The organism is Streptomyces sp. LaPpAH-108, from assembly GCF_000373625.1.
Classification (GTDB): domain Bacteria; phylum Actinomycetota; class Actinomycetes; order Streptomycetales; family Streptomycetaceae; genus Streptomyces.
Window position 1 is genome coordinate 458,752 of record NZ_KB891987.1, and the last position, 665,310, is coordinate 1,124,061.

General features: G+C 71.2%; 586 protein-coding genes, 3 tRNA genes, 5 pseudogenes and 2 riboswitches (1 of these 596 only partly in view). Of the genes and pseudogenes, 355 read left to right on the forward strand and 239 right to left on the reverse strand.

Annotation, left to right across the window (positions count from 1 at the left end; genetic code table 11):
- Both B079_RS0102135 and deoC read right to left on the reverse strand, forming a co-directional pair.
- Positions 1-707 carry the start of an aldehyde dehydrogenase family protein gene (locus B079_RS0102135; protein WP_018544118.1) on the reverse strand. It extends 733 nt beyond the left edge of the window, so only the first 707 of its 1,440 coding nucleotides appear in the window; it begins with the start codon at positions 705-707; the stop codon falls past the left edge of the window.
- A 5-nt stretch (positions 708-712) separates the two neighbouring features.
- Positions 713-1,678: a deoxyribose-phosphate aldolase gene (gene deoC / locus B079_RS0102140; protein ID WP_026248265.1), complete on the reverse strand. Its 966-nt coding sequence runs from the start codon at positions 1,676-1,678 to the stop codon at positions 713-715.
- A gap of 136 nt (positions 1,679-1,814) precedes the next feature.
- On the opposite strand from deoC, the gene B079_RS0102145 reads away from it, so the two are divergent.
- Positions 1,815-2,519 (forward strand): PH domain-containing protein, encoded by a 705-nt coding sequence (locus tag B079_RS0102145; RefSeq protein ID WP_018544120.1) that lies wholly within the window; start codon positions 1,815-1,817, stop codon positions 2,517-2,519.
- 18 nt (positions 2,520-2,537) lie between these two features.
- Here B079_RS0102145 and B079_RS0102150 read toward each other — a convergent pair whose 3' ends face one another.
- The 5 genes from B079_RS0102150 to B079_RS0102170 all read right to left on the reverse strand — a co-directional run bounded on the left by B079_RS0102150 (position 2,538) and on the right by B079_RS0102170 (position 6,461).
- On the reverse strand, positions 2,538-2,942 hold the full coding sequence (locus tag B079_RS0102150; RefSeq protein ID WP_018544121.1) for a type II toxin-antitoxin system VapC family toxin: 405 nt from the start codon (positions 2,940-2,942) through the stop codon (positions 2,538-2,540).
- Positions 2,943-2,953: 11 nt separating this feature from the next.
- The gene (locus tag B079_RS0102155) at positions 2,954-3,148 is read right to left on the reverse strand and encodes a hypothetical protein (RefSeq protein ID WP_018544122.1); all 195 of its coding nucleotides are present in this window, start codon (positions 3,146-3,148) and stop codon (positions 2,954-2,956) included.
- Positions 3,149-3,358: 210 nt separating this feature from the next.
- Positions 3,359-4,990: a phospho-sugar mutase gene (locus B079_RS0102160; RefSeq protein WP_026248266.1), complete on the reverse strand. Its 1,632-nt coding sequence runs from the start codon at positions 4,988-4,990 to the stop codon at positions 3,359-3,361.
- Between the two features lie 52 nt (positions 4,991-5,042).
- Positions 5,043-5,855 carry a purine-nucleoside phosphorylase gene (locus tag B079_RS0102165; protein WP_018544124.1) on the reverse strand — a complete coding sequence of 271 codons (813 nt, stop codon included), beginning with the start codon at positions 5,853-5,855 and terminating at the stop codon, positions 5,043-5,045.
- Positions 5,856-6,023: 168 nt separating this feature from the next.
- Entirely contained in the window at positions 6,024-6,461 is a 438-nt protein-coding gene (locus tag B079_RS0102170; protein ID WP_018544125.1) for a gamma-glutamylcyclotransferase, read from the reverse strand.
- A 954-nt stretch (positions 6,462-7,415) separates the two neighbouring features.
- Here B079_RS0102170 and B079_RS0102175 point away from each other — a divergent pair.
- Entirely contained in the window at positions 7,416-8,864 is a 1,449-nt protein-coding gene (locus B079_RS0102175; RefSeq protein ID WP_018544126.1) for an NAD(P)H-quinone dehydrogenase, read from the forward strand.
- A 195-nt stretch (positions 8,865-9,059) separates the two neighbouring features.
- A complete protein-coding gene (locus B079_RS0102180) occupies positions 9,060-9,986 on the forward strand; it encodes a DeoR/GlpR family DNA-binding transcription regulator (protein ID WP_078495798.1) in 927 nt (308 codons plus the stop codon).
- 242 nt (positions 9,987-10,228) lie between these two features.
- Here B079_RS0102180 and B079_RS0102185 read toward each other — a convergent pair whose 3' ends face one another.
- A complete protein-coding gene (locus B079_RS0102185) occupies positions 10,229-12,001 on the reverse strand; it encodes an acetyl/propionyl/methylcrotonyl-CoA carboxylase subunit alpha (protein WP_018544128.1) in 1,773 nt (590 codons plus the stop codon).
- 421 nt (positions 12,002-12,422) lie between these two features.
- On the opposite strand from B079_RS0102185, the gene B079_RS31175 reads away from it, so the two are divergent.
- Positions 12,423-12,965: a hypothetical protein gene (locus tag B079_RS31175; RefSeq protein ID WP_018544129.1), complete on the forward strand. Its 543-nt coding sequence runs from the start codon at positions 12,423-12,425 to the stop codon at positions 12,963-12,965.
- Here B079_RS31175 and B079_RS0102195 read toward each other — a convergent pair.
- From B079_RS0102195 to B079_RS31180, 5 genes and pseudogenes are all read right to left on the reverse strand, one after another.
- Positions 12,937-13,551, reverse strand: coding sequence for a Maf family protein (locus tag B079_RS0102195; protein ID WP_018544130.1), 615 nt, complete (start codon positions 13,549-13,551; stop codon positions 12,937-12,939). The two genes, B079_RS31175 and B079_RS0102195, sit on opposite strands and share 29 nt — an antisense overlap.
- A 27-nt stretch (positions 13,552-13,578) precedes the next feature.
- Positions 13,579-13,707, reverse strand: a complete 129-nt coding sequence (gene mmpB, locus B079_RS36265; RefSeq protein ID WP_018544131.1) for a morphogenic membrane protein MmpB — start codon at positions 13,705-13,707, stop codon at positions 13,579-13,581.
- Between the two features lie 100 nt (positions 13,708-13,807).
- The gene (locus B079_RS0102205; protein ID WP_018544132.1) at positions 13,808-14,017 is read right to left on the reverse strand and encodes an acyl-CoA carboxylase epsilon subunit; all 210 of its coding nucleotides are present in this window, start codon (positions 14,015-14,017) and stop codon (positions 13,808-13,810) included.
- Between the two features lie 36 nt (positions 14,018-14,053).
- Complete coding sequence (locus tag B079_RS0102210) at positions 14,054-15,655, reverse strand: acyl-CoA carboxylase subunit beta (protein ID WP_018544133.1); 1,602 nt, start codon at positions 15,653-15,655, stop codon at positions 14,054-14,056.
- Positions 15,656-15,757: 102 nt separating this feature from the next.
- Positions 15,758-16,872, reverse strand: a pseudogene (locus tag B079_RS31180) (RNA-guided endonuclease InsQ/TnpB family protein).
- Positions 16,873-16,977: 105 nt separating this feature from the next.
- Between B079_RS31180 and B079_RS0102220 the strand changes: the two are divergent.
- Together B079_RS0102220 and B079_RS0102225 are read left to right on the forward strand one after the other, a co-directional pair.
- Positions 16,978-17,838: a biotin--[acetyl-CoA-carboxylase] ligase gene (locus B079_RS0102220; protein WP_026248267.1), complete on the forward strand. Its 861-nt coding sequence runs from the start codon at positions 16,978-16,980 to the stop codon at positions 17,836-17,838.
- 891 nt (positions 17,839-18,729) lie between these two features.
- On the forward strand, positions 18,730-19,848 hold the full coding sequence (locus B079_RS0102225) for an adenylate/guanylate cyclase domain-containing protein (RefSeq protein WP_018544135.1): 1,119 nt from the start codon (positions 18,730-18,732) through the stop codon (positions 19,846-19,848).
- 34 nt (positions 19,849-19,882) lie between these two features.
- Here the strand turns inward: B079_RS0102225 and B079_RS31185 are convergent, their stop codons facing one another.
- Positions 19,883-20,656: a hypothetical protein gene (locus B079_RS31185; protein WP_078495800.1), complete on the reverse strand. Its 774-nt coding sequence runs from the start codon at positions 20,654-20,656 to the stop codon at positions 19,883-19,885.
- 199 nt (positions 20,657-20,855) lie between these two features.
- On the opposite strand from B079_RS31185, the gene B079_RS0102235 reads away from it, so the two are divergent.
- From B079_RS0102235 to hutH, 3 genes are all read left to right on the forward strand, one after another.
- Positions 20,856-21,650, forward strand: coding sequence for an enoyl-CoA hydratase/isomerase family protein (locus B079_RS0102235; RefSeq protein ID WP_018544136.1), 795 nt, complete (start codon positions 20,856-20,858; stop codon positions 21,648-21,650).
- Positions 21,651-22,004: 354 nt separating this feature from the next.
- A complete protein-coding gene (locus tag B079_RS0102240; protein WP_018544137.1) occupies positions 22,005-23,147 on the forward strand; it encodes a GGDEF domain-containing protein in 1,143 nt (380 codons plus the stop codon).
- Between the two features lie 106 nt (positions 23,148-23,253).
- Complete coding sequence (hutH, locus tag B079_RS0102245) at positions 23,254-24,792, forward strand: histidine ammonia-lyase (RefSeq protein ID WP_018544138.1); 1,539 nt, start codon at positions 23,254-23,256, stop codon at positions 24,790-24,792.
- Between the two features lie 48 nt (positions 24,793-24,840).
- Here the strand turns inward: hutH and B079_RS0102250 are convergent, their stop codons facing one another.
- The gene (locus B079_RS0102250) at positions 24,841-25,623 is read right to left on the reverse strand and encodes a hypothetical protein (protein ID WP_234016729.1); all 783 of its coding nucleotides are present in this window, start codon (positions 25,621-25,623) and stop codon (positions 24,841-24,843) included.
- Between the two features lie 55 nt (positions 25,624-25,678).
- Positions 25,679-26,437, reverse strand: a complete 759-nt coding sequence (locus tag B079_RS0102255; protein ID WP_018544140.1) for a TetR/AcrR family transcriptional regulator — start codon at positions 26,435-26,437, stop codon at positions 25,679-25,681.
- A gap of 94 nt (positions 26,438-26,531) precedes the next feature.
- Here B079_RS0102255 and B079_RS0102260 point away from each other — a divergent pair, with 94 nt between their 5' ends.
- Positions 26,532-27,977 carry an MFS transporter gene (locus B079_RS0102260; protein ID WP_018544141.1) on the forward strand — a complete coding sequence of 482 codons (1,446 nt, stop codon included), beginning with the start codon at positions 26,532-26,534 and terminating at the stop codon, positions 27,975-27,977.
- Between the two features lie 184 nt (positions 27,978-28,161).
- Here the strand turns inward: B079_RS0102260 and B079_RS0102265 are convergent, their stop codons facing one another.
- Entirely contained in the window at positions 28,162-28,491 is a 330-nt protein-coding gene (locus tag B079_RS0102265; protein ID WP_018544142.1) for a hypothetical protein, read from the reverse strand.
- Between the two features lie 110 nt (positions 28,492-28,601).
- Here B079_RS0102265 and B079_RS0102270 point away from each other — a divergent pair, with 110 nt between their 5' ends.
- The 5 genes from B079_RS0102270 (at position 28,602) to B079_RS0102290 (ending at position 36,242) form a co-directional block, all read left to right on the forward strand.
- On the forward strand, positions 28,602-28,946 hold the full coding sequence (locus B079_RS0102270) for a hypothetical protein (protein WP_037801065.1): 345 nt from the start codon (positions 28,602-28,604) through the stop codon (positions 28,944-28,946).
- 213 nt (positions 28,947-29,159) lie between these two features.
- Positions 29,160-30,407, forward strand: a complete 1,248-nt coding sequence (locus B079_RS0102275) for a L,D-transpeptidase (protein ID WP_018544144.1) — start codon at positions 29,160-29,162, stop codon at positions 30,405-30,407.
- Positions 30,408-30,543: 136 nt separating this feature from the next.
- Positions 30,544-31,998: an ABC transporter permease gene (locus B079_RS0102280; protein ID WP_018544145.1), complete on the forward strand. Its 1,455-nt coding sequence runs from the start codon at positions 30,544-30,546 to the stop codon at positions 31,996-31,998.
- 45 nt (positions 31,999-32,043) lie between these two features.
- Positions 32,044-32,727 (forward strand): ABC transporter ATP-binding protein, encoded by a 684-nt coding sequence (locus tag B079_RS0102285; RefSeq protein WP_018544146.1) that lies wholly within the window; start codon positions 32,044-32,046, stop codon positions 32,725-32,727.
- A gap of 209 nt (positions 32,728-32,936) precedes the next feature.
- On the forward strand, positions 32,937-36,242 hold the full coding sequence (locus B079_RS0102290) for a S8 family serine peptidase (protein WP_018544147.1): 3,306 nt from the start codon (positions 32,937-32,939) through the stop codon (positions 36,240-36,242).
- Positions 36,243-36,305: 63 nt separating this feature from the next.
- Here the strand turns inward: B079_RS0102290 and B079_RS0102295 are convergent, their stop codons facing one another.
- Entirely contained in the window at positions 36,306-37,196 is an 891-nt protein-coding gene (locus tag B079_RS0102295) for a helix-turn-helix transcriptional regulator (protein WP_018544148.1), read from the reverse strand.
- Between the two features lie 186 nt (positions 37,197-37,382).
- Here B079_RS0102295 and B079_RS0102300 point away from each other — a divergent pair, with 186 nt between their 5' ends.
- Positions 37,383-38,426 (forward strand): NAD(P)-dependent alcohol dehydrogenase, encoded by a 1,044-nt coding sequence (locus tag B079_RS0102300; RefSeq protein ID WP_018544149.1) that lies wholly within the window; start codon positions 37,383-37,385, stop codon positions 38,424-38,426.
- A gap of 22 nt (positions 38,427-38,448) precedes the next feature.
- Here B079_RS0102300 and B079_RS31190 read toward each other — a convergent pair whose 3' ends face one another.
- The 6 genes from B079_RS31190 to B079_RS0102330 all read right to left on the reverse strand — a co-directional run bounded on the left by B079_RS31190 (position 38,449) and on the right by B079_RS0102330 (position 45,285).
- On the reverse strand, positions 38,449-38,889 hold the full coding sequence (locus B079_RS31190; RefSeq protein WP_018544150.1) for a hypothetical protein: 441 nt from the start codon (positions 38,887-38,889) through the stop codon (positions 38,449-38,451).
- Between the two features lie 117 nt (positions 38,890-39,006).
- Positions 39,007-40,215, reverse strand: a complete 1,209-nt coding sequence (locus B079_RS0102310) for a Shedu anti-phage system protein SduA domain-containing protein (protein WP_234016731.1) — start codon at positions 40,213-40,215, stop codon at positions 39,007-39,009.
- Between the two features lie 48 nt (positions 40,216-40,263).
- Positions 40,264-40,929: a peptide-methionine (S)-S-oxide reductase MsrA gene (msrA, locus tag B079_RS0102315; RefSeq protein ID WP_018544153.1), complete on the reverse strand. Its 666-nt coding sequence runs from the start codon at positions 40,927-40,929 to the stop codon at positions 40,264-40,266.
- A gap of 204 nt (positions 40,930-41,133) precedes the next feature.
- Positions 41,134-42,249, reverse strand: a complete 1,116-nt coding sequence (locus B079_RS0102320) for a hypothetical protein (RefSeq protein ID WP_018544154.1) — start codon at positions 42,247-42,249, stop codon at positions 41,134-41,136.
- 67 nt (positions 42,250-42,316) lie between these two features.
- Positions 42,317-43,948 (reverse strand): M48 family metalloprotease, encoded by a 1,632-nt coding sequence (locus B079_RS0102325; RefSeq protein ID WP_018544155.1) that lies wholly within the window; start codon positions 43,946-43,948, stop codon positions 42,317-42,319.
- A 221-nt stretch (positions 43,949-44,169) separates the two neighbouring features.
- Entirely contained in the window at positions 44,170-45,285 is a 1,116-nt protein-coding gene (locus tag B079_RS0102330) for a hypothetical protein (RefSeq protein WP_018544156.1), read from the reverse strand.
- Positions 45,286-45,439: 154 nt separating this feature from the next.
- On the opposite strand from B079_RS0102330, the gene B079_RS0102335 reads away from it, so the two are divergent.
- Positions 45,440-46,597, forward strand: coding sequence for a cystathionine gamma-synthase (locus tag B079_RS0102335; RefSeq protein ID WP_018544157.1), 1,158 nt, complete (start codon positions 45,440-45,442; stop codon positions 46,595-46,597).
- A gap of 29 nt (positions 46,598-46,626) precedes the next feature.
- On the opposite strand, the gene B079_RS0102340 is transcribed toward B079_RS0102335, so the two are convergent.
- From B079_RS0102340 to B079_RS0102350, 3 genes are all read right to left on the reverse strand, one after another.
- A complete protein-coding gene (locus tag B079_RS0102340; protein ID WP_026248270.1) occupies positions 46,627-46,872 on the reverse strand; it encodes a hypothetical protein in 246 nt (81 codons plus the stop codon).
- Positions 46,869-47,384 carry a sigma factor-like helix-turn-helix DNA-binding protein gene (locus tag B079_RS0102345; protein ID WP_018544159.1) on the reverse strand — a complete coding sequence of 172 codons (516 nt, stop codon included), beginning with the start codon at positions 47,382-47,384 and terminating at the stop codon, positions 46,869-46,871. The genes B079_RS0102340 and B079_RS0102345 overlap by 4 nt, the downstream gene beginning before the upstream one ends.
- Positions 47,385-47,509: 125 nt before the next feature.
- Complete coding sequence (locus B079_RS0102350; protein ID WP_018544160.1) at positions 47,510-48,004, reverse strand: MarR family winged helix-turn-helix transcriptional regulator; 495 nt, start codon at positions 48,002-48,004, stop codon at positions 47,510-47,512.
- Positions 48,005-48,166: 162 nt separating this feature from the next.
- Here B079_RS0102350 and ilvA point away from each other — a divergent pair, with 162 nt between their 5' ends.
- Positions 48,167-49,417: a threonine ammonia-lyase gene (gene ilvA / locus B079_RS0102355; RefSeq protein ID WP_018544161.1), complete on the forward strand. Its 1,251-nt coding sequence runs from the start codon at positions 48,167-48,169 to the stop codon at positions 49,415-49,417.
- Positions 49,418-49,536: 119 nt separating this feature from the next.
- Here ilvA and greA read toward each other — a convergent pair whose 3' ends face one another.
- Together greA and B079_RS0102365 are read right to left on the reverse strand one after the other, a co-directional pair.
- On the reverse strand, positions 49,537-50,037 hold the full coding sequence (gene greA, locus B079_RS0102360) for a transcription elongation factor GreA (protein WP_018544162.1): 501 nt from the start codon (positions 50,035-50,037) through the stop codon (positions 49,537-49,539).
- Positions 50,038-50,244: 207 nt separating this feature from the next.
- A complete protein-coding gene (locus tag B079_RS0102365) occupies positions 50,245-50,643 on the reverse strand; it encodes a DUF4307 domain-containing protein (protein ID WP_018544163.1) in 399 nt (132 codons plus the stop codon).
- Positions 50,644-50,798: 155 nt separating this feature from the next.
- On the opposite strand from B079_RS0102365, the gene mca reads away from it, so the two are divergent.
- Positions 50,799-51,680: a mycothiol conjugate amidase Mca gene (gene mca, locus B079_RS0102370; RefSeq protein WP_026248271.1), complete on the forward strand. Its 882-nt coding sequence runs from the start codon at positions 50,799-50,801 to the stop codon at positions 51,678-51,680.
- Positions 51,673-51,936 (forward strand): hypothetical protein, encoded by a 264-nt coding sequence (locus B079_RS0102375; RefSeq protein WP_078495802.1) that lies wholly within the window; start codon positions 51,673-51,675, stop codon positions 51,934-51,936. The genes mca and B079_RS0102375 overlap by 8 nt, the downstream gene beginning before the upstream one ends.
- On the opposite strand, the gene B079_RS0102380 is transcribed toward B079_RS0102375, so the two are convergent.
- Entirely contained in the window at positions 51,933-55,139 is a 3,207-nt protein-coding gene (locus tag B079_RS0102380) for a tetratricopeptide repeat protein (RefSeq protein WP_026248272.1), read from the reverse strand. The genes B079_RS0102375 and B079_RS0102380 overlap by 4 nt on opposite strands.
- Positions 55,140-55,316: 177 nt before the next feature.
- Between B079_RS0102380 and B079_RS34810 the strand changes: the two genes are divergently transcribed.
- The 7 genes from B079_RS34810 (at position 55,317) to B079_RS0102415 (ending at position 62,963) form a co-directional block, all read left to right on the forward strand.
- A complete protein-coding gene (locus tag B079_RS34810; RefSeq protein WP_018544167.1) occupies positions 55,317-55,694 on the forward strand; it encodes a hypothetical protein in 378 nt (125 codons plus the stop codon).
- 83 nt (positions 55,695-55,777) lie between these two features.
- Positions 55,778-56,383 (forward strand): TetR/AcrR family transcriptional regulator, encoded by a 606-nt coding sequence (locus B079_RS0102390; protein ID WP_234016732.1) that lies wholly within the window; start codon positions 55,778-55,780, stop codon positions 56,381-56,383.
- 77 nt (positions 56,384-56,460) lie between these two features.
- Positions 56,461-56,661 (forward strand): ferredoxin, encoded by a 201-nt coding sequence (locus B079_RS0102395; protein ID WP_018544169.1) that lies wholly within the window; start codon positions 56,461-56,463, stop codon positions 56,659-56,661.
- Entirely contained in the window at positions 56,658-57,881 is a 1,224-nt protein-coding gene (locus tag B079_RS0102400; RefSeq protein WP_018544170.1) for an NAD(P)/FAD-dependent oxidoreductase, read from the forward strand. Before B079_RS0102395 ends, B079_RS0102400 begins: the two co-directional genes overlap by 4 nt.
- Positions 57,882-57,995: 114 nt before the next feature.
- Positions 57,996-59,213, forward strand: coding sequence for a cytochrome P450 (locus B079_RS0102405; RefSeq protein WP_026248274.1), 1,218 nt, complete (start codon positions 57,996-57,998; stop codon positions 59,211-59,213).
- A gap of 105 nt (positions 59,214-59,318) precedes the next feature.
- Entirely contained in the window at positions 59,319-60,791 is a 1,473-nt protein-coding gene (locus B079_RS31195; RefSeq protein ID WP_051094935.1) for an MFS transporter, read from the forward strand.
- 138 nt (positions 60,792-60,929) lie between these two features.
- Positions 60,930-62,963, forward strand: a complete 2,034-nt coding sequence (locus B079_RS0102415) for a thioredoxin domain-containing protein (protein ID WP_026248275.1) — start codon at positions 60,930-60,932, stop codon at positions 62,961-62,963.
- A gap of 116 nt (positions 62,964-63,079) precedes the next feature.
- Here the strand turns inward: B079_RS0102415 and B079_RS0102420 are convergent, their stop codons facing one another.
- Together B079_RS0102420 and trhA are read right to left on the reverse strand one after the other, a co-directional pair.
- Positions 63,080-63,808: a Mut7-C RNAse domain-containing protein gene (locus B079_RS0102420; protein WP_018544174.1), complete on the reverse strand. Its 729-nt coding sequence runs from the start codon at positions 63,806-63,808 to the stop codon at positions 63,080-63,082.
- 142 nt (positions 63,809-63,950) lie between these two features.
- Positions 63,951-64,634, reverse strand: a complete 684-nt coding sequence (gene trhA / locus B079_RS0102425) for a PAQR family membrane homeostasis protein TrhA (RefSeq protein WP_018544175.1) — start codon at positions 64,632-64,634, stop codon at positions 63,951-63,953.
- A gap of 383 nt (positions 64,635-65,017) precedes the next feature.
- On the opposite strand from trhA, the gene B079_RS0102430 reads away from it, so the two are divergent.
- The gene (locus B079_RS0102430) at positions 65,018-66,850 is read left to right on the forward strand and encodes a phosphoenolpyruvate carboxykinase (GTP) (RefSeq protein ID WP_018544176.1); all 1,833 of its coding nucleotides are present in this window, start codon (positions 65,018-65,020) and stop codon (positions 66,848-66,850) included.
- 6 nt (positions 66,851-66,856) lie between these two features.
- Here B079_RS0102430 and B079_RS0102435 read toward each other — a convergent pair whose 3' ends face one another.
- Both B079_RS0102435 and B079_RS0102440 read right to left on the reverse strand, forming a co-directional pair.
- Entirely contained in the window at positions 66,857-67,270 is a 414-nt protein-coding gene (locus B079_RS0102435) for a hypothetical protein (protein WP_018544177.1), read from the reverse strand.
- A 114-nt stretch (positions 67,271-67,384) separates the two neighbouring features.
- Positions 67,385-68,596 carry a pyridoxal phosphate-dependent aminotransferase gene (locus B079_RS0102440; RefSeq protein ID WP_018544178.1) on the reverse strand — a complete coding sequence of 404 codons (1,212 nt, stop codon included), beginning with the start codon at positions 68,594-68,596 and terminating at the stop codon, positions 67,385-67,387.
- Between the two features lie 137 nt (positions 68,597-68,733).
- On the opposite strand from B079_RS0102440, the gene B079_RS34815 reads away from it, so the two are divergent.
- Positions 68,734-69,429 carry a hypothetical protein gene (locus tag B079_RS34815; protein ID WP_018544179.1) on the forward strand — a complete coding sequence of 232 codons (696 nt, stop codon included), beginning with the start codon at positions 68,734-68,736 and terminating at the stop codon, positions 69,427-69,429.
- A 26-nt stretch (positions 69,430-69,455) separates the two neighbouring features.
- Here B079_RS34815 and B079_RS0102450 read toward each other — a convergent pair whose 3' ends face one another.
- The gene (locus B079_RS0102450; protein WP_018544180.1) at positions 69,456-70,286 is read right to left on the reverse strand and encodes an aldo/keto reductase; all 831 of its coding nucleotides are present in this window, start codon (positions 70,284-70,286) and stop codon (positions 69,456-69,458) included.
- Positions 70,287-70,600: 314 nt separating this feature from the next.
- Positions 70,601-70,963, reverse strand: a complete 363-nt coding sequence (locus B079_RS34560) for an Arc family DNA-binding protein (protein WP_078495849.1) — start codon at positions 70,961-70,963, stop codon at positions 70,601-70,603.
- Here B079_RS34560 and B079_RS31205 point away from each other — a divergent pair.
- Positions 70,912-72,010 (forward strand): annotated as a pseudogene (locus B079_RS31205) (RNA-guided endonuclease InsQ/TnpB family protein); the annotation flags it as partial. The gene B079_RS34560 and the pseudogene B079_RS31205 overlap by 52 nt on opposite strands.
- 20 nt (positions 72,011-72,030) lie before the next feature.
- Here B079_RS31205 and B079_RS0102460 read toward each other — a convergent pair.
- Entirely contained in the window at positions 72,031-72,429 is a 399-nt protein-coding gene (locus B079_RS0102460; RefSeq protein ID WP_018544183.1) for a hypothetical protein, read from the reverse strand.
- Positions 72,430-72,664: 235 nt separating this feature from the next.
- On the opposite strand from B079_RS0102460, the gene B079_RS0102465 reads away from it, so the two are divergent.
- On the forward strand, positions 72,665-73,498 hold the full coding sequence (locus B079_RS0102465) for a trypsin-like serine peptidase (protein ID WP_018544184.1): 834 nt from the start codon (positions 72,665-72,667) through the stop codon (positions 73,496-73,498).
- 28 nt (positions 73,499-73,526) lie between these two features.
- On the opposite strand, the gene B079_RS0102470 is transcribed toward B079_RS0102465, so the two are convergent.
- The gene (locus B079_RS0102470) at positions 73,527-75,137 is read right to left on the reverse strand and encodes an N-acyl-D-amino-acid deacylase family protein (RefSeq protein WP_018544185.1); all 1,611 of its coding nucleotides are present in this window, start codon (positions 75,135-75,137) and stop codon (positions 73,527-73,529) included.
- Between the two features lie 12 nt (positions 75,138-75,149).
- Positions 75,150-76,427: an amino acid deaminase gene (locus B079_RS0102475; RefSeq protein WP_018544186.1), complete on the reverse strand. Its 1,278-nt coding sequence runs from the start codon at positions 76,425-76,427 to the stop codon at positions 75,150-75,152.
- A 136-nt stretch (positions 76,428-76,563) separates the two neighbouring features.
- Between B079_RS0102475 and B079_RS0102480 the strand changes: the two genes are divergently transcribed.
- The 5 genes from B079_RS0102480 (at position 76,564) to B079_RS0102500 (ending at position 81,186) form a co-directional block, all read left to right on the forward strand.
- The gene (locus B079_RS0102480) at positions 76,564-77,664 is read left to right on the forward strand and encodes a sugar kinase (RefSeq protein WP_018544187.1); all 1,101 of its coding nucleotides are present in this window, start codon (positions 76,564-76,566) and stop codon (positions 77,662-77,664) included.
- Positions 77,661-78,425: an IclR family transcriptional regulator gene (locus B079_RS0102485; protein ID WP_018544188.1), complete on the forward strand. Its 765-nt coding sequence runs from the start codon at positions 77,661-77,663 to the stop codon at positions 78,423-78,425. The genes B079_RS0102480 and B079_RS0102485 overlap by 4 nt, the downstream gene beginning before the upstream one ends.
- A complete protein-coding gene (locus tag B079_RS0102490; RefSeq protein WP_018544189.1) occupies positions 78,422-78,832 on the forward strand; it encodes a RidA family protein in 411 nt (136 codons plus the stop codon). The genes B079_RS0102485 and B079_RS0102490 overlap by 4 nt, the downstream gene beginning before the upstream one ends.
- 160 nt (positions 78,833-78,992) lie before the next feature.
- Positions 78,993-80,540, forward strand: coding sequence for a GntP family permease (locus B079_RS0102495; protein WP_018544190.1), 1,548 nt, complete (start codon positions 78,993-78,995; stop codon positions 80,538-80,540).
- Between the two features lie 76 nt (positions 80,541-80,616).
- Positions 80,617-81,186 carry a hypothetical protein gene (locus tag B079_RS0102500; protein ID WP_026248276.1) on the forward strand — a complete coding sequence of 190 codons (570 nt, stop codon included), beginning with the start codon at positions 80,617-80,619 and terminating at the stop codon, positions 81,184-81,186.
- 51 nt (positions 81,187-81,237) lie between these two features.
- Here B079_RS0102500 and B079_RS35115 read toward each other — a convergent pair whose 3' ends face one another.
- Complete coding sequence (locus tag B079_RS35115) at positions 81,238-81,375, reverse strand: hypothetical protein (RefSeq protein ID WP_018544192.1); 138 nt, start codon at positions 81,373-81,375, stop codon at positions 81,238-81,240.
- A 53-nt stretch (positions 81,376-81,428) separates the two neighbouring features.
- Between B079_RS35115 and B079_RS0102510 the strand changes: the two genes are divergently transcribed.
- Complete coding sequence (locus B079_RS0102510) at positions 81,429-82,307, forward strand: hypothetical protein (RefSeq protein WP_018544193.1); 879 nt, start codon at positions 81,429-81,431, stop codon at positions 82,305-82,307.
- Between the two features lie 74 nt (positions 82,308-82,381).
- On the opposite strand, the gene B079_RS0102515 is transcribed toward B079_RS0102510, so the two are convergent.
- The gene (locus B079_RS0102515) at positions 82,382-84,085 is read right to left on the reverse strand and encodes a chitinase (protein WP_018544194.1); all 1,704 of its coding nucleotides are present in this window, start codon (positions 84,083-84,085) and stop codon (positions 82,382-82,384) included.
- Positions 84,086-84,412: 327 nt separating this feature from the next.
- Here B079_RS0102515 and B079_RS0102520 point away from each other — a divergent pair, with 327 nt between their 5' ends.
- The 14 genes from B079_RS0102520 (at position 84,413) to B079_RS0102585 (ending at position 96,373) form a co-directional block, all read left to right on the forward strand.
- Entirely contained in the window at positions 84,413-85,276 is an 864-nt protein-coding gene (locus tag B079_RS0102520; protein WP_234016733.1) for a hypothetical protein, read from the forward strand.
- 65 nt (positions 85,277-85,341) lie between these two features.
- Positions 85,342-86,043, forward strand: a complete 702-nt coding sequence (gene cpaB, locus B079_RS0102525; protein WP_018544196.1) for a Flp pilus assembly protein CpaB — start codon at positions 85,342-85,344, stop codon at positions 86,041-86,043.
- 12 nt (positions 86,044-86,055) lie between these two features.
- Positions 86,056-87,297: an AAA family ATPase gene (locus B079_RS0102530; RefSeq protein WP_018544197.1), complete on the forward strand. Its 1,242-nt coding sequence runs from the start codon at positions 86,056-86,058 to the stop codon at positions 87,295-87,297.
- Positions 87,298-87,303: 6 nt separating this feature from the next.
- Positions 87,304-87,732 carry a TadE family protein gene (locus B079_RS0102535; protein WP_018544198.1) on the forward strand — a complete coding sequence of 143 codons (429 nt, stop codon included), beginning with the start codon at positions 87,304-87,306 and terminating at the stop codon, positions 87,730-87,732.
- A gap of 1 nt (position 87,733) precedes the next feature.
- Positions 87,734-88,090: a TadE/TadG family type IV pilus assembly protein gene (locus B079_RS0102540; protein ID WP_026248278.1), complete on the forward strand. Its 357-nt coding sequence runs from the start codon at positions 87,734-87,736 to the stop codon at positions 88,088-88,090.
- 95 nt (positions 88,091-88,185) lie between these two features.
- Positions 88,186-89,523 carry a CpaF family protein gene (locus tag B079_RS0102545; protein ID WP_018544200.1) on the forward strand — a complete coding sequence of 446 codons (1,338 nt, stop codon included), beginning with the start codon at positions 88,186-88,188 and terminating at the stop codon, positions 89,521-89,523.
- Between the two features lie 7 nt (positions 89,524-89,530).
- Entirely contained in the window at positions 89,531-90,475 is a 945-nt protein-coding gene (locus B079_RS0102550; protein WP_018544201.1) for a type II secretion system F family protein, read from the forward strand.
- 16 nt (positions 90,476-90,491) lie between these two features.
- Positions 90,492-91,379, forward strand: coding sequence for a DUF5936 domain-containing protein (locus B079_RS0102555; protein ID WP_018544202.1), 888 nt, complete (start codon positions 90,492-90,494; stop codon positions 91,377-91,379).
- 718 nt (positions 91,380-92,097) lie between these two features.
- Positions 92,098-93,480 (forward strand): sensor histidine kinase, encoded by a 1,383-nt coding sequence (locus B079_RS31215; RefSeq protein ID WP_420705753.1) that lies wholly within the window; start codon positions 92,098-92,100, stop codon positions 93,478-93,480.
- Positions 93,480-94,238 carry a response regulator gene (locus tag B079_RS0102565; RefSeq protein WP_018544205.1) on the forward strand — a complete coding sequence of 253 codons (759 nt, stop codon included), beginning with the start codon at positions 93,480-93,482 and terminating at the stop codon, positions 94,236-94,238. Before B079_RS31215 ends, B079_RS0102565 begins: the two co-directional genes overlap by 1 nt.
- Positions 94,239-94,351: 113 nt before the next feature.
- Positions 94,352-94,537 (forward strand): membrane protein, encoded by a 186-nt coding sequence (locus B079_RS0102570; RefSeq protein ID WP_018544206.1) that lies wholly within the window; start codon positions 94,352-94,354, stop codon positions 94,535-94,537.
- A complete protein-coding gene (locus B079_RS0102575; protein ID WP_018544207.1) occupies positions 94,534-95,118 on the forward strand; it encodes a pilus assembly protein TadG-related protein in 585 nt (194 codons plus the stop codon). The genes B079_RS0102570 and B079_RS0102575 overlap by 4 nt, the downstream gene beginning before the upstream one ends.
- A gap of 35 nt (positions 95,119-95,153) precedes the next feature.
- The gene (locus tag B079_RS0102580) at positions 95,154-95,729 is read left to right on the forward strand and encodes a hypothetical protein (RefSeq protein ID WP_018544208.1); all 576 of its coding nucleotides are present in this window, start codon (positions 95,154-95,156) and stop codon (positions 95,727-95,729) included.
- Positions 95,729-96,373, forward strand: coding sequence for an OmpA family protein (locus B079_RS0102585; RefSeq protein ID WP_037801071.1), 645 nt, complete (start codon positions 95,729-95,731; stop codon positions 96,371-96,373). The genes B079_RS0102580 and B079_RS0102585 overlap by 1 nt, the downstream gene beginning before the upstream one ends.
- On the opposite strand, the gene B079_RS0102590 is transcribed toward B079_RS0102585, so the two are convergent.
- On the reverse strand, positions 96,339-96,737 hold the full coding sequence (locus B079_RS0102590; protein ID WP_018544210.1) for a DUF192 domain-containing protein: 399 nt from the start codon (positions 96,735-96,737) through the stop codon (positions 96,339-96,341). The genes B079_RS0102585 and B079_RS0102590 overlap by 35 nt on opposite strands.
- Before the next feature lie 104 nt (positions 96,738-96,841).
- Between B079_RS0102590 and B079_RS0102595 the strand changes: the two genes are divergently transcribed.
- From B079_RS0102595 to B079_RS31220, 5 genes are all read left to right on the forward strand, one after another.
- Positions 96,842-97,690 (forward strand): methyltransferase domain-containing protein, encoded by an 849-nt coding sequence (locus B079_RS0102595; protein ID WP_018544211.1) that lies wholly within the window; start codon positions 96,842-96,844, stop codon positions 97,688-97,690.
- Between the two features lie 556 nt (positions 97,691-98,246).
- On the forward strand, positions 98,247-99,020 hold the full coding sequence (locus tag B079_RS0102600; protein WP_018544212.1) for an isoprenyl transferase: 774 nt from the start codon (positions 98,247-98,249) through the stop codon (positions 99,018-99,020).
- Positions 99,021-99,378: 358 nt separating this feature from the next.
- Positions 99,379-100,704, forward strand: coding sequence for a PhoH family protein (locus B079_RS0102605; RefSeq protein WP_018544213.1), 1,326 nt, complete (start codon positions 99,379-99,381; stop codon positions 100,702-100,704).
- Between the two features lie 407 nt (positions 100,705-101,111).
- The gene (locus tag B079_RS0102610; protein WP_078495804.1) at positions 101,112-101,831 is read left to right on the forward strand and encodes a transglycosylase SLT domain-containing protein; all 720 of its coding nucleotides are present in this window, start codon (positions 101,112-101,114) and stop codon (positions 101,829-101,831) included.
- Between the two features lie 120 nt (positions 101,832-101,951).
- Positions 101,952-103,337: an AI-2E family transporter gene (locus B079_RS31220; protein ID WP_078495850.1), complete on the forward strand. Its 1,386-nt coding sequence runs from the start codon at positions 101,952-101,954 to the stop codon at positions 103,335-103,337.
- 28 nt (positions 103,338-103,365) lie between these two features.
- Here the strand turns inward: B079_RS31220 and B079_RS0102620 are convergent, their stop codons facing one another.
- Positions 103,366-103,899, reverse strand: coding sequence for an alkyl hydroperoxide reductase (locus tag B079_RS0102620; RefSeq protein ID WP_018544216.1), 534 nt, complete (start codon positions 103,897-103,899; stop codon positions 103,366-103,368).
- A gap of 3 nt (positions 103,900-103,902) precedes the next feature.
- A complete protein-coding gene (locus B079_RS0102625; protein ID WP_018544217.1) occupies positions 103,903-104,457 on the reverse strand; it encodes a peroxiredoxin in 555 nt (184 codons plus the stop codon).
- 135 nt (positions 104,458-104,592) lie between these two features.
- Between B079_RS0102625 and B079_RS0102630 the strand changes: the two genes are divergently transcribed.
- Positions 104,593-105,579, forward strand: coding sequence for a LysR substrate-binding domain-containing protein (locus B079_RS0102630; RefSeq protein WP_018544218.1), 987 nt, complete (start codon positions 104,593-104,595; stop codon positions 105,577-105,579).
- A gap of 73 nt (positions 105,580-105,652) precedes the next feature.
- Here the strand turns inward: B079_RS0102630 and B079_RS0102635 are convergent, their stop codons facing one another.
- Genes B079_RS0102635 through B079_RS0102645 form a run of 3 tightly spaced genes read right to left on the reverse strand, consistent with a single transcriptional unit; the run spans position 105,653 to position 109,205 of the window.
- Entirely contained in the window at positions 105,653-107,998 is a 2,346-nt protein-coding gene (locus B079_RS0102635) for an FtsX-like permease family protein (RefSeq protein ID WP_018544219.1), read from the reverse strand.
- A complete protein-coding gene (locus B079_RS0102640) occupies positions 107,995-108,684 on the reverse strand; it encodes an ABC transporter ATP-binding protein (protein WP_018544220.1) in 690 nt (229 codons plus the stop codon). Before B079_RS0102640 ends, B079_RS0102635 begins: the two co-directional genes overlap by 4 nt.
- Positions 108,681-109,205, reverse strand: coding sequence for a PadR family transcriptional regulator (locus B079_RS0102645; RefSeq protein WP_026248280.1), 525 nt, complete (start codon positions 109,203-109,205; stop codon positions 108,681-108,683). Before B079_RS0102645 ends, B079_RS0102640 begins: the two co-directional genes overlap by 4 nt.
- Positions 109,206-109,438: 233 nt before the next feature.
- Here B079_RS0102645 and B079_RS0102650 point away from each other — a divergent pair, with 233 nt between their 5' ends.
- The gene (locus tag B079_RS0102650; RefSeq protein WP_026248281.1) at positions 109,439-111,745 is read left to right on the forward strand and encodes a transglycosylase domain-containing protein; all 2,307 of its coding nucleotides are present in this window, start codon (positions 109,439-109,441) and stop codon (positions 111,743-111,745) included.
- Positions 111,746-111,823: 78 nt separating this feature from the next.
- On the opposite strand, the gene B079_RS0102655 is transcribed toward B079_RS0102650, so the two are convergent.
- The 5 genes from B079_RS0102655 to B079_RS0102675 all read right to left on the reverse strand — a co-directional run bounded on the left by B079_RS0102655 (position 111,824) and on the right by B079_RS0102675 (position 120,067).
- Positions 111,824-113,941, reverse strand: coding sequence for a SpoIIE family protein phosphatase (locus B079_RS0102655; RefSeq protein ID WP_018544223.1), 2,118 nt, complete (start codon positions 113,939-113,941; stop codon positions 111,824-111,826).
- Positions 113,942-114,233: 292 nt separating this feature from the next.
- Positions 114,234-114,923, reverse strand: coding sequence for a DUF402 domain-containing protein (locus B079_RS0102660; RefSeq protein ID WP_018544224.1), 690 nt, complete (start codon positions 114,921-114,923; stop codon positions 114,234-114,236).
- Positions 114,924-115,007: 84 nt separating this feature from the next.
- A complete protein-coding gene (locus tag B079_RS0102665) occupies positions 115,008-116,396 on the reverse strand; it encodes a class II fumarate hydratase (protein WP_018544225.1) in 1,389 nt (462 codons plus the stop codon).
- Between the two features lie 832 nt (positions 116,397-117,228).
- Positions 117,229-118,008, reverse strand: coding sequence for an SDR family NAD(P)-dependent oxidoreductase (locus B079_RS0102670; protein WP_018544226.1), 780 nt, complete (start codon positions 118,006-118,008; stop codon positions 117,229-117,231).
- Between the two features lie 388 nt (positions 118,009-118,396).
- On the reverse strand, positions 118,397-120,067 hold the full coding sequence (locus B079_RS0102675) for a fumarate hydratase (RefSeq protein WP_018544227.1): 1,671 nt from the start codon (positions 120,065-120,067) through the stop codon (positions 118,397-118,399).
- 187 nt (positions 120,068-120,254) lie between these two features.
- Here B079_RS0102675 and B079_RS0102680 point away from each other — a divergent pair, with 187 nt between their 5' ends.
- Positions 120,255-120,947 (forward strand): DUF1707 SHOCT-like domain-containing protein, encoded by a 693-nt coding sequence (locus B079_RS0102680; protein ID WP_026248283.1) that lies wholly within the window; start codon positions 120,255-120,257, stop codon positions 120,945-120,947.
- Between the two features lie 176 nt (positions 120,948-121,123).
- Positions 121,124-121,489 (forward strand): WhiB family transcriptional regulator, encoded by a 366-nt coding sequence (locus B079_RS0102685; RefSeq protein ID WP_018544229.1) that lies wholly within the window; start codon positions 121,124-121,126, stop codon positions 121,487-121,489.
- Positions 121,490-121,613: 124 nt separating this feature from the next.
- Here the strand turns inward: B079_RS0102685 and glpX are convergent, their stop codons facing one another.
- Entirely contained in the window at positions 121,614-122,645 is a 1,032-nt protein-coding gene (gene glpX, locus B079_RS0102690) for a class II fructose-bisphosphatase (RefSeq protein WP_018544230.1), read from the reverse strand.
- A 127-nt stretch (positions 122,646-122,772) separates the two neighbouring features.
- Between glpX and B079_RS0102695 the strand changes: the two genes are divergently transcribed.
- On the forward strand, positions 122,773-123,306 hold the full coding sequence (locus B079_RS0102695) for a DUF4245 domain-containing protein (RefSeq protein ID WP_018544231.1): 534 nt from the start codon (positions 122,773-122,775) through the stop codon (positions 123,304-123,306).
- 62 nt (positions 123,307-123,368) lie between these two features.
- Here the strand turns inward: B079_RS0102695 and B079_RS0102700 are convergent, their stop codons facing one another.
- The 3 genes from B079_RS0102700 to xseA all read right to left on the reverse strand — a co-directional run bounded on the left by B079_RS0102700 (position 123,369) and on the right by xseA (position 125,577).
- Complete coding sequence (locus B079_RS0102700; RefSeq protein WP_018544232.1) at positions 123,369-123,959, reverse strand: malonic semialdehyde reductase; 591 nt, start codon at positions 123,957-123,959, stop codon at positions 123,369-123,371.
- 145 nt (positions 123,960-124,104) lie between these two features.
- Positions 124,105-124,329: an exodeoxyribonuclease VII small subunit gene (locus B079_RS0102705; protein ID WP_018544233.1), complete on the reverse strand. Its 225-nt coding sequence runs from the start codon at positions 124,327-124,329 to the stop codon at positions 124,105-124,107.
- A 9-nt stretch (positions 124,330-124,338) separates the two neighbouring features.
- Entirely contained in the window at positions 124,339-125,577 is a 1,239-nt protein-coding gene (gene xseA, locus B079_RS0102710) for an exodeoxyribonuclease VII large subunit (protein WP_026248284.1), read from the reverse strand.
- A gap of 91 nt (positions 125,578-125,668) precedes the next feature.
- On the opposite strand from xseA, the gene B079_RS0102715 reads away from it, so the two are divergent.
- Together B079_RS0102715 and ppgK are read left to right on the forward strand one after the other, a co-directional pair.
- Entirely contained in the window at positions 125,669-126,685 is a 1,017-nt protein-coding gene (locus tag B079_RS0102715; RefSeq protein WP_086022311.1) for a 4-hydroxy-3-methylbut-2-enyl diphosphate reductase, read from the forward strand.
- A gap of 100 nt (positions 126,686-126,785) precedes the next feature.
- Positions 126,786-127,535: a polyphosphate--glucose phosphotransferase gene (ppgK, locus tag B079_RS0102720; protein ID WP_018544236.1), complete on the forward strand. Its 750-nt coding sequence runs from the start codon at positions 126,786-126,788 to the stop codon at positions 127,533-127,535.
- Positions 127,536-127,566: 31 nt separating this feature from the next.
- Here the strand turns inward: ppgK and B079_RS0102725 are convergent, their stop codons facing one another.
- The gene (locus tag B079_RS0102725; RefSeq protein ID WP_018544237.1) at positions 127,567-128,160 is read right to left on the reverse strand and encodes a DUF6542 domain-containing protein; all 594 of its coding nucleotides are present in this window, start codon (positions 128,158-128,160) and stop codon (positions 127,567-127,569) included.
- Positions 128,161-128,509: 349 nt separating this feature from the next.
- On the opposite strand from B079_RS0102725, the gene ychF reads away from it, so the two are divergent.
- From ychF to B079_RS0102740, 3 genes are all read left to right on the forward strand, one after another.
- Positions 128,510-129,598 carry a redox-regulated ATPase YchF gene (gene ychF, locus B079_RS0102730; RefSeq protein WP_018544238.1) on the forward strand — a complete coding sequence of 363 codons (1,089 nt, stop codon included), beginning with the start codon at positions 128,510-128,512 and terminating at the stop codon, positions 129,596-129,598.
- Positions 129,599-129,876: 278 nt separating this feature from the next.
- Positions 129,877-130,161, forward strand: a complete 285-nt coding sequence (locus tag B079_RS0102735) for a hypothetical protein (RefSeq protein ID WP_018544239.1) — start codon at positions 129,877-129,879, stop codon at positions 130,159-130,161.
- Positions 130,143-130,556, forward strand: a complete 414-nt coding sequence (locus B079_RS0102740) for a hypothetical protein (protein ID WP_018544240.1) — start codon at positions 130,143-130,145, stop codon at positions 130,554-130,556. The genes B079_RS0102735 and B079_RS0102740 overlap by 19 nt, the downstream gene beginning before the upstream one ends.
- A gap of 16 nt (positions 130,557-130,572) precedes the next feature.
- Here B079_RS0102740 and B079_RS35695 read toward each other — a convergent pair whose 3' ends face one another.
- Positions 130,573-131,964: a hypothetical protein gene (locus B079_RS35695; RefSeq protein ID WP_018544241.1), complete on the reverse strand. Its 1,392-nt coding sequence runs from the start codon at positions 131,962-131,964 to the stop codon at positions 130,573-130,575.
- Positions 131,965-132,654: 690 nt separating this feature from the next.
- Here B079_RS35695 and B079_RS0102750 point away from each other — a divergent pair.
- Positions 132,655-134,703 carry a hypothetical protein gene (locus tag B079_RS0102750; protein WP_018544242.1) on the forward strand — a complete coding sequence of 683 codons (2,049 nt, stop codon included), beginning with the start codon at positions 132,655-132,657 and terminating at the stop codon, positions 134,701-134,703.
- A gap of 366 nt (positions 134,704-135,069) precedes the next feature.
- Positions 135,070-136,047: a hypothetical protein gene (locus tag B079_RS33155; protein ID WP_018544243.1), complete on the forward strand. Its 978-nt coding sequence runs from the start codon at positions 135,070-135,072 to the stop codon at positions 136,045-136,047.
- A gap of 912 nt (positions 136,048-136,959) precedes the next feature.
- On the opposite strand, the gene B079_RS0102760 is transcribed toward B079_RS33155, so the two are convergent.
- The gene (locus B079_RS0102760; protein ID WP_199779851.1) at positions 136,960-138,567 is read right to left on the reverse strand and encodes a helix-turn-helix domain-containing protein; all 1,608 of its coding nucleotides are present in this window, start codon (positions 138,565-138,567) and stop codon (positions 136,960-136,962) included.
- Positions 138,568-138,695: 128 nt separating this feature from the next.
- On the opposite strand from B079_RS0102760, the gene B079_RS0102765 reads away from it, so the two are divergent.
- From B079_RS0102765 to B079_RS0102805, 8 genes and pseudogenes are all read left to right on the forward strand, one after another.
- Complete coding sequence (locus B079_RS0102765) at positions 138,696-140,561, forward strand: siderophore-interacting protein (RefSeq protein WP_018544245.1); 1,866 nt, start codon at positions 138,696-138,698, stop codon at positions 140,559-140,561.
- Positions 140,562-140,617: 56 nt separating this feature from the next.
- A complete protein-coding gene (locus B079_RS0102770) occupies positions 140,618-141,595 on the forward strand; it encodes an ABC transporter substrate-binding protein (RefSeq protein WP_026248285.1) in 978 nt (325 codons plus the stop codon).
- A gap of 195 nt (positions 141,596-141,790) precedes the next feature.
- Entirely contained in the window at positions 141,791-142,846 is a 1,056-nt protein-coding gene (locus B079_RS0102780; protein ID WP_018544248.1) for an iron chelate uptake ABC transporter family permease subunit, read from the forward strand.
- 17 nt (positions 142,847-142,863) lie between these two features.
- A complete protein-coding gene (locus B079_RS0102785; RefSeq protein ID WP_018544249.1) occupies positions 142,864-143,901 on the forward strand; it encodes a FecCD family ABC transporter permease in 1,038 nt (345 codons plus the stop codon).
- Positions 143,898-144,218 (forward strand): annotated as a pseudogene (locus tag B079_RS33565) (ATP-binding cassette domain-containing protein); the annotation flags it as partial. The gene B079_RS0102785 and the pseudogene B079_RS33565, both read left to right, overlap by 4 nt.
- Positions 144,219-144,348: 130 nt before the next feature.
- Positions 144,349-145,545 (forward strand): alpha/beta hydrolase, encoded by a 1,197-nt coding sequence (locus tag B079_RS33160; protein WP_158684934.1) that lies wholly within the window; start codon positions 144,349-144,351, stop codon positions 145,543-145,545.
- Positions 145,542-147,302, forward strand: a complete 1,761-nt coding sequence (locus B079_RS0102800) for an ABC transporter ATP-binding protein (RefSeq protein WP_199779852.1) — start codon at positions 145,542-145,544, stop codon at positions 147,300-147,302. The genes B079_RS33160 and B079_RS0102800 overlap by 4 nt, the downstream gene beginning before the upstream one ends.
- Positions 147,299-149,071, forward strand: coding sequence for an ABC transporter ATP-binding protein (locus tag B079_RS0102805; protein WP_018544253.1), 1,773 nt, complete (start codon positions 147,299-147,301; stop codon positions 149,069-149,071). The genes B079_RS0102800 and B079_RS0102805 overlap by 4 nt, the downstream gene beginning before the upstream one ends.
- Positions 149,072-149,146: 75 nt before the next feature.
- Here B079_RS0102805 and B079_RS0102810 read toward each other — a convergent pair whose 3' ends face one another.
- The 5 genes from B079_RS0102810 to B079_RS0102830 all read right to left on the reverse strand — a co-directional run bounded on the left by B079_RS0102810 (position 149,147) and on the right by B079_RS0102830 (position 156,078).
- Complete coding sequence (locus B079_RS0102810; RefSeq protein ID WP_018544254.1) at positions 149,147-150,313, reverse strand: hypothetical protein; 1,167 nt, start codon at positions 150,311-150,313, stop codon at positions 149,147-149,149.
- Positions 150,310-152,289 (reverse strand): hypothetical protein, encoded by a 1,980-nt coding sequence (locus tag B079_RS0102815; RefSeq protein ID WP_018544255.1) that lies wholly within the window; start codon positions 152,287-152,289, stop codon positions 150,310-150,312. The genes B079_RS0102810 and B079_RS0102815 overlap by 4 nt, the downstream gene beginning before the upstream one ends.
- The gene (locus B079_RS0102820) at positions 152,286-153,074 is read right to left on the reverse strand and encodes a toll/interleukin-1 receptor domain-containing protein (RefSeq protein WP_018544256.1); all 789 of its coding nucleotides are present in this window, start codon (positions 153,072-153,074) and stop codon (positions 152,286-152,288) included. Before B079_RS0102820 ends, B079_RS0102815 begins: the two co-directional genes overlap by 4 nt.
- A 165-nt stretch (positions 153,075-153,239) precedes the next feature.
- Complete coding sequence (locus B079_RS0102825) at positions 153,240-154,439, reverse strand: helix-turn-helix domain-containing protein (RefSeq protein WP_018544257.1); 1,200 nt, start codon at positions 154,437-154,439, stop codon at positions 153,240-153,242.
- A 385-nt stretch (positions 154,440-154,824) separates the two neighbouring features.
- Positions 154,825-156,078, reverse strand: coding sequence for an ATP-grasp domain-containing protein (locus B079_RS0102830; protein ID WP_018544258.1), 1,254 nt, complete (start codon positions 156,076-156,078; stop codon positions 154,825-154,827).
- Positions 156,079-156,511: 433 nt separating this feature from the next.
- Between B079_RS0102830 and B079_RS0102835 the strand changes: the two genes are divergently transcribed.
- The 14 genes from B079_RS0102835 (at position 156,512) to B079_RS0102900 (ending at position 171,639) form a co-directional block, all read left to right on the forward strand.
- Positions 156,512-156,691, forward strand: a complete 180-nt coding sequence (locus B079_RS0102835; RefSeq protein WP_018544259.1) for a hypothetical protein — start codon at positions 156,512-156,514, stop codon at positions 156,689-156,691.
- 60 nt (positions 156,692-156,751) lie between these two features.
- Positions 156,752-158,098: a lysine N(6)-hydroxylase/L-ornithine N(5)-oxygenase family protein gene (locus tag B079_RS0102840; protein WP_018544260.1), complete on the forward strand. Its 1,347-nt coding sequence runs from the start codon at positions 156,752-156,754 to the stop codon at positions 158,096-158,098.
- A gap of 311 nt (positions 158,099-158,409) precedes the next feature.
- Positions 158,410-158,772, forward strand: coding sequence for a cupin domain-containing protein (locus B079_RS0102845; protein WP_018544261.1), 363 nt, complete (start codon positions 158,410-158,412; stop codon positions 158,770-158,772).
- Between the two features lie 2 nt (positions 158,773-158,774).
- Entirely contained in the window at positions 158,775-160,412 is a 1,638-nt protein-coding gene (locus B079_RS0102850; RefSeq protein WP_018544262.1) for a class I tRNA ligase family protein, read from the forward strand.
- A gap of 4 nt (positions 160,413-160,416) precedes the next feature.
- Complete coding sequence (locus B079_RS31245) at positions 160,417-161,586, forward strand: FAD-dependent oxidoreductase (protein ID WP_018544263.1); 1,170 nt, start codon at positions 160,417-160,419, stop codon at positions 161,584-161,586.
- The gene (locus tag B079_RS31250; protein WP_018544264.1) at positions 161,583-162,944 is read left to right on the forward strand and encodes an MFS transporter; all 1,362 of its coding nucleotides are present in this window, start codon (positions 161,583-161,585) and stop codon (positions 162,942-162,944) included. Before B079_RS31245 ends, B079_RS31250 begins: the two co-directional genes overlap by 4 nt.
- A gap of 17 nt (positions 162,945-162,961) precedes the next feature.
- Complete coding sequence (locus B079_RS0102865) at positions 162,962-164,206, forward strand: ATP-grasp domain-containing protein (RefSeq protein WP_018544265.1); 1,245 nt, start codon at positions 162,962-162,964, stop codon at positions 164,204-164,206.
- A gap of 47 nt (positions 164,207-164,253) precedes the next feature.
- A complete protein-coding gene (ddaH, locus tag B079_RS0102870) occupies positions 164,254-165,117 on the forward strand; it encodes a dimethylargininase (RefSeq protein WP_018544266.1) in 864 nt (287 codons plus the stop codon).
- A gap of 27 nt (positions 165,118-165,144) precedes the next feature.
- A complete protein-coding gene (locus B079_RS0102875) occupies positions 165,145-165,504 on the forward strand; it encodes a hypothetical protein (protein WP_018544267.1) in 360 nt (119 codons plus the stop codon).
- Positions 165,501-167,285, forward strand: a complete 1,785-nt coding sequence (locus tag B079_RS0102880) for an ABC transporter substrate-binding protein (protein ID WP_018544268.1) — start codon at positions 165,501-165,503, stop codon at positions 167,283-167,285. The genes B079_RS0102875 and B079_RS0102880 overlap by 4 nt, the downstream gene beginning before the upstream one ends.
- On the forward strand, positions 167,275-168,561 hold the full coding sequence (locus tag B079_RS0102885) for a cation:proton antiporter (RefSeq protein WP_018544269.1): 1,287 nt from the start codon (positions 167,275-167,277) through the stop codon (positions 168,559-168,561). Before B079_RS0102880 ends, B079_RS0102885 begins: the two co-directional genes overlap by 11 nt.
- Positions 168,558-169,547 carry a clavaminate synthase family protein gene (locus B079_RS0102890; RefSeq protein WP_018544270.1) on the forward strand — a complete coding sequence of 330 codons (990 nt, stop codon included), beginning with the start codon at positions 168,558-168,560 and terminating at the stop codon, positions 169,545-169,547. The genes B079_RS0102885 and B079_RS0102890 overlap by 4 nt, the downstream gene beginning before the upstream one ends.
- A gap of 31 nt (positions 169,548-169,578) precedes the next feature.
- Positions 169,579-170,259 carry a hypothetical protein gene (locus B079_RS0102895; protein WP_026248290.1) on the forward strand — a complete coding sequence of 227 codons (681 nt, stop codon included), beginning with the start codon at positions 169,579-169,581 and terminating at the stop codon, positions 170,257-170,259.
- A gap of 36 nt (positions 170,260-170,295) precedes the next feature.
- The gene (locus B079_RS0102900) at positions 170,296-171,639 is read left to right on the forward strand and encodes a hypothetical protein (RefSeq protein WP_018544272.1); all 1,344 of its coding nucleotides are present in this window, start codon (positions 170,296-170,298) and stop codon (positions 171,637-171,639) included.
- Between the two features lie 114 nt (positions 171,640-171,753).
- Here B079_RS0102900 and B079_RS0102905 read toward each other — a convergent pair whose 3' ends face one another.
- The gene (locus tag B079_RS0102905; RefSeq protein ID WP_199779853.1) at positions 171,754-172,842 is read right to left on the reverse strand and encodes a helix-turn-helix transcriptional regulator; all 1,089 of its coding nucleotides are present in this window, start codon (positions 172,840-172,842) and stop codon (positions 171,754-171,756) included.
- A gap of 523 nt (positions 172,843-173,365) precedes the next feature.
- Between B079_RS0102905 and B079_RS0102910 the strand changes: the two genes are divergently transcribed.
- Positions 173,366-173,707 carry a MerR family transcriptional regulator gene (locus B079_RS0102910; RefSeq protein WP_018544274.1) on the forward strand — a complete coding sequence of 114 codons (342 nt, stop codon included), beginning with the start codon at positions 173,366-173,368 and terminating at the stop codon, positions 173,705-173,707.
- 15 nt (positions 173,708-173,722) lie between these two features.
- Here the strand turns inward: B079_RS0102910 and B079_RS0102915 are convergent, their stop codons facing one another.
- The 4 genes from B079_RS0102915 to B079_RS0102930 form a co-directional block, all read right to left on the reverse strand.
- The gene (locus tag B079_RS0102915) at positions 173,723-174,046 is read right to left on the reverse strand and encodes an SCO5918 family protein (RefSeq protein ID WP_018544275.1); all 324 of its coding nucleotides are present in this window, start codon (positions 174,044-174,046) and stop codon (positions 173,723-173,725) included.
- Positions 174,047-174,111: 65 nt separating this feature from the next.
- On the reverse strand, positions 174,112-174,438 hold the full coding sequence (locus B079_RS0102920) for a CBS domain-containing protein (protein ID WP_018544276.1): 327 nt from the start codon (positions 174,436-174,438) through the stop codon (positions 174,112-174,114).
- Positions 174,439-174,484: 46 nt separating this feature from the next.
- Entirely contained in the window at positions 174,485-175,909 is a 1,425-nt protein-coding gene (locus B079_RS0102925; protein ID WP_026248291.1) for a DEAD/DEAH box helicase, read from the reverse strand.
- A 188-nt stretch (positions 175,910-176,097) separates the two neighbouring features.
- Positions 176,098-176,301 (reverse strand): cold-shock protein, encoded by a 204-nt coding sequence (locus B079_RS0102930; protein WP_018544278.1) that lies wholly within the window; start codon positions 176,299-176,301, stop codon positions 176,098-176,100.
- 340 nt (positions 176,302-176,641) lie between these two features.
- On the opposite strand from B079_RS0102930, the gene B079_RS0102935 reads away from it, so the two are divergent.
- Together B079_RS0102935 and B079_RS0102940 are read left to right on the forward strand one after the other, a co-directional pair.
- Positions 176,642-177,109 carry an SPW repeat protein gene (locus B079_RS0102935; protein ID WP_026248292.1) on the forward strand — a complete coding sequence of 156 codons (468 nt, stop codon included), beginning with the start codon at positions 176,642-176,644 and terminating at the stop codon, positions 177,107-177,109.
- 141 nt (positions 177,110-177,250) lie between these two features.
- Entirely contained in the window at positions 177,251-178,009 is a 759-nt protein-coding gene (locus tag B079_RS0102940) for a hypothetical protein (RefSeq protein ID WP_158684935.1), read from the forward strand.
- A 34-nt stretch (positions 178,010-178,043) separates the two neighbouring features.
- Here B079_RS0102940 and B079_RS0102945 read toward each other — a convergent pair whose 3' ends face one another.
- Positions 178,044-179,279, reverse strand: coding sequence for a serpin family protein (locus tag B079_RS0102945; protein WP_018544281.1), 1,236 nt, complete (start codon positions 179,277-179,279; stop codon positions 178,044-178,046).
- A 382-nt stretch (positions 179,280-179,661) separates the two neighbouring features.
- Between B079_RS0102945 and B079_RS0102950 the strand changes: the two genes are divergently transcribed.
- From B079_RS0102950 to B079_RS0102970, 5 genes are all read left to right on the forward strand, one after another.
- The gene (locus B079_RS0102950) at positions 179,662-180,414 is read left to right on the forward strand and encodes a GntR family transcriptional regulator (RefSeq protein ID WP_018544282.1); all 753 of its coding nucleotides are present in this window, start codon (positions 179,662-179,664) and stop codon (positions 180,412-180,414) included.
- Between the two features lie 338 nt (positions 180,415-180,752).
- Positions 180,753-180,944, forward strand: coding sequence for a hypothetical protein (locus B079_RS0102955; RefSeq protein WP_018544283.1), 192 nt, complete (start codon positions 180,753-180,755; stop codon positions 180,942-180,944).
- Between the two features lie 18 nt (positions 180,945-180,962).
- A complete protein-coding gene (locus tag B079_RS0102960; RefSeq protein WP_018544284.1) occupies positions 180,963-181,397 on the forward strand; it encodes a (deoxy)nucleoside triphosphate pyrophosphohydrolase in 435 nt (144 codons plus the stop codon).
- Positions 181,398-181,552: 155 nt separating this feature from the next.
- Entirely contained in the window at positions 181,553-181,951 is a 399-nt protein-coding gene (locus tag B079_RS0102965; protein ID WP_018544285.1) for an ATP-binding protein, read from the forward strand.
- A gap of 250 nt (positions 181,952-182,201) precedes the next feature.
- Positions 182,202-184,799, forward strand: coding sequence for a SpoIIE family protein phosphatase (locus B079_RS0102970; protein ID WP_018544286.1), 2,598 nt, complete (start codon positions 182,202-182,204; stop codon positions 184,797-184,799).
- A 6-nt stretch (positions 184,800-184,805) separates the two neighbouring features.
- On the opposite strand, the gene B079_RS0102975 is transcribed toward B079_RS0102970, so the two are convergent.
- Positions 184,806-186,335, reverse strand: a complete 1,530-nt coding sequence (locus B079_RS0102975) for a hypothetical protein (protein WP_026248294.1) — start codon at positions 186,333-186,335, stop codon at positions 184,806-184,808.
- A gap of 237 nt (positions 186,336-186,572) precedes the next feature.
- On the opposite strand from B079_RS0102975, the gene B079_RS0102980 reads away from it, so the two are divergent.
- The 7 genes from B079_RS0102980 to B079_RS0103010 all read left to right on the forward strand — a co-directional run bounded on the left by B079_RS0102980 (position 186,573) and on the right by B079_RS0103010 (position 197,495).
- A complete protein-coding gene (locus tag B079_RS0102980; RefSeq protein WP_018544288.1) occupies positions 186,573-188,780 on the forward strand; it encodes an ABC transporter substrate-binding protein in 2,208 nt (735 codons plus the stop codon).
- Between the two features lie 152 nt (positions 188,781-188,932).
- Positions 188,933-190,840 carry a translational GTPase TypA gene (gene typA, locus B079_RS0102985; protein WP_018544289.1) on the forward strand — a complete coding sequence of 636 codons (1,908 nt, stop codon included), beginning with the start codon at positions 188,933-188,935 and terminating at the stop codon, positions 190,838-190,840.
- Positions 190,841-191,250: 410 nt separating this feature from the next.
- Positions 191,251-192,282, forward strand: coding sequence for an ABC transporter permease (locus B079_RS0102990; protein WP_018544290.1), 1,032 nt, complete (start codon positions 191,251-191,253; stop codon positions 192,280-192,282).
- 108 nt (positions 192,283-192,390) lie between these two features.
- A complete protein-coding gene (locus B079_RS0102995; protein ID WP_026248295.1) occupies positions 192,391-194,187 on the forward strand; it encodes an ABC transporter substrate-binding protein in 1,797 nt (598 codons plus the stop codon).
- Between the two features lie 103 nt (positions 194,188-194,290).
- Entirely contained in the window at positions 194,291-195,268 is a 978-nt protein-coding gene (locus B079_RS0103000; protein ID WP_018544292.1) for an ABC transporter permease, read from the forward strand.
- A gap of 10 nt (positions 195,269-195,278) precedes the next feature.
- A complete protein-coding gene (locus B079_RS0103005) occupies positions 195,279-196,340 on the forward strand; it encodes an ABC transporter ATP-binding protein (protein WP_018544293.1) in 1,062 nt (353 codons plus the stop codon).
- Positions 196,341-196,376: 36 nt separating this feature from the next.
- Entirely contained in the window at positions 196,377-197,495 is a 1,119-nt protein-coding gene (locus B079_RS0103010; protein WP_026248296.1) for an ABC transporter ATP-binding protein, read from the forward strand.
- Between the two features lie 131 nt (positions 197,496-197,626).
- On the opposite strand, the gene B079_RS0103015 is transcribed toward B079_RS0103010, so the two are convergent.
- The 5 genes from B079_RS0103015 to B079_RS0103035 are packed head-to-tail and all read right to left on the reverse strand — an operon-like array spanning position 197,627 to position 203,588.
- Positions 197,627-198,622, reverse strand: coding sequence for an ABC transporter ATP-binding protein (locus B079_RS0103015; protein ID WP_018544295.1), 996 nt, complete (start codon positions 198,620-198,622; stop codon positions 197,627-197,629).
- A 17-nt stretch (positions 198,623-198,639) separates the two neighbouring features.
- On the reverse strand, positions 198,640-199,656 hold the full coding sequence (locus tag B079_RS0103020) for an ABC transporter ATP-binding protein (RefSeq protein WP_051094936.1): 1,017 nt from the start codon (positions 199,654-199,656) through the stop codon (positions 198,640-198,642).
- Positions 199,653-200,612 (reverse strand): ABC transporter permease, encoded by a 960-nt coding sequence (locus tag B079_RS0103025; protein WP_018544297.1) that lies wholly within the window; start codon positions 200,610-200,612, stop codon positions 199,653-199,655. The genes B079_RS0103020 and B079_RS0103025 overlap by 4 nt, the downstream gene beginning before the upstream one ends.
- On the reverse strand, positions 200,609-201,673 hold the full coding sequence (locus tag B079_RS0103030) for an ABC transporter permease (RefSeq protein WP_018544298.1): 1,065 nt from the start codon (positions 201,671-201,673) through the stop codon (positions 200,609-200,611). The genes B079_RS0103025 and B079_RS0103030 overlap by 4 nt, the downstream gene beginning before the upstream one ends.
- A 46-nt stretch (positions 201,674-201,719) precedes the next feature.
- Positions 201,720-203,588, reverse strand: a complete 1,869-nt coding sequence (locus B079_RS0103035; RefSeq protein WP_037801076.1) for an ABC transporter substrate-binding protein — start codon at positions 203,586-203,588, stop codon at positions 201,720-201,722.
- A gap of 430 nt (positions 203,589-204,018) precedes the next feature.
- Here B079_RS0103035 and B079_RS0103040 point away from each other — a divergent pair, with 430 nt between their 5' ends.
- The 5 genes from B079_RS0103040 to B079_RS0103060 are packed head-to-tail and all read left to right on the forward strand — an operon-like array spanning position 204,019 to position 209,565.
- Positions 204,019-205,638, forward strand: a complete 1,620-nt coding sequence (locus B079_RS0103040) for a peptide ABC transporter substrate-binding protein (protein WP_018544300.1) — start codon at positions 204,019-204,021, stop codon at positions 205,636-205,638.
- Between the two features lie 6 nt (positions 205,639-205,644).
- On the forward strand, positions 205,645-206,568 hold the full coding sequence (locus B079_RS0103045) for an ABC transporter permease (protein WP_018544301.1): 924 nt from the start codon (positions 205,645-205,647) through the stop codon (positions 206,566-206,568).
- Positions 206,561-207,544: an ABC transporter permease gene (locus B079_RS0103050; RefSeq protein WP_018544302.1), complete on the forward strand. Its 984-nt coding sequence runs from the start codon at positions 206,561-206,563 to the stop codon at positions 207,542-207,544. The genes B079_RS0103045 and B079_RS0103050 overlap by 8 nt, the downstream gene beginning before the upstream one ends.
- A gap of 7 nt (positions 207,545-207,551) precedes the next feature.
- A complete protein-coding gene (locus B079_RS0103055) occupies positions 207,552-208,526 on the forward strand; it encodes an ABC transporter ATP-binding protein (RefSeq protein ID WP_018544303.1) in 975 nt (324 codons plus the stop codon).
- Positions 208,519-209,565, forward strand: coding sequence for an ABC transporter ATP-binding protein (locus tag B079_RS0103060; protein ID WP_018544304.1), 1,047 nt, complete (start codon positions 208,519-208,521; stop codon positions 209,563-209,565). Before B079_RS0103055 ends, B079_RS0103060 begins: the two co-directional genes overlap by 8 nt.
- A 110-nt stretch (positions 209,566-209,675) precedes the next feature.
- Here the strand turns inward: B079_RS0103060 and B079_RS0103065 are convergent, their stop codons facing one another.
- Complete coding sequence (locus B079_RS0103065) at positions 209,676-211,802, reverse strand: S9 family peptidase (RefSeq protein WP_018544305.1); 2,127 nt, start codon at positions 211,800-211,802, stop codon at positions 209,676-209,678.
- A 203-nt stretch (positions 211,803-212,005) separates the two neighbouring features.
- On the opposite strand from B079_RS0103065, the gene B079_RS0103070 reads away from it, so the two are divergent.
- Positions 212,006-212,200, forward strand: a complete 195-nt coding sequence (locus tag B079_RS0103070; protein WP_018544306.1) for a hypothetical protein — start codon at positions 212,006-212,008, stop codon at positions 212,198-212,200.
- Here B079_RS0103070 and B079_RS31255 read toward each other — a convergent pair.
- Positions 212,190-212,567: a MerR family transcriptional regulator gene (locus B079_RS31255; protein WP_037801215.1), complete on the reverse strand. Its 378-nt coding sequence runs from the start codon at positions 212,565-212,567 to the stop codon at positions 212,190-212,192. The two genes, B079_RS0103070 and B079_RS31255, sit on opposite strands and share 11 nt — an antisense overlap.
- A 59-nt stretch (positions 212,568-212,626) precedes the next feature.
- On the opposite strand from B079_RS31255, the gene B079_RS0103080 reads away from it, so the two are divergent.
- Entirely contained in the window at positions 212,627-213,541 is a 915-nt protein-coding gene (locus B079_RS0103080) for an NAD(P)-dependent oxidoreductase (RefSeq protein WP_051094937.1), read from the forward strand.
- Here the strand turns inward: B079_RS0103080 and B079_RS0103085 are convergent.
- The 4 genes from B079_RS0103085 to B079_RS0103100 are packed head-to-tail and all read right to left on the reverse strand — an operon-like array spanning position 213,522 to position 215,022.
- Positions 213,522-213,713, reverse strand: coding sequence for a DUF397 domain-containing protein (locus B079_RS0103085; protein ID WP_018544309.1), 192 nt, complete (start codon positions 213,711-213,713; stop codon positions 213,522-213,524). The two genes, B079_RS0103080 and B079_RS0103085, sit on opposite strands and share 20 nt — an antisense overlap.
- A 19-nt stretch (positions 213,714-213,732) precedes the next feature.
- Positions 213,733-213,924: a DUF397 domain-containing protein gene (locus B079_RS0103090; RefSeq protein ID WP_018544310.1), complete on the reverse strand. Its 192-nt coding sequence runs from the start codon at positions 213,922-213,924 to the stop codon at positions 213,733-213,735.
- A 19-nt stretch (positions 213,925-213,943) separates the two neighbouring features.
- On the reverse strand, positions 213,944-214,150 hold the full coding sequence (locus B079_RS0103095) for a DUF397 domain-containing protein (RefSeq protein WP_018544311.1): 207 nt from the start codon (positions 214,148-214,150) through the stop codon (positions 213,944-213,946).
- On the reverse strand, positions 214,147-215,022 hold the full coding sequence (locus B079_RS0103100; protein WP_018544312.1) for a helix-turn-helix domain-containing protein: 876 nt from the start codon (positions 215,020-215,022) through the stop codon (positions 214,147-214,149). Before B079_RS0103100 ends, B079_RS0103095 begins: the two co-directional genes overlap by 4 nt.
- A gap of 140 nt (positions 215,023-215,162) precedes the next feature.
- On the opposite strand from B079_RS0103100, the gene B079_RS0103105 reads away from it, so the two are divergent.
- The 8 genes from B079_RS0103105 (at position 215,163) to B079_RS0103140 (ending at position 223,167) form a co-directional block, all read left to right on the forward strand.
- A complete protein-coding gene (locus tag B079_RS0103105) occupies positions 215,163-215,645 on the forward strand; it encodes an ATP-binding protein (RefSeq protein WP_026248299.1) in 483 nt (160 codons plus the stop codon).
- 55 nt (positions 215,646-215,700) lie between these two features.
- Positions 215,701-216,543 (forward strand): N-acetyl-1-D-myo-inositol-2-amino-2-deoxy-alpha-D-glucopyranoside deacetylase, encoded by an 843-nt coding sequence (gene mshB, locus B079_RS0103110; protein ID WP_018544314.1) that lies wholly within the window; start codon positions 215,701-215,703, stop codon positions 216,541-216,543.
- On the forward strand, positions 216,540-216,956 hold the full coding sequence (locus B079_RS0103115) for a DUF6113 family protein (RefSeq protein WP_018544315.1): 417 nt from the start codon (positions 216,540-216,542) through the stop codon (positions 216,954-216,956). Before mshB ends, B079_RS0103115 begins: the two co-directional genes overlap by 4 nt.
- Before the next feature lie 152 nt (positions 216,957-217,108).
- Positions 217,109-219,442, forward strand: a complete 2,334-nt coding sequence (locus tag B079_RS0103120; RefSeq protein WP_018544316.1) for a hypothetical protein — start codon at positions 217,109-217,111, stop codon at positions 219,440-219,442.
- Positions 219,443-219,690: 248 nt separating this feature from the next.
- Positions 219,691-220,626: an ABC transporter ATP-binding protein gene (locus B079_RS0103125; protein WP_026248300.1), complete on the forward strand. Its 936-nt coding sequence runs from the start codon at positions 219,691-219,693 to the stop codon at positions 220,624-220,626.
- Positions 220,623-221,366: an ABC transporter permease gene (locus B079_RS0103130; RefSeq protein ID WP_018544318.1), complete on the forward strand. Its 744-nt coding sequence runs from the start codon at positions 220,623-220,625 to the stop codon at positions 221,364-221,366. The genes B079_RS0103125 and B079_RS0103130 overlap by 4 nt, the downstream gene beginning before the upstream one ends.
- Before the next feature lie 5 nt (positions 221,367-221,371).
- The gene (locus B079_RS0103135; protein WP_051094988.1) at positions 221,372-222,556 is read left to right on the forward strand and encodes a sensor histidine kinase; all 1,185 of its coding nucleotides are present in this window, start codon (positions 221,372-221,374) and stop codon (positions 222,554-222,556) included.
- Positions 222,553-223,167: a response regulator transcription factor gene (locus B079_RS0103140; protein ID WP_018544320.1), complete on the forward strand. Its 615-nt coding sequence runs from the start codon at positions 222,553-222,555 to the stop codon at positions 223,165-223,167. Before B079_RS0103135 ends, B079_RS0103140 begins: the two co-directional genes overlap by 4 nt.
- A gap of 125 nt (positions 223,168-223,292) precedes the next feature.
- Here B079_RS0103140 and B079_RS0103145 read toward each other — a convergent pair whose 3' ends face one another.
- Positions 223,293-224,183: a transglutaminase-like domain-containing protein gene (locus B079_RS0103145; protein WP_018544321.1), complete on the reverse strand. Its 891-nt coding sequence runs from the start codon at positions 224,181-224,183 to the stop codon at positions 223,293-223,295.
- A gap of 8 nt (positions 224,184-224,191) precedes the next feature.
- Positions 224,192-225,208, reverse strand: a complete 1,017-nt coding sequence (locus B079_RS0103150) for a GNAT family N-acetyltransferase (protein WP_037801079.1) — start codon at positions 225,206-225,208, stop codon at positions 224,192-224,194.
- 140 nt (positions 225,209-225,348) lie between these two features.
- Between B079_RS0103150 and fdxA the strand changes: the two genes are divergently transcribed.
- Together fdxA and dapC are read left to right on the forward strand one after the other, a co-directional pair.
- The gene (fdxA, locus tag B079_RS0103155; RefSeq protein WP_018544323.1) at positions 225,349-225,669 is read left to right on the forward strand and encodes a ferredoxin; all 321 of its coding nucleotides are present in this window, start codon (positions 225,349-225,351) and stop codon (positions 225,667-225,669) included.
- A 119-nt stretch (positions 225,670-225,788) separates the two neighbouring features.
- Positions 225,789-226,886, forward strand: a complete 1,098-nt coding sequence (gene dapC, locus B079_RS0103160; RefSeq protein ID WP_018544324.1) for a succinyldiaminopimelate transaminase — start codon at positions 225,789-225,791, stop codon at positions 226,884-226,886.
- A gap of 85 nt (positions 226,887-226,971) precedes the next feature.
- On the opposite strand, the gene B079_RS31260 is transcribed toward dapC, so the two are convergent.
- Together B079_RS31260 and B079_RS0103170 are read right to left on the reverse strand one after the other, a co-directional pair.
- Positions 226,972-227,274 carry a hypothetical protein gene (locus B079_RS31260; protein WP_018544325.1) on the reverse strand — a complete coding sequence of 101 codons (303 nt, stop codon included), beginning with the start codon at positions 227,272-227,274 and terminating at the stop codon, positions 226,972-226,974.
- Positions 227,275-227,361: 87 nt separating this feature from the next.
- A complete protein-coding gene (locus B079_RS0103170; RefSeq protein WP_018544326.1) occupies positions 227,362-228,354 on the reverse strand; it encodes a hypothetical protein in 993 nt (330 codons plus the stop codon).
- A gap of 73 nt (positions 228,355-228,427) precedes the next feature.
- Here B079_RS0103170 and dapE point away from each other — a divergent pair, with 73 nt between their 5' ends.
- Complete coding sequence (dapE, locus tag B079_RS0103175; protein WP_018544327.1) at positions 228,428-229,507, forward strand: succinyl-diaminopimelate desuccinylase; 1,080 nt, start codon at positions 228,428-228,430, stop codon at positions 229,505-229,507.
- Between the two features lie 128 nt (positions 229,508-229,635).
- Entirely contained in the window at positions 229,636-230,394 is a 759-nt protein-coding gene (locus B079_RS0103180; RefSeq protein ID WP_018544328.1) for a TIGR00730 family Rossman fold protein, read from the forward strand.
- A 44-nt stretch (positions 230,395-230,438) separates the two neighbouring features.
- Here B079_RS0103180 and folP read toward each other — a convergent pair whose 3' ends face one another.
- A complete protein-coding gene (gene folP / locus B079_RS0103185; protein WP_018544329.1) occupies positions 230,439-231,299 on the reverse strand; it encodes a dihydropteroate synthase in 861 nt (286 codons plus the stop codon).
- 139 nt (positions 231,300-231,438) lie between these two features.
- On the opposite strand from folP, the gene B079_RS0103190 reads away from it, so the two are divergent.
- Together B079_RS0103190 and B079_RS0103195 are read left to right on the forward strand one after the other, a co-directional pair.
- The gene (locus B079_RS0103190; RefSeq protein WP_018544330.1) at positions 231,439-231,786 is read left to right on the forward strand and encodes a DivIVA domain-containing protein; all 348 of its coding nucleotides are present in this window, start codon (positions 231,439-231,441) and stop codon (positions 231,784-231,786) included.
- The gene (locus B079_RS0103195; RefSeq protein WP_018544331.1) at positions 231,786-232,382 is read left to right on the forward strand and encodes a DNA-3-methyladenine glycosylase I; all 597 of its coding nucleotides are present in this window, start codon (positions 231,786-231,788) and stop codon (positions 232,380-232,382) included. Before B079_RS0103190 ends, B079_RS0103195 begins: the two co-directional genes overlap by 1 nt.
- A 31-nt stretch (positions 232,383-232,413) precedes the next feature.
- Here B079_RS0103195 and B079_RS0103200 read toward each other — a convergent pair whose 3' ends face one another.
- Positions 232,414-233,217, reverse strand: a complete 804-nt coding sequence (locus tag B079_RS0103200; RefSeq protein WP_018544332.1) for an enoyl-CoA hydratase/isomerase family protein — start codon at positions 233,215-233,217, stop codon at positions 232,414-232,416.
- 376 nt (positions 233,218-233,593) lie between these two features.
- Between B079_RS0103200 and B079_RS33575 the strand changes: the two genes are divergently transcribed.
- Positions 233,594-233,761 (forward strand): DUF3117 domain-containing protein, encoded by a 168-nt coding sequence (locus B079_RS33575; RefSeq protein WP_018544333.1) that lies wholly within the window; start codon positions 233,594-233,596, stop codon positions 233,759-233,761.
- A 102-nt stretch (positions 233,762-233,863) separates the two neighbouring features.
- Here the strand turns inward: B079_RS33575 and B079_RS0103210 are convergent, their stop codons facing one another.
- Positions 233,864-234,562, reverse strand: coding sequence for an O-methyltransferase (locus B079_RS0103210; protein WP_078495816.1), 699 nt, complete (start codon positions 234,560-234,562; stop codon positions 233,864-233,866).
- 172 nt (positions 234,563-234,734) lie between these two features.
- On the opposite strand from B079_RS0103210, the gene sigE reads away from it, so the two are divergent.
- The 6 genes from sigE to B079_RS0103235 all read left to right on the forward strand — a co-directional run bounded on the left by sigE (position 234,735) and on the right by B079_RS0103235 (position 239,933).
- Positions 234,735-235,514, forward strand: a complete 780-nt coding sequence (gene sigE, locus B079_RS0103215) for an RNA polymerase sigma factor SigE (RefSeq protein WP_199779854.1) — start codon at positions 234,735-234,737, stop codon at positions 235,512-235,514.
- The gene (locus B079_RS31265; protein ID WP_018544336.1) at positions 235,511-236,461 is read left to right on the forward strand and encodes an anti-sigma factor family protein; all 951 of its coding nucleotides are present in this window, start codon (positions 235,511-235,513) and stop codon (positions 236,459-236,461) included. The genes sigE and B079_RS31265 overlap by 4 nt, the downstream gene beginning before the upstream one ends.
- 112 nt (positions 236,462-236,573) lie before the next feature.
- A complete protein-coding gene (locus B079_RS35120) occupies positions 236,574-236,738 on the forward strand; it encodes a hypothetical protein (protein ID WP_018544337.1) in 165 nt (54 codons plus the stop codon).
- A complete protein-coding gene (locus B079_RS31270; protein ID WP_018544338.1) occupies positions 236,735-238,471 on the forward strand; it encodes a trypsin-like peptidase domain-containing protein in 1,737 nt (578 codons plus the stop codon). Before B079_RS35120 ends, B079_RS31270 begins: the two co-directional genes overlap by 4 nt.
- An 84-nt stretch (positions 238,472-238,555) precedes the next feature.
- The gene (locus tag B079_RS0103230) at positions 238,556-239,017 is read left to right on the forward strand and encodes a sec-independent translocase (RefSeq protein WP_018544339.1); all 462 of its coding nucleotides are present in this window, start codon (positions 238,556-238,558) and stop codon (positions 239,015-239,017) included.
- Positions 239,018-239,261: 244 nt separating this feature from the next.
- Positions 239,262-239,933, forward strand: a complete 672-nt coding sequence (locus tag B079_RS0103235) for a hypothetical protein (RefSeq protein WP_026248301.1) — start codon at positions 239,262-239,264, stop codon at positions 239,931-239,933.
- 57 nt (positions 239,934-239,990) lie between these two features.
- On the opposite strand, the gene B079_RS0103240 is transcribed toward B079_RS0103235, so the two are convergent.
- From B079_RS0103240 to B079_RS0103250, 3 genes are read right to left on the reverse strand one after another with little or no spacing between them, the layout of a single operon-like run.
- Positions 239,991-241,124 carry an Mrp/NBP35 family ATP-binding protein gene (locus B079_RS0103240; protein ID WP_026248302.1) on the reverse strand — a complete coding sequence of 378 codons (1,134 nt, stop codon included), beginning with the start codon at positions 241,122-241,124 and terminating at the stop codon, positions 239,991-239,993.
- A 43-nt stretch (positions 241,125-241,167) separates the two neighbouring features.
- Positions 241,168-241,791: a DUF1003 domain-containing protein gene (locus tag B079_RS0103245; protein WP_018544342.1), complete on the reverse strand. Its 624-nt coding sequence runs from the start codon at positions 241,789-241,791 to the stop codon at positions 241,168-241,170.
- Complete coding sequence (locus B079_RS0103250; RefSeq protein WP_018544343.1) at positions 241,781-243,076, reverse strand: magnesium transporter MgtE N-terminal domain-containing protein; 1,296 nt, start codon at positions 243,074-243,076, stop codon at positions 241,781-241,783. Before B079_RS0103250 ends, B079_RS0103245 begins: the two co-directional genes overlap by 11 nt.
- Before the next feature lie 206 nt (positions 243,077-243,282).
- Here B079_RS0103250 and B079_RS0103255 point away from each other — a divergent pair, with 206 nt between their 5' ends.
- On the forward strand, positions 243,283-244,014 hold the full coding sequence (locus B079_RS0103255; RefSeq protein WP_018544344.1) for a hypothetical protein: 732 nt from the start codon (positions 243,283-243,285) through the stop codon (positions 244,012-244,014).
- A 248-nt stretch (positions 244,015-244,262) separates the two neighbouring features.
- Here B079_RS0103255 and B079_RS0103260 read toward each other — a convergent pair whose 3' ends face one another.
- Positions 244,263-244,793: a hypothetical protein gene (locus B079_RS0103260; protein ID WP_018544345.1), complete on the reverse strand. Its 531-nt coding sequence runs from the start codon at positions 244,791-244,793 to the stop codon at positions 244,263-244,265.
- A 23-nt stretch (positions 244,794-244,816) separates the two neighbouring features.
- A complete protein-coding gene (locus B079_RS0103265; RefSeq protein ID WP_018544346.1) occupies positions 244,817-245,938 on the reverse strand; it encodes a magnesium and cobalt transport protein CorA in 1,122 nt (373 codons plus the stop codon).
- A 459-nt stretch (positions 245,939-246,397) separates the two neighbouring features.
- Between B079_RS0103265 and B079_RS0103270 the strand changes: the two genes are divergently transcribed.
- The 4 genes from B079_RS0103270 (at position 246,398) to B079_RS0103285 (ending at position 249,572) form a co-directional block, all read left to right on the forward strand.
- Positions 246,398-246,982: a suppressor of fused domain protein gene (locus B079_RS0103270; protein WP_051094938.1), complete on the forward strand. Its 585-nt coding sequence runs from the start codon at positions 246,398-246,400 to the stop codon at positions 246,980-246,982.
- Between the two features lie 157 nt (positions 246,983-247,139).
- The gene (locus B079_RS0103275; protein WP_037801081.1) at positions 247,140-247,781 is read left to right on the forward strand and encodes a DUF6758 family protein; all 642 of its coding nucleotides are present in this window, start codon (positions 247,140-247,142) and stop codon (positions 247,779-247,781) included.
- 179 nt (positions 247,782-247,960) lie between these two features.
- A complete protein-coding gene (locus tag B079_RS0103280) occupies positions 247,961-248,818 on the forward strand; it encodes a PHP domain-containing protein (RefSeq protein WP_018544349.1) in 858 nt (285 codons plus the stop codon).
- 148 nt (positions 248,819-248,966) lie between these two features.
- Positions 248,967-249,572, forward strand: a complete 606-nt coding sequence (locus B079_RS0103285) for a MarC family protein (RefSeq protein ID WP_018544350.1) — start codon at positions 248,967-248,969, stop codon at positions 249,570-249,572.
- Positions 249,573-249,619: 47 nt separating this feature from the next.
- On the opposite strand, the gene B079_RS34565 is transcribed toward B079_RS0103285, so the two are convergent.
- Positions 249,620-249,772 carry a hypothetical protein gene (locus tag B079_RS34565; RefSeq protein ID WP_018544351.1) on the reverse strand — a complete coding sequence of 51 codons (153 nt, stop codon included), beginning with the start codon at positions 249,770-249,772 and terminating at the stop codon, positions 249,620-249,622.
- Between the two features lie 231 nt (positions 249,773-250,003).
- On the opposite strand from B079_RS34565, the gene B079_RS0103295 reads away from it, so the two are divergent.
- Entirely contained in the window at positions 250,004-250,897 is an 894-nt protein-coding gene (locus B079_RS0103295; protein WP_026248303.1) for an NYN domain-containing protein, read from the forward strand.
- A gap of 64 nt (positions 250,898-250,961) precedes the next feature.
- On the opposite strand, the gene B079_RS0103300 is transcribed toward B079_RS0103295, so the two are convergent.
- Positions 250,962-253,340, reverse strand: coding sequence for a DEAD/DEAH box helicase (locus B079_RS0103300; RefSeq protein ID WP_018544353.1), 2,379 nt, complete (start codon positions 253,338-253,340; stop codon positions 250,962-250,964).
- 402 nt (positions 253,341-253,742) lie between these two features.
- Between B079_RS0103300 and B079_RS0103305 the strand changes: the two genes are divergently transcribed.
- Positions 253,743-254,507 (forward strand): ferritin-like fold-containing protein, encoded by a 765-nt coding sequence (locus B079_RS0103305; RefSeq protein ID WP_018544354.1) that lies wholly within the window; start codon positions 253,743-253,745, stop codon positions 254,505-254,507.
- A gap of 59 nt (positions 254,508-254,566) precedes the next feature.
- On the opposite strand, the gene B079_RS0103310 is transcribed toward B079_RS0103305, so the two are convergent.
- The 4 genes from B079_RS0103310 to B079_RS0103325 all read right to left on the reverse strand — a co-directional run bounded on the left by B079_RS0103310 (position 254,567) and on the right by B079_RS0103325 (position 256,531).
- Positions 254,567-254,836, reverse strand: a complete 270-nt coding sequence (locus tag B079_RS0103310; protein WP_018544355.1) for a hypothetical protein — start codon at positions 254,834-254,836, stop codon at positions 254,567-254,569.
- A gap of 226 nt (positions 254,837-255,062) precedes the next feature.
- Positions 255,063-255,290 (reverse strand): DUF3107 domain-containing protein, encoded by a 228-nt coding sequence (locus B079_RS0103315; protein WP_018544356.1) that lies wholly within the window; start codon positions 255,288-255,290, stop codon positions 255,063-255,065.
- A gap of 131 nt (positions 255,291-255,421) precedes the next feature.
- Entirely contained in the window at positions 255,422-256,063 is a 642-nt protein-coding gene (locus tag B079_RS0103320) for a TetR/AcrR family transcriptional regulator (protein ID WP_018544357.1), read from the reverse strand.
- Between the two features lie 237 nt (positions 256,064-256,300).
- Positions 256,301-256,531: a hypothetical protein gene (locus B079_RS0103325; RefSeq protein WP_018544358.1), complete on the reverse strand. Its 231-nt coding sequence runs from the start codon at positions 256,529-256,531 to the stop codon at positions 256,301-256,303.
- A 227-nt stretch (positions 256,532-256,758) separates the two neighbouring features.
- Here B079_RS0103325 and B079_RS0103330 point away from each other — a divergent pair, with 227 nt between their 5' ends.
- The 13 genes from B079_RS0103330 to B079_RS0103390 all read left to right on the forward strand — a co-directional run bounded on the left by B079_RS0103330 (position 256,759) and on the right by B079_RS0103390 (position 272,015).
- Positions 256,759-257,772, forward strand: coding sequence for an alpha/beta fold hydrolase (locus B079_RS0103330; RefSeq protein WP_018544359.1), 1,014 nt, complete (start codon positions 256,759-256,761; stop codon positions 257,770-257,772).
- A 287-nt stretch (positions 257,773-258,059) separates the two neighbouring features.
- A complete protein-coding gene (locus B079_RS0103335) occupies positions 258,060-259,304 on the forward strand; it encodes a DUF3152 domain-containing protein (RefSeq protein WP_018544360.1) in 1,245 nt (414 codons plus the stop codon).
- A 56-nt stretch (positions 259,305-259,360) separates the two neighbouring features.
- Positions 259,361-259,456, forward strand: a complete 96-nt coding sequence (locus tag B079_RS36395) for an Ms4533A family Cys-rich leader peptide (protein ID WP_018544361.1) — start codon at positions 259,361-259,363, stop codon at positions 259,454-259,456.
- 184 nt (positions 259,457-259,640) lie between these two features.
- Positions 259,641-261,353, forward strand: a complete 1,713-nt coding sequence (locus B079_RS0103345; RefSeq protein WP_018544362.1) for an ABC transporter substrate-binding protein — start codon at positions 259,641-259,643, stop codon at positions 261,351-261,353.
- A gap of 4 nt (positions 261,354-261,357) precedes the next feature.
- Complete coding sequence (locus B079_RS0103350; protein WP_018544363.1) at positions 261,358-262,419, forward strand: ABC transporter permease; 1,062 nt, start codon at positions 261,358-261,360, stop codon at positions 262,417-262,419.
- Positions 262,416-263,414: an ABC transporter permease gene (locus B079_RS0103355; RefSeq protein WP_018544364.1), complete on the forward strand. Its 999-nt coding sequence runs from the start codon at positions 262,416-262,418 to the stop codon at positions 263,412-263,414. The genes B079_RS0103350 and B079_RS0103355 overlap by 4 nt, the downstream gene beginning before the upstream one ends.
- The gene (locus tag B079_RS0103360; RefSeq protein WP_037801083.1) at positions 263,411-265,021 is read left to right on the forward strand and encodes a dipeptide ABC transporter ATP-binding protein; all 1,611 of its coding nucleotides are present in this window, start codon (positions 263,411-263,413) and stop codon (positions 265,019-265,021) included. The genes B079_RS0103355 and B079_RS0103360 overlap by 4 nt, the downstream gene beginning before the upstream one ends.
- A gap of 208 nt (positions 265,022-265,229) precedes the next feature.
- Positions 265,230-266,912 carry a DUF3492 domain-containing protein gene (locus tag B079_RS0103365; protein WP_018544366.1) on the forward strand — a complete coding sequence of 561 codons (1,683 nt, stop codon included), beginning with the start codon at positions 265,230-265,232 and terminating at the stop codon, positions 266,910-266,912.
- Positions 266,909-268,171 carry a hypothetical protein gene (locus B079_RS0103370; protein ID WP_234016736.1) on the forward strand — a complete coding sequence of 421 codons (1,263 nt, stop codon included), beginning with the start codon at positions 266,909-266,911 and terminating at the stop codon, positions 268,169-268,171. Before B079_RS0103365 ends, B079_RS0103370 begins: the two co-directional genes overlap by 4 nt.
- Before the next feature lie 208 nt (positions 268,172-268,379).
- A complete protein-coding gene (locus B079_RS0103375; RefSeq protein WP_018544368.1) occupies positions 268,380-269,339 on the forward strand; it encodes an NAD-dependent epimerase/dehydratase family protein in 960 nt (319 codons plus the stop codon).
- Positions 269,340-269,380: 41 nt separating this feature from the next.
- A complete protein-coding gene (locus B079_RS0103380) occupies positions 269,381-270,133 on the forward strand; it encodes a spherulation-specific family 4 protein (RefSeq protein ID WP_420705754.1) in 753 nt (250 codons plus the stop codon).
- Positions 270,134-270,196: 63 nt separating this feature from the next.
- Positions 270,197-271,375 carry an adenylyltransferase/sulfurtransferase MoeZ gene (gene moeZ / locus B079_RS0103385; protein WP_018544370.1) on the forward strand — a complete coding sequence of 393 codons (1,179 nt, stop codon included), beginning with the start codon at positions 270,197-270,199 and terminating at the stop codon, positions 271,373-271,375.
- Between the two features lie 283 nt (positions 271,376-271,658).
- A complete protein-coding gene (locus B079_RS0103390) occupies positions 271,659-272,015 on the forward strand; it encodes a hypothetical protein (protein ID WP_018544371.1) in 357 nt (118 codons plus the stop codon).
- 10 nt (positions 272,016-272,025) lie between these two features.
- Here the strand turns inward: B079_RS0103390 and B079_RS0103395 are convergent, their stop codons facing one another.
- On the reverse strand, positions 272,026-273,573 hold the full coding sequence (locus tag B079_RS0103395) for an alpha/beta hydrolase (RefSeq protein WP_018544372.1): 1,548 nt from the start codon (positions 273,571-273,573) through the stop codon (positions 272,026-272,028).
- A 441-nt stretch (positions 273,574-274,014) separates the two neighbouring features.
- On the reverse strand, positions 274,015-276,834 hold the full coding sequence (locus B079_RS0103400) for a lysylphosphatidylglycerol synthase transmembrane domain-containing protein (RefSeq protein ID WP_018544373.1): 2,820 nt from the start codon (positions 276,832-276,834) through the stop codon (positions 274,015-274,017).
- A gap of 143 nt (positions 276,835-276,977) precedes the next feature.
- Here B079_RS0103400 and B079_RS0103405 point away from each other — a divergent pair, with 143 nt between their 5' ends.
- From B079_RS0103405 to nudC, 5 genes are all read left to right on the forward strand, one after another.
- Complete coding sequence (locus B079_RS0103405; protein WP_018544374.1) at positions 276,978-277,424, forward strand: MGMT family protein; 447 nt, start codon at positions 276,978-276,980, stop codon at positions 277,422-277,424.
- A 318-nt stretch (positions 277,425-277,742) separates the two neighbouring features.
- Complete coding sequence (locus tag B079_RS0103410) at positions 277,743-281,465, forward strand: ATP-dependent DNA helicase (RefSeq protein ID WP_078495820.1); 3,723 nt, start codon at positions 277,743-277,745, stop codon at positions 281,463-281,465.
- A 115-nt stretch (positions 281,466-281,580) separates the two neighbouring features.
- Positions 281,581-285,129 (forward strand): ATP-dependent DNA helicase, encoded by a 3,549-nt coding sequence (locus tag B079_RS0103415; protein WP_018544376.1) that lies wholly within the window; start codon positions 281,581-281,583, stop codon positions 285,127-285,129.
- Positions 285,130-285,139: 10 nt separating this feature from the next.
- Entirely contained in the window at positions 285,140-286,549 is a 1,410-nt protein-coding gene (locus B079_RS0103420) for a dipeptidase (RefSeq protein WP_018544377.1), read from the forward strand.
- A 154-nt stretch (positions 286,550-286,703) separates the two neighbouring features.
- Positions 286,704-287,648, forward strand: a complete 945-nt coding sequence (gene nudC, locus B079_RS0103425) for an NAD(+) diphosphatase (protein ID WP_018544378.1) — start codon at positions 286,704-286,706, stop codon at positions 287,646-287,648.
- A gap of 103 nt (positions 287,649-287,751) precedes the next feature.
- Here nudC and B079_RS0103430 read toward each other — a convergent pair whose 3' ends face one another.
- On the reverse strand, positions 287,752-288,009 hold the full coding sequence (locus B079_RS0103430) for a mycoredoxin (RefSeq protein ID WP_018544379.1): 258 nt from the start codon (positions 288,007-288,009) through the stop codon (positions 287,752-287,754).
- 238 nt (positions 288,010-288,247) lie between these two features.
- Between B079_RS0103430 and B079_RS31275 the strand changes: the two genes are divergently transcribed.
- The 4 genes from B079_RS31275 to B079_RS0103450 all read left to right on the forward strand — a co-directional run bounded on the left by B079_RS31275 (position 288,248) and on the right by B079_RS0103450 (position 291,816).
- Positions 288,248-290,461, forward strand: a complete 2,214-nt coding sequence (locus B079_RS31275; protein ID WP_018544380.1) for an ATP-dependent DNA helicase UvrD2 — start codon at positions 288,248-288,250, stop codon at positions 290,459-290,461.
- A gap of 169 nt (positions 290,462-290,630) precedes the next feature.
- Positions 290,631-290,951 (forward strand): hypothetical protein, encoded by a 321-nt coding sequence (locus B079_RS0103440; protein WP_018544381.1) that lies wholly within the window; start codon positions 290,631-290,633, stop codon positions 290,949-290,951.
- A gap of 173 nt (positions 290,952-291,124) precedes the next feature.
- Entirely contained in the window at positions 291,125-291,493 is a 369-nt protein-coding gene (locus B079_RS0103445; protein ID WP_026248308.1) for a WhiB family transcriptional regulator, read from the forward strand.
- Positions 291,490-291,816: a hypothetical protein gene (locus B079_RS0103450; RefSeq protein WP_026248309.1), complete on the forward strand. Its 327-nt coding sequence runs from the start codon at positions 291,490-291,492 to the stop codon at positions 291,814-291,816. The genes B079_RS0103445 and B079_RS0103450 overlap by 4 nt, the downstream gene beginning before the upstream one ends.
- A gap of 114 nt (positions 291,817-291,930) precedes the next feature.
- Here the strand turns inward: B079_RS0103450 and B079_RS0103455 are convergent, their stop codons facing one another.
- Both B079_RS0103455 and B079_RS0103460 read right to left on the reverse strand, forming a co-directional pair.
- On the reverse strand, positions 291,931-293,337 hold the full coding sequence (locus tag B079_RS0103455; protein WP_018544384.1) for an ABC1 kinase family protein: 1,407 nt from the start codon (positions 293,335-293,337) through the stop codon (positions 291,931-291,933).
- Positions 293,330-294,598 (reverse strand): ThiF family adenylyltransferase, encoded by a 1,269-nt coding sequence (locus B079_RS0103460; RefSeq protein ID WP_018544385.1) that lies wholly within the window; start codon positions 294,596-294,598, stop codon positions 293,330-293,332. The genes B079_RS0103455 and B079_RS0103460 overlap by 8 nt, the downstream gene beginning before the upstream one ends.
- 270 nt (positions 294,599-294,868) lie before the next feature.
- On the opposite strand from B079_RS0103460, the gene B079_RS0103465 reads away from it, so the two are divergent.
- The 4 genes from B079_RS0103465 to B079_RS0103480 all read left to right on the forward strand — a co-directional run bounded on the left by B079_RS0103465 (position 294,869) and on the right by B079_RS0103480 (position 298,708).
- A complete protein-coding gene (locus B079_RS0103465; RefSeq protein WP_018544386.1) occupies positions 294,869-295,465 on the forward strand; it encodes a M48 family metallopeptidase in 597 nt (198 codons plus the stop codon).
- A gap of 124 nt (positions 295,466-295,589) precedes the next feature.
- A complete protein-coding gene (locus tag B079_RS0103470) occupies positions 295,590-297,245 on the forward strand; it encodes a TerD family protein (protein WP_018544387.1) in 1,656 nt (551 codons plus the stop codon).
- Positions 297,246-297,256: 11 nt separating this feature from the next.
- On the forward strand, positions 297,257-297,937 hold the full coding sequence (locus tag B079_RS0103475) for an AIM24 family protein (protein ID WP_018544388.1): 681 nt from the start codon (positions 297,257-297,259) through the stop codon (positions 297,935-297,937).
- Positions 297,938-297,952: 15 nt separating this feature from the next.
- Positions 297,953-298,708, forward strand: a complete 756-nt coding sequence (locus tag B079_RS0103480; RefSeq protein WP_018544389.1) for an AIM24 family protein — start codon at positions 297,953-297,955, stop codon at positions 298,706-298,708.
- A 65-nt stretch (positions 298,709-298,773) separates the two neighbouring features.
- Here B079_RS0103480 and B079_RS0103485 read toward each other — a convergent pair whose 3' ends face one another.
- Positions 298,774-299,295 carry an NUDIX hydrolase gene (locus B079_RS0103485; protein WP_018544390.1) on the reverse strand — a complete coding sequence of 174 codons (522 nt, stop codon included), beginning with the start codon at positions 299,293-299,295 and terminating at the stop codon, positions 298,774-298,776.
- Positions 299,292-300,743 (reverse strand): zinc-dependent metalloprotease, encoded by a 1,452-nt coding sequence (locus tag B079_RS0103490; RefSeq protein WP_018544391.1) that lies wholly within the window; start codon positions 300,741-300,743, stop codon positions 299,292-299,294. The genes B079_RS0103485 and B079_RS0103490 overlap by 4 nt, the downstream gene beginning before the upstream one ends.
- Before the next feature lie 191 nt (positions 300,744-300,934).
- Here B079_RS0103490 and B079_RS0103495 point away from each other — a divergent pair, with 191 nt between their 5' ends.
- The 4 genes from B079_RS0103495 (at position 300,935) to B079_RS0103510 (ending at position 304,134) form a co-directional block, all read left to right on the forward strand.
- A complete protein-coding gene (locus B079_RS0103495; protein ID WP_026248310.1) occupies positions 300,935-302,047 on the forward strand; it encodes an SDR family oxidoreductase in 1,113 nt (370 codons plus the stop codon).
- Between the two features lie 153 nt (positions 302,048-302,200).
- Positions 302,201-302,662: a molybdenum cofactor biosynthesis protein MoaE gene (locus tag B079_RS0103500; protein ID WP_018544393.1), complete on the forward strand. Its 462-nt coding sequence runs from the start codon at positions 302,201-302,203 to the stop codon at positions 302,660-302,662.
- Positions 302,663-302,857: 195 nt separating this feature from the next.
- Positions 302,858-302,986 (forward strand): hypothetical protein, encoded by a 129-nt coding sequence (locus B079_RS36270; protein WP_267880467.1) that lies wholly within the window; start codon positions 302,858-302,860, stop codon positions 302,984-302,986.
- 50 nt (positions 302,987-303,036) lie between these two features.
- Positions 303,037-304,134 carry a PDZ domain-containing protein gene (locus B079_RS0103510; RefSeq protein ID WP_018544395.1) on the forward strand — a complete coding sequence of 366 codons (1,098 nt, stop codon included), beginning with the start codon at positions 303,037-303,039 and terminating at the stop codon, positions 304,132-304,134.
- 84 nt (positions 304,135-304,218) lie between these two features.
- Here B079_RS0103510 and B079_RS0103515 read toward each other — a convergent pair whose 3' ends face one another.
- Positions 304,219-304,761, reverse strand: a complete 543-nt coding sequence (locus tag B079_RS0103515) for a PPA1309 family protein (RefSeq protein WP_018544396.1) — start codon at positions 304,759-304,761, stop codon at positions 304,219-304,221.
- A gap of 163 nt (positions 304,762-304,924) precedes the next feature.
- Between B079_RS0103515 and B079_RS0103520 the strand changes: the two genes are divergently transcribed.
- The 4 genes from B079_RS0103520 to B079_RS0103535 all read left to right on the forward strand — a co-directional run bounded on the left by B079_RS0103520 (position 304,925) and on the right by B079_RS0103535 (position 310,104).
- Positions 304,925-307,804 carry a UPF0182 family protein gene (locus B079_RS0103520; protein ID WP_086022335.1) on the forward strand — a complete coding sequence of 960 codons (2,880 nt, stop codon included), beginning with the start codon at positions 304,925-304,927 and terminating at the stop codon, positions 307,802-307,804.
- Between the two features lie 41 nt (positions 307,805-307,845).
- Positions 307,846-307,919 (forward strand) — tRNA-Met (locus B079_RS0103525).
- Positions 307,920-308,125: 206 nt separating this feature from the next.
- Positions 308,126-309,943 carry a tetratricopeptide repeat protein gene (locus tag B079_RS0103530; protein ID WP_051094940.1) on the forward strand — a complete coding sequence of 606 codons (1,818 nt, stop codon included), beginning with the start codon at positions 308,126-308,128 and terminating at the stop codon, positions 309,941-309,943.
- A gap of 87 nt (positions 309,944-310,030) precedes the next feature.
- Positions 310,031-310,104: transfer RNA gene (locus B079_RS0103535), tRNA-Met, on the forward strand.
- Between the two features lie 124 nt (positions 310,105-310,228).
- On the opposite strand, the gene B079_RS0103540 is transcribed toward B079_RS0103535, so the two are convergent.
- The 3 genes from B079_RS0103540 to hisN all read right to left on the reverse strand — a co-directional run bounded on the left by B079_RS0103540 (position 310,229) and on the right by hisN (position 312,186).
- A complete protein-coding gene (locus B079_RS0103540) occupies positions 310,229-310,645 on the reverse strand; it encodes a Fur family transcriptional regulator (RefSeq protein ID WP_026248312.1) in 417 nt (138 codons plus the stop codon).
- Positions 310,646-310,775: 130 nt separating this feature from the next.
- A complete protein-coding gene (locus B079_RS0103545) occupies positions 310,776-311,180 on the reverse strand; it encodes a cyclic nucleotide-binding/CBS domain-containing protein (RefSeq protein ID WP_018544400.1) in 405 nt (134 codons plus the stop codon).
- A 205-nt stretch (positions 311,181-311,385) separates the two neighbouring features.
- The gene (gene hisN, locus B079_RS0103550) at positions 311,386-312,186 is read right to left on the reverse strand and encodes a histidinol-phosphatase (RefSeq protein ID WP_018544401.1); all 801 of its coding nucleotides are present in this window, start codon (positions 312,184-312,186) and stop codon (positions 311,386-311,388) included.
- A gap of 185 nt (positions 312,187-312,371) precedes the next feature.
- On the opposite strand from hisN, the gene B079_RS0103555 reads away from it, so the two are divergent.
- On the forward strand, positions 312,372-312,980 hold the full coding sequence (locus tag B079_RS0103555) for a TetR/AcrR family transcriptional regulator (RefSeq protein WP_026248313.1): 609 nt from the start codon (positions 312,372-312,374) through the stop codon (positions 312,978-312,980).
- Position 312,981: 1 nt separating this feature from the next.
- On the opposite strand, the gene B079_RS0103560 is transcribed toward B079_RS0103555, so the two are convergent.
- Positions 312,982-314,679: an ABC transporter family substrate-binding protein gene (locus B079_RS0103560; RefSeq protein WP_018544403.1), complete on the reverse strand. Its 1,698-nt coding sequence runs from the start codon at positions 314,677-314,679 to the stop codon at positions 312,982-312,984.
- Positions 314,680-314,857: 178 nt separating this feature from the next.
- Between B079_RS0103560 and B079_RS0103565 the strand changes: the two genes are divergently transcribed.
- Genes B079_RS0103565 through B079_RS0103575 form a run of 3 tightly spaced genes read left to right on the forward strand, consistent with a single transcriptional unit; the run spans position 314,858 to position 318,545 of the window.
- Positions 314,858-315,841, forward strand: coding sequence for an ABC transporter permease (locus B079_RS0103565; protein WP_018544404.1), 984 nt, complete (start codon positions 314,858-314,860; stop codon positions 315,839-315,841).
- Entirely contained in the window at positions 315,838-316,743 is a 906-nt protein-coding gene (locus B079_RS0103570) for an ABC transporter permease (RefSeq protein WP_026248314.1), read from the forward strand. Before B079_RS0103565 ends, B079_RS0103570 begins: the two co-directional genes overlap by 4 nt.
- Positions 316,740-318,545, forward strand: a complete 1,806-nt coding sequence (locus B079_RS0103575; protein WP_018544406.1) for an ABC transporter ATP-binding protein — start codon at positions 316,740-316,742, stop codon at positions 318,543-318,545. Before B079_RS0103570 ends, B079_RS0103575 begins: the two co-directional genes overlap by 4 nt.
- A 43-nt stretch (positions 318,546-318,588) precedes the next feature.
- Here the strand turns inward: B079_RS0103575 and B079_RS0103580 are convergent, their stop codons facing one another.
- From B079_RS0103580 to B079_RS0103595, 4 genes are all read right to left on the reverse strand, one after another.
- Entirely contained in the window at positions 318,589-318,912 is a 324-nt protein-coding gene (locus B079_RS0103580; RefSeq protein WP_018544407.1) for a DMT family transporter, read from the reverse strand.
- A gap of 84 nt (positions 318,913-318,996) precedes the next feature.
- A complete protein-coding gene (rsgA, locus tag B079_RS0103585; protein ID WP_018544408.1) occupies positions 318,997-320,007 on the reverse strand; it encodes a ribosome small subunit-dependent GTPase A in 1,011 nt (336 codons plus the stop codon).
- A gap of 16 nt (positions 320,008-320,023) precedes the next feature.
- The gene (gene aroA / locus B079_RS0103590) at positions 320,024-321,331 is read right to left on the reverse strand and encodes a 3-phosphoshikimate 1-carboxyvinyltransferase (RefSeq protein ID WP_018544409.1); all 1,308 of its coding nucleotides are present in this window, start codon (positions 321,329-321,331) and stop codon (positions 320,024-320,026) included.
- A gap of 112 nt (positions 321,332-321,443) precedes the next feature.
- Positions 321,444-322,160, reverse strand: a complete 717-nt coding sequence (locus B079_RS0103595) for a M50 family metallopeptidase (RefSeq protein ID WP_018544410.1) — start codon at positions 322,158-322,160, stop codon at positions 321,444-321,446.
- 86 nt (positions 322,161-322,246) lie between these two features.
- Here B079_RS0103595 and B079_RS0103600 point away from each other — a divergent pair, with 86 nt between their 5' ends.
- Positions 322,247-323,062 carry an SOS response-associated peptidase gene (locus B079_RS0103600; protein ID WP_026248315.1) on the forward strand — a complete coding sequence of 272 codons (816 nt, stop codon included), beginning with the start codon at positions 322,247-322,249 and terminating at the stop codon, positions 323,060-323,062.
- Between the two features lie 39 nt (positions 323,063-323,101).
- Here the strand turns inward: B079_RS0103600 and B079_RS0103605 are convergent, their stop codons facing one another.
- Positions 323,102-324,184: an RNA-guided endonuclease InsQ/TnpB family protein gene (locus B079_RS0103605; protein ID WP_051094942.1), complete on the reverse strand. Its 1,083-nt coding sequence runs from the start codon at positions 324,182-324,184 to the stop codon at positions 323,102-323,104.
- 50 nt (positions 324,185-324,234) lie between these two features.
- On the opposite strand from B079_RS0103605, the gene B079_RS33585 reads away from it, so the two are divergent.
- The 10 genes from B079_RS33585 to B079_RS0103655 all read left to right on the forward strand — a co-directional run bounded on the left by B079_RS33585 (position 324,235) and on the right by B079_RS0103655 (position 333,619).
- Positions 324,235-324,393, forward strand: coding sequence for an Arc family DNA-binding protein (locus B079_RS33585; protein ID WP_018544413.1), 159 nt, complete (start codon positions 324,235-324,237; stop codon positions 324,391-324,393).
- A 15-nt stretch (positions 324,394-324,408) separates the two neighbouring features.
- A complete protein-coding gene (locus tag B079_RS0103615; RefSeq protein ID WP_018544414.1) occupies positions 324,409-325,035 on the forward strand; it encodes an alpha/beta family hydrolase in 627 nt (208 codons plus the stop codon).
- 252 nt (positions 325,036-325,287) lie between these two features.
- Positions 325,288-325,992, forward strand: coding sequence for a sigma-70 family RNA polymerase sigma factor (locus B079_RS0103620; protein WP_018544415.1), 705 nt, complete (start codon positions 325,288-325,290; stop codon positions 325,990-325,992).
- On the forward strand, positions 325,989-326,291 hold the full coding sequence (rsrA, locus tag B079_RS0103625; protein ID WP_018544416.1) for a mycothiol system anti-sigma-R factor: 303 nt from the start codon (positions 325,989-325,991) through the stop codon (positions 326,289-326,291). The genes B079_RS0103620 and rsrA overlap by 4 nt, the downstream gene beginning before the upstream one ends.
- A gap of 119 nt (positions 326,292-326,410) precedes the next feature.
- On the forward strand, positions 326,411-327,781 hold the full coding sequence (locus tag B079_RS0103630; RefSeq protein WP_026248317.1) for an HD-GYP domain-containing protein: 1,371 nt from the start codon (positions 326,411-326,413) through the stop codon (positions 327,779-327,781).
- Positions 327,782-327,824: 43 nt separating this feature from the next.
- Positions 327,825-329,054 (forward strand): HD-GYP domain-containing protein, encoded by a 1,230-nt coding sequence (locus B079_RS0103635; protein WP_018544418.1) that lies wholly within the window; start codon positions 327,825-327,827, stop codon positions 329,052-329,054.
- 111 nt (positions 329,055-329,165) lie between these two features.
- Complete coding sequence (locus tag B079_RS0103640; protein ID WP_026248318.1) at positions 329,166-330,146, forward strand: hypothetical protein; 981 nt, start codon at positions 329,166-329,168, stop codon at positions 330,144-330,146.
- A 126-nt stretch (positions 330,147-330,272) separates the two neighbouring features.
- Positions 330,273-330,923 (forward strand): peptide deformylase, encoded by a 651-nt coding sequence (def, locus tag B079_RS0103645; RefSeq protein WP_018544420.1) that lies wholly within the window; start codon positions 330,273-330,275, stop codon positions 330,921-330,923.
- Between the two features lie 246 nt (positions 330,924-331,169).
- A complete protein-coding gene (gene cyc1, locus B079_RS0103650; RefSeq protein ID WP_026248319.1) occupies positions 331,170-332,252 on the forward strand; it encodes an epi-isozizaene synthase in 1,083 nt (360 codons plus the stop codon).
- Positions 332,249-333,619, forward strand: a complete 1,371-nt coding sequence (locus tag B079_RS0103655; protein WP_018544422.1) for a cytochrome P450 — start codon at positions 332,249-332,251, stop codon at positions 333,617-333,619. The genes cyc1 and B079_RS0103655 overlap by 4 nt, the downstream gene beginning before the upstream one ends.
- 28 nt (positions 333,620-333,647) lie before the next feature.
- Here the strand turns inward: B079_RS0103655 and B079_RS0103660 are convergent, their stop codons facing one another.
- Positions 333,648-334,610 (reverse strand): GlxA family transcriptional regulator, encoded by a 963-nt coding sequence (locus tag B079_RS0103660; RefSeq protein WP_018544423.1) that lies wholly within the window; start codon positions 334,608-334,610, stop codon positions 333,648-333,650.
- Positions 334,611-334,703: 93 nt separating this feature from the next.
- On the opposite strand from B079_RS0103660, the gene B079_RS0103665 reads away from it, so the two are divergent.
- Positions 334,704-334,964, forward strand: a complete 261-nt coding sequence (locus B079_RS0103665; RefSeq protein ID WP_026248320.1) for a hypothetical protein — start codon at positions 334,704-334,706, stop codon at positions 334,962-334,964.
- On the opposite strand, the gene B079_RS0103670 is transcribed toward B079_RS0103665, so the two are convergent.
- The 6 genes from B079_RS0103670 to B079_RS0103695 all read right to left on the reverse strand — a co-directional run bounded on the left by B079_RS0103670 (position 334,877) and on the right by B079_RS0103695 (position 341,946).
- A complete protein-coding gene (locus tag B079_RS0103670) occupies positions 334,877-335,890 on the reverse strand; it encodes a ribonucleotide-diphosphate reductase subunit beta (RefSeq protein ID WP_018544424.1) in 1,014 nt (337 codons plus the stop codon). The genes B079_RS0103665 and B079_RS0103670 overlap by 88 nt on opposite strands.
- Positions 335,890-338,268, reverse strand: a complete 2,379-nt coding sequence (locus B079_RS0103675; RefSeq protein WP_018544425.1) for a ribonucleoside-diphosphate reductase subunit alpha — start codon at positions 338,266-338,268, stop codon at positions 335,890-335,892. Before B079_RS0103675 ends, B079_RS0103670 begins: the two co-directional genes overlap by 1 nt.
- 145 nt (positions 338,269-338,413) lie before the next feature.
- Positions 338,414-338,493: riboswitch (cobalamin riboswitch) on the reverse strand.
- A gap of 88 nt (positions 338,494-338,581) precedes the next feature.
- Positions 338,582-339,088, reverse strand: coding sequence for a GNAT family N-acetyltransferase (locus tag B079_RS0103680; protein ID WP_018544426.1), 507 nt, complete (start codon positions 339,086-339,088; stop codon positions 338,582-338,584).
- Between the two features lie 78 nt (positions 339,089-339,166).
- Positions 339,167-340,777 (reverse strand): monocarboxylate uptake permease MctP, encoded by a 1,611-nt coding sequence (gene mctP, locus B079_RS0103685; protein WP_018544427.1) that lies wholly within the window; start codon positions 340,775-340,777, stop codon positions 339,167-339,169.
- Complete coding sequence (locus B079_RS0103690; RefSeq protein WP_078495825.1) at positions 340,774-341,037, reverse strand: DUF3311 domain-containing protein; 264 nt, start codon at positions 341,035-341,037, stop codon at positions 340,774-340,776. The genes mctP and B079_RS0103690 overlap by 4 nt, the downstream gene beginning before the upstream one ends.
- 144 nt (positions 341,038-341,181) lie before the next feature.
- Positions 341,182-341,946: a GntR family transcriptional regulator gene (locus B079_RS0103695; protein WP_018544429.1), complete on the reverse strand. Its 765-nt coding sequence runs from the start codon at positions 341,944-341,946 to the stop codon at positions 341,182-341,184.
- Between the two features lie 409 nt (positions 341,947-342,355).
- On the opposite strand from B079_RS0103695, the gene B079_RS0103700 reads away from it, so the two are divergent.
- From B079_RS0103700 to B079_RS0103715, 4 genes are all read left to right on the forward strand, one after another.
- On the forward strand, positions 342,356-343,636 hold the full coding sequence (locus tag B079_RS0103700; protein WP_018544430.1) for an extracellular solute-binding protein: 1,281 nt from the start codon (positions 342,356-342,358) through the stop codon (positions 343,634-343,636).
- 137 nt (positions 343,637-343,773) lie between these two features.
- Complete coding sequence (locus B079_RS0103705; protein WP_018544431.1) at positions 343,774-344,760, forward strand: carbohydrate ABC transporter permease; 987 nt, start codon at positions 343,774-343,776, stop codon at positions 344,758-344,760.
- Positions 344,757-345,605 (forward strand): carbohydrate ABC transporter permease, encoded by an 849-nt coding sequence (locus tag B079_RS0103710; protein WP_018544432.1) that lies wholly within the window; start codon positions 344,757-344,759, stop codon positions 345,603-345,605. Before B079_RS0103705 ends, B079_RS0103710 begins: the two co-directional genes overlap by 4 nt.
- Before the next feature lie 8 nt (positions 345,606-345,613).
- Positions 345,614-347,098 (forward strand): glycoside hydrolase family 3 protein, encoded by a 1,485-nt coding sequence (locus tag B079_RS0103715; protein WP_018544433.1) that lies wholly within the window; start codon positions 345,614-345,616, stop codon positions 347,096-347,098.
- 74 nt (positions 347,099-347,172) lie between these two features.
- Here B079_RS0103715 and nagB read toward each other — a convergent pair whose 3' ends face one another.
- Positions 347,173-347,958, reverse strand: a complete 786-nt coding sequence (gene nagB / locus B079_RS0103720) for a glucosamine-6-phosphate deaminase (protein WP_026248321.1) — start codon at positions 347,956-347,958, stop codon at positions 347,173-347,175.
- A gap of 646 nt (positions 347,959-348,604) precedes the next feature.
- On the opposite strand from nagB, the gene B079_RS0103725 reads away from it, so the two are divergent.
- Positions 348,605-350,080 (forward strand): sensor histidine kinase, encoded by a 1,476-nt coding sequence (locus tag B079_RS0103725; RefSeq protein WP_199779856.1) that lies wholly within the window; start codon positions 348,605-348,607, stop codon positions 350,078-350,080.
- A 278-nt stretch (positions 350,081-350,358) separates the two neighbouring features.
- Here the strand turns inward: B079_RS0103725 and B079_RS0103730 are convergent, their stop codons facing one another.
- Both B079_RS0103730 and B079_RS0103735 read right to left on the reverse strand, forming a co-directional pair.
- Positions 350,359-350,616 carry a WhiB family transcriptional regulator gene (locus tag B079_RS0103730; RefSeq protein ID WP_016639615.1) on the reverse strand — a complete coding sequence of 86 codons (258 nt, stop codon included), beginning with the start codon at positions 350,614-350,616 and terminating at the stop codon, positions 350,359-350,361.
- A gap of 328 nt (positions 350,617-350,944) precedes the next feature.
- A complete protein-coding gene (locus B079_RS0103735) occupies positions 350,945-351,913 on the reverse strand; it encodes a diacylglycerol/lipid kinase family protein (protein WP_026248323.1) in 969 nt (322 codons plus the stop codon).
- A 125-nt stretch (positions 351,914-352,038) separates the two neighbouring features.
- On the opposite strand from B079_RS0103735, the gene B079_RS0103740 reads away from it, so the two are divergent.
- On the forward strand, positions 352,039-352,491 hold the full coding sequence (locus B079_RS0103740; RefSeq protein WP_018544437.1) for a hypothetical protein: 453 nt from the start codon (positions 352,039-352,041) through the stop codon (positions 352,489-352,491).
- 54 nt (positions 352,492-352,545) lie between these two features.
- Here the strand turns inward: B079_RS0103740 and B079_RS0103745 are convergent, their stop codons facing one another.
- From B079_RS0103745 to B079_RS0103755, 3 genes are all read right to left on the reverse strand, one after another.
- On the reverse strand, positions 352,546-353,685 hold the full coding sequence (locus B079_RS0103745; protein ID WP_086022314.1) for an RNA polymerase sigma factor SigF: 1,140 nt from the start codon (positions 353,683-353,685) through the stop codon (positions 352,546-352,548).
- Positions 353,682-354,098, reverse strand: coding sequence for an anti-sigma regulatory factor (locus B079_RS0103750; protein ID WP_018544439.1), 417 nt, complete (start codon positions 354,096-354,098; stop codon positions 353,682-353,684). The genes B079_RS0103745 and B079_RS0103750 overlap by 4 nt, the downstream gene beginning before the upstream one ends.
- Before the next feature lie 285 nt (positions 354,099-354,383).
- On the reverse strand, positions 354,384-354,644 hold the full coding sequence (locus B079_RS0103755; RefSeq protein ID WP_018544440.1) for a UBP-type zinc finger domain-containing protein: 261 nt from the start codon (positions 354,642-354,644) through the stop codon (positions 354,384-354,386).
- Between the two features lie 62 nt (positions 354,645-354,706).
- Between B079_RS0103755 and B079_RS0103760 the strand changes: the two genes are divergently transcribed.
- Positions 354,707-356,302: a Na+/H+ antiporter gene (locus tag B079_RS0103760; RefSeq protein WP_018544441.1), complete on the forward strand. Its 1,596-nt coding sequence runs from the start codon at positions 354,707-354,709 to the stop codon at positions 356,300-356,302.
- 1 nt (position 356,303) lies between these two features.
- On the opposite strand, the gene B079_RS0103765 is transcribed toward B079_RS0103760, so the two are convergent.
- Together B079_RS0103765 and B079_RS0103770 are read right to left on the reverse strand one after the other, a co-directional pair.
- Positions 356,304-357,191, reverse strand: a complete 888-nt coding sequence (locus B079_RS0103765) for a 1-aminocyclopropane-1-carboxylate deaminase/D-cysteine desulfhydrase (RefSeq protein ID WP_018544442.1) — start codon at positions 357,189-357,191, stop codon at positions 356,304-356,306.
- Between the two features lie 44 nt (positions 357,192-357,235).
- On the reverse strand, positions 357,236-357,829 hold the full coding sequence (locus B079_RS0103770; protein WP_026248325.1) for an N-acetylmuramoyl-L-alanine amidase: 594 nt from the start codon (positions 357,827-357,829) through the stop codon (positions 357,236-357,238).
- Between the two features lie 340 nt (positions 357,830-358,169).
- On the opposite strand from B079_RS0103770, the gene B079_RS0103775 reads away from it, so the two are divergent.
- Complete coding sequence (locus B079_RS0103775) at positions 358,170-359,576, forward strand: family 2B encapsulin nanocompartment shell protein (protein WP_018544444.1); 1,407 nt, start codon at positions 358,170-358,172, stop codon at positions 359,574-359,576.
- A gap of 289 nt (positions 359,577-359,865) precedes the next feature.
- Complete coding sequence (locus tag B079_RS0103780; RefSeq protein WP_018544445.1) at positions 359,866-361,038, forward strand: family 2 encapsulin nanocompartment cargo protein polyprenyl transferase; 1,173 nt, start codon at positions 359,866-359,868, stop codon at positions 361,036-361,038.
- 119 nt (positions 361,039-361,157) lie between these two features.
- Here the strand turns inward: B079_RS0103780 and B079_RS0103785 are convergent, their stop codons facing one another.
- Positions 361,158-362,117 carry a beta-ketoacyl-ACP synthase III gene (locus B079_RS0103785; protein ID WP_018544446.1) on the reverse strand — a complete coding sequence of 320 codons (960 nt, stop codon included), beginning with the start codon at positions 362,115-362,117 and terminating at the stop codon, positions 361,158-361,160.
- A gap of 92 nt (positions 362,118-362,209) precedes the next feature.
- Between B079_RS0103785 and B079_RS0103790 the strand changes: the two genes are divergently transcribed.
- Positions 362,210-362,839: a TetR/AcrR family transcriptional regulator gene (locus B079_RS0103790; protein WP_018544447.1), complete on the forward strand. Its 630-nt coding sequence runs from the start codon at positions 362,210-362,212 to the stop codon at positions 362,837-362,839.
- Positions 362,840-362,874: 35 nt separating this feature from the next.
- On the opposite strand, the gene B079_RS35420 is transcribed toward B079_RS0103790, so the two are convergent.
- From B079_RS35420 to sodN, 5 genes and pseudogenes are all read right to left on the reverse strand, one after another.
- On the reverse strand, positions 362,875-363,876 hold the full coding sequence (locus B079_RS35420; protein WP_018544448.1) for a hypothetical protein: 1,002 nt from the start codon (positions 363,874-363,876) through the stop codon (positions 362,875-362,877).
- Positions 363,877-364,070: 194 nt separating this feature from the next.
- A pseudogene (locus tag B079_RS31290) lies at positions 364,071-364,505 on the reverse strand (NUDIX domain-containing protein).
- A gap of 91 nt (positions 364,506-364,596) precedes the next feature.
- Positions 364,597-364,807: pseudogene (locus B079_RS34570) on the reverse strand (ASCH domain-containing protein); the annotation flags it as partial.
- Complete coding sequence (locus B079_RS36510; RefSeq protein WP_420705746.1) at positions 364,804-364,974, reverse strand: hypothetical protein; 171 nt, start codon at positions 364,972-364,974, stop codon at positions 364,804-364,806. The pseudogene B079_RS34570 and the gene B079_RS36510, both read right to left, overlap by 4 nt.
- Before the next feature lie 477 nt (positions 364,975-365,451).
- Entirely contained in the window at positions 365,452-365,847 is a 396-nt protein-coding gene (sodN, locus tag B079_RS0103815; protein ID WP_018544452.1) for a superoxide dismutase, Ni, read from the reverse strand.
- Positions 365,848-366,114: 267 nt separating this feature from the next.
- On the opposite strand from sodN, the gene B079_RS0103820 reads away from it, so the two are divergent.
- Positions 366,115-367,749, forward strand: a complete 1,635-nt coding sequence (locus tag B079_RS0103820) for an IS200/IS605 family element transposase accessory protein TnpB (protein WP_037801234.1) — start codon at positions 366,115-366,117, stop codon at positions 367,747-367,749.
- A 34-nt stretch (positions 367,750-367,783) separates the two neighbouring features.
- Positions 367,784-368,215 carry a nickel-type superoxide dismutase maturation protease gene (gene sodX, locus B079_RS0103825; RefSeq protein ID WP_037801236.1) on the forward strand — a complete coding sequence of 144 codons (432 nt, stop codon included), beginning with the start codon at positions 367,784-367,786 and terminating at the stop codon, positions 368,213-368,215.
- Here the strand turns inward: sodX and B079_RS0103830 are convergent.
- Positions 368,119-368,748 (reverse strand): CGNR zinc finger domain-containing protein, encoded by a 630-nt coding sequence (locus B079_RS0103830; protein ID WP_018544456.1) that lies wholly within the window; start codon positions 368,746-368,748, stop codon positions 368,119-368,121. The genes sodX and B079_RS0103830 overlap by 97 nt on opposite strands.
- Before the next feature lie 101 nt (positions 368,749-368,849).
- Between B079_RS0103830 and B079_RS0103835 the strand changes: the two genes are divergently transcribed.
- Positions 368,850-369,608, forward strand: a complete 759-nt coding sequence (locus B079_RS0103835; RefSeq protein ID WP_018544457.1) for a class I SAM-dependent methyltransferase — start codon at positions 368,850-368,852, stop codon at positions 369,606-369,608.
- A 124-nt stretch (positions 369,609-369,732) separates the two neighbouring features.
- On the opposite strand, the gene B079_RS0103840 is transcribed toward B079_RS0103835, so the two are convergent.
- The 3 genes from B079_RS0103840 to B079_RS0103850 are packed head-to-tail and all read right to left on the reverse strand — an operon-like array spanning position 369,733 to position 372,441.
- Positions 369,733-370,533: an amino acid ABC transporter ATP-binding protein gene (locus B079_RS0103840; RefSeq protein WP_018544458.1), complete on the reverse strand. Its 801-nt coding sequence runs from the start codon at positions 370,531-370,533 to the stop codon at positions 369,733-369,735.
- Complete coding sequence (locus B079_RS0103845; protein WP_018544459.1) at positions 370,530-371,459, reverse strand: amino acid ABC transporter permease; 930 nt, start codon at positions 371,457-371,459, stop codon at positions 370,530-370,532. Before B079_RS0103845 ends, B079_RS0103840 begins: the two co-directional genes overlap by 4 nt.
- A gap of 28 nt (positions 371,460-371,487) precedes the next feature.
- On the reverse strand, positions 371,488-372,441 hold the full coding sequence (locus B079_RS0103850) for an ABC transporter substrate-binding protein (RefSeq protein ID WP_018544460.1): 954 nt from the start codon (positions 372,439-372,441) through the stop codon (positions 371,488-371,490).
- A gap of 646 nt (positions 372,442-373,087) precedes the next feature.
- Between B079_RS0103850 and B079_RS0103855 the strand changes: the two genes are divergently transcribed.
- From B079_RS0103855 to B079_RS0103870, 4 genes are all read left to right on the forward strand, one after another.
- Complete coding sequence (locus tag B079_RS0103855) at positions 373,088-374,311, forward strand: NAD(P)-dependent malic enzyme (protein WP_018544461.1); 1,224 nt, start codon at positions 373,088-373,090, stop codon at positions 374,309-374,311.
- Between the two features lie 288 nt (positions 374,312-374,599).
- Positions 374,600-375,565, forward strand: coding sequence for a zinc-binding dehydrogenase (locus tag B079_RS0103860; protein ID WP_018544462.1), 966 nt, complete (start codon positions 374,600-374,602; stop codon positions 375,563-375,565).
- An 81-nt stretch (positions 375,566-375,646) separates the two neighbouring features.
- The gene (locus B079_RS0103865) at positions 375,647-375,856 is read left to right on the forward strand and encodes a helix-turn-helix domain-containing protein (protein WP_018544463.1); all 210 of its coding nucleotides are present in this window, start codon (positions 375,647-375,649) and stop codon (positions 375,854-375,856) included.
- Complete coding sequence (locus tag B079_RS0103870; RefSeq protein WP_018544464.1) at positions 375,856-376,419, forward strand: Clp protease N-terminal domain-containing protein; 564 nt, start codon at positions 375,856-375,858, stop codon at positions 376,417-376,419. Before B079_RS0103865 ends, B079_RS0103870 begins: the two co-directional genes overlap by 1 nt.
- A gap of 93 nt (positions 376,420-376,512) precedes the next feature.
- Here the strand turns inward: B079_RS0103870 and B079_RS0103875 are convergent, their stop codons facing one another.
- The 7 genes from B079_RS0103875 to B079_RS0103905 form a co-directional block, all read right to left on the reverse strand.
- Entirely contained in the window at positions 376,513-377,553 is a 1,041-nt protein-coding gene (locus B079_RS0103875; RefSeq protein ID WP_018544465.1) for a PadR family transcriptional regulator, read from the reverse strand.
- 1 nt (position 377,554) lies between these two features.
- Positions 377,555-378,439, reverse strand: a complete 885-nt coding sequence (locus tag B079_RS0103880) for a DUF4097 family beta strand repeat-containing protein (protein ID WP_018544466.1) — start codon at positions 378,437-378,439, stop codon at positions 377,555-377,557.
- A gap of 241 nt (positions 378,440-378,680) precedes the next feature.
- Positions 378,681-378,860 carry a DUF6104 family protein gene (locus B079_RS0103885; RefSeq protein WP_018544467.1) on the reverse strand — a complete coding sequence of 60 codons (180 nt, stop codon included), beginning with the start codon at positions 378,858-378,860 and terminating at the stop codon, positions 378,681-378,683.
- A gap of 138 nt (positions 378,861-378,998) precedes the next feature.
- Positions 378,999-382,778, reverse strand: a complete 3,780-nt coding sequence (locus B079_RS0103890; protein ID WP_018544468.1) for a multifunctional oxoglutarate decarboxylase/oxoglutarate dehydrogenase thiamine pyrophosphate-binding subunit/dihydrolipoyllysine-residue succinyltransferase subunit — start codon at positions 382,776-382,778, stop codon at positions 378,999-379,001.
- A gap of 312 nt (positions 382,779-383,090) precedes the next feature.
- Positions 383,091-384,194 carry a sensor histidine kinase gene (locus tag B079_RS0103895; RefSeq protein ID WP_018544469.1) on the reverse strand — a complete coding sequence of 368 codons (1,104 nt, stop codon included), beginning with the start codon at positions 384,192-384,194 and terminating at the stop codon, positions 383,091-383,093.
- Positions 384,191-384,931 carry a response regulator transcription factor gene (locus B079_RS0103900; RefSeq protein ID WP_018544470.1) on the reverse strand — a complete coding sequence of 247 codons (741 nt, stop codon included), beginning with the start codon at positions 384,929-384,931 and terminating at the stop codon, positions 384,191-384,193. The genes B079_RS0103895 and B079_RS0103900 overlap by 4 nt, the downstream gene beginning before the upstream one ends.
- A 108-nt stretch (positions 384,932-385,039) precedes the next feature.
- Complete coding sequence (locus B079_RS0103905; protein WP_018544471.1) at positions 385,040-385,717, reverse strand: spermidine synthase; 678 nt, start codon at positions 385,715-385,717, stop codon at positions 385,040-385,042.
- A 187-nt stretch (positions 385,718-385,904) separates the two neighbouring features.
- Here B079_RS0103905 and lon point away from each other — a divergent pair, with 187 nt between their 5' ends.
- Positions 385,905-388,337: an endopeptidase La gene (gene lon, locus B079_RS0103910; RefSeq protein ID WP_018544472.1), complete on the forward strand. Its 2,433-nt coding sequence runs from the start codon at positions 385,905-385,907 to the stop codon at positions 388,335-388,337.
- Positions 388,338-388,445: 108 nt separating this feature from the next.
- Here the strand turns inward: lon and B079_RS0103915 are convergent, their stop codons facing one another.
- Complete coding sequence (locus B079_RS0103915) at positions 388,446-389,288, reverse strand: lysozyme (RefSeq protein ID WP_018544473.1); 843 nt, start codon at positions 389,286-389,288, stop codon at positions 388,446-388,448.
- Positions 389,289-389,525: 237 nt separating this feature from the next.
- On the opposite strand from B079_RS0103915, the gene B079_RS0103920 reads away from it, so the two are divergent.
- Positions 389,526-390,017, forward strand: coding sequence for a MarR family transcriptional regulator (locus B079_RS0103920; protein ID WP_018544474.1), 492 nt, complete (start codon positions 389,526-389,528; stop codon positions 390,015-390,017).
- 18 nt (positions 390,018-390,035) lie between these two features.
- On the opposite strand, the gene B079_RS0103925 is transcribed toward B079_RS0103920, so the two are convergent.
- Positions 390,036-390,824: a protein phosphatase 2C domain-containing protein gene (locus B079_RS0103925; protein WP_026248329.1), complete on the reverse strand. Its 789-nt coding sequence runs from the start codon at positions 390,822-390,824 to the stop codon at positions 390,036-390,038.
- Between the two features lie 384 nt (positions 390,825-391,208).
- On the opposite strand from B079_RS0103925, the gene B079_RS35700 reads away from it, so the two are divergent.
- From B079_RS35700 to B079_RS0103950, 5 genes are read left to right on the forward strand one after another with little or no spacing between them, the layout of a single operon-like run.
- Entirely contained in the window at positions 391,209-394,778 is a 3,570-nt protein-coding gene (locus tag B079_RS35700) for a nitrate- and nitrite sensing domain-containing protein (RefSeq protein ID WP_324604033.1), read from the forward strand.
- On the forward strand, positions 394,775-395,272 hold the full coding sequence (locus B079_RS0103935; protein WP_018544477.1) for a roadblock/LC7 domain-containing protein: 498 nt from the start codon (positions 394,775-394,777) through the stop codon (positions 395,270-395,272). The genes B079_RS35700 and B079_RS0103935 overlap by 4 nt, the downstream gene beginning before the upstream one ends.
- Positions 395,269-395,709 (forward strand): DUF742 domain-containing protein, encoded by a 441-nt coding sequence (locus B079_RS0103940; protein ID WP_018544478.1) that lies wholly within the window; start codon positions 395,269-395,271, stop codon positions 395,707-395,709. Before B079_RS0103935 ends, B079_RS0103940 begins: the two co-directional genes overlap by 4 nt.
- Complete coding sequence (locus B079_RS0103945) at positions 395,690-396,355, forward strand: ATP/GTP-binding protein (protein ID WP_018544479.1); 666 nt, start codon at positions 395,690-395,692, stop codon at positions 396,353-396,355. Before B079_RS0103940 ends, B079_RS0103945 begins: the two co-directional genes overlap by 20 nt.
- Before the next feature lie 28 nt (positions 396,356-396,383).
- A complete protein-coding gene (locus B079_RS0103950; RefSeq protein ID WP_018544480.1) occupies positions 396,384-397,637 on the forward strand; it encodes a styrene monooxygenase/indole monooxygenase family protein in 1,254 nt (417 codons plus the stop codon).
- Positions 397,638-397,694: 57 nt separating this feature from the next.
- On the opposite strand, the gene B079_RS0103955 is transcribed toward B079_RS0103950, so the two are convergent.
- From B079_RS0103955 to B079_RS0103970, 4 genes are all read right to left on the reverse strand, one after another.
- Entirely contained in the window at positions 397,695-398,738 is a 1,044-nt protein-coding gene (locus B079_RS0103955) for a C40 family peptidase (RefSeq protein WP_026248330.1), read from the reverse strand.
- A gap of 111 nt (positions 398,739-398,849) precedes the next feature.
- Positions 398,850-399,185: a hypothetical protein gene (locus B079_RS0103960; RefSeq protein ID WP_018544482.1), complete on the reverse strand. Its 336-nt coding sequence runs from the start codon at positions 399,183-399,185 to the stop codon at positions 398,850-398,852.
- Positions 399,182-399,850, reverse strand: a complete 669-nt coding sequence (locus B079_RS0103965) for a TetR/AcrR family transcriptional regulator (RefSeq protein WP_026248331.1) — start codon at positions 399,848-399,850, stop codon at positions 399,182-399,184. The genes B079_RS0103960 and B079_RS0103965 overlap by 4 nt, the downstream gene beginning before the upstream one ends.
- Before the next feature lie 393 nt (positions 399,851-400,243).
- The gene (locus B079_RS0103970) at positions 400,244-401,182 is read right to left on the reverse strand and encodes an AurF N-oxygenase family protein (protein ID WP_018544484.1); all 939 of its coding nucleotides are present in this window, start codon (positions 401,180-401,182) and stop codon (positions 400,244-400,246) included.
- Between the two features lie 175 nt (positions 401,183-401,357).
- Between B079_RS0103970 and B079_RS36400 the strand changes: the two genes are divergently transcribed.
- The gene (locus B079_RS36400; RefSeq protein ID WP_324604039.1) at positions 401,358-402,212 is read left to right on the forward strand and encodes a hypothetical protein; all 855 of its coding nucleotides are present in this window, start codon (positions 401,358-401,360) and stop codon (positions 402,210-402,212) included.
- A gap of 6 nt (positions 402,213-402,218) precedes the next feature.
- On the opposite strand, the gene B079_RS0103980 is transcribed toward B079_RS36400, so the two are convergent.
- The 5 genes from B079_RS0103980 to B079_RS0104000 form a co-directional block, all read right to left on the reverse strand.
- A complete protein-coding gene (locus B079_RS0103980; RefSeq protein WP_026248333.1) occupies positions 402,219-403,676 on the reverse strand; it encodes a penicillin-binding transpeptidase domain-containing protein in 1,458 nt (485 codons plus the stop codon).
- Positions 403,677-403,711: 35 nt separating this feature from the next.
- Positions 403,712-405,073 (reverse strand): FtsW/RodA/SpoVE family cell cycle protein, encoded by a 1,362-nt coding sequence (locus tag B079_RS0103985; protein ID WP_018544487.1) that lies wholly within the window; start codon positions 405,071-405,073, stop codon positions 403,712-403,714.
- Positions 405,074-405,122: 49 nt separating this feature from the next.
- On the reverse strand, positions 405,123-405,539 hold the full coding sequence (locus tag B079_RS0103990) for an SH3 domain-containing protein (protein WP_018544488.1): 417 nt from the start codon (positions 405,537-405,539) through the stop codon (positions 405,123-405,125).
- Between the two features lie 180 nt (positions 405,540-405,719).
- On the reverse strand, positions 405,720-406,967 hold the full coding sequence (locus B079_RS0103995; RefSeq protein WP_018544489.1) for an ATP-binding protein: 1,248 nt from the start codon (positions 406,965-406,967) through the stop codon (positions 405,720-405,722).
- Positions 406,964-407,716: a hypothetical protein gene (locus B079_RS0104000; protein ID WP_026248334.1), complete on the reverse strand. Its 753-nt coding sequence runs from the start codon at positions 407,714-407,716 to the stop codon at positions 406,964-406,966. The genes B079_RS0103995 and B079_RS0104000 overlap by 4 nt, the downstream gene beginning before the upstream one ends.
- A gap of 205 nt (positions 407,717-407,921) precedes the next feature.
- Between B079_RS0104000 and B079_RS0104005 the strand changes: the two genes are divergently transcribed.
- The gene (locus B079_RS0104005; RefSeq protein ID WP_018544491.1) at positions 407,922-408,725 is read left to right on the forward strand and encodes a nuclease-related domain-containing protein; all 804 of its coding nucleotides are present in this window, start codon (positions 407,922-407,924) and stop codon (positions 408,723-408,725) included.
- 11 nt (positions 408,726-408,736) lie between these two features.
- On the opposite strand, the gene ligD is transcribed toward B079_RS0104005, so the two are convergent.
- Positions 408,737-409,618, reverse strand: coding sequence for a non-homologous end-joining DNA ligase (ligD, locus tag B079_RS0104010; protein ID WP_018544492.1), 882 nt, complete (start codon positions 409,616-409,618; stop codon positions 408,737-408,739).
- 65 nt (positions 409,619-409,683) lie between these two features.
- Here ligD and B079_RS0104015 point away from each other — a divergent pair, with 65 nt between their 5' ends.
- From B079_RS0104015 to B079_RS35710, 6 genes are all read left to right on the forward strand, one after another.
- Positions 409,684-410,727: a Ku protein gene (locus B079_RS0104015; RefSeq protein WP_018544493.1), complete on the forward strand. Its 1,044-nt coding sequence runs from the start codon at positions 409,684-409,686 to the stop codon at positions 410,725-410,727.
- Positions 410,728-410,859: 132 nt separating this feature from the next.
- Entirely contained in the window at positions 410,860-412,350 is a 1,491-nt protein-coding gene (locus tag B079_RS33180; protein ID WP_158684937.1) for a hypothetical protein, read from the forward strand.
- Between the two features lie 72 nt (positions 412,351-412,422).
- Complete coding sequence (locus B079_RS0104025) at positions 412,423-412,830, forward strand: hypothetical protein (RefSeq protein WP_018544495.1); 408 nt, start codon at positions 412,423-412,425, stop codon at positions 412,828-412,830.
- Positions 412,827-414,674: a CHAT domain-containing protein gene (locus B079_RS0104030; protein ID WP_026248335.1), complete on the forward strand. Its 1,848-nt coding sequence runs from the start codon at positions 412,827-412,829 to the stop codon at positions 414,672-414,674. The genes B079_RS0104025 and B079_RS0104030 overlap by 4 nt, the downstream gene beginning before the upstream one ends.
- Before the next feature lie 379 nt (positions 414,675-415,053).
- Positions 415,054-415,677, forward strand: coding sequence for a hypothetical protein (locus B079_RS0104040; protein WP_018544496.1), 624 nt, complete (start codon positions 415,054-415,056; stop codon positions 415,675-415,677).
- Between the two features lie 227 nt (positions 415,678-415,904).
- Positions 415,905-417,563 carry an HNH endonuclease gene (locus B079_RS35710; RefSeq protein WP_234016738.1) on the forward strand — a complete coding sequence of 553 codons (1,659 nt, stop codon included), beginning with the start codon at positions 415,905-415,907 and terminating at the stop codon, positions 417,561-417,563.
- Positions 417,564-417,745: 182 nt separating this feature from the next.
- Here B079_RS35710 and B079_RS0104050 read toward each other — a convergent pair.
- Positions 417,746-417,817: transfer RNA gene (locus B079_RS0104050), tRNA-Arg, on the reverse strand.
- A 151-nt stretch (positions 417,818-417,968) separates the two neighbouring features.
- On the opposite strand from B079_RS0104050, the gene B079_RS31320 reads away from it, so the two are divergent.
- The 25 genes from B079_RS31320 (at position 417,969) to B079_RS0104175 (ending at position 444,178) form a co-directional block, all read left to right on the forward strand.
- Complete coding sequence (locus B079_RS31320) at positions 417,969-418,436, forward strand: response regulator (protein ID WP_018544497.1); 468 nt, start codon at positions 417,969-417,971, stop codon at positions 418,434-418,436.
- A gap of 120 nt (positions 418,437-418,556) precedes the next feature.
- A complete protein-coding gene (gene nrtL, locus B079_RS0104060; protein WP_018544498.1) occupies positions 418,557-419,597 on the forward strand; it encodes an ArgS-related anticodon-binding protein NrtL in 1,041 nt (346 codons plus the stop codon).
- A gap of 43 nt (positions 419,598-419,640) precedes the next feature.
- On the forward strand, positions 419,641-421,032 hold the full coding sequence (lysA, locus tag B079_RS0104065; protein WP_018544499.1) for a diaminopimelate decarboxylase: 1,392 nt from the start codon (positions 419,641-419,643) through the stop codon (positions 421,030-421,032).
- Positions 421,033-421,196: 164 nt separating this feature from the next.
- Complete coding sequence (locus tag B079_RS0104070; RefSeq protein ID WP_026248337.1) at positions 421,197-422,486, forward strand: homoserine dehydrogenase; 1,290 nt, start codon at positions 421,197-421,199, stop codon at positions 422,484-422,486.
- A 6-nt stretch (positions 422,487-422,492) separates the two neighbouring features.
- Positions 422,493-423,551: a threonine synthase gene (gene thrC, locus B079_RS0104075; RefSeq protein WP_018544501.1), complete on the forward strand. Its 1,059-nt coding sequence runs from the start codon at positions 422,493-422,495 to the stop codon at positions 423,549-423,551.
- Positions 423,552-423,838: 287 nt separating this feature from the next.
- Positions 423,839-424,756 (forward strand): homoserine kinase, encoded by a 918-nt coding sequence (gene thrB, locus B079_RS0104080; protein WP_018544502.1) that lies wholly within the window; start codon positions 423,839-423,841, stop codon positions 424,754-424,756.
- A gap of 407 nt (positions 424,757-425,163) precedes the next feature.
- The gene (gene rho / locus B079_RS0104085) at positions 425,164-427,134 is read left to right on the forward strand and encodes a transcription termination factor Rho (RefSeq protein ID WP_018544503.1); all 1,971 of its coding nucleotides are present in this window, start codon (positions 425,164-425,166) and stop codon (positions 427,132-427,134) included.
- Between the two features lie 397 nt (positions 427,135-427,531).
- Positions 427,532-428,644, forward strand: coding sequence for an LCP family protein (locus tag B079_RS0104090; protein ID WP_018544504.1), 1,113 nt, complete (start codon positions 427,532-427,534; stop codon positions 428,642-428,644).
- Positions 428,645-428,872: 228 nt separating this feature from the next.
- On the forward strand, positions 428,873-429,097 hold the full coding sequence (gene rpmE, locus B079_RS0104095) for a 50S ribosomal protein L31 (protein ID WP_018544505.1): 225 nt from the start codon (positions 428,873-428,875) through the stop codon (positions 429,095-429,097).
- A gap of 106 nt (positions 429,098-429,203) precedes the next feature.
- The gene (prfA, locus tag B079_RS0104100) at positions 429,204-430,280 is read left to right on the forward strand and encodes a peptide chain release factor 1 (RefSeq protein WP_018544506.1); all 1,077 of its coding nucleotides are present in this window, start codon (positions 429,204-429,206) and stop codon (positions 430,278-430,280) included.
- 98 nt (positions 430,281-430,378) lie between these two features.
- Entirely contained in the window at positions 430,379-431,218 is an 840-nt protein-coding gene (gene prmC / locus B079_RS0104105) for a peptide chain release factor N(5)-glutamine methyltransferase (protein WP_018544507.1), read from the forward strand.
- Positions 431,219-431,265: 47 nt separating this feature from the next.
- Positions 431,266-431,913 (forward strand): L-threonylcarbamoyladenylate synthase, encoded by a 648-nt coding sequence (locus B079_RS0104110; protein ID WP_018544508.1) that lies wholly within the window; start codon positions 431,266-431,268, stop codon positions 431,911-431,913.
- A 52-nt stretch (positions 431,914-431,965) separates the two neighbouring features.
- Positions 431,966-432,625, forward strand: coding sequence for a low molecular weight phosphatase family protein (locus B079_RS0104115; RefSeq protein ID WP_018544509.1), 660 nt, complete (start codon positions 431,966-431,968; stop codon positions 432,623-432,625).
- A gap of 104 nt (positions 432,626-432,729) precedes the next feature.
- Positions 432,730-433,968, forward strand: coding sequence for a serine hydroxymethyltransferase (gene glyA, locus B079_RS0104120; RefSeq protein ID WP_018544510.1), 1,239 nt, complete (start codon positions 432,730-432,732; stop codon positions 433,966-433,968).
- A gap of 150 nt (positions 433,969-434,118) precedes the next feature.
- Entirely contained in the window at positions 434,119-435,453 is a 1,335-nt protein-coding gene (locus B079_RS0104125) for an MraY family glycosyltransferase (protein ID WP_018544511.1), read from the forward strand.
- 279 nt (positions 435,454-435,732) lie between these two features.
- Positions 435,733-436,173: a hypothetical protein gene (locus tag B079_RS0104130; RefSeq protein ID WP_018544512.1), complete on the forward strand. Its 441-nt coding sequence runs from the start codon at positions 435,733-435,735 to the stop codon at positions 436,171-436,173.
- Between the two features lie 210 nt (positions 436,174-436,383).
- Positions 436,384-437,220: a F0F1 ATP synthase subunit A gene (atpB, locus tag B079_RS0104135; RefSeq protein ID WP_018544513.1), complete on the forward strand. Its 837-nt coding sequence runs from the start codon at positions 436,384-436,386 to the stop codon at positions 437,218-437,220.
- 80 nt (positions 437,221-437,300) lie between these two features.
- Positions 437,301-437,549, forward strand: coding sequence for an ATP synthase subunit C (locus B079_RS0104140; RefSeq protein WP_018544514.1), 249 nt, complete (start codon positions 437,301-437,303; stop codon positions 437,547-437,549).
- A gap of 38 nt (positions 437,550-437,587) precedes the next feature.
- Positions 437,588-438,133 (forward strand): F0F1 ATP synthase subunit B, encoded by a 546-nt coding sequence (locus tag B079_RS0104145; protein WP_018544515.1) that lies wholly within the window; start codon positions 437,588-437,590, stop codon positions 438,131-438,133.
- Complete coding sequence (locus B079_RS0104150) at positions 438,130-438,945, forward strand: F0F1 ATP synthase subunit delta (protein WP_018544516.1); 816 nt, start codon at positions 438,130-438,132, stop codon at positions 438,943-438,945. Before B079_RS0104145 ends, B079_RS0104150 begins: the two co-directional genes overlap by 4 nt.
- Positions 438,946-439,070: 125 nt before the next feature.
- Complete coding sequence (gene atpA, locus B079_RS0104155; protein ID WP_018544517.1) at positions 439,071-440,663, forward strand: F0F1 ATP synthase subunit alpha; 1,593 nt, start codon at positions 439,071-439,073, stop codon at positions 440,661-440,663.
- 21 nt (positions 440,664-440,684) lie between these two features.
- Positions 440,685-441,602: a F0F1 ATP synthase subunit gamma gene (locus B079_RS0104160; protein ID WP_018544518.1), complete on the forward strand. Its 918-nt coding sequence runs from the start codon at positions 440,685-440,687 to the stop codon at positions 441,600-441,602.
- Positions 441,603-443,039 (forward strand): F0F1 ATP synthase subunit beta, encoded by a 1,437-nt coding sequence (gene atpD / locus B079_RS0104165; protein WP_018544519.1) that lies wholly within the window; start codon positions 441,603-441,605, stop codon positions 443,037-443,039.
- A 140-nt stretch (positions 443,040-443,179) separates the two neighbouring features.
- A complete protein-coding gene (locus B079_RS0104170; RefSeq protein ID WP_018544520.1) occupies positions 443,180-443,557 on the forward strand; it encodes a F0F1 ATP synthase subunit epsilon in 378 nt (125 codons plus the stop codon).
- Between the two features lie 174 nt (positions 443,558-443,731).
- Positions 443,732-444,178: a DUF2550 domain-containing protein gene (locus tag B079_RS0104175; protein ID WP_018544521.1), complete on the forward strand. Its 447-nt coding sequence runs from the start codon at positions 443,732-443,734 to the stop codon at positions 444,176-444,178.
- Between the two features lie 24 nt (positions 444,179-444,202).
- Here B079_RS0104175 and B079_RS0104180 read toward each other — a convergent pair whose 3' ends face one another.
- Entirely contained in the window at positions 444,203-446,029 is a 1,827-nt protein-coding gene (locus B079_RS0104180; RefSeq protein WP_018544522.1) for a glycoside hydrolase family 18 chitinase, read from the reverse strand.
- 185 nt (positions 446,030-446,214) lie between these two features.
- Between B079_RS0104180 and B079_RS0104185 the strand changes: the two genes are divergently transcribed.
- The 4 genes from B079_RS0104185 to B079_RS0104200 are packed head-to-tail and all read left to right on the forward strand — an operon-like array spanning position 446,215 to position 449,098.
- Positions 446,215-446,910 (forward strand): response regulator transcription factor, encoded by a 696-nt coding sequence (locus B079_RS0104185; RefSeq protein WP_018544523.1) that lies wholly within the window; start codon positions 446,215-446,217, stop codon positions 446,908-446,910.
- A complete protein-coding gene (locus B079_RS0104190) occupies positions 446,907-448,385 on the forward strand; it encodes a sensor histidine kinase (protein ID WP_018544524.1) in 1,479 nt (492 codons plus the stop codon). Before B079_RS0104185 ends, B079_RS0104190 begins: the two co-directional genes overlap by 4 nt.
- A 54-nt stretch (positions 448,386-448,439) precedes the next feature.
- Positions 448,440-448,853, forward strand: a complete 414-nt coding sequence (locus B079_RS0104195) for a hypothetical protein (RefSeq protein WP_018544525.1) — start codon at positions 448,440-448,442, stop codon at positions 448,851-448,853.
- A complete protein-coding gene (locus tag B079_RS0104200) occupies positions 448,853-449,098 on the forward strand; it encodes a hypothetical protein (RefSeq protein WP_018544526.1) in 246 nt (81 codons plus the stop codon). The genes B079_RS0104195 and B079_RS0104200 overlap by 1 nt, the downstream gene beginning before the upstream one ends.
- A gap of 52 nt (positions 449,099-449,150) precedes the next feature.
- Here the strand turns inward: B079_RS0104200 and B079_RS0104205 are convergent, their stop codons facing one another.
- From B079_RS0104205 to B079_RS0104215, 3 genes are read right to left on the reverse strand one after another with little or no spacing between them, the layout of a single operon-like run.
- Complete coding sequence (locus B079_RS0104205) at positions 449,151-449,723, reverse strand: cob(I)yrinic acid a,c-diamide adenosyltransferase (protein WP_018544527.1); 573 nt, start codon at positions 449,721-449,723, stop codon at positions 449,151-449,153.
- Between the two features lie 13 nt (positions 449,724-449,736).
- Positions 449,737-450,486: an ABC transporter permease gene (locus tag B079_RS0104210; protein ID WP_018544528.1), complete on the reverse strand. Its 750-nt coding sequence runs from the start codon at positions 450,484-450,486 to the stop codon at positions 449,737-449,739.
- A gap of 17 nt (positions 450,487-450,503) precedes the next feature.
- Complete coding sequence (locus B079_RS0104215; RefSeq protein WP_037801245.1) at positions 450,504-451,289, reverse strand: ABC transporter ATP-binding protein; 786 nt, start codon at positions 451,287-451,289, stop codon at positions 450,504-450,506.
- A gap of 90 nt (positions 451,290-451,379) precedes the next feature.
- On the opposite strand from B079_RS0104215, the gene B079_RS0104220 reads away from it, so the two are divergent.
- The 4 genes from B079_RS0104220 to B079_RS0104235 all read left to right on the forward strand — a co-directional run bounded on the left by B079_RS0104220 (position 451,380) and on the right by B079_RS0104235 (position 456,337).
- Entirely contained in the window at positions 451,380-452,021 is a 642-nt protein-coding gene (locus tag B079_RS0104220; protein ID WP_018544530.1) for a TetR/AcrR family transcriptional regulator, read from the forward strand.
- Positions 452,022-452,226: 205 nt separating this feature from the next.
- Entirely contained in the window at positions 452,227-453,075 is an 849-nt protein-coding gene (locus B079_RS0104225) for a 3-hydroxyacyl-CoA dehydrogenase family protein (protein WP_018544531.1), read from the forward strand.
- Between the two features lie 157 nt (positions 453,076-453,232).
- Complete coding sequence (locus tag B079_RS0104230) at positions 453,233-453,556, forward strand: STAS domain-containing protein (protein WP_018544532.1); 324 nt, start codon at positions 453,233-453,235, stop codon at positions 453,554-453,556.
- A gap of 282 nt (positions 453,557-453,838) precedes the next feature.
- Complete coding sequence (locus B079_RS0104235) at positions 453,839-456,337, forward strand: ATP-binding protein (protein WP_018544533.1); 2,499 nt, start codon at positions 453,839-453,841, stop codon at positions 456,335-456,337.
- 37 nt (positions 456,338-456,374) lie between these two features.
- Here B079_RS0104235 and nucS read toward each other — a convergent pair whose 3' ends face one another.
- Entirely contained in the window at positions 456,375-457,046 is a 672-nt protein-coding gene (nucS, locus tag B079_RS0104240) for an endonuclease NucS (RefSeq protein WP_018544534.1), read from the reverse strand.
- Between the two features lie 297 nt (positions 457,047-457,343).
- On the opposite strand from nucS, the gene B079_RS0104245 reads away from it, so the two are divergent.
- Positions 457,344-457,736, forward strand: a complete 393-nt coding sequence (locus B079_RS0104245) for an SCO5389 family protein (protein ID WP_018544535.1) — start codon at positions 457,344-457,346, stop codon at positions 457,734-457,736.
- An 87-nt stretch (positions 457,737-457,823) separates the two neighbouring features.
- Here the strand turns inward: B079_RS0104245 and B079_RS0104250 are convergent, their stop codons facing one another.
- Entirely contained in the window at positions 457,824-458,852 is a 1,029-nt protein-coding gene (locus tag B079_RS0104250) for an LLM class flavin-dependent oxidoreductase (protein ID WP_018544536.1), read from the reverse strand.
- Positions 458,853-459,095: 243 nt separating this feature from the next.
- Between B079_RS0104250 and B079_RS0104255 the strand changes: the two genes are divergently transcribed.
- Entirely contained in the window at positions 459,096-459,428 is a 333-nt protein-coding gene (locus tag B079_RS0104255) for a hypothetical protein (RefSeq protein WP_018544537.1), read from the forward strand.
- A 53-nt stretch (positions 459,429-459,481) separates the two neighbouring features.
- Here the strand turns inward: B079_RS0104255 and B079_RS0104260 are convergent, their stop codons facing one another.
- From B079_RS0104260 to mce, 5 genes are all read right to left on the reverse strand, one after another.
- Entirely contained in the window at positions 459,482-460,345 is an 864-nt protein-coding gene (locus B079_RS0104260; protein ID WP_018544538.1) for an ABC transporter permease, read from the reverse strand.
- Positions 460,342-461,610 carry an ABC transporter ATP-binding protein gene (locus tag B079_RS0104265; protein ID WP_018544539.1) on the reverse strand — a complete coding sequence of 423 codons (1,269 nt, stop codon included), beginning with the start codon at positions 461,608-461,610 and terminating at the stop codon, positions 460,342-460,344. The genes B079_RS0104260 and B079_RS0104265 overlap by 4 nt, the downstream gene beginning before the upstream one ends.
- A gap of 267 nt (positions 461,611-461,877) precedes the next feature.
- Positions 461,878-462,813, reverse strand: a complete 936-nt coding sequence (locus B079_RS0104270; protein ID WP_018544540.1) for a cellulose-binding protein — start codon at positions 462,811-462,813, stop codon at positions 461,878-461,880.
- A 183-nt stretch (positions 462,814-462,996) separates the two neighbouring features.
- Positions 462,997-466,842 (reverse strand): polarized growth protein Scy, encoded by a 3,846-nt coding sequence (gene scy, locus B079_RS0104275; protein ID WP_018544541.1) that lies wholly within the window; start codon positions 466,840-466,842, stop codon positions 462,997-462,999.
- A 205-nt stretch (positions 466,843-467,047) separates the two neighbouring features.
- A complete protein-coding gene (gene mce / locus B079_RS0104280; protein ID WP_018544542.1) occupies positions 467,048-467,488 on the reverse strand; it encodes a methylmalonyl-CoA epimerase in 441 nt (146 codons plus the stop codon).
- Positions 467,489-467,637: 149 nt separating this feature from the next.
- Between mce and B079_RS0104285 the strand changes: the two genes are divergently transcribed.
- The 3 genes from B079_RS0104285 (at position 467,638) to B079_RS0104295 (ending at position 471,936) form a co-directional block, all read left to right on the forward strand.
- A complete protein-coding gene (locus B079_RS0104285; protein WP_199779857.1) occupies positions 467,638-468,837 on the forward strand; it encodes an acetyl-CoA C-acetyltransferase in 1,200 nt (399 codons plus the stop codon).
- 154 nt (positions 468,838-468,991) lie between these two features.
- Positions 468,992-469,960, forward strand: coding sequence for a methylmalonyl Co-A mutase-associated GTPase MeaB (gene meaB / locus B079_RS0104290; RefSeq protein ID WP_018544544.1), 969 nt, complete (start codon positions 468,992-468,994; stop codon positions 469,958-469,960).
- 542 nt (positions 469,961-470,502) lie between these two features.
- Positions 470,503-471,936 (forward strand): MFS transporter, encoded by a 1,434-nt coding sequence (locus B079_RS0104295; RefSeq protein ID WP_018544545.1) that lies wholly within the window; start codon positions 470,503-470,505, stop codon positions 471,934-471,936.
- A gap of 74 nt (positions 471,937-472,010) precedes the next feature.
- On the opposite strand, the gene B079_RS0104300 is transcribed toward B079_RS0104295, so the two are convergent.
- The 4 genes from B079_RS0104300 to B079_RS0104315 form a co-directional block, all read right to left on the reverse strand.
- Positions 472,011-472,487, reverse strand: coding sequence for a MarR family winged helix-turn-helix transcriptional regulator (locus tag B079_RS0104300; RefSeq protein WP_018544546.1), 477 nt, complete (start codon positions 472,485-472,487; stop codon positions 472,011-472,013).
- 92 nt (positions 472,488-472,579) lie between these two features.
- Positions 472,580-473,386, reverse strand: coding sequence for an AIM24 family protein (locus B079_RS0104305; RefSeq protein ID WP_018544547.1), 807 nt, complete (start codon positions 473,384-473,386; stop codon positions 472,580-472,582).
- Entirely contained in the window at positions 473,383-474,033 is a 651-nt protein-coding gene (locus B079_RS0104310) for an AIM24 family protein (protein ID WP_018544548.1), read from the reverse strand. The genes B079_RS0104305 and B079_RS0104310 overlap by 4 nt, the downstream gene beginning before the upstream one ends.
- 1 nt (position 474,034) lies before the next feature.
- Positions 474,035-474,673: an AIM24 family protein gene (locus B079_RS0104315; RefSeq protein ID WP_026248340.1), complete on the reverse strand. Its 639-nt coding sequence runs from the start codon at positions 474,671-474,673 to the stop codon at positions 474,035-474,037.
- A gap of 189 nt (positions 474,674-474,862) precedes the next feature.
- Here B079_RS0104315 and B079_RS0104320 point away from each other — a divergent pair, with 189 nt between their 5' ends.
- The 3 genes from B079_RS0104320 (at position 474,863) to B079_RS0104330 (ending at position 476,424) form a co-directional block, all read left to right on the forward strand.
- Positions 474,863-475,207: a DUF3817 domain-containing protein gene (locus B079_RS0104320; protein ID WP_018544550.1), complete on the forward strand. Its 345-nt coding sequence runs from the start codon at positions 474,863-474,865 to the stop codon at positions 475,205-475,207.
- The gene (locus B079_RS0104325) at positions 475,204-475,497 is read left to right on the forward strand and encodes an MTH1187 family thiamine-binding protein (protein WP_018544551.1); all 294 of its coding nucleotides are present in this window, start codon (positions 475,204-475,206) and stop codon (positions 475,495-475,497) included. Before B079_RS0104320 ends, B079_RS0104325 begins: the two co-directional genes overlap by 4 nt.
- Positions 475,498-475,650: 153 nt before the next feature.
- A complete protein-coding gene (locus tag B079_RS0104330; protein ID WP_018544552.1) occupies positions 475,651-476,424 on the forward strand; it encodes a hypothetical protein in 774 nt (257 codons plus the stop codon).
- Between the two features lies 1 nt (position 476,425).
- Here the strand turns inward: B079_RS0104330 and B079_RS0104335 are convergent, their stop codons facing one another.
- Positions 476,426-477,406, reverse strand: coding sequence for an ArsR/SmtB family transcription factor (locus B079_RS0104335; protein WP_018544553.1), 981 nt, complete (start codon positions 477,404-477,406; stop codon positions 476,426-476,428).
- A 122-nt stretch (positions 477,407-477,528) separates the two neighbouring features.
- On the opposite strand from B079_RS0104335, the gene B079_RS0104340 reads away from it, so the two are divergent.
- The 4 genes from B079_RS0104340 to B079_RS0104355 all read left to right on the forward strand — a co-directional run bounded on the left by B079_RS0104340 (position 477,529) and on the right by B079_RS0104355 (position 481,503).
- On the forward strand, positions 477,529-478,758 hold the full coding sequence (locus B079_RS0104340) for an MFS transporter (protein WP_018544554.1): 1,230 nt from the start codon (positions 477,529-477,531) through the stop codon (positions 478,756-478,758).
- A 33-nt stretch (positions 478,759-478,791) separates the two neighbouring features.
- Positions 478,792-479,301, forward strand: a complete 510-nt coding sequence (locus B079_RS0104345; RefSeq protein WP_018544555.1) for a MarR family winged helix-turn-helix transcriptional regulator — start codon at positions 478,792-478,794, stop codon at positions 479,299-479,301.
- Positions 479,302-479,388: 87 nt separating this feature from the next.
- Positions 479,389-479,727: a DUF3817 domain-containing protein gene (locus tag B079_RS0104350; RefSeq protein ID WP_026248341.1), complete on the forward strand. Its 339-nt coding sequence runs from the start codon at positions 479,389-479,391 to the stop codon at positions 479,725-479,727.
- A gap of 75 nt (positions 479,728-479,802) precedes the next feature.
- Complete coding sequence (locus tag B079_RS0104355; protein ID WP_018544557.1) at positions 479,803-481,503, forward strand: acyl-CoA mutase large subunit family protein; 1,701 nt, start codon at positions 479,803-479,805, stop codon at positions 481,501-481,503.
- 84 nt (positions 481,504-481,587) lie between these two features.
- Here B079_RS0104355 and B079_RS0104360 read toward each other — a convergent pair whose 3' ends face one another.
- The gene (locus tag B079_RS0104360) at positions 481,588-482,760 is read right to left on the reverse strand and encodes a DUF3103 family protein (protein WP_018544558.1); all 1,173 of its coding nucleotides are present in this window, start codon (positions 482,758-482,760) and stop codon (positions 481,588-481,590) included.
- 208 nt (positions 482,761-482,968) lie between these two features.
- Positions 482,969-483,589, reverse strand: coding sequence for a TetR/AcrR family transcriptional regulator (locus tag B079_RS0104365; protein WP_026248343.1), 621 nt, complete (start codon positions 483,587-483,589; stop codon positions 482,969-482,971).
- Between the two features lie 213 nt (positions 483,590-483,802).
- On the opposite strand from B079_RS0104365, the gene B079_RS0104370 reads away from it, so the two are divergent.
- The 4 genes from B079_RS0104370 to B079_RS0104385 all read left to right on the forward strand — a co-directional run bounded on the left by B079_RS0104370 (position 483,803) and on the right by B079_RS0104385 (position 488,103).
- Entirely contained in the window at positions 483,803-484,771 is a 969-nt protein-coding gene (locus tag B079_RS0104370) for a tetratricopeptide repeat protein (protein ID WP_037801092.1), read from the forward strand.
- Between the two features lie 608 nt (positions 484,772-485,379).
- Entirely contained in the window at positions 485,380-486,012 is a 633-nt protein-coding gene (locus B079_RS0104375; protein ID WP_018544561.1) for a DUF6230 family protein, read from the forward strand.
- A gap of 116 nt (positions 486,013-486,128) precedes the next feature.
- The gene (locus B079_RS0104380; protein ID WP_018544562.1) at positions 486,129-486,722 is read left to right on the forward strand and encodes a DUF6114 domain-containing protein; all 594 of its coding nucleotides are present in this window, start codon (positions 486,129-486,131) and stop codon (positions 486,720-486,722) included.
- Complete coding sequence (locus tag B079_RS0104385; protein ID WP_018544563.1) at positions 486,712-488,103, forward strand: hypothetical protein; 1,392 nt, start codon at positions 486,712-486,714, stop codon at positions 488,101-488,103. Before B079_RS0104380 ends, B079_RS0104385 begins: the two co-directional genes overlap by 11 nt.
- A gap of 94 nt (positions 488,104-488,197) precedes the next feature.
- Here B079_RS0104385 and pyk read toward each other — a convergent pair whose 3' ends face one another.
- The 3 genes from pyk to pta form a co-directional block, all read right to left on the reverse strand.
- A complete protein-coding gene (gene pyk / locus B079_RS0104390; RefSeq protein ID WP_018544564.1) occupies positions 488,198-489,628 on the reverse strand; it encodes a pyruvate kinase in 1,431 nt (476 codons plus the stop codon).
- 99 nt (positions 489,629-489,727) lie between these two features.
- Entirely contained in the window at positions 489,728-490,936 is a 1,209-nt protein-coding gene (locus B079_RS0104395) for an acetate kinase (protein ID WP_018544565.1), read from the reverse strand.
- Positions 490,933-493,029 carry a phosphate acetyltransferase gene (gene pta, locus B079_RS0104400; protein WP_018544566.1) on the reverse strand — a complete coding sequence of 699 codons (2,097 nt, stop codon included), beginning with the start codon at positions 493,027-493,029 and terminating at the stop codon, positions 490,933-490,935. Before pta ends, B079_RS0104395 begins: the two co-directional genes overlap by 4 nt.
- 288 nt (positions 493,030-493,317) lie before the next feature.
- Between pta and B079_RS0104405 the strand changes: the two genes are divergently transcribed.
- Positions 493,318-494,343 carry an ATP-dependent 6-phosphofructokinase gene (locus B079_RS0104405; RefSeq protein ID WP_018544567.1) on the forward strand — a complete coding sequence of 342 codons (1,026 nt, stop codon included), beginning with the start codon at positions 493,318-493,320 and terminating at the stop codon, positions 494,341-494,343.
- A 45-nt stretch (positions 494,344-494,388) separates the two neighbouring features.
- Here B079_RS0104405 and B079_RS0104410 read toward each other — a convergent pair whose 3' ends face one another.
- Positions 494,389-495,087 carry a response regulator gene (locus B079_RS0104410; protein ID WP_018544568.1) on the reverse strand — a complete coding sequence of 233 codons (699 nt, stop codon included), beginning with the start codon at positions 495,085-495,087 and terminating at the stop codon, positions 494,389-494,391.
- A complete protein-coding gene (locus B079_RS0104415; protein ID WP_018544569.1) occupies positions 495,084-496,715 on the reverse strand; it encodes a sensor histidine kinase in 1,632 nt (543 codons plus the stop codon). Before B079_RS0104415 ends, B079_RS0104410 begins: the two co-directional genes overlap by 4 nt.
- A gap of 152 nt (positions 496,716-496,867) precedes the next feature.
- On the opposite strand from B079_RS0104415, the gene B079_RS0104420 reads away from it, so the two are divergent.
- A complete protein-coding gene (locus tag B079_RS0104420) occupies positions 496,868-498,253 on the forward strand; it encodes a C4-dicarboxylate transporter DctA (RefSeq protein WP_018544570.1) in 1,386 nt (461 codons plus the stop codon).
- A gap of 140 nt (positions 498,254-498,393) precedes the next feature.
- Here B079_RS0104420 and B079_RS0104425 read toward each other — a convergent pair whose 3' ends face one another.
- Positions 498,394-499,008: a TetR family transcriptional regulator gene (locus B079_RS0104425; RefSeq protein WP_018544571.1), complete on the reverse strand. Its 615-nt coding sequence runs from the start codon at positions 499,006-499,008 to the stop codon at positions 498,394-498,396.
- Between the two features lie 147 nt (positions 499,009-499,155).
- Here B079_RS0104425 and B079_RS0104430 point away from each other — a divergent pair, with 147 nt between their 5' ends.
- Entirely contained in the window at positions 499,156-500,961 is a 1,806-nt protein-coding gene (locus B079_RS0104430; protein WP_018544572.1) for an MFS transporter, read from the forward strand.
- 102 nt (positions 500,962-501,063) lie between these two features.
- The gene (locus B079_RS0104435) at positions 501,064-501,834 is read left to right on the forward strand and encodes a DUF2127 domain-containing protein (protein ID WP_018544573.1); all 771 of its coding nucleotides are present in this window, start codon (positions 501,064-501,066) and stop codon (positions 501,832-501,834) included.
- Between the two features lie 18 nt (positions 501,835-501,852).
- Here the strand turns inward: B079_RS0104435 and B079_RS0104440 are convergent, their stop codons facing one another.
- Both B079_RS0104440 and B079_RS0104445 read right to left on the reverse strand, forming a co-directional pair.
- Complete coding sequence (locus B079_RS0104440; protein ID WP_018544574.1) at positions 501,853-503,991, reverse strand: tetratricopeptide repeat protein; 2,139 nt, start codon at positions 503,989-503,991, stop codon at positions 501,853-501,855.
- Entirely contained in the window at positions 503,988-504,398 is a 411-nt protein-coding gene (locus tag B079_RS0104445) for a hypothetical protein (protein WP_026248344.1), read from the reverse strand. The genes B079_RS0104440 and B079_RS0104445 overlap by 4 nt, the downstream gene beginning before the upstream one ends.
- A 169-nt stretch (positions 504,399-504,567) precedes the next feature.
- On the opposite strand from B079_RS0104445, the gene B079_RS0104450 reads away from it, so the two are divergent.
- From B079_RS0104450 to B079_RS0104460, 3 genes are all read left to right on the forward strand, one after another.
- Positions 504,568-504,993 (forward strand): MerR family transcriptional regulator, encoded by a 426-nt coding sequence (locus tag B079_RS0104450; protein ID WP_018544576.1) that lies wholly within the window; start codon positions 504,568-504,570, stop codon positions 504,991-504,993.
- A complete protein-coding gene (locus B079_RS0104455) occupies positions 504,990-505,322 on the forward strand; it encodes a thioredoxin family protein (protein WP_018544577.1) in 333 nt (110 codons plus the stop codon). The genes B079_RS0104450 and B079_RS0104455 overlap by 4 nt, the downstream gene beginning before the upstream one ends.
- 141 nt (positions 505,323-505,463) lie before the next feature.
- Positions 505,464-507,746 carry a HelD family protein gene (locus B079_RS0104460; protein ID WP_086022315.1) on the forward strand — a complete coding sequence of 761 codons (2,283 nt, stop codon included), beginning with the start codon at positions 505,464-505,466 and terminating at the stop codon, positions 507,744-507,746.
- Positions 507,747-507,804: 58 nt separating this feature from the next.
- On the opposite strand, the gene glgB is transcribed toward B079_RS0104460, so the two are convergent.
- The 4 genes from glgB to B079_RS0104480 form a co-directional block, all read right to left on the reverse strand.
- A complete protein-coding gene (glgB, locus tag B079_RS0104465; protein ID WP_018544579.1) occupies positions 507,805-510,267 on the reverse strand; it encodes a 1,4-alpha-glucan branching enzyme in 2,463 nt (820 codons plus the stop codon).
- A 46-nt stretch (positions 510,268-510,313) separates the two neighbouring features.
- A complete protein-coding gene (locus B079_RS0104470; protein WP_018544580.1) occupies positions 510,314-511,732 on the reverse strand; it encodes a maltokinase N-terminal cap-like domain-containing protein in 1,419 nt (472 codons plus the stop codon).
- A 94-nt stretch (positions 511,733-511,826) separates the two neighbouring features.
- Positions 511,827-513,527, reverse strand: coding sequence for a maltose alpha-D-glucosyltransferase (treS, locus tag B079_RS0104475; protein ID WP_018544581.1), 1,701 nt, complete (start codon positions 513,525-513,527; stop codon positions 511,827-511,829).
- Positions 513,524-515,542: an alpha-1,4-glucan--maltose-1-phosphate maltosyltransferase gene (locus B079_RS0104480; protein ID WP_078495856.1), complete on the reverse strand. Its 2,019-nt coding sequence runs from the start codon at positions 515,540-515,542 to the stop codon at positions 513,524-513,526. The genes treS and B079_RS0104480 overlap by 4 nt, the downstream gene beginning before the upstream one ends.
- Positions 515,543-517,373: 1,831 nt before the next feature.
- On the opposite strand from B079_RS0104480, the gene B079_RS0104485 reads away from it, so the two are divergent.
- Positions 517,374-519,992 carry a glycosyltransferase family 1 protein gene (locus tag B079_RS0104485; protein ID WP_018544583.1) on the forward strand — a complete coding sequence of 873 codons (2,619 nt, stop codon included), beginning with the start codon at positions 517,374-517,376 and terminating at the stop codon, positions 519,990-519,992.
- Positions 519,993-520,385: 393 nt separating this feature from the next.
- A complete protein-coding gene (locus B079_RS0104495; RefSeq protein ID WP_026248347.1) occupies positions 520,386-520,592 on the forward strand; it encodes a hypothetical protein in 207 nt (68 codons plus the stop codon).
- 3 nt (positions 520,593-520,595) lie between these two features.
- On the opposite strand, the gene B079_RS0104500 is transcribed toward B079_RS0104495, so the two are convergent.
- The 5 genes from B079_RS0104500 to B079_RS0104520 form a co-directional block, all read right to left on the reverse strand.
- Positions 520,596-521,117, reverse strand: coding sequence for a DUF1990 domain-containing protein (locus tag B079_RS0104500; protein WP_018544586.1), 522 nt, complete (start codon positions 521,115-521,117; stop codon positions 520,596-520,598).
- 70 nt (positions 521,118-521,187) lie between these two features.
- A complete protein-coding gene (locus B079_RS0104505; protein WP_018544587.1) occupies positions 521,188-522,849 on the reverse strand; it encodes a M4 family metallopeptidase in 1,662 nt (553 codons plus the stop codon).
- Positions 522,850-523,103: 254 nt separating this feature from the next.
- Positions 523,104-525,134, reverse strand: coding sequence for a M4 family metallopeptidase (locus B079_RS0104510; protein WP_018544588.1), 2,031 nt, complete (start codon positions 525,132-525,134; stop codon positions 523,104-523,106).
- Between the two features lie 357 nt (positions 525,135-525,491).
- Positions 525,492-527,372, reverse strand: a complete 1,881-nt coding sequence (locus B079_RS0104515) for an ABC transporter ATP-binding protein (RefSeq protein ID WP_018544589.1) — start codon at positions 527,370-527,372, stop codon at positions 525,492-525,494.
- Complete coding sequence (locus tag B079_RS0104520; protein ID WP_018544590.1) at positions 527,369-529,204, reverse strand: ABC transporter ATP-binding protein; 1,836 nt, start codon at positions 529,202-529,204, stop codon at positions 527,369-527,371. The genes B079_RS0104515 and B079_RS0104520 overlap by 4 nt, the downstream gene beginning before the upstream one ends.
- 195 nt (positions 529,205-529,399) lie before the next feature.
- On the opposite strand from B079_RS0104520, the gene B079_RS0104525 reads away from it, so the two are divergent.
- Genes B079_RS0104525 through B079_RS0104540 form a run of 4 tightly spaced genes read left to right on the forward strand, consistent with a single transcriptional unit; the run spans position 529,400 to position 532,997 of the window.
- A complete protein-coding gene (locus B079_RS0104525; protein WP_018544591.1) occupies positions 529,400-530,308 on the forward strand; it encodes an ABC transporter ATP-binding protein in 909 nt (302 codons plus the stop codon).
- A complete protein-coding gene (locus B079_RS0104530) occupies positions 530,305-531,054 on the forward strand; it encodes an ABC transporter permease (protein WP_018544592.1) in 750 nt (249 codons plus the stop codon). Before B079_RS0104525 ends, B079_RS0104530 begins: the two co-directional genes overlap by 4 nt.
- Before the next feature lie 43 nt (positions 531,055-531,097).
- On the forward strand, positions 531,098-532,348 hold the full coding sequence (locus B079_RS0104535) for a sensor histidine kinase (protein WP_078495857.1): 1,251 nt from the start codon (positions 531,098-531,100) through the stop codon (positions 532,346-532,348).
- Entirely contained in the window at positions 532,338-532,997 is a 660-nt protein-coding gene (locus B079_RS0104540; protein ID WP_018544594.1) for a response regulator, read from the forward strand. Before B079_RS0104535 ends, B079_RS0104540 begins: the two co-directional genes overlap by 11 nt.
- 19 nt (positions 532,998-533,016) lie before the next feature.
- Here the strand turns inward: B079_RS0104540 and glgX are convergent, their stop codons facing one another.
- On the reverse strand, positions 533,017-535,266 hold the full coding sequence (gene glgX, locus B079_RS0104545) for a glycogen debranching protein GlgX (RefSeq protein WP_026248349.1): 2,250 nt from the start codon (positions 535,264-535,266) through the stop codon (positions 533,017-533,019).
- Positions 535,267-535,535: 269 nt separating this feature from the next.
- On the opposite strand from glgX, the gene B079_RS0104550 reads away from it, so the two are divergent.
- From B079_RS0104550 to B079_RS0104565, 4 genes are all read left to right on the forward strand, one after another.
- The gene (locus B079_RS0104550) at positions 535,536-536,768 is read left to right on the forward strand and encodes a L,D-transpeptidase (protein WP_026248350.1); all 1,233 of its coding nucleotides are present in this window, start codon (positions 535,536-535,538) and stop codon (positions 536,766-536,768) included.
- Between the two features lie 169 nt (positions 536,769-536,937).
- A complete protein-coding gene (locus B079_RS0104555) occupies positions 536,938-538,176 on the forward strand; it encodes a L,D-transpeptidase (protein ID WP_199779858.1) in 1,239 nt (412 codons plus the stop codon).
- Positions 538,177-538,254: 78 nt separating this feature from the next.
- On the forward strand, positions 538,255-539,022 hold the full coding sequence (locus B079_RS0104560) for an enoyl-CoA hydratase/isomerase family protein (protein ID WP_018544598.1): 768 nt from the start codon (positions 538,255-538,257) through the stop codon (positions 539,020-539,022).
- Between the two features lie 210 nt (positions 539,023-539,232).
- The gene (locus tag B079_RS0104565; protein ID WP_078495828.1) at positions 539,233-539,841 is read left to right on the forward strand and encodes an ATP-binding protein; all 609 of its coding nucleotides are present in this window, start codon (positions 539,233-539,235) and stop codon (positions 539,839-539,841) included.
- A gap of 15 nt (positions 539,842-539,856) precedes the next feature.
- On the opposite strand, the gene B079_RS0104570 is transcribed toward B079_RS0104565, so the two are convergent.
- Positions 539,857-540,468, reverse strand: coding sequence for a DUF6461 domain-containing protein (locus B079_RS0104570; protein WP_018544600.1), 612 nt, complete (start codon positions 540,466-540,468; stop codon positions 539,857-539,859).
- Between the two features lie 66 nt (positions 540,469-540,534).
- On the opposite strand from B079_RS0104570, the gene B079_RS0104575 reads away from it, so the two are divergent.
- The 3 genes from B079_RS0104575 (at position 540,535) to B079_RS0104585 (ending at position 542,545) form a co-directional block, all read left to right on the forward strand.
- The gene (locus B079_RS0104575) at positions 540,535-541,446 is read left to right on the forward strand and encodes a MerR family transcriptional regulator (protein ID WP_018544601.1); all 912 of its coding nucleotides are present in this window, start codon (positions 540,535-540,537) and stop codon (positions 541,444-541,446) included.
- Between the two features lie 61 nt (positions 541,447-541,507).
- Positions 541,508-541,720: an EF-hand domain-containing protein gene (locus B079_RS0104580; protein ID WP_018544602.1), complete on the forward strand. Its 213-nt coding sequence runs from the start codon at positions 541,508-541,510 to the stop codon at positions 541,718-541,720.
- A 162-nt stretch (positions 541,721-541,882) separates the two neighbouring features.
- Positions 541,883-542,545, forward strand: a complete 663-nt coding sequence (locus B079_RS0104585; RefSeq protein WP_018544603.1) for an NADPH-dependent F420 reductase — start codon at positions 541,883-541,885, stop codon at positions 542,543-542,545.
- Between the two features lie 40 nt (positions 542,546-542,585).
- Here B079_RS0104585 and B079_RS0104590 read toward each other — a convergent pair whose 3' ends face one another.
- The 11 genes from B079_RS0104590 to B079_RS0104640 form a co-directional block, all read right to left on the reverse strand.
- Positions 542,586-543,146, reverse strand: a complete 561-nt coding sequence (locus tag B079_RS0104590; RefSeq protein WP_018544604.1) for a glycoside hydrolase family 25 protein — start codon at positions 543,144-543,146, stop codon at positions 542,586-542,588.
- 268 nt (positions 543,147-543,414) lie between these two features.
- On the reverse strand, positions 543,415-544,410 hold the full coding sequence (locus B079_RS0104595; protein ID WP_026248352.1) for an aldo/keto reductase: 996 nt from the start codon (positions 544,408-544,410) through the stop codon (positions 543,415-543,417).
- A 10-nt stretch (positions 544,411-544,420) separates the two neighbouring features.
- Positions 544,421-546,103: a DUF885 domain-containing protein gene (locus B079_RS0104600; RefSeq protein ID WP_018544606.1), complete on the reverse strand. Its 1,683-nt coding sequence runs from the start codon at positions 546,101-546,103 to the stop codon at positions 544,421-544,423.
- Between the two features lie 407 nt (positions 546,104-546,510).
- Entirely contained in the window at positions 546,511-546,738 is a 228-nt protein-coding gene (locus tag B079_RS33620) for an acyl carrier protein (protein WP_158684938.1), read from the reverse strand.
- A 45-nt stretch (positions 546,739-546,783) separates the two neighbouring features.
- The gene (locus B079_RS0104610; protein ID WP_026248353.1) at positions 546,784-548,343 is read right to left on the reverse strand and encodes an amino acid adenylation domain-containing protein; all 1,560 of its coding nucleotides are present in this window, start codon (positions 548,341-548,343) and stop codon (positions 546,784-546,786) included.
- A 37-nt stretch (positions 548,344-548,380) separates the two neighbouring features.
- Positions 548,381-550,069 carry a 2-isopropylmalate synthase gene (locus B079_RS0104615; protein ID WP_078495830.1) on the reverse strand — a complete coding sequence of 563 codons (1,689 nt, stop codon included), beginning with the start codon at positions 550,067-550,069 and terminating at the stop codon, positions 548,381-548,383.
- A gap of 101 nt (positions 550,070-550,170) precedes the next feature.
- On the reverse strand, positions 550,171-551,433 hold the full coding sequence (locus B079_RS31325) for an MFS transporter (RefSeq protein ID WP_051094997.1): 1,263 nt from the start codon (positions 551,431-551,433) through the stop codon (positions 550,171-550,173).
- A 237-nt stretch (positions 551,434-551,670) separates the two neighbouring features.
- Positions 551,671-552,261: a 2OG-Fe(II) oxygenase gene (locus B079_RS0104625; RefSeq protein WP_018544611.1), complete on the reverse strand. Its 591-nt coding sequence runs from the start codon at positions 552,259-552,261 to the stop codon at positions 551,671-551,673.
- Positions 552,258-556,184 carry a non-ribosomal peptide synthetase gene (locus B079_RS0104630; RefSeq protein ID WP_018544612.1) on the reverse strand — a complete coding sequence of 1,309 codons (3,927 nt, stop codon included), beginning with the start codon at positions 556,182-556,184 and terminating at the stop codon, positions 552,258-552,260. Before B079_RS0104630 ends, B079_RS0104625 begins: the two co-directional genes overlap by 4 nt.
- Complete coding sequence (locus B079_RS0104635; RefSeq protein ID WP_158684939.1) at positions 556,177-559,353, reverse strand: non-ribosomal peptide synthetase; 3,177 nt, start codon at positions 559,351-559,353, stop codon at positions 556,177-556,179. The genes B079_RS0104630 and B079_RS0104635 overlap by 8 nt, the downstream gene beginning before the upstream one ends.
- A 44-nt stretch (positions 559,354-559,397) precedes the next feature.
- Positions 559,398-559,577 carry an MbtH family NRPS accessory protein gene (locus B079_RS0104640; protein WP_018544614.1) on the reverse strand — a complete coding sequence of 60 codons (180 nt, stop codon included), beginning with the start codon at positions 559,575-559,577 and terminating at the stop codon, positions 559,398-559,400.
- A gap of 468 nt (positions 559,578-560,045) precedes the next feature.
- Between B079_RS0104640 and B079_RS0104645 the strand changes: the two genes are divergently transcribed.
- Positions 560,046-560,954, forward strand: coding sequence for a phytanoyl-CoA dioxygenase family protein (locus B079_RS0104645; protein ID WP_018544615.1), 909 nt, complete (start codon positions 560,046-560,048; stop codon positions 560,952-560,954).
- Between the two features lie 96 nt (positions 560,955-561,050).
- Here the strand turns inward: B079_RS0104645 and dmpI are convergent, their stop codons facing one another.
- From dmpI to B079_RS31340, 4 genes are all read right to left on the reverse strand, one after another.
- Complete coding sequence (gene dmpI, locus B079_RS0104650; protein ID WP_158684940.1) at positions 561,051-561,326, reverse strand: 4-oxalocrotonate tautomerase DmpI; 276 nt, start codon at positions 561,324-561,326, stop codon at positions 561,051-561,053.
- A gap of 156 nt (positions 561,327-561,482) precedes the next feature.
- On the reverse strand, positions 561,483-562,091 hold the full coding sequence (locus tag B079_RS35715; RefSeq protein ID WP_018544617.1) for a helix-turn-helix transcriptional regulator: 609 nt from the start codon (positions 562,089-562,091) through the stop codon (positions 561,483-561,485).
- Positions 562,092-562,305: 214 nt separating this feature from the next.
- On the reverse strand, positions 562,306-563,076 hold the full coding sequence (locus B079_RS31335) for an alpha/beta fold hydrolase (RefSeq protein ID WP_078495832.1): 771 nt from the start codon (positions 563,074-563,076) through the stop codon (positions 562,306-562,308).
- A gap of 170 nt (positions 563,077-563,246) precedes the next feature.
- Entirely contained in the window at positions 563,247-563,648 is a 402-nt protein-coding gene (locus B079_RS31340; RefSeq protein WP_158684941.1) for a nuclear transport factor 2 family protein, read from the reverse strand.
- Positions 563,649-563,919: 271 nt separating this feature from the next.
- Between B079_RS31340 and B079_RS0104670 the strand changes: the two genes are divergently transcribed.
- The 11 genes from B079_RS0104670 (at position 563,920) to B079_RS0104720 (ending at position 572,416) form a co-directional block, all read left to right on the forward strand.
- Entirely contained in the window at positions 563,920-564,624 is a 705-nt protein-coding gene (locus B079_RS0104670; RefSeq protein ID WP_018544620.1) for an HAD family hydrolase, read from the forward strand.
- A gap of 28 nt (positions 564,625-564,652) precedes the next feature.
- Positions 564,653-565,612, forward strand: coding sequence for a DMT family transporter (locus B079_RS0104675; RefSeq protein ID WP_018544621.1), 960 nt, complete (start codon positions 564,653-564,655; stop codon positions 565,610-565,612).
- A gap of 200 nt (positions 565,613-565,812) precedes the next feature.
- Entirely contained in the window at positions 565,813-567,156 is a 1,344-nt protein-coding gene (locus B079_RS0104680; protein ID WP_018544622.1) for a class I adenylate-forming enzyme family protein, read from the forward strand.
- The gene (locus B079_RS0104685; protein WP_037801101.1) at positions 567,153-567,911 is read left to right on the forward strand and encodes an SDR family NAD(P)-dependent oxidoreductase; all 759 of its coding nucleotides are present in this window, start codon (positions 567,153-567,155) and stop codon (positions 567,909-567,911) included. Before B079_RS0104680 ends, B079_RS0104685 begins: the two co-directional genes overlap by 4 nt.
- Positions 567,905-568,177, forward strand: coding sequence for an acyl carrier protein (locus tag B079_RS0104690; RefSeq protein WP_018544624.1), 273 nt, complete (start codon positions 567,905-567,907; stop codon positions 568,175-568,177). The genes B079_RS0104685 and B079_RS0104690 overlap by 7 nt, the downstream gene beginning before the upstream one ends.
- 37 nt (positions 568,178-568,214) lie before the next feature.
- A complete protein-coding gene (locus B079_RS0104695; protein ID WP_018544625.1) occupies positions 568,215-568,943 on the forward strand; it encodes an AfsA-related hotdog domain-containing protein in 729 nt (242 codons plus the stop codon).
- Positions 568,940-569,269 (forward strand): YciI family protein, encoded by a 330-nt coding sequence (locus tag B079_RS0104700; RefSeq protein ID WP_037801103.1) that lies wholly within the window; start codon positions 568,940-568,942, stop codon positions 569,267-569,269. The genes B079_RS0104695 and B079_RS0104700 overlap by 4 nt, the downstream gene beginning before the upstream one ends.
- A 104-nt stretch (positions 569,270-569,373) precedes the next feature.
- The gene (locus B079_RS0104705; protein WP_018544627.1) at positions 569,374-569,997 is read left to right on the forward strand and encodes a hypothetical protein; all 624 of its coding nucleotides are present in this window, start codon (positions 569,374-569,376) and stop codon (positions 569,995-569,997) included.
- Positions 569,998-570,001: 4 nt separating this feature from the next.
- The gene (locus B079_RS0104710) at positions 570,002-570,853 is read left to right on the forward strand and encodes a hypothetical protein (RefSeq protein ID WP_018544628.1); all 852 of its coding nucleotides are present in this window, start codon (positions 570,002-570,004) and stop codon (positions 570,851-570,853) included.
- A gap of 77 nt (positions 570,854-570,930) precedes the next feature.
- Entirely contained in the window at positions 570,931-571,950 is a 1,020-nt protein-coding gene (locus B079_RS0104715; RefSeq protein WP_018544629.1) for an aldo/keto reductase, read from the forward strand.
- Positions 571,951-571,996: 46 nt separating this feature from the next.
- Positions 571,997-572,416, forward strand: coding sequence for a carboxymuconolactone decarboxylase family protein (locus B079_RS0104720; protein ID WP_018544630.1), 420 nt, complete (start codon positions 571,997-571,999; stop codon positions 572,414-572,416).
- Between the two features lie 44 nt (positions 572,417-572,460).
- Here the strand turns inward: B079_RS0104720 and B079_RS31345 are convergent, their stop codons facing one another.
- A complete protein-coding gene (locus B079_RS31345; RefSeq protein WP_018544631.1) occupies positions 572,461-573,132 on the reverse strand; it encodes a LuxR C-terminal-related transcriptional regulator in 672 nt (223 codons plus the stop codon).
- A 312-nt stretch (positions 573,133-573,444) separates the two neighbouring features.
- On the opposite strand from B079_RS31345, the gene B079_RS31350 reads away from it, so the two are divergent.
- A complete protein-coding gene (locus B079_RS31350) occupies positions 573,445-577,488 on the forward strand; it encodes a type I polyketide synthase (RefSeq protein WP_051094948.1) in 4,044 nt (1,347 codons plus the stop codon).
- A gap of 87 nt (positions 577,489-577,575) precedes the next feature.
- Positions 577,576-578,229 carry a TetR/AcrR family transcriptional regulator gene (locus tag B079_RS0104735; RefSeq protein WP_018544632.1) on the forward strand — a complete coding sequence of 218 codons (654 nt, stop codon included), beginning with the start codon at positions 577,576-577,578 and terminating at the stop codon, positions 578,227-578,229.
- 386 nt (positions 578,230-578,615) lie between these two features.
- On the opposite strand, the gene B079_RS0104740 is transcribed toward B079_RS0104735, so the two are convergent.
- From B079_RS0104740 to gcvT, 4 genes are all read right to left on the reverse strand, one after another.
- A complete protein-coding gene (locus B079_RS0104740) occupies positions 578,616-579,983 on the reverse strand; it encodes an L-serine ammonia-lyase (RefSeq protein WP_018544633.1) in 1,368 nt (455 codons plus the stop codon).
- Between the two features lie 102 nt (positions 579,984-580,085).
- Positions 580,086-581,354, reverse strand: coding sequence for a serine hydroxymethyltransferase (gene glyA / locus B079_RS0104745; protein ID WP_018544634.1), 1,269 nt, complete (start codon positions 581,352-581,354; stop codon positions 580,086-580,088).
- A gap of 14 nt (positions 581,355-581,368) precedes the next feature.
- Positions 581,369-581,746 carry a glycine cleavage system protein GcvH gene (gcvH, locus tag B079_RS0104750; protein WP_018544635.1) on the reverse strand — a complete coding sequence of 126 codons (378 nt, stop codon included), beginning with the start codon at positions 581,744-581,746 and terminating at the stop codon, positions 581,369-581,371.
- A 125-nt stretch (positions 581,747-581,871) separates the two neighbouring features.
- Positions 581,872-583,005, reverse strand: a complete 1,134-nt coding sequence (gene gcvT / locus B079_RS0104755) for a glycine cleavage system aminomethyltransferase GcvT (RefSeq protein WP_018544636.1) — start codon at positions 583,003-583,005, stop codon at positions 581,872-581,874.
- Between the two features lie 153 nt (positions 583,006-583,158).
- A riboswitch (glycine riboswitch) is annotated at positions 583,159-583,258 on the reverse strand.
- A gap of 177 nt (positions 583,259-583,435) precedes the next feature.
- Between gcvT and B079_RS0104760 the strand changes: the two genes are divergently transcribed.
- The 10 genes from B079_RS0104760 (at position 583,436) to B079_RS0104805 (ending at position 594,173) form a co-directional block, all read left to right on the forward strand.
- Entirely contained in the window at positions 583,436-584,101 is a 666-nt protein-coding gene (locus B079_RS0104760; RefSeq protein ID WP_018544637.1) for an AAA family ATPase, read from the forward strand.
- A 66-nt stretch (positions 584,102-584,167) separates the two neighbouring features.
- Positions 584,168-584,959, forward strand: coding sequence for an enhanced serine sensitivity protein SseB (locus B079_RS0104765; RefSeq protein ID WP_018544638.1), 792 nt, complete (start codon positions 584,168-584,170; stop codon positions 584,957-584,959).
- A 78-nt stretch (positions 584,960-585,037) separates the two neighbouring features.
- Positions 585,038-585,856, forward strand: coding sequence for an enhanced serine sensitivity protein SseB C-terminal domain-containing protein (locus B079_RS0104770; RefSeq protein WP_018544639.1), 819 nt, complete (start codon positions 585,038-585,040; stop codon positions 585,854-585,856).
- 354 nt (positions 585,857-586,210) lie between these two features.
- A complete protein-coding gene (locus tag B079_RS0104775) occupies positions 586,211-587,209 on the forward strand; it encodes an ABC transporter permease (RefSeq protein WP_026248359.1) in 999 nt (332 codons plus the stop codon).
- A gap of 56 nt (positions 587,210-587,265) precedes the next feature.
- The gene (locus tag B079_RS0104780) at positions 587,266-589,011 is read left to right on the forward strand and encodes an ABC transporter substrate-binding protein (protein ID WP_018544641.1); all 1,746 of its coding nucleotides are present in this window, start codon (positions 587,266-587,268) and stop codon (positions 589,009-589,011) included.
- Positions 589,012-589,082: 71 nt separating this feature from the next.
- Positions 589,083-590,090, forward strand: a complete 1,008-nt coding sequence (locus B079_RS0104785) for an ABC transporter permease (protein WP_018544642.1) — start codon at positions 589,083-589,085, stop codon at positions 590,088-590,090.
- Positions 590,087-591,187, forward strand: a complete 1,101-nt coding sequence (locus tag B079_RS0104790; RefSeq protein ID WP_018544643.1) for an ABC transporter ATP-binding protein — start codon at positions 590,087-590,089, stop codon at positions 591,185-591,187. Before B079_RS0104785 ends, B079_RS0104790 begins: the two co-directional genes overlap by 4 nt.
- Entirely contained in the window at positions 591,184-592,449 is a 1,266-nt protein-coding gene (locus tag B079_RS0104795; RefSeq protein ID WP_018544644.1) for an ABC transporter ATP-binding protein, read from the forward strand. The genes B079_RS0104790 and B079_RS0104795 overlap by 4 nt, the downstream gene beginning before the upstream one ends.
- 119 nt (positions 592,450-592,568) lie before the next feature.
- Positions 592,569-593,228, forward strand: coding sequence for a TRIC cation channel family protein (locus tag B079_RS0104800; protein WP_018544645.1), 660 nt, complete (start codon positions 592,569-592,571; stop codon positions 593,226-593,228).
- Positions 593,229-593,312: 84 nt separating this feature from the next.
- Positions 593,313-594,173, forward strand: coding sequence for a thioesterase family protein (locus B079_RS0104805; RefSeq protein WP_018544646.1), 861 nt, complete (start codon positions 593,313-593,315; stop codon positions 594,171-594,173).
- Here the strand turns inward: B079_RS0104805 and B079_RS0104810 are convergent.
- Positions 594,160-594,756 (reverse strand): TIGR03086 family metal-binding protein, encoded by a 597-nt coding sequence (locus tag B079_RS0104810; RefSeq protein WP_018544647.1) that lies wholly within the window; start codon positions 594,754-594,756, stop codon positions 594,160-594,162. The genes B079_RS0104805 and B079_RS0104810 overlap by 14 nt on opposite strands.
- Before the next feature lie 101 nt (positions 594,757-594,857).
- Here B079_RS0104810 and B079_RS0104815 point away from each other — a divergent pair, with 101 nt between their 5' ends.
- Positions 594,858-595,826 (forward strand): helix-turn-helix transcriptional regulator, encoded by a 969-nt coding sequence (locus tag B079_RS0104815; protein WP_018544648.1) that lies wholly within the window; start codon positions 594,858-594,860, stop codon positions 595,824-595,826.
- A gap of 19 nt (positions 595,827-595,845) precedes the next feature.
- On the opposite strand, the gene B079_RS0104820 is transcribed toward B079_RS0104815, so the two are convergent.
- Positions 595,846-596,472 carry a TetR family transcriptional regulator gene (locus tag B079_RS0104820; RefSeq protein ID WP_026248361.1) on the reverse strand — a complete coding sequence of 209 codons (627 nt, stop codon included), beginning with the start codon at positions 596,470-596,472 and terminating at the stop codon, positions 595,846-595,848.
- Between the two features lie 119 nt (positions 596,473-596,591).
- Here B079_RS0104820 and B079_RS35430 point away from each other — a divergent pair, with 119 nt between their 5' ends.
- The 3 genes from B079_RS35430 to B079_RS0104835 all read left to right on the forward strand — a co-directional run bounded on the left by B079_RS35430 (position 596,592) and on the right by B079_RS0104835 (position 598,393).
- Complete coding sequence (locus tag B079_RS35430; RefSeq protein WP_018544650.1) at positions 596,592-596,759, forward strand: hypothetical protein; 168 nt, start codon at positions 596,592-596,594, stop codon at positions 596,757-596,759.
- 32 nt (positions 596,760-596,791) lie between these two features.
- A complete protein-coding gene (locus B079_RS0104830; protein WP_018544651.1) occupies positions 596,792-597,070 on the forward strand; it encodes a hypothetical protein in 279 nt (92 codons plus the stop codon).
- Positions 597,071-597,223: 153 nt separating this feature from the next.
- Entirely contained in the window at positions 597,224-598,393 is a 1,170-nt protein-coding gene (locus tag B079_RS0104835) for a cysteine desulfurase family protein (RefSeq protein ID WP_018544652.1), read from the forward strand.
- Between the two features lie 178 nt (positions 598,394-598,571).
- Here B079_RS0104835 and B079_RS0104840 read toward each other — a convergent pair whose 3' ends face one another.
- Entirely contained in the window at positions 598,572-599,231 is a 660-nt protein-coding gene (locus B079_RS0104840) for an N-acetylmuramoyl-L-alanine amidase (protein ID WP_018544653.1), read from the reverse strand.
- A gap of 92 nt (positions 599,232-599,323) precedes the next feature.
- On the opposite strand from B079_RS0104840, the gene mnmA reads away from it, so the two are divergent.
- Positions 599,324-600,448 (forward strand): tRNA 2-thiouridine(34) synthase MnmA, encoded by a 1,125-nt coding sequence (mnmA, locus tag B079_RS0104845; RefSeq protein WP_018544654.1) that lies wholly within the window; start codon positions 599,324-599,326, stop codon positions 600,446-600,448.
- A gap of 51 nt (positions 600,449-600,499) precedes the next feature.
- Here the strand turns inward: mnmA and B079_RS0104850 are convergent, their stop codons facing one another.
- Complete coding sequence (locus tag B079_RS0104850) at positions 600,500-601,282, reverse strand: alpha/beta fold hydrolase (protein WP_018544655.1); 783 nt, start codon at positions 601,280-601,282, stop codon at positions 600,500-600,502.
- Between the two features lie 63 nt (positions 601,283-601,345).
- Positions 601,346-601,669 carry a DUF427 domain-containing protein gene (locus tag B079_RS0104855; protein ID WP_018544656.1) on the reverse strand — a complete coding sequence of 108 codons (324 nt, stop codon included), beginning with the start codon at positions 601,667-601,669 and terminating at the stop codon, positions 601,346-601,348.
- A 51-nt stretch (positions 601,670-601,720) separates the two neighbouring features.
- Here B079_RS0104855 and B079_RS0104860 point away from each other — a divergent pair, with 51 nt between their 5' ends.
- From B079_RS0104860 to B079_RS0104880, 5 genes are read left to right on the forward strand one after another with little or no spacing between them, the layout of a single operon-like run.
- Positions 601,721-602,260, forward strand: a complete 540-nt coding sequence (locus B079_RS0104860) for a TIGR00730 family Rossman fold protein (protein ID WP_026248362.1) — start codon at positions 601,721-601,723, stop codon at positions 602,258-602,260.
- Positions 602,261-602,267: 7 nt separating this feature from the next.
- Positions 602,268-602,966, forward strand: a complete 699-nt coding sequence (locus tag B079_RS0104865; protein WP_078495833.1) for an SDR family oxidoreductase — start codon at positions 602,268-602,270, stop codon at positions 602,964-602,966.
- 37 nt (positions 602,967-603,003) lie between these two features.
- Positions 603,004-604,011 carry a methionine synthase gene (locus tag B079_RS0104870; protein WP_018544659.1) on the forward strand — a complete coding sequence of 336 codons (1,008 nt, stop codon included), beginning with the start codon at positions 603,004-603,006 and terminating at the stop codon, positions 604,009-604,011.
- A 15-nt stretch (positions 604,012-604,026) separates the two neighbouring features.
- Complete coding sequence (gene ligA / locus B079_RS0104875; RefSeq protein WP_018544660.1) at positions 604,027-606,222, forward strand: NAD-dependent DNA ligase LigA; 2,196 nt, start codon at positions 604,027-604,029, stop codon at positions 606,220-606,222.
- Positions 606,223-606,254: 32 nt separating this feature from the next.
- Positions 606,255-608,693, forward strand: coding sequence for an EAL domain-containing protein (locus B079_RS0104880; RefSeq protein WP_420705750.1), 2,439 nt, complete (start codon positions 606,255-606,257; stop codon positions 608,691-608,693).
- A 61-nt stretch (positions 608,694-608,754) separates the two neighbouring features.
- On the opposite strand, the gene B079_RS0104885 is transcribed toward B079_RS0104880, so the two are convergent.
- Positions 608,755-609,336: a TetR/AcrR family transcriptional regulator gene (locus tag B079_RS0104885; RefSeq protein WP_018544662.1), complete on the reverse strand. Its 582-nt coding sequence runs from the start codon at positions 609,334-609,336 to the stop codon at positions 608,755-608,757.
- Between the two features lie 91 nt (positions 609,337-609,427).
- Between B079_RS0104885 and B079_RS0104890 the strand changes: the two genes are divergently transcribed.
- The 10 genes from B079_RS0104890 to B079_RS0104935 all read left to right on the forward strand — a co-directional run bounded on the left by B079_RS0104890 (position 609,428) and on the right by B079_RS0104935 (position 619,062).
- Positions 609,428-609,799 (forward strand): DUF4267 domain-containing protein, encoded by a 372-nt coding sequence (locus B079_RS0104890; RefSeq protein WP_018544663.1) that lies wholly within the window; start codon positions 609,428-609,430, stop codon positions 609,797-609,799.
- A gap of 46 nt (positions 609,800-609,845) precedes the next feature.
- Complete coding sequence (locus B079_RS0104895) at positions 609,846-610,340, forward strand: cupin domain-containing protein (RefSeq protein ID WP_018544664.1); 495 nt, start codon at positions 609,846-609,848, stop codon at positions 610,338-610,340.
- 112 nt (positions 610,341-610,452) lie between these two features.
- The gene (gatC, locus tag B079_RS0104900; protein WP_018544665.1) at positions 610,453-610,749 is read left to right on the forward strand and encodes an Asp-tRNA(Asn)/Glu-tRNA(Gln) amidotransferase subunit GatC; all 297 of its coding nucleotides are present in this window, start codon (positions 610,453-610,455) and stop codon (positions 610,747-610,749) included.
- Positions 610,750-610,755: 6 nt separating this feature from the next.
- Complete coding sequence (gene gatA / locus B079_RS0104905; protein WP_018544666.1) at positions 610,756-612,249, forward strand: Asp-tRNA(Asn)/Glu-tRNA(Gln) amidotransferase subunit GatA; 1,494 nt, start codon at positions 610,756-610,758, stop codon at positions 612,247-612,249.
- Positions 612,246-612,485: a hypothetical protein gene (locus B079_RS0104910; RefSeq protein ID WP_018544667.1), complete on the forward strand. Its 240-nt coding sequence runs from the start codon at positions 612,246-612,248 to the stop codon at positions 612,483-612,485. The genes gatA and B079_RS0104910 overlap by 4 nt, the downstream gene beginning before the upstream one ends.
- Before the next feature lie 16 nt (positions 612,486-612,501).
- Positions 612,502-614,016: an Asp-tRNA(Asn)/Glu-tRNA(Gln) amidotransferase subunit GatB gene (gene gatB, locus B079_RS0104915; RefSeq protein ID WP_018544668.1), complete on the forward strand. Its 1,515-nt coding sequence runs from the start codon at positions 612,502-612,504 to the stop codon at positions 614,014-614,016.
- A gap of 188 nt (positions 614,017-614,204) precedes the next feature.
- Positions 614,205-614,684 (forward strand): hypothetical protein, encoded by a 480-nt coding sequence (locus B079_RS0104920; protein WP_026248365.1) that lies wholly within the window; start codon positions 614,205-614,207, stop codon positions 614,682-614,684.
- Between the two features lie 119 nt (positions 614,685-614,803).
- Positions 614,804-615,412 (forward strand): hypothetical protein, encoded by a 609-nt coding sequence (locus B079_RS35720; protein ID WP_018544670.1) that lies wholly within the window; start codon positions 614,804-614,806, stop codon positions 615,410-615,412.
- Positions 615,413-615,634: 222 nt separating this feature from the next.
- Positions 615,635-615,841: a hypothetical protein gene (locus B079_RS0104930; protein WP_018544671.1), complete on the forward strand. Its 207-nt coding sequence runs from the start codon at positions 615,635-615,637 to the stop codon at positions 615,839-615,841.
- Between the two features lie 122 nt (positions 615,842-615,963).
- Entirely contained in the window at positions 615,964-619,062 is a 3,099-nt protein-coding gene (locus tag B079_RS0104935; RefSeq protein ID WP_199779877.1) for a helix-turn-helix transcriptional regulator, read from the forward strand.
- 86 nt (positions 619,063-619,148) lie between these two features.
- On the opposite strand, the gene B079_RS0104940 is transcribed toward B079_RS0104935, so the two are convergent.
- Together B079_RS0104940 and B079_RS0104945 are read right to left on the reverse strand one after the other, a co-directional pair.
- A complete protein-coding gene (locus tag B079_RS0104940; protein ID WP_026248366.1) occupies positions 619,149-620,279 on the reverse strand; it encodes a PQQ-dependent sugar dehydrogenase in 1,131 nt (376 codons plus the stop codon).
- 146 nt (positions 620,280-620,425) lie between these two features.
- Entirely contained in the window at positions 620,426-621,436 is a 1,011-nt protein-coding gene (locus B079_RS0104945; protein WP_018544674.1) for an aldo/keto reductase, read from the reverse strand.
- Positions 621,437-621,565: 129 nt separating this feature from the next.
- Here B079_RS0104945 and B079_RS0104950 point away from each other — a divergent pair, with 129 nt between their 5' ends.
- The 6 genes from B079_RS0104950 (at position 621,566) to serA (ending at position 631,563) form a co-directional block, all read left to right on the forward strand.
- Positions 621,566-622,534, forward strand: a complete 969-nt coding sequence (locus tag B079_RS0104950) for a 2-hydroxyacid dehydrogenase (protein ID WP_018544675.1) — start codon at positions 621,566-621,568, stop codon at positions 622,532-622,534.
- Between the two features lie 405 nt (positions 622,535-622,939).
- Positions 622,940-625,972 (forward strand): putative bifunctional diguanylate cyclase/phosphodiesterase, encoded by a 3,033-nt coding sequence (locus tag B079_RS0104955; RefSeq protein ID WP_018544676.1) that lies wholly within the window; start codon positions 622,940-622,942, stop codon positions 625,970-625,972.
- Positions 625,973-626,216: 244 nt separating this feature from the next.
- Positions 626,217-628,067, forward strand: a complete 1,851-nt coding sequence (locus B079_RS0104960; protein WP_018544677.1) for an acetolactate synthase large subunit — start codon at positions 626,217-626,219, stop codon at positions 628,065-628,067.
- A gap of 22 nt (positions 628,068-628,089) precedes the next feature.
- A complete protein-coding gene (ilvN, locus tag B079_RS0104965) occupies positions 628,090-628,614 on the forward strand; it encodes an acetolactate synthase small subunit (protein WP_018544678.1) in 525 nt (174 codons plus the stop codon).
- A gap of 115 nt (positions 628,615-628,729) precedes the next feature.
- Positions 628,730-629,728, forward strand: a complete 999-nt coding sequence (ilvC, locus tag B079_RS0104970) for a ketol-acid reductoisomerase (protein ID WP_018544679.1) — start codon at positions 628,730-628,732, stop codon at positions 629,726-629,728.
- Between the two features lie 245 nt (positions 629,729-629,973).
- Positions 629,974-631,563: a phosphoglycerate dehydrogenase gene (gene serA / locus B079_RS0104975; RefSeq protein ID WP_018544680.1), complete on the forward strand. Its 1,590-nt coding sequence runs from the start codon at positions 629,974-629,976 to the stop codon at positions 631,561-631,563.
- Positions 631,564-631,642: 79 nt separating this feature from the next.
- Here serA and B079_RS31355 read toward each other — a convergent pair whose 3' ends face one another.
- A complete protein-coding gene (locus B079_RS31355) occupies positions 631,643-633,241 on the reverse strand; it encodes an MFS transporter (RefSeq protein WP_051094950.1) in 1,599 nt (532 codons plus the stop codon).
- A gap of 96 nt (positions 633,242-633,337) precedes the next feature.
- Here B079_RS31355 and B079_RS0104985 point away from each other — a divergent pair, with 96 nt between their 5' ends.
- Positions 633,338-633,907, forward strand: a complete 570-nt coding sequence (locus tag B079_RS0104985) for a TetR/AcrR family transcriptional regulator (protein WP_026248367.1) — start codon at positions 633,338-633,340, stop codon at positions 633,905-633,907.
- Between the two features lie 2 nt (positions 633,908-633,909).
- Here B079_RS0104985 and B079_RS0104990 read toward each other — a convergent pair whose 3' ends face one another.
- Complete coding sequence (locus B079_RS0104990) at positions 633,910-635,130, reverse strand: PucR family transcriptional regulator (protein ID WP_051094952.1); 1,221 nt, start codon at positions 635,128-635,130, stop codon at positions 633,910-633,912.
- 166 nt (positions 635,131-635,296) lie between these two features.
- Here B079_RS0104990 and B079_RS0104995 point away from each other — a divergent pair, with 166 nt between their 5' ends.
- From B079_RS0104995 to B079_RS0105005, 3 genes are all read left to right on the forward strand, one after another.
- Positions 635,297-636,223: a proline dehydrogenase family protein gene (locus B079_RS0104995; protein ID WP_018544684.1), complete on the forward strand. Its 927-nt coding sequence runs from the start codon at positions 635,297-635,299 to the stop codon at positions 636,221-636,223.
- A gap of 65 nt (positions 636,224-636,288) precedes the next feature.
- On the forward strand, positions 636,289-637,920 hold the full coding sequence (pruA, locus tag B079_RS0105000) for an L-glutamate gamma-semialdehyde dehydrogenase (RefSeq protein WP_018544685.1): 1,632 nt from the start codon (positions 636,289-636,291) through the stop codon (positions 637,918-637,920).
- A gap of 104 nt (positions 637,921-638,024) precedes the next feature.
- Complete coding sequence (locus B079_RS0105005; RefSeq protein WP_018544686.1) at positions 638,025-638,681, forward strand: maleylpyruvate isomerase N-terminal domain-containing protein; 657 nt, start codon at positions 638,025-638,027, stop codon at positions 638,679-638,681.
- Positions 638,682-638,692: 11 nt separating this feature from the next.
- On the opposite strand, the gene B079_RS0105010 is transcribed toward B079_RS0105005, so the two are convergent.
- On the reverse strand, positions 638,693-639,685 hold the full coding sequence (locus tag B079_RS0105010; RefSeq protein ID WP_018544687.1) for an NADP-dependent oxidoreductase: 993 nt from the start codon (positions 639,683-639,685) through the stop codon (positions 638,693-638,695).
- Between the two features lie 105 nt (positions 639,686-639,790).
- Between B079_RS0105010 and B079_RS0105015 the strand changes: the two genes are divergently transcribed.
- The 5 genes from B079_RS0105015 (at position 639,791) to cimA (ending at position 645,588) form a co-directional block, all read left to right on the forward strand.
- Entirely contained in the window at positions 639,791-640,672 is an 882-nt protein-coding gene (locus tag B079_RS0105015; RefSeq protein ID WP_018544688.1) for a LysR family transcriptional regulator, read from the forward strand.
- A 247-nt stretch (positions 640,673-640,919) separates the two neighbouring features.
- Complete coding sequence (locus B079_RS36275) at positions 640,920-641,051, forward strand: hypothetical protein (protein ID WP_018544689.1); 132 nt, start codon at positions 640,920-640,922, stop codon at positions 641,049-641,051.
- A gap of 76 nt (positions 641,052-641,127) precedes the next feature.
- Positions 641,128-642,171 (forward strand): 3-isopropylmalate dehydrogenase, encoded by a 1,044-nt coding sequence (locus B079_RS0105025; RefSeq protein WP_018544690.1) that lies wholly within the window; start codon positions 641,128-641,130, stop codon positions 642,169-642,171.
- Positions 642,172-642,487: 316 nt separating this feature from the next.
- Entirely contained in the window at positions 642,488-643,579 is a 1,092-nt protein-coding gene (locus B079_RS0105030) for a branched-chain amino acid aminotransferase (RefSeq protein ID WP_018544691.1), read from the forward strand.
- Between the two features lie 404 nt (positions 643,580-643,983).
- On the forward strand, positions 643,984-645,588 hold the full coding sequence (gene cimA, locus B079_RS0105035; protein ID WP_018544692.1) for a citramalate synthase: 1,605 nt from the start codon (positions 643,984-643,986) through the stop codon (positions 645,586-645,588).
- A gap of 55 nt (positions 645,589-645,643) precedes the next feature.
- Here the strand turns inward: cimA and B079_RS0105040 are convergent, their stop codons facing one another.
- Both B079_RS0105040 and B079_RS0105045 read right to left on the reverse strand, forming a co-directional pair.
- The gene (locus B079_RS0105040) at positions 645,644-646,231 is read right to left on the reverse strand and encodes a GOLPH3/VPS74 family protein (protein WP_018544693.1); all 588 of its coding nucleotides are present in this window, start codon (positions 646,229-646,231) and stop codon (positions 645,644-645,646) included.
- Positions 646,232-646,329: 98 nt separating this feature from the next.
- Positions 646,330-648,198 (reverse strand): ricin-type beta-trefoil lectin domain protein, encoded by a 1,869-nt coding sequence (locus B079_RS0105045; protein ID WP_018544694.1) that lies wholly within the window; start codon positions 648,196-648,198, stop codon positions 646,330-646,332.
- Between the two features lie 266 nt (positions 648,199-648,464).
- Here B079_RS0105045 and B079_RS0105050 point away from each other — a divergent pair, with 266 nt between their 5' ends.
- Positions 648,465-651,485, forward strand: a complete 3,021-nt coding sequence (locus B079_RS0105050) for a glycoside hydrolase family 3 protein (protein ID WP_018544695.1) — start codon at positions 648,465-648,467, stop codon at positions 651,483-651,485.
- A 63-nt stretch (positions 651,486-651,548) separates the two neighbouring features.
- On the forward strand, positions 651,549-652,916 hold the full coding sequence (locus tag B079_RS0105055) for a hypothetical protein (protein WP_018544696.1): 1,368 nt from the start codon (positions 651,549-651,551) through the stop codon (positions 652,914-652,916).
- A gap of 91 nt (positions 652,917-653,007) precedes the next feature.
- On the opposite strand, the gene B079_RS0105060 is transcribed toward B079_RS0105055, so the two are convergent.
- A complete protein-coding gene (locus tag B079_RS0105060; protein WP_018544697.1) occupies positions 653,008-653,610 on the reverse strand; it encodes a YceI family protein in 603 nt (200 codons plus the stop codon).
- A 225-nt stretch (positions 653,611-653,835) separates the two neighbouring features.
- Between B079_RS0105060 and B079_RS0105065 the strand changes: the two genes are divergently transcribed.
- The 3 genes from B079_RS0105065 (at position 653,836) to B079_RS0105075 (ending at position 656,437) form a co-directional block, all read left to right on the forward strand.
- A complete protein-coding gene (locus B079_RS0105065) occupies positions 653,836-654,333 on the forward strand; it encodes a hypothetical protein (RefSeq protein WP_018544698.1) in 498 nt (165 codons plus the stop codon).
- 308 nt (positions 654,334-654,641) lie between these two features.
- Entirely contained in the window at positions 654,642-656,225 is a 1,584-nt protein-coding gene (locus B079_RS0105070) for an acyl-CoA carboxylase subunit beta (RefSeq protein ID WP_026248369.1), read from the forward strand.
- Between the two features lie 23 nt (positions 656,226-656,248).
- Positions 656,249-656,437, forward strand: coding sequence for an acyl-CoA carboxylase subunit epsilon (locus B079_RS0105075; RefSeq protein ID WP_026248370.1), 189 nt, complete (start codon positions 656,249-656,251; stop codon positions 656,435-656,437).
- 53 nt (positions 656,438-656,490) lie between these two features.
- Here B079_RS0105075 and B079_RS0105080 read toward each other — a convergent pair whose 3' ends face one another.
- The 6 genes from B079_RS0105080 to B079_RS35725 form a co-directional block, all read right to left on the reverse strand.
- Positions 656,491-659,523, reverse strand: coding sequence for an NACHT domain-containing protein (locus tag B079_RS0105080; protein ID WP_324604036.1), 3,033 nt, complete (start codon positions 659,521-659,523; stop codon positions 656,491-656,493).
- Between the two features lie 80 nt (positions 659,524-659,603).
- Positions 659,604-660,185 carry a GTP-binding protein gene (locus B079_RS0105085; RefSeq protein WP_026248371.1) on the reverse strand — a complete coding sequence of 194 codons (582 nt, stop codon included), beginning with the start codon at positions 660,183-660,185 and terminating at the stop codon, positions 659,604-659,606.
- The gene (locus tag B079_RS0105090) at positions 660,166-660,732 is read right to left on the reverse strand and encodes a DUF742 domain-containing protein (protein WP_026248372.1); all 567 of its coding nucleotides are present in this window, start codon (positions 660,730-660,732) and stop codon (positions 660,166-660,168) included. The genes B079_RS0105085 and B079_RS0105090 overlap by 20 nt, the downstream gene beginning before the upstream one ends.
- A 96-nt stretch (positions 660,733-660,828) precedes the next feature.
- A complete protein-coding gene (locus B079_RS0105095) occupies positions 660,829-661,242 on the reverse strand; it encodes a roadblock/LC7 domain-containing protein (RefSeq protein WP_005479603.1) in 414 nt (137 codons plus the stop codon).
- Positions 661,243-661,252: 10 nt separating this feature from the next.
- The gene (locus tag B079_RS0105100; protein ID WP_026248373.1) at positions 661,253-664,552 is read right to left on the reverse strand and encodes a nitrate- and nitrite sensing domain-containing protein; all 3,300 of its coding nucleotides are present in this window, start codon (positions 664,550-664,552) and stop codon (positions 661,253-661,255) included.
- 401 nt (positions 664,553-664,953) lie between these two features.
- On the reverse strand, positions 664,954-665,310 hold a 357-nt coding region (locus tag B079_RS35725), incomplete at its 5' end, for a GTP-binding protein (protein ID WP_018544704.1).

Sequence of the window (665,310 nt, forward strand, 5' to 3'; positions counted from 1 at the left end):
CCGGTGAAGGCGACCTTGTTGACGTCGGGGTGTGCGACCAGCGCGGCGCCCGCGTCGCCGTACCCGGGAAGGATGTTGACGACACCCTTGGGCAGGCCCGCCTGGCGGCAGATGTCCGCGAAGAACAGGGCGGACAGCGGGGTGGTCTCGGCGGGCTTGAGGACGACCGTGTTACCGGCCGCGAGCGCCGGGGCGATCTTCCATGCCAGCATCAGCAGCGGGAAGTTCCAGGGGATGACCTGGCCCGCGACGCCCAGCGGACGGGGGTTCGCGCCGAAGCCCGCGTGCTCCAGCTTGTCGGCCCAGCCCGCGTAGTAGAAGAAGTGCGCGGCGACCAGGGGGAGGTCCGCGTCGCGGGTCTCCTTGATCGGCTTGCCGTTGTCCAGCGTCTCCAGGACGGCCAGCTCGCGGCTGCGCTCCTGGATGATCCGGGCGATGCGGAACAGGTACTTGGCGCGCTCGGAGCTGGGCAGCGCCGACCACTTCGCGAACGCCTTGCGGGCGGCCCTGACCGCGCGGTCCACGTCGGCCTCACCGGCCTGCGCGACCTCGGAGAGGACTTCCTCGGTGGAGGGGGAGACGGTCTTGAAGACCTTGCCGTCGGCCGCCTCGGTGAACTCGCCGTCGATGAACAGGCCGTAGGAGGGGGCGATGTCGACGACGGAGCGGGACTCGGGCGCCGGTGCGTACTCGAATGCGGATGCCATGGTGATCAGTCCACCGTCACGTAGTCGGGGCCGGAGTAGCGGCCGGTGGCCAGCTTCTGACGCTGCATCAGCAGATCGTTCAGGAGCGAGGAGGCGCCGAAGCGGAACCAGTGGTTGTCCAGCCAGTCCTCGCCCGCGGTCTCGTTGACCAGGACCAGGAACTTGATGGCGTCCTTGGTGGTGCGGATGCCGCCCGCGGGCTTCACGCCGACCTGCGTGCCGGTCTGGGCGCGGAAGTCGCGCACCGCCTCCAGCATGAGCAGGGTGTTGGCGGGGGTGGCGTTGACGGCCACCTTGCCGGTGGAGGTCTTGATGAAGTCCGCGCCCGCCATCATGCCGAGCCAGCTGGCGCGGCGGATGTTGTCGTACGTGGACAGCTCGCCGGTCTCGAAGATGACCTTCAGCCGGGCGCTGGTCCCGCAGGCCTCCTTCACGGCGGTGATCTCGTCGTACACCTTGAGATAGTCGCCCGCGAGGAACGCGCCCCGGTCGATGACCATGTCGATCTCGTCGGCGCCCGCGGCGACGGCGTCGCGCACGTCGGCCAGCTTCACGGCGAGCGCGGCGCGGCCGGCCGGGAAGGCGGTGGCGACCGAGGCGACCTTGACACCGGAACCGGCGACGGCCTCCTTGGCGACGGCCACCATGTCGGGATAGACGCAGACGGCGGCGGTCGTCGGGGTCGTCCGGTCCGTCGGGTCCGGGTGGACCGCCTTGGCGCCGAGCGCCCGGACCTTGCCGGGGGTGTCCGCGCCTTCCAGCGTCGTCAGGTCGACCATCGAGATGGCGAGGTCGATGGCGTACGCCTTCGCGGTGGTCTTGATGGATCGGGTACCGAGGGCGGCGGCGCGCGCCTCCAGGCCGACCGCGTCGACGCCGGGCAGCCCGTGGAGGAAGCGGCGCAGCGTGCTGTCGGACGCGGTGACGTCGGCGAAAGCTGTCGCAGGGGAAGATGTGGTGGGCATGGTCACCAGACGAGCATATCTACGCGCGTAGCGGCTGTATACCCCCGGAGCGGGACGTAAAGGGGCCGGTGCAGATCACGGTTGGGCGCCGGTTTCGGCAGCGGTCTCGGGCGTGGGGGACATCTCGTGCACAATCGGGGCCATGACGAGCCCGCAGCAGCAGTCGACGATGCCCGCGACGGAGGAGTCCGCCGCGAAGGACCGGATCTACCGGTCGCCCCTGGGGATGGTGGGCGGACTGCTGTTGTGCCTGGTCATCTGCTGGCTGGGCGGCGACGCGCTGTTCCAGGGGCACGGGCGCACCCCGTGGCTCGGGCTCGCCGGGATGGTCCTCCTCCTGCCGCTGGTGATCGCCTTCACCCTGCGCCCCGCCGTCTTCGCGAACGAGGACCGGCTGCGCGTGCGCAACCCGTTCCGCGTGATCACCCTGCCGTGGGGTCAGGTGGCGGCGCTGCGCTCCCGCTTCTCCAACGAGGTCGTCGCCGACTCCGGCACCACCTACCAGCTGTGGGCCGTCCCGGTCTCGCTGCGCGCCCGCAAGCGTGCGGCCCGGAAGCAGGCGCGGATGGAAACGGACGCGGCCAGGGGGCGCACCGGGCGGTCCGGGGGCCTGGGCGCCTTCGGCGGCTTCAGCGGTCTCGGCGGAGCGGGCCTCGGGGCCGTCGCCCCGGACCTCAGCGGCCCTGCCCGCGCCGAGACCGACAAGGTCATGGACGACCTCCGCGACCTCCACGACGGCCACTCCGGCACCGCCGAGGGAGAGATCACGATCCGCTGGGCCTACGAGATCCTGGCCCCGGCCCTGGTGGGCGCGATCACCCTGGCGATCCTGCTGGCGACGGGCTGAGCCGGTGCCGGGTTCGGCCTACTCGTTGCCGAGTATGCGCAGGCCATGGTGGAGGCGGAAGTCCTCGTAGTCCTTGACGTTGAGGGTGGCCAGCGGCAGGTCGTACGTGAGCGCGGTGGCGGCGATCCACATGTCGTTGGTGGGGCGAGGCCGACCCCGCTGTATCCCGGCCGCTGAGAGCTGTCCCCAGGTGGCCGCGACGGATTCGTCGCCGGGCAGAACGGGGAGGCCGGCAAGCCAGTCGGCGAGTTCCTGGCGGTTGTGGGCGCCCCAGCGGCGGATCTCCATCCACTTCGTGAGCTCGCCGTAGGTGACGAAGGTGATCAGGGGCTTGCGGCCGATGAGCCGGGTCGCGAGCGGGCCGGTCAGCTTGCGTTTGTGCAACAAGGACGCGACGTCGGTGTCCAGAATGACGGGTTGCATACGGGATGGCCTCAGGCCGCATCGCGGTGACGCTCGGCGTACGTGAAGGCGAGGAACTCCGCCAGTTCCTCGTCCGACTCGAACGTGTCGGCGGCGAGGTCGTCCAGGGAACGGATCGGCTGGGTGCCCTTCGCCGCCAGAAGCTCCTCGACCGACAGGCGCGGTCGGGGCCGCGGGTGGCTGAAGTCTTCGAGGGGCGTGCTCATCGGGACCTCCAGCAGGGTCGGACCGGCTTCATGGCCAGCATACGGTCGCTCTCAGCTGCTGACATCAGGGTTCGCTGCCAGGGGTGAGTCCTCGAACGTGCGTGTCATGCGGCCTTTCGATCGGGGTCACCACATGCCTTGAGGGTGCCCCCGGGCTCAAGTCCGGGGGCACCCTCAAGGGAGGTCAGGTGACGGCACTGACGCTCGGCGTCAGATCCCCGCCGCCTTCGACAGGTCATGCTTGAGCGCGGACAGTAGCTGCGTCGCCTGGGCTCGGGCCGACGGGAGGGCGGTGTGGGTGGGGACCGGGAGGACGACCTCCAGGTAGCACTTGAGCTTGGGTTCGGTGCCGCTGGGGCGGACGATGACGCGGGCGCCGTCCAGGGTGTAGCGCAGGCCGTCCGTGGGCGGGAGGGTGGCCGTGCCCCGGGTCAGGTCCTCCGCCGAGGTGACCGGGAGGCCGGCGAGCCGCGTCGGGGGGTGCTCGCGCAGGCGGCGCATCGCGGACGCGATGACCGACAGGTCCTCCACGCGGACCGAGAGCTGGTCGGTGGCGTGCAGGCCGTACGTCACCGCGATGTCGTCCAGGAGGTCGGTCAGGGTCCGCCCCTGTTCCTTCAGCTCCGACGCCAGCTCGGTGATCAGCAGCGCGGCTGTGATGCCGTCCTTGTCGCGCACGCCCTCGGGGTCGACGCAGTAGCCCAGCGCCTCCTCGTACCCGAAGCGCAACCCCTCCACGCGGGCGATCCACTTGAAGCCCGTCAGGGTCTCCTCGTAGGGGAGGCCCGCCCGCTCCGCGATCCGGCCGAGCAGCGAGGACGAGACGATGGACTCCGCGAACACGCCCCGCGCACCCCGGCGCACCAGGTGCTCGGCGAGCAGCGCGCCCACCTCGTCGCCGCGCAGCATCCGCCAGTCGGCGCCGTCGCGCACGGCCACCGCGCACCGGTCGGCATCGGGGTCGTTGGCGATCACGAGGTCCGGCGAGGACGCGCGGGCCGCCGCGAAGGCGAGGTCCATCGCGCCGGGCTCCTCCGGGTTGGGGAAGGCCACGGTCGGGAAGTCCGGGTCGGGCTCGGCCTGTTCGGCCACCAGCACCGGCTCGGGGAAGCCCGCCCGCGCGAACGCCGCGAGCAGCACGTCCTTGCCGACGCCGTGCATCGCCGTGTAGACGGTACGGGCCGTACGCGCCGAGTCCTTCGCGAGCACCGCGTCCGTACGGGCCAGATACGCGTCCAGGACCTCCTCGCCCAGGATCTCCCAGCCGGACTCCGGGCGCGGTACGTCGGCGAGCGCCACGACCGCGTCGATCTCGGCCGCGATCTCCGCGTCGGCGGGCGGGACGATCTGGGAGCCGTCGCCGAGGTACACCTTGTAGCCGTTGTCCCGGGGCGGGTTGTGGCTCGCGGTGACCTCCACGCCCGCGACCGCGCCGAGGTGCCGTATGGCGTAGGCGAGGACGGGCGTGGGCAGCGGACGGGGCAGTACGGCCGCGCGCAGCCCGGCGCCGGTGATCACCGCGGCGGTGTCCCGCGCGAAGTCGGCCGACTTGTGCCGGGCGTCGTAGCCGATGACGACCAGGCCGCCGGTCTGCCCCTTGGCCTTGAGATACGCGGCGAGACCGGCGGCGGCGCGGATCACGACCGCGCGGTTCATCCGCATCGGGCCCGCGCCCAGCTCGCCGCGCAGCCCGGCCGTACCGAACTGGAGCGTGCCGCTGAAGCGCGCGGCCAGCTCGTCGGTGTCCCCGGCGTCGAGCAGCGCGCTCAGCTCCGCACGGGTCTCGGGGTCGGGGTCCTCGGCCAGCCACGCCCGGGCTCGCGCGATGAGTTCGTCCTGCACGTCCTGCACCTCGGGTGAACCTCTCTCTCGATCTGTCCGCTGCCGCCCGGCGCTACAGCCGGTTCAGCACCTGTCCCAGCAGCTCGCCCATGTGCGCCGCCGAGTCGCGGCCCGCCTGGAGGACCTCCTCGTGGTTCAGGGGCTCGCCGGTCATGCCCGCGGCGAGGTTGGTGACCAGGGAGATGCCGAGGACCTCGGCGCCCGCCTCGCGCGCGGCGATGGCTTCGAGCACCGTGGACATGCCGACCAGGTCGGCGCCGATGGTACGAGCCATGCGGATCTCGGCCGGGGTCTCGTAGTGCGGGCCGGGGAACTGCGCGTAGACGCCCTCCTCCAGGGAGGGGTCGATCTCCTTGCACAGGGCGCGCAGACGCGGCGAGTACAGGTCGGTGAGGTCGACGAAGTTGGCGCCGACGATCGGGGAGGTGGCCGTCAGGTTCAGGTGGTCGCTGATCAGCACCGGCTGCCCGGGGCGCATGCCCTCGCGCAGGCCGCCGCAGCCGTTGGTCAGCACGATGGTCTTGCAGCCCGCGGCGACGGCGGTGCGTACGCCGTGCGCGACGGCGGCCACGCCACGGCCCTCGTAGTAGTGCGTGCGGCCCAGGAACACCAGGGCGCGCTTGGCCCCGAAGGTGTACGAGCGGATCTTGCCGCCGTGGCCCTGGACGGCGGGCGGCGGGAAGCCGGGCAGCTCGGTCACCGGGAATTCGGCGTCGGGCGCGCCCAGGGCGTCCACGGCCGGGGCCCAGCCGGAGCCCATCACGAGGGCGACGTCGTGGGTCTCGGCGCCCGTGAGTTCGCGCAGGCGCGCGGCGGCGGCGTCGGCGGCGGCGTGGGGGTCGTCCGGAAGGAGAGATGCGTTCACGGCACGAGGGTAGCCGGTCTTCGCCTACGCGCGTAGATGACGGAGCCCACGGGAATGCGATCGTTGTCAGGAAGATTTCGGCGAACAGTGGGCAAACCGTTGACGAAGGGGCGCAGGGCCCTTTGTGCGGCGGCTGGGAAACGGTTCGGTGGCGGGCCCGGGACCGGCTCAGCAGGGCCGCTTGCGCAGCTCCATCACATAGTCGTGCGGGGCGCCCGCGGACTCGGCCGCGTCCGCGATCTCGCCGAGGTAGCGGGCCGAGGGCAGGCCGCCCTCGTATCCGTTGAGGACGTACACCCAGGCGGGCTCCTCGCCGTCCAGGGTGTGCACGCGCACCTTCAGGCGCCGGTAGACGCCGAGGCCGACGCCCTCCCAGCGGTCCAGCGAGTCCTCGTCCATCGGCGCGAGGTCGTACAGCCCGACGAAGACCTGCGCCCCGGGCTCCTCCACCAGCGTCGCGAGCGCCCCCTCCCAGCCCAGCTGCTCACCCCCGAAGGTCAGCCGCCAGCCGTTCAGCCAGCCGGTCGCGCGCAGCGGGGAATGCGGGGCGCGGCGCGACATCAGCCGCGCGTCGAGGTTGCCGGCGTAGGCGGCGTAGAGCGACATGGACCGAGGGTACGGCAGGGGGAGCGGGGGCTTCTGATGTCGGTGGGGTGCCTTGGTGAGCGCCGGGCCTTGGTTGCTGGGGGGCCTGGGGTGTGCGGTTCTGGGCGGCTGGGACGGCTGGGGGCGCGTTCCTTTCGGGCTGCCGGGGATCGGCCCCGGGAGTCCCCCCGTCGGGCTGCCAGGGGTCGGTCCGAGGTGTGGCCGCCTGCCGAGCTTGGGGACGCCGGTGTCTCTTCCCGCCGGGCCTCGGCAGGCGGGGTGGCCGCCTGTGCGGAATCGCCGGGGAAACCGGCCCGACGTGCGGTGTGTGGCCCTGTGGGCTGGTCGGAACGCCGGGTGCGCGCTGCTGCGGGTCCGCCGGAGGCCGGGTGGGGTGGCCGCCTGCGCTGGAATGTCGGGGACGCCGCCCGTGCCCCTGTCGAACTACCGGCGGCGCGGTGTGCGGCCCTGCGGGCTGCACGGAACGCGCGGTGTGTGCCGCTGTGGGGTCTGTCGGGAGGCGGGGTGGCCTGTCGGGCCTCGGGCAGCCGGGTGACCGCCTGTGCGGAGTCGTCGGGGAAAGCCGTCCGTACCCTGCCGAGTTGTCGGAGACGTGGCGTGCGGCCCTGTGGGCTGCCCGGAACGCGTGGTGTGCGCCGCTGCGGGTCTGCCGGGAGGCCGGGTGGCCGCCTGTGTCGGATCGTCGGGGGAACGGCCCGTGCCCCTGCTGGACCGTCGGAGGCGCGGCGTGCGTCGCCGCAGACTGCGGGGAGGCCGTCTCCCCGGAATAGTCGGGGAAGTCGGCCCGTACCCCCGGCGGAACCATCGGAGACGTGACGTGCGGCTTTTCGCGCTGCTCGGAACATCCGGGTGCGCGTCCTCCCGGATGCGCGGGGGAAGCCGAGGGGTCGTCGTCGCCGAACCGTCGGAGACCACCCGCCCCCGCCGAACCGTCGGAGACCCGCGTGCGGGACAATGGGGTACGTGACTCGGATCGTGATCATCGGTGGTGGACCCGGCGGGTACGAGGCGGCGCTGACGGCGGCGCAGCTCGGCGCGGAGGTGACCGTCGTCGACTGCGACGGTCTGGGCGGGGCGTCGGTGCTGACCGACTGCGTCCCGTCGAAGACGCTCATCGCCACGGCGGAGGTGATGACCACGTTCGACTCCTCGTACGAGGAGCTGGGCATCATCGTCGCCGACGACACCCCGCACATCGAGCAGGCGGCCCGCGTGGTCGGCGTGGACCTCGGCAAGGTCAACCGCCGGGTGAAGCGGCTCGCGCTCGCGCAGTCGCACGACATCACCGCCTCCGTCACCCGCGCCGGGGCCCGGGTCATGCGCGGCCGGGGACGCCTGGAGGGCATGCAGGCGCTCGACGGCTCCCGCAAGGTCGTCGTCACCGCCGCCGACGGCTCCGAGGAGACCCTGACCGCCGACGCCGTCCTCATCGCGACCGGCGGCCACCCGCGCGAGGTCCCCGACGCGCAGCCCGACGGCGAGCGCATCCTGAACTGGACCCAGGTCTACGACCTCGACGAGCTGCCCGAAGAGCTGATCGTGGTCGGCTCCGGCGTCACCGGCGCCGAGTTCGCCGGTGCCTACCAGGCCCTCGGCTCCAAGGTCACCCTCGTCTCCTCCCGCGACCGCGTGCTGCCGGGCGAGGACCCGGACGCCGCCGCCGTCCTGGAGGACGTCTTCCGCCGCCGGGGCATGAACGTCATGGCCCGCTCCCGCGCCCAGTCCGCCAAGCGGGTCGGCGACCGGGTCGAGGTCACGCTCGCGGACGGCCGCGTGATCACCGGTACGCACTGTCTGATGGCGGTCGGCGCGATCCCGAACAGCGCCGGGCTCGGCCTGGAGGAGGCCGGGGTCAAGCTGCGCGAGTCCGGCCACATCTGGACCGACCGGGTCTCCCGTACGACCGCCCCGGGTGTGTATGCCGCCGGTGACGTCACCGGTGTCTTCGCGCTCGCCTCGGTGGCCGCGATGCAGGGCCGTATCGCGATGTACCACTTCCTGGGCGACTCGGTGGCCCCGCTGAACCTCAAGACGGTCTCCTCGAACGTCTTCACCGACCCCGAGATCGCCACCGTCGGCTACAGCCAGGCCGACGTGGACGCGGGCAAGATCGACGCGCGCGTGGTCAAGCTGCCGCTGCTGCGCAACCCGCGCGCCAAGATGCAGGGCATCCGGGACGGCTTCGTCAAGATCTTCTGCCGTCCGGGCACGGGGATCGTGGTCGGCGGTGTGGTCGTCGCGCCGCGCGCCTCGGAGCTGATCCACCCCATCTCGATCGCCGTGGACAACAATCTGACGGTCGAACAGATCGCGAAGGCGTTCACGGTCTACCCGTCCCTGTCGGGCTCGATCGCGGAGGTCGCGCGGCAGTTGCACACGCGGAAGGCGGGCGCGGAGGGCTGAGAAGGCTCCTCCGCGTCTTCCGCTGGACACGGACTCCCCGCCGGGCGCGGGGAGTTCTCGTGTTTCCGGGGGCTTCCGGCGGCACGGCGGTGTACGGCGGTTCCTATACCACCTCGGGCCCCACGGTGCGAACAACTTCTGCTATTCGGCGCAAACTGCTGAAAGCAGACGGTCGTTGGGGTTACTGTCAGTTTCGTGTTCGCTGCAGAACGTCGTCAATTGATCCTCGAAATGGTGCGAGCGAACGGGGCCGTGTCGCTCCGTGAACTCGCCCGTGTCGTCCAGACCTCCGAAGTGACCGTACGGCGGGACGTGCGCGCGCTGGAGGCAGAAGGACTCCTCGACCGCCGGCACGGCGGTGCGGTGTTGCCGGGCGGGTTCACGCGAGAGTCCGGCTTCCCGCAGAAGTCCCATCTCGCGACCGCCGAGAAGACGGCCATCGCCGATCTCGCGGCGGGGCTCGTCGAAGAGGGCGAGGCCATCGTGGTCGGCGCCGGTACGACCACGCAGGAGCTGGCCCGCAGACTGGCCCGGGTGCCCGGGCTGACCGTGGTCACCAACTCCCTGCTGGTGGCCCAGGCGTTGGCCCATGCCAACCGGGTGGAGGTCGTCATGACCGGCGGCACGCTGCGAGGGTCCAACTACGCCCTCGTCGGCTCCGGTGCCGAGCAGTCGCTCCAGGGGCTGCGGGTCTCCAAGGCGTTCCTCTCCGGGAGCGGTCTGACCGCCGAGCGCGGGCTGTCCACGTCCAACATGCTGTCGTCGTCCGTGGACCGGGCGCTGGTCCAGGCCGCTGCCGAGGTGGTGGTCCTCGCGGACCACACCAAGCTCGGCACCGACACCATGTTCCAGACCGTCCCGACCGAGCTGATCACCCGCCTGGTCACCGACGACCCGCCGCCGCACGACGACCGCGCCGCCACGGAGTTGCAGGCTCTCGCCGATCAGGGGGTGCAGATCGTCGTGGCGGGGGCGAACGGGGCGGCGGGGGGTGAGCCGGGGCCTGCGGCGGCACCCCGCCAGCGGGGCCTTCCCGGGCCGCGGCGGGGGCATCCTCCGGCGACGCTGCGGCCTGCGGCCGGGCATGGCGAGGGGCGGGTTGCCGATCTTCGGCGGCGGTAGGTTGTCGGCGGGGGGTGCGGTGCGGGGGGTTGCGGTGCGGGGGTGAGTGCGGGCGCGTGGTGGCTTGTCGCGCAGTTCCCCGCGCCCCTTGGGGGTGGTTTGCGTTCAGTTTCGTGCGCGGGTCCGGTTTGGGTTCTCGCGCAGTTCCCCGCGCCCCTTAGGGGTGGCTTGGTGGGGGGAACGGGGGACGCCCGGCCGGGGCCGGGCGTCCTTGGTGGGGCTGGGGAGTGGTTTCCGCGTGCTCAGTCCTTGATCTCGCAGATCGGGGCGCCTGAGGTGATCGAGGCGCCGACTTCTGCGGTGAGGCCCTTGATGGTGCCGGAGCGGTGGGCGTTGAGGGGCTGTTCCATCTTCATGGCCTCCAGGACGACGACGAGGTCGCCTTCCTTTACCTCCTGGCCTTCCTCGACGGCGATCTTGACGATCGTGCCCTGCATGGGGGAGGCGAGGGTGTCGCCGGAGGCGACGGGGCCGGACTTCTTGGCGGCGCGGCGCTTGGGCTTGGCGCCGGCGGCGAGGCCGGTGCGGGCCAGGGACATGCCGAGCGAGGTGGGGAGGGAGACCTCCAGGCGCTTGCCGCCGACCTCGACGACGACCGTCTCGCGGCCCAGCTCTTCTTCGGCCTCCGTGTCGGCGGCGGCGGTGAAGGGCTTGATGTCGTTGACGAACTCGGTCTCGATCCAGCGGGTGTGGACCTGGAAGGGGTCCGAGGAGCCCGTCAGCTCGGGGGCGAAGGCCGGGTCGCGGACGACCACGCGGTGGAACGGGATGGCCGTGGCCATGCCCTCGACCTGGAACTCGTCCAGCGCGCGGGCGGCCCGCTGCAGGGCCTCCTTGCGGGTGCGGCCGGTGACGATCAGCTTGGCCAGCAGGGAGTCCCAGGCCGGGCCGATCACGCTGCCGGACTCCACGCCCGCGTCCAGGCGGACACCGGGACCGGAGGGCGCGTCGAAGCGGGTGACCGTACCGGGGGCGGGGAGGAAGCCGCGGCCCGGGTCCTCGCCGTTGATGCGGAACTCGAAGGAATGGCCGCGCAGCTTCGGGTCGTCGTAGCCCAGCTCCTCGCCGTCGGCGATGCGGAACATCTCGCGCACCAGGTCGATGCCCGCGACCTCCTCGGTCACCGGGTGCTCGACCTGCAGGCGGGTGTTGACCTCCAGGAAGGAGATCGTGCCGTCCTGGCCGACCAGGAACTCACAGGTGCCCGCGCCCTCGTACCCGGCCTCCTTCAGGATGGCCTTGGAGGCGCGGTACAGCTCCGCGGTCTGCTTCTTGGACAGGAACGGCGCCGGGGCCTCCTCCACCAGCTTCTGGTGGCGGCGCTGGAGCGAGCAGTCACGGGTGGAGACGACGACCACGTTGCCGTGCTTGTCGGCCAGGCACTGGGTCTCCACGTGCCGCGGACGGTCCAGGTAGCGCTCGACGAAGCACTCGCCCCGGCCGAAGGCGGCAACCGCCTCACGGACCGCCGAGTCGTACAGCTCGGGGACCTCTTCGAGGGTGCGGGCGACCTTCAGACCACGGCCGCCACCGCCGAAGGCGGCCTTGATCGCGATCGGCAGCCCGTGCTCCTTGGCGAAGGCCACGACCTCGTCGGCCCCGGAGACCGGGTCCGGCGTACCGGCGACCAGCGGGGCACCGGCGCGCTGCGCGATGTGGCGGGCGGCGACCTTGTCACCCAGGTCCCGGATCGCCTGCGGCGGCGGGCCGATCCAGGTCAGGCCCGCGTCCAGCACGGCCTGCGCGAACTCGGCGTTCTCCGAGAGGAAGCCGTAGCCGGGGTGGATGGCGTCCGCGCCGGACTCCCGGGCGGCGTTCAGGACCTTCTCGATGTCCAGGTAACTGGTGGCCGGAGTGTCACCGCCCAGGGCGAACGCCTCATCCGCGGCCCGGACGTGCAGAGCGTCCCGGTCCGGGTCGGCGTATACGGCCACGCTCGCGATCCCGGCGTCCCGGCAGGCCCGGGCTACGCGGACAGCGATTTCGCCACGGTTGGCGATGAGCACCTTGCGCACGATTGAGGCTCCCTCCTTGAAACAAGCCGAGTTTAGGGACTGCCGACACGGCACTTCGACCCGTCCCCAATGGTGAGCTTGCCCACACGGAGCGTGATGCGAGGCCCACTCGTTCCACGAAAGCCCATGTCGCACCTCGGTACGCAGGACTCCACCGGAAAACCCTAGCCCTGCCATGTGGCCAAGGTCTCTGTGAAAGCGTGCTGCGGGCCACGCGGTTTCTTTGTCGAGTCCCTACGAATGGCCCAATGATTCTTTGCGGCCGCCCCGCCCCTTGTCCTCCGCTTTACCCTCCGCCGACCCCTCCCGGTCGGCCGGGACCGGCGGTAGCGTTCGCGGTTGACACGAACGTACTTCGGGTAACAGCAGAACTGTTCGGACTTGGGTCGAGAGTGGGTGGGGGCCGGTGGTGCGCAGACCGGTGGCATGGATCGTGGCGGTCGTCCTGCTGGCCGAGGGCTGCGTGATCGCGGCGTTCAACTGGTTCCTCGGCATGGTCGCCGACCGCCAGCACATGTCGCTCGCCGGAATCGACCCCGACCTGATGTCGGTGTCCTCGAAGATCGGCGGCGTGGTCTTCGGGCTCTACTTCGCGCTCTGCGCGCTCGTCGCCCTGCTCGTCGCGGTGCGCGACCGCGCCCCTGCCGGGTTCGGCCGCATCCTGCTGATCAGCGCCGCCGTGGTGCACGCCCTGCTGGGCGCCGCCGCCCTGGCCCTCACGGACCCCGCGGTCTTCGTGACGCTGATGGTGACCTTCGCCCTGCTCCTGCTGCTCCTGATGACCTACGACGCGGAGCCGGCGCCCGCCGCGCGCGCCACGGACGGCGGCGACAGCGGCAAGGGCGACGGTACGGCGACCGCCGAGGCCGCTCCGCAGACCCCGGCGCCCGTCATCCCGGCCCCCCGCACCGAGGACCGGCCGGGCCGCGCCCCCTTCACCCGGCCGGCGCCCACAACTCCGTGATGCCGACGCCCAGTTCGGCCAGCAGCTTGCGGACCAGGGGCAGGCTGATGCCGATCACGTTGCCGTGGTCGCCGTCGATGCCCTCGATGAACGGCGCCGAACGGCCGTCCAGCGTGAACGCCCCGGCCACGTGCAGCGGCTCGCCCGAGGCGACGTAGGCGGCGATCTCCGCGTCCGAGGGCTCACCGAAGCGGACCACCGTGGAGGCCGTCGCGGACACGTACCGCTTCGCCGTCGTGTCCCACACACAGTGCCCGGTCTGGAGCACCCCGGCCCGCCCGCGCATCGCCTTCCAGCGGGCGGTGGCCTCCTCGGCGTCGGCGGGCTTGCCCAGCGCCTGCCCGTCCAGCTCCAGGACCGAGTCGCAGCCGATCACCAGCGCCCCCTGCACCTCCGGCTTCGCCGCGACCACGGACGCCTTCGCCTCGGCCAGCGCGAGCGCCAGCTCGGCCGGGGTCGGCGCGGTGACGGCGTCCTCGTCGACCCCGCTGACGATCACCTCGGGGGCGAGCCCCGCCTGCCGCAGCAGGCCGAGCCGGGCGGGGGACTGGGAGGCGAGAATGAGACGGCGCTGCTGGTCGGTCATGCCGTCAGCGTAGCGCCGCCGCGCGGCTCACCTCAGGCCGATCACGATCATCGTCAGCACCATGGCCAGGGCCACGAACAGACCGAGCCGCCTGAGCTTCGCCTCCATCCGGCGAAGATCCTCGGGCGGCTCGTTCTCGGGGTCTGACCACAGCATGCTGTCCAGCGTGCGGCGGCGGCCGGGTCCGGCGCCTGAGTACGCGTACTCACCTGAGGCGGCTCTTCCGGATCCGGCCGGAACCGGTCGGTCCTGCGGCTCAGGACGGCCAGTAGGTACGGCTCCAGGACACCGGCCCCGGCTGCGGCAGCCGCCGCCCCGCGATCCGGGCCGGATCGGACCACGCGTCCCGCGCTCCCGCCGCGCCGGACGGCGTCTCGGCCACCGCCACGGCGCGGGCCCGGACCACCGCCAGTGCGGCGGCCAGCTCCTCCGGGGTCGGATTGCCTCGTACGACCTTGATGTTCATGACGGCTCCCGGTCTACGGCTGCGTGGTCCTCGGTCCTACAGGGGGATGTTGCCGTGCTTCTTCGGAGGCAGGGATTCCCGCTTCGTGCGCAGTTGACGCAGGCCCCGCACGATGTGCGAGCGGGTGTCGGACGGCATGATCACCGCGTCGACATAGCCGCGCTCGGCCGCGACGTACGGGTTGAGCAGCGTGTCCTCGTACTCCTGGATCAGCCGCGCCCGCGTGGCGTCGCCCTCTCCGGCCGCCTCCGCCTCCGCGATGGTGCGGCGGTGCAGGATGTTGACGGCGCCCTGCGCGCCCATGACCGCGATCTGCGCGGTGGGCCACGCCAGGTTGAGGTCCGCGCCCAGGTGCTTGGAGCCCATCACGTCGTACGCGCCGCCGAACGCCTTGCGGGTGATCACGGTGATCAGCGGGACGGTGGCCTCGGCGTAGGCGTAGATCAGCTTCGCGCCCCGGCGGATGATGCCGTCGTGCTCCTGGCCGACGCCGGGCAGGAAGCCGGGGACGTCCACGAAGGTGAGCACCGGGATGTTGAAGGCGTCGCAGGTGCGCACGAAGCGGGCGGCCTTCTCGCTCGCCTTGATGTCCAGGCACCCCGCGAACTGCATCGGCTGGTTGGCGACGAGCCCCACCGGGTGCCCCTCGACCCGCCCGAACCCGGTGACGATGTTCGGTGCGAACAGCGCCTGCGTCTCGAAGAACTCCCCGTCGTCCAGGACGTGTTCGAGCACGGTGTGCATGTCGTACGGCTGGTTCGCGCTGTCCGGCACCAGGGTGTCCAGCTCGCGGTCCTCGTCCGTGACGGCGAGGTCGGCCTCCTCGGCGAAGACCGGGGCCTCGCTGAGGTTGTTGGACGGCAGGTACGACAGCAGCTGCTTGATGTACTCGATCGCGTCCTTCTCGTCGCCCGCCATGTGGTGGGCCACGCCGGAGGCGGTGTTGTGCGTGCGGGCGCCGCCCAGCTCCTCGAAGCCGACGTCCTCACCGGTGACGGTCTTGATCACGTCAGGACCGGTGATGAACATGTGGCTGGTCTGGTCGACCATGACCGTGAAGTCGGTGATCGCGGGCGAGTAGACGGCGCCACCGGCACAGGGCCCGACGACCAGGCTGATCTGCGGGATCACGCCCGACGCGTGCGTGTTGCGCCGGAAGATCTCGCCGTACGCCCCCAGCGACGCGACCCCCTCCTGGATGCGCGCGCCACCGGAGTCGTTGATCCCGATGACCGGACAACCCGTCTTCAGCGCGAAGTCCATCACCTTGACGATCTTCTGCCCGTACACCTCGCCGAGCGCCCCGCCGAACACGGTGAAGTCCTGCGAGAACACGGCCACCGGACGCCCGTCCACCGTGCCGTACCCGGTCACGACCCCGTCGCCGTACGGCCGGTTCGCCTCCAGGCCGAAGTTGGTCGACCGGTGCCGGGCGAACTCGTCCAGCTCCACGAACGACCCCTCGTCCAGCAGGAGTTCCACCCGCTCACGAGCCGTCAGCTTTCCCTTGGCATGCTGCTTCTCGACGGCCCGCGCCGACCCGGCGTGCGTCGCCTCATCGATCCGCCGCGTGAGATCCGCGAGCTTCCCCGCGGTCGTGTGAATGTCGATCTCGTGACGCTCTTCCGGCTCGGACATCGGGATGCGGCTCCCTGCCTGCTCAAAAGGGGGGACGGTAAGTCATCCGTAGCGTAGTGGCGCACCTGCCGGTCGGCAGTGCGGTGTTTCCCACACCTAGGGTTACTTGCTTGGCCTCTTCCCCCGCTTTAAGGGCGGGAGTCCGGCGGTCGCCCGCCGGGTTTCCTGCTTCACCGGCGACCGCCCCGTCGGGGAGGACTCCCGTCGAGGTCTTACACCGCCTCCACAGGCAGTGGCCGCCGACCCGGCGGTCAGGATGTTGTGTGCCGCGTTCATGTCGCGGTCATGCACGGCGCCGCAGTGGTCGCACGTCCATTCGCGGGCGTTCAGCGGCAGCGTGTCGCGGACCGTGCCGCACTTTCCGCACAGCCTTGAGCTGGGGAAGAAGCGGTCGATCACGACGAGATCGCGCCCGTACCAGGCGCACTTGTACGCCAGCATCGACCGGAGTTCCGTCCAGGCCGCGTCCGAGATGGCGCGCGCCAGGGTGTGGTTCCTCAGCAGGCTGCGGACGGTGAGGTCCTCGATCACGACCGTTTGGTTCTCACGGACGAGCCGAGTGGTGAGCTTGTGCAGGAAGTCCCTGCGGCGGTCGGCGATCCGGGCATGTGCACGCGCGACCTTCCTGCGGGCACCAGAGAGGTGATCCCGGCGTCGATCCCGACCGCCGCTGTCGTGGCAGGGGCCGGGGCGATGGTGTCCTCGCAGAGCAGGGAAACGAACCAGCGTCCCGCGCTGTCGCGGGACACCGTCACCGTGGACGGTTCCGCTCCCTGCGGTAGGGGCCGGGACCAGCGGATGCCCAGTGGCTCGGCCATCTTCGCCAGCGTCAACAGACCGTCACGCCACTTGAACCCTGAGCGGGTGTACTCCGCCGATGCGCGGGACTTCTTCCGCGACTTGAACCGTGGGTACTTGGCACGCTTGGCGAAGAAGTTCCCGAACGCCGTCTGAAGATGCCGTAGCGCCTGCTGAAGCGGCACCGAGGAGACCTCGGCCAGGAAGGCGAGTTCCTCGGTCTTCTTCCACCGGGTCAGCGCGGCCGACGACTGCACGTACGAGATGCGCTGCTGTCCGCCGCGCCAGGCTCGGGTGCGTTCCTCCAGCGCCCGGTTGTAGACGAGGCGAACGCAGCCGAACGTGCGGGACAGCTCCGCCGCCTGCTCGTCCGTGGGGTAGAAACGGTATGTGAACGCCCGCTTCACCTGCCGCGCCATGCCTCGGATCCTAGTGACTCCTGAGTGCCTCACGGGAACGGTTGGTAGTGGCCGCACTCCGATTTCTCCCACCCCGAAGGCCGGGGTGTCTGCAAAGGAACCTTGATGACGCCCCGCGATGCAGCAGAGAACAGCCGTTGGTCCGATCTGGAACGGCCGCCCCTGAGTTCTGTCGGACTGCGGCGGGCGCTGGTGCGGGAGGGCGGGTTGTGGTCGCGGGTCGACGTGGTGCCGAGCACCGGGTCGACCAACTCCGATCTCGTCGCGCGGGCGAACGCGGGGGAGGCGGAGGAGGGGACGGTGCTGGTCGCCGAGGCGCAGACGGCGGCGCGGGGGCGGCTCGACCGGCGGTGGACGGCTCCGCCGCGCTCGGGGCTGTTCTTCTCCGTCCTGCTGCGGCCCGCCGAGGTCCCCATGGAGCGCTGGGGCTGGCTGCCGCTGCTGACCGGCGTGGCGGTGGCGACCGCGCTGTCCCGCACGGCGGGCGTCGACACGGCCCTGAAATGGCCCAACGATCTCCTGGTCACCGTCGACGGCGAGGAGCGCAAGGCCGGGGGCATCCTCGCCGAGCGGGCCGGTGCGGACGGCGTGGTCATCGGCGTCGGCCTCAACATCACCCTGCGCGCCGACGAACTCCCCGTCCCCCAGGCGGGCTCCCTCCTCCTCGCCGGTGCCGTGAACACCGACCGCGACCCCCTGCTCCGCGCGGTCCTCCGCTCCCTGGAGGACTGGTACGACCGCTGGCGCACGGCCTCCGGCGACCCCGCCACGAGCGGCCTCCAGGCGACCTACGTGGCAGGCTGCGCCACCCTCGGCCGCCAGGTCCGCGCGGAACTCCCCGGCGACCGGGTCCTACGGGGCGAGGCGACGGCCATCGACGGCGACGGACGCCTGGTCATCACGACGGTGGGCGGCGAGCGGGAGGCCGTGGGGGCGGGGGACGTCGTGCATCTGCGGCCGGAGTAGGTGCGGGCGGGGAGGGGCGGCTGTGGAGTGGTGCGTGGGGCTGTCCTAGCGGGGGCTCGGGCACGGTCTCGTCGGCAGGGGCGGGGTGGCTCGGCCGGTCCGCGGTGGAAGAGCCGGTGCCGTGGCCGCGCCCCGCTGCCGTACCCCCGCCCGTCCGGGCAGCTCGCGGGGCCGTCCTGAGTGGCCGATGCGGATGGGGGCGCCCCGGCGAAGGCGCGGTGGCTCGGAGGGCCCCCGGCAGAGGAGTCGGTTCGACTCGGGTGGACCCCGGCGAGGGGTCGGGCTGGGCCGGGTGGACCCGGGTCGGGGCGTCGGACCGGCTCGGAAGGTGCCCCGCAGCAGAAGAGTCGGGCCTGGTGGCTGTAACCCCGCTGCCGTACACCCGGCGCGCCCGTCCTGAGGGTCTTGGGGGGGCGCCTCGGGCGGGGGTGGCTCGGGGTGCCCTCGGCAAGGGGGTCGGTTCGACTCGGGCGGACCCCGGGCGAGGGGCCGGGCTGGAACGGGCGGACCGCGGCCGGGGCGTCGGACCGGCTCGGAGGGTGCCCTCAGTAGAAGAAGCCCGGACCTGGTGTGCCCCGCTGCCGTACCCCCGGGCGCCCCTCCTGAGAGGCCGAGGTGTCTCAGTACGCCCCAGCGAGGGCACGGTGGCTCGAAGCACTCGTCGGGGGTGGTCGGGCCGTCACAGGGGGGCGCGTGTCCCCGGGGAAGCGCCGGGCTGTGTACGACGGCTGCACCGCCGGAGGCAGCCCGCGCCCCCGTGCGACCCGGGTGCTCCGTCAGCGGGGGAGCGTTCGTCCGGTCGGACGGTCCCAGCGGAGTGAGCTGGCGCACACCTGCCGTAGAGTTGAGGCCGGTCGGACCTGACCGCGGCAGATCGGAAGGGCAGCAGGCGTGAGCGTCGACGACACGGGCTCCGGCGCGGGCGCGGAGGGCCGGGTGGACCCCGATGCCCCCGACCCCGGCGACGACCCGCTCGCCCTCCGCCTCGAACAGCTGATCCTCGGCGCCGAGCGCCGTTACACCCCCTTCCAGGCTGCCCGCAGCGCCGGTGTCTCCATGGAGCTGGCGTCCCGTTTCTGGCGGGCGATGGGCTTCGCGGACATAGGCCAGGCCAAGGCGTTGACCGAGGCCGACGTACTCGCCCTGCGGCGGCTCGCCGGTCTGGTGGAGGCGGGCCTGCTCAGCGAGGCGATGGCCGTACAGGTCGCCCGGTCCACCGGACAGACCACCGCCCGGCTGGCCGAGTGGCAGATCGACTCCTTCCTGGAGGGCCTGACCGAGCCCCCCGAGCCGGGCATGACCCGTACCGAGGTGACGTACCCGATCATCGAGCTGCTCCTGCCCGAGCTGGAGGAGTTCCTGGTCTACGTGTGGCGGCGCCAGCTCGCCGCGTCGGCCGGGCGCGTCATGCAGACCGTGGACGACGCGGAGATGGTCGACCGCCGCCTCGCCGTCGCCTTCGCGGACCTCGTCGGCTTCACCCGCCTGACCCGGCGGATGGAGGAGGAGGAGCTGGGCGAGCTGGTCGAGGCGTTCGAGACGACCGCCGCCGACCTGGTGGCCGCGCGCGGCGGACGGCTCATCAAGACCCTGGGCGACGAGGTGCTGTACGTCGCGGACGACGCCGCCCTCGCTGCCGACATCGCGCTGCGCCTGGTGGAGACGCTGGCCAACGACGAGACGATGCCCGAGCTGCGCGTCGGCATGGCGTTCGGCACGGTGACCACCCGGATGGGCGACGTGTTCGGTACGACCGTGAACCTCGCCTCCCGGCTGACCTCGATAGCCCCGCGCGACGCCGTACTGGTGGACAGCGCCTTCGCCGAGGAACTGATCCGGACCGGTGTCGCACCCGCCTCGGAGGCGGAGGCCGCGGAAGCAGTGGCCACCGCCGAGAAGGAGGGCGAGGAGCCGCCCGCCTACCGCTTCGCGCTCCAGCCGATGTGGCAGCGCCCGGTGCGTGGCCTCGGCGTCGTCGAGCCCTGGCTTCTCGCGCGCCGCCCTTCCTGACCGACGGCGCGGACGGTACGGACCGTACGGCCTCTCACGAGCCGCCCAGCCGCAGGCACAGCCCGAGCAGGCACACCCCGCTCTGCTGCGGCGGGGCCGCGCTGTGGGTCGGCTCCGGGGCGGGGGCCGCGGTGTGGGACGGCGCGGGGGCGGGGGCGGTCTTGGCAGGTTCGGGCTCGGACGCGGTCGCGGGGCCGGGGTCGGTGGTGTGCGGGGCGTCGTGCGACTGGCTGCCGGTGCCCGTATCCGGGTCGGGGTCCGCGTGCGGCGGTGTGTCCGCCGTGGTGGTGCCCTGGCCGACCGTTTCTGCAGTGTCCTTCCGCGCGGACGGCTTCTTGTCCTCGGCGGCGTCCGTACCGGTCGGCGCGGGGCGCGTACCGCCCAGGGCCGTGGCGGCCGACGGCAGTGCCGTGGGCGCGGCGGCGAGCGACGCGGACGCGTCGGGCGAGTCGCCGGTGCGCTCGGCTCCCCAGCCGTGCTGCGGCTCGGCCTCGGCGGTGGCGGGCCCGGCGAGGCCGGACTCCGGGGCGACGCGCACGAGGCTGAGGACCCCGGCGGCGAGCGCGAGCCCACCGGCGGCGAGGAGCACCTTGCGGGGGCGGGGACGACGGTGGCGGCCCCGGCGCGGCGGGGGTACGGCGGCGTCCTTCGCGGACTGCGGCAGAGCGGCCGTCGACTCGGGCAGGTCGGCCAGGGTGATCGCGATCGGCTTGGTGGGGGCGGGGGCGTTCGACGGTGTGCTGGACCGGCCGTCCCGCGCTGTCCCCGGGGGCTTCGGGCCCGGTGTCTTCGCATTGCTCGGCGTCATGTCATCCCTCCCCGCCGCGCACGCTATGCGTTGCTGTGGGCGGTGTGGGAGGAGTCGAACGGGATGTCACTCGAACGGGTGTAGGGCGGTCTCAGGGTCGAGTCAGGGCGGCGTCAGGGTCGGTCGGCCTTCCCCTGGGCCCGGCGGGGCTGCGATGATCGAGGCGGATTCAGTTAACCCGCGTTAACCGGAGGGTGTCATGAGCGAGGAGCGGTTCGGGGAGTTCGTGCTGGTGCGGCGGCACGGGCACGTGGCGGAGCTGGTGCTGGACCGGCCCAAGGCCATGAACGCGGTCTCCACGGAGATGGCCCGCTCGCTCACGGCGGCGTGCGCGGCGCTGGCCGCCGACCGGGAGGCGCGCGTGGTCGTCCTGACCTCCTCGCACGAACGGGCGTTCTGTGTCGGGGCGGACCTCAAGGAGCGGAACTCCTTCACCGACGCGGACCTGATGCGTCAGCGGCCGGTGGCGCGGGCGGCCTACATCGGGGTCCTTGAGCTGCCCATGCCGACCATCGCGGCGGTGCACGGCTTCGCCCTCGGCGGCGGCTTCGAGCTGGCGCTCGCCTGCGACCTGATCGTCGCGGACGGTACGGCGGTGGTGGGGCTGCCGGAGGTGTCGGTGGGCGTGATCCCGGGCGGCGGTGGTACGCAGCTGCTGCCCAGACGGGTCGGGGCGGCGCGCGCGGCCGAGCTGATCTTCACGGCGCGGCGCGTGGAGGCGGACGAGGCGGGGCGGCTGGGTCTGGTGGACCAGGTGGTGGCGGCGGGGCGGGACCGCGACGAGGCGTTGGCGCTGGCCGCGCGGATCGCTGGGAACTCGCCGGTGGGGCTGCGGGCGGCCAAGCGGGCGTTGCGGTTGGGGGTGGGGCTGGAGCTTCGGGCGGGGCTGGAGGTGGAGGACGCGGCGTGGCGGGCCACGGCGTTCTCGGGGGATCGGGCGGAGGGGGTGGCGGCGTTCAACGAGAAGCGGGTGCCTGCGTGGCCTGGCGAGTAGTTCGGGTGCGGGTTCGTTGTGGCTGGTCGCGCAGTTCCCCGCGCCCCTGGATCGGCTGAGGTGAGTGGTTCGGGTGCGGGTTCGTTGTGGCTTGTCGCGCAGTTCCCCGCGCCCCTGGGTGGGCTGGGCTGGGTGGTTCGGCTTTCGTGCCGTCGTGGCTTGGCGCGCAGTTCCCCGCGCCCCTTGGGGTGGTTGCGGTGTCGTGTCGGCTTTCGCGTCGTCGTGGCCTCTCGCGCAGTTCCCCGCGCCCCCAAAAGAAACTCACCGCGCTTTACAGGTCAGCCCACTCCGCACAGTCCACCTGAGTGCCCTGCCTGCGATACCGGCGGAGCAATTGGTGCCTAACCTGGAGTAATGGGTGAGGACAAGCGGCTTGCCGCTGTGGTGGCGCTGGCTCAGGGGATGGCGGCGGCGCGTACCGGGACGGAGTCGTGGCGGGCGGCGGCGGCCGGGGCGTGCCGGGCGCTGGACGGGAGTTTCGCCGCGCTGTCGGTGTGGGAGCGGGAGCTGGGGCGGCTGCGGGTGCTGGTGAACGTGGGGGAGCGGGCCGAGGGCGAGGAGGAGTTTCCGGAGGCGGAGGCGTATCCGGTGCATCAGTTCCCGGAGATCACCGAGTTCCTGCACGAGCGGTGGGCCGGGGGCGGGGAGCCGAACGCGTGGGTGGAGACCGCGTGGGGGCCCGCCGCGGGCACCCCGGGCTACTTCCATCAGCGGGTCGCCGCGCTGCGCCGCCGGGGCCGGGGCTGCTGTGTCGTGGCGCCGGTCGTGCTGCACGGCAGGGCGTGGGGCGAGCTGTATGTGGCGCGGGCGGACGGTGCGCCGGTGTTCGACCGGGGTGACGCCGACTTCGCCACCGTGCTCGCGGCGGTCGTGGCGGCGGGCATCGCGCAGACCGAGCGCCTGGAGGAGGCGAACCGGCTGGCGTTCACCGACGCGCTGACGGGGCTCGCCAACCGGCGCGCCGTGGACGTACGCCTTGAGGAGGCCATCGAGCGGCACCGCGCGGAGGGGGTGCCGGTCAGCCTCGTCGTCTGTGATCTGAACGGGCTCAAGCGGGTCAACGACACGCACGGGCACGCCGTCGGGGACCGGCTGCTGGAGCGGTTCGGGTCGGTGCTGTCGTTGTGCGGGGCGATGGTGCCGGGCGCGCTCGCGGCGCGGCTCGGTGGGGACGAGTTCTGTCTGCTCGCGGTGGGGCCGCCCGCCGACGACGTGGTGAAGGCGGCCGACGAGCTGTGCCGCAGGGCCGGGGAGCTGGAGCTGGGCGAGGGGGTGGCGTGCGGGGTGGCCTCGACGGAGGACCCGATCGGGCCGGTGCGGGACGCGCGGCGGCTGTTCCGGCTGGCCGACGCGGCGCAGTACCGGGCCAAGGCCGAGCGGGCCGACCGGCCGGTGGTGGCGGGGCGGGAGGGTCCTGACGACCCGGTGGTCCGGCTGGCCGACGAGGCGTCGCCCGCCCGGCCCGAGCGCCGTCGCTTCCGGGGGCGGCTGCCGTGAGGGCGGAGCCCGGTGCCGTGAGCGGGAGCACAGCAGAAGTAAGGGGTGAGACCGCAATCCACTGGTGACAGCGCGGAATTCAGTGCGTACGCTCCTGAATATGGATATGCACACTGTGGTGGTGGGGACCTCCGGCGTGACCGCGTCCGACGTGATTGCCGTGGCGCGCGGCGGCGCCCGCGTCGAGCTGTCGGCCGAGGCGGTGGCGGCCCTCGCGGCTGCCCGCGAGATCGTCGAGGCGCTGGCCGCGAAGCCCGACCCGGTCTACGGCGTCTCCACCGGCTTCGGCGCCCTGGCGACCCGGCACATCAGCCCGGAGCTGCGCGCCCAGCTCCAGCGCAACATCGTCCGCTCGCACGCCGCCGGTATGGGCCCGAGGGTCGAGCGGGAGGTCGTGCGGGCGCTGATGTTCCTGCGGCTGAAGACCGTCTGCTCCGGGCACACCGGCGTCCGCCCCGAGGTCGCGCAGACCATGGCCGACGTGCTGAACGCCGGGATCACGCCGGTCGTGCACGAGTACGGCTCGCTCGGCTGCTCCGGCGACCTCGCCCCGCTGTCCCACTGTGCGCTGACCCTCATGGGCGAGGGAGAGGCCGAGGGCCCCGACGGCACCGTGCGCCCGGCCGGTGAGCTGCTGCGCGAGCACGGCATCCAGCCCGTCGAGCTGCGCGAGAAGGAGGGGCTCGCCCTCCTCAACGGCACCGACGGCATGCTCGGCATGCTGATCATGGCGCTCGCGGACCTCGACACGCTCTACAAGTCCGCCGACGTCACCGCCGCCCTCAGCCTGGAGGCGCTGCTCGGCACGGACAAGGTGCTCGCCCCCGAGCTGCACGCCATCCGCCCGCATCCGGGCCAGGCCGACTCCGCCGCCAACATGCTCGCCGTCCTCAAGGGCTCCCAGCTCACCGGGCACCACCAGGACGACGCGCCCCGCGTCCAGGACGCCTACTCGGTGCGCTGCGCACCGCAGGTCGCCGGTGCCGGACGCGACACCATGGCGCACGCCCGCCTGGTGGCCGAGCGCGAGCTGGCCGCCGCCGTCGACAACCCCGTCGTCCTCCCCGACGGACGCGTGGAGTCCAACGGCAACTTCCACGGCGCCCCGGTCGCCTACGTCCTCGACTTCCTCGCCATCGCCGCCGCCGACCTCGGCTCCATCGCCGAGCGCCGTACCGACCGGCTGCTGGACAAGAACCGCAGCCATGGGCTTCCGCCCTTCCTCGCGGACGACGCGGGGGTGGACTCCGGGCTGATGATCGCCCAGTACACGCAGGCCGCGCTGGTCAGCGAGATGAAGCGGCTGGCCGTACCCGCCTCGGCCGACTCCATCCCGTCCTCCGCGATGCAGGAGGACCACGTCTCCATGGGCTGGTCGGCCGCGCGCAAGCTGCGGACCGCCGTGGACAACCTGACGCGGATCGTCGCCGTCGAGCTGTACGCCGCCACGCGCGCCGTCGAGCTGCGCGAGGGTCTGGAGGCGGCGCCCGCCTCGCGGGCCGTCATCGACGCCGCGCGTGCCGCCGGGGTCCAGGGTCCGGGTCCGGACCGCTTCCTCGCGCCCGACCTGGCCGCCGCCGAGGAGTTCGTCCGCACGGGCGGGGTCGTCGCCGCCGCCGAGACGGTCACCGGGCCGCTGCGGTAAGGCAGTCGGGAGACAGGGGCTCCGTCCGGACGGGCGGGGCCCTGTCCGTCAGCGCAGCTTGGCCGACTGTGCGCTGATCACCCGGGGCGGGACCGCGTACGCCCGACGCGCCATCATCGCGCCGACGTTCATCGTCATGTACGTCGCGAGGGTGCTGCCGTGGCGGACCACCTGGAAGTGGACCGAGCCGCCGCTCGCCGCACCGTCCCCCGCTCCGTCACCGCCCGCCGCGGCGAACGCCACCGACTCCTCGCCCGCGCCCGACGCGTGCTCCGGCGTGAACGCGGTGAACGTTCGCGCGCCGGGCCCGGTGCCGCCGAAGCCGTCCGCGCAGGCCCGTACCGCGCCGGAGACCGAGCGCAGCGCGCGATGGGCGCCGTTCCCAGCGTAGGAGGCGAGGGTGATCACGGTGACGTCCCGGTCCATGCTTTGGCGCACGGCGTTCTGCACCTCGCCCTCGGACAGGCCGTCCAGGGCCGTCGCGTGGGTCTCCGGGCCGTCCTTCTCCGCCGCCGTGCGGCTGACCTGGGCCGCCGGGGTGCCGGGTGCGGTACCGGCCAGGAGCGGGAGCAGGGGGCGGCACGCGGCCCCGGCGGAGGGCGGCGGGTCACCGGCGGTGGTGCCGGGGTCGGTGGGCCGTATCTCGTAGCCGGGCAGTTCGCCCTCGGCTATGACCAGCCGGTCCAGCGCGGCGGCGTTCAGTGCCCGGCCGCGCGGGCCGGAGCCGGAGGCCGATCCGGAGCCCGAGCCGGAGCAGCCCGTGACGAGGGCGACGGACAGGGTGCTCACGGCGGCGGTGGCGCACAGGCGCACGCCCGGTGATCTCCTCATGGGGCGGACTATGCGCGCTCGGTCAAAGGATCGTCAAACGGACGTCATGTCATATTCAGCGGTCCGCGGCCCCCAGTCCGTCGATCATCAGGCCGATGGTGAAGTCGAAGCGGTCGTGGACGGTTCCGGCGGTCAACTCGGTGGCGTAGCGCTTGGTCTGGGGGAAGGTGTCGGGCAACGCGGCGAAGCGGCGCAGCAGTTCGTCGCGGCCGACCACCCAGCCGTCCTCATCCGGCTCCGCACCCGGTTCCGCGTCGCGGCCGAGTCGGCTGTTCGCCAGGGAGACTTCGAGGCTGTAGGCGCTGACGTAGAGCATCAGGGAGTCGATGGCCCACGCGGCGGCCTGCGGTGCGATGCCCCCGGCGAGCAGGATGGCGAGCATGCCCTCGCCGACGCGCAGGGTGTCCAGGTGGGACGGGGCGGCGGCGAAGGCGGCCTGGGAGATGCCCGGGTAGCGCAGGTACTGGTCGCGCAGCCGGGTGCAGACGTCGGTGATCTGCCGCCGCCAGTGGGCCGGGTCCGGTTCGGGCAGCTCGATCTCGGCGCACAGGCGGCCGATCAGCAGCTCGTCCAGGTCCTCCTTGTTGACCACGTGGGCGTAGAGCGAGGACGGTCCCGTCTCCAGCGCGGTGGCCACGCGCCGCATCGTCAGGGCCGCGTAGCCCTCCCGCTCCACGATGCCGAATGCGGTGTCGATGATCGCGTCGACCGTGATCGGCTTCTTGCGCCCGCCGGACGGTCCGCGCCGCGTCGTGGAGGTGCCCGGGGCGGCGCCGTGCCGTGCTGCGCGCCGTTGCTGCGGAGTCGGTGACATGGGGGGAGTCTAACGAAGGGACGAACAGTGTTCTGTGTCACTCTGAACGGCGTTCGTTTTACTACGAACGCTGTTCCAGCGTAGAACAGCGTTCGTGTCCATCAATCAGCGCGCCTCCGAAGCGCCTCCCACCCCCACGCTGCCCCTGCGCACCGCGTGGCTCGTTCTCGTCGTCGTGGTCCTGGCCGATGTCATGGATCTGATCGACTCCAGCGTCGCCAACCTCGCCGGACCCGCCATCCGCGCCGACCTCGGCGCCGGTCAGGTCACCGTCCAATGGGTGCTGAGCGCCTATACCGCCGCCTTCGCGCTCGGCCTCGTCACCTCGGGGCGGCTCGGGGACCTGCTCGGCAGGCGGCGGCTGTTCCTGCTCGGCATGACCGGCTTCACGCTGGCCTCGCTGGCCTGCGGTCTCGCGCCGGACGCGGTCTTCCTGATCGTCGCCCGCACGCTCCAGGGCCTGTTCGGATCGGTGATGATCCCGCAGGGCCTCGCCCTGGTGAAGGTGGTCTTCCCGCCCCAGCAGCTGCGCCGGGCGCTCGCCCCGGTCGGCCCGCTGATGGGGCTGACCATGGTGGGCGGGCCCATCCTGGCGGGCTGGCTGCTGCACCTGGACCTGTTCGGCAGCCAGTGGCGCTCGATCTTCCTGATCAACGTGCCGTTCGGCCTCGCCGCCCTCGCCCTCGGCCACCGCGTGCTGCCCCGCCACGGCGGCGAGGACCGCACCGCCCGGCTCGACCTCACCGGCGTCGGCCTGCTCACCGCCGCCTCCGCCCTGCTGATCGTCCCGCTCATCCAGGGCCGCGACCTCGGCTGGCCCGCCTGGACCTACGGCATGCTCGCGGGCTCGGTCGTCCTGCTCGCCCTGTTCGTCGTCTCCCAGCGGCGCACCGGCCACCCGGTCATCACGCCGTCCCTGTTCCGCAAGCGCGGCTTCGTCGTCGGGCTCGCGGTCGTGGCCGGGTTCTACGCCTCGCTCAGCGCGTTCGTCCTCGTCGTCAACCTGCTGCTCCAGCAGGGCCTGGGCTGGAGTCCGCTGCGCACCGGGCTCACGCTGATCCCCTGGGCGCTCGGCACCGCCGTCGCCGTGCTGCTCGCGGGCGCCGTGCTGGCCGAGAAGCTGGGCCGTGCGAGCCTGCGTCTCGGGCTGTCGATCGCGGTGGTGGGCCTGCTGTCCCTGTGGTGGACCGTCGCCCGTCAAGGTGCGGACGTCACGGTCTGGACGCTGGCGCCCGCGCTGCTGGTCACGGGCTTCGGCTCGGGGCTGGTGTTCGTCCCGCTGGTCGACTTCATCATCGGCGACGCCACCCCCGAGGAGGTCGGCACCGGCGCGGGCCTGCTCAACGCCGTCCAGCAGTTCGCGGGCGCGCTCGGTGTCGCCGCCCTCGGTACGGTGTTCTTCGCCCGGGTCGGCAGCGGGTCGGTGTCGTCCTACCTGGGCGCGGCCGAGCTGGTCTTCGGCATCGCCGCCGCGCTGAACGTCGTCACCCTGCTGCTGGTGGGGCTGCTGCCCCGGCACGCGCAGCGGGCGCACGGCTGAGGGCGCGGGTATTTCCGCGCCGCGGAAAACGCGGGGCGCCTGAAATCACGCCCCGGAAAAAGGGGCCACGAAAGCCCCGGAAACCTCGCAAACCACGTAGGCCCCGGAAACCCCAACAAACCCCACACGCCCCGGAAAGCCCGGAAGCTCCGGAAACCCCCCGAGCCCCGGAACCCCGGAAACCTCAGAAACCCAGCCGTTCCCGGCGTACCGAATACACCACGAATCCGGCGCCCACGGCGAGCAGCAGCGTGCCGGTGACGACGTACGGCGTGGTGTCGAAGCTTCCGGTGTCGGCGAGTTCGGTCTCCTCCGTCACCTCCCGCCCGGTGTCACCGGACACCGTGGCGGTCTGCTGGGTGATCCGCGTCGAGGAGTCGGCCACGGCCGACTGCTCCACCACGTCTCTCGGGAGGCCGTCCTGGGACGCGTTCGCGGACGGGACGAACCACAGAGCGCACAGCAGCGTGCCCGCGGCGGTGGCGGTCAGCAGCGGACGGCGAGCGGATGACACGGAATATCGATCCCCCTTGTGGCACTGGCGAATTGGCCGTGTGGAGCGATGTTAGTGAAAATCGCGGGTCACAGGAAAGTCACGACAGGTTTCGGCTCTAGGCTCACGGCATGGACGCTGAAAAGACATCACGTTTTGTACGGCTTCAGGTGGAGCTGATCCTGGAGGTGACCGACGAGGACGAACTGACGCAGGCCGCGGTGAACCGGCTGGCCGGCGACCCGGAGGTCACGGAGGCCGAGCGGGCGCACGCCGAGTCCGCTGTGACGGAAGACACCGAAGAGGCGCTGGCGTCGCTCGTCGATCCGTTCAGCCTGGTCAGCGGGGTACCCGGAGTGGAGCTCCAGCAGGCTTCCTGGTCGAGCGAGCAGATCGACTACGACCCGGATTCGCCGGAGTGGGACCTGGGCGAGGATGATAGGTCGGACGACGACGAGGAAGACGGCATCGGCTGAGCGTCCTGGGGCATCCGTGAACCCGGACGGCAACCACCGTCCGGGTTCTCTCGTCTGTACAGGAGAGCACGGCCGATCCCGCCCCCTTCGCAGGGGCGTGGCGTGTCCCACACCTCCCCGGAACGGGGAACGGGACGGCGTGGCCGTGACGTTGAAACCTTCCAGCGGGGACTCTCGGGGTTTTCGGATTCGGCAACGATGGAGAAGCGTGTGATGACGGACAGTAAGCGGCGCAAGGGCCTCACGGTCGCGTCCGCACTGCTCGGCGGTGTGCTCGTACTGACGGGCTGTTCCGGTGGCGGTGACGCCAGCGCGGCGGACGGCGGCGACAACTCGGCGGCCAAGGCCGACGAGGCCGCGGCGGCGAAGTCGTCCGAGGCGCAGATCACGATCACGCCGAAGGACGGCTCGAACAACGCCTCCATCAACAACTCGGCGGCTGTCAAGGTCGCCAAGGGCAAGCTCACCGATGTGCGCATGACCACGTCGGACGGTCACGACGTCGCGGGTGCCCTCTCCGCCGACAAGCTGAGCTGGAAGCCGAGCGCCCAGCTCGAGCGCTCGACCACCTACAAGGTCTCGGCCGAGGCGAAGGACTCCAAGGGCCGTGTCGCCCACGAGAACGCGTCCTTCACCACGGTCGCCCCGGCGAACAGCTTCATAGGCAACTTCACCCCGGACAACGGCAGCACCGTCGGGGTCGGCATGCCCGTGTCGATCAACTTCGACAAGGCGATCACCAACAAGTCCGCCGTGCAGAAGGGGATCACGGTCACCTCCAGCAGCGGTCAGGAGGTCGTCGGCCACTGGTTCAACGCCAACCGCATCGACTTCCGTCCGGAGACGTACTGGAAGGAGAACTCCACCGTCACGCTGAAGCTGGCGCTCGACGGTGTCGAGGGCGCCAACGGCGTCTACGGCGTCCAGCAGAAGACGGTCACCTTCCACATCGGCCGCAACCAGGTCTCCTACATCGACGCGGCGACCAAGCAGATGAAGGTCACGCACGACGGCAAGGTGATCAAGCAGATCCCGATCTCCGCCGGTTCGCCCGAGAACAAGACCTACGCCGGCATCATGGTCATGTCCGAGAAGTTCCAGCAGACCCGCATGAACGGCGCGACGGTCGGCTTCACGGACGACGACGGCAAGGGCGAGTACGACATCAAGGACGTGCCGCACGCCATCCGTCTCACCAGCTCCGGCACCTTCCTGCACGGCAACTACTGGGGCGCGAAGTCCATCTTCGGCAGCGTGAACACCAGCCACGGCTGCGTCGGCCTGTCCGACACCAAGGGCGCGGGCGACCCGAACACCCCGGCCGCCTGGATGTTCGACCACTCCCTCGTCGGTGACGTCGTGGTCCTGAAGAACACCGGCGACAAGACGGTGGCCCCGGACAACGGCCTCAACGGCTGGAACATGGACTGGGCCCAGTGGAAGGCCGGTTCGGCGGTCTGACCCCACCGCCACCCGGCCCCCCCGAGCGCACCGGTGCCGCCCTCCACGAGGGCGGCACCGGCGTTTCCCGGCGCTTCTCATCCCGCTCTTATGACGGCCTCAGCAAGCCATCAGGCAACCTTCCTACCGTGCCGCCATGTTCTTCACCTACCTGAGGCGCGAACTGCGCCGCCGTAGAAAGGCGGCCCTCGTCGTCGCCTCCGGTCTCGCCCTGGGCATAGCCCTGGTCATCGTGGTCAACTCCGTCTCCAGCGGCATGAGCAGCGCCCAGGACAAGGTGCTCCAGTCGCTCTACGGCCTGGGCACGGACATGACCGTCACCAAGGCGACGACGCCGGACTCCAGCGGCTCGGGGCGCCCCCGCTTCAAGTTCGACGCGCGCGGCAGCGACGACTCCAAGCAGAGCAGCGACCGCGTCATGGTCCAGGGCTTCACCACCCTCTCCTCCTCGACCGTCTCCAAGGTCGCGGCGCAGCAGGGGGTTTCGGCGGCCACCGGCGGCCTCAGCCTCACCGTGTTCAAGGTGAACGGGCAGTTCACCCGGGGCCAGTTCCAGCAGGACGGCGGCTCCGGCGGCGGCCGTTCGCGCGGCTACGGCCAGCCGCAGGGCGAAGTCCGGGGCGGCGGCGCCGACTTCGACATCAACCAGTACACCGTCTTCGGCACCGACGTCACCCGCACCGCGCTCGGCCCGCTGTCCTCCTCCAAGCTGACCAGCGGCCGTACGTTCAAGGCGTCCGAGACCGACGCCAAGGTGGCCGTCGTCGACTCCGCCTACGCCAAGCAGAAGAAGTACAAGACCGGTTCGACCGTCACGGTCAAGGGCACCAAGTTCACGGTGATCGGCATCGCCACCGCCGACAGCGGCGACGCGGCGGCCAACCTCTACATCCCGCTCAAGCGCGCCCAGACCCTCGCGGACGAGAAGAACAAGGTCACCACGGTCTACGTCCGGGCGACCGACTCCCAGCAGATCTCCGCCGTCAAGAGCGCCATCCAGAAGAACGTCTCCGGTACGACGGTCACCACCTCCGCCGACCTCGCCAAGACGGTCTCCGGCTCGCTGTCCACCGCGTCCTCGCTCGCGACCAAGGTGGGCCGCTGGCTCTCCATCGCCGTGCTGATCGCCGCGTTCCTGGTCGCCGGGCTGCTCACCTCGGCCGCCGTCTCCCGCCGGGTGCGCGAGTTCGGCACGCTGAAGGCGCTCGGCTGGAAGTCGGGCCGGGTGGTGCGCCAGGTGGCCGGTGAGGCCATGGTCAACGGCCTGGTCGGCGGCGCCCTCGGCATCGCGCTCGGCCTGGCCGGTGCCTACGCGGTCACCGCGATCAGCCCCACCCTCCAGGCGCAGCTCGGCAGCACGGGCGGCTTCGGTGGCGGTGGCGGCGGCGGGTTCGGCGGCGGCGGTGGCTTCGGGGACCGCGGCCGGCAGGCGGCGAAGACCCTGGAGGTCGCCCTCACCGCCCCGGTCAGCGTCACCACGATCGCGCTCGCGGTGGGCCTCGCGGTGGCCGGCGGTCTGGTCGCCGGTGCCTTCGGCGGCTGGCGCGCCTCGCGGCTGCGCCCGGCGGACGCCCTGCGGCGCGTGGAGTAGCCGCCGCGTGCCCCGGCCCACCCCGAACCCCTCCCAGGAGCCCCCATGTACGAACTGAGAAACGTCACCAAGCGCTACACCCGCGGCAAGGACACCGTCCTGGCCCTCGACGGCGTCGACCTCACCATCGGCGCCGGTGACCGGCTGGTCATCCAGGGCCCGACCGGCGGCGGCAAGTCCACGCTGCTCCAGATGCTGGGCGCGCTCGACCGTCCCACCTCCGGCGAGGTCGTGCTCGACGGCACCGACCTGGCCAAGCTGTCGGAGGCCCGGCTGACGAAGGTGCGCAGCGAGAGCATCGGCTTCGTCTTCCAGTCCTTCAACCTCATCCCGACGCTCACCGCCCAGGAGAACGTCGAGACCGCCCTCGTCCCCCTCGGCATCAAGGCGAAGCAGCGGCGCGAACTGGCCGCCGAGGCACTGGAGTCGGTCGGTCTCGGAGAACGCCTCGGGCACCTCCCCTCGGAGATGTCCGGCGGCCAGCAGCAGCGCGTCGCCATCGCCCGCGCGCTGGTCAAGAAGCCCAAGGTGCTGCTCGCCGACGAGCCGACCGGCAACCTCGACGAGGGCATGCGCGACGAGATCATGGACGTGCTCGAACGGCTGTGGAAGGAACAGGGGCTGACCTTCGTCATGGTCACCCACGACTCCGCGATCGCCCGCAAGGCCCCGCGCCTGGCGACGATCCGCAAGGGAAAGATCACGGTGCGGGAGAACGCGGACGCCTGAGCGGCGGTGTCGCGGAGCTTCTGATTCCCTGTCACACGCGTGTCACAGAGGGCCGCTCGGCCCCCTGAGCCCTCTTGAGCCCCCTGACCACCCCCGGCATACTCCATGATCCGGGGGTGGTGGAGCATACGTGCGAACAATCCCCCGGGCGGATGAATCACAGATGCGTCCGTCACTTCATCTCCAGGGGGAGAGTCTTGCGCAGACAAGTGAAGAACGCGGCGGCGGCCACGGTGGCCACCGCCGCGGCCGTCGCCCTCGCAGCGGGAATGACCAGCCCCGCGTCGGCGAACCCCGTGCGGCCCGCGTCGTCGGCCGCACAGAACACGCCCGGCACCGCATCCGGCACCGGGCGCCACCACGTCACCCTGATCACCGGCGACCGCGTCGTCCTCGACGCCAAGGGCCGCGTCGTCGGGCTCGACCGGGCCAAGGGCCGCGCGCACATACCCGTCCAGGTCCGCAGGTCCGGCACGCACACGCTGGTCGTCCCGGCCGACGCGGCCCGGCTGCTGGCCTCCGGCACGCTCGACCAGCGGCTGTTCGACGTCACCGAGCTGAACAAGCCCGCCACCCGCGCGGCCCAGCGCGACGGCCTCAAGGTCATCGTCGGCTACCGGGGCGCCGCGGGCACCGCGCGCGGCGACGTCCGTGACGCGGGCACCCTGCGCCGCAGCCTCGGCGCCCTCGACGCCGACGCCGTACGCACCCCGGCGGGGGACACCGCCGCCCTGTGGCACGCGGTCACCGACGGGGACCGGGCCGCCTCCGGCATCGCCCACGTCTGGCTGGACGGCGTCCGCAAGGCCGCCCTCGACAAGTCCGTGCCGCAGATCGGCGCCCCCACCGCGTGGGCCGCCGGATACACCGGCAAGGGCGTCAAGGTCGCCGTGCTCGACACCGGCGTGGACGCGAGCCACCCGGACCTGAAGAACCAGGTGATCGCGGCCAAGAACTTCTCCGACGCCGCCACCGCCACCGACCACTTCGGCCACGGCACCCACGTCGCCTCCATCGTCGCGGGCACCGGCGCCAAGTCGGGCGGCACGTACAAGGGCGTCGCGCCCGACGCCCGGCTCCTGAACGGCAAGGTGCTCGACGACGACGGCTTCGGCGACGACTCCGGCATCCTCGCGGGCATGGAGTGGGCCGCCAAGCAGGGCGCCGACGTCGTCAACCTGAGCCTCGGCGGCGAGGACAGCCCCGGCATCGACCCGCTCGAGGCCGAGGTGAACAAGCTCTCCAAGGAGAAGGGCATCCTGTTCGCCATCGCGGCGGGCAACGAGGGCCCCCACTCCGTCGGTTCGCCCGGCAGCGCGGACGCCGCGCTCACCGTCGGCGCCGTGGACGGCAAGGACAAGCTGGCGGACTTCTCCTCCACCGGCCCCCGCAACGGCGACGGCGCCATCAAGCCCGACCTCACCGCGCCGGGCGTCGACATCACCGCCGCCGCAGCCAAGGGCAGCGTCATCGACGACGAGGTCGGCGAGAACCCGCCGGGCTACCTGACCATCTCCGGCACCTCCATGGCCACCCCGCACGTCGCGGGCGCCGCCGCGATCCTCAAGCAGGAGCACCCCGACTGGGGCTACACCGAGCTGAAGGGCGCGCTCACCGGCTCCACCAAGGGCGGCGACTACACGCCGTTCGAGCAGGGTTCGGGCCGCGTCCAGGTCGACAAGGCCATCGGGCAGTCCGTCATCGCCGACCCGGTCTCGGTCAGCTTCCCCGAGCAGCAGTGGCCGCACACCGACGACAAGCCGGTGACCCGGGAGCTGACCTACCGCAACCTCGGCGACCAGGACATCACGCTCGATCTCGCCACCACCGCCACCGGTCCCACCGGCAAGGCGGCCCCGGCCGGGTTCTTCACGCTCGCCGCCGACCACGTCACCGTCCCCGCGCACGGCAAGGCCGCCGTCGGCCTCACCGTCGACACCCGCCTCGGCGGCACCGCCGACGGCGCCTACTCCGCGTACGTCACGGCGACGGGCGGCGGCCAGAGCGTCCGCACCGCCGCCGCCGTCCAGCGCGAGGTCGAGTCGTACGACGTGACGCTGAAGTTCCTCGGCCGCGACGGCAAGGCGACGCCGGACTACGACGTGTCCCTCAACGCCCTCTCCGGGGCGGCCCAGGGCAGCATGATGATGCCGTACGACGCCTCCGGCACCACGAAGGTGCGGCTGCCCAAGGGCGCGTACGTGCTGGACAGTTCGATCGGCGCCGCCAAGGGCATGGACTGGATCGCCCAGCCGGACCTGACCGTCACCAAGAACACGACGATCACCGTCGACGCGCGCACCGCCCGGCCGGTGGACATCACCGTGCCCGCCAAGGGCGCCAAGGAGGCGGGCGGCTACAGCGAGTACGACATGTCGCTCGGTGAGTACGGCTTCGGCGCCGGCTGGTTCGTCGACAGCTTCAAGGGCCTGCGCGTCGCCCACCTCGGCCCGAAGGCCCCGGCCGGCACGCTGACCCAGCAGTGGAGCGGCAGCTGGACCAAGGGCAAGACGGAGGAGTACGACACCACCACCGGCGGGCCCGTCTCCCGCCTCGCCACCGGCTACACCAAGCACTACAAGGCGAGCGAACTGACCACCGTCAAGGCCGGGCTGGGCGCGAGCGCCGCGCACAAGACCGGCGCCGTGAGCGCGGTGGGCTGGCTGCCGGACGTCTCCGGCGCCTCCTCCATCGCCGTCACGCAGAAGCTGCCCGGCACCCGCACCCTGCACCTGTCCGCCACCGGCGGGGTGAAGTGGGAGCTGGACTTCGAGCAGTACGGCGGCAAGGACGAGGACGGCTTCCCGGTCACCGAGGCGGGCTACGTCAACGACCCGCGCGGCTACAAGGCGGGCAAGACCTACAACGTGAAGCTCAACACCGCCGTCTTCGCCCCGCGCGTCACCGACGTCTCCGGCGTCTTCCGCGAGGGCAACACCCTCTACGGCCGTCTCGCCCTCTTCGCGGACGGCGCGGGCGACCTCGGCGGCTCGGCGATCAGCGGGGCGCGGACGACCCTGTACCGCAACGGCAGCAAGGTCGGCTCCAACGACGACCCGCTCTACGGCGACGGGCTCTTCACGGTCCCCTCCGGCGACGCCGCCTACCTGCTGACCACCTCGGTCAAGCGCTCGGCCAAGGTCGCGGGGGCCACCTCGCGGGTCGACGCGTCCTGGACCTTCCGCTCGAAGAAGAAGTCCGCCGACCTCACCGTCCTGCCCGTCTCCACGATCCGCTTCGGCGCCTCGGTGGGCCTGGACGGCCGGGTCGCGGCGGGCAAGAAGGTCACCTTCCCGGTCACCGTGGAGGGCGCGGCGGCGGGCCGCAACCTCAAGTCCCTCACGGTGTACGTCTCCTACGACGGCACGACCTTCACGAAGGTCGCCGTGCACCAGGGGCGGATCACCGTGAAGAACCCGGCGAAGAACAAGACCGTCTCGTTCCGCGCCAAGATCAGTGACAAGAAGGGGAACACCGCGCGGATCACGGTGCACGATGCCTATCGGGGCAAGTGACCTGAGGATTTCGCGGGTTTGAGGAGCACCCGGGGCTGCGGCTCCGGGTGCTTTTCGCGTGTCCTACAGCGTGGCGCGCGCCGCGTCCGTGCCCCAACTCGACAGCAGGCGCAGGGACTCGGCCGAGGGGGAGCCCGGTTCGGCGTGGTAGGTGACCAGGGAGAGGTCCGGGTCACCGGCGGCGCGGAAGCTCTCGAAGCTGAGGGCGAGCGCGCCGACCAGCGGGTGGTGCAGCTGCTTGAGGCCGTGGCACTGTTCCTTGACGTCGTGGGTGGCCCAGAGCCTGCGGAACTCCTCGCTCTTCACCGACAGTTCGCCCACCAGCGCCGACAGCCGGGGATCGTCGGGGAAGCGGCCCGCGTCCATGCGCAGCGTGGACACGACGTCGATCGCCTTCTGCTCCCAGTTCACGAACAGCTCGCGGTAGGGCGGGTGCAGGAACACCAGGCGGGCCCAGGTGCGGTCCGCGGGGGACAGCCGGGACCAGTCGCCGAAGAGGGCCGCCGCCATCCGGTTCCAGGCAAGGATCTCCGAGCGGCGCCCCACGATGTACGCGGGCACCGAGTCCATCGTGTCAAGGAGCTCGCGCAGCGCGGGCCGTACCTGCGGCTGCCGGGCCGCCGGGCGCTTCTTGTGCGCCTTCGGCCGGGCCAGGTGGATCAGATGGGCGTGCTCGGCGTCGGTCAGCCGCAGCGCGCGGGCGATGGAGTCCAGCACCTCCGCCGAGACGTTGCGTCCGTTGCCCTGTTCCAGGCGGGTGTAGTACGCCACCGAGACCCCGGCCAGCTGGGCCAGCTCCTCGCGGCGCAGTCCCGGCACCCGGCGCTGCCTGCCGAAGCCGGACAGGCCCACGTCGTCCGGCTTCAGCCGGGCCCGCCTGCTGCGCAGGAACTCGCTCAGCTCGGCCCGCCGGTCCAGGGCCCGGCCGCCGCCCGCCTCCGGCTGTTCGTCCATGGAGCCAGTATCGGTGTTCGCGTCTGTGCGGGGGACCAGGAGCCTGACCTTGCCGGTGGTAGGCACGGCGGTCGTACGCAAAGGGGAGGACTGGGCGGGTGCGGGCGGACGGAGGCAGGCTGGAAGAGTGCCCGGACCGGACCCCGGCCGGGCCGGTACGACCACCCCCACCAGGAGAGTCCCGGCATGACCACTGTTGCCGCGTACGCCGCACCCGCCGCCAAGGCCCCGCTGGAGCGGACCACCATCGAGCGACGGCCGGTCGGCGATCACGACGTACTGATCGACATCCAGTTCACCGGCATCTGCCACTCCGACATCCACCAGGCCCGTGACGGCTGGCGCGAGGGCATCTTCCCGATGGTCCCCGGCCACGAGATCGCGGGCGTGGTCAGGGAGGTCGGCCCGGAGGTGACGACATTCGCGGTCGGCGACCGGGTCGGGGTCGGCTGCATGGTCGACTCCTGCCGCGTGTGCGAGAACTGCGTGGCGGGCCTTGAGCAGTACTGCACCGGCGGCGGGCCCGTCTGGACGTACAACGCCGTCGACAAGGACGGCGAGCCCACCTACGGCGGTTACTCCCAGAACATCGTCGTGAACGAGGACTTCGTGGTCCGCGTCCCCGACGGGCTGTCGCTCGACGTGGCCGCGCCGCTGCTGTGCGCGGGCATCACCACGTACTCGCCGCTGCGGCACTGGGGCGCGGGACCGGGCAAGAAGGTCGCGATCGTGGGCCTGGGCGGGCTCGGCCATGTCGCCGTCAAGATCGCCCACGCGCTGGGCGCCGAGGTCACCGTCCTCTCGCAGTCCCTGCGCAAACAGGACGACGGCCTTCGCCTCGGCGCCGACCACTACTACGCCACCGGTGACCCCAAGACCTTCGAGGAACTGGCCGGCACCTTCGACCTGATCCTCAACACGGTCTCCGCGCCGCTGGACTTCGCCGCCTACGCCTCCCTGCTGCGCACCGACGGCACCCTCGTCAACGTCGGCCTCCCCGAGGAGCCCGTCCAGATCACCCTCCAGTCCCTCTTCGGCCACCGCCGCAGCCTCTCCAGCTCCGGCATCGGCGGCATCGCCGAAACCCAGGAAATGCTCGACTTCTGCGCCGCGCACGGCATCGGCGCGGAGATCGAACTCATCGCCGCGGAGGAGATCAACGACGCCTACGAACGCGTCCTCGCCAGCGACGTCCGCTACCGCTTCGTGATCGACACGGCGACGATCTGACGGGCCCGGCCCCGGCCCGCCCTCACCCGAGAGGCACCAGGCCGGGGCCGACCCCCATCGCGGCGATGTCCTCCCGCACCCCGTCCACGAACCCCCGCACCGCTCTCACCAGCACGTCCCACTCCACCGGCGCGCTCCACACCCCCGGGTCGTACACACCCCCGACCCGCCACCCGTCGTCCCCGTGCACGATCCGCACCGCCCCGACCTCGTCGTACGACATCGAGTCGAACGCGAAGTCCCCGCACGCTTCCTCACCCGCCCGCAGCCAGAACACCAGCTCCCGAGCCAGCTCGGCCACCGGAAACAGCCCCTCCTCCATCACGACCCGCTCCCCGTCCAGCACGACGAAGTCGGCCTCCAGATCGACCAGCAGGACGTACGCGGGCGCGGTCCGGAGGGTGAGCCCCCGCCGGGGCAGATCCCGCGCCCCCAGGCCCCGGTAGGCGAACCCGACGGTCATACCCCTCCCCACCCCACTCCTGCCGACGGTCGGCAACGAACCGCAGAGCGTAGCAGCGGGGGCAGGGTCGGCCCGGCGCGGAACGTACGCACCTGACGAGCCTGTACCGCGCCCTCATCATTTCCAGCCGCTGAGAGCACGCTCCGCGTTGTCGACCAACTCCTTGTAAGTCATCACGTCAACACGGTTGATGTGAGTGTTGAGGGTGCGCAAGACGTCGTTGATGTCCTCTTCGGCCACGTCCGGCTGCAGAGACGGATGTCCGATCAGAACGAGAGCGCTTGCCCGCCGGGTCTCGATGCCCAGGTCCTTCTTGATCCGGATCCGGTGTTCGTCCAGGCCCACCAGGTAGTTCACCGCTTGGTTCACCGCATCGTGCACTTCGGCCGTCGGCACCCAGCGTCCTCGGTGCCTCTTGACGAGGGAGCCGTGCAGACTCATGGAGCGTTTCAACTCGACGACGTGAAGCGCGCCGTCTCCACGTATGAGGGGGATGTCGACCTCGTCGCCCGGAACGAGCCTGCGTTGCAGCGCCTGACTCGCGAACTGTCCGCCGAAGATCCAGTGCTGTCCGTCCAGCGCCCGTTGCAGGTCGTGTTCGCTCGCCCCCGGATCCTGCACCACTTTGCGCAGCGCCTTGAGATCTTGTCGGCGCCGGTGGACCTCTGCCGCTCGAAACAGCAGCTGTCCGTCCTGGTCCGTTGCCAGAACCGCCAGGGAGTCGGGAGACATCACAATTCGGCGGGCTGCTTGCTCCGGGTCCTCGATGTCGATCCGCTCACGGAAGACCTGCTCAAGCCACGCGGCCATCTCGGCAGTCCCGCGAAGGATCCGGTACCGGCCCGTGCGCTCGTGCGGCTGTTGCATGTACCGCGCGTCTCGGCCCAGCGCTTCGACATATGCCAGCACCTCGTCGACTTGAGCCTCAGGACGCTGATCAAGGTAGTCGGTACAGATCTGCACGAAGGATTGCAGAATCGTGGAAAACATCCGTGCCAGATGGTCCTGATGCAGGCTCGGCGGCTCACTCAAGCGCCGAAATCGCCGGTACCGCTCCTCGAAGTCAGGTCGAAGAATGCGTCCTTCGGCGTAGTCCAGAGAGTCTTGTACCAGCCGCACGACCTCCCACTCGTCCGCCGCTGCCGCTGCCGAGCGCAGTTTCGCGAGCAACGTGATGAGTGTTTTGCCCCCAAGGCGGTTGCGGCCTCGGCCGCCCTTCATGTGCGCGAAGACTGCTCCAAGTGCTTCTTTCACACACAGATCTTGGGCCCGTTCGCCGACGTGCCCCAGCTGTAGTTCCAGCGCAAAGTCAGACCTGACATCCACAGGGCTGATTGTGATGCCAGGCACTGACAACGGGCGGAGCTTGCTCCGTCAGCCCTCTGCCGGGGCTACGCCGATCGGGCAGGAGACGCCTGTGCCGCCGATGCCGCAGTAGCCTGCCGGGTTCTTGTCGAGGTACTGCTGGTGGTAGGGCTCGGCGGGGTAGAAGGGGCGGCCTTCGGCGGGGAGGATTTCTGTGGTGATCGTGCCGAGGCCGGAGGCGGTGAGGACCTTCTGGTAGGCCTCGCGGGACGCCTCGGCGGCGGCTGCCTGGGCGGGGGAGTGGGTGTAGATGGCGGAGCGGTACTGGGTGCCGACGTCGTTGCCCTGGCGGAAGCCCTGGGTGGGGTCGTGGGACTCCCAGAAGGTCTTCAGGAGGCGGTCGTAGGAGATCACCGCGGGGTCGTAGACCACGCGGACGGCCTCCGTGTGGCCGGTCAGGCCCGAGCAGACCTCTTCGTAGGTCGGGTTGTCGGTGTAGCCGCCCTCGTAGCCCACCAGCGTGGTGTAGACACCCGCCGGGAGCTGCCAGAACTTGCGCTCCGCGCCCCAGAAGCAGCCGAGGCCGAAGTCCGCGACCTCCAGGCCCTCGGGGTAGGGGCCGAGCAGCGGGGTGCCCAGGACGGTGTGGCGGTCGGGGACCTCGAAGGCGGGCGCGGTGCGGCCAGCCAGCGCCTGCTCAGGGGTGGGCAGCTGTGGTGTGCGGCCGAAGAGCATGGGGTCTCGTCTCCCTGTGGGTGGTTCGGGGGTGGCATAGGGGCCACCGGTTAGTGCAACGGCCCTGGACTCCCGCACATTCCGGCCACGGAACCGCCGAGCCCGCAGCCCCAGAACCGTTGAGCCTTCGGCCCTGGCCCGTCGAGCCTTCGGCCCTGGGGCCCGTCCCGCCTCCTGCTCCGGACCCGTCATGCCCCGGACCCCTCACGCCTCCGCCCCCACCCCCTCCGCCGCCCTCGCCGTCGCGTTCCGGAAGGCGCAGTACTCCGCCGCCGGGTTCACCCGGTAGCGCCACGGCAGGGCCTCCACGTACCCGTCCACCAGGCGGAACTGTTCCAGCGCCTCCTGGTCGCGGCCCTGGAGGCGGAGGAAGTAGGCGAGGAGGTGGCGGACCTCGGGCAGGCGGGGGTGGGACGGGTCGGCGGCGGCGACGTCCGCGAGGACCGCGTCCACGCGGGCGAACATCTCCGGGGTGTTCTCGGCCGCCGTGTCGTCCGACTCGTCGTGTTCCAGGTGCGCGATCAGCGGCAGGACCGACAGCAGGCTGCCCGCCGGGGCCGAGGCCGCCGCCCGCTCGGCGAAGCCCGCCGCCAGGCGCTCGGAGCCGCGCCACTTCGCGCACCAGTACTGGAGCGCCGAGAAGTGCGCCTCGTAGTGGTGCGGCGCGCGCTCGGTGAGCCGGGCCCACAGGGCATCCATCTCGGCGTTCGGACGGCCGAGGCCGAGCGCGATCCAGATCTCCTTGACGTACGGCGTCGGGTCGTCCGGGTTCAGCGCGGACGCGCGCGCCACGTCCTTGGTGGCGCCCTTCAGCGTCCGGTGGAAGCCCTCGAACTGCTCCCGCGTGGTGGACCCGGCCCGCTTCGCACCCCGCAGCTTCCAGGCCAGCGTCACCGTGGAACTCGCCCGGACCACCGCCGCGTCCGGGTCGTCGGGACGCGCGTCCTCCCAGCTCAGCAGCCACTCGTCGGCCTCGGCCGCCTTGTCCCCGAGCAGCGCCGTGAACGCCGAGCGCCGCTCCCAGTCCCGGCCGATGCCGCGCAGCACCTGCGCGGCGGGCTGCCACTCGCCCCGGCCGACCGAGGCGAGCGCGGCGGTCCACTCGGCGGGCAGCGGGGCGGCGAGTGCGGTGTTCTGCCGCTCGACGGGCAGCAGCCCCAGCCGCTCGGCCACCGCCGCCGCCTCGGCGGCCTCGTCGTCGGCAAGTGCGGCATCGGTGTCCGTGGAGAAGAACTCCTTCAGGAACACCCAGGCCAGCCACCCCCCGAGCAGCACGAGGGGGGTGGCCAGGACGGCCAGGATCCAGAGCAGGACGGTCATCGGGAGATGGGTTCCGTTCACGTGGGAAGAGTCGAAGGAGGGAGCGGTGCCGCGAAGCGCCCCGGGCTCACACCGGCTGCGTCGCCGCCCGCTCCAGCAGCGCCCGCAGCGGCGCCGTGTCCGGGCGGTCCGCGACCGCGGCCGACAGCGCCGCGTCCAGCACGGCCTCCGGGTCCGCGTCCGCGTCCGCCGTCAGCGCGGGCAGCCGTGCCTCCGCCGGGCGCGACCAGGAGAACTCCCACCGCAGCAGCGACCGCGCGCTCAGCTCGGCCAGCACCATCGTCCGCAGCGACTGGGTCAGCTGGGGACGGACGAACGCGTGGAACGCCCGCCCCGTCGCCGCCGACGCCTGCTCGGACAGTGGCAGCCGCTCGGCCACCTGCCACAGCCGCCCGTCGTCGACGGCCCCGAGCAGCGCCTCCAGCGTCGGCGGCTGCCCGGTGTACTCACCGAGCGCCCGCTCCAGCGGCGTCCACCCCGACGACAGCACCTGGGCCATCGCCACGTCCAGCAGCGCGGGCCAGTCCGCAGCGCGCGGCAGCGCCAGCGCCGACTCCGCCAGGGACGCGTCCTCCAGCAGGGTCAGCGTGCGCGCCGGGTCGGTCAGCAGGTCCAGCGCCGGACCGCCCGCCCCGGCCGCACGCCCGTCGGCGGGCAGCTCCTCGATGCGGCGCACGCGCTCGGCCATGGGCGGATGGGAGTCGTACGGCGACACCTCCCGCGACGGCAACTCGGCGCGCATGGCGGCCAGTTGCTCCTCGCGCGCGGCGAGCAGCCGCCCGAAGCCGCCGTAGAACTCGCCGCGCGGCGGCAGCGAACCGGCCGACAGACCGAGGGTGGCGTACGCCTCCAGATAGAACGCGTGACGGTCGGCGAGGACCGCCACCTCGCGCAGCGCCGAGGCGGTCGCGTCCCGCCCGGCGAGGCGCACGGCCGTACGGTCCGCCGCATACTCCTGCGCACGGGCCGTCGACAGTGAGGCGCGCAGATAGAGCTTGCCGTACTGCGTGTAGAGCCAGGCCATCGCGCGGTACGTCGCCCCGGCGCGCCCGGTGTCGATCTCGTGGGGCTGCTTGCCCTTGGCGATCCGCTTGGCCGCGGCCTTCTCCTGGCGGGCGTGTTCCTCCGCCGCCTTCTTGCGCGCGCCCGCGTGGAACCGTCCGATGACCCGGCCGATCTGCACCCGGCCACGCACCACGAGCACCGCCAGCCGGGTGTCGCCGCCGGTGAAGTGGCCGTACTCGTGGCCGAGCACCGCCCGCAGCTGTGCCGCGCTCAGCCCGGTCAGCAGCGGGACACCGAGGGTGAGCCGACGCGGTCCCGGGAGCAGGCCGAGCAGGCGCGGCTCCTCGCGCACCGAGGCGTTCACATCCGGGGTGAGCAGGACGCGGTCGGGGGCGCGGGTGCCCGCCTCGGCGGCCAGTTCACGCACCAGCGCCCACAGCCGGGGCTCGTCGGCCTCGGTCACCTCGAGGCCGGGCGGGTCCTCGCCCTTGGGAACGCGCAGCATGAACAGGCCGCGCACGACGGGAACGGCGAGCACCACCGAGAGGCCGACCAGCTTGAACGCGGCATAGCCGTGGACGTACTCCAGCAGGGAGATGTCGAGGCCGGCCAGCGCCGCCAGCACGAGAAGGCTCAGCAGATAGAAGCCGAGGAGCAGGACAAGGGCACGCAGTGCGCGCAGGGTTGCGAACATCGGGCAGAGATCCCCCCACAGGACCCGGAGAAGCCGGACACCAAGAGAACGCGGACAGGGCGGTGCCGGGTGAACAGCGCCGCCGGTGAGTGTGGGGGGACTCGGAGCGGCCCACGGCAAAGCGGGAGCAAAGGCCGGGGCAAGCGGAGTATGCCTTATCGCAGGTCAGCGCGGCAATCCTGATTCCGGGTCAGATCGACCCGGGCTGACCTGAGACGAGGTCAGCCCGGCAGGCTCGCCGGGCTCCCACCGTTGGCCTCGTACCCCGCGACCGCCACCGCGCGGTACAGCGCGAACTCCGCCGCCGGGTCGGCCGACAGGGTCCAGGGCAGCGCTCCGACATGGCCGTCCACGTGCACCAGCTGGTCCATGGCCTCCGCCCAGCGCTCGGCGCGCACCAGGAAGAACGCCAGCAGATGCCGGACGTGCGCCTGCACGGGGTCGTCCGCGCGGGCCCCGGCCACCGCGTGCAGCGCGCCGTGCATCGCCTTGGTGACGACCTCGCTCTGGTAGAAACCCGCGACCAGGTTCACCTCGGGCAGATGCTCGAAGACCGCGAAGAGCGGCAGCGCGGACAGCAGCGAACCCTGGGGCGCGCGGGCCGCCGCGGCCTCCGCGAACTCGTACGCCTCCTCGCGCGAGCCGTGCCACTTCTCGCACCAGTGGTGCAGCGCGGCCAGATGCGCGCCCATGTGATGCGGGGCGCGGTCCAGGATCTTCAGCCAGAGCTGGTCGAACTCCGCGCGCGGGTAGCCGAGGCCGCGCGCGACGGACAGCTCGACGATGTACGGCACCGGGTCGCCGGGGGCCAGCAGCGCCGCCTGCGCGCACGCGTCCCGGGCCTCCTCCATGATGATCCGGAAGTCGTCCGTGCCCGGCACCGACGTACGCCACGCCTGCTGCACCAGGAACTCCGCGTGCACCGCGGCGCCGCCCGCGTCCTTCGGCTGCTCGGTCCGCCAGACCCTGAGCCACTGGCCGCCCGGCGTCTCGTGTATCCCGCCAGGGCGCTGCCGCAGCTCCAGTGCCGCCGCGCCCGCGAACGCCTGCACCCGCTGCCAGCGCGTCTCGCTCTCCGCCTCGGTGCCCGCGAGGAGCTGGGCCGCCGCGCGGTAGTCACCCGTGCGCTGCACCAGGTCGAGCACTTCCAGCAGGTCCTCGTCCGGGCCCGGCAGCCGCACGTCCAGCTCCTCCTGGCGCACGAAGCCGTACCGCGCCGGGTCCGCGGCGTCCGGGTGCCCGGGGTGCACCTGCTCCAGGCCGCGCCTGCGCCGCCGGAAGGGGAGCAGCACGAAGCACAGCATGAGCAGCGCCATCAGCAGCCAGAGAATCGCCATGCCACAAGCGAACCAGACGAGCCCGACACTTGGCCAACCCCCCTCGGGCAGCCTGTGGAAAACCTCCCGCGCCAGCCTGTCGAAAGGTTCCCGTAACAGGGCACGGACGCTCGCGTCCGGCATCACCCCCGCGAGCGCATTACGCTCGGTGCACATGAGCGACAGGCACATCAGCGAGCACTTCGAGACTCTGGCGATCCACGCGGGCAACACCGCCGATCCCCTCACCGGCGCGGTCGTCCCGCCCATCTACCAGGTCTCGACCTACAAGCAGGACGGCGTCGGCGGGCTGCGCGGCGGCTACGAGTACAGCCGCAGCGCCAACCCGACCAGGACGGCACTGGAGGAGAACCTGGCCGCGCTGGAGGGCGGCCGGCGCGCCTTCGCGTTCGCCTCCGGCCTCGCGGCCGAGGACACCCTGCTGCGCACGCTGCTCACCCCCGGCGACCACGTGGTCATCCCGAACGACGCCTACGGCGGCACCTTCCGGCTGTTCGCCAAGGTCGCCGCCCGCTGGGGCGTGGAGTGGTCCGTCGCCGACACCAGCGACCCGGCCGCCGTGCGCGCCGCGATCACCCCGAAGACCAAGGCCGTCTGGGTGGAGACCCCCTCCAACCCGCTGCTCGGCATCACCGACATCGCCGCCGTCGCGCAGGTCGCGCACGCCGCCGGGGCCAAGCTGGTCGTCGACAACACCTTCGCCACGCCCTACCTCCAGCAGCCGCTGTCGCTGGGCGCGGACGTCGTCGTGCACTCCCTGACCAAGTACATGGGCGGTCACTCGGACGTGGTCGGCGGTGCGCTGATCGTCGCCGACGAGGGCCTGGGCGAGGAGATCGGCTTCCACCAGAACTCGATGGGCGCCGTCGCCGGTCCCTTCGACTCCTGGCTGGTGCTGCGCGGCACCAAGACCCTCGCCGTGCGCATGGACCGGCACAGCGAGAACGCCACGAAGATCGCCGACATGCTCTCCCGGCACCCGCGCGTGACCAGCGTGCTCTACCCGGGCCTGCCCGAGCACCCCGGCCACGAGGTCGCCGCCAAGCAGATGCGGGCGTTCGGCGGCATGATCTCCTTCCGCGTCGCGGGCGGCGAGGAGGCGGCGGTCGAGGTCTGCGACCGCACCAAGGTGTTCACCCTCGGCGAGTCCCTCGGCGGCGTCGAGTCCCTGATCGAGCACCCGGGCCGCATGACCCACGCCTCGGTGTCGGGCTCCGCCCTGGAGGTCCCCGCCGACCTGGTGCGCCTCTCCGTCGGCATCGAGAACGCCGACGACCTGCTGGAGGACCTGAAGCAGGCCCTCGGCAAGTAGGCGGGGCCGCCCGACCAGGGCACCCCGGCTCACCAGCCGTTCACGGGTGGAGTCGTCGACGGCGGCTCCACCCACGGCTGTGTCCGCGCCGCCCACACCACGAACGCCACCACCGCCGCGCACAGCAGCAGCCCCAGCACCCTGCGCGCCCGCCGCCCCCACCGCAGCGCCCGTCCCCCGCGCCGCATCGCCTCGGCGTACAGCCCCGGCGGCACGACGACCGGTGTGTGCTCCATGAGCCGTCGTACGGCGGCGGCCCGCTCGGCCCGGTTCACGAGGGCCGCCCGACGCCCCGCGCCCACGACGGCGCCCGGCGCACCACCGCGCGCCCCGGGGCCGGAGGCGGCGGACGCAGCACACGGACCACCGCGCGCTCGCAGATCAGGTGCACCCGCTCGGTCGGCAGCCCGAGCAGCGCCGCCGTCTGCTCCTCGCCGACCCCCTCGTACACCCGCAGCACCAGCACCGCCCGCTCCCGCGCGGTGAGCACGGCCAGCGGGCCCTGCGCGGGGACGGGGAACAGTCGGCGGTACCAGTTCCCGCGCGCGAAGCGCACCGCGAGATGCGCGCGGGTCCGCTCGTACGGGTCCTCACCGGGCGGCCGGTCCCAGTGGGCGTAGGTGTGGGCGAGGGCCAGCGTCAGCAGGCGCCGCGCCCGGGGGCCGGCGTCCGGCGGCTCGGCGGTGAGCAGGGTCGCCACGCGCAGCAGCCGTGTCCCCGTGCCCCGGGCGAACGCGGTGAACTCCGCGTCCCGGCGGGCGTCCCGCACCGGCTGCCGCTCGCGCACCGCGCCTCCCCCCCCCCGGCCGGTCCGGTACGGGGCCCGGTCCGGCCCGCCGTCATGGGCCCGTTCTCATCCGATGCCCGGGACGGCCCGGGGTCAAGAGCCCCGACAGCTCGAAGCCCGCGCGCTCAGGAGACGGCGGGCGGCTGCGCCGGAGGCGTCATCCGGGCGGACAGCGCGGTGTTGAAGCGCGTGAGCAGCGCGCAGAACTCCTCGCGCTCCCCGGCCGTCCAGTCCTGGGTCAGCTCGGCCATCAGCTGCCTGCGCGAGGTGCGGACCTCGGCGAGCCGGTGGGTGCCGCGCGGAGACAGCTGGAGCACCACCGCGCGCCCGTCCTCGGGGTGCGAGGTGCGCTTGACGAGCCCCGCCTCCACCAGCGGCGCCACCTGCCGGGTCACCGTCGAGGAGTCGATGCCCATGCTCGCGGCGAGCGCCTTGACCCCCATCGGGCCCTCGTTGTCGAGCCGGTTGAGCAGCAGATACGCGGCGCGGTCCATGGAGTTGCGGACCTGGCCGACCCCACCGAGCCGGGTCTGTTCGGCGCGCCGGGCGAAGACCGCCACCTCGTGCTGGAGCGTGTCGAGAAGGCCGGTGTCACCGACGGTCGTCATGTCCATCGACATATCAGGTGTTGTGGGCATGGCCGGAGGCTCGCTTCATGAAGGGCTGGCTGGGTTGGGGGACAGGGTACGCGGCCCGGCCCCGGCCCGTACGGGCCCTGGGGAAACCGGTTTTCGAGCCGGGCGGTGCCCTCGTGTGCGGACGTGAACTGCGAGACTGGAGTCATGAGCTACGGCACGGCCGGCTCCTTGCGCTCCGTCACCCTCGACGACGTGCGCGGAGCCCAGAAAATGCTCTCGGGCGTGGCCCGCGTGACCGCCATGGAGGGCAGCCGACATCTGTCCCGCCAGGTCGGCGCCCCGGTCCACCTCAAGTGCGAGAACCTTCAGCGCACCGGCTCGTTCAAGCTGCGCGGCGCCTACGTCCGGATCGCGGGCCTGCTCCCCGAGGAACGCGCCGCCGGAGTGGTGGCCGCGAGCGCGGGCAACCACGCCCAGGGCGTCGCGCTCGCCTCCTCGCTGCTCGGTGTGCACTCCACGGTCTTCATGCCGAAGGGCGCCCCGCTGCCCAAGATCAGCGCCACCCGGGAGTACGGCGCGGAGGTGCGGCTGCACGGCCAGGTCGTGGACGAGACGCTGGCCGCCGCGCAGGAGTACGCGGCCGAGACCGGCGCGGTGTTCATCCACCCCTTCGACCACCCGGACATCATCGCCGGGCAGGGCACGGTCGGCCTGGAGATCCTGGAGCAGTGCCCCGAGGTCGGCACCATCGTCGTCGGCATGGGCGGCGGCGGACTCGCGGCCGGGATCGCGGTCGCGGTGAAGTCGCTGCGGCCCGACGTCAGGATCATCGGCGTGCAGGCGGAGGGCGCGGCGGCCTATCCGCCCTCCCTGAGGGCCGGGCGCCCGGTGACCGTGCCGCACCCGGCCACCATGGCCGACGGCATCAAGGTGGGCACGCCGGGCGAGGTGCCGTTCGACATCGTCCGCGAGCTGGTCGACGAGGTGCGCACGGTCGGCGAGGACCAGCTCTCCGCCGCGCTGCTGCTGTGTCTGGAGCGCGCCAAGCTGGTCGTGGAACCGGCGGGCGCCAGCCCGGTCGCCGCGCTGCTCGGTGCGCCCGGCGGCTTCTCCGGGCCGGTCGTCGCGGTGCTCTCCGGCGGCAACGTGGACCCGGTGCTGATGCAGCGGGTGCTGCGGCACGGCATGGCCGCACAGGGCCGCTATCTCGCGGTCCGGCTGCGCCTCACCGACCGCCCCGGCGCCCTCGCCACCCTGCTCGCCGTCCTGTCCGAGGCCGACGCCAACGTGCTCGACGTGAGCCACATCCGCACCGACCCCCGGCTCGGCCTGACCGAGGCCGAGGTGGAACTCCACCTGGAGACGAAGGGCCCCGAGCACTGCGGGGAGGTCGTACGGGCGCTGGGGGCGGCGGGCCACCAGGTGGTGGAGCGGATGCCGGACGGGTTCGTGTGAGCGGCATACGACCCGCGCGTACGACCCGCGCGTACGGCCTGTCGGCGCCGGGCCGGGCATGACGGAGCCCCCGGCGTCCCAAGGGGCGGCGGGGGCTCGGTCTGGTCCTGGGGCGGTGGTCAGCCCGAGTACGGCTCGGCCTTGAGGATCTTCACCATGGCCTTCTTGCCGTTCGGCAGCTCGTACTCGGCGTTCTCGCCGACCTTGTGGCCGGTCACGGCGGAGCCCAGCGGGGACTGAGGGGAGTAGGTCTCGATCTCCGAGCTGGCGTACTCGCGGGAGGCGAGCAGGAACTCCAGCGTGTCGTCCTCGTCGCCGTCGAAGGCGATCGTGACGACCATGCCCGGCGCGACGGTACCGTCGGCGGAGGCGGGGGCCTCGCCCACCTGGGCGTTCTCCAGAAGCTGGGTCAGCTGGCGCACGCGCAGCTCCTGCTTGCCCTGTTCCTCCTTGGCCGCGTGGTACCCGCCGTTCTCGCGCAGGTCGCCCTCCTCGCGCGCGGCCGCGATCTTGGCCGCGATCTCCGTGCGCGCAGGACCAGTAAGGTACTCAAGCTCGTCCTTGAGCTTGTTGTACGCCTCCTGGGTCAGCCAGGTGACGTTCTCGCTGGTCTGGGTCACAGGGTGCTCCTCGTCGGTACTGGGAATACAAAGCATCGCCCTACCCAGAAGAATGTTCCCTCTTGGATGGGCGAAACCACGAGCCTAACAATTCAGGGGCGAAAGGGGGAGGACATAAGCCATCAGAATCGCGTCGTCCCAGCTCAGCCCGTACTCATTCCGGGTGAAGGCGGGGACGGGGGAACGGAAGGGACGGCAGGGGCCCGATCAGCGGGCGTGACAGCCCAGCAGCTCGGCCGTCGTGCCCTTCGCCGTCGTGCGCAGCGTGACGACCTTGTCCACGCGCGTGGCCGGACCCGTGAAGGGGAAGTCCGCCCGGCCCACCTCGGCGCCGTCCGCGGCCTGGGAGCGCAGGGTGCAGTAGCCGTCGACCCCGGAGTCCTTGCGGACCTCCAGATGCACCTTGACCGCGTCGCCCTCGGTCTCGAAGGTGATCACCTGGGCGCTGATCTCGTTCTGAGCGACGTAGTGGTAGGCGAAATAGCCCACCAGCGCGAGCACCAGTGCGCCGAGCACGGCGCCGACGACCTTGAGCGTGCGGTCGGTGCGCTCGTCCGAGGAGCGGCCGTAGCGGCCCTGGGGGAGCCCCGCGCTCGCCGTACCCATGATCGTCCTCTCCGCGGAATTATTCGTCCCCCGATTCGGTCACTATAGAAGCCGCCCGCACGCCGACCGACCGCCGCCCCCGGGCGTCGTCCCCCGGGACGGCACCTGTTGACAGCCCCCATGACGCGGGGCGCCGACTTAACAAGGAACGAGTCTTGACTGACCAGCTGCGACTGATGGCCGTTCACGCGCACCCCGACGACGAGTCGAGCAAGGGCGCGGCCACCATGGCGAAGTACGTGTCCGAGGGGGTGGACGTGCTGGTGGTGACCTGCACCGGTGGAGAGCGCGGCTCCATCCTCAACCCCAAGCTCCAGGGTGACGCGTACATCGAGGAGCACATCCACGAGGTCCGCAAGAAGGAGATGGACGAGGCCCGCGAGATCCTCGGCGTCGGCCAGGAATGGCTCGGCTTCGTCGACTCCGGCCTGCCCGAGGGCGACCCGCTGCCCCCGCTGCCGGAGGGCTGCTTCGCCCTGGAGGACGTCGACAAGGCGGCCGGCGAGCTGGTGCGCAAGATCCGCGCCTTCCGTCCGCAGGTGATCACCACCTACGACGAGAACGGCGGCTACCCGCACCCCGACCACATCATGACCCACAAGATCACCATGGTGGCGTTCGAGGGCGCGGCGGACACCGAGAAGTACCCCGAGGCCGAGTTCGGCCCGGCCTGGCAGCCGTTGAAGCTCTACTACAACCAGGGCTTCAACCGCCCCCGCACCGAGGCCCTGCACCAGGCCATGCTGGACCGCGGCCTGGAGTCGCCGTACGAGGACTGGCTCAAGCGCTGGAAGGAGTTCGAGCGGGTCGAGCGCACCCTGACCACGCATGTTCCGTGCGCGGACTTCTTCGAGACGCGCGACAAGGCGCTGATCGCCCACGCCACGCAGATCGACCCCGACGGCGGCTGGTTCAAGGTCCCGATGGAGCTCCAGAAGGAGGTCTGGCCGACGGAGGAGTACGAGCTGGCGAAGTCGCTCGTGGACACCTCCCTCCCCGAGGACGACCTCTTCGCGGGCATCCGCGACAATGCCTGACATGAGTGCAAGCGTGAGCCTGGCAGTGACGCATCTCGTCCCCCTCGCCAAGGAGGTCGACGAGAACAAGGTCACCCCCGGTGTCCTCGGCTTCATCGTGTTCGCGGTGATGGCCCTGGCCGTCTGGGGCCTGATGAAGTCGATGAGCAAGCACATGGGCAGGGTCGACTTCAAGGAGGCCCCCGCGCCGGAGGAATCCGGCGACGGCGGCGTCAAGGGCGGCACCGCCGCCCGGACCGAGCCGCAGCAGGGCTAGCTCTTCGTCGGCACCGCCACCCCCATCACCTCCCGGGCGTGGCGGTCCGGCGTCATGCGCAGCGGCCACGCCTGCCAGCCCGACTCCAGGGTGACCCCGCGCTCCAGCAGCAGGGCGTAGGCCGGGGCGCACTCGGCCAGCTTCCGGTCGCGCAGCGGATGCGCGGCACCGATCAGGCGGGCCAGCTCCTCCTGCGCCACCGCCGTACCCACCTCCACACCGCCCGGCGCCGCGTACGGCAGCAGGGTGCAGCGCAGGAAGCGCGCCCAGTCCTCGCCGCGCCGGTCGCCGTACGACGTGAACAGGGTCAGCGCCTCGTCGCACAGCGTCAGCGCCTGCTGGGTACGGCCGTTGCCCGCGTCCACCACCGCCAGCTCCAGGCACGTCCACGCCTCGCCGTGGGCGACCCCGATGCGCTGGAAGTCGGCGCGGGCGTCCATCAGCAGCTGACGGGCGAAACCGGAGTTGCGCAGCGAGCCGGTCTGCGCGGCGCGCTGGTCCCGGGTGACCCGGGCCGAGTGGTGCCGGGCGCAGGCCAGGCCGTACACGTCCCGCATCCGGGAGAACATCGTGCGCGAGCGCTCCAGCTCCCGCACCGCCCGGTCCAGGTCGCCGGTCTCCTCCAGGGCCTGGCCGAGGTGGAAGAGGGTCCACGCCTCGCCGCGCGCGTCCTCGTTCTCCACGTGCCGGGCGGCGGCCTGGCGCAGCGCCTCCACGGCGGCCGAGGCGTCGCCGTCGAACAGCCGGACCCGGCCCAGCTGGGTCAGCGCCCACGCCTCGCCGCGCGCGTCACGGGTGCGGCCGTAGCGCTCCAGGGCGGCCCGCAGCTCCCGCTCCGCGCGCGGTACGTCGCCGAGGCGCAGGGCGAGCTGGCCGAGCTGGTAGTGCGCCCATGCCTCGCCGTGCAGGGAGCCGCCCGCGCGGTGCAGCACCAGGGAGCGCTCCAGCAGGTCCAGGGCCTCCGGCAGCCGGGCGCGGTCGCGCTGGACGGCGCCGAGCGCGTGCATCGTCCAGGCGCGGTCCGTCGCCAGCTGCGGGGCCGCCTGGAGATCCAGGGCCTCCTGCAGCCGGGCCGCCGCCTCGGTGAGGTTGCCCTGGTGGTGCAGGGTGATGCCGAGCGAGCACAGGGCACGCGCGGCGCCCGCGTCGTGGTGGGCCTCCCGGTACAGGTCCACGACCGAGGCCAGCGTGGTGCGGGCCTTGTCCAGCTCGCCGAGCTGGCGGGCCGCGATACCGGTGCGCCACTGCACCGAGCGCACCAGCAGGCCCTCGTCGACGGCCTGCGCGAGGTCGTTGATCTCGCCCAGGCGGTAGAGGTCGCCGCGCAGCAGGCAGTAGTCGCACAGCGCGCCGAGCAGGTTCAGCACGGCGCCCTGGTCGACGCCCTCCGCACGGCGCAGCGTGGCCGTGATGAAGCTGGTCTCGTCGTCCAGCCAGCGCAGCGCCTCCTCCAGCGAGGTGAAGCCGTGCGAGCCGAAGCGGTCCGAGCGGGTCGACATGTTGCCGTCGACCAGACGCAGCACCGAGTCGGCCAGCTCCGCGTAGTTCACGATCAGCCGCTCCTGGGCCGCCGTACGCTCCGCCGGGTCCTCTTCGTCGAGCAGCCGGGCCTGGGCGAAGGCGCGCACCAGGTCGTGCAGCCGGTAGCGGCTGCCGCGCACATGGTCGATCAGGCCCGCGCGGGTGAGCGCCGAAAGCTGGCGTCCGGCCTCCTCCTCGTCGGTGGCGAGCAGCGCCGCCGCTGCCGCCGCGCCGAGCGAGGCCCGCCCGGCCAGCGCGAGACGGCGCAGCAGCTTGCGGGCGTCCTCGGACTGGTCGGCGTAGCGCAGCCACAGCGCCCGCTCCACCGGCTCGACCGGGCCGTACGCCCCCAGATCCGCGGCCAGTTGGTGCGGGGTGCGGGGGCCGAGGGCGGAGCCCGCGCAGCGCAGGGCCAGGGGGAGGCCGCCGCACAACTCCCCGATTTTTTCGATGGATTCGGCGTCGTAGGGCTGTGTGCTGTCCTGTGCGGCGGCGTTCAGCAGCTCTTCGGAGGCGGCTGTGTCCAGTGCCTGCACCGGCAACTGGTGGACCCAGGCGGGGAGTTCGTCCGGCAGTGCGAGCGGGGTGCGGGAGGTGACCAGGACCAGGCTGTCGGAGCGCTCCGGTAGCAGCGCGGCCACCTGCTCCGGGTCCGAGGCGTCGTCCAGGACGATCGTCACCGGCAGGCCGGTCAGATGCCGGTGGTACAACTCGGCCAGTCGTCTGACCTGTTGCTCCGTGGAGGCGTGCTCGCGGAACAGCAACTGCTCGCGGGGGGCGCCGAGTCGGTTGAGCAGATGCAGCAGCGCGTCCCGGGTGGACAGCGGGGGTGTCTCGCGGCCGTCGCCGCGCAGGTCCACCACGACCGCGCCCCGGAAGTGGTCGCGCAACTCGTGCGCCGCGCGCACCGCGAGCGCGCTGCGGCCCGAACCGGGCTCGCCGTGCAGCACGACCACCGTCGGGCGGGTCTCGGTGGCCGCGCGGGCCGCCTGCGCCCACTGCGCGATCCGCGCCAGCTCCTGCCGACGCCCCGCGAACACGCCTTCTTTCTCCGGGAGTTGCCCGAAGGACTGCTCAAGGACCGTACGCCGCCTGGCCGCCGCGCTCTTGTCCGCGCCGCGCAGTGAGGGGGCGCCCTTCTTCTGCTTCTGCGCGCCCTGGGCCGCGCTGAGCATCCGCTGCTGGTCCAGGAAGGGGCGGATGCCGCGCACCTCCAGCGCCGTCAGCCACTGCAACCGCAACTGCTCGGGACCGCCCGGCTGTCCGGCCGCGCCCTTGCGGTGATGCGCGGCGGGCAGATGCGCCCCGGCCACCTTCACGACGGTCGTGGCGGCCCCGGCCACCCCTACGACGACGCCCGCGCCGAGGGCCGTACCTGCGCCGGTGCCGAGGGACAGATCGGCGACGGCTGCCGCGACGGCGGCAACAGACGCCACGATCAAGGGAGTTCCGGCGCCCTCCTTCGCGTACCGCTCCCCGAAACTGAGCCCGGCCTTCGACGCGTCCAGCGCCCGCGTGTACGCCTGGTACTCCTCCGCCGCCGCGAGCGCCATCCCGTCCAGCCCGTCCCGCGCCCGCGCCAACAGCGCCTGCCCGTCGGCCCGTCCGCCCGACCGCCGCACCTCCTCCTCCACGGCCCGCACCACCAGCCGCTCGGCCTCCACCCGATGCCCGTCCCGCACGTCCCGTCCCCCTCCGGCGACAACTCCGTCGCGTACGAGTGTCCTTCTACGGGGGCGTCGGCGCGAGGGGGCGGGGCGGTTCGGCGCGAGAGAGGAGGCCGCACGGGCGCGCGCGGCGAGCGAACCCCGGGCGACGTTCAGCGCGCGCGGCGTCCACCTCTGCCCCGGTGGTGGGCGGTGCCCGACGTCAGCTGGTGGGAGACCGCGTACACGACGGCCTGGTCGCGGTCGCGCGGGCCGAGTTGGGCCAGGATGCGGGAGGCGCCGCCGCGAATCGGCCTCCCGCTGCGCGACGACCTTGCCGACAGCACGCCCGAACCACCCTTCGACATACCGCTGTTCGCGATCCTCGGCGTCGCCTCCCGCACCGTGTCGATGCCGGTCCAGGAGACCCTGCTCGGCGACCACCACCCCGTACGCCCGCTTCCCGCCCCGGCGACGCCACATACATCGGCTCCCGCCGGGCTCGTGGGCCAATTAAGTCAGTCGGTTGATTTAATTCTGGTGATCGGGTTCACTGGAGCACACGCGCCGCGAAAGAGCGGTGTGGTGTGAAGGGAGGCGGTGGGATGGAGGCCGGGGTTGATCAGGGCCGGGCGCGGAAGGGGGGCCGGGGGGCCGGGACGCGTGAGGTGATCATGGGGGCTGCCGAGCGGCTGTACGCGGAGCACGGGCTGTCCTCCGTGTCCAACCGGCAGATCGGGGAGGCGGCCGGGCAGGGCAATACGACGGCGGTCAGCTATCACTTCGGAAGCAAGACGGCCCTCGTGCAGGCGATCATGTCGCGGCACGGGGAGGCGGTCGAGGCGATCCGCCGGACGTATGTGGCCGAGGCCGAGGGCAGCGAGGACGTCAGGGACTGGGTCCGGTGTCTGGTCCGGCCGATCACCGATCATCTCGCGTCCCTGGGTGTCCCGTCCTGGCAGGCGCGGTTCGCGGGCCAGGTGCTCGCCGATCCGCAGATGCGGGAGCTGGTCGTCAAGGACGCGCTGACCCGCGACAGCCTGCAGCGGACGCTCGGCAGTCTGGGCCGGTGCCTGGAGCCGACGGTCTCCGCCGAGATACGGCGCGCACGCGGCGACATGACGCGGCAGCTGCTCATCCACACCTGCGCCGACCACGAGCGCGCGATCGCCGACGGCACGTCCCGTCCCGACGCCTCGTGGCAGCGCACGGCGACCGACCTCGAAGACGCGCTCGTCGGCCTGCTCGCCGCCCCCGCCACCCGCCAGGGCGAGGCGTGAACCCGCCCACCACCTAGGCCACCGAGCCCGCACGCGTCATGAACCTCTCCCCACCCCCACGGAATCCGAGGAACCTGATGAAGATCGCTGTCGAGGAAGACAAATGCTGCGGTGCCGGTCAGTGCGTGGTGCTCGCACCGGAGGTCTTCGACCAGCGCGACGACGACGGGATCGTGGTGCTGCTCGACGAGACGCCGCCCCAGGAGCTGCACGAGCAGGTGCGTGAAGCCGCGGGTGTGTGCCCGGGCGCGTGCATCCACCTGGACGAGACCGCGTGAGCCAGGTACGGAGCGTGCTCGTCGTCGGGGCCTCGGCCTCGGGGCTGGCGACGGCCGAGGCGCTGCGGCGCAAGGGCTTCGGCGGAACCCTCACGCTGGTGGGCGCCGAGGCCGAAACGCCGTACGACAGACCGCCGTTGTCGAAGCAGGTGCTCAGCGGCGCGTGGGAACCGCAGCGCGCTCAGCTGCGCTCCGCGGAGGCGCTGGCGCGGCTCGACGCCGAGTTCGTCCTCGGAGAACAGGCCGTCGCGCTCGACGCGGACCGTCTCCGGGTGACCACCGAGGCGGGCAGGACCCTCGCGGCCGACGCCGTCGTCATCGCCACCGGTGTCGGCGCACGGCTGCTGCCGGGTCAGCGCGGGGTGCGCGGCGTACACGCCATACGGACCCTCGCGGACTCCGTGGCCCTGCGCGCCGAACTCGTCGCGGCCCGGCGGGTCGTCGTCCTCGGCGACGGAGTGCTCGGAGCCGAGGCAGCCGCCACCGCCCGGCAGGGCGGAGCCGAGGTCACCCTGGCGGGCCCGCAGCCCGCGCCCCTGACCCGGCAGCTCGGCCATACGACCGCCCAGCACCTCGCCGCCCTGCACCGGGACCACGGGGTGAAGCTGCACGGCGGCGTCCTCCCCGAGGACCTGCACACACGGGACGGGCGCGTCACCGGAGTGCGGCTCAGCGACGGCACGGAGCTGGAGGCCGACGTCGTCATCACCGCGATCGGCAGCCTCCCGGCCACCGGCTGGCTGGACGGAAGCGGCCTCACCGTGGACGACGGTGTCGTCTGCGACGCCCACTGCCGCGCGGCTCCCGGCGTCTGGGCCGTGGGAGACGTGGCCCGCTGGCACCACCGGGGACTGGGACGGCCGCTGCGCCTGGAGAACCGGACGAACGCCTCCGAGCAGGCCCTCGCCGTCGCCGCCGACATCCTCGGCCAGGGCAGGCCGTACACCCCCGTGCCGTACTTCTGGACCGACCAGTTCGACACGAAGATCCAGGTCCACGGCCTCGTCCCACCCGAAGCCGAGGCCACGGTGGTGGACGGTGACGCGGGGACCGGGCGGTTCGTCGTACGGCTGGACGGCCCGGCGGGGCCCGAGTGCGTCCTCGGCTGGAACATGCCCAAGCAGGCGCGGCTCCGGCGCACGTCGCTGCTCGACCGCTACACGCACCAGCCGTCCACCGCGACCGCCCTCGGTACCGCCACCGCCACCGCCACCGCCTGACCCTCGCCCGCAGGCCCCTCCAGCCCCCGCCCCTGCAGCGGGCACCCACCCCCACCGCCCGTCCACGACCCCGCGGCCCCCACCCCGACGAGGAGACCCCGCCCCGTGAACGCCATGAGCGCATCGAAGGACACCCTCCCCGACTTCCCCCCGCCCCGCTCCGCCGCGTGTCCCTTCGCCCCTTCGCCCGAGATGCAGGCGCTGGCCGCGTACGGCCCCGTCAGCCAGGTGCGTTCGTGGGGCGGTTCGACGCCCTGGGTCGTCACCGGCCACGCCGAGCAGCGGCAGCTCCTGGGCGACCCCAGGCTGAGCGTCGACTTCGCCGCCCCCAACTTCCCGAGCCCCATCGACCCCCGGCACGGCCACGGAGCGGCCACCGACCTCAGCTTCGTCGGCATGGACGACCCCGAGCACCTGCGGCTGCGCCGCATGATCAGCGGCACGTTCACGATCAAACGGGTCGAAGCCATGCGCCCGGCCGTGCAGCGCATCACGGACGACTTCATCGACCGCATGCTGGCCGGTCTCAAACCGGTCGACCTCGTACAGGCGCTCGCGCTGCCGCTGCCCTCCCTGGTGATCTCCGACATGCTCGGAGTCCCCTACGAGGACCATGAGTTCTTCCAGGCCAACAGCAAGGTCATCGTGTCCGCCACGGCCGACCGGGACGACCGGACCGCGGCACACCGGGCGCTCGCCGACTACCTGGACGACCTGGTGGCCCGCAAGATCGCCGCCCCCGGGCCCGACCTGATCTCGAAGCTCGGCAGCCACGTCCAGGCGGGCGAACTCACCGCCCGCGAAGCGGCCACCATGGGCGTCCTCCTCCTGCTCGGCGGGCACGAGACCACCGCCAACATGATCAGCCTGGGCACCCTCGCGCTGCTCCAGCACCCCGAGCAGCTGAAGACGATCCGCGACACCGACGACCCCCAGGTCGTCGTCGACGCGGTCGAAGAACTCCTGAGGTTCCTCTCCATCGTGCACCTGGGACGACGGCGCACCGCACTGGAGGACATCAGCATCGCGGGCCGCACCATCCCCGCCGGGGACGGCGTCATCCTCCTCGGGGAGCTGGCCAACCGCGACCCCCTGGTCTTCGACGACCCGCACACCCTCGACATCACCCGCAACGCCCGCCAGCACCAGGCGTTCGGCGGCGGCACCCACCACTGCGTGGGCCAGCCGCTGGCCCGCCTGGAACTCCAGGTCCTCTACCCGACCCTGCTGCGCCGCATCCCCACCCTCCGCGCGGCCGTCCCCCTCGAAGACGTCAAGTTCAAGTACGACGCGGTGATCTACGGCCTGCACGAGCTGCCGGTCACCTGGTGACCCGCGCCGTCCGCTGGTGACCCGCGCCGTCCACGAAAACCCCGCCCCTGTCAGCCGGACGAGGGCTCGCCATGGCCGGCGAGCCCTCCACCTCCAGGAGAAGTGATGCGACAGCAGGAAGTGACGCCACGACAGGCGGAACCCGCCTCGGGCGCGACAGCGGTGATCGCCGTCCTCGCCCTCGCGGGAACCACCGCGGCGATCATGCAGACCCTGGTCACCCCGCTCCTGCCGCGCCTGCCGGACCTGCTGTCCACCACCCCGTCGAACGCCACCTGGGTCGTCACCGCCACCCTGCTGGTCTCCGCCGTCTGCGTACCGGTGACCGGACGGCTCGGCGACATGCTCGGCAAGCAGCGCATGCTCCTCGTCTGCTCCGTCCCCCTGATCGCCGGGTCGGTGCTGTGCGCGCTGTCCTCCTCCCTCGTGCCGATGGTCATCGGCAGAGGGCTCCAGGGCATGGGGATGGGCATGGTGCCGCTCGGCATCGCCCTCCTGCGTGACGTCGTCCCGGTGGAACGGCTCAGCTCCTCCATCGCCCTCGTCAGCGCCTCCATGGGCATCGGCGGCGCCCTCGGCCTGCCCCTGGCGGCGGCGGTCGCCCAGTACGCGAGCTGGCGGGCCCTCTTCTGGGGCTCGGCCGTCCTCGCCACCGTGATCGCCCTGCTCGTCCACTTCCTGATCCCCCAGGTGCCGCCCACCGCACGGAGGCAGCGCTTCGACCTGCCCGGTGCCCTCGGGCTCGGCGCCGGTCTGGTCTGCCTCCTGCTCGCCGTGTCCAAGGGGGCCGACTGGGGCTGGGGCTCCACCGAGACCATCGGCCTCTTCGCCGCCGCGGCCGTCCTCCTCACCGCCTGGGGCGCCTGGGAACTGCGGACCGAGGACCCCCTGGTCGACCTCCGCTCCACCGCCAGGCGACCGGTGCTCATCACCAACACCGCGTCGGTGTTCGCCAGCTTCGCGATGTACGCCAGCATGCTGGTCCTCCCGCAGCTCCTCCAGTTCCCCGCCGCCACCGGCTACGGACTCGGACAGTCGATGCTCGCCGCGGGCCTCTGGATGGCCCCGGGCGGCATCGTGATGATGCTCATCTCGCCCTACGGCGGAAAGCTCAGCGACGCCCGGGGCCCCAAGACCACGCTGATCTGCGGGGCGTTGGTCATCGCGCTCGGCTACGCCGCCTCCCTGGCCCTGATGGGCTCGACCTGGGGCATCATGATCGCCGTACTCGTCATCAACGGCGGCGTGGGCCTCGTCTACGGCGCCGTCCCCGCCCTGATCATGGGCGCCGTCCCCCTCTCGGAGACGGCCGCCGCCAACGGGTTCAACGCCCTCATGCGGTCCCTCGGCACCTCCGTGGGCGCGGCCGTCATCGGCGTCGTCCTCGCGCACATGACCACGACGAGCCAGGGCGCCGCGCTGACGTCCGAAAGCGGATTCCGCACCGCCCTGATCATCGGCCTGGCCGTGGCGGCCGTCGCCGCAGCGGTCGCCACCGCGATCCCCACGGCGCGCCCCGGCGAACCCGCCCCGGCCGACCGGAAGCCGGACGGCGAACGGCAGCCCGTCAGCCGCTGACCGGCCAGCTCCCCGCCCACCAGCCGTCCCGGCGTCCCCGGCCCCGGCCCACCGGCCACCCCCGGACGCCGGAACCGGGCGAGACAGGGCCTGTGCGGTCCCACCGGTGGCAGCGGCCCTTGTGAGAGGCTGGATCGCATGAACCGGCTGGCTGGTGTGACCTCGCCTTATCTGCTGCAGCACGCTGACAACCCGGTCGACTGGTGGCCGTGGACGCCGGAGGCGTTCGAGGAGGCGCGGCGGCGGGACGTGCCCGTGCTGCTGTCGGTCGGGTATTCCGCGTGCCACTGGTGTCATGTCATGGCGCACGAGTCCTTCGAGGACCAGGACACCGCCGACTTCCTCAACGAGAACTTCGTGAGTGTGAAGGTCGACCGCGAGGAGCGGCCCGACATCGACGCCGTCTACATGGAGGCGGTGCAGGCGGCGACCGGGCAGGGCGGGTGGCCGATGACCGTGTTCCTGACGCCGGACGCCGAGCCGTTCTACTTCGGTACGTACTTCCCGCCCCGGCCCCGCAGCGGGATGCCGTCGTTCCGGCAGGTGCTGGAAGGGGTGCGGCTCGCGTGGGAGGACCGGCGCGACGAGGTCGGCGAGGTCGCCGGGAAGATCGTGCGGGATCTCGCGCAGCGGGAGATCGCCCAGCAGGGCACCGAGCCGCCCGGGGACGCCGAGCAGGCGCAGGCGCTGCTCGGGCTCACCCGGGAGTACGACCCGCAGCGCGGCGGATTCGGCGGGGCGCCCAAGTTCCCGCCGTCCATGGTGCTGGAGTTCCTGCTGCGCCACCACGCCCGCACCGGCGCCGAGGGCGCCCTGCAGATGGCCCAGGACACCAGCGAGCGCATGGCACGCGGCGGCATCTACGACCAGCTCGGCGGCGGCTTCGCCCGCTACTCCGTCGACCGCGACTGGGTGGTGCCGCACTTCGAGAAGATGCTCTACGACAACGCGCTGCTCTGCCGGGTCTACGCCCATCTGTGGCGCACCACCGGCTCCTCCCTCGCCCGTCGTGTCGCGCTGGAGACCGCCGACTTCCTCGTCCGTGAACTGCGCACCGAGCAGGGCGGGTTCGCCTCCGCGCTGGACGCCGACAGCGACGACGGCACCGGCCGCTCCGTCGAGGGGGCGTACTACGTCTGGACCCCCGAGCAGCTGCGCGCGGTCCTCGGTGACAAGGACGGTGAACTCGCCGCCCGCTACTACGGCGTGACCGAGGAGGGCACCTTCGAGCACGGCCGGTCCGTCCTCCAACTCCCGCAGACGGAGGGCGTGTTCGACGCCGACCAGGTCGCCTCCGTCCGCGAACGGCTGCTCGCCGAGCGCGCGCTGCGTCCCGCTCCCGGCCGGGACGACAAGGTCGTCGCCGCCTGGAACGGCCTCGCCATCGCCGCGCTCGCCGAGACCGGCGCCTACTTCCGCCGCCCCGACCTGATCGAGGCCGCCGTGGCAGCCGCCGACCTGCTGGTCCGGGTGCACCTCGACGAGCACGGCCGCCTCGCCCGCACCAGCCGGGACGGCCGGGTCGGCACCAACGCCGGGGTCCTGGAGGACTACGCCGACGTGGCCGAGGGCTTCCTCGCGCTGGCCTCCGTCACCGGCGAGGGCGTCTGGCTGGACTTCGCCGGGCTGCTCCTCGACCAGGTGCTCGCCCGCTTCACCGACCCGGAGACCGGCGCGCTCTACGACACCGCCTCCGACGCCGAGCAGCTGATCCGCCGCCCGCAGGACCCCACCGACAACGCCACCCCCTCCGGCTGGACCGCCGCGGCCTCGGCCCTGCTGAGCTACGCCGCCCACACCGGCTCCGAGGTCCACCGCACCGCCGCCGAACGGGCGCTGGGCATCGTCGCGACCCTCGGCCCCCGCGTGCCGAGGTTCATCGGCTGGGGCCTGGCCGCCGCCGAGGCCCTCCTCGACGGCCCCCGCGAGATCGCCGTCGTCGGCCCCTCCCTCACCGACGCGAAAACGGCCGCCCTCCACCGCGCCGCCCTCCTGGGCACCGCCCCCGGCGCGGTGGTCGCGGCAGGCGACACGGACACGGAAGGCTTCCCCCTCCTCGCCGACCGCCCCTTGGTCTCCGGCGCCCCCGCCGCCTACGTCTGCCGCCACTTCACCTGCGACACCCCCACCACAGACCCGGAAACCCTGAGAACAACCCTGAACACCAACTGACAGCCCCAGATCTCACCGGGAAGGCGAGTCACCCGAAGGGGCGCGGGGAACTGCGCGACAAGCCACGACGAACCGGTACCCGCCAACGCTCCCCGCCCCCTCCCCAGTAGGCGCCCTCAAGACCGCCGGAAACTCACCGCCTGGGCCACGATCGCCTCCAACTGCGCATGATGCGCCCCCTTCCAATACGCCCGCCCACACTCCCCGCACACTGCGAAAACGTCGTACGACCTCCGCGTACCGTCCTCAAGACGATCCGCCACCTCCTCCGCCGAAGCCGAGCGCAGCGAACCACCGCAGGCGGTGCACCGCGTCCACGGCCGCAGCTCGGGCCCGAAGCGCTCCAGGACCTCCCGCAGCTGCTCCTCGGGCCGGGTGCTGTAGACGTACGCCCCCGCCCACAGCTCACGGCGCCGCAGCAGCCCCCGGTCGCGGCTGAGCAGGACCCGCCGCTCGGCCGCGGAGCGCGCCGCGAGGGCGGGGTCGCCGATGTCGAGCGATTCGTACGCCGTGTCCACCCCGAGCAGGCGCAGCCGACGCGCGAGGGTGCCGAGGTGGACGTCGAGCAGGAAGCGGAGCGGGGCGCCGGGGACGCGCTGGGGGCGGGCGACCGGGGAGACGGTCACCAACTCGCCCGGGGCGGGGAGGTGGGAGGGCGGTACCTCGCGGCCGTCGGCGGTCAGGGTGCCGATCTCGGTCAGCGGGATGCCGAGGGATTCGACGAGGTGGCCGAGGGTCGAGACGCCGTCGACGGCGACCTCGCACGCCCCCGCGCCGCGCCGTGCCGACGGGAGGAACAGGCGCAGGCCGGGGGCGACTTCGACGTGGATCGCGGGTGTGCTCACCCCGCCAGCATGGCACGGCACCGCGCGCCGTACGCAGCGGATTTCGCGGGGCTGGGGCTTGCCCGGCGGATCATGGCGCGGACGCGGGACGGCGTTGATCCGGCACCGCTACCCACCCGCGCCGTGATCCGCCGGACAGGCGCTACGCGTGCTGGTAGGCGACCAGCGAGATGCAGACGTAGTGGACGATGAACGCGGCCAGGGTGAAGGAGTGGAAGACCTCGTGGAAGCCGAACCAGCGCGGTGAGGGGTTCGGCCGCTTGATGCCGTAGATGACGCCCCCGGCGCTGTAGAGGACGCCGCCGGTGATCACCAGGATCAGGACGGCGATGCCGCCGGTGCGCAGGAAGTCGGGCAGGAAGAAGACGGCGGCCCAGCCCATGGCGATGTAGCACGGGGTGTAGAGCCAGCGCGGGGCGCCGACCCAGAAGACGCGGAAGATTATCCCGGCCGCCGCGGCCCCCCAGATTCCCCACAGCAGCCACTGGCCCTTGGCGCCGGGCAGCAGGAGCAGGGTGAGCGGGGTGTAGGTGCCCGCGATGATCAGGAAGATGTTGGCGTGGTCGAGGCGGCGCAGGATGCCGTCCATCCGGGGGCTCCAGTTGCCCCGGTGGTACAGCGCGCTGACCCCGAAGAGCAGGCATGCCGTCAGGACGTAGATGCCACAGGCGATCCGTCCTCGGGTGGAGTCGGCGAGGGCGGTGAGCACCAGGCCCGCGATGAGCACGGCCGGGAACATCCCGAGGTGCAGCCAGCCACGGAGCCGGGGCTTGACGGACTCTGGCAGCGAGAGCGCGGCGGGAGCGGACGCAGTCATGAGCCGCATCGTACCTACGGCACCGTAAGTTACGGATCAGACCCCCACGGTGCGCGCTGAAGGTCATCTTCTCACGCCGGGCGGCGCCCTTGTGTGTAAAGAATGCACCAGCAAAGTGTCATGCAAAAGCAAAGCGCATCCGGGCTGTCCAGCGGGAACACGGACGGCACGGCCGCGCTCACTCCGCTCACCTGTGATGCCCTATGGACAGATGGGCGGTCCCGTCGGATGATCAAATGAGTGCGATCGGCACCGGATGAGCGGCCACCCCACCGGGATGTCGCCGTGCGGCATCCGGGCCGCAGCCCCCGGGAGCGTGCGACGCCACCCTTGCGGGGCCGACGGAAGAAGACCCCCACCGGGGTCACGGACACCCTCACCTAGGAGCGATCGTGGCGCGCGACAACGCGGCTCCCACCGTCATCCCCACCACCCATCAGGAACTGATCTCGTGGGTCAACGAGATCGCCGAACTGACGCAGCCGGACAACGTGGTCTGGTGTGACGGCTCCGAGGCCGAGTACGAGCGCCTGTGTCGTGAGCTGGTCGACAAGGGCACCTTCACCGAGCTGGACCCCGTGAAGCGCCCGCACTCCTACCACGCCGCCTCCGACCCGACCGATGTCGCCCGGGTCGAGGACCGGACCTTCATCTGCTCCGAGAAGGAGGAGGACGCCGGTCCCACCAACCACTGGAAGTCCCCGGACGAGATGCGGGAGATCTTCCAGGGGAGCGGGGGAGAGGGCGGCCTGTTCCGCGGCTCGATGCGTGGTCGCACGATGTACGTCGTCCCCTTCTGCATGGGACCGCTCGGCTCCCCGCTCTCCGCGCTCGGCGTGGAGATCACCGACTCGCCGTACGTCGTCGTCTCGATGCGCACGATGACCCGCATGGGCAGCGCCGTGCTCGACGAGCTGGGCGAGGACGGCGACTTCGTGAAGGCCGTCCACTCGCTCGGCGCCCCGCTGGCGGAGGGGCAGGAGGACGTGCCCTGGCCGTGCAACCGGACCAAGTACATCTCGCACTTCCCCGAGGCCCGCGAGATCTGGTCCTACGGCTCCGGCTACGGCGGCAACGCCCTGCTCGGCAAGAAGTGCTACGCCCTGCGCATCGCCTCCGTCATGGCCCGCGACGAGGGCTGGCTGGCCGAGCACATGCTGATCCTCAAGCTCACGCCCCCGCACGGGGAGCCGAAGTACGTCGCCGCCGCCTTCCCCTCCGCCTGCGGCAAGACCAACCTCGCCATGCTGGAGCCCACCGTCTCCGGCTGGAGCGTGGAGACCATCGGCGACGACATCGCCTGGATGCGCTTCGGCGAGGACGGCCGGCTCTACGCGATCAACCCCGAGGCCGGTTTCTTCGGCGTCGCGCCCGGCACCGGCGAGCACACCAACGCCAACGCCATGAAGACCCTGTGGGGCAACGCGGTCTTCACCAACGTCGCCCTCACCGACGACGGCGACGTGTGGTGGGAGGGTATGACCGAGGAGCCGCCCGCGCACCTGACCGACTGGAAGGGCAACGACTGGACGCCCGGGTCCGAGACCCCCGCCGCCCATCCCAACGCCCGCTTCACGGTCCCCGCCGACCAGTGCCCGATCATCGCGCCCGAGTGGGAGGACCCGCGCGGTGTGCCGATCTCCGCGATCCTCTTCGGCGGGCGCCGCGCCACCGCCGTACCGCTGGTGACCGAGTCCTTCGACTGGGACCACGGTGTCTTCCTCGGCGCCAACGTGGCCAGCGAGAAGACCGCCGCGGCCGAGGGCAAGGTGGGCGAGCTGCGCCGCGACCCCTTCGCCATGCTGCCGTTCTGCGGCTACCACATGGGCGACTACATGGCCCACTGGATCGACGTGGCCAAGGACAAGGACCCGGCGAAGCTGCCGAGGATCTACTACGTCAACTGGTTCCGCAAGGACGGCGAGGGCCGGTTCGTGTGGCCCGGCTTCGGGGAGAACAGCCGCGTCCTGAAGTGGATCGTGGACCGGCTCGACGGGCGCGCCGAGGGCGTCGAGACCCCGATCGGCGTGCTGCCGACCCGGGAGTCCCTGGACACCGACGGACTCGCGCTGTCCGACGCCGAACTGGATCTGCTGCTCACGGTGGACCGGGACATCTGGCGCGAAGAGGCCGCACTCGTCCCCGACCATCTGAACACCTTCGGGGACCACACCCCGAGGGAGCTGTGGGACCAGTACCGCGCGCTGGTGCGGCGCCTGGGCTGAGCGGGGTCAGCGGGCCGCGCTGAGCTGCCTCGGCGCGGTCGGCGCCCCCGCGTGCGCGTCCATCCGCTCGGCGGCCAGGATCGCCGCGGCCGTGTCCGCACGGGAGGCGGCGACTACCAGGGCGCGCCCGGCGAGCGTGTGCGCCTGGCGGTGCAGCCGCGCGGGGTCGCCGGGCGCCGCCGGAACCGCCCGCATCGGGGGCCTGCCGTCGCGCAGCCGGGCCACCTGCTCGGCAAGCCGCTCGGCGGCGGTGTCCAGCTCGGGGTCCGGGACCGTCCCGCGCAGCTCGTCCGTGACGGCGAGCAGTGCGGCGAGGTGTCCGGCCAGCTGGATGTCCAGCTCCTCCTCGCGCGAGCGGTGCGGGAAGTCCGAGGCCGCCGGGGTGCTGTGGACCGACTTCGTGCGGATCGCTTCGTACATGGGACGGCCTCCTCTGCGCTGACAGGAAACCATCCTAGCTTGGATTCAGTCTAAAGTTGAGTCGAGTCACGGACGGCGGCCCGGCTGTCACGGCCGGTACCGCTTCCCGCGCGGCTACGGCTGTCCGTAGCCGTCCAGGAAGGTCCCGATCCGGGTCACCGCGTCCGTCAGGTCCGCCACGTTCGGCAGCGTCACGACCCGGAAGTGGTCCGGCTCGGGCCAGTTGAAGCCGGTGCCCTGGACGACCATGATCTTCTCCTCGCGCAGCAGGTCCAGGACCATCTGCCGGTCGTCCCTGATCTTGAAGACCTTGGGGTCCAGGCGCGGGAAGAGATAGAGGGCGCCCTTCGGCCGGACACAGCTCACGCCCGGGATCTGCGTCAGCAGCTCGTACGCCGTGTCCAGCTGCTCCTTCAGGCGCCCGCCCGGCAGCACCAGGTCGTTGATCGACTGGCGGCCACTGAGCGCGGCGGCGACCCCGTGCTGGCCCGGCATGTTGGCGCACAGCCGCATGTTGGCCAGGATCGTCAGGCCCTCGATGTAGGAGTCGGCGTGCGCGCGCGGTCCTGACAGGGACATCCAGCCGACCCGGTACCCGGCGACCCGGTACGCCTTCGACATGCCGTTGAAGGTGAGGGTGAGCAGATCGGGGGCGACCTTGGCGGTGGGGGTGTGGACGGCGTCGTCGTAGAGGATCTTGTCGTAGATCTCGTCGGAGCAGACCAGCAGGTTGTGCCGCCGGGCGAGGTCGGTGAGGCTCTTGAGCGTCGCCGGGTCGTAGACCGCGCCCGTGGGGTTGTTCGGGTTGATGATCACCAGGGCCTTGGTGCGGTCGGTGATCTTGCGCTCGATGTCGGCGAGGTCGGGCATCCAGTCGGACTGCTCGTCGCAGCGGTAGTGCACGGCGGTGCCGCCGGACAGGGAGACGGCCGCCGTCCACAGCGGGTAGTCCGGGGCGGGGACCAGGACCTCGTCGCCGTCGTCGAGCAGGGCCTGCATGGCCATCACGATCAGCTCGGAGACGCCGTTGCCGATGAAGACGTGCTCCACGTCGGTCTCGATGCCGAGGGTCTGGTTGTGCATCACCACCGCGCGGCGGGCGGCGAGCAGCCCCTTGGCGTCGCCGTACCCGTGGGCCGTGGAGACGTTGCGGAGGACGTCCTCCAGGATCTCCGGGGGGCACTCGAAGCCGAAGGCGGCCGGGTTGCCGGTGTTGAGCTTCAGGATGCGGTGACCGGCCGCCTCCAGACGCATCGCCTCTTCGAGCACCGGGCCCCGGATCTCGTAACAGACGTTGGCGAGCTTGGTCGACTGGATCACCTGCATGACGCGAGCTTACGGCCCCCCGGCGGGCGCCGCGTGGTGTTTTGCACCACGTGGGGTGCGCCGGTTTTGCGGCGGTATCGCCGAGGCCCGTCCCGGGGGTGTGCCGGAGACCGTCCACGTCTCTAGAATTCGCGATCATGTCTAGCGAACGCGAGTACGAGGCGGGGGCGTACGGCGCGCACGGGGCGGACGGAGCGGCCCCGGTCCCGCCCACCGTGTACCAGCCGCAGCCCGCCGCGGCCCCCTCGTACGACGAGTACGCCGACCCGGCCCTCGCCCACGGCTGGCAGAAGGCCTACGACGCGACCCGTGAACTCCCGGTCATCGCACCCCTGATGGAGCCGCCGCCCGCCCCGGCCGCCGCGGAGGGCGCCCGTGCGGCGGCGCGGCGACGGCGCAGCGGCGGGCGCCGCCGGGTGGCGGTGGCCGGTGCCGTGGTCGGCACGGTCGGGGCCGCCGCGGCGATCGCGGGCCTGGTCGCGTCCTCCTCCGGGGGCGACCGTCCGGCGACCTCCGACCGGGTCACCCCCGGCGTGTCCGAGGCGTCGGCCAAGGCGCCGGAGGCGGCCGAACCACAGACCTCGGCGTCCGCCGGTACTCCCGCCGCCGCCCCGTCCTCGGCCGCCCCGCTGCGGGCCACCACACCGGTGGCCGCGCCCTCGTCCGCCGCCCCGAGCGCCCCCGCGAGCACCGCCCCCGCCGAGAAGGCCCCGCCGACGGAGGTGCCCTCCGCGACGGTCACCTTCCCGACGGCCCTGCCGACCCCCGTCATGACCGGCGGCCGGCCCCCGTACGGTGGCGGCGGCGGAGGGCGGCACCGGCATCACTGGTGACGGGCGCTCCGGCCGGGCGGCTCTCCTCAGAACTCCTCGTGGGTCTCCGGGTCGCCCCCGGTGCGGCCCCGCTCCAGGGCGGAGAGCGCCGCGATCTCCTCCTCGGTCAGCGCGAAGCCGAAGAGGTCGAGATTGGCCCGACGGCGCTGTGCGGACCCGGACTTGGGGATCGGCAGGGCGCCGAGCTGCAGGTGCCAGCGCAGGACCACCTGGGCCGGGGTCACCCCGTGCCGGTCGGCCGCCGCCACGACGGCCGGTTCGGCGAGGAGTTCACTGCCCCGGCCCAGCGGGCTCCAGCTCTGGGTGGCGATGCCCCGGGCCGCATGGGCGGCGCGCAGCCGCGCCTGGGGGAAGCGGGGGTGCAGCTCGATCTGGTTGACCGAGGGCAGCACACCGGTCTCCTCGTGCAGCCGGTCGAGGTGCCGCTCGGTGAAATTGCTGACCCCGATGGAGCGCACCAGCCCCTCCGCACGGAGGTCGATCAGCGCGCGCCAGGAGTCGACGTACTTGTCCAGGCGGGGCAGCGGCCAGTGGATGAGATAGAGGTCGACGTGGTCCACGCCGAGGCGCCCGGCGGACTCGGTGAACGCCCGGCGCGTCTCGTCGTAACCATGGGCGCTCCCGCGCACCTTGGTGGTGAGGAACACCTCCTCGCGGGGCAGCCCGCCGGTGGCGATCGCCCGGCCCACGGCGGCCTCGTTGCCGTAGCTGGCGGCGGTGTCGAGCAGGCGGTAGCCCGCCGCGAAGGCGTCGCGTACGGCCTCTTCCGCCTCGGCTCCCTGCAGCGGATAGGTGCCGAATCCGACGACAGGGAGGGACACGCCGTCGTTGAGGACGTGGGTGGGGGCTGTGGTCATGGGGATCCTCGGTCTCACGGGGCGGGTGACGCGTCTGCCCGCCGCCGTGAGGACGGACGCCGGGCAGAAACGACGGGGAGTCAGGCGGCAGGCGCGGTCTCCGGAGTTTCCCGTACTGGTTCGTCCGTAGGCTCGCGCAGGGGCCGCAGCAGCGTCCACGCGGTGAGGAGGCCGCGAAGGCGAGCATCGCGCGGCCGCACCAGAGGTTGACCTGGTCTCCTTCGAGATGCCCCATCCTTCAGACCGGGGCGCCTCCCGCTTGCGGGAAGACCCCAAGCTCCGGCGTAGCGGCGCATGGAATAGGCCAATCGCTGTCAGGGCGATTGGTCGTCTCCACCCGCCGGGCCGAGGGCGGTCTCAAGCAGGTGGACGATCTCGGAGTTGAGGGACCGCCGGTCGGTACGGGCCGCTTCAACGAGGAGCGCGTGCAGGTTTGTTGGCAGGCGGAGAGAGATCCGCTTCTCGTCTTCCCCGCTAAAATCATGCCATGACGGCACCACGAAAGCGGTCGGGGGGCACCGGGCATGCTCGGTACACCTACCGCCTACGCGTGTCGTCGACCGCCCGCACCGGCCTTGAGGCCGAATGGGCACGCTGCCGGTGGGTCTGGAACGAATGCGTGGCCATGTCCCGCAAAGTCCACGCCCTGAACCGGGATGCCGCCGAGAAGACGACATGCGGCCCGGCGCAGCTCGACAAGATGCTGACCAAGGCCCGCACGGCCATGGGATGGCTGCGTGAGGGCTCGTCCGTGCCGCAGCAGCAGGCCATCCGTGACTTCAGCAGGTCCCGCGCCAAGGCGCTCAAGGACATCAAGGCGAACCTGCCGATGCGGTAGCGCGCCGGGATGCCCCGCATCAAGCGCAAGCGCGCGGCGCTCCCCACGCTGAACTACACACGGCGCGGTTTCCGTCTGAAGGACGGCCGCCTTCACCTGGCGGGCGGGATCGTACTGACGGTGGTGTGGTCCCGTGAACTGCCTTCCGATCCCACGTCGGTACGCGTGTACCGCGACAGCCTCGGACACTGGTACGCCTCGTTCGTCGTCGCCGGCGAGACCCAGCCGCTCCGCGCGACAGACGCCGTCCTCGGCGTGGACTGGGGCGTGCGGGAGACCGCCACCACCACGTCCGATGCCCATGACCTTCCCCACGCCCAGCACGGAAAGACCGCAGCGCAGAAGCTGGCCCGTTATCAGCGGATGATGGCCCGACGGAAGCCCGCCAAGGGGCAGCCTGCCTCGCGCGGCTACCGGCAGGCGCGGGCGCAGGCGGCGAAGGTGTACAAGAAGGTGGCGCGGCAGCGGCAGGACACCGCCCGTAAATGGGCCAAGCGCGTCGTCCGCGACCACGACGCGATTGCCGTCGAGGACTTCCGCCCGAGGTTCCTCTCGAAGACCACCATGATCCGCAAGGCCGCCGACGCGGCGATCGGCGCCACCAAGCGGGCCCTGATCGAGATGGGCCGCAAACACGGACGGGACATCCGCCTCGTCCACCCCGCGCACACCACCATGGACTGCGCAACGTGCGGAGCGAGAACCAAGCACGCACTCCCTCTCGCGGAACGTACCTACACCTGCACCGCGTGCGGAGCCATATCCCCCAGGGACAAGAACTCCGCCCGCGTGATGCTCGTCCGGGCTGGTCTCGACCCGGCTGGTGCCGAGGGCGTAGGACCTGCCGGACCGCTGGTCCGGGAGGCAGCCTGAGCCAGGAATCCCCTCCTCCGGGAGGGGGAGGAGTCAACAGAAGGCGATGTTCAGGGCGGTGGCGACGGCGAGCACCCCGAGAAAGCCGGCGCCCCGCCTTGAGGCGTGCAACACGCCGGTGAGGCTGAGCGGGTCGATGGTGACCGCTGAGGCGGTGCCCACGATAAGTCGGATGCTGTCGGCCGCCGGGCATGCGCGCTTCCAGAACATGCCCAGGGTGAACGTTGTGAACAGCGGCGCGATGAAGAACCCGAAGAGCGTCTGGAGGTAGCCCACGTCGGACGCGACCTTCCGGCGGGCGAGGACGCCGATGCCCAGCACGAAGGTGAAGTACACCGCGATCAGTGCGTAGTCGACGGGCTGCGCGTTCAGCCGGAGATCGGCCTCAGCGAATGCGTACACCGTTGCCGGGTCCGGCACGGCTTCGATCATGTTGGTAGTCCCTGCTGTCCGGGGCGCGGGTGGGCCGGGAGGTCTGTCGACCTGCCTTCCGACCTGGCGTTTTGTTGGTTGGGAAAGAGTCCTCACCAAATCCCTGGGGGTCCGTGCCGGGGCGGCTGTGAATGGACGCCTTCTTGTTCTCTGCTGTCCACCTCATGACAATGCGCATGACAAGACGGACGGCCGGAAGATCTCCGGCCGTCTGCTCCGCAGAGAGGACCCCCACATGAACAAGCCTCTCCTGGCCGCGCTGTCCGCCCTGGCACTCGCCGGGGTCGGCGCGGCTCCGGCGGCTGCCGCCCAGGCCGCGCCCCAAGCCAAGGCGGTCACCGTCGACTTCGCCGGGACGGTCTCGCTCAGCAACTGCTCCGGCTCCGTCGTCCGCCTCCCGAACTCCGCCGACTCCGACCCCGCGCTCGTGCTCACCAACGGGCACTGCCTGGAGACCGGCTTCCCCGAGCCCGGCGAGGTCGTCACAGGCCAGTCCTCCAGCCGCACCTTCGGCCTGCTCAACTCCGCCGGGACCAAGGTCGCCACGCTCCGCGCCAACCAGGTCGTCTACTCGACCATGACGGACACCGACGTCACCCTCTACCGGCTGACCACCACCTACGCGGCCATCAAGAGTGCGTACGGCATCAACGCGCTCACCCTGAACGACAGCCATCCGGTGGCCGGCAGCGCCATCAAGGTCGTCTCCGGGTACTGGAAGCGGATCTACAGCTGCAACGCCGACGGGTTCGTCTACCGGCTCAAGGAGGGCGACTGGACCTGGAAGGACTCGCTGCGCTACACCGCCGCCTGCGACACCATCGGCGGCACCTCCGGCTCGCCCGTGATCGACACCGCCACCGGCAAGGTCGTCGCGGTGAACAACACCGGCAACGAGGACGGCGGGCGCTGCACGGTCAACAACCCCTGTGAGGTGGACGAGAACGGCACGGTGACCGTCCGCAAGGGCATCAACTACGCCGAGGAGACCTACCAGATACCGGCCTGCTTCACGACGGGCAACAGGCTGGACCTGGGCGCGGCCGGGTGCGTGCTGCCCAAGCCGTAGGTTTCCCTGGGGTGTTGAGGCCGGGTGGTCACAGCGGAGTGCGCCGTACCGACCGGCCCGCCAGGACGTCCGTGCGCCTGCCGTCCTCGATGACGAAGCGGCCGTCGACCAGGACGTACGGAATCCCGGTCGGCAGTGTGCGCGGCGCGGCGAACGTGGAGCCCGCGCCGACCGTCTCCGGGTCGAAGAGCACCAGGTCGGCGCGGTAGCCCTCGCGCACCAGGCCCCGGTCCGGCAGCCGCAGCCGGGCCGCGGGCCGCGCGGTGAGACGGGCGACGCACTCCTCCAGGCTCAGCACGCCCAACTCCCTTACATAGTGGCCGAGATAGCGCGGGAAGGTGCCGTACGCGCGCGGGTGGGGCTTGGTGCCCTGGAGGATGCCGTCCGAGCCGCCGGTGTGGGCGCGGTGCCGCATGATCGCGCGGACGTTCTCCTCGTGGCCGACGTGCTGGAGGATCGTGGTGCCGAGCCGGTCCTCGACCAGCAGCCGGTGCGCGACGGTCCAGGGTTCCTCGCCGCGCTCGTCCGCCAACTCCCGTACGGTGTGGCCGACATGATGGGTGAGGGCCGGGTCGCTCACGCCCGAGATCTCGATCGTCTCCCACTCCACCGGCACCCCGTGGCAGCCGTCGGCGCCGGTGACCTCCAGGTCGTGCCGGACGCGTGCGGCCGTCGCCGGGTCGGTGAGGCGGGCGAGGATCGATGCCGGGCCGCCTTCGCTCGCCCAACTGGGCAGCAGGGCCGCGAGGGTGGTGGAGCCGGGGGTGTACGGATAGGTGTCCAGGGTGATGTCGGCGCCCGCGTCGAGCGCGTCGTCCAGCAGGGTCAGCAGCTCGGGCGCGCGGCCCTTGTTCACGCCGAAGTTCATCGTGGCGTGGGCGAGATGGAGCGGGCAGCCCGCTTCCCGGGTGAGGGCCACCATCTCGGCGTACGCCTCCAGGGCGCCCGCGCCGTAGGAGCGGTGGTGCGGGCAGTAGTAGCCGCCGTAGGAGGCCACCACCCGGCAGAGTTCGGTGAGTTCGGCGTTCTCGGCGTACATGCCGGGGGTGTAGGTGAGGCCCGAGGAGAGGCCGACGGCGCCCTGCTCCAGGCCCTTTGCGACCAGTCGACGCATCCGGTCCAGCTCGGCCGGGGTCGCCGGGCGGTCCTCCCAGCCGACGACCAGGGCGCGGACGGTGCCCTGCGGGATCAGATAGGCCGCGTTGACCGCGATGCCCCCGTCCAGCCGGTCCAGATACTCGCCGACCGAGCGCCAGTCGAAGTCGATGTCGTCGCCGTACCCGTTCCACCCGGTGATGGCCCGGCGCACCTCCTCAAGGGTGCGGTCGTCCACCGGGGCGTACGACAGGCCGTCCTGGCCCAGGACTTCGAGGGTGACGCCCTGCGCGGCCTTGGCGCTGTGGTCGGGGTCGCGCAGCAGGGCCAGGTCGGAGTGGGCGTGCATGTCGATGAAGCCGGGGGAGAGGACCAGCCCCTCGGCGTCCAGCTCGCGCATCGCGCGCGGGCGCTGGCAGCCCGAGGCCGCGGCCTCCTTGACGATCTGGACGATCCGGCCCTGATGGATCACCACATCGGCGCGGTAGGAGGGCGCACCGCTGCCGTCCACCACGTCGGCGTCCCGGATGACGAGCTGGTCCACGGCCCCGGCCTCCTAGAAGAACGTGCGGATGTATTCCACGACCGTGCCGTCCGCCTCCGCCACGGGGATCAGCGGCCACTTGTCGAAGGACGTACAGGGGTGGGACAGACCGAAGCCGATCCAGTCGCCCACCATGACATCGGCCTCAGCTGTGGTGCGCAGCCACATGTGCTGGTCCGACAGGGCGCTCACCTCGACCCCGGTGGCGGGTCGCTCCGCCCCGTCCCGGCGCACCACCTGGGCCTCGGGCAGATCGAGGTCGTACGCCGCGTCCCGCTTGCCCGCGTTGGCGAACGCCTGGCCGGGCTCGGGGCGGGAGACCACCTGGGCCCACAGCTGGAAGGCGGGCTCCAGGGCGCCCTCCTCGGGCACCCGGTTGAAGGGGGTGATCCTGCGGTAGTGCCCGTCGTCGTGCGAGAGGTACGCGCCCGAGCGCAGCAACTTCAGTACGGGGAGGGACAGTTCGGGGATCTCCGCGAACACCTCGGCCACCGCGTCGAACCAGGCGCTGCCGCCCGCGCTCACCACGATCTCGTCCGCCCCGGCGAAGCGGCCCTCCGCGTCCAGGGCGGTGGCGAGTGCGGTGAGCCGCTTCAGATAGGCGGCCACACGCTCCGGGTCGGCCTTCGGCACCTCGCCCTCGTAGCCCGCGACACCGACCAGGCGCAGGGTGTCCGTGGCCGACACCGCGGCGGCGACGGCCAGGCAGTCCGCCTCCGTCCGGGCGCCGGTCCGGGCGCCCTCGCCCGCGGCCAGCTCCACCACCACGTCCACCGGCCGGGCGGTGCCCGTGAGTGCCGCGTCCATCAGCTCGACCCCGCGCACGGAGTCGACGTAACAGACGAAGCGGAAGCCGGGGTCGGCGCTCAGCTCGGCGGCGATGCGGCGCAGCGCGGCCGGGTCCACCAGCTCGTTGGCCAGGAAGATCCGCTCGATCCCGAACTCCCGTGCCACCCACACCTGGTGGGGTACCGCGACCGTGATCCCCCAGGCGCCGCGCGCCACCTGGCGCGCGAAGAGCTGCGGGGCCATCGAGGTCTTCCCGTGCGGGGCGAAGGCGAGCCCGTGCCGCTCGGTGTACGCCTCCATCAGCGCGAGGTTGTGCTCCAGGCGCTCGGCGGACAGGGCGAGCAGGGGGGTGGAGAAGTCACCGGAGAAGAGGTTGCGCCGCTGCGCGGTCAGCTCGCCGACGGTCAGTCCGGCGGCGTCCGGCGGGAGGCCCTTGAAGCGGTGGTCGACCCGTTCCCCGGCGAGCCGGGACAGCGGGTCGGTGCCGGTCTCACGGGCCATGAAAGCCTCCTGATCTGCGGCGTTGCGATCTGTGCAACGTCCATTGCGTATGTCGCTGACTGCTGTCTAACATCTCGGCCAACACGGGGTCAACGAAGTCGTCACCCCGGGCCCACGGACAGGAGCCAGGACCATCGTGACCGCCGACGGACAGCCGAGCGCCGACCACGGCGCCGTGGATGTCGTCGCCCTCGGCGAGTCCATGGTCACCTTCCTGCCCACCCGTCCGGGGCGCCTCGCCGATGTGCCCGCCTTCGCACGCGGCATCGGCGGCGCCGAGTCCAACGTCGTCTGCGCCCTCGCCGCCGCCGGGCACTCCACCCGCTGGGTCGGCCGCGTCGGCGCCGACGGCTTCGGACGGCACCTGGTGGAGCGGATCGCCTCCCACGGCGTCGACACGAGCGCCGTACGCGTGGACCCCGACCGGCCCACCGGCATCTACTTCCGCACCGCCGCCGACCGCGCCACCGACGCCCACGAAGTCGCCTACTACCGGGCCGGATCGGCCGCCTCCGCGATGTCCGTCGACACCGTGGACCTCGCGGCGGTGGACGCGGGACGCGTGCTGCACCTGTCCGGGATCACGGCCGCGCTGTCGGACGGGTGCCTGGAGCTGATGCGCGCGCTCACCTCGCCCCGGTCCGGGCGCCCGGTGGTCTCCTTCGACGTGAACTTCCGGCCCGCGCTGTGGCGGGACGCCTCCGACGCCTCGGTGCTGCTGGAGCTGGCCCGGGGAGCCGACCTCGTCTTCGTCGGCGTGGACGAGGCGGAGGACGCCTGGGGTGTGCGGGGCGGGGCCGACGCCGTACGACGCCTGCTGCCCGAACCCCGGGTGCTGGTCGTCAAGGAGGGTTCGAGCGGGGCCACGGTGTACGAGCGCACGGAGGCCGGAGGGCGCACGGGTGCCGGTGCCGGTGAGCGTACGCATGCCGGTGAGCGCACCGCGCACGTCCCCGCCCTCGCCGTCGACGTGGTCGCCACCGTCGGCGCGGGCGACGCCTTCGCCGCCGGGTTCCTCTCCGCCACCCTGCGTGGCCTGCCCGCACGTGACCGGCTGCGCCACGGCCACCTCATGGCCGCCGCCGCCCTCACCGCCCCCGGCGACCTCGCCGCACCGCCCGCCCGCGACCACGCCGACCGGCTGGCCGCCCTCGACGACCACGCATGGGAGAGACTGCGACTCGGCCCCGGCTGGACCGGAACCGGCCAGGTCACCGAGGAGACGAGCACCCCATGAGCCAGACCGTGGACCGCGCCCTGAGCATCCTTCCGCTGCTCGCGGAGGGCCCCGCCGACCTCGGTCAGGTCGCGGGCCGGCTCGGCGTCCACAAGTCCACCGCGCTGCGCCTGCTGCGCACCCTGCACGAACACGGCCTGGTCTACCGCCAGTCCGACCAGCGCTACCGGCTCGGCGCCCGCCTCTTCGCCCTCGCCCAGGAGGCGATGGAGAGCCTGGACGTCCGCGAGATCGCCCACCCCCACCTCGTCCGCCTCAACGAGGCCGTCGGCCACACCGTGCACCTCGCCGTCCACGAGGAGAACGAGGTGCTGTACATCGACAAGGTCGACAGCCGCTACCCGGTGCGGATGTACTCCCGCGTCGGCAAGCCCGTCGCGATCACCGTCGCGGCCGTCGCCAAGCTGCTCCTGGCCGACCTGCCCGAACCCGAGCGCCGCGCCCTCGCGGAACGGCTCGACTACCCCCTCTACACGGCCCGTTCCACCCCCAACTCAGCCGCTTTCCTGCGCGAGTTGGAGAAGGTGCGCGAACAGGGCTGGGCCACCGACCTCGGCGGCCACGAGGAGTCCATCAACTGCGTCGCGGCTCCGATCCGCGGCGCCGACGGGCGTGTGGTCGCCGCGATGTCGGTCTCCGCGCCGAACGTCGTCGTCACCGCCGACGAACTCCTCGCCCTGCTCCCGCAGGTGCGCCGTACCGCGGACGCGATCAGCGGCGAGTACTCCGGACGAACCCCAGTGAAGGACCCCACCCCATGACCGACAAGATCGCGCTCACCCCGAAGACCCACACGACCCCGCCCGCGAAGTTCTCCCACGGGGTGAAGAAGGGCAACATTCTCCAGGTCGCGGGCCAGGTCGGCTTCCTGCCCGCCGAGGAGGGCAAGGCCCCCACCCCCGCCGGACCCACCCTGCGCGAGCAGACCCTCCAGACCCTCGCCAACGTCAAGGCGATCCTCGAGGAGGGCGGCGCGAGCTGGGACGACGTGATGATGATCCGCGTCTACCTCACCGACGTGGACCACTTCGCCGAGATGAACGCCCTCTACAACACCTACTTCGAGGAGCAGGGGCTCACCCAGCCGCCCGCCGCCCGTACGACGGTCTACGTCGGCCTTCCGGCGGGGCTCCTCATCGAGATCGACGCGCTGGCCGTACTCGGCTGAGGTCGCTCTCGTGACGTCCCGCCCCTAGACGGGCGTACGTCTCTCTCGCACCACCCGCACCAGGTACACGGCACGGCATCCCCCTCGGGGTGCCGTGCCGCGCCCCACCCTGCCCGAAAGCCCGATGCACGTACGGTACTCACGCAGAGGACCCCCTCCCATGTCCTTCTCCCTCGCCGCACCCGCCCCCGCGGCGCCACCCCACACCGGCGGACTGCTCCTGCTCCTCGACGGCACCCCCGGCCTGCTGACCGTCGCCGGAATCGGCATCGCCCTGCTGCTCTTCCTCATCATCAAGGTGCGACTGCAGCCGTTCGTCGCCCTGCTCGCGGTCTCCATAACCGTCGGCCTGCTGTCCGGCCTCTCGGTCACCGAACTCTTCGGCACCGTCCAGCGCTCCGACGCCGTCTCCACGCTGGAGTCCGGCATGGGCGGCATCCTCGGCCACGTCGCGATCATCATCGGCCTGGGCACCATGCTCGGCGCGATCCTGGAGGTCAGCGGGGGCGCGGAGGTGCTGGCGGCGCGGCTGCTGCGGCTGTTCGGCGAACGCCGGGCGCCGCTCGCCATGGGCCTGACCGGCCTGATCTTCGGCATCCCGGTCTTCTTCGACGTCGGCATCTTCGTACTTGCCCCGCTCGTCTACGCCGCCGCCAAGCGCGGCGGCAAGTCGATCCTGCTCTACTGCCTCCCCCTGCTCGCGGGCCTCTCCATGACCCACGCCTTCCTGCCCCCGCACCCCGGCCCGGTGGCCGCGGCGGGGCTGCTGCATGTGCAGCTCGGCTGGGTGGTGCTGATGGGCATCGTGTGCGGCATCCCCGCGGTGCTTGCCGCGTGGGCGTACTCCGCGTGGATCGGGCGGCGGATCTTCGTGCCCGTGCCGCAGGACATGGTGGAAGCGGCGGAGGAGGCGCGGCGGACGGTCGCGGCGGAGCGGGTGGCGGTGGCGCGGCCGGTGGCGGTGGGGGGTACGTCGGGCAGCGACGTACCGGCCCCCGACCGCGACGTACCGGTCTCCGCTGCCGAACCGCAGGAGAAGCCCGTCCCGTTGGGCGTGGTGCTCGGCATCATCGGCACCCCGCTGGTGCTGATCCTCGCCGCGACGTTCTCCTCGGTCGCGCTGGACCCGTCCACCGGGCGCTCGGTGATCGAGTTCTTCGGCCACCCCTTCGTGGCCCTCACGATCGCGCTGCTGCTCGCGTACTACCTGCTCGGCATCCGGCGCGGCTGGTCCCGCAAGTCCCTGGAGAACGTCTCCACCGCCTCCCTCAAGCCGGTCGGCAACATCCTGCTGGTGGTCGGCGCGGGCGGGATCTTCGGCGCGGTGCTGAAGGCGAGCGGGGTCGCGCAGGCGCTGTCGGACACGTTCCACGGCGTGGGGCTTCCGGTGATCGTCCTGGCGTATCTGATCTCGCTGGTGCTGCGGGTCGCGCAGGGCTCGGCGACGGTGGCGATCGTGACGACGGCGGGCATCGTGGCCCCGCTGCTCTCCGAGGGGCACCACTCGGCGGCGTTCGCGGCCCTGGTCATCATGTCCATCTCCGCGGGCTCGATCTTCGCCTCGCACGTCAACGACGGCGGCTTCTGGATGGTGGCCAAGTACTTCGGCATCAGCGAGCGGGACACCCTGAAGACGTGGACGGTCCTCGAATCGGTGCTGTCCGTCGCGGGGTTCGCGGTGGCGGCGGTGGTGAGTGTGTTCGTCTGAGGGTGCGTTGGGGACTTACCGGTGGGAAAGGAGCGTCGGGTGGTTCCGGCACAGGTAAGTCGTCCATACTGCCGCCGTGGACCAGCGCATAGGATCGAGCAGCAAGCCCGTGAAGGGCGAGCCCCTCACGGGCGCCGGATTCGACCCGGCCTTCATCCCCGGCCTCATGCCTCCGGCGAAGCCGGCGGCGGAGGCGGGTGGCCCGGAGCCGGAGGAAGAACCGAAGCCGAAGGCGGAGCGCGCGCCCGAGGCGGAGGCTGACACCGAGGCCGTGGCGGAGGCGGAGCCCGAGAGCGAGGCCGAAGCGGAACCGGAGGCCGAGGCGGCGGCGGGGGACGTCGACGACGATTCCCCGGAGCCCGCCGAGGGTCCGGTCTTCGAGGCGGCCGACCGGCGCGCCCGCATACTGGCGGACCGCACCGGCGTCCATCTCTCCCTGGACGAGGAGAACTGCGAGTTCTCCTGGCCCGAGATCGCCGCCGTCGAAACCGAGTCCCCCCGCTTCGGCAAACGCTTCACCATCACCGTCCACACCCCCGACCACCGCTGGTACCCCATCGAAATCGAAGCGAAGTCCCGCTCCGACTTCGCCCAGTGGGAATCGGAACTGGACGCGGTACTGGACGCGTACTTCGAGGAAGCCTGAGCGCTCAGCGCGCTCTATGAGCTCTGTGCGTGAAGGCCCCAGCCGGGGCCTTCACGGCAGCCCGGGGACCAGGGCCAGCCATTCCGACAGCTCCCGGTGGACCGTGTCGTCCACCGGGAGTACGTCATGCATCGGCCAGCAGCCGCAGCGCATCGCCGCCGTCCTTTGGTCGTCGTAGTACGCCGTCACGCTGACCTCCCGTCGACTCGCTCGTTGAGCAGGTCGTACGGAAAGGAGAGCTGATGGTCGGCTCGTCGCACGAGGCGCTGCACCGCATTTTCCAGAAGGACCCCGCACTGCTGACCCGCGCGTTGCAGCGTGTGCTGCACGTGCCGTTCCCCGAACCCCATGAGATCGCCGCGCTGAACGTGGATCTCACCGAGATCGAGCCGGTCGAGCGGCGTGTGGACACGCTGCTGCGGGCCGAGACGGACGACGGCACGTATCTGCTCGTGGTCGAGTCCCAGGGCAAGGTGGACGACCGCAAGCGGGGCAGCTGGCCGTACTACCTGTCCTACCTGTACGAGAAATACCGCTGCGAACCGGTCCTCATCGTCATCACTCAGAACAGCGCGACGGCCCAGTGGGCCTCGCGCCCCATCCGGCTCGGTTTCCCCGGCTGGCACTCGCTGACCGTACGGCCCCTCGTCCTGGGCCCGGACAACGTCCCGGTGATCACCGACGAGCGTGAGGCCGAACGCGACGTCCCCCTTGCGGTGCTTTCCGCGATGACACATGGGCGTGGACCGAAAGCCGCGCCCATACTGGAATCACTCGCCACCGCCCTGAAGACCATCGACGCCGACAGCGCCGCGGTCTTCGTCCAGTTCGTCGACTCCTGCCTGACCGACCCCCAGGCGAAACAGATGTGGAGGGACCTGATGACAGCCATCCAGTACTTCTGGCGCCATCCGCTGGCGGAACAGGTGCGCGAGGAGGGCCGGGTTCAGGCCAAGGCCGAGGTGGTGCTCCAGATTCTCGAATGGCGTGGAATCCCGGTCCCCGACGGCGTCCGTGAGCGCGTACTCGCGTGCACCGATCGGGGCCAGGTCGAGGTCTGGGCCGAGCGCGCCGTCCACGCGACCGACGCGGACGAGCTGTTCGCCCCTTCGGCCGAGTAGCCCGCGACCATATGACGGTGCCCCGGGCCGGTGTCGGTCCGGGGGCACCCTCGTGTGCGGGAGCGGTCAGGGTGTTACGGCAGGGCGTGGACGTGTGCCCCCACCGCACCCGACCACGCGTTGCCCGCCGTCGCGTCCCAGTTCGTGGACCAGGTCATCGCGCCGCGGAGGGCGGGGTAGGTGCGGGAGGGCTTGAAGGTGCCGCAGGACGTGGCCTGGGTGAGGCAGTCGAGGGCGTTGTTGACGATCGTGGGGGAGACGTAGCCGCTGCCGGCCGCGCGGGTAGAGGCGGGGAGGCCGAGGCCGACCTGGGAGGGGGCGAGGCCGCCTTCGAGCTGGATGCAGGCGAGGGCGGTGAGGAAGTCGACCGAGCCCTGGCTGTAGACCTTGCCGTCGCAGCCGAGCATGGAACCGCTGTTGTAGTACTGCATGTTGACGACCGTGAGGATGTCCTTGATGTTCAGGGCCGTCTGGAAGTAGGAGCCGGAGGTCGACTGCATGTCGATCGTCTGCGGGGCCATCGTGATGATCAGCGAGGAGCCCGCCTTCGACGACAGGGAGCGCAGCGCCTGCGTCATGTACGTCGGGTTGAGGCCGTTCTCCAGGTCGATGTCGACGCCGTCGAACCCGTAGGTCTGCATCAGGGAGTAGACCGAGTTGGCGAAGTTCGCCGCGGAGTTCGCGTCGTTGACGGACACCGTGCCCGTCTCGCCGCCGACCGAGATGATCACCTTCTTGCCCGCCGCCTGCTTGGCCCTGATGTCGGCCTTGAACTGGTCGACCGTGTAGCCGTTCAGGCCCGCCGAGTCCAGGTTGAAGGTGACCGCGCCCGGCGTGGAGGTGGCGTCCGCGAAGGCGACCGCGATGATGTCGTACGCGGACGGCACGTCGGACAGCTTCTGGACCTGCGCACCGTTGTTGAAGTTCTGCCAGTAGCCGGTCACGGCGTGCTTGGGCAGCGCGCCGCCCCCACCGCCCCCGCCGCCGGAGGCCGCCGTGGTCGCGGTCACCGTCTGCGACTTCACCGACTCACCGGCCGAGTTCACCGCCGTGACCTGGAAGGAGTACGAGGTGGAGGCGGACAGCCCGGACACCGTGGCCGACGTCCCGCTCGCCGACGCCACCTTCGCGCCGTCGCGGTAGACGTTGTAACTACTCGCCCCGGACACCGTGTTCCAGGACAGCGAGATGGAGGAGGAGGTCGTACCGGAGACGGCGAGGCCGCCCGGGGCCGCCGGGACCGTCGGGTTGTCGCCGCCGCCACCCCCGCCGTCGGGGCCGTAGACCTGGATGTCGTCGGCGTAGTAGGCGGCCTGGCCGTACCAGCCGTGGGTGTACACCGTGACGGACGTGGTGGCGGAGCCCGTGGTGAAGGTGGTCGTCAGCTGCTTCCAGGACGGGGAGTCCGGGGTCCAGGTCGACACGTCGGTGGTGCCGGTGCCGGTGACGCCGAGGTAGGCGTAGCCGCCCTGCACCCAACCGCTCAGCGTGTACGTCGAGTTGGGCTTCACCGCGACCGACTGCGTGCACTGGGCGTTGTCCTGCCCGGCCGGGGTCGCCTTGAGCGCGGCGGAGCCGCCGTGCACCGGGGACGAGACGGTCGTGCCGCTGCCCGCCGAGCAGGTCCAGCCGCTCAGACCGGATTCGAACCCGGCGTTCTTCGCGTTGTTGACGTCAGCCGCACTGGCCGGAGCCGCGGCGAGACCCGCGACCGCGAGCGCCAGCGCGGCAGCGGCCGACCAGGTACGGGCACGGACGCGTCCGCCGCGTCCGGGCATGACGGATACGAGGTCCAACTGGAGCCTCCAGTGGGGGAGTTCGCGGGGGAGAACGGAGTGGGAAAGAACCTCCACCCCATGAGTACAAGTTGGTCCAGACCAATCCACCTGTCAAGTCGTGGCGCGGGCAGGGAACTTCACCCACCTGATCAACCCGTCCCGGTTTGGCCCGGCTTGCGCCTGGCAAGTTCCCCACGAGCTACACAAACGCTGTTCTCCCGTGATCGAGCCGTGGATACAGTGCTCAGGTAGTCACGCAATGAAGTCGTCCCGCCCCGCAGGAGTGACGCCCGTGGGTCGGGTGATGTGAAGAGCGGGGAGCTGCGTGTGCCAACTGCCATTGCCGTGACCAGTGTCGACCTGGCGCTGCCGGCGCAGGACGAACGGACCATGCCCGCCGTGGTGCTGCGTGATCTGGACCGGCGTCCGCTGGAGCAGACGCTGCTGGAGGTCCAGGCGCTCGTCGAGCAGTTCGGGCACCTGGTCGTCGTCTGCTCGCAGGCCACCCCGCAGCCGGTGCTGCGCCGTCTGTACACCCTGCGCGCGCTGCTGGAGAGCGACCGGATCGCGCTGTTCGTGCCCGAGCTGCCGCCGCTCGGAGTCGCCGTGCTGGCGCGGCAGTTACGGCAGCTCGCCTCCTGCGACCTGAGCCCCGGGGTGCTCGCCTCGGCGGGGCGGCTGCTCACCCACTACCTCCACGCCGGAGCCGTCCTCGGCTCGGTCGCCCGGCTGGACCGCGTGCCGGTGGGGCTCAAGGCGCACGCCAAGTCCTGGGTGCCCGGCACCCAGTTCGCCGTCGTCGCCCACCCCGAGCCGCAGCTCGTCAAGGCCGTGCCCGGAGCCGCCCTCAAGGGACCGGAGTTCGGCACCTGGCTGCTGCTCGCCAAGGGGCAGCTCCAGTCCGACTGGACCGCCTCGCTCGTCAACTCCTGGGGCGCGCACGGGATGCGTGAGGCCCCGCTGCCCGCCGAGTCCGCCGCCTGGTGGGGCACCGGGCGGCTGGTCGAGTTCTGCGCCCATCTGGCCGACCTCTCCGTGCTGTACCAACTCGTCACCTCCGTACGGCAGTCCGTCTGTCACTGGTGCGGCGTCGACGTCATCGGCGACCGCTGCGTCTTCTGCTCCGCCACCCCGCCCACCCATCACCCGCCCGCACCCCGCGCCGCCCTGGAACGACGCGCCCCCGCCTGACCGGCCGCCCGGCCCCCGCGCTCATATCCCGCACGACCGATTCCCCCAATGAGGTTGCACGGTTCATGAACTCCCGTCAGCGCCGCGGCGTGATACTCCTGATCCTGTCGGTCCTGTGCGCGCTCGGCGCGTTCGCCGGCGTGCTCTCCGTCGTCCACGACGTGCAGTCCAAGGTCGGCCCCGAGGTGACCGCCTACCGGGTGCGGTCGGCGGTGAAGCCGTACACCGCCCTGAACGCCGGGCAGTTCGAGAAGATCCGGATGCCGAAGCGGTGGCTGTCCCAGAACGCGGTGACCGATCTCGCCCAGGTGCGCGGCAAGATCGCGGTGACCACGCTGCGCCCCGGCTCGCTGCTCCAGAGCGACATGATCGTGGCCCGGCCCGCGCTCCGCCCGGGGCAGCAGGAGGTCGCCATCATGATCGACGCGGCGACCGGTGTCGCGGGCAAGATCACGACCGGGGCCCGCGTCAACGTCTACGCCACCTTCGAGGGCCAGAAGGAAGGCGATCCCGACCAGTCGAAGATCATCGTGACGGACGCGCGCGTCATCGACGTCGGCCGGATCAAGGCCCTCGACCCGGACCAGGACAAGAACCAGCCGACCGACGCCGTCCCGATCACCTTCGCGCTCTCCACCCTGGACGCCCAGCGCGTCACCTACGCCGAGTCCTTCGCCAAGCGGGTCCGGCTCGCCCTGGTGGCCCCCGGCGGCGACCCCGCCGTACCCGACCGGGACCGCACCTACGAACTCGCGACGGACAAGTGAGAGGCCGCCCGGATGCCCACCAGGATTCTCCCGGCCGGCGCCGACCCGGACGCCGTCCGCACGCTCACCACCCTGCTCAGCCAGCTCCCCGACGCCGAACCCGTCCCGCCCGTCGGTGACTCGACCCAGCTGGTCGACACCCTCGCCCGGCTCGCCGCCGAGTCGGTGGACGAACTGCCCGAGGTCGTCGTCGTCCATGAACGCATCGGCCCCGTACCGGCGTTGGAGCTGATCCGGGAGATCGCCCTGCGCTTCCCGGCCGTCGGCGTCATCCTCGTCACCACCGACGCCGGACCCGCGCTGTTCGCCGCCGCGATGGACTCCGGCGCCCGGGGCCTGGTCGCGCTGCCGCTGTCGTACGAGGAACTGGCCCACCGCGTCCAGGCGGTGGCCCAGTGGTCCACCGGGGTACGGCGCCATCTCGGACACGGCGCCGTCGAGGGGCCCGGCGGCACCGTCGTCACCGTCAGCGGGGCCAAGGGCGGGGTCGGCGCGAGCCTGGTCGCCATCCAACTCGCCCTGGCCGCCCAGGCGTCGGGCCGCGGCACCGCGCTCGTGGACCTCGATCTCCAGACCGGCGACATCGCCTCGTACCTCGATGTGCAGTTCCGCCGCTCGGTGGTCGACCTCGCCGCGATCAGCGACATCTCGCCGCGCGTGCTCGCGGACGCCGTCTTCCGCCACGACTCCGGGCTCGCCCTGCTGCTCGCCCCCGGCGAGGGCGAGCGCGGCGAGGAGGTCACCGACCGCGCCGTACGGCACACCGTCGCCGCGCTGCGCTCGCGCTACGAGGTCGTCGTCCTGGACTGCGGCGCCCAGCTGACCGGCGCGACCGCCGCCGCCGTGGAGGGCGCCGACACCGCGCTCCTGGTCGCCACCCCGGACGTGATCGCCGTACGCGCCGCCAAACGGACCGTGCGGATGTGGGACCGGCTCCAGATCCGCAAGGCCGAGGAGACGACCGTCGTGCTCAACCGGTTCAGCCGGGCCACCGAGATCCAGCCCGCGCTCGTCCAGCGCATCACCGGTACCGCCCTGGCCCGTACGACCGTGCCCGCCGCCTTCAAGGAACTCCAGGGCGTCGTGGACTCCGGGCGGCTGCACGAACTCGACCACCGCAGCACCGTCAAGCAGGCCCTGTGGAGCCTCGCCGGTGAACTCGGCCTCGCCAAGCCCCCGGAGGGCCCCGCGCACCGGGGCGGACGGCAACGCGGCGACCGGGGCGCGGTCGGCTTCCGGCGGCGGAAGGAGTGAGGCGCGATGAGGACTGCGGCCGGGGACGCGAGGAGGGGCGCGGCCGGGGGCGCGACGCGCAGGGCGGCCGGGGACCGGGGACAGGTCGCCGTCGAACTCCTCGGGATGACCCCGCTGATCGTGCTGACCCTGGTGCTCATGTGGCAGTGCGTGCTCACGGGGTACGCCTTCACGCTCGCGGGGAATGCTGCGGACGAGGGCGTACGGGCGGGTACGGCGGCGGCGCCCGGCGGCGCGCGCGAGGCCGCCTGCCGTACGGCGGCCCTCGAGCACCTGTCGGGGGACTGGAGAGGGGGCGCGACGGTGGCGTGCGGCGGCTCCGGGTTCGTCACGGCCGACGTGTCCCTCAAGGTTCCCGTGCTCTTCCCCGGCTCGATCGACTTCCCGGTCACGGTGCACGGCCACGCCGGTGCCGTGGAGGAGGTGAAGCACTGAGATGCGGTACGGACGGGAGCGGAGACGTGATCGCGGCCAAGTGGCCATCGAGTACCTGGGGTTCATCCCCGTGCTGCTGATCGTCGGGCTCGCCGGGCTCCAGATCGGCGCCGTCGCCTACGCCGCGGAGCAGGCCAGTACGGCGGCCCGCGCCGGGGCCCGCGCGGCCTCCCTGGGGCAGGGCGCGCAGGCGGCGTGCGCGGGGGCGGTCAGCGGGGGCCTGAAGGTGAGCTGCACGGGCGGGGGCGGCGGCGGGGACTCGGTCACCGTCACGGCCTCCGTGGACATACCGCGGCTCGTGCCCGGGTGGAGCTTCGGCGCCGCCCACAAGACGGCGACGATGCCGCTCGACCACTGACCGCGCCAATCCGGCGCCCGCGCACGGGCGTTGGCGAGTTGTCGACCAGGACCGCTGACCGGTACCACCGACCAGGACCGAGGAGCAGCCGACCCATGAGTCTGCGGGCACGCATCAACTCCCCCGAGGAGCAGGGCAGCCGGGGCGAGGACGGCCATCTCGTCGCCTCCTACCGCGCCAAACTCCTGGAGGAGATCGACCTCGCGGAGATGAGCGCGCTCGCGCCCGCCGAGCGCCGGGCCCGCCTGGAGCGGGTGCTCGGGCACATCATCAGCCGTGAGGGGCCGGTCCTTTCCACGGTCGAGCGTGCCCAGCTGATCCGCCGGGTGGTGGACGAGGCCCTGGGCCTCGGCATCCTCGAACCCCTCCTGGAGGACGCCTCGGTCACCGAGATCATGGTCAACGGCCCCGACGCGGTCTTCGTGGAACGCGGCGGCCGGGTCGAACGCCTCCCGCTGCGCTTCGCCTCCGCCGACCAGCTGATGCAGACCATCGAGCGGATCGTCTCCACCGTCAACCGCCGTGTGGACGAGTCGAATCCGATGGTCGACGCGCGGCTGCCGTCCGGTGAGCGGGTGAACGTCATCATCCCGCCGCTGTCGCTGACCGGGCCCGTGCTCACCATCCGCCGCTTCCCGCGGTCCTTCACGCTCCAGGAGCTGATCGGCTTCGGCTCGCTGGACGAGCAGATGGTGTATCTCCTGGCGGGGCTCGTGCAGGCCAAGTTCAACATCATCGTCTCGGGCGCCACCGGCACCGGCAAGACCACCCTGCTCAACGCCCTGTCCGGGATGATCCCGGCGCACGAGCGGATCATCACCATCGAGGACTCCGCCGAACTCCAGCTCCAGCAGACCCATGTGGTCCGTCTGGAGTCCCGGCCGCCCAACGTCGAGGGCAGCGGGCAGATCACCATCCGCGACCTGGTGCGCAACTCGCTGCGGATGCGGCCCGACCGGATCGTGGTCGGCGAGGTGCGCGGGGGCGAGTCCCTGGACATGCTCCAGGCCATGTCCACCGGCCACGACGGCTCGCTGGCCACCGTGCACGCCAACAGCGCCGAGGACGCGCTGACCCGGCTGCAGACCCTCGCCTCCATGTCGGACGTGGAGGTGCCCTTCGCCGCGCTGCACGACCAGATCAACAGCGCGGTGGACGTCCTGGTCCAGCTCACCCGGTTCGCGGACGGCGCCCGGCGCATCACCGAGATCGCCCTCCTGGACAGCCACGGCGGCGAGCCGTACCGCCTGGCCACCGTCGCCCGCTTCGACGCCCGTCCGATGACCGCCGACGGCCGGGTGCCCGGCGCCTTCCAGTACTTCCCGCTGCCCCGCCGCACCGCCGACCGCCTCCACATGGCGAGCCAGCCCGTCCCGCAGGCGTTCGGCGTCGCCCACTCCGACGCCCAGCTCGCCACCCGAGAAGCCAGGTAGGCCACCCATGGATCTCTCCACGCTCGTCCGGTTCACCACCGGCATCACCCTGCTGACCTGCGTCCTGGCCGTGCTCGGCGTGCAGAGCTACGCGGCGGGGCGGGCCCGGCGCGCGGCCCTGGTCGACCGCCTCTCGCACACCGGCCGGCTTTCCTCCGGCGGGCGCAGGCGGCACTTCCGCGGCCTGGACCGCCGACTGCGCCGTACCGGGCTCGGCCGCAGACTCGAACTACGGCTCGCCGCCACCGGGTTGGACGTCAGCCCGGGCGAGTTCTTCGTCTACATGCTCGTGGTGGTCGCCGGGCTGTGGATCGTCGGGGAGGCCACCCTCGCGCCCTTCTTCGGGCCCATCGCCGGGCTCCTCGGCATCTGGGCGGCGGTCCAGTTCCTCAACTGGCAGCGGCAGAAACGCATCGAGCGGTTCATCGGCCAACTCCCGGAACTGGCCCGCATCCTGGCCAACGCCACCCAGGCGGGACTGGCCCTGCGCACCGCCATCGGCATGGCGGCCGAAGAGCTGGAAGCCCCGGCGGGCGAAGAACTCGCGCGCGTCTCCGACCAGTTGGCGATCGGCCAGTCCATGGACGACGCGCTCGGCGAACTCGCCGACCGGCTGCCCTCCCGTGAACTCGTCGTCCTCGTCACCACGTTGGTCCTCGCCAACCGCGCGGGCGGCCAGGTGGTGTCGGCGCTGCGCAACCTCACCGAGACCCTGGAGGAACGCAAGGAGACCCGGCGCGAGATCCGTACCCAGCTCTCCCAGGTGACCATGACCTCGTACGCCGTCCCCGTCCTCGGCATCGGCGCGCTCTTCCTGATGAACGGGGTCAAGGACGGCGCCCTGGAGCGCATGACCGGCTCACCGGTCGGCCAGGCGTGCGTGATCATCGCCTTCGCCCTGTACGCCCTCGGCTTCCTCCTCATCCGCCGGATGAGCCGGATCGACGTGTGAGGGGGTGACGGACCGCATGGCACTCCTTCTCGCACTCGTCGCCGCCCTCGGTGTCTGGGGCGCCTTCACCGGCCTGCGCCTGTACCGCGCCGACGCCAAGCTCCCCGGCGACCTCGCCGTCGCCCTGGAGATCGGCGCCACCCGCACCGGCGCGGTGGGCTCCGTGATCGACCGCATGGGCATGCGGTACGCCCCCTTCGTGCTGCGCCTGATGGGCCCCCGCCTGGTCGCCCGCTACCGGCGCCGCATCGACCTCGCGGGCAACCCCGGCGGCCTCACCATCGACCGCTACGCCGCCCGCCGCGCGGTCTACGGCGCGCTCGGCATCACCGGCTTCCTGGTCTTCCTGCTGCGCGGACAGTGGTTCGTCGCCCTGCTGCTGCTCGCCTTCGGCGCGCTGTGGACCGAGGTCGGGCTCTGGTCCGCCATGCGGGTCCGCAAGGACGTCATCGAACGCACCCTGCCCGACTTCCTCGACGTCCTCGCCGTCGTCGTCAGCGCGGGCCTCGGCTTCCGCCAGGCCCTCGACCGCGTCTCCACCCGCTACGAGGGCCCCTGGGCCGACGAACTCCGCATCACGCTCCGCCAGATGGACCTCGGCATGACCCGCCGCCAGGCCTTCGCGGAACTGCGCCGCCGCAACGACTCCGAACAGGTCGCCATGTTCGTCACCGCCCTCCAGCAGGGCGAGGAACTGGGCGCCCCCATCGTCGACACCCTGGTCTCCCTGGCCAAGGACATGCGCCGCACCGACGCCCAGAACGCCCGCCGCAAAGCCGCCCGCGCGGTCCCCAAGGCCACCCTCATGATCACCACCTTCATGGTCCCGGCCACGATGCTCCTCCTCGGCGCGGGCCTGATCCTGGGCTCGGGCGTGGACTTCGGATCACTGGCGGGGAAGTGAGGGGGTGATGAGCGGTCGGTTCGACGAGGGGGTGAGTGCGGGGGCGGCTGCGCGTGCGGTGAGCGGGGGCCGCGAGTCGGCGGTCGCGGGCGGGGGCGCTGAAGCGGTGGACACGAGCACGGCGGGTGACCCTGCTGAGCCCGCCGACCTGGGCCCACTGAGCCACGACCGTGAGGCGACGACCGCGGGCGGGGACTCCCTGCCGCCGGGCGACCGTCCGGGACGGCGCGAGTGCGCGGTACAGGCCGACGACGCCGCCCTGGCCGGGGGCGCGGCATCGGGCAAGTGCACGGTGCAGGGCGTGGCTTCGGCACCGTGTGAGGGCGTGGCTCTGGGCGGCGATACGGCGCCGAGCGGGGACACGGTCCCGGGTGACGGTGCGGCGCTGGGCAAGCATGCGACTCCGGGTGTGGGTTCTGCACGGGGGGAGGAGGTGGCCCCGGGCAGGATCGTGGCCCGCGACGACGCGGCTCCGGGCGACGACCCGGCCCCGGGCGACGACCCGGCGTCGGGCAAGCGCGCAGCCCTGGAGGGGGATTCGCCGCAGGGTGCGGGTATGGCACCGGGCGAGAGGACAGCTCCGGGCGTGGGGCCGGTGCCGGACGACAGCACGCCCTTGGGCCGGGGCACAGCGCCGAGCGGCCACGCGGTCCTGGACGAAGGCCCGGCCCACGGCGAGGGCACGGCGTCAGACGGGGGCGCTGCTACGGGCGGGGATGTGGACCCGGGCGAGCACACGGCACAGGCTGACGACACGGGGCCGGACGGGAATGCGGCACAGGCCGACGGCAAGGCGCCCGGCGCCTACCAAGCCGACGGCACAGCGCACGTGTCTCTCCCGGCCGCCGACCCCTCGGACGGTCCCCTCCTCGAACCCGAACCCCCCGAGCGTCTTCAAGTCCGGGCGCTCCAGGCCCTCTGTCGGCAGGTGTTCGGGTTTCGGCTGGCCATGATCGTGCTGGCCGCGCCGGCCGCGTTGCTCAATGCCGCTCCCGGGCTGGGGGCGCGGTTGGTGGGGGCGGCGGTGGTCGTCACGTTCATGGGGTCGTACGTGCTGTTCCGGGACTGGGAGCGGTTCGGGCCGCTGTTGCTGCGGCATCCCGCGCTGCTCGCCGCCGACACGCTCTTCGGGTCGCTGCTGCTCGTTTCGGCGGGTCCGGACACGACCCTCGCCTATGTCAGTGTCTGTACGCCGCTGCTGGCCGGGCTGGTCTACGGCTGGCGGGGGGCCGCGTGTTTCGCGTCGCTGCAGTCGCTGATCCTGCTGCTGGTGCACGCCACGCTGGAGGCAGGGCGGCACACCGGGCCCGCCGAGTCGCTGCTGCTGCCCGGGCTGTGTGTCGTCACCGGGGCGATGGGCTCCACCCTGCGCAACCTGATGCTCCGCTACGGCACCGCCACCCAGGCCCTGACCGCCGTACGCGCCCGTCTCGCGGCCACCGAGGCCGTCCACGCCGAACGCGCCCGTCTCGCCCGCGAGATGCACGACTCCCTGACCAAGACCCTCCACGGAGTGGCCCTCGCCGCCGACGCCCTCGCGGCCACCGCCGCCGCACCGGACCCCGACCCGGCCCTCCTGCGCGAGCAGGCGTCCCTGGTGTCCCGCTCGGCCCGCAGGGCGGCGGCGGAGTCGCGGGAGCTGCTGACGGACCTGCGGGAGGAGACGGTGCCGTCGCCGGATCTGGCGGCGGAACTCGGCCAACTGACAACGGAGTTCACGACCCGTACCGCGCTGCCCGCCACCTGCCGTACCCCCGCCCCCCTCCCACCGCTGCCCCCGCCCCTCACCCGCACTCTCCTCGCCATCACCACCGAGGCCCTGGACAACGCCCACCGCCACGCCCGTGCGACCCGTGTCGAGGTGACGGCCGCCGTCCACGGCGACCGGCTCCGGCTGACCGTCCGCGACGACGGCCGGGGCCTGCCCCCCGACACCACCCTCGAACGGCTGCGCGGCACCGGCCACTTCGGGCTCCTCGGCATGACCGAGCGGGCGGAGTCGGCGGGGGGCCGGGTCGTGGTGGGTCGGAGCGGGGGAGCCGGTGGCACGGAGGTGCGGGTGGACGTACCCCTGCCGCCGACGACGGAGAGGACCGGCTGATGCGCCCACGCACACCGTCGTACGAGAACTTCCCGTCCCCCGCCCCGCCGCCCTGTCTGCGGCTGCTGATCGCCGACGACAACCCCGTGATCCGCGCGGGACTCGCCGCGCTGCTCTCCGGGCGCCCCGACACCACGGTCGTCGCGGAGGCGGCGGACGGGCGCGAGGCGTACGAGGCGGCGCTGCGGCACCGGCCCGACGTGATCCTCCTCGACGTCCGCATGCCCGGCGTCGGCGGAATCCCGGCATTACCGCACCTGGTCCGGCTCGCCCCCGTCATGATGCTGACCTACAGCCACGAGACGGATACCGTGCGGGAGGCGATGCGGCTGGGGGCGGGGGGTTATCTGGTGCACGGGGAGTTCACGGCGGAGCAGTTGGTACGGGCCGTGCGGGATGTCAGTGAGGGACGGCCTCATGTGACGCCGGGAGCGGCGCGGGCGTTGCTGCCTTCCCCTTCGGTCGATGCAAATGCACACGCCGCTGACGAAAATCCTTCTGCTGCCGCTGACTTGTCTTCCAAAAGCCTTTCGCGACTGCAATCCCCTGTGGGACAGTCTTATCGGTCGCGCTTTCAACTGAGCACCCGAGAGGCGGAGATCATGGACCTCGTCGCGTCCGGCCTGACGAATCGGCAGATCGCCGCCGCGTGCTTCATCACCGAGAAGACGGTCAAGAACCACATCAACCACATCTTCGCCAAACTCCACGCCACCAGCCGGGGACAGGCCGTGGCGGTATGGCTGGGGGTGAACTGAAATGCCCCCCCACCCCCCGAACTGGGCCCACAAGTGGGCCCCCGGGCCCTCGGCCTCCCCCTCCCTCCCGCCCTACGGTGACCGGATCGGAGGCCGACCCGGAGGGAACCATCATGAGCGACCCGATCCTGAAGCTGCTGACCGCGATGCAGCGCCGCGTGGACGACAAGGGCCAGACCGCGGTGGAGTATCTGGGGATCATCGCGGTGGTGGTGGCGATCGTGCTGGCGGTGACGGGTACCAGCATCGGGTCCGCGATCCTCGACAAGATCATGGCGCAGATCAACAAGATCGTGTGAGGTTTCCTCTCCGACACGGCGACACCGGGCAGGCCTTTCCCATCTACATCACGGTGGTGGCGGGCCTGCTCTTTCTTGCGCTGGCGTACCTCGCCGTCGGCCAGGCCGCGGTGAACCGGTCCGGCGCCCAGACGGCCGCAGACGCCGCGGCCTTGGCCGCCGCACAGGACGTACGTGACCAGCTGGCGGGTGCGTGGGCGGACGACCTGCTCGACCCTACCCAGTGGTCGGAGATCTTCTCCGGCGGTGTGGACGTCGATGATCCGTGCGGGCGCGCGGCCGATCTCGCCGCTCAGAACGACGCACGTGTCGACAGCTGCGACTGGCCGCCCCTGCGCTACACGGTCGAGGTCACGACCAACAAGACGGTCGGCGACTCCATCGTGCCCGGAACGGAAGACCTCAAGGCGACAGCTTCCGCCACCGCTGTGATCGATTCTCGGTGCACTTTCCGACTTCCCGGCGATGGCGATGCCCTGCCACGCCTCACATGTGACGGGAAGGACTGGGACCTGAATCCGGACGACGAGGGAAGCCTTCCCCAGCCCGAAGACCTCTTCGACGTCCATTTGGCCGACTGACGGACCAGACGACTAGGAACGAAGGAAGCGGTGCGATGAACGGTGGGTTCACTGCCAGGGCGGGGAGGGGGATCGCCGCGTTGGCCGTTGCGACCGGTCTGGTCCTCGGCGCGGCTTCCTGCGGGGACGGCGGAGGTGAGAAGAAACCGGACTCCCGGGCTTCGGCTTCCCGGAGCGGGGCATCACGGCCCAGCCCCCAGGAAGGCGCGTCGCAGGAGCCGCTGGCCGAACTCAAGGGACAGGACGGCCTGCTTCTTCAGATCACGTCCGCCCAGCGGGATTCGGGTGGCTTCGTCACCGTGAACGGGAACTTCAAGAACGACGGAAGCCGGTCGATCGTGATCCCCTCCGCGCTGCGCGGCGACGAGACCGAGATCGTGCAGCACGGCACCTCGCTCGGCGGCGCCACTCTCGTGGATGCGAAGGGCAAGAAGCGCTACTACGTGCTGCGCGACACGGAGGGGCGCCCCCTGACGACCACCGGCCTGACGACGATCCAGTCGGGGCAGACCATCCCCGTCTTCATGCAGTTCCCGTCGCCGCCCTCCGGCACGGGGGAGCTGACCCTCCAACTGCCCACGTTCTCCAGCGCCCCCATCAAAATCTCCTGATGAGGCCCCCCGTGACCCCCATCCCCCGCCTCGCGCCCCCCCTCGCCCTCCTCACCACCCTCCTCCTCACCACCTCCACCCCCGCCCACGCCGACGACACCACCCCCAGCGACCCCCCAGGAACGGAACCCACCGCCACCGCCCCCGTGAAAGTCGACCCCACCGATCCGGATCTGAAGTTGCCGGAAGGGGGGACGTTGGCGGAGCCGAAGGTGTTGGACATCAAGTCGGTGGTGGAGGATCAGAGCGGGGACGAGCGGCGGGAGGACACGAACGCGGATGTGACGTTCGCGCTGCAGGCGGAGGTGCTGTTCGGGAAGGACAGCGCCAAGCTCGGGTCGGACGCGCGGGCGCGTATCGCGACCATCGCCGAGGAGATCAAGAAGCAGAACGCCACCCGGATCAGGGTGTTCGGGTTCACCGACGACCTCGGCTCGTCCGCCCACGGCGACGTCCTGTCCAAGCGCCGCGCCAACGCCGTACAGGCCGTGCTCGACCAGGACCTCAACGACCCGGACGTGACGTTCGAGGTACGCGGTTACGGCGAGCAGTACCCCATCGCCGACAACTCCACGGAGGCCGGACGGAAGAAGAACCGCCGGGTCGAGGTCAGCTTCCCCCGCACCGGGGAGAACGGCCAGTAGAGGCCGCCGCCACCGACACCCGTACGCCCACCCCCNCCCCCCACCCCGCCATCACCCCGGCCCCCGCCTCCAGCACATGCCGGGAGCGCGGCCGGGGCAGCCCCAGGCGCCCCGGCACCATCGTGCGGACCGCGATCACCGTGAGGTGCCGGTCGAGGTACGCCACGTCGATCGGGAACCGCATCCGGAAGGTGTGCACACTCCCGGCCGGAGTCAGCAGCAGCGCGCCGTCCACCGCGTCGCGCCCGAGCAGCCCCCGGGTCCGCGCCCGGTACGATGCCGCGACCTCCAGCGGGACCTCCACCGCACCCCCCGCCCCGTGCACGGCCAGCGTCCCCGGCCCGTCGTGCCACCGCCGCCCCATCCCCGCACCACCTCCGCCGCGACCGTACCCACCCGAGCGGCACCGAAAAAGCGGCACCGAAAAAGGGGACGGCCGCACCGGCGCCCCCCTGCCAGCATGGCCCCATGACCGCCGCCCACACCCCCTCCTACGACACCCTCGTCGCCGAAGCCGCCGCCGTCCCCACCGACGGCTGGGACTTCTCCTGGTTCGAGGGCCGCGCCAGCGAAGCCCGCCCCTCCTGGGGCTACGCCCGCTCCGCCGGAGAGCGCCTCGCCCGGGCCGGGGCCGCGCTGGACATCCAGACCGGCGGCGGCGAGGTGCTGGACGTCGCGCTGGGCGCGGCCGAGCCGGACCGCCCCGCGCTGACCGCCGCCACCGAGAGCTGGCGGCCGAACGCGGCGAAGGCCACCGCCCTGCTGCGCCCGCGCGGGGTCGTCGTGGTGGAGGTGCCGGACGGCGCCCCGCTGCCGTTCGCCGACGCCGCCTTCGACCTGGTCCTCAGCCGCCACCCGGTCTCCCCGGACTGGGCGGAGATCGCGCGGGTGCTGCGCCCGGGCGGCACGTACTTCGCCCAGCACGTCGGACCGGCCAGCGCCTTCGAGCTGGTCGAGCACTTCCTCGGCCCCCAGCCGGAGGAGACCCGCACCGGCCGCGACCCCGGCAGGGAGCGCGCCGGGGCAGAGGCGGCCGGGCTGGAAGTCGTCGAGCTGCGGGCCGAGCGGCTGCGGATGGAGTTCCACGACATCGGCGCCGTCGTGCACTTCCTGCGCAAGGTCGTCTGGATGGTCCCGGGGTTCACCGTCGAGCGGTACGAGCCGAGGCTGCGCGCGCTGCACGAGCGGATCACCGCGAAGGGGCCGTTCGTCGCCCACAGCACCCGGCACCTCTTCGACGCCCGTAAACCGACGCCCGTAAACCGGCCCGACCCGGACCGCGCTGACCGCACGGCCCCCTCGGCGGCGCCCCGGTGACCACATCGTTATCCACACCGCAGGCCCCCCGCCCCACCGCCCGCCGCTCCCCGTTCGCGGCAGCAAAAACAGCACTCCCCGCAGCACCCGCCACCCCGCCCCCGCACCCCCCTGAAGTCCGCCTGTGCCGGAGCGGAATCGTCAAGTCCGCCGTTCGCTGACGGGGTCGCTCGCAGGAGGGACCTCGGACAACTCGCCACGCGGTCACCGAGACGGCTCAAACCCTGGTGTTCGTTGCCTATCCGGCCGTTCCTCCTGTGATTCCGTCGCGAATCGGCCAGTCGATGCCCCTGAATCAAGCATTCCGCGCCCACCAGGGCGCTATCGGGTGACTCCGCAGAGTAGTTGTGGCGCGCTGATGCACGCACCATCCCTTACGAAGGGTTATGGTGGAACCCCCCCCCTCGGGCCGGTCCGTCTCCCCCCCACGGACCGGCCCGTTTTTCTTGGGGGACGGCTCCGGCACCGAAACCCCGGGCCACCGGCGCACCTTGGGCGGGGGTAGGCTCGGCCTCCGCGGGGACCGCAACCGCGGCCGTTTTGGAGGGGCTCACACGTGAACCTGCGCGACAAGCTGCGCGGCCTGCTCGTCAGGCTCTACGCGCGCCGGGTGGAAGGTCACCTGGACCACGCTCAGGTGCCCAAGCACATCGGCGTCATCATGGACGGCAACCGCCGCTGGGCGAAGGCCGCGGGCTCCAGCACCGTCCACGGGCACCGGGCCGGGGCGGAGAAGATCGAGGAATTCCTCGGCTGGTGCTCCGAGACCGATGTCGGGGTCGTCACCCTGTGGCTGCTGTCCACGGACAACTTCGACCGTCCGCAGGACGAGCTGGGCCCGCTGCTCGGCATCATCGAGGACGTCGTGCGCACCCTCGCCTCCGACGGCCGCTGGCGCGTGCACCACGTCGGCACCCTCGACCTGCTGCCCGCCGGGATGCAGCGCACCCTGAAGGAGGCCGAGGAGGCCACCCGCCAGGTCGACGGCATAGTGGTCAACGTCGCCATCGGCTACGGAGGCCGCCAGGAGATCGCCGACGCGGTGCGCTCCATGCTGCTCGACGCCCAGGACAAGGGCGTCACCATGGAGGAGCTGGCCGAGTCGGTCGACATCGACATGATCGGCCGCCACCTCTACACCGGCGCCCAGCCCGACCCCGACCTGGTCATCCGCACCAGCGGCGAGCAGCGTCTGTCCGGCTTCATGCTGTGGCAGACCGCCCACTCCGAGTACTACTTCTGCGACGTCTTCTGGCCGGCCTTCCGCAAGGTCGACTTCCTGCGGGCCCTGCGCGACTACGCCGCCCGCCACCGCCGCTTCGGCGGCTGACGGACCCCACCCGCCCGCAGGGCGAACGGCAGGACCGCGAGGACCGAGCGCCACGTATACCCCCCTCCACCCGGATGTAACAACGAGTTCACCGGCGTGCCAGAGGGGGGTTCGGCATGGTGGCGGGGGTTGCCGGGCATAACGAAGGCAGGTCGACGCCCGAACCACGGGTGTCGTATCTCAGCGGGCGGCTCGGGGCCGTCCGCCCGGGAGGCCCTTTGCACCAGCCCGACCGTGCGGTCCTCGCGCGGAAGCAGCCGCGGAGGGCCGGTGTCCGGCCCGCCGCACGCGGGGGCCAGAAACCGGCCCAGTTCCTTTTCGTCGCTCCCCGACCTCATCCGAGGGGGTACGTCCTTCCGTGGTGACCAGCACAAAGCGCCGCAAGCCCGACCGGCGCACCTATGTTCTCGACACCAGCGTCCTGCTGGCCGATCCCAATGCCCTGACCCGCTTCGAGGAACACGAGGTCGTGCTCCCGATCGTGGTGGTCACGGAACTGGAGGCCAAGCGGCACCATCCCGAACTGGGGTACTTCGCCCGCCAGGCCCTGCGCCTGCTGGACGACTACCGGGTCCGGCACGGCCGCCTCGACGCCCCGATCCCGATCGGCGACCTGGGCGGGACCGTTCGTGTCGAGCTCAACCACTCGGACCCCAGCGTGCTGCCCACCGGCTACCGCCTGGGGGACAACGACTCCCGGATCCTCGCGGTGGCCCGGAATCTGCAGGCCGAGGGATTCGACGTCACCGTGGTGTCGAAGGACCTGCCGCTGCGCATCAAGGCGTCCTCCGTCGGCCTGGAGGCCGAGGAGTACCGCGCGGAGCTGGCGATCACGGACGCCTCCGGCTGGACCGGCATGTCCGAGCTGACCCTGCCGGGCGACCAGGTCGACGTCCTCTTCGAGGAGGGCCATGTGTACGTCCCGGAGGCAGCCGACCTCCCCGTGCACACCGGTCTGACCATCCAGTCCGAGCGTGGCAAGGCGCTCGGCCGCGTCACCCCGGAGGGCAACGTCCGGCTGGTGCGCGGCGACCGTGAGGCGTTCGGCATCAAGGGCCGCAGCGCCGAGCAGCGCATCGCGCTCGACCTGCTGCTCGATCCGGACGTCGGCATCCTCTCCATGGGCGGGCGCGCGGGCACCGGCAAGTCGGCACTGGCGCTGTGCGCGGGCCTGGAAGCGGTCCTGGAGCGCCGTCAGCACCAGAAGGTGATGGTCTTCCGGCCGCTGTACGCGGTCGGCGGGCAGGAGCTGGGCTATCTGCCGGGCAGCGAGGCGGAGAAGATGGGCCCCTGGGCCCAGGCCGTCTTCGACACGCTCTCGGCGGTCACCAGCCGCGAGGTCATCGAGGAGATCACGGCGCGCGGGATGCTGGAGGTCCTTCCGCTCACCCACATCCGCGGGCGGTCCCTGCACGACGCCTTCGTGATCGTGGACGAGGCCCAGTCCCTGGAGCGGAACGTCCTGCTGACCGTGCTGTCCCGCATCGGCGCCAACTCGCGGGTGGTCCTCACCCATGACGTGGCCCAGCGCGACAACCTGCGTGTCGGGCGGTACGACGGTGTGGTGGCCGTGGTGGAGAAGCTGAAGGGACATCCGCTGTTCGCGCATGTCACCCTGAACCGTTCGGAAAGGTCCCAGATCGCGGCGCTTGTGACCGAAATGCTGGAGGACGGCCACATCTGACGCCCTCTCGAAACCCCCAGGTGCCGCCCGGAGAAGCTGAAGAGCTTAGCCGGGCGGCGTCTTCATGCGCGGGCGTTTCCTGAAATCCCCTGGGCCAAACGAGGTGTGAGCTTTCACACGCAACTCGGAATTGCCACCCGGCGTCCGGTTACGGCAGAGTCTCATTCCTGTCAGGCCCCGCATACGACACACCTGTACCCCCGGGTACCGCCCTCGCCCCTGGCAGGGAGGGTGCGGCACCACCGGGAGCACGATCCCAACTCCATACTTCCGTCGTATGCCGCCCGAGCACCACGCGGCGCTCCCGGAAAGGGAGTTGCCCACCGGGCCCGCGTCTCCCGTGACCCTCAGTTGGGAGGCCAGCGCCAGGGGCACGATTGCGTCCGCCAGGGTCACCGAAGCGGGCGATGCTGGAAGGAAACCGTGTGAGCCGGATTTCGGTCCGGGGGTTCGCAGTGGCCTCCGCCACCGCGGTCACCGCCGTAGGTAGCGTCGTCGGAGTTGCCTCGGGCAGCGTCGCGCAGCCCAACGACCCCGAGGCGACGGCAGCGGACGCCACGCTCCTCGCGGACATCCCCGCGGGTCAGCAGGCGCAGGTGCAGACCGCGTCCCTGACGCAGCAGGCTGACGCCCAGGCCATCGCGGCGGACGCGACCGCCAAGAAGGACGCCGAGGCCGCGGCCCGCAAGGCGGCTGCCGAGACGGCGATCGCGAAGAAGGAGGCCGCCGAGAAGGCGGCCAAGCTGGCCAAGGAGCGCGCCGAGACCAAGGCCGCCGCCGAGACCAGCCGCGACGACGTCCGCGACGCCTCCAGCTTCGCCCCGCAGAGCAACTACTCCGTGGCGCAGATCCAGGCGATGGCCCGTCAGATGGTCGCGGCCGACCAGTTCCAGTGCTTCAGCAACATCGTGGACCACGAGTCCAGCTGGAACTACCGCGCCGTCAACGCCTCCTCCGGCGCCTACGGCCTCTTCCAGGCGCTGCCCGGCACCAAGATGGCCTCGGCCGGTGCCGACTGGCAGACCAACCCGGCCACCCAGATCAAGTGGGGCCTCAGCTACATGAACGGCCGCTACCACAGCCCCTGTGAGGCGTGGTCGTTCTGGCAGGCCAACCACTGGTACTAGGCCGCCACCCGGCTCAACCCCGCACAGCCCCTCCCCGTCCTAGGGGGAGGGGCTGTCGCGTTGTACGGTCGTACCCGGACGGCTCGCAGTGCCCCGGGACGCGGGGAAGAGGGACGGATGATGTCGCGAATGCCAGGGTGGCTCGGCCGGCTCGGGGCCGGTCTGACCGAGATGAGCGAGCGTCTTGACGAGCTTCGCGCCGAGGTGGAGAAGGAACACGCCCCGCCGGCCGACCCGGTCCCCGAACCCGTGGACACCGTCAAGGCCGTGGTGCCCCATCAGGGGGGCGCCGACCGTCGCCCCGACCCCGCGCAGGCCGTGCCCTGGGGCGTACGGGTGGCCGCCGAGGCGGGCTGGCGGCTGCTGGTCCTCGCGGGCACCGTCTGGGTGCTCATGCGGGTCATCAGCGCGGTCCAGCTGGTGGTGTTCGCCTTCGTCATAGCGCTGCTCGTCACCGCGCTGCTCCAGCCGACGGTCGCCCGCCTGATGCGCTACGGCCTGCCCCGCGGCCCGGCCACCGCGCTCAGCGCCATATCGGGGTTCGTCATCATCGGCCTGATGGGCTGGTTCGTGACCTGGCAGGTCATGGAGAACATCGACACGCTCTCCGACCAGATCCAGAACGGCATCGACGACCTGCGCAACTGGCTGCTGAAGAGCCCGTTCCATGTGACGGACAAACAGATCAACCAGATCGCCAAGAGCCTGCGCGAGGCCATCGGGGCCAACACCGACCAGATCACGTCCGCCGGACTCGAAGGGGTCCAGGTCGTGGTCGAGGCCCTGACCGGCATCCTGCTGGTCTTCTTCTCGACCCTGTTCCTGCTCTACGACGGTCAGCGCATCTGGCAGTGGTTCCTGAAGCTGGTCCCCGCCGCCGCCCGTCCCGGTGTCGCCGGTGCCGGTCCGCGCGCCTGGCGCACCCTGACCGCCTACGTGCGGGGCACCGTCCTGGTCGCCCTGATCGACGCCATCTTCATCGGCCTCGGCATCTACTTCCTCAATGTGCCGATGGCCGTGCCGCTGGCCGTCTTCATCTTCCTGTTCTCCTTCATCCCCCTGGTCGGCGCGGTGGCCTCCGGCGCGCTCGCGATCGTCGTCGCGCTGGTGACCCAGGGCGTCTTCACGGCCGTCATGACCCTCGTGGTCGTCCTCGCCGTCCAGCAGATCGAGGGCCACGTCCTCCAGCCGTTCATCCTCGGCCGCGCGGTCCGCGTCCACCCGCTCGCGGTGGTGCTCACGGTCGCGGCGGGCGGCATGGTGGCGGGCATCGGCGGCGCGGTGGTGGCCGTACCGCTGGTGGCGGTGACGAACACGGTGGTGGGGTACTTGAGGCAGTACTCGATGGGGCAGGCGATGGCGGACGGGGTGGCGCTCGGTGCCGCCCGGCAGCAGCCCGCCCCTCCGTCGGCCGACGAGGCCGTGCCGGTCGGCGGGGCGCCGGAAGGCGAAGCCCCTGCGGACGCCACCCGGGAAAACACCGAGGGCCTCGCCCACAAGGAGTGAGCGAGGCCCCGGGGCCGTCAGGAGCCGATCACTCGGCCAGAACGGCTTCCGCCTCCAGCGTGACGCCGACCGCCTGGATCACGGAGGCGATCTTGAACGCCTCCTGGATCACGTCGCGCTCGACACCGGCCTTGCGCAGCACCTGCTCGTGCGAGTCCAGGCACAGGCCGCAGCCGTTGATCGCGGACACCGCGAAGGACCACAGCTCGAAGTCGACCTTGTCGACGCCGGGGTTGCCGATGACGTTCATCCGCAGACCGGCGCGCAGGGTGCCGTACTCGTGGTCCGACAGCAGGTGCCGGGTGCGGTAGAAGACGTTGTTCATCGCCATGATGGCGGCGGCGGCCTTGGCCGCGTCGTACGCCTCAGGGGTGAGGTTCGCCTTCGCCTCCGGCTCCAGCTCGCGCAGGACGATGGGGGAGCGCGAGGCGATGGCGGTCGCCAGCACGGTGCCCCACAGCTGCTGCGCGGGAAGGTCGGAGTTGCCGATGACCGAGCCCAGGTTGAGCTTCAGGTCCTTGGCGTAGTCCGGGACACGGGACTTCAGCGAGTCGAGCGACATGGGTCACTCACCGGCCAGCAGGGCGACCGGGTCCAGGGTGTTCTCGCCCTTGGTCCAGTTGCACGGGCACAGCTCGTCCGTCTGGAGGGCGTCGAGGACCCGCAGGACCTCCTTGGGGTTACGGCCGACGGAACCGGCGGTCACCATGGTGAACTGGATCTCGCGGTTGGGGTCCACGATGAAGACGGCGCGCTGCGCGAAGCCGTCCTCGCCCTCGATGCCCAGGTCGCGCATCAGCTCGTGCTTGGAGTCCGCCATCATCGGGAACGGCAGGTCGGTCAGGTCCGGGTGGTCCTTGCGCCAGGCGTGGTGCACGAACTCCGAGTCACCGGAGAAGCCGAGGATCTGCGCGTCACGGTCGGCGAACTCGTCGTTCAGCTTGCCGAACGCGGCGATCTCGGTCGGGCAGACGAAGGTGAAGTCCTTCGGCCACGCGAACACGACGAGCCACTTGCCCTCGTAGGACTTGTGGTGGATCTCCTCGAACTCCTTGCCCTTCTCCAGCGAGACGCAGGCGGTCAGTTCGAACTCGGGGAACTTGTCACCGACAGTGAGCACTTGCTCTCCTTGCAGCGAGGAAGCACCCCTGGTCGGGAGGCACTTTCCATGGGTTGGACTGGCCTGATGGTGGCACAGGGTGCATTGATTAGGGAAATAGCTACACTCGGTGTCATTGATCGGAGGAGGTTATCGGTGACCAGTGGTAGCGGCACCCGGAAGCAGCCGAGTCTGGCGCAGCTGCGGGCCTTCGCGGCGGTGGCGGAGCATCTGCACTTCCGGGACGCGGCGGCGGCCATCGGGATGAGCCAGCCCGCGCTGTCCGGCGCGGTCTCGGCCCTGGAGGACGCGCTCGGTGTGACCCTCGTCGAGCGTACGACCCGCAAGGTGCTGCTCTCGCCCGCCGGGGAACGGCTCGCGGTGCGGGCCAAGGCGGTGCTCGCGGAGGTCGGGGCGTTCCTGGAGGAGGCCGAGGCGGTGCGCGCGCCGTTCACCGGGATGCTGCGGCTCGGGGTCATCCCCACCGTCGCGCCGTATCTGCTGCCCACCGTGCTGCGGCTGGTGCACGAGCGCTATCCGCAGCTCGACCTACAGGTGCACGAGGAGCAGACCGCGAACCTGGTGGAGGGACTGCACTCCGGGCGCCTTGACCTGCTGCTGCTCGCGGTGCCGCTCGCCGTGCCCGGGGTGGTCGAACTCCCTTTGTTCGACGAGGACTTCGTGCTGGTCACCCCGCTGGACCATCCGCTGGGCGGCGGCGACGGCATCCCGCGCGAGGCGCTGAAGGAGCTGAACCTGCTGCTCCTTGACGAGGGGCACTGTCTGCGCGACCAGGCGCTGGAGATCTGCCGCGAGGCCGGGCGCGAGTTCCGGGGCGCGGGACGCGGCGGGCGTCCGGCGACCGCACCGGTCACCACCACGGCCGCCGGGCTGTCCACCCTCGTCCAGCTCGTCGCGGGCGGCCTCGGCTGCACCCTGCTGCCGCGTACCGCGATGGACCTGGAGACGGCCCGGGGTGACCGGCTGCGCACCGCGCGCTTCGCCGACCCGGCCCCCAGCCGCCGCGTCGGTCTCGCGATGCGCGCGGGCGCGGCCCGGGGCAGCGAGTACCAGCAACTGGCCGCCGCCCTGCGGGAGTCCCTGCGCCCGCTGCCGGTGCGGGTGCTGGACGCGGAGGCGTGAGAGGGCGGGGCTCCGTGAAGCACCGAGGAGCCCCGCCCGTCCCGTCCCTGAGGGATGCTCAGCCCCCGAGGGGCTACTCCGCGCGCAGCCCCTCGGGCCGCGTCAGCCGCAGCAGCGGCGGCAGGCTGAGCAGGGTCACCGCCGCGACCATCGCCGCGCCCACCCCCGTCAGGGACAGCACGCTCGGCCAGTCCACCCGTACCGGCGTCGCCGTCATGCGCAGCAGTACGGCGCCCAGGGCGAGGCCCACCACCGAGGCCAGCGCGACGCCCAGTGCGATCGGTACGGCCGCCTGCCACAGCACCGACAGGCCCAGGGTCCGGCGCCGGGTGCCGAAGGCGACCAGGACCGACAGCAGCCTGCGCCGCTCGCGCAACTGCTCCAGCTGGGCGACCAGCAGGCTCGCCCCGATCAGCGCCAGCACACAGGTCGCGCCGATGAACAGGCCGGTGCGCAGGGAGGCGAACCCGCCGTCGGTCGTGGTCGGCGCCCAGGCGAGGACGTCCGAGACCGGGTCCACCCGCGCGGCGGTGTTGCGCACGTACTCCCGTGCGTCCGGCACCGATGAATCCAGGCGCAGGAAGACCCGGCTGGACAGCGCCGGTCCGGCCGCGGCGGGCAGCGCGGACGGGGTGATCAGCAGGCCGTTGACGCTGTGCATCAGGGAGTCCGCGCGGAAGGCCGCGTGCGGCAGCGCGGCCGGGAGCCGCAGCGGGACCGCGAGACCGGGGCCGCCCACGAAGCGCGGGTCGATCCAGGCGGGTCGGCCGGGCCGCAGCAGGCTCTCGCGCATCCGCCGGTCGAACGCGCCGGAGTCGCCGGGGCTGTTCACGGTGAACATGTCGCCGTCGTGGCAGGACGGCAGCCGGGCCAGCTCCCGCAGGGCGGCGCAGTCGCCGACGACCAGGTCGAGATAGGAGGCCGGCTCCAGCGCCTTGTCACCGAGGTGCGTGGTGGCCAGCCCCACCGACGCCCGCACGCCCTCGGTCCGGGCGAACGCCTCGGTGGCCGAGGTGAGATCGGTGCGGTCGGTGAGGTCGACCTCGATCTGCGCACGGGTGGGATCGTGGCCGGTGTCCTTCACGTACTGGTCCTGCACGCCCGCGAACAGCATCTGGAGCGCGATCGCCCCGGCCACCGCCACCGCGATGCCGTTGACCGTGCGGGCCGCCATGTCGCCGCTCAACTGGAGCCTTCGCACGGCCAGTTGCCAGGAGAGCGGGCCGCTGCCGAGCCGGAGGACACCCCACTCCACGAGCCAGGGCAGCAGCGCGGTCACCCCGACGAGCAGCAGCAGGACGCCGCCGATGACGAGGAACTGGTTGAAGTCGCCGTGGACACGGCCTTGGTCCAGCATCGGCCAGAGCATCGCCAGCCCGGACAGCGGCAGGAGCAGCCGCCACCACAGCCGCCGTCTGCCGGTGGAGGCCGCGCGCACCACGCCGAGCGGTTCGACCACCACGGTGCGCATCGCGAACAGGGTGACCAGCACCGCGCACACCGGGACCGCCACCACGACCAGCGCGACGAGCACGGGGGAGGGCGTGACATAGCTCGGGAAGAAGCTCTCGCCCCGGATCTCCACCAGGGGCGCCAGGTGGCGTCCGGCCAGGAAGAGGACCGCGCCGACGAGGAGGCCGAGCACCGCACCGGCCAGCGCCTCGCCCGCCGCGATCCGCCGGGTCGTGCGGCCGTCGGCGCCCACCAGCCGCAGCGCGGCCAGCCTGCGGTCGCGCCGTTCGCCGCCGAACCGTACGGCCGCCGCGACGAACACGGCCACCGGCAGCAGCAGGGTCACGAAGACGACCGTCGTCAGCAGGAGCAGCACCGGGTCGTCCTTGCCCTGCCAGGGCTGGGTCTGCCCGAAGTGGGTCAGCCGGTTCGTGCGGGCGCCGCCCGCCCGGGGCTTCAGATCCTCGGCACCCGCGTAGTAGGAGAGTTCGCGCGGACCGACCAGACCGCTCTCGCCGATGGTCCCGGTGATCTTGTACGGCAGCCGCTCGCGCAGCAGCCGGGCGCCCGGGGAGGCGAGCAGGTCCCGCAGCGCGGGGGAGACCAGCATCTCGCCCTCGGCCGGGAAGCGGTTCAGCCCCGGCGGCAGCGGCGCCTTCGGGCCCTCCGGATCGAGGAGGCGGCCCCGGATGTTCTTGTCGTGCCACCAGGTGTCGGTGGCCGCGACGACCACCGTGTCGTCGGCCTTCGGCCGGTCCGTCGCGCTGAACGAGAAGTCCTGGCGGGCCAGTTCGCGGTCGCTGCGCGCGTCCAGCATGCGGGGTATCGCGGTCGTCAGCAGCAGCAACGCCACTCCGATACCGACACCGACCGCCGTCAGTGCCGTACGGACCCACCCCTCGCGCCCTCCGGTCATGGCGAACCGGACCCCCATCCCCAGGTCGCGGGCGTACTGCCGCAGGCTCATCCGGCCCGCTCCATGTCCCGGGTGCGGCCGTCGCGTACGACGATCTCGCGGTCCGACCAGGCGGCGACCCGGGCCTCGTGCGTGACGAGGACGACGGCCGCGTTCGTGGAGCGGGCGGCGTCGGTCAGCAGCTCCATCACGCGCTCGCCGTTGAGCGAGTCCAGCGCGCCGGTCGGCTCGTCCGCGAACAGCACCCGGGGCCCGGTGACCAGCGCCCGCGCCACCGCGACCCGCTGTCCCTGGCCGCCGGAGACCTCGCCGGGCCGTTTGCGCCTGAGGTCGTCCACCTCCAGGCGCTCCATCCACTCCAGCGCGGCCTTCTCGGCCTCCTTGCGCCCGGTGCCGTTCAGCCGCAGCGGCAGCGCCACGTTCTCCACGCAGGTCAGCTCCGGCACGAGCTGCCCGAACTGGAAGACGAACCCGAACTCGCCGCGCCGCAGGGCGCTGCGCCCGGCGTCGCTCAGCGCGGTCAGCTCGCGGCCGGAGTAGGTGATCGTGCCCGCGTCGGGCAGCACGATCCCGGCGAGACAGTGCAGCAGGGTCGACTTGCCGGAGCCGGAGGGGCCCATCACGGCGACGACCTCGCCGGGATGGATGGAGAAGTCGGCGCCGTCGAGTGCGGTGGTGGGGCCGTAGGTCTTGCGCAGGTCCCGGGCGTGGAGCAGGGAGCCTTCGGGGGGTATCACGAGGTCACCTCCGTGCGGAGCCGGTCCAGGCGCGCGGCGGTCAGCTCCAGCCAGCGCAGATCGGCCTCAAGATGGAACAGGGCGTGGTCACAGATCAGCTGGTCGGCGAGGTCGCCGCCGCGCTTGCGCTCGGTCAGCGCGCGCATGGCGCGCAGATGCTCGGAGCGCTGGCTGTCGAGCAGTCCGGCCGCGTCGCGCCGGGTCAGCAGCGCGAGGACGACCTTGGTGTAGAGGGTCGACTGGAGGTATTCGGCGGGCTTCTCGGGGGTGGCGAGCCAGCGTTCGACGTCGGTTATCCCGGCATCGGTGATGGCGTACCGTTTTCGTTCGGGTCCGCCGCCGGACTCGACGCCGTCGAGCTCCACCATCCCGTGCTTCAGCAGCCGGGACATGGTCGAGTAGACCTGGCCGTAGTGCAGGGGCCGGTCGTGGCCGAACTTCTCGTCGAAGGCCCGCTTCAGGTCGTAACCGTGCCGGGGGCCGGACTCCAGGAGTCCCAGGAGTGAGTGACCGATGGACATGGCGAGCACTCTACACACGGTGTATACGCCGGGTTCATAGTGGGTCCGGAATCGAATACGTGCTGCCGATCGCACCCCATGAGGCAACCTTCGGCCTCTTGATTCCGTCGGTTCCGATAGGGCGGGGTGCTCATTCTCACGTCCCCGAAGGAGCGGATCAGGCGCTCTTTGTCACATAGAGGGGTGTTAGCTTTCGGAGCTGACCCCGAGACGGAAGCGGAGCGAAGGGACCTATGGGACGAGCGGAAGAGAGACGAGCGCGTCAGCGCGGCGGTCGCCGCGCGGCACCCGGAGGCCGCTCGCCGTCCCCGGCGCCCGGTGGCGGCAAGCCCGCCAAGAGCTGGATACGCAGGCTCTTCACCTGGAAGAAGATCCTCGGGACATTCCTCGGCGCCTGTCTGCTGGGTATCGGCGCCTTTGTCGCGTTCTATTTGTCGGTGGACATCCCGGCGGGCAATGTGGCCGCCCAGCAGCAGAGCAACATCTACAAGTACAGCGACGGCAAGGTCATCGCCCGCTCCGGCAAGGTCAACCGCGAGATCGTCGACCTGTCGAAGGTGCCGCGGAAGGTCCAGCTCGACTTCGTCGCCGCCGAGAACAAGTCCTTCTACACGGACCCCGGCGTCGACCTGAAGGGCACCGCGCGCGGCATCCTCAACACGCTCGCGGGGCGCGGCAAGCAGGGTGGTTCGACCATCACCCAGCAGTACGTCAAGAACTACTACCTGAACCAGGACCAGACGGTCACCCGCAAGCTCAACGAGCTGGTCATCTCCCTCAAGGTGGAGCGCGAGAAGTCCAAGGACGAGATCCTCGCGGGCTACATCAACACCAGCTACTACGGACGCAACGCGTACGGCATCCAGGCCGCCGCCCAGGCGTACTACCACAAGGACGCCCAGAAGCTCTCGCCTGAGGAGGGCGCCTATCTGGCCGCTCTGCTCCAGGCGCCCAGCCAGTACGACTGGCAGGCCGCCACGCCCACCGGGCGGACGCTGGTGAAGCAGCGCTGGAACTACGTCCTGAACAACATGGTCAAGCAGGGCTGGCTGTCCAAGGCCGAGCGCGCCGGGATGACGTTCCCGACGCCCAAGGAGCCCAAGGCCGCCCCCGGTCTCGACGGGCAGACGGGCTATCTGGTCGACCTCGCCAACAAGCAGCTCGAGCAGCAGCTCATGAAGCAGCAGGGCCTGACCGCCTCACAGGCGGAGAACGCGGTCATCGGCAAGGGCTGGACCATCACCCTCAACGTCGACCGCAAGAAGCAGGCCGCGCTGGAGAAGGCCGTCAAGAGCCAGCTCACCTCCAAGCTCGACCCGAAGAAGCGCAAGGTCGACGGCGACATCCAGGCCGGTGCCGTCTCGGTCGACCCCAAGACGGGCCATGTCGTCGCCCTCTACGGCGGCCAGGACATCTTCAAGCACTGGACCAACAACGCCACCCGGCCCGACTACCAGCCCGCCTCCACCTTCAAGCCGGTCATCCTCGCCGCCGCGCTGGAACAGGGCGCCACCACGCAGGACGGCCGCCCCATCAACGCGAACACCGTCTACGACGGCACCAGCCGTCACCCGGTGACCGACCACGGCACCGAGGTCGGCTTCGCCCCGCCGAACGAGGACAACGCCAGCTACGGCAAGATCACCGTCCAGCAGGCCATGAACAAGTCCGTGAACTCCGTCTTCGCACAGATGGGCGTGGACGTCGGGATGCAGAAGGTCATGGACACGGCCAAGCAGCTCGGCATGGACACCAAGGGCATGCAGGCCGTCCCCGCGCAGACGCTCGGCTCCATGGGCGCCAGCCCGCTGGACATGGCCGGCATCTACGCCACCTTCGACAACCACGGCCGGAAGGTCACCCCGACCCTCATCAAGTCCGCGGAGAGCAAGGGCCGTTCGGTGCGGATGCCGGACCCGATCGGCCGTCAGGTGATCAGCCGCACCGCCGCCGACACTGTGACCTCCGTGCTCACCGGCGTGGTCGACGACGGCACCGCGCGGCAGTCGGTGGCGGCCAACCCGCTGCGCAACGGCCAGCAGGTGGCGGGCAAGACCGGTACCTCGGACGAGAACAAGTCCGCCTGGTTCACCGGCTACACGCCCGACCTGGTCACCTCGGTCGGCCTGTTCGGCGAACGGGGCAACGCGCACGTGTCGATGACGGGTGCGACCGGTCTCCTCCCGGCGCCCGGCCGTATCAACGGCGGTGGCTACCCGGCGCAGATCTGGGCCGCGTACACCTTCGGCGTGACCGACAAGGTCCCCTTCGACCTCGACACCACGCAGGGTGCCGCCGTCGCCCCGACGGACACCCCGACCGTCAGCGACAGCCCGTCCGAGTCCGCCTCGCAGTCGCCCTCCAGCTCGCCGACCGAGTCGGAGACGCCGTCCCAGCCGCCGACCACCGAGCCGCCCACGGAGAGCGAGACGCCGCCGACGGACCAGCCGACGACCCAGCCGCCGACCTCGGGACCGCCCACGGGGCAGTCCACCCCGCAGAACCCGTTCGACTTCCAGAACGGCAGGGACGACGGCTGAGGCCACAGGCCCTCGGCAGCGCGCAGGGCGCCCGGCGATTCGCCGGGCGCCCTGCGTCGTACCGCGAGCCGAGCGGGCTCAGCTTCCGCTCAGCTCGAACCACACCACCTTGCCCGCGCTCAGCCGGGTCGCGCCCCAGCGCCGGGCCAGCTTGTTGACCAGGTACAGCCCGCGCCCGCCCTCGTCCGTGGCGCGGGCCTGGCAGAGCCGGGGCAGCCGCGGGATGTCGTCGGACACCTCGCAGCGCAGCACGTCCGTGCGCAGCAGCCGCACGGACACCGGACGCGTGGTGTAGCGCACCGCGTTGGTGACGACCTCGCTGACCAGCAGCTCCAGCGAGTCCGTCAGGTCCTCCAGGCCCCACTCGGCCAGCGCGGCGCGGGCCAGCCTGCGGGCCTTGCCCGGGGTGGCGTCGTGCGCGTCCAGCGTCCAGTGCTTCACGTCGCTGGAGGTGATCCCGTCGAACCGGGCGGCGAGCAGCGCGATGTCGTCGTCCCGGTCGCCCGGGCCGAGCATGTCGAGCACCTCGTCGCACAGGGCCTCCAGCGGCGGCGGATGACCGGGACCGGTCAGCCGCGCGGTCGCTGTCAGCTTCTCGCGCAGCTGCTCTATGCCCGTCGCCACGTCCCGCAGCCGGGACTCCACCAGACCGTCGGTGTACAGCAGCAGCGTGGCCCCGGCGGGCGCCTCCAGCTCGACCGCCTCGAAGTCCACCCCGCCGACTCCGATGGGCGCGTTCGGCGGCACGCGCAGCACCTCGGCGTCGCCGCCCAGGTGCAGCAGCACCGGCGGCGGATGACCGGCGTTGGCGATGGTGATGCGCTGCGCTATCGGGTCGTAGACCGCGTACAGACACGTCGCCATGCGGTCGGTGCCCAGGCGCTGGGCCTGCTCGTCCAGATGGTGCAGCACCTCCTGCGGGGGCAGGTCGAGTCCGGCCAGGGTCTGCGCGGTCGTGCGCAGCTGGCCCATGATCGCCGCCGAGGTCATGGAGTGGCCCATGACGTCACCGACCACCAGCGCCACCCGGCTGCCCGGCAGCGGGATCGCGTCGTACCAGTCGCCGCCCACCCGCGCCGTCTCCGCCGCGGGCAGATAGCGCGAGGCCAGCCGCACACCGGTGGGGCGCGGCAGGGTCTCGGGCAGCATGGTGCGCTGGAGTTCGTCGGCGATGTACGCCTCGCGGCCGTACAGCACCGCCTTGTCGATGCCGAGCGCGCTGTGCGTGGCCAGTTGCGCCGCGACCAGCAGGTCCTCCGCCTCGAACGCCAGGCGCTCGGGGCGGCGCAGGAACAGCGCGGCGCCGATCACCCGGCGCCGTCCGCGCAGCGGCGCGAGGATCGCGTGCTGCCCGTCGGGGACCAGCGCCTCGCCCTCCTCGCCGAGCAGTTCGGGCAGCGCGGCGCGGGCGGCGGGCGAGTCCGCGAACACCGGACGCACCCCGCGCAGCACCTCGTTCAGCGCGCCGCCCGGGCGCACCTCGCACAGCTCGGCGGTCAGCGCGGAGGGCCCGGAGAACGCGGCGAGCCCCGGGGACTCCCCGTCCGGCTCCGGGTACGGCGCGGGCAGCAGCGCCTCGGTGTCCCGCTCGTCCGGGACACGGTCGCTGCGCCGCAGCCGCAGCACCACAGGACCGGTGGGCCGCTCGTCGCCGACGGGCAGCGGGTCGCGCAGATAGACCAGGATCGCGTCCGAGAACGTCGGCACCGTGGCCCGGCACAGCCCCATCACGATCTCGTCGAGATCGAGGCCGCGCGCGATCCGCCGGGTCGCCGCGCCCACGAACCGGAGCCGGTCCCCGTCGCGCCGCATGGGCATCGGCCGCCCCGGCGGCAGCCCGCGTCCGGTACGGCGCTCACGGGCGCCCGGTGTCCGGTCCTGCTCGGCGCCCGGCTGGGCCGGAATGCCCTCAGGGGCGGGCCGGGGGCGGTGGGTGCTGCCCTGCTCGGCGGCGGTGGCCGGCTGGGAGTGCTCGGGGCCGTTGACTGGGGGCTCCTTCCCCTTGTTCCCCTTGCCGCCGCCGCGCTTTCCGCGCGGCGGCGTGCCCGGGGAGGACGACGGGCCGTCCGCCCGGGACTGGGCCGGCAGCCCCGGCCCGCCGAGCGGCGCCGGGGTACGCAGACGCGCCCCGCGGGAGTCCGCGGGGTCCACGCCCGGCTGGGGGCGTTCGTAGGAGGAAGTGGGCTGCTCCGTCACGCGTGTCGAATCCGTCCGTCCGGGGCCGCGCGCCAGGCGCGCGTGTGGTGCCGCCGACATGCCGATACCCGCAATACGTGCCCCGGGAACGGATTTCCCGCGTGGTCAGGGGTCGTTCCGCCGCCCCGGGCGCTGTCCGCCCGGCCGGTGCCGCCGTTCCCGTACCCCTCGCTCACGTCCTGCCGCCCCTCGGTGACATATGGTCAAGCCCGGCGTGTGTTCCGGTAGTTGCAACTCGATGCCCTTGCGGAGGACGATCCTACGTTTGTGGTCCGGGGGCGCATCAAGGGTCTCATGAGGACACGTGCGCGGGCGTACGGTCCCAGTCCTCCGGCAGCGACGGTACCGCCCAGGCGGGGTCGGGCCGCCAGTGCTGCCAGCCGTCCGCGTACGGCGCTCCCCAGGACCGGATTCCCTCGACCGCCCGCCGGGACGCCTCCCGCACCCGCTCGGCCGTCTCGGCGTCCATCAGGCCGTCGCGCTGCGCCTGCGCGAACTCGTCCTCGTCGCGCCAGTGCCAACTGCGGTCCGGGTTCACGGAGATGTCCAGGAAGTGGTCCTCGGAGTCGACGCCGCCGCTCCAGCGGGCCAGCGGCTCCTCCAGGTTGACGTACCAGTTCTTGAACCGCCAGCCCGGCTCCCAGAACAGCCACACCGACCAGGGCTCGCCGGGCCGCGCCAGCTTCAGCACCCCGGTGCCGAACCAGCGGTCCCGGCGCACCCCGCGCGGCTTGGTGTAGCGGGACTCCAGCGGCTCCAGATGGACCGGGGTGCCGTCGGCCAGCACGGGTTTGACGCACTCGGTGCCGGGCGCCAGCCACACCGCGAGCAGGTCGGCGTCGTCCCGGACGACCGTGACGGGCCGGGCGATGTGGAAACCGGCACCGGCGTTCTCCCGGTACCGCCACAGGATCGGGGTGCCCGCGGCCCAGTACGTCGTCGTGTCCGTTTCCGCTCGTCTCACCGCTTCGTCGTCCGCCATGGACAGATATTAGGTGCCATGGGCACCCGATGCCGTGGCGTCGGCCACGACCGGGTGCCGGTGGCGGAAATCGGCGGACGCCCGTTACGGATGTGTCATCCGCAGGACATCCAGCGCCTCGTCGAGCTGGTCCCGCGTCAGCTCCCCGCGCTCCACGTAGCCGCCCTCCAGGACGACCTCCCGGATCGTCTTGCGCTCCGCCAGCGAGCGCTTGGCGATCCGCGCGGCCTCCTCGTACCCCAGGTACTTGTTCAGCGGGGTGACGACCGAGGGCGACGACTCGGCGTACTCGCGGGCGCGTTCGCGGTCGGCGGTGATGCCGTCGATCGTGCGGTCGGCGAGCAGCCGGGAGACGTTGGCGAGCAGCCGCACCGACTCCAGTACGTTCTTGGCCAGCACCGGGAGCATCACATTCAGCTCGAAGTTCCCGGCCGAGCCTGCCGTGGCGATGGTCGCGTCGTTGCCGATCACCTGGGCCGCGACCATCAGGACGGCCTCCGGGACGACCGGGTTGACCTTGCCCGGCATGATCGAGGAACCGGGCTGGAGATCGGGCAGCCGGATCTCGGCGAGGCCGGTGCGCGGGCCCGACGCCATCCAGCGCAGATCGTTGGCGATCTTCGTCAGTCCGACCGCGATGGTCCGCAACTGGCCGCTGGTCTCCACGATCCCGTCGCGCGCCCCCTGTGCCTCGAAGTGGTCGCGTGCCTCGGTGAGCGGCAGCCCGGTGGCCCGCGCGACCTCCTCGATCACGGCGGCGGAGAACCCGGGAGGCGTGTTGATCCCGGTCCCTACGGCCGTCCCGCCCAGCGGCAGCTCCGCGAGGCGGGGCAGGGAGGCACGCAGGCGCTCGACGCCGTAGCGCACCTGGGCCGCGTATCCGCCGAACTCCTGACCCAGGGTCACGGGGGTCGCGTCCATCAGGTGGGTGCGCCCCGACTTCACCACGTCGGCGAACTCCTCCGCCTTGCGGGTGAGGGCGTCGGCCAGGTGTTCCAGCGCGGGGATCAGATCGCGGGTGACGGCGGCGGTGGCGGCGATGTGGATCGAGGACGGGAAGACGTCGTTGGACGACTGCGAGGCGTTGACGTGGTCGTTCGGGTGCACGTCCCGGCCCAGGCGCTCGCTCGCCAGCGTCGCGATCACCTCGTTGGCGTTCATGTTGGACGAGGTGCCGGACCCGGTCTGGAACACGTCCACGGGGAACTGCTCGTCCCACTTTCCCTCGGCCACCTCCCCGGCGGCCTCCTCGATCGCCTCCGCGACCTCGGGCTCCAGCACCCCGAGCCCGGCGTTCACCTTCGCCGCCGCCCCCTTGATCCTGCCCAGCGCCTCGATGTGCGCCCGCTCCAGCCGCTGCCCGGACACCGGAAAATTCTCCACGGCCCGCTGCGTCTGCGCCCGCCACTTGGCGTCCGCCGGGACGCGGACCTCACCCATGGAGTCGTGCTCGATGCGGTAGTCGTCACTCATGCCTGGTACAGCGAACGGGGGGTGCGGGATGTTCCTCGCGGGGCGCTGCCGCGCGGGCGGGGCCGGGGGTGTCGTCGGCGGGGGTCGGCTGTGCCTGGTCCGCCTCGGCTTCGCCTTCGGCGGCGGTCTGTTTCCCACCCGCACCACCCGTGCGGCTTTCGTCGCCGGGTGCGGGTGGCCCCTGCGAGGCGTCCTCGCCGTCGGCGGCCTCGGGTTCGGCAGTGGCCTTGGCCTTGGCCTGCGGCGCTTCGGCGGGCTCGGGCTGTGGCTGCGAGGGCTCGGGTCTGTGGGCGGGGTGCAGCTGTGGTGGGGGCTTTCCCGGTGGGTCCGGCGGTGGGACTCGGCTCTGCGGCAGGGGTGCAGCGGTGCTGACGCTGGGCAGCGGGTGGGCTGGACGGTGGGGCCACGACCAGTGGGCGGGCTCATGGGCAGGAGTGGCCCGGCTCAACGGGTGGGGGCTCGGTGGTGGGAGTGGGGTCCGGGCGGTGGGGGCTTGGCTCGGTGGGCGGGGTCGGGGCGGCGGTGCCCGGCTCGGCTCGGGTGGGGGATTTGCCGATGAGGGCCGGCGGTGGGGGCTCGGGTCTGTGGGCGAGGTGCAGCTGCTGGCGCTGGGCAGGGGGTGAACTGGGCTTAGGGACAAGGGCAGTAGGCGGTTCAGGGGCTGGGGTGCCTGGTTCGATGGGGGGAGATCTGGTGGCGGGGTCCGGCGCCCATCACGCCAGGCGCGCTGCCCCGACTCTGCCCACCGGGCGTGACCCCAGCCCCCGGTTCTCCGCTGCCCCGCTCACGGAGCCGAGCCCTCAGCGGGGTGGGAGTGGGGGGCGGTGGGTGGTCAGTGGGAGGAGAAGCCGCCGTCTATGAAGAGGGACTGGCCGGTGATGTAGGCGGAGGAGCGGCTTGCGAGGAAGACGGCGGCGCCTGCGAAGTCCTCGGGCAGGCCGTTGCGGCCGATGAAGGTGCGGGCGGCCAGGGCTCGTACCGTGTCCGGGTCGGACGACAGGCGGGCGTTGAGCGGGGTCAGTACGAAGCCCGGGACCAGGGTGTTGCAGGTGACGCCGTACGGCGACCACTCCTCGGCCTGGGAGCGCGCGAGGGATTCCAGCGCGCCCTTGGAGACGCCGTACGCCCCGGAGTGGGCGAAGGCGCGGTGTGCCTGCTGGGAGCTGACGTGGATGATCCGTCCGAAGCCCCGCTCGGCCATGCCGGGTGCGAAGCGCTGGCTCAGCAGGTGGGGTGCCTGGAGATTCACGGCCAGGGTGAGGTCCCAGTCGTGCTCGGTCAGCTCGCTCATCGGGGGACGGAGGTTGATCCCGGCGCAGTTGACGAGGATGTCCGGCTCCCCGAACTCCTTCACGATCTCGTCGGCCGCCGCCCGTACTCCCGCACGGCTGCCGAGGTCGGCGCTCACCCAGGCCGCCCGGCAGCCGAGCGAGGTGAGCTGCGCGGTCGTCGCCTCCAGCGCCTCCTTGCCCCGCGCGACGACCACCACCGAGGCCCCGGCCCGCGCCAGCGCCTCGGCGATGCCCCGCCCGATCCCGGAACTCCCTCCGGTCACGACGGCGACGCGGTCGTCGAGGGAGAAGAGCCCGGAGAGGTACGCGGGGGAAGTCATGCCCCGCACCCTAGGGGCTGGTCCCAACTGCCGCCGCTTCGGGGGGCGTCAGCCGACACTCCTCCGGCCTCCGGCCGACGCTCCTCCGGTCGTCAGCCTCCGGCCGTCAGCCGCCACCCGCAGCCCGTCAGCCTCCAGCCTCCGGCCGTCAGCCGCCACACCCCCAGCTGTCAGCCGACCCCCCGCCCGTCCGGCGACACTCCCCAGCCCCTCTGCTGGGGGGCATCAGCCGCCCCCCTCCAGCCCGTCCGGCGTTTGAGGACGAGGCCGTTCAGGCCGAAGCGGGGTCTGGGGCGCGGCCCCAGCGGGGTCGAAGGGGCGGAGCCCCTGGGGACGGGACGGGTAGGGGCGGCGGGGGCGAGATCCACACCCCGCCGCCCCCGAGGCACTACGCCAGCCCAGGCCCCCGCACCGGAATGCTCGTGAACGTCGGCGCAGGCGCCGGGTCCTGGAAGAAGTCGTTCCCCTTGTCGTCCACGACGATGAACGCCGGGAAGTCCTCGACCTCGATCTTCCAGACCGCCTCCATGCCCAGCTCCTCGTACTCCAGGACCTCGACCTTCTTGATGCAGTCCTGCGCGAGCCGGGCGGCCGGACCGCCGATGGACCCGAGGTAGAAACCACCGTGCGCGTCACACGCGTCGGTGACCTGCTTGCTGCGATTCCCCTTCGCCAGCATCACCTTGGAGCCGCCCGCCGCCTGGAACTGCTCCACGTAGGAGTCCATGCGCCCGGCCGTGGTCGGACCGAAGGACCCGGACGCGTACCCCTCGGGCGTCTTCGCCGGACCCGCGTAGTACACCGAGTGGTCCTTCAGGTATTGCGGCATCTCCTCACCCGCGTCAAGGCGCTCCTTGATCTTGGCGTGCGCGATGTCACGGGCCACGACCAGCGGACCGGTGAGCGAGAGCCGGGTCTTGACCGGGTACTTGGTCAGCTCGGCGAGGATCGTGTCCATCGGCTGGTTGAGGTCGATCTTGACGACGTCACCCTCCGACTCCAGGTGCGCGTCCGTCGTCTCCGGCAGGAACCGCGCCGGGTCCGTCTCCAGCTGCTCCAGGAACACGCCCTCGGCGGTGATCTTGGCGACGGCCTGCCGGTCCGCCGAGCAGGAGACCGCGATGGCGACCGGGCAGGACGCGCCGTGCCGGGGCAGCCGCACCACGCGCACGTCGTGGCAGAAGTACTTGCCGCCGAACTGCGCGCCGATCCCGATCTTCTGCGTCAGCTCGAAGACCTTCTCCTCCAGCTCCTTGTCCCGGAAGCCGTGGCCCAGCTCCGAGCCCTCGGCCGGGATCTCGTCCAGGTAGTGCGCGGAGGCGTACTTCGCGGTCTTCAGCGCGAACTCGGCCGACGTACCGCCGACGACGATCGCCAGGTGGTACGGCGGGCAGGCGGCCGTACCCAGCGAACGGATCTTCTCCTCCAGGAACTTCATCATGGAGGACTCGTTGAGGACGGCCTTCGTCTCCTGGTACAGGAACGACTTGTTGGCCGAGCCGCCGCCCTTCGCCATGAAGAGGAACTTGTAGGCGCCGCCGTCGGTCGCGTACAGCTCGATCTGCGCGGGGAGGTTGGAGCCGGTGTTCTTCTCCTCCCACATGGTGAGCGGAGCCATCTGCGAGTAGCGCAGGTTGAGCTTGGTGTACGCGTCGTAGATGCCGTGCGAGAGGTGTTTCTCGTCCGTGCCCTCGGTGAGCACGTTCTGCCCGCGCTTGCCCATGACGATCGCGGTGCCGGTGTCCTGGCACATGGGCAGCACGCCCGCGGCGGCGATGTTCGCGTTCTTCAGCAGGTCGAGCGCGACGAACTTGTCGTTGCCGGAGGCTTCCGGGTCGTCGATGATCCGGCGGAGCTGGGCGAGGTGGGCCGGGCGCAGATAGTGCTGGATGTCGTGGATCGCCTCTTCGGCCAGCTTGCGCAGCGCCTCCGGCTCCACCTTGAGGAACGTCCGCCCGTCCGGCCCCTCGACGGTGGACACGCCCTCGGAGGTCACCAGCCGGTACGGGGTGGTGTCCTCTCCCTGGGGGAGCAGATCGGTGTACGCGAACTCAGGCATCTCAGCCCATTCCTCACTCGACGGACGGGGCCCGCCGACGCTGGCGAGCCTGTCCAGCGTAGAACCCCCGTCGAAGGGGGCTCTTGTGAGGTAAGGCTCACTTGCGACACGCCGGGAGCGCGCGGCGGGTGGGCGACTTATCCACACCCCCTAGTCGCGATCTATCGCGTTTGGGTACGCTGCCGTCGTGGACCTTCACAAGCACGCCCAGACCCCAGGCCCGGAGGCGCGCGTGTCCGAGCTGCGCGCCTCCGACGCCGACCGCGACCGCGTCACCGACATCCTCCGCGAGGCCCTGGCCGAGGGCCGGCTGACCGCCGAGGAGCACGCCGAGCGCGTCGAGGGGGTGCTGCACACCAAGACGGTCGGCGAGCTGGATGCCTACATACAGGACCTCCCGGCCGGTCACGAGCGGCGCGGGCCCGTCACCGCCCCGCCGCGCCCGATGCCGGGCGCGGTCCCGGCCGACGCCGACGCCAGCGTGGTCGCCGTCTTCAGCAGCGCCGTACGCCGGGGCCGCTGGCGCGCGGGGCGCCGGCTGCACGCGTTCGCGGTCTTCGGCAGCGTCGAGATCGACCTCAGCGAGGCCGTCTTCGAGTACCAGCAGGTGGTGATCAAGGCGATATCGGTCTTCGGGGACGTCCAGATCCGCGTCCCGGAGAACGTGTCGCTGCGCGGCACCGGCGGCGGTGTCATGGGCAACTTCGAGGTCAGCACCCGCGACTCGACCGACTCCCAGGCCCCCGTGATCTACGTGGACGGCTGGGCCGTCATGGGCAATGTCGAGGCCCGGCCCAAGCGTGGCCGCTTCGTGGCGGACATCCTCGACCGGGTCCAGGACAAGGTCGACCACAAGCTGCGCAAACACCTGGACCGTTGACGGTCGCGAATTCCGGCACGGTCCACGGAGTCGTCGTCCACCGGCGCCCGGGCGCGAGGGGGTGTGAACAAGCCGCCGTGCGCCCGGGGTTGGGGACGCAGTGCATAGGCGCGCGCACAGCGGGTAGGGCTTGCTGCATCGTCTCTCGCTCGCGAAGCCGTCGTCAGGAGTAGACCGTGCTGCAACCGCCGCGTTCGTCCCTGCAGGTCGCCGCCGTCCCGGCCCAGCGGTCACCGAAGCGGGACAGGGACCAGGACGCGCCCTGGCACACCGAGGCGGTGTGCCGGCGTGACGAGGCCACTCTGTTCTTCGCCCCGTCGAAGGAACCCACCGCCGCCCGGCTCTCCCGCGAGGAAGCGGCCAAGCGCGTCTGTGCCCGCTGCCCGGTCATGGTCGAATGCCGCGAACACGCCCTCCTCCAGCCCGAGCCCTACGGCGTCTGGGGCGGCCTGACAGCAGCCGAACGCCGAGTGGTCCTGGCCCGCCGCAGGCGCCGCGAGGTGGAACTGAAGAAGACCCCGGCACCGAGGATGGCGGGCTGAGCCGCAGGAGCTTTTCGCTTTTAGGGGCCTCAGCTGCAGGTCTTTTAGGGGCGCGGGGAACTGCGCGACCAGCCACCCGGGACCGGCACCCGCAAACGCTCCCCGCCCCCCACCTCAGTAGGCGCTACTTGGCCCGATCGAAGTCGATCGCGCTGTACGCCCGAAGCTTGCGCAGCCGATGCTCGGAGTCGATCCTCCGCACCGTCCCCGACTTGGACCGCATCACGATGGAATCGGTGGTCGCCGTCTCCGACCGATACCGCACCCCCCGCAGCAACTCCCCGTCCGTGATCCCGGTCGCCACGAAGAACACGTTCTCCCCGTTGACCAGATCCTCGGTCGTGAGCACCCGATCCAGATCGTGCCCCGCCGCGATCGCCCGCTCCCGCTCCGCCTCGTCCTTGGGCCACAGCTTGCCCTGGATGGTGCCGCCGAGACACTTGACCGCGCAGGCCGAGATGATGCCCTCGGGCGTCCCCCCGATGCCGAGCAGCAGATCGATGCCCGTGCCCTCGCGCAGCGCCAGGATCGAGCCCGCGACATCGCCGTCGGTGATCAGCTTGATGCGCGCCCCGGTCTCCCGGATCTCCTTGACCAGCTCCTCGTGCCGGGGCCGGTCGAGCACGACGACGGTGACGTCCTCGGGCGCGCACCCCTTGGCCTTGGCGACCCGGCGGATGTTGACCGCCACGGGCGCGTTGATGTCCACGAAGTCGGCGGCCTCGGGGCCGGTGACCAGCTTGTCCATGTAGAAGACGGCGGACGGGTCGAACATGGCGCCGCGCTCGGCGGCGGCCAGCACCGCGATCGCGTTCGGCATGCCCTTGGCGGTCAGCCGGGTGCCGTCGATCGGGTCGACGGCGATGTCGACCTCGGGCCCGGTGCCGTCACCCACCCGCTCCCCGTTGAACAGCATGGGCGCCTCGTCCTTCTCGCCCTCGCCGATGACGACGACGCCGTTCATCGACACGGTGGAGACGAGGGTCCGCATGGCACGTACCGCGGCACCGTCGGCGCCGTTCTTGTCGTCGCGCCCGACCCAGCGGCCCGCGGCCATCGCGGCGGCCTCGGTCACGCGGACCAGTTCCAGGGCGAGGTTGCGGTCGGGGGCCTCGGAGGGGACATCGAGTTCGGACGGCAGATGATGCTCGGTCATCGGAGCGCACCTTTCTGATACGACGACGGCCGGATGAGGGTTCGATTCCTGACTCTAGCGTCGCACCGACAAAATGAGCAGGGGGCCCCACGGATGAGCGCTCGGGGCACCTGCGACCATAGGGGACGTGGCAGGTACGAACGGCAAGCAGAAGACGGTCCGGGACATGATCCTTTCCCTGGCCCTCATCGGTATCGCGGCGGCGGTCATCTATGTCTTCGTCCCGCACGACGATCACGCCCCCGATCTCAAACGGGTCGACTACACGGTGGAGACGGCCGGTGCCCGCCGTGCGGCGAGCTACCCGGTGGCCGCCCCCGAGGGACTGCCGAGTACCTGGAAAGCGACCTCCGTACGCTTCCAGGGCGAGGATTCCGACCGCTGGCACCTCGGCTTCCAGGCCCCGGGCGGCCAGTACGTGCAGGTCGAGCAGTCCACGGGCAAGCGCGCCGACGTCATCGACGAGGCGACCCAGGGCGCCAAGGCGACCAAGCGCACCGAGGAGATCGACGGCCGCACCTGGACCCGGTACACCGGTGGCCGCTACGACGGGCTGGTCCTGGAGGACACCCCCGGCTCCACGACCGTGGTCGCGGGCACCGCGTCCTTCGACCGGCTGACCGCGATGGCGGCGGCGCTGAAGATGAAGAACGAGAAGTAACCGCACGCGAAAGGGGCCCCGGACGGCATCCGGGGCCCCTTCGCTGTGCGCCGTACGGCCGCTCAGACGGTCGTGACGACCTCGTCGTACGCCAGGCGCGGCGAGCGCGGGTACCAGGCGTCCGGGCCCGGGTGGCCGATGTTCACGACCATCAGCGGGGTGTGGTCGTCGTCCAGGAACTCCTTGCGGACCCCCTCGGAGTCGAAGCCGGTCATCGGGCCCGCTGCCAGGCCGGCCGCGCGGACGCCGACGAGGAAGTAGGCGGCCTGGAGCGCGGCGTTCATCGCGGCGGAGCGCTCACGGACCGGGCGCTCGGCGAAGAACAGGTCCTTGGCCTGCGGGAACGCCGGGAACAGGGTCGGCAGCTCCTCGTGGAACTCGTTGTCCGCCGACAGGATCGCGACCAGCGGCGCGGTGGCCGTCTTGGGCTTGTTGCCGTCGGCCATCAGGGCCACCAGGCGCTCGCGGGCCTCGGGGGAGCGGACCAGCGTGATGCGCAGCGGGGTCTGGTTGAAGGCGGTCGGGCCGAACTTGACCAGGTCGTAGATCGCCCGGACCTGCTCGTCGGTCACCGGCTCGTCGGTGAAGGTGTTCGCGGTGCGGGCCTCGCGGAACAGCAGGTCCTGGGCGGCCGGGTCGAGAACGAGAGACATGCGTGACTTCCTCGGATACGCGTCCGGCCCGAGGTGCCGGGCCGACTGAACGGGACGACCCTACGCGAGAGAAGTTAAAGCTTGAACGAAGGGTGCGCGCGCCTGCGAGACGAAGGGCGCGCGCCCGAGAGAGGGTGCGCCCCCGCTACTCGTCCCCCTCGGCCTCCGCCTCCTCCGCCAGCGCCGCGTCCAGCCGCGCCCGCGCCCCCTCCAGCCAGCGGCGGCACACCTTGGCCAGCTCCTCGCCGCGCTCCCACAGCGCCAGCGACTCCTCCAGCGTCGTACCACCCGCCTCCAGGCGCCGTACGACCTCGATCAACTCGTCCCGCGCCTGCTCGTACGACAGCGCCTCGTCCACCTTGCTGGTCATCCGCCCACCCTAAGCATCGCCACCGACATCCCCACCGCCATGGGTATCCACCCGCACCGCGAACTCGCCCGCCGAGACCCGGGCCCGCAGCGTCTCGCCGTCCGTCACCTCGTCCGGCGCGCGGACCACGTGGCCGTCGGCCCGCTGGAGCACCGCGTACCCCCGGCGGAGCGTCGCGGCGGGGGAGAGGGCCACCACGCGCGCGTGCGTGTGGGTCAGCTCGGAGTCGGCGCGGTCCAGGAGATGGCCGAGCGTGCGCCTGCCGCGCTCAAGGAGGGCGTCCACCTGCGCCGACCGCTCGTCCAGCATCCGGTGCGGCTGCTCCATCGAGGGCCGGGCCAGCGCATGCGCGAGCCCCCGCTCCTCGCGCTCCAGGACCGCGCGCACACAGCGCCGCCCCCGGTCGCGCAGCATCCGCACCCGCTCGGACTCCTCACCCACGTCCGGGACGACCTTCTTGGCCGCGTCCGTCGGCGTGGACGCCCGTAGATCGGCCACCAGGTCGAGCAGCGGGCTGTCCGGCTCGTGCCCGATGGCCGAGACGACCGGCGTACGGCACGCGGACACCGCCCGCACCAGCTCCTCGTCGGAGAACGGCAGCAGATCCTCCACGCTGCCGCCGCCCCGGGCCACCACGATGACGTCCACCTCGTCCATCGCGTCCAGCTCCTTGACCGCCTGGACGACCTGCGGCACCGCGTGCACCCCCTGCACCGGCACATTGCGCACCTCGAAGCGGACCGCGGGCCAGCGGTGCCGGGCGTTCTCCAGCACGTCCCGCTCCGCCGCCGAGGCCCGCCCGCACACCAGGCCGATCAGCTGGGGCAGGAACGGCAGCGGCTTCTTGCGGTCGGCCGCGAACAGCCCCTCGGCCGCCAGCGACTTCTTCAGCCGCTCAAGCCGGGCCAGCAGCTCCCCCACGCCCACGGGCCGTATCTCGGCGGCGCGCAGCGAGAGCTGCCCGCGCGGGGCGTACCACTCCGGCTTGGCCAGGACCACGACCCGCGCGCCCTCGCCGACCACGTCCGCGACCGCGTCGAACACCTGGCGGTAGCACGTCACGCTCACCGAGATGTCGTGCGAGGGGTCGCGCAGGGTCAGGAAGACCACCCCGGCCCCCGGACGCCGCGACAACTGCGTGATCTGCCCCTCGACCCACACCGCGCCGAGCCGGTCGATCCAGCCGCCGATCAGCCGGGAGACGTCACCGACGGGCAGCGGGGCTTCGGGGGACGTGTTCACAGCCATGCCGCGAGACTAACGGCCGCCACCGACAAAGGAGCTGTCCGCCGAACACCTCCCCCGGGGGGATCTACGGGGTGCCGTACCCGGCCTTACGATGGGACGCATGACCGCTTCGCCTGGCCGCCGTGTCCTGCTCGCCGCCCCCCGGGGCTACTGCGCCGGTGTGGACCGCGCCGTGATCGCCGTCGAGAAGGCCCTCGAACAGTACGGGGCCCCGATCTACGTCCGCCACGAGATCGTCCACAATAAGTACGTCGTCCAGACCCTGGAGAAGAAGGGCGCGATCTTCGTCGAGCGGACGGAGGAGGTGCCCCCGGGCAACATCGTGATGTTCTCCGCCCACGGCGTCGCCCCCACCGTGCACGAGGAGGCCCAGCGCGGACGCCTGGCCACCATCGACGCCACCTGCCCCCTGGTCACCAAGGTCCACAAGGAAGCCGTCCGCTACGCCAAGGACGACTACGACATCCTCCTGATCGGCCACGAGGGCCACGAGGAGGTCATCGGCACCTCCGGCGAGGCCCCCGAGCACATCCAGCTCGTCGACGGCCCCGAGGACGTCGCCAAGGTCGAGATCCGCGACCCGTCCAAGGTCGTCTGGCTCTCCCAGACCACGCTCTCCGTGGACGAGACCATGGAGACCGTCGACGCCCTGAAGGCCAAGTTCCCTGGCCTGGTCTCCCCGCCCAGCGACGACATCTGCTACGCCACGCAGAACCGTCAGCTCGCCGTGAAGCAGATGGGCGCCGAGGCCGAGCTGGTCATCGTGGTCGGCTCGCGCAACTCCTCCAACTCCGTGCGGCTCGTGGAGGTCGCCAAGCTCGCCGGTGCCCGCGCGGCGTACCTGGTGGACTTCGCCGCCGAGATCGACGAGGCGTGGCTGGAGGGCGTCACCACGGTCGGCGTCACCTCCGGCGCCTCCGTCCCCGAGGTCCTGGTCGAAGAGGTCCTGGAGTGGCTGTCCGAGCGCGGCTACGGCGACGTGGAGCTGGTCAAGGCCGCCGAGGAGTCCATCACCTTCTCGCTCCCCAAGGAGCTGCGCCGCGACCTGCGCGACGAGGCGGCGGCGCTGATGGCGGAGCGCGGGGGCAGCGGTACGCCGGAGGCGTGAGGGCGTGATGCCATCGGTGTACGGGGCGGCGCGTACCGGCTCGTACACCGATCGGGATGCCCGGGGCGTGACCGTCAGTCGTACGTCGTAACGTGTTGCCATGCAGATCTTCGGCGTGGACATCGGCGGTTCCGGGATCAAGGGTGCCCCGGTGGACCTGGACAAGGGCGATCTCGCCCAGGAGCGCTGCAAGGTGCTCACCCCGCACCCGGCGACCCCTGAGGGCGTGGCCGACGGCGTGAAGCAGGTGATCGACCACTTCGGGTGGACCGGCCCGGTCGGGCTGACCTTCCCCGGCGTGATCGCGGACGGCGCGACGGTCCTGACGGCGGCCAACGTCGACAAGAGCTGGATCGACACCGACGCCCGCGCCCTGTTCAGCGAGCGGCTGGGCGGCCTCCCGGTGACCCTGGTCAACGACGCGGACGCGGCGGGCCTCGCGGAGATGCAGTTCGGCGCCGGGCGCGGTCGCAAGGGCACGGTCATCGTCCTCACCTTCGGCACCGGCATCGGCAGCGCGGTCTTCACCGACGGCGTGCTGGTCGCCAACACCGAGCTGGGCCACCTGGAGCTGAACGGCCACGACGCCGAGAAGAGGGCGTCCAGCAAGGCCAAGGAGGACGGCGAGCTGAGCTGGGAGCACTGGGCGCGGCGGGTGCAGAAGTACCTGGCCCACCTGGAGATGCTGTTCTCGCCCGACCTGTTCATCATCGGCGGCGGCGTCAGCCGCAAGGCCGAGAAGTTCCTCCCGCACATCAAGGGCATCAAGGCCGAGATCGTCCCGGCCCAGCTGCAGAACAACGCGGGGATCGTGGGCGCGGCGATGCGGGCGGCGCAGTCGGAGCGGTAGCCGTACGGGCTGTACGGCTCGGGGTGCCGGGTCAGCGCGGCGGCTGGCCCGGTGCCGCCCCGGCGGCCCGGCGCCGCCGCTCCCGTACCCACCTCACCCGTCGTACGAGCACGATCACCCCGGCGATCAGCGTGCCGCCGTAGAGCCAGGCCGCCTGGGTGGCGAGGCCGGTGAACAGCCCCATCAGCCGGGCGAGCAGGCCCGCGCCGCCGTCGGTGAGCGGGACGAGCCCCACGCCGAAGGCGATCGGCACGACCACGGGGGCGGTCAGCAGATCGTTGTCGCGCACCCACAGCGCCGTCAGCGCGCACACCGGCAGGAACAGCAGGCCGTACCCGGTCAGGGACGCGTCGAACAGCAGCAGGTCCAGCCAGCCGAGCAGATACATCGCCAGCGCGCAGAAGAGGCCGCCGCCGAGCCCGGTGAGCCGGGGGCCCGGGAACCCGCGGCGGGCCGGGGCGGTCGGCTGGGGCGGCCGTACGCGGGGGGCGCGGGGTGCGGCGGACGGGCGCGGGCCCCGCTCGGCCCCGGCCGGAGGGCGCCGTGCCTGCGGCGGCAGCTGCGCGGGCGGCGGGGTGCCGCGTCGCGGTCCGTCCTGCGGGGATCGCGTTCTGTGTTGCTCCACTGGACCAACTTAGGTCTGTTTATGTGCCGAATCGCCCCTGGGACACGCCGAAGACGCCCGAGCGGGGTCGCTGGGGCGGGGGCGGAGGGGGGGGGTTGGACGGGGTGGACGGCGGGTCGGGCCGGACGGGGGTGAACGGGATCTGTGGCCGGGCGGGAGGGCGGTGAGCGGCGCGCTCCGCGGCCGGGCGGAGGGGTACCGCGCGGTACCGCGCCCGCGGGACAGGCACCTTCGTCGGGCACGCGGGCTCACGCGAGACGGCTGTCCCGGACGCCGTAGACTGGTGGATCGGCCGGTGTCACCTGGCCCCTGGCAGCCCCTGGCCCACTCATCAACGGGAAGTCGCAACGTGTCGCTCACGATCGGAATCGTCGGCCTGCCCAATGTCGGCAAGTCGACCCTTTTCAACGCCCTGACCAAGAACGACGTGCTGGCGGCCAACTACCCGTTCGCCACGATCGAGCCGAACGTCGGCGTGGTCGGCGTCCCCGACGGCCGTCTGGCGCAGCTCGCGTCGATCTTCGGCTCGGAGCGCATCCTCCCGGCGACGGTGGACTTCGTCGACATCGCGGGCATCGTGCGCGGCGCCTCCGAGGGCGAGGGCCTGGGCAACAAGTTCCTCGCGAACATCCGTGAGTCCGACGCGATCTGCCAGGTCATCCGGGCCTTCAAGGACGAGAACGTCGTCCACGTCGACGGCAAGGTCTCGCCGAAGGACGACATCGAGACGATCAACACCGAGCTGATCCTCGCCGACCTCCAGACCATCGAGAAGGTCCTGCCGCGTCTCCAGAAGGAGTCCCGGATCAAGAAGGACGTCGCGCCGAAGGTGAAGGCGGTCGAGGAGGCGAAGGAGATCCTGGAGAAGGGCGACACCCTCTTCTCCCAGGGCATCGTCCAGGGCAGCGAGCGCGCCGAGCTGCTGCACGACCTGCACCTCCTGACGGCCAAGCCGTTCCTCTACGTCTTCAACGTGGACGAGGACGAGCTGACGGACGAGGACTTCAAGAACGAGCAGCGCGCGCTGGTCGCCCCGGCCGAGGCGATCTTCCTCAACGCCAAGCTGGAGGCCGACCTCGCCGAGCTGGACGAGGAGGACGCCATCGAACTCCTGGAGTCCGTCGGCGCCGAGGAGCCCGGCCTCGCCACCCTGGCCCGCGTCGGCTTCAACACCCTCGGCCTCCAGACCTACCTCACCGCCGGCCCCAAGGAATCCCGCGCCTGGACCATCAAGAAGGGCGCCACCGCCCCCGAGGCCGCCGGAGTCATCCACACCGACTTCCAGAAGGGCTTCATCAAGGCGGAGGTCATCTCCTTCGAGGACCTGCTGGAAACGGGGTCGGTGGCCGAGGCCCGCGCGAAGGGGAAGGCGCGGATGGAGGGCAAGGAGTATGTGATGCGGGACGGGGATGTGGTGGAGTTCCGCTTCAATGTGTGACGGGTGACATAACGCCACGTCGCTGATCTGGCAAACGTGCAGGTCAGATGGGGTTCGACTCTTCGGAGTCGGGCCCTTTGTTTTTCCCGTGCTGGGATGGTGCTGGGGTAGCTGATCCCTCGTCACCTGTCGTCATCCCTGGTCATCCGTACCGTGCTGGGATCGTGTTGGGAAGGGATGGGGGTGCCCGTGCTGGGATTTGTGTGAGCGGGGCGCTGACCGAGCTGTGAAGGTAGTGCGACGTGGCGCTTTTCCTACTCGTTTGACACAATCGGGGTATGGCCGAGAAGACCTACAGCATTGGGGAAGGGCCGGCGACGCGGGTGAGCCTGTCGTTGCCGGAGGGGACCGCGGAGGCGATCCGGGCTCGGGTGGGTAAGCGGGAGTTCTCCGCGTTCATCGCCGAGGCGGTCGAGCGTGAGCTGCGCGGGCAGGTTCTGGACGAGTACCTGGCGGACTACGAGAGCCGCAAGGGGCCGGTTTCCGGGCAGGCTCGTCAGCGGGCGCGGCAGGTCTTCGACGAGGTGTTCGCCGAGGAGGGCGAGTGGCCCGCCGCAGGTTGAGTCACGAGGGGACACTGGTCCTGGACAGCGAAGGGCTCTCGAAGCTGCTCGCCGACGAAGAACAGGTGGTGGCTCTGATCGCTGAGGCGCGCTCGCGCGGCATGGAGGTCGTGATCAGTGCGCTCACCATCATCGAAGCCGTCCACGCCCGTACGAACAAGTCACGCCTGGACTGGGTGCTTTCCGGGCTGCGGGTCGTCCCGGTCGGTGACGAGGAGTCGAGGGCTGCTTCGAAGTTGCTGATGAATGCCGGGTTGCACGGACACAAGTACGCGATCGATGCGGCCGTCGCCGAGGCCGCGCTGCGACAGCACCGCCCCGTGGTCATGCTGACTTCCGATATTGACGACATGGCCAAGCTGTGCGGCGAGCGGGTCCGGCTCGTGGCGGTGTGATTTCCCTTGGTCCGGCTCAGTAGGAGCGGGGTCCGTAGGGGCTCCAGTGACCGAGGAAGGGCTTGAGGTCGTAGCCGCTGGGTTTCGGCGGCGTGGGCAGTTTCGGCGCTGAGGCCGATTCGGTGAGGTTTTGGAGGTGCGCGTCCGCGAACGCGAGCCACGCCTCGACCTCGGTCCGCTCCTGCCCGGGCGGAAGTGATGTGGCATGGACGCCTACTGCTGCGACGTATTCAGTCAGGCGCCTGGCCTGGTACCAGGTGTCTGCCTGTTCTCCGAACTGTTTGACGCGGTAGGCGTGGGCGTAGGCGGCGTGGGCTTCCTGCATGGCGGCTTCCCAGCGCTTTTGCTGTAGCTCTCTGGCCTGCTGGTCTGCAAGGCGTTTGCGTTCCGCGGCTTCACCGCGGAGGCCGACCTCTTGCGCGATCTCGGCGAGTTGGTCTTCCAGAGGCCGGTCGGGGAGGTCGGTCCATTCGCTGGCGCGGTGCGGGCTGCCGCCGCTGAGTAGGAAACGCAGGTGGTTGGAGGGGGTGTAGTCGAAGCGGGGGATGCGCATCCATGAGTGCTTCTTGGCGTCGGCGAGTTCTTTGTCGGTGGGGATGTGTTCGCTGCGGTCCTGTTCTTGAAGGACGAGGAATCCGATGCTTTCGCCTTGGGCGGTGATGGTGAAGTGCGGTGGTGCCTTGCGGCGTCGATGGGGCGGGGGTGCGCCTTTTGTGGTTCCGAGTGCTGCCTTGTGGCCTTGTGCTTCGGTGGCGGTGATGAGGGTGTGGATGATGCGCAGGGCTCGGCCCTGGAGGGGTTTGGTCAATCCCATGGGCTGCGGCTGCTTTTGGAGGGCGGCCACGACGGCGTGGGGTTTGGTGAGTCTGGCCGGCACGGGGAGTGGGGTGAGTTCGGCGAGGCGCCAGGCAGGGATGTCGACCAGCTTGATTTCGTAGCCGCGGTGGGTGCGGTAGGCGTGGAGTTCCTGCGTGTGGGGGATCTTGCCGGACTTGCGGGCGGCGTTGACCCGTGGCGCCCAATTCACCGCGTGCGGGCCGGATCCGATGGGCTTGATGAGACGGCCGTCGTTCGCAACGGCCAGTTCATCGAGAAGCTGGTCCGCGTAGTTCGCAAGGGCCTTCGGCACGGCTCGGGGGCGCGGCGGTGCCGATTTTCGGGCGGGGCGTTCCGGCGGTCGGGTGCTCTGCTCCACGGGGCGGATGCCGCGGTCGATGAGATGCTGCCGCCCCTTTTCGGTGAGGTGGGCGCTCCAGTGTCCACGGCGTTTGGTGATTCTGATGAACCCTCGGTTCTGCAGGGCCTGTCCGCTGGTCTTGTACGTGCTGTCCGGCCAGGCTCCTTCGGGACACCCCTGGCCCGCCCAGTCGAGCACGGCCTGCTGCCGCTCGTTGAGGGCCTGGTCCATGTAGCCTCCCGCCGTTCCTTGGGTGCGCTGACCCCGGAGACAATGCCCGTTGCCCCTGCGGGAAGTCGGGGCTGCCCAGAGGACCCCCCGTTCGGATGAGAGGTACCGGAGGGTGCGTTTGCGCCGAGAACAGTTCTTCCTGGTGTTGATGCGTAACGGCTTGGGTTCTGAGCCGTTGATGGGATCCTGAGTGAACTGGCTTGGGGGACGGGGTGCACAGCGCATTTCGTTGTCGGCGCAGGAGACTTTGCGAATTCGGGCGGCGCAGTGAGGGCTGCGGTGTCCGGCGGCTCTCCTGGTCGAAGAGGGGAAGACGTTTGGGCTGACGCTGTTCCGATGACGCATCATGTGGAGTGTGTCGCGATCCTTGAACCGGTCGCAAAGGGATCCTGACCTGCGGTTTTGTGTGTGCGCATTATGTGCGGTGTGGGCGTTACGGGCGATATCTTGACGCTGAAATGACGCTCGTTCTGATGGGGTCAGGCTGCCTGCCGGGCAGGTTAGGCGCTGCGAGTCGGCGGGACATCAAGCCAGGCAACTGGCAGCTTCAGCCGGCGCTGCGGGTGGCGGACTGCGGGTTCAGCAACGGGCCGCGGCGAGCAGGCCGCTTCGTAGGTACTTCGGCCGCCCAGCCCGCTTTGCTCCGGGCCCGCCGATAGGGTGGGCGGCCTGGGAGCGAGGAGGAAGACGATGGCGCTGACCACGTCGCTGGCCGGTCGGGTCCGGAACACGAGTCTGCCGAAAAGCCATGCCCTTCTGCCGCTCTTGGAGGCCGTGGTCAACGGCATCCAGGCGATCGACGCCCGGTTCGGCGACGACATGGAGCCCGGTCGTTTGAGCATCAGGATCCGGCGTAGTCAGCAGGAAGCATTCGACTTCAGCCATGTCGGCCCAGGGCGCGCGGCGTTGAAGCCCATCGTCGGCTTCAGCGTCGAGGACAACGGAGTGGGCTTCACTCCGGAGAACATGACATCGTTCGAGACGCTGGACAGCGACCACAAGGCCGATATGGGCTGCCGCGGTGTGGGGCGCCTGCTCTGGCTTAAGGCGTTCGACAGGGTTTCGGTCCGCAGCGCCTACGAGGACAAAGCCGGATGCCTTAACGGGCGGCAGTTCCGCTTCTCCGTCCAGGGAGAGGTCGAGCCGGACGGGCAAGCGGAGGCTCCAGCTGAGGTCGGCACGACCGTGAGCCTCGACGGGTTTAAAAGGCCCTTTCAGCAGAGCGCGCTGAAGAGCGTCGAGGCCATTGCCCGTGAGGTCTTCGAGCACTGCATCTGGTACTTCCTGCGCCCCGGCGGTGCGCCCGACATCACGGTGGCCGACGATGACGGGGCGGTCTCGCTCAATAGCCTGATGCATGACTTTGTGTACTCCGACATGCAAAGGACATCGATCGAGGTCAAGGAGGAGAGGTTTGAGATGGTGAGCCTCCGCCTGAAGTCCTCGCCGAGGAATCTCGCGCCGCGGTTGTACTGGTGCGCTGCGAACCGTGTGGTGGTGGAGGAAAACCTCACCAGCAAGGTGCCAGGGCTCTACGGAAGGCTCAAAGACGCGGAGTCCTCCCCGTTTACGTACGTCTGTTACCTGTCCTCCGACTTCCTGGACAGCCACGTCCGCGCCGACCGTACGGCCTTCGACATCAGCGAACGTGTGCCGGGCACCCCACTGATCGAAGACGTGTCGATGGACGACATCCGGGAGAGCGTGCTCAAGGAAGTCGAAAGCATCCTTGCCGGACCGCTCAGCGCAGCACGCGAGGAGGGCAAGGCCCGGGTCCACGAGTTCGTCAGCAACCGCGCTCCGAGGTACCGGCCCGTCCTGTCGCGACTCGAGCAGCTCGGCGTATCCGTGGATCCGTCCATGAAGGAGCAAGATCTCGAACTACTGCTGCACAGCAACCTCCAGAAGCTCGAAGCGTCCGCGCTCGCCGAGGGCCACGCCGTCCTGGGCGAAGCAGGCTCCGCCCAGCCGGAGGGCTACGACGAACGGCTCGCCCGGTACCTGAACACAGTGACCGACATCAACCAGTCCGACCTGGCCGCCTACGTGGCGCGCCGAAGAACGATCCTTGACGTACTCGCCAGGCAGATCAGGTCCGACGACCAGGGTAGGTACAGCAAGGAAGACGCGATCCACTCCCTGCTCATGCCGATGCGGACCGACTCGAACGAGATTGGCACCGATGCCTCCAACCTCTGGATCATCGACGAGCGGCTCGCATTCCACGACTACCTCGCCTCTGACAAGACGCTCAAGAGCATGCCGATCACGGGTTCCGATTCGACGCGGGAGCCCGACTTGCTCGCGACTCGGCTCGTCGGCTCGCCGGTGCTGGCGGCGGAAGGGGCAACGCTCCCGCTGCCGTCCATCGTCGTGATCGAGGTCAAACGGCCGATGCGCAATGACGCTTCGGAAGACAAGGACCCGATCCAGCAGTGCCTGGAGTACGTGAAGCGTGTACGCGCCGGCGGAGTGAAGACGGCGCTGGGGCGGCCGATCCCCCCGACGCGTGAGGCGCCTGCCTTCTGCTACGTCCTCGCGGACCTCACGAAGACTATGGTGGACAGATGCGAATACGCGGGCCTGCGGCCCACCCATGACGGCATGGGTTATTTCGGTTTCAACGAGCCGTGCAAGGCATACATCGAAGTGGTGAGCTTCGACCGTCTCGTCAACGCCGCCACCGAACGCAACCGGGCGTTCTTCGACAAACTCGGACTCCCCTCCAGCTGGCAATGAGTGGAGCTACTCCGTCCGGCCCCCGGAGGATCAGTAGGCGTCGATGCTCCGGCTGGCCCCAGAGAGCTCGGAAGGGGCCGCTCGTGCAGAGTCGAGGCCCGGTGCCCATCTGTCGGCTCAGGACTACTGTGCTGCCTCGCGTAGATGTCTGGCCAGCGTGGTCACCGCGATCAGGGGGGCGTGGTGGACAGGATGCAGGTGGACAGGTGGCGCATGAGGCGCTTGCAGGGTCCTTCGCTCATTCCCGACGTCTGCTGTCCCGGAGGTGGGGCAGCCCTTCGCCGGTACTCTTCCCGGAGAATCCGGCACCTGACGTAGGGGGAGGGCGATGAGGGTGAAAGACGACAAGGCGTACGGGGTTCGCTGGTGACCGGTACCGGGCCGCAACCGGCAGACCTCCACTTCCCTGCTCTGGTCAACGGCCTCGACTTCCTGGTGAGTGCGGTCGGCTCACTGTCTGGTGACGACGGGCAGCCGGGACCGCGCGACATGAAGTACGCGGTCCTGCACCTCCAGGCTGCGGCTGAGACGCTGCTGAAGGCCCGGCTGGAGATGCACGATCCGGCGCTGGTGTGGACAAAGGTGGAGCTGTTCGACCAGCGCAAGCACGAGGCCGGTGACTTCAAAAGCTGCGGCGTCAAAACAGCGATCGAACGTCTGCGTGACACTGTGCGGATCGAGAGCACGATCGATCCGGAGGACGCTGGCCTCAGGGCCCTGGGCAGCCTCCGCAACCGGATCATGCACTTCGGGTTGAAGGACACGGTCCTCGCCGTGCAGGCGCGCACCGTTCCCGTACTCGATTTGCTGGTCGGCTTCATCAACACCGACATCCTGCCCCAGGTCCACGAGACCGATGAGGCATGGTCGGTTGAGCAGCACATGGAGCAGGTACGCGACGGTTTCAAGCACCTCACGGACTTCCTCGCCCTGCGCATGGAGACCCTGCGCAGTCGGTTGGACGGCTATGAGAGCTCGACGGCCTCGTGCCGCTCCTGCGGTCAGTTCACCGTCGTACTCGACGCAGGAGCCCAGGATCTCGCCTGCCTCCTGTGCGCGAGGCAGTACGGCACCGGCGAGGACGCCTCGTGGGAGTTCGTCGGCTCCAGCAAGCACGTCAGCATCACCGACGGAGGCGGCGACCTCAACGGCTGTAGCAGCTGCGGCGCCTACTCCGTGATCAGCACTCCGTTGGCCAGCTCGCCCGAAGAGGACTCCTGGATTTGCTTCGACTGCGGATCCACATATGAAGGCGTCTGCACCTTCTGTGACCAGGCCGCCGAACTCGTCCCCGACATGGACATGTGTGGCGACTGCTACGAGATCCGCCTGGCCAACTTCTGAGGGTGAGTCGGAGGTCAGGGTACGGCGTATCTGTAAGGATGAGGTTCGGGCGCTCTGCCGACCGCCTCGACGCATGGGGGAGCGGCGGCCGTCTTTGTGTTGTTCGCCGCCCTGGTCCACCTGCTGACCTGCGCCCACGGCCATCTTCTGGCCGGCGGGCAACACTGACAGCATCGCATTGGCTGCCTGCCCTTCTTCTCAGCCGCCGGCGCGGCCCGGGAGGCATGCCGCAGGTCGGCGGGGAAGAGGTGCGGGATGCCTGGTGTAGCAGGTGCTTAGAAGACGCCTGCTCCATCCACTGGGGCTGTACAGGCTGAACTGCGAAGACGAAGGAGCTCATGGCTGTGTCCCGGCAGGCCGGGGGACGTATGTGGGATCCGTGGACACCCGCGCGGGCCCCGAGGTCCAGACGTAGATTCTGGGCTGTGGCCGGGCGTTGGGGCTGGCCGCCGGTGTCCCAGGAGACATTTAGCGAGCGTGGTGCTGTGCTGCCCGGCGGGGATTAGAGAGGCGGCACCGGTCTGATGTGGCGTGTGGGAGGTTCCGCAGACTTCGGAAACTGTGGGTCATGCCGGGTAGCGTTGGCGCTCCTGGGGCCTTCTTGTACTTTGTCGCGGGTTCCGGTGCTGGGATGGTGCTGGGATGCCCGTATTTCCGCAGGTCAGGTCCCTGTGGGGTAGTTCCGCTTCAACGTGTAGCGGCTGACGCATCACCACGTCGCTGATCTGGCGAACATGCAGGTCAGAGAGGGTCCGGCTCTTCGGGGTCGGGCCCTTGGTCTTTCCCGTGCCGGAGACGGCGTACGGCATCGGGGAAGGGTCGGCGAGGCGGTCGGGCGCGAGCTGTGCGGGCGGGTCCTGGACGAGTTCCTGCGGCTCCGAACGCCTGGGTGTAGCGGGCGCGGACGTCCTCTCAGCGGATGTCGGCCACCTCGCGTTCCTGGTATTCGCGTGGGGAGAGCCCGTGGAAGCGGGAGAAGGCGGCGCTGAACGTGGGGAGGTGGGCGTACCCGATCCGGCGCGCGACGGCACTGGGCGGGGCGCCCCCGGCGAGAAGGTCGCGGGCGATGCGCATGCGGGCGGCGTAACGCCAGCGGCCGAGTGTCATACCCGTCTCGTCGCGGAAGGCGCGGTGGATCTCGGCACGGACATCGGCATCATGCGTCCCGCCAGGCTCGCCGATACGACGCAGCCACTCCATCGCGACAGCACGCGCGCGCGGATCGGTGGGCATCGGCACCGACAGCGCTCGCTGCACGGCGACCTGTTCCGCGAACAGGCCGAGGATGTGGCGGGGATCGTGGTCGTCGGGACGCAGTCCGGACCGGGCGCTGATCGAGCAGAACATCAAGTAGTCGTCCCACGCGGGCGAGAACCGCACCTGCAGCGGCGCGGTCAGGTGGAGGTCGGCGGTACTCGCGTTGCCCAGCGGCAGGGAGACGGAGTTCTCGCGGAGGCCGGTGACGTGCTCCATGTCCGCCGGTATCCAGGTCGCCACGCCTCGCTCCCGCTCGTAGCGCCGGTCGGCGATGTCCAGGTACCCGCTGCCTCGGTACATCCAGCTGAGGACGTGGATGTCGTTGGTGTGTGACGGCGTGCTGGCCGCGGGCAAGGTCTCGGGCGCGGCGGGAGTGCCGGTCTCGCGCACCATCCGGATCAGGTCGTCGGTCTGCCGTGCCGCCGCCGCCCGTTGTGTCAGTCCACCGGCGCCGGGCCGGGCGAACAGTCCCCGGCCGAACTCGTGGGGGGTCAGTCCGAACTGTCCCTTGAAGGCCCGCGTGAGGCCGTTGCGGCTGGCGAAGCCCACCAGAGCGGCCACCTGGTCCACGTCGTAACCGGCGGCGAGGAACTCCACGGCGGCGCCCAGTCGGCAGAGCAGCCGCCACCGCTCGAACGTGAGTCCGGTGTCGGCGAGGAAGTCGCGGCGGAGGGTGCGCGCGCTGCAGAGCACCCGCGATGCCCACCTCTCGACCGTGAGGTCGAGCCCCGGGTCGCGCATCAGTTCCTCGGCGACCGCTCTGGCGCCGCGAGCTCGCGGCATCGCCGGCGGGACGAACCCCTCCGGGCTTGCCTCCCGCCCGGCCACGGCGGGCGCCGGCGGGTGCGAGCCGGGACGACGAAGAAGCTCCTCGATCGCCTCGGGGGAGTACCCGCGGTCGCTGAACGGAGTGACCTGGAGGTTGAAGAGCTGGATCAACCAGTCCTGCCAGCCGCTGGGAACCTCGAACCGCGTCAGTTCCGACCACCCCCGAGCGCCGACGCCTGCGTGGGGACACAGCGGGAAGGCGACCGTGCCCGGCTCGGTGGTGATCGCCCGCGTCGCGCGGCCGTCCGCGGGAATCCAGGCGCCTTCGCCGGTCCTGAGGCGGAGCTCCGGTCCGTCGTCGAGGCGCACGTGTGCCGTGCCGGTGCGCACCCACAGCAGCAGCGGTCGAACGGGCGTGTCCGCCGCGCTCCACTGCGCACCCGGAATCGGCGGAGGGCAGCCGGAACCCGCGGCGAACGATGAGGCCATGGCCATGTCCTAACCGTACGGCAGTCTGCGCACGCTATCTGAAGTAAGGTTCCCCTAACCTTACCTGTGCGCGCCCTCCTGGTTCCGGCGCGCGGCTCCTTCCCCCGAAGCCATGAGGAAGTCCGGTTTCCCGCATGCCCAAGACCTCGCGCCCGATCACCGTGCACCCGCCGACACTGCGTGAGGTCGAGGTGGTCCGGACCGTCGACATCACCCCGGGGATGCGGCGGGTCACACTGAGCGGCGAACAGCTGCGCGCCTTCACCACCGCGGCCGGCTTCGCGCGGCCGGCCTTCGAGTCCCAGGGCTTCGACGACGACCTCGGTCTCTACTTCCCGTACCCCGGCCATCGCGATCCGGTACTCCCGGTCCAGGGCGAGGCCAAGCTGACCGTGCCCAAGGATCCTCGACCGCTGTCGCGGGCCTACACGGTCCGCCGGTGGGACCTCGAGGCGGGCGAGCTGGACGTGGACTTCGTCCAGCACGGGGTGGGCGTGGGAACGACATGGGCCTACCGCACCCGGCCGGGGGAGCGGATCCACCTCAGCGGCCCGCGCATGTCGAAGGCGTTCCCGGTCGGCGCGGACTGGTGGCTCGTGGCGGGCGACGACACCGCGCTCCCCGCGATCGGCCGCCTGCTCGACGAGCTCCCCTCCGACGCCCGGGCGCAGGTGTTCATCGAGATCGCCGAGGAAGCCCACCGCCAGGAGCTGCGTGAGCTGCCAGGGGTGGACGTGACGTGGCTGGTCCGCTCCGGAGCGACCGCCGGGACCGCCTCGCCGCTCACCGAGGCCGTCCGCGGTACGCAGTGGTGGCCGGGCCAGGCGTTCGTGTGGCTGGCCGGCGAGCACACGGCCGTCCGGGACATCCGTCGGCACCTGGTCGAGGACCGGGGTGTGCCCAAGGAGGACATCGACTTCGCCGGGTACTGGCGTCGCTCCCCGGTCGTCGCCCTGGAGACCGACGGGGCGATACCCGACCCGGAGAGGACCGTCACCCCGTTCCAGAAGCTCCACGACCTGACCGAACTCGTCGCGCCGATCGCGATCCGCACCGCCGTCGAACTGGGCGTTCCCGAGCTGATCTCCCGCGGCGTGACCAGCGTGACCGAGCTGGCCGCCAAGACCGGCGCCGACGAGCGCGCTCTGGGCAAGCTGCTGCGCTACCTGCACACCCTGGACGTGCTGACAGCGACGGAACCGTGTCACTACGCCCTTACGCCGGTCGGCGATGTCCTCACCCTCGAGTTCATCGCCGACGGGCTCCACTCCACCGGGGTGGTCGGTCGCGAGATGCTCGGCATCCACGGACTCACGGAGTCGGTCCGCACCGGCCGGTCCTCCTACGCCTCGGTCACCGGCCAGACCTTCGCCGACGTACGGGCCGAGCAGGACTACGAGGACCGTCACCTGGAGCGCCTGGCGAAGTTCCAGCCCGCACTGGCCGGACCGATCGCCACGTCCGGCCTGCTCGCCGGAGTCCGGCACCTGGTGATCCACTCCGGTGGTGCCGGTGCTCACGCCCGCGAGTACGTCGCGGCCCACGAGACCCTGCGCGTGACGATCTGCGCCCTGCCCGCCCAGGCCGACTGGCTGCGCCGCGACCTGCCCGCCACGATTCCCGACGCGTCGCAGCGCACGCGGGTCGGCGTGCTGGAGCAGTCCGTCTTCGAGCCCGGCCCGGCAGCCGACGCCGTGCTCATCAGCCGCGCCTTCAAGACCTTGCCCGACGCCGACGCCGCTCACGCACTGCGCCGGGCGGCGGAGAACCTCACCCCCGGCGGACGCGTGCTGCTGATCGAGGAGGTCTTCGACACCGACGACCTCGACGAGCACGACGGCGAGGCAGACCTGATCGGCCTGGTCTGCCACGGCTCCGGCCTGCGCACCGCGGCGGAGCTGGACGCCGTCATCGCCCGGGCCGGTCTCACGCGCAGGTCGGCGCGCACCGTCGGTCTGGGCACCACCGTCCACGAACTCGTCCGCGCCACCGCTGACTGATCCCCTCCACCCGGGCACACCCCTCCACCCGGGCAAGAAGAGAAAGAAAAACCACCATGAGCAGCACGCCTGTGACGAGGCGCGGCACGGTCCTCGCCGCCGCCCTGTTGAGCACGTCGCTCGTCCTCACCGCCTGCGGCGGTGACGGCGACGACAAGGCCGCCGCTGAGACCCGCAGCGTCAAGGCCGAGAACGGCACCGTCAAGATTCCCGCCGACCCCCGGCGGATCGTCACGATCGGCAACACGAACCTCCCCTTCATCGATCTGGGTGGCAAGCCGGTGGGCGTCACCGAGGCGTCCGAGTCCGAACTCGATGTGCTCCCGAAGGAACAGAAGAACGCGTACGAGGCAGCCGAGGTCATCGGCACCAGCGGTGGTGAGGTGGACCTCGAGAAGCTCGCCGGCCTCAAGCCGGACCTCATCCTGGTCCAGTTCTCATCGAATGACTGGAAAAAGGTCGGCAAGCGGCTCGAGTCGATCGCCCCGACCGTGCTCTGGGGGCTCGACACCGAGTGGAAGACCTTCGCCGGCGAGATCGCGGAGGCCGGCAACGTCACGGACACGCTCAGCCGGCAGACGGCGGAGTTCAAGAAGAAGGTCGCCAAGATCCAGGAGACCTACCGCAAGACCATCGACGACACCTCGTTCGTCGACATCTCCCGCGGAGACTGGAGCGATCCCGGAACGTTCTACATCGCGGACATCGGCTGCTCCGAGATCGCCCGGGACGACATCGGCCTCGACCTGCCCGAGGCGGCCGAGGGCAAGGACCCCCTGGCCTACGCATCCCTGCCGTTCGAGCAGATCAGCGAGCTGTCCAAGTACGACGTGATCACCTACCCCGTCGACGCCGACGGCCGGCCGACAGCGCCCTTCAAGCCGGTGGTCGAGACCAACACCTGGAAGGCGCTGCCCGCCGTGAACTCCGGTCGAGCGCTGGGGGTCTTCTGCCCCGGCAACAACTCCTACGGGCCCGTCCTGCGGTACCTGGACTCGCTGGACCATGCTCTGGCGACGCTCTCCACGAAGTAAAAGCAGCAGCAAGTGACACAGCGGCCCACGCCGCGCCGAGCGTCCGTCGCACACCAACCGACCCTCACCCGCAACGACGAAGGAAAAGAAGAGCACGGCGATGACCTTGACACCCCTGAGACGGCGCGGCACGTATGAGAAGGTCCCGACGCTCAAGTCGCTCAAGGAGGCGCTCGCAGCGCTGCCCGAGGCCGGATGACGCTCGTGGACGCAATGGAAGCGGCGATCCTCACAGAAGGCCCGCCACCCGCGGTTTCGTATCGACGCCGCCGTGCCATCGGGCTGGTCGCAGCCCTCGCCGTGCTGATCGTGCTGATGGCGCTCAGCGTGATGGTCGGCTCCAAGGCCATCCCGGTCGCGGTGATCTGGGACGCACTGTTCCACCCGTCTGCCAGCCCTGACCAGTTCGCGATCCGCGACTTCCGGCTGCCGCGCACGATCGTGGGTCTGGTCGTCGGCGTCGCACTCGGTCTGTCGGGCGCGCTGATCCAGGCGCTCACCCGCAACCCGCTGGCCGATCCGGGTGTCCTCGGCGTCCACGCCGGTGCGTCCTTCGCGGTGACGGTCGCCGTGGGTCTGCTCGGCGTCCGCGAAGCGCGGGGCTACATGTGGTTCGCGTTCGTGGGGGCGCTGATCGTCACGCTCCTGGTGCTCGCCCTCGGGTCGACACGGAAGGCCTCCTCGCCGGTGGTCATGGTGCTCGCCGGGGTCTGCGTCGGCGCCGTGCTCGGCGGCGCCAGGGAAGCTCTCCAGCTGGCCGACCCGGACGCCTTCGACGCGATGCGGTACTGGAACGCCGGGTCGGTCGCGGGTCGCCCGCTCGAGGTCGTATGGCCGGTCCTGCCGTTCTTCGCGGTGGCGCTCGTCCTGGCCTTCGCGGTGTCGGGCCCGCTCAACGCTCTGGCTCTGGGTGACGAGCTGGCGGTCGCCCAAGGGGTCCGGTTGGCACGCACCCGTGTGCTCGCGGTGATCGCACTCACCCTCCTTGCCGGTGGCGCCACCGCGATCGCCGGACCCATCGGATTCGTCGGACTCATGGTGCCGCACGTGGCCCGCTGGACCGTCGGCCCGGACCAACGCTGGATCTTCGCCTACAGCATCCTCCTCGCCCCGAGCCTGCTGCTGATCTCCGACATCCTCGGCCGCGTCGTGATGAGGCCCGGTGAGATCCCCGTGGGCATCGTCACCGCCTTCGTGGGCGCTCCCGTCCTCGTCGCGCTGGTGCGGCGGAAGAAGGCGAGCGGACTGTGAACACACACCTTCCGCGGGTGGACTTCGGGCGTCGGGTGCTGGTGCTGCGGCACCGGCGGATCGCGGTCCGGCTCCAGTGGCGCTCGGTCGTCGTCTGCACGGTGCTCGCGGTCGCGGTCGCCGGTACGGCGGTGCTCGCGCTGATGACCGGCTCGTACGCGCTGAGTCCCGGGCAGGTGCTCTCCGCACTGACCGGCCGGGAATCCGGCTTCGTCCAGGAGATCGTGGTCGAATGGCGGCTGCCCCGGGTGGTCGCGGCGCTGGTGTTCGGCGCGGCTCTGGGCGTGAGCGGGGCGGTTTTCCAGTCACTGTTGCGCAACCCTCTCGCCGACCCCGGCATCATCGGGTTCTCCCAGGGCTCCTACACCGGCGCGCTGGTCGTGATCCTGGTCGTCAATGGCACCTACGCGCAGCTGGTCGGCGGGGCGTTGCTGGGCGGGATGGCCACCGCCCTGGCCGTGTACGTGCTCGCCTACCGGCGAGGGGTGCAGGGGTTCCGGCTGATCGTCGTCGGCATCGGCGTCTCGGCGATGCTCGGGTCGCTCAACACCTGGCTGATCCTCAAGGCCGACCTCGACCAGGCGATGTCCGCGGCTGCGTGGGGTGCCGGGTCGCTCAACGGCGTGGCCTGGAACCAGGTCGTCATCGGCGGCGCCTGCATCGCCGTACTCCTGCTGCCGGCCGGGATGCTGAGCCGGCCGATGCGGCAGATGCAGCTGGGGGACGACGTGGCCGCCTCGCAAGGGGTACGGGTCTCGCCCGCACGCCTCGGCCTGATCCTGGTGGGAGTGGCGCTGACGGCGACGGTCACGGCCGCGTCGGGGCCGATCGCGTTCATCTCCCTGGTCGCCCCCCAGATCGCACGCCGACTCGCCCGCACCGCCGGGATCACCCTCGTCCCCGCCGCCTTCGTCGGGGCGCTGCTGTGCCTGGCGTCGGACTACCTCGCCCAGCACATCGCCCCCACCCCACTGCCGGTCGGCATCGTCACCGTCGTGCTCGGCGGCGGATACCTCGGATTCCTGCTGTTCACCGAAGCAAGGAGACGCCTGTGAGCGCAGTCTCGACCGACACCGCGCGCCTGAGCGTGCGGTCGGCGACGGTCGGCTACGACAAGCGGATCATCTCCGACCACCTCTCGGTGGCGATCCCCGACGAGTCGTTCACGGTCATCGTCGGCCCGAACGCGTGCGGCAAGTCCACCCTGCTGCGCGGCCTGTCCCGGCTGCTGAAGCCGTCGGCCGGGCAGATCGTCCTCGACGGCGCCGACATCAACTCGTACAGGACCAAAGAGGTGGCGCGGCGGGTCGGACTGCTGCCGCAGACCTCGATCGCCCCGGACGGGATCACCGTCGTCACGGCCGAGCTGGTCGAGGAGGTGTTCGGTCTGCGCTGCCTGGTGCTGTCCGATCCGGTGACCGGCAGCCCCCAGGTGGTGCCGCTCGGCCGCGAACGAACCCGGCACAGGTCCGCCGACCCCACTGATGCGGAGAGCGCGATACATGTCTGATCCGTCTGTCGAGAAGCTGTCGACCGGTGAGTGGAGCACGGAGAGGTTCAGACGACATCTCCGGGAGACAGGGACACCGCTTGTCGAGCGGGTCTCCGCGGACGAGGTGGAGGTGACCTTCGTCGACGAGCCCGGAGACGACACGACGGTCACCCTCTCGGTGGTGATCGGCCCCAGAATCGGCTTCAACCCGGTCGGCACGGAGTTCGCCCCGGTCGCGGGGACGCCTTTCCGTGTTCTGACCCTGCGGACGCGCTCCGACCTGCGCTTCTCGTACGTGTTCGTACGACGTGGGCCGACGGGTGAGGGGGAACAGGTTCCGGACCCGTTCAACCCGCCGCCGAGGTTCTCGGAGTGCTCGGTGGAGCGGTTCTCCGGGGCTTCGGTGGCAGTGCTGCCCGACGCGGTGCCGTTGCCCTGGCTCGACCGGGCCGAAGCGCGTCCGGCCCCGGCCATGGATTCCGCCGTGCTGGCGAGTGAGTTCCTGGGAAACGAACGACGCGTCTGGGTCTCGATGCCCCCAGGCGAGTTCGCGGACGAGAGCGCACTGCCCTTCGTGATCCAGTTGGACGGGACACCGGATCACAGCGCGCCGAGCGTTCGTGATGCCCTCGTCGAGGCGGGACTGATCCGGCCCTGTGCGGTGGTCCTCGTCGATCAGCTCGGACCGCGGCGCTACGAAGAGCTGCTCTGCGACCCGGCGTTCTCCCGGATGCTGGTCGAAGAACTGCTGCCGTGGCTCCACCACCGGTATCCGCTCGCGCGCGACCCCGCCGACGTCGCGCTGGCCGGCGAGAGCTTCGGCGGTCTGTGCGCCGGGTGGACAGCGCTCCACCACCCGACGACGTTCGGCAACGCCATCCTCCAGTCCCCGTCGTGCGGGTACCACCCCGGCCTCACGTGGGGCACCGGGGCAGGCGAGCTGCTGCACCGCACCCCCGTACCGACACTGATCGCCGACTTCCTGGCCGCGGAGACGGCACCGATCCGCGTCTTCCACGACGTCGGTGAGCTGGAGAGGTCGCTCACGCACAGCCGCTGGCTCGACCACGTGCTCACCGGCAAGGGCTACGACACCCGCTACCGGGAGTTCGCCGGCGGACACGACTACGCATGGTGGCGAGGACTCTTCGCCGACGCCCTGCTCTGGTGCTTCCCGCTCAGGAGCGGGGACGGGAGCCGGGCGTGAGCGGCTCTTCGCGTTTCCCGGGCGCCGACACCGCAGGACTGGGGCGAGGACCTCTGACCCGTCGGCTGCCGGTGCTGCTGCAGGCGCCTCCCGAACCGACCGAGGCTCCCCCGTTCGAGGCCGGGGCGGGGGTCACGCCGGGGCGGTTCCTGCTGCGGGTGATCTTCTCGGTGAAGCGGGTCACTGTTCCCGGGATGCTGCTGGCGGTCGTGTGGCAGGTCGGCGAGTCGGCGGTCCCCGTGGTGATGGGGGTGGCCATCGACCGGGCGCTGGCGACCGGGAACACGGGGCAGCTGGTGCTGTGGCTCGGCGTGCTGGTGGCCCTGTACGCCGTATTGACGGTGGCGGCGAAGATGGCGAACCGGCTGACCTCGTATGCGGTGCAGCTGCTGCAGCACCGGCTCCGGAGCACCCTCTCGACCGCCGTGCTGCATCCGGTCGGCGGTGCGGACCGGGCGCCGGACGGGGGCGTCGTCTCGGTGATGACCAGCGACGTCGCCCGCTTGGCCAACGCGGTGATCCTGGTGATCCTGCCGGTCTCCAGGATCGCGGCCATCGGGTTCATCGCCGTATCGCTGCTGGCGACGCACTGGCTGCTCGGGCTTGTGGTGCTGCTGGGCGCACCTGCCGCGGTGTGGCTGATGGGCGTGCTCAGCGAGCGGCTCTCCCAGGACACCCGCGCGTACCAGGAGCTCCTGGCCTCCACCGTCGGGCGGGCCACCGATCTGGTCGCCGGTTACCGGGTGGTCAAGGGCATACGCGCCGAGGCCGAGGCGACCAGGAGGTACCGGCAGGCGAGCCAGGAGACCCTTGTCGGGGCCCAGCGCAATGCGGGGCTCCTTGGGAGGTTCCTCGCGGGCTCGGGTGCGGTCAGCGGCACGTTCGTCGCCGCGGTGATGGGGCTTGCGGGCTGGTTCGCCGTGGACGGGCGGCTGAGCATCGGCGAGCTGATCGCTGCCGTCGGCCTCACGCAGGCGCTGCTGCCGCAGATCCAGTCGATCGCGAGCGCCTCCATCCCCAACCTCGCCGGAGCCCGCGCCGCGTCCGCGCGCGTCATCGACGTGCTGCGCGGCAACGGCGGCGGGAGCCCCGGGCAGGACGACACGACGGGGGCCGAGGTCGCGCCGCTGCCGGTGCTGGAGGTGTCCGCGCCGACTGCGACGATCCGCGTGGACCCCGGAGAGCTCGTGGGCGTGCGCGCCGACGACCGGACCGCCGCCCGCATCGCCCGGGCGCTCCTCGACCCGCGCGCCGGGGGCGAGGTGGAGGCGCGGCTCGACGGGATCGCGGCGCGGGAGCTGACCGCCGAGGAGTACCGCTCCCGGGTCACGGTCGCGCCGCACCGGACCACACTGTTCAGCGGAACGATCCGCGACAACCTCACCGTCGGCGCCGGTGCGCCCGAGCTGATCGATGCCGCGGTGCGAGCCGCGGCGTGCGACGACTTCGCCGCCGAACTCGACCTCCCGGTCGGCGAGGACGGCAACCGCCTCTCCGGCGGCCAGCGCCAGCGGATCGCGCTCGCCCGAGCACTGGCGAGCGATGCGCCGGTACTCGTGCTGCACGACCCGACCACGGCGGTGGACCCGGTCACCGAGCACGCGATCGCGGTGCGTCTGCGCGGCGCCCGTGCGGGCCGGTCGACGCTGCTGATCGCCTCGTCCCCGGTGCTGCTCGGACGCTGCGACCGCGTTGTCGACCTGTCCGTCGTGGACCTGTCCGAGGACGCACCCCTGCACGGAAGGACGGTGGGATGAGCGTGGCATCCGCTACGACCGGGCACGCGCTGCCCGTCGCGGGCGGCCGGGCGACGGCCAGGGAGGTCCGGCGGCTCAGCCGGGGACACCGGCTCCGGCTCGCCGCCGTCGGCGTGGCCGGGATCGTCAGCACCGCCGTCGACCTGATCCCGCCGGTGGCGATCGGATACCTCGTCGACCGGGTGCAGACGGGCACCGCGGATCTCGGCACCGTCCTGACGGTCACGGTCGTCATGGCGCTCTCGGGCGCCCTCGGCGCCGCGGGCACCGCGGTGGCGATCGTGCTCGCCACCCGCATCTACCACACCGTCCTCGCCGCGCTGCGCGAGCGGCTGGTGAGCCGCGCCATGACGCTCCCGCAGCACCTCGTCGAGCGCGCCGGTACCGGGGACCTGATATCCCGGACCAGCGACGACGTCACCGCCGTCGCCGATGCCGCCCCCGCGGTGATCCCCGCGCTCACCGTCACCGCGTTCACCATCGTGGTGTCGCTGGGCGGGCTCGCGGCGCTGGAATGGCCCTATGCGGTCGCGTTCGCCGTCGTACTGCCCGTCTACGCGCTCGCCATGCGGTGGTACCTGCGCACCGGGCCCCGGGTGTACCGGGCCGAGCGCGCGGCGATGAGCGGGCGTGCCCAGCAGATCCTCGAGTCCCAGCGCGGGTACGCCACCGTGCTCGGCTTCGGGCTCGCCGAGCGACGCCATCGCGCCGTGATGTCGGACTCCTGGGGCGTCGCGGTGCGGTCGCTGCGGGCACGCACCGTGCAGAGCATGCTCAACGCCCGGCTCAACCTCGGCGAATGCCTGAGCCTGGCCGCCGTGCTCGTCGTCGGATTCGTCCTCGTCGACCGCGGAGCCTCAACCGTCGGCGGCGCCACCACCGCCATGCTGCTCGTGCTGCGCCTGCTGGGGCCGGTCAACCAACTGCTGTTCGTCATCGACACCCTCCAGTCGGCCCTCGCATCGCTGAGCCGCATGATCGGAGTCGTCACGATGCCGACCGTGGACGCGGCCGACGCGTCGACGAGGTCGGCGGACCCGGCGGACCCGGCGAAGACAGCCACCGCCGTCCGGCTCCGCGAGGTCGCGTTCCGCTACGCCGACGGTCCCCTCGTGCTCGACGGCATCGGCCTCGACATCCCGGCCGGTCAGCACCTCGCGATCGTCGGCCCGTCCGGGGCGGGGAAGACCACGCTCGCCGCCGTGATCGCGGGCGTTCACCGACCTGACGCAGGGACAGTGATCCGTCCCTCCGGCACTGCGGTGATCACCCAGGAAGTACATGTGTTCGCCGGGACACTGCGAGAGAACCTCACGCTCGCCGCCCCCGACGCCACCGACCCCGAGATCCGTGCCGCGCTCGAAACCACCGGCGCAGGCGGTCTCCTTGACCTGTCGGCGGATGCCCTCGACACGGTGGTCGGCATCGGCGGACACCCGCTCACCGAGGCGCAGGCGCAACAGCTCGCCCTCGCCCGGCTGCTCCTCGCCGACCCGGAACTGGCGATCCTCGACGAAGCCACCGCCGAGGCCGGTTCCGCCCACGCCGAGCGGCTCGACCGCGCTTCGGAGGCGGTCCTTGCCGGCCGGACCGGCATCGTGATCGCTCACCGGCTCTCCCAAGCCGCCACGTGCGACCGGATCGTGGTCATGGACGCCGGTCGCGTCACCGAGACCGGCACCCACGACGAACTCCTCGCCGCCGGCGGCACCTACGAACGGCTGTGGACGGTGTGGCAAGCCGGGCAGCACATCAGCGCGAACAGGTGAGGGTGGTGCCGGACCGCCTTCGGGCATGGGTGCGCAGCACCCCTGCCGCAGGTCAGAGCCTTGTGGTTGGTCGAGTCAGATGGGGTCCGGCTCTTCGGGGGCGGGCCCCTGTGCGTCCCAGGGGGACGGTGGGGGCATGTCGTCCGGAGGCTCATCCTCCGGGTTCTGTGGCCGCTCGGCCTCTGGATCGTCGCCGTCGTCCGCCGTCGGCGTCAGTAGGGTCCGCCTGATCTCCTCGGCCGCCTCCACGAGCCCTTCTGCTTCCAGGCTCCGTACCAAACGGTGCACGAACACCGTGTACGAGTCCATGTCCGGCTTCAGACCCAGTGCCGCGAGCAGTACGAGCAGCCGGTCCGTGACCCCCACTTCTTTCTCGCGGTCGAATGTCTCCCCTGTCCCGCCCCACAGCGGATCCCCGACGGTCGCCTCGCTCCGCGCGCCCATGGGAGGGACGAGCAGGTGGTGGAAGAGTTCGGGTACCTCCTCGTCGTTGGCCGCCGCCGAGATCTGGGCGAGCGGGCCGATCATGCCGACCGCCTTCTCGATCTCGTCCTCGTGGCGGGCGAGCCACCACACCACCGCGCTGCCCGCGCTCTTGAGCACGTCGTCACCGAGGTAGCGGCGCTTGTTGCGCTCGTGCTCACGCTCGTACTCCCAGATCTCCTCGTCCTTGCGGAGGTCGTTCAGCTTCCGCAGGCGCTCGCGGTCGGCGTGGGCGAGGGTCAGCGTGACGTCGGACGCGAGGGCTTCCACCCGTCCGCTCCGGTCCGGGAGCGAGACGGCCAGCTCGCCCTCCAGGAGGTACCGGGCGAAGCTCGCCCGGCCGGGTTCCTCGCCGTGGACGACCTTCAGGGCCCGGCTGACGATCGAGGACACGGAGAGGGCCTGGTAAGCGCCGTCGGACCGGTCGGGGTGGCCGGGAACCGGCCGCCACCACACGGTGGCGGAGAAGAGGAAGTCGTAGCCGTCCACGGCGCTCGGCAGGGCCGCTTCGACGACCCGCGTCTCCTGGTACGGCGGCTCCACCGGCGCGGCGGGCGTCTCGGAGTCCTCCGGCTCGTGCGGACGGGCCGATGCGCGGCCACCGCTGAGCACCGTCATCACGAGCAGCAGGGAACCCGACACCGTGACCATGGACAGGAAGCCCCACAGCCACGCCGACCAGTGCATGAAGTGCCCGAGCACTGCCGGTGCGAAGCCGCAGAGCGCGACGAACAGCAGGCTGGGGAAGCGGTGTCTCATCGTGCCTCTTCCGTGGTCCGTGGTCCGGCGCCCGCATGCTCCGTACCCTCGGCACGGGCGTACTGCGCGTGGTCGATGTGCTCCCAGAAGCGGGCGGCGACGGCTGCCCGGGACGGCTGGCGCCCGGGCCCCGACCAGTCGCAGGCGATGGCGTAGAGACGGTGGAGAGCGGCCGTGCGGCCGTGCGTCGCCGCGACCATCCCGCCCAGCGCCGCCTCCCGGGAAGGGTCGTTTGCCGCGGCGTCGAGCCAGCTCCGCACCAACGGGTTCCAGAGGGGTGTCGGCGGCTGGGAGAAAACCGTCTCCCAGCCCCGGAACAGGACCGGCCACGGGGGCGGGTCCGGTGCCCGGTCGCTCCTCGACACCTCGGTCAGCAGCCGGAGCTGGGGCTCCGACCGGTGCGGCTCCCGGCGCGCACGGTTCCGCAGGCTCTCCACCAGCAGCCGGTAGCGCCGATGGTCACGGCCGACGAGGCCGAGCAGTGCCTTCCGGGCCTCACGCGCCGCCTCCCCTTCCCGTACGGCGAGGTGACGGAGCCGCACCATCGCCTGATCCGGGTGTGTCGCGGCGAGACTCTGGAGGCATGCGGCGGTCAGGACGCGGATCAGGCTGTCCGGCAAGGTCCTGGAGGTCACGCAGTGGTACATCCAGCTGCGGAACCGCCCGCCGAACCCCTCGTGACCGAGGCCGAGTTCGAGGGCCGCCACGGCGCGGGGGTCACGGGGCGCCCCGGTCGCGCCGTCCGTCCAGCGGACCACCAGGTCGATCAGGTGGTCGGGCCGTCCGACGGCCAGGGAGTGCTCACCGAAGCGGACGACCACCTTCACCCGGTCGTCGGTGGTCAGACCGCGCAGTCCGGCGGCATGGCCGATCCAGTTCCTGAGGTCGTCGCGTATCCCGGGAAAGTTCGCCCAGAAGTACGTCCGCATCGCGTCGGCGTAGGCCAGCCGCGCGAAGCGGAGACGGCCGTCCGGGCCGCGCTCGATCCCGAGTTCCGCCAGCCGCGCCCCGAAATCCGTCCGCGCCAGCTCGGTCGTCGTCTCTTCCTCGTGCCGCACCGTCCTCATCAGGCCGTTCCATGCCGCGTAGACGGTGTCGGCGGGCATCTCCTCGAACACCGCCGTCGTGAGCAGCAGGGCCCGCTCGGGCGCGGTGAGGACCGTTCTCACCTGTTGGCTCACCTCACCGGCCCGGTCGGTCACCGCGTGTATGGCCTGGTCGAGCCAGCCCGCGAAGTCGGTGCCGAACCGGCCGCTGTCCCGAGCGGCCCTCACCAGCCCCGCGAGCCGCGCCAGTTCCCGCAGGGGGGAGCGGTCGCACAGACGCCGGAGGCCGTCGCCGCCCAGGTCCGCGGAGCGGAAGGCCAGCCCGTTCATGCGGAGGTGCCGGGTGACGACGGCGACGCCCCGGGGGCGCCCCAGCTTCACCGTGTGCGGTTCGAGGTCCGGCGCGTGGGCGTGCGCCAGGTCCCAGGGCAGGACGACGACCATGTGGGCCCCCGCCTCCTGGACCTGCGACCGGTGCACGGCCAGGCGGCGCTGGGCCTCCCCGTACTCCTCCGCGTCGGTGATCCGGGAGAGGTCGAGGAGGAAGCGGTCCCCCTCGGCGGGGGCGAGCGGGCTCTCCTCCTTCTCCGTGCCGGGAAGCTCGTCGAACCGGTCCCCCACCCCGTCGGCGCCCTCGTCCTCGCCGAGTTCGTGCAGCAGCATGATCGCCGCGGCACGGCGCCCGCTGCCGGGCGGAGCCTCCAGCAGCACCACCGATCCCGGCTTCTCCAGACGGTCGGCGGCGGCGCGGTAGCCCACCGGGGGAGCGAACCGGTCGGCCAGACGTACACGGTCCTGCATGCCGATCCGCAGGGACTCGACTCCCTTGCGGATCATCCAGTCCGCGCCGTAATAGACGTACTGGTGACCCTCGCCGCTGTTCACCGGGCCACGCGGATCGTTGACGGTGACGTGGTCCCGCTCGGTCATCGTTCGTCGTCCGAGCGTCGGCGCTCGCGCTCGAAGCGCTGGTGGACCGTGCCGCTGTTGTCCCCCGCCGTGTACTGGACCCCCGTGTTGTCGCCCTCGAAGTGGGGGGCGTTGTACTGGTGGCCGCGGCCGGTGTTCACGGGCCCCTGCGGCTTGTTGAGGAAGGTGCCGGACAGGTCTCCGTTGAGGTTTCCGATGCCCCCGCGCACCTTGCCCGTCCGCATCCTGGTCTGCCCGGCGTCGTCGCCCGACCGCTTCTTCTTGCGGGACTTCGCCTCCGCGCGCTCCCGTGCGGCACGCTCGTCGCGGTCCACCGCACCCAGCTCGGGCAGCTGCCGGGCGAGGGCGTCGCCGATCGCCGTCAGGTCCGCCTGGTCGTTGCGGTGGTCGAACCGCTTGTACTGGCAGTCCGCCAGCTCCCGCAGATCCTCGGGCAGGACGGCGGGGTCGATCCGCGTGGCCCGTCCGACGAGCACGGGGATCACCAGGACCCCGCGGTCGAGCGCGGTGCGGATCTCACGACGGGGCCAGTCCTGCTCGGACTGGAGAGCGGGGCGGTCGTCGGCCCCGCGCACCTCCGCCCAGCGCGGGCCGATGACGGCGACGAGCGCCGCGCACTCGTCCAGCGCCCTGACCAGTTCCCCCGGGAAGCGGTGTCCCGCCTCGATCGACTTGCTGGCGAAGAAGATCCGCTCTTGACCGAACCGCCGGACGAGTTCGCGGGCGATCATGGTTGCTGCGGATTCCTCGTCGCCCGTGCGGTAGTTGACGAAGACGTCGGTCATGGGGTTTCCCTTCGTGAGAGGAAGACGACGGAGGCCGAGGGGTACGGACCCGCAGCCTTTGCGCCCGGACACATGAGGTCCCGGCCGTGTGACGGCATGACGCGTCCACGGGAGGGCGTACGGCGGTTCGGGCGGCGCGCGGTGGTGTCGGTCGTGGGCTTCGGGTCAGCCGTGCGCGGGGGCGAGCACCCGGGCCAGCGTCGGCTGGAGATCGCGTACGGCCTTGCTGCTCCGGAACCTGGAGAGTTCGCGCGCCAGCCGCCGGATGTCGCTGTTCACCGTCGCCGAGGGGACGGCCGGCATCACCCCCAGGAGCTTCCCGGCGATCGCGCACGCGTGCTCGACCTCGCCGGAGGCGGCGTGGGCCAGGGACCTGCGAAAGCCGTAGCGGGTACGGGCGCGCAGCGCGTACGGCGACAGGCGGCGGTATTCCCGGTCGAGGACTTCGGCGGCGGCCTTGGGGTGACCGAGGTCGTACAGGCACCAGCCGGTCGTCATCGCCGCGGGATCGTTCACGTGGGTGGTGCCGATCACGGGCTCGGCGCCGCTGCGGGCGTCGTCGCTGTCCAGCAGCTCCCGTGCCTTGTCGAGACTGCGGAGGCAGGCGCGTTCGTCGCCGACCAGGGCGTGCCCCTGCGCCTCCCGCTGGGCCGCGAGTCCTCTGATGCGCGGCGGGAGTTCATCGCTCTGGGCGCTGCGGGCCAGGCCGATGGTGGCCGCGGCGTCCCCGTCGTAGAGGGTGACCAGGGCGCGTCTTACGAGCGCGTAGGAACCGAGGTGCGGATCACCACCGGCGCGCGCCAGTTCGGCGGCCTCGGCGGTCCAGTCGAGCGCCGCGCCGCTGTCCCCTGCCTCTTGGGCCATCCAGCCGGTGAACTCCGCGAACCGTGACGCGAGGACGAGTACGCGGGCCCGAGCGGCGGACGGGGCGTCGGCGGCCAGCTCGACGACCGTGCGCGTCTGTATCTCCAGCAGGGGAAGCAGGACCTTCGGCGCGGTGGACTGCCCGAGCTTCCGTAACTGGTCGAACTGGGCGCGGAAGGAGGGGAGGAGGGAGCCTGTGGCGGCGGAGGCCCGACCGCCGCCCTGGAGGTCGACGAGTGCCCCCGTTCCCGCTGCGAGGACCACCCGGCGTCTGACGGTCCCGGGGCCGGGGGAGCCGGAGGTCTCGGCGGCGTCCGAGCCGGTCCCGGGGGCGTCGACCAGGCGCCGCAGCTCGCCGTTCGCACCGAGGAAGGCGTCGCACCGGCGGGCCAGTTCGGGCGAGGCGGAACGTTTCCCGCGCTCGACCTTGCTGAGATGCCCCTTGTCGTAATTGAGCGCCACGGAGAACTGGGTCAGAGTCAGCCCCGCCACCTGCCGCAATCGGCGAAGTTCCGGGCCGAAACGTGAAGCCGTGCTCAATGCTGCCCTCCCCCTCGAACAGCGACCGCGAGAGCCGTGCACCCTCGCGGGGAACCTCCGCTCGACGTTCACCGACCGACGGGAAGCCCGACGGCAGGCACCCATCGTGACGGACCTGTCTCGCTTCGCATCCGAGAGCGAGTTTGACACGAGGCACACGTCGAGGATCGGGGTTCGCCCGTGTTGCCCGTTGCCTCTTCGCTCCCCGGCGCTCTCGACGACCGGACCGGCCGCCCTCCGGCCACGCCCTCGTCACCGGTCCGACGCTTTTCAGGGGCGTCAGTTCCCAGGTTTCTGCGGGGCGGTGGCTCATCCGGGCAGTCTCGTCGCCCCGGGGCACGTGGTTCTAGGGCAGGGGGGTGTGCGTCAAGCGGGTTGCCGCCGTCGCCTCCGTGAGGCGCTTCTCGCAGGTGGGGTGGTCCGGGGCCGTGCAGATGACGTAGGCGTAGCGGCTCAGGTAGCCGCTGGGGGGCAGGCGGAGTTCGGTGCCCTCCGGAGCGATCGGTTCGGCTTGGAGGAGGCCGGGGAGGGTGGTGGGGGAGGGGACCGACACCGACTGGACGCGGCAGTCGTGGGGCGGGTAGGCGAAGCGGATGCCCGCGGTGCGGTGTTCGGTGGGGGTGAGGTCGGGGTGGTGGCCGAGGGCGAGGTCCGCGGCGACGCGGCCGGGGCTGATGCCGGTGGCCAGTTCGCCGAGCCAGGGGATGAGGTCGCCGCCGAGACGGGCGTTGACCTCGACCACGACGGGGCCGCGCGCGGTGAACAGCACCTCGGTGTGGGTGATGCCGGTGGAGACGTGCAGTGCCTCGTGGGCCGACCTGAGGACGCGCAGCAGCTCCGGGTCGGTCAGCAACGGGTCGGCGGCGTCGACGACATGGCCGGTCTCCTCGAAGTACGGCGCGAAGCCGGTCTGCTTGTGGGCGAGGAACACCGGCTCGTACACCCCCTCCACGCTGACCCCGTCGACGCTGATCTCCGGGCCGGTCATGAACTCCTCCAGCAGGACACCGCCCTCGTAGTCCGGTGAACCGCCGTGCCCGGCCCGCTCGGCCATGGTGAAGGCGTCGTCGAACGCGGCCGGGTCGTCGACGCGTACGACGCCGATGCTGGCGCCCATCCCGCGCGGCTTGAGCACCATGGGGAAGCCGACCGAAGCCGCCGCCTCGCGCGCCTCGGCCAGGGTGTACGCGAGGGCGAAGCGGGGCTGCGGCAGCCCGGCCTGGGTGAGGGCGGCGCGCGTGCGGTGCTTGTTGCGGCAGCGGTCGGCGCCGTCCGCGGTGAGCCCCGGCAGGCCCAGCTTCTCGGCGATCAGCGCGGCGGTCGTCACCAGCGTCTCGTCGTAGGTGAAGACGCCCGCGATCCGGTGCGCGGCGGCGATCTCCTGGACCGTGGCGAGGATGCGCTCGCGGTCCGGGACGAGCCGGTCCCGGTCGAGCAGGGGCACCACGTTCCAGCCCGTCACATGGGGGCGCTGCCAGGTCGGCTCGGCCGCGTCGATCAGCCACACCGGGTGCCGTTCGGCGGCCGAGGCGAGCAGATATTCGCGGTAGCGCTGCTGGCCGCTGCCGATCACCAGCAGGACGTCGGTCTGTGCGGTCATGGGGCCGGCTCCTCAGCGTCGACGTGATCGGGGACCGCGGACCGGTCCCGTTCTCCACCATCGCCGTCCGCCCCCGGGCCGGTGGGGTGTGCGGGGGGCCGGAAATCCGCCAGGCGGGAACCTGCGGGCCGCGTGAATCAGATGAACAGCCGCAAAATACCAAGAAGATGATCAAAAGTGGATGAAGATCCACCCGCACTGTGCCGATTGCCGGACTTCGGGTGGTCGCTCACCGCCTCCGGAACGGTGCGTTCATCGCCTTTTGCCGGTGTATGGGCGGTATATCCATGTGTCGTATTCCTGCCAGGCGGTTTGACGGTCGGGAGGGAATCCCGCACTCCGCCCGACGGGCTGTCAGTGTGGCCGAGGCATCCCGGCGAGACCGCCGGTTGAGGCCCAGAGCCCCTTGAAACCAACGATCCGAGGAGCACCTATGTCCCGCGCCCGTGCAGCCGTGGTCGCCGCCGCGCTGTCGTTCACCGCCCTGGCGGCCCTGACCGGCGTCGTCCACGGGACCGACGACTCCGGCTGGGGTTCGGTCCGGGCGGCCGACTCCGGTACGAGCCACTCGTTCCCGCGGGCCGAGGGCGCGGCGGGCGAGCCGCGCGTCTGAGGCCGTTCCGCCGCTTTGGCCCACCGCAAGGAGTAACGCCACCGCACCGAGGGGAAGTTCATGTCCAACCACGACGTCGAAGTCCTGGCCATCGGAGCCGGTCCGGCCAACCTGGCCCTGGCCGTGGCGCTCGAGGAGCTGGCGCCCGCGAGCCTGGCGGACCGCACCCTCCTGCTCGAACAGGGTGACCAGGTCGCCTGGCAGCGCGGCATGCTGCTCCCCTGGTCGCAGAGCCAGGTCTCCTTCCTCAAGGACCTCGTGACCCTGCGCAACCCGAGGAGCAAGTTCTCCTTCGTCAACTACCTGCACGAGACGGGGCGGTTGGAGGACTTCATCAACCTCGGGACCTTCACCCCGTACCGCAGCGAGATATCCGACTACCAGCGCTGGGTGGCCGAGTCCCTGGACCACGTCAAGGTGCGCTACGGCTCCCGCGTCACCTCGCTTCACCCGCGCCGGGACGGAGGAGGCGCGGTGGACGGCTGGGTGGCGCACCTGGCGGACGGCACCACGGTCACGGGCCGTCAGCTGGTGGTGGGCGCCGGACGCGACGCCAACATCCCGGCGGTCTTCCAGGGCATCGGCGCGGACCGGGTCATCCACAGCACCGAGTACATGGACCGGATCGCCGCGCGACCACGCACCCCGGGACAGCGGGTCGTGGTGATCGGCGGGGCGCAGAGCGCGGCCGAGATGTACCACTCGGTGCAGCAGGACCTGCCCGGCTGCGAGCCGACGCTGGTCATGCGCTCGATCGGCTTCAACCACTACGAGACCAGCAAGTTCACCAACGAGCTGTTCTACTCGGGCTTCGTCGACGAGTTCTTCCAGGCCGAGCCGGAGGCGCGCGCCCGCATCCTCCAGGAGATGCACCGCACCAACTACGCCGGTCTCACCCCGCCCATGCTGGAGCAGCTGTACCGGCAGGTCTACCTGGACCGGATGCGCGGCCGGGACCGGCAGTCGATCCGGGTCATGACGCAGGTCACCGCGGCCCGGGACACCGGCGAGGAGCTGGTCCTGACCCTCGCCAACCAGCTGACCGGCGCCGAGGAGGAGATCTCCTGCGACGTCGTCCTGCTGGGCACCGGCTTCCGCTCCGAGCAGCCGGCCGTCATCCAGGGTCTGGCCGACGCGCTGGGGCTCAAGAGCGTCGAGGTCGGCCGGGACTACCGGCTGGACATCGGCGAGCAGCCCACCGCCACCGTCCATCTCCAGGGCGTCAACGAGGCCACGCACGGCATCGCCGACTCGCTGCTGAGCATCCTCGCCCGGCGCAGCGAGGAGATCGCCCGGAGCCTGATCCGCCATGCGGCACCGGGTACCGACGCGGACGCCGACGCCGACCCGGCCGAGCCCGCCGCCCCCGGCCGGAACCGCGAGCCGGTCGTGGCGGGCCGCCACTGACCCGTCTCCCGCCGTCGAGCGGCTCCGCCTCGCTCCACCGCCCCGCCGGACGGACGGCACCACGGTCCGTCTCGCGTCACCGGACGGGACGGCACCACGGTTCGTTTCGCCCCGCCGGACGGGACGGCGCCTCGATCCGCCCGCTCTCGCCGGACGGGCCGCGACTCCGGTCCGTCTCCCGCCGCCGGGGGACGGCATCGCGACCCACGGCCCCCGCCGGAGGGACGGCACCTCGATCCACCGCCCCCGCCGGACGGCCCCCGCCCCCTGTCCCGCTCACCCCCCCCGCCCCATCGGCCGAAGGAACTCCCTTGGACATCCGTCATTTCGACCGTGCCGCGCTGAGCACGGAGAACAGCTGGTCGCAGCGGCTGCTGCCGTGGCCCACGCTCAACGCGCCCTTCGAAGGGGCCCAGAGCGTCATCCGGGCCGGGTCCGCCTCCCCCCGGCACGCCCACCACGAGTACGAGATCTTCATCGCGGTCAAGGGCGAGGCGTGGATCGAGTCGCACGGCGAGCGGCTGCCGTTCGTCGCGGGCGACATCGTGCACTTCCCGCCGGGCAAGGAGCACCAGGTCATCAACGAGACCGACACCGACTTCGAGATGTTCAGCATCTGGTGGGACACCGACATGTCCCGGGTCTTCAGCGCCCGGCACGAGAGCGAGGCCTGACCATGGCCTCCTCCGACGAGCTGGGCGACCGCCGCGTCATCGTCATCGACACCCCGCCCACCCCCAACGGCAGCCTGCACATCGGCCACCTCGCGGGCCCGTTCATCGGCGCGGACGTCCACGCGCGCTATCTGCGGGCCACCGGCCGCAGCGTCCTGTACTCCTCGGGCACCGACGAGAGCCAGACGTACGTACTGGCCAGCGCCCGCAAGCTGGGCGTCGCCCCCGAGGAACTGGCCGGCCGCTCCTGGCAGGGCATCCGCGACACCCTGGCCACGATGGGCATGTCCGTCGACGGCTTCGCACCGTACGACGACGGCTACCGGGCCACGGTGCTGCGGTTCGTGCGGGAGCTGTACGACGCCGGGAAGTTCCGCACGCGTACGGTGCGGCTGCCGTACTCGGAGAAGTCCGGTGAGTTCCTGGTCGAGGGGCTGGTCTGCGGCGACTGTCCCGTCTGTCTCTCGGAGAGCCGGGGCGGCCTGTGCGAGACCTGCGGGCACCCCAACAACTTCGACGAGCTGATCGGCGCCCGCTCCACCGTCGACCCCACCGACGTGCTGACCACCCGTGAGGCCACGATCCTCGTCCTGCCCATGGAGGAGTACCGGGACCGGCTCACCACCTACTACGCCGAGAAGCTGCCCTACCTCCGGCCGCACATGGCCCAGCTCATCCGCGAGCTGCTGGACCGCCCGCTGCCCGACTTCGCGATCACGTACCCCATCGGCTGGGGCATCCCGGCGCCGTTCCCCGAGACGCCGGGGCAGGTGATCAACGCCTGGGTCGAAGGCATCCCGGCCGTCATGTACACCACCGACTACGCGGCCCGGCAGCTCGGCGAGGAGACCGAGTCCTCCGACGAGCTGTGGCGGACCCGGCGCGACCACGAGCTGGTCTACTTCATCGGCTTCGACAACATCTGGTTCTGGGGCCTGACCCATCTGGCGCTGATCATGGCGCACGAGGGCCGGTACATCGTGCCGGACGCCATGGTGGTCAACGAGTTCTACGAGCTGGAGAACGAGAAGTTCTCCACCAGCCGAGGCCACGTCCTGTACGCCGAGGAACTGCTCAAGGAGGTCCCCCGGGACCTCGTGCGCTTCTACCTCGCGCTGGCGAACCCGGAGAACCAGCGCACCAACTTCAGCCGGGCCGCCCTCGACAAGGTGACCGACGAGCGCCTGGTCGGGCCCTGGGAGCGGCTGCGCGCCCGGCTCGCCGAGGCGACCGAGCGGGCCGGGGACGGCGCGCTGCCCGTCTCCGACCGGGCCCGCAAGCACGCGGCGATCATGCTGGACCGCTTCGCCGGCTGCTACGAGCTGGAGAGCTACAGCCTCACCCGCGCCGCCGACCTGATCTGCGCCCAGCTGGAACGGCTGGACCGCTGGGCCGAACAACTCGACCTGACGGCAGGCGAGTTGGACCGTACGGCGCTGGGTGATCTGTTCGTCGAGGTCCGGGCGCTCATCGCCTGTGCCGCGCCGATCCTGATCGACCTGGCCGAGGCGGCGACGCTCACCGGCGGGTTCGACGGCTCCATCGGCTTCGAGGGCTTCGCGGTCTCCGAGGTCAAGCCGTTCGCGCTGCCCTCGTTCGCGCCGCCCTCGTCCGACACGCCCCCGGAAGAGGTCGGCTGACATCGTGCGGATCATCGTCGTGGGCGGCGGGGTCATCGGCCTCCTCACCGCGCTGGAGTGCTCCCTGGCCGGTGCCGAGGTCGACGTCGTGGAGCGGGGCACGATCCCCAACCCCGAGGCCACCTCCTACGACCGGCACCGGGTGCTGCGCGCCCTGCACCCGGGTCCGGCGGAGGCCGCCGCCGCCGTCGAGGCCCACCACCGGTGGGCCGAGGTGGAGTCCCGGCTGCGTACGGTCGTCTACCACCGGGTGGGCGCGCTCACCGTACGGGGGCCGGGCGAACCCGAGGCGTCGCAGGCCGCGTTCGCCGAACTGCCGGGCGCGCTCCGGCTGGACGAGGACGAGATCACCGCGCGGTACCCCCAGCTGCGGCTGCCGCGCGGCAGCCGGGCCGTCCTCGAACGCGACGGCGGCGTCCTGCTCGCCGACCGCATCCTGGCCGGTGCCGCCGAGGTACTGGCCGCCCGGCCGGGGGTGCGGCTGCTGCCGGGGCATCAAGTGACCGGCGTCGAGGCGCCGTTCGGCCTGGTGCGCCTCGCGGACGGCACCGTGCTGCGTGGCGACGCCGTGGTGGTGGCCGCCGGACCGTGGTCGCGCGAGCTGCTGGCCCCGGAGTTCTCCGGCGGTCTGACGCTGTACCGGCAGACCCAGCTGATGTGCGCGGTGCCGCCGTCCCTGCGCGGACTGTGGGAGCGGACCCCGGCCATCCCCTCGCTCGGCACGGCGGAGGGCGCCTGGCTGGTGCCGCCGGTGGGCGGTGCCCCGCTGAAGCTGAGCGCGGCGGTCGCCTGCCGTCCGGCCGAGCGCACCGGCGACCGCACCGCGCCCCGCGAGGTGCGCGCCCGTCTCGTACGGCACTTCGCCTCGCTGCTCAGCGGCTTCCGGGCCGAGTGGATCGAACGGGCCGAGGACAGCTACTACCTCGCCGACCGGGAGACCCACGGCCCGGTCCTCGGACAGCTGGGCGACGCCAACGCGTGGATCTACGCCGCCTGCGGCGGGTCCTCGTTCAAGTTCGCGCCGCTGATCGCCCGTTCCCTGGCCGGACGGGCCCTGGGCACGGGACCGCGCGTGCCCACCGGTCTGACCGCCGTCGACCATCCCGTCCGCATGCCCGGCGAACTCTCCCTCGCCGCTTCCCTCCACCACTCGACCACAGGAGTCGCACCATGACCGCCGCACTGCTCGCCGGGCCCGATCAGGCGGGAGGGCCGCCCAAGGCCGACCGTGCCGAGTGGCTGATCCTCCCGGCGAACTTCGTCACCTTCCTGGGCAACGGCATCCAGCTGCTCGGTGCCTCCCTGCTGGTGCTGGAGAAGCAGCAGACCACGCTGTCGGTGGGCTGGCTGTTCATCGTGCTGGCCATTCCCCAGGTACTGCTCTCGGTGCCCTTCGGGCGGCTCGTCGACCGGTTCGACCGGCGGGTGATGTGCCTGGTGTGCGACGTGGCGAGCGCGGTGGTCGCGCTGGCGCTGCCCCTCGCCATCGCGCTGGGGGCGTCGACGCAGTACACGGCCTACGCGGTCACCTTCGCCCTCTCGGTGATCGCGGCGGCGTTCAACCCCGCGAGCAACGCGCTGGTGCGCGAGCGGGTGCGCTACGAACGGCTCGGGCCGTTCAACGCCAACTTCTCGATGTCCACGCAGGCCGGTTCGCTGCTGTCGGCGGCGGCGGGCGGCTTCCTGATCCAGATCTTCGGCCTGATGCCGGTGTTCTATTTCAACGCCGTCACCTTCGCGTTCTCCGCGCTCTGCTGGATGCTGCTCGGCAACAAACCCGCGGTGAACGCCGCCGAGGCCACCGAGGAGGGGGCCGAGGCACCGGCGACCGGGGGACCGGTCAAGCGCCTGGGGCTGCTCCTGACGGTCGGCAGCGTCAACATCACGGTCAGCAATGTGCTGCTCGTCGTCCTCGTCATCCAGGTGTTCAAGGAGCGGGCGGGCGTCTTCGGCCTGGTCGACGCGCTGGCCGGAGCGGGGATGCTGGTCGGCGCGGCGGTCTACAAACGGGTCTCGCACCGGTTCTCCAACCTCACGCTGGCCGCCTTCGGCTTCTTCGGCAACGCGGCGCTGATCGCCGTGGAGCCGTTCCACATCGCCGGTCTGATGGCGGCGATCCCGTTCGCCGCGTTCTCCTTCGGCTTCGCGGCGATCTCCTCGCGGACCCTGCTGATGCGCGCCATCGAGGACAGCCGCTCGGGCCGGGTGTTCGGCACCGTCAACGCGGTGAGCCTGGCCAGCGGCCTCGTCGCCACGATCGCGCTGTCCTACCTCGCCGACCACCACTCGGTGGCCTCCGCCTTCTGGGCCCTGTCCGTGCTGATCGGTGTGGTCCCGCTGGTCACGATCGCCACCCTGCGGGGCTTCTACGCACAGCAGGCGCGGGAGCAGGAGCAGACGGCCCGGGCGAAGACCGCCGAGCCCGCCGCCACCCCTGCCCCCACCGCCGAGCCCGCCGCGTCCACCGCCCCCGACCTGCCCGGCGCGCCGGACGCGACCGAGGCCGCCGTGGCCCCGCCGCCCGCCCACTGACCGAAGGAGCACGAGCCATGAAGCTGCTCGCCGTCGAGGCTCTGCAGAACGCGCACTACTACCTGTCGCGGTACGGCCAGGTGGAGGAGTTCGGGGCTGACCTGTACGTATTGAACGGTGTGGGCGAGGAGGACTACTGGCCCGCCGACCGCTACCGCGTCGTCGGCTCCCAGCACATCGACGACATCGTCGCCGCCGCCCGCGCCTGGCACGAGGAGGAGGACTTCGAGGGCGTGCTGACGTTCTCGGAGGCCGGGGTCGTGGCCGTGGCCGCGGTCGCCGAGGCGCTGGGCCTGCCCGGCGTCGGCGTGGAGGCCGCCCGCACCAGCCGCAACAAGTACCTGATGCGCCAGGCCCACGAGAAGGGCGGCGCCCCCGTCCCGGGCTTCCGCCTCGTGCCCGAACTGGCCGACGCGCTCGCCGCGGCCGAGGAGTTCGGCTACCCGGTGATCCTCAAGCCGACCCTCGGCGCGGCCAGCAACTTCGTCTTCCGGATCGAGAACGCGGACGACATGGCCGAGCGCTTCCCGCAGGCGCTCGCGGGCATCGACGACATGTCCTGGTACCGGATGGAGGCCCAGGGCATCGACCTCGGCCCGCAGGGTCTGCTGGTGGAGTCCTTCCTGGACGGCCGGGAGTTCCTGTGCGAGGCGGTCGCCTGGGACGGCGAGGTGTACCTCGGCTCGATCGTGGACCGGGTCACCGTCGAGGGCGACACCTTCGACGACGACGTGCACGCCGCGCCGACCTCGCTCGCCCCCGACCAGATCGAGGCCCTGCACCAAGCGGTCCGCGCCGGGGTCCGCGCCCAGGGCGTCACCCACGGCACGCTGCACGCCGAGGTCCGCTACCACCAGGGCGTGCCGCACATCCTGGAGATCGCGATCCGGCCCGGCGGCGGCGGGCTCGACCACATCGCCCGGCTGACCGCGGACCACTGCCCGATCCGCACCCTCATGGACACCGCCCGCGGGGTCCACCCGAAGACCGGTCCGTACACCCCGACCGGTGTGCACATCGCCGGCATGGCGCTGCTGTGCGACTCGGGGCGGATCGCGGAGGTCGTCGTCCCGGACGAGGTCACCGGCTCCGACAAGGTGTTCTTCTTCAAGATCACGGCCCGGCCCGGGGACGTCATCCGCCGCCCCCCGGAGGGCAATTCCATCCTCGGCTTCCTCGGTGTCACCGGCACCTCGTTCGAGGACGCGATGAGCACGGCGACGGACCTCGCCCGCGCCATCGACGTACGGCTCACCCGCTGACCACCGTCACCCGGCCCGACTCCGTTCCCACCACCCCAGGGAGAGACATGCCGTACACCGAACCGATCCTGCCGCAGCACAGCGCCGAGGGGACCGGTGCCCGCACCGTGACCCCGCGCAGACTGCTGATGTGCCGTCCCAGCCACTTCGACGTGCACTACTCGATCAACCCGTGGATGCACCCGGAGAAGCCCGTCGACACCGAGCTGGCGCTCGCCCAGTGGAACACCCTGCGGGCGCTGTACGAGGAGCTGGGGCACACCGTCGAGGTGATCGAGCCGGTGGCCGGGCTGCCCGACATGGTGTTCGCCGCCAACGGCGCCACCGTCGTCGACGGCAAGGTGTTCGGCGCGCGTTTCCGGCACGCCGAGCGCACCGCCGAGGGGCCCGCCTATCTCGACTGGTTCCGCGCCCAGGGCTACACGGAGCTGCGGTGGCCGGAGTACATCAACGAGGGCGAGGGCGACTATCTGCTGGCCGGGCGCAGGCTGCTGGCCGGTACGGGCTTTCGCACCGACCCCCGCTCGCACGCCGAGGCGCAGGAGTTCTTCGGGGTGCCCGTCACCGGACTGACCCTGGTCGACCCGGAGTTCTACCACCTGGACACCGCGCTCGCGGTGCTGTCCGACACCGAGGTCATGTACTACCCGGCGGCGTTCACGCCGGGCAGCCGGGCCGTGCTGCGCGAGCTGTACCCGGACGCGATCCTCGCGACCGACGCGGACGCCGCGGTCTTCGGCCTCAACGCCTTCAGCGACGGCCGCAACGTCCTGCTGCCGCAGGCGGCGACCCACCTCATCGACGCACTGCGCGCCCGGGGCTTCGCGCCGCGCGGCGTGGACCTGTCCGAGCTGCTCAAGGCGGGCGGCAGCGTCAAGTGCTGCACGCTGGAGCTGCGCGACGCCGCCTGAGCCATCCCACCAGCCACGGAGCGCAAAGTGATCAACTACGACGGCAAGCGGTTCAGGAAGGTGACGGCAGGCCCCGAGGCCCCCGTCGCGCACTACCGCCAGGACGGCGACCTGGTCTGGGGCTCCTCCGCGGGCGCGGACGTGCGCCGCGGCTCCCTGACGGGTCTGGCCGCCCCCGACGGCACGCTCACCTTCGCCTACACGATGGTGCTCGCCAACGGCCGGACCGTCTCCGGCCGTTGCGAGAGCGTCCCCGAGGTCCTGCCCGACGGCCGGATCCGGCTGCACGAGACCTGGGAGCGGTACGGCCCCGACGCGGACAGCGGCACCTCCTGCATCGAAGAGCTTCCCCGTGACGTCACTTCCCCCGAGCGAGGACAGTCATGACCCGGACTCCGCGCAAGGGCGGCACCATCAGCTGGGCCTGCACCCCCGGCTTCCCGCCCGCCTGCATCTTCCCGCTGCTGCCCCCGGGCCGGTTCGGCGCCCGCAGCCTCTACGAGTTCCAGATGCTGATGTACCGGCCGCTGTACTGGTACGGCACCCAGGGCGACGCCCGCGTCGACCACGAGCTGAGCATGGCCGAGCCGCCCGAGTGGAGCGCGGACGGCCGCACCGCGACCCTCACCGTCAAGCCGTACCGGTGGTCGAACGGCGAGACGGTGAACGCGGACGGCGTCATGCTCTGGATGCATCTGCTGGAGGCGAAGAAGGAGGAGTACGGCGGCTATGTGCCGGGCTTCTTCCCGGACAACCTGACCTCCTACGAGAAGGTCGCCGAGGACAAGGTCCGCTTCACCTTCGACAGGGCGTACGCGCACAACTGGGTCCTGATGAACCAGTTCAGCCTGATCACGCCGCTGCCGAAAGCCTGGGACCGTACCGCCGAGGGCCCGGCCGACGCCACGCACCACAAGGAGCAGGCGTACGCCGTCTACGACTACCTGATGGCGCAGAACGGCGACGTGTACGCGGAGGACAACAGCGCCCGCACCCGCTGGCCGGACAGCCCCGTCTGGTCGGTCGTCAACGGCCCCTGGAAGCTGGCCGAGTACACGAGGGACGGCCTGGTCCGGATGGTGCCCAACCCGTCCTACTCCGGCCCGAACAAGCCGTACGCCGACGAGTTCCGCCTGGTGCCCACCGACACCGACGAGCAGCAGTACGGGTGGCTGGAGGAGGGCCCGCACGGTCCTGACGCCATCCACATGGGCTTCCTGCCCTTCGACCGGATCACCGAGCCCACCACCGACCCGACGACCGGCGGCCCCAACCCGCTGGCCGAGCACTACCGGATCGTCCCGCAGATCCTGTACTCCATCCACTACTTCCCGTTCAACTTCTCCAACCCGACGATCGCCGGGAAGATCTTCCGCCAGCTGTACTTCCGGCAGGCCCTGCAGACCTGTCTCGACCAGGACGGCTCCTTCCGGGAGATCTACCAGGGCTACGGCTATCCGACCTACGGCCCGGTCCCGGCCCTGCCGGTCACCGAACTGCTCTCCCCGGCCCAGAAGTCCAACCCGTTCCCCTTCGACGTGGACAAGGCCCGGCGGCTGCTCGCCGACAACGGCTGGGACACCTCGGTCACCCCGGCCATCTGCGTCAACGCCGGTACCGGCGCGGGCCAGGCGGGCGAGGGCATCCCCGAGGGCACCCGGCTGACCGTCACCCTGCGGTACGCCTCCGGGCACGAGAAGACCCTGGCCCGGCTCCTGCGCACATTCCGCGACGACGCCGCCCGGGCCGGCATCGAGCTGGTCCTCGAAGAGGTGCACCCCTCCGTCCTGGTCGGCCAGGACACCACCGGCACCACCACCTGGGAGCTGTCCTGCTGGAACGGCGGCTGGGTGTACGGGCCGAACTTCCACCCCACGGGCGAACTGCTCTACCGCACCGGCGCGGGCTGCAACTTCGGCAGCTACTCGGACCCGGTCGCCGACGAGCTGATCGAGAAGACGGTCACCAGCGACGACCTCGCCGACATGTACGCCTACCAGGACTACGTGGCCGAGCAGGTCCCGGTGATCTGGATGCCCAACTTCCCGCTGCGCGTCTTCGAGGTCGCGCACGGCCTCCAGGGCGTCGAACCGGTCAACCCGCTCGGCTTCATCAACCCCGAGAACTGGTACTTCACCGAGGATCCGGACAGCTCCGATGGGCACTGAGCTTGCCGTCGGGCTCCCGACGCTGGAGCCGACGGGGCATCTGCTGCTCGCCCTGCCGGTCATGATGATCTGCTGTCTGCTGGCGGGCCGCGTCTCCGTCCGGCTGGGCCAGCCCCCGGTCATCGGCGAGATCCTCACCGGCATCGCGCTGGGCCCCTCGCTGCTGGGCGCCGTGTGGCCCGAGGGCCAGCACTGGCTGCTCCCCGCGGACATGCTCCCGGTGATCAACGCGCTCGCCCAGCTCGGCCTGGTCATGTTCATGTTCCTGGTCGGCTACGAGCTCCACCTCGGCCATGTCCGCGACCGGGGGCGCACCGCGATCCTCGTCAGCAACGTCAGCATCGCCGTACCGCTGCTCGGCGGGGTGGCGCTCGCCTTCGCCATGTACCACCGCTTCGCCGCCAAGGACGTCGGCTTCCCGGCGTTCGCCCTGTTCATCGCGGTGTCCGTGAGCATCACCGCGTTCCCGGTGCTCGCCCGCATCCTCACCGACCGGGGGATCGACCGCACCCCGGTCGGGGCGCTCGCGCTGACCTGCGCGGCCGTCGACGACATCACGGCCTGGTGTCTGCTGGCCCTGGTGACCGCGCTGGCCAAGGGCGGCTCACCGCTGTCGGTCCTGCTCACCGCCGCGCTGACCCTGGCGTTCATCTGCGCCGTGTGGTTCGGGCTGCGACCGCTGCTGGCCCGCGCCGTCCACCGGCTGCCGAGCAGCCGGGGCACCCTGCCGCTGCTGCTTTCCGGGCTGCTGCTGGCCGCGTTCACGACCGACTGGATCGGCATCCACCCGATCTTCGGCGCCTTCCTGTTCGGGTCCGTGCTGCCCCGCGACAGCGCCGTCGTGGCGGGGGCCGTGGACAAGATGCGCTCGCTGACCCTGGTCATGCTGCTCCCGCTGTTCTTCGTCCAGTCCGGCCTGAACACCGAGTTCCGGCTGATCGGCGCCGACCCCGTGCTGTGGGGCTGGTGCGCGCTGATCACCGCCGTCGCCGTCCTCACCAAGTGGGCCGGCAGCGCGGGAGCCGCCAAGCTCACCGGGTTCGGCTGGCAGGACTCCGTCTCCCTCGGCGCCCTCATGAACTGCCGTGGCCTCACCGAGCTGGTGGTGCTCGGTGTCGGTCTCCAGCTCGGCGTCATCACCCCCACCGTCTTCACCATGCTCGTGGTGATGACGCTCGTCACCACCATGCTCACCGCTCCCGCCCTGACCCTGATCGACCGTGTGTCGGCACGCCGGACGCACGCCGCTCCACGTACGGAAATGGTGATGAAGTGACCGTGACAGCAGGCATCCCGACCGGGTCCGGCCCGGCGGAATTCGCCCTGACCCCCGACGACTCGGCCCGCATCGAGGCGGCGGCCCGCGACCTGTGCGGCACGCTGCTGGACGTGGACGACCCGCGCTGGGTGGCCGCCGCCCGCTCCGCGTGGGAGGAACTGCCCCCCGCGCTGCGCCGCGCGGCCCGCGCGTACCGCCGCGACTCCGGTCCCACCGGCGCGCTCCTGATCCGCGGGCTGCCGGTGGACGCCACCGCCCTGCCGCCCACCCCGACCGTGAAGGGGTCGGTCCAGCGCGAGGCCAGCGTGTCCGCCGCGGTGCTGCTGATGATGGCCTGCGGCCTGGGCGACCCGGCCGCGTTCCGCGCCGAGAAGTCCGGCGCCCTCGTCCAGGACGTCGTACCGGTGCCCGGCCAGGAGAGCTTCCAGGGCAACGCCGGTTCGGTGGCGCTGATGATGCACAACGAGAACGCCTTCCACGGGCACCGCCCCGACCATGTGATGCTGCTGTGCCTGCGCGCCGACCCCGAGAGCGAGGCGGGGCTGCGCACCGCGGGCATCCGCGAGGCGCTGCCGCTGCTGCCGCCGCCCGTCGTCGAGGCGCTGTCCAGGCCGGAGTTCTCCACCCAGCCGCCGCCCTCCTTCGGCGCGCGGAGCGAGGCCACCCCGCACCACCCGGCCCTGTTCGGCGACCCCCACGACCCGGACGTCCGCGTCGACTTCGCCGCCACCTCCGGGGTGACCCCGCGCGCCGAGGAGGCGCTGCACGCCCTGGAGAAGGCGCTCGACGACGTGTCGTACACCATCCCGCTGGCCGCCGGTGATCTGGCGATCGTCGACAACCGGGTGACGCTGCACGGCCGTACGGCGTTCTCCCCTCGCTACGACGGCAACGACCGCTGGCTGCAGCGCACCTTCGTGCTCACCGACCTGCGCCGCTCGCGCGGCTACCGGCCGCAGGACGGCTACATACTGTCCCGGTGATCACGCCCCCCTTCCCCTCCCAGGAGTAGTCGTGCCCCAACTCCCCATGAACCAGGACTTGTTGATCACCGCAGTGCGGCGGTTCGCCCAGTACAAGCGGGTCGACGAGATCTGGCACGACTACGTCTTCGCCACCGCAGGGCGGCCCGATCTCGCCGAGCCCGCGCACCGCAAGGCGCTGCTGCGCTGGCTCAACGCGGCGGGCTGCCGCATCCGGTATCCCAAGCCGGGCGAGCCGGACCCCTTCGACGAGGGTCTGGCCGCCTGGTGGCGGAGCCGGGGAGCGGACCTCCCGCACCGCGCGCTGGCCGAACTCACCGACGCCGACACCGACGCGCTCGGCGACTGCTTCACCGAACTCGCCGGGACGCCCGCCGCGCTGTCCCCGGCCACCGGCCGCGTCCGCGCGCTCGGTCCGACGGCCGCCGCGAAGGCCCTGCACGCCCTGCGCCCGCACACGCTGATGCCGTGGGACGAGGCGATCGCCGCCCATCTGCACGGCGCCCGCGACGGAGCGGCGTACGCGGCGCACCAGCGGCTCGGCCGCGACTGGGCGGCCCGGCTGCTGTCCGAGGCGCGCCTGGGCCCGCGGATCGAGGACGCGCTCGCCTTCGCCGAGGTGGTGGGCCGCCCCGCCCGCCCGCTGCCCAAGATGCTCGACGACTACTGCTACCTGGCCATCACCGCGGGCGCCGGGCCGACGCCGACGTAGGACGGCCGCCCGGCCCCCTCCCCGAGAGGTATTCACGTGACTCGCAACGCCCTCACCGCGCGGTTCCTGGCGGCCGTGCCCACCGCGGTCCCGGTGGAACCGCGGTCGGAGCTGGTGCGGACCTTCTACCAGGACGCGCTGCTGACCCGCCCGCTCTTCATCGAGGCGGACGAACGGCGGCAGCTGCTCGCCGACCTGGAGGTGCTGCGCGGCGCCCTGCTCAGCCTGCCCGACCGGCTCTTCGGCGGCGACCTGGAGGCGTTCGCCCGCGCGCTCGGCATGAACGACGACCAGATCCGCTGCGTACTGCGCGGGCGGGGGAGCGGGGTGACCCGGTTCAGCCGCTCCGACCTGTACGCGGACGCGGGCGGGTTCCGGCTGCTCGAGTACAACATGGGCAGCGCCCTGGCCGGTTCGGACATGGTCCACATCAGCCGCGCCCTCCTCAACGACGCGCGGATGAAGGCGTTCGTGGAGGAGAACGACCTGGATCACGTCGACACCACCCGCACGCACCTCGACACGATCCGCCTGGAGTGCGGGATCGAGCCCGGCGCCCGCCCGGTCGTCGCCATCACCGACTGGCCGGAGAGCTACCCGTCGCTCGCGCCGTACATGCGGGTGGTCGCCGCGCACTGGAGCACGCTCGGCGTGGAGGCGTACGCCTGCCACATCGGCGAGCTGACGGCCCGCGACGGCGGTCTCTGGCTCGGCGAGCACCGGGTGGACGTCGTCAACCGGCTGTTCATGCTGGAGGACGTCGCCTCCACGCCCGGCGCCGTGGCGCTGATGGACCCGGTCCTGGACGCGGCCGAGCGCGGCGAGGTGCGGATCTTCACGCCGATGGACGCCGAACTGTTCGGCTGCAAGGCGGCGTTGGCGATGCTCTCCGACGAGGCCAACCGCCCGCTGTTCGAGGAGGCCGAGCTGGCCGCCCTGGACCGCGTCCTGCCCTGGACCCGGATGGTGCGCGAGGGCGAGGTCACGCTGGAGGACGGCAGCCGCGCCGACCTTCTCGCCCACGCGGTCGGGCACCAGGAGGAGCTGGTGCTGAAGGCCACCCTGGCGCACGGGGGCCAGGCGGTGCTGCCCGGCTGGCAGGAGGGGCTGACGTCCGAGGAGTGGGCCGCGCGGGTGCGGGACGCCGTCGGCGGTCCGTACGTCCTGCAGCGGCGCATCCGCCCCGTCCCGGAGTACTTCGCCGACGAGGACGGCACCCTCGCGCCCTGGACGCCGGTGTGGGGGGTGTTCACCACCGCGACCGAAAGCGGCGGTGTCTTCGTCCGGGCGACCCGCACGGACTCCCGTGTGGACGTCGTCAACCTCGGTACCGGGGCCTCGGTCGGCGCCGTCTTCCACGAGCGCACGCCGGACGCCTGACGGCGGGACCTCGCGATACCAGCGGAGCCTCCGGGATACCAGCGGAACTTCCGGAACGTCGCGGCGCAAGGGGCCCGTTCATGACGCCGCGGGCCCCCTCCGCGCGGCCGTCCCTCACCTCTCGGAGAGCCCTTCGGCGTCGAACACCGAGGGCGGGACGCCCGCGGGCGCCGGTTCGCCCCCCTCCGTGTCCGCGTCGTCGAGAAGGTTGGCCCGGCCGATCAGATACCCGGCGTGCAGACGGCTGCGGGCGCCCAGCTGCTCCATGATCTCGGCGATGTGGCGCTGACAGCTGCGCAGGCCCATGCCCAGCCGGCGGGCGATGGCACGGTCGTCGAGGCCGGACACCAGCAGCCGGGCGATGTCCTGCTTCACCTCGGTCGACAGGGCGTGCACCTGCTCCTTCTGGTACCCGGCGGTGAAGGGGGCGGCGCTCGGCCAGGCCCGCTCGAAGGAGGCGACCGCGAAGTCCACGATGCTCCGGTCGTGCACCAGGACCCCGCCCTGCGGGCACCCGTGCAGCGTGATCACGGCGGCCTGCCGGTCGAAGACGATCAGACGCGGGAACCCGTCGCTGAGGGTGCGCACCTCGGCCCCGAGCCGGGCGACCCGTTCGACATAGGCGACGGTCGGCTGGTTGTAGCGCGCCGTGTGCTGGTAGAGCGTGCGCACCTTGATGCCCCGGCGCAGCATCGCCTCGTCCCGGCCGATCGCCTCTTCGAGCACGGGGGTGGGACGGCCGCCGCCGGGCTGCGAGGTCAGCATCTCGCTGGTGCAGGCCGCGCCGAGTTCACCGAGCACGCCCCGTACGGCGCGCAGGTTCGGCAGGATCTCGATCGCGTTGTTCTGGAGCCACTTGGCGCGCGCGGCGGCGTACAGCGGTCGCAGCCGCTCCATCTCGGCGCGGGCCTCGGCTATCTCGATCAGCTGCTCGCTCACCGCCTGCTCTCTCGGGAACAGGGTCTGCGCGGCGGCGCTGTCGGGGCTGACGGCCGTGAGCATCCCGGTCTCGTCATCGGTCGGGCATAACAGGCCCAGCGCCTGGAGGTCGGCGAGAGCCCTCTCGATCACGGCGGGCTCGCGGTCCAGCTGCCCGGGCAACGCGGAGGGCAGCAGACCGGTACCGGTCAGGGCCAACTCGTAGATCGCCCTGCCATCCGTGTCGAGCCGCGGCAGGTCTGACGCTCCCAATGTGATCGACATCCTTTCGGTTGATACGGAGAACCGACGGAGCGTCCCTTTTTCTACGTGGCTCATCGGCCACACACAAGGCGGTTTGAGTGTTGTTCATACGGCGTGTCGGCATCGGTCCCGGCCAACTGCGGCGCGGCGCTCCCCGAGAGCGTCCCTCGCGCACAGGGGTCACTCTTCCGGGGGCTGGGACGGCAGAATCACGCCGCCTGCAAATGGAGTAAATCTGTAGTGGCGACAGTAGACATGGGCGCGGACGAGGGCTAGCGTCGTACCCGTACCCCAGAAGTCGCACGACGAGAAAAGGAGCGGAACGCCATCAGGATCGCCCGGGCGGCAGCGCCCGGGTACCGCAGGCCCCGATTGGAAGGTGGTCCCCGGTCACGCATCCGCGATCCCCGCAGCCCCGCCCCATACGGCGGAACCTGCGGACACAGAAGATCGGCGAAATCAGCCGGTAGATGGTGTGATAGCTCGGGGCCCGGGCGCCACATGGCGCTCGGGCCCCCCGACGCGTCCCCGGAAGAAGAGGTCTATGCCCCCTCGCAGTACCCGTCCCCTCGTCCCCCTCGATGACGACGACTACCCCGCCTACACGATGGGCCGGGCCGCCGAGATGCTGGGCGCCACCCCGGCCTTCCTGCGCGCCCTGGGCGAGCACCGGCTGATCACCCCGCTGCGCTCCGAGGGCGGCCACCGCCGTTACTCGCGCTATCAGCTGCGCATCGCCGCCCGCGCGCGCGAACTCGTCGACCAGGGCACGCCCATAGAGGCCGCCTGCCGCATCATCATCCTGGAGGACCAGCTGGAGGAGGCGCAGCGCATCAACGAGGAACTGCGCGCCCGGCACACGAGCGGCCCGGCCCCGTCGGTCTGAGACCGCGGCCCGCGGCTACTCCGACCACTGAGGGGTGCCGAGCGCGGCGGAAGCCTGCTGGTACGGGTCGGCCGTCGGCGCGGGCGCGGGTACGGCATCGGCCTCGGCGCGGGTGCCGCAGGTGAAGCCGAGCTGGGTCATGGCCTTCAGGACCTCACCGGCGCTGAAGTCGCGGCGGTCCTGACGGGTGACGACCTGGCCGACCTGCTTGGCGGGGTAGTGGCGCCGTCCGACGATCACGAACTCGGCGGTGATCTCCTCGGGCTTGACGCCCTTCATGGATTCCAGCACCCCGTTCTTGGTCAGGTCGAACGGGAAACGGGCGATGACACAGCGCATGATGCCTCACAGAGAGAGGAGAGGACGGATCCTCGTGGGGTGGATGCGGTTCGGCGGGGCCGGGTTCAGCGGGAGTGCGGTTCGGCAGGAGTGACGAGGACGCCCGGAGCGGTGCCGTGTTCCCCGGTGATGTCGCGCAGGCGGACGCGGTCCGTGTAGCCGGAGCTGTCGCGGACGGTGGTGAGCAGGGCCAGGGTGACCAGGCCGGTGCGTCGGCCGTCCTCGTCGCAGACGACCAGACGCCCCGTACGGGCGGCGGCCATGACGGACAGCGCCACCTCCACGGTCATCGCGCCCCAGACCTGCGGCCCGGCCGCGTCCGAGGCGGCGATCGCCGTCCGGTGCGGGTGGCTCGTGTCCGTCGGCCCGGGATGTGTCTGGATCAGCGTCAAGAGATGCCTCCTGCAGTGATGGGTCAGTTTCCTGAGCACGGAACCCCTAGGCCGCCGCGTCGGTGACGGGCGGCCGGGCGGCCGGGCGCCGGCTCGCCGAAGGGGCGCGGCGCCGGCCGCGGACGGGGGCGCCGCGCCGCTTGGGGCGTTCGGTGACGGGCGCGGTGATCACGACCGGGATGCCCGACGGGGCCTGGGCGCCGGTGATGCGGTGCAGGGCCTCCTCACCGGAGCGGACCTGGGTGGTCTGCGGCACGATCCCGGCCGCTGCCATGAGGCGGGACATACCGCGCCGCTGGCTCGGGGTGACCAGGGTGACGACCCTGCCGGACCGCCCGGCACGGGCCGTACGGCCGCCGCGGTGGAGGTAGTCCTTGTGGTCGGTCGGCGGGTCGACGTTGACGACGAGGTCGAGGTCGTCGACGTGGATGCCGCGCGCCGCGACGTTCGTCGCCACCAGCACGCCGACATGCCCGGACTTGAACTGCGCCAGCGTGCGGGTGCGCTGGGGCTGCGACTTCCCGCCGTGCAGGGCGGCGGCCCGTACCCCGCTGCTCAGGAGGTGTTCGGTGAGACGGTCGACGGCGTGCTTGGTGTCGAGGAACATGATCAGGCGGCCCTCACGCGCGGCGATCTCGGTGGTGGCCGCGTGCTTGTCGGCGCCGTGGACGTGGAGCACATGGTGCTCCATCGTCGTGACCGCACCGGCCGACGGGTCGACGGAGTGCACGACGGGATCGTCGAGATAGCGGCGCACGAGCAGGTCGACGTTGCGGTCGAGGGTGGCGGAGAACAGCATCCGCTGACCTCCGGGGCGCACCAGGTCGAGCAGCGCGGTGACCTGGGGCATGAAGCCCATGTCGGCCATCTGGTCGGCCTCGTCGAGGACGGTGACGGCGACCTGGTCCAGGCGGCAGTCGCCTCGGTCGATGAGGTCCTTGAGCCGACCGGGGGTGGCGACGACGATCTCCGTGCCGCCACGCAGCGCGGCGGCCTGCCTGCCGATCGGCATCCCGCCCACGACCGTGGCCAGCCGCAGCCGCACGGAGCGCGCGTAGGGGGTGAGCGCATCGGTGACCTGCTGCGCCAGCTCACGCGTCGGTACGAGGATCAGCCCCAGCGGCTGCCCGGGCTCGGCACGCCGCCCGGCGGTGCGGGCCAGCAGCGCGAGGCCGAAAGCGAGGGTCTTGCCGGAGCCGGTACGCCCGCGGCCCAGTACGTCACGGCCCGCCAGGGAGTTCGGCAGGGTCGCGGCCTGGATCGGGAACGGCACGGTCACGCCCTGCGAGCCGAGCGCGGACAGCAGCTCCCTCGGCATGTCGAGATCGGCGAAGTTCTCCACGGCCGGAAGCGCGGGAGTGATGCTCCGGGGAAGCGCGAACTCGCCCTGCGGGGCGGGGCGACGGCTGCGACCACCGGAAGCTCCGCCACGGGGACGGGGGACGCGGTTGCTCATTCGTGTGCGGTTCATGCGGAACCTTCCTCGATGCGGCGCATATCAAGGAATTCCCGCAGCGATGAGCAGTGCCGAGAATTGCAAGAAACGGCCGAATGGAACGCGAGAGATGAAAGCTGCCGTGCGATGTATACGGCTGGGGTATGCAGCTGGGGCCCGCACCCCGAAGGATGCGGGCCCCAGCTGCACGTGCGTCAGCCGCGTCAGGCGGGAACGATGTTCTCGGCCGTCGGGCCCTTCTGGCCCTGCGCGATGTCGAAGGTCACCTTCTGGCCCTCGAGCAGCTCGCGGAAGCCCTGGGTGGCGATGTTCGAGTAGTGCGCGAACACATCGGCGCCGCCGCCGTCCTGCGCGATGAAGCCGAAGCCCTTTTCCGAGTTGAACCACTTCACAGTGCCAGAAGCCATGTCATTCTCCTTCGGGGCATTACGCCGCTGTCCACACCTTGCGGACAGGATGTCGCCGCGATGATTACCCCGCCCGGAAAAGACCGAATCGCTTTTGGGAACCACAACTGCAACCGAGATCGACAGTAGCACGTCGTAGCGGACCGTGTGCGGTGGATAATTGCGCTCGATTCGCGAGGGTAATAAATCTGCGGGCGGCCCTGATCGAAGCCTCATTCCGCGAACGCAGATATGGGTGGTGATCCGGTGGGTATGCGCATCAGGGTGGGTATCCGTATCAGGGGGTACTCGGGTCGCGCCGGAACCATGGACGTCGAGTCCTGACGCAGGAGGCGCGATCATGACGGAACGAATGCACACCACGATGGAGTCGCACCCGGACATCCTGGCGATGCGGGAGCGCTTCGTGCTGGCGGAGCGGGCGACCGCGACGCGACAGGGGCAGGCGGTCGAGGCGCTGGCGCTCGTCACGGGGCTGTACATGGCGGCGTCCCCGTGGATCGCCGGGTTCAACGGCTTCAGCACCCTCGCGGTGAACAACCTGATCGCGGGTATCGCCTACGCCCTGCTGATGAGCGGCTTCGGCCACGCCTACGAGCGCACCCACGCCCGGGCCTGGGGCGCCGCCCTGATCGGCGTCTGGATGATCATCTCGCCGTGGGTGGTCGCCGGGAACGTGGCCACCACGCGCACGATCGTCAGCAACGTCGTCGTCGGCGCCGTCGGACTGCTGCTCGCCCTCGCGGCCGGTGCCGCGGCCGAGCGGACCGGCGGCCGTAACCGCGCGGCCGGGATGATCGGCCGGTAAGGCCGCACGGCGGGCACGGCCGACCCTCGAGCGCAGACCCTCGGTCACCGGCCCCCGTCCGCCGGGCACCACCCCGCCCCCGTCCTGTCGGTCCCCCCTGCCACACTGTGCGGGCGACTTCACCGGGACGGGGGCGGATCCGTGAGCGACGGTCGGACCGGATACAGCCGGGTCGGCAGATACGGCAGCGTGGCGGTGGCCGTCATCACGCTGCTGTGCGCCGTCGTGGGGCTCGTCCTGCTCACGCTCGTCAGTCTCGAACTGCCCCGGGCCGTCGAGCGCGACCGGGCGCTCAAGGAGGCGGTGGCCTGCCGGTCGGTGCCGAGGGTGCCCGCGGACTGCCTGTGGCGTGCGCCGTTCACCGTCTCCGGCATCCACCTGTGGTCCGGCAGACGCGGCGACGGCATCCATGCCACGCTCACCTCGAAGGGCGGCACCGCGTGGCACACGGAGTTCCGTGACGACGGGCCGGTGCTGTCCGGGCTGCGCGACGGCGACCGGGTCACCGGCACGATCTGGCGCGGGCGACTGGTGCGGATATCCGCCGGTGGCGCCACCCAGGTCACCGAGGCGAGCCCGGACACGCTGCCCGAGAGCCATATCGCCATGATCCTGGTCTGCGGGCCGTCCTGTCTGCTGCTCGCGGTGGCCTGCGCCGCGCGGCTGCGGCGGCCGACGGAGCACAGATGGCGGCGCGGACCGAAGCTGACGGCCGCCCTGGCCGCCGGTCTCACCGTGGCCGGGGTGATCGCGGCTGTCGTCGCCATCGAGCTGGACCTGCCGCTGTGGGCGATGCCCGCGATCTGGTCGGCACCGGCGGCACTCGCCATCGCCCTGACGATCGCCATCTGGCGTCAGGAACCCGAGGGGGAGCAGCGGGCCGAACCGCTCGTCTTCTGACAAAAAACCTGACGGGTAAGGGAGTTCGGGAACCTCACAGCCCCGTCGGACCGCCGCCCAGCCCCATCGCCGGGTACGGCACCGGCTCCGTGACCCAGCCCGCCGTCAGGATCAGCCGGCTCTCGCGGTGGACGGCGAGGAAGGCGAAGGGGCGGTCGAAGACCGCGCGGACCACCGTCGTCTCGTAGCGGTACTCGGGTATCCCGCCCGGCCTCGCCAGCACCGCCGTCACCGCGCCCGCGCGGAAGCCGAGCGCGCCGAACTGGGCCACGGCCGACTGGCGGGCCGCGCCGATGGCGAGCGGGGCGGCGCTGATCCCGGGGAAGTGCGACCCCGGCACCGTCGTGGCCGAGGTGAGCCCGAACAGGCCGGGCTGGTCGAGGAGGTTGTGGTCGGTCCGCACCTCGTACGCCACCGTCCGCACGTCCAGCGCGATCGGCTCGGGCTCGCTCGCGGGCTGCGACTCCACGTGCAGCCCCGGACCCACGTGCCCGAACGGCAGCGCGCCCCCGGCCGTCACCGCGACCGTACGCTCCACCACGCCGACGCCCGCCGAGAGGACCTGGCCCGGCGTCATCCGCTCCTCGCCGAGCACCAGCTGGACGTCGATGCCGTTGTCGCCAGGCACCGTCAGCGTGGTGACGAAGCCCTCCGGGGCGCCCGCGACACCCACCCGGTCCGGGCGGACGCTCCTGCGGTGCAGCCCGCGCAGCCTGCGGCCCTGCCAGGGGCCGGACTCCGGGGCCAGCAGGGTGTCGGTGAACGGCTGCCGCCAGGTCGTCCGCAGCGCGAGCGCGCTCGCCAGGACCATCCGCGCGTCACGCGTCAGCGTCACCGGCATCCGCTCGACCAGACCGCCGGTCCGCTCGACCGCCCACGCGTCCAGCCGCTCCTGAGCCGTGATCAGGTCGTCCCCGAACACCCCGTGGCTGCCCACCGGCAGACCCCCGCGCCACTCCTCGCGGAAGCGCAGGCTCTGGTGCGCCCACAGGCCGAGGGCCGCGTCCAGTCCCGAGACCGAGTCCAGCGCCGCCAGCAGCCCGCGCGCGGCAGCCGCCGCGTGCTCGGCGGGCACCCCGAGGGCCTGGGCCAGTTCGGCCCGCGCCGGGCCGCCCGCGCCGTCCGCGAGGAAGGCCAGCAGGGGCCACGCCCCGGCCGCCGAGAACACCGTGCCGTCGGCCGGGGCCTCCCGCGCCCACCGCGCCGTCAGCCCGTTCACCGCGCGCACCGTGTCGTGCCCGGTCCAGGAGCCCACGCCGGTGCCCCCCACTGCCGCTCCGCCCACTGCCGTGCCCCCACTCCGCCCCTGCCGGTCAGGGTCCTCGCGCCGCGTTCCGGGGCGGTCCGCCCCAGGAGCACCGTACCTGTCCGGTCTGTGCACCGGACCGGAGTCCGGTACGTCCGCTTGCGCCCTCCCGGACACCCGCCGTGCACACCCCGACGCGCCCGGCACGCCGGTCCGGGTACGGCCCCGGAGGTGTGATCGCCGCCGGAGCGGGGAGTCATAGCGGGGGCCCTGGCGGGAAAGCCCCTGGGTGTGGCTCTCCCCGACGCCATGTCATCACTTCGAGTGATTCTCTGGCCTTTGCTTGCACGGCACAACCCAGGGTTGCCAGGCTGTTGCTGTCTGTACAACCTGATGGGAGCGGCCAGTGACTTTCGGTGAGCAGCCGGCGTATCTGCGCGTCGCGGGAGATCTCCGCAAGAAGATCGTCGACGGTTCACTGCCGCCCCACACCCGCCTCCCGTCCCAGGCCCGCATCCGCGAGGAGTACGGCGTCTCGGACACCGTCGCGCTCGAGGCCCGCAAGGTGCTCATGGCCGAGGGTCTGGTCGAGGGCCGCTCCGGGTCGGGCACCTATGTGCGCGAGCGCCCGGTGCCCCGGCGCGTGTCCCGCTCCGGGTACCGCCCGGCGGGCGGGGCCACGCCCTTCCGGCAGGAGCAGGCCGACGCGGCGGCGCGCGGCACCTGGGAGTCGAGCAGCGAGCAGTCCGAGGCCGACGCCGTCGTCGCCGAGCGGCTGGGCATCCCGTGCGGCGAGCGGGTCATGCGCACCAAGTACCTGTTCCGGGAGGCGGGGGAGGCGATGATGCTCTCCACCTCCTGGGAACCGCTCGCCCTCACCGGCCGCACCCCGGTGATGCTCCCCGAGGAGGGCCCGCTCGGCGGGATGGGCGTGGTCGAGCGGATGCGCGCCATCGACGTCATCGTGGACAACGTCACCGAGGAGGTCGGCGCCCGCCCCGGCCTCGCCGAGGAGCTGCAGCTGCTGGGCGGGGTGCCCGGCCATGTGGTCCTCGTCGTGCAGCGGACGTACTACGCCTCGGGCCGCCCGGTGGAGACGGCCGACGTGGTGATTCCGGCCGATCGGTACCAGGTCGCGTACCACCTCCCCGTGAGGTAGCGCACACTCCATGCGCCCCCCAGGGGCCGGCCCCCGTCGGCCGGCCCTTCGTCAGGTGTCCGCGTGCGCACCGCGATCCGGCCGTTTTCCCAGGTGATCGAAGGTCTGTTCGCCTGCCCCGCGTGCTGCGGCACTTCCGCGCCGACCGGGCGCGTTCGCTCGTGTGCGCCCCCCTGTGTTCTGGCCGGTTGCGTACCTCTTCGTGAAAAGCCGTATTCGCAGGGTGAAGGTTGGGCGTACGCTCGGGCATATGCGTATTGCGGTTTCCTTAGGCGGGGTGCGTCGGGAGCCCGGGACCGGAAGCGGGTGGGGCGGTGCGAAGGGGAGCGGTGGGGGCGATGAGTGAGGGTGCGATCGTCCTGCCCTGGATCGTGATACGGCAGGACGACAACGGCAACACCTACCGGGTCGGCCGGTACGCCACCCGGGCCGAGGCCGAGCGGATCGCCGACAGCCTCGACGGGGACGGCCGCAAACGGCTCTACTGGGTCGAGCACATCGGGCGCAGCGGGGAGACCACCCGCACCTGAGCCCGTAGGCTCCCCTTCATGAACGCACGGATCGTGGTGGGTGCCGCCCTGCTCGACGAGGGACGGCTGCTCGCCGCGCGCCGTAGCGCGCCCCCCGAACTGGCCGGGCGCTGGGAGCTGCCCGGCGGCAAGGTCGAGCCCGGCGAGCGGCCCGACGAGGCCCTGGTGCGCGAACTGCGCGAGGAGCTGGGCGTCGACGCCGACGCGGTCGAACGCGTCCCGGGGGACTGGCCCCTGAAACCCCCTTATGTCCTGCACGTGTGGACGGCGCGGCTGCGCCCCGGCTCGGCACGGCCGCGCCCGCTCCAGGACCACGACGAACTGCGCTGGCTCACCCCCGACCGGCTGTGGGAGGTGCCCTGGCTGGATCAGGACGTCCCGGCGGTCCGTGAGGTCGCCGCTCGGCTCGGCGCCCCGACCGCGCACGGAAGCACGGCGTCCACCGAGGGCTGAGGCGGAGCGGGGCTCCGGCGTGCGCCCCGCTCCGGATACGCCGTTCGTGCCACAGTGCGCCCGCTCCTGCGGTACCACCCCTCGAAATGCGGGTATATCGCCCTTGACCCCATGAAAACGGGCATGGGTGGGCTCGCCGGCCTGGGAAGTGATCCGTGAACGACACCGGAGCCGACCGCGCCGAGTGGACGTTCGCCGCGGAGCCGGGCGCGGTGCGCGCCGCCCGCGCCGCCGTCCGCGGCCAGTTGCGCCACTGGGACCTGGACTCTCTCGCCGAGCTGACGGCCCTGCTGGTCAGCGAGCTGGTGACCAACTCCCTGCGGCACGCCACCGGACCCATCGGTGTCCGCCTGGTGCGCCCGTCCGGACTCGACGGCTCCCTCCTGGTCGAGGTCTCCGACCCGCTGCCCGACCCGCCGCGCGAGCGGATCGCCCGCCCCGAGGACGAGAGCGGTCGCGGGCTGCAACTGGTCGCGGGCGCCTCGCACCGCTGGGGCACTCGTCCCGGTGAGACCGGAAAGACCGTGTGGTTCGAACTCGTGGTGCCGGGGTGAACCGGGGGCGCGTCGCACCGTGCGCCGGTGGCGCCGGACACCCCGCGGACGATGCTTGCCCGTGTGGGTGATTCGAGGACGTGTTCCCTGGTTAGAAGAGTGGAAGTGTTGTCGCGGCCCGGTCCGGAACTCACCCGCACCGAGCTGTGATCGTGAACACCGTGTCCTACGGCGCCGTAGTGCTGGATACTGCGGGCAGCCGCCCCCGGTGACCGGTGCCGGACGCGGTGAGCTGGAGGGGACGGTTCGCGTGAGCGAGATACCAGCGAAGGCCACGGAGTCCGAGGACCCGTCGGACGGCGCGAGGAGCGAGGTCGCGGCTGCCGCCACGCGCGGTGAGACACCGTCCGCCGACCTGTGGCAGAGCAGCCCGCCCGGCTCCATCTACGAGTACATCAAGGTGGCCTCCTTCTCCATCGGCCCCGGCGGACTGGTGGAGCAGTGGAGTCTGCGCGCCGAGCAGCTGCTCGGCGTCCCGGCCGGACGGGCCGTCGGCATGGACCCCATCGAGGCGTTCGTCGACCCCGACCTGCACGCCCGCGGCCACCGCAAGATGGCCGAGATCCTGGACGGCCGCGAGTGGACCGGTGTGGTCCCCTTCCGCATGCCGGACCGGGACGACGGCACGCGCGGCGAGGAGGGGCTTGCCGAGGTCTACGTCATGCCCACGAAGACCGCCGACGGGGAGAACGCCGCCGTCTGCATCGTCGTGGACATCCGCACCTTGCGCAGCATCGAGACCGATCTGGCCGCCTCGCAGGCGATTTTCGGTCAATCTCCCTTCGGCTTCCTGCTGATCGACGACGATCTGACGGTCCGCCGGGCCAACCAGCGGTTCGCGTCCATCTTCGGCGGGACACCGGACGACCACCGGGGCAAGGGGGTGCACGACTACCTCCCGCGCGCCGAGGCCGACCGGGTCGCCGCCACCCTGCGCCGGGTGATGGAGACCGGCGAGTCCATCACCGACATGCACGTCACCGGCTTCGTGCCCGGCTCCGACGAGCGGCGGCACTGGTCGATCAACCTCTACCGCGTCTACAGCGGCAGCGGACGCCCCATCGGCATCGCCTGGCTCGGCACCGACATCACCGCCCGCCGCGCCGCCGCCCGCGAGGCCGCCGCTGCCCGGCGCAACCTCGCCCTGCTCAACGAGGCCGGTGCCCGCATCGGCAACAGCCTCGACCTGGAGACCACCGCGCGCGAACTGCTCGACGTGGTCGTCCCCGGCTTCTGCGACCTGGCCACCGTCGACCTCTGCCAGGGCCTGCTCACCGGCGACGAGACCCCGCCGGGCCTCGCGGACGGCAGCGCCGAACTGCGCCGGGTCGCCTTTGCCAGCGCCGTCTCCGACGTGCCCTTCGGCGGCTCGGGCGAACCGGTCGAGGTCGGCGCGGTCCACCGCTTCCCCTTCAACTCGCCCTGCGCGGACGCCCTGCGCACCGCGCGCCCGCAGCGCGTGCCCGCCGAGGAGGGCGGGCTCGTGCAGTCCACGCTGGCCGTGCCGATGGTCGCGCACGACACCGTGGTCGGGATCGTGCAGTTCGCCCGCACCAAGGGCAGCGAGCCCTTCGGCGACCGCGACCGGGACCTCGCCGTCGAACTCGCCGCCCGCGCCGCCGTCTGCATGGACAACGCGCGCCTGTACCGCCGCGAGCACGAACGCGCCCTGATACTCCAGCGGTCCCTGCTCCCGCCCGACGACCCCGAGGCGTCAGGCCTGGACATCGCCTGCCGGTATCTGCCCGGCAACGCGGCCACCGAGGTCGGCGGCGACTGGTTCGACGTCATCGAACTGCCAGGACACCGCACCGCGTTGGTGGTCGGCGACGTGATGGGACGCGGTCTGCGCGCGGCCGTCGCGATGGGCGAACTGCGCACCGCGGTGCGCACCCTGGCCCTGCTCGACCTCGAACCGGCCGAAGTCCTCTCGGCGTTGGACGAGATCGCCCGCGGCCTCGGCACCTCGGGCAACGTCCAGCAGGCCACCCGCGCCGCCCGCCAGCCGCGCGACGCCGACCTGTGCGAGGTCTACCTCGCCACCTGTATCTACGCGGTCTACGACTCCGTCACCCGGCGCTGCACCTTCGCCAACGCGGGCCATCTGCCCCCGGTCCTGGTGGAGCCCGGCGAGAGCGCGCTGATGCTCGACGTGCCGCCCGGGATGCCGCTGGGCGTGGGCGGCGAGCCCTTCGAGGAGGTCGAGGTCGAACTCCCCGAGGGCGCCCTGCTCGCCCTCTACACCGACGGCCTGGTCGAGTCCCGAGACCACCCGCTGGACGAGGGGCTGCAGGCGTTCGTGGGCGCGCTCACCGACCCGGCACGTCCCCTGGAGGACGTGTGCGACCACGTCCTGAACAGCCTGGACACCCGGCACGGCGAGGACGACATCGCCCTCCTCCTGGCCCGCGTCCAGGGCCTGCCCGCCGAGTCCGTCGGCGACTGGACCCTGCCGCGCGAGCCGCGCAGCGTGGGCCGCGCCCGCGAGTACGCCCGCGCCCAGCTGCTCGCCTGGGACCTTGAGCCCCTGGTCGACACCACGGAACTCCTGGTCAGCGAGCTGGTCACCAACGCCCTGCGGTACGGCGAGGGCGAGATCAGACTCCGGCTGCTGCTCGACCGCACCCTGGTCTGCGAGGTGTGGGACGCGGGCCTCGTCCAGCCCCGCCGCAGGCGCGCCCGCGACACCGACGAGGGCGGCCGGGGGCTCCAGCTGGTCGGGCTGCTCAGCGCGGCCTGGGGCTCGCGCCGTACCCCGCGCGGCAAGACGGTGTGGTTCGAACTCCCGCTGCCGGGCGCCGAGAGCACGCTGACGGACCCGGCGGAGGCGCTGCTGAGCCTGTTCTGACCGGGCTCAGGGAAGTCCGCGGCGGTCCCGGGTCGCCGGGCCGCCGTAGCTCACCGGCGGCCCGCCGTCCGGCTCCGCGCCGAGCAGCACCCCGCCGAGCACGGCACCGGCGAGCCCTGCGGGATGCCCGGGTTCCTCGGCGTACGGGGCCGGATACGCCCCCACGTCCGCCTCCGCCGACTCCAGCGCGCGCCGGGCCAGGACGTCCGCCTCGGCGTCGTGCTCGCCCTCCCGGTCGCGCGCCGCGAGCGCCTGCCGGGCCGCCGCGAGCAGGGTGCGGGCGTCGACGCCGACCGCGCCCCTCCGTACGGCGATGTAGTCCGCCGCCTCGTCGACGGCGGACTCGGCCACCAGACGCGCGGCCTCGTGCAGCACCTCCGCGCGCGCCTGCCCCGGCCGCCGCACGGCCCCCGTGATCCGGCGCAGCGCCTCCAGCGGGTCGTACGGCCCCGGGACCTCGCGTACGGCGGCCAGCACCTCCTCGGCCCGGGCGGGGGCCGCCGGATCCTGTTCGGCGGCGGCGAGCGCGGCCGGGACCAGCCCGGCCGCCTCGGCCAGCCGGGCCGCGAGCCGTTCCACGCCGTCGACCTGGACGCCCGCCTGGGCTATCGCGCCCTCGGCGGCGCGGAGTTGACGGGCCGCCGCCCGCCCGTCGCCCGCATCGACCGCACGACGCGCCTCGTTGAGCCGGGCGGTCGCGAACACCAGCCGGTCCAAGGCCACTTCGGTACAGCGGTCGGCCCGCACGCCGTACCGCTCCCGCAGCGCCGCCACCGTGCCCTGTGCCGCCGCCGCCCGTGCCGTCAGCTCACGGAAGCGCCGCTCCGCGACCGCGAGGGGCGCGCCCGGCTCCAGCCCCCGCAGCCGGTCCAGCGCGGGCGCCTGCGCGTCCAGGCGCCGCCCGGCCTCCTCGCACCGGCCGATCACCCCGGCCAGGGCCTGGCGCCGGGCGTGCGCGTCCTCGGGGACGCCCTCCGCGCACCGGTGGAAGAGGGCGAACGCCGCCGCCAGCTCCGTCTCGGCGGCGCGCAGCGCCTCGCGCGCCGCCCCGCCCTCCGCCTCCGGGACGTACGACAGCTCCTCCGCCGAGGCCCGTACCCAGTCGTCGGCGTCCACCAGGGCCGCCCGCGCCCGCCGCTCCAGCTCCCCGGTGCCCGGCTCGGGCGGGGCCGAGGGCGGCACCGCCGGGGTCGTACGGGTCCGCAGCCGCCGGGTGCGCCGTACATAGCCGTACCCGGCGCCCAGCACGGCGGCGACGGCCACGACGAGCGGCAGGGCGAGGTCGACGGCCGCACCGTCCCGCTCCGCCGCGCCGAAGCCCACGGCCGTCCGGGTGGTCCCGGCGGGGGAGGTGTCCGCACGCGCCGGGACGGTCGCCGAGACCGTCGGCGGGGCAGCGACGGGATGCCCGGGGGCGTGCGCCGTCGCCGGGAGCAGGAGCCAGACCGCCGCAGCCGCCCCGCCCGTCAGGGCGTGCGCCACCCGCACGCGTCTGTGTGCCGTGGCGTGCCGGGGGCGCCCCAGGGTGCTGGTCACCTTTCGGAGCGTATGGGCGGCCGGGCGGCGCCGCGAGTGGGCGGGGAGCGGTGAATGCGGCGCGGTGCGCACGGGCGCCGGGGCCGGTTGCGCCGCACGGGTGGGCTTGTCGTACGCCCCCGCCGTGTCGCCCGCGATCAAACGACAAAGTCGTTTTCAGTGGATCCAAAGATCTGATCAGCTCCATATACCGCCACAAGTGATCTCCACGTCCGCGGCTTCCCGGAGGTAGCACAGATGTCCCACGACGGCGTCGGCCTGCGCGCGGTCATGCGCGCGGTCGCCTTCCTCACCGCGGGCGCCCTCGCGGTCCCCCTCCTGTCGGGATGCGGCTCCGACGACAAGGCCGACCGTCCCCTGGCCCCGCAGGACATCGCCCTCGCCGCCCGCACCCAGGTCGCCGAGGGCGGCACCCTGAAGTGGGCCGTGGACGCGGTGCCGGAGACCCTGAACGCCTACCAGGCCGACGCCGACGCGGGCACCACCCGCGTCGCCCAGGCCGTCCTGCCCTCGATGTTCCGCCTGGACGCCAACGGCGCCCCCGAGGCCAACCCGGCCTATCTGGAGTCGGCCAAGGTCATCGAGACCGAGCCCCGCCAGGTCGTGCTGTACAAGCTGAACCAGCAGGCGGTCTGGAGCGACGGCCGGGAGATCGGCGCCGCGGACTTCGTCGCCCAGTGGCGCGCCCTGTCCGGCAAGAACACCGCCTTCTGGACCGCCCGCAACGCCGGGTACGACCGCATCGAGAAGATCGAGCGCGGCGCCAGCGACCTCCAGGTCCGGGTCACCTTCTCCCGCCCCTACGCGGACTGGAAGTCGCTGTTCTCCCCGCTGTACCCGAAGGACGTCATGGGCACCCCGGACGCCTTCAACGACGGCGCGCGCCGCCAGCTCAAGACCACCGCGGGCCCCTTCAAGGTCGGCAAGGTCGACACCGCCGCCAAGGACGTGGTCCTCACCCGCAACCCGCGCTGGTGGGGCGAGCCCGCCAAGCTCGACCAGATCGTGCTGCACGCGGTGCCCCGCACCGACCGCACCACCGCGCTGGCCGACGGCACCGTCGACGTCGCGGACATCGACGCCTCCGACGCCCAGCGCATCGGCTCCGCCAGCGGCGGCAACGGCGCGGGCAGCCCGCTCCAGGGCGGCGGCAAGACCTCGGCGAAGAAGCTCCGCTCCTGGGCGCTCGCCCACGGCCTGGAGTCCGAGAAGGTCCACGCGGGCCAGAAGACGCTGCGCAAGGCGATCACCCGGTACCTGGACGAGCAGGAGGCGCTGCGCTCCTACGACGTCCGCAAGTCGCTGGAGCCCGCCTATACCCAGCTCGCCATGAACGGCGCGAGCGGCCTCCTCTCCGACGAGCGGGTCCGCCGGGCCGTGGCCCGCGCCCTGGACCGCACGGAGCTGGCCAAGCTCGTCCTCACCCCGCTCGGACTGCCCGCCGTACCGGTCGGCAGCCACCTCGCGCTCGCCGGACAGCCCGACTACGCCGACGGCAGCGACGCCCTCGGCGGCCAGGACACCAAGGAGGCCGAGGCGCTGCTCTCCGAGGCGGGCTGGGTGCCGGGCGGCCCGGTCAAGGAGAAGAAGCCGGACAAGGCGGCGGGCGCCGAGGCCACCAAGGCGGGCGAGGACGAGTCCGAGGGCGGCAAGGACGGCGAGTACGTCGTCGGCGAGGACAACAAGCACCCCGGGAAGTCCGACGGCAAGGGCGCCGACGACAAGTCCGACGGCAAGGGCTCCGACGGCAAGAACGGTCACGAGGACGGCGGCCGGGACCTCGCCCAGGACGGCAAGCAGTACTCAGGGCAGGGCGGCGCCCCGGGTGCCTACGCCCCGAAGGGCACCGCGGCCCCGGCCGGCGCCGTCACCGGACCGCTCGCCAAGGACGGCCAGGCGCTCAACCTGCGCTTCGTGCTCCCCTCGGGCGCGGGCTCGCAGACCCTGGACACCGTCGCCCGGAAGATCACCGCGATGCTGGAGAAGGTCGGCATCCGCACGACGATCACCAAGGTCCCGGACGAGAGCTACTTCAAGGACCACATCGCGGCCGGTGACTTCGACCTCGCCCTGTACTCCTGGCCCGGCACCGCCTTCCCGGCCACCGACGCCCGCCCGATCTACGCCAAGCCCGCCCCGGCCGCCGACGGCTCGGTGAACATCGAGCAGAACTACACCCGCATCGGCACCGACCAGGTCGACCAGCTCTTCGACCAGGCCGCCGCCACGCTCGACGCCGACCAGGCGCGCGACCTGCTCCGCAAGGCCGACTCCCGCATCTGGGCGACCGCCTCCTCCATCCCCCTCTACCAGCGCCCCCAGCTCGTCGGCGCGCGCAAGAACCTGGTCAACGCGGGCGCCTTCGGCTTCCGCACCCCGGTCTACGAGGACATGGGCTTCCTGAAGAAGGGCGCGGCGGTCTCCCCCAGCCCGACCAAGAGCTGAACCCCCTCCCACCTGCTGTTTGGCCCTGCGGAGGCCGTCCCCCGCAGGGCCACGTACCATGGGGTGAGGCCGTGGCGTGTCCAGCCCGGCAGGGCCCGCGCAACACAGACGTCCGCGCAGGGCATTCCTCAACTCCGGGAGTACGCCGCAATATGGCCACGCGCCACGACATCCGTAACGTCGCCATCGTCGCCCACGTCGACCACGGCAAGACCACCATCGTCGACGGCATGCTGAAGCAGGCCGGCGCGTTCGCCGCTCACCAGCTCGACTCCGTCGACGACCGGGTCATGGACTCGAACGACCTGGAGCGTGAAAAGGGCATCACGATCCTCGCCAAGAACACGGCGGTGAAGTACCACCCCAAGGACGGCGGCGAGCCGATCACCATCAACATCATCGACACCCCCGGCCACGCCGACTTCGGTGGCGAGGTCGAGCGCGGTCTGTCGATGGTCGACGGCGTCGTGCTGCTCGTCGACGCCTCCGAGGGCCCGCTGCCGCAGACCCGCTTCGTGCTGCGCAAGGCGCTCCAGCAGCGGCTGCCCGTCATCCTGTGCATCAACAAGACGGACCGCCCGGACTCCCGGATCGACGAGGTCGTCAACGAGACGTACGACCTGTTCCTGGACCTGGACGCGGACGAGGAGCAGATCGAGTTCCCGATCGTCTACGCCTGCGGCCGTGACGGCATCGCCTCGCTGACCAAGCCCGAGGACGGCACGGTCCCCGCGGACTCCACCAGCCTGGAGCCGTTCTTCTCCACGATCCTGGAGCACATCCCGGCCCCCACGTTCGAGGAGGACGCGCCGCTCCAGGCTCACGTCACCAACCTCGACGCGGACAACTTCCTCGGCCGTATCGCGCTGCTCCGCGTCGAGCAGGGCGAGCTGCGCAAGGGCCAGACCGTGGCGTGGATCAAGCGCGACGGCTCGATCCAGAACGTGCGCATCACCGAGCTGATGATGACCGAGGCGCTCACCCGCAAGCCCGCCGAGGTCGCGGGCCCCGGTGACATCTGCGCCGTCGCCGGTATCCCCGACATCATGATCGGCGAGACGCTGGCCGACCCGGAGAACCCGGTCGCGCTGCCGCTGATCACGGTCGACGAGCCCGCGATCTCCATGACCATCGGCACCAACACCTCGCCGCTGGTCGGCCGCGGCGGCACCGGCAAGGGCGCGGACGCCAAGTCCGCGGTCAAGGACCGCAAGGTCACCGCCCGCCAGGTCAAGGACCGCCTCGACCGCGAGCTGATCGGTAACGTCTCGTTGCGCGTCCTGGAGACCGAGCGTCCCGACGCCTGGGAGGTCCAGGGCCGTGGTGAGCTGGCGCTCGCCATCCTGGTCGAGCAGATGCGCCGCGAGGGCTACGAGCTGACCGTCGGCAAGCCGCAGGTCGTCACCCAGATGATCGACGGCAAGGTCCACGAGCCGGTCGAGCGCATGACGATCGACGTCCCCGAGGAGCACATGGGCGCCGTCACGCAGCTCATGGGCGTCCGCAAGGGCCGCATGGACAACATGTCGAACCACGGCTCCGGCTGGGTCCGCCTGGAGTTCGTCGTCCCGTCCCGCGGCCTCATCGGCTTCCGCACGGAGTTCCTGACCCAGACCCGCGGCACGGGCATCGCCCACTCCATCCACGAGGGCCACGAGCCGTGGTTCGGCAACCTGCAGACCCGTAACAACGGCTCGCTCGTCGCCGACCGCTCCGGCGCCGTCACCGCGTTCGCGATGACGAACCTCCAGGAGCGCGGTGTGCTGTTCACCGAGCCCGGCACCGAGGTGTACGAGGGCATGATCGTCGGCGAGAACTCGCGCTCCGACGACATGGACGTCAACATCACCAAGGAGAAGAAGCTCACGAACATGCGGTCCTCGTCGGCCGACTCGTTCGAGGCGATCGTCCCGCCGCGCAAGCTCTCCCTGGAGCAGTCCCTGGAGTTCTGCCGCGACGACGAGTGCGTCGAGGTGACCCCGGAGGCCGTGCGCATCCGCAAGGTCGTCCTGGACCAGAAGGAGCGCGGTCGCACCGCGAGCCGCGCCAAGCACGGCTGATCACCGCACAGACGCCCCTGAGGGGGCGAGGACCGGGCCCGGCTTCTCCCGTGAGGGAGGGGCCGGGCTTCGTCGTGCCCGCGCGCCGTGAGGGGGCGCTGTGAACGGCGGATGGACGTGCTGTGCCCGTTCAGGCCGCGTTCGAAAATCGGTGACTTGGTGATCAAGTTTCGGACATGTAAACAAAATTAAGGCCGCGCATATCCGGAATGACGGATTACCAAACTCGTTGTCAAGCGCGCCCAGGTGTCAATCCCTGCAATTTTTGCTCAAAATGTTGGAGTTAGGGATATCCCTATGTCTTCCTCCCTTGACGCGCGTTGAACGCGTTGGCGAAAGTTCCCTCAAACCGCAGAACCTGCCGGTATCAGCGCCACGCTCAACTCTCCATCCCCCGGGGGAAGACACACATGACCAGTCCAGTCAAGGCCGAGGGCTCCGGCTCGTCGGTCGCCTTGGACCCCGAGCCGGCTTCGGCCGTCGAGGCCGACGGGCCGAAGAAGCTTGAGGGCCGCTCCCCCGGCCAGCTGATGTGGCGCCGCTTCAAGCGGGACAAGACGGGCGTCGTGTCCGCCTGCGTCGTGATCTTCTTCTTCGTGATCGCGGCCCTCGCTCCGGTCCTCACCAAGCTGTACGGCAAGGACCCGTACACCTTCTACGGTCAGGACGACCCCACACTGCTCAACGAGTTCAACCTCCCGGCGGGCCCCAACGGCGGCATGTCGCCCGAGCACTGGTTCGGCATCGACCCGAACTACGGGCGGGACGTCCTCGCCTACCTGCTCTACGGCATGCGTACGTCGCTGTACACCGCCTTGCTCGCCTCGCTCGGCATGGTGCTCATCGGTGTCGTCGTCGGCCTGACGGCCGGCTACTTCGGCGGCAAGATCGACTACTGGCTGGGCCGGGTCATCGACTTCATGCTCGCCCTGCCCAGCCAGCTGTTCATGGTGGCGGTGATGCCCGTGGTCGTCACGGTGTTCGTCGCTCCCGACGAGGAGACGCCGACGTACGTCCGCTTCCTCGCCATCACCGGCGTGCTGTGGCTGCTGACCTGGATGACCCTGGCGCGACTGATCCGAGCCGTCACGCTCTCCCTGCGCGAGCGGGAGTTCGTGGAGGCGGCGAAGGTCGCGGGCGCCTCGCCCTGGCGGATCATCCGCAAGGAGCTGCTGCCCAACCTGGTCACGCCGATCATCGTGCAGGGCACGTATCTGCTCCCCAGCACCATCCTCTCGGTCGCCTTCCTCTCGTTCGTCGGTGTGGGGTACCAAGACCCCACGCCGGACTGGGGGCTGATGTTCGCCACGGCGGCGGGCATCTACGAGCAGGACCCGACCTACATGTTCTTCCCGGGTGTCGCCATGGTCGTCTTCGTCGTGGCGTTCAACCTCCTCGGTGACTCGGTACGGGACGCCTTCGATCCCAAGACCGGACGCTGACGCACCCGTCACCGCGGAGGCCGCTGCCACCCGGGCGCCGGACGACCGACCGGATGGGCCAGGCAGCACCAAAGGATCACTACTCACAGGCAGGTGGACTTCAACACCATGAGCATCCTTCGATCCCGCACGGCGCAGACGACGGTTGCCGCCGTGGCCGTCGGCGCTCTCGCGCTGACCGGTTGCAGCAGCGGCAGCGGCAGCAAGAGCGGCAGCAAGGGCAAGAGCCAGGCGGACGCCGCCGCGCAGTCCAAGCCGGTGGCCATGGGCACCGCGCAGGACTCCGTCGGCCCCGCCAAGGAGGTCCCGGGCGCTCGTCAGGGCGGCACCATCCAGGTCTACCAGGAGAGCGACTTCTCGCACCTGGACCCGGGTCAGATCTACGTCTCCGACGCCGGTCTGCTCTCCAAGCTCCTCTACCGCGGCCTGACCACGTACGTCGAGGACGACAAGGGCGACCAGACGGTCGTGGGCGACCTCGCCACCGACCCGGGCAAGTCCTCGGACGGCGGCAAGACCTGGACCTTCAAGCTGAAGGACGGGATCAAGGACCAGAACGGCCACGTCATCACCTCGGCCGACATCCGCCACTCCATCGAGCGGCTCTACGACCCGTTCCTGACGGACGGCCCGACGTACATCCAGCAGTGGCTGTCCGGCGCGGGCACCAAGTACCGCAAGGCGTACGCCGGTCCCTACAAGGGCAAGCACCTGCCCGCCTCGGTCCTGGACACGCCGGACGACAAGACGGTCATCTTCCACTTCCTGGAGCCGCACACCGACGCTCCGCAGGCGCTCGCCATGGCCGCCTACTCGGTCGTGCCGGAGAAGACCGACACCAAGCAGAAGTACGACCAGGCCCCGGTCGCCACCGGTCCGTACAAGGTCGCCTCCTACAAGTCGGGCAAGGACCTCGAGCTGGTGCGCAACCCCAGCTGGGACGCCAAGACCGACCCGCTGCGCCACCAGTACGTGGACGGCTTCAACATCGAGTTCAACCACGCCAAGGACGACCAGACCAAGACGATCCTGGCCGACCGCGGTGACGCCAAGAACGCGATCATGTTCACCGGTCAGATCGACGCCACGCAGCTGCAGAAGATCACGACCAACAAGTCGGTCATGAAGCGCACGGTCCAGGGCTACGCCCCGTACGTGTGGCAGCTGAACTTCAACATGGACCGCATCAAGGACAAGCGCATCCGTGACGCCATCGCCCTGGCGATCCCGGCCACCGCAGCCGCGCGCGCGGACGGCGGTATCTACGGCGGTGACCCCGCCACCTCCCTGATGTCGCCCACCACGCCGGGCTTCGACAAGAGCTTCGACCCGTTCAACCGGGTCAAGAAGCCCAACGGTGACATCGAGGCCGCGAAGAAGCTGATCAAGGAGGCGGGCGCCGAGAACAAGAAGCTCGTCTACGCCTACGCCAACACCCCGGTCCGTACCACCCAGGCCAACCTGATCATCAACAACCTGAAGAAGATCGGGCTCGACATCCAGAAGAAGGAAGTCGACAGCGCCACCTGGTACGAGCAGATGGGCAAGGTCAAGAACGGCTTCGACCTCTACATGACCGGCTGGGGCCAGGACTGGGCGGACGGCAACACCGTCTTCCCGCCGTCGTTCGACGGTGCGCAGATCCAGGACGGCGCGTCCAACTACTCGCACACCAACGACAAGCACGTGAACGAGGAGCTGGCCCGCATCCAGAAGATCGCGGACGCCAACACCCGCGCCAAGGAGTACGCGAAGCTCTCGGAGTACATCTCGGAGAAGATCAACCCGGCGGCGCCGATCTACTACACCAAGGTGTTCCAGATCGCCGGCTCCAACGTCGGCGGCCTGCGCTACTCGACGGTGACGAGCTACACCGACCCGACGGCGGTCTACCTCAAGAAGTAAGCAGTACGCAGTAATTTCCGGGGGCGCGGGCGCGGCGGCGCCCTCGCCCCCGGACCCCTCGTGGCCCCTCCCATCGCCGCCGTCCTGAGAGCAGCTTCCCGCCATGCTTCGATTTCTCCTACGCCGAACGTCCGGCGCAGTACTCATCCTCCTGCTGATCAGCGTCTTCACGTACTTCATGTACTTCGCCATCCCACAGGACCCGGCGACACTCGCGTGTGGCAAGAACTGCACCCCGGACGCGCTGGCGATCATCCACAAGAACCTCGGGCTCGACCAGCCGGTGACCGTCCAGTACTGGCACTATCTGGTCGGCATCTTCGCCGGACGCGACTTCGCGGTGGGCCACTGCGCGGCACCCTGCTTCGGCGTCTCGTTCCGCAACAACCAGATGGTGTGGGACACCATGATGGACCGGCTGCCGCTGACGCTCTCGCTGACCTTCGGCGGTCTCGTCGTCTTCCTGATCCTCGGCCTCGGCGCGGGCCTCATGGCCGCCCGTTTCCGCGGCACCTGGCTCGACAAGCTCTTCAGCGGCGGCTCGCTGGTCCTCAGCTCGTTCCAGATCTACTTCCTCGGCCCGATCATGCTGGGCCTCTTCGTCTACAGCACCGGCTGGCTGGACAAGCCCGAGTACGTGCCGATCTCCGAGAACCCGGCAGGCTGGTTCATGGGCCTGCTGATCCCGTGGGTCGTCATGGCGACGATCTTCACGGCCAACTACACCCGTATGTCCCGCTCCTCGATGATCGAGCAGCTCCAGGAAGAGCACGTACGCGCCGCCAAGGCCAAGGGCATGAGCAGCCGCTACGTCTTCTACCGCTACGCGTGGCGCGGCTCGATGATCCCGATCGTCACCATCCTCGGCATGGACATCGGCGGTCTGCTCAGCGGTGGCATGGTCACCGAACTCACCTTCAGCCTGGCCGGTATGGGCCGTCTCGCCCGTGACTCGGTCGTCGGCAAGGACCTGCCGGTCCTCATGGGCGTCATGATCCTGAGTGCCGCCTTCATCATCATCTGCAACATCGTCGTGGACGCCCTGTACGCCGTGATCGACCCGCGCGTGCGCCTGTCCTAGGAGAACCCCCGTGACCACACTCACCAAGACCGAGGACGCCCCGGTTCCGACCGGCTCCGAGGCGTTCTTGTCGGTACGCGACCTACGGGTGCAGTTCTCCACCGAGGACGGCGCCGTCAAGGCGGTGGACGGCCTCTCCTTCGACCTGGAGCGCGGCAAGACGCTCGGCATCGTCGGCGAGTCGGGTTCCGGCAAGTCGGTCACCAACCTGTCCGTGCTCGGCCTGCACAACCCGAAGACCACCACCATCGACGGCGAGATCGTCCTGGACGGCCAGGAACTGCTCACCGCCACCGAGTCCGAGCTGGAGAAGCTGCGCGGCAACAAGATGGCGATGATCTTCCAGGACTCGCTCACCGCGCTCTCGCCGTACTACACGGTGGGACGGCAGATCGCCGAACCCTTCCGCAAGCACACCGGTGCCAGCAAGAAGGAGGCCCGCGACCGGGCCGTCGAGATGCTGGAGAAGGTCGGCATCCCGCACCCCAAGCAGCGGGTCGACGACTACCCGCACCAGTTCTCGGGCGGTATGCGCCAGCGCGCCATGATCGCCATGTCGCTGGTCTGCAACCCCGATCTGCTGATCGCCGACGAGCCCACCACGGCGCTCGACGTGACGGTGCAGGCACAGATCCTCGACCTCCTGAAGGACCTGCAGCAGGAGTTCGGCTCCGCGATCATCATGATCACCCACGACCTGGGCGTCGTCGCCAACATGGCCGACGACCTGCTCGTGATGTACGCGGGACGCGCGGTGGAGCGCGGCTCCGTGCGCGAGGTCCTGAAGGCTCCCGAGCACCCCTACACCTGGGGGCTGCTCAGCTCGATGCCGCGCCTGTCGTCGGACGTCGACGAGCCGCTGGTGCCGATCCCGGGATCGCCGCCCTCGCTGCTCAACCCGCCCTCCGGCTGCCCCTTCCACCCCCGGTGCGCCTACACCGAGCTGGTGGACGGCGACCGCTGTGCGACGGAGCGGCCCGTACTGCCCGGGGGCAGGGGAGCCGCCTGCCATCTGGCGGCAGAGCGCAAGCAGCAGGTGTTCATCGAGACGATTCAGCCCCGGCTGGGCTGACCTACCCGGCAACGAGCGGCAACTGGGGCCATGACCATGAGCGACAACAACACCACCACGACGGCGACAGCGGTCGCCGACGCCACCCCGGAGCAGAGGGAGGCGGCTTCCGCGCCGCTGCTCCAGGTACGGGACCTCAAGAAACACTTCCCCATCAAGGGCGGCTTCCCGATCAAACGGACGGTCGGCGCGGTCAAGGCCGTCGACGGCGTCTCCTTCGACGTCTTCCCCGGCGAGAGCCTCGGCCTCGTCGGCGAGTCGGGCTGCGGCAAGTCCACCACCGGACGCATGCTCACCCGGCTGTACGAGCCCACGGACGGCACCATCACGTACCGGGGCAAGGACATCAGCCGGGCCAGCCGCAAGCAGCTGGCGCCGATCAGGTCCGAGATCCAGATGATCTTCCAGGACCCGTACGCCTCCCTGAACCCGCGGCAGACGGTCGGTTCGATCATCTCCGGCCCGATGGAGATCAACGGCATCAACCCGCCCGGCGGCCGTGAGGCCCGGGTGCGGGAGCTGCTGGAGATCGTCGGCCTCAACCCCGAGCACTACAACCGCTTCCCGCACGAGTTCTCCGGCGGTCAGCGCCAGCGCATCGGGGTGGCCCGGGCCGTGGCGCTGGAGCCGAAGCTGATCGTCGCGGACGAGCCGGTCTCGGCGCTTGACGTGTCGATCCAGGCCCAGGTGGTGAACCTCCTGCAGGAGGTGCAGCGGGAGATGGGCATCGCGTTCGTCTTCATCGCCCACGACCTGGCCGTCGTGCGCCACTTCTCGCAGCGCGTCGCCGTGATGTACCTCGGCAAGATCGTGGAGATCGCGGACCGCGACTCGCTCTACCTGCGACCGCGGCATCCGTACACCCACGCCCTGATGTCCGCGGTGCCCGACGCCGACATCGACGCGCCGAAGAAGGAGCGCATCCGGCTCGAAGGCGACGTGCCCTCGCCGATCGCCCCGCCGTCCGGCTGCCGGTTCCGCACCCGCTGCTGGAAGGCCGAGAGCAAGTGCGCCACGGAGGAGCCCCCGCTCGTCCAGCTCTCCGGCAACGGCCCGGGCCACCTGACGGCGTGCCACTTCCCGGAGGAGCCGACCACCGAGCGCGACCTGGAGATCGTCCTGGACCCGGCCCTGGAGGCCCTGGAAGAGAACTGATTCCCGCGCGCCCGCCCGGCGTGAGACGACGGCCCGCAGCCGGAAGCCCCGGCTGCGGGCCGTCGGCGTACCGTCAGCCGTGCGGACCGGCGCCCCTCGTCCGGGCGGCCTCCCCGAAGGACGTGGACCGCCTACGCCGTCACCTGTGCGTGCACCCAGTGACAGGCCGCCTGCGCGGTCGGGCCCGCGTCGAGCACCGCCGGGTCCTTGGTGCGGCAGGCGTCCGCCACGCCCGCGCGTTCCGCCTCGCCGCTCGCGAGGACCGGGCAGCGGGCGCGGAAGCGGCAGCCGGTGGGGATGCGGGAGGGGTCCGGGGGCTCGCCGGTGAGGATCACGGGGTCGCCGGGGGCGTCCGGGAGGACGGACAGCAGGGCGCGGGTGTACGGGTGCCGGGGCGCGGTGAGGACCTGTTCGACCCGGCCCGTCTCCACGATCCGGCCGAGGTACATCACCGCCACCCGGTCCGCGATGTTCCAGGCGAGGCCCAGGTCGTGGGTCACCACCAGGGCGGCCAGGCCCAGGTCGGTGCGCAGGCGCAGCAGCAGGTCCAGGATCTCGCCGCGCACCGAGGCGTCCAGGGAGGCCACCGGTTCGTCGGCGACGAGGAGTTCGGGCTCCAGGACCAGCGCGCCCGCGATGACCACGCGCTGGCGCTGGCCGCCGGACAGCTCGTGCGGGTAGCGCAGGAAGAACCGCTCCGGGGGCCGCAGCCCGGCCCGGGAGAGCGCGTCGGCCACCGCGGCCCGCTCGTCGCCCGCGTGCCCGTGGATGCGCAGCCCCTCGGCCACCGCGTCGTACACCGTGTGCCGGGGGTTGAGCGAGCCGATGGGGTCCTGGAGGACCAGCTGGGCGCGGCGGCGGTAGGCGCGCAGGGCGCGGGTGGAGTACGCCAGCGGGCGGCCGGCGAACGACACCTCTCCCGCCGTCGGCTTCACGAGGCCGAGCAGGGCGCGGGCCAGCGTGGACTTGCCGCAGCCGGACTCGCCGACCAGCGCGACGATCTCGCCCGGGCGGATCTCCAGCTCGACCTGGTCGACGGCGCGCGCGGGCGCGGCCCCGGACCGGCCGGGGAAGACCACCCGCAGATCGCGCGCGCTGAGCAGGGCGGGCTGTTCCGTTGTCGTCATGGGGCTCCCGGTCGTCGTCATGGGGTGCTCCCGGTGTTCTCCGGCTCCGTCGCGTCGTCCCGTGCCGCAGTGGCACCCCCGTCCGGCGCCCCCACGTGGACGCACGCCGCCACCCGGCCGGGCTCGGCCGCCCGCAGCGGCTGGTCCTCCGTCGCGCACTCGGGCAGCGACACCGGGCAGCGCGGATGGAAGGCGCACCCGGCGGGCAGCGCGAACGGGTCGGGCGGGTCGCCGGGCAGCCCGCGCGGGGCGAACCGGGAGGCCGGGTCGCCGATGCGCGGGAAGGCCCCCGACAGTGCCTGGGCGTAGGGGTGGCGGGCGTTCTCGTGGACGGCGCGGGCGGGGCCCTCCTCCACGACCCGGCCCGCGTACATCACCGCGAGCCGGTCGCAGGTGTCCGCGAGGACCGCGAGATCGTGGCTGATCATGACGAGGGCCACGTCCTGCTCGCTGACCAGCCGTTCGATCAGCCGCAGGATCTGGGCCTGGATCATCACGTCCAGGGCGGTGGTCGGCTCGTCCGCGACGACCAGTTGAGGGTCGCAGGCGAGCGCCATGGCGATCATGACGCGCTGGCGCTGGCCGCCGGAGAGTTCGTGCGGGTAGGCCGTCGCGCGGGCGGCGGGCAGGCCGACCTGTTCCAGGAGTTCACCGGTCCGCTTCCTCGCGGCTCCCGCCGTCGCCCGGCCGTGCAGCAGGATCGGCTCCGCGATCTGCTCGCCCACCCGGTGCACGGGGTTGAGGGAGTGCATGGCGCCCTGGAAGACGATGGACGCGCCCGCCCAGCGCACCGCGCGCACCCGGCCCCAGCGCATCGCCAGGATGTCCTCGCCGTCCAGCAGGATCTGCCCGCCCACCTTGGTGCCGACCGGCAGCAGCCGCAGCGCGGCGAGCGCCAGCGTGGACTTGCCGCAGCCGGACTCCCCGGCGATCCCGAGCTTCTCGCCCGCCGCCACCGACAGGTCCACCCCCCGGACGGCGGCGGCACCGCCCGGGTACGTCACGGTCAGGTTCCGTAGTTCGAGCAGGCTCAACGGGCCACCCCCAGCCGGGGATTGAGGACGGACTCCACGGCGCGCCCGCACAGCGTGAAGGCCAGCGCGACCAGGGCGATCGCGATGCCGGGCGGCACCAGGTACCACCAGTCGCCCGCGCTGACCGCGCCCGCCTCGCGCGCGTCCTGGAGCAGCCCGCCCCAGGAGACGACGGACGGGTCGCCGAGCCCGAGGAAGGCGAGCGTGGCCTCGGCGAGGATGGAGGAGGACACCATCAGCGTGGTCTGCGCGAGCACGAGCGGCATGACGTTGGGCAGCACGTGCCGGGTCATGACGTGCCAGTGGCCGCCGCCGAGCGCCCGGGCCCGCTCGATGTACGGGCGGGACTCCACGGCCAGCGTCTGCGCGCGCACCAGGCGGGCGGTGGTCGGCCAGGTGGTGACGCCGATGGCGAGGATCACCGTGCCGAGCGAGCGGGACATGACGGTGGCCAGCGCGATGGCGAGCACCAGCGTGGGCATCACCAGGAACCAGTCGGTGATCCGCATCAGCACGGTCGCCCACGCGCCCCGGAAGTGCCCGGCGACGATCCCGACGACCGCGCCGATCGCCACCGACAGCACGGCCGCGAGCAGCCCGACCAGGAGCGAGACCCGCGCGCCCCAGATCACCAGGCCCAGCAGGTTCCGCCCGAACCGGTCGGTGCCGAGCGGGAAGTGGCCGCTCGGCGCCTCCAGCGGGTTGCCGGGCGCGTCGGTCACCCGGGCCACGTCGGAGCCGACGGTCAGCGGCGCGGTGAGGGCGATCAGCGCGAACAGCACGAGGGCGGCGAGCCCGGCCAGCCCGGCGCGGTGGGTGCGGTACTGCTGCCAGAACCGCAGGGCCGAGCGGCGGCGGCGCTGCCAGGCGAGGGTGCGGGGGCCGGGTCCGGAGCCGGGGCCCGGTCCGGGTTCGGGGCCGGGTCCGGCTCCCGGCTCGGCGACGGTGGAGGTCATCGGCCCACCCGGGGGTCGAACAGCGGGTAGACCAGATCGGCCAGGGTGTTCATGACGATCACCGCCGAGGCGAAGAGGAGGAACAGCCCCTGCACCAGGGGCAGATCGGGCACGCTGAGGGCCTGGTAGAAGAGGCTGCCGAGGCCCGGCCAGGAGAAGACGGTCTCGACCAGGATCACGCCCGCGACGGTCCGGCCGAGGTTGACGAAGACCAGGGTGACGGTGGGCAGCAGGGCGTTGGGCACCGCGTGTCGACGGCGCACCAGGTCGTCCCGCAGCCCCTTGGCGCGGGCCGTCGTCAGATAGTCGCTGCCCATCTCGTCCAGCAGGGCCGAGCGGGTGACCAGCAGCGTCTGGCCGTACTCGACCGCGATCAGGGTGAGCACCGGCAGGACCATGTGGTGGGCGACGTCGAGGACGTACGCGAAGCCGCTCGTGTCGCCCGACTCCATGCCGCCCGTCGGGAACAGCCCCGGGATCGGGCCCATGCCCACCGAGAGCACGATGGTGAGCAGCAGGCCCAGCCAGAAGGACGGCAGCGAGTAGAGGGTCAGCGCCAGACCGGTGTTGAGCCGGTCGCCGAGGCCGCCGTGCCGCCAGGCGGAGCGGGTGCCCAGGTACATGCCGAGCGCGGTGTAGAGCACGAACGCCGTGCCCGTGAGCAGCAGGGTGTTCGGCAGGGCCTCGCCGATCTTGTCGGTGACCGGGGTGTGGAACTGGTACGACGTGCCCAGATCGCCGGTGAGCGCCTTGCCGCAGTACTGCGTGAACTGCTGCCACATCGGCAGGTCCAGCCCGAACTCCCGCCGATAGGCGGCGAGTTGTTCCGTCGAGACCCGGCGTCCTCCGGTCATGGCCTTGACCGGGTCGCCGGGGATCAGCCGGAACAGGAAGAAGCCGGTGACCAGGACGGCGAACAGGGAGACGACGGCGCCGCCGAGCTTGGCCGCGACGTAGCGCGCGTAGCCGGGCCAGGTGCGGGCCCGGGGGCCGCCGATGTCGGGGGCGACGGCGGCGGTCCCCGGGACACCGGCCTCGGCGGGGGTGAGGTCAGCGGCCATCGCGCACCGCCCGCCGCCGGGCCGGGTGGTTCATCGGTTCCATGGGCTACTCGCGGTCGTCGGCGGAGGAGCGGCGCCGCCGGGTGAACAGGAACGCGGCACCGGCGAGGACCACCACGCCGACGACGATCCCGACCACGACACCGGTCGAGCCGGAGTCATCGGACTTCTGCGAGTCGGCCGGGACCGCCGACCACCAGCTCCAGTAGCCGTCCTGGCCGTAGATGTTGCCCGCCGCCTTGGGCATGGTCTCGATCGACTTGATCTGGTCGGTGCGGTAGGCCTCCACCGCGTTCGGGTACGCCATGACGTTCATGTACCCCGTGTCGTACAGCCGCGACTCCGCCTGCTTGACGAGTTCAGCCCGCTGGGCGGGGTCGTACTCCGCCAGCTGCTTCGCGTACAGCTCGTCGAACTTCTTGTCGCAGATGAAGTTGTCGGTGAGCCCGGTGTCTTTCGGGGTGGCGGGCAGGGCCGCGCAGGTGTGGATGGCGAGGACGTAGTCCGGGTCGGGGTTGACGGACCAGCCGTCGAAGGCGAGGTCGTACTTCCCGGCGAGCCAGGGGTCGGTGACGTTGTCGAGGCAGTCGAGCGACATGCCGACGCCGAGCTTGCCCCACCACTCCTTGAGGTACTGGCCGACCGCCTTGTCGTTCGGGTCGGTGGCGTGGCACAGGACGCGGTAGTCCAGCGGCTTGCCGTCCTTGCCGGTGCGCTTGCCGTCGGCGTTCTTCTTGTACCCGGCCTGGTCGAGCAGGCGGCCCGCCTCGGCGGGGTCGTAGCCCCGCCCCTGGTCGGCCGAGGGCTTCCAGAAGTACGAGGAGAAGCGGGGCGGGATGTAGCCCTGGCCCTGGACGGCGTTGCCCTGGAAGACCTTGTCGACGAGGGTCTTGCGGTCGACCGCCATGAAGAGGGCTTGGCGCACCCGGGGGTCGAGCAGCGAGGGGTCGCCGTCGCCGAACTTCTCGCCGTTCTTGGCGCGGGCGCCGGGGTTGACGGCGAGGGCGTAGAAGCGGCGCCCCGGCGCCTCGTTCAGGTGAATGTTCGGCTGGCCCTTGAGGGAGGCGGCCTGCGCGGGGGTCAGGGAGGGCGACCCGGCGACGAAGGAGACCTCGCCCTTGCGGAGGGCGGCGACGGCGGCGTCCTGGTCCTTGTAGTACTTGAAGACCAGGTTGTCGAACTTGGGGGCGCCGCGCCAGAAGCTCTTGTTGGCCTTCAGCCGGACGTAGCTGTCGGGCCGGTAGGAGGTGAGGGTGAAGGGGCCGTCACCGACGATGGGGAACTTCTTGTCGTTGTTGAACTTGGCGATGTCGGTGACGTTCTTCCAGACGTGCTCGGGCACGATCGGGACGTCCAGGGCCGTCATCGTGGCCTGCGGCTTCTTCAGCTCGACGACCAGCTTGTCGGGGCTGGGTGCCGACACCTTGCGGAAGTTGGTGACGAAGCCGCCGTTGGCGGTCGCAGCCGCCTCGTCGGTCATCATCTTGTTGAAGGTCCAGGCCGCGTCCTGGGCCGTCACCTTCTGGCCATCCGTCCACTTCGCGTCGGAGCGGATCGTGTAGGTCCAGGTGAGCTTGTCGGCCGACGGCGCCCACTTGGTGGCGAGGCCGGGGATCGGGTGGCCGTCGCCCGGGTCGTAGTCGGTCAGGTACTCGTACGTCAGCCGCAGGATGCTCGTGCTGACCAGGCGCACCGCCAGGAAGGGGCTGAGCGAGTCGACGCTCTGCGCGACCGCCACCGTGAGCGTCCTGCCCTCCGGGGCGGCCTCGGCGCGCTGGGGTGCCGGGGCGAGCGGGGTGACGAGTGCGGCGGTGACGGCCAGCGCGGCCGTCCCGGCGGCGGTCAGCCGGCGCACCGGGGACCACGGGCGTCTTGGCGTCAACTCTCGTCCTCCGTACTGGCCGTGTGTGCTCATAGGTCGTGACCTCGCGTCATCGCTCGCACGGAAACCGCTTGTTGGACTGCCCGGTCACGGCCGGCGGTATGCCGTCGGCCGAAAGTGATGAGCTTGTCTATCAGGGTGATCTGCACGCGTCAACGGTCCCGAGAACCCCTGTGGCCTGCACAAAAGCCCAGGTGAGCGGGGGTCTCGCGGACATTGGTCCAGTCCGGTGAAGACCCGCTGGTGAGGGGCTGACGGCACATGCGTACGACGCGGTTCGCCCGGTCGGAGCCGGTGTGCCACGGGTCGGAGCAACCACGCAACCCGAACGAGCTAAGCGGCACCCGCAGACGGGCGCCTGCGCGTGCGGCAGTCGCGGTACGCGCCGATATTTGACACCGAGCAGCAAGATCACCGAGATGGCGTGACCGAGGAAGACGGCACCCCTCAGGAGGAGGCACCCATGCGCCCATCCGCGCGCCCCCGGCTGGCCGCAGGTGTTCTCGCGCTGGCGTTCGTCGCCACCGGCTGCGCGGGCGGGAGCGGGGCCGGGGGCGGCGGGGTGCTCAGTTCCTCCTGGGGCGATCCGCAGAACCCGCTGGAGCCCGCCAACACCAACGAGGTGCAGGGCGGCAAGGTGCTCGACATGATCTTCCGGGGGCTGAAGAGGTACGACCCGAAGACCGGCGCGGCCACCGACCTGCTCGCGCGGAGCATCGAGACCAGCGACTCGCAGCACTTCACCATCAAGATCAAGGACGGCTGGACCTTCTCCAACGGCGAGAAGGTGACCGCCCGCTCCTTCGTGGACGCCTGGAACTACGGCGCGAGCCTGAAGAACAACCAGAAGAACGCGTACTTCTTCGGCTACATCGAGGGCTACGACCAGGTCCACCCCGAGAGCGGCGAGCAGAGCGCCGACACCCTCTCCGGGCTGAAGGTGGTGGACGACCACACCTTCACCGTCGCCCTCGGCCAGAAGTTCTCCGGCTTCCCCGACACCCTCGGCTACGCCGCCTTCGCCCCGCTGCCCCGCGCCTTCTTCACCGACCACGCGGCCTGGGTGAAGCGACCGGTCGGCAACGGCCCGTACACCGTCGAGGCGTACACCAAGGGCTCCCAGATGAACCTGAAGAAGTGGGACGCCTACCCGGGGCCCGACAAGGCGCGGAACGACGGTGTGGACCTCAAGGTCTACACCGACAACAACACCGCCTACACCGACCTGATGGCCGGGAACCTCGACCTGGTCGACGACATCCCCGCCGCCCAGCTCAGGAACGTGAAGACCGACCTCGGGGACCGGTACATCAACACCCCCGCGGGGATCATCCAGACGCTCGCCTTCCCGTTCTACGACGCCCGCTGGAACACCCCCGGCGCCGAGAAGGTCCGCACCGGGCTCTCCATGGCGATCAACCGGAAGCAGATCACCGACACGATCTTCCAGCAGACCCGCACCCCCGCCACCGACTGGACCTCCCCGGTCCTCGGCAAGGAGGGCGGCTTCAAGGAAGGGCTGTGCGGGCACGCCTGCGAGTACGACCCGGCCGAGGCGAAGCGGCTGGTCAAGGAGGGCGGCGGCATCCCCGGCGGCCAGGTGAGGATCACGTACAACGCCGACACCGGCTCCCACAAGGAGTGGATCGACGCCGTCTGCAACTCCGTCAACAAGGCGCTCGGCGACGACGACGCCTGCGTCGGCAACCCGGTCGGCACCTTCGCCGACTTCCGCAACCAGCTCGGGCAGCACAAGATGACCGGCCCTTTCCGCGCGGGCTGGCAGATGGACTACCCGCTCATCCAGAACTTCCTCCAGCCGCTCTACTACACCGACGCCTCCTCCAACGACGGCAAGTGGGACAACGCCGAGTTCGACCGGCTCGTGGACCGGGCCAACGCCGAGACGGACACCGCCACGTCGGTCGCCACCTTCCAGCAGGCCGAAGAGGTGGTGCGGGACCACATGGCCGCCATTCCGCTCTGGTACCAGAACGGCAGCGCGGGCTACTCCGGGCGGCTCTCCGGTGTGGAACTCAACCCGTTCAGCGTCCCCGTCTACAACGAGATCAAGGTCGGCTGAGCCGCCATGGGGCGCTATGTCGTCCGGCGACTGCTCCAGATGATCCCGGTGTTCTTCGGGGCCACCCTGCTGATCTTCCTCATGGTCAACGTGATGGGCGACCCCATCGCCGGACTGTGCGGGGAGCGGTCCTGCGACCCGGCCACCGCCGCCCAGCTCAAAGCGGAGTTCGGGCTCGACCGGCCGCTGTGGCAGCAGTACGCGACCTACATGGGCAACGTCTTCACCGGCGACTTCGGCACCGCCTTCAACGGACAGCCCGTCACCGAGCTGATGGCGACCGCGTTCCCGGTGACGATCCGGCTCACCCTCGTGGCGATCGTCTTCGAGATCGTCGTCGGCGTCACCCTCGGCGTCCTCACCGGGATGCGGCGCGGGCGGCCCGTGGACACCGCCGTGCTGCTGCTCACCCTGGTCGTCATCGCGGTGCCGACCTTCGTCACCGGCCTGGTGCTCCAGCTGCTGCTCGGCGTCGAATGGGGCTGGATCAGGCCCTCCGTCGCACCGGAGGCGCCCTTCTCCCAGCTCATCGTGCCCGGCCTGGTCCTCGCCTCCGTCTCGCTCGCCTACGTCACCCGGCTCACCCGCACCTCACTCGCCGAGAACCGCCGCGCCGACTACATCCGCACGGCCGTCGCCAAGGGGCTGCCCCGGCGCCGGATCATCACCCGGCATCTGCTGCGCACCTCGCTGATCCCGGTGATCACCTTCATCGGCACCGACATCGGCGCACTCATGGGCGGCGCCATCGTCACCGAGCGGATCTTCAACATCCACGGCGTCGGCTTCCAGCTCTACCAGGGCATCCTGCGCCAGAACACCCAGACGGTCGTCGGCTTCGTCACCGTGCTCGTGCTGGTCTTCCTCGCCGCCAACCTGCTGGTCGACCTGCTCTACGCCGTACTCGACCCGAGGATCCGCTATGCCTGAGCGGGGATACGACAACGGCGGCGCCATCGCCGGGACCGGCATGGGCGGCGCGATGGACCTCGCGACCGGCGAGGCGAGCACCCTGGAGCGCGCCCCCGGCGGCGGACCCGGCGGCACGGGCCCGCGCGGGAAACCCCGCTCGCTGTGGTCCGACGCCTGGCGCGACCTCAGGCGCAACCCGGTGTTCGTCGTCTCCGCGCTCGTCATCCTCTTCCTGGTCCTCATCTCGGTCTGGCCCTCGTCCATCGCGTCGGGCAACCCGCTCGACTGCGACCTCGCCGACGCCCAGCGGGGCTCCGCCCCCGGCCACCCCTTCGGCTTCGACGGGCAGGGCTGCGACGTGTACACGCGGACCGTGTACGGCGCCCGTACGTCCGTCACGGTCGGCGTCTGTGCCACGCTCGGGGTCGCCCTGCTCGGGTCGGTGCTCGGCGGGCTCGCCGGGTACTTCGGCGGGGCGGGGGACGCGGTGCTCTCCCGGATCACCGACATCTTCTTCGCGATCCCGGTCGTGCTCGGCGGGCTCGTGCTGCTCTCGGTGGTCACCAGCAACTCGGTCTGGCCGGTGGTCGGCTTCATGGTGCTGCTCGGCTGGCCGCAGATCTCCCGCATCGCGCGCGGCTCGGTCATCACCGCCAAACAGCACGACTACGTCCAGGCCGCCCGCGCGCTCGGCGCCTCCGACACCCGCATCCTGCTGCGGCACATCGCGCCCAACGCCGTCGCGCCCGTGATCGTCGTCGCCACCATCGCGCTCGGCACCTACATCTCCCTGGAGGCCACGCTGTCCTACCTCGGCGTCGGTCTGAAGCCGCCCAGCGTCTCCTGGGGCATCGACATCTCCGCCGCCTCGCCCTACATCCGCAACGCCCCGCACGCCCTGCTCTGGCCCTCCGGGGCGCTCGCGCTCACCGTGCTGGCCTTCATCATGCTCGGCGACGCGGTGCGCGACGCCCTCGACCCGAAGCTGAGGTGACGGCGCGATGCTGCTCGACGTCCGCGATCTGCACGTGGAGTTCCGCACCCGGGACGGGGTGGCGCGCGCGGTGGACGGGGTGTCGTACATCGTGGACGCAGGGGAGACCCTGGCGGTGCTCGGGGAGTCGGGCTCCGGCAAGTCGGTGACCGCCCAGGCGGTGATGGGCATCCTCGACACCCCGCCCGCGCGGATCACCGGCGGGCAGATCCTCTTCCAGGGCCGCGATCTGCTCACCCTCAAGGAGGACGAGCGGCGCCGGATCAGGGGCGCCCGGATGGCGATGATCTTCCAGGACGCGCTGTCCGCCCTCAACCCCGTGCTCACCGTGGGCGACCAGCTCGGGGAGATGTTCGTCGTCCACCGGGGCATGTCGAAGCGGGACGCGCGCGCCCGCGCCGTCGAGCTGATGGACCAGGTGCGCATCCCGGGCGCCGCCCAGCGGGTGCGCGACTACCCGCACCAGTTCTCCGGCGGGATGCGCCAGCGCATCATGATCGCGATGGCGATCGCGCTGGAACCCGCGCTCGTCATCGCCGACGAGCCCACCACCGCGCTCGACGTCACCGTGCAGGCCCAAGTCATGGACCTGCTGGCCGAGTTGCAGCACGAGTACCGCATGGGGCTCGTCCTCATCACCCACGACCTCGGCGTGGTCGCGGACGTGGCGGACCGGATCGCGGTGATGTACGCGGGCCGGATCGTGGAGACCGCGCCCGTCCACGACCTCTACAAGGCCCCGGCCCACCCCTACACCCGGGGCCTGCTCGACTCCATCCCGCGCCTGGACCACAAGGGCCGCGAGCTGTACGCCATCAAGGGCCTGCCGCCGAACCTCGCGCACGTCCCGCCCGGCTGCGCCTTCCACCCGCGCTGCCCGATGGTGCGCGACGTCTGCCGCACCGACCCGCCCCCGCTGTACGAGGCGGGCGAACGGCGGCGCAGCGCCTGCCACTTCTGGAGGGAGTGCCTGAATGGCTGAGCCGATCCTGGAGGTCAGCGGCCTCGTCAAGCACTACCCGCTCACCCGGGGCATCTTGTTCAAGAAGCAGATCGGCGCGGTCAAGGCGGTCGACGGCGTCGACTTCACCCTCGCCAAGGGCGAGACGCTCGGCATCGTGGGCGAGTCGGGATGCGGCAAGTCCACGGTGGCGAAGCTGCTGTGCAACCTGGAACGGCCGACGGCCGGCGCCATCAGGTTCAAGGGCGAGGACATCACCCGGCTGTCCGGGCGCGCCCTGAAGGCCGTGCGCCGCTCGGTGCAGATGGTGTTCCAGGACCCGTACACCTCGCTCAACCCCCGCATGACCGTCGGCGACATCATCGGGGAGCCGTACGACATCCACCCCGAGGTGGCCCCGAAGGGCGACCGGCGTCGCAGGGTCCAGGAACTGCTGGACGTGGTCGGCCTCAACCCGGAGTACATCAACCGCTACCCCCACCAGTTCTCCGGCGGCCAGCGCCAACGCATCGGCATCGCACGGGGGTTGGCGCTTCGTCCCGAGATCATCGTCGCCGACGAACCGGTCTCGGCGCTGGACGTCTCGGTCCAGGCGCAGGTGATCAACCTGCTCGACCGGCTCCAGGCGGAGTTCGACCTCTCCTACGTCTTCATCGCACACGACCTGTCGGTCGTCCGGCACATCTCGGACCGCGTGGCGGTCATGTACCTCGGCCGGATCGTGGAGACCGGCACGGACAAGGAGATCTACGAGCACGCCACGCACCCCTACACACAGGCGCTGTTGTCGGCGGTACCGGTGCCCGACCCGGAGGCGCGCGAACACCGCGGCCGGATCATCCTGACCGGGGACGTCCCCTCACCGGCCGACATCCCCTCCGGCTGCCGCTTCCGCACCCGCTGCTGGAAGGCTCAGGCGCGCTGCGCCCTGGAGGTCCCGGCGCTGGCCGTGCCCGAGGAGTTCCGCTCCACCGCCGGACCCGTGGCCCACGACTCGGCATGCCTGTTCGCGGCGCCGCTGCCGGTCACCCTGGAGAAGAACGGCAACGGGCCGGGGTGACATGGCCACCCCGGCCCGTACACGGCACCCGCACGGCCGTACGTTCTTCAGTCTGGCGCGTTCGTATATCGGTGCCACTTCCGTGGAGTTGCTGGAGTGTTAAACCCCGTTCACCCGGACTGAGCGGGCGTCAGGGACCGCTTGAGGAAGTCGACCTGGAGCAGCAGCAGGTTCTCCGCGACCTGTTCCTGCGGGGTCATGTGGGTGACGCCGGACAGCGGCAGCACCTCGTGCGGGCGGCCCGCGGCCAGCAGGGCCGAGGACAGCCGCAGGGTGTGTGCGGCCACCACATTGTCGTCGGCCAGACCATGGATGATCATCAGCGGCCGGTGCGGCTCGGCGGGCTCGGAGAGGCCGTCGTCGGTGACGAGGGAGCTGCGGGCGTAGACCTCCGGGTCCTCGGCGGGGTCGCCGAGATACCGCTCGGTGTAGTGGGTGTCGTACAGCCGCCAGTCGGTGACCGGGGCGCCCGCGATGCCCGCGTGGAACACGTCCGGGCGGCGCAGCACGGCGAGCGCGGAGAGGTAACCGCCGTAGGACCAGCCCCGGATGGCGACCCGGTCCAGGTCCAGCGGGTAGCGCTTGGCGAGGTCGTGCAGGGCCTCGATCTGGTCGTCGAGGGTGAGCGTGAAGTCGTGGTGGATCGCCTTCTCCCACGCGGGGGAGCGGCCCGGGGTGCCCCGGCCGTCCGCGACGATCACCGCGAAGCCCTGGTCGGCGAACCACTGCGAGGTCAGATGGGCGTTGTGGGCGGCCGTCACCCGCTGGCCGTGCGGGCCGCCGTAGGGGTCGAGGAGGACGGGGAGCGGTGCGTCACCGGGGTAGTCCGTAGGCATAAGCACGGCGCACGGAATTCGCTGTGCGCCCCCCTCGGTGAGGGTCACGCGGGGGGACATACCGGGATCTTCGGCGTACGAGGTGACAGCGGTCGCCGCTTTTCCGTCACGCAGCACCTGGACACGGGCACCGGGGCTGTCGAGCGTCGCGGAGATCAGCACGGTCGTGTCGCCGCCGCGCGTCGCGGTGTGCACGCCGGGGACCTGGGACACACGCTCCACGCCCAGTTCGTTCACCCGGTACACATGGATCTCGCCGATTTCCGGGTCCTCGGCCGCCTCGCCCGCGGAGGCCGAGACCAGCACCTCGCCGTCCGTCACGTCGAGGACCGAACGGATGTGCAACTGTGGCCCGGTCAGGGGACGTTCGCCCACGACCAGGACCCGCGCGCCGCCCTCGTCCGCGATCCGGACCAGCTGGCCCGAGGGGGTCCAGCAGGGCACGGAAGGGAAAAGATCAAGCCAAGTTGGATCATCGTCGGCGTGCACGGTGCGGGTGGTGCCGGTGTCCGGGTCCACCGCCAGGACCACCTGGCCGCGCTGGTCCCGCGACTGCGCCAGAAGGAGAGGCGCACCCGCCGCTGACCAGTGCACTCGCGCCAGATAGGGGTAGCGCTCGCGGTCCCAGGTGACCTCCGTGCGCTCGCCGCCGAGCCCGATCACGAACAGCCGTACGTCCGCGTTCGCCGTGCCCGCCGCCGGGTAGCCGACGTGGTGTGGCTCACGCTCCGGGTGGGCCGGGTCCGCGATCCACCAGCGCCGTACCGGCGTGTCGTCCACGCGCGCCACCAGCAGCCGGTCGGACTCCGGGGACCACCAGAAGCCGCGCGAACGGTCCATCTCCTCGGCCGCGATGAACTCCGCGAGACCGTAGGCGACATGGCCGGACTCGGGGGTGGCGAGGGCGCGGTCCGTGCCGTTCTCGGCGCCGACCACACGGAGCTGACCTCCCGCGACGTACGCGATATGGCGGCCGTCGGGGGAGGGGCGGGGGTCGATCACCGGCCCCGGGACGGGGAGTTCACGTGCCGTACCGGCCCGCAGCTCGGCCGCGAAAAGCCGCCCCGACAAGGCGAAAGACGCCAACTCCACGGCCGCGTCGGTGGCGTAGCCGACGATGCCCGCGCCGCCCTCACGGCTGCGCTCGCGCCGGGCCCGCTCCTCGGGCGACAACTCCTCGCCCCCGCCCGCGAGCAGCGCGCGCGGGTCGGCGGCCAGGCGCTCCGTGCCGTCCGAAGTGTCCAGCACCCAGAGGGAATTGGTCCGGTCGGTGCCGGACTCCGACCGCAGGAACACGACACGCGAACCGTCCGGCGCCACGGTGAACGCGCGCGGCGCGCCGAGCGTGAACCGCTGGGTACGGGCGTGCCGTCGGGGGAAGGACTCAGCCTCGGTTGTCATACCTCGACCATATTGGCCATGCGCCCCCTTGTGCGGCCGTGCGCCGAGCGATGCGCGAGCACGGATAGTTATGATCACTGTCGCAGCGTGGGTATGAACCAGGCGGCGTCCGCGTGGACTTGCTCCACCGGTGCAGAACCCGAACGACAACCCCCATAGTCCGAACCCCCCGCGTCCCCGGGATTCTTTGGAGGTGAGCCGCCGTGGCACTCTCGATTTCGGCGGTGGTGCTGCTGGCGATCATCGTCTTCCTCCTGATCAAAAAGTCAGGTCTGAAGGGCGGCCACGCGGCGATCTGTATGCTCCTCGGCTTCTACCTCGCCTCCTCGACGATCGCCCCGACGATCAGCGAGCTGACGACGAACGTGGCGAGCATGATCGGGAGCATCAAGTTCTGACGGGGCCCTGCGGGGCGTCGAGCGGGCGTCCGACGAGGGTGTCGAGGGTGTCGCGTGTGGCGATCAGTTCGGCGATCGCCGCGTCGATCCGGCGGCGTTCCCGCGCCAGGCCGTCGACCAGTTCCGGGCACTTCCCCACCAGGACGACCGTGTCGTCGACGGTGCCGGGAAGGATCTCCGCGACGACCGAGGTGCCGAGCCCTGCGGAGAGCAGGATCTGGATGCGCCGCACGGTGGCGACGGCGCGTTCGTCGTAGTCGCGGTAGCCGTTCGGCAGGCGGGTGGGAGTGAGCAGCCCCTGTTCCTCGTAGTAGCGGAGAGAACGCTGACTCACGCCGGTACGCCGTGACAGCTCACCGATCCTCATGGGGCAGTAGTGCAGCAGCACTTGACCTTCACGTCAATGTGAAGGTCTAGCGTCGGGACATGACCTCGATTGCCAATGGGAACACCCGGATCACGCCCGTGACCGTCCTCGGTCTAGGCCCCATGGGCCGCGCTCTGGCCTCCGCCTTCCTCACGGCCCGCCACCCGGTGACCGTGTGGAACCGCACCCCCGGAAAGACCGGAGACCTTCTCGACCGGGGTGCGGTGGCTGCCTGTTCGGTCCAGGAGGCGGTGGAGGCGGGGCACGTGATCGTCACCTGCCTGATCGACTACGACGCGGTGCGGGCCACGCTCGCACAGGCACCGGGCGGCTGGGAGAACCGGCGGCTGGTCAACCTCACCAGTGGGGAACCGGCTCAGGCCCGTGAGATGGCGCGCTGGGCCGCTTCCCACGGGATCGACTACCTGGACGGTGCCGTCCTGACGCCGACCCCCGCGATCGGCACCTCGTCCGCCGCCGTCCTCTTCAGCGGCGCCCACGCTGTCCACGAGGCCGTCCGGGAGACGATGACCGCCGTCGGCGGCACCGGGGTGTACCTCGGTGCCGACCCCGGCCGGGCGTCCGCCTACGAGGTCGCGCTCCTGGACCTCTTCGCCACCTCGGTGAACGGCATCGTGCACGCCTTCGCCCTCGCCTCGGCCGAGGGCATCGAGCCGGAGGGGTTCGCCGCCTTCGCCACCGGCATCGGCGGCCTCCTGCCCGAGATGATCATCCGCTTCGCCGAGCAGCTCCGGACCGGCGACCACCCCGGAGACCGCTCCACGATCGCCTCCGCTGCCTCCGGCATCACCCACGTCATCAACACGGCCACCAGCCACGGAATCGACGTGAGCGTGCTCAGCGCGGCGAAGAAGATCATCGACCGCGCGGTGGCGGACGGCCATGGGGCCGAGGGGCTGGCGCGTCTGACCTCGGTCCTGCGCGAGGGTGGTGTCAGTCGCGTACGTCGGTGAGGAAGGCCGTCCAGGTTTCCCGGGTGAGGGTGAGTCGGGGGCCGGTGGTGTGCTTCGAGTCGCGGACGTGGATCGTGCCGGGGGTGACGGCGATCTCCACGCAGGAGTTGCCGTCGGTGCCGCTGCTGTAGCTGCTCTTGAACCACTTCAGGTCCGTGGCGTCGTCAGTCATGAGGCTCCCTGTCCGGCGTTCAGTTGCGCACGGCGGAGACGAAGGCCGTCCACGTGTCCTGGGTGAGGGCGAGCTGGGGGCCGACCTGGTGCTTGGAGTCGCGGACGTGGATCGTGCCGGGGGTGACGGCGATCTCCACGCAGGAGTTGCCGTCGTTGCCGCTGCTGTAGCTGCTCTTGAACCACGTCAGGTCCGTGGCGTCGTCAGTCATGAGGCTCCCTGTCCGGCGTTCAGTTGCGCACGGCGGAGACGAAGGCCGTCCACGTGTCCTGGGTGAGGGCGAGCTGGGGGCCGACCTGGTGCTTGGAGTCGCGGACGTGGATCGTGCCGGGGGTGACGGCGATCTCCACGCAGGAGTTGCCGTCGTTGCCGCTGCTGTAGCTGCTCTTGAACCACGTCAGCTCGGAGGCGCCGCCGTCAGCGGTCTTGCGGATCATTTCTCTCCTAGCAGTTGCTCGATGAAGGCCAGCGACTCCCCTGGTGAGAGTGCCTGAGCCCGGATCGTGCCATACCGCAGCTCAAGGATGCGCAGGTGTTTGGGATCAGAGGTCGGCCTGCCGTTGAAGGCGCCGTCGGAGCGGCCCACCGCTGAACCGTCCGCGAACTTCAGCAGTTNGATCCGGCCGTCCAGACCCGAGTGGGTGGTGCAGCTGTTCGGCATCACCTGGAGGACGACGTTGTGCAAATTCCCCACCTCCAGCACGCGTTCGAGCTGTCGGCGCCACACCATTGTGCCTCCGATGGGCCGCTTCAGAGCCGCCTCTTCGAGGACGAAGCTAAGTGCCGGTGCGGGCGAACGCTCGAAGACCGCTTGCCGGGCCACGCGGGCGGCCACCATGCGCTCCACGTCGTCCGGTGAATACGGGGGCTGGGCCGCCTGGAACAGTGATCGTGCGTGATCCTCCGTCTGCAACAGCCCGTTGATGCTGTTGCACTCGTAGACCGCGATCTCCACCGCCTGCGACTCCAGCTTCCCCAGCTCCCGCACCTTCCTGGGGTACCGGACCTTCTTCACGTCCTCCCAGGCCGCCGAGATCAGCCCGTTCGCCTTCAGGACCTCGTCCGCCTTGTCCAGATACTCCCGGCGGGGAATCCGTTTGCCGCTCTCGATCTTGTAGACCAGGTCCTCGCCGTACCCGATCGCCGCCCCGAACTCGGCCGCCCGCATCCCCGCGGCCTCTCGTCGCAGCTTCAACTGCCGTCCCACCGCGGTGATGACGGCCGCGCCCCACTCGTCGTCGGGCTCGACCTCCCAGCCGGACTCGTCGTCCTCCGCCGCGTTCCGTACCGCCTCGCCGTCCACCGACATGCGCAACTCCTCCGGTGCGTCGTACCGCCCCCGCACCGGCTGCCGACAGGCTGGACACCCTCGGACGAAGTGCCGACAGTGACCGTACGCGACGGTGCGTTCACTCTTCACGGTAGGGCGATGCGGCAACCCTGGGTGATGTGAATGAGGAAAACACCGGGGCCACGGCCCAACTAGCCCACCTTGCGGGTGACTTCAGCCTGCTGTTCTCGTCCACGCCGAGAGGCGCCCGGCTCGCCCGGCTGCTCGCCGCCGATCAGCTGCGGAGCTGGGGGGTGCCGACCAGGGTGGCGAGCCAGATCGTGGCGGAGCTGGCGACCAACGCCGCCACCCACGGCCGGCTCCCCGGCCGCAGCTTCCGGCTGACGCTGATCGTCTCCGGCGGCACGCTCCGTATCGAGGCCGTCGACACGCGCGGTGACCGCCTTCCGGAGTGCCGCGAGCCGGACCCCCTCGCCGAGTCGGGGCGCGGCCTGCTCCTCGTCGCCGCCCTGGCCGACCGCTGGGGCGTGGCCGAGGACCACTTCCCGCGCAAGATCGTGTGGGCCGAGCTGGATCTCGGGGCACCGGACCCCGACCCCGAGGACGACGGGAGCGATCGCCAGGACCCGCGCCCCCGGTGAGGACACCGCGAGCCCTCCTCCCGCCCCCACCCGCCCCTCCTCGTACGCTGGTCCCATGACGGATCTCCCCGCCCGGCGGCTGCTCCTGGTGCACGCGCACCCGGACGACGAGTCGATCAACAATGGCGCGACCATGGCGAAGTACGTGGCCGAGGGTGCGGCCGTGACGCTGGTCACCTGCACGCTCGGGGAGCGGGGGGAGGTCATTCCGCCGGAGCTGGCACATCTGAGCGGGACCGCGCTGGGGGAGTACCGGCGCGGTGAGCTGGCGGCGGCCATGCGGGAGCTGGGGGTCACCGATGTGCGGGTGCTCGGGTACGGGGACTCCGGGATGATGGGGCTGCCGGACAACGACGAGCCGGGGGTGTTCTGGCAGGCCGATGTCGACGAGGCGGCCGGGGCGCTGGCGGACGTCATCGTGGAGACGCGGCCCCAGGTCGTCGTCACCTACGACGACAACGGCGGATACGGGCACCCGGATCACATCCAGGCCCACCGCGTCGCCATGCGCGGCGTGGAGCTGGCCGCCGGGCGCGGGCACGAGGTCGCCAAGGTGTACTGGAACCGCATCCCGCGCTCCGTCGCCGAGGAGGGCTTCGCCCGGCTCGCCGAGGAGCTGCCGGACCTGCCCTTCCCGAAGAGCGCCGCCATTGAGGACCTGCCCGGTGTCGTGGACGACGCGCGGATCACGACCGCCGTCGACGGCAGCGCGCACGCCGCCGCCAAGGCCGCCGCCATGCGCGCCCACGCCACCCAGATCACCGTGGCCGGGCCGTACTTCGCGCTCTCCAACGACCTGGCGCAGCCGCTGTTCACCACCGAGTACTACGAGTTGGTGCGCGGCGCGGGCGAGCCCGGGGAGTGCGACCTGTTCGCCGGGATCGAGGAGGCGTCGTGAGCGGGGACGGACGCGGGTCGATGCTCGCGCAGCCGCTGCGACCGCCGTCCGTGGGGCGCGCCTTCGGGCTGTTCGGGCTGTTCGTGCTCGGCGCGGTCGTCGGGCTCGCCGGATCGCTGATCCAGGACGCCTGGTTCCCGGGCGGCCTGCTGCTCGCCCTCGCGGGCGCGGCCGGGGCGTTCCTCGGCGGGGCGTACGCGATCGGCGCCCGCTCCGGCGCGGTCGCGCCGGTCATCGGCTGGGTCGTCGCCGTCGTCCTGCTCACCGCCAGCCGCCCCGAGGGCGACTTCCTCTTCGGCGCGGGCGGCGGCTCCTACTTCTTCCTGCTCGGCGGCATGGCCATCGCTGTGATCTGCGCCACCCTCGCTCCGGGGCGGCAACCCCCCGCCCGCTCCGGTCGACTTGGCAACTGACGTACCACTTCGTGCGACAACCGTGCGGGTCCGGTGCGCATTTCCCCGACGGTCGTGGGATACGCGCCAGAAGTGGCCAGTATGGTGGTGCGCGCCGCCGAGAAGCCCGCTGAGGTCATGACGGGCGGCGGAGCCAACCGGGAGAACCTGCCTTGAGTCGTGAAACTGACACTCCGTCCTCCGGGAGCAACGGGCGCGGCGGAGCCGCATATCCCTCCGGGACACCGCCGTACGGGACCTCCACCGCTTCCGACGGCGGTCCGGACGCGGACCGTCCGGGCGCGCGGCCCGAGGAGCGCAAGACGGAGACCACGCTGACCACCCGCATCCGGATCAACATCCCCGGATCGCGGCCCATCCCGCCGGTCGTCGTGCGCAAGACCGTCGGGGACGGCGAGGGCGCCGGGGACGAACCGGCCGCCGAGGCACGGCCCGAGGCCGCCGCCGCGCCGGACACCAGCGCCCCCGAACCCGCTCCCGAGCCCGCCGCCCCGCAGGCCGAGGAGAAGACCAGCGACTGGTTCGCCCCGCGCAAGTCCGGCCCCAAGAGCGGTGGTCCGGGCGGCGGCGGTACGAACGGCGCGGGGATGCCCGGCGGAGCAGCCGCCGGTGGCGCCCCCGCCTCCGCGCCCGCGCTTCCCTCCGGCGGACAGGCCGCGCTGCCGACCCGTCCGTCCGGCGGTGCCGCCGGTACGCCCCCGCTGCCGACCCGTCAGGGCGGTGCCACGCCTCCGCTGCCGACCCGGCCGGGCGCCGGTGGCGGTGCGGGTGGCGGTGCGGGTGCCGGTGCCGGTCGTCCCGGCGGTACGAACGGTGCCGGGCTGCCCGGTGCCACCGGCGGTCCGGTCGCGCCCGGGCACGGCGGCGGCACGGGTTCCTTCGACGTGACCGAGGCGCTGTCCTCCGGCCCGCTCGGCGGCGGCTCGCGCCCCGGCGGTCCCGGCGGCCCGGGTGGTCCCGGCGCCGGTGGCCCTGGCGCCTCCGGTGGTCCCGGCACGCCCGCCGGTCCCGGTGTCCCCGGCGGCGAGCCCACCCGTGACGACCTCCCGTACTTCTCCGACGGTCCCGCCCGAGGCGGCGCCACCGGCGGGGCGAGCGGCCGTGGTCCCGGCGGCACCGGCGGCTTCAACGGCCCCGGCGGCCAGGGCGCCCCCGGCCCCAAGGGCCCCGCGGGCCCGACCGGCGGCCCGGTCACCGGTGACGCGCCGCTCGGCCGCCCCGGCCGTCCCGGCGCCCCCGGCAGCCGTGGCCTGGAGGCAGGCGAGCCCTTCGACGGACCGCCCGCCTTCCGCGCCCCCGGCGCCTCCGGCGGCACCCCGTTCGCGCCCGCCGGTGCCCTCGGCGAGGACACCGCGGTCCTGACCCCGCAGCCCCAGGCGGCCCTCGGCCACCGCCCGCCCGGTGTCTCCGGACCCACCGTCAGCAGCGGTGCCCCGGCCACCGTGGGCACCCCGTTCGCGCCCGGCGCCCGGCCCGACGGCCCGGCCACGCCCAAGGCGGCCACCCCGGCGCCCTCGCAGTCCAAGGGCAAGCCGAAGAAGAAGGGCCGCAGCAAGCTCGTCCTGCTCGTCGCCGCCGTGGTCGTCGTCGCGGGCGGTGCCTACGGCGCCGGTCTGCTGATGAACCGCAGCGACGTGCCCAGCGGCACCACCGTGCTCGGCGTCGACATCGGCGGCGGCACCCGCGACGACGCGGTCAAGAAGCTGGACGACGCCTTCGGCAGCCGTGTCGCCAAGCCGCTGCGCCTGGAGGTGGGCGGCAAGACCGTCACCCTCACCCCGGACAAGGCCGGGCTCCAGTTCGACTACCAGGCGACCGTGAGCGACGCCGCGAAGAGCGACTACAACCCGGTCTCCGTGATCGGCTCGCTCTTCGGCCAGAAGCGCGTCGTCCCGCCGGTCATGCCGGTGGACGAGGAGAAGCTCCAGGCCGCGCTGGAGAACACCGGCGGCGGCTCGGGATCGGTCGTCGAGGGCGGCATCAAGTTCGAGGCGGGCAAGGCCGTGCCGGTGTACGGCAAGGCGGGCCGGGCCATCGACGCGGCCCGCTCCACCGACGCCGTCCGGCAGGCGTACCGCACGCTGGTCGAGACCGGCGAGGCGATCCCGGTGACCGTGCCGACCACCGAGAAGCAGCCGACGGTCTCCAACGCCGAGGTCGACCGCGAGATGAAGGAGTTCGCCAAGCCCGCGATGTCGGGCCTCGCGACCGTCCGCACCGACGCCGCCCACCAGGTCACCTTCAGCCCGCAGAACTCCCTCTGGAAGTTCCTCCAGGTCAAGGCGGTCTCCGGCGGCAAGCTGGTCGACGCCCCCGACCAGGCCGCGCTGAAGGAGCTGTACGGCAAGACCTTCGACGGCGTCCTGATCACCCGGGCCACCGGCCAGAAGACGCCCGTCACGGTCCAGGACGTCTACGGCGCCCTGCGCCAGGCCCTGACCAGCACCTCCAACCGGACCGCGGTCATCGAGACCAACCCCAACTAGCGGTCACCGCTTGCGGAAGGGGCCGCCCGGCACAGCGCCGGGCGGCCCCTTCGCCGTAGCCACATGTGCGGCTCCCCCATGTGGCTGTCCCACATGTGCGGCTCCCCCATGTGCCGGTCCCACACGTGGAGCCCCCACACGTGCCGGTCCCACGCCCGCCGTCACGGCATCCGCATGACAGATGTCATCCCGCACCATGGACCCCCGACACTGCCCCGCCCCCACCCCCTCCCGCCACCATGGTCGGTATGACGACGACAGCGGCACCCCCGGCCACCGTACCTGCGGCGGTGGCCGGGTTCGACCAGGTGACCAAGACCTACGGCAGCGTCCGGGCCGTCGACGGCCTCTCGCTCACGCTGCACCCCGGCGAGACCGTCGCCCTGCTCGGCCCCAACGGCGCGGGCAAGTCCACCACGCTCGATCTGCTCCTCGGCCTCAAGCACCCCGACAGCGGCACGGTCCGGCTGTTCGGCACCACCCCGCGCGAGGCGATCACGACCGGGCGGGTCGGCGCCATGCTGCAGAGCGGCGGCCTGATGGAGGACGTGACGGTCGCCGAACTGGTCCGCCTGGCCTGCTCGCTGCACCCCAAGCCGCACAAGCCCGCCGACGTGCTCGCCCGCGCGGGCATCACCCAGATCGCCGACCGCAAGGTCAACAAGCTCTCCGGCGGCCAGGTCCAGCGCGTCCGCTTCGCCCTGGCCACCGCCGGGGACAGCGACCTGATCGTCCTGGACGAGCCCACCACCGGCATGGACGTCTCCGCCCGCCAGGCTTTCTGGGCCACCATGCGCGAACAGGCCGACCAGGGCCGTACCGTCCTGTTCGCCACCCACTACCTCGAAGAGGCCGACGCCATCGCCGACCGGGTGCTCGTGCTGCACCGGGGCCGCCTGCTCGCCGACGGCACCGCCGCCGAGATCAAGGCCCGCGCGGGCGCCCGCCGGATCGCCTTCGACCTGGAGGGCGCGATCGACGAGACCGCGCTCGCCGGACTGCCGTGCATGACCTCGTTCGACGTGTCCGGGCCGACCGTGCGCATCCAGTCCACCGACGCCGACGCCACCGTGCACGCCCTGTACGGCCTCGGTGTCTACCCCCGCAATCTCGAAGTGGCCGGACTCGGCCTGGAGCAGGCGTTCGTCGCCCTCACCGCGGCCGAGGAGGCCAAGCAGGCATGAAGCCGCTGATCACACTCGAACTCACCCGCGCCCTGCGCAACCGCAAGTTCCTGTTCTTCTCCGTGCTCTACCCCTCGGTCATCTTCCTGATCTTCTCCAGCAGCGGCGGCCCGAACGCGAAGGTCGACGGCAGCGGCGGCCTGACCGTGGCCACCTATCTGATGGTCTCCATGGCCTCCTTCGGCGCCCTGACCGCCGTCCTCATGGGCAACAGCGAGCGCATCGCCAAGGAACGGGAGAGCGGCTGGGTACGCCAGCTGCGGCTCACCTCGCTGCCCGGCCACGGCTACGTCCTCGCCAAGACCGCCAGCGCGGCCGTGGTGAGCCTGCCCTCCATCGTCATGGTGTTCGTGGTCGCCGCCGCCGTGAAGGACGTACGCCTCGACGCCTGGCAGTGGCTCGCCCTGACCGGGGTCATCTGGGCGGGCAGCCTGGTCTTCGCCGCGCTCGGCGTCGCCATCGGCTACCTCGCCTCCGGGGACGCGGTACGCCCCATCACGATGATCGTGTACTTCGCGCTGTCGCTGCTCGGCGGCCTGTGGATGCCCTCCACCGGGTTCCCGAGGGTCCTCCAGGACATCGCGGACTGGCTGCCCACGCACGCGTACGCTGCCCTGGGACGCGCGATCGAACAGAGCCAGGCCCCGCACGCGCGGGACGTCGCCGTCCTCGCCGTCTACTTCCTGCTCTTCGCGGGCGGGGCGGCCTGGCTGTACCGGAAGGACACGCTGAAGGCGTGAGCGTCATGACGGAAGACCGGCGGACAACCGACGCGCTGGACACCTCCATGGGCCGTCCGCCGCGCACCCGGCGCGAGCTGTGGGTGAAGCTGCTGTGGGTCGGCGTCTGGCTGGTCTTCCTCAGCTCGCCCGTGCAGGACCTGGCCGACGGCCACCACGGTACCGGCGCCACCTGGGGCGGTGCGCTCGGTCTGACCGCCTTCGTCGGGGTCTATCTGAGCCTGGTCTTCCGCAATATGGGCAGGCCGTACTCCGGGCCCGTCGTCATCGTGCTGCTCCTGGTCCTCGGCGTCCTCGCCCCGCTGCTCGCCTACACCCTCGGCGCCTCCTGGCTCGGCCTGTTCGTCTACCTGTCGGTGGCCTGCGGCGCGACCCTGCCGCCCCGGGCCACCTACTGGGCGATCCCGGCGTCGGCGGCCCTGATGTACCTGGTCGGACTGCACACCGACGAGGCCGAGGCCCGCGATCTGCTGCTCCTGGTGGTGCTCATCGGCTTCGCGATGGTCGGCGTCGGACAGCTCGTGCGCACCACCATCGAGCTGCGCAAGGCACGGGCCACCGTCGCCCAGCTCGCCGCCAACGAGGAACGCCTGCGCCTCGCCCGCGATCTGCACGACCTGCTCGGCCACTCCCTCTCGCTGATCACCCTGAAGAGCGAGCTGGCCGGGCGGATGCTGCCCGGCCAGCCGGAGAAGGCCGCGCAGCAGGTCGCCGACATCGAGCGGGTCAGCCGCCAGGCCCTGGTGGACGTGCGCGAGGCCGTCACCGGCTACCGGCGCCCCCGGCTGGCCGCCGAACTCGCGGGCACCCAGGTCGCCCTGACCGCCGCCGGAGTGGTCTGCGAGGTGCCCGCCGAACCCGACCTCACCGGCGTCCCCGAGGAGGCCGAGGCCGCGCTCGCCTGGACGCTGCGCGAGGCCGTCACCAACGTGGTCCGGCACAGCGGCGCCGACCGGTGCGCCGTCGAGCTGCTGCGCCGCCAGACCCTGGACGGCCCGGTCCTCGAACTCACCGTCCAGGACAACGGCTCGGGCGGCTCCGGCACGCTTCCCGGCAACGGGCTCACGGGGCTCACCGAGCGCCTGGAGAAGGCGGGCGGGAGTCTGGAGGCGGGGCGGGCCGGGCGCGGTTTCCGGCTGGTCGCCCGCGTCCCCGTGGCCGCCGGGGCGGACGTAGGATCCGGGGCATGACGCGCACGATCAAGGTCCTGCTGGCCGAGGACCAGTCGATGGTCCGCGAGGCACTGGCCGCCCTGCTCGGCCTGGAGGACGACATCGAGGTCGTGGCCCAGGTGGCACGCGGTGACCAGGTGCTGGCGGCCGTCGCCGAGCACGGCGTGGACGTGGCCCTGCTCGACATCGAGATGCCCGGCTGCACCGGCATCGAGGCGGCGGCCCAGGTGCACCGCGCGCACCCCGGAGTGAAACTCGTCGTCCTCACCACCTTCGGACGCCCCGGCTATCTGCGCAGCGCCATGGAGGCGGGCGCCGACGCCTTCCTCGTCAAGGACGCCCCCGCCGCCCAACTCGCCGCCGCCGTACGGCGCGTGCTCGACGGGGAGCGGGTCATCGACCCCACGCTCGCCGCCGCCGCGCTGGCCGAGGGCGCCAACCCGCTCACCGACCGCGAACGCGAGGTGCTGCGCGCCGCCGCCGACGGCTCCACCAACGCCGAGCTGGCCCAGGCCCTCCACCTCTCCCAGGGCACCGTGCGCAACTACCTGTCCACCGCGATCCAGAAGCTGGCGGTACGCAACCGGGCGGAGGCGGTACGGATCGCGCGGGAGAAGGGGTGGCTGTGAGCGGGCCGCGCGGCGGTGAGCGGCTGTACCGGTGGTGCACGCCCTTGTGGCTGTGAACGGTGCTTTCAGCACTCCTGGCTGTGAAGCGCGCACCCCGCCCCGGCCCGGCCCCCAGCCCCCAACCCTCAGTTCAGCAGCGCCCGCGCCGCCCGCGCCTGCGCCCGCGCCCGTTCCTCCGCCACCGGGTCGACCACCGCGACCAGCTCCGCGTACGCCTCCAGCTCCGCCGCGCCCTCCGTGAACGCCCCCCGCTGCACCAGCAGCCGCGCCCGGTCGTAACGCAGCCGCGCCGGATGCGCGGGCAGCAGCAGCCCCAACTCCACGGCCAGCAGGGCGATGTCGGAGCGCTCGGGGCGGGCGGCGGCCCACGCCCGCACGTTGTTCAGAATCCGCTGGACCACCTCGACCGGCGTCGCGGGCACCAGCGCCGCCGGGTCCAGCGGCGCCCCCGTCGCCCCCACCACCAGCAGCTCGGCATCCGCCCGGGTCAGCAGCCGGCCCCCGTCGAACGGGTCCGCGAGGACCATCTCCTCGCCCGAGGGCCCGAACCCCACCACGAAGTGCCCCGGCAGCGACACGCCGTACACCGGCGCACCCGCCCGCCGGGCCACCTCCAGCCACACCACCGACAGCAGGATCGGCAGCCCGCGCCGCCGCCGCAGCACTGCGTGCAGCAGCGAGGACTCCAGCCGCTCGTAGTCCCCGGCCGAGCCCCGGAACCCGCACTCCTCGCCGAGCAGCCGGGCCAGCGCCCGAGCCCACGCCCGCGGCCCGCCAGGCCGGTACGGCACCCGCCCCGCCAGCTCGTCCAGCGCCAGCTGCGCCGCGTCCAGCCCGGCCTCGTCAAGGGAGCCGTCCGCCTCCGCGCCGATCAGCAGGCACAGCGCGGACAGGTCGGGGCGGGACGAACGGGCCTCCTCCGCGAACCTGCGCCGCAGCTCCGCCGAGCGCTCGGCGGGCGGCGGGTACGGCGGCGGGATATAGGGCGGGCGCTTCGCCGGTTCCTGGCCGTCCACGGCGCCTCCTACGGCCGCCCGGCGCCGGAGCCGTCCGGTGCCCGGTAGTGGTGGTAGGTGTGGTGCGGCGCGAAGCCCAGGCGCTCGTACAGCGTCCGCGCGCCCGTGTTGGACTCCTCCACCTGGAGCCACGCCGCCGAGGCGCCCTCGTCCAGGGCGCGCCGGGCCAGCGCGGCCATCACCTCGGAGGCCAGCCCCTGCCGCCGCCGCGCGGGATCGACCTCGACGGCCGCGAACCCGGCCCAGCGGCCGTCCACGACACACCGCCCGATCGCCGCGGGCGCCTCACCCGCCGCGCCGGGCACCGTCGCGAACCACACCGACGCTCCTCGGTCGAGCACCCGCAGGGCCACGTCGCTCACTCCCTTGCGCTGGTACCGCGCGAGCCACGCCTCGTCCGCCTCGCGGGAGAGGACCACACCGGCGCCCTCCGCCCGGTCCGCGACCGGTGCCAGACCCCCGGTCCACAGCTGGGCCGTGACCTCCCGGGTCCAGCCGCGCCGCTCCAGCTCCGCGCACAGCGGCTCCGGCACACCGTCGGGGCCGCTCGCGGTCTGGACATAGGCGGGCAGGCCGCGCTCGTCGTACCAGCGTCTTACGGCGAGCAGGGCCGCGTCGAGCGGAAGGCCCGGATCACCCAGGGGGAGCACACTGTTCGCCCGCCGGGTGAAGCCCCCGGCCGCCCGCAGCTCCCACCCCCCGAGCCACTCGCTCTCCACCGGCCGCCACGCCCGCGCGGCCACCTCGGCCAGCTCCGCGTACCCGGCCGCCGGACCGCGCCGACGTGCGGGAACGGCCGGAACGACCTTGCCCGCGACGAGCACGGACTCCTCGATCCGCACCGTTCGGCCGTCCCGCTGTGTGATCATGAGCACGCCGTTGTCCCATGATGTGAGAACACCGACCGTGTCGGTGAACTTCTCACCCGGCCGACCGGTCTGCGTCAACCGTCGTACCGAGACCCGTTTGCCCACGTCAGCAGGGGCAATTCGGACCTCGAGGCGTCCTGGCGCCGATATTTCCACTGGTCGGTCCACCCCTCCTGTTCGGATCACGTCCCAGAACGGAGATACTAGGGGCGGGCATCGACGACGCCGCGCTCCCGCGCGCCAGGCGGCGGAGCCTGAGGAGGCCCGCCAGCGCCCTATCGAGGAGGAACGACAGCGTGACCTACGTCATCGCGCAGCCTTGTGTCGACGTCAAGGACAAGGCGTGCATCGAGGAGTGCCCGGTCGACTGCATCTACGAGGGCCAGCGGTCCTTGTACATCCACCCGGACGAATGCGTCGACTGTGGTGCCTGTGAGCCGGTCTGCCCGGTCGAGGCGATCTTCTACGAGGACGACGTCCCGGACGAGTGGAAGGACTACTACAAGGCGAACGTCGAGTTCTTCGACGAGCTGGGCTCGCCCGGCGGCGCCAGCAAGCTGGGCCTGATCGAGCGCGACCACCCCTTCGTCGCCGCGCTGCCGCCGCAGGGCGAGTGACGCCGGGGCCGCTCCCGCGCGGCCCGCACGACGACAGCACCGCCTCGGTCCCGTACGGCCAGTTCGCCGCCGTACGGGGCCGAGGCGTTCGCCGTTACCCACGAAAGCGAGCAAGTCCCGTGTCCGCAGTCTCCGACCGGCTCCCCACCTTCCCCTGGGACAAGCTGGAGCCGTACAAGAAGACCGCCGCCGCGCACCCCGGCGGCATCGTCGACCTCTCGGTCGGCACCCCGGTCGACCCGGTCCCCGAGCAGGTCCAGAAGGCCCTGATCGACGCGGCCGACTCGCCCGGCTACCCGACGGTGTGGGGCACGCCCGCGCTGCGCGACGCGATCACCGGCTGGCTGGAGCGCCGCCTCGGCGCCCGCGAGGTCACCCACCGCCATGTGCTGCCGGTGGTCGGCTCCAAGGAACTCGTCGCCTGGCTCCCCACCCAGCTCGGCCTCGGCCCCGGCGACCGCGTGGCCTACCCGCGCCTGGCCTACCCCACCTACGAGGTGGGTGCCCGCCTCGCCCGCGCCGAGTACGAGGTCTACGACGACCCGCGCGACCTGGACCCGGAGGGCCTGAAGCTCCTCTGGCTGAACTCGCCGTCCAACCCGACCGGTGCGGTCCTCTCCCAGGAGGACCTGGCGGGGATCGTCGCCTGGGCCCGCGAACACGGCGTCCTGCTCGTCTCCGACGAGTGCTACCTGGAGCTGGGCTGGGAGGCCGACCCCGTCTCGGTCCTGCACCCGGACGTCAACGGCGGCTCCTACGACGGCATCGTGGCCGTCCACTCCCTCTCCAAGCGGTCCAACCTCGCCGGTTACCGCGCGGCCTTCCTCGCGGGCGACCCGGCCGTCCTCATGCCGCTCCTGGAGATCCGCAAGCACGGCGGCATGATGATCCCGGCCCCCACCCAGGCGGCGATGGCGGCGGCGCTGGCGGACGACGAACACGTCCGCGTCCAGCACGCCCGCTACGAGTCCCGCCGCACCCGGCTCCGCGAGGCCCTGCTGGCCCACGGCTTCCGCATCGACCACAGCGAGGCCAGCCTCTACCTGTGGTCCACCCGGGGCGAGTCCTGCTGGGACACGGTGGCGCACCTGGCCGACCTCGGCATCCTGGTCGCGCCGGGCGACTTCTACGGCGAGGCGGGCGCGCAGCACGTGCGGGTGGCTCTGACGGCCACGGACGAGCGCATCGACGAAGCGATCACCCGCCTGAAGGCGTAACCAGCCGGAAGCCGGCTGCTGCTACCGCTGTGCCCACCCGTTCCGCCTTGCGGAACGACTGCCCACAGCGGTAGCGGTACCGGCCTCAGCCGAGCGGCAGCCCGCTCTTGGACAAGTTGCCCAGCACACCCCCGGCCGTCCCCGTGGCCTTGCTGGCCGCAGGCGCCGCGTTCTTCAGCGCCCCCGCCGCCGGAACCGCCTGCTGCACCACCTTGTTGCCCGCGAGCCCGCTCACGCCGTCCAGCGCGCTGAGCCCGCCCAGCCCGGGCGCCGCGGACGGGTGCTGAGCCGCCGCCCCGGCCGTCCCGGCGACCCCCACCCCCGCCACCACTCCAGCGGCGGTGAGCAGCGCGGCACGAGCGATCCGGCGGGTCATGGGAAGAGACATCACGGCTCCAATCGACGGAAGAACACTGCCGTGACTACCGCGCGAACCCCCCGAAGGTTGCGGACCCCCGAGGTAAAAAGACAATAACTACGGCCCGGTGACGATCCGTACGCTCGCCGGAGAGGCCTCGGCGCCCGCCGTCCCGCCGCCCGGCGCCGGATGCCAGTCGCCCCCGCCGTTGGACGCGGTCCACTCCCGTCCCGCGTACGTCACCCGGGAGATCCGCAGCGCGGAGGAGTTGGCCACCGCCCACTGCGCGAGCTGCCACCCCCGCTCCCGCTCGTCGCGCCCGCTGGCGTCGGTCCTGTCGCCCTGCGGCACCGGAACCGTCACCGTCCGCCCGTGCGCGGTCGCGGTCACGCTCGGGGACGGCGAGGGCGAGGGGACGGACGTACCGCCCACCTCCGCGCCCGTCTCCTGGAGCGCGTCGCGCCCGAAGTCCCGTACCAGCGCGGTCCGTACGGCGTCAGGACCCACCGTGCCGGTCGCCCGCATGGAGCGGCCGTCGCAGGTCAGGGTCGCCGCGGAGTAGCCGGTGAGCGCGGTGGCGAGCAGCGCGGCGTCCGACTCGTGCTTGGCGTACGCCTCCGGGAAACCGCTGCGCTGCACCTTCTGCGCCGCGACGGTGAGCGGGAGTTCGGTGTAGTCCGGCACGCGCGCGAGATGGGCGTAGAAGATGCCCGCCGCGTACGCCGGGTCCATGATCTGCTGCTCGGAACCCCAGCCCTGCGAGGGCCGCTGCTGGAAGAGGCCGAGCGAATCCCGGTCGCCGTGCTCGATGTTGCGCAGCCCGGACTCCTGGAGCGCGGTGGCCAGCGCGATCGTCACCGCGCGCAGCGGCATCCCGCGCCCGGTGCCGACGGCGGCGATGGTGGCCGCGTTGCCCGCCTGCTCGGGGGTGAACTCGTACGACACGCGCGCGTCCGACGCGGAGACCACCTTGCAGCCTCGTGCGATCCCGCCTCCGGTGACGTACTGCACCACGAGGTAGGCGGTGACGGCGGACAGGACGAGCAGTGCCGCGCAGATGCGCAGGACACGGCCGCGGCGTCGGGGTCGGGAGGGGGACGGCTCTGACACGCGTACAAGGTACTGGAGTGCGCAACCCCGTTCGCACCGGGACGGGGGCGGGGCCCGCGTTAGGGTCGGGAGCATGGCCGAAACCTCGCTTGACCTCACGCTGGACGCCGCCGAGCTGACCGCACGGCTCGTGGACATCCCCTCCGAGAGCGGCACCGAGAAGCCGCTCGCCGACGCGATCGAGGCAGCACTGCGCGCGCTGCCGCATCTGACGGTGGAGCGGTACGGCGACAACGTGGTCGCCCGGACCGCGCTCGGCCGCGCGCAGCGGGTGATCCTCGCCGGGCACATCGACACCGTGCCGATCGCGGACAACGTGCCCTCCCGGCTCGACGAGGACGGCGTGCTGTGGGGCTGCGGCACCTGCGACATGAAGGCCGGTGTCGCGGTCCAGCTGCGCATCGCGGCCACCGTGCCCGAGCCCAACCGCGATCTGACCTTCGTGTTCTACGACAACGAGGAGGTCGCCGCCGAGCTGAACGGGCTCAGGAAGCTGGCGGAGGCTCACCCGGAGTGGCTGGCAGGGGACTTCGCGGTCCTGCTCGAACCCTCCGACGGCCAGGTCGAGGGCGGCTGCCAGGGCACGCTGCGGGTCCTGCTGAAGACCAAGGGCGAGCGGGCGCACTCCGCGCGCGGCTGGATGGGCTCCAACGCCATCCACGCCGCCGCCCCGATCCTGGCCCGCCTCGCCTCGTACGAGCCCCGGTGGCCGGTGATCGACGGCCTGGAGTACCGCGAGGGCCTGAACGCGGTGCGCATCGGCGGGGGAGTGGCGGGCAACGTCATCCCCGACGAGTGCGTGGTCACGGTCAACTTCCGCTACGCGCCCGACCGTTCGGAGGAGGAGGCGATCGCGCACGTCCGTGAGGTGTTCGCGGACTGCGGCGTGGAGGAGTTCGTGATCGACGACCACAGCGGTGCCGCGCTGCCCGGCCTCTCCCACCCGGCCGCCGCCGCGTTCATCGAGGCGGTGGGCGGTGTCCCGATGCCCAAGTACGGCTGGACGGACGTCTCCCGCTTCGCCTCGCTCGGCATCCCGGCCGTCAACTACGGCCCCGGCAACCCCCACTTGGCGCACAAGCGGGACGAGCGGGTGGAGACGGCGAAGATCCTCGCGGGCGAGGAGCGGCTGCGCGGCTGGCTGACCGCCTAGCACCCACCGGCCCACGCGGCGGCACCCGCACCACACGGCGCCGTGTTCCGGACATGCTCACGTCCCCCCGCCGTAACGGATGCGGATCTAGGCTGAGGACGAAATACCGGCAAGTGGAGGGAGCGCACATGGCCACGGGAAACCCCGAGGGGAAGAAGCGCCCGCCGGACGAGCAGCGGCTCGGTCCGGTCCTCAGGCGGCGCGGCCAGGTGCAGGCCAGCACCACCGACCAGCGGCTCCTGGACGAGCGCGCCCCCACCGACTGGGTGCACACCGACCCCTGGCGGGTGCTGCGCATCCAGTCGGAGTTCATCGAGGGCTTCGGCACGCTCGCCGAGCTGCCGCCCGCGATCAGTGTGTTCGGCTCGGCGCGCACCCCGGTGGACTCACCGGAGTACGACGCCGGTGTACGGCTCGGACGCGGCCTGGTGGAGGCCGGCTGGGCCGTGATCACCGGAGGCGGCCCCGGCGCCATGGAGGCGGCCAACAAGGGCGCCCTGGAGGCGGGCGGCCTCTCCGTCGGCCTCGGCATCGAGCTGCCCTTCGAGCAGGGGCTGAACCCGTACGTCGACATCGGCCTGAACTTCCGGTACTTCTTCGTCCGCAAGATGATGTTCGTGAAGTACGCGCAGGGCTTCGTCGTCCTGCCCGGCGGGCTCGGCACCCTGGACGAGCTGTTCGAGGCGCTCACCCTGGTGCAGACCCAGAAGGTGACCCGGTTCCCGATCGTCCTGTTCGGCAGCGCGTACTGGGGCGGCCTGGTCGACTGGCTGCGCGGCACCCTGGTCGACCAGGGCAAGGCGTCGGAGAAGGACCTGATGCTCTTCCACGTCACGGACGACGTGGACGAGGCGGTCGCGCTGGTCTCCAAGGAGGCGGCCCGCTGAACCCCTCCCAGGGACGGCCCCGCGCCGTCCCTGGGGCACGCTCCTCAGGCCAGGCCCCGCCGCGCGGTCGCGGGCGGCCGGTGCCCGGCGATCGACGCCACCATGTCGAGCACCTGCCGGGTCTCCGCGACCTCGTGCACCCGGTACACCTGCGCGCCCAGCCACGCCGAGACCGCCGTGGTCGCGAGCGTCCCGATCAGCCGTTCCTTGACCGGGCGGTCCAGGGTCTCGCCGACGAAGTCCTTGTTGGACAGCGACACCAGCACCGGCCAGCCCGTCGCCGTCATCTCGCCCAGGCGGCGCGTGGCCTCCAGGCTGTGCCGGGTGTTCTTGCCGAAGTCGTGCCCCGGGTCGATCAGCACCGACTCGCGCGGCACACCGAGCGCCACCGCCCGCTCGGCCAGGCCCAGGGTGACCTCCAGGATGTCGGCCATGACGTCGTCGTACACCACCCGGTGCGGACGCGTGCGCGGCTCGGCGCGCCCCGCGTGCGTGCACACCAGGCCCACGCCGTACCGCGCGGCGACCTCCGCGAGGCCGGGGTCGGCGCCGCCCCACGCGTCGTTCAGCAGATCGGCGCCCGCCTCGCACACCGCCTCGCCGACCTCGGCACGCCAGGTGTCCACGCTGATCACCACGTCCGGGAACCGGCGCCGCACCTCGGCCACGAAGCCGACCGTGCGCCGCGCCTCCTCCTGCGCGGTGACCTCCTCGCCGGGGCCCGCCTTCACCCCGCCGATGTCGATGATCGCGGCCCCCTCGGCCACCGCCTGTTCCACGCGCGTCAGCGCGGCCTCGTCGGTGAACGTGGCGCCCCGGTCGTAGAAGGAGTCCGGGGTCCGGTTGACGATCGCCATCACCACCGGCTCGTGCGGCCCGAATTCCCGCGTGCCCAGCCTGAGCATCCCCTGTGACCTCTCCTCACCCGCCCACGGCGATCCCGTCCGTGGGCCCTGACTGTCAGCGTCGCATGGCACGATCGGACCCAGACACATTGGGCCACCGGCACCGCGCCGGGCACATCGAGCTTGGGGAACCCTGGCGATGCTGATGTTCTTGTTCCTGGTCGTCGCGCTGGCCGTCGTGGTGGCCGCGGTGACGCTCGCCGTGGTGGGCGGCGGGGAGAGCGCCCCGCTCCCGGAGGCCGCCCCCGAGCGGCTGACGGACCCGCTGCCCGCGGACCGCCCGGTCGGCGGCGCCGACGTGGAGAGCCTGCGCTTCCCGCTGGCCCCGCGCGGCTACCGCATGGCCGACGTGGACGACGCGCTCGGCCGGATCGCCGCCGAACTCGCCGAGCGCGACGCCCGGATCGCCGACCTGGAGTCCGCACTCGCCGGTGCCCGCGGCACCGGCCCCACCCGCCTGGACAAGCCGGGCACCGAGGAGGCGTGATGAGCGACGGCACCGCGGTGGCCGGGTCCGACGGCAGGCTCCGCTGCCCCTGGGCCCTGTCCGCCGAGGACTACGTGTCCTACCACGACGAGGAGTGGGGCCGCCCGGTCCACGGCGACGACGCCCTCTTCGAACGGCTCAGCCTGGAAGCCTTCCAGTCCGGCCTGTCCTGGATCACCATCCTGCGCCGCAGGCCCGGCTTCCGCGCCGCGTTCGCGGACTTCCGCATCGAGAAGGTCGCCGCCTTCACCGACGAGGACCGCGAACGCCTGCTGGCCGACACCGGGATCATCCGCAACCGCGCCAAGATCGACGCCACGATCGCCAACGCGCGCGTGCTCGCCGACTGGTCCGAGGGCGACCTGGACGAGCTGATCTGGTCCCACGCCCCGGACCCGGCCGGACGCCCGGTGCCCAAGGTCCTCGGGGACGTGGCCGCCGTGACCCCCGAGTCCACCGCGCTGTCCAAGGCGCTCAAGAAGCGGGGGCTGCGCTTCGTCGGCCCCACGACGGCGTACGCGCTGATGCAGGCCTGCGGGCTGGTCGACGACCACCTGGAGACCTGCGTCGGCAGAGGGATCGCCCAGGGCGCCTGAGCGGGCGCGGGTTCTTCCGGGGCGGTGCCGGTCAGCGGCCCAGGTACGTCGGCTTCCGCTTCTCCACGAACGCCTGGACCGCGATCGCGTGGTCCTCGGAGGAGCCCGCGCGGCTCTGGAGTTCGTCCTCCTTCTCCAGGGTCTCGGCCAGGGAGTGGGTCAGACCGTAGGCCACCGACTCCTTGAGTGCCGCGTACGCCACCGTCGGTCCCTCGGCCAGCGTGCGCGCCACCCGTTCGGCCTCGGCGCGCAGCTCGGCCGCGGGCACCAGACGGCTCGCGATGCCCAGCTCCAGCGCCTCCTGGGCGGTCAGGGAGCGCGGGAAGAGCAGCAGATCGGTGGCGCGGCCGGGGCCCACCACGCGGGGCAGCGTCCAGGAGATCCCCGAGTCGGCGGTCAGCGCGACCCCGGCGAACGAGGTGTTGAAGGACGCCGTGTCGGCCACGAGGCGGTAGTCCGCCGCGAGCGCGAAGCCGAAGCCCGCCCCGGCCGCGACCCCGTTGACCGCCGCGACCACCGGCTTCGGTGCGTCCACCAGGGCCCGCACGATCGGGTTGTAGTGCTCCCTGACCGTGCTCATCGTCTGTCCCGAGCCGGACGCGCGGTCGGCGGCCAGCAGCCCGATGTGCTCCTTGAGGTCCTGGCCCACGCAGAAGGCCCGCTCACCCGCCGCCGTCAGCAGGACCGCCCGCACCGCCGGATCGGCCCCGGCGGCCTCCGCAGCCTCCCGCAGCGCGTTCTTGGTCGCGATGTCCAGGGCGTTCATCGCCTCGGGACGGTTCAGCTCGATCGTCGCGAGCCCGTCGTTCACCTCGTAGAGCACGGTGTCGGCCATGGCGCGTCCCCTCCGGTGTCGCGGCTGTGACGTACCGACCGGTACGCCTTTGTCCGAGGACAGCATGGCGGAGATCACGGCCCGTGGGCCGCGGTGTCCGTGTGACCTGCGTCAAAGAAAACGCCCGCGGACGCGCCCGGGTTCCGTGCGCGGGGCGGCGAAGTATCGCAGGCACATCCCCGAATTGAGTGGTTTTGCTCGCGCGCGTTGCCCAAGCGATGCCGACCGATGTTGGTCATCGGGTCCTGCGATGCGGGATAATGGCTGGGAAGCAATGTGTTCGATGCCGGTGTCGTGTGTCCCCTCAGTGGACCGCGGGTGCCCTCCGTGGGGTCGTCGGCAGACGATGAGCCTGGTTTCAGGAAGGGGTACGAGCATGGCGGCCATGAAGCCGCGGACGGGTGATGGCCCGCTCGAGGTGACCAAGGAGGGGCGGGGCATCGTCATGCGCGTTCCGCTCGAAGGCGGCGGTCGACTCGTCGTCGAGCTGACCCCTGACGAGGCCGAGGCGCTCGGCGACGCCCTCAAGAAGGTCGTCGTCTGACGCGCTCCCGATCTCCAGAGGGCCCCGGTACCGCTCGCGGTACCGGGGCCCTCTCGTTCTTCGCGCTGTTCTCGCCGCTCCGGCGTGTGTGACGGGTACGGCTCAGCGCTTGACGGCGCAGAGCAGCCCGTCGCCCACGGGCAGCAGCGAGATCACCAGTTCCTCGCTCTCGCGCACCGTGCGCAGCAGCTCCCGCAGGCGCAGCACCTCGGTCGGCTGCGGACCCGAGTCGACCGTACGGCCGCCCGCGAAGACGCCCTCGAAGACCACCAGGCCGCCGGAGCGCAGCAGCCGCAACGATTCAGCGAGGTAGCTGGAGTACTCCAGGCGGTCGCCGTCGCAGAAGACGAGGTCGTAGCCCGCGTCCGCGAGGCGGGGCAGGACGTCCAGGGCGGGGCCCGGGATGAAGCGGGCCCGGTTGCTGGCGAAGCCGCTGGCGCGGAAGGCCTGCCGGGCGAACTGCTGGTGCTCCGGCTCCGGGTCGACGGTGGTCAGCACCCCGTCCGGGCGCATCCCGTGCAGCAGGTGGATCCCGGACACCCCGCAGCCCGTGCCGATCTCGGCGACCGCCTTGGCGTCCACCGAGGCGGCGAGCAGCCGCAGCGCGGCACCCGTGCTGGGCGTCACCGAGCGCAGCCCCGCGTCCCTGGCCCGGTCGCGGGCCCAGAGCAGCGGTTCGTCCTCGGCGACAAAGGCGTCGGCGAACGCCCAGCTCGTCTGCCGGTTGCCGGTAATGGCCCTCTCCTGTCCCCGTAATTGCCTCGGCGTGACTGTATCCGTTGGGGGCGGGAACCCGCAGATGGGACCGAGCGTTCAACAGGATGAGCCGGCGATCCGCCGGACCGGCGGAACGCGACGGGGGCGAAGGGTGACGCAGGGTGCGGAACACAAGCGCACGCAGCCGGATGACCCGGGGCGCCGCGCGTCAAATTCTCGTAAAACCGCTTATCCGGAGCTAACGGGCGAGGTGGCTATGGTAGGGGCTCCACTGGACACCACCAGAGCCGACAGGGGAGGTGCGGCCGCGCCCGGGGACCGGGGAGGAGTGCTACGGCGCTTTCTCGGGTCGGGCAGGCCGAAATCCGTGACCGACACCGCTGCTGACCGTCCCGCCGGAATCGCCGCGGGCGACTCCCAGACCGCGACCTTCACCACCGACGCGGACGCTCAGGCGTGGACTCCGCCCAGCTGGGAGGAGATCGTCAGCACGCACAGCGGCCGGGTCTACCGCCTCGCCTACCGCCTCACGGGCAATCAGCACGACGCGGAGGACCTCACCCAGGAGGTCTTCGTCCGGGTCTTCCGCTCGCTGTCGACGTACTCGCCGGGCACCTTCGAGGGCTGGCTGCACCGCATCACCACCAACCTGTTCCTGGACATGGTCCGGCGCAAGCAGCGCATCCGCTTCGACGCCCTCGGCGAGGACGCGGCCGAGCGCCTGCCCAGCCGCGAGCCCAGCCCCCAGCAGGTCTTCAACGACGCGCACTTCGACGCGGACGTGCAGCAGGCCCTGGACACCCTCGCGCCCGAGTTCCGCGCCGCCGTCGTGCTGTGCGACATCGAGGGGCTGTCGTACGAGGAGATCGCCGCGACCCTGGGCGTCAAGCTCGGCACCGTGCGCTCCCGTATCCACCGCGGCCGTTCCCAGCTCCGCAAGGCGCTCGCCCACCGCTCGCCCGAGGCGCGCCGGGCCGAGCGCCGCTCCTTCATGGCCCCGGTGCCCGCACTGGGGGGAGGGGGCACGCCCGCGTGAGCGCATCCCGGCCCGAACCCGCGACGGCACACCTCGCGGAACAGCACCTGGGAGACCGGCTCTCCGCCCTGGTCGACGGAGAACTCGGTCATGAGACGCGCGAGCGCGTCCTCGCGCACCTGGCCACCTGCGGCCGGTGCAAGGCGGAGGCGGACGCGCAGCGACGCCTGAAGAACGTGTTCGCGCAGGCGGCCCCGCCGCCGCCCTCCGAGAGCTTCCTCGCCCGCCTCCAGGGCCTGCCCGGCGGCGACCCGGAGGACGGGGACCGGCTGCCCGGCGGCCCCTTCGGACCCGGCCCCGACGCCGGGGTCTTCGGCGTGGGCAACCCCGAGCGCTTCGCCTTCGGCTACGTCCCGGCGGTACCGGCCCACGCGGCCGTCCCCGACGAGCAGGGCTTCCGCATCCACCCCGTGGGGGAACGGTCCGCCTCGCGCGGGCTGCGGTTCGCGGTCGCCGCCGCCGGTGCGGTCTCCCTCGCGGCCGTCGCCCTCGGCGGGGTGGGGGGCACCCTCCCCGGCGACCTCACGGCGGACGCCCGCGGCGGCTCCGGCGCGGGCAGCAACGTGGCCCCGGCCCGCTCGGCGGGCACCGGCACCGGCACCCCGGGCACGGCTGCCACGCCCGAGACCCAGCGCCGCCGCGCCACGGCCCCGCTGCTCGCCCAGGGCGCCGGACAGCTCGGCCAGGTCCCCGCGGTACCCACCTCCGTCTCCGCGCCCCTGCTGCCCGGCGTGCCCTCCCCGGCCGACGGGCGGCCCCAGGACACCGCGCGCGAACTCGCCCTGCCCCAGGCGCCCTCGGGGCCCGCCTCCCCGCTGATACGCCCGCTGGACGAGATCACCCCGTTCTCCGTCAGCTCCGCCGCACCCACGGCCACCTGGGCCGCCGTCCCCGGCCCCTCCGCCGCCCCCGCCCCCGTCACATCTCCGGCCAGCCAGGCACCCTGACCACCGCCTGCGCACCCTGTGGCGAACCTGGTTGAATCCTGTAAAGCCGTGCCCGGACCGCTGGACCCCGGGCACCGCCAGGGGATCGAGTCACGCGGCCACCGGGGAGAGCATGAACGAGGGCAACCCGCTGTACGTCCCGGAGGACGAGCGGGAGAAACGGCCGGGGCGCCTGCGGCTCGGCTCGGCGGGGTGGAACCCGGGGGTTCTCCCGATGCCGGGCCGGGTGCCGGTGGCGTGGTGGGGGATGCGGAACAGCGGGGGGACTTTCCGGTGACGTCGGAGCGGGAACCGGTGGACGGGCTGGTCGTGCCGGGGCGTGAGCGGGAGCCGGTGGATGTGCCGGTCGTACCGGGGCGTGAGCCGGAGCTGGTGGACGGGCTGGTTGTGCCGGTGGGCGAGCCGGAGGCGGTGGGCGGCTCGGTCGGGTTCGCGCGTGAGCCGGAGGCGGTGGGTTTCTCGGGCGCGTCCGTGCCTGAGGCGGTGGGCTTCTCGGGCGGGTTCGTGTCGGAGTCGGTGGACAGTCGCGCGCAGGTGTCGGCCCACGTCGTCCCCGACCGGCCCGCCCCGCTGCACGAGTCCGACCCCTACGGCACCCCGCCCTACGGTGAGCCCGGTCCCTGGGCGCCCGCTCCGCCCTTCCAGGGCCCCGGGGTGACGCCCGCCCACGGGACGCCTCTCGTGCCCCCGCAGGCGCCGTATCCTCCCGCCGACGCCCTCCCGGACCCGGCGGGCCCCACGCACGCCCAGCCCCAGGCGTCCCAGCCCGGCCTCACGCATGCCGAGCCCGATGCCCACGCCCAGCCCCAGGCGCCCCAGACCGGCCCCTGGAGCCGCTACGACCCCTGGGCCGTGCCCCACGCGCCCCTTCAGCAGACCGGCGCCGCCGTGCCCGGGGAGCGGCGTGTGAAGCGGAAGGTGCTGCTCGCGTGGGGGCTTGCCGTCGCGCTCGTCGCCGGAGGCATCGGCGGCTTCGCCGGGGCGTGGCTGGAGCGGGCCGGGATCGGGGACGTCCATCTGCCCAAGGCGGCCGAGGTGCCCGCGGGCCGGGCGCCGGACAGCGTGGCCGGGATAGCCGCGCGGGCCCTGCCCAGCGTCGTCACCCTGCATGTGAGCGGCGACGACGAGGCCGGGACCGGCACCGGATTCGTGCTCGACACGCGCGGCCACATCCTCACCAACAACCATGTCGTCGCGCCCGCCTCCTCAGGCGGCGAGATCACCGTGACGTTCAGCGGCGGCGACACCGCCAGGGCCCGGGTCGTCGGCCGGGACAGCGGGTACGACCTCGCCGTCGTCCAGGTCAGCGGGGTCCGCGGGCTGACCCCGCTGCCGCTCGGCGACTCCGACGACGTGCGCGTGGGCGATCCGGTCGTCGCCATCGGCGCCCCCTTCGACCTGGCCAACACCGTCACCTCCGGCATCATCAGCGCCAAGGAACGTCCCATCACGGCGGGCGGCGAGAAGGGCGACGGCAGCGACATCTCCTACGTCGACGCGCTCCAGACCGACGCCCCGATCAACCCCGGCAACTCCGGCGGCCCCCTCCTCGACGCGCACGCCCAGGTCATCGGCATCAACTCCGCCATCCGCTCCGCCGACAGCGGCGCGGACTCCGGCGAGAGCCGGGCCGGTTCCATCGGCCTCGGCTTCGCCATCCCGGCCAACCAGGCCCGGCGGGTCGCCGAGGAGCTGATCAACGAGGGGCACGCCACCCACCCCGTCATCGGCGTCACCCTCGACATGGGCTACACCGGCGACGCCGCCCGCGTCTCCGCCAAGGGCGGCACCGGCGGCCCCGCCGTGCAGCCGGGCGGCCCCGGCGACCGGGCCGGGCTGAAGGCGGGCGACCTCGTCACCGAGGTCGACGGCCACCGCGTCCACTCGGGCGAGGAGCTGATCGTCAGGATCCGCGCCCACCGCCCCGGCGACCGGCTCCGCCTCACCGTCGAACGCGCCGGGACCGAGCACACCGTCTCCCTGGTCCTGGGGGCCTCGGAGCGGAACTGACGGAAGTCTCACCCGGGCGCGGTACCGGACCGCGGACCGCGCCGGGTACGGTTGAGCGACCGAGGACATCCCAAGGAGCTTCAGGTGTTCAATGACATAGGGCCGCTTGAGCTGGTCACGCTCATCGTCCTCGCCGTGCTCGTCTTCGGTCCGGACAAGCTCCCCAAGTTCATCCAGGACGTCACGCGGACGATCCGCAAGATCCGCGAGTTCTCGGACAGCGCCAAGCAGGACATCCGCAGCGAGCTGGGCCCGGAGTTCAAGGACTTCGAGTTCGAGGACCTGAACCCCAAGACGTTCCTGCGCAAGCAGCTGGAGAACGACGACCTGGGGCTCCAGGAGATCCGCAGCGGCTTCGACCTCAAGCGCGAGATGACCGACCTCACGGACTCGGTCAACGGCCACGGCGCGGCCGTACCCGCCGCCCCCGCCTCGCAGTCCCCGGCGGGCGGCCGGATCGACATGACCAAGCGTCCGGACCTGACCAAGCGTCCCGACCCGCTGGGCCCGGACGAGCGCCCGCCCTTCGACGCCGACGCCACCTGAGCCCGTCTCACCCGTACGGCCCACCGCGCGACACGCGGCCGTATCCGTCCCGCACGACGCCCTGAACGGCGCGTACCTGCCGCACATCGCGTCGGCCCGCTTCCCGCACGACCCACGAGCAGGGCGGTTTCCCAGCGGCCCTCACCGGTGTGGATATGCTGCCGAGTTGTTGTGCGGACCGGGCGCGTACGCCCGAAGGGGGGCGGGCAGCCCCGGTCCGACGAGAGCGAGGAGGCGTCCGGGCATGGAGACGACGAGTCGGGTGGGCGCGAAGACGCCGGCCGCGGCGGGCGGACAGCGGGGCCCGTCCGGCCACCGATCGGTCGACGGCTATCTGCGGGCGCCCTTCCCGTGGTACGGCCTGGACGAGGCGTTCACGGGCGCCCGCTGGCTGATGCAGGTCGGCACGGCGGCCGACGGGGCCGTGGAACACGGTTCGATCGGCCACGGCGACGAGCCCTCGGTGCTGGGCGAGCACACCGGTTCGTCCGCCGACGAGACCAGGGAGAAGTTCGCGGTCGTGGTGACCGTCCCCGTGAACCCCTCCCGGCGCAGCGCGGACGGCACCGGGCTCCTGGAGGCCACCTCGGTCTCCTCGGCGGCCTGGCTGGCCGGTGTGGGGCTCCTGTCGGTCACCTGGCCCGGCCAGATGGACCACACCCTGCGCGACGACTGGCTGGACCAGCAGACCGAGACCGCCTGGGCGCTCGCCGACGACCTCCAGGGCGCGGAGTGGTCCACCCTCTCCCTGCCCGTGGACGGCGTGGCCACGCCCTTCCACTACCGGGAATCCGAGTTCGGCTGGGTGCTGGCCGGGTCCACCGAGGCGGGCGTCCACCTCGGCGCGTACGGCCGGGGCATGAGCGCCTACGGGCTCGGCTTCGCCCTCGTCAAGGACATCGGCGCGTACGCCTGACGCACGAAGGGAGGGGGCACCGGCGGAATCCGCCGGTGCCCCCTCCCGCGTCGTGTCTCAGAACTTGTTGCGCGGCGTGATCCCCAGCGAAAGACCCGACAGGCCCCGCTGACGGCCGCCCAGCTTGCCCGCGATGGAGCGCAGCGCCGCGCCCGCCGGGGACTCGGGGTCGGTCAGGACGACCGGCTTGCCGTCGTCGCCGCCCTCGCGCAGGCGGACGTCGATCGGGATGCTGCCGAGGACCGGGACCGTCGCGCCCGTGGTGCGGGTCAGGCCCTCGGCGACCGCCTGGCCGCCGCCGGTGCCGAACACGTCGACCATCTCGCCGCAGTGCGGGCACGGCAGGCCCGACATGTTCTCGACCACACCGACGATCTTCTGGTGCGTCTGCACCGCGATGGAGCCCGCCCGCTCGGCCACCTCGGCCGCCGCCTGCTGCGGGGTCGTCACGACCAGGATCTCCGCGTTCGGGATCAGCTGGGCCACCGAGATCGCGATGTCACCGGTGCCCGGCGGCAGGTCGAGCAGCAGCACGTCCAGGTCGCCCCAGTACACGTCCGAGAGGAACTGCTGGAGCGCGCGGTGCAGCATCGGGCCGCGCCAGACGACCGGCGCGTTGCCCGGGGTGAACATGCCGATGGAGATGACCTTCACGCCGTTCGCCGACGGCGGCATGATCATGTTCTCGACCTGGGTGGGACGGCCGTCCGCGCCCAGCATGCGCGGCACGCTGTGGCCGTAGATGTCGGCGTCCACGACACCGACCTTCAGCCCGTCGGCGGCCATCGCCGCCGCCAGGTTCACCGTCACGGAGGACTTGCCGACGCCGCCCTTGCCGGAGGCGACCGCGTACACCCGGGTGAGGCTGCCCGGCTTGGCGAAGGGGATCTCGCGCTCGGCCTGGCCGCCGCGCAGCGCGTTGGCCAGCTCCCGGCGCTGCTCGTCGCTCATCACGTCCAGCGCGACATCGACCCGGGTGACCCCCGCGACGCGGGAGACCGCCGTGGTCACGCGCTCGGTGATGGTCTCGCGCATCGGGCAGCCGGAGACGGTCAGGTAGACCGTGACCGCGACCGCGCCGTCCGCGCCGATCTCCACCGATTTGACCATGCCGAGTTCGGTGATCGGTCGGTTGATCTCGGGGTCGTTCACCGTCGCCAGTGCCTCGCGCACCGCGTCTTCCATAGCCATAAGGTCGATGGTACGGCGCTGGGTGCCGCCGCCGTGTAGCGCCTCAGCGGTCGTCTGTGTCACGCCCGGACGGCCGTTCTGCCCGTTCCGCCGGGAATGCGATGCGGGAGGGGTGGCCGTCGCGCCGCCGATCCTCCTCCAGGTCCCGGATCAGGTCCTGCAGCTCGGAGCGGATCCAGTCCCGGGTGGCGACCTCACCGAGGCCCATGCGCAGCGCGGCGATCTCCCGGGTCAGATACTCGGTGTCCGCGATCGACCGCTCGTTCTGCTTGCGGTCCTGCTCCAGATTGACCCGGTCGCGGTCGTCCTGCCGGTTCTGCGCGAGCAGGATCAGCGGGGCCGCGTAGGACGCCTGGAGCGAGAGCATCAGGGTCAGGAAGATGAACGGGTACGGGTCGAAGCGCACCACCGCCGGGGCCGCGATGTTCCACAGCACCCAGACGATGATGACGACCGTCATCCAGACCAGGAAGCGGCCCGTGCCGAGGAACCGCGCGATCCGCTCCGAAAGGCGCCCGAACGCCTCCGCGTCCCACTCCGGCAGCAGCCGTCTGCGCGGCGGGCGCGGCTGGTCCAGACGTGGCCCCCGGGGACGGGCGGTGGCCGTGGCGCCCGCCGGGGAGCGCTCGCGACCGCCGTCCCGGCTCCCCTCGCGCTCAGCCCCCATGGCTCGCGGCTCCCTGCTCCATCGCGCCGTCCAGATGGAACTCGGTCTCGCGCCAGTCGTCGGGCAGCATGTGGTCGAGCACGTCGTCCACGGTGACCGCGCCGAGCAGCGAGCCCGACTCGTCCACCACGGGCGCGGCGACCATGTCGTACGTGGCGAAGAACCCGGCGATGACCGGCAGCGTGGCGTCCGGGTCCAGGGACTGGAGGTCGTCGTCGATGAGCGAACTGACCAGGGTGTACGGCGGGTCGCGCAGCAGCCGCTGGAAGTGCACCGTGCCCAGGTACTTGCCGGTCGGCGTCTCGTCGGGCGGACGGCAGACGTAGACCTGTGCGGCGAGCGCGGGGGAGAGGTCGGGGTTGCGGACCCGGGCGAGGGCGTCCGCGACGGTGGCGTCCGGGCGCAGCACGATCGGCTCGGTCGTCATCAGGCCGCCCGCCGTGTGCTCCTCGTACGACATCAGGCGCCGCATGTCGGCCGCGTCGTCGGGCTGCATCAGGCTCAGCAGCCGCTCCTTGTCCTCCTCGGGCAGCTCGCCGAGCAGGTCGGCCGCGTCGTCGGGGTCCATGGCCTCCAGGACGTCGGCGGCGCGCTCCTCCTTGAGCTTGCCGAGGATCTCGATCTGGTCGTCCTCGGGCAGCTCCTCCAGGACGTCCGCGAGCCGGTCGTCGTCCAGGGCGGCGGCGACCTCGGCACGCCGCTTGGGGGAGAGGTGGTGCAGCACGTTGGCGAGGTCCGCCGGGCGCAGCTGCTCGAAGGTGGCGAGCAGGCTCTCCGCGCCCTGCCCGTGCTCCTCCAGGGAGAACCCGGTGACGTCCGACCAGGGCACGGTCAGCGACTCCCCCTTGGCCCGCCGGAAGGCGCCGCCCTTCTTGCCCTTGCGCACGAAGACGCGGTCGACCTCCCAGTCCCGGCGCGCCGGGAGCTGCTGCACGGACAGGTCGAGGACGGTGACCTCCTCGCCGGTCTCCACCAGTTGCACGCGCCGGTCCAGGAGTTCCCCGAACACCAGCCGCTCGGTGGGCCGTTGCTCGAAGCGGCGCACGTTGACCACCCCGGTGGAGATGACCTGGCCGGAGTCGAGCCCGGTCACCCGGGTCATCGGCAGGAAGATCCGGCGCCGGTTGGACAGCTCGACGACCAGACCGAGGACGCGCGGAGGGCGCCGTCCGACGCGCAGCATGACGACGATGTCGCGCACGCGGCCCACCTGGTCGCCGGTCGGGTCGAACACGGGAGCCCCGGCCAGGTGCGAGACGAAGATCCGGGGAGCACCGGCTGCCATGGCTTCGCTTCCTTTGTCTCGATCGCTCGGGATGGTCCCGATCGCTCGGGATCGCTCGGTTTTGCCGACTCGCGTGCGCTTCAGGCTAGCCCGTACCGATCGGGCACGCCCTGGTGGACGGTCCGGACGGACTCGCTCCGTCGCCGCCCGGAGCCACCGGTACGCTGCCGTACGCCGTTCGGAACGTCAGAGAGGCAGCCCCACCTGTGACTGCGATTGCCCGGACCCCCGCCCACTGCCGCACCGCGCTCAGAGCGTGCGGTCTGGCCCTCGCGGCCACGGTGCTGGCGGGCTGCGGCGGCGAGGACCCGGACGCGGGCACGAACGGCGTCGGCAAGCTGCCCCCGGAGAAGATCCAGTCGCGCACCCGCTCGGCGGCGGACGCGGCCAAGGACGTCCACCTGGCCGGAACCGTGGTCACCGGCAAGGACACCTACCGGCTGGACATGCGGCTCAAGGCGGGCGGCGCCAGCGGCTCGGTCACCGCCAAGGGGTCGGCGTTCCGGCTGCTGCGCGTCGGCGAGAAGCTGTATCTGAAGGCCGACGCCGACTTCTGGAAGCGGGCCGGGGACACCTCGGCCGCATCCAAGCTCCAGGGCAAGTACGTGAAGGTCCCGCAGGCGGACGCGGCGTACAAGAAGTTCATCGGCTTCACCGAGAAGGACGTGCTGATGTCGGGGCTGCTGACCCTGCACGGCAAGCTGGCCACGGCCGGGCATCACGAGCAGGGCGGCGTCCGGACGATCCGGGTCACCGGCGACGGCGGCCTCGGCGGCACGCTCGACGTCTCCCTGGAGGGCACGCCCTATCCGCTGCGCCTGGTGCGCGCCGGCCACGCGGGCACCCTCACGTTCTCCGACTGGGGCAAGGACTTCCCGCTCGCCGAGCCCGACGGTTCGCAGACCGTGGACTACGGCAGCAGCCTGCCCACGTCCTGAGCCGCGGCCCTTCCCGCGCCGTCCCTAGGGGGTGTCGTTTGGATCAGCTCGACGACGCGGGGTCTGGCACGCACATCTGCCGCGTTGTCGTCGGTCGCCGACTCCCCCACGCTCGGCTTCGCTCGCGCGGGGGCACCCCCATCGCGTCGACTCCCTCCTCCGCCTTGCAGCTGCACGCACCAGACCCCGCTCGGGTCGGCACAAGCGCACCGGAATCACCCGCGCCGACCTGATCCAAACGACACCCCCTAGCCCTTCTTGCGACGCCGCGTCAGCAGCCTCGGCAGCGCGGCCGGGATCGGCTGCCGGGTCGTCGCCGGGCTGGGCAGCGGCGGGGCGGCCAGGCTGCCGGTGGGCGGCGGCTCCACCGCGCCGGTCGGCACCAGGCGCACCACACGGCACTCGCGGGCCCAGCGCTCCGTCATCGCCTCGCTGTCGGGGGCGTTGAGCCGCTTGCCCTTCAGCTCGGCCACCGTCTCCGTCCACTCCGGCGAGCCCGGGCCGAGCGCGTGCACCGTGGCGGGCCAGCTCACCAGCCGTCCGCCCTTGTCCTTGCTGCGCACCGTCACCTCGGCCCGGCCGCCGTCGGTCAGGCCGGGCAGCGGCTGCTCACCAGGGCCGTCGCCGATCAGGCACACGGCACCCTCGTGCCACACATGCCACAGCGGACGCGCGGCGGACACCTCCGCGCCCCGGACCCAGATCAGACCGGACTTCTTGGTGGCCTCCTCGATGAGGGCCTGGTCGAAGAGGTCCTGGCCGGGCAGCTCGCTAGTCATGCGCCCAGATTAACCAGGTGTGCTCACAGCCAGCCGTTGCGCTTCAGCGTGCGGTGGATGCCGAGGCAGAGGACGCCCGTGATGGCCATGACGACCGGATAGCCGTACTTCCAGTCCAGCTCGGGCATGTGCTTGAAGTTCATGCCGTAGACCCCGCACACCATGGTGGGCACGGCGATGATCGCGGCCCAGGCGGTGATCTTGCGCATGTCCTCGTTCTGCGCGACGGACGCCTGCGCCAGGTTGGCCTGGAGGATGGAGTTGAGCAGTTCGTCGAAGCCGACCACCTGCTCGTGCACCCGGGCCACATGGTCGGCGACGTCACGGAAGTACTTCTGGATGTCCGGGTCGATCAGCCGCATCGGCCGCTCGCTCAGCAGCTGCATCGGGCGCAGCAGCGGGGTGACCGCGCGCTTGAACTCCAGCACCTCGCGCTTGAGCTGGTAGATGCGCGCCGAGTCCACACCGCGCGAGACACCGCCGCCCCGGCCGGGCGAGAAGACCTCGGTCTCCACCTCGTCGATGTCGTCCTGCACGGCGTCCGCGACCGCGAGGTAGCCGTCCACCACATGGTCGGCGATGGCGTGCAGCACGGCCGAGGGGCCCTTGGCCAGCAGCTCCGGGTCGTCCTGGAGGCGGTGGCGCAGCGCCCGCAGCGAGCCCTGGCCGCCGTGCCGGACGGTGATGAAGAAGTCCCGGCCGGTGAAGCACATGACCTCACCCGTCTCGACGACCTCGCTGTTGGCGGTGAGCCGGTCGTGCTCGACGTAGTGGATGGTCTTGAACACGGTGAACAGGGAGTCGTCGTAGCGCTCCAGCTTCGGGCGCTGGTGCGCCTGCACCGCGTCCTCCACGGCCAGCGGGTGGAGTCCGAAGACGTTCGCGATCCCGGCGAACTCGGCCTCGGTCGGCTCGTGCAGACCGATCCACACGAACCCGCCGTCGCGCCGCACCTGACGCATCGCCTCCTGCGGGCCGAGCGGCTTGTCGCTCTCGATACGGCTTCCGTCGCGGTAGACCGCGCAGTCGACGATGGCCGACGGGGTGGCCGGGTCACGCGTGGTGTCGTACGCGGGCGTCGTCTCGCGCGGGGTCGGGCGGGAGGACGGTCGGACCACGGCTCGCAGGTCGCGGATCATCGACATGGGCAGGCTCCTTCGCGGGCAGGCAGCAAGGGCGCGGCCCGCGACGGCTGGAACTACCCGGAATGGGGACGTCCTGACTCCGTAGGTTTGGCACGTCCACAAAGCGGGGAGCACCGCACCGTCGCGGTGGCGACTTCGCTACTGATGCAGAACTGATGGAGATCAGGCAGATCAGGCAAAGCGAAACGAAGTGCTCTTCCGAACGGCGACGCGAACGTGAAGGTGGCAGCCGGCCAGGAACGACATCAACGGCGGGAAGAGCGAGTGGTACTGCACGGTCGACTTCGATCCATGACAGCCCCACCTCCTCCGGCCGGTCCCTCGTAAGGGAGTCTCATCGGCGTCGGGACTCGACAGCGTGCTTCTGCACGCGGCCCCGAACCACCGGCTCAGCGTAGCAGCCGCCCGTGGTGTCAAGGCGCAGCTTTGCCTGCCACTGACGAGTTCTATGCTCACCGCATGGTTGATGTTCTTCCTCTGGTCGAGGCCCGGTTGACCACCGCCCTGGGCGAACCGGACGCGCGCGCCTCGGTCACCTTCCTCGGCGCCGACCGTGTCGAGGTGCTGCGCTTCCTGGAGGGAGACCTCGTCCGCTACGCCAGCCTCGGTATGTCCGCGCACCCCATGACCGACCCCACGGCGATGGTGGCCGACCCCGTCAAGGGGCCGCGCGCGGAGCTGGTCCTCACCGTCCGCACGGGCCGCGCCGGTACCGATCAGGTGCTCAGGCCGCTCGCCGTGCTCGCCGCGTCCCCGCAGGTCGAGGGCGTGGTCATCGCCCCCGGCGCCTCCCTGGACGTCGGCGAGCCGCTGTGGCCCGGCGCTCCCTTCACCTCGGTCCTGGTCGGCGAGCCGGGCGGTCTGGTGGAGGACCTGGACCTGGACGACCCGCTGGACCCCGTGCGGTTCCTGCCGCTGCTCCCGATGACCCCGAACGAGGCGGCCTGGAAGCGGGTGCACGGCGCCCAGGCGCTCCAGGAGCGGTGGCTGGCCCACGGCACCGATCTGCGCGACCCGCTGCGCGCGGGCGTACCGCTGGACTGAGCGGCCGGGTGAGCAAGCTCACCAAAGTGCGCGCGGGGCAGCGGAGTTGACTCCCGTCGGGGTCGCGGGTGCCCGGGACGCCGCGGGTGGGGGCCCCGGCCGCCGGACGGGTGATCGTCCTTGACGTGGGGCGGTGCGGGTAGGACCGTGGGGCTCTATGAGGGGCGAACCCAGTTGCCCGAGGTGTGGTGGCCGGGTCCGGGCTCCCGGTCTCTTCGCCGACTCGTGGCAGTGTGCCGCGCACGGGTCGGTGCAGCCGCTCCAGCCCGTGATCCCGCCCAGTGTCGAGGCGCTCACCGCCGTCGTCCAGCGCACGCACGTCCCGGTGTGGATGCCGTGGCCGCTGCCGGTCGGCTGGCTGTTCACCGGCATCGCCCACGCCGGTGACGACCGCAGCGGGGGCCGCGCCAGCGCCGTCGCCTGTTCCGGCCCCGGCCCGCTCGGCGGCCCCGGCGAGCTGATCCTCGTCGCGGAGGAACCGGGCGTCGGACTCGGCTCGCGGTACGCGGGCCTGGAGGGCCCCGACCCCGGCTCGTACCTGAACGTGGAGAAGCCGCCGCAGGCCAAGGTCCTCGCGGCAGGGCGCCCGACCCCGCTCTGGCACGTCTCCGGCACCCCCACCGACCGCGCGGTCTTCGCGGGCGAGGCGCTGGGCATGTGGCTGTGGGCGGTGATGTGGCCCGAGCAGTCGAGCCTGCTGATGTACGACGAGCTGGTGCTGACCGATCTGAGAGACGCGGGCGCCGAGATCGACCTGGTGCCGTGCGGGGCGCTGTCGCCCCGGCTGATGCGGCCCTGAAGGACCGCGCAAGGATCCGTACGCGCGTGGCCATATGGGGTGGCGCCCCATGTGCCGCAGGCCCATGTGGTCCCCGCACACTGTAGGGGGCGTCCGCCATGTGCGGGTGTGACAGGGCATCGGGTGCGCGCGGCTATCCTTAGGTGTTCCCTCCGCCCCTGTCCTCGTCTGGAGTCGCCGTGCGTATCGATCTGCACTGCCACTCCACGGCCTCGGACGGTACGGACACCCCGGCCGAGCTGGTCCGCAACGCGGCCCGTGCCGGGCTCGACGTGGTCGCGCTGACCGACCACGACACCACGCGCGGTCACGCCGAGGCGATCGCCGCGCTGCCCGAGGGGCTCACCCTCGTCCCCGGCGCCGAGCTGTCCTGCCGGACCGACGGCGTCTCGATGCATCTGCTGGCGTATCTCTTCGACCCCGAGGAGCCCGCCCTGCTCGCCGAACGCGAGCTGGTCCGCGACGACCGGGTGCCCCGGGCTCAGGCCATGGTCGCCCAGCTGAACGAGCTGGGTGTGCCGGTCTCCTGGGAGCAGGTCGAGCGGATCGCGGCCGGAGGCTCGGTGGGCCGCCCGCACATCGCTTCCGCGCTGGTCGAGCTGGGTGTCGTCCCCACGGTGAGCGACGCGTTCACCCCCGAGTGGCTGGCCGACGGCGGCCGGGCCTACGTCCCCAAGCACGAGACGGACCCCTTCGAGGCGATCCGGCTGGTCAAGAACGCGGGCGGGGTCACCGTCTTCGCGCACCCGGCCGCCGTCAAGCGCGGCCGTACGGTCCCGGAGAGCACGATCGCGAAGCTGGCCGAGGCCGGTCTCGACGGCATCGAGGTCGACCACATGGACCACGACCCGGCGACCCGGACCCGGCTGCGGGAGTTCGCGGCGGAGCTGGGCCTGCTGGCCACGGGCTCCTCGGACTACCACGGCAGCCGCAAGACCGTCGCGCTCGGCGCGCACACCACGGACCCCGAGGTCTACGGGGAGATCATCCGCCGTGCCACCGGCGCGTTCCCCGTCCCGGGGACCGGCGGGAGCTGACCGCCCGGGCCGTCCCGCCCTTCCCCCGCCTTTCTTCTCTCCCTCCAGTAACCCCGCACGTCCGCCGCGCGTGTCGCCGGGGCCAGGTCCTTCATGACCGGGTCACGGGCGTCCGCGCGCGGTGGTGGCTCGTCATGCAAGGCACACCATGTTCGACCTCGCCGTCTTCGGCTCCCTGTTCCTGACCCTCTTCGTGATCATGGACCCCCCGGGGATCACCCCGGTCTTCCTCGCCCTGACCGCCGGACGCCCGGCCAAGGTGCAGAAGCGGATGGCCTTCCAGGCCGTGTGCGTGGCGGGCGGGGTCATCGCGGTCTTCGGCCTGCTCGGCCATCAGATCCTCGACTATCTGCATGTCTCGGTCCCGGCCCTGATGATCGCGGGCGGTCTGCTGCTCCTGCTGATCGCGCTCGACCTGCTCACCGGCAAGACCGACGAACCCCAGCAGACCAAGGACGTCAACGTCGCCCTGGTGCCCCTCGGGATGCCGCTGCTGGCCGGGCCCGGCGCCATCGTGTCCGTGATCCTGGCCGTGCAGAAGGCCGGCAGTGTCGCCACGCAGGTCTCGGTGTGGTCGGCGATCCTCGCCATCCACGTCGTGCTGTGGCTGGTGATGCGTTATTCGCTGCTCATCATCCGGGTCATCAAGGACGGGGGCGTGGTCCTCGTGACGCGGCTCGCGGGCATGATGCTCGCCGCGATCGCCGTGCAGCAGATCATCAACGGTGTCACTCAGGTGATCCGGGGGAGCTGAGACGGAGCCTCGGCTCCCCCGGAAGGCTTGAGTGTCGTGCGTACGCCCTACGAGGCCGTGGTGTCGGCCGGGCGGATCCACAGACGCTGCCCGATGGCGGCGGCCTGCTGCACGATCCGATTGACGGAGGCGGCGTCCACGACGGTGGTGTCCACGGTCGTGCCGTCCACCTCGTCGAGTCGCATGATCTCGAAGCGCATGGCTTCTCCCTTCGTCTGGTCATCCTCCTGCGGAGAACTACTGGGTGCGACAGGTGGTGTCGCGGTGTTGCATACCTAGACAACGGACTGCGTGTTACAAACATTCCCTACGCTAAAGAAATTTTTCGAACGACTAACTACCCGGCGGTAGGGAAGCGCCCGGCGCAGCACTTTGGTGGACTGACCGGGACCGGTTGTGTTCGCAGCGTGACGGCCGGGACAATGGACGTGATGAACGACGACCTGGCGGACCTGGGCGCCCGCATCGACCACACCAACGAGCTGCTGCAGCGGATGCTCGCCGAGGTGGCGAAGACCCCCTCCACGCACGCGATCTTCGTGGACGCGGGCTACCTCTACGCCGCCGCGGGCCGGCTCGTGGCCGGTACGGAGGACCGGCGCGCCTTCGACCTCGACGCCGAGGGCCTGATCGACGCGCTCATCGACAAGGCCCGCTCGATCTTCGCCGACAGCCGTCTGCTGCGCGTCTACTGGTACGACGGCGCCCGCCGCCGCATCCACACCGCCGAGCAGCAGACCATCGCCGAGCTGCCGGACGTCAAGGTCCGCCTCGGCAACCTCAACGCGCACAACCAGCAGAAGGGCGTCGACTCCCTCATCCGCACCGACCTGGAGTCCCTGGCCCGGCACCGCGCCATCAGCGACGCGGCGCTCCTCGGCGGCGACGAGGACCTGGTCTCGGCGGTCGAGGCCGCACAGGGCTACGGCGCCCGCGTCCATCTGTGGGGCATCGAGGCACCCGAGGGCCGCAACCAGGCCGAGCCGCTGCTGTGGGAGGTGGACAGCCAGCGCACCTTCGACCTGGAGTTCTGCAAGCCGTACGTCTCCCGCCGTACCTCCGCCGCGTACGAGGCGACCGGGAACCGGCCCACCCGGGAGGACGTGCGCTTCGTCGGCGCCCAGATCGCGGCCAAGTGGCTGGCCTCGCGGGGGCGCGACACTCTCGGCGAACTGCTCCCGGGCCACCCCTATCTGCCCGGCTCCGTCGACCAGGACCTGCTGGTCGAGGCCGAGAACCTGCTCCAGTACTCCCTGCGCGGCCAGGCCGATCTGCGCCGGGCGCTGCGGGACGGCTTCTGGGAGCACCTGCAGACGCAGTACTGACCCGCGTACGCCGACGGCCCGGCCCCCGTGAAGGGGACCGGGCCGTCGTGTACCTCGGGGTGGATCAGACCTCGGTGGCCGCCGTCGACTTGCGGGTGCGGCGGCGCGGCTTGGCCTCCGGCTCCTCGGTCGCCTGCGCCGGGATCTCCGCGGCCTCGGCCACGGCCTTCCGGGTGCGGCGCGCCTTGGGCGCGGCGGGGGCCTCGTCCCCGTCGACCGCCGTGGCGGTCGCCTTACGGGTACGACGCGGCTTGACCTCGGCGGCGTCACCGGCCTCGGGGGCGGTGGCGGCGGCCTTGCGCGTGCGACGCGGCTTGGCCTCCGCGACCACCTCGGCGGCCTCGGCGGGAGCCGTGGCGGCGGCCTTGCGGGTCCGGCGCTTGGGGGCCTCGGCCTCGGGAGCGTCGGTGGTCTCCACCGCAGCGGCCGTCTTGCGCGTACGGCGCTTCGGGGCCTCGGCGACCGGCGCCTCGACCGTGTCGACGACGGCCTCGGCGGCCTTACGGGTCCGGCGGCGCGGCTTGGCCTCGGCCTCGGCGCCCTCGACGGTGTCGACGACGGCCTCGGCGGCCTTGCGCGTACGGCGCTTGGGCGCCTCGGCCACGGGGGCCTCGGCGGCCTCCGTGGCGACGGCGGCCTTGCGGGTGCGGCGCTTGGGGGCCTCGGCCACCGGCTCCGCGACCGGCGCCTCCACCGTGTCCACGACGGCCTCGGCGGCCTTGCGGGTGCGGCGGCGCGGCGTGGTCTCCGCGACCGGCTCGGCCACGGGGGCCTCGACGGCGGGAGCCTCGGTCACCGCGACCGGCGCCACCGTCTCCACGACGGCCGGACCCTCCGCCGTGTCCACGGCGGTCTCGACGGCCGTCACCGGCTGCTCGGCCCCGCCCGACGCGCCGTTGCGCGTGCGGCGACGGCGGCGCGGCGTACGGGTCGCCGTCGCCTCCTCGGTGGCGGCGGTCTCGACGGCCGGAGCGGCGACGCCGGACTCCAGCGGAGCACCGTTGCGCGTACGACGGCGGCGGCGCGGGGTGCGCGCCGGACGCTCCTGCTCGGCGGCGGGGGCCTCACCGCGGCCACCGCGCTCGTCACGGCCACGGCCACCACGACCACCTCGGTCGTCGCGACCACCCCGGCCGCGCGGCGCGCGGCCACCGGGCTCGCCCAGGTCCTCCAGGACCTCCGCGTCGAGCCCGGCGCGGGTGCGCTCCGAGCGCGGCAGCGTGCCCTTGGTGCCCTCGGGGATGCCGAGGTCGGAGAACAGGTGCGGGGACGTCGAGTACGTCTCCACCGGGTCGTTGAAGTCGAGCTGCAGCGCCTTGTTGATGAGCTGCCAGCGCGGGATGTCGTCCCAGTCGACGAACGTGATCGCCGTACCCTTGGCGCCCGCGCGGCCGGTGCGGCCGACCCGGTGCAGGTACGTCTTCTCGTCCTCGGGGGACTGGTAGTTGATGACGTGCGTGACGCCCTCGACGTCGATGCCGCGCGCGGCCACGTCGGTGCAGACCAGCACGTCCACCTTGCCGTTGCGGAAGGCGCGCAGCGCCTGCTCGCGGGCGCCCTGGCCGAGGTCGCCGTGGACCGCGCCCGAGGCGAAGCCCCGGCGCTGCAGCTGCTCGGCGATGTCGGCGGCGGTGCGCTTGGTGCGGCAGAAGATCATCGCCAGACCGCGGCCGTCGGCCTGCAGTATGCGCGCGATCATCTCCGGCTTGTCCATGGAGTGACCGCGGTAGACGAACTGCTTGATGTTCGCGACCGTGACGCCCTCGTCGTCCGGCGCGGTGGCGCGGATGTGCGTGGGGCGGGACATGTAACGGCGGGCGAGACCGATGACCGCGCCCGGCATGGTGGCCGAGAACAGCATGGTCTGGCGCTTGGCCGGGAGCATGTTGATGATCTTCTCGACGTCGGGCAGGAAGCCCAGGTCGAGCATTTCGTCGGCCTCGTCGAGGACCAGGCACTTCACGTGCGAGAGGTCGAGCTTCTTCTGGCCCGCGAGGTCCAGCAGTCGGCCGGGGGTGCCGACGACCACGTCGACGCCCTTGTTCAGGGCCTCGACCTGCGGTTCGTAGGCACGGCCGCCGTAGATGGCGAGGACGCGCACGTTGCGCACCTTGCCCGCCGTCAGCAGGTCGTTGGTGACCTGGGTGCACAGCTCGCGGGTGGGCACGACGACGAGCGCCTGCGGCGCGCTGGTCAGTGCCTCGGGGGCGGCGCGTCCGGCCTCGACGTCGGCGGGGACGATGACGCGCTCGAGGATGGGGAGACCGAAGCCGAGGGTCTTGCCCGTACCGGTCTTGGCCTGGCCGATGACGTCCGTGCCCGTGAGGGCGACGGGGAGGGTCATCTCCTGGATGGGAAAGGGGTTGATGATGCCGACGGCCTCGAGGGCTTCGGCGGTCTCGGGAAGAATTCCGAGATCTCGGAACGTCGTAGTCAGGGTCATGCCTCTTCTGTGTGCGCGGCGCGAGGCGAGCGCGGGGGTCGAGTCCGACCGTCCCGGGGACGTCGGCCGTCGTACGGTCCTGCCGCTCGGGCGAACCGTGGACAGGGGACCTTTGCCGACGCTCTAGCGCTCGTACCGCTGAGGGTTCCCTCCGGTCGTCGTACGTACACGGTCGTACGGCCACGGAGGGCTGTCAGGTCGGAGCCGATCGGGCCACCGACCGGGCATCCTCATGCGTGCGGCCTGGCAGGACACGCCGAACACGTCGACGCGCTCCAGCAGGCGCATTACCACCATACCCCGGATTGACGCACTCGCGATGGCCGATTTGGTCACGTAGTCGTCGTCACACCGCTCGGCCGGGGGGTGGAGAGGCAGGACAAGCGGGCTATTGTGCGCCTCATGACTAGCTCTGACAAGCCTGAGAACGCCGCCTCGGCCCCCGTCGAACCCACCGAGACCGCCGGTCCCACCGGTGTCGCGGCCAAGGACTGGGCGTCGGCCGCGGCGGACCCGCAGTACCGCGCGGCGGTCGTGGACCTGCTCGGCGCGCTGGCCTACGGCGAGCTGGCGGCGTTCGAGCGCCTCGCGGAGGACGCCAAGCTGGCGCCGACCCTCGCGGACAAGGCGGAGCTGGCGAAGATGGCCTCGGCCGAGTTCCACCACTTCGAGCGGCTGCGGAACCGGCTGACCGAGATCGGCCAGGAGCCGACCGCCGCGATGGAGCCCTTCGTCGCCGCCCTGGACGGCTTCCACCGGCAGACCGCGCCCTCGGACTGGCTGGAGGGCCTGGTCAAGGCGTACGTCGGCGACTCGATCGCGAGCGACTTCTACCGCGAGGTCGCGGCCCGGCTCGACTCCGACACCCGCGAGCTGGTCCTCGCCGTCCTGGACGACACCGGGCACGCGGGCTTCGCCGTGGAGAAGGTGCGCGCCGCGATCGACGCCGACCCGCGCGTGGGCGGACGGCTCGCGCTGTGGGCGCGGCGGCTGATGGGCGAGGCGCTGTCCCAGTCGCAGCGGGTGGTCGCGGACCGCGACGCGCTCTCCACCATGCTGGTCGGCGGCGTGGCCGACGGCTTCGACCTCGCGGAGGTCGGCCGCATGTTCACCCGGATCACCGAGGCGCACACCAAGCGGATGGCCGCGCTCGGCCTCGCCGCCTGACGTTCTTCCCCTGAAGGAAAGCCCTCAGGGCTTCCCTCACGGGCTTTCCCTACGGGCGGCTACGCCGGTGCCGAGTGCCGTCGCAGCCGCCCGGCCGGGCGCAACAGCAACGACAGCGAGGCGGCCGAGACGACCGCCGCGCCGAGCAGACTCACCAGGACCGGGGCCGCGCCGAGCGCGCTGTGCGTGACGAAGTCGCCGAAGAGGGCTCCCGCGAGACCCGTCGCGAGGACCAGCGCGCGGGAGGGCAGGCGGTGCGGCAGACGGCGCGTCGCCGTCCAGGCCAGCGCCGAACCGAGCACGGCCGATGCGAGCACTTCCAGGATCATCGCGAGGTACCTCCACGGTTCGGGCGGTGCTCTTGAGGTCGTAGCCCGTCTTACCCGTGACCTGCGCGTTCCAATCACTCTCGGAGCAGCTTGTGTCACTCTCGGGTGAGCGTGCGCACGGCGGTCCGTACGACGCCTGTACGACACTCGTACGACGTCTGTACGGCATGTACGACGAAGGGCCCGGTGGCGGTGTGCCACCGGGCCCTTCGTCGTCGATCGCGTCCTACAGCGTGCCGAAGCCCACCTTGCGGACGGTCGGCTCGCCGATCTCCACGTACGCGAGGCGGTCCGCCGGGACCAGGACCTTGCGGCCGCGCTCGTCCACGAGGCTCAGCAGCGGCGACTTGCCGGCCAGCGCCTCGGCCACCAGGCGCTCGACCTCGTCGACGCTCTGACCGCTCTCCAGAACGATCTCGCGGGGCGCGTGCTGCACGCCGATCTTGACCTCCACGGCTATGTCCCTCCGACGGTCAGTGATGTGCGCGATCTACCGCGCCGTACGCTGCACACATTAGCCCGGTGAGGGGACGAGTACGCCGCGCGCCCGCACGCCGTCAGCGAACAGGGCGCGTCGGCGGCGCCTCAGTGGTGGTCGGTGCCGTGCAGCGGGAAGCCCGCGATGCCCCGCCACGCCAGCGACGCCAGCAGCTGCACAGCCTGGTCGCGCGGCACGCTGCGGTCGCTGTGCAGCCAGGAGCGCGCGACGACCTGGGCGAGTCCGCCGAGACCGGAGGCGAGCAGCATGGACTCAGCGCGCGAGAGGCCGGTGTCCTCGGCGATGACCTCGCAGATCGCCTCGGCGCACTCGGTGGTCACCTTGTCGACGCGCTCGCGCACGGCGGGCTCGTTCGTCAGGTCCGACTCGAAGACCAGGCGGAAGGCGCCGCCGTCGTCCTCGATGTAGGCGAAGTAGGCGTCCATGGTCGCCCGGACGCGCTGCTTGTTGTCCGTGGTCGACGCCAGCGCGGTGCGCACGGCGTGGATCAGGGACTCGCAGTGCTGATCGAGCAGTGCCAGATACAGGTCGAGCTTGCCGGGGAAGTGCTGGTAGAGCACCGGCTTGCTGACTCCGGCGCGCTCGGCGATGTCGTCCATCGCCGCCGCGTGATAGCCCTGCGCGACGAACACCTCCTGGGCGGCGCCCAGGAGCTGGTTCCGCCGGGCGCGGCGCGGCAGACGGGTGCCGCGCGGGCGTGCCGCCTCTGTTTGCTCGATGGCTGTCACGCCGCCTCCCAAGGTCGTCCTCATGCGGTACGGGCCGCGCGGCCATCGTACTTTTCGGTAATCGTGGTGTGCGCGGTGCGAGCGCAGAATTTCACGTACCGGACGGCGGGCGGAAGGCGCGGAGCACGGCGCCGTGCGCCGGTCGCGGCGCGGAAGGGGGCCCGGCGGGGCTCCGACGGGCTGGGCCGGGCTGGGCCGGGCCGTCCTCGGCCGGGGTCCGGTGAGGATCCGGTGAGGTCAGCGGTAGTCGTCCTCGTCGAGGGTGACCACGCGCGCCTGTTCGATCAGATCGGCCTCGTTGCCCTTGGCCGGGTCCACGTCGGTCAGGGGCTCGTCCCGGTCCTCCGCGAGGTCGGTCTGCTGTTCGGCGGCGTCGTTCTCGGGCTCCTCGACACCGATCTCCTCGACCGTGCCGCCCGCGGCCTCCAGCTCCTCGATCGCGTCCGGCTCGGTGGGGTCGTAGGCCATGGCGGGCTCCCTTCCTGAGGACGTCGGCTTCCTGAAGCGTCGGTCGAAGCGGCACCGGGGCTGTGGGGGGCCGCGTGCGGCTTCCCGCTGTACGAGCCTAGGAGACACCTCGACGGGACGCCATGCCATCTGCCCGCCGCACGGCGGACCTCACCTGTGAACGGCGGGACGGACGCTGTGACGGCGAACACATGAAGCGTGGTGTGATCGTCTCGTAACATTGCCGCATGTCTTCGACCGAGTCGCCGTCGCTCCCGGCCGCCAGCGTCCTGCCGAGGGTCGCGCCCGTACGGGTCGGCGAGGGCGAGCGGATGCGGTCGGTGGGGCTGCCGGGCGTCACGCTCTCGGTCCGCTCCCGGCCCGCCGCCCGCGAGGGGCTGGCGCCCGCGCTGTACGTCCACGGGCTCGGCGGGTCCTCGCAGAACTGGTCGCAGCTCATGGCCGAGTTGGACGGTCTCGTGGACAGCGAGGCGGTCGACCTGCCCGGCTTCGGCGACTCCCCGCCGCCCGACGACGGCGACTACTCCGTCACCGGGCACGCGCGCGCCGTCATCCGCTATCTGGACGCCGCCGGACGCGGTCCGGTCCACCTCTTCGGCAACTCCCTGGGCGGCGCGGTCTCCACGCGCGTGGCCGCCGTACGCCCCGACCTGGTGCGCACGCTCACCCTGGTCTCCCCGGCCCTGCCCGAACTGCGCATCCAGCGCAGCGCCGCGCCCACCGGGCTGCTCGGCGTGCCGGGCGTGGCCACGCTCTTCAACCGGCTCACCCGCGAGTGGACGGCCGAGCAGCGGGTGCGCGGTGTCATGGCGCTCTGCTACGGCGATCCCGCGCGCGTGTCGCCCGAGGCGTTCCAGTACGCGGTGGAGGAACTGGAGCGGCGGCTGCGGCTGCCGTACTTCTGGGACGCGATGGCCCGCTCCGCGCGCGGCATCGTCAACGCGTACACGCTCGGCGGCCAGCAGGGGCTGTGGCGCCAGGCCGAACGCGTCCTCGCGCCCACGCTGCTGGTCTACGGCGGGCGTGATCAGCTCGTAGGCTTCCGTATGGCCGCCAAGGCCGCCCGCGCCTTCCGTGACTCCCGTTTGCTGTCCCTGCCGGACGCCGGGCACGTGGCGATGATGGAATACCCGGAGGTCGTCGCGACCGCTTTCCGTGAACTCCTCGACGAGCGAGGCGGATTGGCTGCGAACGACGTGAACTCCGGCGCGCACGAAGCCGGTTCGGATACAGAGAGCTGAGGTCAGGGGTGGGACGTCACAGCCGCCGGGGCCCGACCCCGAAGGACACGACCGCCCCTGCGCAGACGCAGCGGGCCGAGGACGCGGCGGCCGGGCCCGGTGGCCGGATTCCGGGCGCGCGCAACGGGTGGGGGGACTTCGCGGGACCGCAGGCGCCGGGTGCTCCGGCCGCGGGGGACATGGGTGCGGGCCACATGAGTGGCGCTGATCACCCTGGCGGGTCGCCCATGGGCGGGCCCCACATGGGCGGCCCTCACACGTCTGCGCCCCACACGTCTGCGCCCCACATGGGCGCGGCGCACACAGGTGTCGGCCCCACCCCGGACGCCGCGCCGTCCTACGGCACCGGGCCCCTGCCCGGGGCCGGGGCGCAGCGGGGCGCCGGGCGCGGGCCCGGTGGTCCGGCTGCGCAGGGCGGGCCGCCGTTCGGGGACGCGCAGGCCCGGGGCGGTCATCCCGAGGTGCGGGAAGAGGGCGGCGGCTGGGGCGTGTTCGCGCCGCCCGGGCGTGACGGGGCCGGTGCGGTTCCGGGCGGGCGGCGGCCGTTCCCCCGGCAGCGGCGGGCCGAGTCCGTGCCGGACGCGGCGCCCGCCACAGGGTCTGGGCGCGGCCCCCGGCAGGACTATCTGGACGCCTTCGAGGCGGAGGCCGCGACGGCCGCACCGCGCGTCACCGCACCCGTCGAGCCGGTCGCGCCCGCCGGTACGGACACCGACCCGTTCGAGCTGCCCGCGCAGCGGCGCGGCACCAAGGGGCGTACGTTCACCGGGGTCGCGGCTGCCGCCGTGACCACCGTGCTCGCGGTCGTCGTCGCCGGGCAGGTGGCCGACGGCCGGGCGGACGGGCAGTCGCGGACCACCGCCGAGGGCACCGGCGAGGCCAGGACGGCGGCGCAGGCGGCCCCGTCGGCCGCGCCGAGCGCCGTCCCGCTGACGTACGAGCAGAAGATGAGCCGCCTCTATCCGCTGGGCGCGAAGCTCAAGGGCTCGGGGAAGTTCGACGCCGTGCCCGGCTTCGCCAAGGCCCCCGGCACCGGGCAGAAGCTGACCTACCGCGTCGACGTGGAACAGGGGCTCGGTCTCGACGGCGCCCTCTTCGCCGACGCCGTGCAGAAGACGCTCAACGACGACCGCAGCTGGTCCCACGACGGCGCCCGCACCTTCGAGCGCGTCTCGACGGGCAAACCGGACTTCGTGATCACGCTCGCCAGCCCCGGCACCACCGCCTTCTGGTGCGCCAAGTCGGGCCTGGACACCACGGAGGACAACGTCTCCTGCGACTCGGCGGCCACCGAGCGCGTGATGATCAACGCGTACCGCTGGGCACAGGGCAGCGTGACCTACGGCGACGCGAAGATCCACGCCTACCGGCAGATGCTGATCAACCACGAGGTCGGCCACCGGCTCGGCCACGGCCATGTCACCTGCCAGAAGGACGGCCAACTCGCGCCGGTCATGCAGCAGCAGACCAAGTTCCTCGATCACGATGGAATCCACTGCCTCCCCAACCCCTGGCCCTACCCGGGGAGTTGACCCACGCCGCTTATGTCACATTGACATGAGTCGCAAGTTCGTTCATATTTCTGCGCATGTGGTCCCGTCCCGCCGTCTGCCGTAGCGCCGCCATCGAGCTGGCGCTCATCGGCGTGACCGCGCTCTGCGTGGCCGACATTCACTGTCGCTGACGCCGCCGCTTCGGCGTTCGCGTCGGGATCTCCCTTTTCCTCCCTGTTTGCGGCCTCTTCGGGTCGCACGCCTCTCGACGACTGACGCCGGGGCCGACATCTGTCCGCAGCTGTCTCACTCCTCGTCCACATGTCTCACCCCTCGGGAAATCCCGCGGGGCTCCCCGAGAGGTCGTCTATTCCGATGCGTCAACCGTCCCTCATAGCGCGCCGCGTGGCAGCGGCATCCGTCGGCCTGGTCGTGGCAGCGGGCGCCGCCGCCTGCGGTCCGGAGGACAACGATGCCAAGGGCGCCGGCGGCGACTCCACGCCCCACAAGGGCGGCACCCTCACCGTGCTGAACTCCCAGCCCCAGTCGGACTTCGACCCGGCCCGCCTCTACACCTCCGGCGGCGGCAACGTCCCCTCGCTGGTCTTCCGCACCCTGACCACGCGCAACCGCGAGAACGGCGCCGCGGGCGCCAAGGTGGTCCCCGACCTCGCCACCGACACCGGGCGTCCCAACAAGGACGCGACCGTGTGGACGTACACCCTGAAGAAGGGGCTGAAGTACGAGGACGGCACGCCGATCACCTCGGCGGACATCAAGTACGGCATCGAGCGCTCCTTCGCCCCCGAACTCTCGGGCGGCGCCCCCTACTTGCGCGACTGGCTGACCGGTGCCGCCAAGTACCAGGGGCCGTACAAGGACAAGAAGGGCCTGGCCGCGATCGAGACGCCCGACGCGCGGACCATCGTCTTCCATCTCAACAAGCCCGAGGGCGAGTTCCCCTACCTGGCCACCCAGACGCAGTTCGCGCCGGTGCCCCAGGCCAAGGACAAGGGCACCAAGTACGAGGAGCACCCGGTCTCCTCGGGTCCGTACCGCGTCGTGCGCAATGACAACGACGGCGAGCACGTCCTGCTCGAGCGCAACCCGCACTGGAGCGGCGACGACGAGCGCAAGGCGTACCCGGACACCATCGACGTGCGCTCCGGGCTCGACTCCTCCGTGATCAACCAGCGGCTCTCCTCCTCGCAGGGCGCGGACGCCGCCGCCGTCACCACCGACACCAACCTCGGTCCGGCCGAACTCGCCCGTGTCAGCGGCGACAAGAAGCTCGCCGACCGCGTCGGCACCGGCCACTTCGGCTACACGAACTACATCGCCTTCAACCCGAAGGTGAAGCCGTTCGACAACCCCAAGGTGCGCCAGGCCATCGCGTACGCCGTGGACCGCTCCTCGGTGATCAACGCGGCCGGTGGCTCCGCGCTCGCCGAGCCCGCGACCACCTTCCTGCCGGACCAGAAGTCCTTCGGCTACACGCCGTACGACCCGTTCCCGGCCGGTAAGTCCGGCAACCCGGCCAAGGCCAAGGAGCTGCTGAAGGAGGCGGGGTACAAGAAGGGTCTCACCGTGACCCTGACCCACTCCAACAGCAAGGACTTCGAGACCAGCCCGGAGATCGCCACCGCCCTCCAGGACGCGCTGAAGAAGGCGGGCATCACCGTCAAGCTCCAGGGCCTGGAGGACAACGACTACCGGGACAAGATCCACAGCGTGAAGACCGAGCCCGGCTTCTTCCTCGCGCACTGGGGTGCCGACTGGCCCTCCGGCGGTCCCTTCCTCGCCCCGATCTTCGACGGCCGCCAGATCGTCAAGGACGGCGCCAACTTCAACACCGGTCTGCTGAACGACACCTCGGTCAACGACGAGATCGACGCCATCAACAAGCTGACCGACCTGAACGCCGCCGCCACCCGCTGGGGCGCGCTCGACAAGAAGATCGGCGAGCAGGCCCTGACCGTCCCGCTGTTCCACCCCGTCTACAAGCGCCTGTACGGCTCGGACGTCAAGAACATCGTGATCAGCGACTGGACCGGCGTGCTCGACATCTCCCAGGTCGCGGTGAAGTGACCCCGTGAGTGACGCTCTCGTCGCCGTCGAGGCCGCAGGGACGGACCCTTCCGTCCCGGCGGCCTCGGGGGCCCGTCTGTTCTGGCGGCGGCTGCGCACCCGGCGGGCCGCCCTGGCCGCCGCGGCCGTCGTCGCCCTGCTCGTCCTGATCGCGCTCGCCGCGCCGCTGCTCACCGCCCTCGAGGGCCAGGACCCGACCACCTACCACCCCTCGCTGGTCGACTCCGCGCGCGGCGGCGTGCCCGTCGGACCGCTCGGCGGGATCAGCGCCGAGCACTGGTTCGGCGTCGAACCGCAGACCGGCCGCGACCTGTTCGCGCGCATGGTCTACGGCGCCCGCGTCTCGCTCGGCGTCGCCCTCGCGGCCACCGTCGTCCAGGTCACCATCGGCGTCACCATCGGTGTCACCGCCGCCCTGGGCAACCGCTGGGTGGATCAACTCCTCAGCCGCGTCACGGACATCATCGTCTCCCTGCCGCTGATGATCATGGCGCTCGCGCTGCTGGCCATCGTGCCCACGAGCTTCCCGCGCCCGGTCCTGGTCGCCTTCGTGATCGGTCTGATCGCGTGGGGCAACCTCGCCAAGATCGTGCGCGCGCAGACCCTCACGCTCAAGGGGCTCGACCATGTCGCCGCCGCCCGGCTCAGCGGCTGGGGCGCCGTCAGCGTCGCCCGCCGCGAGCTGCTGCCCGGCCTCGCCGCGCCCGTCATCACCTACGCCGCGCTGCTCGTGCCCACCAACATCTCCATCGAGGCCGCCCTGTCCTTCCTCGGCGTCGGCGTGAAGCCGCCCACGCCCTCCTGGGGACAGATGATCACCTCGGCCGACATCTGGTACCAGTCCGCGCCGCAGTACCTGCTCTTCCCGGCCGGTGCCCTCTTCGTCACCGTGCTCGCCCTCACCGTCTTCGGCGACGGCGCGCGCACGGCCCTGGACCCGCGGGCCGCCTCCCGGCTGCGGATCGGCACGGGGCGCAGGAGCGCGAAGAAGGCTTCTGCGAAGCGGGTTTCCGCGACGCAGGCTTCCGCGAAGCAGGCGGACACGACGAAGGAGGCCGGCCGGTGAACGGCTTCGGCGGATTCCTGCTGCGCCGCGCGGTGGGCATGGCCATCACCCTGCTCGCCGTCTCGGTCCTCGTCTACGTGGTCTTCTACGCCACCCCCGGCAACGTCGCCCAGATCACCTGCGGCCCGCGCTGCTCCCCGGAACAGGTGCGCCAGGTCGCCGACCAGCTCCACCTCGGCGACCCGCTCTCTCTGCGCTACTGGCACTTCCTGGAAGGCATCCTCGTCGGCCAGGACTACTCCACCGGCACCTCGGTCGAGCACTGCTCCGCGCCCTGCCTCGGCCTGTCGTACCAGACCGACCAGCAGGTCCTCGACATCATCCTGACCCGCCTTCCGGTCAGCCTCTCGCTGGTCGCCGGGGCCATGGTGCTGTGGCTGCTCATCGGTGTCGGCACCGGTGTGCTCTCCGCCTGGCGGCGCGGCCGGCTCTCCGAGCGGGTGCTGACCGCGCTCACCCTCGCGGGCTGGGCCACCCCGGTCTTCGTGCTCGGCCTGGTCCTGGTGATCGTCGTCTGCGGCGAACTCCAGCTGCTGCCCTTCCCGCAGTACGTGAAGCTCACCGACGACCCCGAGCAGTGGGCGTGGAACCTGCTGCTGCCCTGGCTGTCGCTCGCCCTGATCGAGTCGGCCGCCTTCGCCCGGCTCACCCGTACCGCGATGCTGGAGACCCTCGCCGAGGACCACATCCGCACCTTCCGCGCCTACGGCGTCAGCGAGCGGGCCATCGTCGGACGGCACGCCCTGCGCGGCGCGCTGGCCCCGGTCATCGCGCTCAACGCCAACAACGTCGGCTCGGCCGTCGGCGGCGCGGTCCTCACCGAGACACTGTTCGGCCTGCCCGGCATCGGCCAGGAACTGGTGCGGGCGGTCAAGGTGGTGGACCTGCCGGTGGTCGTGGGCATGGTCCTGGTCGTCGCCTTCTTCGTGATCGTCGCCAATGCCGTCGCGGACGTCCTGTACGCCGTGGCCGACCGACGGGTGGTCCTCGCATGAGTGGTCAGCGCACGAGCCTGGTCGAAGTGACCGGTCTCGCGGTCGACTTCGGCGGTCTGAAGGCCGTGGACGGACTCTCCTTCAGCCTGGAACCCGGGGCCGCGCTGGCCCTCGTCGGCGAGTCCGGCTCCGGCAAGTCCACTGTCGCGGGCGCCCTGTTGGGGCTGCACCGGGGGACCGGGGCCGAGGTCACCGGCGCCGTCCGGGTCGCCGGAACCGACGTGGAGGCCGCCACGGACGAGGAGTTGCGGCGGCTGCGCGGGGCGAAGGCCGCCATGGTCTTCCAGGACCCGCTGTCCTCGCTCGACCCGTACTACGCGGTCGGGGACCAGATCGCGGAGGTCTACCGGGTGCACACCCGCGCCTCCCGGCGGGCCGCCCGCGCGCGGGCCGTCGAGGTCCTCGACCGGGTCGGCATCCCGGACGCGCCGCGGCGTTCCCGCTCGCGCCCGCACGAGTTCAGCGGCGGTATGCGCCAGCGCGCCCTGATCGCCATGGCGCTCGCCTGCGAGCCCGAGCTGCTGATCGCGGACGAGCCGACCACCGCGCTCGACGTCACCGTGCAGGCCCAGATCCTGGACCTGCTGCACACCCTGCGCGAGGAGACCGGCATGGGCCTGCTCCTCGTCACGCACGACGTGGGCGTGGCCGCCGAGAGCGTGGACGACGTGCTGGTGATGCGGCACGGCCGGGCGGTCGAACGCGGCCCCGTCGCCGAGGTGTTGCGCGCCCCGGCCGAGCCGTACACCCGGGAACTCCTGGCCGCCGTACCGAGGTTGGAGGTGCGCCGGGAGGCGCCCGCCGAGCAGCCCGGGGACGTCGTCCTGGAGGCGAGCGGGCTCGGGCGCCGATTCGGGCGCGGGAAGCGGGCGTTCACGGCCGTGGACGACGTGTCGCTGACCCTGCGCCGGGGCGAGACCCTGGGCATCGTGGGCGAGAGCGGCAGCGGCAAGACCACGCTCGGCCGGATGCTGGTCGGACTCCTGGAGCCGAACGCCGGGACCATCACCTACCAGGGGCGTCCGCACACCGGGGTCGACCCCTCCGTGCAGATGGTCTTCCAGGACCCGGCCTCCTCCCTCAACCCCCGCCGCACGGTGGGCGATTCGATCGCCGACCCGCTGCGCGCGAAGGGGGAGCGGAACGAGACGCGCATCCGCGAACGCGTGGCCGGACTCCTTGAACGGGTCGGTCTGGACGCGGCCCAATGCGACCGCTATCCGCACGAGTTCAGCGGCGGCCAGCGCCAGCGCGTCGGCATCGCACGGGCCCTCGCGGCCGACCCGCGCGTCCTCGTCTGCGACGAGCCGGTCTCCGCGCTGGATGTGACCACCCAGGCCCAAGTCGTCGCCCTGCTCGACGAGTTGCGCCGCGAACTCGGCCTCGCGCTGGTGTTCATCGCGCACGACCTCGCCGTGGTCCGCCAGGTCAGCGACCAGGTCGCGGTCATGCGCCGGGGCCGGATCGTGGAGGCGGGCCCGGCCGACGAGGTCTACGACAGCCCGAGCGACCCGTACACCCGCGAACTCCTCGCCGCCGTACCGGCCCTGGACCCGGAGGTGGCCGCCGAGCGGCGCGCGGCCCGGCGGGAGCCCGCGGCTGCCTGACGCGGAGGTGCGGCGGTACACCGGGGCTTCGCAGCTGTCTTAGCGCTTCGGAACGCGCCCCGCACGCGAAAGTTACGACCGTTCACCCCTTTTGGTGGCGCGATGGACAACCGTCCGTCGCGCCACCGCCTTGTCCGCATACGTTCGTCCCGCTGCGAGCCGCCGGGAGGACGGCGGCTCCCACACACGGGAGATCGGGGGTGCACGCGTGCGCATCGGACTGCTTACGGAGGGTGGCTATCCGTATGTGAGCGGTGACGCCGGGATCTGGTGCGACCGGCTCGTGCGCGGGCTCGGGCAGCACGAGTTCGACGTCTACGCGCTCAGCCGGGACCACGACCAGGAGCGGGCGGGCTGGGTCACGCTCCCCCCGCAGGTCCACCGGGTCCGCACCGCCCCCCTGTGGACCACCGAGGACGAAGGACCCGCCCTCGGCCGCCGCGCCCGCAAACGCCTGGCCGAGTCCTACGGCGAACTCCTCGCGGCGATCTGGGCCGAGCCCGGTGCCGGTCAGGCGCCCGCCGCCGAAGAGCTGGCGGACCGTTTCGGCAACGCGCTGTACCGCCTGGCCGAACTCGCCCGCGAGGAAGGCCCGCTGACCGGCGCGCTCCGCTCCGAGACCGCCGTACGCGCCCTGGAACGTGCCTGTCGCGCACCCGGCGCACCGCGCACCGCCCGCGCGGCCCGCGTGCCCGACCTGCTCACGGTCACCGACCACCTGGAGCGCGCCCTGCGCCCGCTCTCCCTCGGCTGGTACGGCGACGACGCCCTGGCCGCCGCCGACCTCTGCCACGCCACCTCCGGCGGCACCGCGGCCCTGCCCGGACTGCTCGCCCGGCACTTCTCCGGCGTGCCCCTGCTCGTCACCGAGTACGGCGTCCAGCTGCGCTCGCGCTACCTCGCCCTCGGGCCCGACGCCGCCGCCCCCGCCGTCCGCGCGCTGCTCGCCGCCTTCCACGGCAGGCTGGCCGCCGAGGTCTACCGCCGGGCCGAGATCCTGACCCCGGGCAACGCACACGCCCGCCGCTGGCAGGAGCGGTGCGGCGCCGACCGGGCCCGGATCAGGACCGTCCACCCGGGCATGGACGCCGCCCGCTTCACCGAGGTCGGGGAGGGGCCCGACCGCTCCGACCCCGGCACGCTGGTGTGGGTCGGGCGGATCGAACCCGCCAAGGACCTCATCTCGCTGCTGCACGCCTTCGCCGAGATCCGCCGCGAGGAGCCCGCCGCGCGGCTGCGCATCGTGGGCGTGCCGGTGGACGCCGAGGGCGAGGCGTACCTCGGCCACTGCCGGGCGCTCGCGGCCCAGCTCTTCCCCGACGAGGCGGAGGGCGTGCACGAGGTCGGGGACAACCCCGTCTCCTTCGAGGAGATCGGCGGCCCCGAGGTGCCGAGCCTCGCGGAGGCGTACGCCTCGGGCGCCGTCGTGGTCCTGTCCAGCGTGGTCGAGGGCTTCCCGGTCAGCCTGGCCGAGGCCATGTTCTGCGGCCGGGCCACCGTCTCCACCGACGTGGGCGCGGTGGTGGAGGTCATCGGCGGCACCGGGCTCGTCGTACCGCCGCGCAACCCCCGCGCCCTCGCCGAGGCATGCGTGACGCTGCTGCGCGACCCCGAGCGGCGGGCACGGCTCGGAGCCGCCGCCCGGGCCCGCGCGGTCGAACTGCTCGGCGTCGAACAGAACATCACGGCATTTCACGGCATTTACCTGGAGATCGTCTCGCACTGTCCGGTCCGCCGGGACGACGCCGGTGAGCCCCTGCCCTTCGCCACCCCGGCCGAGATCCACGCCCCCGGCCGTCTGAGCGCCCCCACGGCCCGACCGGCCCCGGGCTGGGCGGACCCCGACCCGTCCCGCCCCGTGGCGGCGACGGCAGGGAAGGGGACGCGATGAGCGGCGGCGCGGGCAGAACGGCGGGGGAGCGGGGCGGTACGACGATGAGCGCGCGCGTGGACGGGGACGCTCCGGCCGGGGGCGACGGCACGGGAGAGGCCGAGACGGTCGCCCCCGAGGCACCCCAGGTGTCGGCGCGCCCCGCGAAGGCCACCCCCCGGCGCGGCACCGCCGACCCCGTGAAGTCCCTGCTGCACCAGCACCGGGACCTGTGCGAGCGGGCCGTCGACGCACTGGAGATCGCGGCCGGTCTTGAGGCGCACGGCGTCACCGACCGCACCGCCGCCCGCTTCCGGCACCGGGACGTCTTCTCGCTCGCCGAGGAGCTGTACGCCCGCGTCCCCCGCGAGGACGAACCGCGGCCCCCGGCGGATCCCGGCCCCGGCCCCCGGATCCGTACCGACTGGGTCCTGCTCACCCTGCTGCCCGGCGCGCTCGCCGCCCCGGCCGCCGCCGGACTGCTCCTCGCCCACGGCCAGGCCCGGCTCCTGATCGGACTCGGCGCCCTGCTCCTCGTCGGCGGTGCCGTCGCCGCGGCCCTGCGCCGGGGCCCGCTCGCCACCCGGCCCGGCACGGCCGTACGGCAGCCCTCGCTCGGCACCCGCGCGGCGGTCCTGTGCCTCCTCGCCCACGCCCTCCTCGGCGACGGCTTCCTGGGCGCCGTGATCAGCGGCGGCCCCGACGACGCGCCGACCCTCGCGCCGGACGGCGCCTGGCCGGTGGCCCTCGCGCCCGTGCTGGCCCTGCTGCTGTCCTGCGCCCCGGCCGCCTGGTGCGCCCACCTCCTCGCCGCCACCGCCCACCGCAGGCTCGCGGGCAGCCGGGGCCTGGAGGACTTCACCGCAGCCGCCCGGCCCCTGCTCCTCGGCGCCCTCGCGCTGTACCTGGCCGCGCTCGCCGCGCTGCTGGCCGTCTGCGCCGCCGTACTGCGCGAACCCTCGGCCGCTCCGCAGGCCCTCACCCTCGGCGCGCTGCTGCTGCTCGCCCGGCTGCTCACCGCGTACCACCACCGGCACGCCCCGGCCGTGGTGCTCGGCGCCGCCGCGATCGCCGAACTGGCCGCTCCGGCCCTGGTGCTGACGGGGCGGCTGCCGGGGTGCGGTTTCGTCGCCGTACCCGTCCAGCGGCTCACGGACGCCTGGGGACCGGCCGCCGTACCCGTCCTCGTCTGCGGCGCCGCCGCCGTGGCCCTGCTGGTCCACGCGCTGCGCACCCTCACCCGCGCCTCGGCCCACGCCCCCACCGGAGCGGCCGAGTGATCCCCCCACCGCCGTCCCCGACCGGCCCCGCCGCAGCCCGAACGCGGCGCGGCGGCATCCGGCGGGCGGTGACCGGCCCCGCGCCGGGGCCAATCCCGCCCCTCAGACCCCGCGAAGGAGAACACCTGATGACCACCTCCCGACACGGAACGCCCGGAGCGTCCGGGTCCTTGGGAGCTGCCACACCGCGCACCCCGGGAGCCGCCCGATGAGGGTCCTGCTGATCGGAGCCAACGGATACATCGGCCGCTTCGTCGCCGACCGGCTGCTCGCCGACCCGGCCGTCCAGCTCACCGCGCTGGGCCGGGGTGACGACGCCGACGTGCGCTTCGACCTCGCCACCGGCAGCCCCGGGGCACTCACCCGGTTCCTGGACGCGGTCCACCCCGGAGTCGTCGTCAACTGCGCCGGTGCCACCAGGGGCGGCGCCCGCGAGCTGACCCGGCACAACACGGTCGCCGTGGCCACCGTGTGCGAGGCGCTGCGGCGCAGCGGCTGCGGGGCCCGGCTGGTGCAGATCGGCTGCGGCTCCGAGTACGGTCCCAGCCAGCCCGGCTCCTCCACGGCCGAGGACGCCGTACCCCGCCCCGGCGGGCCGTACGGCGTCAGCAAGCTCGCCGCGACCGAACTGGTCCTCGGCTCGGGGCTCGACGCCGTCGTCCTGCGGGTGTTCTCGCCCGCCGGACCCGGCACCCCGGCGGGCTCCCCGCTGGGCCGGCTCGCCGAGGCCATGCGCCGCGCCATGCAGTCCGGCGACGGCGAGCTGAAGCTCGGCGGCCTGGGCGTCCAGCGCGACTTCGTGGACGTCCGCGACGTCGCGCGCGCCGTGCACGCCGCCTCGCTCTCCGCCGCGCAGGGTGTCATCAACATCGGCTCGGGCCGCGCGGTCCGGCTGCGCGACGCCGCCGCCGTCCTCGCCCGGGTCGCCGGATACGGCGGCTCCCTGCACGAACTCGACGCCCCGCCAGGGCCGTTGCGCGGTCCCCTCGGGCATCCGCGCGGCGACGTCGACCACGCGGCGCCGGTCGCCTTCCCCTACCCGGACGGCTGCGGCAGCTGGCAGCAGGCGGACGTGCGGACGGCGCGCGACCGGCTCGGGTGGCGGCCCCGGATCAACCTGGAGGAGTCGCTGGCCGACATCTGGATGGAGGCGGCGTGCCGGATCTGAGGGGTGGCGGCGGGCCGTATCTGGCGGGTGGCGGCCCTGACCTGGCGGGCGGTGGTGGGCCGGACCTGAGGAAGGCCGCGGGCACCGAGGTGCGCACGGGCCTCGGGATCTACGACTTCGCCCACCCCCTGGTCGCCCCGTCCCAATGGGCGGAACTCACCCGCCCGGGCACACCTCTGGACTGGGTCGTGCTCAACGTGGCGGCGGGGCCGGGGGTCCGCCCCGACTCGCAGTGCCTGGAGGCGTCGGGGCGGCTGCGCAACGGCGGGGTCCGCGTCCTCGGCCATCTCGACCTGGCCCACGGGACGCGCTCCCGCGCCGACCTGCTCGGCGACGCCCGGCGCCACCTGGACTGGTACCAGGTGGACGGCTTCCTCCTGGAGCGCTGCCCGGCCGACCGTGCCGCGCTCCCGGAGGTCCGCCGCCTGGTCACCACCCTTCGGGCGCTGCGCGAGGGCGCCCACCTCGTGCTCGGCCACGGCTGCCATCCGCACCCGGGGTACGCGGAGAACGCCGACCAGCTGCTGACGTTCCGGGGGTCCTGGGCCGAGTACCGCTGGTCACAGGTCGCGGAGTGGACGGCCGACTACCCGGCCGACCGCTTCTGTCATGTCGTCCACGGGGTGCCGCGCGGCCATCTGGAGGAGGCGCTGCGCATCGCCCGCTGGCAGGGCGCGGGCACGGTCTACCTCACCGACCGCACCGACCGGGGCGGCCAGGAGAACCCCTGGGAGACCATGCCCGGCTACTGGGACGACATCGTCTCGCAGGTCGGAACGGGTGTCTCGGAATGAAGAAGCGCGTGGCAGTGTTACGGGAAGAACAACCGTAGTGAACGACCGACCAACGGAGTCCCCGTGTCGCTGCCACCCCTGGTCGAGCCCGCCGCAGAGCTCACCGTAGACGAGGTCCGCCGGTACTCCCGCCACCTGATCATCCCGGACGTCGGGATGGACGGGCAGAAGCGGCTGAAGAACGCCAAGGTGCTCTGCGTGGGTGCCGGCGGCCTGGGCTCGCCCGCGCTGATGTACCTGGCGGCGGCGGGTGTCGGCACGCTCGGCATCGTGGAGTTCGACGAGGTCGACGAGTCGAACCTCCAGCGCCAGATCATCCACAGCCAGTCCGACATCGGCCGCTCCAAGGCCGAGTCGGCGCGGGACACGGTCAAGGGCATCAACCCGTATGTGAACGTGGTCCTGCACGAGGAGCGGCTCGAAGCCGAGAACGTGCTGGAGATCTTCGGCCAGTACGACCTGATCGTCGACGGCACGGACAACTTCGCCACGCGCTATCTGGTCAACGACGCGTGCGTGCTGCTGAACAAGCCGTATGTGTGGGGCTCGATCTACCGCTTCGACGGCCAGGCGTCCGTCTTCTGGTCCGAGTACGGCCCCTGCTACCGCTGCCTCTACCCGGAGCCCCCGCCGCCCGGCATGGTCCCCTCCTGCGCCGAGGGCGGCGTGCTCGGCGTGCTGTGCGCGTCGATCGGCTCGATCCAGGTCAACGAGGCGATCAAGCTCCTCGCGGGCATCGGCGACCCGCTGGTCGGCCGCCTCATGATCTACGACGCCCTGGAGATGCAGTACCGCCAGGTCAAGGTCCGCAAGGATCCCAACTGTGCGGTGTGCGGCGAGAATCCGACCGTCACGGAGCTCATCGACTACGAGGCGTTCTGCGGCGTCGTCTCCGAGGAGGCCCAGGAGGCCGCCACCGGCTCCACGATCACTCCCAAGCAGCTCAAGGAGTGGATCGACGACGGCGAGAACATCGAGATCATCGACGTCCGCGAGCCCAACGAGTACGAGATCGTCTCCATCCCCGGCGCCAAGCTCATCCCCAAGAACGAGTTCCTCATGGGCTCCGCCCTCGAATCCCTCCCGCACGACAAGCGCATCGTCCTCCACTGCAAGACGGGCGTCCGCAGCGCGGAGGTCCTGGCGGTCCTGAAGTCGGCGGGCTTCGCCGACGCGGTCCACGTGGGCGGCGGCGTGATCGGCTGGGTGAACCAGATCGAGCCGGAGAAGCCGGTGTACTGAGTCCTCACGCTCGGGGGGAGGCCCACGGCGCCACCGCATCGTGCGGGCGCGGTGGGCCTCTTCGTCGTCCCCGCGGTGCGGCCGGATGCGGCTTCGAGGGGCGGGACGGTGAGAGAGGCGCCCCTCCGAGTTGTTTCCTGCAGCCGCTTACCCGCACGGCGCCCTGGGCAGCATGGGGGCAGTCGGGGGAGAGGGGCGAGGGTGGGGGAGCAGGTGACGTCGGTCGCGCTCTCGGCTGCTGCACGAGTCCTTGATCAGTTCGGATCTCCAGAGCGGCAGACGCGTGCTGTTCGAGCTCTACGGGCGGGCAGGACGCGTGGAGGACCTGAGCGAGGAGGAGTACGCGAGTGCCAACCGGGCGCTCTCGTCCTTCGACGTCGCGGGGCTTTACTGCCACAAGAGGTACGTGCGGGAGAAGGACGTCCTCGAACTCTGGGCGCCCTCGCTGGTCAAGATGAAGTACGCCGGGGCGCTGTTCCTCCAGCACCGGGACTCGCTCTGGCGGGGCATCCCCACCTGGCCGCACTACCGGCGCCTGGCCGACCACGCGGAGGCGTATCTCCGTTCGCGCGGGGTGGACATCGACCGGTTCGCCGCTCCCTCGGCCGGGCTTCCGCAGAGCCGTACGAGGTCGTCGTGAGGCGACGGACTTACGAGCAGACCGTGTTCGCCTTCGGGACCTTGCCGTTCAGCAGGTAGCTGTTCACCGCGCTCTGGACGCAGCGGTTCTTGCTGTCGTACGCGCCATGTCCCTGGCCTTTGTAGGTGAGTTCGACGCCGACTCCCTCGCCGAGGGCGTCGGTCATCGCTCGGGCGCCCTCGTAGGGGGTGGCGGGGTCGCCGGTGTTGCCGATGACCAGGATGGGGGCGGAGCCGGGGGCGTGGACGTCGGGGTGGTCGGCGGCGCCGGGGACGGGCCAGTCGGTGCAGCCGACCATGCCCCAGGCAAGGTAGTCGCCGAAGACGGGGGAGGCGGCGCGGAAGTCGGAGAGCTTGGAGCGGACGTAGGCGGCGTCGTAACGGGGCTTCTCGTCCGCGCAGTTGATGGCGATGTTGGCGGCGGTGATGTTGCTGTACTCGCCGTTCTCGCCGCGGCCGTTCATGGAGTCGGACAGCAGCATCAGGATTCTGCCGTCGCCCTCGTACGCCTGCTCCAGGCCCTCGGTGAGGTATTCCCAGAAGTCCTTGGAGTACAGGGACTGGGCGATGCCGTTGGTCGCGGCGGTCTGGGTCAGCTTGCGCGTGCCGAGGCCCGGAATGGGCTTCTTCTCAAGGGACTTGAGGAGAGCGGCGATGCGGTTCTTCACATCCTGGGCGGTGTCGCCGACGGGACAGTCCTCGATCTGCGACGTGCAGTCCTCCGCGAAGTTGTCCAGGGCCAGTTGGAAGCCGCGGGCCTGGCCGAGCGCGCCCTCCTCCGGTGTCTGTGTCGGGTCCACGACCGCGTCGAAGACGGCCCGGCCGACCCGCTTCGGGAACAAGTGGGCGTACACACCGCCGAGTTCGGTGCCGTAGGAGATGCCGAAGTAGTGCAGCTTGTCGTCCCCGAGGACCTGGCGCATCAGGTCCATGTCGCGGGCCGCGTCGGTGGTGCGTACGTGCGGCAGGATCTTCTTCGAGTTCCGCTCGCAGGCGTCGTTGAACTTCTGCGTGCGGGAGAGCAGTTGCTTCTGCTCGGTCGTCGAGTCCGGCGTCGCGTCCTGCTGGAAGTACGCGTCGAGCTGCGCGTTGCTCTCGCACGTCACCGGGTCGCTGCGGCCGACCCCGCGCGGGTCGAAGCTCACCAGGTCGTAGCGGGTGCGCAGGGCCGCGTAGTCCTCCCCGAACGCGGGCAGCGTGGTGACGCCGCTGCCGCCGGGGCCACCGAAGTTGAACACCAGGGAGCCGATGCGCTCGCTCGCGGGCCCACTGGCCTTCGCGCGGATCAGGGCGATGCCGATCGTGTCGCCCTTGGGCTTGCCCCAGTCCAGCGGCGCGCGCATGGTCGCGCACTGCCACTCGGCGCCGCCGGGCAGCGGGGAGGGCGCCGGGCCGCCGCCCTCGGCCTCGGACGGCGCCGGGCAGTCCTTCCAGGCCAGCTTCTGCGCCGTCAGATCCCCGGTCGTCCGCGCACCGCCGCCGCACCCGGCCAGCAGGGCGCCCACGAGCACGACGCCGGTGGTCAGAGCAGCGGCGCGCGGCCGGGAGGGGATCGCCATGTCCCCATCCTCACGGCGCGCACGCCACCGCGCGCGGGGCACGGGCCGTACGAGGTACGCCCCAGCACCGGGCGCGTGCCGAACCTTGCGTCGGGCTCGCGTCGAACCCGCGCTGAACTCACGCCGGGCTCGTGCCGAACCTCGCGCCTGGCCCGCACCGAACCCACGCCGGACGCGCGTCGAACCTCGCGCCGGGCTCGTGCCGAACCTCTTGCCGCGCCCACGTCGGGCGCCCGCCGGACCTCGTGCCGAATCCACGCTGGGGCCTGGACCGAACCCACGCCGAGGCCCGCACCGAACCTCGGGCCGAACCCGCGCCGGGGCCGCACCGAACCCACGTCGGGCGCGCGCCGGACCTCGGGTCGAGTCCACGCCGAAGCCCGCACCGAACCGCAGGCCGCCCCCGGCCCCAGCCCGCTACGCGCCCCCGCGCCGCCCCCCCTACAGCGCCCCCTTGCGCGTCAGCTGGTTGAACGACAGCCACCCCGGCAGCACCGGCAGCCACAGTGTCAGCAGGCGGAACAGCAGTACCGCCGGAGCCGCGACCTCCTTCGGCAGACCCACCGCGATCAGACCCACGGTCAGCGTCGCCTCGACCGCGCCCACGCCACCCGGCGTCGGCGCGGCGGAGCCCAGCGCGTTGCCCGCGAGGAAGACGACCGCGACGCTGGCGATGCTGATGTGCGCCGACTCGTCGCCGAACGCGCGGATCGAGGCGTCCAGGCACATCACGAAGCAGCCGGTCAGCAGCAGCATGCCGCCGATGCCGGTGACGAGCTTCTGCGGTCGCTGGAGCACGTCCAGCATGCGCGGCACGACCCCCGCGAACAGCGACCGCACCCGCGTGACCACGAACTTCCGCAGCAGCGGCACCGAGGTCACCACCAGCACCAGGACCGCCACCGTCAGCAGCCCCGCGATGACCGTGCGGGACGGCGACAGCGAGGGCGTCTTCTCGGTGCCGGTCAGATAGCCGAAGGACAGCAGCATCAGGATGTGACAGCCGAGCCCGAACAGCTGCGAGGCACCGACGCTCGCCACCGCGAGCCCGGGCCGTACGCCCTGCCGCTGGAGGAACCGCGTGTTCAGCGCGACACCGCCGACCGCCGCCGGGGCGACGATCTTCACGAAGGACCCGGCGACCTGCGCCGCCACCGTCCGCAGGAACGGCACCCGCTCCGGCACGAACCCGAGCAGCGCCATCGCGGCGGCCACATAGCTGAGCGCGGAGAAGCCCACCGCCGCCGCCACCCAGCCCCACTGGGCCTGCGCGAACAGCGTGCCGAACTCGATGTGGGTGAGCTGCGTCAGCAGGAAGTACCCGCCGATCGCGCCCGCGATGAAGCTGATCAGGGTGCGCGGCCGGACCCGCTCCAGACGGGCGGGCTCCACCGGGGCCTGCGGCCTGATCCGCAGCACCTGATGGCGGATCTGGGTGAGCAGGTCCTCCTCGCGGGCCTCGTCGATCGCCTCGTCGATGGCCCGCTTCTCGGCCCGCTGCTCGGCGCGCACCGTCTTCTTGTCGGGCTTCTCGGGAAGGGCCGTACCCTCCTTCGAGGCCGCATCGAGCCGGGCCTGCTTGGCGAGCCGGGAGGACTCCAGGACCGCCTCGCGCTCGCGCTCGGCCCGCTCACGGGCCAGCTTGCGCAGGGTGGAGCGGGTGGAGCGGGTGAGCGCGATGGGCTGGAGCATCGGCAGACAGCCGGCCACCGCGTCCGGGCCGAGCACCTTGACCGCCGAGGCGACGGCCCGCTCGGCGCCGACCCTGAGGCCGAGCGTGGTGAGCATCTGGGCCACGTCCATGCGCAGCAGCAGATCGCCCGCCGCGATCTCACCGCCGCGCAGCTCGGTGAGGATCACCTTGCCGGAACGATCCACCAGTACGGCGTCGCCCGCGAGCCTGCGGTGCGCGATGCGCCGGGACTGCAGCGCCCGCACCTGGTGCCAGACCTTGTGGAGCAGATCGTCGGTGATCTCGTCGTCGGGCAGGGAGTCCAGGGTGCGGCCACCGGTGTGCTCGTAGACCAGCATCACGGCGTCGGGGCCCAGCTCGGAGGTGGCGATCAGCTGGGGCACATGGGCCCCGGCGGCGGCCGTCGCGTAGGCGAGCAGCGCCTCCTGCTCCAGGGCCTGGCGCAGCGACTGGAGGCTGGAGCGGGTGGCGAAGCCGCGCAGAGTGAGATTGCGCCAGGCGCGGTAGAAGAAGCCCTGGGCCTGCTGCTCGCGGTCGACGACCGTGACGTCCAGCGGGGGGCCGTCCTCCAGGGTGACGAAGTAGCGCCGCCCCCGGTCGCCGTTCTCCGACTCCGGGACCTCCTCGCGGACCGCGCTGACCGGGTGGAAGCCGACGGTGCGCAGGCCCGCCATCAGGGTCCGGCCGGTGGGCCGTACGTTGGGCGAGCCGACCGCGTAGAGGGTGCCGTAGGCGATGGTCCAGCCGATCAGCACCGTCAGGATGATCGCGAACGGTGTGGTGTAGCCGGTGACCAGCATCGAGAACGCGTCGAGCAGCAGCACGATCCACAGCACGGCCCGCCAGCGGGGTCTGCGGGACATGCCGACGGCGGTCATGTACGCGATGACCGGGGCCAGATAGCCGTGCACCGGGTCGGTCAGCGCGTGGATGTCGCCCGGCGCGGGCTGGGTCAGCGCCTCCTGGATGGAGGCCGGGGCGGCCCGCGCGACCCACAGGTCGGTCGCGAGCGTCACCCCGTGCGCGAGGACGGCCGCGAGCACGCCGTCGGCGATGCGCAGGCCGTCGCGTTTGATCAGCCGCTCGATGGCGAAGGCGACCGGGACGAGCAGGATCGCGATGCTGGACGCCAGCCCCGCGATCTTGATCAGCAGGTCGGGCGCCTGGCCCGTGCCCTTGTGGATGTCCTGTTCGAGGCCCGAGGTGGTGCCGTGCGCGAACGCGGCGAGCGCGAGGAGCAGCGCGATGGCCAGCAGGCCGATGCCGAGCCGCATGAGGTCGGAGGGGCGGTGCACGCGCGCGGGGAGCAGCGGTTCGTCGCCCTCCACCTCGCCGTGGTGCGCGTCGTCGGCGCCACCGGAGTGGCGCTGGCGGGCGGGGATCTGCGGGGGCCAGAAGCGGCGGCCCTCCGGCTCGCGGCCCTCCGGCTCGCCCCGGTCGCGTCCCCGGGTTCCGTCGTCGTCCGAGCCCTTACGGGAGTCGGCCGCACCCTTGCGGGAGGTGTCTGGACGCGTGGCCGCGCCAGGGGTGCCCTCCGCGTCCTCGGGGTGCACACCCTGCTGCTTCATGGTCTCTTCTTGGTCTCGTATCACCGGTCACCGCCCGGACGATGGTGGCACGTCCGATCGGCACAAGGGGGCATCAGGGTGCGAATCAGGGGGTTGGCGGTCTTCCGCACCCGTTGTCGGTGCCGTGCGGCAGGATGGGGCGGATGAGCGAGCAGAGCCCCGCCGGTGACGCCCCCGAAGGGTCCGACGGCGCCCAGGACGGCCCCGGTGACGCGCTTCCCGAGTACGCCGAGCGCGTCCTGGAGGTGGCCGAGCTGATCCCGCCCGGCCGGGTCATGACCTACGGCGACGTCGCCGAGTGGCTGGAGGACGAGCGCCGCGAGCGCACGGCGGGCGCCGGACGCCCCGAGGGCGGGCCGCGCCAGGTGGGCCGGGTGATGGCCCTCTACGGCGGCGCGGTGCCCTGGTGGCGCGTGGTGCGGGCGGACGGCGCGCTGCTGCCGGGCCACGAGCGACGCGCTCTCGACCACTACCGGGCCGAGGGCACCCCGCTGAGGGAGCCGGGCGGCAGCGGGCGCGGCCGGATGCCCCGGCTCGACATGCGGCGGGCGCGGTGGGACGGCGAAGCGGGCACGGAAAGTCACACCTGACAGCTTCCGGCATCGGGTGCCGCCGAGGGGAACGCGCGGCCCGCAGGGGACACACGAACGGCGCACCGGAGACCGGGGGCGGACCCTGACCGGACGTACGCGGTCCCCTGCGGGACGCGCCGGAACCCGTACGGGACGCAGCGCACCCCCTACGGGACGCACCCGGTCCCTTACGGGACGTACCCGGCGAGTCCGTGCGACACCGGGCACGTCCGAGCGATGGCGTACGTTCGTGGGGCGGGGGATGCGCGCGCCGCGCGTGCCGCGTGCCTCCGCCCACCCGTACCACCACCAGGACCACCAGGACCGGCGAACCACTTGAGCTCCTCTTCCTCCACCGGGCGCCTGCCGCACCCCCAGGGGCGGCAGGCTCTTCGTGGCGCCTACCGACTGGTGCGTACCCCTCCGGCGCGGTTCGACCCCCCTCGCCTGGACGCCGGACAGCGCGCCGTGGTTGAGCACGGGGCGGGACCGCTGCTCGTGCTCGCCGGTCCCGGCACCGGCAAGACCACCACCCTGGTCGAGTCCGTCGCCGCGCGCGTGGCCCGGGGCGGCGACCCCGACCGCGTCCTGGTGCTGACCTTCAGCCGCAAGGCCGCCGTCGAACTGCGCGACCGGATGGCCCGGCGCATGGGCGCCGCCCGCGCGCCCCGCGCCACCACCTTCCACTCGTACTGCTACGCCCTCGTCCGCGCCCACCAGGACGCCGACCGTTTCGCCCAGCCGCTGCGGCTGCTCTCCGGGCCCGAGCAGGACGTCACCGTGCGCGGCCTGCTCGCCGGGCAGCCCGAGCTGGAACGGCTCGGTCTCGCCCACGTGCGCTGGCCCGACGACCTGCGCGCCTGCCTGACCACGCGCGGCTTCGCCGACGAGGTGCGCGCCGTCCTCGCGCGCACCCGCGAGCTGGGCCTCGGCCCCGAGGCGCTGGACGCCTTCGCGCGCGGCATCGGCCGCCCCGACTGGCGCGCGGCTGCCGCCTTCCTCGCCGAGTACCTGGACGTCATCGACCTCCAGGGCGTCATCGACTACGCGGAACTCGTCCACCGCGCGGTGCTCCTCGCCGACCGCCCCGAGTACGCGACCGACCTGGCCGCGCGCTACGACGCGGTGTACGTCGACGAGTACCAGGACACCGACCCCGCGCAGGTACGGCTGCTGCGCGCGCTGGCCGGAGGCGGGCGCACGCTGGTCGCCTTCGGTGACCCGGACCAGTCGATCTACACCTTCCGGGGCGCCGACGTGAACGGCATCCTCGACTTCCCCGAGGTCTTCCCGCGCGCGGACGGCGGCCCGGCCCCCGTCCAGGTGCTCGGCACCTCCCGCCGCAGCGGCGCGGACCTGCTCGCCGCGACCCGGCGCATCACCCAGCGGATGCCGCTGCGCCGCCTGCCCGCCGACAAGGTGCGCGCGCACCGCGAGCCGACGGCGGTGCGCGAGAGCGGGCGCGTCGAGGCGTACACCTACCCGACGCCCGGCACCGAGCTGGACAACATCGCCGACATCCTGCGCCGCGCCCACCTGGAGGACGGCGTCGCCTGGAGCGACATGGCCGTCCTGGTCCGCGCGGGCGCCAGCATCCCGGTCCTGCGCCGCACCCTCACGGCCGCGGGCGTCCCCCTGGACACGGACGGGGACGACGTACCGCTGCGCCATGAACCCTCGGTCGCCCCGCTGCTGACGACACTGAAGGTGGTGGCGACGGCGGAGGCGGCGGCGTCGCCGGTCGGCGGGGGAGCGGGCGTGGTCGGAGCCATGGCGGCCGTCGTCGACGGGGATCCGCTTCCGGCCGCGACCGAGTGGCCCGTGCCCGACGCGGCTGATCCGGCTCACGCGGCTGATCCGGCTCACGCGGCTGATCCGGCTCACGCGGCCGACCCGGCTCACGCGGCCGATCCGGCGGAGTCGGCCGACCCGGCCTCGCCGGCCGCCGCCTCCCGCCCGGAGCCCGACGCGTCGGCGCGCACGGACGCCGGGGAACAGGCCGACACGGGCGCGGGGGGACTGGCGCGTACGGACGCCGGAGGACCGGCCGACACGGACACCGGGGAACCGGCCGACACGGATACCGGAGAACCGGCCGGTACGGCGTCCGGCGCCGGGGCCGACAGGGTCGGGAACCACCCCGCCCCCGCCCCCGCCGACCAGACCCCGCGAACCCCCGGCGGGACCTGGCTCGACGCCGAGACCGCTCTCACCCTCCTCACCTCCCCCCTCGCCGGGATGGACGCCGCCGATCTGCGGCGGCTCGGGCGGGCGCTGCGCGAGGAGGAGCGGGCCGGGGGCAACCCGGTGCCGCCGCCCTCCGACGAACTGCTCGCCCGCGCGCTCGCGGAGCCGGAGCGACTGGCCGTGCACGACCCCGCGTACGCGCGCGGGGCGCAGCGGCTGGGCGCGCTGCTGCGCAAGGCGCGCACGCGGCTCGCCGAGGGCGGTACGGCCGAGGAGGCGCTGTGGGACCTGTGGAACGGCACACCCTGGCCCAGCCGTCTGGAGCGCGCCGCCCGGCGCGGCGGCGCGGCGGGCCGTAACGCCGACCGCGACCTGGACGCCGTGTGCGCGCTGTTCGCCACCGCCGCGCGCGCGGAGGAGCGCGTCGGCGGGCGCGGCGCCCTCAACCTCCTGGAGGAGCTGGCGGCCGAGGACATCGCCGCCGACACGCTCACCCGCCGCGCGGTACGCCCCGAGGCCGTGCGCCTGATGACCGCGCACCGCTCCAAGGGCCTGGAGTGGCGCCTGGTCGTCGTCGCCGGGCTCCAGGAGGGCGTGTGGCCCGACCTGCGCCGCCGCGGCTCCCTCCTGGAGGCCGACCGCATCGGCCGCGACGGACTCGCCGAGCCGCTGACCCCGGGCGCGCTGCTCGCGGAGGAGCGCAGGCTGTTCTACGTCGCCGCCACGCGCGCGCGTGACCGGCTCGTCGTCACCGCCGTGAAGGGCGCGTCCGACGACGGCGACCAGCCCTCCCGCTTCCTGACCGAGCTGGGCGTCGAACCCCGCGACGTCACCGGGCGCCCGCGCCGCCCGCTGTCCGTGTCCGCGCTGGTGGCCGAGTTGCGCGCCACCACCGTCGACCCGGCGGCCTCGCCCGCCCTCAGGGAGGCCGCCGCGCGCCGCCTGGCCCGCCTGGCGGCGCTCAGCGACGACGAGGGCCGCCCCCTGGTGCCCGCCGCGCACCCCGACCGCTGGTGGGGCATGTACGAGCCGACCGAGAGCAAGGTGCCGCTGCGCGACCGCGACCAGCCCGTCGTGCTCTCCGGCAGCGCCCTGGACCAGCTCGCCAACACCTGCGCGCTCCAGTGGTTCCTGGGCCGCGAGGTGAAGGCCGCCGCCCCCGCGACCGTCGCCCAGGGCTTCGGCAACGTCGTGCACGTCCTGGCCGACGAGGTCGCCTCGGGCCGTACGCCCGCCGATCTCGACGTCCTCATGGAGCGCCTGGACTCGGTGTGGAACGCGCTCGCCTTCGACGCACCATGGAAGTCCGCCCAGGAGAAGGACAACGCGCGCGCGGCCCTCGAACGCTTCCTGAACTGGCACGTCCTGGACCGCGCCACGCGCACCCCGGTCGCCAGCGAGCAGGACTTCGACGTCACCCTGGAGGCGGGCGCGTACAAGGTCCGCATCCGGGGCCAGATGGACCGCGTGGAGGCGGACGGCGCGGGCCGCGCCTATGTCGTCGACTTCAAGACCGGCAAGAACGCCCCCACCTCCGCCGAGGTCGCCCGCCACCCCCAGCTCGCCGTCTACCAGCTCGCCGTGGCCGAGGGCGCCGTGGACGACGCCTTCGGCGGCACCCGTCCCGAGCCCGGCGGCGCCGAACTCGTCCAGCTCCGCCAGGGCGCGGCCAAGAAGGACGGCGGCGAGACACAGCCCAAGGTGCAGACCCAGGAACCGCTGTCGGGGGAGTGGGTCGGGGACCTGCTGGCCACCGCCGCCGGAAAGGTCCTGGACGAACGGTTCACCCCCGCCACCGGCCGCCAGTGCACCCACTGCGACTTCCGCGCCTCGTGCAGCGCCCGGCCCGAGGGACGGCACGTGATCGAGTGAGGGCACGCCGGATGACGGCGCGTGAAGTGACGTACGGCACTCCACGCACCCCCTGACCTGCGCAGACGCCGTCCCGCGCCCCCGGCTGTCGGTGCCCGCCGCTAGCCTCTGACGAATGTCCGCGCGCATCACCGACCCCGACCAGCTCAAAGAGCTGCTCGGCATCCCGTTCACCCCGGAGCAGCTGGCCTGCGTCATCGCGCCGCCCGCCCCGCAGGTGATCGTGGCCGGGGCCGGTTCGGGCAAGACCACGGTGATGGCCGCGCGCGTGGTCTGGCTGGTCGGCACCGGACAGGTCGCCCCCGAGCAGGTGCTCGGTCTGACCTTCACCAACAAGGCGGCGGGCGAACTCGCGGAGCGCGTCCGCAAGGCGCTCGTCAAGGCCGGGATCACCGACCCCGACGCCATCGACCCGGACCACCCGCCCGGCGAGCCGGTCATCTCGACCTACCACGCCTTCGCCGGGCGGCTGCTCACCGACCATGGTCTGCGGCTCGGCCTGGAGCCCAGCTCCCGGCTGCTCGCGGACGCCACCCGCTACCAGCTCGCCGCGCGCGTGCTGCGCGAGGCCCCGGGCCCCTACCCCGCCCTCACCCGCTCCTTCGCGGACCTGGTCAGCGACCTGCTCGCGCTCGACTCCGAGCTGTCCGAACACCTCGTGGACCCCGAGGACCTGCGCGCCTGGGACGCCGGTCTCCTCGACACGCTCCAGGGCGTCAAGCTCAGCAACGCCGACCTGCGCAAGGTCCCCGAGACCCTGGCCGCCCGCCACGAACTGGCCGGACTCGTCGAGCGCTACCGGGCCGCCAAACGCGACCGCGACCTGCTCGACTTCGGCGACCAGATCGCCCTGTCGGCCCGCCTCGCCGCAATCCCCGAGGTGGGCCGCGTGCTGCGCGAGGAGTTCCGGGTCGTCCTCCTGGACGAGTACCAGGACACCTCCGTCGCCCAGCGCGTGCTGCTCTCCGGGCTCTTCGGCGCGGGCACAGGCCATCCCGTCACCGCCGTCGGCGACCCCTGCCAGGCCATCTACGGCTGGCGCGGCGCCTCCGTCGCCAACCTGGACGACTTCCCCGAGCACTTCGCGCACGCCGACGGCACCCCCGCCGGACGCCGGGCGCTCAGCGAGAACCGCCGCAGCGGCGGCCGGCTGCTCGACCTCGCCAACGGCCTCGCCGAGCCCCTGCGCGCCCTGCACGAGGGCGTGGAGGCCCTGCGCCCGGCCCCGGGCGCCGAACGCGACGGCATGGTCCGCTGCGCCCTGCTGCCCACCCACGCCGAGGAGATCGCCTGGCTCGCGGACTCCCTCGCCCATCTGGTGCGCACCGGCACCCCGCCCGGCGAGATCGCCGTCCTGTGCCGTACGGCGGGCGACTTCGCGGAGATCCAGGGCGCGCTGGTCGCCCGGGACGTGCCGGTCGAGGTCGTCGGCCTGTCCGGGCTGCTGCACCTGCCCGAGATCGCGGACCTGGTCGCCGTCTGCGAGGTCCTTCAGGACCCCGGCGCCAACGCCGCCCTGGTCCGTCTGCTGACCGGCCCGCGCTGGCGCATCGGCCCCCGCGACCTCGCCCTCCTCGGCCGCCGTGCCCGGCTGCTCGTCGCCCACACGGACGCGGGCGGCGACGACCCCGACCGCAGGCTCGCCCAGGCCGTGGAGGGCGTGGACCCCGCCGAGGTCACCTCGCTCGCGGACGCGCTGGACACCTTCCTGGACGCGGGGGCCGAGGACGACGACGGGCTGCCGTTCTCCCCGGACGCGCGCGTGCGCTTCGCCCGGCTCGCCGCCGAACTGCGCGATCTGCGCCGCTCCCTGTCCGACCCGCTCATGGACGTCCTGCACCGGGTCCTCGCCGTCACCGGCCTCGAGGTGGAGCTGTCGGCCTCCCCGCACGCGCTCGCCGCCCGCCGCCGCGAGACCCTGGCCAACTTCCTCGACGTGGCCGCCTCCTTCGCCGCCGGTGACGGCGAGGCCACCCTGCTCGCCTTCCTCGGCTTCCTGCGCACCGCCGCGCAGTACGAGAAGGGGCTCGACAACGCGCTGCCCGGCGGCGAGAACACCGTCAAGGTGCTCACCGCGCACAAGTCCAAGGGCCTGGAGTGGGACGTGGTCGCCGTCCCCGGCCTGGTCACCGGCACCTTCCCCAGCGCCCAGGGCCGCGACAAGTGGACCGCGCAGGCCAAGGTGCTCCCGCACGCCCTGCGCGGCGACACCGACACGCTGCCCGACGTGGACTCCTGGGACGCCAAGGGCATCAAGGGTTTCCACGCGTCCATGAAGGCGCACCAGCACACCGAGGAGCTGCGCCTGGGCTACGTCACCTTCACCCGCCCCCGCTCCCTGCTGCTCGGCTCCGGCCACTGGTGGGGCCCCAGCCAGCAGAAGCCGCGCGGCCCCTCCGACTTCCTCCAGGCGCTGCACGACCACTGCGCCGCCGGGTACGGCGAGATCGAGGCGTGGGCGGCGGAGCCCGCCGAGGGCGAGGAGAACCCCGCCCTGCACACGGCCGACGACGACCTGGTCTGGCCGCTCCCGCTGGACCGCGCCGCCTTCGAACGCCGCCAGGAGGCCGCCCGCGTCGTCCGCGCCCACCTGAACGCGCCGGACGGCCCGCCGGTGGCGTACGAGGACCCCGAGTGGCCGACGGCGCCGGAGGACGAGGAGCCGTACGACGAGCCGCCGTACGAGCCCGCGTACGACGAGCCTCCGTACGAGGACGACCCCTACGGGCCGGGCCCCGAGGATCCCGAGGACCCCGAGGACTGGGAGCGGCTGAGCACCGAGCGCCCCCTGATCCCGCACCAGGCCCCCGCCCCCGAGGACCCCGGGCCCCTGGGGGAGATCCCCGAGGACCCCCTGACCCCCGAGGAGGCCCGCACCCTCGCCTCCTGGGACCGCGACCTGGACGCGCTCGCCGCAGAACTGCTGCGCGGCAGGCGTGCCGTCACCGACGTACCCCTGCCTGCCACGCTCACCGCCACCCAGGTGCTCCAGCTCGCGGAGGACCCGGACGGGCTCGCGCAGGAACTCGCGCGCCCCATGCCGCGCCCCCCGCGCCCGGCCGCACGCCGGGGCACCCGGTTCCACGCCTGGGTGGAGGCCCGCTTCGAGGAGCTGACGCTGCCCCTGCTGGAGCCGGACGAGCTGCCCGGCGCCGACGCCGAGATCGCGGACGAGGCGGACCTGGAGGAGCTGAAGGCGGCCTTCGAACGCACCGAGTACGCCTACCGCACCCCCTACCGCGCCGAGGTGCCCGTACAGCTCTCGCTCGCGGGCCGGGTCGTGCGCGGGCGGATCGACGCCGTCTACAAGGACGGCGAGGGCGACGGCGCGACCTACGAGATCCTCGACTGGAAGACCGGCCGCACCCAGAGCGCCGACCCGCTCCAGCTCGCCGTCTACCGGCTCGCCTGGGCCGAGCAGCAGGGCGTGCCGCCCGAGTCGGTCACGGCCGCGTTCCTGTACGTGCGCACCGGAGACGTCGTCCGTCCGGCGCGGCTGCCCGGCCGCGCGGAGCTGGAGCGGCTGCTCGGCGGGGCCGCGCGCACGCCTGACGCCGGGGAGAGCGGCGGGGCCGCGCGAAGGCCCGGCAGCGGGGAGAAGGGGCCGGTCGGGGAAGCCGGGTGTGACGAACCGCCCGGAGAGGATGTCCGCGCGGGCCGATAGGCTCGTGCGTATGAGCCAGCCCCCGGACAGCGCCGTCCACGCGTACATCGAGCGGCACCGCGCCGCCTTTCTCGACGACCTCGCCGCGTGGCTGCGCATCCCCTCGGTGTCGGCCCAGCCCGAGCGCGCCGAGGACGTGCGCCGCAGCGCCGACTGGCTCGCCGCCGCGCTGAAGGAGACCGGCTTCCCGGTCGCCGAGGTCTGGCCCACCCCCGGCGCCCCGGCGGTGTACGCCGAGTGGCCCTCGGACGACCCCGACGCCCCGACCGTCCTGGTCTACGGCCACCACGACGTGCAGCCCGCCGCCCGCGAGGACGGCTGGGACAGCGACCCCTTCGAGCCCGTCGTCCGCGACGGCAAGCTGTACGCGCGCGGTGCCGCCGACGACAAGGGCCAGGTGTTCTTCCACACACTCGGCGTCCGCGCCCACCTCGCCGCGACCGGCCGCACCGCCCCCGCCGTCCACCTGAAGCTCATCGTGGAGGGCGAGGAGGAGTCCGGCTCACCGCACTTCCGCGCCCTGGTCGAGGAGCACGCCGACCGGCTCGCCGCCGACGCCGTGATCGTCTCCGACACCGGCATGTGGTCCGCGGACACCCCGACCGTCTGCACCGGGATGCGCGGCCTCGCGGAGTGCGAGATCCGCCTGGAGGGGCCGTACCAGGACATCCACTCCGGCTCCTTCGGCGGCGCCGTGCCCAACCCGGCCACCGCCGTCGCCCGCCTGGTCGCCGCCCTCCACGACGACGAGGGCCGCGTGGCGATCCCCGGCTTCTACGACGGCGTGGTGGAGCTGACCGACCGCGAGCGCGCGCTGTTCGCGGAGCTGCCCTTCGACGAGGAGCGCTGGCTGCGCACCGCCAAGTCGCACGCCACCCACGGCGAGGCCGGTTACAGCACCCTGGAGCGGATCTGGGCCCGCCCGACCGCCGAGGTCAACGGCATCGGCGGCGGCTACCAGGGCGCGGGCAGCAAGACGATCATCCCCTCCTCGGCGCTGGTGAAGCTCTCCTTCCGCCTGGTCGCCGGGCAGGACCTCGGCCAGGTCGAGAAGGCCGTCCGCGCCTGGGCCGCCCACCAGGTGCCCGCCGGGATCCAGCTCGACATCAGCTTCAGCCCCGGCACGCGCCCGTGTCTGACCCCGCTGGACCACCCCGCGCTGCGCTCCGTCGTACGCGCCATGGAGCGCGCCTTCCAGGGCCCGGTCCGCTTCACCCGTGAGGGCGGTTCCGGGCCCGCCGCCGACCTCCAGGAAGTTCTGGGCGCCCCGGTGCTCTTCCTCGGCATCTCGATCCCGTCCGACGGCTGGCACGCCCCGAACGAGAAGGTCGAGCTGGACCTCCTCCTCAAGGGCGTCGAGACCACCGCCTACCTGTGGAGCGACCTCGCCGAGAACGCCGAGAACGGAGACGCCCCCTGACCGGCGGCCACGGCACCGGGCGTCCGCCCGCGCCGGGCACACTGGAAGGAACGCCCCGACCGCCCCACCGCACCCCAGCCGGTGCCCTCCGCCCCATGTCCCGCCGAACCGCCCGCCGAACCGAACCGTTCCCTTGGGGGAGTTGGAAGCACCCGTGACCACCTGGACCGACCACACCGCCGACCGACCCATCTCGCTGACCGCCCCGAGCGGCATCGACCGCGCCGCCCACCACCGGCTCGACGAGGCCTGGCTCGCGGCGGCCTGGAGCCACCCCTCCACCCGCTGCTTCGTGGTCTCCGGCGGCCAGGTCCTCATCGACGAGACGCCCGACGGGCGCACCGAACTCGTCATGACGCCCTCCTTCGAGGCGCCGCTCACCGAGGCCCACCGCTACTTCCTCGGCGAGGACGAGGACGGCGTCAGCTACTTCGCCCTCCAGAAGGACTCCCTGCCCGGCCGTATCGACCAGTCCGCCCGCCCCGCCGGGCTGCGCGAGGCGGGCCTGCTGCTCTCCCCGCGCGACGCCGGGCTCATGGTGCACGCGGTCGGCCTGGAGAACTGGCAGCGCACCCACCGCTTCTGCTCCCGCTGCGGCGAGCGCACCGTCATCGCCGCCGCCGGGCACATCCGCCGCTGCCCGGCCTGCGGCGCCGAGCACTACCCGCGCACCGACCCGGCCGTGATCATGGCCGTCACCGACGAGCAGGACCGCATCCTGCTCGGCCGCCAGGTGCACTGGCCCGAGGGCCGCTTCTCCACGCTCGCCGGGTTCGTGGAGCCCGGCGAGTCCATCGAGCAGTCGGTGCGCCGCGAGGTCTTCGAGGAGGCGGGCATCACCGTCGGCCGCGTCGAGTACGTCGCCAGCCAGCCCTGGCCGTTTCCGTCCAGCCTGATGCTCGGCTTCTTCGCCCACGCCACCTCCACCGAGATCGACGCCGACGGCGAGGAGATCGAGGAGGCCCGCTGGTTCTCCCGCGAGGAACTGGGCGAGGCATTCGAGTCCGGCGAGGTCCTGCCGCCCTACGGCATCTCCATCGCCGCCCGCCTGATCGAGATGTGGTACGGCAAGCCGCTGCCGACACGGAGCGCGTTCTAGGGGCGTACGGACAGACGAGAACCCCGGTGGCCCGCTTCAGGGGCTGCCGGGGTTCTCGTACGTCTTACGACGCGCTTTTCGCGACTCGCTCTCGCGGTGCGGGTCAGGCGCCGAGCGCCTGCTTCACCTGGGCGAGGCTCGGGTTGGTCATCACGACCTCCTCGCCACCGGCGGCCGGGACGACGCGCACGGTCGGCACCGTCTGGTTGCCCCCGTTGGCCTTCTCCACGAACGCGGCGGACTCCGGGTCCTGCTCGATGTTGATCTCGGTGTAACCGATGCCCTCGCGGTCCAGCTGGCTCTTCAGCCGACGGCAGTAGCCGCACCACGTCGTGCTGTACATCGTCACAGTGCCCTGCATGGTCTCTCGCGCTCCTCAGGCAGCTCGGGAAGGGGTCGTGCAGTGGGGCAACGCGGGAGAGCGGAGCGTAATTCCCGGCACCCCCACGGCCCCTGTGACACCCGCCGCATTCATACGACCGCAGGGCCCCGCCTGTGGACAACGGGCGCGGTCGTCCCGGGCGACCTGGCAGCATGGCCATGTGACAGCAGCAACGCACTCCCCCCTCTTCCCGCGGACACCGGACTCGGCCGACGCGGTGCTGGAAGGGCTCGACCCCGAGCAGCGCGAGGTCGCCACCGCACTGCACGGGCCGGTGTGCGTCCTGGCCGGAGCGGGCACCGGCAAGACCCGCGCCATCACCCACCGCATCGCCTACGGCGTGCGCGCGGGCATCCTCCAGCCCTCCAGCGTGCTCGCGGTCACCTTCACCAACCGTGCCGCGGGCGAGATGCGCGGGCGGCTGCGCCAGCTCGGCGCCCAGGGCGTGCAGGCGCGCACCTTCCACTCCGCCGCCCTGCGCCAGCTCCAGTACTTCTGGCCGAAGGCGGTCGGCGGCTCCCTGCCCCGGCTCGTCGAGCGCAAGATCCAGCTCGTCGCCGACGCGGCCACCGCCTGCGGGCTCCGCCTGGACCGCAGCGAGCTGCGGGACGCCACCGCCGAGATCGAGTGGTGCAAGGTCACCCAGACCGTCCCCGCCGACTACGCGTACGCGGCCGCGAAGTCCGGCCGTGACACCCCCCGCGACCCGGCCGAGATCGCCCATCTCTACGCGGCCTACGAGAACCTGAAGAGCGCCCGCTCCGTCATCGACTTCGAGGACGTGCTGCTGCTCACCGTCGCCGTGCTCCAGGACCGGCAGGACATCGCCGACCAGGTGCGCTCCCAGTACCAGCACTTCGTGGTGGACGAGTACCAGGACGTCAGCCCCCTCCAGCAGCGCCTGCTCGAACTGTGGCTCGGCGACCGCGACGACCTGTGCGTCGTCGGGGACGCCAGCCAGACGATCTACTCGTTCACGGGAGCAACGCCCGACCACCTCCTCGACTTCCGGCACCGCCACCCCGGCGCGACGGTCGTCAAGCTGGCCCGGGACTACCGCTCCACCCCCCAGGTGGTCCGCCTGGCCAACGGCCTGCTCGCCCAGGCCCACGGCCGCGCCGCCGACCACCGCCTGGAACTGATCTCGCAGCGCGGAGCCGGACCCGAGCCCGTCCACGTCGAGTACACCGACGAGCCCGCCGAGGCCGAGGGCGCCGCCCGCCGCATCCGCGAGCTGATCGACGCGGGCGTCCCGGCCGCCGAGATCGCCATCCTGTTCCGCACCAACTCCCAGTCCGAGACCTACGAGCAGGCCCTCGCGGACGCCGGAGTCCCTTATCAGCTGCGCGGCGCCGAGCGCTTCTTCGACCGGCCCGAGGTGCGCCGGGCCGGGGTCGCCCTGCGCGCCGCCGCCCGCTTCGGCGGCAACGACTCCCTGCTCGACGAGGCCGTCGACCTGCCCTCCCAGGTGCGCGCCGTGCTCTCCGGCGAGGGCTGGAGCGCCCAGCCCCCGGCCGGCTCCGGTGCCACCCGTGAGCGCTGGGAGTCGCTGGCCGCCCTCGCCCATCTCGCCCAGGACTTCGCCGCCGCCCACCCCGGCGCCACCCTGGCCGACTTCGTCGCGGAGCTGGACGAGCGGGCCGGTGCCCAGCACGCCCCCACCGTCCAGGGCGTCACCCTCGCCTCCCTGCACGCGGCCAAGGGCCTGGAGTGGGACGCCGTCTTCCTGGTCGGCGTCGCCGAGGGCATGATGCCGATCACCTACGCGAAGACGGACGAGCAGATCGAGGAGGAGCGCCGCCTCCTCTATGTCGGCGTCACCCGCGCGCGGGAACGGCTCCACCTCTCCTGGTCGCTGTCCCGCGCCCCCGGTGGCCGCCCCAACCGCAGGCCCAGCCGCTTCCTCGACGGACTGCGCCCCGGCACCACCCCGACCGTCGGCCGCACGGGGAGCGGCGCCCTCGGCGGCATCGAGCGCGGCACCGGCGGCAGCCTGGCAGGCGCGAGCGGCAGCGGGGTCATGGCCGTCCCCCGCCGGGCCCAGCGCACCCCGGCCCGCTGCCGGGTCTGCGGTCGCACGCTCACCGACGCGGGCGAGATGAAGCTGATGCGCTGTGAGGACTGCCCCTCCGACATGGACGAGGGCCTGTACGCACGGCTCAGGGAATGGCGCTCCGTCGAGGCCGGGCTCAGCGGCCAGCCGGACTTCTGCGTCTTCACCGACCGTACCCTGATGGCCATCGCCGAGACCTGCCCGGACACCCCGGCCGAACTGTCCCGCATCCCCGGCGTCCTCGACCGCAAACTCCGCCGCTACGGCGCCGACGTCCTGGCCATCTGCGCGGGCGCCGACCCCGCGGCGGACCCGGCGAACGAGGCGCGGAACGACCCCCGCGACGACCCCGAGAACACGGCGGACGACGCGCGTTGACGACTGATACGAACTCGTCGAAAAAATAGTTTGCGCACGCCCCGCGAATCCCCATAGGTTCTAGACACGGAAACGGCGGCCTTCTCGGAGGCTGTGATTCCGTGCTGTACTTACATATCCGACGGACCGGTTCACCGGTCCCCCAAGGCGCCGAAAGGAGGCGAGTCTCGTGATCAGCATCAACACCAGCATCAGCAGCAGCTCGGCCAAAATGACCGATCGCTCGACCGTCTCCCTGTGCATGTTCGGCGCCTTCACCCAGGGCACCGGTGTGTCCGGCATTTCCGCCGTCCGCCCCGCCTCCGCCCTGTCCCTCGCGGATCTCCCTGTCCGCGAGCGGAATGAGCGACCGACCAAGGCACTGGAAGCGGTAGAGGCACAGGCACACGCCTATGCCTTCGCGGCCGGTGCCGGATTCCAGCAGCAGACGACGCAGCACCACCTGATGTGGGCCTTCCGTGGGCCAGAACCCTGGAGTGATCCAGCCTGACAGTCGATCAGGCCGGCGCCTTCAGGGCCGCGGAACCCCACCCGGGAACCGCGGCCCTTCTGTTTTCCCCGAACGGGGTCGACGGAGCGAAGGGGCCTCGGGACAAGGAACGACCCGGTACCCAGCCGACACCCGGTCAACCGGCCGGAACGAAAAGACGAGGAAAACACCCCGTGCAACTCGAAGCGCACGCCCCGTCCGTACCGCCCTCACGAACGCTCCCCCCGCCCGGCCCCACGGAGGACCCCGCCTTGTTCCCCCTCACCGCGCTCACCGCGCTCGACGACGCCATCGAGAGCCTCGGCACCCCCGTCCCCTGCCGGTCCTACGACCCGGAGGTCTTCTTCGCCGAGTCCCCGGCGGACGTGGAGTACGCCAAGTCCCTCTGCCGCACCTGCCCGCTGGTCGAGGCCTGCCTCGCCGGGGCCAAGGAGCGGCGCGAGCCCTGGGGTGTCTGGGGCGGGGAGCTGTTCGTCCAGGGAGTCGTCGTGGCCCGCAAGCGGCCCCGTGGCCGCCCGCGCAAGAACCCGGTCACGGCATGAACACCCCAGGAACGATCGACCGCCCCCTCACGCACGACCCCATGAAGCAGGCCCCGATGAAGCCGTCCACCAGCGAGCCCACGCGCTCCGCGATCTCAGACCTCAGCACCCACGGCGTGACCGGTTCGCGCCAGAAGAACAGGACCCGCGAGATGCAACTCATCCCAGAAGCCCTGGCCCGTGCGCATATGCACGAGCGCCTGCAGGACGCCGAGCGGGAGCGCCGGGCCATGCGCCTGGCCACCGCCCGGCGGATGCAGCGCCGGGCGGAGCGCGCCTCGCTGCGCGCCCGTCGGGCGCTCGCCATGGCCGTCATGCAGTAGGCGCGCACACCTGAAGCAGCACACCGGAAGCGGTGGCCTCCCCTCCCGGGGAGGCGAGACCTTCTGCCCGCGGGGGCCGGTCCGTCCGACGGACCGGCCCCCGCGGCGCGTCCGTCACGCCTCGGCCGCGGGCGCCTCCGACGCGTCCTCCTCGGCCAGCTCCTCCTCGAAGCCCTCTTCGGGGGATTCCTCCGCCACGAACCCGGGCAGCCAGTCCTCCAGCTCCTGCCGCAGCCGCACGGTCGCGCCCAGCTGGCAGAGCACGCCGATGGTGCTGAGGGTCACGCGGTGTATCAGGAGATAGGCGGGCGGCAGATTGAGCCGCTTGCCCAGCTGGTAGGCGGGGGAGCGGGGGTCGGCGACCCGGCCGGCCTGGCCGCGCATCCACGAGCGGGTGAAGGTGAAGGCATCCACCCGGGCCGGTTCGATGATCGGCAGCAGATAGTCGAGCACCGCGCCGGGGTCCAGCTCGATGGACTCCTTGATGAACCCCTCGCCGCACAGCAGCCGGTAGACACGGTCGGCGTCGCCGTCGAGCGTCAGCCGCAGCGAGATGCCGATCGGCAGGGGCAGCCCGCCGGAGAGCCGGTCGACCGTGCCGAAGTCCAGCACGCCCAGACGCCAGTCGTCCTCGCCCTCGGGGCCGCCCGGCAGCAGCCGGAAGTTGCCCGGATGGGGGTCGGCGTGCAGCAGACCGGTGCGCGCCGGGCCGGAGAAGAGAAAACGGGCCAGCAGCTGCCCGGCGCGGTCACGCTGCTCCGGGGTGCCGTCCGAGATGACCTCCGAGAGCGGGATGCCGTCGATCCACTCGGTCACCAGGACCTGCTCGCACTGGTGCACCACCGCCGGGACCAGCACATCCGGATCGTCCGCGAACTCCTCCGCGTGCGCGGACTGCGCCTGGGCCTCCAGCGCGTAGTCCAGCTCCTCGGAGACGCGGTCCCGCAACTCCGTGATCAGCGGCTTGATGTCCATCCCGGGGATCAGCGGACCCAGCAGCCGGGCGAAACGGCTCAGTTGACTCAGGTCGGAGAGCAGCGCCTCGCCCGCGCCCGGGTACTGCACCTTGACCGCCACCTCGCGGCCGTCGTGCCACACCGCCCGGTGCACCTGCCCGATGGAGGCCGCGGCGGCCGGTTTGTCCTCGAACTCGAGGAACAGCTCCCGCCACTCCGTTCCGAGGCGCTCCTCCAGCACGGCGTGCACCGTGCGGGTCGGCATCGGCGGGGCGGCCTCCTGGAGCTTGGTCAGCGCGGCGCGGTAGGGACCGGCGACCTCCTCGGGCAGCGCGGACTCGAAGACGGACAGGGCCTGCCCGAACTTCATCGCGCCGCCCTTCAGCTCGCCGAGCACCTTGAAGAGCTGTTCGGCCGTGCGCTGCTGGAGCTCCCGGCCGACGATCTCCGCCGACTCGCCCACGATCCGCTTGCCCAGCCCCCACGTGGCCCGGCCGGCGAAGCCGAGCGGGAGCGCGGCGAGCTTGGCGGTCCGGGTGACCGCCTTCCGGGGAAGATCAGACATGCGCCCTCCAAGTCCCTGTCGGCCCCGCCGCGCCCGACTCGCGTCGTCGCCCGGCCGACGGCCGTTGCACCGCCATTGTCGCGCGCGGCACCCCGCTGGTTGAGGAGTGCTCCCCCTTTGCGGCTCCCTTTCCCTTCCCTTTTCCTTTCACCCCTGCGCCGCACCCACATGCCGGGTGCGGGGCGATCGGCCGAGAGTGCCAGGTCAGGGCGGGCAGAGACGTCTCCCAGCGGGCCCCGGCGCTGGACGGGGGACCGCCGTCGAGGAAGGTGAGGGCGTGCGCGGCGGCGAGTCCGGCCACCGCGACGGCCAGCGTGAGATCACAGGCGCCCACCCGGCGTGCCGTACCGCACCGCCACTGGGTGACCAGGCGCGGCCACGCGGGGTCACCGTCCGTGCGGTCCTCGTGCAGACAGCCCGCGCAGCTCGTCTCCCCGGGCAGGACCAGTGGCCCGACCACACCGGTGCCCTCCACCACCCCGGCGTAGAGATGCGGTGTCCCGGAGGCCGTCAGCCGCTCGGTGACGAACGGGTCGGGGGCGTGCACGGCCACCTCGTCGCGCGGCGCGACGATCACCAGGGACAGGCCCGTCTCTGCCCGCGATGCCTCCGCCTCCGCCGTGCCGGTCCCGCTCGGCGGGGAGGCGCGGGCCCGGCGCACCGGGCGGTCCGGGGCCGCGCGGCGCACGGCCGCCCGTGCCGCCTCGTCCCGCCGCTCGCCCACCGACTCGGCGGGCAGTCCGCCCGGCGCCACGTCCCACGGCTCCACGCGGCCCACGTCCCGCACATCGACCTCGCCCACCCCGGCGCCGGACAGCAGCGAGGCCAGCACCACCCCGACCCGTCCCGCGCCGTGCACCCGCACCCTGAGCGAACGGCGGGCGGCGAGCTGCCCGAGGGCGGCGCCCGGCTCGGACGTGGACAGCGACAGCGAGGCGAGGTCGGGCCGCAGCCGGTCCAGCGTGTCCCCTCTCTTGCGCAGCGCCTCCGCCGCGGGCGAGCCGCCCCGCAGGTCGTCGAGCAGTCCCGCCCGGCCGAGGCGCCCCAGCAGGGTGTCCACATGACCGTCGGGCAGGCCCATTCGGCGCCCCTCCTCGCGCAGCAGCGGCAGGCCCCGGGCGCCGTTGAGCAGGCGCAGGAAGCTGCCCGTGGCCGGATCGACCGGGCCGAGGGTGATCGCGTGCGCCGGGGTCATGCCGAACTGCACGGTGTCGAGATCGCGCCAGCCCTGCCGCAGTGCGGGCTTCACCATCGGATGCATCACAGAACCCCCGTCACTCTTCGTGTCGTACCTGGCTGTTCCGGCGGACTGGTCGGGCTCCGCCTTCGAACGCCAGCATGGCCGGATTCCCGGAAGCGTGACGGGAGTTGTCCACAGGCACGGGGTGATGGTCGTACAAGCATTCCGCAGGCGGGCGGCTCGTGACCCTCAACGGACAAAACACGCATAAGGGGTGCCGGGTCGACCGGGGAGCGGTATCCGGCCGCCGGGAGGGGGACTTCGGCGGGGCCCAGCGGGTAACGTCGAGGCGTGCCCGCCGAACCGTCCCCCCGCGCCGGACAGCCGTCGCGCGGCGCGCCGGAGCAGTCGCCGGACGGCACGGCGGCGCGTGCGATCGAGGTCCGCCGCAGCGCCCGGCGCCGCCGCACGGTCTCCGCGTACCGCGAGGGCGACCGTACCGTCATCCTCATCCCCGCCCGGATGTCCGAGGCGGAGGAGCGGCGCTGGGTGACCGTCATGCTCGACAAGCTCGCCGCCCAGGAGAACAAGCGGGTGCCGGGCGACGCCGAACTGACCGCGCGCGCCGAGCGGCTGTCGGCGCAGTACTTCGACGGCCGGGCCCGCCCCGCCACCGTGCGCTGGGTCACCAACCAGAACACCCGCTGGGGTTCGTGCACCCCGGCCGAGGGCAGCATCCGGCTCTCGCACCGGCTGAAGGGAATGCCGGAGTACGTCATCGACTACGTGCTCTGCCACGAGCTGGCCCATCTGCTGGTGCCCGGTCACGGCCCCGACTTCTGGCGGCTGCTGGAGTCCTATCCGCGCACCGAGCGCGCCCGCGGCTATCTCGAAGGAGTCGTCGCGGCATCCCGCCTGCCGCACGTCCCCGGCGCGCGCGGTGAGTGAGGCGCGCGGATGAGAACCCGGACGCGGCTGTGTACCGGTTCCGTACCGGCTACGCCCATTGTCGGTATGTGACGTTAGCCTGGCGCGACGCACTCGCATTCCGGATGGGGGACGGTCGTTACGCATGACCAGGGAATTCCAACGCGGCCACAAGGCCAGGATCAGTGACCTGACGGCGGGCACGGATCTGTACGTGGGTGTGCAGATCTCCGCTCCCGGACTGACCTTCGACATCAGCTGCTTCGGACTGGACGCGGACGAGCGCCTTTCCGACGACCGGTACTTCGTCTTCTTCAACCAGCCGAAGTCGCCGGAGGAGTCCATCCAGCTCCTCGGCGCCCAGGCGGGCGACACCGAGTCCTTCCGGGTCACGCTCGACCGGATCCCGCCGACCGTCCACAAGCTGTCCTTCACGGCGACCATCGACGGCGACGGCCAGATGTCCCAGGTGGCCCCCGGCTATCTGCGCATCGTGGCGGGCGGCGAGGAGGTCGCGCGGTACGCCTTCACCGGCGCCGAGTTCTCCACCGAACGCGCCGTGATGCTCGGGGACATCTACCTCAAGGACGTCTGGCGGTTCGCCGCGGTCGGCCAGGGCTTCGACGGCGGCCTGGAGGCGCTGCTGAAGAACTTCGGCGGCGAGGTGCTGGAGGAGGAGACCCCGGCCGCGCCCGCGCAGTCGGCCGCCGCCCCCGGCTTCGCCCCGCCCGCCTTCGCCGTCCCGTCGTCCCCGGCACCCGCCGCGACCCCGGCACCGGCTCCGGCGCCCGCTCCCGCCCCGGCCCCGGTGGCCCCCGCGCCCCAGGGCTTCACCCCGCCCCCGGCGCCCGAGCCGAACGTGCACGGTGCCCCGACGGTCATCGCCCCCCTGACCACCCCGCCCGGCGGCACGGTCCCGCCGCCCGCCCCGGCCCCCGCGCCGTACGGCGCGCCGCCAGGGCCGCCCACCGCGCCGCCGCCTCCCGGCTACGGCACCCAGGGCGCCCCGGGCATCCCGAGCGCCCCGCTGCCCCCGGGCTACGGCACCCCGCCCGGCGCCCCGCAGCCGCCCGGCCACGCGCAGGTCCCCGGTCAGCAGACCGCCCCGTACGGCGTGCCGCAGGGCGCCCCGCAGGGCGGCGCCGGAGTCGGCGCGGCGCTCCAGATGTACAAGGAGGTGCCCACCGGGCAGCGCTGGACGCAGCAGAACAAGAAGCTGGTCCGCGTGGACCTGGGCGTCGCCGGTCAGCCGGTGCTGGCCCGCCAGGGCAGCATGGTGCTCTACCAGGGCAAGGTCGACTTCGCCTACAAGGGCGCCGGATTCGCCGGACGCATCGTCGGCAACGCCACCGGGCAGGAGATGCAGCTGATGCGCTGCACCGGCCAGGGCCAGGTCTTCCTCGCCGACGACTCCACCTATCTGCACCCCATCGAGCTGCAGGGCGACGCGATCTGCGTCTCCGCGGAGAACGTCCTCGCCTTCGACGAGAGCCTGCAGTACGAGGTCCGCCGGATCGAGGGCCACGGCATCCCCGGCGGCGCGCTGTTCACCATGCAGTTCCAGGGCACCGGCACGATCGTCGTCAAGACGCACGGCGTCCCGGTCGTGCTCCCGGTGACGCCCACGACCTTCGCCGACTGCCACGCGGTGGTCGCCTGGTCGGCGGGCGCGCAGGTGATCGTCTCCAGCCAGGTCCGGATGCGCCGCAACGCGTACGCGGGCGACACCGGGGAGAGCGTCAACCTCCAGTTCCGGGGCGCCCCCGGCAACTTCATCGTCGTCCAGCCGTACGAGGTCTGAGGGAGCCCGACATGTACCAGCCGCTCGCGGGCCACGCCCCCGCACCCGTCACCGCCCGCATGGAGAACCACGGCGGCCAGATGCTGAAGGTCGCCATGCAGACCGGCAACGACCTCTTCGCGCGCGCGGGTTCGATGATCTCCTACGAGGGGTTCATCCAGTACGAGCCCAACCCGTCCGCCGTCCGCCAGGTCGCCCGCGACTGGATGACCGGCGAGGGCGCCCAGTTGATGAAGTGCTCCGGCGACGGACTGCTCTACCTCGCGGACTACGGCGCCGACGTGGTCGTCGTCCACCTCGACGGCGACGGCATCTCCGTCAACGCCACCAATCTGCTCGCCTTCGACGCGCATCTGACGTGGAGCGTCGAACGGGTCAAGGGCATGGCCAAGTTCGCCGGGCAGGGCCTGTGGAACACCCGGATCTCCGGGCAGGGCTGGGTCGCGCTGACCTCGCGCGGCACGCCGATCGTCGTCGACTGCGGCGGCGGCGAGGACGAGACCTTCGTCGACCCGGACGCGCTCGTGGCCTGGTCCCCGAACCTCAAGGTGAAGGGCAAGCGCAGCTTCAAGGCCCAGTCGCTGATCGGCCGGGGCAGCGGCGAGGCGTACCAACTGGCCTTCTCCGGCCAGGGCATCGTCGTCGTCCAGCCCAGCGAGGACAGCACCGACCGCCTCCGGATCCGGGGCTGAGGGGGAGCAGACACCATGCAGAGCCCGCTTTTCGCGTACAACGACGTCCAGACCCAGGAGCGCTGGAGCCTGCAGAACCCGCAGCTGCTCCGCGTCACCCTGGAGGGCCACGACGACCTGCTCGCCCGCAAGGGCTCCATGGTCGCCTACCAGGGTCTGGTCGAGTTCGACGCCGAGTACCGCACCCACGGCCAGCGCCGCGCGCGTGCCCACACCGGCGAGGGCCTGGACCTGATGCGCTGTCACGGCCAGGGCACCGTCTACCTCGCCAACCTCGCCCAGCACGTGCACGTCCTGGACGTCGAGCAGGAGGGCCTGACGGTCGACAGCGCCTACGTCCTCGCCATGGACTCCACGCTGCACCACGAGATCATCGCCGTGGACAGCCTCTACGGCATCTCCGGGTCGGGGAAGTACCAGCTCAACATCACCGGTCACGGCAAGGTCGCCCTGATGACCTCCGGCGCCCCGCTGCTGATGCAGGTGACGCCCGACAAGTACGTCAACTGCGACGCGGACGCCATCGTCGCCTGGTCCACCTCGCTGCGGGTGCAGATGCAGGCCCAGACGCACTCCTCCGGGGTGTGGCGGCGGCGGGCGAGCACCGGTGAGGGCTGGGAGCTGAGCTTCATGGGCTCCGGGTTCGCCCTCGTGCAGCCCAGCGAGCTGATGCCGCCGCAGCACGCGCGGATCGGCGGCGGGGTCGCCGCCCAGTTCGGCATGGGCCAGCAGGGCGCGCGCGGACAGAACCAGGGCAACGTCTGGAGCTGACCGCACCCGCAACGAACGTAAGGGGCTCCCGCCATTGCGGGCGCCCCTTACACGTTCACCGCCGTTCAGAGCCTGGCGCGGCTCGCCTCCAGCAGCCGGACCACCGACTCGTCCGCCACGGACGCGACCTCGTCGTACCCGAACCAGCGCAGGTCCAGCGACTCGTCGCTGATCGCGTGCTCGGCGCCGCGCGGGGCGAGGACCGCGTACTGCACGTCGTAGTGCCAGTGGCAGGGCGCCGGGATCGGATGCCGGTCCAGGCGGACCGGGCCGCCGGGCAGCAGGGTCAGACCCGTGATCCCGGACTCCTCGGCGGCCTCGCGCAGCGCCGCCTTTGCCAGGGTCGTGTCCTCGGGCTCGCAGTGGCCGCCCATCTGGAGCCACATGCGCAGCTTCTTGTGCAGGGTCAGCAGCACCCGGTCGTGCTCGGGGTCGATCACCAGCGCGCTGGCCGTGAGATGACCGGCGTGGCAGGACTTCCACATGCCGTCCGGGTGGGCGGCCAGATGCTCCAGGTAGGCGTCGCGCAGCTCGCCCTGGTCCGCGTACTCCTTGAGGACGTGGACCGCGTCGTCGTACAAGCTCACTCGCTCTTGTCGCCCTTGCTCTCGCCGCTCTCGCCCTCGTCCTTCTTGAGGTCGGGCTTCTCCGCGCCCCCGCCCGCCGCCTCGCCGAGCATCTTGTCCAGCTCGGAGAAGTCCAGCTGCTCGCGGTGGACGAAGCCGTCCGGGTCGTCCAGGTCGGTGGCCGTCGGCAGCATGTCCGGGTGGTGCCACAGCGCGTCCCGGCCGTCCACCCCGCGCGCGTCCGTGAGCGAGGCCCACAGGCGGGAGGCATCGCGCAGCCGACGAGGCCGCAGCTCCAGGCCGATCAGCGTGGCGAAGGTCTGCTCGGCCGGACCACCGCTCGCGCGGCGGCGGCGCAGCGTCTCGCGCAGCGCGTCGGCGGAGGACAGCCGCGGCTTGGCAGCCGCGTGCACCACCGCGTCCACCCAGCCCTCGACCAGAGCGAGCGCGGTCTCCAGACGGGCCAGGGCGGCCTTCTGCGCGGGCGTGTCCTCGGGCTGGAACATGCCCTGCTGCAGCGCGTCCTGCAGCTGCTCGGGGTTCTGCGGGTCGAACTGGCCGACCACGTCCTCCAGCTTGGCGGTGTCGACCTTGATCCCGCGCGCGTACCCGTCGACCGCGCCGAACAGGTGCGAGCGCAGCCACGGCACGTGCGCGAACAGGCGCTGGTGGGCCGCCTCGCGCAGGGCCAGGTACAGCCGCACCTCGTCCTTGGCGACACCGAGGTCCTTGCCGAACGTCTCCATGTTCACCGGCAGCAGCGCGGCCTGGCCCACCGGGCCGAGCGGCAGACCGATGTCGGTCGAGCCGACGACCTCGCCCGCGAGCACGCCGACGGCCTGGCCGATCTGGGTGCCGAACATGGCGCCGCCCATGGAGCGCATCATGCCGATCAGCGGGCCCGCCATGGCCTGCATCTCCTCCGGCAGGACGTCGCCCATGGCCGCGCCGACACGCTCGGCGACCGGGTCGACCAGCTCCTTCCAGGCCGGGAGGGTGGCCTCGACCCACTCCGCGCGTGACCAGGCCACGGCCGTGTTCGCACCGGAGGGCAGCGAGGTCGCGTCGTCCAGCCACAGGTCGGCCAGGCGCACAGCCTCCTGCACGGCGGAACGCTCCGAGGGGCCGACGCTCGCGTCCTTGACGCCGTCGGGAGTGCCCTGGGCGACCGTCTGGCGGGCGATCTGCTTGGCCATGTCCCAGTTCACCGGGCCGCCCTCGTACGAGAGCATCTGGCCCAGCTGCTGGAAGGCCGCGCCCAGGTCGGTGGGGTTCAGGGAACCGAACATCGCGGCGAGCGGGTTGTCGGCGCCGGGGCCGCCAAAGCCACCGGCTCCCGGCAGGCCGCCGAAACCGAAGGGGTTGGCCGGTCCCTGCCCACCACCGCTCTGCTGGTCCTTCTTCTTGCCCTCGTCGCCGTCTTCCGGCTCCTCCGGCGGAAGGCCGAATCCGAATGGGGTGTCACTCACGGGGTTCCTCGGCTGGTAAGGCCACCGGTTTCCTCCGGCGGCGCGGCTGCCCGACTTCACCACCCAGCGTAGACACCCGGACCGGATTGGGCCTCGGTGCTTCGCCCACGCAAGGGCTGCGGCAGGATGGATGCACCTGGTACGCGCGCGTCGTCCGCGCCCGTACTGAAGACAACCGCTGGAGACGCCCGGTGAGTTCCCCAGATCCGCAGGTTCGCGCAGCGCGAAACCCGTCCGCCCCGTCCCCCGTGCGCGGCCCCGTCGTCGCGGTCACCGGTGCGGCCGGCGGGGTCGGCGCGCTGCTCACGGAGCGGCTCGCCGCCGACGAGGCGGTCCGCCAGGTCGTCGCCATCGACGAGCGGCGCGGGGAGTGCGCGGACGCGGTGTGGCACATCCTCGACGTGCGCGACCCGGCCATCGCGGACAAGCTGCGCGGCGTCGACGTGGTCGTCCACCTCGCGCTCGACCTGGACCTCGGCAGCGATCCGGCCGCCCGCACCGCCTACAACGTCCGGGGGACGCAGACCGTGCTGACGGCCGCCGCCGCGGCCGGGGTCCGCCGGGTGGTGCTGTGCACGTCGGCCATGGTCTACGGCGCGCTCCCGGACAACGAGCTGCCGCTGTCGGAGGACGCCGAGCTGCGCGCGACGGCCGAGGCCACCGGGGTCGCGGACCTGCTGGAGATCGAGCGCCTGGCCCGGCGCGCGCCCCGGGCGCACCCCGGCCTCAACGTCACCGTGGTCCGCCCCGCCGTCCTGGTCGGCGGCACCGACACCGCGCTCACCCGCTACTTCGAGTCGCCCCGGCTGCTGGTCGTGGCCGGATCGCGGCCCGCGTGGCAGTTCTGCCACGTCGAGGACCTGTGCACGGCCCTGGAGTACGCCGTCCTGGAGAAGGTGGACGGGGAACTCGCCGTCGGCTGCGACGGCTGGCTGGAGCAGGAGGAGGTCGAGGAGCTGAGCGGCATCCGGCGCATGGAGCTGCCCTCGGCCGTCGCGCTTGGTGCCGCCGCCCGGCTCCATCGGATCGGCCTCACCCCGTCCCCGGCGGGCGACCTGGCGTACACGATGTACCCCTGGGTGGTCAGCGGCAGCAGGCTGCACGCCGCCGGGTGGCGCCCGCGCTGGACCAACGAGGAGGTCCTGGCGGAGCTGCTCGAGGAGGTCGCCGGGCGGCACACGGTCGCCGGACGGCGCCTGGGCCGCAAGGACGCGACGGCGGCGGGCGCCGCGGGTGCGACGGTCGCCCTGCTGGGCGCGGCGGCGGTGGTCCGCCGGGCGCGCAAGGCACGCCGCCGCATCTGAGGACGGCACCCGCGCAAACCTCCCGGCGAAGACCTCTCCGGGCGCACCTTGTCCCGGCACACCTCTCCTGGCCTATCCCTCCCCGGCCACGCCTGCTCCCCTCGGCCGAGCTTCGCGTTCCCGCATGTCCGGGGCGTGCGGCACCATGGAGACATGGCACCCACGAACGATCACCCCGGCGAGCAGGCCGCTGAGAACCCCGTCAAGCTGATCGGCATCCGGGACACCCCGCTCTCGGTCGACGAGGTGTACGCGGCGGTGGGCGACCCGGCCGCCGGTGGCATCTCGCTGTTCGTGGGCACGGTGCGCAATCACGACCAGGGTGCCGACGTGGACGCGCTCGGCTACTCGTGTCACCCGAGCGCCGAGGACGAGATGCGGCGCATCGCCGAGAAGGTCGCCGCCGAGTACCCGGTACGGGCGCTCGCCGTCGTCCACCGGGTGGGGGACCTGGGCGTCGGGGACCTCGCCATCGTCGCCGCCGTGTCCTGCCCGCACCGCGCCGAGGCGTTCGAGGCGTGCCGCAGGCTCGTCGACGACGTCAAGCACCAGGTGCCCATCTGGAAGCATCAGCGGTTCTCCGACGGCACCGAGGAATGGGTCGGCGCCTGCTGAGCACAGGCAGGTGCCTGCTGATCATCGTCACATTGGGCCGATCGGGGCTTCCGCTTGCGTAACCGGTGCCCTCGCGTGAGCGTTATGAGTGCGAACGGTTAATCTGCTGATCATTCGGTTCGCGGACACTCATGGGGTTGGGAGGTCGGCATGGCGGCGCTCGCCTGGTTGCTGATTCCGGTTGTCGCTGCTGTCGTGGCGAGCCTGTGGGGAAGCTGGGCCAACCGGACCCGCAGGGCCCGCAGCGACGGGCCCGAGCTGGACGGATACGCCCGCTTCCGCGAGGCGATGGAGAAGTCCCGTACGGGTGCCCGCGGCGCGTGACAAGGGTGCCCTGACGGTGTGCTGACAGGCCCGTCCCGTACTGTCGTGCCATGCCACGCCGCACCGCGACGATGCTCGCCTCCACCCTGATGCTGATCGCGCTTCTGTGCGCGGGGGTGCTCATCCCCGTGCCGTACGCGGAGATGTCGCCGGGGCCGACCGTGAACACGCTCGGGGAGCACGACGGCGAGCCGGTTCTGCAGATCTCGGGGCACAAGACCTATCCGGCGGACGGCCATCTGAACATGACCACCGTCCGGGTCACCAGCGCCGACTTCCGTATGAACCTGGTGCAGGCGGTCTACGGCTGGCTGGCGCACGACAGCAAGATCGTGCCGCACGACACGCTCTACCCGGACGGCAAGACCGAGGAGCAGTCCACCCAGGAGAACGCCGAGGAGTTCAGCCAGTCCCAGGAGAGCGCCAAGGTCGCCGCCCTGAAGGAGCTGAACGTCCCGGTGAAGTCCTGGGTGATCGTCTCCACCGTGATCAAGGACTCCCCGGCCGAGGGCAGGCTGCACGCGGGTGACGTGATCAAGGCCGTGGACGGCACCGAGGTCAAGCAGCCCTCCGACGTGGCCAAGCTGGTGACCCGGCACAAGCCCGGCCAGAAGGTCGTCTTCACCGTCGTCCCGGCCAAGGAGCAGGCCGCCGCCGAGAAGGCGCACAAGGACGCGACGAAGACGCAGGACGTCACGATCACGACGACCAGCTCCGAGGACACCGGCGCCAAGCGGGCCATCGTCGGCATCTCCGCCGGGACCGACCACACCTTCCCGTTCGGCATCGACATCAAGCTCGCGGACGTCGGCGGGCCGAGCGCCGGTCTGATGTTCGCGCTCGGCATCTACGACAAGCTGACCCCGGGCGACCTCACCGGCGGCAAGTTCGTCGCGGGCACCGGCACCATCGACGACTCCGGCACGGTCGGGCCCATCGGCGGCATCGAGATGAAGACGGTCGGCGCGCGCGACAAGGGCGCCCAGTACTTCCTGACGCCCGCCGACAACTGCGCGGCTGCCGCCCAGGACACCCCGAGCGGCCTCACCCTCGTCAAGGTCAGGACCATCCACGACGCCCTCGGCGCCCTGAAGGACATCCGCACCGGGAACACGGCCGCGCTGCCGAAGTGCACGACGAAGGGCTGACCAGGCGCTGACCGGGGGCAGACCGGCGTCGACCGGGGGCAGACGCGCCGGGGGCGCCCGCTCGGCAGGCGCCCCGGAGACGGGTCAGTCCTCGAACGTCGCCTTCAGCGCCTCCGCCAGGCCCGGGACCAGGTCGGGGCCGGTCAGGACCTCGGTCGGGGAGTCCTTCTCGCGCAGCCGGATCGCGGAGTCGCGGGCGCCGTCGCGCAGGACCGCGACCGTCATACGGACCTCCTGGCGCTCGGGGTGGGAGGCCACCCACTGGGCCAGCTTGGCGCCGCTCAGGCCCTGCGGGACCTGGTTCTCGGCGGACGGCGGCAGCATCTGGCGCTCGACGGTGAGCGCGCAGCCGGTGACCGCGTCGGGCCAGGCGATGGTGGCGAGGAACTCGTCGAGCGGCCGGTCGGCGGGCACCTCTTCCTGTTCGATGGGGGTGAGCCCCGTCTCGCCGGTGTCCTCGGCCAGGCCGAGCTGGGCCGCGAGCGCGGGTTCCGAGGTCCGCAAGCGTGCGGTGTCGACGAGGGCGAAGAGGCGGGCGGGCTGGTCCCAGCCGAGGCCGGAGGCGTACTCGTCGATCTCGAGCACGGCCCGGGTGAGCGGGTTCGCCGCCATGGGAGTGTTGGACATGGTCACAATCCTGCCTCGTTCCCGGCCGGAATCGGGAACCGAGCAAACCGTGAGTAAGTTGCATAGGTGGGGGCCCGCGATCACGGGGGGCCGCCAAGGGCCCGCGAACACGAGGGTCTGACGGATCGACAGCGACTTCGAGGTGCGCACCTTGGCTTTCCAGATGCCGGACCGCGGCGGAGGCCCGACGGGACCGCGGACGAGAGCGGACCGACCGTCCCGGCGGGTGAGGACCCTGCTCGTGACGCTGGGCGTCCTGGCGGCTCTCGGCATGGCCTTCACCATGTTCGCGGGTTTCTGGACGGACTGGCAGTGGTACCGCTCGGTGCACTACTCGTCGGTCTTCACCACCACCCTGTGGACCAAGATCGGGCTCTTCTTCGTCTTCGGCCTGCTGATGGCCCTGGCCGTGGGCTTCAACATCTGGCTCGCGCACCGGCTCCGTCCCCCGCTCAGCGCCATGTCCATGGAGCAGCAGAGCCTGGACCGGTACCGGATGGGCATCGCGCCGTACAAGACCTGGCTGCTGCTCGCCGTCACCGCGCTGGTCGGCCTGATCGCCGGTGCCTCGGCGGCCGGCCAGTGGCGGACCTGGCTGATGTGGGTCAACGGCGTGCCGTTCCACGAGAGCGACCCGCAGTTCCATCTCGACGTCTCGTTCTACGCCTTCGACCTGCCGTGGTACCGCTTCCTGCTGGCCTTCGGCTTCGCCGCGACGGTCCTGTCCCTGATCGCCGCCGCGCTCACCCACTACCTGTACGGCGGACTGCGCGTCACGAGCCCCGGCGCCCGCGCCTCGGCCGCCGCGACCGGCCATCTGTCGGTGCTGCTCGGCGTGTTCGTGACCCTGAAGGCGGTCGCCTACTGGCTCGACCGGTACGGCCTCGCGGTGAAGTCCAGCGGCTTCAAGGCGACGGACAACTGGACCGGTCTGCGCTACGTGGACGCCAACGCCTATCTCCCGGCCAAGACGATCCTGTTCTGCATCGCCGTCATCTGCGCGCTGCTGTTCTTCGCCACCCTGTGGCGGCGCACCTGGCAGCTGCCCGTCATCGGCTTCGGCCTCATGGTGCTCTCCGCCATCCTGATCGGCGGTCTGTACCCGGCCATCGTGCAGAAGTTCCAGGTCCAGCCCAACGAGCAGGCCAAGGAAGCGCCGTACGTCCAGAAGAACCTCACGGCGACCCGCAAGGCGTACGGCATCGACCACACCCAGGTCACCGGGTACCCGGGCAAGGCCGCGACCTCCGACAAGACCACGCTGCGCGACCAGGTCGGTGACACGGCCAGCATCCGCATCATGGACCCGAACGTGGTCTCGCCCACCTTCCAGCAGCTCCAGCAGATCTGGAACTACTACGGTTTCCCGAAGAACCTGGACGTCGACCGGTACCCCACCAAGGACGGCAAGGACCAGGACACCGTCATCGGACTGCGCGAGCTGGACCTGACGGGCATCCCGAAGCACAACTGGATCAACGACCACTTCCGCTACACCCACGGCTACGGCGTGGTCGCCGCCAAGGGCACCGAGGCCGACGACAAGGGCCGCCCGGTCTTCACCGAGAAGAACCTGCCCTCCACGGGCGACCTCGGCGACTACCAGCAGGAGATCTACTACGGCGAGAAGACCACCACGTACTCCATCGTGGGCGGTCCGCAGAAGGAGATCGACTACTCCGACGCCAAGGGCGACAAGGACACCAGCTACCAGGGCAAGAGCGGTGTCTCCCTCGGCAACCCGCTCAACCGGGCGGCGTACGCGGTGGCGTTCAACGAGCCGCAGATCCTGTACTCCGGTGCGATCGGCGACGGCTCGCGCATCCTGTACAACCGCACGCCCAAGGACCGCGTCGAGGCCGTCGCCCCCTGGCTGACCATCGACGGCGACGCCTACCCGGCCGTGGTCGACGGACGCATCCAGTGGATCGTGGACGCCTACACGACCTCCAACGGCTTCCCCTACGCCTCGCGCACCACGCTCGGGGACACCACGGCCGACTCGCTGACCGCCACCAACAACTCCCGCGCGGTGGTGGCCCAGCAGAACCAGGTCAACTACATCCGCAACTCGGTCAAGGCGACCGTCGACGCCTACACCGGCGACGTCAAGCTGTACCAGTGGGACGCCAAGGACCCGGTGCTCAAGACCTGGATGAAGGCGTTCCCGGACACGGTCGAGCCCCGCGCGGACATCCCGGCCGCGCTGATGGCCCATCTGCGGTACCCGCAGGACCTGTTCAAGGTCCAGCGCGAGCTGCTGAGCCGCTATCACGTGACGGACGCGAAGACCTTCCTCAGCGGCAACGAGGTGTGGCAGGTCCCGGACGACCCGACCAACGACTCCCGCAGCGCGGTCCCGCCGTACTACCTGAGCATGAAGATGCCCGACCAGAAGGACCAGGCCTTCTCGCTCACGACCACCTTCACGCCCAACGGCCGGGACAACCTGAGCGCGTTCATGGCGGTGGACTCCGATCCGCGCTCCAGTGACTACGGCCGGATCAGAATCCTGAAGCTGCCCACGAGCACCACGGTGGACGGCCCCAAACAGGTGCAGAGCCAGTTCAACTCGGAGCCGAGCATCGCCGAGACGATCGCCCTGCTCAGCAGAGGCCACTCCCAGGTCGAGTACGGCAACCTGCTCACCGTCCCGCTCGACGGCGGCCTGCTCTACGCGGAGCCGGTCTATGTGCGCGGCGGCGAGCTGAAGTACCCGCTGCTGCGCAAGGTGCTCGTCACCTACGAGGGCAGGACCGCCTTCGAGGACACCCTGGACCAGGCGCTGGACAAGGTGTTCGGGGTCAAGGGGAGCACCGAGCCGCCCAAGAGCGACACGACCGAGCCCCCGAAGTCGGAGAACCCCACGGTCCGCCAAGCCCTCGACGACGCCCAGAAGGCGTTCGACGCCGGGCAGAAGGCGCTCAAGGAAGGCCCCGACTGGGACGCGTACGCCAAGGCCCAGAAGGATCTCCAGGAGGCGCTGCGCAAGGCCGAGGAGGCCCAGTCCAAGCCCGCCGAGCCCGCCAAGCCGGCGAGCTGACCGGCCCCGCCCCGCGTCGTGGTACGGTTGCAACACAACGACGCGGGGTGGAGCAGCTCGGTAGCTCGCTGGGCTCATAACCCAGAGGTCGCAGGTTCAAATCCTGTCCCCGCTACTGAAGACGAAGGCCCGGATCTCACACGAGATCCGGGCCTTCGTGGTGTGCGAACCCATGTACGGGGGGCCGAACCGGCCCTGTCGCCATGGGGAGTTGATGGATCTGTGTTTGACTTGTCTCTCTGTGGGCATGTCGACAAAACGCTGAAGTGACCTCACGGACTGCGGTACACCGGGTGTACCCAGGTTGCAGGTGGTGCGACGATGGACGTTATGGGGGACAAGGCAACTCTGTTCGGAACGGGGCGATTTGCACAGCCTTCGGGCGAGGAGCCGTCCATCGACGAGACGGGGGAAGCCGCCGAGGAGGTGCGCCTGCGCATGGCGGCGCGCACCGGTGACGCCGAGGCGGCCAGCCTCCTCGGGGCCATCCTGCTGCGCCGGGGCGATCTGGACGGCGCCGAGCCGCAGTTGAGAGCCGCGAGCGCGGCCGGTGACCGGGCCGCCGCCAACAACCTCGGCGTCCTGCTGCACCAGCGCGGCTACCCCGACGAGGCCGCCGACTGGTGGCGGATCGCCGCCGTGGCCGGATCGGCCGCCGCCGCGCACGCCCTCGGCCGCCACCACCGTGAGCGCGGCGACGAACCCGCCGCCGAGTACTGGCTGCGCCAGTCCGCCGAACAGGGCCATGTGCTCGGCGCCTACGCGCTCGCCGATCTGCTGGACCACCGCGGCGACGCCGACGCCCGGCGCTGGCTGCGGGCCGCCGCCGAGCGCGGCCACCGGGAGGCCGCCTACCGTCTCGCGCGCGCCCTGGACCTCAAGGCCGAACTGGGCGTGGGGCGCGGCAGCGCGGACCGGGACGCCCTCGCGGAGGCCGAGCAGTGGTACCGGCAGGCCGCCGCGCGCGGCCACGGCCTCGCCGCGCTGTACCTCGGCGGCATCCTGGAGCGGCGCGGCGAGCTGAAGGAGGCCGGCCGCTGGTATCTGACCGCCGCCAAGGAGGGCGAGGCCCGCGCCGCCTGTGCGCTCGCCTTCCTGCTGCGCGACGCGGGCGACACCGAGGGCGCCGCCACCTGGTGGCTGCGCGCGGCCCAGGGCGGCGACGGCAACGCGGCCAACGCGCTCGGCGCGCTGCACGCCGAGCGCGGCGAGACCCAGACCGCCGAGCGCTGGTACCGGGCGGCCCTGGATGCCGGGGACGACAACGGCGCCTACAACCTCGGCCTGCTCTGCGCCGAGCAGGGCCGCACCGCCCAGGCCGAGCAGTGGTACCGGCGGGCCGCTTACGCCGGGCACCGGGAGGCCGCCAACGCGCTGGCCATCCTGCTGCTCCAGGTCGGCGACACGCGGGGCGCCGAGCCCTGGTTCTCCAAGGCGGCCGAGGCCGGGAGCGTGGACGCCGCCTTCAACCTCGGCATCCTGCACTCCGGACGCAGCACCGAGGAGGACGCCGCGAGCGCCCTGCGCTGGTACGAGCGCGCGGCGGCGGCCGGGCACCACGAGGCCGCGCTCCAGGTCGGCATCGCCCGGCTGCGCGAGGGCGACGAACAGGCCGCAGAACGGTATCTGCGCTGCGCCGCGGGGGGCGGCAGCGCCGAGGCCGCCTACCGGCTGGCCGCCGTGCTCGACGCGCGGCGCCCGCCGGAGCCCGCGCACGAGCTGGGCGAGAGCACGCACGACAAGAGCGAGTGCGAGGAGTGGTACGAGCGGGCGGCCTGTCTGGGGCACCGGCGCGCGCAGGTGCGGGTCGGCATGCTGGCGGCGGCCCGGGGCGACGTGGTCGAGGCCGCGCGCTGGTACCGGGAGGCGGCCGAGGCGGGCTCGCGCAACGGCGCCTTCAACCTCGGGCTGCTGCTGGCCCGCGAGGGCAGCGAGCCGGAGGCGGCGGTGTGGTGGGAGCGCGCCGCCGACGCGGGCCACGGCCGGGCGGCGCTGCGCCTCGCGCTCGTCTGCGCCCGGCGCGGCGAGCTGGCCGAGGGACAGCGCTGGGCCGACCGGGCCGTGGAGCTGGGCCCGGAGGAGGTGGCCCGGCGGGCGGCCCGGCTGCGGGACGCGCTGCGCGAGGAGCTGTCGGCGTGACCTGCCGTCGGCGTGACCTGGCCGAACGGGCAGCGCCGAATGGATTTGCCTCGCCGGGCAGGTCTCGCGTAGTGTCATATTCACCGACGCGGGGTGGAGCAGCTCGGTAGCTCGCTGGGCTCATAACCCAGAGGTCGCAGGTTCAAATCCTGTCCCCGCTACTGAAGCCCGAGGGCCGGAATCCAGAGATGGATTCCGGCCCTCGGTCGTTGTGTGTGCTTGCCTGCGGACAAGGGTGCGGACATGGGTGCGCCGCCCCCCGGAGGAGGAGCGGCGGAGAAACGGTCAGGCGCCCGCGCAGTCCGGGCACAGCCCCCGGTACGTCACCTCGACGTCCGAGACCGCGAAGCCGAAGCGTTCGGTGGCGGGGAGGTCGGCCAGCGGGTCGCCGGTCGGGTGCACGTCCCGGATCGCGCCGCAGCGGGCGCAGACCAGGTGGTGGTGCGGGCGGTGCGCGTTGGGGTCGTAGCGCTTGGCGCGGCGGTCCGTGGAGACCTCCAGGACCTCGCCGAGGGAGACCAGCTCGCCCAGCGTGTTGTAGACGGTCGCGCGGGAGATCTCCGGCAGCTTGACCACCGCGCGCGCGTGGACCTCGTCGGCGGTCAGATGGACGTGCTCTCCGTCGAGAACCTCGGCGACGACGCGGCGCTGCGCGGTCATACGCCAGCCGCGTCCACGCAGCCGTTCCAGAAGGTCACTCATGGCAGCCAGCGTAACAGCCACCAGCTCAGATCCCGAACATGTGTGATTTTGGAACGCGAATCGTCTTGGACGCGATCCAATGTGGACGCGGGTGTGCGCGGCCGGGTCTCGGGCCGGGCGGAGGGGCAGGTCAGAGGGCCGGTTCCGGCTCCCGTGCGGATGCCCAGCAGCGGATGATGTCGCGGACCGAGACGATGCCGACGGGTTCGCCGCCGTCCAGGACGACCAGGTGCCGGAAGCCGCCGTGCGTCATGGCGCGGGCCGCCTCCCGCAGCGTCCAGGTCGGGGCGGCGAAGACGACGGCGGTGGTGGTGGTGGCGTGCGTGTGAACGGTCTCCGTGTCGGGGTTCTGGCCGAGGCCGACGGAGTTCAGGACGTCGCGCTCGGTGAGGATGCCCGTGCCGCCCGCGGCGTCGGGGTCCAGGACCACGGCGGCGCCGACATGGCGCGCGGACATCAGGGCGGCTGCCTGGCGGAGGGTGTGGGTGGGGCCGACGGTGAGGACCACCGTGCTCATGGCGTCACGGACGAGCATGGGATGGAGCCACCTCCTCGGAACCCGGGCGCGAGCGCGGATTCACGAATTCACAAGTGGGGTCGCTTCCCAGACTGCCAGGTAAAGAGGTGGTCAACAAGGGGGCGCGTGCGGCCCGCTGCGGGCGTACGGGGCACGCCGGGGGCCGGGTCGCGCCGACCGCGCCGGTGCCGGGCCGGTGAGGTCAGCTCGCGCGGGCGACGGGTCAGTCGCGCTGGTTGAGATACCCCAGCAGCTCCTCGTGCAGCGGGCCGTTGGAGGCCGCCGCGTTGCCGCTGTGCGGTCCGTGCCTGCCGTCCAGGCCGGTGAAGGTGCCGCCCGCCTCGGTGACGATGATCGCGTTGGCGGCCATGTCCCACAGGGACAGCTCCGGCTCCGCGCAGATGTCCACGGCGCCCTCGGCCACCATCATGTAGGGCCAGAAGTCGCCGTACGCGCGCGTGCGCCACACCGCGCGGGTCAGGTCCAGGAAGCCGTTCAGGCGACCCTGGTCCTCCCAGCCGGTCAGCGAGGAGTAGGCGAAGGAGGCGTCCGCGAGCCGTTCCACGCCGGAGACATGGATGCGGGAGGCGGAGGTCAGGCTGCGCCCGGTGAAGGCGCCGTGGCCCTCGGCGGCCCACCAGCGGCGCCCGAGCGCGGGGGCGGAGACCAGGCCCACGACCGGCCGGAAGCCGCCCTCGCCCGCCTCCATCAGCGAGATGAGCGTCGCCCACACCGGGACGCCGCGTACATAGTTCTTGGTGCCGTCGATCGGGTCGATCACCCAGCGGCGCGGACCGGTGCCCTCGACGCCGTACTCCTCGCCGAGGACCGCGTCGCGCGGGCGGGCCCGCTGGAGCTGGCCGCGCACGACCTCCTCCGCCGCCTTGTCGGCCTCGCTCACCGGCGTCATGTCCGGCTTCGTCTCCACCTTCAGGTCGAGCGCCTTGAAGCGGGCCATGGTCGCGGCGTCGGCCGCGTCCGCGAGAACGTGGGCGAGGCGCAGGTCGTCGAGATAGTCCGGCATGTGACGAACGGTATCGGCCAGGACCGCGACCGGGCCACACGGGGGTGCGCGAGGATGTGCGGACGGCACGGGGCGCGCGAAGGGGCGTGCTGTCCGAAGCGCGCCCCCTGGGGCCTCCCGGCCCCTTGACAGTGCCCCGGCGCGCGTCAAACCTGGGCGCAGAGTCGCTCGCCCCCAGGGAGACGATGATGCCCGCAGCCCGGGAATCGCTGCTGGACGCCGCGTTCACCGCACTCACTCGCAGGCCGTGGTCCGCGGTGCGCATGGTCGACGTGGCCGCGTCCGCCGGGGTGTCCCGGCAGACCCTGTACAACGAGTTCGGCAGCAAGGACGGCCTGGCCAGGGCGCTGGTGCGGCGCGAGGCCGACGGCTATCTCGCCGGGGTGGAGCGCGCGCTCGCCACACACGCCGACCCGCACGAGCGGCTGACCGCCACCGCCGAGTGGACGGCGTCCGCGGCCCGGGAGAACGCGCTGGTGCGGGCCATGCTCACCGGGTGCTGGAGCGAGCGGCTGCCCGCGCCGGTCCTGTCCGGGGTGCCGTCCACCTCCGCCGTCCCGGCGCAGCGCCGCGCGGACGGACCGCTGCCCTCGCCCGGCGATCTGCTGCGGATCGTGCGGGACCGGGCGGTCACCGCGCTGTCCGCGCCCGGCGCCGCCCCCGCCGAGGTGGCCGAACTCGCCTTCTCCTGCGAGCTGGCGGCCCGTATCGCGCTGTCCTGCGTGGCGGTGCCGCCGGGCGCGGGCGGCATGGCGGGCCTGATCGGCGGTGCCCTGCGCGGGCGGCAGCCGTGAGCTACTTCGCGGCCTTCTTCAGCCAGCCGACCTTCGTGTAGTCGACGTCCGCGAGGCCGGTCGAGCCGTAGTTGGCCAGGTCGCTGCGGACCGCGTTGATCTCGGGCCGCTGGTACAGCTCGATGGAGTGGCCCAGCCGCCAGATCTCGGTGTCGGCCTCGTTGTAGAGCCTGATCGCCTCGGCGCGGTCGGTGCTCTGACCCGCCTTCTTCAGCAGGGCGTCGATCTTCGGGGAGCCGACCGAGCCGAAGTTCTGGAAGAGGTTGCGGCCGTGCGGCTGCTGGAAGACCGGGGTGAGCGTGGTGAGGAAGACGGCGTCGACGTTGCGGAAGCTGGTCAGGTCGAAGTCGCCCCGGTTCACGAACTGGTTGAAGTAGTCGTTGGCCGGGACCTTCTTCAGGTTCACCTTGATCCCGGCCTGGGCCAGCTGCTGCTGGACCAGCTCGGCCTGGTCGAACTGGGCGGAGGTGCTGCCGGAGCTGAGCACGTAGTCCAGGGTGAGCCGCTTGCCGCCCTTGGTGCGCGGCCTGCCCTCGCCGTCGGCCTTCCAGCCCGCCGCGTCCAGCAGCTCGGCCGCCGCCTTCGGGTCGTACGTCGCGTGGCCGCCCGAGGTGTCGTGGTAGCCCTGCTGGTTGGGCATGAAGAAGTGGTTGTCGAGCGGGGCGAGCCGGAAGGAGAGGTCCTTCGAGAACGCCTCGTTGATGCCCTTGCGGTCGACGGCGTGCTGGACCGCCTGACGCACCCGCAGGTCCTTCAGCGGCCCGCGCCCGCCATTGAGCGTGATGTGCACCTCGTCCCAGCGCGCACCCCGCCGGATGTCCGTGCCCGGCGCCTTCACCAGCCGCTGGTAGTCCTCGGGCAGCAGCGCGGTCGCGCTGTCCAGCTCCTTGTTGAGGTACGCCTCGGCGCGCGCGCTGAAGTCCAGGACGCGGAAGACGATCGCGTCCAGCTTCGGCTTGTTCCCCCACCACTTCGCGTCGGGCACCAGGGTGATGGTCTGCGCGGTCTTGTCGTACGACCCGATCCGGAAGGCGTTGCCGGTGACCGGGGCCTTCTCCGCCCAGCCCGTGTTGAACTTCTTCGGGCTGTCGGTGTACTGCGCCGGGTAGAGCGGGTCGAACAGCCGCTGCCAGTCGGCGTACGGCGAGGAGAAGGTGACCTCGACGGTGTGCGCGTCCTTGCCCCGCGCCACCTCGGAGATCTGGTCGTAGCCGGAGATGTCGGCGGCCTCGTACGCCTTGTCGCGGCCGCTGAGGGCCTGCCACTGGGCGTGGAAGTCGCGCCAGCCGAGCGGGGTGCCGTCGGACCACTTCGCCTCGGGGTTCAGCCGGTACTCGACCGTCTGCGGTGAGGTGGAGGTGACCTTCGCCGAGAGGAGGAAGTCGGGGTTGGCGTGGATCGCGCCCTTGGCGTCGGAGTCGAAGAGGTCGGGCAGGACCGTGCGCGCCAGCTCCTGGGCGTCGCCCTGGGAGCCGTCGACGGTGTTGATGTTGTACTGGGTGATCCACTGCGTGATCCCCAGGTTCAGGCGTCCGCCCTGCTTGAGGTCGGAGAGCGGATGGGCGTTGACGTCCTGGCCGTCGGCCTTGGGCGCCGCCTGCTTGTGCGGGGCGGAGTGGTCCGGGGAGCCGCAGCCGGTCACCAGCGACGCGACGGCCGCCGTGGCGGCGATCCAGGCTGCGGCGGAGGCGTGACGCATGGCGGTGTCCTTTGCGGGGTCGGCGGAATCTCCCGGACCGGGCGGCGGAGCCCGGCCGTGCCGGGCCGGACCCGACGGGCAGAACGTAGAACGGCGCACGACCACCGGGGGAGGGCCCCGGGATTACTGACATGTTCTCTTCATGTTGCCGCAACAAGAGGACTGGACCATTTCTGACGTGCCCTCCTACCTGGCCAAACGCCTCGGCTATCACGCCGTGCTGCTCCTGGCCGCCGTCTGCCTGTCCTACTTCCTGGCCTCCCTGGCGCTCGATCCGCGCGCCGCCTACGAGGGCCGGCAGCCGCCGCTGTCCGCGAGCGCCGTGGACCACCACCTCACCGAGCTGGGCGTCAACGACCACGAGCCGCTGCGCGACCGCTTCCTGCACTGGGGCGGGCGCGCCCTGCACGGCGACCTGGGACAGACCATCGACGGCACCTCCGTGAACGCCGAGTTCGGCCGCCGCCTCGGGGTCAGCCTGCGGCTGCTGCTCGCGGGCACCGTCCTCGGCACGGCCGCCGGAGTCCTCGCCGGGGCCTGGACGGCCGCCCGCCAGTACCGGCTCAGCGACCGCGCGCTCACCGTCGTCTCCTTCGCGCTGCTTTCGACCCCCGTCTTCCTGCTGGCGATCCTGCTGAAGACCGGCGCGATCTGGGTCAACCAGACCACCGGCACCGATCTCCGGTTCACCGGCGAGAAGACCCCGGGCCTGACCGGCGGCTTCTGGGCCGTCCTCGGCGACCGCGCCGGGCATCTGCTGCTGCCCACCCTCTCCGTCGCCCTGTTCGCCGCCGCGAGCTACAGCCGCTACCAGCGCAGCGCCATGCTCGACGTGCTCGGCTCCGACTTCCTGCGCACCGCGCGCGCCAAGGGGCTCAGCCGCAGGACAGCCCTGCTCCGGCACGGGCTGCGCACCGCCCTCGTGCCCATGTCGACGTACTTCTCCTACGGCTTCCTCGCCCTGTTCACCGGCGCCACCTTCACCGAGACGATCTTCGGCTGGCACGGCATGGGCGAGTGGTTCGTGGCGTCCATCGGCAAGAACGACGTCAACTCCGTCGTCGCCGTCAATGTGTTCGCCGCCGTCACCGTGCTCCTGTCCGGCTTCCTCGCCGACCTGCTGCACGCCGCCCTCGATCCCCGCGTCCGGCAGGCCCGATGACCCCCACCCCGCCCCCCGTCCCCGCCCCTGCCCCTGCCGCGAAGGTCCCGGCAGGCCGCGCCGCCCTCGTGCTGCGCCGCTTCGTACGGCACCGGGCAGCCCTCGCCGGAGCGATCGTGCTCGCGCTGCTGTTCCTGCTCGCCTTCGCCGGGCCGTACCTCACCCCGTGGTCCTACAGCCACGTCGACTACACCGCGCTGCGCGCCGCCCCCGACGCCGACCACTGGTGGGGCACCAACCGGATCGGACAGGACGTGTTCGCGCAGACCGTGCGCGGACTGCAGAAGTCCCTGGTCATCGGGCTGCTGGTGGCCGTCCTGTCCACCGGGCTCGCCTCGCTGGTCGGCGCCTGCGCGGGCTACTTCGGCGGCTGGGCCGACCGGCTGCTGACCTTCGCCGTCGATCTGCTGCTCGTCTTCCCGTCCTTCCTGATCATCGCGATCGTCTCGCCCCGGCTGCGCTCCAGCGGCTGGTTCGCCCTCGTGGGGCTCCTCGCCGTCTTCGGCTGGATGATCACCGCACGGGTCGTACGGTCCATGACCCTGAGCCTGAAGGAGCGCGAATTCGTGCGCGCCGCGCGGTACATGGGCGTCGGGCCCTTCCGGATCATCTGGCGGCACGTGCTGCCCAACGTCGCCTCCTTCCTGATCATCGACGCCACCATCCAGGTCGGCGGCGCCGTGATGAGCGAGACCGCGCTGTCCTTCTTCGGCTTCGGCGTCCAGCCGCCCGACGTGTCCCTCGGCACCCTGATCGCCTCCGGCACGGGCGCGGCCGTGACCTACCCGTGGATGTTCTTCTTCGCCGCCGGACTGCTCGTCGTGCTCGTCCTCGCCGTCAACCTCGTCGGCGACGGACTGCGCGATGCCCTGGACCCCACCGCCGGGGCGGTGACCCGGTGACCGTGCCCCCACTGCTCCAAGTCACCGGCCTGGACGTCGACTTCGACGGCAGACCCGCCGTACGCGACGTACACCTCACCCTCGGCCGAGGCGAAGTCCTCGGCCTGGTCGGGGAGTCCGGCTCCGGCAAGTCCGCCACCGCCCTCGCGATCCTCGGCCTGCTCCCCGGCAACGCCACCGCACGCGGCTCCGTACGCCTCGACGGCACCGAACTCCTCGGAGCGCCCGAACGCGCACTCGACGACATCCGGGGGCGCCGGATCGCGATGGTCTTCCAGGACCCGCTGTCCGCCTTCACCCCCGTCCACCGCATCGGGGACCAGATCGCGGAGGCCGTCCGCGCCCACCACGACGTCTCCCGCACCCAGGCGGCCGCCCGCGCCGTCGAACTGCTCGACCTCGTCGGCATCCCCGAACCCGCCCTGCGTGCACGGGCGTTCCCGCACGAGTTCTCCGGCGGCATGCGCCAGCGCGCCATGATCGCCATGGCGATCGCCAACGAACCCGACGTCCTCCTCGCCGACGAACCCACCACCGCCCTCGACGTCACCATCCAGGCGCAGATCCTCGATGTCCTGCGCACCGCCCAACGCACCACCGGCGCCGCCGTGTTGCTCGTCAGCCACGACCTCGGCGTCATCGCGGGCACGGCCGACCGGGTCGCCGTCATGCGCGAGGGCCGCGTGGTCGAACAGGGCACCGCCGAGCAGGTCTACGGCACACCGAAGGAGCCGTACACCCGCGAACTGCTCGCCGCCGTCCCCAGGTTGGACACCTCGCGCGTCCCCACGCCCGCCACCGGCGAACCGGTGCTCACAGTGCGCGGGCTCACCCGCACCTTCCCCGTGCGCACCGGCGGAGTCCTGCGCCGCCGGACCGGCACCGTCCACGCCGTCGACGGGATCGACCTCGATCTGCGGCGCGGCCAGACGCTGGCCCTCGTGGGGGAGTCGGGCTCCGGCAAGTCGACCACCCTCTTCGAACTCCTCGAACTCGCCGCACCCGAGGGCGGCACCGTCGAGCTGTTCGGACGGCGGTACGGCACCCTCGGCCGCACCGAGCGGCGGGAGCTGCGACGGCGCGTCCAGGTCGTCTTCCAGGACCCGATGGCCTCGCTCGACCCCCGGATGCCGGTCGGCGACATCGTCGCCGAGCCGCTGCGCGCCCAGGGCGCCGACCGGGCGAGCGCCGCCCGCGCGGTGCCGGGGCTGCTCGCCCGGGTCGGCCTGAACCCCGACCACGCCGACCGCTACCCGCACGAGTTCTCCGGCGGCCAGCGCCAGCGCATCGGCATCGCCCGCGCCCTGTCCGTCGAACCCGAACTCCTGCTCCTGGACGAACCCGTCTCCGCGCTCGACGTGTCCGTCCAGGCCGAAGTGCTCGACCTGCTCCAGCGGCTGAAGGAGGAGCTGGGGCTCGCCTATCTGCTCGTCTCCCACGATCTGTCGGTCGTGCGGAACATCGCGGACCGGGTGAGCGTCGTCTACCTCGGCCGCACGGTGGAGGCCGGGCCCGTCGACGAGGTCTTCGCCCGGCCCCGGCACCCCTACACCCAGGCCCTGCTGTCCGCCGTACCGCTGCCCGACCCGGTGCGCGAGCGGGCCCGGCGGCGCATCCTGCTCGCCGGAGACCCGCCGAGCCCCACCCGCCGCCACGACGGCTGCCCCTTCCGGGCCCGCTGCCCGCTCCAGGCCGCACTGGGCGCGGACGAACGCGAGCGGTGCGCGCACGAGGTGCCGCGGTTCGAGGGCGACGGGGCCGCCTGCCACTTCCCGCGGGTGCGCGAGGTGCTGCCGACGTGAGACGGAACCGGCGGCTCCGGCGGAATCATTGGACCCGGTGGCCCTAGTGCGCCGAGCCCGAGAGCTGGAGGCCGATCACCCCGGCGATGACCAGGCAGATCGAGACGATCTTCAGGGCGGACACCAGGTCGCCCAGGAAGACCATGCCGTAGATCGCGGTGCCCGCCGCGCCGATGCCCGTCCACACGGCGTAGGCCGGGCCCACGTCCAGCTTCTTCAGGGCGAGGGTCAGCAGTCCGAAGCTGCCCAGCGCGAACGCGGCGAAGGCGATCGTCGGCCACAGCCGGGTGAAGCCGTGCGAGAGCTTCAGACACACGGCGAAGCCGGTCTCCAGAAGCCCGGCGACGATGACCAGCAGCCACGCCATGTGCTGTCCTCCCGTAGGTCCGGATCTCCGGCTCGGTGCGATTATGCACTTACCGGCCCCGGACCCCGGCAAACCACACGAGGCTCAGTCGCCTTCCCTGCGCTCCCGCGTCGACAGCAGCCTGCGCAGCGAGTACAGCCGCGCCGGGTCCGCGTGACCCTCGGCCACCCACGCGTCCAGCGCGCAGTCGGGCTCGTCGTGGCCGCACGCGCGCGGACAGCCCTCCGTGCCCGGCTCCAGGTCCGGGAAGGCGTGGATCACGCGCGAGGGGTCGATGTGCGCCAGCCCGAAGGACCGTACGCCCGGGGTGTCCACGACCCAGCCCCGGCCGTCCTCGAGCGGCAGCGCGAGCGCGGAGGTCGTGGTGTGCCGCCCGCGCCCGGTCACCGCGTTGACATGACCCGTCGTACGCTGCCGGTCCTCCGGGACCAGCGCGTTGACCAGGGTCGTCTTGCCGACGCCGGAGTGGCCGACGAACGCCGTGATCCGGCCGTCCAGATGCTCGCGCACCAGCTCCGCCGCGGCCCCGCTCGCCAGCTCCTCGCGGCTGGTGACCACGTAGGGGATGTCCAGATCGCCGTACAGCTCGAGGAACTTGTCCGGCGAGGCCAGGTCCGACTTGGTCATCACAAGGAGCGGCTCCAGGCCGCCGTCGAACGCCGCGACCAGACAGCGGTCGATCAGCCGGGGACGGGGCTCGGGGTCCGCGAGAGCGGTGACGATGGCGAGCTGGTCGGCGTTGGCCACCACCACGCGCTCATAGGGATCGTCGTCGTCGGCGGTGCGGCGCAGCACCGAACCGCGCTCCTCGATGCGGACGATCCGCGCGAGGGTGTCCTTCGTGCCGGACAGATCACCGACGAGCGCCACCCGGTCGCCCACCACTGCCGCCTTGCGGCCCAGTTCGCGGGCCTTCATCGCGGTCACCGTGCGGCCGTCGACCAGACAGGTCAGCCGTCCCCGGTCCACGGTGAGGACCATGCCCTCGGCCGCGTCCTCGTGCTTGGGGCGGATATGAGTCCGCGGGCGGTTGCCCTTGCGGTTGGGACGGGTCCGGATGTCGTCCTCGTCGGTGTGCTTGCCGTAGCGGCGCATGGCTTCAGTCCGCCCGTCAGTTCCCGAGCATCCCGGCCCACAGCTCGGGGAAGTCGGGCAGGGTCTTCGCGGTCGTCGCCACGTTCTCGATCGTCACGTCCTTCACCGCCAGACCGATGACCGCGCCGGCCGTGGCCATGCGGTGGTCCTCGTAGGTGTGGAAGACGCCGCCGTGCAACGGGCGGGGGCGGATGTGCAGACCGTCCGCCGTCTCCGTGACATCGCCGCCCAGCTCGTTGATCTCCTTGGTGAGCGCGGCCAGCCGGTCCGTCTCGTGCAGCCGCAGATGGGCCACGCCCCGCAGGGTCGAGGGAGAGTCGGCCAGCGCGGCGACCGCGGCGATGCCCGGGGTCAGCTCACCGACGTCACCGAGGTCCACGTCGATGCCGTGGATCGCGCCGGAACCGGTGAACACCAGCCCGTACTCGGTGAGTTCGCAGGAACCACCCATCTCGGTGAAGATCTCCCGCAGCCGGTCACCCGGCTGGGTGGTGCGCTCGGGCCAGTCCGGGATCAGCACCTTGCCGCCGGTGACCAGGGCCGCCGCCAGGAACGGCTGGGCGTTGGACAGGTCCGGCTCGATCGTCAGGTCCCGGCCGAGCAGGGCGCCCGGGGTCACCCGCCACACGTTCGGCTCGCCGCCCGACTCCGGGGTGTCCACCTGGGCGCCGACCGCGCGCAGCATGTCCACGGTCATCCGGATGTGCGGCATCGAGGGCAGCGTCGCGCCGGTGTGGCGGACCTCCACGCCCTGGTTGAAGCGCGGGGCGGACAGCAGCAGCGCGGAGACGAACTGCGAGGACGAGGACGCGTCGACCGACACCGGGCCGCCGTCCAGCGCCCCGACACCGTGCACGGTCAGTGGGAGCGCGCCCCGGCCGTCGTCGTCGATCCGGGCGCCGAGCGCGCGCAGCGCGTCGATCACGCCGTGCAGCGGACGCTCGTAGGAGCGCGGGTCGCCGTCGAAGCGGACCGGGCCGTCGGCCAGCGCGGCCACGGGCGGCAGGAAGCGCATCACGGTGCCCGCGTTGCCCACGTCCACCGTCGCCCCGCCGCGCAGCCCCGTGGGCAGCACCCGCCAGGCCTCCCCGGAACCGTCCGGGCCGACCCCCTCCTCGATCTCCACACCCATCGCCCGCAGCGCCCCGGCCATCAGCAGCGTGTCGCGCGACCGCAGCGGCCTGCGCAGCCACCCCGGCTCCGAGGCGAGAGCGGCGAGCACGAGAGCACGGTTGGTGACCGACTTGGACCCGGGCACATGAACCGTCGCGTCGACGGGTCCGGTCGCGTGCGGGGCGGGCCAGAGGGCGGGGATTTCGGGCATGGGCCCACTCTATAAGGCGCCCCCTGCCCGAGCGCCCGCCGTACGGGCCGCGTCCACGGGGGCGTCCACGGGGTGGACGGGGTACGGCGGGCGCTCGGGGCCGGGGCCGCTCTCACCGCTGCCCCAGCAGCCACCCTCCGCCCCCGATGAGCGAGCACACCGACACCGCGTGGAAGAGGAACAGCCACAGGGCCGGCGGGACGTGGGTGAGACGGGCGAGCTGGTCGGCGTCGGAGTCCCCGGCCTCGCCGTGGCGGCGCTTAGACTGCAGCTCGAACGGGGGGCGGACGCCGCCGAGGAGGAGGAACCAGACCACCGCGTACGCGAAGGCCGCCTGGACCTGGGAGTCCGCGAGCCAGGAGATCAGCAGGAAGGTGCCGCCGGTCAGCACCACGGTGAGGACGCCGTAGGCGTTGCGGATCATCACCAGCATCGCCAGCAGGAGCGCCGTCGCCACCCACAGGAGCAGGGTGATGCGGCCGTCCGCGAGCAGGGCAGCGCCGCCGAGGCCCAGCAGGGACGGGGCGGTGTAACCGGCGGCGGCCGTCAGGATCATGCCGAGGCCGTACGGCTTGCCCCGGCTGAGGGTGAGGCCGCTGGTGTCGGAGTGCAGACGTATCCCCGTCAGCCGGCGCCCGGTGACCAGCGCGGTCAGCCCGTGACCGCCCTCGTGCGCGATCGTGATCGCGTTGCGGGAGACGCGCCACAGCCGGTGCGGCACCACCGCGACGAGCGCGGCGGCCAGCGTGGCCACGACCACCCAGAAGTTCGGTCCCGGCTGGGTGCCGATGAGCCGGTCCCAGAGACCGGCGGCGGTACTGCTGTCCATGGCTGCGGGTGGCTCCCTGTCGTCGTAAGGGTCGTCGGTCGTCGTAAGGCGTGATCGCCTGGGCTGGATCTGGCACTGTGGCACGTATGTGCGGACGGTATGCGTCGAGTCGTAGGCCCGAGGATCTCGCGGAAATCTTTGAGATCCAGAAGTGGGACGCCGAGGAAACCCTCGAACCGGACTACAACGTGGCCCCGACCAAGGAGGTCTACGCCGTCCTGGACCGTCCTCTCAAAGACGCGGACGACCGCCGTCCGGTTCGCCAGCTGCGCAGACTCAAGTGGGGACTGGTGCCGTCCTGGGCCAAGACCCCGGAGGGCGCCGCCCGGATGATCAACGCCCGCGCCGAGACCGTGCACGAGAAGCCCGCCTTCCGCCGCGCCTTCGCCGCCCGCCGCTGCATCCTGCCCGCCGACGGCTACTTCGAGTGGGTCACCGGCGAGAAAGAACGCGAGCTGGAGGTCGAGGGCAGGAAGAAGCGGCCCCGCAAGCAGCCGTACTTCGTGCTGCCCGCCGACGGCTCGGTGTTCGCCATGGCCGGGCTCTACGAGTTCTGGCGCGACGGCACCCTGCCCCCCGACGACCCCCGCGCCTGGTGGGCGACCTGCTCGGTGATCACTACCGAGGCCGAGCGGGCCCCGCTCGCCGTCGCCCCCGCCGAGGGCCCGCACGCACTCGCCGACATCCACCCCCGGATGCCCCTGATGCTCACCCCGGACCGCTGGGACACCTGGCTCGACCCCACCCGCACCGACCCCGACGCCCTGCGCCCCCTCCTCACCCCGCCCCCCGAGGGCCTGATGCGCGCCTACCCGGTCCCCACCGCCGTCAGCAACGTCCGCAACAACGGCCCAGAACTGCTGAAGGAACTGGAGGGACCGGAGGAGGGCACACTCTTCTGATTTGACGTCCTCTCCGCCTGAAGTGCGGAGATTCCTGGCTCAGGCTGCCTCCCGGACCAGCGGCCCGGGAGGTCTTACGCCCTCAGCGCCAGCCGGGTCGAGACCAGCCCGGACGAGCATCACGCGGGCGGAGTTCTTGTCCCTGGGGGACGAGGCTCCGCACGCGGTGCAGGTGTAGGTACGTTCCGCGAGAGGGAGTGCGTGCTTGGTTCTCGCTCCGCACGTTGCGCAGTCCATGGTGGTGTGCGCGGGGTGGACGAGGCGGATGTCCCGTCCGTGTTTGCGGGCCATCTCGATCAGGGCCCGCTTGGTGGCGCCGATCGCCGCGTCGGCGGCCTTGCGGGCCATGGTGGTCTTCGCGAGGAACCTCGGGCGGAAGTCCTCGACGGCGATCGCGTCGTGGTCGCGGACGACGCGCTTGGCCCATTTACGGGCGGTGTCCTGCCGCTGCCGCGCCACCTTCTTGTGCAGCTTCGCCGTCTGCTTCCGCGCCTGCCGGTAGCCGCGCGAGGCCGCCTGTCCCTTGGCGGGCTTCCGCCGGGCCGTCATGCGCTGGTAGCAGGCGAGGCGCTGGGCGGTGTTCCTGCCGTGCTGCGGATGAGGAAGGTTGTGGGCGTCGGACGTGGTGGTGGCTGTCTCCTTCACGCCCCAGTCCACGCCGAGGACGGCCCCCGTTTCCGGGAGTGGTTGTGCCGGGGCGGCGACGACGAACGACCCGTACCAGTGTCCGACCGCGTCCTGGTACACGCGCACCGAGGAAAGGGCGGTCGAGAGTTCGCGGGACCACACCACCGTTACGTCCTTGAGCGCCTTGGCGCGGGACTTGCCGAAGTCACGGATGGCCTGCTGCTGCGGCACGGATGAGCCCTCACGCAGCCATCCCATGGCCGTGCGGGCCTCGGTCAGCATCTTGTCGAGCTGCGCCGGGCCGCATGTCGTCTTCTCGGCGGCGTCCCGGTTCAGGGCGTGGACTTTGCGGGACATGGCCACGCATTCGTTCCAGACCCACCGGCAGCGTGCCCATTCGGCCTCAAGGCCGGTGCGGGCGGTCGACGACACGCGTAGGCGGTAGGTATACCGGGCGTGCCCGATGTCCGGCGAGCCCTGGTCCGGTGTCGTCATGGTGTCATTTTGACACTCTTCAAGAGGTGGAAATCCACTACTTTGGAGTCATGGTTGAAGAGAAGCGCATCACCCTCCGCCTGCCCGCCGACCTGCACGAGTGGCTGGTCGCTCAGGCCAAGCTCGCCCGCAGGTCCCTCAACTCCGAGATCGTTTACCGCCTGGAGGCCGGGTTCGGCGGCGCCTCGGCGGACGACCACTCGTCCTGACGGCGGAGGAACCCCGTGATCGAGATCGTCGAGACCGACATCGGGACCGCCCGCCTCACCTGGCACCGGGCGAAGGACGCGCGGTTTGTGCTGGCTGTGAGTCATGGGGCGGGCGGGGGTGTCGAGGCGCGGGATCTGCGGGCGCTCGCGAGGGTGCTGCCGGAGCACGGGGTGACTGTGGCGCTGGTCGAGCAGCCGTGGCGGGTCGCGGGGAAGAAGGTCGCCCCGGCGCCCAAGACCCTGGACGCGGGCTGGCGCGGTGTCTGGCCCGCGGTCGCCGGGATGGGGCTGCCGGTGATCGCCGGTGGGCGCAGCGCGGGGGCCCGGGTCGCCTGCCGTACCGCGACCGAGCTGGGCGCCCGGGCCGTGCTCGCGCTGAGCTTCCCGCTGCATCCGCCGGGCAAGCCTGAGAAGTCCCGTGCGGACGAGCTGCTCGGGGCCGGGGTGCCCACCCTGGTCGTGCAGGGCGGCAATGATCCCTTCGGGCGGCCCGGGGAGTTCCCCGAGGGGGGATTCGAGCTGGTGGAGGTGCCTGGCGCCGATCACGGGCTCGCCGTGCCCAAGCGCTCCCCGCTCACCCAGGAGGAGGCACTGAAGGTCGTCACCGACGGTGTCGTGCGGTGGGCCGTGTCACTCGGGTGACGCCCGGGAATGCCCGGCGGCACACCGCTGTTGTGGCGGACAGAAGCGCTGGAGCGCCGGGACCGTCGCAGGAGAGGAAACCGCATGGGTTCGACCGCATGTCCCAGCCGTAGCAGCAGCCGTGCTGACCTGGACTGGACGGTGCTGCACGCGGCCAAGGCCGCTCCCGTTCGAGCGGCGGCGGGCACGGGTCGTGTTCTATCCTCCGAATCGAGTGGGACCGGCTTCGGTCCTGCCCGGGAACTTGAGGAGGTGGGTCCGGTCACTGGGACCGACGCGGGTGCCGACAACGGCCAGGCGGAGCTGCCCGAGGGCCAGGGCGTGAGCGCGGGAGCGGGCGAGACGCGCTCCGAGACCGGCGCGGAGCGCAGCGCGCGCTTCGAGCGGGACGCGCTCGAATACCTCGACCAGATGTATTCGGCCGCACTGCGCATGACGCGCAACCCGGCCGACGCCGAGGACCTGGTGCAGGAGACGTACGCCAAGGCGTACGCGTCCTTCCACCAGTTCCGCGAGGGCACGAACCTCAAGGCGTGGCTCTACCGGATTCTCACCAACACCTTCATCAACTCGTACCGCAAGAAGCAGCGCGAACCCCAGCGCAGCGCGGCCGAGGAGATCGAGGACTGGCAGCTCGCGCGCGCCGAGTCGCACATGTCGACGGGCCTGCGCTCGGCCGAGTCGCAGGCGCTCGACCATCTGCCGGACTCGGACGTGAAGGCAGCGCTTCAGGCGATCCCCGAGGAGTTCCGCATCGCCGTCTATCTCGCGGACGTAGAGGGCTTTGCGTACAAGGAGATCGCGGACATCATGGGGACACCCATCGGTACGGTGATGTCCCGGCTGCACCGGGGCCGCCGTCAACTGCGCGGCATGCTGGAGGACTACGCCCGTGACCGCGGGCTGGTCCCGGCCGGTGCCGGAGAGTCGAACGAAGCGAAAGGCTCGGGCTCATGAGCTGCGGAGAGCCGCACGAGACGGACTGCGGCGAGGTCCTCGACCATCTGTACGAGTTCCTCGACAGCGAGATGCCGGACGTCGACCGTGACAAGTTCCGGCACCACTTCGAGGAATGCTCGCCCTGCCTGGAGAAGTACGGTCTGGAGCAGGCCGTGAAGAAGCTCGTCAAGCGGTGCTGCGGGCACGACGACGTCCCGGCCGACCTGCGTGCCAAGGTCATGGGGCGGATCGAGCTGATCCGCTCCGGCCAGGCCGTCCCCGAGCACGACGTGACCGCGGTGGTCCGCGAGAGCTGAGACTCGCCGGATTTCACCCCGCTTTCACCCGAACGTGCTAACCCTCGGCTCGTAAGCCCCAGGCCCCCGGCCACCGTCCTAGGCTCCCCAGCCAGGACAGGCATGGTCGGGGAGGGCGCATGGAGGCGGTTCCGGCGAGAGCGCGGGCGTGCGTGGTCTGCGCCGCCCTGCTCGCCCTGCTCTGCGTCCTGCCGCTGACCGAGGGCCCGCTCACCGGCGGCTCGTACACCGGCACCTCCCTCATGGGGGCCTTCGCGTCCTGGCGGGCGCCTCTCCTGCTCGCCGCCCTGTACGCGCTCTGCGACCAGATCGTGCGCCGCCGCTTCGGCGGCACCTTCTACCCCGTGCTGCTCGCCGCGGCCTTCCTGCTCACCCCGGCCGCCGCCGCGCTGGTCCCGCTGCCCGCCGCCCTGCTCTCCCCGGTCGAGCACCCGCCCGCCCCCGCGCGCCGCCTCTGGCGGGCCGCGCGCTCCTCGCTCGCCGTCTGGGCCGCCGCGACGACCCACCGCGCGCTCGGCGGTGCCGACGCCGTCACCCACCCCGCCTTCCCGCAGGTGCTGCTGCCCGCCGGGGCCGCCGTCCTCGCCTTCTGCCTGGTGCTCACCGTCCTGGACGGCGCGATGCTCGCGGCGGTCACGGCCGCACCCGCCTGGGGCCGGGGCGCCCTGCGCCGCACCTGGCGCGGCCCGTTCACCCACTCCCTCGCCCCGGTCGCCGTGCACGGCCTGGCCGGACTGATGACGGCCGTCCTCTGGAAGAGCCCCTACGGCCCGGTCGCCGCCCTCCTCGTCCTGCTCCCGATGGGCGTCTCCTGCTGGGTGTTCGCCCAGTACCACCGCGAGCGCACCGCCCACCAGGCCACCATCCGCGCCCTCGTGCAGGCCGTCGACATCAAGGACGGCTACACCCGAGGCCACAGCGAGCGCGTCGGCCAGGCGTCCGTGATGATCGCCCGCGAACTCGGCATGGACGACGACCGCGTGGAGGTCCTGCGCTTCGCCGGCATCCTGCACGACGTCGGCAAGCTCGGCGTCCCCACCCGGCTGCTGCGCAAGGACGGCCCGCTCACCCCCGAGGAACGCCGGATCATCGAGCTGCACCCCGAGTACGGCCACGAGATGGTGCGCGGCATCTCCTTCCTCGGCGAGGCCCGCGCCGCGATCCTGCACCACCACGAACGCCTCGACGGCACCGGCTACCCCTACGGCCTCGCGGGCGGCCAGATCCCCGAGTGCGCCCGGGTCGTCGCCGTCGCCGACGCCTTCGACGCGATGACCTCCACCCGTTCCTACCGCCGGGCCCGCCCCGTCGACGTCGCCGTCGCGGAACTGGAGCGGTGTGCCGGGGCCCAGTTCGACCCCCGCATGGTGACCGCGCTCGCCGCCGCCCTCAGCCGCCACGGCTGGAGCCCCGCCGTCACCTCCGACGAACCCGCCCGCCCGCAGCCGCCGAGGCAGCGCACGCACTACCGCACGGGGGCGCACCGATGACGGCGGACGCCACGACGACGTCCCGCGCGGGCCGGGGCCGCCGATGACCGCCCTGCGGCTCATCCACGGCGCCGCCGCGCTCACCGTCGTTGCCGCGCTCGCCACCACCCTGTGGACCGGCGTCGAAGGGCGGGGCACCGCGCTCGCCTTCGGCATGCTCATAGCCGTCGGCGAACTGACCCGCTGGAGCGGCCCCGAGGCCCGGCAGACCGCGCCGCTGGGCACCGCCGGATCGCTGGCCTACGCCCTCCTCGGCGCCGACGCCGGACACCCCGCGCGGCACGGCGCCGCCCAGATCGTCACCGTCGTCCTCGCCGCCTCGCTGCTCGGCGGCGTCCCGCACATCTGGCGCGGCCGTACCCCCACGCTCGACCATCTCGCCCGCCGGGTGCTGACCGTCGGCTTCGCCGCCGTCTGCTTCCAGCCGCTCTACGCCCGGGGCACGTTCGCCCACTGGGACGGCCCCGCCTACGCCCTGCTGCTCGTCGCCCTCATCGCGCTGACCGCGCTGTGCGACACCGTGCTGGCCGCCGCCCTCGCCCACTCCCGGGCCCGCTGGCCCTTCGGCCCGCTGCTGCGCGAGGAGTTGCGCGGACTGCTCGGCATCGGCTCGGCCGTGTGCGCCACCGGCGCGGTGATGGCGCTCGCCGTGGCCGTGGTCGGACTGTGGGCGCTCCCGGTGTTCTGTCTGCCGCTGCTGCTGACCCAGCTCTCCGTGCGCCGGTACGCGGCCGTGCGCGCCACCTACCGGCAGACCATCGCCTCCCTCGCCCGCGCCACCGAGATCGCCGGGTACACCCCCGCCGGGCACGCCCGCCGCGTCGCCACCCTCAGCCTCGCCGTCGGCCGCGACCTGGGGCTGACCGGACCCGAGCTGACCGTCCTGGAGTACGCGGCGCTGATGCACGACATCGGCCAGCTCAGCCTGGTCGACCCGGTGCGGGCCGGGGCCACGGCGGTGCTGCCGCGCCGGGAGCAGCGGCGCATCGCCCTGCTCGGCGGCGCGGTCGTCCGGCAGACCGGGGTGGCCCCGGCGGTCGCGGTGGTGGTCGAGCGGCAGGCCGACCCGTACCGGGAGCAGCCGCTGGCCGCCCGGATCGTGCGGGCCGTGAACGCGTACGAGGAGAAGGCGCGCGACGCCGGACCGGAGGGGCCGCTGCGCGCGCTGGAGGAGCTTCGCCTCGCCACCGGCGGGGACTACGCTCCGGAGGTGGTGGAGGCGCTTGCGCGCGTCCTGTCCCGTGACTGTCTGCTTCTGCCGGTCGCCGGGTAACCGATGGGTAATGAGCGGCCGTCCCTTCGCACGTGGTTGGATGCGAGGGAGAGGGTGTCCGGGGGCACAAGCCAGCCCACTGTGCGGAACTGGAACTGGCAGGCGGGAATCGTGAGGATCTTCGGCAAGGGACGGAACCGGCCCTCCGCCTCCTGGCGGCAGGCCACCGACCGGGCGTTCACCCTGATCGGTGACGGGCGGTACGAGGACGCGGGCGAACTGCTGACCCGCGCCGCCGATCTCGAACCCTGGCTGGCCGAGTCCTGGTTCAACCTCGCCCTGCTGCACAAGTTCCGGCACGACTGGGAGCAGGCCCGCGCCGCAGGACTGCGCGCCGTGGCCCTCCTCGACCGCGAGACCGGCGCCCCCGACTGGTGGAACGTCGGCATCGCCGCCACCGCCCTCCAGGACTGGCCGCTGGCCCGCCGCGCCTGGCAGGCCTACGGCCTCAAGGTCCCCGGCGGCTCCGCCGTGCCCGGCGAACCGCTCGGCATGGAGCTGGGCAGCGCGGCCGTACGGCTCTCTCCCGAGGGCGAGGCCGAGGTGGTCTGGGGCCGCAGGCTGGACCCCGCGCGCATCGAGGTGCTGTCCATCCCGCTGCCCTCCTCGGGGCGCCGCTGGGGCGAGGTCGTCCTGCACGACGGCGTTCCGCACGGTGAGCGCACCACGTCCGCCGGGCACTCCTACCCGGTCTTCGACGAGATCGAGCTGTGGGCGCCCTCGCCCGTGCCGACCTGGGTGGTCCTCCTGGAGGCGGCGACGGAGGCGGACCGGGACGCGCTGGAGCAGCTGGCCGCGGACGCGGGGTTCGCGGCGGAGGACTGGTCGTCCTCGGTGCGGCTGCTGTGCCGGATGTGCTCGGAGTCGCGCATGCCGTCGGACGAGGGCGAGGGGATACATCTCGATCCGCACGATCACAGTGAGCCGGGGCATCCGGGGCCGTTGGGGCATCGGACGGACGGGCGGCTGTGGGTGCCGGAGAGGGAGTGCGGGGTGGCTGCGCCTGCCTCGCTCGTGCGGGGGTTGTTGGACGGGTGGGTTGCGGACAGTCCGGATTCGCGGGACTGGCGGGATCTCGAAGAGGTGTGCTGAGCGCCGGGGCCGGGTGCGGGTTCGTTGTGGTTGATCGCGCAGTTCCCCGCGCCCCTGGGGAGTGCGATCCACGTAGGCTGTATCAGCAATCTCTCTCGTGGTTTTTAAGGAAGGCGTACGTCGGTCATGGCTCAGCAGGACACCGATCAGCAGCACGCGGGCGTGCTTCCCGTCGACGACGAGGGTTATGTCGTCGACACGGAGGACTGCGAGGAGCGTGAGCTGGCCTGGCGCGAGCGCGGGACCTCGCGGCCGATCACGGTCGTCGGCAACCCGGTGCTGCACAAGGAGTGCGCCGACGTCACCGAGTTCGGCCCCGAGCTGGAGCAGCTGGTCGCGGACATGTTCGCCAGCCAGCACACCGCCGAGGGCGTGGGCCTGGCCGCCAACCAGATCGGCGTGGACCTGAAGGTCTTCGTCTACGACTGCCCGGACGACGAGGGCGTGCGCCACACCGGCGTGGTCTGCAACCCCAAGCTCGTAGAGCTGCCCGCCACCGCGCGCCGTCTGGACGACAGCAACGAGGGCTGCCTCTCCGTGCCGACGGCGTACGCCCCGCTCGCGCGCCCGGACTACGCCGAGGTGACCGGCCAGGACGAGAAGGGCAACCCGGTCAAGGTGCGCGGCACCGGGTACTTCGCCCGCTGCCTCCAGCACGAGACGGACCACCTGTACGGCTATCTGTACATCGACCGGCTGTCCAAGCGTGACCGCAAGGACGCGCTGCGGCAGATGGCCGAGAACGAGCCACGCTACCCCGTGGTCGCCAACGACTGATCAGGCCGCCGGAGCACCCGGCGACCGTACGAGACCAGCCACGACGCCCGGTCGGGAGTGATCCCGGCCGGGCGTCGTTCATTTGTTCGCCGTAAGAATCCCGGCGACTTGGGGTGGTGAAAGAAGCAAATCCGTTCCCCAGACGGTCAGTTGTGGTGCTGAATGGGGAGTGTGGGGATACGCGACGGCGCACACCCGGCACAGCAGGGAGGGGTATGCGCCCTGGCGGCTGAGAGGGGACTGTTCGTGCACACTTTCTCACGCGACACCACGACACCGACCACGATCGCCGTACCACCGTCTCTCGCCCTTCCGTTGGTCGAGGACGCCTTTCCCCGGCAGCTCCATCCGTATTGGCCAAAGCTTCAGGAGAACACCCGGCGCTGGCTCCTGGAAAAACGGCTCATGCCCGCCGACAAGGTGCGCGAGTACGCCGACGGCCTGTGCTACACGGACCTCATGGCGGGGTACTACCTCGGCGCCCCCGACGAGGTGCTTCAGGCGATCGCGGACTACAGCGCCTGGTTCTTCGTCTGGGACGACCGGCACGACCGCGACATCGTCCACGGCCGCCCCGGCGACTGGCGGCGGCTGCGCCACCGGCTGCACACCGCGCTCGACGCCCCGGCGTCCCATCTGCACCACGAGGACGCACTGGTCGCCGGGTTCGCGGACAGTGTGCTGCGGCTCTACTCGTTCCTGCCGTCCACCTGGAACCAGCGGTTCGCCCGGCACTTCCACGAGGTGATCGAGGCGTACGACCGCGAGTTCCGCAACCGGACCGAGGGCCGGGTGCCGGGCGTCGAGGAATATCTCGCGCTGCGGCGGCTCACCTTCGCCCACTGGATATGGACGGATCTGCTGGAGCCGAGCGCGGGATGCGAACTCCCGGATTCCGTACGGAAGAACCCGGATTACCGCCGGGCGGCGCTGCTCAGCCAGGAATTCGCCGCCTGGTACAACGACCTCTGCTCACTGCCGAAGGAAATAGCGGGGGACGAGGTCCACAATCTCGGCATCAGTCTCGTCACGCATGAGGGACTGAAACTCGAAGAGGCCGTCGACGAACTCCGGCGGCGCGTCGAGGAATGCGTCCGGGAATTCATCGAAGCGGAGCGCGCCGCCCTGCGGTTCGCCGACACGCTCGACGACGGAACCGTACGCGGCAAGGAATTGAGCGACGCCGTGCGCATGTGCGTCGGCAATATGCGCAACTGGTTCAGCACCGTCTACTGGTTCCACCACGAGTCCGGCCGCTACATGGTCGACAGCTGGGACGACCGGTCCACGCCCCCTTACGTCAACAACGAAGCGGCAGGTGAGAAATGACCGTCGAGTCCGTCAACCCCGAGACGCGAGAGGCCGCGGAACTCCGTGAGCCACCCTTCGCCGGAGGTGCCGTCCCGGTGCTCGGGCACGGCCTGAAACTGGCCCGTGACCCGCTCGCGTTCATGGCGCAACTGCGCGACCACGGCGAGGTCGTGCGCCTCAAACTCGGCCCCAAGACGGTGTACGCCGTCACCGCTCCGGCGCTCACCGGCGCACTCGCGCTCAGCCCCGACTACAAGATCGACGGACCGGTCTGGGAGTCCCTGGAGGGCCTGCTCGGCAAACAGGGCGTGGCCACCGCCAACGGCCCCGTGCACCGCCGCCAGCGGCGCACCATCCAGCCCGCGTTCCGCATGGCCGCGATACCCGCCTACGGCCCGATCATGGAGGAGGAGGCGCACGCGCTGACCGAGCGCTGGCGCCCCGGCGAGCCCGTCGACGCCACCTCCGAGTCCTTCCGGGTCGCGGTGCGCATCGCGGCCCGCTGCCTGCTGCGCGGGCAGTACATGGACGAGCGCGCGGAACGGCTCAGCACCGACCTCGCCACCGTCTTCCGGGGCATGTACCGCCGTATGGTGCTGCCGCTCGGGCCGCTCTACCGGCTGCCGTTCCCGGCCAACCGGGAATTCAACCGGGCCCTGGCCGATCTGCATCTCCTGGTGGACGAGATCGTCACGGAGCGGCGCGCCTCCGGTCAAAAGCCGGACGATTTGCTGACGGCTTTGCTGGACGCCAAGGACGACAATGGCGATCCCATCAGCGAGCAGGAGATCCACGACCAGGTCGTCGCGATACTGACACCCGGAAGCGAAACCGTGGCTTCCACGATCATGTGGCTGCTCCAGATCCTCGCGGACCATCCGGAACACGCCGAGAAGGTGCGTGCGGAAGTTGAATCCGTAACCGGAGGCGCGCCGGTCGGATTCGAGCACGTGCGCCGGCTCACGCACACCAACAATGTCGTCGTCGAGGCGCTCCGACTGCGCCCCGCCGTATGGATATTGACGCGGCGTGCGCTGACCGACACCACGCTCGGGGACTATCGCATTCCGGAGGGGGCGGACATCATCTACAGCCCCTACGCCATTCAGCGCGATCACCGCTCCTACGCCCGCCACCTCGACTTCGATCCCGACCGGTGGCTGCCGGAGCGGGCCGCCGAGGTGCCGAAGTACGCGATGAGCCCGTTCAGCGTCGGCAACCGCAAGTGCCCGAGCGACCACTTCTCCATGGCGCAGCTGAGCCTGATCGTGGCGGCGATCTCGGCGAAGTACCGGTTCCGTCAGGTCGAGGACTCGGACGCCACCACCCGGGTGGGCATCACCCTGCGTCCGCACCGGCTGCTGGTCGAGCCCGTGGAGTGGTGAGGAGCGACGCGTCAGGACCGGCGTGCGGTCAGGCGGCCTCGGGGCCCCGGAACGCACGCCGGTAGGCGTTCGGGGTGGTGCCGAGCGCCCGGACGAACTGGTGGCGCAGCGCGGCGGCGGTGCCGAACCCGGCCCGCCAGGCGATCGAGTCCACCGTCTCGTCCGTCCCCTCCAGCAACCGCTGGGCCAGCAGCACCCGTTGGCGCAGGATCCAGCGGTACGGGGTGGTGCCGGTCTCCTGCTGGAAGCGGCGGGCGAAGGTGCGCGGGGACATGTGGGCGCGGGCGGCGAGCTGCTCGACGGTGACCTCCTCGTCCAGGTGGGCCTCCATCCACACCAGGACCTCGCCCACGGTGTCGCAGGGGCCCTTGGGCAGCGGGCGCTCGATGTACTGGGCCTGGCCGCCGTCCCGGTGCGGGGGCACCACCATCCGCCGGGCGATCTTGTTGGCGACCTCGGGGCCCTGTTCCTTGCGGACGATGTGGAGGCAGGCGTCGATCCCCGCGGCCGTGCCCGCTGAGGTGATCAGCGGGTCCTCGTCCACGTAGAGCACATCGGGCTCGACGGTGACCCGGGGGTGGCGCCGGGTGAGCTGGTCGGCGTGGCGCCAGTGCACCGCGCAGCGGCGGCCGTCGAGGAGTCCGGCCGCGGCCAGCACGAAGACGCCCGAGCAGACGCTGAGCACCCGGGTACCGCGCGCGACGGCGCGGCACAGGGCGTCGAGCAGCTCGGGCGGGTAGTCGCGCTCCGCGTAGGTCTCGCCGGCCGGGACGGCGATCAGGTCGGCCTCCTCCAGCCGCTCCAGACCGAGCGGGGTGGAGACGGTGAAGCCGCAGTGGGTGGAGAGGGTCGGGCCCTCCGCCGAGACCACGGCGAAGTCGTAGACCGGCAGACCCTCCTCGCTGCGGTCGACGCCGAACACCTCGCACACCACGCCCAGCTCGAAGGGGTGGACCCCGTCGAGCAGTACGGCCGCCACGTTCTTCAGCATGCTGCCAGTGTGCCTCGCGGCTGGCAGTAAATCGAGGGTGCGCGGCAGTCCTGCCAGTGCCCGTCAGGAGTGAACCGCAGGACAGTGGTGTCCATGAACGGAAACCAGATCGAAGGTCTCATCGGAATGGCCGCCACTCTCGGCATCCTGGTCCTCCTGGTCCTGCCCTCGGTGATCGGCATCGTGCGCGACCGGCGCGTCGACCGACAGCTCGGGCAGGCCCAGGAGGACCGGGAACGCCTGGCGGCGCCCGGGAGAAGGGAGACTCAGAAGTCCTCGTCCAGGTCCACGGTGCCCTCCACCGCGACCTGGTACGCCGACGGGCGGCGCTCGAAGAAGTTCGTCAGCTCCTGAACACCCTGCAGCTCCATGAAGGAGAAGGGGTTCTCCGAGCCGTACACCGGGGCGAAGCCGAGGCGCACCAGACGCTGGTCGGCGACGCACTCCAGGTACTGCCGCATCGACTCGGTGTTCATGCCGGGCAGGCCCTCACCGCACAGGTCGCGGCCGAACTGCAGCTCGGCCGCGACGGCCTCCCGGATCATGTCCGTGACCTGCTGCTCCAGCTGGTCGTCGAACAGGTCCGGCTCCTCCTTGCGGACGGTGTCGACCACGTCGAAGGCGAAGGACATGTGCATCGTCTCGTCGCGGAACACCCAGTTGGTGCCGGTCGCGAGGCCGTGCAGCAGACCCCGGCTGCGGAACCAGTAGACGTAGGCGAAGGCGCCGTAGAAGAACAGGCCCTCGATGCACGCCGCGAAGCAGATCAGGTTCAGCAGGAACTTGCGGCGGTCGGCCTTGGACTCCAGGCGGTCCAGCTTGTCGACCGAGTCGATCCACTTGAAGCAGAACTCGGCCTTCTCGCGGATGGAGGGGATGTTCTCCACCGCCGCGAACGCCGCCGCGCGGTCCTCCGGGTCGGGCAGGTAGGTGTCGAGCAGCGTCAGATAGAACTGGACGTGCACGGCCTCCTCGAAGAGCTGACGGCTCAGGTAGAGCCGCGCCTCGGGGGAGTTGATGTGCTTGTACAGCGTCAGCACCAGGTTGTTCGCCACGATCGAGTCACCCGTGGCGAAGAACGCCACCAGGCGGCCGATCAGGTGCTGCTCCTCGGGGGAGAGCTTCGCGAGGTCGGCGACGTCCGAGTGGAGGTCGACCTCCTCGACGGTCCAGGTGTTCTTGATCGCGTCCCGGTAGCGCTCGTAGAAGTCGGGGTAGCGCATCGGGCGGAGAGTCAGCTCGAAGCCGGGGTCGAGCAGGTTCTTCGTTTCGTCGGACATTACTGGCAGGCCTCGCAGGACTCGGGGTTCTCAAGGGAGCAGGCGACGGCGTCGGGGTCGGCCGCCTGCTGGACGGGGATGGTCTTGGCCGCCGGGGCCTGGCCCTGGGCGGCACGGGCGATACGGGTCGCCGGACGCGAACGCAGGTAGTACGTGGTCTTCAGACCCGACTTCCACGCGTAGGAGTACATCGAGGAGAGCTTGCCGATGGTCGGCGTCTCCAGGAACAGGTTCAGCGACTGCGCCTGGTCGAGGAACGGGGTCCGCGCGGCGGCCATGTCGATCAGACCGCGCTGCGGGATCTCCCACGCCGTGCGGTACAGCGCCCGCACGTCCTCGGGGATCCAGACGAAGTCCTGCACCGAGCCGTTGGCCTCGCGCAGCGCCTCACGGGTGCGGGCGTCCCACACGCCGAGGTCCTTCAGCTCCTGCACCAGGTAGGAGTTGACCTGAAGGAACTCGCCCGAGAGCGTCTCGCGCTTGAACAGGTTGGACACCTGCGGCTCGATGCACTCGTAGACGCCCGCGATGGAGGCGATGGTGGCCGTCGGCGCGATGGCCAGCAGCAGCGAGTTGCGCATGCCGGTGACGGCGATCCGCTCGCGCAGCGCGGCCCAGCGCTCCGGCCAGGTCAGCTCGACGCCGTAGTGGTCGGGGTGCAGCACGCCCTGCGCGGTGCGGGTCTGCTCCCAGGCCGGGAGCGGGCCGTTGCGCTCGGCGAGGTCGGCGGACGCCTCGTAGGAGGCCAGCATGATCCGCTCGGCGATCCGGGTGGACAGCGCCTTCGCCTCGGGGGAGTCGAACGGGATGCGCAGCTTGAAGAAGACGTCCTGGAGGCCCATGGCGCCCAGGCCCACCGGACGCCACTTGGCGTTGGAGCGGCCCGCCTGCTCGGTCGGGTAGAAGTTGATGTCCACGACCCGGTCGAGGAAGGTCACGGCGGTGCGGACGGTCTCGTCCAGGCGGGCCCAGTCGATGTCGCCGTCCCGCACGAAGGCGCCCAGGTTCACCGAACCGAGGTTGCAGACCGCGGTCTCGCCGTCGTCGGTGACCTCCAGGATCTCCGTGCAGAGGTTGGAGGAGTGGACCACGTTGCCCGGCAGCGCCGTCTGGTTGGCGGTGCGGTTGGCGGCGTCCTTGAAGGTCATCCAGCCGTTGCCGGTCTGCGCGAGGGTGCGCATCATGCGGCCGTACAGCTCGCGGGCGGGCATGGTCTTCTTCGCCAGGCCCGACGCCTCGGCCTTGCGGTAGGCGGCGTCGAACTCCTCGCCCCACAGGTCGACCAGCTCGGGCACGTCCGCCGGGGAGAACAGCGACCACTGCTCGTCGGCGTTGACCCGGCGCATGAACTCGTCCGGGATCCAGTGCGCGAGGTTCAGATTGTGCGTACGGCGCGCGTCCTCACCGGTGTTGTCGCGCAGCTCCAGGAACTCCTCGATGTCGGAGTGCCAGGTCTCCAGGTACACCGCCGCCGCGCCCTTGCGCCGCCCGCCCTGGTTCACCGCGGCCACCGAGGCGTCCAGCGTCTTCAGGAACGGCACGATGCCGTTGGAGTGCCCGTTGGTGCCCCGGATCAGCGAACCCCGGCTGCGGATGCGGGAGTAGGACAGACCGATGCCACCGGCGTGCTTCGAGAGGCGGGCCACCTGGTGGTAACGGTCGTAGATCGAGTCCAGCTCGTCCAGCGGGGAGTCCAGCAGGTAGCAGGACGACATCTGGGGGTGCCGGGTACCGGAGTTGAACAGCGTGGGGGAGGACGGCAGGTAGTCCAGGCGGCTCATCAGGCCGTAGAGCGCGGCCACTTCGTCCACCGCGGGGGCGCTGTCGTTCTCGGCCAGACCGCTCGCCACGCGCAGCATGAAGTGCTGCGGGGTCTCGATCACCTTGCGGGTGATGGGGTGGCGCAGCAGATAGCGGCTGTGCAGGGTGCGCAGGCCGAAGTAGCCGAACCGGTCGTCGGCGCCGGTGTCGATCAGGGCGTCGAGGCGGGCGGCGTGCAGCGCGACGAAGTCGGCGGTGCGGTCGGCGACCAGGCCCTCGCGGTGGCCCACGGTCACCGACTCGGTGAAGCTCGTCACGCCCTGCGAGGCGGCCTCGGCGCGGATGGAGAGCGTGAGCAGCCGGGCGGCCAGCCGCGAGTAGGCGGGGTCCTCGGAGATCAGACCGGCGGCGGCCTCGGTCGCCAGCTCGCGCAGCTCGGCCTCGTCGGCCTTGGCCGAACGGCCACGCAGCGCGGCGGCGGCGACCCGTCCGGGGTCGGCGTCGGGGAGGTCGGCGGTCAGCTCGGTCAGGGTCCGCAGCAGCGCGGCTCCGGGACCGTCGTTCTCCACCCGGGTCGCCGGGGTGGCTGAAGCCGGGTCGGACGGCGCGATGGTCACGTGGGGCTCTCCCTCGCTGGGCACGGGGGCCTGGCGGAGGGCAGGGGAGGGCACGAGCGCGCACGCGTCGCGTCCACCAGCCCACTCCGCGAGGCCCGGACGTCTTCAGGGCACCCGGACCGGACGGCCGGGCGCGCTGTCGGCAGGTCCTCGGACTGAAGCGGGCGTGCGCAAAGCACGCGAGTACACCGTTGCGGGACAGTTCCGGATTCGCACCGGATTCCCCTGCGACGACAGCGAGCATGAGCATACATCTAGTGCCGCGCTGTCGTCGCAGGCCCAGATGTTGTGTCTGTCGTGTGTCGCGGTGATCTCAGAGCGTGAACGCGTAGGTGAGCAGGGCGATCTCCAGCAGGCCGGGCAAGGGGTTCCAGTCCCGCTCGGGTGTGCGAACAAAGCCGAGACGCGCGTAGATGCGATGGGCGGTGCGCATCGTCGGCTGGGTGGACAGCACGACGCGTACACAGCCCTCCACGGCCCGCGCGCGCTCCACACAGGCCCGTACGAGCGCTTCCCCGGCTCCCTGCCCCCGGCCCGCGTGCGCGACCGCCAGCATCCGGATCTCGGCCTCGCCCGGAGCGGCGATGTCGCTCAGCGGACCGCCGGACGGGACGAACGTCACACCGCCCAGCAGCACCCCGTCCCGCACGGCCACCAGCACCTCGGCGGCTGCCGCCCGTTTCGCCACGTTCCGCAGCTCCGCCAGATACGCGTCGCCCTCCCCGAAATCGAGGAGTCCGTCCTGGAGATAGGCCTGTGCGGTGATCTCGCCCAGCTCCGCGTACTCGTCGGGGCGGGCCGGCCGGATGAGGAAGTCCATACCGTGAGTCTGGACGACAGCGGGCCACCGGCGCTCTCGCTTTCCGGCGGCCCGCAAGGGAGTTGATCAGTGAAGGGACTAGTGCGCGCTCCCCGCCGTCGCGGGCGGCAGCTCCACCTCGACGCCCGCGTCGCCCGCGTCCGCCGTGTAGTCGCCGGGCGCGGTCTCGTCCACGCCCTCGGGGGCCTTCACGGCCTTCAGGACGACCGTGCCGACCACGGTGACCAGGACGTTCAGCACGAAGGCCGTCAGGCCGATGTAGCCGATCTCACCGATGCCCGGGATCTCCTTGGCCGAGCCGCCGAAGTGCGCCTGCGTCGGCGAGGCGACCCCGTAGGCGGCCAGCGTGCCGTAGACCATGCCGACCGCCCAGCCCGCGAGCAGCGCCCAGCGGTGGAACCAGCGGGTGAACAGACCGCCCACCAGCGCCGGGAAGGTCTGGAGGATCCAGATGCCGCCCAGGAGCTGGAAGTTGATCGCCACCGTCTTGTCCATGGTGAGGACGAACGCCAGCGCGCCCACCTTCACCAGGAGCGACACCAGCTTGGAGACCTGCGCCTCCTGCTTGGGTGTCGCGTCCGGCTTGATGAAGTCCTTGTAGATGTTCCGGGTGAACAGATTCGCGGCCGCGATCGACATGATCGCCGCCGGGACCAGCGCGCCGATGCCGATCGCCGCGAAGGCCACGCCCGCGAACCAGCTCGGGAACATGTCCTCGAACAGCTGCGGGATCGCCAGCTGCCCGTTGGTGACCTTCACCCCGGCCGCGATCGCCATGAAGCCGAGCAGCGCGAGCAGGCCCAGCATCAGGGAGTACAGCGGCAGGATCGTGGTGTTGCGCCGGATCACCTCACGGCTCTTGGACGACAGGGTCGCGGTGATCGAGTGCGGGTACATGAACAGCGCGAGCGCCGAACCGAGCGCCAGTGTGGCGTACGTCCACTGGCCCGCCGGGGCCGGGACCAGACCGCCCGCGCCCGCCGTGGTGAACTTCTTGTCCGCGGCGGCGAAGATGTGGTCGAAGCCGCCCAGCTTGATCGGGATGTAGATGATCGCCACCGCGATGACGATGTAGATCAGCGTGTCCTTCACGAACGCGATCAGCGCCGGGGCGCGCAGGCCCGAGGAGTAGGTGTAGGCCGCGAGCACACCGAAGGCGATCAGCAGCGGCAGGTCCTTCACGAACCAGTTGGTGTTCTCACCGCCGCCCACGCCCATCACGTCCAGGACGGCCTGGATGCCGACCAGCTGGAGCGCGATGTACGGCATGGTCGCCAGGATGCCGGTGACCGCCACCGCCAGCGACAGGCCCTTCGAGCCGAACCGGCCGCGCACGAAGTCCGAGGTGGTGACGTACCCGTGGCGGTGCGAGACCGACCACAGCCGGGGCAGGAAGGTGAAGATCAGCGGGTACACCAGGATCGTGTACGGCACCGCGAAGAACCCGGCCGCACCGGCCGCGTAGATCGCGGCGGGCACGGCGACGAAGGTGTACGCCGTGTAGAGGTCGCCGCCCAGCAGGAACCAGGTGACCCAGGTGCCGAACGACCGGCCGCCCAGGCCCCATTCGTCCAGCGAGTGCTCGTTCTCGGCCTTGCGCCAGCGCGCGGCCATGAAGCCCACGACCGTGACGGCCAGGAAGAAGAAGACGAAGACGCCGAGCGCCACGCCGTTGACGCCGTCCTTCACTTGGACGCACCCCCGCTCTGTGCCTTGCGGGCGCGCTGGTCACGCTGCCACAGCTGGTACGCCAGCATGGTGAGCGAGGTCGAGACCAGCACCCACAGCATCTGGTACCAGTAGAAGAACGGGATGCCGATGAACGTCGGGTCCGTCTTCGAGAACGAGCCGACCCAGAGCATCGCGACGAACGGCGCGAGAAGACACAGGCCGATGACGACACGGACCGGTGTCACCACCGGGTGCCTCACTTCGGGTGATTCGGACATGCCACCGCTCCGTCCCCTCGTTGATCAGCGTTGATCACTGCGTAATGCGCTGGCAATTTAGGTGACGGCAGGCGGGAGCGGAACCCCTCGTCCGTGTATTGATATGCCGCTGTGAGGTGCGGGGATGGGTGAGAGCGCCGCAGGTCAGTCCACGGGCCGCTTGAGACGCGCCACGAACTTGTAGCGGTCGCCCCGGTACACCGAGCGCACCCACTCCACCGGGTTGCCCTCGCGGTCCAGGGAGTGGCGGGAGAGCATCAGCATGGGCAGACCCACGTCGGTGCCGAGCAGACCGGCTTCGCGCGGGGTGGCCAGGGAGGTCTCGATGGTCTCCTCGGCCTCGGCGAGATGGACGTCGTAGACCTCGGCGAGCGCGGTGTAGAGCGAGGTGTACTTCACCAGCGAACGGCGCAGCGCGGGAAAGCGCTTGGCGGACAGATGGGTGGTCTCTATGGCCATCGGCTCCGCGTTCGCCATGCGCAGCCGCTCGATGCGCAGCACGCGTCCGCCCGCGGTGATGTCCAGCAGCCCGGCGAGCCGGTCGTCGGCCGTGACGTACCCGATGTCGAGGAGCTGGGAGGTCGGCTCCAGGCCCTGGGCGCGCATGTCCTCGGTGTACGAGGTCAGTTGGAGCGCCTGGGAGACCTTGGGCTTGGCGACGAAGGTGCCCTTGCCCTGGATGCGCTCAAGGCGTCCCTCGACGACCAGTTCCTGGAGGGCCTGGCGGACGGTGGTGCGGGAGGTGTCGAACTCGGCGGCCAGCGTGCGCTCGGGCGGGACGGGCGTGCCGGGGGGAAGCGTCTCCGTCATGTCCAGCAGATGCTTCTTCAGGCGGTAGTACTTGGGCACGCGCGCGGTACGGACGGTCGCGCCGGCCTCGTTCTCCGCCCTGCTGACATCGGTGCTCATGCTCTGCCTTCCCGGCTCCGGACGCCGAAAGCGACCGACGTCCATCGGCCACGGCCCACATCGTGGCACGGCCGCACGCGACCGGTACCGGCCCGCACGCTCCGTGACCTCCCTGTATACCGCCGCTACTTCTGCTGGTCTAGTCCACACCGCATTTCCTGCCAGTGGTCCACCGGAACTGGTCCGTCCGATCTGTCGCTTGAGCAATGAAAGGTCCCTGCATATCTCGGTCGCATCACGGACGCCCGTGGCCCGCAGGAACACCCTTGACATGCTCATTGACGTGGGTCAGGCTCCCGGTGCTGGTCTACACCATTGGTCCAGTTCCCGGTCCCACGGGTGGTTCGGCGCGCAGTCGTGCATCGCAGGGGTGGCAGGGGGGTGGGTGGCGTCCCTTGAGGAGGGTGGCGTGAAGCGCAGACTGACAGCCGCGATCGGCATCGCGGGCATGATCGTCTCGGTCGCGGCGTGCGGGAGCGACAGCGGCAACGACGGCAAGGGGGCGGCGGACGCCAAGGAGCTGACCGTCTGGCTCACCGTCGACGCGCAGAACAACTGGCCCGAGCTGGTCAAGGCGGCCGACGCGGCCGTCGTCAAGAAGCACCCCGGCCTGAAGATCAAGCACGAGTACTACGGCTGGCCGGACAAGAACACCAAGCTCGACGCCGTCCTCGCCACCGACAAGGCCCCCGACGTGGTCGAGATGGGCAACACCGAGATGCTCGGCTACATGGTCAAGGGCGCCTTCGCCCCGCTGGACGCCACCGGGTTCGCCAAGTCCGCCGACTGGCTCGACGGCCTCAAGGCCTCGGTGACGTACGAGGGCAAGACCTACGGCGTGCCGTACTACGCGGGCGGCCGGGTCGCCACCTGGCGCAAGGACGTGGCCGCCGCGGCCGGGGTCAAGGCGGTGCCGACGACCTACGACGAGCTGACCGCCGACCTGAACAAGATCCAGAAGAAGAAGGGTGACAAGTTCAGCGCCTGGTACCAGCCCTCCCGCGACTGGTACGCCGCGATGTCCTTCGTCTACGACGCGGGCGGCGCCATCGCCAAGGAGAGCGGCGGCCAGTGGAAGGCGAGCCTGTCCTCGCCCGAGTCGCTCAAGGGCCTGACCGAGTACAAGACCGTGCTCGACACGTACATGCACGGCGACAAGACCAAGGACGAGTCCGACCGTCCCATCGTCTTCGGCCAGGGCAAGTCCGCCATGATCTTCGGCGCGGCCTGGGAGGGCGCGACCTCCGCCGACCCGAAGAACGACAAGGTCGGGGGGCTCAAGGACAAGCTCGAGAACTTCGTGATGCCCGGCCCCTCCGGCAAGAACATGCCGGTCTTCCTCGGCGGCTCCGACCTCGCCGTCCCGGTGAAGTCCAAGGCGCAGGGGCTCGCCGCCGAGTGGATCAACGCCTTCACCGGACCCTCCGGGCAGAAGGGTCTGATGAGCAAGGGCAACCTGCCCAACAACAAGTCCGACCTCGCCACCCTGAAGAGCGACCCGGCGACCGCCGTCCCGGCCACCGCGGCCGAGTCCAGCTGGTTCGTGCCGATGGCGCCCGGCTGGGGCCAGGTCGAGAAGGCGCAGATCCTGCAGACCATGCTGCAGAACATCGGCACCGGCAAGCAGACGCCCGCCGCTGCGGCCCAGCAGGCCGACGCCGCGATCGACAAGGTCATCAACAACAAGTGACCCGAGCGGTCATCGACAACACGTGACCCGAGCGCGGAGCACACCGGCCCCGGACCGCACCGGGGCCGGTGCCCGCGCACTTATCACCGCGCGGCCGTCGCCCGCGTACGACCAGAGGGACCGCTGAGGAGCGCGCGATGAGTGCCGCAGACACGACCACCCCGGCCAAGGTGCCGCCACCGCGCCAGGCACCGCCCCCCGCGACGGCGGACGGAACGCGCCGGTCCGGCGCGAAGGGCGACTCGGCCACGCCCTGGCTGCTGCTCGCGCCCTGTCTGCTGATCCTCGCCCTCGTCATGGGCTACCCGCTGGTCCGTCTGGTCACCCTGTCCTTCCAGAAGTTCGGGCAGTCCCAGCTGTGGGGCTTCCAGCCCGCCGAGTCGGTGGGCTTCGACAACTTCTCGTCGGTGCTCGGGGACGGCGAGTTCTGGCAGGTCGTGCTGCGCACCCTGATCTTCGCGGGCGGCTCGGTGATCCTCACCATGGTGCTCGGGATGCTGATCGCCCTGCTGCTCCAGCGGGTCTCCGGCTGGGTGCGCACCCTGGTCAACATCGCCCTGGTGGCCAGCTGGGGCATGCCCGTCATCGTCGCCACCACCGTCTTCAAGTGGCTCTTCGACTCCGACTACGGCATCCTCAACGCCCTGCTCAGCAAGCTGCCCGGCGTCGAGATGGTGGGCCACAACTGGTTCGCGAGCGGCCCGCAGGGGCTCGCGGTCATCATGCTCCTGGTGGTCTGGGGCGCGGTGCCCTTCGTGACCATCACGCTCAGCGCCGGACTCACCCAGGTCCCCAAGGAGCTGGAGGAGGCGGCCCGGCTCGACGGCGCGGGCGCCTGGGGCGTCTTCCGCCATGTCACCCTGCCGATCCTCAAGCCGGTCCTGGTGATGCTCACGACCCTGTCGGTCATCTGGGACATGGGCGTCTTCCCGCAGGTCTTCGTGATGCGCGGCGGCCACCCCGAACCCGAGTTCCAGCTGCTGACCACCTACTCCTTCGACCGCGCCTTCGTGGTCAACGACTACGCGCAGGGCTCGGCCATCGCCGTCGTCACCATCCTGCTGATGCTCGCCGTGGTCGCCGTCTACATGCGCCAGATGCTGAAGATCGGAGAGGTCGAATGAGCACCACGGCTTCCGACGCCCCCCGCCGCCGCACGGCCCGGCTCGGCTGGAACGCCCTCGGCCTGTTCGTCTTCGCGTCCCTCGGCTTCCCCGTCTACTGGATGGTGGACACGGCGATCAAGCCGGCCAAGGACGCCATCGACCCCGACCCCAGCCTGCTGCCCACGGGGTTCACCCTCGCCAACTTCCGCCGCGCGCTGGCCATCGCGGACTTCTGGGGCCCGGTCGGGCGCAGCCTCGTGGTGTCCGTCTCCGTCGTGCTGATCGGCCTCGTCGTCGGCACGCTCGCCGCGCTCGCCATCTCCCGCTTCGCCTTCCGCGGCCGCAAGGTCGTCATCGTCGGCATCCTCGCGGTGCAGATGGTCCCGCTGGTCGCCATGATCATCCCGGTCTTCCTGCTGCTCAACGACCTGGGCCAGTACGACAAGCTCCCCGGCCTGATCATCACGTACCTGACCTTCATCCTCCCGTTCACGGTGTGGACCCTGCGCGGCTTCATCGTCAACATCCCGCGCGAACTGGAGGAGGCCGCCATGGTGGACGGCTGCTCGCGCACCGGCGCCTTCCTGCGCGTCGTCTTCCCGCTGCTGGCCCCCGGCATGGTCGCCACCTCGGTCTACGGCTTCATCCAGGCGTGGAACGAATACCTCTACGCCCTGATGCTGCTCAGCCAGGAGCATCAGACGGCCACCGTGTGGCTCGGCAACTTCACCACCAAGAACGGCACCGAATACGCCCCGATGATGGCCGGCGCCACCATGATGGCCGTGCCGATCGTCGTCCTGTTCCTCATCATCCAGCGCAAGATGGCCGCGGGCCTGACCGCGGGCGCCGTGAAGGGATAACGCCACCGATGACGACACTCGCCCGCGGCAGCGACACCCTCACCCGGGACGCGCTGGCCGTCCTCCAGCCCGGCTTCACCGGCACCACCGCCCCCGACTGGTTGCTGCGCCGCCTCGGCGAGGGCCTGGCCTCGGTCGGCCTGTTCGGCCGCAACATCGTCTCGCCCGAGCAACTGGCCGCGCTCACCGCGCAGTTGCGCACCGAACGCCCCGATGTCCTGGTCGCCATCGACGAGGAGGGCGGCGACGTCACCCGCCTGGAAGCCCGCAGCGGCTCGTCCTTCCCGGGTAACCACGCCCTCGGCGCGGTGGACGACACGGAACTGACCCGCGCGGTCGCCCGCGAGCTGGGCCGCCGCCTGGCCGCGTGCGGGGTCCACCTCAACTGGGCGCCCTCCGCCGACGTCAACTCCAACCCCGCCAACCCGGTCATCGGTGTCCGCTCCTTCGGCGCCGACACCGACCTGGTCGCCCGGCACACCGCCGCCTATGTGACCGGCCTCCAGTCGGCCGGGGTCGCCGCCTGCACCAAGCACTTCCCCGGGCACGGCGACACCGCCGTCGACTCCCACCACGCGCTGCCCCGCATCGACGTGGACGCGGACACCCTGGACCGCCGCGACCTCGCCCCCTTCCGGGCGGCCATCGAGGCGGGCACGCGCGCGGTGATGAGCGCCCACATCCTCGTCCCCGCCCTGGACCCGGACCGCCCGGCGACCCTCTCCCGGCCGATCCTCACCGGCCTGCTGCGTGACGGACTCGGCTACCAGGGCCTGATCGTCACCGACGGCATGGAGATGCGCGCCATCTCCGCCACCTACGGCATCGAGCGCGGCAGCGTCCTCGCCATCGCCGCCGGTGCCGACGCGATCTGCGTGGGCGGCGGCCTCGCGGACGACGAGACGGTACGACGGCTGCGGGACGCGCTCGTCACGGCGGTGCGCTCCGGCGAGCTGGCCGAGGAACGGCTCGCGGACGCCGCCCGCCGGGTGCGCGAACTGGCCGCCTGGGCCGCCGCGCCGACCGGTACCGCCACCGCGCCCGACACCGAGGCGGGGCTGCGCGCGGCCCGCCGGGCCCTCAGGGTGACCGGCGGCGAGGGCTTCACCCCGCTCACCGGGGCGCCGTACGTGGCCGCGTTCACGCCGGTCGCCAACATCGCGGTCGGCGACGAGACGCCCTGGGGCGTGGCCGCCGATCTGGCCCGGCTGCTGCCGGGCACCCGCACCGGCGGCTTCGCCGGGGAGAAGGCGGGCGAGGAGGCGCTGGCGGAGGCGGGGGAGAGCCGGATCGTCGCCGTGGTCCGCGACGAGCACCGTCACCCCTGGATGTCGGCCGCCCTGGACACCCTGCTGGTTGCCCGTCCCGACACGGTGGTGGTGGAGATGGGCGTGCCCCAGGCCCCCGCCCGGGGCGCCCTGCACCTCGCGACCCACGGCGCGGCCCGGGTCTGCGGGCAGGCGGCGGCGGAGGTCATCGCCGGGGCGGTATGAGCCGGAGCCGGTGCTTGTGCCCGTGCTGGTGCTGGTGCTGGTGCCGGGGGCCGCTCGGCCCCCGGCGGGTCAGGTCAGATGCCCTGCCAGGCGGGTTTGTGCGCGTAGGTGTGCCGGAAGTAGTCGGCCAGCTTGAGCTTGGAGGCAGCGGCCTCGTCCGCGACCACCGTGGCGTGCGGGTGCAGCTGGAGCGCGGAGGCCGGGCACACCGCCGCCACCGGGCCCTCGACGGTCGCGGCCACCGCGTCCGCCTTGCCCTCGCCGGTCGCGAGGAGCACCAGGTGCCGGGCCTCCAGGATGGTGCCGATGCCCTGGGTGATGACGTGGTGCGGGACCTGCTCGATGTCGCCGTCGAAGAAGCGCGCGTTGTCGACGCGGGTCTGCTCGGTCAGCGTCTTGATCCGGGTGCGCGAGGCGAGCGAGGAGCACGGCTCGTTGAACCCGATGTGCCCGTCCGTGCCGATCCCGAGCAGCTGGAGGTCCACGCCCCCGGCCTCGGCGAGCGAGCGGTCGTACGCCGCGCAGGCCGCCCGGAGGTCATCGGCCGTGCCGTCGGGGCCCATGAACGCGTCCATCGGGATGCCGAGCGGTTCCAGGACCTCGCGGCGCAGCACCGAGCGGTAGGACTCGGGGTGGTCGGCGGGCAGCCCCACGTACTCGTCGAGCTGGGCGATCCGGGCGCGCGTGGTGTCGACGGCGCCGGAGCGCACCTTGGCGGTCAGCGCCTGGTAGACGGGCAGCGGGGTGGATCCTGTGGCCACGCCGAGCAGGGCGTCGGGCTTGCGCCGCAGCAGCTGGGCCATGGCCTCGGCTATCAGCTCGCCACCCGCCGCGGCGTCCGGAACGATGACAACTTCCACGCTGGGCCTGCCGTTCTGAAGAGGGCTGGAGATGGGGGAGCGCGCGCCGCGCGTCGCCATGTGGTTTAGACCAATCTAGCAGAGCGGCCCCCTCCCGGACCGGCTCCGCGCGGGAGGCGTGACGGCACTGAGTGCCCTCTTCGTGCGCCCCCATGCACCCGCGTGGCGTAAATCGCCCCGGCTGACCGCTCCCCTGGACGGCGGTGCCGGGCTAGGCTGCGTGGCATCGGGTGCCACCTGGCCCCGCCGTCCGTCGTCCATGCCGTCAGCCAGGCTTTATGGCGCGATCCGCGCTGTTCCATGCATGGACATGCCAGCGTGGTCTAGTCCACAATGCAGGCAACGAACACCGCAGGGCGAACAGCTGAAAAAGCCTCCGTCTTCCCCGCACAGGAAGGCGGATTCGAGGAACCGGTGCTCTCTGCCCTGACTGCCCCGGCTCCTCGGCCTTCGGCCGACCGGGACCGCACACCCCACGGCCGATGATGCTCCGGGCTGCGGTGCCGGGAGGGTTGAGGGTCCTTCCCAGGCGCCGCGGCCCGCGGGTGTTCCCGACGGGTGTTCCCCGACCGGTCCGACAGGTGTTCCCCACCCGGTCCGACGGGTGTTTTCCGGCCGGTCCGAGCGCCCCGGTACGCTCGCACTCGTGCCCTCCATGAACGAACTGGTCCGCCAGCACACCGCCCTCGGCGACTCCGACCTCGAGTGGCTTCACCTGCTGGTATCGGAGTGGCAGCTGCTCTCCGACCTCTCCTTCGCCGACCTGGTCCTGTGGGTGCCCACCGAGGACGGCACCCGGTACGTCTCGGTGGCGCAAATGCGCCCCAACACCGGCCCCACCTCCTACCAGGACGACATGGTCGGGCACCTCGTGCCGCGCGGCCGGCGCCCCCTGCTGGACGCGGCCCTCGACGAGGGCCGCATCGTGCGCGAGGGCGACCCGGAGTGGCGCGAGGAGGTCCCCGTCCGGGTCGAGTCCATCCCGGTGCGCCGCAACGGCCGCGTCCTCGGCGTGATCGCCCGCAACACCAACCTGCTGACCGTGCGCACCCCGAGCCGTCTGGAGCTGACCTACCTCCAGAGCGCCTCCGACCTCGCTCAGATGATCGCGGCCGGCACCTTCCCCTTCCCCGACCAGCACGTCGACATGGACGCCTCGCCGCGCGCCGGTGACGGTCTGATCCGGGTGGACGCGGACGGCATCGTCCAGTACGCCTCCCCGAACGCGCTCTCCGCCTACCACCGCCTCGGCCTCGCCGCCGACCTGGTCGGCCACCACCTCGGCACCACCACCGCCGAACTCGCCCCCACCCGGGGGCCGGTGGACGAGGCGCTGGCCAAGGTGGCCAGTGGCTGGGCGCCCCGCGAGTTCGAGATCGAGGCCAACGACGGGGTCATCCAGTTCCGGACGATCCCGCTCAAGCCCAAGGGCACCCGCATCGGTTCCCTGGTGCTCTGCCGTGACGTGACCGAACTCCGGCGCCGCGAACGGGAATTGATCACCAAGGACGCGACCATCCGGGAGATCCACCACCGGGTGAAGAACAACCTCCAGACCGTCGCCGCCCTTTTGCGGCTCCAGGCCCGCCGTATCGATTCCGAGCGCGGCCGGGAGGCGCTGGAGGAGGCGGTGCGCCGGGTCGGCTCGATCGCCATCGTGCACGAGACGCTGTCCCAGAACCTGGACGAGCGCGTGGAGTTCGACGACATCGCCGACCGGGTGCTCGCCATGGTCGCGGAGATCTCGCCGGGCAAGGTGACCGGCCGCCGCAGCGGACGCTTCGGTGTGCTCGACGCCGAGGTGGCCACCCCGCTGTCCATGGTCCTCACCGAAGTCCTGCAGAACGCCCTGGAACACGGCTTCCGCGAGGGCGACACCGGAACCGTCGAGGTGTCGGCGGTCCGGGGCGGCACCACCAAGGAGGGGCGCCTGCTTGTCACCGTCCAGGACGACGGCGTGGGCCTGCCCGAGGGCTTCGACCCGCACACCGCGGGCAACCTCGGCCTCCAGATCGTACGGACGCTGGTGGAGGGCGAGTTGAGCGGCACCTTCGACATGGTGCCGGGTCTTGAGCGCGGGACACGGGTGATCCTGGACATCCCGGTACGGCCGCAGCGGTAGGGGAGTTGGGCGAGGGAGCGGGATGAGAGCGCCGCAACTCGGCGCGTCCCGCCCCGTTCTGCTCGCCCCGGCCCGGCGCGGGCAAGCGAAAAGCCTCGGACCACTGGTGGTCCGAGGCTCGTGCTCGTTGCTGCTGCCCCTCGGTGGGGGCACCCCCCGCCCGGCCGGAGCCGGGACCTGGAGGAGCATCGGGGAACTGCGCGCTGCGGCTCGGGGGCGGGAGAAGCGCACGTGGTGTGCGCGCCGCCAAGCTCAGGCTGTCAGCAGGGGTGGGAGTGTCAGGCGGAGGCCTGACGAGCCCGGTTGCGGGCGGCGCGGCGCTTCATGGCGCGGCGCTCGTCCTCGCTGAGACCACCCCAGACGCCGGAGTCCTGGCCGGACTCGAGCGCCCACTGCAGACACTGCTCCATGACGGGGCAGCGACGGCAGACGGCCTTGGCTTCCTCGATCTGCAGCAGCGCAGGACCGGTGTTGCCGATGGGGAAGAAGAGCTCGGGGTCTTCCTCGCGGCAAACGGCGTTGTGACGCCAGTCCATGGCTGCTACCTCTCCTTGGTACGTGCAGGTATTACGTACAAGTTGCTTGTGAATGTGAACGCTTTCACGAGTCCCCCAACAAGTGAAGGGCCGACTGCCGAGATGTCCCGGTGTGGTCCTGTGGATTGAAGGGAGATCGGTGATCAGTGGACGCCGATGTCGCGGGCTGTCCCGACCGCCACGTAGAGACTCGCAAACCTCGGCGGCGGATACAACCCCTTCCGGAAGATTTTTTTTGATTCCTCGGTGTCGACTAGGTCACAGCCGTACTTCCATGGGGTGGACCCTGGCCTAAACGTTCGAGTGAAAGGACTTTTGCCTGTTCCGCTCACACAATCACACGCAGTGCATGGCGAACGCCTGTGAACGTCACGCTCGTCCGCAGCCCTAGGTGGTCGCCGTCCATCTGGAGGGGCAGAGGGACCTTCGAATGCAAGGTGAAGCGGTCCAGATCGTGCAGGGAGAAAGCATGTCTCCCCTGGGGTCCACGCTCGGGGGACGAAGTGAGCAACTGGGTCGCATACCGGGCAACGGCGGCCGTGGACAGGCGACTTAGACCGAGTACGTCGAGCCCTTTATCGAACGACGCCTTAGGCGACGTGTACATCGGGCGATTGCCGAGATAGGTCCACGGGGACGTGTTCGAGACTATGGCGACAACCAGGTCCGTCACCGGGTCCGCGCCCGGCCGCTCCAGCTCGATCGTGCCGTGCCTGCGATTGGGCTCACCGAGGAACTGCCGTACCACCTGGCGCACATAAAGAGCGTGCGTCGACTTGCGGCCGCGCTCGCGCTCCCGCTCGACCCGGCCGACCACGCCCGCGTCGAAGCCGAGACCGGCGTTGAAGGTGAACCAGCGGTCCGGCACCGCCTCGTCCGCCGTGCCCGGCGTCCCCGAGGTCAGGCCCAGCCCGACCACCCGCTCCCGGCGCTCGCGCAGCGCGTCGAGCAGGGCACCGGTCGCCTCGACCGGATCGTTGGGCAGCCCGAGCGCGCGGGCGAAGACATTGGTGGAACCGCCGGGCACCACGGCGAGGCCGGGCAGCCGCTCCAGGTCGGGGCCCGCGTGCAGCAGGCCGTTGACCACCTCGTTCACCGTGCCGTCGCCGCCGAGGGCCACGACCATGTCGACGTCGTCACTCTCCGCAGCCGACCGGGCCAGATCGCGCGCGTGGCCGCGGTACTCGGTGGTGACGGCTTCCAGCTTCATCTCGCTCGCCAGCGCGTGGATCAGCACATCGCGTCTGCGTGCGCTGGTGGTGGTTGCCGCCGGATTGACCACGAGAAGTGCACGCATGACTGGCAGCGTACCTACTGGGGGGTATCGGGCCCAGAGCGAGTTGAGGATCGGGTAAGAGAAGACGGCGTGAGCCTCGCCACGCACCGCCCGGCGCCCCTCGGGCACAGGGCTACCCTTCTCGGGTGAGCAGTGAGCAGACTTCCGCCCCGGACCCCGCCGAGGCCGCAGCGGCCCCCGGGCCCCGCCCGCGCCGGCTGACCTGGGCGGCCGCGCTGGCCGCCGTGGAGGGCGCCGCCCTGGTGATCGCGGCCGTCTCGATCCTCGTGCTCGGCCTCACCGGCTCCCCGGACGACCGTCAGCAGGCCGTCACGGGCGGGATCACACTGGCGGTGCTCGCACTGCTGCCGCTGCTGGCCGCGCGGGGGCTGTTCCTCCTGCGCCGCTGGAGCCGGGGCCCCGCCGTCATCACCCAGATCCTGGCCCTGCCGGTCGCCTACAACCTGCTCAAGGCCGACAGCGTGGCCATCCCGGCCGGTATCGCCCTCGCGGCGGTGGCCGTGGCCTCCCTGGTCCTGCTGGTCAACCCGGCCACGGCCCAGGCCCTCGGCATCAAGGGGCCGGGCCGGGCGGGCTAGAGCCGCCGGGCCGGGGCCCGTAGGAAAAAGCCCCGGGCCGCGCCTCCTTCGCGCCTACTCCTCCACCAGCAGCTTCTCCCGCAGCTGCGCCAGCGTGCGGGCCAGCAGCCGGGAGACGTGCATCTGCGAGATGCCGACCTCCTGCGCGATCTGCGACTGGGTCATGTTCCCGAAGAAGCGGAGCAGCAGGATGCGCTTCTCCCGGGGCGGCAGGTCCTCCAGGAGCGGCTTGAGCGATTCCCGGTACTCCACGCCCTCCAGCGCCTCGTCCTCGGCACCGAGGGTGTCGGCGACCGCAGGGGACTCGTCGTCGGTGTCGGGGACGTCCAGGGACAGCGTGGAGTAGGCGTTGGCCGACTCCAGGCCCTCCAGGACCTCCTCCTCGGAGATGGCCAGCTTCTCGGCCAGCTCGTGCACCGTGGGGGAGCGGCCGTGCTGCTGGGACAGCTCCGCCGTCGCGGTGGTCAGCGCGAGCCGCAGTTCCTGGAGGCGGCGCGGCACCCGGACCGCCCAGCCCTTGTCCCGGAAGTGCCGCTTGATCTCGCCGACGACCGTCGGGGTGGCGTACGTGGAGAACTCGACGCCGCGCTCCGGGTCGAACCGGTCCACGGACTTGATCAGACCGATGGTGGCGACCTGGGTGAGGTCGTCCAGCGGCTCGCCGCGGTTGCGGAAGCGGCGTGCCAGGTGCTCGACGAGCGGCAGATGCATCCGGACCAGCCGGTTGCGCAGCTCCGCGTACTCCGGGGTGCCGTCCGCGAGGCCGCGCAGCTCGATGAAGAGCGCACGGGCGCCGCTGCGGTCGTGCGGGTCGTGCGGGGCCGCGCGCACGGCTTCCGTCGTGCCGCCCGGCGCCGCGTCCTCGGCGTGTCGCTCGTGCTCGCTCATCGTCCCGCCCGTCGCCCTTCCCCGAGCCCTCGCCCCGGCGCGGGCGGCGGTGTCGCCGCTGCCGCGCTGCCCCAGGGGCGTGCTCCGCACGGTCCCCTCGCCGCCGACCCGCGCGGAGTCGTCCTCCGGGTGGGGCCTGGCCTGCTCGGGAATGCCGTCGATGCCGTCGGCCATGTGCCGGGGTACGTCCGCCGGGCTCTGCCTCGGGTTCCCGGCCTCGCCCGAGCGGGGAGCACCCGTCTCCCCGGTCGGCAGCCGCCTTGTGCCGCGCTCTTCGTCCCGCACCGGACCGTCCCCGTTCCTCACGCCGGGCCGGGGCCCGCGCCGCGTTGTTTGTACAGGCTGATCGACACGGTCCGGTCCTCGTCCACGGCGGACGAGACCTTGCCCGCGAGGGCCGACAGGACGGTCCAGGCGAACGTGTCCCGCGACGGGGCGTGGCCGTCGGTCGTCGGCGCCGAGACCGTGACCTCCAGCGAGTCGTCGACGAGCCGGAAGACACAGCTCAGCACGGACCCCGGCACGGCCTGCTGGAGGAGGATCGCGCAGGCCTCGTCGACCGCGATGCGCAGGTCCTCGATCTCGTCCAGGGTGAAGTCCAAACGGGCCGCGAGACCGGCCGTGGCCGTCCGCAGCACCGACAGGTAGGCACCCGCGGCCGGCAGACGGACTTCCACGAAGTCCTGGTTCGCCGTGGGCTCGCCTGCGATCTGGGACACCCTCACCTCCATGGTGGTACAAGCTTTACGGGGCCGAGGGTCGCCCCCCGGCGTAACGCGTTGGTGGTTCCGCGGTGACGCTATCGCGCCCGGAACGTTCCTGTCCCCATGACCCCGACCCCCTGGCGTCACTCACAGTAAAACTCTGAATACGCTCCGTGTCTAGGGGGTGTGCGGGCCCAAATGGGAAGAGCGCGCGCCGGGTTGACGTACCCAGGCGTCAGGCGGTCGAACCGTCCCAGGTCGGAGTGCCTGTCGCAGCCGCGTTCATGGTCACGTTCGTGGTCATACGAGTACATGGTCGACGAAGCACCACCGCCAGTCCTCGCCCGGTTCGTAGGTCCGCATCACGGGGTGACCCGAGTCCGCGTGGTGCTTGGTCGCGTGCCGGTTCGGCGAGGAGTCGCAGCAGCCGATGTGGCCACAGGTCAGGCAGATCCGCAGCTGCACCGGGTCCGTCCCGTCCGCCAGGCACTCCAGGCACGTCTCGCTGAGCGGTCCGGGTTCCGGGAGCGGCAGCGCGTCGACGTGCGTGCACTGTTTCATGATTGCCAGATTACGTCGGGTGCGCGGGTGGCCGCGCGGAAAAGCGAGGGCGGGCGAGGACCATGGACGTGCTGCCGCTGCTGTTGCTGGTGGCGGGGAGCGCCGCCGTCGCCGGCGCGGCCCGGCGCACTCCCGTACCGGCTCCGCTGCTGCTGGTCGCCGTCGGCCTGGCCGCCTCGTACATCCCCGGGGTGCCGGACTACACCCTGGAACCCGACGTCGTCCTGCCGCTGCTGCTGCCCCCGCTGCTGTACACCTCCGCGACCGACAGCTCGTATCTCGACCTGCGCGCCCAGGTGCGCCCGGTGGCCCTGCTCTCGGTCGGCTATGTGCTCTTCGCGACCGTGGCCGTCGGATGGGCCGCGCATCTGCTGGTGCCCGGGCTGCCGCTGACCGCCGCCCTGGTCCTCGGCGCGGTCGTGGCACCGCCCGACGCCGTCGCGGCCACCGCCGTCGCGCGCCGGGTCGGGCTGCCGTCCCGGATCACGACGATCCTCCAGGGCGAGTCCCTGCTGAACGACGCCACCGCCATCACCGCCTACAAGGTCGCCCTCGCCGCCGCCATCGGGGAGGGCGCCACCTGGTCCGGCGGAGTGGAGGAGTTCCTGCTGGCCGCCGTCGGCGGGGTCGGCGTCGGTCTCGTCCTCATGGCCCCGCTGCACTGGCTGCGCACCCATCTGAAGGAACCCCTCCTCCAGAACACCCTCTCGCTGCTCATCCCCTTCGTCGCCTACGGCGTCGCCGAGCAGCTGCACGCCTCCGGGGTGCTCGCGGTCGTGGTCGTCGCGCTCTATCTCGGCCACCGTGCGTGGGAGGTCGACTTCGCCACCCGCCTCCAGGAGGAGGCCGTGTGGAAGATGGTCGCCTTCATCCTGGAGTCCGCCGTCTTCGCCCTCATCGGACTCCAGCTGCACGGCGTCCTCAAGGGACTCGGCGCGTACGAGGCGGCGTCCGCGACCTGGTACGCCGTCGCCCTCTTCGCGGTCGTCGTCCTGACCCGGTTCGTCTGGGTCTACCCGGCGGCCTTCGTGCCCCGCATCCTCTCGGAGCGCGTACGGACCCGCGAGGAGAACCCCACCTGGCGGGGCGCCCTCGTCACCGGCTGGGCCGGGATGCGCGGCGTGGTCTCGCTCGCCATCGCCTTCTCCATCCCGGTCACCGTGCACGGCGGCGAGCCCTTCCCGCAGCGCAACCTGATCCTCTTCCTCACCTTCACGACCGTCATCGGCACCCTTGTCATCCAGGGGCTGTCGCTGCCCCCGCTGATCCGCTTCCTGAAGTTCCCCGGGCGCGACCAGCAGGCCGAGACCCTGGCCGAGGCCAACGCCCAGGCGCAGGCGTCGCTGGCCGCCGAGTCCCGGCTGGACGCCCTCCTGTCCGACGAGCGCAACACGCTGCCCGCCCCGCTCGCCGACCGGCTGCGCGCCGTCCTGGAGCGCCGCCGCAACGCCGTCTGGGAACGGCTCGGCCAGGTCAACCCGGTCACCGGCGAATCCGTCGACGACACCTACCGCAGGCTGTCGCGCGAGATGATCAGCGCCGAACGCGAGGTCTTCGTCCGCCTGCGCGACCACCGCTACATCGACGACGAGATGCTGCGGGCGCTGCTGCGCAGGCTGGACCTGGAGGAGGCGGCGGCCTATCGGGAGGCGGGGTAGGTCACTGGTTTTCCAGGGGGCGCCCGGTGATCACCGCCGCGACCCTCGTCCCGCGGGGGAAAGCGCCCTCCTGGGCGAGCGTGACGAGGGCGAGCAGCAACTTGGCGACATACAGCCGCTCCACGGGCAGTCCGTGGCGCTTCTCGAACTCCTCGGCGAACGCCTCCAGCTCCGGCGTCGTCCGCGCGTAGCCGCCGCAGTGGAAGCGGTCGTCCAGCGACCAGGAACCCGTACGGCCGCCGAACGCGCGCTCCTGGAGAGCGCGTATCCCGTCCTCCAGGAAGCCGCCTTTGAGCACGGGGACACCGAGCGCGTGCTGACCGGGCGCGAGCCCCGCCGCGAGACCGGCCAGCGTGCCGCCCGTACCGCAGGCCACCGCGACCACGTCGGCCCGGCCGCGCAGCTCCGCGCCGAGCGCCACACAGCCGCGCACCGCCTCGGCGTTGCTGCCGCCCTCCGGGACGACGTACGCCCCCTCGGCGCCCGCCGCGCGCAGGATCGCCGCCAGGGTCTCCGGCTCGTCCTTGCGGCGATACGTCGACCTGTCGACGAAGTGCAGCCGCATCCCGTCGGCCGCGCAGCGCGCCAGCGAGGGGTTGAGCGGGCGCTCCGCCAGCTCCTGGCCACGCACCACCCCGGTCGTGGCGAAACCCAGCAGCCGGCCCGCCGCCGCGGTGGCCCGCAGATGGTTGGAGTAGGCCCCGCCGAAGGTGACCAGCTCCCGGCCGCCCGCCGCCTCGACGTTCGGCATCAGCTTGCGCCACTTGTTGCCGATCAGCTCCGGGTGGATCAGGTCGTCCCGCTTGAGCAGGAGGCGTACGCCGTGCCGGGAGAAACGGTTGTCCTGGATCTCTGTGAGGGGGGAGGGGAGGGTGGGGCGGAGGGGCATGCGGTCATTGTCGCGCGGGGTGGGCGGTGTGGCCGCCGGGCCTGTCAGCCCTTCAGCTGTTCCTTGATCCGTGCCCGCAGCCACTTCATCGTGAAGCCGCGCGGGTCCACCTTGCCCGGCTGCCACTCCAGGTGGCCGATGACCGACCGTTCCGTCCAGCCGTGGTGGCGGCAGACGGCCGCGGCGGCCCGCACGATCGCGTCCAGCTGCTCCTCGGGCCAGGGGTCCTTGCCGTCGCCCAGGTTCTCGCACTCGAAGCCGTAGAAGTACCGGTTGCCGTCGGTGTTCGCCTCGTTGTCCGGCGGCAGCCCCTTCTCCGCGATCACCGCGCGCAGGACGTCGTCGTCACCCAGACCGGCGTGGTTGGCGCGGCCGTAGCCGACCAGGTGGACCGTGCCGTCCTTGGTGATCACGCCGTGGCAGAGCGGTCCGGGCAGGTCGTCGCGGCCGGTGCGGCACAGTTCCACGGTGCGCTCGCTGCCGCTGGTCGCCGTGTGGTGGATCACCACGCCGTGGACCGGGCCCCACGGCCCCTTGTGGTTGCGGTTGTGGCGCCGCCAGCCGTCGACGCCGACGACCGTGAGCCCCTCCCGCTCGAGGGCGTCCAGAAACGCGCTCGCGGACATGGGTGAGGACATGACCGCCTCCTTACGTGCCGTGCGGGGGCCGCCGGAAACGGCCCGTTCCTATCGCCGCTTGTACCGATGTCAGGGGGTCGGGATCACATCGTTCGCACGGTGTGCGAGCCGATTCGGACAAGTTGCGGCGGGGGCGGGGCCGGGAGGAGGGGCGGCCGGTGCGGTTCGGCCGCCGTCCGCCCGCGAGCTGGACAAAGTCGCGCCATTTGCCCAGGAGTCGGATGATCCATTCCCCTCCTTTCGGGTAATGGTGCGGGCACACTCCGTGATGGAAAGCTCGGTCGTGGGACCGGTGCCCCGCGAGATCGGGCACCGGGCATACATGGGAGGGCATTTCCTTATGTCGGTAGGCGAAGAGGTCCGCACCGAGCAGGCCAAGCCGCAGCAGTCACTCGGCACGGCGGCGGCGCGGAACCTGGCCACCACCACCAAGTCCGCACCGCAGATGCAGGAGATCAGCTCCCGCTGGCTGCTGCGCAGTCTGCCCTGGGTCGACGTGAAGGGCGGCGCGTACCGGGTCAACCGGCGGCTGACCTACACCGTCGGGGACGGCCGTGTCACCTTCGTGAAGACGGGCGACCAGGTCGAGGTCATCCCGGCCGAGCTGGGTGAGCTGCCCGCCCTGCGCGACTACGAGGACGAGGAGGTGCTGACCGAGCTGGCCCGCCGCTGCCGCCAGCGCGACTTCGCGCCCGGCGAGGTGATCGCCTCCTTCGGCAGCCAGTCCGACGAGGTGTACCTCCTGGCCCACGGCAGGGTCGAGAAGATCGGCACGGGCCCGTACGGCGACGACGCGGTGCTCGGCGTCCTCGCCGACGGCGCCTACTTCGGCGAGCAGTCCCTGCTCGACCCGGACGCCATCTGGGAGTACACCGCCCGCGCGGACACCGCCTGCACGGTGCTGATCCTCGCCCGCCAGGACTTCGAGCAGGTGGCCGAGCGCGCCGACTCGCTGCGCGGCCACCTCCAGCAGCTGCGCTCGATCCCGGACCAGCGCACCAACAAGTACGGCGAGAAGGAGGTCGAGCTGGCGGCCGGCCACTCCGGCGAGCCCGACATCCCGCACACCTTCGTGGACTACGAGGCCCGCCCGCGCGAGTACGAACTGAGCATCGCCCAGACCGTGCTGCGCATCCACACCCGCGTCGCCGACCTCTACAACCAGCCGATGAACCAGACCGAGCAGCAGCTGCGGCTCACGGTCGAGGCGCTGAAGGAGCGCCAGGAGCACGAGCTGATCAACAACCGGCAGTTCGGCCTCCTGCACGCCTGCGAGTACGACCAGCGCATCCAGCCGCACGACGGCGTCCCCGGCCCGGACGACCTGGACGAGCTGCTCAGCCGCCGCCGGGGCACCAAGTTCCTCCTCGCCCACCCGCGCGCCATCGCCGCGATCGGGCGCGAGCTGAACAAGCGCGGACTGGTCCCGGAGACCATCGACGTCGGCGGCAACCGCATCCCCACCTGGCGGGGCGTGCCGATCTACCCGTGCAACAAGATCCCGGTCACCGAGGCCCGTACGACCTCGATCCTCGCCCTGCGTACCGGCGAGGCCGACCAGGGCGTCATCGGCCTCAGGCAGTCCGGCATCCCGGACGAGATCGAGCCGAGCCTGTCCGTCCGCTTCATGGGCATCAACGAGCAGGCCGTCATCAACTACCTGGTCACCGCCTACTACTCGGCGGCCGTCCTGGTGCCGGACGCGCTCGGCGTGCTGGAGAACGTCGAGATCGGCCGGTGGCGGTGACCTCGCGCCACCGCGCACCCGGGTTCCCGTCCCTCGGGGCGGGAACCCCTTCGGGGGGAGGGCCCGCCCGGCACCGTGCCGGACGGGACCACGCGCTCGCACGTCGGGAGGGGGAGCCATGACCGAGTTCATGACACAGGCCGAACAGCGCCCGTCGGGCCCGGGGAAGACGGGCACGGGAAGGCCGGGGACGGGGAGCGCGGTCACGCCGCCGCGCCCGCCCGGGCAACGGGAGCCGGTGGAGGACACCGGGGGGCTCGACGGACGGAGACCGGCGGGAGACGCCGGGATGCTCGACGGGCGGGGACCGGCGGGGGACGCCGGGTCGTTCGACGGGCGACGGACGGCGGATGACGCCAGGCCGCCCGCTGGAGGGGAGACGGCGGACAACGCGACGCAGCTCGACGAGGCGACCGAGGACGGTGGCGCGCTCGACGGGCAGGAGGCGACGGTTCTGCTGGAGCGGACCCGGGAGCTGGTGGACCCGGAGCTGCGCGCCGCGATCGAGTCGCTGCCCGGACCCCTGCGCCGTATCGCGCTCTACCACTTCGGCTGGCAGCACGCCGACGGCACCCCGGCGGCGGGCAACGCGGGCAAGGCGATCCGGCCCGCCCTCGTGCTCGCGGCGGCGTCCGCGCTGGGCGGACCGTCCGCCCGGGCGGCGGCGGTGCGGGCAGCGGCGGCGGTCGAACTGGTCCACAACTTCACGCTGTTGCACGACGACGTGATGGACCGCGACACCACGCGTCGCCACCGCGCCACCGCCTGGACCGTCTTCGGCGACGCCGACGCGATCCTCGCCGGTGACGCCCTCCAGGCCCTCGCGCTGCGGCTGCTCGCCGACGACCCGCACCCGGCGGCCGGACCGGCGTCGGCCCGACTCGCGGAGTGCGTCATCGAACTGTGCGCGGGCCAGCACACCGACACGGCCCTGGAGCAACGCGCCCCCACCGAGGTCGGGTTGGCCGAGGTGCTCACCATGGCCGAGGCCAAGACCGGCGCCCTCCTCGGCTGCGCCTGCGCCCTGGGCGCGCTGTACGCGGGCGCGGACGACGCGGAGGTGGCGGCACTGGACGGCTTCGGCCGACAGGCGGGCCTCGCCTTCCAGTTGATCGACGACGTGATCGGCATATGGGGCGACCCACGGCGCACCGGCAAGCCGGTCGGCGCGGATCTGGTCGTCCGCAAGAAGTCCCTGCCGGTCGTCGCCGCGCTCACCTCCGGCACCCCGGCGTCCGCCGAACTCGCCGCGCTGTACGCCCGCCCGTACGCGGACGGGGACGGCGAGATCGCCCGCACCGCCCTGGCCGTGGAACAGGCGGGCGGCCGGGACTGGGCCCAGGCCGAGGCCGCCGACCGCATGGCCCGCGCCGTACAGGAACTCTCCCGCGCGGTTCCCGCCCCCGAGGCGGCGGGCGGCCTGCTGGCCCTGGCGGAATTCGTCACCCGCCGGACCAACTGACGTACCCGCCACCCCGATACCCCGGAGCCCCCGAGCCCGCGCGGCCCCTGACCCCGCACGGTCGTCGGGGGCTCCGGTGCCTATCCGTGGACAGTTCAGGTGCCGTACCGGTGCCGTACCTACGGGCAGGTGACGACCTGTCCGACCCAGGACAGGCCGCCGCCGAACGCGAGCAGCAGCACCGGGCCGCCGCTCGGGAGTTCACCGCGCTCGGTGAGCTTGGACAGGGCGAGCGGCACGGAGGCGGCGGAGGTGTTGCCGGACTCCACGACGTCCTGTGCGATCACCACGCTCTCGGGCAGGTCGAGTTGGCGCAGGACGGCGTCGATGATCCGCAGGTTCGCCTGGTGGGTGACCACACCGGCCAGGTCGGACAGGGCGAGCCCGGCCCGCGCGCAGGCATCCCGGGCGATGGCGGGGAGTTCGGTCGTGGCCCAGCGGAAGACGGTCTGGCCGTCCTGGGCGAAGCGCGGGTGCCAGTCGCCGACCAGTCGGACGGCGTCGCCCCGGCCGGGGTCCGAGCCCCAGGTGACGGGCCTGATCTCGGCGGCATCGGCGGTACTGAGCACGGCGGCGCCCGCGCCGTCGCCGAGCAGGACGCAGGTGCGGCGGTCGGTCCAGTCGGCGACGTCGGACATCTTCTCGACGCCGATGACCAGCGCGTTCCTGGCGGCCCCCGCGCGCAGGGAGTGGTCGGCGCAGGCGAGCGCGGTGCAGAACCCGGCGCAGCCGTTGTTGAGATCGAAGGCGACCGGGGAGGGCAGCCCGAGCCGCCCGGCGACCTGGGCGGCGATGGAGGGGCACCGGTCGACGGCACTGCACGTCGCCACGGTGATCATGCCGATGTCGGCGGGTTCGAGACCGGACGCGGCCAGCGCCTTGCTCGCGGCGGCCGTCGCCATGTCGGTCACCGACTCGTCCTCGGCGGCGATGCGGCGGGTGGCGATACCGGTACGGCGCCGGATCCACTCGTCGTCGGTGTCGACCATGGCGGCCAGGTCGTCGTTGGTCAGGACGCGTGCGGGCTGGTAGTGACCCAGCGCGGTGATACGGCTTCCCGGCGCGGCGGTGACGGGCACAGGTGATCTCCTCGGCTCGGCGTCGATGCCGCCGGAATATAGCAACCGACCGATCGGAAGTTAAAGGAGGGCGGCTCGCTACGATGGCTGCCATGAGCCCTCGCAAGTCCGCCGCCGAAGCCCGCCGAACCCGGCAGCGCATCGTCCAGCGCGGCATCGCCCTCGCCTCGGTCGACGGTCTCGAAGGACTCACCATCGGCCGCCTCGCCGCCGACCTGTCGATGAGTAAGGCGGGCGTACTCGGCCACTTCGGCACGAAGGAGGCTCTCCAGCTGGCAACCCTGGAGGGCGCGGCAGCGGAGTTCTCCCGCCTGGTCTGGGAGCCCGCCGCCGCCGAACCCCCGGGCCTGCCCCGCCTCCGCGCGATCTGCGATGCCTGGGTCACCTACCTCGAAACCGCCCGCGACATCTTCCCCGGCGGCTGCTTCTTCACCACGGCCTCCATCGAGTACGACGCCCGGACCGGCCCCGTCCGCGACACGGTCATCCGCCTCTCCCTCCTCTGGCGCCGCCGTCTCACCACCGAGATCCGCACAGCACTGACCTCCGGCGACCTCCCCCCGGACACGGACCCCGACCAGCTCGTCTTCGAACTGATGGGCCTTTACCTGGCCCTGAACCAGGAGATACAGCTCTTCGCGAACGCGGCAGCAGGCAGCCGGGCCCGGATCGCTTTGGATCGCCTGCTGGGCCCTCGCGCCTTGGAGGACACTCCGGGTTAGTGGGACGTGACCGGGAGACGGACGCTCATGCCCTGTCAGGAAGTGGTCGACCGCGGCGCTTGGTCATGGCTTTGGGGTGTGGGAGTGAGTGGACGTGGAACATTGCCCGAAGCGCCGGCTTCGAGTGGGCTGGGTTCGCCCTCTGGACTGGGTGTCGGCACAGTTGACCCGAGGCGTGGGAGATGCCGTAGGGCGTTTGGGACCTTGCCGGTCGACAGGTAGGGAATCTGGATCACCAGATAGATCAGCGGAGTGAGAAGGAGTAGGTGCTCGGCACTGAACCCGAGGACTTTGAACCCCTCGATCAGTGCGGCTCCGATGAGAAGAGCCAGGAGGTGAGCGATGACCATGCGCCACGGAATCGGTGGTTCTGTCGGCATGGACTCCCCAGACGTGGGCTCTGGTGACGGAGCCAGACTCAAGGGTTCTTGACGCACAAGGATGTCGATCGAGTGCACGATGCGCTCGGCGAGCACTTTTACTTGCGAATGATCACGAAGGCTCGCCTCGAATGCGTCGTCCAGTTGCTGGGACATCCTGACGCAGTGCGGCAACAAGGCGGCGCGCAGCTCTGATCTGCGGGAGATACCGAACAGAGCGTACGTGACGAGGGCAACCCCGAGTCTTTCCACCTGTTTGCTGAGCTCTGATGTCGCCATGGACGCCGCGTGGTCATCGTCAGGTCGGGGTCGGCAGGCGAGGATGGCCTGCAGGGCGGCCCATTGCACATATGCGGTTGGCCACCCTCGCTGCGTCGCCACTCGGTCGAGCTGGGCGAAACCGGCTGTGAGCACGAAGAGCGCGTACGAAGGCAGCCACATCTGACTTGCCATTTCCCACTGGTGCTTTACGAGCGCGGTGATCAGCGCACCGGTGCAGATGGTGATCGCGCACAGGAGCAAGAGCGTGGCAGAGACCGCGAAACGGCCTCGCTTGGCGAGATGCCAGGTAAGCAACTCGCTCTTGCTCCACTTCTCGGGGTGCTGGACGCCCAGAGCGGTCAGCGCGTTTTGGGCATTGTAGATCAGCGACTCCACTCGGATGTCCGAGCGCCCGGGGAAAACCGCTTGATCACTCGGCCTGGCCTCCTGGCGCGTCTGCCCAGCAGCGCTAGGGTCACGAGGATGGCCACACAGACCGCAACAACAGTCACTGCTGACGTGATCGAATAAAAATATTTAAGAAGATCCAATAGTGGCTCCTTTCAGCCGTGGCAGATAGTTTCGACGTTCTACCGCCAGCCGTCGAGGGAGAGGGCTGGGCCACCATCGAGATAACGATGCAGGGCGCTTGAAGTGGTGTCCACGAAGTCCCGGGGGATCGCATCGGCATCCACCCAGCAGACCTGGGCGTGCTTGTGAGGTTCGCGGTTCTTGGGCTCGCCGTTCCACTCGGTGGTGGCGAAGACGACCGTGAGGAAGCCGTTCGACGCCATGGGCGCCGTGGATGACGTGAGCGACTTTCAAGGCCCCCCGGCTTCACGGTCAGGCGCGTCTCCTCGTACAGCTCGCGAACGGCCGTTTCCGTGATCGGCTCGCCGGGTTCGTTCTTGCCGACGGGAAGGTCCCACATGCCCTGGGCGAACTTGGCGTTCTTGCCGCGCTGGAGGAGGACTACGCGGTTGGGCCTTGTCGTGGACGATGACGGCGGCGACTAGCAGGGTCATGGACACCTGGCCGTCGGTCTTTGATCGAGCCACGGGCTTGGTGCCTTCCCTCTCGGACGCCGATACTCCGGATCTCGATGGCGAGGGCGCCCAGAGCCTCGAAGTCGGCGTATTCGGTGACCCGTTGGACCTCCACCTCGCAGGTCTCGTCCGTTCCCTTGATCCGGAAGCGGATGGTGTCGCCGACGGCGAGGTGCGGGTACTTGACCCGCACCTCGATGGTCTTGGTACCCGCTGCTACGAGCTCGAAGTATGGGCGGTACAGATGGAGTTCGCGGACGCGGGCCCGTGCTGTCGGTCATGGGGCTGGAACGCGCCTGGAAGGCGGGGCCGTCATCGGACGGCCGATCTCGGCGGCCGAGTACGAGCGGAAGAAATGGCGAGGGTCGGAGAGCAACGCCTCGGCCACCGCGAGCAGATGGTCGGCGTACTCGGTGACGGTGCCGGGCCACTGCCGGGTGTCGAGCATCAGGGAGCGGCGCCTTTGGGCAAGGGGGCACGGCCTTCTCATATGAGGGATTTCGACAGCTTGGCGCCGGTGTCCGTCACGATCTGAGGGCAGAACAGCCGGACTGGGAGCTGGGCGCGGACAAGCCTTACGGTCTGGAGAGCCTCGTCGACGAGGTGTGATCCGAAGACCCAGTCGCCGCTGAGGCTCGGGCAGGAGACGTGGAGATGCAGGGTGGCCGTGGAGGGGGGGGCGAGCCGCCAGTGGGCGGCGTCCAAGCGCGTGAGGAGCCGGAGCCCGGTGCGCCGATCACATCGGCCGCCACGGAGCCTTCCGGGTCACCTGCTGGTGGCATCCTCGTCTGCCGTCGCTGAGGGCGTACGGAAAAACGACCGCACCCGGACCGTCATGGGCGCCGTGTTCGGCGGTCTGCGGGCCGGGTGCGGGCAAGAGACGCTGCAACCTGATAAATCGCAGGTCAGGCGGCACGACCCGAGGTCACGCCTTCTTGGTCTCCCAGAAGATCTTGGCGACCTGGTCGATGTAGTCCAGCGCCTTCTGGCCCGTCGCCGGGTCGGTGGAGGCCTTGGCGGCGGACAGGGACTTCACGGCCTCGTTGAGGAGGTTCTGCAGCTCGGGGTAGCTGTCGAAGTGCGGCGGCTTGAAGTAGTCGCTCCACAGCACGTCAAGGTGGTGCTTCGCCAGCTCGGCGCGCTGCTCCTTGATCACCGTCGCGCGGATCTGGAAGTGGGGGTCGTCGTTGGCGGCCATCTTGTCCTGGATGGCCTTCACCGACTCCGCCTCGATGCGGGCCTGAGCCGGGTCGTACACGCCGCAGGGCAGGTCGCAGTGAGCGCTCACCGTGACCGTGGGGGCAAACAGGCGGGAAAGCATGGAGCGTTCCTTCCTCGTGATCGTCTTCTCAGGTGGGACATTACTCCCTGAGGGACTGGTTTTCCCGAGTGCCCCCCAGGGCTTAGGACAAAAGTCCGGGGTGCCGGCTGCTTGTTGTGCAACAAGGTGCAGTGCGGTCTGGCGGGGGTGGACGGCCGGGGCCTGCCGGGTGACTGTGCGGGGAACAGGAGTTCGCGTGCCGAATGAGTGACCTTTTCGGGGAGCGGGTCGTTGGACGCATTGATGGTGGCCGGAGGGAGGGGTGGGGTGGGTGGTCTGCGGGAGATCTCGGCGCCATTCGTGGTGCCCGGCCCCTCAGGTGTCGCGGTCCGGGACCGGCTCAAGCGTCTGAGCGTGGTGGACGAGAGGGCGCTGCGGCTGGTCGGTGATCATCTCGGCAGCCTTGCCGCGCGTGATCTGAAGGCGCGTTGCGAGGCTGGGCTGGAGCACGACAGTGACCAGTGGGCGGAGCGCAAGCGTCTGCTTACGGCGGAGTCGTCCTCGCGGTGGGCGGGTTCACTCACGAAAGCCACGCACGATCAGTGGGGTCTGGCCCGGCGTGCACAGCTCGCGCATGTGCGGGGTTTGGAGGCGGGGGTGCGTTCGATTGCGCATCGGTTGTCTCTGCCGGTCGGGGCGAAAGGCAGCAAGCGGGCGCCCGGGGGCTACCGCTCGCGGCAGGAGTGGTTTGCCAAGTCTCGTCGTCTGAGGGTGCTGGAGTACCGGCTGCGGTCGGCACGGGGGGACTGGCGAGCGGGTGTGGTGCGGGGCGGGAAGCGGCTGCTGAACTCCCGCCACCATCTCGACGCGGCCGGTCTCACTGAAGAACAGTGGCGGGAACGGTGGCGGGCCGCACGCCGGTTCCTCTCCGCCGACGGGGAGTCGGGCAAGCGGTTCGGCAACGAGACGATCAGGGTCGCTCCGGACGGCGAGGTCAGCATCAAGCTCCCCGTGCCGCTCGCGTATCTGGCGAACGCCTCGCACGGTCGGTACGTCCTGACGGCGCGGGTGGCGTTCGCGCACCGGGATGAGCAGTGGCGTGACCATGTGACGGCGAACCGGGCGGTCGCCTACCGCATTCATGAGGACACCGCGCGAGGGCGCTGGTACCTCACCGCCTCCTGGACGCGGTCCGTCGCGACCGTGCTGCCGTTGACCGCCGCCCGTTCATACGGGCTGATCGGCGTCGACATGAACGCCGACCATCTCGCCGCCTGGCGTCTGGACGCCCACGGCAACCCGGTGGGGGCGCCGAGGACGTTTGCTTACGACCTGTCCGGCACCGCCTTCCATCGCGACGCCCAGGTCCGTCACGCTCTGATCCGGCTGGTGCATTGGGCCGAACGCCACGGTCTGGCGATCGCGGTCGAGGACCTGGACTTCAGTGCTGAGCCCACTCGCGAGAAGCATGGCCGCCAGAAGCGGTTCCGTCGGCTGATCTCCGGCATGCCCACCTCCAGACTGCGGGCCCGGCTCGTCGGCATGGCGGCCGATCACGGCATTCCCCTGATCGCCGTCGACCCGGCCTACACCTCCCGGTGGGGCGCCCAGCACTGGCAGAAACCCCTCACCAGCACCCATCGCACACCCACTCGCCACCACGCGGCATCGGTGGCGATCGGACGACGCGCCCTCGGGCACCCGATCCGGCGGCGGACGGCACCGCCCCGCCATCACCAGAGCGATGATGGCGGGCATCGGACCGTCCAGGCCGGGCCAGGCACCCCGGGGCGTGCGGAACCCCGCCCCCGTGTTCCCGGACCACGGATACGATCCGTGCGCGCCGGGCGCGGAGCGAAAGCGGGCGACCAGCGTGCCCAACACCGTTCGGGGCACACGGCTGAGCATGAGACCTGGCAACAGGACTTCCTCCCACTCAGCCTCCAGGAACGGTCAGACTGAGACTGTGGAGGAACGGACCGGGGAGGTGCCGGGGATGCCGGAGTTGTCGCAGGAGACCGAGCGGGGCAGGGCGCTGCCGCCCTTCGGGCTGGCCGAGGTCACGGGGCCGTCCATGGTGCCCACGCTGCACCACGGGGACCGGCTGCTGCTGCGGTACGGCGCCCAGGTCAGGCCCGGTGACGTGGTCGTCCTGCGCCATCCCTTCCAGCAGGACCTGCTGGTCGTCAAGCGGGCCGCCGAGCGGCGCGAGGGCGGCTGGTGGGTGCTCGGCGACAACCCGTACGCGGGCGGGGACAGCACCGACTACGGCGTCGTACCCGAGGAACTGATCCTGGGCCGGGCCTGGCTGCGCTATCGCCCGCTCGGTGCTCAGCGCTCGCCGCTCGCGCTGGCCCGCTGGCTGTTCTCGGCCGCCAGGCCGCTGCTGTCGGACCGGTCGGCCGCCAGGCGCTTGCGGGCGCGGTAGGCGGCGACGTTGGCGCGGGTCGCGCAGCGGTCGGAGCAGTAGCGCCGGGAGCGGTTGGTGGAGGTGTCCAGGTAGGCGTTGCGGCAGGGCGCGGCCTGACACAGGCCCAGGCGGTCCACGCCGTACTCGGTGAGGTGGAAGGCGAGGCCCATCGCGGCGATGGCGGCGTAGCCCGCGGTCGCGTTGGAGGGGTGGTCGGCCAGGTGCATGTGCCACAGCGGGCGGCCGTCCTCGTCGCGGTGGTCGTGGCCGGAGATCTGCGGGCTGACCGGGAATTCGAGCAGCAGTGAGTTGAGCAGGTCGACGGCGAGGGTCTCGTCGTCCTGGTCGGCCGCCTCGAAGACCCCGCGCAGCCGGGCCCGGACCGAGCGGAAGCGGGTCACGTCGGCGTCGGTGGCGCGCCGGGCCGCCTGGGCGTTGGCGCCGAAGAGGTCGCGGACGGCCTCGACGGAGGTCAGGGAGTCCTTGCCCCGCGCCGGTTCCTCGCTGTTGACGAGGCGTACGGCGTAGTCCGAGTAATAGGCCAGTTCCACTAGTAATCCTTACGCGAGCGCTCTATGGTCGTGTCGGCGGGCGGGTAACAGACGTTCGCCCATCCAGGGTATTACGTCTGCGGTGAGAGGGACGGGTAATCATGACCAGCAGCATCGGTACGGACTGGGCCGCGTGGCAGGAGAGCTGGGACCGGCAGCAGGAGTGGTATCTGCCGGACCGTGAGGAACGGTTCCGGATCATGCTCGACATGGTCGAGGCGTTCGCCGGACCGGCCCCGCGCGTGCTGGACCTCGCGTGCGGCACGGGCACCATCACCGCCCGGCTGCTCGACCGCTTCCCGGACGCCGTCAGCACGGGCGTCGACCTCGACCCGGCCCTGCTCGCCATCGCCCGCGGCACCTTCGAGGGCGACGACCGGGTCACGCTGGTGGAGGCCGACCTCAAGGACCCGGCGTGGACGGCCGAGTTGCCGTACGACGCGTACGACGCCGTGCTCACCGCCACCGCCCTGCACTGGCTGTACCTCGACGACCTCACCGATCTCTACGGCCGGCTCGCCAAGCTGACCCGCGACGGCGGTGTCTTCCTGAACGCCGACCACATGCCGGACGAGGCCACGCCCCGGATCAACGAGGCCGAGCGCATCCTGCGGCACGCCCGCATGGAGGAGGCCAAGCGGGCGGGCGTCCTGGACTGGGCCGACTGGTGGCGGCTCGCCGCCGCGGACCCGGTGCTCGCCGAGCCGACCGCCCGCCGCTTCGAGATCTACGGCGAGCACGCCGACGGCGAGACCCCGTCCGCGGCCTGGCACGCGGCGGCGCTGCGCGAGAAGGGGTTCGCGGAGGCCCGGCCGGTGTGGTGCTCGCCGTCGGACACGCTGCTCCTTGCACTGAAATAGTCAGACTTAATTGCCGGGCGAATTCCCGGCGCCGCCGGAAACAGCGGACGGTGCCCCCTTTTCCCGCGCATCGCGCGCAATTCGGGGACACCGTCCGCTGTCCGTCGTTTTTCAGGGAATCTCGTCAGAGAACCTTCGAAAGGAACGACTTCGTCCGGTCGTGCTGCGGATTCGTCAGCACCTCGCGCGGATGACCCGCCTCGACCACCACGCCGTCGTCCATGAAGACCAGCGAATCGCCGACCTCACGGGCGAAGCCCATCTCATGGGTGACGACGATCATCGTCATGCCGTCCTCCGCGAGGTCGCGCATCACGTCGAGGACCTCACCGACCAGCTCCGGGTCGAGCGCCGAGGTCGGCTCGTCGAAGAGCATCAGCTTGGGCTGCATGGCCAGCGCGCGGGCGATGGCGACGCGCTGCTGCTGACCGCCGGAGAGCTGGGCCGGGTAGTGGCCCTTGCGGCTGCCCAGGCCCACGCGGTCCAGCAACTGCTCGGCCCGCTCCCGGGCCGCGGCCTTGCCCTCGCGCTTGACCTGGAGCGGCGCCTCCATGACGTTCTCCAGCGCCGTCATGTGCGGGAAGAGGTTGAAGCGCTGGAAGACCATGCCGATCTCCCGTCGCTGCGCCGCGACCTCCTTCTCCTTCAGCTCGTAGAGCTTGTCGCCCTTCTGGCGGTAGCCGACCAGCTGGCCGTCGACGTACAGCTGTCCGGCGCTGATCTTCTCCAGGTGGTTGATGCACCGCAGGAAGGTGGACTTGCCGGAGCCGGACGGGCCGATCAGGCAGAACACCTCGCGCGGGTTCACCTCCAGGTCGATGCCCTTGAGGATGTGCGCGGGCCCGAAGGACTTGTGCACGCCCTCGGCCCGGACCATCGGGGCGCCGCTCGTGCTGGGCACGACGTCCTTGGTGAGCTTGCTCATCGGGCCACCTCCGGGCGGCGGAAGGAGACGAACAGGCGGAGGTTCTTCCGCAGCCGCTCCAGCGGCGTCGGCGGCAGGTTCCGCGTCGAGCCCCGGGCGAAGCGCCGTTCGACGTAGTACTGCACGATGCTGAAGATCGTGGTCAGGAACAGGTACCAGACGCAGGCGACGAAGTACATCTCGACGACCGCCAGCGAGGTGCTGGAGATGTCCTGGGCGTTCTTGATCAGCTCGGGCAGCTGTACCGCGTAGGCCAGCGACGAGGTCTTCAGCATGTTGATGAACTCGTTGCCGGTCGGCGGGACGATGACCCGCATCGCCTGCGGCAGGATCACCCGGCGCAGCGTCTTGCCCTGGGTCATGCCCAGCGCGTGCGACGCCTCGGTCTGGCCCTCGTCGACGGACTGGATACCGGCGCGGACGATCTCCGACATGTACGCGGCCTCGTTCAGACCGAGACCCAGCAGGGCGGTCAGGACCGGCGTCATGACGTCGTTCATCTCGTTCTTGTAGAACCCCAGGTTGAGGACCGGGAAGACGAGCGAGATGTTGTACCAGAGCAGCAGCTGGACCAGGACCGGCGTGCCCCGGAAGAGCCAGATGTAGAACCAGGACACCGTGCTGGTGACCGGGTTCGACGACAGCCGCATGACGGCGAGCACCACGCCGAGGGCGACGCCGAGCACCATGGCCAGCACGGATATGTACAGCGTCGTCCAGGCGCCGGAGATGATGTCCGGGTCGAACAGGTAGTCCGGGATGACGCTGTAGTTGATCTTCGCGTTGGAGAAGGCGATCCCGATCATCGCCAGGACGGCGAGGACCAGGACGCCGGAGACCCAGCGTCCCCAGTGACGTACCGGGATGGCCTTGATCTGCTCCGGCGGCACCGAGGGCGCCGGAACCTTGTCGACCGTGTCAGTCACAGCGACTGCCTTTCGTGATGCGCGAGGTTCAGGAGCCGCCGTTGATCTTCGCCTCGGTCACCGCACCGTCTGTGACGTTCCACTTCTGCAGGATCTTCGTGTACTCGCCGTTCTTGATGATGGCGTCGAGCGCGGCCTGCAGGGCGTCGCGCAGCTGGGTGTTCTCCTTCGTCACGGCGATGCCGTACGGACCGGCCTCGATCTGGTCGCCGACGACCTCGAAGTCGTTGCCGCCGCCGGAGGTCTTCGCGTTGTACGCGGCCACCGGGAAGTCGTTGAGGTCGGCGGCGGACGCGCCCTGCTTCAGGCGCAGCAGGGCCTCGGGGTCGGTGTCGTAGGTCTGCAGGGTGATCGGCTTCTTGCCGTCCGTCTTACACTTCTTGATCTGCTCGCGGGCGATGCCCTCGGAGGTGGTGCCCTTCTGCAGGGCCACGACCTTGCCGCACAGGTCGTCCAGCGACTTGATGCCCTTCGGGTTGCCCTTCTGGACCAGGATCGAGGTACCGGCGGTGAAGTAGTCGACGAAGTCGACGCCCTTGCCGACCTTCTTGCCGTTGCTGGAGTCGACACCGTTCTGGCGGTCCTTGGTGTCGTTCATCGCCGACATGACCACCTGGAAGCGCTTGGCCTGCTGGCCCACGATCAGGTTGTCGAACTTGTTGTTCTGGAACTCGAAGGTGACCCCGAGCTGCTTGCCGAGGGCGGCGGCGATGTCCGGGTCGATGCCGGTCGCCTTGCCGTCCTTCATGAACTCGACCGGCGGGTACGCGATGTCCGAGCCGACCTTGATGACACCCGCCTTGCGGATGTCGGCGGGGAGCTTGTCGGCGAGCGGGGCGGACGCGGTCGACGTGTCGGAGCCGCCGGACTTGTCCGTGTGATCACCGCAGCCGGTGAGCAGCAGGGTGCCGGCGACCGCGATCGCACCGCCCGCGGCGATCCGGGTGCGCGTGGTCGTGCGACGGGTGGAGCTTGCGGTCATCGTGGGTTCCTCCGGCGGATGGGAAGAGGTCCGATGGGACGACGACAACACACACCTTCGTGTGTCGCGACCTCATGGGTTTACGGCATCCTGCCATTCGGACTAGGCCATTCAGGGTCGTCACAATGTCAAAATCGGATAACGGGTGATCCCGAACCGCATCAGGTCGGTACAACCCCGCTGTAGCCCTGCCGGAGAATCTTCGGAAATTCGCCGCCCAGGCCGGAAAATCGTCGACATGTCTCACGAACCGGATGGCCGGACCGCGTGCATTCGGGGCATTCGCGCATGCGGCGAACGGGGGGTGTGACGTGTGTCGCGGCCCGTGTCGGAGCGGGCCGTCGGCGGGTCGTCGCCGGGCGGGCGGCGGCCGATCGGCGGGTCGTCGGTGGCTGGTGGGGGCTGGTGGGTGACTGGTTGGCGCGGCCACGTCATGTGACCTTGCGCCCAATGGACTCGTGGTCCGCCCGTCCGTCCGGTAAGAAGGTTCTTTACACCCCTCATCCGGGGCTCAGGGCGCGTGTGCGGCGCGCCCGTCGCGTATGTGCTCCCGCTTCACCGTTTCGACGAGCCGTACGCGGTGCCCGCCCGCTCCTCACCCGGAGCGGCCGACCCTCAACCATGCATACCTAAGGGGTAAGACAAAGTGGCAGCGGAGATCGTCAATCCTCGCAGCGACAGCGGTACCGGACCGGAGGGCGGGGCCGAGCCCCTGGACTCCTTCGATCCGGCGTTCGCGCTGCATCGTGGCGGCAAGATGGCCGTGCGGGCCACCGTGCCGATCCGCGACAAGGACGACCTTTCCCTCGCGTACACGCCCGGTGTGGCGCGCGTGTGCACCGCGATCGCTCAACAGCCCGATCTCGTCAACGACTACACCTGGAAGTCCTCGGTCGTCGCCGTCGTCACCGACGGCACCGCCGTGCTCGGCCTCGGGGACATCGGTCCCGAGGCGTCCCTGCCCGTGATGGAGGGCAAGGCGATCCTGTTCAAGCAGTTCGGCGGAGTCGACGCGGTGCCGATCGCGCTCGCCTGCACCGACGTGGACGAGATCGTCGAGACCGTCGTCCGGCTCGCCCCCTCCTTCGGCGGGGTGAACCTGGAGGACATCTCGGCCCCCCGGTGCTTCGAGATCGAACGGCGCCTGCAGGAACGGCTGGACATCCCGGTCTTCCACGACGACCAGCACGGCACGGCCGTCGTGACCCTCGCCGCGCTGCGGAACGCGGCCCGGCTCAGCGGCCGGGAGATCGGGCAGCTGCGCGCCGTCATCTCCGGCGCCGGAGCGGCCGGGATCGCCATCGCCCGGATGCTGGTCGAGGCCGGCATCGGGGACGTGGCGGTCGCCGACCGCAAGGGCGTCGTCTCGGCGGAGCGCACCGATCTGACCGACGTCAAGCGGGAGGTGGCCGCCTTCACCAACAAGGCGGGCATCAACGGCTCGCTGGAGGACGCGCTCGTGGGCGCGGACGTCTTCATCGGCGTCTCCGGCGGTACGGTCCCCGAGGAGGCCGTCGCGTCCATGGCCGAGGGCGCCTTCGTGTTCGCGATGGCCAACCCGAACCCGGAGGTCCACCCGGAGGTGGCGCACAAGTACGCGGCGGTCGTCGCGACCGGGCGCTCCGACTTCCCGAACCAGATCAACAACGTGCTCGCCTTCCCCGGCATCTTCGCCGGGGCGCTCCAGGTGCGGGCGAGCCGGATCACCGAGGGCATGAAGATCGCCGCAGCGGAGGCGCTGGCCGCCGTCGTCGGCGACGACCTCGCCCCCGACTACGTGATCCCCTCGCCCTTCGACGAGCGGGTCGCCCCCGCCGTGACGGCCGCCGTCGCGGCGGCGGCCCGCGCGGAGGGCGTGGCCCGGCGCTGACGCCCGCGGGCGCGGATGCTGTGGGCGGGGTGCGGATGCCTGTGGGCGGCGTGCCGTTGCCTGCGGGTTCGGCGCCGATGCCTGGGGGCCTGGTGCCGAGCGGCCCTGTGCCGTAGCGACCGTGTGCCGTGCTGAACGGCCTCACCCTTTCCCGGTGGGGCCGTTCGGTCGTTCTGCCGCCGTGCGGCGCGCAGCGCGTTGCGCCGCACGGGTGCCGGAGGCAAGAGGGTGTGTGTCACACCGTCCGCCGGTTCCGTCCGGGGCCGGGCGGAACCTATCGTCGGGCCCATGTTCGCTGTCTACGCCGCCCGGATCGACCGTGACCAGCCGCTGTCCGGCCTCGAGTTGGGGGAGCGCCCGGCTCCCGAGGCCCGGCCCGGCTGGAGCACCGTCGACGTCCGCGCCGCCTCCCTCAACCACCACGACCTCTGGTCCCTGCGGGGTGTCGGACTCCCCGAGGACCGGCTGCCGATGATCCTCGGCTGCGACGCCGCCGGGGTCGACGCGGACGGCAACGAGGTCGTCCTGCACTCCGTCATCGGGCAGACCGGCCACGGAGTCGGCCCCCGCGAACCCCGCTCGATCCTCACCGAGCGCTACCCGGGCACCTTCGCCGAGCAGGTCGCCGTGCCCACCTGGAACCTGCTGCCCAAGCCGGAGGGCATGTCCTTCGCCGAGGCCGCCTGTCTGCCGACGGCGTGGCTGACCGCGTACCGGATGCTGTTCACCAACGCCGGGGTGCGGCCCGGCGACTCGGTCCTCGTGCAGGGCGCGGGCGGCGGTGTCGCCACCGCCGCGATCATGCTCGGCAAGGCGGCCGGGTTGCGGGTCTTCGCCACGAGCCGGGACGAGGCGAAGCGCAAGCGGGCCCTGGAGCTGGGTGCCGTCGAGGCGGTGGAGCCGGGGGCGCGGCTGCCGCAGCGGGTGGACGCCGTGATCGAGACCGTCGGCGCGGCCACCTGGTCACACTCGGTGAAGTCGCTGCGGCCCGGCGGCACGCTGGTCATCTCCGGCGCGACCAGCGGTGACCGGCCCTCGCACGCCGAACTGACCCGCATCTTCTTCCTGGAGCTGAAGGTCGTCGGCTCCACCATGGGCACCAAGGACGAGCTGGAGGACCTGCTCTCCTTCTGCGCCGTCACCGGGCTGCGGCCCGTCATCGACGAGGTGCTGCCGCTGGACCGCGCCCGCGAGGGCTTCGAACGGCTGGAGTCCGGCGAGCAGTTCGGGAAGATCGTGCTGACTACGTCCTGAACTCCCTTCAGCAGCACCCCTTTTCCGGGCCGTTTGTCAATCTGGGTTGACAGAATATCGACGTCAACCTAGGTTGACATCATGACGGATGCAACGGATCTCGCCCAGCGGGCCGGCGACCGCGATCCGCGGGTCGGGCTGCGGGCAGTGGCCGCGCTCCGCAGGCTGCTGGAGCAGCTGGAGGCGGTGCAGGTGCGCGCTGCGCGCAATCAGGGCTGGTCGTGGCAGGAGATCGCCGCCGAACTGGGTGTCAGCAGGCAGGCCGTGCACAAGAAATACGGGAGGCAGTGATGTTCGAACGCTTCACCAGGAACGCCCGCGAAGTCGTCACCGGCGCGGTCGGGTACGGGGAGCGGGCGGGCGCGCCGTCCGTCGGTGCCGCGCATCTGCTGCTCGCCCTCCTCGACCGTGAGGGAACCCGGGCGTCCTTCGCGCTGGCCGCGCTCGGCCTGGGCGAACGGAAGGCGTCACTGCGCGAGGCCCTCGAACAGGCGCGGCGGCGGGCGGGTCTGACCCGCGCCGAGACTGACGCGCTCGCCGGACTCGGGATCGACGTCACGGAGATCGTCTCCCGTGTCGAGGAGGCGCACGGCACCGGGGCGCTGACCGGCGACCACCGGAAACCGGGCGGCTGGTCCGGCCGCCGGCCCTTCGACCGGGACGCCAAGGGCGTTCTGGAGGGGGCCCTGCGTGCCGCCGTCGCCCGCCGCGACCGGCACATCGGTGACGAGCACCTTCTGCTGGCCCTGACCATGCGTCCCGGAGTTCCGGCCGAGGTGCTCGCCGACCACGGGGTCACCCACGCGTCGCTGCTGCGGGTCCTGTACGGCGAAGGCACCGCCCAGGCGGGCTGAACCGGCCCGCCCCGCACCAGGCCCGGGCTGCCCACCGCAACGCCTGTGATCCCGGCCGACGCCCCGCCGGGGCCCGCCGGGATCACGGGCGACTCAGCCTTTCGGCGCGTGCAGTGTCGCGCCGACATGCGCCGCAGCCGTGGAGAGGCGGCGGCGGACCTCACGGAGCTGATCCTCGGTGATGCCGTGGTCGCGGGCCGCGTCGCGGATGTCGTCGCGGAAGCGGTCCAGGAGGCGGTCCAGGTCGCGGGCCGGGTCGCCGGAGGGGGTCTCGTGGGCCCAGGACGGCTCGTACGCAGCGGGGAAGTCCTCCGGGACGGTGGAGAACTCCGGCTCCATGGCGGGGCCGCTCGCGCGGGCCGAACTCCGGCCGGGGCCGGCGCTCTTGCCGTACTCCTTGCCGAACTCTCCGAACTCCCGGGCCAGGTCGGACAGGCCCTCGCGGACGCCGGTCGGCCAGTCGCCCCGGCCGAAGGCGTCCTGCACGCGCTCCTGGACCCGGCGGGCGACGCGCTGCATCTCCTCCTGCGCCTGGGCCCGTGCCCGCGACTGCGCCTCCTGGGCCTGGCGGCGGGCCCGCTGGGCCTCCTCGCGGGCCCGGCGGCTCTCGTCCTTGGCCCGGCGGGCCTGCTCCTTCCACTCCTGCTTGGCCCGGCGCAGCTCCTCCTTGGCAGCCCGCCACGACTCGGGGTCGCCGCTCTGGTCGCCGTAGGCGTGGGACTGGGCGGCGCCGGTCCGGGCACCCTGACGGGCCTCGGTCGCCGCCGCGCGCATCTCGCGGCGCAGGTCGCCCGCCGCGCCGCGCACATCGGCCTTGATCTCGGCGGCCAGTTCGGCGACCGAGTCGCGGATCTCCAGCTCCAGGTCGGCCAGTTCGCCGCTGCGGTCGGCCAGTTCGGCGCGGCCCGCGTCGGTGATCGCGTACACCTTGCGACCGCCCTCGGTGGTGTGGGTGACCAGGCCCTCCGCCTCCAGCTTGGCCAGGCGCGGGTAGACCGTGCCCGCCGAGGGGGCGTACAGGCCCTGGAAGCGCTCTTCGAGGAGACGGATCACCTCGTAGCCATGGCGGGGCGCCTCGTCGAGCAGCTTCAGCAGATACAGGCGCAGGCGGCCGTGGGCGAAGACGGGAGGCATGTCAGAGCACCTTCTTGTCGGTCGTGAAGGAATTGTCTCCCGGAGCGGCCCCGGGGCCCGCCGACGGGCCGTCCGCGTCCTGGTCCGCCGGGCGGCGCAGCAGGGCGATGGAGCCGGAGACCGTGGTGGCCCGCAGCCTGCCCTTGCCGCTGCCCAGGCGACCGGCGATCTTGTGGGCGCCCCACTGGCCGTACACCCGCAGGCCGTCGAAGGCGTTGGAGATCTGGCCGCTCGCGGTGTTCGCCTCCACCTCCGTGTCCGCCGGGTGCGGCAGGCGGATGGCGATCTCGCCGGAGACGCTGGTCAGCCGCACGTCGGTGGGGCCCGCCGGGTCCAGGTCGACGATCATCGAGCCGCTGACGGAGTCGGCGCGGACGGCGGGGCCGGAGCCGTCCAGCACGGTCAGGTCGCCCGAGACGGAGTTGAAGCGCAGATCGCCGGTGACCGTCTGGGCCTCCAGATTGCCGGAGACGGTGTCCGCGCGGACCGGCCCGGACAGACCGACCAGCGTGGCGTCTCCGGTGACCCCCTTGACCACCGCCGGGCCGCGCAGCCCCGAGACGACCGCCCCCGCTCCCACCACCCCCACCTCCACACGGGTGTCCGCGGGCACGGCGAGGGAGACCACCGCGCTGCGCCGCCAGCCCTTGCGGTCCAGCCACTTCAGGAAGCCCTTCCAGGGCAGGTCCTCGTACGCCACCGTGAGCGTGCCGCCCTCCTGGGTGACGATCAGGGGTGGCCCCTCGATCTCGGAGACCTCGAGGCGGGCGGAACTCTCCTCGGTGCCCACCACGTTCACCAGACCATTGACGATGCGCACGTGCAGTTCGCTCACGGGAGCGTCGAAGGCGAGCTTCTGGGGCTCGGCGACGGACCACTCGGACATGGGGCCTCCTCGGCAAGGACACACGACACGACACGCCATATCGCGTCTACGGGAAACACGATATATCGTGGCTGCCGGAAGTCAAGACACTCTTTCGTGAGCGCTCGGGCGGCGGTGGGGCGCACCGGGAAGCGGAGGGGCGGGGCGCACGGAAGCGCGTACGACGACAGGCCCGCGACCGGAGGCCGAAGCCGTCCGGTCGCGGGCCTGCTGAAAGAGCCGCGGTCTCCCCGAGGGATTCCTACTCGTCGTCCTCGTCGTCCAGCCGCGCGAGCCACGTCGCCAGCCGCTCCACCGGCACCTCGAAGTCCGGGTTCAGATCGACGAACGTCCGCAGCTGCTCGGCGAGCCACTCGAAGGAGACCTCCTCCTCGCCGCGCCGCTTCTCCAGTTCCTCGATGCCTCGGTCGGTGAAGTACATGGCTGGAGCTCCGTCGGTGGGTGTGCGAAAGGACATGAAAATGATAGGCAGCCGCCGCACCGAACGAGAAAGGGCCCGACCCCCGGACGAATCCGGAAGCCGGGCCCCGCTCGGCCTCTCAACGCGGCCCGCGCAGGGTTACGCCTCGAACACCTCGCGCACCAGCTGCTCCTGCTCCGCCTGGTGGCGCTTGGCGGAGCCGACGGCCGGGGACGAGCCGTGGGGGCGGGAGATGCGGCGCAGGCGCTCGCCCGCCGGGACGTCGGCGCCGACGGCCAGGTCCAGGTGGTCGATCAGGTTGAGGGCGATGAAGGGCCACGCGCCCTGGTTCGCCGGCTCCTCCTGGGCCCAGATGTACTTCTCGGCGTTCGGGTACTTGTTGACCTCCGCCTGGACCTCCGCACCCGGCAGCGGGTACAGCCGCTCGAGGCGGATGATCGCCGTGTCCGTGACGCCGCGCTTGTTTCGCTCGGCCTCCAGGTCGTAGTAGACCTTGCCCGCGCAGAAGACGACCTTGCGGACGGCGGCCGGGTCGACCGTGCTGTCGCCGATGACCGGGCGGAACTCGCCCGAGGTGAACTCGTCCGCCTTCGAGGCCGCCGCCTTCAGGCGCAGCATCGACTTCGGGGTGAAGACGACCAGCGGCTTGTGGTCCGGGTTGTGGACCTGCCACCGCAGGAGGTGGAAGTAGTTCGACGGGAGCGTGGGCATCGCGACCGTCATGTTGTTCTGCGCGCACAGCTGCAGGAACCGCTCCGGGCGGGCCGAGGAGTGGTCCGGGCCCTGGCCCTCGTAGCCGTGCGGGAGGAGCAGGACCACACCGGAGGTCTGGTTCCACTTCTGCTCGGCCGAGGAGATGAACTCGTCCACGACGGTCTGCGCGCCGTTGACGAAGTCACCGAACTGGGCCTCCCACATCACGAGCGCGTCCGGGCGGGCCAGCGAGTAGCCGTACTCGAAGCCCATGGCCGCGTACTCGGAGAGCAGGGAGTTGTAGACGTTCAGCCGCGCCTGGTCCTCGGAGAGGTACTGGAGCGGGGTGTACTCCTCGCCGGTCTCCCGGTCGATGAGCACCGCGTGGCGCTGGCCGAAGGTGCCGCGCTGGGAGTCCTGGCCCGCGAGGCGGACCGGGGTGCCCTCCAGGAGCAGCGAGCCGATGGCCAGGGTCTCGCCCATGCCCCAGTCGATCGTGCCGTCCTCGACCATGGACGCCCGGCGCTGCAGCTGCGGCAGCAGACGCGGGTGGGCGGTGATGTGGTCGGGGATGTCGATCTGGGACTCGACGATCCGCTTCACGGTCTCCGCGGAGATCGCGGTCGGCACCGCCACCGGGAAGCTGTCGCTCGGCGCCTGGGACTCGCCCTGGACCGGCTGCGCGGTGGCCTCGCGGACCTCCGTGAAGACCTTCTCCAGCTGGCCCTGGTAGTCCTGGAGCGCCTGCTCGGCCTCTTCCAGGGTGATGTCGCCCCGGCCGATCAGGGACTCGGTGTAGAGCTTGCGCACCGAGCGCTTCTTGTCGATCAGGTCGTACATCAGCGGCTGGGTGAAGGCCGGGTTGTCCGACTCGTTGTGCCCGCGGCGGCGGTAGCAGATGAGGTCGATCACCACGTCCTTGTTGAACGCCTGGCGGAACTCGAAGGCGAGCCGCGCGACGCGGACCACGGCCTCCGGGTCGTCGCCGTTCACGTGGAAGATCGGGGCCTCGATCATGCGGGCCACGTCGGTGGCGTACATGGACGAGCGCGAGGACTCCGGGGCGGCGGTGAAGCCGACCTGGTTGTTGATGACGATGTGGACCGTGCCGCCGGTGCGGTAGCCGCGCAGCTGCGACATGTTCAGGGTCTCGGCCACCACGCCCTGGCCCGCGAAGGCCGCGTCGCCGTGGATCGCCACCGGCAGGACGGTGAAGTCCGTGCCGCCCTTGTTGATGATGTCCTGCTTGGCGCGGGCGACGCCCTCCAGGACCGGGTCGACCGCCTCCAGGTGCGAGGGGTTGGCGACCAGGGAGACCGCGATCTGCTCGCCGTCCAGGCCGGTGAAGGTGCCCTTGGCGCCCAGGTGGTACTTCACGTCGCCGGAGCCGTGCATCGACTTCGGGTCGAGGTTGCCCTCGAACTCGCGGAAGATCTGCGCGTACGACTTGCCGACGATGTTGGCGAGGATGTTCAGGCGGCCACGGTGGGCCATGCCGATGACGACCTCGTCCAGGCGCGACTCGGCGGCGGAGTCGATCACCGCGTCGAGCAGCGGGATGACGGACTCGCCGCCCTCCAGGGAGAAGCGCTTCTGGCCGACGTACTTCGTCTGCAGGAAGGTCTCGAAGGCTTCCGCCGCGTTCAGACGGCGCAGGATGCGCAGCTGCTCCTCGCGCTCCGGCTTGGAGTGCGGGCGCTCGACGCGGTCCTGGATCCACTTGCGCTGCTTGGGGTCCTGGATGTGCATGAACTCGATGCCGATGGTGCGGCAGTACGAGTCGCGCAGCACGCCGAGGATGTCGCGCAGCTTCATCAGGGACTTGCCGGCGAAGCCGCCGACGGCGAACTCGCGCTCCAGGTCCCACAGGGTGAGCCCGTGCTCGGTGATGTCCAGGTCGGGGTGCTTGCGCTGCTGGTACTCCAGCGGGTCGGTGTCGGCCATGACGTGGCCGCGGACCCGGTAGGAGTGGATCAGCTCGAAGACGCGGGCGGCCTTGGTGACGTCGTCGTCGTGGCTGGCGTCGATGTCCTTGAGCCAGCGGACCGGCTCGTAGGGGATGCGCAGCGCCTCGAAGATGTCGTCGTAGAAGCCGTTCTCGCCGAGGAGAAGGTTCGCGACCTGGCGCAGGAACTCGCCGGAGGCGGCGCCCTGGATCGTCCGGTGGTCGTAGGTCGACGTGAGCGTCATGACCTTCGAGATGCCGAGCTTGTTCAGGGTGTCCTGGCTGGTGCCCTGGAACTCCGCCGGGTAGTCCATGGAGCCGACGCCCATGATGACCGACTGGCCGGGCATCAGGCGCGGGACCGAGTGGACGGTGCCGAGGCCGCCGGGGTTGGTCAGGGAGACCGTGACACCGGTGAAGTCGTCCATGGTCAGCTTGCCCTCGCGGGCGCGGCGGACGATGTCCTCGTAGGCCTGCCAGAACTCGAAGAAGTTCAGCGTCTCGGCCTTCTTGATCGCCGCGACGACCAGCTGGCGGTCGCCGTTGGGCTTGACCAGGTCGATGGCGAGACCGAGGTTGACGTGCGGCGGCTTGACGAGGGTGGGCTTCCCGTCCTTCTCGCCGAACGACCAGTTCATGGACGGCATGGCCTTGATGGCCTGCACCATGGCGAAGCCGATCAGGTGCGTGAAGGAGATCTTCCCGCCCCGGGCGCGCTTCAGGTGGTTGTTGATGACGATGCGGTTGTCGAACAGCAGCTTCACCGGGACCGCGCGGACCGAGGTGGCGGTCGGCAGCTCCAGCGAGGCGTTCATGTTCTTGACCACGGCGGCGGCCGGGCCGCGCAGGGTGATCAGCTCGGGGCCCTCGGCGGCCGGAGCGACCGCCTTCGGCTGCGCGGCGGCCGGGGCCTGCGCGGGCCTGGCGGGGGCCGGGGCGGCCTTCGCCGCCGGGGCCGGAGCCGGGGCCTGGGCGGGAGCGGCGGCGGGCTTCACGGCGGCCGGGGGCTGCGCGGCGGGCGCGGCCTGGGCCGGGGCGGCCGAGGTGGTCCCCGCGGCCCCCGCGGCCGTGGCGCTCACCGGAGCCGAGGCGGCAGGAGCCCCCGGCTTGTAGTCGGCGAAGAAGTCCCACCAGGCGCGATCAACCGAATTCGGGTCCTGGAGGTACTGCTGATAGATCTCGTCGACGAGCCACTCGTTCGGGCCGAACGCCGCAGCGGGGTTCTTCCCGGCTTGGTCGTCGGTCGAAAGGTTCGAGTTACTGGGGGACTGTGGCGACACGGCGGCAACCGCCCTCTTCCGCTTCACAAGGTGATGGACAGCGGGAATAAAGGCTACGCCTCCCGGAGCGGGAAGGTCAGGTCGGGCCCGTTCATCGTCGTGTAAGTCACACCGGGAACGGCGTTTCGGAGCCGGAAATGGCGGGAAACAAGCGTGGTTCCGCACGTCAGAGCGAGGGTGAGGGTGCGAGGAACCAGGCCCCTGGACGCCGTCGTTCGTCGACCGGCGTGGGCCCGGACCTGATCACACGGGTCCGGCGGAGCGGATCATCGGTGATCTTGGTCTTCCGGAGTGAACTCTACGTCAACTCGGCTACGAGGAAAGCCCCGGAAGAGTGACGATGATCCGGCAGCCGCGCTCGGATTCGGCCACGCCGATCCGTCCGCCGTGCAGATCCACCGCCCAGCGGGCGATCGCGAGGCCGAGCCCCGTGCCGCCGTCGCTGCCCGGACCGTGCGGACGCGTCACCGCGCCCCGGTTGAACCGCTCGAACACCCGGTGCCACTCCGACCTGGGGATGCCCGGACCCTCGTCCTGGACCTCCAGCTCCAGCGACTCCGGCTGCGCCCCGCGCCGCGCCTTCACGGTCACCCGGCCGTAGGCGGGGCTGTGCTTGACGGCGTTGTCGATCAGGTTGGCGACGACCTGGTGGATGCGCTCGGGGTCCGCGTGCGCGGTCAGCTCCGGCGGGGAGACGTCCAGGTGCAGATGCACATCGGTGCGGGTGTGGGTGCCCGAGCCCGAGGCGATGCCCGCGCGCGCGGAGGCGACCATGTTGGCCTCCTTCAGCACCCCGGACAGATAGGGCCACACCTCGAAGCGGCGCAGCTTCAGCGGGACGACGCCGTTGTCGAGCCGGGAGAGGTCCAGCAGGGTCTCCACCAGGCGGCCCAGGCGCTCGGTCTGCTGGAGGGCGGTGCGCATGGTCTCGGGGTCGGCCTCGGTGACGCCGTCGACGATGTTCTCCAGCACCGCGCGCAGGCCCGCGATCGGGGTGCGCAGCTCGTGCGAGACGTTCGCCACCAGCTCCTTGCGCTGGCGGTCCTGTGCCTCCAGCTCGTCGGCCATGACGTTGATCGTCACGGCCAGGTCGCCCAGTTCGTCGCGGCGGCCCTCGCTCACCCGGCGGGTGTAGTCGCCGTGCGAGATGGAGCGGGCCACCGCGTTCATCTCGTCCAGCGGGGCGGTGAGCGAGTGCGCCACGAACTGGGTGATCAGCAGGGTGGCGATCATCGAGAAGACCGTGATGAAGCGCAGTTCGGTCTTGGTGTGCACCGCGATCATCGACAGACCGGTGGTGATCAGCACCGAGATGACGACCAGCGCGCCCAGCTTGGTCTTGATCGAGAACGGGCGTACGCCGCCCCAGGGTTGATCCCCGGAGCCCTTCCGTGCGGCCTCCCGTCCCGTGCTCACGACGTCGGCGTCTCCAGCGCGTACCCGACGCCGTGCACCGTGCGGATGCGTTCGGCGCCGATCTTCCGGCGCAGGGCCTTGATGTGGCTGTCCACGGTCCGGGTGCCGGAGGCGTCCGCCCAGTCCCACACCTCGGCGAGCAGCTGCTCACGGGAGAGCACCGCGCGCGGGGTGTTGGCCAGGCACACCAGCAGGTCGAACTCGGTGGGCGTCAGATGCACGTCCTCGGCCTTGACCCGCACCCGGCGCTGAGCGTGGTCGATCTCCAGCTCGCCGAGGCGCAGTATCCCGGAGCGGGGCGTGGTGGCCGCGATGGCGGCGCGCTCCATGCGGCGCAGCAGGACGTGCACCCGGGCCGCCAGCTCCCGCATGGAGAACGGCTTGGTCATGTAGTCGTCGGCGCCGACGCCCAGGCCGACCAGCATGTCGGTCTCGTCGTCGCGCGCGGTGAGCATCAGCACCGGCACCGGGCGGGCGGCCTGCACCCGGCGGCAGACCTCCAGGCCGTCGAAGCCGGGCAGCATGATGTCGAGGATCAGCAGGTCGGGCTGCCATGCCTCGGCGGTGTCGACGGCGGCCGGACCGTCGCCCGCGGTCTGCACGAGGAAACCCTCCGCACGCAGCCGGGCCGCGATGGCGTCGACGATCGTGGGGTCGTCCTCGACGACCAGCACCCGGCGCTGGGCGCCCTGGGTCGTGGTCGCCGCACCGGTCTGGGAGGTCTGTGTCTGCTCCATCGCCCGCCCCTGCTGCTTTCCGGAATCCGTGGGGTGATCCCATGACTGCGATCGACGCCTGATGATCGGCGTCAGGGCAGCACATTACGGGGACACGCCCGGCCGTCGCTATCCAGGGCGGACGGCGAGATGCACCACGTCGGGAACGCCACGGGCAACGGGCACCTCTTCGGTACGCACCTGCCGGAACCCGGCATTCCGCAAGGTTCCTTCAAATTCCGGAGAGGGCTGGGCCGACCACACCGCCAGCACCCCGCCGGGCCTCAACACCCTTGCGCAGGCGGCGAGTCCGGGCTTCGTGTACAGACCGTCGTTGTCCTCGGTGACGGTCCATCCGGGGCCGTTGTCGATGTCGAGACACAGCGCGTCGAACGTGTCCGATGTCTCATTGACGTAAGCGACGAGATCGGCCTCGACCACGGCCGTGCGCGGGTCCGCGAGCGCGTCCGCCGACAGCTCCCCGAGCGGTCCGGTCCGGTGCCAGTCGATCACGGCGGGCTCGCGCTCCACCACGACGATCCGGCCCCAGGACGGATCGGCCGCCGCGTGGGCGAGCGAGAAGCCGACCCCCAGGCCGCCGATCAGCACGTCCGGCGCCGGGCGGCCGTCGAGCGCGGTCCGCGCGGCGTCCACGAGCAGCCGCTCCGAGCGCCCGTCCGAGGTGTCCATCAGGAAGCACCCGTTGGCGATGATCTGGAGCAGGCCGCCGTGCCGGCGCAGGACCACCTCGCCGTACGGCCCGTCGCGCCGGTCCAGGACAACGGGGCTGTCGTGCGTCGTGGTCATGGGGGTCATCCTGCTGGACCCGGCGGAACCGGGCCACGCGTTTTACGGAACCCGCCCCGACCGCCCCCAGCTGCGGCGACGCATCCGCCCTCTCCTGTTCGCTCAGAGTGAACAAGGGGTGGGGAACATTCAGGGGCTCACGAGCATTGAGTCAGTGTTGCTCAAGTTGACTGTCAAAGGGGAGATCATGGCTGATGAGTCCACGGCGTTCACGCTCGTCCTGCCCGTGCTGCCGCTCGACGGTGAAGTCGTGCTGCCCGGCATGGTCGTACCGCTGGACCTGAGTGACGCCGAGGTGCGGGCGGCCGTTGAAGCCGCGCAGGCCGCGCAGGCCGCCGCCCGCTCGGAGTCCGGCAAGCCCAAGGTGCTGCTGGTGCCGCGCATCGACGGCACGTACGCCAAGACCGGCGTCCTCGGCACCGTCGAACAGGTCGGCCGCCTGGCCGACGGCGACCCCGGTGCGCTGATCCGGGGCCGCGACCGCGTGCGCATCGGCGCCGGTACGACCGGACCCGGGGCCGCGCTGTGGGTCGAGGGTGTCCGGGTGGAGGAGACCCTTCCCGACCCGCTGCCCGGTCAGGTGACCGAGCTGGTGAAGGAGTACAAGGCGCTGGCCAGCACCTGGCTGAAGAAGCGCGGCGCCTGGCAGGTCGTGGACCGGGTCCAGGCCATCGACGGCGTCTCCGCGCTCGCCGACAACTCCGGTTACTCGCCCTTCCTCACCACCGACCAGAAGATCCAGCTCCTGGAGACCACCGACCCGGTGGCCCGGCTGAAGCTCGCCACCCAGCAGCTCCGCGACCACCTCGCCGAGCAGGACGTGGCCGAGACCATCGCCAAGGACGTCCAGGAGGGCGTCGACAAGCAGCAGCGCGAGTTCCTGCTGCGGCGCCAGCTGGAGGCGGTCCGCAAGGAACTGCGCCAGCTGAACGGCGACGGCGACGACTCCGCCGAGGAGTCCGACGACTACCGCGCCCGCGTCGAGTCCGCCGATCTGCCGGAGAAGGTCCGCGAGGCCGCCCTCAAGGAGGTCGACAAGCTGGAGCGCGCCTCCGACCAGTCGCCCGAGGGCTCCTGGATCCGCACCTGGCTGGACACGGTCCTGGAGATGCCGTGGAACGAGCGGACCGAGGACGCGTACGACATCCAGGGCGCCAAGGAGATCCTGGACGCCGAGCACGCCGGTCTGGACGATGTGAAGGAGCGCATCACCGAGTACCTGGCGGTGCGCAAGCGGCGCGGTGAGCGCGGCCTCGGTGTGATCGGCGGGCGGCGCGGCGGTGCCGTGCTCGCGCTGGTCGGACCTCCTGGCGTCGGAAAAACCAGCCTCGGTGAATCGGTGGCCCACGCGATGGGCCGCAAGTTCGTCCGCGTCGCGCTCGGCGGCGTGCGGGACGAGGCGGAGATCCGGGGCCACCGGCGTACGTACGTCGGCGCGCTGCCCGGCCGTGTCGTCCGCGCGATCAAGGAGGCCGGGTCGATGAACCCGGTCGTGCTCCTGGACGAGATCGACAAGGTGGGCTCGGACTTCCGGGGCGACCCGGCCGCCGCCCTCCTCGAAGTGCTCGACCCGGCGCAGAACCACACCTTCCGGGACCACTACCTGGAGGTCGAACTCGACCTGTCCGACGTGGTGTTCCTCGCCACCGCCAACGTCCTGGAGGCGATCCCGGAGGCGCTGGCCGACCGGATGGAGATCGTCCGCCTGGACGGCTACACCGAGGACGAGAAGGTCGTCATCGCCCGCGATCATCTGCTCCCGCGCCAGCTGGAGCGCGCCGGTCTGACCGGCGAGGAGGTCGTGCTCGACGAGGGCGCGCTGCGCAAGCTCGCCGGTGAGTACACCCGCGAGGCGGGCGTGCGCACCCTGGAGCGGACGATCGCGCGGCTGCTGCGCAAGGTCGCGGCCCAGCACGAACTGGGCGAGCGGGAGCTGCCGTTCACCGTCCGCGAGGAGGACCTGCGCGGACTGGTCGGGCGTCCGCACCACGTGCCCGAGTCCGCCCAGGACCCGGCCGAGCGCCGTACCGCCGTACCCGGTGTGGCGACCGGGCTCGCGGTCACCGGGGCGGGTGGCGACGTGCTGTTCGTCGAGGCGTCCCTCGCGGACCCCGAGACGGGCGGGGCGGGGCTCACCCTGACCGGTCAGCTTGGTGACGTGATGAAGGAGTCGGCGCAGATCGCGCTGAGCTTCCTGCGCGGTCACGGCGCGGAGCTGGAGCTGCCGGTGGCCGACCTGAAGGACCGGGGCGTGCACATCCACTTCCCGGCGGGCGCGGTCCCCAAGGACGGGCCGAGCGCGGGCATCACCATGACGACCGCTCTCGCCTCCCTGCTCTCGGGGCGGCTGGTCCGCACGGACGTGGCGATGACCGGTGAGGTCTCGCTGACCGGGCGGGTCCTGCCGATCGGCGGGGTGAAGCAGAAGCTGCTCGCCGCGCACCGCGCCGGGGTGACCACCGTGATCATCCCCAAGCGCAACGAGGCCGACCTGGACGACGTCCCGGCCGAGGTGCTGGACAAGCTCGACGTGCACGCCGTGACCGACGTGCGCCAGGTGCTCGAGCTGGCGCTGGCCCCGGCGGGGGCGGTGGCGCCCGAGGTGCCCGTGGCCGCGTGACGGCCGGGCGCCGACCGGCGTACGCACCGGCACGCGCGAAGCGGCGTACGAAGGCCCGGACTCCCCAGCGGGGTCCGGGCCTTCGGGCTGTCCGGAAGCGGAAGCGGGTCAGCCGTTGGCCAGCGCCACCACCCGGTCCAGGGCGCCGTTGAACTTGTCGTGGTCGCCGACGGTCGGTCCTGAGGAGGTGTACTGCCACATCGTCTGGTAGCCCCAGCCCGCCGGGAGGGTGCCCGGGGCGGCGGCGTAGCGGGCGATCCAGAGCGGGTTGTTCGCCGCGAACCCGGCGTAGTTGCCGGTGCACTGGGTCCACCAGCTGGTGGCCGTGTAGATCACGGCGTCCCGGCCGGTGCGGGCCTTGTAGGTGTTCAGGAAGTCCGCGATCCAGGACACCATCGAGGCCGCGGTCTTGCCGTAGCAGGCGTCGCCGTACGGGTTCCACTCGATGTCGAGCGTGCCGGGCAGCGTCTTGCCGTCGCGCGACCAGCCGCCGCCGTGGTCCACGAAGTAGTTGGCCTGGGCGGCGCCGGTCGTGGTGTCCGGGGTGGCGAAGTGGTACGCGCCGCGGATCATCCCGACGTTGTACGAGCCGTTGTACTGCTGCGCGAAGGACGGGTTGGTGTAGTAGGTGCCCTCGGTGGCCTTCGTGTAGGCCCAGCGGACCCCGCTGTTCCAGAGGGTGGCCCAGTCGACGCTGCCCTGGTGGCCGGAGACGTCGACGCCCTCGGTCTGGACGGCGGCGGCGACGGTGGGGGGAGTGCCGGAGCGGCCGTCGTGGGCGGCGACGCCGATGCCGAGGTAGGCGGAGCCCCGCGCGGGGGCGGCGGCGGTGCGGGCGGCGGCGGGTACGGCGGACAGGGCGGCGAGCGCGAGCGCCGTCAGCAGGGCCAGGGCGAGCCCCGCGAGGGAACCGGGGGAGCGGCGGCGGGAGCCGGGTCTGTGCACGGGCATGACGTACCTCCTGGGCGATCCGAGGAGAAGTGGGGGGATCATGGTCATGTCACAGGAACTGTCGGGCCTGTCTGTCATGTCGGGCCCGACAATTGAAAGCTACGCACGTAGATGAGCGCGTGGAAGAGGGCTTCGATGCCGCCGTTGGTCTACGCCTGCGAAATACTGGCGGAGCTGCGGTGATGACGGGGTTCGGCAGAAAATTTCAGGACGCGAAACCGATTCAGGGGTGCTGACGTGCACGAGGACGCGAAGGGCGGCGCGCACGGCGCCGGCGGCCAGGAGGTGCCGCGCTGTGCGGACCAGGAGTTCCTGGCGCTGGAACGCGAGCTGACCGTGCTGCTGCGGCGTGCCCGCGCCAATCAGGGGGAGATGGCCCGCGAGGTCCACCCCGACCTGGAGTCCTCCGCGTACGGCCTGCTCATCCGGCTCGACGAGTGCGGCGGCCAGCGGGCCACCGAACTGGCCGCGTACATCGGTGTCGGCAAGGCCACCATGTCCCGTCAGCTGCGGGCGCTGGAGGAGCTGGGGCTGGTCGCCCGCGAGCCCGATCCGGCCGACGGCCGCGCCTGGCTCGTCACCCTCACCGAGGAGGGGCGCCACCGGGTGGGCACGGTCCGCGAGGCCCGCCGCGCCCGCTACGTCAGCCAGCTCGCCCACTGGGACCGCCGCGAGGTCGCCGAACTGGCGCGGCTGCTGCACCAGTTGAACGGTCTCGCGGAGAAGTAGCCCTTGGTGGAGGGCGGTTCAGAACACGACGTGGATCACCGACGCGTCGTCGTGGGTCTTGCTGCGGCGCAGGAAGGTCCGTTCCTCGCGGTCCTTCTCCTCCAGTTCGCGCACCCGGGCCACCAGCGCGTCGGCGCCCTGTTCGGCGATCAGGTCGAACAGGGCGGTCCAGTCGCCCTCGTGGAACTTCTCCGTCCAGCGGGTCGCGCCGTCCGTCAGCGCGGCCAGGGCGCGGACCCGCTCGCGCGGGACGCTGCCGGTGACCGCGCGGGCGGCGACCGAGGGATCGGCTGCGGCCGTGAAGAAGCCGCCCTCCTTGTTGCGCAGGTGCGTGTCGATCAGCGCGTCGGTGGCGAGCGCCGCGCGCGGGAGCCGGGCCAGGCGGTCGTCCAGGACCGGGGTGACCGTCCCGTCCGGGGCGCGCAGCAGCAGCGCCGAGTCGGACAGGACCAGGTACTCCAGCAGGTCGGCCGACCAGCGGGCCAGAATCACTGTGGCCTGCGGCGTTCGCGGGTGAGAAAGGTCACAGGTTTGAGAGTGCGCGGAACGGGTTCGGTCGATCGCGCGCGCAAGAATCTCCGGCAGCGTCAGATGTCGGTCGGAAACGGTCAGTTCGGTCAGCGCACCGCCGAGTCGCGCGGTGAACCAGGGCACCGAGTGCGTGCATCCGGTCGCCTCGCGGGGCGGTGTCACCCCGTCGAGCAAGATCACGCAACCGCCCTGACCGCAGGCGGGTAGTCCGACCCCGGCGAAGTCCTCGTTGGGGCGGTCCGGGTCACCGGGTTCCGAGACGAGTTCAGTGCGCACCGGCCCAGTCTGCACGAACCCTCCACAGAAATCGCCAAACCTCGTCGACCATGGCGCAATTGAGCCGCCCGTGCCGTTCGCGAGCGTCTTTTGGGGGAAATTGACACGGTCCGGGAAGACGTGGCGGCGAATACTGCCAAAGGCTGCCCCGCGCGTCCAACCGGCCCGCCGCACAGGGGTGTCGGGCGGCCCGGCGGAACTTGCCCGCCAACTCCCCTCCGATGTTCACTCCTTCGGGTGGCGGGTCAGGTGATGCGCGGCCACTGCCCACCGGCGCTGGGAGGGTCGGGAACCGTACGAACCGGGTGTACGCACCACTTGGCACCGAGACGACGGGGCGCCACCCGGGCCCTTCGGTAGACGAGTTCAGGATTGCGAGCACCGGTGCAGAAGAAGCGGCCTCGGCGCACAGGCAGGCAGACGGCCCCCGAGGGGGCTGCCGAGCAGACCCCCGTGGGCGCCGGACGCCCCACTCATGTGCGCACCCGGCTGATCGTCGCCGTGGCGGTGGTGGCCGCGGCCATCGCCGGAGCAGGCGCGCCCGCGCTGCTCAGCGCGTCGCGGGACCTCAGCGAGTCCCAGGAGCTGGCGACACTGTCCGCCCGCACCCAGGACGCCCTCGCGCTGGCGCACTCCCTGGCCGACGAGCGCGACGAGGTCACCGCCTACGTGGCGGCGGGACGCCCCAAGTCCAAGGCGCCCTCCGAGGAGCGCGGCGCCCGGGTGGACCGCCAGGTCGAGGACCTGCGCGCGGACACCGGCATCCCGTCCCGGCTGCGGGCCGACCTCGACGGAATAGCGGCCGTGCGCCGCACCGCGCTCACGGGGAAGACGGACGCGCTCCAGACCCATCAGGCGTACTCCGCCACCATCGCGGACCTGCACCGGCTCGCCATGGAACTGGCTGAGAAGATGCCCCCGCGCGCCGGTACCGGCAGCTACGCGCTCGCCGAACTGGACACCGCCGTCCAGCAGTCCGCCGCCGCGCGCGGTCTGCTGCTGGCCGCGCTCAGCGTGCCCTCCACCCCGCGCACGGTGATCAGCCCGGTCACCGGTCTGCCCGTCACCACGCGGACCACCAGTGACGCGGACCGCAAGCAGCGCGACGCGCTCACCGCCGCCGCCCAGCAGGCCCGGCTGCGCGCCGACGCGACCCTCGCGGACTTCCGGGCCACCGGCACCAAGGAGGCCGTCACCTCCTTCGACTCCACGGTCACCGGCACCGAGGTCAACTCCGCGGACAAGTACCTCGCGGCCCTCACCGACCAGCCGACCCTCGGCGACAGCGAGCTGAACACCAGCCCCAAGAAGCTGGACGCCACGCTCTCCGCCCGCGTCGACCTGATGCGCGGCGCCGAGCAGGCCCTCTACGACCGGCGCACCAAGGACCTCGCCCAGTTGCGGGACGACGACGTCACCGCGCTGGAGATCCGTGTCGCCGCGCTCGGCGTGCTCCTGCTGGTCGCCGTCGGCATCGCCACCGGCATGGCCCGCACGCTGACCCGCCCGCTGTCGGTGCTGCGCCGGGGCTCGGCCCGGCTGGCCGGTGCCGAGGACCCGACGACCGAGCAGCCGATCGCCTTCACCGGGCGCAACGACGAGTTCGCCCAGGTCGTCCGCTCCGTCAACGCCCTGCACGCGCACGCCGTCGCGCTGCACGAGCGGGTCGGCACGCTGGAGACCGACCGCAAGCACCTGGTCGGCCAGCGGCAGAAGATGGCCGACGCGCGCGAGCAGCTGCGCACCGAACTGTCGGAGTCCTCCGCCCAGTTGGAGCGGCTGCGGACCAGCATCGGGGGCACCTTCGTCAACCTCGCGCTGCGCACCCTCGGCCTCGTCGAGCGTCAGCTCTCCGTCATCGAGGGCCTGGAGGAGCGCGAGCAGGACCCGGAGCGGCTGGCCACGCTGTTCAAGCTGGACCACTTCGCCACGGTCATGCGCCGCCACAGCGAGAACCTGCTCGTCCTCTCCGGCACCGAGCACGTCCTGCCGCACCCGGGCCCGGTCCCGCTGGTCGACGTGGTCCGCGCGGCCGTCAGCGAGATCGAGCGCTACGAGCGCGTCCGCATCGCCGCGCTGCCCCCGCACGCCCATGTGGCCGGGTTCGCCGCCGACGACCTCTCGCATCTGCTCGCCGAACTCATGGAGAACGCCAGCTCGTTCTCCCCGCCGGATCTGCCCGTCGAGGTCTCCGGCTGGATGCTGGAGTCCGGCGAGGTCATGCTCTCCGTCCAGGACGAGGGCATCGGCATGACCACCGAGCGCATGGACCGGCTCAACTCCCGCCTGGCGGAGTTCGATCCGGAGTCGCCGTACGAGCAGGAGGGCGCCGAGGGTCTTGGGCTCGGCCTGTACGTGGTGGCCCGGCTCGCTCACCGGCACGGCATCCGCGTGAAGCTGCGCGAGCAGAAGCAGGGGGGTGTGGCGGCGGTCGTCGTCCTGCCCGAGGCGCTGCTCGCGGAGACCCCGGTCGCCGCGATCCCGCACCCGGCCACCCGCCGGGACACCACCCAGTCCTTCTCGCTGCCCGGCGCCGACGCGGAGGCCAACTCCAACGTCCTGCGCGGCCGGGACAAGGGCACCGACCCGCTGGTCGCCCTCGCGGAGAAGGCGGTACGGGAGAACGAGGCGCGGGACGGCTCCGCCGGTCGCGTACCGCCGCTGGTCACCGAGACCACGATGGAGCTGCTGCTCCCGGAGCCGGACACCGAGGACGACGCCCCGGACGCCGGTGCCGGTGCCGAGTCCGCCGGTGCCGCGTCCGCCGACGCCGGACAGCCGGTCGAGGAGGCGAAGCCCGCCGCCGAGGGGACCGGCCGCATCGCCCGCGCCCAGCGCCTCGCCGCCCGGGCCGCCCGCGCCGACGACTGGCCCGGCGAAGCCGCCGCCGCGCCCTCCGGTGAGGGCGACGACTGGCCCGGCGCGGATGTCGACCGGTCCGATGCTGCCGTGCCCTCCGGTGCGCGCGTTTCGCGGTCCGGTGAGGGCGATGACTGGCCCGGTGCGTCGGACGAGCGGTCGGATACCGCTGCCGCGCCTTCCGTGCCGCGCCCGGCCCGGTCCGTTCCGGACGACGACTGGCCCGGCGCGGATGCCGACCGGTCCGACGCTGCCGTGCCCTCCGGCGCGCGGGCCTCGCGGTCCGGTGAGGGCGATGACTGGCCCGGCGCGTCGGACGAGTCGTCCGACACCGCTGCCGCGTCCTCCACAGTCCGGCGTGCGCAGGGTGACGACTGGACCGGTGAGGGCGCCGACCGCGTCGACACCGCCGTCACGCCATCCGCCGCGAACGCCGCGCAGGGCGACGACTGGCCGGGGGCCACGGACGACCGGTCCGACGCCGCCGCGTCCTCCACCGCCCGCGCCGCCCGGCGTGCGCAGGGTGACGACTGGCCCGCCGACCGCGTCGACACCGCCGACACGCCGTCCGCCGCGAACGCCGCTCAGGGCGACGATTGGCCGGGGACCACGGACGACCGGTCCGACGCCGCCGTGTCGTCCTCCGGCCGTGCCGCTCGCCGTGCGCAGGGCGACGACTGGCCCGGTGAAGGCGCCGAGTCGTTCGATGCCGAGCACGAGCGGAGTGGCGTACGCGAGGAGGGGGCCGCTCAGGCGCGTATCCCCGCGCCGAGGTCCGGTGAGGCCCCTGGGGAGGGGACCGTTCACGGTCGCGCGGCGGACGAGACGGAGACGGAGGACCGGCTCACCGCCAAGGGCCTCCCCAAGCGCACACCCAAGATCACCGCACCCGAGGCGCCGGTGGCCCCGCGCGGCGGAAGCGTCGACGCCGAGGCCCTGCGCCGCAGGCTCGGCGGATTCCGTCGCGGAGCCCAGGCCGGTTACCGGGATGTGGAAGCGGAGATCGCCGACAGGACGGGCCACGACGAGCGGCCCGCCACCGGCGAACACGTCGAAGAAGCCACGGGGGGCCCAGCCGAGGAGGCAAGCAGTTGACCACGCCCAGTACCTACGGACTGAGCAGTGAAGCCCGCAACCTGCACTGGCTGCTGACCAACCTGGTCGAGGAAGTACCCGGCATCCAGTCCGTGGCGGTCGTCTCCTCCGACGGCCTGCTGCTCCTGTCCTCCGACCCCGAGCGGGCGGAGGAGTCCCGGCAGGCGCGCCCTGCCAAGGGTCCGCGCGGCAGCGCCGCCGACCTCGCCACCATCGTCTCCGGCATCGGCAGCCTCACCGTCGGCGCCGCCAAGCTGATGGAGTCCGGCGGGGTCAAGCACACGATGGTCGCGATGGACGAGGGAAGCCTGTTCGTCATGTCGATCAGCGACGGTTCGCTGCTCGGCGTGCACGGCTCCGCCGAGTGCGACATGAGCGTCGTGGCGTACCACATGGCCCTGTTCGTCGGCCGTGCCGGACACGTGCTCACGCCCGAACTCCGCAGCGAGCTGAGGAAATCGCTGGAGTCCGAGACGACGGGGAGCGGCCGATGAGCAGGACGGAGACGAGGAACAAGTCCAAGAAGGGGCAGCTTCCCGTGCGCGGCGGCGACCGCAAGGCCGCGCGCGTACGCCCCTACTCGCTCACCGGCGGGCGCACCCGCTTCGGCCACGTCCTCCTGGTGGAGACGTTCGTGGCGACCACGGCGGCCATCGACGCCCCCGAGGAGCGCAAGGAACTGACGAACGGCGGTTCCGGCGCCCGGGTCATGCCCGAGATGCTGGCCATCGTCGAACTGTGCCGCCGTATGCGCACGGTGGCCGAGATCGCCGCGCTGCTGAGCATGCCGCTCGGCGTGGTCCGGGTTCTCCTGAGCGACCTCGCGGACCAGGGAAAGATCCGTGTGTACGGCACCGGAACCGGTCACGGCACCGGCCGTCCGGACCGCGCTCTGCTGGAAAGGGTGCTGAGTGGACTCCGTCGTCTCTGACGCCACCGCCTCCGTCGGGAACGTCTCCACCGTCTCCGCCCTCGCCGGGACCGCCGATCCCGACGAGAACCTGAAGTCCTGGCAGCAGGACCGCAGTCGCGCCCCCGTCGCCACCAAGATCGTGGTGGCGGGCGGCTTCGGCGTGGGCAAGACCACCCTGGTCACGGCGGTCTCGGAGATCACCCCGCTGCAGACCGAGGCCCTGATGACCCAGGCGAGCGAGGACACCGACGACCTCACCGCCACCCCGGGCAAGACGTCCACCACCGTGGCGATGGACTTCGGCCGCATCACGCTCGACGACGATCTGGTGCTCTACCTGTTCGGCACGCCGGGCCAGCAGCGGTTCTGGTTCATGTGGGACGACCTGGTGCGCGGCGCGATAGGCGCCGTGGTCCTGGCCGACACCCGGCGGCTCAAGGACTGCTTCCCGGCGCTGGACTACTTCGAGAGCTGCGGCCTGCCCTACGTGGTCGCGGTCAACCACTTCGACGGCACGGAGAGCTTCGAGCCGGAGGACGTGCGGGAGGCGCTGACCATCCCGGCGCACATCCCTGTCATGATCATGGACGCCCGGCGCCGGATCTCGGCCATCGAGACCCTTCTGGCCCTGGTGGGCCACGCGCTGGACGTCACCCCCGAGTAGTCCCAGCCCCCGTAGGAGACACCCCCGTATGCGCAAGATACTCGTCGTCGGGGCCGGTCAATCCGGCCTCCAGCTCGCCCTCGGCCTCCAGTCGCACGGCTACGAGGTCACGCTCATGTCGAACCGGACCGCGGACGAGATCCGCTCCGGCCGGGTCATGTCGACGCAGTGCATGTTCGACACGGCGCTGGGGCACGAGCGGGAGCTGAAGCTCAACTTCTGGGAGTCCCAGGCCCCGAAGATCGAGGGCCTGGGCGTCTCCGTCGCGGCCCCCGGCTCCTTCGACCCGGGCCCCTCCCAGCGGGCCATCGACTGGGTCGGCAAGCTGGACGGCTACGCGCAGTCGGTGGACCAGCGGGTGAAGATGGCCGGCTGGATGGAGACCTTCGCCCAGCGCGGCGGCCAGCTGGTCATCCACGGCGCGGCCGTCGGCGACCTGGACTACTTCTCCCGCACCTACGACCTCGTGCTGGTCTCGGCGGGCAAGGGCGAGCTGGTCTCGATGTTCGCCCGCGACCCGGAGCGCTCCCCGTACACCGAGCCGCAGCGCGCGCTCGCGGTGGCGTACGTGCACGGGCTCGGCCCGCGCCCCGAGCACCCGGACTTCGAGGCCGTGCGCTGCAACCTGGTGCCGGGCGTCGGCGAGATGTTCGTGATGCCGACGCTGACCACCTCGGGCCGCGCGGACATCCTGTTCTGGGAGGGCATACCCGGCGGTCCGCTCGACGTGTTCAACGGCGTCAAGGACCCCACGGAACACCTCTCCCTGACGCTGGAGCTGATGGAGAAGTTCCTGCCCTGGGAGTACGCGCGCGCCACCAAGGTCGAGCTGACCGACGCGGGCGGCACCCTCGCGGGCCGGTACGCGCCGACCGTGCGCAACCCCGTCGGCCACCTCCCCGGCGGCGGTCTGGTGCTCGGCGTGGCCGACGTGGTCGTCGCCAACGACCCGATCACCGGCCAGGGTTCGAACTCCGCGTCCAAGTGCGCCGCCGCCTACCTCGCCGCCATCCTGGAGCGCGGTGACGAGCCCTTCGACGAGGAGTGGATGCGGGCCACCTTCGACCGCTACTGGAACACCGCCCAGCACGTCACCAAGTGGACCAACGCGATGCTCGCCCCGCCGCCGGAGCACATCCTCAACCTCATCGGCGCCGCGGGCCAGCTCCAGCCGATCGCCGACCGCTTCGCCAACGGCTTCGACGACCCGTCCGACTTCGAGAACTTCTTCTACGACCCGGAGAAGACCGGCGCGTACCTGGCGTCCGTCACGGGCGCCTGAGACTCCTCGTCCCGCAGAGGCCGCCGTGACCCCGTGTCGCGGCGGCCTTCCGGGTGTTCAGAGGCGGCGCGGGGGAGCGTCCGGGCGGACGGCGCCCAGGATGGGGTTGGCGGCGATGGGGGAGATCTTGACGTGGTCGCCGGGGCGGGGGGCCTGGACGACCTTTCCGTCGCCGATGTACAGGGCGACGTGGGTGGCCTCGGGGAAGTAGATCACCAGGTCGCCGGGGCGCAGATCGGTCAGGGGGATGCGGCGCAGGGAGGCCCACTGTTCCTGGCTGGTACGGGGGATGGGGGTGCCCGCGCGGGCCCAGGCGCGGGAGGTGAGCCCCGAGCAGTCGTAGGAGGAGGGGCCGACCGCGCCCCACTGGTACGGCTTGCCGATCTGGTCCATCGCGAAGCTGAGCGCACGGGTGCCGGCGGGGGACGCGGGCCGGTTCGGGCCCAGGGCGCCGGAGGAGGCGAGACGATTCTGCGCCGCGGTCACCCCGTCCTGCTCCAGCTGGTTCACCTCGGTCAGCTGCGCCGGGGTGAGCGCCGCGAGCGTCCGTTCCACGTCCCGCAGCCGGGCCGTCACGCCGTCGCGGTCCCGTTTCTGTTTGTCCGCCAGGGTCTCCTGGGTGTCCAGCGCCTTGCGCGCGGCCCGCGCCACCGTGTCCGCCCGCTGCTCGGCGCCGGTCAGCCGGTCCAGCGTCCGGGCGCGCTCGCTCGCCAGCCGTCCGATGACATGCCCCTCGTCCAGGGCCTGCTGCGGATCGCGGGCCAGGAGCAGCCGGACGTAGGGGGAGAAGGCCGAGCTGTTCTGGTACTGCTGGCGGGCCAGCCGTCCGGCGTCGCCCCGGCTGTCGTTCAACGCCAGCCGGGCATGGGCCAGTTCGTCGTCCAGGCGGCGCACCTCGGCGCGCTGCCGGGTCAGCTTCTCCGAGGTGCCGTTGTAGGTCTCGGTGGCCTTTTCCGTCTCCCGGTACAGCCGCTGAAGATCCGTCAGCAGCTGGGCCGCCGAGCGCGCGGGTGCCGGTTCGGCCGCCGCGGGTACGGGTGCGAGGGCGGCCTGGGCGGCCACCGCGGCCGTACAGGCCAGACGCAGAAGCATTCCTGACACGCCATCACCTCCGGTGCGGAGTTGCGGACCTCCCGCCTCCTCCGTACCGCGAGCATCGGGTGCCTGTCGCGGGACGCGCGCGCCGAGCGTGCGCGGTCCGGCGCAACCTTGTCACCCGGTCGGGTCGTCCGGCTTGCCGTCCGGCGTGTTGCCCGGCGCCGTGTCGTCGGTGCGCCGCGCGGGCGGCTTGGACCACGGCCACCGCAGCCGGTCCCCGCTCCGCTCGCCCTCGGGGTCGTACACGTACTTCCAGCCCCGCACCAGGCCCAGCCTCTTGGTGTGCCCGCGCGGCTCGCGGCGGTAGTACAGCACCGTGGGCGGGCCGCCTGCCGCGTCGGGGACGGGGATGCGGTACGTCTTCGGGGGGTGCCCGGTGGGGCCGAGCAGCACGGGCAGCACCCGGCCGTCCATGGGGCCGCCCTCGAAGGGGGTGTCCTGACTCTTCACGCGCCCAAGTCTCGGTCATCGCCGCCGAGGTCACCGAGGACCGCCGCGGTCTGCGGGTCGCGGGCGGCGGTCACCGCGAGGACGGCGGTGAACTGTTCCACCAGCCAGTCGCGCAGCTCGTCGGCCGGGGGCCGCTTGCCGTCGTCCAGCCACATCAGGGAGGACGCCTCGACCGCCGCGATCCACATCCGCACGGTCATCCGCAGCCGGGGGCCGGGCTCGGCCACGCCGAGGTGGCGGAACAGGTGCTCGGCGGCGGCCCGGCGCACCCCGTCCACGATGGCGGTCGTCCGGGAGGTCTCCACCACGCTGCCGCCCTGGAGCAGCGCGCTGAACCCGGTGTCGTGCTGGTCGACGAAGGCGAGATACCGGTCGAGCGCCCGGGTCAGCCGGGGCACCAGCGCTCCCTCGCGCGGCTCGTCGAAGCACTGGCGCAGCGCGTCCGCCGCCGAGGTGAGCGCGGCCTCGTACAGCTGCTGCTTGCCGCCGGGGAAGTAGCGGTACACCAGCGGCCGCGACACCCCGGCCGCCTCCGCCACGTCGTCCAGCGAGACGTCCTCCGGCGCCCGGTGCGCGAAGAGGGACAGCGCCGCGTCGAGCAGCTGACTGCGACGCTGCTCCACGCTCAGGCGTCGATAGGCGGGAGAGGCGGCCTGCGGGGTCATGCCCGGCAGCGTAATCGCTACGCGCTGGGCGTCTCGCCGGACCGGGGGGTTCCGGTGCCCGGCAGCGCCGACGATCCCGTGCGCCCGCCGCCGACGCCCCCGGCGCGCCCACGACGGCGGCCTCGGCCCGACCGGTCACGGCCGCTCCGGCGCCACCCGGCCAGGGGGCCCCTGGGTTCCCGCTCGTGCGGCTTCGGCGCGCCCGCTCACGGCGGTTCCCGTGGGCCCGGTCGGCGACTTTGGCCTGCCGGTGTCGGCGGCTCCGGTCCGGCCGCTCGCGGCGGTCCCGGCCTGCCCGGGGGAGCCGGGCACTGCGGTCCGTCCGGTGGCGGCGGCGCCGGGCCGACCGGTGACGGCGGCCTCGGCCCACTCCGTCACCGCGCCCCCGCCCCCCTACGCCAGCAGTCCCGACGACTTCCACAGGCGCCGTCCGGCTCCGCGCAGGACGCCGATCTCGTCCAGGAAGTCGGTCAGGCGCTTCGCGCCGGTCTGCATGATCTCGCGGCGGTGGGCGCTGGCCTTGACCTGGGCCATCGCCTCGCGCTTGTCGAGGCCGACGTTGGTGTAGACCTCGGGGTTGACGAAAGCGACGGAGAAGACGCGGGCGAACTCGCCGGAGGTGACCCGGGTGAACTCCTGGGACCACTTGGGCGCGGTCACCATCTGGCGCCGCAGCTCCTCGCGGGCGTACCGCACATGCCGGGCCTCCTCCACGACATGGATGCGCGTGACGCCCCGGACCAGCGGCTGGACCCGCTCGTCCGGGAAGGTCAGCCGCTGCATCCAGTCCAGGACCTCCTCGCCGAGCAGGGTCGCCGTGAAGGAACCCGGGGTGGTGGAGATGGTCTTGAAGAGCCGGCCGAGGTTCTGGTGGGCCCGGCTGACGGGGTACCAGGGGGTCTCCCCGCGCGAGATCAGCCGCGCGAACATCTTCGAGTGACGGCACTCGTCCTCGATCTCGGTGAGCGCGTACCGCACATGCGCGCTCGTCGCCGCCTTGTCGTAGACGTGCCGCACCAGCAGCTGCATGAGGATCAGCTCGAACCAGATGCCCAGCGAGGCGAGCGCGGCGGCCTCGTGCCGGGAGAGGTCGATGCGCTGCTCCTCGCTCATCTTCTCCCACAGCGGCGTGCCGTAGAGCGAGACCAGCTCCGGCGGCCAGAACCACTTGCCCTCCTCGAAGGGCGCCTCCCAGTCCAGCTCCTTGTCCGGGTCGAAGGAGTGCTTGGCGGAGGAGACGAGCAGCCGCTCGGCCACCTCCTCGCGGTCCTTGAGCAGGCCCAGCGCGTCGCGCAGCCCTTCGAGCGCGTCCGCTTCGGTCACGGTCGTCATGGCTCACTCACCTCGTCACCCGGGGGTACGTCGTCGTCCGCCTCTTATGAGACTGCGTGTCAGCAAGGGCGTCAATCCCTCGTGCGGGACTTGTTGACGGTGCGTCGGCCACCTTGGCGGCATCTCTGGCCGTACGGGCCGGGATGTCCGAATGGAGTACGGTGCTGGCGTGTCCATGCCTCCGCAGCCCCCGTCCCAGCCGCCGACCCCGCCCCCGTACGGCGCCCCGGGCCCCCAGAACGCCCCCGGCCCGTACGGCGCCCCCGGCCCCCAGGGCGCTCCCGGCCCTTACCCCAACCCCGGCCAGTACGGCGCCCCTTACGGCCAGCAGCCGCCCCCCGGAGCCCCGCAGCCGTACCCCGCCTGGGGGCAGCCGCTCATACCCCCGCCCCCCAAGCGCCGGACCGGTCTGATCCTCGGCATCGTCGGCGGTGTCCTCGCGCTCGGCATCCTCGCGGTCGTCGGCCTCGTCCTGGTCGGCAAGGCCGCCGTCGACAGCGGACTCCCGCAGGCCCGGCACAAGCTGGCGCTGCCGCAGAAGCTGCTGGACGGCACGTACGAGCTGTCCCAGGACCTCTCCCGCACCGAGGGCAAGAAGATCGAGGACGAGGCCGACGGCGCCTGGGACGTGAAGGACATCCACGCGGTCGTCGGCCAGTACGACCAGGGCGGCGACGAGACCAAGGGCGTGCTGGTGGTGTCCGGCATGTACGGCCGCTTCGTCCACCAGGCCGAGGTCCGGCGCGGCATGCTCCACGGGGCGGGCGACACCCCGGGCGCCTCGGTGGCCCAGCCCGCCAAGGACGTCACCCCGCCCGGCGCGGACACCACTGTCAGCTGCGAGGTGCTCCGGCAGAAGGAGTCCGGGGTCGAGCTGGTCTACCCCGTCTGCGCCTGGGCGGACGGCAACACGGGCGCCGTCGTCGTCACGGTGGACCTGGCCGCGAAGGACGCCACCGACGTGGACCTCGACGCCGCCGCCCGCGACACCCTGAAGGTCCGCTCCGAGATGATGCGGCCGGTGGGCTGAGCCCCGTCACCGTGCCAGCACCGCCCGCATCACCTCGCGGGCGATCGGCGCCGCGTCGCCGCCGCCGCTGACCTCGCCCCGGTCGGCCGCCGCGTCCTCCACCACCACCGCCACCGCGACCTCGGGCTGCGGAGCGTGGTCGCCCTGCGCCCAGGAGACGAACCAGGCGTAGGGCACCCCGGAGTTGTCCACGCCGTGCTGCGCGGTGCCGGTCTTGCCGCCGACCGTGGCGCCCGGGATCGCGCCGTTGCCGCCGGTGCCCCGCTCCACCGCGTCCCGCATCAGCTCCCGCAGCAGGACTGCGGTGGAGGGGCGCATCACCTGGATCAGCGGATGCGTGTCCGCGCCCCGGACCGTCTCGCCGCCAGGGCGGGTGGTGCGCTCCACCAGATACGGCGCCCGCGTCTGCCCGCCGTTGGCCACGGCCGCCGCGACCATCGCCATCTGGAGCGGGGTGGCCCGCGTGTTGTACTGCCCGATCGAGGACAGCGCGAGCTGCGCCCGGTCCACCACCGTGTCGAAGGTCGACTCCGCCACCGCGAACGGGACGCGCAGCCCGGTGTCGTTGAAGCCGAACGCCCGCGCCGTCGCCGCCATGTCCTTCAGGCCCACGTCCACGCCCAGCTTGGCGAAGACCGTGTTGCAGGACCACGCGAACGCCTGCCGCAGCGAGGCGTCCCGGCAGCCGTCGATCTCGTTGGTCAGCCGGGTCGTGGTGCCCGGCAGCCGGTACGGATCGGGGGAGTCCGTCGGCTGGTCCACGTCCGTGATCACCCCGGCGTCCAGCGCCGCCGCGGCCGTGACCACCTTGAAGGTCGAGCCCGGCGGATAGGTCTGCCGCACCGCCCGGTTGAGCATCGGCTTGTCCGGATCGCCGTTCAGCCGCGCCCAGGCCGCCGACGCCGCCTTCCCGTTGCCCGACAGCTCCGCCGGGTCGTACGACGGGGTCGACACCAGCGCCAGCACCCGCCCCGTCGCCGGATCGATCGCGGCCACCGCGCCCTTGCGCCCGGCGAGCCCCCGGTACGCCGCCTGCTGCGCCCGCTCGTCCAGCGTGGTCACGACGTTCCCGCCGGGCGCGGGCTCGCGGGCCACGTCCCGCCACAGCGTGAACGACGACAGCGCCGGGTCGGTGCCCGAGAGCAGCGCGTCCTCGGCGTGCTCCAGGAAGGTGCTGCCGTACAGCTGCGAGGCGAAGCCGGTCACCGGGGCGTACAACGGGCCGTCCCGGTAGGTGCGTTCGTAGCGCAGCTGCTCCCCGGTGTCCGCCGAGCCGGTCACCGGCGCACCGCCCACCAGGATGTCGCCGCGCGGCTGCTGGTAACGGGCGATGGCGGCACGCCGGTTGGCCGGGTTGTCGTTGTACGACCCGGCCTGGACGACCTGCACCCGGGCCGCGTTGGCCAGCAGCGCCGCGAGCAGCAGACCGCACAGCGCCGAGGCGCGCCGGATGTACTTGGCCATCGGCAGCCCGCCGCCGTACTCCCGGCCGTCCTGGCTCACGGCGCCTCCTTGCCGTCGTACTGGCTGCGGGCGGAGTCGCTGACCCGGATCAGCAGCGCCACGATGGCCCAGTTGGTGACCACCGACGAACCGCCCTGGGCCAGGAACGGCATCGCCATGCCGGTCAGCGGGATCAGCCCGGTCACCCCGCCCGCGATCACGAACACCTGGAGCGCCACGATCGAGGCGAGCCCCACCGCGAGCAGCCGCCCGAACGGCTCGCGCAGCGCCCGGCCCGCCCGGTAGCCGCGCTCCACCAGCAGCGCGTACAGCAGGAAGATCGCGGCGAGTCCGGCCAGGCCCAGCTCCTCCCCGGCCGTGGCCAGGATGAAGTCCGACTTGGTGGCGAACCCGATCAGCGTGGAGTGGCCGAGCCCGAGCCCGGTGCCGAGCAGCCCGCCCGCCGCGAAGGCGAACAGCGACTGGGCGAGCTGATTGGGGCCCTGACCGGCCTCGATGGTGGCGAACGGATGCAGCCAGTCCTCGATCCGGCCGCCCACGTGCGGCTCAAGACGGCCCACCGCCATCGCGCCGAGCACCGCGAGCAGCAGCCCGACCGCGATCCAGCCGGTGCGCCCGGTGGCGACGTACAGCAGCACCACGAAGAGCCCGAAGAACAGCAGCGAGGTGCCCAGGTCCCGCTCCAGGACCAGCACTCCGACGCTCAGCAGCCAGATCGTCACGATCGGCCCGAGCACCCGCCCGGTCGGCAGCTGGATCCGCCACAGCCGCCGCCCGGTGTACGCCAGCGCGTTGCGGTTGGCGGCCAGATAGGCGGCGAAGAACACCGCGAGCAGCACCTTGGCGAACTCGCCCGGCTGGATGGAGAACCCCGCGAACCTGATCCAGATCCGGGCACCGTTGACCGCCGGGAACAGGATCGGGGCGAGCAGCAGCACCAGGGCGGCGGCGACGCACACATAGGAGTAGCGCTGCAGCACCCGGTGGTCGCGCAGCAGCAGGACCACCCCGATGAACAGCGCGACCCCGAGCGTGGACCACACCAACTGCGCCGGTGCCGCCCGGTCGCCCGGCGTCTGGAGGTCGAGCCGGTAGATCAGCACCAGACCGAGCCCGTTCAGCAGCACCGCGATGGGCAGCGGCAGCGGATCGGCGTACGGCGCCCGCAGCCGCACCGCCAGATGGGCGGCCAGGGCGAGCCCGCCGAGCCCGGCGCCGTAGCCGAGGACGCCGGGCGGTACGGCGCCGGTGCGCGCCAGACCCACCGCGCAGTAGCCGTACACGCACAGCGGCACGGCCAGCACCAGCAGGGCGAGTTCGACGCCGCGCCGCCGGGCGAGCGGCACGGCGGAAGCCGGTGTCCGTGAGGCGGACACCGCGATTCCGGCCTTGGTCATGTCCGGAACCTACACATAAGTGAGGTTATACGCCGTCTCTGTCGGGAGGTCAGCACCAGCGTGGCGCGGCTCCGACGTTGGCGATGTACCGCGCGGAGCCCCACGCCCAGGTGCCGTCCGTGAGCAGGTACCACAGCGGGTTGCCGCCCACCGCGGAGCCCTTGACCTTGCAGTAGATGGAGACCTTCGCGCCGTGCTCCGCGAAGCGGACCTTGCGGGTGCTCCGGTCCGGGCGGTCGCGCAGCCACAGGCCGTCCTGCGCGGTGACGACGCCCTGGTAGCGGCGCGGGTCGCGGTCGCCCCGGCCGGTGCCCGGACCGTTGGGCCCGCCGTTCGGCGCGGCGACGGACGTGCCGTTGCCCTTGCCGTCGTCGGCACCGGCCGGGACGGCCGCGGCACCGGCCAGCAGGGCGCCCGTCACGGCCGCCAGGGCGACACCGCGGGTGAGGGCGGAACGCAGGGACATGGAACACCTCCGGAGACGGGCGGAACTGACTAATCGCCACATTAGGAGCGGGCCTGGACGGCTGCCCGCCGCAGTGGGCCATCGGGGAGGGGGCCTTTCGGGGGTGCCGGGCGCGGGGCGGGAGTGCGCTCGGCCGTACGTGTCTCGCGTGTTTTCGCGCGCCCTGCGTGGACCGCCCGGCTATGCGCCGTCCGCCGCCAGCCGCAGCGTCGCCACCGCGCCCCCGTCCGCCGCGTTCGTGAACGCCAGCCGCGCGCCCAGCACCTCGGCCTGCCCTCGCGCGATGGTCAGCCCCAGGCCGTGCCCCTTCGACCCGCCCTCGGTGCGGAAACGCTGCGGGCCGTGCTCCACCAGGTACGCCGGATAGCCGTCCCCGTGGTCCCGGACCGTCACCACCGGACCGTCCACCGTCAGCCGCACCGGCGCCCGCCCGTGCCGGTGCGCGTTGGCCACCAGATTGCCGAGCACCCGCTCCAGGCGCCGCCGGTCGGTCTCCACCCGCGCGTCCCGGACGACCACCACCTCGGTGTCCGTCCCCGACGCCCGCACCACCCGCCGTACCAGCGCGCCCAGTTCCTCGGTGTCCGCCTCAAGGCGCTCGCGTCCGCTGTCCAGCCGGGAGATCTCCAGCAGGTCCTCGGTCAGCGTGCGCAGCGCGGCCACCCGGTCCCGGACCAGCTCGGTCGGCCGTCCAGGGGGCAGCAGCTCGGCCGCCGCGTGCAGCCCGGTCAGCGGGGTGCGCAGCTCGTGCGCCACGTCCGCGGTGAACCGCTGCTCGCTCAGCAGCTTGCCCTGCAGGCTCGCCGCCATCGAGTCCAGCGCCGCCGCCACCGCCGCGACCTCGTCCCGCTGCCGCGCCGGGCCGTGCGTACGGGGATCGTCCACCCGCGCGTCCAGGTCGCCCGCGCTGATCCGCCGGGCCACCCGCGCGGTCGTGTGCAGCCGCCGGGTCACCCGGGTCACCGCGAACGCCCCGACCAGCGCCGTCGCGCCGATGGCCAGCACCGAGGACCACAGGATCGACCGGTCGAGCCCGGCGATCGTCCGCGCCTGCTGCGAGTGGTCCACCTCCACCGCGATCGCCCGGCCGCCGTCGGCCGGTGCCGCCGCCCACATCGTGGGCCGCCCCTGGTACGCCGCCACCATCGTGCCCCGCTCCCCGGACACCGCCAGCTCCCGCAGCGGCGCGGGCAGCCCGGCCGGGTCGAGCCCGGCGCCGGGCGGCAGCGCGTCCCCGGCCCGGTAGGCGCGCACCGCGTCGTCCAGGCGGTCCAGCGCCTGACCGCGCGCCTGCCCGACCGTCTGGTCCGTCACCGAGACGTGCACCAGGACACCGAGCAGCGCGGCCAGCGCGCAGCACATCACCGTGATGAACGCGGTGGCCTTCGCGGCGAGCGTCCCGGCCCAGTGGGGGAGCGGGCGCCTCACGGGGCACCCGGGGGCGTGTTCGGGTTCGGGCCCGGCGGAGGCGAGGCGGACGGCCCCGGAGCCGCCGTACCGCCGCCCGTGCGCAGGAACTCGTCCCGCGTGAACACCATCGCCCGCTGCTCCGCGTCCCACGCCCAGGTGGTCCGGTACTCGTACCCCGAGATCTCCGCCGGGGAGCGCACGATCACCGAGCGCCCGGCCAGCTCCACCCCGGTGATCGCGTCGTTGTCGGACAGCACCCGCACCAGGGTGTGCCCCTCGGCGGTGTACACCCGTACCGCCGTCTGATTGGTGGGCCTGAGGCGGAAGCCGAGAGTGAGATCGTCCCGGCCGTCCCCGGTCAGATCCCGGTAATAGGCTTTCAGCAAGGGGCACTTGGGGTTCCGCGTGCTCTCCGCGCAGTCCTTCATGCGGTCCACCGTCGCGTGGTACGCCCCCTTCGAGCCGTAGTCGTCGGGGTGCGCGGCCATCTCGGCCGTCACGACCGCGACCGGGTCGACCGCGCGTATGCCGCCCCCCGGCACCCGTATCCCCTCGACCGTCTCCCGGCTGGCCACGTCGTACGGATACGCCGGGCTCGACGCGGGCCGCAGATCCGGCCACAGCGTCGCCGGGCCGACCGCCACGGGTGCGCGCCCGTGCGCGAGGAGGCCCCCGGAATCCCCGCATCCGGTGAGCCCCGCCGCCAGCACCGCGACGAGTCCTGCGACGCGGACACCCCGCGCGGACCTGCGACGACGGTCGGACACGGCGCTCCTGTGCTTCCGGGTGAACGGGGCCCGTACACCTTACGCGGGACGGCTGTGCGGCTTGCGGGGGATGGCCGTACGGCTTGCGCGGGATGGCCGTGCGGCTCATGTGTGACGGCCGTGCGTCCGGCGGGCCCGTTCCCGGGGGCGGGACTCCTTGCACGGGGTGCCCCCGCCTGGTCCCATGGTCGAGGGGTGATGGCGCATGAGCGGACTGCGCGTGGTGCCGACCCGGCTCCACGGCCGTGAACGGCTCTACGTCTGCGGCAGGGACGGGAAGAACGTCGCCTGGTACGACCGCGAGACGGCCCGGGTCAGCCTCCTCGCCGAGGACGCCCGGCAGGCCGTGCTCGCCGCCCTGCACCCCTTCCTCACCGGGCCCGTGACCGTGGGCCCGCCCCCGGCCCCCAGTCCCGCCGAACTCGCCCGCCTCACCCTCCACCCGGACGACGACCTCGCCCCCAACCGCCCCGGCGAGGCCCTGCTCGTCGCCCTCGACCGCAAGCCCGGCCCGGCCCACCGGCTCCGCCCCGACCCGCGCCGGAACGCCCTGGCCGCCGAGGAGACGGTGGGCGCCGCCCTGGACCGGCTCGACGGCGCGGGCTGGCACACCCTGCACTCGATCCCGCTGCCCGGCGGCGACCGCATCCACCATCTGGTCATCGGCCCCGCGGGCCTCTTCGCCGTCCGCGCGCTGTACGCCCGCAGACAGCGGGTCCTGGTCGCCGACCCGATGGTCGCGGTGGGCCGCCGCGCCCCCGAGCCGCTGCTGCGGCGGCTGCGCGCGGACGCCGACCGGGCCGCGTACGCCCTGACGGCGGAGGTACGGCCCGTGCTCGCGGTCGCGGGGCAGGCCGAGGTGCTGATCACGGCCGCGCCCCGGACCGTACGGATTCTGCGGGAGGGGGAGCTGGCGGGGCTTGCGCGGCTGGGCGGGGTGCTGAAGCCGGGGGAGGTGGAGGCGTTGCACGCGAGGGCGCGGGACCGGAGGACGTGGCTGGCGCTGTAGATGCCGTGCTTCTACGGCAGTTCCGTGGCCCGTTCCGGGTCCAGCAGCCCTGCCATCAGGTCGCCGTGCTCCGCCACCCGGGGTGCGATGTCACCGGCCAGGAACTCCAGGTCCGCCGGGGCGCGGCACGCCGCCACCTCGTCCCAGGTGACCGGCGCGGAGACGAGCGGGGCGTGGCGGGCGCGCAGGGTGTACGGGGTGGCGGTGGTCTTGCGGGCGGCGTTCTGGCTCCAGTCCACGAAGATCTTGCCGGGCCTGAGGTTCTTGGTCATGCGGTGGGTGACCAGACCCGGCAGCGCCTCCTCCGCCTCCACCGCGAGCGCCTTCGCGTACTCGCTCGTGGCGTCGGGCGAGGCCCCGCGTACGGCCGCCAGCAGATGGAGCCCCTTCGACCCGGCGGTCTTGGCGTACGCCTCGATGCCGTCGGCGGCGAGCCGGTCGCGCAGCCACAGGGCCACCTCGCAGCAGTGGACGACCGTCGCGGGTGCCCCGGGATCGAGGTCGAACACGAGCCGGTCGGCCTCGTCGGGGGTCTGGACGCGCCACTGGTGGGTGTGGAACTCGGTGACCAGGTTCGCCGCCCAGACCAGCGAGGGGAGGTCCTGCACGACCACCATCCGGGCGGGGCCCTCCGTGCGGGGGACCTCGGCGGTCGTGACCCAGTCGGGCGTACCCGGTGGCACGTTCTTGGTGAAGAAGACCTGGCCGCCGGGGCCGTCGGGGTAGCGCAGGAAGGAGACCGCGCGGTCGCGCAGATGCGGGAGCAGGACGTCCGCGGTGGTGGCGTAGTAGTGCAGCAGCTCACCCTTGGTGAAGCCGCTCTCCGGGTACAGCACCTTGTCCAGGTTGCTGAGCGTGACCCGCCGCCCCGCCACCTCCGTCACCGGCGTCATAGGATGACAATCCCAGAAACGGGGCGAAAGGGATAAATCGACACCATGCGGAAGGGGCACGGCACGTGCGATCCATATGGAACGGCGCCATCTCGTTCGGCCTGGTCAGCATCCCGATCAAGCTGGTGAACGCCACCGAGAGCCACGCGGTCTCCTTCCGCCAGGTCCACACCGAGGACAACGGCCGCATCCGCTACCGCAAGGTGTGCGAGCTGGAGGACCGCGAGGTGAGCCAGGGGGAGATCGGCAAGGCGTACGAGGCGCCGGACGGCGAGATGATCCCGATCACCGAGGACGACCTCTCCCATCTGCCGCTGCCCACCGCCCGCACCATCGACATCGTCGCCTTCGTGCCCGCCGACCGCATCGACCCGCTCCAGATGGACGCGGCGTACTACCTCGCCGCCGCCGGAGCCGCCGCCGCCAAGCCGTACACCCTGCTGCGCGAGGCCCTCAAGCGCAGCAACAAGGTCGCCGTCGCCAAGTTCGCCCTGCGCGGGCGCGAACGGCTCGGGATGCTGCGCGTGGTGGGCGACGTCATCGTCATGCACGGGCTGCTGTGGCCGGACGAGGTGCGCGTGCCCGAGGGCGTGGCCCCCGACGTGGACGTCACCGTCCGCGACAAGGAACTCGACCTCGCCGACGCCCTGATGGACACCCTCGGCGAGGTCGACCTGGACGACCTGCACGACGAGTACCGCGAGGCCCTTGAGGAGGTCATCGCGGCCAAGGCGGCGGGCGAGGCCCCGCCCGAGGCCCCCGCCCCGGCCACCGGCGGCAAGGTGCTCGACCTGATGGCGGCGCTGGAGAAGAGCGTGCGGGAGGCGCGGGAGTCGCGGGGCGCGGAGGGGGAGGAGGCGGAGGACGCGGAGGACGCGGAGGTTCGTACGCTGCCGCGTGGGCGGAGCACCCCGAAGGAGACGGGCGGCAAGAAGTCGACGGCTGCCGCCAAGAAGGCCCCGGCGAAGAAGACGGCCTCGGCGCGCAAGTCCACGTCCAAGTCGGCGGAGCCGTCGGGGAAGCGGGGGGCGACGAAGAGTACGGCGAAGAAGGCGCCGGGGAAGAAGGCCGCGGCGAAGAAGACGGCGTCGCGGAAGCGGTCGGCGTGAGGGGGGCGGTGATGGCGTGGCCGGTGATGAGGCTGACGCCGCCGGTACGGCCGGTGATCACGAACACCCCCTCCAGCGGGACTGCCCCCGATTCCCACCCCCTCCCCGCCTCCCCTCATGCACGATGAACGTGTGACATACGTGGTGACCGTGACCATGACGCCGCCCGAGGGCACGTCGGACCTGGACGCGCTGCAGCGGGAGGGCGTCCTCTTCCTGCTGCGCAAGGGCTTCGACTCCCTGGAGGCCATCGAGGGGCCGGACGGCATGGAGGTCGACCTGATGGACGACCTCATCGCCGTCCACCCCGGCGGCGCCCTGCTGAAACTCTTCGTGGACGCGCCCGCGCTGGAGTTCGCCGAGGAGGCGGCCCGCGAGGTGGTGACCGAACTCCTGGACACCTCCGAACCCCTCGCCGACTGGCTGATAACCCGCTGCGCGGTCGAGCTGAACTCCGAACTCCTCCAGGAAAGCCTGGACGCCGCCGACGGCCCCGACGCCCCACCCGCCGACCCCGCCGAACGAGCCCGCCGCCACGCGGCAGGCGACCTCCCCCACGCCGCACCCGGCACCCCGGCCCCCTCAGAAACCGAAGCGATGCGCACCCGCCTGCGCGAACTGGCCCCGGTCCTGACGTCGTTCCCCCTGACGGCCTTCGGCTACGCGGGGGAGGAGACGGGGCGAACGGGAAGCGGCGAGGGGGCGGCCGGGACGGCGAGCGCCGAGGCGACCGGGGCCGTGAGCGGAGAGGCCGTCGCTGGGACGGCGGGCGGTGAAGCGGCAGCAGGAACGGTGCGTGGCGACGCGCCTGGAACGGCGAGCACCGAGGCGGCTGGGACAGCGGGCGACGAGACCGCTGCGACGGGGGGCAGTGGGGTGGCGCCGGGGACGGTGAACGGCCGGGCGACTGCCGGGACGGCGAGCTGTGAGGCGCCCGGGGCGCTGGGCGACGAGGCATTCGGGACGCTGGGCGGCAAGGCGGCCGGGACCGTGAGTGGCGAGACCGCTGGGACCGCGAGCGGTGAGACCGTCGCGGAGGTGGGCACCGAGGCCGCCAGGGCGACCGGTGGTGAGCCGATAGGGACGGTGAGGCCCGAGGCGAGCCGGGTCGTGGGCAAGGAGGCGGCGGAGATCGCCGCAGGTGCCCTGATCTACGCGATCGACCTGCTGGTGGACGAACTCTTCACCGACCTCGCCGCCCTGGAGGAGGACGGCCCCACGGTCGCCCGCAGCAACGCGACCTTCATGATCCTCGACGACCTCCCCCCACACCTGGCCGACGAGTACACGGTCCTGTTCACCCGCCGCCTCACCGTCACCGCCATCACGCTGACCTCCCGCCTCACCCGACCCCCCTTCGGCCCCCCGACCTGCGTGGCCGAAAAACTCCTCCTGGGCTCCCTCCTCACCCAGGCCGAGGTCACCGCCGACCTCTACGGTCTCCTGACGGACGAAGTGGCCAGAGCCCTGGAGAACTTCGCGTCCGCCCTGAACACCCCGGCCCCCTACCCCGCCCCCGATTCCCCGGAATCCTGGTTCACCCCGTACACGGAGGACTGCCGAGTACACCCGTACGCGGCGAACGAGGAACCGGAGGAGACCCTGCACGAGCTGCCGGACTGACCGACCCGGACTGCCCGAACAGGATCGGCGGAACCACCTCATCCGGTCGATACCCGCTGTTACTGTCCGCCCGTGGGTACGCAGCTGCACATCCAAGTCCCCGAAGACCTCTGGCAGTTACTCGACGCCGCCGACTTCGACTCGCTGGACTCCTTCCGGGGAGCCGACCAATGGGCCGATGTCGCGCACGCCGTCGTCGCCACGGCCGAGCAGGGGCTCGGCATGGGAGCCAATCTCGTCACCGTGCTCCTCGCCCGGGACGCCATCGCCTCCTTCGTCGAGCAGGTGAGGCGCTGGACGGACAGGCGCGGAGCGGAGACGCGGCGTACCGGCGAAGCGGTGGTGAACCTGACGGTCCGTACCGCCGACGACACGACCACCATCTCGATCACCCGCAAGGGAACGGCCGACGTGGACGTCGAGTTGCTGACCCGGCTGCTGGCCTCCGCGATGAACTCCCGTCAGGGACAGGACGGATGAAGCTCTTCGGCCGCTCGCCCGCCGACCGGCACCGGGTGGCCGCGCAGACGTACAAGAGCATCCAGGACCGCTACAACGCCGCGATGCGGGCCCGGCAGAGCCTGGAAGGCGTCCGCGACGACGTCTGGGACCTCCAACTGACGCTGTTCGACGACGTGGTGAAGGGCCACACCGCGGTCGCAGGGCCGCTCTTCTCGGCCGCCCGCCTGTCGTTCTTCATCGAGTTCGGCACCGGCGTGGACTGGACCCGCGCGACGATGTCCGCCCTCGCCTTCTCCACCGCCTGCTGCGTCCTGGACACCGTGAGCAGCGGACGCGACGAACCCCTGCCCGCACCCCTGTTGCGCGAGATGCGCGGCATGGCCCTCGGCTCCGCGTACGTCGCCCACCGCTGCGGCGTCCCCCTCGCCGGGGTCATGACCGCGGAGGCCATCACCTCCCTGGCCCTCGGCGACCGCATGATCACCCGCGAGACGACGGCCACCCTCACCACCGACGACGGCATGTCCACTCTGCGACGCCAGTTGGCGGAGATGCGCCGAACAGCCGCCGACGAACTGCGCGCGGCCCGCACCACGACAAGACACCCGTCACAAGGCGCGCTCCCCCTCCAGGAAGCCATGAAGCAGCGCTTCCTGACCGATCTCGCCACGTACGAGACGACGGACGGCGCCACCAGACTGGCCACGTCCCCCAACGCGGTCGCCTCCGCCCGCGCGGCCCTCGCCAGTGGCCGCACCTTGATCTACATCGCCCCCGCACCCCGCAGCGCCACGGCCTTACGCCTCAACTACCCGCCGGGCGACCGGGAGATATGCGAGAGCATCGAACTCCCCGCCCTGGACCTCACCACCGTGCGCACCCTGGTCGACCGCGTACGAACCGCCTACGCCGCGGCCCAGCGCGGCGAACTCGGCCGCAAGGCCCTCTCCCGCCTGATCCGCTCCACGCTCGACGAAGTGACGGCCGCCTTCTGGACCCCGCTCCTGACCGCATGGCCCGAACTCCGCAGCACCCCCCTGGCGTTGATCCCCCTGGGCGAAGCAGCCCTGCTCCCCTTCTACACCGCCCTCGTGGACGACACCCCCGCCTGCGCCACCCTCAACCTGACCCTCGCCCCCTCCGCCCGCGCCCTCCTCCTTTCCTCCGGCTGGCAACCACCACCGAACGGCAAGACCCTGGTGGCCGCAGACCCCTGGTACGACGGCGACGGCTTCCAGCCGATCCCCCGAACGATCCCGGAGGCACAGGCGATCGCAGCGCTCCACGGGGTGGAACCGAAGCTGTTCCGAGTCGATGAAGCAACCAACGACGTTGGGGGAAACGGAAGTTCACCGGAATACCCGGACCCACTCCGCACGACCGACGGAAGCCCGCTCACCACCCCACCCACGACTCTCACGGAACTCCCGGACCTCACAGCCCACTTCACCGAAGCCACCCTGCTCCACCTCGCCTGCCACGGCGAACTCCGTTCCGACGCCCCGCTCTCCTCGTCCCTGCTCCTAGGCGGAAGACTCCCCCTCACCACCCTCCTCCAGGGCAACCTCACCCCCGGCGCCACCATCGTCCTGTCCGCCTGCGAACTGGGCAGCATCACGGGAGACCTCCCCGACGAACAACTGGGCTTCCCCGCCGCCCTCCTGGCCATAGGTGCCCGCACAGTCATCGGCGCCCTCTGGCCGGTCCCCGACACCCCGGCAACGGTCACCCTGATGACAGACCTCCACCGCACACTGCCCCATTCCCCACCGACGACGGCCCTGGGCCAGGCGATCGGAAAAGCCCACGCGGACGGCGTCCCGCCTTCGGTGTGGGGTTCTTTCACGTGTTTCGGAGCGTGACGCGGACCGGGCGAGGCGAGTGCCTCGTCACGGATGCGGGCCAGCCGGGCAACGTGGCTGGCAGCCGAGCCCTACGAGCCTGTCCAGCCTCCCGAAGGCCGCGACGGCGGAAGCCAACGGGCCAGGCACTCACCTCCGCCCACTTCACAGGCGAGTACGACACCGCGTGCGGCGCGCTACCGTCCGCATACCGCCCGCCCCTCTCCCCGTCAGCCCACCACGTCCTCCGCGAGCAACTGCTCAGACATCACCGCGTCCAGCTCGTCCACCAGGCTCTGGTCGAATCTCATGGTGACCCCCTCACCTCATCGGGTGTGACACTCGTCGTGGCTCGACGGGGAGGAGATGCCCCACTTGCTCAACACGGAAGACGGAGACGTTGATCACCACCCGAACCAAGACTGCCGTCCCCCTGGGGGCGGCGCTCGTCCTGCTCGCCGTCGCCGGAGCCGCGTACGCCCTCGGCCTGCCCCCCTTCGGGCAGAAGGCCACCATCAAGGCATCCGCCGTGTGCGGCACCCTGGGCGCTCCGGACTCCACCGCCGCCACCCTGAACCGCCTCCTCCCTGCCGAGTCGTCGTACTCCTTCGACGACGCCATGACGGATCTGCGTACCGACGCCTCGGATGACACCTACGAGACCTCATGTTTCGTGAACGGCGGTGGCAGGCAACTGCTCTCGGTGACGGCCGAGATGGCCGAATACGAGACCCCCGACAGCTGGATCGAGGAAGCGGTGGCCCAACTGGTCTCGCGCCGCGACCTCGTCCCCTTCGCCGCCGGTGACAAGGCGGTCGCCGCGGGCTCGGTCGCGGCGATCTACGTCCCTTGCTCCTCGCAGGGACCTGACCGGCACCTGAGCGTCGTGGTGGACCTCAATGACCGCGGTGGTGCGACGGGGGAGCAGCGGCGACGAGATCTGATCACCTTGGCGCGGAACACCGCGGTGTTCGCCCATGAGAAGGCCAAGTGCGAAGCGCCTTCCAAGGTTTCGGCTGACTGAGGCGTCCGGCGTCTCGGGGACCATGGGAGGAATCCCATGGCAGGAATCAACTAGTGTCATATCTTCCTATTAATCTCCTCCGTGTGGGACTTGGAGATGTGACGCGTTCGGGGGCCCTGGCCGCTGTCGACGAGTGTCAGCGCCTGGGACGTGAAGCCTTCTGCGGCCGGTACGGCTTCGGCCGGACCGCGACGTACGACCTGGTGCTGGACGGGGGCCGCTATGACGTGGAGGTCATCGCGGCTGTAGCGCACTTGTACGCGGCCGGCACCCTGCTGTCGGCCGAGGATTTCAGCGGCGGCGCGGACGCGGTGGCTCATCAGATGCGCGCGCTCGGCTTCACGGTGGAAGACGCGATCGATGTCGCGGACGGCGAGGACCAGGAGTCGGCACCGCAGTTGGTTCTCCAGCCTCGCGGGGCCCGGGACCGCGGCCCGCAGCACTTCGTCAGGTCCGTACGGCAGGGCATCCCGCTCGCGGACATCAAGGACGCGCTCGGCAGTCAGGCCGATGTGCTGGCCGCCTTGTATCCGGACGGAATCGCCCGGCTGTGGGGTTCCACTCCCACCACGCAGGTCAACAACGAGAAGGCGAAAGCCCTGCGAGGCCGACGCGTTGGCGACGATGTGCTCTTCTACGCGGAGAACCACTTCATCGCCCGCGCCCGCATCCTCCACCTGTTCGACAGCTTTCCCGTGGCGCGGGCGGTGTGGGGGACCGACGAGGGTGACGCCAGTTGGGAACACATCATTGTTCTGGGGGACGTCGAAGAGTTCCCGACCCGCATCCCGGCAGCTCCGGTACTGCGGAGGCTGAACGTTTCCGCGCCATTGCGGAGCCTCACCCTGCGGTCCGCCGACGACTACCGCCGTGTCGCCCGGTTTCTCCCGGAATGCCGTCAACCGGCTGCTGTGCCGCTCCGGAGAGCACTTCCTGCCGCGTCCTCACCGCTCACCTCCAGGGACTTGCTGGAGCGGGTCGGCTCCCTCAACACGCATCGTCACCCGGAGAACAACGCTCCCAGCCGTCACCAGCCACTGGCTCTGCTCTGGGCGATCTCCCGGATCGCGGCGGGCAAGCCGCGCCTTGCACCGTGGTCCAGCTTCCGTGCGGAGGTCGGTCCGCTCATGGCCGCATTCGGGCTGCCCGGTTCCAAGGTCACTCCCGAATACCCCTTCTGGCATCTGCGAGGCAGCGGCCTGTGGGAGGTGCACGGAGTACGTCCCGATGCCGGCCCCATGCCGCAAGTGGGCCTCTTCAACAGGGTCCAACCCGTCGCGGGCCTCACTCACGCAGCCGCCGAACTGCTGCGGAACCCTCTGGCCCGTCTCGAAGCCGTGGTCAAGCTGTGCGGCACGTATCTGGACGGCGTCGATCAGCGCGAGCTGCTCAGCCGGGTGGGCCTCGCCGGGTACGCGACTGCCGACGGCCTGCTCGACGACGGCGAGGACGATTCCGCCCAGGAGGCTGCCGACGCGAAGCGTGCGACCGGCCCGACCGAGCGGCGGGAGTCCACCTCCTCCCGGCTGGTCCGCGATCCAGCCATCGCATCCCGGGTCAAGAAGCTGCACGGTCACGCCTGCCAGGTGTGCGGAGAAAAGCTCTACTACAAGCGCAAGCCCTACAACCAGGCTGCCCACATCCGTGGCCTCGGATCCCCGCACCACGGCCCCGACGAGCTGCAGAACCTGCTCTGCCTGTGCCCCAACCACCACCTTCTCTTCGACGGCCTGGAGATCTACGTCGACATCGACGACACGGTGAGGCGCACCCACGGGGGCGAGCCCGTCGGACACCTGCACCGAGACGCCCGCCATCACATCGACGAGGCATATCTCCAGTACCACCGGACGCTGTGCGATCTCAGCAGACTGACGGGGAAGTAGCGGCACACGAACGCCCTCCGCCACCGTCCCGGTCACCCCACACCGCGGAGCACGCCCAAGACCCCTGGTCCCCGGCCCAGGGGCAAGCCCTCACTCAAGTTCCGCGCACGGGCGGACATACGCGAAGACCCCGTCCTCAGCGTTCGTGCTGATGGCGGGGTCTTTGGGCACCTACTGCAAGGTGCCCCCGGCAGGATTCGAACCTGCGCACACGGCTCCGGAGGCCGTTGCTCTATCCCCTGAGCTACGGGGGCGTGTCGGGCGTTGCGCTGGGCGCTTGCGGCGACGGGTAGAACCCTAGCAGGTCTTTCGGGGTGATCAGGAACGGGTTTGGGGGCGGTGTCCCCCGGGAGGCTGGAAGTGGGGAAAAGCCGGACGCGGTGGCCCGGGCCGACCTACTCTCGAGTGGTGTCAGGCGCCACTGGCCGGGTGCTCGTCGTGGACGACAGCAACGTCATCCGGCAGCTGATCAGGGTCAACCTCGAGCTGGAAGGGCTGGAGGTCGTGACCGCGGTCGACGGTGCCGAGTGTCTGGACGTGGTGCACCAGGTGCGCCCCGACGTGGTGACACTCGACGTCGTCATGCCCCGGCTCGACGGGCTCAGTACCGCCGCCCGCCTCCGGGCCGACCCCCGTACGCGTCATCTCCCGCTCGCCATCATCAGCGCGTGCACCCAGTACGAGGTCGAGAGCGGTCTCGGGGCCGGCGTCGACGCCTTCCTCCCCAAGCCCTTCGAGCCCGACGAACTCGTCCGGCTCGTCAAGGGGCTCATGGAGCGGGGGGAGCGGAGAGAGGGGAGTGGGCGGTTCGGGGGTGGCGATGACGATGTCAATGGTGGGGTCGCGGGTGGGTGCGGGTCGGTGATCAGTTAATCCCGCCCGGTTCGTCGGATGTTCGTAGCTACCTCCACGCCCTCACGTGCTCCCGCCCTCACCCCTCCATGCCTCCCTCCCCCTCCCACACCCCCCACCCGCCTCCCCTACGCTTGTCCCGTGACCCCCCTCGACCTCTCCCGGACCGTCCTGGACGCCGTGCGGTGTGCCGTGGACGCGGGGGAGCTGAGCGTGGAGCTTCCCGAGCGGGTCGTCGTGGACCGGCCGGGGCCCGGGGGGTGCGGGGACTTCGCCACCAACGTCGCCCTGCGGCTCGCCCGGCCCGCCGGACAGACCCCGCTCCGCGTCGCCGAGATACTGCGGCCCCGCCTCGCCGCGGCCGAGGGCATCGAGGACGTCGTCGTCACCGGCCCCGGCTTCCTCAACATCAGCCTAGCCGCCCGCGACGACCTCACCGCGGGGATCGTCGGCGACATCCTCACGCGCGGCACCGCCTACGGTCACAGCCGCGCCCTCGACGGGCAGGTCGTCGTGCTGAGGGTGCCGTACGAGGTGCGGGCCGAGGTCGTCGCCGACGCCGTGGCCAGGATCGTCGCCACCCAGGGCGGTCGCGCCGAGATCGCGCACCTCAAGCCCGGCGACGACCACGGCACCGGCGAAAGCACCGGCGACCTCCTCCGCCCCCTCCCCGCCCCCGAGGACCCCGCCCCCCTCGGCCCCGACGCCGCGCAGTGGGCCCTGCTGCACCCGGCCGCGCACGACCGCCCCCGGATCAGCGCCGACCACCTCGTGCAGCGCGAGAGCAACCCCCTCTTCCGGGTGCGCTACGCCCACGCCCGCGTCCGCTCCCTCTCCCGCGCCGCCCACCTCCTCGGCTTCACCGCCGAACCCGGAGACACCGAGGCGGCCGAGCGGACCACGCAGACCGTACAGACCGCGCAGAACACCCTCCTCACCCCCCTCACCGCCCACCCCCGCATCCTCACCGCCGCCGCCACCCACCACGCCCCCGACCGCGTCGCCCGGCACCTCGTGACCGTCGCCGACGCGCTCTTCCCCCTCCTCCCCGGCGTCCTCCCGCTCGGCGAGGAGAAACCCGAGGCCGCCCACCGTGCCCGGCTCGCGCTCGCCGAAGCGGCCGGGACGGTGCTGGCCGGTGGCCTGTCCCTGCTCGGCATCGACGCACCCGAACACCTCTGAGGGCGCCGCAGAGCGCCCCAGCGCGACACAGAGAGCCAAGGTCATGAGCCGTTCCGCCCACCCCGCCGGGCCCCGCCACGCCGACGTCCTGCCCGAGGGGCACTACTCCGCCCCGCCCGCCGACCTCAACGCACTGGACCCCAAGGTGTGGGCCCGTACCGTGCGCCGGGACGAGGACGGCGTGGTCACCGTCGGCGGCATCCCCGCCACCCGGCTCGCGGAGGAGTACGGCACCCCCGCCTACATCCTCGACGAGGACGACTTCCGGGCCCGGGCGCGCGCCTGGCGCACCGCGTTCGGCGAGGGCGCCGACGTGTTCTACGCGGGCAAGGCGTTCCTCTCCCGCGCCGTCGTGCGCTGGCTGGACGAGGAGGGGCTCAACCTGGACGTCTGCTCCGGCGGCGAGCTGGCCACCGCGCTGTCCGCCGGGATGGACCCCGCGCGCATCGCGTTCCACGGCAACAACAAGTCGGTCGAGGAGATCACCCGCGCCGTCGAGGCGGGCGTCGGACGGATCGTGCTCGACTCCTTCCAGGAGATCGTCCGCGTCGCGCACATCGCGCAGTCCCTCGGCAAGCGGCAGCGCGTGCAGATCCGGATCACCGTCGGCGTGGAGGCGCACACCCACGAGTTCATCGCGACCGCGCACGAGGACCAGAAGTTCGGCATCCCGCTGGCGGGCGGTCATGCCGCCGAGGCCGTACGGCGCGCGCTCACCCTCGACGGGCTCGAACTCATCGGCATCCACAGCCACATCGGCTCGCAGATCTTCGACATGTCCGGCTTCGAGGTCGCCGCGCACCGCGTCGTCGGACTGCTCAAGGACGTCCGCGACGAGCACGGCGTCGAGCTGCCCGAGATCGACCTCGGCGGCGGCCTCGGCATCGCCTACACCAGCGACGACGACCCGCGCGAGCCGCACGAGATCGCCAAGGCGCTCACCGAGATCGTCACCCGCGAGTGCGAGTCCGCCCGGCTGAGCGTGCCGCGCATCTCCGTCGAGCCGGGCCGCGCGATCGTCGGACCCACCGCGTTCACGCTGTACGAGGTCGGCACCGTCAAGCCGCTCGCGGGCCTGCGTACCTACGTCTCCGTCGACGGCGGCATGTCGGACAACATCCGTACGGCGCTGTACGACGCCGAGTACAGCGTCGCCCTCGTCTCGCGCACCAGCGACGCCGAGCCCATGCTCGCCCGCGTCGTCGGCAAGCACTGCGAGAGCGGGGACATCGTGGTCAAGGACGCGTTCCTGCCCGCCGACCTGGCACCGGGCGACCTCATCGCCGTACCCGCCACCGGCGCGTACTGCCGCTCCATGGCGAGCAACTACAACCATGTGCTCCGCCCGCCGGTCGTCGCCGTCCGCGACGGGGAGGCCCGCGTGATCGTCCGGCGCGAGACCGAGGAGGACCTGCTGCGTCTCGACGTCGGCTGAGCCGGGAGAAAGACCTGTCGGCCGGGGCCGCCCGGAAAACCTCCTGCGGCCCCGCCCGGTGAAATGAAATACATGTCTCAGGATCCGGACCAAGGGTAGAAACCGCCGTCCGGTGAGTGAGACTGGTCCCACCGCACACGGTATGAGGGAAACGAGGTCGGATGATGCGTACGCGTCCGCTGAAGGTGGCGCTGCTGGGCTGTGGAGTGGTCGGCTCCGAGGTGGCGCGCATCATGACGACGCACGCCGACGACCTCGCCGCCCGCATCGGCGCCCCGGTGGAGCTGGCCGGTGTCGCGGTGCGCCGCCCCGCCAAGGTGCGCGCGGGCATCGACCCCGCGCTGGTCACCACGGACGCGACCGCGCTGGTCAAGCGCGGTGACATCGACGTGGTGGTGGAGGTCATCGGCGGCATCGAGCCCGCCCGCACCCTCATCACCACCGCCCTCGAACACGGCGCCTCCGTCGTCTCCGCGAACAAGGCCCTGCTCGCCCAGGACGGCGCCGCGCTGCACGCCGCCGCCGAGGAGCACGGCAAGGACCTCTACTACGAGGCCGCCGTCGCCGGTGCCATCCCGCTGATCCGCCCGCTGCGCGAGTCGCTGGCGGGCGACAAGGTCAACCGCGTGCTCGGCATCGTCAACGGCACCACCAACTTCATCCTCGACAAGATGGACTCCACCGGCGCGGGCTACCAGGAGGCCCTGGACGAGGCCACCGCCCTCGGGTACGCCGAGGCCGACCCCACCGCCGACGTCGAGGGCTTCGACGCCGCCGCCAAGGCCGCCATCCTCGCCGGGATCGCCTTCCACACCCGGGTCCGCCTCGACGACGTGCACCGCGAGGGCATGACCGAGGTCACCGCGGCCGACTTCCGCTCGGCCAAGCGCATGGGCTGCACCATCAAACTGCTCGCCATCTGCGAGCGCGCCGAGGACGGCGCCTCCGTCACCGCGCGCGTGCACCCCGCGATGATCCCGCTCGGCCACCCGCTCGCCTCGGTGCGCGGCGCCTACAACGCCGTCTTCGTGGAGTCCGACGCGGCCGGACAGCTGATGTTCTACGGCCCCGGCGCGGGCGGCGCGCCCACCGCCTCCGCGGTCCTCGGCGACCTCGTCGCGGTCTGCCGCAACCTGCTCAGCGGTACGACGGGGCCGGGCGAGTCGGCGTACGCGGCGCTGCCCGTCTCCCCCATGGGGGACGTCGTCACGCGCTACCACATCAGCCTCGACGTCGCGGACAAACCGGGTGTCCTCGCCCAGGTCGCCACGGTGTTCGCCGAGCACGGGGTGTCCATCGATACGGTCAGGCAGCAGGGCAAGGACGGCGAGGCATCGCTTGTCGTCGTGACCCACCGGGCCTTTGACGCCTCCCTGTCCGGGACCGTCGAGGCGCTGCGCAAGCTCGACACCGTGCGGGGTGTCGCCAGCATCATGCGGGTTGAAGGGGAGTAAGCGGCAATGACCCACCAGTGGCGCGGAATCATCGAGGAGTACCGGGACAGGCTGCCGGTCTCCGCCAGCACGCCCGTCGTGACGCTCCGCGAGGGCGGCACGCCTCTCGTGCCCGCGCAGGTGCTCTCCGAGCGCACCGGCTGCGAGGTCCACCTCAAGGTGGAGGGGGCCAACCCCACCGGCTCGTTCAAGGACCGGGGCATGACCATGGCCATCACGCGGGCCAAGGAGGAAGGCGCCCAGGCGGTCATCTGCGCCTCCACCGGCAACACCTCCGCCTCCGCCGCCGCCTACGCGGTGCGCGCGGGCATGGTCTCGGCGGTGCTCGTCCCGCAGGGCAAGATCGCGCTCGGCAAGATGGCCCAGGCCCTCGTGCACGGCGCGACCATCCTCCAGGTCGACGGAAACTTCGACGACTGTCTCGACCTCGCGCGCGCCCTGAGCGACAACTACCCGGTGGCGCTGGTCAATTCGGTCAACCCCGTGCGCATCGAGGGCCAGAAGACGGCCGCCTTCGAGATCGTCGACGCGCTCGGCGACGCCCCCGACATCCACGTCCTGCCGGTGGGCAACGCGGGCAACATCACGGCCTACTGGAAGGGCTACACGGAGTACAAGGCCGACGGCCCGGCCGGCCGCACCCCGCGCATGTGGGGCTATCAGGCGGCGGGCAGCGCGCCCATCGTGCGCGGCGAGGTCGTCAAGGACCCGAAGACCCTCGCCACCGCCATCCGCATCGGCAACCCGGCCTCCTGGCAGTACGCCCTCGCCGCGCGCGACGAATCCGGCGGTGCCATCGACGAGGTGACGGACCGTGAGATCCTGCGCGCCTACCGGCTGCTGGCCGCGCAGGAGGGCGTCTTCGTGGAGCCCGCCTCCGCCGCCTCGGTCGCCGGTCTGCTCAAGGCGGCCGAGCAGGGCAAGGTCGACCCGGGCCAGACCATCGTCTGTACGGTCACCGGCAACGGTCTCAAGGACCCGGGCCTGGCCACCGAGGGCGCCCCGCTGCCGGTCGTCGTCCCGGTCGACGCGGCCGTCGCGGCCCGGCGCCTCGGCCTGGTCTGACGCCCGCCGCGACCTGCGAAACCCCGAGAACGGGCCGCGGCGCCCGGAACGGATGCACAGGGGGCTTACGACACGCATCGTGCGCCTCCTGTGCGCCCTATGTCGCCACTGAACCTTCCTTCGATAGGCTGGGAGCAACCCGCCCACCGCACATGCCCACGCGTGTGGCACGGCGCCGCGTCGTCTGCGCGGCCCGACGGGTCTTCGTACGTCATCGAATGTCCACACCGAATGTCCGCCGCGCGGCACATTCGGGCAGTCCCGCAGCTCAAGGAGAGTCACGAGCGATGGCCGGTCCCGCGTTCCGCGCCGCCGCCGTCCGGGTGCGCGTCCCCGCCACCAGCGCCAACCTCGGTCCGGGCTTCGACGCCCTGGGCCTCGCGCTGGGGCTCTACGACGACGTGGTCGTCCGGGTGGCCGACGCCGGGCTGCACATCGACATCGCGGGCGAGGGCGGCGGGAGTCTGCCGAGGGACGAGCGCCATCTGCTGGTCCGCGCCCTGCGCACCGCCTTCGACGTGCTCGGTGGCCAGCCGCGCGGGCTGGAGATCGTGTGCGCCAACCGCATCCCGCACGGCCGCGGCCTCGGCTCCTCCTCCGCCGCCATCTGCGCCGGAATCGTCGCCGCGCGCGCCGTGACCATAGGCGGCGAGGCCCGTCTCGACGACGCGGCCCTCCTGGAGCTGGCCACCGAGATCGAGGGCCACCCCGACAACGTCGCCGCCTGTCTGCTCGGCGGATTCACCCTGTCCTGGATGGAGCGCGGCGCCGCCCGCGCCATCAGGATGGAGCCCGACGATTCCATCGTTCCGGTGGTTTTCGTGCCCGGGAAGCCGGTGCTCACCGAGACCGCGCGCGGACTGCTCCCGCGCACCGTGCCGCACGTCGACGCCGCCGCCAACGCGGGCCGCGCCGCCCTGCTCGTCGAGGCGCTGACCAGGCGTCCCGAGCTGCTGCTGCCCGCCACCGAGGACCGCCTCCACCAGGAGTACCGGGCCCCGGCCATGCCCGACAGCGCCGCGCTCGTGGAGCGGCTGCGCGCCGACGGCGTACCGGCCGTCATCTCGGGCGCCGGACCCACCGTCATGGCCCTGGCCGACGCGGGCACCGCCGACAAGGTGGAGGCGCTGGCCGGGTCCGACTGGGCCGCCAACCGCCTTGACCTCGATCTGCAGGGAGCGAGCGTGCTGCCGCTTGCGCCCTGACACCCGGTTGCCGGATTTGGAGAGGGGGAATGTTTGTTGCATCCGGTAGTGTTAATCTCAAGTCTGCACCCGACCCCACCATGGCGAGGTGCTTCGTGTCCCCGTCCGGGACAGACATTCTTCCGGGAGCCTCCCAAGCCACTCCGTGTTCCGTGCGCCGTACCTGGGCAGTACGACGTATGGGGGCACTGAGCGAGGCACAGGACCCGCTCCGGAATCGGCGCCGCCGCGCCCTGTGACACCGAGTGTCACGACTCGCGGGGAGCGTCATCACCAGAAATTCCTCTTCCGCCGCTTCCAGGCGGACCACCGCCCCGGCTCGGTACTCACCGACAGAACCGATGCCGGACAGCACAACCGGTCGCCGAGCCAGACAGGCCGACGTCCGCTCCAGGGAAGGACCCTTCGTGAGCGACACCACCGATCTGATGGGCGCACGTGTCGAGGAGACCGCTGCCGCGCCCGCCACGGACTCCGCGCCTGCCACCGGTGCCGGCTCCCGGCGGCGCCGAGGCACCGGCCTCGAGGGCATGGTGCTGGCCGAGCTGCAGCAGGTCGCCTCCGGCCTCGGTATCAAGGGCACCGCGCGGATGCGCAAGAGCCAGCTGATCGAGGTCATCAAGGAGGCCCAGGCCGGGGGCGGAGCCCCCAAGGCCGAGGCCGCAGCCGAGACCAAGCCCAAGCGCCGCGCCACCTCCAAGACCCGTACGGGTGAGGAGGCCGCCGAGGCGAAGGCGGAGAAGTCCGCCGACAAGGCCGCCGCCCAGATCGAGATTCCGGGCCAGCCCTCCCCGAAGGGCCAGCCCGAGCAGCAGGCCGCCGCCGAGGACACCACCTCCGGTGAGCGCCGTCGCCGCCGCGCGACCGCCGAGGCGGGCAGCCCGGCCGAGACCGCCGCCGAGGCGCCGAAGAGCGAGCCGAAGTCCGAGACGCAGCAGCAGAACGACGCCAAGGGCGACACCGGCGACGCCGAGGGCCGTGGCCGCCGCGACCGCCGGGACCGCGACCGTGACCGCGGGGGCCGGGAGCGCGACCGCGACCGCCGTGGCGGCAAGGGCGACGACCAGCAGGGCGGCCAGCGTCAGCAGGGCCAGCAGCAGGGCGGCGGCCGTCAGCAGAGCCAGCAGCAGGACGACGACGACTTCGAGGGCGGCCGTCGTGGCCGTCGTGGCCGCTACCGCGACCGCCGTGGCCGTCGTGGCCGCGACGAGGTCGCCGAGCCGCAGGTCAACGAGGACGACGTCCTGATCCCCGTCGCGGGCATCCTGGACATCCTCGACAACTACGCCTTCATCCGGACCTCCGGCTACCTGCCCGGTCCGAACGACGTGTACGTCTCCCTCGCCCAGGTCCGCAAGAACGGCCTGCGCAAGGGCGACCACCTCACCGGCGCGGTCCGCCAGCCGAAGGAGGGGGAGCGCCGCGAGAAGTTCAACGCGCTCGTCCGGCTCGACTCCGTCAACGGCATGGCGCCCGAACACGGCCGCGGGCGGCCGGAGTTCAACAAGCTGACGCCGCTGTACCCGCAGGACCGGCTGCGCCTGGAGTCCGAGGCCGGCATCCTGACGACCCGCATCATCGACCTCGTCTCGCCGATCGGCAAGGGCCAGCGCGGTCTGATCGTGGCCCCGCCGAAGACCGGCAAGACCATGATCATGCAGGCGATCGCCAACGCGATCACGCACAACAACCCCGAGTGCCACCTGATGGTCGTCCTGGTCGACGAGCGTCCGGAAGAGGTCACCGACATGCAGCGGTCGGTCAAGGGCGAGGTCATCTCCTCGACCTTCGACCGCCCGGCCGAGGACCACACCACGGTCGCCGAGCTGGCCATCGAGCGCGCCAAGCGCCTGGTGGAGCTGGGTCACGACGTGGTCGTGCTGCTCGACTCGATCACGCGTCTGGGCCGTGCGTACAACCTCGCCGCCCCGGCGTCGGGCCGCATCCTCTCCGGTGGTGTCGACTCGACCGCCCTGTACCCGCCGAAGCGCTTCTTCGGTGCCGCGCGCAACATCGAGGACGGCGGCTCGCTGACCATCCTCGCCACCGCGCTCGTCGACACCGGCTCCCGCATGGACGAGGTGATCTTCGAGGAGTTCAAGGGCACCGGCAACATGGAGCTCAAGCTCGACCGGAAGCTCGCCGACAAGCGCATCTTCCCCGCGGTGGACGTCGACGCGTCCGGTACCCGTAAGGAAGAGATCCTGCTCGGCAGCGAGGAGCTGGCCATCACCTGGAAGCTGCGTCGCGTGCTGCACGCGCTCGACCAGCAGCAGGCGATCGAGCTGCTGCTCGACAAGATGAAGCAGACGAAGTCGAACATCGAGTTCCTGACGCAGATTCAGAAGAACACGCCCGCCCCGGGCAACGGCGACTGAGTCACGTCCAACTCCCCCCGCCCGTAAGGGCGTCGAGGCCGCCCCCGTCGGATCTTCCGCCGGGGGCGGCCTCGTTGTGTGCGCCCCGCTGTCCGCATCCGCGCGGTACGACGCCGTACGGGGACGTACGAGGCTGTACGAGACCTTTCCCACACATGTCCCTTCCGCGCCGCCCCCGCACCCCGCCGCGTGCCCCGTCGAAACCCCAGGTGAGCGCGGGATCACCCCCTTGCTCCGGTCACGTTCCGTGATGTCGGTCGCACACGGTGGGCCGGTCCGGCTGTGCGAGCCTGTCCCGAGTTTCCCTGTATGACCAGGTGGAGCGACGATGGTGCGTGACGACTGCACCCGACCCTGAACGCAGGGGGTAATCAACCGGACGAGATCTAGGAGTGACGTGTCCGCCGAGAGCACCCCGGAGCCCGGCCGTCGCGGCAAGGGCCGCCGCCGCAAGCCCCGCAGCACGCGCCGCAAGGCGCTGCTCGCCACCGCCTGGGCCGCGGCGGGTGTCGTCGTCCTGGGCGGTGCCGGAGCCGGATACGTCTACTTCAAGCTCAACGGCAACCTCACGAGCATCGACATCAACCAGATCCTCGGTGCCCACCGGCCCGCCAAGGGCGCGACCGGCTCCGAGAACATCCTGGTCCTCGGCTCGGACAGCCGCGCGGGCGCCAACCGCAGACTCGGCGGCGGGGCCGCCGACAGCGGGGCCCGCGCCGACACCGCGATGATCGTGCACGTCTACCGGGGCCACAAGAAGGCCACCGTGGTCTCGATCCCCCGCGACACCCTCATCGACCGCCCCGCCTGCGCCGACACCAAGGGCCACGACTACCCGGCCGCGCAGGGCGTGATGTTCAACTCCGCGTACGCCACCGGGGGCGCCCCCTGCGCCGTCAAGACGGTCGAAGCGCTCACCGGACTGCGCATGGACCACTACCTGGAGGTCGACTTCGCGGGCTTCCAGCGGCTGATCGACGACCTCGGCGGCGTACCGGTGACCACCACCCAGGCCATCCACGACCCGCAGAGCCATCTGAACCTCCCGGCCGGCACCCACACCCTCGACGGCACCCAGGCGCTCGGCCTGGTCCGCACCCGGCACGGTGTCGGCGACGGCTCCGACCTCGGCCGCATCCAGCTCCAGCAGGCGTTCGTCAAGGCGCTGATGGACCGCGTCAAGCACATCGGCGTCCTCAGCAACCCCAAGCGGCTCTACGACCTCGCCGACACCGCCACCAAGTCCGTCACCACCGACTCCGACCTCGGCTCGGTCAACTCCCTCGCGGACTTCGCCAGCGGCCTCAAGGGCATCAAGTCCTCCCACGTCCAGATGGTGACGATGCCGGTCCGCTACGACCCCGCCGACCCCAACCGCGTCCTCCTGGAACCCGGAAAGGCCGCCCAGGTCTGGAAAGCCCTGAAGAAGGACCACAAGGTCCCCGCCACGGCGACGACGGACGCGGCGACGGGCAACGCGGGCAAGGTGATCGGCACCCCGCAGGGGTAGCCGGACAGGGGCGCGGGGAACTGCGCGACCGGCCGAAGACGGCCCGCACCCGCCCACGAAGCGCCCCCGGCACCGCAAAAGGCGCCACACACCCCCAGGGAATAGAAAAGGGACGCCCCCGGTTTTGGGGGATGGCGCCAGTCCTGGCAGACTGGTACGTCGGCCCCGGTTCACGCCCCGCAAGCCCGCGGCAGCGACCCGGCGCCCTCCCGGAACCTAGGAGACACCTTGAAGCGCGAGATCCACCCCGAGTACGTCGAGACCCAGGTCAGCTGCACCTGTGGCGCGTCGTTCACCACCCGCAGCACCATCCAGTCCGGCGCCATCCGCGCCGAGGTCTGCTCCGAGTGCCACCCGTTCTACACGGGCAAGCAGAAGATCCTCGACACCGGTGGCCGCGTGGCCCGCTTCGAGGCCCGCTTCGGCAAGGCTGCCGCCGGCTCGAAGAAGTAGCGAGCGCGAAACCGCCGGTCCACGGCCACGCCCCGCCCGGGGTGTGCCCGGGACCGGCGTTTTTGGTCGCCCGCCAGCCCTTCACCCGCAGTACAGGAGCCGAAAGATGTTCGAGGCCGTCGAGGAACTCGTCGCCGAGCACGCCGATCTGGAGCAGAAGCTCGCCGACCCCTCGGTCCACGCCGACCAGGCGAACGCGCGCAAGCTGAACAAGCGCTACGCCGAGCTGACCCCGATCGTCGCCACGTACCGCTCCTGGAAGCAGACCGGCGACGACATCGAGACCGCGCGCGAGTTCGCGGCCGACGACCCCGACTTCGCCGCCGAGGTCAAGGTGCTGGACAAGCAGCGCGAGGAGCTGACCGAGAAGCTGCGCCTCCTGCTCGTCCCGCGCGACCCGAGCGACGACAAGGACGTCATCCTGGAGATCAAGGCGGGCGCGGGCGGCGACGAGTCCGCCCTGTTCGCCGGTGACCTCCTGCGCATGTATCTGCGGTACGCCGAGCGCGTGGGCTGGAAGACCGAGATCATCGACGCCACCGAGTCCGAGCTGGGCGGCTACAAGGATGTCCAGGTCGCGGTGAAGACCAAGGGCGGCCAGGGCGCCACCGAGCCCGGCCAGGGCGTGTGGGCCCGGCTGAAGTACGAGGGCGGTGTGCACCGCGTGCAGCGCGTGCCCTCCACCGAGTCGCAGGGCCGTATCCACACCTCCGCCGCCGGTGTGCTCGTCACGCCCGAGGCCGAGGAGGTCGACGTCGAGATCCACGCCAACGACCTGCGCATCGACGTGTACCGCTCGTCCGGCCCCGGCGGCCAGTCCGTGAACACCACCGACTCCGCCGTGCGCATCACCCACCTGCCCACGGGTGTCGTCGCCTCCTGCCAGAACGAGAAGAGCCAGCTCCAGAACAAGGAGCAGGCGATGCGTATCCTGCGCTCCAGGCTGCTCGCCGCGGCCCAGGAGAAGGCCGAGGCCGAGGCCGCGGACGCCCGCCGCAGCCAGGTCCGCACCGTGGACCGCTCCGAGAAGATCCGTACGTACAACTTCCCGGAGAACCGCATCTCCGACCACCGCGTCGGCTTCAAGGCGTACAACCTGGACCAGGTCCTGGACGGCGACCTCGACGCGGTCATCCAGGCCTGCGTCGACGCCGACTCGGCGGCGAAGCTCGCCGCCGCGTAAGCACCACCGCACGACAGCACCCACCGCACGACGAAGCACGAGACCGGAGGAGAAGCGTGCAGCAAGACTTCGGGGGGCGACCCCCGAGCCCCCGCAGCGTGCTGCTCGCGGAGGTGGCCCAGGCCACCCAGCGGCTGGCCGACGCCGGTGTGCCCTCGCCGCGCAACGACGCCGAGGAACTCGCGGCGTTCGTGCACGGCGTCAAGCGCGGCCAGCTCCACTCCGTGAAGGACGCCGACTTCGACGCCCGCTACTGGGAGGTCGTCGCCCGCCGCGAGCAGCGCGAACCGCTCCAGCACATCACCGGGCGCGCCTACTTCCGCTATCTGGAGCTCCAGGTCGGCCCCGGCGTCTTCGTGCCCCGCCCCGAGACCGAGTCGGTCGTCGGCTGGGCCATAGACGCGGTGCGCGCCATGGACGTCGTCGAGCCCTGCATCGTCGACCTGTGCACCGGCTCCGGCGCCATCGCGCTGGCCCTCGCCCAGGAGGTGCCGCGCTCGCGGGTGCACGCCGTGGAGCTGTCCGAGGACGCCCTGCAGTGGACCCGCAAGAACATGCAGGGCTCCAGGGTCGACCTGCGTCAGGGCGACGCCCTGACCGCCTTCCCTGACCTGGACGGCCAGGTCGACCTGGTCATCTCCAACCCGCCGTACATCCCGCTCACCGAGTGGGAGTACGTGGCCCCGGAGGCCCGCGACTACGACCCCGACCTCGCCCTCTTCTCCGGCGAGGACGGCCTCGAACTCATCCGCGGCCTGGAGCGCACCGCGCACCGGCTGCTGCGCCCCGGCGGAGTCGTCGTCGTCGAGCACGCCGACACCCAGGGCGGCCAGGTGCCGTGGATCTTCACCGAGGAGCGGGGCTGGGCCGACGCGGCCGACCACCCCGACCTCAACAACCGCCCCCGCTTCGCGACCGCCCGCAAGGCGACGCCGTGAGCACCCAGACTTCATCCCCGCAGTACCCGTACGAGGAGGCCCGCTAGATGGCACGGCGATACGACACCAACGACGCGACCGACCGCGTGACGGGTCTGCGCGAGGCCGCGTCCGCCGTCCGCCGAGGCGAACTGGTGGTCCTGCCGACCGACACGGTCTACGGCATCGGCGCCGACGCGTTCTCCTCCGAGGCCGTCGCCGATCTGCTCGCCGCCAAGGGCCGGGGCCGCAACATGCCCACCCCTGTGCTCATCGGCTCCCCGAACACCCTGCACGGCCTTGTCACGGACTTCTCCGAGAAGGCCTGGGACCTGGTCGACGCCTTCTGGCCCGGCGCGCTCACCCTGGTCGCCCGGCACCAGCCGTCCCTCCAGTGGGACCTCGGCGACACCCGGGGCACCGTCGCCGTCCGGATGCCGCTGCACCCGGTCGCCATCGAACTGCTCACCGAGTTCGGCCCCATGGCCGTCTCCTCCGCCAACCTCACCGGCCACCCCGCCCCGGAGACCTGCGACGCCGCCCAGCAGATGCTCGGCGACTCCGTCTCCGTCTACCTCGACGGCGGCCCCACCCCGGGCAACGTGCCCTCCTCCATCGTGGACGTCTCCCGTGACGTCCCGGTGCTGCTGCGCGCGGGCGCGATCTCCCCGGAGGAGCTGCGCAAGGTCGTACCCGACCTTGAGGTGGCGAATTGACGGCCCCCGAGCCCCCCGTCCTCCCCGTCCCGCCCGAGCAGGGGGTCACCCCATGCGCGGCATAGGCGGCGGGGAGAGCGCGGCGGAGCAGACCACCACCTTCGGGTTTCCGCGCGACACCTTCCGCATCCTCCACGTCAGCACCGGCAACGTCTGCCGCTCGCCCATCACCGAGCGGCTGACCCGGCACCTCGTGGCGGAGCGGCTCGGCGTGCTCGGCGGCGGTCTGATCGTGGAGAGCGCCGGTACCTGGGGGCACGAGGGCGCCCCCATGGAGGAGAACGCGGAGACCGTGCTGGCCGAGTTCGGCGCGGACGCGGCCGGGTTCACCGGACGCGAGCTGCTGGACGAGCACGTCATCATGGCCGACCTCGTCCTGACCGCCACCCGCGACCACCGCGCCCAGGTCATCTCCATGGGCCACTCCGCGGGCCTGCGCACCTTCACGCTGAAGGAGTTCACCCGCCTGGTGCGGGCGATAGATCCGGCCACTCTGCCGCCCCTGGAGGACGGCGTCGTGCTGCGCGCCCGCGCCCTGGTCCGGGCCGCCGCCGCCCTGCGCGGCTGGCTGCTCGCCCCGACCGCCGAGGCGGACGAGGTGTACGACCCCTACGGCGCCCCGCTGCCCTTCTTCCGCTCCATCGGGGACGAGATACGAGACGCCCTTGACCCGGTCGTCACCGCGCTGACCGGCGTCCCCGCGCACATGTGACCGTGCCCCGGCACGGAACCGGAACCGGGGCGGAGCGGCCGAGCGCCCCTTCCGCCCCGGGCCTACATTGGACGTACGTCCCTTTCCGACCGCCGGAGCCCTTCATGCCGGTCACCCCCGCCCTGGACCCGGACGTCCTGCGCCGGCAGGACCCGGAGCTGGCCGACATCCTGCGGGGTGAGCGGGACCGGCAGACGACCACGCTCCAGCTGAGCGCCGCCGAGAACTTCGCCTCCCCGGCCGTGCTCGCCGCGCTCGGCTCCCCGATGGCCAACAAGTACGCCGAGGGCTACCCGGGCGCCCGCTACCACGGCGGCTGCGCCTTCGCCGACGCCGCCGAGCACCTGGCCGTCGAACGGGCCAGGGAGCTGTTCGGCGCCGAGCACGCCAACGTCCAGCCGCACTCCGGCACCGCGGCCGTGCTCGCCGCCTACGCCGCCCTGCTGCGCCCCGGCGACACCGTCCTCGCCCTCGGGCTGCCCCACGGCGGCCATCTCAGCCACGGCTCGCCCGCGAACCTCTCCGGCCGCTGGTTCGACTTCGTCGCCTACGGACTCGATCCCGCCACCGGCCTCGTCGACCACGACCAGGTGCGCCGCCTGGCCCGGGAACACCGGCCCAAGGCCCTCGTGTGCGGCTCGATCGCCTACCCCCGCCACCTCGATCACGCCTTCTTCCGCGAGGTCGCCGACGAGGTGGGTGCCTCTTTGATCGTGGACGCGGCGCATCCCATCGGCCTGGTCGCCGGGGGAGCGGCGCCGAACCCGGTGCCGTACGCCGACATCGTGTGCGCGACGACGCACAAGGTGCTGCGCGGACCGCGCGGCGGCATGATCCTGTGCGGCGGGGCGCTGGCCGGGCGGGTGGACCGGGCCGTGTTCCCCTTCACCCAGGGCGGCGCCCAGATGAACGTCGTCGCCGCGAAGGCCGTCGCGTTCGGGGAGGCGGCGACGCCCGCCTTCGGCGTCTACGCCCATCAGGTCGTCGCCAACGCCCGGGTCCTCGCGGACGCGCTGGCCGCCGAGGGGTTCACCGTCACCACCGAGGGCACCGACACCCACCTGATCACCGTCAACCCGGCCCCGCTCGGTGTCGACGGCCGCGCCGCGCGCGCTCTGCTCGCCGCCGCCGGTCTCGTCCTCGACTGCTGCCCGCTGCCGCACACCGAGGACCGGGGACTGCGCCTGGGCACGGCCGCGGTGACGACGCAGGGGATGGGGGAGCGGGAGATGGAGCGGGTCGCCGTGCTGCTGGCGGGCGTGGTGCGGGGTGACATCGCTCCCGGTGCGGCACGCGCCGAGGTGCGCGAGCTGACTGGCGCGTTTTCGCCCTACCCCGCCTGAGCAGGGGTAGACGGTAGGCCGTACGGTCCGGTGAGCGGGTGGTGCGCGGGGGCCGGTGCAACCATCGTCACTACCCGGAAGTCCTCAACCGTATGCCCCGCTCGCTAGGGTGTGGGGCTGTGATGGCCAGCGAGATCTGTGGGGAAGCCCGTGCGTGAATACCTGCTGACGCTCTGTGTCACGGCCGCGGTGACGTACCTCCTGACAGGACCGGTACGGAAGTTCGCGATCGTGGCGGGAGCGATGCCGGAGATCCGGGCACGTGACGTGCACCGCGAACCCACTCCGCGCCTCGGCGGGATCGCGATGTTCTTCGGACTGTGCGCGGGCCTGCTGGTCGCGGACCACCTCGGCAGCCTGAACGAGGTCTTCGTCCGCTCCAACGAGCCGCGCGCCCTGCTCTCCGGGGCCGCCCTGATCTGGCTGATCGGCGTCCTGGACGACAAGTTCGAGATCGACGCCCTGATCAAGCTCGGCGGCCAGATGATCGCCGCGGGCGTGATGGTCATGCAGGGTCTGACGATCCTGTGGCTCCCGGTGCCGGGCATCGGCACGGTCGCGGTGACCCAGTGGCAGGGCACCCTGCTGACGGTGGCACTGGTCGTCGTCACCATCAACGCGGTCAACTTCGTGGACGGTCTCGACGGTCTCGCGGCGGGCATGGTGTGCATCGCGGCGGCGGCGTTCTTCATGTACGCGTACCGGATCTGGTACTCGTACGGCATCGAGGCGGCTGCCCCGGCCACGCTGTTCGCCGCCATCCTCATGGGCATGTGCCTGGGCTTCCTGCCGCACAACATGCATCCCGCGCGGATCTTCATGGGCGACTCCGGCTCCATGCTCATCGGCCTGGTCCTCGCGGCCGGTGCCATCTCGGTGACCGGCCAGATCGACCCCGACAACATGGAGCTGTTCGCGGGCGGTTCCGAGCGCAGCGCGGTGCACCAGATGGTGCCGGTCTACATCCCGCTGCTGATGCCGCTGACCATCATCGCGATCCCCGCCGCCGACCTGGTCCTCGCCATCGTGCGCCGTACCTGGCGCGGTCAGTCGCCGTTCGCCGCCGACCGAGGGCATCTGCACCACCGTCTGCTGGAGGTCGGCCACTCGCACAGCCGGGCCGTGCTGATCATGTACTTCTGGTCGGCGCTCATCGGCTTCGGCGCGCTCGCCTACTCGGTCAACTCGGCGTCCATGTGGATCGTGCTGAGCGTGGTGTTCCTGAGCGCCATCGGGCTCGTCCTGCTGCTGTTGCCGCGCTTCACGCCGCGCGCCCCGCGCTGGGCGGAGGGCTTCGTGCCGCCGCGCTACCGCAGCCGCCGCAGCGCCGTCGACGCCCCTGACAACGCCGGTCAGGAGCCGTCGGAGCAGGAGTGCCCGGAGGACGGGCCGACCCCGGTCGCAGCCGCCGTGGCGGGCGTCAACGGGGCCACCGCACTGGGCGCCCGTTCCCGCTCCGGTAAGGGCCGCAAGGTAAGAATCTGACGAGAGCATTGCCAACTCGTGGGGGAGCAAAGACCCCCAATACCAGACAAGTAGGCGCGGTTTCCGCCCAGACGCGCAGCATCACCCTCATGTGTGACTCCGGGCACACCAGGTGGGTAAAGACCTCATCAAATAGTTTGTGATACGGTTCACGAGAACCCCGGAGACAACCGAAGGACCGTGATGCGACGGTCCATTGGTGCGAGTAATCGATCACTCGGCCCGGGACTACGCTCGTCCATGACGACACCTGCCCCCTGTGAAAGCGGAGTTGCCGCCATGCCGTCCAATGACGTCCGGATTCTGGCCCAGGCCGCCGTGCCCACGGCTGTCGTCGGTGCGATCGCCACCGTCGTCAGCGGCGTGGTCGCGGGGGGCAAGGGGGCCATCGGGGCGGTCATCGCGACAGCGGTCGTGCTCCTCTTCATGGGGCTCGGTCTCTTCGTGCTGCAACGCACCGCCAAGTCTTTCCCGCAGCTGTTCCAGATGATGGGCCTGATGCTCTACGCGGCCCAACTCCTGCTGCTGGTCATCTTCATCGCCGTGTTCAAGGACACGACGCTGTTCAACCCCCGCGCCTTCGCCATCGTGCTCGTGGTCTCCACCCTGACGTGGATCTCCGCCCAGGCACGTGCCCACATGAAGGCAAAGGTCCTCTACGTCGATCCTGATGCTCCGTCGAAGGGCGACAAGCCCGAGAAGACGGGGCGCTCGTCGTGAGAGGTAGGGCCGGGATAAAGGCACACGCGAGATCCTGCTATCGTCCGGTGCCAACTGCGGCATCGCGGGCGCGGGCATCCCAGCTGACGCCTGTTCCATCGCGAGGCGAGATGCCCCCCTGCCGCCCCCACATCCGAACCACCAGTCCCGTGCCGAACCGCGGCCCTGTGCCGCGCCGACACAACGAGGTTGCCGTACCTATGCGCCACGATGAAGGAGCCCGCGGTGAGTGCTGATCCGACGCAGACGCTCGCTTTCGACACGAGCTGCCACCTGTTCACCGGGTGCGGCTTCCCGGCTCCGGGCCTGCACTCGTTCCTGTTCAAGCCGCTCTGGGGCGACGCGGACAGCAACCTGTACTTCAACAAGACGATGCTGCTGGCGCTGCTCGGTTCCATCGTCGTCGTGGGCTTCTTCTGGGCCGCTTTCGCCCGGCCGAAGGTTGTCCCGGGCAAGCTCCAGATGATCGCCGAGTCCGGCTACGACTTCATCCGGCGCGGCGTCGTCTACGAGACGATCGGAAAGAAGGAAGGCGAGAAGTACGTACCTCTCGTCGTCTCGCTCTTCTTCTTCGTCTGGATGATGAACCTCTGGTCGATCATCCCGGTCGCCCAGTTCCCGGTCACCGCGATCATCTCGTACCCCGCGATCCTGGCCCTCATCGTCTACGTCCTGTGGGTCTCGCTGACCTTCAAGCGACAGGGCTTCGTCGGCGCCTTCAAGAACTTCACCGGCTACGACAAGTCGCTCGGCGCGGTGCTCCCGCTGTCGATGACGATCGAGCTGTTCTCGAACCTGCTCGTGCGGCCCTTCACGCACGCCGTGCGACTGTTCGCCAACATGTTCGCCGGTCACACGCTGCTGCTGCTCTTCACGATCGCCAGCTGGTACATGCTGAACGGCATCGGCATCGCCTACTCCGCCGTCTCGTTCGTGATGGTCATCGTGATGACGGCCTTCGAGCTCTTCATCCAGGCTGTCCAGGCGTACGTCTTCGTGCTCCTGACGTGCAGCTTCATCCAGGGCGCGCTCGCCGAGCACCACTGAGCCAGCCCGCTCCGCCACACCCCATCCAGACATCCGGTGGCCATCCCCCACCGGTCATTGAAAGAGAAGGAAGAACCGGCATGTCCGCTCTCGAAACCCTTGCCGCCGGCGTCCAGATCAAGGGCAACCTCGGCTCCATCGGTTACGGTCTCGCCGCCATCGGTCCGGGCGTCGGCGTCGGCATCATCTTCGGTAACGGCACGCAGGCCCTCGCCCGCCAGCCCGAGGCGGCCGGCCTGATCCGCGCCAACCAGATCCTCGGCTTCGCCTTCTGTGAGGCGCTCGCCCTGATCGGTCTGGTCATGCCGTTCGTCTACCCGGCCTCCTGACCCGACCGCCGCGTTACCCATAGACGAAAGGCACTGATATGAGCCCCCTGGTTCAGCTGGCGGCTGAGGAGGCCGAGAACCCCCTCATCCCGCCGATCCCAGAGCTCGTCATCGGCCTGATCGCCTTCGTCATCGTCTTCGGCTTCCTCGCCTGGAAGCTGCTCCCGAACATCAACAAGGTTCTGGAGCAGCGCCGCGAGGCCATCGAAGGCGGTATCGAGAAGGCCGAGGCCGCGCAGACCGAGGCCCAGAGCGTCCTTGAGCAGTACAAGGCCCAGCTGGCCGAGGCTCGGCACGAGGCCGCGCGGCTGCGCCAGGAGGCTCAGGAGCAGGGCGCCGAGCTCATCGCCGAGATGCGGGCCGAGGGCCAGCGTCAGCGCGAGGAGATCATCGCCGCCGGTCACGCCCAGATCGAGGCCGACCGCAAGGCCGCTTCCGCCTCGCTCCGCCAGGACGTCGGCACCCTCGCCACGGAACTGGCCGGCAAGCTCGTCGGCGAGTCCCTCGAGGACCACGCCCGGCAGAGCCGCGTGATCGACCGCTTCCTCGACGAGCTCGACGAGAAGGCCGAGGCCACGCGATGAACGGAGCGAGCCGCGAGGCACTGGCTGCCGCCCGTGAGCGTCTCGACGCGCTGACGGACTCCACGTCCGTGGACGCCGCGCAGCTCGCCGACGAGCTGGCGGCCGTCACCGCGCTGCTCGACCGCGAGGCCGGCCTGCGCCGGGTCCTCACCGACCCGGCGCAGCCCGCTGAGGCCAAGGCCGAGCTGGTACAGCGCCTGATCGGCGGCCAGGTGAGCGGCGCCACCGCCGACCTGGTGGCCGGGCTGGCCCGTTCCCGCTGGTCGCAGCCCCGCGACCTGGTCGACGCGATCGAGGAGCTGGCGAACATCGCCGACCTCACCGCGGCGGAGAAGAACGGCACGCTCGACGAGGTCGAGGACGAGCTGTTCCGGTTCGGCCGGATCGTCGCCTCCGACACCGCGCTGCGCGCCGCGCTGACCGACCGGGCCGCGAGCCCCTCGGCCAAGACCGAGCTGCTGCACCGGCTGCTCGACGGACGGGCCAAGCCCGTCACCGAGCGTCTGGTCACCCGACTCGTCACCGCGCCGCGTGGACGTAGCCTGGAAGCGGGACTCGAGTCCCTGTCCAAGCTGGCCGCGGAGCGCCGGGACCGGCTGGTCGCCACCGTCACCTCCGCGGTGCCGCTGAGCGACGCGCAGAAGCGACGCCTGGGTGACGCCCTGGCGAAGCTCTACGGCCGCCGGATGCACCTCAACCTGGACGTGGACCCCGACGTCGTCGGCGGACTGCGCGTGCAGGTCGGTGACGAGGTCATCAACGGCGCCATCGCGGACCGGCTGGAAGACGCCGGCCGCCGCATGGCGAGCTAGAACTCAACACGCAAGACGTACCTACGGCCCTGGTTGGGCCGTGCAGAGGATTCACCTCGTTCAGGGGGGAGTCCCCATCCCCCCAAGTGAAACTTCGGGCCCAACAAGGAGAGCAGGGAACCCAGATGGCGGAGCTCACGATCCGGCCGGAGGAGATCCGGGACGCGCTGGAGAACTTTGTCCAGTCGTACAAGCCGGACGCGGCCTCGCGCGAGGAGGTCGGTACGGTCACCCTTGCCGGCGACGGCATCGCGAAGGTCGAGGGCCTGCCCTCGGCCATGGCCAACGAACTGCTGAAGTTCGAGGACGGCACCCTCGGCCTCGCCCTCAACCTCGAGGAGCGCGAGATCGGTGCCATCGTCCTCGGTGAGTTCAGCGGCATCGAGGAGGGCCAGCCGGTGCACCGCACCGGTGAGGTGCTCTCCGTGCCGGTCGGCGACGGCTACCTCGGCCGTGTCGTCGACCCGCTCGGCAAGCCGATCGACGGCCTCGGCGAGGTCGAGACCGACGGCCGCCGCGCCCTCGAGCTGCAGGCCCCCACGGTCATGGAGCGTCAGTCGGTGCACGAGCCGATGGAGACGGGCTACATGGCCGTCGACGCGATGACCCCGGTCGGCCGCGGTCAGCGTCAGCTGATCATCGGTGACCGCCAGACCGGCAAGACCGCCCTGGCCGTCGACACGATCATCAACCAGCGCGACAACTGGCGCTCGGGCGACCCGAAGAAGCAGGTCCGCTGCATCTACGTCGCCGTCGGTCAGAAGGGCTCCACCATCGCCGGTGTGCGCCGCGCGCTGGAGGAGAACGGCGCGCTGGAGTACACGACCATCGTCGCCGCCCCGGCGTCCGACCCGGCCGGCTTCAAGTACCTGGCGCCGTACACCGGTTCGGCCATCGGCCAGCACTGGATGTACCAGGGCAAGCACGTCCTGATCGTCTTCGACGACCTGTCGAAGCAGGCCGACGCCTACCGCGCCGTCTCCCTGCTGCTGCGCCGCCCGCCGGGCCGTGAGGCCTACCCGGGTGACGTCTTCTACCTGCACTCCCGCCTGCTGGAGCGCTGCGCCAAGCTCTCCGACGACATGGGTGCCGGTTCGATGACCGGTCTGCCGATCGTCGAGACCAAGGCCAACGACGTCTCGGCGTTCATCCCGACCAACGTCATCTCCATCACCGACGGCCAGTGCTTCCTGGAGTCGGACCTGTTCAACGCCGGTCAGCGCCCCGCGCTGAACGTCGGTATCTCCGTCTCCCGAGTCGGTGGTTCCGCGCAGCACAAGGCGATGAAGCAGGTCTCCGGCCGACTGCGCGTGGACCTCGCCCAGTACCGCGAGCTGGAGGCGTTCGCCGCCTTCGGTTCCGACCTGGACCAGGCCTCGAAGAACCAGCTCGAGCGCGGTACCCGCATGACCGAGCTGCTCAAGCAGAACCAGTACCAGCCGATGTCCACCGAGGACCAGGTCGTCTCGATCTGGGCCGGTGGTACGGGCCGCATGGACGACGTCCCGGTCGACGACGTCCGCCGCTTCGACAAGGAGCTCCTGGAGTTCCTGCACCGCAAGCACCAGGGCCTGATGACCTCCATCCGGGAGGGCGGCAAGATGTCGGACGACACCCTGCAGGCCATCGGCGACGCGATCGCGGAGTTCAAGAAGCAGTTCGAGACCTCCGAGGGCAAGCTGCTCGGCGAGGACACCCCCGCCACTGCCGCCAAGTGACGTAAGGAAGGGACCTGACTCATGGGAGCCCAGCTCCGGGTCTACAAGCGTCGCATCCGATCCGTCACCGCGACCAAGAAGATCACCAAGGCGATGGAGATGATCGCCGCCTCGCGCGTCGTCAAGGCGCAGCGCAAGGTGGCGGCCTCCAAGCCGTACGCGGACGAGCTCACGCGCGCCGTCACGGCGGTGGCCACCGGGTCGAACACCAAGCACCCGCTGACCACGGAGGCGGAGAACCCGACCCGTGCCGCGGTCCTGCTCCTCACGAGCGACCGCGGTCTGGCCGGCGCCTTCAACTCCAACGCGATCAAGGCGTCCGAGCAGCTGACCGAGCGCCTTGAGCGCGAGGGCAAGCAGGTCGAGACGTTCATCGTCGGACGGCGCGGTATCGCCCACTACAACTTCCGCGAGCGCAAGGTCGCGGAGTCGTGGACGGGCTTCACCGACGAGCCGACGTACGCGGACGCCAAGAAGGTCGCGGAGCCGCTGATCCAGGCCATCGAGACCCCCGACTCGGAAGGCGGCGTGGACGAGCTGTACATCGTCTACACCGAGTTCGTGTCGATGATGACGCAGACGGCGGTCGCCCAGCGGCTGCTTCCGCTGCGTCTCGACGAGGTCGCCAAGGAGGCCGCCCCCACGGGGGAGATCCTCCCGCTGTACGACTTCGAGCCCTCGGCGGAGGACGTCCTCGACGCCCTGCTGCCGCGGTATGTGGAGAGCCGCATCTACAACGCGATGCTCCAGTCGGCCGCTTCGAAGCACGCCGCCACGCGGCGCGCGATGAAGTCGGCCACCGACAACGCGGGCGAGCTGATCAACACGCTCTCCCGTCTTGCCAACGCGGCCCGCCAGGCCGAAATCACCCAGGAAATCAGCGAGATCGTCGGTGGCGCCAGTGCCCTGGCCGACGCGAGCTCGGGGAGTGACCGATAAATGACCACCACTGTTGAGACCGCGACGGCTACGGGCCGCGTCGCCCGGGTCATCGGCCCGGTCGTCGACGTGGAGTTCCCCGTCGACGCGATGCCGGACATCTACAACGCTCTGACCGTCGAGGTCGCCGACCCGGCGCGCCACGGCGAGAAGAAGACGCTGACCCTGGAGGTCGCCCAGCACCTGGGTGACGGCCTGGTCCGCACCATCTCCATGCAGCCCACCGACGGTCTGGTCCGCCAGTCCGCGGTGACCGACACGGGCGACGGCATCACCGTTCCGGTCGGCGACTTCACCAAGGGCAAGGTGTTCAACACCCTCGGTGAGGTGCTGAACTCCGAGGAGAAGCACGAGGGCGAGCGCTGGTCCATCCACCGCAAGGCCCCGAACTTCGACGAGCTCGAGTCGAAGACCGAGATGTTCGAGACCGGCGTCAAGGTCATCGACCTGCTGACCCCGTACGTCAAGGGCGGCAAGATCGGTCTGTTCGGCGGTGCCGGTGTCGGCAAGACGGTGCTCATCCAGGAGATGATCTACCGCGTCGCCAACAACCACGACGGTGTCTCCGTGTTCGCCGGTGTCGGTGAGCGCACCCGTGAGGGCAACGACCTCATCGAGGAGATGACCGACTCGGGCGTCATCGACAAGACCGCTCTGGTCTTCGGTCAGATGGACGAGCCCCCGGGCACCCGTCTGCGCGTCGCGCTGGCCGGCCTCACCATGGCCGAGTACTTCCGTGACGTCCAGAAGCAGGACGTGCTGTTCTTCATCGACAACATCTTCCGCTTCACGCAGGCCGGTTCCGAGGTCTCCACGCTGCTCGGCCGTATGCCGTCCGCCGTGGGTTACCAGCCGAACCTGGCCGACGAGATGGGTCTCCTCCAGGAGCGCATCACGTCGACCCGCGGTCACTCGATCACCTCGATGCAGGCGATCTACGTCCCCGCGGACGACCTGACCGACCCGGCCCCGGCCACCACGTTCGCCCACCTCGACGCGACGACGGTGCTCTCCCGTCCGATCTCGGAGAAGGGCATCTACCCGGCCGTGGACCCGCTGGACTCCACGTCCCGGATCCTGGACCCGCGCTACATCGCGCAGGACCACTACGACTGTGCGATGCGCGTCAAGAACATCCTGCAGAAGTACAAGGACCTCCAGGACATCATCGCGATCCTCGGTATCGACGAGCTGGGCGAGGAGGACAAGCTCGTCGTCCACCGTGCCCGTCGTGTGGAGCGCTTCCTGTCCCAGAACACCCACGTCGCCAAGCAGTTCACCGGCGTGGACGGTTCGGACGTTCCGGTGGAGGAGACGATCCGCGCGTTCAACATGATCTGCGACGGTGAGTTCGACCACTTCCCGGAGCAGGCCTTCTTCATGTGCGGCGGTATCGAGGACCTGAAGAAGAACGCCAAGGAGCTGGGCGTCTCCTGAGTCCCGCGCTCTTGAGCCTGTGCTCTTGAGCTCGTGCTCTTAGAGAAGGGGGCGGGGTCCGTCCCGCCCCCTTCTCCACGCCCACTAGAATTGACCCAACACCCGGCACTACCGCCGGGTGGTGACCCGAGGAGCCACCCTTGGCTGCTGAGCTGCACGTCGAGCTGGTCGCCGCCGACCGCCAGGTCTGGTCCGGCGAGGCCACCCTGGTCGTCGCGCGCACCACGTCCGGCGACATCGGCGTCATGCCCGGTCACCAGCCGCTGCTCGGTGTGCTGGAGTCGGGCCCGGTGACCATCCGCACGAGCGACGGCGGGACCGTCGTCGCCGCGGTGCACGGCGGTTTCATCTCGTTCGCGGACGACAAGCTGTCGCTGCTGGCCGAGGTCGCCGAGCTGGCGGAGGAGATCGACGTCCAGCGCGTCGAGCGGGAGCTGGAGCGCGCGAAGGCGGAAGAGGACGCGGACGCGGAGCGTCGCGCCGATGTCCGTCTGCGGACGGCGACCGCGGCGCGCTGACCCACCGCGCCGTGTGACCATGTCATTCAGCCGCGGCCGGCCCGGAACATTCCGGTGCCGGTCGCGGCTGTGGCGAATACGGGTGTTTTTCCGGTTCCATTACCTGGCACTGCGGTTTCATTACCTGGTGTCGTCCGCAGTTCCCCTTCCAGGAAGACGAGGAGGTCGGTGTCGATGGTCCTCGCTCTGACTGTGTGCGGAGCCGTGGTGGCGCTCGTGGTGGTGGGGCTGTTCCTGTTCGGCCTGCGCCGCAGGCTGATCCAGCGCTCCGGCGGCACCTTCGACTGTTCGCTGCGCTGGGACGTGTCCACGGACCCGGACACCAGCGGCAAGGGCTGGAGCTACGGCGTCGCCCGCTACAACGGCGACCGCATCGAGTGGTACCGCGTCTTCTCCTACGCGCTCCGCCCGCGCCGCGTCCTGGAGCGCTCCCGCATCGAGGTGGCCGGACGGCGGCTGCCCGAGGGCGAGGAGGAGCTGGCCCTGCTGTCCGACGCGGTGATCCTCGCCTGCGTCCACCAGGGCACCCGGCTGGAACTCGCGATGAGCGAAGACGCGCTGACCGGGTTTCTCGCGTGGCTTGAGGCAGCCCCACCCGGACAGCGCGTCAACGTCGCTTAGGGTCTCGCGACCCTTCGTACTCTCTTACGACAGGCCGCTGTTCACGGCCGTCACGAGTTCACCGTTGCTGGTGTCCCCGCTGAAGTCCCAGAAGAACGCGCCGCCCAGGCCCTGGTTCTTGGCCCAGCTCATCTTTCCGGCGATGGTCGACGGGGTGTCGTAGGACCACCAGTTGCTGCCGCAGTGCGCGTAGGCCGTGCCCGCGATCGTGCCGGTGACCGGGCAGGAGCCCTTGAGCACCTTGTAGTCCTCGATACCGGCCTCGTAGGTGCCCGGGGCCGCGCCGGTGGCTGTGCCGCCCGGGGCGTCCTGGGTGACGCCGGTCCAGCCGCGGCCGTAGAAGCCGATGCCGATGAGGAGCTTGCTCGCGGGGACGCCCGCCGCCTTGTACTTGGCCATCGCGTCGGCGGTGGTGAAACCGGCCTTCGGGATGCCGCTGTACGAGGTGAGCGGGGAGTGCGGGGCGGTCGGGCCCTGGGCGTCGAAGGCGCCGAAGAAGTCGTACGTCATCACGTTGTACCAGTTGACGTACTGGGAAGCGCCCGCGTAGTCCGCGGCCTCGATCTTGCCGCCGCTGGAGCCGTCCGCGGTGACCGCGGCGGTGACCAGGGCGCTGGAGCCGAACTTGGAGCGCAGCGCCGAGACGACGTTCTTGAAGGCCGCCGCGCCGCTGGTGTCACAGGACAGACCGCAGGCGTTGGGGTACTCCCAGTCGATGTCGATGCCGTCGAAGACGTCGGCCCAGCGCGGGTCCTTGACCAGGTCGTAGCAGGACTGGGCGAACGCGGCCGGGTTCTTGGCCGCCTCGCCGAAGCCGCCGGACCAGGTCCAGCCGCCGAAGGACCACAGCACCTTGATGTTCGGGTACTTGGCCTTCAGCTGGCGCAGCTGGTTGAAGTTGCCGCGCAGCGGCTGGTCCCAGGTGTCGGCCTGGCCGCTGACCGACTGGTCGGCGGTGAACGCCTTGTCGTAGTCGGCGTAGGAGTCGCCGATCGCGCACTTGCCGCCGGTCACGTTGCCGAAGGCGTAGTTGATGTGCGTGATCTTGGAGGCGGAGCCGGACGTCACGATGTTCTTGACGTTGTAGTTGCGGCCGTAGATGCCCCACTCGGTGAAGTAGCCGAGCTTGACCTTGTCGCCGGTGGCGGGCGGCGGGTTGGTGCCGCCGCCGGTGGTGCGCACCGCGACGGAGCCGCTGACCGGGCCGGTCTGGTCGGCGGTGTCCCGGGCCTGCACGGTGTACGAGTAGTCGGTGCCCGCGCTCAGACCGGTGTCGGTGTACGAGGTCGTGGTGACGGTGGCGACCTTGCTGCCGTCGCGCAGGACGTCGTAGTTCTTGACGCCCTTGTCGTCGGTGGCGGCCGACCAGGACAGCTTGACCGAGGTGTCCTTGACCTCGGAGGCGGTCGGGGTGCCGGGGGCGGAGGGCGCCGCGTCACCGGGGACCGTGGTGCCGTCGCAACTGTCGCCGTTGAGCTTGCAGTTGGACGGGGAGCCGGAGCCCGCGCCGTTGAACGAGAACGAGATCGAGGCGCCGGGGGCGACCGAGCCGTTGTAGGACTTGTTCTTGGCGGTCCAGTGGGTACCGGAGGAGGTGACGTCCGCGTCCCAGGCTGAGGAGACGGACGTGCCCGAGGGGAAGTCCCACTCGATCTTCCAGGAGTCGATCGCGGTGGAACCCGTGTTCTTGACGGTCCACTTGCCCTCGAAGCCGGTGCCCCAGTCCTGGGTCTTGGCGTAGGTGGCCGTCACATTCGTCGCGGCCTGGGCGGGAGTGGCGATGCCGACCAGGCCGGCCAGGGGGAGCACCAGGGACGCGGCTGCTGCCGCGGCTCTGAGTCTGAAGCGCATACTGCGCCTCCCTCGTATTGGGGGGTGTCAGGAGGCATGGGGGGCATGACTGAGCCTTCACGCCCATGCTGCCGCGAGAATAGAAAGGTCTGGACCACCGGTCAATAGGTCTGGACCATATGGGCGGGAAGTCGGGGAAATTCTCAACTCGCTTGTCCCGTACGTTGATTGGATGAGGAGAGTGCATGGGTGACACACCACGTTCCGGGACGGTCCTGGTGGTCGACGACGACGCGGCGATCCGCCGCTCCCTGGAACGCGGGCTCCGGCTGAACGGGTTCGCGGTGCGCACCGCCCCCGACGGCGCCCGTGCGCTGGCCGCCGTCACCGAGGAACCGCCCGACGTGCTGGTGCTCGACGTGTCGATGCCCGGCCTCAGCGGCATCCAGGTGTGCTCCCGGCTGCGCGCCGAGGGCCGCGAACTGCCCGTGCTGATGCTCTCCGCGCTGGACGAGACCGCCGACCGCATCGCCGGGCTCCAGGCGGGCGGTGACGACTACCTCGTCAAGCCCTTCGCCCTCCAGGAGCTGGTGCTCCGGCTGCGTGCCCTGCTGCGCCGCAGCCCGCCCGCCGACCGCGCCCTGCTGCGCGCGGCCGGACTCGTGATCGACCCCGCCGCCCGCACCGCCGTCCGCGACGGCCGCCAACTGGAGCTGACCCGGCGCGAGTTCGGCCTCCTGGAGGTGCTGGCCCGCAACGCCGGTCTCGTCCTCACCCGCGACCAGCTCCTGGAGCGCGTCTGGGGCTACGACTTCGAGGTGCGCACCGACGCCGTGGACACCTTCGTCAGCTATCTGCGGCGCAAACTGGAGGCGGGCGGCGCGTCCCGGCTGATCCACACCGTGCGCGGGGTCGGCTTCGTCCTCAGGGAGACGCCGTGAAGCTCTCCACCCGGGTCGGCCTCGCCGTCGGCTGCACCGTCCCGCTGCTCGTCCTCGCCTCCGGCTGGCTGCTGCTGCACCTGGTCGCCCACGACCTGCGGAGCGCGGGCGCCGAGCATCTGCGGCAGCGGGCCACCGCCCTCGCCCCGGACGCCCGCGCCCTGCTGCGCGCCTCCGCGGGCGGTCGCCCCCGGGTGGCCGACGTCCGCGAGCGGCACCTGTTCAGCGCGGCCCTCGACGTGGGCGTACGCGTCGAGGGCGCGGGCACCTCCTTCAGCGGGGGTCCGCAGCCCGGCGGCTCGGCCCGGCTGCCCCGGCCCGGCGCCGGACCGGTGACCGTCCGGGACGGCGCCCGCACCTGGCAGGTCCTGGCCCGGCAGGTCCGCGCCGGGAGCGCACGCGGCACGCTCTGGGTGTTCGCGCCCGACACCGCGAGCCGCGCCCAGGTCCGGCTCGTACGGCGCCGGGTCGTGCTGACCGCGCTGCTCGCCGCGCCGCTGTCCGGACTGCTCGCCTGGGGCGTCGCGAGCGGCGTGAGCGCCCCGCTGCGGCGTCTGACGCGCCGTACGGCCGGGCTCGACCCGCGCACCAGCGGGGACCGGCTCGGCCCGGAGCGCACCGGGGTCACCGAGGTGGACGAGCTGGCCGCCACCCTGCGCACCGTCCTCGCCCGCTACGACGAGCAGGCCGCGCGCACCGCCGAGGCGCTGGACACCGCCCGTTCCTTCTCCTCCGCCGCCGCGCACGAGCTGCGCACCCCGCTGATGAGCATGGGCACCAATCTCGACATCCTCGGCTTCCCCGGCCTGCCCGACGGCGACCGGGACGAGGTGCTGGCCGACCTCCGGCTCGAACACGCCCGCCTCCTCGGTCTGTTGGTGATGCTGCGGGAGCTGGGGCGGGGCGACCTGGTGGAGGCGGAGACCTTCGCGCCCGTGGACCTCGGGGACGTCGCCGACGCGGCCGTGGCCGAGGCCCGCCGCCGGGACCGGGACGCCGGGATCACCCTGGACGCGGAACCCGGTCTTTCGGTGCACGGCTGGGAACCGGGGCTGCGGCTGCTGCTCGACAACCTGCTCGGCAACGCGCTGGCCCACGGCCGCGACGCGACGGGCGCCGCCCGGATACGGGTGAGCGTCCACCGCGCCGGGCACGACGCCGTCCTCGCCGTGACCGACCAGGGCCCCGGCATACCGCGCGAGGCCCGCCCACGGGTCTTCGAGCGGTTCCGGCGCGGCCCGGACAGCACGGGCTCCGGCCTCGGCCTCACCCTCGTCGCCCAGCAGACCGCGCTGCACCGGGGGAGCGTGGTCGTCGCCGACGGCCCGGACGGGGCGGGGGCGCGCTTCGAGGTACGGCTGCCGCTCGGCGGTCCGGCACGGCCCGGCCGCCGGGACTGGCTCATCGGCACCGCGGCGCACGGCGGCACAGCGGGGACGAACCGGTCACAGAGTTTCCCCAAAGAAGCCTCCTAGCTTCGTCCGCGACGGACGGCCGAGGCGGCCGTCCCGGAAGCGAAGGAGAGGCACATGCCCACACGACCGCAGGCCCGCACCCTCCTGGCCGCACTCGCGACCGCGGCACTCCTGGCGGGCTCGGCGGGAGTCGCCTCGGCCGCCGACGCCACGCCCATCCCGAAGGCCGCCGGGCCCACCGGGGACGGCGCCCAGGTGCTGTGCAAGCGGGTGCCCAAGATCGACCGGCGGCTGCACCGCGCCCTGAAGCGGCTGGACGCGGGCACGGCCCGGCGCGGCTCGGTGGCCCGGCTCCAGCAGCGCGTGGACAACGCCAGGAAGGCCGACCACTCCGAGGTCGCCGGCTTCCTCCAGGACCGGCTGGACTTCCGCACGTCGCTGCGGACCAATCTGGAGCAGCGCCAGAAGGACCTGAACTCGGTCAAGGACTGGTGCGCGAAGAACGACGACGGCAAGGCGGGCAGCTGATGCGCACGGCCCGGCGGACAGCGGCGGCCGTCCTGCTGACGGCGCTCGCGGCCCTCGCCACGGGCTGCGGCCATGACGACGCCGCGACGCCCCCGGGCGCCGGAAGCCCGTCGGCGACCGCCATCTCCACCGCCACGTCCACCTCCGCCCCGTCCGGCTACGCGGACATGAAGAAGAAGGTCGACGCGGCCGAGTCGGCGGCGGCCGAGGCCGACCGCGACGCGACGAGCGACGCCGACAAGTAGCGGGGGAGCGGGCCGGGACACGTCAGAGGTCCCGGCCCCTCGGGCCTCCGGCTCAGCGCTCCCCGCCCGGCACCCACAGCACGTCCCCGGTCTCCTTGTTCGCCGTGCGGGCCAGGATGAACAGGAGGTCGGAGAGGCGGTTGAGGTAGGTCGCGGTGAGGGGGTTCATGGTGTCGCCATGCGTCTCCAGGGCGGCCCAGGTGGACCGCTCGGCGCGCCGTACGACCGTGCACGCCTGGTGCAGCAGGGCCGCGCCCGGGGTGCCGCCGGGCAGGATGAAGGACCGCAGCTTCTCCAGTTGCTCGTTGAACCGGTCGCAGTCCGCCTCCAGCCGGTCCACGTAGAACTGCTCGACCCGAAGCGGCGGGAACGCGGGGTTCTCCACCACCGGCGTCGACAGGTCCGCCCCCACGTCGAACAGATCGTTCTGCACGCGGGTGAGGACCGTGACGATCTCCTCCTCCAGGCCGCCCAGTGCGATGGCGGTGCCGATCACCGCGTTCGCCTCGTTGGCGTCGGCGTAGGCCGAGATCCGCAGATCCGTCTTGGCGGTCCGGCTCATGTCGCCGAGGGCGGTGGTGCCCTGGTCGCCGGTCCTCGTGTAGATACGCGTCAGATTGACCATGCGGCCAGCGTAGTTACGCCCCGGCCGTCCGGAACACCCGTGTGCCCACCGCCACGGCCAGCACGGCGAACCCCACGCCCACGAGCGAGCCGTAGAGCATGTGCGCGCTCGCGTACCGGCCCACATAGGCGTCGCGCACCGCGTCCACCAGATAGCGGAACGGGACGAGGTGCGAGAGCACGTCCAGCCAGCGCGGCGCCAGCGTCATCGGCAGCATCAGCCCGGACAGCAGCATCGACGGCATCGACACGGCGTTGACCAGCGGGCCGAACTCCTGCGGGGTGCGCGCCTTCAGCGCGATCGCGTACGACAGCGAGGCCAGCGACACCGTCAGCAGGGCCACGAAGGCGAAGCCCACCAGGATGCCGGGCAGCGGTGCGCGCAGCCCCATCGCCAGCGCGGCCAGCACCAGCAGCACCGCCTGGAGGACGAGCACCGTGGCATCGCGCAGCACCCGCCCGAGCAGCAGCGCGAGACGGCTGACCGGGGTCACCCGCAGCCGCTCCAGCACGCCCTGCTGGTTCTCCATGATGATGCCGAAGCCCGCGAACAGGGCGCCGAACAGCGCTAGTTGGAGCAGCAGTCCGGGGACGAGCACCTGCCAGGAGCTGCCCTGTCCGCTCAGCGGCAGCCGGGTCAGCAGGGGCCCGAAGAAGACCAGATAGAGCAGCGGTGCCAGCAGGCCGAAGAGCAGGCCGAGCCGGGAGCGCAGGGACTGGCGCAGAGAGCGGCCGTAGACGAGGGCCGTGTCGTGCAGAAGCATGGGAGGTCCTGGGTGTCCTAGACGGCGACGGGGGCGGAGTCGGCGGGGGCGGGGCCCCGGCCGGTGACGGCGAGGAAGGTGTCCTGGAGCGTGGCGTCGAGCGAGCCGCCGTACTCCAGCTTGAGCGCGGCCGGGGTGCCCTCGGCCGCGACCACGCCCTTGTCGACGATCACGAGCCGGTCGGCCAGGGCGTCGGCCTCGTCCAGGTAGTGGGTGGTCAGGAAGACGGTCGTGCCGTGCTCGTCGCGCAGGCGGCGGATCAGCTCCCACAGGTCGGCGCGGCTGCCGGGGTCGAGACCGGTCGTCGGCTCGTCCAGGAACAGCACCTTGGGCCGGTGGGTGAGGGCCATCGCGATGTCCAGGCGGCGGCGCTGGCCGCCGGAGAGCGCCCCCGCCTTGCGGTCGAGCAGGCCGGTGAGGTCCAGCTCGCGGGCCAGTTCCCCGGCGCGGGCGATCGCCTCGGCCCGGGACAGCCGGTACAGCCGCCCCTGGGCGACCAGCTCCTCGCGCACCCCGATCTGCGGGTCGACGCCGCCCGCCTGGGCGACGTAGCCGCACACCCGGCGCACTCCGGCCGGGTCGGTCACGAGGTCGTGCCCGGCGACGGCCGCCGTGCCGCCGGTGGGCCGCAACAGGGTGGTGAGCATGCGCAGGGTGGTGGTCTTGCCCGCGCCGTTGGGCCCGAGGAAGCCGAGGATCTCGCCCTCGCGCACGGTGAGGTCGACGCACCGTACGGCCTCCACGGGGCCTGTCTTCGTCCGGAAGGTGCGGGCCAGTCCGGCCGCGCTGATGACTGCTGCCATGCCCACAGAAAAACAGAGAGACCCTAAAATTGCAACGACTCCAAAATTTCAGAGACTCCACCCAGAGAGGGGCCGATCTACGATGACGGCATGGCAGAGGGGCTCAGGGAGCGCAAGAAGCGCGAGACCAGGCAGCGGATCTCGGACATCGCCACCGGACTGTTCCTGGAGCGCGGCTTCATGACGGTGACGATGACGGACGTGGCCGAGGCGGCCGACGTCTCCGTGAACACGGTCTACAACTACTTCCCCGCCAAGGAAGACCTCTTCTTCGACCGCGCCGACTCCCTGGTCGACCGGCTCACGCGCTGGGTGCGCGGCCGGGACGCCGGGGAGTCCGCCGCGCGCGCCGTCCTGCGCGAGCTGCGCGGCGAGGTCGAGGCCGTCTCGCCCCGTCTCGGCCTGGTGCGGGGGTACGACCGCTTCATGCGCGTCATCCACGAGGCGCCGCCCCTGCGGTCACGGCTGTGGACCCTCCAGCAGGAGATCCAGGACCATCTGGCGGCCTCGCTGCGCGAGGAGACCGGCGCCGCCGCCGACGATCCCCGGCCCGCCCTGATGGCCGGACAGATCTGCTGGGCCGACCAGACGGTCTTCGCCGCCATCGGCCGCGCCATGCTCGCCGGACGCGAACCGGCCGAGGTCTCGCGCGAAGTGCTCGTCCTCCTGGACGACATCGAGGAGCTGCTGAGCGAGAAGGTCCTCAACTACGCGATCCGCGAACCCCGCTGACCGCACCGCCCGCCAAAGGGTGCGAAAGCGTACGGATTTGACGCCCCGGGACCGCCCCGCAGCCGCCTCGGCACGACCGGACCGGAACGTGACGGGTGTCTCACGCCCTGAGACCGTGACACGCGTTACTTACGGTCCTCACGGCCGCGCCCGAGCGCTAATGTCCGCCGAGAGGAACCATAAACAGCGCGTAAGGGGTGTGGGAGTGGCTGGGAAGCTCGCCGTCATCGGAGCCGGGCTCATGGGGTCCGGGATCGCCCAGGTCGCCGCTCAGGCAGGCTGGGACGTCGTCCTGCGCGACGTCACCGACGAGGCGCTGAAGCGCGGGACCGACGGCATCCGGGCCTCGTACGACAAGTTCGTGGCCAAGGGCAAGCTGGACGCGGCCGACGCCGAGGCCGCCCTCGCCCGGATCACCCCCACCACCGACCTGGACGCGGCGGCGGACGCGGACATCGTGATCGAGGCCGTCTTCGAGAAGCTGGAGATCAAGCACGAGATCTTCCGCGCGCTCGACAAGATCGTGCGCCCGGACACCGTGCTCGCCTCCAACACCTCCGCCATCCCGATCACCAAGATCGCGGCCGTCACCGAGCACCCCGAGCGCGTCGTCGGCGTGCACTTCTTCTCGCCGGTGCCGATGATGCAGCTCGTCGAGCTGGTCCGGGGCTACAAGACCAGCGACGAAACCCTCGCCACCGCGCGGGAGTTCGCCGAATCGGTCGGCAAGACCTGCATCGTCGTCAACCGCGACGTCGCCGGGTTCGTCACCACCCGCCTGATCTCCGCCCTCGTGGTCGAAGCCACCAAGCTCTACGAGTCCGGCGTCGCCACGGCCGAGGACATCGACCTCGCCTGCAAGCTCGGCTTCGGACACGCCATGGGCCCGCTGGCCACCGCCGACCTCACCGGCGTGGACATCCTGCTGCACGCCACCGGCAACATCTACACCGAGAGCCAGGACGAGAAGTTCGCCCCGCCGGAGCTGATGCGCCGGATGGTGGACGCCGGTGACATCGGCCGCAAGAGCGGGCAGGGCTTCTACACGTACTGATCCGTACACATCCGGACACACACCCCCGGAGTATCACTCTCGGGGGTGAATTCGGTATCGGTTCGCTTACAAAGAGCAACCGCTCTGCCACTGACACAGTCAGACGGTGCACAGCACCGACACGGAGTACGCCACTCGCACGCAACGGGGAGCGCATATGTACATCAGGGGCGACCACGCCGAGCTGGTCGTCGGGGGCCGCCTCGACGTCCGCAGCGCGGCGGACGCCCGTACGGTCCTGCACGCGGCCGTCGACCACGGGATCGGCGATCTCGTGCTCGATCTGTCGGAACTGGACTCCTGGGACGCCACCGGGCTCGGGGTGATCATGGGCGCCCACCGGCGGGCCGGCCGCTGCGGGCGCCGTCTGGTGCTGCGCGACGTGCCCGCGCAGATGCAGCGCCTGCTGGTCGCCACCCGGCTGCACCGCATCCTCGCCATCGAGGGCGGCATCGGCGTCGAGTCGCTGCCCCGGGTGTGACCGGCGGGCAGTAACGGTCCTTCCTGTGCGCGCGGTTCGCCGCGGGAAGCCGCAAGGCCGGACACGGACGCCCAACCGCACGTCGGGGGCATTCCTCACCGGACCGTGATCTCTCGGACCCCCCGGCACCCCGCTCTGTCGCGGACACCGTCCGAAGGTTTAAGGTTCGGTCGCCCGCTGCCTCGCATCCCTTCGAGCGGGCCCGGACCAGAAGCGACAGCGCGATGTGCGGCAGGCCGGTGGGGGCCGAGACAGGGCACACGACGCTTTTGGGGAGAACCCATGGACCCGATCACTCCGGGAGCCGAGGAGCACGACCGGGCGCCGAGCCGCCGGCCGCCCCGCGACTCCCTCACCGCCCACCTCGTCCAGAGCGCCCCGGCCCTCGTGCGGACGACCCGGATCGTCTCCGGCGACTTCCTGCTGACCGTCAACCCCGTCGACGGCAGCGAGATCGCACCCGTCCCGCCCGGCACCCCGGGCACCGGCACGCCCCGCAAGCGCAGCGCCGAGGAGCGCGCCGAGGCCGAGTACGCCGCCCTGCCGCCCGGCGCCGAGGACTTCGAGGTCGAGCTGCTGGCCCGTCAGGAGCTGCGCGAGAGCCTGGTGCGGCTGCTCACCCGGGGCCGCTCCGTGCGCCTGACCGGCGCGCCCGGCGCCGGTCGCACCGCGCTGCTCGACCTGGTCGCCGAGGACTGCACCGACGTCGCCCCCGACGGCGTGGTCCGGCTCACCGGCGCCCACCGCACCGCCGACGACCTGCTGCGCGACCTCTTCCACACCGTCTACGACGCCCCGCACCAGCGCCCCGAGCCGGACGAACTGCGCGCCCTGGTCAAGGAGATCGGCGCCGTCGTCGTCGTGGACGACCTCGAGTTCGGCGGCGCCTCCCTCGCCGACCTCCTCGACTCCGCCCCCGAGTGCGCCTTCCTGCTCGGCGCCACCCCCGACATCCCCGCCCCCGCCGCCGACCTGGAGGTCGAGGAGGTCGAACTCCCCGGCCTGGACCGCAAGGCGAGCGTGGAGATCCTGGAGCGCACGCTCGGCCGCGCCCTCACCGAGGAGGAGTCCAACTGGGCGGGCGACCTGTGGTTCGAGTCCGAGGGCCTGCCCCTCCGGTTCGTCCAGGCGGGCGCCCTGCTCCGGCAGCGCGAGCAACTGCGCGCGGGCGCCGGGGTCGTGGACGAGTACGGCGTCTTCCAGGACGTACGGCCCGCCGTCGAGGCGGTGTTCGGCAGGCCCGTCGAGGAGGACGAGGCCGAGGAGGTCCCGCTGCCCTCCCTCGGCGAGGCCGCCGCCCCCGCCCCGCTGCTCGCCTCCCGGCTCAGCGCCTCGGCCCGCGCCACACTCCGCTTCGCCGTCGCGCTGGAGGGCGAGGTGCCCCACCAGGCCCATCTGCCCGCGCTGGTGGGGGACACCCACGCGGACGCCGCGCTCGCCGAGCTGTCGGCCTGCGGCCTGGTCTCCCGCGCCGGTGCCCGCTACCGGCTCGCGACCAGCGTGCGCACCCAGCTGGAGGCCGCCGGATACGGCGACGACGCCGCCGGGCACGCCCTCACCGCCGCCCGGCACTACGCCTGGTGGGCCGGTCACCCCTCGGTCGCCCCCGAGCGCGTGTGCGCCGAGGCCGACGCCGTGCTCGCCGCCCTCGCCCTGCTCGCCCCCGCCGTACGGCCGCGGCCCGAGGGCGACGGCGAGGCGAACGCGGAGGACGCCGAGGAGAACTGCGCGGTACGGCTCGCCCACGCGGCCTGCGCCGCCTTCGCCGCCGGACTGCACTGGAACGCCTGGCAGCGCACCCTGCGGGTCGGCGCCGAGGCCGCGAGGCTCGCCGGTGACACGGCCGAACAGGCTTACTTCCACCACGAGTTGGGCGTACTCGCGCTGTGCGAGGGCCAGTTGGACCGGGCCCGTACCGAACTGGAGACCTCCCAGCAGCTGCGGACCGCGCTCGCGGACAAGCGGGGCACCGTCGCGGGCCGCCGCGCCCTCGCGCTGGTCGCCGACCGCGCGGGCGATCTGCCCGCCCTGGCCGCGCTGACGGCCGCCGAGGCGTCCGAGACCCGCTCCGACCCGACCGTCCCGGTGCCCGTCGCGCTGTACGGCTCCTCCGGCGCGGGCACGGTCACGATGAGCCCGGCCGCCGAGGACGGCCGCCCCGGGTTCCGCAGCGTGGCCCGGCGCAATCTGGTGGCCGCCGGGTCCGGCGCGCTCCTCGTCGCCGTGCTCGGCACGGTCGTCACGCTCGGCATGACCTCGCAGCAGAACGCCGACCGCGATCCGGCGGGCAGCGTGGAGATCGACCCGTCCGCGACCCAGGGTCTGGACGACGGCAACCTGGGCGCGGTGCCGAAGAAGGACGACGCCAAGGCCCGCCACACGTCCGCCCCGAGCGCCCGCTCCACCGACCCGGGCCCCGACGGCACCCTCGGCACCGCCGACGACCCGACCCCGTCCGCACCGGCCACCACGGCCGCCGCCGACCCGGGGGAGACGAAGGGCACGGGCGGCGGGAAGCACTCCGAGAAGCCGGAGCCGAAGCCGAGCCGGAGCACCAGCAAGCCGCCCACGAAGCCGACGTCGAAGCCCAGCGGGTCGCCGAAGCCGACCAGGACCCCCACGACCCCGCCCCCGACGGAGACGGCGGACCCGACCCCGACGGAGACCGATTCCGACCCGGAGACCTCCACCTCCGCCAGCGGGCCCGCCTCCGCGAGCGCGTCACCCGTGGAGCGGGGCTCCGCCGATCCGTCGAGCAGCGGCCCCGGCGAGGTCATCTGACCCGGGCGGCCGGGGCGGCCACCGCAGCGCTACGGGATCAGAACAGCCGCAGCTTGTCGTCCTCGATGCCGCGCATCGCGTCGTAGTCGAGGATCTGGCAGTTGATGCCCCGGTCCGTGGCGAGCACGCGGGCCTGGGGCTTGATCTCCTGGGCGGCGAAGACACCGCGCACCGGGGCGAGGTGCGGGTCACGGTTGAGCAGTTCGAGATAGCGGGTGAGCTGCTCCACGCCGTCGATCTCACCGCGCCGCTTGATCTCGACCGCGACCGTGCCGCCGTCGGCGTCCCGGCACAGGATGTCGACCGGGCCGATGGCGGTCATGTACTCGCGGCGGATGAGCGTGTAGCCCTCGCCGAGCGTCTCGATGCGGTCGGCGAGCAGCTCCTGGAGGTGCGCTTCCACGCCGTCCTTGATCAGACCGGGGTCCACCCCGAGTTCGTGGGAGGAGTCGTGCAGGATCTCCTCCATCGTGATGATCAGTTTTTCGCCCGCCTTGTTGATGACGGTCCAGACCCCGCTGTCGTCCCCCGTGCCCTCCTTCAGGGTGCAGGGCGGCGACATCCAGTTGAGGGGCTTGTAGGCCCGGTCGTCCGCGTGGATGGAGACGCTGCCGTCCGCCTTGACCAGGATCAGGCGGGGAGCCGAGGGCAGGTGGGCGGTGAGCCGGCCGGCGTAGTCGACCGAGCACCGGGCAATGACGAGACGCATGGTCGGCAACGCTACTCGACGCGCCCCCGTGCACGCGATTCGCCCGGAGTCCGTTCCGCACCGCCCGCCCCGATCGCCCAGTGGGCCACCCTATTTGTCCCTGGAAACTCTTGTTCATCCCTGGCCGATTGTGACCGCAGAGCGACCGTTCCATATACGCATTCTGCTGGTGTGGTCACCGACGGTTGCCTACCGTAGGAATCGGGGGGCGCGGTAGGTGTACCGATCGTCCGGATGTCGCGTACTCCCACATCTGTCCGGCAACCCCTGCCCGTCGGGGGTGCGAGAGGAGAACCCATGTCGCTCGACGTCTCACCGGCCCTACTCGAAAAGGCCGAGCGAGGCGAGGTCGACGACGCAGAATTCGTCGACTGCGTCCGGACCTCCCTGCCTTTTGCGTGGGAGATGATCAGCGCCCTGGTGGCCCGGCTGAAGGTGGACGGCGGACCCTTCGCCGACAACCAGACGCCCCCGCCGGACGAGCACGCGCGCGGTGAGCTGCTGCGCGTGCTCGCGAGCGACGCCATGCGCGGCGCCCTGCAGCGGCACTTCGGAGTGCGGCTCGCCTTCCAGAACTGCCACCGGGTGGCGGTGTTCCCGCTCGACCCCTCGGCCGACGAGACGCTGGCCCGATTCACCTCGGTGCGCAGCCAGTTGCTCAACCAGTCGCCGGAACTCCGGGACTGCTGACGGCCCGGCCGGTCTGCCGCTCCGCCCCGCGCAGCCCGCGCGGCGCCGGAGCGGCGGGCACCCCGGCGGCCCGCGCCGGACGGCCGCTCAGCGCAGCTGGGGCAGCACCTCGGCACCCAGGCGCCGCAGGTTCTCCTCGGTCGCGTCCAGATCGCCCGACCCCTCGGTCAGCAGGGCGAACCGGGAGATACCGGTGCGCTCGGCCGTCGCCGCGAGCCGGTCGGCGGCGAGCCGGGGAGTGCCCACCGGGTGCAGCCCGCAGAGCAGTTCGGTGTAGGCGAACGGGTCGCGCATCACGCGGGCCCTGCCGTCCACCGTCATATGCGCGTCGAGACCCTGTTTCAGCCAGCCCGGCATCGCCTTCAGCAGCGTCTCCACCGCGTCCGTGCGCCGGTCCGCGAGCTGGCAGACCCCGGCCGAGACGTGCGCGGCCCCGGAGATCTCCTCCCCGGAACGGCCCGCCGCCCGCGCCTGCCGCCGCCACAGCCCGACCATCTCCGCCTTCTCCTCGTCCCCGATGTGCATCCCGAGCAGCATCGGCAGCCCGCGCTCGGCGGCCAGCCGCACACTCGCGGGCGAGGTGCACGCGACGACCACCTCGGGCCCCGGCGTCTCGGTCAGCGACTCCGAGGGGCGCGGTACGACGGGCACCTCGCGGAACCGGTACCGCTCGCCCGAGGCCCCCACCGACGGCTCCCGCAGCCAGCGCAGCAGCAGGTCAAGCGACTCCGGGAAGCCGCGCTCGTACGCCCCGAGGCCGGTGCCGAACACCTCCAGGTCGACCCAGGGGCCGCCGCGTCCCACCCCGAGGGTGAAACGGCCGCCGCTGGTCAGATGCAGCAGCGCCGCCTGTTCGCCGACGGCGACCGGGTGGGCGGTGGGCAGGACGGTGACCGCCGTGCCGACCCGGATCCGGCGGGTGCGGCCGAGCAGCAGGGCGGCCAGGGTGATCGCCGACGGGCAGGTCCCGTACGGCACGAAGTGGTGCTCGGCCAGCCATACGGCGTCCAGTCCGGCCTCGTCGGCCACCTCCGCCGAGCGGACCGCCCGGTGCAGGGCCTCCCCGGGCCCCTGGCCCGGGAACTGGGCCGCCAGGACAAAACTTCCTACACGCATCGCACTTCCCGCTTTCTCGGCTCCGACCGGAGCTCCCCCGCTCTCGGCATAACCACATGACACGTGCCCAGGACACGGCTCGGCAGGGGGATTTGCGGATTGTCTGCAGAATGGTCGGTTCTCTGCTGGAATGGATCGCCCCTGAAGGGGACTTGTGCGGGTTGGTTCTTTACGCCTGCCCGCCGGGGCGCCGCGTAGGCTGGACGCGGACCGTACTTCCTGTATAGCCCCGAGAGGTGTCCCGTGTCCCCGCGTCGCAACCGACCGAAGGCAGCCGGAGCGTCCGGCCGCAGCGCCGAGGACGACGGAGCCGGCCGGTACGGCGGCTGGCAGGCCAGCGAGAGCTGGCGGGGCGAGGACTGGAGCGTGCGCCATGTCGCGGGGGCGAGCGCCGAGGGCAAGACCTACCGCTGCCCCGGCTGCGACCAGCTGATCCCCTCCGGCGTCCCGCACGTGGTGGCCTGGCCCGAGCACGCGGGCGTCGACGACCGCAGGCACTGGCACAAGGCCTGCTGGAACGCGAAGGACCGCCGCACCACGAGGGTGCGACGGCCCGGTGGCGCGCCGAGGTTCTGACCCGGCGCGGACTCCCGTCCGCAGGGCGTCCGGAGGTATCCGCGGGGCGTGGGCTACACGTCCCGGGTCCGCAGCAGCGCGTACGCCGCCGCGTAGGCCGCCCCCGTCACGCCCAGCATGATCCACAGCGGCTCCCAGCCCGAGGGCCCGGAGTGGCTGAGGGTGTTGTCGTAGAAGACGCCCATCTGGCTCGGGATCGAGTACTCCAGCAGCAGCTCCTGGACCCGCTCCAGCGAGGACGTGTTCATGAACAGGGCGATCACCAGCGGGGCGAGCACCGCGCCGATCATGAGGGTGATGGCGCCCGCCGAGTGCCGGATCATCGAGCCGACCAGCAGCGAGATCAGCCCGATCAGCGCGATGAAGAGGCTGATGCCGACCGTGGCCTTCAGCCAGTCCTGGGTGGTCGGCGACTGCACGCCCTGACCCTCCAGGAGGGAGGTCTGCACCAGGGCCGTCACGGTCACGGTCACCAGCGTCACCACGAACGCGAGGGCGAAGAACACGATCGACTTCGCGGCGAGCACCCGGCCCCGGGTCGGGCACGCCGTCATCGTCGTACGGATCATGCCCGTGCCGTACTCCGAGGCCGTCGTCAGCACGCCCAGCGTGATCACGCAGACCATGCCGAGCAGCAGCCCGAAGAAGCCCATGGCGAGCGCGGTCGAGCCGGACAGCTCGGCGTTGGTGCCGTTCAGGGCGAGCGCGACCAGCAGACCGATGCCGAAGACGAGCAGGACGAACACGCCGAGCGTCCAGATCGTCGAACGCACCGACTTGATCTTCGTCCACTCCGAGGCCAGCGCGTGCCCGAGGTGGGTGCGCACGATCGGGATGGGCGAGCTGTAGCCGGGGTACGGACCGCCGCTCACGGCGGCCGAGGGTGCCTGGGGCAGCGAGGTCTTGTGCGTGCTCATCGGGCGTCCTCGGGCTGGGTCGGTTCGGCGGATGCGGCGGCCTTGTCACCGGCCCCGCCCGGCTGCGCGGGCTCGGCGGCCGGGGCCGGCTGCGGGGCCGGGGGAGCGGCGGCGGGCGCGGGCTGCGGCTGAGGGGCCTGTGCGGGCGCCGCGTACGGGTTCGGGGCCCCGGCACCCACCGGCCCGTACCCGCCGCCGTACGGCCCGGGGGCCGGGCTCTGCGGGGCGTACGGGGTGCCCGGCTGGGGCGGCGGCGGGGCGTACCAGCCCGGCTGGCCCTGGCCCGGCACCGGCATCGGGGGCTGGATGCCCGGCGGCAGCGGCTGCTGGAGGCCCGAGCGCTGGTCGGTGGTCGAGCGGTAGTCGACCACACCCTGGGTCATCCGCATGTACGCCTCCTCCAGCGACGCCTGGTGCGGGGACAGCTCCCACAGCCGGACGTCCGCGCTGTGCGCGAGGTCGCTGATGCGGGGCAGTGCGAGGCCGGTCACCCGCAGCGCGCCGTCCGGCTCCGGCAGCACATGGCCGCCCGCCTCGGTGAGCGCGGCCGTCAGCTTCTCGCGCTGCTGCGGCTCGCTCTCGGGGGTGCGCACCCGCGCGAAGTCCGCGGAGTTGGCGGAGATGAACTCCGTCACGCTCATGTCGGCCATCAGCTGGCCGCGCCCGATCACGATCAGATGGTCGGCGGTCAGCGCCATCTCGCTCATCAGATGCGAGGAGACGAAGACCGTACGGCCCTCGGCGGCGAGCGCCTTCATCAGATTGCGCACCCAGAGGATGCCCTCGGGGTCGAGGCCGTTGACCGGCTCGTCGAAGAGCAGCACCTGCGGGTCGCCGAGGAGGGCCGCCGCGATGCCGAGCCGCTGGCCCATGCCGAGCGAGAAGCCCTTGGAGCGCCGCTTCGCCACCTCCTGGAGGCCGACGACCCCCAGCACCTCGTCCACCCGGCGGGCCGGGATGCCGGACAGCTGGGCCAGGCTCAGCAGGTGCTGGCGGGCCGAGCGGCCCCCGTGCACCGCCTTGGCGTCGAGCAGCGCGCCGACCTGGCGGGGGGCGTTGGGCAGCTTGGCGTAGGGATGGCCGCCGATCGTCACCGTCCCGGCGGTGGGGTTGTCCAGCCCGAGGATCATCCGCATGGTCGTGGACTTGCCCGAGCCGTTGGGCCCGAGGAAGCCGGTCACCGCGCCCGGACGCACCTGGAAGGAGAGGTTGTGCACCGCGGTCTTGTCACCGTAGCGCTTGGTCAGGCCTGCCGCCTCGATCATGCTCCGCACCCATCGGAAGGTTCAGGACAGCGGGGCGCACGCCCCCGTAAGGGTTAGGAGGATAACCGGGCGCTGACGGTTCCGCCCAAGAGAAAGTAAAGCCAGAGCTTCACCCGGCGTGTCCGAAAGTGTCCGGAAGGGCCGGCCGGACACCGTGACGATCATGCCAGGACCGGGCGAAGCCCCCTGCCGACTGCAACGGAAGGGGGCTCCGCCAGGTCCTGGCGACCGTCCTGGCGACCGTACGAGACAGCTGTCGCGCGGGTCCTAGCGCGTCTGCTGCGCCGGGACGCCGCGCGAGACCGGCTCGTCCTCGACCGGCGTACCGGCGGCGGCCACCGCGGCACCGGTCAGCGTGGCCAGCATCTCGCGGACGTTGGTCAGCTGGGCGTTGATGCTGTCGCGGCGGTTGGTCAGGGCGGCCAGCTCGCGCTCGGACTCCGAACGGATGCGGTCGGCCTTGGCGTTGGCGTCCGCCACGATGTCCTCGGCCTGACGCTGCGCCGTCTCCACCGTCTGACGGGCCCGGCGGTCGGCGTCGGTGCGCAGCTTCTCCGCCTCCAGGCGCAGCTGCTCGGCCCGGTGCTCGATCTCGGCCAGCCGCTTCTCCGCCTTCTGCTGACGCGAGGCCAGATCGCGCTCGGACTGCTCGCGGCGCTTGGCGAGGTTCGTCTCGAAGTCCGCGGCGGCCTGCGCGGCCTTGGCGCGGGTCTCCTCGAAGAGGGCGTCCGCCTCCTCGCGCTTGGACTGCGCGTCCTTCTGCGCGTCCGAACGCAGCTGGGCCGCCTCGCCCTTCGCCTTCTCGACGATCCGGACGCCGTCGTCCTCGGCCTTCGCCTTGCGCTCGGCGGCGAAGGACTCGGCGTCGTTACGGACCTGCTGGGCGGCCGACTCGGCCAGCTCGCGGTGCTGTTCGGCCGCGTGCCTGGCCTCCTCGCGCAGGTCCTTCGCCTCTTCCTCGGCGAGCCGAAGGATCTTCTCGACCCGCGCGCCGAGACCCGCGTACGACGGCTCGGCGTCGGTGACCTGGGCCTGGGCGTTCTGCGTCTCGAGGTGAAGCTCCTCGATGCGCTTCTCCAGAGCGGTGATCCGGGAGAGCGCGCTGTCACGGTCGGAGACGAGCTTGGAGATGCGTTCGTCCACCTGAGCGCGGTCGTATCCACGCCGCACAAGCTCGAAGCCGTAGGGGGAAGTGTCGCTCATGGGGTTCCTGTCGAATGAGACCGGTGAGGTGATAGGTGGAATCCTAGGCGCCGAAGCGGTGTGTCATCGAGCGGATACGTGTTTGATCAATAGAATGACACCTCTTTCGGGTGGCCGGGCCCCTGACAACTTGCCAAAGACCCGTCCGAACCCCCTGCCCCACGCGGCGCACCGCTCCGGCCGCTAGTTCTCCTGGGGCTTGCCACCCGATCGGGGTGCCCCCACCGTGGCGCCGGCCTTGACCCCGCCGTCCTTGCCGCCCGGACCCTCGAAGGACTCCAGCGCCTCAAGGACGTCCTGGACCCGCGAGATCTCCGTGTTGATGTCCTCGCGGCGGCGCACCAGCAACTCCAGCTCGCGCTTGCCCTCTTCGACCGTCTGCCGGGCCTCGCGGATCGCCTCGGCCTTCAGCTCCTCGGCCTCCTTGACCAGCTTGGCCTTCTTCTGCTCGGCCTCCTTGAGCAGCCCCTCCGCCTTCTTGACAGCGGCGATGCGCACCTTGCTCGCCTCGGAACTGGCCTCGGACACCAGCTCCTTGGCCTTCGTCTGCGCCTTGGCCAGCTGCTCCTCGGCCTGCTTGATGAGGTGGTCGCAGCGGTCGCCGGTCGACTTCATCGTCTCGGCCGCCTCACGGCGGGCCCGCTCGTGCAGCTCCTCGATCTCCGAGGTGACCCGGTCGCGCAGCTCCTCGGCACGCTCCCGGATCGCGGTCGCGTCCCGGCGCGCGCCGACCAGCAGCTCGTCGGCGTCCGTACGGGACTTCTCCACCCGGGAGTTTCCCTCCACCGTCGCGTCGCCGACGATCCGCTCCGCCTCGGTGCGGGCCGCGCCCACCATCGAGTCGGCCTGCGCCTCCGCGTCCGCGGTGGTCTGCTGCGCCTGCTGGTGGGCCTCGGCGAGCAGCTTGTCCGCCTCGGCCGCCGTCTCCGTGATGAGCGTGTCGACCTGCTCGGCCGCCTCCGAACGCCGCTTGTTGGCCTCCTGACGGGCCTCGTCCAGCGTCCGCTCGGCCTCCTCGCGCGCCGAACCGACCAGCCGCTCGGCCTCCGACTCCGCCTCGGTGCGCACCCGTTCGGCCTCCGCGCGCATCCGCTCCGCGTGCCGCTGGGCCGTACCCACCGTCTCGGCGGCCTCGGCGCGCAGCCGCTCCGCGTCGTCCGTCGCGTCCGCGATCAGCCGCTCCGCGTTCGCGACCGCCTCCGCGCGCACCCGCTCGGCCTCGGCGGCCGTCTCCGTCTGGAGCCGTTCCGCCTCCGACGCCGCCTCGGTGATGAGGGTGTCCGCCTGCGTCGCCGCGTCCGAACGGATGCGGTTGGCGTCCTCCCGGGCGTCGGCCCGGGTGCGGGAGGCCGCCTGGTCCGCCTCGGCCAGCGCGTCGGACGCCTCGGTCCGCACCCGCTGTGCGTACTCCGTCGTCTCCGCGCGCAGCCGGTCGGACTCGGTGATCGCCTCGGCGACCGTGCGCTCCGCGAGCGCCTTGGCCTCCTCGGCCTCCTCGTTCGCCTCCCGGCGCAGCCGTGCCGCGTCCTCGCCCGCGCGCTCCCGCTCCGCGTAGGCGTCGGTACGGACGCGGTCCGCCTCCTCCTCCGCCTCCCGGCGCGTACGCTCCGCCGCGTGCTCGGCGGCCGAGCGCAGCCCGGTGATCTCCTCCTGCGCCTGCTCGTGCAGCCCGGAGACCGACTCGCGCACCTGCTGGGCGTGCTGCTCGGCGGCGGACACCATCTCGGTGGCACGCCGGTCGGCCTCCTCGACCAGGCGGGTCGCCTCGGTCTGGGCCTCCTCCACGCGCTTGCGCGCCGAGGCCAGCAGCTCCTCGCTCTGCTCGCGGGCCCGCTCGCGCTCCTGGTCCGCCTCCTCGCGGGCCGAACCGAGCAGTTCCTCCGCCTCCCGGCGGCGGCGCACGGCCTCCTCCTGGGCGGCGGCCAGCGTCTCGGACGCCTCGGTGGCCAGCCGCTCGGCGGCGGCCTGCGCCTCCGCGCGCACCCGGTCCGCGGTGTCCTGCGCCTCCACCTTGAGCCGCTCGGCCTCCGCCGCGGCCTCGGACCGCAGTCGTACGGCCACGGCCTCGCCCTCGGCGCGCGAGGCGGACGCGTCGGCCGCGGCCTCGTCGCGCAGCCGCTCGGCCTCGGCCTCGGCCTGCTGCTGGAGCGTACGGATGCGCTCGGCGGCCTCCGACCGCAGCCGCTCGGCCTCCTCGCCCGCCTCCCGGCGGATACGGGACGCCTCCTCGCGGGCCTCGGTGAGCGCCTGCTCCGCCGACTCCAGGCGGTCCTGCGCCTCCGTCTGGAGCCGCGTCAGCTCGGCGGCGGCCTCCTCGCGACGGGCCTCGGCGGCCCGCTCGGCCTCCTCGCGCAGCTCGCGCGCGGCCCGCTCGGCGTCCTCCTTGACCGACTCGGCCCGCTCCTCGGCCTCGGCCTTGAGCCGCTCGGCCTCCTTGCGGGTGCGCTCCAGGGTCTCCTCGGCCTGACGGCGCAGCGTGGTGGCGCGCTCGATGGCCTCGGTGCGGACCTTCTCGCTGTCCGTGGTGGCCGTCTTGCGCAGCTCGTCGGCGTCCGCCTTGGCCTTGGAGAGCAGTTCCTCGGCGGACTTGGCCGCCTCCTCGATCTGCGCCACCGCCTCGCGGCGGGCCTCGGCGCGGATGGACTCGCCCTCTTCGACCGCGTCGGCGCGCAGCTGCTCGGCCTCGCCGCGCAGCCGCCGGGCCTCCTCCTGGAGCTCGACCGTCTTGGCCCGGTACTCCTTGGTGTCGTCCTTGGCCGTGCCCTTGAGCTGCTCGGCCAGGTCGTGCGCCTCGGCGCGCAGCCGGTCCGCCTCGGCCTCGGCCTCCGAGCGGATGCGCTCGGCCTCCTCGGTGGCGGCCTTCGTGGTCCGACGGGCGTCCTCCGACGCCTTGTTGAGCACGTCCTCGGCGGTGCGGGCGGCCTTGGAGAGCTGACTGGCCGTCTCCTCGGCGGTCGCGTTGCGGGCCTTCTCCCCGGCCTCGGCGAGGATCTTCTCCGCCTCGGCGCGGGCGTCGGCGACCAGCTGCTCGGCGTCCGCCTTGGTGGTCTCCGCCTCCTTGGTGGCCTCACCGACCAGCCGGGCGACCTGCTCCTTGGCGGTACGCGTCCGCGTCTCGTTGGCCGCCTCGGCGCTGGAGATCGCCTTCGCGGCGCGCTCCTCGGCCTCCGCGACCAGCTTGTCGGCCTCCGAACGCGCGCTGCGCAGCGCCCGCTCGGCCTCCGCCATGCGCTCCTCGGCCGTCCGGCTCAGCTCGGCGGCCTGGCGGCGCGTGGCGTCCGACTCGCTGACCGTGGAGGTGCGTACCTGCTCGGCGTGGTCGGTGGCCTCCTGGGCCTGCGCGGAGGCGGCGTTCAGCAGCCGCTCGGCGTCCGTGCGGGCGCGGCGCAGGATCTGCTCGGCCTCCGAACGGGCCGCCTCGGCGTCGGTGCGCAGCCGGTCGCGGGCCTCGCGGGTCAGCCGCTCGGCCTCCGCGCGGGCGGCGGCCATCGCCTGCTCGGCCTCGGCGCGCGACTCGTCGAGCAGCCGTCGGGCCTGCTGCTCGGTACGGGCGCGCAGCTGCTCGGCCCACGCCACGTTCTCGTTGACGTGCGACTCGACGGTCTGCCGACGCTCCGCCAGCTCCTGGTCCAGCTGCTGGCGACGGGTGACCGCCTCCTGGTGCAGCTCCGCCTGGAGCCGGGCCGCCTGCTCGGCGTGCTCCTGCAGGATGCGCTGGGTCTGCGCGCGGGCCTGACTCAGCTCCCGCTCCGCGTCCTGGCGCAACTGCTCGGCCTGCACCTGGGCATTACGCAGCAACTGCTCGGCCTGATAGCCGATGTCGCCGCCCTCGTAGGCGGGCCTGGTCATCAGAGTGCGGCGCGCCTCGTGCAGCTTGGCGCGCAGCACCTCGACCTGGTAGCCGAGGTCCTCGGCGTGCTGGATCGCCTTTTCCCGCTCGGTCTTCAGCCGCTTCATCTCGGCCTCGAACCGAGAGAGGTGGTCGACGTCAGCCGCCGGCTCTCGCTCCTGGCTCTCGTAGCCCCGCACTGCGCGGTCCCATCCGTCCCCTGGTCAGCTTCTCCAACGAGCTCCGTCCGTCCGCCGAACGGGGCCCCCGGGGAATGGTGTCAGATCAACGGCGGAGCACGGGCTGCTGCCCCGACGCTCGTCCCCCAACCCGGACCCCGGCATCGGTCGTCCCCCGTGTTCGGAGACGACCGCCCCCAACCCTACCGGCCCTTATGTACGAAGGTCAGTGGTCAGGTGACTCAACCGAGGCCGAAGTGACCAGTTCTGTCAGGACTCCGTGGCAATCCTTCGGGTGCAGGAAGGTGATCCTCGACCCCATGGACCCCCGTCGGGGCTCGTCGTACAGAACGCGTACGCCCTTGCCGCGGATCTCCTCGGAGTCCGCGTCCACATCCGCCGTACCGAAGGCGATGTGGTGGACGCCCTCCCCGTTCTTGGCGAGCCATTTACCGACCGCGGAGTCCTCCCGGGTCGGCTCCAGGAGCTGGAGGTAGGAGGCGCCGCCGTCCGACGTCTCGTTGATCTTGAGCATGGCCTCGCGCACGCCCTGCTCTTCGTTCACCTCGGTGTGGAACACCTCGAAGCCGTAGGTGGTCCGGTAGAACTCGACGGTGGCGTCGAGGTCGTGGCAGGCGATCCCGATGTGGTCGATTCGCGTCAGCATGTTTTCAGTGCAGCGCGTGCGAGGTGGTTACGCAACGTGCGCGCGATCACACCGTACGCCGGGTGACGGGTTCCGGTACCGGTCAGTACATTCGAAGTAAACCCTCGTTCACTCCTCGGCTGTGCAGGCCGGTAAGGGGATCGCAGCTCATGTCTTCTGGAACGACCACCTCTGTGATCGTCGCGGGCGCTCGGACGCCCATGGGACGGTTGCTCGGTTCGCTGAAGTCCTTCTCGGGTGCCGACCTGGGCGGCTTCGCCATCAAGGCCGCCCTCGACCGCGCCGGTATCGGCGGCGACCAGGTGCAGTACGTGATCATGGGCCAGGTGCTCCAGGCCGGTGCGGGCCAGATCCCGGCCCGCCAGGCGGCCGTCAAGGCGGGCATCCCGATGAGCGTCCCGGCGCTCACCGTCAACAAGGTGTGCCTCTCCGGGCTCGACGCGATCGCGCTCGCGGACCAGCTCATCCGCGCGGGTGAGTTCGACATCGTGGTCGCGGGCGGCCAGGAGTCCATGACCAACGCCCCGCACCTGCTGCCCAAGTCCCGTGAGGGCTTCAAGTACGGCGCGATCGAGATGCTCGACTCCATGGCCCACGACGGGCTGACCGACTCCTTCGAGGGCATCGCCATGGGCGAGTCCACCGAGAAGCACAACACCCGGCTCGGCATCGGCCGCCCCGAGCAGGACGAGATCGCCGCGCTGTCCCACCAGCGGGCCGCCGCCGCGCAGAAGAACGGCCTGTTCGAGGCCGAGATCACTCCGGTGGAGATCCCGCAGCGCAAGGGCGAGCCGGTGCTCTTCAGCAAGGACGAGGGCATCCGGGGCGACACCACCGCCGAGTCGCTGGGCAAGTTGCGCCCCGCCTTCGCCAAGGACGGCACCATCACCGCCGGGTCCGCCTCGCAGATCTCGGACGGCGCCGCCGCCGTGGTCGTGATGAGCAAGGCCAAGGCCGAGGAGCTGGGCCTTCAGTGGCTCGCGGAGATCGGCGCGCACGGCAACGTGGCCGGGCCGGACAACTCGCTCCAGTCGCAGCCGTCCAACGCGATCAACCACGCGCTGAAGAAGGAGGGCCTGGCGGTCTCGGACCTCGACCTCATCGAGATCAACGAGGCGTTCGCGGCGGTCGCCGTGCAGTCAATGAAGGACCTCGGCGTGTCCACGGAAAAGGTGAACGTCAACGGCGGCGCCATCGCCCTCGGCCACCCGATCGGCATGTCCGGCGCCCGGCTCGTCCTCCACCTGGCGCTGGAGCTGAAGCGCCGGGGCGGCGGGGTCGGCGCGGCTGCGCTGTGCGGTGGCGGCGGGCAGGGTGACGCGCTGATCGTGCGGGTACCGAAGGGCTGAGGAATCCTTTTCCGGCGGTGGTGAGCGACCGGCGGGGCGAGTGACCGGCGGCGCGGACGACCGGCGGTACGAGTGACCGGTGGCGCGGACGACCGGCGGTGCTGGTGGCCGGTGGCGCGAGTGACCGGTGGTGCGAGTGAACGGAGCTGTGTTGATGCGGGACGTCTCCTCTCTGGTGGCCGAGGCGCGAGAAGGGCGGCCCCGGGCCGTCGCCCGGCTGATCTCCCTGGTGGAGGGGGCGTCCCCGCAGCTCAGGGAGGTCATGGCGGCGCTGGCCCCGCTGACCGGCAACGCCTACGTCGTCGGTCTGACCGGCTCGCCGGGGGTCGGCAAGTCGACCACCACCTCCGCGCTCGTCACCGCCTACCGCAAGCAGGGCAAGCGGGTCGGCGTCCTCGCCGTCGACCCGTCGTCCCCGTTCTCCGGAGGCGCCCTGCTCGGGGACCGGGTGCGCATGTCCGACCACGCCTCCGACCCCGGCGTCTACATCCGCTCCATGGCCACGCGCGGCCACCTCGGCGGCCTCGCCTGGGCCGCCCCGCAGGCGATCCGGGTGCTGGACGCGGCGGGCTGCGACGTGATCCTCGTGGAGACCGTCGGCGTGGGCCAGTCCGAGGTCGAGATCGCCTCCCAGGCGGACACCTCCGTCGTCCTGCTCGCCCCCGGCATGGGCGACGGCATCCAGGCGGCCAAGGCCGGAATCCTGGAGATCGGGGACGTGTACGTCGTCAACAAGGCCGACCGGGACGGCGCGGACGCCACCGCCCGCGAGCTGAACCACATGCTCGGTCTCGGCGAGGCCCGCGGCCCCGGCGACTGGCGCCCGCCCATCGTCAAGACGGTCGCCGCCCGCGCCGAGGGCGTCGACGAGGTCGTGGAGGCCCTGGAGAAGCACCGGGCCTGGATGGAGGAGCGCGGCGTCCTCACCGAGCGCCGCCGCGCCCGCGCCGCCCGCGAGGTCGAGACGATCGCGGTCACGGCCCTGCGCGAGCGCATCGGCGACCTCCACGGCGCCCACGACCTCCCCAGCCTCGCGGCCCGCGTCACCACGGGCGCACTGGACCCGTACGCGGCGGCGGACCAACTGCTCGCCGGTCTGACCCGGGAGCCGGGGGACGCCTGACGCGGGAGCCGGGGGAGAGCCGGGAGCCGGGGGAGCGCTGGCGGGGGCACGGACTGCGACCGGGGTCCGGGGCCGCTTCCGGACGACGGGGTTCGGGGCCGCGCCCGGACGGCCGGGGTACGGAACCGCTTCCGGATGACCGGGGTCCGGGACCGCTCCCAGACGACGGGGCCACGGGACTGCTTTCGGATGACCGGGGCACGAGGCTGCGCCCGGATGACAGGGCCCGAGACCGCGCCCGGATGACTGGGGCACGAGACTGCTTCGGGCGGATGACTGGGGCATGGGGCCGCGCCCGGATGACCGGGGCCCGGGGCCGCTTCCGGACGACCGGGGCACGGGGCCGCTCCCGGACGACCGGGGCGCGGGACCTTGCCCGGAAATCCGGTATCGCCCCGCGACCCCCGCTGTTAGCTTGCTCCACGTGTTCCTCCTCTTGGCGTAGCGCGCGCCCACGCCCGCGCGGGTGCCCGGCACACGACCGGCCCCTCGCGCGGAGCGCCGTCGCGCCCTCGTCCCGCCTTCCGTGAGGAACCCCGCGCATGTCCGCGCCCGCTCCCGCGCGCCCCGCCGCGCCCTCGTACGCCGCCGTCCTCCGCGTCCCGCACGCCCGCCGCACCTTCGCCGCCGCGCTGACCGGCCGTTTCTCCAACGGCGTCATCCCCCTCGCCGTCCTGCTCTCCGTCAACCGCGCCACCGGGTCCTACGCCGTCTCCGGCGCCGTGATGTCCCTGTTCGGCGGCGTGGCGGTCCTCCTGATGCCGGTGCGGGCCTCGCTGGTCGACCGGTACGGCGCGCGCCGGGCCCTGCCGCCCATGGCCGCGCTGTACGCCGTCCTGCTCTGCGTCCTCGCCGTGCTCGTCTGGCGCCCGGGTGTCCCGGCGCCGCTCATCGGCACGGCCGCCGCGCTCGCGGGTGCCTGTGTGCCGCCGCTGGGACCGGTCATGCGGGCGGTGTGGTCCGCACTCGTCGCCGACCGGCAGCTGCAACGCCGCGCCTACAGCCTCGACGGGGTCGCCGAGGAGCTGCTGTTCGTCTCCGGGCCGGTTCTGGTGGGCGCGCTGATCACCTGGGCGCCCCCGGCTTCCGGCATCCTGCTGGGCGCGCTGCTGGTGGTCGGCGGGACGGCCGCGTTCGTCACGTCTCCGGCGATGGCGGGGCCGCGTACGGGCTCCCGCCCGGGGCCGCGCGCCACGGCCCGCCGGAGCCGGTCGGGCGGTGTTCCGGGACTGCTGGTCCCGGTCGCCGTGGCAGCGGGGGCCGGGCTCGCGCTCAGCGGGGTGGAACTGCTGGTGACCGCCTACGCCGAGCGGGGTTCCTACGACGCCGCGCTCGTCCCCTGGGTACTGGGTGCCCTCTCGGCGGGCAGCGCGCTGGGCGGTCTCGTGAACGGTGCGATCGACTGGCGGTTGTCCGCGCGGGCACGTCTGGCCGGGTTCACGGCGGCGCTCGGTCTGGTGATCACGGTGGCGGGCCTCGCGCCCGGCCTGTGGACGCTCACCGCGGCCATGGTCTGCACGGGCGTCTTCATCGCCCCGACCCTGACGACGGCCTACCTGCTGGCAGACGAGACGGCCCCCGAAGACGCCCGCACCCGCGCCGGAGCCTGGGTCAACATGGCGGTGAACGCAGGCAGTTCGAGCGGTTCGCTCCTGACCGGCGCCCTGATCGGCCGGTTCCCCCTACCCCTGTGCTTCGCACTACCCGGCACGGCCTCACTGGCCGCAGCGGCCATCACCCTCATGGCGCGGCGGGGCGGGGCGTCCGTGGCCGGGGCGTCGGGAGGACCTGCTGCCGGGGCCGGGGTCGGAGCGTCGGGAGCGCCCGTCACCGGGACCGAGGGGTCAGGGGTGGCCGCCGACGAGGTCGGAGCGTCAGGGGCGCCCGCCGCCGGGACCGGGACGGCAGAGGTGCCCGCCGACAGAGCTGGGACGGCAGACGCGTCCGCCGTGCGCCAGGCGGGTGTCGGTCGTTGAGGTTGGCCGGGGTGGAGGCGCGGTCCGGGGGGTGGTCTGGATGCCGCGCCTCGCCCTGGTCGCTCTGGTGGGTGTCAGAGGCGGCCACGTTGGGTGCGCAGGTGTTCCGCGACGGGCTTGAGGGCCTTGTTCAGGTCCTGGAGGGCGTCGGGGGAGAGCAGGTCGATGAAGTGGCGGCGCACCGAGGACACATGGTGGGGCGCGACCTTCTTCATCGTCTCCAGGCCGTGATCGGTCAGCACGGCGTAGAGGCCGCGCCGGTCCGACTCACAGTTCTCCCGGCGCACCAGGTCCGCGTTCTCCATGCGGGTGATCTGGTGCGAGAGCCGGCTCTTGGACTGGAGGGTGGCAGTGGCGAGATCGCTCATCCGCATCCGCATGTCCTCGGACTCGGACAGATTGACGAGGATCTCGTAATCGTTCATCGTCAGTCCGAACGGTTGCAGATCCTTTTCGAGCTGGTACGTCAACAGCCTGTTGACCTCCAGGTGGGTGCGCCAGGCGCACTGCTCCGCATCGGTCAGCCAGTGCGTGGCCGTCTCGGTCTCCATGAATGAAGTCTACCTAAGATGTTGAATGGCGAACTACTCTGGGTGATGTGACTGTGCGCACGCGTTCGACGTCACACTCCGCAGACTACCGCTCACAGCCCGAAGCGACGCTGGAGGTCCCCCAGCTGTCCGGGAAGACGCGGTGCCCCTGAGGCTCCGGTGGCGGGCCCGCCGGACGCTCCCGCACCCCCTCCGGGTACCCCCGGTTCGGACGGAACCGCCCCCGTCTCCCGGTCCGCCATCAGCGCCTCGGTCGACTGCAGCAGCACCGTCCCGGCACCGACGAACTCGAACTGGTGCTCCTCTCCGGAGGCGCCGCCCAGCCCCGTCATCGCACGTAGACCGCCCAGCACACCGGTCATATAACCGTGGTCGTAGTGATGGCAGGGGGAGGGGCAGTCGGCCCAGCCGACCAGCGCCTGGGGGTCCACCCGGATCGGGGGTTCCATGAACACCACCGGGCCGTTGGAGGCGGCCACGAATTTCCCGGTGCCGATCAGTGTGAGAAAGCCGGGCACGATCGACTGTTTGAGTGCCAAGCTTGGCTGGAAAGCGATCAAGTTGCCTGCGCGAACGGTCAGATTGCCCTCGTCCAAGTCGTACGAGTTCACGTCGAACGCCCGGTCCGCGAGCAGCATCTTGCCCGAGCCCTCCGCCACCACCCAGTCGCTCGCGTGCAATGGCGAATGGAACGAGGAACGCACCAGCCGGTCCAGCCGCCCGTGCCCGATGCCGTTGAACTCGATCGCCCCGTAATAGGCGATCATCTTCCCCTTCTGCAGGAACCACTGACCGCCCTTGAGCTCCACGCAGAACGTGTACGGGTTCACGTTGTCGTCGACCGGCAGGGTCACGGGGTCGAACACCACCGGCCCGCCCGCACCCGCGTCCGCGCTCACAGCTTCTCCTCCGATGCCTGGACATAGACCGTGCCGCTGCCGCTCAGCTCCAGCTGGAACGCCTCACCGGAGCCCCGGCCCACCATGTCGCGCCAGCCGAGCGCGCTGGAGAGCCGGTTGCGGACCTCGCCGTGGTGGGCGACGTACGCCTGGGGGTCCACATGGACCGGGCGCTGCGGGGTGATCGGTATCCCGAAGACGCCGCCGTGCGCCATCACGGCCACCGCGCCGTGACCCTGGAGCGTGGTGGTGAACAGCCCCTGCCCGGTGGCCTGGCCCCGGACGATGCCCATGACACCGCCCTGCGCGCCCATGAACATCGTGCCCTGCCGCAGCGAGCCCTCGAAGGCCAGCAGCCGGTCCGCCTCCACATAGAGCGTGTCACCGGTCAGGTCGATCACCTGCACATGGTGGCCGCCGTGCCCGAAGAACACCGTGCCGCTGCCCTCGACCGACATCAGCGGGGCCGCCTCGCCCGCCACCCGGCGCCCGAGCATCGACATGATGCCGCCCTGCCCGCTCTGGACGCTGGGCGTGAACGACACATCCCCCCGGTAGGCGAGCATCGCCCCGCGCTGGCTGAACAGCCGCACACCCGGCGCGACCGTCGCCTCGATCATCTTGGAATTGATCTCCCGGAAGCCCATGTCACAGATCCCCCGCGATCGTGTTCCGCTCGCTCGGCTGGACGTACACCAGCCCGTCGCCCTCGAAACGGATCTGGAACGCCTCCCCGCCGCCCTCCCCGAGGAGCGTGCGGAACGTCCCGCCCGACTGGAAGGACTGCCGGACGTCCCCCTGGTGGGCGATGTACGCGCCCGGGTCGACCGTCAGCGGGTACTGCCGGGAGACCCGGAGCACCACCGCCGGGCCGTCCGACAGCACCGCCGCCTGGCCGTGGCCCTCGACGGTCGTGGTGAACAGGCCGTTGCCCTGCGAGGCGCCGCGCAGGCCCGTGAACGCCGTGCCCGTACGCAGCCCGGCGTCCGTCGCCAGCAGATTGCTCGACTCCACCCAGAGCTTGTCGCCCCGGAGCGTCACGAGATTGATCTCCGACGCCCGGTCCGCGAACCAGCACGTCCCCCGCCCCTTCACCTCCATCACCGTCATCTGCTCGCCGGTCAGCCGCCGGGTCACCATGCCGCGCAGACCCTCACCGCCGCCGCTCAGCTTCTTGAAGGCCATCTGCCCGTCGTACGCGACCATCGAGCCGTTCTTCGCCTTCACGGCATCCCCGGTCATGTCGACGGCGAGCACCTTGCTGCCCTGTAGTCGGAACGTCGCCACACCGCGAAAGTAACCCCCGGCCGGGTGGAGAGGACAGGGCCCACGGGTGGAGAACGACCCTGAGCGCACCCCTAGGGGCACTGTTTGCCACAATGTGGCGACGCTTGTGCTTCCGTTCACAAAGGATCATGAGCCGCTCACCGGGCGACCGCGCCCGCGCCCCAGCGACCTCCCCACCGAAGGTGACCCGTGGACCTCAAGACAGCATCCGCCATCCGCCGCCTGCGACTGGTCTCGGCGCCCGAGGCCGTGTCCTTCCTGATCCTGCTCCTGTGCTCGGTGCTGAAGCGGACCACGGACTTCAACGCGGTCCCCGTGATGGGCGCGGTCCACGGCGTGCTGTTCATCCTCTACGTGCTCTTCTGGCTCGACGCCTGGAACCGCGCCAAGTGGAGCTTCGGCACCGCCGCCCTCTACTTCGTCCTCTCCGTCCTGCCCACCGGCGGCTTCTTCGCCGAGCGCAAGCTGCGCCGCGAGTCCGAGGCCGCCGTCATCGCCGCCCGCGCCCGCCGCGAGGGAGTCGTAAACGCATGATCGTCGCCTTCTCCGTGACGCCCCTCGGGGTCGGCGAGGACGTGGGGGAGTACGTCGCCGACGCCGTCCGCGTGGTCCGCGAGTCGGCCCTGCCGAACCGCACCGACGCCATGTTCACCTCCATCGAGGGCGAGTGGGACGAGGTCATGGACGTCGTCCGGCGTGCCGTCGCCGCCGTCGAGGCCCGCGCGCCGCGCGTCTCCCTCGTCCTCAAGGCCGACATCCGCCCCGGTGTCACCGACGGCCTCACCTCGAAGGTCGAGACCGTGGAGCGGCACCTGGCCGGGTGACATCCCGCGACGCATCCCGGCGGAACCCCGGCCTCCGCGGCCGGGGTTCCGCCGTCCCCCCACCCCCCGGCCTGGCCGCCACGATGGCCGGGACACCAGGATCCGCCGGGTAGTTTGAGCGTGAAACACCGCTCCGACGTGGGGGAACACCACATGGGTCTCTACATAGAGACGCACATCCGCACCGATCTGGACGACCTCTGGACCCGCACCCAGGACCCCGCCCACCGCCGGCGCTGGGACCTCAGGATCGACGAGATCGAGTACCTCCCCCACCCTGTTCCCCACCCCGCCCCGCAGCCCGCACCGCGCCCCTTCCGCTACCGCGCCCGGCTGCTGCCGTTCCTCACCGTCCACGGCACCGGACTCGCCGCCGACGAGCGCGAACGCCCCGACGGCACCCGCACCTCCGCCCTGCGCTTCACCTCCCCGCACCCCCTCTCCCCGCTCACCGAGGGCAGCGGCTACTGGCGCTACGTCCCCGACGGCCACGGCGTCCGCTTCCTCACCGGCTACGACTACCGCCCGCGCGGGGGCACGCCCGGCGCCCTCGCCGACCGGCTGCTGCTGCGCCCGCTCACCGTCTGGGCCACCGCCTGGTCCTTCGACCGGCTGCGCCTGTGGCTGGAGCGGGGCATCACCCCCGAACGCGCCCTCGCCAACTGGCTGGCCGAACTCGCCGTACGCGCCCTCGTCCTGACCGTCTGCGTGGCCGGGCTCGGCCTGGAGCCCATGCTCCCGCTGCTCGGCCCGCTCGCCCCCGTGCTCGCCTTCCTGTGCCCGCTGCTGCTGGTGCTGGTCATCTCCGCCGCGCTGTTCACGCCGCCGCTCCCCGGCACCCCGGCCGCCCGCCGCTGTCTGCGCTCGCCCGTCACCCACCCCCGCACCCCGGGCGTGCTGCGCACCCTGGAGAAGCGGGGGAGCTGACTCAGACCGCCCCGGCCGCCAGCGCCGTCCCCAGCGGGGTGCGGGCGTACAGCACCTGATGGCCGTGCCGGGTCGCGGTGAGCAGGCCCGCCGCCCGCAGGACCGTCAGATGGTCCGAGACCGAGGAGGGCGCGAGGCCGAGCCGGTGGGCCAGGGCCGTGGTCGTCGCGGGTTCGCCCAGCGCGGTCAGGACGGCCGCGCGATTGCGTCCCAGGAGCCGTACCAGCGCCTGCGGGGTCCGTGCGGCGGGCTCGGCCCACAGGCCGCCGATACCCCGCGCCGGATACACCAGCATCGGCTGCCACGGCGCCTCGAAACCGGTGACCACGTCCGGCCAGCAGAACACGCTCGGCATCAGCAGCAGGCCCCGGCCGCCGAGATCGCGCGCGTACCGCCCCTGCGGCAGTGTCAGCGTCCGCCCGTCCCAGGACAGCCGTGCGTCCAGCTCCGGCAGCAGCGCGCCCAGGCCCGCCTCGGCCAGCCTGCGCGAATGGAAGGCCACATCCGCCTCCAGGAGCGCCCGCAGCCGGGGCCACTCCGGCGCCACCAGCACCCGCCAGGCCGCCTCCAGGAGATCCGCCAGCTCCCGCACCATCCGCGCGGGATCGGCCAGCCACGCCCGCCCGCGCGCCGACTCCAGCGCGCCCGGCGTACAGGCCAGCGACCGTGCCGTCTCCGCCCGCGCCGCCTCCGGATCGGCCGCCCGCACGGCCGCGATCTCGTCCTCGAAGGCCGTCAGCGGACCGAGCGGCGGGGGACTGAGCCAGTCCGGCGAGCTGCCCCGGCGCGGCATCAGCAGCCACAGCGGCGCCAGATCGAGCCCGGCCGCCGCCGCGCGCACCCGCCGCAGCCAGGGCCCGTGATAGCCGTGCCGGTCCGGCCGCCGCAGCGTGCGCACCGCGTCCTGCGTCTCCCACAGCGGCGAGATCGCGAACCGGCAGCGCAGGAAGTCCTCCTCGCCGAAGCGCAACCGCGAGGCCACGGCACCTCCGTCCCTGTGGAGCACGCGTGTTCATGGCGCGCGACGCGGCCGGACAGCCGTCCGGATTCGGCTGGAGCCGAAACTCTACGGTCCGTCGCCCCCGCCCCGGCACCCTGCCCGTCATGTCCGCATCACCCCAGAACACGACGCCTCAAGCCGCCTCCGCCGGATACCGCGGCGTCCTCGCCGTCCCCGAGTTCCGCGCGGTCTTCGCCGCCCACGTCCTGTCCCTGCTCGGCGTGATCGTCAGCGAGATCGCCCTCTCCGTCCTCGTCTACGACCTCACCGGCTCCCCGCTGATGAGCGCCCTCGTCTTCGCGCTCGGCTTCCTGCCCTACGCCGTCGGCGGCGCCCTCCTCGCCCCGGTCGCCGACCGCTTCCCGGCCCGGCGCGTCCTGGTGACCTGCGACCTGGTGTGCGCCGCGTGCGTGGCCGCCATGGTCGCGCCGGGCGCGGGCGTCGGCGCCCTGCTCGTGCTGCGCTGCTGCCTCGCCGTCGTCGCGCCCGTCTTCAGCGGCACCCGGATGGCGACCCTCGCGGACGTGCTCGGCGACGGCGAACCGTTCGTGCTCGGCCGCTCCCTGCTGCGGATCGTCTCCCAGAGCGCGCTCCTGGTCGGCTACGGCCTCGGTGGCCTCCTGCTGACCGTGACCGCCCCGCGCCACGCCCTGCTCGTCACGGTGACCACGTTCCTCGCCTCCGCCCTGCTGCTGCGCCTGGGCACCCGCCACCGCCCGGCCCGGGCCCGCGACCGGGAGAAGGGCACCGAAGGAGGACTCCGCGCCCTCTTCGCGCACCCGCGCGTGCGCGTGCTGCTCCTCGTCTTCTGGGTGCCCGCGCTGTTCTGCGTCGTCCCCGAGGCCCTGGCCGCGCCCTACGCCCACGACCTCGGCGCGGGCTCCCCGGGCCTCGGCCTGCTGATGTGCGCGCTGCCGGTGGGCACCGTCGCCGGTGAGCTGTTCGCCGGGGCCCGGCTCGGCGCGGCCACCCGCGAGCGGATCGTGCTGCCGCTGCTCTGTCTGACCCTGCTGCCCTACCTCGGCTACGCCTTGCGCCCCGGCCTGTGGCTCTCGCTGCTGCTCCTGGTGGTCGCGGGCGCGGGCTCGGCGTACACCCTCGGGCTCGACCAGTGGTTCGTCCGCGCGGTGCCCGAGGAACTGCGCGGCCGGGCCATGACCGTGCTCAGCGCCGGGCTGATGACCGTCCAGGGCACCGGGATGGCGCTCGCGGGCGCAGCCGCCGAGGTCACGGGCGTGCGGACGGCCGTCGCGGGGGCCGGGGTGCTCGGCGCGCTGTGCTGCGCGGGACTCGCGGTGGCCTGCCGGGCGACCGAAGGGCGAGACGGGGCCTGACCGGCATATGACCGGCCGGTAGGGTCTGATGCCGTGCCCAAGCCTCTCGGACTCCCCTTCGACCCCATCGCCCGCGCCGACGAACTCTGGAAGCAGCGCTGGGGAAGCGTGCCCTCCATGGCCGCGATCACCTCGATCATGCGGGCCCAGCAGATCCTGCTCGGCGAGGTCGACGCGGTGGTCAAGCCGTACGGACTGACCTTCGCGCGGTACGAAGCGCTGGTGCTGCTCACCTTCTCCAAAGCGGGCGAGCTGCCGATGTCCAAGATCGGCGAGCGTCTGATGGTGCACCCCACGTCCGTGACGAACACGGTGGACCGGCTGGTCAGGTCGGGTCTGGTGGCCAAGCGCCCCAACCCCAACGACGGCCGCGGCACCCTCGCCGTCATCACCGACAAGGGCCGCGAGGTGGTCGACGCGGCCACCCGCGACCTGATGGCGATGGACTTCGGGCTCGGCGCGTACGACGCGGAGGAGTGCGGCGAGATCTTCGCGCTGCTGCGGCCCCTCAGGGTCTCCGCGCACGACTTCGAAGAGGACTGACCGGCCAGGACGGGCAGTGACCTGGGCCGATACGGCAGGACGGACCCGGGGCAAGATCTCCCGGAACGGGTGGTTACGCTCGACGGCATGAAAAAGAGCGTGCTGACCCGCTACCGAGCCCTCGCCTACCTCACCGGCGTGCTCCTCGTGCTCCTGTGCCTGGGCATGATCGCGAAGTACGCGTTCCACCTGGACGGCGCCCAGGACTTCACCCGTGTCGTCGCCATCGCGCACGGCTGGCTGTACGTCGTCTACCTGGTCTTCGCCTTCGACCTGGGCTCCAAGGCGAAGTGGCCGGTCGGCAAGCAGCTGTGGGTGCTGCTCGCGGGCACCATCCCGACCGCCGCGTTCTTCGTCGAGCGGAAGATCAGCCGCGAGCTGGAGGCCAAGGTCCAGACCACCGCTCCCGCCCCGGTCAAGGTCTGATTCGTACCGCCGTACGAGTGTCGTACGGCGGTCCCCCATCGACATTTACTAGGACGTCCAAGTAAATTCGAGGGTATGGACGCTCACGCGATCGACGAAGGCCGCCGCCGCTGGCAGGCCCGGTACGACGCCGCGCGCAAGCGCGACGCAGACTTCAGCACGCTCTCGGGAGACCCGGTCGAGCCCGTGTACGGCCCCCGCCCCGGGGATGTGTACGAGGGCTTCGAGCGGATCGGCTGGCCCGGCGAGTACCCCTTCACGCGCGGGCTCCATCCGACCGGCTACCGGGGCCGCACCTGGACGATCCGCCAGTTCGCCGGCTTCGGCAACGCGGAGCAGACCAATGAGCGGTACAAGATGATCCTGGCCGCGGGCGGCGGCGGCCTCTCCGTCGCCTTCGACATGCCGACGCTGATGGGCCGCGACTCCGACGACCCCCGCTCGCTCGGCGAGGTCGGCCACTGCGGCGTGGCCATCGACTCGGCCGCCGACATGGAGATCCTGTTCAAGGACATCCCGCTCGGTGACGTCACCACCTCGATGACGATCAGCGGCCCCGCCGTGCCCGTCTTCTGCATGTACCTGGTCGCCGCCGAGCGGCAGGGCGTGGACCCCGCGATCCTCAACGGCACGCTCCAGACCGACATATTCAAGGAGTACATCGCGCAGAAGGAGTGGCTGTTCCAGCCCGAGCCCCATCTGCGCCTGATCGGCGACCTGATGGAGCACTGCGCGGCGGGCATCCCCGCATACAAGCCGCTGTCGGTCTCCGGCTACCACATCCGCGAGGCCGGGGCGACGGCCGCGCAGGAGCTGGCGTACACCCTCGCGGACGGCTTCGGCTATGTGGAGCTGGGCCTCTCGCGCGGGCTCGACGTGGACGTGTTCGCGCCAGGGCTCAGCTTCTTCTTCGACGCGCACCTGGACTTCTTCGAGGAGATCGCCAAGTTCCGCGCCGCGCGCCGCATCTGGGCCCGCTGGATGCGGGACGTGTACGGCGCGCGGACCGACAAGGCGCAGTGGCTGCGCTTCCACACCCAGACCGCCGGGGTCTCGCTGACCGCGCAGCAGCCGTACAACAACGTGGTGCGCACCGCGGTGGAGGCGCTGGCGGCGGTGCTCGGCGGGACCAACTCGCTGCACACCAACGCCCTGGACGAGACCCTGGCGCTGCCGAGCGAGCAGGCCGCGGAGATCGCGCTGCGCACCCAGCAGGTGCTGATGGAGGAGACCGGCGTCGCCAACGTGGCCGACCCGCTGGGCGGTTCGTGGTTCATCGAGCAGCTGACCGACCGGATCGAGGCGGACGCGGAGAAGATCTTCGAGCAGATCAAGGAGCGGGGCCTGAGGGCCCACCCCGACGGGCAGCACCCCATCGGTCCGATCACCTCGGGCATCCTGCGCGGGATCGAGGACGGCTGGTTCACCGGTGAGATAGCGGAGTCCGCCTTCCGCTACCAGCAGGCGCTGGAGAAGGGGGAGAAGCGGGTCGTCGGCGTCAATGCCCACACCGGTTCGGTCACCGGGGACCTGGAGATCCTGCGGGTCAGCCACGAGGTGGAGCGCGAGCAGGTCAGGGTGCTGGCCGAGCGGAAGTCCGCGCGCGACGAGGCCCGGGTGAAGACCTCCCTGGACGCCATGCTGGCCGCCGCGCGCGACGGCTCCAACATGATCGCGCCGATGCTGGACGCGGTCCGCGCGGAGGCGACCCTGGGTGAGATCTGCGGGGTGCTGCGCGACGAGTGGGGCGTCTACACGGAGCCCGCCGGGTTCTGAGCGCTCCGGGCACACGGCTCTCGGCACACGGGCGGGGCCGGTCGGGACGGACAGCCGTCCCGACCGGCCCCGCCGCGTCCCGCCTCAGAACTCCTGCACGAAGTACGGCTCGACGGTCATCCAGCCATTGCCCCGGGCGCCGTAATAGGTGCCGTTGTCGCTCTGCGCCAGGGTGTACCAGGAGTCGACGTAGTCGGGGTCGTCGGTCCACCAGGAGGTGGGGATGGCGTTGAGGATCGCGTCCACCAGCGGGATGTAGGCGCCCTGGTCGGTGATGGTGAGCAGGGCACCGGCGATGGCGACCGCGAGGTCGTGGTAGTTGGTGTCGCCGTCGTCCTCCATCATCACGGCGTCGGCGAGGTCGTACTTGTAGTTCGACCAGTTCACCAGGATCTGGTTGGGCCGGTAGACCGTGCCGTCGTAGTCCAGGTAGGGCATGTCGACCGGGTCGACGCGGACCTTGCCGTCCTGGCCGAAGCCGGAGACCAGGGTGTAGATCTCGGCGGCGCCCTTGATCCAGGGCTCCTCGTCGTCGGACAGCTCGACCGCGTCGATCTTCGTGGTCCAGAAGCCGCCTGCCGCCGCCGCGGACCGCTGCGGGGCCGCCGCGGTGTTCACCTCGGCGGGCGCGGCGGAGCGCACCCCGCTCTTCGCCAGCTCGTCACGGAGCACGTCGAGCCCGGCCGCGAGCGCCTTGGTGCCGTCGATGTCGACGACGTACACCGGGTGGTCGGGGGCCTTGCGGGCGTCCAGGGTGTGGGCGTCGCCCCGGCTGTCGTAGGCGGTGACCGTGGTGGCGTCGTCGTCGGATGCTGCGGCGGCGACCCAGGGGGTGGTGCCGTCGGCGAGCGCGGCGCGCATGGAGTCCGCGCCGAGCCGGAGCTGGAGCAGCGAGCCGACCTTGCCGGTCAGGCCCTTGGCGTCCGCGATGGCGTGGTCGGCGGCGGCGAGGTCGGACGTCAGGGCGGGGTCGGCCTTGGCGGCGAGCGGGGTGACGGCCACGTCCGAGGAGGTGAGGACGGCCGCGCGCAGGCGGGTGCGCCAGCTCTGGTCGCCGAGCGAGCGGGCGATGGCCCGGGCGGCACGGTCCTGGGCACCGGTCACCTGCTGCGCGGTGGCGGAGTGGGCGCGGACGGGGGCGGCGGGCGCGGCGGTGGCCGAGGGGGCGGTGAGGAGGGCCTGGGCGGCGGCGAGGGCGAGCAGGGTGGCCGCGGTGACGGTCTGGGCGGCGCGGCGACGGGACTGACGGGGTCTCACGGGGATGGATCCCTCCGGATGCGAGTGGCCAGGTGGGGGAGTGACGCACTGTCAGGGGGGTGGTGCCGGGACGACTGCCGGACAAAAGTCCGGGGCGAGGGTTCTATGCGAGTAGACCTCGCAGCACCCATGGTGACCTGAACATGTCACGTCTGCAAGACCTTCACACCCTCAACGCCCCGCTTCCACAGGGGAGTTCAGTCGGAGTTCAGCCCTCGGCCGCCGTGATCCCCGCGAGCAGCACCGCGATGAAACGCCGTACCCACTCGGTGTCCGCGGGTTCCGCGCTCACCAGCATCCGGTGCACGACCGTGCCCGCCACGATGTCGTAGATGAGGTCGATCGCGCGGCACGCCGCCTCCGGGTCGGACTCCGGCGGTATCTCGCCGCGTGCCTGCGCCCGCTCGCGCCCCGTCACGACCAGATGCTTCTGGCGCTCGACGATCGAGTGGCGGATGCGCTCGCGCAGCGCGTCGTCCCCGCCGGCCTCCGCGACCACCGCGATCAGACCGTTCCTGGCCTCCGGGCGGCCCAGGATGGCCGCGAACTGGAGCACCACGCCCTCGATGTCGGCGGCGAGGCTGCCCCGGTCGGGCACCTCCAGCTCGTTGAACAGCTCGGCGATCGCGTCGACCACCAGCTCGCTCTTGCCGGACCAGCGGCGGTACAGCGTCGTCTTCGCCACCCCGGCCCGCGTCGCCACGTCTCCCAGGGTGAGCCGGGACCAGCCCAGCTCCACCAGGGCCTGCCGGGTGGCGGCCAGGATCGCGGCGTCCGCGGCGGCGCTGCGCGGTCGGCCCGTACGGGCTGCTGGGGTGCGGCTCTGCATGTCCCCGACCATAACCGGCCACCTCCGGGCGGTCGTGAGGGAGATCACCGGAAAGGGGTGTCGCCGCAGCCCCTTCTGCCATTACGCTACGAGCCGTAGCGAAAGCTCGCGATGGACGTACGCGGGCGACGGCCACCGGCCCGGGGTGGGGACCTCGGCGCCGGCCGACATCGCTTTTTTCCTTCATGCGCGGGAACGGGGGAGGATAGACCCATGCAGCCACGGAACATGTCCATGAGCGGCGTCGTCGACCTCGCCGCGGTGAAGGCGGCCCAGGAGGCCAAGGCCAAGGCGGAGCAGGCGCGCGCCGAGTCCGCCCGGCGCGGCGGCGCGGGGGCGATCTCCCCGGCCGATCTCGTCGTCGACGTCAACGAGGCGGACTTCGAGACCGAAGTCCTCCAGCGCTCCGCCGAAGTCCCGGTCGTCATCGACTTCTGGGCCGAGTGGTGTCAGCCCTGCAAGCAGCTGAGCCCGGTCCTGGAGCGGCTGGCCGTCGAGTACGACGGCCGCTTCCTGCTGGCCAAGATCGACGTGGACGCCAACCAGATGCTGATGCAGCAGTTCGGCGTCCAGGGGATTCCGGCGGTCTTCGCCGTCGTGGCGGGCCAGGCGCTGCCCCTCTTCCAGGGCGCGGCCGACGAGCGGCAGATCCGCGAGACGCTGGACCAGTTGATCCAGGTCGCCGAGCAGCGCTTCGGGCTGACCGGTCTGACCGTGGACCCGGACGCGCAGCCGGGCGTTGCCCCGGCCGAGGAGCCCGAGGGCCCGCACGACGCGCTTCTGGAGGCGGCCGTGCGCGCGCTGGACGAGGGCGATCTCGCCGGTGCCGTCCAGGCGTACAAGAACGTACTCGCCGACGACCCGGCGAACACAGAGGCGAAACTGGGCCTGGGTCAGGCCGAGTTGCTTCAGCGTGTGCAGGGTATGGATCCGCTCAAGGTGCGCAAGGACGCCGCCGAGAAGCCGGGTGACGTCGACGCGCAGATCGCCGCCGCCGACCTGGATCTGGTGGGTGGTCATGTCGAGGACGCCCTCGGGCGGCTCATCGAGACGGTCGCCCGCACCGCCGGTGACGACCGGGACGCGGTCCGGCGCCGGTTGCTGGAGCTGTTCGAGGTCGTGGGCGGGGAGGACCCGAGAGTGGTGGCGGCCCGCCGGGCGCTTGCACGGGCGCTGTTCTGACGGGTCGTCGGCGTGTGGCGTGGCGGTGAAGGAATGGCCGATGTGGCGTGGGAGCCGCCGCGCTTTACCAAATCTTGGTAATCGCCTCAGCTGTTACTCCGAGTAAATCAAGGTCGTTGGTCTGTCCGGCTTCGCCCGGGGATCAGCGACTTTGTTCTGCCCAGTGTTGGCACCGTGCGTCGCCCTTTGAGACCACTGAGTCGTCTTTCGGTTATCCCGCCGTTACTAGGCAGTAACGAAGCCCCTTGTGCGGGCGGCGAGAATGCACCACGATCGGCCACGCTCGGTCCATTTCCGTACCCCGGCACCCGGCCGGGTCACGGCGAATGTGTCCCCACCGAGCAGAGCCGGCGGCAGTGGCGCCGGCTCTGGGGCAGGGGGGTCTTCGCCACTGCGGCGAAGCCTGTCCAGAAGGTTGTGCGTGATGTGTGTCAGGCGCGACCAGTGGTTGTCGCTCGGGGGTGAACGCCGGTTGTTCGGGCGCGGGTCGCGCCGTCGGGCGCGGGCGCTCTCCTTCCCGAGGACGTAGCACTTCTCCCATCCCTGTCCGGTCGCAACCCCCCTGGGGCGGTCCGGGCCAGGAGATGTACGTCCGAGAAGGAGGAAATATGGAGTCCCAGGTGCGTGGCGGGACCAGATGGAAGCGGTTCGCTGTGGTCATGGTGCCCAGCGTCGCCGCTACGGCAGCGATAGGTGTCGCCCTCGCGCAGGGCGCTCTGGCCGCTTCGTTCAGCGTGTCGGGGCAGTCGTTCAAGGTGAGCGCCGACCGGCTCGAGGGCAAGGGCTTCGCGCAGTACGGTGCGATCGACGACGGCTACACGCTGGACGGCAAGAAGACCGCCCACCCGGTGGCGGTCTCGGCGTTCAACCACGCCGACATCACCAACCTGTGCCAGTCGGTCGTCACCCCGGTCCCGGGTCTCGGCAAGATCAGCCTGATCCTGCGGGCCGGTGGCGGCAAGAAGCCGGTCTCGGCCGACCGGATCTACATCGATGTCGCCGATCTGGGCGCCGACGCGACCTTCCGCAACATCGACATCGGTGTCGCCGCGAAGGACGCCTCGAAGGGTCCGGGCATGAAGGGGGGCGGCGAGCAGGCCAACCCCTACGGCTTCGCCCAGCAGGCCGACTCGGCCACACTGCTCAACGTGCGTCAGACGGCGTGGGCGACCACCGCCGGCACGTTCGAGCTGAGCGGGCTGAAGATGTCGCTGTCCACGGACGGCGAGGAGTGCTACTAAGCACTCGCTGACGGGCGGGGGAGCCGATGGCGCCCCCGCCCGTCCCCTCTCCGGCCGCCGTTCACACGCGGCCCACATCACCACCACAGCAACGCCGCACCAGGGAGCTGTTTTCCATGAGCGCCGAGACCCCTGCCGCCGATTCCGGCCAGTTCACCCGCCGGAGGCAGCAGTTCCGCGCCTGGCGAGGCGACCGCCCCTTCTGGGCCGGTCTTTACGTGCTGCTCAGCGGCTTTCCGATCATCTACTTCCCGTACTACCACCTGCAGCTGGGCCATCTGACGCTGGCCATGGCGACCACGGCGGGGTCGGGGTCCTTGATCATCGGCGTGCTCCTCATCGTCCTCGGCATCAGCCTCTGGTTCCAGAAGCACGTGCGCACCTTCGCGGGTGTGGCGGCGATCCTGCTGGCGCTGGTGTCCCTGCCCGTCTCCAACTTCGGCGGCTTCATCATCGGCTTCCTGCTCGCCCTCGTCGGCGGCGCGATGGCCGTCTCGTGGGCGCCCGCCCCCGCGGCCAAGCAGACGCCGGGCGTACCGGCCCAGGCGCCGGTGGCCATGGCCGGGGCCGCACCGGGCGCGAGCCTGCCGGGTGAGGGCGCCGCCGGAGCCGTACCGCCGCCCCGGGCCGCGGACGGGGAGACCGAGCCGAACGACCTGTCAGGAACGAGCCCGGCCAACGAGGCGAACGGGAGGCACAGTGCCGGCTGACGAGGCCCGCGGGACCGGTGTGGGGGAGTCCCGGGCGAGAACCGGACCCCGCCACGCGGCCCCCAAGAAGCCGCTCTTCACCAGGTTCCACATGCCGGCCGGCAAGGCGATAGCCTCCGTGGCGATGCCCACGGCCGTCATCATGGGCATGGGCTTCACGTCCACGCTCGCCATCGCCGACAGCACCGGCAGCAGCCCCGCGTCCAACAGCCAGAAGGCGGCGGACTACAAGGACTGCGTCGACGCGCTGGAGGGTGCCGAGGACTCCGCGTCCCCGAGCGCCACGCCCTCCACGAGCGCGCCGTCCGCCACCACCACGCCGTCCCCCTCGGCCTCCTCCGGGGCGCAGGACGGACCGGGCAAGACCTCTTCGCCGGATTCAGGTTCCGACGAGGGCAAGGCCGGGTCCGGCACGAGCGGGTCCGCGGACAAGCCGGGCTCCTCCGGGGCGGGTTCGGGCACATCGGGTGCCGCGTCCGGCTCCGGTACGTCGGGTGCCGCATCGGGCTCGGGTGCGTCCGGCTCGGGTACGGCGGCCACCGCCCCGGCCCCGTCCAAGAGCGCGGACGGCGGGCTGCTCGGCTCCCTCGGGGACGCGATCGGTGACGTCCTGACCGGCGGCAAGAAGTCCGACGAGGCGACGACCCCGGCGCCCGCCGCGTCGTCCGCCACGCCCGCTCCCGCGGCCACGTCGTCCGCTCCGGCGACCGGGACCGACAAGAGCGACGCGGACAAGGGTGACGCGGACAAGAGCGGTGGTACCAGCGGGGGCACCGCGACCACCAAGAAGGCCCCGCGCGGGACGGTCCAGGACACCCTGGAGAAGGCCGCCGGTGCCTCGGACACCCCGTCCGCCACGTCGAGCCCGTCCGCCGGCCCCTCCACGAGCGCGTCGGCCACGCCGGACGACTGTCCGACGGCCACCGACGACAAGGGCGGCGTGGACAACAACGTGCCGGTGGCCGACGACCCCTGGTACCTGAACGCCAGCTCCCTGCTGCTCAAGGGCGCCGACTACAAGGGCGTCGTCGAGGTGCGCACGGCCGACGGCACCACCAAGAAGGTGCTGAAGTACGTCATCTCCGGCGGCACCGACATCGGGGACCTGCACCAGACGGTCAAGGACAAGCAGGCGGGCAAGACCTACCACGTCCAGGCCGCCAAGGGTTCGACGTCCACCATCCGCGACGGCGACACCGTGATGTACACCGAGAGCATCTCCGGCAACCTCTTCGGCCTGATCCCGGTGACCTTCAGCCCCGACAGCCCGCCCCCGCTGAACATCCCCCTGATCTACTTCACCGACGCCAAGGTGACCCAGGCGGGCCAGTTCGGCGGCAGCCTGCACGTTCCCGGCATGCACGTCTACACGACGGACTGACACCCCCGAGCCCTTCCGGGAGCCGCACGGCAGTGGCCCGGTCCCCCACACCGCGTGGGGAACCGGGCCACTGCCAATTGCCGTGAGAGACGCCTCAGTTGGCGTCCGAGCCGCCCACGTGGTGGACCCGGACCATGTTGGTGGTGCCGGGGACGCCGGGGGGCGAGCCCGCGGTGATGATGACCGTGTCGCCCGCGCTGAAGCGGTTGAGACCGGCCAGCTCCTGGTCGACCATGTCGACCATCTCGTCCGTGGTGTTCACGAACGGCACCACGTGCGACTCCACGCCCCAGCTGAGGGTCAGCTGGTTGCGGGTGCCCTCGTCGGTGGTGAAGGCGAGGATCGGCTGGGCCGCGCGGTAGCGGGACAGCCGGCGGGCGGTGTCACCGGACTTGGTGAAGGCGATCAGGCCCTTGGCGCCGAGGAAGTCGGCGATCTCGCAGGCCGCGCGGGCGACCGAACCGCCCTGCGTGCGCGGCTTCTTGCCCGGCACCAGCGGCTGGAGACCCTTGGACAGCAGTTCCTCCTCGGCCGCGCGGACGATCTTCGACATCGTCTTCACGGTCTCGACCGGGTACGCGCCCACGCTCGACTCGGCGGACAGCATGACCGCGTCGGCGCCGTCCAGGATCGCGTTGGCCACGTCGGACGCCTCGGCGCGGGTCGGCCGCGAGTTGGTGATCATCGACTCCATCATCTGGGTCGCGACGATCACCGGCTTGGCGTTGCGGCGGCACAGCTCGATCAGCCGCTTCTGCACCATCGGGACCTTCTCGAGCGGGTACTCGACGGCGAGGTCACCACGGGCGACCATCACACCGTCGAACGCCATCACGACGTCCTCCATGTTCTCGACCGCCTGCGGCTTCTCCACCTTGGCGATCACCGGAACACGGCGGCCCTCCTCGTCCATCACCTTGTGGACGTCCGCGACGTCCTTGGCGTCCCGCACGAAGGACAGCGCGACCATGTCGCAGCCCATGCGGAGCGCGAAGCGCAGGTCCTCGACGTCCTTCTCGGACAGCGCGGGCACGTTCACGGCCGCGCCGGGCAGGTTGATGCCCTTGTGGTCGGAGACCACACCGCCCTCGATGACGATCGTCCGCACCCGCGGGCCCTCGACGTCGATGACCTTCAGCTCGACGTTGCCGTCGTTGATGAGGATCTGGTCGCCGCGCGAGACGTCACCCGGCAGGCCCTTGTACGTCGTACCGCAGATGTGCTTGTCGCCCGGCACGTCCTCGGTCGTGATGACGAACTCGTCACCGCGCTCCAGCTCCACCGGACCCTCGGCGAAGGTCTCCAGGCGGATCTTCGGGCCCTGGAGGTCGGCCAGCACACCGATGGGGCGGCCGGTCTCCTTGGAGGCGGCACGGACGCGGTCGTACCGCGCCTGGTGCTCGGCGTGGCTGCCGTGGCTGAAGTTGAAGCGGGCCACGTTCATACCCGCCTCGATCATGGCGACGAGCATCTCGTGGGAGTCGACCGCGGGGCCGAGAGTACAGACGATTTTCGAACGGCGCATGAGGCGATCCTATCGGTTTGTTTCACTGCGGAATATTCCGCCCTGCGGAAGATACAAATGGGCGGACATGCGCTCAGGCGTGTTACTGCGGTGTAATGCTCAGCTGTTCTTTCCGACCAGCGCATAGGTCTGCGTCGCGATCTCCAGTTCCTCGTCGGTCGGCACCACGGCGACGGCCACCCGCGCGGACGCGGGCGAGATCAGCCGGGCCCCGTCGGACCGTACGGCGTTCAGCTCCTCGTCCACCGCCAGGCCAAGGCCCTCAAGGCCCGCGACCGCCGCGGAGCGCACGGCCGCCGCGTTCTCCCCGACCCCGGCGGTGAACGCCACCGCGTCCACCTGCCCGAGTACGGCGTAATAGGCGCCGATGTACTTCTTGATGCGGTGAATGTAAATGTCGAAGGCGAGGGACGCCTCTTCGTCGCCCTCCTCGATGCGGCGGCGGATCTCCCGCATGTCATTGTCCCCGCACAGTCCGAACAGGCCGCTCCTCTTGTTCAGAAGAGTGTCGATCTCGTCCATGGACATTCCGCCGACACGGGCCAAATGGAAGATGACGGCCGGGTCCAGATCACCCGAGCGCGTGCCCATGACCAGACCCTCCAGCGGCGTCAGCCCCATCGAGGTCTCCACGCACCGCCCGTGCTCCACCGCCGAGGCCGAGGCGCCGTTGCCCAGGTGCAGCACGATCACGTTGACCTCGTCGGGCTCCTTGCCGAGCAGACGCGCGGTCTCGCGGGAGACGTAGGCGTGCGAGGTGCCGTGGAAGCCGTAGCGGCGGATGCGGTGCCGGTCGGCGATCTTCGGGTCGATGGCGTAGCGCGCCGCCGACTCCGGCATCGTCGTGTGGAAGGCGGTGTCGAACACGGCGACCTGGGGCAGGTCCGGGCGCAGTGCCTGGGCGGTGCGGATGCCGGTGAGGTTGGCCGGGTTGTGCAGCGGCGCGACCGGGATCAGCCGCTCGATCTCGGTGAGCACCGAGTCGTCGATGACGGTCGGCTCGGTGAAGAACATGCCGCCGTGCACCACCCGGTGCCCGATCGCGGCCAGTTCGGGCGAGTCGAGGCCGAGCCCGTCGCGGGCCAGCTCCTCGGCGACCGACTTCAGCGCGGTCTCGTGGTCGGCGATCGGGCCGTTCTGCTCACGGGTCTCGCCGGTGGCGACCAGGGTGTGGCGCAGCCGCGAGGTCTGCTCGCCGATCCGCTCGACCAGGCCCACCGCGAGCCTGCTGCTGTCCCGCATGTCCAGGAGCTGGTACTTCAGCGAGGACGAGCCGGAGTTGAGGACGAGGACACGGGTGGGGGTCACTGCTCGGGGGACCTTTCGGAGGCGGTCGGCTGCTGTGCCTGGATCGCCGTGATGGCGACGGTGTTGACGATGTCCTGCACGAGCGCGCCCCGCGACAGGTCGTTGACCGGCTTGCGCAGGCCCTGCAGGACCGGGCCGACCGCGATGGCGTTCGCGGAGCGCTGTACGGCCTTGTAGGTGTTGTTGCCGGTGTTCAGGTCGGGGAAGATCAGCACGCTGGCCTGGCCCGCGACCTCGGAGCCGGGCAGCTTGGTCGCGGCCACGGAGGCGTCCACGGCCGCGTCGTACTGGATCGGGCCCTCGATCTTCAGGTCGGGGCGGCGCGAGCGCGCCAGCTCGGTCGCCGTGCGCACCTTCTCCACGTCGGCGCCCGAACCGGAGGTCCCCGTGGAGTACGACAGCATCGCGATCCTCGGCTCCACGCCGAACTGCGCCGCCGTCGCCGCGGACTGCACGGCGATGTCCGCCAGTTGCTCGGCGTCGGGGTCGGGGTTGACCGCGCAGTCGCCGTAGACCAGCACCTTGTCGGCCAGGCACATGAAGAAGACGGACGAGACGATCGAGGTGTCCGGCTTGGTCTTGATGATCTCGAAGGCCGGGCGGATCGTCGCCGCCGTGGAGTGCACCGAGCCGGAGACCATGCCGTCGGCCAGGCCCTCCTGGACCATCAGGGTGCCGAAGTAGTTCACGTCGGTGACCACGTCGTACGCCAGCTCCACGGTGACGCCCTTGTGGGCGCGCAGGGCGGCGTACTTCTCCGCGAAGGAGTCGCGCAGCTCGGAGGTGGCCGGGTCGATCAGCTGGCTCTCGCCCAGGTCGATGCCGAGGTCGGCGGCCTTCTTGCGGATCTGGTCCTCGGGGCCGAGCAGGGTGAGGTCGCACACGTCCCGGCGCAGCAGCACCTCGGCCGCGTGCAGCACCCGCTCCTCGGTGCCCTCGGGGAGCACGACCCGGCGCTTGTCGGCGCGGGCCCGCTCCAGGAGCTTGTGCTCGAACATCATCGGGGTGACGCGGTCGCCGCTCGGCGCCGAGACCCGGCTCGCCAGGCCCGCGGTGTCGGCGTACCGCTCGAACAGGCCGAGCGCGGTCTCCGCCTTGCGCGGGGTGGCGGCCGTCATGCGGCCCTCCAGGGAGAACAGCTGCTCGGCGGTGGGGAAGCTGGTCCCGGGCACCGAGAGCACCGGGGTGCCGGGGGCGAGGCGGGCGGCGAGGGTCAGGATCTCCTCGCTCGGCACCTCGTTGATGGTGAGCAGCACACCGGCGATCGGCGGGGTGCCCGCGCTGTGCGCGGCGAGCGAGCCGACGACCAGGTCGGCGCGGTCGCCCGGGGTCACGACCAGGCAGCCGGGGGTCAGGGCGGCGAGGAAGTTGGGCAGCATGGCGCCGCCGAAGACGAAGTCGAGCGCGTCGCGGGACATCCCGGCGTCGTCCCCGAGCAGCACCTTGGCGCCCAGGGCGTGCGCGATCTGGGAGACGGTCGGCGCGGACAGGGCGGGCTCGTCGGGGAGCACGTAGCAGGGGACGGGCAGGCGGTCGGCCAGGCGCTCGGCGATCTCGTCGCGGTCCTTACGGTCGACCCGGTTGGCGACCATGGCGAGCACGTCGCAGCCCAGGCCCGCGTAGGCGCGGAAGGCGTTGCGGGTCTCGGCGAGCACGGAGGCGGCGGTCTGCTTGCGGCCGCCGACGACCGGGATCACGGAGGCGCCGAACTCGTTCGCGAGGCGGGCGTTGAGCGCCAGCTCGTCGGGGAGCTGGGTGGCGGCGAAGTCGGTGCCGAGGACGAGGACGACGTCGTAGTCGCGGGCCACCCGGTGGAAGCGGTCGACCAGGACGGAGACCAGCTCGTCGGTGCCGCGCTCGGCCTGGAGGCTGGACGCCTCCTCGTAGTCCATGCCGTAGACCGTCGCCGGGTCCTGGGTGAGGCGGTAGCGCGAGCGCAGCAGCTCGAACATCCGGTCCGGCCCGTCGTGCACCAGGGGGCGGAACACCCCGACCCGGTCGACCTGCCGGGTCAGCAGTTCCATCACTCCCAGTTCGACGACCTGACGGCCGTCGCTCCGGTCGATCCCGGTCACGTACACGCTGCGCGTCACGCGTGCTCTCCGATCCTTGCTCGTACGGGCCGCCACCTGGGGGATCGCCGTACGCCGGCACAAAAATCGCCCACCGAGGTGAGCACAACCCTCTTGACAATACTCTGGGCCGTCGATAAGGCGCGTGTCAGCCCGGGGGGTCACGGAGGGTGCGCATCGCCTGCGGCGGCGGTGCCCGGAAAGGGGCGGCGGGGGCGGTCGGGAGGGTGGTGGTCGTCGGCTCTTCGGCGGCCGTGAAAGAATCGAAGCGGCTCACCGGTACCCACAGCGAGCAGGAGACACAGCACGATGCGCATCGGAGTTCTCACCGCAGGCGGCGACTGCCCGGGCCTGAACGCCGTGATCCGGTCGGTCGTGCACCGCGCGGTGGCGCACTACGGCGACGAGGTCATCGGCTTCGAGGACGGCTACCGCGGTCTGCTCGACGGCCACTACCGCACCCTCGACCTGGACGACGTCAGCGGCATCCTCGCCCTCGGCGGCACCATCCTCGGCTCCTCCCGCCTGGAGCGGGACCGGCTGCGCGAGGCGTGCGAGCGGGCGACCGACATGGCCGAGGAGTTCGGCATCGACGCGCTGATCCCGATCGGCGGCGAGGGCACGCTCACGGCGGCCCGGATGCTGTCGGACGCGGGTCTGCCGGTCGTCGGCGTGCCGAAGACCATCGACAACGACATCTCCGGCACCGACCGCACCTTCGGCTTCGACACCGCCGTCGGCGTGGCCACCGAGGCGATGGACCGCCTGAAGACCACGGCCGAGTCCCACCAGCGCGTGATGGTCGTCGAGGTCATGGGCCGCCACGCGGGCTGGATCGCCCTGGAGTCCGGCATGGCCGCCGGCGCCCACGCGATCTGCCTGCCCGAGCGCCCCTTCGACCCGGCCGACCTGATGAAGATGGTCGAGGAGCGGTTCGCGCGCGGCAAGAAGTTCGCCGTGATCTGCGTCGCCGAGGGCGCCCACCCGCTCGACGGCACGATGGACTACGGCAAGGGCGAGATCGACCAGTTCGGCCACGAGCGCTTCCAGGGCATCGGCACCGCCCTCGCCTACGAACTGGAGCGCCGCCTCGGCAAGGAGGCCCGCCCGGTCATCCTCGGCCACATCCAGCGCGGCGGCACCCCCACCGCCTACGACCGCGTCCTCGCCACCCGCTTCGGCTGGCACGCCGTGGAAGCCGCCCACCGAGGCGACTTCGGCGGCATGACCGCCCTGCGCGGCACGGACATCGCCCTGGTCCCGCTGGCAGAGGCGGTCACCGAACTGAAGACGGTGCCGGTGTCCCGGATGGACGAGGCGGAGTCGGTTTTCTAGCCGACCTGTCTTTCAGCTCTTCAGCCGGTCTGCCCGGAGGGGGCGTCAGCGCCCCCTTCCCTCCGGCAGCCAGTGGTACATCAGCTCCGGGCGGCCCACCTGGCCGTACTGCGGCCGTCTGACGGCCCGGGCCGACTCCACCAGGTACTCCAGATAACGCCGTGCCGTGATGCGTGAGATGCCCACCTCCTCGGCGGCCCCGGCTGCCGTCAGGCCGTCCGGGCTGTCTCGTAGTACGGCTGTGACTCGTTCCAGGGTCGGTGCGCTCAGTCCCTTGGGGAGGGCTGAGGGGGTGGGGGCGCGTAGGGCGGCGAGGGCTCTGTCGACGTCTTCCTGGCCCGTGGCCTCGCCTGCTGAGGCGTGGTAGTCGGCGTAGCGGAGGAGGCGGTCGCGGAGGGTGGCGAAGGTGAAGGGTTTCAGGACGTACTGGACGACGCCCAGGGAGACGCCTTCGCGGACCACCGCCAGGTCGCGGGCCGAGGTGACCGCTATGACGTCGGTCTGGTGGCCCGCCGCGCGCAGGGAGCGGGCCAGTTGGAGGCCGTGGACGTCGGGGAGGTGGAGGTCCAGGAGGAGCAGGTCGACCGGGGTGCGGTCCAGGAGGCGGAGGGCCTGGGCGCCGGTGGGGGCGCTGCCGACCGCCGTGAAGCCGGGGACGCGGTTGACGTAGAGGACGTGGGCGTCGGCGGCGACCGGGTCGTCCTCCACGACCAGGACCCGGATCGGAGCTTCAGGGGCCGTCATGCTTCGCCTCCCGCCGGGACCACCGTGTGCAGCGGCAGGCGGGCCTCGAAGACCGCGCCGCCCTCCGCCGCCTCCGTCACCGTCAGGGTGCCGCCGAGCCGGGTCACCGCCTGGCGGACCAGGGCCAGGCCGAGGCCGCGCCCGCGTCCGCCGGGGGCGGCCGGTTTGGTGGACCAGCCGCGCTGGAACACCAGCCCCGCATGGGCCGGGTCGACGCCCGGGCCGGTGTCCGAGACCCGCAGGACCAGACAGCCGGCGTCGGCGGACGCGTACGCCGTCACCGTGACCCGCGCGCCCGCCCCGCCCTGGGCCGCGTCCACCGCGTTGTCGATGAGGTTGCCGAGGACGGTCACCAGGTCCCGGGCGGTCAGTCCGGGCGGCAGGACCCCGTCGTCCAGGCGGCTGTCGGGGGAGACGACCAGCTCCACGCCCCGCTCGTTCGCCTGCGCGGTCTTGCCGAGCAGGAGGGCCGCGAGGACCGGTTCGCCCACCGCCGCGACGACCCGGTCGGTCAGCGCCTGGGCCAGCTCCAGTTCGGCCGTGGCGAACTCCACCGCCTCCCCGGCCCGGTCCAGTTCGATCAGGGAGACCACGGTGTGCAGCCGGTTCGCCGCCTCGTGCGCCTGCGCGCGCAGCGCCTGACTGAAACCCCGCTCCGAGTCCAACTCGCCCATCAGTGACTGGAGTTCGGTCACATCCCGGAGCGTGGCCACCGTGCCCCGGCGCTCCCCGCCCGACACCGGCGAGGTGTTGAGCACGAGGACGCGGGACGCGGTCAGATGCACCTCGTCCGTGCGGGACTCCCGGGACAGCAGCGCCCCGGTCAGCGGCCCCGGCAGACCCAGCTCCGCCACCGACCGGCCCACCGCGTCCTCACCCAGGCCCAGCAGCTCGCGCCCGCCGTCGTTCGCCAGCGCCACCCGCCCCTGCCCGTCCAGCATCAGCAGACCCTCGCGCACCGCGTGCAGCGCGGCCTGGTGGTAGTCGTGCATCCGGCTCAGCTCGGCCGCGTTCATGCCGTGGGTGTGGCGGCGCAGCCGGGCGTTGACGATGTACGTGCCCACCGCGCCGAGCAGCAGCGCCGCGCCCGCCACCGCGAGCAGCGCCGTCACCTGGTCCTGGACCCGCGCGCTGATCGCCTCCACCTTGATGCCCGCGCTGACCAGGCCCACGATCCGGCCGCCGTCCCGCACCGGGGTCACCGCGCGCACCGAAGGGCCGAGCGTGCCGGTGTACGTCTCGGTGAAGGTCCGCCCCTGCCGCGCGGGTTCGATCCGGCCCAGGAACCGCTTGCCGATCTCCCCGGTGTGCGGGTGGGTCCAGCGGATGCCGTCCGGGTCCATGATCGTGACGAAGTCGACGTCGGCGTCCCGGGTGACCTGGAGGGCGTACGGCTCCAGCTCGGCCGTGGGGTCCGGGGTGCGGATCGCCGCGCGCACCGAGGGCGCGTCCGCGATGGTCCGCGCCACCGCCCGCACCTGCCGTACGGCCGCGTCCTCGGCCTGCCGCCGGTCGCTGACGTAGGTGAACAGCGCGTACCCCGCCACCACGACCGCTATCAGCACGGCCTGCATGGCGAACAGCTGGCCCGCGAGGCTGCGGGGCAGAGGAAGGGCGGGCGGACGCATCCCAGCAGTGTGCCTGTCCCTCCCGGCGTGAACTAAATGAACGTAAGGGTGACCGCCGTCACATGGCGGGAGATAGTACGGCGATCCCCCGCACCGCACGGACGTGAGCCGCACGCCGGAAGGTGCCGACGAAGACGTCAAGGAGGGCAGCCGTGGCCGCCAGCACCCCCGATACGGCACCTGCCGCACCCGCCGTGAAGCGGGACCGCACCCACTATCTCTACATCGCCGTCATCGTGGCGGTCGCACTCGGCATCGCCGTGGGCCTCATCTGGCCCGACGCCGGGGTCGAGCTGAAGCCGCTGGGCACCGGCTTCGTGAACCTGATCAAGATGATGATCTCGCCCATCATCTTCTGCACGATCGTGCTCGGCATCGGCTCCGTACGCAAAGCCGCCAAGGTCGGCGCGGTCGGCGGCATCGCGCTCGGCTACTTCACCGTGATGTCGCTGGTGGCGCTCGCCATCGGCCTCGTCGTCGGCAACGTGCTGCACCCCGGTGAGGGCCTGCACCTGACCGAAGCCCTCCGCCAGACCGGGCACGCGCAGGTCGCCGACGACGCGCTGCCCCCGGTGGACTTCGTGCTGTCGATCATCCCGGTCACCTTCGTGTCCGCCTTCACCGAGGGCCAGGTCCTCCAGACCCTGCTGATCGCGCTACTCGCCGGGTTCGCGCTCCAGGCGATGGGCTCGGCCGGACAGCCGGTGCTGCGCGGCATCGAGCACATCCAGCGGCTGGTCTTCCGCATCCTCGCGATGGTCATGTGGGCCGCGCCCGTCGGCGCGTTCGGCGCCATCGCGGCCGTCGTCGGCTCCGCCGGACTCGACGCGCTCAAGAGCCTCGCCGTGCTGATGCTCGGCTTCTACGTCACCTGTGTGCTGTTCGTCTTCGTGGTGCTCGGCGCGCTGCTGCGGATCGTCTCCGGGCTGAACATCTTCCTGCTGCTGAAGTACCTCGCCCGCGAGTTCCTGCTGATCCTGTCGACCTCGTCCTCGGAGTCCGCGCTGCCCCGGCTCATCGCCAAGCTGGAGCACCTGGGCGTCAGCAAGGCGGTCGTCGGCATCACCGTGCCGACCGGGTACTCCTTCAACCTCGACGGCACCATGATCTACATGACCATGGCGTCCCTGTACATCGCGGACGCGCTGGGCACCCCGATGTCGATCGGCGAGCAGATCCCGCTGCTGCTCTTCCTGCTGCTCGCCTCCAAGGGCGCGGCGGGTGTCAGTGGCGCCGGACTCGCCACGCTGGCCGGTGGGCTCCAGTCCCACAAGCCCGCGCTGGTGGACGGCATCGGTCTGGTCGTCGGCATCGACCGCTTCATGAGCGAGGCGCGGGCGCTGACCAACTTCGCGGGCAACTCGGTCGCCACGGTACTCATCGGCACCTGGACGAAGGAGATCGACGGGGAGCGGGTCAAGAAGGTGCTCTCCGGTGAACTGCCCTTCGACGAGACGACGTTGCTGGACGACGGTGATGGCGCTTCGCGGGAGCCGCAGGAACATGAGGGCGGAGAGAAGGAGTTGGCCACGGCGTAAAGCCGGTTCGCCAACTCCAGGAGCGGACCATCTCGTTGACCAAGTCCACGACCTGGCCCGCCCGTTCGTGAACTCCGGACGCCCGGCCCCGCCTGAACCGGGGCCGGGCGTCCGGCCGTTGCCGCGCCGGGGCGCCGGGGCTACACCTCGCCCCGCGCCCGCGCCACCAGCTCCACCGCCCGCTCCGACGGCACCCCCGCCGCAGTCAGCATCGTCACCGCCGCCGCGCTCCCCGCCTCCTCGGCCGGGAGCGCGCCCTCGTTCACGGCCTCCATCACCGCGAACAGCATCTGCTCGTGGACGAGCGAGAGCGCCGCGGGCGGCAGCGGGGAGACGAACGTGCCGTCCTCCAGGCCGCGTCGGAGCAGTCGGGCCTTCTCCGCGCGCAGCGGGGCGAGCCGGTCGCGGATGCCCTGCACGGTGACCGTGCGCTGGGCGAGGGCCACCAGCAGCCGGTAGCGGTCGGCGATCTCCCAGACCGTGAGCACCGAACGGGCCACCGCCTCCGCCGGGTCCGTCACGTCGGTGCGGGCGCACGCGTCGGTCTCCGTCAGCACCTGCACCGCCTCGTCCACGAGCGTGCCGATCAGCGCCTCCCGGCTCGGGAAATGCCCGTACACCGTGCGCCGTACGACACCCGCCGCGCGCGCGATCTGGTCCATCGATGCCTCGGGGTCGCGCAGCAGTTCGGCGAGCGCGACGTCGAGGATGCGGCGCCGGTTGGTGTCGGCGCGGCTGGGGTTACCCGTGGTCATGCCAGTCATTGTGCACACCCTCTCGACTTGCACAGCATTGTGCAACGACGTACATTGCACATGGTTGTGCAATTGCACGCCTCTGTGCAAGTCCATCCTGCGCGGGTTGTCCCGTCGCGCACGTTGTCGAGGAAGGCCATCCCTGTCATGCGACTCGTCATGAACGAACCGGTCGAGAGGACGGGGCGTCCGTACCCCCGGCGCTGGTGGGCACTGCTCGTGCTGTGCCTCAGCCTGCTGATCATCGTGATGGCGAACACCGCCCTCACGGTCGCCGCCCCCGACATGACCCGTGACCTGGGCCTTTCCAGCGCCGACCTGCAGTGGGTCATCGACGGCTACACCGTGCCGTACGCCGCGCTGATGCTGCTGCTCGGTGCGATCGGCGACAAGTACAGCCGTCGCGGGGCGCTGATCCTCGGGCTCACCGTGTTCGGCGGGGGAGCGGTCTTCGGGTACTTCGCCGACAGCTCCGCCACCGTCATCGCGGCGCGTGCCGTGATGGGCTTCGGGGCCGCGCTGATCATGCCGGCCACCCTGTCGCTGCTCGCGGCGACCTTCCCGCGCGCCGAGCGGTCCAAGGCCATCACCCTGTGGACCGCGACGGCGGGCCTCGCCATCGCCGCCGGACCGGTCGTCGCGGGGGCGCTGCTGCGCGACCACGGCTGGTCCTCGACCTTCCTGATCAACGTGCCGATCGCGGCCGTCGCGATCGTGGCCGCCCTGGTCCTCGTACCGCCGTCCAAGGCGGGCCACCGCGAGCGCATCGACTACGTCGGCGGTCTGCTGTCCGTGCTCTGGGTCGGCGCGCTCGTCTACATGATCATCGAGGGGCCGCACTTCGGCTGGGGCGCCAAGGCCGTCACCGCCGCGGTCGTCGCCGGGCTCGGTCTGATCGCCTTCGTCGGCTGGGAGCTGCGGCACCCGCGCCCGGTCCTTGACGTACGCCGCTTCGCCGACCGCCGCTTCGCGGGCTCCAACCTCGCCGTCGCCCTGTTCTTCCTGTCCGTCTTCGGCGCCTTCTACTACCTGACCCAGCACCTCCAGTTCGTGCTCGGCTACGACGCCCTGGAGACCGGCGTCCGCATGCTGCCGCTGGCCGGTGCGGTCTTCGTCGGCTCGGCGCTCACCGGCTGGCTCACCCCGCGCGTCGGGATGCGCTGGACGGTCGGCGCGGGCATGGTCGGCGGCACGGTGGCGCTCGCGCTGCTGACCCGGGTGGACGCGGGCTGGACGTACGGCGACTTCGTGGCGCCCCTCGTCGTCCTGGGCCTCGCCATCGGCCTCGCGCTCTCGCCGTGCACCGACGCGATCATGGGCTCCTTCCCGGAGTCCGAGCTGGGCGTGGGCGGCGCGGTCAACGACACCTCGCTCGAACTGGGCGGCTCGCTCGGCATCGCGATCCTCGGCTCGCTCCTGGCCACCTCCTACGGCGACCACCTCACCTCCGCGACGAAGGGCGGCGGGCTCCCGGCGAGCGCGCTGGACACCGCGCGGGACTCGGTCGGCGCGGGCTACGCGGTCGCCCAGGGCATCGGCGACAAGGCACACGCCCTCGCCGCGAAGGCCGCCGCCGCGACCGACCCCCAGCAGGCGGCCCAGCTCAAGCAGCAGGCGACCCAACTGGCCTCCGGTGCGCACCGGATGGCCGAGGCGGTCGGCGCGTCGTTCTCCGACGCGGTGGCGCACACGAGCCTGATCGGGGCGGTGATCCTGGCGGTGGGCACGGTGGTGGTGACGGTGCTGCTGCCGGGGCGGGAGAGGGCGGAGGCGGCTGGGGTCGCCGGGTCCGGTGGGGTCACTGAGGCTGCCGAGGCTGTGGACGGCGCGCAGGAGGCCGTAGCGGCGGAGCCGAAGCCGAAGCCGAAGCCGTCGCCGGAACCGGCGGCCGGACCGGCACCGGAATCCGCACCGGAACCCGACGCGGAACCGGTCGAAACCGCGGCCAAGTGACCGCCCCCACCGACTGACGCACCACGATCCACTAACGTGCCGTGCCGGAACCGCGCATCCGCGGGACCGGCACGGCACGGCACGTTTACGGAGGCACGGGGGATGAAGATCGACTGGAACCGGCGTACCTGCGCCCGCAAGGGCCATGTGACCTACGCGCCGGACGACCCCAGACTCCGTATACGCCTGCACGCCCGCACGGAACTGGGCGACATCTGGCGCTGTCTGCGCTGCGGCGACTTCACCCCGGGCGAACCGCACGGCTCGGGCCCGGCGTCCGAGGCTCCGCTGGTCCCGCGCGGCAAGGTGCTGCGCGACCTGTTCGTCCTGCGCTTCCTCGCCGTGGAACGGGCGCTGCGCGGGGTGTTCATCGTGCTCGTGGCCGTCGCGGTCTGGAAGTTCAGCAACAGCCAGGACGCGGTGCGCCGCCTCTTCGACGAGTACCTGGACGTCTTCCGCCCGGTCTTCCGCCACTTCCATCACGACCTGGACCACTCCCCGGTCGTCGGCTCCATCCAGAAGGCGTTCGGCTACCGCCACTCCACGCTCCTGGTGGTCGCGGGCGTCCTCCTCGCCTACGCCCTGATCGAACTGATCGAGGCGGTCGGCCTCTGGTACGCCAAGCGCTGGGCGGAATACCTCACCGTCGTCGCCACGGCGGCCTTCCTCCCCCTGGAGATCTACGAACTCACCGAACACATCAGCTGGGTCAAGATCGCCACCCTCACCCTCAACATCCTCGCCGTCCTCTACATCCTCCTGACCAAACGCCTCTTCGGCCTCCGGGGCGGCCGGAGGAAGTTCGACGAGGAACGCCGCAGCGCGTCGTTGCTGGAGGTCGAGGAGTCGGCCGGGGTGGGACACCAGGCGTAACCTCCGGGCAGTCCCGGACTACGGCTGATCGTGCGCGCGCCGGTACTCGTCCAGGCGCTCCTGGGACAACAACGTCCATGGATGGGACGCGCCCAGCACACAGGCCCGGGCCTCCGCCACCGCCTCCACCTGTTCGATCGCCTCGGCATACCGGCCGAGTTCCGCCAGGACGGCGCTCAGCAGCGACCTGGCGGCCAAGGTGATCGGGAACTCGGGCCCGTAGCGCTGTTCGTGTGCCGCAAGGGCTCTGCGGGCACAGGGAAGCGCCTCGGTGGTTCGCCCCGCGCGACGGAGGAGATCCGCCTGGTTGAGTTCGGCGATCAACGTGATCGGATGCTGCTCGCCGACTGTTTGGTGGCAATCCGCGACGAGGGCGTGCCCCGAGGCGACTTCTTCGTCCAGCTCTGGTCCTGGGGCTACTTCCAGGGTCGACGCTCGCGCGATGAGTGTTGACGGGTGGACGAAGCCCAGAATCTCGGTCCTGCCCGCGATGGCCCGCCGTGTGAGCTGCATCGCCTCTGGTACGCGCCCGAGTTGCCACAGTGGCCGCGACAGGTTCAGGCAGCTCTCCAGGGTGTTCAAGTCCGCGGGACCGAAGGCACGTTCGCACGCTTCAAGTACGTGCCGGTGCAGGACCTCGGCCTCCTCGAATCGACCGAGCCGGTACACAGCCCGACCGGCGCGTTGGCGCAGCCTGATGACCAGGGGGTGGTCCTCGGACAGACGCCGCTCGGCGAGTCCGGCAGCCCTGTCGGCGAGGGCCAGCGCCGAGGAGTAGTCGCCGTCACGGTGAAGCGCGACCACGAGCCGCACCGAGCACTCGGTGGCTTCCTCCACGACCGATCGGTCGACCGGCCAGTCCACGACCCTGCGCAGCAGCGCCAGGACATGAGGGGCGAGCATGTTCCTGAGCGGGTCGTGCGTCGCGCGTTCCGGGTTCTCCGGCAGTACGGCCTTGAGCTGTCGGGCGGCCGTTGCGGCGAGCTGTTCGTACTGGTCGGAGGGGGTGGTCCGGGCCACGCTGTCGAGCAGTACACCGTGGGTACGCAGACAGCGCACCCGATCTGGCACCAGCTCGGTGAGGGACTGGTCGAGCAGTCCGCGAAGAGCCGACTCGACACGGAACGCCGGGAGGGCCGAGCCGACTGTGGCGCCGGAGAGCAGCGAGAGGGGCAGTGGGTCGCCCGCCCAGCAGGTGAGCAGTCGCAGCAGGCTCCCGGCTTCGGGCAGGTTCTGGGCGGCAAGGGCGTCGAGGGAGAGCTGCCAGGTGCGGCTGAGCAGGTGGCGGGAGTCGCTGCCGCCCAGGGCGCCTTGGTCGATCAGCTCGATGGGGTCGAGGCCGTCCCCGCCGTCGAGCCGTCGGCCGTAGTCGGCCATGGTCCAGGGGTCGATCACCTGGTGGGCCAGGAAACCGCCGGCGAGCGTGAGGGCGAGCGGCAGCCGGCCGAGACGGTCGGCGATCTCCGCCGCGTCCTCGACCGTTCCGGCGTCCGGTGCGAGATCGCGCAGCACCAGGGCGGCCTCGTCCCGGGGGAGTACGCCGAACTGGAGGAGTTCGGCACGGGGCCACCAGTGGGCCGCCGCTTGCCTGCTGGTGACGATGACGATCCCGGCCGGGCTGGTGCGCAGCCAGCCGCCGTCACGGAGGATCGCCGGGTCGTCGGCGTTGTCGAGGACGAGCAGCCAGGGCTGATCGGAATGGTCGAGGCGCTGCCAGACGAGGTCGGCGGCGGGACGTAATCCGCTGCGCGCGCCCATCAGTTCGCCGTCGGTGGCGCCCCGGTCGGCGGCGACCGCGAGCATCCCGGCGCGCAGGGAGGCGGGGTCGGAGGCGTTGACCCACAGGCCGATCCGGCCGGTGTGGTGGGTGGCATGCTCGAAGAGCGTGTAGGCGACGGCGGTCTTCCCGCAGCCGCCGAGGCCGTGCAGGACGTAGACACGGTTGCCGATGCCGGGTTCGACGGCCGCGCGCAGGCGGTCCATCTCCGCGGCTCGGTCACGGAGCACCACCGGGGCACGGCCGACCGCCGGGCGGCGAACCGAGTCCGGGCCGCTCCAGTCGGGCCCGTGGTGGTGGTGTTCGATGATGTGCTGGTCACCGGACGCCTGGTAGACGCGGCCCCGGCCGTCGGCCCGGGCGTCGTTGTGGCCGGTCACCGCTCGTCGATGTGCTGGTCTCGGCCCGCCTGGTAGACCCGGGCGTGCCCGGAGGCGGTGACGTGCTGCGTCACCGACGGGGCCGCGGGTGCCGACGGGGCGAGTTCCGCGAGGAGGGTCCGCAGCTCGTCGGCTGCCTCGGGATGTGCCACGAGCAGCCGTCGGATACGGCCCTGCCACTCCGTGCCCAGCTCGGCCCGCGTGCCCGCGTCGCCGTCGGCCCGCGCGGCGATCAGGTCGTCGCGGGTCACGTCGAGTTCCGTGGTGACGGCATCGGCCCGATCGGGTTGGCTGCGCCGCCACCATGAGGCGATACCGTCCCTGGCGCGCTGCCACCCCTCGGTCGTCAAAGAGGACACCAGCGTCGTTCCTGCGGTCGCCGCCAGCGCGGCCAGCTCCGGATCCATGAATCCGCCCCCCTCGTAACGGCCTCGACGTGCGTGGTCAGACTATCCAGTCGGCTCGGAAAGGCACCCCGGTTCGTCGTCATCCCGGCGCCCGGCCCCGCGTCACGTTCCGTCCCGGTGACACCGGCCGGTTGCCTTGCCCCCCACGTCACCCCCTACCGTCCCTGACATGCGAATCGGCGAGCTGGCCGCGCGGGCCGGGACGACGGCACGGGCTCTGCGGTATTACGAGGCGCGGGGGTTGTTGCCCGCGCGGCGGGATGCGCGGGGGTGCCGGGTGTACGACGAGGGGGATCTGCGGGTGTTGCGGCAGATCCGGACGCTCAGGGACTTCGGGTTCGAGCTGGAGGAGACGCGGCCGTTCGTGGAGTGTCTGCGGGCGGGGCATCCGGAGGGTGACGCGTGTCCGGCCTCGCTCGTGGTCTACCGGCGCAAGCTGGGCGAGCTGGACGAGTTGATCGGGCAGCTCGCGGCGGTGCGGGAGTCGGTCGCGGGGCAGTTGCGGCGGGCCGAGGAGGCGCGCGCGGAGCTGGCCGCCGAGTCGCTGGTTCCGGGGGGTCCGGAGCCTTCGTGCGAACTGGGAGGGCCGCGATGAGCGTGGCGAGCGGACTGGCAGAGGTGACGGACGCGGATTTCGCGGCGGAGGTGATCGGCTCCGAGCTGCCGGTCCTGGTGGAGTTCACGGCGGACTGGTGCGGGCCGTGCCGTCAGCTGGCGCCGGTGCTGAAGGACATCGCCTTCAGCGAGGGTGACCGGCTCAAGGTCGTCCAGGTGGACGTGGACCGCAATCCGGCGACGGCCCTCGCGCACGGCGTGCTCTCCGCGCCGACGCTGGTCGTCTACCGCGCCGGGGTGCCGGTGAAGTCGATGGTGGGAGCACGTTCCAGGCGGCGGCTGCTGGAGGAGCTGGCCGACGTGCTGTGAGACAGCCCGAGGCCCCCGCAGCGGCCTCGCCGACATAAGGAAATCCCCCGAGCAATTGCGCTCGGGGGATTTCCTTATGTATATTCGTTGATTCGCGACTTCCGAAAAGGTGATCGCGGAGAAGTTCAGTGAGCACAGTATATGCGGGCGGGAGTGGAATTGTCAAACACGGAATTTCCGGACGATGAATTGCGCCACGAGCAGGAATTCATCGACGGACTGTACGAGCGCGTGGACGTGCTGCGCGGCGAGGCCGAGACCTCGGTCGAGGACGCCCTCGCCCAGGGCGACAAGCCCCAGCAGGCGCGGCTGGAGCGGGACATCCTGGTGGCCGAGCGCTCCGGGCTGCTCGCCGCGCTGAACGCCGTCGACGGCTCCCTCTGCTTCGGCCGGATCGACCTGTCCGACGGCACCACCCACCACATCGGCCGCATCGGACTGCGCGAGGAGAACACCGAGCGCACCCCGATCCTCATCGACTGGCGCGCGGATGTCGCCCGCCCCTTCTATCTCGCCACCGGGCACACCCCGATGGGCCTGCGCCGCCGACGGCACATCACCACCGAGGGCCGCGCGGTCACCTCCCTGCACGACGAGATCCTCGACCTCGGGGACCGGGAACGCACCGGCCACGAGGACCCCACCGGCGACGCCGTGCTGCTGGCCGCGCTGAACTCGGCGCGCACCGGACGCATGGGCGACATCGTGCGCACCATCCAGGCCGAGCAGGACGAGATCATCCGGGCCCCGCACCGGGGCGTCCTCGTGGTCGAGGGCGGCCCCGGCACCGGCAAGACCGCGGTGGCTCTGCACCGCGCCGCCTACCTCCTCTACGAGCACCGCGAACTGCTGGCCCGCCGCGCCGTGCTCATCGTCGGCCCCAACCCGGCCTTCCTCGGCTACATCGGCGAGGTGCTGCCCTCGCTCGGCGAGACCGGCGTGCTCCTCGCCACCGTCGGCGAGCTGTTCCCCGGGGTGAAGGCCACCGCCGCTGACACCCCCGAGGCCGCCGCCGTGAAGGGCCGCGCCGAGATGGCCGACGTGATCGCCGCCGTCGTACGCGACCGGCAGGCGCTGCCCGACCCGGTGATCGCCATCGAGCACGACCGCGAGATCCTGATGCTCGACCAGGGCCTCGTAAGCGTCGCCCGCGAGCGCACCCGCGCGACCGGGCTGCCGCACAACGTGGCCCGCGAGCACTTCGAGGGGCACATCCTCAACGCGCTCACCGAGCTGTACGCCGAGCGCGTGGGCACCGACCCCTACGACGGCACCAGCCTGCTCGACCCCTCCGACATCACCCAGATCCGCGACGAACTCGCGGAGAACCCCGAAGTCTGGGCGGCCATCGACCAGTTGTGGCCCCGGGTCACCCCGCGCCGGCTGATCGCGGACTTCCTCGCGGAGCCCGACGACCACCTGTCGGCGGCGGACGCCGACGCGATCCGCCGCCCGCAGACGCGCGAATGGACCGTCGGGGACGTGCCGCTGCTGGACGAGGCCGCCGAACTCCTCGGCGAGGACGACCGGATGGCCCGTGCCCGCGCGGAACGCGAGCGCGCGACCCAGATCGCCTTCGCGCAGGGCGTCCTCGACGTGTCGTACGCCTCGCGCACCTACGAGTTCGACGACAAGGAGGAGGTGGACGCCGACGCGTCCGAGGTGCTGTCCGCGCACGACATCATCGACGCCGAGCGCTTCGCGGAGCGCCACGAGGAGGCCGATCACCGCAGCGCCGCCGAGCGCGCCGCCGCCGACCGCACCTGGGCGTTCGGGCACATCATCGTGGACGAGGCGCAGGAACTCTCCCCGATGGCCTGGCGGTTGCTGATGCGGCGCAGCCCGACCCGCTCCATGACCCTGGTCGGCGACCCCGCCCAGACCGCCGAGGCGGCGGGCGTCGGCTCCTGGTCGGACATCCTCGCGCCCTACGTGGAGGACCGCTGGGAACACACCCGCCTCGGGGTCAACTACCGCACCCCGTCCGAGATCATGGACCTCGCCGCGGGCGTGGTCCGCGCCACCGACCCGGACTTCGAGCCGCCCGCCTCCGTCCGCTCGACGGGCGTACGGCCCTGGGTGCGGGACGCGGGCGACGACCTCCCCGGTGCGGTCGCGTCGGCTGTCACCGAACTCACCCCGGACGAGGGCAGGTTGGCCGTCATCGCCCCCCGCGCCCTCCACCAGGCCCTCGCCGCCCGCCTCGACGGCGTCACCGCCGGAGCCGACCCCGACCTGACCCGGCGCGTCGTCCTCCTGGACCCCCGCCAGGCCAAGGGCCTCGAATTCGACTCGGTCCTGGTGGTGGAACCCGGCGCCTACGGCACGAGCGACCTGTACGTCGCCCTGACCCGCGCGACCCAGCACCTGGGCGTCCTGCACAGCGAGAAGCTGCCCGCGGGGCTGGCTCCGGCCGCCGTGTGACGGCACCGGTCCGGGAGCGCTCGGCTCCCGGACCGGCCACAGGCCGGGCCCGCGCAGGTCACGCCGGACGCAGCCACACCGTCGCCAGCGGGGGCAGTGTCAGTCGTACGCTCGCCGGGTAGCCGTGCCACGGCTGGGGTTCCGGTTTGATCACGTCCGGGTGGGTGACGTCACTGCCGCCGTAACGGGCGCTGTCGGTGTTCAGGGTCTCGTGCCAGGCGGGGACGTCGTCGGGGACGCCGAGGCGGTAGTCGTGGCGGACCACCGGGGCGAGGTGGGAGACGGCGAGCAGGGGGGTGCCGTCGGCGTCGCGGCGCAGGAAGGCGAGGACGTTGTCGTCGGCCGCGTCGCCCATGACCCAGGCGAAGCCCGAGGGGTCGGTGTCCCGCTGCCACAGGGCCGGGGTGGCACGGTACTGGGTGTTGAGGTCGCGCACCAGGTCCCGTACGCCCCGGTGATCGGCGGCGGCGCCGTACGACGGGTCGAGCAGCCACCAGTCCGGGCCGTGCGCCTCGGACCACTCCGCGCCCTGGGCGAACTCCTGGCCCATGAAGAGGAGTTGCTTGCCCGGGTGGGCCCACATGAAGGCCAGGTAGGCACGCAGACCGGCCCGCTGCTGCCACCAGTCGCCCGGCATCTTCGAGACCAACGACCGCTTGCCGTGGACCACTTCGTCGTGGGAGATCGGCAGGACGTAGTTCTCGCTGTACGCGTACACCATCGAGAACGTCATCTCGTGGTGGTGGTACTTGCGGTGCACGGGGTCGTGGCTCATGTACTCAAGCGAGTCGTGCATCCAGCCCATGTTCCACTTCAGCCCGAAGCCCAGGCCGCCGAAGCCGCTCGGGCCCCGGTGATCGGTGGGCCGGGTCACGCCGTCCCAGGCGGTGGACTCCTCGGCGATGGTCACCACGCCTGGACACCGGCGGTACACCGTGGCGTTCATCTCCTGGAGGAAGGCCACCGCGTCCAGATTCTCCCGGCCGCCCCGCTCGTTGGGCGTCCACTGGCCGGGCTCGCGCGAGTAGTCCAGGTAGAGCATCGAGGCGACCGCGTCCACGCGCAGCCCGTCGATGTGGAACTCCTCGCACCAGTACACGGCGTTCGCCACAAGGAAGTTGCGCACCTCGCGGCGCCCGAAGTCGAACTCGAGGGTGCCCCAGTCGGGATGGGCCGCCCGCAGCGGATCGTGGTGCTCGTACAGCGGGCGCCCGTCGAACTCCGCCAGCGCCCACGCGTCGCGCGGGAAGTGCGCGGGCACCCAGTCCATCAGCACCCCGATGCCCGCCTGATGCAGCCGGTCCACCAGGTACTTGAAGTCGTCCGGGGTGCCGAGCCGCGCCGTCGGGGCGTAGAAGCCGGTGACCTGATAGCCCCAGGAACCGCCGAAGGGATGCTCCGCGACCGGCATCAACTCCACGTGGGTGAAGCCGAGATCCTGCACGTACGCGGTGAGCTGGTCGGCCAGTTGCCGATAGGTCAACCCCGGCCGCCAGGACGGCAGATGGACCTCGTACACCGAGAACGGCGCCTCGTGCACCGCCTGTTCACCCCGACGCGCCATCCACTCCGCGTCGCCCCACTCGTGGTGCGAGACCTCCACCACCGAGGAGGTCGCGGGCGGGACCTCGGTGCGCCGGGCCATCGGATCGGCGCGCAGAGTGTGCGAACCGTCCGGGCGGGTGATCTCGAACTTGTACAGCTCGCCCTCTCCGACCCCGGGCACGAACAGCTCCCACACCCCGCTGGAGCCCAGCGAGCGCATCGGATACCCGGTCGCGTCCCAGTAGTCGAAGCCGCCCGCGACCCGCACGCCCCGCGCGTTCGGCGCCCACACCGAGAAACGGGTGCCGGTCACGCCCTGGTGGGTCATGACCCGCGCCCCGAGCGCCTTCCACAGCTCCTCGTGGCGGCCCTCCCCGATCAGATGCAGGTCCAGGTCACCGAGGGTGGGCCAGAAGCGGTAGGGGTCCTCGGTCTCGTGCACGGTGCCGTCGTAGGTGACCAGCAGCCGGTAGACCGGCACATCGGTCAGCGGCAGCAGACCGGAGAAGAAGCCGTCGCCGTCGTCGTGCAGCGCGGCCCGCACCTCGCCGATGACCACGGTGACCGCCTGCGCGTACGGCCGGAAGACACGGAAGGCGACCCCGCCGGGCACGGCGTGCGCGCCGAGGACCGCGTGCGGATCGTGATGGGTGCCGAGCAGCAGCCGCGCGCGGTCGTCCGCGCCGAGGGCGGCCGAGACAGCGGGCGGGAGAGGCGGGAGAGGCGGGGGAGCGGGTTCGGCGCGCGGGGCGGGCACCCGCGCGGTGTCCTGCGGCGCGCGGGCCTGGGGGATCGCCGGACCCTGGGCGGCCTCCGTGACCTCCGGGGTCTCCGGGCCTTGAACGGCCTCCGTGGTCTCCGGGGTCTTCAGAGCCTTCGGCTTCGCGGACTTGGCCGGCTTGGCGGTCTTCGCCGCCCCGCCGGTCCGGTTCTTGGCGGACTTGTTCTTCGACGTGGCTCGCTTCTTGGGCGTCACGGACGGTTCTCCCGGGCGGGTCGGGTGAGGGGGAGGTCGGTCGGGGTCAAGCCAGGTCCGGTGCGGCCAGGCGGCGGACGGCCGAGAGCGGGACCGGCAGCCACTCGGGGCGGTGCCGGGCCTCGTAGACGACCTCGTAGACCGCCTTGTCGGTCTCGTAGGCGCGCAGCAGTACCGGATCGGTGCGCGGGTCGCGGCCCGCGATCTCGGCGTAGCCGGAGCAGTAGGCGGACCGGCAGGTGTGCGCCCAGTCGGGCGCGGGCGGACGGGCCGAGTGGGCGGCGTAGTCGAAGGAGCGCAGCATCCCGGCGACATCGCGCACCACGGGCTGCGGCAGCCGCCGTTCGGCCAGCGGCCGGGACGGCTCGCCCTCGAAGTCGATCAGCGACCACGCCCCGGACGGCGAGCGCAGGCACTGGCCCAGATGCAGATCGCCGTGCACCCGCTGCGCGGTCCAGGTACGGCCCTCGGCGGCCAGCTCGGCCAGCGCCGCGTACGCCGAGCGCAGCCCCGGCTCGTACGGCCGCAGCGCGGGCACCGCCCGTACGGCCGCCGTCAGCCGCTCGGCCATGCCGTCCACCAGCTGCCGCAGCTGGGCCTGGCCGAGCGTGACCGTGGGCAACGCGCGCGCGAGCGCGGTGTGCACCTCGGCGGTGGCCCGGCCCAGCGCCCGTGCCTCGGCGGCGAAGTCCTCGCCCTTGGCCAGCTCGCGCAGGGCCAGCTCCCAGCCGTCGGCCGCACCGCTGACGTAGGGCTGGAGGACGGCGAGGACGTACGGCTCGGTGTCCAGTTCGGTGTGCAGCCAGGCCACGGGCGCGGGCACCCGGGCGCAGCCCTCGCGGGCCAGGGCGAGGGGTAATTCCAGGTCGGGGTTGACCCCGGGGGTGACCCGGCGCAGCAGCTTCAGGATGAACGTATCGCCGTACACCACCGAGGAGTTGGACTGCTCGGAGGTCAGCAGCCGGGCGACCAGGCCGTCCCGGATCTCCTGCCCCTCCGCCCGCTCGAAGGCGAGGGCGCCGACGCGGGCCCGGGTGCGCAGGGCCTCCAGGAGCACTTCGGCGGGCCGGGGGTCGTGCAGCGCCTCGTACACCGTGCGTCCGGCGAGCGGGCCCGCGTCCACATGGCCGATCAGCGCGGGCGCCAGCCGGGGCGGCAGCGCCTCGCGCACGCCTATCAGGACCTGATAGCAGTCCTCGGGCTGCGGCGGGGCGCCGGGCGGGGCGGACTGATGGACGCGCAGCAGCAGGTGGTAAAGGCCCAACCGGCCCTCGGGGGGCAGCAGTTCGGTCGCGGCGACGAGCGTGAACCCGGTGACCGGGCGCCCCTTCCCGGCGAACCAGCGCTGCCTCGGCAGCCATTCGCGCAGCAGGGGGTCGAGCGAGGCGAGGAGCGGAGCGGTGGTGCCGGTGGGGGTGGTGGTGCCGGACGGGGTGGTGCCGGAGGGGGTGACCGTTTCCGCCATGGGCGTCACGTCCTTTCCCCGGATCGTCGGGGTGTTACTCAACCGTGCCCCGGGTGGGGCGACGGAAACCGCCCGCCGCCCCACTCCGGCCGGGCTACGCGGCGTCCTCGCGCAGCCGGAACCAGTAGAAGCCGTGACCCGCCAGCGTGAGCAGATACGGCAGTTCGCCCACGGCCGGGAAGCGCACCCCGCCGAACAGCTCGACGGGATGCCGCCCGATGAACCGGCGCAGATCCAGCTCCGTGGGCTGCGCGAACCGCGAGAAGTTGTGCACGCAGACCACGATGTCGTCCTCGTACTCCCGCAGGAACGCGAGCACCGCCGGGTTGGAGGACGGCAGTTCGGTGTAGGTGCCGAGTCCGAACGCCGGGTTCTGCTTGCGGATCTCGATCATCCGGCGGGTCCAGTGCAGCAGGCTCGACGGCGAGGACATGGACGCCTCGACGTTGGCGACCTGGTAGCCGTACACCGGGTCCATGATCGTGGGCAGATAGAGCCGGCCCGGATCGCAGGAGGAGAAGCCCGCGTTGCGGTCCGGGGTCCACTGCATCGGCGTGCGCACCGCGTCGCGGTCGCCGAGCCAGATGTTGTCGCCCATGCCGATCTCGTCGCCGTAGTAGAGGATCGGCGAGCCGGGCAGGGACAGCAACAGGGCGGTGAACAACTCGATTTGATTCCGGTCGTTGTCGAGGAGGGGCGCCAGCCGCCTGCGAATACCGATGTTGGCGCGCATACGCGGGTCCTTCGCGTATTCGGCCCACATGTAGTCGCGTTCCTCGTCGGTGACCATCTCCAGGGTCAGCTCGTCGTGGTTGCGCAGGAAGATGCCCCACTGGCAACTCGACGGGATCGAGGGCGTCTTGGCAAGGATCTCCGAGACCGGATAGCGGGACTCACGTCGCACCGCCATGAAGATGCGCGGCATGACCGGGAAGTGGAACGCCATGTGGCACTCGTCGCCGCCGACTTGATAGTCGCCGAAGTAGTCGACCACGTCCTCGGGCCACTGATTGGCCTCCGCCAGCAGGACCTTGTCGGGGTACTGGGCGTCGATCTCCTTGCGCACGCGCTTCAGGAAGTCGTGCGTGGCGGGCAGGTTCTCGCAGTTGGTGCCCTCCTGCTGGTACAGATACGGCACCGCGTCAAGCCGGAACCCGTCGATGCCGAGGTCCAGCCAGAACTTCAGGGCGGAGATCATCTCCTCCTGGACGGCCGGGTTCTCGTAGTTGAGGTCCGGCTGGTGCGAGAAGAAGCGGTGCCAGTAGTACTGCTTGCGTACCGGGTCGTACGTCCAGTTCGACGCCTCGGTGTCGACGAAGATGATCCGCGCGTCCTGGTACTGCTTGTCGTCGTCCGCCCAGACGTAGTAGTCGCCGTAGGGGCCTTCGGGGTTCTTGCGGGACTCCTGGAACCACGGGTGCTGCTCACTGGTGTGGTTCATGACGAAGTCGATGATGACGCGCATGCCCCGCTGGTGGGCGGCGTCCACGAAGTCCACGAAGTCCGCGAGGTCGCCGAACTCGGGGAGTACGGCGGTGTAGTCCGAGACGTCGTAACCGCCGTCACGCAGCGGGGACTTGAAGAACGGCGGCAGCCACAGGCAGTCGACGCCCAGCCATTGCAGGTAGTCGAGCTTGGCGGTGAGACCCTTGAGGTCCCCGATGCCGTCGCCGTTGCTGTCCTGGAAGGAACGGACCAGGACCTCGTAGAAGACGGCGCGCTTGAACCACTCCGGGTCGCGGTCCCGGGCGGGAGTGTCCTCGAACGTGTCCGGGACGGGCTCGTTGACGATCATATGGTGGGTGACCCTCCGATCTGCGGGTTGGACGGTCGCAGAACCGAGAACACATGCGCGGGTCGACGACCCGGTTCGAGTCGCACATAGTTGGCCCTGCCCCAGTGATAGGACTCGCCGGTGAGCAGGTCGCGCACCGGCACCGACTCGTGCCAGTCCAGGCCGAGTTGCGGCATGTCCAACGAGACCGTGGCCTCCTGGGTGTGGTGCGGGTCGAGGTTGGCGACCACCAGAACCGTGTTCGAACCGCTGCGTTTCGAATAGGCGATCACCGATTCCTTGTCCGTCTCGTGGAAGTGGAGGCCGCGCAACCGGTGCAGTGCCGGGTTCTGCCTGCGGATCTCGTTGAGGCGGGTGACGAGGGGGGCGATGGTCCGTCCCTCCAGGGCGGCGGCCTCCCAGTCACGGGGCTTGAGCTGGTACTTCTCCGAGTCGAGATATTCCTCGCCGCCCTCCCGCAGCGGGGTGTTCTCGCAGAGTTCGTAGCCGCTGTAGATGCCCCAGGAGGGGGAGAGGGTGGCGGCGAGGACGGCGCGGACCTCGAACGCCGGGCGCCCGCCGTGCTGGAGGTAGGCGTGCAGGATGTCCGGGGTGTTGGGGAAGAAGTTGGGCCGCATGTACGCGGCTGCCTCCCCCGAGAGTTCGGTCAGGTACTCCGTCAACTCCCGTTTGTCGTTCCGCCAGGTGAAGTAGGTGTACGACTGCTGGAAGCCGATCTGCGCGAGGGTGCGCATCATCGCGGGGCGGGTGAACGCCTCGGCCAGGAACAGGACGTCGGGGTCGGCGCGGTTGATCTCGCCGATGACGCGCTCCCAGAAGACGACCGGCTTGGTGTGCGGGTTGTCCACGCGGAAGATGCGTACGCCGTGGTCCATCCAGTGCCGCAGGACGCGGACGGTCTCGGTGACCAGGCCGTCCATGTCGGCGTCGAAGGCGATGGGGTAGATGTCCTGGTACTTCTTCGGGGGGTTCTCGGCGTAGGCGATGGTGCCGTCGGGGCGGTGGTGGAACCACTGGGGGTGCTTCTCGACCCACGGGTGGTCGGGGGAGCACTGGAGGGCGAAGTCGAGCGCGATTTCCAGGCCCAACTCGCGTGCCCGGCCTACAAAGTGGTCGAAGTCCTCGATCGTCCCCAGCCGGGGGTGGATGCTGTCGTGGCCGCCCTCGGGGGATCCGATGGCCCAGGGGACGCCCACGTCATCGGGGGTCGCGGTGAGGGTGTTGTTGCGGCCCTTGCGGTGGGTGGTGCCGATGGGGTGGATCGGGGGGAGGTAGACCACGTCGAAGCCCATCTCGGCGATGGCTTCCAGTCGGTGTTCGGCGGTGCGGAAGGTGCCGTGGGGTTGCTCTTCCGTGCCCTCCGAGCGGGGGAAGAACTCGTACCAGGAGCCGTACAGGGCGCGTTCGCGCTCCACCAGCAGCGGCATCGGATCGGACGCGGTCACCAACTCCCGTAGCGGGTACCGCTCCAGGACCTCTACGACCTCCGGCGCCAGTGCCGCCGCCAGCCGCCACGACGCGGGCCGGTCCTCGGCGCGCAGCGCGGACGCCGCCTCCAGCACGGGCTTCCGGCTCTCCTCCGGCACCCCGGCCGCGGCCCGCTCGTACAGCCGGGCCCCTTCGTCCAGCACGAGACCGGTGTCGATCCCGGCCGGAATCTTGATCCCGGCCGTGTGCCGCCACGTGGCGAGCGGGTCCGACCACGCCTCCACGGTGTACGTCCACTGCCCGACCGCATCCGCGCTGACGTCGGCGCCCCAGCGGTCGGTACCGGGGGCGAGCTCCCGCATCGGCGCCCAGTTGCCCCTGCGACCGTCCGGCCCGCGCAGCACGACATTGGCGTTCACCGCGTCATGCCCCTCCCGGAACACGGTCGCACTGACCTGAAACACCTCCCCGACCACAGCCTTGGCGGCCCTACGCCCGTACTGGACGACGGGGCGCACGTCCAGGACGGGGATGCGGCCGACGGCGGTGGGGGGTGCGGTGGTCCGGGGTGCGGCGGGTGAGGCGATGGCTTCGGCGTGCGGGGAGGGGGCTTGGGCGGTCCGGGTCGGGGTCTGTGCTGATGCGGCTTCGGGACGCGGTGACGAAGGCTGCGCCGCGACCGCTTCGGCGGGCGGGGCCGAGAGGCGCGCGGCGACGGGTTCGGCGTGTGGTGCCGGAGGCCGGGCGTCCGCCGTCCCGGCAGGTGGGGACGAGGACGGCGCGGCGACAGCCTCGGCGGGCGAGGGCGACGGCCGTGCGGCGACGGAATCGGCAGGCGGGGACGAGGGGCGCGCATGCACGGAGGCGTCGGCGCGTGTCGCCCCCACCGGTCCGCACTGCGCCCGTGTGGCCTCAGCGTGAGCGGTCTCCGGCCCCGGCCGCCCGGGTTCGCTCCGCGTCGTCTCCGGCTGTCCGGGCTTGGCTTGCGTCGCGTTGGCCGGTGTGGCTTCCGTCGTCGGCCGCTCGGGCAGCGCGGGTGGCGTCGTTCCTGTCTGTGCGGCTTCCGGCCTCAGCTGTTCGGGCTCGGTTCGCGTTGTGTCCGTCCGCGCGGGCTGTCCAGGCTTGGCTTGCGTCGTCGGCCGCTCGGGCAGCGTGCGTGGTGTCCTCGCCGTCTGTGTGGCCTCCGGCTCCAGCTGTCCGGGCTTGGCTCGCGTTGCCTCCGCCTGCGCAGGCCGGGCGCGTGACGTCCCCGCTGGGGCGGCTTCCCTCTCCGGCCGTCCGGTATCGGCTCGCTCCGCCCCCGGGCGTCCGGTTCGGGTCCGCTCCACCCCTGGCCCTCCTGCTTCGGCCTGCTCTGGTCCCGGTCGTCCGGCCTCAACTTGCTCTGATCCCGGCCGTCCGGGCTTGACGCGCTCTGACCCTGGCCGTCCGGCTCCGGCCCGCTCCGGTCCCGGCCCTCCGGCTTCAACTCGCTCCGGTCCTGGCCGTCCGGGCTTGGTGCGCTCCGACCTCGGCCCTCCGGCTTCGGCCTGCTCCGGTCCGGGGCGTCCGGCCTCAACTTGCTTGGACCCAGGCCGTCCGGGCTTGACGCGCTCCGGCCCTGGCCGTCCGGCTCCGGCCCGCTCCGGTCCCGGCCCTCCGGCATCAGCTCGCTCTGGCCCTAGCCGTCCTGCTTCGGCCTGCTCCGGTCCCGGTCGTCCGGCTTCAACTCGCTTCGACCCCAGCCCTCCGGACTCAGCTTGCTTCGACCCCGGCCCTCCGGACTCAGATCGCTCCGGCCCCGGCCCTCCGGGCTTGGCTCGCTTCTGGCCCGGGTGGTCGGTCTCGCCTCGTTCGGGCTCCGTGTGCTTCGGCTTCGGGTGGGCCTGGTCGGGGGGGCTCGGGTGGTTTCTGGCTGGGGGGTTGGGCGTCGGCGTGTGGTGCTTGGCGGGCATGACCGCTCCTGTCCGCGTCAATGTGGCTATGGGCGGATGGACATGGGGAGGTGGGTCCTGCGGTGGTGCTGTGGTGCGCCTGTGGGGTCGTACCGGAGGAGCCTTCCCACCCGGTTCGGGTGGGCAATCCGGCACTTTGTTAACTACTCGCGCGTATGTCTACGTACAAGACCGGCCCCTTTCCCCCATTCCCGCCGGGCGTGCCTTGACTCCCCAAGAGCTGGTCATCAACTGGCCCTGGCCGTAACAGGGTTGACTCCTGCCCGAGGCGCACCGGGAGACACGGCCACCGGACGGCGCCGCCCGCGCATTCGGCCGGAAGACGCCGGTGCCCCCGGGTAAAGGCAGGTCCCCGTTTGCGCCACGTTCCGACCGCTTCACCCGGATGCGTCCCCACCGACCCCCGGGTAACCACTACCGTCGAGAATGACGACGGGACGCACAGCGCTGTGCGTCCCTCCTAGCGACGCGTCCGAGGTGGAAAGTGAAGGCCATCCGTCGGTTCACCGTCCGTCCCGTACTCCCCGAACCCCTGCGCCCGCTGAGCGATCTCGCGCGGAATCTGCGCTGGTCCTGGCATGTGGAAACGCGCGATCTGTTCCAGGCGGTCGACCCCGAGCACTGGGCGGCGGCCGGAGGCGACCCGGTGCGGCTGCTGGGGCGGGTGAGCCCCGTGCGGCTCGCCGAGCTGGCCGAGGACCGGCGGTTCCTGCGCCGTCTCGCGGCGGTGGCCGGGGACCTCGGGGACTATGTGAGCGGCGACCGCTGGTATCAGCATCAGGGCGACGGGCTGCCCGCCGCCGTCGCGTACTTCTCGCCCGAGTTCGGCATCACCGCCGCGCTGCCCCAGTACTCCGGCGGCCTCGGCATCCTCGCCGGTGACCACCTCAAGGCGGCCAGCGACCTCGGCGTCCCGCTGATCGGGGTCGGGCTGCTCTACCGGCACGGCTACTTCCGCCAGACCCTCTCCCGCGACGGCTGGCAGCAGGAGCACTACCCGGTGCTCGACCCCAACGAACTGCCCGTCACCCTGCTCAAGGAGGCCGACGGCACCCCCGCGGGCGTCCGGCTCGCGCTGCCCGGCGGACGCGCCCTGCACGCCCGGATCTGGGTGGCCCAGGTCGGCAGGGTGCCACTGCTGATGCTCGACTCCGACGTGGAGGAGAACGACCTCGGCGAACGCGGCGTCACCGACCGGCTCTACGGCGGCGGCAGCGAACACCGGCTGCTCCAGGAGATGCTGCTCGGCATAGGGGGTGTGCGGGCGGTGCGGACGTACTGCCGGCTGACCGGCCACCCCGGCCCCGAGGTGTTCCACACCAACGAGGGCCACGCCGGATTCCTCGGCCTGGAGCGGATCGCGGAGCTGTGCGAGCGCGGGCTCGACTTCGACGCGGCGCTGGAGACCGTGCGCTCCGGCACCGTGTTCACCACGCACACCCCCGTCCCGGCCGGGATCGACCGCTTCACCCAGGAGCTGGTCGCGCGGTTCTTCGGGGCGGACGGCGAGCTGCCCGGTCTCGACGTACGGCGGATTCTCGCGCTCGGCACCGAGACGTACCCCGGCGGCGAGCCGAACCTGTTCAACATGGCCGTGATGGGGCTGCGCCTGGCCCAGCGCGCCAACGGGGTCTCCCTGCTGCACGGTCAGGTCAGCCGGGAGATGTTCGCCGGGCTGTGGCCCGGGTTCGACACCGAGGAGGTGCCGATCACCTCGGTCACCAACGGCGTGCACGGGCCGACCTGGGTGGCCCCCGAGGTGCTGCGGCTCGGCGTACGCCAGCTCGGCGCGCAGCGGGCCGAGGACGCGCTGGCCACCGGCGGCTCCGAGCGCTGGGACGCGGTCGCCGACATCTCCGCGCAGGAGATCTGGGACCTGCGCCGCACCCTGCGCGAACAGCTCGTCTTCGAGGTGCGCGACCGGCTGCGCGCCTCCTGGCGGCAGCGCGGCGCGGCCGGGGCCGAACTGGGCTGGATCGACGGGGTGCTCGACCCCGACGTGCTCACCATCGGCTTCGCCCGGCGCGTGCCGTCGTACAAACGGCTCACCCTGATGCTGCGGGACAAGGCGCGGCTGACCGAGCTGCTGCTGCACCCGGAGCGGCCGGTCCAGATCGTCGTCGCGGGCAAGGCGCATCCGGCGGACGACGGCGGCAAGCGGCTGGTGCAGGAGCTGGTGCGGTTCGCGGACGATCCTCGGGTACGGCACCGGATCGTGTTCCTGCCGGACTACGGCATGGGGATGGCGCAGAAGCTCTACCCGGGCTGCGACGTCTGGCTGAACAACCCGCTGCGCCCGCTGGAGGCGTGCGGCACCTCCGGGATGAAGGCCGCGCTCAACGGCTGTCTCAACCTCTCGGTGCTGGACGGCTGGTGGGACGAGTGGTTCCAGCCCGACTTCGGCTGGGCCATCCCGACGGCGGACGGCGCGGCCACCGACCCCGACCGGCGCGACGACATCGAGGCGGCGGCCCTCTACGAGCTGCTGGAGCAGCGGGTCACCCCGCGCTTCTACGAGCAGGGCCGGGGCGGGCTGCCCGACCGCTGGATCGAGATGGTCCGCCAGACCCTCACCCTGCTCGGCCCGAAGGTGCTGGCCGGGCGCATGGTCCGGGAGTACGTGGAACGGCTCTACGCCCCCGCCGCCCAGGCCCACCGCGCCCTGGACCCGGACACCGCGCGGGACCTGGCCGCCTGGAAGGCCCGGGTGCGCGCCGCCTGGCCCGGGGTCAGCGTGGACCACGTGGAGACGACCGCCCCGGCGGCCACCGCCGAACTGGGCACGAGCGTCGGACTGCGGGTCCGGGTCGGCCTCGGCGATCTCACCCCGGACGACGTGGAGGTGCAGGCGGTCTCCGGGCGGGTGGACTCCGGTGACCGCATCACGGACGCGAGCGCGGTCCCGCTGAAGCCGGTGGGCAACCCCGACCTGGAGGGCCGCTGGCTCTACGAGGGCCCGCTCTTCCTCGACCGCACCGGCCCCTTCGGCTACACGGTCCGTATCCTCCCGGCCCACCGCCTTCTCGCCTCGGCGGCGGAGACGGGGCTGGTGACGGTTCCTCCGGAGGACGTGGTGGAGACGACGGGAGTGGTGCTGCGGTAACGAGGTGGGCAGGGAGGGCAGCCGCCGCTAGAGTGTAAAGAACACGTCAAGCAGGCGGCTGCCGTGCGCTGTTCGACCGGCGGCCCCGGGGGAGGGCGAGCGACCCATGGCTGGCGGCCAAGCCGCTGGGGATCTCCCTCCCCCTCCGTGAGGTTCTGTTGCCCGCGCTGCTGGTCACCGTGGGCGCGGAACTCGGTGGGCGGCGCCGGGAACGCAGGGCCGCCCGCGAGAGCCGTGCCGCCCGCCTTTCCCCCGACCCCACCACACCCACCTCGGAGCCGCGCACCCCATGACCTGGCAGTGGATCTTCCTCGTCGCGTTCTCGCTCACCGCGCTGCCCCTGGGGCTCGCCCTGGTCGCCGTCGTCGGCTGGCGCACCCGAGGGGTGAGCGCGTGAACCGGGGCGTGCGGCTCGTGCTGTCCGTGGTCGTCTGGTGGTCGGCGGCCGGGGTGGCGCTGTGGCTGGTGGGGCTGGCGCTCGGGTGGCCCGTGTCCTTGGCCGGGTGTGTGCTCTCCGGGCTGTTCCTCGGGGCGATCGGGGAAGCCGGGGACCGGCTGCGCCGGGTGTGGAAGAGCCGTCGGAGGGCCGCGCGGATGTAGCCCTTACGCCTCGTCCTCGTCGGCGCACAGCCGCTTGAGGGTCTTGCCGCAGCGGCGGGCGTAGGCGTGCTGGAAGGCGCGGGCGGCGGGGCCCGCGGCGTGGGCGTACCACTTGGCGGGGCGGCTGTAGGCGGCGACGGTGAGCCAGACCGTGCCGTCGCCGGTGCGGGAGACGACGAATGCCTCCTCGCCGCATTCGGGGTGGCCGGGGAGGGTGCCGTAGGCCCAGCCCGCGCGGCGGGGTTCGTCGGTCGTCCAGACGACCTGGCAGGGGGCCTTGATCAGGCCCGCGAGGCCGACCGTGACGTCCACGCCGGGGGCCGCGCGGTCGGCGGTGGTGTCCATGGCGATGCCCATCTCGCGGTGCAGCTCCCAGGTGAACAGTGCCTGGGTGGCCCGGTGGAAGAGCCGTGTGCCCTCGCCGATACGGGTGCGGACGTAGAGGTGGTGGTAACCGGGCGGGCAGACGGTGAGGTCGTCGCGCGTCGCGCCGACCGGTTCGTACGTGAAGGGCGCCGAGGACATGGGTCACAAGAGTAGGGCGCCCACCGGAAGAGCTGCTTCCCGGGGGCGCCCTGACTCAAGTGGCCTTGTACTAGCTGACGTTGACCGCCGACCAGGCCGCCGCCACCGCGTTGTACTCGGCGCTGCCGGAGCCGTAGAGGGCCGTTGCCGCGTTCAGCGTGCCGGTGCGGGCCGCCTTGTAGTTGGTCGTCGACGTGAAGTACGTCGTGAGCGCCTTGTACCAGATCTGCAGCGCCTTGGCGCGGCCGATGCCGGTGACCGTGGAGCCGTTGGAGGTCGGGGAGTTGTAGGACACCCCGTTGATCGTCTTCGCGCCGCTGCCCTCGGACAGCAGGTAGAAGAAGTGGTTGGCGACACCGGACGAGTAGTGCACGTCCTTGTTGCCGACCGTGGAGGACCAGTAGTCGGCGGAGCCGCCGTCCTTGCTGGGCTTGTCCATGTAGCGCAGCGGGGTGCCGTCGCCGTTGATGTTGATCTTCTCGCCGATGAGGTAGTCACCGGGGTCCGAGGCGTTGGCCGCGTAGAACTCCACGCCGGTGCCGAAGATGTCGGAGGTGGCCTCGTTCAGGCCGCCGGACTCACCGCTGTAGTTGAGGCCCGCGGTCGCGGCGGTGACGCCGTGGCTCATCTCGTGGCCCGCGACGTCCAGCGAGGTCAGCGGGTGGGTGTTGCCCGAGCCGTCGCCGTAGGTCATGCAGAAGCAGCTGTCGTCCCAGAACGCGTTGACGTACGAGTTGCCGTAGTGGACGCGGGAGTAGGCGCCGACGCCGTTGTTCTTGATGCCGCTGCGGCCGAACGTGTTCTGGTAGAAGTCCCAGGTCTCCTGCGCGCCGTAGGCCGCGTCGGCGGCGGCCGTCTCGTCGGTGGTGGAGCTGGAGGCCGTGCCGGTACCCCATGTGTTGGTGGTGTTGGTGAACAGGGTGCCGGTGCCGGAGCTGGTGGTGTGCTTCAGGTTGTACGTCTTGTGGTTGCCCCGGGAGGCGTCGGTCAGCGAGTACGTCGAGCCCGACAGCGAGGTGGTGAGGCTGACGGTGCCGGAGTAGAGGGTCTTGCCGGTGCCGGTCGCGTTCTCGATGCCCTGGTACTCGAAGAGCTTCTTGCCGGTGGCCGCGTCCGTGATGACGTGCAGCTGGTTGGGGGTGCCGTCGTCCTGGAGACCGCCCACGACCGTCTCGTAGGCGAGCACGGGCTTGCCGGAGCCCGCCCAGATCACCTTGCGGGCGCCGTCGGCCGCGGACTGGGCGGAGCCGAGCGTCTTGGCGGCGCCGACGGCCTGCTTCTCCGCCTTGGCGGCGGTGATCTGCGGCTTGAGCGAGGCCACCTTGATGGTGCTCTTGGTCGCCCGGGTGACGCCCTCGGCCTTGCCGGACCCCGCGGTGTGGACGACGAGGTCGCCGCCGAGCACGGGCAGCCCCGCGTAGGTGCGCTCGTAGCGGGTGTGGACGGTGCCGTCCGTGTCCTTCACGACGTCTCTGACGACCAGCTTCTCCTTGGCGCCGAGACCTATCCGCTGCGCGGTCTCGGGGGCGTCGGTCTGCGCCTGCTGGATGAGGCTCGTGCGGGCCGAGGCCGACAGGAGGGTGGGGGCGCCGGCCAGGGGCTTGGCGGCGGCGGCCGAGGTGGGCTCGGCGCTGGCGCTGGTGGCCAGTCCGGTGGAGATGAGGGCACCGGCGGCGACGGCCGTGGCGATGGCGAGGGTGGTGCGCTTGTGACGCGCGTAGAGGGGGCTCACAGTAGCTCCTTCGCGTGGGGGAGTCCGGGCGGCGTGGGGTCACCGTCCGGGGTGGGGCTGAAGTTGCTGTGCTGCTGCGGCGGGTGGGGGAAGCGTGGCACCACGGACGCGTACATGTCATGACCCCGAGGTGATGTTGGCCGAAAACAGGCGTCCGATAGTTGTTGCGGCCGTGTGAACAGGGGCCGTCCGGGGCGTGGAAACCCCGGACGGCACCGGGTTCACCGGGCCGTCGGCCACGGCCCGGCCGCTGTTTACGGGAAGGTCACCTTCCAGCCGTTGATCCGGCCGGTGTCCTGGGACGCCTTGTCCTGGACCTTCAACGTCCAGGTCCCGTCGGCCGGTTCGGCCGAGGCGTCCACCACATAGGTGTCGTCCACGTCGTCCGCCGAGTCGGAGGGGCTGGTGTCCTTCAGGCGGTACGAGGTGCCCGACGGGCCGACCAGGTCGATCACCAGGTCACCGCGCCAGGTGTGGGTGATGTCCACCGTGACCCGGAGGTTGCCCGGCGCGTTCCCGCCCCGCCCGGCGACCGTGATGGCCGAGGTGACGGCGGGCCCGTTGTCCGGGATCGGCACCTGCGTGGTGCTCTCGTAGGACGTGCCGGTCTCGCCGCCGGGCCGGGTGCCGACCCCGACGCCCGCCCACGCGTCCTGCACCGCCGTGTACTCCGCGCTGTCCGTGCCGTACAGCTCCCCGGCGGCGGCCAGGGTGCCGGTGCGGGCGGCCTTGTAGTTGGTGGTGGAGGTCCACTTGGTGGTCAGCGCCCGGTACCAGATCTGGAGCGCCTTGTCCCGGCCGATGCCGGTGACCGGGAGGCCGTCGGCGGTGGGGGAGTCGTAGCTCACGCCGTCGATCACCTTGGCGCCGCTGCCCTCGCTCAGCAGATAGAAGAAGTGGTTCGCCGGACCCGACGAGTAGTGCACGTCGATCCCGCCGAGACCGGAGTACCAACTGTCCTTCGACGCACCGTCCTTGCTCGGCTTGTCCAGGTAACGCAGCGGGGTGCCGTCGCCGTTGATGTCGATCTTCTCGCCGATGAGGTAGTCACCGGGGTCCGAGGCGTTGGCCGCGTAGAACTCCACGCCCGTGCCGAAGATGTCGGAGGTCGCCTCGTTCAACCCGCCCGACTCACCGCTGTAGTTGAGCCCCGCGGTGTTCGAGGTGACGCCGTGGCTCATCTCGTGACCGGCCACGTCCAGGGCGGTCAGCGGGTCGGCGTTGTTCGCGCCGTCGCCGTAGGTCATGCAGAAGCAGGAATCGCTCCAGAAGGCGTTGATGTACGAGTTCCCGTAGTGCACACGGGAATAGGCGCCCACGCCGTCGTTCTTGATGCCGCTGCGGCCGAACGTGTTCTTGTAGAAGTCCCAGGTGACCGCCGCCCCGTAGTGCGCGTCCGCGCCCGCCGTCGCCGCGTCGGAGATCGTGCCGTTGCCCCAGGTGTCGGAGGACTGGGAGAACAGGGTGCCGGTGCCGGAGGAACCCCGGTTGAGGTTGTACGTCTTGTGGCCGCCGCGCTCCCCGTCGGTGAGCGTGAACGCCGAGCCCGACTGCGTGGTGGTGAGCGGCACCTGGCCGCTGTACTGGGTGTTGCCGACGCCGGTCTCGATGCCCTGGTACTCGTAGAGCTTCTTGCCGGTGGCCGCGTCGGTGATGACGTGCAGCTCGTTGGGCGTGCCGTCGTCCTGGAGGCCGCCGACGACCGTCTCGTAGGCGAGCACCGGCTTGCCGGAGGCGGCCCAGATCACCTTGCGCACGCTGTCCGCGGCGGACTTGGTGCCGCCGAGGGTCCTGGCGCGGCCCACGGCCTGCTTCTCGGCGGCGGCCTTCGTGACGGCCGGGGTGAGCCCGGCGACCTTCAGGTCGGCGCCGGTGGCCCGGATGACGCGCCGCGTGGCGCCGGACTTCGCGGTGTCCACGATCAAGTCGCCGCCGAGCACCGGGAGTCCGGCGTAGGTGCGCTCGTAGCGGGTGTGCACGGTGCCGTCGCCGTCCTTGACGACGTCGCGGACGACCAGCTTCTCCTGGGCGCCGAGCCCGAGGGAACGGGCCGTGGCGGCCGTGCCGGTGTCGGCGTGCCGGATCAGCGCGGTGCGCTGGGCGGGGGTGAGCCGTACGGCCGTGTGCGCGGGGTCGGCCTTGGCGGGGTGCGGGGCGGCCGGGGCCGCGCTCGCGACACCCGACTGGACGGCGGCGGCCAGCAGGGCGGCGACCCCGGCCAGGGCGACGACGGCGGTGCGACGGGGGGAGGGGGCGGTACGTCTGCGGGAGGAACTGCTGCTCAACACTGACTCCTTCTGCGTGGCCGCCGGTCGTGCGGCCAGGGGAGACCGGACGTTGGTCGAGCGCCCGGGCAGAACAGGGCTGTGCGCGGAACCTGTACGCGTGCGGGAACCGGCCCACACGGTGCGCCGTGCGAGCTGTGGGGCTGCTGTGAGCCGGTGCGACAAGGTTGTCAGGCGAGCGGGACGGCTGTCATGACCGCATCGAGAACTTGGCCGGAATGGGTTTCGCGGCGGGGGTGGCGCTGAGCTGTGGGCGCGGCCCGACCGGCCGCGCCCGTCGGTGGGCGCCGTGTCCTCAGCTCAGCGCCGTGCCTGCCGGTCGGTGCCGCGCCCCCCGGTCGTCGCCGCGCCCGCGGCTCAGCGCTGTGCCAGGCTCTCCCGCCAGGCCCGGTGCAGGTCCGCGAAGCGGCCGGTGCCCTCGATCAGGGCCTTCGGCTCGCCGTCCTCGACGATCCGGCCGTGCTCCATCACCAGGACCCGGTCCGCGATCTCGACCGTGGAGAGGCGGTGGGCGATGACCACCGCGGTGCGGCCCTCGAGGACCGTCGCCATCGCCCGCTGCACCGCGCGCTCGCCGGGGATGTCCAGCGAGCTGGTCGCCTCGTCCAGGATCAGGACCGCCGGATCGGCCAGCAACGCCCGCGCGAAGGAGACCAGTTGGCGCTGCCCGGCCGAAATGCGCCCTCCGCGCTTGCGGACGTCGGTGTCGTAGCCCTCGGGGAGACGGCTGATGAACTCGTGGGCGCCGATGGCCTTCGCCGCGCGCTCGATGTCGGCGCGGTCGGCACCGGGGCGGCCGATGGCGATGTTGTCCGCGATCGTGCCGGAGAACAGGAAGGACTCCTGGGTCACCATCACGACCGCGCCCCGCAGTTCGAGCGCGGCCAGCTCGCGCAGGTCCACCCCGTCGAGCGACACCCGCCCGCCGGAGGGGTCGTAGAAGCGGGCGACCAGCTTGGCCAGGGTGGACTTGCCCGCGCCTGTCGAGCCCACCACGGCCACCGTCTGCCCGGCCGGGATCGTCAGGTCGAAGCGGGGCAGCACCTCGCCCCCGGTGCGGTAGGCGAAGCCGACCCCCGCGAAGACGACCTCACGACCGGTGAACCCGTCCCGCACCGGCGGGAGTTCACGCGGCGACTCCGGCTCCGGTACCGAGGGCGTCTGGGCCAGCAGCCCGGCGATCTTCTCCAGGGAGGCAGCCGCCGCCTGATAGGAGTTGAGGAACATGCCGAGCCGGTCGATGGGGTCGTACAGCCGCCGCAGATACAGCACCGCCGCCGCGAGCACACCGAGCGCGAGTGAGCCGGTCGCCACCCGGTAGGCGCCCCACAACACGATGGCCGCGACCGTGGTGTTGGCGACCAGGCGGGAGCCGATCACGTAACGGGCCATCTCCAGCAGGGTGTCGCCGTTGCGCCGCTCGTAACTCCGGTTCAGCACACCGAAGTCGGCGTCGTTCGCGGCCTCCCGGCGGAAGGCGCGCACCGGGCGGATGCCGTTCATCGTCTCCACGAACTTGACGATCACCGCGGCCATCGCCGTCGAGCGCGCCCGGTACGCCCGCCCCGCGCGCCGCTGATAGATCCGCACCAGCACGTACAGCGGTCCGAACGAGGCCACCGCGACCGCGCCGAGGCCGAGATCCAGCCACAGCAGCAGGGCCGCGATGTACACGAACGACAGCACCACGCTCACGAGTTCCTGAAGGCCCTCGCCGAGGAGTTCGCGCAGCGCCTCCACGTCCGCCGTGGCGCGGGAGATCAGCCGTCCCGAGGTGTACCGCTCGTGGAAGTCGACGCTCAGCGCCTGCGCGTGCCGGAAGATACGGCCGCGCAGATCCAGCAGCCCGTCCTGGTTGACCCGCGCCGACGCCTCCACGAACGCGAACTGGAAACCCCCGGAGCCCAGCGCGCACAGCGCGTACCCCACCGCGACGGCGAGCAGCGGCCCGTGGTCGTGCCGCCCGAGCGCGGGTACGGCGGTGTCGATGGCGTACGCCACCAGCAGCGGCCCGGTCTGCGCGGCGGCCTGCTGGAGCAGCAGCAGTAGCACCGCGAGGACGACGCGGCCCTTCATCGGGGCGAGGAGCGAGCGCAGCAGGGCGCCGGTGGCGCCGTCCGGGGCGGGCAGCACGTCACGGTCGAAGGGGTCGCCGTCCGGGGTGTGCGCGGGCGGGGCGGACTCGGGTTCCGGCAGGTCGCCGCCCGTGTCGGGCGCGGCGGACGTGGTCGTCGTCATCGGCGGTCCTCCGGGGCGTGGGGGATGGGCTCGTGGGGAGTGGGCTCGTGAGGGGTGGGCTCGCCCGCCATCAGCCGGGCGTACTCGGCGTTCGTGCGCAGCAGTTCGCGGTGCGTGCCGACGGCGGTGATCCGGCCGCCGGAGAGCAGCGCGACCCGGTCCGCGAGCAGCACGGTGGAGGGGCGGTGGGCCACGATCAGCGCGGTGGTGTCCGCGAGGACCTCCCGCAGCGCCGCCTCGACGGCCGCCTCCGTGTGCACGTCCAGCGCCGACAGCGGGTCGTCCAGCACCAGGAACTCCGGGCGCCCGACGACCGCGCGGGCCAGCGCGAGCCGCTGCCGCTGGCCGCCGGAGAGGCTGAGCCCCTGCTCGCCGACCCGGGTGTCGGGGCCCTCGGGCAGCTCGTGCGCGAAGTCGGCGCGGGCCACCGCGAGCGCCCGGTCCAGATCGGTACGGTCCGCGTCCTTCCCCGCGCCCATCAGCACGTTCTCGGCGACGCTCGCGGAGAACAGGGTCGGCTCCTCGAAGGCGACGGCGACCCGGGCGCGCAGCTCCGCGCGGGACATCGCGGTGATGTCGACGCCGTCCAGGGTGATCCGGCCGCGCGTCACCTCGTACAGCCTCGGGACGAGCGCGGTGAGCGTCGTCTTGCCGCTGCCGATGGCCCCGACCAGCGCCATCGACTCACCGCGCCGGACGTGCAGATCGACGCCCGCCAGCAGGGGAGGGGAGCCGGGCGGCACGTCGGGGTGGCGGAAGGCGACGCCCTCGAACCGCAGGCCGCCCGGCTCCTCGTCCTCGCGCGGGGGGAGCGGACCAGCCGCGTCCCCCGCGTCCTCCGGCGCCTCGTCCATCACCTCGAAGTACCGCTCCGTCGCGGTTGCCGCCTCCTGGGTCATCGCCAGCAGGAAGCCGATGGACTCCACCGGCCAGCGCAGCGCCAGCGCCGTGCTGAGGAACGCGACCAGCGTGCCCGCCGACAGGTCGCCGTCCGCCACCCGCAGCACGCCCAGGACCAGTGCCGCGCCGATCGCCAGCTCGGGCAGCGTCATGATGACCGCCCAGATCGCCGCGAGCAGCCGCGCCTTGTGCAGCTCGGTGCCGCGCAGCCGGACCGCCAGCTCCCGGAACGCGCGCGCCTGGCTGTGATGGCGCCCGAAGCCCTTGACCACCCGGATGCCGAGCACGTTCTCCTCGACCAGCGTCGTCAGATCGCCCACCTGGTCCTGGGCCCGCCGCGAGGCCAGCGCGTACCGCCGCTCCACGACCGCGCAGCTGACCAGCACCGGCACGGCGGGCCCGAGGACGACCAGGCCCAGCGTCCAGTCCTGCACCAGCATGATCACCACACCGGCGAGGATCGTCACCGAGTTGACCACCAGGAACGTCAGCGGGAAGGCGAGGAACATCCGCAGCAGCATCAGGTCGGCGGTGCCCCGGGAGAGCAGCTGGCCCGAGGGCCAGCGGTCGTGGAAGGACACCGGCAGCCGCTGCAGGCGCCGGTAGAGCGCGCCCCGCAGGTCCGCCTCCACCCGGGACAGCGGCCGGGCCACCAGCCACCTGCGCAGCCCGAACAGCAGCGCCTCGGCGATCCCGAGCAGCAGCAGCCACAGCACGCCGAGCCACACCCCCGCCGGGTCACGGCGGGCGACCGGGCCGTCCACCATCCACTTCAGCACGAGCGGGATCACCAGACCGGTGCACGAGGCGACGACGGCCACGACGACGGCGCCGCCCAGCCGGGCCCGCACGGGCCGGACGAACGGCCACAGCCGGAGCAGGGTGCGCACGGTGGAGCGCCGGACCTCGGGGTGCGTGTGTGGAGTGGCCATCCTCGCGAGCGTACGGACGCCCGCCGCCCTCGCCCACCGAGTTTTGGCCGGACCCGCCTCCGTCTCCGGTCCTACGACCAGCGGTTTCGCCCGACAGCGCGCGGAGGTCGTAGCCCAGGATCAACCGATCGGATGATGCCGCTTCGAGCGGGACGGCCGATGCGGCAGGCACCCTCCGCCCGCGAACCTCGGAGCATGCCATCCGTCATCGAAGTCACCGACCTGCGCAAGTCCTACGGCGGCCGTGCCGTCGTGGACGGCATCTCCTTCACCGTCGAGGAGGGCGAGATCTTCGGCGTCCTCGGCCCCAACGGCGCGGGCAAGACCACCACCGTCGAGTGCGTGGAGGGGCTGCGCGTCCCCGACGCGGGCCGCGTCCGCGTCACCGGCCTCGACCCCGTCGCCGACCACGCCGAGGTCGCCCGGGTCCTCGGCGCCCAGCTCCAGCAGAGCGAACTGCAGCCCAAACTCACCGTGCGCGAGGCCCTGGAGCTGTACGCCTCCTTCTACCCGGCCCCGGCCGACTGGCGGACGCTGGCCGAACGCCTGGGCCTGACCGACCGGTTGAACACCCGCTTCGCCAAGCTCTCCGGCGGGCAGCAGCAGCGGCTGTTCATCGCGCTCGCGCTGATCGGCAGCCCGCGCGTCGTCGTCCTGGACGAGCTGACCACCGGGCTCGATCCGCGCGCCCGCCGGGACACCTGGCAGCTCATCGAGGAGGTCCGGGCGAGCGGGGTCACCGTGCTGCTCGTCACCCACTTCATGGAGGAGGCCCAGCGCCTGTGCGACCGCATCGCGGTGATCGACCAGGGCCGGGTGGCCGCGCTCGACACCCCGGCCGGCCTGATCCGCCGCTCGGCGGGCGCGACCGTCATCAGCTTCACCCCGTCCGCCCCGCTGGACGACACCGACCTCGCGGGCCTGCCCGCCCTCGCCTCCGTCGCGCACAAGGACGGCCGGATCACGCTCTCCGGCACCGACGAGACGGTCGACGCCGTCCTCACCCTGCTCGCCCGCCACCGCGTCACCGCCCACCAGCTGCGCGTGGTCGACGCCACCCTCGACGACGCGTTCCTGGACCTCACCAAGGAGACAGCCGTATGAACACCGCCCTCCTCAATACAGCGGTGCTGCGCACCGAGTTCCGCCTCTTCCGCCGCGAACCCGGCGCCGTCTTCTGGATCCTGCTGTTCCCCACCCTGCTGCTGGTGATCCTCGGCTCCATCCCCGCCTTCCGCGAGAGCGACGACGGACTCGGCGGCCAGCGGCTGATCGATGTCTACGTACCCGTCGCCGTCCTCATCTCCCTCATCATGGCCGGAGTCCAGGCGATGCCACAGGCCCTCACCGGCTACCGCGAGCGCGGCATCCTGCGCCGCATGTCCGCCACCCCCGTCCGCCCCGCCGCGCTGCTGACCGCCCAGATGACCGTGCAGGGCGCCGCCGCCGTGTGCTCGGCGCTGCTCGCGCTCGCCGTCGGCCGGATCGCCTTCGGCGTACGACTGCCCGAGCAGCCCCTCGGCTATCTGCTCGCCCTCGCGCTCGCGGCCCTGGCCGCCCTCGCCCTCGGCTCGGTCGTCGCCGCGCTGTCCGGCACCACGAAGATCGCCGGGGCGATCAGCACCATGGTGTTCTTCCCGATGATGTTCTGCGCCGGGCTCTGGCTGCCGGTGCAGGCCATGCCGCACCTCCTCGCGCGCATCGTCGGGCTCACCCCCTTCGGCGCCGCCGCCCGCGCCCTGGGCGAGGCCGCCACCGGCCACTGGCCCGGCTGGGACCACCTCGGCGTGCTCGCGATCTGGACCGTCCTGCTCACCGCGGCGGCGGCCCGCTGGTTCCGCTGGGAGTGAGCCCGTGCCCGGCACCGACACGGCCGTGGCCGACACTGAGGGGATGACGCACACGGCGGGCCGCGAACGACGGGCCTTCTTCGACAGCTGGGGCCCCTACGCGCTGCTCGCCGCCGGGGCGCTGACGGCGGCCGGATCGGCCCGGCTCGTCGGCATGGACCGGGGCGAGCTGTACGTCTCCGCCGTACTGGTGGTGTTCGCCGTGGCCCTGCAGCTGGCCTGGGGCCGCGTGGTCCGCGACCGGCCGGGGCCGAGCCCGGCCGGGGCGGCCTTCTACTTCGTGCGCTGGGCCAACGGGTTCGTCCTGACCTGGCTCAACCCGTTCTTCGCCTTCTACGCCGTCACCGGCTACTACAACGGCGCCCGCCAGCTGCCGCGCCGGCTGATGATGCCCGGCCTGTGCCTGACCGCCGTCACCATGGCGGGCAGCGAGATCGGCGGGATGCCGCCCCGAGGGCCCGTGCTCTGGCTGGGCTTCGTGGTGGTGTTCGGGGTCAACATCGGCATGGTCGCCCTCTTCACCCGGTTCAACGAGCAGGAGGAGGCCCGCGCCCGCGAACAGGCCGGGACCATCGCCGAACTGGAGCGCACCAACACCGCGTTGCAGCAGGCGCTCGACGAGAACGCGGCCCTTCACGCCCAGCTCCTCGTCCAAGCCCGGGAAGCGGGGGTCGCGGACGAGCGGCGCAGGCTTGCCGCGGAGATCCACGACACCATCGCGCAGGGCCTGACCGGCATCATCGCCCAGCTCCAGGTCGTCGCCAACGCCACCGACCTGGCCACCGCCCGCACCCATCTGGAGCGCGCCTCCGCACTCGCCCGGCACAGCCTCGGCGAGGCCCGCCGCTCGGTGCACAACCTCGCCCCCGTCGCCCTCGCCGCCGACGGGCTCCCCGAGGCGCTGAAGAAGACGGTCACCGAGTGGGGCGAGCGCACCGGGGTCCGCGCCGAGTTCACCGTCACCGGCACCGCCGAACAGCTCCACGAGGAGGTCGCGGCCACCCTGCTGCGCATCGCCCAGGAGGCCCTGTCCAACGCGGCCCGGCACGCCCGTGCCCACCGCCTGGGCGCCACCCTCTCCTTCATGGGCGACGAGGTCGTCCTCGACATCCGCGACGACGGCACCGGCTTCGACCCGGCCGCCGCCGCGCCCCGCACCCGCGCCGGAGGCTTCGGCCTGGACGGGATGCGGGCCCGCGCCGAGCGCATCGCGGGCACCCTCACCGTCGAGTCCGAACCGGGCCACGGCACGGCCGTCTCGGCTCGCGTACCGTTGGTGCGCGATGACCGCTGACACCCCGATCACCCTGCTCGTCGTGGACGACCACCCCGTCGTACGCGACGGCCTGAGCGCCATGTTCGCCTCCGCCCCCGGCTTCACCGTCCTCGGCGAGGCGGCCGACGGCGTCGAGGCGGTCGAGCGGGTCGCCGCCCTGGACCCGGACGTGGTGCTGATGGACCTGCGCATGCCCGGCGGCTCGGGCGTCGACGCCATCCGCGAGCTGACCCGGCGCGGCGCCCGCGCCAAGGTGCTCGTCCTCACCACCTACGACACCGACTCCGACACCCTCCCGGCCATCGAGGCGGGCGCCACCGGCTACCTCCTCAAGGACGCCCCGCGCGACGAGCTGTTCACCGGCGTCCGCGCCGCCGCCGAGGGCCGCACCGTGCTCTCCCCGGCCGTCGCCTCCCGCCTCGTCTCGGCCGTTCGCGCGCCCGCCGCCCCCGGCAAGGAACCGCTGTCCGCACGCGAGCGCGAAGTCCTCGCCCTGGTCGCCCGGGGCACCTCCAACCGGGAGATCGCCCGCGAGCTGTTCATCAGCGAGGCGACCGTGAAGACCCACCTCACCCACCTGTACACCAAGCTGGGCGTCAAGGACCGCGCGGCGGCGGTGGCGACGGCGTACGAGCGGGGCATTCTCGGCCGCCCGACCGCCCAATAAGCCTGAGAAACAGCCGGGTTCAGCTCACCACCCGCAGCAGCAGCACCGACCGCGCCGCAAGCGTGATCTCCGTCCCCGCCGGATGCACCGCCCCCGGCTCACCGGTCTGCTCCTCCAGCGAGGTGTCGACCACCACCTCGTACGACCGCGCCCACGGCGCCCCCGGCAGGGCGAAGCCCACCGGTTCCCCGCCCGCGTGCAGCACGGCGAGGAAGCTGTCGTCCACGACCGGGGCGCCCCGCTCGTCGCGCCCCGGGATGTCCCGGCCGGACAGATACATGCCGAGCGTGGCCGCCGGGGCGTACCAGTCGCCCTCCGTCATCTCCCGGCCCCGCGCGGTGAACCAGGCCAGATCCCGCAGCCCGTCCGCCGAGTGCGCGCGCCCGGAGAAGAAGGCGCTGCGGCGCAGCACCGGGTGCCGGTGGCGCAGGGCGATCAGCCGCGCGGTGAGGTCGGACAGCGGGCGCCACTCCGGGTCCTCCAGCAGCGACCAGTCCACCCAACTGGTCGCGTTGTCCTGGCAGTAGGCGTTGTTGTTGCCGCCCTGCGTGCGCCCGAACTCGTCCCCGGCGACCAGCATCGGCACCCCCGTGGACAGCAGCAGCGTGGTCAGCAGATTCCGCAACTGCCGCCTGCGCAGGGCCCGTACGCCCTCGTCCGCCGTCTCACCCTCGGCCCCGCAGTTCCAGGAGCGGTTGTCATGGGTGCCGTCGCGGTTGTCCTCGCCGTTGGCCTCGTTGTGCTTGTGCTCGTACGACACCAGGTCGCGCAGGGTGAACCCGTCGTGCGCGGTGATGAAGTCGACCGAGGCGTACGGGCGGCGCCCGCCCCAGGCGTAGAGATCGCTGGAGCCGGAGAGCCGGTAGCCCATCTCCCGTACGTCCGGCAGCGCGTGGCGCCAGAAGTCGCGCACGGTGTCGCGGTAGCGGTCGTTCCACTCGGTCCACAGCGGCGGAAAGGCGCCCACCTGGTAGCCGCCCGAGCCGATGTCCCACGGCTCCGCGATCAGCTTGACCCGGCGCAGCACCGGGTCCTGCGCGATGACCGCGAGGAACGGCGAGAGCATGTCCACGTCGTGCATGGAGCGGGCCAGGGCCGCGGCGAGGTCGAAGCGGAAGCCGTCCACGCCCATCTCGGTGACCCAGTAGCGCAGCGAGTCCGTGATCAGCCGCAGCACCTGGGGACGGACCACATGCAGGGTGTTGCCGCAGCCGGTGTAGTCCGCGTACCGGCGCGCGTCCTGCTGGAGGCGGTAGTAGCCCCGGTTGTCGATGCCCTTCAGGGACAGCGTGGGGCCCAACTCGCCTGCTTCGGCCGTGTGGTTGTAGACCACGTCGAGGATCACCTCGATCCCGGCCGCGTGCAGCGCGCGCACCATGCGCTTGAACTCGCCGACCTGCTGTCCGGCCGTACCGGAGGCGGAGTAGGCGGCGTGCGGGGCGAAGTAGCCGATCGAGTTGTAGCCCCAGTAGTTGGTCAGGTCCCGGCGCAGCAGATGGTCCTCGTGCGCGAACTGGTGGACCGGCAGCAACTCCACTGCTGTGACGCCCAGTTTGGTCAGGTGCTCGATCGCGGCGGGGTGCGCGAGCCCGGCGTAGGTGCCGCGCAGCTCCTCGGGGACGCCCGGGTGCAGTTTGGTGAAGCCCTTGACGTGCAGCTCGTAGATGACCGAGTCCGCCCACGGGGTCTTCGGGCGGCGGTCGTCGGACCAGTCGTCGTCATCGTGGACCACCACGCCCTTGGGCACGAAGGGCGCCGAGTCCCGCTCGTCGCGCACGGTGTCCGCGACCCGCTGGTCCGGCCAGTCCCGGACATGGCCGTACACCTCCGGCGGCAGGGTGAACTCCCCGTCCACCGCGCGGGCGTACGGGTCGAGCAGCAGCTTCGCCGGGTTCCAGCGGGCGCCGGTCCAGGCGTCCCAGCGGCCCTCCACCCGGTAGCCGTAGCGGGTGCCCTGCAGCACGCCCGGCACGAAGCCGTGCCAGATCTCGTGCGTCAGCTCGGTCAGCCGCACCTGTGTCTCGCGGCCCCGCTCGTCGAACAGACACAGCCGGACCGCCTCCGCCCCGCCCGCCCACAGCGCGAAGTTGGTGCCCGCCATCCCGTCGGGGCCGGTGCGGAACCGGGCCCCCAGCGGGGTCGACGACCCCGGCCACACGGGCGGGCCCGGTACCGCCGCGCGATGGCCCTCGCGGACCACGGCGGTCACCGGGACGCCCTGTGCGGGCGGCTGTCCGGCCCGCGCCCGCCGCTCGGCTGCGCTCGTCACCAGTCGGCCCCTCTTTCACGGCTCGGTCCCGGGGCGCGCACGGCCGTACCGGGCGGCCCGCCGCATCCCGGGGCGTCCGACCCCGGGGCGCGGCAGGACCGCCCGGTGCGACTGCGCCCGACGGCTCCACAGCGGGCTGCGGGTGCCCCGCCGGGGCCGGTCGCACCGGCCCCGGCGGGGCACCCTTCCTGTCGTCCTCCCCACTGTTCTGCCCAGCCCTGGCGTCGCACTCACGTGCCCCCGGGACGGGCTTGGTCGTTATGTCCGGTGTGAGGCATCTACAAGGACGCGCGCGGCGCGCGCTGGCCGCACTGGCCACTGCACTGACCTGGGCGGGACTGGTGGCCGGGGCCGCCGGCTGCACCGCCGACGGCTCCGGCCCGCTGGGCATCGGCGGGCCCCCGGGCAGATCCCCGGCCCCCGAGGACGTCATCCGTGTCACCCCGCGCGACGGCGGCACGGGCGTGCGCCCGGCCGAGCGGCTGCGCGTGCGGGTGCCCGACGGGAAGCTGGAGAAGGTCACCGCCACTCGTTCGCAGGACGCCCGGGACACCCCGGTCACCGGGAAGATCAGCGCGGACGGCCGCACCTGGGAGCCCGACGAGAAACAGCTCGCGCTCGCCGCCCGCTACACCCTGGACGTGGTGGCGGTCGACGGCGAGGGCCGCCGCTCGGCCCGGCACACCACCTTCACCACCTACGTCCCCGACGAGCGCTTCATCGCCTACGTCACCCCCGAGAACCGCTCCACCGTCGGCACCGGCATGATCGTCTCCCTCTCCTTCAGCCGGGAGATCGCCGACCGCGCCGCCGTCGAACGCGCGGTGCGCGTCACCGCCGAGCCCGCCGTCGAGATCCGTCCGCACTGGTTCGGCAAGAACCGCCTGGACTTCCGCCCCGAGAAGTACTGGAAGCCGGGCACCGAGGTCACCGTCGGCATCGACCTGCGCGACGTCCAGGGCGCCCCCGGCGTCTACGGCCTCCAGCACAAGACCGTCACCTTCACCGTCGGCCGCAGCCAGGTCTCCACGGTGGACGCCGCCGCGCACACCATGCAGGTCCGCCGCGACGGCGCCCTCCTCGCCACCGTGCCCATCACCGCGGGCGCCCCGAAGACGCCCACCTACAACGGCAAGATGGTCGTGATGGACATGCTGGAGGTGACCCGCATGAACGGCGGCACCGTCGGCTTCGGCGGCGAGTACGACATCCCCGACGTGCCGCACGCCATGAAGCTCACCGACTCCGGCACCTTCCTGCACGGCAACTACTGGTCGCCCGACGCCCCCGGCGAGACCAACGTCAGCCACGGCTGTGTGGGCCTCAGGGACGTCAAGGGCGGCGGCGCGGACACCCCGGCGGGCTGGTTCTTCGACCGCAGCCTCGTCGGCGACGTCATCGAGATCGTCCACAGCAAGGACAAAACCGTCGCCCCGGACAACGGGCTCGGAGGGTGGAACATGGCATGGAACCAGTGGAAGGCGGGCAGCGTGCTCAAGTGACCGTGTGAGCTGCGGGGTTCCGGTGCGGGGGCACTGGTTGAAGTTGCGACGGAACGGTGACATGGGGCGGGCGTCCAGGCCGGAACCCGGCGGCTAACATCCCTGGTGTGCGCGGGACGCGCCGGGGTGTGCGGGCCTGTTCGAGCCAGGCCACGGAGGGGAGACCGACTTGAACGTGCGGCCGATATCGGGGGCTTCGGCGGGGAGCCGGCGCAAAGGTCGTAGCGGACTCGCGCTCATGGCGGGGGCGCTGGTGCTGTCGCTCGCCGCGTGCGGCGGGGGAGGCGACGCCGGGAGCGGGTCCAAGGACGGAAAGGGCGGCGCTTCGGCCGCTCAGCAGGAGAAGCAGTCGGCCGCGGCCGTCAGCATTTCGCCCAGGTCCGGGGCGAAGAGCGTGAACACCAGCGGGGCCCTGAAGGTCGAGGTCGCCAAGGGGCGGCTGACCAAGGTCGTCGTCAAGGACGCCAAGGGCACCGAGGTCGACGGCAAGCTGTCCGACGGGGGAGCCACCTGGACCCCGTCGGCCCATCTGGCCGCGAGCACCAAGTACACGGTGCACGCGGTCGCCGAGGACTCCCGGGGCCGCGAGGCCGCCGAGGACTCCTCCTTCACCACGCTGACGCCGAAGAACACCTTCGTCGGCTACTTCACTCCCGAGGACGGCTCCACGGTCGGCGTCGGGATGCCGTTCTCGGTCCGCTTCACCCGGGGCATCACCGACCCGGCGGCCGTCGAGAAGGCCATACGGATCAAGACCGAACCGGCCGTCGACGTCGAGGGCCACTGGTTCGGCAACGACCGCATCGACTTCCGCCCCAAGCAGTACTGGAAGTCCGGCACCAAGGTCACCGTCGACCTCGATCTGGACGGCGTCGAGGGCCGCGACGGGGTCTACGGCAAGCAGCACAAGACGGTGAAGTTCACGATAGGCCGCAACCAGGTCTCGTACGTGGACGCGAGCAAGCACACCATGAAGGTCACGCAGGACGGCAAGACCATACGGACCATCCCGGTCACCACCGGCAAGCCCGGGTACGACACCTGGAACGGCCAGATGGTCATGACCGAGAAGCTCAGCGTGACCCGCATGAACGGCGAGACCGTGGGCTACGGCGGCGAGTACGACATCAAGGACGTGCCGCACGCCATCCGCCTCACCGACTCGGGCACCTTCATCCACGGCAACTACTGGGGCGGCGGCGCCTTCGGCAACTACAACGCCAGCCACGGCTGCGTGGGTCTGCGCGACGTCAAGGGCGGCTATGACAAGGGCGTCCCGGCGGCCTGGTTCTTCAACCACTCCATGGTCGGTGACGTGGTCGTCGTCAAGCACTCCCACGACCGCACGGTCGCCCCGGACAACGGCCTCAACGGCTGGAACATGAGCTGGGCGGACTGGAAGAAGTAGAACCTCGCGACGAGGGGCCCGGTGCTGTGAGAAACGGCACCGGGCCCCTCGTCGTTAGCGGGCGTTAACCTGCTGCGCATGACCGTGAATCTCGAAGTCTCCGAGGGCGTCGGCACGCTGCGCCTCGACCGGCCGCCGATGAACGCGCTGGACATCGCCACCCAGGACCGGCTGAAGGAACTCGCCGAGGAGGCCGCGCGCCGCGACGACGTGCGCGCCGTGGTCCTCTACGGCGGGGAGCGGGTGTTCGCCGCCGGTGCGGACATCAAGGAGATGCAGGCCATGGACCATCTGGGCATGGTCCGCCGGGCCCGCGCCCTCCAGGACGCCTTCACCGCCGTCGCCCGCATCCCCAAGCCCGTCGTCGCCGCCGTCACCGGGTACGCGCTCGGCGGCGGCTGCGAGCTGGCCCTGTGCGCCGACTACCGCATCGCCGCCGCCGACGCCAAGCTCGGCCAGCCCGAGATCCTGCTCGGCCTCATCCCGGGCGCGGGCGGCACCCAGCGGCTGCCCCGGCTGATCGGGCCGTCCAAGGCGAAGGACCTCATCTTCACCGGCCGCATGGTGAAGGCGGACGAGGCGCTTTCCCTCGGCCTGGTGGACCGGGTCGTCCCGGCCGCCGAGGTGTACGAGCAGGCCCGTGCCTGGGCCGCCAGGCTCGCCCAGGGCCCGGCCGTCGCGCTGCGCGCGGCCAAGGAGTCGATCGACACCGGTCTGGAGACCGATCTCGACAGCGGGCTCGCGATGGAACGGAACTGGTTCGCCGGGCTGTTCGCCACCGAGGACCGCGAGCGGGGGATGCGCAGCTTCGTGGAGGAGGGGCCGGGCAAGGCCAAGTTCCTCTGAGCCGTGGGCCAAGCGTTCGGCAGGGCCGGATTTCCTGGTCAAGTACCCGGTAGGCCCTTGCAATTGACGCGTCGTCTGATTCGGCCCCCTCGGCGGACCGGTTTATGGGAGCCTTAACTCCACCTTAAGCCTGCCTCGTCGAGGGGAGCTGTTCGCTTGCCCGGAACCGAGCCGTCTCCGCAGGCCGGAGGGGCCTCCGCCGAGCCTGTCGTGCCATTGGCATATGCCGAGCGCATGGAGCGCGACAGGGGCGTACAGGGGGCGTATTCCACCGGAACGCCCCCGGAGGCGCTCGATGACGGCCATCATGGGGGCATGGCGGGGCTGGAGGGCATCGAACAGCCACGGGGACACAGTCGTGCTGCCGCGGCGCGCTGGTCGCCCGCGGTCGAGGACGAACGGGCGCTCAAGGCGCTGGAACTGTTCGGCAATCCGGTCGAGGCGGAGGTCAGGCTGCCGTCCCGCCCCGAGTCCGCCGCCACCGCGCGCCGGCTCGTCCAGGTCGTCGTGCTGCGGCAGTGGGGGCTGAGCCCCAAGATGACCGAGGACACGGTCTTACTCGTCTCCGAACTCGTGGGCAACGCCGTACGTCACACCGGCGCCCGCGTCTTCGGACTCCGGATGCGCCGCCGCCGCGGCTCGATCCGCATCGAGGTCCGCGACCCCTCCCGCGGCCTCCCCTGTCTCCTCCCGGTCCGCGAGATGGACACCAGCGGGCGCGGCCTCTTCCTGGTCGACAAACTCTCCGACCGCTGGGGCGTGGACCTCCTCCCGCGCGGCAAGACGACCTGGTTCGAAATGCGCCTGGCAGACCGCTGAACCGTTCCTCGCCGCTCAGGGGAAGGAAGGCTCTCCGCCGACCACGGCCAGCGGCAGCCTGCCGTTCTCCAGCGGATCGCGCGGCAACGACATCCCGAAACGCCTCTCGATCACGCCCAGCGACAGGGCGATCCGCAGGCCGTGCCGCGCACCGCTCACCGTGAGGCAATCGCCCGTCGGAAGAATGATGCCCGCCGCTTCCAGCTCCGCCAGGAGAAGATCGGGCCGGGAGCCCCAGCGCCTTTGTTCCTCGCCGAGGCCGAACGAGCACAGCAACTCGCCGTCGGCGGCGTACGAGAAGACGGGAGGCGGGTGGAACGGCTGGGGGTCGAGATTCACCGCCTCGACACCGCCGCGCGAAACCCTTCTGAGGACGTCGTGCCTGGTCCCGGCGGCTTCCCCGTACTCGGCGGCGAAGGCCCACCCCTGGGCCTCACCTGTCCGTACGACACCGACGTCCGCGTCGGTGAGGAGCCCGGCGGCTTCCCGGGCCGTCGCGAGCGGTTTCGTGCCGTCCGGTGGGGCGCCGAGCCGGACGGACAGTTCGTTCGGTGTGATCCCGCGGGCGAAGGTGACGCTGTACTGCCACTCGGACTCCATCAGCCAGCGCAGACCGCGATTCGTCATGTCCGCATCCTGCCGCACGGCTCCGGGCTTGAGTCTCCAGCCGCTGGAGGTCTCAGACTCGGTTCCGTGAACGACGATGGCGCAGGCTTTCTCACCATCGGCGATCTGGCTCGGGCCACGGGTCTGACCGTCCGCACCATCCGGTACTGGTCCGACGAGGGCGCGCTTCCGCCGGTGGGCCGTTCCGCGGGTGGCTACCGGCTCTACGACGCCGCCTCGGTGGCCCGGCTGGAGCTGATCCGTACCCTGCGCGAACTGGGGCTCGGGCTCGCGGACGTGCGGCAGGTGCTGGCCGGGGAGCGGACGGTGGCCGAGGTCGCCGCCGCCCATGTGGTGGCGCTGGACGCCCAGATCAGGTCGCTGAAGGTGACCCGTGCGGTGCTGTCGTCCGTGGCGAGACGTGGTTCGAGCGCGGAGGAGACGACCCTGATGAACAGACTGGCCCGGCTGTCGGCGGCCGAACGGCGGCGGATCATGGAGGAGTTCGTGGAGGAGATGTTCCACGGCCTCGATGCGGCGGACCCGGAGATCCGCACCCGGATGCGGGACAGCGCGATGAGTCTGCCGGACGATCCCACCCCCGAACAGGTGGACGCCTGGGTGGAGTTGGCGGAGCTGGTGCAGGACCCGGAGTTCCGGGCACAGATGCGGCGGGCGGCGGAGTTCAACGCGGCCGACCGGGGGCAGGGCGCGCCGCCAGGGGCCGCCATGTGGTTCGCCCGTCGACTGGTCCAACTCGCGGGCGGGGCACGGGAGAAGGGCATCGACCCGGCGTCCCCCGAGGCGGAACGGGTGCTTCGGGAACTCCTGGGCGACACCGACCGGGACACCGTGCTGGAGCGGATGCTCGCCACCCACAATCCCCGGCTCGCGCGCTACCGAAGGCTCCTCGGCGTCCTCAAGGGAACGCCCGTCTTCGACCACGAGGAGGACTTCGGGTGGGTGGTCGCCGCACTGCGGGCGCGTACGGACGGTTAATCTGACCAGCGTCAGTATGCCGGTACGGCAACGCACACACGAGATAAAAAGGGGCGGATCGGTGGCCGACATCGAGGAAGCACGCAAGCAGTTCCAGCGGATCGACGCGGACGGTGACGGGTTCATCACCGCGTCGGAGTTCAAGAGCGCTCTCGCCCAGGAGGGCGACTGGAACGTGACCGAGACGGTGGCGGCGGCCATCATCAGGACCCGCGACCTCAACGGCGACAAGGTCCTGTCGTTCGACGAGTTCTGGGCCTACCTGGCCAAGTGACGCGTGTGCGGGGAGGGGGCGTCCTGCGGGGCGCCCCCCTTCTTTTCCCGGAGCGCATCCTCCGGCGTCGTTCTTTCGGAGCAGCGCCGGAATAGCCCGTACCGCCCCACGGTTGTCGCCCACGGCAGAAGAATGCACATGCATGAACCCTGAGAGGTTTTCATGAAGATCGGCATCATCGGCGCGGGCAACATCGGCGGCAACCTCACCCGGCGGCTCACCGCCCTCGGCCACGACGTGTCCGTGGCCAACTCGCGCGGCCCCGAGACGCTCAAGGCGCTGGCCGAGGAGACCGGCGCGACGCCCGTACGGGCCGAGGAGGCGGCGAACGGCGCGGAGGTCGTCGTGGTCACCGTCCCGCTGAAGGCGGTCCCGGACCTGCCCGCGGGGCTGCTCGACGGCGCCGCCGAGGGGGCCGCCGTGATCGACACCAACAACTACTACCCGCGTGAGCGCGACGGCCGGATCGCGGGCATCGAGGACGAGGGCATCACCGAGAGCCGCTGGACCGAGCGCCATCTCGGGCACCCGGTCGTCAAGGCGTTCAACGGCACCTACGCCCAGGACATCCTGGACCGGCCCCGCCCCGCGGGCGACCCGGACCGCCTGGCCCTGCCGGTCGCGGGCGACGACGAGGCCGCCAAGGCGAAGGTCCGCGCGCTCATCGACGAACTCGGCTTCGACACGGTCGACGCGGGCGGCATCGACGACTCCTGGCGCCAGCAGCCCGCGACCCCGGTCTACGGCCTGCGCGAGGGCGTCGAGGCGGTCCGCGCGGCCCTGGCGGCGGCCTCCCCGGACCGCCCGGCGGAGTTCAAGGGCTGAGCCCCGCCGGAATCCGGAAGGGCCGCCCGGTGCCTCCCGCTCACTTGCCGAGGTGCGCCCAGGCCACCAGGGCGGCCTTGCTGGAGAAGTCGGCCACGTCCTTGTCGAGCGGTTCGCTGGTGTACTGGTGGAACCGCCACTTCGCCTTGATGCGCGGCTTGCCCGCGCTCACATAGTCGGCGATCCACAGGCCGTCACCGGCGTACGAGGTCGTGTCCACGTTCAGCCAGTAGTTCCGGTTGGTGTACAGCACCACCCGGTTCTTCGGGCGCAGTTGCTTCACCTTGCGGATGAACGCGTCCTTCTCCGCGTTGCTGGCGTGGGTGCCGTCGCCGGTGGTCTCCCAGTCGACGGCCAGGATGTCCCCGGGCTTGTCCGGCGCCTTCGCCACGAAGTACTCCGCCTGCGCGGTGAGATTGCCGGGCCACAGGAAGTGATAGAAGCCCACGACCAGACCGGCGTCCCGCGCGGTCTTCGTCTGGGCCGCGAGTCTGGAGTTGACGTACGACCGGCCCTCCGTCGCCTTGATGAAGACGAAGGAGAGCCCGTCGGTGTCGTACGACGAGGACTGGTAGGCGCTGACATCGATCCCATGGAGCATGCAGGGGTTGTGCCCCCGAGAGGGCCACTCGGAACATACGACTCCGCGCTCAAACCCGGGAACGCCCGAGCGAAACGTGTGATCACCCCGGTGGAGCTGCGTGCGCACATCATCAGCACACCTTAGGAACCAGTGAAGGAATTATCGATGGCCGAGCTAAACCTGGCCGAGGTGTGACTGCCGAATCACCAACTCGGCGTCGGAAGCAGCAAAACGAGTGCCACCTTCAGCGCGGAACTCATGGCACCCGCCGTCAGAGGATAGCGATTCACCATTGGTGGTGAACCTGGGGCCGGATAAGTTCGTCGTAGATGTCCCTCACGGCCCGATGCGTGTCTGGGGCCAGCGGGGCTAGGGCGGCGGCGGAGGCGTTCGCGCGCGCCTGCTCGGCGTTGCGTGCGCCCGGGATGACGACACTCACTGCTTCCTGGTCGATGACCCAGCGCAGCGCGAACTGGGCCAGCGTCACGCCCTCGGGTACGAGTGGGCGCAGTCGCTCCACAGCTTCGAGCCCGGTTGCGTAGTCCACGCCCGAGAAGGTCTCACCGACGTCGAAGGACTCACCGCGCCGGTTGTAGGTGCGGTGGTCGTCCGCGCCGAAGACGGTCTTGGCCGTGTACCGCCCAGACAGCAGACCGCTGGCCAGCGGCACGCGCGCGATGACGCCGACTCCCGCCTTTGCAGCAGCCGGCAGTACCTGCTCCAGCGGCTTGAGACGGAAAGCATTCAGCACTATCTGGATTGTGGCCAGGTGCGGACGACGGATCGCGGTCAGTGCCTGCTCGCAGGTTCGGACGCTGACGCCGTATGCCGCGACGGTCCCATCCTCGACCAGAGCGTCGAGCGCGTCAAACACCTCGTCGCTGGCATACACCGGATCCGGCGGGCAATGCAACTGCACCAGATCGAGCCGCTCTACCCCCAGATTGCGACGCGAACGGTCGGTCCATGCACGGAAGTTGGCGGCGTTGTAATTCTCCGGTATCTGAGCTGCCCGCCGACCCATCTTTGTCCCCACGGTCAACTCCCCCGTGTGGCCCGTCTGCCCGTGCGATCGCAGGAGTGCGCCGATGATCCGTTCGCTTCGTCCATCCCCGTACTCGTCGGCGGTGTCAATGAAATTCACGCCCGACTCAAGCGCCGTACTCAGCGTATTGAGGGCGTCCCGCTCGTCCACCTGACCCCAGTCCCCGCCGAGTTGCCAGGCCCCAAGCCCGATCACTCCGACCTTCCTACCGGTACGTCCCAGCATTCTGTTCTCCATGATTTTGACTCTAGGGGAGAGGCAGTTTCGTGTGCCGAGGCCGGGGCGCGGTCACTTTCGCCGTCCAATCGGCCACCACGTCGTCCAACACGGCCATCGGCAGGGCTCCGCCGCCCAGTACCAGGTCGTGGAAGGCTCGCACATCGAAGGCCGCGCCCAGTTTCTTCTCGGCCCGGGTCCGCAGTCGTTGGATCTCCAAGCGTCCGACCATGTACGACAGTGCCTGGCCTGGCATCTCGATGTAGCGGTCGGTCTCGGACTGGATCTCCACCTCCGACATCACTGTATTGCTCCGCAGATAGTCCACCACGCGCTGACGACTCCAACCGAAGGCGTGCAGCCCGGTGTCCACGACCAGTCGAGCCGCCCGGGTCGAGTCCATCGCTAGCATCCCGAGCCGCGCGATGTCGTCGGAATACAAACCCATCTCGTCGGCCAGCCTCTCGGCATACAGCCCCCAGCCTTCGCTGTACGAGTTGATCAATACCAAGCGGCGAAGCTGCGGCAGTTTGGCCAACTCCTGGGCGACTGTGACCTGTAGATGGTGACCGGGCACCGCCTCGTGGAATGTCAGCGCCTCCGCCACGGACCGGTCCCGTTCGGTTGCCCGGTGAGTGTTGACGAGGTAGGTACCGGGACGCGAGCCGTCCAGCGTCGGCGGGCTGTACCAGGCGGCAGCGGCGTTCGGCGCGTCCGCCTCCGGGGTGGGCTCCAGGACACATCCATGCGAGGGAAGCTGTCCGAACCAATCCGGAGCCGCACCCTCCGCGCGATCGATCGAAGCCTGAGCGGATGCCATCAACTCCGCCGCACTGCCCCAACGCAACGCCGGATCCGTACGCAACCTGTGATGTACCTCGGCGACAGTGCGTACCCCGAAAACGCTGGAGCCGATCGCTACGTATTCCTCCGCCAGTTGCTCGATCAGTTCGAGACCGGTCCGGTGCAGTTGCTCGGGCGTGCGGTCGGTTGTCGTGTGGACGCGCGTGAGGGCGGCGTACGCTGCCTCCCCGTCCGGCAGCCAGCACAGGCCCACTTGTTCGGGAGAACGGCCGTGTGGCGCGATGTCTGTCTCCAACACGTCACGGTAGGCGGCGAATGCCGGCCGTACCGCGTCCTCGAGCAGACGATCCCGCTCGGCTGCCCGTGAGCCGGTCAGGACCGCCCCGCGGAATGGATCGTGAGCTGTGTCGGAAAGGTAACTGTCCAGGCGGGATATCGCGTAGCGTGCCCGTTCCGCGATCGGGAGTCGGCCAGTAGCCATCCCGCTGCGATGACGAGCCGAAACTTTTGCGAGATAGTCGGGAATCGTGGCTAGCCGCCTGAGATAGCCGCGTTCTTGTTCCACGCCGATTGGTCGGGCGAGAGGCACCATGGTGAGTAGTCGAGCGATCGGCGATACCAGGTAGTCGGCCATGGTGTGTTCGACCAACCGGGCGTCGATCCGATCCGCCACCGCGTTGGCCTGCTGCTTCACCACTGCTTGCGTAACCCAGTCCGGCTCTGATGGGCCAAGCTCACCCGCAGCGGTGGCGATCCTCAGCGCGCGAGCCCGCAACCGGTCCTCTGCCGCCTCATCATGGTCGCTCAGCAGATGGTCATACCCCGACAGGCCCTGAATGAACTCGTTGAGGGGGTCCTCCTGGGCAATAACATCAAGTAGTTCGTCGGCAATCTTAGCCAGAGCGCTCATGCAATCATTCTTTCTGTTCCAGTGCCGTAAGGGTCGGGGTGAGACTGGAGGGCTGCTTCAAGCAGCCTTGGCGAATACCTGAAGACCTGCTGTCATATTTTGACGGCAGGCTTCAGGTCGAGTCAGAATTAGTGGAAGCGGTCGTGGTTTATGTTCAGTCAGCAAAACGTGCCGCGGTCGCCGCCATGTGTCGGCATCGAACATATGGCTGTGGTTTAGGCTGGGTTACAAAGCGGCATCATAATGACGCGGCTCTACTTCGGCGATTCTGCCTGAGTGCAGGTCAGGCTCGTGCCGATCCGGCGAAAACATCCATGATGATCAGGAGGTCTGGCGGCCCAAGTATCCGCTGACAGACTTGACAGTTGCGCTGCCGAATCCTTCTGTGCTAGCAAACGTTTGAGTGATCATTCGGTAGGCAGTATCTCTATGATGTGCATCGAGATGCTGGTGACCGTTGCTTTTCGGAACAGAAGGTCCATCGGGACCGTTATGCCGATCTTGCTTTGGATATCGCGCTGAACCTTGGTCATACTCAGTGAGTTTCCGCCGAGGCTAAAGAAATTGTCACTGTCGGAAAATTCTTCGAGATTGAGTGCTGTTGCCCAGATGGCACGGATCTTCGAAGCGATCATTGTAGGTTCACTCCTCATGGGTGAAATATGCTGGCGCTCGGGCGATCAGGCCGTGGTCATGGCGGCCAGTGCCCGGCGGTCGGTCTTCCCGTTCGGGTTGAGCGGGAAAGACTCAAGGACGAAAAACCGCTGCGGGATCATGTTGTGAGGCAACACGCGCGTCAAGTCCGCGTACAGGCTCCGAGTGTCGAGAGAACTTGCCGCTGGCAGCACATAGGCGACCAGACGCAACTCTCCGGACTGGTCGGGCAGGCCCAGCACCACCACGTCCTCCACGAGTTCGTGGCTGCGCACGCCGTGTTCTACGTCTCCCAGGTCCATGCGCATGCCGCGGATCTTCACCTGATCGTCCACCCGGCCGACGACCACCAGTTCCCCGTCTGCGGTGACATAGCCACGGTCACCGGTCCGGTAGATACGCGTCGGACCGTCTTCGCTGGGCAACTCGGTGAAGCGCCGGATATCTGTCGGTGATGCGTTGAGGTAACCCGCACTGACGCTCAGGCCCGAGATGCAGATCTCCCCAGGAACACCGTCCGGTACTTCTGACAGGCAATCGTCAAGAATGCGTATATCGGTGTTGTATACGGGGGGCCCCGCAGGCGTTGCCACCCCCTGATATCGGGAATAGTCATTCAACGAGTGGGAGCTGGCCACATCCGTGCATTCGGCCACCCCGTACTGGTGCAACAGGGCGCAGGTGTTGTTCTCCTGTGTAGCCCATTCCTCGACCCGAGACACGGACAGCGGCTCACCACCGATGAAAACGTGACCCACCCGGGTCAGGGCGCTGCCGCCGACCGCCAGCTCGTGCTCGATCAGCACGTAGAGGGTGCTGGGCGCGCAGTGGAGCTGCCTCACTCTCCTCTTCTCGATGATTTGATAGGCCATCGCCGGATCGAACATTCGGCTGGGCAGCAAGTGGATGGCAGCTCCGCAGAACAGCGGTGCCATCAAGCCACGCTGACTTATGTCGAATCCAAAAGAGCTGACAGTCAGACCGCTGGCAGCATCGTCGAGTTGGTACTCCAGACGCAGCCACTGCAGCAGGTTGTACCAGCCCTCATGGCGAATGGCTGTCGCTTTCGGGGTTCCGGTCGAGCCGGAGGTGAACACCACATAGCACAAGTCTTTATTGCCGACATCGACCTTGGGGTTCGATGTGGGCTCGGCTACGAGAGCGTCGGCCAACTCCTCAATGAGGATCAGTTCGCCAGTTGTCTCCTCGAGCAGGTCGTAGGTGTCCGCCGAGGCGATATTCAGCTTGTTTTGAGGGAGCTGGGAGGTCATCAGACGCAACCGCTCCGCGGGGTAGGTCGGATCCAGCGGCACGTATGCCGCACCCGCCTTCATAATTCCGAGAATGCTGACGACGAGCTCCGGTATGCGGTCCAGGCATACGCCGATAACTGATCCGCGACCCACGCCACGTGATATCAGATGGTGAGCAAAGCGATTCGCTCGGTCATTGAGTTCGGCGTAGGTTAGCTCTGATCCGCTACAAGTGAGAGCGATCCGGTCGGGTGCCAGCCGCACATGGGACTCGAACGCTCGGTGAACGACCAGGTCTTCAGGAAGCAAGACATGCCGACCTTTGAGAACCATGCGAAGGGTTCCTCTCGAGATAGGGGCTAGAAGCGGTTCAGGGCGCCAGAGCTCGACAGACAGCGGAAGTGACGGCGTTCAGGCAGGCACCGTCCCGGTCAGCGGCCAGCCCGGTGCCGTACCACGACGCCCCGTTCATGTTGATCAGCGCGTAGCCCACGAAGCCGCTGCCGAGGGCCTCTCCGACAGTGTGTTCTGTCAGCTCCACTAGCTCACATGTCAAACCGGCATCCAGAAGGGCATCCACATAGGCGTCGGCGGCGTCGGCGCCAGTTCCGCTCAGTCGCGCCTCTGTCTCGCTGCCCCACGCGATGAGGGCGTCCACGCTGGTAGTGGACTCCGCGCGTGTTGCGCGAAATTCCTTGACCAGAAGTGCCGGCTGCGCGACATCGAGGTATTCCTCGGTGAAGAGCGCGAAGAGGTCGCGGGACGTCAACTCTCTATCACCGTCGTCGGCTGCACGCTGGACGTGCTTCGCGAACTCCACTCGAAGCCCGCGCGGCAGGTCCAGCCCGTAGGAACTCATCAGCAGGTGAGCTACGCCGCCCTTACCGGACTGGCTGTTGACCCTGACGACCGACTCGTACGTACGTCCCACGTCCTTGGGATCGATGGGCAGGTAGGGAACGTCCCAGGGCACCTCTCCCCACGTAATCCCGGCTTCGGCTGCTTGGCGTTCGATGGCAGCCAGCCCCTTGGCGATGGCGTCCTGGTGTGTTCCCGAGAATGCGGTGTACACGAGGTCGCCGACATAAGGATGACGGGAGGAGACGGGGAGCCGGTTGGCGAGTTCGACCGTACGGCGGATCTCGTCCATGTTCGAGAAGTCCAGCTGAGGGTCGATGCCCTGGCTGAAGAGGTTCAGTGCCAGCGTCGCCAGACATACGTTGCCAGTACGCTCGCCGTTGCCGAAAAGAGTGCCTTCGATCCGGTCCGCCCCGGCGAGCACTGCCAGCTCGGCAGAGGCCACAGCCGTGCCACGGTCATTGTGCGGATGGACAGAGAGGATGATGCCGTCCCGGCCATCGAGATTTCGGTGCATCCATTCGATCTGGTCCGCGTAGACGTTGGGGGAGTCGGTTTCCACAGTGCTCGGGAGGTTGAGCGTGACCGGGTGGTCCGGGCTCGCGTCCCAGAGCGCCGTGACGGTGTTCGCCACTTGGAGAGCGAAATCGAGTTCTGTCACGTTGAATGTTTCCAGCGAATACTCGAACCGCAGGTCCGTGCCCTTGGCCGCACTCGCCTTTCGGGCGATGTGCTCGGCCGATCGGACGGCCATCGCCTGCACCTCGTCAGCGCTCATGTCGAACACGACGTCCCGCCACAGGCAGGCCGTCGCATTGCACAGATGCACCATCGCCCGGTCCGCGCCCTTGATGGCCTGGAACGTCCGGTCTATCAGGTCCAGCCGAGCTGGGGTGAAGACAGAGATGATGACATCGTCCGGGATCTCATCGCGCTCGATGAGCCTACGTACGAAGGAGAAGTCGGCCTCGCTCGCCGAGGGGTACCCGACCTCGATCTCCTTGAATCCCATGCGCACGAGCAAGTCGAACATGAGTTGTTTGCGCTCGACATCCATCGGGCTGCTCAGTGATTGGTTCCCATCCCGAAGGTCGACCGAGGCCCACAGCGGGGCCTTGACCAGCGTATTGGCCGGCCAGCCGCGGTCGGTTACTTCGTGCGGAATCGGAGGCGCGGGTCGTTCGTAGCGTTGGAAGGGCATGGAGGATCCGCGCTGAAGGTTCCACCACGGCTGATGCGGACCGCGAGGTCCGGCAGGTGGCCGGATTCCGGGCATTGTCATCGCTCTCTCCGATATTGGGGTCATGCTGTCTCTCCCGAGTCGTAAGGAATGCTCAGATCGCGTGTGGTGGCGGCAGGGGCGCTGGATCTGTCGGTTTTATGCCGCTCTGTGGGGCCGAGTGTTCCTCGTGCGGACCGTAGGAGCGGTATCAGAACCAGCGCGACCACGACGGCGAGGGCGGCGTTCGTGGCTATCCCCGCCGAAGCAGAGGTGGCCTCGGCTACCGCGCCCGCAAAGGCGGCGCCAAGTCCTTGCATGGTGCGCATGCCGGATGTGTACAGCCCCAGCGCCTGTCCACTCAGTTCTTGGGGAGTCAGCGACAACAGGCGTTCCTGAAATACCCAGTTGGCCGAGTAGCCTACGGTGGCGAGCGTGACGGCAACCAAGGCCAGGGGCAGCGGTGGGCGGAATACGAAGATCAGGTATGGAGTGGCGAGCAGCAGCAACAGTGGTACCCCTAGGCGCTCCCTATGCCGCCGGGAAAGGAGCCGACCTGTGAGGATGTCGCCGACCAGCATGCCGAACGCGCCGAAGGCGAAGAGGAAGCCTGCGCCCTGGGGTGAGTAGGCCACGTATAGAGACTCGCAGCCGACGACCAACCCGCACGGCAGCCAGAAGGCAAGGTAGACGTAGCGGCGTGGCCTGGAGGACCACAGGTTTACGTTGACCCGCCAGGTTTCGGCCGCCGATGTCTGCCCAGAGGCGCGCGGTGACCGCTGGCTGAGGCCGACCCGGGCGGCAAGCGACGCGACGGCATAGAGGCCGGCGCCGATGAGCAGGGCGTCACGCGGTGACAATGCCGTAGTGAGCACACCGCCGACCGCATATCCGCAGATCTGCATGATCCCGGCAGACATGCTGAGTACCGAACTGCCCAGCACGTATCCCTCGCTTGGCAAGATCTCGTTGAGTAGTCCGTAGCACACCCCCGCGCCGAGTGCGGCGCTGACTCCCTGGCTCAGGAGGATGGTGAAGATAATCCACAAGGGCAGACCGGGGATGGCCTGTGCGGCCGTACTCAGAGCGAAGATCAGACTCATGCCGGTCAGCACGGCTCGGGGCGGCAGCCGATCGGCTCCCGACAGGAGCGTTGTCGCACCGACCACCTGCGCCAGGGACGGCCCGAACATGGCGAGTGTGGACAGCAACGGTGAGCCGGTCGCTGTGTAGATCAGTGTGCTGAGAGCTAGCCCGCTGACCGTTTGGGCAGCTATCTGCCCGGAGTACGCAAGGAAGAGAGATGTGAACTCCGGTGTCCGGAACAGTTCGCGATAAGTGCGCATCGCCGCCATCTCACTGACCGTGCCGCGGTGCGTCAGAGCGAACTCGAAGGCCGGGGTGAAGGGATCGGCCGGGTGTAGCGGGGCATACCGAAGCATCCCCACTCCGTCCGGGCCAGGATCCTTGCTCCACCCCCCAGCTCACCCCGGATACGACTGGACTGACCGAGATCATCTAGAAGGGTTCCTCTCGAGAGGGCTCGTACGCGAGGCCGTCTGGCCGGCGGAGGCCCGACGGCATCAGTACATGAAGAGGATTAGTGACATCCGCTTGCCGGACTCCACCACGCTCACGGCGTGCTGAAGTTCCGGCTTGGCCACGAGGATGTCGCCGCGGTTCACCCGGAAGCGGCGCTCGTCAGCGGAGTCGATATGAGCGATGAAGTCACCACCGGTGTAGTCATCGGAGAGCCCCATCACGACGCTGATTCGGTATGCCGGGTTGGACTCGTGGTCGTTATGGGAGCCGACTTCGTCGCCCGGATAGAGGAAGTTTGTCTGCGCTCGGCGTACTGCCACCTCGTTCAGGCTGAAACAGTCGGCCCAGAACGCCAGCGCCTGAGGTGAGGCCACGATGTCCAGGATTTGCTGGGCGATCTCAGGTGCCTCGACCTTGGCGGACTCGTAACCCCTTGCTTCCCTGGCGACGTCCACCGGGTCGACGAGGATGCGTCCGACGCCGAGCCGGTTCTCCTCCCCGATCCCGTCCGGGTGCGGCAGCTTCAAGCAGAGAGCGATCAGCTCGTCGATCTCATGTGCCGAGTAGGGATGCTCCCCCACTCCGAGCAGTGCGACGCCGTCGTTGTGCAGCGCCTCTTTGACTGAATTCATAGCGTGTTCCCCTCTGTTTTTGAGTAGTTGTCAAGTAGGGCACGCGTGGCGACCGCACGCACCTGCTTGGCGAGTTCGTGGATGACGGCAGGGTGCAGCACCCCGAAGTGGTCGGCCGCCACCTCGCTGATCTGGAGTTGCGGAATGATGTCGGCCCAGCCGCGGCAGTCGTCGTAACCGCTGTCGGCCATTCCGGGGTAGCCGTGACCTGCGCGGATCAGATGGACTGGGAAGCTTGCTCTCCCACTGGGCTGGTAGGTCCTGAACGCCTCGGTCGTCGCGGTGACCATGGCGGCCAGCGCGTGGATGTCCGCTGCGCCGAGGCCATCGGGGATAAGGCCGTGCTCGCGCAGGGTGGCGATCCCGTCCGTGTCGTCCTCTGCTGGTTCACTACTCGGCGTAGGAACCCAACTGTCGAACATGACCACGGCCGCCGGTTCCACGCCGTGCATGCTCAAGGCCATGCCCAGCTCGTAAGCGAGGACTCCACCGAAGGACCAGCCGGCGAGGACAACTGGCCCCTCTGCTGCCGCCTGCTCCACGGCGGGCAACAACTTTGCAACGAAGTCCGGAACTGTCTGTGGGGGTATTCCACCGAACCCGGGAGCGTTGAAACCCAGGACGGAGAACGTGGGTGCGAGCTCCTGGCTCAGCGGGACGTAAGGCAGTGCCGAACCGGATGCGGGAGGCAGCAGGATCAGCTTTGGCGCGTTTGGCACACCCGCCAGGGGGATGAGCGGATCGCTCGGTGCCATGCGTGAGCGCAGGAGATCGGCCAGCAGTGCCACGGTAGGAAAGCGAGTCAGATCCGCGATACCGGGTCGGAAGCCTGTGCGCCCTTCCATGACAACGGCCAGCCGCAACAACAGCATTGAGTTGCCGCCCAGTTCAAAGAAGGTGGCTTCCCGATCGGAAACGTCGTGTCCCAGTACTTCCTCGAAAGCGGCATGGACCTCCCGTTCCACGGCGTCGCTTCCAGTGCCGACGGTGCCGTTGCGCCGCTCTGCATGGTGCGCCTGCCATACCTCTGTCAGCGCTTTGGTGTCCGTTTTGCCATTGATGTTCAGCGGCAGCTGCGGCAGCTCGAGCAACGTTCGCGGAACGAACTGCCGTTGCAGACGTGTTACGGCCCAGCTGCGCAGCTTGTTGGGGTCGACCGTAGTGCCCTGACACGGTGTACAGAAGGCGACCAGTTCCGTTGCGCTGCCCTCACCAAGCACGAGCACTCTGGCCGAAGCGACCGACGGATGCGCAGTGAGTGCCGCCTCGATCTCGGCTGGCTCAATGCGCACGCCATGCAGCTTCACCTGGCGGTCTAGCCGACCCAGGTACTCGAACCCGCCGTCGGGCAGCTGACGCGCACCGTCACCGGTGCGGTAAAGGCGACGCCCTGGCTCGGCGCTGAACGGATCCGGTACGAATCGCTCTGCCGTGAGCACGGGCTGTCCCCAGTAGCCGATCGCGGTGCCCAGCTCTCCGCCGATGTAAAGCTCGCCGGGCAGACCCACCGGAACCGGGCGCAGTTCCGCATCCAGGACGTGAAGCCGGGTGTGCGGCAGAGCCATGCCGATGGGCACGGGCCCGCCGCCATCGTGAGGAGCGCAGGTGTATGCCGTCACTGCGTTGGTCTCGGTCGGGCCGTAGAGGTTGACCAAGGTGGCCGAGAGTCGACGATGTACCTGGTCCCGCAGGGCGTTGGTGAGTTGCTCTCCGGCCGACAACAGGTAGCGCAGGCTAGTGCAATGTGCTGCCGCGGGCTCGTCGAGAAAATGTTCGAGGATGGATGGCACGAAGTTGGCCACCGTTACACGCTGCCGTCGGATCAGCTCGGCTAGGTGAGCCGGGTCGGAGTGCGCGCTAGGCCTTGCCACGACCAGTGCGGCCCCGTGCTGGAGCGGCCAAAAGAGTTCCCACAGCGATACGTCGAAGCCGTATGGGGTCTTCAGAAGCACCCGGTCGTCGGCACTGAGCGGCATGCTGCTCTGCAGCCAGTCCAGGAAGGCCTGTTGGGCGTCGGCCGGAAACGCGACTAGTTTCGGGGTGCCAGTCGACCCGGAGGTGTACAGCAGATGTGAGTAGCCGCCCGGCGCGACGGGCGAGGTCCGTCGGTCGGCAAGGGCGAGCGTGTCGTCGGCCGCATCCAGCACATGCCACGGGCCATTAGGCAGCAGGGCCCGCGTGGCCTCGTGAACCACAATGGCTTGTACTCCGGCCGAGGTCAAAAGCTCGGCCACCCGGGCTGAGGGAGCCGTCGTGTCTATCGGTACGTAGCCGCAGCCGACTGCGGTGACGGCGTGCACGGCGACGACCAAATCGGTGGATCGCTCCAGGAGCAGGGCCACCCGGTCGCCGGGCCGCAGGCCCACCTGACGCAGTCGTTCCGCCGCCCGGGCCACTCGGTCAGCGAGGGAAGCATAGTTCTCAGTGCCTCCGTACTCGTCGATTAGGGCTATGGCCTGCGGGGTTCGGTTGGCCTGACGGAATAGGCCGTCAGCGAGGTTGATACAGCCCGTGGCCGTGTGCCCCGAATGTTCCGGTAGTGGGGGCTCTGACAGTGGAATCTCGCCGACCCGGGCCTCCGGCTGCCGGACGACCATCCGAAGGGTCGCCAGGAACGCGTCCAGCGCGCCCTTCGCCGCTATCTCGTCCGCCCCACGCTCCGCCCACTCCACAGCCCCCGAGATACTCGTCGCGTGCTCATTGAGGGCGATGGTCAGGTCGAACTTGGCGGTACCGGTGTCGAGATCCTTCACAGCGTGTAGTCGGCCGTTCCACTCGGGCTCCTCGCCGGTGACGCCCAGGTAGGCGAGCATGGTGCGGAACAGCGGGTGGGTGGACTCTCCGCCGCTCGCTCCCGTCAACGCCACCAGTTCGTCGAACGGCATCGGCTGGTGGTCCAGGGCCTCGGTGACTGTCTGCTGCACACGCCGCGCCACGTCAGCGAAGTTGTCGTCGAGCGCAATGTCGGTGCGCAGAGCGAGCGTCCGTACGAAGAAGCCGACGACGCGGTCGAGTGCCGGATCCTCCCGGCCGGCGGCTGGGGAACCAACCACTACCTCCGGGGAGTTTGCGAACCTGCGGAGTACCACCTTGAAGGCGGCAAGGCATACGGCGTAGAGGGTCACGCCGAGTTCGCGGGCAAGCAAGCGCAGCGCACCGGTCAAATCCGCGTCGATGCTGAAGGGAATGAGTCCCCCGCGCAGATGAGGGTCGTTGCTTCCCTCGCGCACGGCGAGCGTGACCGGGACAGGGGCGTCCGCGAGCCGTTCCTTCCAGTAGTCGCTCACCCAGTCCGGGGTTGCCTTGTCGTTGTCGCGTGCCACCCAGTCGACAAAGGTCGTGGCCGGCTGCTCGATCTCTTTCCCAGAGAGAAGCTGGGCTAGGTCCTCATACAGCACGCCGACGGACCAGCCGTCGGTGATGAGATGGTGGAAGACCAGGACCAGTTGCCAGTTCCCGTTCGGCAGGAGCACCGCCGTAGCTCGGTACAACGGAGGTCGGCCCAAGTCGAGAGGGCGATGGGCCGCGCTTATCGTCAACTGCTCGGCGCGGGCCTGGGCCGTAGCCGACGCTAGGCCGGACAGGTCGTGCCACTCCAGGGGGACCTTGCAGGATGCGGTTACTTCCTGCATCGGGGAGGCCAGTGAGCCGGACACCCTCAGCCGAAGCGCCTGATGAACCTCCTGAAGCCGGGCCAATGCCCTTTCCAGTTCCGCCCGTTCGGGAGCATCACTCAAGTCGAGGCGGACCGCGATGTTGTTCTGTGCGGTGCCGGGATACTGCTGTTCAAGGAACCACAGCCGCTGCTGGTCCCGGCTGAGCCGAGCCCGCGCCGCGAACTGCGCGACCGTCCTCTGCCGCGAGTCACGACCACGCAGGAGCAGGTCGATGAGTTCCTGCCGTCGTACGGGCTTTTCAGTCATGGGCGCGCAACGCCTCCAGCATGTTGAGCGCTTCCTCCTCGGAGAGGTCACCGACCAACTGCTCTATGCCCTCATGCACCGCCTCCGCCAGCGCAGCGATGGTGGGACGACTGATGAACCGGCCCATGCGCAGGGTGATCCCGTAGCGCTTTGAGACCGCCCCGAGGACCCGCACTAGACTGAGAGAGGTTCCGCCGACGGTGAAGAAGTCGTCATGTCGCCCGAGGCCCTGGATGTTGAGCACACGTGCCCACTCAGCCGCGATTTCTGCCTCTACCGGGCCGACTGGCCCTTCTGGTCCGGCCTTCGTCGCGAAGGCATGCCGGTCCGGTGCGGGGAGGCTGTCTCTCGCGACTTTCCCGCTCGTCGTGCGAGGAAAGTCAGGCAGTAGAACAAAGGCTCCTGGGACCATGTACCAAGGAAGACGGTGCCGGACGAAGTCGGCTAGGTCGCCCGGGGACGGCTCGTCGTCACCAGCGACGATGTAGGCGGCGAGCTGCACGTTCCCATTGGTGGACCTGCGGGCCACAACCACGCAGCCTGTAACAGCTGGATGCGCGCAGAGCACGTTCTCTATCTCGCCGGGCTCGACGCGGCACCCCTGGATCTTGATCTGCTGGTCCTGCCTGCCCAGGAACTCGTAGAGGCCCGAGCCGAGCTTGCGGACCACGTCTCCCGACCGGTACAAGCGTCCGTCTGGGCAGCCCGGATGGGGCACGAACCGTTCAGCTGTGATCACCGGCCGGTTCTGGTATCCCCAGGCCACACCACCGAGGCCGCTGACACACAGCTCGCCGGGCACATCCGTGGGCACTGGCTGGAGCGCGCGGTCGACGACACGCATCGAGTAGACGCCGATCTCTCGGCCCAGTAGCGTCGATGCCGACGGCACATCGTCGTCGGTGCCGTCCCAGACTGTTACCTCGGCCGTCTCGGTCTGCCCGTACTGGATGTGCACCTCGGCACCGAAGTGGTTGTGAGCACGCCGCAGCAGACTCGTTGGCACCGCTTCACCGCTCGCGATCACCCAGCGCAGCGCCGGGTAGTTACCGGCTTCGACTGCACTCAGGTAGGTCTCCAGTGCGACGGGCACGAAGTGGACCAGCACGACAGGCTCTGTGCGCAGCACCTGACGCAGGTAGTCGGGATCGGCCTCCCGGTTCGGCTCAGCGATCAGCACCTCCGCGCCCGTGAGGAGCGGTAGGAAGATCTCCCAGAGGGATATGTCGAACACCAGTGGTGTCTTGGCCAGTACCGCGTCGCCCGGTCCCGTCGGGTAGGCGTCCCGGAACCAGGCGAGGCGCTGGCTCGCGTCCCGGTGGTCGATGACGACGCCCTTTGGGGTGCCCGTGGACCCGGAGGTGTAATAGATGTACGCGAGATCGTTCGGGCCCACCTGCACTTCGGTGGTCATCTCGGTGGCGTCGTCGTCCGGAACCAGAACCGGGGCGATGTCGGCCAGCTCCGCCACCTCGGACGCCTCGGCCACAATGGCGGATACGGCGGCATCCTCACAGATCGTCCGGACACGTGCCATCGGAAACTTCGGATCGAGCGGTACGAAGGCTGCTCCGGCCTTGAGTATCCCGAGCAGCGCGCAGATCAGGTGCGGTCCTCGGTCGAGTCGGACGCCGATCCGGCTACCGGTCGCGATGCCCGATCTCATGATGCGCGCTGCGAACGCGTTTGCCCTACGGTTAAGTTGACGATATGTCAATTCACCATCGGTCCAGCGGACGGCCACCGCTTCGGGTGTTCGGCGTGCCTGGGCCTCTATGTCGACGTGTGCAGGGTTCTCATCTAGATAGTCCCCGCGGTGGGGGCGTTCGGCGAAGGCTGCCGCCATCTGCTCCGCCGTGAGCAGCGGCAGCTCGGCCACTGGAGTGTCCGGAGCCTGCGCGGCGGACATCAGCAGCTGGACGTAGGCGACAGAGAAACGTTCCGCCCACGAGTGGTCGAACAGGGCAGTGTCGTACTCGAACTCAAACTCGAATTTGTCGGCCCTTTGTTCGACGAGTAGCGTCAGTTCATTCTTCGCGGTCCCGTTGTGCACGTTGATCCGGGTCAGTGAGTGGCCGCCGATCGTGTGCGACGTCTCAACCGGTGTGTTCTGCGGGCCGAACATTGCCTCGTACAGCGGCACGGCTCCTTCCTGACGCTTTCCGGAGAGGCGTACCAGTTCCTGGAACGGCAGCCTTCCGTGTTCGATGCCGTCCGCCACATGCTGGAAGGCCGACGCCACCGCGTCCCGGAAGGTGGTGTCCTCGGCGTAATCCTCCAAGGCCACAACGGTGTTACTCAGATAGCCGAAGGTGTGCTCGGCGTCGGCTGTGAGGCGCCCGGCCAGCGGGAGGCCGATGCTGATCCGCTCGTTGAGCGAGTAGCGGTGAAGAAGCACTCCGAACGCGGCCAGCATGATCGAGAACGGGGACGCGGCAGTCAGTTCCACCAGCTGGCTCACCGTCGGAGCCGGCACTGCGAAGCGATGCACCGCCCCATTCCGCGACGGCTGCCGGTCGTAGCGGCCCAGCCGTAGGGGAGCCGCACCGTCCTGGAGGCGGTCACCCCAGTAGGCACGCTCCCGCTCCGCCTCGGCGGACTCCAGCCATGCATGTTCTTCCAGGGACCACGCCGCGTGTTCCCCGGGGGTGGTGTCAGGGGTGTCACCATCGAGAATCCGCGTCAGGTCTTGCAGAAAGAGCTCCATGGACCAGGAGTCGCAGATGGAATGGTGGAAGACGAAACCGAACGCAGTCTCGTCCGGCGCGACTCGGGCGTGAAGCATGCGGACCAATGGCGGTCGGGATAGGTCGAACGGTTCCGCCGCCACCACGCGCAGTGCCTCGGTGAACTCCTCTGTGCTGGTGCAGAGGATCTCCCGCACCTCGGGGCGCACGGTCGCATGCACCTGTTGGGCCAACCCCTCACCCGTCCAGTGCAGGCCGGTGCGCAACGCATCGTGACGCATGATCAGAACTGCCATGGCGGCTTCGAGCTGGGCGGCGGTCAGCCGCGTGGAGATGTGGTAGCCGAATGGGGCCGCGTAGGGAACGGTGGTCCCATCGGCCTCGGCGGTGAGCCACAGTCTTTCCTGTCCGCTGGAAGCGGGAAGGGTACGGATCTCCGCGTGTGCCACGCTCGGTGTGGGATGTTGGATCTCTGTGTTCATGCTCGTCTCTCGCCCGAAGGTGTGGTCAATGCCGCTGGAGGCGGTCAGCGGGAACTGACAGGTCGGATGTCGGTCCACGTCCGGCCGATGTACTCCAGACAGTCCTCCTTGGTGTGGGCCCGATGGACGGGCGCCCAGCCCGCCGGGACGGGCATGTGGTTTTGCCAAACCGAGTACTGGCCTTCCGCGTTGCGGACGGCGTACCAGTCATGACGCTCCTCCATGCCAAGCTCCTTTCTGGGTCGCGGACAACAGCTCCGGCGTTCCGGTGGCGTGTTCGGGCTGGCCAGGCCGGCATTTGGAAACGCGTCAGACGTCCGGATGCCGGCCATTGCGGGTTCACAACCGGACTGGAGGCGATGACCCGGGGTCAAGTGTCAGCCTGCGGATTTTTCGGCGAACAGCTCTCCGGCATCCATCAAGCTCTCGTAGGCATTCAAATGATTCCAGCATTGCCTTCAAGTCGGCAATGGAGTACCTGCATGGCGCCGCTCAACCTAGCTTGGGGCTCAAGATTATGTCAATCAATGCTTCCGTCACCTCGGAATGGCTGGTGGTATCCCTAATCAGGTACCCCAAAGGGAGATCCTTGACAGGAAAGTGCGGTGCCCGGCAACCTAAGTACGCAAGGGTATTGATGTGCCCGAGAGTGGGCGCATCACATGTGACGGCGACACAAAGGATCGTATCTCGTGCGTGACTTCAGCCAGGTAGCGAAAGAATATTCCGAGCAAGGCTTCGCCATTATCAGGGACGCCATCCCGCTGGACCTCATCGAAGAGGCGCGTTCGCACATCGCGTGGCTCATGGAGAAGTATCCAGATGTGCGGCCTGAGCACCTCCACCACCCCCTGATCCGCAACGACGCATTCTGGGTACGACTCATCACGGACCCGCGTCTGACCGACATCGCCGAGTACTTCCTTGGCCCGGATATTGCGTGCTTCACGGCGCACTACATCTGCAAGCCGCCCTTCGACGGCCAGCCGGTGCTGTGGCACCAGGACGGCGCCTACTGGAAGCTCGAGCCGATGCAGGCGCTCACCGTCTGGCTGGCCGTGGACAGTAGCTCAACCGAGAACGGCTGTCTGCGGATGATTCCCAAGAGCCACCAGTTGCCGCTGCACGCCCCCTCGCTCCGCACCGACACGGAGAACATGCTGTATTCGTCGTCGGACGAAAAGATCGTGAATGAATGGGCAGAAAAGCACGGTATCGTCGACATCGAACTAAATCCTGGCGACGTCTCGATCCATCACCCTCATCTGCTGCATTATTCCGAAGCCAACACTTCTCCCATGCGTCGTTGTGGGCTCGACATCGGCTACATCTCGACGTCGACACGAATAAGCAGCGACGGTCTTTACCTCGACCCCGTTCTCGTACGCGGTAAGCAGGTCGATGGAATCAACACCTATCGTCCGCTTCCCCGGTACACGCCTGGAGAGACCATTCCCTTCAAGGGGCATGAGGAATGGAACGAGCGGATCGAAGCGCTCGGTGACAGTTCTTCGGGTGCTGCTCCCGTCGAATCCGCGTCGCCGATCGAAGTTACTCAGCGTATGATCACTCGCTTGCGTGAGGGGTCGGTAGCACGATGACCCGATGCGGGTCCGCCGGATTTTCCGGTGGGCCCGCATCAGTCATTGATGAACAGAATAGCTGTTGTTCAGTTGCTGCAGGAGTGCGTCTTCAGCTCACTTGTCGCAGGTGAGCTGACCGGCCTTTCCCCAGCTGTCTGCGGGAACTTCGTGGATCCAGACCTGTACCGACTCGGGCGGCAGTCCGTAAGCCTCGACCATTGCCTCGGTGATGCGTTGTACGAGTTCACGCTTGCGCTCGACGGGCTGTGGACCCTGCTGGATCGTGATGATGGGCATCGAATACCTCTTTCCTGAAGAACAGGCGTGTCGGTGGTAGGAGAAAGAAATGGTGACGGTCTGGGGGAGAGAGCCGCAGGGACGCGGCGGCATCGCTAGGAAATGCGATGCTTTTCAGAACCGCTTCGGCGATCGGCCTAAGCGCCATTCGGTCGCTGGAGTGCTGACCATTGCCAGGAAATGTTGCAGTCGAATAGATTTTCACGGTGATGAGGCCCTTCTCTGATGTTCCACACTCGGCGCTGCGCCTCAGATGTTTCGCTCAGCGGGCAAGACGTTGCGTACGCACTGCTCGTACAGGCCGTCCCGTACGGCCAGCGTGGCGACCGCGGTGCGGTTCGGGCAGTCGAGCTTGGCGAGGATGTTGCCGACCAGGCGCTTGGCGCCGTGGTCTGAGATACCGAGACGCCGTCCGATCTGCTTGTTGCTCAGTCCGTCGACTAGGAGGACGAGGGTTTGCTGCTCCCGTCGGGTCAGTCGGGGGGACGGTCGGCCCTCCGGCGCCGCCCGCCACGCGGCGAGCAGGTCATGTACCAGCCAGGTAGGGACGGGCGGTTCACCTGCAGCCATCCGGGAGAGGGCCTCGCGCACTCCGTCTGAGGTCAGTTCGTCGGGGCCCAGATAGCCGATTCCCGGCAGCTCCGGGAATTGTCGCAGAGAAGCGACATCGTCCTTGGTGACGAGTATCAGCGCGTCGAGCCGCCTTAGTGCTGTGAGTTCCTGCGGGAAGGACGGTGATCCGACCAGGTCGGCGAGTGCGACGAGGGCGATGCGGCCGGGGGCTGACGCAGCCTCGGCTACCGCTATCACGGGATCGTCGGACACCTGGATGTTGCCAACAGGGCCGCTCTGCTCCAAGTTCTGTAGGATCGTAAGGATTTCAATCCGTTTTCGTTCGCTCTTTATCGAGAGAGATATGTCAACCGAACGATCAACCGAATGCTGAATGTAAACCGTATCTACGCGACTGGGCACAGAATTTCCCTTTCGGCTAGTTCAGCTGGCGCTAAAACTAGCCGCACAATTGGTTCCGGCCGCGCTTTCTGCCACCGAAGTGGTAGCGCCTTGAACCTCAGTAGTCTGGGGTCAATAGCCGGGCCAAGCGGTCCGGAGCCTCAAGACTGATCAGGTGCCGTACACCGGGGATCACCACGAAGTCGGCGCCGGGGATGGCGCGGGCGATGTCCTGCATCATCGCGGGAGGCGTCGATGGATCGTCCCCACCCGCGATCACCCGGGTGGGCACACCGAGTCTGGACAGCGCGAGCCTGGTATCAAGACGAGCGAGTGCCCGCCAACTTGCGCACCAGTCGGCGAGATTGGCTCGATGCACTGACGCCCGTGCGTAGCGCACGGGCGCGAACTCCGCAGCCAGGAAGGCCGGGCTGAACCAGCGATCGAGGGTGGTCGGTAGCTGGGCGCCGACGCCGTATTCCTCGGCTTCGGCTGCGCGCTGGAGATAGGCGGTCTGAGGGGTCGCGGCGGTGGCTACTAGGTACAGGTCCGTGAGGCGGTCGGGATGGTCGACAGCAAAGGTCTGGGCAATGGCACCGCCCATGGACAAGCCTGCCAATCCGATCCGCTCGATGCCGAGTTCGTCGAGAAGCTGTGCCAGATCGTCGGCGAGGGCGTGCAAGTCTGGCGCGGGGGGAGCACCTGCCGCCCGGCCGTGGCCGCGTACGTCGTAAGCGATGATCCGGCGGTCTGCGGGCAACCGACCAATGACGGGTGCCCACATGAGGCGATCCAGACCCAGCGCGTGGACCAGGACAAGCGGGGTGCTGCCCGACGGGTGTTCGGCGGGACGGTCAAGAAGATAGGTGAGGTGATCTCCGAGGCGCACTTGGCGATGGGGGAGGCTGCCAGTGGCTGGTTCGGGGTGCGGGACAGCATCGGATGCATGGTTCAACGGGCCACCTGGAAAAGGAGTTCAGCTGCCGCGGGGCGTGGCGGTAGGTCGCCGCGCCCCGCGACCGGGCGTGGAGCGGCCCGGGCGCGCCGGGCTGATGGGCGTCAGCGCAGCGCGTCGACGAGGGCTTGGGTGTCCTCGTAGATGTCGTAGTTGGTAACCAGGCCGCCCTTGACCGTCAGGCGCAAGGCGTAGGGCGACGCAAAGACCTTGCCGGTGGCGCGGCACCGGTGTTCGAAGTACCCCGTAACGACCGTGTGTGGCCCTTCGGAGATGACCTGCTCCACCTTGTTCACCTCGGGCTTCATGGTTCCCCCCAGCATTTCGAGGAACTGCCGGATCTCCTGCTTGCTGGTCCGCCGACCAGCCCATGGCACAAGTTCGGGGTTGCCAGGGACGAACCAGTCCAGTGTGTCCGGAAGCATGGCCAGCACACCCTCACGATCGCCGCTCTGCAGCTTGGCCCAGAACTCCTCAGCGACGGTGCCGGCATTCTGCTGGGACATTTCCATCCCTCACTTCCCATGAGAAAGATTCTTCACGAGTGGGTACGTCAAGACACTAGGTTCGGTGCCATCGGACGGTCAACGCTGCTTTCAGCGTGGCCGAACTGGTATACCTCACCGGAATATCGGTCTGAGTACGCCCTAACCGCACTGCCGGACCATGCTTCGCGAGTCGCCTCTACCACCTTGGTTGCATTTCCTCGCAAGCTGACCGTGTCGGCCATTAACGTCGAGCGGGTCCGGTCACTTCCCGAAGGGACGACATCCCGTCATGCGTACCCTCCCGCGAGCTGCCTTCTTCGACGTCGATGAGACGCTCATCGGAGTCAAGAGCATGTTCGACTTCCTGCGGTTCTGGCTCCTTCGAAACGGCGGCGACGAGAGCGACTACGAGCGTGCGATGGCCGCGTTTCGGGGCATGTGGTCTGAGGGCGTCCCACGGCCGGAGGTCAACCGTGCGTACTACCGCCGGTTCGCAGGGACTTCGTGGACGGACCTGTTGTCCGCCGGCCAGGACTGGTACGACAACTACCGGCACCGCCCTGACGCGTTCGTGCTGGCAAGCGTGGACGCTCTGCGGCGGCATGCCGGTGCGGGTGACACGACGGTGCTGGTCTCCGGCTCGTTCCTCGGGTGCCTTGACCCACTGGCCCGGGAACTGCGCGCGGACATTGTGCTGTGTTCCGAACCGCTCTTGGATGCGGAGGGGCGAGTGACCGGCGAGGTGCGACGTCCGATGATCGGCGATGCCAAGGCCGACGCAGTGCTCGAGACTCTGGCCCGGCTGGGCGTCGACGGCGCCGACTGCGCTGGCTACGGTGACCACTCCAGTGATCTCGGAATGCTCCGCTTGCTCGGCCGTCCGCACGTGATCGGGGGGCACGACGCGGTGTTGGCCGACCACGCGGCACGGCTGGGCTGGCCCGTGCTCCCCGCGGAGACGGGCTCCTTCGCCCAAGTGGCTGTCCTGGGCTGACTCACCGTCTCGCGATCTGGAGAACGCCGTGAACAAAAAGATCATCTACCTCATGCTGACCCTGTCGGCGCTGTTCTGGGGTGCCACCTTCAATCTAGTCAACTACTCGGTGCGCTATCTCTCACCTCCGGCTGGAGGCGCGCTGAGGTACTCGATCGCGTCCGTCCTGGTGATCGGCGTGCTGGCGATCAAGCGGCATACCGTGCTGCGGGCGATGCGTACCAGCTGGCGTCCCCTCCTGGGCATGGCGCTTATCGGTGTCGTGGTCTTCAACGTCCTGTTCTTCTTCGGAATGAAGTACACCTCGCCCACCAACGGCGCGCTCATCCAGGCCACCAACCCCTTGGTGACCGCTCTGATCGCGGGCGTCTGCTACGGCGAACGCATCAGCCGGGGACATAAGATCGGCACCCTGGTGAGTTTCGCTGGTGTCGCCGTCTTGATTCTGAGCAGCTCGGTGCAGCGGCTGGAGCCGCCGAACATCGGTGACCTGCTGTGTGTGGGTGCGACCACCTGTCTTGCGCTGTATTCCATCCTGGGCGGCAGGTACGTCAAGAACAGCACCCCTGTCGTGACCACCGCTCTCACCACGATCATGGGCTGCGCTGGACTCTGGGTAGCCGCGCTACTGGTCAGTCCGCGGCCTACCCCGCACGTCCTCGCCCACCTTCCGGCTGGTGTGTATGCGGCCCTGGCTTTCGTTGGAGTGCTCGCGACCGTCCTCGCATACGTCTTCTGGAACTACGGTGTAAGTCACATCGGCGTGGCCGACACCGCGGTTTTCTTTCATCTGGTACCGGTCTTCACCGTGCTCGCTTCGTTCGTCTTGGGCCAGTCGGTGACCCTGCTCCAGATCGGCGCCGGCATCCTGGTCACCCTGGGTGTCTTTGTGTCGTCCCGCGACGTACACGCACCGCGGACCGTGGCGATGCCACCACCCTCGGCCGCCGTCGAGACACTGGATACCGACGAGCAGCCGGCCACCTGATACCCGACGGGTATTCACCCGGTCCGAGATCCTTCCGAGCTGTTCCTTCGCGCCAATGGAGGAACAGCTTTTTTCTTGTTTCTCTCGATAGTTGGGGTACCCAAGAGCGCATAGACATTTCGGCGCTCTAAAAGAGGCGTTGTCCTAGCGATTCCACGACCCTAGATTTATCTCCAGAAGCCAAGGGTCGGAGGAAATCCGTGGAAATCTCCCCGCTGATCGAACTGGAGAAATTCGGCAACGCCGACGCCATAGTTTTCAACGGTGCAACCGTCAGTTATGCGCAGCTTATCGACCTGGTGGTCGACTGGCGGGCCTTCCTGGATGGTCACCAGGTGCAGGCCGGCGACGTGGTGACGCTGGAGGGCCCGTATTCGCCCGCTTCCTGTGCTGGGCTGCTCGCGCTGATCGAGCGGGGGGCCGTCATCGTGCCGCTCGCCGTCCTGCCCGATGCCAAGCGCGACGAGTTCCTGGACGTGGCCGAGGTCGAGACCACGATCGTGCTGGGCCCGGAGGGGCAGCGCAGCCTCCTGCGGACCGGCCGCCGCGCCAACCACGATCTCTACGCACATCTGCGTACGGCCGGGCGCCCCGGTCTGGTGCTCTTCAGTTCCGGCACCACCGGGCGTAGTAAGGCATCAGTGCTGGACTTCGTAAAGGTTCTCGGTCGCTACCGGGCAGGCGGCACTCCCCGCCGCATCCTGTCCTTCCTCAGTCTGGACCACATCGGCGGAATCAACACCTTGCTGCACACTCTGTGCCAGGGCGGCACCGTGGTCACGGTTCCCGAGCGCACACCGGACACCGTCTTCGCGGCCATCCGCAACCATCGGGTTGAGGTGCTGCCAACCACGCCGACATTTCTCAACATGGTGCTGCTCGCCGGGGCTGTCGAGCGGTTCGCGACTGACTCCCTGCAACTGATCACTTACGGCACGGAGCCGATGCCGCTGCGCACACTTCAGCGACTGAAGGAGCAGCTCCCGCACGTGCGCTTCAAGCAGACGTACGGCCTGTCCGAGCTTGGCATCCTGCCAACCAAATCCCGCAGCGACGACACTCTTTGGGTCAAGCTGGGTAATTCCGGCTTCGATCACAAGATCATCGACGGAGTGCTGTGGATTCGCTCCGAGATGGCGATGCTCGGCTACCTCAACGCCCCCGTGCCGTTCGATGCCGAGGGGTACTTCAACACCCAGGACATGGTGGAGACGGATGGCGACTGGATACGCATCTTGGGGCGCCGGTCCGAGATCATCAACGTGGGCGGGGAGAAGGTGTATCCCAGTGAAGTCGAAAGCGTGATCCTCGATGTCGACAACGTCGCCGAGGTCACCGTGAGCGGTTTTCCCAGCCATGTCACCGGCATGGTGGTCAAGGCGACCGTGCTGCTCGCCGAGGCGGAGGACAGTCGGTCGGTGACCCGTCGGATCCGCAGCCACTGCGCGGCGAAACTGGAGCCATTCAAAATACCTGCTGTCGTCGAAGTGTCCACCCGGGCCCAACACTCCGATCGTTTTAAGAAGATCAGGAGCGCGGCATGACGGACGATGCTGGCGGGCGTCCTCCGGGCCGACGGGTGGCGGTGGTCAGTGGGGGCAGCCGCGGGCTCGGGGCCCTGCTCGTGGAGCGGCTGCTGACCGACGGCTGGACCGTGGCGACCTTCAGTCGTTCCCCCAGCGAGTTCGTGGAGAAGACTGCCGCGACCGCACCGGAACATTTCCTGTGGGACCAGGCCGATCTCACTGACTTCAAGGCGCTGCGGCAGTTCGTCAGGGATGTCACCCGCAGGTTCGGCCGGATCGACCTGCTGATCAACAACGCGGCGGTACTGGACGGTCAGCAGCTCTTTCTCACGGAGCGTCCCGAGCGCATTGCCGCTGGCATCACTGCCAACCTGACAGGTCCTATCGTCCTCACTCAGGCATGCGCCCGGGTGATGAGCCTCGGGGGCCAGGGTCAGATCGTCAATGTCTCCTCAATCAATGCGATCCGTGGTTATCGCGGCGTCGCGGTGTACGCCGCAGCGAAAGCTGGCCTGAATGGTATGACCCGAGCGCTTGCCCGTGAACTGGGGCCCATGAACATCCGCGTGAACTCGGTCGTACCGGGTTTCTTTGAGAGCGATCTGACCACCAACGTCACCGACACCAACCGCGAACGCATCCAACGACGCACCCCCCTCGGTCGGATCGCTTCGATCGACGAGATTGCCGACGCCGTCTCGTTCGTCGTCTCACCACATGCGTCGTTCATCACCGGACAGTCCATCGTCATCGACGGAGGAATTACATGCTGAGCCACGACACCACCCGGTCCATCGTCCTCGAGGCCGTTACGGAGCTACTTGAAGAGGCTGGGATTGAACACGCAGACATCCCCGGTGACCGCTCGCTGACCGATCTTGGCCTGAGTTCCCTACTGATCGCTCGACTGATCATCCAGTTGGAGATGGAGATCGGCGTGGACCCGTTTGCCGAGGACCTGCTGATATCCGACGTCCGTACCTTCGATGATTTCATCGACGCATACCACTCCGCCCTGTCCCGGTCCATAGCCGTCTGACGGTCCACGGGCACCGATTCACCAAGGAGAGACAGAAATGCGGCAGAACTCCAGTGTCCGCGCAGTAGTGGGCGATCGGTTCAAGGAGTTCCTCGGGAACGCGGGAACTGTGCCTGTCACCGACCTGCTCGATGCACTGCGTTCCGGAGACCTTACGGCAGGGCAATCGATTGTCGTCGGTCAGGGTCTCAGCGCTGACCAGCTGCGCGAGCTACGAGAGCGTACTGGAGCGGATGTTCCGTTGCCCGTGGAGCGCGGACTGACCCACAAGCACGAGGCCAAGAACGTCCTTATCGGGCCCGTACAGCCGACCGGACCGGGCCTCTATACGGCGCCCCTGCTGCTAGACCAGCGGGTGGAAGTGCTGGAAGATCACCTGACAGGCCAACATATTCCCGCGGTGACCCTGCTCGAGGCCGCGCGGCAGACCTGGACAGTCGTCGTTGAGCAGTTTCTGCTGACGAGTCAGGGGCCGACCCGGTTCGTCATCGGCTCTATCCGCTCAGCGTTTCATAGCTTCGTCTTCCCACTGCCCGCGACGATCGAGTTCCGGCTAGCGCACCAGGGCGACGCTTCGCCGATCGGCTCGTCGGTCGACTGTGTTCTGATTATCCGTCAAGATAACAGGATAGCTGCCGAGTTCGAGACCGTCATCCGGGTCATCCCGGAGGCTGTGGCGGTCAAACAGGAGTCGATGGCAGCCCGGCAGGCAGTGCGTGCGGCCCTGTCCGAGGCCGCTGTGACTGCATCGGCCGTCGCACGATGACCGCATCACTCTGGGTTGTCCACTGCGTGGATGCCCCGGGAGCGGCGGCACGGCGCCAGGAGTTGAGACCGCACCACTCGCGTCGGCTGCGCGAGGGCGGCCCCGTGAGGCCGCTCCTCTACGGTCCGTTGACCGTGGACGGCACCGGCGAGGCGGTCGGCAGTGTCTTCGTCGTAGAGGCACCTGCCCGCGAGGCCGTAGAGCGGTACTTCGCCACCGACCCGTTTCGCATGGGCGGGGTGTGGGAGCGGGTCCGTGTCGACTGCTTCAGCCCGTCGGAACGTTCGCCGCTTGGGTCGGCCGTGACCGCGCTGCAGAACAGTTGAGCGGCCCTGGTGGCCGCAGTCCCCTTGCGGACAGTGCGGCACTCCTGCTTTCCCCGCTCTCCCTTCCTCTTCCCATCCTTCCTACTTGAGGAGTGAGTGTCACCATGCCCACACGTCTGCTGCTTGTCACCGAAGTCGCGGTGCAGGAAACCGAGTCGGACAGTGCTGTCAAGAGTTGGCTGGAGCTGCATTCTCGGTGCGAGGACGGGCGCGCGCTCTACCGTTCGCTGGAGGACAGTACGCTGCTGGAACTGCGGCCACTGTCTGGCGACGAAGACCTCGGCCGACTTCGGCGGGATGCGCGGGAGCAGTGGGAGGCTGTCGCACCGTTCGCGGTGGGCGACTTCCGTCGACATGTCCACGAGTTCGTGGAGGCGCCCAAGGATTGCTCGACTGCGCTTCCCGACACCACGTACGTCCAGCTTCGCCGGGTAGAGGTGAAGCCGCCGGTCCTGGAAGAGTACCGGGAATGGCGGGATCGCACGATCTTCGAGACCGTGCGGAGCGCCGAAGAATCCGAGGTGTTCCTCGCCTACCACTCGTTGCTGAGCACTGAGCCCGGCGTGTTGTTCGTGGCCGGGTTCTCGGTAGACCCGTCCCAGCACAACGGCGTCTTCAAGACGCCGGCGTACGAAGCGATCCTCACCGAGGTGCGCGAGAAGTACATCATCCCTCAGGGCGGCGAGGGCGGTCTGTACACGAAGACGTACGCCCGGATCGAGGCCTGAGACGATGACTGCGAAGACGTACCAGCTCAGCCTAACCACACAGGGGCCAACCTATCCGCCCAGCGAGGTCATGAACGCGGACGGCGACTTCGTCGTCATCGGCAGGGTCAACCGGCCCGGTCCCGACGACTCGGTCTGCTCCGAGTGGGGGTCAGCGATCGTCTCTCCCGCGAGCCTACTTCCGCAGCATGGCCAGAATGTTCCGTACCAGGTCGTGCGGGAGTTGCCGACCGAACTTTCTCCGGCAGACAGGGACATGGTCCTGTACACGCTGCCTCTGCCGCTGCCCTGCAACAACTACCCGATGTTGTTCGCTCCTGACCAGTGCCCGCAGGCCCACTCGGTGCAACGACCCAGCTATCCCTTCCACGAAGTGCCGATTCCCGACCTGCGTCCTGAGGACGGTCGCCGGGTCACGGAGCCCGTCACACTGGGGCAGTGGGTGCAGGCGCAGGGATGGCTCGAGGTCGCCACGGTGAACGGCGGACACGATGTGGAGTTCTGCTTCGAGTTCTCCGGTCTCATCCCCAACAGTATGTACACCGTGATGTCCCTGCGGGAGCACGACCTGGCCCCAGTTCCTGCCGGCCCCTTCAGGCCGGGACCGCTCGGCATCCCTAACGTGTTCATGGCCGACTCGGCTGGTAAGGGGAGCTACCAGGCGGTCCTGCCGAACCCGTTCCCGGCTCCTGGCGCTCCAGGCCCGCGACGAATCGTGAATATTGTTCTGCTCTGGATGAGTTATCAGCAGAACTACGGCGGGGCCATCGGATTCTTTGGCCTTGGCGGCGACATCCATGCGCAGCTCAAGCTTCAGAACGCAAGCTTTCAGGAGTTTGTCACCACCGCGCGCTAATCCGTCGCGCACAGGGGTGCCCTGGATCACCGTACCCCCAAAGAACCTAGCACCCACCAGGAAGGACAAGTTGCTTCATGGCATCTGAAACGACCAGCGCGGGGCGACTCATCGGCCCGGGCCGCAGGCTCGGAGCCGATGGTCCGGTCGTCGGGCTGATGGGGCTCGGCTGCATGGGAATGAGCGGCGATTTCTACGGTCCTGCCGACGATGCGCAGTCGGTGCGAGTGATCCACGCGGCGCTCGACGCTGGGGTCACCCTCCTCGATACCGCGGACATGTACGGCAGCGGTCGCAATGAGGAGTTGGTCGGCCGAGCCTTGCGCGGCCGTCGTAATGACGCCTTTATCGCCACCAAGTTCGGCATCCGGCGGGCGGACGGCCGCCGCTGGAACGACAGCAGCCCGGTCTATGCCCGCGCAGCCTGCGAGGCGTCCCTGCGGCGCCTCGGAGTGGAGACGATCGACCTTTACTACGTGCACCGCCTCGACGCGGTGACCCCGGTCGAGGAGACTGTCGGCGAGCTGGCCCAGCTCGTACGGGAGGGGAAGGTGCGCCACATCGGGCTTAGCGAGGTCAGCGCGCAGCAACTGCGTCGCGCCCAGGCCGTCCACCCGATCGCCGCCGTTCAAAGCGAATTCTCGCTGTGGACCCGTAACGTCGTCGACGACGGGGTGCTCGCCGCCTGTCGGGCGTTGGGTATCGCACTCGTTGCTTACTCACCACTTGGTCGTGGATTTCTCACCGGTACGGTCCGCAGCACTGCCACTTTGGACGAGGGCGACTTCCGGCTTGCCAATCCGCGCTTCGCCAAGGGCGAACTGGAGGCTAATCTCACGTTGCTGCCCGTGCTGGAGGAAGTGGCCGACGATCACGGCGTCTCAGCGGCCCAGGTTGCTCTGGCGTGGGTACTTGCCCAGGGAGACGACATCGTACCGATTCCCGGCACCCGTCGGCCGACGTACCTGGAGCAGAACCTTGCGGCCGCACGCGTCGAACTTACGGCGGACGATCTGGCGGCCCTCGACCAGGCTTTCACCCCGGACGCCGTGTCGGGTGAGCGCTACCCCGCGTCGATCATGCCGGTCACCCGGTGACGCAGCGTGGCGGAGAAAAATCTCAAGTACAGGATAGAGGAAGAAGATGATCACGCCCGTCGGCTGTCAGGAGGTGCTGTCCGGCGCCAGCACCGACTTGCCGTGTATCAGCGATCGTGAGCAGCACGGTGCTGAAGTCATGCGATCCCTGGGGATCGATCCCGAAACCGTTGTCCAGAGTGTCGCCTCGCTCGACGAGCGGTTTGGCCACACCATCGTGGAGTACGTCTTCGGCGAGATCGTCGGACGCCCGGAACTTGACCTGCGCACACGCCAGTTGGCGACACTCGCAGTGTTGGTCGCGCTTGGTGACTGCGAGCCGCAACTGGAACTGCATCTGCGCGCGACACTGCGGGCCGGTGCCACCCGGACCGAGATCATCGCGCTGCTAACGCACGTCGCAGCCTATGCGGGTGTGCCGCGCGTGATGAACGCGCTGAACATTGCCAAGCGTGTGCTGCCGTAAGCCGCTGCTGAGGTGGTCGGCGGCAGCACACGCTGACGGTTACTTCAACGGCACATCATGTCGGGGCCGGATTCGGCCCCGACATGATGCTGTGTAGCGCGGGAAACCGACTGGCCGGACTGCGTGAGTCCCCCGTAGAGCCGCTGCACCGCCTCCAGGCGTGACCGAGCATTGAGCTTCTTGAATGCGTTGTGCAGGTGCCGCTTCACGGTGTCCTCGGCGATCGCGAGCTTCCGGCTGATTTGGCGATTGCTGAGGGCTTGGGCGACGAACCCCATGATCTCGGCCTCGCGGGGGGTGAGACCCGCGAGCGGTACCGCTACGCTCGCGCGTTCCTGCGCTTCCCCCCGCAGGGCGCTGATCAGAACGCTGTACGTGGTTTCCTTTGACAGGCACCGGTATACGCCCGCGCGGGCGAGTGCCCTCAGGAACGAAAGTTCCACGCAGCGAGTCATGGCGATGATGCGGGTGCTCGGACTCGAGTCCCGCATCCTCATCACCAGCCGCACCGTCTCGGTTCCGGGTCGCTCCACGTCCAACAGCACCACATCGGGCCGACGGTGATCGACGAGTTCCACGGCGGCTTCTCCGTCCGGCACCTGGCCGATAGCCACCAGGTCTTCCTCATGGGCCAGCAGGGTGCACAGTGCACCCCGCAGCAGCGCGTGCCCGCCCACGGCGATGAATCTGATCTTTGTGTTCGCCCCGGAATCCATACGGTCATCCCCCCTGGCCACGCCCTCTCAGAGCCTAAACTCTGACTCATATGTGGATTGCGGTTCAAGAATAATCACGAGTGCATGTTGGCCCACAAGGCGGCATGGGAGCCGTGCAGTCGCCCCGAGAAGCCCTGCTTGATCCCGACTTATCCGGTGGTCTTGATCGCGGCATGGGGCATCCATTGCCAACACTTAGTCAAAATCTGATACACGCTTGATCATTTTGGACTGCACGCTAAGCGTGACTGGGAGCACAAAACTGATCCCAGATTCATTTTTGAACTCCATCTGGATCAGGGGGAAGCTGGGATGAACGGTTCGGTCTGCGTACAGGACACCGCAGTGGCGGTGGTGGGCATGGGATGCCGGTTCGCCGGTGTGGCGGGCGTCGAGGAGTTTTGGGCCTCGCTCACGAGCGGGACCGATGCGGTCACTGAGATTCCCGCGGACCGGTTCGACATCACGCCGTACTACGCTCCTGAGCCGGGCGTCCCTGGTCGAACGGTTTCCCGGCATGGTGGCTTTCTTGACGATGTGTTCCGGTTTGATGCGGCCTTCTTTGGGATCGCGCCTGTTGAGGCGCGAGGAATGGATCCGCAGCAGCGGGTCCTGCTGGAGATCGTGTGGGAGGCGCTCGAGGCGGCGCATATCCTGCCGTCCGGTCTGGCGGGCAGCCGGACCGGTGTCTTCATTGGCCAGGCGACCGCAGAGTATGGGGAGAACGGGCCGTCGGCTCTTGAGCGCGACGTCCGCTCAGTGGCCGGCAGTCGGCTGCGCGCGGTGACGGCGGGGCGGGTGTCATACGCGCTCGACCTGCGTGGCCCCAGCGTTGTCCTTGACACCGCCTGCTCTTCGTCGCTGGTCGCCGTACACGCCGCACGGCAGAGCCTGCTGTGTGGGGAAAGCGACCTCGCCATCGCGGGCGGCGTGAACGTCATCCTCTCCCCCTACGACGCCATCGCCTACTCGCAGGGTGCGATGCTCTCTCCCAGCGGACGGTGCCGCTTCGGTTCTGCGGACGCCGACGGCTTCGTACGTAGCGAGGGCGTCGGCGTCGTAGTCCTGCAGCGGTTGTCCGACGCACTGCGTCAGGGCAACCCTGTGCTCGCCCTGCTGGCGGGTAGCGCGGTCACCAATGATGGTCGGGGTAGTGGTCTGCTCCTGAAGCCCTCGGTGGACGGACAGGTTCAGATGCTCCGAGAGGCATGCCGCAGTGCGCACATCACCCCTGGCCGACTCGACTATGTGGAGGCGCACGGCACGGGAACGCCTGTTGGAGACGGTGTCGAGCTGAAGGCATTGGCTGCCGCCGTCGCTCAGGAGCGGAGCCCGGACCGGCCCCTGCTTATCGGGTCAGTCAAGACCAACATCGGTCACGCGGAGGCTGCTGCTGGCATTGCAGGCTTGATCAAGTCGGTTCTCATTGTCCGCCACGGAGTGGTCCCCGCCTCCCTTCACCAGAGCGAGCCTCACCCGTTGCTTAGGAACGGGGCGCTGCCCCTGGAGTTGGTGCGGGAGAATCGTCTTTTGCCGCGAAGCGGTGACCGAGCATTCGTGGGCGTGAGCTGCTTCGGGTTGTCCGGGACCAATGCGCACGTCGTAGTGGCCGAGTATGTTCCCGAAGAGGCCCGGATCGCTGATGGCAGCCCGCCGGACCGGGGCAACGGCAGCCACATTGCCGTCCTGAAGACCGCCACCGCGCAGACCAGTGCAGCGCTGCCCTCCAACGACCCGACCGATGGACCTCATCTGCTGATAATCAGCGCAAAGTCTCGTGCAGCTCTGCTCCGGCTCGCTGGCGCCTATGCCGAGTACCTCTCTCCGGGCGGCGCGGGCCGCGACAGCGGTTTGCGAGATCTGTGCGCCACCATGGCGTTGCGCCGTGAGGCGCACCCGTACCGGCTATGGGTCGTGGGTGACGACCACGACGACCTGGCCGACAAGTTGCGGGCGTTGACGGAGGGGCGCCCTGTCGCTCAGGGTGGCATTGGAGAGGCTTGTTTCGGGGCACCGCGTCGGGCGGTCTTTGTCTTTCCTGGGCAGGGTTCGCAGTGGGTAGGCATGGGGCGTGGACTCTATGAGCGCTCCACGGCGTTCCGTGCCGCACTGGACGCATGCGACGGTGCATTGAGGGCCGAACTCGGTTGGTCTGTTGTGGAGTTCCTGCACACCGTGGAAACAGAGTTCCCCTCCGATGTGGAGCGCGTGCAGCCCGCCCTGTGGGCCGTGCAGGTGGCCCTGGCTGCAGCCTGGCGCGAGCGCGGGATCGATCCCGACGTCTGTATGGGGCACAGTATGGGCGAGGTGGCAGCAGCCCACGTGGCGGGAGCTCTCTCGCTCGCGGATGCTGCGGCGGTGATCACTCGCCGAAGCAGGCTGATGCTGCGCACTGCGGGCCGGGGTGCCATGCTGGCTACCGAGCTCTCCGGAGATGACGCTAGACGCCTCGTTGCGCAGTATGGCGATGCTGTCTGCGTAGCGGCGGAGAACGCCCCGACCTCGACGGTCCTTGCGGGTACCTCGACCGTCCTGGCCTGCATCGCCCAGGAACTCCGTGAGCGTGCCGTTCTGTGCCGCCCGGTAAAGGTCAACGTCGCCTCACACTCGCCGTTCATGGACGAGTTGCGCGACGATCTGCTTGCCCAGCTCGCTGGCCTCTCTCCAAGAGCCGTCACCATCCCGCTGATCTCCACAGTGAAGGGCGCCGCAGTGTCGGGCCCGGAACTCGACGCGCCCTACTGGGCGGACAATCTGCGCCAACCGGTGCTGTTCACCGGCACGGTCGACGCCCTTGCCCGGGAACAAGGCAGCGTGTTTGTCGAGGTCAGTCCACATCCGGTGCTCGTGACGGGTATCGAGGAGACGCTGACTGCGGTGGACGGTAGCGCTGCAGTCTCCTCACTGCGCCGGCACTGGCCGGAGGAGGAGGAACTAGCTTGTGCGGTGGGGCGGTTCTTCGCGGCAGGCGGCGTCGTGCATTGGGACCGTTGGTACCGTGGCGAGCACCGGCTTGTACCTCTGCCCACTTACCCCTGGGACGGCACCGACTTCCGCCACGTTCCTGCGCGGCTGACTCCAGCACTCCGTGCCCCGGGCCGGGTCAGCGAGGTCCCGTTCTCTGAACTAGGTATATCCGACTGGGGTGGAGGAGTGCGTCTGGGGGGCATGACTCCGGTTCCGCCGGTCGTGTACGCAGCCATGCTGCTCCGCTTCGCTGAAGAGGCCGCACCAGGACAAATGTTCGCCCTGAGTGACGTCTTGTTCGGTGATCGGGTGGTCGATCTCGCTGACGCCGACGACCTAATGCTGCGTATGACGGCGTTCAACACCGACGCGGATGGCACACAGGCTGTGACTATGACCGCCTACAACAACCGTACCGAGGAAGAGATACGGTGCCTGACCGCGCGGCTGGAGCAGGTCGACAGCGGCTGTGCGCTCATGGCTCCTCTCGCTGTGGACCGCGCGCTCGCACGCTGCCGACAGTACGTCTCGAAGGCGGCATTCCGTGCGGGTGCCATCCGGCTGGGCGTCGAGATCAGCCAAGCGTTCGAGGCGGTGGAGCAGCTCTGGCGATGCGACGGTGAGGCGGTAGCCCGGATGCAAGCTCCCAAGGTGTCACTGACCGCCGCGTGGGAGAGCGCGCTGCAGCCACTGCTGGCGGCCAGGCCCGTAGGCCGGGGGTTGCCAAGCGGCGACATCTATGTGCCCCTGGGCTTTGGGCGCGTGGAGTTGTACGCCGACCTGCCCGATGAGTTCTGGACGGTATGCTCACTCGCCCCTATTCCCGGCACGGATCAGGCGCGGGGCGAGGCCACTGTGCTTTCCCGGGATGGGGCCGTGCTGGCCCGGTTCTCGGGTATCCGCCTCAGACGGTACTTTCCGCACCTGGTCGACGCTGCCATCACGAGTCCTGCAGTGATGCCCGTTCGCTCATGGTTGGGCCATGCCGTGCAGGGCGTCAAACGCATCGCGCGACCGGGGAGGTTGACGGCACAGCCGAATCTGCCGTCTGTGACCGGCCCGCAGGCGGCAGCCGCGGTCCGAAGGTTGTCAGCTGCAGAGGGCGTTTCGCCGCAACGCGGCCGTAAAAGCGTGGACACACGGAACGAACAGGCGGGAGGGGTCGGGCACGGCGCGCTGTGCACACGAGCGGCGGCGCTGCTCGGAATGGAGGCCACCCAACTCGACGGAAGGCGGACTTTGCGTGACTGGGGGCTTGACTCCTTGATGGCAGTGCGGTTGTCACAGCAGCTGCGCCGCGAATGCGGCATCGAGATCTCCGCGGGACGGCTGCTCGGGAACGACACACTCGACGCGTTGGAGGCAAGCCTGGCGCTCAACGCCCTGTAGACCGGCAGTCCAGTCGCCCCATTTTAGACGGCAGGATATACATGTACTCTAGTTTCCCCTTCCTGAGGCGAGCACCCGGAGATCCCCATGCCGACGCATCAGCCAGAGACAGCGACGTCACTGAGCCGCCGCGAACGGAACAAGCGGAGAATCGAGGAACGTCTCTACTCCAGTGCCCTGGCGCTGTTCGCCAAGCAGGGCTACGACAAGACCACGATCGACGAGATCGCCGAGCACGCCGACGTAGCGCGCGGCACGTTCTTCAACTACTTTCAGCGCAAGGAAGACCTGATCAGTGCCTGGGGTGAACGTCGGCGCCACATGCTTGAAGAGGCCATGAGCGGGAGCGAACCTGTCGAGGGCATGGATGCGGTGAGTCGACTCAGGCGCTGCATGGCTATCCTGGCCGACATGAACGTGGACGAGCGGCACGTGGCCGTACCCATGCTCAACGCCTGGGTTAAGGCTGGGCGCCCGCTGTCGGAGACGCCCTATGTCGCACAGATCTTCACCGACATCATCGCGGCCGGGCAAGAAGAGGGAAGCATGTCCAAGGGCGTGTCTGCCCTCCATGCTGGATACATCTTGCGAGACGTCTACTTCGGTGCTCTGTATCGCTGGGGCGGTGATGCGGGTGCTGAAGGATCGCCATCGCTCGGCAAGGAACTCCAGTCTGCGCTCACCCTGCTCTTCGAGGGCCTCTCGACGGGAGGGCGGAGCGCAGCGGCTACATCACCCTGACTGAGGTTCATGGCGCTGGCGGCTGAAGACCCGATCGGTCCTAGGCCCCGCTTGTTCTCCGGTCTTGCTGACTCCCCAGCGGCTCAAGTGTGCCCCGCAGGGCGCTTGGCTTGATTGGCGTCGGCGCTCTCTCGGCTTGCCTGAAGTCTGATGAATGCGCTCCCCTCCCCACTCGCGGGAGCCGAGTTGTACCAGGTCGGTTCCAAAGCCCAGACGTCAATCTGATTTAACATCAGATCCTGGACGCCTTTCAGTGCAGCGGAGGCGGGCAACGGTGGGGGAGCGGGCCGATCGAAGTGTCTGTGGTGAGGTATGCTCCGGGACTTTCGTCGTGTAGGCAGGTAAGCCCGTGATAGCGCGAAATGTGCTGTTCACTGCCTCTTCCTTCAGCACTCGATGATGTTCACCGCCAGCCCGCCCCGCGCCGTCTCCTTGTACTTCACGCTCATGTCCGCCCCCGTCTCCTTCATCGTCTTGATGACCTTGTCGAGGGAGACCATGTGGGCGCCGTCGCCGCGCATGGCCATCTTGGCGGCGGTGACGGCCTTCACGGCGGCCATGCCGTTGCGTTCGATGCAGGGGATCTGGACGAGGCCGCCGACGGGGTCGCAGGTGAGGCCGAGGTTGTGTTCCATGCCGATCTCGGCGGCGTTCTCGACCTGCTCGGGGGAGCCGCCCAGGACTTCGGCGAGGGCGCCCGCGGCCATCGAGCAGGCGGAGCCGACCTCGCCCTGGCAGCCGACCTCGGCGCCGGAGATGGAGGCGTTCTCCTTGAAGAGCATGCCGATGGCGCCCGCCGCCAGCAGGAAGCGCACCACGCCCTCCTCGTCGGCGCCGGGGACGAAGTTGATGTAGTAGTGCAGGACCGCCGGGATGATGCCGGCCGCGCCGTTGGTGGGGGCGGTGACGACGCGACCGCCCGCCGCGTTCTCCTCGTTGACCGCCATCGCGTAGAGGGTGATCCACTCCATGGCGTGCGCCAGCGGGTTGCCCTCGGCGCGCAACTGGCGGGCGGAGACGGCGGCGCGGCGGCGGACGCGCAGACCGCCGGGGAGGATGCCCTCGCGGGACATGCCCCGCTGGACGCACGCCCGCATGACCTGCCAGATCTCCAGCAGACCCTCGCGGATCTCCTCCTCCGTGCGCCAGGCGCGCTCGTTCTCCAGCATCAGGGAGGAGATCGACAGACCCGTCTCCTTGGTCAGGCGCAGCAGCTCGTCGCCCGTGCGGAAGGGGTATTTCAGCACCGTGTCGTCCAGCACGATGCGGTCCGCGCCCACCGCCTCCTCGTCCACGACGAAGCCGCCGCCGACCGAGTAGTAGGTCTTGGTGAGCAGCTCGGCGCCCGAGGCGTCGTACGCCCACAGGGTCATGCCGTTGGCGTGGTACGGCAGCGCCTTGCGGCGGTGCAGGACCAGGTCGTCGTCGAAGGAGAACGGGATCTCGTGCTCGCCGAGCAGACGGAGACGGCCCGCCGCCTTGATCTGCTCCACCCGGTCGTCCGCGCCCTCCACGTCCACCGTGCGCGGGGAGGCGCCCTCCAGACCGAGCAGCACCGCCTTCGGGGTGCCGTGACCGTGGCCGGTCGCGCCGAGCGAGCCGTACAGCTCGCAGCGCACGGCGGCGACGGAGTCCAGCAGACCCTCGTTGCGCAGACGGCGGGCGAACATGCGCGCCGCGCGCATCGGACCCACGGTGTGGGAGCTGGACGGGCCGATGCCGATCGAGAACAGGTCGAAGACCGAGACGGCCACGGTGACTCCTCAATGACGAACAAGTACAAAAGTGATGCCGGCAGAGCACGGGTGCCCCGCCCACGGGACGGTGGGCGGGGCACCCGGGTGAACTTCGGGGTACTACGCGCCCAGCGTGGGGTACAGCGGGTGCTTGTCGGCCAGCGCCCGCACGCGGGCGGCCAGCGCCTCCGCGTCGTACGACGGCTTCAGCGTCTCCGCGATCACGTCCGCGACCTCGGCGAAGTCCTCGGCCGTGAAGCCGCGGGTCGCCAGCGCGGGCGTGCCGATCCGCAGACCCGAGGTGACCATCGGGGGCCGCGGGTCGTTCGGGACCGCGTTGCGGTTGACCGTGATGCCCACCTCGTGGAGGCGGTCCTCGGCCTGCTGCCCGTCCAGCTCCGACTCCCGCAGATCCACCAGGATCAGATGCACGTCCGTGCCGCCGGAGAGCACGTTCACCCCGGCCGCGCGGGCGTCCGGCGCGGTCAGCCGCTCGGCGAGGATACGGGCACCCTCCACCGTACGCCGCTGGCGCTCTTTGAAGTCCTCCGAGGCCGCGACCTTGAAGGAGACCGCCTTGGCCGCGATCACGTGCTCCAGCGGGCCGCCCTGGAAGCCGGGGAAGACCGAGGAGTTCAGCTTCTTCGCGAAGTCCTTCTTGGCGAGGATGATGCCGCCGCGCGGGCCGCCGAGCGTCTTGTGCGTGGTGGAGGTCACCACGTCCGCGTGCTCGACCGGGTTCGGGTGCAGCCCCGCCGCGACCAGACCGGCGAAGTGCGCCATGTCGACCCACAGGTACGCCCCGGCCTCGTCCGCGATCCGGCGGAACTCCGCGAAGTCCAGCTGACGCGGGTACGCCGACCAGCCCGCGATGATCACCTTGGGGCGGTGCTCCTTGGCCAGGCGCTCGACCTCGGCCATGTCGACCAGGCCGGTCTCCTCGTCCACGTGGTAGGCGACCACGTTGAACTGCTTGCCGGAGAAGTTCAGCCGCATCCCGTGGGTGAGGTGGCCGCCGTGCGCGAGGTCCAGACCCAGGATGGTGTCCCCGGGCTGGGCCAGCGCGAACAGCGCCGCCTGGTTCGCGGAGGCGCCCGAGTGCGGCTGGACGTTGGCGTACTCGGCGCCGAACAGCTCCTTCACCCGGTCGATGGCGATCTGCTCGGCCACATCCACGTGCTCGCAGCCGCCGTAGTAGCGGCGGCCCGGGTAGCCCTCGGCGTACTTGTTGGTCAGGACGGAGCCCTGCGCCTCCATCACCGCGAGCGGCGCGAAGTTCTCGGAGGCGATCATCTCCAGGGTGGACTGCTGGCGGCGCAGCTCGGCGTCGACCGCGGCAGCGACCTCGGGGTCCAGCTCGTGCAGGGGCGTGTTCAGGACGTCAGTCATACGGCTCCGGCTCCTCAGCCTGCGGTGTAGGCGGTGTACTCGTCGGCGGAGAGCAGCTCCTCGGGCTTCTCCGCGGCGCGCACCTTGAACAGCCAGCCGCCCTCGAAGGGCGCGGAGTTCACCAGCGCGGGGTCGTCGACGACGTCCTGGTTGATCTCCGTGATCTCACCGGTGACCGGCGAGTACAGCTCCGAGACCGACTTGGTGGACTCCAGCTCGCCACAGGACTCGCCCGCGGTCACCGTGTCGCCGACCTCGGGGAGCTGGACGAAGACCACGTCGCCGAGCGCGTTGGCCGCGTGCTCGGTGATGCCGACCGTCGAGACGCCGTCCTCGGCGTCCGACAGCCACTCGTGCTCCTTGGTGTAGCTCAGCTGCTGCGGGTTGCTCATGACCTGAATTCTCCTGTACGCGAGGGCGTGCTGGACGGACGAAGGGGACGTAAACCGCTGATGAGCGGGGAAAATGTGCGCAGGGTCACGCCGACGTGGCAGCGAGGGCGTGCGGCGCTGTGCGGCTACTTCTGGCGCTTGTAGAACGGCAGCGCCACGACCCGGTACGGCTCGTGGCTGCCCCGGATGTCCACGCCGACACCCTCGGTGCCCGGCGCCGCGTGCGCCGCGTCCACGTAGGCGATGGCGATCGGGCTGCCCAGGGTGGGGGAGGGGGCGCCGGAGGTGACCTCGCCGATCACCTCGCCGCCCGCGACGACGGCGTACCCGGCGCGCGGCACCCGGCGGCCCTCGGCGATCAGGCCGACCAGGACGCGCGGCGGGTTCTGCTCGGCGCGCTCGACGGCCTCCGTCAGCGCGGCGCGGCCCACGAAGTCGCCCTCCTTGCCGAACTTCACGACCCGGCCGAGACCGGCGTCGAACGGGGTCAGCTCCCGGGTCAGCTCATGGCCGTACAGCGGCATGCCCGCCTCAAGACGCAGGGTGTCGCGGCAGGACAGACCGCACGCGACCAGGCCGGACGCCTCGCCCGCCTTGGTCAGCGCCTGCCACAGCTCCACCGCGTGCTCCGGCTTCACGAACAGTTCGAAGCCGTCCTCGCCGGTGTAGCCGGTGCGGGCGATCAGCGCGGGGACGCCCGCGACGGTGCCGGGGAGCCCGGCGTAGTACTTCAGGTTGTCCAGGTCGGCGTCGGTGAGCGACTTGAGGATCGCCGGGGACTCCGGGCCCTGGACGGCGAGCAGCGCGTAGGCGTCGCGGTCGTCACGGACCTCGGCGTCGAAGCCCGCCGCGCGCTCGGTCAGCGCGTCGAGGACGACCTGGGCGTTGGAGGCGTTGGCGACGACCAGGTATTCGGGAGAAGCGGCTTCGGTTTCGCCGAGCCGGTAGACGATCAGGTCGTCCAGGATGCCGCCGTCGGCCTGGCAGATCATGGTGTAGCGGGCGCGGCCGGGACCGACCGAGGCGATGTCGCCGACGAGGGCGTAGTTCAGCAGCGCGGCGGCGTCGGGGCCGGTCACCGTGATCTCGCCCATGTGCGAGAGGTCGAAGAGACCGGCGCGGGTGCGCACCGCCAGGTGCTCGTCGCGCTCGGAGCCGTAGCGCAGGGGCATGTCCCAGCCGGCGAAGTCGGTCATGGTGGCGCCGAGCGCGCGGTGCACGGCGTCGAGCGCGGTGTGACGGAGTTCGGTGCTGCTCATCGGTCGGTCGTCTCCCAGGGCAACGGGGGATGGGGCGAGGAACGTTCCTCCCCATCTGTCATCGGAACCTGAGAGGTTCGCCATGACCCGCACGGTCACGGTTTGCACCTTGGGTGGAGCCACTGACGGCAGCGGCCCGCTTTTCAGATGTGCCTCGCCCGCGCGGTAACGGGGCCTGAGAGATTCAAGGGAGGGACTTGCTCCTTCGGCGCCCCGGCAGACGTACTGCCAGGGACTCTCCCGCGCGGATTCAAGCGGCCGGTATGCAGTTGGCGGCCACATCATCGCACGGCAGGCGCCACCGCTGAAGGGGCAGCCGCCTGTGACCGGACCGTGGCAGTACGGACACGGAACCACCGCGTTGCCGCATTACCTTCTCTTTACATTCGATGGGCAAGGGATGACCGAACCCAAGGGGAGGACGATCACGGTGAACAGGACTCCGGCGTACGCCACCACCGGCCTGGCGGTGCCGCGCCAGCCCGCAGCCCCGACGCGGGAACGCCCGGTCACCGCCCACCCCGCCCCCCTCGTGCGCGACCTGCGCGGACGCCCCGGCGGCGGACCCCGCACACTCCGCTTCGGCCCCCGGGACCTGGTGGTCGTCACCGGCCTGCCCGGCAGCGGCAAGTCCACCCTGATGCACCGCGCCGTCCCCGGCCGCCGCATCGACTCCCAGGACACCCGCGACCGCTGGCAGACCCGCCTGTCCGGTCTGCCGTACGCCCTCTACCGCCCCCTGGTCCGCCTCGCCCACTACGCCGGACTGCGCCGCGCGCTGGCCACCGGCGAGGGCGTCGTCGTCCACGACTGCGGCACCCAGCCCTGGGTGCGCGCCTGGCTCGCCCGCGAGGCCCGCCGCAGGGGCGCCGCCCTCCATCTGGTCCTGCTCGACGTCGGCGCCGAGGCCGCCCGCCAGGGCCAGCGCGAGCGCGGCCGGGGCGTCTCCCGGTACGCCTTCGGACGGCACCGGCACGCCACCGGACGGCTGCTGCGCGCGATCGAACGCGGCGAACTGCCCCCGGGCTGCGCCTCGGCCGTCCTCCTGGACCGCGCCTCGGCGGACGGGCTGCGCCGGATCGACTTCGCGGCGTGAGGTCCGCCGCCCGCACCGGATAGCCTTCTGCACCACAGCATGGTTTTCCCGGCAGGCGGTAGGAACATGGACTTCCCGGCGGACTTTCCCGCGGACTTCCCGGCACAGACGCACCCCCACCCGCACGGCGGTTGGCCCGGCAACGAGTTGGAGGAGGTGCTCTCGGCCTCCCTCGGCGTGCCCTCGGCGGGCGCCCGGATCGTCGAGGTCCTCTCCCGCGGCTTCCTGTGGATCCCGCTGCCCAACGGCGGCGGACCGCAGAGCGGTTCGCTCGACCTGCCCACCGTGGAGATCGAGGGCCAGGCGTATGTCCCGGTGTTCAGCTCCGAGGAACAGTTCCGCCAGTCGCCGGGCGCCCACCTCTCCTTCACCGTCGCCCCCGCCGTGGAGTTCGCGCGCGGACTGCCGCCGCAGGTGGGCCTCGTGCTCAACCCCGGTGGCGTGGTGGGCCTGCCGCTGCCGCCCCAGGCGGTGGCCGAGCTGTGCCGCGCCGACCGCACGGCCCTGGACGGCCCCGCGAGCGGCGCCCGCGTCCGGCTCTTCGAGCCCGACTGGCAGGAGGACCCGGTGGACTTCCTCACCGCCGCCTCCGCCGAGTTCGCGGCCACGGGCGTCGTCGTCACGGCCCGCCGCTGCCTCGCCGCCATCGAGACGGCCGACCCGGTCCTCTTCATCGGCGTCGAACTCTCCCAGTGGGAAGGCGACTTGCGCGCCCGCCCGCTGGCGGCCCTGGAGCGCGCCCTCACCCAGTCCCCGCCCCCCTGGCCGGTCAACCTCGTCCTCCTGGACGTGACCGAGGACCCGGTGGCCGAGTGGCTGAAGACGAACGTGCGGCCCTTCCACCAGTCCGGCAACTAGTCCTCCATGGGGATCACGGCGATCGCCGCTTAAGCTGTCCTCCACACTGGGGCAAGAATCGAAGGGGCGGTAAGACAGGTGAGCGCGAGCCCGAGCGCCGGCGTCGAACACACACTCCGCCAGGTCACCCCCGGACGCTACGACGCGTACGAGGCACTGCTGCGCGCCCTCGCCACCCCCTCGACCGGCCAGATCTGGATGCTGCTCTGGCACGGCCAGGCCGGCTCCCCGGACGCGCAGTACGGGACCATGGAGGTCGACGGCTTCGGCTACGCCCCCTGTGTGACCTCCGCGCAGGAGCTGTCGGCCAGCGGCTGGAGCCGGTCGTACGAGGTGGCCGAGGGCCTGGACGTGGCCCGCACCCTCTACCCCGACCACTACGGCCTCTGGCTCAACCCGCACGCCCCCGGCGGCGGCGTCGGCATCCCCTGGCTGGACCTGCGCCGCATCGCCACGGGCCTGGACCGCCAGCCCGCGGGGCCCCTCAGCATGTCCGAACCCGCCATCGAGGTACCGGCGTTCTACGCCCTGCTCGCGCAGAACGCCCACCGCACCCCCGCCCTGCGCTCGCTGCGCCGCGCCTGGGTGCAGCCCGCGCTCGGCGCCCCCTACCTCGCCATCGGCCTGGACGTGTACGAGACGACCCCGGCGGCGGTCGACTCGGTGCGGGCGATGATGCAGCAGTCCATCGGCGCGGTCCCCGACGGGCTGCCCGTCTCGACCGTCGCGATGACCGACGACTACGACCCGGTCGTGATGTGGATGCGCGCCAACGCGCGCCCGTTCTACGACCGGGAGGCCCACGCGGTCGCCGCTCAGCCCCAACTCCCGCCGTCCGTACGGCCCCAGGCGCCCGCCGCCGGGTACGGCTATCCACCGGTGCGCGGCAGCTACTGAGCAACAGGCCCTCCCCGGAGGGCCTTTGGTTTTCCCCGGGCAAAATTAACGTCCCGGAAACACAAGGACGCATGCGCGCGTGTGCGGTTCCCACCCAACCGCGTGGAATTGCCAGTGTGTCCCAACTGGCCACCATTCGAAGATGGTTACCCGTGGATCGGGTAACGGAAACCCCCTTCGGTGGATCACGGTTGCGCATCCATTCCCCGTCAGGGCTGGCGGGTGATCGCGACGACGCTGAAGACTCCCGAATAGAACACGAGGTGGAGACCTTGTGTTCGAGTGCAAGTCGACATAGCCGCAATCCGCGGCAGGCACAGGCCGGTCACCACCGGCGAGAGGGGTCGGGTCACTGTGACCGCACCGATCGAGACCACCGGGGCGGCAGCCGAAGTACAGCCGGAAGCTGTGCTCGACGGCGCCGGCAAGGGGAAGATCGAGGGTCGTTCTCTCGGACAGATCGCCTGGACGCGGTTCAAGAAGGACAAGGCCGCCGTGGCGGGGGCCGTCATCGTCATCCTGCTGGTCGTGCTGGCGGTGCTCGCGCGTCCGATCCAGGCCGCCTTCGGCCTCGATCCCAACAACTTTCACCAGGACCTGATCGACCCCAACACCTCCCTCCCCAAGGGAAGCTGGGGCGGCATGAGCCTGGAGCACCCGCTGGGTGTGGACCCCAAGTTCGGCCGTGACATCGCGACCCGCATCCTCGAGGGCTCCTGGGTCTCGCTGGTGGTCGCCTTCGGCGCGACGGTCCTCTCCAACGTGATCGGCGCCATCCTCGGTGTCGTCGCCGGGTTCTACGGCGGCCGGGTGGACTCGATCATCAGCCGCCTGATGGACACCTTCCTGGCCTTCCCGCTGCTGCTCTTCGCCATCGCGATCTCGGCCACCCTCCAGGGCGGCGCCTTCGGCCTCACCGGCCTGCCGCTGCACCTGAGCGTGCTGATCTTCGTCATCGGCTTCTTCAACTGGCCCTACCTCGGCCGCATCGTGCGCGGCCAGACCCTCGCCCTGCGCGAGCGCGAGTTCGTCGACGCCTCGCGCGGCATGGGCGCCAAGGGCCCGTACATTCTCTTCCGCGAGCTGATGCCGAACCTGGTCGGCCCGATCATCGTCTACTCGACGCTGCTCATCCCGACCAACATCCTGTTCGAGGCTTCTCTGAGCTTCCTCGGCGTCGGCATCCAGCCCCCGCAGGCGTCCTGGGGCGGCATGCTCCGTGACGCGGTGAGCTTCTACGAGGTCGATCCGCAGTACATGATCGTCCCCGGTCTCGCCATCTTCGTGACTGTCCTGGCGTTCAACCTGCTCGGTGACGGTCTCCGCGACGCTCTCGACCCGCGCAGCCGCTGACGTCTGCCGCGGAGAGCCCAATCAAGTTTCCGATTCTGAAGGGGAAAGCGCCCATTATGCGAAGGTCAGCGCTGGCCGCTATCGCGGTCCTCGGGTCCGCGAGCCTGCTCGTCACAGGCTGCAGCAAGGCAGATTCCAACAAGAACGACGCCAAGTCGGCCCCGGCCAACGCCGCGACCAAGGGTGTCGTCAACGCCTCGGACAAGAAGGGCGGGACGGTCACCTACGAACTGGGCGACGTCCCGGACTCGTTCGACCCCGGCAACACGTACTACGCGTACATGTACAACCTCAGCCGTCTGTGGGCCCGCCCGCTGATGACCTTCCAGCCCGCCGCGGGCGAGAAGGGCAACACCCTGGTCCCCGACCTCGCGGCCAGCAAGGGCGTCCCGAGCGACGGCGGCAAGACCTGGACGTACAAGCTGCGTTCGGGCCTGAAGTACCAGGACGGCACGGCGATCACGTCGAAGGACGTCAAGTACGCCGTCGAGCGCTCCAACTTCGCGCGTGACGTGCTCTCCCTCGGCCCGAACTACTTCCAGATCTTCCTGGCCGACAGCGGCAAGTACAAGGGCCCCTACAAGGACAAGAGCGACAAGGGCCTGTCCTCCATCGAGACGCCGGACGACACCACGATCGTCTTCCACCTGAAGCAGGCCTTCCAGGAGTTCGACTACCTGGTCGCCGCGCCGCAGACCGCGCCGGTGCCGAAGGCCAAGGACAACGGCGTCGACTACGTCAAGAACATCGTCTCCTCCGGCTCCTACCAGTTCCAGAGCTACGACGACGGCAAGCAGGCCGTCCTCGTCCGCAACAAGAACTGGGACGCCAAGACCGACCCGCTGCGCAAGCAGCTGCCGGACAAGATCGTCGTCAAGCTGAAGGTCAACCAGGACACGATCGACAAGGACGTCCTCGCGGGCAAGGCGATCGACCTCGCCGGTACCGGTGTCCAGTCCTCGACCCAGGCCCAGATCCTGTCCGACCAGGACAAGAAGGCCAACAGCGACAACACCTACGGTGGCCGCCTCGTCTACATGGCGATCAACACCAAGGTGAAGCCGTTCGACAAGCCCGAGTGCCGCAAGGCCGTCCAGTACGCGATCGACAAGGCGTCGGTGCAGACCGCGCTCGGTGGTCCGATCCGCGGTGACATCGCCACCACCGTCCTGCCTCCGGACATCACCGGCTACGAGAAGGCCGACGCCTACGCGACGGCGGGCAACAAGGGTGACGCGGCCAAGGCCAAGGAGCAGCTGAAGGCCTGCGGCAAGACGAAGATCAGCACCAACATCTCGGCGCGCACCGACCGTCAGCCGGAGGTCGACGCCGCCACGGCGATCATCGCCTCGCTGAAGAAGGTCGGCATCGACGCCACCCTCAAGACGTACCCGTCGGGCAAGTACTTCACCGACTACGCGGGCGTGCCGAAGTTCACCGAGAAGCAGAACATCGGCCTGGAGATGATGCAGTGGGGTGCCGACTGGCCCTCCGGCTACGGCTTCCTGCAGCAGATCCTGAACGGCTCGGCGATCGGCGCCTCGGGTAACACCAACCTGTCGCAGTACGACAACAAGGACGTCAACAAGCTGCTCGGCAAGTCGATCGCGACGCCGGACGAAGCCGCGCGCAACGGCCTCTACGCCGAGATCGACAAGAAGGCCATGGACGACGCGGTCATCGTCCCGCTGACCTACTTCAAGGTCCTGCTGGCCCGCCCGTACAACAACACCAACCTGGTCTCCACTGCTGCCTTCAGCGGTCAGTACGACTACCTCAACATCGGCTCCAACCAGAAGTAGCAGCCCCGGAAGGCAGGTGAAGGCATTGGTGCCCGCGGGTCTACAGCCCGCGGGCACCAGCGCCGGTCCCCGTGATCTCGTACATCCTCCGCCGGACGTTCGCGGCAGTGATCCTGCTGCTGGTCGTCTCCGCGGTCACCTTCGCCATCTTCTTCTTGCTGCCACGGCTCGCCGGCCAGACAGCGGATCAGCTGGCGCAGCAGTACATCGGCAAGAGCCCGTCGAAGGCGGACATCGCCGCGGTCAAGCACAACCTCGGTCTGGATCAGCCTGTCTACATCCAGTACTGGCACTTCATCAAGGGGATCGTGGCCGGCGCGACCTACGACCTCGGCCCCACCACGGTGCACTGTTCGGCACCGTGCTTCGGCTACTCCTTCAAGACTCACCAGGCGGTCTGGCCGGAGCTCACCTCGCGCCTTCCGATCACCCTCTCGCTGGCCATCGGCGCTGCCGTGCTGTGGCTGGTCTCGGGTGTGGTGGCCGGTGTCATCTCGGCGCTGCGCCCGCGCTCGTTCCTCGACCGCACCTTCATGGGCGTGGCCCTGGCGGGCGTCTCGCTCCCCATGTTCTTCACCGGCAACCTGGCGATCCTGCTCTTCCGTTACAAGCTGCCGATCTTCGGTGAGGACTACGTCCCCTTCACCACCAACCCCAGCCAGTGGGCCAACACCCTCTTCCCGGCGTGGTGTTCGCTGGCCCTGCTGTACTCGGCCATCTATGCGCGCCTGACGCGTTCGGGCATGCTGGAGACGATGAACGAGGACTTCATCCGCACGGCCCGCGCCAAGGGTCTGCGGGAGAAGCGGGTCGTGTTCCGGCACGGACTGCGGGCCGCCCTGACCCCGATCATCACGGTCTTCGGCATGGACATCGGTCTGCTGCTCGGTGGTGCCGTGATCACGGAGTCGGTGTTCTCGCTGCCCGGCATCGGCCAGTACGCGGTGCAGGGCATCACCGACAACGACCTGCCCAAGATCCTCGGCGTCACCATGCTCGCCGCCTTCTTCGTCGTGATCGCAAATCTCCTGGTGGACGTGGTGTACGCGGCCGCCGACCCGCGCGTGAGGCTCTCGTGACCGAACTTTCCAAGACCGGCGCCGCCGTGGAGGAGCCCTCGGCCTCCTCCGGCAAGGCCTCCGAGGCGTTCCTGGAGGTCCGCGACCTCAAGGTGCACTTCCCGACCGACGACGGCATCGTCAAGTCCGTCGACGGGCTCACCTTCTCGCTGGAGAAGGGCAAGACCCTCGCCGTCGTGGGTGAGTCCGGCTCCGGCAAGTCGGTGACCTCGCTGGCGATCATGGGCCTGCACCGGCTCGGCGCGCGCGGCAAGAACGTCCAGATGTCCGGCGAGATCCGTCTGGCCGGCAAGGAACTGGTCTCCGCCGCCCCGGACGAGGTGCGCAAGCTCCGTGGCCGCGAGATGGCGATGATCTTCCAGGACCCGCTGTCCGCGATGCACCCGTACTACACGATCGGCAACCAGATCGTGGAGGCGTACCGGGTCCACCACAAGGTCAGCAAGAAGGTGGCCCGCACCCGCGCCATCGAGATGCTGGACCGCGTGGGCATCCCCGAGCCCGGCAAGCGCGTCGACAGCTACCCGCACGAGTTCTCCGGCGGTATGCGCCAGCGTGCCATGATCGCCATGGCCCTGGTCAACAACCCCGAGCTGCTCATCGCGGACGAGCCGACCACCGCGCTCGACGTGACCGTGCAGGCGCAGATCCTGGACCTGATCCGGGACCTGCAGAAGGAGTTCGGCTCCGCGGTCATGATGATTACCCACGACCTCGGTGTCGTCGCCGAGATCGCGGACGACGTGCTGGTGATGTACGGCGGCCGGTGCGTGGAGCGCGGCCCAGTCGACGAGATCTTCGAGAAGCCGCAGCACCCCTACACCTGGGGCCTGCTCGGCTCGATGCCGCGCATCGACCGGGTGACCGAGGAACGGCTCATCCCCGTCAAGGGCCAGCCGCCGAGCCTCATCAACATCCCCTCGGGCTGCGCCTTCAACCCGCGCTGCCCGTACGCGGACATCCCCAAGGGGAACGTCACCCGCACCGTGCGCCCCGAGCTGGAGCTGGTGGACGCCGGGCGGCACTGGACCGCCTGCCACCTCTCGGCCGAGGACCGTGAGCGGATCTGGACCGAAGAGATTGCGCCGAAGCTGTGACTGAGACCAAGAAAATCGGCGGGGCCGCGATCCCGCGTCCGGCGGCCTCCGAGGCCGGGGCGGCCGACAGCGACGTGCTGCTCCGGGTCGAGGGCCTGACCAAGCACTTCCCGATCAAGAAGGGCATTCTCCAGCGCCAGGTCGGCGCGGTGAAGGCCGTCGACGGGATCGACTTCGAGGTGCGCAAGGGCGAGACCCTGGGCGTGGTCGGCGAGTCGGGCTGCGGCAAGTCGACCATGGGCCGGGTCATCACCCGGCTCCAGGACCCGACCGGCGGAAAGATCACCTTCGAGGGCCAGGACATCACCCGGCTCAGCACGGGACGGATGCGGCCGCTGCGGCGCGACATCCAGATGATCTTCCAGGACCCGTACGGCTCCCTGAACCCCCGTCACACCATCGGCTCGATCGTCTCGGCGCCCTTCCGGCTGCAGAACGTCACGCCCGAGGGCGGGGTGAAGAAGGAGGTCCAGCGCCTCCTGGAGCTGGTCGGTCTGAGCCCCGAGCACTACAACCGCTACCCGCACGAGTTCTCCGGCGGCCAGCGCCAGCGCATCGGCATCGCCCGCGCGCTCGCGCTCAAGCCGAAGCTGGTCGTGGCCGACGAGCCGGTCTCCGCGCTGGACGTGTCGATCCAGGCCCAGGTCGTCAACCTCATGGACGACCTCCAGGACGAGCTGGGCCTGACGTACGTGATCATCGCGCACGACCTCTCGGTCGTCCGGCACGTCTCGGACCGGATCGCGGTGATGTACCTCGGCAAGATGGTCGAGCTGGCGGACCGCAACTCGCTGTACGAGTCGCCGATGCACCCGTACACCAAGGCGCTGATGTCGGCGGTGCCGGTCCCCGACCCCAAGCGTCAGGGCGCCAAGAGCGAGCGCATCCTGCTGCGCGGCGACGTGCCCTCGCCCATCGCGCCGCCGTCGGGCTGCCGGTTCCACACCCGGTGCTGGAAGGCCACGCAGATCTGCAAGACGACCGAGCCGCTGCTCAAGGAGCTGCGTCCCGGCCAGCGGGTCGCCTGCCACCACCCGGAGAACTTCGCCGACCAGGCCCCGCAGGACGTGGTCCTGCTGACCGCGGCGAAGGCGGCCTCGGAGCTGGTCCCGGAGACGGTCCTGGAGGAGTCGGCGGAGACGTCGGCGGCGGTGGCGGCGGAGGTCGCGGCCGAGGCCACCACGGACGCCGAGACGACCTCGGACGCCGAGGTCTCCGAGGCGAAGTCCGAGCCCGAGAGCCCCGAGCAGACCGGGAAGTGACCCCGGACCGCACCGGAACGTGACACCGAACGGCCGCCGCACGCGCGGCGGCCGTTCGCGTTCCCGGCCCGGGCCTGGCTTTGCAAGGCGCGCGCCCCTCGCCAGGTGAGAATGGCAGGGTGCAGATCCAGCAACTCTTCAGTCCCTCCGTTCAGCACACGCTGGATGTCATCGGCATCTTCGTGTTCGCGATCTCCGGCGCGCTGCTGGCCGTCCGGAAGAACTTCGACATCTTCGGCATCGCCGTGCTGGCCGAGGTGACCGCGCTGGGCGGGGGGCTGTTCCGTGATCTGATGATCGGGGCCGTGCCGCCCGCGGCCTTCACGGACCTCGGCTACTTCGTGACCCCGCTGCTCACCGCCGTGGTGGTCTTCTTCCTGCATCCGCACGTCGAGCGCATCCAGTCGGCGGTGCTCGTCTTCGACGCGGCCGGTCTCGGCCTCTTCTGCGTCACCGGCACGACCAAGGCGTACAGCTACGGCCTCGGTCTCACCGCCTCCGCGACCCTCGGCCTCGCCACCGCCGTCGGCGGCGGTGTGCTGCGTGACGTGCTCGCCAACGAGGTGCCCTCGCTGCTGCGCTGGGACCGCGACCTGTACGCCGTCCCGGCGATCGTCGGCGCCACCATGGTGGTGCTCTGCATCCGCTACGACGCCCTCACCCCCGTCACCAGCGGGGTCGCCGCCGTCACCGCCTTCGTGCTGCGGCTGCTGGCGATGAAGTACCACTGGCGGGCGCCGCGCGCCTGGAACCGCCGCTCGACGGTCATGGAGGAGTAGCCGGACCGGGGGCGCAAAGATCTTGTCATCTGGCCGCAACATCCAAAGCTACTGCTTAGTAATGTGTTGTTGTACGGTTCACCCATGCCAGAAGCAGCTTCCGTACCCGCCGCAGCGGCCCTCATCGGCGACAGCGAGTTCGACCGTGACACCGCGGTCGTCCGCCGCGAGCCCGGCGTCTACGACATCGACCTCTCGGCCGGCTGGACCATCATCAACGCCGTCAACGGCGGCTATCTGCTGGCCGTCCTCGGCCGGGCCCTCGCGGACACCCTGCCGCACCCCGACCCGTTCTCGATCTCCGCGCACTATCTGACGGCCTCCCAGCCGGGGCCCGCCGTGGTACGCACCGAGACCGTCCGCACCGGCCGCACGCTCTCCACCGGCCAGGCGTCGCTGTTCCAGTACGACGCCGACGGCAACGAGGTGGAGCGCATCCGCGTCCTCGCCTCCTACGGCGACCTCGGTGCCCTCCCCGACGACGTGCGCACCACCGCCGTCCCGCCCGTGATCCCGCCGCTGGAGCGGTGCCTCGGGCCCGAGGACGGTCCGGCGCCGGTCGAGGGCAGCTCGGCCATCACCGACCGGCTCATGCTCAAGCTGGACCCCTCGACCCTCGGCTGGGCGCTCGGCGCGCCCTCCGGCAAGGGCGAGATGCGGGCCTGGTTCGGGCTGGCCGACGGCCGCGACGCCGACCCGCTCTCGCTGCTGCTCACGGTGGACGCGCTGCCGCCGACCGCGTTCGAGATCGGGCTGACCGGCTGGGTGCCCACCGTCGAGCTGACCGTCCACGTCCGCAGGCGCCCGGCCCCCGGCCCGCTGCGGGTGTCGATCACCACGCGCAACCTGGCCGGAGGCTTCCTGGAGGAGGACGCCGAGGTCTGGGACAGCGAGGACCGGCTCGTCGCCCAGTCCCGCCAGCTCGCCCGCGTCAGGCTCGGCTGACCGGCCTGCGGCCCAGCCACGCAGCCAGGCGCCCGTAGGCGTCGGCGCCCTCGGGGGCCGGGCGGCGCTCCCCGAACGGCAGCACCGCGCGCGGACGCGAGTCCGGGAGCTGCCGTTCGGCCACCGCGAGCGCGAACGCGCCCACCTCCGGGTCGAGCGCGATGGGGTGGCCGAGCGCGTCGGACAGGTCCCAGGTGTGGGCCGCGATCTCCATCACATAGCCCGCGAGGGCCGCGTGGCCGGGGACCTCGCCCCACGGCACCCGGACCGCCCGCGTCATGAGGTCGTCGTCGTCCCACGCCTTGAGCATCAGGGTGCGCACCTCGTCGTAGGCGGCGCCCCAGCCGTCGTCGGCGACCTCTCCTGCGGACCGGCCGCCCGGGGCGGGTGCCGCGCCGCCGGGGATCGCGGCGATGCCCCGGGTGCCGTCGACGACGTGCTCCAGCAGCGCGCGCACGTCGAACTCGGTACACGCCGTGGGCAGGGCGAGCTGATCGGGCCGTACCGCCGAGATCAGGCGGGCCGCCTGCTCGCTGGCGCGGTCGTAGACGGGGCGCGGGTCGGTGAAAGCGGTGGTGGTCATGGTGTGCCTCTCGCTGAGTGGATGGAGCGAGCATCGGCGGAAAACCTGACAGATTCCGTCAACATTTGTGCGCGTCCCCCGGTCGGCGCAATCCTGAGCCCGTGAAGTCCGACCGGCTGCTGTCGATCTTGCTGCTGCTCCAGACCCGGGGCCGGGTGCCCGCGCGGGAACTCGCCGCCCGGCTGGAGGTGTCGGTGCGCACGGTGTACCGGGACGTGGAGGCGCTGTCCGCCGCCGGAGTCCCGGTGTACGCCGAGCGCGGGCGGCACGGCGGGATCGAACTCCTCGCGGGCTTCCGTACGGACGTCACCGGGCTCACCGCCGACGAGTCCCGCGCGCTGTTCATCCTGGCCGCCGAGGGCGCGCACGCCGCGCTCGGTCTGGACGCCGCCCTCGGCTCGGCCCTGCGCAAGGTGATGGCCGCGCTGCCCGAACCGCACCGGCCCGCCGCCGAACTCGCCAGCCGCCGCGTCCTGGTGGACGCCACGCGCTGGCGCGGCGGACCGCAGGCGGCCGTCGATCTGGAGGTGCTGCGCGAGGCGGTGTTCCGCGACCGGCGGTTGCGGCTGCGCTACCGGCACAGCGGGCAACGGGAGCCGCGCACCTACACGGTGGACCCCTACGGCCTGGTCGCCAAGGCCGGGGTCTGGTACCTGGTCGCGGACCGGCGGGCCAGGCCGCGGCTCTTCCGGGCCGACCGGGTCGGCGCGGCCCGGCTGCTCGACGATCCGGTGCGGCGCCGCTCGGGCGTCGAACTGGCCGATGTCTGGGAGGTGTTGCGCCGCCAGGTGGAGGACCGCCCTGAGGGCGCGATCGACGTCACGGTGCGGGTGCGCCGCGAACGCCTGGACCTCTTCCGGCGCATCGCGGGCCCCCAGCTGGCCGAACTCCCGCTGGACGCGGGGGAGGAGGAGTGGGTCACCGCCCGCTTGACCTACCCCGTGCTGCGCGCGGTGCGTCAACTCCTGGGCTTCTCCGACCAGGTGGAGATCCTGGACCCGCCCGAGGCCCGCGCCGAACTCCTGCGGGGAGCGCGCTCGGTGCTGGAGCTGTACGGCGAACAGGCGTGATCCCGAAGGAAGTCGGGCCTCAGTCCAGCCAGTGCCTGCTGCCCCGCGAGATCAGCCGCAGCTGCTGGGTCGCGAGCCGGGTCACCCGTTCCCGCTCGCCCGGGGGGCCGTCCTGGGACTCCAGGAACAGCGAGGCGGTGATGAGCATCTGGTCCACGTAGAGGTGGGCGAGCATCAGCACATCGGCCTCGGCCCAGCCCTCGGTCTGCGGGTCCGAGGCCAGTTCGGAGCCCACCTCCTCGGCGAACCGGGCCAGTTCGGCCTGGATCGCCTCGCGCACCGCCTTCACCCCGCCGTGCCGCTCGCGCGCGATGAAGCGGACGTGCGCGGGATAGGTGTCCACATGGTGGGCGATCAACTCGACGGCGCGGCGGATGCGTTCCTCGCTGTCGTCCCCGGCGGCGACCGTCGGGCGCACCATCGGGTGCAGACTTCCCAGCGCCTCGCCGACCAGCGCGACACCGAGATCGGCGGTGGAGCGGAAGTGCCGGTAGAAGGCGGTCGGGGCCACGCCGACGGCCCGGGTCACCTCGCGCAGCCCCAGACTGCTCAGGCTCTGCTCCTCCAGCAGGGTGAGCGCCGCGTCCATGAACGCCTGACGGGTCCTCTGTTTCTGGGCCTGCCGGGCGCCGAGGGTGTGACTCATGTCATCCAGTTAACAACTGTTCTCTCTATTTGGAAAGTCGTGCGGCGCGCTAAACTCGGTGTCAGTGAACAACTGTTACTACAACTGTTCACCCAGACTCGGAGGGGGGATCTGATCCCATGCTGTTCCTCGTCGCCGCGCTGATGCTGCTCGGTGTCGTCCTGGGCACCGTCGCCCACGCGCCGCTGCCCGTCTCCGCGGCCGTCGCCGTCCTCATCGCCGCCTGGCTCGGCATCTTCGCGCTCCGCGAGTACCACGGCCGCAGGCGCCACCACTCCACCGACTGACCGCCCGTCACGATCCGTAGGAGCTGAGCACCATGCGACTCACCGCACCGGCCGTCCGACCCGCCGAGGCCGCCCCGCGCACCCGGGACGCCGACGGCATGGCGGTGGCCTCCTTCGTCCTCGGCCTCCTCGGCCTGCTCGCCCTCAATCTCGTCCTCGGCCCGGTCTCCGTCGTCCTGGCCGCCGTCGCCCTGTGGCGCGGCACCTCCCGCCCCGGCCGGGCCTGGCTCGGCATGGCCCTGGGCGTGGCCGACCTGGTGGTCCTGGCCGTCGCCATGCAGCTGTCCCACACGGTGTCCTGGAACCTGTGACACGGGCGCTCCGGGAGCCCGCAGCACCAGGGCTCCGCAGCCTGTGACACCGGCGTACCAAGGCGGCGGCGACCCCGGCCGGGGTGTCCGTACGCCCAGCCGCCCCCGCCGCTCGGAGAGCGGGCCCCGGTCCGCCGTAGAATCGGCGTCACCATGGCTTACCTCGACCACGCCGCCACGACCCCGATGCTCCCCGAGGCCGCGGAGGCGCTGACCGCCCGCCTGGGCGTCACCGGCAACGCGTCCTCGCTGCACGCCTCCGGCCGCCGGGCCCGCCGCACGGTCGAGGAGTCCCGCGAAACCCTCGCCGAGGCGCTGGGCGCCCGGCCGAGCGAGATCGTCTTCACCTCCGGCGGCACCGAGGCCGACAACCTCGCGGTCAAGGGGCTGTACTGGTCCCGCCGCGCCGCGGACCCCGCCCGCGTCCGCGTCCTGTCCAGCCCCGTCGAACACCACGCCGTCCTCGACGCCGTGCACTGGCTGAGCGAGCACGAGGGCGCCGTCGTCGAGTACCTGCCCGTCGACCGCCACGGCCGGGTGAGCCCCGAGGTGCTGCGCGAGGCCATCGCCCGCAACCCCGGTGACGTCGCCCTGGCCACCGTGATGTGGGCCAACAACGAGATCGGCACGATCATGCCGGTCCGTGAACTGGCCGACGTGGCCGCCGAGTTCGGCGTACCGCTGCACGCCGACGCGGTCCAGGCGTTCGGGCAGGTACCGGTGGACTTCGCCGCGTCCGGGCTGGCCGCGATGACCGTCTCCGGGCACAAGATCGGCGGCCCCTACGGCATCGGCGCCCTCGTCCTCGGCCGCGAGCACAGCCCCGTCCCCGTGCTGCACGGCGGCGGACAGGAGCGCCATGTCCGCTCCGGCACGCTCGACGTGCCCGCCGTCGCCTCCTTCGCGGTGGCCGGACGCGTGGCCGCCGAGCAGCAGGAGCGGTTCGCCCGCGAGATCGGCGCCCTGCGCGACCGGCTGGTGGACGCCGTGCTCACGGCCGTCCCCGACGCGATCCTCGGCGGCGACCCGGCACCCGGCGGCCGGCTGCCCGCCAACGCCCACTTCACCTTCCCCGGCTGCGAGGGCGACTCCCTCCTCCTGCTGCTCGACGCGCAGGGCATCGAGTGCTCCACCGGCTCCGCCTGCACGGCGGGCGTCGCCCAGCCCAGCCACGTCCTCCTCGCCACCGGAACCGACCCCGACCTGGCGCGCGGCACCCTGCGCTTCTCGCTGGGCCACACCTCCACCGACGAGGACGTGGAGGCCGTCGCCAAGGCCATCGGCCCCGCGGTGGAACGGGCGCGCGCGGCCGGGCTGACCTAGGGCCTCTCGTTTGGATCAGGCCGGGCTCGCGGGGTCTGGCACCGCGCCTCGCCGCGTTGTCGTCGGTTGCCATGGCTCCGCCATGACGCCCTCCTCCGCCTTGCGATGCACGGCACCAGACCCCGCTCCCTGATCCAGCCTGATCCAAACGAAAGACCCTAGCGGCGAGCCGGACCGTCTAGCCCCGGGCCCGACCGGCCTGGGCGCCCGCCTCGCGCACCAGCTTCATGTACCGGTCCCAGTCCCAGTGCGGCCCCGGATCCGTGTGGTCCGTCCCCGGCACCTCCACATGCCCGATGACATGCTCCCGGTCGGGCTTCATGCCATACCGCGCGCATATCCGGGCCGTCAGCCGGGCCGAGGACGCGTACATCGCGTCCGTGAAGGACGAGGCGTCGTCCACGAAGCCGACGTGCTCGATGCCCACACTGCGCTCGTTGTACGACCGGTTGCCCGCGTGGAAGGCCACGTCCAGCTCGCGGATCAGCTGGGTGATCCGGCCGTCCCCGCGCACGATGTAGTGCGCCGCCGCGCCGTACCCCGCCTGCTGGAAGACCTTCACCGCCGAGGCGTAGCCGCCCTGCGTGACGTGGATGACGACCCGGTCCACCGCGTAGTCGTCGGGGCGGTCCGCGCGGCGGTAGTTCCCCGGCGAGGCCGCCACCCAGCGGGCGCCCTTGAAGTCCACCGCCCCGGCCACCCGGGGCCGCTCCACGCCCGGCAGCCGCCACCACAGATGCGACAGCTCCTCGCGGGCCAGCGCCGCCGTGCCCACGGCCGCCGCCGCGCCGCCGATCAGCAGCGCCCGCCGCCCCAGCCGCCGGTCCCCGTCACCCATGCCGCCCCCGCCTCCCGCCGTCGCGATCCCCCTGTGATCTTCAACGGCCTCCCGGCGTCGGCGGTTCCCGCGCCCCGTACCCTGGAAGGGTTATGACTGAGACCCCGCAGCGCCCCCTCCGCGTCCTCGCCGCCATGTCCGGCGGTGTCGACTCCGCCGTCGCCGCCGCGCGCGCCGCGGAAGCCGGGCACGACGTGACCGGCGTCCACCTCGCGCTCTCCGCGAACCCGCAATCCTTCCGCACCGGAGCGCGGGGCTGCTGCACCATCGAGGACTCCCGCGACGCCCGCCGCGCCGCCGACGTCATCGGCATCCCCTTCTACGTGTGGGACCTCGCCGACCGCTTCCGCGAGGACGTGGTCGAGGACTTCATCGCGGAGTACGAGGCCGGGCGCACCCCCAACCCCTGTCTGCGCTGCAACGAGAAGATCAAGTTCGCCGCGCTGCTCGACAAGGCGCTCGCGCTCGGCTTCGACGCGGTCTGCACCGGTCACTACGCCCAGGTGATCGTCCGCGAGGACGGCACCCGCGAGCTGCACCGCGCCTCCGACATGGCCAAGGACCAGTCGTACGTCCTCGGCGTCCTGGACGACCGCCAGCTCGCCCACGCCCTCTTCCCGCTCGGCGACACCGTCACTACCAAGGACGAGATCCGCGCCGAGGCCGAGCGCCGGGGCCTGGCCGTCGCCAAGAAGCCCGACTCGCACGACATCTGCTTCATCGCCGACGGCGACACCCAGGGCTTCCTCGCCCAGCGGCTCGGCAAGGCCGAGGGCGACATCGTGGACGAGGACGGCAACCGCCTCGGCACCCACGAGGGCGCCTACGGCTACACCATCGGCCAGCGCAAGGGCCTGCGCCTGGGCACCCCGGCCCCCGACGGCAAGCCGCGCTATGTCCTGGACATCTCCCCGGTGACCAACACCGTCACGGTCGGCCCGGCCGCCGCCCTGGACGTCACCGCGCTCACCGCGATCAAGCCCCGCTGGTGCGGCGCCGCCCCCGAGGGCCCCGGCACCTACACCGCCCAGCTGCGCGCCCATGGCGGCGAGACCGAGGTCGACGCCGAGCTGGTGGACGGCGAGCTGCGCGTCACCTTCACCGAGCCGGTGCGGGGCGTCGCCCCCGGCCAGGCGATCGTGCTGTACGACGGCACGCGCGTCGTCGGCTCGGCGACGATCGCGGCCACGACGCGGGCGACGGCAGCGGCGGTCTGACCCTTCACGGAGCGGCCCGCGTCACTCGGTGCCGTGTCTCTCCGCGCCGCGTCACTCCGTGAAGAAGGTCGTCAACACCGGTGCCAGGGCGGCCGGTTCGATCATGTGGGTCTGGCCCGCCAGCTCCAGATACGTGCCGTCCGGCACCGCGTCCGCGACCGCCAGGGCCGCCTCCCGCATCCAGGCCGGGCTCATCCCGCCCGCCACCGACAGCACCGGCACCGGGATCCCGGCCAGCCGCGCGAGCGGGATCAGTCCGTCGCCCAGGACGGCGGCGTCATGGGCGAGGCTCGGCGCGACCGCCTCCATGCCGGGCCACATCGGGGACTGCCGGGCCCGCTGGATCATCTGCTCCGCGAGCCCGGTCAGCCGCAGGAACAGCTCCACCGCGTCGCCCAGGCGCCCCGCCTCCAGCAGGCGCGAGAGGTTCGCCGCGTAGACCGCCTGCTGCTCGGCGCCGCCCGCCAGGAAGTCCGCGAACGGCACCTCGTACACCCCGACCCGGCTCACCGGCAGCCCACTCGCCGCCGCCTCGAGCACCAGCGCGCCGCCCGAGGACACCCCGAACAGGGCCGCCTCGCCGCCCACCGCCGCGAGCAGCGCGGCCAGGTCCGCCACCTCGCGCTCGACCGCGTACGGCGGGGTGTCACCGCTCGCGCCGCGCCCCCGGCGGTCGTAGACGACGGTCCGGCACCGCTCCGCGAGCCGCAGCGCCAGGGGCGCGAGCGTGCCCCCGGTGGACATCGCGCCGCTCACCAGGATCACCGTGGGCCCCTCGCCCGTCACCTGGTAGGCGAGCGAGGTCCCGTCGGCGGAAGTCGTCTTCTTGTCCATGCCCGTGGAGACTGCCGTACCGCGCCGTACTCGTCCGTCACGACACGGCGGCGGCATCCGAGGTCACGACACTTCGGGCGTGTAGAAGCAGTAGTGGTCCAGGATCTCGGCCACCTCCGGCTTCGGGTCGGGGTACGCCCACACCAGGTCGGGCGCGTCCGGCAGCGACCAGTAGGACGCGGTCCCCTTGAAGGGGCAGAAGGTATGGGTCTCCGAGGGCGTCAGCAGGTCCAGGCGGACGTCCTCGGCGGGGAGGTAGTAGCGCGGCGGACAGCCCGTCTCGCGCAGTACCAGAGGTCGGTCGGTCTCGGCGAGCACCTGGCCGTCGTGTACGACGCGCACATGCTGCTCGCCCTTTTCGATCGTGATCGTGTGTCCATCGGCCATACCGGAAAAGCACTGGCGGCGGCGCCGATGTTCCCGCGTACCGTGGGCGGCATGAATATCTGCGTCTTCCTCTCCGCCGCCGACCTCGACGAGCGCTACACGCGCCCCGCGCGGGAGTTCGGGAAACTGATCGGCAAGGGCGGCCACACCCTGGTCTGGGGCGGCTCCGACTCCGGTCTGATGAAGGTGGTCGCGGACGGCGTGCAGGAGGCCGGAGGCAGGCTCGTGGGCGTCTCCGTCGAGTTCCTGTCGGCGGTGGCGCGGCCCGGCGCCGACGAGATGGTGGTCGCTAGCACCCTGGCCGAGCGCAAGAAGCTCCTCCTGGACAAGGCCGACGCCGTGGTCATCATGGTCGGCGGCACCGGCACCCTGGACGAGGCCACCGAGATCCTGGAGCTGAAGAAGCACGGCAAGACCGACAAGCCCGTGGTCCTGCTCAACACGGCGGGCTTCTACGACGGCCTCCAGCAGCAGTTCCGCCGTATGGAGGAGGAGGGCTTCCTGCCGCGCCCGCTCTCCGAGCTGGTCCACTTCGCCGAGGAGCCCGCCACCGCGCTGGCCCACCTGGAGAACTCGCTGCCCGCCCGCTGATGCGAGCATGGCGCACATGGCTACTCATGTGATCACCGGCGCCGGTTCCGGCATCGGCGCCGCCGTCGCCCGCCGTCTGCACGCGCGTGGGGACGAACTCGTCCTGCACGCGCGCGACGCGGGCCGCGCCAAGGAACTCGCCGCCGAGTTCCCCGGCGCCCGCACCCTGGTCGGCGACCTCTCCGACCCGGACAAGCTGTCCTGGGCCTTCTCCCACCAGAGCCTGCCGGAGCGCGTCGACTCGCTGCTGCACATCGCCGGAGTCGTCGACCTCGGTGACGTCGGGGACCTCACCCCCAAGTCCTGGCGCCACCAGCTCAACGTCAACCTGATCGCCCCCGCGGAGCTGACCCGGCACTTCCTGCCCCAGCTCCGCGCCGCCCGAGGCCAGGTCGTCTTCGTCAACTCCGGCGCGGGCCTGAACGCCCACGCGGGCTGGTCGGCGTACGCCGCCTCCAAGCACGGCCTGAAGGCCCTCGCGGACTCGCTGCGCCACGAGGAGCACGGCAACGGCGTACGGGTCAGCTCCGTCTACCCCGGGCGCACCGCGAGCCCCATGCAGGCCAAGGTGCACCAGCAGGAGGGCAAGGAGTACGACCCCGGCAAGTTCATCGACCCCGAGTCGGTCGCCGACACCGTCCTGCTCGCACTCGACCTGCCCAGGGACGCCGAGATCAACGACCTGACGGTCCGCCCCGGCCGCTGACCTGCGACGCCGGTGCCGTACGGCATACCCTGCCGGGGTGAGTGAGAAGAGCGAGTTCACCTTCCCGGCCGCCACCGGCGTCGGTTCGATGCCCGGCGGGGACGCGCGCGAGGCCGCCAAGACGGTCACCGGCAGCCTGGAGGACTTCCCGTACCTGGCCGAGCTGCCCGCGCGCGGCCCCGGCGCCGACATGATCGGCCGCACCGCCGGGATGCTCGTCGAGCTGTACGCGCGCGTGGAGCCCAGCGGCTGGCGCCTGTCCGACCGGCCGGGGCGCGACACCCGGCGCGCGCACGCCTGGCTGCGCGAGGACCTCGACGCCCTGGAGGAGTTCACCCAGGGCTACGAGGGCGACGTCAAGGTCCAGGCGGTCGGCCCCTGGACGCTGGCCGCCGCCCTGGAGCTGCGCAACGGCGAGGCCGTGCTCTCCGACCCCGGCGCCTGCCGCGACCTCACCGCCTCGCTCGCCGAGGGACTGCGGCTCCACCTCGCCGACGTGCGCCGCCGCATCCCCGGCGCCCGCGTCGTCCTCCAGCTCGACGAGCCGTCCCTGACGGCCGTCCTGCGCGGGCAGATCAGGACCGCCAGCGGCTACCGTACCCACCGCGCCGTCGACCGCCAGACCGTGGAGTCCGCCCTGCGCGACGTCCTCGGCGCGAACGGCGAAGGCCCCGCCCTCGTCCACTCCTGCGCCCCCGACGTGCCCTTCGCGCTGCTGCGCCGCGCGGGCGCGGACGCCGTCTCCTTCGACTTCGCGCTTCTCACCGAGCGTGACGACGACGCGATCGGCGAGGCCGTCGAGGCGGGCACCCGGCTCTTCGCGGGTGTCGTCCCCGGCACTGATGCCGCGTTGTCAGACCCTGCCGGTAGCGTCATGGGTGTCAGGACGCTGTGGCGCAGGCTGGGGCTGCGTCCGGGGCTGCTCGCGGAGGCGGTCACGGTCACGCCCACGTGCGGTCTGGCGGGTGCTTCCCCCGCCTACGCCCGTGCGGCGCTCGCCCACTGCGTCCGGGCGGCGAGATCCCTCGCGGACAACCCTGAGTAACGGGAGGACCACACGGTGGCCGGCGACAACCAAGCGGCGACGACAACGGTGCCCGCCGAGGCGCGCGAGCGGCACGGGCGGCTCGCGGAGCAGGTCGAGGAGCACCGCTTCCGGTACTACGTGAAGGACGCTCCCGTCGTCAGCGACGCGGAGTTCGACCGGCTGCTCAAGAGCCTGGAGGCCCTGGAGGAGGAGTACCCGGAGCTGCGCACCCCGGACTCGCCCACCCAGAAGGTCGCCGGGTCCTACGAGACGGAGTTCACCGCGGTCGCCCACCGCGAGCGGATGCTCTCCCTGGACAACGCCTTCGACGACGAGGAGCTGGCCACCTGGGCCGACCGCGTCCAGCGCGAACTGGGCGACCAGGACTACCACTTCCTGTGCGAGCTGAAGGTCGACGGACTCGCCGTCAACCTCACCTACGAGCACGGCCGCCTCACCCGCGCCGCCACCCGGGGCGACGGCCGCACCGGCGAGGACATCACGCCCAACGTCCGCACCATCACCGACATCCCGGACCGCCTGCACGGCGACGAGGTGCCCGACCTCGTGGAGATCCGCGGCGAGGTCTACTTCCCGATGGACAAGTTCCTCGAGCTGAACGAGCGCCTGGTCGCCGCCGGGGACAAGCCCTTCGCCAACCCGCGCAACGCGGCGGCCGGTTCACTGCGCCAGAAGGACCCGCGCGTCACCGCCACCCGCCCGCTGCACATGGTCGTCCACGGCATCGGCGCCCTGGAGGGCTTCAGCGGACTGACCCGCCTGTCCGAGGCGTACGACCTGCTCAAGACCTGGGGCCTGCCCACCTCCGCGCACAACCGCGTGGTCGACGACCTCGACGGCGTACGGGAGTTCATCACGTACTACGGCGAGAACCGCCACTCCGTGGAGCACGAGATCGACGGCGTCGTCGTCAAGCTCGACGAGATCCGCCTCCAGGGCCGCCTCGGCTCCACCGCGCGCGCCCCGCGCTGGGCCATCGCGTACAAGTACGCGCCGGAGGAGGTCAACACCAAGCTAGTCGACATCAAGGTCGGCGTCGGCCGCACCGGCCGCGTCACCCCCTACGCCCAGGTCGAGCCGGTCAAGGTCGCGGGCAGCGAGGTCGAGTTCGCCACCCTGCACAACCAGGAGGTCGTCAAGGCCAAGGGCGTGCTCATCGGCGACACCGTGGTGCTGCGCAAGGCCGGTGACGTCATCCCGGAGATCCTGGGCCCGGTGGTCGACCTGCGCGACGGCAGCGAGCGGGAGTTCGTGATGCCGGCCGACTGCCCCGAGTGCGGCACGCCGCTGCGGGCCATGAAGGAGGGCGACATCGACCTCCGCTGCCCCAACGGGCGGACCTGCCCGGCCCAGTTGAGAGAGCGCGTCGCCTATCTCGCGGGCCGTGAGTGCCTGGACATCGAGCACTTCGGGGGCGTCGCCGCCGCCGCGCTCACCCGGCCCCTCGAACCCGCCGAGCCGCCGCTGGTGGACGAGGGCGACCTGTTCGACCTGACGGTGGAGAAGCTGCTCCCCATCAAGGCGTACGTCCTCGACCCCGACAGCGGGCTGCCCAAGCGCGACCCGAAGACCGGCGAGGAGAAGGTCGTCACCGTCTTCGCCAACCAGAAGGGCGAGCCGAAGAAGAACACGCTCTCCCTCCTCGAGCACATCGAGGCGGCCAAGGGGCGCCCGCTCGCCCGGTTCATCAACGGCCTGTCGATCCGTCACGTCGGACCCGTGGCCGCGCAGGCGCTCGCCCGCGAGTTCCGCTCCATCGACCGCATCGAGGCGGCCACGGAGGAGGAACTGGCCGCCACCGACGGCGTCGGCCCCATCATCGCCGCCGCCCTCAAGGAGTGGTTCGCCGAGGACTGGCACCGCGAGATCGTGCGCAAGTGGAAGGCGGCCGGAGTCCCCCTCGAGGAGGAGGCCACCGGCGAGGACGAGGGACCGCGCCCCCTCGAAGGACTCACCGTCGTCGTCACCGGCACCCTGGAGAACTTCACCCGGGACGGCGCCAAGGAGGCCCTGCAGACCCGGGGCGCGAAGGTGACCGGATCCGTGTCCAAGAAGACCTCTTTCGTGGTCGTCGGTGACAACCCCGGCTCCAAGTACGACAAGGCGATGCAGCTCAAGGTGCCCGTCCTGGACGAGGACGGCTTCACCGTCCTGCTGGAGCGCGGCCCCGACGCGGCGGCCGAAGTCGCCCTGGCGACCGAGGAGTAGCGGTTGAAGGCCACCCGATCGGCGCATATCAGATGCATACGGGTGGCCCGGCCGCATTCGGGCAACCGTCCACGACCGCTGCCCGAGGAAGCCCTTGGCGGCCTACTGTTGAGGTGTGCGCCCGCCGTGCCCAGCCGCGGCCGGGGCATCCCCGTGGCCGCAGGGCGGCCCGGGGGAGGGCTGTACACCGCCGGGCCGCCGATGGCCGACGGCCATCGAGCCGCGTGGCGTGGGCACCGCCGGCTGTGAGAGGGACGGGAATGGAACCGACCGAGAGCGTTGCCCCGGACCCACGGCGGCCACGCCGTCGTCCGGGCGCGTGGCGGGGGAACCGGTGGACCGGACAGAGCGGCGACCGCGCCGGTCCGCGCGCCCCCGCACCCCTTCCCGCCGGTGCGCGAACTCCCGTGCTCCCGCCGCCCCTCGGCGCCCCCGCCGCCTCCCGGCTGCGTCAACTGCGGTCGCTGCCCGCGCTCGTGGCCGTCGCCGCCGGACTGACGCTCGCCGGTGGTCTCGCCGACGCCTTCGTCGAGGGCCACGCCCTCTTCCCGAGCGGTACGGCCGGCTGGGCGCTCGCCCTGCTCACCGGCGTCATCGTCGGACACCTCGTCATGCTCGGCCGGGCCCGCTGGTGGGGCGGCACCGGCTCCGGCGCCGCCCTCACCCTCGCCGTCCTGCTGCTCTACGGCTGGATACCCGCGGCCCTGGTCAGCCTCACCGTCGTCGTCCTGGTCGGCATCGCCCGGCGCCAGCGTCCGCGCCAGGGCCTGCTGCACGGCGCGGTGGACATCCTCGGCATCGGCGCGGGCGCCCTGGTGCTCGGCGCGTTCGGCCGGGTGCCCACCGTCGAACGGCCCTGGGGGATGGGCGGCTGGGGGCTCGGCACCGTCCCCGAGACCGTCCTCGCGGCTGCCGCCTATCTCGTCGTCGGCCGGGGGCTGCTGTGGTACCTGCGCGCCCCGCGCGGGCGCGGGCTGCCGACCATCGCCCGCAGCGCGCTGGTCAGACAGGGGCTTGTCGCGGTGGCGCTGCTCGGCATCGCCCCGCTGGTCTGCGTGGTCGCCGACGCGCAGCCGGTGCTGCTGCCGCTGTTCGCCGTCCCGCTGATCGCGCTCGACTCCGCGCTGTGGATGGCCCGGGCCCGCGCCGAGGAGCAGCTGCGCGACCCGCTGACCGGGCTGCCCAACCGGCAGTGGCTGCTGGAGCGGATCTGGACCGCGCTGGACGACGCCGAACGCATCGGGGCGCGTTCCGCCCTGCTGCTGATCGACCTCGACCGGTTCCGGTCCGTCAACGACACCCTCGGGCATCTCGCCGGGGACCGGTTACTGCTGCAGATCGCGGAACGGTTGCGGCACGCCCTGCCGCGCGGGGCGGAGGCCGCGCGGCTCGGCGGGGACGAGTTCGCGGTCCTGCTGCCCGTGGCCGACTCCACCACCTCGGCCACCCGGATCGCCCGCGGCCTGGTCACCACGCTCGGCTCACCGCTCGACCTGGACGGGCTCACCCTCGTCCTGGAGGCCAGCGCGGGCGTCGCCCTCTTCCCCGACCACGCCCTGGACGCCGAGGGGATGCTGCGCCGCGCCGACGTGGCGATGTACCAGGCCAAGCGGGACCGCTCCGGCGTGGAGGCGTACGAGTCCAAGCGGGACTCCAACACCCCCGACCGGCTCGCCCTCCTGGGCGATCTGCGCCGCGCCCTGGACGCCCACGAGGTGCAGTTGCACTACCAGCCCAAGGTGCGCTTCGACGGGCAGGTCGCCGGTCTGGAGGCCCTGGTGCGCTGGGTGCACCCGGAGCGCGGAAAGGTTCCGCCGGACGAGTTCATCGCGATCGCCGAGACCTCCGGGCTGATGCCGCTGCTCACCGAGTACGTCCTGGAGACCGCGCTCGGCCAGGTCGCCCGCTGGCGCGAACAGGGCCTGCGGGTGCCGGTGGCCGTCAACGTTTCCCCGCGCGACGTGCACTCGCCCGGCTTCGCCGGTTCGGTCGCCGCCCGGCTCGCCCGGCACGGTGTCCCGGCGGGGGCGCTCCAGCTGGAGATCACCGAGCACGTGCTCCTCGAGGACCCGACTCGGGCCGCGGACACACTGGCCGCGCTCACGGGGCACGGGGTGAAGATGTCGCTCGACGACTTCGGTACGGGGTATTCGTCGCTGGTGCATCTGCGGCGGCTGCCCGTCAGCGAGCTGAAGATCGACCGGTCCTTCGTGGCGCGGCTCGCGGTGGACGCCGAGGACGCGGAGATCGTGCGGTGCACGGTGGATCTGGCGCATTCGCTGGGGCTCGTGGTCGTCGCCGAGGGTGTGGAGGACGACGAGACGTGGGAGCGGTTGCGGGATCTGGGGTGTGACGCGGTGCAGGGGTGGCTTGTCGCTGCCGCTATGCCTCCCGAGGAGACCACCGCTTGGCTGCGGGCTCGGGGGTCTCGGGGGTGGCGGTCGCCTGCGGCGCTTCCGGCCGGTGAGTAGGGGTTCTCGCCGTTTGAAGGTGCGGGTGCGTTGTGGTTGATCGCGCAGTTCCCCGCGCCCCTTAGGGAGTTGTCGCGAAGTGGGTGATCAGTAGAGCCAGCCTTGTCTCCTGTGCCTCCTTCGGCAGACGGCCGCTTCGCATCAGTGTGACCAGGCCGTGCAGGGCGGCCCAGTACGTCTCCGTGAGCAGGTCGGGGTTCTCGTTCTCGGCTGCGATCGGCTCCACCGCCTGGAGAATCTCGCCGAATGCCTCCTTCAGTGGGGCCGGGGCTTCCGGGGTGGCGAAGGGCAGGTCCACGTGGTGGGTGAACATCGCGTCGTAGAGGGCGGGTCGGCGGTGGGCGAAGGCGGTGTACGCCTGGCCCACGGCTGCCAGGGCGTCCTTCGGGGTCGTCGCCTTCGTGCGGGCTGTCCGTAGTTCCGCCGCCAGCTCCACGCAGCCCTCGACCGCGACGGCGGCCATGATCGCGTCCTTGCCCTTGAAGTGGCTGTAGAGGACCGGCTGGCTGTACTCGATCTCGGCGGCCAGGCGGCGGGTGGTGACCGCGTCCCAGCCCTCGGTCTCGGCCAGTTCCCGTGCGGCGGTGACGATCAGCCGCTCGCGCTCCGCTCGTTCGCGCTCCCGGCGCTTCTGGATCGACATGGTCGGGATTCTAGCAGCGCTAGCATTTCTGCCCCCGCTCTGTTAGCTTCGCTATTACTGCTAGCGTTGCTAGAAATCAGGGGGAGAAGACATGCTCGTCACCGCGTACACCCTGGCCGTCGTGCTCGATCTGTTCTGTGTGTTCCTCGGCTACCGCTTCCTGTTCCAGCCCGCCTCCGCCGCGACCGGTTACGGCGTTCCCGCCCGGCCCGAGGGCGACGCCGGGGCCTATCTCTCGATCAAGGGGACGAGGGACGGCACCCTCGGTCTCGTCGGTCTCGCGCTGCTCTTCTTCGTGGGCGTGCGGGCCGAGGCGTGGTTCATGCTCTGTGTCGCTCTGATCCCGCTCGGCGACACCCTGATCGTCCTGCGCAACGGGGGTACGCGGGCCGTCGCCTTCGGCATCCACTTCGCCACCGCCGTCGTCGTCCTGATCAGCGCCGCCCTGCTCTTCGCCGTCTGATCCCGGCCGTCTGATCCCAGTCGTCTGATCCCACAGGGGGAAACCCATGTCACTGTTCGTGCCGAAGTTCGACGACACCGTGCTCGTCCGGGACGCGGATGCCGAGGTGATCGGCGGCGACCCCGTGGGGGTGAAGCTGCTGGCCGACAGCAGCGTGAGCGGGGGCGCGCTGTCCACCGTGCGGGTCACCCTCGCGGAAGGGGCCGACGGGGCCCGCCCGCACGTCCACCATCGCTCCGCCGAGATGTTCTATCTGCTCGACGGCGCCGCCGAGGTCCTTTCCGGCGACGACATCGTGACCGCCGAACGCGGCGATCTGATCATCGTCCCGCCCGAGCGCCCGCATGCCTTCGCCGCCGTCCCCGGCTCCCGGGCCGATCTCCTGGTCGTCATCACCCCGGGCGTCGAGCGCTTCGAGTACTTCCGCCACCTCCAGCGCATCCGCCTCGGCGAGCTGACCCCGGAGAGCCTGCTGGACGTGCAGGAGCGGTACGACAACCACTTCCTGCGGAGCGCGGCGTGGGAGGAGCGGCGGAGTTGAGCGGGGCGACCGCCGATCCGCAGGGCGGGCCGGGGAAACCGTTTCACGGGTACCCGGGCCCGCCCCATAGGATTGGGCCAAAGCACACACACTCACCCCAGAGGATCGCTGAATGCCTGGCATCACGCGCGAGGAGGTCGCCCACCTCGCCCGGCTGGCGCGTCTGGAGCTGAAGCCCGAAGAGCTCGACCACTTCGCGGGACAGCTGGACGACATCATCGGCGCGGTCGCCCGCGTCAGTGAGGTCGCCGACCAAGACGTACCGCCGACCTCGCACCCGCTCCCGCTGACGAACGTCATGCGCGCGGACGAGGTCCGTCCCTCGCTCACCCCCGCGCAGGCGCTCTCCGGCGCCCCCGCCCAGGAGCAGCAGCGTTTCAAGGTGCCGCAGATCCTGGGGGAGGACTAACCCGTCATGACCGACATCATCAAGCTCACGGCCGCCGAGATCGCCGGGAAGATCGCCTCCGGCGAGCTGACGGCCGTCGAGGTCACCGAGGCCCACCTCGCCCGCATCGACGCCGTCGACGAGAAGGTGCACGCCTTCCTGCACGTCGACCGCGAGGGCGCGCTCGCCCAGGCCCGCGCCGTGGACGAGAAGCGCGCCCGCGGCGAGAAGCTCGGCCCGCTGGCCGGCGTCCCGCTCGCGCTCAAGGACATCTTCACCACCGAGGGCGTGCCGACCACCGTCGGCTCCAAGATCCTCGAAGGCTGGATCCCGCCGTACGACGCGACGCTCACCAAGCGCCTCAAGGACGCCGACGTCGTCATCCTCGGCAAGACCAACATGGACGAGTTCGCCATGGGGTCCTCCACCGAGAACAGCGCGTACGGCCCGACCGGCAACCCCTGGGACCTCACCAAGATCCCCGGCGGCTCCGGCGGCGGTTCCTCCGCCGCGCTCGCCTCCTTCGAGGCCCCGCTCGCCATCGGCACCGACACCGGCGGCTCCATCCGCCAGCCCGCCGCCGTCACCGGCACGGTCGGCGTCAAGCCGACCTACGGCTCGGTCTCCCGCTACGGCATGGTGGCCTTCTCCTCCTCCCTGGACCAGGGCGGCCCCTGCGCCCGTACGGTCCTGGACGCGGCCCTGCTGCACGAGGTCATCGCCGGGCACGACCCGCTGGACTCCACCTCCATCGACGCCCCGGTCCCGCCGGTCGTCGAGGCGGCCCGCAACGGCTCGGTCGCGGGCATGCGCGTCGGCGTCGTCAAGCAGTTCCGCGGCGAGGGCTACCAGGCCGGTGTCCTCCAGCGCTTCGACGAGTCCGTCGAGCTGCTCAAGGAGCTGGGCGCCGAGATCGTCGAGCTGGACTGCCCGTCCTTCGACCTCGCCCTGTCGGCGTACTACCTGATCGCGCCGTCCGAGTGCTCCTCCAACCTCGCCCGCTTCGACGGCCTGCGCTACGGCCGCCGCACCGGCGACGACGGCACCCACTCGGCCGAGGAGGTCACCTCCCTCACCCGTGAGGCGGGCTTCGGCGACGAGGTCAAGCGCCGCATCATGCTCGGCACGTACGCCCTCTCCAGCGGCTACTACGACGCCTACTACGGCTCCGCGCAGAAGGTCCGCACCCTCATCACGCGGGACTTCGAGAGGGCCTTCGAGCAGGTCGACGTGATCGTCTCCCCGACGACCCCGACCACCGCCTTCGCGATCGGCGAGCGCGCCGACGACCCGATGGCGATGTACCTCGCGGACCTGTGCACCATCCCGACGAACCTCGCGGGCAACGCGGCCATGTCGCTGCCCTGCGGTCTCGCCCCGGAGGACAACCTCCCGGTGGGCCTGCAGATCATCGCCCCGGCGATGCAGGACGACAGGCTGTACAAGGTCGGCGCCGCCGTCGAGGCCGCCTTCGTGGAAAAGTGGGGGCACCCGCTCATCGAGGAGGCACCGTCGCTGTGAGTGCACTGAACAAGGCCAAGGGCTTCAAGAAGTCGAAGTCCGGTACGTACCTGTCCATGGCCGGGACCGCGTTCAGCGCGGTCGGTGTCGCCAAGCAGATCAAGAAGGCCCGCGCCGAGCACGACACGCTGCGCCTGATCGACGCCGCCGCGTCCGCCGTCGCCATCGTCACCGGACTCGCCATCCTCTACCGCGAGCTGAAGCGGCTGGGCGACGACGACGTCCTGCTGGGCTGAGAGGGAAGTTTTCACCGTGACCACCACGACCGACCTGGTGTCGTACGAGGACGCTCTGGCGTCGTACGACCCCGTCATGGGCCTTGAGGTCCATGTCGAACTCGGCACCAACACGAAGATGTTCTGCGGGTGTTCGACCGAGCTGGGGGCCGACCCCAACTCGCAGACCTGCCCCGTGTGCCTCGGCCTGCCCGGCGCGCTCCCGGTCGTCAACGCGACCGGCGTCGAGTCCGCGATCAAGATCGGCCTCGCGCTGAACTGCTCGATCGCCGAGTGGTGCCGCTTCGCCCGGAAGAACTACTTCTATCCGGACATGCCGAAGAACTTCCAGACCTCCCAGTACGACGAGCCGATCGCCTTCGACGGTTATCTCGACGTGCAGCTGGAGGACGGCGAGACCTTCCGCGTGGAGATCGAGCGCGCCCACATGGAGGAGGACACCGGCAAGTCGACGCACGTCGGCGGCGCCACCGGCCGTATCCACGGCGCGTCCCACTCCCTGCTCGACTACAACCGCGCGGGCATCCCGCTCATCGAGATCGTCACCAAGCCCATCGTGGGCGCGGGCGAGCGGGCCCCCGAGGTCGCGCGCGCCTACGTCCGCGAGCTGCGCGAGGTCATCCGCGCCCTCGGTGTGTCCGAGGCGCGGATGGAGATGGGCCAGATGCGCTGCGACGTCAACCTGTCGCTGCGCCCGCACGGCCGCGACAAGTTCGGCACGCGCTCCGAGACGAAGAACGTCAACTCGCTGCGCTCGGTCGAGCGTGCCGCCCGCTTCGAGATCATGCGCCACGCGGCCGTGCTCGACGGCGGCGGCACGATCGTCCAGGAGACCCGCCACTTCCACGAGGACACGGGGTCCACGACCTCGGGCCGCGTGAAGGAGGAGGCCGAGGACTACCGGTACTTCCCGGAGCCCGACCTCGTCCCGGTGGCGCCCTCGCGCGAGTGGGTCGAGAAGATCCGCGCCGCGCTGCCCGAGCTGCCGCTGGCCCGCCGTACCCGCCTCCTCGCGGAGTGGGGCATCTCGGCCACCGACATGCAGTCGATCACCAACGCGGGTGCGCTGGACCTGATCGTCGCCACCATCGACGCCGGTGCCGACGCGGCCTCCGCGCGCAAGTGGTGGATGGGCGAACTGGCCCGCAGCGCCAACGAGTCGGGCACGTCCCTGGACGAGCTGGCGATCACCCCGGAGCAGGTCGCGCGGGTGACCGCGCTGGTCGACTCCGGTGATCTGAACGACAAGCTGGCCCGCCAGGTCATCGAGGGCGTCCTCGCGGGCGAGGGCACCCCGGACGAGGTCGTCGACAAGCGCGGTCTGAAGGTCGTCTCCGACGACTCCGCGCTCGGCACGGCCGTGGACGAGGCCATCGCCGGCAACCCGGGCATCGCGGACAAGATCCGCGGTGGCAAGGTGGCGGCGGCCGGTGCCCTGGTCGGCGCGGTCATGAAGGCCACCCGTGGCCAGGCCGACGCGGCCCGCGTCAAGGAGCTGATCCTGGAGAAGCTGGGCGTGAGCGAGGGCTGAGCCCCGCACACACCGGTCGTGGCCCCGCAGGACTTCGCGTCCTGCGGGGCCACACCCTTGTGCACACGGGCTCACGGGCCTACGCGCGCGTGCCCACGCTCCGCGCGGTCACGAACGAGCAGGGACAGCACTCTTACGGGCAGCCCCGCACCCGGATCGATCCGGGGGAGGCGCTACGCTCGCGCCGCATGAGTGGACGTACCGATTCCGGCACCGCACCCGTCACCGCCGAACGGGACGACCTCGCGGGGAGCACGGGGGACGGCGACGAGGAGACGGCGGGGACCGAGGGCTTCGCGGGGGACGACGCGGCCGGGGCGGCCGAAGGGGACGAGGACGCGGGGGACGCAGAGGACGCGGGGGACGCGGACGCCTCGGACGGCGATCCGGATGACGACGACGATGACGACGATGACGCGTACGACGACGCCCGCCGCGCCCGCTGGGCCTCCGTCCTCACCGGCGCCCTGCTCTGCGCCGCCGGAGCCGGGGCCGCGCTGTTCCGGCTGACCGGGGCCGAACCCGCGCTGGTGCCCGCCGCCTACGGCCTGGGCGCGGCCGTGTGCGCCCTCGCGGGGTTCCTCGGCTCCCGGGGCCGTACCCGCCGCGCGCTGTGGCTCCTGGTGGCCGGGACGATGATCATGGCCCTCGGCGACCAGTTCGACTGATGCGCCGGGTGTGAACGGCGGTGTGAAAAGCTCGCCCCGGAGTGGCCTGCGGCATGCGCGCGTGCCGCTCACAGCGATCGTTAAGAAGACTCTCAGACTCCGTCCGTACGGTGCCGGGCATGGCTACGAAGACAGACGTCACCCAGACCGACGACGAGCGGGCACCGCAGGAGGCACCGGTGGCCGAGGCCCCCGAGAAGGAGGCCCCCGAGAAGGCTCCCGAGGCGGAGGCCGGTACCGGCACCGAGCCGTCGGCCGAGGACCACGAGGACATCCTCGCCGAGGACGCCGACGAGCCCTTCGCCGAGGACGACTCCGCCGCGCCCCGGGAGAAGACCGGGGTCGGTCAGGGTGCCGCCGCCGTGGTCTCCGCCGCGCTCGGCCTGGTCTCGCTCAACGGCGGCTGGATCGGCACGCTGGCCTCGGCCCGCGCGCAGCTCATCGGCCAGCTGAAGACCTCGTCCACCGCGAGCGTCTCCCAGCAGATCAAGGCGGTCTACGGCGACTCCTGGCACGCCACCGCGCTGTGGGCCGGTCTGTTCGCGATCGCCGCGCTGGTCACCGGCGCGGTCGTCCTGATCCGGCCCGCCTTCGGCACCCCCGACCGGCCGCAGGCCCCCTGGATCAAGTCGGTCGCCTGGGCGGGTGTCTCGCTCGGCGTCATCGGTCTGCTGCTCGCAGTGCTGAAGTACTCCGACGCGCTGCTCGGCCTGCCCTCGGCGAGCTGAGTGCCCTCGGCGGGCTGATCCCGGTGCCTCCTCAGGGGGCCTCAGAGAGTTTCCACAGGGCCTCAGGGCCTGTGGGGAGTCCCTGAGGCCCCCTTACGCGTGCCCGGGGCCCGGACGGCGCCGCCGAGATGCGGAAGTCGCCCGATGCGGCGCGGCCCCCTGGGAGCGGAGGGTGGAGTCCTCGCGAGAAGCGAGCAAGCCGAAATCCCAGGAGGACACGCCATGTTCGCGTACGACGACTACCACCGGCTGCGCTCCGCCGAGCTGCGCCGCGAGGCCGAACAGGCCCGGCTGGTCCGCGAGGCGACACGGACGGCCCGTGCAGCACGGCGGACCCGGCGGCGCGGCTCGGGCGCCGGACAGGACGGTGCGGAGGCCGAGTCGCATACCGGCGGTCCTGAGCGGCGCCGGTTCACGCCCGCGGCGTGAGGGCCGGGCCGGTGGGTGCCGACTCGGCGTCAGGGACCGGTGGGGGTACGACGACCGGTGGTGGTACGACGATCGCACCGGCCCTGTGGAAAACTCCCGCCGTCTCCTCCCCGACCCGTGCGATGCTCGGGCACGTGGAAACCAGGTCCGTCAGTCCCGTGTTCGTCGGCCGTGCCGACGAGTTGGACGCCTTGAAAGACGCGCTCGCCCGTGCCGCCGAGGGGGAGCCGCAGGCGCTGCTGCTCGGCGGTGAGGCGGGCGTGGGCAAGACCCGCCTCACCGAGGAGTTCGGCGCCCTCGCGGCGGCCCGGGGCGCGGTCGTCGCGCGGGGCGGCTGCGTGGAGATCGGCGCGGACGGGCTGCCGTTCGCCCCCTTCTCCGGCGCGCTGCGCACCCTGCGCGCGGCCCTGCCCGAGCCGTTCGCCGACGCGGCGAGCGGACAGGACGCGGAGCTGGCGCGGCTGCTGCCCGAGCTGGGCGAGAGCGCGGGCGCGGGCCGACCCGACGAGCAGGGCACGGCCCGGCTGTTCGAGCTGACCGCCCGGCTCCTGGAGCGGGCCTCCGCCGAGCGGACCGTGGTGCTGGTCCTGGAGGACCTGCACTGGGCCGACACCGCCACCCGCCATCTCCTCGCCTACCTCTTCCGCACCCTGCGCACCGGCCGCGTCCTGCTCCTGGCCACCTACCGCTCCGACGACATCCACCGCCGCCACCCGCTGCGCCCCCTGCTGGCCGAGCTGGACCGGCTGCGCACCGTCCGCCGCCTCGAACTCGCCCGCTTCACCCGCGAGGAGGTCGGCCGTCAGATCGCGGGCATCCTCGCCGCCGAACCCGACCCGCGCCAGGTCGACGCCATCTTCGAACGCTCCGACGGCAACGCCTTCTTCGTGGAGGAACTGGCGGTGGCCGGATGCGAGGGCTGCGGCACGGGGCTCACCGGCTCGCTGCGCGATCTGCTGCTCGTCCGCGTCGAGGCGCTGCCCGAGAGCGCGCAGCGGGTCGTCCGGATCGTCGCCGAAGGCGGCTCCACGGTGGAGCACCCGCTCATCGCCGCCGTCGCCCGGCTCGCCGAGGACGACCTCATCGAGGCCCTGCGCGCCGCCGTCGGCGCCCACATCCTCACCCCCGACCCGGACGGCGACGGCTACCGCTTCCGCCACTCCCTGGTCCGCGAGGCCGTCGCCGACGACCTGCTGCCCGGCGAACGCTCCCGGCTCAACCGGCGGTACGCGGAAGCCCTGGAGGCCGACCCCGGGCTCGTCCCGGCCGACGCCCGCGTACTGCGCCTGGCGGGGTACTGGTACCACGCCCACGACCCGGCCAAGGCGCTGCCCGCCGTCCTCGACGCCGCCGTGGTGGCCCGCCGCAGGCACGCCTACACCGAGCAACTGCGCCTCCTGGAGCGGGCGACGGCCCTGTGGGACACCGCGCCGGACGAGACCCGCGCGGCCCTGCGCCCCCTCGACTGCATGGACGTCTACCCGGCCTGCTCGCCCGCGCCCGGGGAGCCGGACCCCACGGCCGCCCCGCTGCGCTATGTCGACCTGCTCGCGGAGGCGGTGGTGGCGGGAAACTTCGGTGGCGAGCGCGAACGCGCGCTGAAGATCTGCAAACGAGCCCTGCGCCTCCTGGAGGACGACCCCGACCCTTCCCCAAGCTCTCAACTGCGTTCGAGCAGGGGAGACCCCTATCGCGCCGCCTGGTTCTGGGTACAGCGCTCCTGTCTGGTCCAGGCGCTGGCCCGGGGCGACGGCCGGAGCGAACTGGCCACCGCCCAGGACCTGGTGCGCGGTCTGCCGCCCTCCGAGGTGCACGCCGAGGTGCTGACCCTCGTCGCGGGCTGGTCCATGCTGCACCGGCCGGGCCCGGACGCCTTCGCCGCCGCCGAGCGGGCCGTGGAGTACGCGCGCATGGTCGGCGCCCGCGAGATCGAGCTGAACGCCCGGCTCACCCTCGGCAGCCTCATGATCGACGCGGGTGGCATCGACGCCGGGCTCGCCGAGCTGCGCCAGGTCAGCGCGGACGCGCTCGCGGAGGGCGTGACCGAGGTGGCCCGCCGCGCCTACATCAACGTGCCCTCCGTGCTGCTGAACCTCGGACGGCAGCGGGAGGCCGAACCCCTGCTGCGCGAAGGACTCGAGTTCGCCCGCCGCTCCGGACCCCGCGACCCCCAGGCGTGGATGTGGGGCAACCTCGCCGAGACGCTGTACGCACTCGGCCGCTGGACCGAGGCCGCCGAGGCCGCCGAGCGGGCCCTGCGCACCGGCACCAGCGCCCGGCCACAGGGCGGCGGCGCCCTGAGCCTCGCCCGGTTCGCGCTGGCCCGGGGCGACGTCGCGGAGGCGTCCCGGCAACTGGCCACCGCCCGGGAGCGCTACGGCACCCAGGACCCGATGCCCCAGCAGTGGCTCCCCCTCGCCCGGGTCGCCCTCGGGGTCGCCGTCGAGGAGGGCCGGTTCGAGGACGCCCGGGCCGAACTGCGTACGGCACTGGAGCGCGGGGTGCCGACCGGCGCCCACCGGGACGCCTGGCCGCTGCTGCGGGCCGCCGCCACCGCCGAGGCCGACCTGCGCACCCTGGCCGCCGCCGAACCCGGCCGCGCCGCGCAGCTCGCCCTGCTCCGCGAGACCGTGCGCACCCTGCCGACCGGTGTCCCGCTCTGGCGGGCGTACGAGGAGTGGACCCGCGCGGAGCTGCTGCGCGCCGAGGACCGGGCGAGCGCCGCCGTCTGGTCGCCGGTGGCCCACGCCTTCGAGTGCCTGGACCGGCCCTACGATCTCGCCCGGGTCCGCCACCGGCTGGCCGGGGCGCTGCTCGCGGAGGGCGGGGAGGACGAGCGGGAGCGGGCGGTGGAACTGCTGCGGCTGAGCGCGGCGGTCGCGGACCATCTGGGCGCCCGCCCGCTGGCCGACGCGGTGGCCCGGCTCGCCCGCCGCGCCCGCCTCACCCTGGCCCGCGCCCCCGAGCAGCCCCTCGCCGCAGCGGACCCGGCCGCCGCCCTCGGTCTCACCGGCCGGGAGCGGGACGTGCTGCGCCTGGTCTCGGCCGGTCGCAGCAACCGGCAGATAGCCGAGGAGCTGTTCATCTCCCCGAAGACGGCGAGCGTGCACGTCTCCAACATCCTGGCGAAGCTGGGGGTGTCGAGCCGGGGCGAGGCGGCGGCGCTGGCCCACCGGCTGGAGCTGTTCCCGCCGGGGGAGGAGCGGCTGGTGGCGGGGTGACGGGCCTTCCGCGAGCGGCCGGACAGACCTCGGCCCCCGGCCCTGCCCCCCACCTCCGCCCCCGTCCCCGCCGTGGTGGCGGCCCGTCAGCTCACCCGCAGCTCAAGGAGCCGGTCGTCGCCCTTCTTCGGGTTCCCGCGTCCGTCGGTGTTGCTGGTGAGCAGCCAGAGGCGGTCGCCGCCCGCCGGGAGCACCGTGCGCAGGCGGCCGTACTCCCCGTCGAGGAACGCCTGGGGCGGTGCCGAGGCGGCGGTGCCGCGCAGCGGGATGCGCCACAGGCGCTCGCCCCTGAGCCCCGCCATCCAGATCACGCCGTCCACGGAGGCGATGCCGCTCGGGGACGCCTCGTCGGTGTGCCACTGGGCCAGCGGACTCGTGAACCGTTTGTCGTCGGACTTGCCCTCGGCGTCGGGCCAGCCGTAATCGCCGCCCGGGGAGATCGCGTTCAGCTCGTCCCAGGTGTCCTGGCCGAACTCCGAGGCGAAGAGCCGCTGCCGGGAGTCCCAGGCCAGGCCCTGCACATTGCGGTGGCCGTAGGAGTACACGGGGGAGCGCGGGAAGGGGTTGCCGGGCGCCGGTTCGCCCTCCGGGGTCAGCCGGAGGATCTTGCCGCCGAGCGAGTCGCGGTCCTGGGCCAGGTCGCCGCTGCCGCTCTCGCCGGTGCCCGCGTAGAGCATCCCGTCGGGGCCGAAGGCGATCCGGCCGCCGTTGTGGATGCGGCCCTTGGGGATGCCCTTGAACACCGTGTCGGGGGCGCCCAGCCGCTCACCGGACGGCTTGTTCTCGTCGTAGCGCACGCGCACGATGCGGTTGTCGGAAGCGGAGGTGAAGTAGGCGTACACCATGTGGTCCGAGGCGAAGTCCGGGGACAGTGCGATGCCCAGCAGACCGCCCTCCCCGGCCGGGGAGACCCCGGAGATCCGGCCCAGCTCGGTCTTCTTCCCGGTCTTCGGGTCGATCCGGGTGAGCGTGGCGTCGTCACGGGAGGAGACCAGCAGATCGCCGCCGGGCAGCGGCGCGAGCCCCCACGGGGTGCGCAGCCCCTCGGCCACCGTCCGCAGCACCTTCACCGAGCCCTTGGCGGCGGGGGCGGCCGGAGAAGCGGTCTCCGTGGCCGTACCACCGGGCGCGGTGCTCCGCCCGCCGTCGGACGCCCCGCCGCTGTCACTGGAGCAGCCCGCCACGAGCAGCGCGGTCGTCACCAGCACCGCCGGCAGGATTCGGCTTCGCACGATCAAGGTCCTCTCGGAGCGACGGCCGTGGAACAGCTACCCCGTCTGACGCGCAAACGTACCGGGCCACCGTTCCCGTTCCCGAAGTCCCACATCCGGAGCCCGGCGTTCCCCCGCACCGCCCCCCCCGATCAGTCCCAGGACCCCCGCACCCCCGGCACCCCCACCGCGCCCGACAGCTCCGCCAGGTCCTCCGGTGTCAGCCGCAACTCCACCGCCCCCGCGTTCTCCTCCGCCCAGTGGGCCTGCTTCGTGCCCGGCAGGGCGATCACATGGCGGCCCCGGGAGAGGACCCAGGCCAGGGCCACCTGGGCCGGAGTGACCGCCGGACCGTGGCGGCGGGCCACCCGGCGCAGGTCGGCCACGATCGGCTGGTGGGCGGCCATCATCTCGGCGGTGAAGCGCGGGTGCCGGGCACGGACGTCGTCCGGCTCGAAGCCCTGGCCCGGGGTCAGCGTGCCGGTCAGGAAGCCGCTGCCCAGCGGCATCGCCGCGAGGAAGGCCACGCCCCGCGCCTCGCACCACGGCAGCAGGGCCCGCAGCGCCTCGGGCGACCACACCGACAGCTCCGCCTGCACCGAGGCCACCGGGAACACCTGCTGCACGCGCCGGAGTTGGTCCAGCGTGACGTCGTACCGCCCGGCCCCGGAGCGGCGCGTGCCGCGCGGGCCCAGCGCGCACAGCCCGAGCGCCCGCACCTTCCCGGCGCGCACCAGCTCGGACATCGCGCCCCAGGTCTCCTCCACGGGGACCTCGGGATCGGCGCGGTGCAGCTGGTAGAGGTCGATCACATCGGTCTGCAGGCGCCGCAGCGAGGCGTCGCAGGCACGTTTCACATAGCCGGGGCGGCCGTTGGCCACGATGTGCCGGTCGCCGCCCACCAGCAGCCCCGCCTTGGTCGCCACGAAGGCGTCCGCGCGCCGCTCCTTGAGCACCCGCCCGAGCAGCAGCTCGTTGGTGAACGGGCCGTACATGTCCGCGGTGTCCAGGAAATCCATGCCCAGGTCCAGCGCCCGGTGCACGGTTCTCAGCGACTCCTCGCCCCGCCGCCGCGACGCGCTGTAGGCCCAGCTCATCGGCATGCACCCGAGCCCCACGGCCCCCGCGGCGAGGATGCCCGCGCCGATCGTCCTGCGCTCCACCTGCCCGCGAACCTCCCTCGCCCTCCGCCCCAACCTAACCTCTGCCACCCGCCCCGCCGGAATCGCCCTCCCGCCCGCGACCACCCGAAACGCCTCCCGGCACGACCGTCCTGAATTAGCCTCCCGCACATGACCGATGACGTCTGGCTGCCCATTCCTCCCGAGAAGATCCGCGGACTGCCGGGCGGGTTCCGGTACCTCTTCTGGGACGGGGGCGAAAGCGGTGAGCAGGAGTTCCCCGGCGACCCGGCCGACTGCGTCGCGTACGTGGTGCCGTACTTGCGCGGCGCGGCGGTCAAGCACCGCCCGCTGAAGGAGATGACCCGGCTGCGGCTGATCCAGACCCTCACCGCGGGGGTGGACGACATGCTTCCGGCGCTCTCGGCGGTGGGCCCCGGCGTTCACCTCTGCAACGCGCGCGGGGTGCACGAGACGAGCACCGCCGAGCTGGCGCTCACCCTGACGCTGTCCGCCCTGCGCGGCGTCCCCGGCTTCGTCCGGGACCAGGACGAGGAGCGCTGGCGGCCGGTGCCGAGGCCATCGCTGGCCGACCGGACCGTGCTCGTCGTCGGCCACGGCGCCATCGGGGAGGCGATCGAGGACCGGCTCGTCCCGTTCGAACCGGCGCGCGTGCTGCGCGTCGCGCGCTCCCGGCGCACCACCGAGCGCGGCCTGGTGCACCCGCTCACCGAGTTGCCCGCGCTGCTCCCCGAGGCCGACGTGGTGATCCTCTCCGTGCCGCTGACCGAGGCGACCCGGCACCTGGCCGACGCCGCCTTCCTGGCCCGGATGAAGGACGGCGCCCTGCTGGTCAACGTCGCGCGCGGACCCGTCGTCGACACCGGCGCGCTGCTCGCCGAGCTGGAGAGCGGACGGCTCATCGCCGCGCTCGACGTGACCGACCCCGAACCGCTGCCGCCGGGGCATCCGTTGTGGCGCGCCCCCGGTGTGCTGATCAGCCCGCACGTGGGCGGACTCAGCTCCGCGTTCCCGCCGCGTGCCGCGCGACTGCTCGTGGACCAATTGAGCCGGTTCGTGAACCATGAGCCGCTGCGCAACGTGATCCTCACCACCGGCCCCGGCACCACCGGCGGTTGACCGCTTCGGGCACCCTCCGCGACCCTCCGGGTGCGGGGTGTGCCCGCATCACCGCTGGTCGTCACGGAGAGTAGAGAAGCTATGTCCCTGAGTGACGATCCTGGTGTATCGTCCCGACAGGGGCAGCGCCGCCGACCGTTAGGCGCCGGGGATGGACACTTCGGAATGGTGAGGGGGGCGACGGGCGATGCACGGCCTATGGACGAACGATCCGACGCGGCGGAGCCGCCGGCGGCGACCCTGGCGCACGACCGCGCGCGGTCGCGGCCATCACACGAGCCATCACAGGCACCACGGCTCGCACCACAGCTCACGGACCGGCCCGCACCACAGGCCGGGCGCCCGCAGGAGGCCCGTCCACCGTCCCCCCGCCGACCGGGGACCGGCACGGACCGGGAGGCCCCGGTGAACGCGCCCCCCTCGCTCACGCCGACCGCGCTCGACGGGGCGCTGCGCGCGCCGCAGCCGCCCCCGGCCCCGAAGCCGGGCCCGCCGCCCGCCGCCGAGGGCTCCCGCCTGGCCCAGCAGCTCGTCCTCGCCCTGATCTGCGGGGCGTACGGCATCGGGGCCGCGCTGGACTGGGGCAGCAAGGAAGTCGCGCTGTTCATGGGCGACTTCGGGCTTGCCGCCGCCGCGGGCACCGCCGCGGTCTCCTGCTTCCTCTACGCCCGCAGCCCCGGGGTGCGCTTCCGCCCCGCCTGGCTGCTCTTCGCGCTCTCCTCCGCGATGGCCGCCCTCGGCAACGCGGTCTGGGGGTGGTACGAGGTCGTCCTCGGCCGTGACGTGCCCAGCCCGAGCTACGCGGACCTGTTCTTCCTCTGCTTCGCGCCGCCCGCCATCGTGGGCCTGCTGGTCCTGGCCAAACGCCCGCTCAACCGGGCGGGCTGGATCTGTCTCACCCTGGACGCCTGGCTCATCGGCGGCTCGCTGCTCACCCTGTCGTGGAGCCTCGCCCTCGCCCAGGCCGCCCGCTTCGACGGCCCGAGCGTCGCGCACACCGCGCTCTCACTGGCGTACCCGCTGCTCGACATCGCCCTGGTCAGCATGGTGCTCGCGCTGCACTTCCGGCGCAGCCCGGGCAACCGCACGGCGGTGAACACCGCGATCGGCGCCCTCGCCCTCACGGTGATGTGCGACGCGCTGTTCACCTCGCCGCTGCTGCACAGCCACTACCGCTCGGGGCAGCTGCTCGACGCGGGCTGGTTCGCCGGTTCCCTGCTGCTCGCGTACGCCCCCTGGGCCGCCCCGAAGCAGCACGCGCACGGCCCCGACGGGCAGCCCCGCGCCGCCCGCGAGCGCGTACCCGGGCCGCGCACCGGGGGCTCCGGGTGCCCGCCCGCACCGGACACTGAACAGGTCAGGTACCCGGCGGGCCGCCCGATCACCGGCTCGCTCGCCGCCCTGACGCCGTACCTCGCCGCCGCCGTGTGCACGCTCGGCATCCTGTACAACGTGCTCAACGGCCGCAGGCCCGACCATGTCGTGCTGATCACGGCCGGGGCGGTGGTCCTCGCGCTGGTCGTCCGCCAGGGCATCATGCTCCTGGACAACATCACCCTCGCCCAGGAACTGGCCCACAAGGAGAACCACTTCCGCTCCCTGGTGCAGGGCTCCAGCGACGTCATCATGATCGCCGCCCCGAGCGGCATCCTGCGGTACGTCTCCCCGGCCGCCGCCGGGGTCTACGGCCGCCCCGCCGAGGAACTGGTCGGCACCGAGCTGGCCAAGCTCATCCACCCCGAGGACCTGGGCTGCGTCCTGCACGAGGTGCGCCGCTTCCTCGCCGCCAGCCCGCCGGACGAACCCACCACCCGCATCGAGTGCCGCTTCCGCTCCGGCGCCGGAGGCTGGCTCAACGTCGAGTCCACCGTCAACCGGCACCACGGCGGCCTGATCTTCAACAGCCGCGACGTGACCGAACGCGTCCGGCTCCAGGCCCAGTTGCAGCACAACGCCGAGCACGACCCGCTCACCGACCTGCCCAACCGGGCCCTGTTCACCAGACGCGTCCAGCAGGCCCTGTCCGGGCGCCGGGCCAGCGACCGGGGTGCCGCCCTGCGCGGCACCGCCGTGCTCTTCATCGACCTGGACGGGTTCAAGGCCGTCAACGACACCATCGGGCACCAGGCCGGGGACCAGCTCCTCGTCCAGGCCGCCCGCAGACTCCATGAGGCGGTACGCCAGTCGGACACCGCCTCCCGGCTCGGCGGCGACGAGTTCGCCGCCCTGATCACCGGCGACGGCACCCGCGACCGCACCGCGCGCGAGCGGAACATCCTGGAGCTGGCCGACCGCCTCAGGGCGACCCTCTCCCAGCCCTACGCCATCGACGGCAACGATGTCCGGGTCAACGCCTCCATCGGCGTCGCCTTCGCCGAGCCCGGACTCGGCGCGGGCGAGCTGCTGCGCAACGCGGACCTGGCGATGTACCGCGCCAAGGCGGCGGGCAAGGGCCGCGTCGAGCTGTACCGGCCGCAGATGCAGCAGGACGTCGTCCGCAAGGCCGAGCTGGCCGGACGGCTGCGGGCCGCGCTGCACGACGGCGAGTTCGCGCTGCTGCACCAGCCCGTGGTCTGTCTGGAGAACGGCCGGATCGCGTCCGTCGCCACCCACGCGCGCTGGCGCTCCTCCCAGGGCGTGCTGTTCACCCCCGCCGAGTTCCTGCGGGTCGCGGACGATGGCGACAAGACGGCCGAGCTGGAGCGCTGGATACTCCGCGAGGCCGTGGAGCAGGCCGCCGAGCGGGCCGCCGGGGGACTGGTCGTCCCGGTCGCGGTCCGGATGAGCGCCCGGCGGCTCCTGGACCGCTCGCTGCCGCTCGGCTCGATCGAGGCGCTGCTGACCCGGCACGGCCTGCCGCCCGGGGCGCTCGTGGTCGAACTCTCCGACACCGACCCGCGGCTCTCCCTGGACGAGCTGGAGCGGCGGCTGACCGCCCTCAGCAGGCTCGGGGTACGGATCGCGCTGGACGGCTTCGGCGGCGGCTGCGCGGCCTTCACCGCGCTGCGCAGGCTCCCGGTGGACATCCTCAAGCTCGACCGCGGCCTGGTCGAGGGGGTCGTGGAGTCCGCGCGGCTGCACAAGATCACCAGTGGGCTGCTGAAGATCGCGGGCGACCTCGGTCTCCAGTCCGTGGCCGAGGGCGTGGACCTGCCCGAACAGGTCGTCGCCCTGCGCGCGATGGGCTGCACCCACGGCCAGGGCATGGCGTTCGCCGGGCCGGTGGACGAGTACCGGCTGCGCCGCGCGCTCGCCGCCGGGCGCTACCCGGTGCCGCACGCCCCGGGCGAGCCCGTCCTCGCGGGCAAGGGCGCGGGGGCGAGTGCGGGCGCCGCCGCAGGTGGGGGCGCCGGGGTGTACTCCGGGGGCATGTCCACGGTGATCGGCGGCACCACCACGCTGCGCTCACATAATGAGACGGCTGTCCCACCCACTTGACAGTAGGTGCGCGCCGGGGGGAGGGTCAGTGCCATGCGCACCCGAATTCTCGTACTTGGACAGCGCGTCGGCTGAGCTGGGACGACCGGAGGACGATCCGGAAACCCCAGCGCCTCTCACCGACGCGCTCCCCTCGCTTGCCCTCCCGGCACGAGGGGTTTTTTGTTGCACGAGCGACCTTCGTGCGGCGCTCCAGCTCCGCTCAAACCTCGCAAAAACCCTCAGCATCGAGAAGAGAATGCCGATGACCGAGCAGGCCACCGGGGCCCACCATCCGCAGCCGCGGCCCCGATCCGGAGGGCAGCACGTCGCCCCTGTCGAGCACGTGACGGGCGCCCAGTCGCTCGTGCGCTCGCTGGAGGAGGTCGGGGTCGACACCGTATTCGGCATTCCCGGGGGCACGATCCTTCCCGCGTACGACCCGCTGATGGACTCCAAGCGGGTGCGCCATGTGCTGGTCCGCCACGAGCAGGGAGCGGGGCACGCGGCCACCGGCTACGCGCAGGCCACCGGCAAGGTCGGCGTCTGCATGGCGACTTCGGGGCCCGGCGCCACCAACCTGGTCACCCCGATCGCGGACGCGAACATGGACTCGGTGCCGCTGGTCGCGATCACCGGCCAGGTCGTCTCCAAGGCGATCGGCACGGACGCCTTCCAGGAGGCGGACATCGTCGGCATCACCATGCCGATCACCAAGCACAGCTTCCTGGTCACCAAGGCCGAGGACATCCCCCGGGTGATCGCGGAGGCGTTCCACATCGCCTCCACCGGCCGCCCCGGCCCGGTCCTGGTCGACATCCCGAAGGACATCCTGCAGACGCGGACGACCTTCTCCTGGCCGCCGGTCACCGACCTGCCCGGCTACCGCCCGGTGACCAAGCCGCACGCCAAGCAGATCCGCGAGGCCGCCAAGCTGATCACCGCCGCCAAGCGGCCCGTCCTCTACGTCGGCGGCGGTGTCCTCAAGGCGCACGCCACCGCCGAGCTGAAGGTCCTCGCCGAACTCACCGGCGCGCCCGTCACCACCACCCTGATGGCGCTCGGCGCGTTCCCCGACAGCCACCCGCTGCACGTGGGGATGCCGGGCATGCACGGTTCGGTCACCGCCGTCACCGCGCTGCAGAAGGCTGACCTGATCGTCGCCCTCGGCGCCCGCTTCGACGACCGCGTCACCGGCAAGCTCGACGGCTTCGCGCCGTACGCCAAGATCGTGCACGCCGACATCGACCCGGCCGAGATCGGCAAGAACCGCGAGGCCGACGTGCCGATCGTGGGCGACGCCCGCGAGGTCCTGGCCGACCTGGTGCAGGCCGTGCAGAAGGAGCACAGCGAGGGCCACCAGGGCGACTACACCGCCTGGTGGCGCGATCTGACCCGCTGGCGCGAGACCTACCCGCTGGGTTACGAGCGCCCCGAGGACGGCTCGCTCTCCCCGCAGGCCGTCATCGAGCGCATCGGACAGCTCGCCCCCGACGACACGATCTTCGCGGCGGGCGTCGGCCAGCACCAGATGTGGGCCGCCCACTTCATCCAGTACGAGCGGCCCGCGACCTGGCTCAACTCCGGCGGCGCCGGAACCATGGGCTACGCGGTCCCGGCCGCCATGGGCGCCAAGGCCGGACAGCCCGGCCACACGGTCTGGGCCATCGACGGCGACGGCTGCTTCCAGATGACCAACCAGGAACTGACCACCTGCGCCCTGAACAACATCCCGATCAAGGTCGCCATCATCAACAACGGCGCCCTCGGCATGGTCCGCCAGTGGCAGACCCTGTTCTACAACCAGCGCTACTCCAACACCGTCCTGCACTCGGGACCGGACGACGTCAACCCCGAGGCCCGGGGCACCCGGGTGCCGGACTTCGTGAAGCTGTCGGAGGCCATGGGCTGCGTGGGCCTGCGCTGCGAGCGCCCCGAGGACCTGGACAAGGTCATCGAGGAGGCCAACGCCATCAACGACCGCCCCGTGGTCGTCGACTTCATCGTCCACGAGGACGCCATGGTGTGGCCGATGGTCGCCGCCGGCACCACCAACGACGAGATCATGGCCGCCCGTGACGTCCGCCCCGACTTCGGCGACGGCGCGGACGACTGAGCGAGAGAGACGTAAAACGACCATGTCCAAGCACACGCTCTCCGTCCTGGTGGAGAACACCCCGGGCATCCTCGCCCGCATCGCCGCCCTCTTCTCCCGCCGCGGCTTCAACATCGACTCGCTCGCGGTGGGCGTCACCGAGCACCCCGACATCTCCCGCATCACCATCGTGGTCGGTGTCGAGGACCTGCCCCTCGAACAGGTCACCAAGCAGCTCAACAAGCTCGTCAACGTGCTCAAGATCGTGGAGCTGGAGCCCGGTCAGGCCGTCCAGCGCGAACTCGTCCTGGTGAAGGTCCGCGCCGACAACGAGACCCGCTCCCAGATCGTCGAGATCGTCCAGCTCTTCCGCGCCAAGACCGTCGACGTCTCCCCGGAGGCCGTCACCATCGAGGCCACCGGCTCGGGCGAGAAGCTGTCCGCCATGCTCAAGATGCTGGAACCCTTCGGCATCAAGGAGCTGGTCCAGTCCGGCACGATCGCCATCGGACGCGGCGCCCGCTCCATCACCGACCGCTCGCTGCGCGCCCTCGACCGCTCGGCGTGACCCCCGGCCCGGTCGCCGCCGAACCGGCGCGGCGACCGGATGCCGAGACCCTCAGACCTTCCGTCACCCCGCCGCAATACGGTGGGACGCACACCGCACATCAAGGAGAGAACCAGTGGCCGAGCTGTTCTACGACGACGACGCAGACCTGTCCATCATCCAGGGCCGCAAGGTCGCGGTCATCGGCTACGGCAGCCAGGGCCACGCCCACGCCCTGTCGCTGCGGGACTCGGGCGTCGACGTCCGCGTCGGCCTGCCCGAGACCTCCAAGTCCCGCGCCAAGGCCGAGGAGCAGGGCCTGCGCGTGGTCACCCCGGCCGAGGCCGCCGAGGAGGCCGACGTCATCATGATCCTGGTCCCGGACCCGATCCAGGCCCAGGTCTACGAGGAGTCCATCGCCCCGCACCTGAAGGACGGCGACGCGCTGTTCTTCGGCCATGGCTTCAACATCCGCTTCGGCTTCATCAAGCCCCCGGCGGGCGTCGACGTCTGCATGGTCGCCCCCAAGGGCCCGGGCCACCTGGTCCGCCGCCAGTACGAGGAGGGGCGCGGCGTGCCCTGCATCGTCGCGGTCGAGCAGGACGCCTCCGGCGAGGGCTTCGCGCTGGCCCTGTCGTACGCCAAGGCCATCGGCGGCACCCGCGCCGGTGTCATCAAGACGACCTTCACCGAGGAGACCGAGACCGACCTCTTCGGCGAGCAGGCCGTGCTGTGCGGCGGCACCGCCGCGCTGGTCAAGGCGGGCTTCGAGACCCTGACCGAGGCGGGCTACCAGCCGGAGATCGCCTACTTCGAGTGCCTGCACGAGCTGAAGCTGATCGTCGACCTCATGTACGAGGGCGGCCTGGAGAAGATGCGCTGGTCCATCTCCGAGACCGCCGAGTGGGGCGACTACGTCACCGGCCCGCGCATCATCACCGACGCCACCAAGGCCGAGATGAAGCAGGTCCTCGCCGAGATCCAGGACGGCACCTTCGCCAAGAACTGGATGGACGAGTACCACGGCGGCCTGAAGAAGTACGACGAGTACAAGAAGCAGGACTCCGAGCACCTGCTGGAGACCACCGGCAAGCAGCTGCGCAAGCTGATGAGCTGGGTCGACGAAGAGGCGTGAGCCCCGTGCCCCGCGGCCGTGCTCTCCGGTGACCGGGGAGCACGGCCGCGCCCGGGCCCGTACAAACCGGCGCTTCCCGTCCGGGTGATCCTTCCGCAGCGGCACAGTCGGGCGGCCGTCGCGCCACTACACTGCAGCACTACATACGCGTCAGGCCCACAGTGTCGTGCGTCTTCCACGCGGCTAGCAACCCTCCGCCAGCGGCCGTCGGGACGGCCGTCCGCATTGGACTTGTGAGGACTCACGTGAGCTCGAAACCCGTCGTACTCATCGCTGAAGAGCTGTCGCCCGCGACCGTCGACGCACTCGGACCGGACTTCGAGATCCGGCACTGCAACGGAGCCGACCGGGCCGAACTGCTCCCCGCCATCGCCGACGTGGACGCGATCCTGATCCGCTCCGCCACGAAGGTCGACGCCGAGGCGATCGCCGCCGCCAAGAAGCTGAAGGTCGTCGCACGAGCCGGCGTCGGCCTGGACAACGTCGACGTCTCCGCCGCCACCAAGGCCGGCGTGATGGTCGTCAACGCCCCCACCTCGAACATCGTCACCGCCGCCGAGCTGGCCTGCGGTCTTCTCCTCGCCAGCGCGCGCAACATCCCGCAGGCGAACACCGCGCTGAAGAACGGCGAGTGGAAGCGCAGCAAGTACACCGGCGTCGAGCTGGCCGAGAAGACCCTCGGCGTCGTCGGCCTCGGCCGCATCGGCGCCCTGGTCGCCCAGCGCATGTCCGCCTTCGGCATGAAGGTCGTCGCCTACGACCCCTATGTGCAGCCCGCGCGGGCCGCGCAGATGGGCGTCAAGGTGCTGTCGCTGGACGAACTCCTCGAGGTCTCCGACTTCATCACCGTCCACCTGCCGAAGACCCCCGAGACCCTGGGCCTCATCGGCGACGAGGCGCTGCGCAAGGTCAAGCCGAGCGTGCGCATCGTCAACGCCGCGCGCGGCGGCATCGTGGACGAGGCCGCGCTGTACGCGGCGCTCAAGGAGGGCCGCGTCGCGGGCGCCGGTCTCGACGTGTACACGAAGGAACCGTGCACCGACTCCCCGCTCTTCGAGCTGGACCAGGTCGTCTGCACCCCGCACCTGGGCGCCTCCACCGACGAGGCCCAGGAGAAGGCGGGCATCGCGGTGGCCCGCTCGGTGCGCCTCGCGCTCGCCGGTGAGCTGGTCCCGGACGCGGTCAACGTCCAGGGCGGTGTCATCGCCGAGGACGTCAAGCCCGGTCTGCCGCTCGCCGAGCGCCTGGGCCGCATCTTCACCGCCCTTGCGGGCGAGGTCGCGGTCCGCCTCGACGTCGAGGTCTACGGCGAGATCACCCAGCATGATGTGAAGGTGCTCGAACTCTCCGCGCTCAAGGGCGTGTTCGAGGACGTGGTGGACGAGACGGTCTCCTACGTCAACGCGCCGCTGTTCGCGCAGGAGCGCGGGGTCGAGGTCCGCCTGACCACCAGCTCCGAGTCCGCCGACCACCGCAACGTGGTCACCGTGCGCGGCACCCTCGCGGGCGGCGAGGAGGTCTCGGTCTCCGGCACGCTGGCCGGTCCCAAGCACGTCCAGAAGATCGTCGCCGTCGGGGAGTACGACGTCGACCTCGCGCTGGCCGAGCACATGGTCGTCCTGCGCTACGAGGACCGTCCCGGTGTCGTCGGCACCGTCGGCCGGGTCCTCGGCGAGGCGGGCGTCAACATCGCCGGTATGCAGGTCGCCCGCGCGGCGGCGGGCGGCGAGGCGCTGGCCGTGCTGACCGTGGACGACACGGTCTCCCCGGCCACGCTGACCGAGCTGGCCGAGGAGATCGGGGCGACGTCCGCCCGGTCGGTGAACCTGGTCTGAGCGAACCCCCTCCGGGCACGCCGTACGGGAGCGCCGGGCGGACCGACAGTCGGTCCGCCCGGCGCTCCGGCGTCTGCCCCTACCGGGGATCGAGCTGCTTGGTGTCGGCCCGCTCCGTGTCGAGCCGATCGCCTTCCGCCCGCTCGGTGTCCGCCCGCTCCGTGTCCAGCCCGCGCAGCGTCAGCGCCGCCCCGAGCGCGGCGAGCCCCAGCACCACCGCCCCGGCGATCGCCGCCGCCTGCATCCCGTTCGTGAACGCCTCGCGCGCCGAGGCCAGCAGCGCCTCGCCGGTACGCCCCGGCAGCCGGGCCGCGGTGGCCAGCGCGCCGCCCAGGGTCTCGCGGGCCGCGTCAGGGGCGTCCGACGGCATCCCGTGCCGGTAGACGGCGGCGCCGACCGAGCCCAGGAACGCCATCCCGAGCGCCCCGCCCAGCTCCGTGGCCGTCTCCAGCAGCGAGGACGCCGTACCCGCCCGCTCCGCCGGGGCGGTGCCCATCGCGAGGTCGGTCAGCTGCGACATCACCATCACCGCGCCCGACGCCAGCACCCCGGCCCCGGCCAGGGCCGGCCACAGCGAGTCGGTGCCGACGAGCGAGAGCAGGACGTATCCGGCGGCGGAGACCGCGAACCCGGCGGCGACCACCCGGCCCCGGTCCGCACCCCGTGCCACGAGCGCTGCGGTCACCGGACCCGCCACCCCGATGAGCACCGAGGGCACGAGGCTCCACAGCGCGGCCGACAGCGGGCTCTTGCCCAGCACCGACTGGATGTACTGCGTGGTGTAGATGGCCGAGCCCAGCATCCCGAAGGCCGACACCAGCGTCAGCACCAGCGCCGGGGTGAAGCCCCGCCGCCGCAGCAGCGTGAGCGGCACCAGCGGCGCGGCGGCGGTGCGCTGGCGGTGGACGAAGAGCGCGGCGAAGAGCAGACCCACCGTCACCGAGACCACGTACAGCGGGTGCCAGCCCTCGGAGGGGATCTCCTTGAGGCCGTAGACCACGGGCAGGACGGCGGCCAGCGACAGCGGCACGCTCGGCCAGTCGAAGCGGCCGGAGACCGTCTTGCGGGACTCGGGGAGCAGGAGCGGGCCGAGCACCAGGAGCAGCAGCATCGCGGGCAGGTTGACCAGGAAGACCGAGCCCCACCAGAAGTGCTCGACCAGGACCCCGCTCATCACCGAGCCCAGCGCGATGCCGCCGGTCATGACGCCGGACCACAGTCCGATCGCCTTCGCCCGCTCGGCGGGGTCGGTGAACATCGTGCGCAGCAGCGCCATGGTCGACGGCATCAGGGTCGCGCCGCCGACCCCCAGCACCGCGCGGGCCGCGATCAGGGTCGCCGCGCTGTCGGCGTAGGCGGCGAGGACGGAGGCGGCGCCGAAGGCGGCGGCCCCCGCGAGCAGCAGCCGACGGCTGCCGAAGCGGTCCCCGAGCGCGCCCATCGTCATCAGCAGCCCGGCCAGGACGAAGCCGTAGATGTCGAAGATCCACAGCTGCTGGGTGCCGCTCGGACGGAGGTCGGCGCTGATCGCGGGGGTCGCGAAGTACAGCACCGAGACGTCCATCGAGACCAGCAGCAGCGGCAGCATCAGCACGCCCAGCGCGGTCCATTCGCGGCGTCCGGCGCGAACGGGCTTGCCGTGGGCGGGAGTCGGGGTGGTGCTCGTCGGATTCACCATGCCGAGGAATGTACGCGCGTCTTAAACGCTTGTCTAGAACGCTTGTGTAAGCCATCCGTCTAGGACGCTTGTATGGCTCCGGGTACGCTGACCGGCATGGGACACCGTGAGGATCTGCTCGAAGGCGCCAAGCGCTGCCTGCTGGCCAAGGGGTTCGCCCGGACCACGGCGCGCGACATCGTGAAGGAGTCCGGCACCAACCTGGCCTCCATCGGCTACCACTACGGCTCGAAGGACGCCCTGCTGGCACGGGCGTACGTGGCGCTGGTGGACGACGCGGGGGACACCTTCGGCGGGGCCGAGCCCGAGGGCGCCCCCGGCTCGCTGGAGCGCTTCCGCTGGGTGTGGTCGAACATCGTCGCCTCGATGCGGGAGCCCGGTTCGGTCTTCCGGCTCGGCATGGAGGTCATGACCGTCGAACTGCCCGAAGTGCGCGAGTACCTGGCCCGCGAGCAGCAGGAGGGCGGTCGCGGTCTGGTCGCCCTCCTCATGGGCGTCCCGGAGGAGGAGGTCGGCGACGAGACCGCCGACACCCTCGGCCGCTTCTATCTGACCCTGATGACCGGCCTCATCGGCCAGTGGGCCTTCGACCCGAAGACCGCCCCGGACGCGGACGTGCTCACCGAGGGGCTGCGCCAGATCATCGAGGCCGCCGCAGAGGGCTGACCTCAGCCCAGCCGCGCCCGCTTCAGCGCCATGTGCAGCAGCAGCCGGTCCTCGCCGTCGTCCAGGTCGAGCCCGGTCAGCCGCTCCACCCGGGACAGCCGGTAGTACAGCGTCTGGCGGTGGATGCCCAGCTCGGCGGCGGCCCGGCCCGCCTGGCCCGCGCAGTCGAGATAGACCTCCGCGGTGCGGGCCAGCTCCAGCTGGGCCGGGGAGAGGAGGGGCAGCGCCACCGGGTCCTGGACCGCGCTCGGCGGCAGCGCGGTCAGCAGCCGGTACGGCCCGATCCCGCGCCACTGCGCGACCGGCCCGAACCTCGGCTCGGCCAGCGCCGCCCGCGCCGCCGCCGACGCCTCCCGCCAGACGGCTCCCAGCTCCGCGATCCCGGTCCGGGGATCGCCCACGCCCACCCCGACCCGGGCGCCGGACGGGCCCCCGCCCGCCGCCTCCTGCACCAGCCGGGCCGCCGCCGTCAGCGCCGGGGCCGTCACATCCGTACTGCGCAGCCGCACCAGCACCGCGAGGCTCTGCCCGGTCGCGCCCCACGGCACCGTGCACAGCGCGGTCGCGTGCGGGACCGTACGCACCGAGGGGGCGTCGTCGGGGTCGGCCGAGGGCCAGGGGGCCACGCAGACCACGGTGTGCGGGCCGTCCGCGCGCGGACCGAGCGCCGTGCGCAGCTCGGTCACCGCCATGTCCCGCTGCCAGCCCTCCTCGGCGGTCAGCACTGCCCGCAGCTCCCGGCCGAGCCCCGCCCCGGCCCGCGCCTCGTCCGCGAGCAGCGCGCCGATCCGGCCGGTCACCTGCATGGCGGCGGCGAGCTGCGCGTCGGTGGGGCCCGGGTCGTAGTCCAGCAGCCAGACATAGCCGAGGACGACACCCCGATGGCGTACCGGAAGACAGATCCTTCCCCGGTACACCCCGGCCTCCGGAGTGGGCGGGATGCGCACGGGGGCCGTCGCGCGGGTGATGCCGAAGCCCTCGAACCACGCCCGCACCGCCGCCGTCGAGCGCCGGGTCAGGATCGAGCGGGCGCGCACCGGGTCCAGGGCCGTGGGATCGAGGTCGCCCTCGCTGTCGTACGCCCCGAAGGCGATCAGCTCGAAGTCCCGGCTCTCCAGGGTCGCCGGGGCGTCCAGCAACTCCGAGATCTCGTCCACCAGCTCCTGGTAGTCGCCTCGGTGAAACGATCCGGTATCCGCCGCCACCCGGGCATTCTGCCGCATATCCGAGAGCCCTTCATACATCTGTCTGAGATCAGGGGAACGGATGCGTGACAGCTGTCGATGGCCGACGATCGGAGAGATCCTTAAGTTTCACGGTGGTTCTCCGCGCCGTAGCCGCATCGTCGGGCGACGGCCGGCTTGGTGCTTGTGCTGCTGGAGGTGCCCCGTGCTGGGTCCTGTGATTCTCGCCGCGTCGCGCAGCGACCGGATGCGCCGTCTCGTCACGGCGGCGCCCGTGACGAAGCAGGTCGTGGACCGCTTCATCCCCGGCGAGAGCGTGGACGACATCGTCCCGATCATCGAGGACCTGACCGGCCGGGGCCTCCAGCTGACGATGGACGTCGTCGGCGAGGACATCACCACCCCCGAGCAGGCCGCCGCCGCCCGCGACGCCTACCTCGCGCTGGTCGACCACCTCAAGGACCTGGAGCTGGGTGAGCGGGTCGAGATGTCGGTCAAGCTCTCCATGTTCGGCCAGGCGCTGGAGGGCGGCCACGAGCTGGCCCTCGCCAACGTGCGCCCGGTCGTCGAGGCCGCCGCCGCCATCGGCACCACGGTCACGCTGGACGCCGAGGACCACACCACCCTCGACTCGATGTTCGCCATCCACGAGGAGCTGCGGAAGGACTTCCCGCAGACCGGCTGCGTCATCCAGGCCTACCTCTTCCGCACCGAGGCCGACGCCCGCCGCCTGGCCGCCGCGGGCAGCCGGGTGCGCCTGGTCAAGGGCGCCTACAAGGAGCCCGCCGAGGTCGCCTACCAGCAGAAGCACGAGATCGACAAGGCGTACGTGCGCGTCCTGCGGACCCTCATGGAGGGCGACGGCTACCCGATGATCGGCTCGCACGACCCGCGCCTCATCGCCATCGCGCAGGAACTGGCCCACCGCGCCGGTCGTAAGCTCGACGAGTACGAGTTCCAGATGCTCTACGGCATCCGGAGCGAGGAGCACCTGCGGCTCGCCGCCGAGGGCCACCGGATGCGTGTCTACACCGCCTACGGCACCGACTGGTACGGCTACTTCATGCGGCGCCTGGCGGAGAAGCCGGCGAACCTGCGCTTCTTCCTGCGAAGCATGGTCAGCACGGGCTGAACCCCCACCACCCCCGCTCGGCCGAGCCCCCCACGACCCGCTCACATCAAGGAGTTACGGATCTCATGGACGCTGTGACCCAGGTCCCCGCCCCCGTCAACGAGCCGGTGCACGGCTACGCCCCCGGCAGCCCCGAGCGCGCCCGCCTCGAGGCCAAGCTCAAGGAGCTGGCCGAGAACCCGGTCGACCTGCCGATGACCATCGGCGGCGAGAAGCGGATGGGCGGCGGCGAGCCGTTCCAGGTCGTCCAGCCGCACCACCACAAGGCCGTCCTCGGCACCCTGCGCAACGCCACCCGCGAGGACGCACAGGACGCCGTCGACGCCGCCCTGGCCGCCGCCCCGGCCTGGCGCGCGATGTCCTTCGACGACCGCGCCGCGATCATCCTGCGCGCCGCCGAGCTGCTGGCGGGCCCCTGGCGCGAGACCATCGCCGCCTCCACCATGCTCGGCCAGTCCAAGACCGCCCAGCAGGCCGAGATCGACAGCCCCTGCGAGCTGGTCGACTTCTGGCGCTTCAACGTGCACTACGCCCGCCAGATCCTGGCCGAGCAGCCCCCGGCCAACTCCCCGGGCGTGTGGAACCGCATGGACCACCGCCCGCTGGAGGGCTTCGTCTACGCGATCACGCCGTTCAACTTCTCGGCCATCGCCGCCAACCTGCCCACCGCGCCCGCCCTCATGGGCAACGTGGTGGTCTGGAAGCCGTCCCCGACCCAGACCCACGCCGCCGTGCTGCTGATGAAGCTCCTCGAGGAGGCCGGGCTGCCCAAGGGCGTCATCAACCTGGTCACCGGCGACGGCATCGCGGTCTCCGAGGTCGTCCTGGCCCACCGCGACCTCGCGGGCATCCACTTCACCGGCTCGACCAAGACCTTCCAGTACCTGTGGAAGACGGTCGGCAACAACATCGAGAAGTACCGCGCCTACCCGCGCCTGGTCGGCGAGACCGGCGGCAAGGACTTCGTGGTCGCGCACCCGAGCGCCGACCGCGCCGTGCTGAAGACCGCCCTGACCCGTGGTGCCTTCGAGTACCAGGGCCAGAAGTGCTCGGCCACCTCCCGCGCCTACATCCCGGCCTCCCTCTGGAACTCCGGCTTCAAGGAGGAGTTCGCGGCCGAGGTCGACGGCCTGACCATGGGCGACGTCACCGACCTGTCGAACTTCATCGGCGCGGTCATCGACGAGCGCTCCTTCGCCAAGAACAAGGCCGCCATCGACCGCGCCGCCGAGGACCCCACCTGCACGATCGTCGCGGGCGGCTCCTACGACGACGCGGTGGGCTACTTCGTCCGCCCGACCGTCATCGAGTGCACCGACCCGGAGAACGAGGTCTTCCGCACCGAGTACTTCGGCCCGATCCTCGGCGTGTACGTCTACGACGACGAGAAGTACGACGAGATGCTGACCCAGATGGAGTCGGTGTCGGACTACGCCCTGACCGGCTCGGTCATCGCCAACGACCGCGCGGCTGCGGCGTACACGATGGAGAAGCTCCGCTACGCGGCGGGCAACTTCTACATCAACGACAAGTCCACCGGTGCCGTCGTCGGCCAGCAGCCCTTCGGCGGCGGCCGTGCCTCCGGCACCGACGACAAGGCGGGCGCCCCGCAGAACCTGATGCGCTGGACGCTGACCCGCGCCATCAAGGAGACGCTGGTCCCGCCGACCGAGTACGGCTACCCGCACATGGGCTGACGCTCCCCGTGAACCGGCCCGGGAGGCCCCGACCACGAGTCGGGACCTCCCGGGCCGTTCCCGTGCCCCGCCCGTGTCCTCCGGCCGCTGCTAGCGTCCGCGCCATGGACCCCTTCTCCCTCTCCTGGACGGCGCTGCGCGAGACGGTGGCCGCCCTCCCGGACCCGGACTTCGCCCGCCCCTCCGGCTGCGCGGGCTGGCTCGTCCGCGACCTGGTCTGCCACCTGGTCATCGACGCCCAGGACGTCCTGATCACCCTGGTGACCCCCGCCGACACGCCCCCGACCCGGGACGCGGCGACCTACTGGACCGTCACCCCCACCCCGCCCACCGGCGACGACCCCCTGGACGCGCTGACCGTCCGGCTGGCGGCGGCGTACGAGGACCCCGCCCTGCTGAGGTTCCACCTGGACGACGTGGGCTCGGCGGCGGGCCGCGCGGCGCGGCTGGCGGACCCCATGACGCGGGTCGCCACCCAGGACCAGGTGCTCACCACCGCCGACTACCTCTCGGCGTACGTCCTGGAGTGGACCCTCCACCATCTGGACCTGATCGCCCACCTCCCGGACGCGCCGCGCCCGCCCGCCGAGACCCTGTCCGTCTCCCGCGCCCTCCTGGAGCGGATCGCGGGAGAGCCGTTCCCCACCGGGATGTCCGACACGGACGCGCTGCTGCTCAGTACGGGGCGCCGCGTCCCGACGGCGGGGGAGCGGGTCCAACTCGGCGCTCTGGCCGAGCGGTTGCCGTTCGTCCTCGGGTGAGCGGACGCGCCTCACCCCTTGCGCACCAGGATCTTCCCCGTGTTGCCCCCGCGCAGCATCAGCAGGAACGCCTCCACGATCCGGTCGAAGCCGTCCACCACCGTCTCGTCCAGGGACAGTTCACCGGCCAGCAGCCGCGGTACGGCGAAGTCGTACAGCTCCTCCTGCGCGTCGCGGTGAGCGCTCACCAGGAAGCCCTCGATGCGCAGGCTCTTCTCCACCACGTCGGCGTGGTCGAAGACGACCGGGGGTGCGGCCGGGGTGTTGTACTGGCTGATCGTGCCGACCCGCACCACGCGCCCCCGCTCGCGCAGCGCGCCGATCGCCGCGCCGAGGTGGTCGCCGCCGACGTTGTCCACGAAGAGGTCGATGCCGTCCGGGGCGGCCTCGGCGAGGAGAGCGGCGACCGGGCCGTCGTGATAGTCGAAGGCGGCGTCGTAACCGACCCGCTCCGTCAGGTACTTGACCTTCTCCGGTGAACCCGCGCTGCCGATCAGGCGGCCCGCGCCGAGGAGTCGGGCGAAGCGGCCGGCCGCCGTGCCGACACCGCCCGCCGCGCCGGAGACGAACACGTCGTCGCCGGGGCGGAGTTGAGCGATCCGGGTGAGGGCCACGTACGCGGTCAGGCCGGTCCCGCCGAGCACGCTCAGATACGCCGACAGCGGCACGCCCGGGTGGTGGGGGAGACGGCGGACCTCGTCGGGGCGGACCACGGCATGGGTGCGCCAGCCGTGCCGGTGGAACACGACCTCCCCCTCGGGGAGTTGGGGATCGCGGGAGGCGACGACCCGGCCGAGGGTACGGCCCTCCAGCGGGGCGTTCAGCGCGAAGTCGCCGTCCATCATCTCGCGGTGGTACGGGTCCACCGACCACCACAGGTTCTCCACCAGGGCCGTACCGGGCGCCGGTTCGGGCACGGGGGACTCCGTGAAGCGGAAGTGGGCGGCGGTCGGGAAGCCGTTCGGGCGGGCGGTCTGCTGCACGGTGAGCGCGGTCTCGGTCATGGCCGGGACCGTAGGCGGGGAATGGCGGAGCCGGGCAGGGGGTTGGGCTCATGCGGACGCGGCGATCCATGAGCCGCGCTCATGACCCCAGGTGGGAGACCCGACGTGACGACAACCGATCTCGCTCCGCAGGAGCTGCGGACCCTGGTCGCCGTGGCCGAGGAGGGCGGGTTCTCCGCCGCCGCCGTCCGGCTCGGCACGACCCAGTCGGCCGTCTCGCACGCCGTGCGCGGCATCGAGGGCAAGCTGGGCGCCGTCCTCTTCGAGCGCGGCCGGTTCGGCGCCCGGCCCACCCCCGCCGGGGAGCGGGCCACCGCCCACGCGCGGCGCGTGCTGCGGATGCTCCAGGCGCTGGCCGCCGACGCCCGGGGCGCGGACACGGGCGAGGCGTCCGGTCCGCTGCGCGTGGCCGCCTTCCGCAGCGCGGCCCTGCATCTGCTGCCGCCCGCCCTGGAACGGCTGGCCGCGCGGCACCCCGGCATCGAGGTGAGCGTGAGCGTCGTACGGGAAGTGGACGCCGGTACCGCGGGCGAGGTCGCCGCCGGGCGGGCCGACCTCGGCATCGCCACCTTCGGCGACGGCGCCCGCCCGCCCGGCACCCTGGTCGGGGACGTGCTGCTGCGCGAGCCGTACTCCCTGGTGCACCCGGCCGGACACCCCGCCCCGCGCACCCTGCCCCTGGTCGACTGGACCGAGAACTGCGGCTCGTACACGCGCGACTGGTGGGCCGCCCAGGACTGGATACCGGCCGCGACCGTCCGCGCCGAGGACGACGGGGCCGTGCTGTCGATGGTGGCGAGCGGGCTCGGCATGGCCGTCATGCCCGCGCTCTCGCTCACCGCCGTGCCCTCCTCCGTGGCGGTCACCGACCTCGGACCCGAGCGCCCGTACCGCGCGGTCGGCTATGTGACGACCCCCGAGCTGGCCGCAACCTCGGCCGTGCGGGCGCTCGTGCGCGAGGTGCGCGCCCTCCGCCCGGGACGGTGAACGCCCAGGTCAGCGCCCGGTGAGCCGACACGCCGTCTCAGATAGTAGGAAGTCCGAGTAATGATGCAGACAGGCGCGGGCCGGTCCCTTAGCTTGGGATGAGCCGAACGACTCGCTTCATCAGCGAATGGCGGTCGTGAGCCGCGCCCTGTGCAGGCAACCCCTGCGGCGCCCGCTCTCCGCCCCTTCCGGCGTCTCACAGCTCATCGCTGCCGTGCCCCAGCTCTGTCGAAGGAGTCGATTTCCCATGGCCGAGACGACCGTCCGCCGCCGAGTCCGCCACACCTCCCGTACGAACGAGACCGACCGCGCCCAGGCCGCCGCAGCCCTCCAGCGCGCCCTCGACCGCCGGGACAACGGCGGCGAGACCGGCCACTGAGCCGTACGACCGCCCGTCCTGTCCGTATCGCGGACAGCTCGTGTCATCACCTGGGACGCCGGAGTAGGGTGCCGACATGTCTCGCAGCATCGATCTCGCAGTGATCCCGGGTGACGGCATCGGCCAGGAGGTCGTGGCCGAAGGTCTCAAGGTCCTCTCCGCCGTCCTCCCGGAGGACGTGAAGCTGGAGACCACGGAGTACGACTTCGGCGCCCGGCGCTACCACGCCACCGGTGAGACCCTCACCGACGCCGACCTCGCCGCCCTCAAGGACCACGACGCCATCCTGCTCGGCGCCATCGGCGACCCGAGCGTCCCGTCCGGCGTCCTGGAGCGCGGCTTCCTGCTCAAGCTCCGCTTCGCCTTCGACCACCACGTGAACCTGCGCCCCTCCAAGCTGCTCCCCGGCGTCGCCACCCCGCTCGCCGGACAGCCGGAGATCGACTTCGTGGTGGTCCGCGAGGGCACCGAGGGCCCCTACACGGGCAACGGCGGCACCATCCGCACCGGCACCCCGCACGAGGTCGCCACCGAGGTCTCCGTGAACACCGCCTACGGCGTCGAGCGCGTCGTCCGCGACGCCTTCGCCCGCGCCCAGGCCCGCCCGCGCAAGAAGCTCACCCTGGTCCACAAGAACAACGTGCTGACCTTCGCCGGACACCTGTGGACCAACATCTTCAACAAGGTGGCCGAGGACTACCCCGAGGTCACCACCGAGTACATCCACGTCGACGCGGCCACCATCTACCTGGTCACCCAGCCCGAGCGCTTCGACGTCATCGTCACCGACAACCTCTTCGGGGACATCATCACCGACCTCGCCGCGGCCGTCTCCGGCGGCATCGGGGTCGCCGCCTCGGGCAACATCAACCCGAGCCGGGAGTTCCCGTCGATGTTCGAGCCCGTCCACGGCTCGGCCCCGGACATCGCCGGACAGGGCAAGGCCGACCCCACCGCCACGGTCCTCTCCGTGGCCCTCCTGCTGCGCCACCTCGGCTACGAGGCCGAGGCCGACCGTGTCGACGCGGCCGTGGCCGCCGACCTCACCGCCCGCGTGGGCGGCCCCGCCCGCTCCACCGCCGAGATCGGCGACGCGCTCGTAGCAGGCGTAACCGGCTGACCCGCCCGGCCCCTGAGGGCCGCCGGGTCGCCTCCAGCGCCCGGCGGCCCTTTGCCATGCGCCGCCGCGGTGCCACCATCAACCCCTGGGTCGCATTCACCCCGATTCCTTCCGGCCCCGGCTCCGCGCGATAATCGAACGCGGAGCCGCGGTATGAGGGAAAGCTCGGACGTCCTCACTCCGGCCCTCCGGCCGGTGCGGGCGGCGTGAGCGCGGCCCGCCACGACCGGTGCTGCGTTTCGCCGGGGGCGACCCCGGTCCGGCCGAAAGACCGGAAGCCGCCCCGACCACGCCAGGAAGAGAAGGATTCCCGCTCATGACGACGCCCACGATCGAGCTCAAGCCCTCCGCCCACCCGCTCGCCGCCGCCGAGCGCGAGGCGATCCTGGCCAACCCCGGTTTCGGCCGCCACTTCACCGACCACATGGTGACCATCCGGTGGACCGAGGGCCGCGGCTGGCACGACGGCCAGCTCGTCCCGTACGCCGCCATCCCGCTCGACCCGGCCACCAACGTCCTGCACTACGCGCAGGAGATCTTCGAGGGCCTGAAGGCCTACCGCCGCCCCGACGGCTCGGTCGCCACCTTCCGTCCCGAGCAGAACGCCCGCCGCTTCCAGCGCTCCGCGCACCGCCTCGGCATGCCCGAGCTGCCCGTCGAGACCTTCGTCGAGGCCTGTGACGCGCTGGTCTCCCAGGACAAGGACTGGGTGCCCGCGCACGGCGGCGAGGAATCCCTCTACCTGCGCCCCTTCATGATCGGCACCGAGGTCGGCCTGGGCGTCAAGCCGTCCAACGAGTACCTGTTCCTCGTCATCGCCTCCCCGGCCGGCGCCTACTTCAAGGGCGGCGTGAAGCCCGTCTCCATCTGGGCCTCCGAGGACCGCGTCCGTGCCGTCCCCGGCGGCATGGGCGACGCCAAGACCGGCGGCAACTACGCCGCCTCCCTGCTCGCCCAGGCCGAGGCCGCCACCAAGGGCTGCGACCAGGTCTGCTACCTCGACGCCGTCGAGCACAAGTGGGTCGAGGAACTGGGCGGCATGAACCTGTTCTTCGTCTACGGAAACAAGATCATCACCCCGACCCTCACCGGCTCCATCCTGGAGGGCGTCACCCGTGACTCCCTGCTGACCGTCGCCCGCGACCTCGGCTACGAGGCTGAGGAGGGCCGCATCTCCGTCGACCAGTGGCAGCGCGACACGGAGAACGGCACCCTCACCGAGGTCTTCGCCTGCGGCACCGCCGCCGTGATCACCCCGGTCGGCACCGTCAAGCGCGCGGGCGCCGAGTGGAAGCAGGGCGACGGGGAGCCCGGCGAGGTCACCCTCCGCCTGCGCGAGGCCCTGCTCGACCTCCAGCGCGGCATCAGCGAGGACAAGCACGGCTGGATGCACGAGCTGGCGCGGTAAGGCACGCCGTAACGGTTCGCCGGACGGCTCCCGGCGAGCGCCGACAGGCGAGCGCCCCGGACCCCTCGCAGGTCCGGGGCGCTTTCGCGTCCGCCGTTCTGGACGGCCCCGCCCGCATACTGAGACAGTCGGTGGGACGGCGGGCGTTCTGTGCCAGACTTCCCCCGTGTTCTCGCTCTCCATGATTATGGGCAGCAGGCGCGCCGGTCCGCAGTGACCACCTCGCACGACCAGGTGCGGGTGGCACCGTCGTCCTCGACCCGCGCGCAGACCTCTCGCACCCGCGAGGGGTTTTTTCGTTTTCGGCCCACCCACGGCCGGTGACGGAGCGCGAGGGAAACTGGGGGGAACGGTGGAGCCGGTCATTCCGGTAAGACCGACATCACAACAGGAGCCTTGAGACCATGACCGCACCCAGCGAGCTCGACGATTCCTTCCACGTCTTCGACACCACGCTGCGCGACGGCGCGCAGCGCGAGGGCATCAACCTCACCGTCGCGGACAAGCTGGCCATCGCACGGCACCTGGACGACTTCGGCGTGGGCTTCATCGAGGGCGGCTGGCCCGGCGCCAACCCGCGCGACACCGAGTTCTTCGCCCGCGCCGCGAAAGAGCTGGACCTGAGGAACGCGGCCCTCGTCGCCTTCGGCGCCACCCGCCGCGCCGGGGCCAAGGCCGCCGACGATCCGCAAGTCAGGGCCCTCCTTGCGTCCGGCGCCCCGGTCATCACCCTGGTCGCCAAGGCGCACGACCGGCACGTCGAACTCGCCCTGCGCACCACGCTCGACGAGAACCTGGAGATGGTCCGCGACACCGTCGCCCACCTGCGCGCCGAGGGCCGCCGCGTCTTCGTCGACTGCGAGCACTTCTTCGACGGCTACCGCGCGAACCCCGAGTACGCCAAGGCCGTCGTACGCACCGCCGCCGAAGCGGGCGCCGACGTGGTCATCCTCTGCGACACCAACGGCGGGATGCTCCCGGCGCAGATCGGCGCCGTCGTCTCCACCGTGCTCGCCGACACCGGCGCCCGGCTCGGCATCCACGCCCAGGACGACACCGGCTGCGCGGTCGCCAACACCCTCGCCGCCGTCGACGCGGGCGCGACCCATGTGCAGTGCACGGCGAACGGCTACGGCGAGCGCGTCGGCAACGCCAACCTCTTCCCGGTCGTCGCCGCCCTCGAGCTGAAGTACGGCAAGAAGGTGCTGCCCGACGGCGCGCTGCGCGAGACGACCCGGATCTCGCACGCCATCGCCGAGGTCGTCAACCTCACTCCCTCCACCCACCAGCCCTACGTCGGCGTCTCCGCCTTCGCCCACAAGGCCGGGCTGCACGCCTCCGCCATCAAGGTCGACCCCGACCTCTACCAGCACATCGACCCCGAGCGGGTCGGCAACACCATGCGGATGCTGGTCTCCGACATGGCGGGCCGCGCCTCCATCGAGCTGAAGGGCCGCGAACTCGGTGTCGATCTCGGCGGCGACCGCGAGCTGGTCGGCCGGGTGGTCGAGCGGGTCAAGGAGCGCGAACTGCGGGGCTACACCTACGAGGCCGCCGACGCCTCCTTCGAGCTGCTGCTGCGCGCCGAGATCCAGGGCGCCCCGCCGCAGTACTTCGACGTGGAGTCCTGGCGGGCGATCGTGGAGGACCGCCCCGACGGCACCCACGCCAACGAGGCGACCGTGAAGCTGTGGGCCAAGGGCGAGCGGATCGTCGCCACCGCCGAGGGCAACGGCCCGGTCAACGCCCTCGACCGGGCGCTGCGCGTGGCCCTGGAGAAGATCTATCCGCAGCTCGCCAAGCTGGAGCTGGTGGACTACAAGGTCCGCATCCTGGAGGGCAAGCACGGCACCTCCTCCACGACCCGCGTCCTGATCTCCACGGGCGACGGCGCGGGGGAGTGGTCCACGGTCGGCGTCGCGGAGAACGTCATCGCCGCCTCCTGGCAGGCGCTGGAGGACGCGTACACCTACGGGCTGCTGCGCGCGGGCGTGGAACCGGCGGAGTAGAGCCGAGGGGCCAGGGCCAGGGCCAGGGGCCGGGCCGGTGGCGGGGCGGTGGCGGTCAGGGAGCGCGCCAGACGTTGTCGAACGCGTCCTCCTCGATCCGCCGCCGCTGCCGTACCGCCTCCAGCTCGGTCAGGGCCTCGCCGACGGTGGCCAGCACGAGCGCGACCCGGTCGTCCTCGGGACCGTCCTCCGCGCTCTTGGCCCCGGGCTCCCCGATGCCCAGCTCCGCCGCGAGCCCGGTCAGCACGGGCTCCCGTACGGCCCACCGCTCCGCCGCCTGCCGCCGCTCGGCCGAGTCGGTGGGCTCGGCCCGCCGGAACAGCTGCCGCAGCCCCGACCCGCCCGGCTCCAGCGCGTCCGTGTACGTCGCGGCGAGCCCGTCCCCCCGCCGCCACAGCCAGTCCGCCACCGACTCGTACGGCTCCTCGCGCACCAGCGCCCCGGCCGCCTCGTCCAGCAGCTGGTCCCCGGTCAGATGCCCCGAGGTCGGCACGATCAGGTCCTCCCGCAGCTCGATCACCCCGGCCCCGAGCAGATCCAGCAGCTCCGCCCCCGCCAGCGCCAGCGAAAGATCGCCCCGCTCCACGGGCCGGTCGGCCCGGACGTCGAGCACGACGAACAGCAGATCCTGCGGTGTGGTCATCTCGGGCTCCCGGTCAGGAGGGGTGATACGGGCCGCGTACCACTCCCGCCCGGCCGGGAAACCCGCCGCGCCGCCGTGCGGACCAGTGGGCGTGCGGACTAGCGCAGCGTCCACTTCTGGTTGGCGGCCCCCGTGCACGTCCAGATCTGGGCCCGTGCGCCGTTCGCCGAGGAGTTGTCCGTCACGTCCAGGCACTTGTCGGCAGCCGTGTTGACGACGTCGCCGGTGGAGGCGTTGTACGACCACTGCTGGGCGCCGGTGCCGTTGCAGTCGTAGAGCTGGACCTTGGCGCCGTTCGCGGTGGACGCGGAGGTGACGTCCAGGCACTTGCCGAGGGCGCGGACCGAGCCGTCGGCGGCGACCGTCCACTGCTGGGCGGTGCTGCCGTTGCAGTCGTAGAGCTGGACCGCGGTGCCGTTGGCGGACGAACCGCCCGCCACGTCAAGGCACTTGCCCGCGAGCCCGGTGAAGGTGCCGGTGCGGGCGCCGTCGCCGGACGGGGTGCCGGACCAGGTGAAGGTGGCGGAGGTGCGGGCGGGCAGAGAGTAAGTGGCGTGCTGGCCACCCCAGTTGATGGTCACGGTGCGCGCCGAGGAGCCGCCGTTGTAGGCGATCAGGGCCTTGCTGCCGTCGGGGTTGCGCCAGGCCACGTTGGGCACGGCGGTGGAGGCCGTCGAGGCGATGCGCTGGGCGCCGGGGCGGACGAACTTGGTGAGGTGGCCCATGTCGTAGTACTCGACGGTGTAGTCCACGCTCCCGCTGCGGCTGTCGCCGTTGTGCACGGTGATCAAGCCCGTGCAGGTGCCGCAACCGCCGTTGTGCGGGCCCATGTTCTGGTCCACCGCGAGGGACCACTTGGTCACCGACTTCGCCCAGTTGCGGGTGTAGTCGATGATGTTCGACATGTCCTCGCGCTGCTGGTCGGCGATCCAGGTGCCGCCGGAGTGCTCGGTGGCGAAGGCGTCCAGCGCCGGGTACTGGTTGTGCACCGAGGTCTGCTTGGTCACGTCACCGCCGTAGCCGTGCCAGGCGATCCCGCCGAAGTTGGGGTGGCTGCGGACCGCCGCGTCGTCCACGGTCTGGGCGGCGTAGGAGTCGTAGACGTCCCAGTTCCAGTCGTGCGCGAGGACCTTGGTGGACAGGCCCGCCTGCTGGAGCTTGGGCAGCAGCTCGCTCTTGGTGAAGTAGGCCAGCCCGCTGGCGTTCCAGCTCATCGAGGGGTAGCCCGAGCAGCAGGTCGGCTCGTTCTGGGCGGTGACGTAGGAGACGTTCACGCCCTGATCGCGGTACGCCTGGAGGTACTTGACGAAGTACGACGCGTAGGCGCCGTAGTCCTCCGCCTTCAGCCAGCCGCCGTTGAGCGAGCCGCTGTCCTTCATCCAGGCCGGGGCCGTCCACGGGGAGGCCATGACGGTGAGGGACGGGTTCAGCTGGAGGGCCTGCCGGGTGAGCGGGGCGACGTCCGCGAGGTCGTGCGCGATCGAGAACTTCGCCAGCGAGGGGTCGCTCTGCCCGGCCGGTACGTCGTCGTAGGTGTAGCCGGAGCGGGCCAGGTCGGAGGCGCCCATCGGGTTGCGCAGGAACGACAGGCCGATGCCGTCCGTGGGGGAGAACAGCTTGCGCAGGGTGGCGTCGCGGGTGGACTGGGACAGCGCGCCGCTGCTGTTCATCAGCCAGGCGGCGGTGTCGGTGAAGGACGCGCCGCCGCCGGTGAACGTCTGGTAGCGGGTGCCCTCGTCGACGGTGATGTTCTCGCCGGAGCCGCCGGTGCCCGAGGAGAAGGCGAACGGCGCCTGTTGCTGGAGCCCGCGGGTGACATGGCGCCCGCCGGAGTCGTCGGTGGTGGTGAGCCAGGCCGTCACCGGCTCGCCCGCCGCGTGCGCGGCGGGGACGGCGAGGGTGCCGAGCCCGGCGGTGGTCAGCAGCGCGGCCAGCAGCAGCCGGACCGGACGCAGGGGTGGTCTCATGGTGCGCCGCCCTTCGAAGAGGTGGGGGGAGATGGGGAACAGCGGCGTGCGAGGCGTGAGTAAATGACGGCCTCCACCGTCCGTCAAGGGGTCGCGCATTCAGAAGGCGAACGCACAACACCTCTGCTCCCCACATGAGTCGGCGGTGTACCACTTCCGGCGTGAAGCCTTGACGCCTGCTGGGGACGCCAGTTGACTCACGCCGTGAGTTAAGTCATGAGTGAACCCGAGCCAGATGAGTGAACCCTGAGCCGAGGGATGGGCCCATGCGAAGAACCGCCCTGCTCGCCGCCGCCGCTCTGCTGACCGCGACTCTCCCCCTGACCGCCGCCGCCACCGCCTCCGGTGCGAGCGACCCGCCCCCTGTGTCCGTCGACCGCTTCGAGGGCGAGGTCCCCTTCGCCGCCCAGCCCGCCGAGGGCATCTTCACCTGGGGCGGCGACAGCGACGACCCGCCCGCCCTGGAACTGGCCGCCCGCGCCGACGCCCCCGAGGGCGCCAAGGTCCTCGCCGGCACCTACGACATCAGCGGCTACGGCGGCTTCACCCACGACTACGCCGCCGCGGGCCCCGCCCACGACTGGTCCGCGCACCGGGGCATCCGCTTCTGGTGGGACGGCCAGGACAACGGCAAGAAGATCGCCTTCGAGATCAAGGACGGCGGCAGCAACGGCGAGGCGTCCGAGCTGTGGACGACCTCCTTCACCGACGACTTCACCGGCTGGAAGCAGGTCGAACTGCCCTTCGGCGCGTTCACCTATCGCACCGACTACCAGCCCGTCGGCGGCATCGACCACGTCCTCGGCCTCACCGAGATGTGGGGCTACGCCGTCACCCTGCCCACCGGCGTCAAGGGCCGCTTCGCCATGGACGGCGTCGAACTCTACGGCGCCGCCGACCCCGCGCTGCACGCCTCCGTCACCACCGACGCGGCCGTCCACCCGGTCCGCGAGGGCGGCACCGCCTCCGTCCGCGTCACCGTCGCCACCACCGGCGAGAAGCCGCTGACCGACCCGGTGACCGTCGGCTACAAGACCTCCGGCGGCACCGCGCGCCCCAGCACCGACTACAAGCCGGTGGACGGCACCCTCACCTTCCCGGCCGGCACCCCCTCGGGCACCTCGCGGACCGTCAAGGTGACCACCCTCAAGGGCCGGGGCGCCGAACCCGCCGAGACGATCCCGCTCAAGCTCACGGTGACCGGCGCCAAGGCCCCCGCCGAGAACCCGCAGATCGTCATCGACGCCCACGGACTGCCGTACCTGGACGCCAAGTTGCCCGTCCGCAAGCGGGTGGCCGACCTCCTCGGGCGGATGTCACTCGCCGAGAAGGTGGGCCAGATGACCCAGGCCGAGCGCGGCGCCGTCAGCGACCAGGGCGACATCGCGGCCTACGACCTCGGCTCACTGCTCTCCGGTGGCGGCTCCACACCCACCCCCAACACCCCTGCGGCGTGGGCGAAGATGATCGACGGCTTCCAACTGCGCGCCCAGGCGACCCGGTTCCAGATCCCGCTGATCTACGGCGTGGACGCGGTGCACGGCCACAACAACCTCGTCGGCGCCACGATCATGCCGCACAACATCGGCATCGGCGCGACGCGTGACCCCCAACTCGCCCAGCAGACGGGCGCGGTGACCGCCGCCGAGGTCCGCGCCACCGGCATCCCCTGGGACTTCGCGCCCTGCCTGTGCGTGACCCGCGACGAACGCTGGGGCCGCTCCTACGAGTCCTTCGGCGAGGATCCGGCGCTGGTCGCGTCCCTGGAGACGGTGATCCAGGGCCTCCAGGGCCGCGCCGACGGCCGCGACCTCGCCCGCCCCGACAAGGTCCTCGCCACCGCCAAGCACTTCGTCGGCGACGGCGGCACCGCCTACGGCTCCTCCACCACCGGCACCTACACGATCGACCAGGGCGTCACCAAGGTCACCCGGCAGCAGCTGGAGGCCGTCCACCTCGCGCCGTACCAGGACGCCGTGGACCGGGGCATCGGCACGGTCATGCCGTCGTACTCCTCGCTGGAGGTCGTCGGCGACGGACGCGGGCCGGTGAAGATGCACGCCCGCGCGGACATGATCAACGGGGTGCTCAAGGGCCGGATGGGCTTCGACGGCTTCGTGATCAGCGACTGGAACGCCATCGACCAGCTCCCCGGCGACTACGCCGCACACGTGCGCTCCTCGGTGAACGCGGGCGTCGACATGATGATGGTCCCCTACACCTACAAGGACTTCACCGCGGCCCTGACCGCCGAGGTGAAGGCCGGACGGGTCACCGAGCGGCGGATCGACGACGCGGTCTCCCGCATCCTCACCCAGAAGTTCCGCCTCGGCCTCTTCGAGCACCCCTACGCGAACACCTCGGGCGCGTCCGCGATCGGCTCCCCGGCCCACCGCGCCGTCGCCCGCCAGGCCGCCGCCGAGTCCCAGGTGCTGCTGAAGAACAGCGGCGGACTGCTGCCGCTGAAGAAGAGCCAGAAGGTGTACGTCGCCGGATCCAACGCCGACGACATCGGCAACCAGACCGGCGGCTGGACCGTCACCTGGCAGGGCTCTTCCGGCGCCGTCGTCCCCGGCACCACCATCCTCCAGGGGATGCGGAAGGCGGGCGGCGACGTCACCTACTCCCGGGACGCCTCCGCACCGGTCAAGGGCTACGACGTGGGCGTGGTCGTCGTCGGGGAGACCCCCTACGCCGAAGGGGTGGGCGACGTGGGCAACGGCCACAGCCTCCAGCTGTCGGCCGCCGACCGGGCCGCCGTGGACAAGGTGTGCGCGGCCATGAAGTGCGCGGTGCTGATCGTCTCCGGGCGCCCGCAGCTCGTCGGGGACCGGCTGGGCGGCATCGACGCCCTGGTCGCCTCCTGGCTGCCCGGCACCGAGGGCGACGGCGTGGCCGACGTGCTCTACGGCAAGCGGGCCTTCACCGGCCAGCTCCCGGTCACCTGGCCGAGGTCCGAGGCGCAGCTGCCGATCAACGTGGGCGACGCGTCGTACGACCCGCAGTATCCCTACGGCTGGGGTCTGACCACCCGTACCACCGTGCCCAAGGGCGGCGCGGCACAGCTGAAGGCGCTCGGCACGGCGGCGGAACGGGCCGGGCGGGCGCACGACGGCACGCTCGGACGGGCGCTGGTCACCAAGGCCCGGCTGATCGTCCAGGACAAGGCCGGACAGCGGATCACGGCGGCGCTGGCGAAACCCTTCGCCGAGGCCGACCACGCGCTGCTGACCGGGGACTACGCACTGGCGCTGCGCAAGCTGGCGCAGGCCTATCGGGCGGCCTGATTCACCCGAACCGGTGATCCGCACACCTGACCGAAAACGGGAGGCTTCGGGTAGCGTCGAAGGATGAAGGCCGTCCTGCCGACCCGAAGCCTCCCCGCGCTGCTGCTCGCCGCGCTGGCGCTGGCTTTCACGACCGTGTTCGCGCCCGCCGCGAGCGCGGACACGAATGTCTCCGCCATCGGCCGGGCCCTGCGCGAGAACCCTGTCTACGTCGACCCGGCCGCCTCCGGGCAGCTCTCCCGCGCGGACGCCGACGCGCTGTCCAAGCGGATCAAGGACGCCGGGAAACCGGTGTTCGTCGTGGTCCTGCCGGAGGGGTACCAGACCAAGGACCTCTTCTCCGACCTGCGCACCGCCACCGGCATCACCGGTCTGTACGGCATACGCCTGGGCGACCGCTTCGACGCCAGGGCCGACTCCGTGGTGCTGTCGGACACGGCCCGCAAGAACCTGGTGGCGAGCGTCCAGGGCGAGGACGCCAAGGCGCAGCTCACCGACTTCACCGACCGCGCCCTCGACAGCGTCCGGGGCCATGCGCCCTCCGGCTGGGACTCCTCCGGCGGGGGAGTGTCCGGCACCGGGCTGATCGTGGCCGCCGGTGTCCTGGTGGCGGCGGGCGCGGGCGCCTACACCCTGGTGCGGCGCAACCGGCGCCGCCGTGACGAGGAGCAGCGCGCCGCACTCGACCGGCTGCGTGTGGTGGTGGACGAGGACATCACCGCCTTCGGCGAGGAGCTGGACCGGCTCGACTTCCGGCCCGGCGAGCCCGGCGCGGACGACGCGATGCGCGCCGACTACGAGCGCGCCCTGAACGCCTACGACCACGCCAAACAGCTCATGGACCGGGCCCGCAGACCCGAGGACGTGCGCGCGGTCACCGAGACCCTGGAGGACGGCCGCTTCTCGCTCGCCGTGCTCGCCGCCCGCCGTGAGGGCCGCCCGCTGCCCGAGCGGCGCGCACCCTGCTTCTTCGACCCCCGCCACGGCCCCTCGGTGACCGACGCCCTGTGGACACCGCCCGGCGGCAGCCCGCGCCAGGTCCCGGTCTGCGCGGCCGACGCCACCCGCCTCGCCGACGGCCACGACCCGGCGGTGCGCGAGGTCGACACCGAGTACGGCCGCCGCCCCTACTGGGACGCGGGCCCGGCCTACGGCCCCTGGGCGGGCGGCTACTTCGGCGGCGGCCTCCTCCCCGGCCTCCTCGTGGGCACGATGCTCGGCGGCATGATGTCCACCCCCGCCTACGCGGCCGACTACGGCGGTGGGTACGGCGACGGCTTCGGTGGCGGTTTCGGCGGCTTCGAGGGCGGCGACGTCTCGGGCAGCAACTTCGACCCCGGCGACTTCGGCGGCTTCGGCGACGGAGGCGGCGGCGACTTCGGTGGTGGTGGCGACTTCGGCGGAGGCGGCGATTTCGGGGGCGGCTTCTGAGCCTGCCGCGCCGCAGCGCGTGTGCACGAGCGCCCCGTTCCCTCCTCGGGAACGGGGCGCTCGTCGCTGCCGCGGCCAAGCCGCCGAAGACTCACGCGTTCTTGATGGCCGACACGTCGAAGCTGAGCTTGATCTTGTCGGAGATCAGCACGCCGCCCGTCTCCAGGGCCGCGTTCCAGGTCAGGCCCCACTCCGAGCGCAGCAGCTCGGACTTGCCCTCGAAGCCCACGCGGTCGTTGCCGAACGGGTCCTTGGCGGAGCCGTTGAACTCCAGGTCGATGGTGATCGGCTTGGTCGTGCCGAGGATGGAGAGGTCACCGGTGATGCGGTAGTCGTCGCCGCCCAGGGACTCCGCTTTGGTGGAGCGGAAGGTCATCGTCGGGAACTCGTCCGTCTTGAAGAAGTCGGCGGACTTCAGATGGGTGTCCCGGTCCGCGTTGCCGGTGTCGATGCTGTCCATCTTCACGTCGAGGCTCGCGGTGGAGTTCGCGGGGTTCTCGCCGTCCAGGTGCAGCGTGCCGGTGAACTCGGTGAAGCTGCCCTTGACGTTGGTGACCATCGCGTGCCGCGCCGTGAAGCCGATCGAGGTGTGCGCGGGGTCGATCGTGTAGTCACCGGTCAGGCCCGCCAGCGCGGCGCCGTCCTGCGCGGGGGTCGTCTCGGGGGTGCTGTCCTTGCGGTTGAAGATGCCCATCGTGTGCTCCTCGAGTTTGTTTAAGGTTCAACGAACCCTGCTGTTACGACCGTAACCTCATTCTGTTTGGTTTTCAACATCATCCGGTGCGTGTTTTCACGCCAACACACAGTCACCACGTACGCCCTCTGGCGGACGCGCGTAGAACTCGGGCACCATCTGCGGTGCACCACCTGCACAGCCGCCCCACAGGAAGCTCGGCCAACCGCAGGAAGGGTTCCCCACGTGAAGATCCGTTCCATCCTGACCGCGCTCGCGCTCGTCGTCGCGCCCGGTGTCGCCGTCGTCGGCACCGCCTCCGACGCCTTCGCCGTCACGAAGATCACTCATGCCACCGCCACCCAGATGTTCCGCGACGTCGGTATCACCTGGTCCTCCTCCGGAGGCTGCTCGAACCGCAACAACTCGACCTGTACCTCCTTCGACCAGCTCAACCTGCCGACCGCCCAGGGTGCCCAGACCCTCAAGCGGGCCACCGGCTGCGCGCTGAACATCACCGGCGGCACCGAGACCGGCCACGCCTCGGGCACCTACTCGCACTGGAACGGCTACAAGCTGGACTACGGCAAGAACACCTGCGTGACCTCGTACATCAAGAACACCTTCACCTACATCGGGCTGCGCGGCGACGGGGCGCCGCAGTACCAGTCCGGCTCCGGCAACATCTACGCCGACGAGGGCAACCACTGGGATGTCCTGTACTACAACTGCGGCGGCTGCTGAGCGGGCCGTGAGGCGGGGGCTGTGCCGGGGGAGAACTCCGGGACGGCCCTCGCCGCCGTTCGGGGTACGGTGGGCGCGGTCGGCCGTCCGGAGGCCCTGTTTCACTCCGTGGTTGGCGTGTCGCGGCGCTGAATCCGCGCCGCGTTCCGGTACCGGCCTTTGTGGCACCCCTACAACTCCGACGCCCTCCGGGCAGTCGGAACAGCTGCATGCCGCCCCAGTTCTGTTCGGTGGTACCAGGAAAACGCTTCGGAGACTGTACGGAGTGGACGGCTCGCTTTCCTTGATGTCCTTCGTAAGGTCGCTACATGACCGTTTTGGAAGAGACGACGGGTGAGCCGACGGACGCGCGTGGTCGGGTCGCCGAGCTGCACGAGATCCGTGCGCGGGCCCTGGCGGGCCCCAGCGAGAAGGCGACCGAGGCGCAGCACGCCAAGGGCAAGCTGACGGCACGGGAGCGGATCGAGCTGCTCCTGGACCCGGGTTCCTTCCAGGAGGTCGAGCAGCTGCGCCGGCACCGCGCGACCGGTTTCGGCCTGGAGGCCAAGAAGCCGTACAGCGACGGTGTCGTCACCGGCTGGGGCACGGTCGAGGGCCGCACGGTCTTCGTCTACGCGCACGACTTCCGGATCTTCGGCGGCGCGCTGGGCGAGGCCCACGCCACCAAGATCCACAAGATCATGGACATGGCCATCGCGGCCGGTGCCCCGCTGGTCTCCCTCAACGACGGCGCGGGCGCCCGTATCCAGGAGGGCGTCTCCGCGCTCGCCGGCTACGGCGGTATCTTCCAGCGCAACACCAAGGCGTCCGGCGTCATCCCGCAGATCTCCGTGATGCTCGGCCCCTGCGCGGGCGGCGCGGCCTACAGCCCCGCCCTGACCGACTTCGTCTTCATGGTCCGCGAGACCTCGCAGATGTTCATCACCGGCCCGGACGTCGTCAAGGCGGTCACCGGCGAGGAGATCTCCCAGAACGGCCTGGGCGGCGCCGACGTGCACGCCGAGACCTCGGGCGTCTGCCACTTCGCGTACGACGACGAGGAGACCTGCATCGCGGAGGTGCGCTACCTCCTGTCGCTGCTCCCGCAGAACAACCGCGAGAACCCGCCCCGCGTGGAGTCCTCCGACCCCGCCGACCGGCGCGGCGACGTCCTCCTCGACCTGGTCCCCGCCGACGGCAACCGGCCCTACGACATGACCAAGGTCATCGAGGAGCTGGTGGACGACGGCGAGTACCTGGAGGTCCACGAGCGCTGGGCGCGGAACATCATCTGCGCGATGGCCCGCCTCGACGGCCAGGTCGTCGGCATCATCGCCAACCAGCCGCAGGTCCTCGCGGGCGTACTGGACATCGAGGCGAGCGAAAAAGCTGCGCGCTTTGTCCAGATGTGTGACGCTTTCAATATCCCGATCATCACGCTCCTCGACGTGCCGGGCTTCCTGCCCGGTGTCGACCAGGAGCACGGCGGAATCATCCGGCACGGCGCGAAGCTGCTCTACGCCTACTGCAACGCGACCGTGCCGCGGATTTCGCTCATCCTGCGCAAGGCGTACGGCGGTGCCTACATCGTCATGGACAGCCAGTCCATCGGTGCGGACCTCACCTACGCGTGGCCCACGAACGAGATCGCCGTGATGGGCGCCGAGGGCGCCGCCAACGTCATCTTCCGCCGTCAGATCGCCGACGCCGAGGACCCCGAGGCGATGCGCCAGAAGATGGTCAAGGAATACAAGGCCGAGCTCATGCACCCGTACTACGCGGCGGAGCGCGGCCTGGTGGACGACGTGATCGACCCCGCCGAGACCCGCGAGGTCCTGGTCAAGTCGCTGGCGATGCTCCAGTCGAAGCACGCCGACCTGCCCTCCCGCAAGCACGGCAACCCGCCGCAGTGATCGAGCCCTCGGAGACCGAAGCCATGAACACTCCCGACATCCGCGTCGAGAAGGGCCACGCCGAGCCCGAGGAAGTCGCCGCCATCACGGCCGTCCTCCTCGCCCGCGCCGCGGCCCGCCACACCACCCGCCCCTCCGCAGGCCGCCCCCGAGCCGCCTGGCGCCGCCTGGAGCGCGAGCCCGGCTTCCGCGCCCCGCACAGCTGGCACTGAGTTTCGCTTCGAAGGGCCCTTTCGTTCTGGAAGGGCCCTTCGGCGTGCCCGTCTTAGTGAATGCTCACCTTGACACCGGGAAAGTCCAGGGCACCTCGATCGTCGGGGAGTAGGCAGTTATGGAGTACCAGTCGCTCCACCTTGGGGGGTTTGAAGTCCGGCGTCTCCAGCCACGCCCGGACGTCAACCCGTTCAAGGTGAAGGAGCGGTACGGCAGGCAGCGCGGTGAGGTTCACCAGCGAGGAGTCGGCGGCCCACAAGTACAGATGCTCCAGGCCGGAGAGCACGGTGTGGCATTGCGCGAGGTCGGTGCCACTGTGGATGTCCCAAAGCGAGAGGTGGCCGGTCTTCTCCGCGAGGCGCAGACTGCTGAGATCGGAGGTGTTCCGGACACACATGGCGAGGTGTCGCAGAGATGCGAAGCGTTCGAGCGCCTCCATATGAATGAACGCCGCGTCGCCGTCCAGAGCCAACGCATCGAGGTCGGGCAGGTGGGGGAGCAGCGACAGGTCTGCTTCGCCAGTCAGCGACCACACGGTCAAGTTATAAAGAGGCGGCAGAATCCGCAGTGCGCCCAGATCGTCCAGCGGGAAACGGATGTCGACATGACTGGGCGCCAGCCGCCTCAAGGCGCGCAACTGGCCCGAATGCTTGACGACGACATTGTGATTCGCGAGCCGAACACCGGACAGCACGGCGTCGGCATAGGTGTCCGGATCGAAGTAGCTCCAGCTCTGGATCAGTTGCCTCACCACGAGGCCACGCTTGTCGCCCACGTAGCTCGACAGCAGTCCGAGTGCCTCGGACCCCCCTATCAGTGCCACGGTCCGAACCGTCTGTACAGCGGCCTTCTCCGTCAGCTCCGTGAGCGACCTCGGCATCTTGCGCAGGAGGCTGGTCCCTACCGCTGCCAGCTGCGCCGGATCGTTCTCGCGGCGCGCCGGCAGCAGTGTCTCTACCGCCGTGTCGACCCGCCCGGCCAGTTCCTCGGACAGCTGTGGCACCGTCTCCTGACACGCCGCCGCCAGCAGGCGCAGCTTGCGGGTCCACCGGGGTTCGGCAACGGCCCGGTCGAGGATGCCGGTCAGTAGCTCTTCCCGCTGAGGCCGATTCGCATGGCCCGCCGCCATGATGATCGTCTCGCGCCACAGATCCAGATGCGCCCGCCCGACCAGGTTGCCGATCCGGTCCTCCTCCGCCGCCTCCTCCGCCGCCAGGTACTCCTGGAAGGTGCGGTGGACGAAGTCCAGGCGGCCGAGGGTGGGGGAGCGGAGGACGCCCGAGCGGTCGCGGAGGCTTTCGAGGACCGTGGTGCCGTCCTGGAGGGAGTCCAGGTGTCGCATACCGGCGAGCTTGCGGCCGACGTGCACGGCAGCCTGCTCAAGGGAGATCTCGCTGCGGTTGTTGTCCGACAGGCGCCACGCGAGGTCCCGTAGCAGGACCACCTTGTCACCCAAGCTCAGCCCGCTGTCCACCGCGCTCGGCACGTTTCGGTCCGCGTCCCGCTCGTGGACCAGCGTGTGGAGGGCGTTGCGGTACAGCTCCATGCGGTCACGCGGGAGCTGACTGCCCCGGTTGAGGTGCATTGCGCAGAGCATGGCCGCCAGCAACGGCGTACCCGCCAGTGACTGCAGATGCGGCCGGTCCTTGAGGCTGTTCAGCAACGACTGCTCGTAGCGCGGAAGTTCCTCCACCGGGCACGGCAGTTCCTCATCCAGCTCGCGCACCGCCTGATGCCACTGCCGGACGAACGCCGCCAGGTCGGGCGGCGTCATCCGGTCCAGGTGCAGCACGGTGAACTTCTCGCGGCGCAGCCAGTCCGCGCCGGCCGCCGCCGGACGAGAGGTCACCACCATCCGCACCTCGGGATACGCGGCCAGCAACTTGCGCAGCCACTCCCGTACGCCCCGCCGCTCGGCGTCCAGCAGCTCGTCCACCCCGTCGATCAGCAGCAGCGCCCGCCCGTCGGCCAACTGGCGCTCCACCCACGCCTTCGGCATCACCCCCGTGATCTGCCCGGCCACCGAGTCGAGCATCGCCTCTGGCGTCGGCAGCGCCCGCCCGCTGTACTCCCGCAGCTTCACGAAGACCGGCGTCAGCCCGTTCCACTCGGCCAGCTCCCCGGTGAACGCGCCCCGCGCCGCCGTGACCGCCAGCCACCGCAGCAGCGTGGTCTTCCCGGACCCGGCCTCACCCCGGAGCAGCACCCGCGTAGGCCCCCCGAGCGCGGCCTCCACCCGCATCCCGGCACCTTCGCCTCCGGTGTTCTCCCAATCACTCATGTCGGGCCGGAGCAGCGGAAGCGCACGCCTCGCTCCTTCGCGTCGCGTCCGTATGTCGTCCCCCGTTGCCCGCAGACTGACGTACGCCACCGAGAGCCGCACCTGCGCCCCCGCCCGGTCCGAGGTGCGCCGGAACAGTTCCACCTCGTCCAGGGTCGTGCTGACCAGCTCCAGATATCGGCGCCGGAACTCGCCGTCCCGGTCCGTCCCCTCGGGGGCGAACAGCGAACGGTCGGGCAGCCGTTGCAGCACCCGCGCGATCTCCGCGCCCAACGACGTCGTACGCGCGAGCAGTTCACTCAGCGCCCGCTCCTCGAAGACGGGCAGCCCCCGCATGATCCGCACGTAGTACTCGACGCACTCCGCGAACAGCACCTCGTACAGCCGGGTCTCCGCCTCGCCGAGGCCGACCGGCGGGCGTGCCGCCCCGGTGAGCCGTCGCACGATCTCCGCAGGCCTCGCGTCCGCCGCCAGGATCGCCTTGTCGGAGAGGTCCGCCGACACGAACGTGTCGCACACCGCGTCGATCACGGCCTGGCGGCTGTTCTCCTCAAGGCCGGGGAACTCCCGCTCCAGGAACGGGGCCAACCGGTCGTAGACCGCGTCGGCCATCTCGTCGAACTGCCGCTCCACACCCCGCTGGAAGCGCAGCCCGGACACGCGCACCCGGATCAGCTCCGCCATGTCCATCCGGCGCTCCTGCTCGCGGCGCTTGCCCCCGAGCCACATCTGGGCGGCCGCCTTCGCCACGGTCGAACCGAGCCGCAGCGCCGCTGCCTCGCCCACCATCGCGTCCCCCTTCATCTGCAGAAGGACCAGTGTGGCAGCGGGGTACGACAAAGGGGCCCCTTCCGGTGTGGAAGGGGCCCCTCGACATGGACCAGTTACCGCAGCCGCGCCATCAGCGCGTGCTCCACCAGGGTGATCAGCGCGCTCTTGGCGTCCGCGCGGTGGCGGGCGTCCGTCGTGATGATCGGGGTGTCGGGGCCGATCTGCAGGGCCTCGCGGACCTCGTCCGGGTTGTAGGGCTGGTTGCCGTCGAAGCCGTTGAGGGCGATGACGAACGGCAGGCCCGAGTTCTCGAAGTAGTCCACGGCCGGGAAGCAGTCGGCCAGGCGGCGGGTGTCGACCAGCACGATGGCGCCGATGGCACCGCGTACGAGGTCGTCCCACATGAACCAGAAGCGGTCCTGACCGGGCGTACCGAAGAGGTACAGGATCAGGTCCTGGTCCAGGGTGATGCGGCCGAAGTCCATGGCCACCGTGGTGGTGGTCTTGTCTCCGGTGTGGGTGAGGTCGTCGATGCCCGCGGACGCGGACGTCATGACGGCCTCGGTACGCAGCGGGTTGATCTCCGAGACGGCACCCACGAACGTGGTCTTGCCCACGCCGAAGCCGCCCGCCACCACGATCTTCGCGGAGGTGGTGGAGCGGGAAGGACCGCCGCTAGAGCTTGCGAAGTCCACTGAGCACCCTTTCGAGCAGTGTCACGTCTGGCTGGCCACCGGCGTTCTCGTCGCCGCCGGGCTGATGGATGGCGACCAGGCCCGCCTCCGCCAAGTCGGCGACGAGAATCCTGGCCACGCCGAGGGGGATCGTCAGGAGAGCCGAGATCTCGGCGACCGACTTGATCTCCCGGCACAGGTTGCAGATCCGCTGATGCTCGGGCAGCTGGCCCTGCATCTGGTGCGGAGCGGCGGTGGTGTGCACCAGTGCCTCGATGGCGAGCTGGTAGCGCGGGCGCGTCCGGCCGCCGGTCATGGCGTACGGACGCACCAGGGGGTTGTTGGCCGCGGCCGGGGCCGCCGCCGGCTCGGGGCGGCGCGGGGCTACCGGCTGGATGCGCGGGGCCTGGGGCTGCTCGTAAGGAGACTGACCGGGGCCCTGCGGTGCGTAGGGCTGCCGGTGGCCGGGGGTGGAGGGAGCGTACGGGTTCGCGGGAGCGCCGTCCTGCCCCTGTGCGGGACCGTACGACCAGCCACCCGTATGCGAACCGCCTGGGGGTGTTGCCACTTTCTCTCCTCCTCCGACTGTGCCGGGCATCCATATGCGTGGAGCCGCGTCCCGAAACCTTACGGCCCCGGGACGCGAACGCGCACCGTCCGCTTGCTAGTTGAGAAGGCTGCCCTGGAGTTCCGCCCGGAGATCCGGGGTCAGGACCGTGCCCGCGCGGTCCACCAGAAGGGCCATCTCGTACCCGATGAGGCCGATGTCCGCTTCCGGGTGGGCCAGCACGGCGAGCGAAGAACCGTCGGATACGGACATGATGAAGAGGAATCCTCGCTCCATCTCCACAACCGTCTGGTTCACGCTGCCTCCCTCGAAGATCCGGGAGGCGCCTGCCGTCAGAGACGTCAGGCCGGAGGCGACGGCCGCGAGCTGGTCGGCGCGGTCGCGCGGGAAGCCTTCGGACATCGCCAGAAGGAGTCCGTCGGCGGAGACCACCACCGTGTGGGACACCCCCGGGGTGTTGTCCACGAAGTTGGTGATCAACCAGTTCAGGTTCTGTGCCGCCTGGCTCATCGGGCTCACACTAACGCTCCTGGTTGTAGGTGCTGTCAGGACCACTGTGCTGATTGTTAGTGGCCTGGCCGTTCGTTTCACTGCCTGCGTTGCGTCCGCGTTGGACGCCTCGACGCAGGTTGCTCAGCCTGCCCCGGACGTCTTCCGGGGCGCGGGAGACCTGTGGGCCCCCCTGAGGGGTGCTCTCGGCGGTGCCCTCGACCAGGTTGGCCTTGGGTACCCGCCGCGGCAGACCGGAAGAGGTGACTCCGCCCGCCTTGGGTTTGCGCAGCTGCGACGCCTGCTGCCAGCGCTCGTCGTTCGCCGAACGCCAGTCGCCGTCGCCGTTGTTCGCGGCGAGCGGGCCCGCCGCGGAGGCCGCCGCCCCCTGCTGTCCGTGGGCCGTGCCGTTCACGCCGTTCGCACCGCTCGTGACGCCACCGCGGCGGGGAAGCCCGGCGTTCGTCATGTCGGGGGCGGCGGGGGAGGCCGGTCCGGGACGCTCGAAGCCTACGCGGTTCCGCTCACTCACGTCACCGGCCTGCGAAGACTCCGTTTCCGCAGCGTACTGGGCCGGATAGTCGTTCTGGAAACCGTTCTGCCCGGACCACTCGTCCTGGCGGCCCACGCCGTCGTACGGACCGAACGCGTCGGGCGCCGAGGCGTGCGCCGGCGCATGGCCGTTCTGGCCCTGCTCCGGGTACGCGTCGGGGTAGCCGCCGTTCTGGCCGAAGCCGTCATTCTGGGCGAAGCCGTCGTTCTGCGGCAGCCCGGCGTCCTGCGCGTAGTACTGCTGCTCCTCGTACGACCCCGACGGCAGCTCCTGGTACGGCTGCTGCGCCTCGGAGGCGGCGGCCTGCGGGTGCTGCTGCACCGGGAAGCCGGAGGTGTCCTCGAAGCCCTGCCGCGGCTGCTCGAAGGCGTCGGGGAACGCGGGCTGCTGCCCGGTCTCCTCCTGCGGCTGGGGGCCGTGCGACTCCAGCGCGGCGCGGCGCTCCTCGCGCATCAGCGAGCGGCCGACCGGGTCCAGACCCCGGATGTCGTCCGGGACCTCGTAGCGGCTGTCGTCGAAGCCGAGTTCGGCGGCGGTGCGCAACGGCTGCTGCTGCGGCTGCTGTTGCTGCTGCTGACCGAAGTTCTCGCCCCGGAACTGCTGCTCCGGGATGATCTGCGAGACCGTGAACTCCTCGCGCTCCAGCGGGACTTCACCGCCACCACCGTGCGTGATCGCGTCCGGGAGCATGACCAGCGAGGTGGTGCCCGCCTGCTCGCCCGAGGGGCGCAGCTGGACGCGGATGCCGTGCCGGTCGGACAGCCGGCCGACCACGAAGAGACCCATGCGCTGGGAGATCGCGGCGTCCACGGTCGGCGGGTTGGCCAGCTTGTGGTTGATGTCCGCGAAGTCCTCGGCCGTCAGACCGATGCCCTTGTCGTGGATCTCGATCATCACGCGGCCGTCGGGCAGCCGGGTCGCGGTGACCTTGACCTTGGTCTGCGGGGAGGAGAACGTCGTCGCGTTCTCCAGCAGCTCGGCCAGCAGGTGGACGAGGTCGGTGACCGCGCGGCCGTGGATCTCGGCGTCCGGGACACCGGACAGCTCGATGCGCTCGTACTGCTCCACCTCGGAGGAGGCGGCGCGCAGCACGTCGACCAGCGGGACCGGCTGGTCCCAGCGGCGGCCGGGCTCCTCGCCCGCGAGGACCAGCAGGTTCTCGCCGTTGCGGCGCATACGGGTCGCGAGGTGGTCCAGCTTGAAGAGGTTCTCCAGCTGGTCCGGGTCGGCCTCGTTGTTCTCCAGGTCGGTGATCAGGGTCAGCTGACCCTCGATGAGCGACTGGTTGCGGCGCGACAGGTTGGTGAAGATCGCGTTGATGTTGCCCCGCAGCAGGGCCTGCTCGGAGGCGAGCCGGACCGCTTCGCGGTGGACCTGGTCGAAGGCGCGGGCGACCTCGCCGATCTCGTCCTTGGTGTGGATCGGGATCGGGGCGACCCGGGTGTCGACCCGGCCGGGGTCGGTGCGGGAGAGCTGGTCGACCAGCATCGGCAGCCGCTGCTCGGCGATGCCGAAGGCCGCGTTGCGCAGCTGGCGCATCGAGCGGCTCATCTGGCGGGCCACGGCACCGGCGAGGAGGAAGGCGAGCAGCAGCGCGAGCACGACGGCCACACCGGTGATGATCGCGGAGGTCTTGGCGTCGTCGGCGATGCCCGACGCCTCGTCCACGGCCTTGTCGGTCAGGTCCGACTCGATGGAGCGGTACGCCTTGAACTTGAGGGTGTTGACCGCCCACCAGTTGGCGGGGGTGATGCCCGCCTGAGCCAGCTGCTGCCGCTCGATCGGGTCGGTGGTCTTCAGGTTGGCGAGCGCCGCGACCATGTTCTGCGGGTCGGCCGGGGGAGCCTTGTACGAGGGGTCCTGGGCCTTGGCCTCGGCCACCATCTTGGCGCCCTGCGTCTGGATGTCCCGCTTCTCCTGGTCGAGGCGGTCCGAGTCCTCCTGGGTACCGCCGCCGAGGTACTCCTCGACCGCGATGCCCTCCAGATAGGCGTAGGAGGAGAGCGCGACGCGCTGGGTGGCCAGGTTGGGGGCGTCCGGGCCCGGCTTCACCAGCATGTGCATACCGATGGAGCGCTCCAGGGAGAGCGCCGCCTTGGTCAGCGAGATGGCGTAGACGGTACGGCCGTAGGACGTGATGTTTCCGGTGCCCAGGCCCAGCTCGTTGGCGAACTCCATGAGCGGGTGGGCGACCTTGATGTAGCCCTCTTCGGTGTCCACGCCGGTGAGCTTGGGCGTGTAGGCGTTCGCGCGCAGGGCCTGCAGTTCGGGCTCGGTCTGGCGGAACAGCTTCAGCCGGCGCTCCAGGCCCGGCTTGCTCGGCATGTTCTGCGCGGCCTGGTCGAAGGCGTCGGCCGCCTTGTCGGTGGACTTGCGCGCCGCCGCGACCGTCGCCTTGTCCTCGGCGGTCTCGGCCTTGCCCTTCAGCAGGGGGGCGGCGCTGATGTCACGCTCGTTGTACAGGGCGTCCGCGTAGGACAGCGACGCCCGCACCAGGATGGCCGTGTTCTCGGCGTCCTGCGCGTCCTGCCAGGTGTCGATCGAGTTCTTCACCTGGAAGCCACCCATGACGAGACCGACCATCACGGGTATGAGCAGGATCGCGTTCAGCCTGGTGGGCACCCGCCAGTTGCGCGGCGAGAACCGGCCCCCGGAAGCCGCGGGCGCCGCGGCCTCGGGCTCCGGTCCCGGTGCTACCGGTGCGGGGGCCGCAGCGCGCGGCGGCGGGGTGAAGTTGCCCCGCGCCGACGGCTCGGGACCGTTCTTGCTTCGCCTCACTCGACCAACAACCTCTCGGCGGTCGGCACCGTCTCGTGCCGCAGTCTCTCAGAGCCCGGTTCGTCTTCGCAGAGCCCGGTTCGTCTTCGACCACTCAGTACGTCTTTGACCCCTGGGCAGTTCAGGCATTCCAGCACGTGGACCAGCGCAGTTCCAAACAGGGTCGGCGCAGTTGTAAGGCCCAGATAAAACGGGTCAATACCGAGCGAGCCCCGGCAAATGGCGGGGGGTTCGTGCGCGCAGCGACACCGGCCGAACGCACCCCGTGGCGATCCCCGGATATTCCTCTGCCGAACTGTTATGAACACCGGAGCCGACCGTGTCCAAGGCCACAGCCGGCTCCGGTCCGTTCAGGGCAACTGCCGTACGGCAGATCCCACTTGAGTACTGCGGCGGGCGTACTACCGGAGGCGTGCCATCAGCGCGTGCTCGACCAGGGTGATCAGCGCGCTCTTGGCGTCCGACCGGTGGCGGGCGTCCGTCGTGATGATCGGGGTGTCGGGGCCGATCTGCAGGGCCTCGCGCACCTCCTCCGGGTTGTACGGCTGCTGTCCGTCGAAGCCGTTGAGCGCGACCACGAACGGCAGACCGGAGTTCTCGAAGTAGTCCACCGCCGGGAAGCAGTCCGCCAGACGCCGCGTGTCCACGAGGACCACGGCGCCGATGGCACCGCGCACCAGGTCGTCCCACATGAACCAGAAGCGGTCCTGACCGGGCGTACCGAAGAGGTACAGGATCAGGTCCTGGTCCAGGGTGAT

Coding starts and splice junctions, on each gene's coding strand:
- B079_RS0102715 (WP_086022311.1), top strand. CDS start 125,669: ATGGGACGCATGACCGCTTCGCCTGGCCGCCGTGTCCTGCTCGCCGCC.
- B079_RS0102450 (WP_018544180.1), bottom strand. CDS start 70,286: ATGACCACAGCCCCCACCCACGTCCTCAACGACGGCGTGTCCCTCCCT.
- B079_RS0102270 (WP_037801065.1), top strand. CDS start 28,602: ATGGACGCTGAAAAGACATCACGTTTTGTACGGCTTCAGGTGGAGCTG.
- B079_RS0103880 (WP_018544466.1), bottom strand. CDS start 378,439: ATGTCCGAGTGGTCCGTCGCCGAGCCCCAGAAGCTCGCCTTCGACGCT.
- B079_RS0103335 (WP_018544360.1), top strand. CDS start 258,060: ATGGGCGCGGCGCACACAGGTGTCGGCCCCACCCCGGACGCCGCGCCG.
- atpA (WP_018544517.1), top strand. CDS start 439,071: ATGGCGGAGCTCACGATCCGGCCGGAGGAGATCCGGGACGCGCTGGAG.
- B079_RS0102910 (WP_018544274.1), top strand. CDS start 173,366: ATGCCCCCTCGCAGTACCCGTCCCCTCGTCCCCCTCGATGACGACGAC.
- B079_RS0103580 (WP_018544407.1), bottom strand. CDS start 318,912: ATGGCGTGGCTGCTGGTCATCGTCGCCGGGCTTCTGGAGACCGGCTTC.
- B079_RS0102660 (WP_018544224.1), bottom strand. CDS start 114,923: ATGGCGGACGACGAAGCGGTGAGACGAGCGGAAACGGACACGACGACG.
- B079_RS0104640 (WP_018544614.1), bottom strand. CDS start 559,577: ATGGAGGAGCGTCATGACTGGTACGCCGTCCGCAACGCGGAAGGCCAG.
- B079_RS0102320 (WP_018544154.1), bottom strand. CDS start 42,249: ATGACCGTCCTGCTCTGGATCCTGGCCGTCCTGGCCACCCCCCTCGTG.
- B079_RS0103765 (WP_018544442.1), bottom strand. CDS start 357,191: ATGCCCCTCCGCCCCACCCTCCCCTCCCCCCTCACAGAGATCCAGGAC.
- B079_RS0102820 (WP_018544256.1), bottom strand. CDS start 153,074: ATGACCGACGTCTTCGTCAACTACCGCACGGGCGACGAGGAATCCGCA.
- B079_RS0102330 (WP_018544156.1), bottom strand. CDS start 45,285: ATGGCGATTCTCTGGCTGCTGATGGCGCTGCTCATGCTGTGCTTCGTG.
- B079_RS35430 (WP_018544650.1), top strand. CDS start 596,592: ATGCTGTTCCTCGTCGCCGCGCTGATGCTGCTCGGTGTCGTCCTGGGC.
- B079_RS0104375 (WP_018544561.1), top strand. CDS start 485,380: ATGGAGTCCCAGGTGCGTGGCGGGACCAGATGGAAGCGGTTCGCTGTG.
- B079_RS0103135 (WP_051094988.1), top strand. CDS start 221,372: ATGACGGAAGACCGGCGGACAACCGACGCGCTGGACACCTCCATGGGC.
- pyk (WP_018544564.1), bottom strand. CDS start 489,628: ATGCGCCGTTCGAAAATCGTCTGTACTCTCGGCCCCGCGGTCGACTCC.
- B079_RS0102830 (WP_018544258.1), bottom strand. CDS start 156,078: ATGACCGCACAGACCGACGTCCTGCTGGTGATCGGCAGCGGCCAGCAG.
- B079_RS0104670 (WP_018544620.1), top strand. CDS start 563,920: ATGCGTACCCTCCCGCGAGCTGCCTTCTTCGACGTCGATGAGACGCTC.
- B079_RS0102545 (WP_018544200.1), top strand. CDS start 88,186: ATGAGTCTGCGGGCACGCATCAACTCCCCCGAGGAGCAGGGCAGCCGG.
- rsrA (WP_018544416.1), top strand. CDS start 325,989: ATGAGCTGCGGAGAGCCGCACGAGACGGACTGCGGCGAGGTCCTCGAC.
- B079_RS0102220 (WP_026248267.1), top strand. CDS start 16,978: ATGACGCCCCGCGATGCAGCAGAGAACAGCCGTTGGTCCGATCTGGAA.
- B079_RS0103705 (WP_018544431.1), top strand. CDS start 343,774: ATGAGTGCCGCAGACACGACCACCCCGGCCAAGGTGCCGCCACCGCGC.
- B079_RS0103905 (WP_018544471.1), bottom strand. CDS start 385,717: ATGACCACGACGCACGACAGCCCCGTTGTCCTGGACCGGCGCGACGGG.
- B079_RS0104130 (WP_018544512.1), top strand. CDS start 435,733: ATGCCGTCCAATGACGTCCGGATTCTGGCCCAGGCCGCCGTGCCCACG.
- B079_RS0103790 (WP_018544447.1), top strand. CDS start 362,210: ATGAGCCCTCGCAAGTCCGCCGCCGAAGCCCGCCGAACCCGGCAGCGC.
- B079_RS0102645 (WP_026248280.1), bottom strand. CDS start 109,205: ATGTCCATCGGTCACTCACTCCTGGGACTCCTGGAGTCCGGCCCCCGG.
- B079_RS0103850 (WP_018544460.1), bottom strand. CDS start 372,441: ATGACCGCAAGCTCCACCCGTCGCACGACCACGCGCACCCGGATCGCC.
- B079_RS0104300 (WP_018544546.1), bottom strand. CDS start 472,487: ATGGAGACCGAGACGGCCACGCACTGGCTGACCGATGCGGAGCAGTGC.
- B079_RS0104765 (WP_018544638.1), top strand. CDS start 584,168: ATGGACTTCCCGGCGGACTTTCCCGCGGACTTCCCGGCACAGACGCAC.
- B079_RS0102620 (WP_018544216.1), bottom strand. CDS start 103,899: ATGTCGCTCGACTCGCTGAAGTCCCGTGTCCCGGACTACGCCAAGGAC.
- B079_RS0104950 (WP_018544675.1), top strand. CDS start 621,566: ATGACCGATGACGTCTGGCTGCCCATTCCTCCCGAGAAGATCCGCGGA.
- B079_RS0104600 (WP_018544606.1), bottom strand. CDS start 546,103: ATGAGCGCTCTGGCTAAGATTGCCGACGAACTACTTGATGTTATTGCC.
- B079_RS0103260 (WP_018544345.1), bottom strand. CDS start 244,793: ATGACTAGCGAGCTGCCCGGCCAGGACCTCTTCGACCAGGCCCTCATC.
- B079_RS0103055 (WP_018544303.1), top strand. CDS start 207,552: ATGCTGCTCGACGTCCGCGATCTGCACGTGGAGTTCCGCACCCGGGAC.
- B079_RS0102840 (WP_018544260.1), top strand. CDS start 156,752: ATGTCCAACCACGACGTCGAAGTCCTGGCCATCGGAGCCGGTCCGGCC.
- B079_RS36395 (WP_018544361.1), top strand. CDS start 259,361: ATGTGGTCCCGTCCCGCCGTCTGCCGTAGCGCCGCCATCGAGCTGGCG.
- B079_RS0103190 (WP_018544330.1), top strand. CDS start 231,439: ATGCTGATGTTCTTGTTCCTGGTCGTCGCGCTGGCCGTCGTGGTGGCC.
- B079_RS0103130 (WP_018544318.1), top strand. CDS start 220,623: ATGAAGCCGCTGATCACACTCGAACTCACCCGCGCCCTGCGCAACCGC.
- B079_RS0103870 (WP_018544464.1), top strand. CDS start 375,856: ATGTTCGAACGCTTCACCAGGAACGCCCGCGAAGTCGTCACCGGCGCG.
- B079_RS33620 (WP_158684938.1), bottom strand. CDS start 546,738: ATGATCGCTTCGAAGATCCGTGCCATCTGGGCAACAGCACTCAATCTC.
- B079_RS34565 (WP_018544351.1), bottom strand. CDS start 249,772: ATGCGCTTCGAGATCATGCGACTCGACGAGGTGGACGGCACGACCGTG.
- B079_RS0103710 (WP_018544432.1), top strand. CDS start 344,757: ATGAGCACCACGGCTTCCGACGCCCCCCGCCGCCGCACGGCCCGGCTC.
- B079_RS0105005 (WP_018544686.1), top strand. CDS start 638,025: ATGGACCCCTTCTCCCTCTCCTGGACGGCGCTGCGCGAGACGGTGGCC.
- B079_RS0103660 (WP_018544423.1), bottom strand. CDS start 334,610: ATGCTGAAGAACGTGGCGGCCGTACTGCTCGACGGGGTCCACCCCTTC.
- B079_RS0104460 (WP_086022315.1), top strand. CDS start 505,464: ATGCGGGCGGGAGTGGAATTGTCAAACACGGAATTTCCGGACGATGAA.
- B079_RS0102770 (WP_026248285.1), top strand. CDS start 140,618: ATGAGCAGCACGCCTGTGACGAGGCGCGGCACGGTCCTCGCCGCCGCC.
- B079_RS0104865 (WP_078495833.1), top strand. CDS start 602,268: ATGGCGCACATGGCTACTCATGTGATCACCGGCGCCGGTTCCGGCATC.
- B079_RS0103305 (WP_018544354.1), top strand. CDS start 253,743: ATGACTAGCTCTGACAAGCCTGAGAACGCCGCCTCGGCCCCCGTCGAA.
- B079_RS0104325 (WP_018544551.1), top strand. CDS start 475,204: ATGATCGTCGCCTTCTCCGTGACGCCCCTCGGGGTCGGCGAGGACGTG.
- aroA (WP_018544409.1), bottom strand. CDS start 321,331: ATGCCCGAAATCCCCGCCCTCTGGCCCGCCCCGCACGCGACCGGACCC.
- B079_RS0103325 (WP_018544358.1), bottom strand. CDS start 256,531: ATGGCCTACGACCCCACCGAGCCGGACGCGATCGAGGAGCTGGAGGCC.
- B079_RS0102995 (WP_026248295.1), top strand. CDS start 192,391: ATGAGCATCCTTCGATCCCGCACGGCGCAGACGACGGTTGCCGCCGTG.
- B079_RS0104220 (WP_018544530.1), top strand. CDS start 451,380: ATGGCAGAGGGGCTCAGGGAGCGCAAGAAGCGCGAGACCAGGCAGCGG.
- B079_RS0102865 (WP_018544265.1), top strand. CDS start 162,962: ATGAAGCTGCTCGCCGTCGAGGCTCTGCAGAACGCGCACTACTACCTG.
- B079_RS0103735 (WP_026248323.1), bottom strand. CDS start 351,913: ATGCGTGCACTTCTCGTGGTCAATCCGGCGGCAACCACCACCAGCGCA.
- B079_RS0103760 (WP_018544441.1), top strand. CDS start 354,707: ATGGACGTGCTGCCGCTGCTGTTGCTGGTGGCGGGGAGCGCCGCCGTC.
- B079_RS0103630 (WP_026248317.1), top strand. CDS start 326,411: ATGGAGGCGGTTCCGGCGAGAGCGCGGGCGTGCGTGGTCTGCGCCGCC.
- B079_RS31350 (WP_051094948.1), top strand. CDS start 573,445: ATGAACGGTTCGGTCTGCGTACAGGACACCGCAGTGGCGGTGGTGGGC.
- B079_RS0103035 (WP_037801076.1), bottom strand. CDS start 203,588: ATGAGCACACACGGCCAGTACGGAGGACGAGAGTTGACGCCAAGACGC.
- B079_RS0104920 (WP_026248365.1), top strand. CDS start 614,205: ATGAGTGGACGTACCGATTCCGGCACCGCACCCGTCACCGCCGAACGG.
- B079_RS0104860 (WP_026248362.1), top strand. CDS start 601,721: ATGAATATCTGCGTCTTCCTCTCCGCCGCCGACCTCGACGAGCGCTAC.
- B079_RS0103295 (WP_026248303.1), top strand. CDS start 250,004: ATGAACGACGACCTGGCGGACCTGGGCGCCCGCATCGACCACACCAAC.
- B079_RS0102960 (WP_018544284.1), top strand. CDS start 180,963: ATGAACGCACGGATCGTGGTGGGTGCCGCCCTGCTCGACGAGGGACGG.
- sigE (WP_199779854.1), top strand. CDS start 234,735: ATGGTAGGGGCTCCACTGGACACCACCAGAGCCGACAGGGGAGGTGCG.
- B079_RS31355 (WP_051094950.1), bottom strand. CDS start 633,241: ATGGTGAATCCGACGAGCACCACCCCGACTCCCGCCCACGGCAAGCCC.
- B079_RS0104830 (WP_018544651.1), top strand. CDS start 596,792: ATGCGACTCACCGCACCGGCCGTCCGACCCGCCGAGGCCGCCCCGCGC.
- hutH (WP_018544138.1), top strand. CDS start 23,254: ATGCACACTGTGGTGGTGGGGACCTCCGGCGTGACCGCGTCCGACGTG.
- B079_RS0102490 (WP_018544189.1), top strand. CDS start 78,422: ATGACCGACAAGATCGCGCTCACCCCGAAGACCCACACGACCCCGCCC.
- B079_RS34815 (WP_018544179.1), top strand. CDS start 68,734: ATGTCTAGCGAACGCGAGTACGAGGCGGGGGCGTACGGCGCGCACGGG.
- B079_RS0103885 (WP_018544467.1), bottom strand. CDS start 378,860: ATGTACTTCACCGACCGAGGCATCGAGGAACTGGAGAAGCGGCGCGGC.
- B079_RS0103400 (WP_018544373.1), bottom strand. CDS start 276,834: ATGAAGCAGCAGGGTGTGCACCCCGAGGACGCGGAGGGCACCCCTGGC.
- B079_RS0103330 (WP_018544359.1), top strand. CDS start 256,759: ATGTCTTCGACCGAGTCGCCGTCGCTCCCGGCCGCCAGCGTCCTGCCG.
- B079_RS31345 (WP_018544631.1), bottom strand. CDS start 573,132: ATGGATTCCGGGGCGAACACAAAGATCAGATTCATCGCCGTGGGCGGG.
- hisN (WP_018544401.1), bottom strand. CDS start 312,186: ATGCCGGACTATCTCGACGACCTGCGCCTCGCCCACGTTCTCGCGGAC.
- B079_RS0104195 (WP_018544525.1), top strand. CDS start 448,440: ATGCCCACACGACCGCAGGCCCGCACCCTCCTGGCCGCACTCGCGACC.
- B079_RS0103415 (WP_018544376.1), top strand. CDS start 281,581: ATGTCCGCGCGCATCACCGACCCCGACCAGCTCAAAGAGCTGCTCGGC.
- B079_RS0102815 (WP_018544255.1), bottom strand. CDS start 152,289: ATGACCGAGCGGGACCACGTCACCGTCAACGATCCGCGTGGCCCGGTG.
- B079_RS0104450 (WP_018544576.1), top strand. CDS start 504,568: ATGCGAATCGGCGAGCTGGCCGCGCGGGCCGGGACGACGGCACGGGCT.
- B079_RS35695 (WP_018544241.1), bottom strand. CDS start 131,964: ATGGACCAGGCCCTCAACGAGCGGCAGCAGGCCGTGCTCGACTGGGCG.
- B079_RS0104715 (WP_018544629.1), top strand. CDS start 570,931: ATGGCATCTGAAACGACCAGCGCGGGGCGACTCATCGGCCCGGGCCGC.
- B079_RS0104520 (WP_018544590.1), bottom strand. CDS start 529,204: ATGGCCACTCCACACACGCACCCCGAGGTCCGGCGCTCCACCGTGCGC.
- B079_RS0105040 (WP_018544693.1), bottom strand. CDS start 646,231: ATGACCACACCGCAGGATCTGCTGTTCGTCGTGCTCGACGTCCGGGCC.
- trhA (WP_018544175.1), bottom strand. CDS start 64,634: ATGCGGCTCATGACTGCGTCCGCTCCCGCCGCGCTCTCGCTGCCAGAG.
- B079_RS0103025 (WP_018544297.1), bottom strand. CDS start 200,612: ATGACCTCCACCGTCGCCGAGCCGGGAGCCGGACCCGGCCCCGAACCC.
- B079_RS0102155 (WP_018544122.1), bottom strand. CDS start 3,148: ATGAGCACGCCCCTCGAAGACTTCAGCCACCCGCGGCCCCGACCGCGC.
- B079_RS0104140 (WP_018544514.1), top strand. CDS start 437,301: ATGTCCGCTCTCGAAACCCTTGCCGCCGGCGTCCAGATCAAGGGCAAC.
- B079_RS31185 (WP_078495800.1), bottom strand. CDS start 20,656: ATGACGCCGAGCAATGCGAAGACACCGGGCCCGAAGCCCCCGGGGACA.
- B079_RS0104810 (WP_018544647.1), bottom strand. CDS start 594,756: ATGACCACCACCGCTTTCACCGACCCGCGCCCCGTCTACGACCGCGCC.
- B079_RS0103695 (WP_018544429.1), bottom strand. CDS start 341,946: ATGAGCACCGATGTCAGCAGGGCGGAGAACGAGGCCGGCGCGACCGTC.
- B079_RS0104935 (WP_199779877.1), top strand. CDS start 615,964: ATGCTCGGGCACGTGGAAACCAGGTCCGTCAGTCCCGTGTTCGTCGGC.
- B079_RS0104585 (WP_018544603.1), top strand. CDS start 541,883: ATGAAGATCGGCATCATCGGCGCGGGCAACATCGGCGGCAACCTCACC.
- B079_RS31195 (WP_051094935.1), top strand. CDS start 59,319: ATGCGACAGCAGGAAGTGACGCCACGACAGGCGGAACCCGCCTCGGGC.
- B079_RS0102415 (WP_026248275.1), top strand. CDS start 60,930: ATGAACCGGCTGGCTGGTGTGACCTCGCCTTATCTGCTGCAGCACGCT.
- B079_RS0104560 (WP_018544598.1), top strand. CDS start 538,255: ATGACCGTGAATCTCGAAGTCTCCGAGGGCGTCGGCACGCTGCGCCTC.
- thrC (WP_018544501.1), top strand. CDS start 422,493: ATGACCCACCAGTGGCGCGGAATCATCGAGGAGTACCGGGACAGGCTG.
- B079_RS0102395 (WP_018544169.1), top strand. CDS start 56,461: ATGAAGATCGCTGTCGAGGAAGACAAATGCTGCGGTGCCGGTCAGTGC.
- B079_RS0105070 (WP_026248369.1), top strand. CDS start 654,642: ATGACCGTTTTGGAAGAGACGACGGGTGAGCCGACGGACGCGCGTGGT.
- gcvH (WP_018544635.1), bottom strand. CDS start 581,746: ATGAGCAACCCGCAGCAGCTGAGCTACACCAAGGAGCACGAGTGGCTG.
- glpX (WP_018544230.1), bottom strand. CDS start 122,645: ATGACCGAGCATCATCTGCCGTCCGAACTCGATGTCCCCTCCGAGGCC.
- B079_RS0104685 (WP_037801101.1), top strand. CDS start 567,153: ATGACGGACGATGCTGGCGGGCGTCCTCCGGGCCGACGGGTGGCGGTG.
- B079_RS0102610 (WP_078495804.1), top strand. CDS start 101,112: ATGCTGGAAGGAAACCGTGTGAGCCGGATTTCGGTCCGGGGGTTCGCA.
- B079_RS0103475 (WP_018544388.1), top strand. CDS start 297,257: ATGTACCAGCCGCTCGCGGGCCACGCCCCCGCACCCGTCACCGCCCGC.
- B079_RS0103360 (WP_037801083.1), top strand. CDS start 263,411: ATGAGTGGTCAGCGCACGAGCCTGGTCGAAGTGACCGGTCTCGCGGTC.
- B079_RS0104110 (WP_018544508.1), top strand. CDS start 431,266: ATGGCACGGCGATACGACACCAACGACGCGACCGACCGCGTGACGGGT.
- B079_RS0102195 (WP_018544130.1), bottom strand. CDS start 13,551: ATGACCGACCAGCAGCGCCGTCTCATTCTCGCCTCCCAGTCCCCCGCC.
- B079_RS0103840 (WP_018544458.1), bottom strand. CDS start 370,533: ATGAGCAAGCTCACCAAGGACGTCGTGCCCAGCACGAGCGGCGCCCCG.
- B079_RS0103990 (WP_018544488.1), bottom strand. CDS start 405,539: ATGTCCCTGCGTTCCGCCCTCACCCGCGGTGTCGCCCTGGCGGCCGTG.
- msrA (WP_018544153.1), bottom strand. CDS start 40,929: ATGCTCTTCGGCCGCACACCACAGCTGCCCACCCCTGAGCAGGCGCTG.
- B079_RS0103430 (WP_018544379.1), bottom strand. CDS start 288,009: ATGCAGGGCACTGTGACGATGTACAGCACGACGTGGTGCGGCTACTGC.
- B079_RS0103480 (WP_018544389.1), top strand. CDS start 297,953: ATGCAGAGCCCGCTTTTCGCGTACAACGACGTCCAGACCCAGGAGCGC.
- B079_RS0104840 (WP_018544653.1), bottom strand. CDS start 599,231: ATGGGTGACGGGGACCGGCGGCTGGGGCGGCGGGCGCTGCTGATCGGC.
- B079_RS0104175 (WP_018544521.1), top strand. CDS start 443,732: ATGGTCCTCGCTCTGACTGTGTGCGGAGCCGTGGTGGCGCTCGTGGTG.
- B079_RS0102675 (WP_018544227.1), bottom strand. CDS start 120,067: ATGCCTGAGTTCGCGTACACCGATCTGCTCCCCCAGGGAGAGGACACC.
- B079_RS0103450 (WP_026248309.1), top strand. CDS start 291,490: ATGAACACCCCAGGAACGATCGACCGCCCCCTCACGCACGACCCCATG.
- B079_RS0102670 (WP_018544226.1), bottom strand. CDS start 118,008: ATGACTTCCCCCGCGTACCTCTCCGGGCTCTTCTCCCTCGACGACCGC.
- B079_RS0102565 (WP_018544205.1), top strand. CDS start 93,480: ATGCGCCCACGCACACCGTCGTACGAGAACTTCCCGTCCCCCGCCCCG.
- B079_RS31250 (WP_018544264.1), top strand. CDS start 161,583: ATGACCGCCGCACTGCTCGCCGGGCCCGATCAGGCGGGAGGGCCGCCC.
- B079_RS0103265 (WP_018544346.1), bottom strand. CDS start 245,938: ATGTCGATGATCCGCGACCTGCGAGCCGTGGTCCGACCGTCCTCCCGC.
- B079_RS0104960 (WP_018544677.1), top strand. CDS start 626,217: ATGACCGAGCAGGCCACCGGGGCCCACCATCCGCAGCCGCGGCCCCGA.
- B079_RS0102255 (WP_018544140.1), bottom strand. CDS start 26,437: ATGTCACCGACTCCGCAGCAACGGCGCGCAGCACGGCACGGCGCCGCC.
- B079_RS35120 (WP_018544337.1), top strand. CDS start 236,574: ATGAACGAGGGCAACCCGCTGTACGTCCCGGAGGACGAGCGGGAGAAA.
- B079_RS0104425 (WP_018544571.1), bottom strand. CDS start 499,008: ATGACCACGGGTAACCCCAGCCGCGCCGACACCAACCGGCGCCGCATC.
- B079_RS0104595 (WP_026248352.1), bottom strand. CDS start 544,410: ATGGAGAACAGAATGCTGGGACGTACCGGTAGGAAGGTCGGAGTGATC.
- B079_RS0102175 (WP_018544126.1), top strand. CDS start 7,416: ATGGGGTACGTGACTCGGATCGTGATCATCGGTGGTGGACCCGGCGGG.
- B079_RS0102205 (WP_018544132.1), bottom strand. CDS start 14,017: ATGAACATCAAGGTCGTACGAGGCAATCCGACCCCGGAGGAGCTGGCC.
- B079_RS0105055 (WP_018544696.1), top strand. CDS start 651,549: ATGAAGGCCGTCCTGCCGACCCGAAGCCTCCCCGCGCTGCTGCTCGCC.
- B079_RS0104160 (WP_018544518.1), top strand. CDS start 440,685: ATGGGAGCCCAGCTCCGGGTCTACAAGCGTCGCATCCGATCCGTCACC.
- ilvN (WP_018544678.1), top strand. CDS start 628,090: ATGTCCAAGCACACGCTCTCCGTCCTGGTGGAGAACACCCCGGGCATC.
- B079_RS0104355 (WP_018544557.1), top strand. CDS start 479,803: ATGGACGCTCACGCGATCGACGAAGGCCGCCGCCGCTGGCAGGCCCGG.
- B079_RS0103555 (WP_026248313.1), top strand. CDS start 312,372: ATGATGCCCGCAGCCCGGGAATCGCTGCTGGACGCCGCGTTCACCGCA.
- B079_RS0102335 (WP_018544157.1), top strand. CDS start 45,440: ATGAGCGACAGGCACATCAGCGAGCACTTCGAGACTCTGGCGATCCAC.
- B079_RS0104835 (WP_018544652.1), top strand. CDS start 597,224: ATGGCTTACCTCGACCACGCCGCCACGACCCCGATGCTCCCCGAGGCC.
- B079_RS0104820 (WP_026248361.1), bottom strand. CDS start 596,472: ATGAGTCACACCCTCGGCGCCCGGCAGGCCCAGAAACAGAGGACCCGT.
- B079_RS0103140 (WP_018544320.1), top strand. CDS start 222,553: ATGACGCGCACGATCAAGGTCCTGCTGGCCGAGGACCAGTCGATGGTC.
- B079_RS0104985 (WP_026248367.1), top strand. CDS start 633,338: ATGGGACACCGTGAGGATCTGCTCGAAGGCGCCAAGCGCTGCCTGCTG.
- B079_RS0103680 (WP_018544426.1), bottom strand. CDS start 339,088: ATGGACTTCCTCATCCGGCCGGCCCGCCCCGACGAGTACGCGGAGCTG.
- B079_RS0104285 (WP_199779857.1), top strand. CDS start 467,638: ATGTCTTCTGGAACGACCACCTCTGTGATCGTCGCGGGCGCTCGGACG.
- B079_RS0104540 (WP_018544594.1), top strand. CDS start 532,338: ATGACCGCTGACACCCCGATCACCCTGCTCGTCGTGGACGACCACCCC.
- B079_RS0103285 (WP_018544350.1), top strand. CDS start 248,967: ATGTTCGACCTCGCCGTCTTCGGCTCCCTGTTCCTGACCCTCTTCGTG.
- B079_RS0102705 (WP_018544233.1), bottom strand. CDS start 124,329: ATGACCAGCAAGGTGGACGAGGCGCTGTCGTACGAGCAGGCGCGGGAC.
- B079_RS0103195 (WP_018544331.1), top strand. CDS start 231,786: ATGAGCGACGGCACCGCGGTGGCCGGGTCCGACGGCAGGCTCCGCTGC.
- glyA (WP_018544634.1), bottom strand. CDS start 581,354: ATGACTGACGTCCTGAACACGCCCCTGCACGAGCTGGACCCCGAGGTC.
- B079_RS0105080 (WP_324604036.1), bottom strand. CDS start 659,523: ATGAAGGGGGACGCGATGGTGGGCGAGGCAGCGGCGCTGCGGCTCGGT.
- B079_RS0103900 (WP_018544470.1), bottom strand. CDS start 384,931: ATGGAGCAGACACAGACCTCCCAGACCGGTGCGGCGACCACGACCCAG.
- B079_RS0102325 (WP_018544155.1), bottom strand. CDS start 43,948: ATGTTCGCAACCCTGCGCGCACTGCGTGCCCTTGTCCTGCTCCTCGGC.
- B079_RS0103500 (WP_018544393.1), top strand. CDS start 302,201: ATGGCACCCACGAACGATCACCCCGGCGAGCAGGCCGCTGAGAACCCC.
- B079_RS0104700 (WP_037801103.1), top strand. CDS start 568,940: ATGACCGCATCACTCTGGGTTGTCCACTGCGTGGATGCCCCGGGAGCG.
- atpD (WP_018544519.1), top strand. CDS start 441,603: ATGACCACCACTGTTGAGACCGCGACGGCTACGGGCCGCGTCGCCCGG.
- B079_RS0103570 (WP_026248314.1), top strand. CDS start 315,838: ATGACCCCCACCCCGCCCCCCGTCCCCGCCCCTGCCCCTGCCGCGAAG.
- B079_RS0104180 (WP_018544522.1), bottom strand. CDS start 446,029: ATGCGCTTCAGACTCAGAGCCGCGGCAGCAGCCGCGTCCCTGGTGCTC.
- B079_RS0102595 (WP_018544211.1), top strand. CDS start 96,842: ATGACCGCCGCCCACACCCCCTCCTACGACACCCTCGTCGCCGAAGCC.
- B079_RS0103530 (WP_051094940.1), top strand. CDS start 308,126: ATGGACGTTATGGGGGACAAGGCAACTCTGTTCGGAACGGGGCGATTT.
- B079_RS0103770 (WP_026248325.1), bottom strand. CDS start 357,829: ATGTCCTCACCCATGTCCGCGAGCGCGTTTCTGGACGCCCTCGAGCGG.
- B079_RS0102885 (WP_018544269.1), top strand. CDS start 167,275: ATGGGCACTGAGCTTGCCGTCGGGCTCCCGACGCTGGAGCCGACGGGG.
- B079_RS0104150 (WP_018544516.1), top strand. CDS start 438,130: ATGAACGGAGCGAGCCGCGAGGCACTGGCTGCCGCCCGTGAGCGTCTC.
- B079_RS0102805 (WP_018544253.1), top strand. CDS start 147,299: ATGAGCGTGGCATCCGCTACGACCGGGCACGCGCTGCCCGTCGCGGGC.
- B079_RS0102150 (WP_018544121.1), bottom strand. CDS start 2,942: ATGCAACCCGTCATTCTGGACACCGACGTCGCGTCCTTGTTGCACAAA.
- B079_RS0104340 (WP_018544554.1), top strand. CDS start 477,529: ATGTCCGCATCACCCCAGAACACGACGCCTCAAGCCGCCTCCGCCGGA.
- B079_RS33585 (WP_018544413.1), top strand. CDS start 324,235: ATGGTTGAAGAGAAGCGCATCACCCTCCGCCTGCCCGCCGACCTGCAC.
- B079_RS0103235 (WP_026248301.1), top strand. CDS start 239,262: ATGGAGACGACGAGTCGGGTGGGCGCGAAGACGCCGGCCGCGGCGGGC.
- B079_RS0104410 (WP_018544568.1), bottom strand. CDS start 495,087: ATGACGGCCCCTGAAGCTCCGATCCGGGTCCTGGTCGTGGAGGACGAC.
- gatC (WP_018544665.1), top strand. CDS start 610,453: ATGCCTGGCATCACGCGCGAGGAGGTCGCCCACCTCGCCCGGCTGGCG.
- B079_RS0105060 (WP_018544697.1), bottom strand. CDS start 653,610: ATGGGCATCTTCAACCGCAAGGACAGCACCCCCGAGACGACCCCCGCG.
- B079_RS36275 (WP_018544689.1), top strand. CDS start 640,920: ATGGCCGAGACGACCGTCCGCCGCCGAGTCCGCCACACCTCCCGTACG.
- B079_RS0104210 (WP_018544528.1), bottom strand. CDS start 450,486: ATGCTTCTGCACGACACGGCCCTCGTCTACGGCCGCTCTCTGCGCCAG.
- B079_RS0102550 (WP_018544201.1), top strand. CDS start 89,531: ATGGATCTCTCCACGCTCGTCCGGTTCACCACCGGCATCACCCTGCTG.
- B079_RS0103875 (WP_018544465.1), bottom strand. CDS start 377,553: ATGCCTCCCGTCTTCGCCCACGGCCGCCTGCGCCTGTATCTGCTGAAG.
- B079_RS0104990 (WP_051094952.1), bottom strand. CDS start 635,130: ATGCGGCAGAATGCCCGGGTGGCGGCGGATACCGGATCGTTTCACCGA.
- ilvA (WP_018544161.1), top strand. CDS start 48,167: ATGAGCTACGGCACGGCCGGCTCCTTGCGCTCCGTCACCCTCGACGAC.
- B079_RS0103865 (WP_018544463.1), top strand. CDS start 375,647: ATGACGGATGCAACGGATCTCGCCCAGCGGGCCGGCGACCGCGATCCG.
- B079_RS0104115 (WP_018544509.1), top strand. CDS start 431,966: ATGCGCGGCATAGGCGGCGGGGAGAGCGCGGCGGAGCAGACCACCACC.
- B079_RS0104885 (WP_018544662.1), bottom strand. CDS start 609,336: ATGTCGATCCAGAAGCGCCGGGAGCGCGAACGAGCGGAGCGCGAGCGG.
- B079_RS0103040 (WP_018544300.1), top strand. CDS start 204,019: ATGCGCCCATCCGCGCGCCCCCGGCTGGCCGCAGGTGTTCTCGCGCTG.
- B079_RS0102295 (WP_018544148.1), bottom strand. CDS start 37,196: ATGGACGAACAGCCGGAGGCGGGCGGCGGCCGGGCCCTGGACCGGCGG.
- B079_RS0103180 (WP_018544328.1), top strand. CDS start 229,636: ATGGCCACGGGAAACCCCGAGGGGAAGAAGCGCCCGCCGGACGAGCAG.
- B079_RS0102460 (WP_018544183.1), bottom strand. CDS start 72,429: ATGATCGAAGCCGTGCCGGACCCGGCAACGGTGTACGCATTCGCTGAG.
- B079_RS0104805 (WP_018544646.1), top strand. CDS start 593,313: ATGCCAGAAGCAGCTTCCGTACCCGCCGCAGCGGCCCTCATCGGCGAC.
- ppgK (WP_018544236.1), top strand. CDS start 126,786: ATGCAGATCTTCGGCGTGGACATCGGCGGTTCCGGGATCAAGGGTGCC.
- B079_RS0104720 (WP_018544630.1), top strand. CDS start 571,997: ATGATCACGCCCGTCGGCTGTCAGGAGGTGCTGTCCGGCGCCAGCACC.
- B079_RS0104625 (WP_018544611.1), bottom strand. CDS start 552,261: ATGAATTCAGTCAAAGAGGCGCTGCACAACGACGGCGTCGCACTGCTC.
- B079_RS33160 (WP_158684934.1), top strand. CDS start 144,349: ATGTCTGATCCGTCTGTCGAGAAGCTGTCGACCGGTGAGTGGAGCACG.
- B079_RS0104215 (WP_037801245.1), bottom strand. CDS start 451,289: ATGGCAGCAGTCATCAGCGCGGCCGGACTGGCCCGCACCTTCCGGACG.
- B079_RS0103345 (WP_018544362.1), top strand. CDS start 259,641: ATGCGTCAACCGTCCCTCATAGCGCGCCGCGTGGCAGCGGCATCCGTC.
- B079_RS0102405 (WP_026248274.1), top strand. CDS start 57,996: ATGAGCGCATCGAAGGACACCCTCCCCGACTTCCCCCCGCCCCGCTCC.
- B079_RS0103045 (WP_018544301.1), top strand. CDS start 205,645: ATGGGGCGCTATGTCGTCCGGCGACTGCTCCAGATGATCCCGGTGTTC.
- B079_RS0104895 (WP_018544664.1), top strand. CDS start 609,846: ATGTCACTGTTCGTGCCGAAGTTCGACGACACCGTGCTCGTCCGGGAC.
- B079_RS0102915 (WP_018544275.1), bottom strand. CDS start 174,046: ATGCGCTGTGTCATCGCCCGTTTCCCGTTCGACCTGACCAAGAACGGG.
- B079_RS0102515 (WP_018544194.1), bottom strand. CDS start 84,085: ATGCCCGGACGCGGCGGACGCGTCCGTGCCCGTACCTGGTCGGCCGCT.
- B079_RS0104005 (WP_018544491.1), top strand. CDS start 407,922: ATGAGCGGACTGCGCGTGGTGCCGACCCGGCTCCACGGCCGTGAACGG.
- B079_RS0103755 (WP_018544440.1), bottom strand. CDS start 354,644: ATGAAACAGTGCACGCACGTCGACGCGCTGCCGCTCCCGGAACCCGGA.
- B079_RS0102240 (WP_018544137.1), top strand. CDS start 22,005: ATGGGTGAGGACAAGCGGCTTGCCGCTGTGGTGGCGCTGGCTCAGGGG.
- B079_RS0103240 (WP_026248302.1), bottom strand. CDS start 241,124: ATGGCTATGGAAGACGCGGTGCGCGAGGCACTGGCGACGGTGAACGAC.
- B079_RS0103985 (WP_018544487.1), bottom strand. CDS start 405,073: ATGACCAAGGCCGGAATCGCGGTGTCCGCCTCACGGACACCGGCTTCC.
- B079_RS0103860 (WP_018544462.1), top strand. CDS start 374,600: ATGTTCGCTGTCTACGCCGCCCGGATCGACCGTGACCAGCCGCTGTCC.
- B079_RS0104590 (WP_018544604.1), bottom strand. CDS start 543,146: ATGCTCCATGGGATCGATGTCAGCGCCTACCAGTCCTCGTCGTACGAC.
- B079_RS0105025 (WP_018544690.1), top strand. CDS start 641,128: ATGTCTCGCAGCATCGATCTCGCAGTGATCCCGGGTGACGGCATCGGC.
- B079_RS0102235 (WP_018544136.1), top strand. CDS start 20,856: ATGAGCGAGGAGCGGTTCGGGGAGTTCGTGCTGGTGCGGCGGCACGGG.
- B079_RS0105050 (WP_018544695.1), top strand. CDS start 648,465: ATGCGAAGAACCGCCCTGCTCGCCGCCGCCGCTCTGCTGACCGCGACT.
- B079_RS0103545 (WP_018544400.1), bottom strand. CDS start 311,180: ATGCTCGTCCGTGACGCCATGAGCACGGTGGTCCTCACCGTCGGCCCC.
- B079_RS0104200 (WP_018544526.1), top strand. CDS start 448,853: ATGCGCACGGCCCGGCGGACAGCGGCGGCCGTCCTGCTGACGGCGCTC.
- B079_RS0103965 (WP_026248331.1), bottom strand. CDS start 399,850: ATGACCCCGCAGGCCGCCTCTCCCGCCTATCGACGCCTGAGCGTGGAG.
- B079_RS0104470 (WP_018544580.1), bottom strand. CDS start 511,732: ATGGCGGAAACGGTCACCCCCTCCGGCACCACCCCGTCCGGCACCACC.
- B079_RS0104930 (WP_018544671.1), top strand. CDS start 615,635: ATGTTCGCGTACGACGACTACCACCGGCTGCGCTCCGCCGAGCTGCGC.
- folP (WP_018544329.1), bottom strand. CDS start 231,299: ATGCTCAGGCTGGGCACGCGGGAATTCGGGCCGCACGAGCCGGTGGTG.
- B079_RS0104350 (WP_026248341.1), top strand. CDS start 479,389: ATGAAAAAGAGCGTGCTGACCCGCTACCGAGCCCTCGCCTACCTCACC.
- ligD (WP_018544492.1), bottom strand. CDS start 409,618: ATGACGCCGGTGACGGAGGTGGCGGGGCGGCGGGTCACGCTCAGCAAC.
- B079_RS0102760 (WP_199779851.1), bottom strand. CDS start 138,567: ATGGCCATGGCCTCATCGTTCGCCGCGGGTTCCGGCTGCCCTCCGCCG.
- B079_RS0103015 (WP_018544295.1), bottom strand. CDS start 198,622: ATGACGACAACGGAACAGCCCGCCCTGCTCAGCGCGCGCGATCTGCGG.
- B079_RS0105095 (WP_005479603.1), bottom strand. CDS start 661,242: ATGAGCCAGGCGGCACAGAACCTGAACTGGTTGATCACCAACTTCGTG.
- B079_RS0104260 (WP_018544538.1), bottom strand. CDS start 460,345: ATGAGCACGCACAAGACCTCGCTGCCCCAGGCACCCTCGGCCGCCGTG.
- lon (WP_018544472.1), top strand. CDS start 385,905: ATGGCTGATGAGTCCACGGCGTTCACGCTCGTCCTGCCCGTGCTGCCG.
- pruA (WP_018544685.1), top strand. CDS start 636,289: ATGGACGCTGTGACCCAGGTCCCCGCCCCCGTCAACGAGCCGGTGCAC.
- B079_RS0102510 (WP_018544193.1), top strand. CDS start 81,429: ATGGTCGGCTCGTCGCACGAGGCGCTGCACCGCATTTTCCAGAAGGAC.
- B079_RS0103595 (WP_018544410.1), bottom strand. CDS start 322,160: ATGGACAGCAGTACCGCCGCCGGTCTCTGGGACCGGCTCATCGGCACC.
- B079_RS0104370 (WP_037801092.1), top strand. CDS start 483,803: ATGCAGCCACGGAACATGTCCATGAGCGGCGTCGTCGACCTCGCCGCG.
- B079_RS0103375 (WP_018544368.1), top strand. CDS start 268,380: ATGAGGGTCCTGCTGATCGGAGCCAACGGATACATCGGCCGCTTCGTC.
- B079_RS0105030 (WP_018544691.1), top strand. CDS start 642,488: ATGACGACGCCCACGATCGAGCTCAAGCCCTCCGCCCACCCGCTCGCC.
- B079_RS0104500 (WP_018544586.1), bottom strand. CDS start 521,117: ATGTCCTCGGCGCCCTTCACGTACGAACCGGTCGGCGCGACGCGCGAC.
- B079_RS0102365 (WP_018544163.1), bottom strand. CDS start 50,643: ATGGGTACGGCGAGCGCGGGGCTCCCCCAGGGCCGCTACGGCCGCTCC.
- B079_RS35720 (WP_018544670.1), top strand. CDS start 614,804: ATGGCTACGAAGACAGACGTCACCCAGACCGACGACGAGCGGGCACCG.
- B079_RS31220 (WP_078495850.1), top strand. CDS start 101,952: ATGTCGCGAATGCCAGGGTGGCTCGGCCGGCTCGGGGCCGGTCTGACC.
- B079_RS0104430 (WP_018544572.1), top strand. CDS start 499,156: ATGCGACTCGTCATGAACGAACCGGTCGAGAGGACGGGGCGTCCGTAC.
- B079_RS0103200 (WP_018544332.1), bottom strand. CDS start 233,217: ATGGCCGACACCGTGCTCTACGAGGTGAACGACGGGCTCGCGACGATC.
- sodN (WP_018544452.1), bottom strand. CDS start 365,847: ATGCTTTCCCGCCTGTTTGCCCCCACGGTCACGGTGAGCGCTCACTGC.
- B079_RS0102905 (WP_199779853.1), bottom strand. CDS start 172,842: ATGTCGATCACATTGGGAGCGTCAGACCTGCCGCGGCTCGACACGGAT.
- B079_RS0103060 (WP_018544304.1), top strand. CDS start 208,519: ATGGCTGAGCCGATCCTGGAGGTCAGCGGCCTCGTCAAGCACTACCCG.
- cimA (WP_018544692.1), top strand. CDS start 643,984: ATGACCGCACCCAGCGAGCTCGACGATTCCTTCCACGTCTTCGACACC.
- B079_RS0104780 (WP_018544641.1), top strand. CDS start 587,266: ATGCGAAGGTCAGCGCTGGCCGCTATCGCGGTCCTCGGGTCCGCGAGC.
- B079_RS0102145 (WP_018544120.1), top strand. CDS start 1,815: ATGACGAGCCCGCAGCAGCAGTCGACGATGCCCGCGACGGAGGAGTCC.
- B079_RS0103300 (WP_018544353.1), bottom strand. CDS start 253,340: ATGACCCTGACTACGACGTTCCGAGATCTCGGAATTCTTCCCGAGACC.
- meaB (WP_018544544.1), top strand. CDS start 468,992: ATGCGGGACGTCTCCTCTCTGGTGGCCGAGGCGCGAGAAGGGCGGCCC.
- B079_RS0102930 (WP_018544278.1), bottom strand. CDS start 176,301: ATGGCTTCTGGCACTGTGAAGTGGTTCAACTCGGAAAAGGGCTTCGGC.
- B079_RS0104230 (WP_018544532.1), top strand. CDS start 453,233: ATGTACATCAGGGGCGACCACGCCGAGCTGGTCGTCGGGGGCCGCCTC.
- B079_RS0103080 (WP_051094937.1), top strand. CDS start 212,627: ATGACCTCGATTGCCAATGGGAACACCCGGATCACGCCCGTGACCGTC.
- dmpI (WP_158684940.1), bottom strand. CDS start 561,326: ATGCCGCCGCGTCCCTGCGGCTCTCTCCCCCAGACCGTCACCATTTCT.
- nucS (WP_018544534.1), bottom strand. CDS start 457,046: ATGCGTCTCGTCATTGCCCGGTGCTCGGTCGACTACGCCGGCCGGCTC.
- B079_RS0103370 (WP_234016736.1), top strand. CDS start 266,909: ATGAGCGGCGGCGCGGGCAGAACGGCGGGGGAGCGGGGCGGTACGACG.
- B079_RS0104890 (WP_018544663.1), top strand. CDS start 609,428: ATGCTCGTCACCGCGTACACCCTGGCCGTCGTGCTCGATCTGTTCTGT.
- B079_RS0104030 (WP_026248335.1), top strand. CDS start 412,827: ATGAAGCTCTTCGGCCGCTCGCCCGCCGACCGGCACCGGGTGGCCGCG.
- B079_RS0103715 (WP_018544433.1), top strand. CDS start 345,614: ATGACGACACTCGCCCGCGGCAGCGACACCCTCACCCGGGACGCGCTG.
- sodX (WP_037801236.1), top strand. CDS start 367,784: ATGCCGGAGTTGTCGCAGGAGACCGAGCGGGGCAGGGCGCTGCCGCCC.
- B079_RS0102835 (WP_018544259.1), top strand. CDS start 156,512: ATGTCCCGCGCCCGTGCAGCCGTGGTCGCCGCCGCGCTGTCGTTCACC.
- B079_RS0102300 (WP_018544149.1), top strand. CDS start 37,383: ATGACCACTGTTGCCGCGTACGCCGCACCCGCCGCCAAGGCCCCGCTG.
- B079_RS0104880 (WP_420705750.1), top strand. CDS start 606,255: ATGCATACGGGTGGCCCGGCCGCATTCGGGCAACCGTCCACGACCGCT.
- B079_RS0103250 (WP_018544343.1), bottom strand. CDS start 243,076: ATGGCAGCCGGTGCTCCCCGGATCTTCGTCTCGCACCTGGCCGGGGCT.
- treS (WP_018544581.1), bottom strand. CDS start 513,527: ATGATCGTCAACGAGCCCGTCCCGGACACGTTCGAGGACACTCCCGCC.
- B079_RS0102375 (WP_078495802.1), top strand. CDS start 51,673: ATGCCTGACATGAGTGCAAGCGTGAGCCTGGCAGTGACGCATCTCGTC.
- B079_RS0102935 (WP_026248292.1), top strand. CDS start 176,642: ATGACGGAACGAATGCACACCACGATGGAGTCGCACCCGGACATCCTG.
- B079_RS0105075 (WP_026248370.1), top strand. CDS start 656,249: ATGAACACTCCCGACATCCGCGTCGAGAAGGGCCACGCCGAGCCCGAG.
- B079_RS0102735 (WP_018544239.1), top strand. CDS start 129,877: ATGGCCGAGAAGACCTACAGCATTGGGGAAGGGCCGGCGACGCGGGTG.
- B079_RS0104270 (WP_018544540.1), bottom strand. CDS start 462,813: ATGAGCGACACTTCCCCCTACGGCTTCGAGCTTGTGCGGCGTGGATAC.
- xseA (WP_026248284.1), bottom strand. CDS start 125,577: ATGGCTGTGAACACGTCCCCCGAAGCCCCGCTGCCCGTCGGTGACGTC.
- B079_RS0102990 (WP_018544290.1), top strand. CDS start 191,251: ATGACCAGTCCAGTCAAGGCCGAGGGCTCCGGCTCGTCGGTCGCCTTG.
- B079_RS0104310 (WP_018544548.1), bottom strand. CDS start 474,033: ATGGGCTTCCGGGAGATCAATTCCAAGATGATCGAGGCGACGGTCGCG.
- B079_RS0104530 (WP_018544592.1), top strand. CDS start 530,305: ATGAACACCGCCCTCCTCAATACAGCGGTGCTGCGCACCGAGTTCCGC.
- B079_RS0104615 (WP_078495830.1), bottom strand. CDS start 550,069: ATGCCCTTCCAACGCTACGAACGACCCGCGCCTCCGATTCCGCACGAA.
- B079_RS0105010 (WP_018544687.1), bottom strand. CDS start 639,685: ATGACCGAGACCGCGCTCACCGTGCAGCAGACCGCCCGCCCGAACGGC.
- B079_RS0103655 (WP_018544422.1), top strand. CDS start 332,249: ATGACCGTCGAGTCCGTCAACCCCGAGACGCGAGAGGCCGCGGAACTC.
- B079_RS0104630 (WP_018544612.1), bottom strand. CDS start 556,184: ATGACTGAAAAGCCCGTACGACGGCAGGAACTCATCGACCTGCTCCTG.
- cpaB (WP_018544196.1), top strand. CDS start 85,342: ATGAACTCCCGTCAGCGCCGCGGCGTGATACTCCTGATCCTGTCGGTC.
- B079_RS0102170 (WP_018544125.1), bottom strand. CDS start 6,461: ATGTCGCTCTACGCCGCCTACGCCGGCAACCTCGACGCGCGGCTGATG.
- B079_RS0103085 (WP_018544309.1), bottom strand. CDS start 213,713: ATGACTGACGACGCCACGGACCTGAAGTGGTTCAAGAGCAGCTACAGC.
- B079_RS0104380 (WP_018544562.1), top strand. CDS start 486,129: ATGAGCGCCGAGACCCCTGCCGCCGATTCCGGCCAGTTCACCCGCCGG.
- B079_RS0104145 (WP_018544515.1), top strand. CDS start 437,588: ATGAGCCCCCTGGTTCAGCTGGCGGCTGAGGAGGCCGAGAACCCCCTC.
- B079_RS0104535 (WP_078495857.1), top strand. CDS start 531,098: ATGACGCACACGGCGGGCCGCGAACGACGGGCCTTCTTCGACAGCTGG.
- B079_RS0103950 (WP_018544480.1), top strand. CDS start 396,384: ATGCGCAAGATACTCGTCGTCGGGGCCGGTCAATCCGGCCTCCAGCTC.
- B079_RS0102635 (WP_018544219.1), bottom strand. CDS start 107,998: ATGAGCCTGCGGCAGTACGCCCGCGACCTGGGGATGGGGGTCCGGTTC.
- B079_RS0103605 (WP_051094942.1), bottom strand. CDS start 324,184: ATGACGACACCGGACCAGGGCTCGCCGGACATCGGGCACGCCCGGTAT.
- B079_RS0103515 (WP_018544396.1), bottom strand. CDS start 304,761: ATGTCCAACACTCCCATGGCGGCGAACCCGCTCACCCGGGCCGTGCTC.
- B079_RS0104705 (WP_018544627.1), top strand. CDS start 569,374: ATGCCCACACGTCTGCTGCTTGTCACCGAAGTCGCGGTGCAGGAAACC.
- B079_RS0103540 (WP_026248312.1), bottom strand. CDS start 310,645: ATGAGTGACCTTCTGGAACGGCTGCGTGGACGCGGCTGGCGTATGACC.
- B079_RS0103600 (WP_026248315.1), top strand. CDS start 322,247: ATGTGCGGACGGTATGCGTCGAGTCGTAGGCCCGAGGATCTCGCGGAA.
- B079_RS0102980 (WP_018544288.1), top strand. CDS start 186,573: ATGTCCCACGACGGCGTCGGCCTGCGCGCGGTCATGCGCGCGGTCGCC.
- B079_RS31190 (WP_018544150.1), bottom strand. CDS start 38,889: ATGACCGTCGGGTTCGCCTACCGGGGCCTGGGGGCGCGGGATCTGCCC.
- B079_RS0102810 (WP_018544254.1), bottom strand. CDS start 150,313: ATGAGACACCGCTTCCCCAGCCTGCTGTTCGTCGCGCTCTGCGGCTTC.
- B079_RS0103000 (WP_018544292.1), top strand. CDS start 194,291: ATGCTTCGATTTCTCCTACGCCGAACGTCCGGCGCAGTACTCATCCTC.
- B079_RS31255 (WP_037801215.1), bottom strand. CDS start 212,567: ATGAGGATCGGTGAGCTGTCACGGCGTACCGGCGTGAGTCAGCGTTCT.
- B079_RS0102765 (WP_018544245.1), top strand. CDS start 138,696: ATGCCCAAGACCTCGCGCCCGATCACCGTGCACCCGCCGACACTGCGT.
- mshB (WP_018544314.1), top strand. CDS start 215,701: ATGACGGATCTCCCCGCCCGGCGGCTGCTCCTGGTGCACGCGCACCCG.
- B079_RS0103095 (WP_018544311.1), bottom strand. CDS start 214,150: ATGATCCGCAAGACCGCTGACGGCGGCGCCTCCGAGCTGACGTGGTTC.
- B079_RS0103030 (WP_018544298.1), bottom strand. CDS start 201,673: ATGGCCGCTGACCTCACCCCCGCCGAGGCCGGTGTCCCGGGGACCGCC.
- B079_RS0102580 (WP_018544208.1), top strand. CDS start 95,154: ATGAACGGTGGGTTCACTGCCAGGGCGGGGAGGGGGATCGCCGCGTTG.
- B079_RS34560 (WP_078495849.1), bottom strand. CDS start 70,963: ATGTCGTCTTCTCGGCGGCATCCCGGTTCAGGGCGTGGACTTTGCGGG.
- B079_RS0103275 (WP_037801081.1), top strand. CDS start 247,140: ATGAGGGGCGAACCCAGTTGCCCGAGGTGTGGTGGCCGGGTCCGGGCT.
- B079_RS0102350 (WP_018544160.1), bottom strand. CDS start 48,004: ATGTCGATGGACATGACGACCGTCGGTGACACCGGCCTTCTCGACACG.
- B079_RS0104735 (WP_018544632.1), top strand. CDS start 577,576: ATGCCGACGCATCAGCCAGAGACAGCGACGTCACTGAGCCGCCGCGAA.
- B079_RS0102435 (WP_018544177.1), bottom strand. CDS start 67,270: ATGTACGAAGCGATCCGCACGAAGTCGGTCCACAGCACCCCGGCGGCC.
- B079_RS0102535 (WP_018544198.1), top strand. CDS start 87,304: ATGAGGACTGCGGCCGGGGACGCGAGGAGGGGCGCGGCCGGGGGCGCG.
- B079_RS0103455 (WP_018544384.1), bottom strand. CDS start 293,337: ATGTCTGATCTTCCCCGGAAGGCGGTCACCCGGACCGCCAAGCTCGCC.
- B079_RS0102465 (WP_018544184.1), top strand. CDS start 72,665: ATGAACAAGCCTCTCCTGGCCGCGCTGTCCGCCCTGGCACTCGCCGGG.
- B079_RS31325 (WP_051094997.1), bottom strand. CDS start 551,433: ATGCGCACTTATCGCGAACTGTTCCGGACACCGGAGTTCACATCTCTC.
- B079_RS0102485 (WP_018544188.1), top strand. CDS start 77,661: ATGAGCCAGACCGTGGACCGCGCCCTGAGCATCCTTCCGCTGCTCGCG.
- B079_RS0103310 (WP_018544355.1), bottom strand. CDS start 254,836: ATGATCCTGGAAGTGCTCGCATCGGCCGTGCTCGGTTCGGCGCTGGCC.
- B079_RS0104435 (WP_018544573.1), top strand. CDS start 501,064: ATGAAGATCGACTGGAACCGGCGTACCTGCGCCCGCAAGGGCCATGTG.
- B079_RS0102440 (WP_018544178.1), bottom strand. CDS start 68,596: ATGCAGGTGATCCAGTCGACCAAGCTCGCCAACGTCTGTTACGAGATC.
- B079_RS0102570 (WP_018544206.1), top strand. CDS start 94,352: ATGAGCGACCCGATCCTGAAGCTGCTGACCGCGATGCAGCGCCGCGTG.
- B079_RS36510 (WP_420705746.1), bottom strand. CDS start 364,974: ATGCTCGACACCCGGCAGTGGCCCGGCACCGTCACCGAGTACGCCGAC.
- rsgA (WP_018544408.1), bottom strand. CDS start 320,007: ATGCGCCGCTACGGCAAGCACACCGACGAGGACGACATCCGGACCCGT.
- B079_RS0104205 (WP_018544527.1), bottom strand. CDS start 449,723: ATGGTCAATCTGACGCGTATCTACACGAGGACCGGCGACCAGGGCACC.
- B079_RS0104515 (WP_018544589.1), bottom strand. CDS start 527,372: ATGACGACGACCACGTCCGCCGCGCCCGACACGGGCGGCGACCTGCCG.
- B079_RS0103245 (WP_018544342.1), bottom strand. CDS start 241,791: ATGGGGGCTGAGCGCGAGGGGAGCCGGGACGGCGGTCGCGAGCGCTCC.
- B079_RS0104570 (WP_018544600.1), bottom strand. CDS start 540,468: ATGACGAATCGCGGTCTGCGCTGGCTGATGGAGTCCGAGTGGCAGTAC.
- ddaH (WP_018544266.1), top strand. CDS start 164,254: ATGCCGTACACCGAACCGATCCTGCCGCAGCACAGCGCCGAGGGGACC.
- B079_RS0102540 (WP_026248278.1), top strand. CDS start 87,734: ATGCGGTACGGACGGGAGCGGAGACGTGATCGCGGCCAAGTGGCCATC.
- B079_RS0104185 (WP_018544523.1), top strand. CDS start 446,215: ATGGGTGACACACCACGTTCCGGGACGGTCCTGGTGGTCGACGACGAC.
- B079_RS0105045 (WP_018544694.1), bottom strand. CDS start 648,198: ATGAGACCACCCCTGCGTCCGGTCCGGCTGCTGCTGGCCGCGCTGCTG.
- B079_RS0104265 (WP_018544539.1), bottom strand. CDS start 461,610: ATGATCGAGGCGGCAGGCCTGACCAAGCGCTACGGTGACAAGACCGCG.
- B079_RS33575 (WP_018544333.1), top strand. CDS start 233,594: ATGGCGGCCATGAAGCCGCGGACGGGTGATGGCCCGCTCGAGGTGACC.
- mnmA (WP_018544654.1), top strand. CDS start 599,324: ATGACTGAGACCCCGCAGCGCCCCCTCCGCGTCCTCGCCGCCATGTCC.
- B079_RS0102925 (WP_026248291.1), bottom strand. CDS start 175,909: ATGAACCGCACACGAATGAGCAACCGCGTCCCCCGTCCCCGTGGCGGA.
- B079_RS0103510 (WP_018544395.1), top strand. CDS start 303,037: ATGCCACGCCGCACCGCGACGATGCTCGCCTCCACCCTGATGCTGATC.
- B079_RS31340 (WP_158684941.1), bottom strand. CDS start 563,648: ATGTCCCAGCAGAATGCCGGCACCGTCGCTGAGGAGTTCTGGGCCAAG.
- B079_RS0102750 (WP_018544242.1), top strand. CDS start 132,655: ATGGCGCTGACCACGTCGCTGGCCGGTCGGGTCCGGAACACGAGTCTG.
- B079_RS0102210 (WP_018544133.1), bottom strand. CDS start 15,655: ATGTCCGAGCCGGAAGAGCGTCACGAGATCGACATTCACACGACCGCG.
- B079_RS0104330 (WP_018544552.1), top strand. CDS start 475,651: ATGGGTCTCTACATAGAGACGCACATCCGCACCGATCTGGACGACCTC.
- B079_RS0102665 (WP_018544225.1), bottom strand. CDS start 116,396: ATGAGTGACGACTACCGCATCGAGCACGACTCCATGGGTGAGGTCCGC.
- B079_RS0103980 (WP_026248333.1), bottom strand. CDS start 403,676: ATGGCCAAGTACATCCGGCGCGCCTCGGCGCTGTGCGGTCTGCTGCTC.
- B079_RS0102780 (WP_018544248.1), top strand. CDS start 141,791: ATGACGCTCGTGGACGCAATGGAAGCGGCGATCCTCACAGAAGGCCCG.
- B079_RS0103125 (WP_026248300.1), top strand. CDS start 219,691: ATGACGACGACAGCGGCACCCCCGGCCACCGTACCTGCGGCGGTGGCC.
- B079_RS0104365 (WP_026248343.1), bottom strand. CDS start 483,589: ATGCAGAGCCGCACCCCAGCAGCCCGTACGGGCCGACCGCGCAGCGCC.
- B079_RS0104690 (WP_018544624.1), top strand. CDS start 567,905: ATGCTGAGCCACGACACCACCCGGTCCATCGTCCTCGAGGCCGTTACG.
- B079_RS0104415 (WP_018544569.1), bottom strand. CDS start 496,715: ATGCGTCCGCCCGCCCTTCCTCTGCCCCGCAGCCTCGCGGGCCAGCTG.
- B079_RS0103420 (WP_018544377.1), top strand. CDS start 285,140: ATGAGCCAGCCCCCGGACAGCGCCGTCCACGCGTACATCGAGCGGCAC.
- B079_RS0102955 (WP_018544283.1), top strand. CDS start 180,753: ATGAGTGAGGGTGCGATCGTCCTGCCCTGGATCGTGATACGGCAGGAC.
- atpB (WP_018544513.1), top strand. CDS start 436,384: ATGAAGGAGCCCGCGGTGAGTGCTGATCCGACGCAGACGCTCGCTTTC.
- thrB (WP_018544502.1), top strand. CDS start 423,839: ATGGCCGGTCCCGCGTTCCGCGCCGCCGCCGTCCGGGTGCGCGTCCCC.
- B079_RS0103090 (WP_018544310.1), bottom strand. CDS start 213,924: ATGACTGACGACGCCACGGACCTGACGTGGTTCAAGAGCAGCTACAGC.
- B079_RS0104610 (WP_026248353.1), bottom strand. CDS start 548,343: ATGGTTCTCAAAGGTCGGCATGTCTTGCTTCCTGAAGACCTGGTCGTT.
- B079_RS0104525 (WP_018544591.1), top strand. CDS start 529,400: ATGCCATCCGTCATCGAAGTCACCGACCTGCGCAAGTCCTACGGCGGC.
- B079_RS0102700 (WP_018544232.1), bottom strand. CDS start 123,959: ATGTCTCTCGTTCTCGACCCGGCCGCCCAGGACCTGCTGTTCCGCGAG.
- B079_RS0102585 (WP_037801071.1), top strand. CDS start 95,729: ATGAGGCCCCCCGTGACCCCCATCCCCCGCCTCGCGCCCCCCCTCGCC.
- B079_RS0102285 (WP_018544146.1), top strand. CDS start 32,044: ATGTACGAACTGAGAAACGTCACCAAGCGCTACACCCGCGGCAAGGAC.
- glyA (WP_018544510.1), top strand. CDS start 432,730: ATGCCGGTCACCCCCGCCCTGGACCCGGACGTCCTGCGCCGGCAGGAC.
- mce (WP_018544542.1), bottom strand. CDS start 467,488: ATGCTGACGCGAATCGACCACATCGGGATCGCCTGCCACGACCTCGAC.
- B079_RS0102250 (WP_234016729.1), bottom strand. CDS start 25,623: ATGAGGAGATCACCGGGCGTGCGCCTGTGCGCCACCGCCGCCGTGAGC.
- B079_RS0104695 (WP_018544625.1), top strand. CDS start 568,215: ATGCGGCAGAACTCCAGTGTCCGCGCAGTAGTGGGCGATCGGTTCAAG.
- B079_RS0102390 (WP_234016732.1), top strand. CDS start 55,778: ATGGGGGCTGCCGAGCGGCTGTACGCGGAGCACGGGCTGTCCTCCGTG.
- def (WP_018544420.1), top strand. CDS start 330,273: ATGGCTCAGCAGGACACCGATCAGCAGCACGCGGGCGTGCTTCCCGTC.
- B079_RS31260 (WP_018544325.1), bottom strand. CDS start 227,274: ATGTCTCTTCCCATGACCCGCCGGATCGCTCGTGCCGCGCTGCTCACC.
- B079_RS0103665 (WP_026248320.1), top strand. CDS start 334,704: ATGAACGGAAACCAGATCGAAGGTCTCATCGGAATGGCCGCCACTCTC.
- B079_RS0103635 (WP_018544418.1), top strand. CDS start 327,825: ATGACCGCCCTGCGGCTCATCCACGGCGCCGCCGCGCTCACCGTCGTT.
- B079_RS0103915 (WP_018544473.1), bottom strand. CDS start 389,288: ATGCCCGTGCACAGACCCGGCTCCCGCCGCCGCTCCCCCGGTTCCCTC.
- B079_RS0102650 (WP_026248281.1), top strand. CDS start 109,439: ATGGGACGAGCGGAAGAGAGACGAGCGCGTCAGCGCGGCGGTCGCCGC.
- B079_RS0103670 (WP_018544424.1), bottom strand. CDS start 335,890: ATGTCCGACGAAACGAAGAACCTGCTCGACCCCGGCTTCGAGCTGACT.
- B079_RS0104710 (WP_018544628.1), top strand. CDS start 570,002: ATGACTGCGAAGACGTACCAGCTCAGCCTAACCACACAGGGGCCAACC.
- B079_RS0103395 (WP_018544372.1), bottom strand. CDS start 273,573: ATGGCGATCCCCTCCCGGCCGCGCGCCGCTGCTCTGACCACCGGCGTC.
- B079_RS0103940 (WP_018544478.1), top strand. CDS start 395,269: ATGAGCAGGACGGAGACGAGGAACAAGTCCAAGAAGGGGCAGCTTCCC.
- B079_RS0104850 (WP_018544655.1), bottom strand. CDS start 601,282: ATGGACAAGAAGACGACTTCCGCCGACGGGACCTCGCTCGCCTACCAG.
- B079_RS36400 (WP_324604039.1), top strand. CDS start 401,358: ATGCCTCCGCAGCCCCCGTCCCAGCCGCCGACCCCGCCCCCGTACGGC.
- B079_RS0103010 (WP_026248296.1), top strand. CDS start 196,377: ATGAGCGACAACAACACCACCACGACGGCGACAGCGGTCGCCGACGCC.
- lysA (WP_018544499.1), top strand. CDS start 419,641: ATGAGCCGTTCCGCCCACCCCGCCGGGCCCCGCCACGCCGACGTCCTG.
- B079_RS0104235 (WP_018544533.1), top strand. CDS start 453,839: ATGGACCCGATCACTCCGGGAGCCGAGGAGCACGACCGGGCGCCGAGC.
- B079_RS0103405 (WP_018544374.1), top strand. CDS start 276,978: ATGAGCGAGCAGAGCCCCGCCGGTGACGCCCCCGAAGGGTCCGACGGC.
- prfA (WP_018544506.1), top strand. CDS start 429,204: ATGTTCGAGGCCGTCGAGGAACTCGTCGCCGAGCACGCCGATCTGGAG.
- B079_RS0103970 (WP_018544484.1), bottom strand. CDS start 401,182: ATGACGACCGTGACCGAAGCGGACGCGCTCGAAGGGCTGCGCGACGCG.
- B079_RS0102495 (WP_018544190.1), top strand. CDS start 78,993: ATGTCCTTCTCCCTCGCCGCACCCGCCCCCGCGGCGCCACCCCACACC.
- B079_RS0103270 (WP_051094938.1), top strand. CDS start 246,398: ATGGTTGATGTTCTTCCTCTGGTCGAGGCCCGGTTGACCACCGCCCTG.
- B079_RS0104635 (WP_158684939.1), bottom strand. CDS start 559,353: ATGAACACAGAGATCCAACATCCCACACCGAGCGTGGCACACGCGGAG.
- gcvT (WP_018544636.1), bottom strand. CDS start 583,005: ATGAGCAGCACCGAACTCCGTCACACCGCGCTCGACGCCGTGCACCGC.
- B079_RS0102280 (WP_018544145.1), top strand. CDS start 30,544: ATGTTCTTCACCTACCTGAGGCGCGAACTGCGCCGCCGTAGAAAGGCG.
- B079_RS0103460 (WP_018544385.1), bottom strand. CDS start 294,598: ATGCATCCGATGGTGAAGCCCGCACTGCGGCAGGGCTGGCGCGATCTC.
- B079_RS0103470 (WP_018544387.1), top strand. CDS start 295,590: ATGACCAGGGAATTCCAACGCGGCCACAAGGCCAGGATCAGTGACCTG.
- B079_RS0103065 (WP_018544305.1), bottom strand. CDS start 211,802: ATGACAACCGAGGCTGAGTCCTTCCCCCGACGGCACGCCCGTACCCAG.
- B079_RS0104455 (WP_018544577.1), top strand. CDS start 504,990: ATGAGCGTGGCGAGCGGACTGGCAGAGGTGACGGACGCGGATTTCGCG.
- B079_RS0104070 (WP_026248337.1), top strand. CDS start 421,197: ATGCGTACGCGTCCGCTGAAGGTGGCGCTGCTGGGCTGTGGAGTGGTC.
- B079_RS0104855 (WP_018544656.1), bottom strand. CDS start 601,669: ATGGCCGATGGACACACGATCACGATCGAAAAGGGCGAGCAGCATGTG.
- B079_RS0102880 (WP_018544268.1), top strand. CDS start 165,501: ATGACCCGGACTCCGCGCAAGGGCGGCACCATCAGCTGGGCCTGCACC.
- B079_RS0102475 (WP_018544186.1), bottom strand. CDS start 76,427: ATGGCCCGTGAGACCGGCACCGACCCGCTGTCCCGGCTCGCCGGGGAA.
- B079_RS0103835 (WP_018544457.1), top strand. CDS start 368,850: ATGACCAGCAGCATCGGTACGGACTGGGCCGCGTGGCAGGAGAGCTGG.
- B079_RS0103775 (WP_018544444.1), top strand. CDS start 358,170: ATGTCGGTAGGCGAAGAGGTCCGCACCGAGCAGGCCAAGCCGCAGCAG.
- B079_RS0102555 (WP_018544202.1), top strand. CDS start 90,492: ATGGCACTCCTTCTCGCACTCGTCGCCGCCCTCGGTGTCTGGGGCGCC.
- B079_RS0102530 (WP_018544197.1), top strand. CDS start 86,056: ATGCCCACCAGGATTCTCCCGGCCGGCGCCGACCCGGACGCCGTCCGC.
- B079_RS0103520 (WP_086022335.1), top strand. CDS start 304,925: ATGCCGGACCGCGGCGGAGGCCCGACGGGACCGCGGACGAGAGCGGAC.
- typA (WP_018544289.1), top strand. CDS start 188,933: ATGGCCACGCGCCACGACATCCGTAACGTCGCCATCGTCGCCCACGTC.
- B079_RS0104445 (WP_026248344.1), bottom strand. CDS start 504,398: ATGGATCCGGAGCTGGCCGCGCTGGCGGCGACCGCAGGAACGACGCTG.
- B079_RS0102850 (WP_018544262.1), top strand. CDS start 158,775: ATGGCCTCCTCCGACGAGCTGGGCGACCGCCGCGTCATCGTCATCGAC.
- B079_RS0104295 (WP_018544545.1), top strand. CDS start 470,503: ATGTCCGCGCCCGCTCCCGCGCGCCCCGCCGCGCCCTCGTACGCCGCC.
- B079_RS0103690 (WP_078495825.1), bottom strand. CDS start 341,037: ATGTCCGAATCACCCGAAGTGAGGCACCCGGTGGTGACACCGGTCCGT.
- B079_RS0103050 (WP_018544302.1), top strand. CDS start 206,561: ATGCCTGAGCGGGGATACGACAACGGCGGCGCCATCGCCGGGACCGGC.
- mmpB (WP_018544131.1), bottom strand. CDS start 13,707: ATGCTGTGGTCAGACCCCGAGAACGAGCCGCCCGAGGATCTTCGCCGG.
- B079_RS0104250 (WP_018544536.1), bottom strand. CDS start 458,852: ATGCGTGTAGGAAGTTTTGTCCTGGCGGCCCAGTTCCCGGGCCAGGGG.
- dapE (WP_018544327.1), top strand. CDS start 228,428: ATGGCCGAAACCTCGCTTGACCTCACGCTGGACGCCGCCGAGCTGACC.
- B079_RS0104245 (WP_018544535.1), top strand. CDS start 457,344: ATGTCGCTCGACGTCTCACCGGCCCTACTCGAAAAGGCCGAGCGAGGC.
- gatA (WP_018544666.1), top strand. CDS start 610,756: ATGACCGACATCATCAAGCTCACGGCCGCCGAGATCGCCGGGAAGATC.
- B079_RS0103560 (WP_018544403.1), bottom strand. CDS start 314,679: ATGCGTCACGCCTCCGCCGCAGCCTGGATCGCCGCCACGGCGGCCGTC.
- B079_RS0102275 (WP_018544144.1), top strand. CDS start 29,160: ATGACGGACAGTAAGCGGCGCAAGGGCCTCACGGTCGCGTCCGCACTG.
- B079_RS0103730 (WP_016639615.1), bottom strand. CDS start 350,616: ATGGACTGGCGTCACAACGCCGTTTGCCGCGAGGAAGACCCCGAGCTC.
- B079_RS0103780 (WP_018544445.1), top strand. CDS start 359,866: ATGCTCGACGGGCGGGGACCGGCGGGGGACGCCGGGTCGTTCGACGGG.
- B079_RS0104405 (WP_018544567.1), top strand. CDS start 493,318: ATGCGCATCGGAGTTCTCACCGCAGGCGGCGACTGCCCGGGCCTGAAC.